Annotated in this window: 733 protein-coding genes, 5 tRNA genes, 1 other RNA gene, 6 pseudogenes and 1 riboswitch (2 of these 746 running past the window's edge); of the genes and pseudogenes, 375 read left to right on the top strand and 370 right to left on the bottom strand. The window is 69.2% G+C overall.

The features are described from left to right. From FB390_RS34220 to FB390_RS13475, 11 genes are all read right to left on the bottom strand, one after another. On the bottom strand, positions 1-16939 hold the 5' portion of the coding sequence (locus FB390_RS34220) for a type I polyketide synthase (protein ID WP_246124001.1). 8495 nt of this gene lie to the left of the window's left edge; the window shows 16939 of its 25434 coding nt (coding positions 1-16939); its start codon is at positions 16937-16939; its stop codon lies beyond the left edge, outside the window. Between the two features lie 122 nt (positions 16940-17061). Further along, a complete protein-coding gene (locus tag FB390_RS13520) occupies positions 17062-32952 on the bottom strand; it encodes a type I polyketide synthase (RefSeq protein WP_141809269.1) in 15891 nt (5296 codons plus the stop codon). After that, a complete protein-coding gene (locus FB390_RS13515; RefSeq protein ID WP_141809268.1) occupies positions 32949-42980 on the bottom strand; it encodes a type I polyketide synthase in 10032 nt (3343 codons plus the stop codon). The genes FB390_RS13520 and FB390_RS13515 overlap by 4 nt, the downstream gene beginning before the upstream one ends. A 50-nt stretch (positions 42981-43030) precedes the next feature. After that, entirely contained in the window at positions 43031-57889 is a 14859-nt protein-coding gene (locus FB390_RS13510; RefSeq protein WP_281292307.1) for a type I polyketide synthase, read from the bottom strand. A 1161-nt stretch (positions 57890-59050) separates the two neighbouring features. Next, a complete protein-coding gene (locus tag FB390_RS13505; protein WP_141809266.1) occupies positions 59051-59974 on the bottom strand; it encodes an NAD-dependent epimerase/dehydratase family protein in 924 nt (307 codons plus the stop codon). Between the two features lie 68 nt (positions 59975-60042). Further along, entirely contained in the window at positions 60043-60480 is a 438-nt protein-coding gene (locus tag FB390_RS13500; RefSeq protein ID WP_141809265.1) for a YybH family protein, read from the bottom strand. Positions 60481-60685: 205 nt separating this feature from the next. Beyond that, positions 60686-61486 carry an esterase/lipase family protein gene (locus tag FB390_RS13495; protein ID WP_221639251.1) on the bottom strand — a complete coding sequence of 267 codons (801 nt, stop codon included), beginning with the start codon at positions 61484-61486 and terminating at the stop codon, positions 60686-60688. Beyond that, on the bottom strand, positions 61434-62561 hold the full coding sequence (locus FB390_RS13490) for an RNA polymerase subunit sigma-70 (protein ID WP_141809264.1): 1128 nt from the start codon (positions 62559-62561) through the stop codon (positions 61434-61436). The genes FB390_RS13495 and FB390_RS13490 overlap by 53 nt, the downstream gene beginning before the upstream one ends. A 35-nt stretch (positions 62562-62596) precedes the next feature. Beyond that, a complete protein-coding gene (locus FB390_RS13485) occupies positions 62597-63193 on the bottom strand; it encodes a dihydrofolate reductase family protein (protein WP_185757027.1) in 597 nt (198 codons plus the stop codon). 94 nt (positions 63194-63287) lie between these two features. Then, the gene (locus FB390_RS13480; RefSeq protein WP_141809262.1) at positions 63288-64367 is read right to left on the bottom strand and encodes a fatty acid desaturase family protein; all 1080 of its coding nucleotides are present in this window, start codon (positions 64365-64367) and stop codon (positions 63288-63290) included. A 217-nt stretch (positions 64368-64584) separates the two neighbouring features. Next, the gene (locus tag FB390_RS13475; protein WP_141809261.1) at positions 64585-65649 is read right to left on the bottom strand and encodes a serine hydrolase domain-containing protein; all 1065 of its coding nucleotides are present in this window, start codon (positions 65647-65649) and stop codon (positions 64585-64587) included. Positions 65650-65921: 272 nt separating this feature from the next. Here FB390_RS13475 and FB390_RS13470 point away from each other — a divergent pair, with 272 nt between their 5' ends. Further along, complete coding sequence (locus FB390_RS13470; protein WP_141811742.1) at positions 65922-66287, top strand: VOC family protein; 366 nt, start codon at positions 65922-65924, stop codon at positions 66285-66287. Positions 66288-66356: 69 nt separating this feature from the next. Here the strand turns inward: FB390_RS13470 and FB390_RS13465 are convergent, their stop codons facing one another. From FB390_RS13465 to FB390_RS13450, 4 genes are all read right to left on the bottom strand, one after another. Then, positions 66357-66677 carry a hypothetical protein gene (locus FB390_RS13465; protein WP_246124000.1) on the bottom strand — a complete coding sequence of 107 codons (321 nt, stop codon included), beginning with the start codon at positions 66675-66677 and terminating at the stop codon, positions 66357-66359. Between the two features lie 596 nt (positions 66678-67273). Then, on the bottom strand, positions 67274-67792 hold the full coding sequence (locus FB390_RS13460; protein WP_246123999.1) for a class I SAM-dependent methyltransferase: 519 nt from the start codon (positions 67790-67792) through the stop codon (positions 67274-67276). Between the two features lie 85 nt (positions 67793-67877). Beyond that, positions 67878-68384 (bottom strand): YybH family protein, encoded by a 507-nt coding sequence (locus FB390_RS13455; protein ID WP_141809260.1) that lies wholly within the window; start codon positions 68382-68384, stop codon positions 67878-67880. Between the two features lie 304 nt (positions 68385-68688). Then, positions 68689-69507, bottom strand: a complete 819-nt coding sequence (locus FB390_RS13450) for an alpha/beta fold hydrolase (RefSeq protein ID WP_141809259.1) — start codon at positions 69505-69507, stop codon at positions 68689-68691. A 78-nt stretch (positions 69508-69585) separates the two neighbouring features. Between FB390_RS13450 and FB390_RS13445 the strand changes: the two genes are divergently transcribed. Beyond that, complete coding sequence (locus FB390_RS13445) at positions 69586-70410, top strand: helix-turn-helix domain-containing protein (RefSeq protein WP_246123998.1); 825 nt, start codon at positions 69586-69588, stop codon at positions 70408-70410. A 137-nt stretch (positions 70411-70547) separates the two neighbouring features. Here the strand turns inward: FB390_RS13445 and FB390_RS13440 are convergent, their stop codons facing one another. Continuing rightward, positions 70548-70751: a hypothetical protein gene (locus FB390_RS13440; RefSeq protein ID WP_141809258.1), complete on the bottom strand. Its 204-nt coding sequence runs from the start codon at positions 70749-70751 to the stop codon at positions 70548-70550. A gap of 232 nt (positions 70752-70983) precedes the next feature. Between FB390_RS13440 and FB390_RS13435 the strand changes: the two genes are divergently transcribed. Beyond that, entirely contained in the window at positions 70984-71571 is a 588-nt protein-coding gene (locus FB390_RS13435; RefSeq protein ID WP_246123997.1) for a hypothetical protein, read from the top strand. Here FB390_RS13435 and FB390_RS13430 read toward each other — a convergent pair. Continuing rightward, positions 71563-71635: transfer RNA gene (locus tag FB390_RS13430), tRNA-Ala, on the bottom strand. The two genes, FB390_RS13435 and FB390_RS13430, sit on opposite strands and share 9 nt — an antisense overlap. Before the next feature lie 53 nt (positions 71636-71688). Here FB390_RS13430 and FB390_RS13425 point away from each other — a divergent pair. Further along, the gene (locus FB390_RS13425) at positions 71689-73275 is read left to right on the top strand and encodes a DUF222 domain-containing protein (protein ID WP_141809257.1); all 1587 of its coding nucleotides are present in this window, start codon (positions 71689-71691) and stop codon (positions 73273-73275) included. Between the two features lie 146 nt (positions 73276-73421). Here FB390_RS13425 and FB390_RS13420 read toward each other — a convergent pair whose 3' ends face one another. The 6 genes from FB390_RS13420 to crcB (FB390_RS13395) form a co-directional block, all read right to left on the bottom strand. Next, on the bottom strand, positions 73422-74159 hold the full coding sequence (locus FB390_RS13420; RefSeq protein WP_141809256.1) for a DsbA family protein: 738 nt from the start codon (positions 74157-74159) through the stop codon (positions 73422-73424). 62 nt (positions 74160-74221) lie between these two features. Further along, positions 74222-75571 (bottom strand): MFS transporter, encoded by a 1350-nt coding sequence (locus FB390_RS13415; RefSeq protein WP_141809255.1) that lies wholly within the window; start codon positions 75569-75571, stop codon positions 74222-74224. Next, complete coding sequence (gene pgm, locus FB390_RS13410; RefSeq protein ID WP_141809254.1) at positions 75561-77204, bottom strand: phosphoglucomutase (alpha-D-glucose-1,6-bisphosphate-dependent); 1644 nt, start codon at positions 77202-77204, stop codon at positions 75561-75563. The genes FB390_RS13415 and pgm overlap by 11 nt, the downstream gene beginning before the upstream one ends. 47 nt (positions 77205-77251) lie before the next feature. Next, positions 77252-77614: a fluoride efflux transporter CrcB gene (crcB, locus tag FB390_RS13405; RefSeq protein WP_141809253.1), complete on the bottom strand. Its 363-nt coding sequence runs from the start codon at positions 77612-77614 to the stop codon at positions 77252-77254. After that, a complete protein-coding gene (locus FB390_RS13400) occupies positions 77611-77973 on the bottom strand; it encodes a DUF190 domain-containing protein (RefSeq protein WP_141809252.1) in 363 nt (120 codons plus the stop codon). The genes crcB (FB390_RS13405) and FB390_RS13400 overlap by 4 nt, the downstream gene beginning before the upstream one ends. A 64-nt stretch (positions 77974-78037) precedes the next feature. After that, positions 78038-78520 (bottom strand): fluoride efflux transporter CrcB, encoded by a 483-nt coding sequence (crcB, locus tag FB390_RS13395; RefSeq protein ID WP_246123996.1) that lies wholly within the window; start codon positions 78518-78520, stop codon positions 78038-78040. A gap of 235 nt (positions 78521-78755) precedes the next feature. Here crcB (FB390_RS13395) and FB390_RS13390 point away from each other — a divergent pair, with 235 nt between their 5' ends. Then, positions 78756-79937, top strand: coding sequence for a lipase family protein (locus FB390_RS13390; protein WP_141809251.1), 1182 nt, complete (start codon positions 78756-78758; stop codon positions 79935-79937). Between the two features lie 66 nt (positions 79938-80003). Here FB390_RS13390 and FB390_RS13385 read toward each other — a convergent pair whose 3' ends face one another. Beyond that, positions 80004-81497 carry an MFS transporter gene (locus FB390_RS13385; protein WP_141809250.1) on the bottom strand — a complete coding sequence of 498 codons (1494 nt, stop codon included), beginning with the start codon at positions 81495-81497 and terminating at the stop codon, positions 80004-80006. Positions 81498-81616: 119 nt separating this feature from the next. On the opposite strand from FB390_RS13385, the gene FB390_RS13380 reads away from it, so the two are divergent. Together FB390_RS13380 and FB390_RS13375 are read left to right on the top strand one after the other, a co-directional pair. After that, on the top strand, positions 81617-82291 hold the full coding sequence (locus FB390_RS13380; RefSeq protein WP_141809249.1) for a TetR/AcrR family transcriptional regulator: 675 nt from the start codon (positions 81617-81619) through the stop codon (positions 82289-82291). Positions 82292-82348: 57 nt separating this feature from the next. Next, a complete protein-coding gene (locus FB390_RS13375) occupies positions 82349-83647 on the top strand; it encodes a D-arabinono-1,4-lactone oxidase (protein ID WP_141809248.1) in 1299 nt (432 codons plus the stop codon). Here FB390_RS13375 and FB390_RS13370 read toward each other — a convergent pair whose 3' ends face one another. Further along, positions 83648-84403 (bottom strand): SIR2 family NAD-dependent protein deacylase, encoded by a 756-nt coding sequence (locus FB390_RS13370; protein WP_141809247.1) that lies wholly within the window; start codon positions 84401-84403, stop codon positions 83648-83650. It lies immediately after the preceding gene. 123 nt (positions 84404-84526) lie between these two features. On the opposite strand from FB390_RS13370, the gene FB390_RS13365 reads away from it, so the two are divergent. The 3 genes from FB390_RS13365 to FB390_RS13355 all read left to right on the top strand — a co-directional run bounded on the left by FB390_RS13365 (position 84527) and on the right by FB390_RS13355 (position 86861). Continuing rightward, positions 84527-85435 carry an oxygenase MpaB family protein gene (locus FB390_RS13365; RefSeq protein ID WP_141809246.1) on the top strand — a complete coding sequence of 303 codons (909 nt, stop codon included), beginning with the start codon at positions 84527-84529 and terminating at the stop codon, positions 85433-85435. A gap of 568 nt (positions 85436-86003) precedes the next feature. Further along, complete coding sequence (locus FB390_RS13360; RefSeq protein WP_141809245.1) at positions 86004-86417, top strand: arsenate reductase ArsC; 414 nt, start codon at positions 86004-86006, stop codon at positions 86415-86417. A 51-nt stretch (positions 86418-86468) separates the two neighbouring features. Then, positions 86469-86861: a VOC family protein gene (locus FB390_RS13355; protein ID WP_141809244.1), complete on the top strand. Its 393-nt coding sequence runs from the start codon at positions 86469-86471 to the stop codon at positions 86859-86861. Positions 86862-86915: 54 nt separating this feature from the next. On the opposite strand, the gene FB390_RS13350 is transcribed toward FB390_RS13355, so the two are convergent. Beyond that, complete coding sequence (locus FB390_RS13350) at positions 86916-87626, bottom strand: helix-turn-helix transcriptional regulator (RefSeq protein WP_141809243.1); 711 nt, start codon at positions 87624-87626, stop codon at positions 86916-86918. 194 nt (positions 87627-87820) lie between these two features. Between FB390_RS13350 and FB390_RS13345 the strand changes: the two genes are divergently transcribed. Then, entirely contained in the window at positions 87821-88294 is a 474-nt protein-coding gene (locus FB390_RS13345; protein WP_141809242.1) for a YiiD C-terminal domain-containing protein, read from the top strand. Between the two features lie 50 nt (positions 88295-88344). On the opposite strand, the gene FB390_RS13340 is transcribed toward FB390_RS13345, so the two are convergent. Next, complete coding sequence (locus FB390_RS13340) at positions 88345-88614, bottom strand: hypothetical protein (RefSeq protein ID WP_141809241.1); 270 nt, start codon at positions 88612-88614, stop codon at positions 88345-88347. Here FB390_RS13340 and FB390_RS13335 point away from each other — a divergent pair. The 3 genes from FB390_RS13335 to FB390_RS13325 all read left to right on the top strand — a co-directional run bounded on the left by FB390_RS13335 (position 88613) and on the right by FB390_RS13325 (position 90625). After that, a complete protein-coding gene (locus FB390_RS13335) occupies positions 88613-88978 on the top strand; it encodes a hypothetical protein (protein WP_141809240.1) in 366 nt (121 codons plus the stop codon). The two genes, FB390_RS13340 and FB390_RS13335, sit on opposite strands and share 2 nt — an antisense overlap. Before the next feature lie 59 nt (positions 88979-89037). Next, complete coding sequence (locus FB390_RS13330; protein ID WP_141809239.1) at positions 89038-89997, top strand: threonine/serine dehydratase; 960 nt, start codon at positions 89038-89040, stop codon at positions 89995-89997. An 82-nt stretch (positions 89998-90079) separates the two neighbouring features. Further along, the gene (locus FB390_RS13325) at positions 90080-90625 is read left to right on the top strand and encodes a thioredoxin family protein (RefSeq protein ID WP_141809238.1); all 546 of its coding nucleotides are present in this window, start codon (positions 90080-90082) and stop codon (positions 90623-90625) included. Positions 90626-90643: 18 nt separating this feature from the next. On the opposite strand, the gene FB390_RS13320 is transcribed toward FB390_RS13325, so the two are convergent. Beyond that, positions 90644-90931 (bottom strand): hypothetical protein, encoded by a 288-nt coding sequence (locus FB390_RS13320; protein ID WP_141809237.1) that lies wholly within the window; start codon positions 90929-90931, stop codon positions 90644-90646. Between the two features lie 189 nt (positions 90932-91120). Here FB390_RS13320 and FB390_RS13315 point away from each other — a divergent pair, with 189 nt between their 5' ends. Together FB390_RS13315 and FB390_RS13310 are read left to right on the top strand one after the other, a co-directional pair. Beyond that, positions 91121-91801, top strand: coding sequence for an SGNH/GDSL hydrolase family protein (locus FB390_RS13315; RefSeq protein ID WP_141809236.1), 681 nt, complete (start codon positions 91121-91123; stop codon positions 91799-91801). Further along, on the top strand, positions 91798-92394 hold the full coding sequence (locus FB390_RS13310; RefSeq protein WP_141809235.1) for a TetR/AcrR family transcriptional regulator: 597 nt from the start codon (positions 91798-91800) through the stop codon (positions 92392-92394). Before FB390_RS13315 ends, FB390_RS13310 begins: the two co-directional genes overlap by 4 nt. 12 nt (positions 92395-92406) lie before the next feature. Here FB390_RS13310 and FB390_RS13305 read toward each other — a convergent pair whose 3' ends face one another. Beyond that, complete coding sequence (locus FB390_RS13305; RefSeq protein ID WP_141809234.1) at positions 92407-93567, bottom strand: hypothetical protein; 1161 nt, start codon at positions 93565-93567, stop codon at positions 92407-92409. Between the two features lie 130 nt (positions 93568-93697). Between FB390_RS13305 and FB390_RS13300 the strand changes: the two genes are divergently transcribed. Together FB390_RS13300 and FB390_RS13295 are read left to right on the top strand one after the other, a co-directional pair. Continuing rightward, the gene (locus tag FB390_RS13300; protein WP_141809233.1) at positions 93698-95122 is read left to right on the top strand and encodes an amidase; all 1425 of its coding nucleotides are present in this window, start codon (positions 93698-93700) and stop codon (positions 95120-95122) included. A 276-nt stretch (positions 95123-95398) separates the two neighbouring features. Beyond that, positions 95399-96292, top strand: coding sequence for a cutinase family protein (locus FB390_RS13295; RefSeq protein ID WP_141809232.1), 894 nt, complete (start codon positions 95399-95401; stop codon positions 96290-96292). A gap of 195 nt (positions 96293-96487) precedes the next feature. Here the strand turns inward: FB390_RS13295 and FB390_RS13290 are convergent, their stop codons facing one another. Next, positions 96488-97768 (bottom strand): glycosyltransferase 87 family protein, encoded by a 1281-nt coding sequence (locus tag FB390_RS13290; protein WP_185757026.1) that lies wholly within the window; start codon positions 97766-97768, stop codon positions 96488-96490. An 83-nt stretch (positions 97769-97851) separates the two neighbouring features. Continuing rightward, on the bottom strand, positions 97852-98745 hold the full coding sequence (locus FB390_RS13285) for an ADP-ribosylglycohydrolase family protein (RefSeq protein WP_141809231.1): 894 nt from the start codon (positions 98743-98745) through the stop codon (positions 97852-97854). 187 nt (positions 98746-98932) lie between these two features. On the opposite strand from FB390_RS13285, the gene FB390_RS13280 reads away from it, so the two are divergent. Beyond that, a complete protein-coding gene (locus FB390_RS13280; protein WP_141809230.1) occupies positions 98933-99748 on the top strand; it encodes a cyclase family protein in 816 nt (271 codons plus the stop codon). A gap of 63 nt (positions 99749-99811) precedes the next feature. On the opposite strand, the gene FB390_RS13275 is transcribed toward FB390_RS13280, so the two are convergent. Next, positions 99812-101380 (bottom strand): FAD-binding oxidoreductase, encoded by a 1569-nt coding sequence (locus FB390_RS13275; protein ID WP_141809229.1) that lies wholly within the window; start codon positions 101378-101380, stop codon positions 99812-99814. A 384-nt stretch (positions 101381-101764) separates the two neighbouring features. Between FB390_RS13275 and FB390_RS13270 the strand changes: the two genes are divergently transcribed. The 3 genes from FB390_RS13270 to FB390_RS13260 are packed head-to-tail and all read left to right on the top strand — an operon-like array spanning position 101765 to position 106274. Next, on the top strand, positions 101765-104206 hold the full coding sequence (locus FB390_RS13270; protein WP_141809228.1) for an ATP-binding protein: 2442 nt from the start codon (positions 101765-101767) through the stop codon (positions 104204-104206). Beyond that, entirely contained in the window at positions 104203-105333 is a 1131-nt protein-coding gene (locus FB390_RS13265) for an aminotransferase class V-fold PLP-dependent enzyme (protein WP_185757025.1), read from the top strand. Before FB390_RS13270 ends, FB390_RS13265 begins: the two co-directional genes overlap by 4 nt. Beyond that, positions 105330-106274 carry an aminoglycoside phosphotransferase family protein gene (locus tag FB390_RS13260; protein ID WP_141809226.1) on the top strand — a complete coding sequence of 315 codons (945 nt, stop codon included), beginning with the start codon at positions 105330-105332 and terminating at the stop codon, positions 106272-106274. The genes FB390_RS13265 and FB390_RS13260 overlap by 4 nt, the downstream gene beginning before the upstream one ends. A 781-nt stretch (positions 106275-107055) precedes the next feature. Here the strand turns inward: FB390_RS13260 and ssrA are convergent. Next, positions 107056-107424: a transfer-messenger RNA gene (gene ssrA / locus FB390_RS13250) on the bottom strand. A 623-nt stretch (positions 107425-108047) separates the two neighbouring features. Here ssrA and FB390_RS13245 point away from each other — a divergent pair. Next, entirely contained in the window at positions 108048-109352 is a 1305-nt protein-coding gene (locus tag FB390_RS13245) for an ABC transporter substrate-binding protein (RefSeq protein ID WP_141809225.1), read from the top strand. Positions 109353-109402: 50 nt separating this feature from the next. Further along, positions 109403-110701, top strand: a complete 1299-nt coding sequence (locus FB390_RS13240) for an ABC transporter substrate-binding protein (RefSeq protein ID WP_141809224.1) — start codon at positions 109403-109405, stop codon at positions 110699-110701. A 63-nt stretch (positions 110702-110764) separates the two neighbouring features. On the opposite strand, the gene smpB is transcribed toward FB390_RS13240, so the two are convergent. From smpB to FB390_RS13195, 10 genes are all read right to left on the bottom strand, one after another. Further along, positions 110765-111238 (bottom strand): SsrA-binding protein SmpB, encoded by a 474-nt coding sequence (gene smpB / locus FB390_RS13235; protein ID WP_043729939.1) that lies wholly within the window; start codon positions 111236-111238, stop codon positions 110765-110767. A 67-nt stretch (positions 111239-111305) separates the two neighbouring features. Further along, complete coding sequence (locus FB390_RS13230) at positions 111306-111542, bottom strand: WLR motif membrane protein (protein ID WP_141809223.1); 237 nt, start codon at positions 111540-111542, stop codon at positions 111306-111308. 128 nt (positions 111543-111670) lie between these two features. Continuing rightward, complete coding sequence (locus FB390_RS13225; RefSeq protein WP_141809222.1) at positions 111671-112744, bottom strand: metallophosphoesterase; 1074 nt, start codon at positions 112742-112744, stop codon at positions 111671-111673. A 132-nt stretch (positions 112745-112876) separates the two neighbouring features. Continuing rightward, a complete protein-coding gene (gene recQ, locus FB390_RS13220) occupies positions 112877-114700 on the bottom strand; it encodes a DNA helicase RecQ (RefSeq protein ID WP_141811737.1) in 1824 nt (607 codons plus the stop codon). 223 nt (positions 114701-114923) lie between these two features. Beyond that, complete coding sequence (ftsX, locus tag FB390_RS13215) at positions 114924-115826, bottom strand: permease-like cell division protein FtsX (protein WP_141809221.1); 903 nt, start codon at positions 115824-115826, stop codon at positions 114924-114926. Then, a complete protein-coding gene (gene ftsE, locus FB390_RS13210; protein WP_141809220.1) occupies positions 115826-116515 on the bottom strand; it encodes a cell division ATP-binding protein FtsE in 690 nt (229 codons plus the stop codon). Before ftsE ends, ftsX begins: the two co-directional genes overlap by 1 nt. Before the next feature lie 74 nt (positions 116516-116589). Then, complete coding sequence (locus FB390_RS34985) at positions 116590-116748, bottom strand: Rv3103c transmembrane domain-containing protein (protein WP_484213831.1); 159 nt, start codon at positions 116746-116748, stop codon at positions 116590-116592. Next, positions 116735-117592, bottom strand: coding sequence for a mechanosensitive ion channel family protein (locus FB390_RS13205; protein ID WP_141809219.1), 858 nt, complete (start codon positions 117590-117592; stop codon positions 116735-116737). Before FB390_RS13205 ends, FB390_RS34985 begins: the two co-directional genes overlap by 14 nt. A 217-nt stretch (positions 117593-117809) precedes the next feature. Further along, positions 117810-118928: a peptide chain release factor 2 gene (prfB, locus tag FB390_RS13200; RefSeq protein ID WP_067792023.1), complete on the bottom strand. Its 1119-nt coding sequence runs from the start codon at positions 118926-118928 to the stop codon at positions 117810-117812. Between the two features lie 65 nt (positions 118929-118993). After that, positions 118994-119851, bottom strand: coding sequence for a helix-turn-helix domain-containing protein (locus FB390_RS13195; protein WP_141809218.1), 858 nt, complete (start codon positions 119849-119851; stop codon positions 118994-118996). Positions 119852-119997: 146 nt separating this feature from the next. Between FB390_RS13195 and FB390_RS13190 the strand changes: the two genes are divergently transcribed. Both FB390_RS13190 and hisN read left to right on the top strand, forming a co-directional pair. Beyond that, positions 119998-120588 (top strand): NADPH-dependent FMN reductase, encoded by a 591-nt coding sequence (locus FB390_RS13190; RefSeq protein WP_141809217.1) that lies wholly within the window; start codon positions 119998-120000, stop codon positions 120586-120588. A gap of 174 nt (positions 120589-120762) precedes the next feature. Beyond that, entirely contained in the window at positions 120763-121548 is a 786-nt protein-coding gene (hisN, locus tag FB390_RS13185) for a histidinol-phosphatase (protein ID WP_141809216.1), read from the top strand. Here hisN and FB390_RS13180 read toward each other — a convergent pair whose 3' ends face one another. From FB390_RS13180 to FB390_RS13170, 3 genes are read right to left on the bottom strand one after another with little or no spacing between them, the layout of a single operon-like run. Beyond that, positions 121549-122076, bottom strand: coding sequence for a GNAT family N-acetyltransferase (locus tag FB390_RS13180; protein WP_246123995.1), 528 nt, complete (start codon positions 122074-122076; stop codon positions 121549-121551). A 46-nt stretch (positions 122077-122122) separates the two neighbouring features. After that, positions 122123-123088: an SMP-30/gluconolactonase/LRE family protein gene (locus tag FB390_RS13175; RefSeq protein WP_141809215.1), complete on the bottom strand. Its 966-nt coding sequence runs from the start codon at positions 123086-123088 to the stop codon at positions 122123-122125. A gap of 24 nt (positions 123089-123112) precedes the next feature. After that, the gene (locus FB390_RS13170) at positions 123113-123478 is read right to left on the bottom strand and encodes a MerR family transcriptional regulator (RefSeq protein ID WP_141809214.1); all 366 of its coding nucleotides are present in this window, start codon (positions 123476-123478) and stop codon (positions 123113-123115) included. A 59-nt stretch (positions 123479-123537) separates the two neighbouring features. Here FB390_RS13170 and FB390_RS13165 point away from each other — a divergent pair, with 59 nt between their 5' ends. Continuing rightward, positions 123538-124299: an alpha/beta fold hydrolase gene (locus FB390_RS13165; protein ID WP_141809213.1), complete on the top strand. Its 762-nt coding sequence runs from the start codon at positions 123538-123540 to the stop codon at positions 124297-124299. Positions 124300-124302: 3 nt separating this feature from the next. Here the strand turns inward: FB390_RS13165 and FB390_RS13160 are convergent, their stop codons facing one another. After that, the gene (locus FB390_RS13160) at positions 124303-125790 is read right to left on the bottom strand and encodes a glycosyltransferase family 39 protein (RefSeq protein ID WP_141809212.1); all 1488 of its coding nucleotides are present in this window, start codon (positions 125788-125790) and stop codon (positions 124303-124305) included. Between the two features lie 219 nt (positions 125791-126009). Beyond that, the gene (locus tag FB390_RS13155) at positions 126010-126312 is read right to left on the bottom strand and encodes a hypothetical protein (RefSeq protein WP_141809211.1); all 303 of its coding nucleotides are present in this window, start codon (positions 126310-126312) and stop codon (positions 126010-126012) included. A gap of 289 nt (positions 126313-126601) precedes the next feature. On the opposite strand from FB390_RS13155, the gene FB390_RS13150 reads away from it, so the two are divergent. The 3 genes from FB390_RS13150 to FB390_RS13140 all read left to right on the top strand — a co-directional run bounded on the left by FB390_RS13150 (position 126602) and on the right by FB390_RS13140 (position 130126). Next, positions 126602-127996, top strand: coding sequence for an acyl-CoA dehydrogenase family protein (locus tag FB390_RS13150; protein ID WP_425465862.1), 1395 nt, complete (start codon positions 126602-126604; stop codon positions 127994-127996). Positions 127997-128030: 34 nt separating this feature from the next. Further along, positions 128031-129254: an acyl-CoA dehydrogenase family protein gene (locus FB390_RS13145; protein WP_141809209.1), complete on the top strand. Its 1224-nt coding sequence runs from the start codon at positions 128031-128033 to the stop codon at positions 129252-129254. Positions 129255-129484: 230 nt separating this feature from the next. After that, the gene (locus FB390_RS13140; protein ID WP_141809208.1) at positions 129485-130126 is read left to right on the top strand and encodes a hypothetical protein; all 642 of its coding nucleotides are present in this window, start codon (positions 129485-129487) and stop codon (positions 130124-130126) included. Between the two features lie 235 nt (positions 130127-130361). Here FB390_RS13140 and FB390_RS13135 read toward each other — a convergent pair whose 3' ends face one another. After that, positions 130362-131342 carry an acyl-ACP desaturase gene (locus FB390_RS13135; protein WP_141809207.1) on the bottom strand — a complete coding sequence of 327 codons (981 nt, stop codon included), beginning with the start codon at positions 131340-131342 and terminating at the stop codon, positions 130362-130364. Between the two features lie 247 nt (positions 131343-131589). Between FB390_RS13135 and FB390_RS13130 the strand changes: the two genes are divergently transcribed. From FB390_RS13130 to FB390_RS13095, 8 genes and pseudogenes are all read left to right on the top strand, one after another. Next, the gene (locus FB390_RS13130; protein WP_221639389.1) at positions 131590-133203 is read left to right on the top strand and encodes an acyl-CoA synthetase; all 1614 of its coding nucleotides are present in this window, start codon (positions 131590-131592) and stop codon (positions 133201-133203) included. A 211-nt stretch (positions 133204-133414) separates the two neighbouring features. Then, positions 133415-135070, top strand: a complete 1656-nt coding sequence (locus FB390_RS13125; RefSeq protein WP_141809205.1) for an acyl-CoA synthetase — start codon at positions 133415-133417, stop codon at positions 135068-135070. A 120-nt stretch (positions 135071-135190) separates the two neighbouring features. Then, complete coding sequence (locus tag FB390_RS13120; protein WP_141809204.1) at positions 135191-136801, top strand: TerD family protein; 1611 nt, start codon at positions 135191-135193, stop codon at positions 136799-136801. A gap of 95 nt (positions 136802-136896) precedes the next feature. Continuing rightward, positions 136897-137460 carry a hypothetical protein gene (locus FB390_RS13115; protein ID WP_141809203.1) on the top strand — a complete coding sequence of 188 codons (564 nt, stop codon included), beginning with the start codon at positions 136897-136899 and terminating at the stop codon, positions 137458-137460. A 203-nt stretch (positions 137461-137663) separates the two neighbouring features. Next, positions 137664-139136 (top strand): PepSY-associated TM helix domain-containing protein, encoded by a 1473-nt coding sequence (locus tag FB390_RS13110; RefSeq protein ID WP_141809202.1) that lies wholly within the window; start codon positions 137664-137666, stop codon positions 139134-139136. Between the two features lie 132 nt (positions 139137-139268). Beyond that, positions 139269-139982, top strand: coding sequence for a DUF8020 domain-containing protein (locus tag FB390_RS13105; protein WP_141809201.1), 714 nt, complete (start codon positions 139269-139271; stop codon positions 139980-139982). A gap of 147 nt (positions 139983-140129) precedes the next feature. Then, positions 140130-140600 carry a DUF4383 domain-containing protein gene (locus FB390_RS13100; RefSeq protein WP_141809200.1) on the top strand — a complete coding sequence of 157 codons (471 nt, stop codon included), beginning with the start codon at positions 140130-140132 and terminating at the stop codon, positions 140598-140600. Positions 140601-140617: 17 nt separating this feature from the next. Next, positions 140618-141073 (top strand): annotated as a pseudogene (locus FB390_RS13095) (SRPBCC family protein); the annotation flags it as partial. Between the two features lie 205 nt (positions 141074-141278). Here FB390_RS13095 and FB390_RS13090 read toward each other — a convergent pair. The 3 genes from FB390_RS13090 to FB390_RS13080 all read right to left on the bottom strand — a co-directional run bounded on the left by FB390_RS13090 (position 141279) and on the right by FB390_RS13080 (position 144030). Continuing rightward, positions 141279-141548 (bottom strand): hypothetical protein, encoded by a 270-nt coding sequence (locus FB390_RS13090; RefSeq protein ID WP_141809198.1) that lies wholly within the window; start codon positions 141546-141548, stop codon positions 141279-141281. A gap of 12 nt (positions 141549-141560) precedes the next feature. Next, entirely contained in the window at positions 141561-143258 is a 1698-nt protein-coding gene (locus FB390_RS13085) for a sodium:solute symporter family protein (protein ID WP_141811735.1), read from the bottom strand. A 346-nt stretch (positions 143259-143604) separates the two neighbouring features. Beyond that, positions 143605-144030 carry a tautomerase family protein gene (locus tag FB390_RS13080; protein ID WP_141809197.1) on the bottom strand — a complete coding sequence of 142 codons (426 nt, stop codon included), beginning with the start codon at positions 144028-144030 and terminating at the stop codon, positions 143605-143607. 116 nt (positions 144031-144146) lie between these two features. On the opposite strand from FB390_RS13080, the gene FB390_RS13075 reads away from it, so the two are divergent. Next, positions 144147-144716 carry a TetR/AcrR family transcriptional regulator gene (locus FB390_RS13075; RefSeq protein ID WP_185757236.1) on the top strand — a complete coding sequence of 190 codons (570 nt, stop codon included), beginning with the start codon at positions 144147-144149 and terminating at the stop codon, positions 144714-144716. 115 nt (positions 144717-144831) lie between these two features. Here the strand turns inward: FB390_RS13075 and galK are convergent, their stop codons facing one another. Continuing rightward, positions 144832-145941: a galactokinase gene (gene galK / locus FB390_RS13070; RefSeq protein ID WP_141809196.1), complete on the bottom strand. Its 1110-nt coding sequence runs from the start codon at positions 145939-145941 to the stop codon at positions 144832-144834. A 172-nt stretch (positions 145942-146113) separates the two neighbouring features. Between galK and FB390_RS13065 the strand changes: the two genes are divergently transcribed. From FB390_RS13065 to FB390_RS13055, 3 genes are read left to right on the top strand one after another with little or no spacing between them, the layout of a single operon-like run. Continuing rightward, positions 146114-146698, top strand: a complete 585-nt coding sequence (locus FB390_RS13065) for a pyruvoyl-dependent arginine decarboxylase (protein WP_185757024.1) — start codon at positions 146114-146116, stop codon at positions 146696-146698. A gap of 5 nt (positions 146699-146703) precedes the next feature. Beyond that, a complete protein-coding gene (locus FB390_RS13060; RefSeq protein ID WP_141809195.1) occupies positions 146704-147273 on the top strand; it encodes a hypothetical protein in 570 nt (189 codons plus the stop codon). Next, positions 147273-148826 carry a GGDEF domain-containing protein gene (locus FB390_RS13055; protein ID WP_141809194.1) on the top strand — a complete coding sequence of 518 codons (1554 nt, stop codon included), beginning with the start codon at positions 147273-147275 and terminating at the stop codon, positions 148824-148826. Before FB390_RS13060 ends, FB390_RS13055 begins: the two co-directional genes overlap by 1 nt. A gap of 92 nt (positions 148827-148918) precedes the next feature. Here the strand turns inward: FB390_RS13055 and FB390_RS13050 are convergent, their stop codons facing one another. Together FB390_RS13050 and FB390_RS13045 are read right to left on the bottom strand one after the other, a co-directional pair. Further along, complete coding sequence (locus tag FB390_RS13050; protein ID WP_141809193.1) at positions 148919-149677, bottom strand: DUF6319 family protein; 759 nt, start codon at positions 149675-149677, stop codon at positions 148919-148921. A gap of 197 nt (positions 149678-149874) precedes the next feature. Further along, a complete protein-coding gene (locus FB390_RS13045) occupies positions 149875-150528 on the bottom strand; it encodes a TetR/AcrR family transcriptional regulator (protein ID WP_141811732.1) in 654 nt (217 codons plus the stop codon). A gap of 179 nt (positions 150529-150707) precedes the next feature. Here FB390_RS13045 and FB390_RS13040 point away from each other — a divergent pair, with 179 nt between their 5' ends. The 6 genes from FB390_RS13040 (at position 150708) to FB390_RS13015 (ending at position 158493) form a co-directional block, all read left to right on the top strand. After that, on the top strand, positions 150708-152075 hold the full coding sequence (locus FB390_RS13040; protein ID WP_141809192.1) for a flavin-containing monooxygenase: 1368 nt from the start codon (positions 150708-150710) through the stop codon (positions 152073-152075). A gap of 4 nt (positions 152076-152079) precedes the next feature. Further along, the gene (locus FB390_RS13035; protein ID WP_141809191.1) at positions 152080-153231 is read left to right on the top strand and encodes a serine hydrolase domain-containing protein; all 1152 of its coding nucleotides are present in this window, start codon (positions 152080-152082) and stop codon (positions 153229-153231) included. 20 nt (positions 153232-153251) lie between these two features. Then, the gene (locus FB390_RS13030) at positions 153252-154292 is read left to right on the top strand and encodes an NAD(P)-dependent alcohol dehydrogenase (protein WP_141811731.1); all 1041 of its coding nucleotides are present in this window, start codon (positions 153252-153254) and stop codon (positions 154290-154292) included. 29 nt (positions 154293-154321) lie between these two features. Continuing rightward, a complete protein-coding gene (casG, locus tag FB390_RS13025) occupies positions 154322-155998 on the top strand; it encodes a steroid-24-oyl-CoA synthetase (protein ID WP_141809190.1) in 1677 nt (558 codons plus the stop codon). Positions 155999-156133: 135 nt separating this feature from the next. After that, positions 156134-157021 (top strand): alpha/beta fold hydrolase, encoded by an 888-nt coding sequence (locus FB390_RS13020; protein ID WP_185757023.1) that lies wholly within the window; start codon positions 156134-156136, stop codon positions 157019-157021. A 158-nt stretch (positions 157022-157179) separates the two neighbouring features. Next, positions 157180-158493 (top strand): DoxX family protein, encoded by a 1314-nt coding sequence (locus FB390_RS13015; protein ID WP_141811730.1) that lies wholly within the window; start codon positions 157180-157182, stop codon positions 158491-158493. A gap of 99 nt (positions 158494-158592) precedes the next feature. On the opposite strand, the gene FB390_RS13010 is transcribed toward FB390_RS13015, so the two are convergent. After that, positions 158593-159672 (bottom strand): cytochrome P450, encoded by a 1080-nt coding sequence (locus FB390_RS13010; protein ID WP_141809188.1) that lies wholly within the window; start codon positions 159670-159672, stop codon positions 158593-158595. A gap of 123 nt (positions 159673-159795) precedes the next feature. Here FB390_RS13010 and ctaD point away from each other — a divergent pair, with 123 nt between their 5' ends. Next, entirely contained in the window at positions 159796-161466 is a 1671-nt protein-coding gene (ctaD, locus tag FB390_RS13005; RefSeq protein ID WP_246123994.1) for an aa3-type cytochrome oxidase subunit I, read from the top strand. A 63-nt stretch (positions 161467-161529) separates the two neighbouring features. Next, complete coding sequence (locus tag FB390_RS13000) at positions 161530-161736, top strand: hypothetical protein (RefSeq protein ID WP_141809187.1); 207 nt, start codon at positions 161530-161532, stop codon at positions 161734-161736. Positions 161737-161773: 37 nt separating this feature from the next. Here FB390_RS13000 and FB390_RS12995 read toward each other — a convergent pair whose 3' ends face one another. From FB390_RS12995 to FB390_RS12980, 4 genes are all read right to left on the bottom strand, one after another. After that, the gene (locus tag FB390_RS12995; protein WP_141809186.1) at positions 161774-162175 is read right to left on the bottom strand and encodes a nuclear transport factor 2 family protein; all 402 of its coding nucleotides are present in this window, start codon (positions 162173-162175) and stop codon (positions 161774-161776) included. 158 nt (positions 162176-162333) lie between these two features. Beyond that, positions 162334-163149: an ACT domain-containing protein gene (locus FB390_RS12990; RefSeq protein WP_141809185.1), complete on the bottom strand. Its 816-nt coding sequence runs from the start codon at positions 163147-163149 to the stop codon at positions 162334-162336. A 480-nt stretch (positions 163150-163629) separates the two neighbouring features. Next, positions 163630-164328, bottom strand: coding sequence for a DUF8020 domain-containing protein (locus FB390_RS12985; RefSeq protein WP_141809184.1), 699 nt, complete (start codon positions 164326-164328; stop codon positions 163630-163632). Between the two features lie 107 nt (positions 164329-164435). Continuing rightward, positions 164436-165227 (bottom strand): phosphatidylethanolamine N-methyltransferase family domain-containing protein, encoded by a 792-nt coding sequence (locus tag FB390_RS12980; RefSeq protein WP_141809183.1) that lies wholly within the window; start codon positions 165225-165227, stop codon positions 164436-164438. A 111-nt stretch (positions 165228-165338) separates the two neighbouring features. Here FB390_RS12980 and FB390_RS12975 point away from each other — a divergent pair, with 111 nt between their 5' ends. Further along, entirely contained in the window at positions 165339-166148 is an 810-nt protein-coding gene (locus tag FB390_RS12975; protein WP_141809182.1) for a nuclear transport factor 2 family protein, read from the top strand. Here FB390_RS12975 and FB390_RS12970 read toward each other — a convergent pair. Beyond that, on the bottom strand, positions 166143-166616 hold the full coding sequence (locus FB390_RS12970; RefSeq protein ID WP_141809181.1) for a DUF2231 domain-containing protein: 474 nt from the start codon (positions 166614-166616) through the stop codon (positions 166143-166145). The genes FB390_RS12975 and FB390_RS12970 overlap by 6 nt on opposite strands. A 231-nt stretch (positions 166617-166847) precedes the next feature. Between FB390_RS12970 and FB390_RS12965 the strand changes: the two genes are divergently transcribed. Further along, complete coding sequence (locus FB390_RS12965) at positions 166848-168203, top strand: lipase family protein (protein ID WP_141809180.1); 1356 nt, start codon at positions 166848-166850, stop codon at positions 168201-168203. A 26-nt stretch (positions 168204-168229) separates the two neighbouring features. Here the strand turns inward: FB390_RS12965 and FB390_RS12960 are convergent, their stop codons facing one another. The 5 genes from FB390_RS12960 to lppU all read right to left on the bottom strand — a co-directional run bounded on the left by FB390_RS12960 (position 168230) and on the right by lppU (position 176710). Then, positions 168230-172594 (bottom strand): type I polyketide synthase, encoded by a 4365-nt coding sequence (locus FB390_RS12960; RefSeq protein ID WP_141811728.1) that lies wholly within the window; start codon positions 172592-172594, stop codon positions 168230-168232. A gap of 70 nt (positions 172595-172664) precedes the next feature. After that, positions 172665-172946: an acyl carrier protein gene (locus tag FB390_RS12955; RefSeq protein WP_141809179.1), complete on the bottom strand. Its 282-nt coding sequence runs from the start codon at positions 172944-172946 to the stop codon at positions 172665-172667. Positions 172947-172981: 35 nt separating this feature from the next. Beyond that, the gene (locus tag FB390_RS12950) at positions 172982-174724 is read right to left on the bottom strand and encodes a fatty acyl-AMP ligase (RefSeq protein WP_141809178.1); all 1743 of its coding nucleotides are present in this window, start codon (positions 174722-174724) and stop codon (positions 172982-172984) included. Between the two features lie 741 nt (positions 174725-175465). Then, positions 175466-176029, bottom strand: coding sequence for a YbhB/YbcL family Raf kinase inhibitor-like protein (locus FB390_RS12945; RefSeq protein WP_141809177.1), 564 nt, complete (start codon positions 176027-176029; stop codon positions 175466-175468). A gap of 24 nt (positions 176030-176053) precedes the next feature. After that, positions 176054-176710, bottom strand: a complete 657-nt coding sequence (lppU, locus tag FB390_RS12940; RefSeq protein ID WP_141809176.1) for an LppU family putative lipoprotein — start codon at positions 176708-176710, stop codon at positions 176054-176056. Between the two features lie 285 nt (positions 176711-176995). Here lppU and FB390_RS12935 point away from each other — a divergent pair, with 285 nt between their 5' ends. Continuing rightward, complete coding sequence (locus FB390_RS12935) at positions 176996-177601, top strand: DUF8020 domain-containing protein (protein WP_141809175.1); 606 nt, start codon at positions 176996-176998, stop codon at positions 177599-177601. 63 nt (positions 177602-177664) lie between these two features. Here FB390_RS12935 and FB390_RS12930 read toward each other — a convergent pair. Continuing rightward, positions 177665-177738: transfer RNA gene (locus FB390_RS12930), tRNA-Met, on the bottom strand. Positions 177739-178361: 623 nt separating this feature from the next. On the opposite strand from FB390_RS12930, the gene FB390_RS12925 reads away from it, so the two are divergent. Continuing rightward, the gene (locus FB390_RS12925; protein ID WP_141809174.1) at positions 178362-178916 is read left to right on the top strand and encodes a transglycosylase family protein; all 555 of its coding nucleotides are present in this window, start codon (positions 178362-178364) and stop codon (positions 178914-178916) included. Between the two features lie 94 nt (positions 178917-179010). On the opposite strand, the gene FB390_RS12920 is transcribed toward FB390_RS12925, so the two are convergent. Further along, entirely contained in the window at positions 179011-181992 is a 2982-nt protein-coding gene (locus tag FB390_RS12920; RefSeq protein WP_141809173.1) for a UPF0182 family protein, read from the bottom strand. A 202-nt stretch (positions 181993-182194) separates the two neighbouring features. On the opposite strand from FB390_RS12920, the gene FB390_RS12915 reads away from it, so the two are divergent. Then, positions 182195-182785: a PPA1309 family protein gene (locus FB390_RS12915; protein ID WP_141809172.1), complete on the top strand. Its 591-nt coding sequence runs from the start codon at positions 182195-182197 to the stop codon at positions 182783-182785. A 12-nt stretch (positions 182786-182797) separates the two neighbouring features. Here the strand turns inward: FB390_RS12915 and FB390_RS12910 are convergent, their stop codons facing one another. After that, positions 182798-183823 carry a YlbL family protein gene (locus tag FB390_RS12910; protein WP_185757022.1) on the bottom strand — a complete coding sequence of 342 codons (1026 nt, stop codon included), beginning with the start codon at positions 183821-183823 and terminating at the stop codon, positions 182798-182800. A gap of 161 nt (positions 183824-183984) precedes the next feature. On the opposite strand from FB390_RS12910, the gene FB390_RS12905 reads away from it, so the two are divergent. From FB390_RS12905 to FB390_RS12895, 3 genes are all read left to right on the top strand, one after another. Then, complete coding sequence (locus FB390_RS12905; protein WP_141809170.1) at positions 183985-185400, top strand: zinc-dependent metalloprotease; 1416 nt, start codon at positions 183985-183987, stop codon at positions 185398-185400. Between the two features lie 89 nt (positions 185401-185489). Then, the gene (locus FB390_RS12900; protein WP_141809169.1) at positions 185490-186356 is read left to right on the top strand and encodes a hypothetical protein; all 867 of its coding nucleotides are present in this window, start codon (positions 185490-185492) and stop codon (positions 186354-186356) included. Between the two features lie 58 nt (positions 186357-186414). Further along, positions 186415-187758, top strand: a complete 1344-nt coding sequence (locus FB390_RS12895) for an ABC1 kinase family protein (protein ID WP_141809168.1) — start codon at positions 186415-186417, stop codon at positions 187756-187758. A gap of 154 nt (positions 187759-187912) precedes the next feature. Here the strand turns inward: FB390_RS12895 and FB390_RS12890 are convergent, their stop codons facing one another. The 3 genes from FB390_RS12890 to FB390_RS12880 form a co-directional block, all read right to left on the bottom strand. Next, positions 187913-188203: a WhiB family transcriptional regulator gene (locus FB390_RS12890; RefSeq protein WP_067789589.1), complete on the bottom strand. Its 291-nt coding sequence runs from the start codon at positions 188201-188203 to the stop codon at positions 187913-187915. Positions 188204-188343: 140 nt separating this feature from the next. Further along, the gene (locus tag FB390_RS12885; RefSeq protein WP_141809167.1) at positions 188344-188697 is read right to left on the bottom strand and encodes a hypothetical protein; all 354 of its coding nucleotides are present in this window, start codon (positions 188695-188697) and stop codon (positions 188344-188346) included. Positions 188698-188854: 157 nt separating this feature from the next. Beyond that, positions 188855-191008 carry an ATP-dependent DNA helicase UvrD2 gene (locus FB390_RS12880; RefSeq protein WP_141811727.1) on the bottom strand — a complete coding sequence of 718 codons (2154 nt, stop codon included), beginning with the start codon at positions 191006-191008 and terminating at the stop codon, positions 188855-188857. Between the two features lie 111 nt (positions 191009-191119). Here FB390_RS12880 and FB390_RS12875 point away from each other — a divergent pair, with 111 nt between their 5' ends. Continuing rightward, on the top strand, positions 191120-191350 hold the full coding sequence (locus tag FB390_RS12875; RefSeq protein WP_141811726.1) for a mycoredoxin: 231 nt from the start codon (positions 191120-191122) through the stop codon (positions 191348-191350). A 3-nt stretch (positions 191351-191353) separates the two neighbouring features. Here FB390_RS12875 and nudC read toward each other — a convergent pair whose 3' ends face one another. Both nudC and FB390_RS12865 read right to left on the bottom strand, forming a co-directional pair. Further along, positions 191354-192253: an NAD(+) diphosphatase gene (gene nudC / locus FB390_RS12870; protein WP_141809166.1), complete on the bottom strand. Its 900-nt coding sequence runs from the start codon at positions 192251-192253 to the stop codon at positions 191354-191356. 25 nt (positions 192254-192278) lie between these two features. Continuing rightward, a complete protein-coding gene (locus FB390_RS12865) occupies positions 192279-193343 on the bottom strand; it encodes a potassium channel family protein (protein ID WP_141809165.1) in 1065 nt (354 codons plus the stop codon). A 140-nt stretch (positions 193344-193483) separates the two neighbouring features. Between FB390_RS12865 and FB390_RS12860 the strand changes: the two genes are divergently transcribed. Continuing rightward, positions 193484-193885, top strand: coding sequence for a DoxX family protein (locus tag FB390_RS12860; RefSeq protein WP_141809164.1), 402 nt, complete (start codon positions 193484-193486; stop codon positions 193883-193885). Positions 193886-193939: 54 nt separating this feature from the next. On the opposite strand, the gene FB390_RS12855 is transcribed toward FB390_RS12860, so the two are convergent. Together FB390_RS12855 and FB390_RS12850 are read right to left on the bottom strand one after the other, a co-directional pair. After that, positions 193940-197539 carry an ATP-dependent helicase gene (locus tag FB390_RS12855; protein ID WP_141809163.1) on the bottom strand — a complete coding sequence of 1200 codons (3600 nt, stop codon included), beginning with the start codon at positions 197537-197539 and terminating at the stop codon, positions 193940-193942. Next, positions 197536-201309: an ATP-dependent DNA helicase gene (locus FB390_RS12850; RefSeq protein ID WP_246123993.1), complete on the bottom strand. Its 3774-nt coding sequence runs from the start codon at positions 201307-201309 to the stop codon at positions 197536-197538. The genes FB390_RS12855 and FB390_RS12850 overlap by 4 nt, the downstream gene beginning before the upstream one ends. Positions 201310-201540: 231 nt before the next feature. Here FB390_RS12850 and FB390_RS12845 point away from each other — a divergent pair, with 231 nt between their 5' ends. The 4 genes from FB390_RS12845 to FB390_RS12830 all read left to right on the top strand — a co-directional run bounded on the left by FB390_RS12845 (position 201541) and on the right by FB390_RS12830 (position 205250). Then, entirely contained in the window at positions 201541-202317 is a 777-nt protein-coding gene (locus tag FB390_RS12845; protein WP_141809161.1) for an alpha/beta fold hydrolase, read from the top strand. 12 nt (positions 202318-202329) lie between these two features. Then, positions 202330-202650 carry an MGMT family protein gene (locus FB390_RS12840; protein ID WP_141809160.1) on the top strand — a complete coding sequence of 107 codons (321 nt, stop codon included), beginning with the start codon at positions 202330-202332 and terminating at the stop codon, positions 202648-202650. Between the two features lie 9 nt (positions 202651-202659). After that, positions 202660-203409 carry a VOC family protein gene (locus tag FB390_RS12835; RefSeq protein ID WP_141809159.1) on the top strand — a complete coding sequence of 250 codons (750 nt, stop codon included), beginning with the start codon at positions 202660-202662 and terminating at the stop codon, positions 203407-203409. Between the two features lie 101 nt (positions 203410-203510). Then, entirely contained in the window at positions 203511-205250 is a 1740-nt protein-coding gene (locus FB390_RS12830; protein ID WP_141809158.1) for an NTP transferase domain-containing protein, read from the top strand. A gap of 92 nt (positions 205251-205342) precedes the next feature. Here the strand turns inward: FB390_RS12830 and FB390_RS12825 are convergent, their stop codons facing one another. Beyond that, on the bottom strand, positions 205343-205525 hold the full coding sequence (locus FB390_RS12825) for a hypothetical protein (RefSeq protein ID WP_141809157.1): 183 nt from the start codon (positions 205523-205525) through the stop codon (positions 205343-205345). Between the two features lie 170 nt (positions 205526-205695). On the opposite strand from FB390_RS12825, the gene FB390_RS12820 reads away from it, so the two are divergent. The 5 genes from FB390_RS12820 (at position 205696) to mtnC (ending at position 211484) form a co-directional block, all read left to right on the top strand. Continuing rightward, positions 205696-208008: an arylsulfatase gene (locus tag FB390_RS12820; RefSeq protein WP_141809156.1), complete on the top strand. Its 2313-nt coding sequence runs from the start codon at positions 205696-205698 to the stop codon at positions 208006-208008. Positions 208009-208137: 129 nt separating this feature from the next. Further along, complete coding sequence (locus FB390_RS12815; RefSeq protein WP_141809155.1) at positions 208138-208485, top strand: DUF1330 domain-containing protein; 348 nt, start codon at positions 208138-208140, stop codon at positions 208483-208485. A gap of 79 nt (positions 208486-208564) precedes the next feature. Beyond that, complete coding sequence (gene mtnA, locus FB390_RS12810; protein WP_141809154.1) at positions 208565-210232, top strand: S-methyl-5-thioribose-1-phosphate isomerase; 1668 nt, start codon at positions 208565-208567, stop codon at positions 210230-210232. Further along, positions 210229-210804: a 1,2-dihydroxy-3-keto-5-methylthiopentene dioxygenase gene (locus FB390_RS12805; RefSeq protein ID WP_141809153.1), complete on the top strand. Its 576-nt coding sequence runs from the start codon at positions 210229-210231 to the stop codon at positions 210802-210804. Before mtnA ends, FB390_RS12805 begins: the two co-directional genes overlap by 4 nt. After that, positions 210801-211484, top strand: a complete 684-nt coding sequence (mtnC, locus tag FB390_RS12800; protein ID WP_141809152.1) for an acireductone synthase — start codon at positions 210801-210803, stop codon at positions 211482-211484. Before FB390_RS12805 ends, mtnC begins: the two co-directional genes overlap by 4 nt. A gap of 67 nt (positions 211485-211551) precedes the next feature. Here the strand turns inward: mtnC and FB390_RS12795 are convergent, their stop codons facing one another. From FB390_RS12795 to FB390_RS34845, 3 genes are all read right to left on the bottom strand, one after another. Then, complete coding sequence (locus FB390_RS12795) at positions 211552-212493, bottom strand: hypothetical protein (protein WP_141809151.1); 942 nt, start codon at positions 212491-212493, stop codon at positions 211552-211554. A gap of 428 nt (positions 212494-212921) precedes the next feature. Next, complete coding sequence (locus FB390_RS12790; protein WP_141809150.1) at positions 212922-213767, bottom strand: helix-turn-helix transcriptional regulator; 846 nt, start codon at positions 213765-213767, stop codon at positions 212922-212924. A 429-nt stretch (positions 213768-214196) separates the two neighbouring features. Beyond that, on the bottom strand, positions 214197-214418 hold the full coding sequence (locus tag FB390_RS34845; protein WP_141809149.1) for a YdeI/OmpD-associated family protein: 222 nt from the start codon (positions 214416-214418) through the stop codon (positions 214197-214199). A gap of 508 nt (positions 214419-214926) precedes the next feature. Here FB390_RS34845 and FB390_RS12780 point away from each other — a divergent pair. From FB390_RS12780 to narI, 4 genes are read left to right on the top strand one after another with little or no spacing between them, the layout of a single operon-like run. Further along, positions 214927-218682 carry a nitrate reductase subunit alpha gene (locus tag FB390_RS12780; RefSeq protein ID WP_141809148.1) on the top strand — a complete coding sequence of 1252 codons (3756 nt, stop codon included), beginning with the start codon at positions 214927-214929 and terminating at the stop codon, positions 218680-218682. Positions 218683-218692: 10 nt separating this feature from the next. Then, positions 218693-220492, top strand: a complete 1800-nt coding sequence (narH, locus tag FB390_RS12775) for a nitrate reductase subunit beta (protein ID WP_246124283.1) — start codon at positions 218693-218695, stop codon at positions 220490-220492. Further along, complete coding sequence (gene narJ / locus FB390_RS12770) at positions 220489-221169, top strand: nitrate reductase molybdenum cofactor assembly chaperone (protein ID WP_141809146.1); 681 nt, start codon at positions 220489-220491, stop codon at positions 221167-221169. Before narH ends, narJ begins: the two co-directional genes overlap by 4 nt. Further along, entirely contained in the window at positions 221166-221924 is a 759-nt protein-coding gene (gene narI, locus FB390_RS12765; protein ID WP_141809145.1) for a respiratory nitrate reductase subunit gamma, read from the top strand. Before narJ ends, narI begins: the two co-directional genes overlap by 4 nt. 64 nt (positions 221925-221988) lie before the next feature. Here narI and FB390_RS12760 read toward each other — a convergent pair whose 3' ends face one another. The 8 genes from FB390_RS12760 to FB390_RS12725 form a co-directional block, all read right to left on the bottom strand. Next, entirely contained in the window at positions 221989-222435 is a 447-nt protein-coding gene (locus FB390_RS12760; RefSeq protein WP_141809144.1) for a cupin domain-containing protein, read from the bottom strand. A gap of 224 nt (positions 222436-222659) precedes the next feature. Beyond that, the gene (locus FB390_RS12755; protein ID WP_141809143.1) at positions 222660-222995 is read right to left on the bottom strand and encodes a TfoX/Sxy family protein; all 336 of its coding nucleotides are present in this window, start codon (positions 222993-222995) and stop codon (positions 222660-222662) included. 53 nt (positions 222996-223048) lie between these two features. Continuing rightward, positions 223049-223819, bottom strand: a complete 771-nt coding sequence (locus tag FB390_RS12750; RefSeq protein ID WP_141809142.1) for a sirohydrochlorin chelatase — start codon at positions 223817-223819, stop codon at positions 223049-223051. After that, positions 223816-225060 carry a uroporphyrinogen-III synthase gene (locus FB390_RS12745; RefSeq protein WP_141809141.1) on the bottom strand — a complete coding sequence of 415 codons (1245 nt, stop codon included), beginning with the start codon at positions 225058-225060 and terminating at the stop codon, positions 223816-223818. The genes FB390_RS12750 and FB390_RS12745 overlap by 4 nt, the downstream gene beginning before the upstream one ends. Before the next feature lie 6 nt (positions 225061-225066). Further along, entirely contained in the window at positions 225067-225462 is a 396-nt protein-coding gene (nirD, locus tag FB390_RS12740; protein ID WP_141809140.1) for a nitrite reductase small subunit NirD, read from the bottom strand. Between the two features lie 64 nt (positions 225463-225526). Continuing rightward, complete coding sequence (gene nirB, locus FB390_RS12735; protein WP_141809139.1) at positions 225527-228067, bottom strand: nitrite reductase large subunit NirB; 2541 nt, start codon at positions 228065-228067, stop codon at positions 225527-225529. Between the two features lie 28 nt (positions 228068-228095). After that, positions 228096-229553: a nitrate/nitrite transporter gene (locus FB390_RS12730; RefSeq protein ID WP_141809138.1), complete on the bottom strand. Its 1458-nt coding sequence runs from the start codon at positions 229551-229553 to the stop codon at positions 228096-228098. A 261-nt stretch (positions 229554-229814) separates the two neighbouring features. Beyond that, positions 229815-231074, bottom strand: a complete 1260-nt coding sequence (locus tag FB390_RS12725; RefSeq protein ID WP_141809137.1) for a CynX/NimT family MFS transporter — start codon at positions 231072-231074, stop codon at positions 229815-229817. Between the two features lie 65 nt (positions 231075-231139). On the opposite strand from FB390_RS12725, the gene FB390_RS12720 reads away from it, so the two are divergent. The 4 genes from FB390_RS12720 (at position 231140) to FB390_RS12705 (ending at position 235279) form a co-directional block, all read left to right on the top strand. After that, positions 231140-231811: a FadR/GntR family transcriptional regulator gene (locus FB390_RS12720; protein ID WP_067789416.1), complete on the top strand. Its 672-nt coding sequence runs from the start codon at positions 231140-231142 to the stop codon at positions 231809-231811. 260 nt (positions 231812-232071) lie between these two features. Continuing rightward, positions 232072-233550: an MFS transporter gene (locus FB390_RS12715; RefSeq protein ID WP_141809136.1), complete on the top strand. Its 1479-nt coding sequence runs from the start codon at positions 232072-232074 to the stop codon at positions 233548-233550. 260 nt (positions 233551-233810) lie between these two features. Continuing rightward, a complete protein-coding gene (locus FB390_RS33500; protein ID WP_185757018.1) occupies positions 233811-234344 on the top strand; it encodes a GNAT family N-acetyltransferase in 534 nt (177 codons plus the stop codon). Positions 234345-234412: 68 nt separating this feature from the next. Beyond that, complete coding sequence (locus tag FB390_RS12705; RefSeq protein WP_141809134.1) at positions 234413-235279, top strand: potassium channel family protein; 867 nt, start codon at positions 234413-234415, stop codon at positions 235277-235279. A 5-nt stretch (positions 235280-235284) separates the two neighbouring features. On the opposite strand, the gene FB390_RS12700 is transcribed toward FB390_RS12705, so the two are convergent. The 7 genes from FB390_RS12700 to FB390_RS12670 all read right to left on the bottom strand — a co-directional run bounded on the left by FB390_RS12700 (position 235285) and on the right by FB390_RS12670 (position 243824). Continuing rightward, positions 235285-236235: an SCO2521 family protein gene (locus FB390_RS12700; RefSeq protein WP_141809133.1), complete on the bottom strand. Its 951-nt coding sequence runs from the start codon at positions 236233-236235 to the stop codon at positions 235285-235287. A 154-nt stretch (positions 236236-236389) separates the two neighbouring features. Further along, positions 236390-237403: an SCO2522 family protein gene (locus FB390_RS12695; RefSeq protein WP_246123992.1), complete on the bottom strand. Its 1014-nt coding sequence runs from the start codon at positions 237401-237403 to the stop codon at positions 236390-236392. 44 nt (positions 237404-237447) lie between these two features. Further along, complete coding sequence (locus FB390_RS12690) at positions 237448-238368, bottom strand: SCO2523 family variant P-loop protein (RefSeq protein ID WP_141809131.1); 921 nt, start codon at positions 238366-238368, stop codon at positions 237448-237450. A 4-nt stretch (positions 238369-238372) separates the two neighbouring features. Continuing rightward, positions 238373-240217: an SCO2524 family protein gene (locus FB390_RS12685; protein WP_246123991.1), complete on the bottom strand. Its 1845-nt coding sequence runs from the start codon at positions 240215-240217 to the stop codon at positions 238373-238375. A 308-nt stretch (positions 240218-240525) separates the two neighbouring features. Next, positions 240526-241377 (bottom strand): TIGR02569 family protein, encoded by an 852-nt coding sequence (locus FB390_RS12680; protein ID WP_141809130.1) that lies wholly within the window; start codon positions 241375-241377, stop codon positions 240526-240528. Between the two features lie 175 nt (positions 241378-241552). Next, positions 241553-242737: an adenylyltransferase/sulfurtransferase MoeZ gene (gene moeZ, locus FB390_RS12675; RefSeq protein WP_141809129.1), complete on the bottom strand. Its 1185-nt coding sequence runs from the start codon at positions 242735-242737 to the stop codon at positions 241553-241555. A gap of 97 nt (positions 242738-242834) precedes the next feature. Further along, positions 242835-243824 (bottom strand): DUF3152 domain-containing protein, encoded by a 990-nt coding sequence (locus FB390_RS12670; protein WP_425465906.1) that lies wholly within the window; start codon positions 243822-243824, stop codon positions 242835-242837. Positions 243825-244209: 385 nt separating this feature from the next. On the opposite strand from FB390_RS12670, the gene fasR reads away from it, so the two are divergent. After that, positions 244210-244899, top strand: a complete 690-nt coding sequence (gene fasR, locus FB390_RS12665) for an HTH-type transcriptional activator FasR (protein ID WP_141809127.1) — start codon at positions 244210-244212, stop codon at positions 244897-244899. Positions 244900-244983: 84 nt separating this feature from the next. On the opposite strand, the gene FB390_RS12660 is transcribed toward fasR, so the two are convergent. After that, entirely contained in the window at positions 244984-245211 is a 228-nt protein-coding gene (locus tag FB390_RS12660) for a DUF3107 domain-containing protein (protein WP_141809126.1), read from the bottom strand. Between the two features lie 154 nt (positions 245212-245365). Beyond that, positions 245366-245914 carry a YceI family protein gene (locus FB390_RS12655; protein WP_141809125.1) on the bottom strand — a complete coding sequence of 183 codons (549 nt, stop codon included), beginning with the start codon at positions 245912-245914 and terminating at the stop codon, positions 245366-245368. A gap of 102 nt (positions 245915-246016) precedes the next feature. Between FB390_RS12655 and FB390_RS12650 the strand changes: the two genes are divergently transcribed. After that, positions 246017-246856, top strand: a complete 840-nt coding sequence (locus FB390_RS12650; protein WP_141809124.1) for a helix-turn-helix transcriptional regulator — start codon at positions 246017-246019, stop codon at positions 246854-246856. Between the two features lie 6 nt (positions 246857-246862). On the opposite strand, the gene FB390_RS12645 is transcribed toward FB390_RS12650, so the two are convergent. After that, a complete protein-coding gene (locus FB390_RS12645; RefSeq protein WP_141809123.1) occupies positions 246863-247555 on the bottom strand; it encodes a ferritin-like fold-containing protein in 693 nt (230 codons plus the stop codon). A 61-nt stretch (positions 247556-247616) separates the two neighbouring features. Next, the gene (locus FB390_RS12640; protein WP_141809122.1) at positions 247617-248663 is read right to left on the bottom strand and encodes an alpha/beta fold hydrolase; all 1047 of its coding nucleotides are present in this window, start codon (positions 248661-248663) and stop codon (positions 247617-247619) included. A 530-nt stretch (positions 248664-249193) separates the two neighbouring features. On the opposite strand from FB390_RS12640, the pseudogene FB390_RS12635 reads away from it, so the two are divergent. The 6 genes and pseudogenes from FB390_RS12635 to FB390_RS12610 form a co-directional block, all read left to right on the top strand. Continuing rightward, positions 249194-250609 (top strand): annotated as a pseudogene (locus FB390_RS12635) (DEAD/DEAH box helicase); the annotation flags it as partial. 869 nt (positions 250610-251478) lie between these two features. Beyond that, positions 251479-252714 (top strand): Rv3212 family protein, encoded by a 1236-nt coding sequence (locus FB390_RS12630; protein WP_141809121.1) that lies wholly within the window; start codon positions 251479-251481, stop codon positions 252712-252714. 57 nt (positions 252715-252771) lie between these two features. Beyond that, positions 252772-253278 carry a nitroreductase/quinone reductase family protein gene (locus FB390_RS12625; protein WP_141809120.1) on the top strand — a complete coding sequence of 169 codons (507 nt, stop codon included), beginning with the start codon at positions 252772-252774 and terminating at the stop codon, positions 253276-253278. Between the two features lie 55 nt (positions 253279-253333). Continuing rightward, positions 253334-253942: an acid phosphatase gene (locus FB390_RS12620; protein ID WP_185757017.1), complete on the top strand. Its 609-nt coding sequence runs from the start codon at positions 253334-253336 to the stop codon at positions 253940-253942. After that, positions 253939-254424: a GNAT family N-acetyltransferase gene (locus tag FB390_RS12615; RefSeq protein ID WP_141809118.1), complete on the top strand. Its 486-nt coding sequence runs from the start codon at positions 253939-253941 to the stop codon at positions 254422-254424. The genes FB390_RS12620 and FB390_RS12615 overlap by 4 nt, the downstream gene beginning before the upstream one ends. Before the next feature lie 17 nt (positions 254425-254441). Beyond that, entirely contained in the window at positions 254442-255131 is a 690-nt protein-coding gene (locus FB390_RS12610; protein WP_141809117.1) for an endonuclease V, read from the top strand. 4 nt (positions 255132-255135) lie between these two features. Here the strand turns inward: FB390_RS12610 and FB390_RS12605 are convergent, their stop codons facing one another. Next, positions 255136-255558 (bottom strand): hypothetical protein, encoded by a 423-nt coding sequence (locus FB390_RS12605; protein WP_141809116.1) that lies wholly within the window; start codon positions 255556-255558, stop codon positions 255136-255138. Between the two features lie 85 nt (positions 255559-255643). On the opposite strand from FB390_RS12605, the gene FB390_RS12600 reads away from it, so the two are divergent. Continuing rightward, a complete protein-coding gene (locus FB390_RS12600) occupies positions 255644-256591 on the top strand; it encodes a diacylglycerol/lipid kinase family protein (RefSeq protein ID WP_141809115.1) in 948 nt (315 codons plus the stop codon). 248 nt (positions 256592-256839) lie between these two features. After that, positions 256840-257094: a WhiB family transcriptional regulator gene (locus FB390_RS12595; RefSeq protein ID WP_011211115.1), complete on the top strand. Its 255-nt coding sequence runs from the start codon at positions 256840-256842 to the stop codon at positions 257092-257094. Between the two features lie 331 nt (positions 257095-257425). Here FB390_RS12595 and FB390_RS12590 read toward each other — a convergent pair whose 3' ends face one another. Together FB390_RS12590 and FB390_RS12585 are read right to left on the bottom strand one after the other, a co-directional pair. Further along, positions 257426-258940, bottom strand: a complete 1515-nt coding sequence (locus tag FB390_RS12590) for a sensor histidine kinase (RefSeq protein WP_141809114.1) — start codon at positions 258938-258940, stop codon at positions 257426-257428. 20 nt (positions 258941-258960) lie between these two features. Next, positions 258961-259176 (bottom strand): biotin/lipoyl-binding carrier protein, encoded by a 216-nt coding sequence (locus FB390_RS12585; protein ID WP_141809113.1) that lies wholly within the window; start codon positions 259174-259176, stop codon positions 258961-258963. Positions 259177-259310: 134 nt separating this feature from the next. Here FB390_RS12585 and FB390_RS34840 point away from each other — a divergent pair, with 134 nt between their 5' ends. Next, a complete protein-coding gene (locus FB390_RS34840) occupies positions 259311-259385 on the top strand; it encodes a 50S ribosomal protein bL37 (RefSeq protein ID WP_022597109.1) in 75 nt (24 codons plus the stop codon). Positions 259386-259459: 74 nt separating this feature from the next. On the opposite strand, the gene rsrA is transcribed toward FB390_RS34840, so the two are convergent. Together rsrA and FB390_RS12570 are read right to left on the bottom strand one after the other, a co-directional pair. Continuing rightward, positions 259460-259723 carry a mycothiol system anti-sigma-R factor gene (gene rsrA, locus FB390_RS12575; RefSeq protein ID WP_141811724.1) on the bottom strand — a complete coding sequence of 88 codons (264 nt, stop codon included), beginning with the start codon at positions 259721-259723 and terminating at the stop codon, positions 259460-259462. 20 nt (positions 259724-259743) lie between these two features. Further along, a complete protein-coding gene (locus FB390_RS12570) occupies positions 259744-260508 on the bottom strand; it encodes a sigma-70 family RNA polymerase sigma factor (RefSeq protein WP_425465905.1) in 765 nt (254 codons plus the stop codon). A gap of 163 nt (positions 260509-260671) precedes the next feature. On the opposite strand from FB390_RS12570, the gene ybaK reads away from it, so the two are divergent. Both ybaK and FB390_RS12560 read left to right on the top strand, forming a co-directional pair. After that, on the top strand, positions 260672-261163 hold the full coding sequence (gene ybaK / locus FB390_RS12565) for a Cys-tRNA(Pro) deacylase (protein WP_141809112.1): 492 nt from the start codon (positions 260672-260674) through the stop codon (positions 261161-261163). Positions 261164-261440: 277 nt separating this feature from the next. Next, positions 261441-261791, top strand: a complete 351-nt coding sequence (locus FB390_RS12560) for a hypothetical protein (RefSeq protein WP_141809111.1) — start codon at positions 261441-261443, stop codon at positions 261789-261791. A gap of 24 nt (positions 261792-261815) precedes the next feature. Here FB390_RS12560 and FB390_RS12555 read toward each other — a convergent pair whose 3' ends face one another. Next, complete coding sequence (locus FB390_RS12555) at positions 261816-262619, bottom strand: SOS response-associated peptidase (RefSeq protein WP_141809110.1); 804 nt, start codon at positions 262617-262619, stop codon at positions 261816-261818. Between the two features lie 171 nt (positions 262620-262790). Here FB390_RS12555 and FB390_RS12550 point away from each other — a divergent pair, with 171 nt between their 5' ends. The 4 genes from FB390_RS12550 (at position 262791) to FB390_RS12535 (ending at position 267525) form a co-directional block, all read left to right on the top strand. Then, the gene (locus tag FB390_RS12550; protein WP_141809109.1) at positions 262791-264299 is read left to right on the top strand and encodes an aldehyde dehydrogenase family protein; all 1509 of its coding nucleotides are present in this window, start codon (positions 262791-262793) and stop codon (positions 264297-264299) included. A 108-nt stretch (positions 264300-264407) separates the two neighbouring features. Beyond that, on the top strand, positions 264408-265703 hold the full coding sequence (aroA, locus tag FB390_RS12545) for a 3-phosphoshikimate 1-carboxyvinyltransferase (protein WP_141809108.1): 1296 nt from the start codon (positions 264408-264410) through the stop codon (positions 265701-265703). Next, positions 265700-266701, top strand: a complete 1002-nt coding sequence (gene rsgA / locus FB390_RS12540; RefSeq protein WP_185757233.1) for a ribosome small subunit-dependent GTPase A — start codon at positions 265700-265702, stop codon at positions 266699-266701. The genes aroA and rsgA overlap by 4 nt, the downstream gene beginning before the upstream one ends. A 68-nt stretch (positions 266702-266769) precedes the next feature. Next, complete coding sequence (locus tag FB390_RS12535; RefSeq protein WP_141809106.1) at positions 266770-267525, top strand: aminoglycoside adenylyltransferase family protein; 756 nt, start codon at positions 266770-266772, stop codon at positions 267523-267525. A gap of 60 nt (positions 267526-267585) precedes the next feature. Here FB390_RS12535 and FB390_RS12530 read toward each other — a convergent pair whose 3' ends face one another. Further along, positions 267586-267963 carry a YybH family protein gene (locus tag FB390_RS12530; protein ID WP_141809105.1) on the bottom strand — a complete coding sequence of 126 codons (378 nt, stop codon included), beginning with the start codon at positions 267961-267963 and terminating at the stop codon, positions 267586-267588. Positions 267964-268339: 376 nt separating this feature from the next. Between FB390_RS12530 and FB390_RS12525 the strand changes: the two genes are divergently transcribed. Then, positions 268340-268930 carry a DUF4352 domain-containing protein gene (locus FB390_RS12525; protein WP_246123989.1) on the top strand — a complete coding sequence of 197 codons (591 nt, stop codon included), beginning with the start codon at positions 268340-268342 and terminating at the stop codon, positions 268928-268930. Between the two features lie 58 nt (positions 268931-268988). Here FB390_RS12525 and secA read toward each other — a convergent pair whose 3' ends face one another. Then, a complete protein-coding gene (gene secA, locus FB390_RS12520; protein ID WP_141809104.1) occupies positions 268989-271835 on the bottom strand; it encodes a preprotein translocase subunit SecA in 2847 nt (948 codons plus the stop codon). 650 nt (positions 271836-272485) lie between these two features. Here secA and FB390_RS12515 point away from each other — a divergent pair. The 6 genes from FB390_RS12515 to bluB all read left to right on the top strand — a co-directional run bounded on the left by FB390_RS12515 (position 272486) and on the right by bluB (position 279403). Then, positions 272486-273907, top strand: a complete 1422-nt coding sequence (locus FB390_RS12515) for a WS/DGAT/MGAT family O-acyltransferase (RefSeq protein ID WP_141809103.1) — start codon at positions 272486-272488, stop codon at positions 273905-273907. Positions 273908-273920: 13 nt separating this feature from the next. Beyond that, a complete protein-coding gene (locus FB390_RS12510) occupies positions 273921-274469 on the top strand; it encodes a DUF6912 family protein (protein ID WP_141811721.1) in 549 nt (182 codons plus the stop codon). 106 nt (positions 274470-274575) lie between these two features. After that, positions 274576-275712, top strand: a complete 1137-nt coding sequence (locus FB390_RS12505; RefSeq protein WP_141809102.1) for a ferredoxin reductase — start codon at positions 274576-274578, stop codon at positions 275710-275712. A 120-nt stretch (positions 275713-275832) separates the two neighbouring features. Then, positions 275833-277272: a fatty acid desaturase gene (locus FB390_RS12500; RefSeq protein ID WP_141809101.1), complete on the top strand. Its 1440-nt coding sequence runs from the start codon at positions 275833-275835 to the stop codon at positions 277270-277272. Between the two features lie 100 nt (positions 277273-277372). Beyond that, on the top strand, positions 277373-278647 hold the full coding sequence (locus FB390_RS12495; protein WP_141809100.1) for a fatty acid desaturase family protein: 1275 nt from the start codon (positions 277373-277375) through the stop codon (positions 278645-278647). Positions 278648-278710: 63 nt separating this feature from the next. Next, positions 278711-279403 (top strand): 5,6-dimethylbenzimidazole synthase, encoded by a 693-nt coding sequence (gene bluB, locus FB390_RS12490; protein WP_185757016.1) that lies wholly within the window; start codon positions 278711-278713, stop codon positions 279401-279403. Between the two features lie 259 nt (positions 279404-279662). Here bluB and FB390_RS12485 read toward each other — a convergent pair whose 3' ends face one another. After that, positions 279663-280955, bottom strand: a complete 1293-nt coding sequence (locus FB390_RS12485; RefSeq protein WP_141809098.1) for an acetyl-CoA C-acyltransferase — start codon at positions 280953-280955, stop codon at positions 279663-279665. A 381-nt stretch (positions 280956-281336) separates the two neighbouring features. On the opposite strand from FB390_RS12485, the gene FB390_RS12480 reads away from it, so the two are divergent. From FB390_RS12480 to FB390_RS12465, 4 genes are all read left to right on the top strand, one after another. Further along, positions 281337-282041, top strand: a complete 705-nt coding sequence (locus FB390_RS12480; RefSeq protein ID WP_185757015.1) for a helix-turn-helix domain-containing protein — start codon at positions 281337-281339, stop codon at positions 282039-282041. Between the two features lie 10 nt (positions 282042-282051). After that, positions 282052-282486, top strand: coding sequence for a hypothetical protein (locus tag FB390_RS12475; RefSeq protein WP_141809096.1), 435 nt, complete (start codon positions 282052-282054; stop codon positions 282484-282486). 103 nt (positions 282487-282589) lie between these two features. Beyond that, positions 282590-283114 carry a hypothetical protein gene (locus FB390_RS12470; RefSeq protein WP_246123988.1) on the top strand — a complete coding sequence of 175 codons (525 nt, stop codon included), beginning with the start codon at positions 282590-282592 and terminating at the stop codon, positions 283112-283114. Then, positions 283111-284280 (top strand): MAB_1171c family putative transporter, encoded by a 1170-nt coding sequence (locus tag FB390_RS12465; protein ID WP_141809095.1) that lies wholly within the window; start codon positions 283111-283113, stop codon positions 284278-284280. The genes FB390_RS12470 and FB390_RS12465 overlap by 4 nt, the downstream gene beginning before the upstream one ends. Here FB390_RS12465 and hpf read toward each other — a convergent pair. The 15 genes from hpf to cofD all read right to left on the bottom strand — a co-directional run bounded on the left by hpf (position 284267) and on the right by cofD (position 299778). Then, positions 284267-285007: a ribosome hibernation-promoting factor, HPF/YfiA family gene (hpf, locus tag FB390_RS12460; RefSeq protein WP_425465861.1), complete on the bottom strand. Its 741-nt coding sequence runs from the start codon at positions 285005-285007 to the stop codon at positions 284267-284269. The two genes, FB390_RS12465 and hpf, sit on opposite strands and share 14 nt — an antisense overlap. Before the next feature lie 262 nt (positions 285008-285269). Next, a complete protein-coding gene (locus FB390_RS12455; RefSeq protein ID WP_141809093.1) occupies positions 285270-285932 on the bottom strand; it encodes a ComF family protein in 663 nt (220 codons plus the stop codon). 41 nt (positions 285933-285973) lie between these two features. Continuing rightward, entirely contained in the window at positions 285974-287779 is a 1806-nt protein-coding gene (gene lpqB / locus FB390_RS12450) for an MtrAB system accessory lipoprotein LpqB (RefSeq protein WP_141809092.1), read from the bottom strand. Beyond that, a complete protein-coding gene (gene mtrB / locus FB390_RS12445; RefSeq protein ID WP_246124282.1) occupies positions 287776-289677 on the bottom strand; it encodes an MtrAB system histidine kinase MtrB in 1902 nt (633 codons plus the stop codon). Before mtrB ends, lpqB begins: the two co-directional genes overlap by 4 nt. A 119-nt stretch (positions 289678-289796) precedes the next feature. Then, positions 289797-290474 carry an MtrAB system response regulator MtrA gene (mtrA, locus tag FB390_RS12440; protein ID WP_040781845.1) on the bottom strand — a complete coding sequence of 226 codons (678 nt, stop codon included), beginning with the start codon at positions 290472-290474 and terminating at the stop codon, positions 289797-289799. A gap of 78 nt (positions 290475-290552) precedes the next feature. Further along, on the bottom strand, positions 290553-291200 hold the full coding sequence (locus FB390_RS12435; RefSeq protein ID WP_141809091.1) for a dTMP kinase: 648 nt from the start codon (positions 291198-291200) through the stop codon (positions 290553-290555). Between the two features lie 229 nt (positions 291201-291429). Continuing rightward, a complete protein-coding gene (gene ahcY, locus FB390_RS12430; RefSeq protein ID WP_141809090.1) occupies positions 291430-292914 on the bottom strand; it encodes an adenosylhomocysteinase in 1485 nt (494 codons plus the stop codon). A 106-nt stretch (positions 292915-293020) separates the two neighbouring features. After that, on the bottom strand, positions 293021-294076 hold the full coding sequence (locus FB390_RS12425; protein ID WP_246123986.1) for an alkane 1-monooxygenase: 1056 nt from the start codon (positions 294074-294076) through the stop codon (positions 293021-293023). Between the two features lie 339 nt (positions 294077-294415). Then, positions 294416-295063, bottom strand: coding sequence for a TetR/AcrR family transcriptional regulator (locus tag FB390_RS12420; protein ID WP_141809089.1), 648 nt, complete (start codon positions 295061-295063; stop codon positions 294416-294418). A gap of 40 nt (positions 295064-295103) precedes the next feature. Continuing rightward, positions 295104-295286 carry a rubredoxin gene (locus FB390_RS12415; RefSeq protein ID WP_068061951.1) on the bottom strand — a complete coding sequence of 61 codons (183 nt, stop codon included), beginning with the start codon at positions 295284-295286 and terminating at the stop codon, positions 295104-295106. Further along, complete coding sequence (locus FB390_RS12410) at positions 295283-295456, bottom strand: rubredoxin (RefSeq protein WP_141809088.1); 174 nt, start codon at positions 295454-295456, stop codon at positions 295283-295285. The genes FB390_RS12415 and FB390_RS12410 overlap by 4 nt, the downstream gene beginning before the upstream one ends. Continuing rightward, positions 295453-296688, bottom strand: coding sequence for an alkane 1-monooxygenase (locus tag FB390_RS12405; RefSeq protein ID WP_141809087.1), 1236 nt, complete (start codon positions 296686-296688; stop codon positions 295453-295455). The genes FB390_RS12410 and FB390_RS12405 overlap by 4 nt, the downstream gene beginning before the upstream one ends. 183 nt (positions 296689-296871) lie before the next feature. After that, entirely contained in the window at positions 296872-297390 is a 519-nt protein-coding gene (locus FB390_RS12400; RefSeq protein ID WP_141809086.1) for an NUDIX hydrolase, read from the bottom strand. Between the two features lie 49 nt (positions 297391-297439). Then, a complete protein-coding gene (locus tag FB390_RS12395; RefSeq protein WP_141809085.1) occupies positions 297440-298783 on the bottom strand; it encodes a coenzyme F420-0:L-glutamate ligase in 1344 nt (447 codons plus the stop codon). Next, positions 298780-299778: a 2-phospho-L-lactate transferase gene (gene cofD / locus FB390_RS12390; RefSeq protein WP_246123985.1), complete on the bottom strand. Its 999-nt coding sequence runs from the start codon at positions 299776-299778 to the stop codon at positions 298780-298782. Before cofD ends, FB390_RS12395 begins: the two co-directional genes overlap by 4 nt. A 489-nt stretch (positions 299779-300267) precedes the next feature. On the opposite strand from cofD, the gene FB390_RS33495 reads away from it, so the two are divergent. From FB390_RS33495 to FB390_RS12350, 8 genes are all read left to right on the top strand, one after another. Beyond that, the gene (locus FB390_RS33495; RefSeq protein ID WP_185757232.1) at positions 300268-300501 is read left to right on the top strand and encodes a WhiB family transcriptional regulator; all 234 of its coding nucleotides are present in this window, start codon (positions 300268-300270) and stop codon (positions 300499-300501) included. Positions 300502-300563: 62 nt separating this feature from the next. Beyond that, a complete protein-coding gene (locus tag FB390_RS12380) occupies positions 300564-301049 on the top strand; it encodes a metallopeptidase family protein (RefSeq protein WP_221639250.1) in 486 nt (161 codons plus the stop codon). Positions 301050-301204: 155 nt separating this feature from the next. Further along, positions 301205-301582 carry a DUF3499 domain-containing protein gene (locus FB390_RS12375; protein ID WP_141811716.1) on the top strand — a complete coding sequence of 126 codons (378 nt, stop codon included), beginning with the start codon at positions 301205-301207 and terminating at the stop codon, positions 301580-301582. 210 nt (positions 301583-301792) lie between these two features. Beyond that, entirely contained in the window at positions 301793-303169 is a 1377-nt protein-coding gene (locus tag FB390_RS12370) for a phosphomannomutase/phosphoglucomutase (RefSeq protein ID WP_141809083.1), read from the top strand. A 199-nt stretch (positions 303170-303368) separates the two neighbouring features. Continuing rightward, a complete protein-coding gene (locus tag FB390_RS12365; RefSeq protein WP_141809082.1) occupies positions 303369-304592 on the top strand; it encodes a tobH protein in 1224 nt (407 codons plus the stop codon). Then, positions 304592-305812 carry a mannose-6-phosphate isomerase, class I gene (manA, locus tag FB390_RS12360; RefSeq protein WP_141809081.1) on the top strand — a complete coding sequence of 407 codons (1221 nt, stop codon included), beginning with the start codon at positions 304592-304594 and terminating at the stop codon, positions 305810-305812. Before FB390_RS12365 ends, manA begins: the two co-directional genes overlap by 1 nt. 84 nt (positions 305813-305896) lie before the next feature. Beyond that, positions 305897-306817, top strand: coding sequence for a cation diffusion facilitator family transporter (locus FB390_RS12355; protein WP_141809080.1), 921 nt, complete (start codon positions 305897-305899; stop codon positions 306815-306817). A gap of 108 nt (positions 306818-306925) precedes the next feature. Further along, complete coding sequence (locus FB390_RS12350; protein ID WP_141809079.1) at positions 306926-307888, top strand: cation diffusion facilitator family transporter; 963 nt, start codon at positions 306926-306928, stop codon at positions 307886-307888. Positions 307889-307996: 108 nt separating this feature from the next. Here the strand turns inward: FB390_RS12350 and FB390_RS12345 are convergent, their stop codons facing one another. Further along, a complete protein-coding gene (locus FB390_RS12345) occupies positions 307997-309466 on the bottom strand; it encodes a phytoene desaturase family protein (RefSeq protein ID WP_141809078.1) in 1470 nt (489 codons plus the stop codon). A gap of 28 nt (positions 309467-309494) precedes the next feature. Then, positions 309495-310091 (bottom strand): TetR/AcrR family transcriptional regulator, encoded by a 597-nt coding sequence (locus tag FB390_RS12340; RefSeq protein ID WP_141809077.1) that lies wholly within the window; start codon positions 310089-310091, stop codon positions 309495-309497. 153 nt (positions 310092-310244) lie between these two features. On the opposite strand from FB390_RS12340, the gene FB390_RS12335 reads away from it, so the two are divergent. Next, positions 310245-310367 carry a DUF4287 domain-containing protein gene (locus FB390_RS12335; protein ID WP_141809076.1) on the top strand — a complete coding sequence of 41 codons (123 nt, stop codon included), beginning with the start codon at positions 310245-310247 and terminating at the stop codon, positions 310365-310367. Positions 310368-310512: 145 nt separating this feature from the next. On the opposite strand, the gene FB390_RS12330 is transcribed toward FB390_RS12335, so the two are convergent. Further along, on the bottom strand, positions 310513-311877 hold the full coding sequence (locus tag FB390_RS12330) for a cation:dicarboxylate symporter family transporter (RefSeq protein ID WP_141809075.1): 1365 nt from the start codon (positions 311875-311877) through the stop codon (positions 310513-310515). 257 nt (positions 311878-312134) lie between these two features. Here FB390_RS12330 and FB390_RS12325 point away from each other — a divergent pair, with 257 nt between their 5' ends. Continuing rightward, complete coding sequence (locus FB390_RS12325; protein ID WP_246124281.1) at positions 312135-313628, top strand: sensor histidine kinase; 1494 nt, start codon at positions 312135-312137, stop codon at positions 313626-313628. Further along, positions 313625-314323: a response regulator gene (locus FB390_RS12320; protein WP_141809074.1), complete on the top strand. Its 699-nt coding sequence runs from the start codon at positions 313625-313627 to the stop codon at positions 314321-314323. The genes FB390_RS12325 and FB390_RS12320 overlap by 4 nt, the downstream gene beginning before the upstream one ends. 62 nt (positions 314324-314385) lie before the next feature. On the opposite strand, the gene manB is transcribed toward FB390_RS12320, so the two are convergent. From manB to rfbD, 3 genes are all read right to left on the bottom strand, one after another. Next, a complete protein-coding gene (manB, locus tag FB390_RS12315; RefSeq protein WP_141809073.1) occupies positions 314386-315465 on the bottom strand; it encodes a mannose-1-phosphate guanylyltransferase in 1080 nt (359 codons plus the stop codon). Between the two features lie 29 nt (positions 315466-315494). Then, the gene (locus FB390_RS12310) at positions 315495-316400 is read right to left on the bottom strand and encodes a glycosyltransferase family 2 protein (RefSeq protein WP_141809072.1); all 906 of its coding nucleotides are present in this window, start codon (positions 316398-316400) and stop codon (positions 315495-315497) included. Between the two features lie 133 nt (positions 316401-316533). Continuing rightward, entirely contained in the window at positions 316534-317400 is an 867-nt protein-coding gene (rfbD, locus tag FB390_RS12305; RefSeq protein ID WP_141809071.1) for a dTDP-4-dehydrorhamnose reductase, read from the bottom strand. Positions 317401-317587: 187 nt separating this feature from the next. Between rfbD and FB390_RS12300 the strand changes: the two genes are divergently transcribed. From FB390_RS12300 to FB390_RS12290, 3 genes are all read left to right on the top strand, one after another. Further along, on the top strand, positions 317588-319060 hold the full coding sequence (locus FB390_RS12300; RefSeq protein WP_141809070.1) for an LCP family protein: 1473 nt from the start codon (positions 317588-317590) through the stop codon (positions 319058-319060). 15 nt (positions 319061-319075) lie between these two features. Further along, on the top strand, positions 319076-319798 hold the full coding sequence (locus FB390_RS12295; protein ID WP_141809069.1) for a TIGR03089 family protein: 723 nt from the start codon (positions 319076-319078) through the stop codon (positions 319796-319798). Between the two features lie 109 nt (positions 319799-319907). Further along, on the top strand, positions 319908-321221 hold the full coding sequence (locus FB390_RS12290) for a cytochrome P450 (protein ID WP_141809068.1): 1314 nt from the start codon (positions 319908-319910) through the stop codon (positions 321219-321221). A 3-nt stretch (positions 321222-321224) separates the two neighbouring features. Here FB390_RS12290 and FB390_RS12285 read toward each other — a convergent pair whose 3' ends face one another. After that, on the bottom strand, positions 321225-322796 hold the full coding sequence (locus FB390_RS12285; RefSeq protein WP_141809067.1) for a carboxylesterase/lipase family protein: 1572 nt from the start codon (positions 322794-322796) through the stop codon (positions 321225-321227). A 152-nt stretch (positions 322797-322948) separates the two neighbouring features. On the opposite strand from FB390_RS12285, the gene FB390_RS12280 reads away from it, so the two are divergent. Continuing rightward, entirely contained in the window at positions 322949-323173 is a 225-nt protein-coding gene (locus FB390_RS12280) for an FmdB family zinc ribbon protein (protein WP_141809066.1), read from the top strand. A 12-nt stretch (positions 323174-323185) separates the two neighbouring features. Here FB390_RS12280 and FB390_RS12275 read toward each other — a convergent pair whose 3' ends face one another. The 4 genes from FB390_RS12275 to FB390_RS12260 all read right to left on the bottom strand — a co-directional run bounded on the left by FB390_RS12275 (position 323186) and on the right by FB390_RS12260 (position 327289). Then, complete coding sequence (locus tag FB390_RS12275) at positions 323186-323476, bottom strand: Rdx family protein (protein WP_141809065.1); 291 nt, start codon at positions 323474-323476, stop codon at positions 323186-323188. A 43-nt stretch (positions 323477-323519) separates the two neighbouring features. Further along, positions 323520-323909, bottom strand: a complete 390-nt coding sequence (locus FB390_RS12270; RefSeq protein ID WP_141809064.1) for a YchJ family protein — start codon at positions 323907-323909, stop codon at positions 323520-323522. Positions 323910-324276: 367 nt separating this feature from the next. Further along, a complete protein-coding gene (locus tag FB390_RS12265; RefSeq protein WP_141809063.1) occupies positions 324277-324672 on the bottom strand; it encodes a hypothetical protein in 396 nt (131 codons plus the stop codon). Positions 324673-324856: 184 nt separating this feature from the next. Further along, complete coding sequence (locus FB390_RS12260; RefSeq protein ID WP_246123984.1) at positions 324857-327289, bottom strand: AAA family ATPase; 2433 nt, start codon at positions 327287-327289, stop codon at positions 324857-324859. A gap of 450 nt (positions 327290-327739) precedes the next feature. On the opposite strand from FB390_RS12260, the gene FB390_RS12255 reads away from it, so the two are divergent. Then, positions 327740-328585 (top strand): helix-turn-helix domain-containing protein, encoded by an 846-nt coding sequence (locus tag FB390_RS12255; protein ID WP_141809062.1) that lies wholly within the window; start codon positions 327740-327742, stop codon positions 328583-328585. A gap of 11 nt (positions 328586-328596) precedes the next feature. Here the strand turns inward: FB390_RS12255 and FB390_RS12250 are convergent, their stop codons facing one another. Beyond that, on the bottom strand, positions 328597-329790 hold the full coding sequence (locus FB390_RS12250; protein WP_141809061.1) for an MFS transporter: 1194 nt from the start codon (positions 329788-329790) through the stop codon (positions 328597-328599). A 190-nt stretch (positions 329791-329980) separates the two neighbouring features. Here FB390_RS12250 and FB390_RS12245 point away from each other — a divergent pair, with 190 nt between their 5' ends. The 5 genes from FB390_RS12245 (at position 329981) to FB390_RS33910 (ending at position 340007) form a co-directional block, all read left to right on the top strand. Then, complete coding sequence (locus tag FB390_RS12245; RefSeq protein WP_141809060.1) at positions 329981-332896, top strand: DUF5691 domain-containing protein; 2916 nt, start codon at positions 329981-329983, stop codon at positions 332894-332896. Then, positions 332893-333990: an ATP-binding protein gene (locus FB390_RS12240; protein ID WP_141809059.1), complete on the top strand. Its 1098-nt coding sequence runs from the start codon at positions 332893-332895 to the stop codon at positions 333988-333990. Before FB390_RS12245 ends, FB390_RS12240 begins: the two co-directional genes overlap by 4 nt. Positions 333991-333999: 9 nt before the next feature. Further along, the gene (locus FB390_RS12235; protein WP_221639249.1) at positions 334000-336435 is read left to right on the top strand and encodes a DUF5682 family protein; all 2436 of its coding nucleotides are present in this window, start codon (positions 334000-334002) and stop codon (positions 336433-336435) included. 232 nt (positions 336436-336667) lie between these two features. Continuing rightward, the gene (locus FB390_RS12230) at positions 336668-337831 is read left to right on the top strand and encodes a VWA domain-containing protein (protein ID WP_141809058.1); all 1164 of its coding nucleotides are present in this window, start codon (positions 336668-336670) and stop codon (positions 337829-337831) included. A gap of 49 nt (positions 337832-337880) precedes the next feature. Beyond that, on the top strand, positions 337881-340007 hold the full coding sequence (locus FB390_RS33910) for an ADP-ribosylglycohydrolase family protein (protein WP_221639248.1): 2127 nt from the start codon (positions 337881-337883) through the stop codon (positions 340005-340007). A gap of 107 nt (positions 340008-340114) precedes the next feature. Here FB390_RS33910 and FB390_RS12215 read toward each other — a convergent pair whose 3' ends face one another. The 10 genes from FB390_RS12215 to FB390_RS12170 form a co-directional block, all read right to left on the bottom strand. Further along, on the bottom strand, positions 340115-344296 hold the full coding sequence (locus tag FB390_RS12215; RefSeq protein WP_141809057.1) for an nSTAND1 domain-containing NTPase: 4182 nt from the start codon (positions 344294-344296) through the stop codon (positions 340115-340117). Positions 344297-344495: 199 nt separating this feature from the next. Next, positions 344496-347045: an ABC transporter permease gene (locus FB390_RS12210; RefSeq protein WP_185757012.1), complete on the bottom strand. Its 2550-nt coding sequence runs from the start codon at positions 347043-347045 to the stop codon at positions 344496-344498. Positions 347046-347091: 46 nt separating this feature from the next. Then, complete coding sequence (locus FB390_RS12205) at positions 347092-347868, bottom strand: ABC transporter ATP-binding protein (RefSeq protein WP_141809056.1); 777 nt, start codon at positions 347866-347868, stop codon at positions 347092-347094. A 164-nt stretch (positions 347869-348032) separates the two neighbouring features. Further along, positions 348033-348419 (bottom strand): MotA/TolQ/ExbB proton channel family protein, encoded by a 387-nt coding sequence (locus tag FB390_RS12200; RefSeq protein ID WP_141809055.1) that lies wholly within the window; start codon positions 348417-348419, stop codon positions 348033-348035. Between the two features lie 180 nt (positions 348420-348599). After that, the gene (locus FB390_RS12195) at positions 348600-349178 is read right to left on the bottom strand and encodes a TetR/AcrR family transcriptional regulator (RefSeq protein WP_067791578.1); all 579 of its coding nucleotides are present in this window, start codon (positions 349176-349178) and stop codon (positions 348600-348602) included. Between the two features lie 24 nt (positions 349179-349202). Continuing rightward, positions 349203-350672, bottom strand: coding sequence for an FAD-dependent oxidoreductase (locus FB390_RS12190; RefSeq protein ID WP_141809054.1), 1470 nt, complete (start codon positions 350670-350672; stop codon positions 349203-349205). A gap of 28 nt (positions 350673-350700) precedes the next feature. After that, complete coding sequence (locus tag FB390_RS12185) at positions 350701-351114, bottom strand: carboxymuconolactone decarboxylase family protein (RefSeq protein ID WP_141809053.1); 414 nt, start codon at positions 351112-351114, stop codon at positions 350701-350703. Continuing rightward, positions 351111-351974: an NAD(P)-dependent oxidoreductase gene (locus tag FB390_RS12180; protein ID WP_141809052.1), complete on the bottom strand. Its 864-nt coding sequence runs from the start codon at positions 351972-351974 to the stop codon at positions 351111-351113. The genes FB390_RS12185 and FB390_RS12180 overlap by 4 nt, the downstream gene beginning before the upstream one ends. Next, complete coding sequence (locus FB390_RS12175; RefSeq protein ID WP_141809051.1) at positions 351971-352723, bottom strand: SDR family oxidoreductase; 753 nt, start codon at positions 352721-352723, stop codon at positions 351971-351973. The genes FB390_RS12180 and FB390_RS12175 overlap by 4 nt, the downstream gene beginning before the upstream one ends. Positions 352724-352771: 48 nt before the next feature. Continuing rightward, positions 352772-354238 carry an aldehyde dehydrogenase gene (locus FB390_RS12170; protein WP_141809050.1) on the bottom strand — a complete coding sequence of 489 codons (1467 nt, stop codon included), beginning with the start codon at positions 354236-354238 and terminating at the stop codon, positions 352772-352774. Between the two features lie 243 nt (positions 354239-354481). Between FB390_RS12170 and FB390_RS12165 the strand changes: the two genes are divergently transcribed. The 4 genes from FB390_RS12165 to FB390_RS12150 all read left to right on the top strand — a co-directional run bounded on the left by FB390_RS12165 (position 354482) and on the right by FB390_RS12150 (position 360380). Then, positions 354482-355684, top strand: a complete 1203-nt coding sequence (locus tag FB390_RS12165; RefSeq protein WP_141809049.1) for a cytochrome P450 — start codon at positions 354482-354484, stop codon at positions 355682-355684. After that, entirely contained in the window at positions 355685-356458 is a 774-nt protein-coding gene (locus tag FB390_RS12160; protein ID WP_141809048.1) for an SDR family oxidoreductase, read from the top strand. A gap of 1734 nt (positions 356459-358192) precedes the next feature. Next, on the top strand, positions 358193-359797 hold the full coding sequence (locus tag FB390_RS12155; RefSeq protein WP_141809047.1) for a succinic semialdehyde dehydrogenase: 1605 nt from the start codon (positions 358193-358195) through the stop codon (positions 359795-359797). A 97-nt stretch (positions 359798-359894) separates the two neighbouring features. Next, positions 359895-360380: a glutathione peroxidase gene (locus tag FB390_RS12150; RefSeq protein WP_141809046.1), complete on the top strand. Its 486-nt coding sequence runs from the start codon at positions 359895-359897 to the stop codon at positions 360378-360380. Positions 360381-360939: 559 nt separating this feature from the next. Here the strand turns inward: FB390_RS12150 and FB390_RS12145 are convergent. The 3 genes from FB390_RS12145 to FB390_RS34740 all read right to left on the bottom strand — a co-directional run bounded on the left by FB390_RS12145 (position 360940) and on the right by FB390_RS34740 (position 368024). Continuing rightward, a complete protein-coding gene (locus FB390_RS12145) occupies positions 360940-363009 on the bottom strand; it encodes a serine/threonine protein kinase (protein WP_141809045.1) in 2070 nt (689 codons plus the stop codon). A gap of 3 nt (positions 363010-363012) precedes the next feature. Further along, positions 363013-364785 (bottom strand): serine/threonine-protein kinase, encoded by a 1773-nt coding sequence (locus FB390_RS12140; RefSeq protein ID WP_141809044.1) that lies wholly within the window; start codon positions 364783-364785, stop codon positions 363013-363015. A 173-nt stretch (positions 364786-364958) separates the two neighbouring features. Then, on the bottom strand, positions 364959-368024 hold the full coding sequence (locus FB390_RS34740; RefSeq protein WP_342780443.1) for a serine/threonine-protein kinase: 3066 nt from the start codon (positions 368022-368024) through the stop codon (positions 364959-364961). A 214-nt stretch (positions 368025-368238) separates the two neighbouring features. Between FB390_RS34740 and FB390_RS12130 the strand changes: the two genes are divergently transcribed. The 4 genes from FB390_RS12130 (at position 368239) to FB390_RS12115 (ending at position 374279) form a co-directional block, all read left to right on the top strand. Next, positions 368239-369009 (top strand): deoxyribonuclease IV, encoded by a 771-nt coding sequence (locus FB390_RS12130; RefSeq protein ID WP_141809043.1) that lies wholly within the window; start codon positions 368239-368241, stop codon positions 369007-369009. 1912 nt (positions 369010-370921) lie between these two features. Beyond that, positions 370922-371845 carry a TauD/TfdA dioxygenase family protein gene (locus FB390_RS12125; protein ID WP_141809042.1) on the top strand — a complete coding sequence of 308 codons (924 nt, stop codon included), beginning with the start codon at positions 370922-370924 and terminating at the stop codon, positions 371843-371845. A gap of 105 nt (positions 371846-371950) precedes the next feature. Further along, positions 371951-373180, top strand: a complete 1230-nt coding sequence (locus tag FB390_RS12120; protein WP_141809041.1) for a CaiB/BaiF CoA transferase family protein — start codon at positions 371951-371953, stop codon at positions 373178-373180. 160 nt (positions 373181-373340) lie between these two features. Then, on the top strand, positions 373341-374279 hold the full coding sequence (locus tag FB390_RS12115) for a beta/alpha barrel domain-containing protein (RefSeq protein ID WP_141809040.1): 939 nt from the start codon (positions 373341-373343) through the stop codon (positions 374277-374279). Here FB390_RS12115 and FB390_RS12110 read toward each other — a convergent pair. Next, positions 374264-375100, bottom strand: a complete 837-nt coding sequence (locus tag FB390_RS12110) for a GNAT family N-acetyltransferase (RefSeq protein ID WP_141809039.1) — start codon at positions 375098-375100, stop codon at positions 374264-374266. The two genes, FB390_RS12115 and FB390_RS12110, sit on opposite strands and share 16 nt — an antisense overlap. Positions 375101-375223: 123 nt before the next feature. Next, entirely contained in the window at positions 375224-375574 is a 351-nt protein-coding gene (locus FB390_RS12105) for a hypothetical protein (protein WP_141809038.1), read from the bottom strand. 228 nt (positions 375575-375802) lie between these two features. Between FB390_RS12105 and FB390_RS12100 the strand changes: the two genes are divergently transcribed. Next, positions 375803-376294: a hypothetical protein gene (locus FB390_RS12100; protein ID WP_141809037.1), complete on the top strand. Its 492-nt coding sequence runs from the start codon at positions 375803-375805 to the stop codon at positions 376292-376294. A gap of 50 nt (positions 376295-376344) precedes the next feature. On the opposite strand, the gene FB390_RS12095 is transcribed toward FB390_RS12100, so the two are convergent. Together FB390_RS12095 and FB390_RS12090 are read right to left on the bottom strand one after the other, a co-directional pair. Continuing rightward, positions 376345-377472 carry an acyl-CoA dehydrogenase family protein gene (locus FB390_RS12095; RefSeq protein WP_141809036.1) on the bottom strand — a complete coding sequence of 376 codons (1128 nt, stop codon included), beginning with the start codon at positions 377470-377472 and terminating at the stop codon, positions 376345-376347. A gap of 9 nt (positions 377473-377481) precedes the next feature. Next, entirely contained in the window at positions 377482-378654 is a 1173-nt protein-coding gene (locus tag FB390_RS12090; protein WP_141809035.1) for an acyl-CoA dehydrogenase family protein, read from the bottom strand. 245 nt (positions 378655-378899) lie between these two features. On the opposite strand from FB390_RS12090, the gene FB390_RS12085 reads away from it, so the two are divergent. Then, positions 378900-379574 (top strand): hypothetical protein, encoded by a 675-nt coding sequence (locus FB390_RS12085; protein ID WP_141809034.1) that lies wholly within the window; start codon positions 378900-378902, stop codon positions 379572-379574. Between the two features lie 146 nt (positions 379575-379720). Here the strand turns inward: FB390_RS12085 and FB390_RS12080 are convergent, their stop codons facing one another. Next, positions 379721-380851: an epoxide hydrolase family protein gene (locus FB390_RS12080; RefSeq protein WP_141809033.1), complete on the bottom strand. Its 1131-nt coding sequence runs from the start codon at positions 380849-380851 to the stop codon at positions 379721-379723. A 63-nt stretch (positions 380852-380914) separates the two neighbouring features. Between FB390_RS12080 and FB390_RS12075 the strand changes: the two genes are divergently transcribed. Further along, positions 380915-381874 carry a helix-turn-helix transcriptional regulator gene (locus tag FB390_RS12075; protein WP_141809032.1) on the top strand — a complete coding sequence of 320 codons (960 nt, stop codon included), beginning with the start codon at positions 380915-380917 and terminating at the stop codon, positions 381872-381874. On the opposite strand, the gene FB390_RS12070 is transcribed toward FB390_RS12075, so the two are convergent. The 4 genes from FB390_RS12070 to FB390_RS12055 form a co-directional block, all read right to left on the bottom strand. Continuing rightward, positions 381871-384396, bottom strand: a complete 2526-nt coding sequence (locus tag FB390_RS12070; RefSeq protein WP_141809031.1) for an ABC transporter ATP-binding protein/permease — start codon at positions 384394-384396, stop codon at positions 381871-381873. The two genes, FB390_RS12075 and FB390_RS12070, sit on opposite strands and share 4 nt — an antisense overlap. Further along, entirely contained in the window at positions 384393-385367 is a 975-nt protein-coding gene (locus tag FB390_RS12065) for an ABC transporter permease (RefSeq protein ID WP_221639247.1), read from the bottom strand. Before FB390_RS12065 ends, FB390_RS12070 begins: the two co-directional genes overlap by 4 nt. 9 nt (positions 385368-385376) lie before the next feature. Beyond that, entirely contained in the window at positions 385377-386969 is a 1593-nt protein-coding gene (locus FB390_RS12060) for an ABC transporter substrate-binding protein (protein ID WP_141809030.1), read from the bottom strand. 19 nt (positions 386970-386988) lie between these two features. Beyond that, positions 386989-387174: riboswitch (cobalamin riboswitch) on the bottom strand. A gap of 248 nt (positions 387175-387422) precedes the next feature. Beyond that, positions 387423-388337: an SMP-30/gluconolactonase/LRE family protein gene (locus FB390_RS12055; protein WP_141809029.1), complete on the bottom strand. Its 915-nt coding sequence runs from the start codon at positions 388335-388337 to the stop codon at positions 387423-387425. Between the two features lie 103 nt (positions 388338-388440). Between FB390_RS12055 and FB390_RS12050 the strand changes: the two genes are divergently transcribed. Genes FB390_RS12050 through FB390_RS12030 form a run of 5 tightly spaced genes read left to right on the top strand, consistent with a single transcriptional unit; the run spans position 388441 to position 392300 of the window. Continuing rightward, entirely contained in the window at positions 388441-389163 is a 723-nt protein-coding gene (locus tag FB390_RS12050; RefSeq protein WP_141809028.1) for an alpha/beta hydrolase, read from the top strand. A gap of 53 nt (positions 389164-389216) precedes the next feature. Then, a complete protein-coding gene (locus tag FB390_RS12045; RefSeq protein WP_141809027.1) occupies positions 389217-389618 on the top strand; it encodes a hypothetical protein in 402 nt (133 codons plus the stop codon). Next, a complete protein-coding gene (locus FB390_RS12040; RefSeq protein WP_141809026.1) occupies positions 389611-390897 on the top strand; it encodes a WXG100 family type VII secretion target in 1287 nt (428 codons plus the stop codon). Before FB390_RS12045 ends, FB390_RS12040 begins: the two co-directional genes overlap by 8 nt. Continuing rightward, on the top strand, positions 390879-391745 hold the full coding sequence (locus FB390_RS12035) for an ESX secretion-associated protein EspG (protein ID WP_246123983.1): 867 nt from the start codon (positions 390879-390881) through the stop codon (positions 391743-391745). Before FB390_RS12040 ends, FB390_RS12035 begins: the two co-directional genes overlap by 19 nt. A 27-nt stretch (positions 391746-391772) precedes the next feature. Continuing rightward, positions 391773-392300, top strand: coding sequence for a gamma carbonic anhydrase family protein (locus tag FB390_RS12030; protein ID WP_097244868.1), 528 nt, complete (start codon positions 391773-391775; stop codon positions 392298-392300). An 18-nt stretch (positions 392301-392318) separates the two neighbouring features. Here FB390_RS12030 and FB390_RS12025 read toward each other — a convergent pair whose 3' ends face one another. Beyond that, the gene (locus FB390_RS12025) at positions 392319-392942 is read right to left on the bottom strand and encodes a phosphoribosyltransferase (RefSeq protein ID WP_141809025.1); all 624 of its coding nucleotides are present in this window, start codon (positions 392940-392942) and stop codon (positions 392319-392321) included. 11 nt (positions 392943-392953) lie between these two features. Next, positions 392954-393808, bottom strand: a complete 855-nt coding sequence (locus tag FB390_RS12020) for a carbon-nitrogen hydrolase family protein (RefSeq protein WP_141809024.1) — start codon at positions 393806-393808, stop codon at positions 392954-392956. A gap of 62 nt (positions 393809-393870) precedes the next feature. Here FB390_RS12020 and FB390_RS12015 point away from each other — a divergent pair, with 62 nt between their 5' ends. Next, on the top strand, positions 393871-395679 hold the full coding sequence (locus FB390_RS12015) for a DEAD/DEAH box helicase (RefSeq protein WP_185757011.1): 1809 nt from the start codon (positions 393871-393873) through the stop codon (positions 395677-395679). A gap of 115 nt (positions 395680-395794) precedes the next feature. After that, a complete protein-coding gene (locus tag FB390_RS12010; RefSeq protein WP_246123982.1) occupies positions 395795-399136 on the top strand; it encodes an AAA domain-containing protein in 3342 nt (1113 codons plus the stop codon). Positions 399137-399154: 18 nt separating this feature from the next. Here FB390_RS12010 and FB390_RS12005 read toward each other — a convergent pair whose 3' ends face one another. Then, complete coding sequence (locus FB390_RS12005; RefSeq protein WP_141809022.1) at positions 399155-400333, bottom strand: amino acid deaminase/aldolase; 1179 nt, start codon at positions 400331-400333, stop codon at positions 399155-399157. Positions 400334-400381: 48 nt separating this feature from the next. Next, a complete protein-coding gene (locus tag FB390_RS12000; protein ID WP_246123981.1) occupies positions 400382-400861 on the bottom strand; it encodes a TetR family transcriptional regulator in 480 nt (159 codons plus the stop codon). Positions 400862-401268: 407 nt separating this feature from the next. Here FB390_RS12000 and FB390_RS11995 point away from each other — a divergent pair, with 407 nt between their 5' ends. Further along, positions 401269-402015 carry a tyrosine-protein phosphatase gene (locus tag FB390_RS11995; protein WP_141809021.1) on the top strand — a complete coding sequence of 249 codons (747 nt, stop codon included), beginning with the start codon at positions 401269-401271 and terminating at the stop codon, positions 402013-402015. Between the two features lie 29 nt (positions 402016-402044). Here FB390_RS11995 and FB390_RS11990 read toward each other — a convergent pair whose 3' ends face one another. Next, positions 402045-403268, bottom strand: a complete 1224-nt coding sequence (locus FB390_RS11990) for a class I adenylate-forming enzyme family protein (RefSeq protein ID WP_141809020.1) — start codon at positions 403266-403268, stop codon at positions 402045-402047. Between the two features lie 97 nt (positions 403269-403365). Beyond that, positions 403366-404160 (bottom strand): enoyl-CoA hydratase/isomerase family protein, encoded by a 795-nt coding sequence (locus tag FB390_RS11985; protein ID WP_141809019.1) that lies wholly within the window; start codon positions 404158-404160, stop codon positions 403366-403368. A 38-nt stretch (positions 404161-404198) separates the two neighbouring features. On the opposite strand from FB390_RS11985, the gene FB390_RS11980 reads away from it, so the two are divergent. The 8 genes from FB390_RS11980 to FB390_RS11945 all read left to right on the top strand — a co-directional run bounded on the left by FB390_RS11980 (position 404199) and on the right by FB390_RS11945 (position 417638). After that, entirely contained in the window at positions 404199-405224 is a 1026-nt protein-coding gene (locus FB390_RS11980; RefSeq protein WP_141809018.1) for a glutathione S-transferase family protein, read from the top strand. Between the two features lie 136 nt (positions 405225-405360). Beyond that, on the top strand, positions 405361-406092 hold the full coding sequence (locus FB390_RS11975; protein WP_141809017.1) for a hypothetical protein: 732 nt from the start codon (positions 405361-405363) through the stop codon (positions 406090-406092). After that, on the top strand, positions 406089-407039 hold the full coding sequence (locus tag FB390_RS11970; RefSeq protein WP_141809016.1) for an ABC transporter ATP-binding protein: 951 nt from the start codon (positions 406089-406091) through the stop codon (positions 407037-407039). Before FB390_RS11975 ends, FB390_RS11970 begins: the two co-directional genes overlap by 4 nt. Continuing rightward, a complete protein-coding gene (locus FB390_RS11965; protein ID WP_141809015.1) occupies positions 407036-407815 on the top strand; it encodes an ABC transporter permease in 780 nt (259 codons plus the stop codon). The genes FB390_RS11970 and FB390_RS11965 overlap by 4 nt, the downstream gene beginning before the upstream one ends. Positions 407816-408065: 250 nt before the next feature. Further along, positions 408066-411833 carry an ABC transporter ATP-binding protein gene (locus FB390_RS11960; protein ID WP_246123980.1) on the top strand — a complete coding sequence of 1256 codons (3768 nt, stop codon included), beginning with the start codon at positions 408066-408068 and terminating at the stop codon, positions 411831-411833. 175 nt (positions 411834-412008) lie between these two features. Next, positions 412009-415752 (top strand): multifunctional oxoglutarate decarboxylase/oxoglutarate dehydrogenase thiamine pyrophosphate-binding subunit/dihydrolipoyllysine-residue succinyltransferase subunit, encoded by a 3744-nt coding sequence (locus FB390_RS11955; protein ID WP_425465904.1) that lies wholly within the window; start codon positions 412009-412011, stop codon positions 415750-415752. A 462-nt stretch (positions 415753-416214) separates the two neighbouring features. Continuing rightward, on the top strand, positions 416215-416721 hold the full coding sequence (locus FB390_RS11950; RefSeq protein ID WP_281292306.1) for a TerD family protein: 507 nt from the start codon (positions 416215-416217) through the stop codon (positions 416719-416721). Positions 416722-416726: 5 nt separating this feature from the next. After that, on the top strand, positions 416727-417638 hold the full coding sequence (locus tag FB390_RS11945; protein WP_185757009.1) for an NAD-dependent epimerase/dehydratase family protein: 912 nt from the start codon (positions 416727-416729) through the stop codon (positions 417636-417638). Between the two features lie 33 nt (positions 417639-417671). Here the strand turns inward: FB390_RS11945 and FB390_RS11940 are convergent, their stop codons facing one another. Continuing rightward, entirely contained in the window at positions 417672-418316 is a 645-nt protein-coding gene (locus FB390_RS11940) for a TetR/AcrR family transcriptional regulator (protein ID WP_141809011.1), read from the bottom strand. Positions 418317-418376: 60 nt separating this feature from the next. Here FB390_RS11940 and FB390_RS11935 point away from each other — a divergent pair, with 60 nt between their 5' ends. From FB390_RS11935 to FB390_RS11920, 4 genes are all read left to right on the top strand, one after another. Beyond that, the gene (locus FB390_RS11935) at positions 418377-419900 is read left to right on the top strand and encodes a flavin-containing monooxygenase (protein WP_141809010.1); all 1524 of its coding nucleotides are present in this window, start codon (positions 418377-418379) and stop codon (positions 419898-419900) included. Positions 419901-419905: 5 nt separating this feature from the next. Then, positions 419906-420736, top strand: coding sequence for an SDR family NAD(P)-dependent oxidoreductase (locus FB390_RS11930; protein WP_141809009.1), 831 nt, complete (start codon positions 419906-419908; stop codon positions 420734-420736). A 5-nt stretch (positions 420737-420741) separates the two neighbouring features. Then, on the top strand, positions 420742-421659 hold the full coding sequence (locus FB390_RS11925) for an alpha/beta hydrolase (protein WP_141809008.1): 918 nt from the start codon (positions 420742-420744) through the stop codon (positions 421657-421659). Positions 421660-421785: 126 nt separating this feature from the next. After that, positions 421786-423579 carry an AMP-dependent synthetase/ligase gene (locus tag FB390_RS11920; protein WP_141809007.1) on the top strand — a complete coding sequence of 598 codons (1794 nt, stop codon included), beginning with the start codon at positions 421786-421788 and terminating at the stop codon, positions 423577-423579. Between the two features lie 78 nt (positions 423580-423657). Here FB390_RS11920 and FB390_RS11915 read toward each other — a convergent pair whose 3' ends face one another. After that, complete coding sequence (locus FB390_RS11915; RefSeq protein WP_141809006.1) at positions 423658-424521, bottom strand: alpha/beta fold hydrolase; 864 nt, start codon at positions 424519-424521, stop codon at positions 423658-423660. An 84-nt stretch (positions 424522-424605) separates the two neighbouring features. On the opposite strand from FB390_RS11915, the gene FB390_RS11910 reads away from it, so the two are divergent. Beyond that, complete coding sequence (locus FB390_RS11910; RefSeq protein WP_221639245.1) at positions 424606-425157, top strand: CGNR zinc finger domain-containing protein; 552 nt, start codon at positions 424606-424608, stop codon at positions 425155-425157. Positions 425158-425326: 169 nt separating this feature from the next. Continuing rightward, entirely contained in the window at positions 425327-427258 is a 1932-nt protein-coding gene (locus FB390_RS11905) for a molybdopterin-dependent oxidoreductase (protein WP_141809004.1), read from the top strand. A gap of 43 nt (positions 427259-427301) precedes the next feature. Here the strand turns inward: FB390_RS11905 and FB390_RS11900 are convergent, their stop codons facing one another. From FB390_RS11900 to FB390_RS11890, 3 genes are all read right to left on the bottom strand, one after another. Then, a complete protein-coding gene (locus FB390_RS11900) occupies positions 427302-428774 on the bottom strand; it encodes a DHA2 family efflux MFS transporter permease subunit (RefSeq protein WP_141809003.1) in 1473 nt (490 codons plus the stop codon). Between the two features lie 50 nt (positions 428775-428824). After that, positions 428825-429598 carry a PadR family transcriptional regulator gene (locus FB390_RS11895; RefSeq protein WP_246123979.1) on the bottom strand — a complete coding sequence of 258 codons (774 nt, stop codon included), beginning with the start codon at positions 429596-429598 and terminating at the stop codon, positions 428825-428827. Between the two features lie 139 nt (positions 429599-429737). Next, a complete protein-coding gene (locus tag FB390_RS11890) occupies positions 429738-430634 on the bottom strand; it encodes a glycine betaine ABC transporter substrate-binding protein (RefSeq protein ID WP_246123978.1) in 897 nt (298 codons plus the stop codon). Positions 430635-430811: 177 nt separating this feature from the next. Here FB390_RS11890 and FB390_RS11885 point away from each other — a divergent pair, with 177 nt between their 5' ends. The 5 genes from FB390_RS11885 (at position 430812) to FB390_RS11865 (ending at position 434948) form a co-directional block, all read left to right on the top strand. Continuing rightward, positions 430812-431744, top strand: a complete 933-nt coding sequence (locus FB390_RS11885) for an ABC transporter substrate-binding protein (RefSeq protein ID WP_141811702.1) — start codon at positions 430812-430814, stop codon at positions 431742-431744. A 26-nt stretch (positions 431745-431770) separates the two neighbouring features. Beyond that, positions 431771-432937: an ABC transporter ATP-binding protein gene (locus tag FB390_RS11880; RefSeq protein WP_141809002.1), complete on the top strand. Its 1167-nt coding sequence runs from the start codon at positions 431771-431773 to the stop codon at positions 432935-432937. Positions 432938-432986: 49 nt separating this feature from the next. After that, on the top strand, positions 432987-433649 hold the full coding sequence (locus tag FB390_RS11875) for an ABC transporter permease (protein WP_141809001.1): 663 nt from the start codon (positions 432987-432989) through the stop codon (positions 433647-433649). Next, positions 433646-434350 carry an ABC transporter permease gene (locus tag FB390_RS11870; protein WP_185757007.1) on the top strand — a complete coding sequence of 235 codons (705 nt, stop codon included), beginning with the start codon at positions 433646-433648 and terminating at the stop codon, positions 434348-434350. The genes FB390_RS11875 and FB390_RS11870 overlap by 4 nt, the downstream gene beginning before the upstream one ends. A gap of 172 nt (positions 434351-434522) precedes the next feature. Beyond that, complete coding sequence (locus FB390_RS11865) at positions 434523-434948, top strand: CBS domain-containing protein (RefSeq protein ID WP_246123977.1); 426 nt, start codon at positions 434523-434525, stop codon at positions 434946-434948. Positions 434949-435086: 138 nt separating this feature from the next. On the opposite strand, the gene FB390_RS11860 is transcribed toward FB390_RS11865, so the two are convergent. From FB390_RS11860 to FB390_RS11845, 4 genes are all read right to left on the bottom strand, one after another. Further along, a complete protein-coding gene (locus FB390_RS11860) occupies positions 435087-436283 on the bottom strand; it encodes an NAD(P)-dependent malic enzyme (RefSeq protein ID WP_141809000.1) in 1197 nt (398 codons plus the stop codon). 437 nt (positions 436284-436720) lie between these two features. Next, entirely contained in the window at positions 436721-438400 is a 1680-nt protein-coding gene (locus FB390_RS11855) for an FAD-binding protein (RefSeq protein ID WP_141808999.1), read from the bottom strand. A gap of 49 nt (positions 438401-438449) precedes the next feature. Continuing rightward, complete coding sequence (locus tag FB390_RS11850) at positions 438450-438707, bottom strand: hypothetical protein (RefSeq protein WP_246123976.1); 258 nt, start codon at positions 438705-438707, stop codon at positions 438450-438452. Between the two features lie 5 nt (positions 438708-438712). Beyond that, entirely contained in the window at positions 438713-439567 is an 855-nt protein-coding gene (locus tag FB390_RS11845) for a PHP domain-containing protein (RefSeq protein WP_141808997.1), read from the bottom strand. A gap of 83 nt (positions 439568-439650) precedes the next feature. On the opposite strand from FB390_RS11845, the gene FB390_RS11840 reads away from it, so the two are divergent. Next, on the top strand, positions 439651-440727 hold the full coding sequence (locus FB390_RS11840; RefSeq protein ID WP_425465860.1) for a magnesium and cobalt transport protein CorA: 1077 nt from the start codon (positions 439651-439653) through the stop codon (positions 440725-440727). Between the two features lie 3 nt (positions 440728-440730). Here the strand turns inward: FB390_RS11840 and FB390_RS11835 are convergent, their stop codons facing one another. The 3 genes from FB390_RS11835 to FB390_RS11825 are packed head-to-tail and all read right to left on the bottom strand — an operon-like array spanning position 440731 to position 442774. Continuing rightward, positions 440731-441309 (bottom strand): suppressor of fused domain protein, encoded by a 579-nt coding sequence (locus FB390_RS11835; RefSeq protein ID WP_141808996.1) that lies wholly within the window; start codon positions 441307-441309, stop codon positions 440731-440733. Between the two features lie 4 nt (positions 441310-441313). After that, positions 441314-441805, bottom strand: coding sequence for a YflT domain-containing protein (locus tag FB390_RS11830; RefSeq protein WP_067788497.1), 492 nt, complete (start codon positions 441803-441805; stop codon positions 441314-441316). A 12-nt stretch (positions 441806-441817) separates the two neighbouring features. Next, a complete protein-coding gene (locus tag FB390_RS11825) occupies positions 441818-442774 on the bottom strand; it encodes an HpcH/HpaI aldolase/citrate lyase family protein (RefSeq protein ID WP_141808995.1) in 957 nt (318 codons plus the stop codon). 26 nt (positions 442775-442800) lie between these two features. Here FB390_RS11825 and FB390_RS11820 point away from each other — a divergent pair, with 26 nt between their 5' ends. The 9 genes from FB390_RS11820 to FB390_RS11780 all read left to right on the top strand — a co-directional run bounded on the left by FB390_RS11820 (position 442801) and on the right by FB390_RS11780 (position 450723). After that, a complete protein-coding gene (locus tag FB390_RS11820; RefSeq protein WP_141808994.1) occupies positions 442801-444084 on the top strand; it encodes a magnesium transporter MgtE N-terminal domain-containing protein in 1284 nt (427 codons plus the stop codon). Continuing rightward, positions 444077-444703, top strand: a complete 627-nt coding sequence (locus tag FB390_RS11815) for a DUF1003 domain-containing protein (protein WP_141808993.1) — start codon at positions 444077-444079, stop codon at positions 444701-444703. Before FB390_RS11820 ends, FB390_RS11815 begins: the two co-directional genes overlap by 8 nt. 358 nt (positions 444704-445061) lie before the next feature. Further along, positions 445062-446291, top strand: coding sequence for a lytic transglycosylase domain-containing protein (locus tag FB390_RS11810; RefSeq protein ID WP_425465859.1), 1230 nt, complete (start codon positions 445062-445064; stop codon positions 446289-446291). 122 nt (positions 446292-446413) lie between these two features. After that, entirely contained in the window at positions 446414-447253 is an 840-nt protein-coding gene (locus FB390_RS11805; protein WP_141808991.1) for a lytic transglycosylase domain-containing protein, read from the top strand. 19 nt (positions 447254-447272) lie between these two features. Further along, positions 447273-448409, top strand: a complete 1137-nt coding sequence (locus FB390_RS11800; protein WP_141808990.1) for an Mrp/NBP35 family ATP-binding protein — start codon at positions 447273-447275, stop codon at positions 448407-448409. A gap of 88 nt (positions 448410-448497) precedes the next feature. Continuing rightward, positions 448498-448977 carry a DivIVA domain-containing protein gene (locus FB390_RS34210; RefSeq protein WP_246123975.1) on the top strand — a complete coding sequence of 160 codons (480 nt, stop codon included), beginning with the start codon at positions 448498-448500 and terminating at the stop codon, positions 448975-448977. Then, entirely contained in the window at positions 448974-449609 is a 636-nt protein-coding gene (locus tag FB390_RS11790) for a DNA-3-methyladenine glycosylase I (RefSeq protein WP_185757006.1), read from the top strand. The genes FB390_RS34210 and FB390_RS11790 overlap by 4 nt, the downstream gene beginning before the upstream one ends. Before the next feature lie 102 nt (positions 449610-449711). Further along, positions 449712-449879 carry a DUF3117 domain-containing protein gene (locus tag FB390_RS11785; RefSeq protein WP_011211259.1) on the top strand — a complete coding sequence of 56 codons (168 nt, stop codon included), beginning with the start codon at positions 449712-449714 and terminating at the stop codon, positions 449877-449879. After that, complete coding sequence (locus FB390_RS11780) at positions 449866-450723, top strand: putative RNA methyltransferase (RefSeq protein WP_246123974.1); 858 nt, start codon at positions 449866-449868, stop codon at positions 450721-450723. Before FB390_RS11785 ends, FB390_RS11780 begins: the two co-directional genes overlap by 14 nt. A 129-nt stretch (positions 450724-450852) precedes the next feature. On the opposite strand, the gene glgA is transcribed toward FB390_RS11780, so the two are convergent. Continuing rightward, positions 450853-452022 carry a glycogen synthase gene (gene glgA / locus FB390_RS11775; RefSeq protein WP_141811697.1) on the bottom strand — a complete coding sequence of 390 codons (1170 nt, stop codon included), beginning with the start codon at positions 452020-452022 and terminating at the stop codon, positions 450853-450855. A gap of 137 nt (positions 452023-452159) precedes the next feature. Here glgA and glgC point away from each other — a divergent pair, with 137 nt between their 5' ends. Then, positions 452160-453374, top strand: coding sequence for a glucose-1-phosphate adenylyltransferase (glgC, locus tag FB390_RS11770; RefSeq protein ID WP_067788483.1), 1215 nt, complete (start codon positions 452160-452162; stop codon positions 453372-453374). Between the two features lie 102 nt (positions 453375-453476). Here glgC and FB390_RS11765 read toward each other — a convergent pair whose 3' ends face one another. From FB390_RS11765 to FB390_RS11755, 3 genes are all read right to left on the bottom strand, one after another. Beyond that, complete coding sequence (locus FB390_RS11765; protein ID WP_141808988.1) at positions 453477-453686, bottom strand: hypothetical protein; 210 nt, start codon at positions 453684-453686, stop codon at positions 453477-453479. Positions 453687-453790: 104 nt separating this feature from the next. Beyond that, entirely contained in the window at positions 453791-454036 is a 246-nt protein-coding gene (locus FB390_RS11760) for a hypothetical protein (RefSeq protein ID WP_141808987.1), read from the bottom strand. 220 nt (positions 454037-454256) lie between these two features. Beyond that, positions 454257-454889, bottom strand: a complete 633-nt coding sequence (locus FB390_RS11755; RefSeq protein ID WP_067788479.1) for an O-methyltransferase — start codon at positions 454887-454889, stop codon at positions 454257-454259. Between the two features lie 342 nt (positions 454890-455231). Here FB390_RS11755 and sigE point away from each other — a divergent pair, with 342 nt between their 5' ends. From sigE to FB390_RS11725, 6 genes are all read left to right on the top strand, one after another. Next, the gene (gene sigE, locus FB390_RS11750) at positions 455232-455849 is read left to right on the top strand and encodes an RNA polymerase sigma factor SigE (protein WP_141811696.1); all 618 of its coding nucleotides are present in this window, start codon (positions 455232-455234) and stop codon (positions 455847-455849) included. Positions 455850-455907: 58 nt separating this feature from the next. After that, positions 455908-456327: a hypothetical protein gene (locus tag FB390_RS11745; protein ID WP_141808986.1), complete on the top strand. Its 420-nt coding sequence runs from the start codon at positions 455908-455910 to the stop codon at positions 456325-456327. A gap of 10 nt (positions 456328-456337) precedes the next feature. Then, positions 456338-457900, top strand: a complete 1563-nt coding sequence (locus FB390_RS11740; RefSeq protein ID WP_141808985.1) for a S1C family serine protease — start codon at positions 456338-456340, stop codon at positions 457898-457900. A gap of 33 nt (positions 457901-457933) precedes the next feature. Next, a complete protein-coding gene (gene tatB, locus FB390_RS11735; RefSeq protein ID WP_141808984.1) occupies positions 457934-458350 on the top strand; it encodes a Sec-independent protein translocase protein TatB in 417 nt (138 codons plus the stop codon). Between the two features lie 123 nt (positions 458351-458473). Then, positions 458474-459331, top strand: a complete 858-nt coding sequence (locus tag FB390_RS11730; protein ID WP_141808983.1) for a hypothetical protein — start codon at positions 458474-458476, stop codon at positions 459329-459331. A gap of 254 nt (positions 459332-459585) precedes the next feature. Beyond that, positions 459586-459816, top strand: coding sequence for a hypothetical protein (locus FB390_RS11725; protein WP_141808982.1), 231 nt, complete (start codon positions 459586-459588; stop codon positions 459814-459816). A gap of 10 nt (positions 459817-459826) precedes the next feature. On the opposite strand, the gene FB390_RS11720 is transcribed toward FB390_RS11725, so the two are convergent. The 5 genes from FB390_RS11720 to dapE all read right to left on the bottom strand — a co-directional run bounded on the left by FB390_RS11720 (position 459827) and on the right by dapE (position 464435). Beyond that, a complete protein-coding gene (locus FB390_RS11720; RefSeq protein WP_141808981.1) occupies positions 459827-460765 on the bottom strand; it encodes a glucosyl-3-phosphoglycerate synthase in 939 nt (312 codons plus the stop codon). Then, positions 460762-461646, bottom strand: coding sequence for a dihydropteroate synthase (gene folP, locus FB390_RS11715; protein ID WP_141808980.1), 885 nt, complete (start codon positions 461644-461646; stop codon positions 460762-460764). Before folP ends, FB390_RS11720 begins: the two co-directional genes overlap by 4 nt. A gap of 154 nt (positions 461647-461800) precedes the next feature. Continuing rightward, positions 461801-462388 carry an LOG family protein gene (locus FB390_RS11710; RefSeq protein ID WP_425465858.1) on the bottom strand — a complete coding sequence of 196 codons (588 nt, stop codon included), beginning with the start codon at positions 462386-462388 and terminating at the stop codon, positions 461801-461803. Continuing rightward, positions 462385-463194, bottom strand: a complete 810-nt coding sequence (locus tag FB390_RS11705) for an LOG family protein (RefSeq protein ID WP_141808978.1) — start codon at positions 463192-463194, stop codon at positions 462385-462387. Before FB390_RS11705 ends, FB390_RS11710 begins: the two co-directional genes overlap by 4 nt. Before the next feature lie 140 nt (positions 463195-463334). Next, on the bottom strand, positions 463335-464435 hold the full coding sequence (gene dapE / locus FB390_RS11700; RefSeq protein ID WP_141808977.1) for a succinyl-diaminopimelate desuccinylase: 1101 nt from the start codon (positions 464433-464435) through the stop codon (positions 463335-463337). 116 nt (positions 464436-464551) lie between these two features. Here dapE and dapD point away from each other — a divergent pair, with 116 nt between their 5' ends. After that, positions 464552-465499: a 2,3,4,5-tetrahydropyridine-2,6-dicarboxylate N-succinyltransferase gene (gene dapD / locus FB390_RS11695; RefSeq protein ID WP_141808976.1), complete on the top strand. Its 948-nt coding sequence runs from the start codon at positions 464552-464554 to the stop codon at positions 465497-465499. A gap of 60 nt (positions 465500-465559) precedes the next feature. Here dapD and FB390_RS11690 read toward each other — a convergent pair whose 3' ends face one another. Together FB390_RS11690 and FB390_RS11685 are read right to left on the bottom strand one after the other, a co-directional pair. Next, positions 465560-465952 carry a PPOX class F420-dependent oxidoreductase gene (locus FB390_RS11690; RefSeq protein ID WP_141808975.1) on the bottom strand — a complete coding sequence of 131 codons (393 nt, stop codon included), beginning with the start codon at positions 465950-465952 and terminating at the stop codon, positions 465560-465562. A 56-nt stretch (positions 465953-466008) separates the two neighbouring features. After that, positions 466009-467436, bottom strand: a complete 1428-nt coding sequence (locus FB390_RS11685; protein WP_185757005.1) for an acyl-CoA synthetase — start codon at positions 467434-467436, stop codon at positions 466009-466011. A gap of 207 nt (positions 467437-467643) precedes the next feature. Here FB390_RS11685 and FB390_RS11680 point away from each other — a divergent pair, with 207 nt between their 5' ends. Beyond that, positions 467644-468495: an oxygenase MpaB family protein gene (locus FB390_RS11680; RefSeq protein ID WP_141808974.1), complete on the top strand. Its 852-nt coding sequence runs from the start codon at positions 467644-467646 to the stop codon at positions 468493-468495. 122 nt (positions 468496-468617) lie between these two features. Next, positions 468618-469361, top strand: a complete 744-nt coding sequence (locus FB390_RS11675; RefSeq protein ID WP_246123973.1) for a hypothetical protein — start codon at positions 468618-468620, stop codon at positions 469359-469361. 33 nt (positions 469362-469394) lie between these two features. On the opposite strand, the gene FB390_RS11670 is transcribed toward FB390_RS11675, so the two are convergent. Next, positions 469395-470027, bottom strand: a complete 633-nt coding sequence (locus tag FB390_RS11670; RefSeq protein WP_141808973.1) for a TetR/AcrR family transcriptional regulator — start codon at positions 470025-470027, stop codon at positions 469395-469397. A gap of 219 nt (positions 470028-470246) precedes the next feature. Between FB390_RS11670 and FB390_RS11665 the strand changes: the two genes are divergently transcribed. Further along, complete coding sequence (locus FB390_RS11665; protein WP_141808972.1) at positions 470247-471116, top strand: oxygenase MpaB family protein; 870 nt, start codon at positions 470247-470249, stop codon at positions 471114-471116. 42 nt (positions 471117-471158) lie between these two features. Here FB390_RS11665 and FB390_RS11660 read toward each other — a convergent pair whose 3' ends face one another. The 5 genes from FB390_RS11660 to FB390_RS11640 all read right to left on the bottom strand — a co-directional run bounded on the left by FB390_RS11660 (position 471159) and on the right by FB390_RS11640 (position 478222). Further along, the gene (locus FB390_RS11660; RefSeq protein ID WP_141808971.1) at positions 471159-472124 is read right to left on the bottom strand and encodes a proline dehydrogenase family protein; all 966 of its coding nucleotides are present in this window, start codon (positions 472122-472124) and stop codon (positions 471159-471161) included. Between the two features lie 64 nt (positions 472125-472188). Next, entirely contained in the window at positions 472189-473823 is a 1635-nt protein-coding gene (pruA, locus tag FB390_RS11655) for an L-glutamate gamma-semialdehyde dehydrogenase (RefSeq protein ID WP_141808970.1), read from the bottom strand. Between the two features lie 133 nt (positions 473824-473956). Further along, positions 473957-475066 carry a succinyldiaminopimelate transaminase gene (gene dapC, locus FB390_RS11650; RefSeq protein ID WP_141808969.1) on the bottom strand — a complete coding sequence of 370 codons (1110 nt, stop codon included), beginning with the start codon at positions 475064-475066 and terminating at the stop codon, positions 473957-473959. An 8-nt stretch (positions 475067-475074) separates the two neighbouring features. Further along, on the bottom strand, positions 475075-475395 hold the full coding sequence (gene fdxA / locus FB390_RS11645; RefSeq protein ID WP_011211287.1) for a ferredoxin: 321 nt from the start codon (positions 475393-475395) through the stop codon (positions 475075-475077). Between the two features lie 232 nt (positions 475396-475627). Next, entirely contained in the window at positions 475628-478222 is a 2595-nt protein-coding gene (locus FB390_RS11640; protein WP_141808968.1) for a bifunctional FO biosynthesis protein CofGH, read from the bottom strand. Positions 478223-478395: 173 nt separating this feature from the next. Here FB390_RS11640 and FB390_RS11635 point away from each other — a divergent pair, with 173 nt between their 5' ends. The 3 genes from FB390_RS11635 (at position 478396) to FB390_RS11625 (ending at position 482326) form a co-directional block, all read left to right on the top strand. Continuing rightward, a complete protein-coding gene (locus FB390_RS11635) occupies positions 478396-478893 on the top strand; it encodes a PH domain-containing protein (protein ID WP_141808967.1) in 498 nt (165 codons plus the stop codon). Positions 478894-478946: 53 nt separating this feature from the next. Beyond that, positions 478947-480416 (top strand): PH domain-containing protein, encoded by a 1470-nt coding sequence (locus FB390_RS11630; RefSeq protein WP_141811693.1) that lies wholly within the window; start codon positions 478947-478949, stop codon positions 480414-480416. Positions 480417-480553: 137 nt separating this feature from the next. Continuing rightward, positions 480554-482326: an amino acid permease gene (locus FB390_RS11625; RefSeq protein WP_141811692.1), complete on the top strand. Its 1773-nt coding sequence runs from the start codon at positions 480554-480556 to the stop codon at positions 482324-482326. Between the two features lie 20 nt (positions 482327-482346). On the opposite strand, the gene FB390_RS11620 is transcribed toward FB390_RS11625, so the two are convergent. Genes FB390_RS11620 through typA form a run of 5 tightly spaced genes read right to left on the bottom strand, consistent with a single transcriptional unit; the run spans position 482347 to position 487608 of the window. After that, a complete protein-coding gene (locus FB390_RS11620; protein ID WP_141808966.1) occupies positions 482347-482829 on the bottom strand; it encodes a hypothetical protein in 483 nt (160 codons plus the stop codon). Beyond that, on the bottom strand, positions 482826-482984 hold the full coding sequence (locus FB390_RS11615; protein ID WP_097245437.1) for a hypothetical protein: 159 nt from the start codon (positions 482982-482984) through the stop codon (positions 482826-482828). The genes FB390_RS11620 and FB390_RS11615 overlap by 4 nt, the downstream gene beginning before the upstream one ends. Positions 482985-483039: 55 nt before the next feature. After that, positions 483040-483930 (bottom strand): N-acetyl-1-D-myo-inositol-2-amino-2-deoxy-alpha-D-glucopyranoside deacetylase, encoded by an 891-nt coding sequence (mshB, locus tag FB390_RS11610; protein WP_141808965.1) that lies wholly within the window; start codon positions 483928-483930, stop codon positions 483040-483042. Then, positions 483927-485672 (bottom strand): ABC transporter family substrate-binding protein, encoded by a 1746-nt coding sequence (locus tag FB390_RS11605; RefSeq protein WP_141811690.1) that lies wholly within the window; start codon positions 485670-485672, stop codon positions 483927-483929. The genes mshB and FB390_RS11605 overlap by 4 nt, the downstream gene beginning before the upstream one ends. Positions 485673-485709: 37 nt before the next feature. Further along, the gene (gene typA, locus FB390_RS11600; protein ID WP_067788431.1) at positions 485710-487608 is read right to left on the bottom strand and encodes a translational GTPase TypA; all 1899 of its coding nucleotides are present in this window, start codon (positions 487606-487608) and stop codon (positions 485710-485712) included. A gap of 154 nt (positions 487609-487762) precedes the next feature. On the opposite strand from typA, the gene FB390_RS33490 reads away from it, so the two are divergent. Further along, positions 487763-487939: a hypothetical protein gene (locus FB390_RS33490; protein WP_097244929.1), complete on the top strand. Its 177-nt coding sequence runs from the start codon at positions 487763-487765 to the stop codon at positions 487937-487939. A 49-nt stretch (positions 487940-487988) separates the two neighbouring features. Continuing rightward, positions 487989-488285 (top strand): 4a-hydroxytetrahydrobiopterin dehydratase, encoded by a 297-nt coding sequence (locus FB390_RS11595; RefSeq protein ID WP_141808964.1) that lies wholly within the window; start codon positions 487989-487991, stop codon positions 488283-488285. Positions 488286-488378: 93 nt separating this feature from the next. Here the strand turns inward: FB390_RS11595 and FB390_RS11590 are convergent, their stop codons facing one another. Continuing rightward, the gene (locus tag FB390_RS11590) at positions 488379-489641 is read right to left on the bottom strand and encodes a mannosyltransferase (protein WP_141808963.1); all 1263 of its coding nucleotides are present in this window, start codon (positions 489639-489641) and stop codon (positions 488379-488381) included. Between the two features lie 325 nt (positions 489642-489966). Between FB390_RS11590 and FB390_RS11585 the strand changes: the two genes are divergently transcribed. Both FB390_RS11585 and FB390_RS11580 read left to right on the top strand, forming a co-directional pair. Then, complete coding sequence (locus FB390_RS11585) at positions 489967-490749, top strand: Rv1157c family protein (protein ID WP_141808962.1); 783 nt, start codon at positions 489967-489969, stop codon at positions 490747-490749. Between the two features lie 117 nt (positions 490750-490866). Continuing rightward, the gene (locus FB390_RS11580; protein ID WP_067788423.1) at positions 490867-491223 is read left to right on the top strand and encodes a hypothetical protein; all 357 of its coding nucleotides are present in this window, start codon (positions 490867-490869) and stop codon (positions 491221-491223) included. Positions 491224-491334: 111 nt separating this feature from the next. Here the strand turns inward: FB390_RS11580 and FB390_RS11575 are convergent, their stop codons facing one another. The 4 genes from FB390_RS11575 to FB390_RS11560 form a co-directional block, all read right to left on the bottom strand. After that, positions 491335-492048, bottom strand: a complete 714-nt coding sequence (locus tag FB390_RS11575) for a DUF1906 domain-containing protein (protein WP_141808961.1) — start codon at positions 492046-492048, stop codon at positions 491335-491337. Positions 492049-492211: 163 nt separating this feature from the next. After that, positions 492212-493348: a hypothetical protein gene (locus FB390_RS11570; RefSeq protein ID WP_141808960.1), complete on the bottom strand. Its 1137-nt coding sequence runs from the start codon at positions 493346-493348 to the stop codon at positions 492212-492214. A gap of 227 nt (positions 493349-493575) precedes the next feature. Further along, the gene (locus FB390_RS11565; RefSeq protein ID WP_141808959.1) at positions 493576-494175 is read right to left on the bottom strand and encodes a CHAP domain-containing protein; all 600 of its coding nucleotides are present in this window, start codon (positions 494173-494175) and stop codon (positions 493576-493578) included. Between the two features lie 55 nt (positions 494176-494230). Further along, positions 494231-495667, bottom strand: coding sequence for an MFS transporter (locus tag FB390_RS11560; protein ID WP_141808958.1), 1437 nt, complete (start codon positions 495665-495667; stop codon positions 494231-494233). A gap of 75 nt (positions 495668-495742) precedes the next feature. Between FB390_RS11560 and FB390_RS11555 the strand changes: the two genes are divergently transcribed. Together FB390_RS11555 and FB390_RS11550 are read left to right on the top strand one after the other, a co-directional pair. Next, positions 495743-496225, top strand: coding sequence for a MarR family winged helix-turn-helix transcriptional regulator (locus FB390_RS11555; protein ID WP_141808957.1), 483 nt, complete (start codon positions 495743-495745; stop codon positions 496223-496225). A 55-nt stretch (positions 496226-496280) separates the two neighbouring features. Next, positions 496281-496622 carry a hypothetical protein gene (locus FB390_RS11550; protein WP_141808956.1) on the top strand — a complete coding sequence of 114 codons (342 nt, stop codon included), beginning with the start codon at positions 496281-496283 and terminating at the stop codon, positions 496620-496622. 4 nt (positions 496623-496626) lie between these two features. On the opposite strand, the gene FB390_RS11545 is transcribed toward FB390_RS11550, so the two are convergent. Beyond that, a complete protein-coding gene (locus FB390_RS11545; protein WP_246123971.1) occupies positions 496627-497442 on the bottom strand; it encodes an AraC family transcriptional regulator in 816 nt (271 codons plus the stop codon). Positions 497443-497504: 62 nt separating this feature from the next. Here FB390_RS11545 and FB390_RS11540 point away from each other — a divergent pair, with 62 nt between their 5' ends. From FB390_RS11540 to FB390_RS11530, 3 genes are all read left to right on the top strand, one after another. Continuing rightward, a complete protein-coding gene (locus tag FB390_RS11540; protein WP_185757004.1) occupies positions 497505-498503 on the top strand; it encodes a DMT family transporter in 999 nt (332 codons plus the stop codon). 483 nt (positions 498504-498986) lie between these two features. After that, on the top strand, positions 498987-499544 hold the full coding sequence (locus FB390_RS11535; RefSeq protein ID WP_246123970.1) for a hypothetical protein: 558 nt from the start codon (positions 498987-498989) through the stop codon (positions 499542-499544). Beyond that, positions 499541-500404, top strand: a complete 864-nt coding sequence (locus FB390_RS11530; protein ID WP_141808953.1) for a hypothetical protein — start codon at positions 499541-499543, stop codon at positions 500402-500404. Before FB390_RS11535 ends, FB390_RS11530 begins: the two co-directional genes overlap by 4 nt. 9 nt (positions 500405-500413) lie before the next feature. Here the strand turns inward: FB390_RS11530 and FB390_RS11525 are convergent, their stop codons facing one another. Continuing rightward, on the bottom strand, positions 500414-501007 hold the full coding sequence (locus tag FB390_RS11525) for a helix-turn-helix domain-containing protein (protein ID WP_141808952.1): 594 nt from the start codon (positions 501005-501007) through the stop codon (positions 500414-500416). Between the two features lie 79 nt (positions 501008-501086). On the opposite strand from FB390_RS11525, the gene FB390_RS11520 reads away from it, so the two are divergent. Next, entirely contained in the window at positions 501087-502091 is a 1005-nt protein-coding gene (locus tag FB390_RS11520; RefSeq protein ID WP_141808951.1) for an NAD(P)/FAD-dependent oxidoreductase, read from the top strand. A 17-nt stretch (positions 502092-502108) separates the two neighbouring features. After that, positions 502109-502723 (top strand): class I SAM-dependent methyltransferase, encoded by a 615-nt coding sequence (locus FB390_RS11515; protein ID WP_141808950.1) that lies wholly within the window; start codon positions 502109-502111, stop codon positions 502721-502723. 167 nt (positions 502724-502890) lie between these two features. On the opposite strand, the gene FB390_RS11510 is transcribed toward FB390_RS11515, so the two are convergent. The 6 genes from FB390_RS11510 to FB390_RS11485 all read right to left on the bottom strand — a co-directional run bounded on the left by FB390_RS11510 (position 502891) and on the right by FB390_RS11485 (position 506581). After that, positions 502891-503262, bottom strand: a complete 372-nt coding sequence (locus FB390_RS11510; protein ID WP_141808949.1) for a hypothetical protein — start codon at positions 503260-503262, stop codon at positions 502891-502893. Between the two features lies 1 nt (position 503263). Next, positions 503264-503749: a roadblock/LC7 domain-containing protein gene (locus FB390_RS11505; RefSeq protein ID WP_246123969.1), complete on the bottom strand. Its 486-nt coding sequence runs from the start codon at positions 503747-503749 to the stop codon at positions 503264-503266. Beyond that, a complete protein-coding gene (locus FB390_RS11500) occupies positions 503746-504729 on the bottom strand; it encodes a hypothetical protein (RefSeq protein WP_141808948.1) in 984 nt (327 codons plus the stop codon). Before FB390_RS11500 ends, FB390_RS11505 begins: the two co-directional genes overlap by 4 nt. Further along, positions 504719-505111 (bottom strand): hypothetical protein, encoded by a 393-nt coding sequence (locus tag FB390_RS11495; protein ID WP_141808947.1) that lies wholly within the window; start codon positions 505109-505111, stop codon positions 504719-504721. Before FB390_RS11495 ends, FB390_RS11500 begins: the two co-directional genes overlap by 11 nt. A gap of 559 nt (positions 505112-505670) precedes the next feature. Beyond that, complete coding sequence (locus FB390_RS11490) at positions 505671-506156, bottom strand: DUF488 domain-containing protein (protein ID WP_141808946.1); 486 nt, start codon at positions 506154-506156, stop codon at positions 505671-505673. A 71-nt stretch (positions 506157-506227) separates the two neighbouring features. After that, positions 506228-506581 carry a YybH family protein gene (locus tag FB390_RS11485; protein ID WP_221639243.1) on the bottom strand — a complete coding sequence of 118 codons (354 nt, stop codon included), beginning with the start codon at positions 506579-506581 and terminating at the stop codon, positions 506228-506230. A gap of 62 nt (positions 506582-506643) precedes the next feature. Between FB390_RS11485 and FB390_RS11480 the strand changes: the two genes are divergently transcribed. From FB390_RS11480 to FB390_RS11460, 5 genes and pseudogenes are all read left to right on the top strand, one after another. After that, entirely contained in the window at positions 506644-507618 is a 975-nt protein-coding gene (locus FB390_RS11480; protein WP_141808945.1) for a helix-turn-helix transcriptional regulator, read from the top strand. Between the two features lie 237 nt (positions 507619-507855). Further along, entirely contained in the window at positions 507856-508170 is a 315-nt protein-coding gene (locus FB390_RS11475) for a hypothetical protein (protein ID WP_141808944.1), read from the top strand. 118 nt (positions 508171-508288) lie between these two features. Further along, positions 508289-508852 carry a GNAT family N-acetyltransferase gene (locus tag FB390_RS11470; protein ID WP_141808943.1) on the top strand — a complete coding sequence of 188 codons (564 nt, stop codon included), beginning with the start codon at positions 508289-508291 and terminating at the stop codon, positions 508850-508852. Positions 508853-509197: 345 nt separating this feature from the next. Continuing rightward, entirely contained in the window at positions 509198-509380 is a 183-nt protein-coding gene (locus tag FB390_RS11465; RefSeq protein ID WP_141808942.1) for a DUF6011 domain-containing protein, read from the top strand. 97 nt (positions 509381-509477) lie between these two features. Continuing rightward, positions 509478-510016: pseudogene (locus FB390_RS11460) on the top strand (flavin monoamine oxidase family protein); the annotation flags it as partial. A gap of 8 nt (positions 510017-510024) precedes the next feature. Here FB390_RS11460 and FB390_RS11455 read toward each other — a convergent pair. Continuing rightward, entirely contained in the window at positions 510025-510294 is a 270-nt protein-coding gene (locus FB390_RS11455; protein WP_141808941.1) for a Txe/YoeB family addiction module toxin, read from the bottom strand. Next, complete coding sequence (locus tag FB390_RS11450) at positions 510287-510544, bottom strand: type II toxin-antitoxin system Phd/YefM family antitoxin (protein WP_141808940.1); 258 nt, start codon at positions 510542-510544, stop codon at positions 510287-510289. The genes FB390_RS11455 and FB390_RS11450 overlap by 8 nt, the downstream gene beginning before the upstream one ends. Positions 510545-510921: 377 nt before the next feature. Between FB390_RS11450 and FB390_RS11445 the strand changes: the two genes are divergently transcribed. Continuing rightward, entirely contained in the window at positions 510922-511443 is a 522-nt protein-coding gene (locus FB390_RS11445; RefSeq protein WP_141808939.1) for a hypothetical protein, read from the top strand. A 224-nt stretch (positions 511444-511667) separates the two neighbouring features. Here FB390_RS11445 and FB390_RS11440 read toward each other — a convergent pair whose 3' ends face one another. Continuing rightward, the gene (locus FB390_RS11440) at positions 511668-512627 is read right to left on the bottom strand and encodes a MerR family transcriptional regulator (protein WP_221639241.1); all 960 of its coding nucleotides are present in this window, start codon (positions 512625-512627) and stop codon (positions 511668-511670) included. Positions 512628-512763: 136 nt separating this feature from the next. Between FB390_RS11440 and acpM the strand changes: the two genes are divergently transcribed. From acpM to FB390_RS11425, 3 genes are all read left to right on the top strand, one after another. Then, on the top strand, positions 512764-513069 hold the full coding sequence (gene acpM, locus FB390_RS11435) for a meromycolate extension acyl carrier protein AcpM (protein WP_141808938.1): 306 nt from the start codon (positions 512764-512766) through the stop codon (positions 513067-513069). Between the two features lie 48 nt (positions 513070-513117). Beyond that, the gene (locus FB390_RS11430) at positions 513118-513561 is read left to right on the top strand and encodes an SRPBCC family protein (protein ID WP_141808937.1); all 444 of its coding nucleotides are present in this window, start codon (positions 513118-513120) and stop codon (positions 513559-513561) included. Between the two features lie 304 nt (positions 513562-513865). Further along, positions 513866-514243 (top strand): DUF4870 domain-containing protein, encoded by a 378-nt coding sequence (locus FB390_RS11425; RefSeq protein WP_246123968.1) that lies wholly within the window; start codon positions 513866-513868, stop codon positions 514241-514243. Positions 514244-514526: 283 nt separating this feature from the next. Here FB390_RS11425 and ychF read toward each other — a convergent pair whose 3' ends face one another. Both ychF and FB390_RS11415 read right to left on the bottom strand, forming a co-directional pair. Continuing rightward, the gene (gene ychF, locus FB390_RS11420) at positions 514527-515606 is read right to left on the bottom strand and encodes a redox-regulated ATPase YchF (RefSeq protein WP_141808936.1); all 1080 of its coding nucleotides are present in this window, start codon (positions 515604-515606) and stop codon (positions 514527-514529) included. A 151-nt stretch (positions 515607-515757) separates the two neighbouring features. Beyond that, positions 515758-516678 carry a quinone oxidoreductase family protein gene (locus FB390_RS11415; RefSeq protein WP_141808935.1) on the bottom strand — a complete coding sequence of 307 codons (921 nt, stop codon included), beginning with the start codon at positions 516676-516678 and terminating at the stop codon, positions 515758-515760. 163 nt (positions 516679-516841) lie between these two features. Here FB390_RS11415 and FB390_RS11410 point away from each other — a divergent pair, with 163 nt between their 5' ends. Further along, entirely contained in the window at positions 516842-517678 is an 837-nt protein-coding gene (locus tag FB390_RS11410) for an AraC family transcriptional regulator (protein WP_141808934.1), read from the top strand. A gap of 10 nt (positions 517679-517688) precedes the next feature. Continuing rightward, positions 517689-518111, top strand: coding sequence for a VOC family protein (locus FB390_RS11405; RefSeq protein WP_141808933.1), 423 nt, complete (start codon positions 517689-517691; stop codon positions 518109-518111). A gap of 9 nt (positions 518112-518120) precedes the next feature. Here the strand turns inward: FB390_RS11405 and FB390_RS11400 are convergent, their stop codons facing one another. The 3 genes from FB390_RS11400 to FB390_RS11390 form a co-directional block, all read right to left on the bottom strand. Then, positions 518121-518969: a carbohydrate ABC transporter permease gene (locus FB390_RS11400; RefSeq protein WP_141811685.1), complete on the bottom strand. Its 849-nt coding sequence runs from the start codon at positions 518967-518969 to the stop codon at positions 518121-518123. A gap of 530 nt (positions 518970-519499) precedes the next feature. Beyond that, positions 519500-520465: a carbohydrate ABC transporter permease gene (locus tag FB390_RS11395; RefSeq protein WP_141808932.1), complete on the bottom strand. Its 966-nt coding sequence runs from the start codon at positions 520463-520465 to the stop codon at positions 519500-519502. A 73-nt stretch (positions 520466-520538) separates the two neighbouring features. Further along, positions 520539-521828: an ABC transporter substrate-binding protein gene (locus FB390_RS11390; RefSeq protein ID WP_246124277.1), complete on the bottom strand. Its 1290-nt coding sequence runs from the start codon at positions 521826-521828 to the stop codon at positions 520539-520541. Between the two features lie 274 nt (positions 521829-522102). Here FB390_RS11390 and FB390_RS11385 point away from each other — a divergent pair, with 274 nt between their 5' ends. The 7 genes from FB390_RS11385 to FB390_RS11355 all read left to right on the top strand — a co-directional run bounded on the left by FB390_RS11385 (position 522103) and on the right by FB390_RS11355 (position 529626). Further along, entirely contained in the window at positions 522103-524382 is a 2280-nt protein-coding gene (locus FB390_RS11385) for a carbon starvation CstA family protein (RefSeq protein ID WP_141808930.1), read from the top strand. A 71-nt stretch (positions 524383-524453) separates the two neighbouring features. Then, entirely contained in the window at positions 524454-524624 is a 171-nt protein-coding gene (locus FB390_RS11380; RefSeq protein WP_246124276.1) for a YbdD/YjiX family protein, read from the top strand. A gap of 138 nt (positions 524625-524762) precedes the next feature. Then, complete coding sequence (locus tag FB390_RS11375; RefSeq protein WP_141811684.1) at positions 524763-526379, top strand: DNA-3-methyladenine glycosylase 2 family protein; 1617 nt, start codon at positions 524763-524765, stop codon at positions 526377-526379. Positions 526380-526412: 33 nt separating this feature from the next. Further along, the gene (locus tag FB390_RS11370) at positions 526413-526925 is read left to right on the top strand and encodes a methylated-DNA--[protein]-cysteine S-methyltransferase (protein WP_141808928.1); all 513 of its coding nucleotides are present in this window, start codon (positions 526413-526415) and stop codon (positions 526923-526925) included. Positions 526926-527121: 196 nt separating this feature from the next. Continuing rightward, positions 527122-528780, top strand: coding sequence for an MFS transporter (locus FB390_RS11365; protein ID WP_246123967.1), 1659 nt, complete (start codon positions 527122-527124; stop codon positions 528778-528780). 70 nt (positions 528781-528850) lie between these two features. Further along, complete coding sequence (locus tag FB390_RS11360) at positions 528851-529192, top strand: type II toxin-antitoxin system Phd/YefM family antitoxin (RefSeq protein WP_141808927.1); 342 nt, start codon at positions 528851-528853, stop codon at positions 529190-529192. Then, complete coding sequence (locus FB390_RS11355) at positions 529189-529626, top strand: type II toxin-antitoxin system VapC family toxin (protein WP_141808926.1); 438 nt, start codon at positions 529189-529191, stop codon at positions 529624-529626. Before FB390_RS11360 ends, FB390_RS11355 begins: the two co-directional genes overlap by 4 nt. A gap of 21 nt (positions 529627-529647) precedes the next feature. Here FB390_RS11355 and FB390_RS11350 read toward each other — a convergent pair whose 3' ends face one another. The 4 genes from FB390_RS11350 to FB390_RS11335 all read right to left on the bottom strand — a co-directional run bounded on the left by FB390_RS11350 (position 529648) and on the right by FB390_RS11335 (position 535061). Then, positions 529648-530070, bottom strand: coding sequence for a PIN domain-containing protein (locus tag FB390_RS11350; RefSeq protein WP_141808925.1), 423 nt, complete (start codon positions 530068-530070; stop codon positions 529648-529650). Next, a complete protein-coding gene (locus tag FB390_RS11345) occupies positions 530061-530267 on the bottom strand; it encodes a DUF2191 domain-containing protein (protein ID WP_141808924.1) in 207 nt (68 codons plus the stop codon). The genes FB390_RS11350 and FB390_RS11345 overlap by 10 nt, the downstream gene beginning before the upstream one ends. A 56-nt stretch (positions 530268-530323) precedes the next feature. Continuing rightward, positions 530324-533554: an AAA family ATPase gene (locus tag FB390_RS11340; protein ID WP_141808923.1), complete on the bottom strand. Its 3231-nt coding sequence runs from the start codon at positions 533552-533554 to the stop codon at positions 530324-530326. Positions 533555-533873: 319 nt separating this feature from the next. After that, complete coding sequence (locus FB390_RS11335) at positions 533874-535061, bottom strand: exonuclease SbcCD subunit D (protein ID WP_141808922.1); 1188 nt, start codon at positions 535059-535061, stop codon at positions 533874-533876. 192 nt (positions 535062-535253) lie between these two features. Between FB390_RS11335 and FB390_RS11330 the strand changes: the two genes are divergently transcribed. Both FB390_RS11330 and FB390_RS11325 read left to right on the top strand, forming a co-directional pair. Further along, positions 535254-536417: a DNA recombination protein RmuC gene (locus FB390_RS11330; RefSeq protein WP_141808921.1), complete on the top strand. Its 1164-nt coding sequence runs from the start codon at positions 535254-535256 to the stop codon at positions 536415-536417. Positions 536418-536569: 152 nt separating this feature from the next. Then, positions 536570-537406 carry a DUF6542 domain-containing protein gene (locus FB390_RS11325; protein ID WP_185757003.1) on the top strand — a complete coding sequence of 279 codons (837 nt, stop codon included), beginning with the start codon at positions 536570-536572 and terminating at the stop codon, positions 537404-537406. 67 nt (positions 537407-537473) lie between these two features. Here the strand turns inward: FB390_RS11325 and FB390_RS11320 are convergent, their stop codons facing one another. Then, on the bottom strand, positions 537474-538484 hold the full coding sequence (locus FB390_RS11320; RefSeq protein WP_141808920.1) for a 4-hydroxy-3-methylbut-2-enyl diphosphate reductase: 1011 nt from the start codon (positions 538482-538484) through the stop codon (positions 537474-537476). Between the two features lie 147 nt (positions 538485-538631). Between FB390_RS11320 and FB390_RS11315 the strand changes: the two genes are divergently transcribed. The 3 genes from FB390_RS11315 (at position 538632) to FB390_RS11305 (ending at position 540926) form a co-directional block, all read left to right on the top strand. After that, positions 538632-539276, top strand: coding sequence for a lipid droplet-associated protein (locus tag FB390_RS11315; RefSeq protein ID WP_141808919.1), 645 nt, complete (start codon positions 538632-538634; stop codon positions 539274-539276). Between the two features lie 73 nt (positions 539277-539349). Next, positions 539350-540687: an exodeoxyribonuclease VII large subunit gene (xseA, locus tag FB390_RS11310; protein ID WP_246123966.1), complete on the top strand. Its 1338-nt coding sequence runs from the start codon at positions 539350-539352 to the stop codon at positions 540685-540687. Positions 540688-540689: 2 nt separating this feature from the next. Then, complete coding sequence (locus FB390_RS11305) at positions 540690-540926, top strand: exodeoxyribonuclease VII small subunit (RefSeq protein WP_141808918.1); 237 nt, start codon at positions 540690-540692, stop codon at positions 540924-540926. A gap of 128 nt (positions 540927-541054) precedes the next feature. Here FB390_RS11305 and FB390_RS11300 read toward each other — a convergent pair whose 3' ends face one another. After that, entirely contained in the window at positions 541055-541558 is a 504-nt protein-coding gene (locus tag FB390_RS11300) for a GNAT family N-acetyltransferase (protein WP_221639239.1), read from the bottom strand. Positions 541559-541732: 174 nt separating this feature from the next. Next, positions 541733-542299 (bottom strand): DUF4245 domain-containing protein, encoded by a 567-nt coding sequence (locus tag FB390_RS11295; protein ID WP_141808916.1) that lies wholly within the window; start codon positions 542297-542299, stop codon positions 541733-541735. A 131-nt stretch (positions 542300-542430) separates the two neighbouring features. On the opposite strand from FB390_RS11295, the gene glpX reads away from it, so the two are divergent. From glpX to FB390_RS11275, 4 genes are all read left to right on the top strand, one after another. Then, on the top strand, positions 542431-543474 hold the full coding sequence (gene glpX / locus FB390_RS11290) for a class II fructose-bisphosphatase (protein ID WP_141808915.1): 1044 nt from the start codon (positions 542431-542433) through the stop codon (positions 543472-543474). Positions 543475-543655: 181 nt separating this feature from the next. Then, a complete protein-coding gene (locus FB390_RS11285) occupies positions 543656-544789 on the top strand; it encodes a phosphotransferase (RefSeq protein WP_141808914.1) in 1134 nt (377 codons plus the stop codon). Positions 544790-544828: 39 nt separating this feature from the next. Next, positions 544829-545086, top strand: a complete 258-nt coding sequence (locus FB390_RS11280) for a TFIIB-type zinc ribbon-containing protein (protein WP_141808913.1) — start codon at positions 544829-544831, stop codon at positions 545084-545086. A 106-nt stretch (positions 545087-545192) separates the two neighbouring features. After that, entirely contained in the window at positions 545193-546596 is a 1404-nt protein-coding gene (locus FB390_RS11275) for a class II fumarate hydratase (RefSeq protein WP_141808912.1), read from the top strand. Positions 546597-546671: 75 nt separating this feature from the next. Here the strand turns inward: FB390_RS11275 and FB390_RS11270 are convergent, their stop codons facing one another. The 3 genes from FB390_RS11270 to phoH2 all read right to left on the bottom strand — a co-directional run bounded on the left by FB390_RS11270 (position 546672) and on the right by phoH2 (position 549722). Further along, positions 546672-547541 carry an acyl-ACP desaturase gene (locus FB390_RS11270; RefSeq protein ID WP_141808911.1) on the bottom strand — a complete coding sequence of 290 codons (870 nt, stop codon included), beginning with the start codon at positions 547539-547541 and terminating at the stop codon, positions 546672-546674. 107 nt (positions 547542-547648) lie between these two features. After that, a complete protein-coding gene (locus FB390_RS11265) occupies positions 547649-548245 on the bottom strand; it encodes an LGFP repeat-containing protein (protein WP_141808910.1) in 597 nt (198 codons plus the stop codon). Positions 548246-548447: 202 nt separating this feature from the next. Beyond that, the gene (gene phoH2 / locus FB390_RS11260) at positions 548448-549722 is read right to left on the bottom strand and encodes an RNA 5'-3' helicase PhoH2 (protein ID WP_246124275.1); all 1275 of its coding nucleotides are present in this window, start codon (positions 549720-549722) and stop codon (positions 548448-548450) included. Positions 549723-550173: 451 nt separating this feature from the next. Between phoH2 and FB390_RS11255 the strand changes: the two genes are divergently transcribed. Then, positions 550174-550446, top strand: a complete 273-nt coding sequence (locus tag FB390_RS11255) for a hypothetical protein (protein WP_141808908.1) — start codon at positions 550174-550176, stop codon at positions 550444-550446. A 94-nt stretch (positions 550447-550540) separates the two neighbouring features. Here the strand turns inward: FB390_RS11255 and FB390_RS11250 are convergent, their stop codons facing one another. Next, entirely contained in the window at positions 550541-550963 is a 423-nt protein-coding gene (locus FB390_RS11250; protein ID WP_141808907.1) for a limonene-1,2-epoxide hydrolase family protein, read from the bottom strand. Positions 550964-551057: 94 nt separating this feature from the next. Next, a complete protein-coding gene (locus FB390_RS11245; protein WP_141808906.1) occupies positions 551058-551801 on the bottom strand; it encodes a TetR/AcrR family transcriptional regulator in 744 nt (247 codons plus the stop codon). A gap of 113 nt (positions 551802-551914) precedes the next feature. On the opposite strand from FB390_RS11245, the gene FB390_RS11240 reads away from it, so the two are divergent. Together FB390_RS11240 and FB390_RS34835 are read left to right on the top strand one after the other, a co-directional pair. Continuing rightward, positions 551915-553093, top strand: a complete 1179-nt coding sequence (locus tag FB390_RS11240; protein ID WP_141808905.1) for an FAD-dependent monooxygenase — start codon at positions 551915-551917, stop codon at positions 553091-553093. A gap of 86 nt (positions 553094-553179) precedes the next feature. After that, positions 553180-553476, top strand: a pseudogene (locus tag FB390_RS34835) (PPE domain-containing protein); the annotation flags it as partial. Here the strand turns inward: FB390_RS34835 and FB390_RS33485 are convergent. Further along, entirely contained in the window at positions 553363-554439 is a 1077-nt protein-coding gene (locus FB390_RS33485) for a hypothetical protein (protein WP_185757002.1), read from the bottom strand. The pseudogene FB390_RS34835 and the gene FB390_RS33485 sit on opposite strands and share 114 nt — an antisense overlap. Before the next feature lie 645 nt (positions 554440-555084). Here FB390_RS33485 and FB390_RS33480 point away from each other — a divergent pair. The 3 genes from FB390_RS33480 to FB390_RS11225 are packed head-to-tail and all read left to right on the top strand — an operon-like array spanning position 555085 to position 556443. Beyond that, complete coding sequence (locus tag FB390_RS33480; RefSeq protein ID WP_185757001.1) at positions 555085-555222, top strand: hypothetical protein; 138 nt, start codon at positions 555085-555087, stop codon at positions 555220-555222. Then, positions 555222-555959: an ESX secretion-associated protein EspG gene (locus FB390_RS11230; RefSeq protein ID WP_141808903.1), complete on the top strand. Its 738-nt coding sequence runs from the start codon at positions 555222-555224 to the stop codon at positions 555957-555959. Before FB390_RS33480 ends, FB390_RS11230 begins: the two co-directional genes overlap by 1 nt. Positions 555960-556005: 46 nt before the next feature. Continuing rightward, positions 556006-556443: a hypothetical protein gene (locus tag FB390_RS11225; protein WP_141808902.1), complete on the top strand. Its 438-nt coding sequence runs from the start codon at positions 556006-556008 to the stop codon at positions 556441-556443. Between the two features lie 194 nt (positions 556444-556637). Here FB390_RS11225 and glyA read toward each other — a convergent pair whose 3' ends face one another. Further along, positions 556638-557933, bottom strand: coding sequence for a serine hydroxymethyltransferase (glyA, locus tag FB390_RS11220; RefSeq protein WP_141808901.1), 1296 nt, complete (start codon positions 557931-557933; stop codon positions 556638-556640). 47 nt (positions 557934-557980) lie between these two features. Continuing rightward, positions 557981-558538, bottom strand: a complete 558-nt coding sequence (locus FB390_RS11215; protein ID WP_141808900.1) for a TetR/AcrR family transcriptional regulator — start codon at positions 558536-558538, stop codon at positions 557981-557983. A gap of 97 nt (positions 558539-558635) precedes the next feature. Here FB390_RS11215 and FB390_RS11210 point away from each other — a divergent pair, with 97 nt between their 5' ends. Continuing rightward, entirely contained in the window at positions 558636-559088 is a 453-nt protein-coding gene (locus FB390_RS11210) for a PaaI family thioesterase (protein WP_141808899.1), read from the top strand. 11 nt (positions 559089-559099) lie between these two features. After that, a complete protein-coding gene (locus tag FB390_RS11205; protein ID WP_185757000.1) occupies positions 559100-559558 on the top strand; it encodes a nitroreductase family deazaflavin-dependent oxidoreductase in 459 nt (152 codons plus the stop codon). A 335-nt stretch (positions 559559-559893) separates the two neighbouring features. On the opposite strand, the gene FB390_RS11200 is transcribed toward FB390_RS11205, so the two are convergent. After that, positions 559894-561090, bottom strand: a complete 1197-nt coding sequence (locus tag FB390_RS11200; protein ID WP_141808898.1) for a DUF885 domain-containing protein — start codon at positions 561088-561090, stop codon at positions 559894-559896. A gap of 181 nt (positions 561091-561271) precedes the next feature. Here FB390_RS11200 and coaA point away from each other — a divergent pair, with 181 nt between their 5' ends. Continuing rightward, positions 561272-562204, top strand: a complete 933-nt coding sequence (gene coaA, locus FB390_RS11195) for a type I pantothenate kinase (RefSeq protein ID WP_141808897.1) — start codon at positions 561272-561274, stop codon at positions 562202-562204. A gap of 44 nt (positions 562205-562248) precedes the next feature. Here coaA and FB390_RS11190 read toward each other — a convergent pair whose 3' ends face one another. Continuing rightward, positions 562249-562518, bottom strand: coding sequence for a hypothetical protein (locus tag FB390_RS11190; protein ID WP_141808896.1), 270 nt, complete (start codon positions 562516-562518; stop codon positions 562249-562251). Positions 562519-562703: 185 nt separating this feature from the next. Between FB390_RS11190 and FB390_RS11185 the strand changes: the two genes are divergently transcribed. The 4 genes from FB390_RS11185 (at position 562704) to FB390_RS11165 (ending at position 565694) form a co-directional block, all read left to right on the top strand. Beyond that, positions 562704-563699 carry a YbaB/EbfC family nucleoid-associated protein gene (locus FB390_RS11185; protein ID WP_141808895.1) on the top strand — a complete coding sequence of 332 codons (996 nt, stop codon included), beginning with the start codon at positions 562704-562706 and terminating at the stop codon, positions 563697-563699. A gap of 75 nt (positions 563700-563774) precedes the next feature. After that, positions 563775-564092 (top strand): type VII secretion target, encoded by a 318-nt coding sequence (locus FB390_RS11180; RefSeq protein ID WP_185756999.1) that lies wholly within the window; start codon positions 563775-563777, stop codon positions 564090-564092. Between the two features lie 2 nt (positions 564093-564094). Continuing rightward, positions 564095-565132 carry a DUF6973 domain-containing protein gene (locus FB390_RS11175; protein ID WP_425465903.1) on the top strand — a complete coding sequence of 346 codons (1038 nt, stop codon included), beginning with the start codon at positions 564095-564097 and terminating at the stop codon, positions 565130-565132. Between the two features lie 328 nt (positions 565133-565460). Beyond that, positions 565461-565694 (top strand): hypothetical protein, encoded by a 234-nt coding sequence (locus FB390_RS11165; protein ID WP_141808891.1) that lies wholly within the window; start codon positions 565461-565463, stop codon positions 565692-565694. 11 nt (positions 565695-565705) lie between these two features. Here the strand turns inward: FB390_RS11165 and FB390_RS11160 are convergent, their stop codons facing one another. Together FB390_RS11160 and FB390_RS11155 are read right to left on the bottom strand one after the other, a co-directional pair. Continuing rightward, positions 565706-566317 carry a hypothetical protein gene (locus FB390_RS11160; protein ID WP_246123964.1) on the bottom strand — a complete coding sequence of 204 codons (612 nt, stop codon included), beginning with the start codon at positions 566315-566317 and terminating at the stop codon, positions 565706-565708. Positions 566318-566346: 29 nt separating this feature from the next. Then, positions 566347-567165, bottom strand: a complete 819-nt coding sequence (locus FB390_RS11155) for an isoprenyl transferase (RefSeq protein WP_141808890.1) — start codon at positions 567163-567165, stop codon at positions 566347-566349. Between the two features lie 118 nt (positions 567166-567283). On the opposite strand from FB390_RS11155, the gene trhA reads away from it, so the two are divergent. Both trhA and FB390_RS11145 read left to right on the top strand, forming a co-directional pair. Continuing rightward, positions 567284-567958 carry a PAQR family membrane homeostasis protein TrhA gene (gene trhA / locus FB390_RS11150; RefSeq protein WP_342780442.1) on the top strand — a complete coding sequence of 225 codons (675 nt, stop codon included), beginning with the start codon at positions 567284-567286 and terminating at the stop codon, positions 567956-567958. 315 nt (positions 567959-568273) lie between these two features. Continuing rightward, on the top strand, positions 568274-570007 hold the full coding sequence (locus FB390_RS11145; protein WP_246123963.1) for an adenylate/guanylate cyclase domain-containing protein: 1734 nt from the start codon (positions 568274-568276) through the stop codon (positions 570005-570007). 277 nt (positions 570008-570284) lie between these two features. Here the strand turns inward: FB390_RS11145 and FB390_RS11140 are convergent, their stop codons facing one another. After that, positions 570285-572339: a thioredoxin domain-containing protein gene (locus tag FB390_RS11140; protein ID WP_141808889.1), complete on the bottom strand. Its 2055-nt coding sequence runs from the start codon at positions 572337-572339 to the stop codon at positions 570285-570287. A gap of 139 nt (positions 572340-572478) precedes the next feature. Here FB390_RS11140 and FB390_RS11135 point away from each other — a divergent pair, with 139 nt between their 5' ends. Both FB390_RS11135 and FB390_RS11130 read left to right on the top strand, forming a co-directional pair. Next, on the top strand, positions 572479-572778 hold the full coding sequence (locus FB390_RS11135) for a type II toxin-antitoxin system Phd/YefM family antitoxin (protein WP_141808888.1): 300 nt from the start codon (positions 572479-572481) through the stop codon (positions 572776-572778). Further along, positions 572778-573170 (top strand): type II toxin-antitoxin system VapC family toxin, encoded by a 393-nt coding sequence (locus FB390_RS11130; RefSeq protein ID WP_141808887.1) that lies wholly within the window; start codon positions 572778-572780, stop codon positions 573168-573170. Before FB390_RS11135 ends, FB390_RS11130 begins: the two co-directional genes overlap by 1 nt. Before the next feature lie 83 nt (positions 573171-573253). Here FB390_RS11130 and FB390_RS11125 read toward each other — a convergent pair whose 3' ends face one another. After that, complete coding sequence (locus FB390_RS11125) at positions 573254-573760, bottom strand: allene oxide cyclase barrel-like domain-containing protein (RefSeq protein WP_141808886.1); 507 nt, start codon at positions 573758-573760, stop codon at positions 573254-573256. Positions 573761-573975: 215 nt separating this feature from the next. Between FB390_RS11125 and FB390_RS11120 the strand changes: the two genes are divergently transcribed. Both FB390_RS11120 and FB390_RS11115 read left to right on the top strand, forming a co-directional pair. Next, complete coding sequence (locus FB390_RS11120) at positions 573976-574917, top strand: ATP-binding cassette domain-containing protein (RefSeq protein WP_141808885.1); 942 nt, start codon at positions 573976-573978, stop codon at positions 574915-574917. After that, positions 574914-575660, top strand: a complete 747-nt coding sequence (locus FB390_RS11115) for an ABC transporter permease (RefSeq protein ID WP_141808884.1) — start codon at positions 574914-574916, stop codon at positions 575658-575660. The genes FB390_RS11120 and FB390_RS11115 overlap by 4 nt, the downstream gene beginning before the upstream one ends. Here FB390_RS11115 and FB390_RS11110 read toward each other — a convergent pair. Continuing rightward, the gene (locus FB390_RS11110; RefSeq protein WP_246123962.1) at positions 575644-578778 is read right to left on the bottom strand and encodes an ATP-binding protein; all 3135 of its coding nucleotides are present in this window, start codon (positions 578776-578778) and stop codon (positions 575644-575646) included. The genes FB390_RS11115 and FB390_RS11110 overlap by 17 nt on opposite strands. Before the next feature lie 206 nt (positions 578779-578984). On the opposite strand from FB390_RS11110, the gene FB390_RS11105 reads away from it, so the two are divergent. From FB390_RS11105 to FB390_RS34205, 3 genes and pseudogenes are all read left to right on the top strand, one after another. Then, the gene (locus FB390_RS11105; RefSeq protein ID WP_141808883.1) at positions 578985-580208 is read left to right on the top strand and encodes a cytochrome P450; all 1224 of its coding nucleotides are present in this window, start codon (positions 578985-578987) and stop codon (positions 580206-580208) included. 11 nt (positions 580209-580219) lie between these two features. Next, complete coding sequence (locus FB390_RS11100; RefSeq protein WP_141808882.1) at positions 580220-580414, top strand: ferredoxin; 195 nt, start codon at positions 580220-580222, stop codon at positions 580412-580414. A 296-nt stretch (positions 580415-580710) separates the two neighbouring features. Further along, positions 580711-581127, top strand: a pseudogene (locus tag FB390_RS34205) (GtrA family protein); the annotation flags it as partial. A 170-nt stretch (positions 581128-581297) separates the two neighbouring features. Here FB390_RS34205 and FB390_RS11090 read toward each other — a convergent pair. The 3 genes from FB390_RS11090 to mca form a co-directional block, all read right to left on the bottom strand. Continuing rightward, positions 581298-581861 (bottom strand): TIGR03086 family metal-binding protein, encoded by a 564-nt coding sequence (locus FB390_RS11090; RefSeq protein ID WP_141808880.1) that lies wholly within the window; start codon positions 581859-581861, stop codon positions 581298-581300. 354 nt (positions 581862-582215) lie between these two features. Then, the gene (locus FB390_RS11085; protein WP_141811678.1) at positions 582216-582491 is read right to left on the bottom strand and encodes a hypothetical protein; all 276 of its coding nucleotides are present in this window, start codon (positions 582489-582491) and stop codon (positions 582216-582218) included. Further along, the gene (mca, locus tag FB390_RS11080) at positions 582491-583357 is read right to left on the bottom strand and encodes a mycothiol conjugate amidase Mca (RefSeq protein WP_141811677.1); all 867 of its coding nucleotides are present in this window, start codon (positions 583355-583357) and stop codon (positions 582491-582493) included. The genes FB390_RS11085 and mca overlap by 1 nt, the downstream gene beginning before the upstream one ends. A gap of 118 nt (positions 583358-583475) precedes the next feature. On the opposite strand from mca, the gene FB390_RS11075 reads away from it, so the two are divergent. Both FB390_RS11075 and greA read left to right on the top strand, forming a co-directional pair. Further along, positions 583476-583940 (top strand): DUF4307 domain-containing protein, encoded by a 465-nt coding sequence (locus FB390_RS11075; RefSeq protein WP_246123961.1) that lies wholly within the window; start codon positions 583476-583478, stop codon positions 583938-583940. Between the two features lie 323 nt (positions 583941-584263). Then, positions 584264-584761, top strand: a complete 498-nt coding sequence (gene greA / locus FB390_RS11070) for a transcription elongation factor GreA (RefSeq protein ID WP_067784632.1) — start codon at positions 584264-584266, stop codon at positions 584759-584761. A 143-nt stretch (positions 584762-584904) separates the two neighbouring features. On the opposite strand, the gene FB390_RS11065 is transcribed toward greA, so the two are convergent. Then, on the bottom strand, positions 584905-586050 hold the full coding sequence (locus FB390_RS11065; RefSeq protein ID WP_141808878.1) for a cystathionine gamma-synthase: 1146 nt from the start codon (positions 586048-586050) through the stop codon (positions 584905-584907). A 94-nt stretch (positions 586051-586144) separates the two neighbouring features. On the opposite strand from FB390_RS11065, the gene FB390_RS11060 reads away from it, so the two are divergent. Beyond that, positions 586145-587323 carry an acyl-CoA dehydrogenase family protein gene (locus FB390_RS11060; protein WP_141808877.1) on the top strand — a complete coding sequence of 393 codons (1179 nt, stop codon included), beginning with the start codon at positions 586145-586147 and terminating at the stop codon, positions 587321-587323. Positions 587324-587424: 101 nt separating this feature from the next. Then, positions 587425-587793 carry a DUF6401 family natural product biosynthesis protein gene (locus FB390_RS11055; protein ID WP_141808876.1) on the top strand — a complete coding sequence of 123 codons (369 nt, stop codon included), beginning with the start codon at positions 587425-587427 and terminating at the stop codon, positions 587791-587793. 348 nt (positions 587794-588141) lie between these two features. Here the strand turns inward: FB390_RS11055 and FB390_RS11050 are convergent, their stop codons facing one another. Continuing rightward, positions 588142-589305 (bottom strand): mechanosensitive ion channel family protein, encoded by a 1164-nt coding sequence (locus tag FB390_RS11050; RefSeq protein WP_246123960.1) that lies wholly within the window; start codon positions 589303-589305, stop codon positions 588142-588144. Positions 589306-589621: 316 nt separating this feature from the next. Here FB390_RS11050 and FB390_RS33475 point away from each other — a divergent pair, with 316 nt between their 5' ends. Together FB390_RS33475 and FB390_RS11040 are read left to right on the top strand one after the other, a co-directional pair. Continuing rightward, positions 589622-590254 carry a TetR/AcrR family transcriptional regulator gene (locus FB390_RS33475; RefSeq protein WP_185756996.1) on the top strand — a complete coding sequence of 211 codons (633 nt, stop codon included), beginning with the start codon at positions 589622-589624 and terminating at the stop codon, positions 590252-590254. Next, entirely contained in the window at positions 590251-591018 is a 768-nt protein-coding gene (locus tag FB390_RS11040) for a maleylpyruvate isomerase family mycothiol-dependent enzyme (RefSeq protein ID WP_246123959.1), read from the top strand. The genes FB390_RS33475 and FB390_RS11040 overlap by 4 nt, the downstream gene beginning before the upstream one ends. Before the next feature lie 37 nt (positions 591019-591055). Here FB390_RS11040 and FB390_RS11035 read toward each other — a convergent pair whose 3' ends face one another. After that, on the bottom strand, positions 591056-592444 hold the full coding sequence (locus FB390_RS11035) for a cystathionine beta-synthase (protein WP_141808873.1): 1389 nt from the start codon (positions 592442-592444) through the stop codon (positions 591056-591058). A gap of 186 nt (positions 592445-592630) precedes the next feature. Between FB390_RS11035 and FB390_RS11030 the strand changes: the two genes are divergently transcribed. The 3 genes from FB390_RS11030 to FB390_RS11020 all read left to right on the top strand — a co-directional run bounded on the left by FB390_RS11030 (position 592631) and on the right by FB390_RS11020 (position 595452). Then, positions 592631-593089: a hypothetical protein gene (locus FB390_RS11030; protein WP_141808872.1), complete on the top strand. Its 459-nt coding sequence runs from the start codon at positions 592631-592633 to the stop codon at positions 593087-593089. Positions 593090-593195: 106 nt separating this feature from the next. Further along, entirely contained in the window at positions 593196-594188 is a 993-nt protein-coding gene (locus tag FB390_RS11025; RefSeq protein ID WP_141808871.1) for an SGNH/GDSL hydrolase family protein, read from the top strand. Positions 594189-594231: 43 nt separating this feature from the next. Continuing rightward, on the top strand, positions 594232-595452 hold the full coding sequence (locus tag FB390_RS11020; RefSeq protein ID WP_141808870.1) for an acetyl-CoA C-acetyltransferase: 1221 nt from the start codon (positions 594232-594234) through the stop codon (positions 595450-595452). 175 nt (positions 595453-595627) lie between these two features. On the opposite strand, the gene FB390_RS11015 is transcribed toward FB390_RS11020, so the two are convergent. Both FB390_RS11015 and FB390_RS11010 read right to left on the bottom strand, forming a co-directional pair. Next, the gene (locus FB390_RS11015; protein WP_141808869.1) at positions 595628-596494 is read right to left on the bottom strand and encodes a Bax inhibitor-1/YccA family protein; all 867 of its coding nucleotides are present in this window, start codon (positions 596492-596494) and stop codon (positions 595628-595630) included. Positions 596495-596621: 127 nt separating this feature from the next. Further along, positions 596622-597773 (bottom strand): class I SAM-dependent methyltransferase, encoded by a 1152-nt coding sequence (locus tag FB390_RS11010; RefSeq protein WP_141808868.1) that lies wholly within the window; start codon positions 597771-597773, stop codon positions 596622-596624. Positions 597774-598228: 455 nt separating this feature from the next. Here FB390_RS11010 and FB390_RS11005 point away from each other — a divergent pair, with 455 nt between their 5' ends. The 4 genes from FB390_RS11005 to FB390_RS10990 all read left to right on the top strand — a co-directional run bounded on the left by FB390_RS11005 (position 598229) and on the right by FB390_RS10990 (position 601086). After that, a complete protein-coding gene (locus tag FB390_RS11005) occupies positions 598229-598804 on the top strand; it encodes an AMIN-like domain-containing (lipo)protein (RefSeq protein ID WP_141808867.1) in 576 nt (191 codons plus the stop codon). Between the two features lie 120 nt (positions 598805-598924). After that, entirely contained in the window at positions 598925-599638 is a 714-nt protein-coding gene (locus tag FB390_RS11000) for a hypothetical protein (protein WP_141808866.1), read from the top strand. A gap of 82 nt (positions 599639-599720) precedes the next feature. Then, the gene (locus FB390_RS10995; RefSeq protein WP_141808865.1) at positions 599721-600338 is read left to right on the top strand and encodes a DUF305 domain-containing protein; all 618 of its coding nucleotides are present in this window, start codon (positions 599721-599723) and stop codon (positions 600336-600338) included. A 214-nt stretch (positions 600339-600552) separates the two neighbouring features. After that, entirely contained in the window at positions 600553-601086 is a 534-nt protein-coding gene (locus FB390_RS10990) for a hypothetical protein (RefSeq protein ID WP_141808864.1), read from the top strand. An 82-nt stretch (positions 601087-601168) separates the two neighbouring features. Here the strand turns inward: FB390_RS10990 and FB390_RS10985 are convergent, their stop codons facing one another. Next, positions 601169-601483: a hypothetical protein gene (locus tag FB390_RS10985; protein ID WP_141808863.1), complete on the bottom strand. Its 315-nt coding sequence runs from the start codon at positions 601481-601483 to the stop codon at positions 601169-601171. A gap of 124 nt (positions 601484-601607) precedes the next feature. Continuing rightward, on the bottom strand, positions 601608-602075 hold the full coding sequence (locus tag FB390_RS10980; RefSeq protein WP_141808862.1) for a hypothetical protein: 468 nt from the start codon (positions 602073-602075) through the stop codon (positions 601608-601610). A gap of 349 nt (positions 602076-602424) precedes the next feature. On the opposite strand from FB390_RS10980, the gene FB390_RS10975 reads away from it, so the two are divergent. From FB390_RS10975 to FB390_RS10960, 4 genes are all read left to right on the top strand, one after another. Next, positions 602425-602655, top strand: coding sequence for a DUF6480 family protein (locus tag FB390_RS10975; protein ID WP_141808861.1), 231 nt, complete (start codon positions 602425-602427; stop codon positions 602653-602655). 48 nt (positions 602656-602703) lie between these two features. After that, positions 602704-603345: a GntR family transcriptional regulator gene (locus FB390_RS10970; protein ID WP_141808860.1), complete on the top strand. Its 642-nt coding sequence runs from the start codon at positions 602704-602706 to the stop codon at positions 603343-603345. Continuing rightward, positions 603345-604568 (top strand): MFS transporter, encoded by a 1224-nt coding sequence (locus tag FB390_RS10965; RefSeq protein WP_141808859.1) that lies wholly within the window; start codon positions 603345-603347, stop codon positions 604566-604568. Before FB390_RS10970 ends, FB390_RS10965 begins: the two co-directional genes overlap by 1 nt. A 323-nt stretch (positions 604569-604891) precedes the next feature. Next, entirely contained in the window at positions 604892-605929 is a 1038-nt protein-coding gene (locus tag FB390_RS10960) for an esterase-like activity of phytase family protein (RefSeq protein WP_185756995.1), read from the top strand. Between the two features lie 15 nt (positions 605930-605944). Here the strand turns inward: FB390_RS10960 and FB390_RS10955 are convergent, their stop codons facing one another. Together FB390_RS10955 and FB390_RS10950 are read right to left on the bottom strand one after the other, a co-directional pair. Beyond that, on the bottom strand, positions 605945-606679 hold the full coding sequence (locus FB390_RS10955) for a DsbA family oxidoreductase (RefSeq protein WP_246123958.1): 735 nt from the start codon (positions 606677-606679) through the stop codon (positions 605945-605947). A gap of 139 nt (positions 606680-606818) precedes the next feature. Next, on the bottom strand, positions 606819-608084 hold the full coding sequence (locus FB390_RS10950; RefSeq protein ID WP_246123957.1) for a serine hydrolase domain-containing protein: 1266 nt from the start codon (positions 608082-608084) through the stop codon (positions 606819-606821). A 366-nt stretch (positions 608085-608450) separates the two neighbouring features. Here FB390_RS10950 and FB390_RS10945 point away from each other — a divergent pair, with 366 nt between their 5' ends. The 6 genes and pseudogenes from FB390_RS10945 (at position 608451) to FB390_RS10925 (ending at position 613158) form a co-directional block, all read left to right on the top strand. Next, a complete protein-coding gene (locus FB390_RS10945; protein ID WP_141808856.1) occupies positions 608451-608792 on the top strand; it encodes a fascin domain-containing protein in 342 nt (113 codons plus the stop codon). 1199 nt (positions 608793-609991) lie between these two features. Next, positions 609992-610132, top strand: coding sequence for a hypothetical protein (locus tag FB390_RS33470; protein ID WP_185756994.1), 141 nt, complete (start codon positions 609992-609994; stop codon positions 610130-610132). A 132-nt stretch (positions 610133-610264) separates the two neighbouring features. Next, positions 610265-610606 (top strand): annotated as a pseudogene (locus tag FB390_RS34735) (DUF397 domain-containing protein); the annotation flags it as partial. A gap of 62 nt (positions 610607-610668) precedes the next feature. Beyond that, positions 610669-611097, top strand: coding sequence for a hypothetical protein (locus FB390_RS10935; protein WP_141808855.1), 429 nt, complete (start codon positions 610669-610671; stop codon positions 611095-611097). A 250-nt stretch (positions 611098-611347) separates the two neighbouring features. Continuing rightward, positions 611348-611908, top strand: coding sequence for a hypothetical protein (locus FB390_RS10930; protein WP_141808854.1), 561 nt, complete (start codon positions 611348-611350; stop codon positions 611906-611908). A 584-nt stretch (positions 611909-612492) separates the two neighbouring features. Next, a complete protein-coding gene (locus FB390_RS10925) occupies positions 612493-613158 on the top strand; it encodes a recombinase zinc ribbon domain-containing protein (protein WP_141808853.1) in 666 nt (221 codons plus the stop codon). 178 nt (positions 613159-613336) lie between these two features. Here the strand turns inward: FB390_RS10925 and FB390_RS10920 are convergent. The 3 genes from FB390_RS10920 to FB390_RS10910 all read right to left on the bottom strand — a co-directional run bounded on the left by FB390_RS10920 (position 613337) and on the right by FB390_RS10910 (position 616540). Next, positions 613337-613410, bottom strand: a tRNA-Leu gene (locus FB390_RS10920). 126 nt (positions 613411-613536) lie between these two features. After that, a complete protein-coding gene (locus FB390_RS10915) occupies positions 613537-615015 on the bottom strand; it encodes an amino acid permease (RefSeq protein ID WP_141808852.1) in 1479 nt (492 codons plus the stop codon). A gap of 58 nt (positions 615016-615073) precedes the next feature. Beyond that, a complete protein-coding gene (locus FB390_RS10910; protein ID WP_141808851.1) occupies positions 615074-616540 on the bottom strand; it encodes a peptide MFS transporter in 1467 nt (488 codons plus the stop codon). Positions 616541-616734: 194 nt separating this feature from the next. On the opposite strand from FB390_RS10910, the gene FB390_RS10905 reads away from it, so the two are divergent. Then, positions 616735-617202, top strand: a complete 468-nt coding sequence (locus FB390_RS10905) for an SRPBCC family protein (RefSeq protein WP_141808850.1) — start codon at positions 616735-616737, stop codon at positions 617200-617202. Between the two features lie 75 nt (positions 617203-617277). Here FB390_RS10905 and FB390_RS10900 read toward each other — a convergent pair whose 3' ends face one another. The 8 genes from FB390_RS10900 to FB390_RS10860 all read right to left on the bottom strand — a co-directional run bounded on the left by FB390_RS10900 (position 617278) and on the right by FB390_RS10860 (position 626771). Then, complete coding sequence (locus tag FB390_RS10900) at positions 617278-618225, bottom strand: Ppx/GppA phosphatase family protein (protein WP_141808849.1); 948 nt, start codon at positions 618223-618225, stop codon at positions 617278-617280. Next, a complete protein-coding gene (locus tag FB390_RS10895) occupies positions 618218-618745 on the bottom strand; it encodes a DUF501 domain-containing protein (RefSeq protein ID WP_141808848.1) in 528 nt (175 codons plus the stop codon). The genes FB390_RS10900 and FB390_RS10895 overlap by 8 nt, the downstream gene beginning before the upstream one ends. Next, a complete protein-coding gene (locus tag FB390_RS10890) occupies positions 618742-619386 on the bottom strand; it encodes an FtsB family cell division protein (protein ID WP_141808847.1) in 645 nt (214 codons plus the stop codon). The genes FB390_RS10895 and FB390_RS10890 overlap by 4 nt, the downstream gene beginning before the upstream one ends. Before the next feature lie 83 nt (positions 619387-619469). Next, positions 619470-620756, bottom strand: coding sequence for a phosphopyruvate hydratase (gene eno / locus FB390_RS10885; protein ID WP_141808846.1), 1287 nt, complete (start codon positions 620754-620756; stop codon positions 619470-619472). A gap of 123 nt (positions 620757-620879) precedes the next feature. Continuing rightward, positions 620880-621605: a lytic transglycosylase domain-containing protein gene (locus FB390_RS10880; protein ID WP_141808845.1), complete on the bottom strand. Its 726-nt coding sequence runs from the start codon at positions 621603-621605 to the stop codon at positions 620880-620882. 101 nt (positions 621606-621706) lie between these two features. Continuing rightward, a complete protein-coding gene (locus FB390_RS34195) occupies positions 621707-624289 on the bottom strand; it encodes an ABC transporter ATP-binding protein/permease (protein ID WP_246123956.1) in 2583 nt (860 codons plus the stop codon). 26 nt (positions 624290-624315) lie between these two features. Next, the gene (locus FB390_RS10865) at positions 624316-625245 is read right to left on the bottom strand and encodes an ABC transporter permease (RefSeq protein WP_141808844.1); all 930 of its coding nucleotides are present in this window, start codon (positions 625243-625245) and stop codon (positions 624316-624318) included. Beyond that, positions 625242-626771, bottom strand: coding sequence for an ABC transporter substrate-binding protein (locus FB390_RS10860; protein WP_141808843.1), 1530 nt, complete (start codon positions 626769-626771; stop codon positions 625242-625244). The genes FB390_RS10865 and FB390_RS10860 overlap by 4 nt, the downstream gene beginning before the upstream one ends. Before the next feature lie 309 nt (positions 626772-627080). Here FB390_RS10860 and FB390_RS10855 point away from each other — a divergent pair, with 309 nt between their 5' ends. From FB390_RS10855 to FB390_RS10835, 5 genes are all read left to right on the top strand, one after another. Beyond that, positions 627081-628235 (top strand): TauD/TfdA family dioxygenase, encoded by a 1155-nt coding sequence (locus tag FB390_RS10855; RefSeq protein WP_141808842.1) that lies wholly within the window; start codon positions 627081-627083, stop codon positions 628233-628235. Further along, complete coding sequence (locus tag FB390_RS10850) at positions 628207-629217, top strand: ornithine cyclodeaminase family protein (protein WP_185756993.1); 1011 nt, start codon at positions 628207-628209, stop codon at positions 629215-629217. Before FB390_RS10855 ends, FB390_RS10850 begins: the two co-directional genes overlap by 29 nt. Then, positions 629208-631091: a Y4yA family PLP-dependent enzyme gene (locus tag FB390_RS10845; protein ID WP_246123955.1), complete on the top strand. Its 1884-nt coding sequence runs from the start codon at positions 629208-629210 to the stop codon at positions 631089-631091. Before FB390_RS10850 ends, FB390_RS10845 begins: the two co-directional genes overlap by 10 nt. A 94-nt stretch (positions 631092-631185) precedes the next feature. Continuing rightward, positions 631186-632217 carry a PLP-dependent cysteine synthase family protein gene (locus FB390_RS10840; RefSeq protein ID WP_141808841.1) on the top strand — a complete coding sequence of 344 codons (1032 nt, stop codon included), beginning with the start codon at positions 631186-631188 and terminating at the stop codon, positions 632215-632217. Beyond that, positions 632214-633617, top strand: a complete 1404-nt coding sequence (locus tag FB390_RS10835; RefSeq protein ID WP_141808840.1) for an MATE family efflux transporter — start codon at positions 632214-632216, stop codon at positions 633615-633617. Before FB390_RS10840 ends, FB390_RS10835 begins: the two co-directional genes overlap by 4 nt. A gap of 19 nt (positions 633618-633636) precedes the next feature. On the opposite strand, the gene FB390_RS10830 is transcribed toward FB390_RS10835, so the two are convergent. From FB390_RS10830 to FB390_RS10820, 3 genes are all read right to left on the bottom strand, one after another. After that, positions 633637-634212: a TerD family protein gene (locus FB390_RS10830; RefSeq protein ID WP_067784521.1), complete on the bottom strand. Its 576-nt coding sequence runs from the start codon at positions 634210-634212 to the stop codon at positions 633637-633639. A 49-nt stretch (positions 634213-634261) separates the two neighbouring features. Further along, the gene (locus FB390_RS10825; protein ID WP_141808839.1) at positions 634262-634744 is read right to left on the bottom strand and encodes a pyridoxamine 5'-phosphate oxidase family protein; all 483 of its coding nucleotides are present in this window, start codon (positions 634742-634744) and stop codon (positions 634262-634264) included. A 175-nt stretch (positions 634745-634919) separates the two neighbouring features. Further along, entirely contained in the window at positions 634920-635375 is a 456-nt protein-coding gene (locus FB390_RS10820) for a flavodoxin domain-containing protein (protein WP_141808838.1), read from the bottom strand. A 519-nt stretch (positions 635376-635894) separates the two neighbouring features. On the opposite strand from FB390_RS10820, the gene FB390_RS10815 reads away from it, so the two are divergent. After that, positions 635895-637379, top strand: a complete 1485-nt coding sequence (locus FB390_RS10815) for a stealth family protein (protein WP_141808837.1) — start codon at positions 635895-635897, stop codon at positions 637377-637379. On the opposite strand, the gene FB390_RS10810 is transcribed toward FB390_RS10815, so the two are convergent. Beyond that, on the bottom strand, positions 637327-638316 hold the full coding sequence (locus FB390_RS10810; protein WP_141808836.1) for a phosphodiesterase: 990 nt from the start codon (positions 638314-638316) through the stop codon (positions 637327-637329). The genes FB390_RS10815 and FB390_RS10810 overlap by 53 nt on opposite strands. Positions 638317-638484: 168 nt before the next feature. On the opposite strand from FB390_RS10810, the gene FB390_RS10805 reads away from it, so the two are divergent. Beyond that, positions 638485-638787, top strand: a complete 303-nt coding sequence (locus FB390_RS10805; protein ID WP_141808835.1) for a hypothetical protein — start codon at positions 638485-638487, stop codon at positions 638785-638787. Positions 638788-639113: 326 nt separating this feature from the next. On the opposite strand, the gene FB390_RS10800 is transcribed toward FB390_RS10805, so the two are convergent. The 3 genes from FB390_RS10800 to mfd form a co-directional block, all read right to left on the bottom strand. Further along, positions 639114-640205 (bottom strand): glycerol dehydrogenase, encoded by a 1092-nt coding sequence (locus FB390_RS10800; RefSeq protein ID WP_141808834.1) that lies wholly within the window; start codon positions 640203-640205, stop codon positions 639114-639116. 250 nt (positions 640206-640455) lie between these two features. Next, the gene (locus FB390_RS10795) at positions 640456-641193 is read right to left on the bottom strand and encodes a nucleoside triphosphate pyrophosphohydrolase (RefSeq protein WP_141808833.1); all 738 of its coding nucleotides are present in this window, start codon (positions 641191-641193) and stop codon (positions 640456-640458) included. Beyond that, positions 641190-644807 (bottom strand): transcription-repair coupling factor, encoded by a 3618-nt coding sequence (gene mfd, locus FB390_RS10790; RefSeq protein ID WP_141808832.1) that lies wholly within the window; start codon positions 644805-644807, stop codon positions 641190-641192. Before mfd ends, FB390_RS10795 begins: the two co-directional genes overlap by 4 nt. 156 nt (positions 644808-644963) lie before the next feature. On the opposite strand from mfd, the gene FB390_RS10785 reads away from it, so the two are divergent. After that, a complete protein-coding gene (locus FB390_RS10785; protein WP_141808831.1) occupies positions 644964-645221 on the top strand; it encodes a hypothetical protein in 258 nt (85 codons plus the stop codon). Positions 645222-645306: 85 nt separating this feature from the next. Here the strand turns inward: FB390_RS10785 and FB390_RS10780 are convergent, their stop codons facing one another. Next, positions 645307-645954 (bottom strand): TetR/AcrR family transcriptional regulator, encoded by a 648-nt coding sequence (locus FB390_RS10780; protein ID WP_141808830.1) that lies wholly within the window; start codon positions 645952-645954, stop codon positions 645307-645309. A 181-nt stretch (positions 645955-646135) separates the two neighbouring features. After that, complete coding sequence (locus FB390_RS10775) at positions 646136-646750, bottom strand: TetR/AcrR family transcriptional regulator (RefSeq protein ID WP_141808829.1); 615 nt, start codon at positions 646748-646750, stop codon at positions 646136-646138. A 364-nt stretch (positions 646751-647114) separates the two neighbouring features. On the opposite strand from FB390_RS10775, the gene FB390_RS10770 reads away from it, so the two are divergent. The 7 genes from FB390_RS10770 to FB390_RS10740 all read left to right on the top strand — a co-directional run bounded on the left by FB390_RS10770 (position 647115) and on the right by FB390_RS10740 (position 652735). Next, a tRNA-Gln gene (locus FB390_RS10770) sits at positions 647115-647185 on the top strand. Between the two features lie 88 nt (positions 647186-647273). After that, the gene (glmU, locus tag FB390_RS10765) at positions 647274-648764 is read left to right on the top strand and encodes a bifunctional UDP-N-acetylglucosamine diphosphorylase/glucosamine-1-phosphate N-acetyltransferase GlmU (RefSeq protein WP_141808828.1); all 1491 of its coding nucleotides are present in this window, start codon (positions 647274-647276) and stop codon (positions 648762-648764) included. After that, entirely contained in the window at positions 648761-649741 is a 981-nt protein-coding gene (locus FB390_RS10760) for a ribose-phosphate diphosphokinase (protein WP_067784493.1), read from the top strand. The genes glmU and FB390_RS10760 overlap by 4 nt, the downstream gene beginning before the upstream one ends. A 205-nt stretch (positions 649742-649946) precedes the next feature. After that, on the top strand, positions 649947-650750 hold the full coding sequence (locus tag FB390_RS10755) for a DUF4190 domain-containing protein (RefSeq protein WP_141808827.1): 804 nt from the start codon (positions 649947-649949) through the stop codon (positions 650748-650750). Between the two features lie 78 nt (positions 650751-650828). Beyond that, entirely contained in the window at positions 650829-651089 is a 261-nt protein-coding gene (locus FB390_RS10750) for a hypothetical protein (protein WP_141808826.1), read from the top strand. 64 nt (positions 651090-651153) lie between these two features. Beyond that, positions 651154-652062: a hypothetical protein gene (locus FB390_RS10745; protein WP_141808825.1), complete on the top strand. Its 909-nt coding sequence runs from the start codon at positions 651154-651156 to the stop codon at positions 652060-652062. 28 nt (positions 652063-652090) lie between these two features. Continuing rightward, positions 652091-652735 carry a DUF2461 domain-containing protein gene (locus FB390_RS10740; RefSeq protein WP_141808824.1) on the top strand — a complete coding sequence of 215 codons (645 nt, stop codon included), beginning with the start codon at positions 652091-652093 and terminating at the stop codon, positions 652733-652735. 85 nt (positions 652736-652820) lie between these two features. On the opposite strand, the gene egtD is transcribed toward FB390_RS10740, so the two are convergent. The 4 genes from egtD to egtA all read right to left on the bottom strand — a co-directional run bounded on the left by egtD (position 652821) and on the right by egtA (position 657379). Then, positions 652821-653792 (bottom strand): L-histidine N(alpha)-methyltransferase, encoded by a 972-nt coding sequence (gene egtD, locus FB390_RS10735; protein ID WP_141808823.1) that lies wholly within the window; start codon positions 653790-653792, stop codon positions 652821-652823. Beyond that, on the bottom strand, positions 653789-654625 hold the full coding sequence (gene egtC, locus FB390_RS10730; RefSeq protein WP_141808822.1) for an ergothioneine biosynthesis protein EgtC: 837 nt from the start codon (positions 654623-654625) through the stop codon (positions 653789-653791). The genes egtD and egtC overlap by 4 nt, the downstream gene beginning before the upstream one ends. Further along, on the bottom strand, positions 654625-655962 hold the full coding sequence (gene egtB / locus FB390_RS10725; protein WP_141808821.1) for an ergothioneine biosynthesis protein EgtB: 1338 nt from the start codon (positions 655960-655962) through the stop codon (positions 654625-654627). The genes egtC and egtB overlap by 1 nt, the downstream gene beginning before the upstream one ends. Before the next feature lie 106 nt (positions 655963-656068). Further along, positions 656069-657379 carry an ergothioneine biosynthesis glutamate--cysteine ligase EgtA gene (egtA, locus tag FB390_RS10720; protein WP_141808820.1) on the bottom strand — a complete coding sequence of 437 codons (1311 nt, stop codon included), beginning with the start codon at positions 657377-657379 and terminating at the stop codon, positions 656069-656071. Between the two features lie 239 nt (positions 657380-657618). Here egtA and FB390_RS10715 point away from each other — a divergent pair, with 239 nt between their 5' ends. Both FB390_RS10715 and FB390_RS10710 read left to right on the top strand, forming a co-directional pair. Next, a complete protein-coding gene (locus FB390_RS10715; protein WP_141808819.1) occupies positions 657619-658797 on the top strand; it encodes an aminotransferase class V-fold PLP-dependent enzyme in 1179 nt (392 codons plus the stop codon). Continuing rightward, positions 658797-659714: a ribonuclease Z gene (locus FB390_RS10710; protein WP_141808818.1), complete on the top strand. Its 918-nt coding sequence runs from the start codon at positions 658797-658799 to the stop codon at positions 659712-659714. The genes FB390_RS10715 and FB390_RS10710 overlap by 1 nt, the downstream gene beginning before the upstream one ends. 73 nt (positions 659715-659787) lie before the next feature. Here the strand turns inward: FB390_RS10710 and FB390_RS10705 are convergent, their stop codons facing one another. Together FB390_RS10705 and FB390_RS10700 are read right to left on the bottom strand one after the other, a co-directional pair. Further along, positions 659788-660693 carry a hypothetical protein gene (locus FB390_RS10705; RefSeq protein ID WP_141811670.1) on the bottom strand — a complete coding sequence of 302 codons (906 nt, stop codon included), beginning with the start codon at positions 660691-660693 and terminating at the stop codon, positions 659788-659790. Between the two features lie 84 nt (positions 660694-660777). Continuing rightward, a complete protein-coding gene (locus tag FB390_RS10700) occupies positions 660778-661329 on the bottom strand; it encodes a TetR/AcrR family transcriptional regulator (protein ID WP_141808817.1) in 552 nt (183 codons plus the stop codon). Between the two features lie 104 nt (positions 661330-661433). On the opposite strand from FB390_RS10700, the gene FB390_RS10695 reads away from it, so the two are divergent. After that, positions 661434-662126 carry a lysophospholipid acyltransferase family protein gene (locus FB390_RS10695; protein ID WP_141808816.1) on the top strand — a complete coding sequence of 231 codons (693 nt, stop codon included), beginning with the start codon at positions 661434-661436 and terminating at the stop codon, positions 662124-662126. 190 nt (positions 662127-662316) lie between these two features. Continuing rightward, positions 662317-663963, top strand: a complete 1647-nt coding sequence (locus FB390_RS10690; RefSeq protein ID WP_141808815.1) for a fatty acyl-AMP ligase — start codon at positions 662317-662319, stop codon at positions 663961-663963. A gap of 30 nt (positions 663964-663993) precedes the next feature. On the opposite strand, the gene pth is transcribed toward FB390_RS10690, so the two are convergent. Then, positions 663994-664575: an aminoacyl-tRNA hydrolase gene (gene pth / locus FB390_RS10685; protein ID WP_141808814.1), complete on the bottom strand. Its 582-nt coding sequence runs from the start codon at positions 664573-664575 to the stop codon at positions 663994-663996. Between the two features lie 23 nt (positions 664576-664598). Then, positions 664599-665195: a 50S ribosomal protein L25/general stress protein Ctc gene (locus tag FB390_RS10680; RefSeq protein WP_141808813.1), complete on the bottom strand. Its 597-nt coding sequence runs from the start codon at positions 665193-665195 to the stop codon at positions 664599-664601. Positions 665196-665505: 310 nt separating this feature from the next. On the opposite strand from FB390_RS10680, the gene FB390_RS10675 reads away from it, so the two are divergent. Further along, on the top strand, positions 665506-667149 hold the full coding sequence (locus FB390_RS10675; RefSeq protein WP_141808812.1) for a peptide chain release factor 3: 1644 nt from the start codon (positions 665506-665508) through the stop codon (positions 667147-667149). 24 nt (positions 667150-667173) lie between these two features. On the opposite strand, the gene FB390_RS10670 is transcribed toward FB390_RS10675, so the two are convergent. The 4 genes from FB390_RS10670 to FB390_RS34190 all read right to left on the bottom strand — a co-directional run bounded on the left by FB390_RS10670 (position 667174) and on the right by FB390_RS34190 (position 670351). Next, entirely contained in the window at positions 667174-667611 is a 438-nt protein-coding gene (locus tag FB390_RS10670) for a YybH family protein (protein WP_141808811.1), read from the bottom strand. Positions 667612-667718: 107 nt separating this feature from the next. Then, positions 667719-668681: a sigma-70 family RNA polymerase sigma factor gene (locus FB390_RS10665; protein ID WP_141808810.1), complete on the bottom strand. Its 963-nt coding sequence runs from the start codon at positions 668679-668681 to the stop codon at positions 667719-667721. Next, the gene (locus FB390_RS10660) at positions 668678-669202 is read right to left on the bottom strand and encodes a nuclear transport factor 2 family protein (RefSeq protein WP_067784824.1); all 525 of its coding nucleotides are present in this window, start codon (positions 669200-669202) and stop codon (positions 668678-668680) included. Before FB390_RS10660 ends, FB390_RS10665 begins: the two co-directional genes overlap by 4 nt. 273 nt (positions 669203-669475) lie before the next feature. Beyond that, positions 669476-670351 (bottom strand): Abi-alpha family protein, encoded by an 876-nt coding sequence (locus tag FB390_RS34190; RefSeq protein WP_141808809.1) that lies wholly within the window; start codon positions 670349-670351, stop codon positions 669476-669478. Positions 670352-670756: 405 nt separating this feature from the next. Between FB390_RS34190 and FB390_RS10650 the strand changes: the two genes are divergently transcribed. Beyond that, positions 670757-672031, top strand: a complete 1275-nt coding sequence (locus FB390_RS10650) for a DUF445 domain-containing protein (RefSeq protein ID WP_246123954.1) — start codon at positions 670757-670759, stop codon at positions 672029-672031. After that, positions 672022-672930: an Abi-alpha family protein gene (locus FB390_RS10645; protein WP_141808807.1), complete on the top strand. Its 909-nt coding sequence runs from the start codon at positions 672022-672024 to the stop codon at positions 672928-672930. Before FB390_RS10650 ends, FB390_RS10645 begins: the two co-directional genes overlap by 10 nt. A 15-nt stretch (positions 672931-672945) precedes the next feature. On the opposite strand, the gene FB390_RS10640 is transcribed toward FB390_RS10645, so the two are convergent. Next, positions 672946-674736 (bottom strand): ABC-F family ATP-binding cassette domain-containing protein, encoded by a 1791-nt coding sequence (locus tag FB390_RS10640; RefSeq protein ID WP_141808806.1) that lies wholly within the window; start codon positions 674734-674736, stop codon positions 672946-672948. Positions 674737-674831: 95 nt separating this feature from the next. Next, positions 674832-675767, bottom strand: a complete 936-nt coding sequence (locus tag FB390_RS10635; RefSeq protein ID WP_141808805.1) for a 4-(cytidine 5'-diphospho)-2-C-methyl-D-erythritol kinase — start codon at positions 675765-675767, stop codon at positions 674832-674834. A 182-nt stretch (positions 675768-675949) separates the two neighbouring features. Between FB390_RS10635 and FB390_RS10630 the strand changes: the two genes are divergently transcribed. Then, positions 675950-676156 (top strand): heavy-metal-associated domain-containing protein, encoded by a 207-nt coding sequence (locus tag FB390_RS10630; protein ID WP_067784434.1) that lies wholly within the window; start codon positions 675950-675952, stop codon positions 676154-676156. A 65-nt stretch (positions 676157-676221) separates the two neighbouring features. Here the strand turns inward: FB390_RS10630 and rsmA are convergent, their stop codons facing one another. The 3 genes from rsmA to FB390_RS10615 form a co-directional block, all read right to left on the bottom strand. Then, entirely contained in the window at positions 676222-677103 is an 882-nt protein-coding gene (gene rsmA / locus FB390_RS10625) for a 16S rRNA (adenine(1518)-N(6)/adenine(1519)-N(6))-dimethyltransferase RsmA (protein ID WP_141808804.1), read from the bottom strand. Positions 677104-677165: 62 nt separating this feature from the next. Next, positions 677166-678293 carry a resuscitation-promoting factor gene (locus FB390_RS10620; protein ID WP_141808803.1) on the bottom strand — a complete coding sequence of 376 codons (1128 nt, stop codon included), beginning with the start codon at positions 678291-678293 and terminating at the stop codon, positions 677166-677168. Positions 678294-678469: 176 nt separating this feature from the next. Continuing rightward, entirely contained in the window at positions 678470-679297 is an 828-nt protein-coding gene (locus FB390_RS10615; RefSeq protein WP_141808802.1) for a TatD family hydrolase, read from the bottom strand. 62 nt (positions 679298-679359) lie between these two features. Here FB390_RS10615 and metG point away from each other — a divergent pair, with 62 nt between their 5' ends. Then, positions 679360-680958, top strand: a complete 1599-nt coding sequence (gene metG / locus FB390_RS10610) for a methionine--tRNA ligase (protein WP_281292304.1) — start codon at positions 679360-679362, stop codon at positions 680956-680958. A gap of 61 nt (positions 680959-681019) precedes the next feature. On the opposite strand, the gene FB390_RS10605 is transcribed toward metG, so the two are convergent. Then, a complete protein-coding gene (locus tag FB390_RS10605; RefSeq protein WP_141808800.1) occupies positions 681020-681772 on the bottom strand; it encodes an isocitrate lyase/PEP mutase family protein in 753 nt (250 codons plus the stop codon). A 124-nt stretch (positions 681773-681896) separates the two neighbouring features. On the opposite strand from FB390_RS10605, the gene FB390_RS10600 reads away from it, so the two are divergent. Continuing rightward, on the top strand, positions 681897-682781 hold the full coding sequence (locus FB390_RS10600) for an SDR family oxidoreductase (RefSeq protein ID WP_141808799.1): 885 nt from the start codon (positions 681897-681899) through the stop codon (positions 682779-682781). Here the strand turns inward: FB390_RS10600 and soxR are convergent. Next, a complete protein-coding gene (gene soxR / locus FB390_RS10595; RefSeq protein ID WP_141808798.1) occupies positions 682750-683235 on the bottom strand; it encodes a redox-sensitive transcriptional activator SoxR in 486 nt (161 codons plus the stop codon). The two genes, FB390_RS10600 and soxR, sit on opposite strands and share 32 nt — an antisense overlap. A 125-nt stretch (positions 683236-683360) precedes the next feature. Here soxR and arcA point away from each other — a divergent pair, with 125 nt between their 5' ends. Continuing rightward, on the top strand, positions 683361-684656 hold the full coding sequence (gene arcA, locus FB390_RS10590) for an arginine deiminase (protein ID WP_246123953.1): 1296 nt from the start codon (positions 683361-683363) through the stop codon (positions 684654-684656). Positions 684657-684663: 7 nt separating this feature from the next. Continuing rightward, positions 684664-685023 carry a GntR family transcriptional regulator gene (locus FB390_RS10585; protein ID WP_141808797.1) on the top strand — a complete coding sequence of 120 codons (360 nt, stop codon included), beginning with the start codon at positions 684664-684666 and terminating at the stop codon, positions 685021-685023. A 190-nt stretch (positions 685024-685213) separates the two neighbouring features. On the opposite strand, the gene FB390_RS10580 is transcribed toward FB390_RS10585, so the two are convergent. The 3 genes from FB390_RS10580 to FB390_RS10570 form a co-directional block, all read right to left on the bottom strand. Next, entirely contained in the window at positions 685214-686812 is a 1599-nt protein-coding gene (locus FB390_RS10580) for a dolichyl-phosphate-mannose--protein mannosyltransferase (RefSeq protein WP_141808796.1), read from the bottom strand. 115 nt (positions 686813-686927) lie between these two features. Beyond that, entirely contained in the window at positions 686928-687545 is a 618-nt protein-coding gene (locus FB390_RS10575; RefSeq protein WP_141808795.1) for a LuxR C-terminal-related transcriptional regulator, read from the bottom strand. A gap of 15 nt (positions 687546-687560) precedes the next feature. Continuing rightward, a complete protein-coding gene (locus tag FB390_RS10570; RefSeq protein WP_141808794.1) occupies positions 687561-688793 on the bottom strand; it encodes a sensor histidine kinase in 1233 nt (410 codons plus the stop codon). A gap of 131 nt (positions 688794-688924) precedes the next feature. Between FB390_RS10570 and FB390_RS10565 the strand changes: the two genes are divergently transcribed. The 3 genes from FB390_RS10565 (at position 688925) to rsmI (ending at position 691755) form a co-directional block, all read left to right on the top strand. After that, complete coding sequence (locus tag FB390_RS10565; RefSeq protein ID WP_141808793.1) at positions 688925-689980, top strand: ABC transporter permease; 1056 nt, start codon at positions 688925-688927, stop codon at positions 689978-689980. 17 nt (positions 689981-689997) lie between these two features. Next, on the top strand, positions 689998-690771 hold the full coding sequence (locus FB390_RS10560; RefSeq protein ID WP_141808792.1) for an ABC transporter ATP-binding protein: 774 nt from the start codon (positions 689998-690000) through the stop codon (positions 690769-690771). Between the two features lie 186 nt (positions 690772-690957). Next, the gene (gene rsmI / locus FB390_RS10555) at positions 690958-691755 is read left to right on the top strand and encodes a 16S rRNA (cytidine(1402)-2'-O)-methyltransferase (RefSeq protein WP_141811668.1); all 798 of its coding nucleotides are present in this window, start codon (positions 690958-690960) and stop codon (positions 691753-691755) included. Here rsmI and FB390_RS10550 read toward each other — a convergent pair. From FB390_RS10550 to FB390_RS10515, 8 genes are all read right to left on the bottom strand, one after another. Beyond that, positions 691752-692879: a glycosyltransferase gene (locus FB390_RS10550; protein ID WP_141808791.1), complete on the bottom strand. Its 1128-nt coding sequence runs from the start codon at positions 692877-692879 to the stop codon at positions 691752-691754. The genes rsmI and FB390_RS10550 overlap by 4 nt on opposite strands. A gap of 89 nt (positions 692880-692968) precedes the next feature. Continuing rightward, positions 692969-694786, bottom strand: a complete 1818-nt coding sequence (locus FB390_RS10545) for a putative bifunctional diguanylate cyclase/phosphodiesterase (protein WP_141811667.1) — start codon at positions 694784-694786, stop codon at positions 692969-692971. 67 nt (positions 694787-694853) lie between these two features. After that, positions 694854-696995: an Rv1355c family protein gene (locus FB390_RS10540; RefSeq protein ID WP_141808790.1), complete on the bottom strand. Its 2142-nt coding sequence runs from the start codon at positions 696993-696995 to the stop codon at positions 694854-694856. After that, positions 696992-697762 (bottom strand): hypothetical protein, encoded by a 771-nt coding sequence (locus FB390_RS10535; RefSeq protein WP_185756991.1) that lies wholly within the window; start codon positions 697760-697762, stop codon positions 696992-696994. The genes FB390_RS10540 and FB390_RS10535 overlap by 4 nt, the downstream gene beginning before the upstream one ends. Before the next feature lie 254 nt (positions 697763-698016). Next, entirely contained in the window at positions 698017-698451 is a 435-nt protein-coding gene (locus tag FB390_RS10530; protein WP_141808789.1) for a GyrI-like domain-containing protein, read from the bottom strand. After that, a complete protein-coding gene (locus FB390_RS10525) occupies positions 698448-698891 on the bottom strand; it encodes a GyrI-like domain-containing protein (RefSeq protein ID WP_067784386.1) in 444 nt (147 codons plus the stop codon). Before FB390_RS10525 ends, FB390_RS10530 begins: the two co-directional genes overlap by 4 nt. A gap of 339 nt (positions 698892-699230) precedes the next feature. After that, positions 699231-700244 (bottom strand): GAF domain-containing protein, encoded by a 1014-nt coding sequence (locus tag FB390_RS10520; protein WP_141808788.1) that lies wholly within the window; start codon positions 700242-700244, stop codon positions 699231-699233. 145 nt (positions 700245-700389) lie between these two features. Continuing rightward, the gene (locus FB390_RS10515; RefSeq protein ID WP_141808787.1) at positions 700390-700764 is read right to left on the bottom strand and encodes a DoxX family protein; all 375 of its coding nucleotides are present in this window, start codon (positions 700762-700764) and stop codon (positions 700390-700392) included. A gap of 374 nt (positions 700765-701138) precedes the next feature. On the opposite strand from FB390_RS10515, the gene FB390_RS10510 reads away from it, so the two are divergent. Both FB390_RS10510 and FB390_RS10505 read left to right on the top strand, forming a co-directional pair. Further along, complete coding sequence (locus FB390_RS10510) at positions 701139-701522, top strand: RNHCP domain-containing protein (RefSeq protein WP_141808786.1); 384 nt, start codon at positions 701139-701141, stop codon at positions 701520-701522. 11 nt (positions 701523-701533) lie between these two features. After that, positions 701534-701944, top strand: coding sequence for an RNHCP domain-containing protein (locus tag FB390_RS10505; RefSeq protein WP_141808785.1), 411 nt, complete (start codon positions 701534-701536; stop codon positions 701942-701944). Between the two features lie 29 nt (positions 701945-701973). Here FB390_RS10505 and FB390_RS10500 read toward each other — a convergent pair whose 3' ends face one another. Next, complete coding sequence (locus tag FB390_RS10500) at positions 701974-704157, bottom strand: acyltransferase family protein (protein ID WP_141808784.1); 2184 nt, start codon at positions 704155-704157, stop codon at positions 701974-701976. A 208-nt stretch (positions 704158-704365) separates the two neighbouring features. Here FB390_RS10500 and FB390_RS10495 point away from each other — a divergent pair, with 208 nt between their 5' ends. Together FB390_RS10495 and FB390_RS10490 are read left to right on the top strand one after the other, a co-directional pair. Beyond that, positions 704366-706594, top strand: coding sequence for a hypothetical protein (locus tag FB390_RS10495; protein WP_141811666.1), 2229 nt, complete (start codon positions 704366-704368; stop codon positions 706592-706594). 122 nt (positions 706595-706716) lie between these two features. Beyond that, the gene (locus tag FB390_RS10490) at positions 706717-707496 is read left to right on the top strand and encodes a hypothetical protein (protein ID WP_141808783.1); all 780 of its coding nucleotides are present in this window, start codon (positions 706717-706719) and stop codon (positions 707494-707496) included. 207 nt (positions 707497-707703) lie between these two features. Here the strand turns inward: FB390_RS10490 and FB390_RS10485 are convergent, their stop codons facing one another. The 3 genes from FB390_RS10485 to FB390_RS10475 all read right to left on the bottom strand — a co-directional run bounded on the left by FB390_RS10485 (position 707704) and on the right by FB390_RS10475 (position 709130). Further along, entirely contained in the window at positions 707704-708006 is a 303-nt protein-coding gene (locus tag FB390_RS10485; protein WP_141808782.1) for a hypothetical protein, read from the bottom strand. Positions 708007-708142: 136 nt separating this feature from the next. Beyond that, a complete protein-coding gene (locus FB390_RS10480; RefSeq protein ID WP_141808781.1) occupies positions 708143-708589 on the bottom strand; it encodes a hypothetical protein in 447 nt (148 codons plus the stop codon). A gap of 76 nt (positions 708590-708665) precedes the next feature. Then, a complete protein-coding gene (locus FB390_RS10475) occupies positions 708666-709130 on the bottom strand; it encodes a MarR family winged helix-turn-helix transcriptional regulator (RefSeq protein ID WP_141808780.1) in 465 nt (154 codons plus the stop codon). Positions 709131-709235: 105 nt separating this feature from the next. Between FB390_RS10475 and FB390_RS10470 the strand changes: the two genes are divergently transcribed. The 7 genes from FB390_RS10470 (at position 709236) to FB390_RS10440 (ending at position 714749) form a co-directional block, all read left to right on the top strand. Further along, positions 709236-710546: a Dyp-type peroxidase gene (locus FB390_RS10470; protein WP_141808779.1), complete on the top strand. Its 1311-nt coding sequence runs from the start codon at positions 709236-709238 to the stop codon at positions 710544-710546. Between the two features lie 183 nt (positions 710547-710729). Beyond that, positions 710730-711155, top strand: coding sequence for an SH3-like domain-containing protein (locus tag FB390_RS34730; protein ID WP_141808778.1), 426 nt, complete (start codon positions 710730-710732; stop codon positions 711153-711155). After that, positions 711152-711454, top strand: coding sequence for an SH3-like domain-containing protein (locus tag FB390_RS34725; protein ID WP_067784346.1), 303 nt, complete (start codon positions 711152-711154; stop codon positions 711452-711454). Before FB390_RS34730 ends, FB390_RS34725 begins: the two co-directional genes overlap by 4 nt. Further along, entirely contained in the window at positions 711451-712161 is a 711-nt protein-coding gene (scnC, locus tag FB390_RS10455; RefSeq protein ID WP_141808777.1) for a thiocyanate hydrolase subunit gamma, read from the top strand. The genes FB390_RS34725 and scnC overlap by 4 nt, the downstream gene beginning before the upstream one ends. Then, the gene (locus FB390_RS10450; RefSeq protein ID WP_141808776.1) at positions 712158-712487 is read left to right on the top strand and encodes an SH3-like domain-containing protein; all 330 of its coding nucleotides are present in this window, start codon (positions 712158-712160) and stop codon (positions 712485-712487) included. The genes scnC and FB390_RS10450 overlap by 4 nt, the downstream gene beginning before the upstream one ends. 436 nt (positions 712488-712923) lie before the next feature. After that, positions 712924-714111, top strand: a complete 1188-nt coding sequence (locus FB390_RS10445; protein ID WP_141808775.1) for an MFS transporter — start codon at positions 712924-712926, stop codon at positions 714109-714111. Then, entirely contained in the window at positions 714105-714749 is a 645-nt protein-coding gene (locus FB390_RS10440) for an HAD-IA family hydrolase (RefSeq protein WP_246123951.1), read from the top strand. The genes FB390_RS10445 and FB390_RS10440 overlap by 7 nt, the downstream gene beginning before the upstream one ends. Positions 714750-715082: 333 nt before the next feature. Here the strand turns inward: FB390_RS10440 and FB390_RS10435 are convergent, their stop codons facing one another. Together FB390_RS10435 and FB390_RS10430 are read right to left on the bottom strand one after the other, a co-directional pair. Then, the gene (locus FB390_RS10435; protein ID WP_141808774.1) at positions 715083-715379 is read right to left on the bottom strand and encodes a hypothetical protein; all 297 of its coding nucleotides are present in this window, start codon (positions 715377-715379) and stop codon (positions 715083-715085) included. A 161-nt stretch (positions 715380-715540) separates the two neighbouring features. Continuing rightward, positions 715541-716290 carry an alpha/beta fold hydrolase gene (locus FB390_RS10430; protein ID WP_141808773.1) on the bottom strand — a complete coding sequence of 250 codons (750 nt, stop codon included), beginning with the start codon at positions 716288-716290 and terminating at the stop codon, positions 715541-715543. A gap of 1244 nt (positions 716291-717534) precedes the next feature. On the opposite strand from FB390_RS10430, the gene FB390_RS10425 reads away from it, so the two are divergent. Further along, positions 717535-718032: a DUF6301 family protein gene (locus FB390_RS10425; protein ID WP_141808772.1), complete on the top strand. Its 498-nt coding sequence runs from the start codon at positions 717535-717537 to the stop codon at positions 718030-718032. A gap of 716 nt (positions 718033-718748) precedes the next feature. Further along, entirely contained in the window at positions 718749-719528 is a 780-nt protein-coding gene (locus FB390_RS10420; protein WP_246123950.1) for a tyrosine-type recombinase/integrase, read from the top strand. Positions 719529-719605: 77 nt separating this feature from the next. On the opposite strand, the gene FB390_RS10415 is transcribed toward FB390_RS10420, so the two are convergent. From FB390_RS10415 to FB390_RS10395, 5 genes are all read right to left on the bottom strand, one after another. Further along, positions 719606-719678 (bottom strand) — tRNA-Ala (locus FB390_RS10415). Positions 719679-719758: 80 nt separating this feature from the next. Continuing rightward, entirely contained in the window at positions 719759-720913 is a 1155-nt protein-coding gene (gene sepX / locus FB390_RS10410) for a divisome protein SepX/GlpR (protein ID WP_141808771.1), read from the bottom strand. Positions 720914-721333: 420 nt separating this feature from the next. Further along, on the bottom strand, positions 721334-721984 hold the full coding sequence (locus tag FB390_RS10405; protein WP_141808770.1) for a GNAT family N-acetyltransferase: 651 nt from the start codon (positions 721982-721984) through the stop codon (positions 721334-721336). A gap of 12 nt (positions 721985-721996) precedes the next feature. After that, positions 721997-723253 (bottom strand): molybdotransferase-like divisome protein Glp, encoded by a 1257-nt coding sequence (glp, locus tag FB390_RS10400; protein ID WP_141808769.1) that lies wholly within the window; start codon positions 723251-723253, stop codon positions 721997-721999. 124 nt (positions 723254-723377) lie between these two features. After that, complete coding sequence (locus tag FB390_RS10395) at positions 723378-724334, bottom strand: UTP--glucose-1-phosphate uridylyltransferase (RefSeq protein ID WP_067784322.1); 957 nt, start codon at positions 724332-724334, stop codon at positions 723378-723380. Between the two features lie 79 nt (positions 724335-724413). Between FB390_RS10395 and FB390_RS10390 the strand changes: the two genes are divergently transcribed. From FB390_RS10390 to FB390_RS10375, 4 genes are all read left to right on the top strand, one after another. Then, on the top strand, positions 724414-725019 hold the full coding sequence (locus FB390_RS10390) for a 5-formyltetrahydrofolate cyclo-ligase (protein WP_246123949.1): 606 nt from the start codon (positions 724414-724416) through the stop codon (positions 725017-725019). 68 nt (positions 725020-725087) lie between these two features. Next, positions 725088-725381, top strand: coding sequence for an FmdB family zinc ribbon protein (locus FB390_RS10385; RefSeq protein WP_141808767.1), 294 nt, complete (start codon positions 725088-725090; stop codon positions 725379-725381). A gap of 87 nt (positions 725382-725468) precedes the next feature. Continuing rightward, the gene (locus tag FB390_RS10380; RefSeq protein WP_141808766.1) at positions 725469-726137 is read left to right on the top strand and encodes an SAF domain-containing protein; all 669 of its coding nucleotides are present in this window, start codon (positions 725469-725471) and stop codon (positions 726135-726137) included. Positions 726138-726276: 139 nt separating this feature from the next. Next, complete coding sequence (locus FB390_RS10375; protein WP_141808765.1) at positions 726277-726915, top strand: MscL family protein; 639 nt, start codon at positions 726277-726279, stop codon at positions 726913-726915. Here the strand turns inward: FB390_RS10375 and FB390_RS10370 are convergent. The 6 genes from FB390_RS10370 to FB390_RS10345 all read right to left on the bottom strand — a co-directional run bounded on the left by FB390_RS10370 (position 726902) and on the right by FB390_RS10345 (position 733247). Then, the gene (locus FB390_RS10370; protein WP_141808764.1) at positions 726902-727573 is read right to left on the bottom strand and encodes an MspA family porin; all 672 of its coding nucleotides are present in this window, start codon (positions 727571-727573) and stop codon (positions 726902-726904) included. The two genes, FB390_RS10375 and FB390_RS10370, sit on opposite strands and share 14 nt — an antisense overlap. A 135-nt stretch (positions 727574-727708) precedes the next feature. Beyond that, entirely contained in the window at positions 727709-728383 is a 675-nt protein-coding gene (locus FB390_RS10365) for an MspA family porin (protein WP_141808763.1), read from the bottom strand. Positions 728384-729079: 696 nt separating this feature from the next. After that, a complete protein-coding gene (locus FB390_RS10360; protein ID WP_067784792.1) occupies positions 729080-729574 on the bottom strand; it encodes a MogA/MoaB family molybdenum cofactor biosynthesis protein in 495 nt (164 codons plus the stop codon). Positions 729575-729645: 71 nt separating this feature from the next. Then, entirely contained in the window at positions 729646-731010 is a 1365-nt protein-coding gene (locus FB390_RS10355) for a S1C family serine protease (protein ID WP_185756990.1), read from the bottom strand. A 72-nt stretch (positions 731011-731082) separates the two neighbouring features. Next, positions 731083-732549: a HAMP domain-containing sensor histidine kinase gene (locus FB390_RS10350; protein WP_141808762.1), complete on the bottom strand. Its 1467-nt coding sequence runs from the start codon at positions 732547-732549 to the stop codon at positions 731083-731085. 11 nt (positions 732550-732560) lie between these two features. Further along, on the bottom strand, positions 732561-733247 hold the full coding sequence (locus FB390_RS10345) for a response regulator transcription factor (RefSeq protein ID WP_141808761.1): 687 nt from the start codon (positions 733245-733247) through the stop codon (positions 732561-732563). A 355-nt stretch (positions 733248-733602) separates the two neighbouring features. On the opposite strand from FB390_RS10345, the gene FB390_RS10340 reads away from it, so the two are divergent. Genes FB390_RS10340 through FB390_RS10315 form a run of 6 tightly spaced genes read left to right on the top strand, consistent with a single transcriptional unit; the run spans position 733603 to position 739479 of the window. After that, positions 733603-736239 (top strand): ATP-binding protein, encoded by a 2637-nt coding sequence (locus FB390_RS10340; protein ID WP_141808760.1) that lies wholly within the window; start codon positions 733603-733605, stop codon positions 736237-736239. Next, complete coding sequence (locus tag FB390_RS10335; RefSeq protein WP_067784303.1) at positions 736236-736646, top strand: roadblock/LC7 domain-containing protein; 411 nt, start codon at positions 736236-736238, stop codon at positions 736644-736646. Before FB390_RS10340 ends, FB390_RS10335 begins: the two co-directional genes overlap by 4 nt. Positions 736647-736654: 8 nt before the next feature. Continuing rightward, positions 736655-737029: a DUF742 domain-containing protein gene (locus FB390_RS10330; RefSeq protein ID WP_067784301.1), complete on the top strand. Its 375-nt coding sequence runs from the start codon at positions 736655-736657 to the stop codon at positions 737027-737029. 25 nt (positions 737030-737054) lie between these two features. After that, positions 737055-737639: a GTP-binding protein gene (locus tag FB390_RS10325; protein ID WP_067784299.1), complete on the top strand. Its 585-nt coding sequence runs from the start codon at positions 737055-737057 to the stop codon at positions 737637-737639. Then, positions 737636-738418 carry an MHYT domain-containing protein gene (locus FB390_RS10320; RefSeq protein ID WP_246123948.1) on the top strand — a complete coding sequence of 261 codons (783 nt, stop codon included), beginning with the start codon at positions 737636-737638 and terminating at the stop codon, positions 738416-738418. Before FB390_RS10325 ends, FB390_RS10320 begins: the two co-directional genes overlap by 4 nt. A gap of 41 nt (positions 738419-738459) precedes the next feature. Then, entirely contained in the window at positions 738460-739479 is a 1020-nt protein-coding gene (locus tag FB390_RS10315; protein WP_141808759.1) for a glycoside hydrolase domain-containing protein, read from the top strand. Positions 739480-739922: 443 nt separating this feature from the next. On the opposite strand, the gene rpmF is transcribed toward FB390_RS10315, so the two are convergent. From rpmF to mrf, 3 genes are read right to left on the bottom strand one after another with little or no spacing between them, the layout of a single operon-like run. Beyond that, positions 739923-740096, bottom strand: coding sequence for a 50S ribosomal protein L32 (rpmF, locus tag FB390_RS10310; protein ID WP_141808758.1), 174 nt, complete (start codon positions 740094-740096; stop codon positions 739923-739925). Between the two features lies 1 nt (position 740097). Then, complete coding sequence (locus tag FB390_RS10305) at positions 740098-740364, bottom strand: type B 50S ribosomal protein L31 (protein ID WP_141808757.1); 267 nt, start codon at positions 740362-740364, stop codon at positions 740098-740100. Then, positions 740361-741686 (bottom strand): ribosome hibernation factor-recruiting GTPase MRF, encoded by a 1326-nt coding sequence (mrf, locus tag FB390_RS10300; protein ID WP_246123947.1) that lies wholly within the window; start codon positions 741684-741686, stop codon positions 740361-740363. Before mrf ends, FB390_RS10305 begins: the two co-directional genes overlap by 4 nt. A 100-nt stretch (positions 741687-741786) precedes the next feature. Here mrf and rpmB point away from each other — a divergent pair, with 100 nt between their 5' ends. The 6 genes from rpmB to FB390_RS10270 all read left to right on the top strand — a co-directional run bounded on the left by rpmB (position 741787) and on the right by FB390_RS10270 (position 745253). Continuing rightward, positions 741787-742023, top strand: a complete 237-nt coding sequence (gene rpmB / locus FB390_RS10295; protein ID WP_141808756.1) for a 50S ribosomal protein L28 — start codon at positions 741787-741789, stop codon at positions 742021-742023. 8 nt (positions 742024-742031) lie between these two features. Beyond that, positions 742032-742202 carry a 50S ribosomal protein L33 gene (gene rpmG / locus FB390_RS10290; RefSeq protein ID WP_067784286.1) on the top strand — a complete coding sequence of 57 codons (171 nt, stop codon included), beginning with the start codon at positions 742032-742034 and terminating at the stop codon, positions 742200-742202. A gap of 1 nt (position 742203) precedes the next feature. Then, entirely contained in the window at positions 742204-742509 is a 306-nt protein-coding gene (gene rpsN, locus FB390_RS10285; RefSeq protein WP_141808755.1) for a 30S ribosomal protein S14, read from the top strand. Between the two features lie 32 nt (positions 742510-742541). Further along, positions 742542-742796: a 30S ribosomal protein S18 gene (gene rpsR, locus FB390_RS10280; RefSeq protein WP_011211513.1), complete on the top strand. Its 255-nt coding sequence runs from the start codon at positions 742542-742544 to the stop codon at positions 742794-742796. A 426-nt stretch (positions 742797-743222) separates the two neighbouring features. Beyond that, positions 743223-744218, top strand: a complete 996-nt coding sequence (locus tag FB390_RS10275; RefSeq protein WP_246123946.1) for a beta-ketoacyl-ACP synthase 3 — start codon at positions 743223-743225, stop codon at positions 744216-744218. 39 nt (positions 744219-744257) lie between these two features. Next, positions 744258-745253 carry an AvrD family protein gene (locus FB390_RS10270; protein WP_141808754.1) on the top strand — a complete coding sequence of 332 codons (996 nt, stop codon included), beginning with the start codon at positions 744258-744260 and terminating at the stop codon, positions 745251-745253. A 32-nt stretch (positions 745254-745285) separates the two neighbouring features. On the opposite strand, the gene FB390_RS10265 is transcribed toward FB390_RS10270, so the two are convergent. After that, positions 745286-745870, bottom strand: coding sequence for a TetR/AcrR family transcriptional regulator (locus tag FB390_RS10265; RefSeq protein ID WP_141808753.1), 585 nt, complete (start codon positions 745868-745870; stop codon positions 745286-745288). Positions 745871-745999: 129 nt separating this feature from the next. Between FB390_RS10265 and FB390_RS10260 the strand changes: the two genes are divergently transcribed. From FB390_RS10260 to FB390_RS10245, 4 genes are read left to right on the top strand one after another with little or no spacing between them, the layout of a single operon-like run. Then, positions 746000-746626 carry an AAA family ATPase gene (locus tag FB390_RS10260; protein ID WP_141808752.1) on the top strand — a complete coding sequence of 209 codons (627 nt, stop codon included), beginning with the start codon at positions 746000-746002 and terminating at the stop codon, positions 746624-746626. 40 nt (positions 746627-746666) lie between these two features. Next, the gene (locus FB390_RS10255; protein WP_141808751.1) at positions 746667-748274 is read left to right on the top strand and encodes an MFS transporter; all 1608 of its coding nucleotides are present in this window, start codon (positions 746667-746669) and stop codon (positions 748272-748274) included. Between the two features lie 2 nt (positions 748275-748276). Next, positions 748277-748945, top strand: a complete 669-nt coding sequence (locus tag FB390_RS10250) for an HAD family hydrolase (protein WP_185756989.1) — start codon at positions 748277-748279, stop codon at positions 748943-748945. An 18-nt stretch (positions 748946-748963) separates the two neighbouring features. Further along, a complete protein-coding gene (locus tag FB390_RS10245; RefSeq protein ID WP_067784269.1) occupies positions 748964-749752 on the top strand; it encodes an AAA family ATPase in 789 nt (262 codons plus the stop codon). A gap of 120 nt (positions 749753-749872) precedes the next feature. Here the strand turns inward: FB390_RS10245 and FB390_RS10240 are convergent, their stop codons facing one another. Continuing rightward, positions 749873-750451: a LysM peptidoglycan-binding domain-containing protein gene (locus tag FB390_RS10240; RefSeq protein ID WP_141808749.1), complete on the bottom strand. Its 579-nt coding sequence runs from the start codon at positions 750449-750451 to the stop codon at positions 749873-749875. A 169-nt stretch (positions 750452-750620) separates the two neighbouring features. Here FB390_RS10240 and FB390_RS10235 point away from each other — a divergent pair, with 169 nt between their 5' ends. Beyond that, positions 750621-751073 (top strand): hypothetical protein, encoded by a 453-nt coding sequence (locus FB390_RS10235; protein ID WP_141808748.1) that lies wholly within the window; start codon positions 750621-750623, stop codon positions 751071-751073. A gap of 41 nt (positions 751074-751114) precedes the next feature. Here FB390_RS10235 and FB390_RS10230 read toward each other — a convergent pair whose 3' ends face one another. From FB390_RS10230 to sucC, 7 genes are all read right to left on the bottom strand, one after another. Beyond that, positions 751115-752002 (bottom strand): TIGR01777 family oxidoreductase, encoded by an 888-nt coding sequence (locus FB390_RS10230; RefSeq protein ID WP_141808747.1) that lies wholly within the window; start codon positions 752000-752002, stop codon positions 751115-751117. Positions 752003-752186: 184 nt separating this feature from the next. After that, entirely contained in the window at positions 752187-753788 is a 1602-nt protein-coding gene (gene purH, locus FB390_RS10225) for a bifunctional phosphoribosylaminoimidazolecarboxamide formyltransferase/IMP cyclohydrolase (RefSeq protein WP_425465857.1), read from the bottom strand. Further along, entirely contained in the window at positions 753785-754459 is a 675-nt protein-coding gene (gene purN / locus FB390_RS10220) for a phosphoribosylglycinamide formyltransferase (protein WP_246124270.1), read from the bottom strand. Before purN ends, purH begins: the two co-directional genes overlap by 4 nt. A 286-nt stretch (positions 754460-754745) precedes the next feature. Further along, positions 754746-756293 carry a cell division protein PerM gene (locus FB390_RS33460; RefSeq protein WP_246123945.1) on the bottom strand — a complete coding sequence of 516 codons (1548 nt, stop codon included), beginning with the start codon at positions 756291-756293 and terminating at the stop codon, positions 754746-754748. Between the two features lie 161 nt (positions 756294-756454). Continuing rightward, on the bottom strand, positions 756455-757510 hold the full coding sequence (locus FB390_RS34615) for a DUF5336 domain-containing protein (RefSeq protein WP_141808746.1): 1056 nt from the start codon (positions 757508-757510) through the stop codon (positions 756455-756457). A gap of 165 nt (positions 757511-757675) precedes the next feature. Next, complete coding sequence (gene sucD / locus FB390_RS10205) at positions 757676-758590, bottom strand: succinate--CoA ligase subunit alpha (protein WP_141808745.1); 915 nt, start codon at positions 758588-758590, stop codon at positions 757676-757678. 11 nt (positions 758591-758601) lie between these two features. After that, the gene (gene sucC, locus FB390_RS10200) at positions 758602-759768 is read right to left on the bottom strand and encodes an ADP-forming succinate--CoA ligase subunit beta (protein ID WP_141808744.1); all 1167 of its coding nucleotides are present in this window, start codon (positions 759766-759768) and stop codon (positions 758602-758604) included. Between the two features lie 565 nt (positions 759769-760333). Here sucC and FB390_RS34830 point away from each other — a divergent pair. Both FB390_RS34830 and FB390_RS10190 read left to right on the top strand, forming a co-directional pair. Beyond that, complete coding sequence (locus tag FB390_RS34830) at positions 760334-761665, top strand: M23 family metallopeptidase (protein WP_141808743.1); 1332 nt, start codon at positions 760334-760336, stop codon at positions 761663-761665. A 54-nt stretch (positions 761666-761719) separates the two neighbouring features. Beyond that, on the top strand, positions 761720-763099 hold the full coding sequence (locus FB390_RS10190; RefSeq protein WP_141808742.1) for a DUF1731 domain-containing protein: 1380 nt from the start codon (positions 761720-761722) through the stop codon (positions 763097-763099). 413 nt (positions 763100-763512) lie between these two features. On the opposite strand, the gene FB390_RS10185 is transcribed toward FB390_RS10190, so the two are convergent. Continuing rightward, positions 763513-763938 (bottom strand): hypothetical protein, encoded by a 426-nt coding sequence (locus tag FB390_RS10185; protein ID WP_141808741.1) that lies wholly within the window; start codon positions 763936-763938, stop codon positions 763513-763515. Between the two features lie 104 nt (positions 763939-764042). Further along, positions 764043-766727, bottom strand: a complete 2685-nt coding sequence (gene pcrA, locus FB390_RS10180) for a DNA helicase PcrA (protein WP_141808740.1) — start codon at positions 766725-766727, stop codon at positions 764043-764045. Positions 766728-767111: 384 nt separating this feature from the next. On the opposite strand from pcrA, the gene FB390_RS10175 reads away from it, so the two are divergent. Beyond that, a complete protein-coding gene (locus FB390_RS10175; RefSeq protein ID WP_141808739.1) occupies positions 767112-767405 on the top strand; it encodes a chorismate mutase in 294 nt (97 codons plus the stop codon). A 116-nt stretch (positions 767406-767521) separates the two neighbouring features. Here the strand turns inward: FB390_RS10175 and FB390_RS10170 are convergent, their stop codons facing one another. Next, a complete protein-coding gene (locus FB390_RS10170; protein ID WP_141808738.1) occupies positions 767522-768976 on the bottom strand; it encodes an NAD-dependent succinate-semialdehyde dehydrogenase in 1455 nt (484 codons plus the stop codon). A gap of 166 nt (positions 768977-769142) precedes the next feature. Between FB390_RS10170 and pgi the strand changes: the two genes are divergently transcribed. Further along, entirely contained in the window at positions 769143-770780 is a 1638-nt protein-coding gene (pgi, locus tag FB390_RS10165) for a glucose-6-phosphate isomerase (RefSeq protein ID WP_141808737.1), read from the top strand. A gap of 6 nt (positions 770781-770786) precedes the next feature. Here the strand turns inward: pgi and FB390_RS10160 are convergent, their stop codons facing one another. From FB390_RS10160 to FB390_RS10145, 4 genes are all read right to left on the bottom strand, one after another. Beyond that, entirely contained in the window at positions 770787-771392 is a 606-nt protein-coding gene (locus FB390_RS10160) for a potassium channel family protein (protein ID WP_141808736.1), read from the bottom strand. 165 nt (positions 771393-771557) lie between these two features. Beyond that, positions 771558-772229, bottom strand: coding sequence for a nucleoside/nucleotide kinase family protein (locus tag FB390_RS10155; RefSeq protein WP_342780399.1), 672 nt, complete (start codon positions 772227-772229; stop codon positions 771558-771560). 24 nt (positions 772230-772253) lie between these two features. Continuing rightward, complete coding sequence (locus tag FB390_RS10150) at positions 772254-773876, bottom strand: acyl-CoA dehydrogenase family protein (RefSeq protein ID WP_141808735.1); 1623 nt, start codon at positions 773874-773876, stop codon at positions 772254-772256. Next, a complete protein-coding gene (locus FB390_RS10145) occupies positions 773863-774495 on the bottom strand; it encodes a TetR/AcrR family transcriptional regulator (RefSeq protein WP_141808734.1) in 633 nt (210 codons plus the stop codon). The genes FB390_RS10150 and FB390_RS10145 overlap by 14 nt, the downstream gene beginning before the upstream one ends. A 124-nt stretch (positions 774496-774619) precedes the next feature. Between FB390_RS10145 and FB390_RS10140 the strand changes: the two genes are divergently transcribed. Further along, positions 774620-775381 (top strand): crotonase/enoyl-CoA hydratase family protein, encoded by a 762-nt coding sequence (locus FB390_RS10140; RefSeq protein WP_141808733.1) that lies wholly within the window; start codon positions 774620-774622, stop codon positions 775379-775381. 800 nt (positions 775382-776181) lie between these two features. Further along, positions 776182-776817 (top strand): hypothetical protein, encoded by a 636-nt coding sequence (locus FB390_RS10130; protein WP_185756987.1) that lies wholly within the window; start codon positions 776182-776184, stop codon positions 776815-776817. A gap of 37 nt (positions 776818-776854) precedes the next feature. On the opposite strand, the gene FB390_RS10125 is transcribed toward FB390_RS10130, so the two are convergent. Continuing rightward, the gene (locus FB390_RS10125) at positions 776855-777544 is read right to left on the bottom strand and encodes a pyridoxamine 5'-phosphate oxidase family protein (protein ID WP_141808732.1); all 690 of its coding nucleotides are present in this window, start codon (positions 777542-777544) and stop codon (positions 776855-776857) included. Between the two features lie 80 nt (positions 777545-777624). On the opposite strand from FB390_RS10125, the gene pdxR reads away from it, so the two are divergent. From pdxR to FB390_RS10105, 4 genes are all read left to right on the top strand, one after another. After that, positions 777625-779055 (top strand): MocR-like pyridoxine biosynthesis transcription factor PdxR, encoded by a 1431-nt coding sequence (gene pdxR / locus FB390_RS10120; RefSeq protein WP_141808731.1) that lies wholly within the window; start codon positions 777625-777627, stop codon positions 779053-779055. A 152-nt stretch (positions 779056-779207) separates the two neighbouring features. Next, positions 779208-779453: a DUF2630 family protein gene (locus FB390_RS10115; protein ID WP_141808730.1), complete on the top strand. Its 246-nt coding sequence runs from the start codon at positions 779208-779210 to the stop codon at positions 779451-779453. Beyond that, the gene (locus tag FB390_RS10110) at positions 779450-780886 is read left to right on the top strand and encodes a dihydrolipoyl dehydrogenase family protein (protein ID WP_141808729.1); all 1437 of its coding nucleotides are present in this window, start codon (positions 779450-779452) and stop codon (positions 780884-780886) included. Before FB390_RS10115 ends, FB390_RS10110 begins: the two co-directional genes overlap by 4 nt. 208 nt (positions 780887-781094) lie before the next feature. Then, on the top strand, positions 781095-782606 hold the full coding sequence (locus tag FB390_RS10105) for a carboxylesterase/lipase family protein (protein WP_141808728.1): 1512 nt from the start codon (positions 781095-781097) through the stop codon (positions 782604-782606). Between the two features lie 4 nt (positions 782607-782610). Here FB390_RS10105 and FB390_RS10100 read toward each other — a convergent pair whose 3' ends face one another. Next, complete coding sequence (locus tag FB390_RS10100; protein WP_141808727.1) at positions 782611-783480, bottom strand: Fpg/Nei family DNA glycosylase; 870 nt, start codon at positions 783478-783480, stop codon at positions 782611-782613. A gap of 43 nt (positions 783481-783523) precedes the next feature. After that, complete coding sequence (cobF, locus tag FB390_RS10095) at positions 783524-784264, bottom strand: precorrin-6A synthase (deacetylating) (RefSeq protein ID WP_141808726.1); 741 nt, start codon at positions 784262-784264, stop codon at positions 783524-783526. Positions 784265-784393: 129 nt separating this feature from the next. Between cobF and FB390_RS10090 the strand changes: the two genes are divergently transcribed. From FB390_RS10090 to FB390_RS10060, 7 genes are all read left to right on the top strand, one after another. Next, the gene (locus tag FB390_RS10090; RefSeq protein ID WP_141808725.1) at positions 784394-785194 is read left to right on the top strand and encodes a thymidylate synthase; all 801 of its coding nucleotides are present in this window, start codon (positions 784394-784396) and stop codon (positions 785192-785194) included. Next, the gene (locus tag FB390_RS10085; protein ID WP_141808724.1) at positions 785191-785706 is read left to right on the top strand and encodes a dihydrofolate reductase; all 516 of its coding nucleotides are present in this window, start codon (positions 785191-785193) and stop codon (positions 785704-785706) included. The genes FB390_RS10090 and FB390_RS10085 overlap by 4 nt, the downstream gene beginning before the upstream one ends. Before the next feature lie 166 nt (positions 785707-785872). Continuing rightward, positions 785873-786199: a cupin domain-containing protein gene (locus FB390_RS10080; RefSeq protein WP_067784180.1), complete on the top strand. Its 327-nt coding sequence runs from the start codon at positions 785873-785875 to the stop codon at positions 786197-786199. A 212-nt stretch (positions 786200-786411) separates the two neighbouring features. Beyond that, complete coding sequence (locus tag FB390_RS10075) at positions 786412-787446, top strand: Dyp-type peroxidase (RefSeq protein WP_141808723.1); 1035 nt, start codon at positions 786412-786414, stop codon at positions 787444-787446. Beyond that, entirely contained in the window at positions 787443-788243 is an 801-nt protein-coding gene (locus FB390_RS10070; RefSeq protein WP_141808722.1) for a family 1 encapsulin nanocompartment shell protein, read from the top strand. The genes FB390_RS10075 and FB390_RS10070 overlap by 4 nt, the downstream gene beginning before the upstream one ends. Before the next feature lie 65 nt (positions 788244-788308). After that, a complete protein-coding gene (locus tag FB390_RS10065) occupies positions 788309-788839 on the top strand; it encodes a hypothetical protein (protein ID WP_141808721.1) in 531 nt (176 codons plus the stop codon). 87 nt (positions 788840-788926) lie between these two features. Continuing rightward, on the top strand, positions 788927-790363 hold the full coding sequence (locus FB390_RS10060) for a TerD family protein (RefSeq protein ID WP_185757227.1): 1437 nt from the start codon (positions 788927-788929) through the stop codon (positions 790361-790363). A gap of 10 nt (positions 790364-790373) precedes the next feature. On the opposite strand, the gene FB390_RS10055 is transcribed toward FB390_RS10060, so the two are convergent. Then, positions 790374-791042 (bottom strand): TetR/AcrR family transcriptional regulator, encoded by a 669-nt coding sequence (locus FB390_RS10055; protein WP_141808720.1) that lies wholly within the window; start codon positions 791040-791042, stop codon positions 790374-790376. A 211-nt stretch (positions 791043-791253) separates the two neighbouring features. Between FB390_RS10055 and FB390_RS10050 the strand changes: the two genes are divergently transcribed. From FB390_RS10050 to FB390_RS10035, 4 genes are all read left to right on the top strand, one after another. Next, complete coding sequence (locus FB390_RS10050) at positions 791254-792795, top strand: amino acid permease (RefSeq protein WP_141808719.1); 1542 nt, start codon at positions 791254-791256, stop codon at positions 792793-792795. Between the two features lie 64 nt (positions 792796-792859). Further along, positions 792860-793627 (top strand): DUF1989 domain-containing protein, encoded by a 768-nt coding sequence (locus FB390_RS10045; protein WP_141808718.1) that lies wholly within the window; start codon positions 792860-792862, stop codon positions 793625-793627. Continuing rightward, positions 793624-794244: an urea amidolyase associated protein UAAP2 gene (locus tag FB390_RS10040; RefSeq protein ID WP_141808717.1), complete on the top strand. Its 621-nt coding sequence runs from the start codon at positions 793624-793626 to the stop codon at positions 794242-794244. The genes FB390_RS10045 and FB390_RS10040 overlap by 4 nt, the downstream gene beginning before the upstream one ends. A gap of 50 nt (positions 794245-794294) precedes the next feature. Continuing rightward, positions 794295-796256: a 5-oxoprolinase/urea amidolyase family protein gene (locus FB390_RS10035; RefSeq protein WP_141811656.1), complete on the top strand. Its 1962-nt coding sequence runs from the start codon at positions 794295-794297 to the stop codon at positions 796254-796256. Between the two features lie 5 nt (positions 796257-796261). Here FB390_RS10035 and FB390_RS33455 read toward each other — a convergent pair whose 3' ends face one another. After that, positions 796262-796414 carry a hypothetical protein gene (locus tag FB390_RS33455; protein ID WP_185756986.1) on the bottom strand — a complete coding sequence of 51 codons (153 nt, stop codon included), beginning with the start codon at positions 796412-796414 and terminating at the stop codon, positions 796262-796264. A 296-nt stretch (positions 796415-796710) separates the two neighbouring features. After that, entirely contained in the window at positions 796711-797766 is a 1056-nt protein-coding gene (locus FB390_RS10030; RefSeq protein ID WP_246123944.1) for an NAD(P)-dependent alcohol dehydrogenase, read from the bottom strand. Positions 797767-797845: 79 nt separating this feature from the next. On the opposite strand from FB390_RS10030, the gene FB390_RS10025 reads away from it, so the two are divergent. Beyond that, positions 797846-798496, top strand: a complete 651-nt coding sequence (locus FB390_RS10025) for a TetR/AcrR family transcriptional regulator C-terminal domain-containing protein (RefSeq protein ID WP_141808716.1) — start codon at positions 797846-797848, stop codon at positions 798494-798496. Between the two features lie 4 nt (positions 798497-798500). On the opposite strand, the gene FB390_RS10020 is transcribed toward FB390_RS10025, so the two are convergent. Further along, positions 798501-798971 (bottom strand): MarR family winged helix-turn-helix transcriptional regulator, encoded by a 471-nt coding sequence (locus tag FB390_RS10020; RefSeq protein WP_141808715.1) that lies wholly within the window; start codon positions 798969-798971, stop codon positions 798501-798503. 109 nt (positions 798972-799080) lie between these two features. On the opposite strand from FB390_RS10020, the gene FB390_RS10015 reads away from it, so the two are divergent. Next, on the top strand, positions 799081-800223 hold the full coding sequence (locus FB390_RS10015; protein ID WP_141808714.1) for a GDSL-type esterase/lipase family protein: 1143 nt from the start codon (positions 799081-799083) through the stop codon (positions 800221-800223). 27 nt (positions 800224-800250) lie between these two features. Here the strand turns inward: FB390_RS10015 and FB390_RS10010 are convergent, their stop codons facing one another. Beyond that, the gene (locus FB390_RS10010) at positions 800251-800865 is read right to left on the bottom strand and encodes a TetR/AcrR family transcriptional regulator (protein WP_141808713.1); all 615 of its coding nucleotides are present in this window, start codon (positions 800863-800865) and stop codon (positions 800251-800253) included. 70 nt (positions 800866-800935) lie between these two features. Here FB390_RS10010 and FB390_RS10005 point away from each other — a divergent pair, with 70 nt between their 5' ends. From FB390_RS10005 to FB390_RS09995, 3 genes are read left to right on the top strand one after another with little or no spacing between them, the layout of a single operon-like run. Continuing rightward, complete coding sequence (locus FB390_RS10005; RefSeq protein WP_141808712.1) at positions 800936-801493, top strand: peroxiredoxin-like family protein; 558 nt, start codon at positions 800936-800938, stop codon at positions 801491-801493. Next, on the top strand, positions 801490-802020 hold the full coding sequence (locus tag FB390_RS10000; protein WP_141808711.1) for an anthrone oxygenase family protein: 531 nt from the start codon (positions 801490-801492) through the stop codon (positions 802018-802020). The genes FB390_RS10005 and FB390_RS10000 overlap by 4 nt, the downstream gene beginning before the upstream one ends. Next, positions 802017-802622 carry a YHS domain-containing protein gene (locus tag FB390_RS09995; RefSeq protein WP_141808710.1) on the top strand — a complete coding sequence of 202 codons (606 nt, stop codon included), beginning with the start codon at positions 802017-802019 and terminating at the stop codon, positions 802620-802622. Before FB390_RS10000 ends, FB390_RS09995 begins: the two co-directional genes overlap by 4 nt. A 60-nt stretch (positions 802623-802682) precedes the next feature. On the opposite strand, the gene FB390_RS09990 is transcribed toward FB390_RS09995, so the two are convergent. The 3 genes from FB390_RS09990 to FB390_RS09980 form a co-directional block, all read right to left on the bottom strand. After that, the gene (locus tag FB390_RS09990; RefSeq protein ID WP_141808709.1) at positions 802683-839810 is read right to left on the bottom strand and encodes a non-ribosomal peptide synthase/polyketide synthase; all 37128 of its coding nucleotides are present in this window, start codon (positions 839808-839810) and stop codon (positions 802683-802685) included. Positions 839811-840953: 1143 nt separating this feature from the next. Next, a complete protein-coding gene (gene cobM / locus FB390_RS09985; RefSeq protein ID WP_141808708.1) occupies positions 840954-841706 on the bottom strand; it encodes a precorrin-4 C(11)-methyltransferase in 753 nt (250 codons plus the stop codon). Positions 841707-841737: 31 nt separating this feature from the next. Then, positions 841738-842163 (bottom strand): PPOX class F420-dependent oxidoreductase, encoded by a 426-nt coding sequence (locus FB390_RS09980; RefSeq protein ID WP_141808707.1) that lies wholly within the window; start codon positions 842161-842163, stop codon positions 841738-841740. Between the two features lie 311 nt (positions 842164-842474). Here FB390_RS09980 and FB390_RS09975 point away from each other — a divergent pair, with 311 nt between their 5' ends. Next, positions 842475-843338, top strand: a complete 864-nt coding sequence (locus FB390_RS09975; RefSeq protein WP_141808706.1) for a hypothetical protein — start codon at positions 842475-842477, stop codon at positions 843336-843338. Between the two features lie 30 nt (positions 843339-843368). Here FB390_RS09975 and FB390_RS09970 read toward each other — a convergent pair whose 3' ends face one another. Further along, complete coding sequence (locus FB390_RS09970; RefSeq protein WP_246123943.1) at positions 843369-844295, bottom strand: LysR family transcriptional regulator; 927 nt, start codon at positions 844293-844295, stop codon at positions 843369-843371. A 102-nt stretch (positions 844296-844397) separates the two neighbouring features. On the opposite strand from FB390_RS09970, the gene FB390_RS09965 reads away from it, so the two are divergent. Then, a complete protein-coding gene (locus FB390_RS09965; protein WP_425465856.1) occupies positions 844398-845795 on the top strand; it encodes an MFS transporter in 1398 nt (465 codons plus the stop codon). After that, entirely contained in the window at positions 845792-846538 is a 747-nt protein-coding gene (locus FB390_RS09960) for a 3-hydroxybutyrate dehydrogenase (RefSeq protein WP_141808703.1), read from the top strand. The genes FB390_RS09965 and FB390_RS09960 overlap by 4 nt, the downstream gene beginning before the upstream one ends. A gap of 20 nt (positions 846539-846558) precedes the next feature. Here FB390_RS09960 and FB390_RS09955 read toward each other — a convergent pair whose 3' ends face one another. Beyond that, positions 846559-847161, bottom strand: coding sequence for an SACE_7040 family transcriptional regulator (locus FB390_RS09955; RefSeq protein ID WP_141808702.1), 603 nt, complete (start codon positions 847159-847161; stop codon positions 846559-846561). A gap of 89 nt (positions 847162-847250) precedes the next feature. Here FB390_RS09955 and FB390_RS09950 point away from each other — a divergent pair, with 89 nt between their 5' ends. The 8 genes from FB390_RS09950 (at position 847251) to FB390_RS09915 (ending at position 858521) form a co-directional block, all read left to right on the top strand. Beyond that, on the top strand, positions 847251-848843 hold the full coding sequence (locus FB390_RS09950; RefSeq protein ID WP_141808701.1) for a carboxyl transferase domain-containing protein: 1593 nt from the start codon (positions 847251-847253) through the stop codon (positions 848841-848843). A gap of 5 nt (positions 848844-848848) precedes the next feature. Beyond that, positions 848849-850888, top strand: a complete 2040-nt coding sequence (locus FB390_RS09945) for an acetyl/propionyl/methylcrotonyl-CoA carboxylase subunit alpha (RefSeq protein ID WP_141808700.1) — start codon at positions 848849-848851, stop codon at positions 850886-850888. Then, positions 850885-852045, top strand: coding sequence for an acyl-CoA dehydrogenase family protein (locus FB390_RS09940; protein WP_141808699.1), 1161 nt, complete (start codon positions 850885-850887; stop codon positions 852043-852045). The genes FB390_RS09945 and FB390_RS09940 overlap by 4 nt, the downstream gene beginning before the upstream one ends. Beyond that, positions 852042-852533, top strand: a complete 492-nt coding sequence (locus FB390_RS09935; protein ID WP_141808698.1) for a MaoC family dehydratase — start codon at positions 852042-852044, stop codon at positions 852531-852533. The genes FB390_RS09940 and FB390_RS09935 overlap by 4 nt, the downstream gene beginning before the upstream one ends. Beyond that, the gene (locus FB390_RS09930) at positions 852530-853345 is read left to right on the top strand and encodes an HpcH/HpaI aldolase/citrate lyase family protein (protein ID WP_141808697.1); all 816 of its coding nucleotides are present in this window, start codon (positions 852530-852532) and stop codon (positions 853343-853345) included. Before FB390_RS09935 ends, FB390_RS09930 begins: the two co-directional genes overlap by 4 nt. Positions 853346-853373: 28 nt before the next feature. Continuing rightward, entirely contained in the window at positions 853374-855314 is a 1941-nt protein-coding gene (locus FB390_RS09925) for an acetoacetate--CoA ligase (RefSeq protein ID WP_246123942.1), read from the top strand. A 495-nt stretch (positions 855315-855809) separates the two neighbouring features. Next, positions 855810-857057 carry a TetR/AcrR family transcriptional regulator gene (locus tag FB390_RS09920; RefSeq protein WP_141808695.1) on the top strand — a complete coding sequence of 416 codons (1248 nt, stop codon included), beginning with the start codon at positions 855810-855812 and terminating at the stop codon, positions 857055-857057. A gap of 189 nt (positions 857058-857246) precedes the next feature. Beyond that, a complete protein-coding gene (locus FB390_RS09915) occupies positions 857247-858521 on the top strand; it encodes a TetR/AcrR family transcriptional regulator (RefSeq protein ID WP_141808694.1) in 1275 nt (424 codons plus the stop codon). 98 nt (positions 858522-858619) lie between these two features. Here FB390_RS09915 and FB390_RS34170 read toward each other — a convergent pair whose 3' ends face one another. The 11 genes from FB390_RS34170 to FB390_RS09860 all read right to left on the bottom strand — a co-directional run bounded on the left by FB390_RS34170 (position 858620) and on the right by FB390_RS09860 (position 868863). Continuing rightward, the gene (locus tag FB390_RS34170; RefSeq protein ID WP_246123941.1) at positions 858620-859423 is read right to left on the bottom strand and encodes a hypothetical protein; all 804 of its coding nucleotides are present in this window, start codon (positions 859421-859423) and stop codon (positions 858620-858622) included. A gap of 12 nt (positions 859424-859435) precedes the next feature. Further along, on the bottom strand, positions 859436-860614 hold the full coding sequence (locus FB390_RS09905; protein WP_141808693.1) for an MCE family protein: 1179 nt from the start codon (positions 860612-860614) through the stop codon (positions 859436-859438). Continuing rightward, complete coding sequence (locus FB390_RS09900; protein ID WP_141808692.1) at positions 860611-861723, bottom strand: MCE family protein; 1113 nt, start codon at positions 861721-861723, stop codon at positions 860611-860613. Before FB390_RS09900 ends, FB390_RS09905 begins: the two co-directional genes overlap by 4 nt. Next, positions 861720-862817, bottom strand: a complete 1098-nt coding sequence (locus FB390_RS09895; protein WP_141808691.1) for an MCE family protein — start codon at positions 862815-862817, stop codon at positions 861720-861722. Before FB390_RS09895 ends, FB390_RS09900 begins: the two co-directional genes overlap by 4 nt. Then, positions 862817-863827, bottom strand: coding sequence for an MCE family protein (locus FB390_RS09890; RefSeq protein WP_141811654.1), 1011 nt, complete (start codon positions 863825-863827; stop codon positions 862817-862819). The genes FB390_RS09895 and FB390_RS09890 overlap by 1 nt, the downstream gene beginning before the upstream one ends. Then, positions 863827-864849: an MCE family protein gene (locus FB390_RS09885; RefSeq protein WP_141808690.1), complete on the bottom strand. Its 1023-nt coding sequence runs from the start codon at positions 864847-864849 to the stop codon at positions 863827-863829. Before FB390_RS09885 ends, FB390_RS09890 begins: the two co-directional genes overlap by 1 nt. Next, a complete protein-coding gene (locus FB390_RS09880) occupies positions 864850-866274 on the bottom strand; it encodes an MlaD family protein (protein WP_141808689.1) in 1425 nt (474 codons plus the stop codon). Between the two features lie 9 nt (positions 866275-866283). After that, positions 866284-867147, bottom strand: a complete 864-nt coding sequence (locus tag FB390_RS09875) for an ABC transporter permease (protein WP_141808688.1) — start codon at positions 867145-867147, stop codon at positions 866284-866286. A gap of 1 nt (position 867148) precedes the next feature. Continuing rightward, a complete protein-coding gene (locus FB390_RS09870) occupies positions 867149-868030 on the bottom strand; it encodes an MlaE family ABC transporter permease (RefSeq protein ID WP_425465855.1) in 882 nt (293 codons plus the stop codon). 420 nt (positions 868031-868450) lie between these two features. Further along, positions 868451-868681, bottom strand: a complete 231-nt coding sequence (locus FB390_RS09865; protein ID WP_425465854.1) for a hypothetical protein — start codon at positions 868679-868681, stop codon at positions 868451-868453. After that, entirely contained in the window at positions 868639-868863 is a 225-nt protein-coding gene (locus tag FB390_RS09860; RefSeq protein WP_141808687.1) for a hypothetical protein, read from the bottom strand. The genes FB390_RS09865 and FB390_RS09860 overlap by 43 nt, the downstream gene beginning before the upstream one ends. Before the next feature lie 315 nt (positions 868864-869178). On the opposite strand from FB390_RS09860, the gene FB390_RS09855 reads away from it, so the two are divergent. Then, positions 869179-870087 (top strand): oxygenase MpaB family protein, encoded by a 909-nt coding sequence (locus FB390_RS09855; RefSeq protein ID WP_141811651.1) that lies wholly within the window; start codon positions 869179-869181, stop codon positions 870085-870087. 24 nt (positions 870088-870111) lie between these two features. On the opposite strand, the gene FB390_RS09850 is transcribed toward FB390_RS09855, so the two are convergent. Both FB390_RS09850 and FB390_RS09845 read right to left on the bottom strand, forming a co-directional pair. Beyond that, positions 870112-871239, bottom strand: a complete 1128-nt coding sequence (locus FB390_RS09850; protein ID WP_141808686.1) for a serine hydrolase domain-containing protein — start codon at positions 871237-871239, stop codon at positions 870112-870114. A gap of 443 nt (positions 871240-871682) precedes the next feature. Further along, the gene (locus FB390_RS09845; protein ID WP_141808685.1) at positions 871683-872861 is read right to left on the bottom strand and encodes a methyltransferase; all 1179 of its coding nucleotides are present in this window, start codon (positions 872859-872861) and stop codon (positions 871683-871685) included. A gap of 1212 nt (positions 872862-874073) precedes the next feature. On the opposite strand from FB390_RS09845, the gene FB390_RS09835 reads away from it, so the two are divergent. Beyond that, the gene (locus FB390_RS09835; RefSeq protein WP_141808683.1) at positions 874074-875456 is read left to right on the top strand and encodes a helix-turn-helix domain-containing protein; all 1383 of its coding nucleotides are present in this window, start codon (positions 874074-874076) and stop codon (positions 875454-875456) included. Between the two features lie 46 nt (positions 875457-875502). On the opposite strand, the gene FB390_RS09830 is transcribed toward FB390_RS09835, so the two are convergent. The 6 genes from FB390_RS09830 to mftF form a co-directional block, all read right to left on the bottom strand. Continuing rightward, positions 875503-875721 carry an MbtH family protein gene (locus FB390_RS09830; protein WP_141808682.1) on the bottom strand — a complete coding sequence of 73 codons (219 nt, stop codon included), beginning with the start codon at positions 875719-875721 and terminating at the stop codon, positions 875503-875505. Then, the gene (locus FB390_RS09825; RefSeq protein WP_141808681.1) at positions 875718-901106 is read right to left on the bottom strand and encodes a non-ribosomal peptide synthetase; all 25389 of its coding nucleotides are present in this window, start codon (positions 901104-901106) and stop codon (positions 875718-875720) included. The genes FB390_RS09830 and FB390_RS09825 overlap by 4 nt, the downstream gene beginning before the upstream one ends. A gap of 3 nt (positions 901107-901109) precedes the next feature. Then, positions 901110-918959 carry a non-ribosomal peptide synthase/polyketide synthase gene (locus FB390_RS09820; protein WP_246123940.1) on the bottom strand — a complete coding sequence of 5950 codons (17850 nt, stop codon included), beginning with the start codon at positions 918957-918959 and terminating at the stop codon, positions 901110-901112. A gap of 427 nt (positions 918960-919386) precedes the next feature. Continuing rightward, positions 919387-920757 carry a GAF domain-containing protein gene (locus tag FB390_RS09815; RefSeq protein WP_141808679.1) on the bottom strand — a complete coding sequence of 457 codons (1371 nt, stop codon included), beginning with the start codon at positions 920755-920757 and terminating at the stop codon, positions 919387-919389. A 125-nt stretch (positions 920758-920882) separates the two neighbouring features. Further along, the gene (mftG, locus tag FB390_RS09810) at positions 920883-922355 is read right to left on the bottom strand and encodes a mycofactocin dehydrogenase MftG (protein ID WP_141808678.1); all 1473 of its coding nucleotides are present in this window, start codon (positions 922353-922355) and stop codon (positions 920883-920885) included. A 71-nt stretch (positions 922356-922426) separates the two neighbouring features. Next, positions 922427-922746, bottom strand: the final stretch of a protein-coding gene (gene mftF, locus FB390_RS09805; RefSeq protein WP_141808677.1) for a mycofactocin biosynthesis glycosyltransferase MftF. The gene runs 1084 nt beyond the window's last position; the window shows 320 of its 1404 coding nt (coding positions 1085-1404); its start codon lies off the right edge, out of view — the gene reads right to left on this strand; the stop codon is at positions 922427-922429.

Here is a 922746-nt window from a genome sequence, read left to right as displayed (position 1 = left end):
ATCGATCGGCCTGAGCCGCAAGAGCATCGCTATTGCGTGCCGAGACCACCCACGGCAACACAGGCGGGACCGTCCGCACAACCGGCACCGGAGCAGACTCAACCACCGGGGGCTGTTCCAGGATGACGTGCGCATTCGTGCCGCTGATACCGAACGAGGACACACCAGCCCGACGCGGCCGATCCACCACCGGCCACTCCACCGGCTCCGTCAGCAACCGCACATGGCCTTCGGACCAATCCACCTTCGTAGAGGGCTGATCCACGTGCAGCGTCTTGGGCAGCACGCCATGGCGCATCGCCATGACCATCTTGATCACACCGCCCACACCCGCGGCGGCCTGCGCGTGACCGATGTTGGACTTCAACGACCCCAACCACAACGGACGATCCGGATCCCGGTCCTGCCCGTAGGTGGCCAGCAGCGCCTGGGCCTCGATCGGATCACCCAAAGTGGTACCGGTGCCATGAGCCTCCACCGCATCGACCTCGGTTGCGGAGACCCCCGCGTTCGCCAAGGCTTGGCGAATCACCCGACGCTGCGACGGACCATTCGGCGCGGTCAAACCATTCGACGCACCATCCTGATTCACCGCCGAACCAGCGATCACGGCGAGAACCTGATGACCATTGCGCTGAGCATCGGACAAGCGTTCCAACACCAGAACACCGGCACCTTCGGACCAGGCGACACCATCGGCCGCGTCGGCGAAGGACTTACACCGCCCGTCCGGCGACAACCCGCGCTGGCGAGAGAACTCCACGAACGTCTCCGGGGTGGCCATCACCGCCACACCACCGGCCAACGCCAGATCGCACTCACCCGACCGCAACGACTGCGCGGCCAGATGCATCGCCACCAGCGACGACGAACACGCCGTATCCACCGACACCGCCGGGCCTTCCAACCCCAGCGTGTAGGCGATCCGACCCGACACCAGGCTGCCGGTGGCGTTGCCACCGTTCCCCTGCCCGTAGTCGTGGTACATCACACCGGTGAACACCCCGGTCGAACTGCCGCGCAGTACCGCCGGATCCACACCGGCCCGCTCCAACGCCTCCCACGTCGTCTCCAGGAGCTGCCGCTGTTGCGGATCCATCCCCGTGGCCTCGTTGGGGCTGATTCCGAAGAACTCGGCGTCGAAATCCGCTGCGGAGTAGAGGAATCCACCCCGGCGCGTATAGGTTTTGCCCGCCTTGCCGGGTTCGGGATCGTAGATATCGTCGATGTCCCAGCCACGATCCGTCGGCAACTCACCGGTGCTGTCGCCGCCCGACATGACCAGAGTCCACAGGTCTTCGGGTGAGGCGACACCACCCGGGTAACGGCAGGCCATTCCGACCACGGCGATCGGCTCGTCGTCGACCGCCCTGCTGGCGGTGACCTCGACCTCCCGGCTGGTGCCCGCGAACTCGTCGGCCAGATACTTCGCCAGAGCCTGCGGTGTCGGGTAGTCGAACACCAGGGTCGCGGGTAGTTGCAGGCCCGTCACGGTTTTGAGCGCGTTGCGGAACTCCACGGCGGCGAGCGAGTCGAAGCCCAGCTCACCGAAGGCCTTGTCGGCCGCGATCGCATTCGCGTCCTGATGTCCGAGAATCGCCGCGACCTGTCCGCGGATGATCTCGACTAGAACACCGAAACGTTCCTCGTCGGGAGTGTTCGCCAAACGCGCGCGAAGCGCCGTGAAAGCACCCGAGGCGGCCTTGCGGCGCTGCGGAATCAGCGCGGAAAACACCGGGGGCACCGGCAATCTCGAATTGCGCATCGCGTCGAGGTCGAAACGTGCGAGGACCGGGGCGGCCGTGTCCAACTGGATCGCGGCATCGAACAGCGCGAGACCCTGCTCCTCCGAGATCGGCAGCATGCCCGACCGAGACATGCGCTGCCGGTCCCGGTCGCTGAGTTCCGCGGCCATACCCCCGTCCCACAATCCCCAGGCCAACGACATACCGCGGCTGCCCGAGGCCCTGCGGTGCGCCGCCAAAGCGTCCAAGCACGCGTTGGCCGCGGCATAGTTGCCCTGACCGGCATTACCGAACGCACCGGCCACCGAACTGAACAACACGAACGCCTTCAACGGCAGATCAGCGGTCAACTCGTGCAAATGCAGGGCCGCATCGACCTTGGGACCCAACACCGCATCCAACCGCTCCGCGGTGAGCGAACCGATCGCACCATCATCGAGCACACCGGCCAGGTGGAAGACGCCGGTCAGCGGGTGCGCGGCAGGCACGTTGGCGAGCACCCGCGCCAGCGCGTCACGATCGGCGACATCGCAGCCGACGAACTCGACCTCCGCACCCGAACCCTCCAGCTCTGCCCGCAATTCAGCGGCACCGGACGCGGATTCACCACGCCTGCTCACCAACAACAGCCGCCGCACACCATGCGCGTCGACCAAGTGCCGAGCGAACACCCCACCGAGCGAACCACTCGCACCGGTGAGCAGAACGGTGTCGTCCGGACCGAAAGACGCGCTCACAGCCGCGGCGGAACCTTCGCCCGCAGCTGCCGTCGGCGCGGCGATCCGGCCGAGGCGCGCACCGTGTACTTGCCCCGCACGCACCGCCACCTGCGGTTCGGCCGCGGCGACGATTCCGCCCAGCAGTCCGTCGAGTTCGGAATCGGTGTCGACCAACACGATCCGGCCAGGGTTCTCCGCCTGCGCGGACCGAACCAGACCACACACGGCCGCACCGGCCAAGTTCGTGATGTCTTCCCCGGCCACCGAGACAGCACCGCTGGTCCGGACGACGAGCACCGACTCACCGAACCGTTGATCCGCGATCCAGGACTGCACTACCTCGAGCACCTCGTGCGTCGCGGCACGGATAGCGGCGGCATCGTTGCCCGTCGGGCAGTCGAACACCACCACCTGCGGAACCTGCGCACCGAGCGCCGCCCACGCGACCGCGGTGACTTCGGCCGCACGCACCGCGATCGGTGTCCAGCCGATCTGGAACAACGCATTACCGACGGCGGATCCGCCGACAGCGAGCTGCGCGGGATCGATCGGCCGAGTCGCCAAATGCCGTACCGTCGCCACGGCGGCACCCGTCGTGTCCGCCAAATCCAGTGCCACACCGTGCTCGCCGACGCGGGTGAGCCGAACTCGCAACGCGTCGGCCCCGGCCGCGTGCACGGTGACACCGGACCACTCGAACGGCAACGCCAGACCGGTTCCATCCGCCGAGGTGTCGTCGGCGAAACGCAGAGCGTGCAAGGCGGCGTCGAGCAGTGCGGGATGCAGTCCGAACCGTTCCGCCTCGGATCGAGCCTGCTCGGGCAAGACGACCTCGGCATACAGCGACCCGTCGGATCCCCGCCACACCGACCGCAACGCCTGGAACACCGGACCGTAGTGATAGCCCTGCGCATCGAGGGACTCGTAAACCCCTTCGACATCGACCGCGACCGCACCGGCGGGCGGCCACTGCACCAGATCCACGGCCGAGCCGTCGACTCCGGACGCGAGCATGCCCGCGGCATGCAGCGTCCACGACGCCACGGCATCGACACCGTCGTCGGGCCGGGAGAAGATCCGCACCGCGCGACGGCCGGCCTCGCCCTCGGCGTCGACCACGACGCGCACCGCGACCCCGGTCGACTCCGACAGTGTCACCGGGGCTTGCAGGACCAGTTCCTCGAGGGTCGAACAGCCGACCTGTTCCCCTGCGTACAAGGCGAGTTCGACCAAGCCGGTGCCGGGAAGCAGCACGGTGTCCACAACCGTGTGATCGGCCAGCCACGGGTGCGTCGGCACCGACAGGCGACCGGTGAGAGTCACCGCGTCGGAGTCCGGTTGCGAGACGATCACTGAGACAAGCGGGTGCCCGGTGGCGACGAGACCCATCGCCCGGGCATTACCCCCGGCGGCGGACCCTTCGGCCCAATAGCGGCGACGCTGGAAAGCGTAGGTGGGCAAGTCGGTTCGTCGAGCACCGGCACCGGCATACAGACCGGCCCAGTCCACCTCGGCACCGGAGACGAACAGCTCGGCCACCGCACCCAGCACCGTGGCAGGGTCGGCATGGTCGCGGCGCGCCAACGCCACCACAGTCGCACCCGATGCGTCCGCGCTCGCTCGGCGCTCGTCGAGAGTCTGGGCGATCATCGGAGCCAACACGGCGTCCGGTCCGACCTCGGCGAACCGGGTCACACCGGTGTCCGCCATCGTCGCGACCGCATCGGCGAAACGCACCGTGTCACGAACCTGACCGACCCAGTACGACGGAGCACACATCTCGTCGGTGACCCGCGCACCGGTCACCGAAGACACCAACGCGATGTTCGGACGTGTGAACGTCAAACCCTCGATAGCCGAAGCGAAGTCATTGAGCATCGGCTCCATCGATGCCGAATGGAAGGCATGTGAAACTCGCAACCTGCTTGTGCGCCAGCCGCGTTCGGCACACGCCTCAGCGACGGTCACGACGTCGTCCTCTACACCGGACAACACCACCGACGACGGACCATTCACAGCCGCGATCGAAACACCGGCCGCCAGCCCACCGTCCAGCAACGCCAGCACATCAGCTTCCGACGCACCAACCGCAACCATCGCCCCACCAGCGGGCAGAGCCTGCATCAACCGACCACGCGCCGCCACCAACACACACGCATCCGCCAACGACAACACACCAGCCACATGCGCAGCAGCGACCTCACCGATCGAATGCCCGGCCACCACATCCGGCCGCACACCCCACGACTCCAGCAGCCGGAACAACGCCACCTCGAACGCGAACAAGCCAGCCTGGGCGAACACCGTCTGGTCGACCAGATCCTCCGACGACAGCGCCTCACCCAGCGAAACGGACTGCCCCAGCAGGGGTTCCAGCTCAGCAACGATCGCGTCGAAAGCTTCGGCGAACACCGGATACGCCGCACGCAACTCGTCGGCCATACCGGCCCACTGCGCACCCTGACCGGAAAACACCACACCCGTCGAACCCGCCACCACACGACCGGACACCACACCCGGTGCCTGCTCACCCGAAGCCAGCGCCCGCACTCCCGCGAGCAGTTCATCACCACCCTCGGCCAGAACAACCGCACGATGCTCGAACACACCGCGCGTCGACGCCAACGAGAAACCGACATCCACCGGATCCACGTCGTGCTCGGCCACATACGACGCCAGACGCCCGGCCTGACCGGCAAGAGCCGCACCGCTGCGCGCCGAAACCACCCACGGCACCACACCCGGAACCGACTCGACCACCGGCGCCGACTCCACCGGCGCCGGTGCCACGATCGGAGCCTGCTCCAGGATGAGGTGAGCGTTCGTCCCGCTGATACCGAACGAGGACACACCGGCCCGACGCGGCCGATCGGTCTCCGGCCACGCCACCTGCTCGGTCAGCAACCGGACATGCCCCTCGCTCCAATCGACCTTGGTGCTGGGCTGGTCGACGTGCAGCGTCCGCGGCAGCACGCCGTGGCGCATCGCCATGACCATCTTGATCACACCACCCACACCCGCGGCGGCCTGAGTGTGACCGATGTTGGACTTCAACGACCCCAACCACAGTGGACGATCCGCGTCGCGATCCTGTCCATAGGTGGCCAGCAGCGCCTGGGCTTCGATCGGATCACCCAACGTCGTACCGGTGCCATGGGCTTCCACCACATCGACCTCGGTCGGAGAGACTCCCGCGTTCGCAAGGGCTCGGCGGATCACCCGCCGTTGCGACGGACCGTTCGGCGCGGTCAAACCATTCGACGCACCATCCTGATTCACCGCCGAACCAGCGATCACCGCCAAAACCTGGTGACCATTGCGGTGCGCGTCGGACAGGCGTTCCAGCACCAACACACCGGCGCCTTCGGACCAGCCGACACCATCGGCCGTATCGGAGAAGGACTTGCATCGCCCGTCCGGCGACAATCCCCGTTGCCTGCTGAACTCCACAAAGATCTCGGGTGTCGCCATCACCGCGACACCACCGGCCAACGCCAGATCGCACTCCCCCGACCGCAACGACTGCGCGGCCAAATGCATCGCCACCAACGACGACGAGCACGCCGTGTCCACGGTGACCGACGGCCCTTCCAGGCCGAACACGTACGACACCCGCCCGGACACCAGACTCCCGGCTGCGCTGTTGCCGCTGCCCTGGGCGTAGTCGTGGTACATCATGCCGGTGAACACCCCGGTCGAACTGCCGCGCAGCGCGGCCGGATCCACACCGGCGCGCTCCAAAGCCTCCCACGACGTCTCCAGCAGCAACCGCTGCTGGGGATCCATCGCCGTGGCCTCGTTGGGGCTGATGCCGAAGAACTCGGCGTCGAAATCGGCTGCGCTGTAGAGGAACCCACCCTGACGCGTGTAGGTCTTACCGACCTTGCCGGGCTCCGGATCGTAGATGCCCTCGATATCCCAGCCGCGATCCACCGGCAACTCACCGGTGGTATCCACGCCCGAAACGACCAGATTCCACAGGTCTTCCGGCGAGGCGACCCCACCGGGATAGCGACAAGCCATCGCCACCACGGCGATCGGGTCGTCGTCGACAGTCTTGCCTGCGCTGATCTCGATGTCCTGGCCGGTGCCGGTGAGCTCGTCGGCCAGGTACTTGGCCAAGGTCTGCGGTGTCGGGTAGTCGAACACCAGCGTCGCGGGCAGCTGCAGACCGGTGGCGGTCCCGAGCGCGTTACGGAACTCGATCGCGGTGATCGAGTCGAAACCCAGCTCGCTGAACGCCTTGTCGGCGTCGACCGCGTTCGCGTTCTGGTGCCCCAGCGTCGCGGCGACCTGGCTGCGCACGATCCCGACCAGCACACCGAAGCGTTCGCTGTCCGGAGTGCTCGCCAACCGAGCACGCAACGCCTTGGCGGCACCGGAGACCGCCTTACGGCGCTGCGGGATCAGACCGGAGAGGAGCGTGGGCGTGTCGAACCCGTTGCCGCGCAAGGCATCCAAATCCAGTCGGGCGAGCAGGAGCGTGGCGGCGTCGATCCGGCTGGCGGCGTCGAACAGCGCGCGGCCCTGCTCCTCCGAGATCGGCAGCATGCCCGACCGCGACATGCGCTGCCGGTCGACCTCGCTGAGCTCGCCCGCCATACCTCCGTCCCACAATCCCCACGCCAGCGACACACCGCGGCGACCGGAAGCCCTGCGGTGCGCCGCCAACGCGTCCAAGCACGCATTGGCCGCGGCATAGTTGCCCTGGCCCGCGCCACCGAACGCACCCGCCACCGAACTGAACAACACGAAGGCCTGCAACGGCAGATCAGCGGTCAGCTCGTGCAGATGCAGCGCAGCATCGACCTTGGGCCCCAGCACCGTGTCCATCCGAGCCGGGGTCAGCGAGGCGATGGCACCGTCATCGAGCACACCGGCCAGGTGGAACACGCCGGTCAGCGGGTGCGCGGCAGGCACGTTGGCGAGAACCCGCGCCAGCGCGTCACGATCGGCGACATCGCAGGCGACGAACTCGACCTCGGCGCCCAAACCATGTAGCTCCGTGCGCAATTCAGCGGCACCGGAAGCGGATTCACCACGCCTGCTCACCAACAACAGCCGCCGCACACCATGCGCGTCGACCAGATGCCGAGCGAACAACCCACCGAGCGAACCACTCGCACCGGTGACCAGAACGGTGTCGTCCGGCCCGAAAGACCAACTCTCGGCCGCTTCGGTTGCCGGAGCCGAAACCCGGCCCAGGCGCGCGGCATGCACTTGCCCGTCGCGCACGGCCACCTGAGGTTCGCCCGCGGCCAGAATCCCACCGAGCAGCCCGCCGAATTCAGCACCGCGGTCAGCTGCACCGATGTCGATCAGCACGATACGGCCGGGGTTTTCGGCTTGCGCGGAACGAACGAGACCACCCACCGCGGCACCGGCCAGGTTCGTGATGTCCTCCCCGGCTACCGATACCGCGCCGGTCGTTTGGACCACGAGAACCGATTCGGCGAACCGATCCGCTGCCGTCCAGGACTGCAACACCTCGAGGACGTCATGCGTCGCGGCATGAATGGCGGCGGGATCGTTACCCGTCGGGCACTCCAGCAGCACCGCCCGCGGCACCCGCTCGCCGAGATCCGCCCACGCCACCGCGCCGACCTCGACTTCGGAGACCGAGATCGGCGTCCAATCGACTTGGAACACCGCGCTTCTGGCGAGGGACGTCCCCGCAGTGAGCTGCGCTGGATCGATCGGCCGAGATGCCAGGTGTCGCACCGTCGCGACCGGGGCGCCCGTCATGTCCGCCAAATCCAGAGCGACACCGCGCTCGCCTACACGGGTCAGCCGAACGCGCAGCGCGTCGGCCCCGGCCGCATGCACGGTCACGCCGGACCACTCGAACGGCAGGCCGACCCCGGCCTCCGGCACGGGCCCGTCGCCCGCGAAAGACAAGGCGTGCAAGGCGGCATCGAGCAACGCCGGGTGCAGGCCGAACCGCCGCGCCTCGGAGCGCGCTTGTTCGGGCAGCTCGATCTCGGCGTAGATCCCGCCGGTTCCCCGCCACACCGACCGCAACGCCTGGAACACCGGGCCGTAGTGATAGCCCTGCTCGTCGAGAAGGTCGTAGACGCCATCGATATCGACGGCGGTGGCATCGGCGGGCGGCCAAGACGCCAGATCCACTGCGGCGCTGTCGATTCCCGGTGCGAGCACACCTTCGGCGTTCAACGTCCACGACCGCGCCGTGTCGACGTCGTCATCGGGGTGGGAGAAGATCCGTACCGCGCGACGACCCGCCGCGTCCGCGGCGTCGACGACAACGCGCACCGCGACCCCGGCCGACTCCGACAGCACCAGCGGGGCACGCAGGACCAGCTCCGCCAGGCTGGAGCAGCCGACCTGTTCGCCGGCGTGCAGGGCGAGCTCGACGAAACCGGTACCGGGGAACAACACGGTGTCCAGCACCCGGTGATCGGCCAGCCAAGGCTGCGCCTGCGCCGACAGGCGGCCGGTGAGGGTTACGGCATCGGAGTCCGGTTGCGAGACGACCACCGCGGCCAAGGGGTGTCCGGTGGCGACGAGACCCAGCGCCTTGGCGTCACCGCCGTCCGACGCTTGCGCCATCCAATAGTGCCGACGCTGGAAAGCGTAGGTGGGCAACTCGATTCGCCGGGCGCCGGTACCGGTGTACCGGGCGGCCCAGTCCACGTCGGCGCCGGAGACGAACAGCCGGGCCACGGCGGCCGATACGGTGAGCGGGTCGGCATGATCCCGACGCGCCAGCGCCACCATCGTCACCGCGCCCGCGAGATCTCTTCCGCCATCAAGGATCTGGTTGATCATCGCGAAGAGCACGGCGTCGGGTCCGACCTCGGCGAACCGGGTGACTCCGCTCCCGACCATCGTGGTGACCGCATCGGCGAAGCGCACCGTGTCGCGCACCTGACCGACCCAGTACGACGGGTCGGACATCTCGTCGCCGACTCGCGCACCGGTCACCGTCGACACCAACGCGATGGACGGACGGGTGAACGTCAAACCTTCGATTGCCGAAGCGAATTCGGCGAGCATCGGCTCCATCGACGCCGAGTGGAAAGCGTGCGAAACCCGCAACCGATGCGTCCGCCAACCACGCTCGACACAACGATCGACCACAGCGGAAACATCGGCTTCCACGCCGGAGAGCACCACCGACGACGGACCATTGACCGCCGCGATCGACACCCCGCCCGCCAGCTCACCGGCGAACAATGCCAGCACATCGGCCTCCGACGCACCGACAGCAACCATCGCCCCACCCGCGGGCAACGCCTGCATCAACCGGCCACGAGCCGCCACCAGCACACAGGCATCCGCCAGCGACAACACACCCGCCACATGCGCCGCAGCGACCTCACCGATCGAATGACCGGCCACCACATCGGGGAGCACTCCCCAAGATTCGAGCAGCCGGAACAACGCCACCTCGAACGCGAACAACCCAGCCTGCGCGAACACCGTCTGGTCGACCAGATCACCGCTCGCCAACGCTTCATTCAGCGAAACCGACTGTCCCAGCGACGAATCCAACTCGGCGATGATCGCATCGAAGTGCTCTGCGAACACCGGATACGCCGCACGCAACTCGTCGGCCATACCGGCCCACTGCGCACCCTGACCGGAAAACACCAGGCCGGTCGAACCCGCCACCACGCGACCTGCCACGACACCCGGAACGGATTCGCCGCGACCCAGCGCTTGGACACCCGCTCGCAGACCGTCGCGGTCCGGCGCCAACACCACGGCCCGATGGTCGAACAACGCTCTCGAAGTGATCAGCGAGAAACCGACGTCGATCGGGTCCGCGTCGTGGTCGTCGACGTGCGACGCGAGACGGGTGGCCTGACCGGCGAGCGCCGCACCGCTGCGCGCCGAGAGCACCCACGGCAGCACCCCCGGGAGGGTGTCGACCACCGGAGCCTGCTCCACGACCGGGGCCGAGTCCGGCACCGGCGCCTGTTGGACGATGAGGTGCGCGTTGGTGCCGCTGAGCCCGAAGGAGGACACACCGGCCCGGCGCGGCCGATCCACCACCGGCCACGGCACCGATTCGGTCAGCAACCGAATGTGCCCTTCGGTCCAATCGACTTTGCTGCTGGGCTGATCCACATGCAGGGTCGGAGGCAGCACGCCATGCTGCATTGCCATGACCATCTTGATCACACCACCCACACCGGCCGCGGCCTGCGCGTGACCGATGTTGGATTTCAGCGACCCCAACCACAACGGACGATCCGCATCCCGGTCCTGGCCATAGGTCGCCAGCAACGCCTGCGCCTCGATCGGATCGCCCAACGTCGTTCCGGTGCCGTGCGCTTCCACCGCGTCGACGTCCACCGGCGACACCCCGGCATTGGCCAGGGCTTGCCGGATCACCCGCCGCTGCGACGGACCGTTCGGCGCGGTCAAACCATTCGACGCACCATCCTGATTCACCGCCGAACCAGCGATCACCGCCAAAACCTGGTGACCATTGCGCTGCGCGTCGGACAACCGCTCCAACACCAGAACACCGGCACCCTCGGACCAGGCGACACCATCGGCGCTGTCGGCGAAGGATTTGCACCGCCCGTCCGGCGCCATCCCGCGCTGCCTGCTGAACTCGAGGAACATGTCGGTGGTGGCCATCACCGCCACACCACCGGCCAACGCCAGATCGCACTCCCCCGACCGCAGCGACTGCGCGGCCAGATGCATCGCCACCAGCGACGACGAACACGCCGTATCGACGGTGACCGACGGCCCCTCCAGACCGAACACGTACGACACCCGACCGGACACCAAGCTGCCGCCCGCGCTGCTACCCGTCCCGGTGCCCTGGGCGTAGTCGTGGTACATCACACCGGTGAACACGCCGGTGGCGCTGCCGCGCAGTACCGCAGGATCCAAGCCGGCGCGTTCCAGCGCCTCCCAGGAGACCTCCAGCAGCAACCGCTGCTGGGGATCCATCATCGTGGCTTCGTTGGGGCTGATGCCGAAGAAGTCCGCGTCGAATTCCGCTGCGTCGTAAAGGAACCCACCACGACGGGTGTAGGTCTTGCCCGCCTTGCCCGGCTCGGGGTCGTAGATGCGCTCGATGTCCCAGCCACGATCGACCGGCATCTCACCGGTGCTGTCGCCACCGGAGACGACCAGCCGCCACAGATCCTCCGGCGAGGCGATGCCACCCGGGTAGCGGCAGCTCATCGCCACCACGGCGATGGGCTCGTCGGCGACCGTCCTGCTCGCGGTGATCTCGATGTCCTGGCTCGTGCCGGTGAGCTGGGAATCGATGAACTCGGCGACGATCTGCGGATTCGGATGATCGAAGACGAGGGTGGCCGGTAGCTGCAGCCCGGTCGCGGTGTTGAGTTTGTTGCGGAACTCGATGGCGCTCAGCGAGTCGAACCCGAGCTGCTGGAACGCCTGCTGCGGTTCCACGGCGTCGATCGTGGCGTGACCGAGGGTTTCAGCGGCCACCGAGCGGACGAGGTCCAGCAAGGCGCTGGCACGGTCGGCGTCGGAGAGACCGGCCAGCTTGCGCGCGAAGGCCCGGCCCGCCGGGGTTCCAGTCCGGCGGCGCATCGAGATCGGGGCGATCCCGCGCAGGAGGGCGGGGATCTCCTCGCCCCGTGTCCGGAGCACGGCCGGATCGACCCGGAGGGGAACCAGCTGGGCGGTGTCGGTGGCGATCGCCGCGTCGAACAGCGCGAGGGCGTCGGCCTCGGTCAGCGGCGGGAAGCCCTGCCTGCGCATCCGGTCGAAGTCGTCCTCGGAGAGCTCGGCGCCGAGCCCGGTCGATCTCGCCCACAGGCCGTAGTCGAGAGCGGTCGCGGGCAGTCCCGCGCTGCGACGGTGGGCCGCGAGGGCATCCAGGAAGACATTCGCCGCGGCGTAGTTGGCTTGACCGGCGGCCAGCACGAGGCCGCCCGCCGAGGCCAACAGCACGAACAGCGACAACGAGTGATCGCGGGTGAGTTCGTGCAGATGCCACGCGGCATCGACCTTGGGCCGGAACACACGGTCGATCCGGTCCGGCGTGATCGACTCGATCACGCCGTTGTCGGCGGCTCCGGCCGCGTGCACCACACCCACCAGCGGATGCTCGTCGGAAATGCCGTCCAACAGCGCGGTCAGCGCGGAGCGATCGGAGACATCACACGCGGCGATGGTCACGTGCGCGCCGAGTTCGGACAGCTCCGCGCGAAGCTCGGCCGCGCCGGGAGCATCCGCTCCACGCCGCGACGTCAAAAGCACATGGCGCACATCGTGTTCGGTGACCAGATGCCGAGCGATCACCGCACCCAGACCGCCGGTGCCACCGGTCACCAGCACGGTGCCGGGCTCGGTCAACCGCGCGACCGTGCCCGGTGCATGCCGGGTCAGACGCGGCACGAGCAGCGTCGTCCCGCGGAGCGCGGCCTCCGGTTCCCCGGTCGCCACCGCCGCCGCGACCGAGATCGGGTCGGGGTCGTGATCCAGATCGAGGAGCTGGAACCGACCCGGGTGTTCGGCCTGCGCGGCGCGCACCAGCCCCCACACCGGCGCCTGCCCCAGATCCACCTGCTCCGCATCGGCGGCCGACACGGCCTGCCTGGTTAGCACGACCAAACGGGAACCAGCCCAACGCGAATCGGCCAGCCACTGTTGCACCGTGTCGAGAACCGCGGCGACGAACCCGCGTGCGGCCTCCGGCGCAGCACCATCGTGGTCGGGGCATTCGAGCAACACGATCTCGGGGACAACCGGGTCCTGGGCCGCATCCAGCTCGCCGATCAACGCCGCGAGATCGCCATAACTCGGCACCTCACCGGAACTCCGGCCGGAACCGAGCACCACCACGCGCCCCGGCTGCGCCGTCGGCAGCGGCACGGGGACCCATGCCACGCCGAACAGCGCCTCCGCCACCGGATCCGCGCCGAGACGTTCGGCCGACACCGGCCGGGAAACCAACGCGCCCACCGACAACACCGGCCGACCCTGCTCATCGGCCATCTGGAGACCGATCTGATTGCCTTGCCGCATGATTCGCACTCGCACCGCGGCAGCGCCCGCCGCATGCAGTACCACCCTGTTCCAGGTGAACGGCAGTGCCGGGGAACCGCCATCACCACCGCGGCGGGCATGGACGATTCCGGCGTGCAGGGCCGAGTCGAACAGCGCGGGATGGATGCCGAAGGCCTCGGCGTCCCGCGGATCCGGTAGCGCGACCTCGGCGAACAGCTCGTCGCCACGGTGCCACGCCGCCCGCAAACCCTGGAAGAAGGGCCCGTACCCGTATCCGGCATCGAGCAGTTCGTCGTAGGCGCCGTCGATGGGCAACGGCTGCGCACCGGTCGGCGGCCATTCGGCGAGATCGAAGTCGGCGACCACTTCGCCTTGGGCGAGAACGCCTTCGGCGTGCAACGACCACGGCCCCTCGGCCGTCTGCCGGGAATGCACGCTCAACCGCCGACGACCCGCCTCGTCAGCGGCGGCCACCACGACCTGCACCGAAACATTGCCCGCGCCGGGCAGTGTCAACGGCGTGTACAGGACGAGCTCGTCCACCACGGGGCAGCCAAGCAGACCGCCGACATAACTGGCCAGCTCCACGAAACCAGTACCCGGCAGCAACACCGTGCCGAGCACGCTGTGGTCGGCCAACCACTCCACCGAATCCACCGACCAACGCCCAGTGAAGCTCACCCCACCCGACTCCGGATGCGGCACAACGGCTCCGAGCAAAGGATGGTCGACGACATCGAGTCCGACGGAGGTGACGCCACCCAGCCCGGCGCCCAGCCACGACTGCGCCAACATCTGCTTGGCGTCGAGCCAGAACCGTTCGTGCTGGAAGGCATAGGTGGGCAGGTCGATTCGCTGAGCCCCGGAGTAGAACCCGGCCCAGTCCACCTCGGCGCCGGAGACGAACAACCCGGCCACCCCGGCCAGCACGGCCGACGCATCGGCATTACCTCGACGCGCCAAGGCCACCACCGCGACCGCCTGCGAGTCGTCCGTGATCTGGGTGATCATCGGGGTGAGCACCGCGTCGGGTCCGACCTCGGCGAACCGGGTCACGCCCATATCCGCCATCGTGGTGACCGCGTCGGCGAACCGGACGGTGTCCCTGACCTGACCGACCCAGTACGACGGATCCGACATCTCGTCGGTGACCCGTACACCGGTCACCGTCGACACCAACGCGATGTTCGGACGTGTGAACGTCAAACCCTCGATAGCCGAGGCGAATTCGGCAAGCATCGGCTCCATCGCCGCGGAGTGGAAAGCGTGCGAGACCCGCAACCGATGCGTCCGCCAACCCTGTTCGACACAACGATCGACCACAACATCGACATCAGCTTCCACACCGGAGAGCACCACCGACGACGGACCGTTGACCGCCGCAATCGAAACCCCACCGGCCAGCAAGGGCAGCACATCGGCTTCCGAAGCACCGACAGCAACCATCGCCCCACCGGCAGGCAGCGCCTGCATCAACCGGCCACGCGCCGCCACCAACACACACGCATCCGCCAAGGACATCACCCCGGCCACATGCGCGGCAGCGATCTCGCCGATCGAATGCCCGGCCACCACGTCGGGCCGCACTCCCGAGGATTCGAGCAGCCGGAACAACGCCACCTCGAACGCGAACAACCCCGCCTGCGCGAACACCGTCCGATCGACCACAGCATCGTCGACCAACGCATCACTCAGCGAAACATGCTGCTCCAGAAGCGGATCCAGCTCAGCGACGATCGCATCGAAAGCCTCGGCGAACACCGGATACGCCGCACGCAACTGGTCCGCCATACCCGCCCACTGCGCACCCTGACCGGAAAACACCACACCCGTCGAACCCGCCACCACACGACCGGACACCACACCCGGTGCCTGCTCACCCGAAGCCAGCGCCCGCACTCCCGCGAGCAGTTCATCACCACCCTCGGCCAGAACAACCGCACGATGCTCGAACACACCGCGAGTCGATGCCAGCGAGAACCCGACATCAACGGGACGCAAGTCGTTCTCGGCCACGTGGGAACCCAGACGGGCCGCCTGACCGGCAAGAGCCGCGCCGTTACGCGCCGAAAGCACCCACGGCAACACCCCACCCACCGCTGCGGCTTCGACCACCGGCACCGACTCCGCCGGAGCCTGCTCCGCGACCTGCGGAGCCTGTTCGATGATGACGTGCGCGTTCGTCCCGCTGATCCCGAACGAGGACACACCCGCCCGACGCGGCCGATCTGTCTCCGGCCACGCCACCGCCTCGGTCAGCAACCGCACATGACCTTCGGACCAATCCACCTTCGTAGACGGCCGATCCACATGCAGGGTCCGCGGCAGCACGCCATGGCGCATCGCCATCACCATCTTGATCACACCACCGACACCCGCGGCGGCCTGCGCGTGACCGATGTTGGACTTCAACGACCCCAACCACAACGGACGATCCGGATCACGGTCTTGGCCATAGGTGGCCAGCAGTGCCTGCGCCTCGATCGGATCACCCAATGTCGTACCGGTGCCATGGGCTTCCACCACATCAACATCGGTTGTGGAGACACCCGCGTTCGTCAACGCCTGCCGGATCACCCGACGCTGCGACGGACCATTCGGCGCGGTCAAACCATTCGACGCACCATCCTGATTCACCGCCGAACCAGCAATCACCGCAAGAATCCGATGGCCATTGCGCTGCGCATCGGACAACCGCTCCAACACCAACACACCAACGCCCTCGGACCAACCCACACCATCGGCGCTATCCGAGAAGGACTTGCATCGCCCGTCCGGCGACAACCCCCGCTGGCGAGAGAACTCCACAAACGTCTCCGGGGTTGCCATCACCGCGACACCACCGGCCAACGCCAGATCACACTCACCCGACCGCAACGACTGCGCGGCCGAATGCATCGCCACCAGCGACGACGAGCACGCCGTATCGACGGTGACCGACGGCCCCTCCAGCCCGAAGACATACGAAACCCGGCCGGAGGCAATAGAACCCGAATTCGCGTTCGCCGGATAGTCGTGATACATCATCCCGACGTACACACCGGTTCGGCTGCCCCGCAACGAACGAGGATCGACACCGGCCCGCTCGAACGCCTCCCACGAGGTTTCCAGCAGTAGGAACTGCTGGGGATCCATCATGGCGGCTTCATTGGGACTGATATTGAAGAACGCCGGATCGAATTCCCCTGCGGAGTGCAGGAATCCACCCGCGCGGGTATAGGTGCTGTTCGGCGCCTCGCCGGTGGGATCGTAGAGACGGTCGGTATCCCAGCCACGATTCACGGGGAACTCCGACGTCGCGTCGGTCCCGTCCGCGACCAGCCGCCAGAGGTCCTCGGGAGAGCCGACACCGCCCGGATAACGACACGCCATACCCACGATCGCGATGGGTTCGCGAAGGGCGGCGTCGAGCTTGCGGTTGCGGGCCCGCAACCGCTCCGTCTCTTTGAGCGAGACACGCAACGCCTGCGCGAGCTTCTGGGTGTTGTCGTCGGGCTTCGTCATTGTCGTTTCAGCTCTTCCTACAGTCACCGTGCCTCGGCGGCGAAACAACGTGGCCGAAGCATGATTTCGATGCATTACGGGCGATCGCGGCACGGCTTTAAGCCGTGCCGCGCACATCGCCGTCAGTCCTCTGATGTGTTGTTGAAAGCCATGTCGATCAAGTCATCGATATCGAGCTCGTCGATCGATTGATCCGTGTCGCTCCGATCGATCTCGCTGTGGCTTTCCTGTCCCTGTGCGAGCTGCATGAGCGCATCCAGTAGACCCGCGTCGCGGAGACGGGCGACGGGGATCGTTTGCAGCGCTCTGCGAATATCGTTCTCCGAGGGGTCCGTCGACCGGCCGGAGTCGCGGTGGTCGGTGAACTCCTCGGCCAGATATTCGGCCAAAGCCTCCGGTGACGGGTAGTCGAACACCAGGGTCGCTGGCAACCGCAGACCTGTCACGGATTTGAGGGCGTTGCGGAATTCGACAGCGGTGATCGAATCGAAGCCCAATTCGCTGAAGGCCCGATCCGCCGCGATCGCCTTCGCATTCCGATGACCCAGCACCGCCGCGACCTGATCGCGAACGATGTCGACGAGCACACCGAGGCGTTCGCCGTCGGGTGTGTTCGCCAAACGGGCGCGAAGGGCCGCGGGTGCGTCCGAGGCTGTCGCGCGGCGCGCGGGCAGCAGGCCGGACAACAGGGTCGCGGTGAATCCCGCACTGCGGAGGCTTCCCAGTTCGAGGCGGGCGAGAATGGGAGCGGCCGTGCCGATCTCGCTAGCGGCATGGAACAGTGCCAAGCCCTGTTCCTCCGACAGCGGCAGCAGGCCCGAACGAGCCATGCGGCGCCGATCGACGTCGCTGAGCTCCGCGCCCATCCCGCCTGCCACGCTCCACAGACCCCACGCCAGCGACTGGCCGGTGCGCCCGGATGCCCTGCGGTGCGCCGCGAGCGCGTCCAGGCAGGCGTTGGCCGCGGCATAGTTGCCCTGACCGGGGCCGCCGAAGGGTCCGGCCACCGAGCTGAACAGCACGAACGCTTTCAACGCCAGATCGGCGGTCAATTCGTGCAGGTGCAGCGCGGCGTCGACCTTCGGCCGCAGAACCACATCCATCCGATCCGCGGTGAGCGACGCGATGGCGCCGTCGTCGAGCACACCGGCCGTGTGGAACACACCGGTGAGCGGACGGCTCGCGGGAATACGCGCCAACACCTCGGCCAGCGCCCCACGGTCGGCGACATCGCAGGCGGCGAACTCGACTTCGGCGCCGAGACGCCGCAACCGCTCCCGCAGCTCCGCGGCGCCGGGAGCGAATTCCCCACGGCGGCTCAGCAACAGCAGGTGACGGACGCCCAGCGCGTCGACCAGGTGCCGGGCGAACAAGCCACCGAGGTAGCCGCTGGCGCCGGTGATCAGCACCGTCTCGTCCGGGCCGAACGTGGCGCTCGGACCCGAAGCGGTCGCCCGAGCGGCGGCCGCCCGGGTGAGTCGCGCTCCGTGTACCTGCCCGCCGCGCACGGCCACCTGCGGTTCCTTCGCGGCGAGGATCCCGCCCAGCAGTCCGTCGATGTCGGAATCGTTGTCCACCAACACGATCCGGTCGGGACTCTCCGCCTGCGCCGAACGAACCAGGCCACCCACGGCGGCACCGGCGAGGTTCGTAATATCTTCCCCTGCAACCGATACCGCGCCGCGGGTCCGGACCACCAACACCGACTCCCCGGACCGCTGATCGGTCAGCCAGGACTGCAGCGCGCGCAGCACTTCGTGAGTTGCGGCGCGAATGGCAGCGGGATCATTACCGGCCGGGCAATCCAGCACCACCGCGGCCGGAACCTCGTCACCGAGATCCGCCCACGACACCGCGCCGATCTCCCTGTCCGGCACCGAGATCGGCGTCCACTCGACCTGGAACAACCCGTTGTCGACGGCGGACGCGCCGACGGTGAGCTGCGCGGGGTCGATCGGCCGGGAAGCCAGCTGCCGCACCGTCGCCACCGGGGCACCGGTCGGATCCGCGAGATCCACCGCCACGGCGTGCTCGCCGACGCGGGTCAGCCGCACACGCACCGCGTCGGCACCGACCGCGTGCACGGTGACACCGGACCACTCGAACGGTAGCCGAGGTCCGCTGTCCTGCGCCGACAGGTGACCGACCAATCGCAGCGCGTGCAGCGCGGCGTCCAGCAGGGCCGGATGCAGCCCGAAGTCCTTGGCCTCCTGGGGATCCGGCAGCGCGACTTCGGCGAACACGTCCTCGCCACGTTGCCATGCCGCCCGCAGACCCTGGAAGCAGGGCCCGTACCCGTACCCGGCGTCGAACAGTTGGTCGTAGACCCCGTCGACGTCCAGCGGCCGCGCACCGGCCGGTGGCCACGCCGCGAGGTCGACCTCGGCCGGAGCCGCCGCCTGGGCGAGCGCGCCTTCGGCGTTCAGTGTCCACGACGACGCCGAATCGACCTCCCCATCGGGGCTGGAGTAGATCCGCACCGCGCGACGGCCCGTCTCGTCCTCGGCACCGACGACAACGCGCACCGCGACCCCGTCGGCTTCCGGCAGCACCAGGGGAGCCCGCAGGACCAAGTCCTCCAGGGTCGAGAAGCCGACCTGCTCCCCGGCATGCAGGGCGAGTTCCACCAAACCGGTCCCGGGGAACAGCACGACGCCCATCACCCGGTGATCGGCCAGCCAAGAATGCGTCGGCACCGACAGGCGACCGGTCAGGATCACCGCGCCGGAATCTGGTTGGGACACCACCGCCGAAATCAGCGGGTGTCCGGTGGTGGCCAGACCCATCGATCGGGCATTGCCGCTACCGGCGGCGCCCTCGAACATCCAATAGCGCCGACGCTGGAAAGCGTAGGTGGGCAAGTCGATTCGCCGGGCGCCGGTACCGGCGAAGAAGCCCGCCCAGTTCACCTCCGCGCCCGTCACGAACAACCCAGCCACCGCGGTCGATACCGTCGTGGCATCCGCGCGGTCGCGCTTGGCCACGGCGACAGTGGTCGCGCCGTCGAGAGTCTGGTCGATCATCGGGGTGAGCACGGCGTCGGGTCCGACCTCGGCGAACCTGGTCACACCCATGGCCGCCATCGCGGTGACCGCGTCGGCGAAGCGCACCGTGTCCCGGACCTGACCGACCCAGTACGACGGATCCGACATCTCGTGCTCGACCTTGGCGCCGGTCACCGTAGAGACCAACGGGATACTCGGCCGGTCGAACGTCAAACCCTTGATCGCCGAAGCGAACTCCTCCAGCATCGGTTCCATCGACGCCGAATGGAAAGCATGTGAAACTCGCAACCTGGTTGTGCGCCAACCACATTCGGCACAGGCCTCGGCAACAGCAAGGACGTCGTCCTCAACACCGGAGAGCACGACCGACGACGGGCCATTGACCGCCGCGATCGACACCCCACCGGCCGACACGTCACCAGCCGCCAGCAGCGCCAGCACATCGGCTTCCGACGCACCAACAGCCACCATCGCCCCACCAGCGGGCAGAGCCTGCATCAACCGACCCCGCGCCGCCACCAACACACACGCATCCGCCAACGACAACACACCAGCCACATGCGCGGCAGCGACCTCACCGATCGAATGCCCGGCCACCACACCCGGCCGCACACCCCACGACTCCAGCAGCCGGAACAACGCCACCTCGAACGCGAACAATCCAGCCTGCGCGAACACCGTCCGATCGACCAAGCCATCGCTGGCCAACGCATCACTCAGCGAAACCGACTGCCCCAGCGACGAATCCAACTCCACGACGATTCCATCGAAGTGCTCGGCGAACACCGGATACGCCGCACGCAACTCGTCGGCCATACCGGCCCACTGCGCACCCTGACCGGAAAACACCACACCAGTCGAACCCGCCACCACACGACCGGACACCACATCAGGAACGGATTCGCCGCGCCCCAGCGCTTGGACGCCATCACGGTTGGCGGCCAGGACGACGGCACGGTGCTCGAAAGCGCTCCGGGTGGACGCCAAGGAGAAGCCGACATCGATCGGATCGTGTTCCGCCACCATCGATGCCAGGCGCCTGGCCTGCTCGGCAAGAGCCTCGCCGGTGCGCGCCGCGAGCACCCACGGCGTCAATCCACCGACCGGCACCGCCTTGACCACGGGCTCCGCCACCGCGGCCGGGGCTTGCTCGATGATGACGTGCGCATTGGTGCCGCTGATACCGAACGAGGACACACCCGCCCGACGCGGCCGATCCACCACCGGCCACTCCACCGGCTCGGTCAGCAACCGCACATGACCTTCGGACCAATCCACCTTCGTCGAGGGCTGATCCACATGCAGCGTCTTGGGCAGCACCCCGTGCCGCATCGCCATCACCATCTTGATCACACCACCCACACCAGCGGCAGCTTGCGCGTGACCGATGTTGGACTTCAACGACCCCAACCACAACGGACGATCCGGATCACGATCCTGGCCATAGGTCGCCAGCAGCGCCTGCGCCTCGATCGGATCACCCAAAGTGGTACCGGTGCCATGGGCCTCCACCGCGTCGACCTCGACCGGCGACACCCCAGCATTGGCCAACGCCTGCCGGATCACCCGACGCTGCGACGGACCGTTCGGCGCGGTCAAACCATTCGACGCACCATCCTGATTCACCGCCGAACCAGCAATCACCGCCAACACCTCATGACCATTGCGGCGAGCATCCGACAACCGCTCCATCACCAACACACCGGCACCCTCGGACCAACCCACACCATCGGCGCTATCGGCGAACGACTTGCACCGACCATCCGGGGACAGACCCCGCTGGCGGCCGAATTCCAGGAACATGTCCGGCGTGGCCATGACCGCCACACCACCGGCCAAGGCCAGGTCGCATTCACCCGAGCGCAGCGACTGCCCGGCCATGTGCAGGGCGACGAGCGAGGACGAGCACGCGGTATCCACGGTGACCGACGGCCCCTCCAGGCCGAACACATACGACACCCGGCCCGACACCAAGCTGCCCGCCGACCCGCTACCGGTCCCGGTGGCCCGGGCGTAGTCGTGGTACATCAGACCGGTGAAGACACCGGTGGAGCTGCCACGCAACACCGCAGGATCCACACCGGCGCGTTCCAGCGCCTCCCACGAGATTTCCAGCAGCAACCGCTGCTGGGGATCCATCATCGTGGCTTCATTCGGGCTGATACCGAAGAAGTCCGCGTCGAATTCCGCTGCGTCGTAAAGGAATCCACCACGACGGGCGTAGGTCTTGCCCGCCTTGCCCGGTTCCGGGTCGTAGATGCCCTCGATGTCCCAGCCACGATCCACCGGCATCTCTCCGTTGGCGTCCACGCCCGAGAGGACCAGGTTCCACAGGTCCTCCGGCGAAGCGACGCCGCCCGGATAGCGGCAGGCCATCGCCACCACGGCGATCGGCTCGTCATCGGCTCGCACCCGGCCGACCGCCCGCTCTTCGCGAGCTTCGGTACCGGTGAGCTGGGTGCCGATGAACTCGGCCACCGCGTGCGGATTGGGGTAGTCGAAGACGAGCGTCGCCGGGAGTCGGAGACCGGTCGCGGTATTGAGCTTGTTGCGGAACTCGACGGCGCTCAACGAGTCGAAACCGAGCTGCTGGAACGCCTGCCGGGGTTCCACGGCGTCGAGGGAGGCGTGGCCGAGAATGCCCGCGGCGACCGAGCGGACGAGGTCGACCAGGGCACTTTCGCGGTCGGCACCCGACAGGCCAGCCAGCTTCTGCAGAAACGCCTGGTCCGCCGGGGTCCGGCTGTGGCGGCGCGCAGGGACCGGTGCGATCGCGCGGAGGAGAGCCGGGATCTGCTCGCCCCGAGTGCGGAGCACCGCCGGATCGACTCGCAGCGCCACCAGTTGAGCGGTGTCGGTGGCGATCGCCGCGTCGAACAGCGCCAGACCCTCTGCCTCGGTCAGCGGCGGGAAGCCCTGCCTGCGCATCCGGTCGAAGTCGTCCTCGGACAGCTCCGTGCCGAGGCCGCTCGCTCGCGCCCACAACCCGTAATCCACCGACGTCGCGGGCAGCCCCAGGTTGTGTCGATGGGCCGCGAGGGCATCCAGGAAAACGTTCGCCGCCGCGTAGTTGGCTTGGCCAGCGGCCAGCACGAGCCCACCCGCCGACGACAAAAGCACGAACAGTGACAACGAGTGATCACGCGTCAGCTCGTGCAGATGCCACGCGGCATCGACCTTCGGGCGGAACACACGGTCGATCCGGTCCGGCGTCATCGCCTCGATCACGCCGTGATCGGCGGTTCCCGCCGCATGGACCACACCCACCAGCGGATGCTCGTCGGAAATGCCGTCCAACAGCGCCGCCAGCGCAGACCGATCGGACGCATCACACGCGGCAATGGTCACCTGCGCGCCGAGTTCGACCAACTCCGCGCGAAGCTCGGCCGCGCCGGGAGCATTCAGTCCACGCCGCGACGTCAAAAGCAGATGGCGCACATCGTGTTCGGTGACCAGATGCCGAGCGATCACCGCACCCAGACCGCCGGTGCCACCGGTCACCAGCACGGTCCCCGGTTCGGACAGCCGAACGCTCGCGCCCGGTGCGTGGCGGGTCAACCGTGGCACGAGCAGGGTCGTGCCACGGAGCGCGGCCTCCGGTTCCTCGGGAGCAGCCACCACCGCTGTCGCGACCGCGATCAGATCACCGTCCTCGTCCAGATCGAGGAGCTGGAACCGACCGGGGTGCTCGGCCTGCGCGGCCCGCAGCAGGCCCCATACCGGCGACTGATCCAGGCGCACCTGCTCGGAATCGCCGACAGCCACCGCTTGTCTGGTCAGCACGACCAAACGTGAAGCGGCGAAACGGGTTTCGTTCAGCCAACCTTGGACGGTGTCAAGCACACCGTCCAAGACGTGCCGTGCCGCCGCTGTCGGCGGACCGTCGTGCAGCGGGCATTCGAGCAGCACGATGTCGGGAACGACGGGCGCCTCGGCCGCATTCAGATCGGTGAGCAACGCCGCGAGATCACGATGACGCCGCACCGCACCGGAACTCTGGTCCTCGGGGTTCGGGCCGGTGCCGAGTACCGCCACGCGGCCCGGCTCGACACGCACCGCCGACGGCGCAACGGTGACCCATTCCACGCCGAAGAGCGAATCCGACAATCGGTCCGCGCCAAGGCGCTCGGCCGTGACGGGCCGAGACACCAGAGCGCCGACCGACAGCACCGGCATGCCTCGGTCATCGGCTATCCGCACGGCGAAGCCGTCCCCTTCGGGGACGAAGCGGACCCGCGCGGCAGCGGTACCTGCGGAGTGCAGGACCACACGGTTCCAGGCGAAAGGCAGCATGGCCGAGCCGTTCCCGCTGCGACGGCCATGCACGATCCCGGCATGCAGGGCCGAGTCGAACAGGGCGGGATGGATTCCGAAACCCTCGGCATCTCGCGGATCGGCCAGCGCGACCTCGGCGAACAATTCGTCGCCACGTTGCCACGCCGCCCGCAAACCCTGGAAGACCGGGCCGTACCCGTACCCGAGTTCGAGCAGTTCGTCATAGGCGCCGTCGATGTCCAACGGCTGCGCGTCGTTCGGAGGCCAGGCCGTCAGGTCGAAATCGGCCGCCACGTCGCCCGGGGCGAGCACGCCCTCGGCGTGCAGCGACCACGGCCCCTCCGCGGCCCGTCGCGAATGGACCGTCAGTCGCCGGCGACCGGCCTCGTCGGCAGCGGCCACCACGACCTGAACCGCGACACTGCCTTCTGCGGGCACCGTCAACGCGGTGTGCAGGACGAGCTCGTCCACCACCGGGCAGCCGAGCAGACCACCGACGTAACCGGCCAGCTCGACAAATCCGGTACCCGGCAGCAGCACCACTCCGTGCACGCTGTGGTCGGCCAGCCATGCGACGGAGTCCACCGACCACCGTCCGGTGAAGCTCACGCCCCCCGACTCCGGGTGCGGCACAGCGGCGCCGAGCAAGGGGTGGTCGACGGTGTCCAGCCCGACGGCGGTGAGTCCGCCGAGTTCGGCGCCGAGCCAGGACTCGGCCAACGCCTGCTTGGCATCGAGCCAGAACCGCTCGTGCTGGAAGGCGTAGGTGGGCAAGTCGACGCGCCGAGCTCCGGTACCGGCGTAGAGAGCGGCCCAGTCCACCTCGGCACCGGCCACGAACAACGTGGACACCGCGTTCAATACGGTCGGGGCATCCGCGTGGTCGCGTCGCGATACAGCGATTGCCGTTGCGTCCCCGAGAGTCTGGGCGACCATCGGGGTGAGCACGGCATCGGGGCCGACCTCGGCGAACCTGACCACACCCAGACCCACCATCGCGGTGACAGCGTCGGCGAACCGGACGGTGTCCCGGACTTGACCCACCCAATACGACGGATCCGACATCTCGTCGTCGACTTGGGCACCGGTCACCGTGGACACCAACGGGATGCTCGGGCGAGCGAACGCCAAACCTTCGATCGCCGAAGCGAACTCCTCCAGCATCGGGTCCATCAACGCCGAATGGAAGGCATGCGAGACCCGCAAACGATGCGTCCGCCAGCCCTGTTCAGCACAAACCTCGGCAGCAGCCACGACGTCGTCCTCTACACCGGACAACACCACCGACGACGGACCATTCACAGCCGCGATCGACACCCCACCCGCCAGTTCACCGTCCAGCAACGCCAGCACGTCGGCTTCCGACGCACCAACCGCAACCATCGCCCCACCAGCAGGCAGCGCCTGCATCAACCGACCACGCGCCGCCACCAACACACACGCATCCGCCAACGACAACACACCAGCCACATGCGCAGCAGCGACCTCACCGATCGAATGCCCGGCCACCACATCCGGCCGCACACCCCAAGATTCGAGCAGCCGGAACAACGCCACCTCGAACGCGAACAAGCCAGCCTGGGCGAACACCGTCTGGTCGACCAGATCCTCCGACGACAGCGCCTCACCCAGCGAAACGGACTGCCCCAGCAGGGGTTCCAGCTCAGCAACGATCGCGTCGAAAGCTTCGGCGAACACCGGATACGCCGCACGCAACTCGTCGGCCATACCGGCCCACTGCGCACCCTGCCCGGAAAACACCACACCCGTCGAACCCGCCACCACACGACCGGACACCACACCAGGTGCCTGCGCTCCCGCCGCCAGCGCCCGCATACCCATGAGCACCCCATCACGCCCCTCGGCCACGACGACCCCGCGATGCTCGAACACACTGCGCGTCGATGCCAGCGAGAAACCGATATCGATCGGATCGTGTTCACGCACAGGCGATATCAAACGATCGGCCTGAGCGGCCAAAGCCTCGCGACCACGTGCCGAAACCACCCACGGCAACACAGCCGGGACCGTCCGCACAACCGGCGCCGGAGCGGACTCAACCACCGGAGCCTGTTCCAAGATGACATGCGCATTGGTGCCACTGATCCCGAACGACGACACACCAGCCCGACGCGGCCGATCCACCACCGGCCACGCCACCGGCTCGGTCAGCAACCGCACATGACCTTCAGACCAATCCACCTTCGTAGACGGCCGATCCACATGCAGCGTCCGCGGCAACACACCATGGCGCATCGCCATCACCATCTTGATCACACCACCCACACCAGCAGCGGCCTGCGCGTGACCGATGTTGGACTTCAACGACCCCAACCACAACGGACGATCCGCATCCCGATCCTGCCCGTACGTGGCAAGAATCGCCTCGGCTTCGATCGGATCACCCAACGTCGTTCCCGTACCGTGCGCTTCCACCGCGTCGACCTCGACCGGCGACACCCCGGCATTGGCCAGGGCTTGCCGGATCACCCGACGCTGCGACGGACCGTTCGGCGCGGTCAAACCATTCGACGCACCATCCTGATTCACCGCCGAACCAGCAATCACCGCCAACACCTGGTGACCATTGCGGCGAGCATCGGACAGTCGCTCCAACACCAACACACCGGCGCCCTCGGACCACCCCACACCATCGGCGCTGTCGGCGAACGACTTACTCCGACCATCCGGTGCGAGGCCGCGCTGACGGCTGAACTCCACGAAAGTCTCCGGTGTCGCCATCACCGCCACACCACCGGCCAACGCCAAATCGCACTCACCCGACCGCAACGACTGCGCGGCCAAATGCATCGCCACCAACGACGACGAGCACGCCGTATCGACGGTGACCGACGGCCCCTCCAGCCCGAACACATACGAAACGCGCCCGGAGGCAATGGAACCCGAGTTCGCGTTGACCGGGTAGTCGTGATACATCATCCCGGTGAAGACCCCGGTCGAACTGCCGCGCAGCTCGGTGGGATCGACACCGGCCCGCTCCAGTGCCTCCCACGAGGTCTCCAGCAGCAGGAACTGCTGCGGATCCATCATGGCGGCCTCGTTGGGGCTGATATTGAAGAACGCCGGATCGAATTCACCGGCGGAATGCAGGAATCCCCCCTTCAGCGTGTAGCTGGTGTGCGGTGTTTCGCCGGTGGGGTCGTAGAGGCGTTCGATATCCCAGCCACGATTCACGGGGAATTCTGACGTCGTGTCGATCCCGGCTGCGACCACGTGCCAAAGATCCTCGGGCGAAGCGACACCGCCCGGGTACCGGCACGCCATGCCGACGATCGCGATGGGGTCGTCGCCAATAGCTTTGGCGGCCGTGACCGCGATGTCCGGCCCTGCGCCGGTGAGCTCGTCGGCGAGGTAACCGGCCAGTGCCCGTGGTGTCGGGTAGTCGAAGACCACCGCGGCCGAAAGCGTCAGTCCCGTGGCGGTTTTCAGGCGGTTGCGCAGCTCGACCGCGCCGAGCGAATCGATGCCAAGGTCCTGGAACGGGCGATCGGGATCGATCGCGGACACACCGTCGTGACCGAGCACGGCCGCGACGTGCGTGCGCACGGTTTCCAGCACCACCTGGCGCTGCCGATCCGCGTCCGCACCGACCAACCGTTGCCGCAGGCTCGACACCACCGCCGCAGTAGCCGCCGGGCGCCGGGCCGCCGGTGCAAGTTCCCGCAACAACGGTGGCAGTAGTCCGGCATCGGCTTGGGCGCGGATCGCGGCGGTGTCCACCACGGCGATCACCGCGAGTGCCGCGTCCCGTTCGAGTACCGAATCCCATCCGGCCAACGCCTGCGCATCCGACATCGCGAGGAATCCGCCTCGGCTCATCCGGGCCACGTCGGTGGCGTCCAGATGGCCGGTCATACCGCTCGAGCGTGCCCACAGGCCCCACGCCAGCGACTGGCCCGCCAGCCCGCGTGCGCGCCGGTGCGCCACCAGCCCGTCGAGGAAGGCGTTCGCGGCCGCGTAGTTGCCCTGCCCTGGCCCACCGACCGTGCCCGATACAGAGGAGAACACCACGAACGCCGCCAGATCCAGATCCGCGGTCGCCTCGTGCAGGTGCCAGGCGGCGTCCACTTTCGGCGCCAGCACCGCCTCTACCCGCTGCGCGGTCAGCGACGCGATGACACCGTCGTCGAGCACACCCGCGGCATGGATCACGCCCGTCAAGGGCCACTCGGCGGGCACCTCGGCCAGCAACCCGGCCACCGCGTCGGCATCGGTGACATCACCGGCCACCACCCGCACCTGTGCCCCCAAACGCGCCAACTCGGCGCGCAGCGACGCCACGCCCGCGGCTCGCGGCCCGCTGCGGCTCACCAGCAGCAGCGACCGCACACCGTGCTCGACCACCACATGCCGAGCCACCACGGCACCCAAACCACCGGTGCCGCCGGTGATCAGCACCGTCCCCGCACCGAAGGCGGCGGCACCGCCCGCCACGGCAGGCGCCGCACTGTCGGCGGTGCCGGTCGCGGGCCGGGTGAGCCGAGCGGTGTGTGCGACCCCGGCGCGCACGACGACCTGTGGTTCGTCGACGGCCAGCACGGTGGCCGCGAGTCGCTCGTCGACGACCGCGTCCGTATCGACCAAGACGATCCGGCCCGGCTCCTCCGTCTGCGCGGAACGCACCAGACCCCACACCGCGGCACCGGCGAGGTCGGTGAGGTCTTCACCGGGCAGCGCGACCGCGCCGCGCGTGGCGATCACCAGGGTGCCCGCGGCGAACCGGTCCTGATCCAGCCACGCCTGCAGCACCTGGAGTATCCGGGCGACCTCGGTATGGGTGGTGGTCACCACGTCGGTGTCGGTGTGCTCGTTCCACCCGGACCCGGCCTCGACCACCACCACCGCGGGCGCCGGTGACTCCGGATCCAGCCGGTCCCACCACCCCACATCTCCAGGTGCTGGAGCCACCGCCGCGGGCTGGGCGGCCATCGGTGACCACACCAGCTCCAGTACCGGCGCGGCCGGGCCGCTCGCACCAGCGGCTATCTGCTCGAGTGGCATCGACCGGCTCGTCACCGATCCCGAGAGCACCGGTTGCCCCTGCTCATCGGCCACCGACACCGACATCGACGATCCGGTGGCGGTCAGCCGCACCCGCAGCACCGACGCTTCGGCCGCGTACAGCGTCACCGATTCCCACGAGAACGGCAACGCCACCTGCCCCGCCGGAACCGTGAACGGTGAATTCGCCTGTCCCCCACTGCTTTCGAGCACACCGGCCAGCGGTCCCGCGTGCAAGGCCGCGTCCAGCAGCGCCGGATGGATTCCGAATCCTGCTGCGCGCACCCCGGTGTCCGCATCGGCGGCGACCTCGGCGAATACCTCCGCGCCGCGTCGCCACAGCGCCCGCACCCCCTGGAACGCCGGACCGTAGTCGTAACCACGCGCCAGCAGGCTCTCGTACGCGGCCGCGACATCGATACCGCTCGCCGCGCCCGGCGGCCACACCACCGGCCCGGGTGCGGTTGTCTCGTCTCGAGTGGTCAGCAGGCCCTGCGCGTGCAGCACCCACTGCTCGTCGTGGTCGTCCGCAGCGCGCGAGTAGATCGATATCGTCCGCTGTGGAGACTCGTGTTCGGGCCCGCCGACGACGACCTGGATCTGCACGCCGCCTTCCGCGGGCAGCACCAGCGGTGTCCGCAACGTCAATTCCTCGATCACCGGGCAGCCCGCTTCGGCACCGGCACGCAGCGCCAACTCCACGAACCCGGTCCCCGGCAACAGCACCGACCCGGCGATCGCGTGGTCGGCCAGCCAGGGCTGTGCCGCCACCGACAACCGGCCGGTCAGCAACACGCCGCCCGACTCGGGTACCGACACCACCGCGCCGAGCAACGGATGCTCCACCACACCCAGACCCACCGAGGCGACATCGGCGGTGGCGAGCGCGGGCGCGACCCAGTAGCGGCGGCGCTGGAAAGCGTAGGTGGGCAATGCGACTCGCGAGACCGAGCGATCGGCGAAGAGCACCGTCCAGTCGACGTCGACGCCGACCGCGTGCGCCTGCGCCAGGCAGTTCACGAACTGGTCGACCTCGGCTCGCCCTCGACGGGCCGCGGCGACCACCGACGACTGCGATTCGATGTCGTCCGGCAGGCACTGACGGACCATCGCCGTCAGCACCGCACCCGGACCGATCTCCAGGAATCGACGCACGCCCGAGGCCACCAGGGTGTCCACGCCCCGATCGAACAGGACGGTCCCCCGCACCTGCTCGACCCAGTAGGCCGGCTCCAGCACTTCATCGCCCGCGATCCCACCGGAGACGTTCGATACCAGCGGGATCTGCGGGCGATGGTAGGTCACCTCCCGCGCCACGGATTCGAACTCGGCCAGCATCGGCGCCATCCGGTGGGAATGGAACGCATGCGACACCCGCAACCGCGAGGTCTTCCTCCCGCGGTCGGCGAACCACCGCTCGAGCGCGGTCACCGCGTCCTCGTCACCGGAAACGACCACGGACACAGGCGAATTCACCGCCGCGACGGACACCCGGTCCGGCTCGTCGCCGAGCGCATCGAGTACCTCGCGCTCGCTCGCCGCGACGGCCAGCATCGCGCCGCCTTCCGGCAGCCGACCCATGAGGCGACCACGCGCCGCGACCAGACGGCACGCGTCCGGTAGCGACCAGACACCGGCGATGTACGCGGCGGCCAGCTCACCGATCGAATGTCCGGCCAGCACATCCGGCGTCACACCGAACGAGTTCAACAGTCGGCACAGCGCGACTTCATACGCGAACAGCGCGGGTTGGGTGAATTCGGTCCGATCGAGAACATTCGCATCGGCATCGGCAGGACCACCCTCGATCAGCCGACCGGTGAACATCAACTGCCGCAGCGAGCCGCCCAGCAGCGCATCGAACTGCGCGCAGATCTCGTCCAACGCGGAAGCGAAGACCGGGAACGCCTCGTAAAGTTCGCGCCCCATGCCGACTCGCTGCGCTCCCTGCCCGGTGCACAAGAAGGCCGCCTTACGCGTCACCGCCTGCCCCGTCGCCAGGCCACCGGCGGAACCCGCCGAGCCGTGCTCCGCAAGCGCTCGCAGTCCGGCGAGCATCGTGTCCCGGTCCTCGCCCACCACCGTGCCGCGCCAGTCCAGCCGAGCGCGGGTCGTCGCCAGGGAATAGCCGATATCGCCGACGGTCAGGTCGGGGCGTTCGGTCACCCAGCGCAGCAGTTCGGCCGCCTGCGCGCGCAGGCCTTCCTCGGTTTTCGCCGATACCGGCCACGCGGAGACCCCAGCGGTCACCGCCGTCGCATCACGATCGTCGGCATCGCCTGCCGGTTCGGCAGGGTCCGCCGCCGGAGCGGGGGCTTCCTCCAGAATCACGTGCGCGTTGGTACCGCTGGCGCCGAAGGAGGACACACCGGCGCGCCGCACCCGCTCGCCCGCCGGCCACGGTTCCGCCGCGGTGAGGAGCCGCACCGATCCCGCCGACCAGTCCACGTGCGGGGTCGGAGCGTCGACATGCAATGTGGCGGGCAGCATCTCGTGCCGCAACGCCTGCACCATCTTGATCACACCGCCGATACCGGCCGCGGCGGAGGTGTGTCCGATATTCGATTTGAGCGAACCGATGCGCAGCGGATCCCCGGCGCGCTCGCGACCGTAGGCGGCGATCAACGCCCGCGCCTCGATCGGGTCGCCGAGGGGCGTGCCGGTGCCGTGCGCTTCGACCGCGTCGACGTCGGCAGGCGTCAGACCGGCATTGGCGAGGGCCTGCGCGATCACCTTCTCCTGTGAAGGACCGTTCGGCGCGGTCAGCCGGTTGCTGGCGCCGTCCTGGTTGACCGCGCTGCCGCGGATGACCGCGAGGACGTGGTGGCCACGCCGACGTGCATCCGACAGTCGCTCCACCACGAGCATGCCGAGACCCTCGGAGATTCCGGTCCCGTCCGCCGCTGCCGCGAAGGCCTTGCACCGCGCGTCCGTGGACAGCGCGCGCTGCCGCGCGAAGGCGAGCAACTGGGTGGGGTCGGACATCACGGTTACCCCACCGACCAGGACGAGCGAGCTCTCGCCCTGGCGCAACGCCTGACACGCGAGGTGCAGGGCGACCAACGACGACGAGCACGCCGTGTCCACCGAGATCGCCGGACCTTTGAGACCGAAGGTGAAGGCGACCCGACCCGACAGGATGCTGGAGGTCACCCCGAGGTAGGCATGGCCTTCCGACTCGGCGGTCAAGCCCGGAGAACCGACACGGTGGCCGTAGTCCTGGTGGATCACCCCGGCGAACACACCGGTGTCGCTGCCGCGCAGCGACGTCGGATCGATACCGGCGTCCTCCAGCGCCTCCCACGCCGCTTCCAAGAACAGGCGCTGCTGCGGATCCATCGCCTCCGCCGCGCGCGGGCCGATGCCGAAGAATCCGGCATCGAAATCCGCGACCGAATCCAGGAATCCACCTCGGCGGGTGTAGACGGTCCCCGGCGTATCGGGGTCGGCGTCGAACAGGCGCTCGAGGTCCCAGCCGCGGTCGGTCGGGAAAGGACCGATGGCGTCCGTGCCGGAAGCGACCAGCTCCCACAGTTGCGCCGGAGTCTCGACACCGCCCGGATACCGGCAGCTCATGCCGACGATCGCGATCGGTTCGCTGGCGCGCTCTTCCAGCTGCTGGATCCGCTTGTTGGCGGCGCGCAGGTCTCCGGTGACTTTCCGCAGGTACCGACTGAGCCGTTCCTCGTTGCTGGTGCCGGGGTTGCTCATGCTGGGCCAAACTCCTCGTCGATCAGATCCAAGAGCTCACTGTCGGTATGGGTTTCGAGATCGTCGTACGCGCCGTCCGACCACGTGCCCGCCAGGTAGGTACGGAGACGCTCGTTGACAGCCCGCAATCCGGCGACGGTCTCGTCGTCGCTGCCGCCGGCGATGATTCGCTCGAGCAGGGCCTCGAGCCGCGCGATGTCGTCGGCCGCCGACGTCGGGGGCGTCGGCGGCGCGGCCACGGTCTGCGCCAGCAGGTAGTCGGCGACGTCTCCCGCGGTGGGGTAGTCGAAGACCAAGGTCGAGGGCAGCGACAGCCCCGTCACCTGCGCGAGCCGGTTACGGAGCTCGATTCCGCCCAGCGAGTCGAAGCCGAGTTCGCTGAAGCCGCGTTCCGGTTCGACGTCGTCGGCCGAACGGAGACCCCGTACCGCGGCGACGTTTTCGCGCACCAGGTCCAGGACGACGCCGCGTCGTTTCGCCTCGGCCACACCGTGCAGACGCTGTTCGAGCGTGGGCTCGGTACTCGATGTCGTGGCGGACGCGCCGTGCACGAACGCACGCAGCACTGCCGGTACCGGGCCGGTCTGCGCTTGCCGGCGCAGTGTGCCGGTATCCAGGTGCACCAGCGCGGACACCGGTTCGGCGGCGGTCAGCGCTTCATCGAACAACCGCAGGCCGTCGGTGCGGTCCAGCGGGGCCAGGCCGAGTCGCTCCAGCCGACCCATGGCGGTGCGATCCAGCGCGCCGGTCATGCCGATGTCCTGCTGCCACGGCCCCCACGCGAGCGCCAGCGCCGGTAGCCCTTCGGCGCGACGCTTCCGCGCGAGGGCGTCCAGGAAGCTGTTCGCCGCAGCGTAATTCGCTTGCCCCGCCGAACCGATCATTCCGGCGATCGACGAGAACATCACGAACGCGGACACCCGCATGTCCCGGGTGAGCTCGTGCAGGTACCACGCCGCATCGGCTTTGGGAGCGAACACCCGATCGATCTGGTCGCCGGTGAGCGTGCGGAACGTCGCGTCGTCGAGCACGCCCGCGGTGTGGACGACACCGGTGAGCGGGTGCTCCGCGGGAATACCCGACAGCAGATCCCGAAGCGCGGCGCGGTCGGTGACATCGCAGGCGGCGACCCGCACCTCGGCGCCGGAACGGGACAGCTCCGCCGCGAGTTCCGCCGCGCCGGGCGCACGCTCGCCACGGCGGGATACCAGCAGCAGTCGCCGCACACCGTGCGCGGTGACCAAGTGCCGGGCCAGCAGCGCGCCCAATCCCCCGGTGCCGCCGGTGATCAGAACCGTCCCGGACCCGAACGACATGCGCTCGGCCGCCGCGGTCGTCACCGCCTCGAGCCGCGGTGTCAGGAGGTGATCGCCCCGCACTGCGATTTGCGGCTCTCCGGTCGCGATCGCCGCTCGGATCTTCTCGGCCGAAAGGGCGTGCGCGCGATCGGCTTCCGCCGCGTCGAGCAGCGCGATCCGCTCCGGATATTCGGTCTGAGCGGTACCGAGCAGCCCCCATACCGCGGCCGACGCGGGATCCGGCGCTTCGTCGGGCAAGGCCGCGGCACGTCCGGTCACCACGACCAGCCGAGACCGTGCGAATCGCTCGTCGGCCAGCCACCCGCGCACCAGGTGCAGGGCGGCGTTCACCCGGTCACGCGCGGACGGCCGCGCGTCGTCCCCCCGCGCGTCGTCTCGCAGCGCGGCGGCTTCGGACCAGACGACAACGTCCGGGACGGTCGGAACAGCGGCGAGCGTCGCCAGATCCGGATACCGTTCGTCGATTCCGGCCACTTGCGCGTCGCCGAGCACGGCCGCGCTCCCGGCCGGGGCGAGACCGTCGGACTTCTCGACCGCCGCCCAGCGCAACCCGTACCGCGCCGCACGTCCACCCGCCGGATCGCCGTGGAACGAATGTTCCGAGGTCGCGTTCCCGGTCTCCGGAAGGCCGGGTTCGAGCCAGTACCGCTGATGCTCGAAGGCGTAGGTGGGCAGGGCGATTCGTGACACGCGGCGGGTGGCGAACAGCGGGCTCCAGTCCACGGCCAGCCCGGCGGTGTGCGCGTGGCAGAGCATGGTCAGGAACTGCTCGACCTCGTCGTGATCCCGTCGGGCCGCGGCGGCGACCACCGCGCGAGCCTCGACATCCGCGGGCAGCGTGTGGCGGGTCATCGCCGCGAGCACCGCATCGGGTCCGACTTCGAGGAACCGGCGCACACCCGAGGTCACCAGCGTCTCGATACCGGGCGCGAAACGCACCGCGGCACGCACCTGCGACACCCAATACCCGGGATCCAGGATCTCGTCCCCCGCTATCCGGCCGGAGACGTTGGACACCAACGGTATTCGCGGAGCGTTGAAGGTGACTCCCGCAGCCAGCGCCGCGAACTCGGTCAGCATCGGCTCCATCCGATGGGAATGGAAAGCGTGCGACACCCGCAACCGGCTCGTCTTGCGCCCCTGCTCGGCGAACCGCCGATCGATCTCGTCGACGGCGTCCTCATCACCCGAAATCACCACGGCCACAGGCGCGTTCACCGCTGCCACCGACACCCGGCCACCGAATCCGGCGATCGCCGCCTCGACCTCGTCCTCGGACGCGGCGACCGCGAGCATCGCGCCGCCCTCCGGCAGCGCCTCCATCAGGCGCCCACGCGCCGCGACCAACGCGCAGGCGTCTTCCAGCGACCACACCCCGGCCACATACGCCGCGGCCAGTTCACCGATCGAGTGCCCGATCACCACATCCGGGACGACGCCGAACGACTCCAGCAGCCGGTACAGCGCCACTTCGAACGCGAACAGCGCTGGCTGGGTGAGTCGGGTCCGATCCAGAATCCCGATCTCCGCGGCGACGCCCTGATCGTCGATCAGGTGTCCGGTGAACATCAGCTCCTTCAGCGATCCGTCGAGCAGCGGATCGAACTGCGCGCACACCTCGTCCAGCGCGGCGGCGAACACGGGGAAGGCGTCGGCCAGACCCGCGCCCATCCCGACCCGCTGCGCGCCCTGACCGGTGAACAGGAAGGCGGTCTTTCCGGAACCCACCGTGCCGGAAAGAACACCGGCGGAAGGCGTTCCGGCGGACAGCTTCGCCAGCCGCGCCAGCAGTTCGTCGCGATCACCTCCCAGAACCGCCGCCCGTGCCTCGTGCTGGGCACGGGTCGCCACGAGCGAGTACGCCACATCCGCCGGATCGGCGTCGGGGTGATCGATCAGCCATTTGCGCAGCTTCGCCGCCTGCGCCCGGAGGGCCGTCTCGCTCTTCGCCGATACCAGCCAGGGCACCGCGGTGCGTGGGCTGTCGTCGGCCGGTGCCGCGGCGACCGGCTGGGTGACGGGCGCTTCCTCGATGATCGCGTGCGCGTTGGTGCCGCTGACACCGAACGACGACACACCCGCCCGACGAACCCGCCCACCAGCTGGCCACGGCTGGGCCTCGGTCAACAGCTGAACATCGCCCGCCGACCAATCCACGTGCGGGCTCGCCTCTTCCGCGTGCAACGTCTTGGGCAACGTCTCGTGCCGCAACGCCTGCACCATCTTGATCACACCACCGACACCCGCCGCGGCCACGGTATGACCGATATTCGACTTGATCGATCCGATGCGCAGCGGCCGTCCGGCACGGTCCTGCCCGTACGCCGCGATCAGCGCTTGGGCTTCGATCGGATCACCCAGGGGCGTGCCCGTGCCGTGCGCCTCCACCGCGTCGATGTCCGACGGCTCGAGCCCGGCATTCGCCAACGCCGCCGCGATCACGCGCTCCTGGGACGGACCGTTCGGCGCGGTCAAGCCGTTGCTCGCGCCGTCCTGGTTGACCGCCGTTCCGCGGACGACGGCGAGGACGTTGTGCCCCAGCCGCCGAGCGTCGGAGAGCCGCTCGAGCACCAGGACACCGACGCCCTCGGAGAAAGCGACGCCATCGGCGGCCGCGGAGAACGCCTTGCACCGCCCGTCGGGCGAAAGTCCGCGCTGCCGCGCGAAATCGACGTAGAGATAGGGACTGGCCGCGACCGTCACACCGCTCGCCAGCGCCAGCGAACTCTCCCCCTGCCGCAGCGCCTGGCACGCCAGGTGCAGCGCGACCAGCGAGGACGAGCATGCCGTGTCCACGGTGACCGCCGGGCCTTCGAGGCCGAGGACGTAGGCGACCCGTCCCGACATCACGCTGCTCGTGGTACCGGTGAGCCGGTAGCCTTCCAGGTCACCGACCACCCGATCGACGTAGCCGGAGTATCCCGCTCCGACGTACACCCCGGTGTCGCTGCCGCGCAACGAGGTCGGGTCGATGCCCGCGTCCTCCAGCGCTTCCCAGGACACCTCCAGCAACCGACGTTGCTGCGGGTCCATCGCCGAGGCCTCCCGCGGACCGATCCCGAAGAAGCCCGGGTCGAAATCGCCCGCGTCGTAGAGGAATCCGCCGCGCCGGGTGTAGACGGTGCCGGGCTTGTCGGGATTCGAATCGAACAGCCGCTCCAGATCCCAGCCACGATCCGAGGGGAAATCGCCGGTCGCGTCGATTCCGGAGGCGACGAGATCCCAGAGCTGCTCGGGTGATTCGACGCCGCCGGGGAACTGACAGGCCATGCCGACGATCGCGATCGGCTCGTCCGCGCGGACCCGGCGGACGACCTTCTTGACGGGTGCGCCCACCGTCGGCTCGACGCGGGACTGGACCAGCCGCGCCACCGCCGCCGGGGTCGGGTGATCGAACACCAGCGTCGACGGCAACGACAGACCGGTGGCCTTGCCGAGCCTGTTCCGGAACTCCACGCCGCCGAGCGAATCGAAACCGATCTCGTCGAAGCGCTGGTCGGGCCGGATGTCGGCGGCCGACCGATGGCCGAGCACCGCCGCCGCCTGGGTCAGCACGACCTCCAGCACCACCTCACCGCGCCGCGCTTCCGGCACACCCGCCAACCGGGCTGCCAGCGAGCCCGCCGCGGCGACGGCCGCCTGCCGGGCCGGGCTCGGACGCCGCACGAACCCGCGCAGCACCGCGGGAACCGCGTCGACCTCGGACGCGCGACGCAGAACGCTCGCGTCGAACCGGACCGGAGCGAGACGCGCCTCCTGGTGCGCGAGCGCCTCGTCGAAAAGGCTTGCGCCGTCGGCGTTTTCGAGCGGACTCAGACCCAAGCCGCCCAAGCGCGCGAGGGCGGCGCGGTCCAGACCGCCGGTCATTCCGCCCGCCTGGTTCCACGGCCCCCACGCCAACGACGTCGCGGGGAACCCCTCCGCCCGCCGCTGTTGCGCCAACGCGTCCAGGAAGCCGTTCGCCGCGGCGTAGTTGCCCTGCCCCGAACCACCCAGCACCGTCGCGATCGAGGAGAACACCACGAACGCGGACAGCTTCCGGCCGCGAGTCAGCTCGTCCAGATGCCAGGCCCCGTCCACCTTCGGCGCCAGCACGCGGTCCACCTGGTCGGCGGTCAGCGACTGGATGGTGCCGTCGTCCAGAACGCCCGCGGTGTGCACGACAGCGGTCGGTCCGGCGCCGTCATCGATCGTCTCCAGGAGGTTCCGCACGGCGTCGCGGTCGGCGACATCGCACGCGACGACGCGGGTCTCGGCTCCGGCCCGCGTCAGTTCGGCGACCAGCTCGGCGGCGCCGGGCGCATCGAGTCCTCGGCGCGAGGTCAAGACCAGACTGCGCACGCCGTGCTCGGCGACGAGATGGCGGGCGAACAACGCACCCAGGCCACCCGTACCGCCCGTGACGAGCACGGTTCCGTTCCCGAACGACGACCGCACCTCCGAGTTGTCGGCAGCGGACGCGCGCACCATCCGGGGAACCAGTGTCTCCGCACCGCGGACCGCGGTCTGCGGTTCCCCCGACCCCACGACCGCCGCGATACGGTCCGCGTCGAGCGGCCGGGCCGGATCCTCGTCGACGAGGACGAAACGTTCCGGATGTTCCGACTGCGCGCTGCGCACCAATCCCCACACCGCGGCCGCGGCGAGGTCCGGGGTTTCCCCGGGCAGTCCCACGGCACCTGTCGTCACCACGATCAGCCGGACATCGGCCAGGCGTTCCTCGGCGAGCACGGACCGCACCGTCGCCAACGCGCCGTGCACACCTGCCCGCACCGATTCCGGACCACCGGCCACAGCACCGGGCACCCGCCAGATCAGCACATCCGGAACATGCTCGGCGGCAACGACTTCGGTGACCGACGCGTATGCCCTGTCCACCCCTGCCACCGTCGTGTCACCGAGTGCCGCCAGCGATGGCAGGTCACTCCCCACGACCGACTCCGCGGTGGGCTCCCAGCGCACCTGGTACAGGCCCGCCTCGTCACCGACGAGACTGCGCCGGAATTCCTTGACGTCGTACGGACGCATCCCCACCGCGTCCACGGACACGATCGGATTGCCGTCCGGATCGACAGCCGCGACCGACACGGTCTCGGGTCCGGTCGCGACCGCGATGACCCGCAGCGACGTCACCTCGGCGGGCCACTGCCCGCCCTCGGTCGCCGACTCGTGGAAACGGGCGCCGCCCCACCGGAACAACAACCTGCCGGTATCGGGATCGGGATCCGCTCCGGGCCAGAGCAATTCGGCGAATCCCGCGTGCATCACCAGGTCCAGCAGCGCGGGGTGCAGATCGTGGCGTCCCGACTCCGGCGCGGCTTCGGTGTCCAGCACGATCTCGGAGAACACCGCGTCGTCGCGTTGCCACACGGCACGCACACCGAGGAACGCCGGACCGTACTCGAGCCCGGTGCGCTGCGCGATCCGCTCCGGGAGTCCCGCGCTGTCCACCACCTCGGCGGCAACCGGCGGCCACTGCTCCTCGCGCAGCCGCGACACCAACGCCGATTCGCCGGCACGTTCGGCGACGAACGTACCCGTGGCGTTGTGGATCCATTCGGTGTCCGAGGACTTGCGGAAATAGAACTCGAACGGACGGCGTCCGGACGCGTCCGCCGCCTGCACCAGCACCTGCAACTCGACCTCGTCGTCCGCGGTCGGCAGGATCGGCGCTTGCAACGTGAGCTCCTCCACCGCACCGCAACCGATCCGACGACCGGCGACGAGCAGGAACTCGATGAACGTCGCGCTCGGCACGACCACGACGCCGTAGGTCATGTGATCGGCGATCCACGGATGCGTCCGCAGGGAGAATCGGCCGGTCAACAACCATTCGTCGGTACCCGCCAATCCGACGACGCCGGTCAGGATCGGATGGTCCGTCGACGACGGCGACGCGTCGACGGCGCCCGAGAGCCAGTAGCGGCGGTGTTGGAAGGCGTAGGTGGGCAACGGAACCCGACGCACGTCACGCCCCGCGAACCACGGGCGCCAGTCCACCCGCGCGCCCGCGACATGAATCCGCGCCAGGGCAGTCGCGAACTGCTCCACCTCGTCGACCGACCGCCGCGACATCGACGCCACCGTCGACACCGACTCGAGCTCCGGGTTTTCGGCCAGAACGCCACGCGTCATCGCCGCGAGCACCGCGTCCGGCCCCACCTCGACGAACCGTCGCGCTCCTGCCGCGACGAGGGTGTCCACCCCCGGCGCGAACCGCACACAGCCCCTGACCTGCCGCACCCAGTACTCGGGGTCGGTCACCGTGTTCCCGGCCAGCTCACCGGACACGTTCGAGACGATCGGCAACCTCGGCGACGCGTACGCGATGCCTTCGGCGACCGCGCGGAACTCCGCCAGCATCGGCTCCATCCGCGCCGAATGGAACGCGTGGCTCACCCGCAATCGATTCGTCTTCACGCCTTCGGCGGAGAGCTGCCACTCGATCTCCTCGATCGCGTCGAGATCCCCCGCAAGCACCGTCGCGGACGGGCCGTTCACCGCCGCGACCGAGATCCGAGCACCGAACTGGGCGACGATCTCGAGCGCCCGCCGCTCACCGATCGCCACCGCGAGCATCCCGCCGCCCACCGGCAGCGCGCCCATCAGCCGGCCCCGAGCCGCGACCAGGGCGCACGCGTCCGCGAGCGACCACACCCCCGCCACATACGCGGCGACCAGCTCGCCGATCGAATGGCCGATCAGCAGATCCGGTGTCGGGCCGAAGGATTCGAGCAGCCGGAACAACGCGACCTCGAACGCGAACAACGCGGGCTGGGTGAACTCCGTGCGATCCAACAACCCCTCGGTGTCGGAGAACATGAGTTCTTTCAACGACAGCGCCGAGCTCGTCGTGGAGTCGCCGGGCGACGGGTGGCCCTGCCCGAGCATCGGATCGAACTGCGCGCACACCTCGTCCAACGCCGCCGCGAACACCGGAAACGCCTCGTACAGACCCGCGCCCATCCCGAACCGCTGCGCACCCTGCCCGGTGAACAGGAACGCCGTCTTGTCGGCGCCCGCGGTCGCCTCGATCGTCCCCGGCGCGCCCGCCGCGAGATCGGCCAGACCGGCCAGCAGCGCGTCCCGGTCGCGTCCCACGACCGCGCCGCGGTGACCCAACTGCGCCCGTGACGTCGCCGCGGAATACGCCACATCCCACACGTCGACGTCGGGATCGTCGAGCAACCGCTGCCTCAGTCGCTGCGCCTGGGCACGCAGGGCTTCGTCCGATTTGGCCGAGACCAACAACGGAACTACCTGGGTCGCAACGGGTTTGGCGGACGGTTCCGGCTCGGCGCCGTCCGCGGGGGCCGGTTGGGCCGGTGCTTCCTCGAGTACGAGGTGGGCGTTGGTTCCGCTGGCTCCGAACGACGACACCCCCGCTCGCCGGACGCGCTCCCCCGCCGGCCACGGCTCGCTGTCCTGGAGCAGCCGCACCGTCCCCGCGGACCAATCCACATGCGGGGTCGGCGCATCCACGTGCAGCGTCTTGGGCAGCACGCCGTGCCGCATGGCCTGCACCATCTTGATCACGCCGCCGACCCCGGCCGCGGCCGAGGTGTGGCCGATATTCGACTTCAACGACCCCACACGCAACGGCGCGCTCTCACGCCGCGCGCCGTACGCGCTGATCAGGGCCCGCGCCTCGATCGGATCCCCGAGCATCGTCCCGGTGCCGTGCGCCTCCACCGCGTCGACATCCGACGGGTCCAGACCGGCGTTCGCCAAGGCGGCCGCGATCACTCGTTCCTGCGACGGGCCGTTCGGCGCGGTCAAGCCATTGCTCGCACCATCCTGATTGACGGCACTGCCGCGGATCACCGCCAGCACGGTGTGACCGAGCCGCTGCGCGTCCGACAACCGCTCCAGCACCAACACTCCGAGGCCCTCGGAGAAACCGGTTCCGTCAGCGGCCGCCGCGAAGGCCTTGCAGCGCCCATCGGGCGACAACGCACGCTGACGCGCGAACGAGATCAGCAGGGCCGGATCCGACATCACGGTCACCCCACCGGCCAACGCCAGCGACGTATCGCCCTGCCGCAGCGCCTGGCACGCCAGATGCAACGCCACCAGCGACGACGAGCAGGCGGTGTCGACCGACAAGGCCGGGCCTTTGAGGCCGAACGTGTACGCGATCCGACCGGACAGCACCGCGTTCGAAACGCCGAGGTAGGCATGGCCTTCGGTCTCTGCGGTGAGGTTCGGCGAGCCGATGCGTGGACCGTAGTTCTGATGGACCACCCCGGCGAAGACCCCGGTGTCGCTACCGCGCAAGGACACCGGGTCGATCCCCGCGTCCTCCAAGGCTTCCCAGGACGCCTCCAGCATCAGGCGCTGCTGCGGATCCATCGCCGCGGCCTCGCGCGGACCGATTCCGAAGAAGGCCGCGTCGAACTCGCCGATGGCGTCGAGGAACCCGCCGTCGCGGGTGTAAACCGCGCCCGGCGCATCGGGATCCGGGTCGAACAGCCGTTCCAGGTCCCACCCACGATCGGTCGGATAGTTCCCGATGGCGTCCACACCGTCCGCCGTGACGCGCCACAGATCCTCGGCGGACCGCACACCGCCGGGATACCGGCAAGCCATACCGACGATCGCGATCGGTTCCCGCGCCCGGGCGGTGAGCGCGCGCAGCTGCTGTTTGGTCTCGTAGAGCTCCTTCGCGGTCTTCTTCAGATACCGGCGCAGCTCGTCGTTGTCGGCCATCGGCGGAACTCCAGATCGTGTGTACTCAGCTGAGGGGCGCTGAACTTGCTTCAGCTGATTTGGTCGATGAAGTCGAAAAGCTCGCGATCGTCGGCGGAATCGAGGCTGTCGGCGCCGCCGTCCAGCTCGATGTCACCGACGTCCTTGCCTTCGAGCTCACGCAACAGTGCGGTCAATCTGCTCGCGATATCCGCCCGGTCCGGGGCCGACAGCTCGGCGTTCGCACAACTGCGCGCCAGCGCATCGATCTCGGCCGCGATGCGCTCCGCGGGGTCCTCCGCCGGAACGAGCTCTTGGCGGAGGAAACCGGCCAGCGCCTCCGGCGTCGGATAGTCGAACATCGCGGTCGCGGACAACTCCACGCCCACAGCGGATTTCAGCCGGTTGCGGAACTCCATCACGCCCAGCGAGTCGAACCCGATATCACTGAACGGTTTGTCCGGCGGGGTCGCGTCCGCACCGGAGTGTCCCAGGACGACCGCGGCCTGAGCCCGGATCACGTCGAGGAGCAGACCTTCTTGTTCGGCTGTCGAACGGCCGAGCAGTTGCGCCGCCAGGGTCGCGGCCCCCGCGGGGCGCCCATTCGGCGCCGTCGCGCCCGCCGGATCGCCCACCCCGCGCCGCGCCGGTCGCGACGAGCCAGGGGCGATCTCCCGCATGACCGCGTGCACGTCATCGGGAGCCGCCGCGCCGAGAGCCGTTCGGTCGATCCGGACCGCCACGAACGACGACCGGCCGCCCGCCAGCGCGGCGTCGAACAGCTCCATGCCGTCCTCGTCGCCCAACGGCAGCAGACCCGCACGCCGCAAGCGGGCCAGGTCGGCCTCGCCGAGCGCGCTGGTCATCCCGCCGCTCTGCTGCCACGGCCCCCAGACCACCGACGTCGCGGGCAGACCGGTGACGTGCCGGTGTTGCGCCAACGCGTCGAGGAAGACATTGGCGGCCGCGTAGTTCGCCTGGCCCGGATTGCCGATCACGCCCGCGATCGAGGAGTACAGCACGAACGCCGACAGATCCAAGTCCTTGGTCGCCTCGTGCAAGTTCCAGGCCGCGTCCACCTTCGGCCGCAACACCCGCGCGATCTGCTCCGGCGTCATGGTGGCGAGCAGACCGTCGGCCAGCACACCCGCCGCGTGCACGACAGCGGTCAACGGATGCCGCGACGGTATTCCCGCCAGCACCGCGTCCAGTGCGGCGCGATCGGCCGCGTCACACGCGACCACGTCCACGTGCGCGCCGAGCGCGGTCAGCTCGGCGGCGAGTTCGGTGGCACCCGGCGCTTCCGGACCCCGCCTACCTGCCAACACCAACCGGCGCACGCCATGCGCGGTGATCAGGTGTCGCGCGACCACCGCGCCCAATCCTCCGGTGCCGCCGGTGACGAGAACAGTGCCCTCCGGCCGCAACGGCGCCGGCACGGTGAGCACGTTCTTGCCGATATGCCGGGCCTGACTCAGGTACCGGTAGGCATCCGGCGCGTGCCGCAGGTCCGACGCGGTGGGCGGGGTCGGCGTCAGCTTCCCGGCCTCGAAGAGCTCGACCAGGGCGGTCAGAATCTCGTGCAGCCGATCCGGATCGACCTCCATCAGCACGAAACTGTGGTAGTCCACCCCCGGATGTTCGGCGGCCACCTCGGCCGGATCCCGCCGGTCGATCATGCCCATTTCCACGAACCGGCCACCGCGCGGCAGCAGACGCAACGACGCATCCACGAATTCGCCCGCCAGCGAATCCAACACGATGTCCACACCGCGACCGTCGGTGGCGTCGAGGAACTTCCGCTCGAAATCCAGCGTGCGCGAGTTGCCGATCTGAGCGTCGTCGAATCCCAAGTCACGCAGGACTTTCCACTTGGGCTCGCTGGCGGTGACCAACAATCGCAGGCCCAGGTGTCGGGCGAGTTGCACGGCCGCCAGGCCGACACCACCCGTGGCCGCATGCAGCAACAGCGTCTCGCCGGGGCGCGCACCGGCCAGATCGACGAGACCGTAGTAGGCGGTCGCGTACACGATCGGAATCGCCGCGGCCTGAGCGAACGACCAGCCACGCGGAATCGGCGCGAGCAGTCGGTGATCGGCCACCGCCACCGATCCGACGCCCGGGATCAACCCGAAAACCCGGTCGCCGGGGGCGAATTCGGTCACATCCGGTGCGACCTCCACCACCACCCCGGCGCCCTCGCCGCCGATTCGCGCGGCTGGGTCGGGGTAGGTACCGAGCGCGATCAGCACATCTCGGAAGTTGAGGCCGACCGACCGCATACTCACCCGGACCTGCCCCGGGGCAAGCGGTTCCGACGCCGTCGGATCGTCGCTGACGGCGAAGTTGTCGCCGGTGAGCGTGCCCTTGCCGAGCACCGTCAGCTCCCACGGTGACGTTCGATACGGTCCGTCCGGGGGCGCGACGCCAGCGCTTCCAGGCACGACCGCGTCGACCGGGGTATTGCGCGACGCGACTTCGAGCGGGTTCGAACCGGCGCGGTTCAGCCGCGGTGCGTATGCCTTTCCGCGCCGCACGGCCAGCTGGGGTTCGTCGCCGGTAGCCGAGGCCAGTGCCACGGCGGTCCGGTAATCCGCCCAGTCCTCGACATCGACGAGGAGCAGCCGGTCCGGGTTCTCGCTCTGCGCCGTACGCAGGAGACCCCACATCGCCGCCGTGGGCAGGTCCACCGGCTCGTGGGCATGGATGGCGACCGCGTGCCGGGTCACCACGATGACGCGGCGGTCCCGAGTCAGCAGTCGCCGCACCCGCGCCGCGAGTTCGGTGACCCGGTCCCGCACCGCCGCGGGGAGATCGCCGTCGACGGTCGTGGCGTCGAGCCGCACCACCGTCGCGTCCCGTCCCGCGATCGTCACGGTTTCGCCATCGCCGTCCTCGGCGCGGCTCCAGGTGTCGGCCGCGGTGAGCGCACCGGCGGGCTCGGGTAGCGGAACCCAATCGAGCTGGTAGCCAATGCCTTCGGTGCGACGGTGCGCCGAGCCGAGCGCGTCGGCCGACAACATCCCCAGCGTCAGCGCGCCCACTTCGGCGACAGCCACGCCTGCCGGGTCGGCCAGACTTACGGTTATCGGCTCGCCCGCCCGTCCGGAGCCGGTCACGGCGGCGCGGACCCGCACCGTGGTCGCGCCCGTCGCGTACAGGGCGATGTTCTCCCAGGAGAACGGGACGGCGATCATCCCGGCCCGGGTGTCGGGAGCCAGCCCACCGAGCAGGATCGCGTGCAGCGCGGCATCCAGCAATGCCGGATGCACGCCGAATCGCGCGCCGTCCGAACGTGCCGACTCCGGCAGGACGACCTCGGCGAACACCTCGCCTTCGCGCCGCCACAGGGCGGTCAGTCCGCGGAACGCGGGTCCGTATTCATAGCCCCGCTCGGCCAGATCGGCGTAGGCGTGATCGATCGCGATCGCCGTCGCGTCCGCGGGCGGCCAGCTGACCGGAACGGAGTCGACCGGGGGCGTGTCCGATCCCGCGGTGACCGTCGCGACCGCGTGGCGAACCCACCGGTCCGGGTCGTCGCCGCGCGAGTCCGAAGCACCGCCGATGGATCGCGAGTACACCGACACCGTCCGTGCGCCGGTTTCATCCGGGCCACCCGCTACCACTCGCAATTCGACGGCCGACCCGGCGGACACCGGTATCGGCAGCGGCGCCTCGATGACCAGCTCCGCGAGTCGGGGGCGTTCCAGCACCGTTCCCACGTGCAGGACCAGCTCCACGAGGGCGGCGCCGGGCAGCAGCGTCACCCCGGCGACGGCATGATCGGCCAGCCAAGGATGACCGGCCCGAGACAGCCTTCCGGTGAACACCACGTCCTCGGATTCCGGCAACCGCACCAGCGCGCCCAACAGCGGATGCCCCGCGGCGTCCAGGCCCGACTGCCGCAGGTCCGGCGCGTCGACCGGCTGTGCCCAGTAGCGTCGATGCTGGAACGCGTAGGTCGGCAGCGCCACCCGCTCGGTGCGGCGGCCCGCGTACAGCGGCGTCCAGTCCACCCCGACACCGACGACAGCGGCTTGCGCCAGCGCGGACACGAACTGGGTCGGCTCGTCGATCGAGCGCCGGGCGGCCGCGACCACCGTGGACTTGGCCTCGACGGCCGGAGTCTCGGCAAGACATTGCCGCGTCATCGCGGCGAGCACCGCATCCGGTCCGATCTCCACGAACCGCCGCGCGCCCGCCTCGACCAGGGCGTCGATCCCCGGCGCGAACCGGACGCACGCTCGCACCTGCTCGACCCAGTACTCGGGATCGGTCAGCTCGGCACCGACCACGACCGCCGAAACGTTCGACACGATCGGCAGCGACGGCTCGTGGTATGTCAAACGTTCTGCGACAGCGCGGAATTCGTCGAGCATCGGCTCCATCGCCACCGAGTGGAACGCGTGACTGACCCGCAGCCGGGAGATCCGCACTCCCTGCCCGGCGAGCCGATCACCGATCCGCGCTATCGCGGCCTCTTCCCCGGACAACACCACCGACGACGGGCTGTTCACCGCCGCCAGCGACACCCGCTCACCGAACTCGGCCAGCACCGCCAACGCCTCGGCCTCCGACACGGCGACCGCGAGCATCGCCCCGCCCTCCGGCAAGGCGCCCATCAACCGCCCCCGCGCCACCACCAGCGCGCACGCGTCCGCGAGCGACCACACCCCCGCCACATACGCCGCCGCCAACTCACCGATCGAATGCCCGATCAGCAGATCCGCTGCCACGCCGAACGATTCGAGCAGCCGGAACAACGCCACCTCGAACGCGAACAACGCGGGCTGGGTGAACTCCGTGCGATCCAACAACCCCTCGGTGTCGGAGAACATGAGCTCTTTCAACGACAGCGCCGAGCTCGTCGAGGGATGGAGCGACGAGTTCGCCCGACCCAACAACGGATCGACCTGCGCGCACACCTCGTCCAACGCCGCCGCGAACACCGGAAACGCCTCGTACAGACCCGCGCCCATCCCGAACCGCTGCGCGCCCTGCCCGGTGAACAGGAACGCCGTCTTTCCCGAACCCGCCGTCCCCGCGATCGTGCCCGGCGCACCCACCGCCAAATCGGCCAGACCGGCGAGCAATTCGTCTCGATCCCGGCCGACGACGACCCCCCGGTGATCCAGCGATGCCCGCGTGTCCACCAAGGACCGCGCCACCGACCAGGTGTCGGCCTCCGGGCGATCGATCAACCACGCACGCAACCGCTCGGCCTGTGCCCGGAGGCCGTCCTCCGATTTGGCCGAGATCGTCCACGGCACAGCGACTTTCGACGAGGCCGAATCGTGCTCGGTCATCGACACTGCCTTGGCCGGCGCTTCCTCGAGGATCGCGTGCGCGTTGGTGCCGCTGACACCGAACGACGACACGCCCGCTCGACGGACCCGTCCACCGGCGGGCCACGGCTGGGCCTCGGTCAACAGCTGGACATCGCCCGCGGACCAGTCCACATGGGGGCTCGGCTCGTCCGCGTGCAGTGTCTTGGGCAGGGTTTCGTGTCGCAGCGCCTGCACCATCTTGATCACGCCGCCGACACCGGCCGCGGCCACGGTGTGACCGATATTCGACTTGATCGATCCGATGCGCAGCGGCTCGCGGTCCCCACGCTCCTGTCCGTACGCGGAGATCAACGCGTTGGCTTCGATGGGATCCCCGAGGGGAGTGCCGGTCCCGTGCGCTTCCACCGCATCGACGTCGGCGGGTGTGAGCCCGGCATTGGCGAGGGCCTGCGCGATCACTCGCTCCTGCGACGGACCGTTCGGAGCGGTCAGACCGTTGCTCGCACCGTCCTGGTTCACCGCGCTGCCCCGGACGACGGCCAGGATGTCGTGGCCGAGCCGCTGCGCGTCCGACAGCCGCTCCAAGACCAGGACACCCACGCCTTCGGCGAAGGCCACACCGTCGGCCGCGGCGGAGAACGCCTTGCAGCGGCCATCCGGCGACAGGCCGCGCTGCCGCGCGAAATCCACGGAGAGATACGGGGTCGCCGCCACGGTGACGCCGCCCGCCAAGGCCAGCGACGTCTCGCCCTGACGCAAGGCCTGACACGCCAAGTGCAAGGCCACCAGTGACGACGAGCATGCGGTGTCGATGGTGACCGCCGGTCCCTCGAGGCCGAACACGTAGGCGACGCGGCCCGAGACGACACTGTGGGTGGTGCCGGTCAGCCGGTACCCTTCGAGGTCGCCGGTGACCCGGTCGACGTACCCCGAAGCGCACGCGCCTGCGAACACGCCGGTATCGCTGCCGCGCAACGTGACCGGGTCGATTCCGGAGTGCTCCAACGCCTCCCAGGAGGCTTCCAGCAGCAACCGCTGCTGCGGATCCATCGCCAGGGCCTCGCGCGGGCTGATCCCGAAGAATCCCGCGTCGAAATCAGCGGCGTCATCGAGGAATCCACCGCCGCGGCTGTAGACAGTCCCCGGCTTGTCCGGATCCTGGTCGATCAGCTGCTGGAGATTCCAGCCGCGATCGTCCGGGAATTCCGTGGTGGCATCGGTGCCGGACCGCACCAGATCCCACAACTGCTCCGGTGTTCGGACGCCGCCGGGGAACCGGCAGCTCATGCCGACGATCGCGATGGGCTCGTCCACGCGTACCCGACGCGACACGCGGGCCGCCTTGGCACCGGATTCGGTTCCCGTGATCTTGGAGTGCAAGAGGGTGGCGACCGCCGCGGCGGTGGGGTGGTCGAAGACCAGGGTGGACGGCAGCTGGACACCGGTGGCCTTGGATAGGCGGTTGCGGAATTCGACACCGCCGAGCGAGTCGAATCCCAGTGCGTCGAATCGCTCGCCGGGATTGATGTCGTCGGCGGAACCGTGGCCGAGCACGGCTGCCGCGTGTTCCCGGACCAGGTCGAGCACCACCTGGGCGCGTTCGGCCTCAGGGACCTGGCTCAGCCGGGTGCCCAGCGAACTCGACGCCGCCGCGGGCCGGTCCGTGGTGCGGGGCAGGAAACCGCGGAGCACCGCGGGCACCGCACCGTCGCGCGCTTCGCGCCGCAGCTCCGCCGGGTCGAACCCGATCGCTGCCACGTGGGCGGTGGCGCGGGCGGTGGCCGCGTCGAACAGGCGGAGACCTTCGTCGTTGCCGAGGGGGTGGAGACCGAGCCTTTCCCAGCGGGCGAGGGCGCCGCGGTCCAAGCCGCCGGTCATACCGGCGGCGGAGTTCCAGGGCCCCCAGGCCAGCGAAGTCGCGGGCAGCCCCGCGGCGCGTCGGCGGTGCGCCAGCGCGTCGAGGAATGCGTTGGCCGCCGCGTAGTTGCCCTGTCCCGCCGTGCCGATCGTCGCCGCGACGGACGAGAACAGCACGAAGGCCGACAGGCCACGATCCCGCGTGAGCTCGTGCAGATGCCAGGCAGCCGCAGCCTTCGGGTCGAACACGCGCCGCAGCTGCCCGGCCGACATGCCCGCGAGCGTGCCGTCGTCGAGGACGCCCGCCGCGTGTACTACACCGGTCAGCGGGTGATCGGCCTCGATCGAATCCAGAAGGGCGCGAAGGGCTTCGCGATCGCCCACATCGCAGGCCGCCACCCGGACAGCGGCGCCCGCTTCCGCCAGCTCGGACGCCAGCTCCGTTGCACCGTCGGCGGTTTCACCACGCCTGGACACCAGCAGCAAACGGCGAACTCCGTGTGCGGAGACCAGATGACGAGCCACGAGTGCGCCGAGGCCGCCGGTACCGCCGGTGATCAGTACGGTGCCTGTGCCAAATGCCGGGTCGGCGTCGTCCTCGGCCCGCGCTCGCACCAGTCTGGGCACGAGCAGCGCCCCGGCGCGCACCGCGGCCTGCTCTTCGCCCGTCGCGATAACCGCACCGACCAGCGTCGGGTCGATCACGGGTGCGGCGGCCGACGGGTCGGCGTCGAGGAGGACGAATCGGCCCGGATATTCGGTTTGCGCGCTGCGCATCAGGCCCCGGACGGCCGCCGCGGCGAGATCCGGCGCCTCACCTGGCAGTCCGGCGCCGTTCGTGGTCAGCACGACCAGGCGAGTGTCGGCCAGACGGTCTTCCGCCAGCCAGGCCTGGACCGTCGCCAGCGCCGTTTCCAGGTGGCCGCGAACGACCACCGGGTCGCCGGCCGCGGCGCCGACCTCCGGATGCCAGCACACGACGTCCGGAATCGTCTGTGCCGCAGCGAGTTCCGAAGGACTGGAATAGCTGGTGTCGATTCCGGCGACCGGCGCCGAACCGAGTACGGCCATGCGGTCCGCGGACACATTCGGCGCCGCTACCGGCGCGGGCGTCCACTGGATCTCGTAGAGGTCGGCGTCATCACCGGCCAGGGTGCCACGCATCTGTTTCACGTCGTACGGCCGCATGACGACCGCGTCGACGGAGACCACGGGCCGCCCCGAATCGTCGACGGTCGCGACGGAGATCGTCTCCGGTCCGGTCGCCACGGCGATGACCCGCAGCGTCGTCGCCTTGACCACCGGCCGATGTAGTCGAGCCCCGCCCCAGCGGAACAGCAAGCGGCCGGTGTTCGGATCGCTGTCCAGATCGCGCCAGACGAGCCCGGCCAGCCCGGCGTGCATCACCAGGTCGAGCAGGGCGGGATGCAGATCGAACCGCTCGGGTTCCGGCGCGGCGGCGGTGTCCAGCGTGATCTCGGAGAAGACGGTCTCGCCCCGCTGCCATGCGGCGTCGACACCGATGAACGCCGGACCGTATTCGAGTCCGGACCCCTCGGCGATCCGCTCGGGAATCCATGCGGTGTCGAGAGTTTCGGCGTCGACCGGCGGCCATGCCTCGTCCCGCAGCCGGTTCAGCAGAGCGTCGTCGCCGTCCCACGAAGGTGCCAGTACACCGCTGGCGTTGCGCACCCATTCGCCCGATCCGCGACCGGACTTTCGGAAGTAGAAACCGAACTGCCGTCGCCCGGTCCCATCGGGTTCCCCCACGGACACCTGGAGTTCGACCTCGTCGTCTTCCGACGGGAGTATCGGAGCCTCCAGGGTCAGCTCTTCGACGACGCCGCAATCGATTCGGCTGCCCGCGACGAGCAGGAACTCGACGAGGGTCGCGCTCGGCAGCACCACGGTGCCGTAGGTCATATGGTCGGCGACCCACGGGTCGGTCGGCAGCGAGAACCTGCCGGTGAAAACGAACTCGTCCTTACCGGCCACCGGCACCACACCGGTGAGCAACGGGTGGCCGGTCTCGCCGGTGGCTTCGGGACGCGGCGGCAACCAGAATCGCTGGTGCTGGAAGGCATAGGTGGGCAGCGGAACTCGTCGCATCGCCCGGCGCGCGAACAGCGGCGTCCAATCCACGCTCACACCGGCTGTGTGCGCGTGCGCCAGCATCGTCGAGAACTGTTGGAGCTCATCGTGTTCCCGCCGCGCTGCCGCGATCACCACCGACTCCGCGCCCTCCGGAAGGGTCTGCCGGGTCAACGCCGCCAGCACCGCGTCGGGCCCGATCTCCAGAAATCGGCGGATACCCGAGGCGAGCAACGTCTCGATGCCCGGCGCGAATCGCACCGCGGCCCGCACCTGCCGAACCCAGTAGGCGGGTTCGGTCATCTCGTCCCCGGCCAGCCGACCGGACACATTCGATACCACCGGCAGGCGCGGCCGGTGGTACGTCAAGTCCTTCGCGACAGCCTCGAATTCGGCCAGCATCGGCTCCATCCGGTGCGAGTGGAAGGCGTGGCTGACCCGCAGTCGTGACGTCTTCCTGCCGCGCTCGGCGTGCAGGGATTCGACCTCGGCGATCGCGTCTTCGTCACCGGAAATCACCAGGGCCGCAGGCGCGTTCACCGCCGCAACCGACACTCGGCCGGGGTACCGGGCGACCACAGCGTTCACTTCGGTTTCCGAGGCCGCGATGGCCAGCATCGCGCCGCCCTCGGGCAACGCCCCCATGAGACGGCCGCGCGCTGCCACCAACCGGCAGGCGTCCTCCAGCGACCACAGGCCAGCGAGGTACGCGGCCGCGACTTCTCCGATCGAGTGGCCGATCAACACGTCCGGGGTCACACCGAAGGACTCCAGCAGGCGATACAGCGCCACTTCGAAGGCGAACAGCGCGGGCTGGGTGAACTCCGTCCGATCCAGCACCGTGGCGCCGGTAGCGCCGATGGCGCCGCTGAACATCAACTGTTTCAGCGAACATCCCAGCACCGGATCGAACTGGGCGCACACCGAATCCAACGCGTCCGCGAAGACCGGGAACGCCTCGTACAACCCGGCGCCCATACCGACCCGCTGCGCGCCCTGACCGGTGCACAAGAATGCCGTCTGCCCCGAACCGACGGCGCCGACAACGACACCGGCGCCGGATCCCGATTCGGCGAGACTCGTCAACCGCTCGAGCAGCTCGTCTCGATCACGACCTAGGATCACACTCCGCGAATCCAGCTGGGCCCGTGCGGTCGCCAGCGCATAGGCCGCGTCCGCGATGTCGATCTCCGGCCGCTCCGAGAGCCACGCACGCAGCCGGGCGGCCTGCGCGCGCAATCCTGCCTCGCCCTTGCCCGACACCAGCAATGGGATGAGCGGCACGGCCGTGTTCGACTGCCGCTCCGCGTCTTCGACGACCTCGGCGGGCGCTACCGGTGCGGCAGGTGCTTCTTCGAGGATCACATGCGCGTTGGTGCCGCTGATTCCGAACGACGACACACCCGCCCGACGCACCCGCTCGGCGGCGGTCCACGGTTCGGCTTCGGTCAGCAGACGCACCGCACCCGAAGTCCAATCCACGTGCGGCGACGGCGAATCGACGTGCAGCGTCCGCGGCAACCGCTCGTGCCGCATCGCCTGCACCATCTTGATCACACCGGCCACACCGGCGGCGGCCACGGCATGGCCGATATTGGATTTCACCGAACCGATCCGCAACGGCTCCCGATCGCCGCGTTCCTGGCCGTAGGCGGCGATCAAAGCCTGTGCCTCGATCGGATCGCCCAGCGTCGTTCCGGTCCCGTGCGCCTCGACAGCGTCCACGTCGACCGCCGAGATCCCGGCATTGGCGAGGGCCTGCGCGATCACTCGCTCCTGCGACGGACCGTTCGGAGCGGTCAGACCGTTGCTCGCGCCGTCCTGGTTCACCGCGCTACCGCGAACGACCGCCAGAATGTTGTGGCCGAGCCGCTGGGCATCCGAAAGGCGTTCGAGCACAAGGACACCCGAACCCTCCGACCACGCCACACCGTCGGCGGCGGCCGAGAACGCCTTGCAACGACCGTCCGGTGCCAGGCCGCGCTGCCTGGCGAAGTCCACGTACAGATACGGACTCGCCGCGACGGTCACACCGCCGGCGAGCACCAGCGAGCTGTCGCCCTGGCGCAGCGCCTGACACGCCAGGTGCAACGCCACCAGCGACGACGAGCACGCCGTATCCACGGTGACCGCCGGACCTTCCAGGCCGAACACGTACGCGACACGACCCGAGATGACGCTGTGCGACGTGCCGGTCAGCCGGAATCCCTCCAGGTCACCGGTCACCCGGCCGGAGTAACCCGACGAGCAGGCACCGGCGAAGACGCCGGTGTCACTGCCCCGCAACGACGTCGGGTCGATGCCCGCGTCCTCCAGGGCTTCCCATGCGGTTTCGAGCAAAAGCCGCTGCTGCGGATCCATCGCCAGCGCTTCACGAGGGCTGATGCCGAAGAAACCCGGATCGAAATCGCCTGCCGTGGCGAGGAATCCGCCATGGCGCGAGTAGACCTTGCCCGGTTTGTCGGGGTCCGGATCGAACAGCCGGTCCAGGTCCCAGCCGCGGTCGGTCGGGAATTCGCCGATCACGTCACGGCCCTCGGCGACCAGGTTCCACAGATCCTCGGCGGACCGCACACCGCCCGGGAATCGGGCACTCATGCCGACGATCGCGATCGGTTCGTTCGACGTCGGGGATGGTCGGCCGGCGGAGCGGCTGAGCTCAGCGCGGCGCGAGACGCGCCGCTGTCCACGGTCGGTCCCGGTGACCCGTGCCCGTAGCAGCGCCGCGACCGCGGTCGCGGTCGGATGGTCGAAGACGAGCGTCCTCGGCAGCGGCACACCGGTGGCCCGCATCAGCCGGTTCTGCAACTCGACTCCGCTGACGGAGTCGAAGCCGAACTCGGTGAACGGCAGGTCGGGGTGAATCGATTCAGCCGACTCGTGACCTAGTACGGCAGCAGCGTGCTCGCGAACGAGATCGAGAGCTATTGTGTCGCGCTGATATTCGGGAGCACCCAGCAGTTTGCGTGCTAGCGGGCCGTTGTCCCGGCCTCCCGTCCGCTCTTCGGAAATTCGGTCCTCGGGAGTCTGTTCCTCGGCTGCCGCGACGACATCGGTGACACCGCCACCGGAAGTGACCGGCGCACCGGCCCAGAAATTGCGACGCTGAAACGCGTACGGCGGCAAATCGACCCGCGCCCCACCCGAGACCAGCGCGTGCAAGTCCACCGGCACACCGGCGCAATAGGCCTCTGCCAGCGATGCCGTGAACCGTTCCTGGCCGCCCGCACCGCGCCGCAACGAGCCGACGACAGCTACGCCCTCGGCCGCACCGGCCGCCTCGGCGGTCAGGCCGATGCCCATCGTGAGCACCGGATGCGGACTCGCCTCGATGAATCCGTTGACACCGTCCCCGATCAGCGCCGTGACAGCATCGGCGAATCGAACCGGTTCCCGCAACGACCGATACCAGTAGTCGGCGTCGAGTTCCGCCGTATCCAACTGGTCGGCGAAAACCGTGGAGAAGAAAGGCACCGAACCGGATCGCGGGCGGACCGGCTCCAGTTCCTCGAGCAACCGATCGCGGAGCCGCTCGACCACCTTCGAATGCGACGCGTAGTCCACCGGAATCCGGCGGGCCCACACACCGTCGTCGGCGCAGGCGGCGAGAAACTCCTCCATCGCCGGAACATCACCGGCTATCACGCTCTGCGCCGGTCCGTTCACCGCCGCCAACGACAACCGATCCCCATACGCCGACAGACGTTCCCGGACCGCGTCCGCGCCGAGTCCGATCGAAGCCATACCGCCCTGTCCGGCCAGCTCGTCGGCGACCGCCCGCGACCGCAGCGTCACCACGCGCGCCGCGTCGGACAGCGACAATCCACCGGCGACGTGCGCGGCGGCGATCTCGCCCTGGGAATGGCCGATCACCACATCCGGCTGCACGCCGGCCGCCTGCCACATCCGGGCCAGCGAGACCATCACCGCGAACAGCACCGGCTGCACGACATCCACGCGATCCAGCGGGGGCGCGGCGCCCTCGCGACGCAGCACCGCTGTCAGCGACCAGTCCACGTACGGCGCGAGCGCCGCTTCGCAGTCCGCGATCGACTCCGCGAACGCCCCACCAGAATCCAACAGCCCGAGCGCCATACCCTCCCACTGGCTGCCTTGCCCGGGGAAGACGAACGCGATCCGCCGCTGTTCGGCCCGCGCGGTGGTCGGCTCGACGTCCGCGGCGGGCGCGGTCGGGTCGGCGAGGGCCGCCAATCCGGCCAGCAACTCCTCTCGATCCCGCCCGACGACGCTGCCGCGCCACTCCATTTGGGCTCTGGTGGTCAGCAGCGAACGCGCCACATCGACCACATCCAGCTCCGGATGGCGGAGCAGCCACTCCCGGAGCCGGGCCGCTTGCGCGCGCACGCCGTCCTCGCTGCGGGCCGACACCACCCACGGCACCGCACCGACCGCGCCGTCGCCCGTGGACGCCGTCGACGAGACGGCGGGCGCCTCCTCCACGATCACGTGGGCATTCGATCCCCCCATGCCGAACGAGGACACCCCTGCCCTGCGCACCGCGGCCGCGGGCCAGTCCTCGGTGCCCGTGACGACCCGTAAACCCAGATCTACGAGAGGAATACGCGGATTCGGCGTCTCGAAGTTCAGGCTGGCCACCAGTTCCCGGTGACTCAGCGAGAGCACGGTCTTGACGAGACCCGCGATACCCGAAGCACCTTCCAGGTGCCCGATATTCGTCTTGACCGATCCGACGGCCAGCGGCGCGTCCTGCGCCCGGCCTGCGCCGTAGGTCTCGCCGAGCGCGGCGGCCTCGACCGGATCACCGGCGGGCGTTCCGGTGCCGTGCAATTCGACGTACTGCACCGACCCTGCCTCGACACCCGCCGCGCTCAGAGCGGAGCGGATCGCCGTGGCCTGCGCATCCCGGCTCGGGGCGCTCAACACTCGGCGTTCGTTGCCGGTGTTGACCGCGCTGCCGCGGATCACGGCCCGAATCCGGTCGCCGTCGGCGATCGCCCGCGCCAGTGGTTTCAGCACCACCACACCGCCGCCCTCGCCGCGCACGAACCCGTCGGCCCGCGCGTCGAAGGTGTGGCACGCGCCCAGCGCAGACTGCGCGCCGAACTGCTCGATCCGTTCACCGCTCGTCGGCGACAGAATCAGGTTCAGGCCACCGGCCAGGGCCACGTCGCTCTCGCCGCTGCGCAGGCTCTCACACGCCAGATGCACCGCGACCAGCGATGATGCCTGGGCGCTGTCGATGACGATGCTCGGGCCGTTGAAACCGAAGTAGTTCGAGACGCGGTTGGCGATGATGCCGCGTCCGACACCCCACAGCGAGTGCCTGCTGACGCCCGGACCACCTTGGGAAGCAACGATTTCGGCGAAATCACCACCGGTGCAGCCGAGGAACACGCCACACCGCCGGTCATCGCGTGCCGTGGCGGCCAGGCCCGCGTCCTCGAGCGCCTCCCAGCTCAACTCCAACGCGAGCAGCTGCTGCGGATCGATCGCCCGCGCCTCGTTGGGCGAGACCCCGAAGAAGTCCGCGTCGAACTCACCCGCGGTGTCGATGAATCCGGCCCGCTCGGTGATGTTCCCGCGTGCGGACGGAGCTGCGCCGATCGCGGCGCGCCCCGCTCTGAGGAGCTGCCAGAAACTGTCGAGATCGGCCGCTCCCGGCATTCTGCAGGACATGCCGACAATAGCGACGGCAAAGGCCGATCCGGTCACCTCTGACCATCCTTCCTCAGTGCACGCTGTGACCCCCCGTCACGATTGATTCACGGTTAAACCAAAGATTGCATTAAGATTTATCGAGACAGTTCCGGCTCGGAACGTTCATGCTTCGACATAACCGATTTCGACGTGGTCGAGGGTCGGCGAAGCGCCCCGAATAAAGCGGAGCATTTTCCACAATAATGCGGAGCATCTCCCACGGACAGGCCGAGCCACGAGGAGACAACGCAGGTCAGACCGGACCTAGCGGTGCCGTCGGGGCTCAGTAGAGCAATCGAGTCAGCGAGCGACGCTGGAAACAGAAGCGCTACAGGGCATGCCAGAGGATTGCGGCGCGCGTTAGAGGGTTAGTGCCCGAACAAGGTGCGTACGTCGCACCTACGCTATGGCGATGTGGATTGGCACAAGGATCCCTCTCGGAATTTCGTACGGCAGCACAGGATTCATGGTTACTGAACAGTATTTGTACGATCTCGAGCTTGTCAACCGTCCGGGAGTATCACGACGGTTACCTTGACCGAAGAGAGCGCCGGAGGTTCGCTCGAGCCGGTGATCACCGGTCGGCTCCGGCGCGGAGTCTGCCGGAACCGGTGGAGCGTCGGGCGTCGTCGCCGCGGTCGCCGCACTCGGCGCCGAGGCGAACCAGGGAACCCGCGGACCCGGCGATCGACACCCAGATGACGGGTCCGCAGCGATACATCGGGCGTCCTGCGAGCAGGCGGCGACCAGGTTCTTCGTCGAGGCGACCTGTTCTGCGGTTACGGATGGCAGCTCGCGGCGCCTCTTATTTGACCGATCGGTCGCGACATCCTAGTATCTCGAAATATGGCGCGTGCCAAGGAATTCGATCCCACGCGGTGCTCGATCGCGGACCGGAACTGTACCGGCAGCGCGGCTACGAAGCGACCTCGGCGGCGGATCCGACCGAGCACCTCGGCACCGGCTGCGCATACGCCGGCGCGTAGCGGCTCAGGCGCGGACCCGCGCCCCGGAGCCGGCTGCGATGCTGCCGAGGGCGCGGACCTCTGAGGGCTGGGCCAGAGCCTCCCGCGTCGCGCGTTGGCGGCCGCCGCAGGCGAGGGGTCGCCGGTGAACGTGATCGCCCCGAGGAAGCGGCGGTATCGCGGGCCTCGGGTCTGGTGATCGGTAACTCTGTCAGCGGGTTGGAAGGGCGGCGAGGGTGGCGCGCACGGCAACCTCGGTAAGCGTGGGTGTGATGCCGAATTTCACTGTGGCAGCCGAGGAATCGAGTACGAAGGGACGCTCGAACTGGTAGCGCAGTTCACAAAGTTCGCGGGCGTCGGAATCCAAGAGACCGGCGGCCCACAACAAGGGGTAGGGCATGCGGCGGACGCGGGCCGATGGGGCCGCGGCGACGGCGGCGGTCAGGTCGGCGAGGGCGCGAAGTGAGAGCGGAGGCGCGCTGGGGACGTGCCAGACCGCGCCCCAAGCGGTTTCGTCGTCCGCGGCGGCCACCAGGGTCTTCGCCACGTCGCCGGTGACGGTCCAGCTGTGCGGGGCGTCCGGATCACCGGGAACCAGGGCGAGCTTTCCGTTCCGCACCGGGTTCAGCACCATCGCGATGGCGACCGAATTCGCGCCTGCGCCGAGGTAATCGGAGCCACGCACTTCGACGGCGCGGATGCGGCCCGCCTCGTGAGCGGTCGACGCCTCCGTCCAGAGTTGGGCGCGGAGGCGGCCCTTCGTGGAGTTCGGGCGCTGGGGGTGGGTTTCCCGGACCGGCCCATCGAATTCGCCGTAACCATAGAGGTTTCCAACACTCGCCAGGAGCGCGCCGGTGCGCTCCGCCACCTCGATGGCGGAGCGGACGAGCGGTGGAAACTGCGTCGACCACCTGCTGTACGGCGGCTGGGCGCACTGGTAGAGCGCGGTCGCACCTGCGGTCTGCTTTTCGAGGGCGGGCACGTCGGTGGCGTCCGTGGTGATCCGTTCGATCAGGGGGTGGTCCGGTCCTGAGCCACTACGGGTGACCAGGCGAACTCGGTCGCCCCGCTCGGCGAGGAGGAGTGCGACCGCCGAGCCCACCGGGCCAGCGCCGAGGACGATGCGAAGGGACATGGGTGTTCGATCCTGTCGTGTGTTCCGTTGCGCGGTCGGTGTTCCGAGCGACTCGCCCGGAACCCCGGTCAGGCGGGCTGGTTCTTGTCCGAGGCGATCCAGACTTGAAAGTTGTTCGGGTCGAACGGAATCGAGACATGCTCGTGGGTGATCGACCACGCGCCGTCCGACCGTCGGAGACAAGTGGTCTCTCGTACCCATATCCCGAGGTCGAGGCCGCCCTTCCGCTTTCCCGAGTCCAGGTGCAGCATGTTGGCGAACGCGACGTCGCCGTCGACGACGATGGTCCGATCGTGCGTTTCCAGGCCGATGGGGCCCTCGTAACCGTCGAACCACCGTAGGAAGTTGCGGCGCACTTCGTCGGTTCCCGTGAATCGAAGCGGGGCTACGGCGTCGTAATACACGATGTCGGACGTATAGAACGACATGAGCCGGTCGAGGTCTTTCGACCGCATGGCATCGGTGCGGCTGTCCAAGAAGGCTGCGATTTCGGACTGCTGAGTCATCGGATACTCCGTTCGATTTCCGGCCGCAACCGGTTCCCCGGCGACGGTCCTCATGGTTTCGGTAATCCGACGACGCAGCACTCAGAGATGTGAGGTGGCGAGTGCGGTGGCCTTGGGAGGTCTGCGTGCCGTCACTCGAGAACCGGATCAAAAGATCCGGCCCCGCCTCGCGGATGCGAGACGGGGCCGGTCCGGGCTCAGCCGACTACTTCACGAAGTCGCGCACGCCCTCGAAAACCGGCGACGACGACAGCAGCGCGAGATGACCCAGGCACAGCGTCCGGGTGTTGGCGGCACCGCTGAGAATCGTGCTCTCATCGGGGTTGATGATCTCGTCGCACGGCGACCACCAGGTGCCGTAGTTCACCCGGCCGGGGGTTTCGTCGGTGCTGTTGAGCTCGGTCAGGAAGGCCGAGCCGACCCGCATCTCCACACAGGAGGCGTCGGCGCATCCATTGGCGGCGTCGGTGCCGTGATTGGGGCCGCCGATGGAGACCCAGTCGTCGACGAAGCCCAGGCCGTCCAGGTTCTTCAGGTACCAGCGACTGTTGAGGCCGCCCATCGAGTGGGTGATGATGTCGACCTTGGCGGCACCGGTTTTCGCGCGCAGCGAATCGACCTGCGCTTTCACCTCCACCGCGATGTCCTTGTTCGACTGGGAGCTGTCGTAACTGAATCGTGCCATCTCGTCCGCGGAGTACCCCGCGTTCAGGAATCGGCCCCACATGTAGTCCCAGTTCGACGCCGATCCCTGCCATCCATGGACGAAAAGTATCGGATCTCGCGCCGGCGCCGCAGCGGCCTCCGGCGTGGCGATGCCGAGGGAAGCGGCAGCCGTAGCGACCAAGGTGATAGCGGCCATCCCGAGGCGGCGCGTGATCGATGTGATGTGCATGATTCGAACTCCGATCTGCTCGCTGCACTGCGAGCAGACAGAAACTAGCGCCGCAAGGTTAACCTCGCTCACTGTGGAACTTTCCATGTTCAACTTGCCGCCGATGCCCACTTGGACCCGAATCGACTTCGGCTTCTCCGCCAGGACTGCGAGTTCGCGATGGAGTTTCCGGGAAGCCGAACACGGCGACAAGCGTCGGGTCTTTGAAGGCGACCACCCTGGACACGCCGGTCGTGGTGGGCGTCAGCACCGCGACTCCGTACGGGACCAGCACACCGTCAGCGTCCCGGTGGTAAGTGACAACGGCCGGTTGACCGTTGGCTTGGGTCGGCAACATACGCCAGTCGCCCGGAGCGCCGAGAACGTACTTCTCGAGCTGACGCATACAGGCCTCCCGGCCCGCGTACCAGTTCTCGAATGGCGTCGCTTCCAAGGTGGCGTCGGCTCGCAGTACTTGTTCCAAGAGGCTCACGTCGGAATGCTCGAATGCGGCGATATAGCCGGCCAGTAGGGTGCGAGCCCGCCGGTCGGTGGGTTCGATCAGATCTTCGGGAGTCGTGTCGAGCTCCGCGAGCCGCGCGCGGGCACGTTGCAGGCCGGTCTTCACCGCGGCCGGTGTGGTGCCGAGAATCTTCGCGGTTTCCCCGGCGGTGAAGGCCAATGCCTCCCGCAGGATCACGATGGCCCGCTGCCGCACGGGGAGGTGTTGCAGGCTGGCGATCAGTGCCAGCCGCAACGATTCGCGGGCGATCACGTGCGACTCCGGATCGCCCACCGAGGTAGCGATCAGTGCGTCCGGCATCGGCTGGAGCCAAGAAAGCCCGGCTTCCCCGTCGAGACGTGGGGGCGCATCCGGTCCTCGGTAGGCGCCGCGCAGACCCGAGGGCAGCACCCGTCGCCGATGATCGCTCAGGGTGTCCACACAGGCGTTGGTGGCGATCGTGTACAGCCAGGTGCGGACCGACGACCGGCCTTCGAACCGCGGATAAGCTCGCCAGGCTCGAATGTAGGTCTCCTGCACCAGATCTTCGGCTTCATGTACCGAACCGACCATTCGGTAGCAATGGGCCAGCAGCTCACGCCGGTACCGCTCGGTGTCCGCGACGAACCGCTCGTTCAGGACTTCGGCGTTCGCGCCGCTCCTCCTCGAGGCTTCGGTCTCGGCATGTTGCCGTGCTCCGGTCATGTGTCCTCACCGATCCGCAGGCTTGCTGTGTGCGTCTATGTGTAGGAAACCGCGTATGTCGTCACGACGACACCGGATTTCCTGGCGTGACTTTCCCGAAGGGTCAGTCGAGCCCGCTCTGGCACAGTGAACCCACTGGCAGACGAGTTCGCGGTCACCGGATGCACCGAGAGCATGATTTCGTCGAGCAAGGAGTGTTCCAGCAGCGTTCGGCTGAGCTGACCGTGGCCGTACAGCGTCAGATCCCCGTCGCCGTCGGCTTTCAGTTTCGCGACTGTCTCGGGCAGGTCGGTCGTGATCAGCTCGGTGTTGGACCACACCGGCCGCTCCAGTGTCGAGGAGAAGACGTACTTGGTTATCCGGTTGATCGCGTCGGCGAACTCGCCGTCGGCGTTCGCCCATTGCGCGGCGAGGGCGAGATAGGTATTTCGGCCCATCAGCATGGCGTCGCTTCGGCGGAGCTGTTCAGTCGCCTCCTGCCTGCTCTCCTCGTTGAAATACCGCATCGCCCACGAGCCAGGGTTGTCGACTGCGCCATCGAGTGAAATCAGGGTGGACTCGAATAATTTCCGCATGTTGTCTCCTTCAGCAGTCCGGTCGAGGGTGTCGTAGCGGCCGTTCAGCGCGGCCACCGATATAGACATCCGCCGTCCCAGAAAAGAGACACTCCGCAGGTCACAGCCTCGTGGCGTGGCGGCGGCCTCCCGGTCGCCGCTCGGCTCGTGTTCAACGTTGTGGCACCTCGGCACCCGGGCGTCGATCAGGAGTACGCAACGGAGCGCCGACGTGGTGCAGGTGCCTCAGCGCCTCGCGGTAAGAGGAGATCAGCCCGGTTTCGTGGTAGGGCACGCCGATTTCGGCGCAGTAGTCGCGGACGAGCACCTGGGCGCGACGCAGGTTCGGCGTCGGCATGCTCGGGAACAAATGGTGCTCGATCTGATAGTTGAGCCCGCCGAGGGCGAGGTCGGTCAACGCGCCACCCCGCACGTTGCGAGAGGTCATCACCTGGCGACGGAGGTAGTCGGGGCGTTCGTCGCCGGTCAAGGTCGGCATGCCCTTGTGGTTCGGGGCGAAGATGCAGCCCATGTACAGGCCGAACAGGCCCTGGTGGACAGCGAGGAACGCGAAGGCTTTGTCGGCGGGCAGAACCGCGAACAGCGCGGCCAGGTAGACGGCGAAGTGGCCGAGCAGCAGTGCGCCCTCCACTCCGCGGTGTTTGACCGATCGATTCCTGAGCGCACGCACTCCGGCCACATGGAGGTTCAGCCCCTCCAGCAACAGGAGGGGGAAGAACAGGAACGCCTGCGCCCTCCCGATGAGACGAGCCAGACCGCGGCTGGACCGTGCCTGCTGTTGTGACCAGACCAGAATGTCGGGCGCGACATCGGGGTCGAGCTCCTCGTGGTTCGGGTTGGCGTGATGCCGGGTGTGCTTGTCCTGCCACCACCCGTAGCCCAGGCCGATGCCTGCGTTGCCGACGAGTCTTCCCATCAGCTCCGTCGGCCGCCGTAGCCGGAAGACTTGGCGGTGGGCGACATCATGCATCACGAGTGCGGTTTGAGCGAACGTCACGGCCATGAACGCCGCGACGAGCAGCGTCCACCACGAGTCGCCGACGAGGACGAACGCCACCCAGCCTGCTGCGAACGCGACCCCGACGAGGCCGAGCCGGACGGCGTAGTAGACGGGACGTCGTTTCATCAGCCCGGCGTCGGAGATCCGGCGCAACAGACGGGCGTAATCACCGTCGGCACCGCGCTGCGGTGACCGTGGAGAGGACTCGGGGACCAAGGCAGGTGTCGTCATGGATCTTCCTGAGAGCTGAGTCGGAGACGCCACCTCCGTCGACGATGCCGGTCGGTCGATGTCGTAGCGGGCGATTTCGATACCCCGAAGCTAACGGCCGGATTCTCGTTACCCGTAACCCTTTGGTATGACATGGAATCGGACTGTGGTGTGATATCGGGTGCCTACCGCGGACCGAGGAGGCCAGCGGTTAGCGGCCACGGCATCGGCGCACGAGTCAGCTCGTGATCGCCTCGTACGCGGCCAGCAGCACGCCGAGCGACCGGTCGTAGCCGCCGGTTCCGAGCATCTGATTCATCACGTACGACACCGTCATTCGATGGTCGAAATCGACGAGCACCAGCGAGCCGCCCCACCCACCCCACGAACACGTGCGGTTCTCCAACCGGTACCCCATACCCCAGCGAACCGGATGGTCCAGGATGCGGTCGGTGCCACGGAACTGTTCGTCGAAGACGCGCTCGCACCCTTGCTGCGACAACAGCCGAACACCGCCGACGGCGCCACCGCACGCCAGCACCGACTGCACAGCGGCGACCGAGCGGGCATTGCCGTGCCCGTTCACGGCGGGGATCTCGGCGCGCCGCCAACGCACCGTGTTCGCGTCGGACACCCCGACCGGGAATCCCGGCGGTTTGTCCCCTTCGGGCGCGGGGAGCAGCGTGGCGACGCGCCGGTCGTGCTCGGCGGCGAGTCCGATGTGGAAGTCAGCGCCCAGCGGCCCGGCCACCTCCTCGGCGAAGAAGGTGCCGACACTGCGTCCGGTCACCCGGGCGATGACCTCACCGATCAGGAACCCGAAGGTGACCGCGTGATATCCGGCCTCGGTGCCCGGCGCCCACCGCGGTGGCTGGGCAGCCAGCCGCGCGGTGACCGTCGACCACTCGTACAGGTCAGCGGCCGTGACCGGATCGTCCCAAACCGGTAGGCCCGCCGTATGACCCAGCAGCTGCCGAACCCGCACATCGTGCTTTCCCGCGGCCGCGAACTCCGGCCAATAGACCGCGACCGGCGCGTCCAGATCGAGGTCGCCGCGATCGGCCAGGATCAGCGCGCACAGCGCCACCATCGTCTTGGTCGTCGACCACACGGTGACGATGGTGTCGCGCTCCCACGCGACGGCGCCTGCGGCGTCGGCGTATCCGCCCCAGATATCGACCACCGGCACACCGTCGACGAACACCGCCGCCGCCGCGCCGCCATCATCGGAGTCCAGCGAGGCCGCCAGCGCCTCGGCGACCGCGCCGAATCGGTCGTCACACCAGCCTTGGATCTGTGCCACCGGCGTAACCTAGCCGGACCACGAACCTCCGAGCCACCCATTTCCGGCCGAACAGGTTGGTTACCGCTCTCGACCCGGAGTGCCTGTCATGCAACGGATTACAGTGCCGAAGACCAGTCCGCGCGGCGGTTCCGGCCGTCCACGACATGTACACCGAACCGGATCTCTACCGCACGAACGATGATTCGGGGCCGATGTGGTTGTTCAGGGTGTTCGATACCGCGAGGGAAAAGATCTGGAGGAGCCTCCCGGCCCGCGTCTATGTTCGACCGATGTCATCGGTCAGGCAGGTCCAAGTCACCTTCGACTGTGCAGAACCTGAGCGCGTTGCTCGTTTCTGGAGCGAGGTATTGGGATACGAGCGAACAGGTTCCGCGTGCGTAGATCCCTCGGGTGTCGGCCCGCGTCTGTATTTTCAGCGGGTTCCCGAGGGCAAGGTTGTCAAGAATCGGGTGCATCTCGATGTGCGGGTCGGCACCGGGCTCGTGGGTGAGGAGCGCGTGGCCGCCCTCGAGGCCGAATGCGCGCGACTGGTCGCGCTCGGCGCGGTACGCGTGCGATTGCTGCGTGCTGACGGCGTCAACGAATCGTGCCTGGTGATGCAAGACGTCGAGGGCAACGAGTTCTGTCTCGACTGAGTGGCGCGAACGTCCGCTGATGTCTGCGGGCTGACCGTAACGGTCAGCGGCGTCGAAAACTGGCCATGCTCATCCTGCTCGGTTGGTGGTCCCATCACCTGCGCGACGCCGAGCCCTATCCGGGTTGATCTGGAGCCGAACACCCCTGTACACCACCGTGTTCGGCACATCGTCGTCGTCATCGGGGTCGCCGGTGCCCCCAGGATCCGGCAGTTCCGCCCTCTCCTCGATGACGATTTGCGCCCGCGCCGCACCAGGATCGAACATCTCCTGAAACGGCCCGACGAAAGACCCCCCGAGCCCGCGGCGCTTCGCCCGGACAGCTGCCCACCCGAACAACCCCATCGGGCCGCCGATAGTGGCGATCAGCAGCAACAAGTCCCCACCCATGCCCACGAGCGTACCGATGCCTTCACCGTGGCTCCGGCTGAAGCACAATGAGGCCAACGCACGTTACGAACTCCACGCCGGCGTCGACCAGACGCCGGTACTCCCCCGCCGAGTCGTAGTCCTCGACAATGACCGCGACCAACTCCAGGTGCATTCAGCGAGCCTAGGACGCTACGGCCCCGAACGTCCGCACATGCGGCATAGTGAGCCCGACGATCGGCGCGCGCACGCTTCACGGTGCGTAACGCCGTGAGTACGTATGCGATCCACTTCGAGTACGGCGTGTGCAGGATGACGATACGAACAAGCCATCACATCGAAGGTTCTACCGAGTTCGGGGAAGCACGCGGTGACGTTGTTGCGGTTGCGGCTGTGGGTCGCGCAGTGCCCGATCACGGACGTCGAAGTGCAGAAAGGCTCGAAAAGACTGATTCCACCCTCCGGCGCACCGCGGAAGCGACGGGGCTCGGAATGCCCACGTTCGGCTCCATCTCCGGAAGAAGCTCTGCCCCAAGAGAATCGAGTGGGGACACTCCCGGACCCCTCAACCGCGAGGACCGATCCGGGTCGATCCGTTCGCGGAACCCAAGGCTCAGCTAAACGGCCTCCAGAACGAAGAACAAGAAGCTCAGGAACGCCCCGGAGGACGACTTCGCCAGGGCGTCAGGGAAGAGTTCGCGGGCGCCCGGCGCCGGAGGAGGTTCGCTGATGACGGCTGTGCGGAAACCGGCCGCAGTGAAGGCGTCGGTCATCGCGTGCAGCGGCCGATGCCAGTAGGTGAGCACGGCCGCCTGACCGTCGAAGGTGTATTCCTCGGAGTACTTGACGGTCGCGAAATAGTCGGCGTCGCGATAGAGCCACTTGAAGACGAACGGGTGATTGACGGACATGATCAGTCGGCCGCCGGGCGTCAGCACGCGCCGCGACTCGGCCAGTGGTGCGGTCCAGTCCTCCAGGTAGTGCAGCACCAGGGAAGCGACGACATCGTCGAACGCGCCATCAGGAAACGGAAGCGGACTTCCGATATCGGCGACGTGAAGCCGATCTCCAAGATCGCAAACATCGAGCCGCAGCCCAAGGCCTCGGGTTCCCGGCCACCAGACTGAACCAGCCAAGTAGGACGCGCGCTACGACGTATGCACCCGCCTGAGCCCGCACCGCTGACCGCGCTGTTCGAACCGGTCGTCGAGGCCGCGCGACTCACCGCAGGCCGAAGCGCGTGAGCAAACTGGTTGCGACCAGACCGAATATCGATCGTCCACCACGCCGGGCGGGTGCGTCCTTCGCTGACGCGAACCAGATTTGAAAGTTCGCCGGGTTGATCGGAATCGAGATGTGCTCGTGGGTGATGGCCCAGGTGCCGTTCGATCGTCGCAAGCAGACCGTTTCTCGCACCCATATCGGCAGATCGATCCCGCCTCGGCGCTTTCCCGAGTCCAGGTGGAGCATATTGGCGAACGCGACGTCGTCAGCTGCGACGATAGACAGGTCGTGCGTTTCCAAGCCGATGGGCCCGACGTAGCCGTCGAACCATCGCACGAAATTGCGGCGCACCTCATCGGCCCCGGTGAACCGGAGCGGTGCGACGGCGTCGTAGTAGACGATGTCAGGTGAATAGAACGACATGAGGCCGTCGATGTCCTTCGACCGTTGCGCCTCTGTACGGTCCTCCACAAACGCCCTGATCTGGGATTCACTCGAGGTCATGTTGTCTCCGTCCGACTTCCAGGGCCGCGATCCGCTACCCGGCGGCCCACCCTGCACTTCCAGTAGTCCGACGACGCGGCAACAGCAAATGTGAGGTGCCACCCGACACACCGGCATTCGACGCGCATGCTCTGCTTCGCTGCGGCACAGACGGACCGAGCGCGACGCTGAACGCGCGGGCGTATTCGATGTCGCGGTGCTAGTTAGAGGGTTCGAAAACGTCGAAAGCCAGGTCCGCGATTTCGCCGGACCTGGCTTTTTGTTCGAGGGGAGCATTGTTGCTAGCCAGGACGTTCGGGACGACCTAGAGTGCGCGGTCGAGAATCAAGCGGGCGAGGGCGTCGCGGTCCTCGAGCATCGCGATATGCCCGACTCCGCGAAGGTATTCCAGCTTGGCACCCGGCACCGCCTCATACTGATGCGCCGATGCCGGGTCCCAACGAGGGTCGGAATCCCCGAAGATCACGAGGAGGGGCTTTCCGGCGTCGATGAGGCGCTGGGGCACGGTCCGCGCGGCGATGTAGTCGCGGTTGGCGGCGAGAATCGCGCGGAACGCTCGATAGGACGTCCTTCGCAAGTCGGCCACAGCCCCGTCGGGCACCGTAATCGGAGCCGCCGCTGTCGCTGCCAGTCCGCGGCGGATCATCGAGTCGGTACGGATCGCCCACACGAGCGGACCGAAGGGCGGCGAGGCGAGCACCCGGATGATCGCCGGCTCGGGGAGAAGCGCTGCCAGACTCGGCCCCGTGCTGACCAGGACCAGCTCGCCAACCAGGTCTGGACGACGCTCCACGAGGGCGGTAGCGACGTACCCTCCACTGGAGTGGCCGACCACCTTCAGATTTCGGACGCCGAGCTCGTCCAACACCGTCGCAGTCCGATCCGCCTGCTGTGGAACGGCATACGTCGACGCCGGCGCGGACTGGCCGCATCCCGGAAGGTCGATCGTGATCACCCGATACTTCGCGGCGAGCGACGGCACCACTGGCGCCCACATCGAACCGGTTGCGCCCGAGCCGTGGATGAGTAACAAGGGCGGTGCCGCCGGGTTCCCGTCGATGACGACGTGCAATCCGCGGACTGTCGTGTCATCGCGTGTCTGGGTAAGGCTCGATTCGCTCATACCGACAGCTTCGTCGCTGGCTCGTCACGCCGTATTGGACGAATGTCACGTAATCCCGCTCCGGCTAGCCTGGGACGCATGATCGCAACGGGCGGATTGGACTGGAGTCGGGTCGACGTCGCCGTCCCGGTCCGACTACCGACTGCGGGAGTCCGGATGGCGGGTTTCCGGTACCACGACGTTGGTCCCGTTGACATCACGATGATCCCGCATCCCTTGGTCACGCTCCTGCTCGATCTCAGCGAGCACGGAATCGTCTACGACGTTCTCGGGCGCCCGGCCACGGGGAACGCGGTCGTCGGCCTCCATGCCGACGCCTTACGCATCACCAGCGCAGGGGCCGGCGACGTCCTGCAGATCCGCATGTCCCCCGTCATCGCCGCAGCGATTCTCCGAGACACCGACATCATCGGCGGCGCCGTGACACCGCTGCCGGAACTGTGGGGCAGCTGCGCTGCCATCTTGACCGAGCGACTCCGCTCGACGCCGTCGTGGGAAGACCGGTTCGCAATCGCAGCCGCGTTCCTTCGAAGCCGGGTACCTCGCGGATTCGGGGTAGCACCCGAGATCGCGTACGCCTGGGACCAGATCGTCCGCACCAGAGGCCTGCTCCGCATCGAGACCCTTGCCGCAGAGACCGGCTGGACCCGCCAGCGACTCTGGTCTCGCTTCCGGACCCATATCGGGGTCTCGCCCAAGCATGCATCCGAACTCGTCCGCTTCGACCATGCCGCCCACCTCCTAGCGACAGGGCGCTCGCCTGCGGATGCCGCCGTCGAGGCCGGCTACGCCGACCAATCCCATCTTCACCGTCGAACCAAGGCGATTACCGATATGACCCCCACCGTCGTCGCGAGGGCACCGTGGCTCGCGATCGACGAAGTCGCCTGGCCGACAACCTGATCCCCGCAGCCGAACGAAAATCGACGGTTTATCCGACGGGCACATGAGGACCGGAGTGAGCACACTCGTCCCGTGAGGTCAGCATGCGGTCCCGTCAGATCTGCTGGGGTCGCGATCCCGTTGCGAGTCTGCTTCGTTCAGACTGCGCTTCGTGCTGACAACCCCCCAAGTGCACGTATGGCCTCCGCGGTCTCCCGCTGGGCTTCCGCCTGCGCGAGGGCAGCATGTGCCTGCGCCTGAGCGATCACGTTCCGCCGCTCCGCTTCGCTGACCGCCTCCCCGGCGGTGAGGCCACTAAGCAGTGCCTCGGCGCGCTGCTTGTGAAGGGTGTAGTCATCCATCGGGCGATTCTCGCACGGGGCGAGCGCACGGCCGGAGTCACCAACATCTGTGAGGTGGTGGCGGGGCTGCCGACAGAAATCCCGGGCTGATGAAAGCGCGTTCGGGCGCGGTTCGGCCGTTTCGAGTCGAGTTCCCAGTTACGCTGGCTTAGTGGGGGCCAGCGAATTACCAAGCGCCACAGGTGCGACGGGCCTCAGGCAACCTCGTGCAGAGGACGAGACCGTAAAGGTCATGATCACCGTCAAGACCTACCCGAACCCGAGCGACACATACGGCGAGACCGTCTGCGTGGCGGGCGTCAGGCTCGATCGGGAGAGTTCCGAGTGGATCCGTCTCTACCCGGTGAAGTTCCGCAACGAGGACTTCGACAAACAGTTCGAAAAGTACGAGATCCTGCGCCTCAACGGCACATACAGACAACCCAACGACAACCGCCCCGAGTCGTTCCGCCCGCGCCAGGACGAGCTGGAACACATAGAGCTGCTGGACACGAGCAGCAATTGGCAGCGGCGCAGGATGAACCTCGACGGTCTCATCGGCGCCGCTACCATGTGCGGGCTCCTCGCCCAAAACCCTATCGGCGGCATGGGCACCCCGTCACCGTCGCTCGGACTCGTCAAACCGACCGACGTCGAGGTAAGCGTCGTCGCCGGAGAACCCTGGTCCGCAGCGGAGCGGGCGAAGATCGACAAGTCGTCGGCTCCGGACCTGTTCGGCACCAATTTCAGGGCCAAACCGGGGGGTACGGGGACCAGGTCCAATAGAAAAGGTCAGGCCCGGTATAAGACCGGCCCTGACCTGTTATTTCTGTGGAGCTAAGGGGACTCGAACCCCTGACCCCCACACTGCCAGTGTGGTGCGCTACCAGCTGCGCCATAGCCCCTTGGTGGGTCGCGCTCGGTTTCCCTCGCGCCTGATGAAAGTTACACCACCGGCGTGTCCGCAACCAAATCGCCTGAAAAAGGGGGTGGCGGTGGGGTGAACTCGAACCGTAGAATCGAACACATGTTCGAACAGAATCAGCTCTCTGCGATGGACTTCGAGGCCATGAGTGACGAAGGGTTGATCGAGGCGCTCAGGGCGGTGCACGGCGCGGCGGCCGCGGCTCAGGCGGCGGAGGTGTTCGCGGTGCGCGAGCTGTATCGGCGGCACCGGGCCGCGAGCGCGGAGCCGGGCCCGGGCGGGGTGCGAGCCGGGGAGTTCGCGGCGGCCGAGGCGGCGGTGGGGCTTTTCGTGGACGAGGGCACCGCGGCGGCGCTGATCGATATCGGGCTGGTGCTCGAGGAGGCGCTGCCGCGGACCAGGGTCGCGTTCGCGGCGGGGCGGATCGACCTGGCGAAGGTACGGGTGATCGTGGACAGCACGCGGGCGCTGGCGAAAGAGGTCGTCGACGCGCTGGAGCCGCGCCTGCTGGAGGCGGCGGCGCGGACGAATCCGGCGCGGCTGCGGCAGGCGGCGCGGCGGTGGGCGAACCGGCTGGATCCGGCGGGCACTCAGCGGCGGCGGGAGCGGCGGCAGGAGGACCGCGACGTGCGGATCCGGGCGGTGCAGGACAGCATGGCGGTGTTCGACGGGCTTCTTCCCGCGCCGGGCGCGCAGACGGTCGCGATGCGGTTGCGGGAGATGAGCTTGCAGGTCTGCGCGAACGATCCGCGGACGATGCCGCAGCGGCGGGCCGATGCGCTGGTGGCGCTGGCGGACGGATCGGGACGGCTGTGTTGCCGCTGCGGCCGGGGTGAACGGTGTCCGAAGGCCGGGGCGCCGGTGGAACCGCCGCGACGGCCGCTGATCCAGATCGGGATCGCCGCGGACACGTTGCTGGACATGCGGGAGGCGCCCGCGTTTCTGGCCGGCTACGGGCCGATCGACGCGGGGCTTGCGCGATCGCTCGCCGAACACGCGTCGTTTCAAGTGGTTCCCGAGCACATCGACGGCGACGCGACGGACGAGGCGCCGCGACGTGTCGCGAGCGAGATTCGGGCGGTGGACGGCATGTGCCGGTTTCCCGGGTGCACGATTCCCGCCGCCGAAGGGCAACTGGAGCGCAGCGGCGGCGGACTCGCGGTGCTCTGTTCCCGGCACGGCCGACTGAAGACATTGGCGGACAAGAGGAAACAGTGGCGGGTCTGGCGTGCCGACCGTGATCGGTTGCAGTGGACCGCGCCGAACGGTGAAGTGCACACCACCGTGCGCGAGGGTGCGCGTTATCTGTTCCCGCACAGCGATATCGAACTACCCACAGTCGGAACTGCTGAGATGCAAGCTGTTTCGAGCAGCACGGGACCGACTTACGTCGGCGACAACACATCGAGCCGCGCTCGACGCGAGTCGACCGAACCGCGACCGTCCAGCGCCGATCGACGGACCGACCGGAACGCCCCGATCACTGCGTTCACCGCTGACCGCCCGACCGGCGAGGAACTGCTCTATCCGCTCGACGGCCACATCCCGCTGCACCGCCAACTCGCCCGGATCGCCCCCGAGAACGACATCCCGGACGACAGTTCCACCCAACACCGCTGAGCGGCAGACCGATCGCCGTCGAGCCGAATCACGTCCGCCGCCAGGAACGAAATACCGATCTCGCCGCTCGCAGTCCGGCGCAAACCGCCGGGTACCCGTCCGACCTCCGTCGATTCGGCGCGTGAGGTCGAGCGCAGCGGGGCTGCTCAGCGCGTCAGCTCGACGACCCACTCCTCGTTGTTCACATCCACCTTGTTCGCCCCGTCGAACACCGACGGCGTCGCGGCGCGCCCGTCCAACCGCGCGTTCAGGTCGTCCATCGCCGCTTTCGCGTGCACCTTGGCATCCGCCACCTTCGCGCCGCTCGCCACGCACTGCACGACCGGCTCCGGCGCACCCGCCTCGCGCGCCAAACCGGAGAGCTGCTCGTTGCTCAGGTCGTCGCCGCCTTCCTTCGGCTGCTTCGAGGCGAACAGCAGTTCGTGGAACTTGGCGTACACCGGGCCGTCGCCCGCCCCGGCGACGCATTCGCCGGCCGCGACCGCGCGGGTCGAGTAGTCCTTGCTGCTGGACTTCGGATCGAGGAAGTTGACGTAGTGGTACCGCACCGCGAGTTCGCCCTCGTCCAGCTGCTGGGCCAGCTCCTGGCCGTAGACGCGCTCCAGCGCCCCGCAGGCGGGGCACAGCGGGTCCTCGTAGACGTCGATCGTCTTGGGCGTCCCCGGCTTGCCGAGAACGACCACGCCGTCGGGTTGCAGCACCGCTTGCACGCCGGGATCGCGCACGGAACCGTAGCCGTCGTTGCGCACGTCCGGCTCGTCGCGCCCCCAGCGGAACGCCAGGAAGACGATCAACACGATCAGGGCGAGCGCGACGCCGCCCAGGGCGTAACTGGTCGCGCTCGACATCGGGCGCGGTGTGTAGTTCGAACGCGATTGGTTCACGTCAACACTCTGCCCCAATCCCTGCTGCCGATGTGCGCCGGGCAGGTCGGAATCACGTCGGGCTAGCGGCGCGAACCCGTGGACGACGTAGGTCGCTCGTCGTGGACCGGTTCGCGTGACTCCTCACACTCGTCGGCCGCACGGTGCGCGAGCTGATACTCCGCGTCGTCGCACGGCACCGCCGCGACGTGATCGGTCTCGACCTCGGCGGTGTGCCCGCGCAGCGTTTCGGGCACGACCAACCACGCCACGCCCGCGACGGCCAGCAGCGCACCGGTCACGGCGAGAGCGGGCCCGTAGGAGGTGTACTGGGCCAGCGCGCCCACGGCGATCGGGCCGAGCACGGTGCCGAGATCGGCAGCCATCTGGAAGCCCGCGAGCACCGGCCCGCCGCGCGCCTTGGGTCCGAGGATGTCGGCAAGCGCGGCCTGCTGGGTCGGCGTCAGCATGCCCGAGCCGAGCCCGGCGACGACGGACGTCACCAGCAGCCAGCCGAAATTCGGCGAGTACCCGAGCCCGGCGGTGCCGAGCGCGCACACCAGCGAGCCGACGACCAGGAACGGCTTACGTCCCCACCGATCCGACAACCTTCCGGACAGGAACAGCACCGCGACGTTGCCCGCGGCGAAAGCCGTCAGCGCGACGCCCGCCATGCCCGCAGGTTGTCGCAGCACCTCCACCACGAGCAGCGGCACCAGCGCCATCCGGACGCCGAAGATGGCCGCGCCGTTGGCGAAGTTGGACCACAGCACCGCGCGGTAGGCCGGGCGGGCCAGCGCCTGCCGGAAGGTCATGACCCGCAATTCGCCGCTGACCTCCGGCGCGGCCAGATGCGAATGGCGCAGGCTCAGGTAGACCGCGGCGCTCACGGCGAGCAGCGCGGCGGCGTAGATGAGGAACGGAGCCCGCAGCCCGAGTCCGGCCAGCGCGCCGCCCACCAGCGGCCCGCTCACCGAGCCGACCAGGAAGCTCGTCGACCACAGCCCCGACACCCGCCCGCGCTGCTCCGGCGGCGACAGCCGGATCACCAGCGCCAGCGACGACACGGTGAACATGGTCGAGCCGATGCCGCCCACCGAGCGCAAAGCCAGGAGCTGCCAATAGGTCTGCGCCAGCGCGCTCGCTCCGGTGGATACCGAAACGATCACCAGGCCGGACAGATAGACCCAACGCTCCCCCAGCCGCTGCACCAGGCGACCGCTGACCGGCGCGAACAGCAGCCGCATCAGCGCGAACGCGCTGACGATCGCGGACGCGGCCGCGACACCGACGCCGAAGCTGCGCGCGAACTGCGGCAGCACCGGCGCCACCAGCCCGAACCCGATCGCGATGACGAACGCGGCGCCAACCAGCACCCAGATCTCGCTGGGCAGCGCCTTCCCGCTCGCCGATGACTCGGCTCTACCGCTCACCCGTCAGCGCCTTGCCCACCATCTCCTCCGCGGCCGCTTGCACCTGGGCCAGGTGCTCGCTGCCGTGGAACGACTCCGCGTAGATCTTGTACTTGTCTTCGGTCCCGGACGGACGCGCCGCGAACCAGGCGTTCTCGGTGGTGACTTTGAGTCCGCCGAGCGGCGCGCCGTTGCCTCGGGCGCGGGTGAGCACGGCGGTGATCGGCTCGCCCGCGATCTCTTCGGTGGTGATCACATCCGGAGTCAACCTCGCCAACCGCGCTTTCTGTTCCGCGGTGGCCGCGGCGTCGATGCGCGCGTAGGCCGGGCTGCCGTAGCGGCGCTCGAGTTCGACGTAGCGCGCGGACGGCGTCTGCCCGGTGCAGGCGGCGATCTCGGCGGCGAGCAGCGCGAGCAGGATGCCGTCCTTGTCGGTGGTCCAGACCGTGCCGTCCATCCGGAGGAACGACGCGCCCGCGCTCTCCTCGCCGCCGAAAGCGAGGCTCCCGCTGAACAATCCGGGCACGAACCACTTGAACCCGACCGGCACCTCGTGCACGTCGCGGCCGAGCACGCCGACCACCCGGTCGATCATGGACGAGGTGACCACGGTCTTGCCGATCTTGGTCAGCGCGTCCCAGCCGATCCGGTTCGCCACCAGATATTCGATCGCGACGGCGAGGAAGTGGTTGGGGTTCATCAGCCCGCCGTCGGGGGTGACGATGCCGTGCCGGTCGGCGTCGGCGTCGTTGCCGGTGGAGATGTCGTAGTCGTCCTTGATAGCGACCAGCGCCGCCATGGCGTAGCGGGAGGACGGGTCCATCCGGATCTTGCCGTCGCTGTCCAGCGTCATGAAACGCCAGGTCGGGTCGACGAACGGGTTGACGACCTCGAGCTCCAGGTCGTAGCGCTGGCCGATCTCCTCCCAGTAGTCGACGCTGGCGCCGCCCATCGGGTCGGCGCCGAGGCGGATGCCCGCGCCGCGAATCGCGTCCAGATTCAACACGTTCGGCAGGTCGGCGATGTAGTGGTCGAGGTAGTCGTAGCGCTGGACGCAGGTGGCCAGCGCGTGTTGCAGCGTCGTCCGCTTCACCTCGGACAGACCGGTGCGCAGCAGCTCGTTCGCTCGCGCGGCGATGGCGTCGGTGGCGACGGTGTCGGCCGGACCGCCGTGCGGCGGGTTGTATTTGAAGCCGCCGTCGCGGGGCGGGTTGTGCGACGGCGTGACCACGATGCCGTCGGCTTGGTGTCTGGTGCCGTTGGTGTTGTGGCGCAGTACCGCGTGACTGAGCGCCGGCGTCGGGGTGTAGCGGTCGCGTGCGTCGATCACCGCGGTGACGTCGTTGGCCGCGAGCACCTCGAGCGCGGTGGTCCAGGCGGGCTCGGACAGCGCGTGCGTGTCTCTCGCCAGATACACCGGACCGGTGATGCCGCGGGTGGCGCGGTACTCGACGATGGCCTGGGTGATCGCCAGGATGTGCGCCTCGTTGAACGCGCTGTCCAGGCTGGACCCGCGGTGCCCCGAGGTGCCGAAGACAACCTGCTGCGCCGGATCCATGGGATCGGGGATCTGGCTGTAGTAGGCGGTCACCAGGTGGGCGATGTCCTCCAGGTCGGTCGGCCGCGCGGGTCGCCCGGCTCGATCATGGGCCATGCTCGGGTCTCCCTTCCAGGTCGGCTGCGCCCGGCTCGTCATCAGGATCATGCCCACAACCACTGGGTCGTGGACGCGGCGGCGTACACCGCGGCCAGGCTGGCCGCCACGCTGATCACGACATTGCCCACCGCGTAGAGGTGGGCGCCGTCGGCGACCAGCCGAACTGTCTCGTAACCGAACGTGCTGAACGTCGTCAACGCGCCGCAGAAACCCGTTCCCGCCATGGCGAGAACCTCGCTGCCCGCGCTCGCGCCGATCAATCCGCCCAGCACCGCCGAACCGACAATGTTAACCGTCAAAGTTCCCAATGGCAGCAGGGATTCGAAACGAGCGGCCATCGCGCGGTCGATCAAGTAGCGCAAAGGCGCGCCGACCATACCGCCGATCACGACGAGTACCACCATCATCGGGCGACTCCGACGGCGGGCTGCCAGGTCTCCACCTGCGACAGCGTGACGGTCACGCCGGCGAGCACCTCGGCGTTCTCCGCCACGAACGAGCGAAGCCGCTGCGTCTCGTCCACGATCATCACCTGCACGGGTAGGTGCTCGGCGAGGTCGAGGACGCGGCTGGTGTGGATGCGCGAGGACGCGCCATAGCCTTCCACGCCGCGCCATACGCTGGCTCCCGCCAGACCGGCGTCGCGGGCGCGGCGCACGATCTCGTGGAACAGGGGGCCGCGCCGCCACTTGTCGTCCTCGTCGAGCAGCACCGTCAATCGCGCGGCCTGCTGCCACCGACCCGCGTCCGCAGGTGAACCACTCATCGCCTGACCCCCTTCCGTCGTCCGTACAAGCCGTCCACCGCGCCGCCGGCGGGCGCCGCGTCGTTCACTGTCGTCCACCGCGCCGTCGCGGCCGTGTCGTGCCCGCCGAGAGCCGCGCCACCCCCATGCCGAGCCAGACCGCGACGAGCGACGCCGCCACCGTCCCCCCGAGATAACCGAGCGCCTCGATCGCGGCGCCGGATTCGAGCAGTCTACGAATCTCGAGGCTGTAGGTCGAAAAGGTCGTGAAACCGCCCAGCAACCCGACCCCGAGGAAGGGGCGCAGCAGTCTGTGGGCTACCCAGACCTCGGTGATCAGAACCATCAGGATCCCGATCGAGAAGCAGCCGACGACATTGATGGCGAACGTCGACCACGGCACCTGGTTCGGCTGCGACGGCCAACGGAGACCGACGAGATAGCGCATCACGGCGCCGATTCCGCCGCCCACGGAGATCACCGCGAGCACCGCGGGCTCGACGGCCGGGGTACGGGCTTGCGAGCCCATCTGCTGACCTCCTGCCGCGCCGAACGTCACCGGCGCCATGCTATCGGTAGGACCACGCGGTCGGTTCGGGCGGGGACACGAGTGACGAACAGCCGCGTTCGTTGACACGCCTTCCGCCACCGACTACGAATGCCCCGAAGGTTCGCCGCGGTTCCACCCTTCCCAACCCTTCGGCACTGGAGCGACGATGGCGGCACGACGGGCAGTACCGAACGCGCGTCCGAGGACGGCGACAGCGCATCGCGCTGGGCGACAGCAAACTTCGAGCACGGCGATGCGCCCGCTGCGGAGACTGGCACTGGCGGCACTCGCCGCCGCGGCCTGTCTCGGGCACGCCGCGCCCGCGAGCGCGTCGCCGGTCTATCCCATCCCCGACGCCGACGGGTTCTACGCCGCGCCAGCCGATTTGGCTCGATTCCAAGCCGGTGACGTGGTGCGCAGCAGGATGGTGCCCGCCGCGAACTTCCCGGGTTCCACGGTGTGGCAGTTGCTGTTCCGCACCACCGACTCCGCGGACGAACCGATCGCGGCGGTGACCACGGTGCTGGTGCCGCCGGGCGGCGGGCTCGACCGACCGCTGGTGTCGTACCAACCGTTCGTCAACTCGCTCGGCATGCAATGCGCGCCCTCGCACAGCCTCTTCGACGGCGGCATGCGGGAGGCCTCCGCGTTGAATCTGCTGCTGGCCAGGGGCTGGGCCGTCGCGGTACCCGACCATCTCGGCCCGATCAGCGCGTACGGCGCGGCCCAGCTCGGCGGCCGCATCACCCTCGACGGCATCCGCGCGGCCAAGCGCTTCGCCCCCGCCGGTCTCGCGCACAGCCCGGTGGGCATGACGGGCTATTCCGGCGGCGGCATGGCCACCGGATTCGCGGCGGCGCTCGCCTCGGAGTACGCGCCGGAGCTGCCGATCGCCGGCATCGCCATGGGCGGCGTTCCGATGAACATGGGCAAGCTGGCCCGCGATCTCGGCACCACCCCGAACCCGATGTTCGGCCTCGGATTCGCGGTCGCCATGGGATTGGAACGCGAATACCCCGACCGGGCGGCGATGTCGCGGCTGCTCAATCCGGCCGGGCGGGCGCTGCGCGATCAGATCGCCAACGCCTGCACCGAGCAGATCATCAGCGCGGGCGCGAACCGCAGTTTCTCCGACGTGTTCGACGGCCCGATGGACTCCGACCCGTCCATCGTGCAGGTCCTGCACGAGAACAGCCTGGAGACCTTCCCCGGCGTCCCGCGCGCTCCGATGTACGAGTGGCACGGCGAGGCCGACGAGATCGATCCGGACCTGGTCCGCGCGGTCGCCGGGCGCTATTGCCAGGCGGGCACGCCGGTGCAGCTCGACATCCTGCCCGGCGTCGACCACGGCGGCGCGACCACCCAGGGCGCGCTGCGGGCCTTCGGTTACCTGTCCGACCGATTCGCGGGACTTCCCGCGCCGAGCAACTGCTGACGGATACAGCACAGCGCCCGCGTCCGGTCGAAACCGGCGCGGGCGCTGTGTTGTTCGAACGGTGACTCAGTGCGCGAGCACCGGCTCACCCTCCGCGGGCGCGGGCGCGGTGTTCGGCATCAGCACCGCCGAGAGCACGGCGCCGAGGACGAATGTCGCGGTCGCCCACCAGAAGCTGGTGGTGTAGCTCTCGATCTGCGCCTGCGCGACGGCCAGCGGGCCCGGCTGCGCGGTGGACAGGTAGTCCGTGGCGGCCGAAGCGGCGATCGTGCTCAGCAGCGCGGTGCCGATGGAGCCGCCGACCTGCTGGCTGGTGTTGATCATGGCCGAGGCCACGCCGGCGTCCTCGTGCTGCACGCCGGAGGTCGCGCCCTGGAAGGCGGTCGCCATGGCGCCACCGAGGCCGAGACCCATCAGGATCAGCGCGGGCAGGATGTGCGTGCCGTAGCCGGTGTCCAGGCCGATCCGCGTCAGCCAGGCCATGCCCGCCGCGGCGATCAGGAATCCGGCCGTGACCACGATCTTCGGACCGAACTTCGGCAGCAGCAAGGAGGGCGCCGTGGTCGAGGAGACGATCATGGCCGCCACCATCGGCAGGAACGCCACGCCGGTCTTGATCGGCGAGTAGCCCAGGCTCAGCTGCATGTAGTAGGTCAGGAACAGGAAGATCGCGAACATGCCGATGCCCATCACGAACACGGTCATGTAGGAGCCGGCGCGGGTGCGGTCGAGCAGGATGCGCAGCGGCAGCAGCGGGTGCGCGACCCGGGCCTCCAGCCAGACGAACACCGCGAGCAGCGCCGCGCCGCCGATCAGGAAGGCCAGGGTGACGCCGTTGGTCCAGCCGTCGGTCTCCGCGTGCGAGAAGCCGTAGACGATGCCGAACAGCGCGGCGGTCACCACGGCGGTGCCGGGGATGTCGAGCTTGGGCCGCTCCGCGCTGACGTGCTTGGCCAGCAGCAGCACCGCGCCGACCAGCGCGACGGCCGCGAAGGCGAGGTTGACGAACATCACCCAGCGCCAGTTCGCCCACTCGGTGAGCGCACCGCCGAGCAGCAGGCCGATCGCGCCGCCGGTACCGGCGACCGCGCCGAAGATGCCGAATGCCTTGGCCCGCTCGGACGGTTCGGTGAAGGTGACGGTCAGCAGCGACAGCGCGGCGGGCGCGAGCAGCGCGCCGAACACGCCCTGGCCGACGCGGGCCGCGACGAGCACCTCGAAGTTGGGCGCGGCGCCGCCGACGGCCGAGGCGACAGCGAAGCCGACCAAGCCGATGATGAAGGTGTTGCGGCGGCCGAACAGGTCGCTCAGCCGTCCGCCGAGCAGCAGCAGGCTGCCGAACGCCAGCGCGTAGCCGGTGATCACCCACTGGCGGTCGGCGTCGCTGAAGCCGAGATCCTGCTGGGCGGCGGGCAGTGCGATGTTCACCACGGTGGCGTCGAGCACCACCATCAGCTGTGCCACGCCGAGCACGGCGAGCACCCACCAGCGCAGCGCGTGTGAGCCGCGGCGCTGGTCTTTCTCCGGGGCCGGCGCCCCACGGTCGATCGCGGTAGTCATAGGTCCCCTCGGAGTCCAAGTCGTCGATGCGGAGGTAACACCTCCGGTTACCGATAGAAGCTATCACGTTAACGGAGACAACGCCTCCACTTAATCCCGGTCGTTGCTAGCATGGGGGTGTGAATCCCGCCACTGCCCCTTCTCCGCCTCGACGCCTGCGCGCCGACGCCGCGCGCAATCAGCAGCGCATCGTCGCCGCGGCGCGCGAGTTGTTCGCCGACCACGGACTCGAGATCACCCTCGACGACGTCGCCGAGAAGGCCGGTGTCGGCGTGGGAACCGTGTACCGGCGGTTCGCGAACAAGAGGGAGCTCATCGCCGAGGTCTTCGAGCAGCACATCGGCGAGTTCGCCGTGGCGGCCGAGGACGCGGCGCAGCATCCCGACCCGTGGCTCGGCCTCGTCCAGTTCTTCGAGTACGCCTGCCAGCACCTGGCGAACAACCGCGGTTTCAGCGAGGTCATGCTCGAACTCGAGGAGGACCCCGAGCGTTTCGCCGCGCTGCGCGATCGCATCAAGCCGACCGTCGCAGCCGTCATCGAGCGGGCCCGGGACGCGGGGGCGCTGCAACCCGAGATCGAGGCGAGCGATTTCTTCGCGTTGATCCACATGGTCGACGCGCTCGCCGAATTCGCCAGGCCGGTCAATTCCGAGGTCTGGCAGCGCTACGCCGCGATCATGCTGAACGGGGTGCGCGCCGAGACCATCCCGCGCATGCCGCTGGTCGTTCCGCCGCTGACCGACGAGGACGTCGAAGCCGCGAAGGCGCACACCTGCCTCGGACGCCGCAGGTAATTCACAAAACCGAGCTTGGGTAGCGCGCGTCACAGTCGATGCCTTAAAGTTGGACACATGACCAATTCGTGGGTGAACTGGGCCGGAGATCAACACTGCGCACCGGCGAACATCGCGACCCCGCGCGATCACGACGAACTCGCCGAGCTGCTCGCGAGCGCGACCGACCGCGGACAGACGGTCCGCGTCGCGGGCGCGGGCCACTCCTTCACCGACACGGTCTGCACCGACGGGCTGCTGCTGAATCTCTCCCGGATGAACCGCATCCTCGAACTCGACACGGCGACCGGGCGGGCGCGAGTCGAGGCGGGCATCACCCTCAACGCGGCCAGCGCCGCACTGCACGCCGCCGGGCTGGCCTTCCCCAACCTCGGCGACATCGATGTGCAGACCATCGCGGGCGCGACCGCGACCGGCACACACGGCACCGGAGCGACGCTACAGAACATCTCCGCCGCGCTGCATTCCGTCGAGCTGATGCTCGCCGACGGCAGCCGGATCGAGGTCGACGCCGAGAACGATCCCGACGGCTGGCGGGCGGCGCGGGTCAGCGTCGGCGCGCTCGGCGTGGTCACCGCCGTGACGTTGCAGCTGGTGCCCTCGTTCGTGCTCGAAGGCATCGAACGGCCGGTGCCGGTGGACGAGGTGCTCGCCGATCTCGATTCCCATGTCGACGAGAACGAGCACTTCGAGTTCTACATGTTCGCCCACAGCCCGCTGGCGATGACCAAGCGCAACAACCGCGTCGAGCTGCCGGAGCAGCCGCGCGGCAAGATGATGGACTGGTTCGCCGACATCCTCATGTCCAACTACGCGTTCGACGCGCTGTGCCGCTTCGGCAAGTGGCAGGCCGGGGCGATCCCATGGATTCACCGTGGCGCCGCCTACGCGGGCAGCTACCGCCGCCAAGTCGACCGCTCCTACCGAGTGTTCGCCTCGCCGAGACTGTTCCGGTTCACCGAGATGGAATACGCCATCCCGCGCGAGCATTCGGTCGCGGCCATCCGGGAGATCAAAGAGGTCTCGGCTCGTTTCCAGACCCCGATGCCGATCGAGGTCCGCTGGGTCGCCCCCGACGACGCCTTCCTCTCCCCCGCCGGCGGCCGCGACACCTGCTACATCGCCGTGCACCAGTACCGCGGCATGGAATGGGAGCCGTACTTCCGCGCCTGCGAAGAGGTATTCGACCGCTACCAGGGCCGCCCGCACTGGGGCAAGCGTCACTTCCAGACCGCCGACACTCTGCGCGAGCGCTACCCGGACTGGGACCGCTTCACCGAGGTCCGCCGCCGCTTCGACCCCAAGGGCCGCTTCGCCAACCTCTACCTCGACCGCGTCCTCGGCCCTATCGCCTGATCAGCTCTTCCCGGCATCGAGGATTTCGGCGACCAGGCGCGGGACGGCGGTGCCGATGGGTTCGCGGACGACCTCGGTGGCGAGGTCGTCGTAGGGGGTCGGCTCGGCGTTGACGATGACGAGGTCGGCGCCCGCGCGGACGGCGACGGCGCACATCGAGGCGGCGGGTTCGACCTGCAGCGAGGTGCCGATGGCCAGGAAGATGTCGCTGGTCTCGGCGGTGATCGCGGCCTTGGTCAGGCTGCGGTGGTCCATCTGCTGGCCGAACATGATCGTCGCGGACTTGAGGATGCCGCCGCACTCGGGGCACGGCGGATCGGGCTCGCCCGCGGCGACGCGCTCGAGGGTGGCGGCCATGCTTGTCTCGAAATCGCACTCGACGCAGACGACCTCGAACATGTTGCCGTGGATCTCGATGACCCGCTCGGGCGCCGAGCCCGCGCGCTGGTGCAGGCGGTCGATGTTCTGGGTGATGATCGTGACCGCGCGACCCGCCTTCGCCAGCTCGGCGAGCGCCTTGTGGGCGGCGTTCGGGGTGGCCTGCCAGGCGGGGTTGTCGCGCCTCGCGAGCCACGCGCGCTGCCGGAGCTCCGGATCGGCCAGGTAGTTGTCGTAGGTCGAGAGCAGTTCGGCGATGGGGTCTTTCGTCCACACCCCGCGCGGCCCGCGGAAATCCGGGATCCCGGAATCGGTGGATATGCCCGCGCCGGTGAGGACGCCGATCCGGCCGGTGCGCTCGCGCCACTGCGTACTCATGGCAGCCAGCGTAGGCGTACCTCCGCATCCGCTCCGGCCGTTTTTTCGCCGCGCCAAGAGAATGAGAGATTGGTATGCTAATCATCTCATCGTTCTGAAGTGGGTCGATCAAAGGAGATCGCAATGACCGCGTCCGCCGCACTCGAAACCACCGCGCGGGAGCTGCCGCCACGCCGCCCCTTCGCGCCGGGCACCAGGATGTGGGACGAGACGGGCCTGATCACGTTCTCGCTGACGGCCGGATCCGCCTTCCTCCTGCAGACCATGGAGCCGACCATCTCCGCCGTCGTCGACGAGCACTCCACCTTCCGCACCGATCCCATGGGCCGCGCGGTGCGCAGCCTTTCCTCGGTGATGATGTGGGTCTACGGCGGCGAGGAGGCGCTCGCCGAGGCCGACCGGCTGCGCGCGATGCACGCCTCGCTGAACACCACCGACGCCGCGGGCGTGCGGCACAAGGCGCTGGCCTCCGGCCCGTGGGCCTGGGTGCTGCACACCGGAACCTTCGCGTTCACCGAGAGCGCGAAGTACTTCGCCCGCCGCCCGCTCACCTACGCCGAGAAGGAGGCGTACTACCAGGAGACGCTGCAGTTGATGCGCAACTTCTCGGTGGCGCCCAAGGAGGTTCCCGCGACCTACGCCGCGTTCGAGAAGTTCTTCGACGACGTGGTCGAGAACCACCTGCAAGAAACGCCCACCGCGCACGACTACCTGCGGGTGATCCGCTCGGTCGCGCCGCCCGAGCAGCTTCCGCGCGCATTGGCGCCGCTCTGGCGCGCGGCTGTCGCGCCGATCGGACGGATGCAGTACTTCGTCACGGTCGGCACCACGCCGGAGCCCGCGCGGCGCAAGCTGGGCCTCACGTGGACCGCCGCCGACGAACGCAAGCTGCGGGTGCTCGGCTGGCTGATCGCGCGGATCGTGCCCCTGCTGCCCGAGCGGGTGCGCTACTTCCCCATCGCCTACGAGGCGCGTCGGCTCGAGCGCGACCGGGCGCGGCTGCGCAAGGTGATCGATCTGCGCCCGATCTGAGCAAGCGCAACCGGCCGCCGCGACGTTATCCGGACGTCGCGGCGGTTCCGCGTTCCAGCCCACTTGCGGAAAATCCGTTCGGGAGCGGCCGAGTGCTGCCGAACAACGCGCGCCCCGCGCGGCTCGGGGCGCGACTCACCCAGGGCCGCCGCGCGGCTCGATCAGGGCGCTGCCCGGGGCGACTCGGTTCGCAAAACGAGAAGGCTGCGAAATTCGTCGCAAACCTCACTAGTCAAGCGCGCCAACGGGTCTCGATGATGCTGCCGGGCGATCGGGCAATTTTCGCGACCGACCGGTCCGTTCTCTCCCGACCTGCGTCCTTCGCTGAGGCAACGACTCCGGGTTCCACCGCCTCTAGCAGCACGAACACCGCGCGGCTGCGGAAAAGACGGTGCCGAACAGCCGCCACAGGTGCCCCATCCTCGCCGGGCGATCGCCCGTATCCCTTACGCTACGACAGCGTTTCGGCCCGAGCCTCCCGGGACGGCACGCACCGAGACCACTCCGCGCCGTCGGACGGGTCCGGCCACCGCATTACCCCCAGCTTCGCCCACCGAAAGGCGTCCCGATGGCCCACAAGCCCAGTGTGCTGTTCGTCTGCGTGCACGACGCAGGCAGATCCCAGATGGCCGCCGGGTTTCTGACCGCTCTCGCCGGTGATCGCATCGAGGTCAGGTCCGCGGGCAGTGCGCCTGCGGCCGAATTGAATTCGGTCGCGGTCGAGGCCATGGGGGAGGTCGGCATCGACATCGCGGACAACACGCCGAAGAAGCTGACCGACGAGGCGGTCGGGGTCTCCGACGTGGTGATCACCATGGGTTGCGGCGACGCCTGCCCGTTCTTCCCAGGCATCAGCTACCGCGACTGGGTGCTGCCCGACCCGGCCGGACAGACCATCGAGGTGGTCCGCACCATCCGCGACCGGATCCGCATCCTGGTCGAGAACCTCATCGCCGAACTGGTGCCCGCACCGACGCACTGAGTGTCCGATTCCTTCAAGACCGAGCCCGCCCGCCGCCCTTACGCTGCCGACATGACACCGCAACTGGACTTCATCGGCATCATCACCTCGAACATGGCCGCCTCGCTGGCCTTCTACCGCCGCCTCGGCCTCGAGTTCCCCGCCGACGCGGAAATCCAGCCGCACGTCGAAGCCCAACTCTCCGGCGGCCTTCGCCTCGCCCTCGACACCGAGGACACGGTTCGTTCCTTCCACGCCGAATGGGAGCCGCCGACCAGCGCGGGCCGCATCGGCCTCGCCTTCCGCTGCGCCGACGCCGCCGAGGTCGACTCGATCTACGCCGATCTGGTCTCCGCGGGCTACCAGGGCGAGCTGAAGCCGTGGGACGCGCCGTGGGGCCAGCGCTACGCCGTCGTCCAGGACCCCGACGGAAACGGAATCGACCTGTACGCACCGCTGGCCTGAGATTTCCGCCGTGCCGGAGGTAGTCGTGGCCGCGGCGTTCGGGTATGCCGGGCATCACGTCCCGCGGCGGGCGGTCCACTCGCTCAACGTCATGCCCGCCAACTCGCGCATATCGCGTGACAGATGCGCCTGGTCGGCGTACCCGGTGGCGATCGCGACATCGGCGGGTGGGGTGCCCGCGCGGACGGCGGACAGCGCGCGCTGGAGGCGCAGGATGCGGGCCAGCGTCTTGGGTCCGTAGCCGAAGGCGGCCAGCGAACGGCGGTGCAGCAGGCGGGCATTCACGCCCGCGGCGTCGGCGGTCGCGGCGACCGATCGGCCCGCGCGCAAAGCCGCGACGACGCGGCGCAGTAGCGGATCGGGTGGCTCGGCCTCGGCCGCGCGGCGCAGCGCGATGGACTCGAGCGCGGCGGCTCGGTCGGGCGCGTCCGAGACCCGCCCCGCCAACTCCCGCACGGTCGCCGCAGGCCACAGATTCGCCAATTCGACCCGCTGGTCCCGCAATTCGTGCGCCGGCACGCCGAGCAGCGCGGGCGCCGTGCCGGGAAAGAACCGCAAGCCCGTGTACCGCGCGGGCTTCGGACTGCCCGCGGGATGCGCGGTCGTGTCGGGCCCCGCGACGAACAGCGTGCCGTCCCGCCACAGCAGGTCCATGCAGCCGTCCGGCAGGACGGGCAGCGGTTCCTCGGCGCGGGACACGGTGCGCGTCCACAGCACCGCGCCGTCCAGTCGGGACGGGCGCTCGCGATAACCGTCGTCGCCCACGATGCCGAGGCTACTCAGCGGCACCGACAACCGCGATTGCGCGGCGCACCGCCCGTTTCCTAATCTGAGGGCACCCGCCCTCGCCGAGGACGGGACCGGTGAATCAGGGACGACGAGGTCCGCGGCGGGCAGGCCCGCGGACGCCGTGTGGCCGATGGCACGCCGGACCGCACGCGCGAAAGGAATCGGTCCGCATGACCGACAACAGCACCGACGACGCCCCTCCGTTCGTCGACATCATCAACGGCGCCTTGGAGTTCACCATCCCCGCGGCCGCCAAGATGGGCGTCCAAGCGGTCGAGGTGCGCCGCGGATTCGCCGCCACGACGGTGCCGCTGGAGGGCAACGGCAATCACTTCGGGGTGATCTACGCGGGCGTCCAGTTCACCGTGGCGGAGGTTCTCGGCGGCGCGATCGCCGTGGCGACGTTCGACAATTCCGCCTACTACCCGCTGGTGAAGGGCTTCGAGATCAAGTTCGTCGGCATGGCGAAATCGCAGCTGCGCGCCGAGGCCACGCTGCCGGAGGAGGAGATCGCGCGGATCGAGGCCGAGGCGGCCGAGCGCGGGAAGTCGGACTTCACCCTGGAATCGGTCGTCACCGATGCCGACGGCAACACCGTCGCGGTGACCAAGGGCCTCTATCAGCTGCGCGCCCACGGGAAGTAGCGCGAGCGGCACCGAATGCGTGAACGCCCACCGCCGCCGCCGCGGTGGGCTCAGCTCGGCGCGAGCCCGCGCGGAACGACGCGGATGTAGCGCAGCTCGGCCGCGGTGACCGCGTTGTCCGCGTCCACGCAGCCGACGGTGACCTCGGTGGCGGGCGGCGAGGAGAAGGTCCACAGCGTGATCCACTGTTCGCCCGCGATGTCCTCTTGTTTCTTCGGCTCCGAAGAACGCAGATCCTCGTTACGTCCGTTGCTGTCGGTTACCGCGCAGCGCACGCTGTCGACGGCGGTCCCCCATGCCGCGGGAACCTTGATTTCCATGATCGCGTCGGCGGGAACGGGCACCGATTTCTTCTCCCCGAGCGGTATGTCGACGCCGCCCGCGGAATCGACGTTTCGCGGTGCGGCGACCGTCGACGTGCCCGCCGCTTTCGCCGGTGCCACTGTCGAGGTAGCAGCGGTATCGGCCGAAGTGTCCCCGGAACAACCCGATACCGCGACGACCAACAGCAAGGGCACCGCCATCCAACTCGATTTCACGGATCGACCTCTCTTCATCCCGTGCACTCGGCAGCGGGTCGGATCAGCGAACGAAACAGAGCATGACAGCTTTTCCGCTGACTCAACGGTAATCCGCGCCGTATTCGCGCAATTGGTCGGCAAATTGCGCGTTCCGCACGCGTAATTCCAGCCCCCGCGCGGCTGACTATGATCGCGTTCGCCTGATGATGCCGGAGGAGCCCGATGGAACCGAACCCGACGAAACTTGGTTACGACGACATCGAGGCGGCCGCCGAGCGCATCGCGGGGCGCGTCCGACCCGTCACGGTCGCGCCCGCCGACTCCCCGGACGACGGGTCGCCCGGCCTCTGGCTGGCCCTCGAATTCCTCCAGCACACCGGGACGTTCAAGGCCAGGGGCGCGCAGAACTTCCTCCAGGCGCACCGCGAGGCGGGCAGCCTGCCCGACTCCGGCGTCACCATCGCCTCCGGCGGCAACGCGGGCATGGCCTGCGCGTGGGCGGCGCGCAGCCAGCACGTGCCCGCCACGGTCTTCCTGCCCGCCACCGCGCCCACGGTGAAGATCGACAAGCTGCGCGGCTACGGCGCGGACGTCCGGCTGGTCGGCGAGCAGTACGCTGACGCGCTCGCGGCCTGCCACGCCTTCGCCGAGTCCAGCGGCGCGCTGCTCTCGCACGCCTACGACAACCCGCTCATCGCCGCGGGCGCGGGCACCCTGCTGACCGAGATCCATCGGCGGCTGCCCCGGCTGGACACCGTCGTCGTCGCGGTCGGCGGTGGTGGCTTGTTCGCCGGGATCGCCACCGCGGCGGCCCATCACGGCCTCCGCGTGGTCGCCGTGGAACCGCGGAACTGCCGTGCGCTGCACGCCGCGCTCGCCGCCGGCGCACCCGTCGACGTCGCGGTCGACTCGGTGGCCGCCGACGCGCTCGGCGCCCGCCGCGTCACCGAACTGGCCCTCGTCGCGGCCCACGCGGCGGACTCGGTGTCGGTACTCGTCTCGGACGAGGAGATCGTCGCCACCCGCAGGGCCCTCTGGGCCGAGCATCGCTTGGCGGTCGAACACGCCGCCGCGACCGCCATGGCCGCGCTGACCTCCGGCGCGTACCGTCCCGCGCCCGGCGAGCGGGTGTGCGTCGTGCTGTGCGGCGCCAACACCGATCCCGCCGATCTGACGAAGTGAGGCGCCCGCGGTAGACCGTTCGACAACGCCCGCGGACTCCGCGACCCGGTTACCCTCGTAAGGGAACCGGACGGAGGCAGCCATGGCACTCGAATCCTTGATGGTCCCGCTGGGCACGCGCGCGCCCGAATTCGCGCTGCGCGACCTGGACGGCCGGACCCATCGCCTGTCCGATTACGCGAACGGTCCCGGACTGCTGGTCGTCTTCGCGTGCAACCACTGCCCGTATGTGAAGCACATCGAGAACGAACTCGGCGCGGTGATCGCCGACTCGGGCGTGCCCGCCGTGGCGATCTGCACCAACGACGCCGACGCTTATCCGGACGACAAGCCGGAAGGTCTTCGCGCACAAGCGGAACGGGCCGGGTGGACGTTCCCGTACCTCATCGACGAAACCCAGTCGGTCGGCCGCGTTTTCGGCGCGGCCTGCACCCCGGACTTCTTCCTCTACGACGCGCGTCTCCTGCTGGCCTATCGCGGCGCGTTCGACGAATCCACCCCGGGCAACGGCAAACCCGTCACCGGCTCGGAGCTGCGCGCCGCACTCGCCGCGGTGCGCGCGGGCAAGCCCGCGCCGGAGCCGCAGCGACCGAGCATGGGCTGCTCCATCAAGTGGCGCGCCGTCTGACCGACGCCCGGCCCGGCCTCAGCCGACGACGGCGTTCATGATGGTGCCCGCACTGGTGGCGATGGCGCCGCCCAGCATGGCTCCGGCCACCATCTTCGGCGACTGGAGGCCGCCGCCGGTCCACTTCTCCCAGGCGAACCGGCCGCCCGCGTAGGTGATGGCGGCGATTCCCGAGAGCAGCACGAACCAGGTGAGGTAGCGAACCATCTGGAGGATCTTGTCCGAGATGGGCGGGGCCTCGGGGGTCGGGTTCCCGACCTGGGCCAGCACTGTGCCGTACATGTCATGTGCCGTAGCGAGAATCATGCTCACAGCTGTACCCCTCTTCAGAATGTCGGCGACGGTTCGAAAACGCCGACGTGATCTTACCGCGATCCGACCGGAAACATTGGGGTGCAGCGTGTTTCGCGAACTAAAACGACCGGTCCGAAATCGAGAATTCCGGCCAGGAATTCGCTCTTGATCGCTGTATACGGTCGGACGTATGTTTAGTTCGTGAGCATCGCAGAGCACTTCAGCACCGAAGAATCGGACCCGTACTGCTTGTCCGCCTTGGAGTCCGCGGCCCTCCTGTTCGACGCACCCTGGCGGCGCTTCGGGGTGATCGGCGACAGCCTCTCGGCAGGCACCGGCGATCCGCGCTCCGGATACGCCAGCCTGTCCTGGGCCGACCGCGTCGCCGACGCGCTGCGGCGGGTCGCGCCCGACCTGGCGTACCTCAACACTGCGGTCGACGGCGCCACGACCGAACAGGCCTTCGACCAGCTGGATCGCATGATCGATTTCGCCCCCGACCTGCTGCACCTGCCGTGCGGCGCCAACGACATCGTCCGCCGAACCCCCGACTACGCGCTGATCGAGGGACGCCTGCGCGAGCTGTACCGCCGCGCCGCGGCGACGGGCGCACAGCTGACGACTTTCACGCTCGGCCGCGCGTATCGGGTGCCCGTGTTCGCGGATTGGACCGACCGGGTCCGCACCGTCAACGCGATCACCCGCCGGGTGGCCGCCGAGTATCGCGCGGTAGTCGTCGACATGTGGGATCACCCGGTCAACGACCGCGCCGATCTGCTCAGCGCCGACCGCATCCACTTCGCCACCAACGGCCAGGCGGTGCTCGCCGCCGAAACGGTCAAGCAGCTCGCCCATCGCCTCGGTCAGCGGGTCGCGTCGTGACCACCGACAAGCGGCTGTTGCGCGGGGCGCGCACCCGCGGCATGGTGTTGCGCCGAGCCGTCGACCTAGCCTCCCTCGACGGCCTCGACGGCCTCAGCTTCGGCCGCCTCGCCACCGACACCGGCATGAGCAAGGCGGGGGTGCAGACGCTGTTCAAATCGAAGGAGACGCTGCAACTCGCGGCCATCGACCACGCGCGCGAGCTCTTCGTCGCCGCCGTCGTGGAACCAGCGCGCAGTGAGCCGCGCGGAGTCCCCCAGCTGCGTGCGCTCGTAGCGCACTGGCTCGATTACGCCGAGGAGCCACTGTTCGCGGGCGGCTGTTTCCGCGCCGCCGTCATGACCGAATTCGACAGCCGCCCAGGGTCGGTCCGCGAGGCGTTGCTGCGCGACCAACGCGACTGGCGCGCCACCCTCGCGGCGCAGTTCCGGCATGCCGTGGCGGTCGGCGAGATCGGCGAGCTCGACCCGGAGCTCGCGGCCTTTCAGCTCGACGCGGTGTTGCTGGCGGCGAATACCGCCCTGCGCCTGGGAGATTCGGATGTCGCGTCGATGGTTCGGCGGGTGCTCGATCATCTGCTCGTTCCGGTCTGACGGACGGCGAACTCAGCAGCCGATCGCCTCGAACTCGGCGGTCGCGCGCAACTCGGTACGCGGGTGGTAATCCCCCATCCCCGAGGCCGGATCGCCCTCCGGCGCGCGCTGGATCGCCTGCGCGAAATCCTTGTCCGGCAGCATGTTCCGCATCAAGAGCGTGGTGGTGATACCGGTCGTCGGCAACCACGCGACGCCGCAATCACGGGTCGCGTTCGCGGGCCGGTCGGCGGGATCGGAGACCACGACGGTGAACCAGCCCCGCTCGTCGACCGGCGTCTCGTCGTCGACGACGCAGGCCGAAACACGGGTCGTGGCAAGTTCGTTCGAGCACATCGACCAGTACCGCAGTTGCGCGGGCGCCATGGTCACCTGGCCGCGGTAGGTCGCGGGGGTCGTCGGGAGCTTGGCGCGGACGACCGCGACCTGCCCCGCCCGCGGCGCGACGTGCGAGGCGAGATAGGTGTTGTCCGGGTTGGCGAACACGCCGTCGCCGCTCGTCTTGGACCACACGCGGTAGTCCGGGCCCGGCACGTTCGCGGGCAGACGCTGACCGCTGGACAGGCGCGCGGCGGACGTGTCGGTCGCCCCCTGATCCGCCGTGCACGCCGGAAGTACGCGCGGGCCGTCGGCCCCGTGCACGGTGATCTCCGGCAACGGCTCCCCGCCGAGCGGATCGCGCCCCTCGTCGGCGCGGTAGACCCGGTAGATGATCAGGGCCAGTCCGGAATCCGCGTAGAGGGTGTTCGGCGCGGGCCGCTCGGGTCGCGGGCCCGGCAGTACCCGCACCGTGAAAGAGCGTTCGGTCGCCGCACGGTCCGCTCCGGGCCGGAACGGGTTGACGCTGCCCGGATCCGGATCGATGCGCAGATCGTCCAGGCCGTCCAAGGTCCGCGATCCCTGGTAGCTGGTGAACGAGATGTACCGGCCGTGCGGATACCGGCCGCGCAGGGTGATGCCCTCGGCGGGCAACCCGGGGACGGCCGCCATCCAGTAGTTGGCGAAGGTGTCGGGCAGCGCGACGTTCAGCGTGTCGGCGCCGATCCGTCTGCTCCACCCGCAGTCCGTCAGCGGCCCGGCCTGCGCCGGCGGCGTCAGCGCCATCGGCGCCACGGCGGAACCTACGACAGCGACGACCGCGAGAACGCGGCGCAGCACGGCGATCATGTTCACGCGCGCCAGTATCACCCGCGAACGGCGCCGATGCCCCGCACCACCCTTGACACGCCACACGGCGCGACATCTAATCGGACAACTGAACGTGCGTCCACGTGAACGCACCGGCCCCACGAGAGGGAACCCGATGAGTGAGCGACCGCGGTACACCGGAGTTCTCGGCCAGGCCGAGGCCATCCGTACCGGTCGCATCTCGGCGGTCGAACTCACCGAGCAGACCCTCGCGCACATCGACCGCGTCCAGCCGCGGCTCAACGCCTTCGTCACCGTGCTCGCCGAGGAAGCGTTGGCGCAGGCCCGAACCCGCGACGAAGACCAAGCAGCCGGGCGAGAACTCGGCGCGCTGCACGGCGTGCCGATCGCGATCAAGGACGAGGTCGACGTCGCGGGCGTCCGCACCACCTACGGCGGCGCCGCGGTGACCACACCCGCCGCGGCCGACTCGGAGATCGTGCGACGGCTGCGCGCGGCGGGCGCGATCATCGTCGGCAAGACCGCGATGCCGGAGTTCGGCACCTGGCCGTTCACCGAATCCGCGGCGCACGGCTACACGCGCAATCCCTGGGACACCACCCGCAGTACGGGCGGCTCCAGCGGCGGTTCCGCGGCGGCGGTAGCGGCGGGCGTGGTGGCGGCGGCCACCGGCGGCGACGGCGGCGGCTCGATCCGGATTCCGGCGGCGTGCTGCGGTCTGTTCGGTTTGAAGCCGCAGCGCGGGCGGGTCAGCACCGCGCCCAACGGTGACCTGTGGCGCGCGCTCGGCACGCTCGGCGTGCTGACCAGGTCGGTCGCCGACAGCGCACTGCTCTACGACGTCATCAGCGGTACCGTCGCCGGGGATCGCTGGCACGCGCCCGCGCCGACGATCTCGTTCTCGGCGGCCGCCCCCGCGACGCCCTTGCGGATCGCCGTGTCGGTGCGCTCCGCCGTGCCCATGACCCGCCTCGATCCCGAGTGCGCCGCGGCGGTCCGCTCGATGGCCGGCACGTTGACCGAACTCGGCCACCACGTCGAGGAATTCGATCCCGACTATCCCGACGCCACCTCCGCGTTCTTCCCGCAATTCCTCGGCGGCATCAGAGAGGAGGCCGAGCGCGTCGACCGCCCCGACCTCCTCGAGCGCCGTACTCGCACACTCGCGGCCACCGCGCGTGCGCTCGCACCCGAACCCGTGCTGCGTTGGGCGGAGCGCCACGGCGAACGAGTCGCCGCCCGGGTCCACCGCGTTTTCGAACGCTACGACCTTGTGCTCACCCCGACCTTGCCGCAGCTGCCGCCGCCGGTCGGCAGGCTGGACGGTGCGGGCGCGCTGCACGCGATCCTGCGCAGCATGCCGATGACCGCCTACACCGCGATGTGGAACGTGTGCGGTAACCCGGCCGCCGCGATCCCCGCGGGCTGGTCGGATTCCGGACTGCCGCTCAGCGTCCAGCTGGTCGGCCGTCCCGACGGTGAACTCGAAATCCTGCGCGTCGCAGCGCAAATCGAAAAGGCGAGGCCGTGGGCGCAGCGCTGGCCGGAAGAAGCGGGAGCCGTAGCGCGAATTCGCTGATGGGAGCGGCGGGGTCGGTCGAAACGTCGAAACTTCCGCCGGTTTGGTGATCTGAATCACTATTGGCGGCGATTGTGTGCCGTCGCACGCCTGGGCTACCCTCGCATGCATCTGAGACCCTATGGTCTCAAAGCCGCCTTCCGGACGTCCCACAAGCTGTACAGCAACCCCCTCTCGGGTTCGGACGGCTCCGTCCGGCAGCGCCGACTGGGGTCTTCCGGGGGGCGGATCGGTCAGTGGAGCCCCAGCGGGGCGTGCAGCAAGGGGAGCGGCACCATGCGATCCACACTTCTTCGTGCGGTCATCGCTATCTCGGCGATGGCGTTGTCCACCATTTCCGTCGGCGGCGGGGCGCAGGCCGATCCGGGCTGTCCGAGCATGTACGTCGTGGCGATTCCGGGTACCTGGGAGAGCGACGAGCACCGGCCAGGTCCCGGCATGCTCGCCGGAGTGACCGATGGCTTGCCGTCCTCGGTGCGTGTCGACTACGTCAGCTACGCCGCGACCGCCTTCCCGTGGGAGGGCGACGTGTACGGCGCGTCCAAGAAGGAAGCCGTCGACAACGCCCGCGGCATGCTCGGCGCGATGGGGCGCCAGTGCGGCGCGACCAAGCTCGCGCTGGTCGGCTACAGCCAGGGCGCCGACGCGGCGGGCGACGTGGCCGCCGAGATCGGCACCGGGCTCGGCGTGGTGCCGCCGCAACGGATCGTGGCGGTCGGCCTCATCTCCGACCCGCGCCGCTCCCCCACCGACGCGTTGGTCGGCCCGCCGGTCGGCGGCGCGGGCGCGGGCGGTCCGCGGGTGGGCGGATTCGGCTGGGTCACGCCGCAGACCCGCACGATCTGCGCGGTCGGCGATCTCTACTGCGCCACCGCCTCCGACGACTTCGTCACCAGGTTCGCCGGTTTCCTGGCCCAGAGCTCCAGCCCCGACCTCGCCAACATGTGGCGTTACCAGCTCGAATTCGGAACCATCGTCAACGATCTGATGGCGCGCGGCGGTGTCGCGCTGCTGCAGAACCAGCTCTCGGACTCCGCCAACGAGGAACGCCGCAGGAAGCTCGAGGAGTTCTACCGCTCCGAGGCGCACACCCTCTACGGCAGCTACCCCGTCGGCGGCGGCGAGACGGCGCTGAGCTGGATGCACGAGTGGCTGGCCTCCCTGGCCTGAGCCCGGGCCGATTCTCAGCGCTTTCTCATCGAACCGAGTACTCGCGGCTCAGGAACGGCCCGTTGAATCAGTCGCGGCTGCCCCGCCCAGCTCCTCTACACCGGGCGGTAGGCAGCGCCAAATTCGGTGTCGTCCGTGCTCCGACACGGACCCGCGCCTCGAAGCCGAGATGACGCGCGCGCTCTGGTGAACCGGCTACGAAACCGGCTGGGGTACGTCCTGCCGGACGTGCGCCGGTGTCAGCGCCGCCGTCTTGCGCCTGGACGTCGCGAGGAACAACACCACAAGCAGCACGCTCAGCCACACGTAGGTATTGCCGATGAAATGCTGCCACGGCGTCCACAGCGACTCGCGCTGTTCGCCGTTGGGTAGCCAGTTCTGCGGACCGTAGACGAACACCGCACCGACGGCGGCGGCGACCGCGTACCAGCCCAGCGCACGCCGCCACGGCAGCCGGATCGCGTAGCCGATCACGGCGAACAGCGCGGGCGCGATCCAGATCCAGTGGTGCGACCACGAAATCGGCGAGACCAGCAAAGTGAAGACCGCGTTGATGGCCAGTGCGAGCGCGGGAGCGTCGGCCGCCCGCCGCATCGCGAGCACGACGAGCGCGAGCAGGGCCGCGCCGGCCACCAGCCAGACGAGGGTGAAAGCGGGCTCCGGCACCCGCAACCGGGCGAGCACCGCCTGGATCGACTGGTTGGTGTGGAACGCCGAGCCGCTCAGGCCGTCCACATTGCCGAGGCCGCCGAACCAGTACTTCGCCGAGGTGCTCGGCAGCACGAGGAAGCTGAGCGCGGTCGCGGCGGCGCCGGTGACGGCGGCGGTGATCGCCGACTTGTAGTCGCGGCGAACCAGGAAGAACAGGACGAATGCGGCAGGAGTCAGCTTGATCGCCGCCGCGATGCCGATCAGCATGCCGCGCCGCCACTTCGGCTTCTCGGTCAGGCAGTCGGCCGCGACCAGCGCCATCAGCAGCAGGTTGACCTGGCCGAAGTCCAGCGTCGAGCGGGTCGGTTCCAGCAGCAGGGCCAGCGGCGCCGCGCAGGCGGTGGCGAACAACGCGACCCGCCGCGCGTTCTCGCCCGGCCAGACCCGCCGGGCGACCAGGTACAGCGTGATCGTCAGCGCGGCCACCGAGGTGACGAAGAAGGCGAACGCCGCGACGTCCCAGGGCAGCAGCGCGAACGGCGCGAGCACCAGGGCGGCGAACGGCGGATAGATGAAGGGCAGACCGATGCCGATGGTCGTCTGCGGGAGTTGTCCGTACATGTCGCCGCCGTCGCGCAGCGTTTCGACGCCGAGACGGTAGACCTGCAGGTCGATGAAGCCGCCGGTGATCTCCTTGAACGGCCAGAGCGGCAGCGTCAGACACAGCGTGGTGAACGCCACGAGCAGCGCAGGCACAAGCCAGACCACACGCCCTAACCGGCGGGTCGACGACATCGGCACATCACAGGCGGCGGAACTACTCATCCGCGGCGACTATACCGACCTGCGCGCCGGTGTTCGACGGGTGGCGCGGGATCGGCGCCGCTCGTTGAATTGCCAGTCGATAACTACCCTTGTCGCAGCGCGGACCCGCCGAGCGTGACGCCCGACCAGTCCGGCAATTCCTCGCATCGCCGCAGCCATTCGTCCGGAATCGTCGCGCCGCGCGCGCCGAGGATGCCGCCGACGATCGCGCATGTCGTGTCCACGTCGCCGCCGGCGCTCGCGGTGGCCCAGCACGCCTCGGCGAAGTCGTCGAAGCGGGCGGCGATCCACAGGCAGAACGGCACCGTGTCGGGAGCCGAGACCTCGCGGCCGTTGCCGAGCGCTCGGGCGGCCTCGGCGGGATCGGCATCGAGCAAGTCGCGTGCCGCGGCGATGCCGTCGCCGACCGCACCCGATGGTGTGCGCGCCGCGACCGCGTCGAGCAGATCCGCGCCGCGCGATCGCGTGATGGCCGCGGCGAGCGCCACGGCGATCGCGCCCGCGACACCTTCCGGATGGGCGTGCGTGATCTCGGCCGAGGCTGCCGCCTCGTCGATCAGCCGGTCCGGATCGTCGGCGAAGTACGCGCCCAGCGGAGCGACCCGCATCGCAGCGCCGTTGCCCCAGGAGCCCTTCCCGCCGAACGCGGCGGTCGCCAGCTCGCGCCAGTCGCCGCCCTCCTGCCGGATGAGGCGCAGCATGCGGTTGGCGCTCGGACCGTAGCCGCGGTCGAAGTCGTGGTGTTCGGCGAAGGAGGCGGCGAGCGCGTCCTGGTCGACGCGACCGTGACGATCGAGGACGGCGAAGACCGAGCACGCCATCTCGGTGTCGTCGGTCCACCACCAGGGGTCCGGCGGCAATTCGCGCGCACGCAGCGCGGGCAGGTTGTCTGGGACGAAGAAGCAGCCGCCGAACGCGTCGCCGACGGTGAGCCCCCGCAGCGACGCGACGGCGCGGGAACGGCGGTCGGCGATCATTGGCGCGATTCTGCCCAGCCGCAGTGACATTCGCCAGCTATCCAGGTCGCCGCGGCGGGAACCGGTTATCTTCGGTCGGGGTCGTCGGATGTCGCCGGTCCAAGGACACCGCCCAGCACGCGCATTCGCGAGCGCCGCCGCTCGCCGAGAGTCAGGACCACCATGCCGCAGATCCGGAACCGCTGACATGTGCGCGCCGCGTATCGTCGAGCTCGCCCACGAGAACGCCGCCCGGCCCAGCCGTCGCGCGCTCTTCGCCGCCGCGGGGCTCACAGCCCTCGCCGCCGCCGCGCCACCCGCCCGCGCCGTTCCGCCGTCCGGCGGCGTCCTCGATCTGACCCACACCCTGAGCTCGCGACTGCCGACTTGGCCAGGCAACCCGCCGTTCACCACGACGCCGGTCGCCTGGCACGCCCTCGGCGGATTCGGCCAGAACGCCCTCGCCTTCTGGGAACACTCCGGCACCCACCTGGACGCGCCCGCGCATCGCGTGCCAGGCGGCGCGACCACCGACGTAGTGGAAGTGACGGATCTCGTCGCGCCACTGGTGGTCATCGACATCAGCGCGCGGGCCGAGCGCGACGCCGACGCGGCACTCACCATCGACGATATCGATCGCTGGCAGTCCGAACACGGCCGCATTCCCGAAAGGGCGTTCGTCGCAATGTATTCCGGCTGGGAACGCCACATCGGCGATGCCGCGGCGTTTCTCAATCTCGACTCCCACGGCGCGCCGCACGCGCCGGGCATCGCACCCGACGCGGCCGCGTACCTGGTGGAGCGGTGCGGGGTCGTCGGAGTCGGGGTGGACACGCTTAGCCTGGACCACGCGCTCAGCCGAGACCATGGCGCGCACAGCGCGATTCTCGGTGCAGGGCGCTACGGGGTGGAGATGCTGGCGAATCTCGGCGCGGCGCCCGCTTCGGGTGCGACGGTGGTTGTCGGAGCGCCGAAGCATTTGGGTGGGACCGGAGGACCGTGTCGGGTGATCGCGCTTACGTGAGGGGTGGTTGGAGGCCGGCGGGCAGAGCGCAGGCGTTTCGCCGAGCGTCCGAGTCCGCCGCACTCACCAGTCCGGTCGACCGATCGACAGGGCGTGCTGGAAGACGCCGCGCGGATCCCAGGACTCCTTGATACGCAACAACTTCGGGTAGTTGTCGCCGTAGTAGAAGCGGTGCCACGGCACACCGGAAGTGTTCCAGCGCGGGTCGGCCAGATCGGGGTCCGGGTAGTTGATGTAACTTCCGCCGTTGTCCGCGTTGGGAACCGGCACGCCCCCGGTGGACGCGTACACCGCACGGAACAGCTCGCGCGCCCACCGCAGATGCTGCTCGTCGGCATCCGGTAGCCGCCAAGCGGTATGAATCAGCATCTGCGCGAAAGCGTTCCGCGCCGGTATCGCCGTGGCATCGGAAGCGACGGCATTGACGGCACCGCCGAAAGGCAGGAACTCCACCTCCGTCTCGCCGAGCACAGCGAGATCCGTCAGGTACCGGTAGAAAACGCGCAGCTGATCCTCGGAGTAAGCCCGCCGCAGATAAGCCGCCTTCACCTTGACCCGCGGCGTCAGTGAACCTTTCGGGTAGTACACCTGCCGCACCGTGTCGGAATACGACAATTGGGCGACCGGCTGCACGACCGGAACAGCGTCCACCCCGTCGAGCACCGCACCGAGGAACTCGTCGAATTGCGCTCGGGCGTCGGAAGAATCGGCGTCCAACAGCACCAGCATCTGCGCGAACCCCGTGCCGACCGTCCGGAAACTCAACGGCGCGTAAAGTCCCGCGAACCGATTGCCCGGCGCGTTGTTGCGCTCGAAGAACGCCAGATAGTTCCCGAGCAGCCGCACGAACGCGGTCTCGCTCATCAACGGCAGAACCACCCGCGAATTCAGCATCGCGCCAGGCGGTTTCGGCAGCGCCGTCGCGGGGTCGGCGCCATCGGACAGCGGCGCACGCAGCAGATACCGCGTCACCACACCGAAATTGCCACCACCGCCGCCGGTGTGCGCCCACCAAAGATCCGAATCCGCGCCATCTTCGGTCGCCAGGACCACCCTGGCTTCCCCGTCCGCGCCGACGGTGACGACCTCGACCCCGTACAGATAATCCGCGACCAGCCCGAGCCGCCGCGACAGCGGCCCGTACCCACCACCGCTCACATGCCCGCCCATGCCGACGCCCAGGCAGATCCCCGCCGGAATCGTCACGCCCCAGCGCCGATGCAGCGCCTCGTACACCGCGCCGAGCTCCGCACCGGCGTCCACCGAGAACGCCCGGTGCGTCTCGTCCCAGCGCACCTCGTTCATCCGGCTCAGATCGATGATCGACCGCGTCTGCGCCGAGTCGACGAAATCCTCGAAACAGTGCCCGCCCGACCGCACCGCCAACCGCGACCCCGCCGCGACCGCCCGCCCCACCGCGACGCGCACCTGCTCGACCGAAGTCGGCACATAGATCTGCTCCGGCCGCGCCAGGAAACGCCGGTTGTACCCACGCAGCACCAACGGCAAATACTCCGGATCCCCGACCCCGACCACCCGCAACTCGGCAGCCCCCGCCACCGGCGCCCCAACCACCGCCGCGGCCCCACCAACCGCCGACGCAACCAACAACCGCCGACGCGACAGTGCCATGACGCCTTCCCCTAGCCATCAAGATCGAACGACCCCCCACGGTATCCCCCGAACGCCCGCGGGAAAAGACGACCGGCCCCTTACTTCACCCGGCTCCCGATCGACGGGAGAGAAATGGTGGTTCTCGGGGCATCCGAAACCACCATTTCTCTCCCGTCAGAACCATTTGACTACGGTCGATAGACAAATGGCGGCCACCGTCCACAGACCCGCCCTCGCAAGAACTCTGCCGCCGTCACCCGCGAACCGGATACGAAGACTGGAACCTCAACCGCCACTCAGCGCCCGACGCTACATGCCGGAATCCAAACCCCACAGTAGGACAACCGGGCTTGACACGAACCCGCTTTCCCAGGCCAAACGCTCTGCCGTCGAGTACGATTCGTGCTCACTGAACCGGATGAGTGGGAGGGGATCGGGTTGTCGCGCCTTCTTGCGCCGCCTCCTCTGGTCGACCGCGTCGATGAACTCTCGCAGCTACTAGGCCGCGTCGACCACGCCGTCCGGACCGGCGAAAGCACCGTGCTGGTGTTGCGCGGCGAAGCAGGCGTCGGCAAGACGAGCCTCTTGGCCACTCTTGCTCATCGAGCGATGACGGAGCACGCCGAAGCGGGGTTGCTGGCCGGATACGGGCAGGCGATGTTGAACTCGCTGGCCTCAGACTCTTTCCAGGCGATCCGCGAGTGTCTGCGGTCGTTGGCCTCGTCCGCGGAGCGCTCGGGCGCGCGAGGTCGATTGAACCGAATGGTGTCGTCCTTCCGCGAGCACGCGCCGGACTGGATCGAGTCGGTCCCGATTGTCGGTCAACTGCTGGCGGCGGGCGTCCGCACCGGACAGACGTACGCCGAGTCGGGTCGCGACGAAACCGAGATCGACAGCAGGCTCGACCAACTACTGCGGTTGATCGAGGATCTGCTCACCGACAGCCCGGTGCTCATGGTCCTGGACGATCTGCATTGGGCCGACACCGCCACCATCGATCTGCTCACCACGATCGCGCTGCGGGTGAAGGGTCCGTTGGTCCTCGTCCTCGCCTACCGTCCCGATCAGCTGCGTTCCCCGGATCAGACGCATCCGCTGCAGCGTGCGGTGTTCCGGTTGTGCCGGTACCTGCCGGAGACGGTCGTCATGGATCTTCCTCGACTGTCGAGTGCCGATACCGAACTGCTAATCCGCCAATCCGCGGGTGGTAGCTCCGTCGCACCGCACGTCGTTTCGAAGATCGTTCGACTGAGTGCGGGCAATCCGCTGTTCGCCGAGTCGATGGTTCGACTGGGAGACCATGCGGGCGGCTCGGCGCCGCAGCAGATCACCGCCGTGTTGGAAGAGCGGCTGTCGTACCTCGTCGACGAGGATCAGCGTCTGCTCGAAGTCGCGGCGTTGATCGGTTACAGCTTCGAAGTCGACTACCTCGCGCGGCTGGCGCGCATGGACATCGACGACGTATACGAACGACTGCATGTCCTGTTCTCCGAGCACGGCCTGGTGCGTCCGGCCGAACCGCGTGGCGACTACGACCGGTACCTGATCCACCACCCGCTGTTCGCCCAGATCCTGCGCGATCGTGGCGCCGCCAATGCCCCTCGTTGGCGGCGCCACCACACGCGTCTACTGGAAATCCTGGAGGCCGAGCAGGATTGGGACGACGAGCTACAGGTACGCGCGGCCGCCGTCGCCGTGGCCGCCCGAAATCGAACCAAAGCCGGGACGCTCGCGCTTGCGGCGGCGCGGCGGCAGTTCATCTTGGGCTCCGTCTCCAAAGCGCGCGACCTCGCCCGGATCGCGGTGGAGCAGACGCCCTCGTTCGAGGCGTCGGCGCTTCTCGCGGAATGCCTGTCAGCCGAAGGCGACCACGTCGGCGGCACCGAAGCGTGCACGGACGCACTCGCCCGCGCTGGGCACGAGACGATCGCTCCGGCGTTGGAGGCGAACGTGCGGCTGCTCTGGGCGCGCAATCTGCGCATGACGTGCGACTGGGAGCAGACGAGCCAGGCGCTCGAAGAGTTGATCGCCGATCATCCCCAGCCGGGCCCAATCCTGTCCGAGGCGCTGATGTTGCAGGCCGAGGTCGCATTGTGCGGGCCCGTGCAGAATGCGCCGCTCTGTATCGAACTATGTGACCGGGTCGCGGCGATGAGCAGCGACCCTGAGGTCCGGTCCCGTGCGTTCGGGCATAGAGGTCTGGCGCATCTGGCGGCCTACGACCCCGCCGCGGCGGATCGGTGGCTGGCCGAGGCCATCGACGCGGCTCGCGAAACAGGCCATCCCTATGCGGAATACGAGGCCTTGCACTGGCTGAGCAAAAAGACCATGGCTTGCCTGGAACTCGACCGTTCCTGGCAGTTGCTGGAGGAACTGGCCGCGATGTCGCGCACCTCCGGCGTCGCCAGCGAGAACCCGCCACATCTGCGAGATTCCAGTCGGGTACTCGGTCTCCAGCATCGGCATTCCGACGCCGCGGAAGCCTTCGCCCGCTACCTCGACGTCAGCCTGGCACCCTCATTGGGGCGGGTGGCGACCATGCTCGCCTGGCAGGTCCACGAACTCGACCAGGTCAATGGTCCGAACGCCGCCGAAATGTTTCTCGAACGGCTCCGGCACGTCTGCCACGAAGACTTCCTCGCTCCCGACCGCTGCGCTCGGCTCGGCGGACACCTCGGTGCGCTGGAGCGTCGGCCGAGAAACTGGAATCCCACCGAGTTCGCGATCACCGAACTCGGCGCGACACCCCCTGACGCACACGCGGCCGAAGCGATCTTCCGGTTCGACGTGCAGAGTCTGCCGCAACTGCGCGCCACGTTGCCCTGGGCCGGGGCGGCATCGTGAAACCAGCCGCGTACGAGGAGTTCGACCTCGCGCCCGGCCTGATCCAACTCAACCACGCCTCCTACGGTCTAGCCTCGCGTACGGTGGCCGACGCCGCCGTGAAGCACCGGCACCGCATCGAATCCGATCCCACCCGGTTTCTCGGCGCTGAACTCACCGAGCAGCTACGCGACCGAACCGCCCTGGTGTGTACGGCCTTCGGGTTGACGCCCGAACACACCACGCTGTGTTCGAACGCGACATCGGGAGCCGCGGCGATCATCGCTTCGCTCCCGCTGACCGCGGCAGACACCGTGGTCGTCCTCGACACCGAATACTCGTCCATCAACCGGGCGTGGCAACTGGCGTGCGGCAGAGCCGGTGCGCGGTACATCGAAATCGCCGTCCCGCTGCCCTTCCGAGGAACCGAAGCCCTCCTCAGCAGCTTGGAAGCTGAAGTGCCCGGGCCGGTTTCCTACCTACAGGCCAGCCTCGTCTCGTCGTCGGCGGCACTGTGGCTACCCGTCGCGGAGATCGCCCAGTGGGTCCGGGGACGCGGTGGACACGCCGTTCTCGACGCGGCACACGGACCGGGCCACATCCGCCTGACGCCCGACACGTGGGGCGCTGCAGCCATGTTCGGCACCCTGCACAAGTGGCTGCCGACCGAACGCTCCGTCGGGTTCCTCTGGCTGACAGAGCAATTCGTTCACCAGGTTCGACCGGCCGAAGTGTCGTTGACATGGGACTCCGCGGACCTCGTCGAGCGGTTCTCGTGGCCGGGCACTTTCGACCCGGTCCCCCGACTGTGCCTCGGCGACGCCATCGCACAGTGGCACCGCTGGGATGATCGAGGCCTACTCACCGAGTGCGAAAAGCTTGCCGACCATGCGACGTCCACCCTCACCGGACTCGCCGCACGACCCACGGCCGAGCGCGAATACCTTCCGCCCCGGCTACGGTCGTTCATCCTTGAAGGTGTGACGGTGGCCGAAGTCAAGACAGCGCTGAGCGAGGCCGACATCAGAACTTGGGTCGGTCCGGGGCCGAGTGGAGAGTGCCTGCTCCGCATAGCAACCCACGTATACAACGACCGCGGCGACATCGCAGCCCTCGCCGCCCGGCTCGAGGAGGTACTCCACCAATGAGCGTGCCTCCTATCCCCGAACGGCTCGAGAAGGCGATTCTCTTCCTGCGCGGCGAAGAAGACGGCCGCGCCTGGCTCGACGTCCTGCCCGGGCGGATCGCCGCCTACGCGCGACAGTGGCAGTTGCTTCCGGAGAGCATCGCGGACAGCGGCGCCATGTCCTGCTGCGTCTACTGCACCACTCCCGACGGGACCCCCGCCGTACTGAAGATTCCGGTGGACCAGGAATCCGGCTACACCGAAGCCCATCTGCTCCAACGGTGGGCTCCGGCGGATGCCGGGCCGACGATTCTCGACCGCGACGACGAAACCGGCGTCTTTCTCATGACCCGCATCTTGCCGGGCTCCATCGCCTGGCCAGAGAACGACGCCACCGACGCCGCGCACTACGGCGAACTGCTGACCCGCCTGAACCAAACACACCTGCCACCGCCGCCGAGCCTCAAAGATCTGGCGAACGTCGCGCACATGCGAATGGATTGGGCCCGTGAACGATTCGCGGACCCGCTCTACACCTCGGCGATGAACGCCTTCGGCGCGTCCACCCACCTCGCCGAAGCCGAAACCATCCTCGGCATCCTGCTGGAAACCACCACAGAACGCCACGTCCTGCACGCCGACCTACAAGCCAAGAACATCCTCGAAGGCCCCGGCCACTGGTACACGATCGACCCCCTCGGCGCGATCGGAGACATCAACGCCGAGGCCGCCCTCTGGATCGCCATCCAAACCGGCACCACCTCGATCCAACAACGCCTCGACCAGCTCGCCCTCCACCCCCTCCTCAACCCAATCCGCCTGCACGCCTGGACCTATGTCCTGGCGGTCGCCGAATACAGGCCGTACATCCCGGCTTCGGCCGACCGCATGGCCGACTTCGTGCACGCGACGGATACGGCTCGGATCGTGGAGGACCTGTCCGCTCAGCGACCGCGACAGTAGACGCCGCTCGTCACTCCGTGATTAGCGTATGTCGCAAGCAGACCCGGCCGATCCCCGGCGGGAATCCCCTGCGCCGCAAGCCCAACAATTCAGGCGGCGCACCGAACTGCAGGTTCGCCGCGCGAGCGGCTCGGTGTGGCGGGCCGGTACTTTCAATGCGCGACATGCCGGAGCACGTCGTCGCCACCCCATTCGTGTTGGGATTCTGGTTCAGGCCGGTGGGCTGCGACATCACCATCTCCCAACCCGAGCTGGCCTGTCCCCAGTAGCTCGGCGACCAGACGTTCGGCGGTGATCGACCGCTCCACGATGGGCCTCGCACTCATGGGCATCAGGAACTTACTCGAGCCGGGCCGATCTGCTCGATGCCTTCGGCGACCCAAACCGACGGCTGGGGAAGTCCTCGACGCACAGATAGCGGCTATCGCCCTAGCCCATGATGCGACTGTGGCGACCCAGAACGTGAAGGACTTCACAGGTAAGGGTGTGAAGGTGTTTGACCCGTCCACGGGCACACACCCCGGATTGATGCACTTCGAACGCGGAAGCGCCACGGCTCTTTGACGTCGAGTTCGCCGACCAAGAAGCGGGGTCCGGGGCGCAGCGGCGCAGGGTTAGGCAACCGGAGAACGAGGTCCGGGGCGCGGCGGCATTGGGTAGGCAAGCCACAGGTGGGGGTCCGGGGGCGAAGCCCGCCGGGTGGGGTGTGGGGGCTTCGCCCCCACAAAACACGCGGAACCCGCAAAAAAGGCGAGTGCTCTTCACGAGCACTCGCCTTCAAGGGTGGAGCTGCCGGGAATCGAACCCGGGTCCTCCGCCGTGTCTTCAGGACTTCTCCGTGTGCAGTTCGCTGTGTCTCTGCTCGGATCTCTCGGTCACGCGAACAAGCCGAGATGACGATCCCAGTCGCTGTTCGATGTCCCGTCCGGCCCCGCGACCGAGTCGGACGGTGAGCCCTCTAGCTGATGCCGGCACCGGGACCGAGGGCATATCCCGGGCCGACAGAGACGCTGTCGCTTAGGCAGCGAGAGCGTACTCGCGCTGATGAGAATCGGCGCTTAATTGGTTGCAACGACGCTTACGGTGGTCTCTTGCCTGCACCGACACGCTTCCCCTGAATCAACGTACGCAGTCGAAACCGTTCAGCCCCGTACGTGCCCGCACCTTGCGGGCTAGTAATGCTAACACTCGCCCATCGTCGGATCATCCCGATTATTTGTGCGTGTTACGGATCATATCGATCAGATCCGATCACGCATCGGGACAACCTCGCGCGGTAGGTGCGCCGTCGAGCGGGTGTCGATGGTTCAACGTCGACACCGCCGCGAGAGTTCCCAGACAGCGGCGAGGTTCGCACGAAGCGGACTCCCGGCGCGCTACCCGCCGAGGCGAACCACTATCCCTTCCGCTAGGCCTCCTCGCCGCGAGTCGATCGATGCCAGCCCGCGACGCCAATTGCCAACCTTGCGACCGCGACCTGTCCACCAGCTTTCGACGACCGCGACATCGACGCCGGGCGACACAGGACCCCGACGACTCTTCGCCTCAGGCCACCGGACAGCACCGCCGACAGGGTCGGCACCGAGCATCGCGCCACGGCGACCCCCGGACCACGACGGCACACCCGTCAGGTCAGTCGTCCGACTCCCCGCCATCCCCCGAACAACTCCACCGCAACCGCGAAACCACCATCTCACCGCCCTACTCCCCGGTACTGTTCCTGTTCGGCCGTACCGGATTTGGAGCGACCGGCGGCCGGAACAGGGAGCAATAATGGGCAACACCAGCAGGCGACGTAGTCGTCTGTTCCACGCCGCGGCGGTACCGATCATCGTCGGACTCGTCTTGGCCGCGGCGTGTTCGACGCCGAGTGAGACCACCGGCCCCGGCGTCACCAGCGCGCCGTGCCCGAACGCGATCGACAGGGACAAGGGCTGTATCTACCTCGGCGTTCTCTCCGATCTCGGCGGCGGACCTTTCGCCATGCTCGGCAGGGCGATGCAGGACGGGCAGACGGCGTTCTGGACCGAGGTCAACAAGGCGGGTGGGATCGGCGGCTACGAGATCGACATCTCCACCTACGCCAGGGACACCGCCTACGATCCGCATCGACATGTCGAGGAGTTCCGCGACATCGAGCCGGACGTGCTGGCACTGGCGATGAGCCTCGGCACCGCCCAGACCCTCGCCGTGCTGCCCGAGATGGACGCGGTGGACATGGTGACCTCGGCGGGCACCCTCTGGTCGGGTTGGGAGTATCGCGAAGCGGATCTGAATCTGGTCCTGCACAGCGGCTATTCGTACTGCACCGAGGCGATCATGGGCCTGGACTGGTTCGCCGAGCACCACTACCGCCCGAAGAACCTGGCCGTCATCGCGTTCCGCGGCAACTACGGCGGCGACTACGCCAACGGTGCGCTGCGCTGGGCGGCGCACAACAACGTGCTGGTCACCTCGCGCGTCGACACCGGCCCGAACACCGAGGTCGGCAACCAGGACCGTCCCGTCGCCGAGATCCTGGCCAACCCACCGGATCTCGTGCTGCTGGCGACCGGCCCCGCCGAAACCGCGGAGATCATCGGCAAACTCGTCGCGGGCGGCTTCCAGGGACGCTTCCTCGGCTCGGCGCCCACATGGAACGGCGCATTGCTCAAAACGCCCGCCGGACCCGCGCTTTCGGCGCTGTACAACTACACCACACCGGTCGAGGGCTGGGACGGACGCAGCACGGGCGCCCGCAGGGCTCGCGCCGCCGCGCCGCAGGAGCCGACGAACTGGGGTTACGGCCTCGGCTGGGCGATCTCCTACAGCATGCGGGCGCTGCTCACCAAGGCGGCGGCAGAGGGCCCGCTGAATCGGGTCGGCGTGCGGGCGGCTCAGGACGCGCTGACGGTCGATTTCGAGGGTATGGCCGCGCCGCACACCTACCACGCCGGCGCACCGGATTACGCGGCCCAGCGTGCCGCGATCGGCGCCCCGGACTCGTCCGCGCCGCTAGGCTCGCGCACGGTGGCCACCGACTACCGCGGACCGACCCTGCCGCAACTGCCCATGCACGGGCCGTGCGTCCGGCTGTGAACCGGCAGGCCACCGAGCACCGCGTTCGTTTGGATCGAAGGAAGAGAATTTTGGGACCAATCCGCCGCCGCCGCAGGCTGTTCCGCGCCGCCGCGGCCGCGATCGCCTTGGGCTTCGCACTGGCGGCCTGTTCGTCGGCATCGACCGAGACGGGACAGGGCGTCACCAGCGCGCCGTGCCCGCAGGCGGTGGACAAGAGCAAGGGCTGTATCTACCTCGGCGTGCTGTCCGACCTGGAGGCCGGGCCGTTCGCCCCGCTCGGCAAGGCACTCAACGACGGCCAGCTGGCCTTCTGGCGAGAGGTCAACAAGGCAGGCGGCATCGGCAACTACGAGGTCGACATCACGACCTACGCCAGAGACACCGCCTACGACCCCGGCCTGCACCGCCAGAAGTTCCACGAGATCGAACCGAACGTCCTCGCGCTGGCGATGAGTTTCGGTACGGCGCAGACGCTTTCGGTGCTGCCGGAGATGGACGCCGTCGATCTGCTGACCGGCGCGGGCACCCTGTGGTCGGGCTGGCAGTATCGCGAGACCGATCGAAACCTGGTGCTGGACACCGGGTATTCGTACTGCACCGAGGCGATCATGGGCCTGGACTGGTTCGCCCAGTTCCAGTCCAGGCCACGCACGATCGCGGTCGTCGCCTTCCGTGGCAATTACGGCGGCGACTACGCCAACGGCGCGCTGCGCTGGGCTTCGGAGAACAACGCGATCGTCAACGCGCGCATCGACACCGGCCCGAACTCCGAGGTCGGCAACCAGGACGGACCGGTCGCCGAGATCCTGGCCAACCCGCCGGACGTGGTGCTGCTCGCCACCGGTCCCGCCGAAACCGCCGAGATCATCGGCAAACTCGTCGCGGGCGGCTACGACGGCCGTTTCCTCGGTTCCACCCCGACCTGGAACGGCGCGCTGCTGAAGACGCCCGCCGCGGCGGCGATCACCTCGCTGTACAACTACACCTCGCCCTACGACGGCTGGGACGGCCGCAGCGTCGGCGCTCAGCATGCCCGCGCCGCGGCCCTACAGCCGCCGACCAACTGGGGCTACAACCTCGGCTGGGCGGTCTCCTACCCGATGAAGGCGGTGCTCAGCAGGGCCGAAGCGGCGGGCGACCTGACCCGCGCGGGTGTGCGCGGCGCGTTGGAGGGACTGTCGGTGGACTCGGAGGGGATGGCGGCCGTGCACAACTACGGATCGGGTGAACCGGACCTGACCAAACAGCAGGCGGTCATCGGTGTGCCCGACGCGAACGCGCCGATGGGGTCGCGCACGCTGGTGCCCGACTTCCGCGGGCCGACGCTGCAACGCGTGACGCTGCACGGACCGTGCGCGCGGTTGTGACGTGAAACCGAAGAACCCCTGGCGCGATCCTTTCGATCACGCCAGGGGTTCTTCGTACAGGCCTCAGCGCATGCCTTTGACCCGGCGCCCGAGCTCGCGGGTGACCTCACGCTCGGCAGTCCGGCGCGCCAGATCCTGGCGCTTGTCGTAGTCCTGCTTACCTCGGGCCAGTGCGAGCTCGACCTTGACCTTGCCGTCGGAGAAGTACATCGACAACGGCACCAGCGTCTGGTTGCCCTCGCGCGACTTGCCGACCAGGCGCTCGATCTCGCGCTTGTGCAGCAGCAGCTTGCGCACGCGGCGCGGCGCGTGGTTGGTCCAGGTGCCGTGGCTGAACTCCGGAATGTGCAGCCCGCGCAGCCACACCTCGCCGTTGTCGACCGTCGCGAAGGCGTCCACCAGCGAGGCCTTGCCCTCCCGCAGGCTCTTGACCTCGGTACCGACCAGCGCGATCCCCGCCTCGTAGACGTCGAGGATCGTGTAGTTGTGCCGCGCCCGGCGGTTGGTCGCGATGACCTTGCGCCCCTTTTCCTTCATAACGGTCAACTCTAAGTGACGCGGCAACCGTTTTATTCCGCGCTCCGCCCAGTGCCGGGCCGGACCGTCAGCCGCCGGGTCGCAGCGCGATGTAGACCACGAGGACCGCGACGAACGCGGCGAGCATGAGCAGGGTGGACAGGCGCGGGCGGCCGAGGTGGACGGGACTGCGCCGACGACCGAGCCACACGGACTCCACCGCGTCGTCCATCGGGCCGTGCGGCGCTAGGGCGGGGGTGTCGGGCGGCGGCGATCCGCCGGACATTTCGGAACCACCTTCGGGCGGGCCATCACCGGGTGCCATGCCTGCACGGTAACCGCCGCGGCGGGAAGTTACCGGCGCAACCCGGTGGGGTGTTGCGATTCGGTGATGTGCGTCCGGCCGCTCCTCGCGTGGTATCGCCCCGCTCGGCTCTCGATCGAGAGCGCCCGTCAGGCCAGCCGACGGCCGAACACCTCGGTGCCCGCACCTGTCGCCGGATCCACGGCGACGACCCGGAGATCGACCGCGCTGGGAGTCAGGTCCATGACCATGAAGCCCAGCTGGTGGTAGCTCTCGTACAGCGCGGGCGTCCCGGCGCCGACCCGGGGCTCGGCGCCGACGGTTTTCGCGGCCGCGCCCGACACCAGCTGGCGGGTGCCCTTGGCCGCCGCGGTGGGTTCGAGCACCTGAAGCGAGTGATCGTGGCCGGAGAGGATGAAATGGCACTTGCCAACCACGTGGTCCTCGAAGAACCGCTTCACGTGCACGCCGTTGAGGGGTTCGATGGACAGGCCCTCGTAGTTGCCCGCGTCGCCGTGCGGGCCGTTGTTCAGGTACGGGTGGTGCGTGCACACGATCTTCCAGCGCGCGGGCGATTCGGCGATCGCCCGGTCCAGCCAGGCGCGCTGCGCGTTCATGAACTCGCCGTCGACCGCCCAGTAGGGCGCGAACAGGGGCGGCAGGTAGGCGGCCAGCGGGTTGAGGTCGAGCACGAACAACTCGACCACCGGCCGCTCTTCGGGCACCCGGACGGAGTAGTAGCGGCTCGGCATCCACCAGCGCGGCGAGTTGGCGTGGTATTCGACCTCGTGGTTGCCGCGCAGCAGCCAGCCACCGTCGCCGCCGATGACCGAGCTCGTGTCGTGGTTGCCGAGCACCATCGCCCACGGGAAATCCAGCCCGGCGTTCGGGTGTTCGAACTTGCTCGCGAACTGCTCGTCGTCGCCGCTCTTCGGACCGCTCTCATAGATGTTGTCGCCGAGGCCGACCGCGAGCGAGAACGGTTCGCGGGCGTGGAAGGCCCGCGCGGCGTCCGCGACCGCCCACTGCGTGCGCGTGCCGGTGCCCGCGTCGCCGGTGACGAGCACGCGCACGGCGCGCTCGGCCGGGAGCGCGAACTTGGTGACGCCCGCCGCCACTGGAACCGCTTGGGCGGGCGTCAACCCCACCAGTGACGCTCCGGCCGCGACCGCGGCAGCACCCGCCAGCAGTTCCCGACGACCGATTCCCTGCCCACCACTCATACCGACCTCCGCGCGACTCCGCTATCCCGATCATCCTGGCGCACCGTGACGGGCCCGTCGATTTGAGGGGTCGACATTTCACAGTGCGTCCACCGGGATGTGCGGTTCATGCTCCGGGATGTGCGGATCCGGTTACTCGGCGGCGAGCACCTCGAGCACCTGCTCGCCGTACTTGGCGAGCTTGTTCTCACCGATGCCGCCGATCGCACCCAGCTGCGCCAGACTCTCGGGCTTGCGGGTGGCGATCTCGCGCAAGGTCGCGTCGTGGAAGACGACGTAGGCGGGCACGCCCTGCTCCTTGGCGGTGGCGCCGCGCCATTCGCGCAGCTTTTCGAACAGCGGCACATCGGAGGCGGCGAGATCGGCCGCCGCGGCCGCCTTTGCCGGCTTCGCGGACCGCGCCGGTTTGACGACCCGCTCCGGCTCGCGCCGCAACCGCACCTGACGACCGTCGAACAGCACCTCTTGGCTGGCCTCGGTCAGTGTCAGCACGCCGTAGTCGCCGTGCACCGCGAGCAACCCCTGTGCGAGCAGCTGCCGGATGACGCCCCGCCATTCGGTATCCCGCAGGTCGGTGCCGATGCCGAAGACCGTGAGCTCGTGGTGGTCGTACTGGAGCACCTTGGGGTTCTTCTTGCCGAGCAGGATGTCGACGAGATGACCCGCGCCGAAGCTCTGCCCGCGCTCACGCTTCAGGCGCAGGACCGTGGACAGCAGCTTCTGCGCGGCCACCGTGCCGTCCCAGGCTTCGGGCGGGGTGAGGCAGGTGTCGCAGTTGCCGCACGGCTGACCGCTCTGCCCGAAGTAGGCGAGCAGTTGCGTGCGACGGCAGGCCACGGTCTCGCACAGGGCCAGCATGGCGTCCAGATGTAATTGCAGCTGGCGGCGGTGCGCGGCGTCGCCCTCGGAGGAGTCGATCAGCCTGCGCTGCTGCACCACGTCGTTGAGTCCGTAGACCATCCACGCGGTCGACGGTTGACCGTCGCGTCCGGCGCGACCGGTCTCCTGGTAGTAGCCCTCGACCGACTTCGGCAGATCGAGATGGGCGACGAAGCGCACATCGGGTTTGTCGATGCCCATGCCGAAGGCGATGGTGGCGACCACGACCAGCCCGTCCTCGCGCAGGAACCGCGCCTGGTTCACCGCGCGGGTGCGGTTGTCCAGTCCCGCGTGATACGGCACCGCGCCGATGCCGTTCTCGTTGAGGAAGGCCGCCGTCTTCTCCACCGAATTGCGCGACAGGCAGTAGACGATGCCCGCGTCCCCGGCGTGCTCGGCGCGGATGAACTCCAGCAGTTGCCGCTCCGGCCGGTTCTTCGGCTCGATCCGATACTGGATGTTGGGCCGGTCGAAACTGGCGACGAACCGCCGCGCCCCGCCCAGATCCAGCCGCTCGATGATCTCGTCGCGGGTCTTCTCGGTCGCTGTCGCGGTCAGCGCGATGCGCGGAACGTCGGGCCAGCGCTCGTGCAGCATCGACAGGCCCAGGTAGTCGGGCCGGAAGTCGTGGCCCCACTGCGACACGCAGTGCGCCTCGTCGATGGCGAACAGCGCGACCTTGCCGCGATCGAGCAACTGCGCGGTCGACTCCAGTCGCAGGCGCTCGGGCGCCAGATACAGCAGGTCGAGTTCGCCCGCGAGGAACTGCGCCTCCACCGTCCGCCGCTCGTCGGGGAACTGCGTCGAGTTGAGGAAGCCCGCGCGCACACCGAGCGCGCTGAGCGCGTCCACCTGGTCCTGCATCAGCGCGATGAGCGGCGAGACCACCACGCCGACGCCGGGCCGCACCAACGCGGGCACCTGGTAGCACAGCGACTTGCCGCCACCGGTCGGCATCAGCACCAACGCGTCCCCGCCCGCGATCACGTGCTCGACGATCTCGGCTTGGTCGCCGCGGAAACTGTCGTACCCGAAGACCCGGCTCAGCACCTCCCGTGACCGTAGAACCTCTTGCACCGCAGCGCTTTCGGCGCTCGCGGGAGCGCCGGGACCGGTCACGTCGACGGGGAGGGCTTCGGGTGGATTCACGCCGCCCATCCTACGAGCGACCCCCGACCATCGCGCCGCCGCTGCACGGTGAATCCCGCCGTGAGCGCCGAGTTCTCCACATGGGGATGAACCGAATTCGCCGGGGCGCGGCGGCCCGCTCGCGCACACCGCCCGCCCGCCGGACCTCGTCTTATTCGCGCACGTAGTACCGCAGCGTGGCATAGGCCGCCACGGCCGCGACCAGGATGCCGACGGGCAGAATCGTCAGCGCAACCGTGGCGATGTCGTCCCCGGTGATCCGCGGGAACACATTGCTGTCGAACAGCGGCCCGAGCGCCCGATCGATGACCAGCGGCCGGGCGATGAGCAGCCCGACGATCGCCAGCACCGAGCCCGCGACGGCCGCGACCACTGCCTCGAGCAGGAACGGCAACTGGGTGTACCAGCGCGTCGCGCCGACCAACCGCATGATCCCGACCTCGGTGCGCCTGGTGAACGCCGCGATCTGCATCATGTTCGCGATCAGCAGCAGCGCGGCGAGCGCCATCACCACTGCGAGGCCGAAGGCCGCGTTGCGCAGGCCGTCGAACAGCCGCAGCAGCCGGTCCACGAACTCGCGGTCGTTGGCGACGGTGCGCACACCTTCGCGGGCGTGATAGCTGTCGTAGATCCGTTCGTACTGGTCGCCGTCGGTCATCTTGACCCGCATCGAGGCGGGCAGCGGCGTCTCCGAGATGTACTGCACCATCTCCGGCTGATCGGCGAAGAGTTTCTTCGCCTCCTCCAGCGCGGCCGCGCGATTGAGGTACTGCACGCTGACCACGCCCGAGGTGTTCTTCATGTCGGTCAGCAGCGAGCGGCACGGATCGGTGGCGCAGTCCGGGTCGTTCGCGGAGATGTTCTCGTCGAGGTAGAAGCGCACCTCGAGGCGGCCGGTGAAGTACTGCTCGGTCTTGTCGGCCATCCGCACCGAGAGCAGACCGCCGCCGAGCATGGCCAGCGACACCGCGGTGGTCAGGATCATCGCGACGGTCATCGTCACATTCCGGCGCAGACCGGTGACGACCTCGCTGAACAGGAAACTCGCGCGCATTATCGATCCACTCCGTACACGCCGATCGCGTCGTCGCGCACCAAGCGGCCGCGGTCGAGCTCGACCACCCGCCTGCGCATCGAGTCGACGATGTGGTTGTCGTGGGTGGCCATGACCACCGTGGTCCCGGTGCGGTTGATGCGCTCGAGCAGCATCATGATGTCGCCGCTGGTGTCGGGGTCCAGATTGCCGGTCGGCTCGTCGGCGAGCAGCACAAGCGGCCGGTTCACGAACGCGCGCGCGATGGCGACCCGCTGCTGCTCACCGCCGGACAGCTCACTGGGCAGCCGGTCGCCCTTGCCGCCGAGACCGACCATGTCGAGCACCTCGGGCACCGTGCGGTCGATGATCTGGCGGCGCTTGCCGATCACCTCCAGGGCGAACGCGACGTTCTCCTGGACCGTCTTCTGCTGCAACAGCCGGAAGTCCTGGAACACGCAGCCGATGCGCTGGCGCAGCTTCGGCACTTTGCGTCCGGGCAGCCGATCGACTCGGAAGTCCGCGACGCGGATCTCCCCCGCGCTCGGCGATTCCTCCTTGAGGAGCAGGCGCATGAAGGTCGACTTGCCTGAACCGGACGGTCCGATGATGAAGACGAACTCGCCCTTGCTCACATCGACCGTGATGTTGTCCAGCGCGGGTCGCGTCGACGTCTTGTACGACTTGGTGACGTTCCGCATGGTGATCACGGGGAGCCAGTGTAACCAGCTAAACCCGCGCATCCACCCCGGATACGCAGCTACCATCCAGCCCCGAGCGGCGGCTACTGCCCGGCCTGCTCCGTATTCGCCACGGCGGGTACGGCGTTCACGACCTGGGTGATCCCGGTCGCAGCCGGTTGATCAGGCTTGACGAACAGGTACAACACGAATGTCGCGACCCAGGCGGCCCCGAGGATCGCGGTCGATTTACGTGGTTTCACTGATACCTTCCCGGCGCAAGGCCGCGGCCACTCGGACCCGCAGCTCGCGTCCGACCTCGAACTGCTTGCCCGGCAACGTCCGGGCAACCATTCGGATGTTCATCTGGTCCATGGTGAGGTCGTCCACGCCCATCACGGTGGGTTCGTCGAGCAGCAGCGGCTCGAGCCTTCGGTCGCGGAACGCTTCGGCTCCTACCTTGTGCAATATCTCGTTCACCCTGGTGATGTCGGCGCTGGCCGCCACCGGAACGTCGATCGCGGCGCGCGCCCAATCCTTCGACAGATTGGTCACTTTGACGATCTGCCCGTTCGGCACGGTGATCACCTCGCCGTCGGCGTTGCGCAACGTGGTGATCCGCAGCGTGACGTCCTCGACCGTACCCTCGGCCACCTCCGCGGCTCCAGTCACGGCGATGCGAACTACGTCACCGAATCCGTACTGCCGCTCGGTGATCAGGAAGAATCCGGCCAGAATGTCCTGCACGATGCGCTGCGCGCCGAAACCCAGCGCGGCGCCGAGCACCGCGGCGGGCGCGACCAGACCGGTCACCTGAAAGCCGAGCCGCTGCAACACCTCCATGCCGACCAGCACGTAGACGATGGTCAGCACCACCCAGGTGAGCACCTGGGCCAGCGCGTGCCGATGCTTGGCCGCCTCCGTCCGCACCAGCGCGTCGCTGCTGCGGAACCCGGCGTCGATCTTGCTCGTGACCCGGTCGCGCACGAAGGTGGCGAACCGGCTGAACAACATCGCGCCGAGGATCAGCAGCACGATCTCCAGGCCGCTGGAACGCAGCCACGCCGTGGAATCCGCGGCGGACGCCGCCGCGATCACCGCGACCATCCCTGTTGCCGTTTCACACCATCCGCGACACGCACGCCAGACAGGCTACAACGGAGCGCCGAGCCGGGCCGCGCGTCGCACCGGAATGCCACGCGCCGCAAACTGATTCGCCTGCTCCCGCCTGCGCCGGCGGCTGCCGCGACTTCGGAAGCGCGGCGAGTTCCGAGAACCAATTCGGCTCAGCCTTCGCGCCTGCGCCGACGAATGCCGAGAGTTCTCACTGGTTCTGGCTTTCCCGCATGCGCCACCGGATACCGGATTCGATGAAACCGTCGATGTCGCCGTCCAGCACCGCGGTCGGGTTGTTCACCTCGTGCGCGGTGCGCAGGTCCTTGACCATCTGGTAGGGGTGCAGCACGTAGGAGCGCATCTGGTTGCCCCAGGACGCGCCCTCGTTGGTCTTCAGCGCGTCCATCTCGGCGCGCTCCTCCTGCCGCTTGCGCTCCAGCAGCTTGGCCTGCAGCACGCGCATGGCCGAGATCTTGTTCTGGAGTTGGGACTTCTCGTTCTGGCAGGTGACGACGATGCCGGTCGGGATGTGCGTGATGCGCACCGCGGAGTCGGTGGTGTTGACGCTCTGACCACCGGGGCCCGAGGAGCGGTATACGTCGACGCGGATCTCGGTCTCGGGCACCTCGATGTGGTCGGTGGTCTCGACCACAGGTAGCACCTCGACCTCGGCGAACGAGGTCTGGCGGCGGCCCTGGTTGTCGAACGGGCTGATCCGCACCAGGCGGTGGGTGCCCATCTCGACCGAGAGGGTGCCGTAGGCGTAGGGCGTCTTCACCGCGAAGGTGGCGCTCTTGATGCCCTGACCCTCGGCGTAGGAGGTGTCGTACACCTCGACCGGGTACTTGTGCCGGTCCGCCCAGCGGATGTACATGCGCATCAGCATCTCGGCCCAGTCGGCGGCGTCGTCGCCACCGGCGCCGGAGCGGATGTTGACCAGCGCCTCGCGCTTGTCGTACTCGCCGGAGAGCAGGGTGCGGACCTCCATCGCCTCCACGTCGCCGTGCAGCGCGGCGCGTTCGGCGTCGGCCTCGGCGAGGGCCTGGGTGCGGGCCTCGCCCTCCTCGCCCTCGGCCAGTTCGTAGAGGACCGGCAGGTCGTCGAGCCGCTGGCGCAGCTCCTCGACCCGGCGCAGCTCGCCCTGCGCGTGGGACAACTCGCTGGTCACCTGCTGAGCGTGGTCCTGGTCGTTCCACAGGTCGGGATCGGCCGCCTGGTGCTCGAGCTCATCGATGCGGCGGCGCAGTTCCTCGATGTCGAGGACCGACTCGACCGTCTTCAGCGTGGCGTCGAGTTCGGCGAGATCAGCGGAAACATCAGGATGCACGGTCTACTAGGCTACCGGTCCCGGTCGATACCACGAAAAGCGCGCCCGCGATTTCCCGGCACACCTCAACCGGAGACCGCGCGCAGCTGCCCCGGGCGGCGACCCGCCAACGCGTCCAGTGCCGCCGCCGTGGCGTCGTCGGCGGGGAGATGGACGATTATCTGCTGGTCGTCGTCGGCGAACAGGTCGAGGGTTTCGTAGGCCAGCCGCAGCGGACCGGCCGTGGGGTGCGCCAGCCGGGCGATACCGGTGGCGGCGGGCAAGCTCGGAACGCTCGCCACCCGCCGGGTGAACTCGTCGCCCGCGACGACGGTGAGTTCGTCGGCCAGCGCCGCGATGGCCGGATCAGCGCGGAATGGTCCCTGCTTCAGCGTCGCGACCTGCTGGTCGGCCACGTGATCCCAGTCCGGATAGACCTCGCGGGCGCGTGGGTCGGCGAAGACGAAACGCGCGAGGTTGGCGAAGGGGTCGGAGTCGAGCAGGCCCGTCGGACCCATCAACCTGCGGTAGCCGTCGGTGCAGGCGAGCACCTCGCCGAGTCGATTGACCACGACCGCGGCCGCCGGATCCAGATGATCGAGCACGGCGCGCACGGTCGCACGCACCTGACGGTTCGGCTGCGCGCCGCCCATGCAGGTGAAGCCCGGGTCGGCGGACTTGGTCAGGCGATGCAGGTGGATGCGTTCGCTCGGCGTGAGCTGGAGCGCGTCGGCCAGCGCGGAGAGCACCGGCGGCGAGGGATGACGGTCGCGTCCCTGCTCCAGCCGGGTGATGTATTCGACACTCACCCCGGCCACGGTGGCCAGCTCGGCGCGGCGCAGGCCAGGGGTGCGCCTGCGCGGGCCCGCAGGCAGGCCGACCCGCGCCGGACTGACCGCTTCGCGCCTGCTCCGCAGAAACAGGCCAAGCTCGTTGTCGCTCACCCTTCGAACGGTACAAGGGCACCCCGCCGCCAGGGTGGCCCTGCCACTACCACTCTCCGCGCGGTCTACCAGCCCGACGCTGCCGCGCAGCAGATTCGAGATACGGCGGTCGCACCGGCCGCCCTCGACTCGCAAGGAGAACAGCAATGTCGTCACTCAGGCTCGCGGTGATCATCGGCAGCGTCCGGGAGGGGCGGTTCGGTCCCACGGTGGCCGGATGGTTCGCCGAGCAGGCCGCTCGGTACGGCGGCTTCGAGGTCGACGTGATCGACCTCGCGGACGCGGACCTGCCGCTCGCGCTGCCCGCTGTCCCGCCCGCCATGGAACCGAACCCGCCGCGCCCCGAGGGCATGGTCGATCTCAGCGCGCGGCTCGCCGCCGCCGACGCGTACGTCATCGTCACCCCCGACTACAACCGCAGCTACCCGGCCGCGCTCAAGGCGGCCATCGACTGGCACTTCACCCAGTGGGACGCCAAGGCGATCGGGTTCGTCGGCTACAGCGGCGGCAGCGGCGGGCTGCTCGCGATCGAGCACCTGCGGCAGATCTTCAACGAGCTGAACGCGCACACGGTCCGCGAGTACGTCTCCTTCCCGCGCTACTACCTGCTCTTCGACGAAGCGGGTCGGCTGCGCGAACCGGAGGAGCCCGCCGCCGCGGCGCAGACGATGCTCGACCGCCTGCACTGGTGGGCCTCCGCGCTGGCCGCCGCACGATCTGCGTCGGTCGCCGCCTGAGGCGCGCTTTGTCGATCCGGCCGCGTCCATTAGGCGTACCGTCGCTGCGGCCATGCGCGGGCTGTCGACGGACTGCGTCCGGCTGCGTCTACTAGGCGTACCTCCGCCTTCGCTCCGGCCGTGCGCGGGCTGTCGACGGACTCCGTCCGGCAGTGTCTACTAGGGTTTGCGGACGTGGCTGCTCACACCTCTGACCTGGAACTCGCGTTGCGGCTGGCCGACGCGGCCGACTCGATCACCAAGGCGCGGTTCGGCGCGCTGGACCTGAAGGTGGACGCGAAGCCGGACCTGACCCCGGTCTCGGACGCCGACCTCGCGGTGGAGCGGGCGATCCGCCACATGCTGACGCACGAACGGCCGGCGGACTCGGTGCTCGGCGAGGAGTTCGGCGGCGACGCGGAATTCGCCGGACGGCAGTGGGTGGTCGACCCGATCGACGGCACCAAGAACTTCGTGCGCGGCGTGCCGATCTGGGCCAGCCTGATCGCGCTGCTGGAGGACGGAGTGCCGGTGGTGGGCGTGGTGAGCGCGCCCGCGCTGGCGCGGCGCTGGTGGGCGGCGGCCGGTTCGGGGGCCTGGACCATGTTCCATCCCGGTGCGCCGCACCCGATCTCGGTGTCCGCCGTCGCCGAGCTCGACTCGGCGAGCCTGGCCTTCTCCAGCCTGTCCGGCTGGCGCGAGCGCGGCATGCGCGAGGACTTCCTCGCGCTCACCGACGACGTGTGGCGGGTGCGCGGCTACGGCGATTTCTTCAGCTACTGCCTGCTCGCCGAGGGCGCGGTCGACATCGCCACGGAACCCGAAGTGTCGCTGTGGGATCTGGCCGCTCTCGACATCCTGGTCCGCGAGGCGGGCGGGGCGTTCACGTCGCTGTCCGGCACGCCGGGACCGCACGGCGGCGACGCCGTCGCGACGAACGGGCTGTTGCACGAGGCGGTGCTGTCCCGCTTCGCGCGCTGATCAGCTCAGCGGCTTCTCCATCAGGACGACGCGGTCGGTGCCGTGGAACTGCGGCGGCAGCGTCGTCTCCCGCAGCTCGGTGAAACCCTGTGCGGCGTAATACTTCCGGAGGGCCCGGTTGTCCGCGGCGGTGTCCAGCCGCTGGCGGTCCAGCCCGCGCGCAATCGTGCGTTCGGCGCAGAACGCGAGAGCGCGCGCGCCGAGACCCCGGCCGCGATGGCTCGGCGCGACCATGAGTCCGTGCACATAACCGGCCTCGATCTCGTCCGGTCCCCAGAAATCGGGGTCGTGCCAGATCAGCCGCACGGCCGCCAGCACCTCGCCGGTCGGCTCGCGCCGCACGTACCATTCGCCGCGCGCCGCCTCCCGCGCGAGGATCGCGACGGGGTACTCGCCGGGCAGCCACTGCGCGATGCCGTTGGCCACCATCCAGCGCGCCAAGCCATCGCGCATCGCGATGATGGGAGCGGCGTCGGCCGTGGTCGCCGGAACCATCTCGAGGGGTTCGAGTGCTCGGGAATCCACCATGACCGCCAACCTACTTGGCGCGCGGACGCCGAGGCGCAGGTTCCGGTTATCGCCGCCGTTCGTCGGCGGGCGTCAGGTCGAGACCGGACGGTGGACGCAGGCGGCGCAGCGCGCCGTCCATGCTCGTGACGTACAGCGCCCAGTTGGCGCCGTCGCGCACGATGCGCACCGAGGTCGCGCCGTCCGGCGGATTGCGGAACGGACCCGGCTTGATCAACCCGGTGATGATGGCGCAGGCGGAGCCGGTGGCGGTGTCGACCTGGTAGACGGCGCCCAGCGTGTGATCGGCGACGAACAGCAGGCCGTCGCGGGTGGCCTCCATGTCGTCGGGCAGTGCGAGCAGTCGCGGGACGCCCGTGACGACGCTCGGGCTGTTCGGCGCGTCCAGCGGGATGCGGAAGATCTTCAGTTCCAGGCTGTCGGTGTAGATCGACCGGCCGTCGGGAGCGAGCGCGAGCCCGTTGGTCAGCGGCAGCGCCGACCAGGTCTTGGTGTATTCGCCGGTGGACGGGCGGTAGCGCGAGATGCCGGTCGGCGGGGCCTTGACGCCGATGGTGGTGAACAGCAGGTCACCGTCGGGAAGCACCAGCAGTCCGTTCGGTCCGTTCAGGCCGGTCAGCAGGACCTCGACGGCACCGGTGTCGATGTCGTAGCGCCGCAACGTGCCCGGCGCGGCGTCGATACCGTCGCCGGTCAGGAAGTACACGGAGCGACCGACCACACGCACGCCCGCCGGGTGATCGAGCCCCGTGACCAGCGGTTCGAAGCGACCGGAGGCGTCGACGTGGGCGAGGAAGCCGTCGAGGATGCCGGTGACGTAGAACCCGCCCGCACCGTCGCTGTCGAGATTCTCCAGATTGCCGACACCCTCGACCACGGTCTCCACGCCCCAGCCCTGCGCACAGGACGCGGGCACGAAATCACCATTGGCCGTGGGTGATCCGATGACCAATCCCGCCGCGATCGTCGCGATCGCGGCACCGAAACGCTTACTCCCCATCCCTGATGGCATGCGGCATACGCTAATGCTCGCGCGTCACTCGCGCGCGAGCCAGCCACGAATGGCATCGCGCTGGACGCCGAGCAGGGCGCGCTTCCGCGCCAGTTCGGCGATCTTGCCGTCGAGTTCGGCGTAACGCTGTTCGACGATGCCGAGCGATTCGTCGCAGGGCACCACCCATCGCGTCGGATCCCGCAGGCAGGGCAGCAGACCGCGGATGTCCTCCGTCGACATTCCGGCCGAGAGCAATTCGCGAATACGCGCGACCCGCACGGGTGCGTCCTCGCCGTAGACGCGGTAGCCCTTGGCATCTCTGCCTGGCAGCAACAGACCCTGTTCCTCGTAGTAGCGCAACAGCCGTGGGCTCACGCCACAAGCCCGCGACAAGTCTCCGATCAGCATGTGACTCCGCTCACTCCGGGTTGGCCTTCACATCCATGTGAATACCTAACTTCGGCGGCATGACTGCGATTCCCCTGACCACCACCGTCACCGGTTCCGGACCCGGCATCGTCCTCGCGCACGGAGCGAGCGGATCGATCGAGAGCAACTTCGGCGGCATCATTCCGGCACTGGCCGCGTCGCACACCGTGGTGGCCTCCGATTACCCGGGCGACGACACCCGACTCGAACTCGACGGATTGGCCGACGCGTTGGTCGCGGCCGCAGTGCGGGCGGGCGTCGAGACGTTCACGATCATCGGGTACTCGCTCGGCACGACAGTCGCGGTGCGCGCCGCGGTGCGGTATCCCGATCGGGTTCGCGGATTGATTCTGGCCGCGGGCTTTTCGAAGGCGGACAACCGCGCCAGGATCCTCGCCAAGGCGTGGCAGGATCTGCTCGATCTCGGTGACACCGAGACATTCGCGCGGCTCTCGGCCCTGGTGGGATTCTCGGCCGACCAGCTCGAGTCGCTGTCCGCGACGGCGGCCGACGCGCTCGTCCGCCAGATGGCCGGATCCGTTCCAGGCGGCACCCGGCAGCAAGCAGTGCTCGTCGCAAACGTCGACACCACGGACGATTTGGCGCATATCGAGGTGCCGACCCTGGTGGTGAACGCCACCGGCGACCTGCTCATCCATCCGGCCAACTCGCGGGCTCTCGCGGCCGCCATCCCCGGCGCGGAGTACACCGAGATCCAGGCCGGGCATGTGCTCATGATCGAGCGGCCCGAGGAGTGGTGGAAGACCGTCGACGATTTCCTGCGTCGGCACGGACTGTAGTTCTCACCCGAGATGCTTTGCGCGCGGCCAGAGTTCATGCCACGGTGCGCGGAGTTCGCGGCAGACGAACAGCGGCTCGTCCTGCTCGTCGTTGTCGATGCCGAGGCCGTTGTCGATGCGGCCCGCCGGTTCGATGGCGGTGCACAGTTCGGCGAGCCGGTCGCGTTCGATGCCGACCGTGAGTATCTCGGTGGCCGTGTCGGGCGGCGGGCCCCACCACCAGTAGGCGTTGTGGCCGGAATGCGGGGCGGGGAGGTCGTAGGGCGCGCCGAAGCGTTCGATCGCGCCCGCCTCGCCGTAGTTGTCCGTGAGGATGGTGACGTCGGGGCCCAAACCCGCTCGTATATCGCCGATTTCGCGGACGAACTCCGGCCATCCGACGGTCTCCCCCGCGTCGTAGTTGATCGCGAGCATCGGCGAGCCGGGCAGCGCCGAGACCGGAAGAACCGGCAGGAACAGCACCGCCGACCCGATCGCGTTCACCGTCACAATCGCCCCGGCCGCCGCCCAGCGCCCGCGCGCCCGACCGAGCCACGCCGCGAGCGGCACCGCCCCGGCGGCGAGGAGGATCGGATACATCCCACCCAGGTAATAGGCCTTGCCACCGGTCAGCAGGAAGACGACGAGCAGCAGACCGTAGGTGAGAGGAAAAACTCGATACCGCGGTTCCCGCCACAACCGCCACAACCCGTAGCCCCACAGCGGCGTGAGCAGCGGACCCATCAGCCCGAATTGCAGAACCACGAACATGATCGGCGAATCCGATGTGCCCGACGAGCCGCCCGCGATAGCGCGCCCGACCTCCCACTGCGGCCACCTGTTGTCCGCCTGCCACCACAGATACGGCACCCAGAGCAGCGTCGCCAGCCCGACTGCCGCGGCGAAGTATTTGGTGGCCAGCACCTTTCGTGAGCCGACCACGAGCAGCGCGAAAACCACCGCCGCCGCGGGAAAGATCAGCAGCGATTTGTTCAGCAGGCCGAGCCCGGCCACCAGTCCGATCGCCGGCCACCAGCGGGGATCGACGCGACGGTCTGTCACCGGACGAGCGGATCGCACGGTTACGTCGGAACCGGGCACGGCATCGCGCAACAACCGCAGCAGCAACAACCCCAGCAGCGACCATGCCGCCAGATGGAACACCGCCGTGCTCAACGTGTGCCCGACACCCTGCACCAGCGCCGCGCTGGCAACCGCCGCGGCGGCCAAGGTCTGCGCACCGCGGCCACCGCCGAATTCGCGAGCCATCAGCCCGGCGCAGACCACCACCAGGGTCGCCGCGAGCACGGCCGGGGCCCGCAGCAGCGGCAGCGATTCGGGGTCGATCGCCGATGCCGCCCGCGCGACCAGCGGCGTGAACGGCGGCTGATCGGCGTAACCCCACGCCGGCCTTTTGCCCGCCGCGAGAAAGTACAGCTCGTCGCGGTGGTAACCGTACCGATTCGAGAACGCGACGAGCACGGCGGCGAAAAGCCCCGCGACCCAGTACATCCCGTCACCATGACACAGCGCCGAGCGTCCGGCCATACCTCGCGCGACGGGTGTCCGCATCCCGAGCCGCACATCGACCCTCGAGCCGTCGCAGCGAACCCGCTGCTGGGCACAGCGCTCAGAGGTTTGCGCGCGCTTCGGCGAGTTCGGCCGCACCCCCGGACGGCGATCGGCTCCGCGGAACCACCGCGCCACGGCAGCCCCGCAGAGCCGCCTCGCTCAGTCCGCGCTACCGGGCCGCGCGGATCCGGTTCCCGACCCCGTCACCGAACCGGACTCCCCTGATCCCGAACCCGCCGACCCGGACGGGAACCCGACCTCGCCCGAACCGAGGTCGATGCCCGTACCGCCCTCACCCGAGCCCAAATCGAAGACCGGTGCGCCGGAACCGAAATCCACCCGTGGCGGCCCGCCCGTATCCACATCGATGGGCGTCAACGGCAGTCCGGGCGCGGCGCCCGCGACCGGTGCGGCCAATCCCACCGCCACCGCGAACCCGACCGATACCACAAGCCGTTTCATGAACAAGACCTCCATTTCGGGGGCAGACAACGTGCCGCCACCGTAGCCGAATCCGCAGACTTGTGAAGCACATTCGTTTCACTATTGGACAATCGTGAGGTATCACTGAAAAAACGGTCGACACCTGGGATCGAGAGGCGAATCGGTCGCCCGTCCAGCATGCGTCCGCAACCTCCGGCACCATCGACTCGGACGGCCGCTCGACGGTCTTCTTACTCTGGAGTAAGATTGCCTTACTCAGGAGTAAGATAGCTGGGACAAGACCTCACCCACCCACCCGAGAAAACAGGTGATGATGAGCACTCGAGACAGCGCAACGACGCGACGTCCAGACACGTCCGCCGTCGGCCTCAACCAGCCCAAGCGGGACTGGATGGGCGCGGCGATGCGGGTCATGACAACCCTCACCGGGTCGGAGCTCGCCGAGAAGTACAACCTGCGCAAGCCGATCGAGCGAGTCACCTACGAAGGCACCAAGACCGGCTTCCGCACCCTGGGTGCGGCCACCCGCGCGTTCAACAAGGTCGCGGGCGGCGGCGCCCCCAAGCGGCTCGCGGACAACGAGTCGAAGAAGAAGGACCTCTTCGACATCACCCCCTCCGACGAGCAGCAGATGATCGTCGAGACGGTGAAGGAATTCGCCGCCGAGATCCTGCGCCCCGCGGCCTACGAGGCCGACAACTCCGCCAAGGCGCCGCGCGACCTGCTCGAGCGCGCCGCCGAACTCGGCATCACCCTGATCAACGTGCCCGAGGAGCTCGAGGGTGCGGCCTCCGAACGCGGCGCGGTCACCAACTCGATGGTCGCCGAGGCGCTCGCGCACGGTGACATGGGCCTCGCGCTGCCGATCCTGGCGCCGAGCGGCGTCGCGGTCGCCCTCTCCCAGTGGGGCACCGATTCCCAGCAGAAGACCTACCTGCCCGCCTTCACCGGCGAGAACGTGCCGCAGGCCTCGGTCGTGATCAACGAGCCGCGCGCCCTGTTCGACCCGTTCGCGCTGCAGACCAAGGCCACCCGCTCGCCGAGCGGCTACCGCCTCAACGGCGTCAAGAGCCTGGTGCCCGCCGCCGCGGACGCCGAGCTGTTCCTGATCGCCGCCGAACTCGACGGCCGTCCCGCCCTGTTCATCGTCGAGTCCGACGCGCCGGGCCTGGTCGTGGAGGCCGACCCGAGCATGGGTCTGCGCGCCGCGGGCATCGGCCGCCTGCTGCTCAACGACGTCGCGGTCCCCGCCGACGCCGTGCTCGGCGACGGCGACGCCAAGACCCGCGCCGAGGAGTACGCCGACGCGGTGCGCCTCGCGCGACTGGGCTGGGCTTCGCTCGCCGCGGGCACCGGCCAGGCCGTGCTGGACTACGTGATCCCCTACGTCAACGAGCGCGAGGCGTTCGGCGAGCCGATCTCGCACCGCCAGGCGGTCGCCTTCATGGTCGCCAACATCGCCATCGAGCTCGACGGCCTGCGGCTCGTGACCCTGCGGGGTGCGTCACGCGCCGAGCAGGGCCTGTCCTTCGGCCGTGAGGCGGCGCTGGCCCGCAAGCTGGCCACCGACAAGGGCATGCAGATCGGTCTGGACGGCGTGCAGCTGCTCGGCGGCCACGGCTTCACCAAGGAACACCCGGTCGAGCGCTGGTACCGCGATCTGCGGGCCATCGGCGTCGCCGAGGGTGTCGTGCTCATCTGATCGGCTCGTTCCTTCCTTCAGGAGACCTTCAACAATGATCAACCTCGAACTCCCCAAGAAGCTGCGGGCCAGCGCCAACCAGGCCCACCAGGTGGCCTCGGAGATCTTCCGACCGATCTCGCGCAAATACGACCTCGCCGAGCACGAGTACCCGGTCGAGCTGGACACCATGGCCGCCATGGTGGAGGGCCTCGCCGACTCCGGCACCCAGAAGATCGGCGGCGCCGCGGGCGGCCGTTCCGACGAGTCCGACGCGCACGCCACCGAGCTGCTCGGAAACACCAACGGCGGCAACATGTCCGCGCTGCTGAACGCCCTGGAGACCTCGTGGGGCGACGTCGGCCTGATGCTGTCGATCCCCTACCAGGGTCTCGGCAACGCGGCCATCGCGGCCGTCGCCACCGACGAGCAGCTGAAGCGCTTCGGCAAGGTGTGGGCCGCGATGGCCATCACCGAGCCGTCCTTCGGCTCCGACTCCGCCGCCGTCACCACCACCGCGGTGCGCGACGGTGACGAGTGGGTGCTCAACGGCGAGAAGATCTTCGTCACCGCCGGTCAGCGCGCCACCCACATCGTGGTGTGGGCGACCGTCGACAAGAGCCTTGGCCGCGCGGCGATCAAGTCGTTCGTCGTGCCGCGCGACGCTCCCGGTCTGTCGGTGGCCCGGCTCGAGCACAAGCTCGGCATCAAGGCGTCCGACACCGCCGTGCTCCTGTTGCAGGACTGCCGGATTCCCGCCGACAACATCCTCGGCAGCCCGGAAGTCAACGTGGAGAAGGGTTTCGCGGGGGTCATGCAGACCTTCGACAACACCCGTCCGCTGGTGGCGGCGATGGCCGTCGGCGTGGCGCGCGCCGCGCTCGAGGAGCTGCGCGCCATCCTGACCGCTGCCGGTATCGACATCTCCTACGACACCCCGGCGATCAACCAGCACGCGGCGGCGGCCGAATTCCTGCGCATGGAAGCCGATTACGAGTCCGCCTACCTGCTCGCGCTGCGCGCGGCGTGGATGGCCGACAACAAGAAGCCCAACTCGCTGGAAGCCTCCATGTCGAAGGCCAAGGCGGGCCGCACCGGCACCGACATCACCCTCAAGGCCGTCGAGCTGGCGGGCACCATCGGCTACTCCCAGCGCACCCTGCTGGAGAAGTGGGGCCGCGACTCCAAGATCCTCGACATCTTCGAAGGCACCCAGCAGATCCAGCAGCTCATCGTGGCGCGCCGGGTGCTCGGCAAGACCAGCGCCGAACTCAAGTGACGCGCTGACCCACAACGAAACCGGTGCGGGGTTGGGTGGCCCCGCACCGGTTTCTTTATGCCCCAGGGCTTTCCGCAGGGCGGCCCGGACGGCCGACCCCGCGATTTTTCCGGTGCGCGGGGTGGGCTGTCGGGGGTTTGGGGGATCGGCTAGGGTCTCGCAGATACCGCGAAGGTAGCGGACGAATTTCAGTAAAGGCTGTACCAAGGACTCTGGCAAGGAGATTGGTTATGCGTCGACTGAGTTTCAAGCGTCATCTCACCGCGGCGGCGGCCGTTTCGGCCGTGTTGGCAACGGTGTTCAGCGGAAGCGCGGCGGCGGAGCCCGAGGTCCCGACCGTGGACTGGGGCATCGCGGTGCAGAAACTGCGGGAGGCCGCCGAAGGTAATCCGATGGCGGAGGAGGCGATCGATCGGCTCCTCGCCGAGCGGGACCGGTTGCCCGCCAAGAGCAAGGTCGCGCTGCCCGCCCAGCCGTTCCAGATTCCGGCGCAGTCCGACATCGGCCGCGGCCAGGGCCCCGGCGTATACGGGTCGGGCATCGCGCTCGGCGTCGACGGTTTCCGCCTCGGCTTCTTCGGCGGACCAGGCACCATCTCGCCGAACCAGGGCGGCGCCAAGATGGAAGCGCTGTGGGTCAACCTGTCCAACGGACGCAGCGGCACCGAGGTGCTCTACGAGCACAACGACGTTCCGGTCGACACCACCATCCGTTCCAGGGCGCTCGACCTCGGCCCCGGCATGATCGTCTCCGCGGTGTACGGAACCCTGTGGCACCGCTGGTCGGTCCCGGTCAGCGACGCCAACCCGGACGGCTACCAGTACCAGCGCGGCACCGTCTCCATCCCCTCGATGGGCGCGGTCTACAACTGACCCGCGATTCGTCGCGGCGGCCACCACGCCGCCGCGGCGAACCGGTCGCCTCGCCCCGTCACACGCATCCCCGCCGCGCGACAGGATGAACGACCCAGCGCCGCAGAGACTTACGATCTCGACGGGCCTGACGACTCGAACCAGCGCCGCACCGGGCGTTACCACTCGAGCCCGCCCGGCACCTCGGGCCGCCGGTCTCCGAGCTGCTTCCGCCACGAGGGGAAGTCGTCACGGCTCAACCTCGTCCGGAATCTCCGGTCTCGGCGGCCAATCGGCGAGCCGTCTCGGCCATCAATATCCGATCGCGCCGTTCCTCGAACCGCGCCGCATCCCGATCCAACTGCTCGACGAACGCGCCGAGCTCGTCCCGGCACTGCTCGCCGGGCGGTCCGAAGCCGGTGCGGTCGAAGATGTTCCACTTCCGCAACACCGGCATCACCACGTCGTCCAGATGCTGGCGCGGATCGTAGATGCCGTGTTTGGCGATGAGCGCCGCCTTTCGACGGAAGTCCGGCATGCCGACACCCGGCATCCGGAACCTCCGCACGATCATCGAGATCGCCTCCAGCGCCTGGTCGGGGGTGAGCTCGAGGGCCGCTTCGCACATGTTGCGGTAGAAGACCATGTGCAGGTTCTCGTCCGCGGCGATGCGTTGCAGCATCTTGTCCGCGATCGGGTCGTCGCAGACCTTGCCGGTGTTGCGGTGACTCACTCGAGTGGCGAGCTCCTGGAAGGTCACGTACGCCAAGCCGTAGAGCGCGTTGGTCTCGTCGTCCCAGGCGGCGGGCGTGTCGGCGCCCTTGGTCATGTGCACCATGCGGGCGCGTTCCAGCGCGACCGGATCCACTCCCCTGGTGACGACGAGATAGTCACGCATCGTGATGCCGTGCCGGTTCTCCTCGGCGGTCCAGCGGCCGACCCAGGTGCCCCATGCCCCGTCCCGGGAGAAGCTCTCGGCGATCTCGCGGTGGTAGGAGGGCAAGTTGTCCTCGGTGAGCAAGTTGACCACCATGGCCGCCCTGGCCACTTCGGACAGCCGCGACTGTTCCGGTTCCCAGTCGGCGCCGCCCATCGCGGCGTAGTTGCGGCCCTCACCCCAGGGCACGTAGTCGTGCGGGTGCCAGTTCTTGGCCGTCGCGAGGTGCCGATTCAGTTCGCGCTCGACGATCGGCTCCAGCTCGATCAGCAATTCCAGTTGGGTCAGATTTCTCGACATGTCGGTGTCCCCTCCGGGCGGCGGGTGTCGTGCGTCGGCTCGGGCGGGTGGCGAGGCCGCGGGAGCGAGCCACTGGCGCCGCCCGGAGAGACCCGCGCCGGCGATGCCACGTCACACAGGACCATTGTCCGCTTTGCCGCCTTTGCATGTGACCCATGACACGTTCGCTGCTACGGTAGGCATCCACATAGCCGATCGCGAGGTCGAGTGCCGACGCGAGTGTTCAGTGGAGGAGTTCGAGGTGAGCATGGCGCGTGCGCTGGAAACGGTGAAGGCCCTTGGGGTGTTGCGGTCTCGTGGAGTCAGCGATCCGAAGGCGCCGCTGGAGACACTGCGCACCATGCGCGAGACCAAGGCGTTCGGCCCGCAGGCGGCCCTGGTGCGGCATTCCGCGCGGATCGCGCCGGACCAGGTCGCCCTCGCGGACGAACGCGGCGAACTGACCTATCGCGAGCTGGACGAGCAGTCCACCGCCGTCGCGCGCGGCCTGCAATCGGCCGGTATCACCGAGGGCACCGTGATCGGCGTGCTGGCCCGCGACCACCGCGGCCTGATCATGTCGATGATCGCCGCGGGCAAACTAGGCGCCCGGATCGCGTTGATGAACACCGGCTTCGCCAAGCCGCAGTTCGCCGAGGTGTGCGCCCGCGAGAAGGTGAAGGCGGTGCTGCACGACAGCGAGTTCCTCGGGCTGCTCGACGCGCTGCCCGCCGACCTGCCGCGCTACCTGACGTGGGTCGACGAGGGCGCCCAGCTGCCGCAGGGCGCGCAGACCTTCGACGACCTGATCGCCGCGAACTCCACCGAGCCGCTGCCCGCGCCTAGCAAGGCCGGCGGCTTCATCATCCTGACCAGCGGCACCACCGGCCTGCCCAAGGGCGCGCCGCGCACCAAGGTGACGCCGATGGCCACCGCGCAGTTCGTCGACCGCATTCCGTTCCAGAAGTTCGGCACGATGGTGATCGTCTCGCCGATCTTCCACAGCACCGGCCTCGGCACCTGGTTGGTCGGCACCGTGCTGTCCAACAAGATCGTGATGCGCCGCCGCTTCGACGCCGAGGCGACGCTGAAGATGGTCTCCGACCACAAGGCCGACATGCTGGTCGCGGTGCCGACCATGCTGCACCGCATGGTAGAGCTGCCCGAGGAGGTGCGCGCCAAGTACGACACCTCCTCGCTGAAGGCCATCGTGCTCGCCGGTTCCGCGCTCTCGCCCGAGCTGTGCGTGCGCGCCGCCGAGGTCTTCGGTCCGGTGCTGCACAACCTGTACGGCTCGACCGAGGTCGCGATCGCCACCATCGCCAAGCCGGAAGAGCTGGCGCAGGCCCCCGGCACGGTCGGTCGCCCGCCGATCACCTGCGACGTGCGGCTCTACGACGACAACGACCAGCTGGTCACCGACCGCAACGTCACCGCGCGCATCTTCGTGCGCAGCGGCGCGCCGTTCGAGGGCTACACCGACGGCCGCAACAAGCAGATCATCGACGGCTACATGTCCAGCGGCGACGTCGGCCACTTCGACGACAACGGCCTGCTGATGGTCGACGGCCGTGACGACGACATGATCGTTTCCGGCGGCGAGAACGTCTTCCCGCAGGAGGTGGAGAACCTGCTGCTCGAGCGCCCCGACGTGTTCGACGCCGCGGTGATCGGCGTGGACGATGTGGAGTTCGGCAAGCGGCTGCGCGCCTTCATCGTCCCGGAGCCCGGCCACACGCCCGACGGCGAGGAGCTCAAGGCCTACGTGAAGGACAACCTGGCCAGGTACAAGGTGCCGCGCGAGGTCGTCTTCCTCGACGATCTGCCGCGCAACCCCACCGGCAAGCTGCTGCGCCGGGTGCTCGTGGAGTACCAGATCTGATCGTGACCGATCCGGGTCGCGAATCGGAGCCCTTGCGGCACAATCCGATTCGCGACCCGCGAGGTTCTCGAAAGACAAGACCTCCGCGCGGTGAGATGGATGACACACTCGGTAACAGTTGCTTGCTATTGTTAGCGCCAGCACTGGATCTCGATGTTGCGGTCCACACCACCCCGAGTCCCGGTGGCTGGACCGCGGAAGGTTGTCCCTTATGTCTTTGTCCTTTCCCGCGCTCGGCGGTTCCGTTCGCAAGGCCGGCGATCTCGCACTCGGCGTGAACGTCATGGTGAAGCGGGGTCTGTTCAACCCGCTGCGTCCGGACCACGCGGCACGCTCGGCGTTCAACGTGCTGAAGTTCGGTCCCTTCGCCGGTGTCGTCATGCACGCCGCGCAGACCAGGCCGCACGCGGCCGCCATCGTGGACGAGCGCGGCGAGCTGACCTTCGGCCAGCTCAACGACCAGTCCAACGCCTTCGCGCGCGGGCTGGAAGCTCAGGGCATCGGGGCTGGCGACGTCGTCGCGGTGCTGGCCCGCGATCACCGCGGCATGGTGCTCAGCCTGCTGGCCGCCGGCAAGCTCGGTGTGCGCGCGGTGCTGATGAACACCGGCTTCGCCAAGCCGCAGTTCGCCGACGTCGCCACGCGCGAGAAGGTCAAGGCCGTGCTGCACGACAGCGAGTTCCTCGACCTGATGAGCGCCATTCCCGCCGAGATCCCGCGCATCCTCACCTGGGTGGACGAGAAGGACAACGCCGACCCGTCGATCCCGACCGTCGAAACGGTGTCCGCGGGCCGGTCCACCGCGCCGCTGCCCGCCCCGGCCAAGCCCGGCGGCATGGTCATCCTGACCAGCGGCACCACCGGCACCCCGAAGGGCGCGCCGCGCGATCGGGTCAGCCCGTTCGCCTCGGCGCAGTTCGTCGATCGGGTGCCGCTGCCCGCCAACGGCACGATGATCATGGCCGCGCCGATCTTCCACGGCACCGGCCTTTCCCAGTTCACCCTCGGTCTGGCGCTCGGCAACCGGGTCGTCTTCCAGCAGCGCCGCTTCAACCCCGAGCAGACGCTGGCCAACATCGAGAAGTACCGCGCGGACTCGCTGGTCGTCGTGCCGACCATGCTGCAGCGCATCCTCGATCTCGGCGACGACGTGCTCGCCAAGTACGACGTGCGCAGCATCAAGGTGATCTTCGCGGCGGGTTCGGCCATCGCGCCCGACGTGGTCACCCGCACGCTGGACCACTTCAACGACAGCCTCTACAACCTGTACGGCTCCACCGAATGCGCCGTGATGACGGTGGCCACCCCGGAAGACCTGCGCAAGTCGCCGACCACCGCGGGCCGCCCGCCGGTCGGCATCCGCATCGTGCTGCTCGACGAGAACCGCAAGCCGATCACCGAGCCGAACGTCACCGGAACCATCTTCGTGGACAACGGATTCGCGTTCACCGGCTACACCGACGGCCGCACCAAGGAGATCGTCGACGGCATGATGTCCAGCGGCGACGTCGGGCACTTCGACGCCGACGGCCTGCTCTACATCGATGGCCGCGACGACGACATGATCGTCTCCGGCGGCGAGAACGTCTTCCCGCTCGAGGTGGAGAACCTGATCGCCGGGCGCGAGGACATCTTCGAGGCCGCCGTGGTCGGCGTCGACGACCGCGAGTACGGCAAGCGGCTGCGCGCGTTCGTCGTTCCCGGCCCGGACTCCAAGCGCGATCCGCAGGAGATCAAGGACTACGTCAAGGCGAACCTGGCCCGCTACAAGGTGCCACGCGAGGTGATCTTCCTCGACGAACTGCCGCGCAACGCCACCGGCAAGCTGCTGCGCAAGCCGTTGATCGAGATGGAGATCGAGAACTGATCCCGTGATCGCTCGCGCGGCGCCCGTGTTCCCGGAGCGCCGACGCCGCGCGAGCTGTCGACCGTCCGGTCTGCTGGTATTAGGCTTGCGCGAGAAGGCAGTTCGAGCGACAGGGGCGCGATGTCCAGCGTGATCGGCAAAGGCGGGAACGTCGCGCTGGGCGGCGGGCGATTGCACGTGACGGTGGCGCCCGCCGGTATCGATCTCTCGGTGCTGTGCGTGCGCGACCACGGCAAGGTCGGTGACGACAGCGAATTCGTCTTCTACAACCAGCCGGTCTCGCCGGACGGCGCGGTGCGCCTGACCGACGGCGCGATCTGTATCGATCTACCCAGTGTCGGCGCGGTGACCGACCGGCTGGTCGTAGCCGCCTCGGTGGACAACGGTGTGTTCGGGGGCATTCCGCTCGCGGTCCGCATCACCGAGGACGGCGGGCTCGCCCACGATCTGCCGATCACCGGGCTGAGTTCGGAGACCACCGTCATCCTCGGCGAGGTGTATCGCCGCGCGAACGGCTGGAAATTGCGCAATGTGGCGCAGGGTTATGCGACCGGACTGGCCGGGTTGGCAACGGATTTCGGCATTTCCGTCGACGATGAACCCCAGAGTACGAATCCATCTGCGGCACAGCAGTTTCCATCCCCAGCCCAGTCCGCTGTTCCGCACACCCCCGCGTTCGGGCAGCCGCCCGTTCCGTCCGCCGGGTCGCCGGGAGCCTCGTTCGGCCAGCCGCCGGTCGGGTCACCGAATGCGGCGTCGTTCGGGCAGCCGCCCACCGGGCCGACGGCGGGCGCGTCCTACGGCCAGCCGCCTGTCGGGCCGACCGGAGGTACGGCGTTCGGTCAGCCGCCCACCGGGCCATCGCCCGGCACGCATTTCGGTACGCCGCCCGACTCGTATCACGCTGGAGCGCAATCATTTGCGCCTCCTCCTCCGTCGTCGGGCTCGAACTTCGGCACGCCGCCCGGCTCGTATCAGGCTGCCCCGCAGTCGTTCCCGCCGCCTTCGGCGACTCCCGGCGCGAGTTTCGGTTCGACGCCGGACTCGCATGCGCAAGCTCCGACCGGACCGCACGGCATGCCCCCGCAGACCCCACCGCCTTCCGGCGTGAACTTCTCCAAGGGCGCGGTCACCCTGACCAAGAACGCCCCGCCGGTCCTGCTGGAAAAGGCTCCCGTGATCCGACTACGGGTGGCATGGGCCAGCGGCACCGACTACGAGGCGTACGCCCTGGTCGTGCTGAACACCGGCGAGGTCGTGCACGTCGCCACCTTCGATGCCAAGGACACCCCGGCCAACCCGCACTACCGTGATCTGGTCCGGCACCTCGGCGACCGCGGCCGGGGTCATGTGCGCAGCGGCGGCGGGCAGGCCGAGGAGATCATCGAGGTCCGCTTCGCCCCCGAGATCGTCGCGATCGTGCCCGTGGCGTACTCGGCGATCAACAACGGCACCGGGTCGTTCTTCAAGTACCGGGTGTCGCTGGCCATCGAGAACGGCGCCGATCAGGTGGTGATCCCCGCCGATCAGGCCAAGAAGTCCAGCTGGATCTTCACCTGCGTGCCCGGCGTCGTCTACAACCGCCCCGAGGGCGTGCTCATCGAACGGCTCGAGCTCTACAGCAAGCGGTTCTCCGAGTTCCGGCCCGCGGTGTTCCTGCAACCCGACGGCCGCGTCGAGGTGAAGATGGACAAGGGCCCGATCAACCAGTTCAAGGCCGACCGGACCTGATCCGGAGTTTCCATGCGGAAACGCCTGGTCGGAGCGGTTTCCAGCGGTCGCTCAGTGTGGTCGGCGACCAGTAACAGGTCCGTTATCATCAGCGGGTGAGTATCGAGTTCGATCGGTCGGCTGCGGGACGTCGCAGCGCCGTCGCGCGGCTGCGCGGCGGGTCGGCCGGTGCGATCTCGGGAACCGTCTCCATCGCGGCCCACGGCTGGGCCTCGGGCGGCATGGCGCCCGACAGCACCACCCTCGCCCTGCTCGCCGCGGCTTCCGCGGTCGTCGGCGCGCTGGTGGCCGGGCTCGCTCCGCTGCGCGATACCGCGGCGGGTCTGATCACGGCGCTGGTCGGCGGTCAGCTGCTCGGCCACGTCGCCATGGGATTCAGCTCCGGGCACCTGCACCACGGCGACGCCCAGCTGACCCCGCAGATGCTCGCCGCGCACATCGTCGCCGCCTGCGTCGCCGCCGTGGTCATCCGCGGCGCCGAGGCGGCCTATCGGATCGGCACCGCCGTCCTGGCGCGGGTGCTGCCGGTGCTCCATCGGGTACCGGTCGTCGCCGATCCCGCTCCGCTGCGCACGACCCACCGCGACCGCGTCATCCTGCGCATTCTCGCCGCCGAGACGCTGCGCACCCGGGGCCCGCCGCGGCTCGTTCACGTCTGATTTCACCCACACCCGGTGCACGAGCGCGCTGTTCGCGTTCCCGCCGTAGTCCCGCGTTCCGACGCGGCTCCGTCGCGCGCCCGGACTCTCGCCGCCAGCGATGTCATCCGACCCGCCGAGCACTCCTCGGTGCGGCCGTTGTGCGTCGCGCGCCGGTGTCTCGCGCACCCACCGGGTTTCCGAACCTCAGAAACGAAACGATCGTGAGCACAACAGAAACCATCACCCCCGACGCCGAATCCCCGGCGCCGCCGCCCGAACCCACCGGGCGGCGCAAGTCCTCGGCTCGCAACGGCCTGCAAGCGCTGGCCATGCGGCTGCACTTCTACGCGGGCGTCTTCGTGGCGCCCTTCATCCTGATCGCGGCCGTCACCGGTGCGCTGTACGCCATCTCACCGACGCTGGAGTCGTTCGTCTCCCGTGACCTGTTGACGGTCGGACCGGGCGAAACGACCCGCCCGCTGGCGGAACAGGTCACCGCCGCGGTGGCGACCAAGCCGGACCTCGCACTGGCCGCGGTCGCGCCCGCGCCGGGACCCGAGGACACCACCCGGGTCATCTTCACCGACCCGGCGCTGGGCGAATCGGAGCGCCGGGCGGTGTTCGTCAACCCGTACACCGCCGAGCCGGTCGGCGAATCCGTCATCTACGGCAGCTCCCAAGCGCTGCCACTGCGCACCTGGATCGACCGGTTGCACCGCGATCTGCACCTCGGTGAAGCCGGCAGGCTCTACAGCGAACTGGCCGCCTCCTGGTTGTGGGTCATCGCGCTGGCCGGTCTGGTGCTGTGGTTCCGCCGTGTCCGCGCGCGCAGGCGGCGCAACTCGGCCGCCTGGCTGTTCGCCCCCGACCGCTCCACGGCTGGCCGCGGCCGGACGATGAACTGGCACGGCGCGATCGGTGTGTGGATCCTGCCGTTGATCCTGCTGCTCTCGGCCACCGGCATGACCTGGTCGACCTACGCGGGCGAGAACATCACCGAGTTGCGCGAGCAGCTCAGCTGGACCACGCCCGCCGTGAGCACCGCGATGCCAGGCTCGACCGCGCCGAATGACTCCTCGGGTGGCGATCACCACGGCGGCGGGCACGCGCACGCACCGCAACCCACCGACCCGCAGGCTCGTATCGCTCAGGTGGATCGGGTGTACGAGTCCGCGCGCGCCGTCGGCGTGACCCAGGCGGTGGAGATCTCGATTCCAGCCACTCCGGAGAAGGCGTTCGCCGTGAAAGAGCGGCGCATGCCGGGCACCTACACCGTCGACGCGGTCGCGGTGGACGGCGCCACCGGCAGCATCACCGACCGGCTCGCCTACGGCGACTGGCCGCTGATGGCCAAGCTCACCAATTGGGGCATCGCGTTCCACATGGGCCTGCTGTTCGGTCTGCCGAATCAGCTGCTGCTGTTCGTCGCGATGATCGGCCTGATCGTGGTGATCGTGTTCGGCTACCTGATGTGGTGGCGCAGGCGTCCGACCCGCGGTTCGCGATTCGCGCTCGGCCGGGCTCCGCGCCGCGGCGCGTTGCGCGGCACGTCGCCGTGGCTCGCGCTGCCGGTGGTGGCGGCCGCGTTGACGGTCGGCTGGTTCGTGCCGCTGGTCGGCCTGAGCCTCCTCGCGTTCCTGGCCGTGGACGTCGCGGTCGGGTTCGTCGGACGGCTGCGCGCCACCACGTCCTGATCCCCCGCTGAAACATCCGCGCCGGGCGGGACCACCCCGGCGCGTTACCTCACGGCCTGCCGATTCGTCATAGGTACGGCCGTCGCCCTGTCGCGCCCGCGACAGCCCAGACAACAAGGAATTCACAGCACCATGAAGATCACGAAGTTCGCCCTGGCCGCCGCGTTCCTGACCGGCGCGGTCGGCATCGCCGCGGGCACCGGCTCGGCCGCACCCCTCGCCGACGCCGCCCCCGCCGCGATCAACTTCACGGCGAACGCCACGGAAACGTCCTCGATCGTCTCGATCGATGCGGGCTCGCTCGTCGTGGAGGACAACGCCTTGAAGATCGAGGCAGCCGACGGCACCGTCGTCGCGGGCACCCCGCTCACGCTGCGCATCGACGACTTCGAATTCCCCATCGCCGCCGACATCGCCGGCCGCACCGCCACGCTCACACCGCAACTGTCGATGGACAAAGCCGTCTACAAACCGGTCGCTCTGCCCTTCGAGGACAAAGCCCCCTGGAAGAGCGAATACGAACGCGAACAGGCGGCCTGGTCGCGCATGACCAGCACCATCAGCATGGGCGCCAGCATCGGCACCCTGGTCGGCGGACTCGGCGGCGGCGCCGTCGGCTGCCTGCTCGGCGGCATCGTCGGCGCCACCGTCGCCTCGGCCACCATCATCGGCCTCTTCGGCCCCTTCATCCCCGCCGCCGCCGTCGGCTGCCTCGGCGGCATCATCGCCGTCGGCGCACTCGGCACCCTCGCCGGACAGATCTTCGTGACCGCACCTGTCGCCATCGGCGCGGCCATCCAGTACTTCACCACCATCAATTCGCCGTTCACCCCGCCCGCGAAGTGAGCCGGTAGAAACACCCTTTCGTCTGCGCGAACCCCGTTCGGCCCAGGGCCGGGCGGGGTTCGCCGCGTCCGGGCCGCTCGTTTGTCGGCCCATAGCCCGGGTATGCGACCGGTGTCCCAGTTGCCTGAACACAGAAAGGCATCTGCCATGGCAACGTTCGATGCCACCACGCGGACCAACCAGTGGTCCCCGGTGCGAATCGCCGCGTTCGCTGTCGGCGCGGTATTCCTGCTCGTCGGCATTCTCGGCTTCATCCCGGGCGTCACGACCGATTACGACAGCCTCGACTGGGCCGGACACCACTCTCAGGCCAAGCTGTTCGGGATCTTCCAGGTGTCCATCCTGCACAACATCGTCCATCTCGCCTTCGGCGTAGCGGGCTTGCTCGCCTCCCGGGCGGCCAACGCCGCGGCGGGCTTCCTGGTCGGCGGCGGGGCGATCTACCTGGTCCTGTGGCTGTACGGGTTGATCGTCGACGAGGCGAGCGACGCGAACTTCGTTCCGCTCAACACCGCCGACAACTGGCTGCACTTCGGGCTCGGGGTCGCCATGATCGCCCTCGGCCTCGCGTTGCCGCGCATGACCACCGGACGCAGGCACACGGGCCTGCTGAACTGAGGAGAGAAAGGAAGAATATGAGCACAATGGCCGCCACCGTGGACGTCGACGTACCCGTCCACACCGCCTACAACCAGTGGACGCAGTTCGAGACCTTCCCCGAGTTCATGGAGGGAGTCGAGGCTGTCGAGCAGATCGACGATCGGCACACCCACTGGCGCATCCATGTCGGGCCCTCGACCCGCGAGTTCGACGCCACCATTACCGAACAGCATCCCGACGAGCGCGTCGCGTGGAAGTCCGACAGCGGCCCACGGCACGCGGGCGTGATCACCTTCCACCGGCTCGACGACACCCACACCCGGGTCACCGCGCAAATGGACGTCGATCCCGAGGGTTTCGTGGAGAACGTCGCCGACAAGCTCGGCGTGCTCGAACACCGCGTCGACCGGGACATGCGGCGGTTCAAGGAGTTCATCGAGGGCCGCGGCCGCGAGACCGGCGCGTGGCGTGGCGACATTCCGCGCCCGGGAGCCGGCGACATGCCTCGCCAGGGCCCCGCTGACATGCCGCGCCAGGGGACCGGCAATATGCCGCGACCGGGCGGCGAAATGCCGCGACCGGGCGGCGAAATGCCGCGACCGGGCGGCGAAATGCCGCGACCGGGCGGCGATATCCCGCGGCCGGGCGGCGACATCCCGCGGCCGGGCGGCGACATCCCGCGGCCGGGGATCTGATTCACTCCGTGGCGTCAGGCTGATCGCCGGCGCGCGGCTGATCGTCGATGTGCGGCGTCTCGGATTCGGCAGGCACGACCGGACGCAACAGCACCCAGACGAGAAAGACCAGCGCGACGGCGATCATGCCGACCCCGGCCCACACGTTGACGTTGATGCCGCCGGTCTTGGCCTCCTCGGCGCCGGTGTCGTGGACCAAGCCGGTGATCACCAGGATCACCCCATAGCTGCCCAGCAGGGCTCCGACGATGGTGCGGATATCGAACAGCATTGGCGTTCTTCCTTATCCGACGAGGATGTTCAGTGCGATGACGAGCACCAGCGCGATGCCCGCCAGCAGGACCGGGCGCTGATACCAGGGCAGCGTGTCGGCTTCGGGGTCGGTGCGCATGGATTCCGGAGTCTCCGAGTAGACCAGTCCGACGAGTTCGGCGGCGGGTTTCGGCTGAGTCACGTGGCTGACCACGACGCTGACCACGATGTCGACCACGAACGCCGTGCCCGCGGCGACGAAACTCGCGCCCTGCCCGGACAATTCGAAGACGCCCGCCTCGTGCATGATGAAAATGGTGATGGCCGAGCCGGTTCCGGCGACCAGACCCATCCAGCCCGCGGTGGGCGTCATCCGCTTCCAGAACATGCCGAGGATGAAAGTGGCGAACAGCGGCGCGTTGAAGAAGCTGAACAGCGTCTGCAAGTAGTCCATCATGTTGCTGAAATTGCCCGCGATGAACGCCGTGAAGATGGCCGCGACGGTGGCGCCGACGGTGGCCAGGCGACCGACGGTCAGGTAGTACCCGTCCGAGCGATCCTTGACCACGTACTGCTGCCACAGGTCGAAGCTGAAGACGGTGTTGAACGCCGAGACGTTGGCGGCCATGCCCGCCATGAACGCCGCGAGCAGGCCCGCGAGCCCGACGCCGAGAAGTCCGTTGGGCAGTACGTCTTTCATCAGGTACAGCAGCGCTTGGTTGTAGGTGACGTCGCTCGAATACTCCGGATCGGCAGTCACCGCCTGTTTGTACTCGGCCATCTGCGGCACCAGCACCGCGCTGATCATGCCGGGGATCACGACGATCAACGGAATGAACATCTTGGGGTACGCGCCGATGATCGGGGTGCGCCGGGCCGCGGAGATGGAGTGCGTCGCCATGGCGCGCTGCACCTCGACGAAGTTGGTGGTCCAGTAGCCGAAGGAAAGCACGAAGCCGAGGCCGAACACGATGCCGAGCACCGACAGGAAGTCGTTGGCGAACCCGCTCAGTGCGTTGCCCGCCCAGGATTCCAGCTGTTCCGCGCCGCCGGGTGAGGCGGTCACCTTGTCCCGCAAGCCATCCCAGCCGCCGACCTTGTGCAGACCGACCAGGGTGAGCGGAAGCAACGCCGCCACGATGACGAAGAACTGCAGCACCTCGTTGTAGATGGCGGCCGAGAGCCCGCCCAAAGTGATGTAGGACAGCACGATCACCGCGGCCACGATCACCGACACCCACAGCGGCCAGCCGAGCAGCACGTTGACGATGGAACCGAGCAGATAGAGATTCACTCCGGCGATGAGGATCTGCGCTATCGCGAAGCTCAGCGCGTTCACCAAGTGCGCGCCGGTGCCGAAGCGCCTGCGCATGAACTCCGGCACGCTGCGCACCTTCGAGCCGTAGTAGAACGGCATCATCACCACGCCGAGGAACAGCATGGCGGGCACCGCGCCGATCCAGAAGTAGTGGAAGGTCGGGAAGCCGTACTCGGCGCCGTTGGCCGACATGCCCATGATCTCGACCGCGCCGAGGTTGGCCGAGATGAACGCCAGGCCGGTGACCCACGCGGGCAACGAGCGACCGGACAGGAAGAAGTCGATGCTGGAGGAGACCCGCTGCCTGGCCAGCAAACCGATGCCGAGCACGAACACGAAGTACAGGGCTACCAGGGCATAGTCGACGGGTTCCGCGTCCAAGCGCAGGGTGGTGGCGGCTTCGAAACGCAGCAGCGTCGCGCCGGGAGTCTCGCCAGGCAGTGCGGAACTGAGGAAGGGTGAATCGGCAAGCGGCACAGCGTCGTCCCTCCTGGCGTGCGACCGGCGACGAGGCGTACCTCCGCCTTCGCTCCGGCCGTGCGCGGGCTATGGACGGGCCTGTTCGGGGCGCGTCCGTCGTGCGGTACTCGTGACATCCACTGTGCGTGATTGTGCCGCACCCTGGTGGCACAATCACGCACAAAATCTGGACGGTTGCTCAGCGAGTCCGTCGCCCCAAGGGAATGCGCGCTGTTGTTCAGCGCTCGCCCGCCCCAGCGATGGGCGGTGCAGGACGAGCTTCACTGCAATTCGCGCATCAGGCGCGCTGGCCTTTCGCGAGCGCGGCCACCTCGGCGAAGCGGACCACTTGGCCGCCTGCGCCCCAAGTTCCTTCGGGCTGTTCGTGGATCAGCACCCAGACGCGTAGGGCGTCGGCTTCCGTCAGGCCGGCCGCGGTGAGCACGTCGGCGGTGACGTCCTTGATCAGGCCCTCCTTGCGGCGGTCGGACAGCGCGCCTTGCGGCACGGTGGCGTCGACGCGGAAGCGCGGCAGCTCGTCTTCCGCGGTGATCAATCCGCCCTCGGGCACCTCGTCGACCCGGCTCCAAGCCAGCGCGCGGAAGAACGCGGTGTCGGGCGCTCCCTCCCACTTCAGCAGGGTCGCGGCCAGCGTCTTTTGCAACTTGCCACGGGTTTCGGCGGCGAGGACCCCGGCGGGCAGGGTCAGTTGAATCATCGGCATGTCGTCCTCCAGTTCTCGGAACAACCGACCTATAACAGTCGTTATAAGTCCCGAACGGTACTCTATGACGGTCGTTATGAGCAAGGAGGTGCGCGGTGGCGAAGACGTCCCCGCAGATGCGGGATCGGATGGTTGCGGGCGCCGCGGACATGATCCGCCGCCGCGGGTTGAACGCCACCAGCGTGCGTGAGCTGGCCAAACACGCCGAGGCTCCGCTCGGGTCGACGTATCACTACTTCCCGGGCGGGAAGTCGCAACTGGCCGTCGAGGCGGTGCGGTTCGCCGACGCGCTCGCCGCGCGCAAGCTCGCCGAGGAGCTGCAGGCCGGGCCGCTCCCCGGGCTCCGCGCGTTCGTGGACATGTGGCGAAAAGTGGTGATCGACAGCGATTTCCGGGCGGGGTGCCCGGTGCTCGCGGTGTCGGTCGAGGATTCCACCGACGCGGACGACGCGCCGCGCGAGGCCGCCGCGGCCGCCTTCCGGAACTGGACCGCGCTGCTGGCGGATTCGTTGCGCGCGCACGGCGCGAGCGAAGACGACGCCGAGCAGACCGCCACGCTGATCGTGGCCGCCATCGAGGGCACCGTGGCCATGTGCCGCGCCGAGCGCAGCACCCGGCCGCTGGATCAGACCGTCGAGAAGCTCGAGTTCCTGGTCCGTGCGGTCACCGATCCAGGCCGCGGCTGATCGTCGGCCGAGGAACACACCGCTGCGTCCTCCGCGCTCGGGCCGATGCGCGTCGCCGCGCGAACCACGGCGCTCAGCTCCGTCGGCGAGACCGCGAGGAATCGCGAACCGACGCTCAGAACTCTCGCCGGGCTCCGTCGGCCGGAACCACGACGAATGTGCGCGGCGCGGCAAAACCGCAGCGCGCGAAGCGATCCCCCACCGCCGCGGCCACCGCCTCGGCGCGTTCGCGGTCGACCAGCGCGATCGCGCTGCCGCCGAAGCCGCCGCCGACCATCCGCGCGCCGTGCGCGCCCGCGTCCAGCGCCGCGGTCACCGCCGCGTCGAGCGCGTCCGTCGAGACCTCGAAATCGTCGCGCAGCGAGGCGTGGCCCGCGCTCAGGACGGATCCGATCTGGCGCGGATCCGCTCCCTGGCGCAATTGCTCGGCAACCGCGACGACGCGGGCGTTCTCCGTGATCACGTGGCGCGCCCGCCGCCGAGCGACCGGGTCCGCGATGCGCTCGAGATCCGCCGCCTCGGCGTCGCGCAGCGCGGGCACTCCGAGTTCGGCCGCGGCCGCCGCGCACTGCGCGCGCCGCCGCGCGTAGCCGCCGTCGACCAGTTCGTGCGGCTGGCCGGTGTCGACCACCAAGAGCTCGAGACCGAAAGCGGCGAGATCGAACGGAATCTGTTCGTAGCCCGCGTCGGCGGTCGTGAACCGGCGCACGTCGAGGAACAGCGCGTGACCCGCGGTGCACAGCACGGCCGCCGACTGGTCGAGCACGCCGGTCGGCGCGCCCGCGTAGTCGTTCTCGGCGGCGCGAGCGATATCGATGAGTTCGCGGTCTGCGACGCTGGGCGCGTACATATCCCGCAGCGCAACCGCCACCGAGCACGACAGCGCCGCCGAACTCGACAGTCCCGCACCGATCGGCACGGCGCCGTCGAGTTCCAGTACGAGACCGGGAACGATGTGCCCGCGCCGCACGAACTCGGCGACCACGCCCAGCGGATACCGCGCCCAGACCGGCAGCCGCTCCCGCGCCTCGGCGAGCTCGTCGATGCCGATCCGCACCGCCTCGCCAGGGCGCTGTCGCGATTCGACGCGGACGAGCCCGTCGGCGGTCGGCTCGGCTGCGCACCGCGTCACCAGCGGCAACGCGATGGGCAGCACGAAACCGTCGTTGTAGTCCGTGTGCTCGCCGATGATGTTCACCCGGCCCGGCGCCACCCATGTCCGCACTGCTGCCTCGCTCGATCGACTCGGAGCTGGTTCGTCGCGCCACACGTTACGAGACACGCCGCCTCAGCACCGCTTTCAGCCGGTGCGCGTGCGCGATTCGCGTTCGTGCCGCACAGTCGAATTCGAAGCAATATCGGCCTGCAAATTCGGCCGAGAGTTCCGGGAGGGCACTATGATTCACACCACCCCACGCGGCGGCCTGCTCGGGCTGCAGTGGATCGATCGACTACTTCCGCCCCTGGGCAGGCCGGAGCGCGACAACCGGCAGATCCCCGGGGCGCCACTGAGAATCGAGATCGGCGCGGCGACCGGGGTGGGCCCGACAGCGATGTCGGCCTTCGACGCGGCCCTGCGCGAATTGGGAGTGGGTGATGCGAACTTGATTCGCCTGTCGTCGGTGATCCCGCCGCGCGCCATGCTGGAGCGCACCGCCCGCGTCCGCAAGCCGATCCCCTGGGGTGATCGGCTCTACTGTGTCTACGCCGCGCAGCACACCGAGGAGGTCGGCCGCTCGGCCGCCGCGGGCGTCGGCTGGGCGCTGCGCGACGACGGTTCCGGAGCTGGGCTTTTCGTCGAGCACGAGGGCGAGAGCGCGGTCGAGGTAGAGGGACTGATCCGCGCCAGCCTCGCGGACATGACCGCCCGGCGGCCCGAGGCCTTCGGCCCGGTGCAGCTCTCGCTCGCCCAGACCCGCTGCGCGGGCGACCCGGCCTGCGCGGTGGTGCTGGCCGCCTACCACACGACCTCTTGGAGCTGACGGCGATGAGCGAGCTGCACGTCACCGTCGAGACCACGATCCCGGACGACCGGATCGAGATGTTCCACCGCCTCTACGAGGAGGCCTTCGGCCCGCTGCGCACGAAGGCCATCGCCAGGCAGGTGCTGCACCGCGACGAATTCCACGAGGAGATGGTCGATCCGCGGGTGCACAAGCACGTCGCGCGCACCGCGTCCGGCGAGCCGATCGGACTGACCACGCTGACCAGGCATTTGGAGACCGTGCCGTGGATCAGCCCGGACTACTTCGCCGCGCGCTATCCCGAGCACGCGGCGCGCAACGCGATCTACTACGCGGGATTCACCCTTGTTGCGCCAAGTGCACGACAAGGGGCCGCCTTCCATGCCATGATCAAATCAGTTGTCCAGACATTGGTGGCCGAGCGCGCTGCGGTCGGCTGGGACATCTGCTCGTACAACAACACTCAGCTCTCGTTCGCCGACAGCATTCGCGCGGTGCTCGATGAGCAGACGAACGTCGAAGTCGCGGTGGAGGATTCACAGACGTACTACGCCGCACAGTTCACCGGGGACGGAGCGACCAAGGGGGGCTGATGACATCCAGCGAAGCGCAGGCGAGCGACCGCGGCTACTGTACCGGCAACCATTGGTGCGTGGCGCTTCTCGGCGGCTGGACGGCACTGATCTCGGTGCCGCTGGTGTTCCATTCCCGTGCGCTCGCGCTGGTGACGATGCTGGCGGTGGTGGCGGGGGCGCTCACCATGATCGGGTCCGGGCTGCTTCGGCATCGCCCGGCGCAGCCGCTGCCGTGGTATCTGCTGTCGCTGTCGGCGGTGCTCTTCGCGCTCGGCACCACGCTGCGGGATTTCACCGACGACTCGATCAGCCCGCTCGACGACATCTGCACGCTGGCCGGATATCTGGGCATCGGGGTGGCGGCGACCCTCTGGCTGCGACCCAGGCAGGTCCGCGGCGACTACGATCTGCTGCTCGACTCGGCGCTGATCGGTCTCGGCGCGCTGCTGGCCTCCTGGACCTTTCTCATCTCCCCCATCCTGCAATCGCGCGCCACCACCCTGACCACGGTGGTCGCGGCGGCGTATCCGATCCTCGACGCCCTGCTGCTGACCTTGGTCGCCCATTCGGTGGCCACCGCGACCCGTTCGGAGACCTCGTTGCGGCTGCTGCACCTGGCCATGGTCGCCGTGCTGGTCGGCGATCTCGGCTACAGCCTGGAAACCGCGGGCACCGCGTCCATCGGCCACGAGGTCCTGCTGACGCCGCTGCTGATCGCCTACGCGACGGTCGGCATCGCCGCGCTGCACCCGACCATGGCGAGCCTCGGGGCCCCGCGCCACATCCATCCGCACCAGTCCAGGCAGCGCGCCAGTTTCATCGCGGTCGCGCTGATCGTGGCGTCGCTGGTGCCCGTGGTCGGCTCCAGTCTCGGCGCCGTCGACCGGGCGGTGGTGTCCTCGCTGTTCGCGCTGCTGCTGATCGGCGTGCTGGTGCGCAGCGAACGCGCCATCCAGCGCAGCGCCCGCAGCGAACGCCGGGCCCAGTACCAGGCCGACCACGACATGCTGACCGGCCTGCTCAACCGGTCGGCCCTGCTGCGGGTGCTCAACCGCAACAGCGCGCACTGGCGCGATCAGCCGCTGTGCCTGTTGTTCATCGACCTGGACGGCTTCAAGATGGTCAACGACAGCTACGGCCACGCCGTCGGCGACGAGCTGATCGCCAACGCCGCCTCCCGGATCCGGCGGGTGGTGCGCCGCGACGACGCGGTCGCCCGCTACGGCGGCGACGAGTTCGTGGTGCTCGCTCCGCTCGGCAAGCAGGACGCGGCGGTGCTCGCCGAGCGACTACTCGGGGCCTTCGTCCGCCCCTTCGAACTGAGCGCGGGCGAAGTGCCGATCACCGCGAGCGTCGGCATCGCGTGCGACAGTCCGCGCGATCCAGAGGCCACCGTCTACGACCTGATCCGGGAAGCGGATTCGGCGATGTACCACGCCAAGGAGTACTCGCTGGGCTACGCCTTCCACGACGACCTGCGCCACCCACACTTGCCCGCGGGCCGCCCGACCGCGGCGCCCGATCCCGCGACCAGGACCTGGCGCTCCAACGCCGAAAGCACCGCGGTCTGACGCAGAGATCATCGGACGACCCCGACGCCGCCGTACGCCCCGGCACTGCCGAATGAAATGGGCCTACCCGACAGCTCCGAACGAGCCGCGACTCAGTCGGTCAGTTCATCCAACAGCCGCTTGGCCTCTTCGAGCTCGGCCTGTAACTGCTCGACCTTCGCCAGCTGCGCGCCCCGAGCCGCCTCCAGAACTCCGGCGACCACCTCGGCCACCTCCGGATGCAAGATCTTGGCGGCCTGTGCGACCGCGGAACTGTTCACCGGAAGGCCGCGCACCGAGCGCTTCTTACCGTTGACCACCTCGACCGTCCACTCGCCGTCGGCCGTGCCGGACAGCGTCACCGTGACCTCCGCGGCCTTCGCCTTGCGCGCCGCCGCGGCCTTGGCCGGCTTCGGCGCGGTCGCCGGCTTCGCCGCTCCAGCGGCGCCGGATCCGCTCGTTTCCGCCACCGGCGCAACGGGTTTCGGCGCGGGGGAAACCGGCGCGGGGCTGACGGTCGGCGCCGGTGCGCTCGTCGTGGTCGACGGCTGGGTCACGGTCGAGTCCTTCCTTGTTGTCGACTTCGGCTGGCTGGGTGGTGCGGCCGCCGCCCGGTCGCGCGACGGCTTGGTCAACGTCACTTCGGTCGGAGAAAAGGACAGTACATCCTTCGATCCGGTCGGCCGCACCTGCAGGAAATCTCCGTCGGACGGATCGCCGAGCGCGATCACCTTGCCCGAACGACCCTCGGGCACACCGACAGCGGCGGCGGTGAACCAGACCATCGGCGGGCGGCCGCCCGCGATCTCCGCGGCGATCTGCTCGATCTCGGTGTCGGACAACGGCTTGGGTTTGGTTCTTGGCGACGGCATGGGGCACTCCGAGCGGTCTTCGTGGATGTCTGCGTGCACAGATGATGCCGCACGCCACCGACAGATTCGCACGGCGTCGGGAATTCGCGCCGCCCCGGCCCAGCCCGCCCGCGACAGCAAACGCACGGCTAAGTCGGCGCTGCCGGACGAAGTCCGTACGAAAAGCGCGCACGGCCGGAGCGAACGCGGAGGTACGCCTACGTCGAGCGACCGCCCTTCACGCCGCGCTGCGCGGCAGGCGGTTGCAGTGCGGGAAACCAGATGTCGGTGAGCACCTCGGCGGCCTGCTCGGCGTCCACATCGATGGTGCCCTGCATCGCCCAGCGGGTGAAGAACCGTTCCAATTGCGCGACAAGCAGTTCCACGCGCAGCCGTGCCTCGTCCACGCGATCGGCTGGCCAACGGGACAGATACGAGGGCATCGCGTTGGGCAGTGCCGCGATGCCCTGCCTGGCGATCTCGCGGAACTCCGGTTCCAGCGTGGTCGCCTCGTCCCAGGCGGGCAGCAGGTCCTTGTACTCGTGGAACCAGTCGATGGCCCTGGACATCCACCCGACGAACGCCTCGCGGGTGCCGATGTCGAGCACCCGGTCCAGGTCCTCGTAGAAGTGCAGCGCCGTGGGTGCGGTGGATTGCGCGGCAACCTCGCGCAGGATGTCCAGCTTGCCGGTGAAGTGCAGGTAGAAGGTGGCGCGGCTGCACCCGACGGCGGCGGCGATCTCGTCGACACGCACTGCGGCGTATCCGTTCGCGCCGAACAGCGTCTTGGCGGCCTCCAGCAGTTTGGCCCTGGTCTGCTGCTTCTGTTCGTCGCGCAGGCTGAGCCCGGCTGGCTTCGGCTTGGTCGGCATGGTGAACGGTAACCCCGTCTCGTCGTCGGTTCCAATAGACAGCTTGTCACTCACTAGACAGCAAGTCTAGCGAGTGTTAATTTGTTGCCTACGTCACTTCGGCGACGGATGGCTCCCGCGGTGTTCACCCACCGCTCGCGGCCCGCCGACGCCGGCAGCTCCAGACGAGGACATCGACTTTGACTTCTCAGCAACTTCCCCGGGTATGCGTCATCGGCGCGGGACCGTCGGGGATCACCGCCGCCAAACGCCTCCAGGACCACGGCATCCCGTTCGACTGTTTCGAAGCGGGTGACGAGGTCGGCGGCAACTGGTATTTCAAGAACCCGAACGGCATGTCGGCCTGCTACCAGAGCCTGCACATCGATACGTCCAAGTGGCGCTTGGCCTTCGAGGACTATCCGGTGCCGGAATCGTGGCCGGACTTCCCACACCACTCGCAGCTGTTCGAGTACTTCAAGAACTACGTCGACCACTTCGGCCTGCGCGACAAGATCCTGTTCGAAACCAAGGTCACCGCGGCCGAGCGGCAGCCCGACGGGCTCTGGCTGGTGACCGCCTCCGACGGTCGGACCCGCGCCTACGACGCGCTCGTCGTGTGCAACGGGCACCACTGGGATCCCAGAATGCCGGACTATCCAGGCGAATTCGACGGCGTGCTCATGCACAGCCACGCCTACAACGACCCGTTCGACCCGGTCGACATGCGCGGCAAGCGGGTTGTCGTGGTGGGTATGGGCAACTCCGGGCTCGACATCGCCTCGGAGCTGTCCCAGCGTTTCCTCGCCGCGCGGCTGACGGTCTCGGCCCGGCGCGGGGTGTGGGTGCTGCCGAAATACGTGCACGGCGAAGTCGGCGACAAACGCCGGGTGCCGCCCTGGATGCCACGCAAGATCGCGCTGAAGCTGAAGCAGCGCTTCGTCCGCAAGTACCGCGGCGACATGGAGTTCTACGGTCTGCCCGCGCCCGATCACGAGCCGTTCGAGGCGCACCCCTCGGCGAGCGAGGAGTTCCTGCACCGCGCCGGCTGCGGCGACATCGCGTTCAAGCCCGCCATCACCGCGTTGGAAGGGCCGCGGGTGCGCTTCGCCGACGGCAGCGTGGAAGAGGTGGACGTGATCGTGTGCGCCACCGGCTATCACATCAGCTTCCCATTCTTCAGTGACCCGGAACTGTTGCCGGACAAGGACAATCGGCTGCCGCTGTTCAAGCAGATGATGAAGCCGGGCATCGACAACCTCTTCTACCTCGGTCTCGCCCAACCGCTGCCCACACTCGTCAATTTCGCCGAGCAGCAGAGCAAGCTGGTCGCCGCGTATCTGACGGGGCGCTACCTCCCGCCCGATCCGGACGGGATGCGCGAGGACATCCGCGCCGCCGAGAACGCGCGCACGGGCCGCTACTACGACTCACCGCGCCACACGATCCAGGTCGAATTCGAGCCGTACGTGCGCGATATGCAGCGGGAGATGGCCAGGGGCGCCAAGCGCGCCGCCGCGGCAGGATACGCGCTGCCGGTGCCCGCCCGAACGCTGGATCGGGTGTGAGGCCATGACCGAGATCTCGGGATACTGCGCCGACCGCTTCCAAGGCGTCCGGTGCGAGCTGGAGCGCCAACTGGACTCCGGCGCCGAACTCGGCGCGTCGATCTGCGTGACCGTCGACGGCGAGCCGGTGGTCGATCTGTGGGGCGGGCACCTGGACGAGGACCGCACGGTGCCGTGGCGAACCGACACCCTGGTGAACGTCTTCTCGATCAGCAAGACCATGACGGCGCTGTGCGCGCTGCTGCTCGTCGATCGCGGCGAGCTCGACGTGCACCAGAAGGTCGCGCACTACTGGCCGGAATTCGCCGCGAACGGCAAGGGCGACATCGAGATTCGGCACATCCTCGCGCACACCTCCGGTGTTTCGGGGTGGCAGCCGCCGATCGACCTGGCGGACATCTACGACGCCGAAGCGGCCGCGGCTCGACTGGCCGCCCAGCCGCCGTGGTGGGAGCCGGGCAGCGCATCGGGCTATCACGCGCTCAACTACGGGCACCTGGTCGGCGAGGTGATCCGCCGCGTCACCGGACGCAGCCTCGGGCGCTTCTTCGCCGAGGAACTCGCCGGGCCGCTGGGCGCCGACTTCCATATCGGTACCGGACCTGAGCACCGCGACCGCATCGCCTCGCTGATCCCGCCGCCCGCAGTGCAATTCGACATGTCGACGCTGGACCAGGACAGCATCTTGGTCAAGACCCTGACGAGTCCGCTGCTCGACATCGCCGAGACCGCAAGCCCTGGGTGGCAGGGAGCCGAAATCGGCGCGGTCAACGGCCACGGCAACGCGCGTTCGGTGGCGCGGGTGCAGTCGGTGGTGTCCTGCGGCGGCTCACTCGACGGGCGGAAGCTGTTGTCGGACAAGACCCTCGACCTGATCTTCGAGCAGCAGTCCGACGGCGTCGACCAAGCGCTGCTGGTTCCGCTGCGCTTCGGCATCGGCTACGGCCTGCCGCACCCGCAGACCGCCCCCGCCGTGCCCGAGGGCCGGGTGTGCTGGTGGGCCGGATACGGCGGGGCGATCGTGGTGAACGACCTGGACCACCGCCTCACTTTCGCCTACACCATGAACAAGATGGAGCCGGGCATCCTGGGCTCGGCCCGCGCCGATGCCTACTTGCGCGCGACCTACGCGGCCGTGCGGGAGGGGGCGGCGTGAAGCAGAGCATGAGCGACACGATGCGCGCCCTTCAGTTGACCGGGCCGGGCACGCTGGAGTTGCGCGAGGTGCCGGTGCCCCCGATCGGACCCGACGATCTGCTGCTGCGGGTCGGCGCGGCGGGCATCTGCCATTCGGACCTGCACGTGCTGGAGATACCGTTCCGGCTGCGCGAGGACCCGCTGACGCTCGGCCACGAGATCGCGGGCACCGTCGAGCGGATCGGCGAACGGGTGACCGGCCGAGCGGTCGGCGATCGCGGCGTCGTCTACCTGTGCTGGTCGTGCGGCGTGTGCCGAGAGTGCGTGCGCGGCAACGAGAACGTGTGCCTCGCCGCGGGCCGGGCGGCCATGCCGCCCTGTCCCGGACTCGGCCCGGACGGCGGCATGGCCGAGTACATCCGTATTCCCGCAACGGCTTTCGTGCCGATCGGCGATCTGGACTTCGCCCAGGCCGCGCCGCTCGCCGACGCGGCGCTGACGAGCTACCACGCGATCGACGGCGCGCGCGACCAGTTGCGGCCCGGCGCGACCGCCGTGGTCATCGGCGTCGGCGGCCTCGGCCATGTCGCGGTGCAGATCCTCGCCGCCACCACCGCCGCAAGGGTGATCGCGGTGGACGTGCACGAGGACAAGCTCGCGCTGGCGAGCGCGCACGGCGCCGCCGAAGGACTGCTCGCCGACGCCGGGACCGCCGCGGCCATCCTCGACCGGACCGGCGGGCGCGGCGCGGAGGCGGTGTTCGATTTCGTCGGCGTCGACCAGACCGCGCGCCTCGCGGTCGAATGCGTGGCGCCCAACGGCGCGTACCGGATGGTCGGGCTCGGCGCGGGCGCGCCGGAGATCACCGCGGCGCCCGCGGGCGGTCCCGGCTGGCCGTGGGGCGCGACGGTACGAAAGTCCTACGGCGGCACCAAATCCGATCTGATCGAGTCCGTCGCCCTGGCTCGATCGGGCAGACTCCGGGTCGAGGTCGAGGTCTTCGCGCTGGACGACGGCCGCGAGGCGCTCGACCGCCTGGCAAACGGGCGGATCCGCGGACGAGCGGTGCTGATCCCGTGAACCCGCGCACGAACGACGAGGAACATCGAATGACGACATCCATGGATCCCCAGGCGCTGGCCGCGACCGTCATCGGGCGGCTCACCGGGCCCGGCGGCCCCTTCGAGACGACGGTCGAGGACGTGCTCGGCGCGCCCCTTCCGGTACAGAAGAACCGGGGCCGCGCGCTGCGCGAGGTACTCGCCGCCTCGGCGGCGCTTGGCGACCGCGAATACCTGGTGACCGAGGACCGGCGGTTGTCCTACGCCGAGCACGCTGCCGAAGTCGGAGCGCTGGCCAGGGCGCTGCGCGACCGCTACGGCGTCGGCAAGGGCGACCGCGTCGGCATCCTCGCCGCGAACACGCCCGAGTGGGTGGTGGCGTTCTGGGCCGCGCAGTGCCTCGGCGCGATCGCGGTCGGCTACAACGCGTGGTGGACGCCGCGCGAGATCGCCTACGGTCTCGCGCACACCGAGCCCGCGGTGCTGATCGTGGACGCCAAGCGCGCCGCGCGGGTCGCCGAGCTGGGTGTCGACGTACCGGTGCTCACCATGGAGCGCGACGTCCCGGAGCTGGTCGCCGAGTTCGCGGCGGGCGAGTTGCCCGACGCCGCCGTCGCCGAAGACGATCCGGCCGTCATCCTGTACACCAGCGGCACCAGCGGACGACCCAAGGGCGCGGTGCACACGCACCGAAACCTGTTGGCGGTCATCGACTATCACCGCTTCAACGACGCGCTGGCCGCGGCGTTCGCGGGCGGTTCGGACGACGGTAGCCCCAAGGGCAGGCGCTTCCTGCTCACCTCCCCGCTGTTCCACATCGCCAGCCTGCACAATCTGGTGCTGCCGCGGATGGTCACCGGCGACACGGCCGTCATCTACCAGGGCGCGTTCGACGCCGACCGGGTGCTTCGGCTGATCGAACGGGAACGGATCAGCAACTGGGGCGCGATGCCGACCATGGCCACCCGGCTGCTCGAGGTGGACCTCGACGCCTACGACGTGTCCTCGCTGGCCGCCTTCTCGCTCAACTCCGCGCCCTCCTCGGCGGCGTTGCAAGAGCGACTGCGGCAGCGGCTGCCGGTCGCGCGGAACGCGCTGGTGACCAGCTACGGCATGACCGAATGCTCGACGGCCGCCACCATCGCGGCACCCGCCGAGCTCGCCGCCTACCCGGACACGGTCGGCCGTCCGGTGCTCGGGGTGAGCCTGGAGATCCGTGACCCGCTCGGCGAGCCGGTCGGCGAAGGCGTGGAGGGCGAGATCTGGGTGCGCAGCCCGTACGTGATGCTCGGCTACTGGAACGATCCCGAGGCCACCGCGGCGGCGATCACCCCGGATCGCTGGTTGCGCACCGGCGACATCGGGATCCTGGAGGAGGGCAGGCTGCGGCTGTCGGGCAGGCGGTCGGATCTCATCCTGCGTGGCGGGGAGAACGTCTATCCGACCGAGGTCGAGCAGTGCCTCGACGAACACCCCGACGTCGAGGAGAGCGCCGTGGTCGGCGTGCCGGACGCCGACCTGGGTCAGCAGGTGGCCGCCCTCGTCGTGGTGCGCGAGGGCGCGACGGTCACCGAAGCGGACCTGCGCGAGTTCGCCGGGGAGCGGCTGGCCTACTACAAGGTGCCCGCGCGATGGCGTCTGACCACCACCCCACTCAGCCGCAACGCGACCGGCAAGGTGGTTCGCGCGGGCATTGCCGAGGCCATTACCGACGTGAGCGGGTGACGCGAGGCGGCCAGTAGCGAACCGACCGGTCTGGACCGTCCGGGATTCGGGGTATCGACCCGCCACCATATAGGGGTCTACCTTGGGATGAGGCGTGCAACGTTCGCACGCACGCACCACTCGCAAGGAGGCGACGTGGCGACTTTCGCGCACCAGGGCCGGACCGTAGTCTTCGACCGCATCGGCAGTGGACCGCCGATCGTGTTGCTGCACAACGCGGGAACGCAGCGACATATCTGGGACGATCAGGTGGCGGTGCTCAGGCGCGACCACGAGGTCTTCGCACTCGACCTGCCGGGCTACGGCGAATCCGATCAACCGGCCGCGGGCTACCGGCTCGAAGAGTACGTGCGCATGCTCGGCGCCTTCCTCGACGAACACGACCTGTCCGACGTCGTCCTCATCGGCAACTGCCTCGGCAGCGCCACCTCGCTCGGTTACGCCATGGCGCACCCCTCGAACGTGCGCGCCCTGGTGCTGATCAGCCCGCTCACCCGCAACACCGTGCGCAAGGGCGAATCCGCGGGCTTGGCCTGGGTGGACGGCAAGCTGCCGCTGGCGCCGCTCGCCAAGCGGCTCGCCCTGCCCGATCGGGTGATCTCGCTGATCATCGCCAACCAGCTCGGCGCGCGCGGCCGCCGCCTCGGCATGCAGCATTCGCGGCGGCTCAAGGCACACTGGGGCGATCGGGGCCGGTTGCAGGCGCTGCACGGGCTGGTGCAGGACTTCCCGAACTTCCGGGTCCTCGACGAGTTCACTCCGGGCCCGGCCTTCCCGCCGATCTGCACGATCTGGGGCAAACAGAACCACATCCTCTCCGCCTCGGCGGGCGCCGTCCTCGACCGCACCCTGCACCCGCACACGAGCGTGGTGCTTCCGGACTGCGGCCACCTCCCGATGGTGGAGGACCCGGCGGCGGTGACGACCGCGATCACCGAGTTCCTCGCCGCTCCCGAGATCCGCCCGCACGGCGGCCGCCGACCGCACGCGCCGCGCAAGGACTCGCTGCCGCGCACTTCTTGACGGAACGCGGAGACCGGCGGAGGAGGTGCGCCCGCGAGCGGCTGACGAGCACTTTTCGCCCGGGCGGGAGCGGGCCCGGGCGTATGCTGATCTTGGTGTTTGGCGATCTATGCCACGGGAACCCGGTCGATAAGCCATCGAGGAAAGGGTTGACGTTCATGTTGCTGCGCCGACTTGCCCGACCACTGCTGGCGACCGCCTTCGTCGCCGATGGGGTCGACACTCTGATCCATCCCGAACCGCGCGCCAAGGCCGCCGCGTCGCTGGTCGAACGGGGTGAGCGTTCGCTGCCGGACAACGTCGCCGCGAAGCTGCCCGCCGACCCGGCCACGGTGGTGCGGGTCAACGCCATCGCACAGGTCTCGGGCGGCGTGCTGCTCGCGCTGGGCAAGGCGCCGCGCCTCGCCTCGCTCGTACTCGCGGCCACCGTCGTGCCCGCCACCATCACCGAACAGGACTTCTGGGCCGAACAGGACCCGGACCGGAAGGCGGCCAAGCGCAACGCCTTCCTCAAGGACATGAGCCTGCTCGGCGGACTGCTGATCGCCAGCGCCGACACCGAGGGCAAGCCGTCCCTCGGCTGGCGCGGCAAGCGCGCGGCCCGCAACGCGGCGGCCACGGTCTCCGCGGCGCTGCCGTTCGGCGCGGCCGCCGATCATGCGAACGGTGAGGCGCTGCGCCAGCAGGCGCAGGGTGTCGCGGAGCGCGCGAAGGCGCTGGGCGGCACCGCCGCCACCAAGAGCTCCGAGCTCGCCGAGATCGTCCAGACCCACGGACCCGACTGGGCCGCCGCGGCCAAGCAGCGCGGCGCGGCGATCGCCGCGGTGGCGAAGGAGCGCGGCGCGGAACTGGCCGCCGCGGCCCGCGAGCACGGCGCCGAATTCGCCGATGCCGCACGGACACACGGTTCGGAGTGGGCTGAGATCGCGAAGGAACGCGGCGACGAACTCGGTGATGTGGCGAAGGCGCGCGGCGGGGTGTGGGCGGATATCGCCAAGGCGCGCGGGGCGGAGCTGGGTGAGGTCGCCCGGGAGCGCGGAGCGGAATTGGGCGAAGTCGCCCGTGTGCGTGGAGCCGAGTTCGGTGGAGTCGCCAAGCAGCGCGGAGCCGAGCTGGGCGAGGTCGCCCGGCTGCGCGGAGCCGAGCTGGGCGAAGTCGCCAAGCAGCGCGGAGCCGAATTGGGCCAGACCGCGCGGCAGCGCCGCGCCGAGCTGAAGAAGGCAGCCAAGCAGCGCCGCGCCGAACTGAAGAAGGCCGCCAAGAAGGGCGGGTCCGGGTTCGGCGAGACCGCCAAGCATCGGCGCGCCGAGCTGAGCGAGACCGCGAGGCATCGTCGCGCGGAGTTGCGCGAGGCCGCACGGCACCGGGGTGCGGAGCTGAGTGAGACCGCACGTCATCGCGGAGCCGAATTCACCGAGGCGGCAAGGCATCAGGGTGCGGACTGGGCTGGGAAGGCCCGAAAGTTCAGGTAATCCTGCGGTTCCCAGAACGGTTCAGCAGCGGCCTGAGAACGCCATCGAGGCACGGGGCGGTCGCCGGTATCCACACCGGCGACCGCCCCGACCGATCGACTAGCCGACCACCACTTTCCGCTCCACTCCGGTCGACACCGGAATGTGCTCGTACCCGCGCAGATTCACCAATCCGCGTCGCGTCGCCGGTCCGGTGTGCCGCAGGTCGGGGAACCGGTCGTAGAGTGCCCGCAGCGCGATCGCCCCTTCCATCCTGGCCAGGCTCGCGCCGAGGCAGGCGTGCACGCCGCTGCCGAAGGCCAGGTGATCCTTAGCGTTGGACCGGGTGATGTCGAAGGTGTCCGGGTCGAGGAACACGGCGGGATCGCGGTTCGCCGAGCCGAGCAGGAGAGCGATCGTCTCGCCCGCCCGTATCGGCTCCCCCGCTATCTCCATGTCGCACAACGCTGTTCGGGCCGTCATCTGCACGGGACTGTCGTAGCGCAGCATCTCCTCGATCGCGCCGGGCCAGCGGGCCGGTTCGGCGCGCAGCAGATCCAGTTGGCCGGGATGGTCGCGCAGCAGCATTGCGCCATTGCCGAGCAGATTGACGGTCGTCTCGAAGCCCGCGCCCGCGATGAGGGTCGCGGTGGCGAGCAGTTCGCGGTCGGTGAGTTCGCCGCCGGTGGCGAGGTCGCTGAGGATGCTGTCGCCCGGTTCGCGGCGCAGGTGCTCGATGTGGCCGATCAGATAGTCCTGGCTTTCGCGCAGCGCGGCGACGGCCGAACTGAACTGGCGCCACGAGACGGTGATGTCCAGCAGCGGTGAGCCCGCATTCCCGAATTCGAGCATGTCGTCGCGTTTGTCGGCCGGGATGCCGAGGATCTCGCTGATGATGGCGATCGGCAGAAGCAGCGCGAAATCACCTATCAGATCGGCGTTTTCGCGTGACGCGAGGCCGTCGAGCAGCTCCTCGGTCACCTCGCCGACCCGGTCGCGCAGTCGAGCCACCGCGCGCGGGGTGAACGCACCGGCCCCCAGTTTGCGGTAGCGGGTGTGCTCGGGCAGATCGACCATCAGCATGGACGGCGGCTCCACCGGGCTGGCCAGCCGCAGATCCGTGGCGCTGATCAGTCGCCGGAACGGCGCGGGCAGGTCCATCGCTTCCGGCGGCGTCACGCCGCGCTGCCGCGCGCACATCCCACCCCGGTCGCAAACACGTCTCCTACCAGGGTAGGTCTGGCGAATTCGGCATGTCGCCCCGCACGGCGGCGCATAATCCGGTCCACAGGCCCGCCGGCGTTCTCGGAAGGTGGCGCGATCGTGAGCACGACGCAATTGCAGGCCGTTCGTCCCTATCCACGTCGGTTGGGGCCCAAGGGTTCCCACCTGTGGAAGATGATCACCACGACCGATCCGAAGGTGCTCGGGGTCATGTACCTGACCACCGCGATGACGTTCTTCTTCATCGGCGGTCTGATCGCGCTGCTGATGCGCGCCGAGCTGGCGCGGCCCGGCATGCAGTTCCTCTCGCCGGAGCAGTTCAATCAGCTGTTCACCATGCACGGCACGATCATGCTGCTGTTCTACGCCACCCCGATCGTGTTCGGCTTCGCGAACGCGGTGCTGCCCTTGCAGATCGGCGCACCCGACGTGGCCTTTCCCCGGCTCAACGCGTTCAGCTACTGGCTCTACCTGTTCGGCGCGACGATCGCGACGGCCGGCTTCCTCACCCCCGGCGGTCCCGCCGACTTCGGCTGGACCGGATACACGCCACTGAGCCTGTTCGAGCACTCGCCCGGCGTCGGCGCGGATCTGTGGATCATGGGTCTGGTCGTCTCGGGTCTCGGCACCATTCTCGGGGCGGTCAACATGATCACCACCGTGGTCTGCCTGCGCTGCCCCGGCATGACGATGTTCCGCATGCCGATCTTCACCTGGAACATCCTCGTCACGAGTGTGCTTGTGCTGCTGGCATTTCCGATTCTGACGGCGGCGCTGATGGGGCTCGCGGTGGACCGGCACCTCGGCGCGCACGTCTTCGATCCGGCCACCGGCGGAACCTTGTTGTGGCAGCACCTGTTCTGGTACTTCGGACATCCCGAGGTGTACATCGTGGCGTTGCCGTTCTTCGGGATCGTCACCGAGATCTTCCCGGTGTTCAGCCGCAAACCGATCTTCGGTTACGCCGCGTTGGTCTACGCCACGCTGGCAATCGGCGTGCTCTCGGTGGCGGTGTGGGCGCACCACATGTACGCGACGGGAGCTGTTCTGCTGCCGTTCTTTTCGATGATGACGTTCTTGATCGCGGTGCCGACGGGCGTCAAGTTCTTCAACTGGATCTGCACGATGTGGCGCGGGCAGCTGACCTTCGAATCACCGATGCTGTTCTCGATCGGCTTCCTGGTGACGTTCCTGTTCGGCGGGCTCTCGGGGGTGGTCCTGGCCAGTCCGCCGCTCGACTTCCATGTCACCGACAGCTATTTCGTGGTGGCGCACTTCCACTATGTGCTGTTCGGCACCATCGTGTTCGCCACCTTCGCGGGCATCTACTTCTGGTTTCCGAAGATGACCGGCAGGCTGCTGGACGAGCGCCTCGCGCGGTTGCATTTCTGGACGACATTGATCGGCTTCCACCTGACCTTTCTCGTCCAGCACTGGCTCGGCGCCGAGGGCATGCCGCGCCGCTACTCCGACTACCTGCCCGGCGACGGTTTCACCACGCTGAACACCGTCTCCACGCTCGGCGCCTTCCTGCTCGGCGCCTCGATGCTGCCGTTCATCTGGAACGTCTTCAAGAGCTACCGCTACGGGGAGCCGGTGACGGTGGACGATCCCTGGGGATACGGGAATTCGCTCGAGTGGGCGACGACGTGCCCGCCGCCGCGGCACAACTTCTTCGAGCTTCCGCGTATTCGGTCCGAGCGACCGGCGTTCGAGCTGCACTATCCGCACATGGTGGCGCGGATGGAGGCGGAGGCGGGTCGGCGCTGACGATTCGTACTGGCGCGGCGGGGGAATTTGTGCGACGGTGTCGCCAATTCCAGTCGTCAGATTGTGAGCGCCCCCGTGGATCTCGACCATCTCGACCAGCACCCCGCCGATCCCGATCTCCCGTTGATCGGCGAACTCAGCGACCCCCGGCTGAGCCGTCTCGTCCGCACGAGCTTCGGTCTTTCGGCCGAATCGATCGACCTTTTGACCAGCCTCGCCGAGCGACTACGCACGGCCGAGCGGGCGCTGCCCGACCCCGCGTATCTCTGAGGGGGTCTCTTACGGGTACATCGCCACGTAAGCCGTTCTACTGGTACAGCGTCTCGCCGCGGTGGGTGTCGAAGTACTCGCGCACCTCGGAGATCTTGCCGTCCGTGACGACGAAGTTCGCGATGTAGGCGTTGTCGTACTCGTGGCCCGATATCGTGGTCGCCCTGGATCGCCACTCGACGACGGCGTTCGAGTCACCGATGGTCAGACTGAGCAATTCAGTGGTGAACGACCCCGGCTGCATCCGAGCCATCGCGATCGGAAAGAACTCGTCGACGATGGCGTTCGGCCCGTGCCAGATTCCGGAGTTGGGCAGACGGCCCGGTGCGAACCATCGCGCGTCATCGGTGAAGCACTCCTTCAAAAGCATCGGGGATCCCGTCTGGAGTGCGTCGAAGTAACGATGGATGGCGCCCTCGGCGGGGTTCTCGTTGGTCACTGACAAAGCGTAGCCGGGCGCGAACGTTTGTTCGATGGAGAGCTCGTTGTGTTGTCCCGGGTCTCGAGAGTGCCGCTCGACCAACACCCGCGGTCGGCCGTCGGTGCGGGACGGCGGTCGACCGCCGGGGGCGTTGCCCGTGAGATCGTGCTGGTCCCTCAGGTGCGGGGAGTGACGATGTGCGCCAGGTCGAGCAGTCGGTGGGCGCGGGCGATCTCGGCCGGGGTGAACGGCTCGTCGGGCCGTAGGAAGGTCAGCGGTCTTTCGGGTTCGTTCGGCAGTACGAGCGCAGTGCCGTCGGAGGCCTCGTCCTCGAGCCCATTCGGCAGGTACCGAGCACCGAGCAATTCCGCTATGGCGAGCGGCAATTCGTCCGAATCCGCCACCACGCGCGCGGCGACGGCGAGCGCCTTGGTCTGCCCATCGATGAGCGTCAGCGCGGACGCGGGCCACACCCGCACCTTCGCGCCGCCCGCCTTGGTGACCGCCGCGGTGAGGTCGTGCGTGGTGATGTCAGCGGGCGTCGCGACCACCAGTTCGTCCAGCACACCGGACTCCAAGTGGTGCACGTGCACGGTCAGGATATTGGCCTCGCGATCCGCGAGATGCGCGGCCAGCGCCTCGAGCTGACCGGGCCGATCGTCGACGTGCACCCGTATCCGCCACAGGGCGGGCGCCCGATCGGCACGATCGCGGTCCCGCAATTCCGGCCCGTGCAGCCAGGATCCGAGAAACCGCATCGCCGAAGGCTCCACCACCCAGATCACCAGAATCGTGGTCGTGATCGTGAGCAGCAGCACCGCCACCAGATACGACGGATGCCAATGAATCACCAGCGCGTGCAACGCCAATTCCACCGGAAAGACGGCCGCCAGCTTGGCCAGCGCCAAACGGGTCCGTCGTGGATGCGGCAACCGGCCGCACACATCGCACGCCAACGCGTGCACACGGGGTCGAGCTGCGATCGGCCTCATCCCCCGACGATCTTGGTAGAAGATTTCCTTTCCCGTGCGGGCCTGTAACGCGGGCGTGAAACATCGCAGCAAATCCCTTGACCTGCAACAACACTCTCCGTGACACCGCCCACACTCCACCGCGAACGGTGTGCAAACTCACCGTTGCGAAGCACCGCGCTCCACGGAAGGACGACTTGGCCGTGCACAGCGGGCAGCGACCAAGTCGTCCGGCTCTCACTTGGGTGGCGGGACGACCGGGGTGAGGAGCATTCGACCTGTGGTGGAGACGGCGGATACCGGAGCGGACGTGACGGCCCAGAAGTCGTTGGCAGCCAGCATGTTTCCCGCTGAGCGGTCCTCCGCCCCCGCACGGTGCAGCCGCCCGCACGGCAGCGACCCCCTAGCGGACAAAGCCGGGCGTAGTAGTCGACAGCCCGCATGGGCGGAGCGAAGGCCACGTCGGCCGCTTCACGCCTCGGCGGGGCGCGAAAGGTATCCCTACTTGGCGGGTGGCGAGAACGGCGAATTGATGGTGGTGAAGTACTGGATGGCCGCGCCGATGGCGACCGGCGCGGTCACGAAGATCTGCCCGGCGAGGGTGCCCAGTGCGCCGACGGCGATGATGCCGCCCAGACAGCCGACCGCGGCGGCGGGAACGAAGGGACCGAAGAGGCCGATGATGGTGGCCGAGGCGACCGTGGCCCCGACGATGCCGCCGAGGACGCAGCCGACCGCCCCACCACCGAGGCCGCCGACCAGCGTGCCGATGCTGGCGCCCATGCCGATGGTGCTGGTCATGCGCGCCCAAGCCGCTTGCTCGCGCTCGTATTCGCTCTTCCATGGCGCCTTGTCCTCGAAGGGCAGAGCGACCGGCTTGTAGACGGCTTTATCCATCGTCAACTGCGGGGTGAGCGTGGCGGTGCGGCCGGCGATGTCGGCGGCTATGGGGAATTCGAAGTCATCGATGCGCAGCGTGAGCGGGGTCCCCGCGACTACGGTGCCGTCGGCTGCCTCGATCTTCAGCACGTCGTCCTCGACCACCAAGGCTCCGGCGTCGATCTCGATGATCGAGGCGGTGTCGGTCGCGCGTGCCGTGAAGCCGATCGTGTCGGCAGGTTGCGCCGTGGCCGTCCCCGCGACGACGGACAGCGCGGCAATGGCCAGGGCGGCCGGTGCGGCCAGTTTCCTCAACAACATTGATCCTCATCCCAGATACCGGCCGCGCGCGGTGCGCGACCGCAACGCATACTAATGAAAACAGTTTTCATTAGCGCGAGCGGGTGCCGACCAGCACCCGACAGCGCTCAGATCACGTAGGGAATCAACGCTTTCCGCTCGGCCGGGTAGTCGGCGAACTTCTCCTTGTACCAGCGGTGCGTCGCGAACGCGCGCGGCACCAGGTTCCCCGCCGTGATCAGGAAGATCACCACACCCGCCAACGACCAGGTCAGCAGTGCGAACCCGGCCCACGCGATCAACTCCCCGAGATAGGCCGGACTACTCACGAAACGGAAGCCGCCGCCGTAGGGAATGCGGTATTCGGTCGCGCCGGGATCGCTCTTGTCGCGCAGGTTGCGCACGATCGCCTCGGACCGCACCAGCAGCCCGAAACCGCACAGGTACACGACGAGGCCGATCAGGAAACGCGGGTCGGTGAGCCAGTCGGCGCCGTATTGGTTCTTGTAGTCGTGGCTGAAGAACGCGCCGTTGAGGTAGCCGTGCAGCGAGGTCACGAAGACGCCCGCGGCGAGCACGGAGATGTTGAAACTGCTGCGCTTGCCCGGCACCTGCCGAATCGAGAGCGGGAAGAACCAGCCGCGATTGCCGTAGTGCAGCAGCCAGATGCACGCGAGCACCAGGGGCGTCGGCTCGAAGCGATCCGGCCCGCTCAGGTAGAACACCGCGAACACCACGGTGGCGGGCAGCTCCATCAACCACCAGCCCAGCTTGGGATTCAGGTTGAAGCCGACCTTCGTCGAGGCGAAACGCCCGTACGGACTCTGCGCGAACAGGCCGCCGACCAGCACGAAAGCCGCGAAGGCGAAGGCGATCGCGAGCACGGTGTCGTAGGTGGCGTTCCCGGTGTACCAGTCCATCGAGATCCTTCGTCGAACGGGGCGCCGCGCGCGGTCTGCGGTTCGGCGGCACCGAAATTAGAACATGTTCTACCATGGATCCGAGCCGTGGCGAGACTATGGAGGACCCTCATGCCGCTGGACCCGACCGCCGAACACCTGCTGGCGGCCGTTCACGCGTCGCCGCGCGCGGTGGCCGCGCACGACAAGACCGCCTGGGTCGGCCTGTTCGCGGACGATGCCGCGGTACACGACCCGGTCGGCTCGCGCGCGCACATCGGCCGCGTGGCGATCGCGCGGTTCTACGACACCTTCATCGGCCCGAACTCCATCGCGTTCCGGGTGGACCGCGACCTGGTCGCCGGGCAGACGGTGGTCCGTGACCTGCACATCGAGACGACCATGTCCACCGGTGCCACCGTCACCGTGCCGATGCACCTGCGCTACGACTTGGTCGACACCAGCGACGGCTGGCGGATCGCCCGCTTGGCGGCGCACTGGGAACTTCCGGCGATGATCGCGCGACTGCTGCGAACCGGGGTGCCGGGGCTCCTCGCGGGCGCGAAACTCGGCCCGCAACTGGTCGCGAACCTCGGCGTCGACGGCGCGATGGGCATGATGCGGGCATTGCGGAGCGTGGGCAGACCGGGCAAACGCGCCGCGCGCCAGCTGTTCGAGGCGGCGGCCGCGACCGACATCGGCCGCGTGCGCGCGCTGCTCGGCGAGCACGCGGTGGTGGAATTCCCTGCGGGCAACCCGATTTCGGTCGAGGAGTTCACCAATCGCGCCCGCGCCGTGCGCTGGGACAAGCTGATCGCCGCGGGCCGCACCGTCAGCGCGAGCGTGCGGCTCGGCGAGTCGCACGGCGTGGCATTCGTCGAATTCGAGGCGAGCGGCCCCCGCATCACCGGCGTGACGGTCTTTCTCGACGCGAATCTATAGCGCGCTCGCGGACTGGACGCCCCAGACGGCGCGGGCCCCGGAATCGCCGACGCGGTAGCACAGCACACCCGCGGCGATGCCCGCGACGAGCGCGAGGATCGCCAGCAGCGCCGCCGGTCCGCGACCGATCGGCCGGCCCCGCAGCTCGAGCAGGTGAGTCGCGACCACCAGCACCGCGATCACCAGCAGCGCCACGGCGAAGTAGACCATGCTGCGTCCGAGCTCGATGTGGGTGCGCAGCGCGTCGCTCGGGGACGGGAACCGCTCGGCCAGCGTCTCGCCCGCGTCGGCGGTGACCGGGGTGAGCACCGTACCGACGAGTGCGAGGGCCGCGACCAGCCAGACCAATCGCCGCCGCACCGCGGGCACGAGCGCGGACAGCACCAGCAGCAGCGCCGTCAGCGGCACCAGGACGACCACCCCGTGGACCAGCAGCACGTGCGCGGGCAAACCGTTGATCGTCTGCATGGGGGCGCCCTCCTCGTGTGTTCACCCGTTCCACGGAATCCGCCGCGCGATGGTTCACGGGTGGCGCCCCATCGGAAGAATTTGGGCCGCACAGGTTCGTCTTCCGCGCCAATTTCCCGGCCGAGCTCCGGCCGATACGTTGAATGGGACTGCCGCGCCGGAATTCCGGTCCGAATCCGCCGCACCGCGGCGCCCGAGCCGTGCGCCGCGCGCGTGAAAGGACGAACACGAATGAGCGTGGGCATCGCAGAAGACGCAGCCGCACCGGTCACCGAGCTGTATCCGGATCCGCTACGACCGCTGATTCCCGAGCAGGATCCGTTCTACGTGGCGCCGCCGCACCTGGACCGGTACTCCCCCGGCGCGATCCTGCGCACCCGTCGCGTCGAGCTCGCCCTGTTCGGCGTTGTACCGCAGCGCATTTCGGCGTGGCAACTGCTCTACCGGACCTGCGATCTGAACGGCGTCCCCGAGGTCGCGGTGACCACGGTGCTGCTGCCGTGGGGCGCCGACCCGACGGCGCCGCGCTCGCTGGTGTCGTTCCAATGCGCGATCGACGGCGTCTCCTCCCGCTGTTTCCCCTCCTACGCCCTGCGCCGAGGGGCGCGGGCGCTGGGCGCGATCCCGCAGCTCGAGCTACCGGTCATCGCCGGGGCGCTGGCGCGGGGGTGGGCGGTGTCGGTCCCCGATCACGGCGGCATGTCGGGACAGTTCGGCGTGGCCCGCGAGCCGGGCTACCGCTCCCTCGACGGCATCCGGGCGGCGCTGAACTTCGCCCCGCTCGGCCTGAGCCCCACCACGCCGGTGGGCCTGTGGGGGTATTCGGGCGGCGGCCTGGCCACCGCGTGGGCGGCGGAGCTCGCCGCCGAGTACGCGCCGGAGCTGACGATCGTCGGCGCGGTGGCCGGTTCCCCGGTCGGCGATCCGGCGTCGGCGTTCACCCGGCTCAACGGCACCTTCCTCTCCGGTTTCGCCACCGTCTGCGTCGCGGCGCTGCGCCGGGCCTATCCCGCGCTGGACCGGCTGCTGCTCGACGAGGTGAACCCGGAGTTCCTCGGCCTGCTCGCCCAGGCCGAGTCGCGCACCACCTTCGAGCTGATTCCGCGGTTCGCGGGCAAGAACATCGACAAGTACAGCCGCACCACGTTCGAGGAGCTGCTCGCGCGGCCGGAGATGCGCTACGTCCTCGACGACATCCGCCCCGGCGCGCAGGCCCCCGCCATGCCGATGCTGGTGGTGCAGGGCGTCAACGACGAACTCATCGCCGTCGCCGACGTCGACGCGCACGTCGAGCGTTATGTCGCGGCCGGGGCCGCCATCCGATATCTGCGCGACCGGCTGAGCCTGCACCTGCCTCTTCTCTACATCGGCACCCCGTTCACCATGAACTGGCTCGCCGACCGCTTCGACCAGCGCGACACCGGCCCGACCGGCACCGACACGGTGTGGTCGGTCGCCTTCGGCCGCCGAGAGGCGTTGGGTCACTTGCGTTTCGCCAAGCTGTTCGGCCGGATGCTCGCCTCCCGCCCGATCATCGCGGCCGGCGGACCGACATCGCCCGCACTGCCGCGCCGAACGGTGGCCTGAGCCGGTGGCGACTCAGAGCTGACCGGTCACGCTCGCAAGATCGCGAGTTCCTCGGCGAGCACCTTCACCGCGTAGCGGATCTGCTCCTCGGTATGGCATGTGGTGATGAAGAACCGCAGCCGGGCTTTGTCCTCCGGCACGGCCGGGTGCAGGATCGGGTTGACGTTGATTCCCCTGCGCAGCAAAGCGTTCGACAGCGCGAGCGTCCGCATCGAGTCGCCGATGATGCACGGAACGATCGGGGTGTCGTGGCTGTCGCCGGTGTCGATGCCCGCCTCCTCGGCGAGTTCGAGGAACATCCGCGACAGACCGCGCAGCCGATCGAAAACTCCAGGTTCCGAACGCATCTGGCGCAGCGCCGCCAGCGAGGCGGCGGCGTTGGCCGGAGTGATGCCGACGCTGTAGACGAATCCGGGGGTGGTGTACTTCAGGAAGCGGATCAGTTCCCGGCTGCCCGCGACGTAACCGCCGCAACCCGCGAACGCCTTCGACATGGTCCCGGACCACAGCTCCACCTCGGCACGGTCGACGCCGAAGTACTCGCCGACGCCGCCGCCGCTGGCACCGAGCACGCCGACGCTGTGCGCCTCGTCGATCATCAGCAACGCCTTGTGCTTCTTCTTGACCTCGATGATCGCGGGCAGATTCGGGATGTCGCCGTCCTGGCTGTAGACGCCCTCGATCACGATCAGGACCCGCCGGTAGCGGCCACGGATGTCGGTGAGTATGCGGTCCAGCGCGGAGTGGTCGTTGTGCGGGAACGGCCGCCGGGTGGCGCCGGAGAGCTTGCAGCCCTGCAAGATGCTGTCGTGGGCCAGGCTGTCGTGGACGATCAGGTCCTCGGGACCGACGACGTGCCCGATGACTGTCACATTGGTGGCGTGGCCGCTGGTCAGCGTGATCGCGTCCTCGGTGCCGAGCAGCGCGGCGAGCTCCTGTTCCAGCTCGGCGTGGATCGTCTTCTCACCCGAGAGGAGGCGGCTCGCCGAGACGGAACTGCCGTACCGCGCCACCGCGTCCTGCACCGCGGCGGTCACGGCCGGATGCCCGGACATGCCGAGGTAGTTGAAGCTGGAAAAGTTCAGCACCTCGTGGCCTTCGACGACCGACGTGTCCCGGGTGACTCCGTCGTTGATCAAGAAGTAGGGGTTGGACACGCCGGACTTCTCGGCCAGGTCGATGCGGTCGGAGATCGCCTGTACTTCGGGGAAGTCCGCGATGCGGTACTGCGGCTCCACGTCGGAGCGATCCGGTATGTCGAGCATCGCTTTCGCCGTGACACTTTCGGGAAGCACTGTTGCCGGGACGCTTTCGGTTCCGCCGACGTGCGACGCGACGAGCCCGATCACGTCACCGAGAGTCGTCGCCTCCGTGAACCAACTCGGCTCGATGACGAGGCCCGGGACTTTGCGCGCGAGACCGCTGAACAGGTCGGCGGTCATAATCGAGTCGAAACCCATTTCGCCGCAGATCGTTTCGCGGTCCTTCAGCTTTTCGACCGGAAATCCGCTGACTCGCGCGGCCTCGGCGCGCACCACGGCCGCCGCATCGATGCCCGCGCCGACTCGCCCTGACTCGCCGAGAAGGCGGGGCTGGGTCGGCTGCGTCGCCACCTCCGCGTTGGCGGCCGCCGCCAGCACCGCGGCCTGCTCGCGGAAGAGGGCGATGAGTTGATCCATGGTGGTTTCCTCGGTGTGTTGCCTTGCGGAAGTGCTGGTTTCGGGTGCTGGGTTCGTTGTTTCAGGAGCGGTCGGCGTCACGTCGACCTGCGTCCAGAACCGGTGGCTCGTGTCGAACTCGTATCCGCCGACGCGCTGCCGGACCCGGGCGGCGGGTTCGTACAGCGCGTCCCAGTGCGGATCGAGTCCGTCGCGGTAGAGCGCGGCGATCGTGTCCGCCAATTCGTCGCCGGTGGCCCGCGGTCCCGGGCAGGGCGTCAGCATCGGCACCGAGAGTCCGGGATGGGCCCGGCCGATCATCGGTGCGAGCGTGCGCTTCGGGCCGATTTCGATCAGATGCGTCGGCTCGGTGGTCAGCGCGGCGGTCGCCGCGTCGGCGAAACGCACTGTGGCGCCGATGTGTTCGACCCAGTACTCGGCGTCCATCGGATCGTCGGCGCCGAGCAGGCGGCCGCGCAACGTCGAGTAGATCGGGATGCTCGGCGGGTTGTACGCGCAGTCGCGCGCGACCTGCGCGAACTCGTCACGCATGGGCGCCATCAGCGGCGAGTGGAAGGCATGCGAGACGGTCAGCGGGCGAACGGTGACACCGCGATCCGTCAGCACCGCGCCGACACGGGCGATCGACTCGGCGGCACCCGACAGCACGGTCTCGCGCGGACCGTTGACGGCGGCGAGCGCCACGTCGGGCTCTCCCGCGATCAGCTCGGCGACCGCGTCGGCCGTCGCGCGGACCGCGAGCATCGCGCCGCCGCCGGGCAGTCGCTGCATGAGTCGCCCGCGGGCGGCGACGAGCCGACACGCGTCGTCGAGGGAGAACACCCCGGCGACGGCGGCCGCGGCGAACTCGCCGATGCTGTGACCGACCAGCCACGCGGGCTCGACGCCGAGTTCGGTGAGCGCCCTGGCCATGGCGTATTCGACCGCGAAGATCGCGGGCTGCGCGAACTCGGTGCGGTGCACGATCTCGTCGTCGCCGAGCAGCAATTCGGCCACCGATCGGTGCAGGTGCGCGGTCATCCGCTCGTCCACCTCGGCGAGTGCGCGCCGGTACGCCGGGGACGCCTCGCGCAGCGCGCGTGACATGCCGGGATACTGCGCGCCTTGGCCGGTGAACAACCAGCCGATCGACGGTCGTCGGGCGACACCGGAGTAGGTTTCGAGTGCGGCGTCGTCGGCGCAGGCACGCAGCGCCTCGACCGCCCGGCCGCGATCCCGCACCACGAGCGACAAGCGGTGGCGGCCCGAGGACTTCACCTCGTTGCTCGACCAGCACAACCGGCTCAACGCGACGGAATCCCGCTCCACGACTTCCGCTAGCCGAAAAACGTTGCGCCGCAGCCCCTCACGATCGTTCGACGACAGCGTGAGCACGCCACCGCCATCCGCCTCGACCGTGCGCGGCGTAGGCGGAGCGCTCGCGAGCACCATGTGCGCGTTGGTGCCGCCCATGCCGAAGCTGGAGACCGCACCGTGAATCCGGCCGTCCGGCAATGTCATCGGCTCGGCGAGCAGCCGCAGACCCTGCTCGGCCATGCGCAGCCGCGCGTTCTCGTCCGCCGCGTACCTCGTGGGCGGCACCACGCGGTGGTGCAGGCTCAACGCCGCCTTGATCAATCCCGCGATCCCGGCGGCGCCCTCGGTGTGGCCGAGATTGCCCTTGATCGAGCCAAGCGCACAAGGGCGCTCGCGCCGCGCCGCGTGCACCGCGCCCAACGCCTTGACCTCGATCATGTCGCCGAGCACCGTTCCGGTGCCGTGCGCCTCCAGGAAGGCGACCTGCGCCGCGTCGACCCCCGCACGTCGGTACGCCTCGGCGACGACCTGCTGCTGCGCCCATCGGTTCGGGGCGGTGATCCCGTTGCTGCGGCCGTCGTTGTTCACCGCACTGCCCTTGATTACAGCGTAGATCGGCAGCCCATCCGCCTGTGCGTCCGCGAGCCTGCGCAGCACGAGCACCGCGACGCCCTCGCCGCGGCCGATGCCGTCGGCCTTCCCGCTGAACGGTTTGCAGCGACCGTCCGGCGCGGAGAGGCCCGCCTGCGTGTAGAAGACGTTGAGCGCCGGGGTCACCGCGATATTGACGCCCGCGGCGAGCGCCTGATCGCACTCTCCGGCGCGCAGCGCGACGCAGGCCTGATGGACGGCGACCAGCGACGACGAGCACGCGGTGTCGACCGCCATGCTCGGTCCCGTCAGGTCGAGCTGATAGGACAGCCGGTTGGCCGTCATGAAATAGCCGTTGCCCGAACCCATTTGCGGGGTGATGCGCGCGTAGTCGCGCATGTGCACGGTGGCCCATTCATTGGCCATGACACCGACGAACACACCGGTGTTCGAGCCCGCCTGCCGCCGCGGGTCAAGCGTGGCGTCCTCGAAAGCCCGCCACGCGGACTGCAGCAGCAGCCGCTGCTGCGGATCCATCGCCTCGGCCTCACGCGGCGCGATGCCGAAGAACTCGTTGTCGAACGCGTCGGCGTCGGCGAGGAAGCCGCCGGTGCGGTGGTCGACCCGGCCGCTCCCACCGGCGGGATCGTGGAAATCGTCCACATTCCAACGCTCGGCCGGAACCTGCGCGATCGCGTCTCCGCCCGCCATGAGCAGCGCCCACAGCGCCCGCGCATCCGGCGCCTGCGGGAAGCGGCAGTCGATGCCGACGATCGCGATCGCGTCACTCGGCTCCGTCGCCCGCGCGGCTTTCCCGCATGTCATCCACTCGGTGCGTCGGCTCATGCCTGCACCTCGCCGACGCTCGCCTCCGGCATGCGCTCACTTCGTTCGCTCATGCGGCGAGCCCGAGTCGGTCGGCGACCTGGTCGGTGATGTACACGGCCAGGTCGATGATCGTCGGGTACTCGAACACGATCGTCGGGTCCAGGTCGAGATCCCACTCGTCCTCGATCTCGCCGCAGATGTTCACCGCGGACACCGAATCGAGGCCCAACTCGGCCAGCGGAAGGGTGGGATCGATATCGCGCGCCGAGCGGCCGAGGTAGTCGGCGACCCGCGCGGTGATCCAGTCGGCGACGAGGGCGCCCTGCTGGGCCAGCACAAGTGTTCTCATCTGCGGTGATCTCCTGAGTCTTGTCGGTGCTTCGGTCAGACGGTGGCGAGAGCGCGGGCGCGCAGACGCTGGACGGACGGTTCGATCTCCTCGTGCAGCACGCCGTCGACCGTGTTGTCCAGGAACGCGGACCGCATCGAATTGCGTTGCACCTTGCCGCTGGTCGTGCGGTGCACCGCGCGATGCTCGACCAGCACCACGTTCGGCGCGGGCAGGTCGAAACCGCGCGACACCATCGCCCGGATCCGGGCGGACAATTCGACCGAAGGCAGCTCACCCAGCGCGGCGGTGCGCACGCCTTGGACGACCAGCAGTCGCTCCTGGTCTCCCGCGTCGATCGACAGCACGACGCCGGGCGCGTCGGCAACGGCCGGATGGGCGTCGCGCACGGCCTCCTCGATGTCGTGCGGATACAGGTTGCGGCCGTTCATGATGATCAGGTCCTTCAGCCGCCCGGTGATGAAGAGTTCACCCTCGTGGCGGGCGCCGAGATCGCCGGTCCGCAGATACGGCCCCGCGCCTTCGGTGTAGGCGGCGAACCTCTCGCGCGTATCCTCCGGCCGATTCCAATATCCCTGCGCCACACTGGGTCCGCCGATCCAGATCTCGCCGACCTCACCGTCCGGCAGTGTCCGCAGGGTCGCGGGGTCGACGATCCGGATGTCGAGACCCGGCGCCGCCGTACCGCAGCTCACCAAGCGAGTTCCATTGTCGGCGGGGACGATTCGATGACGTTCCAGTTCCGCCGTGTCGACGTCGAGGTACACCGGCGGATGCCCGACCCGAGCCGCGGTCGCCATCAGCGTCACCTCGGCCATGCCGTAGACGGGAAGGAAAGCGTCGGGCGCGAATCCGGCGGGGCCGAGCCGCTCGATCACCGCGTCGAGCGTGCGGGCGCGGACCGGTTCCGCGCCGTTCAACACCGCGCGCAGCGTGGACAGGTCGAGTCCCGCGAGCTGTGCGTCGGTCACCCGGCGAGCGATCAGCTCGTAGGCGAAGTTCGGCGCCACCGTGATGTGCGCGCGGTACCGATCGACCGCCTCGAGCAGCCGGACCGGGCGCTTCAGGAAGGTCGTCGGCGACATGAAGACCAACCGGCCGCCCGCGAACAGCGGCTGCAGCAGCATCCCGATCAGTCCCATGTCGTGGAAGTGCGGCAGCCAGCCGGCGACGGTCGTTTCGTCGTCCATGGAGCTCGCCGCGCCGATAGCGGCCTCGTTGTGCACGAGGTTGCCGTGCGAGACGACAACGCCCTTGGGCTCGCTGGTGGAACCCGAGGTGTACTGCAGGAAGGCGGTGGAGTCCGCGGTCAGCGCGGGCACGACCCACGCGTCCGGATCGCCGAGCGGCTCGTCGGTGGCCGCGACCGCGACACCCGATTCGTCGCTGTCGCGCAGCCACGCGGCCAGCAGCTCGCGGAATTCGGCCGTGGTGAGAATCAGCCGGGCGCCCGCGTCGTTCAGCATGCCGAGCACGCGCCGGGTGCTGCGCGCGTCGTGCGGCGCGGGGGCGGGTACGGCGATCACCCCGGCATAGAGGCAGCCGAGGAAGGCGCGCAGGAACTCGAGGCCGGGCGGGTAGAGCAGCAACACCGGCCGGTCGGCCTCGTCGCGTCGTGCCAGCCACTCGGCCAGCGCCCTGGCCTCCCGGTCCAGCTCCCGGTAGGTGGCGACCTCCTCGACCAGCTCCCGGCCGACCTCCCGCAGATAGGTGTACGACCTGGTGTCGCCGTAAGCGGCTACCTGCCCTCGCACGTGTGCGACAAAGTTGGAATGCATCCGGCGAACTCCTGGCGAGGGTGACTCGTGTATCGGGGGTGAAGGTGAGGTCTGGCCTGTCCCGTGTACCGGCCTCGATAGCTATCGTCCGCTCGCAACTTCTCGGCAAATAGGCACCAAAGGTGTGGAGCGCGCCCACCCCGGGGGTCCGCGCCATGCCTCGGGGGTACGGGGTGCACGCGACGTGCGGCCTCGGCACCCGCTCCCGAGCGGGCCGGATGCATGCGGTCGGCCGATCATCGGCCAAGTGGTGCGGGTCACGACCGTTGGATCAGCGTCTGTGAGCCGCAGTCAATTGAAAGGCGCGGGGCGACCGCTGCCGCGCCCGCAAGGTGGGCATCGCCGCGCTCGCCAACGCGAAGCTACGTTCAGCTTCGGTCGAGACCATCGCGATGCGTGCGGCCTCCCCCGCCCTGGTGGACGCGTAGGACCTGTTCACCCCGGCGCCGAACCCGGGAAGGACGAAGTGCCCGCCGCCGCTCGCCCTCGCGGGGCGACATCGGGCGCGGCGGGCTGACCGACGCGGGACGCGTGCCCGCCAATTGCTGTCGGTCGGGATTCCCGCCGTCGACGCCCTCCAGCCGGTCGAAGATCACCGCGCCCGAGCAGCCGACGAGGGCACGGACGCGTGCGCGGATCCGGGACAACGCGAACAATGCGACGGCAGGGCGTGAAGCCGCGCGGGTGAAGACGACCACGCGACCTGTCGCCGGGCAGCGTCAGTGTTTCGTGTGGCGTCCGCTATTCGTTCTCGGCCACAAAGAAATTCGCGGCGATGGGCTCGAGTTCCTGTGAATGCGCGAATCGGAGTGGATCGAATTTCGGGCGGCCGAGTTGCCGGACGCCCATTTCCTCCGCCTGCCGGTAGACCACGAGCACATATCGGTGCGGCCCCGAGCCCTTGGGCGGGGTCGGACCGGCATACGGCACGATCTCGGAACCGCGCGCGATATCGAGTCCCGGAATGTCGCCCACCGCCCAGTGCAGCCAGCACAGTCCGTGCGACGTCGACCTCGACGGCGCGTCCACGTCGAACATCAGAACCGCGTACGCGGCGGATTCACCGTCCGGCACCGACCATTCCAGATCGGGCGCGCTCGCCGTCTGCTCGACCGAGAGTTTCCCGCCCGGCGACACCGGCACACCGCCGTATTTCGCGGATACCTCGTCGCCCGGAAACGCATCGATCTGGTCCGGGACCAATCGCTCGCGCCGCAACGCGGCCAGGAGTGCCTCATTGGCGTTCACGTCCTGGATTATTACGCGATCAATGCTTTCGACCCGACAAGACGCGCCGCCGGACACCGATACGTCGGCACGACCGGCACTTCAGAGTTCGGCGACGCAGACCACGAAACGGCGTTGGTTGTAGACGAATCCGTAATTGCCGGAGGCGCATTGGTTGACGTCGGTGACGCCCTGTTTGACTTCCAGCACCCGCACGCCCTTGGCCGTACCCCCTGCGGCGCAATCGATGTGTTTCGGATTGCCCGCGCCGAGTTCCATGCAGCCACCGACGACCCAGTCGATGTCCATGCACAGCGATCCCTGCTCGACCCCGCGCACACGCTGGCCGTAGGACTGGTCGGCGTCGGCCGGGCATTTCCCGTCGGCGGGCACCTTGTCGAAGACCTTGTAGCTCGAAGTGCCGCCACCGCAGGCGGCTTTCTCGATCCCCTCTTCGCCGGCGCCGAGCACCACGCAGTCACCGACATTCATCAGAATCGCGGTCGGGGCCTTGCTGGCCGGGCTGAGCTCGCCATCGGCGATGGGCTCCGAGCGGACCGGATCGGGCTCGCGGGTCGTCGACGGCGTCGCCGAAACCGTTGCCACCCTGGTGGTCTCGACGAGTTGCGGGCTCGCGCTGCTCGTGGGCTCCGGCTCGTCCATGGCGAACGCGACCATGATCGTCAGGCCGGTGCACAGCGCGCAGACCAGCATGAATGCCGCGAGCGCGAAACCGGCACGAACACGTTGGCGCGACACGTCTCGCCCTCCACAGCTGTCACGCTTCGAACCCCGCCCCTGACGAGATCTGAAGTCTGAAACTTGCACTCTGAAACTCACGAAATGCTTACACGACTCCGGCTGGGATGTCGAATCCGGGCATTTCGGTCAACCGACTAGGTCACGAATGGGCAACGATTCGACCGATTTCCTGCCGAATCCGGGTGTAGTCCAAAGAGTTTCGGACGCTGTGTAGCCCGCGCGCTATACAGTCACCCGCCATCCGGCCACGGGAGCCGGATATCTCGTCAAAAGGAATTCAGCATGAAGTTCGGCATGCTTGCCACAACGACACTCTTGACCGCCGCCGTCGTCGGCCTCGCCGCGGGCACTGTGCACGCTAACCCCACTGAGCAGCAGGAGGTTTCGGCGTCGGGCGTCGACCAGGGAGTCGGCTATCGCACTGTACTGTCGGATGCCTCGCGCATCGTCACCACGACCGTCGACAGCGGCCGGTTCGAGATCGCCGAGGGCGGCGCGAAGGTGGTGCTGAAGTCCGACCGCGGCGAGGTCGTCACCGACGTGCCGCTGACCTACGAACTCTCCGGACACCGCCTGTCGGTGGCGAACGAGATCAGCGAAGACGGACGGAAGCTGAAGCTCACGCCGACGGTCGACGCGAAGGCGATCGGCGAGATGCAGCCGGTCGACTCGCAGGCGCGCCTCGCCACGGAGATCAACAAGAACGTGGTCGGTCTCGTGGCGGGCGGAGTGCTGGGCGGCCTGATCGGCGCGGTGCTCGGCCTCGGCTTCTTCAGCATCATCACCGGACCCATCGGCGCGGTCGTCGGCGCGATCGCCGGCGGCTACATCATGGGCGGCCAGCCGTTCATGGACGCGATGTCGGCCGCCATCAGCGGCCAGCCCTGATCTCGAACCGAGACGAAAATGACTCGAGGCCGGAGAGGAATCTCTCCGGCCTCGAGCCGTTTGTAGCGGGGACAGGATTTGAACCTGCGACCTCTGGGTTATGAGCCCAGCGAGCTACCGAGCTGCTCCACCCCGCGTCGGTGAACACCAGATTACACACGTCTACGCGGGGAAGGCAAATCGCTTACCGAGAAGCTCGTTCGGCCAGGTCAGCGCGCCATCCAGAGTTCAGGCACCGCAAGTGGCAGTCCCAACGACGCCGAAATGCGCACGTCGCCGCAGCGAGCGGCAACTCGTCGACACCGTTCCACAGGCGTGAGAGTCGACGCGGACGGGCTGGGCGACAGAGGGAACATTGCGCATTCGGTCCGCATATCGGCGGCCGTCGACGCCCATTTTTCGCAAGCCGACCGACCAGTTCCGCGCTTCAAACGTGACAGCGGTCACTATTTCGTGGTGATCTCGCACACATAACGGTGCTATAACGTACCGTCCAGAACTCGCGCTCGAGGCATTTCTTACCTGGGAATTCGCGGATTTTCACGTTATTCGCTTCATGCAATTCCCGGAGTTATCAAGATGTGATCTGCCGAGATTTCTTCGTTACGGTCGGTCCACGGCCCGGATCAACCGTGATGGGCTCGAACTCGAACCGCCGAACACCGGCGACCCTGTCCCGCGGTTCGAGGATCCCCGACCTCCTGGGGACAGGGACGCGGCGGCACTCGTCGAGTCGGTGGGCGCAGGGAGGGAAACCACCATGTCTGAGAACCGGAAGTTCAGCACCCGCGCCCTCGGCCTCGCCGCCATCACCGGCGCCTTTGTTGCCGTCCCGTTCGCGATCTCCACCGCCTCGGCCTCCGCCGCCACCCACAACTGGGACGGCGTCGCCCAGTGCGAGAGCGGTGGCAACTGGGGGATCAACACCGGTAACGGCTACTACGGTGGCCTGCAGTTCTCGCACAGCACCTGGACCGCCAACGGCGGCACCGGCTACGCCCACAACGCCAGCAAGGAAGAGCAGATCCGGGTCGCCGAGAACGTGCTCGCCACCCAGGGCGTCGGCGCCTGGCCGTCCTGCGGCCGGTACCTGCAGGCGGGCCAGTCCGCTCCGGAGCCGGAGCCCGAGGCCGTCGCCCCCGCGCTTCCCGTCCCCGCGCCCGAGCTTCCCGCCCCCGCGGTCGAGCAGAGCCAGGACATCGTCGAGCAGGTCAAGAGCACCGGCGCCGAGCTGGCCAAGCAGTACGGCCTGGAGGGCCAGTACCAGCAGCTGCTGTCGCAGCACAGCGCGCTGATCGACTCGCTGGGCAACTGACGCCGAAACCCCGTCACCGCACCAGCACACAGAAGCGGCGCTGCCATCACTGGGGATGGCAGCGCCGCTTCTTGTTTCTCGGTGCCGCTCGGGCTCAGCGACCGCTAGCTTCGTACGCCTTGATCGCCTGCTCCAGCCTGCTGAACGCCGCACCGAGACTGGCGAGGTCACCGCTGCGCTGGGCGTCGCGCACATTGCGCAAGGCGGCGTCCAGTTCCACGACCGCCGCGTCCTTGGCGTTCGGCGGCGGCGGGGTCGTCCCCTGGGCAGGCGGCGGCGCGGTGACGTCCTGGTTCGGCGGCGGGGTCGTCCCCTGTTGGTTCGGCGTCTCGGCCTTCGGCGCCGTCGCGGCGCTGCCGCTGCCGGGGAAGATCTTCTCGAGCGCGGCGGCGAGCGTCGGCTCGTAGCCGACGAGCACCGACCCGGTCGCGGGATCGCGATAGCTCACGAGCACGCGGGCCAGCTGGGGGAAGGTCGAGGTGTTCGGTCCGCTGTTGCGTTCGGTGTACAGCGGCTCGACGTAGAGAATGCCGCCGTCCGCGATCGGCAGGGTGAGCAGATTGCCGTATTTGATCTTGTTGGAGCCCTGCAACAGCGTCTTGTCGCGCGAGACCTCGTCGTTGATGGTCATCGTGTTCTGCGTTTGCTGCGGACCCTGCGTCTGCGAATCCGTCGGCAACTGCAAGACCGTGAACTTGCCGTAGTTCTGCGGATCCGAGCTCACCGAGATATAGGCCGACAGGTACTGCCGGTTGAAGCCGACCATAGCGCTGGTCAGATTGAACTCCGGCCGTCCGGTCTTCGGGTCACCGACGAGCGCGTAGTACGGCGGCTGCTTGAAGGTGCCGCCCTCGATCGTCGGATCGCTGGGCACCGACCAGAACGCGTTGTTGGTGAAGAACTCTCGGGGATCGTTCACGTGGTACTTGCTGAGCATCTCGCGCTGCACCTTGAACAGGTCCTCGGGGTAGCGGAAGTGCGAGCGCAGTTCCGCCGAGATGTCGCCTTCCGGCTTCACCGCGTTCGGGAACACCCCGCGCCAAGCCTTCAGCACCGGATCGGCGCTGTCCACCTCGTACAGGGTGACGGTGCCGTCGTAGGCGTCGACGGTCGCCTTCACCGAGTTGCGGATGTAGCTGACCTCCTTGCGGGGCAGCAGCCGTCCGGTCTTCTTGTCGACGCTGTCCTCGACCGCGCCCTCCAGCGAGGTGCTCTGCGCGTACGGGTAGTTGTCCAGCGTGGTGTAGGCGTCCACGATCCACACGATGCGCTTGTCCACCACCGCGGGGTAGGCGTTGCCGTCGGCGGTCAGCCAGGGCGCGACCTTCTCGACCCGCTCGCGCGGATCGCGGTTGAAGATGATCTTGGAGTCGTCACCGATGGCGCCGGAGAACAGAATGTTGCGCTCGGCGTACTTGGCGGCGAAGGCGAGCCGGTTGAACCAGGACCCGATCGGCACGCCGCCGGAACCGGTGTAGGTGTACTGCACGTTGTCCAGGTCGTATTCGCGCGCGGGCTGCCCTGCCGCGCCGACGATGGCGTAGTCGGCGTCGGACTGGGAGATCAGCTCACCGAAGTAGATTCGCGGCTGGTCGACCTTGATGGCCTGGCGGTCCTGCGGCGTGGAGATGTCGCTGACGAAGCTCATCGGGCCGTCGTCGAACACCGGAGAACCGCTGTCGCTGCTGCCCGCGACGGTCGCGTCCTTGGCCGCCGCCTTGTTGATGCGGTTGGCCGGGGCGGCGACGAAGCCGTTGCCGTGGGTATAGACGGTGTGCCGGTTGATCCAGTCGGTCTGGTTGTCCTTGAGGCTCTGCGGCTCCAGCTCACGCGCCGCGACGATGTAGTCCTGGACCTCGTCGCCGATGGTGTAGCGGTCGATGTCGAGCGGGTTGGGGAAGCCGTAGAAGTTCTTCAGCTGGCGCAGCTGAGTGAAGGTGGGCGACAGGATGTTCGGGTCGAGCAGCCGGATGTTGGAGATGGTGGTGCGGTCGGCGGGAACGTCGCGCGGGTTCTTGGTGCCGTCGCCCTTGTAGTTCTGGTACTCGACCTTGTCGTCGGTGATGCCGAACGCCTGCCTGGTCGCGGCGATGTTGCGCTCGATGTATTCCGACTCCTTGTCCGCGGCGTTCGGGCGCACCGAGAACTGCTCGACCACCAGCGGCCACACCGCGCCGACCAGGATCGAGGAGAGCACGAGCAGCGCGGCGGCCATGGCGGGCACCCGCAGGTCGCGAAGCACGATCCCCGCGAAGAATGCCAGCGCGCAGATCACCGCGATGGACAGCAGGATCAGCTTGGCGGGCAGCACCGCGTTGATGTCGGTGAACGAACCGCCGGTGAAGGTGGGCTCCTTGCGTGCGCTGGAAAGCAGCTCGTAGCGGTCGAACCAGTACGCGATCGCCTTGAGCAGCACGAAGATTCCGGCCAGCACCGCGAGCTGGATGCGCGCGGGCTTGGTGAGCGTCCCCTCGCGCCCGCTCAGCCGCAGGCCGCCGAAGATGTAGTGCGTCACCAGGTTCGCGAAGAACGCGATGACCACCGCGACGAAGAGCCAGTTCAGCACCATCCGGTAGAACGGCAGATCGAAGGCGTAGAAGCCGACGTCGAGGCCGAACTGCGGATCCGTCTCGCCGAACGAGCCGCCGTTGAGGAACAGCTGCACCGTCACCCAGTTCGACTGCGCCACCAGGCCGGAGAGCAGACCGAGCAGCACCGGGATGCCGATGCCGAACAGCCTGAGCTTGCTCATCACGGTGGTGCGGTAGCGCGCGATCGGATCGTTCGGCCCGGCGACGGGGACGAACACCGGCCTGGTCCGATAGGCCAGCAGCAACGCAAGCCAGACCACGAGACCGACGAACACCGCCACCGCGAGGAACAGCAGGATGCGGGTCCGCAGCACGGTGAGATACACGTCGCGGAAACCGACCTCACCGAACCACAGCCAGTTGGTGTAGGTGTCGGTCAGCCGCGGTCCCAACAGCAGCAACGCCGCCAGGATGATGGCCGCCACCAGCAGCACTCGGCTGCGTCGGGACAACGAAGGTAAGCCGGTTGGGGGCCGCATGCCCACGGTGCCACTCTCCAGGGTCCGGCGGCGCGCGACCGGCGTATTCGGTCGGTGCGCCGCATTCCGACGTTGCGGTTCGGTCCTCGCGGACCGTCTGGCGCCCACTCTACGGAAACGGACATCGCGACGTCGTGTGTGGCCTCGGTGAGCTCGGCGGAACCGATTTCGGTGGCTTCGCCGATCGGCTCGCGGCGGTGATGCGAGGATGTCCACCGTGAACGCCGATCTGCACGCCGAGGTTGTCCTGTCCCGCGCCGTCCGGGAAGTCGCGGAGTTCGCCGACGCCGAGGGCTGGGGCCGTCCGCCGCAGATGTTCGCGCTGGTGCCGACCGCCGATCTGGTCGCGGCCGAGCCGGGCCTGCTCGATCAGATCGACCAGGGCGACGAGCTGACGCCGATCGCGCAGGAGCCGTTGCCCGACGACATCACCGGCGGTTCGATGGCCCTCGACGAATTCCTCGCCACCACGAGCTGGCCGCCCGCCGTCAAAGGCTGTGTGCTGGTGCAGGAGATCGTGGTCCTGCCGCCGGACGCCGAGAGCACCCTCGACGACGCGCTTGCCCCGCTGCTCGCCGACCACGAGGCCGCCGACGCCGCGGCCCGCGCCGCCGCCGAGGCGCATCCCGGCCGTCGCGAGGCGCGCCTGTTCGCCGCCGTGCTGCGCGACGGCGCGTCGCTGTCGCTGTTGCAGGTGCGCCCGCAGGACGACGAGGACGATTTCGGCGATCTCGACCTGCGGACCTACCCGAACCTGGCGCCGAACCTCATCGAGGCGCTGCACCACACGCTGGACTGATCGGCCGCGGGATCAGCCGCAGCTCGGCGCCTCGGCGCCCGCGTTGATCGCGTTCAGCGACTGCACCGCGCCGTCGAGCGTCTCCACCTTGACAAGGCGCAAGCCTTCGGGGGTGCGCTGCCTGGCCTCGTTGCAGTTGGCCGCGGGCACCAGGAAGGTCTCGGCGCCCGCCTCGCGCGCGGCCATCATCTTGTATTGGATGCCGCCGATCGGGCCGACCGCGCCTTCCTTGTCGATGGTGCCGGTGCCCGCGACGAACTTGCCGCCGTCCAGATCGCCGGGGCTCAGCTTGTCGATCAGGGCGAGGCTGAACATCAGGCCCGCCGACGGGCCGCCGATGTCGGCGAGGTTGAAGGTGACCCCCATGGGCGGCAGCGCGCCCTCGCCCGGTGTGACGCCGAGGTAGCCCTTGGCCGGGTCGTCCGGACGCGCGCCCAGGGTGACGATCTCGGTCCGCTCGGCGTTGTCGCGGCGGACCACCACGCTCAGGCGGCTGCCCGGGGGCAGCGAGGACACCGCGGACACGAGGTCTTTGGGGGTCGCGATGGGCGCGCCGTCGACGCTGACGATCTGGTCACCGGGGCGAAGCACGTCCTTGGCCGGGGCGTCGTCGCCGACGTTGCGGATCAGTACGACGGTCGGCAGCTTCAGGTAGTGCAGCGCCGCGACCTCGGCGTTGCCCTCGGAGTCCTTGAACTCCTGCTGGTTGGACTTGTCGATCTCCTCGCGCGGCACGCCGGGCGGATACACCTCGGCGCGCGGGACGAGACCGTGCTGGCCGCTCACCCAGAAGCCGAAGGCCTCGAACAGGTTCAGCCCGTCGCGCACCGCCACCGTGGTCATGTTCAGGTGCCCGCTCGTCGGATCGAGTTCGGCGCCGACCACGTCGACGACCTGCTTGCCGTCGACCTCGCCGAGCGTGTTGAAGGTGGGCCCGGGTCCGAGCGCGACGAACGGCACCTTGACCACGGTGCCGATGACACCCAGCACGAGCACCGGAACGAGCGCGGCCAGGAGGGTGAGGATCCGACGATTCACCCCGCCCACCATAGTGATCCTCCCCGGCGGCGGACGGCGCAGGCGCGGAATCCGCGCCGCGCGCCGCACGCTCGTTCGCTGTGCGCGTAAAGGACCCGCCAGCTGGTCGAGCACGGGCCGCCCACGTCGCGCGCCGATTGTCCGCGCGTAACGTTAGAGGCATGACTGACTTCCCGTTCGGATTCTCGAACCGTGACGACGACGACGCGCGCAAGCGCGGCGAGGAGCCGAACGGTCCCGGGGCGAACAATCCGTTCGGCTTCCCGATCGGCGGCGGCGCGGCGGGATTCGACCCCGCGCAGCTCGGCCAGATGCTGACCTCGCTCGGTCAAATGCTCAGCGGCATGGGGCAACCCGGCGGCGCGTCCGCGGGTCCGGTCAACTACGACGTCGCCAAGCGCCTGGCGCGCCAGCAGCTCGGCTCCGGTGTGACGCCCGTCTCGGCGAGCACCCAGAAGGCGGTGGCCGACGCGGCGCGCCTCGCCGAACTATGGCTCGACGGCGCGACGACGCTGCCCGCCGGCGCGACGAAGACCGTGGCGTGGACGGCCAACGACTGGATCGAGGAGACGCTGTCCACCTGGAAGCGGTTGTGCGACCCGGTCGCCGAGCAGATCGCGGGCATGTGGACCGCGCAACTACCCGAGGAGGCCAGGGAATTCGCCGCGCCGATGGTCGGCATGCTCGGCCAGATGGGCGGCCTCGCGTTCGGCTCGCAGCTCGGCCAGGCGCTCGGCCAGCTGGCCAAGGAGGTGCTGACCTCCACCGATATCGGTCTGCCGCTCGGCCCGACCGGCACCGGCGCGCTGCTGCCCACCGCGATCGCGGAGTTCAGCGCGGGCTTGGAACAGCCGGAGAGCGAGATCCTGGTGTTCCTCGCGGCGCGGGAAGCGGCCCACCAGCGGCTGTTCGCGCACGTGCCGTGGTTGCGCCAGCAGGTGCTCGGCGCGGTCGAGGACTACGCGCGCGGCATCAAGATGGACTTCTCCGCGCTCGAGCAGGCCGCCCAGGGCATCGACCCGATGTCGCTGACCGACCCGTCGAAGCTCGAGGAGATCCTGGCGCAGGGCGCGTTCGAACCGCAGACCACGCCGGAGCAGAAGCAGGCGCTGGAACGGCTCGAGACACTGCTCGCCCTGATCGAGGGCTGGGTGCAGGTCGTGGTGATCGACGCGGTCGGCGACCGGCTGCCCGGCGCGGGCGCGCTGGCGGAGACGCTGCGCCGCCGCCGCGCCACCGGCGGGCCCGCCGAGCAGACCTTCGCCACCCTGGTCGGCCTGGAGTTGCGGCCGCGCAAGCTGCGCGAGGCGGCGCAGCTGTGGCGTCGGCTGACCACCGACGCGGGTATCGACGCCCGCGACGGCGTCTGGGCGCACCCGGACCTGCTGCCCGACTCCGATGACCTGGACAACCCCGCAGGCTTCATCGACTCGGTCATCGGCGGCGGCGCGACCGCGTTCGACGACCCGCTGGCGCAGCTGGCGGAGACCGAGGCGCGCGAGCGCGCGGAGGCCGAGCGCGAGGGCGGCGACGGACCGGACGCACCCGACCTGGGCAAGGACGACGACAAGTCCTGAGAATTTCCCCTGTGAACAGCGCGAATTCCTGTGGATAACCTCGGGTTTCGCGCCCGTTCGCGTAGGGCGTGGTGCGCATACTGCTGGGCATGACCACGTTGCGCCCGCAGGGCCCGATGCTGCACCCCCGGGTGACGATCCTCGTTCGCCCGTCCGGTGTGGTCCAGCTCGGCTGGGATCCGGAACGCGCACTGCTCCTGGAACCGCCGGACCTGGACACCCAGACCGTCCTCGGCTTCCTCCGCCTGCTCGATGGGCTACGGACCCGGCCGCAGATCCTGTGGCAGGCGGGCCGTAGTGGGATCGCCGCCGAACGCGCCGTCACGCTGCTGGAGGAGATCGATGCCGCGGGTTTGCTGGTGCAGCCGCGGGACCGTCCCGGGCCGATCCGCACGGTGCGGGTGCACGGTCTCGGGCCGCTCTCGGACGCGATCTCGGCGGGATTGCGCCGCGTCGGCATCCGTCCGGCGCGGTCGCGCGGGGACGCGCCGGAGGCCGTGGTCACGGGACCACGCGCCGACGATCTCGTGGTGCTGGCCGACACCGTGGTCACCGATCCGCGGTTGGCGAGCGCACTTGTGCTGCACCGCATTCCGCATCTCCCGGTGCGCGTGCGCGACGGAACGGGCGTCGTCGGCCCGCTGGTGCTGCCGGGCGAGACCAGCTGCCTGCGCTGCGCCGATCTGACGCGGGTCGACTACGACGCGGAGTGGCCGCACCTCGCCGCCCAGCTGCTCGGCCGGGTCGGGCACGCCTCGCCCGCCGCCATCGCGGCGACGGCGGCGCTCGCGCTCGGCGAACTCGAGGCGATCCTGGACTGCTCGCCGCGCCGGCCGCCCGCGACGCTGGACGCCACGCTCGAGTTGGACCTCGATTCGCACTTGCTCCAGCGAAGGTACTGGGCGCCACACGCCGCCTGTGGTTGTCGCACGATCGGCGCGGGGAGCGCAACGTGAGATCGAAAACTTCCAATTGCCATGGCACAGCTCCGGGTGCTTCGGCCATGATGGGGAGGTGTCTGAGATCGTGCGCCGTGGCTCGTCCCGCAACGCCAAGTTAGCCAAGATTCCGCTGGGTATCGCCGGTCGGGCCGCCGTCGGCTTCGGCAAGAGGCTCGCGGGCGGTGACAAGGGAGAGATCAGCGCGCAGCTGAACCAGCGTGCCGCCGAACAGCTGTTCACCGTGTTGGGCGAGCTCAAGGGCGGCGCGATGAAGTTCGGGCAGGCGCTGAGTGTGATGGAGGCCGCGGTTCCCGAGGAGTTCGGCGAGCACTACCGCGACGCGCTGACCAAGTTGCAGGCCGCCGCGCCGCCGATGCCCGCCGAGACGGTGCACCGGGTGCTGGATCAGCAACTCGGCACCCAGTGGCGGCAGCGCTTCCGTTCCTTCGAGGACGCCCCGTCCGCCTCGGCGAGCATCGGACAGGTGCACAAGGCGGTGTGGTCGGACGGTCGCACCGTGGCGGTGAAGGTGCAGTACCCGGGCGCCGACGAGGCGCTGCGCGCCGATCTCAAGACGCTGTCGCGGATGACCGGCCTGATCTCCTCGGTGATCCCCGGCGCGGACGTCAAGCCGATCCTGGCCGAGATCACCGAGCGCACCGAGGAGGAGCTGGACTATCGCAACGAGGCCGCGAACCAGCGTGCGTTCGCCAAGGCCTTCGACGGGCACCCCGAGATCGTGGTGCCCAAGGTGGTGGCCTCCGCGCCGAAGGTGATCGTGACCGAATGGCTCGAGGGGACCCCTGTGTCCCAGATCATCAAGGCGGGCGCCGAGGATCCGGACGGCACACTGGCCCTGCGCAACCGGGTCGCGCTGCTGATGGGGCGTTTCCACTTCTCCTCGCCCGAGACCGTCGGACTGCTGCACGCCGATCCGCATCCGGGCAACTTCATGGCCATGGCCGACGGCAGGCTGGCCGTGATCGATTTCGGCGCGTGCGCGCCGCTGCCCAACGGTTTCCCCGAGATCCTCGGGCGGATGCTGGCGATGGCCGTCGAGGAGGACTACGACGGGCTGACCCAGTTGATGTACGACAACGGATGGGTGATCCCCGGCCGCACCGTCACCCACAAGGAAATCGCCGACTACCTGCGGCCGTTCGCCGACCCGATCAAGACCGATTCGTTCCACTTCACCCGCAGGTGGATGCAGCGCGTCGCGGGCAAGGCGACCGACTTCAACAGCGCGGAGATGAAAACGGCTCGGGCGCTGCAACTTCCGGCCGAACACGTGATGATCTTCCGGGTGCTCGGCGGCTCGGTGGGCATCCTGGCCCAGCTGGACGCCGAGGTGCCGTTCATGCAGCTGGCCGCGACCTGGCTGCCCGGTCTGCGCGACGAACGCTCGGCCAGCTGACCGGCACGAAATACTCCCCCACAACGCAAACGGGCCGCCCACCTGATCTCGAGGTGAGCGGCTCGTCTGCTTTCTCGTTCCTGGGCCCGGGCGGTATCCGGATCGGACGGTTGGGCCTCAGCGACCGGAGGGAGGGGAGGCCAGGGCCCGGCTCTCACGCCGGGACCGCGACCTTGCGCGGACGACCGCGCGGACGCTTGCGGGCGATCACGACACCCTGGTCGAAGATCTCACCGCCCCATACGCCCCAAGGCTCGCGCCGATCGATGGCCGCGCTCAGGCAGCCCTTGCGGATCGGGCAAGACGCGCACAGCGCCTTGGCCTGTTCCAGCTGGCCCGGGCTCTCCGCGAACCAGAGATCGGGATCTCCGGCTCGGCAAGGCAGGACCTTGGTGACCTCCCGGGTGACAGCGGTGGCCTGCGGCCAGCTCTCTGCGGGGAACACGTCGTTCTCCTTCAGTTCGGTTTGCAGCGGTTCGTTAGTTGTCCACGAAACCGGTGGCAAACGGCTGAAGGGCCGCTTAAAAGTACTGGCCACGGTTTCGCTTCGTGCGAGCCGTGGCCAGGAGGTCTGGGATGGGTCCCCTACCTAGGTCGACACCTGTGTCGATTCCTGATCACGGTCGCTGGGTGTGCGGTGCGGAGGCGTGCTGCCCGCAGATCGATGTCTGCCATGGGCTCGGCCGCCGGCTCATAGCCGGCTTCGCGGGCGAAGACGCCGACTGCCGCGTTGGCGGTCGGGTGCCAGCCTCCGTTGGGCTTGTCCTGGAGAAGGGTGTGAATCGGCCGAAGCGCCGGCGAAATCGTCGCCGGCGTACCAAAACCGCACACACTTACCGAGGACAGACCGATCCCCTGCAATGCGAGGATCCCCCGGGAGGCCGACATGGACGTATCGACCGCAACGCCAATGGCGCCGAAGTTGTTGATGCCGTTCATTGGTCTGCCTCCCTCCTGTTCTCGTCGTGTCGAAACTGTCCGGTGTCGAACCCAGTGGTCTGAAGCAACCCGGTGTCCGAAACTCTGCGCGCCGGAATGCCCTCCCGGTGCGTGATTCCCACCATATGCAATGTCGGCGGAACCGACAACCTATTTTCTACCTGCGGTTTTGTGATGTCGATCGGACTCGCGACGCGACGATCGCGAGCACGTCGGCCCCGTAGTCGACGATCTTCTTCGCACCGATGCCCGGGATCGCTTCCAGCGCACGGTCGTCGGCGGGCAGTTGCTCGGCGATCGCCGTGAGCGTGGTGTCGGTGAACACGACGAACTCCCGAACCCGCAGTGCCTCGGCCTTTTCGGCGCGCCACTCCCTGAGCGCCTCCAACAGCGCAGAATCGAGTTCCGCGGGACAGCGACGGCAACGGCCGAGCATGGTGGCGTAGGTGCCGATCAACGGCTTGGCGCAGACCCGGCAGGACGGGCGTATCCCATTGCCCTCGGGACGGCCGGTCGACGCCGCGATCCGCGAGGCCGGGGAATCGTCGGGCACCAGACCGTTGAGGAAACGGGAACGCCTGCGGGTGCGCCTGCTGCCCTGACCGCGCGACAGCGCCCAGGACAGCCGCAGATGCTCGCGCGCCCTCGTCACGCCCACGTAAAGCAGCCTGCGTTCCTCTTCCAGCGCGGCCTGATCGCCGACCGAACCGTCGTCGGCGAGCGCGTGCGCGATCGGCAGCGTGCCGTCGGCGAGCCCGACCAGGAACACCGCGTCCCACTCCAAGCCCTTGGCCGCGTGCAGCGAAGCGAGCGTCACGCCCTGCACGGTCGGTGGGTGCCTGGCCTCGGCGCGGGCGGCCAGCTCGCGCAGCAGGCCGGGCAGCTCCAGGTCGGCGTCGTGCTCGACCAGTTCCTCGGTCAGCCGGACCAGCGCGCCCAGCGACGACCACCGTTCGCGCGCCTGCGCGCCCGCGGGCTCGGTGGCGGTCAGACCGACCGGCGCGAGCACCGCGCGGACCAACGTGACGAGGGCCGCGCCCCGGCGGGACCCGTCGGGCAGGTCGTCGCGGGCGGCGGCCTGGCGCAGCGCCTGCACGGCCTGCCTGACCTCGGCGCGCTGGAAGAAGCCCTCGCCACCGCGCACCTGATAGGGAATGCCGCGCTCGGTGAGCGCCTGCTCGTAGGCCTCGGACTGGGCGTTGACGCGATAGAGCACGGCGATCTCCGCCGCCGGGGTGCCCGCGGCGATCAGCCGCTCGATCTCGTTCGCGACGCCCGCCGCCTCGGCCGGTGCGTCGTCGTACTCGGTGAACTCCGGCTCCGGACCGTCCGGGCGCTGGCCGATCAGCTGGAGCCGGGTGCCCGCGATGCGGCCGCGCGCGGCACCGATCACCCGGTTGGCCAGCGACACCACCTGCGGCGTCGAACGGTAGTCGCGCTCCAGTCGCACGACCGTCGCGTCCGGGAAACGCCGCGAGAAGTCCAGCAGGTAGCTCGGGGTGGCGCCGGTGAACGAGTAGATCGTCTGGTTCGCGTCGCCGACGACCGTCAGATCGTCGCGTTCGCCGAGCCAAGCGTCGAGCACCCGCTGCTGCAGCGGCGTGACGTCCTGATACTCGTCGACGACGAAACTGCGGTAGCGACCGCGGAATTCGTCGGCGACGGCCGGATAGTCCTCCAGCGCGGCGGCGGTGTGCAGCAGTAGATCGTCGAAATCGAGCAGCAGGCCCTCCGCGGAGGTCTTCAACGACTCGTAGCCCGCGTAGACCTCGGCCACCCGCGCCGCGTCGTACGGCGGTTCCCTGCGCTGCTTGGCCACCGCCGCCGGATAGTCCTCCGGCGCCAGCAGCGAGGACTTCGCCCATTCGATCTCGCTCAACAGATCACGGACGCTCTCGGTCGCGGTGCTCAGCCCGGCCCGGTGCGCCGCCTGCGCGACCACCGCGAACTTGCCCTCCAGCAGCCGCCACGGCACATCGCCGACGACCTGCGGCCAGAAGTACTTCAGCTGGCGCAGCGCCGCGGCGTGAAAAGTGCGGGCCTGCACCTGATTCGCCTCGCCGCCGAGACCGAGCGCGCGCAGCCGGGCGCGCAACTCGCCCGCGGCGCGCGCCGTGAACGTGACCGCGAGCACCTGATCGGGCTTGACGTGCCCCGCCGACACGAGGTGCGCGATCCGATGCGTGATGGTGCGGGTCTTGCCGGTGCCCGCGCCCGCGAGGACGCAGACCGGCCCGCGCGGCGCCCGGACGGCGGCGGCCTGCTCGGGGTCCAGGGCGTCGAGGTCGATAGCGGGCACGGGCACCATCATGGCAGCCCGGTCCGACAACCGGCCGCCGCGCCTTCCTCGCCGAACCCTGGAACAGGACGAGGTGGTACAGCGTTGAATGGTTCCGTGACTGACGTGAACCCCGTTCTGACCATGTACTCGACCACCTGGTGCGGCTACTGCCGCAGGCTGAAGAAGCAGCTGGACGAGTCCGGTATCAGCTATGTCGAGATCGATATCGAGCAGGACCCGGTCTCGGCCGAGTTCGTCGGCAGCGTCAACAACGGCAACCACGTGGTGCCGACGGTGAAGTTCGCGGACGGCTCGACGGCGACCAACCCGTCACTGGCCACCGTCAAGCAGACCCTCGCCGCCCTGGCCTGACGCTCAGTCCAGCGCCGCCCACGATTCGACGATGGTGCGCGCGATCGAGATGGAGCCGGGCAGCAGCAGTCGCACGCCCTCGCGTTGGCCGGACCAATCCCCGGCGTCGAGCGCCTCGCGCACCTCGGCCCTGGTGAACCAGTGCGCCTCGGCGATCTCGCCGTCGGAGAAGGTCAGCGGCTGCTCCGGGTCGGCGACGGCGGCGAAGCCGAGCATCAGCGACCGAGGGAACGGCCACGGCTGACTGCCCAGGTAGTGGATGTCGCGGACGTCGAGGCCGACCTCCTCGCGCATCTCGCGCGCCACGCAGCGCTCCAGGGACTCGCCTGCCTCGACGAAACCGGCGAGCAGCGAGAACAAGGTCTTCGGCCAGGTGTTCTGGCGCGCGAGCAGCACCCGGTCGCCGCCGTCGTGGATCAGGCAGATGACGGCCGGGTCGATGCGCGGGAACTCCTCGTGCCCGCTCGCGGTGACCCGCGACCAGCCGCCCTTGGCCGACGACGTCGCCGACCCGTCGTACGCGCTGAAGCCGGACTTGTCGTGCCAGTTCAGCAGGGCCATCGCGGTGGAGAGCAGTCCGGCGGTGAAGTCGTCCAGCTCGCCCGCGACGACGCGCAGGTCGGTGAGCTCGCCGGTGAGTTCGTTGTCACGCACCGCCCACAGATGCCTGCCCTCGGCGACGCCGAGGAACACCGCCGCGGGGTTCGGCTCGGCGGACAGTTCGACGGCCGGGGTCAGTACCAGCGCGCCGCCCTCGAAGCGCACCTGCCCCCTCCGGTTGATGCGGAGCAGCCCGGCCTTGGCCCACCCCTCCTCGAGCGCTTTCTCGTCCGCGCGGATCTCCTCGGCTCGATCGACCGCGGCGCGGGACAGCAGAGGAATGGCGTTCAACTCAAATGACACGCTTCGAGATTACTTCCGCACGGCGTCACTTCGCCGTGCGCCGGATGTAGAGCAGCTTGTCGCCCGCCTCGATCGCGTCCACCTCCGGCTCGCCGACCCTGATCAGGTCGCCGTCGCGCACCACGCCGAGCACGATATCGCTCAGATGCCGTGGCGAGCCGCCGATCTCGCTCGGCTCCACCTCGCGCTCGGCCACCGCGAATCCCTGTTCGGGGGTCAGCAGGTCTTCCATCATCTCCACCACCGTCGGTGTGGTGGTGGCGATGCCGAGCAGGCGGCCCGCGGTCTCGGAGGAGACGACCACCGAGTCGGCGCCGGACTGCCGCAGCAGGTGGATGTTCTCGGCCTCGCGGATGGCGACCACGATCTTGGCCTTCTTGGTGAGCTCGCGGGCGGTCAGCGTGACCAGCACCGCCGTGTCGTCGCGGTTGGCCGCCACGATCACCGCCGCGGCGTTCTGCACGCTGGCCAGTCGCAGCACATCGGACTGGGTGGCCGAGCCGTGCACGGTCACCAGTCCCGCGTTGGCCGCGCGCTCCAACGCGACCATGTCGGTGTCGACCACCACGATGTCCGCGGGCTGCACGCCGTCGCCGAGCATGGCGTCGATCGCGGTGCGCCCCTTCGTGCCGTATCCGACGACCACGGTGTGATTACGCACGCTGCGCCTCCAACGCTGAATCTTGAATGCCTGACGGGATCGTTCGGTGAGCACGCTGATGGTGGTACCGACGAGCACGATGAGAAAGAGGACGCGCAGCGGGGTGATGATGATGATGTTCGCCAGCCGCGCCTCGGGCGAAGCCGGGGTGATGTCGCCGTAGCCGGTGGTGGACAGCGACACCGTCGCGTAATAGAACGCGTCCAGGAAGGACAGTTCGTCGCCGGTGTTGTCGCGGTAGCCCGCCCGCCCCAAATACACCACGGTCGCCGCGGTGAACAGCAGTCCGATGGCGAACGCGATCCTGCGGCTCAGCGAAACCCACGGACTGATCTGGATCTCCGGAATGCGCAGCACGCCGACCAGGGCGAAGTCCGGACGGGTCGCCAGGCCCACCCTGGCCGCGCGGTCTCCGAAATCACCGAGCATCGCACTCACCCGTTCGCCCGTTCGCCGCGGTCTTCCTCCGGCACTGTTTCTCCCTCCGGCACAGCACGGGAGCCTACCGGGTCCGGCTCGCACCGCTCGGACTCGACGCGAACACTCGGTGAATGTCAGGGTGATTACCCATGGCAGACATTCGACCGACCACCGACGATGGCCGACGGCCCGCGCTGCTGCTGGCAGCCTTGCTGTTCGGCGCCGGGGTGATGCACTTCGTGGCGCCCAAGTTCTTCGACGCGACGATCCCGCGAGCGTTGCCCGGCCGGGCGCGCGACTACACCTACGTCTCCGGCGTCGCCGAATTCGGTGTGGCGGCCGCGCTCGCGGCGCCGCGCACCAGTCGGCTCGGCGGGCGGCTCGCCGCACTGCTGTTCATCGTCGTGTTCCCCGCGAACGTGCAGATGGCCGTGGACGTGGCGCGCAGCGAGAGGGCATCCCGCGCGCTGAAGATCGGAACCGTCGTGCGGCTGCCGTTGCAGATTCCGCTGGTCACCACGGCGTTGAAGGTGGCGCGCCGGAGCCGATAGGTCTTCGCGGGACGGCTCGCCCTGCGGCCGAACGGGTCTCGCGGCGCAGCCGAGTCAGTCGTCCTGTCTGACCGGCGCGGCCGAACGGATGAGCTCGGCGAGTTCCTCGGGTCCGGGCAATTCGGCGGGCGCGATGGTGCGGCCCGAGCGCACGTAATGGAAAGCGGCGCCGATCTTGTCGAGCATCTCGTGCTCGGTGCCGCCGTGTCGCGCGGCCATCAGGCGGGCCCAGGCCAACCGGTAGATGGCCAGCTGCATGGATACCGCGGGTTCGTCGGCGGGTCCGGGTTCGGCGCCGGTCTTCCAGTCGACGACGGTCCAGCCGCCGCCGGGTTCGGCGAACACCGCGTCCATGCGGCCGCGGATCACGGTGCCGGCGATCGAGGTCTCGAAGGGCACCTCGACGTCGAGCGGACTGCGGTGCGCCCACGGTGAATTCAGGAACGCGTCCTGCATCCTCGCCAGTTCGGCGTCGACGCTCGCGTCGTGCGGGTCGGGTTCACCCGCGCCCGGCAGTTCGTCCAGTCCGAGCAGCCGCGTGCCCGAGAACCAGCGCTGCACCCACGCGTGGAACGCGGTGCCGCGCCGGGCCAGCGGATTCGGCGGGTACGGCAGCGGACGGCGCAGGCGCCGAGCCAGTTTCGCGGGATCCGCGCGCATCTCCACCAGGGCCGTGGCGGGAATCTGCCCGGGCAGTTCCACCTCTTGGGCCGCGGCGAGGCTCGCCTCGTGCTCGGCGAGCAGCGCGTCCACGTCGGCGGCCCAGCCCTCCGGGTCGTCCGGGTCGACCGCTCGATCGAGCGAAAGGAACTCGTCCGGCGGCGGCTCGAAATCGTCGGGCGGCGGCGCGAAATCGTCTGCGGAAGCGCCGAGTTCGTCGATCGAGAACAGCGCGTCCGGTTCGGCCTCGAGCACCGGCGCGGTTCCTTCGGAGACACGCTCACCCTGTCCCTGCCGGGCGGCGGGCGCCGCGGGCCGCTCGTCGGCGGGCTTGGCGCGCAGGTCGGCCAGCGCGGTACGGACCATGGCGGCGCCCTGCTCGATCGGATCGCGACGCGGGCCGAGCGGGTCGCGCGGCCACTCGGCGGTCGCCGGATTGTCGGTGAACGGATTGACCGCGTCGACCTCGGGCGGATCGTCCCACCTCGCGACGTCGAGAACACCGAAGGCGGACCCGTCGGCCGACTCGTTCGCGTTCTTCAGCTCCAGCAGGAAGTCCGATGGCCCCTTGGGCGTCGAGCCGGTCTCGGCCCAGTGGTGCGCCGAAACGAGCAGCACCCGTTCGGTTCTGGTGAGCGCGACGTAGAACAGCCGCCGTTCCTCGTCGAGGCGCCTGCGGTCCAGCGCGCCTTTGTGCGCCTTGATGGCGGCTTCCAGGTCGGCCCGGTCGTAGAGATCCGACAGGTCGAGCACCGGGACGCCCTCGGCGGCGTCGTCCTGGATGCGGTCGCCGCGCAGCGAGGTCGGCAGCTCGGCCAGCGCGCCGAGCCACGTCGCCGAGGCGGCGCCCGAGGGGAACACGCCGCGCACCACGTGCGGAACCGCGACGATCTCCCATTCCAGACCTTTGGCCGCGTGCACGGTCAGCACCTGCACGCGGTCCTTGGCGACCTCCACCTCGCCGGGCTCGAGCCCGTTCTCGACCGACTCGGCGGCGGCCAGGAACGCGAGCAACCCGCTCAGCGTGGCGCCGGTGTCGGCGGCGTAGCCCGCGACGACCTCGGCGAACGCGTCGAGGTGTTCGCGTCCCGCTCCGGTACCGGCCATGGCGCGACGAGCCTGGGTCTCGACACCGACGCCGATGGTGCGCTCGACGTCGGCCACGAGCTCGACCAGCGGCTGGCCGCTGCGTTCGCGCAGTGCGGCGAGCTCCCTGCCGAGCGCCTCGATGCGGCTGTAACCCGAGGCCGAATAATTCTCCGGCGGACCGGGATCGGCGATCGCGTCGGCCAAGCCCGCCTGCTCGGCCGGTTCCGGGGCGACCTCGCGCAGCGCGGCGGCGAGCGCGGCGCTGTCGGTGATCTCGTCGGTCTCCCCGCCAGAGAGTCTGCTGATGGACAGTTCCCGCGCGCGCTTGGCGAGCGCGGCGAGGTCGGCGACGCCGATGCGCCAGCGGGCGCCGGTGAGCACACGCACGGCCGCGCTGCCCGCTGCGGGCTCGGCGATCAGGCGCAGGGTGGCGACGATGTCGGCCACCTCAGGCGTGGCGAGCAGGCCGCCGAGACCGACGATCTCGACCGGAAGCCCTTGATTGCGTAACGCTTCCGCGAGCGGCGACGCATCGGCGTTGCGGCGCACCAGGACCGCCGAGGTCGGCGGCGGCTCCCCCGCCGCGTGCCGCGCGGACCATTCGGCCGCGATCCGCTCGGCGACCCAATCCCTCTCCTCGGCAACGGTTTCGGTCAGTGCCACCGCGACGACGCCCGGTTCGGCGTTGGGTTTGGCGCGCAGCGCGTCGACGGTCACCCCGCCCGCGTCGAGCGCGGTGCGGCGCAGCGGCTCGGCGACCAGGTTGGCGAGCGCCAGCGCCTCGGGCGGATTGCGCCAGCTGGTCAGCAGCGGCAGGATCGGTGCGGGCACGCCGGGGGCCAGCGGGAAGTCGGTGGCGAAACGGGGCAGGTTGGCGGCCGACGCGCCGCGCCAGCCGTAGATGGACTGCATCGGGTCGCCGACCGCGGTCACCGCCAAACGCTTTGCCGCACCTCCCGTTTCGGGCCGCATCTCGGAGGCCGCGGGCGCTTCCCCGCCGAACAGCGCGGCCAGCAGGATGCGCTGAGCGTGGCCGGTGTCCTGGTACTCGTCGAGCAGCACCAGCCGGAACCGGCCACGCTCGGCGGCCGCCACCTCCTGGTGCTCGGCGGCCAGCCGCGCCGCCAGCGACATCTGGGCGCCGAAGTCCAGTGCGCCGCGTCGCCGCAGCGCGGCGGCCAACTGCTGGACCAGCGGCAGCAGCGCCACCCGCTCGCGCTGCACCTGCACGATGGACAGCAGCGCCTGGCTCGGCCCGCCGCGCTGACGCGGTCCGGCGGGCAGGGTGTGCACGAGCTTCTCCAGCTCGGTGTGCGCCTCGGCCAGCTGTTCGGCCTCCACCAGGTGTTCGGCGAGCTGACCGGACAGCGCCAGCACCGCCTCGGTCACCGAGACCGGCGTGCGATCGGTGTCCAGGTCACCGTCCCACGCCCGCACCACCTGGTGCGCGAGCTGCCACAGCTGGGTCTGGGTGAGCAAGGTGGCCGACGGCTCCACCGGAAGCAGCAGGCCGTGCTCGGTGAGCAGCCGACCGGCGTAGGAGTGATAAGTGCTGATCTCGGGTTCGGCGCCGGCGAGCTGGGCCCGCAGCTCCCCCGACGCGTCCAGATCGCGCAGCAGCTGCGAACCCGCCAGCCGGGCCAAGCGGGTACGGATGCGAGCGGTCAACTGCTGCGCGGCTTTTCGCGTGAAGGTCAGCCCGAGCACCTGATCGGGCAGCACCAGCCGATTGGCCACCATCCACACCACGCGCGCGGCCATGGTCTCGGTCTTGCCCGCGCCCGCACCCGCCACCACCAAGGTCGGCCCGGGCGGCGCGGCGATCACCGCTGCTTGTTCGTCGGTCGGAGGGGGCAGGCCGAGGGCCTCGGCGATCCGCAGCGGCGACACCGCGGGGTGACTCACTCGTCGGTCACCTGCCTTCCGGTGTCCTGCACCGGGCAGCTGCCCGCGACCGCGCAGTGACGGCAACCGTCGTTGCGCATGGCGAGGTAGCTCGGGCCGCGGGTGGACGCGGCGGCGTCGTGGATGGTGTCGCGCCACTTGTCCAGCGCCGCGCGGTCGAGCGGCTCCTGCATGCGCTGGGTGGCGCCCTCTTTGCTGCTCGGCTTGGCCACGTACACGAGACGAGCGCCGCCCGGTTCGGCCTCGGATTCGGTTGGCGCGCCGTCGTTCTCGGCGCTCGATCCGTCCAGCGCGCCGAGTGCGGCCGCCACCTGGTAGGTCGCCAGCTGCGCGTGGTCGGCGGCGGCCTGCTTGCTGATCGGCGTCTTGCCGGTCTTCACGTCGACGATCACGAAGCGGCCCATGGCATCCCGCTCCAGCCGGTCCACCCTGCCCTTGATCCGCACCGGCGGTTCGCCGTCGCCGCGCGGCGCGAGCACGGTGTCGACGGGCACCTCGACGCCGACCTGAGTGAGCTCGCCGCGGGTGTTGCGGATCCAGGCCATGAACGTCTCCAGCATCGCCTCGGTGCGCCGCAGCTCCTGGCGGGAATGCCAGCCGGTGCCGGGATCGATGGCCTGCCAAGCCCGGTCGAGCGCCGCGCGCACCTGCGGCTCGGGCACGTTGCCAGCCAGCGCCTGCACCAGGGTGTGCACCAGGTTGCCTTTGACGGCGTGCGGATTGTCGCCGTCGGTGCCGCCGTGCCGTTCCAGCGCCCAGCGCAGCGGGCAGGTGCGCAGCAGCTCCACGGTGGACGGCGACAGCGCGACCGCGGTCTCCTCGTCGTCCCACAGCGGACGCATGGAGCTGAGTTCGGCTGTGCCGTACCACTCCTCGGGGTGGGTGCCGCGCACACCGGCGTGCGCCAACCGCGCCAGCTGGTGCGCGGCCCTGCGGCGGCGCTCCGGATCGGCCTCGGCGTCGCAGACCACGCCGCGCAGCTCGGCCACCAGCGAATGCATGACGAGGGCGCGACCAGGATCGGCCACCGGCAGCGCGCCGGGCTCGGTGTCGTCGTCGTGGCCGAGCAGCTCGGCGAGGAAGCGCGAGGGCACCAGATCCCGTTCGCCCGAGACGGATTCGACCGCCGTCACCAGCAGCGAGCGCCGAGCCCTGCTGCACGCGACGAGCAACAGCCTGCGCTCCTCGGCCAGAATCGGCGCGGCGCGGCTGACCTGTTCGCCCGCGAGACCTATGCCCGCGCCGAGATCGACCAGGTCCTCGGTGTGCAGCAGGGTGCCGCGCGGCCGGGGGTTGGGCCAGATGCCCTCCTGGACGCCCGCGACCGCGACCACGTCCCACTCCCGGCCCGCCGCGGCGTGCGCGCTGAGCAGGGCGACCGCGTCACCCGGCGCGGTCAGCGGCGCGGTGTCCTGCGGAATCTCCTGTTGCACAAGGTATTCCACGAAACCCTCGATACCGGCTCGCGGAATGCGGTCGACGTAGGCGGCCGCGGCGTCGAACAGGCCGACGGCGGCGTCGAGATCACGGTCGGCCTGCATGCCGACCGCGCCACCGCGTTCGGACTGTCCGACCCAGCGCCGCTCCAGCCGCGAGGCGGTCCACAGCGCCCACAGCACGTCCTCCAGACCGGCGGCCCGCTTGCGCGCCTTGCGGCCACGATCCAAGGCGTCGAGCACGCGGCGCAGCGGGGCGGCCTCGACGTCGGTTAGACGGTCGAGCAGTGCGCGATCGCCGATGCCGACGAGCAGATCGCGCAGGACCTCGGCCGACGACTGGTCGAGTGGGCTGGGACGTTCGGCGTCGCTCGGGGTTTCGTCGTCATCTGCCGAATTGCCGACTTCGCGATCGGCCGGAAGCTCGTCACCGGGACGGCTCGGGGTAGAGCTGTCGTCCGCGTGCTCGGCGACCTCCAGGCCCCATTCGAGGTCGGCTTCCCGCCACTCGGATTCGCTGACGATCCAGTCGGGGTCGACGGCGGACCACTCCGCGTCTTCGGCGCTCGGATCGAAATCCGCATCGTCCGGCGACGCGTCATCCGGCAGCGGCGCATCGGTCGGAGGAGGCACATCGCCCAGCAGCGCGTCGTCCGGCGACAACGCATCGTCCAGCGACGACGCGTCATCCGGCAGCGGCGCATCGTTCGAAGGAGGCACATCGCCCAGCAGCGCGTCGTCCGGCAACAACGCATCGTCCGGCGGCAGCGCATCGTCGGGTGGCGGGACGTCCTCCGGCGGCGGCACCGCCTCCGCCGTCCACGCCTCCCCTTCCGCACGCTTCGCCGACTTGCGCTCCAGCTCCAGCACAGCGCGCCGAACACCGCGACGCAACCGCCGCAAGGTGATCTGGTCCGCGCCGCCCAGCGGACCGGAGAGCAGATCGAGCGCGTCCTCGGCGGAGAACATCGACTCTCCGTCGCGGCGGGACCGTTCGCCCGCGAGCAACGCGCGCAACGCGAGCAGCATCCAGGCCGCGCCGCGCCGCCGCGCCAACGGCACGTCCAGCGCGGGTTGCTGCACCGGAACGCCCGCCGCGAGCAGCGCGCGCCGCAGCGGAGCCAGCGAGAGCGGTACCGAGCGGACGATCACGGCCATCTCCGACCACGGCACCCCGCCGGTGAGGTGGGCGCGCCGCAAATGGTCGGCGATCAGCGCGGCCTCCTTGGCGGGCGTTGCGAGCACCCGGACACGGACCGCGGCGCCGTCGTCCGCGGGCGCCGACGCGCGGTCGGGCAGCGGAAAGCGTTGCGGCGCACTGCCCGGCAACCTGGCCGCGACCCTGGCGACGGCCAGCTGCACCTGCGGTCCGGACCGGTGATTGTGCCGCAACACGATGCGCCGTTCCTCCGGCCCACCGGGATCGGCCGCGAACCGAGGGTCGGCGCCGCGGAAGGCGAAGACGCCCTGGTCCGGATCTCCCGCGACGACCGCGCAGTGCGCCGCCGCCCCGATGACGCGGATCAGGGTGGCCGCCTGCGGGTCGAGGTGCTGCGCGTCGTCGACCAGCAGGTAGTCGATCCTGGATCGTTCGGCGGCAAGCAGGTTCGGGTCGGCGGCCAGCGCGTCCAGGGCCGCGCCGATCAGCTCGGCGGCGTCCAGCGCGGGCGCGGTGGCCTCGGGCGCCTCGACACCGACCGACCAGCGCAGCAGCATGGTCTGCTCGTAGCGCTGCGCGAAGCGGCCCGCCGCCACCCATTCCGGCTTGCCGTGCTCGCGGCCGAGCGCCACCAGATCCTCCGGGCCGATACCGCGTTCGGTGGCGCGCAGCATCAGGTTGCGCAACTGCTCGGCGAACCCGGCGAGACCGAGCGCGGGCTGCAATCGCTCCGGCCACAGTCCGGTCGCGCCGTCGGCGATGTCGGCGAGGTCGCCGCGCAGCATCTCGCGCAGCACGGCATCCTGCTCGGCACCGGTCAGCAAACGCGGCGGCGGGTTGCCGTGCGCGGCGGCGTGCCTGCGCAACACCGCGAAGGCATAGGAGTGCAGGGTGCGCACCAGCGGCTCTCTCGTCGCACCGGGGACGCCGCCTTCGGCGTCGGGTCCGGTACCGCTCAGCCGCGCGGTGATGGCGTCGCGCACGGTGGCCGCCGCCTGCTTCGAATGGGTCAGGAGCAGCACCGATTCCGGATCGGCTCCGGCCGCGATGCGTGCGGCGGCCAGGTCGGTGAGCAGCGCGGTCTTGCCGGTACCCGGCCCGCCGAGCACCTGCCAGGGCCGCCATCCCGGGCGCGCGGGGGCGGGGCCGGCCATGGCCTCGAGCAGTGGGCGCACGTCGGCGCCCCAGAGCCGCGCCCGGGGTGCCGTTGCGTTCCGGCGAACAAGTCGCACCGCGCTATCCGATCGCACCACGTCGGCTATTGCAACAGACGGGGCCGACACGCCGCGGCCCCGCTCCGGCCGGACGTTGTCCACGTCACGGCCACCTCCGCGACACCGGGCGTCGACCACCGCCGACCGGCCTTCCGGGATGACGCGGCACGCCCGACCCGACAGAATGGCCCGGTGCCGACTCTCCACGTTCATCGCTTCGGTCCCGCCGCGGGACCGACCGTGCTCGCCCTGCACGGGCTCACCGGGCACGGTCACCGCTGGGCCGCGCTGGCCGCCGAGCATCTGCCCGACGTCCGCGTCGTAGCGCCGGACCTGCGCGGACACGGCCGGTCGACATCGCTGCCGCCGTGGGACTTCGAGACCATCGTCGCCGACCTCGTCGAACTGCTCGCCGCCGAGGCCGACGGGCCGGTGCTGGTGGTGGGCCATTCCTTCGGCGGCGCGGTCGGCGTGCACCTGGCCGCACGGCACCCGGAGCTGGTGCGCGGGCTCGTCCTGCTGGATCCCGCGATCGCGGAGGACGCGGGCCTGCTATCCGACATCGCGGCGCGGACCGTCGCGTACCCCGACTACGCCGACATCGAGCACGCGCGCAGGGACAAACTCGCCAGCGCCTGGCACGACGTCGATTCCCGGCTGCTGGAGGCGGAGCTGGCCGAGCACCTGGTGCCCACCGAGAACGGCAGGGTCGGCTGGCGGCTGAGCCTGCCCGCCGTCATCTCCTATTGGGGCCAGCTGGCGCGCGCGTTCGTGCTGCCGCCCGCCGAGCTGCCCACGGTGCTCGTGCAGGCGATGAAGGTGCAGCCGCCGTTCGTGACCGCCGAGTTCCGCGCGGCACTCGCCGCGCACCTCGGGCCGCGGCTGACCGTCCACGAGTTCGACTGCGACCACATGGTCGCTCAAGCGCGTCCGGCCGAGACCGCGGCCCTGATCCGCGCGGCGCTCTAGGGGCGCGGAGCCATGCCGACCTCCGACGCGCAGATCGAACTGGTGCGCGAGCTCGTCGCGAGCATTCCGCCCGGCATGGTCGCCACCTACGGCGACATCGCCGCGGCGGCGGGGCTCTCCACTCCGCGCACGGTCGGCTGGATCATGCGCACCGACGCCGCCGACCTGCCGTGGCACCGCGTGCTCCGCGCGGGCGGCAAGCCCGCGTCGCATCTGGCCGACCGGCAGTTGCGCCTGCTCGCCGCCGAGGACGTGCCGATCGAGGACGGCAGGGTGAATCTGCGTGAGGCGCGTTTCCGGTTTCCCGAAGTTCGGGATGCGCCAAGGAGTTAACGTGGAATCATGTCCACCCGCCTGGCGTGTGTCGTCTTCGATGCGCAGCGGCCGCGCGTCGTCGCGGAGTTCTGGGCTCAGCTGCTCGGCTGGTCGGTGACCGTCGACCGGCCGGACGAGGTCGACGTCGCCGCGCCCGACCCGGACGGCCTCGACATCGCACTGACCTTCCTGCCCGCGGACACCGCGAAGAGCGGCAAGAACCGTCTGCACCTCGATCTGGCGAGCCGCTCGCTGGACCACCAGCGCGTCCAGGTGGACCGGGCGCTGGCACTCGGCGCGCGACACGTCGACATCGGACAGGGCGGCGTGCCGTGGGTGGTGCTCGCCGACCCCGAGGGCAACGAGTTCTGCGTGCTCGAGCCGAGGGAGCAGTACGTCGACACCGGCGCGGTGGCGGCCATCGTGGTGGACACGCGGGATCCGGCGCGGCTCGCCGCGTTCTGGTCCACCGCCTCGGGCTGGCCGATCGCGCACTCCGGCGCCCAGGTGGCGGGTCTGCGTTCGGCGACGGGCCTCGGGTCGTGGCTGGAGTTCGTCCGCAACCAGGACACCAAGCAGGGACGCAACCGGCTGCACCTCGATCTGACGGCGTTCCCGACCGACGATCCCGCCGCCGAGCTGGCACGGCTGCGCGAAGCGGGCGCCACGCCGGTCGACGCGGGCGCGTTCGGCGGCGTCCCGGGCACCGTGCTGGCCGATCCCGAGGCCAACGAGTTCTGTCTGCTGCGCCTGGCGACCGACCTCTCGCGCGTCTGAGCCACGACCGGGATCGCCCCGGCGACGGCCTGCGTGCCCCGGCCGCGGCGCGCCCGAATTAGCATTTCGGACATGGTGTACCTCGGTGCGGAGCCAATCCGGTGACGGCCGCCGACGCGATCGTGCTCGCGGGCGGGCGGGCCAGCCGCATGGGCGGGGTCGACAAACCCGCGATCGTGATCGGCGGGCGATCGATGCTGGACGCGGCGCTCGCCGCGGTCGCGGGCCGCGGGCGCACCGTCGTCGTCGGGCCGCACCGGCCGGAACTGAATCCGGAGATCCGGCAGGTCCGCGAGGTGCCGCCGGGCTCGGGTCCCGTGGCGGCGGTCGACGCGGGATTGCGCGCGCTCGCCGGTTCCAGGGCGCCGCTGGTCGTGGTGCTCGCCGCCGACATGCCCTTCGTGACGCCGGGAACGATCACCGAATTGCTCAGGCACGAAGCAGAATCCGGCGCCGAGGCGGTGTTCGCCGCGGACGAGTCCGGGCGCCCGCAATATCTGATCGGCGTCTGGCGCCGCTCCGCGCTCAATGCCGCGCTGGCCGAACTGGATTCGCTGATCAACCAGCCGATGAAGGCGCTGGTGCCCGCCGACACCGTGATCGTCGGCCTGTCCGGTATCGCCGACTGCGACACCGAGGACGAGGTGCGCCAGGCCCGCGCCCGAGCCGCGGACACCACGCCGCTGACACTCGACGAGGCGCGAAACACGCTGCGCGACGGCCTCACCCGGCTCACCGTCTACCGAACGGACCTGCCGAGCGTGCGCGGCGCCGCGCTGGCCGCGCCGCTCACCGCGGCCGAGGCGCTGCCTCGCTTCGACGTGTCCGCGATGGACGGGTACGCCGTCGCCGGGGAGGGGCCGTGGCGGTTGCGCCGCGACATCGGCTTCGCTGGCGGACAGCGTCCGGTCGGTCTGCTGCCGGGTGAGGCGGTGCGCATCGCCACCGGCGCGCACGTGCCCGACGGCACCACCGCCGTGGTCCGTGACGAGTTCGTCCGGGTCGGCTCGGGCGAAACCCTGCACCGCCTGCCGGAGACGCCGATCCGCGAGGACATCCGCCGCCGCGGCGAGGATCGCTCGCCCGGCGACCTGGTCGCGCCGGAGGGCGCACGGGTGACCGCCGCGCTGATCTCGGCCGCCGCCAGCGTGGAGGTCACCGAGGCCGCGGTGCGGGGGCCCGTCCGCGCGCGCGTCGTGATGACGGGAGACGAGATCCGCAGCGACGGCCCGTTGCGCGCGGGCCAGACCAGGGATTCGATCGGACCGATCCTGCCGGATCTGCTTGCGGGATCGGGCATTCGGACGGTGGACCGGGTGCACCTGCGCGACACACCCAACGGCTTCGACGAGGTCCTCGCCGCGTCCACCGACTGCGACCTGCTCGTCATCGTCGGCGCGACGGGTGGCGGCGCGGCGGATCAACTGCGTGGCGCGATCGCGCGCGCCGAGGCCCGGGTGCTGGTGCCCCGCCTGCGACTACGTCCGGGCGGGTCCACCATCGTCGCCGAAACCCCCAGCGGGACAACGGTTCTAGGACTGCCCGGGAATCCGTTCGCGGCCGTCGCGACGCTGCTCGCGCTCGCGCCCGCGATCGTGGCCGGACGCACCGGCGCGCACCCGGACCGCCCGCTGACCGGTCCGCTGCACAATGCCGCCGACGTGTCGGGACCGGTCACCCGCATCGTGCCCGCCCGCATCGCCCCGACCGGGGGCTGGATCGGCGATCCAACGGTGCGCACAGCCCATTTGGGCGGTCTCGTCGACCGCGACGGGCTCGTCGTCGTCCCCGCCGAGGCGTCCGACGGCATTTCCGTGGAATTCCTACTTCTGCCGTTCTGAAAATCGGCCCCCTACCGGGGCGTCTCGACCTATTTCCACTTTTCCCTTCCTCGAGTGATGTGCGATCGCTATGGTGTTGTCGTTAGGCGAAATCAAATCACTTCGGAAAGGACCGAGTGGAGATGGCTGAAAAGTCGAAGAAAACGCCTAAGAAAATGCCCAAGCAGATGCCCCGGCAGCAGCAACAGCAGCGCCAGGAGCAGGACCAGAGGGGCATGAATCGAGCTGGGCGAGACCGGATGCCCGAAGACCAGCGGGAGCAGGACCGGCGTCACGGCCAGAACTGAACGACTCCGAACTGCGTCTGCCGGTTTCTGCGGAACCGGCAGACGCGGTTTTCTTTTCGTAGGGCTCATTAATTCATTCGGCCGTTACCGCGCACGGGTTCCGCGCAGCTCGCGTCAAACCCTGGTCGGCCCCGGCTTTCCGGCCGTCTACTGAGAAGATGGCTGTTCCATCCGCCGCGCGCGGTTACGAATCCTTCGGCGGCGCCGTCGGTCGCACCACTGCCGACTCGACGCCCGAGTGGACCTACCCGCCCGCGGCGCCGCAGGGCGCGCCCAACATCGTCGTGGTGCTGGTCGACGACATGGGATACAGCGACATCGGACCGTTCGGCTCCGAGATCGAGACGCCGACGCTGGATCGGCTGGCCGCCACCGGCGTTCGCCTCACCAACTACCACACCACGCCGCTCTGCTCGCCCTCCCGCGCCTCGCTGCTGACCGGAATCAACGCTCATCGAGCCGGTTTCGGCTTCGTCGCCAACGCCGACCCCGGTTACCCGGGACTGCGGCTCGAGCTGGCCGACGACGTGCTTACCCTGCCGGAGATCCTGCGCCACAACGGGTATGCCACCTACGCGGTGGGCAAGTGGCATCTGGTGCGCGACGCCACGATGAACCCGGCCGCGCACCGCGATTCGTGGCCGACCCAGCGCGGGTTCGACCGGTACTACGGTTCGCTGGAGGGGCTGAACTCCTTCTACTACCCGAATCAGCTGGTGTCCGACAGCTCGGTGGTCGACGTCGAGGAGTACCCGGCGGGCTACTACCTCACCGACGATCTGACCGACAAGGCGATCTCGTACCTGAAGGATCTGCGCGCGCACGACGCGACCAAACCGTTCTTCCTCTACTTCGCCCACGTCGCCATGCACGGCCCGCTCCAAGCCAAGCCGGAGGACCTGGCCAAATATCGCGGCCGCTACGCCACGGGCTGGGACGAACTGCGCCGCAGCAGGTTCGCCGCTCAGCTCGCCGCGGGTCTCTTCCCGCCGGGCACCGAGCAGAAGCCGCGCAACACCGAGCCGGGTTACGAAGCCGCCGAATGGGATTCGCTCACCGACGACGAGCGCCGCCGCTTCGCCAGGTACATGGAGGTCTACGCCGCGATGGTCGACAGCATCGACCAGAGCGTCGGCCGCATCCTCGACACACTCGAGCAGCTCGGCGAGCTGGACAACACCATCGTGGTGTTCACCTCCGACAACGGCGGCACCGCCGAGGGCGGACCGGAGGGCACCCGCAGCTATTTCGCCGAGTTCGCGCACATCGACGACCCCGAGTGGATCGGCGACGTCCCGCACGACGAGGAGCTGATCGGCACCGAACGGCTCGGGGTGCACTACCCGCGCGGCTGGGGCCAGGCCTCCAACACGCCGTTCCGCTTCTACAAAGGCCAGACCTTCGCGGGCGGCGTGCGGGTGCCGCTGCTCGTCTCGTGGCCCAAGGGACTGCCGCGCGCCGCGGCGGACGACGGGATCCGCCACGAGTACGCCTACGTCACCGACTTGGCGCCGACGCTGCTGGAGCTGGCCGAGCTGACGCGGCCCAGCGTGCGCAACGGCCTGCCCGCCAAGGATTTCGACGGCGTCTCGGCCGCCGAGCTGCTGCGCGACCCGTCTGCGCGGACCCGCCACACCGAGCAGTACTCGGAGATGACCGGGCATCGCGGCTTCTACCGGGACGGCTGGAAGCTGCTGTCGCTATACGAACCCGGCGCCGACATCGACGCGCCGAACTGGCAGCTGTTCGACGTCCGCGCGGATCCCACCGAGCTGCACGATCTTTCGGCGCGGTATCCGGAGAAGGCGGCCGAGCTGGCCGCCGCGTGGGACGAATCGGCCTGGGCCAACACGGTTTTTCCGCTGTTCACCCGTCAGGATCTCGCCGTCCGGCGGCCCGAGGAGGCCCGCTTCGCCGCGCCGGTGCGTTTGCTGCCGGGCACTCCGACACTGGAGCGCTACCGCTCGCAAAGGTTGATCGCCTACCGCGACTTCGCGATCACCGTGGAGCTGGGCGGCTACCGGCTCGGCGACGAGGGCGTGCTGGTCGCGCACGGCGATCCGCTCGGCGGCTACCTGGTCTACCTCGAGGACGGACGGGTCGTGCTCGGCGTCAACAGCTACGGCGACTACGCCGAGGCCGCCACCGAACCGCTCCCGCCCGGCGTGCGGCGAATCACCGTCACCGCCGCAGTGCGGCCCAGGCTGCGCTGGGATTTCCACGTCGAGGTCACGGGTGGCCCGAGCGCCGAACTGCGCGACCGGGTGCAGCTGGTGGGCATGTCGCCGTGGACCGGCATCTCCGTCGGCGTGGACGCGCGCGGGCCGGTGTCGTGGGACCTGCGCGAACGCCGCGGCCCGTTCCGCTACACCGGCGATCTGCGCGCTGTCACCTACACCCCCGGACCGACTCAGGTGCCGCGGCAGACGATCGACGCCGTGGAGCGCGAGGCAGAGTTCGTCGCCGAATGAGAAGCGCCGCACCACAGCATCTTCCGCGCTCGGCCCTTACCTCTCAGGTAATCGACGGGGAGCACGAGCGGCGATACGTTCGGCGCACCGCTCACCACGCAGCGGCCCGCCGCGTCGAAGGGACCGATCATGTCCGCGTATGGCTTCGCCCACCTGCGCAGTCGCCGTCCACATCCGGAGATCTTGGAATACCTGGAACGCATCCAGGCCACCCTCGACCCGTTCGAGGGCCGGTTCGTGATCCACGGACCACCGGCAGAGGTGGTGGAAGGCGAGTGGCCCGGCAGCATGGTGCTGATCGAGTTCCCGGATCTGGCGCGGGCGCGGGCTTGGTACCACTCGCCCGAGTACCAGGCGATCTTGCGCCTGCGCGCCGATCACATCGACGGCGACCTGGTGCTCATCGAGGGCGTCGGGCCGGACTACGACCCTCGCGAACGGGCCGCGAAGCTGCGCGCCGAGTCCGCCGAGCGCTGAGCCGATTGTCGGCGGCCCGGCCCGGTCGGATACCGTTTACCAGGCAGAATGCAGCTCTTCGCGACAAAGGATGCGCCTGATGGACGACAGTTCCCTGGTCTGGGACGACGGTGCGCTGGTCACCATCGACCAGCGCGGGCTGCCGCACGAGGTGCGCGAGCTGCGCCTCGGCACGGTGGACGAGATCATCGAGGCCATCAAGACGCTCGCCATTCGTGGCGCGCCGGCGATCGGGATCGCGGGCGCGTTCGGCGTGGTCATCGCGACCGCCGCGCACACCGTCGACGGTGTGGTGGACGAGGCGCGGGTGCGTGCCGAGGCCGACCGCATCGCGGCCGCGCGACCGACCGCCGTGAATCTTGCCTGGGCCGTCGAACGGGTTCGCACCCGCATCCCGGCGGGCGCCGACGCGGTGCTCGCCGAAACCCTGGACATGCTCGCCGAAGACGGCCGCGTCAACCGGGCCGCCGCCACGCACGCCGCCGACCTGGTCCAGCGACTCTGCGCGGACCGCCCGCTGCGGGTGCTCACCCACTGCAACACCGGTCGCCTGGCGACCAGCGCGTTCGGCACCGCGATCGGCACGCTGCGGGTACTCGCCGAGCGCGGCGCGATCGAGAACGTGCTCGTCGACGAGACCCGGCCGCTGCTGCAGGGCGCGCGGCTGACGGCGTGGGAGCTGGCCGAGGCGGGCATTCCGCACCGGCTGACCATCGATTCGGCCGCCGCGTGGGCGATGGCCACCGGCCAGGTCGACTGCGTGCTGGTCGGCGCGGACCGGGTCACCGCCAACGGCGATGTGGCCAACAAGATCGGCACCTACGCCGTCGCCCTGGCCGCGCACCGGCACGGCATCCCGTTCATCGTGGTGGCGCCGGAATCGACGCGGGACCCCAACACCGCCACCGGCCGCGACATCGTCGTCGAGGAGCGGGCCGCGGCCGAGGTCACCGGATTCGGCGGCGTCGCAACGGCTCCCGCGGACACCGAAGTGTTCAACCCGGCCTTCGACGTGACGCCGGGCGAGCTGGTCACGGCGGTCGTCACCGAGAACGGCGTGGTGCACGGCACGAACAGTGCAGCGACACAGCCTGTTTCGGCCGCGCGCGCCGAACTCGCCGACATCGCGAAGGAACTCTACGGCCGCGGCTGGATGCCAGGCACGGCGGGCAATCTCTCGGTGCGCGACGGCGCGACCGCCGTGGTCACCGGCAGCGGGCTGTCGAAGGGCGAGCTGACCCCCGGGGACATGGTGACCGTGGCCGTCGAGGACTCCGCCCCGCTGCCGGGCCAGCGGCGTAAACCGTCCGCCGAGACCACCATTCACACCGCGGTGTATCGCACCACCGACGCCGGAGCCGTCGTGCACGTGCACTCGCCGTACGCGACCGCGCTGGCGACCGAGGCGGGCGCGGCCGAACGCGAAACCACCCTGCGCATCACCGATTTCGAACTCATCAAGGGCCTCGGTTCCGCCGACCCTTCGGCGATCGATATCCCGGTGTTCCCCAACTGGCGCGACGTCCCGCGCATCGGCGCCGACATCGAACGCTATCTCCGCGACAACCCCGCCGTCCCACCCGTGTTGTGCATCGCCGGGCACGGCATCACCACCTGGGGGGAGAATCTCTCCCGGGCGCGCGATCGCGCCGAATGCCTGGAGGCACTGTGCGAGCTGGTGATTCGCACCGGCCGCAGACACGCCTTCGCCACGCCCGCCGAGTCACTCGAGATTGGACTGACATGACCCTGCTCCAGGTGATGGCCGCCGACAACGCCGCCGACGTGCGGGTGCGGACCACCGACGACACCGTGATCGCCGCCGAACTCGCGGCGCACGGCATCGCGTTCGAGCGCTGGCCCGCGCTCGCGGAGGCCGCCGCGACCTCTTCCGAGGACTTGCTCGCCCACTACGCCGACCGGGTCGCCGAGCTGAACGCCTCCGGCCGCTACAAGCACATCGATATCGCGCGCATCCACCCCGACGACGCGAATCCCGAGTGGCCCGCCATCGCCAAGGGCGCACGGGAGAAGTTCCTGAACGAGCACCGGCACGCCGAGGACGAGGTGCGCTACTTCGCCGCCGGCCGCGGCTGCTTCTACCTGCACCTGGGCGACGAGGTCCTCGCGGTGGTCTGCGAGGGCGGCGATCTGCTCTCGGTCCCGGCGGGCACGCTGCACTGGTTCGACATGGGTACCCGCCCCGATTTCATCGCGATCCGCTTCTTCGAGGAGGAGGACGGCTGGGTCGGCGACTTCACCGGCGACCGGATCAGCGAGGGCTTCCCCACCCTCGACGAACTGCTCACCGCCTCGTGACCAGCGCGATCGTCCTCGACATCGAGGGCACCACGAGCCCGACCAGTTCCGTGCGCGAGGACCTGTACGGCTACACCAGGGACCGGCTGCCGCAGTGGCTCGCCGACAACGGCGCCGACGCGGCTGCGCCGGTCCTCGCGGGCACGAGAGAACTGGCCGGACGTCCGGACGCGGACACCGCCGAGGTGGCCGAGATCTTGCGCGGCTGGCTCGGCTCGGACGTCAAGGCCGAGCCGCTGAAGACCGCGCAGGGCTTGATCTGCCACGAGGGTTTCCGCAGCGGGGCGCTGCACGGCGAGTTCTTCCCCGATGTCGCGCCCGCCCTGGCGAACTGGAAGGCCGCCGGGCTGACGCTGTATGTGTACTCCTCGGGTTCGGTGCGCAACCAGCGCGATTGGTTCGACTTCGCGCGCGGCGGCGAGCTCGGCTCGCTGATCAGCGGGTACTTCGACCTGTCCACCGCGGGCCCGAAACGCGAGGCCGCGTCCTACGCCGAGATCGCCGGCGCGATCGGTGTGCCCGCGGCCGAGATCCTGTTCCTCTCGGACCACCCGGACGAACTCGACGCGGCCGTCGCGGCGGGCTGGTCGGCCGTCGGCGTGCACCGGCCCGGCGAACCCAATCCGCCACGGCCGCCGCACCGGTGGATCGGCTCTTTCGCCGAGATCGATCCCGCCTGAATTCCCGGATCGGGCCCTACCGCCCGAATCCGGATCGGCCTACCTTTGCTCCGCCGTGCGCCGAGTGTCAGGCCCCGGACGCGCGCACCTGCGGACGCACCGCGCCGATGCGGCCGTGCTGCACGGTCGCGAAGATCCGGCGCGCGTGCACCGCGACGGGACTGGTCGACCACGGCGCGAGCGCGGTGGTGAACATCAGCTCGCACCAGGACAGCGCGGGCACGTCACCCGCGGCAAGGGTGGCGATGAGCGACATCTCGGTGTCGTGTCCGGCCCACGCGGCGAGCAGCCAGCCCGCGTCCAGCCTGCCGAGGAACTCCTCGGCGTCCTCCGGCGGGCCGTGCGGGGTGTCCACCGCGAGATGCACGGTCGCGGCGATCGCGTGGCGCATCTTGGCATCGAGGCCGACGGCGTCGTGCAGCAACAGCGCCTCGAGCGCGGCGCGCAACTCCACGCCGAGGTCGACCGCCTGCTTCCCACCGATCGAACCGATGTCTCCTGCGTCGCGGATCATGGGCAACCCTTCCTCGATGTCGTTGTTCCTGTAGGTATCGACGGCGCGTAGATGTCTGCCGGGTGCCTGCTCCTGGGATTCGGCGTCGATCAAACTGACCAGCGCGCCCGGATTCCAGTCCAGGCCGCCGAAGACCTGGCACCAGTCCAGCGCCGGATTGTCTTCCGAGCAGATCAGGTCGAGCACGAGACCGGAGATGGACGCGGTGCAGGCCAGGGTGACGATGTCGATGTCCGGTTCGGTCACCGTGAGGTGCAGGGTGGCCTCGGCGTGGCCCGCGTCCGCGCGAGCCCGTCCGGCCAGCCACACCGCCCGGTTCGCGGCCGCCATCGCGCCCGCGCACCGATCGCCGTGCGGATGATCGGCGTCGCCGTCGAGAAACGGTCCGTACCACAGCGCGCGACCCTCGTCACCGCAAACCGCGAACGTTCCATTCGCGCAGTTCGCCGCGGCCGCCAGCGAGATATGCGGTACCAAACCGATGACATCGACCATGAGCACTCACTCCCGCAATGTTCACGCAATCCGTTGTCTTCCGAGATCGATGCACAGTCTCGCAAGTAATTGCCCAACCGCGCCGATAAACGGATCAAATACGTTTCCCGAACCGTTGTCCAGACGAAGTGGAACTTCTCGCGCACCCTGTGAGGTGCCCACACCGACCAGTGAAAGTACCGCCGAGCCGGTACCCGCAACGGGGTATGGCATATCTCCCGCAACGCATTTCGACAGCGTAGCCCGCACGGTAAGGTCCACCCATGGCTTTCGTCCGAACAGGCTCTCCCCCAGCGGTTTTCGCGCACGAGCGAGCGCGTCGCCACCCCGGCGGGCCGCTTTCTCGACGGGCCGACGGTCGCGCGCCGGGCGATACCGCGCGGTGCGTTTTCCACGAAACCCGCGCTGCCACTCTGTTTTACGCCGGACTACCCGCCTCGGGAGCCGTTGACCGCCGGGCGGCCCGCGAGGCCGGACCGCGCAAGGTGGCTGGGCGTGCGGATACCGAGGAAGAATTGAATCCGGCCGGGATGACTTCCCGAATCCACCCGGTACAGCTGCACGTCCAGGCTGAACGGCTTCCCCGTTTCGATATCCCGGAGCAGCATTTGCGGACTTTCCCGGCCGTATGCGGTTCCCCCGGCCGCCCACATCCGGCGGAATTCCGGATACCGGCCGAGTTCGGCGAGCAATTCGGTGGACCAGTCGGCGCTCGCGGACTGCCCGATGAGTCCGCGCAGCCAGTCCACGGTGAGCGCGGCCTCGCGCTCCCATTCGACCATCACCCGCTTGGACACCTCGTTGCCGAAGAACCACCGGAGGATGTTCACGTCCTCGACAAGGCCGGGGAAGACCGCGGCGTAGGCCTCGTTGCAGGACAGGACGTTCCACCTGGTGTCGAGATAACCCGCCGCGTTCGGCTCGTGCACCGCGAGGCCGTCGCGCATGTCCTGGGTGATCCCGGCGCGCAACTCGGCGACCGTCGGCGCCGAGGCGTGCGACAGCCCGGCCAGGTCGAACAGGTGTCTGCGCTCGGCGTCGGAGAGCGGCGCGATCCGGTGCAGGTAACCGACGAGCGCTTCGACCACCACTTTCGTCGGGTGGGCGCGGTCGCCGCCCTCCAGGTGCGTGATGTAGCTGGAACTCACCCCCGCTGCGAATGCCAGCTTTTCCCGGGAGACCCGCCGGTCGTCGCGGAACCTCCGCAACAACCCGCCGAAGGTCGGCGGTCGCAGGAGATCGCCCGGCCCGGCTTCGGTCGACTTGCGTGACACAGCTATTCGCTCCTATGAAACCGTAGATGTACCAACCAGTTGGCTACTTCCAAGTGACAGCTTTGCCGAACCTCTCGCGTTCGCAGCACCAAGATCGCGATGCTGTTGTGCACGGCTCCAATCGTGGACGATCCGAGCGGTTGCCCACAGCGGACGATATTAACTGATATACCTTCTTTATATTCCGCACCACGCATGTGTCATAGTTACATTTCAGCTATCTCACCTGGCGCGTAAACTCACCTGCGCCAGCGCCATTCACGACGCCGAGCACCTGCTCAGCGGGCCCGCGGTCGCTCGGCCGACTATTGGAATGCGCGCACGTACGGCGCAATATCCGACCGGTCGGTACCCATTTGTCGCGCCTGATGCCGCCCAAAAGAATTGGGCGAATCGATTCGAGAATGCCCGCCGGCTCGACGACGCGCCTCACCCCGCCGCGGCGACCACCGCACCGATTCGCTTCGCGCGTGTCTCCGGACGTTCGGCCGACTCGATCGCGCCGACGAGCTGACGGCGTCGCGAAGTCCTCGGACACCGCGACCGTCTCCGGTGCCGCGGCGCACGGTGACCGCGACGGTGTCGCCGGGGGTTCTGCCGAGCTGCTCGCGGATCGCCTTCGACATCTCGAGGCACGGGCGGCCCGCCCATCGAGACGATGGAGCCGGTGTGGGTGATTCACGCGCCGCCGCCAGGCACGGTCTCGGCCTCGAATCGCTGCGTACGCGCAGCCTGAACGCGCCACACCGGACGGCCGCCGACTTGCGGCAAACAAATGGCGAATCAGACGGGTCTGGACGAATCGGGGTTCGACATGGTAGCCACGTGGGCAGTGGGCGGCGCCACAATTCGGGCCCGGCAACCCCGCCGAGTTGTGTTAACGATTGTAAACCGCCCGAGAACCCCCGGTTTCGAAAGCTTCACCGGCAAGGCCCCGAAACGCCTGCCCGCTGCCGCATTTCGGCCGGTCAGCCCGCATCGGCCCAGGTCACGTGAATGTCACCGAAGGTCGATCGCAACCGTCCAGTGACCGGCACGTTGCCGCGACCTCACAACTCACCGATGGCCTCCGCGCGCTGTGAGAGAATCGTTTGGCCGCGCGTCTCCACCTCCTTACAGTCGGTGCAACAGCCCGATTTCACAGCTCGAAGGGGGCGTCGTGGTTAACTCACGCACTCATGTTTCGGCACCCTCCGATCAGGCGGGCCCGCTTTCCTCCGACGCCGGTGACGCATTACTCCGGCTGGGCAAATACTTTCAGCGCGGCGAGGTCTCCTCGGACCAGCGCAGCCTGCACAAAGTAGGCGGCCGCGGCGCCGACGATTTCTATCGCGACCGCTGGGCGCACGACAAAGTGGTGCGCTCCACGCACGGCGTGAACTGCACTGGCTCGTGCTCATGGAAGATCTACGTCAAGGACGGCGTGATCACCTGGGAGTCGCAGCAGACCGACTACCCCTCGGTCGGCTCGGACAAGCCCGAGTACGAACCGCGCGGCTGCCCGCGCGGCGCGTCGTTCTCCTGGTACACCTACTCGCCCGCACGGGTGCGCTACCCGTACGTGCGCGGCGCGCTGCTGGAGCTCTACCGCGAGGCCAAGACCCGGCTCAAGGATCCCGTGCTGGCCTGGGAATCCATCGTGGAGGACCCGGCGAAGGCCAAGCAGTACAAATCCGCCCGCGGCAAGGGCGGTTTCGTGCGCGCCGAGTGGTGGGAGGCCGCCGAGATCGCCGCCGCCGCGCACGTGCACACCATCAAGCGCTACGGGCCCGACCGGGTCGCGGGCTTCTCGCCCATTCCGGCCATGTCGATGGTCAGCCACGCCGTCGGGGCCCGGTTCATCTCGCTGCTCGGCGGGTCGATGCTGTCGTTCTACGACTGGTACGCCGACCTGCCCGTCGCCTCGCCGCAGGTGTTCGGCGACCAGACCGACGTGCCGGAATCGGCCGACTGGTTCGACGCGGGCTACCTGATCATGTGGGGCTCCAACGTGCCCGTCACCAGGACCCCGGACGCGCACTACATGACCGAGGCCCGCTACCGCGGCCAGAAGGTTGTCGTCGTCTCCCCCGACTACGCCGACAACACCAAGTTCGCCGACGAGTGGGTGCCCGCGCGGCCGGGAACCGATGCGGCGCTTGCCATGTCGATGGGACACGTGATCCTGAAGGAGTTCTTCCTCCAGCGCGACACCCCGCGGTTCCTCGACTACGTCAAGCGCTACACCGATCTGCCGTACCTGGTCTGCCTGGACGACCCGGAGGGCTGGGACGCCGAGGGCGTGTACCACCACGACGGCGCGCTGGCGGGCAAGTTCCTCACCGCCGCCGATCTCGGCGAGACCGCCGAGGGCGCGGAGCACAAGCCCGTACTGCTCGACGACGCGGGAAACCCGGTGGTGCCCAACGGTTCTCTCGGCCACCGCTTCACCGAGGGCGACGCGGGCAAGTGGAACCTCGACCTGGGCGGGGTCGACCCGCTGCTGAGTCTGTATGGCGCGCGGGACAACAAGCCCGTCGCGGTGCGGCTGCCGCGCTTCGACACCGACAAGGCGGGCGTGCTGCTGCGCGGCGTGCCGACAGTGACCGTCGCGGGCAAGCGCGTGACGACCGTGTTCGACCTGCTGCTCGCCCAGTACGGCGTCGGGCGCGACGGACTGCCCGGTGAATGGCCGACCGGCTACGACGACGCCTCCACCCCCTACACGCCCGCCTGGCAGGAGACCATCACCGGCGTCCCGGCCAAGCAGGCCGAGCGCATCGCGCGCGAATTCGCCGACAACGCCGACCGTTCCGGCGGTCGCTCGATGATCCTGATGGGCGCGGGCACCAACCACTGGTTCCACTCCGACCAGATCTACCGCGCCTTCTTCACCCTGACGCTGCTCACCGGCTGCCAGGGCGTGAACGGCGGCGGCTGGGCGCATTACGTCGGCCAGGAGAAGTGCCGTCCGGTGACCGGTTGGGCCACTTTGGCTTTCGGCCTGGACTGGCAGCGTCCGCCGCGCCAGATGCAGGGCACCGTGTTCTGGTACCTGACCAACGATCAGTGGCGCTACGACCCGTTCACCGCCGAGTCGTTCGCCTCGCCGCTCGGCAAGGGCGCGTTCGAGGGCCGCACGGCGGCCGACAACATCGCGCTGGCCAGCAGGCTCGGCTGGATGCCGAGCTACCCGACCTTCAACCGCAACCCGCTCGATCTCGTGGACGAGGCCGAGGCGGCGGGCACCACCCCCGCCGAACACGTGGTGGCCGGGCTGAAGTCGGAAGACCTGCGCTTCGCCTGCGAGGACCCCGACGCGCCGGAGAACTTCCCGCGCTGCCTGACCGTTTGGCGGGCCAACCTGCTGGGCTCCTCCGGCAAGGGCAACGAGTACTTCCACAAGCACCTGCTCGGCGCGGACTCCAACCTGCAGGCGGGCGAGGCGGCCGGGGTGCGACCGCAGGAGCTGGTCTGGCGCGACGAGGCGGCGACCGGAAAGCTGGATCTGCTGCTCTCCCTGGACTTCCGGATGACGAGCACCACGCTGTTCTCCGACATCGTGCTGCCAGCGGCCACCTGGTACGAGAAGCACGATCTCTCCTCCACCGACATGCACCCGTTCGTGCACGCGTTCTCCCCGGCCATCTCTCCGCCGTGGGAGGCCAAGACCGATTTCGAGGCGTTCCACCGGATCGCCCGCGGCTTCTCCTGGATGGCCGAGAAGCACCTCGGCAAGCGCAAGGACATCGTCGCGGTGCCGTTGCAGCACGACTCGGCGGATGCCATGGCGCAAGCGGGCGGCCGGGTGCTGGACTGGAAAGCCGGTGACTGCGAACCGATTCCAGGCAAGACCATGCCGAAGCTGGTGGTCGTCGAGCGCGACTACCCGAAGGTGGCCGAGAAGATGGCCGCGCTCGGACCGCTGGTCGACACCCTCGGCGTCACAACCAAGGGCGTGACCACCCACCCGAACGCCGAGGTGGAGTACCTGGCGGGCATGAACGGTACCGTGGTTTCCGGTGTGGCGCAGGGCCGTCCGTCGCTGGCCAAGGACACCCACGCGGCCGAGGCCATCCTGGCGCTGTCCGGTACCACCAATGGCCGCCTCGCCGTGGAAGGCTTCGAGGAGCTGGAGCGCCGCACCGGCACGAAGCTGGCCGACCTGGCCGCCGAGCACGAGGGCAAGCGAATCACCTTCGCCGACACCCAGGCTCGGCCCGTGCCGGTGATCACCTCGCCGGAGTGGTCCGGCAGCGAGACCGGCGGACGCAGGTACTCGCCGTTCACCATCAACACCGAACGGCTCAAGCCCTGGCACACCCTCACCGGACGCCAGCACTTCTACCTCGACCACGACTGGATGATCGAGCTCGGCGAGCAGCTGCCGATCTTCCGGCCGCCGTTGGACATGACCGCACTGTTCAGCGAGCCCGGCGTGGGTTCGGTGACCGAGAAGGGCGTGACCGTGCGGTATCTGACGCCGCACTCGAAGTGGTCGATCCACTCCGCCTACCAGGACAACCTGCACATGCTGACGCTCTCGCGCGGCGGTCAGTCGATCTGGATGTCGGACAAGGACGCCGCGAAGATCGGTGTGGCCGACAACGATTGGATCGAGGCGATCAACCGCAACGGCATCGTCGTCGCGCGCGCCATCGTCTCGCACCGCATGCCGGAAGGCACCGTGTTCATGTACCACGCGCAGGACCGCGCGGTGGATGTGCCGCGCATCGAGGGCACCCCCGAGGTGAACGACGCGCGCGGCAAGCGCGGCGGCATCCACAACGCGCTCACCCGGATCATGATCAAGCCCTCGCATCTTATCGGCGGGTACGCGCAGCAGTCCTTCGCGCTGAACTACCACGGCCCCACCGGAAATCAGCGCGACGAAGTGACGACTATTCGCAAGCGGTCGCAGAAGGTGGAGTACTGATATGCGTGTCATGGCACAGCTCGCCATGGTGATGAACCTGGACAAGTGCATCGGCTGCCACACCTGCAGCGTCACCTGCAAGCAGGCGTGGACCAACCGCGGCGGCACCGAGTACGTCTGGTTCAACAACGTGGAAACGCGTCCCGGACAGGGTTATCCGCGTCAGTACCAGGACCAGGAGAAGTGGAAGGGCGGCTGGACGCTCACCAAGCGCGGCAAGCTGACCCTGAAGTCCGGTTCGCGAATGAAGCGGCTGCTCAACATCTTCGCCAACCCGGACCTGCCCACCGTGTCGGACTACTACGACCCGTGGAGCTACGACTACGACAACCTGCTGTCCTCCCCCGCCATCGACACCACACCGGTCGCGCGGCCGAAATCGCTGATCACCGGCGAGGACACGAAGGTTACCTGGGGCGCGAACTGGGACGACGACCTCGGCTCCGGCCCCGAGCAGGTGGGCAAGGACCCGCTGCTGAACAAGCTCTCGGACAAGGTGAAACTGGAGTTCGAAGAGACCTTCATGTTCTACCTGCCGCGCATCTGCGAGCACTGCCTGAACCCGTCGTGCGCGGCGTCCTGCCCCTCCGGCGCGATCTACAAGCGCGCCGAGGACGGCATCGTGCTGGTCGACCAGGACAAGTGCCGCGGCTGGCGGCAGTGCATCACCGGCTGCCCCTACAAGAAGATCTACTTCAACCACAAGACGGGCAAGGCGGAGAAGTGCACCTTCTGCTACCCGCGCGTCGAGGTCGGCATGCCGACGGTGTGCTCGGAGACCTGCGTGGGGCGGCTGCGCTACATCGGCGTCATGCTCTACGACGCGGACAAGGTGCTCGAGGCGGCGTCGGTCACCGACACCAAGGACCTGTACCCCTCGCAGCTCGGCGTCTTCCTCAACCCGCACGACCCGCGGGTGGTCGCGGAGGCCGAGCGCGCCGGCATCTCGCCGGAATGGATTCAGGCGGCGCAGGATTCGCCCGTCTACAAGCTGATCGTCGACTACCAGATCGCGCTGCCGCTGCACCCGGAATACCGGACCATGCCGATGGTCTGGTACGTGCCGCCGCTCTCGCCGGTGGTGGACGTGCTCACCGAGACCGGGCACGACGGGGAGAACCACGCGAACCTGTTCGGCGCCATCGACGCGCTGCGCATTCCGGTGGAGTACCTGGCGGAGCTGTTCACCGCGGGTGAGCTCGGTCCGGTGCGCGCGTCGCTGCAAAGGCTGGCCGCCATGCGGTCTTTCATGCGGTCGGTGAACCTCGGTGAGGAGCCGGATCCCTCGATCGCGCCGTCGGTGCGGCTGGAGCCCGAGGAGATCGAGGCGCTCTACCGGCTGCTCGCCATCGCGAAGTACGAGCACCGCTACGTGATCCCGCAGGGCGCGACTTCGCAGGCGCACGAACTGGATTCGCTCGCGACCGGATGCAGTCTGGACACCGACGGCGGGCCCGGTATGACCGCGTTCGATCAGATGGTGGAGAAGTTCCATCTGACCGACACCAACGGCGCCGCGCCGGAGGAGAAGTCGAACCGGATCAATCTGCTCAATTGGGACGGGAAGAGCACCAAGGGTTTGATTCCGTCCAGCAATGGAGCCGGGACCAACGGCGCTGAATCCAACGGCGCTGGGTCCGAGAAAGCTGCGCAGAACGGCTCGGCCAACGGCACCGAGCCCAATGGCGCAGAGGCGAACGGCAGCAACGGCGCTGCCGCGGTAGGGGCCGCTAACGGCAGCAACGGCGCTGCCGGGAGCGGTTCGTCCACCGGGGACGTGACCGCGGCATCGAGCGGGGCCGCCAGATGAGTTTGCTGAAGCTGCGCCGGCGGCCCGAGCCCGCCGTGCGGATGGCGGAGCGCGACCGCCGCCTGGTGTGGCGGCTCGCCGCGCTGCTGCTGGACTACCCCGGCCGTGACCTGCTGGCCATGCTGGACGAATTGTCCGGTGCCGCAGAACAATTGCCGGACGAGGTGCGCCCGCAGCTGGCCGGTCTGCTGACCCACCTGCGCACGACACCGCCGATCGATCTGGCCGCGGACTACGTCGCGACCTTCGACATGCGGCGGCGCGCCAGCCTGCACCTGACGTTCTACGCCTACGGCGACACCCGCAAGCGGGGCATGGCGCTGCTGCGTTTCAAGCACGCCTACCGGCACGCCGGGGTGGAACTGGGCGATCAGGAACTGCCCGACCATCTGCCCGTGCTGCTCGAATTCGCCGCGACGGTGGACCCGATCGGCGGCGAGCGACTGCTCGGCGAGCACCTGCCGGTCATCGAGCTGCTGCGACTCTCGCTGTCCGACAGTGGTTCTCCCTACACGGGTGCGCTGGCCGCGGTGGTGGCCACGCTGCCGCCGCTCACCACGGCCGATCGGCGGCGCATCGCCGAGCTCGCGGCCGAAGGTCCGCCGGAGGAAGAGGTCGGCCTGGAGCCCTTCGCCATGGACCCCACGATGTTCGCTCAATCGGAAGGCCGTCGATGAACGCCGTCCCGCACCTGCCCGTCGAGTTGTGGCTGATCCTGCCGTACGTCGCGTTCACCTCGTTCGTGCTCGGCCACATCTGGCGCTACCGCAACGATCAGTTCGGCTGGACCACCCGCTCCTCGCAGATCTACGAGAGCAGGCTGCTTCGGCTGGGCAGCCCGCTGTTCCACTTCGGCATGCTCGGGGTGTTCTTCGGGCATGTGCTCGGCGTGCTGATTCCGGAATCGTGGACCGCGGCGGTCGGCATCAGTGATCACACCTATCACCTGATCGCCGTCGGCGCCGGTTCGGTGGCCGGGCTCTCCGTGCTGGCCGGTGTCGGCATTTTGCTGTACCGCCGGTTCACGGTGCCCGCGGTGCGCAAAGCGACCACCGCCAACGACAAGCTGATGTACGCCCTGCTCACCGCCGCGCTGGTGACCGGCCTGACCAACACCTGGGGCGCCAACCTGCTGTTCGGCACCTACAACTACCGCGAGACCGTCTCCCCCTGGTTCCGCAGCCTGTTCACCCTGAACCCGCAACCGGAGCTGATGGTCGACACCCCGTGGCCGTTCCAGCTGCACGGGCTGGTCGTCCTCGTCCTGGTCGCCCTGTGGCCCTACACCCGCCTGGTCCACATGTTCAGCGCCCCCATCGGCTACCTCACCCGCCCCTACATCGTCTACCGCCACAAACAACCCAACGCCACCGACTCCCGCCGCTACGCCCGCGCCTGGGACGCCCCGGTCACCCCGGAACGCTGGCGCTGAACCCCCTCGCCCCCACCGACTCTCGGTGGGGGCGAGTTCGTTCGATGCGGTGAGTCCTCCGCTCTCAGGCGCAGGGTGGGGCGGGGGCGTCTTGGAAGAGGGGGGCGCCTGTTGGAGGGGCGTAGACGACGTCGAGGACAAGGGGGTCGGGGCCGAGGTTCTGGCCGATGTGGACGTTCCACTCGCCTGCGGGTTCGTAGATGAAGTCGCCCGTGCGGTAGACCGGCGCAACACAATCCGGGCCGGGGTGGGTGAGGGTTCCGGAGCGGATGAAGCCGAAGACCGGGCCGTCGTGGTAGTGCCAGCCGGTCGAACCGCCGGGGCCGATGGTGATCTCGCGAACCACCAGATCGGTTCCTGCGACGAACGGCAACAATCCGGCCGGAATCTGCGCCTGCCCGAGGGTGACCGCCGTGATCTCCGACCCGGGCGTCGCCTCCGCCCGCACCCCACCGACCAGCGACCCGCCGACCATCGCCGCAACGACCGCTCCGCGCACAATGGGCGTCATCGGCGCAGCGTATCGCTGTGTGCGACGGCCGGGAAGGGTCGACGACGAATCCGTCCGTACTGTCCGATTCGATCGGCAACCGGCGGACTTTTGGTCTCTCGCGTTGTTCAGGGGCCTTTCACCATTTCTCTCCCGTCGATAGAGAAATGAATACGACGGTAGTCATATGGTGGTGAATTGATCTTGGTAAGCCACCATTCGACTCCCGTCGATCTGGCGGGCACTCAGCGCTTGGGTGGGAGGGACCGGGCGTAGGTGACGCCGCGGGCGATCCAGGCGCGCAGGGCGGATTCGTCGTGCAGGGCGGTGGGGGTGACGCGCAGCCAGCCGCGCATTTCGCGGCCCCCCATGGTCATGGTCGAGACGGATTCGCCGTCGATCAGATCCTCCGCCTCGGCCGGGTCGACGCGGACGAGCAGGCCACCGTCGCGAATGGCCGACACCGCCATGTTGCCGTCGACGAGGAAGGCGAGACCGCCGAACATCTTCTTCTCGACCACCTGCGGACCGGGTTCGATGAGATCGCGGATCCGCTCTGCCAGCTTCTCGTCGTATGCCATGGGTCACAGTGTGGACCCCGGCACCGAGCCGCGAAAGCTCGGACCGAGGGCGTTCAACGTACGCGTGTATCGACCATTTCCCGCACGGCCGCGCGATAACGATCCGCGATGAGCCGGACGACCGCGGGATGCACGCCGATGGGCTCCGCCACACCGTCCGCGCCCGCGTCGTGCAGCCGCTGCTGGAACAACCCGTGCGCCAGCAGATAGGACGCGACGAAGACCCGCCGCGCACCGGAGGCACGCAGATCGGCGACGACTTCCGGGACGCGCGGCGCACCCGTGGCGACGTAACCGATGCGCACCGGCGCACCGAGGTGCTCGGCCAGCATCGCGGCCGCACGCCGGACATCCTGCCGGGCACGGGCATCCGAGGAACCCGCCGCCGCGAACACGACCGCGTCACCGCGCCGCCAGCCCGCCGCGCGCAACCGCATCGCCATGATCCTGGCCAGCGCCGGATCCGGCCCCATGGCCGCGGTGACGGCCACCGCGTCGTGCCCGCTCTCGGCGACCTCGCGCGGCACGTCTTGGTAGACGTGGTAGCCGGAGGCGAGGAACGCCGGGACCACCACGGCGGGAACGGATTCCGCCGCAGCGTTCAGATCGCGCAACACCTCCGACGGCGACGGGCCGAGCACGTCGACGAAGGCGGTGCGCACCACGGGCGCGTCGGTACGGTCGCCGCGCCCCGAAATCGCGGCGACCGTTTCCGAGACCGCACCGAGTTCACGGGAGACCGCCTCGGCCAGAGCCGCGATCATCTCCACGCCCCTGGTGCTTCGGGTGCCGTGCGCCACCAGCACCAGGGCGGGGGTGCTCACCAGCTCCCCATCGGTTGCGGAGCGTACTTGGGAGCACGCATGGGCGCGCCGACACCGGGCACCTGCGGCCGCGCTTGCGGCACCTGGCGCGGATTGTTGTCGGTGCACTCGGCGGCGTCCAAGGCGAGCCGGTAACCGCGCTTGACCACGGTCTGGATCGCCTTCGGCGTGCCGAGCCCGGCGCGCAGCCTGGCGATCGCGGTCTCCACGGCGTGCGTGTCGTCACCGCCGCCGGGCAGCGCGGAGAGCAGGTCCTCGCGGGACACCACCCGACCGGGCTGGCGGGCCAGCGAACGCATCAGCGCCATCGGCGCCGGCGCGAGCTGACGCACCTGGCCGTCCACGACGACACACGCGCCGCGCACACTGATGTTGTGTCCGGCGGCCTGAATCCGGTTGGCGCGCCGGGGCAATTCCTCGGCCACGTGCCTGGCCAGCGCGCCGAGTCGCGCACGCCCCGGCATCGAGGTCGGCACGCCGAGCTCTTCCAGCGGCGCCGCGGTGATCGGACCGACGCAGGCCGCGAGCACCCGGCCGCGCAGGGCGTGCAGCACGCCCTCCAGCAGACCGGTTTCCTTGGCGCGCATCAACATCGACGCCACGGCGGGCGCGCTGGTGAAGGTCACGCAGTCCAGGCTCGCGGTGACGATCGCCTCGATCAGCTGGTCCATCGGGCCCTGATCGGCGGGCGGCGTCCAGCGGTACACCGGCACCGGAACGACATCCGCTCCGGCGCAACGCAATACCTCGCAGAAGTCCGGTACCGGCTCCCACTCGGTGGTGGCGCCGTGCAGCTGCACGGCGATGCGCACGCCCTCCACGCCCTCGGCGAGCAGGTGATCGAGCACCTCGGCCGACGACTCGGAGGCGGGCGACCATTCCTCGCGCAGTTCGGCGGCGCGGATGGCGCCCTTGGCCTTCGGGCCGCGCGCCAGCATGCGGGTGGCGGCCAGCGTGCTGCGCAACTCCTCGGCCAGCCCCCAGCCTTCGGCCGCCTCCATCCAGCCGCGGAAACCGATGCCGGTGGTGGCGACGGTGATCTGCGGCGGCTGGGCGACCAAAGTCCTTGTTACGCGCTCCAATTCGGTGTCGTCGGCCAGCGGAATGATCCGGATGGCGGGCGCCGTGACGATGGTGGCGCCCCTCCTGGTGAGCAGGGTGGCGAACTCCTCGGCTCGCCGCGCCGCCGTGATCCCGACCGTGAATCCGGCGAGACAGGCGCCCGCTTCAGTTGTCGTCATAGAGGTTCATCCGTCCGAAGAGTCGAGCGCCACCGGCTCGTTGGAAACCGAAACGATGCCGTCGTCGACCCGCACCGCGTACACCGGCAGCGCCGCCGATTCATCGTCCAGGCAACGCCCATCGAGCAGCGAGAACGCCTGCTTCAGCAGCGGCGAGGCCACGACGGGCACGCCGCCGCGATCACCGACGATCCCGCGCGACATCACGGCCGCGCGACCGAACGGATCGATATTGCCGACGGCGTACAGGCTGCCGTCGGTCAGTCGGAACAGTGCGGCCTGCTGGCCACCCTTCAGCAATACCGCAACGCCGCGGCCTGGAATCAAATAGTCGAGTCGGCACGCTTGCGTCCAACCGGTGGCCGTAGCTGGCGAGATGCTGGGTGTATCGATCACGGTCATCGGGTTCCTCCTCCGAACGCCTTACTCATTGGTACCGGCGTCCTGTTTCCGCACGGTTAAGTCGTTATTTCCCGTGCGTGGCGGCCGGCATTTGTGGCACGCCCAACAGCACCGGCACCTTCCGCTCGCCGCTGTCGTCGAACGAGATGGTCGGGTCGGCCTCCTCCGGCGCGTTGACGAACGAGACGAAGCGCGAGAGCTTCTCCTCGTCCTCGAGCACCGCGGCCCACTCGTCCTTGTAGCCGTCGACGTGCTTGGCCATGGCGGCCTCGAGTTCGTCGGCGATACCGAGGCTGTCCTCGCAGACGACCGCCTTGAGGTAGTCCAGGCCACCCTCGAGCGCCTCCTGCCACGGCGCGGTGCGCTGCAGCCGGTCGGCGGTGCGGATGTAGAACATCAGGTAGCGGTCGATGTACTTGATCAGCGTCTCGTCGTCGAGATCACCGGCGAGCAGCACCGCGTGCTTCGGCGTGAGACCGCCGTTGCCGCCGACGTAGAGGTTCCAGCCGTGCTCGGTGGCGATCACGCCGACGTCCTTGCCGCGCGCCTCGGCGCACTCGCGGGCGCAGCCGGACACGGCCAGCTTCAGCTTGTGCGGGGAACGCAGTCCGCGGTAACGCTTTTCGAGCAGCACGGCCATGCCGACCGAGTCCTGCTGACCGTAGCGGCACCAGGTGGAGCCGACGCAGCTCTTGACGGTGCGCAGCGACTTGCCGTACGCGTGACCGGATTCCATGCCCGCGTCCACCAGACGCTGCCAGATCTGCGGCAGCTGCTCGACGCGCGCGCCGAACAGGTCGATGCGCTGGCCGCCGGTGACCTTGACGTAGAGGCCGAATTCCTTGGCCACCTCGCCGATGGTGATCAGCTGCTCGGCGGTCACCTCACCGCCGGGCATCCGCGGCACCACCGAGTAGGTGCCGTTCTTCTGCAGGTTGGCCAGGAAGTGGTCGTTGGTGTCCTGCAGCGCGGCCTGCTCACCGTCGAGGATGTGGTCGCTCGAGGTGGAGGCCAGGATCGAGGCGACGGTCGGCTTGCAGATGTCGCAGCCGGTTCCCTTGCCGTACTTGGCGATCAGGCCGGAGAAGGTACGGATGCCGGTGACCTGAACGATCTGGAACAGCTCGGCGCGCGACTGGGTGAAGTGCTCGCACAGCGACTTGGAGACCTCGACGCCGGACTGCTCGAGCAGCTTCTTGAGCATCGGCACGCAGCCACCGCAGGAGGTGCCCGCGTTGGTGCAGCTCTTGATGGCGGGCACGTCGCAAGCGCCCTCCGCGATGGCACCGCAGATCGCGCCCTTGCTGACGTTGTTGCAGGAGCAGATCTGGGCGTCGTCGGGCAGGGCGTCCGCGCCGAGTTCGGCACCCGCGGGGGAGATCAGCGAGGCGGGATCGGCGGGCAGCGGACGGCCGACCAGCGGACGCAGCGCGGAGTACGCGGACGCGTCGCCGACCAGGATGCCGCCGAGCAGGATCTGCGCGTCGTCGGAGACGACGAGCTTGGCGTAGGTGCCCTTGGCCGCGTCGTGCAGCACGACCGACAGCGCGCCCTCGGTGGTGCCGTGCGCGTCACCGAAGCTGGCCACGTCGACGCCGAGCAGCTTCAGCTTGGTGGACATGTCGGCGCCGGGGAATTCGCCCGCGCCGCCGAGCAGCCGGTCGGCCACCACCTCGGCGGTGCTGTAACCGGGGGCGACCAGGCCGTAGCAGACGCCCTCGACCGCGGCGCACTCACCGATGGCCCAGATGTTCGGGTCGGAGGTCTGCAAGCCCAGGTCGGTGACGATGCCGCCGCGCGGACCGACCTCGAGGCCCGCGTCACGGGCGATCTGGTCGCGCGGACGGATGCCCGCGGAGAACACCACGAGCGAGGCGTTGTCGATGGTCGACTCGTCGGAGAGGGTCAGCTTCAGCTTGCCGTCACCCGCGGCCTCGATCGACTGGGTGCCGACGCCGGTGTGCACGTTCAGGCCGAGGTCGGTGACCAGGCGCTCCAGGATCGCGCCGCCGCCCGCGTCGACCTGCGCGGGCATCAGCCGGTCGTTGAATTCGATGACGTGCGGCGTCATGCCGAGCAGGCGCAGCGCGTTGGCCGCCTCCAGCCCGAGCAGACCGCCGCCGATCACCACGCCGACCGCGCCGGGACCGGCCGCCTCGGCGGTGGCGCGGATGCCGTCCAAGTCCTCGATGGTGCGGTAGACGAAGCAGCCGTCCAGGTCGTGGCCAGGCACCGGCGGCACGAAGGCGTAGGAGCCGGTGGCCAGCACCAGCGCGTCGTAGGCGATGGTGTCGCCCGCCGAGGTGACGACCTTGCGCGCGTCGCGGTCGATGCTCTCGGCGCGCTGGCCGAGGCGCAGCTCGACGAGGGCGTCACCGGCGTACTCGTTGCCGGGCAGCGCGAGCAGGCTCGCGTCCCAGCTGCCGACGTAGGACGACAGTCCGACGCGGTCGTAGGCGGGCAGCTGCTCCTCGCTGAGGATGACGATCTGCCACTGGCCGGCTTCGTCACGCGAGCGCAGTGCCTCGACGAAACGGTGCCCGACCATGCCGTGGCCGACGACCACCGCGGTCTTGCGCTGGGCGGGATCGACTGTGGGGTTCATGGTGACCTCCCTGGGGACGGTTCGGGCGTCAGGCGCGAGCCGACGAGTTGGACTTGGATGCGGCGGCCTCGGCCTCGAGGACGAGCGCCTCGGCTTCGTGCACGACGTCGCTGTCGGCGGCCATGGTTGGACGGCGGAGGAAGACGAACCAGGTCACCGCGGCGCAGGCGACGTAGAAGGCCATGAACACCCAGAAGGCGGTGGTGGCCGAGTTGGTCGAGGCGTAGGAGGTGCGCAGCACCAGGTTGATGCCGACGCCGCCGAGCGCGCCGATGGCGCCGACGACGCCGATGAGCGCGCCGGAGGTGTTCTGCGACCAAGCCGCCTGCACCGAGGGGCTGGCGTCGAGGCTCTTGGACTTGGCGTCGAAGACCGACGGGATGATCTTGGTGACCGCGCCGTTGCCGAAACCGGAGAGCACGAACAGGGCGATGAAGCCGATGACCATGACGGTCATCACGCCACCGCTGGCAACGCCGCCGTTGCCGTCGGCCACGGTGCTGGCCATTCCGACCACGAGGGTGGCGGCCATCATCGCGGCGAAGACGAAGATGGTGACCTTGCTTCCGCCGATCCGGTCGGCCCACTTGCCGCCGTACGGGCGGGCCAGCGAACCCAACAGCGGGCCGATGAAGGCGATCGACGCGGCGTGCACGGCGGCCTGCGCGGCGGTGTCGCCGCCTGCCTTGAAGCTGATCTGCAAGATCTGGGCGAAGGCGAAGCTGTAACCGATGAACGAACCGAAGGTGCCGATGTAGAGGAAGGCGATGGCCCAGGACTGCGGCACCTTCAGCGCCGTCACCATGTAGGACAGGTCGGCCTTCTGGTTCTTCAGGTTGTCCATGTAGAGCGCGGCGCCGACCGCGGTCAGCGCGACGAGCACCAGGTAGACGGCGCAGATCAGGGAGCCGTAGCCGTCGCCGAGGGTCGCGAGGACGAGCAGGCCGAGCAGCTGGATGACCGGCACGCCGATGTTGCCGCCTGCCGCGTTCAGACCGAGGGCCCAGCCCTTGAGCCGCTGCGGGTAGAAGGCGTTGATGTTGGTCATCGAGGAGGCGAAGTTGCCGCCGCCGAAGCCCGCGAACGCGGCCACGATCATGAAGGTCGTGTACGAGGTGCCCGGCTGGTTGACGAAGTACAGCGTCAGCAGCGTCGGGATGACCAGCAGGAACGCACTGAAGATGGTCCAGTTGCGTCCGCCGAACCGGGCGGTGGCCACGGTGTAGGGAATGCGCAGCAATCCGCCGACCAGCGTCGGCAGCGCGGCGAGGAAGAACTTGCCCGCGGGATCGATGCCGAACTTGTCGGCGGGCATGAACAGCACCATCACCGACCAGATCGACCAGACCGAGAATCCGACGTGCTCGGCGAAGACCGACCAGATCAGGTTGCGCTTGGCGATGTCTTTGCCGCCCGCCTCCCAGGCCGCGACGTCCTCGGCATCCCAGTGCTCGATGTTGTGGTTACGCGTCAGCGTGCTCAACAAGGGCCTCCCAAAATCGGTTGGCCCCAACGGTAGGAAACAGGTATTGCCGAAATGCTGCGGTAAATGACCGCCAAATCAACGGTTGCTCACGATTACCCGGATTCCGGGGTGAGTTCCAACGTTATGTTTCACCCGTGTGACACAAGAGTTTCCACGGGTGACAAACAGCCGATCTCGCGCACAGCGGCCGGTGAGGTGTGACGCGCACAGCATGCGCCGCACCGCACGGGCACGCAACTCGAACCGGGAGATTCCGCCCGATCAGTTCCAGGTGTCCTCGAGCATGCGCGGCTTGCACGCCTGCCACGCGCCGGCGAGCAACACCAGCACCGCGACGCTCAGCATCGCGAACGGCGCGAGCCAGCCGCCCGTCGCGGTGTGCAGCATGCCGAACAGCAACGGGCCCGCGCACGCCACCGCGTAACCGACGCCCTGGGTGAAGCCGGACAGCGCCGCCGAGCCGCGCGGGGTCTTGGTGCGCAGATTGATGAGGGTGAGCGCCATCGGGAAGGTGCTCGGGCCGAGGCCGAGGATCACCACCCACAGCACGGGCGCGCTCATCGGCGCGATCAGCAGGCCCGCGAAGGCGGTGAAGAACAAGGCCGCGCAGCCGACGACAACGGGGAACGGATTGCGGAAGCGGGCGACGATCGTCGGCGCCGAGAGCGCGGCCACCAGACCGACCAGGGCGAACAGTCCCACCATGGTGCCGCCGAACGCCGCGCTCGCGCCCGCTTCGCTGAGGATCTTGGGCAGCCAGGCGAAGATCGCGTAGGTGGTCAGCGAGGTCATGCCGAACATGCCCGCCATGCCCCAGGCGACCGGCGAACGCCAGACCCGGCCCACGGACTCGGCGCCTTCGGCGGGCAAACCCGTGGTGTCGGCGATGTCGCGACCACGCCGATCGCGCAGCACTTTGATCCAGGGCAGCGCGGCGGCGAAGCCGAGCAGCGCCCACAGACCGATCGAGATCCGCCAGCCGTGCGCCTCCGCCACCGGGACGGCGATCAGCGCGGGCACCACGGTGCCGAGCTGCACCATGGTGATGTAGAGGGAACTGATGACCGCCAGCCGGTCCGGGAAATACCGCTTGACCAACGGCGGGATCACCACGTTGCCGATGCCCATGCCGCCGAGCGCTAGCGCGGAGAAGATCAGCAGTTCGGCGGTGCCGTGCGTCATGGCCCGGATCAGCATGCCGAGGCCGGCCATCAGCATGGCGGTCAGCGCGGTGCGTTCCAGGCCGAGGCGACGCACCAGGATCGGGGTCAGCAGGCCCGAGAGGGCGAACATCGCGGTCGGGATCATGCCGAAGACACCGACGACCGCGGTCGAGTAGCCGATATCCGCGCCGATGCGCTCGGCAAGCGGGCTGAACGCGGTGACGGCGACCCGCAGCACCAGTGCGGACATCACGATCGCGGTGAGGACGAGCAGTCGACCCTCTACCAGCGCGCGCTTGCGCTGCTCGAGAGCGGCGGAATCCTGACGGGTCGCGGTGTTCGAGAGGGTCGCTGTCACCGAGAAATCATAGGATGACCCGATGATCGTCGGCAACAATTTGTGACGGGCGGTACTCTGTTCCGGTGCAACCCGTCCGGCGCACCAGCCTCATCGCCCAGGTAACCGAACAGCTGCGTGCCGAAATCCGTTCCGGCCGTTGGGCTATCGGCTCCCGCATCCCGACCGAGCCGGAGCTCACCGAGCTAACCGGCACCGGCCGAAATACGGTGCGCGAGGCCGTCCAGGCGCTCGTGCACGCGGGCATGCTGGAACGGCGCCAAGGGTCGGGCACCTATGTGATCGCCGCCTCGGAAGTCGGCGGCACCCTTGGCAAATACTTCGCCGACGCCGAGGAGCGCGACGTCCTCGAACTACGCCTCGCGCTGGACACCACCGCCGCCGCGCTCGCCGCGCGCCGCCGCGACGACGCCGATATCGCGAACCTGCGCAGGTTGCTAGAGGAACGCAGCCACCACTGGGACGCGGACACCCACAGCGCCATCGCCGCCGACGTCGCGCTGCACCGCGCGATCGTGGTCGCCAGCCACAACGCGGTGTACCTCGAGTTCTACGACTCGCTGCTGCCCACCATCGAACAGGTGATCCGCTCGCGGACTTCGAAATCCGACGATTCCTACGACGCCGAGCACAACGAACTCGTGCAGGCCGTCGTCGACGGCGACGCCGATCGCGCCGCGCAGGCCGCGCGCTGCTTCCTCGGATCGCTCATCGCGGAATACCCGGACGCCCGATAGTTCCGACCGGTCCCGCGGCGCCATCGCCAGGTAACCAACTGGTCACCGAGGGCGTTTCCCCCATGTGAGTCGGATTTGCCGGGAACGTCACCGAAGGCCACGGGCCCGCAACAACTGGCTTCTACCTTTGTCTCGACCGTACAAAAGGCAACTCGACGGCCCCTCCCCGACTTGGATGGGCGTCCCGAGACGAATCAACGTCGCAATGGCGCGACGATTGCCGCGATGAGGGTCGGTCGAGCCTAATCGAGAGGAAGCCGATGACTGCCACAGTTGCTGCCACCGGCCAGCAGTCGGAATCGTTCAGCCACCAGAAGCGTGGCCGCTGGCTGGACCACTGGGAACCGGACAACCTGAAGTTCTGGGAATCGGGCGGAAAACTGACCGCACGCAAGAACCTGATCTTCTCGGTCTTCGCCGAGAACCTCGGCTTCAGCGTGTGGGTCATCTGGGGCACCGTGGTCACCAGCATGGGCGCCGCGGGCTTCGACTTCCTCGCCGGGCTCGGCAAGGGCAACCCCACCGCGGTGAGCAACGCCCTGCTGCTCACCTCCACCCCGACGCTCGTCGGTGCGGCGCTGCGCATTCCGTACACCTTCGCCATCCCGAAATTCGGCGGGCGCGCATTCACTGCGTTCAGCGCGGCCATGCTGCTGATACCGACCCTCGGCCTGGCCTACTTCGTGAACCAGCCGGGCACCCCCATGTGGGTGTTCATGGTCCTCGCGGCGCTGGCCGGCTTCGGCGGCGGCAACTTCTCCTCCTCGATGGCCAACATCTCGTTCTTCTTCCCGGAAGGGAAAAAGGGCGCGGCCCTCGGCATCAACGCCGCCGGCGGCAACCTCGGCGTCGCGCAGACCCAGCTGGTGCTGCCGCTGCTGATCACGTTGGGCACCCATCTCACGGCCAAGGATCCGGCGGGCTACCGCTTCGGCATCACGCTCTCGGTGCTGGTCTGGGTGCCGTTCATCCTGATCGCCACCTTCGGCGCCCTGCGCTACATGGACAGCATCAGCACCGCGAAGTCCGACGGCAAGTCCTACAAGCTGGCGCTCACCAACCGGCACACCTGGGTGATGTCGTTCCTCTACATCGGGACCTTCGGTTCCTTCATCGGCTTCTCCTTCGCCTTCCCCACCCTGATCAAGGCCAACTTCCCCGACCTGGCCAAGATCGGCTGGATCACCACCCTCGGCAACCTGGCCTTCCTCGGCGCCTTCGTCGGCTCGTTCAGCCGCCCGTTCGGCGGGTGGGTCTCCGACAAGGTCGGCGGCGCGAAGATCACCGTGATCGTCTTCAGCGGTATGGCCGTCGCTGTCGCCGCGATCATGGCGGCGCTCGAGCTGAAGAGCTTCCCGCTCTACCTGGTCGCCTTCCTCGCGCTGTTCGTCCTCACCGGCATCGGCAACGGCTCCACCTACCGCATGATCCCGTCCATCTTCAACGCGGAGGCCAAGAAGTACGCCTCCGAGCACGGCATGGACATCGCCGAAGCCTCGGCGTCGGCCAAGCGACAGGCGGGCGCGGCGATCGGCGTCATCGGCGCGATCGGCGCCTCCGGCGGCTACCTGTTGCAGCAGGCACTTCGCCTGTCCAACATCAACTTCGGCAGCATGGCGCCCGCCTTCTGGGCCTACTCGGCGGCGTTCATCGTGATGGCGGGGGTCACCTGGTTCTTCTACCTGCGTTCCTCGTTCGCCATCGGCCGCATCCCCTCGCTGGCCTACGCCAAGGTGTAACCGCATCGCCGTCCGGCGTTCGGACCGAACCCCGAACGCCGGTCGGGGCCGGGCGGTCCCGATTCCCCTCCGGTGACCGCCACGCCCTCGTTCGACCCGAATGCCGCTGGGAAGGGTTTCCTCCCAGCGGTTTTCGGCGTCTCCGGGCGACCGTCGAGCAACGCCGCCCGAAACGACCGGCCGCACTGATTCCGAACCTCGCAGTACCACACCGCTTTACGCTGGAGTCAGACTCACGCAGGGGAGACAGAGGTGAGCCATTGGAAATCGGGGCAAGGCCGGGGGCTGTCTACCGGGCCGCGACAGTGCACGACCTCACGGACATCGCCGCGCTCGAACTGGAACAGTTCGCGGACCACGCCTACCCGTACGCCGCACTGCGGCAGCTGTTCGATCTGCACGGATCGCATTGGGTGGTGGCCGAACTCGACGACCGCGTCTGCGGATACGCACTCGTCGGCCTAGGGTCACGCAGCCGAGGCTGGGTGATGGGCTTGGCCGTCGCCGCACCGTATCGGGGACGCCGGATCGGCCGTGGGCTGCTGGAACGCGCGGTGCACAGCTGCCGGACCGCCGCGGCGGATTCGGTCTACATCACCGTGCGCCCGAGCGATCAGCTCGCCACCAACCTGTACAAGACCGCCGGTTTCGAGGTGACCGGTCACGAGGACCAGTATTTCGGCCCCGGCGAGCCGCGCGATGTGCTGCGATATCGGCTCACCCCGAAACCCGCCGCCGGCCGGGTGCCCGAGCCGACCGACCCGCACTGGCTCAAACAGCGGCCCGGCCGATAGCCGAATCACATTGCTATGGTGGATGTCACGTCGAGACGACGCGGACGATGCCGGGGGGCACCACACACATGACCGAATACGTAGGGCAGTCACAGCTGCCGCACGCGGTGCTGTCGATGACCACCTTGATCGACAGACACGCCGACCGGTACACCACCGACATCCTCAAATTCCTGAACCAGAATCACGACGATCCGGCGCGAACGCCGGAGAAGCTGATGCTCAGGGCATTCCACAACCACGTCGAGAACCTCGTCCTGGATTACGATTCGGCGCCCATCGCGCCGGGCGGGGACACCTTGATATTCCGGCACATCTACGAGGCAGCCGAACTGCCGATCGGGCACCGCGAGCAACCCGGCTGGACGCCACTGACGATCCTGACCGCGCTCCTGGCGGCCGAGGTGGAGTTCCGCGGACCGCGGCGCCTGAGCCGTACCCAGAACATGCGGCTTGCCGAGATCTACGAACAGCTCGGTCATCGCCTCACCGACGCCGACCTGCCGTCGCACGCGGCGCTGGCGTTCAAGCGCGCCACCGCGTTGCACGCGCTGGAAGAGGATTTCGGCAAACAGGACCGCTGCCGTCTCGCGCTGGCCAGAGCCCGGCGGCGCGCGACCTTCCCGGTGTGGAAGCGCATCCCTGGCGCTATCTCGGATCTGCTGTGCGGGTATGGCTTTCGCCCTTTCCAGCTGCTCGGCTGGATCGCGCTACAGCTGCTCGCCTTCACCGCGGCGCTGTGGCTGACCGACCGTGAGCCGATCTCGACGACCTTCCACCTGTGCCTGGTCAACTATCTCAATCCGGTCGGACTCGGCGATCTCACCGACATCGGGCGGGCGGGCCGGGTGCTACTGATCGTCGAGTCCTACACCGGAATCGTGTTCACCTCCGTGTTCTTCGCGCTGCTGGTGCGGCGCTGGTTCCGGCTGTGAATCCGTCAGTCCTGCGGCATTGTCCTGCTGTGCCGCAACGCGTCCAGTGCCGCGACGAGCACCCGGTCACGGACCTGGTCGACCAGTCCCCGCCGCCCCGCCGTCAGGCCGGGCGCCTCCTCCAGCCCGTCCCACAGTGCGCGCAGACCGGGTGGGGTGTGCGCGCGCGGCATCCAGACGTGGGCAAGGTGCCGCAGCACGGGCAGCAACACCGCGACCGACTCCGTACTCCCCGGCGGGAAGAGGTCGGACTGGTCGATCGCCGCCGACGTGGCCGTCAGCAGCCAATCGTGCACCGCGAGATCCTCACAGAAGCGCTGGACGTCATCCAGCTCCGCCGCGCTTCCGACGGTCACCAGGACCGCCCGCACCCGGTCGTCCTGGAGCCGGAACCGCACGGACGGCGGATTCCCCCGGTCGACCCGCGCCGCCCAGCGCAGCCGCGTGGCCTCCGACGGCAGCGGGACCCGCTGGTCGAGCCGGCTGTCCATCCGGATCCGGCCGAGCAGCCGGTTCGCGATCGATGTCAGGTCGAGCGTGCTGTCGGAGGCAGGTCCCGGCACCAGGAAGCCCTCGGCCACACCGGTTCCGGTGTCCTTCGCGATCTTGGAGACCGTTTCGAGCACGCCGGCCCGGCTCAGATAGTGCGACCAGGTCTGGCGCTGCCCGTTCGCGCCCGCCACCACCCTGGTCACCGACGAACTCTGCAACACGCGGCCGCCGAACACCAGCGAGCGCGTCGCGACCGTCCCGATCGCCCGCACGCTCGTCCGCGTCGGCACTTTCAGCTGGCAGTCGACTCCTTCGACCGTCGGCGGCGAGATGGCCAGTGAGATCGGGCGCTCCCGCCAGAAGATGGTGCTGTCGGGCATCAGCTGCCCGAGCAGGTCGATCGTCTCCTCGCGGCGCAACGCGGTACCGGTCGGCAGCAGACAGGTTTCGACTTCACCAAGCACGACGGGCAGTTCGGGCGGCGGCGTCCGCGGTTGGGCCCGCGCGCCGCGCGCGACCAATCGAGCCGGGCGGCCCCGGCCGCGCGCGGGAGCCGAGCGGTTCGCTCGAACCCCGCGCCGCGCGGGCGCACCGTCGGAACTCGTCGGGCCGGTCAACTCAGACCCCGTCCAGCAGAACGTGGCCGATGCGATCGGTGACCTTGCGCGGCAGCGTGATTCCCTCTTCCCGACCGCGGCTCACGATCTGGTCGACCACGTCGTCGTCGAGTTGGATGTGGTCGAGGATCAGTTGCACGGCGGCTTCGATCTTCAGATAGCGCTTGGGCAGCAGCGAGATCGACCGATACGCCGCGAACGGCTTGGCCTTCGGATTCAGCTGGAGCACCGCGGGCATATCCCACCAGTTGTCCGGCCACTCGTCCCCCGGTCCCCACGGCTGCGGTTCCACGATCGGCGCCCCCTGCATGCGCAGCATTCCCAAGCGCAGCAGCTGCCAGATGGAGGCGAGATAGGGGCACGACCATTTGGTGTGGCCGTCGGCGCGCCCGTTCACTTTCGTCCGCCTGCTCCACATCTCCACGTCGAGGAAGATGGAATGCTCGCGCCGCCCGAGCTCTTCCGGCGGCGTGTAGGCCTCCTCGTGCATCGCCTGGCCGGAATCGCCTTCGTTCGCGCGCTTTCCGTTGCACAGCCAGCCGGATTCCATTGTCGGCGGTCGTCGCCCGTTGGTGCCCTCGTACGGCTCGGGAACAATGCGGCTGCGCACCATATCGGCGAGCGGAATGCGTGACACGCTCACCCCTTCGGGACCCGCGACCGGGACCTCGAAGCAGCCGGCTTCCCTCGCCAGATAGTCGATACGCAAACCGCATTCGTCGGCGATGCCGAGCAGCTTGCGCAGGATTTCCCCTGGATTGGTATCCGAGCGGAAATAGTCGTCGATCAGAAAGCAGGTGCTGACCCTGGCGCGCGGACCGTACTCGCTTTTCGCGATCTCGGTGTAGGCGCCGACCAGTGGAACGATACGGCGAAATTGGGTGCGAATGCGATCCTCACCGTTGGTGAGATCGTTCATGTAGAAATGCCCCACCTCGATGGACATATGGGACAGCGGCACCCTGGCGAGCCGAGCGCTCTCGGTCGCCTCGCTGTAGCCTGTGGCGTTCTCCACCGTGTTCAACGGCCCTTTCCGGGTTGGCATTCATGCGGGTCAGGTCAGAACCGAATCCAGGTCGCCTCGTCGATCAAACGCTTGGCGAGCAGGTCGAACGCGACGACGGTAGGCCTGTTCGCGATTTCCTTCTTCACATCGATATCCAGGATCAGCTGCTCGCGGTATTGCAGAACCGGTTCGACCGGGGTCTCGCCGAGCAGCGCACTCGCTCCGACCTCCTTGGTCGACGCCAAATGCTTCAACATCGCGTCCTGCTGGTGCAGCCAGGCAGCCTGCGGCCCGGAACCGCCCGTGGCCATGTTCAATTGTGGCACCGCGGTCCGCACGTATCTCAGGTTGTCCAACAATGTCTCCCGGTCGTGTCCGACCCGGACACCGCACTCCAGCAGACCGTGCTCACCGTGCACCAGACCGTTGGCGGCCAGAATGTGCTGCCGGGTCCACCGGTGGAAGACGAGCCAGCGAACCGTTCGCGTCGCCAATTGCGGCAGCGCTGTCGCCTTCAGCGAGATGTCCATCGCGACCGAACGTCCCGAACTGAGGTCGACCAGACAGACGTCGAACGCCTGGTCCAGTTCGAGCAGCAGACGCGCGCACCGCTCGACGATGTCGTCGTTCGCCTTCTTGTCGAATTCGCCGCCGCCGAGGTCACCGGGGAGCAAGACGAGTTTGCCGGTGGGACCGGGCAGCTTGCGCAGATCGGTCCGGTCGGTGTTTCCCCGCACGTCGACTCGGGTCGCGACATCGATCTTGCCGAGCAGATACGAATGCAGGCCGGAGCCGCTCGAGATGCCGCGCTCCATACCGCCGATCTCGAAAAGCGCTCCGGCGGTGGGCGATCCGAAATCGAAGTCCAGATAGGCGACGTTCTTGCCCATTTTCGAGCACAGCCGGTAGCCGAGATTGCAGCTGGTCACCGACCGGCCGGTACCCCCTTTGTCGGAGGTCGCGAAGACGATCATGCGATCAGGAACTCCTTGTCGCGTCGTCGCGCGCGGCAGCGAGTTTGTAGAGTTCGCGCAGCGCGTCGAGCGTGTGCACCAGCGTCGTCGCGGCGTCCTCCCGTAACTGCTGCCGCGCTTCGTCGATGTTGCGCTCGACCTCCACCAACGTCTCGCGGTTCGGGGAGGCGTCGAGGACGCTGGCGCCGAGCAATTCCTGATCGAAGCGGTGTTCGGCGGTGTTCAGCATGACTCGCGCCACCGCTTGCAGCTCGGGCCAATTGGGCGGCGACTGCCGATAGGTCTGCTCCGCGGCCACCATGCACTCGATGACGCGTTCGGTCATGTACCACGACGGCTCGGACACCGTCCCGGCGCCGTTGCCGCCGAAAACCCTTGTGGGGTCGTCCCACAACCCGACGGCGCCGACGCGCAGCACGCGCCGGTGCAGATGGTCCATCGCCGCCTTGGACAGTTCCATCAGCTTGTCCCGCGCCGCGACGTTGTTGGACAGGCGTGCCGCCTGCAACATGCGCTTGAGCAGCACGGCGGCGAAGTCCGACACCTCCCACTGCAGGACCGATCCGTTGTCCACCTGCTCGCTGCCGCGCAGGCGCAGCCGGACGCCGGGGTTGTGCAGCGCGATGGCGGGGTCATCGACCGTCGGCCTGCGGATGATCCTGCCCCGCCCGGCCAGCTCGTCGAAAATGGCAACGGCCCTTGTCAAGTCGTCGTCGGTGGCGGTGCGGGCGACCAGGTCCTGGATCAGCACCGCGGACACCGTGAGACTGAAGTAGTCGGACTGCTCGTTGTCCGACGTCCGCCACGGAATGTCCTCCAGCGGCCAAGATCCCGTGCCGAAGCGCGCGACGGTGGACCAATAACGCTGGGTGAGTTCCCATCGCGTGCGCAGCGCCTGCGCCAGCCGGTGCTGCTGTTCGTTGAGCAGACCGAGTTCGCCGGTGCGCGGGGCGACGAGGTCGTTGATGCCGTCCAGGGCGACGATGGTGAAGTACAGGTAGGGCCGCGGATCGGCGATGCCGGGCTGATCGCCGATCCGCGCTTCGACGAAGTCGACTTCGGTGGCGTTGCGCACCACGCCCCAGCTCCAGCCGCACTCGAACAGCAGGCTCTCGTCCTCGAGCGCCTTGACCGATTCCTCCTGCCCGAGCACGACGTCACTGCGCAGCCGGGCCCGCACGCGCGCGAGCGCACGGCGCACACCCTCGACGAGTCCGGCGTCCTCACCGGGACCGCTCTGATCGAGCATGCTCAGAATCGCCTGTCCCTCAGGCGATTTCTGCCGCACCGTGTTGACGACGAAGCTGCGCACCAGACCGGTCATGGCCGCCGTCAGCCGGACACTGAGCTGATCGGACAGCAGCTTGATCCGCGCCTTCAGATCCTCCGAACGCGTCCGCTCGGAATAGGAGCGCAGGAAGCGCAGACCGGCCATACACACGGTCAGCGACATGGAATAGGCGTCGACCACTTCGATCCGGTACTGCTCCGGCGTCGGCTCGCCGTCCGCGGCGCGCAGATAACTGCCCGCGGCGAAGTCCGGCTCGCCGGAATCCTTGGTGTTCCGCTCGACGTACTGTTCGAGCAGCCACAGCACGAAACCACGGATCTGCGTGGAGTCACCGATCGGCGCGAGCGCGGCGAGCACGTCGTCGGCCATGCTGTCCGGATTGTCCAACGAGAACGTGTCGATCTCCGTCGCCGGATACAGCAGGCACAGCAGCTGCTCGGAGTCGCTGATGGAATTGGCGGCCACTTGGCCGTCCCACTTCCAATCATCGCCGTCCCAACAGGTGGCTACGAGCGCCTCCCACACGTTCAGGATCTGTTGTCTCGGTTGAATTCTCACCTGCCGAAGTCCTCACCCCTCGTCGCCGATCGCACGGGTTCCCGGAATCCGAAGGACCCCGGCGGCGGCGATCTCGCGCACAACATGATACGGGCGCCGATTGGACATCGCGCCGCGAATCCTTTTTGTTTACAAAGGTTTAGAGCTACCGGACGAACCCGTCGAACGGGCGGGCAGCCGGGTCTGGCCATGAGTCGAACGTCGAGAACCGGATCGAAAGCCGCGGCCCGAGCCGACCCGAGTGATGCGCGGCGCAGAGAGCTTAACGCACCGCGCGGGCGCTACCAGAGCGAACCGCTATCGGAGAATCAGAGCGTCAGCCGGACCATATCGGCGGTCCGCGCCAGCCCGGGAAAGGCCTCGGGGGTGGAACGGGGGTGCAGCGCGTGCACGGCGAGGCGGAACATGACGGCGCGCAACAACATCTGCGGCCACTCCGGCAGATCGGACCAGCGGTCGAGCAGGCCTTCGTCGGCTCCGCCCCAGGAGAGCGCGTCGATGACGATGACGCCCGCTGCCCACGCGGCGGGGCGCCAGTACGGGGTGATGTCGCTGAGGCCCGGGCTGTCCGCGTCCGCGAAGAGGATGGTGCCGAACAGGTCGCCGTGCACCAGCTGGGCCGGGGTCCGCACCGGCTTGCGCAGCGTGGCGAGCTGGCCGATGAGTTCCATGCTGCGCTGCCCGTCGGGCGAGGTGGTCGGGACCGCGCCGCCCGCGCGCAGGCTGCGCAGCGGCACGGCTTCCCATGCCGCGCGATCGGCGGCCACGAAGACGTCCACGTCGACCCACGGTGTGACCGGCGGCTGCACGAGGAAGCGCGGGCGCTCCAGCCGCGTGGTCGCCTGGTGTAGCCGCAGCGAGATCGAGACGACCTCGTCGTGGCGCGGCTCGGGGCGGCCTTCCAGGTAGGTGTCGGCGCGCCAGCCGGAAACCACGTAGCGGCCGTCGGTGGCGCGCACCGGACGAGCCACGCGTAGCCCGTCGACCTTCAGCGTCTCGCGGATCTTGGCCGACCAGGCCGCCCGCGCGTGGTCGGCGACCGGGCTGAGCACCACGTCACCGCAGCGCCAACCGCCGTCCCAGTCGCCGAGCGGGACCGGAGTCACTTCGCGCAGACCGAACGTGGCCCGCACGTGCTCGGGGGGTTCCACAGAAGTCACGGCCGTACGGTACCGCCGGTGCGGGGCCGTTTTCGGGCGCCGCGCCGGTCCGGCCGCGCACCCGGCTACCGCACGGATCAGGGTCCTGTACGGCCCGGATCCGGCGTAGCGCTGCCGTGCGCGTCCGCCGGGCGAACCCGCGCCGCGGCGGGCACGGGCACCGGCCCGCCGGCGCTCAGTAGACCGGCAGGCTGGTGTCGACCTGGTTGGCCCAGGCGACGATGCCGCCCTGCACGTGCGTGGCGTCGGAGAAGCCCGCGTTCTTGAGCACCGCGAGCGCCTCGGCGGAACGGATGCCGGTCTTGCAGTGCAGCACGATCGGGCGGTTCTGCGGCAGTTCGGACAGCGCCTCGCCGGAGAGGATGCGGTCCTTGGGAATGAGCCGCGCGCCCTCGATGTGCACGATGTCCCATTCGACGGGCTCGCGCACGTCGATGAGCTCGATGTCCTTGCCCGCGTCGAGCAGTTCCTTCAGCTCGCGCGCGGTGATGGTCGACCCGGCCGCGGCGGCCTGGCCTTCCTCGGACACCACACCGCAGAACGCCTCGTAGTCGATCAGTTCGGTGATCCGCTGACGTTCCGGATCGCGGCGCAGCTTGATGGTCCGGTAGCTCATGTCCAGTGCGTCGTAGACCATCAGACGGCCGAGCAGGGGGTCGCCGATGCCGGTGATCAGCTTGATCGCCTCGGTCACCATGATCGAGCCGATGGACGCGCAGAGCACGCCGAGCACGCCGCCCTCGGCGCAGGACGGGACCATGCCGGGCGGCGGGGCCTCCGGGTAGAGGTCGCGGTAGTTCAGGCCGCGGCCGTCGGGGGCGTCCTCCCAGAAGACCGAGACCTGGCCTTCGAAGCGGTAGATCGAACCCCACACGTACGGCTTGCCCGCCAGCACCGCGGCGTCGTTCACCAGGTAGCGGGTCGCGAAGTTGTCGGTGCCGTCGAGGATCAGGTCGTAGTCGCGGAACAGCTCGACCGCGTTCTCCGGCTCCAAGCGCAGCTTGTGCAGGCGAACGTCGATGCCGGAGTTGATCTCCAGAATGGAGTCGCGCGCGCTGTCGGCCTTGGGCCGGCCGATGTCGGATTCGCCGTGGATGATCTGGCGCTGCAGGTTCGAGGAGTCGACCTCGTCGAACTCCACGATGCCGAGCGTGCCGACGCCCGCGGCGGCCAGGTAGAGCAGTGCGGGCGAGCCGAGTCCGCCCGCGCCGATCACCAGAACCTTGGCGTTTTTCAGACGCTTCTGCCCGTCCACACCCACGTCGGGAATGATCAGGTGACGGCTGTAACGGGCGATTTCGTCCTTGCTCAGTTCCGCGGCCGGCTCGACCAGCGGCGGCAGGGACTTCGGTGATGACACGTCCAGGACTCCTCGAATCGAATTGGCCGATCGCACGATGTGCAACGCGGACGATCGAACCGTTCTTCCCCAGTATCGTCGCGTACCGCGTCCGCGATCAGCCGCGCGGGTACGGCCAGGGGTTGAATCGGCAGCGTTTGCCGTCCATCGGGACCATGCCGTCGGGATCGAGCGCGGCGATGTCGTTGTTCCTGGTGCCGAAGGTCTGCTGCATCATGATCGGCGCGAGTCCGCCGTCGGTCTCGCACGGCTGGTGCTGGTGGTAGCCGATGGCGTGGCCGACCTCGTGGTTGATCTGGTACTGCCGGTAGGAGCCGATGTCGCCTTCGAAGGCGAGCGCGCCGCGCACCCAGCGCACCTCGGAGAGCACCACCCGGTCCAGCCCGGCGTTGAAGCACGAGGAATCGATGGGAATGTCGAAACCGCAAGCTGTGCGGGTGGTTTGGCGCGAGGTCAGTGAGATGCGGAAGTCCGGGTCGCCCTGATCGACGCGGCGGAAGGCGAACCGCTTGTCCTGGACCCAGCTCTTCGGATTGGCCAGCGTGCTGTCGATCATCTTGGCCACCGACTCGTCGCCGCCGAAGCCGGAGGTGTCGATGCCGTTCTCGATCTCGACGGTGTAGCTGAAGTGGTACTCCGTGCCCGCGCCGACCTCGGCGGTGCCGCCGGGGACCACCCGCCAGGTGCCTGCCCCGTTCTCTGTGAAGGGGCCGCCCTCGGGGACCGCGCCGGCGGGCAGGTCGGCGGGGAACTGTCCGTCGCCGGGCGGTGCGCCGATGACGCCGGTGTTCGTGGCGTGCGGGCTGAGCCTGCCGAAACTCGGCTCGACGGTCGACCCGGCGCCGCCCCCGCCGCCGCGCACGGCGTCGGCGATCACGAGCACGGTGACCACGAACAACACGGGGAGGGCGTACGCGCGCCACCCGTAGGTGGACACGAAACGGCCGAGCGCGCTCTGCTTCTTGGCGTTGCGATCGGGCCGCGGGCCGCGGGCGCGAGTCGGATCCGGCGCCGTGGGGTCCCAGCGCGCCCGAAGCGGCTGATGGGAGCGGTCGGCGGCCTGGTAGAGACCGAGCGGGTCGTAGATCTCGACGCCGTTGGCGTCGCGTGCCGTAGGGGGTGTGGGCGCGGGTGCCGCGTCGTCGCCGTCGGGTTTCCGAGGCCACGGGTCGGTGCGGGTCCCGCGCTCGGGTCTGGATCGGCCGGGCCGATCTGGGATCCCGGACCGCGGTACAGCGCCCGATCGGGCAGCCGCACCCGAACGAGTTTCGGGACCGGACCTTGCCACGGGTTCTGAGCCTACGGAACCGGGCGACCCAGAGCCAATGGGGGCCGAGCTCCACTGTGCGCCACATCTCACCCGGTGGACGAGATCGACAACCCCGATCGGCATGTGAGCTACAACCGGGTATCGTTCATTGGATACCCGGTGCACAACCCCTTTTGCCGGGGACTCGACTGGGAGAGCCGAAATGACTGACCTCGTGGACCGGATGACGTCCCGCAGAATGTCGTCCGAGGCCATGGTGCCGACGAAACGCGGTACACGGTTGCCGCGCGACGAGCGGCGGCAGCAGCTACTCCTGGCGGCGAGCGAGGTGTTCGTGCTGCGCGGCTATCACGCGGCGGGCATGGACGAGATCTCGCAGGTCGCGGGCGTCAGCAAGCCGGTGCTGTACCAGCACTTCACCAGCAAGCTGGAGCTGTACCTCGCGGTGCTGCAGAACTACGTCGACATGCTGGTGTCGAGCGTGCGCCAGGCGCTGCGCTCCACCACCGACAACCGCCAGCGCGTGCGCGCCGCCGTGCAGGCGTACTTCGACTTCGTCGACAACGAGATGCAGGGCTTCCGGCTGGTCTTCGAATCCGACCTGACCAGCGAGCCGCAGGTGCAGCGCCGGGTGGAGCAGGCCACCGAGGCGTGCGTGGACGCGGTCTTCGACCTGGTCGCGCACGACTCCGGCCTCGATCCCTATCGCGCGCGCATTCTCGCGGTCGGTCTGGTCGGCACGAGCCAGTTCACCGCGCGCTACTGGCTGGAGGCGGACCGCCCGATCCCCAAGGACGAGGCCGTCGACACCACCGTCGCGCTGGCGTGGGGCGGTCTGTCGCACGTCCCGCTGCACCCGATCGACAACTCGGGCAACTCCACGCGCTTCTGATTCGCGGCGCGGTCCCGAATCGCGAACGAGCCCTCGGGTTCTCGGTCATGAACCGGAACCCGAGGGCTCGTTGTCGTTGGGTCGTCAGACGGCGGCGAAACCGACCCGGCCGCTGGCGGCGGTGCCGATCTCCACGTAGGCGACCTTCGAAGCCTGGATCAGGAACTTGCGGCCCTTCTCGTCGGTGAGCGCCACGACGCCGCCGGTGCCGCTCAGCGCCTCGGACACCATCGCCTCGACCTCTTCCGGGGTCTGCCCGCTGTTGATCACGAGTTCGCGCGGGCTATCCGAAATACCGATCTTGACCTCCACGGCCAACCTCCGAACCTAGAGTCCTGTGCGGCGGTCGGACGTCGCGTCCGCCCGAGCGCTCTTGCTGTCCGGTCCAAGGCTAGTGCAGGGCAACGGCCGCGCGGCACCGCACTGCCTACGCTGATCGCGAACAGCGGTCAGGCCTCGCGGCTGGTCACTTGGGTTCGATCAGCTCGATATCCAACTCGATCTTCACCGCGTCGCTGAGCATGCCGGGCATCGGGCCGCCGACGCCGAAGTCGGTGCGCTTGATGGTGCCGGTCGCCGAGAATCCGGCGTGCCGCTCGCCGGTCGGGCCGAAGTCCTGGACGCCGCCCCATTCGACCTCGAGGGTGACGGGCTTGGTGATCGCGCCGAGGGTGGCCTCGCCCTCCACGGTGAAGTTCTCGGCGATCACCACCGGCCGCGGGGCACGGAAGGTGAGCGTCGGCCGGTTGGCCACGTCGAGGAAGTCGGCGTTGCGGACGTGGGCGTCGCGGTCGGCGTTGCCGGTGTCGAAGGAGTCGAGGTAGATGGTGGCGCCGAGGGTGGCGGCGCCGTTCTCGTCGACGACGAACTCGGTGTCGAAACGGGTGAACCCGCCGCGCACCTTGGAGATGCCGAGATGGCGGATGGTGAACGCGACCGAGGAGTGGGCGGTGTCCAGTGCCCAGGATCCGGGCTTCAGCTGCTGGGTGGCGGTGGTTGCGGAAGTGTTCGTCATGCCATCGACCTTGTCCGGACCTCGGTCCGGTAACCAGACCGCCGTTATCCTGGACCTCTCAGGGCGAGGCTGAATGTCCGAGGACCGGGCACGATGGAGAGCATGGCACGCAACGGTTTCGCCGAATTCCTCGTCGCCCGCCGCGGCGAACTCCGGCCCGCCGACGTCGGGATGCCCGAGGGCGGCAGGCGCCGCACGCCGGGACTGCGCCGCGAGGAGGTCGCGGTGCGGGCGGGGGTCAGCGCCGACTACTTGGCCCGGCTCGAGCAAGGCCGCGACACCAATCCGTCGGTGGCGGTGGTCGACGCGCTCGCCGACGCGCTGTTGCTGGAAGGCCCGCAGCGCCACCACTTCGGGCTGCTCGCGATGGCCTCGGGCAACGAGTCCCGTTGCCCGGGAAGCGAATCCCCGCGCGAACAGCTCGGCGAGACCATCACGGCGGTGCTCGCCGCGCTCCAGCCGACGCCCGCCTTCGTCATCGGAAGGCGGCTGAACGTGCTCGGCTGGAATCCCGCGTGGGCCGACTTCGCGACACCGCTCGGTCTGCTCGGCGAGGACGGCGAAGCGAACCTGGCCTGGTACGTCTTCACGGACCCGCGCGCCCGGCGGACGCTGCGCGACTGGCCCGCCGCCGCCGACACGTTCGCGGCGGCGGTGCTGCGCGCGAAGGTTCGCTGGCCCGGCGACGACCAACTGCTCGGGATGATCGACGCGCTGCGGCGCGAGCCCGAGTTTCGCGAGCGGTGGAAGCCGCACCAGGTCGGCGGCGGGCCCGTGTCGAGCGTGCTGAAGTTCGATCACCCGGTGCACGGCGCGGTCGACGTGCCGTTCGAGACGATGGAGACCGACCGCGACCAAAGCGTCGTCGTCTGGCTGCTCGACCAGGCCGCTGCCCGTGCGACGGGGCTGCGGCTGGTGCACAACCGAGCCGCGAACGAGTAAGGGGGGCTAGATTCCCAGGACCGCCATGCGCTGGGCGTGGCTGGTCTGCATGCGCTCGAACAGCGCGGCGATGCCGTTGAGATCGCCGGTGGCCGTGAGTACCAGGTCGGTGAGCTCGTCGCGCTGCGCCATGACGTACTGGGCCTGGGTGATCGCCTCGCCGAGCAGCCGCCTGCCCCAGAGCGTGAGCCGGTCGCGCTCGGAGCGGCTGGTCGCTACCGCCCGGCGCACCTCCTCGACCACGAACTCGGAGTGGCTCGTCTCGGCGAGCACGTCGTGGACGACGGTGGCGACCTGCGGCGAGAGCGCGCCCGCGATCTCGCCGTAGAAGTCCGCGGCGATGCCGTCGCCGACGTAGAACTTCACCATCGACTCGAGCCACGTCGAGGGATCGGTGGACGCGTGGTAGGCGTCGAGGGCGCGGACGAAGGGCGCCATCGCGTCGAACACCTCGACGCCGCGGTCGGCGAGCGCCGCCTCGAGCGTCTTGAAGTGGTCCATCTCGGCGGACGCCATCTTCGCGACGGCCACCTTGCCGCGCAGGGTCGGCGACAGCTTGGCCTCCTCGGCCAGCCGGTAGAACGCGGAGATCTCACCGTAGGCGAGCACGGCGAACAGGTCGGTCACGCCGGGATGGTCGGCGGCGATGGGCGAGGTTGCCGGATCGAACGAAACGCCAAGCGTTGACTGTGCTCCCATGGGCCCTAGCTTAACGGGCGCAGCCCGACGAAGTCCGTCGACAGCCGCGTCGGCCCGGCGGTCAGCCCAGTTCCGCGAGGAACTTGTCGAGGTAGGCCCACGTGGTGTCGCGGGCGGTCTCACCGGTGAGGATGCCGAGGTGGCTGCCGGGGGCGGTCTCGTAGCGGACGTCCGCGGCGCCGGTCAGCGTGCGGGTGCCCGCCTCGACGGCGGCGGCCGGGGTGATGACGTCGCTCGGCCCGCCGACGAGCAGTACGGGGGCGGTCACGTCGGCCAGCGCGATGCGCCGTTCGCCGAGCCGCACGACGCCGCGGCCGATGTCGTTGTTCAGGATCAGGCGGCCCCACAGCTGGCCGTAGAAGCGGCCGGGATAGCCCGGCATCGCCGCCATGAACCGGTCGATGGATTCCATCTTGGCCAGCGTCTCGGTGCGCGCGATATTGCTCGCCACGAACCACGGCCTGGTGAGCTCGCGGTCCCACGCGGTGACCCGGTACGCGGCCCGGGTGAGCCCGGCCGGGATGCCACCGGCGGCCCGGACCGCGGTCGAGGTGGCGATGCCGCCGGTGAGCTTCGCGACCGCGCGCAGTTGCGGGATGCCGGTCATCTTGTCGTAGTCCAGCGGCGAGCCGATGGCGGTGATCGAGCGGATCGGCAGGTGCGCGTGCGCGGCGGCGGTGAGCAGCGCCAGCGTTCCGCCGATCGACCAGCCGACCAGGTCGACCGGCTTGCCGCCGACATCCGCGGAGGTGCGCATGATCGCCTCGGGCAGGATGTCGTCGAGCCAGTCCTCGAAGCCCATCCTGCGGTCGGCGAAGGTGATGTCGCCGTAGTCGACGACATAGGTCGCCCGGCCGCTGTCGCGCAGGAAGCGCGCGACGCTCTGGCCGGGGCGCAGGTCGAAGCAGCTGGCCGGGGCGGCGAGCGGTGGCACGAGAAGCACCGCGGACGCGCCGTCGGTCGCGCCGCCCTCGTAGCGGCGCAGCTGCCGGTGCGGCTCGTCGCACAGCACCGTCGACGGCGCGGGATCCGGCGCCTCGACACCCGAGCCGAAGGTCAGCGCCCAGGCGTTGCGGGCAGCGATGGTGACGGTCTCTGCGATGCTCACCACAAGAATGTCTCACATGCCAGTACCGCCGGTAACAGGCAAGGTCCGGTTTGCGAGGCTTCGCGGCGGCATCGAGACCGCTCCCCCGGACCGTCGCGACCCGCCGCGCGCGGCGCACGCGAATAGCTCCGCGCGACCCGCTTTTCGGCGCCGCACGGATTCCGGCTCGGCGATGAATTGTCAAGTCGCGCAGCGTCGGTCGGCGACACTCGGGGCGGAAACCGGAGTTTTGCCGTGGAATAACGGCGACGGCAATTCGAGCCGCGCACAATATCACGCTACAATCACTGCGGACAACGGAAACTTTCGTTACCCATGCGTCCGCCACCAGGTGTGGCGCCATGGCTTCCGTCGTCCAGGAAAATGTGCGCGCACCAGATCCGCATCCGACTGCGCTGCGCCGATGTTCCCAGGTAGTTGCCGTCATCGGACGGCACCCGACGACATCCGGCTGCGGCGCGCATTACCGGCGGATACGTGGTCGTCGTGGACCGGCCGGTCCGCCCCACGCCTCGGGCGCGCGTGACGCGATAACGAGGAAGGCACGAACCTGAGCAAGATCACTGTCGAGCAGGAACCCGGTGTGGCGGACACGCTGTTGACGGCCGAACTGGACGCGACGCATACCGCCCCGACATTCGCCGAATTGGGGGTGCGCGAGGAAATCGTCCGAGCGCTCGCCGAGATCGGCATCGAACGAACATTCGCTATTCAGGAACTGACTCTTCCGCTGGCGTTGGCCGGCGAGGATCTCATCGGTCAGGCACGCACCGGCATGGGCAAGACCTTCGGTTTCGGCGTGCCGCTGCTGCATCGCATCGCCACCGCCGATTCCGGCACGACGCCGCTGGACGGCACGCCGCGGGCGCTGGTCATCGTGCCGACCCGCGAGCTGTGCATCCAGGTCACCGCGGACCTGGAGAACGCGAGCAAGCACCTGAGCAACCACAAGGGCAAGCTGCAGGTCGCCTCGATCTACGGCGGCCGCCCCTACGAGTCCCAGATCGCCGCGCTGCGCGACGGCGTGGACGTGGTGGTCGGGACGCCCGGCCGACTACTGGACTTGGCCAAGCAGAACCATCTCATCCTCGGCAAGATCGGCGTGCTCGTCCTGGACGAGGCCGACGAGATGCTCGACCTGGGCTTCCTCCCGGACATCGAGCGCATCCTGACCATGGTGCCCGAGAAGCGCCAGACGATGCTGTTCTCGGCCACCATGCCCGGCCCGATCATCACCCTGGCCCGCACCTTCCTCACCCGCCCGACTCACATCAGGGCCGAGGAGCCGCACGATTCGGCAGTGCACGACCGCACCGCGCAGTTCGTCTACCGTGCGCACGCGCTGGACAAGAGCGAGCTGATCGCGCGGGTGCTGCAGGCCGAGAGCCGCGGCGCCACCATGATCTTCACGCGCACCAAGCGCACCGCGCAGAAGGTCGCCGACGACCTGGCCGAGCGCGGTTTCGCGGTGGGCGCGGTGCACGGCGACCTCGGGCAGATCGCCCGCGAGAAGGCGCTGACCAAGTTCCGCAAGGGCACCATCGACGTGCTGGTCGCCACCGACGTAGCCGCCCGCGGCATCGATATCGACGACGTCACGCACGTCGTCAACTACCAGTGCCCCGAGGACGAGAAGACCTACGTGCACCGGATCGGCCGTACCGGCCGGGCCGGGCGCACCGGCGTCGCGGTGACGCTGATCGACTGGGACGAACTCAATCGCTGGGCCGCCATCGACACCGCGCTCGGCCTCGGCATCCCGGACCCGGTGGAGACCTACTCGCGTTCACCGCATCTGTTCGCCGATCTCGGCATTCCCGAGGGCGTCACCGGCACGGTCCGTAAGCCGCGGCCTGCCCGCGAAGAGGACGACGTGGTGGTCGAGCGTGAGGCGCGCAGCCCACGCAAGCGCAACCGCAGGCGCACCCGCGGCGGCAAGCCCCTCGACGGGGCCGAGGCCGGCACCGAGTCGACCGTCGATGCCGACGGGACCGACGCCGAGGCGAACGGCGCCGAGCCGAACGCGGACGAGGGTCGGTCGCGCCGCAGGCGCAGGCGGCGTCGCTCCGGCGGCGCCGAGGGCGCGGACAACGGCGTGGCGGAAGTCGCCGCCGAGGGTGAGCCGACCGAGAACGCGGGCGAGAGTGCCGAGGCGGAGACCACCGAGGCTCCGGCGCGGCGCAGGCGTCGTCGTCGGAAGTCCGCGGATGCCAACGGCGCCGAGGCGGCCGAGAACGGCGTGGCCGAGACCGCGGCGGCTGTCACGGATGAGACCGCTGCCCAGGCCGAGACTTCGGCTCCTGCCGCGGCGGAGACCACTGCTGCGGTACAGGCCGAGACCGCTGCTCCTGGCGCGACCGAGACCGCTGTGCAGGCAGAGCCCACGACTGCTGTCGCGGAGGACTCCGCGTTGCAGGCAGAGTCCACGGCATCCGCCGCGGATGACGCCGAAGCTCCGGTGCGGCCCGAGACCGCGGCGGTCGCGGACGAGACCCCGGCGGTCGCCGAGGAAGCGCCCGCGAAGCCCGTCCGGCGACGGACCCGCAAGACCGCCACGGCCGAGTCGACGGACAACGGCACCGCCGAGAACGGCGACGGCGCGGCGGCCGAACCGGTCAAGCGCCGCCGCACCCGTAAGAAGGCCGACGAAGTGGTCGACGGGAACGGCGACACTCCCGCCGACGCGGAGGCCGCCGAGAAGCCGGTGCGCCGCCGCCGTCGCAAGGCCGACGAGGCCGAGGCGAGCGAGGCCGTGGCCGCGACCGCGGGAACGGCTGCTTCGGCATAGTTCGGCGGATCCGCTAGTCTCGCAATCGTGCTCGCACCCGAGCGGCGGACGCGCGCCGACATCATCTCCGCAGTCGCGATCGCCGTGCTCGTGGCGGTCGCGGGGCTGGTGGTGTGGGCGCGCGGCGACGCTACGGGCACCGAATCGGTGACCGCGGCGACGCCCGCGACCACCCCGCCGACGGCCGACAAGATCCCCGCGAACCTGCGGGAGTTGTGGCACGCGCCGGACGACGCCGGCGCGCGGGCGCTGGCCTCCGGCGGCGCGGTGATCACCGGTTCGGGCGGTACCGTCACCGGACGTGATCCCGCCACCGGCGCCGAATTGTGGCGCTACCGGCGGGATATGCCGCTGTGCGGTGTGGAAGCGCAGTTCGGCATGGTGATCGCGGTGTACCGGGACCAGCGCGGGTGCAGCCAAGCCACCCTGCTGGCCGGTGACACCGGGGAACGCCGCACCGCGCGCAGCAGCTACATGGATCCGAGCGTGCGGCTCTCCGTCGACGGCACCTATGTGCTCGCGTACGGCGAACAGCGACTGGAGATGTGGCGCTCGGATCTGGTGCGCACGCTGGAGTACGGCTACGTCGACGCGCCGGTGAACGTGAAAACCCAACCGCGCAAAGGCTGCACGCTGCTCTCGGCCGGTTCCAGTTCCTCCCGGCTCGCCGTGCTGGAACGCTGCCCCGACGATCCGGCGGCCCGGCTGACGGTGCTCAATCCGGCGCCGAAGGACAACACGGTGCCCGAGGAGTACGGCTCGCACGTGCTCTCCGGTCCCGGCGCCGACGCGCCCGGCACCCGGGTGATCGCGGTGTCGGACAGCCGGATCGTGCTCTATCTCCCCGGCGGAACCGCCTCCGGCACAGGCGAATCCACGCCGCCGCGCCTCGGGGTGTACGACAGCACCGGCAATCCCGTTGTGATGCATCAGCTTTCCGCTCCGCTCGGGGAGAACGCGACGACCACACGGATCGGCTCGGCGCATCTCGTGTTCACCGGCAACAGCGTGATCGCTTTGAACGCAAGCACTTTCGACCCCCTCTGGGCCGCGCCCAATTCCCTGGGCTCCCCCGCGATGATGGCCGGACGCCTGCTGCTGCCGGTCGCCGACGGCCTCGCCGTCCTCGACCCCACCTCCGGTGCGGAAGTCGGCCGCATCCCGTTCCCGCGCCCGGGCTACACGGGCGGCCCGATCTCCCTCGCCGTACTCGGAAACACCGTGCTCGAACTCCGCGACGGAGAACTGCACGCGCTCGGCTGACGGCCGCCGGCCTCCTCGGCGCCCGAATCTGTCGGTGCCTCGCGTCACACTGGCCGCATGAGCGAAACCGAGTCCAGCGCAGCGGAATCGAAGCCCACCATCACGTCCTACGACGATCCCGACGCGCCGTGGAATCAGAAGTACTCCGACGCCGAGATCGCGCACTGGAACGACGGGGTGATCGAGGAGTTCCGCGCCAACGGCGGCAAGGTCGGCGGCGCCTACGAGGGCGGTGAGATAGTGCTGCTCACCACCACCGGAGCGAAGAGCGGTAAACCGCACGTGGTTCCGCTCGGACTGCTGCGGCGCGAGGAGACCATGTACGTGAGCTCCTTCATCGAGGACAAGTACCCGGCCTGGTTCTACAACGTGAAGGCGAACCGCGACGTCACGATCGAGTGGGGGCCGACCACCTATCGCGGCACCGCGCGGGCGCTGTCGGGCGCCGAGTACGACGAATTCGCGGGCTGGGTCGTCGCCAACAACCCGTTGCTCGCCGAGTACCAGGCCAAGGTCACGCGCCCGTTGCCGCTGGTGGTGCTCGAACTGGGCGAGCCGATCTGAGACCGGACGAACCCGGCTCGGGCGGCGCGGCGCGTTTCTGACCATGATGGAGGGCATGTCCGCACACGAAGACGCCCGGCTGGTCCTACTCCGGCACGGCGAGACGTCCTGGTCGCGCGAGCGGCGGCACACGAGCCGCACCGATCTGCCGCTCACCGAGCGCGGCGAGCGGCAGGCGGAGGCCGCGGGACGGCTGCTCGCCGAACTGAAGCTGCGCGATCCGCTCGTCCTCACCAGTCCGCGGCAGCGCGCGGTGCGCACGGCGGAGCTGGCGGGCTGCACCGAGACCACCGTCGACCACGACCTCGCCGAATGGGACTACGGCGACTACGAGGGCCTGACCACACCCGAGATCCGCGAGACCACGCCCGGGTGGACCATCTGGACCGGCACGGCGCCCGGCGGCGAGACCGCCGCCCAGGTGCGGGCGAGGGCCGATCGGCTGCTCGCCGCCGTCGAACCCGTCCTGCCGGAACGGGACGTGGTGCTGGTCGGGCACGGACACTTCTCCCGCGTGCTGATCGCCCGGTGGGCCGAGTTCGAGGTCGTCGAAGGCCGCCGCTTCGCCATGTCCACCGCCGCCGTGAGCCTGCTCGGCTACGAGCACGACGCGCGAACCATCCACGCGCACAACATCGTTTCGACCAACGAGGGAGCCAAGTGACCGCCGCGATCCGCCGTGCCACCCCCGCCGACGTCCCCGCGCTCGTCGATCTCGTCTACGACCTCGCCGAGTACGAGAAGGCGCGCCACGAGTGCACGCTGACGCTGGAGCAGCTGCAGGCCGCGCTGTTCGGTCCGTCGCCCGCGCTGTTCGCGCACGTGGCCGAGGACGAGACCGGCGTGGTCGGCTGCGCGATCTGGTTCCTCAACTTCTCCACCTGGGACGGGGTGCACGGCATCTACCTGGAGGACCTGTACGTCAGGCCGGAGACGCGGGGCAAGGGCTACGGCAAGGCGCTCATCGCGGCGCTCGCCAAGGAGGCGCTGGACAAGGGCTACAGCCGCGTCTCCTGGTCCGTGCTCACCTGGAACACCCCCTCCATCGACTTCTACCGCTCGATCGGGGCCGTCGAGCAGGACGAGTGGGCCGGGTATCGGCTGGCGGGCGGCGAGCTGGTGAAGCTGGCCGCCGAAGCGTCCTGAGCCGCGCGGAGGATCGGTTGCTGATCGACAAACCCGATCGCTGGCCGGCCGACGCTGCGGAGGCGAGGGCGATCCAGGACGAGCTGCGCCCGCGCGTCGTCGCGGCGAATCCCCGTCCCCCACGGTTCCGGACGGTCGCCGGGCTCGACTCGGCCTACGACGACGCGAGCGGTGTCGTCACCGCGGCCGTCGTGGTGCTGGACGCGGCGACGCTCGTGACGGTCGACATTGCGGTCGCGCACGGCACGGTGAGTTTCCCGTACGTGCCCGGCCTGCTCGCGTTCCGCGAGCTGCCCACCACCCTCGGCGTGCTGGAACGGCTCGGCGCCGCACCGGATCTGCTGATCTGCGACGGCCAGGGCCTCGCCCATCCGCGCCGCTTCGGGCTGGCTTGCCACGTCGGCGTGCTGGCCGGGGTGCCGACGATCGGGGTCGCCAAGAACGCGTGGGGCGACCACCGCGAACCGGGGCCCGCGCGTGGTGACGCGTCGGATCTGGTCATCGACGGCGAGGTGGTCGGCAGGGCGCTGCGCACCAGGGCGGGCGTGAAGCCGGTGTTCGTGTCGGTGGGGCACCTGATCGATCTCGACACCGCGTGCGCGCAGGTGCTCGCGCTCACGCCGCACTACCGTCAGCCGGAGACGACCCGCCAAGCCGATGCCCTGTGCCGACAAGCCCTCCGCGCGGCGATCGCGTCGGCGCGGTAGCGCCTTACTCCGCCCCGTACTCCCTCGCCATCCAGCGGGTCGAGGACGGGACGAAGAGCAGGATGAGCGCGGCGACCACGACCACTCCGAGCAGCCCGCCGTAGACCGGCTGGTGCGAATCGGTGAGCAGCGACCACACCACGGGCAGCAGCAACACCTGGGCGATGACCGCGATGGCGCGACCCCAGCGGTGGCCGAGCAGCAGTCCGATGCCCGCGGCGAGCACCGCGCCGCCGAGGATGCCGAACCATGCCGCCGTGCCATAGCCGCTGGCCTGCGATTGGTCGTGACCGAGCAGACCGCGCACCACGAGCACGATCGCGACCGTCACCGCGACCGCGCCCTCCAGCGCGACGAGCCCGCCGGCACCGCGCACCGTCGCGGGAACCGCGTCCGCCGAAACCTCTGCCTTGCCGCTTTCCGCCACGCGCCAAGCCTACGACGCGGCGTAGGGTGCGCCCGGTCACGGCCGCCCGGCCTGGGGCCCTTCGCTCCCGCACTAAGCTGCGAACGTGCGGACGTTGCTGATCGTGAACCCGAATGCCACCTCGACCACACCGGCGACCCGAGACCTACTGGCCCACGCCTTGGAGAGCCGCACCCAGCTGACCGTTGCGCACACCCAGCATCGCGGCCACGCGGCCGAACTCGCCCAGTGGGCCTCGACCAACGAGATGGATCTGATCGTCGTGCACGGCGGCGATGGGACGGTCAACGAGACCATCAACGGTTTCCTCCCGCTGCCCGAACTGAACGACGGACAGGCCTGGATTCCCCGGCTCGGCGTGATCCCCGGCGGCTCGGCCAACGTCTTCGCCAGGGCGCTCGGCATCTCCCCCGACCCGGTGACCGCGACCAACCAGCTCATCGACCTCCTGACCCTCGCGCACGACCGCACGATCGGCCTCGGCCTGGCCGACGACCGCTGGTTCACCTTCAGCGCGGGCGTCGGATTGGACGCCGACGTGTGCGAGGCCATAGACGCCAGTCGCGCCAAGGGCCACGCGGCCACGCCCGGTCGCTATGTTCGAACAACCGTGCGACAATTTTTCCGCGCGAAGCGTCGGGAACCGCAGATTCGGATCGAAATTCCCGGCCTCGAAGCGGTCGACGAGGTGCATTACGCGTTCGTGACGAACGCCAGTCCGTGGACCTACCTGAACGCCACGCCGGTGCACACCAACCCCGGCACGAGCTTCGAAACGGGCCTCGGCGTGTTTGCCGTGCGGTCCATGGCGGTGCTACCGACCCTGCTGCTCGCCAGGCAGCTCCTCGCCCCGAACGGAAATCCCAAGTCCCGCAATTTGTTTCGTGACGACGACGTGCCGTCGGTGCATATCGAGACGAAGGAGCCCATCGGCCTGCAAATCGATGGCGACTTCATCGGGAAACGCAACGTGGTGGATTTCACGGCGGTCCCCGACGTGCTGGAAGTCGTGGCGCCGCAACCCCGTCGCTGACGAAACGCCGCGAAAACTCGCGGGTTGTGCTGCGAAAACCTGCTCGAGCGAGTACAAAGGACCGGGCAGGTCCCCCCTGGGGGCACCTCGATTGCGTGAGCTTCCCCACGGTGCACCGGATACCTATTGACATCTACGGTGTTCGTGAAAGCATTCACAAGCAACCGTGCGGAAACATTCGAGTCGCACAAGTGAACGATCCACAAACGACCGGCGCCCTTTGCGGCGCCCAGCAAAGGAGCAGAGGAATGGACTGGCGCCACAAGGCCATCTGTCGCGACGAGGACCCCGAACTGTTCTTCCCGGTGGGTAACAGTGGTCCTGCGCTCGCGCAGATTGCCGATGCCAAGCTGGTCTGCGCTCGCTGCCCCGTTACTGCCGACTGCCTGTCCTGGGCCCTGAAGTCCGGACAAGACGCCGGCGTGTGGGGTGGTATGAGTGAGGACGAGCGCAGGGCGCTCAAGCGTCGCAACGCGCGCACCCGCACCCGCACCGTCGTCTGACAAGACGACCGGCCTTACCGGGCCCTTCCAGCCCGGCCCGGTAAAGCATTCAGCCCGGCACCCGACAAAGGTGCCGGGCTCAGTTATTTTTGCCGCGACTGTGTTTGTTTGCCGCGACTTCGTCGCGGCGGTTCGCGGCCCCTTATGTCTCGCGCCCGAGCGGTCGAGACTTGCGACTGCGTCGCGTGCGCTTCGACCGCTCGGGCGCGAGACGGCCGCGAACTTTGATGCTAGGTCTCGCTTCGCTCGAAACCTGTTGTTGGACAAGCCCACTGCAATGGCTGCGGTTGCGACGGGGCGCCGGCACACGTGGTGCGCGACGAACCGGGCGTCAGCGCCCCGAGCGACGCCCGAGCGGCACCCGTAGGACCGCGTCGGTGCCGACGTCCGCGCCGGGGTGGAGGCCGATGGAACCGCCCAGTTCGGCGGTGACCAGCGTGCGGACGATCTGGAGGCCGAGGCGGTCGGAGGCTTCCAGGCTGAAGCCGGGCGGGAGGCCGCGGCCGTCGTCGCTGATGATCACGTCGAGCCAGCGTGCGGAACGTTCCGAGCGAATCGTCACGGTACCGGTCTGGCCGGAGTCGAAGGCGTGCTCGATGGCGTTCTGCACCAGCTCGGTCAGGACCATGACCAGCGGGGTGGCGCGTTCGGCGGAGAAGACGCCGAGCGAGCCCGCGCGGCGGACCTTGATCCTGGTGGTGTGCACGGTCGCGACGTCGGCCATGATCGGCAGCAGCCGGTCGACGACCTCGTCCAGATCGACCTCTTCGTCCACCGACATCGACAGCATCTCGTGCACCGAGGCGATCGAAGTCACCCTGCGCACCGACTCGGTTAGCGCGACCTGCGCCTCCTCGTTCTCGGTGCGCCGGGCCTGCAAACGCAGCAGCGCGGCCACGGTCTGCAGGTTGTTCTTCACCCGGTGGTGGATCTCGCGGATCGTGGCGTCCTTGGACAGCAGCGCGCGGTCGCGCCGCTTCACCTCGGTGACGTCGCGCACCAGCACCGCGGCACCCGCGAGTTCGCCGTGCGGGCGCAGCACGAGGGTCCGCAGCAGCACGGTGGCGCCGCGCGCCTCGACCTCCATGCGGCGTCCGGTGCGTCCGGCCAGCGCGGCCTGGATGTCGCCGACGACCTCCTGGGCGTCGAACGGGTCGGTGATCAGCGAGCGGGTGGTGACGGCCAGATCCTGTCCGGCCAGATCGCTCTGCAAGCCCATCCGGTGATAGGCCGACAGCGCGTTCGGGCTGGCGTAGACCACGGTGCCGTCGGTGTCGAGCCGGATGAAGCCGTCGCCCGCGCGGGGGCTCGAGTGCGTGGCGGCCCGGTCCTCGGGGGTGGGGAAACTGCCGTCGGCGATCATCTGACAGAGGTCGTCCGCGCACGCGACGTAGGCGATCTCCAGGGTGCTGCGGACCCGGGAGCGCTGCATGTCGGTGTCGCGGGAGAGCACCGCGATCACGTCGTCGCCGCAGCGCACCGGAATGGCTTCGCGGATGGCGTGCACCGGGTGCGGGTGGTAGACGCCCCGCGCCTCCACGTCGCTGTCCGCGCGCACGATCTTGCCGGTCATCAGCGCGTCGAAGACCTGGGGGTGGTCGGCCTGCACGGCGGTGGTGCCGACCAGGTCCTCGACGTGCACGGTGGCGGCCGTCGTCGGGCGGCACTGGGCGACGCACACGATGTCCGCGCCCTCGACCACCGGTCCCGCGCCGACCCACAGCAGCAGGTCGGCGAACGACAGATCGGCGAGCAGCTGCCAATCGCCGACCACCCGTTGCAGGTGGTCGACGGCGACGCCGGGCAGGTCGGTGTGTTCGGCAAGAAGCTCGCTCAGTGTCGCCACGTTCGGTCTACCGCTTCGCCCTAGGAAATGACGGCGATGAGATCGCCCTGCTGTAGCACCTGGCCGGGCGCCACCGCGATCGAGGTCACCTCGCCACCGGTCTCGGTGATGACTGGGATCTCCATCTTCATGGACTCCAGCAGGATCAGCGTCTGGTCGATATCGACATGGTCGCCGACCGCCACCTCCACGGTCAGAACCGTCGACACCATCTCCGCGCGCACTTCCTCAGCCATGACACCCCATTCACTCGCTTGTTCGGGCGGCTCCGCCGGTCGTCCGGCGGCGACGCCGCACCGCGCCTGTATCCGCTGAAGGTACAGCCAACCACACGTGAAAGAATGGCCTTCAATCAGAAGGGAGACTACCGATGGGTAAGCGCGGACGTAAGAAGCGCAGCCGCAAGGGAAACGCGGCCAACCACGGCAAGCGGCCCAACGCCTGAGCCGCAGCGCACCGAAACGACGAGCGGCACGCTCTCCGAATGGAAGAGCGTGCCGCTCGGTCGTTTTCGACTCGTCAGGCGTCGGTGGCGTCGGACTTGGTCACCGTGAACCTCTTGTGGATCTCCAGGGTGAGCCGGTCGCGCAACGAGTCCGGCGCCTTGTCGCCGCCGCACTTGCGGCTGAGCAGACTCTTGATCTTCTCCTCGATGCCGTACGCCTCGATACACGGCGAGCAGTGATCCATGTGATGCTGCAGACGAGCGCGGGTCGCGTCGTCGCATTCGCCGTCCAGCATGAGCCAGACGTCGGCTAGTACCGCCGTGCAGTCGAGCTCCATGTCGGGGTCCCGCTCCACACTCACTGCTTGACCTCCTGGCGCTCGCTGCGGTTGAACCCCCGTTCGCGCGCCACGTCGGCGAGCAAACCCTTCAGTTGCTTGCGGCCGCGGTGCAGCCGGGACATCACCGTACCGATGGGAGTGCCCATGATGTCGGCGATCTCCTTGTACGGGAAACCTTCGACGTCCGCGTAGTACACCGCCATGCGGAACTCCTCGGGCAGCTCCTGCAGCGCGGCCTTGATGTCGTCGTCCGGGAGGGCGTCGAGCGCCTCGACCTCGGCCGAGCGCAGACCGGTGGAGGTGTGCTCCGCCGTCGCGGCGAGCTGCCAGTCGGTGATCTCGTCGGTCGGGTACTGCGCGGGCTGGCGCTGCTTCTTGCGGTAGGAGTTGATGTAGGTGTTCGTCAGAATCCGATACAGCCAGGCCCGCAGGTTGGTGCCCTCCTTGAAGGACTTGAACCCCTGGAACGCCTTGACGTAGGTCTCCTGCACGAGGTCCTCGGCATCGGCCGGGTTCCTGGTCATACGCAGCGCCGCGCCGTAGAGCTGGTCGAGCAGCGGGAGCGCGTCGCGCTCGAATCGCTGCGCCAGTTCGGCTTCATCGACCGCGGTGCCGACCTCGCCGTCGTCGCGCACCACGCCTTCGTCGCTCGTCACACCTGTCCCTTCGATAGCTGTACCTGCCAAATCTACCGGCAAGTCCAGCTCCGAGGGGAAACCGGCTTCCGTCGGCGACGCGACGGTCCACACCGGACGTTCGTCGAGCAGTACGGACACCGACATCTCCTTCACGTCGTCCATCGGGTTGTTCGATCGGCGCGGCGGCGCCTGTATCGCATGCAACATGCCCGCCGCACGCTGTGTTCCCACGCGGTCCGCGTCTCGTTTCGCACGGCCGGGAAAATGGGTTGCGGCCGGGGTGCGGCGCGCAATTAAGGTGTCGCCCATGGCAGGCGCCTCGACTCCCGCGATCCGCACCCTGACCAAGGCCGGTATCGCGCACCGCGTGCACTCCTATGCCCACGATCCGCGTGCCGACTCCTACGGCGCCGAGGCCGTCGACGCGCTGGCCGCCGAACTCGGGGTACACGCGGCGCAGATCTTCAAGACGCTGGTCGTCGAGCTCTCGACGGGTGTGCTCGCCGTCGCGGTGCTTCCGGTGCCGAACACCCTCTCGCTCAAGGCCGCCGCCGCGGCGCTCGGCGCGCCGAAGGCGACGATGGCCGACAAGACCAAGGCCGAACGCACCACCGGCTACGTGCTCGGCGGCATCTCTCCGCTCGGGCAGCGCAAGCGGTTGCCGACCGTGATCGACGACTCGGCGCTCGGATGGGATCGGATGCTGTGCAGCGCGGGCAAGCGGGGGCTGGAGATCGAACTGGCCCCGGCGGATTTGGTCCGGGTCGCCGGAGCGGTGACCGCGCCCATCACCGCATAAGGGCGCTGTCTCGTGCTCAGCCCGCGCATGGCCGGAGCGAATGCGAGGTACGCCCGGAAAGGCGCTGTCGGACGAAGTCCGTCCTGAGGCTGCGCGCATGGCCGAAGCGCGTGCGGCGGCGTACTGAGCGAGCCTTCGGGCGACACCGCCGCGAAAAGCGCCGGGCTCGCGGGTGTTCGTGCGTTACTGGTCTCTGCGCGACCCGGTTCGCGCGTCGCTGATTTCTGCGTTACCCGAACAAGGTCCGATTCGTCCGACCCCGAGGATGTGATGCGAAATGTCCAAGCACCACCGTCTGCGCACCGCGCTCGTCGCCCTCGCCGGAGCCGCCCTGCTGACAGCGGGCTCCGCGGCTCTCCAGGCGCCCGAGGCGACCGCCGCTCCGGGTGGCCCGGCCGCGACCCAGGTCGACCATCCCTTCGACTTCGGCGGCGAGGAGCAGACCGACGAGGACGAGAATGACGAACCTGCGGAGCACGCGGAGAAGGCGGAGAAGAACGGCGGCGATGTCGCCACCAAGGTCATCGACATGCTCACCGGCAACGCCGGCGAGGCCATCGAGTTCCTCGGCGGCGTCGTCAAGTGCACGCTCAACGTCGCCACCGACGCGGTGAAATGCGATATGTGATCGACGGATTCGGCGGCCGGGCGATCACAACAGGCTGATCTGCCCGGCCTTTTCCGTATCCGCGCCGGACACTTCGGCGAGCAGTTCGGGTCCGTTGTTCTTGACGCTGTTCACCAGCGGCGACACCGGACGCGCGACGATGCCCGCCACGGTGTCCTCGCTCGGGGTCGCCAACAACTCCGCGGGGGCCGGGTGATCCGGATCGAGCCAGGCGTCCCAGTGCTCGCGCGGCATCGGCAACGGCATCCGGTCGTGGATGCGGGTCAGGTCGCCGACCGCGTCGGTGGTCAGGATGGTGCAGGACAGCAGCGGCTCGCTGTCACGCACCGAACGGTCCCGCCACACCGACCACAGGCCGGCCATGTACAGCAGGGAACCGTCGGCGTTGGCCATGAAGTAGGGGTGCTTGACGGCCTTGCCCTTGCCGCCGCCGACCGGATCGGGTTCGGTCAGCCACTCGTACCAGCCGTCCATCGGCACCAGGCAGCGCCGGGATTTCACGGCGTCGCGGAACGAGGGGGTGGTCGCCGCCTTGTCCGCGCGCGCGTTGAACAGCGGTTTGCCCTTGGCCGGGACGCCAGGCTCGGCCGCCTTCGTCCAGACCGGGATCAATCCCCAGCGCATCCGCCGGATGCGCAGCTTCGGATCGTCGTCGGGGTGGTCGTGGTCGTGCCGCTCGACCACGGTCAGCACCCGATTCGTCGGCGCCACGTTATAGTTCTCGAAACCGCCCGTGCGCGAATCGTTTTCGCTGCCGGTCTCGTCGATGGCGTCGAGCTCGACCGCGAGCCTGCCCGGGTTCGTCGTCGTCGCGTATCGTCCGCACATATCTCCGATACTCCCACCCCGCACCGACAAGCTCGGGGACAATCGATACGGAGTGGTGACCTGGTGAGAGTTTTGACTTAGCATTCTCTCAACGGATGGGACGGCCATCACACCCATCCGCTCCGGCACGCGCACCGACCGGCCACCGTAGAGGCAAGAGGAGAGCACCACGTGACAACCACCGAGACCACCCCCGCCGCGCCCGACACGCTGCTGAAGTCTGTCGATCCGGCCACGGGCGAGGTCATCGCCACCTACCCCATCGCCGACGAGGACGCGGTGCGCGCGGCCGTCGCCAAGGCCCGCACCGCCGCCGCCACCTGGGGCGCGCTGAGCTTCGACGAGCGCCGCAAGCATCTGCTGCGCTGGTCCAGCCGCCTGGTCGCCGACTCCGAGGAGTTCACCCAGCTCATCCACAAGGAGAACGGCAAGCCGCTCGACGACGCGTTCCTCGAGCTCATGCTCGCGCTCGAGCACATCGCCTGGGCGGCCAAGAACGCCAAGAAGCTGCTCTCGCCGAAGAAGGTCTCGCCGGGCGCGCTGATGTCGAACTTCGCGGCCCGACTGGAGCAGCGTCCGCTCGGCGTCATCGGTGTCATCGGACCGTGGAACTACCCGGTCTACACCCCGAACGGCTCCATCGCCTACGCCCTCGCCGCGGGCAACACCGTGGTGTTCAAGCCGAGCGAATTCTCCACGGGCATCGGCAATTTCCTCGCCGACGCGTTCAAGAAGGCCAACCCCGAACTACCCGAGGGCGTCTTCGAGACCATCAACGGCTACGGCGCCACCGGCGCGGCGCTGGTGAAGTCCGCCGTCGACAAGATCGCCTTCACCGGCTCCACCGCCACCGGCAAGCGCATCATGGCCGCGGCCGCCGAGAACCTCACCCCGGTCCTGCTGGAGTGCGGCGGCAAGGACGCGGTGATCGTGGCGGGCGACGCCGACGTCAAGGCCGCGGCCGACGCGGTGGCGTGGGGCGCCACCGCCAACAGCGGTCAGACCTGCGCGGGTGTCGAGCGGGTCTACGTGGACCGCTCGGTGCGCGAGGAGTTCGTCGCCGAGGTCAAGCGGATCCTGTCCGACATCAAGCCCGGCTCCGACGACAAAGCCGCCTACGGCCCGATGACCATGCCGAGCCAGATCGACATCGTGCGCCGCCACATCGAGGACGCGCTGAAGAAGGGCGGCACCGCGGTGCTCGGCGGGCCCGAGTCGATCAAGGGTCCGTTCATCGAGCCCGTCGTGCTGGTCGACGTGGACGAGGACTCGGAGGCGGTGGCCGAGGAGACCTTCGGGCCGACCGTCACCATCCGTACGGTCGACGGCGTCGACGAGGCCGTGGAACTGGCCAACAAGTCCAAGTACGGCCTGTCCTCGGCGGTGTACTCGAAGAAGAACGGCCTCGACATCGCGCGGCGGTTGCGCGTCGGCGCCACCTCGGTGAACTCGGTGCTCGCCTTCGCCGCCATCCCCGGCCTGCCGTTCGGCGGGGTCGGCGACTCCGGCATCGGCCGCATCCACGGCGAGCCGGGTCTGCGCGAGTTCGTGCGGCCGCATTCGATCGCGGTGCAGCGCTTCACGGTTCCCGGCATGGCGCTGCTCAGCTACACCCGCACCGATTCGACGATGAAGCTGCTGCGCAAGCTGGTCCCGTTCCTGCACGGGCGGCACAAGTAGGCAGTGCTCGGTACGCGCGAGCCCGTGGGTTCGCGCGTACCACGCGGGCAGGCTCCGTACGACCCAATTCGGCCGCAGTTCGCGACCGCCGGTGTGTCCGGCGACCCGATGGGTCAAGATGGACTGGTGACTTTCTGGCCTGCGCCCCACGTCGATGTCCCGGTACACGCGACCGTCACCCTGCCCGGATCCAAATCCATCACCAATCGCGCCTTGATCCTCGCCGCGCTCGCCGACGGGCCGTCCACGATCACGGGGGCGCTGCGCAGCCGCGACACCGATCTGATGATCGCCGCCCTGCGGGCGCTCGGCACGAGCATTTCCGGTGACGCCGACACGCTGCGCGTCACCCCGGCGAAGCTCGGCGGCGGCACGGTCGATTGCGGGCTGGCGGGCACCGTGATGCGGTTCCTGCCTCCGGTGGCGACGCTGACGACCGGCGACGTGGCCTTCGACGGCGACGCGCAGGCCCGGGTGCGTCCGCTGCGCACCATCCTGGACGCGTTGCGCGGGCTCGGCGCCGACATCGACGGCGACGCGCTGCCGTTCACGGTGCACGGCAAGGGCGCGCTGCGCGGCGGCCCGGTCACCATCGACGCCTCCGGGTCCTCGCAGTTCGTCTCCGGGCTGCTGCTCTCGGCCGCGCGCTTCGACGAGGGACTGACCGTGCACCACAGCGGCAAGGCCCTGCCGTCCATGCCGCACATCGAGATGACCGTGGAGATGCTGCGTCGCGCCGACGTTCGCGTGCAGGCGCCCGAGGACAGCCGCAAGGCGCAGACCTGGGTCGTCGAACCCGGTCCGATCCGCGCCGTCGACTGGGACGTCGAGCCGGACCTGTCCAACGCCACGCCGTTCCTGGCCGCCGCCGCGGTCACCGGCGGCGAGGTGAAGATCCCGCACTGGCCGCGGCTGACCACCCAGCCCGGCGACGTGATCCGCGAGATCCTGGTGCGCATGGGCGCGGAGGCGCGCGTCTTCGACGGCGTGCTCACCGTGCGCGGACCGGAACGACTGGCGGGCATCGACATCGACCTGCACGACGTCGGCGAGCTGACCCCGACGGTCGCCGCGCTGGCCGCGCTGGCCGATTCCCCGTCCCGGCTGCGCGGTATCGCGCACCTGCGCGGGCACGAGACCGACCGGCTCGCCGCGCTGTCCACCGAGATCAACCGCCTCGGCGGCAAGGTCACCGAGACCGAGGACGGGCTGGAGATCGTGCCGACACCGCTGCACGGCGGCGCCTGGCACTCCTACGCCGACCACCGGATGGCCACCGCGGGCGCGATCCTCGGACTGCGGGTGCCCGGCGTGGAGATCGAGGACATCGGCACCACCGCCAAGACGCTGCCGAACTTCGTGTCCCTGTGGGAGCACATGCTGAACGACGGAGCCGCACACTGAGCCGGCCACGTCGCTCCGCCGCGGGCTACGACGAATCCGATGTGCGGGTTCGTCCGGGCCGAAGTTCGCGCCCGCGCACCAAGACTCGTCCGCAGCACAACGACGCCGAGTCCGGGATGGTGGTCTCCGTCGACCGCGGCCGCTGGGGCTGCGTGCTGGACGGCGACCCCGAACGGCGGATCGTGGCGATGCGGGCGCGGGAACTCGGCCGCACGCCGATCGTGGTCGGCGATCAGGTGGACGTCGTCGGCGATCTGTCCGGCAAGCCCGACACCCTGGCCCGGATCGTGCGCGTCGGCGATCGCCGAACGGTGTTGCGCCGCACCGCCGACGACACCGACCCCTTCGAGCGGATCGTGGTCGGCAACGCCGAGAAGCTGTTCATCGTGGTGGCGCTGGCCGACCCGCCGCCGCGCACCGGTTTCGTGGAGCGCTGCATGGTCGCCGCGTATGTCGGTGGGCTGCACCCGGTTCTGTGCCTGACCAAGCACGATCTGGCCGCCGACTCCGAATTCGCCGCGGCTTTCGACGATCTCGATCTCACCATCGTCTACGGCGGCATCGACGATCCGCTCGAGCCGATCCTCGACCTGCTGACCGACCACCTCACCGCGTTCATCGGCCACTCCGGCGTCGGCAAGTCCACCCTGGTGAATCGTCTTGTGCCGGATGCCGATCGGGCGGTCGGCGAGGTCTCCGGCGTCGGCAAGGGCAAGCACACCTCCACCCAGTCCATCGCGCTGTCGCTGCCCGGCGGCGGCTGGGTGATCGACACGCCGGGCGTGCGGTCCTTCGGACTCGCGCACATCACGCCGGACGACGTCATCCTGGCGTTCAGCGATCTGGCCGAGGCGATCGAGGACTGCCCGCGCGGGTGCACCCACCTCGGACCGCCCGCGGATCCCGAGTGCGCGCTGGACGCGCTGCCGGACAAGGAGCGGCGGGTGGCCGCCATCCGCCGGTTGCTCGTCGCATTGAACTCCAACGAGTCCTGGTAGGGCGCGAGGGTATCGACGCGCGCGTCGTCGGCACGCCGTACGCCGCAGGTGCGCCTACAGTGGAGCGGGTGACTCAGGAAGCCGCCGTCGCCGATCTGCTCCGCGCCACGCTCGGGCCCCGGTTGCTCGGCGCCTACCGCCACGGTTCGGCGGCGCTGGGCGGATTGCGGCCGCACAGCGATATCGATGTTCTGGTGGTCACCGATGGTCATCTGGAGACCGAGCAGCGACGCGCGTTGGTCGATGGATTGCTTGCCGTTTCGGGCGATCCGCGTGTCTCCGGTGCGCCGCGGCCCGTCGAACTCAGCACTGTCGCGCAGACCGACGTCCGGCCGTGGCAGTATCCGCCGACCCTGGATTTCCAGTACGGCGAATGGCTGCGCGACGACTACGTGCGCGGCGTGCTGCCCGTCGCCGCGCCGGACGCCGACCTCGCCGTCTTGATCACCATGACCCTTCAGGCCGACTCCCCGTTGCTCGGCCCGCCGCCCGCCGAACTCCTCGACCCCGTCCCGGCGGAGCATCTGCGCGGCGCGCTGCTCGACGACATCCCCGACTTGCTCACCGAACTCGACAGCGATACCCGCAACGTCCTGCTCCGCCTGGCCCGCACCTGGATGACGTTGGAAACCGGCGAGATTCGCGCCAAATCCGAGGCCGCGAGCTGGGCCATCGACCGCCTCCCCGACGAACTCCGCCCCGCACTCGCCCACGCCCGCGCCGTCTACCTGGGCGACGCCGCCGACACATGGGCCGACCGCCTGCCGCAGGCGCACGACACCGCCGCCGCCCTCGCCGGCGAGATACTCCAGTACAGCGCGTGAATCGCGCGGCCGCGACAGCCGTTCGGCTCTGAACCGACCCGCTCGTCGGCGCTGATGTGGTCAGTGACCGTCGGGTTGCCCCGGCGCGAACGGCCACTCCTCGAACTGGACGCAACGGCCGGAATCGTCGAAGCGGACGATCCACAGGTCGCGCCAGCGGGCGGGATCGTCGCGCTCGTATTCGACCTCCACCCTGACCACTGCGGTGTCGTCCTCCACCGCGACGAGATCGGAGGTCATGGTGAACGGCTCGTCGGCACCGTCCCGGCCCGCTTCCCAGAACTCGGCGAGAGCGGCCCGCCCGACAATCGGGGCCGCCCACGGGGACACCACGTAGACGGCATCGTCGGCGAACAGCTCGGCGAGTGCGTCGGTGCCCGGTGTGCGCCAAGCCCGTTCGTAGGCCGCCACCCATGCGCGAACAGCATCGCGATCCATAGTCCGGACGGTACTCCTCCGATCGGACAACTCCCGTGAACTGGACCGCTCTGATCTGCGCTCTCGAGAAATTCCCTGGCAGCCACCTGGTTTCCCGAGCTGTCACCGAAACGGCGTCCCGCCGCCGACGGCGTGTCCAGACCATGATCAGGGCAGCCGCCGAACGGGCCCCTAACAGCTGCCCGAAAATGCCCTCGGTCCAGCGCTTTCCGCTAACGTCCAGACTTCCACCGGGGGGCTTCGGTTAAACCACGGGCCGCCCGGCGCGAACCGTCGCTTCCGACGGCACGCCATCGAACCGCCGCGCATTTCCGTGCTGTCGCGTGCGGCAGTCCCAGCACCGCGCTCGCCCCGCAGTCGAGAAAGGAATACCGGCATGACCAATCCGCAGATGCCGCAACAGTCGTGGCCCGGCACGAATCCGCACTACCCGCCGCCGCCGAAGAAGCGGGCGGTATGGCCATGGGTGCTCGGCGGGTTCTGCGCGTTCGTGCTGCTGTTGTTCGGCGGATGCGTCGCGCTGTTGAGCAGCGCGGCCGACGAAGTCGCCGAGAGCGCGGAGAAACAAACCTCCGTCTCCCCCGCGGGTTCCGAGGTCCGCGACGGCAAATTCGGTTTCGTCGTCACGCGCGTCGAACCGCCGGTCGCCTCCGTCGGCGACAACCAATTCCTGAAGAAGGACGCCCAGGGCGAATTCATCCTGGTGCACGTCGACGTCAGCAACACCGGCGACCAACCGCAGACCTACTTCGGCGACAACCAGAAACTCGTCGACGCCCAAGGCCGCCTCTACAGCAACGACACCGCGGCCGAAGTGAACCTCAACAAGAACCTCGTCACCGAAATCAACCCCGGCAACAGGATTTCCGTCGTCCTCGCCTTCGACGTCCCGAAGGGCACCACCCCCACCGCCATCGAATTCCACGACTCGGCCTTCTCCGGCGGCGCCCGCGTCGCCCTCCGCTAGACCCCAGAAACGCCGAAGGCGCCCAGGAAAACCCTGGGCGCCTTCGGTGTTCGACCTGTCAGTGCCGACGACGCGACTTCGGGCCGCGCTTGCCCTTGCTCTCGGCGCGCGCCGCTTCGCGACGCTCCCGGCGGGTGGCGTGGGCGCCGGAGTCGGAGCCGTACTCCTCGGCGTCGCTGTGGACTTCGGCGCCGCCGCGCTCGCCGGGGCCCGAGTAGCTGAAGCCGCGGGTGGTGCGCTCGTCGATGCCCTTGGCGCGCAGGGCGGCCGGGGCGCCGTTGGCGGCGGGGGCGGCCTGCTGGGTGGGCAGCGGGGCCGGAGCGCCGGACATGGCGCCGACCGGGGAACGCAGGCCCGGGTCGACGGCGACGCCCGCGGGCTGCGGCTGCTGAACCTCGACCTGGAGGTTGAACAGGAAGCCGACCGACTCCTCCTTCAGGCCGTCGAGCATCGCGGCGAACATGTCGAAGCCCTCGCGCTGGTATTCGACCAGCGGATCCCGCTGCGCCATGGCGCGCAGGCCGATGCCCTCCTTGAGGTAGTCCATCTCGTAGAGGTGCTCGCGCCACTTGCGGTCCAGCACCGAAAGCAGCACCTGCCGTTCGAGATTCCGCATGGAACCCTCGCCCGCCAAGCCGTCGATCTCCTGCTCGCGCTTCTCGTAGGCGTCGTGCGCGTCGTCGAGCAGGGCGTCGAGCAGCTCGTCGCGGGTCAGGTCGCCCGCCTCGCCGACGCCGGTCTCACCGGTCAGCTCCTTGTAGTCCACGCCGACCGGGTAGAGGGTCTTCAGCGCGGTCCACAGCTTGTCCAGATCCCAGTCCTCGACGTAGCCCTCGGCGGTGGCGCCGTCGACGTACGCGGTGATCACGTCGGTGATCATGTTCTGGACCTGGCCCTCCATGTCCTCACCGCGCAGGATCCGGTTGCGCTCGCCGTAGATGACGGTGCGCTGCTGGTTCATCACCTCGTCGTACTTGAGGACGTTCTTGCGGATCTCGAAGTTCTGCTGCTCGACCTGGGTCTGCGCGCTCTTGATGGCCTTGGAGACCATCTTCGCCTCGATCGGCACGTCGTCGGGCAGGTTGAGCCGGGTCATGATCGCCTCGAGCGCCGCGCCGTTGAAGCGCCGCATCAACTCGTCACCCAGCGACAGGTAGAAGCGGGACTCGCCGGGATCACCCTGGCGGCCGGAGCGACCGCGCAGCTGGTTGTCGATACGCCGGGACTCGTGGCGCTCGGTGCCGAGCACGTACAGACCACCGGCGTCGCGGACCGCCTCGGCGTCCGCCTCGGTCTGCTGCTTGACCTGCTCGAGGGTCGGATGCCAGGCGGCCTCGTACTCCTCCTGCGTCTCGACCGGGTCGAGGCCCTGCTTGCGCAGCAGGATGTCGGCGATGATGTCCGGGTTGCCGCCGAGCACGATGTCGGTACCGCGGCCTGCCATGTTGGTGGCGACCGTGACCGCGCCCGGCCGACCGGCCTCGGCGATGATCTCGGCTTCCTTCTCGTGGAACTTCGCGTTCAGCACGTTGTGCGGGATGCCGCGCCTGGTGAACTGCTTGGACAGGTACTCCGAGCGCTCGACGCTGGTGGTGCCGATCAGCACCGGCTGGCCCTTCTCGTGCCGCTCGGTGACGTCGTCGACCACGGCGGCGAACTTGGCCTCTTCGGTCTTGTAGATCAGGTCCGACTGGTCGGCGCGCACCATCGGCTTGTTCGTCGGGATCGGCACGACGCCGAGGCCGTAGATCTGGTGCAGCTCGGCCGCCTCGGTCTCGGCGGTACCGGTCATGCCGGAGAGCTTGTCGTAGAGGCGGAAGTAGTTCTGCAGCGTGATGGTGGCCAGCGTCTGGTTCTCCGGCTGGATCTCCACGCCTTCCTTGGCCTCGATCGCCTGGTGCATGCCCTCGTTGTAGCGGCGGCCGACCAGGATGCGTCCGGTGAACTCGTCGACGATGATGACCTCGCCGTCGCGGACGATGTAGTCCTTGTCGCGCTGGTAGAGCTCCTTGGCCTTGATGGCGTTGTTCAGGTAGCTGACCAGCGGCGAGTTGGCGGCCTCGTACAGGTTGTCGATGCCGAGCTGGTCCTCGACGAACTCGACGCCCGCCTCGTGCACGCCGATGGTGCGCTTCTTGATGTCGACCTCGTAGTGCAGGTCCTTCTTCAGCAGCGGCGCGATGCGCGCGAACTCGGCGTACCACTTCGAGGAGGCGTCGGCCGGACCCGAGATGATCAGCGGCGTACGGGCCTCGTCGATGAGGATGGAGTCGACCTCGTCGACCACGGCGAAGTTGTGCCCGCGCTGGACCAGGTCGTCCAGCGAGTGCGTCATGTTGTCGCGCAGGTAGTCGAAGCCGAACTCGTTGTTGGTGCCGTAGGTGATGTCGGAGTTGTAGGCGGCGCGGCGCTGGGCCGGGCTCATGCCGCCGAGGATGACGCCGACCTCGAGCCCGAGGAAACGGTGCACGCGGCCCATCCACTCCGCGTCGCGCTTGGCCAGGTAGTCGTTGACCGTGACGACGTGCACGCCCTCGCCGGACAGCGCGTTCAGGTACGCGGGAAGCACACAGGTCAGGGTCTTGCCCTCACCGGTCTTCATCTCGGCGATGTTGCCGAGGTGCAGCGCGGCGCCGCCCATCACCTGGACCTTGTAGTGCTTCTGGTTGAGCACCCGCCAGGACGCCTCCCGCGCCACCGCGAACGCCTCGAGCAGCAGGTCGTCGAGGCTCTCGCCGTCGGCGTAGCGCTGCTTGAACTCGTCGGTCTTCGCGCGCAGCTCGGCGTCGGTGAGCTGCTCGTACTCCGCGTCGAGCGCGAGGACCTCGTCGGCGAGATGAGCGAGCCGCTTGACGGTGCGACCCTCACCAATCCGTAGCAACCTCGTCAGTGTCAGCGCAGGCACGGGTCTCGTCAGTCCTCTGGTCGGTGTGTCAAATGTTTCGGCCCCCACAACCTCCGCCGGACACGGCGGAAGCCGCAGCACCCCTCATGGTAATGCCGCAACCATGCGGAGCGCGGGTGACCAGCGTCGTATCACGTCGCCCGGCATCGCCGCGGCGGCCGCGTGGCATCGCTTCTCACCGTACTCGCCTCGCGTCGCGCGCGACGCCCGCAGCGGCCTCGGACCTGGGCTTCGGCGCGACCGACCGTGTCGTCGCGCCGGTCCCCCTGGCGAACCTCGGGTGAATCACGCTGGAGCCGAACCGCTTCGAACGCCGGTGCCATACGATGGCAGACGTCCGGCGCGCCGTCGGCGGCGTGCGATCGGACCGAACGCTCCCGCAACACCTCGGCACGCGGGACAGGCAAGGGCAGTGCGGCTCGTGATCCCCCGATGCGGAGCGAGCGAAAGCGACGGTCGTCGACTGTGCAGTCCCACCACTCGAGCGAAGCGGACAACCCTGCCACGCGGGCGGCCACGGGTAAAGATATGGACCGATTTCGCTGGATATGCCACAGGATCCACCACCTTTCAGTTGTGACGAACGACAATTCAGTTGTGACGAACGACAATGAGGCGGGGACACGGCATCGGAAGGAGCACCGGGCAGCGTGATCACGCGTTTGACGCCGCAGGACGCGGCGTTCTATCGGCTCGAGTCGAGCAGCAATCCGATCCACATCGGCTCGCTCGCGATCGTCCGCAACACCGACGAAGGCCGGCTCGACGGCGAAGCGGCCCTCGACTACGACCGCCTGGTCGACCTCGTGGAGAGCAGACTCGCGCTGGTCCCGCGCTACCGGCGCAAGGTGCGCGAGATTCCATTCGCCCTGGGCAGGCCGGTGTGGGTGGAGGACAGCCGCTTCGACATCACCTATCACATCCGCCGCTCCGCACTGCCGAGTCCGGGCACCGACGATCAGCTGCACGACCTGGTCGCGCGGCTGGCCTCGCGGCCGCTCGACCAGAGCAAGCCGCTGTGGGAGATGTATCTGATCGAGGGGCTCACCGAGGACCGCTGCGCGATCTTCACCAAGACTCACTCGGCGCTGGTCGACGGCGCGAGCGCGCTGGAGATCGGACACGTCATCCTGGACAACAGCCCCTCGCCGCGCGGTCTCGCCGACGACTCCTGGGTCGCGCCGCGCGAACCCACCGATGTGGAGCTGCTGGTCGGCGCGCTCACCCATCTGGCGGCCCAGCCGCGCGAGGCGCTGGAGGTGGCGCGGGACGCGAGCGCCGACGCCTTCGCGATGATCGGCGCCGCGGGCCGCGCTGTCGACTCGGTCGTCTCGGCGGTGCGCACCGCCGCCATCGGCGCGCCGGACAGCCCGCTCAACGCGCGAACCTCGCGCAGCCGCCGCTTCGACGTGGTACGCACCGACCTCGGTGACTACCGCAAGATCCGTCAGCGCTTCGGCTGCTCGACCAACGACGCGATCCTCGCCGTGGTCACCGGCGCGCTGCGCAACTGGCTGCTCTCGCGCGGCGAGGCGCTGATCGAGTCGACCACGCTGCGCGCGGTGGTGCCCATGTCGGTGTACGTCGAGGGACCGGACCACGATCGGCTGGAGCCCGCGAGCGAGGTGTCCTCGTTCCTGTTGGATCTGCCGGTCGGCGAGCCCAATCCGGTGATCCGGCTCTCGCACATCGCGCACGCCACCGAGGCCAACAGCAGGGGCCGGCGCGGGGTGCGGGCGCGCACGCTGGTGCACATGGCCGGGTTCGCTCCGGCCAGCCTGCATGCGATGAGCGTGCGGGCGGCGAGTACGTTCGCAGAGCACACGTTCAACTTGGTGATCACCAACGCGCCGGGTCCGCAGACGCCGATGTACATCGGCGGCGCGCGGATGCTGGAGATGTATCCGGTGTCGCCGCTGCTGCGCAATCAGGCCTCGAGCATCGGGATCACGTCCTACGACGGACGCGTCTTCTACGGGCTCAACGCCGACCGCGACGCGATGGCCGACATCGAGGTGCTGGCCGCCGCGGTGCACGAGTCCATGGAGGAGATGCTCGGTGCCTGCGTCTGATCAGAAGAACACCATGCGGGTGTACGTGCCCGCGACGGTGCCGATGCTGCGCGAGCTGGTCGCCGAGCGGGAGCTGTTCCCGATCGGCGGCACCGCGTTCGCGGTCACCCCGGCGCTGCGCGAGGCCTACGCCTCCGGCGACGACGAGGAGCTGGCCGAGGTGGCCATGGCCGAGGCCGCCCGGGCCTCGCTGCGCCTGCTCGCCGCCGAGCGCGATGCCGTCGTCGAGGACATCGAGGACGGCGAACCCGCGGCCGCGCGCCCGTCCGGCGGTCCGGTGTACCGGAGGGCGGTGATCGCCGCGGACGTCGCGGGCGCCAAGCTCCGTCCCGACCTCGACGACGCGGTGGTCAAGCTCGCCGGCCCGATCGCCTACGACCGGATCGCCTCGATCCACGTCGACCTGGCCGAGGCCGAGCCCGAGGTGGCCAAGGCGGTGGACGTGGTCGACGCGGCCGATCTCGGCGACCCGGACGCGGAGTTCGTGCTCGGCGACGCCGAGGACCACCAGCTCGCCTGGTACGCGGCGCAGGAGCTGCCGTTCCTGCTCGACCTGCTCTGAGGCGCCGGGTCGTGGTCGGAGCTGCCCGCTAACCTACGATGCCGTAACCTAGCCGGGAGCGACCCTGACGGCGGTCGCCACTCGACAGAAAGACGAAACGGCACCGATGGTCTTCAAGAATGTCCGCGACTGGCTCGAAGCGCCCGCGGCGAGCGTCGCCGAGCGCGGTGGTCGGCTCAACGTGTTGCGCGGGGCCGTCGCCCGGGTGACCACGCCACTGCTGCCCGACGACTACCTGCACCTGGCCAACCCGCTGTGGTCCGCGCGCGAGCTGCGCGGCCGGATCGTCGACGTGCGCAAGGAGACCGCGGATTCGGCGACCCTGGTGATCAAGCCGGGCTGGGGCTTCGACTTCAAGTTCCAGCCGGGCCAGTACATCGGCATCGGCCTGCTGGTGGACGGGCGCTGGCACTGGCGGTCCTACTCGTTGACGTGCCCGCCGGACTGGAATGCCCCCGAGCACGGCGGCAAGCGGCTCATTTCCATCGCCGTGAAGGCGATGCCGGAGGGCTTCCTGTCCAGCCACATCGTCGGCGGCGTCAAGCCGGGCACGATCGTCCGGTTGCAGGCGCCGCAGGGCGGGTTCGTGCTGCCCTATCCGCCGCCCGCCAAGGTGCTGTTCCTCACCGCGGGCAGCGGCATCACGCCGGTGATGTCGATGCTGCGCGCGATGGACCGCCGCGGTCTGGTCTCCGACGTGGTGCACCTGCATTCAGCGCGCACCGCCGAGGACGTGATGTTCGGCGACGAGCTGCGCGCGCTGCACGACCGGCACCCGAGCTTCCAGTCGCACCTGCACCTGACCGGCGAACAGGGCAAGTTCGCGCTCGCCGATCTGGACGCGAAGTTCCCCGACTGGCGGGAGCGCGACACCTGGGCCTGCGGTCCCGCCGCCATGCTGGACGAGATCGAACAGCACTGGCGCGCGGCGGGTCTCGCCGAGCGGCTGCACGTGGAGCGGTTCGAGATCGAGCGCTCGGCGATCGGCGAGGGCGGCACCGTCAGCTTCGGCAAGAGCGGCCGCAGCGTCGAGGTCGACGGCGCGACCAGCCTGCTCGAGGCGGGCGAGTCGGTTGGGGTTCAGATGCCGTTCGGCTGCCGGATGGGCATCTGCCAGACCTGTGTGGTGACCTTGAGTTCCGGACACGCACGGGACCTGCGCAACGGCGATGAGCGCCGCGAGGGCGACAAGGTGCAGACCTGCATCTCGGCGGCCGCGGGCGACTGCACACTGGACGTGTGATCGGCCGGTTCGGCGGAGGCCGCGCGGCGTGACCACGCGGCGCTCCCTCGCGGACCGCACCGATACCGCCTGAGACACGGGTACCCTCGACCCCATCAGTCGAGCAGAGAAGGGACTCCGGTGGCCATCACCGATATCCAGACGTTCTCCCACCTCACGGCCGCCGATATCGAGACCCTGGGGCAGGAGCTCGACACCATCCGGCGTTCCGTCGAACTCTCCCGCGGCGAACGCGACGCGAAGTACATCCGCCGCACCATCGCGGCCCAGCGCGGCCTCGAGGTCGCCGGGCGCGCGGTGCTCTTCGGCAGCCGCAACCGCTGGGCTTGGCTCGCGGGCACGGCGCTGCTCTCGGTCGCCAAGATCATCGAGAACATGGAGCTCGGGCACAACATCAGCCACGGGCAGTGGGACTGGATGAACGATCCGGAGATCCACTCCAGCACCTGGGAGTGGGACCAGACGGGTCCGTCGTCGCAGTGGCGGCGCGCGCACAACTACTCCCACCACACCTACACCAACGTCCTCGGCAAGGACGAGGACCTCGGCTTCGGCATCCTGCGGATGACCCGCGACGAACAGTGGCGCCCGATCCACCTGGTGCAGCCGCTGGCCAACCTGCTGCTGGCCGCCACCTTCGAGTGGGGCATCGCGCTGCACGACTGGGCTATCGAGAAGGAACTGACGGGCACCCCGAAGTCGGAGCTGCTGTCGGCGCCGAACCGGGAGTTCGCCCGCAAGATCGCGCGCCAGGTGAGCAAGGACTTCCTGCTCTACCCCGCGCTGACCGGACCGGCCTGGAAGTCGACGCTGAAGGCCAACGCCACCGCCAACCTGGTGCGCAACCTCTGGGCCTACGCCGTGATCTTCTGCGGCCACTTCCCCGACGGCGCCGAGAAATTCACCATCGAGCAGCTCGAGGACGAGACGCAGGCCGAGTGGTACCTACGCCAGATGCTCGGTAGCGCCAACTTCAAGGCCGGGCCCGCGATGGCCTTCATGAGCGGCAATCTCTGCTACCAGATCGAGCACCACCTGTTCCCCGACCTGCCGAGCAACCGGTACCCGGAGATCGCCGCGCGGGTCCGCGAACTCTGCGACAAGTACGACCTGCCCTACACGACCGGCTCGCTGGGCAAGCAGTACCTGCTCGCCTTCCGCACCATCCACAAGCTGGCGCTGCCGGACCGGTTCCTCAAGCGCACCGCCGACGACGCGCCGGAGACCTCCTCGGAGCGCAAGTTCGCGGGCATCACGCTGCCGAACACCGAGCGCTGGGCCGACAACAACTGGCTGCTGACCGATCCCGAGACCGGGCAGCGGCGCGGTCTGCGCTCGGCGCTGCACGAGGCCAAAGTCGTGCTGGAGGAGAAGGCGCGGCACGAGAAAGAGGTGTTGCGCGAGGCCAAGCGGGCGCTGAAGGAGAAAGCACGGCAGGAGAAGGAACTGCTGCGCGAGGCCAAGATCGCCCTCCAGGAGAAGGCGCGCGTCGAACAGGCCGCGCTGCGCCGGAAGACCGTGCGGGAAAAGGGATTCCGCGTGCGCTTGCGGCGCGCCTGATATAACATCCGGCCGTCAGGTTCGCAATGCGAGATTTGCCACGGTAGAGACTCGAATCCCCGCAACCTACGGTGTCGTAACTTACGGTACTGTAACCCTCATGGCGATCTCGGATGTCAAGGAATACGCGCACCTCACCGCCGCGGATGTGGAGGCGTTGGGCGCGGAATTCGACGCGATCCGGCGGGAAATCGAATCCTCGCGCGGTGAATCGGACGCGCGATACATTCGCAATGTCATCAGGCTGCAGCGCGCGCTGGAGATCAGCGGGCGCGCGGTCCTGTTCGCCGGTTTCCTTCCGCCCGCCTGGCTCGCCGGCGTCGCCCTGCTCGGCACCGCCAAGATCATCGAGAACATGGAGATCGGGCACAACGTCATGCACGGGCAGTGGGACTGGATGAACGATCCGGAGATCCACTCCAGCTCGTGGGAGTGGGACAACACCGGCCCGTCCAAGCACTGGAAGCACACCCACAACTACCTGCACCACAAGTACACCAACGTCCTCGGCATGGACGACGACATCGGCTACGGCCTGCTGCGGGTCACCCGCGACCAGCGCTGGAAGCCGTTCAACCTCGGCAACCCGGTCTACAACCTGCTGCTGCAGCTGTTCTTCGAGTACGGCGTGGCGATTCAGCACCTGGAGCTCGGCAAGCTGGCCGCGGGCCGATACAAGCCCGGCAGTCCCGAGCGCGCCGAGTTCGAGCGCAAGCGCAGCGAGGTGCTGAACAAGGTCGGTAAGCAGGCGCTCAAGGACTACGTGGTCTTCCCCGCGCTGACCGGCCCGCTGTTCTTCTCCACACTCACCGCGAACCTGGCCGCCAACATGATTCGCAACGTGTGGTCCAACGCGGTGATCTTCTGCGGCCACTTCCCCGACGGCGCGGAGAAGTTCACCAAGGCCGACATCGACGGCGAGACCCAGGCCGAGTGGTACCTGCGCCAGATGCTCGGCAGCGCCAACATCTCCGGCGGCCCGGTCATGCACTTCATGACCGGCAACCTCAGCCACCAGATCGAACACCACCTGTTCCCGGATCTGCCGAGCAACCGCTACGCCGACATCGCGGTCCGGGTGCGGGCGCTGTGCGACAAGTACGACCTGCCCTACACCACGGGATCGCTTCCGGTGCAGTACTTCAAGGCGTGGCGCACCATCCTCAAGCTCGCGCTGCCGAACAAGTACCTGCGCCACACCGCCGACGACGCCCCGGAGACCGCCTCCGAGCGCAAGTTCGGCGGCAACGCGGTCAGTACCTTCGACCCGGTCACCGGCAAGCGCCGCGGGTTGCGTACCGCGCTCGCCGAGGGCAAGCGGCGCATCGCCCGTCGCGCGGCCCGGTCGGAGCGCGCGCTCCAGCTCGCGAAGTAGGCGGATCTCGAGCACAGCGGACCGGCGGGTGGACCCGCCGGTCCGTTTTGGTTGACTGGGCCGGTGAGTGCTGATCGCCTGAGTGTCTACGAGGCCATTCGGTTGCGCCGCGACGTGCGCGCCGAATTCACCGGGGAGCCCGTCGACGAGGAGACGCTGTGGCGGATTCTGGATGCCGCGCACCGGGCGCCGAGCGTGGGCAATTCGCAGCCGTGGGATTTCGTGGTGGTGCGTGAGCCCGGCACGCTGGGCCGGTTCGCCGATCATGTGGCGGGCAAGCGTGTGGAGTTCCGGGACGCGCTACCGCCCGAGCGCGCGGCGACTTTCGAGCCGATCAAGATCGAGGGCATCGTGGAGAGCGGCACCGGCGTCGTCGTCAGCTACGACCACGGCCGCGGCGGACCACAGGTGCTCGGCCGCGCGACCATCCCCGAAACCGGCGTCTACTCCGCGGTTCTCGCGATCCAGAACCTGTGGCTCGCCGCCACCGCCGAGGGCATCGGCGTGGGCTGGGTGTCCTTCTACGACCCGGCGTTCCTCGCCGACCTGGTCGGCCTGCCACCCGGCATCCAGCCCGTCGCCTGGCTCTGCGTCGGCCCGGTGCACGAATTCCAAACGATCCCAGACCTCCAGCGCTTCGGCTGGCGCACCGGCCGCCCCCTGTCCGAAGCGGTCCACCGGGAAACCTTCGGCGGGACCGGTTTTGCCTCCGAACCGCCGACGGACAGCGCAGCGGTGGAGACCGCCGCGCCCTGACGAATCGCACGCGACCCGAGTCGCGGAGCACCCCATATCCCGCCCGAGACTCCGGCCAGGCGTTGTGATCGGAACGGCTCATCGCTTGCCGTACCGCGCGTCGCCGTCGCGGCGGTCGCCGGCGAGGGCTCGCGATCCTTGGAGATCGCGCTCGAGCGCCCGATGACCCGGACGGCCAGCACGCCCGGCGACAGGCGGACGGCGATGGCGGAGCATCGCCGGTGCGGCCCAAGGGGATCCGCACCGGCGACGGCCGGGATCAGACTCGCTCGAGTACCGCCGAGGCGCCGATGCCGCCCGCGGCGCAGATGCCGAGGAGGGCGGTGTTCTTGCCGGTGCGGGCGAGTTCGTTCGCCATCGTGGTGACCATGCGGGCTCCGGTGGCGCCGAAGGGGTGGCCGAGGGAGACGGAGCCGCCGTGCACGTTGAGTTTGTCGATGTCCACGGTGCCGACGGCCGTGTCCCGGTCCAGCCGAGTCTTGGCCCATTCGTCACTGGCGAGCGCGCTCAGCACCGAGAGGGTTTGGGCGGCGAAGGCTTCGTGGATGTCGACGAAGTCGATGTCGGACAACGACATTCCGGCCTTGTCGAGCGCGCGCGGCATGGAGATGGCGGGGCCGATGAGCACCTGATCGGTGGGATCGACGCTGATGTAGCTCCAAGAGCGGAACGCGGCGAGCGGACGGTACCCGAGCTCGCGGGCCTTCTGCTCGCTCATCAGCAGCACCGCCGAGGCGCCGTCGGTGAGCGGGCTGGCGTTGCCCGCGGTGACGGTGCCCTCCTTGGCGAACACCGGCTTCAGCTTGGCCAGCTTCTCGACGCTGGTGTCGGCGCGGACCAGCCCGTCGCGCTCGATGTCCACGCCCTCCGGCGTGCGCACCCGCAGCACCTCGTCGTCGAAGCGTCCGGAGGCAATGGCCGCCGCGGCGCGCTGGTGCGAGCGGGCCGCGAACTCGTCCTGTTCGGCCCGGCCGATGCCGTGGATGCGCGCCATCTTCTCGGCCGACTCCCCCATCACCTCGCCGGTGGTGCGTTCGGCGATCTTCGGCCTGCTCGGCAGGATGTCGGTGAACGGCGCCAATTGCGCTGCGGCGGAGAGGTAGTCCTTCACCTTCGGCTTGCCGAGCGCCAGCGGCGCGCCCGCGTGCACCAGCTTCTGCGGCAGTTTCACCTCGGCGTTGCTGGTGGAATCGCTGCCGCCGGCGATCATGATGTCGTACTCGCCGCGTTCGATCGCGGCCGCCGCGGAGGTCACCGCCTGCAGACCGGACGCGCACGCCCTGGTGACTGTGTAGCCCTCGCAGCCGGGATCGAGGCGCAGATCGAGCGCGATCTCCCTGGCGATGTTGGGCGCGGCGCTCGGCAGGATCACCCCGCCCCACACGATGGCCTGCACTTGGGCGCCGGGCAGCCCGGTGCGCTCCAGCAGGCCGCGCACGGCGGCGTCGGCCAGCGCGATGGAGTCCATCCGGGTGAAGTCGGTGAACGCGCGCACGAACGGGGTGCGGGCGCCGGACACGATGACGGCACGGCGAGCGGCGTCGGAAGCCATGCGAATTCCTTTCCAGAGACGTACACCACAAACTTACTCTGAAGTAAGTTTCTGGTCCACGCGCGCACGGGAAAGCGCCTCCCCGCACCCCACCGGGCGGGCAGGCTTTCGCTCCCGACGATGCGGTCCCGCCGGGGCGGGCAGCCGCAGGCGGCTCAGCGATCCCCTCCAGATGCCGCTGAGCCGGCCTGCGGCGCGCCGTTGCGCTGCAGGCCGGGGCGCCCGTCCCGTCGAACGCCCCTGCTCGTCCCGGAACCGCTTCATGTGGTCGGCACCACGCATCCGACGCAGAAAGAACAGTAGCGTTCTTTCGACCAATTTTTCAAATCTTTTCTATGAAGTTGTCATTACCGACGGGTCCGGCCTACTATGAGGCCCACTATGAGAAGCCCTTCGGAGCTGTCGCGGCAGAAGCGCTTCGGCCGGATCATCAAGGAACGCCGAGACGAGCTCGGCCTCACCCAGTTGCAGATCGGCGATCTGGGTGGGCCTTCCGCGCCGACGATCCGAAAGATCGAGGACGGCGACGCCGCGATCAGCACCCACACGCTCAACAAGCTGGACGCGCCGCTGCGCTGGCTGCCGGGCAGCGCGGCGCGCACCTACGCGGGCGGCGCGCCCGCCGTGCGGGAGGCCGGGCCGGGCGAACCCGCCACCGACGAGTCGATCGTCGCGGGCCCCACGTCGATCCGTTTCGACGTCTCCGACCTCACCGGCCTGCTCGCCGCGACCGGCAGGCTGACCGACGCCGTGGAGCGCGGCCAGACCTCCGAACCCGCTGTGGTCGAGGCGATCTCGGACCTGAACCGGGTGGTGTCCCGGCTCTCCGCCCGCTACGCCACCGTCATGCTGGAACGCAACGGCGGACCGGGCCGCCAGCTGCACCCGCTGGTGGAGATGGCGTTCTCGCACCTGCTCGAGGTCCCCGCCGAAGCCGACGACGCGACCGAGCTCGAGGAGCGCCGCTACCGGCGCTGGCTCGCCGGTCGCTCCGAGAACGTGGGCGCCGCGACCGAGGCCCAGTTCCGGGCCAGGTGGTTGGCCGCCAACAGCACGACCGCGCCGAATCGCAACGGCAAGCACTGAGGTGATCGACATGACCGAGGCCGCGCACCTGCCGCTGAGCCACAAGATCAACCGACTCTTCGCGGTGATGCACCCGCGCTCGGCGCCGGAACGCAGCACCGAGTCCGTCGCCGAACAGGTCAGCGACCAGCTGGACCGCGCGGTGGCGGCCAGCTACCTCGAAGAGCTGCGCGACGGCCGCTTCGACGACGAACGCGACGGCGCCGCGGTCGAATTCGAGATCCTCGCGGCGATCGCCAGTTGCTTCGGCGTCGCGCCGCGCTATCTGACCACCACCGGGCAGGCCGCCGCCAGCATCGACAGGGAGCTCGAACTGCTGGCCACCATGCGCGACGCCAACGTCGCCAGTATCGCGCTGCGCGGCTCCGACGTGGACCGGGCGATGCTGGCCCAATTGATCCGCGGCGCCGAGGATTCCGCCGAATCGGGCGCCCCCTCGCACTGACCTCGCGTCGGCGGCCCGCGGGTCGCCCGCGGTGCGCCGCCCTGGGTACCATTCTCAGCTACACGGGGCGGGACCGCGGAACTGCTGTAGGAGATCGCATCGCATGGCCGGTATGGACACCCGGTTCCGGGAGCTTTCCCGGCACGTACCGATACCGCACCCGTGGAATCTGACCACCTATCTCGATACCGTCGCCGAGTTCCGTGACCGCCCGATCACCTTGCAGCCGGTGGACACCGCGGTGCTCGCCGGCGCGGGCTGCGGCACCGGCAGCGGATTGTGGATCGCCAAGCGGGACAGCGATGTGATCGTCTACGGCGCCGACACCACCGAATGGCACGCCGAGCACATCATCGCCCACGAGCTCGGGCACATGCTGCTCGGACACGGCCCGGAAGCGGAGCCGTCACCGAGCGACCAGACCGCGCACACCCTCGCGGCCGTCGCCGAGCTGCTGCCCTCCATCGCACCGGAATCCATCGCGCACGTGCTCGGCCGCACCGACTACGGCACGAGCCGGGAACGCGACGCCGAGACGTTCGCCGACATGGTGATGCTGCAGGCGATGCGCCCGCCGCGCCGCGACTCCCTGCTGCACCGGACGTTCTTCCGCGACCGTCGCAGGTGAACTCCCCCATACCGGGGGTGATCGCGGCGCCGCTGATCGGATTCGTCGTCCTGGTGGCCATCGGCAGGTGGGCGCTGCTGCACCGGACCACCACCGACCGGCTGCTGAACCGGGCGCTGGCGTGGTCGGCGGTGGGGATGGTGCTGCTGGAGCGCGGGATCGCGCCGCGATTCGGCAGCCTCATGCACCAACTCTCCATGGGCTGCATGCTCTTCGCGATCATGAGCGCCTACGGCGCGGCCATGCTGTGGGCGGGCGCGGACCCGTCGGGGGCGCGGCGACGGCAGCGCCGCTACCACCTGATCGCCGCCGCCTGCGCCGTCGTCATCCTGGTCGTCGGCACACCCGCACGGCACGAAGGGACACTGCTCGGCCAGACGCCGGGGATGTGGTCGGCGATCTCGGCGCTGGCGTTCTGCCTGCCCGCGATCGGCTGCGGCCGGGTGATGGCGAGCGCCCTGTGGCACGAACTCGCTCGCCAGGACGCCACGCGGCGGGAGCGGCTGGTCTACGGCTCGCTGCTGGCGGCGTTGGCGGCGGGCGCGTGCAGTCTGCCGTTCTCGGCGCTGCTCTTCGGCGGGATTCTCGGCGACGCCGTGCGCATCGAGGATCCGGACCTGATCCGCTGGGCGTGGCCGAACTTCACCGTCATCGTGGTCAGCGCCGCGGTGCTGGCGGTGCCGCTGCTCGGCGTGCTGGTGACGCGCGCGGGCTGGGATCGTTCCGGGCGCTACTGCCGGCGACTGCGTCCGCTGTGGACGGACGTGACGCGCGCGGTGCCGGAGATCGTCCTCGACCTCCCGGCGACCGGGCGCGACGAGCCCGAGGTCCGGCTGATCCGGATGACGGTGGAGATCCGCGACGCCCTGCTGCACCTGAACAGGTATGCGCCCCATGATCTTCCGATGCCCGCCGCAGTGAGCCCGACGGAGCGCTACGCGCGGCGGATCGCGCACGGGATACGCGCCAAGGCCGAAGGACGAGGCCCCGCCAACGCGGCAGCGAGGGCCGTCACGCCCGCGTCCCGCGACCTCGATTCCGAACTGCGCCAGCTGCTGGAACTGGCACGTGTGTGGCCGCGAGCGCGGGTTGCCGCGGAGACCAGCCGGCCGACGCCCGAGGAGGCGTCGGCCGGCCTTTTTCGACGTTTGGCTATGCGAGCCTGATCAGACCGTAATCGAAGGCGTGACGCCGATAGACAACCGACGGTCGGTCGGTCTCTTTGTCCTGGAAGAGGAAGAAGTCGTGGCCGACGAGCTCCATCTGGTACAGGGCGTCGTCGACCGTCATCGGTGTCGCGTCGTGCACTTTGGTGCGCACGATGTGGCCAGGACCGGCCTCGTACTCGGGCTCCGCCTCCTCGGCGCGCTCACCGGGATGCGCGTGCGCCGTGGCGGATTCGCCCGTAAGGGTGAACAGCGAATCGTCGACCAAGTCGGCCGTGGCCTCGGCGACCGAGACGGGGGTCTTCTCCCCGTGGTGGACCCGGCGCCGGTCCTTGATGCGGCGCATTCGGCTCTCCAGCTTGGCGGTCACCGACTCGAAGGCGGCGTAGAAGCTGTCCGCGCAAGCCTCCGCCCGGACGACCGGGCCCTTGCCGCGCGCGGTGATCTCGACGCGCTGGCAGGCTTTGCGCTGACGACGGTTGCGTTCGTGGAACAGCTCGACGTCGAATAGGAAGATCGTGGGATCGAAACGTTCCAGACGGGAGAGTTTGTCCGCGACATAAATTCGATAATGATCGGGAACCACGACGTTGCGGCCTTTCACCACGATGTCGGCGCGAGTGGCCCGTGGTTGGTCCGCTGCGGGTTGCTCTGTCGCATCCATGGTGCCGGCATCCAGCACCGAAGGATCTGCGTCTTTCACTGAAGGACGTGAAGAAGTCGTCACGCGTACCTCCCGGATCTGGCCGCACGGACCGATTTCCCGTGCGGCGGGATTGAGCCGTGCCGAGCGGAATCCGGAGGTCGAGGGGTGCGCGAGAGCCGTTCGTTGTCAGACAGGCTGACGCCTTCGGGCTTGGCTCACACCGGGGATTCGCACGACACGAAGTTGTCCGAGGCGCCACCTCCAAACTCTCGGTTCGGGTGTGTGATCGCGACGGTAGTACGCCAACGGGCGGTCCGCCAGTGTTCACGCAAATTTCCCGGAGTCAAGCAGAACACGTCACCAGGACGGCATTTGTTTCGACTCCGGCCCCGCGTAGCGCACGCACCGATTCGCGGGCTGTCGCGCCGGTCGTCAGCACGTCGTCGACCACGACTACCTCGGTGTTCTGTACACTGCGCAGGCCCGCCAGAGGCCCACGCCGCACCGAGATCCTGCCGTGCAGATTGTGTTGGCGCTCACCGGGTGTCAATCCCACCGAATCGCGCACACCCCACCACACCCGCAACATCGGCACCACCCGGCAATCCGGTAGCCACCCCGCCGCCGCGCACGCCGTCCGCAGCGCCGGATCCCCGCCGCGGCGCCGCGCGGACGCGCCCCGGCTCGGCGCGGGCACCAACACCAACACGCGATCGGGCGTTCGCAATCGGGCGAGACCGCGGGCCATGGCCAGTCCGAGCGGCGCGGCCAGATCGCGGCGGCCGCGTTCCTTGGCGGCGAGCACCGCGCGGCGCGCCGCACCGGCGTACGGCGCGAGCGCCCAGCACGGGACGCCCGGATCGGCGCGCGGACGCACCCGCGTCGGACCGCCCGTCAGCGCCGCCGCGCAATCCGCGCACCATCCGGCACCCACCGCACCGCAGCCCGCGCACGAGGCGGGCAGCGCCAAGTCCAACAGGGCGACGAGGTGTTCGGCGGCTCCCATGGGCGAAGTCTGCACCCGCCCACCGACATTCGGCGGGTGGATCAGCCGGGCAGCACCGGCGCGGTGTCGGATCCGAGGCCGGGGATCTCGGTCCAATAGCGCAGTTCGCTCGTCTGGTTGTTGGTCAGCTCGAGCACGCCGCGCGAGTCCGCCACGTACTGCGTCGTCGGCGAGGCGGCCACCACCCGGACGGGGGCCGTGAGGTTCTGCGAGGTCAACGGGTACTGCTCGGAACCGTCGATGGTGACGGTCAGCACCGGATTGATGTTGCCCTCGCGCGCGACGATGAGCGCTTCGCCGCCAAGCCAGTCCAGCGCGAGCGCGCGGGTGCTCAGATCGACGGCCAGCGGCAGCGGCGAGGTGAGCGCGTACTTGCCGTCCGGCCGTCGTTCCACCACCGCGACGTACACCTTGCCGTCGGCGATGAGCGCGGCACGCACGCCGGTGCGGGAGATGCGCAATTCGGAGATGGGACCGCGGAAGTTGGGCCCGGACGACGACCCCGTCAACGCCGAGGTGTCCACCTCCTGCACCGAGACGTTGCCGGTGCCGCGGTCGTTGACGGCGCGGATCACCCGTTCCCCGTCGATGACGGCCCAGGCGGCACTACCGTCGGCGGTCCAGGACGGCCTGCTGATCGTGGTGCCCTCGGCGACCGGAAAGGCGTTGCCGCCGTAGGTGCCGATCATCAGCGTGCGCGGCGGCTCGGGCGCCGGTCGCCCATTGGCGGCGACACCGGCGACCAACTGCCCGTCGGGCGAGAGAGCCACCGACTGCAGGTTGTTCACCGTCCCGAAGTAGCCGGGCGCGTTCACCACCCCGCGCTCGTTCACCTGAGCAAGCGCACCGCCGCGCAGGGCGTGCAGCCCGATCCGGTTCTGGGCGAACATCTCGGGGCTCAACTGCTCCACGTCGGCGACCGACCAACCGTTGGCGGCGAACCGGTCGTCGAGCGGTTTGCCGTCGGCGAGCAGCATGTACGGACCGAGAATGTCGGCGCCCGCCAAAGTCAGCACCACCTGTGCGGCCAGCAATTCACGGTCGCGCGGGCTCAACCCGCCCGCGCCCGCGAAGTCGACGCGCACGCCGCCGAGCCCGATACCGACCTCGTCCGGATCGCCGTTGGCCTTGGTGATCGGACCGCGCAGCGCGACCGGCTGGGCGAGCTGGTTGCGCACGACCGGGGCGAGCTCCGGCTGCGGTCCCTCGGTGAGCAGCGTGAGCAGCCGCTGGGTGAGCTGATTCTTGGACACCGAGATCCAGCGCAGATCGGGCACGACCGAGGCGCCGCCGGGCTCCACGAAGTAGAGCACGTTGCGACGGTAGGACTTGTTGAACGCCGTGCGGTCCATCACGACGCCGTCGGGCAGCTCGTCGATGCGCCATTCGCCGTCGACCCGGCTCATCTCGATCTTGTTCTCGACCGTGCCGTCGACCGCGCGATAGGTGCCGTCCGGAGCGAGCTCGCCGACCTTCTGCGCGCGGATCACGTAGGTGGCCTTGTCACCGGTGCGCGATTCGCGCAGGGTGTCCGGCTTCTCGACGATCGTCGTGCTCGCGCCGTCCTCCCACTGCGCCGAGGCCGACGGCGTCATGTACTGGCGGGCGGCCAGATGCCGGTTCGCCGGGTCGGCGGTCGCCTGCAGGAAATCCCGCAACAGCAGATCGGGATCGCGGCCCTGGATGGGCGGCGGCGGCCCGTCGGAGGTGGGTTCGCGATTGAGCGTGCCGAGCGCCTGCGGGGCCGAGGATTCCGGCAGGCTCGCGCAGCCGCCGATCGCCAGCAGCGCCGTGACGAGCACCGCGACCGCGGCCAGTCGGGACGATCTGGCACCCAGCATTCTCATGACTGTACGTCTCCGCGTTCGGTGAGCACCCCCCGGCCGGAGCCGGACCCGTCCGGCCCTTGCGCGCCCGAGCTTCCCGTGTCGGCCGCGTGCGACCCCTCCTCGGCCTCGCTGACGCCATTGTGCGCGCGGGTCGGCTCTTCGACACCGTTCGCCGCCGCCGCGCCGGGAGCGGGGTTCTCCGCCGCTTCCCGCGTGCCGACGCCGTTCGCCGTACCGCTCGACGGCGTCCCGTTCGTGCCGACCGGCTCGCCGAGTTGGTCCACCACGCCGGGAGCCGACTGCGGGAACGGCACCGTCGGCGTATCGGTGTCGGCATCGGACGGCCGCGGCGCCGTCCGGCGACCGGGCTCCAGCGGCAGCGGACTCGGGCCCATCTTGCGGCCGCGCACCAGCGGCAGGGTCAGGCGGAAGCTCGCGCCGACGCCGACCTCGCCCCAGGCGTCCAGCCTGCCCTCGTGCAGGTTGGCGTCCTCGACGCTGATCGACAGCCCGAGGCCGGTGCCGCCGGAGCGGCGCATGCGCGACGGATCGGAGCGCCAGAACCGGTTGAAGACCAGCTTCTCCTCGCCGGGTCGCAGGCCGACGCCCTGGTCGCGCACCACCACGGCGACGGCGTTGGCGTCGCTGTCGCCGCGCATGCGGATCAGCACCGGCTTGCCCTCGCTGTGGTCGATGGCGTTGGCGAGCAGATTGCGCAGCACCCGTTCCACGCGGCGCGGGTCGACCTCGGCGACCAGCGGATCCTCCGGCAGGTCGATGACGACCTCGACGCCGGATTCCTTGGCCAGATGCCGCACGGTCGAGATCGCGGCCCTCGCGCACATCCGCACGTCCAGCGACTCCACCTGGAGTTCGGCGACGCCCGCGTCGTGGCGGCTGATCTCCAACAGGTCGTTGAGCAGACCCTCGAACCGGTCCAGCTCGGTGACCAACAGCTCGGCGCTGCGCGCCAGCGCGGGATCGAGATCCTCGCTGCTGCCGTGGATCAGGTCGGCGGCCATGCGCACCGTGGTGAGCGGCGTGCGCAGCTCGTGGCTGACGTCCGAGGTGAACCGCCGCTGCAGATTGCCGAACTCCTCGAGCTGGGTGATCTGGTTGGACAGACTCTCGGCCATTTCGTTGAACGCCTGCGCCAGCCGCGCCATGTCGTCCTCGCCGCGCACCAGCATGCGCTCCTTGAGGCGACCGTCGGCGAAGCGGCTCGCGATCCGCGCCGCGGACCGGATCGGCAGCACGACCTGCCTGGTGACCAGGGCGGTGATCGCGGCGAGCAGGACGAGCAGCACCAAGCCGCCGATCATCATGGTGCCGCGCATCAGCGCGAGGCTGCGCTCCTCGTTGGCCAGCGGGAAGATCAGATAGATCTCCAGCGTCGGCACCTCGGCGCTCGGGCTGCCGATGATCAGCGCCCGCCCCTGGTAGCCGTCCGGGTCCTCGACCGTGGCGAACTGGTAGCTGACCTGGTTGCGCTGGACGAACCGGCGCAGTTCCTCCGGTATCTCGGTGATCGGGCCGGACGAGATCGGCTGCTGCGGCGTGCCGCCGACCATGCTCAGCGCGGAGTCGAAACTCCCTGCGGCGCCGGTGGATTGACCGGTCCCGCCGCGGTTGGACAGGGCGTTGCGCGCGTCGGTGAGGCGCTGCTGCTGGGTGCCGACGTCCTGGACGCCGACCAGCTGGCTCTCCACCGTGTTGCGGGCACGGTCCATCTCCTCGACGGCGGCGTTGATCTTCGCGTCCAACAGCCGGTCGGTGATCCGACTGGTCAGCACCACGCCGAGGATGGTGATCACGATGAGCGAGAGCGTCAGCGTGGAGACGATGACGCGCAGCTGCAGCGACCGGCGCCAGACATGGCCGATCGCGGTGCCCGCCTCCTTGAACCAGGCGGCCACCGGGGCGAGCGAACGCTCGAGACGTGCCAGCGCCCCGCGCGCCGCGCCCGGCCGATCACCCGCGGCGGACGCGGCCTCTTTCGAGCCCTGGCCGTCCGCCTGCTGGGCATCGCCATCGGTCACGGCGGTCCGGCCTTGTAGCCGACGCCTCGGACGGTGAGCACGATCTCGGGATTCTCCGGATCCTTCTCGACCTTGGCGCGCAGCCGCTGCACGTGCACGTTGACCAGCCGGGTGTCGGCCGCGTGCCGGTAGCCCCAGACCTGCTCGAGCAGCACCTCGCGGGTGAACACCTGGCGCGGCTTGCGGGCGAGGGCCACCAGCAGGTCGAACTCGAGCGGGGTCAGCGAGATCTGCTGACCGCCCCGGCTCACCTTGTGCGCGGGCACGTCGATCACGATGTCCGCGATCGACAGCAGCTCCGCGGGCTCTTCTTCGGTACGGCGCAGGCGGGCGCGCACCCTGGCGACGAGCTCCTTCGGTTTGAACGGCTTGACGATGTAATCGTCGGCACCGGACTCCAGACCGAGCACGACGTCGACCGTGTCGGTCTTCGCCGTGAGCATGACGATCGGGACTCCGGAATCGGCCCGCAGCACACGGCACACGTCGATGCCGTTCATGCCGGGCAGCATCAGGTCCAGCAACACCAGATCGGGGCGGATCTCGCGAACCGCCGCCAGTGCCTGCGTACCGTCGCCGACCACGTGCGGGTCGAACCCTTCCCCGCGCAGGACGATCGTGAGCATCTCAGCGAGTGCCATATCGTCGTCGACGACCAGAATCTTCGGCTTCATAATTACTATGTTGTCATCTCCCAGGCCAGGATCGGGCCGCCACGCCAACACTGGTGCGAACCCGCCGCACATCCAACCCTATCGGGCAACAATTTCGGCGATACGCGCGGCCAGCGATGCCGGATCGTCACCGATTCGGTACGTCCACCACCGGCCGTGCCAGTTCCGTTCGGCCAGCTCACGGTACACCTCCAGGGTGCGCCGCTGGAGCCCGCCGTCGCGTTCGTACGCGTCGAGCGCCCGGGACTCGTCGAGTTCGCCGCGCAGGCGCGCACGTTCGGCGGCCACCTCGGACGAGACGTCCAGCAACACTTGCACGTCGGGCTTCGGCAGGCCGAACCGGCCGTACTCCAAATCGGCTGTCCAGCGGGCCATCTCGCCCTCGGCGGACTGGTGCAGCCGGGCGGCGTTGTAGGCCGCGTTGGAGGCCACGTAGCGGTCCAGGATCAGGATGTCGTTGTCCGCCAAGAGTTTCGCCAGCTCCGCGCGCGCGTCGGCGCGATCCAGCGCGAACAGCAACGCCATCGCGTACACCGAGTCGGCGAGGTCGCCGTGCGCGCCGCGCAGCGCCTCGGCGGCTAGATCGGCGTGCACCGACCGGCCGTAGCGCGGGAAGGCCAGCGTGGCCGCGCGCAGTCCGCGGTCGGCGAGCGCGGCGATCACGGCGTCGGTCAGCGTGCGCTTCCCGGCGCCGTCCAGACCTTCCAGCGCGATCAGGGCACCCATGGCAGGTCACAGTACCGATCGCCGCCGCGGCAGCCGCCACCGACACCGGCGGCCCGAACGGCAGGTCCGCGCGCGTCGAGGCCGACGGGTTCGGCGGACCTCGATCGCCGTGCCCCGCGCCGGTCCGCGGATCGGGCCGTGCGTCTCGGCGCGCTTGCGCGACAAGGGCTTACACGCCGAGCGGCCCGGCAACCGCGTGGGTCGCCGGGCCGCTCGCGCGAGGGAAGGCTCAGTACCGGTAGTGGTCCGGCTTGTAGGGGCCTTCGACGTCGACGCCGATGTACTCGGCCTGGTCCTTGGTGAGCTTGGTCAGCGTGCCGCCGAGCGCCTCGACGTGGATGCGGGCGACCTTCTCGTCCAGGTGCTTGGGCAGGCGGTAGACCTCGTTGTCGTACTCGTCCGGCTTGGTCCACAGCTCGATCTGGGCGATCACCTGGTTGGAGAAGCTGTTCGACATCACGAACGACGGATGGCCGGTCGCGTTGCCCAGATTCAGCAGCCTGCCTTCCGACAGCACGATGATCGACTTGCCCGAATCACCGAAGGTCCACTGATCGACCTGCGGCTTGATGTTCAACTTCGTTGCGCCGGAACGCTCCAGCGCCGCCATGTCGATCTCGTTGTCGAAGTGACCGATGTTGCCGAGGATGGCCTGGTCCTTCATCGCCTTCATGTGCTCGAGGGTGATGATGTCCTTGTTGCCGGTCGAGGTGATCACGATGTCGGCGTTCGCGATCGCCTGCTCGACGGTCACCACGTCGTAGCCGTCCATCAGCGCCTGCAGCGCGTTGATCGGGTCGATCTCGGTGACCTGAACCCGGGCGCCCTGTCCGGCAAGCGATTCCGCGCACCCCTTACCGACATCGCCGTAACCGCAGATCAACACCTTCTTGCCGCCGATGAGCACATCGGTGCCGCGGTTGATGCCGTCGATGAGCGAGTGCCTGGTGCCGTACTTGTTGTCGAACTTCGACTTGGTCACCGAGTCGTTGACGTTGATCGCCGGGAACACCAGCTCGCCCGCGGCGGCGAACTGGTACAGGCGAAGCACGCCGGTGGTGGTCTCCTCGGTGACACCCTTGACGCTCTCGGCGATCGCGGTCCACTTGCCCTTGTCGGTCTCGAAGCGCTCGCGCAGCAGGTTCAGGAAGACCGTGTACTCCGCGGAGTGGTCCTCGTCGGCGGGCGGGACCACACCGGCCTTCTCGAACTGCGCACCGCGCAGCACGAGCATGGTGGCGTCGCCGCCGTCGTCGAGGATCATGTTGGCGGGCTCACCCGGCCAGGTCAGCATCTGCTCGGCCGCCCACCAGTACTCCTCCAGGGTCTCGCCCTTCCAGGCGAAGACCGGGGTGCCCTTGGGCTCGTCGATCGTGCCGTGCGGGCCGACGACGACCGCGGCGGCGGCGTGGTCCTGGGTGGAGAAGATGTTGCACGAGGCCCAGCGCACCTGCGCGCCGAGCGCGGTGAGGGTCTCGATCAGCACGGCGGTCTGCACCGTCATGTGCAGCGAGCCGGAGATGCGCGCGCCCTTCAGCGGCAGCACGTCGGCGTACTCGCGGCGCAAAGCCATCAGACCGGGCATCTCGTGCTCGGCCAGACGGATCTCCTTGCGGCCGAACTCGGCCAGCGACAGGTCCGCCACCTTGTAATCGATGCCATTGCGGACATCGGGGGTCATGGACGTGCGTGCGGGAAGTTCTGAGGTCGTCATCTGCCTCTCCATGGTCGGCTGTACCGATGCAAGGCTAGTCGCTGAACGCCTCGCGACGTACCGCGCGCCCGTCGAGGGCACGCCTCGACGGGCACGGACGCGGCGCTCAGGCCGTCGCGCGGTAGGTCGCGAGGATCCGGGTGCGCTTGCGCGGCTGGATGTTCGCGCGGGTGATGTCGCCGTCGTAGTGGGCGAGCACCCGGTGGTCCATGATCGAGCGCCACAGCGGCGGGATGGCGGCGAACACGATCATGCTCGCGTAGCCCGCGGGCAGCTGCGGGGCCTCCTCCGAGCTCCGCAGGGTCTGGTACCGACGTCCCGGATTGGCGTGGTGGTCGCTGTGCCGCTGGAGGTGGAACAGGAAGATGTTGGTGACGAGCCGGTCGCTGTTCCAGCTGTCGCGCGGCGAGCAGCGGGCCCAGCTCCCGTTGGGCTTGCGCTCGCGCAGCAGGCCGTAGTGCTCGACGTAGTTGACCGTCTCCAGCAGGGCCGCGCCGATCACGGCCTGCAACAGCAGCCAGGGCAGCACCGCGATGCCGAAGGCGGCGATCAGCGCGCCGAACAGCGCCAGCGTCATCGCCCACGCCTGCAGCACGTTGTTGTGCACGGTCCACCAGGGCAGGCCCTTGCGCGCCAGGCGTTCCTTCTCCAGCGCGAGCGCGGACCGGAAACCGCCCGCGACGCTGCGCGGCAGGAACTCCCACAGCGACTCACCGAGCCGCGCGCTCGCCGGGTCGTCCGGCGTCGCGACGCGCACGTGGTGGCCGCGGTTGTGTTCGACGTAGAAGTGCCCGTAACCGGACTGCGCGAGCGCGATCTTTGCCAGCCAGCGCTCCATGTGCTCCACCCGGTGGCCGAGCTCGTGCGCGGCGTTGATGCCGATGCCGCTGACGAAGCCCAGCGTGGCGGCCAGTCCGAGCTTGTCCAGCACGCTCAGCTCGTCACCCGCCCACATGTAGGCGGCGATGATCAGGCCGATCAGCTGGATCGGCAGGAACAGGAAGGTGCACCACCGGTAGTAGCGATCGTTGGACAGCAGTTCGTAGTCCTCGTCGCGCGGATTGCTGCCGTCCTCGCCGACCAGCCAGTCCAGCAACGGAATCACCATCAGCACGATGATCGGTCCGATCCACCAGAACACCGCGGCGCCAGTGTGCAGCACAAGCTGTGAGGGCAGCAACGCGGAAGCCGGTGCGATCAGGCCGAGAACCCACAGATGGCGTTTGGGATCAGCCGATCCCGCCGGTTTGCCAACCGTTTGCACGTTTGCCCCGCTAATTAAGAATCCTAACTCCGATGTATGAGAATACTTACAGCCTCGAAGTCCGTTACACCGGACTTCGCGGTCCAAACGTGTCGACCGTTACAAGCATGGCGGTCGGATTTTCAGGGAGTTCACATGTGATAGCACTCACGGCATACCTCCCGCAAATCGGGGATTCGCCCCTAAGGTTCCCCTAACCAGGGCGGCGGTGGCCCCTATTTCTCGGGGCCCCATCCCCTAATCGAGCGAATCCGAGGCAGCCGGTCGACCCACTTCGCGGGCGGCCAGGATGGCCTCCACGTAGGGCCCGAGCAGTTCGGCCAGATCGGCGGGCGCGTTGCGGCCCGGCCCGGGCGGCGTCGGGATGTAGCTGAGCGCGATCCGGACCAGTGCGCCCGCCAGCACGACCGACTCCGCCTCCGTCGCGTCCACCCAGCTGTGCTGGAACACCGTGGCCAGCCGCTCGGTGGCGTGTTCGACCAGCGGCGCCGCGTCCAGGGTGATCAGGCGTAGCAGGTCCAGCTTCACCTCGCCGACGATCAGCGATTGGATCAGCGGATCGGCGGCGGCGTCGAGGAAGAAGCCGGACAGCGCTTCGCGGAACGCGGAGCGGACGTCGCCCTCGTTGCCCGCGATGGCGCTGCGGACGTGGTCGACCAGGTCGTCGGCCAGGCGCAGGGCGTACCCCTGCGCGAGGCCGGCGCGCGAACCGAACTCGTTGTACAGCGTCTGCCTGCTCACGCCGGCCCGCGCCGCGACGTCGCCGAGGGTGATCTTGGACCAGTCCCGCTCGGTCAGCAGTTCGCGCATGGCGTCGAGGACAGACGTGCGCAGGAGTTCCCGCGCCGCCTCCTGGTACGGAACCCTCGGTCCATTGCGCGGCATACCCGCGAGGTTGTCACGGGCATCCGCCCCAGTCAAAATCTCACGACCGCTCGATCTCGACCATGAAGAAGTCGGCCTTGGCCGCGCCGCAGTCCGGGCAGGTCCAATTGTCCGGGATGTCGTCCCACCTGGTGCCGGGCGCGATGCCGTCTTCCGGCCAGCCCTTGGCCTCGTCGTATTCGAAGCCGCACTGGATGCACTGGTACAGCTTGTATTCGGTCACGAGGTCACTCCTACCGGTTCGAAATCGATCTTTTCCCGCACGCCGCAGTCCGGACAGCACCAGTCGTCGGGCACGTCGGCCCACCGGGTGCCTGCCGGAAACCCTTCGTGCGGAGCGCCTTTGGTCTCGTCGAAGATGTAATCACAGACGGGGCAACGGTATACGGTCATGATTTCACCTCCGCCCCGTATCGCGCGAGGATCCGATCCCGCTTGCCCGGGTGGATGTTGGCCAGGGTGATGTCGCCGCCGTAGTGCGCGAGCACCCGTTTGTCCATCACCTTGCGCCACAACGGCGGAAAGTAGGCGAGCAGGATCATGCTCGCGTACCCGCTCGGCAGATTGGGCGCGCCGTCCCAGCTGCGCAAGGTCTGGTAGCGGCGGGTCGGGTAGGCGTGGTGATCGCTGTGCCGCTGCAGGTGGTACAGGAAGATGTTGGTGACGATGTGGTCGCTGTTCCAGCTGTGCACCGGGGCGGGCCGCTCGTATCGACCGGTGTCGGTGCGCTGGCGGACCAGCCCGTAGTGCTCGAGGTAGTTGACCGCCTCCAGCAGACTGAAACCGATCACGGCCTGCAACACCAGGTAGGGCAGCACGCCGAGACCGAACACCGCGACCAGCGCCGCGTACAGCACGACCGACATCAGCCAGGCCGAGAGCACCTCGTTCCGCGGCGACCACGGCTTCTTGCCCAGCCGCTCGAGCCGCACCTTCTCCAGCCGCCAGGAAGACTTCAGGCCGCCCCACACGGTCCGCGGCCAGAACGCCCAGAAGGTCTCGCCCACACGGGAACTCGCGGGATCCTCCGGTGTGGCGACGCGGACGTGATGGCCGCGATTGTGCTCGATGTAGAAGTGGCCGTAGAACGACTGGGCCAGCGCGATGCGAGACAGCCACCGCTCCAGGTCGACCTTCTTGTGCCCGAGTTCGTGCGCGGTGTTGATGCCGATGCCGCCGATCGTGCCGACCGTGATGGCGAGGCCGATCTCGTCCACGACGTGCAGGCCACCGTCGATGCCGAGCCAGCTCAGATCGTCGGCGCTGATCAGGTAGCAGGCCATGATCAGCGAGGCGTATTGGAACGGCAGGTAGAGGTAGGTGAGATAGCGGTAGTACTTGTCGTTCTCCAGGTACTCCATCACTTCGTCGGGCGGGTTCTCGCCGTCCGGACCGAAGAAGATGTCGGCCAGCGGGATCACCAGGTAGACCAGGATCGGGCCGAGCCAGAACGGCACCTGCGCGAGGCGATGCCAGCCGAGTTCGTTGAGCGCCCAGATGAGCGGAAGCCCGATCGTGAACAAGCCGGTCGGCGCGAACAGCCCCCAGAGCCAGAGATAGCGCTTGCGATCGCGCCAGGCCGGGGCTTCGACCGGGCGCTGCGGCGCGTCGGCATCCGTCGACATCGATGTCTCCCATCAGTGCGGCGCACACCGGGGTGTGACGCACAATACTTCTGAGGTGGACATTAGAACGACAACTGTCTCATGTCTATACAAAAGAAATGATTTGTAAAGTTGTTATGACGTAACGAAAGGCGTTCGGCCGGAACGAACCACCGGCCGAACGCCTTCCACCACGAGCGCCGCTCAGTACAACAAGACCTCGGCGTCCTCCGGCAGCGCGTCCACCGGCCACCACCGCAGATCCGTCGACTCCGCGCTGCGCACCGGGACCGCACCGGCGGGCGCGGTGATACGGAACAGCAGATCGAGGTGGCGGGTCGGCACACCCAGCGAACAGGTGATCGGATGCGCCTGCGCACCGTAGAGGCCGGGCTCGATCCGCAGGCCCGGGATACCGGACTCCTCGGTCGCCTCCCGCAGCGCGGCGTCGGCGACGGTCTCGTCGCCCTCCTCGCAGTGCCCGCCGAGCTGAATCCAGCGCCCCACCTTCGGATGCAGTGTCAGCAGCACCTCACGGGCGTCGTGCGAGAACACCACGGCGGAGGCCGTGATGTGGCCGGGGGCGTGCTCGCGCAGACACCCGCGCGGCGCGGAACCGAGGAACGCCAGCATGGCCTCGCGCAGCGACCGATCCTGGTCCGCCACGGGCCGCCAGGTCTCCAGCAGCGACGTCGCCGACGCGTGCAGCGACTCGGCGCTCACCGCGCCGCCCCGTCGACTCTCGGCCCGATCGTTCCGACGACTCGCGCACTCACAGCACGACCAGCCCGTCCCCCGGCCCCGCCACCGGTCGTGGCGTCAGCTCCTCCAGCGGATGACCGATGGCGATGGCGCCCAACGGATTCCAGTCCGCGGCGAGACCGAGCACGTCCCTGGTGATCTCGGGGGCGAAGATGGTCGAGCCGATCCAGCAGCTGCCGATCCCCTCGGTGGCCAGCGCGACGAGCAGACCCTGCACGGCCGCGCCCACCGCCACGGTGAACATGGTGCGCTCGGCGGCGCGACGGCGTTCGTCGGGATAGTCGTGCGCGCCGTCCGGCACGCAGAACGGGATGATCACCTCGGGGGCGTCGAACAGGATCCGGCCGCGCGCCACGCGCCGCTCCACCCGCTCGGGGTCGCGTCCGTCGGCCGTCAGGTCGGCCCGCCACTTGTCGGCCATCGCCTCCAGCAACCGGTTCCGCAGGTCTCGATCACGCAGCCAGACGAATCGGACCGGCCGGGTGTGATGCGGCGCGGGCGCGGTCAGCGCGACGGCGACCGCCGACCGGATGCGTTCCGGGTCGACCGGGGTGTCGGCGAACTGGCGCACCGAACGCCGCAGCAACACGGCCTCGCCACGCCCGCGCTCGATGGCCTCGGCGGTGCCCAGCCAGAACAGGTCGTCGGTGCCGCGGCGCAGCAGATCCGTCGCGCCCGAACCGTCGTCGACGAACGGCAGCCCGCGCACCACCGCGACCGGGACGCCGCCCAGCTTGCCCTTCACCAGATCCGCGGCGGCGGCCAGCTCGTCGGCCACGGCCACCTGGGTGACGTGCAGTTCGTTGCCCTGCCCGTCCACCGAGCCCGCGTAGTCGTGCAGCACCCGCAGCCCGGCCGCGCCGATCGCGGCGTCGATCTGCCCGTTGCGCCAAGCCCGTCCCATGGTGTCGGTGACGACGACGGCGACGGTCACGCCGAGCCGTTCGGCCAGCGCGGCCCGCAGCGCCTTGGCGCTGGCGTCCGGATCGCTCGGCAACAGCACCAATTCGCCCTGCTCGACATTGGAGCCGTCCACGCCGGAGGCCGCCTGGACGATGCCGAGCTTGTTCTCGGTGATCAGGGTGCGACCCTTGCGCGCGAGCACCCGCACGGCCTCCTGATCCACCAGCGCCCGGCGCGCGGCGTCGCGCTCCTCGGGATCCAGTGGCGCGGCGACGATTCGGCCCTCGGCCTTGGCGACGATCTTGCTGGTGACCACGAGGATGTCGCCGTCGGCCAGCCAGGGGGCGCGCGCGGCGATGTGCTCGGCGATGTCGTCGCCGGGGCGGAACTCCGGCAGGCCGGTGACGGGCAGGATGCTCAGCTCGCCCGCGGCGTGGTCGATCGAGGTCACGGCTTCACCCCCGCGAGATCCAGCGCCTCGCGCACGATTTCGGCGGTCGTCGGCGGGTCGGTCATGAGCAGCGGGACGCTGCGCACCTCGACGCCGGGCACGTCGGCGGAGTCGGTGCTGTGGATGAGCCAGCCGTCGAGAATGCCGGTGGCCGAGCGGGCGCCGTAATAGCGGCCGATCGCCTCGGCCGTCGTCTCGACGCCGATCACCGACAGGCACTCGTCGGCCATGCCGCGCAACGGTTTTCCGTCGATCACGCCGGAGACGCCGATCACCTTCGCCTCGGTGGTGCGCAGCGCGCCGCGGATGCCGGGCACCGCGAGGATGGCGCCGATGCTCACCACCGGGTTGGACGGCGCCAGCAGCACCGCGTCGGCGGACGTTATGATTTCCGTCACATTTGGGGCCGGTTTTGCTTCATCCGCCCCGATTGTGGCGAATCCATGGGTGTCGATGTTCGCGCGGTATCGAACCCACCACTCTTGGAAATGGATCGCGCGGCGTTCGCCAGGGTTCTCGGGGTCGCTGACAACCACATGCGTTTCACACCGATCGTCGGTTGCCGGGATCAGTTTCACGCCGGGTTGCCACCGGTTGCAGAGCGCTTCGGTGACCGCCGAGAGTGGATACCCGGCGCGCAACATTTCGGTGCGAATCAAGTGCGTCGCGATATCGCGATCGCCCAAGCCGAACCAGTCCGGCTGCGCGTGATATTTCGCCAGCTCCTCCTTGGCGTGCCAGGTCTCGCCGACGCGGCCCCAGCCGCGTTCGGTGTCGATCCCTCCACCGAGGGTGTACATGCAGGTATCGAGGTCGGGGCAGATGCGGAGGCCGTGCATCCAGACGTCGTCGCCGACGTTCACGATCGCGGAAACGTCGGCTTCCGGCAGCAGTTCCCGCACGCCCTGCAGGAAGCGCGCGCCGCCGACTCCACCGACCAGGACGGCGATCTTGGGCCCCTTGGCGGGCGCGATGTCCGCTTGTTGTCCAGTCACATCCGCACAGCCTATGCGGTGCCGAAGCGAGCGGTGTTCGGGCTATATTTGCTGGTCATTTGCTATGCCATACACCAAGATCAGCACGGAAATCGATCGCGGATAGTAACGGAATAGCGACGGCGGCTTGACCATCGACACGTCCGGCGTGTCTAATCACAGTCATGTCATTCCGGGTTCGCGCGAGAGTGCAAGGCGCGGACGACTTTTCGAACAGATGTTCGAGCCGGAGTGACGCGCTCGGGGATGTCCGCGGGACAACGTCGCGGGGTAGGGCCGTCGGTGTGCGTGTTGGTCCGACGGAAAGAATCATTCTGCGCTAACACACAGTGAGGAGGCGGAGCGATGGCCAACGATATGGTCTCGCAACCCGATTCCACAGCAGGCGCAGCACGTGGCGTCTGCGCAGACATCGGCCGGAGCGAGCAAGACGGCGGTGACGCGGTGTCGACACCCCGGCTCAGCCTGGTCGTGACGGGCTTCGACGAGATGTTCGAAAGCATCGAAGAGCAGTGGCAGGAGCGTGCCCTGTGCGCGCAGACCGATCCGGAGGCGTTCTTCCCCGAGAAGGGCGGCTCGACCCGCGAGGCGAAACGGATCTGCATGGGCTGCGAGGTACGCGGCGAGTGCCTGGAGTACGCACTCGCACACGATGAGCGCTTCGGCATCTGGGGCGGTCTCTCCGAGCGGGAGCGCCGGCGCCTCAAGCGCGGTATCGGCTGACACGAAGGTGTCGCACCGACCTCGATGCGCGGGGTCGGTGCGAGTTCACCTAGATTTTGGGTATGTCCCGTTCCCGCCATCGACGCCCGCCCACCGCCCGGTCGGTGATCCGACGCGGCCGCGGGGTGCGCGGGCCGATGCTGCCGCCGACGGTGCCCGCCTGGCGCACCCGAGGCCAGCAGTTCGACCGGCTCGTGCTGGAGGCGTTCGCCCCGCTCGACAGCCGCTGGCACGATCGGCTCACCAAACTCGACATCGCCGTCGACGATGTACCGAAAATCCGTCCGCTGCACCCTGATTCGGTCACCTGGCCGGACGAGGTGGTGGCCGACGGACCGGTCCCGCTGTCCCGGCTGATCCCCGCGGGCGTCGACCGGCACGGGCAGGCGACCCGCGCGCGGGTCGTGCTGTTCCGCAAACCGCTCGAGCTGCGCGCGAGCGATCCGGACGATCTGGTCGAACTGCTGCGCGAGGTGCTCGTGCAGCAGATCGCCACCTATCTCGGCGTCGATCCGGACGTCATCGATCCGGAGGCGGAGGAGGAGTAGGTCCCGAATCGGGCGATTCGCGCCGGACGGACACGGCCGTACGAGTCCGCTCGACGACCACGCATGGCCGGAGACACGCGTGTGAGCCGCCACTCTTCGCGCGTGTCTGTCCACATCCGGAGGCCAGGGGGGTTACTCTCATCGGCGTGATCCCCATGCGTCGTTGCTGCCGACCCGGCTGCAAGAATCCGGCCGTCGCGACGCTCACGTATGTCTACTCGGACTCCACCGCGGTGGTCGGTCCGCTCGCGACGGTCGCCGAACCACACTCGTGGGACCTGTGCGAAACGCACGCTTCCCGGATCACCGCGCCGAAGGGCTGGGAGCTGGTCCGCCACGAGGGCGGCTTCTCCACCACCCCGGACGACGACGATCTCACCGCACTGGCCGAAGCCGTTCGCGAGGCCGGTCTGCGACGGCGTCCCCCGGAGCCCGATCAGCGCGGCTATCGCGACTATGCCCCCGCGCCGCAGCGCACCACCCGCACCGGCAGGCGCGGGCATCTGCGCGTGCTGCCCGATCCGCCGAACTGAACTCGCGCTCTCGTCTCGCGACACCCGCACGCCTATTCGCGCCTCCCGGCCGGGTCGTCACGCCGTCTTCCATTTGCCGGCGAAATCGGTTGCCCGCGGTGGCCTTCCGATCGCTACGGGACGCCTGGGCCACGGCCCCGCGGGGTGAAATCGGGGCGCAGGGTAGGGAGCGGTCCCACGGTGTCGGCGGGGCACACTAGGGTAGTGCCCATGACAGTCGCCCGCTCTGCCGAATTCGTGAACGCGGTGATCAAGGCCTACGACGTTCGCGGTGTGGTCGGTGAACAGATCGACGCGCAATTCGTCAGGGACGTGGGCGCTTCCTTCGCACGGCTGATGCGCGGCGAGGGCGCGAGCCGCGTGGTCATCGGCCACGACATGCGCGAGTCCTCCCCCGAGCTGGCCGCCGCCTTCGCCGACGGCGTGCGGGCCCAGGGTCTCGACGTTGTGCACATCGGTCTCGCCTCCACCGACCAGCTGTACTTCGCCTCCGGCCGCCTCGGCTGCCCCGGCGCCATGTTCACCGCGAGCCACAACCCCGCCCAGTACAACGGCATCAAGCTGTGCCGCGCGAACGCGCTGCCGGTCGGCCAGGACACCGGTCTGGCCGCCATCAAGGACGAGCTCGTCGCGGGCGTGCCGGAATTCGACGGGCCGCACGGCAGCGCCACCGAGATGGATCTGCTCGCCGACTACGCGCGATTCCTGCGCGGGCTGGTGGATCTGGAGAGCATCCGCCCGCTCACCATCGCGGTGGACGCGGGCAACGGCATGGGCGGGCACACGGTGCCCGAGGTGCTCGGCACGCTGCCGCAGGTGACCATCGTGCCGCTCTACTTCGAGCTGGACGGCTCGTTCCCCAACCACGAGGCGAATCCGCTCGACCCGAAGAACCTGGTCGATCTGCAGCGGCTGGTCCGCGACTCCGGCGCCGACATCGGTCTCGCCTTCGACGGCGACGCCGACCGCTGCTTCGTGGTGGACGAGAACGGCGAGCCGGTCTCCCCCTCGGCCATCACAGCGCTGGTCGCCGAGCGCGAACTGGCCAAGGAGCCGGGCGCGACCATCATCCACAACCTGATCACCTCGCGGGCGGTGCCGGAGCTGGTGCACGAGCTGGGCGGCACCCCGGTGCGTACCAGGGTGGGCCACTCGTTCATCAAGCAGCAGATGGCCGCCACCGGCGCGGTGTTCGGCGGCGAGCACTCCGCGCACTACTACTTCCGCGATTTCTGGGGCGCCGACTCCGGCATGCTCGCGGCGCTGCACGTGCTGGCCGCGCTGGGCGAGAAGGACCGCCCGATCTCGGAGCTGATGTCGTCCTACGAGACCTACGCCGCCTCCGGCGAGATCAACTCGACGGTGGCCGACGCCAAGGAGCGGACGCTGGCCGTGGTCGAGGCGTTCGAGGATCGCGCCAAGTCGGTGGACCGGCTCGACGGGGTGACCGTCCAGCTGGCCGACGACGCCTGGTTCAACCTGCGCGCCTCGAATACCGAGCCGTTGCTGCGGCTGAACGTCGAGGCCCGATCGCCGGAGGAAGTAGACGCACTCGTGACCGAGATTTTGGGCATCGTCCGGTCCTGACTGGGATAGTGGAGTTACGACGGAGTGGAATCACACGCTCAGGATTCGACCGTGGAAGCAGAAGGCTCTGCCCAACGCGAGATCTCGAGCAACGATCGCTCCCGACTGGAATAGTGGAATCACTGACATTGGATTCGCCCGACCTGGGCTCGGTGTGGACGATCCGGACGCAGCGCGATGAGGGGAGGTGGGACGCCCGATGATCGCTGGAACACCGGTGCTCGACCTCGACGATGCCGCTTCGCTCGAGGCGGCAGACAGTGGCGGCGCCCTGCGCTCGGCCGCTTCTGGGGGCGCCCAAGTGCGCGCAACGGCGGCGGCCATCGGCGAGCAGGCGCTCGCCCGCCTCGCCGACCTTCGCCCGCGCAGCGTGGTCCTGGTCTCCGGCTCCGGCCGCGCCGCGCGCGCCGCCGGTCTGCTCGTCGCCGCGCTCGGCGACCGGGCGGGTCTACCGGTGGTGTCGGTCGCCGCGCTGCCGCCCTGGGTGGGTCCGCTGGACGTGGTGCTCGTCGCGGGTGACGACGCGGGCGATCCGCGCCTGATCGACGCGGTGGACCGCGCGCTGCGCCGTGGCGCCGAGGTGGTCGTCGCCGCGCCGCACGAAGGTCCCCTGCGCGCCGCCGCCGCCGGCCGGGCCGCGCTGCTCGAACCACGGGTCCCGGTGCTCGACCACAACCGGTTGCTGCGCTTCCTCGCGGCCGGGATCGCGGTGCTGCGCATCGTCGATCCGACCCGCACCGGCGCGGCCGTGCCCGACCTGACCGAGCTGGCCGACGTGCTCGACGCCGAGGCGCTGCGCGACGGACCGCACAACGAGGTCTTCCACAACCCCGCCAAGACGCTTGCCGCGCGCATGCAGCAGCGCGGCATCGTACTGGCGGGCGACTCCCCCGCCGCCGCGGAACTCGCCGAGCACGGCGCCGAGGTGCTCCTGCAGGCCGCGGGCAAGGTCGCGACGGCGGCCGATCTCGCCGAGGCGGTCGCCGCGAATCCGCGCATGGTGGAGGCCGCGGGCGAATCCGCGCCCGACTTCGATCCGCTGTTCCACGACGAGGAACTCGACGGCCCCGCGCCGGTGGAGCGGATCCGGGTGTTCGTGCTCAGCGCCGATCCCGATCAGGCCGCCGCGCGGCGCCGGGTCGCGGTATTCGGCGGCGCCGGATCCGGGCTGGTCGACGCCGATCTGGTGAGCGCCGACGTCGACCTGCTGCAGAACAGCCTGACCGATCCGGCCGCGCCGACGCCGGCGCGCGGCGAGGAGTCCGGCGGGTCCGGGCGCAGCACGGAACTGGAGCAACTCGCGGTGCTCGCGCTGCGCTTGGAGATGGCAGCGGCCTACCTGCGGCTGATCGGCTCGCGCGGCGCGGCCGCGGAGACCCCCCGCGGCTTCGGCGGCGAACAGTACGACGGGGGACGCTACTAGTGCACGAACTCGTTGGTGCACTGCGTTCCTACGCATGGGGTTCGCGCACCGCGCTCGCTCAGCTGTGCGGCCGTCCCGTCCCCTCCGCACACCCAGAAGCCGAACTCTGGTTCGGCGCGCATCCCGCCGATCCCGCGCACGTCAAGACGCCGGTCGGCACCACATCGCTGCTGGAGCTCGTCGCCGCGAACCCGCATCGCGAACTGGGCGCGGCCGCACCGGAATTCGGTGGCAAGCTGCCGTTCCTGCTGAAGATCCTGGCGGCCGAGGAGCCGCTGTCGCTACAGGCGCATCCGTCGGCGTCGCAGGCGCGCGCCGGTTTCGAGCGGGAGAACCGCGCGCGGGTGCCGCTGGACTCGCCCATGCGCAACTACCGCGACGAGAACCACAAGCCGGAACTGGTGGTGGCGCTGGACCGCTTCGAGGCGCTGGCCGGGTTCCGCGAACCGCACCGCACCGTCGAGCTGTTCCGCGCGCTGGATGTGCCCGAGCTGGCCTCGTACACGGAGATGCTTGCCTCCCAGCCCGATTCGGCGGGCTTGCGAACGCTGTTCACGACCTGGATCACGCTGCCGCAGCCGGTGCTCGCCACGCTGCTGCCCGCGGTGCTGGACGGCTGCGTGCGGTATCTGTCCGGGAAGGGCAAGCGGGCCTTCACCCTCGAGGCGCGCACCGCGCTCGAACTCGCCGAGGCCTATCCCGGCGACGCGGGCGTGCTGGCCGCGCTGCTGCTGAACCGGGTGACGCTGGAGCCGGGCCAGGGACTGTTCCTCGACGCCGGGAACCTGCACGCCTACCTGCGCGGGCTCGGCGTGGAGATCATGGCCAACTCCGACAACGTGCTGCGCGGCGGGTTGACGCCCAAGCACGTCGACGTGCCGGAACTGTTGCGGGTCCTGGATTTCGAGCCGATCGATCTGCCCGTCGTGCTGCCGGAACCGGCGGGCGACGGCTCGGTGCGGTATCGCACGCCCGCGCCGGAATTCGCGCTGCGCCGCTTCGATCTCACCGCGGGTTCCGGACAGGTGCCGCTCACCTCGGCGGGGCCGGGCATCGTGCTGTGCACGGGGGGCACCGTGCGGCTGCTCCAGGACGGCGCGGAGCTGCTCGTCGGGCGCGGCGGCGCGGCCTGGATCTCGGCCGCGGACAGCGATATTCGCGCCCAAGCGGTGGACGGACCCGCCCAGGTGTTCTGCGCCTGCCTCGGCGCGGGCAGCTGACCGGCCGGCCAGCGCACTCGGCCGAGGATCGGCGAACACGCTAAGTTAGCCGTGATCGGCGAAACGAGAGAGGACCTTCAGGACATGTCTGCTGGCGGTGGCAAGAAGGCGATTCTGGCCGCGTTGACGGCGAACGCGGGGATCGCGGTGGCGAAGTTCATCGGCGCGGCGATCACCGGTTCGGCCTCGATGCTGGCCGAGGCGGTGCACTCGGTGGCCGACACTTCCAACCAGGGCTTGCTGCTGTTCGGCCAGCGTCGCGCCGAACAGGAGGCCGACGAGCTGCACCCGTTCGGTTACGGACGCAACCGCTACTTCTACTCGTTCATCGTGGCTCTCGTGCTGTTCACGCTCGGCTCGATCTACGCCATCTACGAGGGCATCCACAAGATCCAGCATCCCGAGGAACTGACCTCGCCGATCGTCGCGATCGTCATCCTGTTGATCGCCATCGGCTTGGAGACCTTCAGTTTCATCACCGCCATTCGCGAATCCCGCCCGCTCAAGGGCGGCGCCACCTGGTGGCGGTTCATCCGCAACTCGCGCAGCCCGGAGCTGCCCGTGGTGCTGTTGGAGGACATGGGCGCGCTGGTCGGTCTGATTCTCGCCTTCCTCGGCGTCGGCCTGACCATGGTCACCGACAACGCGATCTGGGACGGCATCGGCACCCTCTGCATCGGCGCGCTGCTCGGCGTCATCGCGATCATCCTGATCATCGAGATGCAGAGCCTGCTGATCGGCGAGGGCGCGACCCCCGAGGAGGACAGGGCGATCCGGGAGAGCCTGATCGACGGCGAGCGCATCGACCGCGTCATCCACCTCAAGACCCAGTACCTGGGCCCGGAGGAGATCCTGGTGGCGGCCAAGGTGGCGATCACGCCGGGCCTCGACATCGCGACCATCGCGGCGGCCATCGACGCCGCCGAGGCACGGGTGCGCCGCGCCGTGCCCGCCGCGCGCATCATCTACGTCGAGCCCGACCTGTACCGCACGGCGCCCGTCTAGCCATCACTTCCGCGTGAGCACCGTTGTCCGAGGACAGCGGTGCTCACGCGTTTCCGGCGCGTGTGTCGGCGGGCGTTCGCGCCGCAAAGTCCGGGTAGCGTCGAGCGCATGTCGGCCAGTGGCAGCAGGGCAGCCATCTTCGCCGCGCTCGGCGCGGACATCGGGATCGCCATCGCCAAATTCGTCGGTTGGGCGATCACCGGCTCCTCTTCGATGCTTGCCGAGGCGATGCACTCGATCGCCGACACGGCCAACCAATTCCTGCTGCTCATCGGTCAGCGCCGCGCCGCCAAGCGCCCGGATACGTTGCACCCCTTCGGCTACGGGCGCAACCGCTACTTCTACGCGTTCGTCGTCGCGCTCGTGCTGTTCTCGCTCGGTTCGCTCGCCGCCATCGACGAGGGCATCCACAAGATCCGCGATCCGGAAGAACTCAGCTCGCCGTTCGTCGCCATCGTCATCCTGCTGGTGGCGATGGGCCTCGAAACCTTCAGCCTCACCACGGCCAAGCGCGAATCCCGTCCGCTCAAGGGCACATCCAGCTGGTGGAGGTTCATCCGCAACTCACGCAACCCGGAGCTGCCCGTGGTGCTGCTCGAGGACAGCGGCGCGCTGATCGGCTTGCTCTTCGCGTTCGTGGGTGTCGGACTGACCATGCTCACCGGCGACCCCATCTGGGACGGCATCGGCACCCTTGCCATCGGCGCGCTGCTCGGCGCGATCGCGATCGTGCTGATCGTGGAGATGAAGAGTCTGCTGATCGGCGAGGGCGCGACCGCCGAGGAGTACGCGGTCATCCGGGCCAACCTGGTCGACGGCGCGCGCATCGACCGGGTCATCCACCTGGAGACCGAATACCTCGGACCCGAGGACCTGTTGGTCGCCGCGAAGATCGCCATCGTCCCCGGGCTCGGCATCGCCGCGATCGCCGAGGCCATCGACGCCGCCGAGGCGCGGGTGCGTGCGGCCGTGCCGACGGTGAATCGCATTTATCTGGAACCGGATCTGTATCGACCAGCGGGGGCGGACGCGTCGACGGATGGCCGCGCCCCCGAAGGGGAATCCGTCTGATCGGACGCTCGCTCAAGGCCGGATCACGCCGGCGGTCGACACGCAGCGATTGTGGAGACGCGTCACCGAACCGGTCCTGCGGTCCCGACAAGCGAGCGCGCGACGATATCAGCGGTGCTGCGGCTGACGCTCGCGCAGCAGTTCGAGCGGGTCGGTGCGGATGTCGAATTCGTGCCGCAGCACGTGGCGGGCGGCGTGCATGCCGTTCATGCCGTGCACGCCGGGACCGGGCGGCGTCGCCGCGGAGCACAGGTAGACCCCGGGCAGCGGTGTGGCGTACGGGTTCCAGCGCGGCGCCGGGCGGAAGGCGGTCTGGCGCAACGTCATCGCGCCCGCGGAAATGTCGCCGCCCACGTAGTTGGCGTTGTGCGCGGGTTGCTCGGCGGCGGTGATCACGTTCGTGGCGAGGATCAGGTCGCGGAAGCCGGGCGCGAAACGCTCCACCTGGGCGATGACCGCGTCGCTGATATCGCGATCCGAACCGTTCGGCACGTGGGCGTAGGTGTAGAAGGTGTGCGCGTCGCCGGGCGCGCGGCCGGGATCGACGACGCCCGGCTGGATGGCGAGCACATACGGGCGCTCGGCGTGACGGCCCGCGGCGACCGCGCCCTCGGCGGCCATCGCCTCGGCGCGGCTGCCGATCAGGTGCAGGGTGCCCGCCCGCGCGCAGCCCTCGGCCTGCCACGGCACCGGGCCGGAGAGCGCGAAATCGATCTTGCACGCCGCGCCGCCGTAGCGGAACCGCCGCAGCCGCTTGGCGTATCGGGTGGGCAGCCGGTCGGCGGCCAGGCGGAGCAGGCCTTCGGGCGCTAGATCGAGCAGCACGGCTCGCGCACCGGCGAACTCGTCGAGCGAGTCCACCCGGTGGCCGGTGTGTACCCGGCCGCCGAGATCCTCGAGTTCGGCGATGAGCGCGTCTGGGATGGCCTGACTGCCGCCGCGCGGGATGACCCAGCCGCCCGCGTGGCCCAGCGTGGCGAGCAGCAGGCCCGCGCCGACCGCCGGGAAGGCGCGCGGCGAGGTGATCGCGTGGGTCGCGACGCCGGTCAGCAGTGCGGGCGCGATGTCCTCCTGGAAGCGCGCGTTCCACAGCGGCGAGCCCTGTTCGACGAGTCGCAGGCCGAAACGCACCGCGGTCGGCAGATCGTCGGGTAGCGCGCGCATATCGGACATGGCCACGTCGACCACGCCCTGCCACTTGCGAACGAGCGGCGCGAACAGCCGCCGCCACGCGTCACCGTCGCGGCCGAGATCCGCGACGGTCCGCTCCAGATCCAGCCAGGCCAATCCGGCCCGGCCGCCGTCCATCGGGTGCGCGTAGGACACCTCGGGAGTGAGCAGTTCGACGCCGCGCGCGCCCAGATCGAACGCGCGAAAGAAGGGTGACGCCAAGGCCATCGGGTGCGCGCCCGCGCACACGTCGTGGTGGAAGCCTGGCAGCGTCAGCTCCGCGGTACGCGAACCGCCACCCGGCTTGGTCTCGGCCTCGAACACCTCGACCGACAGTCCCGCCGAGGCGAGCACCACCGCCGCGGCGAGGCCGTTGGGTCCCGAGCCGACCACCACAACATCAGCCATGAAACCAACGCTACCTGCGCCCGACGCGTCAGCGGCGCGCCTCGGGCGCACCGACTCCGGCCAGCCATTCGTCGACCAGTATCCGCAGCCGGGCCTCCCACAGCTCGGGCATCAGCCGGCCGCCGCGCGCGAGGGTGGCCATGCCGTGGATCGAACTCCACGCCACCTCCGTGCGCGCACCGAGATCGGGTTCCTCGACGAACGGGCGGAACATCCGCTCCAGCTCGCCCCAGCCGTCGCGTAGCGCCTGCGGGGCGTCCGGCCCGAAGGTCAGGTCGGTTTTCATCAGGAACATCGCGTCGTACAGCGCGGGATTGGCATCCGCGAAATCGAGGTAGGCCCTCGCCACCGACTCCAGTGCCGCGGTCGGGGTCTCGGCGGTGGCGTGCGCCGCGCGCAGCGCCGCGGCGAGCTCGGCGAAGCCCTGCTCGGCGACGGCCGTGACGATGGCGGATTTGCCCGCGAAGTGGCTGTAGAGCACCGGCTGGCTGTATTCGATGCGGTCGGCGAGCCTGCGCACCGTCACCGATTCCCAGCCCTGGGACTCGGCCAGTTCGCGGGCGGTCTCGATGATTCGCCGATGGCGTTCGGCCAATTCGCGTTCCTTACGAGTCCGGGTGTTCATGGCCGAAATTCTAGCACCGCTAGACAATCTACCGAGGCTCGTTCATCGTTGCCCGGGTTCGGTAGCGGTCGATCGCCAAGGGCGCGAACGCGACAGTTCCCGCGGTGTGATCCGCGGCACAAGCCTCCGCCCGGCGATGAGTTCAGCGACGCGGTGGCGTTTGCCGGGCACAAGCCGCTGGTCGAGTTCTTGAAGACCGAGCACGGCATCGGTCACGGCCACGCCACCGCGCTCGTCCAGTACCACCTGAATCCGGAGAAGTGGGCGGTCGCCTGAACATCGGGAACGGCCGAGCACGAAAACGAACGAAGGGCCCGCGGGGTTTGCGGGCCCTTCGTCGATCGCCAGGGCGGCACCGTGCGGAGGGGGTGGATGGAGCGATGCCGCCCTCGGCCCCGGCGTTGGCCGGGACGTCGGGGTGTCAGGCCTTGACGAGGCTCATCTCGGCGGATTCGGCCGGTTCGGCGGACTCCGGCGCGCCGTGCTCGTCGACCATGGTGCGTTCGTCGAAGGGCAGCTTGCGATCGAGCACCAGCCGGACCTGGTCGACGTCGATGGTCTTGGTCCAAGTGCCGATCAGCACGGTCGCGACCGCGTTGCCGGAGAAGTTCGTCAGCGCGCGGGCCTCCGACATGAAGCGGTCGATGCCGACGATCAGGCCGACGCCGTCGAGCAATTCGGGCCGGTGGCTCTGCAACCCGCCCGCGAGGGTGGCGAGGCCCGCGCCGGTGACGCCGGCGGCGCCCTTCGACGCGACGATCATGAACAGCAGCAGGCCGAGCTGTTCGGGCAGGCTGAGCGGCTTGCCCATCGCGTCGGCGATGAAGATCGAGGCCATGGTCAGGTAGATCGCGGTGCCGTCCAGGTTGAACGAGTATCCGGTGGGCACGACGACACCGACGGTGGTGCGCTCGACGCCGAGGTGCTCCATCTTCGCGATCAGCCGCGGCAGCGCCGATTCCGAGGACGAGGTGCCGACGATGAGCAGGTACTCGCGGGCCAGGTACCGGACCAGCTTCAGGATCGACACACCCGACACCACCCGCACCAGCACGCCGAGCACACCGAACACGAACACCAGGCAGGTCAGGTAGAACGCGATCATCAGGGTGGCCAGCTGCACCACGGCGTCCAGACCGGTCTTGCCGACCACGTTCGCGATCGCGCCGAATGCGCCGATCGGGGCCAGCCACAGGATCATCGACAGGATGCGGAACACCAGCTTCTGCGCCAGCGTCACCGCGCGCAGGATCGGCTCGCCCGCGCTGCCCATGGCCTGCACGGCGAAGCCGACGAGCAGCGCGACGAACAGCGCCTGCAGCACGCTGCCCGCGGTCAGCGAGGAGACCAGCGTGGTCGGGATGATGCCGTTGACGAAGTCCCAGGTGCCGCCCGCGCTGTGCGCCTGATCGGCGTACTTGGCGCCCGCGCCCGCGGTCTTGGCGATGTTCATTCCATTGCCCGGCTCCAGCAGGTTGCCGACCACGAGGCCGATGCCGAGCGCGATCGTCGACATGACGAGGAAGTAACCGAGCGCGAGCCCGCCGACCCTGCCGACGGTGGCCGCGGTGCGCACCGAACCGATGCCGAGCACGATGGTGCAGAAGATGACCGGGGCGATCATCATCTTGATCAGGTCGACGAACATGGTGCCGAGCGGCGCGAGCGAGACGCCCAGGTCGGGCGCGAGCCAGCCGACGATGATGCCCGCGCCGACCGCGGCGATGACCGCCAGATACAGCCAGTGGGTGCGGTCGCGCCGAGCCGCGCGAGGTGTGTCGCTCATGGCGAATCATGTCCTCCGAGTGGTACCGGAATGCGAGCCTTCCCGGCCGCGTGTGCAAAATGATGACGACCCGCGTGACGCGGGTCACTGTTTGGTGCATATCGTTCAGTGGAGGTCAGCTCGTGCGACGTCGTCGCTTCACAGACGCCGCCGGGTCCGGGTCGCTCGCGCGGCCTCGCCGGGACGAGCGACCGCGCCGCCTCCGGCTCTCCCTCGCGGGTCAGGCCTTCGTCCTGCAACTCGTGGTGCTCGCGCTGATGATCGCCGGCGCCGCGGTGCTCGCGGTGCTCGACGCCAGACACACCAGCGACGTGACGACCGAGCACGAAGTCACCGACGTGGCCGTGAGTGTGGCGCAGGCGCCGTCCACCCGCGCGGCGGTGCTGTCCGCCGATCCCAGCGCGCAACTGCAACCGGTGACCGAACGGATCCGGTTGCAGACCAGGATGGACTTCATCGTGGTGATGGCGCCGGACCGGACGCGGTACACCCACACCAATCCCGAACGCATCGGCCAGCCGTTCAGCGGCAACATCGACAGGGCGCTGGCCGGGGAGACGTTCACCGAGACGTTCACCGGCACGCTCGGGCCGTCCATCCGCGCGGTGACTCCGGTGTACGACGGCGACCGGATCGTGGCGCTGGTGTCGGCGGGCGTCACCCGGGCGCGCATCGGCGATCAGGTCGCCGGGCAGCTGCCGAAGATTCTCGGTGTGGCGGGCGCGGGTCTGGTCGTGGCCGCGCTCGGCTCGTTCCTGCTGAGCCGCCGGTTGCGCCGCCAGACGCACGGCCTCGCGCCGCACGAGTTGCGCGTCATGTACGAACACCACGACGCGGTGCTGCATTCGATCCACGAGGGCCTGGTGGTCTTCGGCTCGGGCGAGCGGGCCGAGGTCGTCAACGACGAGGCGCGGCGGCTGCTCGATCTGCCGGAGGGCGACGTGCACCGCGCGGATCTGCCGATCTCGTTGCGGCGCATGAGCTGGGGCGTGGTCCGCGACGAGATGCACGTGACCAACGACCGGATCCTGCTGGTCAACCAGGACGTGGTCGCCTCGCAGGGCCGCACCCTCGGCACCGTGATGACCATCCGCGACCACACCGAATTGCGCGGTGTCCTGGGCGAACTCGACTCGGTGCGCGGTTTCGCCGAATCACTGCGCGCCCAAGCGCACGAGTCGGCCAACCGATTGCATACGGTGGTCACCATGGTGGAGCTCGGCAAGCACCGCGAGGCGGTGGAATTCGCGACCGCCGAACTCCAGCTCTCCCAGTCGCTCATCGACCGGATGATGGGCGCGGTCGGCGATCCGGCGCTGGCCGCGCTGCTGCTCGGCAAGGTGAACCAGGCCGCCGAACGCGGTGTGGAGCTGACGATCTCGGAGGACACCGCCCTCGACGTCATCGCGCCGCTCTCGGCGCGTGAGGCGGTCACGCTGGTCGGCAACCTGATCGACAACGCCATCGACGCCGCCGCGGGCAGCGCGGGCGCGTGGGTGGAAGTCGCACTGCGCCAGGAAGATTCGGATATGTTCCTGCGCGTCACCGACAGCGGGCCCGGTATGTCGGCGCAGATCTTCGCGCGCGCGGCCGAGCGCGGCTACACCACCAAAGACGATCATCACGGGCTCGGCCTCGCGCTGGTGCACCGCGTGATCGCCAGGCACGGCGGGGCGATCGACGCCCGCCGGGAACCGGAAAGCGCGGTGACCGTGACGATTCCGCGCGGCTCGGGAAAGGACGCATCGTGATCCGAGTGTTGATCGTCGAGGACGAGCCGCTGATCGCCGAGGCGCACCGCGCCTACGTCGAGCGCATTCCCGGCTTCACGCCGGTCGGCATCGCGCAGACCGGACGCGAGGCGATGCGGGCGGCCGCCGCGGCCGCCGCCGAGGGCACACCGGTCGACCTGGTGCTGATGGACATCGGCTTGCCCGACACCAGCGGTTTGGACGTCGCCGCCGCGCTCAGCGGGCTGGCGCCCAGTCCGGACGTCATCGCCATCACCTCCGCGCGCGATCTGGCGATGGTGCGCACGGCCGTCGCCAACGGCGTGGTGCTCTACCTGTTGAAGCCGTTCACCTTCGCCGCCTTCCACGACAAGCTGGAGCGCTACCGCGAGTTCCGCACCGCGCTGCCCGCGGGGGAGTCCGCGCTGACCCAGCTCGACATCGACCGCGCGCTCAGCGCGCTGCGCACTCCCGATCAGCGCGCCAACACCCCGAAGGGCGTTGCGCCGCAGACACTCGAGGAGATCTCGCGGATCGTGCGTACCGCCGAGGACGGCATCACCGCGGCCGAGACCGCGACCGACATCGGCGTCTCCCGCATCACCGCGTGGCGCTACCTCGAGAAACTGGCGGACGACGGTCTCGTCGTCCGCCGCTCCGACTACGGCCGCGCCGGCCGCCCCAAAACCCGCTACGTCTGGAAGCGCGCCGACTGATCCCGTCGCGCACGTCCCTGAGCGGGTCGCGTCCGTGGTGTGGACGGTCCGTGAAGGGGCTGTCAGACGTCGGTGGAGAAGCGGATGCCGCCGTCCGGAATCTCGACGCCCGGCCAGACGCGTGCGCCGCGCAGCAGTTCGCAGCGGGCGCCGACGTTCGCGCCGTCGCCGATGACGCCGTCGCGGACCAGTGCGCGCGGGCCGATGCGGGCGCCGAAGCCGATGATGGAGCGTTCCACCGTGGCGCCCGCTTCGACGACGGCGCCGTCGAAGATCACCGCGCCGTCGAGGCGCGCGCCCGCGCCGATCTCCGCGCCGCGGCCGACCACGGTGCCGCCGATGAGGAGCGCGCCCGGGGCGACGCCCGCGCCGGGGTGGACCAGGGATTCGCCGCGCTGGCCCGGCAACGCGGGCGAGGGCGCGATGCCGCGGACCAAGTCGGCCGAGCCGCGCACGAAGTCCTCGGGGGTGCCCATGTCACGCCAGTACGACGTATCGACGTGGCCCTGCACCCGCGCGCCCTCGGCGAGCAGCGCGGGGAAGACCTCGCGCTCCACCGACACCGGACGCCCGGACGGGATCTTCTCGATGTACTCGCGGCGGAAGACGTAGCAGCCCGCGTTGATCTGGTCGGTCGGCGGATCCTGGGTCTTCTCCAGGAACGCGGTGACCCGGCCGTTCTCGTCGGTGGGCACGCAGCCGAACGCGCGCGGGTCGGAGACGCGCACCAGGTGCAGCGTCACATCGGCGTTGGTGGACTCGTGGGTGTCCAGGATCGCGCCGAGGTCGGTGCCGCCGAGCACGTCGCCGTTGAAGACCATCACGTTGTCGGCACGCAGCTTGGGCAGCACGTTGCGGATGCCGCCGCCGGTGCCGAGCGGTTCGGTCTCGGTGACGTACTCCAGCTCGAGACCGAGCTCCGCGCCGTCGCCGAAGTGCTCCTCGAAGACCTCCGCCTTGAAGGAAGTGCCCAGCACGACGTGGGTGATCCCGGCCTCGGCGATGCGGGCGAGCAGGTGGGTGAGGAACGGCAGGCCCGCCGTCGGCAGCATCGGCTTGGGCGCCGAAAGGGTCAGCGGGCGCAACCTCGTGCCCTGGCCGCCGACCAGAATCACGGCGTCGGTGCCTGGATGTCCTGCCATCAATGTTCCCCTGTTCGTCGGCCGCGCTGCTACGCCTGTCGACCCTGTTCCCTGGCCAACTCGCGCAGCGCAGATCGAACCGCAATCCGGGAGCGAATCGCAAGTCCGGCGCGCAACGCGAGCCGCAGCGGCGCCTGCCACCAGTGCGGATGCCGGTCGGCCTGGAACCGGTACGCGCTGGCGTGGTGCGCGGGCAGCATCACCTCGGGGTGGCGTCCGGCCGCGTGGCCCTTGGCGTGGGTGACCTCGGCCGTCGGCACGAACACGTTGTGCCAGCCCGCCTTGCCCATCCGGTCGCCGAAGTCGACGTCCTCCATGTACATGAAGTAGCGCGAGTCGAAGCCCTCGATCGAGTCGAAGGCGGCGCGGCGCACCAGCAGGCAGGAGCCCGACAGCCAGCCGACGGTGCGCTCGGAGATCTCCTCGTTCTCCTGCCGGTAGCGACGGGTCCACGGGTTGCCGGGCCACACGGTGCCCAGGATGGCGTGGCCCGCGCCGTCCAGCAGACCCGGCACCGAACGCGCCGACGGGTACACGCTGCCGTCCGGCTCCAGCACCATCGGACCGAGCGCGCCCGCCCGCGGCCAGCGCTTGGCGGCCTCGAGCAGCTTGTCGATGGAATCGGTGCCCCAGCGGATGTCGGGGTTGGCGATCACGACGAATTCGATGCTCGGGTCGATCTCGGCCACGGCGCGGTTGATCGCGCCGCCGTACCCGATGTTGCCGCCGGTGCGCAATAGCCGCACGTGCGAGTTGGCCTCGGCCACCAGCTCGGGCACACCGTCGACCGACCCGTTGTCGGCCAGGATCACCTGCGGTTTCTCGCTGGTGGCGTGGGCGAGGGTGGTGATGAAGTGCTCGAGGTGCTCGCCGGGCGAATAAGTCACCGTGACGACGGCAAGGCCACCGGGGGCCGCGGAATCGGAAGCGCTCACAACATGCGAGCGTAGTCGGAAGGCCGCGACCGCGCGTGCCCTGGTGCAGGACCGATGTCAGACCGATCGGTCTTCCGGCAGCGTCGGCGGCGGTCCGCCGAGTGCATCGAAAAGGGCACGGGCCGAGCGGTTCTCACCGTCGTTCCCGGGCGCGCAACGCGTCGTGCAGCGCGGCTCGCCAGTCCCGCAGCGGCGTCAACCCGGCCGACCGCCAGGCCCGGTCCGACAGCACCGAATAGGCCGGGCGCCGTGCGGGTCTGGGGAAAGCCGTGGAAGCGCACGGCCGAACCCGCTCCGGATCGGCGCCGACCTCCGCGAAGACCGCCCTCGCCAGGTCGAACCAGCTCGCCACGCCCGCGTTGGTCGCGTGCAGCAGCCGCGGGGCGTCAGGCCGGGCGACGAGCTCGAGCAGGCCCGCGGCGAGATCCGCCGCGTAGGTCGGCGACCCGATCTGGTCGTCCACCACGTCGACGGTCTCGCGCTCGCGTTCCAGCCGCAGCATGGTCGCGACGAAATCCCCGCCGCGCCCGCTGTACACCCAAGCCGTCCGCACCACATGCGAATTCGGCGCCGCCTCCAGGACTGCGCGCTCCCCCGCCAGTTTGGATCGCCCGTACACCGTGGCGGGCCCGGTCGGGTCGTCCGTGTCGTACGGCGCGCGCTGGGTACCCGGGAAGACATAGTCGGTGGAGAGATGGATGAGCCGGGCATCGACGGTCGCGCAGACCGCGGCGAGCACGGCCGGGCCGGTCTCGTTGCCCGCGAACGCGGCATCGGGCTCGGATTCGGCCTTGTCCACCGCGGTGTACGCGGCGCAGTTGAGCACAACGTCACCGGGGGCGATCGCGGCGCGCACCGCGTCGGCGTCGGTGATGTCGAGGTCGGCGCGGCCGTAACAGCGGGCGTGCGGCGCGAGGCGCGACAACTCCCTGCCGACTTGTCCACCGGCCCCGGTGACGACGAGACGAGCGGCGGCGGCGGGCGGTACGGCGGCGGTCACGGGCGCAAGTCTGGCACGCCGTGACACTCGCGGGTGCCGTCCCGCGGGGTAACCGTTGGTTAGCCTTGAGCCACGGCTCCGGGGCCGCGGGATCTACGGATCGGCCGCGGGAGCCGGACGCGGGGGCGGTCGGGGTGAACAAGGGGCTTGTCGAGAGGATGCTCAGTTGCAGCGGAGGAGCATATCGATGCCGTCGAGACCAGCCGGCGCACGGGGCGGCGACGGTTCGTGGGGTCCGGTGCACGCCTTCGTCGCGGCGCTGGCCGCCGTGGTGCTCGTCATCACCGGATTCGCTTGGCACAGCGTCGACTCGCTGATCTCCAACATCCAGCGCATCGGCGATCTGGGCCTGGGCGGCGGCCGCGACGGCGCGGTCGACATCCTGCTGGTCGGCGTGGACAGCCGCACCGACGCGCACGGCAACCCGCTCACCAACGCCGAACGCGCGATGCTGCACGCGGGCGACGAGGTGGGCACCAACACCGACACCATCGTGCTGGTCCGGGTGCCCAACGACGGCAGCTCCGCGACCGCCATCTCGCTGCCGCGCGATTCCTACGTCGACATCCCCGGCATCGGTTCGGGCAAGATCAATTCGGCGTACGGCGCGACCAAGGAGACCGAGCGGCAGAAGCTCATCGAACAGGGTGTCTCGGAGGCCGAGGCCGAGCAGAAGTCGACCAAGGCGGGGCGGCAGGCGCTGATCAAGACCGTCGCCAACCTGACCGGCATCACCGTGGACCACTACGCCGAGGTCAGTCTGCTCGGCTTCGTGCTGCTCACCGACGCGGTCGGCGGCGTCGAGGTGTGCCTGAACAATCCGGTGGACGAGTGGATGTCGGGCGCGGACTTCCCAGCGGGCCGCCAGCGGCTGGACGGCAGGCAGGCGCTGAGTTTCGTGCGCCAGCGCCACGACCTGCAGCGCGGCGACCTGGACCGGATCGTGCGCCAGCAGGTGTTCATGGCCCAGCTGGTCGGTCAGGTGCTCAGCGCCAAGACGCTCAGCAGTCCGGCCCGGCTCGGCCAGCTGAGCGAGGCGGTCGGGCGCACGGTGGTGCTCGACGAGGACTGGGACGTGGTGGCTTTCCTCCAGCAACTCCAGGATCTCTCCGGCGGCCAGGTCCAGTTCGAGACCATTCCGGTGGCCGATCTCAACGGCATGACCAGCGACGGCGAGTCCGTGGTCCGGGTGGAGCCGAAGGCGGTCAAGTCCTACGTGGCCTCGCTCGTCGGGGAGGAGGCCGACGAGCCGGCACCGCCCGCGGTGGATCCCGCGACGGTCACCGTCAACGTCCTCAACGCCGGCGGGATCGCGGGTCTGGCCGGTCAGGTGTCGCAGGCCTTGACGGCGAAGGGTTTCCAGGAGGGCCGGGTGGGCAACTATTCCGGTGGAAGTGTCACCGGTAGCCGGGTGCTCGCGGCGAACAGCGCGGATCCGAAGGCCAAGGCGGTCGCCGAAGCCCTCGGCAAGCTCACGGTGGTCGCGGATCCGTCGATGTCACCGGACTCGGTGAGCGTCGTGCTGGCGAGCGACTATTCTGGGCCGGGCTCGGCCGCGAGCTCCGTGTTCGACTTCTCCGGAACGTCGGCGACCGCGACGCCGGTTCCGCCCGCCCCACCGATCGACGCAGGCCAGAACGGACCGAAATGCGTGAACTGAAGCGTGAAGCCACTGATGCGTGACAAGACCCATGCACTGACCCTCACCGAGGCGGTGCTCGACCCGATCCTCGCCCGCGAGCCCGCGGGCCCGCGCGTCACCTACTACGACGACGCCACCGGCGCCCGGATCGAACTGTCCGGCCTGACGCTGGCGAACTGGGCGGCCAAGACGGCCAACCTGATCCGCGACGAATTCGGCCTGAGCCCCGGCGCGCGGGTCGCGGTGTTGCTGCCCGCGCACTGGCAGACCGCCGCCGTGCTGCTCGGCTGCTGGTGGGCCGGCACCGAGGTGGTGCTGAGTCCCGATCCGGACGCCGATCTGGCGCTGGTGACGGCCGACCGCATCGATGACGCGGACGGCGTCGCCGAGGTCGCCGCGCTCTCGCTGGACCCGCTCGGCGCGCCCGTCCGTGACCTCCCGGTCGGCATCACCGATTTCGCCACCGCGGTGCGCGTGCACGGCGACCAGTTCTTCCCGCGCGGCACCGGCGTCGCGCTGGACGGCATGCAGGTCGCCGAGGTGCTCGCCGCAGCGCGGAAATCGGCCATGCGTCAGGGTTTCTCGGAGGGCGACCGGGTGCTGTCGAGTGCCCCGTGGGACACCGCGGACGAACTGATCAACGGTTTCGTCGCCGTGCTGGCCGCGGGCGCCGCACTGGTGCAGGTCGTCAATCCGGACCCAGGTCAGCGCGAGCGCCGCATCGAGAGCGAGCGCGTCACCGTCCAGGTCGGCTGACGCCGCCGCTCCTACCCCGGTTGGAGAACGCATCCGACCGGAGCACGTTCCACTATCGGCCCGGAATCCGTACGGTGGACATATCGCACAACGATGGAGTTGGTGGGATATGAAGCCGCAGTATTGGTTCCGTTGGCTATCGCAGCAGGGCACGCCGAGGTTGGTCCTGCGAACACAGGCGCGTCGCGGTGATCCGTTCGCGCGGCTGATGGGTGGTCCGGACGGCATCGCCGATCCGTATCCGCTCATCGAGGAGCTGCGCGGCCGCGGCCGGATCGTGCGCACGTCGCTGTCCTGGGCCACCTTCGACCACGAACTGTGCCGGGCGGTTCTACGTGACCCCCGCTTCGGCGTGCGCACCCCGGAAAGCTTCGACATCCCCAAACCGTTGCGGCTGCTCAAGGGCCGCACACCGATGCCGCCCAATCCGGTCGACCCGCCCTCCATGCTGGTGATCGATCCGCCCGAACACACGGCGATGCGCAAGCCGGTGGCCTCGGCGTTCACCCCGCGCGCCATCGCCAAGCTGCGCGACCGCGTCGAGACGGTCACCGAGGAGCTGCTCGACGCGCTGCCCTCCGGCGGCTCGGCGGATCTGATCGCCTCGTTCGCCTCGCAGGTGCCGATCGCGATCATCTCCGAGATGCTCGGCTTCCCCGATTCCGACCGCGCCCGCTTCCTGGCCTGGGGCGACCTGGCCACCCCGCTGCTGGACGTCGGCATCTCCTGGCGCGCGCACCACCGCGCCATGCGGGCGATGGAGGTGATGGACGACTACTTCGACGGTCACATCGCCCGCCTGCGCCGCGAGCCCGGCGACGACATTCTCAGCACCCTCGTCACCGCGGGCGAACTGGACGACTACGCGCTGAAGGCCACCGCGAGCCTGCTGATGGGCGCGGGCTTCGAGACCACGGTGAACCTGATCGGCAACGGCGTCGTGCAGCTGCTCAGCCATCCCGACCAGCTCGCCAGGCTGCGCGAGGAGCCGGAGCTGTGGCCGAACGCGATCGAGGAAGTGCTGCGCATCGACTCGCCCGTGCAGACCACCGCGCGCACCGCGCTGGCCGACATGGAACTCGACGGCAAGCAGCTGCGCGAGGGCAACACCCTGGTGCTCTCGCTGGCCGGCGCGAACCGTGATCCGAAAGTCTTCCCGGATCCGACCCGTTTCGACGTGGCCCGCCCGAACGCCAAGGATCACCTCTCGTTCAGCAATGGCGTCCACGCCTGCCTCGGGGCCAGCTTGGCCCGCATGGAAGGCGTGTACGCGCTGCGCGCGCTGTTCGAGCGGTTCCCCGACCTGCGGCTGGACGGTGAGCCGCGGCGCAGGAGCCTGTTCACGCTGCACGGTTACGAGCGGATGCCGGTGCGCCTCGGCCGCCGCGCGGTGGCCGAGGCGCCGGAGCCGACCTCGGTCTGAGGCTCAGCTGAAGCCGACGGCCTGGTCGCCCCACGCGGTGTGCAGGTCCCGGTCGGGGTCGTCGACCACGCGGTCGACGGTGTCGATGACCAGCGTGGTGCGGGTCGTGGGCCGGTACGGTGGCCAGTGCTTGGAACCGTCCAGCGCGGCGGGCACGCCGTGCCGTGCGAAGGCCAGCCAGCGGCGCATCATCCGCCCCGACACCTCGGTCGCCTGTTTGCGGCCGCCGAGCCAGAACGTCGGGTCGTGGTTCAGCGTGCCGAAATTGCCGAAGACATACGGCAATTCGGTGGCGTGCCCGGCACCGACGCGGGCGGCGCGCAGTATCGGCGTGGCGTGGTCGAAGCGATAGGCCCAGGTCATCGAGTGGGTCGCGTGCGCGTCGGCGACCCAGTGCGCGGGCATGCGGAACGCCGCGTCGGTGGACATGGCCAGCGCGCCGCGGGTCTTGGCCAGATCGGGGTAGGCCGAAGTGATCTCGGCGATCCGCTCGGCCGACAGCCCAGGGTGACCTGCCGCCACGTCGCGCAGCATCATGTTCACCGCGTCCGGCGTCACCGGCATGATCGGCGAGCGGAACAGCCGGAACAGCGAGGCCTCGTCCTTGTTGGTGCCGACGATGAGCGGCACCGGATGCGAGCGGCCCCGCTGGAACCGGTCGATCGGATAGCCGGGCAGCAGATCGCCGTCCACCACCGGCGCCGCGGCGAGGCGGCCGGGTTCCTTGAGCGGAATCTCGTCGAGCAGCACGCCGGCCGCCTGCACCACCCGCTCGATCGGCAGGTCGATCAGGTCGAGGGCTTGCGTCGGCGACATTCCCAGCAGTTCCAGGTAGCGCCGCGCCACGATCGCCGCCCGCTCGCGACCGAAGACGGTGGTGGCGGGCGGGCTCTGCGCGATGGCGCGATGGAACAAACCCGCCGCCCGCGGCGCGGTGAGCAGCGCCGTCACGCAGCCCGCGCCGGAGGACTCGCCGAACAGCGTCACGTTGTCCGGATCGCCGCCGAACCCGGCGATGTTGTCGCGCACCCATTCGAGCGCGGCGAGTTGGTCGTGCAGTCCGAGGTTCGGCGTGAAGCCGTGGAACAGCGAGGACAGGTCGAGGAAGCCCAGCGCGCCGAGCCGGTAGTTGACGCCGACCACGATCACGTCGCCCGCCTCGGCCAGTCGGCGACCGTCGTAGATGGCCTGAGCCGCGGTGCCGAGGCAGTAGGCGCCGCCGTGCAGCCACACCATGACCGGGCGCGGCTCCTCGGAGCGGGCGCGCGGCGCCCACACGTTCAGCCACAGGCAGTCCTCGCCCATCCGCAGCTCCGAATCGACCGGCACCATGGTGCCCATCGTCTGCGGTGCGATCGCGCCGAACCTCAGGCAGTCCCGCACGCCGTCCCATGGCTCCGGCGGGGCCGGCGGACGGAACCGCCGCGTGCCGGTGACGGGCGCCGCGTACGGAATGCTGCGCCAGGCGGCGACCGGTCCGTCGAGGAAGCCGCGCACCCGGCCGGACGTCGTCTGGACTATGGGCTCGGCGCCGTCCACATCCCAGCCCGGTTCGGTCTCGAACTGAGTGCTCATCTTCGCGCACCTCCTGCCCACGACCCGTCGGTGCGCTGCGGGTTTGCTTACACCCCGGGTCCGCACGTCGTGATCTCTAATTCGAGGGTACGTGCGGTCACGGAGTGCCAGGGGGCAGACGCGTCAACCGTGATCCGCGCTACCCTGAGCCGGTGCCGAATTACAGCTTCCGGTGCCGCAGCTGCGGTGACACCTTCGAGGTGAATCGCCCCATGGCCCAGTCGTCGGACCCGGCGTCCTGCCCGAACGGTCACGACGACACGGTGAAATTGCTGACCACGTTCGCCACGGTCGGCCGCGGCGGCGGCAACGCGCCGCAGGTCTCGGCGCCGCAGCCGAGCGGTGGCGGCTGCTGCGGCGGGGGTTGCTGCGGCTGACGCCCGGGCGGCTCAGTCGGAGGGCTCTGACTCGCGCCGGTCGACGTGGCCGAGGTCACGGCCGGGCGCGACGCGATCGCGTACCCGCTGCTTGAGCACGGCGATGTCGGGGAAACCGCCGTCGGCCTTGCGTTCCCAGATCTGTTCGCCGTCGACGGTGATCCGGAACACCCCGCCCGTGCCGGGGATCAGCGCCACCTCGCCCAGGTCGGTGGCGAAGGTGCTCAGCAGCTCCTGCGCCATCCAGCTCGCTCGCAGCAGCCAGCGGCACTGGGTGCAGTACTCGATCGCAACACGTGGCATAGGGGTGGACGCTACCGAAGCGTCGGCGTGCGCGCGCTTCGGCTCACGGCTCGATGACACCGTCGAGGTAGACCCACGCACCGTCCTCCCGCACGAACCGGCTGACCTCGTGCAGCGAGCCGCGCCCGCCCTCCGCGCGGTAGTGCGCGACGAACTCGACGGTGCCCGTGTCGTCGAACGGCCCGCCGCGCTCGGTGCGCACGATCTCCAGAAACAGCCACCGCTGCCCGGGATCCAGCTCGAGCCGCTTCGGCCTGGTCCGCGAATGCCAGGACCGCCGCAAGTAATCGACGTCGCCCACGGCGAACGCGGTATAGCGCGAACGCATCAGCGCCTCCGCCGTCGCCGCCGGACGCGCACCGGAAAGCGCCGGACCGCAACACTCCTCGAACGGTTCCCCGCGACGGCACGGACACTGTTGCGAATCAGCCATACCCGGATTCTCCCGCGCCCGCCGACCGTGCCCTCCACCACCTGCCCACACCGACGGCGCACGAAGCCGCACCCCTGCGGCGGCATTCGCCCGCACCGAGGCGGAAGCCGCCGAGGACGCGAGCCACGACACCCGCAGTGACATTCGCACCTCGGCGCACCTCGGCGCACCTCGGCGGACCCGCCGTGCGCAGGCGCCAGGTCGACCAACCGTCATTCCGGGGCCATCTCGGTGCGGACCTAGGCGGAAATCCCACCGCCGAAGGGAGCCGGCGCCCCCGCTGCGACGTTCTCCTCGCCGCGACATCGCCCGCCGCGCGGCGAACCTCGGCGGATCCGCCGTGCGCAAGCGCCGGATGGATTGCCCGTCAGTCCGGGGCGATCTCGGTGCGCACCCAGGCGGAACCGCCGTCGCCGACCCTGGCCAGCACGCCGGCGATGGCGGCGGTCTGTTCGCGCCAGCGGCGCAGTTCGGTGACGCTCGGGGCGAGTTCGTAGTCGTGATGGTGGGCGGCGCGGGAAAGTGCCGCCCAGACCGCGGCCACCTGGGCGCCGGTCTCCGGGCCCGCGTAGACGCGCAGCGCGAGCAGTTGGGCGCGCATCGGGCAGCGCGCCAGTTCCGGTGCGCGGCGCGCCCACAGCTCGTCGACCGCCTGCTCGAGCGCGAGCCTCAGGATCCAGGCCGTCGCTCGCGACCACACGCCGCCCGCGGCGGTCACCTCGCCGTCCAGGAGGCGGTCGACCGCGTCGAGCCGCTCGGCCACCGTCGGTCGCGGCGCCCTCGGCTTGGCTCGGTTCGATCGGGGAGGCGGACGCCGGCGCGGGTCACGTTGTCGCCGCCGCTCGTTCACGACTCGGCCTCGCTACCGACCGGCCACACCGCGCGCTCCCGCACAACTTCGCCGCGCCCGCTCGGCTGCCTCCCGCGCGACGGCGCGCTGCGCTCGCTCACCGGCCCATCCAGGCGATGAATCGCTCGGTGTTCGAGATCAGTTCGCGCATGCCGCGATCGATCGGCACGTGCGCGCCCGCCGTCACGTCGCGCAGCGCGCCCACCAGCCATTTGCCATCGCGCGCAAGGTGTTTGTTGAGGTTGTCGACGTTGTAGCCCACGCCCATCACCGCGAGCGCGACCATGGCTCGGGTGGTCTGCGCGCCCTCGATGTGCCGCTCCACCTCGCGATGGTTCATCCCGCGCGCCAACAGCTCGCGCCGCGCCCGCGCCAGGCTGGCCGCCTCCAGCGCGGACCGGCAGCACGTCGCGACGAGTTCGTCCGCGATGGCGGGCGGCAGCTGCGGGGTGCGCACCAGCGACCGCGCGTCGTCCAGGTACCGGCGCACCGGATCGCTGGAGGTACGCACCTCGATCACGGACCGTTCGCGCCGCTGCACCTCCAGCACACAGGCGTCCAGTTGCATGCGGCGCACCGCCTCGGCCAACCGCTCGTCGTGGGTGAACACCACCACCTGCCGTGTCCACGCGACGAACGCCAGCACCCTGGCCAGCCCGTCCACCTTCGCCGGGTCCATGGCCTGCACCGGGTCGTCGATCATGACGAAACGAAAAGGGCTCTCCTCCACCGTCGCCCGCGGCAGGAACAGCGAGAGGCCGAGCGCGTGCAGCTCGCCCTGGCTCATCACGCCGAGCGCCGCGCCGTCCACTTCGTCGACGGTGACGTCCAGCAGCACCCGGCGCGCGGTACCCGCGTTGCCCTGCAACCGAATCGCGCCGAGTTCCACGTTGCTCTGCTGACGCAGGGTGCGCCAGACCCAGCGCGCCGTGGTCTCCAGCGGAGCCATCCGCTCGTCGCGCAGACCCGCCGTGGCCGATTTGAGCCAGTCCTCGGCGCGCTTGAGGGTGCGCAGTTCGCCCGCCCGCATCGCCACCTCGCGCGCGCCGTCCAGCCAGGCCGCGATCCGCGGCACCAGCGGCGCCCACACCTCGTCCAGCCGGTCCAGCTCCTTGCGGGTGCCCTGCTGCACCAGTTCGAGCTCGTCGACGAGGCGAGTATGCGCCCACCGCAACCGATCCGGTAGTTCCGGCGAGTACTCCGCGCTGCTCAGCGCGGCCCACTCCGTCCACGCCCTGCGCACCGCCGTGGTGTCGACGGTGGGCGGATTGCGCGGATCGAAGTCGAGTTCGGGCGGCACGTGCTCGGGCAGCGCCCGCGCGGCGCGCACCGCGTTGCGTAGTTCGTCGCGTGCGGTGGTGAGCGCGTCGACCCGGGCCGAGAGCCGCGCGATCGAGACGTCCGCGTGCCGCGACCACTCCTCGTCCAGTCGGCCGCGCCCGCACACCGGGCAGGCGCAGTCCCCGCTCGCCGCCGCGTGCGCGCGGGCGCGGCGCAGCAGCTGCAACACCCGCCAATCGGCCTCGGCGTCGGCGGTGGAATCGCGCGCCAGCGTGGCCGCGCAGGCTTCGAGACGGGTGGCGACCGCGTCCACCTCGGCCTCGGTGGGCAGCGCGAGCCGCACGATGGCGCGCAGCCCTTCCGGGCCGTCGGCGCCGTCGGTGGTGCCGAGCATGTCGCGGCCGACTGCGGTGAGGTCGGGTTGGGCCGGGCGCAACAGGGTCGCCATCCGCACCGCGCGGTCGTCGGCCAGCGTCTCCATGGTCGCGAGCAGGTCGATCCGCTCCTGGCGGGAATCCCGTGCGGCGCGTTCCAATTCGAGCCTGCGCGCGCGAATCCGCTCCTGCGCCAAGGTCAGTTCGTCCAGGCCGAGCAGTTGGTGCAGCGCGTCGAACAGGTCGCTCGGCTTGCCGTCCACGAGGGTGCCGAGTTCGCTGTAGGACAGGAACGGGCGGTACAGCTCGAGCACCGACGCCCACCGCCCGGCGTCGAATTCCGCTGGTGCGCCGCCCTTGCGCCGCTCGCTCCAGCGCGCGTCGGTCAGCTCGGCCGTCGGCGACCACTCCTTGGTGATGATCAGTTCCGGATCTTCGCCGCCGGTGAGCAATTCCAGTTCGATGCGCGCGGTGTCACCGTCGTGCAAGTTGCGCCAGCCCTCGCGCCACGCGGCGGAGCGACCCTCCCAGCGGCGGTTGCCTCCGGTCAGCGCCAGTTCGGCGGCCTCGGCGAAACTGGACTTGCCGCTGCCGTTGCGCCCGACCACCAGGGTGAGGCCGGGACCGGGCGGCACGTCCAACGTCACCTCGGGACCGATACCGCGGAAGCCGCGCACCCGGATCGCGCGCAGGAAGATGCCGGAGTCGTCGAATTCGCCTGCCCGGTCGCGGGAATCGACGGCGCCCAGCGCGCGCAGCACGGCGTGCGCCACGTCCGGAGTGACCGACGGGTCCTCGTTCAGCCGGCGCGCCACCACCTCGGTCAGGCGCGGTACGGCCTCCGCCGTCGTGTCGACCGCGGGCTTCGGGCACACGTGAAAAACCCCCTACACACCGCACCGCGACGCGCCCCTCCCGCATTCGCGCGCGGTGTAACCGTCGAAAGCTGAGCGAAACGCTACCCGATCACGCGAGATTCGCCCACCGGCGGTGGATGAACGAAAGGAGATGCGAACCTGCCCGGCGGGGATGGATATGGCCATCGAACGGGCTCGGCCGCGCCTCGATGTCCACCCCTCGGCCAACCCCGGCGGGCAGCTCGATGGTGTGTCACCCGATCTGGGTGGCTCGGACGGAGCCGAACAGAACAGAATGCCAGACAACGAAATTCAGCGCAAGACTTTGTTGCCCACGAATCCGCCGACGGCGCAGCGACTTCCGAGCATCCGCGCTCCGGCCGTGCGCGCCGGGACAGACTTCCTTCACCCCGGCTATCGCCCGGCACCCTTGGTACCGTTGTTCCGGCAAGGGATTCAGCATGAGGGATGGGCACATTGGCGCTGGTCGATGCGGGTTGCGGCGGGCTAGAGGATGTGCTGGCCGGACTCCGGTGGCGGTTCGCCGGACGGGAGGTGTTCGCGCTGGCGGCCGGGCAATGGGTGTATCCCGGCGGCGAGTCGAGTGCGCTCGTAGTGACCGAAGGGCTTGTCCGCGTCGAAGGTCTCGGTGACACGGACGATCTGACGCACGGGGATTTCCTGTTCGTGCCGCGTCGCCAACGGTATGCGGTCAATGCGCTGTCGGAGGCCACGGTGCTGTGCGTGCGGCTCGCGCCGGTCGGGTCCGGCAGCGCCATGGACGCGCTGCCGCCGCGGGTACTGCTGACCGATTTCGTGCAGCACGCGCCCCTGGCCGCGACCATGATGCAGCACCTCGTGGTGGAATGTCCGGACCCGGAAGGGGTGCAGGGTGATCGGGTCGCCACACTGGTCGCCTCGATGGCGATCGAGTCCTGGCACGCGCGGGGATGCGCGCCGAAGCGGTGGCTGTTGCGGGTGAACGAACCCGGCGTGGCGCGAGCGGTGGCCGCCATGCACGCCGATCCGGGGCAGGAGTGGACCGTCGAGGCGCTGGCCCGGGTCGCGCTGGCCTCACGGTCGGGATTCGCCGCACGATTTCAGGCCGCGACCGGGCTCACCCCGGGGCGTTATCTGACGCGACTGCGGGTCGACAAGGCGCAGCGCTTCTTGATCGAGAGCGACGCCGCGATCGGCACGGTCGCCCGGCGCCTCGGCTACTCGTCGGAGACCGCGTTCGGGCGAGCGTTTCGCAGGCATACGGGCCTCACCCCGTCCGAATGGCGGCGTCAGGCCCGCGTGCCCACGGCGTGATCGGACCGGCGTCAGGCCGCCGTGCCGCGGCTCAGCGAGAGCCGGAGCGCGACCCCACCGATCACCGCCGCCACTGCGGCGAGACCGAAAGTCGCGATCGGGCCGAGACCGTCCACACCACGCCCACCGATCGCCGAGCCGGCGATGATCGCGAGCTGGAAACCACCGACCACCAGGCCACTGCCTGCCTCTATCCGATCGGGCAGCACCCGCGACACCCACACCTGCACCAGGTTGAGGATGCCGCCGAACGCACCACCCCAGATGACCACCGCGACATAGGCGAACGGCGCGACAGCCGCCGAGGCGATGATCGCGAGCAGCGACAGTCCAATGGCTGCCGGAACGGCCGTCAACAGAATGCTCAGGCGCCGATCGGCGAGCGACCCGAGCACGAAATTGCCGATCAGGCCGCCGATTCCGAACAGGGCGAGCAGCACGGCGATCGCGGTGGGGCCCGCGCCGAGCAGCTCATCGAGAGCCGGACGGATGTAGGTGTAGCCGGCGAAATGCCCGCCGATGACCGCGACCAAGCCGACCAGGCCCAGCGTCACGCCCGGCGCCCGCAGTGCACCGGCCATCGCCGACCAGCCGACTCCGTGGGTCGGCGTGATGGGCGGCAACGCCACCTTCACCGCGACCGCCGCCAGCACCGACAGCACCGCCACGACCACGAACACCACGCGCCAACCGGCATAGTTGCCCAACAGCACTCCGAGCGGCACGCCGGCCACCGTCGCTACCGTAGTCCCCGCGTTCACGATCATCATCGCCTTGCCGAGCCTGGCTGCGGGCACCAGCTGCGCCGCGATCACCAGGGCCATCGACCAATAGCCGCCGACCGCCACACCGAGCAGCAGCCGCGCGATCAGCAGCAGGACGATATTCGGGGCGAGAGCTACCACGATGTTCGATACGGCGGCAGCGACGGTGAGCGCCGCCAGCAGCGTGCGGCGATCGAGCCGCGGGAACAGCGAACTCAGTCCGAGTGCGGCCAGCAGCGCGGTCAGCGCCGTCGCGCTGACCGAAAGGCCGACCACGCCCTCTTGGACACGCAGGTCGTTCGCGAGCGCGGTCAGCACTCCCGGGGGTAGGAATTCGGCCGTCACGAGGGTGAAACTGCCGAGGAACATGGTGAGCAAGGCCGGCCACACCCGGCGAATGGACTTCGGTGCCGAGGTCGCGGCGGTGAGCGTCGTTGTCATGCCAGATGCAACAGCCGCGCCGCAGCGCACACCCGACCGAAACGCCACCGCAGTCGGCTCAAACGCCAAGACGGACTTCGTCGGGCTGCGCGCACAGGCACCTGTGGCCATGTCGGCGGGCTCGGGTAGAAATCGAACAACGAGGAAAACGGGAGACGAGGATGACGCACGGACGTTCGGGCGCCGCCCGATGAACGCACCGTGGCCCGAGGAGCGGGTCGGCGCGCTCGCGCCGGATGCGAGCTCGCTCGGGGCGGCGCGTGCCCTCGCGGACCGCTGGCGCGACACCGGCTACCGCGAGGATGCCGTGTGGGGCCGGTGCCGGGGCAGCGGGCCCGAGCCGTACGCGACGATCGTCGACCTGTCCGGTCCCGCGTATTCGTGCAGCTGTCCGAGCCGTAAGACGCCGTGCAAACACGCGCTCTCGCTGCTGCTGCTCTGGTCGCAGGGTGTGGTCGCGCCCGCCGCCGAGGTCGCGGACTTCGCGGCGGAATGGCTGACCTGGCGTGCGGCCCGTTCCCCGAAGCCCACCGCGCAGCGCACGGCGAATCCGGCCACCGCCGAACAGCGGCGGGTCCGCGTGACCGCTGGCTTGGAGGAACTCGACATCTGGCTCGGCGACCAGGTGCGCACCGGTCTCGCCCAGGCCGACCGGTCCTACCAGGCGTTCGAGACGATCGCGGCGCGCATGGTGGACGCGCAGGCCCCCGGCGTCGCCGGTGCGCTGCGCAGGCTCCCGCTGATCATGGCGACCCGCGCCGACTGGCCAGAGCCCGTGCTGCGCGAATACGCAAGGCTGCACCTGCTTGTCGCCGCGCACCGTCGCCTCGACGACCTGCCGCCGGCCCTGCGCGCCAGTGTCCGCACCCACATCGGTTATCCCAACCCGGCCGAGGCGGTGCGCACCGAGCCGGTGGTTCGCGACCAATGGATGACCCTCGGCGTGCGCAGCACCGAGGACGACCGTCTCTACACCCGCCGCACCTGGCTCTACGGCCGTCGCACGCACCGCTGGGCGCTGCTCGTCGACCACGCCTTCGGCGCACCCGCGTTCCCCGTGACCGCACCCGTTCTCGGGCACATGGCCGAGGCCGGTCTGCACTACTACCCCGGCGCCGCACCCCTGCGCGCCCTGTGGGGCGAGCGCCACGGCACCGACGAACCGTTCACCAGCCTGCCCGCCGCGGCCACTCCTGTCGGTGAAGATGCCTCAGCGATCGGCAACGGTCGCGGCGAAACGGCGAACCCGACGGCGGAGGCCACGAAAAGCACCGTCCGCCGGGCGCTGGATACCCACGCCGGGGCGCTCGGCGCGGACCCCTTTCTGCGGACGTGGCCGGTGCTGCTGCGCGACGTGATTCCGGTGGTCGCGGAGGCGGGTTGGCAGGTGGTCGACGCGCAGGGCGCGGCGCTGCCCCTCGCGCCGGGCGAACAACCGTGGTCGCTGCTCGCGGTGTCCGGCGGGCATCCGGTGGGCGTGTTCGGCGAGTGGACGGTGGACGGACTCGTCCCCGTCTCGGTCTTCGCCGTGGGCGAGATGACCGACCTCGAGAGCGAGCCCGCGCTGTGGGACTCCCAGCCGCCGAGCGGCGCGACCGACGACCTGATCTCGGCGGCGCTGCTCGGCACCGCGCGCCGGGCGTTCGATCCCGCGCGGCTGCCCGCGCCGGTCGCGGCCGCCGCCGCTGCTCTGCGCGCCGACCCGGCCTTCCTGCTGCTCGAATCGGCCGCGCTCCGTGACACTTTCACGCGCGGCGGAATCGCCCCGCAGACCGCCACCGTGCCGCAACCAGCCCCCGACGACGATCGCGCGCAGCTCCCCCGCGCCGCCGCGGTTCGCCTCGCCGACATGCTGCGCGACCGGTCCCGCTTCCTGCCCGAATGGTTCGAGGCCGCCGCGCCGCACGACTTCCGCGCGCCCGACGCGCTGGCCGCCCAGCTGCTGGAATCCGCCGACGCGCAGCCCGGCCTGCGCGCACCCTTGCTCCGACTGGCGGGCGAACGCGGGCGCTGGCTCGCGCAATGGCACCCGGGGTGGCGAAACCTGCTGTCGGAGTTCGTCGTCGACGCCGACTCCGAGGAGATCTGGCGCTACGGCTCGGCCACGCAGCGGCGCGACTGGCTCGCCCGCCTGCGCGCCCGCGACGCCGATGCCGCGCGCGCGGCGCTCACCGACACGTGGGCCACGGAAACCGGCCGGGTAAAAGCCGAACTGCTCGCGGTCTTCGCCGACGGCATCGGCACGGCCGACGAGCCGCTGCTGGAGACCGCGTTGGACGACCGCCGCGCCGAAGTCCGCCGCACCGCCGCCGGATTGCTCGCCTCGCTTCCCGATTCGGCCTTCGGGGAGCGCATGCTGCGGCGCGCCGGCGACTGGATCGCCGTGGACGCCGACCGCACGCGGCTGTCGATCGAGTTGCCCGATCCGCTGGACGCCGACGTCCGGCGCGACGGCATCACCGACCGCGCCGTCGAATTCAGCTACCGCTGGAACGGCGTTCCGGACGTCACCGCAGGCCGCCTGCGCCAGCTGGTCGCCGCCACGCCGCTGCGGCACTGGACGGCCGCGCTCGGCGCGCCGGAGCACGCCGTGCGGGTCGCAGTGGACGACCGGTTCCGGCAACCACTGTTCGACGGCTGGGTGGATGCCACACTGGCGCAACAGGATTCGGCATGGGCGGCGGCGCTGTTCGCCAACGGCGTGCCCTCCGACACCGCGCTGCTTCGCCGCCGCGAGCTGTTCGCCCTGCTTCCGGCCGACGAGCGCGTCCGGCACCTGCTGCGCCTGGACGGCGCCTGGCTCTCCGAACTGGAGGCGCTGCTGCCCGCCGTGCCGCGCCCGTGGCCGCAGCCCCTGGCGCAACACGTGATCCTGCTGCTGTTCGAACGCGCCCGCCTCGCCGCTCAGCGCGCGGGCGGTCACGGCACGGGCCCCGCCGCGCACCGATCGCTGCTCACCGCGGCCGCGGTGCACCTGCCGGTCGACGCGGCGGCCACCGTCGCCTCGATCGCCCAGCGCTGCGACGATGTGGCGTGGGCCCGCGCCTTCGACCAGCTCGCCACCGACCTCACCCACCGCTCGGACATGCTCGAGGAGTTGCCGTGACCAGCACCGACGCCAGCACCCTGCTGCGCCCGCACGCCGAACAGGCCTACGCCGAGGAGCTGCGCGCGCTGGCCGCCGCCGACGACCGCCCGCGCCCGCCCTCGTGGCGGCTCTCGCCGTGGGCGGTGGTCACCTACCTGCTCGGCGGCACGCTCGACGACGGCACCGTGATCACCCCGAAGTACGTCGGCCCGCGCCGCCTCATGGAGGTAGCGGTCGCCACCCTGGCCACCGACCGAGCGCTGCTGCTGCTCGGGGTGCCGGGTACCGCCAAAACCTGGGTGTCCGAACATCTCTCGGCCGCGATCTCCGGTTCCTCCACGCTGTTGGTGCAGGGCACCTCCGGCACGGCGGAGGAGGCCATCCGCTACGGCTGGAACTACGCGAGACTGCTCGCCGAGGGCCCGAGCGACGCCGCGCTCGTCCCGTCTCCGGTGCTGACCGCGATGCGCACCGGCTCGTTGGCCAGGATCGAGGAACTCACCCGCATCCCGTCCGACGTGCAGGACGCGCTGATCACCGTGCTCTCCGAGAAGACCCTTCCGATCCCGGAACTCGGCCGAGAGGTGCAGGCGGCCAAGGGTTTCAACGTGATCGCCACCGCCAACGACCGCGACCGCGGCGTGCACGAACTGTCCTCCGCGCTGCGCCGCCGCTTCAACACGGTGGTGCTGCCGCTGCCCGCCGACGAGGAGGACGAGGTCGCGATCGTGACGCGGCGGGTGGCCCAGCTCGGCGCGGCGCTGGAGCTGCCCGAGGTGCCCGCGGCGGCCGAGGAGGTGCGCCGCGTGGTGCGGGTCTTCCGCGAATTGCGTTCCGGTATGACGGCCGACAACCGCACCAAACTCAAGTCGCCCTCCGGGACGCTGTCCACCGCAGAGGCGATCTCGGTGCTGACCAACGGCATCGCCCTGTCGACGCACTTCGGCGACGGAGTGCTGCGGGCCACCGACATCGCGGGCGCGCTGCTCGGCGCGGTGGTCAAGGACCCGGTGGCCGACGCCGCCGTGTGGACCGAGTATCTGGAAGCCGTTGTGCGCGAACGCCCTGACTGGGCCGACTTCTATCGCGCCTGCCGCGAGGTCACCGGCTAGGGGCCGCGGATGTTCTCACCGGACGACGACCGCGCACCCGAAGCCTGGAACGGCACGACGGGCGCGTGGAACGGCACGACCGACGCCGAGCGCGGCGCATCGGATGGGTCCACGCCGAACATCAACGGAGCAGCGGACGACGTGGTTACGCGCGTGTTCGGCATCCGGCACCACGGCCCGGGCTCGGCGCGCTCGCTCCGCTTGGCACTGGAGGACTTTCAGCCCGACACCATCCTCATCGAGGGCCCCGCCGACGCAGATCCCTTGGTCGGGTTCGTCACGGCCGATGGCATGGCCCCGCCCGTGGCGTTGCTCGCTTACGTGCCCGATCAACCCGCCCGCGCGGCGTTCTGGCCGTACGCCGTGTTCTCGCCGGAATGGCAGGCGCTACGGTACGCCGCCGAATACCAAGTCCCCGTGCGCTTCTGCGACCTGCCGGGCAGCGCGGTGCTCGCCGCCGAGGCGGAGCCGGGCGACAGCGTCGACCCGCTGGCGCATCTTGCGGCCGCCGCCGGTTACGACGACGCCGAACGCTGGTGGGACGCGGTCGTCGAATCCACCACGGATATAGACGTTTTCGACGCGCTCACGGAAGCGATGGCCGCACTGCGCGAGACGCCCGACACGCATCCGGACGAGCCGCGGTTGGGTCCCGCGCTTTCGGACGAACAGCCGCCGGATCTCGAAACCTTCGATGCCGTCGAGGAATTCGACCCGTCCGCTGGGCCGATCGCGCGCCGTCGACCGACCCCGGCCGCGATCGACGCGCACACCCTGCGCCGCGAGGCCTACATGCGCCAGACCATGCGCAAGGCGCTCAAGGGCGGCTCGCGTCGCCTCGCCGTGGTCTGCGGCGCCTGGCACGCACCGGCGCTGGCGGGCAAGCTCGGCCCGGCCGCGCCGGACGCCCGGCTGCTCAAGGGCATGCCGAAGGTGAAGGCCACCGTCACCTGGGTGCCCTACACCCATTCCCGGCTCGCCGCGTCCTCCGGCTACGGCGCGGGCGTCGACTCGCCCGGCTGGTACCACCACCTGTTCACCGCCCCGGACCGGCCGATCGCGCGTTGGCTCACCAAGGTCGCGGGCGTACTGCGCGCGCACGATCTTCCGGTGTCCAGCGCGCACGTCATCGAGGCGGTCCGGCTCGCGGAAACCCTTGCCGCCCTGCGGCAACGACCGCTGGCCGGACTCTCCGAGGTCACCGAGGCGGTGCGCGCGGTGATGTGCGGCGGCGACGAGACCATGGTGCACGTGGTGACCACCGAGCTCGTCGTCGGCGAGGCGCTCGGCGCCGTGCCGGAGGACGCGCCCACGGTGCCGCTCGACGCCGACCTGCGCGCCAGAGTGCGCAGACTGCGGATGAAGCTGGAGCCCACCGCGCGCACCGTCGATCTCGACCTGCGCAAGGAGCGCGAGCTGGAACGCTCGCGGCTGTTGCACCGGCTGCGGCTGCTCGGCGTCGAATGGGGTACGCCGACCACCGGGGAGGTGCGCAGCACCGGCACCTTCCGTGAAACGTGGACGCTGAAGTGGCGACCGGAGTTCGCGGTCGCCGTCATCGAGGCCTCGCGCTGGGGCACGACGTTGCGCACGGCCGCGGAAACCAAGATCCTGGACACCGCGCGGCGGCCGAACCGCACGCTCGCCGACCTCGCGGGCGCCCTGGAACTGGCTTTGCTCGCCGATCTGAGCGGCGCGACCTCCGGGCTCATCGAGCGCCTGGAGACCGTCGCGGCGCTGGACCACGACGTCACCCACCTGCTCGCGGCACTGCCCGGCTTGATCAGAACGCTGCGCTACGGCGATGTACGCGGCACCGACACCAAGGCGCTCGCGCACGTGGCCGACGGGCTGCTCGTTCGTATCGCGGCGGGTCTGCCGGGTGCGGTCACGGGCCTGGACGCGGACGCCGCCGCGGAGCTGCGCACCCAGCTGGACGCCGCGCACCTGGCGATCCACACCCGCGACGACGCGTGGGCCACCCAGACCTGGCTGGCGGCACTGCGCAAACTCGCCGACCGCGAGGACGTGCACGGCGCGCTCGTCGGCCGTGCGGTGCGGCTGCTCAGCGATGCGGGCATCATCGGCGACGCCGATTCCGGACGCCGCCTGTCCGCCGCGCTGTCGGTCGGCGCGACCCCGGCGTCCAAGGCGGCGTGGATCGACGGCTTCCTCGGCGGCCGCGGCCTGCTGCTCGTGCACGACCGAGAGTTGTTGCGCCGCATCGACGAATGGCTGCGCGGCCTCGACGACGAGCAATTCCTGGAGACGCTGCCGGTGCTGCGCCGCACCTTCGGCGCCTTCGAATCCGGCGAACGCCGCGCCATCGGCCGCGCGATCCACGACACCGCCGGTTTCGCGGCACCGGAGCGAACGGACGTGGATGTCGAACGCGGACGCCGCGCGATGCGCACGGCCGCCGACATCCTCGGAGTCGCCCGATGATCGCGCACCTCGGCCCACTCGGCAACGGTCGACCGCTACCGGCCGAAGGCATCCCCCACCCGGTCGGTCGGACCGAATGTCACCTTCGCTCGATGCCCACCCGCCGCGGAATCCCGACCGAAGGTGTCATTCGGCCGCTCTGGGCGTCTGGCGGTCACCTTCAGTCGTCAGCCGCGCCGTACGCGGAACACGTCAGAGGCGAGCTCGTCTCCCGTCCGCAAGGAGCCGAATCATGAACAGCCCTGGCGAAAATTCTTCCCGCCGTTGGCGTCTCGTCCTCGGCGCGGCGGCCGAGCCCGAGCTGGGCGGCCTCGGCGGCGCCGACGACGTGGCCGTCGACCGGGCACTCGGCGCCCTCTACAACACCGGCGACGAGCCCACCTCGGGGAAACGCTCCGCCGGCCTCGGCGATTCGGCGCCGCGGGTAGCGCGCTGGCTCGGCGACATCCGCACCTACTTCCCGTCCAGCGTGGTCGAGGTGATGCAGCGCGACGCCATCGACCGCCTGCAACTCACCGAACTGCTGCTGGAGCCGGAGTTGCTCGCCGCCGTGGAGCCCGACGTGCACCTGGTCGGCACGTTGCTCAGCCTGAACCGGGTGATGCCGGAGACGACCAAGGCCACCGCGCGCACCGTGGTCGAACGGGTGGTTCGCGAGATCGAACAGCGCATCGCCACCCACACCCGCACCGCCGTCTCCGGCGCGCTCAACCGGGCGGCGCGGATCAGCAGGCCGCGGGCCCGAGACATCGACTGGGACCGCACCATTCGCAAGAACCTGGCCAACTATCTGCCCGAGCACCGCACGGTCGTCCCGGAGCGGCTGGTCGGCTACGGCCGCAACACCCAGGCCGTGCGCCGCGATGTCGTGCTGGCCATCGACCAGTCGGGGTCGATGGCCGCGAGCGTCGTGTACGCCTCGGTGTTCGGCGCGGTGCTCGCCTCGATGCGGGCGCTGCGCACCTCGCTGGTGGTCTTCGACACCGAGGTCGTCGACCTCACCGATCTGCTCACCGACCCCGTCGACGTGCTGTTCGGTACCCAGCTCGGCGGCGGTACCGACATCAATCGCGCGCTCGCCTACTGTCAGACGCTGATCGCCCGCCCGGCCGACACGCTCTTCGTGCTGATCTCCGACCTCTACGAGGGCGGCATCCGCGCGGAGATGCTGCGCCGGGTGCACGCCATGCGGGAATCGGGTGTGCAGGTGGTGGTGCTGCTCGCGCTCTCCGACGACGGCGCACCGGCTTTCGACCACGACAACGCCGCGGCCCTCGCCGCGCTGGGCGTTCCGGCCTTCGCCTGCACGCCCGACCGCTTCCCCGACCTGCTCGCGGTGGCGCTGGATCGCGGCGATGTCCGATCCTGGGCCGACGTCAACGCCGGAAAGCCATGAAGCCGTTCTAGACTCGTCGAGTTCTCGGCACGCTGGATGGGGGGCACGGATGTTGCGCCGTGGTGAGGTGTTCGCGGGCTACGTGATCGAGCGCGAGCTGGGGCGCGGCGGCATGGGAGCGGTGTACGCGGCGCGCCATCCCCGGCTGCCGAAGACGACCGCGCTCAAGCTGCTGCACCGGGAGATGTTCGACGACGCCGAGATTCGGCGGCGGTTCGAGCGCGAGGCCGACCTGGTCGCGCAGCTGGACCATCCCAACATCATCACCGTCTACGACCGCGGCATCGAGGACGAGCGGCTGTGGATCTCGATGCAGTACGTGGACGGTCACGACAGCGCCGCGGTGCCACCGAGCGCCATGTCGCCGGAGCGGGTCGCGCAGATCGTCGTGCAGACCGCGGGCGCCTTGGATTACGCGCACGCCAGGGGCGTGCTACACCGCGATGTGAAGCCCGCCAACATCCTGCTGTCCCGCTCCGCCGGCGTCGGCACGGGCTTCGACGAGCGGGTGCTGCTGACCGACTTCGGTATCGCCAAACTGCTCGACGACACCGCCGGGCTCACCCGCACCGGAAACCTCACCGCGACCCTCGCCTACGCCGCGCCGGAGCAGCTGACCAACGCGCCGCTGGACCACCGCTGCGATCAATACGCGCTGGCGTGCACGCTGTTTCGCTTGCTCACCGGCGCGGGACCCTACGACGGCCCGAATCTGCCCGCCGTGCTCTTCGGGCATCTGCACGGCCCGATACCGTCGCCGCGCGCGATGCGGCCGGAGCTGCCCGCGCGCCTGGACTCGGTGCTCGCCAGGGGAATGGCGAAGGACCCAGGCGACAGGTACGACTCGTGCGGGGAGTTCGCCGAGGACGTCGTTCGTGCCCTGCGCGACCGGGGTTTCGGCGGCGCGCCCGAGCGGGCAGGTCGTCCGGCATCGGGTTCGGCAGTCGGTACGTCGTCCGAACCGCCCGCGGCGCGATCCGCATCGCCCGACGTGACGATGCACGCGACCGAATTCCGCAGGCGGATGCACACCCAGGACGACGTGGTGCTCGGCTGCCTGCTCGGCGGCGCCATCGGTGACGCGCTCGGCGCACCGGTGGAGAACATGCTGCTGCACCACATCCGGCAGCGGTACGGCCCGCAGGGCGTCACCGGCACGCCGGAGCATTACGCGGGCGAGATCTCCGAGGAGACCCAGCTGACGCTGTTCACCGTGGAGGCCCTCGTCAAGGGTTCGGTGCGGGCGCGGTCGCGCGGTATCGGCGGCGCGACGCTCGGCATGATGCAGCAGGGCTTCCTGGTGTGGTTGCGGGGTCAGGGCGTCACCATTCCCGAGCAGAGGTTCCCGCCGCACAGCGCGCTGGCCTCCCATCCGGAGTTGATGAGACACCGAGGCACCACGCACGCCGCCGTCACCGCACTGCGGAAAGCGGCCGCGCGGGGTGAACCGGCCCGCCCGCTCGGCACCCGGAGCCAGCCGATCAACGATTCCAAAGGCTGCGCCGCCACCGTGCGCTCGGTGCCCTGCGGCTTCGGCTACGCCGTGGACCGGGCGGGCGACGCGATCGAGCACGTCTTCGAATTGGGCTGCGACGCGGCGGCTCTCACCCACGGACACCCGAGCGGCTGGCTGCCCGCTGGCGCGATGGCCGCGCTGATCTATCTGCTCGGCCGTGGTACGGAACTCGACGCCGCGCTCGACCAGGTTCGCACCGAGCTGGCCCGCCACGAGCACCACGAGGAGACCTCCGCGGCGCTCGCCGCGGCCATCGAACTGGCGGCCGCCACCGCGCGCCGCACCTCGGCCATGCCGCAACCGGAGGACTTCGACGCGCTCGGGCGCGGCTGGATCGCGCCCGAAGCGCTGGGTATCGCCGTATACGCGGCGCTGTGCGCGCAGGGCGTGGGCGGGACGCCGGAGCGGATCTTCCGGCACGGAGTTCTCTTGGCGGTCAATCATTCCGGTGACAGCGACGCCACCGGTGCGCTGTGCGGGAGCATTCTCGGCGCCCGGCACGGCCGTGCAGCCATCCCCGAGCCGTGGCGCGCCGGTTTGGACGCCGCGCCCATCATCGAGCGTCTCGCCGCCGACTATTGCATCGAATTCGGGCCGACGCCGCCGCGCGACAGGCATGGCGAGCCCACGTCCGACTGGTCCGCCCGCTACCCGGATTGATGGCCGCTTCGATACTGAAGCCGAAGAGGCTCAACCACCTTCGCGACCATCACCGATTCACCGCGCCGAGTGCCTGGCGCTGGGGTACCCCTCCGGGCAGTCTTGGTTTACCCACCTTCTTCGCCCGCGATAGGGAGATCCGGGCAGACCTTTTCATACTCGATGTCGGGAGAGACCCATTCGTTCCACGTCTCCCGGCTCATGTTGTAGGTCATCTTGGCGCACAGCTTGTCGGTATCGAACGTAGACACCGGCCAAATTCTGATCGTCTTGTCGGCACTCGCGGAAATGATGCGTGCGCCGTCCGGTGTGAAGTCGACGTCCGAGATCACTCCGGTGTGCCCGATCATCGCGGGGCCGATCTGCCGCTGCGATGCGGCATCCCACAGGCGGACGTTTCCGTCCACACTGCCGGTCGCCAGTGTCGTTCCGTCCGGACTGAACTCGACATCCATGACCCAGCCGTCGTGCCACATCGGATTACCGATCTGTTCCCCGGTCTCCACGTTCCACAACCGCACGGACCTGTCGTAGTATCCGACCGCGAGCCGGCGATCATCCGGGCTGAAGGTGATATCGGACACCCAACCCTTCCCCTCCATCGGCTTCCCGATCCGCAGGCCGGTCGTCGCGTCCCACAACCGCAGCACCCAGTCCGTACCCCCTGCCGCAAGGACCTTTCCATCGCGGCTGAACTCAGCGGACATGACCCCATTGGCCTCGTCCAGTGGCGGTCCGATCGGCTGCATCGACGGCAGGCTCCACAGCTGGCCGGACGATTCCGTGAACAGCGCCGCTGTGCGTTCACCATTGGTGAAAGCCAACTTGGTCTCCGGCGGGAACTGGATCGGCGCACCGACCGGCGCACCGGTATTCGTATCCCACATCCGCAGATGGCTCGGGGCGATCGACTCGAGTTGCCTGCCGTCGGCGCTATAACCCGCGCCCTCCAGAACATCGCCGTGGACAACCGGACCCACCTGCTTGCCAGTGTCGATCTCCGACTGGCTGATCGTCCCGTCCCCCGTACTCGAGACGAGGCGCCTGCCATCAGGGCTGATCGCAAGGCTGACCACCGGGCCTTCGCGGTATACGGTGCCCGGGTTCCCGATCCACTCTCGCACAGTGGAATCGAGACCGCCGGTAACGATGCGATGGCCGTCGGGGTGGAACGCGACGCTCATGACCGCGGATTCGTGCCCACGTAGCATTTCACCGACCGGACGACCAGACGCCACGTCCCAAGTCCGGACCGTCTTGTCGTCGCTCACGGAAGCGAGTCGAGCACCGTCGCGGCTGAACGTCACCTGCTCGATCACCGCGGTATGCCCGCGCAACGGTTCGCCGATCGGCAGGCGGGTGCGTGGATCCCAGAGCTGGATCGTCGCATCGGAGCCCGCCGAGGCGAGTTTGGTGCCGTCGGGACTGAACACGACGCTGTTGAGGCTGAACTGGCCGGTCGGGATCGCACCGACCGGTTGCCGCGATGCGCGATTCCACAGGCGGATCGCGCCGTCGAGGCCACTCGAGGCGATCAGATCGTCAGCACCGAACGCGACCGACATGACCTCTCTCTCGGATCCGGTCATCGGCTCGCCGATCGGTCGCCGCGTCTCGGCGTCCCACAACCGGACAGTTTTGTCCACGCCTCCCGAGACGAGCGCGCTCCCATCGGGACTGAAGGCAACGGTCATCACCGGGCCGATGTGCCCACGCAGGGGCTCGCCGATCGGTTGCTGCGTCTCGGTATCCCAAAGTCGCACTGTCCCATCACGGCTCGCCGACGCGATGCGCCTGCCATCCGGGCTGAACGCGAGCTTGTTTACTTCGAACTCGTGGCCGGTCATCAATGCGCCGATTCGCTGCCACGTTCCGGCGTCCACCAGTTCGATCGAGTCGCCCCGAGTGGTGGCGACTCGCGTGCCGTCCGGACTGAACTGCACACTGTACGCGCTGGCGCCGTCCAAGCCGTAGATCTTGTTTACGTTCCGAGTCTGATGGATCGCGTTGAGCACCGCGAAGTGGCCATCCGTCTTCGACGGAAAACTACTGGCGGCCAACGCCATCTGCATTCCGAACACGTCGTCGCTCTTGCCCGGCCACGATTCGCTCAGCATGAGCTGAGATCGCGCTCCCAGCGCCGCTGCCGACGTATCCCGAGCATTCGACCGTGCCCGATTCTCCGCGCGCAATGCCCACGCGAATCCAACCGCCGCCACCATCGCCACGACGGCAACAACGATCAACGCCGCCCGCAGAATCCTCGACCGTTTGCGCAACATGCGGGCATGTCGCTCCGCATCCTCCTTCGCGCGACTTTCCGCCGCCGCCAACGCTTCCGCCGCTTCCTGCCGGTCTCTGGCCGCCCGCAGCTCGGCCTCCCGGTGCTCCTGCTCCTCGGCGAGCAGCCGGTCCTCGCGCTTCCGCGCGGCCGACAAGAATTCCCGCACGTGCTCGAGCCGATCCCGGAATCCCGGTTCGACAACGAGGGATTCGGCGTCCGCGAGCCTGCTCCCCGCCAGCAGCCATTCCTCGTTGCGCCCGTTGCGCTCCCAGGCCAGCGCGGCTCGCTCGAGATTGTCGGCATCCTTGAGATCGGCCGCCTCGACCCGCAACCATTCGGCCAGCGCCTCCCACTGCCGCAGCAGACTTTCCAGGGCGACCTCGACCACGATCTCACCGTCGCGCTCGTCCCGGACGAGCAGTCGCCGGGCGATGAAACTCTCCAGCAATGGACGACTTGGCGCGGGCAGATCGAACCAGCGTGCGACCCGGCGCATCGGCTGGTCGCTGTCCGGGTCGACGGTGGCCAGCCACGGCACGAACGCCGTCCGCAGCACCGCGAGTTGTTCCTCTCGCACTGCGGGATCGACAGCGAGCAGTTCGTCGATCTCGCTCTGCACGACGCGGCGCAAGCCGCCCATCGCCTCGTATTCGGCGAGCGTGATCTCGCCATCCCCGTAGTCCTGGTACAGACGCGCGAGGGTCAGCGAGAGCAGCGGCAGGGTGTCCGCGCCATGCGACCAGTCCTCGAGCAGCCGGTCCACCAGTTCGGGAGCGAAGGCGAGCTTGCTGCCCGCTTCTCGCGCCCGCCGCGCCGGGCCGCAGATGACCTCCTTGAACTGCGCCTGCGGCATCGGCTTCAAATCGTCGAACGGGCGGACCGCGACGTCGGCCAGTTCCGGCGCGGTTTGCAGCGGCTCGTACCGGTCGGCCCGAATGGTCGCGATGACGACCATCGGCATCGCGGTGCGCTGGTCGAGCAGCTCGCCGACGAGGGCGAGCAACGCCCGCGCCTCCTCGTCGGCGTCGACCCCGAAAAGCTCCTCGGCTTGGTCGAGGGAAAACACGAGAGTCGGCGGCTCGTCGTCGGTCGGATCGACGATTCGCTCTCGCGCTGCCCGCTGCGCCTCGGCCAGCCAGGCCCGCACCCGCGCCACGTCGCGGATGCCTTCCTTGATGACACCGAGACTCGGTTGGTGCAGTCCCAGATCGACGCGGAGCCGGTGGATCGTCTGCGCGAGGCCGCCGTCGCCGGTCAGGGCATAACGCTGGGGCCGCACGATTCCAGCGGGTAGGTAATGGCGATCGTCGCGTTGCAAGCGCGGCAGCAAACCCGCCCGCAGGAACGACGACTTCCCCACCCCGGACGGTCCGAGCACGACGAACAGCTGACCTACGCCCGAGTTCCGCAGCGCTCGGATGGCGCTCAGCGCCCTGCCGATCTGCGCGTCGCGGCCGAAGTACACGGCGGCGTCCACCGCTTCCAGCGGCTGCCAGCCGCGATAGGGCGCCCGTTCCGGGTCGCCGGGCGGCGGCCAGGCGAACGTGTCCGCGCCGATGCCCGCCGCACGCAGACCGTCGCGCAGCCGCAGCAGGCCTTCGGTGCGGAATTCGACCGGCGGTCCGTCGTCGACGGAGATCGATGTGTGCGGTCCCGCGCCGAACAGGTCGCACCGTTGCCATTCGCTGGTGATGTCGCGGCCCTTCAGCGGCTGCAATCGAACCGCGAAGATCGGCTTGCCAAGAGTCTCGGCGGACCGATACTCGGTCTTGCACTCGTGCGAGGCGTCCCAGTTGTCGGACAGCAAGCAGATGACAGCCTCGCAGCGCTCGCTCGCGCGCCGCAGCGCGTCCTTCCAGCGGACACCGGCGCGGATCCCGGTCCGCCGATCCAGATCGAGGAAGATCTCGTCGGCGAGGCCCGGGTCCGCTTCGATGAGCCACGCCTTCAGCGCGACCGCTTCCCGCGTGTCCCGGCTCGAATGACTCAGGAAGACCCTGGACATACCGGAATCCTGCGGCGCCGCGGTGCGCGCCGCGCGAGTAGTTCGCTACTCGTCTTGGCGCTGGCAATTGTGTCGCAACCTGCGGCCCGGCCCCGGCTCGAAAGCCGGGGCCAAGCCTAGGCGTACCTCCGCCTCCGCTCCGGCCATGCGCAGGCTATCGGCGGAGTGCGTCCGGCTGTGTCTACTAGATGTCCGTCTACTAGATGTCCGCGATCGCGGCCAGCGGGGGTGTGCGGGCCGCCCGGATGCCCGGCCACAGCGCGGCGAGCACGCCGACGACGGCCGAGGAGATCAGCACCAGGACCAGCTGGGTCACCGGGATGTCGATCTGGTCGATGCCGAAATCCCGCAGCGTGCGCAGGAACCCGACGCCGAGCCCGATGCCGAGGATCACCCCGACGATGGCGCCGAACACCGCGATCAGCATGGACTCCAGGTAGATCGTGCGGCGAATCTGCGAGCGCATGGTCCCGACGGCGCGCAGCATGCCGATCTCCCTGCGCCGCTCCACCACCGAGAGCGCGAGCGTGTTGATGATGCCGAGGATGGCGATCACCACCGCCAGTGCGAGCAGGCCGTACAGGATGGCGAGCAGGGTGTTGATCTGGCGGCCCTGCGCGCCCTTGAACTGCTCGCGGTCCTGCACCTGGACGACCGCGAATTGATCGGTCGCCTTCGCCAGGTCATTGCGCATCGCGGCCACGTCCGCCCCCGGCTTCGCGTTGACCAGCACGTAGAAGTTGTTGCGGAACGCGGTCGGCGTCACCGCCTCGAAGATGGCCGGCGGCACCACCAGGTCGCCGAGCAGCGGCGTCTTCTTGTACACGCCCGCGATGGTGACCGGCACCTTCTGGTTGCGGTCCAGCGTGGTGAGCTCGATCTGCTGACCGGCCCGCCAATCGTGCTGGGCCGCCTCGTCGTCCGAGACCAGGATGCCGCGCTCGCCGAGCGTGCCAGTGCCTTGCAGGATCTCGTAGTTCAGCGCGCTGTCGATCGGACCGTCGGGCGCGACGCCCGCCAACCGATCGTCACCGACCTTCACCGCGACGCCGCGGAAGCCGATCACCTCGGCGGCCTCCGGCACACCGGCGCGCACCGCGTCCGGCACGCCGAGCGGCAGTCCGATCAGCTGCGATTGCTGCGGGCCCGCGAGCACGTACTCGGACTTGACGCCCTTGTCGACCAGCACCGCGACGCTGGCCTTCGCCGACGCGCCGAGCATGCTGATCAACGACACCAGCATCAGGCCGAGGGTGAGCGCGAAAGCCGTCGCGGCCGTGCGGCGTGGATTGCGCGCGGCGTTGTTGCGCGCCATCCGGCCGATCGGCCCGAACGGGCGGATCAGCACCCCGAGGCCGCCGACCACGGGACGCGACAGCGCGGGCGAGGCGAGCAGCACGGCGAGGATCAGCCCGAACGCGCCGACACCGACCGTCGCCGCCGCGCTGCCGCCCGTCGAGCGGGAGCCGAGCACCACGAGCACGATGCCGAGCACGGCGAGCACCGCGCCGACCGCGGTGCGGATACGCAACGACTCACCCGCGGAAGCGAATTCCTCCCGCATGGCCTCCACCGGCGGCGTCTTCGCCGCCCGGCGCGCGGGGGCGTAGGCGCTGATCACGGTGACAACGAGACCGACGACCAGTGCGACGACCACCGTGCGCGGCAGCACCGCCATGGAACCGGTGGGCAGGCCGAGATCGAAGGCGTTGAGCACCGCCGAGAGCCCGAACGCCAGGCCGATTCCCGCCGCGAGCCCGATCACGCTGCCGATAAGGCCGATGACGAGCGCCTCGGCCACCACCGAGCCGCCGACCTGCCTGCTGCTCGCGCCGACCGCCCGCAGCAGCGCGAGCTCGCGCAGCCGCTGCGCGACGATCATCGCGAAGGTGTTGTAGATGATGAACGTGCCGACGATCAGCGCGATCGCGCCGAACGCGAGCAGGAAGTAGTTGATGAAGTTCAGCGCCTGGGAGACCTGGGCTTTCATATCGGCGCGCACCTGCTCGCCGTTCTGCACCTTGAAGTCGGGGAGCGCGGTGGCGACCCGGTCGCGCAACTCGTCGCCCGAGCCAGTCGCGGCGATATCGATCCAGGCGACGTGCGATCCATCGGTGAACAGCTGCCTGGCCTGCGCGTCATCGAAGTAGAGGCCGATGAACCCACCGGTGTCCGAAGGCAATTCGTAGATGCCGCTGATGGTGACGTCGAGAACCGGCCGCTGCTGGGTGCTCTGCGACGGGATGAGGATCTTGGTCCTGTCCCCCACTTTCAGCCCGGCGACCTCGGCGCCTCCGCTGTTGATCGCGACCTCGCCCGCCTTGGCGGGCGGCGTGCCCGCGACGAACGTCGGCGGTTCGGCGACCGCGTGCTCCGGCGGAACGTACGACTCGCCCCAGCTGGGCGCGCCGCCGGTCTGCACCGGCTTCTTGCCCTCGGGGTCGAGCAGCACCAGCGGGCCGTTCACGCTCGGCGCGACCGCGCGCACGCCTTCCATCCCCGAGACCATGTCCACCACGCCGAGCGGGACGCCGAAGGACTGCTGTTCCTTCGGGCTCACCCGCACGTCGACGCCCTTGGCCTGGCTGGCGAACAGGCCGTCGAAGGTGCGCTGCAAGGTGTCGGTGAAGACGAACGAACCCGCGATGAAGGCGGTGCCGAGCACCACCGAGAGCAGGGTCAGCGCCAACCGGACTTTGTGCGCGGCGAGGTTGCGCAGCGCGACCTTGCGCATCGGACTGCCGTTCATCACGCTTCCCCCCGCACGGCGACGTCGCGCGCCACGACCGCGACTCTCATGCCTGCTCCAGCGACTTCATCCGGTCCAGCACCGATTCCGCAGTCGGATCGCGCAATTCGGAGACGATCCGGCCGTCGGCGAGGAAGATCACCCGGTCGGCGAAGGACGCCGCGTGCGGCTCGTGGGTGACGATGACGACCGTCTGGCCGAACTCGTCCACCGCGGCGCGCAGGATGGACAGCACCTCCTCCGAGGCGCGCGAGTCCAGGTTGCCGGTCGGCTCGTCGCCGAAGATGATCTCGGGCTTGCCCGCCAGTGCCCGCGCGCACGCCACCCGCTGCTGCTGGCCGCCGGAGAGCTCGCTCGGCCGGTGGTCGAGCCGGTCACCGAGCCCGAGCCGCTTGATCACGGTGTCGAGCCAGTCCTCGTCGGGCTTGCGGCCCGCGATGTCCAGCGGCAGCGTGATGTTCTCCAGCGCGGTCAGCGTGGGCACCAGGTTGAACGCCTGGAAGACGAAGCCGATGCGATCGCGACGGAGGCGGGTCATCTGCTTGTCGGTGAGGTCGGTCAGGTCGGTCTCGCCGATGCGCACCGTGCCGGAGCTGGCACTGTCCAACCCGGCCAGGCAATGCATGAGGGTCGATTTGCCGGAGCCGGAGGGCCCCATGATCGCGGTGAACTCCCGCTTCGCGAACTCGACCGACACCCCGTCCAGCGCCCTGACCTGGGTATCACCCGACCCGTACACCTTGGACAGGTCGACGGCCCGCGCCGCGATTTCGGTCGGAGCCACCGTCTCGGCGGTATCGGCCCCCACAGCTTGCGAAGTCATGCCCTCCAGTCTGTCTGCGAACCCCGCCCCGCGCCATCAGGGATTCCCCCGAATACCCGGGGCGTACGGCTCAGCCGAGCGGCGCGGAACGCAGCGGAGGTACGGCCTGGTCGGCACCGAGTCGACTTCACACAACCGGGGCAACGGGGCCTCCCCCATCGCCGTCAGGGGGCATCCAACACACTCGCCGGGACGCCGTAGGGCAGGAAGCGGACCCGGCGGCGGGGATCGGTGTTGTCGCGATGCGCGCGTAAGGCCTCGAGCTCGGTCGGGAAGACCTGGTCGACGCTGGCCTCGCCGGTGTCGTCGATGCTGTAGATCGCCCAGACCCCACTGCCGGTCTCACCGGTGGTCTCGGGTTGCGGTGGACGCGGCCGTTCCGGTTGGACGAACTGACCGAGGAACGACGCCAGTGAACCGACGCTCGCGTGATCTACGCGATCCAGGTACACGCCTGCTTTGCCGAGCAGGTCGCGGAGTTCGGTTCCGGCCTCACGCAGTGCGCGTTCGATATCTTCCGGGTCGATGCCGAAAGGCCCGTTGTTTGGCATCGCATGTGCTCCTCGGGACGAGTTGGGCGCTACGTCCTCAGTGTCCTCGCGAAACGCCGAGTGCGCCACGCCGACCTCACCCACCCCCGATTCCAAGAGGGCAGCTGTCTCCACTTTCTCGCCACGGGTCCCGGAACTCGATCAGAACGCGCGCGGCGGGGGCGTAGGCGGAAATGCGCCCTATTTCAGGATGAGAAGCGCGGATTTCTCGATGCGGTCGGCTATTTCGGAGTAGGAGGCGTAGCCCATGCCCGCGCGGACCAGGGCGCCCGCGTAGAGCAGTTCGAGGGATTCGACGATATCGGGGTCGGCGTCGGGGCCGAGGGCGCGCAGGATGCGTTTGCGGATCTCGGCGCCGATGCGGTCACGCAGGTGCGCGACGTCGGGGTCGCGGCCGAGCAGTGCGCTGGTGACGGCGCCGGAGAGTTCCTGCTCGTCGGCGACGAGCATGGCGATGTTGCGCAGTTCGGCGACGACGCGGTCGTGCGGGTCGTCGGATTCGCTGGCGGGCGACGGCGAGGCGACGAGGCGACGCCAGAAGATCTCGGCGACCAGGTGTTCCTTGGAGGAGAAATACGTGTAGGCCGTGGCGGTGCCGACACCGGCGGCCGCGGCGACCAACCGGATGGTCATGCCCGCGAAGCCCTCGCGGGCCAGCACCTCCACGGCCGACTTCGTCAGTTTGTCGACAGTGTCGGCCTGTTTCCCGCTGAGGCGACGCCGGGTCGCCTCCAGCATGATGGAATCACCTTCGGACATGTGTCCAGACACTATCAGTCCCCATCAGTTCTTGGCGGCCGCCACCCCGGCCCTGCGACCGTAGAAGCTGCCGTCGCCGAGCGAGGCCCCGCTGACGTATCCGCCCGCGCACAGCCCCGAGGTACAGCGTCCCGCCGCGTACAGCCCCGCGATCGGTTCACCGGAGACGTGCAGGACCCGCGAGTCCAGATCGGTGCGCAGCCCGCCGAGGGTGAATCCCGCGGTGAAGTTGCGCATGTCGAAGGCCGCCAACGGCGTACCGATCGGGCGCACCCATTCCGGTTTCTTGCCGAGCAGCGGGTCCTTGCCCTCGGCCGCGTGCCGGTTGTAGGTCTCGACGGTCGATTGCAGCGCCCGCTCCGGCAAGCCCATGTCGGCCTCGAGCTCGGCGACCGATTCCGCCACCCAGGTCGGCGGCTGCCGGAAGAACGGCGTCGCGGTCACGGTCTTCAGCGCCGCCTCGTAGGACGCCTCGTCGATCACCAGGTACGCCTGGTTCTCCTGCTGGATCAGCGTGGCCTGCCCGATCCGGCCGGGATAGGTGTCCTCCGCGATGTAGCGCTGGCCGCGCCCGTTGACCAGGATGCCGCGCACCAGCAGCTGCGGGTCGCCGAAGAACGCGACCTCGGTGGCGTCCATGTGCGCCAGGTCCGCGCCGAGCGCCTGCGCCACCCGGATGCCGATGCCGTCGTGCTCCTCGATGGCGGCGGCGGGCCTGCCGATCAGGCGCGGCGCGTACCCCTCGATCATCTGCGCGGCGTAGGCGAAGCTGCCGGTGGCCAGGACGACGCCGCGTTCGGCCCGGATCGCGACCTCCTTGCCGAAGTGCGCGGCGACCACGCCGACCACCCGATCGTCGTCGTCCACGATCAGCCGACGGATGCGAGTGTCGTATTCCACTCGCACGCCCAGCTTTTCGGCCGTCTCGGCGAGCGGCTTCATGAGCATGTAGCCGCCGCTGCGCTGCCCGATCCGCTTGTCGGCGTACTGCGGGACGTGGCCGCGGGGCGCGGGCGTGGCCAAGGTGTTGAACGGTGCGGCGTTCTCGCCGCCGGAGTACATCAGACCCTCGTCGTGCGGCGGTTCCCAGCCGGGCTCGCCCCAGAACGCCTCGCGGAACGGCACGCCGCACGCGACGAGCCAGTTGTAGTGCTCGACGCTGTTGCGGCAGTAGTCCCCGATCTTGGCCGCGTCGACACCGGGTCCGAGCGCGGCGAGCAGGAACTTCTCCATGTTCTCCGGGCTGTCCTCGAACCCGAGCGCCCGCTGCAACGGCGTCCCGCCACCGAGGTAGATGAACCCGCCCGCCATCGCCGCCGCGCCGCCCCATCCGCCGGAGCGTTCCAGGATGAGCACGTCGGCGCCCGCCCGCGCGGCCTCGATGGCGGCGCAGACACCGGCGATGCCGTACCCCGCGACGACGACATCGGCGGATGGCCCCCATTCGGAGACCGCGCTGGCGCGTAGTGGACGGATGGATTTGGCGTCGGTCATGTTCGCTTCCTCGTGGTTCGGTGCGATGTCACGCGGTCTCGGACTTGTCGGCCGCGGCCCGCGCGGCTTTCTTCTGCTGCGCCACGATTGTTCCCACCAACAAGTCGAGTTTGGTGCCGTTCGGCCAACCCACGTAGTGACACAGGAACAGCGCGATCTCGTGCAGCTGCTCCTCGGTGAGTTCGCCGTTGCGCAGCGCGGCGCCGATCTGGATGCCCGCGGTGTCCATCAGGCCCTGCGCGGTCAGCGCCCCGAGCAGCAGCAGGCGGCGGTCGCGCACGCTGAGCCCGGGCCGCGACCACACGTTCGCGAAGAGGTGATCGGCGGTCATGGCGAAGTGGTCGCCTGGGTAGTCCTGGAATTCGGTGCCGTAGACCTCGGCCATCTTGGCGAGGCCGCGCTGCCGGACGGAGTCGCCTGCGCCGTTGGCGTTGTCGGTCATGGGTTCTGCCTTTCGAAGGTGTTGTCGCCGACGCCGAGACCGGAACCGAGGCGCTCGAGCGCGAGGCGGGCCAGCGGCAGGTCGAGCGCGAGCCGGTCGCCGAGTTCCAGCGCCAGGCCGAGGTCCTTCTCGCCGAGGTCGCGTACGTGGCGCAGGATGGGCAGCCAGAAATCGTCCGGTTCGATCGGCGCGGTGCGGTCGCGCAGCATGATGGCGCCGGGTCCGCCGGTGACCGCGTCGGAGTGCCGGACGATCTTGCCCAGGGTGGTGATGTCGAGTCCCGCGGCCTCGGCGAGCCGTTGCGCCTCGGTGGCCGCGGTGAAGGCGACGAAGTGCAAAAGGTTGCGCGCCAGCTTCATTCGCGTCCCCGCGCCGACTTCCCCGGCGTGCACGACGAGATCGGCGAAACAGCCGAAGGGCTCGCGCACCCGCTCGAACGCCGTCGCGCTACCGCCGACCATGACCGCGAGCCGACCCAGTTTGGCGCCGGGCCCGCCGCCGCTGACGGGCGCGTCGACGAGATCGATGCCGCGTTCGGCGCAGGTGGCCGCCAGTTCCTCGGCGGTCCGATCGGCGATCGTGGAGTGCACCGCGATCACGGTCCCCGGCGCGGCGGCGCCCAACAGTTCGGTGACCACGGCGCGCACCTGCGCGTCGTCGAGCACCGCGACACAGACGATGTCGGCGGCGACCTCGGATACCGAATCCGCCACCGCCGCACCGGCTTCGGCGAACGGGCGCATCGCCTCGGGCCTGGTGTCGCACACGGTTAGTCCGCCCGGCCAGGCCAGCAGCCGCTGGGCCATCGGCGCGCCCATATTGCCGAGGCCGACGAATCCGACGCGCAGCGGTGCGTTCATGAGCGGAAGATCTGTCCGCCGTCGACATTGAAGATCTGCCCGGTGACCCACGCGGCGTCGTCGGAGAGCAGATACAGGCAGGCGCCGACCAGATCCTCCGGCGTGCCCATCCGTTTGAGCGGCAGCCGCTTGATCATGTCGTCCACGATGACGCCCGGCGTCACGGTCTTGGTCGCCTCGGTGTCGATGGGTCCGGGCGCGATCGCGTTGATGCGGATCTTGGAGCCGCCCAGTTCGAAGGCCAACTGCTGGGTGAGTCCGTTGACGCCGACCTTGGCGAGACCGTAGAAGCCGGAATACACCCAGGCCGCGGTGGACGACTGGTTGACGATCGAGCCGCCGCCCGCGCGCACCATGTGCTGGTACACCGCCCTGGTCATATTGAGCGCGCCGTCCATGTTCACCGACATGAACTTCTTGTAGTAGTCCCACGGCACGGTCAGCAGCAGGTCGAGTTTCATCTCGCCGTAGATGGCGGCGTTGTTCACCAGGTGGTCGATCGCGCCGAACTCGCCGACGGTGAATTCCGCGAGGGCCGTGGCCGATTCGGGGTCGGCGACGTCCACCTCGCCGAACACCGCGGTACCGCCCGCCGCCGCGATTTCCGCGGCGACGGACTTGCCACGCTCCACATTGCGGTCGGCGACAACGACTTTCGCGCCCTCCTCGGCCAGCGCCTTTGCGTAGACCGCGCCGATGCCCTGCGCGGCACCGGTGACGACGACGGATCTTCCGGCGAAACGCCCCATGGGGTCCTCCACAACTACTCTGCCGATCGGCTTGCCGTCCTGCGGGTTTCAGCCCGCGGTGGCGATCAGCTTGGTTTCCAGGTATTCCTCGAAGCCGGCCACGCCCATCTCGCGGCCGATGCCGGATTGCTTGTAACCGCCGAACGGTGCGTCGGCGGAGTACCAGACGCCGCCGTTGACGCTGAGCGTTCCGGTGCGCACGCCCTCGGTGACGCGCCGGATCCGCTCGGGATCGGCGCCCCACACGGAACCGGACAGCCCGTAGGGGGAATCGTTGGCGATGCGGATGGCGTCCTCGTCGCCGTCGTGCGGGATGATCACCAGCACCGGGCCGAAGATCTCCTCGCGCGCGACCGTCGCGCTGTTGGGCAGGTCGGCGATCAGTGTCGGCTCGACGAACCAGCCGCGTTCCCGGTCGGCCCGACGGCCGCCGACCACGATCCGCCCGCCCTCGGCCCGCGCCATGTCCAGGTAGCCGAGCACCCGATCGCGTTGGCGCCGCGAGATCAGCGGCCCGCAGACAGTGCCCGGGTCGGTGGGATCGCCCGGCGTGATCCGGCCCATGGCGGCCGCGGCCACCTGCACCGCCTCGTCGTAGGACGCGCGCGGCACCAGCAGGCGGGTGGTCAGCGCACAACCTTGCCCGGCGTGCACGCACACCGAAAACGCTGCCACGCCAACAGCTCCGGCGATGTTCGCGTCGTCGAGCACGATGAACGCGGATTTGCCGCCCAGCTCGAGGAAGGTCTTCTTCAGTGTCGGCGCGGCCGCGGCCATCACCAGCCTGCCGGTCTGCGTCGAGCCGGTGAAGCTGACCAGGTCCACCCGCGGATCGACCGAAAGTCGCGCGCCGAGACCGTGATCCGACGAGGTCACGATGTTCACCACACCCGGCGGGATATCGGTCTGTTCGGCGATGATCGCGCCAACCGCCGCCGCGCACCAAGGCGTGTCGGGAGCGGGCTTGAGCACGACGGTGTTTCCGGCCGCGAGCGCGGGACCGAGTTTGGCGAAACCGATCTGGTGCGGGAAGTTCCACGGGGTGATGGCGCCGACCACGCCGATCGGTTCGCGGCGCAGCGTCCTTCGGGTCTTGATGCCCATCGGCTCGGCGATGCCGAGATCGGTTTCCCAGGCGTAGTTTTCGGCGAGGTTGGCCGGGAAGGCCAGGTCCGCGATCGGCCCCTCCAGTTGCGGGCCCTTGGTGAGCATGACGGGCGCGCCCGCCTCGGCGACGGTGATCTCGCGAAGCGCTTCGACCTGACCCTGCAATGCGGTCCGCAACTGTTCCAAGCACCGGGCGCGGAAGGCGTGGTCACGGGACCAGTCGGTGTCGTCGAAGGCGGTGCGCGCGGCGGCGATCGCGTCGTCCATGTCGGCGGCGTCGGCGTTCGCGGCGAGCCCGAGGATTTCCTCGGTCGCGGGATTCACCGTCTCGAACACGCCGTCGCCGCCCTGGCGGAGTTTGCCGTCGATCAACAGGCGCGACCCGTCGGCGGGCAGGAGACTGTTCATGGTTGCTCCGATACTGTCTGGACAGGTGTACGGAATATAGTCCGGTCACAGTCCGCGATGCAAGAACATGTTTCACTATCAACGATCATGGTCGGCCGCAGCCCGGCACGGTATGCAACCGATCCATTGTCTCGATATCGCAGCGCTGGTACTGTCCAGACACATGTCCAGCTATGTGTCTTCGCGGGCGGCGGATTTCGCTGTCCAGCGTAAGAACTCGTTACGGAATCATCGGAGAGCACCATGACGGCAGCCTCCCTGGAACCGCTGACCTTCGACCCGTACGACTACCGCTTCCACGACGATCCGTACCCCACCTACCGGCGGCTGCGGACCGAGGCGCCGCTCTTCCACAACCCCGACCTGGACTTCTGGGCGCTCTCCAGGCACGCCGACGTGACGGCCGGATTCCGCGACGCCACCCGGCTCTCCAGCGCCAACGGCGTCTCGCTCGACCCGGCCGCGTGGGGACCGCACGCGCACCGGGTGATGTCGTTCCTGGCCATGGACGATCCGCGGCACATGCGGATGCGCAAGCTCGTCTACAAGGGCTTCACGCCGCGGCGGGTCGCGGAGATGGAAGAGCGCATCCGCGAGATCACCCTCGCCTACCTCGAGCCCGCTCTGACGCGCGAAAGCTTCGACTGGATCGAGGATTTCGCGGGCAAGCTGCCGATGGACGTGATCTCCGAGCTGATGGGCGTTCCGGAACCGGATCGCGCGGAGATCCGCCGCCTCGCCGATCTCGTGGTGCACCGCGAGGACGGCGTGCTCGACGTGCCGATGGCGGCCGTCGAGGCCTCGATCGAACTATTCGGCTACTACACCGACATGGTCGCCGAGCGCCGCGGGAACCCCGGCGACGATCTGGTCTCCGCGCTGCTGGACGCCGATATCGACGGCGACCAGCTCAGCGATCAGGAGATCATCGGCTTCATGTTCCTGATGGTGGTCGCGGGGAACGAGACCACCACGAAACTGCTCGGCAACGCGCTGTACTGGGCGGCGCGGCACCCCGCCGAATACGCGAAGGTGGTGGCCGATCCCGGCCTGGTGCCGGATTGGGTCGAGGAGACGCTGCGCTACGACACGTCGAGCCAGATCGTGGCGCGCACCGCTACCGCCGATCTCGACTACCACGGCGCGACGATTCCCGCGGGCGCGAAGGTGCTGCTGCTGATCGGTTCGGCCAACCGCGATTCCGCTGTTTTCGACGACGCCGACACCTACCGCATCGATCGGCCCGACAAAGGCAAGCTCGCCAGTTTCGGTGCGGGCGTGCACTTCTGCCTCGGCGCCCACCTGGCGCGCCTGGAAGCCGGTGTCGCCCTGCGTGAATTCGTCGCTCGGGTGCCCGCCTACCGCGTCGCCCACAGCGGCATCGTGCGCGTGCACTCGACCAATGTCCGCGGCTTCGCCGCCCTTCCCATGACCGTGGAGAGGTAGATGCCCCGCTACGAACCCCACCCCGACCGCAGGCCCTCGCTGATCGCGGGCGCCTCCTCCGGTATCGGCGCCGCGACCGCGCTCGCGCTCGCCGAACTGGGCCACCCGGTCGCGCTCGGCGCACGGCGCGTCGAACTCTGCGAGGAACTCGCGGCCAAGATCCGCGCCGACGGCGGCGCCGCCTACGCGCACCGGCTCGACGTCACCGACGCGGACTCGGTGGACGAGTTCGTCACCGCCGCGGAGCGCGAACTCGGACCCGCCGAGATCCTGGTGTCCGGCGCGGGCGACATCGAATTCTCGCTGGTGCAGGAGATGGATCCGGAACGATTCCTGCACCAGGTCCACGTGCACCTGGTCGGCGCGCAGCGGCTGGTGCACCGGGTGCTGCCCGGCATGCTCGAAAGGCGGCGCGGCGACGTCGTGCTCATCGGCTCCGACTGCGCGCCCGAGCCGCGTCCGCGCACCGGCGCGTACAGCGCGGCCAAGGCCGGACTCGAGGCGATGGCGGTTCAGTTGCGAATGGAGTTGGAAGGCAGCGGGATTCGCGCCTCGGTGGTGCGGCCCGGCCCGACGCTGACCAACATGGGCATGGACTCGACCCCGGAGGTCGTCGGGCCGCTGCTCGAGGATTGGAAGGTGTGGGGGTTCGCCCGGCACCCGCACATGTTGCGGGCGAGCGATCTCGCGGCGGCGGTGGTGGCGGTGGTGTCGGCGCCGAGAGGGGCGCATTTGGTGCTGGTCGAGGTGCAGCCGGAGGCGCCGTTGCGCTGAGCGCCGTTGCGTTGCTATGCGTGGGACCGCCAGGTTTGTGCGGTGTGCCCGGCTGCCGTCGCCTGGGTCGCGCGGCCAAGGTTGCTGGTGTCCAAAGTGGTTCACCTGCCAATGCTTGGCGCCAGGTCGCGGGTGCCCAGGAGGCTGCGCCTACCCCCTTCCACTGTTGCAGGTGGTCGGGCGGGTTACCCTACGCAGGTTTCCGCTCGTAGTTGCAGATGCCAGGCGGTTTTGCCTGCCTAGGTTTGACCCAAAGTTGCAGGTGCTCAAGTAGTTTGCCTACCCAGGTACCACCCAAAGTCGCGAGGGCCCAAGCAGTTCGCCTACCCAGGTTTTCCTCGGAGCAGTGCTGGGCGCGTCGCCTGCCGTACCCGACTTACCTCCCGCAGTCAGTCGCGCGGGTTCGGCTTCCGGCGTGGTCGTCTGGCTGTGGTTGCGTCTAGGGAGTGCAAGCGCAAAGAGCTCTCGGCCTGTGGATCTGAGAAGAGCTGTTGGCCTGTCAAGGGCGCAACCACCATTTGACTACCGTCGATAGAGAAATGGATTCGACGGTAGTCAAATGGTGGCTTTGCAAGATCAAATAGCAACCATTTGACTACCGTCGATTTTCGCGCGCCTCCCCATGCCCCGCGCTCGGCGTGACGCGGCGTCCACACTGGCCGTCTGCCACTCGGGCCCGCCCCCACCGACGGGTTGGGCCGCCGTCAGCGGCGCAGCGGTAGCCCGAGACCGCCAGGGCGGCTTTGCCGCGGCCGCGAGCACCGTGCGCTGGGCACGACGCGGCATCCACGCTGGCCGCCGGGCTGACCCACCCTCGGCGGTGCACCGGCAGACCGAGACCGACAGGCCGACCGCCAACCTTCCAGCGGCCGGTGCAGGACCGCCACACCGGATGACACAACGCCACGCCACAGGCCGTGCTGGCAGACCCTCGGCCGGTACAACGGCGGCCCGACACCGCTAGGCCCGCCGCCGAGCTACAGCCGCCGACCCGGCACACACACCGGAGGACACAGCGCCACACCAGGGGCCAGGCCGGCCGCCCTCACCGGGACAGCGGCAGCCCTGACCACCGGGCCGACTGCCGAGCTCCGCAGCAGCCAGCCAGTAGCGCACGCCCATTGACACAGCGCCACCCAAAGAGGCTGGCCGCCTCGAACTCGAGACCGCCAGACCGGCTGCTGAGCTTTGCAGCGGCTGACACCACCCGCCACGTTCAATGACACAGCGCCGCTCCATGGAGGCCCGCCTCCCGAGCACTGCCGGACTGGCCCGCCCTCAGCGGTGCAGCGGCAGTCCTGAACGCCAGACCGTCCGGCGGAGGACACAGCGCGCTACGCAAGAACGCGCGACAGCAGGCGACCCAGCACTGCCGCATCGGCCGAGGCAGTTGCCTATGCAGGCCGCCGACCGCCAACCGGCACGGAAACGCGGCACCGCTACGCCGGGTTCCGCCGCACCGCAACACCACGCGAGGTAGCACTGCCGCTGCGGCTGGGCGCAGCTTCCACGCAGGCCGCCGACCGCCGCCTGGCTGGTTGTCGAGCCCTGCCCGGCCGCCTGACACTCTGCGACTCGGCGGCAAGCTCAGGATCGCCGGGCAAAATCGTGGGTCGTTGTGTCGGATGTGCGGGAACCCGGCGTGAGACAATGAGAACGTGTTCTAATTCCATACCGAGGGACGCGCTGCACCAGCACGGGCGCGCGTCGCGATCGCACGCCTTGGAGAACCCGATGAGCACAACGCACGCCACGGATCGGAAGACGGCGGCCCTGCCGCCCCGGATCACCGCGGAGCTGATCGCGCGACTGACCGGCATGGTCGCCGCGGAGAACGGCGCGGACGCCCGGCCGCCGTTTCCGATGACCGAGGTCTACACCGGCGCGCACGTCGGCGACCTGCCGCAATCCCGCCCCGAGGATGTCACCGCGGCCTTCGCCACCGCGCGGGCGGCGCAGCGGGAGTGGGCGAGTTGGCCGCTGCGCCGCAGACTCGCGGTGTTCGAGCGGGCGCACGAGCTGATCCTGCGCGAGGGCGAGACGATCGCGGACCTCATCCAGATCGGCTGCGGCAAGACCAGGCGCATGGCGCTCGAGGAATCGTGCGACGTGCCGATGGTCATCAGCCACTACCTGAAGACCGCGCGCCGGGTGCTGCGTCCCCGACGCCGCGGCGGCCCGATCCCGCTGGTGACCACCTCGTACGAGGAGCACCGGCCCAAGGGCGCGGTCGCGGTGATCGCGCCGTGGAACTTCCCGTTCGCGATCGCGCTCTCCGATTCGGTGCCCGCCCTCATCGCGGGCAACGCCGTCGTGCTCAAACCGGACAACAAGACCGCGCTGTGCGCGCTGTTCGGCGTCGAGCTGCTGTATCGAGCGGGGTTGCCGCGCGGGCTGTTCCAGGTCGTGTGCGGTACCGGTCCGGACGTCGGTCCGACGCTGATCGGCGGCTCGGATTTCGTCATGTTCACCGGTTCCACTGCCACCGGGCGGGTGGTCGGCGAGCAAGCCGGCCGCCACCTCATCGGATGCAGTCTCGAACTCGGCGGCAAGAACCCGATGATCGTGCTGGACGACGCGAACCTCGACGAGGCGATCGCGGGCGCGACGTTCGCGGTGTTCGCCAATTCCGGCCAGGCCTGCATGCACATCGAGCGGATCTACGTGCACGAGCGCATCCACGACGAGTTCCTGCGCCGCCTGGTCGCGGCGGCCGAGGACCTCGGAGCCAAGATCGGCGCGGCCTACGACTATGCGCCCGAGTTCGGCTCACTCGTCTCGGCCGAGCAACTCGCCAGGGTCGACGAGCACGTGGCGGACGCACGCGCGAAGGGCGCCACCGTGCACACCGGTGGACGGGCTCGCCCGGACATCGGACCGGCCTTCTACGAGCCGACCGTGCTGACCGGCGTCACTCCCGAGATGACGCATGCGACGGCGGAGACCTTCGGGCCCGTGGTGAGCGTCTATCCGTTCCGCGACGAAGCGGAGGCCGTGCGGCTCGCCAATGACACGGACTACGGTCTCAACGCCAGCGTCTGGACAACCGACCTGGCTCGCGGCAGGCGGATCGCGGCGCTGCTCGAGTCGGGGAACATCAATGTCAACGACGGTTTCGTCACCACGTACGCCGCCAAGGCCACGCCGTCGGGCGGGGTGAAACAGTCCGGCGTCGGCACCAGGCACGGCGACCAGGGCCTGCTGAAGTACACCGACACGGTGAACATCGGCGTGGTGAAGCGCCAGGTCCTCGCCGCGCGCTCGGGGCTGCCGTACGAGAAGCAGGTCAAGACGACCCTCGCGACGCTGCGGCTGATGCGGCGCACTCGGCTCCGTTGAATCGCGACCGTTTCGCCGGAGTTCGTCCGTCCGGACGATCCGGTACCGTGGCGCTCGGGGTGGACCGACGAGATCAGAAGTGGCAGGTGCGAGACGAGTGAGCATTCGGGAGATTCCGCTGCGGACCCTGACCGGTGCGTCGACGACGCTGGGCGAGCTGGCCGGTGACAAGGCGGTGCTGCTGGTCAACGTGGCGTCCAAATGCGGTCTGACGCCGCAGTATTCGGCGCTGGTCGAGCTGCAGCAGACCTACGGGCCGCGCGGGTTCACCGTGATCGGCGTGCCGTGCAACCAGTTCATGGGTCAGGAACCCGGCTCGGCCGAGGAGATCCAGGAGTTCTGCTCCACCACCTACGGTGTCGACTTCCCGCTGCTGGAGAAGACGGACGTGAACGGCGAGAACCGGCACCCGCTCTACCGCGAGCTGGTCGAGACCGCCGACGCCGAGGGCGCCGCGGGCGACATCCAGTGGAACTTCGAGAAGTTCCTCATCGATCGCGACGGCAAGGTCGCGGCGCGATTCCGTCCGACCGTGAAACCCGAAGACCCCGCTGTGGTTTCGGCCATCGAGTCGGCGCTCTAGAACCGAAACCCGTTGCGCGCGGCCCGCTTTCCGGGCCGTGCGCTCTGCGGATAGCCCCGCGCTCGCAGCCGCGGGCTAACCTCGCGCTCGCAGCGCGGCGAACCAGTCGAAGATCTCCGCGAGTTCCTGCGGCGCAGGCCAGCCCTTGACGGCGGCGACGAGTCGCCAATACCGCTCCACCCGCGCGTCGTGGCGATCTCGAGTCGCTCGAGCATCCAGCGGCGAAGGTCGGCGTCGTCGGCGCGGCCGAAGGTGTGCGCGTAACGCGCGGTCAGCTCGTCCACCACGGCGACGGCGGCCGGTTCGTCCGGGCGCCCGCGGCCAAGGCGGCGCCGACCAGGCGACCGCACGCAACACCGCCCGTCGCTGCCGCAGAATCCGGATCTGGACATCGAGCGCGTCGGCATGCGCCGCGGCGACCTCCGGCACCGTGCCAGCACCCGACAGGTTGTATCCAAGTCGAGGCCCAGGGCGCGAAGGGTCCAGACCAGTTCCAGGCGGGCGATGGCATCGGAGTCCTCTCCCCTTGATGGAGAGGCAAGTCCAGGATCGGACGCGCTCAACTGAGCGGGGCGGTGCGCCACCAGTTCATGAATTCGTCCTGGGTCGCGATGAAACCGACGCTGTACATCAGGAAGTTCGCCCGCTTCTTCGCGCCGGTGAAGACCGTGATCATGCGCGGGCGTTTGGCGGCGGGGTGACCGTCGAGCAGGTAGTTGGTGTAGGTCTCGCTGCCGTGCTCCGCGGTGGATGTGGTGTGCTCGGGCAGCGTGTCGACGGCGGCCTGCACGTCCTCGGGCGAGCGGTAGACGAACAGCTCGTAGCTGGCCTTGTTGGGTCCGCCGAAGCAGTACCAGTACGCGGTCCAGTTGCCGAAATCCGGTGCGCCCGCGTCCATCGCGTTCGCGGAGCCCGCCTCGTGGGCGAAGCAAGTCGAGCCGTTGTGACCGGGGCCGGTGTGGACGACGTTGTCCTCGTCCACCTCGGGGGTCATGCCGGGGAACGCCTTGCTGATCAGCGCGATGTTGTCGGCGAGAGTGGCGTCGTCGTCGTGCTTCTTCGAAGTCGTAGGCGCCGCGCTGGCCTTGGCGGGGCGTTGGGTCGACGATGCTACTTCGGCGGCGCTGGTCGTCGAAGCCGAGGCGCCCAGTTCTGCCGAACCACGATCGAGGACGAGCACGGTGACGGCGAGGAGGGCGAGCGTCGCGCCGACGGCGGTGCCGAGCACCGCGGTGCGACGAGACCGGGAGGGTGCACGTCCGTGGGTGACCGGGGCGTGTAACCGGTGGGGCGTCGAATGCGCGGGCGCCCCTGCAGAACCCCGAATAAAGCCAGAGCCGTGCGCCGGGTTCACAAGCGGCTGCGAAGAGTTGGGCGTATCGACCCCGACGGCTTCTCCATAATTCCGCTGACCCGCGACGTCATGCGTGGGTGCCGCGTTGCCGAATACGGAATCGTGCCGTGAGCCCGACTGGTCCGGGTACTCCCGCCAGGAAGCCTGGTCGTTCGGCCTGGCTTCCTGCGAAGGAGTGGCGCCGGAACTGTGCGCCCAAGGGTTGGTTCCCTGCCCGGACGCGGTAGCCGAAGTCGCCGCAGGTGAGGACGCGTACCCACTCCACTCGTCGCGCGAAGCCGCGGGCGAGTTCGGGTGGCCGAGTGTCGGCGGGGTCGAATAGGCGGTAGGCGGCGCGGAGAAGCCCTCGGAGGGTATCGAGTATCCGGGCGTCGTCGGCAGGGCCGGGGTTGCCGATGCACGATGGCCGAAACCGTTGTCGGCCAACGGGAATGGACCGGAGCCAGCATCGGCGAGCGCCCGCCGTGCCGCCTCGGCGAACTCGGCGCAGGAGTCGAACCGGTCGTCCGGGCGTTTGGCGAGCGCGCGCGACAGGACCGCGTCCAGAGCGGGCGGCAGGCCGGGGCGGACGGCGCTGAGTCGCGGCGGCGGCTGTTGCATATGGCCCTGGATCACCGCGACCGGGTTGCTCGCCTCGAACGGCACGGTGCCGGTCAGCATGCGAAACAGGCTGCACGCCAGCGAATACTGGTCCGAGCGGTGATCTAGCACCGCGCCGGAGAGCTGCTCGGGCGAGGCGAAAGCGAGAGTTGCGGTGAAGGTTCCGGTCTGGGTCAGCTTGCCGGTGTCGTCACGGAAGCGGGCGATGCCGAAGTCGGTTAGGAACACCCGTTCCAGGCCGCCCTCGGCCCGCTCCAGCAAGATGTTGGCGGGCTTCACGTCCCGGTGCAGTACGCCCTTGCCGTGCGCGAAGTCGAGCGCCTTGGCGGTTTCGGCGACGATCTGCACCGCGCGTTGCGGCGGCAGCGCGCGGGCGTCGAGCGACGCCGCGTCGACACCGTCGACGTACTGCATCGAGATCCAGAGCTGCTCGCCCTCCACCCCGCGGTCGAACACGGTGACGATGTTCGGGTGGTCGAGCTGGGCGACCAGATCGGCCTCCCGCTCGAACCGCGCCCGAATCTCGGTGTCGAAGAACAACTCTCGATTGAGCAGCTTCAACGCCGTCCACCGCGGCAACCGCGGATGCCGCGCCAGGTACACCGACCCCATGCCCCCGCGCCCGAGCAGGCGTTCGACGGTGTACCCGGCGAAAACCGCGCCGTTGTCCAGCATCTGTCAGTTCAGCGGCGCCGACCGCCACCAGCGCAGCACCTCGTCGATGGTGCCGACGATGCCGTCGGTGTACATCAGGAACTGTCCGCGGTCCGGGTCGCCGGTGAAGACGGTGACCATCTTCGGGCCGCTGTTCTCGAATTTGTAGTTGGTGTAGGACTTTCCGCCGTTGCTGTCGGTCGACTTGATGGCGTCCGACGGCAGGTTGTTCAGCGCCGCCTGCGCGTCCGCCGCAGACTTGTAGACGTAGATGGTGAAGAACGGGTCGTCGTTGTTGCCGCCGCCGAAGCAGTCCCACTGGTAGGCCCAGTTGCCGAAATCCGGTGTGCCGTCGGTGGGAACGGAGGGACGGTCCGGCGAGTACGAGCCGCAGGTGGCGCCGTTGTAGCCGGTGTCGCCGTCCTTGTCGGCCGGGACCATGCCGGGGAACTCGTTGCTGATGGCGGCGGCGTCGGCGGTCACCGGACGCTTGGTCGTGGTGACCGGCGCGGTGGTCGTGGTGCCGCCGCCACCAGAGGACGAACCGCCGCTCAGCGCGACGACGATGCCGACGACGACGGCGATCAGCACCACGAGCCCGATGGCCAGCGCGGCGATGAGGCCGGTGTTCGACTTGCGCGGCGGCTGGTAGCCACCGCCCATCGGGTGACCGCCGCCCATCGGCGGGCCGGGCGGCTGCGCGAAACCGAACCCGGACTGCTGTGGGTACTGCCCGCTGGGACCGGTTTGCTGATGCGGGCCGGTCGCGGTCGGCATGGCGCCCTGCGGCGTGGTCATCGGCTGGCCGGTGAGCGGCTGCGAACCGCTGGTCGTCGGGCCGACCGGATACTGGCCGCCCGTCACCGGGATCGGCCCGCCGGTGATCGGGTGCGGACCCGAGATCGGCTGCGGCGGAGCGGTGACCGGTCGCGGGCCGCCGACCAGCGGCATGGACGGCACGCTCTGACCCGACAGCGCCGCCTGCGCGGCCGCGGCGAACTCCGAGCAGCTGGCGAATCGATCGTCCGGCCGCTTGGCCATCGCCTTGGCGAGGACGCCGTCCAGCGCGAACGGCAGTCCGGGACGGACGCTGCTCAGCGCGGGCGGCGCCGACTGGAGGTGACCCTGGATGACCTGGGCCGGGTTGGTCGCCGCGAACGGACCGCTGCCGGTGAACAGCCAGAACAGCGCGCAGGCCAACGAGTATTGATCGGAGCGGTGATCGAGGGACGCGCCGGTCAGCTGCTCGGGCGAGGCGTAGGCCAGCGTGGCGGTGAAGGTGCCGGTCTGGGTGAGGTGGCCGGTGTCGTCACGCAGCCGGGCGATGCCGAAGTCGGTCAGATAGACCCGCTCGCCGCGGCCGCCGGTGGAGCGGGCCAGCAGGATGTTGGCCGGTTTCACGTCGCGGTGCAGCACGCCCATGCCGTGCGCGTAGTCCAGCGCGTCGGCGGTCTCCTTGATGATCTGCACGGCGCGCTCCGGCGGCAGCGTCTTCGGATCCACCGAGGCGGCGTCGATGCCGTCGATGTACTGCATCGAGATCCACAGCTGCTCGTCTTCCAGACCGCGGTCGTAGACCGTGACGATGCCGGGGTGATCGAGCCGGGCGACCAGATCCGCCTCCCGTTCGAACCGCGCCCGCACCTCCTTGTCGAAGAACAACTCCCGGTTCAACAGCTTCAGCGCCGTCATCCGCGGCAGCCGCGGGTGTTTCGCCAGGTACACCGAACCCATGCCACCGCGACCCAATTGCCGTTCGATGACATAGCCGGCGAAGACCTCACCGCTGGCCAGCATGTCTGCTCCAATTCCCGCCTGCACCGGGACCCGCCGGGAACAGACGTTAAGCATAAGAACGCGCGGTCAGCGCTTACCCGACCACGGAAAACATCGAAACCTTAGCAGCAGTCGCGCGGCCTCCGGATGCCCGAGGAGACGGGGGTATGCCAGGCGACATCAATAGCGGAAAGCTATGGCGGAGGGCGTGGTTCGGGTGGCTGCGGGCCGTTCCCAGCCCCCGGCCCGGCGGGTGCGCTCCGCCCCCGCCGCACCCTGTCCGGCAGGGCGATGGTGATCGGTCGGGCGGTACGACGAGTCTGTGCTCGCGGCGGCACCGACGGGGTTGGGCCCTCGGATGTCGCCGAGCCTTCCGCGCCTCCGGCCGTCGAGGACGTGTGCCGCGGAGGCGTTCCGGCACTTGCCCGTCCTGTGTTGGACGGCGCGGACTGGTCATGCGGCAAAGTATTTCGTCCACCAGATCCTGCGTCCGGCGACTGTTCGGCAGCGGGGCCTGGCGAGGAGGCGTCTGGACGTGCGGCGCCAACCGACGGATTCGACCGTCCAGCCCCGTTCGAGGACGACGACGTTTCCGACCGCCCGGCCCCGGTAGGCCGACCATGGATCGGCCGCGCGCCGCCAGCGGAGGGCGAGGACGTGTTCGACTGCCCGGCCCCGGCGCTTGGCGCAGCCGCCTGCTCGGCAGTGGCACCTTGGGACGAGGCGGCCGGGCGCGCGGTGCCAACAGACGGCGATGACGTGTTCGACCCTCCGGCTCCGGTCGAGGGCAACGACGTGTCCCCCCGCCCGGCACCGGTAGGCCGACCATGGATCGGCCGCGCGCCGCCAGCAGAGGGCGAGGACGTGTTCGACTGCCCAGCCCCGGCGCTTGGCGCAGCCGCCTGTCCAGCCCCGGTTCCTGGCGCACCCGCCTGTCCAGCCCCGGTTCCAGGCGTGATCGCCTGCTCGCCCTCACCGGTCGGCATGGCCGCGTCCAGTGGCAGTGGAAGTGTCCGCGGTAGACCCGTCGGGCGTCCGACATGCGGCGGACCAGCTTGGGATCGGTCGCTCACCGAGTGCGAAGGGTTGGTTCGCGGGCGCGGGGCCGCAGGGTGCGGATACGGGGCGGTCCCGTGCGGACCGGCGCCACGAGTCAGATCCACCGCGCGCTGCGGGCCGATGGGTGCTCCCGTGTGCGGCGGGAAACCGTTCCGGCTCGGCCCCGGCAGGTCCGCCGGACGCCGATGTCCGGGGACACCGGCATGGTGCGGCGAACCGGTATGCGGAAGCGAATTTGCCTGCGGCGGAACATTCCTCGACGGTGCACTGTCAGCGTGAGGAGGAAACCCACCAGATTGCGGCGGTCGGCCTGAATGCGACGGGTCGCTCCCGTACGACGGTTGAGCCGCGCCAGTCCCGTTCATGGGCGGTCCGAATCCCGTGGGCGGCAACAACCCACCCGACTGCACAGGCACACCCGGGTGCGAGGGATCGGCCCCGTGCGGCGGGTGGGCAGCGCGCGCCGCACCGTTCGGAGGGGGACCGAAACCCGTGGGTGGCAACAACACTCCACCCGACTGCGCAGCCACACCTGGATGCGACGGATCGCTACCGTGCGGAGGCTGGGCAGCATGCGTCCCACCGTTCGCGGACGGCCCGAATCCGGTAGGTGGCAACACTCCACCCGCCTGCGCAGCCACACCCGGATGCGACGGATCGCCACCGTACGGAGGCTGCGCAGCATTCGTCCCACCGCTCGCGGACGGCCCGAATCCGGTAGGTGGCAACACTCCACCCGCCTGCGCAGCCACACCCGGATGCGACGGATCGCCACCGTACGGAGGCTGCGCAGCATTCGTCCCACCGCTCGCGGACGGCCCGAAACCGGTAGGCGGCAACACTCCACCCGCCTGCACAGGCACACCCGGATGCGACGGATCGCTCCCACGCGGAGGGTGGGCAGCGCGCACCGCACCGCTCGGGGGCGGTCCGAATCCCGTGGGCGGCAACAACCCACCCGACTGCGCAGGTGCACCTGGATGCGAGGGATCGCCTCCGTGCGGCGAATGCGATCGCGCACCATTCGCGGGCGGCACGAATCCGGTGCGCGGCACACCGGGATGCGGATGCGCACTGGTGTGAGCCGGTGTGCCAGTGTGCGTCGGGCCGCCCGTCTGCGGGTGCACACCGCCCGGTGAGCCGTGGTGCGTCGGGCCTCCGATGTGCGGGTGCGAACCGACCGGTGCACCAGTGCGCGTCGGACCGCCCGTTTCCGGGTGCGCACCGCCCGGTGCACCAGTGTGCGTCGGACCGCCCGTTTCCGGGTGCGAACCGACCGGTGCACCGGTATGTGCGGGGCCGCCCGTATGCGGAGGACGTCCGTCGGGGACGAACCCGCTGCGAGGCGGCACGCCCTGGTGCTGAGTGGCGAAGCCCGTGTGGGGCGGGACAGGACCGGTCACGGGGTGCGGGCGGTGTGGGCCCGACGTACCGGAGGCCAAGGCGTGGCGGGCGGCGGTGGCGAACTCGGTGCAGCTGGGGAACCGGTCGGCGGGGCGTTTGGCGAGGGCTCGGGCCATGACCGCGTCCAAGGCGGGCGGCAGGCCGCGGCGGGTGCGGGACAGCGGCGGCACCGGCGTGTACATGTGCCCGTTCATCACCGCCGCCGGGGTGCTGCCGGGAAAAGGCACGTTGCCGGTGAGCATCCAGAACAGCGTGCAGGCCAGCGAGTACTGGTCGGCGCGGTGGTCCAGCGGCTGCCCGCTGAGCTGCTCGGGCGCGGCGTAGGCCAGCGTGGCGGTGATGGTGCCCGCGGAGCTCAGCGTGGTGTCCGCGTTGCGCATGCCCGCGATGCCGAAGTCGGTGAGCAACACCCGCTCGGGCTGCCCGATGGGCGCCTTGGCCAGCAGGATGTTGGCCGGTTTGACGTCGCGGTGCAGCACCCCGTTGGCGTGCGCGAAGTCCAGTGCGGCGGCGGTCTCGGCGATGATCTGCACCGCCCGTCCGGCGGCGAGCACGTCGACGTCGGCGCTGGCGGCGTCGGACCCCGCCACGAACTGCATGGAGATCCACAGCTGCTCGTCCTCGGCGCCGCGGTCGTAGACGGTGACGATATTGGGATGGTCGAGCTGGGCGACCAGATCGGCCTCCCGCTCGAAGCGTCCCCTGATCTCGAGATCACCGTAGAGCTCGCGATCGAGCAGCTTCAACGCGGTCATCCGCGGCAACCGCGGGTGCTGGGCCAGATACACCGTGCCCATGCCGCCCTGTCCGAGCACGCGCTTGATGACGTAACCGGCAAAGATCTCGCCAGTACGCAGCAAGGTGTTCACCCCCCTCATCGGGTCGAGCACGTGGATCCTACCGATGTATCTCGCGGAACCACGTGCGCGCAACAGTCCTTCGATTCTCGGCTATTCGCCGCCGTATCGCCGGTTTCCCGCGATGTCGGTGCCGCCCACTACGCTGAGCCCCATGCGCATTGGAGCACACGTCCGGCTCGACAGCGATCCGATCGGCTTCGGTGAGAAACTCGGCGCCGATGTCATCCAGATGTTCGTCGTCGACCCGCAGAGCTGGGACAAACCGGTCCCGCACCCGAGGACCGAGGAGATCCTCGCCAGCCCGATCGATGTGGTGGTGCACTCCTCCTATCAGATCAATGTGGCGAGCCTGAACAACCGGCTGCGAATGCCCTCGCGCAACGCGGTCGCCCAGCAGGCCAAGGCTGCCGCCGATCTCGGCGCGTTCGGCCTGGTCGTACACGGCGGCCACGTCCGCTCCGACGCCGAGGTGGAGACCGGAATCGACAACTGGCGCAAGCTGTTCGAACGCCAGCAGGACAAGGGCGGCTTCGCGGTGCCGATCCTCATCGAGAACACCGCGGGCGGCAACCACGCCATGGCCAGGCATTTCGACACCATCGCCCGGCTGTGGGACGCCGTCGGCGACTACGGCGCCGGCTTCTGCCTGGACACCTGCCACGCCTGGGCGGGCGGCGAGGAACTGCTCGGCGTCGTCGACCGGATCAAGGCCATCACGGGCCGCATCGACCTGGTCCACCTGAACTCCTCCCGCGACGAGTTCAACTCCGGCGCCGACCGCCACGCCAACTTCGCCGACGGCACCATCGACCCGCAACTGCTGGCCGAGGTGTGCCGCAGCGCGGACGCACCGGTGGTGCTGGAGACTCCGGGCGAGGGTGTCGCGGACGATCTCGCCTATCTTCGCGAGCACGTGGGCTGACCTGGCGGTCGCCTTTTGCTTCGGCCGGTGCAGGTCGGGCCCGGCTGTGCTGGGGGTGCTGGGATCGGTGTCGTCCGGTTCGGGTTCGTCGTTGCGTCGGTTGACGTGGTTCCGTGGGTTGCGTCGGTTGACGTGGTTGCGTCGGTTGACGTGGTTGCGTCGGTTGACGTGGATCCGTGGGTTGCGTTGGTTGACGTGGCTGCGAAGGTTGAGCCGCCATACTCGCGCGCGGTTGGCACCGGTTCTTGTAGGGCACGTTGGTGGGCGTCGTCCGGTCGCGGTGAGCTGCGTTGGTTGACGTGGCTCTGGAGGTTGAGCCATTCGCGCGGTTGGCCCAGGTTCTTCGGGGCGGCGTTCGGTGGGTGTCGTCCGGTCGCGGTGAGCTGCGTTGGTTGACGTGGCTCTGGAGGTTGAGCCATTCGCGCGGTTGGCCCAGGTTCTTCGGGGCGGCGTTCGGTGGGTGTCGTCCGGGTTTGTTGGTGGGTTGCGTCGGTTGACGTGGTTCCGGGGGCTGGGCCTGCGAAGTCACGCACTCCTACCCAGGTTTGCCTCGAACGGTGCTGGGCGCGTCGGGTGCCGTACCCGGCTTACCTCCCGCAGTTGGGGAGCGTGGCTCGGGCTCCGGCGTGGTCATCTGGCTGTGGTTGCGTCTAGAGAGGCGGCGCGGGGATCGGTGGATGAGGCTGCGGTTTGTGGGTGGTCGCGGTGGTCTTGCCCAGCGATCGCATCCTTCACATAGGAGTGGCCCATTGGCTGGTCACCTGTGGGCGGCGCTGTGCGCCTACAAAGTCTGCTGGATGCGGTGATTGATCGCGCAGGTGCAGGTGTGGGAGGCAGTGACTGTTGCGACGAGTGCTGATACGCGGCGTCCGCCGGCGGGACGGCACCCTTCATATAAGGGTGGCGCCTAAGGGGTGGCGCCGTGCGGCATGTGCGCGGGGTAGGTACTGGTCCCGGGGTGGGTACCGGTCCCTCCAGTGACAGGCGCTGAGCCCGCCGTTCGCCCGGCGCTGGTGTGCTAGCTCAGAACGCCAAAAATCGACGGTAGTCAAATGGCGGCTATTTGATCTTCGCCAGCCACCATATGACTACCGTCGAATCCATTTCTCTATCGACGGTAGTCAAATGGTGGTTGGGGCCTTGACAGACCAGGACTCTCTTCAGATTGAACTCCCTAGACGCAACCAGAACCGGTCGACCACGCCGGAAATCAAGACCGCGCACCCAACTGCGGGAGGTAAGCCGGGTACGGCACACGACGTGCCCAGCACTGCTCCGAGGAAAACCTGGGTAGGCACACAACCTAGGTACGCGCAACATCGGGCCGCTACCTGGGAGGGCGGACCTTCTGGGCACCCGCAACCTCGGGCGAATACCTGGGCAGGCAGACCCCCCTCGGCACCCGCAACCTCGGGCAACTACCTCGGTAGGCAGACCCCCTCGGCACCCGCAACCTCGGGCAACTACCTCGGTAGGCAGACCCCCTCGGCACCCGCAACCTCGGGCAACTACCTCGGTAGGCAGACCCCCTCGGCACCCGCAACCTCGGGCAACTACCTCGGTAGGCAGACCTCTGGCTCCCCCAACATCGGGCGCCCACCTGGGAAGGCACACGAGCACCCCCACCTCGAGCAACTACCTCACTAGGCACATCACCTAAGCACCCGCAAATCAGGCCACCACCCCGGAAGCCACACCACCCGAGCACCTGCAACATCGGGCAACTTCCCACGCAAGCGCTCCCCTGGACACCCCACTCCCGAAAACCCCGCCCGACCACAACCTCGAGCACGAACCCGAACCAACACCCACCCCTTGCGATCACCCCGACGAAAACCCTGGTCACACCCCTTTTCCGAGTGATGTGCTCTACCACGCACAACCCGTTCCAGATCAGCGAAGGTGACCACACATGACGATCGCACCCGCCCCCACAGTCTCGGTGACCAAGCTCGGCGCCCGCATCGGCGCACAGGTCGACAACGTCCGGCTCGGCGGCGACCTGGACGCGGCGTCGGTCGACGTGATCCGGCGCGCCCTGCTCGAGCACAAGGTCGTCTTCATCCGTGGCCAGGAGCACCTCACCGAGGACGCGCAGTACGAGTTCGCGCAGCTGCTCGGCACGCCGACCACCCCGCACCCGACGGTCACCTCGCACGGGGTGAAGAGCCTGGCCATCGACTCGGAGTACGGCCGGGCCAACAGCTGGCACACCGACGTCACCTTCGTCGACCGCATCCCGAAGGCCTCGATCCTGCGCGCGGTGACGCTGCCGACCTACGGCGGGTCCACCACCTGGGCCTCCACCGTGGCCGCCTACGAGTCGCTGCCCGAACCGCTGAAGCTACTCGCCGAGAATCTGCGCGCGGTGCACACCAATGTGTACGACTACGCCGCGGCGCACGGCAGCAAGGCCCGGCCGAACACCGCCGAGTACCGCGCCGAGTTCGAGTCGACCTACTTCGAGACCGAGCACCCGGTGGTGCGGGTGCACCCCGAGACCGGGGAGCGGGCGCTGCTGGTCGGGCACTTCGTGAAGAACTTCGTCGGCCTGTCCGGCGCCGAGTCCCAGGCGCTGTTCCGGCTGTTCCAGGACCGGGTGACCCGCCTCGAGAACACCGTCCGCTGGAACTGGCAGCTCGGCGACGTGGCGATCTGGGACAACCGCGCCACCCAGCACTACGCCGTCGACGACTACGACGACCAGCCGCGCAAGCTGACCCGCATCACCCTGGCCGGTGACGTCCCGGTCGGCGTGGACGGCGCCCCGAGCACGGTCGTCGCGGGCAACGCCGAGCACTACTCGATCGTCGAAGAGGTCTCCCGCGCCGCCTGATTGGCGATTTACGCCCGAGCCCGCCCTTGGTCCGCAGTACGCGCGCACGACGCGAGACCGAGGGCGGGCCGAGGTCGGGAGCTCTATTAGTCCACACTATTGGCCATGAGTATTCGGCCGTTGGACGGAGTTCGCGTCCTCGAGCTCGGCAATTACATCGCGGCGCCGACCGCCGGGCGCATACTCGGCGACTTCGGCGCCGAGGTCATCAAGGTGGAACGGCCGAAGGCCGGCGACGAGTTGCGCAACTGGCGGCTCTACGGCGGCGACACCTCGATGCTGTACCGCACCGTCAACCGGAACAAGAAGTCGATCACCCTGGACCTGCGCACCGACGAGGGCCGCGCGGTGGTGCTCGATCTGATCAAGCACTGCGACGTGCTGCTGGAGAACTTCCGGCCGGGCATGCTGGAGAAGTGGGGCCTCGGGCCCGAGGCGCTGAACGACGCCAACCCCGACCTGGTGATCACCAGGATCTCCGCCTACGGACAGACGGGCCCGATGTCGTCGCGGCCCGGTTTCGCCGCGGTCGCCGAGGCCGTCGGCGGGCTGCGCGAGCTGGTCGGCGACCCGGACCGTCCCCCGGTGCGGGTCGGCGTCTCCATCGGTGATTCCATCGCGGGCATCTACGCCGCCTTCGGCACCGTGATGGCGCTGTTCCAGCGCGAGCGCACGAACACCGTGCCGCTGGCCGAACGGGTGATCGACGTCGCGCTGAACGAGGCCATCCTCTCGGTGATGGAATCGCTGGTCCCCGACTACCTGGCCTACGGCATCAACCGGGAGCGCGTCGGCGGACGGATGGAAGGCATCGCGCCGAGCAACGCCTACCCGTGCCGGGACGGTTTCAGCATCATCATCGGCGGCAACGGCGACGCCATATTCCAGCGCTACATGCGGGTGATCGGCAGGCCCGACTTGGCGGCCGATCCGGAACTCCAGGACAACGCGGGCCGCTGGCGCCACCGCGAGCGGCTGGACGCCTCGATCGGCGAATGGACGATCCAGTACACCAGGGACGAGGCGCTGAAGATCCTGGAGGACGCGGCCATCCCGTGCGGCCCGATCTACACCGCCGCCGACATAGTCGCGGACGAACAGTACAAGGCCCGCAACATGATTCAGCCGTTCCCGGTGGACGTCGGTGAACCGGAGCCCAAGACGGTCGGCTTCCCCGGCATCGTGCCGGTCATCGGCGGGCAGTCGCTTCCGATCCGCAACGTCGGCCCCGACCTGGGCGAACACACCCGCGAGGTGCTCTCCGAACTGCTCGGCATGAGCGAAGCCGAGATCGCGGCCGCGGCCGGGTACGGCGAGGGCGAGGTGCAGGCATGAGTCGCAGGCGCGGTCGCCGCAGGCCGACGGGTCGCAACACGTGGGAGCAGCGCGCGCCAGGGCACGCGCGGCCGACAGTGCACCCGAATCCGGCGGGCGCGAACCAGAAACCGTGGGCGGGCGTGATGTGCGTGCCGCCGCAGGCGCGAGAGGACCGGCGATGCTGACCGCACCGCACGACGTGGTGTTGCGCGACGTGACCCTGCGCGACGGCCTACAGCTGACCGGCAAGACGCTGCCGGTGGAACGCAAGGTCGAGATCGTGCGCCGTCTGCTCGCGCTCGGCGTGCCCGCGCTGGAGATCGGTTCCATGGCGCGGCCCGATCTGGTGCCGCCCATGGCCAACACCATGGACCTCGTCGCGGCCCTGAGCCCGGAGGAGCTCGAGCGCTGCTGGGTGTGGGTGGCCACTCCCCGCCACGTCGCCAAGGCCGCGGCGGCGGGCGTGCGCAACTTCCAGTACTGCTTCTCGGTCTCGGATGCGCACAACCAGGCCAACATCGGACGCGCGACCGAGGACAGCATGGCCGTGCTGCCGGAGGCGGTGCGCTTGGCGCACGAGGTGGGCGGCGCCATTCAGCTCTGCTTGGCGACCAGCTTCACCTGCCCGTTCGACGGCCCGGTCGATCCGGAGCGAGTCCTCGCGATCGCGAACGATCCGCGCACCGAGGGAACGGGCGACATCGTCCTCGCCGACACCCTCGGCCAAGCCCATCCGGCTCAGGTTGCCGCCTTGATCTCGGCGGTTCGAGAGCGAACTCCGCAGCGCCGCATCGTGTTCCACGGCCACGACACCTGGGGCATGGGCGTGGCCAACACGCTGGCCGCGATCGGCGCCGGGGCGGGCATGGTCGACGGTTCGCTCGGCGGCCTCGGCGGCTGCCCGTTCGCGCCCGGCGCGAGCGGCAACACCTCCAGCGAGGACATCCTGTTCGCCACCCGGCCGGACTGGTTCGCCCCGGCCACGTTGGCCGCGCTCGTCGAGCTGACCGAGAATCTGCTCACCGAACTCGGCGAACCGAACCGTTCGCGCACCGCCGAGGGAGCGCGTTCCAAGGCCGCGGCCTTCGAATGGGTCGTCGGCTACTCGAACACGTAGTTCGCGAAATCGTGGACGGCTCGGTAGCCGATCGCGCGGTAGATCTTGTTCGAGGTGGGATTCGCCAGATCGGTGAACAGGCAGACGTCGAGCCCGTTGCGGCGCAGGGTGTGCGAGACATGCGCGGTGAGCGCGGACGCGTAGCCGTGGCCGCGCTCGGCGGGCGGCGTGTAGACCGGGCCTATGCGGGCCCAGCCGCCCACCGGAATCTGATGCGCGACGAGGCTCACCGCACGCCCGCCGACCTCCCACAACCACCAGCGGCCCGCCGCGATGCGCGCACGGATGACGCTCGGGCTCGGAAACGGCGGCGGCAGAGCGCTTTCGGTGTGCATCGCCTCGGACCACTCGGCGCACAGCTCGACGTCGCGGCCCATCGCCCGGCGTGGTGCGCCTGCGACAGCCGCGGGAAAACGCAGCTCGCCGAGCCGGAAGAGCCTGGTGCGGAACAGCTCACGGCGCGCGGTCCCGCGCAGCGCGCACCAGTGCTCGGCGAAGGCCTCCGCGTCGGCGACGATCCCTTCGACGCCGGTGTTGTCCGGGGCAACGGCGGCGAACGCCTCGGCGACGGCACGCAGGCTCGCGGTGGGTAATTCGCCGAGGTAGACCTCGCGTCCCCCCGCCCGCATAGCGACACCGACGACGGCACCGTCCGCGGCGCGCACGGAGAGGAAGCGCGACCGCCCGTCGGCTGCCTGCCGACCTTCGACGTGGTTGGCGACGCCCGTGGCGATCACGGTGTGCCGCAGGAGATCACGGCTCAGGAAGGACTCGGTCGCCGCACGGTAGGCGACGGCGTCTTCGGTGATCTCGATCCGCATTCGGCGTCTCCCCCCCAACGTCGCCCGCTCGCTCTCGCACGCGAAGCTTCGGCGAGCGTCCTCCGGTGGCTCGACTTCGCTCCCGCAAGCGAAGTTTCGCTGTCCGTGATCAGTTGGTCCGCGTCAGTCCGTCCCGCTTCGCCCTCCGGTGTCGGCGCGGATCTTCAGCAGCACGAGCCCCGCGGTGCACGCCAGAATCAATCCGGCGACGGTGATCTCGACGTGTAACCCCGCGATGCCGAGCACTGCCCCGACGACACCGCCGAGGAAGAACAGCCAGCCCAATGCCCGCGCCACGATCGTGGATACGGCGCCTGCGGGCGATTTCGACACTTCCTGCTCAGCAGGTTCTGCCGTTTCGGCGGTCGCGTCGGCCGCCGGCAGCGGAGAGGTCGAGTATGCTCCCATCATCAACTCCTCGGTGACGCCGATCAGAGTATTGCCCTCGCGCAGCTCGACCAGCGCGTCTCTCATCCTGGTATAGGCGTCTCACGCGTAACTTCGATCACATACGCTACGGGCCGTAGACGCCGTTGTGCCGCGACACGTGCCCGCGACACGCCGACGAGATCAATTCGATATCTGAATTATCAATGTTTAAAAGTGCCCTCCCGGCACGCCGACAGCGACCCGCTCGCCTGGCTTGGGGTGGCACACCTGGATTATGGTGAGGCCACTCGAAACACACGAGGAGTGTCCCGGATGGAGAGCAGCAGGGCCAAGATCGCGGGTCCGGCGATCGCAGCGGGCGCGGTCTCGATCGGTCTGGTCCTCATCGGCTCCTGCGGGATCGGCGGCGAGGACACCTACGTCCCGCCACCGCCGCTCAAGGACGGCCCGGCCGCCGCGGCCGTTGTCCGCGACGACGGTTCCAGCGCCACGGTGCCGCGCATCGTCATCCCGCCCTCGCCGACCTGGCAGATGGCGCCCGCCGGACCGCCGCGCAGGCCCGCCGGGTACAGCACGATGACCGTTCCGCCGGAAGAACAATCGGAGATCGGCGGCACCCCGTCCGAGCGCACCACGGCGCCGCGCACCGCCGCGCCCGAAACGCCGAGGGAAACCGAGGAACCGACGACCACGAGGCGGACACTCTCGGCCACGACACCGCCGCCCACCGAAGACGAGGAACCGACGGCCCGCCGCCCGACCGCGACACCGCGGTCGAACTCCTCTGGAGACGAAGACGAATAAGGCGGCGGCACGGGCGCTTTCGCCCGCACCGCCGCCCCGTTCCAGCGGTCCTACAGCTCCGGCAGGTCGTACTCGCCGACCCGGGCGCTGAGCACCTTCAGGTGGTCGAGATCGCCGCCGAGCGTCCGGCCGATCGCGGTGAGCCGAGCGACGTAGTGGCCGACCGGGTACTCCGCCGTGACGCCGATGCCGCCGTGCATCTGGATGGCTTCCTGCCCGACGTGGCGTGCCGCGCGTCCGACCTGAAGGCGGGCCCGCGAGGCGACCACCGGGTCGTTGACGCCGTCGGCCAGCGACGCGGTGACGTACAGGCTCATGCTGCGCGCCAGCTCCAGCGAGACGTACATGTTCGCCGCGCGCTGGGTCAGCGTCTGGAACTTCGACAGCGTGACGCCGAACTGCTTGCGCGTCTTCAGGTACTCGGTGGTCAGCCGCAGCGACTCCTCCATCGCGCCGATGGATTCGGCGCACAGACCGGCGTGCGCGTGACCGAGCGCGATCTGTACCGCCTCGGACGCGTCGGCCGTGTCGCCGAGCAGTTCGGCGCGGGCCTTCTCGAAGGTGATCTGGGCGCCGCGCTGACCGTCGACGGTGCGGAAGGTCTTGCGGGACACTCCTTCGCCGTCGGCGGCCACCAGGAACAGGCCGACGCCGCCGCCCGGCAGCACCGCGCTGACCACCAGCTCGTCGGCGCAATCACCGTGCGCCACCGGGTTCTTCACGCCGGTCAGCAGGTAGCCGTCGCCCTCGGCGGCGGCGCTGGTCGCGAGATCGGTGGACGGCCAGCGCACGCCGGGCTCCGCGTGCGCGAAGGCGAGCAGCTTCTCGCCGGAGGCGACGTCGGGCAGGATCCGCTGCCGCTGTTCGGCGCTGCCGACGAGACCGATCAACGCACCGGGCACCAGCACCGCGTCCAGCAGCGGCTCCGGCGCGAGGCGGCGGCCGATCTCCTCCAGCACGACCATGGTCTCCACCGGACCCGCGTCGACGCCGCCGTCCTCCTCGGCGAAACCGAGGCCGAGCACGCCGAGTTCGGCGAGCTGGCGCCACACATCGCGGCTCCAGCCCAGCTCGGTGTCGGTCACCTTCAGCCGGGACTCCGGGTCGTAGTTGCGGGCCAGTACGTCGCGCACGGTGTCGCGCAGCATGACCTGTTCATCGGTGAGTTCGAATTCCATGGTCAAGCCTCACAATCCGAGGATCGTGGAGGCGATGATGGTGCGCTGCACCTCGCTCGAACCTCCGTAGATGGTTGTCTTGCGGTAGTTGAGGTAGCTGGGGCCGCTGCGCTGGGCCCAGCCGGGGGAGGCGATGTCCTCCGCGTCGACCGGAAGCGCGTCCGGTCCCGCGATGTCGAGCAGCAGCTCGGTGGCGGCCTGCTGCAGCTCCGAGCCGCGCATCTTGAGCACTGAGGAGGCCGGGTTCGGCTTGCCCTCCGTGGAGTTCGAGACCACCCGCAGCTGGGTGAGCTCGAGCGCGAGCAGTTCGTTCTCCAGCTCGGCGACCCGCGCGGCGAACACCGGGTCCTCCAGCAGCGAGCCGGAGCCGGACTTGATCTGGCGCGCGTACTCCTTGGCGACACCGAGCTTCACCTTGGTGCGGCCGACGCCGGTGATGCCGGTGCGCTCGTTGCCGAGCAGGAACTTGGCGTAGGTCCAGCCCATGTTCTCCTCGCCGACCAGCTGATCGGCGGGCACCCGCACGTTCTCGAAGAAGACCTCGTTCACCTCATAGCCGCCGTCGATCAGTTTGATCGGGCGGATGGTGACGCCGGGGCTCTTCACGTCGAACAGCAGGAAGGAGATGCCCGCCTGCTTCTTCGGCGCGTTCGGATCGGTGCGGACCAGGCAGAAGATCCAGTCGGCGTACTGGGCGAGCGTGGTCCAGATCTTCTGGCCGTTGACGATGTAGGAGTCGCCGTCGCGCACCGCGGTGGTGCGCAGCGAGGCCAGGTCCGAACCGGCGTCCGGCTCCGAGAAGCCCTGGCACCACCAGATGTCGAGGGCCGCCGTCGCGGGGAGGAAGCGCTCCTTGATCTCCTGCGAGCCGAAGTGCGCGATGACCGGGCCGACCATCTGGGCGTTGAACGTCAGCGGCTCGGGCACCGAGGCCAGCTGCATCTCGTCCTGCCAGATGTGCCGCTGCATCGGCGTCCAGTCTTTGCCGCCCCACTCCACCGGCCAGTTCGGCACGGCCAGGCCGTTGTCGTTGAGGATCTTGTGGGCCGTGACGACGTCTTCGCGGGAGAGCTCATGGCCGTACTTGACGCGCTCACGGATCTCCGCGGGGATCTCGGTGCGGTAGAACTGCCGCAGCTCGTCGCGGAAGGCCACCTCGTCGGGGGAAAGGGATAATTTCATACGCAACTCCCGTTGTGTCTCGTACTTCCGAGTCAAACCTACCCCGCGGTAAACCGCCACTGTCGAGTGGATCACATTCGCGGTCCGGTACGCAGAAGACGTCGCCGACATCGGTCCGCGGGCGGCCGCGCAACCCGTCCGCGACCGGGCGGATCTCGCTCGGGCCACTCGGCGGCGGTCATGTCGAACTGGTACGTTGCTGCCCAGGGTCGGGAAGCCCCGGGTTCGTATTCGAGGAGAATTAGGTGAACGGCAGAACCTTCGCACGCGCGGCCGCGACTGTGACCTCCCTCGGCATCGGCGCGGTTCTGACCTTCGCCGGGCCCGCCGCCGCGGCGCCGGACGCGTCGATCGATCAGGCCGTCACCCACCTCACCGAGCGAGCCGGAACCGACCAGGCCGCACGCGCGGGCGTCGAAGCGCTCGGCAACTACACCAAGCTCGTCGACGTCGCCCAGCTGCGCGACATCGCGGGCAACTGGGCGCCCTTCGCCTACGCCGCACCCACTTTCGGCTGCGGCACGCACGGCCCCATCACCACGATCATCGCGGCGGGCACCACCGAGGGCGTCAACCCGAACCAGGGCGCGAACCCGGAGCCGGGCACCCTGCGCTTCAGCGCCACCCCGTCGCACACTGGCGCCCCGCTCACCTCCGGACTCGTCGTGGCGTGGGTCAACGTCAACAACGGACGCAGCGGGCTCGACCCGCTCGACGACGTCACCGAGTTCAACCTGCCGACGCTGTCCAAGACCGTGCACAGTGGACCCGGCACCGTCATCGCCTCGATGTGGGGCATCATCGGATATCCCGGTGCGCACTGCGTGATGACGCCGACCGTCGGCACCTTCGTGGTCCCCGACGCACCGGCCCCCGCGCCAGCCGCACCTGCTCCGGCGCTTCCCGCACCGAACCCCTAGATCCGACCGAACGTCACCGCCAGTCGGCCCACCGCGCCGAAGGTCACCCTCGGTCGGTTTCACCCGGCACGCAGATCGGGTGAACGAAGGTCACCTCCAGTCGGTCTGGCCGGATGAAGGGGACCTTCGGTCGGTTGGGGCGGCACTCAGCCGAGCTTCGCGAAGAACGCGCGGATGTCGGCGACGTGCGTCTCCGGCACCTCCATCGCGACGAAGTGGTTGCCGGTGTTGCCCTCGGGCCAGTGCGCGATGACGTTGTCCTGCTCGGCGAGTCGCCGCATGAGCGCGGAGCCGCCGCCGTAGACGCCGGTCGGAACCAGCTTCTGACCCGCGGGCCAGACGAAACCGTCCTTTCCGAGTCCGTTGTACATCGGCCAGGACGAGGTGCCCGCGGTGGCGGTGAACCAGTACAAGCTGACGTTGGTCAGCAGGTGGTCGGGGTCGATCGCTTCCTCCAGGTGATCGACCAGTGGCGTGAACTCCTGGAACTTCTGTACCTGCCAGGCCAGCAGCCCGACCGGCGAATCGTTCCACGCGTGGGCGAAGGTCTGCGGCGCGGCGCGCAACAGCGTGTGGTGGTCGACGCCGCCGGACATCCACTGCTGCATGAGATCCCATTCGGTGCGTTCCTCGGCGGTCATGGTCGGCACGTCCGCCGCGGTCGGCATGCCGATGCCGCCGTCGAGGTGCACGCCGACCACCCGATCCGGCGCGGCCAGCGCCATTTCCGGTGCGACATACGCGCCGAGGTCGCCGCCCTGGACTCCGTAGCGCCGGTAGCCGAGGCGATCCATCAGCTCCACCCACATCCGGGCCAACCGGCCGGTGGTCATCTCGTCCGTCGGCGCAGCGGAAAACGCGAAACCCGGCACCGAGGGCACCACGACGTGAAACGCCTGCGCGGGGTCGAGGCCGTGCGCCCTCGGGTCGGCCAGCGGACCGATGGTCTTGGTGAATTCGACGAACGAATTGGGCCAGCCGTGGGTCAGCAGCAGCGGAAGCGCATCCGGCTCGGGCGACTCGACGTGCACGAAATGCACGTCGAGACCGTCGATTTCGGTGATGAACTGCGGAAGTTCGTTGAGCGCCGCCTCCTGCGCGCGCCAGTCGAAGCGGGTGCGCCAGTGCTCGGCGAGCTCGCGCAGGTAGTCGACCGGGACGCCGCGATCCGAGCCGGGCAACTGCGCCGACCAGCGGGTGCGGGCGAGCCGGTCGTTCAGGTCGTCGATCTCGGCCTGCGGGATGTCGATGCGGAAGGGGCGGATGGGGTTCGTCATGAGAACAACGCTAGAAGTCATATAGGACCATCCATGTCCTAGTTTTCTGGAATTCTGGAATTCGTGAACGACACCCGGGCTCGCCTGCTCCGACTGCTCTCGCTGTTGCAGACCCCGCGCGAATTCTCCGGCAGCGAACTGGCCGAACGTCTCGGCGTCACCGACCGCACCGTGCGCCGCGACATCGACCGGCTGCGCGAACTCGGCTATCCGGTGCAGGCAACCATGGGGGCGACGGGCGGCTACCGACTGGTGGCGGGCGCGGCCATGCCGCCGCTGCTCGTCGACGACGACGAAGCTGTCGCCCTCGCGGTCGGGCTGCGGGCGGCGGCGGGATCCGCGGTCGCGGGCATCGAGGAGGCGTCGGTGCGTGCGCTCGCCAAGCTGGAGCAGATCCTGCCCGCCAAGTTGCGCCGCCGCGTGCGCGTCCTCGGGGCGGCCACCGCGACGCCCGCGCACGACGGACCGACCGTCGACCCGGAAGTTCTGAGCACCCTCGCTGCGGCCGTAACCAACAGGGAGCGAATACGTTTCGTGTACTCGGGCGGTAGTGGCCGACGGCATGTGGAGCCCGTCGGCCTGGTTCCGATCCGCCGCCGCTGGTATCTCCTCGGCCACGATCTCGACCGCACGGACTGGCGGGTCTTCCGCGTCGACCGGATCGAACGTCCGCAACCCACCGGCGCACGCTTCACCCCGCGCCCGCTACCCGCCGACTCTCCTGCCGACTACGTGGCGGGCCGCCGAACCGATTGGGGCGCATCGGCTTACCGGGTGCACGTCACCATCTCCGCGTCGGTCTCGCGCGTGGCGGGCCGTCTCGGCGACGACCCGGGCGAGCTGACTTCCCTCGACGACGGCAGTTGCCGTCTGACCGCCACCCGCGACGACTCCCCCGAATGGTTGGCCCACCGCCTGCTCGCTCTTGGCGTGCCCTTCCGCGTTCACGCATCGCCGGAACTGACAGAGCAACTCCGCGCCATCTCGTCTCGGATCGAATCCGCGCTCCCCCGAGAGTCCTAGCCGGCGGGCGCGGGGGTCAGGCTGCCATCGGCGATGGTCAGGGCTCGGTCGGCCAGGCGATCGATCACCTCGGGTTGGTGGCTGATGAGGATCATGGACAAGCCGGTGGTGCGGAGGGAGTCCAGGAGATCCAGGACCGCGGTTCGGGCCTTCGCGTCGAGGGAGGCGGTGATCTCGTCGCAGATGAGCACCGTGGGGGCGGCGGCGAGAGCGCGGGCGATGGCGACGCGCTGCTGTTGACCGCCGGAGAGCTGGGACGGTCGCCGGGAGAGCAAGCTCGGGTCGAGGTGCAGTGACTCGAAGAGACGCAATGCCTCTGTGTACGCGGTCTTTTCGTCGAAACCGCGCAGCAGGCAGAGGGTGCGGCGGACCTGTCTGCCGACAGAGTACGCGGGATTCAACGAGGTCGCCGGATTCTGGAAGACCAGCTGGATGGCCCGACGCTCCTCGATCGACCGCCGATCGACGCCCGCGGGCAGACGTCGGCCCGCCAATTCGATGGTTCCTGAATGCGGTTCGCACAAACCCGCGAGCACCCGCGCCACCGTGGTCTTGCCCGCCCCGGAGCGTCCGGTGAGTGCGAGGCACTCCCCCGCGCCCAACTCGAAGCCGACCCCGCTCAGAACGGGACGGCTGCGCCCGTGCCGGACCGTCAGCCCATCGACCCGCAACACCGCAGGCCGCATCGGACTCATCTCGACCTGGCCAGCCGACTTCTCCAGTGGCAGCGCTGAACTCGCATCGCGGTCGGTCGACAGGTCGCCCTCCGAGCCGGCGACGCGCGACAACAGGGTCGGACTCACGTCGTCCTCGACGGGCAATTTCTTCAGCGGCAGTGCTGGACTCGCATCGCGGTCGGTCGACCGGTCGGCCTCCGCGCCAGCGACCGGCCGCAACAGCGTCGGACCCACATCGACCTCGAGGGACGACTTCTCCAGCGGCAGTATTGGACTCGCATCGCGGTCGTTCAGCCGGTCGACCTCCGCGCTGGCCACAGGCAGGAATAGGCCGGTCCCGAGTTCAGGACGTGCGGGCTCGGCCGACCCCGGCGAGCGCAGTGGCGCGAAGCGGATGAGGCGACCACCGTCGAACTCGGCGACGTCGTCCACGATCGAGGACAAGCCGGGGAGGTCGTGGGTGACGACGAGGAAAGTGGTCGCGGTGTCCCGGCGGATCGTGCGGAGGGTGTCGAGGAGATCCGTGCGGGTTCGCGTGTCGAGTCCGGTGGTTGGTTCATCGAGGACGATCAGGGCTGGATCGCCGAGGAGCGCCATCGCCAGGAGTACGCGTTGTTGCTGGCCGCCGGAGAGTTGATGTGGGTAGCGGCGCTGGAAGGAGCGGTCGGTGGGGAGACCCACTCGGCGCAGGGCCGCGGCGACATCGGTCGGGGTGGATCCAGCTCGAACACGGCCGATTTCACGTATCGAGGTGCCGATGCGCAGGGCGGGGTTGAGTCCCGCGGACGGGTCCTGCGGCACGTAACCGACGGTGCGGCGGCCGGTGGCCGCTGGTGTCGTGATGACGCCCGTCGCCGACATGCCCTCAGGCAGCGCGCCGAGCACGGCCAGCGCGAAGGTCGTCTTGCCCGCGCCGGATGGACCGATGACCGCGAGTCCGCGGCCCCGGTCCACCGCGAGCGTCACATCGTCGAGCACGACACGGCCGCGTGCGTCGCGGACGCTCAGCCCGCGCACCGCGACGCCGTCGCCGGGCGCCCCGATGACCGGTTCGACGCGCCGCTCGTCCCCGCCGAGCAATCGATCCACCAGCAGGTTCACCGAGACGACCAACGCCATCACCATTCCGGCGGGCGCGAGCACCGACCACGGCGCGACCGCGAAACCCGGTCGGTTCTCCGTGATCATCAACGCCCAATCCGCCGAGGGCGGGCGCAGACCCAAGCCGAGGAACCCACTCACCGCCACCATCGCGATGGCTCCCGAGACGCGAATTCCCGCGTCCGCCAGCACAACCGAGCGCAGATTCGGCAGTACCTCGACCACCGCGATTCGCCACCACGGCTCGCCCCTGGCGCGCGCGGCCTCCACGTACCCCCGCGAAGCCAGGTCGAGCACGGCGGTGCGCACGATCCGCGCGATCCACGGGGCCGAGGCCGCCGCGGTGGTCACCACGATCGCCCAGGGACCCGGACCCATCGCGGTCGCGACGACCGCGAGCAGCAGGAACCACGGCACGATCACCACGGCGTCGACCGGACGCATCACCCACGGATCGGCGCCACGTCGCAACCCGGCGAGCAGACCGAGCGCCAGCCCGATGACGTACGCGGTCACCAGCGCGAGCGTCGCGATCGACACCAGCGGAACCCCGCCGTGCAGGAGCCGCGAGAGCACATCGCGACCGACCACATCGGTGCCGAACGGATACCGCGCGGACGGGCCTTGGAACGGACGACCCACCGGCGCGGTCGCCGAATGCGGGGCGAGCAGCGGCCCGAGAACCACCGTCGCGCCGACCAAGGCCAACGCCACCGCGGGCGGGATCGCGCGACGCGGGATCACGACCGCCCGCCCAACACCACGTGCCGGGCCCGCGGGCTGACGGCGAGGGTGAGCAGATCGGCGATCAGATACACCACCAACCCGACGCCCGCCATCAGCATCGCGGCCGACTGGACGAACGGAAAATCGCGCGCCGAGATGGCGCGCAGCAATTCCTGAGACAATCCCGGATAGGCGAAAAGCGTTTCCACGACGGCGATTCCACCGATCAGTCCGACGATCGACCCGGCGAGCGGATGGATCGACGCGGACACCGCGTTCGGCGCGACGTGCCTGGCGAGCAGCCGCCACCGGCCGACCCCGTTGAGCCGCGCCGTCTCGATGTACGGGCTGGCCATCACGTCGGCGGTCTGCGCCCGAATCACCCGCACCGGATGCGGACTCGCACCGATCAGCAGACAGAGCACCGGCAGGACGAGCACTTCCGGTCGCTGCCACGCACTGACGCCGGTCGGCAGCAGCGAGACCGCCGGCAGCAGCCGAAACGTCAAAGCGACTGTCGCGACGAGGATCACGCCGGACACGAACGATGGCAGCGATTCGGCGACCAGGGTCGCGGCGCTGACGGCACGGTCCAGCCGGGAGCCCGGCCGCGCGCCCGCCGCGAGCCCGAGGCACAGCATGGTCGGCACCAGCAGCGCCGTCGTCGCGACGGCGAGGACCGCGCTGTTGCCGAGCCGACCCAGCAAGACCTCGCCGACCGGACGCCCCGAAACCAGCGAGGTACCTAGGTCACCGCGCACGAAATCGCCAGCCCAGTCGAGGAATCGGATCGGAGCCGGACGATCGAGGCCGAGTTCGGCTCGGACGGCGGCGAGTTGTTCCGGCGACGGATCGCCGCCGCCGTCGCGACTGAGCACGACGGCGGCCGCGTCCGAGTCCAGCGCCTCGAACAGTCCGAACACCACCAGCGCGACGACGAACAGCACCCCGATGCCGCCACCGATCCGGCGCAGCAGATAACGGGTCACGAGCGCCGCCTACGACGCCAGCCAGGTGGTGGCGAAGTTCGCCCAGTCGTCGGTGCCCGGCACGCCGTCGCGGACGCCCCGCACCCGATTGCGCGCGGCGTCCGGCCGCTTCGCGAAACTGTGCAGGATGTAGCCGCCTTCCTGCCAGAGTTCCTCTTGGAGTTCGAAATACAGCTCGCGACGCCGCTGTTGATTCATCTCGGCGCGCGCCGCGGCGAACTTGGCGTCCCACGCCGGGCGACGCCAACCGGTGCCGTTGCTCGGCGAGGCGCTGGTCATGGTCTGACCGTAGAAGTAGTCCAGACTGTAGTTCCACCAGCCGATATGGGTCAGCGGCTGCTTGCCCGAAACCCGGGAGAAGTAGGTGTCGGCGGGGACCGTCTCCAGCCGGATCGTGATACCCGCGGCCTTGGCGTGCTCGGCGAAAAGCGTTGCCGATTCGACCATCCCGGGAATCGCGTCGGCGGTCTGCAAGGTGACGGTCAGGTTCTCCTTGCCCGCTTCCTTCAGCAGTTGCCTGGCCCGCTCGGGGTCGTAGGTCCGCTGCGGCAGGCTGTCGTTGTAGAAGGGCGCGCCCTTGCCGTAGATGTCGTTGCCGACCTCGCCGTAGCCGTAGTACACCGAGTCGACCATGGCCTGCCGATCGACCGCCAACCGCATGGCCTGGCGGACCCGCACATCGTCGAAAGGCGGTTCGTCCACGCGCATTTGGAAGGCGCCCATGAGACCCGCCGGTGGCGTGACGACGTAGGCGTCCGGATCGCTGTCCAGCGACCGCGCCTGTAGATACGACATCTCCTGCACCAGATCCACTTCGCCGGAGAGGAAGGCGTTCATCCGCGCCTCGGTCTCGGCGATCTGGATGATCTCGACCTCGTCCAGGTGCACCGGACCGTCCCAGTATTTCTCGTTGCGCCGCAACAGCGTTCGGTCGCCCGGCGACCACGAGCGCAGCGCGAACGGACCGGTGCCGACCGGGAGGGTCCGCTCGTCGAACACCGTGCTGCCGTCCTTGACGACGTAGCAGTACCACCCCGCGAGCACCGAGCCGAAGTCCGCGATCGGCGTCTTCATCGCGACGACGACGCCGAGATCGCCGTCGGCCCTGGTACGGGCCATGTCGACCACCGCGAGGTCGCCGGAGGACTGCTTGGCCGGGTCGAGCATGCGCTCGAAGCTCCACAACACATCCCGCGCGGTCAGCGGCGTGCCGTCGCTGAAGACGACGCCGGGGCGCAGGGTGATCCGCCATTCGCTGCCGTCCGCGTTGGGCTCCAGCGACTGCGCGAGCCGGTACCGCAGGGTGAGGTCGTTGTTGTAGGCGACCAGCTTGTCCCACACGTTCTTGGCGACCGCGCCGCCCGCGGAACTGCCCGCCCGGTGCGGGTCGAGCACGTCGACGCTCGCGGCGCGTCCGGCGATCGCGGCGCGCAGCCGGCCGCCCGCGCGCGGCGGGCCCTCCGGTACTCCGGTCGATCCGTCGGTCCCGCAACCGGTGAGCACACCGATGCCGCCGAGCGCGACGAGACCCGCCGCTCCGGCGCCGCGCAGCAATAACTCCCGGCGGCCAAGCGGCCGTCGGGATCCTGTCGAGTTGTCCATGCCATCCTCGTGGAGAGTCGTCCCGATACATCCGACGCGGGTGTCCTGGCTCCCGGATCGACGCGCACCGCCGGCCTTCCAACCCGGGCAGGTCGTGGCCATGAATCGGCGGATTGCTCCTCGGTGACAGTTGCGGGACAGCCCCGGATTCACACCGGTGTTCCCCGCGTCGCCGTTGGACGATACCGCCGGGCGCCGACGTGCGGCTTCCCAGCTTCCGCGGCCCGAGGTCCAATCACCGCGCCCCAGACCACCGTTGAACAGCCCCCAACCAGTGCCGCACGCTGATCGCCAGACAGTTGCGCATAGGCCACGCGTCGACGAATCGACGGGAGAGAAATGGCGGTTGTGAAGGCGTGTCGCACCGCCATTCGACTCCCATCGAATCAATTTCGCTATCGACGGGAGAGAAATGGTGGTCGAGCGGGCTCACTGCGAGCCGAGGGGGTTGCGTCAGGGGGCCAGCTGGATGCGCAGGACCGCGCCGCGCTCGGTACCGGCGAGGAGTTCGCCGGGACGACCGGGGACGGCGACGACCGACGTCATCGGTTCGGCCGAGAGGACGCGGCAGGACTGGCCGCTCGGATCGATCCGGACGAGCTGGCCGGACAGCGTGGTCACGTAGACCGCGCCCGCCTCGTCCACCAGCAGGTCGTCGGCGAAGTCGGGGACGCCGGGGAGCGCGGACGTCAGATCCGTGAGGACGGTGCGGCGGTCCGGTTCGGTGACCGGGAAACGCAGGACCCGCCCGAGCGGTCCGCCGTTGGAGGTCAGGTACACCGTGCCGTCGTGCACGGCGATGCCGTTGGCGTTCAACTTTGCTCGCTCGGTCCAGCCCGCGTCGACGACGCCGTCGCGGCCGACGCGGATCACCCCGGTCGCGGAGGCGACGTAGAGCGAACCGTCGGTGTCGAAGGCCGCGCCGTTGGGCATGGTGAAGCCGGACGCGAAGATCTCCGGGCGCGGTTCGGCGGCGGCCGGATCGAAACGGACGACGCCGCCGGGGCGCACGACGCTGGTCGGCGCGTCGCCGTACACGACGTACATCAGCCCGTCGGGTCCGAGCCGGACGGCGCCGGGAAACTCCACCGGGACCGTGGCGGTCAGCCGCCCGGCGTCGTCGTAGCGCTGCACCTCGTTGCGGTATAGCCGGGAAACCCATAGGTTGCCCTGCCGGTCGTAGCCGAGGTTCTCCGCCCAGTCCAGCACCGGGACGGCGGCGGGCAGCGCGGTCGCCGAGGTGGCGGGCGCGCAAGCGGGGCCGGGTTCCGCGGTCGCGCCCGGCGCGGCGACTCCGGCGCAGGCCAAGGCGACGGCGAGCGCGGGAACGGCGCGGCGCAAGAGCGCGGGCAATTCGACGACGGACACCTGGGACCTCCTGATCGGGCACCGCGAACGCGCGCAGTGTAACCGCCCTTTCACCGGAATGGTGAAGTCCCATGAAGTGCAGAAGGTTTGGCACTATCAGTGCATGCTCTACTTCGACGGCACGCGCGGCAGGCTGCACTATCGGCGCTGGACGGTCGACCACCCCGAGGCGGTGGCGATGCTACTGCCCGGTATCGGCCAGCACAGCGGCCACTATCACCGGTTCGCCCGGCTTCTACGGTCGATCGGTATCGAAGTGTGGGGATTGGATACCGCGGGACACGGCCTCAGTGAAGGCGACCCCGCGCATCCCGGCACCCTCGCCGAGCTGGTCGCGGACGCGACCAGACTGGTGGACCTGCTGCGCGTCGAACTGCCGGACACGCCGCTGGTGCTGATGGGGCATTCGCTCGGCGCGGTCACCGCGCTCGGCATGCTCGGCGCCGCGGTCCCGGACGCGAGCACGGCCACCGACCTGAACGCCGTCGAGGCGAACTTCCCGACCGTTCCGAGCATCAGCCCCGGCACGCTGACCGGTCTGGTGCTCTCGGCCGTGCCGCGCCGCGCACTCGGCAGCGGTCTGCCCGGCGCTCCCGGCACCCCGCTGCCGTCCGGCCTTCCGATCCTCGCGGTGCACGGAACGGAGGACCGTCGCGCCCCGATCGATGCGATGCGGGTCTGGACTGCACGCCACGAATGGGTAGATTTACGCGAGTACGCCGACGCCGGGCACGATCTGCTGCACGAGCCGGTGCACGCGCGAGTCGGCGCCGACATCGCGGACTGGACGCAGCGCGTCGTCGTGGGGTTGGCACGGCACGCGTGAACCGAGTACGGCCGCACGACGCGGCACGATGAGGAGACAAGGGGGACGGGGCGGTGCAACCACAAGACAGCGCGGCGCGACCGCGACTCGCGGCACTGAACCAAGCGGTCGACGAGGGCAGGCTCTGGATCGACGGCGTGCTGGTCGCCGACGGCGCGCACGAACGGTGCGCGCGGCGCTACGAGCAGCTCGCCGACGAGGTCGAAGCGCAGATCGGTGTGCTCAGCGCGGCCGTATCCCTCCCAGGCTTCGGCGGTTTCGCCTCCGGCGCCGCGCTACGGCGCGGTTTCGAGGACAAGGCCGAGGGCGCGATCGCGCGGCTGCGCGACTACGCCGACTCGGCGCGGGCGCTGGCCCAGACCTTCCGCGCCGCGGCGATGGCCTACACCGAGGCCGACACCGAACTCGCGGCCGCGGTCGCCAGGGTGGACGCGACGGGAGCCGCGCATGCGTGAGATTCCGTACCAGACCGAACGCGCGCCGCACACCCGCGTCGACCCGGCCTACGCGCCGAGCGTCGAGGTCTTCGACAACCTCACCCACCAGGAAATCCACGGCAAGGTACAGCTGCTCGACCCGGCGGTGCTCAATGCCGGTCAGCAGGCCTGGCAGACCTCGGCGACCGGCCTGATCGAGTCGGTCGCGGAGGCGCACAACGAGATTCGCTCCACCATCGCCGACGGCTGGCGTGGCGGCGCGGCGCAGACCGCCGCCGACGCGGTGCGCGATTTCGAACAGCGCGGCCAGCAGCTCGCCGATGTGATGGCGGCGGTGGCGCAGCGGCTCGGCCAGGCGGGCGACGCCGCCGAGACGCTGCGGTCCGCGGTCGGTTCGCCGTCCGGCGCCGAGCCGGATCTGTCGGCCGCACTGCTGGATCCGAATCAGGCGACCGGCAACATCACCACCCAGAAGACCACCGAGCACGACCGTCAAGACGTCGTGCAGGCCATGGACACCATCTACGCCAACGCGTTCCTGCAAAGCGGTTCGGGGGTTCCGGCGTTCCCGGACGACGCGCCGATCGTGCCGACAGGCAATATCCCGGGCGCTAGCACGCCGGGCACTGCGTTGGGCCTCCCGGTGAATACCGTGGAAAACCCTGAAGCCCAACCGGTTTCGACGCTCACGTCGACGCCCGCGCCGATCGGCGAACCGGAACGTGAGACCGAAAACGAACCGGAGCAACGACCGGCCACCGACACAACGCCCGCGACGGTGACCCCGGCCTCCGCCGTACCGATCACCGCCCCGCCCGCCACCGACACGACGCCCGCCGCGGCCAAGCCCGTCACCGTCGCGGCCGACGCGCCGTCCGCCGCCACAGCGGCGCCGACGGATCGCGCACCGCGCCAAGCTCTTTCGGCTCCCGTTGGCACGGCCTCCACCGCCCTGACCGGCGCGACACTGCCCGGCAGCGGAACGACATCCGCCGAGGACGAGCGCAAGCGCGAGGAACGGCGCAGGGACGCCAACAGCGAGGCCGTCACCGGCATGGGCGCGGGCGCCGTCGGCGGGCTCATGGGCGGCGCGCTCGCCGCGGCCGACAACACCCGGCACGGTTCCAGCGTCGCGTCCAAGGCCGCGGCCGCCCGTGCCGAGGACGAGGACGACGAACTGCACTGGGTCGACGACGATCTGACCTTCCTCGAACCCGCGGACGAAACCGGCGAGTTGATCGGCGAACTCGATCCGACCACGCCACCGGTCGTCGGCGAATGGACCGAGCTGGAGTGAACTGGACGCTGACCCCGGACCAGTTCGCCATGGCCTGGGAGCGCACCGACGGTGACCGTATTCCGTACCCGCTGGCCGTTCGGCTCTCGGCACGCGACTCGGTGGAGCGGGCGGCGCAACTGCCCGCGCTGCACGCGTGGTGCGAGCGGACGCTGGACGCCGATCTGGAGGCCGCGCTGCGGCTGCTGGCGCGGCCGACGGTGCGGGTCGAGGTGTTCGGCGAGCACCGACCGACCAACCGCGCCGCCGCGCCGGACGACGAATACCTCACGGACGCGGCGGAATTCGCCATCGGCGCGGCCACGGGGCCGGGGACGGCCGCGCCCGACACCGACGCCGCGAAGCCCGTGCGCGTTCTCGGCGTCGCCTCCGGCAACGTCGCGGTGGTCGCCGCGCAACGCCCTGGCCCCACACCCGACCGCGGCGGCGACATCCGCCTGTTCGTCGGCAGCCCGAAAAGCCTTCCGGCCCGGGTGATCTCGATGCTTCCGGAGAACCCGCCCGGCACCGTGGCCCGGCTCAGCTCGCCGCTGTCACGGGTCAAGGAGGACAGCCGCGATCTGGTGACCGTTCCGGTCTCGGGTCCGTCGGCGCCTGCGCGGATCCGCCGCCTGCTCGCCCGTCCGCGCGACGGCATCGGCCAGATCGTGGTGTCCATCCGCCGCGCCGAGGAGCTGAAACCGTTCGGGGTGCTGTGCTGGATCGACGTCGCCGAGGACGGACGCTACGCCGTCCGCACCGGCGCCGACGTGCACATCGCGCCGGTGAACGCGGAGACCTTCGCCGCCCACCTGCGTCCGATGCTGACCGCGGCCGAGAAGACGACCGCGCGATCCGAGCGGTGGTAGCGGCCCGGCGCTGGTAGACCTGTAGCCGTGCCACTCTACGAATTCGAAGGCAAGCGACCGCAGGTCGATCCGACGGCGTTCGTCGCGCCGACCGCGACGCTGATCGGTGACGTGCGGGTCGAGGCGGGCGCCTCGATCTGGTACGGCGCGGTGCTGCGCGCCGACCTCGCCCCGATCACCATCCGGGAACGCGCCAACATCCAGGACAACGCCGTGCTGCACGTGCCGCCGGACGTGCCGATGGAGATCGGTCCCGGTGCGACCATCGCGCACAGCGTGGTCTTCCACGGCGCGTCCGTCGGCGCGGAGGCGATCGTCGGCAACGGCACCACGGTGCTGGACCTGGCCAAGATCGGCGCGGGCAGCATGATCGCCGCGCATTCGCTGGTGGCGCCGGGCACCGAGATTCCCGACGGCGTGCTCGCGGCCGGTTCCCCCGCGGAGGTGAAGCGTCCGATCGAGGGCACCCAGGCGCAGATGTGGGTGCAGCTGAACCCGGGGTTCTACGCCGAACTCGCGCAGCGGCACCGCAAGGGCATCAGCGAAGTCGGCTGATCGGTTCAGCCGCACCGCTCAGTTCAGCAGATCGGTGACCTCGTGGTCGGCGAGCTGGTGGAAGTCCCGATAGGCGACGCCGACGCCGCCGAGGCTGCGCGGCACGAACGGACACACCACCTCGTCGGCCTCGGCCTCCACCCGGCGTATCGCCTCGATGGAGGACACCGGAACGCCGACGACGACGCGCGTCGGCTGGTGCAGGCGCGCGACCCGGCAGGCGACCACCACGGTCGCGCCGGTCGCCATCCCGTCGTCGACGATCACCACGGTGCGCCCGGCGATCGGCACCGGCTTCGCGTCGCCGCGCAGCACCTCCCTGCGCCGCTCGAGCTCGGCGCGCTCGGCCTCCTCGATCGCCGCCAGCCTGCGCTGGGTGACGCCGGTGTGCGCGAGCACGTCCGAATTGAGCACCCGGACCCCGTCCTCGCCGATCGCGCCCATGGCCAGCTCCGGCTGCCACGGCACGCCGAGCTTGCGCACCAGCAGGATGTCCAGATCGCCCCCGATGATCTCGCGCACCGCCGCGGCGACCGGGACACCGCCGCGGGGCAAGCCGAGCACCAGCGGCTTCGACGCGCGCAGGTGTTCCAACTGGGCACCAAGCGCGCGACCGGCGGCGGTCCGATCGGCGTAGATCATCGATTCGAACGCTACTCCGGTGCGCGCTCGGTGATCGCGAATCGGCGCAACGCCAGGCTCGGGTTGGCGGTCCGCACCGTCGCCAGGTGCGCGAGGTCGACGTCCGCGGTGAGCACGCCGGGTTCGTCGCCGAGCTCGGCCAGCACGCTGCCGGTCGGATCGACGATCATCGACGCGCCCGCGCCGCGCGGCGCGCTCTGGTCGGCGGCGAGCACGTACACCGTGTTCTCGATGGCCCTGGCCCGCAGCAGCGTCGTCCACTGGTCCACCTTGGCCGGGCCGGGGATCCACTGCGCGGGCAACACCAGCGCCTCCGCCCCCGCGGCGGCGATGCGACGGAAACCCTCGGGGAAGCGCAGATCGAAACAGGTCTGCACGCCGAAGCGCACGCCGTCGACCGCGAAGATCGGCGGCGCCTCGATCGCGCCGGGCTCGACCACGTTGGATTCCACATAGCCGAAGGCGTCGTAGAGGTGCACCTTCCGATACCGCGTGATGAGTTCGCCGTCGGGCCCGAACACCAGCAGCGTGTTGCGAATGCGGTCCGCGCCAGGAGCCACCTGCTCGACCATGCCCGCCACCAGATGCACCGCGAACTCCTTGGCGATCGCGCCGAGTCCGGTGGCGAACGGGCCGGTCAGGGGCTCGGCGACGGCCACGACACGTTCGTCGAGCCGGGTCACGGCAAACATCGAGTATTCGGGCGCGACCACCAACCGCGCGCCGCGGCTCGCGGCGGTCCCGACGTGCTCGCGCAGCGCGGCGAGATTGCCCGCCGGATCCTTCCCGGGGGCGAACTGGACGACCGCGACGGCCACCGGAGAAACGGACTGATCCTGATGTTCGGGCGCGTCGTTCAGTTGCATAGGTCTCACCGTATTGGCCCGGTGGCCAGGACGGCCACCGCCAGGCAGTAAACTGCTGGTCAATGAATACCAATGAGGTCGACAGCGTTCCTGGCGACAACGACAGGGACTCGGCTGGGAACGAAATCGATTCCCCCACTGCCGGCCCTTCGTTCGCCGACTTGGGTATCGATGACCGCATTTTGCGGGCCATCGCCGACGTGGGATACGAATCGCCGTCGCCGATCCAGTCGGCGACCATTCCGCCGCTGCTGGAGGGCGCCGACGTGGTCGGCCTCGCGCAGACCGGCACCGGCAAAACCGCCGCATTCGCGATCCCGATCCTGATGGGTCTGCGGGCCGAGGGCAAGCAGCCGCGCGCGCTGGTGCTCGCGCCGACCCGCGAGCTGGCCATCCAGGTCGCCGAGGCGTTCGGCCGCTACGCCGCGCACATGCCAGGCCTGCACGTGCTGCCGATCTACGGCGGTCAGAGCTACGGCGTGCAGCTGTCCGGCCTGCGCCGCGGCGCGCACGTCGTCGTCGGCACGCCGGGTCGTGTCATCGACCACCTGGAGAAGGGCACGCTCGACCTCTCCCAGCTCCAGTACCTGGTGCTCGACGAGGCCGACGAGATGCTCAAGATGGGCTTCCAGGAGGACGTCGAGCGGATTCTCGCCGAGACGCCCACCGACAAGCAGGTCGCGCTGTTCTCGGCCACCATGCCCTCGGCGATCCGCAAGATCTCCAAGCAGTACCTGCACGACCCGGTCGAGATCACGGTCAAGGCCAAGACCCAGACCAACACCAACATCACCCAGCGCTGGGTGCAGGTCTCGCACCAGCGCAAGCTGGACGCGCTGACCAGGGTCCTCGAGGTCGAGTCCTTCGAGGCGATGATCATCTTCGTGCGCACCAAGCAGGGCACCGAGGAGCTCGCCGAGAAGCTACGCGCACGGGGTTTCTCCGCCGCGGCGATCAACGGCGACATCGCCCAGAACCAGCGCGAGCGGACGATCGGCCAGCTCAAGTCCGGCGCGCTGGACATCCTGGTCGCCACCGACGTCGCCGCGCGCGGCCTGGACGTGGACCGCATCTCGCATGTGGTCAACTACGACATCCCGCACGACACCGAGTCCTACGTGCACCGCATCGGCCGCACCGGCCGCGCCGGGCGCAGCGGCCAGGCGCTGCTGTTCGTCGCGCCGCGGGAACGCCATCTGCTCAAGGCGATCGAGCGCGCCACGCGCCACCCGCTCGAGGAGATGCAGCTGCCCAGCGTCGAGGACGTGAACGCCCAGCGCGTGGCGAAGTTCGGCGACGCGATCACCGAGAACCTGTCCTCGGCGAATCTGCCGCTGTTCCGCAAGCTGATCGAGGACTACGAGCGCGAGCACAACATCCCGCTCGTCGACATCGCCGCCGCGCTGGCGGTCGGCTCCTACGACGGCGACAACTTCTTCATGGAGCCCGAACCCGAGCCGGAGCGGCGCGAGCGCGTGCCGAGGGAACGGCCCGCCCGCCGGTTCGACGAGGACCGTCCCGCGGCCTCGCATCACCGCGGCACCGGCACGGAGCTGGCCACCTACCGGATCAGCGTCGGCAAGCGGCACCGCGTGGTGCCCGGCGCGATCGTCGGCGCCATCGCCAACGAGGGTGGTTTGCGGCGCAGCGACTTCGGGCATATCAGCATTCGGCCGGACCACAGTCTGGTCGAGCTGCCCGCGCAGCTGCCCGCCGAGACACTGGAAGCCTTGCGGCGCACCAGGATCAGCGGCGTGCTCATCCAGTTGCAGCTGGACCAGGGCCCGCCCTCGCACCGCTCGTTCAGCCGGGGTCCGCGCCGCGACCGCGACGCGGGCAAGCGCCCGGAGCGCCGTAAGCCACGCTCCTGAGCCGGGCGGGGTACGCCGAGGTCACGCGGGCTAGCTAAGGTGTTGCCGACCGGCGCGCACGCCAGCGCGCCCGGTGCGGGTGTCCCGGCGAAGACACAGGAGGGCGCGTTTGTTCGTGTTCGGTGATCGTGTCGTATGCGCCGCCGCTGATCTCGTGCGCGCGGCGCGCTGTGAATTCGCGTTGCTGCGTGCCCTCGACACCGAACTGGGCTCGCTTCCGGACGACATCGAAGCCGCCGCCGCGCGAACTTTCGCGGCCGAGCCGCACCGCGTCGACGATTCCCGCGAACGCAGGCTCGCCGATTTTCGCGACCGCTACGGCAGCGGAATGGTCGAGATCCGCCAGCCACCACAGGATCCGGACGATCCGGGGGGGCGGGTAGCGGCGCTGCGGGACGCGCACGAGCAGACCCGGGCGGCGCTGCGCGCGGGCGTGGCGGTGGTGCACAACGCCACCTTCTTCGACGGCGGGTTCGCGTGCTCGTGCGAGTACCTGGTCCGCGCGAGTCATCGGGTGCGCTACACGGTGCACGGCGCCGCCGCGACACCGTGGGACCGGGTGGGCACAGCGCTCGAATCGGCCGCCTGCGCTGTTGCTTTGGACGCGGGCGGCGGCCTCGCCGCACCCGTGGCCCGGCTGCATCTCGGCGCGGACAGCGCCGAACATCCGCTCGCCGATCTGGTTCCGGTCTACCTGGCGAGGCGGCGGCGCGTCGAACGGATCTTGGAGGACAAGCTCGGCGAGTTGCTCCCCGTCCAGTGGGGCGATCCGCGGTATCTCGCCTGCGGCCACTGCCCCACCTGCACGGCCGAGCTGACCGCCGCGCGCGATCTACTCCTCGTCGCGGGCATGTCCCCCGCTGCTCGCGCCAGGCTGCGCGAGGCCGGGGTGAGCACCATCGACCGGCTCGGCGGGCTGGACGGCGCGGTGCATGGCCTGCCGCCGCGCACCGTGACAACGCTGCGCAGGCAGGCGGAAATCCAACGGCGCAGCGAGGATTCGGGCCGTCCCGCGCACACGCTCGTCGACGCGCTCGCGCTCGCCGGGCTGCCGCCCGCGACTCCGGGCGATCTCTCGCTGACCGTCGGCACCGACGACCGTGGACGCCTCGCGGCGATCGAGATCGGCGAGCCGGGCGCCGTGCACCTGTCCTTGCGCGCGCCGTTCGCCGCGGCGGCGGTCGACGAGGACGCGGCGTGGCGGGACGCGCTGAGCCGGGTGCTCGACCTGCTCGCGCACCGGCGACGGACGTTCCCGTACATGCGCGTCTACCACTACACCTCCGAGGTGCGCTCGGCGCTGCTGCGCTGGACCGGGGAGTCGGGCGTCGGCGAGGAGATCGCCGACGAACTGCTGCGCGAGGGTGTGCTCGTCGACCTGTATCCGATCGTGCGCAACGCGCTGCTGGTCGGCGAGGACTCGTACGGGCTGGATCGGCTGCGGCGCTTGCTGCCCGAGGCCGCGGGCACACCGGAACCCGCCTGCGTCACGGTGCTTCGCCTGCGCGACTGGCTGCTGGAACTGGCCGGCCAGCACACCGATCCCCGGGCGGGCGTCCCGTCGAACGCCGACCTGTACTCGGAGGTAGAGCCGCCGCAGCTCGCGCCCATGTCCGGCCCGTCCTCGGTGGAGGCCGCGCTCGCGGAATACGCCGCGGTCCAGGGGAATCCGGATCACCCAGCGGCGCTGATGGCCGCGGCGCTCGGCTACCGCAGGCGCGAACGCCAGCCGCTGTGGTACTCGCACGCCGATCGGCTCAGCCACCCCGTGCACGAATGGCCCGACGCGTCCGGCGTACTGATCGCCGATTGGGGCACCGTGGACACCAAGTGGCATCACAGCCCCAACCGCCCGTCCATGCGCAGGTATCTGACGCTGACCGGCCGGATCGGCACCGGTCGCGACGGCGGTGGCGCGGCCGCGCTCGCGCCGGGCACGACCGTCTACACCTACTACGACCGTCCGGTGGCCGCGGGCATGCGCACCGCCGCGGGCAAGCGCGGCACCGCGACGGCGACGGTGCTCGGCTGCGCGGTCGACGCCGACTTCGACGACACCGTCCGGCTGGAGGAACTCCTACCGGACGGCTGCGAACCCTACGACGAGCTACCCATCGCCATAGCGCCCGGCTTGCCCGCCTGGGACGAGAACGCCGAGGCGGCCATGGAATCGGCCGCGCAGCGGCTACTGGTGACGCTGCCGGAGATCCCGGACTGCGCGCTGTTCGACATCCTGGCCCGGCGCGCGCCGCGACTGCGCGGGGACGCCCCGCTGCCGGAGGTGCACGGCGACCACGCCGCCGCCATCACCGCCGCCACCCGCGCATTGGACGAGTCCTACCTGGTGGTGCAGAGCCCGTCGGGCACCGGGAAGAACTCCACCGTCGCGCGTGTGCTGGAACGGCTCGTCGTCCGGAACAAGTGGCGGATCGGCGTTGTGGCGCAAGCGCATTCGACGGTGGAGAGCCTGCTGGACGCGATCGTCGCGGTCGGCGTGCTTCCGGAGTTGGTGGCGAAGAAGGACGCCGAGGCCGTGGCGCCGGAGTGGGCGGTGATCGACGGGGCGCGCTATCCACGGTTCCTGGACAACGCCGTGAACGGTTGCGTCATCGGCGGGCTGGCCGCCGATTTCGCCGACGACGCGGTGGTTCCCGCCGACAGCCTGGACCTGCTGGTGATCGCGGACGCGGGCCGGTTCCCGTTGGCGGAGACCGCGACGGTGGCGGGCAGCGCGCGCAACCTCCTGCTGCTCGGCGATCCGCAGCCCACCGCGGCGCGCAGCGCGCATCCGGGGCCGGTGGGCGAATCGGTCCTCGGCTGGTTGCTCGCGGGTCGCGGCACCGTCCCGCCCGAGCGCGGTTACCTCCTCGATCGCACCTGGCGGATGCATCCACGGGTGTGCGAGCCGATCTCCCGGCTGTTCTACGACGGCAGGCTGCGCTCCAACGAAACAGTCACGCTGGCGCGACAACTCGACGGCGTCGAGCCGGGGATCGGCACCGTCCTCGTCGATCACTACGGCAACGCCACCGAATCGGCGGCCGAGGCACGCGAGGTGGTGCGCCAGGTGCGCGCCCTGCTCGGCCTGCCGTGGACGATGGGCGCGACCACGCGGCGGCTGCACCCGCACGACATCTTCGTCGTCGCGCCGTACGGCGCTCAGGTCGGCCGGATCCGGACCATGCTGGCGCGCGCCAAGATCGAGGACGTGCTCGTCGGCACCGTCGACCGCTTCCGCGGCAGGGAGGCCGCGGTCGTACTGCTGTCGATGACCACGTCGAGCCCGGCCGACGCGCCGCACGGCATGTCGTTCCTGTTGTCGCCCAATCTGGTTCGCGCCGCGGTGTCGCGGGCCATGTGGCGCGCGGTGATCATTCGGTCGCCGCTGCTCACCGAGTACCTGCCCGCCGCACCCGACGACCTGCCCGACCTGGCCCGCTTCCTCCAATTGAGCTGAGCCGGGCCGGATCTCGGATCAGCCGAAGTTCTTGCCCTCACCTCGGTAGGTGGGCACGGTGCTGCGGCTGCCGTCCGCCTCGACGAGGTGCACTCGATCGAACCGCTCGCACAGTTCACCGGCCTTGGCGTGGCGGAACCACACCCGGTCGCCGACGCGCAGTTCGGACGCGGCCGTCAGCGGAGTCTGCACCTCACCGGCGCCCTCGGTACCGATGAGGCGTAAGCCACTGGGCCATACCGGTTTAGGCACCCGCGACGCGCCGGTCGGACCGGAGGCGATGTAGCCGCCCGCGAACACCGTCGCGATGGACGGCGTCGGTTTGCGCAGCACGGGGGTGGCGAAGAACAGCGCGGGTCGCGGGGTGAAAGCGCGGTAGTGATCGAACAGCGTCGGCACGTAGAGACCCGAACCGGCGGTCACCTCGGTGACATCCGGATCGGCGATGCTGACCTCGATCGAGCCGGTGCCGCCGCTGTTGACGATCTCCAGCTTCCCGACCACCGAACGCACCGCATCCAGCACCCGCGCCCGGCGCTTGGCGATCTCGGCGGCCGAGGCCCGCTTGACCAGCCGCACCGCGACATTGCTGTCGGGCAGTCCGGCGATCTGCGCCTCGTAGGTCATCACGCCGACCACGTCGAAGCCGCGGTCGAGCGCGGCGCGCGCCAGCGCGGCGGCCTGTTCGGGGGTGCGGATCGGCGAGCGGCGCACGCCGAGGTGCAGCGGTCCGATCCGCAACGAGGCGTCCACGTCCAAGCAGACGCGGGGCCGCACCCGGTCGGTGCCGACGGCCGCGCGGATCAGCTCGAGCTGCTCGACGTCGTCGATCATGAGGGTGATCGCGCCGAGCAGGGTGTCGTCGGCGGCGAGTTCGGCGAGAGCCGCGCGGTCCACGGTCGGGTAGCCGAGCAGGATGTCGCGGGCGCCGAGACCGGCCAGCCAGAGCGCCTCGCGCAGGGAGTAGGACATGATGCCCGCGAAGCCGTCGGCCGCGGTCAGATCACCGCCGAGCACGGCTTCCAGGACGGCGCGGCAGCGCACGGACTTGCTGGCGACACGGATCGGGACGCCGTTCGCGCGGCGGACCAGGTCGGCGGCGTTGGCGCGCAGCGCGGTCAGATCGAGCGCGGCCAGCGGGGGGTCGAGGTCGGCGGTGGCGGCGTGCAGTCCGGCGATCGGCGATGTCTCGCTCACCAGAACAACTCAACCACCAAACTGGTCAAACGTCCAGTATTGGGCGGCTCAGACTTCGGCTGCCCGGGTGGTCAAGCCGCTCACCAGATCGTCCGAAACCACGAGCGTGGTCTCGTCGTTGCAGTCGGCCAGCCAGCGCAACACCGCCCCCTGCAGGACCGACACCACGTAGGTGGCGATGTCGTCCACCGGCTCCAGCCACTGGGTGCCGGAGCGATCGGCGCAGAGCTGCAGGAAGTTGCCGACCTCGGCGTCCATCTCGCGGAACATAGCCGCCGCGACGGGGTCGGGCATGGATTCGGACCGCACCTCCCAGCGCTCGCGCAGCGTCTGCACGGTCGCCTCGTAGGCGCGGATCTGCTTGGTCGGCGCGGCCTTGACCAGCGGCCAGTACGCGGTGACACCGGCATGCAACAGCACCCGCAGTGCCCGCACTCCGGTGATATCGAGCGAGGCGGCCGCCTTCTCCACGGCCTCGCAGATCGTCGGCCGCAACCGACTCTCCACTATTTCTCCACGTGCGCTCAACGACGACTCCCTCGGCGAAAGAACTCGCGCACCTCCATTGGCGCGACTCGCTGAACGTGGGCGAGCTGCCAGAAATCCCCAGGCTGCCCGGTCCAACGTTCATCAATGGTAGAGGGTTTTCGGGGTTTGAGAACGGGTTCAGCGGGTATTCCAGACCGGAAGAATGTTTTGTTACCCAAACGGAATGTCTCTGCAACGCTGCAGTGCCCCACGAATCGGCGTTCCTGGGCGACTCCCGGACCCTCGCGGCCGGAAGACACACAATGTTCCACCTTACGGTCAGCGGTACCACGCCGCCCACACTGTGGTGAAGCGCACAATAGCGCCGTGTAACCGGTTCACCGGCTGTTCGGCGTTCGATCCGGGAACGACACCGCCGCGATGCGCACGGCCGATAGCCTGGATCGGTGACTCTCCCGCCTCCCGCCGATCAGTTCTTCCTCTCCGGCACGTTCAACTTCCGCGACACCGGCGGCCTGCGCACGGTCGGCGGCGCCAAGCTGCGCCGCGGCGTGCTGCTGCGTTCGGCGCAGCTGAGCGGCCTCGACGCGGACGGCCACCGCACGCTGCGCGAACTCGGCGTCAGCGAGGTCTTCGACCTGCGCGGTGTGCGGGAGATCGACCACATGGGCCACGACAACCTGCCCGACGGCGTGCGGCGCAGCGTGACGCCCTTCGACTCGCGAATGGGCGAGGCGCCGCCGCACGAGTCGCGCACCGGCTCCGCGTTCGACCACATGCTCGAGGTCTACCGCGAGTTCCCCGCGCTGCCGGAGGCGAACTCCGCGATCATCTCGATCGCGGAGTCGATCGTGCGCGGCGACGGCGCGGTGCTGGTGCACTGCGCGGCGGGCAAGGACCGCACCGGCTGGGCGGTGGCGACGCTGCTGCGCGCGGTGGACGTCGTCGAGGAGGACGTGTTCGCCGACTACCTGCTCAGCAATCAGGCGGTCGAACCGCTGCGCGCGTTGATCGAGCCCACCCTGCCGCCGGGCGCGAGCTTCTCCGAAGATCTGCTCGGTGTGCGCGAGGAGTACCTCGGCATGGCGCTGGAATCGGTACGGCAACTGCACGGGGACTTCGACCGCTACCTCGACGTCGTCGGGCTGACGCCCGAGCTGCGCGGGCGGTTGCGCGACCGGATGCTGGAATAGCTCCGTTCGGAGTCGAAACAGGCCACAGGTCAGGCGATTTCGCGCCGGACCAGGCCCTGCGCGTCGATCGACACTTGATCGCCGGTGTGGAACCAGCTGCCGGTGAACCGGTGCGCGGTGGTCTCCGGGTCGTTCCAGTACCGCCGGGTGACGTTCGGTCCGCGACAGAGCAGTTCGCCCTGCCCGGCCCCGGCCCGCGGACCCCACAGCGCCAATTCCGTGCCGCCGAACGGGAATCCGAGGACGCGGCCCGCGTCGGCGGGCGTCTCGGTGTCGTCCACGGCGAGGCCGATGCCGCTCGTCTCGGTGGCGCCCCACACCGACCAATGCCGGGCCGAGGGAAACGCGTCGCGCAGCGCGGCAGCCAAGCCGCCCGCGGTCCGTTCGGCGCGATGCCCGGCGCTGCTGACCCGGCTGATGCCCTCGGTGGGCACGCCGTCGGCGCGCAGCGCGGCCAGCTCGGGCAGCAGGCCCGCGAAGATGCGCGGCGTGCCCGAGACCATGTCGATCCGTTCGGCCACAATGGCTTCCGCGAGACCGCGGCCCTCCGCGGCGAGCACCACGGTGCCGCCGACCGCGAAGGTGGGCAGCAGCTGGTCGACGCATCCGCTGGCGTGCGCCAGCGGCGGCAGCACCAGATTGCGCACACCGTCGGTGGGCAGGTCCAGCGCGGCGACCACCGAGCGGACCGCCGAGAGCAGGTTCTCGTTGGTCAGCTCGACGCCCTTGCGGGTGCCGCTGGTGTAGCAGAGCAGCGCCAGATCGTTGAGCGCCGCGCCGTCGTCGATGAACGCGGCGCCGTCGGGTAGCTCCACCTCACCGCCGCGGGCGCCGTGACCGAGCACGAAATCCGCCTTGCTGTCGGCGATCACCTGCTCGGCCACCTTCGCCGGAAGCCCGTCGTGCACCAGCACCGGCACCGCGCCGCTGAGCAGCGCGCCGAGGAACGCCTGCACCCAGCGCGCGCCTGCGGGCATGTGGATGGCGACCCGGTCGCCGTAGCCGACGCCGTGTTCCTGCAGGCCGCCCGCGATGCGCGAGGCCGAGTGCCACAGCTCCCGGTAGGTGAGCCGTGTCCCACCGAGCTCGACGACCGCCTCGCGCGCCGCGAAGGCGTGCACCTGCAGGTCGAGCAGCTCGGTGAGCGCCGGGGTGAGATTGCCGTAGCGCAGCACACCGTCCGCGCCGCGGGCCAGCGGGTTTCCACACGCGGGCGAGTGAGTCAGGGGGTATTCGACCAAGAGCTGCGACATTTGTCCTCCGCGCGATGCCTCTAGCTGCCAGGCACCTGCGACTATATGACGCGGATCACAATTTCGCGGGAATAGTCGAATTACCGTGTCCCCGCCGTCACCGGCCCGTGTACGTCGCCTTGCCCGGTCCGACCTCGAGGAAGCTGCGCACCGCGCCGCGCAGATCGTCGGTCGCGAAGAGTTCGCCGGACACCTCGGGGGTCACCGAATCGGCGTGCGCGACACCGCCGGAGCGCCAGGCCTCGACGATCCGCTTGGTCGCCGCGTGTGCCTTGGTGGGGCCCTGCGCCAGCCGGTGCGCGAGTTCCCGCGCCGCGCCGTCCACGTCCTCGTGCACGCCGTTGACCACGCCCCACTCGGCCATGGTCGCCGCGTCGTAGAGATCGCCGGTCATCACGAATTCCCGCGCGCGGCCCGATCCGGCGCGCTCGGCGAGCCGCTGCGGACCGCCCATCGACGGGGTCAGGCCGACCACCGTCTCCACCAGACCGAACTTCGCCTTCGGCGCGGCCAGGATGATGTCGCAGGCCAGCGCGATCTCGAAGGCGGCGGTCAGGGTCAGGCCGTGCGCGGCGAAGAGCACCGGACAGGGCAGCGCCTCCAGCGGATGGATGATCTGCGCGAACAGCGAACGCCACAGCTCCGCGCCCTGCTCGGTGGTCAGGCCGTCGAAGACGTGCACGTCGACGCCGCCGGAGACCACCTTGCCCTCCGCGCGCAGCAACAACGCGCGCGGCGGGTTGGCGCTCAGCTCGGCGATGTCCTGCACCAGCGCGTCCAGCATCGCCCGATCGAAGAGGTTCAGCGGCGGATTGGCCAGCGTCAGGACGGCGACCTCCGCGCCGCCGTCGGTGATTTCCCGTTCCAGCCGAGTGGCCTTGGTTTCGCTCATTGCGCCAGCCTAGAACCTCCATCTGCCAGACTGATCGTGTGACCAAGGCGGCATCCGAAAGCGGTTCGTACGTCGAACCGGGTGAGTTCAAGCGGGACACCAACTACATCACCACCCGCATCACGGCCGACGGACGCGACGGTTATCCGGTGGAGCCGGGGCGGTATCGGCTGGTCGCGGCGCGCGCGTGCCCGTGGGCCAATCGCACGCTCATCGTGCGCAGGCTGCTGGGCCTGGAGGACGTGCTCTCGCTGGGCCTGTGCGGCCCCACCCACGACAAGCTGAGCTGGACCTTCGACCTCGATCCCGGCGGCGTCGACCTGGTGCTCGGCATCCCGCGACTGCGCGACGCCTACCTGGCCCGGTTCCCCGGCTACCCGCGCGGCATCACCGTCCCCGCGGTGGTCGACATCCCGACCGGTCAGGTGGTCACCAACGACTACGCCCGGATGACGCTGGACTTCTCCACCGAATGGACGAAGTTCCACCGGGAAGGCGCGCCCCAGCTGTACCCCGAGTCGCTGCGCGCCGAGATCGACGAGGTCAACGACGTCGTCTTCCGGGATGTGAACAACGGCGTCTACCGCTGCGGCTTCGCCGGCGCCCAGGACGCCTACGACGCGGCCTACGACCGGCTCTTCGCCCGGCTGGACTGGCTCTCGGATCGCCTTGCCGGACAACGCTTCCTGGTCGGCGACACCATCACCGAGGCCGACGTGCGGCTGTTCACCACGCTGGTCAGGTTCGACGCCGTCTACCACGGCCACTTCAAGTGCAACCGGCAGAAACTGAGCGAGATGCCGGTGCTGTGGGCCTACGCCCGCGACCTGTACCAAACCCCCGGCTTCGGCGACACCGTCGACTTCGCCCAGATCAAGACCCACTACTACGTGGTGCACACCGACATCAACCCGACCAAGGTGGTACCGAAGGGACCCGACCTGAGCAACTGGCTGACCCCGCACGGCCGCGACGAGCTGGGCGGCAGGCCGTTCGGCGAGGGCACCCCGCCGCCACCGCCGCCGCTGTCGGAGCGGGTGCCCGCCCTGCACGGCCCGGCCTGACCGGCGGAGGCCGTCGTTTCGGGTGGCGCGGCGCGGGAACCCGGACCATGAGCCGGTTCGTTGTCGTGTTGGGCCGACGATGGTTCGGTGCCATAGAGTTCTGGCAGCGAAGGCTGAGACTTAAGGGGTGTTGCCGATGCGGCACAGCGGATTCGAGAAGACCGTGGTCGCCTTGCTCGAGAACGGGTCGAAGCTGCAGGCGCCCGCGGTCGAGAAGTACATCGATCGGATCAGGCGCGCCCATCCCGACGAGACCCCTGCGCAGATCCTCGCCCGGATCGAGCGCCAGTACCTGCTCGCGGTGACCGGCAGCGGCACCGCGGCGGGCGCGACCGCCGCGATGCCCGGCGTCGGCACGGTGGCCTCGCTGGCCACCATCACCGCGGAGACGGCGTTCTTCCTGGAGGCCTCCGCGCTGTACACGCTGGCGAACGCCGCGGTGCACGGGGTCGCGCCGGAGGCCAAGGAGCAGCGCAGGGCGCTGGTGCTCGCGGTGGTGCTCGGCGATTCCGGCATGGAGATCGTGGAGCGTTCGGTCGGACGGTCGGCCAAGAACTGGGGCACCCTGCTCGCCAACCGGGTACCGGGTCTGTCCGGCATGAACGACACGCTGATGAAGCGGTTCATCGTCCGGTTCCTCACCAAGCGGATGGCGCTGATGGCGGGCAAGGTGATCCCGATGGGCATCGGCGCGGTGATCGGCGGCGTCGGCAACCGCGCGCTCGGCAAGACCACGGTGCTCAACGCGCGGAAGGCCTTCGGGCCCGCGCCTGCCTTCTGGCCGGCCGACCGGCAGCTCGTCGTCGAGGCCGATCCGCTGCCCGCGCTCGACGCCACCCCGCCGCACTTCCCCGCCGACCCGAAATGACCCGAGCCAAAACGGCTTTGGTCGTTCGCGGCCTGAGCAAGCGGTACGAACTCGGTTCGGCCGTCGAGGACGTCGGCTTCAGCGTTCCCGCGGGGAGCACCGCGGCGCTGGTCGGTCCCGCGGGCTCGGGCAAGACCACCATTCTGCGGATCCTGCTCGGTCTGCTGGAACCGTCCTCGGGTAGCGCGGAGATCACCGCGTCGCCGGTGGGCGGGATGCTCGCGCCGCGCGGACTGCATCCGGGGCGCGCCGCCCGGGACCACCTGCTGGTGTACGCGGCCGCGGCCGGAGTTCCGGACGCGCGGGTCGACGCGGTGCTCGAGGCGGTCGGCATGACGGATGCCGCGCGCGTCAAGGCGGGCGCGCTGTCGATCGGTCAGCAGACCAGGCTGGCACTGGCCACCGCGTTGCTCACCGATCCGCCGGTGCTGATCCTGGACGAGCCCACCGAGGGACTCGATCCCGCCGAACGCGGCTGGCTGCACGATTTCCTGCGCAGGCACACCCGCCGCGGCGGCACGGTGCTGCTGTCCAGCGCGAGCCTCGCCTCGGTGGTGGCGATGGCCGATCAGCTGATCGTGGTGAGCGAGGGCGCGGTGGTCTACCAGGGCACTCCCGCGAAACTGCGCCGCAATCACCCCGACCGACTTGTGGTCGCCGCGTCCACCCCGGTGGCGCTGGCCACGATGCTCGCCGCGCGCGGCTACACCGACGCGGTCATCCGCCCGGACGGGCGGCTCGCGGTGGCCGAGGCGAGCGAGGCCGAGATCACCGACGCGGCCAAGGCCGCCGGGGTGCGGCTGGACAGCGTCACCCCGGATCCGATCCACCCCGACCGGGTCCTCGCCTCGCTGACGAAACCGAGCAAGACCGCGGCGCCGATGTTCCCGCCGCCCGCGGCGCACGCACCCCATCCGCAGCCGACGCCCTACGGGATTCCGCGATGATCACTCTGCCACCGGACCTCGTGCCGCCGGTCAACTCCGAGGTCCGCAAGGTCTACACGCTGCGCTGGTGCCTGGCGCTCGGGGTGACGCTGCCCGCCGTCGCGCTGGTGGCCGCCACGGTGACATCGGTGATGGCCGGGCCCGCGGACCCGAAGTCCGCGCTGGCCACCGGCGCCGCGACCATCGGGCTGTATCTGGCGCTGGCCGCGACGATCCTGGCCGCCGCCGTGTTCGGCGCCGCGGGAGCCGGCGGTGAGTTCCGCTATCGGACCATGCCGGTGACCTCGCTGTTCACCGCGGACCGCGATCGGCTCGCGGCGGCCAAACTGCTGGTCACCGGCGCGTACACGCTGGCGGTCGCGGTGCTTGTCGAGGTGTGCGCGTTCGCCTGCCTGCTGGCGTTCGGCCGGGGCAAGTTCGAGTTCGGCACCCGATTGCTGACGGTGTTGGGCACCGGTCTGCTCGCCGCGGTCTGCTGGTCGCTGCTCGGCGCCGGACTCGGGTTGCTGCTGCGCCAGTCGACCGGCGCGGTGGCGCTGATCCTCGGCTGGCTGCTCGTCATCGAGCCGCTGATCTGGTTGGTGGCCAATGGCATCGGGCTCGGCGGCGTGGTCACCCTGCTGCCGGGGTCGGCGACCGTCGCCACCGTGGCGGTCGGCTCCTTCCCCGACAGCGACATCCTCGCCCCGACCCCGGCCGCCTTCGTCGTCCTACTGTTGTGGACGATCGGAATCGCCGGCGCGGGCTGGTGGCAGCTGCGCGGCCGCGATATGTGACCCGCGACCGTCACCCGAGGGCGCTCGCCCGCGCCAATCCCCCTGCGTTGTCATGGCGGCGAGATCAGATCCGCCCGGACACGCCAAGATCGGGGGGCAGACTCCGGGAACAAGCGGTGTGTCGCCGCGCGTCGTTACCTTCGATGGCGTACCTCCGCCTTCGCCGCGGCCATGCGCGGGCTTTCGACGGACTCCGTTCGGCGGCGAAGACTGGGAGGGGAGTTCGATGAAGGGGCGGTGGACAGCGCAATTGAGTGAGCCGACGACGACTGAGCAGAGCACGACGGGGCGCGGCTGGATACGGCGGGTGTGGGCGGAGAGCCGGTCACATCCCGGCACCATCGCGGGCGTCGCGGCCGCGGTCCTGGCGGGCGCGCTGGTGGAGGTGGCCGCGCCGCTGCTCACCAAGCGCGCGGTCGACGCGGCCGGTGTCGGCGACACCGAGGTGATCGGCGTGATCGCGGCACTGCTCGCGCTGCTGGCCGCCGGGCGGTTCGCCGCGGCGTTCGGCAGGCGGCTGCTCGCGGGCCGTCTCTCGCTCGACGTCCAGCACGGCCTGCGGGTGCGGTTGCTCGGTTCGCTGCAGCGACTCGACGGCGCGGGTCAGGACGCGCTGCGCACCGGTCAGGTGGTCTCCCGTTCGATCACGGATCTGCAGCTGGTGCAGGGTCTGCTGGCGATGGTGCCGCTCTCCGGTATGGCGCTGTTGCAGTTCCTGCTCGCGGCCGGGGTGATGCTGTGGCTCTCGCCGCCGTTGGCGGTAGTCGCGCTGCTGGTGGTGCCCGGCATCGCCGCGGTGGTCTATCGGATGCGGCCGCGCCTGTTCGCGGCGACTTGGTCGGCCCAGCAGCGGGCCGCCGATCTGGCCCAGCACGTCGAGGAGACGGTCACCGGCGTGCGGGTGGTGAAGGGCTTCGGGCAGGAGGCCCGGATGGTCGACGTGCTGGAAGGGCACGGCCGCAGGCTCTACGCCGAGCGCATGCGCGCGGCCAGGGTGGACGCCCGCTTCGCGCCGGTGGTCGCGGCGATACCGCAGGCCGGGTTGGTCGGGGTGATCGCGTTCGGCGGCTGGCTGGCGCTGCGCGGCTCCATCGGGCTCGGCACCTTCCTCGCCTTCGCCGCCTACGTGGCGACCATGACCTCGGCGACCCGCGCCATGTCCTCGGTCGTCATCCTGGCGCAGTTGACCCGCGCCGCCGCCGAGCGCGTCTTCCAGGTCATCGACTCCGCGCCGGTGATCGCCGATCCGCCCGTGCCCGCCGCGCTGCCGGACGGCCCGCTCGGGATCGAGATGGATTCGCTCACTTTCGGTTTCGATCCGGACCTGCCGATCCTGCGCGATCTGGACCTCACCGTGCGCCCCGGCGAGACGGTCGCGATCATCGGACCCGCCGGGTCGGGTAAGACGACGCTCTCGCTGCTGCTGCCGCGCTTCTACGCGCCCGACGCGGGCCACATCCGGCTCTTCGGCGACGGACCCGACGCCGGCAAGCCGGTGGACATCGCCGACGTGGCCGCCGCCGACCTGCGCGCCGCCGTCGGTGTGGTGTTCGACGATCCGTTCCTGTTCTCCGACACCATCGCCGCGAACATCGCCCTCGGCAACCCGCGCGCCACCGACGCGGAGATCAGGCAGGCCGCCAAGCTGGCCGCCGCCGACGACTTCATCGGCGAACTGCCCGACGGATACGACACCGTCGTCGGCGAGCGCGGGCTGACCCTCTCCGGCGGCCAGCGGCAGCGCATCGCGCTCGCCAGGGTGCTGCTGGCCCGCCCGCGCATCCTGGTGCTGGACGACGCCACCTCCGCGGTAGACGCGGTCACCGAGGCCGCCATCTTCGACACCCTGCCCGACCGCGGCGGCCGCACCACGATCATCCTGGCGCACCGCGAGTCGACGCTCGCCCACGCCGACCGGGTCATCCGATTGCCCGCGCCCGCCCACCGGCCGGTGCCCGCGACGATCGAACCCGAGGAGCCGACGAGAACACCGCGCGCCGCCGGGCGGGCGGGTGGTTTCGGGGCCGCTGCCGCGGACCTGGCCGAGACACCCGAGCTGCGCCGGACCATCGAGGAACTCCCGCCCGCCACCGAGGAACCCGGCCTCGACGACCGCGCGCTGCGCGAACCCGACCCGGGCTTCCGGTTGACGCGGCTGATGCGCCCGGTGCGGTGGCTGGTGCTGACGGTGGTGAGCCTGCTCGCGCTGGACGCGCTCGTCGGCGTGGCCTTCCCCGCGCTGGTGCGCTACGCCATCGATACGGGCGTCAGCGCCGGACAGTCCGACGCGCTCGTGCGGGCGGCGGGGCTCGGGATCGCGCTGGTCGCGGCGGGCTTCGCGGTCGGCGCGGCGACCATCGTGCTCACCGCGCGCACCGGCGAACGCGTCCTCTACGGCCTGCGCGTGCGCAGTTACGCGCACCTGCAACGCCTCGGCCTGGACTACTACGAGCGGGAACTGTCCGGCCGGATCATGACCAGGATGACCACCGACGTGGACGCGCTGTCGAGCTTCCTGCAGACCGGCGTGGCGACCACCCTCATCGGCGTGCTCACCTTGCTCGGCATCGCGGTGGCGCTGTTGGTCATCGACCTCTCGCTGGCCGTGGTCGCCCTGCTCGCCCTGCCACCGCTGATCGTGGCGACGGTGATCTTCCGGCGCTTCTCCTCGACCGCCTACACGGTGTCGCGGGAACGCGTGTCGACGGTGAACGCCGACTTCCAGGAGAACGTCACCGGCCTGCGCGCGGTGCAGGCCAACCGGCACGAACCGCGCGCGGCGCGGCGGTTCGCCGAGTACTCCGAGCGCTACCGCAACTCCCGGATGCGGGCGCAGCGGGCGATCGCGCTGTATTTCGCCTTTGTCATCGCCTGGGCCGACCTGGCGCTGGCCGCGGTGGTTTTCGTCGGCGCGCGGGAGGTCGCCGTCGGCGCGACCAGCGCGGGCACGCTTGTCGCTTTCGTGCTGTATCTACAGCTGCTGTTCGGCCCGATCATGCAGTTGTCCCAGGTCTTCGACGGCTACCAGCAGGCCAGGGTCGGGCTGCGGCGCATCGGCGAACTGCTGCGCACGCCGTCCTCGATCGCTGCGGATCCGCCGGACGCCGTGGCGATCACCGACGGTCTGCGCGGCGAGGTCGCGCTCGATCACGTGCGTTTCCGCTATCCCGGAACCGAGACTCCGGCACTGGACGATGTCGAGCTGCGTATTCCGGCCGGGTCCACGCTGGCGCTGGTCGGGCCGACGGGCGCGGGCAAGTCGACGATCGTGAAGCTGCTCGCCCGCCTCTACGACCTGCCGCGGGCACCCGGCGGCGCCGACGAAGCGGGCACCGAGCGAAGCGATGCCCGGGCCGTCCGCACGAAGTCCGACGCGGACTCCGGCACAGCGATGTCCACCGGCGCGATCGTCGTCGACGACGTCGACATCCGCGATTACCGCCTCGCCGACTACCGTTCCCGGCTCGGCATCGTCCCCCAAGAAGCTCACCTCTTCACCGGCGACGTCGCCAGCAACATTGCATTCGGACAACCATCCGCAACCGAGGCAGAGATTCGCGCGGCCGCCGCGGCGGTGGGTGCGACCGACATGATCGCCGCGCTACCCCTCGGACTGCGGCAACCGGTCGGCGAACGCGGGCGCGGACTGTCCGCCGGGCAGCGTCAGTTGATCGCCCTCGCCAGGGCCGAACTGGTCCGTCCCGACCTCCTACTGCTCGACGAGGCCACCGCGACCCTCGACCCGGAAACCGAGTCGTCGGTGCTGGTAGCGAGCAGATCGCTGACCCGGGGGCGCACCACGGTCGTCGTCGCGCACCGGCTCGGCACGGCCGCGCGCGCCGACCGGATCGCGGTCGTCGAGCGGGGCCGGATCACGGAATTCGGGACGCACGCCGACCTGGTCGCGGCGGGCGGAACGTATACCCGCCTCTGGGCGGCGGCCCGCGAAACGGGAGGAATATTCTCGGACCCGGACGAGTCTGCACAGAAGAGTTTGGGTCTGTCCGGTGGTGGGTAGCTTCGCCGATTTGCCGCTGGGCATATCCTCGACAGAGGGTCCATCGGCGCGCATCCGCTGATCCCCATGCCGGGCACGTCACAAACGTCGCAGCGCGAAGAACGAAATGAGGCGAACACCTGCTGTGAGCAGCTCAACTTCCCAGTTCGGACAGAACCAGTGGCTAGTCGACGAGATGTATCAGAAGTACAAACAGGATCCATCATCCGTCGATGAGAGTTGGCACGAGTTCCTCGCCGACTACACCCCCGAAGCGAGCGGCGACGCCACGAACTCGCAGCCCACTGCGCCGACTCAGAACACTGCGCCGACCCAGACCGCTGTGCCGACTCGGACCGCCGCGCCGACCAAGAACTCCGCCCCGGCTCCCGCCCCGGCCGCGAAGCCCGCCCCGGCCGCCGCCAAGCCCGCTCCGGCTCCCGCGCCCGCCGCCAAGCCCGCGGCCGCGGTGAAGGCCACCGCCGCGCGCGCCCCCCAGACCACCCCGGCGCCGACCTCCAACGCCGCGCCGACCTCCGGCGGGCCGAAGCCCACCGAGGCCGCCGACGAGGCGAAGGTGCTACGCGGCGCCGCGGCCGCCGTCGCGAAGAACATGTCCGCGTCGCTGGCCATCCCGACCGCGACCTCGGTCCGCGCCATTCCGGCCAAGCTGATGATCGACAACCGTCTGGTCATCAACAACCACCTGGCCCGCACGCGCGGCGGCAAGATCTCCTTCACCCACCTGCTCGGCTACGCCATCGTGCAGGCGGTGAAGTCGTTCCCGAACATGAACCGGCACTTCGCCGAGATCGACGGCAAGCCGAACGCGGTCACCCCCGCGCACACCAACCTCGGCCTCGCCATCGACCTGCCCGGCAAGGACGGCAGCCGCTCGCTGGTCGTCGCGGCCATCAAGGGCACCGAGGAGATGACCTTCGGGCAGTTCCACACCGCCTACGAGGACATCGTCCGGCGCGCCCGCGACGGCAAGCTGACCGCCGAGGACTTCTCCGGCGTCACCATCTCGCTGACCAACCCGGGCACCATCGGCACCGTGCACTCGGTGCCCCGCCTGATGAACGGTCAGGGCGCGATCATCGGCGCGGGCGCCATGGAGTACCCGGCCGAGTTCCAGGGCATGAGCGACGAGCGCGTCGCGGATCTGGGCGTCGGCAAGCTGATGACGCTCACCTCCACCTACGACCACCGCATCATCCAGGGCGCGGAGTCCGGTGACTTCCTGCGCACCATCCACCAGCTGCTGATCTCCGACGAGTTCTACGACGAGATCTTCCACGGCCTCGGCGTGCCGTACGAGCCGGTGCGCTGGCGCAAGGACGTCAAGGAGCGCGGCGTCGACAAGAGCTCGCGCGTGCTCGAGCTGATCGCCGCCTACCGCAACCGCGGCCACCTGATGGCCGACACCGACCCGCTGCGCCTGATCAAGGACAAGTTCCGCAGCCACCCCGACCTGGACGTCACCCAGCACGGCCTCACCCTGTGGGACCTGGACCGCGAGTTCAACGTCGCGGGCTTCCACGGCCAGGAGCGGATGAAGCTGCGCGACGTGCTCTCGGTGCTGCGCGACGCGTACTGCCGCCACATCGGCGTGGAGTACATGCACATCCTGGAAACCGACCAGTTGCAGTGGATCCAGGAGCGCGTCGAGCAGAAGCACGTCAAGCCGACCGTCGCGCAGCAGAAGTACATCCTGAACCGGCTGAACGCGGCCGAGGCCTTCGAGACCTTCCTGCAGACCAAGTACGTCGGCCAGAAGCGCTTCTCGCTGGAGGGCGCCGAAGCGGTCATCCCGATGATGGACGCGGTCATCGACCAGTGCGCCGAGCACTCGCTCGACGAGGTCGTCATCGGCATGCCGCACCGCGGCCGCCTCAACGTGCTCGCCAACATCGTCGGCAAGCCGTACTCGAAGATCTTCACCGAGTTCGAGGGCAACATGAACCCGGCGGCCACGCACGGCTCCGGCGACGTGAAGTACCACCTCGGCGCGCGCGGCACCTACCTGCAGATGTTCGGCGACAACGAGATCGAGGTCTCGCTGACCGCGAACCCCTCGCACCTGGAGGCGGTCGACCCCGTGCTCGAGGGTCTGGTCCGCGCCAAGCAGGACCTGCTCGACAAGGGCGACGGCCCCGAGGGCTTCTCCGTCATGCCGCTGATGCTGCACGGTGACGCCGCGTTCGCGGGCCAGGGCGTGGTCGCCGAGACGCTGAACCTCTCGGGTCTGCGCGGCTACCGGGTCGGCGGCACCATCCACATCGTGGTGAACAACCAGATCGGCTTCACCACCGCACCGGAGAACAGCCGCTCCACCGAGTACTCCACCGACATCGCCAAGTTCATCGGCGCGCCGATCTTCCACGTGAACGGCGACGACCCGGAGGCTTGCGACTGGGTGGCGCGGCTCGCGGTCGACTTCCGCCAGAAGTTCCGCAAGGACGTGGTCATCGACCTGATCTGCTACCGCCGTCGCGGCCACAACGAGGGCGACGACCCGTCGATGACCCAGCCGTACATGTACGACGTCATCGACACCAAGCGCTCGGTGCGCAAGAGCTACACCGAGAGCCTGATCGGCCGTGGCGACATCTCCATGAAAGAGGCCGAGGACGCGCTGCGCGACTACCAGGGCCAGCTGGAGCGCGTGTTCAACGAGGTCCGCGAACTGGAGAAGTTCCCGCCGGGGCCGAGCGAGTCGGTCGAGGACGACCAGAAGGTGCCCGCGACCGTGCAGACCGCGGTCGACAAGGCCGTGCTGCAGCGCATCGGCGACGCCTTCCTCAACGTGCCCGACGGCTTCAACGTGCACCCGCGCGTCAAGCCGGTGCTGGAGAAGCGCCGCGAGATGGCCTACGAGGGCAAGGTCGACTGGGCCTTCGCCGAGCTGATGGCCTTCGGCACGCTGATCGACGAGGGCCGCGCGGTGCGCCTGACCGGTCAGGACTCGCGCCGCGGCACCTTCACCCAGCGGCACGCGGTGATCATCGACCGCAAGACCGCCGAGGAGTACACCCCGCTGCACAACATCGGCAGCCAGAACCCGGGTTGGTTCGCGGTGCACGACTCGGCGCTGAGCGAGTTCGCCGCCGTCGGTTTCGAATACGGCTACTCGCTGGGCAACCCGAACGCGCTGGTGCTCTGGGAGGCGCAGTTCGGTGACTTCGTCAACGGCGCGCAGTCCATCATCGACGAGTTCATCTCCTCCGGTGAGGCCAAGTGGGGCCAGCTCTCCGACGTGGTGCTGCTGCTGCCGCACGGCCACGAGGGTCAGGGCCCGGACCACACCTCCGGCCGCATCGAGCGCTTCCTGCAGCTGTGCGCCGAGGGCTCGATGACCGTCGCGGTGCCGTCCACCCCGGCGAACTACTTCCACCTGCTGCGCCGCCACGCGCACGACGGCATCCGTCGTCCGCTGATCGTCTTCACCCCGAAGTCGATGCTGCGCAACAAGGCCGTGGTGTCGGACCTGAAGGACTTCACCGAGTCCAAGTTCCACTCCGTGTTCGACGAGCCCACCTACGAGCAGGGCATCGGCGACCGCGGCAAGGTGAAGCGCGTGCTGATGACCAGCGGCAAGCTCTACTACGAGCTGGTCGCCGAGAAGGCCAAGCAGAAGCGCGAGGACATCGCCATCGTGCGGATCGAGCAGCTCTACCCGCTGCCCAAGTTCCGCCTGAACGAAGCCCTCGAGGGGTACCCGAACGCGACCGACATCGCGTGGGTGCAGGAGGAACCGGCCAACCAGGGCGCCTGGCCCTTCTTCGGCCTCAACCTTCCCGAGCTGCTCCCCGAGCGCCTCGGCAAACTCCGCCGCATCTCCCGCCGCGCCATGTCGGCCCCGTCCTCGGGTTCGTCGAAGGTGCACGCCGTCGAGCAGGCGGAGATCGTCGCGGAGGCGTTCGCCCCCACCAGCTGATCTCTAGCTGTCCCGAGCGCCGGGGCGAAACCGCTGTCCCATCAGTCGGTTTCGCCCCGGCGTTCGCCGTTTCCTGGTCCGTATCTGGTCTGATGGCTGCCGCGTCGCTGTGCCCCGGGGCTGCCAGGTGCGTTCCCCGCCGACGCGTGGCGGCCGGGCGGAGTTCAGTAGTCGAATGGTGGTTGGGAGCGGCGTGGCGGCAACCATTTCTCTCCCGTCGGAACCATTTCTCTGCGCTCGGTAGGGAAATAGTGGTCGGTGCATGGGTGGCGGGTTGCGGTGGTGTCCGGTTTGCGGTGGTGTGCACCGTCCGCGAGCGGAAACGGGTGTGGCGCGGGCGGATCTACCGGCGGGACGGCGCGGCGGACCATAGGGTGGGGACGTGGCGTGGTGGGCGCGCCGCGTGGCGGAAGGGATTGGTGGAACGTGGTTCCCAATGCGGGTGGGGGTTCCCTGGCCCTCGTGACGATGGGTGTCGGATGGGATCCGGCGGCCCAGCGGCGGTGGTTGCCGGGGAGAACGAAGGACATCGACTTGAACGCGGCGGCGTTGCTGTTCGCCAACGACGCGATCGTCGACGTGGTGTATCACGAACAGCTGATGTCGCAGGACGGATCGGTCCGGCACCTCGGCGACAGCACCACCGGTGAGGGTGACGGCGACGACGAGCTGATCACGATGGACCTGACCAGGATCGCCCCGCAGATCAGTACCGTGATCCTTCTGGTGACCTGCTACACCGGCCAGACCTTCGAGCAGATCGACAACGCCTTCTGCCGGGTGATCGACGGTATGACCGAGACCGAGATCGCCCGCTACAACCTGAGCAAGATCCACGCGCACACCGGCTTCCTCGCGGGCAAACTCGTTCGCACGCAACAGGGTTGGGAGTTCCGCTCGATCGACGAGGAGATCCAGGCCGAGCATCCGGTCGAGGCGGTGCCGCAGCTGGCGCCGTTCCTCGTCTGAAGTCGTTGCGGGTCCTGGTCACAGGCGCCGACGGCTATCTGGGCAGCGCCGTCGCCGAGCGCCTCGATCGCGACGGGTACGAGGTCGTCGGCCTGGTGCGTCGTGAGCGCGACCGTGTTCCAAGGGAATTACCGGTCCGGTTCGCCGATCTCCGTCAGCCGGAATCGCTTTCGGCGGCTGTCCGCGATGTCGACGCCGTATGCCATCTGGCCGGACTCACCCGCGCCAGGGAATCGGTCGCCGACCCGCTGCCGTACTTCCAGGTCAACGTCGGTGGCACCGTGGCGCTGCTGGAGGCGATGGCACGGGCGGGCATCGAGAAGATGGTCTTCGCGTCGACCGTCGCGATCTACGCCACCGACATCCAGCCGATGACCGAAGACCTCCCCGACGCACCGCCCCACCCGTACGCCGCGAGCAAACAGGCGGCCGAATCCGCCATCGCCGCCCAGGCCGCGACCGGCCGCCTCGCCGCGATCGTCCTGCGCATGTCCAATCTCGTCGGCGGCGCCGACACCGACCCCACCCGTCTCCTCCCCCGCCTACGAGCCGTCGCGGCCGGCACCGGCGCCCGCCTCCCGATCAACGGCGACGGCACCGCGACACGCGACTACCTGCACATCGAGGACGCCGCCCGCGCCTTCACCGCCGCCCTCACCCATCTCCCCGCCCCGGGCGCCTGCCACCGCTACAACATCGGCAGCGGAACCGGCACCAGCATCAACGACCTGATCGACCGCACCACCCGCCGCACCGGCCGCCCCATCCCGGTCGAACACCACCCTGCCGCCCAGGAACCCCCGACCCTGGTCTGCGACAACTCCCGCGCCGCAAGGGAACTCGACTGGCGGCCCACCTGGGATATCGAAGCGATCGTGCGCGAGATGTGGACGCGCCATTACCCGCCAACACCCTGAACCTGCTCACGAGGAAGCTCAGCGTCGGCCCGCTCACCCCTGTAGCGCGGAGGCCAGCTCCGGGCTCAACGCGATCGCCAAGGTGAGCAGCGATTCCACCAAGAGCTCGACGAGTTCCTCGCGGCTGATCGGCTCGGTGCGCAACCAGGTGAGGGTGGTTTCCTCGACGAACGCGATCCATCCGCGCATGCCGAGCATCAGCCGGGGGTGGTCGGCGGGGTCGATGGGGGTCGGGGCCTCGGCGAGGACGAGGCCGATGATGGCGTCGCGGGTCTGGTCGACCAGCGGGACCAGGTCGGGGCTGACGCTGGTCGGGCCGCGCAACAGCGCGAGGTAGGACGAGCGGTTCTCGCTGACGTAGTCGACGTAACGCTCGATCGAATCGCGCAGCATGTCGAAGATGCTCAGCGACCGGTCCGGCGCCACCCGCTCGAGCAGTTCGGCGTTGGCGTGCCGGACGACCTCGCGCTGGAAGTCCTGCTTGGTCGGGAAGTAGTGGAACAGCAGACCGCGCGAGACCCCCGCCTGGGCCGCGATCTCGCTGACCGACAGTTCCTCGATGGTCCGCTCGCCGAGCATCTTGGCCCCCAGCGCGAGCAGCTGCTGACGGCGTTCGTCCGGGCTCAGCCGGATCCGCTTGCCGTTCGCACCGGCGCCTTTGCTGTCCACGGCACTCATGCTACTGAACGGAATTCAATTACTGTTGACTGTCGCTCAATAAGATCGTAGTCTCGCTATATGAGTCGCAAGGTTACAGACAAAGCTGTCGGCGACCGGTCAGTCCGCCACGCCAAGACGATCATCATCGGCAGCGGTTTCGCCGGTTTGGGTCTCGCCATCCGGCTGAGCCAGCAGGGCCGCAACGATTACCTGGTCCTGGAGCGCGGCAGCGATGTGGGCGGCACTTGGCGGGACAACACCTACCCCGGCGCCGCGTGCGACGTCCCCTCGCACCTGTACTCGTATTCCTTCGCACTCAACCCGAATTGGTCGCGCTCGTTCTCCCGGCAGGGCGAGATCCAGTCCTACATCCAGGGCGTCGCGAAGAAGTACAACGTGCTCGACAAGCACATCTTCGACTGCGACGTGACCGGCGCCCGCTGGAACAACGACACCGCGCAGTGGGAAATCACCTCCAGCAAGGGCGCTTTCACCGCCGACACCGTCGTCTCCGCGGTCGGCGCGCTCTGCGAGCCCAACCTGCCGGACATCAAGGGCATCAACACCTTCGAGGGCGAGATCTTCCACTCGGCCCGCTGGAACCACGACGCCGACCTGACCGGCAAGCGGGTCGCGATCATCGGCACCGGCGCCTCGGCGATCCAGATCGTGCCCTCGATCGCGCCGCAGGTAGCGAAGCTGGACGTCTACCAGCGGACCGCGCCGTGGCTGCTGCCCCGCATGGACCGGCCGTACCTGAAGGCCGAGCGGCTGGCGTTCAAGTACGTGCCCGGCGTGCAGCGGCTCTCCCGCGCGGCCATTTACGCCGCACGCGAGACCCAGGTCGTCGGCCTCGCCAAGTTCCCCGCGCTGATGCAGGGCTTCCAGTTGCTGGCCAAGGCCAAGCTGCAGTACGAGGTGCGCGATCCCGAACTGCGCAAGAAGGTCACCCCGGACTTCCGGATCGGGTGCAAGCGCATGCTCATCTCCAACGAGTACTACCCGGCGCTGAGCCGCGACAACGTGGACGTGGTCACCGACGGCATCCGGGAGATCCGCGCCGGCTCGATCGTCACCAAGGACGGCACCGAGCGCGAGATCGACGCGCTGATCGTGGCGACCGGCTTCCACGTCACCGACTCGCCGACCTACGAGACCATCACGGGCAAGGACGGCCGCACGCTGAGCGAGGTCTTCGACGAGATCGGCCAGCAGGGCTACAAGGGCGCGGCGATCGCCAACTTCCCCAACATGTTCTTCCTGCTCGGCCCGAACGTCGGCCTGGGCCACACGTCGATGGTGTACATGATCGAATCCCAGATCAACTACATCTCCGACGCGCTCGCCACCGTCGACCGCCTGGGTCTGCGCACCGTCGAGGTGCGCCGCGACGCGCAGGACAGCTACAACAAGGAACTGCAGGCCAAGCTGAGCAAGACGGTGTGGAACACCGGCGGCTGCGCGAGCTGGTACCTGGACAAGCACGGCAACAATACGACGCTGTGGCCCGACTTCACCTTCCAATTCCGTAGGCTGACAAAGCATTTCGATGTATCCGCCTACGCGACGACAACCGCGCCCGCCGAACTGAAAGCAGTGTGAAACCAGTGAGCAACGACGCTTACTTCAAGAACAAGGTCTGTGTCATCACCGGAGCAGGCTCCGGCATCGGCCGCGCGCTGGCCGAGAACCTGGCCAAGCGCGGCGCCAAGCTCGCGCTCTCCGACATCGACACCGACGGCCTCGCCGAGACGGTGCGCCGCTGCGAACAACTGGGCGCCGAGGTCGAGTCCGATCGGCTGAACGTGGCCGAGCGCGAGGCGGTGCTGCTCTACGCCGACGCCGTGAAGGCGCACTTCGGTGTGGTGCACCAGGTCTACAACAACGCGGGCATCGCCTTCCACGGCGAGGTCCTCCGCTCGGAGTTCAAGGACATCGAGCGGATCATGGACGTCGACTTCTGGGGCGTCGTCAACGGAACCAAGGCGTTCCTGCCGATGCTCATCGAGTCCGGTGACGGGCACGTGGTCAACGTGTCCAGCCTGTTCGGCCTGATCGCCGTGCCGGGCCAGAGCGCTTACAACTCGGCCAAGTTCGCGGTGCGCGGCTTCACCGAGTCGCTGCGCCAGGAGATGCTGGTGGGTAGGCACCCGGTGCAGGTGACCTGCGTGCACCCGGGCGGTATCAAGACCGCGGTGGCCCGCAACGCCACCTACGCCGAGGGCATCGACGGCAAGTCCGCCGCGTCGATGTTCGACAAGAAGCTGGCGATGCACACCCCCGAGATGGCCGCGCAGACCATCACCGAGGGCGTGCGCAAGGGCCACGGCCGGGTCCTGATCGGCTGGGAGGCGAAGCTGCTCGACATGTTCGTGCGCGTCACGGCCTCCGGCTACCAGCGCATCGCCGCCGCGGTGAACCGGCCCTTCCTGCCCTGACGACGATGCGTGAGTTCGATATTCCGCTGCCCGTCGGCCGCGTGCTGCTGAAGCCGGTGTTCCGGTTGATGCTGAACGCTCGACTGCCGTTCACGGTGCAGCGCAAGCTGATGGATCTCGGTGCGCCGCTGCAACTGATGCCCGCGGGCGTCACGGTGCGCAAGACGCGGCTCGGCGCTCGTCCGGCCGAACTGCACATCGCCGACTCGACCAACCCGGCCACCGCCGTGCTCTACCTGCACGGCGGTGGTTACGCGGTCGGCTCGATGGCCACCCATCGCTCGCTGGCGGCGCAGCTGGCCCGCGACACCGGCAGCGCGGTGTATGTCCTCGACTACCGGATGGCGCCGGAACACCCGTGCCCGACCGGACTGGACGACGCGGTCGCCGCGTTCCTGGAATTGGTGTCGGAGAAAGGCTTCCGGCCCGACCAGATCGCCATAGCGGGCGATTCGGCGGGCGGCGGCCTGAGCATGGCCACCGCCCAGCGGCTGATCGCCGAGCACGGGATGACACCGGCCGCGCTCGGCCTGATCGCGCCGTGGACCGATCCCAACGAGATCCCCGATCGCGATGGCGACACGGTGATCAACAAGGCCTGGTCGCGCGCCTGCGCCGCCGCCTACCTCGGCGCGGGCGACGGGAACGATCCCCGCTACGCGCCGCTGCGCGGAGTGCTGCACGGACTGCCGCCGACCTACGTGCAGGTCGACGTCAGCGAGCTGCTGCACGCGCAGTGCGTCGCGCTGGTCGCGGCCCTGCGCGGCGCGGGCGTGCACGTGCGGTTCACCGAGAGCCGCGGGCTATGGCACGTCGCGCAACTGCAGGCCGGACTGTTCCGGCCCGCCGCCGTCGCGCTGCGCGAACTATCCGATTTCCTGCGCGATGCCGTCCAGCCGGTGTCGGCCAGCGACCTAGGATAAGACGACAAGAGGAGTCCTGGAAGTGTCGACCGATTACCGAGCAGCGAGATTTTCGGTAGTCGATGACACGGCCCGGCACAAGGTGTCGTAGATTACTGGCGAGTAAACCCACGTGGAAGGGCACTGATGCGAGAGTTCGAAGTCCCGGCTTCCTACACCATTCCGGATGACGCGAACAATTCCGACAACGTCTTCCGCCACGCCGAGCAGACGCCGAACGCGGTGCTGTTCAATGTGCCGAACGGCAGCGGCGGGTGGCGCGACGTCACGGCGGCGGAGTTCGCCGAAACCGTCACCGGCGTGGCCAAGGGCATCATCGCCTCCGGCATCGAACTCGGCGACCGCGTCGCCATCATGGCCCCCACGCGTTACGAGTGGGCCGTGCTCGACTTCGCCATCTGGGCGGCGGGCGGCTGCACCGTCGCCATCTACGACAGCTCCGCCGCCGAGCAGGCCAAGTGGATCCTGCAGGACTCGGCGACCAAGCTGCTCGTCGTCGACAACGACAAGCACCGCGCCACCATCGACGAGATCGAGGCGGGCTCGCTGCCGGATCTGAAGGAGACCCTCCAGATCGAGAAGGGCGCCATCGACGAGCTGATCGCCCGCGGCGCCGAGCTGGACGACCAGGTCGTGCACGACCGCCGCGCGCAGGTCGGCGCCGCCTCGCCCGCCACCCTGATCTACACCTCGGGCACCACGGGCCGCCCCAAGGGCGTCATGCTCACCCACGCGAACCTCTACGCGGAGTCCAAGTCCGACCGGATCGCGCTGAAGAAGTACATCACCGAGGGCAAGAAGACCCTGATGTTCCTGCCGCTCGCGCACGTGTTCGCGCGCGCGGTGGCGCTGACGGCCTTCGACGCCAAGGTGATCGTCGCGCACACTGCCGACTGGTCCACCCTGGTCGACCAGTTCGGCAGCTACCGGCCGCACTTCATCCTCTCGGTGCCGCGCGTGTTCGAGAAGGTGTTCAACGCCTCCAAGCAGAAGGCGCACGACGGCGGCAAGGGCAAGATCTTCGACGCCGCCGCGGACACCGCCATCGCCTACAGCGAGGCGCTGGACAACGGCGGCCCGGGCCTGGTGCTCAAGCTCAAGCACACGGTGTTCGACAAGCTGGTCTACAGCAAGCTGCGTGCGGCTCTCGGCGGCCAGTGCGAGGCGGCCGTCTCCGGCGGCGGCCCGCTGGGCGCGCGCCTCGGCCACTTCTTCCGCGGCGTCGGCGTGACCATCTACGAGGGCTACGGCCTCACCGAGACCACGGCCGCCATCACCGTGAACACCCCCGAGCACATCCGGGTCGGCTCCGTGGGCCGTCCGATCGAGGGCCACGCGGCGAAGATCGCCGAGGACGGTGAATTGCTGCTGCGCGGCTCCGTGGTGTTCGGCGGCTACTGGGGCAACGCCGAGGCCTCCGAGGAAGCCTTCGCGGACGGCTGGTTCAAGACCGGTGACCTCGGCGCCATCGACGCCGACGGCTTCGTCACCATCACCGGCCGTAAGAAGGAAATCATCGTCACCGCGGGCGGCAAGAACGTCTCCCCCGCGCTGCTCGAGGACTCGCTGCGGGCGCACCCGCTGATCAGCCAGGTGATGGTGGTCGGCGACGGCCAGCCGTTCATCGGCGCGCTGATCACGCTCGACCCGGAGGCGCTGCCCGGCTGGAAGGAGCGCCACGGGCTGCCTGCCGACACCGCGATCGAGAAGCTCATCGAGAACGCCGAGCTGGTCGCCGAGATCGACGCGGCGATCGCCGAGACCAACAAGAAGGTCTCGCACGCCGAGCAGATCAAGAAGACCCGCATCCTCGCGGTCGACTGGACCCAGGAGGGCGGCGAGCTCACCCCGAAGATGTCGCTCAAGCGCGCCGTCGTGATGAAGCAGTACGCCTCCGAGGTGGAGAAGATCTACAGCTGATCGGCTGATCGCCGAAGGGCGCTGTTCGCGAGTTCACCTCGCGGGCAGCGCCTTTCGCGTTTTCGCGGTTTCAGCCGATCAGCGGCGGTCGAGGAACTTCGCGATGAGCGGCGCGATCTCCGGCAGGTGGGTTTCCAAGGCGAAATGGCCGGTGTCGAAGAGGTGCAGTTCGGCGTCGGGGAGGTCCGCCAGATAGGCGTGCGCGCCCGGGGCGGGGAAGAACGGGTCCTCGGCGCCCCACACGATGAGCGTGGGCGGGGTGTGTTCGCGCAGCCACCGCTGCCAGCTGGGGTAGGCGTCGACGTTCGACCGGTAGTCGAAGGCCAGCGCGATCTGCGCCTCCTTGCGGCCGGGCAGGTCGAGGAAGTGCTGGTCGAGCAGCCAGCTCTCGGGCGCGAGCAGGGACCGATCCGGCACGCCGTGTTCGTACTGGCCGCGGGTGCCTTCGAGGGTGAGCAGCCCGCGGATGGTGTCCTCGGCGCCCTCCTGCTCGGGACGTAGTGCGACGAATTCCCTTGCACCCTCGGACAGTCCGGCCTCGTAGGCGTTGCCGTTCTGGACCACCAGGCCGGTGATCCACTCGGGGTGGCGCTGGGCCAGCCGGAAGCCGACCGGCGCGCCGAAATCGAAGACGTACATCGCGAACCGGCGCAGATCGAGAGCCTGGACGAACCGCTCGATCACGTCGGCCAGATTGTCGAAGGTGTATTCGAAATCGCCGGGCGCGCGGGTTTGTCCGAAGCCGGGGTAGTCGGGGGCGATCAGGCGGTAGTTCGCGCCGAGAGCTTGGAGCAGCGCGCGGAATTGGTGCGAACCCGAAGGAAAACCGTGTAGCAGCAAGAGGATTGGGGCATCGGCTCGATCCGGAACCGATTCACGGTAGAAGACCTCGACGCCGTCGATCTGGACGGTGCGGTGCTGAATGCGGGGGAGCTCGAACATTTCACATGCCTTACCTAGGTGATGATGCATTAGTTCTAGCCGGTTCAGTTCTAATGTGTCAACACGGAGATGTACCATTAGATCGTGGATACGACCCCGCTGATCGGCGAGCCCCTGGCACTGGACCTGGTCAACACCCGGCCGCTCGGCGCCGACCTCCTCGCGAGCACGGAACAGCTGGCCGACTGGCTCGCCCGGCAGTCCGAGCGCCACCCCGAACTTGCGCTCGACCGTCCCACCTCGGCCGACTTGGCCGCCGTGCACGAGGTACGCGACCACATCTCGGCCGTACTCGACGCGCTCCTGCACGGCATCCGCCCGCCCGCCGACGCACTGCGCGCCCTCACCGCCGCCCAGTCCGCCGCGCCCGCCGTCCGCCGTCTGGACTGGGATGGCGCCGCCGTGGTCGCCACGCTCCAGCGGGACGGCGCACCGGCCGCCCGCCTGTCGGCGGTCCTCGCCGAAGCCGCGGTCGACCTTTTCACCGACCCCGCCCTCACCAAACTCAAGCGGTGCGAAGCCGACGACTGCGTACTCCTCTTCCTCCCGGCCCACCCCAAACGCCGCTGGTGCTCCCCGGACCGCTGCGGAAACCGCGTCCGCGTGGCGCGCTACTACCGCAAGCACAAGGAGTAGGTCCGCCGCCTCATCGCGTGAGCGGGAATCGACGGGAGAGAAATGGTGGCTGCAGTGGGCGATTCGTCCGCCATTTCTCCCCCGTCGGATCCATTTCTCTATCGACGGGAGAGAAATGGTGGTCTGCGCTCGGGGGGCGCGGGTGAGGTGGGCGCAGTAGGCTCGCGGCATGGCCGTACTGCGGTGGCGGGTGGCTGCCGGGATACTGTCCGCCGGGCTGGCGCTCGGTGTGGCGGAGTTGGTCGCGGCTTTCATACGGTCGGAGAGCGCGCCGATGTACGTGCTCGGTTCGACCGTTGTCGACCACACTCCCGACGGCTTGCGCGAATGGGCGATCAGCACATTCGGCACGGCCGACAAGACGGTGCTTTTCGCCTGCATGGGAATTGTCGCGGTTGTCGTCGCGGGTCTCGCGGGCGCACTCGAACGCGTCGATCGCGCGACGGGTTCCACGCTGCTCGTCTTCTTCGGCTTGGTCGCCGCCTTCCTCGCCGCCGAGCGCTACGGTTTCCTCGCCGCGATACCGACCGTAATCGGCGTGGCAGCGGGCGTTTACGCGCTCCGCGTGCTGACCGAAAAGATCGCGGATGTGTTTACCGGCGCGGTATCCGAACAGCCGCCGAACGCGACACCTTCCGGTCGCGTGCCCGCCGACGCCACTACCCCAGGGTCTCGCGCGGAGACCGGTAACAATTCCCGCAGCGATCGAGTGCGGGCTGGTTCGACGCCCGTCGGCGCTGACGCCACTCCGCGCGCCGACACCTCCGGCCCCGCGCCGACGGCTGATACTTCCACCGGGCAGCCCAAGCAGACCGCGGCCGATTTCCGCCGAACCGTGGGAACATCCGCTTCATCTGCCGTGCACGCGGACAGCGCCTCCCGTTCGACGAACCCGCGCGCCGATGCTTCCGCGCCTGGTGCTACTCCGGGCGCCGGCGAGTTGGGCACCGAGGCGACCCCGGGACATTCCGGCGGTGCCGCCGAGTCGGGGACCGAGGCGGGTCGCGAGGGTGGCGGACGCCTCGCGACAGGTCCGCAGCGGCGAGAGCTCCTGCGCGGCTTGGCCATTACCGGTGGTTTGGCGGTGCTGGCCGGTGCGGGCGGGCGACTCTTCGGGGCGCGCCGCGGGGACGTTTCCGGGGAGCGGGCGGCCGTCGTCCTGCCGCGGCCGACCGAGCCGGAGATCGCGTTGCTGCCCGACGCCGATCTGCGGGTGCCCGGCCTGACGCCGTACCTCACCGCCAACGACGACTTCTATCGGATCGACACCGCGCTGTTCCTGCCGCAGGTGTCGATCGAGGACTGGTCGCTGCGCATCCACGGCATGGTGGACCGCGAAATCCGCATCGGCTGGGCGGATCTCGCGCGGCGACCGGTCGTGGAGCGGCTGATCACGCTGGCGTGCGTATCGAATCCGGTGAACGGCGACCTGATCGGCAACGCGCTGTGGCGCGGCTACCGCCTGGACGAGTTGCTCGCCGAAGCCGGTCCGCATCCCGACGCCGACATGGTGCTCTCCCGCAGCAAGGACGGTTGGACGGCGGGCACCCCGCTGGCCGTGCTCACCGACGGCCGCGACGCCCTGCTTGCGGTCGGCATGAACGGCGAACCGCTGCCGGTCTCGCACGGCTACCCGGCCCGGCTGGTGGTGCCCGGCCTGTACGGCTACGTCTCGGCCACCAAATGGGTGACCGAACTGGAGGTCACTCGATTCGACCGCGCCACCGCCTACTGGACCCGCCGCGGCTGGTCGGCGCACGGCCCGATCAAGACCGGAACCCGCATCGACACACCGCGCGGCCGCGTCCGCAGACCACCCGGCCACATCCCCATCGCGGGCGTGGCTTGGGCCCAGCACCGCGGCATCACCGCCGTCGAAGTCCAGATCGATGACGGCGACTGGCGCCCCGCCCGTCTCTCCACCGAACAGTCCATCGACACCTGGCGCCAATGGGTCTACGACTGGGTCGCCACCCCCGGTACCCACACCCTCCGCGCCCGCGCCACCGACGGCACCGGCGAAACCCAAACCGCCGACCGCCGCGACGTCATCCCCGACGGCGCCACCGGCCACCCCACCATCACCCTCACCATCGGCTGACTCGACCGCCCCGCCGAGGCGGAGCCGAGATCGTGGCCGAGGGTCAGGCTTTGACGATGTCGACCTTGGCGGGTTCGTCGGCGGGGGTGGCCGCGCCGTGGCGGATGAAGAGGGCCGAGGCTATGACGCCGATCAGCAGGATGGCGGCGGGGAGGAGGATGGATTCGCTGAGTGCGGAGCTGAATTCGCCGAGAATCTGCGGGGGGACAGGGCCGTGGCCGACGCCTTCCGCGGTGGGCGCGCCGCCCGCGAGTCCGTTGGCGGACATGCGGGCCGCGATCAAGGCGCTGATGGCGGCGCTGCCGAGGACCGAACCGACCTGGCGGGTGGTGTTGTAGATGCCCGCACCCGCACCGGCCTGCTGAACGGGCAGGTTGTGGGTGGCGGTGGCGGCCAGCGGCGCCCAGATGCAGGCGTTGGCGAAACCGGCCAGCGCCGCCGACACCAGGAACCACGCGAGGTTCGAGTCCGGCGTCATGATCGCGGACCACCAGAAGATCGAGACCGCGAACAGCGCGAAGCCGAGGGTCGGCACGAGGCGCGGGTGCAGCCGGTCGGCGAACTTGCCGATGAACGGCGCGGCGACGCCGGTCACGATGGCCATGGGCGCGAAAACCAGCGCCGACTCGGTCGGCGACAACTCACGCACCGCTTGCAGATAGAAGTACGCGGGCACCATCACCGAGACGACCGTCGCGCCCATCGCGGCGATGGCGACATTCGACAGCGCGAAGTTGCGGTCGCGGAACAGTCCGAGCGGCACCAGCGGCTCGCCGGTGTTGCGCGCCTGATTCACCACGAACACCGCGAGCACCACCAGGCCCGCGCCGATCGTCAGCCAGATGCGCGCCGACCAGTCGTAGCTGTTGCCCTCCTGGATGCCGAACACCAGCAGGAACATGCCGACGCCGCTGAGCAGCACACCGGGGATGTCGAACTTGTGCGGGTTCGTCGGCAGTGCGGGCACCAGCCACACCGCCAGCACGAAGGCGACGATGCCGACCGGCACGTTGACGATGAAGATCCACTCCCAGCTCAACCCGTCGACCAGCACGCCGCCCAGGATCGGGCCGACCAGGGTGGCCAGGCCAGCCACGCCGCCCCACAGCCCCATCGCCGCGCCGCGCTTGTCCGGCGCGAAGGTGCGGGTGATCACCGCCATGGTCTGCGGCGTCATCAGCGCGGCGCCGAGCCCCTGCGCGGCACGCGCGGCGATCAGCATGCCGACCGTGTGCGACAGCCCGCACCACAGCGAGGCGGCGGTGAACACCGCGAGCCCGATCAGGTAGATGTTCTTGGGGCCGTAGCGATCACCGAGCCTGCCGGTCACCAGCAGCGGCACCGCGTAGGTCAGCAGGTAGGCGCTGGTCACCCAGATGACCTGGGAGATGTCGGCCTGGAGATCCTGCATGATCGCCGGATTGGCGACCGCGACGATCGTCATGTCCAGCAGGATCATGAAGAAGCCGACGACCAGCGCGAGCAGCGCCGGCCACGGATTGCGTTCTGTGGACAAGGGTTTCGTTCCTCTCCAGGAGGGTCGATGAGGGTGGTCGTTCTGCGAGCTCACGGCGTGGCTCCCGCCGAGCGCCGCGGCGCGGGTGGCAGCTCCGTGGGGTCGTCGGCCCAAGGGTGCTCGGGCCCCGCCAGCCGCACACCGGTCTGCGAGTCGAACTCCTCCCACTCCAATGCGCCGCAAGCCAATTCGTCGAGGAAACCGGTCAACCACGTGAGCTCGGCGGAGAGAGTGGCGCGCAGGTAGGGCAGCACGATCCAGTAGCGCCGTTTCACCTCGTGAGCGCGGGCCCAGTCGGCCATGGCGTCGAGATCGGCGAGATCGTTCCGTAGGTGTGCGACCCGTTCCCGCACGAGCCCGAGCACGTCGTCCTTGGGCAGGTTGTGTGCTTCGGCCAGCGCCACCGGGAACAGCGGATACTCCGGCGCGGGATACCGCAGGATTTCGCTGAGCCTGGCGCGCAACGCTTCCCGGCCCGACGCGGTGATCCGGTACGTGGTGCGCTCGGGCCGGTTGCCCGCGCGGTCGACGCACTCGGCGCGCACCAATTCCTGGTCGGCCAGCCGGGCGACGGTGTGGTAGAGCGAGCCGGGCCGCAGCTTGACCAGCAGGTCCTCGTTCCGCCGGAGCAACAGCTGGTACATCTCGTACGGATGCATGGGCCGCTCCTCGAGCAGCGCCAGCACCGAGACCGCCAACGCGGTCAATGCCGGACGCGCCTGGCCCATGTGATCACCTCCAGCCGGAATCCACCCCGCCGCGCCGCGGGAGACGAGCCGCCGAACCCGACCCGCACGGTAGTCGCGGGCTCCGACATACTCCACACCAAATACTCCATGTGGAATATACGGCCCGGAGCATCGGTGCGACAAGGGTGTGAAACACCGGTGATCCTGTGATCAGCGACACCGCCGCGGACCGGCTCGCCATCGGCTACCCGGTGCCGACGACAGTGCGCCAGGACTACAACCCGTGCGCGTCCAACCAGGTCCGCGCGACATCCCCCGCCACGGCCCCATCCCGAACACGCCGAATCATCTCGACCAACTCGTCCGTCGTGAGCTCCCCAGCCACATAGTTCAGCTTCCGAACGCGCTGATCGTCGAGCAGCCCCTTGCGGAACACCGGCACCACGTTCTCGGCGCGCAGCGCGTAGTCGGCATCGGTCAACACCGTCAGACCGTCGGTGACCGCGGCTGTCAGCGCGGACGGTCCACCGACCACGCCCGCTTGAACCGAACTGTCCAGCAACGCGTTTCGCAGTGCCACCGCATCGGCGAACGGCGTCTCGCCCGCGAAGGCGCACCCCGCCAGCGGCGCTGCGGCGGGCACCCGCAACACGTCCGGCGCGGGAGCCACCCCGGCCCGCAGCTCCGCGCACCGCGGCGCGAGCTCGGCGACCGAATCCACGTCGTCCCGACGCGCGGCCTCCGCCGTGACGAGCACCCGCGGCCGCAGATCGGTCCCGTCGGCCGGATCCGAGACGACCAATCCCTCCGGCAGCGAACGATTCAGGTCCTTGATCACATCGGACGGTGTGCGCGCCGCGGACCCGCTGTCGTAGTGGGCCAGCAGTTCGCCGGTGTGCTCTCCGACCAGCGCGACCCGCCCCGCGTCCAAGGCGGCCAGGTATTCGGCCCGCTCGCCGAGTTCCGGCAGCACGGTGACCGGCAGCCCGGTCCTGGCCAGCGCACCGGCGTAGATCTCCGCGAGCACCCGCGATTCGACCGCGTCTCCCGCGCCGACCACGAAGGGCGGCCCGGCATCGTCGTTTCCGCAGGATACGACCGCCGCCGTGGCCGCGACCACCAGTACCCGGGCAAGCACCCGCCTCGACGCGGCCAGAACCACCGGCGACACCAACTCTCCGAAGACGACTACAGCCGACAGAAGCACCCAGTTGCGGGCAGTATGGACAACCAGAATGTACCGGTGCCCGTCCGGCTTCGGCCGCACGCACCGTCCGCATCTGCCGGAAGGACTCCCGTGAAGACCACGATCACCCCCCTTGCCGGGCGATCGGCGCCGCGGCTCGCGCTGCGCGCCTCCAAGCTCCTCGCCGCCGCCACGCTCCTCGCCGTCGGCATGATCCTGTCGGCCTGCGGCGATTCCGATCCGCTCGCCGCCGACGGCGACTGTGCGGGCGAGAGCCTGATCGTCGGCTCGGCGAACTTCCCGGAGTCCGAGACCGTGGCCCAGGTGTACGCGGAGGTCCTGCGGGTCAACGGCTTCCAGGTGGACACCCGGCTCAACATCGGCAGCCGCGAGGCCTACATCCCGGCGCTGCGCCAGTGCGCGATCTCGGTGATCCCCGAGTACACCGGCAACCTGTTGCAGTACTTGGACAACGACTCGACCGCGACCAGCGCCGCCGACGTCGAGGCCGCGCTGGCGGGCGCCCTCGGCGACCAGCTGGCCACCGCCGCACCGGCGCCCGGCCAGGACTCCGACGCCGTCGTGGTCACCAAGGCCACCGCCGAACGGTGGAACCTGCGCACCATCGCCGACCTCGCGGCGCATTCGGCCGAGGTGAAGTTCGGCGCGCCCGCGGAATTCCAGGAACGGCAGGGCGGTCTGCCAGGCCTGAAGGAGAACTACGGACTCGACATCGCCGCGAACAACTTCGTCCCCATCGCCGACGGCGGCGGTCCGGCCACCGTGCGCGCGCTGGTGGAGGGTCAGGTGACCGCGGCCAACATCTTCACCACCTCCCCCGCGATCGCCGAGAACGATCTCGTGGTGCTGGAGGACCCGAAGCACAACTTCCCGGCACAGAACGTGATTCCGCTGTTCAACTCCGCCAAGAAGTCGGACAAGGCGGTGGCCGCGCTCAACGCGGTCTCGGCCAAGCTCACCACCGAGGAGCTGATCGAGCTGAACGAGGCCGTCTCCGGCAGCAGCAAGACCGAACCGGCGGCGGCCGCCAAGGCGTGGGTAGCGGCGCAGGGGTTGAACACTCCGGTCGGGTGAGCGCCGCGGGCGAAGGGAAGGCAGCAGTGTCGGACATCGAATTCCGCGGCGTCAGCAAGACCTATCCGGACGGCACGCACGCCGTGACCGACCTCGATCTGCACATCGAATCGGGCTCGTTCACCGTGTTCGTCGGACCGTCCGGCTGCGGGAAGACCACCTCGATGCGGATGATCAACCGGATGATCCAGCCCACCACGGGCACGATCACCGTTGCCGGGCAAGACATCTCGACGATGGACCCGGTCCGGCTCCGCCTCGGCATCGGTTACGTGATCCAGAGCGGCGGCCTGCTGCCGCACCGCACGGTGCTGGACAATGTCGCGACAGTGCCGGTGCTGCGCGGCGATTCGCGGCGGGCGGCGCGCAAGGCGGCGCTCGAAGTCCTGGACCGGGTGGGCCTGGACCGCGGCCTGGCCCAGCGCTACCCCGCGCAGCTCTCCGGCGGTCAGCAGCAGCGGGTCGGGGTGGCCCGGGCGCTGGCCGCCGACCCGCCGATCCTGCTGATGGACGAGCCGTTCAGCGCGGTCGACCCGGTGGTGCGTGCGGAGTTGCAAAGCGAAATGCGTCGGCTGCAAGCGGAATTGCACAAGACCATCGTGTTCGTCACCCACGACATCGACGAGGCCATCACGCTCGGCGACCGGCTCGCGGTCTTCGGGCGCGCGGGCGTGCTCCAGCAGTACGACCCGCCGCAGCGCGTACTCGCCGGACCCGCAACGGATTTCGTCGCCGAGTTCGTCGGGCGCGATCGCGGCTATCGCGGTCTCTCCTTCCGCTCCGCCGACGACGTTCCGCTGCACGACATTCCGACCGCCACCGCGGGGGCGGTCGGCGCGCTGCGTCTGGAGCGGGGCGACTGGGTGCTCGTGGTGGACGAGGCGGTCAAGCCGCTCGGCTGGGTCGATCTGACCGCCGTCGAAGCCCGGCGCGCGGGCACGCCGCTCGCGGACTGCATGTCGGCGGGCGGTTCGCTGTTCACCCCCACCGGCGACCTGCGCCAGGCGCTGGACGCCGCGATCTCCTCGCCGTCCGGAATCGGTGTGGCCGTGGACGATTCCGGCCGGCTGCGCGGCGGCGTTCTGGCCACCGAGGTGATCGCCCAGCTCGCCGCACAGCGCGACGCGGAGGACCGCGAACGCGACCGGCTCGCCACCGAGCAGGGAGCCTCCAACGGCGACGGGAAAGGATAGTGAACCGCGCGGACTACGTCACCGGTCCGGCCGACGGAGGGGAGACCGCGTGCGATACCTGATCGACAACTTCTCCGAAATCGTCGAGATCACCAAGACACACTTGTATCTCGCCTTGCTGCCCTTGCTGTTCGGTCTGGTGATCGCCATCCCCGCCGGCGCGGTGATCCGGCGGATCCCATGGCTGCGGCGGGTCACCGTGACCGTGGCGAGCCTGGCCTACACCGTGCCCTCGCTCGCGCTGTTCGTCATCATCCCGCCGCTGGTCGGCATTTCGGCGATCGACCCGTGGAACGTGATCATCGCGTTGACCATCTACTCGACCGCGCTGCTGGTCATCGCGGTGCCGGTGGCGCTGGACTCGGTGCCCGCCGCCGTGGTCGACGCCGCCGACGCCGTCGGATTCGGACCGCTGCGGCGCACGCTGACCGTCGACATGCCTTTGGCCGTCCCGGTTTTCGTGTCGAACTTGCGCGTCGTGGTCGTCACCAATATCGCGATGGTCTCGGTCGGCGCGCTGATCGGCGTCGGGGGCCTCGGCAAGCTGTTCACCCAGGGCTATCAGCGCGACTATCCGGACGAGATCGTGGCGGGCATCATCGTGACGCTGGCGCTCGCGCTCGTCTTCGACCGGCTGGTGTACCTGCTCGGGCGCTGGGCGACGCCGTGGACCAGAGCCGACGGGCGAACGCAGCGAAAGGCCGACGCGTGAACCTGTTCGTCGACGCCTGGCACTACCTCACCGACAGCGCCAATTGGGGCGGACCCACCGGCATCGAATTCCGCCTGGCGCAACATCTTTGGTACACACTGCTCGCGGTGGCCGGGTCCGCGCTGATCGCGGTGCCGCTCGGACTCGTCATCGGCCATCGACGGCGGGGCGCGGCGGTGCTCGTCGGCTTCGCCAACGCGATGCGCGCGCTGCCGACCCTCGGCCTGCTCACCTTCTTGGTGCTGCTGCTCGGCCTCGGCCTGATCCCGCCGCTGCTCGCACTACTCACCGTCGGCATCCCGCCGCTGCTCGCCGGGGCGTACGCGGGCGTGGCCAACGTGCCCGCCGACGTGGTCGACGCCTCCAGGGCGATGGGCATGACCGAGCGGCAGATCCTGTTCCGGGTGGAAGTGCCCAACGCCATGCCGATCCTGGTGAACGGCCTGCGCGGCGCCACCCTGCAGGTGGTCGCCACCGCGACGATCGCGGCGTATGTGAACCTCGGCGGGCTCGGCCGCTACATCTTCGACGGGCTCGGTCTGCACCGATACGACCGGGTGCTGGTGGGTGCGCTGCTGGTGGCCGCGCTGGCGATGCTGCTGGACGGACTGCTCGCGCTCGTCGTCTGGGCGACGACGCCCGGCACCGGACGGCTGCGCAAGACGGCGAGTCCGGTGAACGTCTTGCGCGCCACCCCGTAAGTCCGCAAACCCCTATTGACCGTTCGGTGTGATCTAGGTCACGATGACTGTGGCCGTAGGAGTCGTCGTCAGCCGTGCGCGCGCTCGACGCAACTGTGGCAAGCCGTGTCGAGTCCTGCGCAACCTCGAGTCCTGCGGGAAACCAACCCGAGACAGGAGGATTGCCGTGAGCATGAACGCACCGATGAAGGCACGCGACATCATGCACGCCGACGCCAGATGTGTCCCCGCGGACGAAACGCTCGACCGCGCCGCCGAGATGATGCGCAACCTGGACGTGGGCGCGCTGCCCATCTGCGAGAACGACCGCTTGGTCGGCATGGTGACCGATCGTGACATCGTCGTCCGGTGCATCGCCGAGGGACACGATCCCAGCCGCGTCCGCGCGGGCGATCTCGCCAAGGGCACGCCGCGCTGGGTCGACGCCGACGCCGAACTGCGGGACGTACTGCACATGATGGAGGAGCATCAGATCAAGCGGCTGCCGGTCATCGAGAACAAGCGCCTGGTCGGGATGATCAGCGAATCCGACCTGGCCAAGAACGTCACCGACACCCAGCTGGCCGAATTCATCTCGGCCGTCTTCGTGCCGCACTGACCGTCACCCGCCGCGGACGTGAACCACCTCGGGTGATCGACCGCGAAGCCCGTCGCGCGGCGGCGATCCGTCGCGCGAACAAGTCAGGGCGCCTCGTTCGCCGTTGAACGGGGCGCCCTGTGATTGCGTAATCAGTTGTTACGCAACGCCCTCCGCACGCGCGGCGGCGGCGACGGCCTCGGCGACGGCCGGGGCGACCCGCGGGTCGAGCGGGCTGGGGACGATCTTTTCGGGGCCGAGCTCGTCGGCGACCACGCTGAGGATGGCGTCGGCGGCGGCGATCTTCATGCCCTCGGTGATGCGGCGGGCGCCGGCGTCCAGCGCGCCCTTGAACACGCCGGGGAAGGCGAGCACGTTGTTGATCTGGTTCGGGAAGTCGCTACGGCCGGTCGCGACGATGGAGGCGTACTTGCGCGCCACGTCGGGGTGGATCTCCGGGTCCGGGTTGGACATGGCGAAGACGATCGCCTCCGGCGCCATCGAGGCGATGAGCTCCTCGGCGATCAGGCCCGCCGACAGTCCCAGGAACACGTCCGCGCCCGCGAGCGCCTCGGCGGCGCCACCGTTGAGTCCGCGCGGGTTGGTGCGCTGGGCCAGGTCGGCCTTCACTTCGTTCAGGTCGGCGCGATCGCGGCTCACGATGCCCTTCGAGTCGAGCACGGTGACATCGCGCACGCCCGCGGCGAGCAGGATGTTGGTGCACGCGATACCCGCCGCGCCCGCGCCCGACACCACGACCTTCAGACCGCTGATGTCACGTCCCTGCACGCGAGCCGCGCCGTTCAGGGCGGCGAGCACCACGATCGCGGTGCCGTGCTGGTCGTCGTGCATGACGGGGCAGTCGAGCGCCTCGATGACGCGCTTCTCGATCTCGAAGCAGCGCGGCGCGGAGATGTCCTCCAGGTTGACCGCGCCGAAGCTCGGGCGCAGCCGGATCAGGGTCTCGACGATCTCGTCGACGTCCTTGGTGTCCAGCACGATCGGGATGGAGTCGAGTCCGGCGAACTTCTTGAACAGTGCGGCCTTGCCCTCCATCACCGGCAGCGACGCACGCGGGCCGATGTCGCCGAGGCCGAGGACGGCGGTGCCGTCACTGACCACGACCACCAGCCGGTCGGTCCAGGTGTATCGCTTGGCGAGCGACTCGTCCTGAGCGATGGCGCGGCTGACCTGAGCGACGCCGGGGGTGTACGCGATGGAGAGGTCGCGCTGCGTCTCCAGCGGAGCAGAGAGCTCGACCGAGAGCTTGCCGCCGAGGTGTCCAGCGAAGATTTCGTCGTTGGTGATTTCGGACAAACTCGCGGTCGCATTCGGTGCGTCAGTCACAGGTGACACGATTTCACTCCTGCTCGGGTCGGGCTGAACCGGGGGACGGTTACCGCCGGGTATTTCGTAATAGGTGATTCGTACCGCTCATCGAGTGCGCTGACCGGGACGTTTCGAGTCGGGATTGCGGTGTAGAAAACCCGATCATCAGCTCGAGACGTGACGCTGCACTGATCCGCAGAGCGGGGGCCGGACGGGTGGGTCCGGACAGAACATGCGGGGCGATCCTCGGGGCGCGACGGTACGTTGCGCGGCTCGGAGCACCGTGATTCCCGAACCCGGCGGTGGCGTAGGAGGGGAATCCGCAACATTCTGCCAGCCGGTCCGATGACTTGCCAAACCGGTGTGTCGGATCCCGGTTGCGCGTCATATTCCGAGGGTAAGCGGCTGGAATTACCCCTGAGTTAGGGGAAACTCGCATCCGCACACCGCGCGGCGGTGAGTTGTCACATCGCCAAGCGGTCGGGGGGTGTGAGGTCCGGCTCCGGTTGATCCGGCCCGATCCGCGGGATCTCGGGCAGCACCGGCGCGGGTTCCAGCCCGACCGGCACCTGGCCGCGCACGACGGACGGTCCCGGCACGCCGGCCGCAGCTTCCGACCGTACCCGCCGCGAGCGCTCGGCGCTCACCCAGACGCTGTCCAGCCCGCCCGACATCAGGCGGACCCGCCACTCGGCTCCGGCCTCGGGATGATCGGTGCGCCGGTGCATGCCGCGGGTCTCGGTGCGAGCCAGCGCGCTGTGCTTGGTCCATCTGGCCACCGCGAGCAGGGCCGCGACCTCCCTGGCGCGCACTCGCTCCGCGCCGGTGCCGCCGAGGGCGAACGCCGCGCCCGGCCACATGCCGTCGAGTTCGGCGATGCTGTCGCGCAGACTGCCCGCGCTGCGCCAGTAACTACGGCGCAGCGGCAAGGTGTGCTCCTGGACCAGTCCGACGATCGCGCGCGGATCGATGCGTGCCCGCGCGGCGAGGCCCGCGCCGGGCACCGGACGCACCGCACCCACCCCGCCCCGTTTCCGCGCGAAACGGGCGGCGCCCGCGCCCGCCCACACGCCGGACGCGATGGCCCACGCCCCGCTGTGACCGCCGATTCCGCTCACCGCGCCGGTGATCACCTCGCGGCTCACCACGCCGCCCGCGCCGTACAGCCCGGCCACCGTGGTTGCGCAGTCCGGGCCGGTGAGCGCCAGGCCGCCCGTGCCGCGCACCGTGCCCTCGAGCACCGCGCGCAGTGGCACCCGCCGGAACCGATCGACCGCGCCCTGCCTGGCGAGCCAGTGGCGCACCGTCTCCGGCACGTCGTCCAGCGCGGCGAAAACCCGCCGACCGTCCGCGATGGCCGCGAACGCCGCGTGCCTGCCGCCCGCGACGACGTCGCCGTTCTCGTCGTAGAGCGTCGCGAGACGCAGCGCGAGACCCGACGCGAAACTCGGATGCACGGCCGGTGTCGGCGAATTCAGCGCGGGGCCGAGGGAATACGCGCTGGAGAACTCCATGCCGGACAGTCGCGCGCCCGCCTCGGCGGCGAGCAGCAGCCCGTCGCCGGTGGCCACATCGGCGCCCGCGCCGCCGGAGCGAAACGCGCAACCGCCGGTGGCCACCACCACCGCGCCCGCGCGGATCGTCCAGGTACGGAAGCCGTCGTCCTGCCGCACGCCCGCCGCACCCGCGATCACGCCGTCGCCGTCGCGCAGCAGTTGCAACGCGGCATGGTGATCGAGGACGCGCACCCCCGCCTCGAGCACGGTGCGGCGCATGCGGCGCAAGTATCCCGCGCCGTCCATGCGGACCCGTGGCGAGCCGCCGCGCGGGTCGTCGGGAAACCGGTAGCCCCAGCCCACCAGCTGTTCGATCCGCCGGTGCGTCTCGTCGAACACCCGGTGGATCCACTCGGGATCGCCGAGGTGGCCGCCGTCCGCGTGCGATCGGCGCACCGCCTCGTCCCTCGCCGCGCCGGGCGGGATGTTCCACACCGTGGTGCTTCCGAACGCGGAAGGCCCGCTGCTTCCGCAACGGGCCTTGTCGACGAGCACCACCCTCGCCCCTCCGGCGGCAGCCGAGACGGCCGCCCACGTTCCGGCGGGGCCGCCGCCGAGAACCAGCACATCCGTCTCGATCTCACTCACAACAAAATGTTCGGCCACAATTCACCCGGCCGCAACCAGTACCGGACTATCAGCCCCACCACTGTGTCCAAAGCAATACGCCGGTGACAAAGAAAACGACCGCGGATCCGAAAAAGGCGGGAAAACCCCGATGCCTATCCGAAAACATCTGCGCCGCAAGCACCGTCGCCGAAGCGATCAGATGCCAGGTTACCGATTCCGTGCCCGGTCCGGGGAAACCGCGCCGCCCGCCGATGAACGCGGCGCCGACCACGACCAGCGTCAGCAGCACCGTGCCCGCGGCGACCACGCCGCTGATCGCACGCACATATCTCACGACGTGATCACGGGCACGCCCGTCGCCTTACCCGCGAGCTCCTCGAATTGCGCTGGGTCGGTGGTGAACTCGCCGAGCCGGATGGTCTTGTTCGCGCCGTGGTAGTCCGAGGAACCGGTGGTGAGCAGGCCGAGTTCCTCGGCAAGGCCGGTGAGCACCGCGCGATCGGACGGGGAATGGTCCGGATGGTCGACTTCCAGGCCGCCCAGCCCGAGGTTGGCCAGTTCGCGGATGTCGTCCACGGCGAGCAGCCGCCCGCGCTTGCGCGCCCTGGTGTGCGCGAGCACGCTGACCCCGCCCGCGCCCGCGATCATCTCGACCGCGCGGTGCAGCGGTGTGTCGGCCTTCTCCGCGTAGTACGGACCGCGCGGCGCGAGCAGTTCGGTGAAGGCCGCGTCCACGCTCGGCACCACACCCGCTTCGACCAAGGCGCGCGCCAGGTGCGGCCGCCCGGCCGAAGGGCCCGCGGAGGCGAGCACCGCGTCCGGGTCGATGGGCAGTCCGTCGGCGGCCATCCGCTCGGCCATCGCGCGCAGCCGATCCACCCGCTCGGCGCGCAGCCGCTCGCGCTCCTCGGCGAAACCGCGGTCGGTCGGATCGAAGAGGTAGGCGAGCAGATGTACCGGCACCGGCCAGCCGTCCTCGCCGAGCCCGACGCACGACATCTCCATTCCGCGCACCAGGCTCAGGCCCTTCGGTAGCGCGTCGACCGCCTCCGTCCAGCCGGCCGTGGTGTCGTGATCGGTGATCGCGACCACGTCCAGACCGGCGGCTGCCGCGTTCCGCACCAGTTCGGCGGGGGTGTCCGTGCCGTCGGACGCGGTCGAATGGGTATGCAGGTCGATGCGCACGTCCTCCAGTCTTACAGTGCGCCATCTCCGACCGGCACGGCAGCCGACGGCTTCGACCGGCCGCGGCCTCTACCATCGTCGTCGTGCCGTCCATACCGCCCATGCCGTCTTTCCGCGGGCAGGGCCGCGCGGCGATGCCGCGCCCACGCATTCCGGTTCCCACCGCCCGCGCCGTCGTCGACTGCGCCGTCTACGTCGACGGGCTCCGGTTGCCGGGTCGTTTCACCCACGCCGAGGCGCTGGCCGAGGTCCGCTCGCGCGGGACGGGTTTCGTCTGGATCGGGCTGCACGACCCGGACGAGACGCAGATGGCCGACATCGCCTCGACCTTCGACCTGCACCCACTCGCCGTCGAGGACGCGGTCAAGTCCCACCAGCGACCCAAGCTGGAACGCTACGACGACACACTGTTCCTGGTGCTGCGCACGGTCTCCTACGTGCCGCACGAAATGGACAGCGTCAGCGAGATCGTCGAAACCGGCGACATCATGGTGTTCACCGGACCGGACTTCGCGGTGACCGTCCGGCACGGCGAGCACACCGGCTTGGCCGGGGTACGCCGCGAACTCGAGGGTCGCGCCGACCAGTTGAGCCACGGCCCGTACGCGGTGCTGCACACGGTGGCCGACCACGTCGTCGACTCCTACATCGAGGTGGCGGCGCTGGTGGAAAACGACATCGACGAGATGGAAGAGGCGGTCTTCACCCCGCGCGACCACGTCAGCATCGAGTCGATCTACCAGCTCAAGCGCGAAGTGGTGGAGCTGCGTCGCGCGGTGAACCCGCTCGCCGCGCCGCTGCAACTGCTGGCACACAAACCGGATCTACCGGTGCCCAAGGAGATTCGGCGCTATATGCGTGATGTGTCCGACCACCACACGACCGTCGCCGAGCGCATCTCCGATTTCGACGAATCGCTGAGCGAACTGGTCAGCGCCGCCTTGGCCAAGATCACCGTGCAGCAGAGCACCGACATGCGGAAGATCTCGGCGTGGGTCGCCATCGCGGCGGTCCCGACCATGGTCGCGGGTGTCTACGGCATGAACTTCGACCACATGCCGGAACTGAGGTGGACCTACAGCTACGGCGTGTGGTGGCTGGTTGTCCTGATGGTGTGCACCGGGCTGTTCATCACGTTCCGTCGCAACAACTGGCTCTGACCGCTACAGCGTCGCCGCCCCACGACCCGGATCGCGCACGTCGATGCCGGCTTCGGCCCACGCGTCACGCAGCGCCTGCGCGCCGCGCACCCGCACCCAAGCCGCCTCGGTGGCGGTCACCGGCGTGACCGTCAGGTACCTGACCGGCTCGGCGGGCTCGGGCAGCGGAATCTGCGGGATCTCGCTGTCGCCGAGCAGCGCCGCGGTGAACGCCGAGCCCTGCCACATCGGCTCGCCGAGGTCGAGCAGCGCATCGGCTTGCAGCACAACGCCTTCCACGGAGGGCGTGGCGACCAGGATGCCGAGCGCCTTGGGCAGCCCCGGCATGGCGGTGCCGGAGCGCAGCGTCAGCACCAGCTCCGCGCGCGGGCCGCGCACCGGATCGGCGTGCAGGTCACCGGGATCGCCCATCGGGTGGCGCGAGCCGCCGAGCGTCGCGTAGTGCACGACGTCGCCGTCGACGATCCGCAGGATCTCGATCGGCTCCAGCCCCAGGAACGTCACCGAGGCCGAATCGACGCCGCTTTCGGGCACCCCGTAGTGGTCGAGCACCCCGGTGCGGACCTTGTCCATCACGTCCATGCGTTCAGATCGCCAACCGCGCGAGCATGTCCCGCGCCTGCTCGGCCGACTTCGGGTCGCACAGCACGTCGTAGCGACCGGCCACCAGCTGCATGGTGGAGGCGAAATCGCGCTGCCCCTTGGTGGCCGCGTACGGAATCGAGGTCGAGATGACGCCGAAGATGATGCCGCCGACCAGGCCGACGAGCAGCGGACCGAACGCGCCGCTGGTGGTGAACAGACTCAGCAGCAGGCCGAGGAAAAGACCGAGCCACGCGCCGGAGACCACGCCGCCGCCGATCACCTTGCCCCAGTTCAGGCGGTAGAGCACCCGTTCGACCTGCATCAGGTCGACGCCGACGATCGTCACGTCCTGCACCGGGAACTGGTTGTCGGCCAGATAGTCGACCGCGCGCTGCGCCTCGGCGTAGGTCGGATAGGAGCCCACCGGCCAGCCCGACGGCGGGGTAGGCAACCCCTGGCGGGCGCGGTTCGTGTTCCCCAAGGGATTCGTCATGGCTCCATTCTGCTATTCCGAGCGGCCGTTCGGTGGTGTGAAACGCGTGGTGCGCGTCATCCCGGCGGCGCGCCCCTTCTCGGCGATCACCTGAGCCATCTTGGCGCTGGCCTCGTCGATCATCTCGTCGCCGAGCATGACCGCGCCGCGCGCGCCGCCCTCGGCGGAGGTGTGGAAGGCGTAGGCGTCCAGGATTTCCTCGGCCCGGTCGTAGTCGGCCTGGCGCGGGCTGAAGATCTCGTTGGCCGCGTCGATCTGGCCAGGATGCAGCACCCATTTGCCGTCGAAGCCGAGCGCGGCGGTGCGCGCGGCGGCCCTGCGGAAACCGTCGACGTCGCGAATCTGCAAGTACGGGCCGTCGATCGCCTGGAGGCCGTGGGCGCGCGCGGCGAGCAGGATGGTCATCAGGATGTGGTGGTACGCGTCGCCGGTGTCGTATCCCTCGGGCTGTTCGCCGACCACCAAGGTGCGCATGTTGATGCTCGCCATGAAGTCGGCCGGGCCGAAGACCAGCGCCTGGACGCGCGGGCTCGCGGTCGCGATCTCATCGATATTGCGCAGGCCCATCGCGTTTTCCAGCTGCGGTTCGATGCCGATCCGCCCGACCTCCAGCCCGTTGGCCTTCTCCACCTGGGTGAGCAGCAGATCCAGCGCACGCACCTGGCCCGCGTCGGTGACCTTCGGCAGCAGGATCGCGTCGATGGCCCGGCCCGCGCCCTCGAGCACCGTGATCACGTCGGCGTAGGTCCACTCCGTCGTCCAGTCGTTGACCCGCACCACGCGCAGCTGCTCGCCCCAGCCCGGCTGATTCAGCGCGGCCACGATGTTGGCGCGCGCGGCGGCCTTGGCGACCGGCGCCACCGCGTCCTCGAGATCGAGGAAGACTTCGTCGACCGGCAGCCCCTTGGCCTTCTCGATCATCTTGGGATTGCTGCCCGGCACGGCGAGCACCGATCGGCGCGGCTTCATGGAGCCTCCTGTCTAGTCTGGCAAGCATGGCAGCTACCAGGGTGTACATCGCCAGGCTTGCCGGCCTGGCGGTGCTGGGACCGGACGGGGAGTCTATCGGCCGGGTCCGCGACGCGGTCGTGGCGATCCGCTACGACCGTCAGGTACCGCGGGTGCACGGGCTGGTCGTCGAATTGCCGAGCAGGCGCCGGATTTTCGTGCCGATGTTGCGGGTGACCTCGATCGAACCCGGCAATGTCACGCTCAATACCGGCACCGTCAGCCTGCGCCGTTTCCAGCAACGACCCGGCGAGATGCTCGCGCTGGCGCAGATCGTGGATTCCAAGGTGCGGGTGGACGATCCGGCCCTGCCCGATCTCGCGGGCGTCGACGTCTTCGTTGTCGATCTCGGCATCGAACTGACCAGGACCAGGGATTGGCGGGTCTCCCGCGTCGCGGTGCGCGGGCACCGGCGAATCGGGCGGCGGCGCACCGTGCACGTCGTCGACTGGACGACGGTCACAGGCCTGACCCCGTACGAGATCGGCAGGCCGGGCCAGGACGTCACCCAGTTGCTCGAACAGTTCGAGGGCTTGCGGCCCGCCGACGTCGCGCACATGCTGCGCGAGCTGCCGGAGAAGCGGCGCATCGAGGTGGCCGAGGCGCTGGACGACGAGCGGCTGGCCGACGTGGTGCAGGAGCTGCCCGACGACGATCAGGTCGACCTGCTCGGCCACCTCGAGGTGCGCCGGGCCGCCGACGTGCTCGAGGCGATGGACCCCGACGACGCGGCCGACCTGCTGGGCGAACTGCCGACGGGAGAACGCGAATCGCTGCTGGCGATGATGGATCCCGAGGAATCCGAGCCGGTGCGCAGGCTGCTCGCGCACTCCCCCGACACCGCGGGCGGTCTGATGACGACCAAACCGGTGGTGCTGACGCCCTCGACCACGGTCGCCGAGGCCCTCGCCAGGGTGCGCAACCCGGATCTGACGCCCGCGCTCGCCTCGATGGTGTTCGTGGTCCGCCCGCCGACCGCCACGCCCACCGGGCCCTACCTCGGCTGCGTGCACATCCAGCAACTATTGCGCGAACCGCCGGCGCACCTGGTCGGCGGCATCATCGATTCCGATCTGGCGCCGCTGCGCGCCGAGGTGCCGCTGTCGGCGGTGACCCGATATTTCGCCACCTACAACCTGGTCTGCGGTCCGGTGGTGGACGACGAGAACCATCTGCTCGGCGCGGTCAGCGTCGACGACGTGCTGGATCATCTGCTGCCGGAGGACTGGCGCGAGGAAGAGCAGCACGAAGGGGTCGCGGCGCATGAGTGAGAAGAACCCGTCGGCGGGCGTCGGCAGGGTCGGCCCGAGTTCGGCGCGGCAACGCTTGGAGACGCCGGTCGAGTCCCGTTTCCGATTCGACTGGGACGCAGAGGCATTGGCGCGCAGCTCCGAGCGGGTGGCCCGATTCCTCGGCACCGGACGCTATCTCGCGCTGCAGACGATCGTGGTGATCATCTGGATCCTGCTCAACGTCTTCGTCGTCGCGCTGCGCTGGGATCCGTACCCGTTCATCCTGTTGAACCTCGCGTTCTCCACCCAGGCCGCGTACGCCGCGCCGCTGATCCTGTTGGCGCAGAACCGTCAGGACAACCGCGACCGGGTGGCGCTGGAAGAGGACCGGATGCGCGCCGCACAGACCAAGGCGGACACCGAATTCCTCGCCCGCGAACTCGCAGCGCTCCGTATCGCGGTGGGCGATGTGGCGACTCGTGACTATCTGCGCCGCGAATTGGAGGAGATGCGCGAGGTTCTCGACCGCATCGAGGCCGCGTCGGGGCAAGAGGGCAACACGCCGCGTGAGATGAAGTCGGGCAAGGCGGATCGCAAGAAAACATCCGGTGGAAAGCAGTCCCGCGTTCAGGTTTCGCCGCCTGTTGCTGACGATTGACCGGAAATGCTCAACAACCACCTGACCGCTGGGTAACCTGGACAACGTTGTCCTGAGCGGGCCGGGTGCGGAACGTCCCGGACACCGCACCCATGACGAAGAGGATTGGTGTGGCCGAATGCGAGTTTCCGCTCCGATAACCATGTCGGCCCTCGTTGTCGCTGGTCTGGTCGCTTCCGGCTCGGCGGCCCACAGCACGACCGCGAGCGCGCCGCCGCAGGCTCCGGAGGCGCTGCTCGCCGCGTCCAGCGGTCAGGGCGGCGCCGGCAACGGCACGGACACCGAATCGGAAGGCGCTCTGTCTCGGACAGTAGGCCTGTTGCCGGTAGCGCCGGACACCCCCCGCAAACTTCGAGCTATGACCCCGCCCACGGATGGCCTGCCGCTGTTCGGCGGCACGGTTCCCCTGCACGACGTCGTGCTGCCCGCGGTCGGTGGAGCCCTCGGCATTCCGGAGATCGTGCTCGCCGCGTACCGGAACGCGGAGCTGGCCATGCAGTCCTCGATGCCTGGATGCGGGTTGCCGTGGAACCTGCTCGCCGGGATCGGGCGGATCGAGTCCGCGCACGCCGGGAGCGGTCGCACCGACGCGGCGGGCACGACGGTGACCCCGATCTTCGGACCCGCGCTGGACGGCACGTTGCCCGGCAACGAGGTCATCAAGGCCGCGGACGGCGGATACGTGCGGGCGATCGGCCCCATGCAGTTCCTGCCCGGCACGTGGAGCCTGTACGCCGCCGACGGCAACGGTGACGGAGTCTCCGACCCGCACAACGTCTTCGACGCCTCGCTGGCCGCGGGCAAGTACCTGTGCTCGGGCGGGTTGAACCTACGCGATCCCGCGCAGGAGCTACGGGCGGTGCTGCGCTACAACAACTCGATGTCCTACGCGGCCAACGTGTTGAGCTGGTCGACGGCCTACCGCACCGGCGGCAGCCCCAGCCAGGTCACCATCTCGCCGGAGCTCGTTCCGCCCGGCTCGGTGCCGATCATCGCCTCGAACCCGGAGATGAGCGCGGTCCAGACGACGCTGCCGAGCACCACCTCGCCCGCGGACCAGCCGCCGTCGCCGGTGCCCGCGGCGCCCGCGCCTGCGCCGACCCAGGTGATGATCACGATTCCGGGCCTGCCGCCGATCCCGTGCGGAATCTTCTGCCCGCCACCGCCGCCGCCCGCCAACCCGTGCGCGCCTGCCGCGGTGCCCGCGCCGATGCCACGCCCCGGCGAGCCAGGACGGCCGCTCGGCCCGCGACAGGAATTCGGCGCCGAGCCGCTCGATCCGAACGACTCCGCGCGCGCCGAGGACCCCGCTCGGGCCGAGGCTCGCGAGCCGCAGCCGATTCCGGCGTGTGTACCGCAGGTGCAGGCCCTGCCCGCGCCCCAGCAGGGCGCACCGGCTCCCGCGCCCGAACCGGCCCAGCCGAATCCGCCCGCCCAGCCGAACGCACCCGAGCAGCCGAGTCCCGAACCGGAGGTCGCCACGACCCCCGAGCCGGTGCCCGCCGCGCCCGCCCCGACCCAACAGCCCGGCATCACACTGCCGTTCGGCATCGTGATCCCGTTGCCGCCCGCTCCGCCACAGGGCTGAGACCAAACCTCGATTCAGATCACGAAGCAGTAACAAAAAGATCTCGAATGCGGTAGCCTCTCCTTCGTCCACGAAGGGCTCGTCAGCGAGCCTTTGTGTAACCGGAGGAGGGTCACCACACCGTGGGGCGTCACCGCAAGCAATCGCCTGCCACCGTCAGGCGCGGCTCCGTAATCGCACTGACCGGATTGGTTCCCGCCGGATTCGTGGCCTGCGCCGCCGCATCCGATCTGGACTCCGATCAGGCCGCCGTTCAGCAGATCCCCGACGACCAGGACGTGCTGGCCGCCAAGCCCGCCGACTCGGTCGAGTTCGTCTCGCACGCCATGGCCGAGCAGCGTTCCGTCGCCCCGCCGATCGTGAAAACCGTTGCGCTGTCGGCCGATCGGCCCAAGGCCGACCTGCCCGCCGGAACGCTCGGCGTGCCCGGCGTCGCGATCGCCGCCTACCAGAACGCCGAGCGCACGCTGGACGCGGAGAACCCGACGTGCAACATGCCGTGGAACCTGCTCGCCGGCATCGGACGCGTCGAGTCGACCCACGCGTTCGGCGGCAAGGCCGACGCCGACGGCAACCCGCTCAGCCCGGTCTACGGCCCGGTGCTGGACGGCTCGCTCGCGGGCAACAACGTCATCCACGACAGCGACGACGGCGCGCTCGACGGGCTCGGCGGCTACGACCGCGCGGTCGGCCCGATGCAGTTCCTGCCCGAGACCTGGAAGCGCTACGCCGCCGACGGCAACGGTGACGGCATCGCCGACCCGCAGAACCTGTACGACGCCGCGCTGACGGCGGGCAAGTACCTGTGCGCCGGCGGCTTGAACATGAGCGACCCGGCCCAGCAGTCCCGCGCCATCCTGCGCTACAACAACTCGATGGCCTACGTCGCCAACGTCATGGCGTGGGCGAATTCGTACGGCTCGGGGGTCGCACCCAAGCCCGCGCAGTTGCCGCGGATCTGACCCGCCTAAAATTTCCGTTATGCCAGTGGTAACGGAAACGGATGTGCGGGGTGCGCTCGCGAAGGTCGACGACCCGGAGATCCGCAAACCGATCACCGAACTGGGCATGGTGAAAAGCGTCGCCATCGACGCCGAAAGCAATGTCCATGTCGAGGTCTACCTGACGACGGCGGGCTGCCCGCTGCGCACGGAGATCACCCAGCGGGTCACCAAGGCGGTGGCCGACGTCCCCGGCGTCGGGGCCATCTCCGTCGACCTCGACGTGATGAACGACGAGCAGCGCACCACCCTGCGCAAGCAGCTGCGCGGCGACTCCGCCGATCCGGTGATCCCCTTCGCCCAGCCGGGCTCGCTGACCCGCGTGTACGCGGTCGCCTCCGGCAAGGGTGGCGTCGGCAAGTCCTCGGTGACGGTCAACCTTGCGGCCGCCATGGCCGCGCGCGGCCTGTCCGTCGGCGTGCTCGACGCCGACATCTACGGACACTCGGTGCCGCGCATGCTCGGCACCGATGCCCGGCCGACCCAGGTCGAGCGGATGATCATGCCGCCGGTCGCGCACGACGTGAAGGTCATCTCGATCGCCATGTTCACCCAGGGCAACACGCCCGTGGTGTGGCGCGGCCCGATGCTGCACCGTGCGCTGCAGCAGTTCCTCGCCGACGTGTTCTGGGGCGATCTGGACATCCTGCTGCTCGACCTGCCGCCCGGCACCGGTGACGTGGCGATCTCCATCGCCCAGCTGATCCCGAACGCGGAGATCCTGGTCGTCACCACCCCGCAGCTCGCGGCCGCCGAAGTGGCCGAGCGCGCGGGCTCGATCGCCTTGCAGACCCGGCAGCGGATCGCCGGCGTCGTGGAGAACATGTCCTGGCTGGACCTGCCCGACGGCAGCCGGATGGAGCTCTACGGCTCCGGCGGCGGTCAGACCGTCGCCGACAGCCTGACCCGCGCGGTCGGCGCGACCGTCCCGCTGCTCGGTCAGATCCCGATCGAACAGGGGCTGCGCGAGGCGAGCGACGAGGGCACGCCCATCGTGCTGCGCGACCCGGACAGCGCGTCGGCCAAGGCGCTGATCGAGGTCGCCGACAAGCTCGCGGTGCGCCGCCGGGGGCTGGCGGGCATGTCGCTCGGCATCGACACCACCCGGCACCTGTAACCGCGCCTCCCGCGCGGCGCCGGTTCCGCCCCTCGGCGAGTGCTCGGTCGTGAACGAGCATGTCGGAGCGGCGGAATAAGCTCGTGTCATGCTCACGCTGCTGTTGTACGTGCTGATCGTCGGCCTGGTGGCCGCGGTGCTGTTCCTGCTCGCGAGTGCGGTCTTCGGACGCGGGGAGGAACTGGGCCCGCTGCCCGAGGGCACGACGGCCACCGTGCTGCCCGCCGAGGGCATCACCGGCGCGGACGTGCGCGCGCTGCGGTTCCAGCAGGTGGTTCGCGGCTACAAGGCCGGCGAGGTGGACTGGGCGTTGGCGCGGCTCGCCGCTCGCATCGATGAACTCCAGCTACAACTGGCCCACGCGCGCGGCGAGACGCCGCAGATGGGCAAGGCGAGCGTGGAAACGGCGGCCCGCCAGGAGAACCCGGCGCCGCAGCACGACACCGCGAATTCGGCGCGTCCCGATGCGGTGAACTCGGCGCGTCCCGACGCGGTGGTCGCCTCCCGCGACGACACCGAGCACGCGGCCTCGCCGTGGCCCGCGCCGAGCACCCCCGAACAGCCGTGACCGCCCCGCTCGCCGCCGACGGCAGGATCCGCTGCCCGTGGGCGGAGTCCTCTCAGCTCTACCGCGACTACCACGACTTCGAATGGGGCGAGCCGCTGCGCGGCCCCGACGCCATGTTCGAGCGGGTCTGCCTCGAGGCGTTCCAGTCGGGTCTGTCCTGGATCACGATCCTGCGTAAGCGCCCGGCCTTCCGTGCCGCGTTCGCCGGCTTCGCCATCGACCGGGTCGCCGCGTTCGGCGACGCCGACGTGGCCCGCCTGCTCGCCGATCCCGGCATCGTCCGCAACCGCGCCAAGATCGAGGCGGCCATCGCCAACGCGCGGGCCGCGCTCGCGCTCGACCGCGGCCTCGACGAGTTGATCTGGTCGTTCGCGCCGCCGCCGCGACCGCGTCCGAAGGCCATCGCCGACGTTCCCGCGACCAGTCCCGAATCCATCGCTCTGGCAAAAGAATTGAAGCGGCGCGGGTTCCGTTTCGTCGGACCGACCACCGCCTACGCGCTGATGCAAGCAACGGGAATGGTGGACGATCACCTGGCCGATTGCTGGGTCGGAAGTGACCCGCACAACACCGCCCGAGCGATCACATTTCGAACTCAGGTATCCGTCCACATCGGCGATAGGGAAGAATAGGACCGGTGTAGCTCGCCAAATGCCGGTGAGCTACCTGGTTGGTGACAACTGTAGTTCCAAGAAAGTGCGCAGAAAACCGCGCAGATCTGGAGGGAGCAGAGGATGGCGGCCATGAAGCCCCGCACCGGGGACGGTCCCCTCGAGGCAACCAAGGAAGGGCGTGGAATCGTTATGCGGGTTCCACTCGAGGGTGGCGGGCGTCTGGTCGTCGAACTCACACCGGATGAGGCAGCGGCGCTTGGTGACGAATTGAAGAGTGTCACCAGCTAGTCCCTCGGCACTCGCTGACGTGGCGGGTCTGCTGGCCTGCCCGGAATGCCGCCTCGGGCTCGAGGCGGTGGATCGGGCGCTGCGCTGCGACCGCGGCCACAATTTCGACATCGCCAAACAGGGCTACGTCAGCTTGCTGACCGGTGCGTCGACCAAGATGACCGGCGACACCGCGGCCATGCTGGACGCCCGCGCCGCTTTCCAGGGCGAGGGGCATTTCGCCCCCATCGCCGACGCGGTCGCCGCCGCCGTCGGACCGGTCGACGACCGGTCCGCGAGCCTGCTGGAAATCGGCGCGGGCACCGGCTACTACCTGGCCGCGGCCCTCGACGCCGCACCGGAGGCTCGCGGCGTCGCCGTCGACGTGGCCAAACCCGCCGCCCGCCGCTGCGCGCGCGCCCATCCTCGCGCCGCCGCGGTGCTCGCCGACGCTTGGCGCGGCCTACCGGTCCGCGACGGCGTGCTCGCGGGAGTGCTCTCGGTGTTCGCGCCGCGCAATCCCGCCGAGGTGGCCAGAGTGCTCGACGCGGACGGCCGTTTCGTCGTCGCCGCGCCGACCGCGCGCCATCTCGGCGAGCTGATAGATCCGCTCGGCATGGTGACCGTCGACCCGGACAAGGACCGCCGCATCACCGAGGCGATGTCCGGGCTGTTCGAGCCGGTCGAGCGAGTCGCCGTGGAGTATCCGATGAAGCTCGACCGCGCTGCGGTGGCGCAAGTGGTCGGCATGGGTCCGTCCGCGCACCACGCGGAGAACGCCCGCGATCCGCGCCTCACCGCGCTGCCGGAGCAGGTCGAGGTCACCGCTTCGGTAACCGTGTCGACGTATCGTCCCCGTCGCTGACGGTCCAGGCAGAATCAGGTTCGCTGCCTGCTCGAGCCTGCCGTCTCCAGCGTTGACGACTCCGAAGCGTCGAAGGTCGCGCACGTGCTCGCCTGTCCGGAGCCCGTGGCTGAATCACCTACCCCGCCTTCAGGGTTTGCGGACGTGCTCGTAGACCTCGACGGTCCGCTCCGCGATCCGCGCCCAGTCGAATTCCGCGATCGCCCGCGCCCGGCCCGCCGCGCCGAACTCGGCCGCCAGGATCGGATCACCCGCGACCTCGTTGACCGCCGCCGCGAGGCCGCGCTCGTACTCCTCGGCCGCGCCCGCGTCGTAGTGCACGAGCCTGCCGTTGCCGCCGTCGGCGACCACCTCGGGGATGCCGCCGACATCGGAGGCGACCACGGCGGTCGCGCAGGCCATGGCCTCCAGATTCACAATGCCGAGCGGCTCGTACACCGACGGGCAGACGAACACGGTCGCCGCCGCCAGGATCTGCCGGATTTGCTCGGTGGGCAGCATTTCCCGCACCCAGTGGACGTTCCCGCGCCGCCGCTGCAACTCGGCGACCGCCGCGGCCGTCTCGGTCTCCAGTTCCTTGGTGTCGGGCGCGCCCGCGCACAGCACCAGCTGGATCTCCGGCTCGAACTCGCGCGCCGCGGCGAGCAGATGACCGACGCCCTTCTGCCGGGTGATGCGGCCGACGAAGGCGACGATCGGACGGTCGGTCCGCACGCCGAGCTCGTCCAGGATCTGACGGTCGCCCTCGGCGGGCGGGCCGGGCCGCCACAGCGTCGCGTCGATGCCGTTGTGCACCACGTGGACCCGGCTCGGGTCGATCGCCGGGTAGGCGTCGAGCACGTCGTGGCGCATGCCCTCGCTCACCGCGATGACGGCGTCGGCGTGCTCCATGGCGTTGCGCTCCGACCACGAGGAGATGCGGTAGCCGCCGCCGAGCTGCTCGGCCTTCCACGGCCGCCGCGGCTCGAGCGAGTGCGCGGTGAGGATGTGCGGGATGCCGTAGAGGGTGGCGGCCAAGTGCCCGGCCAGGCCGGTGTACCAGGTGTGCGAGTGGACGACGTCCACCTCGCCCGCCGCGTCGGCCATGCGCAGCTGCGCCGACATCATCTGCAGCGCGGCGTTGGCGGCGTAGAGCATCGGATCCGATTGGTGCACCACGGCGTCGGCGCGCTCGGCGCCCATGCAGTGCACGGTCACCTCGCAGAGCCGCCGCAATTCGGCGGTCAACTGGGTCACGTGTACGCCCGCGCCGCCGTACACCTCGGGTGGGTATTCGCGGGTCAACATCGCCACGCGCAACCGGTCCTGGAAGCCCCCCGGCTCGCCGGATCCCGTCGCCGAGCGCCCGCCGTCCGTGCCGAAACTCACCGATCCAAACTAGACGCTCGGCTCGGCAGGGGCCACCCGCGGCCTGACTACACGGTAGTTTGGGCACTGTGAGGAGCCAGCCGCACGTACTCGGGATCGTGCTCGCCGGTGGCGAGGGCAAGCGCCTGTTTCCACTCACCGCCGACCGCGCCAAGCCGGCGGTACCCTTCGGCGGCGCGTACCGCCTCATCGACTTCGTGCTCAGCAACCTGGTGAACGCGGGCTTCCTTCGCCTGTGCGTGCTCACCCAGTACAAGTCGCATTCGCTGGACCGGCACATCTCGCAAACCTGGCGACTATCGGGCTTCGCGGGCGAGTACATCACCCCGGTGCCCGCCCAGCAGCGTCTCGGCCCGCGCTGGTACACCGGCAGCGCCGACGCGATCATGCAGTCGCTGAACCTGATCTACGACGAGGACCCGGACTACATCGTGGTCTTCGGCGCCGACCACGTGTACCGGATGGACCCGGAGCAGATGGTCTCCCACCACATCGATTCCGGCGCGGGCGTCACCGTGGCGGGCATCCGGGTGCCGCGCAGCGAGGCGAGCGCGTTCGGCTGCATCGATTCCGACGAGTCGGGCCGCATCACCCAGTTCCTGGAGAAGCCCGCCCATCCGCCTGGCACGCCGGACGACCCGAACGTGACCTTCGCGTCGATGGGCAACTACGTCTTCACCACCAAGGTGCTCGTCGACTCCATCCGCGCCGACGCGGACAACTCCGATTCCGATCACGACATGGGCGGCGACATCATCCCCGCGCTGGTCGCGTCGGGCCAAGCCGCGGTGTACGACTTCGCCGACAACGAGGTGCCGGGCGCGACCGAGCGCGACCGCGGCTACTGGCGCGACGTCGGGACCATCGACGCCTTCTACGACGCGCACATGGATCTGGTCTCGGTGCACCCGGTGTTCAACCTGTACAACAAGCACTGGCCGATCCGCGGCGCCGCCGAGAACCTGCCGCCCGCCAAGTTCGCCCAGGGCGGGCTGGCCCAGGAGTGCATCGTGGGCGCGGGCAGCATCCTGTCCGCCGCGACGGTGCGCAATTCGGTGCTGAGCTCCAACGTGATGGTCGACGACGGCGCCACCGTCGAGGGCAGCGTGCTGATGCCCGGCGTGCGCATCGGCAGGGGCGCGGTGGTGCGCCACGCCATTCTGGACAAGAACGTGGTGGTCGGCGAGGGCGAGATCATCGGCGTCGACCTGGAGCGCGACCGCGACCGGTTCGCGGTGAGCAACGGCGGCGTGGTGACCGTCGGCAAGGGCGTTTGGGTCTGATTCGCGCCTTCGTCGCGGCCATGTGTGGGTTCTCGGCAGCGGCCGTCCGCTGACGAGGCCGCCGGAGCGTGTGCGCGGGCCGCGGCAGAGCGCGTCCGCTGGCTAAGGTTCGCTCGGCGGGGCGGTGCAGAACGGCTGGCAGGAACCCGGCGTGCGCGGAACCGTCGACCGTGAGCCCTCGCCGAAATCGGCGGTGCTGACCAGAATCGCGAGCATTACCGCGAGCACGAGCAGGACACCGAACACGACCGTCGCGCCCGCCCACTCTTGTGGGCGGTTCCTCGGTCGGTCATCGTCGTCGTTCCAGAACATCGGCTCGTCCTCCGCACGGCCCCGGCCCACCAAAGCACACCACGGGATGCCCGGTCACCGGAACCACCAATAGTGTGCTGCCGAAACAGAATTCCGGCCCGGTGTCAGGGCGCGGGCGGTGGCGGAGTTCCGGTGCAGAACGGCTCACACGGTCCGGTGGTCGGCACCACCTTCGCGGGCCCGGTGTCGAAATCGGCATTGCTCACCACGAGCAGGACGAGTACGACGAGCAGAATCGCCGCCGCGAAAAAGCCCAACCCGGCGACCACCCAATTCAGTGAACCCTTTTCCTTGACCACATGTCCGACATGGCCGTAATGGACGATATCCTCCGTCTGTTCCCAGATCACCGCACACCTCCAATTCGCTTGCGGCGCCGGGGTTTTTACGGCACGATTCGCACGACTGTCGCACGGGGTCGCCCGCACCCCGGCTGGTCGTCGGTTACCCGGAGTGGGCGCGGCGAATCAGCGAATGTCAACCGCCCTACCGCCAAGGCGCTTTCCCGATCCGGTCAGCGGCCGTATCGGATGGGTCACGGACGCAATCCGATTCGACTATCGCGACGACCTAACCGCGTGAGGCGCAGAGCAATCCGTCGCCGACGGGAATCAGCACGCAGGTGAGTTCGGGATCCTCGGCGATGGCGCGGGTCGCGGCGCGCACCGCCTGGGTGGCGGGATCGCGCTGGCTCGGGTCGGGGACGCGGCCGCCGAGCAGCGCGTTGTGCAGGATGATGGCGCCGCCGTCGCGCAGCAGCCGCACCGCCTGGGCGACGTACTGCGGGTGTTCCAGCGGAGCGGCATCGATGAAGACCAGATCGTAGGCGCCGTCGGCGAGGCGGGGCAGCACGTCGAGCGCGCGCCCGTTGATCAGCCTGGTGCGGGCGGGCGGGATGTCGGCGGTGCGGAACGCCTCCTTGGCCGCGCGCTGATGCTCCGGCTCGGAATCGATGGTGGTCAGCGTGCCGTCCTCGCGCATGCCGTCGAGCAGCCACAGCCCGCTGATGCCCGCGCCGGTCCCGACCTCGACGACCGCGCGGGCGCCGAGCAGCTGGGCGTACATGCTCAGCAGGGCCCCGACCGACGGCGGCACCGGCGCCGCGCCCAGCTCGGTGGCCCGCTCGCGCGCGCTGACGAGGATCTCGTCCTCCACGACGGATTCTTCCACGTAGGAGAGATTTCGCTCCAGGTTCGATGCCACGCCTAAGAGGCTAATGCGGCGCGCGTTGTCTCGGCGTTCCGACAACGCGCTTTCTCGGCGGATCGGTTTTCTCAGGTGTCCCTCAGGATCTCCATAACCCCGCCATATCGGGACAGGAAAGAGTAAGGGCACGCAAGACCAGCCGACCGCGATACGCGGGACGCGGGAACAACGACATACGGGTAGTCGGTTGTATTCCGTACGCGACGGTCCGAGATCCGGACCGAAACGGGAGTCCCGAGTTTACGGTCCCGAGCAGGAGGTAGCCCCATCCACATGGTCAAAGGTTCGTTTGCGGCTCCGCATGGGCACTCCGAGTACGCCACCCTCCCCGACCACATCATGCCGTTCGAGGCCGAGCAGGCCGAGGACTTCGATGTCGAACTGACCGGCACGGCCGCGTTCGACGCGACGGGCGATCGCTCCGTGATGCCGTCCTGGGACGAGCTGGTCCGCGAACACGCCGACCGGGTCTACCGGCTGGCCTACCGACTTTCCGGCGACGCGCAGGACGCCGAGGATCTCACCCAGGAGACCTTCATCCGCGTGTTCCGCTCGCTGTCGAACTATCAGCCGGGCACCTTCGAGGGCTGGCTGCACCGCATCACGACCAACCTGTTCCTGGACATGGTGCGCCGTCGTAACCGCATCCGTATGGAGGCGCTGCCCGAGGACTACGACCGGGTGCCCGCCGAGGGCCCCGGTCCCGAGCAGGCCTATCACGACGCGCGCCTCGATCCCGACCTGCAATCCGCTTTGGACGCGCTGGCGCCGGAGTTCCGCGCCGCCGTCGTGCTGTGTGACATCGAGGGTCTGTCGTACGAGGAGATCGGCGCTACGCTCGGCGTGAAGCTGGGCACCGTGCGCAGCCGGATCCACCGCGGCCGCCAGGCACTGCGCGAGCACCTTGCGCATAATGGATCTCAGCAGCGGTTCGCCGCTGACGCGAACATCGGGTGATTCGCCGGGCCCCGGCGATGCCCGGGCCAGAGGATGTCGTTGGAAGGGTGAGCACCGCATGAGTGGCGAGTCCAGCACGTCCGGTCGTCCCGCGCGGGGGGACCGACGGACGCCAGGCAGGTCACCGCGCTTCGCGCCCACCGAACATCTGGCCAGCGAGGCGATCGTCGCCTTCGTCGACGGCGAGCTGCGCATGAACGCCTATCTGCGCGCCGCCCAGCATCTTTCGGTCTGCCCGGAGTGCGCCGCCGAGGTGGACGCGCAGCAGCAGGCACGGTTCGCGCTGCGCCAGTCTGGACCCATCGCGGTCCCCACCGGGTTGCACGACAGCCTGACCCGGATTCCGCTCGCCGAGTTGCCCGGCGGCGCGTCGAACAATCAGGGCCGTCCGGCCGGGAACGCCCGCAACGAGGCAGTTTTCGGTTTTCTGCCGGATTCCTTCACCGCGACCCGGTGGACCACGTGGTGGCGCAAGTAGAGTTTGGCGCGTGACCACCGAATCGACGAACACCGGATCTGTGTCGGACTCGCGGCCCACCGCCAGTGACACCTCCGATTCGGCGGCCAACAGGGGGAACCTGAGGCCGTCGGACGCGCCCGTGCTCGGTCCGCGGCCGGTCGTCCGGCCCCATGTCGACACGCACACCGCCCGCGCCTTCCGGCGCCCGGCGGGCACGTCCGGTTCTTTCGCCGAGTACACCCCGCCGCGCGCGGATGGCGGCGCGCCCGCGCTCGGCCCCGAGTTGCAGAACCGTCCGCCCGACGCGGTGCTCGCCGAGGCGTTCGGCAGGCCCGAGGGCTCCGACGAGCTGCTCCAGCGCGATCCCGACGCGGTCGAGAACGCTCCGGCTCCCGCGGGCCCCGCCGACCCCTGGCGCGATCCGACCGCAGGCGCTCGCCTCGGCGCGCCCGCGGTGCCGACGCCGCAGCCGGAGCCGCTGCCTCGGTCCCCCAAGCTGAGCGTGCGCGAGGTGCTCTTCGGTTCCAGGGTCGCGCCCAAGGCGCTTGCCCTGCTCGCCGCGATCGCGCTCGGCATCGGCGTGCTCGGCGGCCTGGTCGGCAGGCTCACCGCCGAGCAGACCACCAATCTCACCTCGCGCAAGGTCACCCTGGAGCAGACCGACGACATCGAGCGTCCGCACGGTCAGATCGCCCAGGTCGCCAACGCGGTGCTGCCCTCGGTGGTCTCCATCCGGGTCACCGTCGGCGACAACGGCGCGACGGGTTCGGGCGTCGTCATCGACGGCGCGGGCTATGTGGTGACCAACAACCACGTCATCTCGATGGCCGCCCAGGACAAGAGCGACCGCGCCGCGATCCAGGTCACCTTCTCCGACGGCAGCCGGGTGCCCGCGAACATCGTCGGCCGCGATCCCAAGACCGACCTCGCCGTGCTCAAGGTCGACGTGAAGAACCTCACGGTGGCCGAACTGGGCAAGTCCGAAGACGTGCAGGTGGGCGACGACGTGCTGGCCATCGGTTCACCGCTCGGCCTGAGCAAGACCGTCACCTCCGGCATCGTCAGCGCGCTGCACCGCCCGGTGAAGCTCTCCGGCGAGGGCAGCGACACCAACGCGGTGATCGACGCCGTGCAGACCGACGCCTCGATCAACCCGGGCAACTCCGGCGGCGCGCTGGTCGACATGCAGGGCCGGGTCGTCGGTATCAACACCGCCATCCGCAGCGAGACGGGCGGCTCGGTCGGCCTCGGCTTCGCCATCCCGGTCGACACGATGACCGAGGTCGCGCAGAGCCTGATCCAGACCGGCAAGATGAACCACCCCGTGATCGGCATCTCGGCGCGCACCAAGACCGTCGCCAACGAGGTGATGAGCGGTGCCGCGGTGGCCGACGTCGCGCCGAACGGTCCCGCGGCGAAGGCGGGGATCGTCGAGGGCGACGTGATCGTGCGGGTCGGCGATCGGGAGGTCACCGGGCCGGAGGAGCTGACCGTCGCGGTGCAGTCCCGCGAGATCGGTGAGACGGTGAACGTGCAGTTGATCCGCGATGGCAGGCAGGTGGACGTGCCTGTGACGTTGGAATCCGACTGAACCGCTGGTCCGATGCACAGGTAGCCTGGATTCGTGTTCAGCAACATCGGCTGGCCCGAGATGATGATCCTCCTCGTCGCCGCCCTCGTGATCCTCGGCCCGGAGCGTCTGCCCGGCGCCGTGCGCTGGACCATCGACAGCCTGCGTAAGGTCCGCGACTACGCCAGTGGAGCGACCGCGCAGCTGAAGGACGAACTCGGTCCTGATTTCGAGGATCTGCGCAAGCCGCTGGCCGAGCTGAACGAGCTGCGCGGGATGACGCCGCGCTCGATGGTCACCAAGCACCTGCTGAACGGCGACGATTCGGTGCTGCGCAACCTGGAGAAGGCCGTGCCGACCAAGGACGATCTCTACGGCACGAGCAGCGGCATGCCGGACTATCCGATGCCGAAGCTGGAAAAACCGTTGGAGCGCAACGAACGTCCGCCGATCGACTCCGACGCCACCTGATCGGCGTTTCGCCCGGCGAGTCCGCGTGAAACGCCGCGAGTCGAAACAGACTGGGCCGTCTGGAACTACGCGATGTCAACGAGACTAGACCCGCGAGGCTGTCGAGCTGTCTAGACTTCGCACATGTCGGCCGATGACGTGGCGCGAGTCTTCGCAATCGAGGACAAGGTCGAGAGACTCAAGGCGGCCACCGACGGGGTGGCGGCGGCGCAGCAGACGATCAACGAACTCACCAGGATCCGCAGGGCGGTCATCCGGGAACTTCACGCCGAGGGTTGGACCTTCGCCAGAATCGGTGCGGCGGCGGGTCTTTCCCGCGCCCGCATCCATCAGGTGAGCACCCAGGGCCCGGCGCCGGAAGGGCTGTTCTTCGGCCACGGGACACTCACCGTGCTCGTACCGGAGGTGCGCGCGGGCCGGGTGCTCGGCGCGCCGGATCCCGGTGCGGCACACCGGCTTGTCGAGCTGCTGCACGAGCTCGGTTTCGCCGCGTCGATCGAACGGTTCCTGCCGGGCAGGCCGGTGGACCTGAACCGGGACGGACTGATCGTCGTCGGCGGACCCGAATTGTCGCCCAGCGTGCGCCAACTCATCGCCGCCGACCCCCGGCTGCGCCGCGCGGTGGCCAGGGCGGGCGACGCGCGCCGCGGCATCGAGGACAGGGCCGCTCGGCGCGTGTACCGCCCTGGCGGCCCCGATCCGCACGACATCGCGTACCTGGCCCGCCTGCCCCGGCCCGACGGTCGCGGAACATGTTTGATCATCGACGGACTGCATCCGCCCGGATCGCTCGGCGCGGTACGGCTGCTCGCCACCCGGCTGGCCACGCTGCACGAGCGCGCGGCCAATCACCTGTTCTCGGTGCTCATCGCGGTGCGCTACGACCGAACGACCGGCGAGCCCGTGGACGTCGATCTGCTCACGCCCGTCTACCGGCACGACGCCGATCCCCGGCCCATCGGCGCCCGGCCGCGCCGGTGATGCGGATCGATAACTGAGTACCGCCGTTTCCCTTGTCGGGTGCCAGGTTTGCACGGAATGCCCGGCTATTTCCGCAGTGTGTCGCATGTCACGTGCCCCTGCGGGTAACAGATACCCGCTCGATGTTTAGATAGCTAGTAGATAACTATTTGCCGAGTAGGTGAGTGCCCCATGTCTTCCAAGGTCGAAAGCCGCGCATTACGGGGATCGATTGCGCGCGAGGCGAATCCGGGCGCTCGTTCGGGGAGGACGCGATGAACACCATCGTGATCGTCGGTCTGATCGTCTTCGTCGCCATCACCGTCGGCGTGCTCGTCGCCGTGGTGCGCCGGCCGGATTCTTCGGAGCAGCTGACCGTCGCGGCGATTCAGGCTCGTCTGGCCGACGAGCAGGGTCGGGACTGCGGAGACGCGGCCGACTCACAGGCGGAAGGCGAGCTGGCGACGGCCGAGGTGACCGGCGGGGAGTCTCGCAGCGAGTCCTGATCGCGGAGACTTACGCCGCCGCGCGAGACGGGCGCAGGGTGTTCATCGGCGGCCGGTCGGTCAGGCAGACCTCGGTGCTGTGCGCCGTGAACGCGTCCCCGACGAGGGGGAATTGGGTGAGCGCGGCGCCGGAGTCGGTGATTCCACTGCGGCCGAGGACGGTGCCGAGGATTTGGCGGCTCATCACGCCGAGGTCGCCGAGCGGGCGATTGCGGTGGGTCCGCACGCCCAGGTTGACCTGGCCGATGGCCGACAGGCCGACGCGGTCGTAGGTGTCGAGCAGCAGACCGATCTCGACGCCGTAGCCGGGGGCGAACGGCACCGAGGTGAGCAGTTCGCGGGTGCCCGCGTATTCGCCGCTGAGCGGTTGCAGCACCGCGCAGAGTTCCGGGCGCAGTGCGGCGAGCAGCGGGCGGGCGACCAGTTCCGTGACGCGTCCGCCGCCGTGCGCGTCCACCGCGCCGCCCTGCCGCAGCGGGCGGCGGTAGTAGGCCTTGACCAGATGCATGTCGTCGTTCAACAGCAGCGGGCCGAGCAATTTCGGCACGAAAGCCGGATCGGGGTCGATGAGGTCCGAGTCGACGAACGCGATCAGGTCGCCGCCGGTGACCGCGAGCGAGCGCCACAGCACCTCGCCCTTGCCTGGCAGCGGCTCCAGTTCGGGCACCGCCTGCTCTCGGGTGATGACCTCGGCGCCCGCGGCGCGGGCTCGTTCGGCGGTGGCGTCGGTGGAGCCGGAGTCGAGCACGACCAGTTCGTCGACGAGCGTGCCGAGCAGCGGCCGGATGCTGGCCACCACCTCGGCGACCGTGCGCTCCTCGTTCAACGCGGGCAGCACCACCGACACGGTGCGCCCGTCCTTGGCGTCGACCAGCTCGTCGACCGTCCAGTCGGGGGTGTCCCAGGTATTCGTGTTCGCCCAGGCGGACTCGCGGTGTTGGATTTTCATACCAGACCTCGCAGGGTTCGTGCGGGGGGCCGGATGCCCTGGATCGCGGCGATCATGTCCACGACGCGCCGGGTTTCGGCGACCTCGTGAACGCGGAAGACTCGGGCGCCGACGGCGGCGGACCACGCTGTCGCCGCCAAGGTCCCCTCCAGCCGTTCGGAGAGACCGACACCAAGAGTCTCCCCGATGAAATCCTTGTTGCTCAGCGCCATCAAGACCGGCCATCCGGTATTTACGAGAACGTCTACTCCTCGCAACAGTTCGAGCCCGTGGTAGGTGTTCTTGCCGAAATCGTGGGTGGGATCGATCAGGATCGAATCCTTGCGCACCCCCGCGGCGAGCGCGTCCTCGGCGGCCCGAACCACCGTGTCGGTGACTTCGCTCACCACATCGGTGTAGCGGACCCGATGCGGCCGGGTACGCGGCACCGCCCCGCCGGTGTGACTGCACACGATGCCGACGCCGAGATCGGCCGCCACCGCGACCAGATCCGGGTCCGCGCCCGCCCACGTGTCGTTGATCAGGTCGGCGCCCTCGGCCACCGCGGCCCGCGCCACCTCCGAGCGCCAGGTGTCGACGCTGATCAGCAGCTCGGGATAGGCGGCGCGGATCGCCGCGACGAACGGCACAACCCGGCGCGTCTCCTCGGCGGCGTCGACCACGGTGCCGGGCCCCGCCTTCACTCCCCCGATGTCGACGAGATCGGCGCCTTCGTCGACGGCGCGGGCCACCGCGTCCATCGCCGCCGCGTCGGTGAAGGTCGCTCCGCGGTCGTAGAACGAATCGGGGGTGCGGTTCACGATCGCCATGACCAGCGCCCGATCCGTCGCCACCGATTTGCCGCACAGCGTCGGAGGCGGTACGGCGGTCGGGCTGAACATGCCCTCGACTGTAGCGGCTCGGCTCTTCGGCGCGCGGCCTGCCCGCTCGACGACCACGTGCCCGGCGAGCGCTCCCGCCCACAATGGTGGCCAGGTCTGCGCAGCGATTCTCTGCGCTCCGGCCATGCGCGGCCTGGCGACGGACTCCGTCCCGCTAGGCCATCGAGATCTGGCCCGGCTCCGGCTTCAGCGCCGCGAACGCGGCGGACAGGTCGGTGGCGACGGTGATCCGCTCCATGGCGAAGCGGGAGACGAACTTCCGCTCGTAGAGTTCGTCGATCCATCGGAAGAGGCCGTCGTAGAAGCCGTTCGGATCGAGCACGACCACCGGCTTGGTGTGCTGGCCGAGATAGCCGCCGGTCCAGGTCTCGAAGAACTCCTCGAGCGTGCCGATCCCGCCGGGCAGTGTGAGGAAGGCGTCGGCGCGGTCCTCCATGACCTGCTTGCGCTGGCGCATGGTGTCGGTGACCACCAGTTCGTCGGCGTCGACGTCCGCGACTTCCTTGTGCACCAGGTGTTTCGGGATCACCCCGATGGTGTTCGCGCCGCCCGCCCGCGCCGCGGTGGCGACCGCGCCCATCATCGAGACGTGACCGCCGCCGGACACCAATTGCCAACCCCGCCGGGCGATCTCGGTGCCGACGCGGGCGGCGAGCGCCAGCGCGCCGGAGTCGGCGGTGCTCGCCGAGCAGTAGACGCAGACCGCGTACGGGACGGTGGCCTCGAGCGGAACCTCGGTCACCACTTGTCCTCCGTGCCGAGGGTGTCGATGTCGCCGCGTTCGGCGGCCGCCCGCGTGATGATCTCGACGACCTCGTCCACGTGATCGGTGACGTGGATCAGGTCGAGATCGCCCGCCGAGACCTTGCCCTGGCCCTGGAGCGACCCGCGCAGCCAATCCACCAGCCCCGCCCAGTATTTGGTGCCGAACAGGATGATCGGGAAACGGGTGATCTTGCGGGTCTGCACCAGTGTGAGCGCTTCGAACAACTCGTCGAGCGTGCCGAAACCGCCGGGCAGGCAGACGAACGCCTCGGAGTACTTCACGAACATCGTCTTGCGGACGAAGAAGTAGCGGAAGTTGATGCCGAGATCGACCCACTCGTTGAGGCTCTGCTCGAACGGCAGCTCGATGCCGAGTCCGATCGAGTAGCCGCCCGCCTCGCACGCGCCGCGGTTGGCGGCCTCCATCGCGCCGGGGCCGCCGCCGGTGATCACCGCGAAACCGGCCCTGGCGAGCGCGCCGCCGATGGCCATGCCCGCCTCGTATTCGGGGTGGTCGACGGGCGTGCGCGCGGAACCGAAAACCGTGACCGCGCGGGGCACCTCGGCCAGCGCGCCGAAACCCTCGACGAACTCGGCCTGGATGCGCAGCACCCGCCAGGGGTCGGTGTGCACCCAGTCGCTGTCCCCGCGCTGATCCAACAGGTTTCGGTCGGCGGTCCCCGCGCCGGGTTTGCGATCGCGGCGGAACATTATCGGTCCGCGGAATTTCGCTGTCGACTTCGGCTTACTGGCGACCTCGTGATCGGCGGCGTCGGTGGACATGCGCTCCACGCTACCGGGCCGTACAAGTCGCGGGCGGTGCGAGTCGGTGAACGTGCGGCACACCCGCGGTGTCGGATCCCGGCGTCACGCTCCGTGGTCTCACGTCGTCGTCCGGATGAGCCGGAACGACACCCGCCGGATCAGGCTTTGCCCGAGAGGTAGTTGCGCAACATGGTGGCGACCGCGGTGATCTGGGCGGTCGGCAGGTGCTCGTCGCGCTTGTGCGCGAGGTTGGGGTCGCCGGGGCCGAAGTTGACGGCGGGGATGCCGCGTGCGGCGAAGCGGGACACGTCGGTCCAGCCGTACTTCGCGCGCACCCCGCCGCCGCCGTGGCCGTTCACCGAGGCGATCAGGTCGGCGGCGGCGGGCGCGGTGAGGCCGGGGAGCGCGCCGGGCGCCGCGTCGACGAGGTCGATCGTGGCGTCGATGCCGTCGAAGACCTCGCGCACGTGGCCGATGGCCTGATCGATATCGCGGTCGGGCGCGAAGCGGAAGTTCAATTCCATCTCGGCGGCGTCCGGGATGACGTTGCCCGCCACGCCCGCGAACATGCTTGTCGCCGAGAGGCCCTCGCGGTAGAGGCAGCCATCGATGTCGACCCGCCGGGGCTGATAGGCGGCCAGCCGTTGCAACACGGGCGCCAAGCGGTGAATCGCGTTGTCGCCCATCCAGGAACGCGCCGAATGCGCGCGCACGCCCGTGGTCGCCAGCCGGGCGCGCAAGGTGCCCTGGCAGCCGGCCTCGACCCAGCCGCCCGAGGGTTCGCCGAGGATCGCCAGGTCGCCCTCGAGCCATTCGGGCAGGTCGCGCTCGATGTGACCGAGGCCGTTGTGTTGCGCGGCGATCTCCTCGCCGTCGTAGAAGATCAGCGTCAGGTCGTGCACCGGCTCGGCGATCGTCGCGGCGAGATGCAGGAACACCGCGTCGCCGGACTTCATGTCGACGGTGCCGCAACCGTAGAGCAGCTCCTGGCCGTCCGCGTCCTTGTCGAACCGGCTCGGCACGTTGTCCGCGATGGGCACGGTGTCCAGGTGCCCGGCCAGGATCACCCGCGTAGGCAGACCTCGATCGGTCCTGGCCAGGACCACATTCCCGTGCCGCACGACCTCGAAGCCCGTGGTCTGCTCGCGCAACGCCCGCTCGACGACGTCGGTGATCGCCTTCTCGTCCAGTGACACGCTCGGGATGTCCACGAGCGCGGCGGTCAGGGCGATGGGATCGGCAGACAAGTCGATGGTCACGCCCCTCAGCCTACGAGCGGGGTACCGCGGGAGGGACACCGCGCCAGAGGAGTGTCGGAGTCCCGGCCCGGAGGTGGCGCACCGCTGGGAGCGATCGGTCGGTAACCTTTCATGACGTGAGCATTCAGGGAGCAGCAGCAATCGGTATCGCCAACGTGACCGCGGACGGGACCGTCCTGGACACCTGGTACCCGAACCCGGAGCTCGGTGAGTTCGGCGAGACCGGCACCAAGCGCCTGGACGAGGCGCCCGCCGAATACGCCGCGCTGCTCGGCTTCGACGAGGCGCGCGGTGTCGACGTGGTCGCGGTGCGCACCGTCATCGCCGACCTGTCCGCCGCCCCGGTCGACGCGCACGACGTCTACCTGCGCCTGCACCTGCTCTCGCACCGGCTGGTCAAGCCGCACGAGGTGAGCCTGGACGGCCAGTTCGGCCTGCTCAGCAATGTGGTGTGGACCAACCACGGCCCGGCCGCCGTCGAAGGCTTCGAGGCGACCCGCGCGAAGCTGCGCGCTCGCGGCCCGGTGACCGTCTACAGCATCGACAAGTTCCCGCGCATGGTCGACTACGTGGTGCCCTCCGGCGTGCGCATCGGCGACGCCGACCGGGTCCGCCTCGGCGCGCACCTGGCCTCCGGCACCACCGTCATGCACGAGGGCTTCGTCAACTTCAACGCGGGCACCCTGGGCGCCTCCATGGTCGAGGGCCGGATCTCCGCGGGCGTCGTGGTCGGCGACGGTTCCGACATCGGCGGCGGCGCGTCCACCATGGGCACCCTCTCGGGCGGCGGCACCACCGTCATCTCCATCGGCCAGCGCTCCCTGCTCGGCGCGAACGCGGGCCTCGGCATCCCGCTGGGCGACGACTGCGTGCTCGAGGCCGGTCTCTACCTGACCGCGGGCACCAAGGTCGCCACCCCCGATGGCACCGTCGTGAAGGCTGCTCAGCTCAGCGGCCAGAACAACCTGCTCTTCCGCCGCAACTCCCAGACCGGCGCCGTCGAGGTCGTCCACCGCAAGGGCACCGGCATCGAACTCAACGCCGACCTGCACGCGAACGACTAGCGCGGTCCCGACTCGAAGCGCGCACGGCCGGAGCGAAGGCGGAGGTACGCCTTCCCCGGCTCAGGCCGTGCGGGCAGCCTCGGGCACGATGCCGAAGGCGATGATCCGCTCCGGGTGAATGCGGATCAGCTCTCGGGAGACGCCCGACATGTAGGTGTCGACGTCGGTCAGCGCTTCGGCGGTGCCGCGGATTTCCAAGCAGCGCACGCGCCACGGCTGCACCGAGGCGATGTCGTCGACGACGAAGGCCACGCGGTCGTTGGTCGCGAGGTTGCGGAACTTGCGGGAGGAGCCCATGTTCCAGCCCGCGATGTCGATGGTGCCGAGTTCGGCGTTGTAGCGGAAGCCGACCGGATTGTTCTGCGGCGACCCGTCCGGCCGCACCGTGGCGAGGCGGCCGAGACGCTGGGTGCGCAGGTAGGCGATCTGGTCCGAGGTCAGCGTTGCGGTCATGTAGGCGACGGTAGAACCTCGAGTCAACTCGAGGTCAACCCCGGACGGCTCGAACCTCAGCCGAGCTGCTTCTTCTGTACCTTCCCCATGGCGTTCCGGGGCAACGCCGTGACAACGCGCACCTCCCGCGGCCGCTTGTGCACCGAAAGCCGCTCGGCCACGTGATCGATCAACTCCTTCTCGATCGACGCGTCGGCCTCGCCCCGCAACACGACGAACGCGACCACCCGCTGGCCGAGATCGTCGTCGGGCAGGCCGACCACCGCCGCCTCGGCGACCGCCGGGTGCCCGAGCAGCGCCGTTTCGACCTCGCCCGCCCCGATCCGGTAGCCGCCGGACTTGATCAGGTCGACCGATTCCCGGCCGACGATGCGATGGAATCCGTCGCTGTCGATGGCGGCCACGTCGCCGGTCTTGAACCACCCGTCCTCGGTCCAGCTCTCGCTCGTCGCATCGGGCCGGTTCAGGTACCCGTCGAACAGCATCGGCCCGCGCACCTGCAACCCGCCGATGCTCTCGCCGTCGTGCGGCACCGGCGCTCCGGTCTCGTCGCGCAGCCTCGTCTCCACTCCGCGCACCGGGGTGCCGACCCACCCCGGCCGACGTTCGCCGTCGGCGCGGGTGGACAGCGTGATCATGGTTTCGCTCATGCCGTAGCGCTCGATCGGCGCGTGCCCGGTGAGTTCGCGCAGCCGCTCGAACACCGGCACCGGCAGCGGCGCGCTTCCCGACACGAGCAGCCGAGCGCTGGCGAGTTTGCTTGCGGCATCGGGGTTTTCGACGACGCGCGACCAGACGGTCGGCACGCCGAAGTACAGCGTGCCGTTCGCCTCGGCGTAGGCCTGCGGTGTCGGCTTCCCGGTGTGGATCAGCGGGCTGCCGACCCGCAGCGCGCCGAGCACGCCGAGGATGAGCCCGTGCACATGGAACAGCGGAAGGCCGTGGACCAGAACGTCTTTCGCGGTCCAGTTCCAGGCGTCGGCGAGCGCGTCCAGTCCGGCGGCGATCGCGCCGCGCGTCAGCACGACGCCTTTCGGCGCACCGGTCGTCCCGGAGGTGTAGAGCACGAAAGCCGTTGTCGCCGGGTCGGGTTCGGGATAGGTGTGCCACGACCTGGCATGCATACGGACCGGGACCACCGGCAGATCGGTGCCCTCCGGCGCGTCACCCAACCATGCCTGCGCGCCGGAATCGGCCAGGATGTGCGCGAGTTCGGCGGCCCCGGAATCCGGCGGTACCGGGACCACCGTGACGCCCGCGATGAGGCAGCCGACGACCGCCAGGACGGTGCGCGCGGTCGGCCGAGCCAGCACCGCGACCCGGTCGGCGCGCGCGACGCGTTCGGCCACCGAGGTCGCCGCGCCGAGCAGGTCGCTGCGCGAAAGCGTCACGCCGTCGATGGTGACCGCGTTCGGAATGTCCGCGCCCGCAGCGACCGCGGCCGGATTCAAGGAGCGAAGCAGCAGGGAGGGACCGAACGACATTCGCCCAACCTACTGCGTGCGCGCCACCGCACTCGCACGGACCGACCCGACCGAATGCCACCTTCACCCGGCCGGGCGCGGTCGCGGTCACCACGAGTCGGAGTGCGCGTCACGACTCGGCGTCGGCGCGCTGTGACCGTTGACACACCGAAGAGGCGGTGAGAAGGTCATAGAACATCCTTCTCAACGAGGAGAACGGGGTCGACGATGACCAGTCCCCTTCGCGCATCCGCGCCCACGAAATCCGACGGCGATTTCGACATCCGCGGCCACCTCGACGGCTCCGCCGCCTTCTTCGGCGCCGCCGCCAACGTCATTATGCAGCTCAGCGCCCGGCCCGTCGGCTACGGCGTGCTGGAGAGCACGGTCGACAGCGGCAAGATCACGCTGCACCCGGTGAAGCGCACCCGCACCACGCTGACCTACCTGGCCGTGGCGATGCTCGGCACCGACGACGAACGCGCCGCCTACCGGGCGGCGGTCGATCGCTCGCACGCCACCGTTCGGTCCGGCCCGAACAGTCCGGTGAAGTACAACGCCTTCGATTCCCGGTTACAGCTCTGGGTGGCGGCCTGCCTGTATTGGGGCGCGCGCGATCTACACGAGCGCATGCACGGACCGATGGACGACGCGACGGCGGACGCGTTCTACCGCAACGCCGCACGTCTCGGCACCACCCTTCAGATGCGCCCCGGCCAGTGGCCCGCCGACCGCGCCGCGTTCGATCGGTACTGGACCGAGCATCTGGCGGCGACCATCATCGATCCGCCGGTCCGCGACTACTTCTGGGACCTGGTGAACCTGCGGATGTTCCCGCGTCCGGTCCAGCTCGCGTTCGGCGGCCCGCACCGCTGGGTGACCGCGGGGCTGCTTCCAGAGCATCTGCGCCGCCAGATGGGCATGACCTGGACCGAACGCGACGACCGGCTCCTCGCCAGGCTGCTCACCGCCGTCGGCGCGGTGGAGGGCCGGATGCCCAAAGCCGTCAAGGCTTTCCCGGTGAACGCCTTCCTCTGGGACATGCGCCTGCGCCGCCGCCTCGGACTTCCGCTCGTCTGACGCGCGCTTATATCAGTTAATGCACAGCATCCTCATTACGCCACGCCGAAACTGAGCACCCGCGTACGCTTTGCCTCCTGAGTGAAGGCACATCATCGGAGGTCGAACGCCGGGAGGCAATCGTGATCCGTCGGATGATCGTCGCGTCCCTCGCCGCAGGCGCGCTGTACGCCCTGGGCGCCGGAGCATTGTGCACACCGCCCGCAAACGCTCAGCCAAACGGAGAGGAGACACCGTCGCGCACCTCGATCGCCGTGCGATCGAGCGTCGGCGCGTCGTGGGGAACAGCGAATCAGCACGAGATTCGCGGCGCCCTTTCCCTCTCCAAGCTCTTCCTCGTCGACTACGCACTGCGCCACGGCGACGGTTCCGCGACCGATCGCGAATGGGGTGAGCGCATGATCCGCTTCTCCGACGACGGAGCGGCAGGCGCCATGGAAGGCAAGTACCCGCAGGCCATCGATGCCATCGCCGCCGAGTACGGCCTCACCAACACCCGTTCCGGCGCGGGCGACTGGAGCACCGCGACCACGACCAGCGCCGATGTGGCGGACTTCCTGCACGCCAAGCAACTCCAGGATCCCGGCTCGCCGATCTTCGGATGGATGGCCACGGCGGGCGACAGGGCCGCCGACGGCACCGTGCAGGACTGGGGCACCGCGCGCCTGCCCGGCGTGCTCGGCACCAAGTGGGGATGGTCGGATCTCGGTGCGCCGGAGGTGGCTTCGGCCTCCTACGGAACCGGGTTCACCGTGGCGGCGCTCACCTGGGGCACCTCCGCCGACCAGACCGCCGACGTACTCGGCGCGCTGCCGAGCGTGGTGGCCGATGTGCTCGGCGTGCCCGTCTGGCTGATTCCGCGCTGAGTCGGCGCAGCCGAAATCGCTTGGGTCCGGCGGTCAGCGCACCCGGAAAGAGACCACCACGTGGTCGCGGGCGAACTCGCGCAGGGCGGCGTCGTCACCGAACGGGATGACAGTCTGCGGGGTCAACGCCAGCGACACCGCGGTGCGCGCGATCATCTCGGCCAGCGGCGCCGGATCGTACGCGGGAAGTTTGCCCTCCTCCTGGAGGCGCGTGACGAACTCGGCGACGTAGTCGCGCCCGAGTTCGATGATCGGCGCGCCCTTCACGGTGAGGAACGGCAGCACCAGCTCGGGTTCAGTGGCGAGCAGCCGGTGCACCAACTGGTTGTCACGCAGGCCGTTCACGAAGGCGACGAACAGCGCGACGATCTGATCTTCGGCGCTGGCGTCCCGGTCGACCTGCCGCTGGAGCACGCCGTCCACCTCGTCGATGAACTCGCGCGTCTGGCGCAGCGCGACGGCCTCGATCAGATCGGACTTGCTGGCGAAGCGCCGATACAGCGTGGCCAGTGAAAGGCCGCACCGCCGTGCCACTTCCACCATGCTCGTGCGCTTGATGCCGAAATCCAGAAAGGCCACCAGGGCGGCGTCGAGCACCCGCGCCTGGTTGCGGTCTTCCGGGCCGGAGTTGCGCACCAGCGGCAGCAATTTGGTGAAGCTCGCCATATCTCCCACCCTATCGTCCGGCGAAACGATGACAACGTAAGCATCGCATACCTTCACTCGGGCCGCCCGTACGCCACAGCAGCCTCAGCCGCCCTCGGACCGCATGGCAGCGGCGAATGCGGAGATACACCCTTTGACAGCACCCGCCCTCAGATGAGAGGGTGACCACGTTACCTTCTCATCGCTTCACCTCCGGTGAACGGAAAGACGAGGACGACGATGACCGCGCCCCTTCGTGCGACGACGCCCGAGCCGGTGCCCGGCAGCCGTTACGGCACCGCCGAGGACTTCGACATCGAGAAGTACTGGAGCGGCGTCGCCGCCTTCCTCGGCGGCACGGCGAACGTGATCATGCAGCTCAGCCTGACGCCGGTCGCCTACGGCGTGCTGGAGAGCAACGTGGACTCCGGCAAGGTAACCCTGCACCCGTGGAAGCGGCTGCGCACGACGCTCACCTATCTCGCCGTCGCCCTGATGGGCACCGAGGAGGAGCGCGCCGCGTATCGCGAGGCGGTCGACACCTCGCACCGCAGCATCCGGTCCAGTGCCGAGAGCCCGGTGAAGTACAACGCCTTCGATCCCAAGCTGCAGCTGTGGGTGGCCGCCTGCCTGTACTGGGGCATCGTGGACCTGGAGGAACGGCTGCACGGCCCGCTCGACGCGGCGAGCGCGGACGCGTTCTACCAGTACGCCGCCCGGCTCGGCACCACCCTGCAGATGCGCAGGGAGCTGTGGCCCGCCGACCGCGCCGCGTTCGACGAGTACTGGACCACGAACCTGGCCACCAAGACCATCGACGCCCGCACCCGCGACTACTTCAACGGTCTCATCGACCTGAAGATGGTCGCTCCGCCGCTGCGCTTGTTCGCGCCGGTGCAGCGGTTCGTCGTCGCGGGGCTGCTGCCGCCGCACCTGCGCGCCGAGATGGGGATGCGGTGGACACCGCGCCAGGATCGCGCGCTGAATCTGCTGCTGCGCGCGATCGGCACGGTGCACGGCCGGCTTCCCCAGCGGCTCAGGCTCTTTCCGATGAACTTCTACCTGTGGGACCTGCGCAGGCGGCGCAGGCTGGGCAAGCCGCTGGTCTGAGGCGCACCTCCGCCGTCGCTCCGGCCGTGCGCTAATCCGACCTCAAACTCTGTCCGCACGGCCCACCAGCGCACGCAGGAAGAACCTCAGGTTGGCCGGTCGCTCCGCCAGCCTGCGGGTCAGGTAGCCGTACCAATCGTCGCCGTACGGGACGTACACGCGCATCGCGTGCCCAGCCGCCGCCAGCCGCAGCTGCTCGGCATCGCGCACCCCGTACAGCATCTGATGCTCGAACGTGCCTGTGCCCCGGCCTGTTTCGGCGACCATGCGTTCGGCGGCCAGCACGAGCGCGGGGTCGTGGGTGGCCACCATCGGATAACCCGTACCGCGCATGAGGGTCTCCAGACAGCGCAGGTAGGAATCGGTCACCTCGACGTTCCGCTGATAGGCCACCGTCGCGGGTTCGCGATACGCGCCCTTGCACAACCGGATTCGCGAACCCGGGCCCGCGAATTCGGCGCAGTCGTCCAGGGTGCGGTGCAGGTACGACTGGAGAACCGCACCGAGCCAAGGGAATTCCGGCCGCAACTCGCGCACGGTGGCCAGCGTGGCGTCGGTCGTCGTGTGGTCCTCCGCGTCGACCGTGACCCACACGCCCGCCTCGGCGGCCTTGGTGCAAACGACGCGCAGGTTGTCGGTGGCGATGGCGGGACCGTCGCCCGGCAAGGCCTGCCCGAGCGCGGACAGCTTGACCGACACCTCCACGGGCACCGCGGCACCGTCCGATCCGACGGCCATGTCGGCCGCGGCGAGCTCGTTGATCAGCGAAAGGTATTCCGCGACCGTCGCTTCGGCGCGCGCTCGATCGGTGGTGTTCTCGCCGAGATAGTCGACGCTGATCAGCCTGCCGCTGTCCAGCAGCGCACGCACCACCGGCGCCAGCTCCGCCCGCGATTCACCCGGTACGAACCGGCGCACGATATCGGCGGTGACCTTGGTCCCGGTGAGCACGCGCTTCATCCGCGGCGAGGCGGCCGCCGCGAGAATGGCCGGGCGCAGCGGGTTCATCGGTCCTCGAGAATGTCACGCATCACGCCTCCCTCTTCCGGCCGACGTGTCGGCGCCGCCGGTCTCACGAGTCCATGTGCGGGTACCGGTGTCGCACCGGTGGCACGAATGTCTCCTTGATGGTGCGCGGCGCCGTCCAGCGCAGCAGATTCAGCGGCGAGCCCGCCTTGTCGTCGGTGCCGGAGGCGCGCGCGCCGCCGAACGGCTGCTGACCGACGACGGCGCCGGTGGGTTTGTCGTTGATGTAGAAATTGCCCGCCGCGAAACGCAACGCGGCGCTGGCTTGTTCGGCGGCCTTGCGGTCGTCGGCGAAGATCGCGCCGGTCAGCGCGTAGGGCGCGGCCGCCTCCACTTCGGCGAGAATCGCGGCGTACGAACCGGGTTCGGCGTCGTCGTAGACGTGCACCGACAGGATCGGGCCGAAGTACTCGGTGGTGAAAGACTCGTCGCGCGGGTCGTCGGAGAGCAGGACCGTCGGGCGGACGAACCAGCCCTCGCTGTCGTCGTAGGTGCCGCCGACGGGGATGGTGACGCCCGCGTCCCTGGCCCGTTCGATGGCCGCGACGTTCTTGTCGTAGGCGCGCCGATCGATCAGCGCCCCACCGAAGTTCGACAGGTCGGCGACGTCGCCGTAGGTCAGTTCGGCGGTCGCGGTGAGGAAGTCGTCGCCGATGGTCCGCCACACCGAACGCGCGATGTAGGCGCGCGAGGCGGCCGAGCACTTCTGGCCCTGATACTCGTAGGCGCCGCGGATCAGCGCGGTGCGCAGGGCGTCCGGATCGGCCGACGGGTGCGCGACGATGAAGTCCTTGCCGCCGGTCTCTCCGACCAGCCTCGGATAGCCATGGTAGCGGCCGATATTCGCGCCGACCTGCTGCCACAGCGACTGGAAGGTGCGGGTGGAACCGGTGAAGTGGATGCCGGCCAGCCGCGGGTCGGCCAGCGCCACCTCCGAGAGCTGGATCCCGTCGCCGGTGACCATGTTGATCACGCCGGGCGGCAGGCCCGCCGCCTCCAGCAGCCGCATGGTGTAGAACGCCGCGAGCGTCTGCGTCGGCGAGGGCTTCCACACCACCGTGTTGCCCATCAGCGCGGGCGCGGTCGGCAGGTTGCCCGCGATGGCGGTGAAGTTGAACGGCGTGATCGCGTAGACGAACCCCTCCAGCGGCCGATAGTCCATCCGGTTCCACACGCCGGGACTCGACTCCGGCTGCTGGGCCAGGATGTCGCGCGCGAAGGCCACATTGAACCGCCAGAAATCGACCAGTTCGCAGGGCGCGTCGATCTCGGCCTGCGCGACCGACTTGGACTGGCCGAGCATCGTCGCGGCGGCCAGCTTCTCCCGCCACGGCCCGGCCAGCAGATCGGCCGCGCGCAGGAAGATCGCGGCGCGATCGTCGAAGGGCATGGTGCGCCATCCCGGGGCCGCTGCGATCGCGGCCTCGATGGCGCCGTGTGCTTCGGAATGAGTGGTATCGGTGTAGGTCCCCAGTACGTGCCGATGCCGATGCGGTGCGACGATCTCGTGCCGCTCACCGATGCCCGGCCGGTGCTTGCCGCCGATGACCAGCGGCACGTCGACGGATTCGGCGGAGATCTCGGCCAGCTCGGCCGTCAGCAGCTCGCGCTCGCGGCTCCCCGGTGCATACGTGTGCACCGGCTCATTGCTCGGAGTAGGGACAACCGTGACAGCGTCCATAACTCAGGCTAGCCCCAAATCGACGTCCGGACGCCAGCCCTTCCGCGTGTCGGAGCCGATCAGAACGGAGCCCGCCCCCACCACAGGTCGCGGACCTCGTCGAAGGTGCGCCCCGGCCAGGCGACCTCCACCATCAGTGGGTGCGCAAGCGCTCCGCGGCGGCGGCGATGCGTTCGTCGGACGCGGTCAGCGCGATCCGCACGTGCTCACGGGCCGTCGGTCCGTAGAAGTCGCCGGGCGCGGCGAGGATGCCGCGCTCGGCAAGCCAGTCCAGGGTGGTCCGGCAGTTCTCGCCGCGCGTGGACCACAGGTACAGACCAGCCTCGGAATGATCGATGCGGAAACCCGCGCCCGCCAGAGCGTTTCGCAGCTGCTCGCGCCGGGCGCGGTAGCGTTCGCGCTGCTGGCCCTCGTGCGCGTCGTCGCCGAGCGCGGCCGTCATCGCGGCCTGGATCGGGTAGGGCACCATCATGCCCGAGTGCTTGCGCACCTCCAGCAGCTCGGCGACCAGTTCGGGATCGCCCGCCACGAAACCGGCGCGGTAGCTGGCCAGGTTCGAGGTCTTCGAGAGCGAATGCACCGCGAGCAGACCGGTGTGGTCGCCGTCGCAGACCTCGGGATCGAGGATCGAGTAGGGGCGGCTGTCCCAGGAGAGGCCCAGGTAGCACTCGTCGGACGCGACGATCGCGCCGCGCTCCCGCGCGAAGGACACGACCTTGCGCAAGTGCTCGATCCCGAGCACCCGGCCGGTCGGGTTGGACGGCGAATTGAGGTAGATCAGCGCGGGCGTCTGCGGACCGAGCCGGGTGAGGCCGTCGGCTCGCAGCACCTGAGCGCCCGCGAGCAGCGCGCCGACCTCGTAGGTCGGGTAGGCGATCTCCGGAATGACCACCAGATCGCCGGAGCCGAGACCGAGCAGCCGTGGCAGACCCGCGATCAGCTCCTTGGTGCCGATCACCGGCAGCACCGCCGCCGGATCGAGGCCGGTGATCCCGTACCGGCGCTTGAGCGCGTCGACAGCGGCGGCGCGCAGCTCGGGCGTGCCGTGCGTGGTCGGGTAGCCGGGCACCTCCGCGACCGAGTTCAACGCCGCCCTGATCAGCGGGGCGACGGGGTCTACCGGGGTGCCGACCGAAAGATCGACGATCCCGTCGGGATGCGCCGCGGCTCTCGCCTTCACCGACGCGATGGTGTCCCAGGGAAAATCGGGCAGCAGAGCGCTGACCCGGCCACGCGAACTCACTTACGGTCTCACTCGCCCATCGGAGGAAGTTCTTTGATGAACGGCGGGTCGTAGTCCACCTTGCCGACCTTGGTCGCGCCGCCCGGCGAACCCAGCTCGTCGAAGAAGTCGACGTTGGCGTTCACGTACCCGCTCCACTGGTCCGGCGTGTCGTCTTCGTAGAAGATCGCCTCCACCGGGCACACCGGCTCACATGCACCACAGTCCACGCACTCGTCCGGATGGATGTACAGCATGCGACCACCCTCGTAGATGCAGTCCACGGGGCATTCCTCGATGCATGCCTTGTCCTTCACGTCAACGCACGGTTCAGCGATGATGTACGGCACTGCCGCTCTCCTAGTCTGTCCTCACCTGCGGGGATGGTCCGCCACGCGAAACCCTATCCCGACCACCCCACGTTACTACTGGTCAGCCTGCCCTAACTTCACCGGCTCCGCCCCCGCTCGCGACCGGTATGCCGTCGCCTCGTCCGCACCGACGCTCAGAGGACGATGGTAATCGCCATCTCCCCTCCGAGGCGCGCGAGTGCGCCTTTCGCACCCGCGCGCCCCGCGGGGCCTACTGCACCGACACCGACAACGCGTGCGGTTTGCGGTCGACCCGCCCGTAGGTGGTCGTGCGTTCCCGGGCCGGGCGGCCGATGCCGGTGGCGATCTCGGTGAGTTCGGCGACCGTCTTCGCGGAGCCGTGCTGGGAGCCGGCCATGCGGGAGATGGTCTCCTCCATCAGCGTGCCGCCGAGGTCGTTCGCGCCGCCGTTGAGCATCATCCTGGTGCCCGCCGTGCCGAGCTTGACCCAGCTGGTCTGGATGTTGTCGATCCGGCCGTGCAACATGATCCGCGCGAGCGCGTGCGCGGCGCGGTTGTCGCGGATCGTCGGGCCGGGACGCGCCGCGCCCGCCAGGTACAGCGGCGCGCTCTGGTGCACGAAGGGCAGCAGCACGAATTCGGTGAAACCGCCTGTCTCGTCTTGGATTCCGCGGAGCACCCGCAGGTGGCCGACCCAGTGCTTCGGGTTGTCGACGTGCCCGTACATCATCGTCGAACTGGAGCGCAGCCCGACCTGATGGGCCGTGGTGATCACCTCGATCCACGCGGAGGTCGGCAGCTTGCCCTTGGTGAGCACCCAGCGCACCTCGTCGTCCAGGATTTCGGCGGCGGTGCCCGGAATGGTGTCGAGCCCGGCTTCCTTCAGTGCCACCAGCCAGTCGCGGATGCTCTGCCCGCCGCGCGATGCCCCGTTGACGATCTCCATCGGGCTGAAGGCGTGCACGTGCATGGACGGCACCCGCTGCTTCACGGCGCGCACCAGGTCGGCGTAACCGGTGACCGGCAGATCCGGATCGATGCCGCCCTGCATGCAGACCTCGGTGGCACCGTCGACGTGCGCCTCCCACGCCCGGTCGGCGACCTCGTCGGTGCTCAGCGTGAACGCGTCGGCGTCGCCCTTGCGCTGGGCGAACGCACAGAAGCGGCAGCCGGTGTAGCAGATGTTGGTGAAGTTGATGTTCCGGTTCACCACGTAGGTGACATCGTCGCCGACGGCGTCGCGGCGCAGTTGGTCGGCCAGCGCGGTGACCGCCTCCAGGTCGACGCCCTCGGCGGTCGCCAGTGCCAGGTACTCGTCGTCGGAGAGCGCCGCGGGATCGCGTTCCGCGGCGCGCAGCGCGGCGAGCACGTCGCCGTCGAGCCGCTCGGGTGCGGCCAGGTCGCGCGCCTGTTCCCGGATGGTGTCCCAATCGCCGAACGCGCCGACCACGTCCTGCCCCAGCGCGGAGTCGCTGCGGCTCTCGGTGTTGCGGCCCTCGGTATCGATGGCGGTGTTCAGGTCGGTCCGGCCCGCCGAGTCCCACGATTCGTCCGGCTCCTGCCACGGCAGGCCGACCGGCATCGCGTCCGGATTCGCCAGTCCGGTCGCGGGATCGGTCAGCGCGGCCACGTGCGCGCCGATCCGCGGATCCACCCACGGGTTCCCCGCGCGCACGTATTTCGGGTGCGCCGAAGTCCTTTCGACGAGCTGGTAGCCCGCCGCCTCGGTGATCTCGCGCAACGTGTCCAGATTCGGCCACGGCCGTTCGGGATTCACGTGATCCGGGGTCACCGGCGAGACGCCGCCCCAGTCGTCGATGCCCGCGTCGATCAGCGCGAGGCATTCCTCCAGCGACACCAGGTTCGGCGGAGCCTGCACCGGCACGTCCGGGCCGAGCAGCAGGCGAGTCACCGCGATGGTCGCGCGGAACTCCTCCAGACCGGCGTCGGGCGCGTCGCGCATGGCGGTGTCGTCCTTGGCGCGGAAGTTCTGGATGATCACTTCCTGGATGTGCCCGAAAGCCTTGTGCTGCTTGCGGATCGCCATGATGGACTCGGCGCGCTCGGTCAGCGTCTCGCCGATGCCGACCAGGATGCCGGTGGTGTACGGCACCGAGAGCCGACCGGCGTCGGTGATGGCGCGCAGCCGCACCGCGGGGTCCTTGTCGGGACTGCCGTAGTGACACTGCCCCTTCTCGGTGAACAGCCGCGTCGAGGTGGTCTCCAGCATCATGCCCATGGACTGCGCCACCGGCTTGAGCCGCGCGATCTCCTCCCAGCTCATGACGCCGGGGTTCAGGTGCGGCAGCAGACCGGTCTCCTCCAGCACCATGATCGAGACGGCGCGCAGGTAGTCCAGCGTGGAGTCGTAGCCGCGCTCGTCCAGCCACTGGGCCGCTTCCGGCCAGCGCGCCTCGGGCCGGTCGCCGAGGGTGAACAGCGCCTCCTTGCAGCCGAGCGCGGCGCCGCGGCGAGCGATCTCGAGCACCTCGTCGGGCTCCAGGAACATGCCCTTGCCCTCGGCCCGCAACTTGCCCGGCACGGTGACGAACGTGCAGTAGTGACACTTGTCCCGACACAAGCGGGTCAGCGGAATGAACACATTGCGCGAATAGGTGATGGTCTTCGACCTGCCCGCCGATTCCAGACCGGCGTCGCGGACCCGCGCCGCGCTGCGACACAACTCGACCAGGTCCTCGCCGCGCGCGTGCAGCAGCACGGCGGCCTCGTCCACGTTCAGTGTCACGCCGTCTCGGGCCCGGCGCAGCGCGCGGCGCATGGCCGACGGGCTGGGCGGGGCTGGCGGGACGCTCGGTGTCGCTAGCTCGGTCACGCCCTCGATCATGCGCTACCCATCCTGGACTGTCTCCCTCCAGTGCTCGTGTGTGAGCGTAGCCAGCTCACCGGCGACGGCGAGTTCCGCGAGGCCCGTCGTGAGCGTTCACAACCTCAGCACGCCGCACCGTTATTCCATCGGCGTGGCGCGGGGCGTCGAATGTTCGTGCGACCATGACAACCATGTCGCAGCCGCGCACGATCATGGCCGACCCGGCCTGGCGTCCCAGCCCCAAGGCGAAACTGCTGTGGACGGTGCAGGCGGGGCTGGCTTGGGTGCTGCCGTTCCTCGCGCTGCTCGTGTGGGCGGCGCTGGACTCGGGCCGTCGCGGCTTGCAGCTGACCGCGCTGGTGATCGGGCTGGTGTGCGCGGTGTTCAGCATCGCCGTCGTGCCGTGGTGGCGCTATGCCGTGCACCGGTGGGAGATCACCGACGAGGCCGTGTACACCAGGGTCGGCTGGCTGACCCAGGAGAGCCGGGTCGCGCCGATCTCGCGGGTGCAGACGGTCGACACCGAACGCGGTCCGCTGGAGCGGCTGCTCGGCCTGGCGACGGTGACGGTCACCACCGCCTCGTCGGCGGGCGCGGTACAGATCACGGCGCTGGATCTGCCGGTCGCCGAACAGACCGTCACGCGGCTGACCGAGATCGCCGCGCGTCACCGCGGGGACGCGACGTGACCCAGTACCCGGCCGCCGACACCGGACCGCCGTGGGCACGCCTGGATCGGCGAATGCTGTTGGTGCATCCGGTCACCGAGGTGGTCAAGTTCATCCCGGTGCTGATCGGTTCGGTCATCCTCGGCACGAGCAGCGGCAACCCCGCCTGGAGCATCATCCCGCTGGCGCTGATCGTCGGATTCGCGCTGACCCGATGGTTCACGACGACCTATCGAGTCGGCCCGACCCACGTCGAACTGCGCACCGGATTGGTGCAGCGCAGGGAGCTTTCGGTGCCGCGCAGCCGGATCAGATCCGTCGACATCGAATCCGACCTGCTGCACCGGGCGCTCGGACTTTCTGTGGTGGTCATCGGCACCGGGCAGCAGGCCGACAGCGGTGAGAAGTTCAAGCTGGACTCGCTCGACGCGCGGGTGGTGCCCGCGTTGCGCACGGAATTGCTCGCGCACACAGCGCGACCGGCACCGGCCACTCCCGCTGCGGGCGAATCGGAAGACGAAGCGGCACAAGCACATCCGGCCGCGCGCGAGATCGGGCACTGGCGGCCGGAGTGGGTGCGGTACGCGCCGCTGTCGCTCACCGGGTTCGCCGTCATCGCGCCGATCGTGGGCGCGGCGTTCCAATACGGCTTGGGCGAGCGGCTTTTCGAATCCGATGCCGCGCAGGACATCGGGGAAGGCACCGCCGCCGCCATCGCGCTCGTCGCGCTCGGCCTGTTCGCCGCGATCGTGCTCCTCGTCAGCCTGGCGGCCTGCACGCGATACCTGACAACGTATTTCGGCCTCCGCGTCCTGCACAACGGCCGCACCCTGCACGTGCGCCACGGCCTGTTCACCACCAGACAGATCACCCTCGACCTCGCCCGGTTCCGTGGGGCCACGGTGAACGAGCCACTGCTGCTTCGCCTTTCGGGCGCCGCCGAGCTCGAGGCCATCATGGTCGGGGAGAATCCGCGCCAGAAGATCCTGCCCCAGGCCCCGCGCGCCGCGGTCGAACGGACGTTGGGCGAGTTGCTCGATTCGGGTGCGCGAACCGATCGCACGCCACTGGCGCAGATGTCCGCGCGGCTCACCCGCCACGGTCCCGCCGCCCGCCGCCGCCGCTACTTCCGTGCGCTGTCACCCGTCGTTCTGCTGGCCCTCGCGGTGCTCGCCTTCGCCCTCGAAGGCCCCATCCCGCCGTGGTGGTGGCTGTTGCCCGGCCTCACCGCGATCGTCGCCATCGCCTTGGCCGAGGATCGCTATCGAGGTCTCGGCCACACCGTGCTGCCCCGCACCGGCACCTCTCCCGCGTGGCTCATCACCCGCTCCGGATGCCTCGACCGCGATCGCGACTGTCTCGAAGCCCCCGGCGTCATCGGCTGGACCGTCCGCCAATCCTTCTGGCAGCGCCGCGCCGGCTTGGCGACCGTCATCGCGGCCACCGCGGCGGGCAAGAAGCGCTACCTCGTCATCGACATCCCGCTCGCCCAGGCCTGGTCCCTCATCGAATCCGTCACGCCCGGCGCTCTCGGCTCCCGCTGACTTCCGTCCGGGAGAGCGCATCCCGGTGCGGAGACGTGTCGTTCGGCGGCGGGCGCGAGGGCGCGGCGTTGAATGTGGGGGTGGTCGAGACCGTAGCGCGGGACGAGTCACGGATCGCCGATCGGCGGGTGCGCCGGATGCAGCGCGGGGATGCGTACCGGCTCACCGCGTTCGGGGGGCTCGCCGCGCTGTCGCTCGACGCGCTGTCCAGTGTCGCGTACGGGCCGGAGGCCATCGTCCTGGTGCTCGTGGTGGCGGGCGCGGCGGCGGTGCAGTGGACGTTTCCGGTGGCGCTGGCGATCGCGGCGCTGTTGCTGGTGCTCGTCCTCTCGTACCGGCAGGTGATCGCGGCGCATCCGGACGGCGGCGGGTCGTACGCGGTCGCGAAGAAGGACCTCGGGCGCGGTGCGAGCCTGCTCGCCGCGGCCAGTCTGGTGGTGGACTACGTGCTGACGGTCGCGGTCAGCCTCTCGGCGGGCGCCGCGAGCTTGGCCAGCGCGTTTCCCGTGTTGCGTGACCATCAGCTCGCCGTCGCGCTCGGTGCGCTCGCGATGATCACCGTGGTGAATCTGATCGGTGTCGCGGAGTCTGCCCGGGTGTTGCTGGCACCGACCTTGTTGTTCATTGTCTGCGTACTCGGCGTGGTCGGGGTCGGCCTGCTGCGGCCGGAGCCGGTGGCCGTGGTCGGTGACGATCCCGGGCCGCTCATTCCGATCGAAGCGCTCGGAGTCTGGTTGCTGCTCAAAGCTTTCGCGGCGGGATGTTCGGCGCTGACGGGTGTCGAGGCGATCGCCAACGCGGTGCCCTCGTTCCGCACTCCTGCCGTCCGGCGCGCGCAGCACACCGAGGTCGCGCTGGGTGTGCTGCTGTGCGTCATGCTGGTGGGTCTCGCACTGCTGATCCGCCTGCACCATGTGGTGCCGCGCGGTGGCGTGACGGTGCTTGCTCAGCTCGCCGCGGCCGCGTTCGGTACGGGGTGGCCGTTCTATGTCGTGAACTTGGCCGTCGCGCTGGCATTGGGTTTGGCGGCGAACACCAGTTTCGGTGGGCTGCCGGTGTTGCTCGCGCTGCTGGCGAAGGATCGCCGGATGCCGTCGCTGTTCGCGCTGCGCTCCGAACGCCCGGTGTTCCGTTACGGCGTGACGGCACTCGCCGTGGCGGCGGGCGCGATTCTGATGCTGGTCGACGCCGAGACGCATCGGCTGCTTCCGCTGTACGCGATCGGCGTCTTCATCGGGTTCACCCTGAGCCAATGGGGACTCGTCCGGCACTGGAAGCGGCAGCGCGGTCCGGGATGGGCGCCACGCGCCGCGCTCAACGGGTTCGGCGCGTGCCTCACCGCCGTCGCGGCCGTCGTGCTGCTCGGCGAGAAGTTCACCGAAGGCGCGTGGCTGCTGCTGGTGATCATCCCGCTGCTGATCACCTTGTTCGCGCGTACCGAGAGCTACTACCGCACGGTGGCCGCCGAACTGCGCCTCGGCGAGATTCCGCCGCGTCCCGAGAAGGGTTCCGAGACAACGGCTCTCGTCATCGTCCCGGTGGTGGCCGTCAGCGAGGCGACCGCCCGCGCCCTCGCCGCCGCCCTGCGCATGCGCGGCGAAATCGTCGCCGTCGCGGCGGAGATCGATCCGGCCGCCACCAAACGCCTCAGCGCGCGCTGGAAGGAATGGGATCCGGGTGTCCCGCTCACCGTCCTGCCGTCCCCGCACCGCAGCCTGATCGCCACCCTCGTCGGCTATGTACGCAAGCAATCCGCCGCGGGCCGCGACGTCACCGTCCTCCTCGCCCACGTGGAAGCCCGCCACTGGTGGCACCGCCCACTGCACAACCCGCGCGGCCCCGTCCTCGGCGCCGCTCTCCGCGCCCGCACCGACGCCGTCATCGCCACCCTCCCGATCCGCGTCGACTGACCGGTCGCGGGGACGCGGAATCAGTGGTGGGCGGGGCGGAGGTAGATGTACGCCAGCGGTGGAATCAGTCCGCAGAGGAGCAGGAGGAGGGTCGGCCAGTCGCTGAGGAGCATCAGGTCGCCGCCGGGGCCCGCGAAGGTGCACGCCAGGAAGCCGAAGGTCCAGACGACGACCGGGAGCAACGCGACGCGGGTGCTGTCGGTCAGCGTGCGCATTGCCGCGATCAAGAGGACGTTCAACCCGGCCGCGAGCAGCGCCGTCACCGGCAAGGCGAACGTGCCCGAGCCCGCGACCGCGGCCAACGGCGCGGCCACCAGGGTGGTCTCCTCGTCGGGCGGCAGGTGCGAGGTACCCAGGTAGACCGGGAGATAGAGGACCTCGAAGGCGAGGGTGAACAACCCGCTCAGCACGAGCACGGCCATCAGCGCCAGCCGCAGGGGCTCGGCGATCCACCCTCGATCATCGGTACGGGGCGCGTCCACGCGCTTGTCGAGCGCCGTCACGGCACCGGCGGATAGCCGAGGAGGGTCAGCAGGTGGCTCTGCATGTCGACGAAGGCGTACAGCACCGACATGTACAGCTCGTGCTGATGCTCCGCGCCGGGGCGCAAGCTGTCCACGAATGCCGAGATGGCGTTCTGGAGGTCCCAGTTGTACACGTCCAGGAGTCTATGCCCGGCGGCTCGGCTGGGATCACGCACCGTCGGGATGACTTCAGACGATCCCGGCGAACAGGTCGTGCTCGCGCCCGTCCGGCCCGACCGGGCCCCGCGTGCCACGGACCAGCACGTAGTGCTCCTCGGGCAGCACCGGCTGGGCGATGTTGTTGGACAGCGCGAACTCGCGCCCGGAAGGCGCGACCGTCACCTGAGTCGCGTGCGCGCGCAACGCCGCCCGCTTGGCGGCCAACGCGTCCGACACCTCGACGGTGGTGGTGACGGTGTGACTCGGCACGCTCGCCAACTCCCCCGCTCCCGGCAGCCGCCACCCGGGCGGCAGCGCGCCGGGGAGACCCTCGACGGTGCGGCGCGCCAGTGCCTCGGTGTGCAGCCGCAGCATGTCGGCGTCGGTGACCGTCCAATAGAACTTGGGCACGTCCCAGCCGCGCTCGGCCGCCGCGTGCACCGCGTCGGTCGCGACCTCGTGAGCCCTGATGTGATCGGGATGGCCGTAGCCGCCGCGCGGGTCGTAGCCGATCACCACCCGCGGCCGCAGCTCGAGCAGGATCTCGACGAGCGCGTCCACCGCCTCGGGACCCGAACGCACGAACGCCCTGGGATGTTCGGCCGACGGCGTGCCCGCCATGCCGGAGTCCCGCCAGCGGCCCGCGCCGCCGAGGAAGCGCGGCGGCGCGGCGTCCAAAGCGGCCAGCGCCCTAGTCAATTCGAGGATGCGATAGCCGCCGAGCTGATCGGCGTGATCCGCGGTCAGCTGCGCCCACTGCTCGCCGATCACCTCGCCCTCCTCGCCGAGGGTGCAGGTCACCACGGTGACCGGAACGCCGCGGCGGCGGTAGTGCGCGATGGTGCCGCCGGTGGTGATGGATTCGTCGTCCGGATGCGCGTGCACCAGCACGATGCCACCGGGCCCGTCCGGCTTGGTCACGGGATCCTGCGCCACATCGAGGCGTCACCGAAGATGCCCACCTGGATGGCCCCGCTCAGCGACGCGCCGTCCACCCGGGGGCCCGCAGCGGCGACCACGTTGTCCTGCACGATCGGCAGCACGGTGGCCAGTCCCCACAGCGCGGGTTCGGCGTCGGCGAGCACCTTGGGTACGTCGATACCGCGCAGCGCGGCGTCGATCGCGGGTTGCAGCACGGGATCGCACACCCCGGACAGATTGCTCGGCGCGCGCCGCGCCGCCTCGACCGCGGCCTGCGCCTCACCGTCGTCGAGGACCGGGTTCGGCGGCAGGCAGCTGTAGCGGGACGCCAGCACGGTCGCCGGATCGGCGCCGGCGACTTCCCAGCCGACGATCGCGTCCACGCCGCCCTCGACCAGTTCCTTGCCGTACAGCTCGTCGGCCGCGAGGCTGCGGACGCTGGCATCGATTCCGGCGCTGCGCAATTGGTCGGCGGCGGTGTTGGCCACCGCGAGCGCGGTCGCGTCACCGGTCACCGCGCCGATCCGCAGCGCGAGGGTCTTGCCGTTCTTCGCGATCGGGCGCGGCTGCGGCGCGGGCGACGTCGGCGAGATCACCGGCGGCGGCTCGGGCGCGCGCGCGAAACCGGCCTCGGCGAGCAGCGCGAACGCCTCGTCCGCGGTGGGCCGCGGCGGCGCGGTCGGCGCGTAACCGGGAACCGATGGCGTCAGTATCTGCGCGCGCACCGGTTCGACCCACCCGCCCGTCTGCGCACCGACGGTGGCGAGCAGCGCGGGGTCGAGCAGCGCGAGCACTCCGCGCCGGACCCGCGGATCGGCGAGGTCGGTCGTGCGCCCGTTCAGGACGAATTGCAGTTCGCGCGACTGCGGCATGATCACCGTGCGCACCGAGGGGATCGCGGCCAGCTGCGCCTGGGTCGCGACGCCGCCGTGCACGAGCGCCATCTGCGCGTCACCCGTGCGCAGCGACTCGGCCAGCTGCGCGGGAGTTCCGCCGCGGCGCAACAGGATCTGATCCGGCGCGGCCGGGGTGCCCCAGTAGCGATCGTTGCGTTCCAGCAGGATCTCGTCGCGGCCGGGATCCACCGACTTGATCGCGAAGTTACCGCCGGACACCGGGATTCCCTCCGCGAGACCATTGGCGAAACCACCCGGCTGATCCTTGATCAGATGGGAGGGAAGCAGATTCGCGAACAACTCGCGCCAGGCCGGGTACGGCTGGGTCAGCACCACGGTGACCGTTTTGCCGCCGCCGGAGGAGTTCACATCTGAGATCAAGCGGTAGGCGGCGGAATCCGCGACACCGGGCTGCGTCAGCATCTGCTGCCAGAGGAAACGGAAGTCCTCGGCGGCGATGGGCGCTCCGTCGGACCAGTTGGCCTGGTTGCGCAGCGTGTAGGTGATGGTGAACGGCTCCTGGCTGGTGACCTCCGCGGAGGTCACCAGCGCGGTGTCCGGCACCCAGTCCGTGGCGCCCGGCACCGACGGACTCGGCACCGGACGGAACGGGCTCGGCAACACCATCGAGCTCACCGCCGAGGTGGCGGGCGACTGATCGGAGCGCAGGTGCGGGTTGAACCCGATACCGATGTCGTCGATCGCCACCACGACGGTGTTCTTGCCCGGCTTGGCGGGCGTCGTCTTCGGGCTGTCCGTGCTCTCGATGGGCGGGGGCGGGTTCGCGGTGCATCCGGCGAGCACCGTCGCGGAGGCCGCCAGCAGAACCATCAGTGCGCGCAGCATCGCGCGTCGTTTTGCCCCCGAGCTCACGTTCGGCACTCTACAGCGCGGCCCGGTCCCGCGCCTTCCGCCTGGACAGCTCGCGGGCCCGCTCGTTCTGGCCGAGGATGACCTTGCGCACCCGGACCACCTCGGGGGTGACCTCGACGCACTCGTCGGCGGCGCAGAACTCCATCGCGCCTTCCAGGTCCAGCTGCAACGGCTTGGCCAGGGTCTCGATCACGTCGGCGGTGGAGCTGCGCATGTTGGTCAGCTTCTTCTCGCGGGTGACGTTGATGTCGAGATCCTCCGCGCGCGGGTTGATGCCGACGACGTGGCCCTCGTAGGTGTCCGCGCCCGGCTCGACGAAGAACTGGCCGCGGTCGGCGAGCTGGATCATCGCGAACGGGGTCACCGTGCCCGCGCGGTCGGAGACCAGCGAACCGGTGTGGCGCGCCCGGATCTCGCCCGCCCACGGCGCGTAGCCGTGCGAGACGGCGTTGGCGATGCCGGTGCCGCGCGTCTCGGTCAGGAAGTCGGTGCGGAAGCCGATCAGGCCGCGCGAGGGAACGATGAACTCCATCCGCACCCAACCCGCGGCGTGGTTGTTCATCTGGACCATCTTGCCCTTGCGGGCGGCGAGCAGCTGGGTGATCGCGCCGAGGTACTCCTCGGGGCAGTCGATGGTCAGCTCCTCGTAGGGCTCGTGCACCTTGCCGTCGACCTGCTTGGTGACCACCTGCGGCTTGCCGACGGTCAGCTCGAAGCCCTCGCGGCGCATGGTCTCGACCAGGATGGCCAGCGCCAGCTCACCGCGGCCCTGCACCTCCCAGGCGTCCGGGCGGCCGATGTCGAGCACCCGCAGCGAGACGTTGCCGACCAGCTCCTGGTCCAGGCGCGACTTCACCATGCGGGCGGTCAGCTTGTGGCCCTGTACCCGGCCGACCAGCGGCGAGGTGTTGGTGCCGATGGTGACCGAGATCGCGGGCTCGTCGACGGTGATGCGGGGCAGCGCGACCGGATTGTCGATGTCGGCGAGGGTGTCGCCGATCATGATCTCCGGGATGCCCGCGATGGCGACGATGTCGCCGGCGACGGCCACCTCGCCGGGCTGACGCTCGACGCCGATGGTCTGGAGCAGCTCGGTGATCTTGACCTGCTTGACGCCGTCGGCGTGCATCCAGGCCACGTTCTGACCCTTGCGCAGCTCGCCGTTGTGCACGCGCACCAGCGCGAGGCGGCCGAGGAAGGCCGAGGCGTCGAGGTTGGTGACGTGCGCCTGCAGCGGCGCGGCGGCATCGCCCTTGGGCGCCGGGATGCACTCCATCAGCACGTCGAACAACGCGTCGAGGTTCTCCGCGTCGGGGGCGCTGCCGTTCTCGGGGCGCTCCTTGGAGGCCTTGCCCTCGCGGCCGGAGGCGTAGAGCACCGGCAGGTCGAGTGCCAGCTCGGCGGCCTCGGCTGCGGCGTCGTCCAGGTCGGAGGCCAGATCGAGCAGCAGGTCGTGGCTCTCCTCGACGACCTCTTCGATGCGCGCGTCGGGGCGGTCGGTCTTGTTGACGACCAGGATCACCGGCAGCGACGCGGCCAGCGCCTTGCGCAGCACGAACCGGGTCTGCGGCAGCGGGCCCTCGGAGGCGTCCACCAGCAGCACGACGCCGTCCACCATGGACAGACCGCGCTCGACCTCACCGCCGAAGTCGGCGTGGCCGGGGGTGTCGATGACGTTGATGACGGTGACCGAACCGTCCGGGTGGTGCCGGTGCACCGCGGTGTTCTTGGCGAGAATGGTGATGCCCTTCTCGCGTTCCAGGTCGCCGGAGTCCATCACCCGGTCGACCGGTTCGGCCCGCTCGGCGAAGGCGCCCGACTGGCGCAGCATGGCGTCGACCAGCGTCGTCTTGCCGTGGTCGACGTGGGCCACGATGGCGACGTTGCGAAAATCGCGTGCAGACGACACGCCTGAATCCTCCTGCTGTTGGTGTTGGTGCCGGCCGACCCCCTGCAAACAGGTGGAGAATGGAAACTCACTGGGCATCGCGGCCAGCTACACAGTACCGGCATCCGGGCGACCCCTCCGATCCAGGCGCTCGAGTAAGGGTATGCTAACCGTCGTGGGCAAGGTCAAAGCGAAGAAGGTTTCGAGTCTGAAACCGAAGAAGAAGTGCTGTCGTAAGAAGACGCGCTGCTTCAAATGCCCCGTTGTCATCATGCGGATGAAGAAGGCCGAGGCCGCGGGGCTGACCGGCAAGGATTTGAAGAAGGCGCTGAAACAGGCTCGCGCAGCCTGAGTTTCACCGATCCCGGTGCACCTCCGGCAAACGGGGGTACAACCGGCATATGAGCACTCCACTGCTATCCGAAGCCGAGATCGCCGACGCGCTCGCCGGACTGCCGAATTGGAGCCGGTCCGGCGACAACATCACCCGCACCATCAAGGCCTCGTCGTTTCCGGCGGGCATCGATCTGGTGCGCAGGGTCGCCGACGCGGCCGAAGCCGCGAACCATCACCCCGACATCGATATCCGGTGGCGAAACGTCACCTTCACGCTGTCCACCCATTCGGCGGGCGGACTCACCGCCCTGGATCTGGGCATGGCCCGCGAGATCGATCTGCTCGCGTCGCAGTCCGAGTAGCCGCCGAGCACCGAACGCTCGCCGGCGATCGTCACGCGCCGAATCACGTCCCTGATCGGCTGACGCCCGGATCAGCCGCGGGTGGCATCCGGACTACGCCCGCGCGGAATCCTCCGCCACCCGCTCGCTCGCCGCGGGCTCATCCGTCCGCTCGCGCCGCGTGCCGGACCAGATGATCCACGCGAAGAGGACGAGCACGCCGAGCACGTCCACCGCACCCAGCCAGGACAGCACACCGGGCCGGGAGATCTCCCAGATCGTCGGCTGGGCGAACGAGAGCACCCACGGCACCCCGATCAACATCGTCACCAGCCAATAACCCGCCAGGATTCGCGCGCCCGGCGACCGCCGCAGCGGGCCGTAGACCAACCACAGCACCGTCGGCAGCAGCCAGACCCAGTGGTGCGACCAGGAGATCGGCGAGATCAGCAACCCGAACAGCTGCACCATCAGCAGCGTGCCCATCCGATCGTCCGGTTCCAGCGCCCGCCAGGCGAAGAAGGCCAGCGCCGCGACCGCGAGCACCGCCGCGATCCACACCGGCCCGGACTCCACGTCGTGGCCGAGGATGCGGCTCAGCGTCCCACGCAGCGACTGGTTCCACACCGAGCCGACCGGGCCGATCCGGTCCGCGTCACCGAGCAGCGTGCCGAAGTAGCGCGTCGCCTCGTGGTTGTTGATGAGGTAGCTGATGCCGACCGTCGCGCCGAACACCACCGCGGACCACAGCGCGGTCCCCCAGCGCCGCCGCGCGACGAAGTAGAGGCCGGTGATCGCGGGCGTCAGCTTGATGCCCGCGATGATGCCGACCAACCCTCCCGAGACCCACCATCGCGAACTGCGAACCGCGAGCATCGCGCCGAGCACCAGGAAGACGTTGACCTGTCCGTAATCGATCGTGGTGCGGACGGGCTCGAGCCACACGCCGACCGTCGTCCAGCCGATCGCCGCCACGCGCCAACCGGGTTCGCGCAGCCGCTGCGCGCCGACGATCAATTCCAGCGCGATCCAGACGACGCCGTACAGCGCCGCCACCGTGGCAAGCAGCCAGCCCACCGCGATCACCTTGAACGGCAGGAAATGCAACGGAAAGAAGACCAGCGCGGCGAACGGCGGATAGGTGAACGGCAGCGGGAAATCCGGTGTCTTCTCCGCGTAGGTGAAGTCGTAGAGCCGGTCGGTGAGCAGCGCCGCCGAACCGTCCACGTAGACGTGCAGGTCGACCAGGTTCATCCCGTTGGGCGACACCAGCATCCACAGCAGCCTGGCCAGAACGGATAGACCGAGCAGCAACACCGCCAGTCGCAGGTGGGCAGCGGCCGGACGCTTGTCCGACCGAGCGCTGTCTCGGTTCAAATCGCGGGCTTTCGGGTCGGGGGGCGGTCGCGAAACGCGACCCGCCGGTGTCCGGTGTGTCGGCGACAAATGCCGAAGGCTGCGACTAGATTAACCGGAGCGCTGATCTTCCCCGTGCGGGCTATGCACAGGGATAACATTTGCATCAACTTCCACATCGGTAACACGCCGCCGGGCTACCTTCTGATAACACTGATCGTCCACGGCACAACGTGATAACGACCACCGCTGTACAACTCGGCGGTCGTGTCCTTAGAGTGACCCCCGAAACAATGGGTTTTCACCCATTGGCCCAGATGTACCCGAGGTAAGGACGGCTAGACCAGTGCTTCGCACCCGACGATCGCGGATCGCATTGACCGCACTCGCCCTGGCGGCGAGCGCTTCGCTCGCCGCGCCGGTCGCAGTAGCGGCACCGGCGCCCGCCCACGCCGCGGTTCCGAACAGCGTTCCGATGGTGCCCGAGGGCGTCCCGGTGGACGCGATCGCCGCGCTCACCCCCGCCATCGTCGGCGCCATCGCAGGCCCGGCCGATATCGCCAACGGGCCGCAGTCCGCGATCCTCGATCAGGCGCGCATCCTGCTCAACACCCTGAATCTGCCGCCGCAGATCAAGTCGACCCTGGAACGGATCATCACGTTCCTGGACGGCAGCGGCGGCGGCGGCCCCGCGCTGCCGCAGGACGGCCCCGTCATCGCGCAGTTCCTCTACCCGACCATCGGCAAGGGCTGCATCAGCCCGACCGCCGACTCGGTCGGCACGGCCCTCGCGGTGCCCGGCCCGGCCACGCTGCCCCCGCCCGGACCGGAGTCCGGCCAGACCGGCTTCGTGTTCACCGCGCTCGGCACCAAGGCGCCGACCGCGCAGCAGAACCCGCCGATGACCGTGCAGTGGCTGAACCTCGACACCCGGCAGTCCGGCGTGCAGGCGCTGACCGACGAGGCGAAGATCAACCCGGAAGGTCCGGCGACCCTGTCCGCCATCGTGAACACCGGCCGCGGCCGGATCGTCGCGGTGGTCGGCGGCTCGCTCACCACCCAGGCCCCCGACGCCGCGCCGCGTACCTGCTCGTTCCTGCCGACGCTCGGTTTCTTCACCGTCGCTTGATATTTCGAAGCCCGGCCGGTCGTTCGCGACCGCCGGGCTTCGCTATGTCCGGCCGACACACCACGGCAATCGGGGCGATAGTCCCCGGCCGGGTCCGCGGTGTGGTAGACCGAAAGCATGTCGACTGTCGAAGGAACGGTACGACCCCGCTCGATTCGGAGCAGGCGCTCGCGCCGGTCGATCCTGTCCATCCGGTCCGAAGGCTCGATCCTGTCCATCGGGTCGGCCTATTCGATCCTCTCCATCGGCAGCGTCGGTTCGGTGCTCTCGATCGGATCCGTCGGATCGTTCGCGTCGGTGATCTCCTCCGGCTCCTTCGCCAGCCTCGGCTCGGCGCTGTCCGGACTGTCGCGCTGGTCGCTGCTGTCCTGGATGGGTGATCACGAGGCGCCGGAGACGCGGCCGAATCTGCGCGTGGTGCCCGACGACGAACCGGATCTGCGTGTGGCTCCGGTCTGCCACTGCCAAACGTAGGCGTAGCTCCGCATTCGCTCCGGCCGTGCGCGGGCCGAGGACGGACTGCGCCCGACAGCGCCCATTCGGCGTACCTCCGCATTCGCTCCGGCCGTGCCGCTCAGGCCGTGCTCACCACTGCCCGTATTCGGGCTGCAGGATGTTGTTGAGATCGATGCCGACGCCGTCGATGGCGCGCTTGTCGATCTCGAACTGGTGCAGGTGCGCGGCCGGGTGCACGTACCCCTTCGGGGTGCCCCAATTGTGCTGCCAGTACCAGGCACCCAGGCCCGCCGCGCGCGCGAGATCGATGGTCGGCGAGTTGGCGTAGACGCCGACGTTCTCCTTGCCGAGCACCGCTTCCCAGCCGAGCAGGTAGGGCGCGATCATGGTCGCGAAGTCGACGGGCGTCGGATTGTCGTCGATCGAGGCGTAGATGGGTCTGCCCTCGGGGCCGCCCGCGGCCAGATGCAGCTCCAGCCCGCGCTCGGCGTGCCGCTTGCCCGCCTCGAGTCCGCCGCGCCAGTCGGCGGTCGGTCCCTTGCCGAACTGATAGCAGGACACGATCTTCAGCCCGGCCGCGGCGAGTGCCTCGGCCTCGCGCGCGAGCAGCGGCTTGCCCATCATCCATTCCGCGCCGGGCCGCCGATCCGACACATATCGGATGACGCCGACATGACCGGCTTCGAGAATGGCGTCGGCCGAGGGCACGCCGCCGGAATAGTCGATCAGCGTGCCGAGCGTTCCCGTCGCGGAGGCGGACGGGGCGGTGCCGGCCACACCCAGCGCGGCGGCCGCGGCGGTGTAGGCGAAAAGCTTGCGCCGGGACAGATCGAGAGAACGCATCGCAGGACTCCTTCGCGCAACCCCCATCGGCTGGCAGCGTGCCCGGCGCACCTTCCCCAAGGTCACACGAGCGCCGGGAGCCTCGAACGTGAACTCATTTCACCACACTTCACATTCGAACCGCTAGACCCATTCGACCCAATCACCCCAGTTGTCACAGGGGTTACGCGACACCGTCGATCCGAGCCGCGACATCGATGGTGCGGCCGGAGCTGTCGCCGAGTTGCTCGCGCACCACACCGGCCACCTGCGCGATGACCTGCTTCTTGATTCCGGCCAGCGCGCCGAGGGTCGCCGCGCGCACGCCCTTCGCCTTGAAGTCCATCCTGATGTCCTCGGTCGCGGGCGGCGGCACGTCGATGACGATCAGCAGCGGATCGGCCGCCCTGGCGATCAGTACCAGCGGAATCTCGACATCGGCGCGGTACTCGTTGGCCTTGAAGACTTGCACGGTGATATCCAGCCTCACGGGAAGCGTCAGGTCGAACGAGACGAGATCGTCCGGTCCCTCGGGCCGATCGCCCAGGCGCGGGTGTCGGATCGCGCCACGCACGGTGACGGTCGCCCGGTCCTTCGGCCCGGTCTTCAGCGGTCCCACTTCGATCGGACGCCCTGCCATCTTCTCCACAACCTCGAAGACCCGATCCCTCGTCACGATGCGGGCGAAGAACCGGTGACCGAACTCGCCGTAATCGATCCAGTCGAACTTCTCCTGCGCGCGGTGCCGCGACGGCGTGCCCGCGACCATGGCCTCGACGTCGAAGACGCGCCCGCTCCTGGCTTGCGGTTCGGCAAGCATGCTGTTGACCCGGTTGGCGACCTCGCGCTGCACCAGCCCGGCGATCGGGTCGAGCAGCCACTCCCAGGCCGACTCGACGGTCTGCGCGCGCAGCACGAAGCTCACGTCGCGGGTGGTGATGGGCGGGATGTCGATGACGATCAGCAGCGGATCGGCGGTGCGGGCGTGCAGCGTGAGGTCGATTTCGACGACCGCCTCCAGCCGCAGCTTCCGGCCGCCGAGCCGGACCTTGACCGCGAGGGTGAGCGGCACCGTCACCTGGAAGACGACGTGCGGATCATGGCGCAGGACGGTGGGTTCGCCGACCTTGCCCTCGGCGATGAATCCGGCGAGTCCGGGCGGACCGATGTTGAAGGGTCCGATGGCCATGCCGCGCCCCGCCATGGAGGACACCGCGGCCACGATGCGTTCCTCGGTCACCGCGTGGGTGACGAAGCGTTCGCCGAAGTCGGCGTAGTCGATCCAGGACGGGTCGTTCGTCGTTTCTTCGGTCGGCTGCATCAGAGATTCCGAAACCCTCACCTTTCAACGGACTACCGACACGGTACGCGACGAAAGTTTCCGGAGATCAGAACGTTAGGGGAACCCTGTCCTGCTGATGAGGGGGTAGCAGGACAGGGTCCGCGGCGACAGCGCTGCCGGGCGCTGCCGCCTCCATACTAAGGCTCCGGGAGGGACGCGCCGAGCATCGCGCTCGCCGAACGGGACGTCCTGAGCGGCAATGATTTTCAGAATCGCCCATATCCGACGACGTCGTTCACGTCGGCCACCCGGAATCGGTGGATGCGCACCTCGCCGAACTCGTTGCCGCCGATGGTGGTCACCTCGCCGTTCGCCGCCGTGAGCACGATGTTCGTGTGCTGGGTGAACTGACTCGCCGGGCCGTAGAGCAGCACGTCGCCGGTGCGCGGGCGGTAGCCGCTGCCGATGGGCGCGAACCGGTCCACGCCCTCGTAGTACTCCTGGAGGGTGTAGACACCGGGTATCCGCCACGATCCGGAGTTCGGATTCGACAGCGGCCGCCCGGCCTCACGCATCGCCCAGCTCACGAAGTCGGCACACCAGGGCTCGATCACGCCTTCGGCGTACTTCGGGCCCCCGCCCGGCTCGTCGAACTCGCGCTCCAGAACCTCGACCAGCCGGATCTGCGCCGGGTCGAGCGCGGAGCGATCGATGGCGGGGAAAGCGGTGGGACTCTCCCCGACCACCGCGGGGCGATCCGAGCTGGTCCACCACCAGACCGTGCCCGCGGCGACCGCCGCGACGACGGCCAGCCCGAGTACCAGCAACGGACCGAGCCGCCCCCGGGTTCTCTGCGATACGGACATTCGCCCCCCATTCGCTCTGCTACGACCTTTCATCCTTAGGACGAACGAAGGCGGCTTACGGTTCCCGGCTCGCGCCTTTGCCCATCGGGATGCAGGCCGTCAGCGCGATGGCCACCACGGCGGCCGCCATGGCGATGAAGAAGGTGGTGTGGAAGCCCTCGCGGGAGGGCAGCAGGTGCGCGCCGAGCGACATCGTCATGTGCGCGAGCACCACGCTCATCACGGCGGAGGACGTGGAGGTGCCGATCGAGCGCATCAGCGAGTTGAGTCCGTTGGCGGCGGCGGTCTCGGTGATCGGCACCGCGCCCATGATCAGCGCGGGCATCGCGGCGTAGGCCAAACCCACACCGCCCGCGACGATCACGGCGGCGAGCATGATCTCCCAGACGTTGTTCGTCAACAGCACCGCGCACAGGTAGCCGGCGCCGATCACGGCCGAGCCGAGCATCAGTGTCACCTTGGGTCCGCGCGCCGCCGACAAACGCGCCGACACCGGCGAGAGCGCCATCATCACCAAACCCGTTGGGGCCAGGGCTAATCCGGCGCTCACCATGGAAAGCCCGAAGCCGTAGCCGGTCTCCTCCGGCGCCATCAGCAGCTGCGGGAAGGTCAGCGACATGCCGTACAGCGAGAAGCCGACGGCGATCGAGGCCAGGTTGGTGAACAGCACCCGCGGCCGCGCCGAGACCCGCAGGTCGACCAGCGGCGCGCCCTGCCGGAGTTCGTAGAACCCCCAGCCGAGGAAGACCACCGCCGACACCGCGAACAGCGTCAGGATCGAGGCGCTGGACCAACCCCAGTCCGCGCCCTTGGTGATCGCGACGAGCAGCGCCAACAGTGCCACCGAAAGACCAACGGCCCCACCGAAATCGAAGCGAGCCGGGGTACGCACGGGCGATTCCGGCACGAAGAGGAAGACCAGCACCAGGCACAGCACGCCGAGCGCCGCCGAGCTCCAGAACAGTACGTGCCAGTCCGCGTTCTGCGCGATCGCCGCGGCCACCGGCAGGCCGATCGCACCGCCGACGCCGAGCGTCGCGCTCATGATCGCCATGGCCGAACCGACCCGCTCGATCGGCAGTTCGTCGCGCATGATGCTGATGCCCAACGGAATAGCGCCGACGGCGGCGCCCTGCAACGAACGCCCGATGATCTCCGGAAGCAGCGACGAGAAACTCGCGCAGACCACCGAACCGGCGATGAGCGCGAGCAGATTCGCGAACAGCACGCGGCGTTTGCCGAACATGTCGCCGAGGCGGCCCGCGATCGGCGTGAACACCGCGCCGGCCAGCAGCGTCGAGGTGATCACCCAGGACGCGTTCGAGGCGGAGGTGTCGAGCAGCGTCGGCAGCGCGGGAATGATCGGGATGACCAGCGTCTGCATCAGCGAGACGACCACGCCGACCGCTCCGAGCGTGGCGATGAGCAGACCGGGGGCCGGTCGGCGCCGGGTATCGGCCTCCGTGGCCGGCGAGGACGCGGCAATGGACATGAATGTGTACGGTACACATCGTGTGTATGCTGCACAATTTGTCATCGAAGTGACCCAGGCGACATAGTGAGTGCCATGCCAGACCGGGAACCCGCCGACCCCGCGGCGCTGACGCGCCTCGCCTTCGAGCTCGCCCTGCTCTCCCGGCATTTCCCCGCGTCGGTCCTGCGCCGCCCGGGCTTTCGGTTGGACCGCTCGGCCTTTCTGATCCTGACCAGGTTGGAGATCGACAACCCGCTCACCCTCCGCGAACTCGCCGACGCCTTCCGCCTCGACATCTCCACCATCAATCGGCAGGTCGGCGCCATGCTCAAACACGGTCTGGTGGAGCGCGTTCCGGATCCCGAAGGCGGTATCGCGCGCAAGATCCGGGCCAGCGCCAAGGGCATGGAACTGCTCGCCGCCGACCGCGCCCAGAGCCGGGACGGCATCGGGGCCGTGGTCGCCGAGTGGTCCGAGTCCGATATCGATCAGCTCAGCGCGCTGGTCGCGCGTTTCAACGAGTCCATCGAAAACCTCGAGCACAACCCGTGGCCGCGACCGCCCGCGGCGCGCTGAGCTCGACTTCGCCGAATCCGCTGCGGCGCGGCAATGCCGCACTATGCTCCCGACGATGGGAGAACTTCGGCATTCCCGGCGCCACGGCACGGTCCGCCCGAGCTGGTTCGCCTGGGACAACTACCTGATCGGCGTCGTCGGTCTCGCCTTCGCCGTCGCCTTCGGCACGGCCGCCGCGATCCTCGCCCAAGCGGGGCACTATCCGCCCGCCGTCGCGGTCGCGGCGTTCGCGGCGCTGTTCGCCGCGCCCGCCGCGGTGCAGGCGATCGGGGAGCTGCTCGCGGGGCTGATGCTGGTCGGCATGCTGCTCGGCTCGGTGGTGCTACTACCCGCGCTGCTGGTCAGCCCGACCGTGCGCCGCTGGGCGAAACGGCGCTGGGCGCGGGCCACGGCCTGAGTGTTCAGCCCGCACGCGAATACACGCCGGGCGTGATGCCGTAGCAGCGACGGAACCAGCGGGTCAGGTGCGCTTGATCGGCGAAGCCCGCGGCCACCGCCGCCTCGGCGACCGGGTGGCCCGCCGCGATCAACCGCCGCGCCGCCCGCAGTCGCAGGATGCGCTGGTAATCACTCGGCGCCAGACCGTAATTCGCGCGGAAGGCCCGGTAGAGCGCGAAGCGGCTGGCGCCCGTGGCGGTGACGAGATCGTCCATCGACAGCGTCTCCAGATAGCGCTCGTCCAGCACATCGCGCACGCGGCGCGCGACCGCACCGTGGCCGCCGCCGACCACCGTCCGGGTGCGCGGAGTGCGTGCGCCGCGCTGCACCAGCGCCGCCACCGTGGCGGAAAGCGCCTCGTCCCTTGCCAATTCGGTGGCGGGTGAGGTCAAGCTCGCGTACAGCCTGCCGATCGTGCCCGCGAGCAGCGGATCGTGCAGGACCGGGTCGGCGAAGAGTGGCAGGCCCGCGGCGCGACCGGCCTGGTCGGACAGCAGGTCGGTGATCAGTTCCGTGCCGATGTGCACGATTCGATAGGTGAAACCCGCCTCGGTGGCGCTGTGCCCGTTGTGCGGTTCGTCCGGGTTGAACGCCATCACCATGCCCGCCGCGCTGACCCGGGCGGCGCCACGACAGTGGAAACTCTGCGCGCCGAAGTCGGTGAGGCCGAACGAGTATGTCTCGTGCGCGTGCGGGTGGTAGACGTGCCGCTCGAAGTGGGCGCGCATCACCTCCACCGGCCGGTCCGGCATCCGCCGATATTCGACCCATTCGCTCACCGCCCCATTCTCCCCGCACCAGCGTTCAATACGCCGGGGCGGTCCGCGCCGAGGATCGAGACGTGCGTATCCGTCTGCTGTTGATCCTGGTCATGGCCCTGTGGGGCAGCGCTTTCGCCTCGTCCAAGGCCGCCGTCGCCGAAGTCCCGCACGAAGTGGCGGGGTTCCTGCGGTTCCTCGGCGGCACCCTCGTGCTGCTCGTCGTCCTGCGCGCGCCCCGGCTGCCCGCCGCCGAAGTGCCGCGCGTCGCGGGCCTCGGCATGGTCGGCGTGTTCGGCTACAACGCGCTGTTCTTCCTCGGACTTTCCTTGGCGCCCGCGGCCGACGGGAGTGTGATCGTGCCGATGGCCGCGCCGATCTGCACGGTCGCGGTGAGTGTGCTGCTCGGGCGCGTGCGCTTGTCCGGGATGCGATCGCTCGCGCTGTTCATCGCGGTGACCGGCGGCATCGTGTTCTTCGTCGGCATCCCGGATACCGGCGACAGCCGACTGCTCGGCGACCTGATGTTCCTTGGCGCCGCGGCCTGTTGGTCGGCCTACACGCTGCTCGGCGCGCCGCTGCTGAGCCGGTTGCCCGCGGCCACCGTCACCGTCTACGCGACCGCCGCGGGCACCGCCGCCCTGGGAATGGTCGCGGTGCCCGCCTTCGGCGACGTGCGCTGGTCGGAGCTGAGCCTCGAATTCTGGCTCAACCAGGCGTATCTCGCCGCGCTGCCGACCGCCCTCGCGTACGTGCTGTACTACCGTGCGGTCGGACAGGTGGGGCCGACCACCGCCACCTCCACGATGTTCCTCGTCCCGGCCTTCGGGTTGACGTGCGCGTGGGTGGTGCTCGGGGAGTCCATCGCTCCGTTGCAAGGAATCGGGGCGGGGTTGATGTTCGCCGGGGCGTGGATCAATACGCGTCCCACAGTGGATGATTCGGTGGTGCCGACCGCGGAATCCGGCGGAGTCGTCGTCGAAGACGACAGTGCGGCAGTAGATTCCACGACGCGGTCGGACGAGCTCAACCCCTCGGCCGACTCGATTTCGTCGGCGGCGGATTCCCTGCGGGCGAGCTAGATTCGTCGCATGGATCGAACCGGGACGGTGCAGGATGGTGACCGCGTGGATCATCCTGTGCTCGTCCTCGTGCACAGCCCGCTCGTCGGGCCGATCACCTGGCGTCTCGTCGCCGCGGCGCTGGCGAGGGCGGGCCGGCCCGCGACCATGCCGAAAATGCGTGGGCCGCAGGCCACCCGTCATCGAGTGCTCCGGTCATCACCTCGCGGAACTGACCGCGCCGGACACCGTGGCCGAGAAGCTGATCGCGGCCGCCGACGCGCTGCGTGGCGCGGTGTAGAGGAATGCCACCGCCCCATCGCGCGATTCCTCGCCTAGCGATCGCGGGCGTAGGGGCACCGGCTGCGCCGAAGCGGTAGCGGCGGATTTCTGAGAATTGCCGCAGCCGACCAGCGTTCGAGACCGGTCGGTTCGAAGGTCGGAGGTTTGGATGCGGCGGAACGAGGCACTACCGCTTCGACAGACTCGTCGAAGGAGAAACCCGTGTCATCCGCAATGGTGGCCGTGGCGATCGTGGCGGTGCTCGTCGCGCTCACGGCCGTGCTGCTCTTGTCCTGGCCCATGCTGCGAACCCGGAGGTTGCGCAAACGATTCGGGCCCGAATACGACCGGGCCGTCGAGCAACGGGACGACCGCCGCGCCGCCGAACGCGAACTGCGCGAACGCGAACTCCGCCACGCCGGGCTCGAGCTGCGCGATCTCTCCGAGGACCAGCGCAAGCAGTACACCGCCCGGTGGGCCGACGTGCAGGAACGCTTCGTAGACGATCCCGCCGCCGCGCTCTCCGACGCCGACCGCCTCGTCACCAGCGTCATGTCCGATCGCGGCTACCCCGCGGAAAGCTACGACCAGCAGCTGGCCGACCTCTCCGTCGAGCACGCCCCCGCCCTCGGCCACTACCGCAGCGCCCACGCCATCGCGACCCGCACCAACGGCGAGACCACCACCGAGGACATGCGCACCGCCATCGTGCACTACCGCGAACTCTTCCACGACCTCATCGACGGCCGCACCCGCCAGACCAAGGACGCTCTCTCATGAACACCGATCGCCGCGAAAATCACCGCGCCACAAACGAATCGCCCACCGCCCCGCACAACCGCACACCCGGCGACGATCTCGAAGCACGCGGCGCCGACTCCGAGCCGAACGCCAACGTCGAAGCACGCGGTGCCAGCTCTTCGCTGGGAGACAACATCGACAGCTCCGCGCCGAGCACCAACATCGACACACACAGCGCCAACTCCGCGCCGGGCAACAAGGTCGACGCACACAGCGCCAACTCCGCACCGGGCAACGACATCGGCGTGTCCGGCAAGGCCGACTCGACGCCCAGCACGGACCGCGAGGAGCGCGGGGCCGCCAACGCGCACGTGAACACGTCGGGCGACAGCGCGAACAGTGATCACGCAGGCCCGGCCGCCGGCACACGTGATGCCGGCGCTGCGATACCGATCGACGGCCAGGTAGCCGCCCCGACCAGCGCGCAGAACCGAAACACCGACACCGGTTCCCGCACCGAGGCAGGCCCCTCGACAGCTCCCGCCGAGGCAACCTCCGCGCCCGACCAGAGCGCCACCCACTCGACCAGCCCCGACGCCGCGACCCCGAACGGGAAACCCGCCGCACCCCACGACGAACCCATCCCCCTCTTCACCGAAGCCGAGATCGAGCGCCTCCGCACCGAATGGCGCACGGTCCAAGGCTCTTTCATCGACAATCCCCGCGAAGCGGTCTCCCGCGCCGACAACCTCGTCGCCAACACCATCGACCACCTCACCGCGGCCTACTCCGAACACCGCCGCGGCCTCACCACCCGCTGGTCTCGAGACCCCGACACCGAGGACCTCCGCAACACCCTGCGCGCCTACCGCACCTTCTTCAACCAGCTCCTCCCCTGAGTCGGCCTGTCACTCTCCGCGTTTCGGCTTCGGGCGGGCGCGGAGGTGAGCGCGTTCGCCCTGTTTGCCGAAGAGGCTGAGGAATTCGACTGGTTCGGCGTCGGCGGCGCCGAACCAGTGGGGTATATGGGTGTCGAATTCGGCCGCTTCGCCAGGGGCGAGTACGAGATCGTGCTCGCCGAGGATGACGCGGAGGCGCCCGTTCAGGACGTAGACCCATTCGTACCCCTCGTGGGTCTTGGGCCGAGGTTCCACGCGCGGATCGGCGGGCGGCAGGACGATCTTGTACGCCTGGATGCCGCCCGCGCGACGGGTCAGCGGAACCATGGTCATGCCGTGGTTGGTGACCGGCCGCAGGTGGATGCGCGGATCGCCGGTGGGCGGCGCGTCGACCAGTTCGTCCAGCGTGACGCCGTGCGCCTTGGCTAGCGGCAGCAGCAGTTCGAGGGTGGGCCGCCGCGCGCCGGACTCCAGCCGGGAGAGGGTGCTCACGGAGATCCCGGTGCTCGCCGAAAGATCGGCCAGCGTGGTTTCGCGCTGCCGGCGCAGGGCACGCAGTCGGGGACCGACCGCGTCGAGTGCTCGGTCGAGGTCGTCGTCCATGGGACCAGTTTGCCAGAGTGGCAAACAATGTTGCCGGTTCGGCGGTAAGGCTCGCATAGTCGTCGCAGGAGGTGGTCACGTGACCGATCAACTGAGAGACAGCTATGACGTGGTGGTGATCGGCGGCGGCGCCGCGGGATTGAGCGGTGCGCTCATGCTCGGCCGCTCGCGGCGCTCGGTGCTGGTGATCGACGCGGGCGCGCCGCGCAACGCACCGGCGGATGGCGTACACGGTCTGCTCGCGCGAGAGGGCATGCCGCCCGCCGAGCTGCTGGAACGCGGCCGTTCGGAGGTCCGGCAGTTCGGCGTTCAGCTCGTTTCGGGTGAGGTGCGCGGCGCGAGCCGAGATGGCGACGGATTCGCGGTGACGACGGCCGACGACCGGACTGTCAGCGCCCGCAGGCTGCTGGTCGCCACCGGCTTGGCCGACGAGCTGCCCGACATCCCCGGCCTGCGCGAACGTTGGGGACGCGACGTGGTGCACTGCCCGTACTGCCACGGCTGGGAGGTACGCGATCGAGCGATCGGCGTGCTCGCCACGGGTCCGATGTCGGTCCACCAGGCGCTGCTGTTCCGGCAGATGAGCGCGGACGTGACGTTCTTCACCGGCACCACCGCACCGACGCCCGAGGAGGCGGTGCAGCTGGCCGCCCGCGGCATCCGGCTGGTCGAGGGCGGAGTCGCGGACCTGGTGATCGCCGACGACCGCATCGCCGGTGTGCGGCTGACCGACGGCACGGTGATCGAGCGCGAGGTCGTCGCGGTCGGGTCGCGCATGGTGGCGCGGGCCGGGTTCCTCGCGACGCTCGGACTGCGCACCAGCGAGCACCCGATGGGCGAGTTCATCGCGGCCGACCCGACCGGCCGCACCGAGGTGCCCGGCGTGTGGGCCGCGGGCAACGTCACCGACCTGGCCGCCCAAGTCGGCGCGGCGGCCGCCGCGGGCGCCGCAGCGGGCGCGCAGATCAACGCCGACCTGGTCGCCGAGGACACCCGGAACGCGGTCGACGCTCACCCGTTCTCGGCCGACACCGAAGCGCGCCTGTGCGAGGCGGGCTCCGGCGACAGCCGCCACGGCCTGTGAACGACGAAAGGATCACCGTGTCCGAACAACTTGACCACGCCTTCTGGGAAAACCGCTACCGCACGACCACCACCGCGCACGTCCAACCCAATCCGCACCTGACGGTCGAGGCGGCGAAACTGCCGCCGGGCCGCGCCCTGGATGCGGGCTGCGGCGAAGGCGCGGAAGCGGTGTGGCTCGCCGCGCACGGCTGGCGGGTGACGGCCGTCGACTTCGCCACCACGGCACTCGATCGCGCTCGCGAGCGCGCCGATATCCGCGGCCCCGAGGTGGCAGATCGAATCGATTGGCGCACAGAAGATCTGACCGAATGGATACCGCCGGAGAACAGTTTCGACTTGGTCTGCTCCCACTACGCCCACCCCGCCACCGGAGCCGAAACCCTGCTGCGCCGACTGGCTCCCGCGGTCGCGACCGGCGGTACGCTTCTCATCGTCGGACACCATCCGTCGGACGCGCATTCGGCCGCACACGCCTCCGGAGTGCACGCCACGGCGGAAGGCCTGGCGGCGGAGCTGGATCCCGTCCGGTGGGAAATCCTGGTGGCGGAGAACAGATCTCGAACGGTGACGCACGGCAGTCACCAGATCGAGCTTCGCGACGCCGTGCTTGTGGCCCGGAAGAATCGCTGACTCGGTCGCTTCGGGCTACCTGGTGCGCCCTGGCAGTGACCGGTGGTGGCGGAATCGACCTGGACGACGTGCTTCGTCCACTTCCTCACGGTCGCCGCCTTACCCAACCCTGAAGACCCCCAACGCTTCTCTGCCGCGGCGGTGTCGCGCCGACCGCCGCGGGCTGGTCAGACCTCCAGCTCCTCTTCGATGCCACGCAGGTGGTGCCTGGCGAGCGCGAGGTTGGCCCGTCCGCGGTCGAGGGCGATGTAGAGGAAGAGGCCTTTGGATTTGCGGCCGGTCATCGGGCGGATGATGTGGTACTGGCCGGAGAGGGTGATGAGGATGTCCTCGATATCCTCCTTGAGGCCGAGCTGCTCCATGGTCCGCAGCTTGGCGCGCACCACTTCGGTATTGCCCGCGGCAGCGATCTGCAGATCCAAAGCCTTCGAGCTGCCGAGCATTCCGAGCGCCATGCCACTGTTGTAGTCGACGACGGCGGCACCGATCGCACCGTCGATCACCATCATGTCCTTGAGCGCCAGATCGAGATTCGTCATTTCATTCCTTTCGATGGGTGTGCACTGCCCGGTCCTTTCCGGGCTTGGTCGCCAGCGCCGCCAGATGATCGACGATCGCTCGCGCCACCGGACGCGACTCCAAATGGAGCCGGCCGACGTTCACTTCGGGTCCGGCCAGTACGGTCAGCGAGGCCCAGCCCGCCGCGTAGATCACCACGTGTCCCTCGGTGCCGCGCACCACGACCTCGTGGAAGCCGCCGCCGTTCGCGGTGGCGGACAGCCGGTACGACAGCGCCAGATGCGAAGCCGACAGCGCTGCCATTCCGTCGGGTTCGATGTGCGCGGGCAGGTCGTGGGCGATCAGCAATCCATCGCCGGACGCGACCAGCGCGCCGGTCGACTGCGGCACCCGATCCCGCAGCATCTTCAGTTCCGCCAGCACCGCCGCGTTCGGTTCGGGTCCGGACATCGCCACCTTGCTAAACCTTCCCATCCATTCGCCGAGCAGTTTCTTTCGCGCGGTCACGCAAGCTCCTCCAACGCCGCCCGCAGGCGAACCAGCACGTCGCGGTCCACGGGCTCCCACTGTTCCGCGGTCGGCGGCAGGGCCGACCGCACCCGGCGGCGTAGGGGTGGGGCGGTGGGATCGCCGATCGGAGATGGCGGCGCGCCCTCTCGCGCACAGCCGGGTTCCCCGGCCGCAGACTCGAGGTCGATGATGTGTCCGGCCGACGCCACGGTGCGCGTGGTCGATTCGGCCACGCCCGGCCCGGTCATCCTGGCGTGCTTACCGTTTCGCGTCTCGGTGTGAACGCCCTGCGATCCGCTGTAGGGCGCGAATCCCGCACCCCAATGGGCGGTGTGCCGACCCGGCTCGACTACAGGGCTGGGCGGCCTGATCAAGCCCGCCGCCGTCAATTCCCGTACCGCCTTCAGACAGCCGTACGTGGTGCGGCCGAGGTCGCGGGCGATCCCGGTGATACTGCGCTGGGTATCCGCCGCCGCGAGCACCTCGGCCTGGCCCGCCGTGAGCACCACGTGCCGCCGCCGGACGCGGCGCACCGGCACGACCGGCGCCCGGTCGACCAGCTCCGCGGGCCATGGTCCGGACTCCGGATCACCGCGCCGCGCGCATTCCTGCACCAGTGCGCGCGGCGTGATGTGACAGACCGGGGCGAGCCAGTGCGGCGGCGCCGGCCGGAACTCCGGGACGGCGGGCGACGCGAGCAGAAAGTAAGCCGCGTCGAAAACCGAAAGCAGCGCGAGGGTTTCCAGGCGCGGACGAGTCAGTACCTGTCCCGGATCGCCCGAACCCGCCCGCTGCCAATCCTCCGCGGTCGCCACGCCCGCCTCCACAACGAGCCGGTCCAACCCGGTCGTCCTGCGGCAATCGGCCGAGGCGATCACGCCGCCGGTGAGATGAAACGCGCCATCGCCCGCGCGCAACACACCCGTACTCCCTTCCTTTTCCAGCCGCCGCAGCTCGACCGCGAGTTCAACGCCCATGACCGTCCTCGGCGAATTCCGCCAGAATCGCTCGCAGCTGGAATCGCGCCATGGCCAGATTTCCGGTGTCGTCGTCGCACAGCACGTGCACGAAAAGCCGCCCGTCGAAATCGCCGTCCACCAGATTCAGCAGGTGAAATCCACGGGTGCCGCACACGATGATCTCGGTGAGATCGTCACCGTCGCGACCGGTGGCCAGTGCCGAACAGCCGAGCACGGCGCGCACCACATCCGTTGTGGCCGCGGCATCTTCGTGCTCGTCGACCAGATCGTGCTCGCCGGCCGCTGCGATCGCGAGACCGCTCGCGCCGTCCACCATCGTCACGCTGCGCGCACCTGGAATGTCCATGATGCGTTTCAGGCAGCCCTCGATACCGATCACCGTGCCACCGCTTGTCTCTGAGGGATTTAGCGAGTCCAGACGCTACACACGGCCGACGACCGATGTACAGCTATCGCCGGGAAATTTCTCAGCGCCCAACGCATTTCCCCCGGAAACGCGAAAAGAATACCCTCCGGTATTTGAAACCTACCGGTAGTTAAGGGACTTTTGTCATCTCGCTTTGCGAAATCAGATTGCCCACAATGCGGAAGACTCGCACTGCAGGATTCATTTCGTGCAGGTAGGCTCCACACGGCTATCCGTGCGCGCTCGTGCTCGCAACGTCGTTGCCGCCCATCATTTTTGGTACTTGCACTGCGCGGCGGACGGGAACTCGCCGTGCCGGTAGCACAATTGCGCCGCATGGACGAAGGCGGTGTCGGCCGCACGTGCTGCGACGCCGAACAGGAGTGCGAATGCGCTCCCCACAACTACATCCGACGAGTTTCCGCACGGTCGAATTCGGCTGGTGGCGCGGAACGTGCTCGACCGTCGGCAAACCGATCGAGCACGCGCGGCGACCACTTCATGCCAGGGATATGGATTCGGCAGGCATGTCTCAGCTCGGGCGGAGATCCGTAACCGGCAGGCCCTGCTCGGCGCGCAGGCGCTCGGCGACGAGCGAGCGGTGACAGGCCTCCGGATCGCGCTCGACGCAGAGAAGAGCGGTCACGGAGTCGCTCGGAAGCTCGGCCACGAGCGCGCCGAGGTCGAACGGGTCGAGGATCTCACGGGTGTAGCGCTCGGCATACTCCGGCGCGAGCGCGACACGGTTGCGTTTGCCCACGCCCTGGCGGTCGTCCTCGCGGTATTGGAGCCGGCGCAGTTCGGTCGTCGGCGCCAGCTCCTTCACGTGCCGGTAGCCGATGTCCGCCGCGGCGAGCATGCTCTGGAGCCGCGCCGAGTTCGCCCAGGAGTAGTCGGGGCCCCGAACGCCGCGGCGCTGGCGGAGGTCGAGTAGCAATCCCACGCCCGCGCCGGTCAGCCGCTCGAGGAAGGCTTCGGCCGCGAAGCCGTAGACGCCGATGGTCGCGATTCGACGCATAGCGATATCCGGCATGTGCACACGCCGCAGCGCGGCGGTGGGCGCGGTCGCACCGGCCCACCGCCGCCCCGCTACGGCACGAGCGCCGGCTGGTCCACGGCCCACAGCCACGATCCGTCCGGCTGGCGGCGGGCGATCTCGACGGTCATCTCGCCGGTGGTCAGCGTGGACGCCGTCAGTGCCAGGTCGCCGCTCACCAGCACCGGATGCTGCCTACCCGGCGAGAGCACCGGCGCGGCGGCGACGAACTGCTCGTACACCTTGCGGATCTCCGCATGTCCGGTCGCGGTGTTGCCCGGCGGGAACGCCAGCACGGCGTCCGGCTCGTACAACGCCACCAGGCCGTCGACGTCGCCCGCGTTGGCGCGCTCGATGAAGTACTTGCCCAGGTCGTTGGGGTCGGTGGCCACTTTCTTGTTTGTCATGTCGACAACCCTGCCAATTAATCACGACATCTTGTGTCGTGTATTCCGGTAGAGTTTTTCGCATGCGCGCCGATCGGTTGGTGTCGCTGGTGCTGCTGCTGCGCCAGCGCGGTCGGCTCACCGCGACCGAGCTGGCCGACGAGCTCGAGGTGTCCACCCGCACCGTGCTGCGGGACATCGAGGCGCTGTCGGCGGCAGGCGTTCCGGTCTACGCAGAACGCGGCAGGCACGGCGGTTTCGCGTTGCTGCCCGGTTTCCAGACCGAGCTCACCGGGCTGAACCACGACGAGGCACTCGCCCTGCTGGTCGCCGGATCACGGCGCGGCGCACAGGCATTCGGCCTCGGCGCGGCGCTCGCTTCGGCCATGCGCAAGGTGGTCGACGCGCTACCCGAAAGCTATCGAGCCACCGCGGCCGGTGCGGCCGAGCGATTGCTCATCGACCCCGAGACCGACCTCCTCTCGCGCCGACTGGTCGCCGAGGATGCGCCCGACGCCGTAGTGACGGAGGTTCGGCGCGCGGTTTTCGCCGGACGCAAACTGCGCATCCACTACGCGGCGGTGGACCAGACTCCGCAATGGCGCACGGTGGACCCGATCGGCTTGGTCACCGCACGGGGCCAGGGCTACCTGCTGGCCACGAGGTCCGGCGCGGACCGCACCTACCGGCTGTCCCGAATCTTGGCCGCGGAGGAACTGCCCGAACCCGCACAGCGGCCGGAGCGGGTCGATCTGGACCGGGCCTGGCAGGAACGCAGCAAGCGGTTTCGGACCGGCGGCGATCAAGTCACCGTGCTGGTACAGATGGATCCGGCACGGCGGGAGGATCTGGTGGGCACCGCGCTGGCTGTCCGCGCCGAAGAAGCCGAGGCGGACGGCCGGCTGCGGCTGGAGGTGACCTTCCAAGATCCGAGACACGCCGAATGGGCGCTGTGGCAGCTCGCTACCGACGCGGAAGCCCTTGCGCCGCAATGGTTGCGCACCTCCCTGCACAACCGCGCCGCCGCCGTCGCCACCCGCTACGGAGCGTCGTCCTGAGGTGCTCGAGGCGCCGTTCGGCCACGCCGATTCACCGATCGGCCGTTTATGTACGTCCATAACATTTTCATGGTCGTTCGCATGATCGACCTGGGCCGACGCGCTGCGAATTGCCCTGTCCGGCAGTGGGAGTCGCGGCCGCATGTAACGTGTCGCGACGCAGCGGCGGATACATCCTATGAAAGCTACGACTACACGATCGGAGACCTTATGAGGATTTCGCCTCGAGCAGTAGCGATGTGCCTGACCGCACCCCTGCTGGCACTCACCGCGACAGCGGCGATCGCCGGAACCGCCGCCGCCGACTCGTCCGGCTGCGAGGGGTCGATGAACGGCCCTTGGGGATACAACGGCGTGTGCCGAGGCGGAGAGGGCACCTACCGACTCGAAATCGATTGCGTGGGATACAACTTCGCGACCTTCCCACCGATCGTCGGCCCGTACACCACGCGCGTCGACTTGCCCGTCGGACAGCCGGGCACGGTCGCTTGCTTCGGCCCCAACTGGTCCAGCGCCGGATGGGCCACGGGTTCGCGAATCTTCCGACTCTGACCGCACCGACCCGTGGGCGTCCACCATGCCGCGACGCGCGGTCCTGCACGGCTGTGCAACCGCTGACAGGTGGACGCCCGCTTCGGTGATGGATCAACGTCCAGCAAGGGAGGGGCACATGAACCGGTTGCCGATGCTGTCGGCCGTCCAGATCGCAGCAGAGCGAGTCCTGCTGCGCAAGGCACGCGACACTGATCGGGAAAGACTCATCGAGCTACAGACCGACCCGGATGTCTGGACCTACATCGGAGGCCCGCGTCTGCGGGAGGACGTCGAGCAACGCCTCGATGCGATCGGCGGCACGGCCAAGGCGACGGCCAATCCCGGCCACTTCGTCATCGCCGACAAAACCACGGACGACCTCCTCGGAACATTCGAACTCAAAAGGCGCGCAGCCGACGAGCCCGGTCACGTCACCGACCACGGCGAGGAACTGGAACTGGGCTACCTGTTGCGGCGCGACGCCTGGGGCGCGGGCCTGGCATTCGAGGCCGCCACCACCGTATTGCGCGCAGCCGCGGACGAGCTCCCCGACCAGCCGGTCCTCATCGCCACCCAGACGGCCAACAAACGCTCGCTCGGCCTCGCGGCCCGCCTAGGATTCCAGCCCGTGAGCACCTTCGAATGGTTCGACGCCGAGCAGACCTTGTGCCTGGCCAGCCTGCACTCGTTCAAAGGCTGAGGTCTTCGACACCGCGAGCAAGCGACGTCACTTCCACCGACACCGCGCCATTCGAAGCCGCTCAACGCCTTCAGGATTCACGATCAACGGCCGACATTCATCGCCCTGGCCAGGCATGTTGTTCGCCGATGTCGACCGGACGCGTGCTGTGGCAGTGGACAACCTTGCGGCACACGTGATTCCGCGAGCGAAGTAGACAACTCGCGCGACCGCGGTAGCGAGCCCGAACGAGAACTCCTCCGACAAGCGCACTTTCCTCCTATCGAGCGGGCATGATCGCCCAAAGGTGTCGGTCCCCTGTGTCACTCTCGAGACGGGAGCCAGCAGCGGCCGAAGGAGAGCGACATGGCCGAGACCGACGATCGTCCCGAGATCAGGCTGGTGGCGCATTGCCGCCGCTGCCACGGCTGGCTGGTGTCGGCGGAATCGGTCGCACAGGGGATCGGCCCGACGTGCGCGATCCGTGAGCGGGCCGAACAGCGCGCCGCCGCGGCGCGAGAGCTGACCCTTTTCGACATCGTCGCCTGAGGACGGTGTCACCCCCGGGGACCTGATCGCGAAGCTCGATGCGCTCTTGCGCTGGCGCAGTGCCCGTGGCCTACTGGAATCGGTCAGCTGCTCGTTCCGCTATCTGCCGCCGTTGCCCGCGGCGCGCGACGGACTGACCCAGCAGTTCCCGCGTGTTCGGTCATCAAGTTCCAGGTCGGCTATCCCACACCGTTCTGGCGCGCCGCCGGCCTGAACGGGTTCGTGCTCAGCCTCGACGACGCGTTCAACATCGTTCTGGACAACTCCCCCGTCGATGCCTCCTGCGGCGTCTTGGTCGGTTTCCTCGAGGACGCCCACGCCAGAACCGCGGCGGCACTGACCGCCGACCAGCGCCGCACGCTCGTCATCGACGCCTTGGTGAAGTACTCCGGGCCGCAAGCCGCCGAGCCGTTCGACCTCATCGAAAAGGACTGGTGCGCAGAGGAATTCACGCGCGGCTGCTACGGCGGAAGGCTGGGAGCCGGAGTGTGGACCCAGTACGGCAGCTCCCTCGCCACCGCCTGCGGCCGAATCCATTGGGCGGGCGCGGAAACGGCGTCGGTGTGGAACGGCTACATGGACGGCGCGATCCGTTCCGGCCACCGCGCCGCCGACGAAATCCTCACCGCGGGTTAGCCTTCCGGTCAGTCGTCGTAGTGCCCGCCAACTCCGATCACGATCAACTCACTGTCCGTGACGTAGTAGATCAGCCGATGTTCGCGGGTGATTCGCCGCGACCAGTGCCCCGCCAAGTGATGCTTCAGCGGCTCAGGCTTGCCGATGCCGACGAAGGGGTCCGCGAGCGCGGCGTTTATGACCTTGTTCGCCGCCTTCAGGATCGTGCGGTCGCGGGCCAACCATGAGGTGTAGGTCTCCCACCCGTAGGCGGTGAAGACCAGTTTGCGATCAGACATCTGGATCGATCAGCTCATGGGCCTCGGCCGCGCCGCGCCGCGCCTCCTGCGCCGATTCGAGCAGCCGGACACCGCCGTGCGTAGCCAGCACGTACAGCGTCTCCTGGATCGAATTCCAATCCGATTCGGCGACCAGCACCGCGTTCTGCCCACTCTTGGTGACCACTGTCACGGTGTCGTGATCGTCGTTGACCTGCTGCACCAGCTTGAACAGGTTCTGCCGTGCCGTGGAGATGGGTAGTGCGGTCATCAGGAAGCCCCTCGCTCGATACGTACGACATATCGTACAGGAATTGACCGACAGTACCCGTCGGGTGTTGCCCACTCCGTGACAAACCAGCGCATGGCGTTGCGATGTCCTGCGGTCAGGCTCAGGAGAGCCAGCGGAGTCTCGACGAAGCGGCCGATGAACGGAGCGATAGAGCCAGTTATCGTTGATTCATCACGTGAGCGACGGCGCGCAGGCCTGGCTCCGGCGCTCAGTGTGACCGACCAGGAAACGAGTGTCGCGGTTGAGGGAGAATTCGGACGTGATCGACGCAATCAGGAAGAAGTTGAGAGATCAACCCGGGGTGCCGGCGATCGTGACTCCGACGGGTGCGACGGCACTCGTCGGCTGCTAGCTCCATGTCCGACCGGGAAGAGCCGGGACGCGGATCCCATCCGGAGCCCGGCGGGACGCGGTTCGATGCGGTGGAACGGTTGCGCAGAAGGCTGGAAAACCTGAGAGCTGCCGAGACCGGTTCCGCCGACGCGGGCGACGGCACGTCGAAGGTCACCCGGCTGCCCCGTCGACCGCGGCGAATTTCCGAAGCCGGCGAGCACCCCCAGCAACCTTGGCGTTCGGAAGGCGGCTCCGTCTACGATCCGGCGCCGACCAGGCCCGTGCTGCGCTCGGAACTCCAGGCCGAGACAGGACGGTGGCCGGTCGACCCCGGCACCGCGCGGCACGCCGCTCCGGAAGATCATTCCGGCAGCGACGGGCAGGATGCGAGTGTCATCGATCTCGGCGCGATGCGGCGGAAACGAGCCGGTGAGGACGCCCCGGCCGCAGGCATCCGGCGCATCGCCAGACCGCGCCGAATCGGACCCAAGGCCGACACCGACGATGCCCCGGACAGCGGCCGCAACGACGACCCCGATCGTTGACAGGCGGACGCACCTGCACCGCGGCACCGACTCTCCCCGATGCCGCCACCGCAGTCATCACCCGCACATACCTCGATCCGTGCGCATCGCATGAGCCGGTGCAAGAGGATTTGCACCCGACGTGCCGTTCGGATGCAAGCGGAGTCGATTCGCCCACCGACCCGAAGACCTTCAACTGCGTGACATCTGCGAAGACAGCCGCCGAAGATCCTGAATTGCTGATTTCAGTGTGATTGCTCGTTGCCCCGCTGTTGGTCATCGGCAAGGTCGGTGGAGTGGGCCAATGCGGCGTACAGCCAGTTGTGCGCTCGGCCCACAGTGACACGAGGTCCGAGGAACTGCCCTGTCAGAGCCCAGTAACGATGAATCCGATCGTCGGTGTCGGTTGCGTCGAACAGCAATTGCTCGCGGAAACGCGGGGAATCGCGTTCCCCTCGTGCGATGGCATGGGCGTTGACGAATCGATCGAGTTCGCCGCCACGGTGCGGCCGTACGCCGTCCGCGACAAGTTGCACTACGTCCCTCAGTGCGTAGTCCACGTCGACGTACAGTCCTCGACAGTCGCGGATCAGCTCCGGTCGGTTCCGCCAAAGCTGCTGTCGCACAGCCTGGCTCAATCCGGGCTCGGCGACGAGCTCAGCCAACTCGGCATAGGCGACAACCTCGTCGGCAGACGGGTCAGCGGGCGGCTCCGGGACATTCCAGCCCACGAAGATGTCGATGTCGCGCCGCGGGATCGGCGCGAGAACGCGCCGCCAGAACCGTACGAGGCAATCGTGCACCGCACCACCGTCCTGCGCGGCGGCCAGCAACGCGAGTCGCCCGGCCCGCTGCGCCGGGGCAACCGTCTCGATGGCTCGCAATGACGCACGCCGCCATGCCAGCGACCTGAATTCGATGTCGAGCCGCGCACTTTCGGCAGCGATGGCCTCTGTGATCGACCGCTCTTCGTGCAGCACGTCGGTAATCGAGTCCAGCCCGAGCCCGAGCGCGCGCAACCGCCGCACCAACAGCAGTCGTTCGGTGGCGCTGTCGGCGTCGAACATCCGATGCCCACCTGCGCTGCGCTGGGATTCCAGAATGCCCTCGTCGCAGTAGAACCGGATTGTTCGCACTGCGAGCCCGGTGCTGCGCGCCAACTCCCCGATGCTCATCAGCACGCCGGTTTGTGTGTCATCCGTCACAACCTGTTGAACCTCCACCCCGGTGGAGCTTTTAGCGTACTGGCACCGCCGTTCGCCCCCACACGGAGGAACCAGTGCCGTGTTAGAAGGCGAATGGCGTTCTACGGAGATGTGATTCCACCGAGGAGGGTGATTCGTGGCTACCACGCGGGAAGAAATCGTCGCAGGCATCGCGGAGATCGTCGAGGAGGTGACCGGCATCGACGCTTCGGAGGTGGTGATCGAGAAGTCCTTCGTCGACGATCTGGACATCGACTCGCTGTCGCTGGTGGAGATCGCCGTGCAACTGGAGGACAAGTACGCCGTGAAGGTCCCCGACGAGGACTTGGCGAGCCTGAGAACCGTTGGCGACGCGGTCGCCTACGTCCAGAAGATGGAGGCCGAGGAGCCGCAGCTCGCCGCGGAGATGGAGGCGAAATTCAAGGAAGGCCAAGAGAATTGAAACTAGAATCGTCGAGCAGCCCTCCGCCCCGTCCAGGTTGGTGCTTCGGTGATTGCTGATCCGCAATTGAATCCCGCTGCCGTCGAGCTCGGCAGCTTCTATCCGCAGCCGCCGGACGCCGTGTGGCGCGCGTTGACGGAGCCGGACCTACTGGAGCGGTGGCTACTTCGACCGACCGGGTTCGCGGCCTCGGTCGGAACCCGCTTCCGTTTCACCATCCCGGACTCATCGATCGATGAGATCGTCTGCGAGGTGCTGAAAGCCCGTCCGTGTGAACAGTTGACCTACAGCTGGATGTATCCGCAGGCCGAGCATCCCGCTCGGTGGATTGTCGACTGGACGATGCGGCCGCAGGGTCGTGGCACACGACTTCTATTGACACAGACCGGTTTCGACATCGAAGACCGTCGGCAGAAGATGATACGCAACGCCACGGAGCGAAGCTGGAAGCGTCGCGTTCTACCGCGGCTCGGTGAGGTGATCCACCACTGACCTGCGCAGCGCGCAACAAGTGAGCCCCCACCGACTATTCGGATGGGGGCTCACGAGAGTCTCTACCAGCAGTCAGCTGCTCCTACTTCTCCGTAGAGGCTCAGACGTCGCCCCGGAACTCGATCCACTCGAGAGTCCACCGCGCATCCGTGTATCGAGTCTCCGGAACAGTCATGCCGTGAAGCTACTAGATGGCGCAACACGTTGGCGCACAAACCCGCGACCTGTGGTTCGTGCTGAAACCTGGGATCGGTAGGTGGTGCGCGCGGCGTCTACTTATCCCATGACATCTTCTCAACCTCCCATGAACCAACCGCAGTCCGCCGGCTTGGACAAGAAGACCAGCGCGATCCTGTCCTACGCACTGGGGTGGCTCACCGGAATCATCTTCCTGTTCGTCGGCAAGAACGATCCCGACGTGAAATTCCATGCCTCGCAATCGATCGTCTTCTTCGGGGCGGTCTCGGCGGTCAATATTGTGCTGAGCATCGTCGGCTCGCTCCTCGGCGGCCTGGGGATCATCTTCAGCCTCGCCGGACTCGCAGTCGCGGTCTTCGCAGTCGTCGTCTGGATCATGGCCATGGTCCAGGCGAACAACACCGGCGGTGTCCGCGCAGAGCTTCCCCTTGTCGGAAAATTTACCGCCCCGTACGCCGATCAGTTGGCCAACTCGGTCAAGTAGCGGCATATCCGAAGTCCCCAGCCGGATTTCGTAATCGAGGATGTTGTCGGCACCCCTGCCGACGGCCAGATACGACAGTCCGAAGATCAACGGCCCGAGGCTATCTCGGGCCGTTGGCGTCCGCCCGAAACATCCGACAATGCCGACGAGCGTGCGCGGCCAGCGCCGGTTCCGCATACCGCGCTGGCTGAACCGGTCAGCATGCGGTGCCAGAAACGACCGAGCCCCACCCGGACAGCACCGAATGGGGGCTCAGCAGAGTCTTCTACTAATCCGCAGACGCTCAGACGTTGAAGCGGAACTCGACGACGTCGCCGTCGGTCATGATGTAGTCCTTGCCCTCCATGCGCACCTTGCCCGCCGCCTTGGCGGCCGCCATGGACCCCGCCTCGACCAGGTCGTCGAAGGCGACGATCTCGGCCTTGATGAAGCCGCGTTCGAAGTCGGTGTGGATGACGCCGGCGGCCTTGGGGGCGGTGTCGCCCTGGTGGATGGTCCAGGCGCGGGATTCCTTGGGGCCTGCGGTGAGGTAGGTCTGCAGGCCCAGGGTGTGGAAGCCGGCGCGGGCGAGGGCGTGCAGGCCGGGTTCGGTCTGGCCGATGGACTCGAGGAGTTCCATGGCGGACTCGGTGTCGAGCTCGAGGAGTTCGGCTTCGACCTTGGCGTCGAGGAAGACGGCGTCGGCGGGGGCGACGGAGGCCTTCAGCTCGGCGACCTTGGCCTCGTCGGTGAGGACGGACTCGTCGGCGTTGAAGACGTAGAGGAAGGGCTTGATGGTGAGCAGCGAAAGCTCTTTGAGCAGTTCGGTGTCCACCTGATCCTGCGCTGCGAAGAGGGTCTTGCCGCTGTTGAGGATCTCCTGGGCCGCCTTGGCCGCGTCGGCGACCGGCTTGCGGTCCTTCTTGACCTTGGCTTCCTTCTCCAGCCGCACGACCGCCTTCTCCAGGGTCTGCAGGTCGGCGAGGATGAGCTCGGTCTCGATGACCTCGATGTCGGCGGAGGGGTCGACCCGGCCGTCGACGTGCACCACGTCGTCGTCGGCGAAGACTCGCACGACCTGGCAGATGGCGTCGGCCTCGCGGATGTTGGCGAGGAACTTGTTGCCGAGGCCCGCGCCCTCGGACGCGCCCTTCACGATGCCGGCGATGTCGACGAAGGACACGGTGGCGGGCACGATCCGCTCGGAACCGAAGATCTCGGCCAGCTTCTCCAGCCGCGGATCGGGCAGCGGGACCACGCCGACGTTCGGCTCGATGGTCGCGAACGGGTAGTTCGCGGCCAGCACGTCGTTCTTGGTCAGCGCGTTGAACAGCGTCGACTTTCCGACGTTGGGCAGGCCGACGATTCCGAGGGTGAGACTCACGAGGTAGAGAGTCTACGCGCCGCGGACCTCCGCCCTCCTCGCGCCTGCCGCATCGTTCCGGCAGCGACTGCTGCTGGAACCCGACCGAAGGTGACATTCAGTCTGTCCGACGGGCTGGCGGTCACCTTCGATCGGGAGCTCGGTCCGTCGATCAGGGAATCAGCACAACCTTGCCGAGGTTGCTGCGGCTTTCGATGACGGCGTGGGCCGTGGCCGCGTCCTCCAGCGCGAACTCCGCGTGCACGACGGGCCGCACCTGGCCGGACGCGAAGTACTGCCACAGCTCCTGCCGCCAGTGCTCGTACACCTCCGGCGTCTCGCGCGCGACCCGCGCCACCTGGAAGCCGATCACCGCTTTGGCGCCGGCCAGCAGGTCGTAGGCCTGGATGGTGCCGCCGCCGGAGCTGTAGGCGACGAGGCGCCCGCCGGGCGCGAGGGCCGCGAGCGCGGGGCCGAGCAGTTCGCCGCCGACGGCGTCGAGCACATAGTCGACGGGCTCGCCCCACGGCTCCCCGTAGACGACGACCTCGTCGGCGCCGAGTTCGCGCAGGAAATCGCCCTTCGCGGGGTCGGAGACGGCGGCGACCACCCGCTTGGCCCCGCGCACCCGCGCCAGCTGAACGGCCAGGTGCCCCACACCACTCGCCGCAGCGGTGACCAGCGCCGATTCACCGGACACGGGCTTCGCGGCGTCCAGCGCACCGAGCGCGACCACCCCACTGCGCACCAGCGCGACCGCATCGATGGCGGAAGCCCCGTCGGGAATCGACGACACCGTCTCCTGCCTCAGCAGGGCGTACTCGGCGTAGCCGTGGCCGAAACACAGACCGGTGACGCGGTAGCCGGGCGCGAAGTCCGTGACGCCGTCGCCCACTGCGATCACCTCACCCGCGATCTCGCCGCCGAGCGGGATCGGCTCGCGCTGTTCGCGAACCTTCCGCACCACCGGCAGGGTCACGCCGATCGCGTGGACCTTCACCAGAAGTTCGCCGGGCCCGGGTGTCGGTGTCTCGGCCGATTCCAGCTCGAGCACCTCGGGACCACCACTGCGCTCGTATCGGATTCGACGCATGACACCTCCACTCCTCATCTGAAGGCGTAACGGTAACCGGGCAGCAATCCGAACTCACATACTCGAGGCACCCCGTGTGCGCGATCTCACCGCACCCCGCGCCGCGTCGTGCGCCACGTCCGATCGGTACGCGAGGAGCCCGCGCGGGCGTACCGTGACCCGTATGGAGCCGACCACGGAGGTGGTGACGGCCCGCCCCGCGCCCGCGCTGGCGGCCTTCATCGATCACTACCTCGGCTACCGGATGACTGGTTACCAGCCCGGCACGCACCGGGGCCTTCCGTCGCGCCATCTGACGTTCATCGTCGCCATCGGACCGACCATCGACGTTGTGGCGCAAACGGATCCGGCCCAGGATCCGCGCGACTATCGCTGCGTGCTCAGCGGGTTGCAGGCGAGTTCGGCCGCCATCGCGCACAACGGGACTCAGGAGGGCGTCGCCATCGCGCTCACTCCGCTCGGCTGCCGGACGCTGTTCGGCCTGCCCGCCGCGGAGATCTGGAACACCTCGCTCGAATGCGCCGAGGTCGCGGGCCCGACCGGTGACGAGCTGTGGGAACGCCTCCAGGGCGACGCCCCGTGGTCGCGACGGTTCGCCATCTGCGACGAGATCCTGACGCGCCTGGCCTGCCCGGATCGCCTCGTCATCCCCGAGCTCACCTGGGCTTGGCGCGCCGTGGTGGCCAGCGGCGGCACCGCGAGCATCGGCCCGCTCGCCGAACGCATCGGCTGGACCCGCCAGCATCTGACCCGCAAGTTCGGCGCGGAGTTCGGACTGAGCCCGAAGCTCGCCGCCCGCGTCACCCGTTTCGAGCGGGCCAGGCGGATGCTCGAGCACACGCCGTCGTTCGTCTCCATCGCCCAGGTCGCCGCGACCTGCGGGTACTACGACCAAGCGCACTTGAACCGCGATTTCCTCGACCTCGCCGGATGCAGCCCCACCACCTGGCTCGCCGAGGAGATTCCATCCGTCCAAGACGAGCCGGGCCTCGGCGGATGAGGCTGGACGCATGACGAATCCCACCACAACAGACACCACCACTCGCACCGCGATCTGGCCCTGCCTCGCCTTCCGCGACGCACGGGCAATGACCGATTTCCTGGTGAACGCCTTCGGTTTCCAGGTCTCGGGCGTCTACGCCCGCGAGGACGACCCGTCGATCGTCGAGCACGGCGAACTGCGCTGGCCGCTCGGCGGCGGCATCATGTTCGGTTCGGCGGGCAAGGACGACACCCCGTTCGGGCAACGCAAGCCCGGCAACGACTCGATTTACGTGGTCTGCGACAAGCCCGACGAACTCTTCGAGCGCGCCACCGCCGCCGGTGCCGAAGTGGTGCGCGGGCTGCGCGACGAGGACTACGGGTCGCGCGGGTTCACGGTCCGCGATCCCGAGGGCAATCTTTGGAGCTTCGGCACCTACTGGGGTGAATGACCGCCCGCTTCACCGACCGCCGAGGCCGGACAACGTGATGCCGTGGATGAACGCCCGCTGGCCGATCGCGTACACCGCGAGCAGGGGCAGCAGGATGACGACCGCGGCCGCCATCAGCAGCGGCCACTGGGAGTAGTACTGCCCCTGCAAGCGGACCAGTCCGAGGGTGACCGTCGCCAGCTCGTTGCGCTGGATCATCACCAGCGGCCAGAGGAAGTCGTTCCACACGGTGATCCAGGTGAGCACCGCGAGCACCATGAGGGCCGGGCGGGTGTGCGGGAGCAGCACGCGCCAGTACACCTGCCAGGTCGAGCAGCCGTCGAGGATGGCCGCTTCTTCCAATTCCGTTGGCAGCGTGCGGAAGAACTGTCGCATCAGATAGGTGCCGAAGGCGCTGCCGAACAGGCCGGGCACGATCATCGACCACGCGGTGTCCACCCAGCCGAAGGCGCGCATGAGCAGGAACTGCGGGATGACCGTGACGGTGAGCGGCACCATCAGCGTCGCGAGGTAGGCGAGGAACAACGCCTCGCTGCCGCGAAAGCGCAAGCGCGCGAACGCGTATCCGGCCAGCGAGCAGAAAAACACCTGCCCGGCGGTCACGCACACGGCGTAGACGGTGGTGTTGAGCAGCATGCGCCCCAGCGGCAGCAGCTCGAACACCCGGCCGAAGTTCGACCACTGCGGACTCTCCGGCAGCAAGGTCGGTTCGGTGATCTCGCCGTCGCGTTTCAGGGAACCCGACAGCGCCCAGAGGATCGGCGCCAGCGCGCACCACGCGACGCCGGCCAGCGCGGCGTAGATTCCGATGCCGCGCACCAGCCTGCGTACGGCCGCCCGTTGCGCGCGACCGTCCACCGCATCATCGATGGGCGCGCCCGTTGCATGCCGACCCGCACGAACATCGCCCACACTCGCCTTCGCTCGGCCTGCGCGTGCACCGATAGCGGCGACGCCCGCACCCCCCTCACCTCCGCGCACCCCCGCCGCGTTCACCCCCGCACCGACACCACCCTCGCCCGAGTACCCCGCACCACCTGCACCAGCATCGGCCCCACCGCCCGACCCGCCACCGATGAGGGCGGCCGCCGCATTCACGCCCGCACCGTACCTACCTTCGCCTGCAGCCGCCGCACCACCGACGCGCGAACTCTCCGCATTCACGCCCGCACCGACACCACCCTCGCCCGGGTGCGCCGCACCACCTGCGCCAGCGCCGCCACCGACGCCCGCACCATGGACGCGCGCACCTGTCACGTTCACGCCCGCGCCGGCACCACCCCCCGCCTTCTCCGCACGGTTCTCCCCCGTACCGTCCGCGTACGCGATCTCCGCCGCACCACTACCACGCCGGCCACGCAGGATCCATCGAATCCCTTTGAACAACTTCACAACTCCGTCTCCTCCCGCCGAGACAGACGCAACTGAAGAACCGTCAGCACCAACAGGATCGCGAAGATCACCCAGGCCAGCGCCGAGGCGTAACCCACCTCGTAGAACCCGAACGCGTGCTGGAACAACATGATCCCGAGCAGATAGGTTCCCGTCTCCGGCCCGCCGTTTCCGCCGGTGAGCGCGTACGCCTGATCGAAGGCCTGCACCGAGTTGATGACGGTGATCACGAAGACGAACGACAGCGGCCCGCGGATCAGCGGCAACGTCACCGAACGGAACCTGCGGACCGCCCCCGCGCCGTCGATCTTCGCCGCCTCGTACAGCGTCTCCGGCACGCCCTGCATGGCGGCGAGCAGGATGACGGTGGCGAACGGCACGCTCTTCCACACGGTCACGATGCTGAGCGAGACCAGCGCCCAATCCGGGTCGGTCAACCAGGGCACCGGGTCGACGCCGAACCAGCCGAGCACGATGTTGAGCAACCCGTCGTCGGTGGTGAAGATGAACCGCCACACCACTGCCATCGCCACCGTCGAAGCCACCAGCGGCAGGAACGCCATGGTGCGAAACAGGCCGATTCCGAATACTTTCCGGTTCAGCACGGCCGCGACGACCAACCCGATCACCACCGTCGGCAGCAACGTGAGCACGGTGAACACCGCGGTGTTGCGCAGCGCGATGAGGAACAGCGGGTCGGAGGCGAAGAGCCGCCGATAGTTCGCCGTTCCGACGAACCGCGGCGGGCTGAACAGATCCCAGGAGTGGAAGCTCAGATACAGCGAGAACCCCAGCGGGAACAGCAGGAATACCAGCACCGCCAACAGATTCGGCGCGATGAACAACCAGCCGGCGCGTTCGCGTCGGCGCGCGAGCCGACCCGGACGCGCCGTACCGCGCGAGCGCGGCGGCGGCACATCATTGGCGTCGCTCACCACCGTGTCGTCGACGGAAGTACTCATGCCCGCACCTCGCTGACGCTCGGCTCCGGCATGCGAGAGGCGTGCTGACACACGATTCGCTCACAACGTTCGCTCATGGCGCCCCCAACAACGCGTCGACATCCGCGGCGAGCCGTCCGCCGAGCGACTGCGCCGTCGCCGCGCCGCGCAGCACCCGGTTTCCACCGCGTTCGAGCAGCGCCGACACCTTGCCCCACATCGGCGTCACCGGCAGCGGCCGGGAATTGGCGGGCCCGTCGGTCATCACCTCGAGATTGCGGATCTCGCGGTGCGCCGCCGCGAAGCCCGGTGTGGCCATGGCGGATTGGAGCACCGGAACGAACAAGCCGGACGCGGCCACGATCGCCTGGCCGACCGGTCCCGTCGCGAATTTCACGAATTCCCAAGCCTGTTCGATACGCGGGCTGTCGGCCGCGATGGACAGACCGGTGCAGCCGACATCCGTGATCGACCCCGGTCCACCGTGCGGACCGACCGGCAGCACGGTCAGATCGATCGGAACCCCTTCATTGCCCGCGAATTCGGAGTACAGCCAGTGCCCGCCGAGCGCCATGGCCGCCCGGCCGCGCCGGAACAGATCCGGGGCCGAAACCGATTGCTGATCGGCGACTCTCGGCGCGACCCGATGCCGCACCGCGAGATCGGCGTAGAACTGGAAACCCTCCGCGAAGCGGGGATCGCCGACATTGGTGCGGGTCGGATTCACCGAGGGCGTGAACCATTCGGCGCCGTTGTTCATCCCGAAACAGGCGGCCGAGAAGTACGGCACCCACGCGTCGGCGAAACCCCACCGCGTGGTGCGCCCGTCGCCGTCGCGGCGAGTGAGCGCGCGTGCGGCGTCCAGGAACTCCTCGAAGCTCCACGCGTCACCCCAGCGGGTTGGCGGCGTCAACCCGGCATCGGCGAACATCGCGCGGTTGTAATAGAGGAAGACACCGGACCACTGCTCGGGCAGCGCGTACTGGCCGCCGCCGTAGGTGAAGGTGTCGTACAGCGCGGGAAAGCTGTCGCGGCGCAGTTCGGCGGCGTAGTGCGGATCCCGGTCGAGCAGCGTGTCGAGATCGAGCAGCACACCGCGCTCGGCCAGCCCCGCGTAGAGCAGTTCCCAGGCCATCAGCACGTCGGGGCATTTTCCGCCCGCGCAGTAGGTGAGCATCTGCTGCAAAGGATCGGGGCCCGACATGATGGTGCGCACCGGGATGTCGGGGTGGCGCTTGCGGAACTCGTCGATGATGCGCAGCCGGACGCGCGCCTCCTCGGGACGGGCCTGGAAGAAGAAGGTCAGCGCGTCGTCGTCGGAGCCGCACGCGTTCGCCAGCAACGGGGCGGCGAGCGCGGAGCCGAGCAGGGTGCGCCTACGGATCCCGCGCGAGGAGACAACCTGTGAGCGCGCGGCGGGCGGACGCGGAGTCGAATCCAGCACAGCCCTCCTCGGGCGGACATGGAGTGTGACGAACAGCATCGCAGCATACGTCCGGCTATGACCGAGGTGACGGCCGACACACGAACAATATTTGACGGTCGTCCATCGATGGCCGGAATCCGCGCAGCGGCGATCGGCGATCGGTTACTTTGTCTCGTGTTTCAGCAAGATCCCGCACGTCGAGATCCTGCGCGTTTCACAGGAGAGTAGGCAGATGGCGACAATCGAATATCTGCGGACCGATCCCGACCTGCCACCGGTCGGCGTGGTCGATCGGTCCCCGATAACCCCGGCCAAGAAGGCTGTTTTCGCCGGGATCGCGATACTCGGCGCGGTCGCCTGGGCCATCCTCGCCATAGCGCGCGGTGAGAACGTCAACGCGGTCTGGATCGTGATCGCGGCGGTCAGTACTTACATCATCGCCTACCGCTTCTACGCGCGATTCATCGAATGGAAGATCACCAAGCCGCGCGACGACCTCGCGACTCCCGCCGAAATCCTGGAGAACGGCAAGGATTTCATGCCGATGGACCGGCGGGTGCTCTACGGGCACCACTTCGCCGCCATCGCGGGCGCCGGTCCGCTGGTCGGTCCGGTGCTGGCCGCGCAGATGGGTTATCTGCCGGGCACCATCTGGATCGTGGTCGGCGTCTGTCTGGCGGGCGCGGTGCAGGACTACCTGGTGCTGTGGGCCTCCACCAAGCGGCGCGGGCGCAGTCTCGGCCAGATGGCGCGTGACGAACTCGGCGCGGTCGGCGGCGTCGCGGCGATCGTGGCGATTCTCGTGATCATGATGATCCTGCTCGCGGTGCTAGCACTGGTCGTGGTGAACGCGCTCGGCGAGAGCCCGTGGGGCGTGTTCTCCATCGCGATGACCATCCCGATCGCCCTGTTCATGGGCGTCTACCTGCGATTCCTGCGGCCGGGCAAGGTCGGCGAGGTGTCGGCCATCGGCATCGCGCTGCTGCTGCTCGCCATCGTCTCCGGCGGCTGGGTGTCCGAAACCGAATGGGGCGCCGACTGGTTCACGCTCTCCAGGACCACCATCGCCTGGCTGCTGATCGCGTACGGCTTCCTCGCGTCGGTGCTGCCGGTGTGGCTGCTGCTCGCGCCGCGCGACTACCTGTCGACGTTCATGAAGATCGGCACCATCGGCCTGCTGGCGGTCGGCATCCTGATCACCATGCCGGTGCTTAAGGCGCCCGCGATCTCCGAATTCGCCTCCACCGGCACCGGTCCCGCCTTCGCGGGCAGCCTGTTCCCGTTCCTGTTCATCACCATCGCCTGCGGCGCGCTCTCCGGTTTCCACGCGCTGGTCTCCTCCGGCACCACGCCGAAGCTGCTGGAGAAGGAATCGCACGCGCGGATGATCGGCTACGGCGGCATGCTGATGGAGTCGTTCGTCGCCGTGATGGCCATCATCACCGCCTCGATCATCGATCAGCACCTGTACTTCGGCATGAACGCGCCGCTCGGCCTGACCGGCGGCACCCCGGAAAAGGCCGCCGCGTACACCAATTCGCTCGGCCTGGCCGGACCGCCCGCCACGCCGGAGACCTTCTCCGGCGCCGCCGCGGACGTCGGCGAGAACACCATCATCTCGCGCACCGGCGGCGCGCCGACCCTGGCGGTCGGCATCTCCGAGGTGTTCCACCGGTTCCTCGGCGGCGAGAGCATGAAGTCGTTCTGGTACCACTTCGCGATCATGTTCGAGGCGCTGTTCATCCTGACCACGATCGACGCGGGCACCCGTGTCGCGCGGTTCATGACCTCGGACGCGCTGGGCAACTTCGGCGGACCGCTGCGCAAGTTCAAGGATCCGTCCTGGCGGGTCGGCGCGTGGCTGTGCTCGTTCATCGTGGTCGCGGCGTGGGGTTCCATCCTGCTGATGGGCGTCACCGATCCGCTCGGCGGCATCAACGCGCTCTACCCGCTGTTCGGCATCGCCAACCAGTTGCTCGCCGCCGTCGCGCTGACCGTCGTGATGACCATCATCGTGAAGAAGGGCCTGGTGAAGTGGGCGTGGATTCCGGGCATTCCGCTGGCCTGGGATTTGATCGTCACGATGACCGCGTCCTGGCAGAAGATCTTCTCCGCCGACCCGAAGGTGGGTTACTGGAAGCAGCACAGCCTCTGCCAGCAGGCGCAGGAGGCGGGCAAGCTCTGCCTGACGGCGAAGACGCCGGAGGACGTTGACACCGTCATCCGCAACACCTTCATCCAGGGCACGCTCTCGATCGTGTTCGCGGCCCTGGTGCTGGTGGTCGCGGTGGTCGGCGCGCTGGTGTGCTTGCGCGCCTGGCGCTCCGGCGGCGGTGCGACCACCGAGTCGCCGGAGGAACCGTCGAAGATCTTCGCGCCGAGCGGGTTCCTCGCCACGCCGACGGAGAAGGCCGTGCAGAAGGAATGGGACGAGCTGATCGCGGCGGGCAAGGTGCGCGCACCCGGCGCGGCCCACGCGCACGGCGAGGCCAAGGCGGAAGCGCCCGCGTAATGAGCGAATCGCTCGCGCCGCGGGAGAGCAGGTCAGGGCGACCGGCCCTCCCGCGGCGTGCGTTCGACGCGGTGCGCGCGGTCGTCTGGTGGTTCGACTCGATTCTCGGCGGCCAGGACTACCAGCGCTATGTCGCGCACCTCCAGCGCAACCACCCGGACTGCCCCATCCCTAGCGAGCGCCAATACTGGCGCGACCGGCACGCCGAAGCCGACCGCAGCCCCACCAACCGCTGCTGCTGACCTCGGGACATTCCCTCCGTACGCCCGCACAGCGGCACCGATCTTGCGCGCGGTGCGCAAGACGGGTGGGAACCCGGGCCGACCACGTCCGAGGTGGTGGCCGATTTCCGCTAGCACGGTGCGGTGGGAGCTGCCATTGTGGATTGCGTGACGATCACGGCGTTGGACTTCGAGCAGTGCTATCGGGCGGTGTCGACGCGCGACTCGCGCTTCGACGGTCAGTTCTTCACGGCGGTGCGCACCACCGGAATCTATTGTCGCCCTTCGTGTCCGGCGATCACGCCGAAGCGGGCCAATGTCAGCTTCCTGCCGACGGCCGCGGCCGCGCAGCACGCGGGATACCGGGCGTGCCGCCGTTGCCTGCCGGATGCGGCGCCCGGCTCGCCGCTGTGGAACACCAGGGCCGATCTGGCCGCCCGCGCCATGCGGCTGATCGGCGACGGCGTCATCGAACGGGGCGGCGTGCCCGCGCTGGCCGCCACGCTCGGCTACTCCCAGCGCCAGCTCACCCGGGTGCTGACCACCGAGCTCGGGGCCGGACCGCTGGCGCTGGCCAGGGCGCACCGCGCGCACACCGCGCGGCTGCTCATCCAGACCACCGCCATGCCGATGTCGGATATCGCGTTCGCGGCGGGTTTCGCCAGCATCCGGCAGTTCAACGACACCGTGCGCGAGGTGTTCGCGGTCAGCCCGACCACCATGCGCAGCGAGGCGCAGCGCGCGCGCAAAGATCCGGCGCAGCCGACGCCGACGGCGAACGGCACACTGTCGCTTCGTCTTCCGTTCCGTGAGCCGCTGGATCGCGCGTGGCTGGAGTGGTTCCTCTCCGCGCACGTCGCGCCCGGCATGGAGTCCTGGGAAGACCGCGTCTACACCAGGAATCTGCGCACCCCGCACGGCCACGCGACGGCACGGATCGGCTTCCGCGGCGACCACGTACGCGCCGAACTCGCGCTGCACGACATGCGCGATCTGGCGCCGACCGTGGCGCGGCTGCGGCACCTGCTCGACCTGGACGCCGACCCGGTCGGCATCGACGAGGTGCTCGGCGCGACACCGCTCGGCGCACCGGCCGACGCGTTCGACACCGAGGACGCGCGGCGCCTCGCCACCGACACCCTGCCCGATATCGGCAGCGCACCGGCCTCCGACGGACCCGCCGCGCGCAACGGTCGCGGACGGCTGCTGTTCACCCCCGGCATCCGGGTGCCGGGTTGCTTGGACGGCCCGGAACTGTTGTTGCGCACCATGATCGGGCAGCAGATCTCGGTGTCGGCGGCGGCCACCCACACCGCGCGGCTGGTGGCGGCGCTGGGCGAACCGGTCGACGGGCCCGTGCCGCGACTGTTCCCCACGCCGGCCGTCATCGCCGAGCGGGGCGCCGAGGTGCTGACCGGTCCGGCGCGGCGAGTCCGCTCGATCATCGGCGCCGCCGCCGCGCTCGCCGCGGGAGATCTGCAACTACACGCCGGTCGCACCGCGGCGGACCTCCGCCGCGATCTGCTGGCACTGGACGGCGTCGGGCCGTGGACCGCCGACTACGTGACGATGCGGCTGCTGGCCGATCCCGATATCTTGCTCGACACCGACTTGGTCGTCCGGCAGGGCGCGGACCTGCTCGGCATCGACCTGAGCGATACCGGACGCTGGGCGCCGTGGCGCTCGTATCTGTCCATGCACCTGTGGAAGGCCGCGCTGAGCGAGCGCGCGGCCGCACCCAAGCGGCCTGCCCGCTCCGCACGCAAGACCGACTGAACATCCCTGCCGCACCACCGAAAGCGAGCAATCATGAGCATCGAATCGACCCGCGCCGCCGACTTCGCCGTCGTCGACACCCCCATCGGTCCGTTCACGGCGATCACCGACGACGAGGGCGCGGTGCTGGCCTCCGGCTGGACCGCCGACGCGGAGAACCTGCGTCTGCTGATCCACCCGATGTTGCGTCCGCCTGTTCTGCGCCAACAGGATTCGCTCGGCGCTGTCACCGAGGCCATCGTCGCCTACCACCGCGGGGAGGTACACGCCATCGACGACGTTCCGGTACACCAGCGGTCCGGGGAGTTCCTCATGCACGCCTGGGACGTGCTGCGGAAGGTGCCCGCGGGAGATCCGGTGACCTATACCGAGTTCGCCGCCATCGCCGGGCGGCCGGAGGCGACCCGCGCCGCGGCCAACGCGTGCGCGCGGAACGCGGCGGCGTTGTTCGTGCCGTGCCATCGGGTGCTGCGGATCGGGGGAGCGCTGGGCGGGTTCCGGTGGGGGTTGGACGCGAAGAGGTGGTTGCTCGATCACGAGGGGTGAGATCCGCGAGCTCGCGTGCGCCGGTCGTCCAGGTGGGTGACCGGCGCGTTCGCGTTTTCGGCACCGGGGACCGCGCTCCTCGCGCGAGTCGCCGGTTTTCGCCGAGTGTGCGAGCGCGGCTTCGGCGGAACACTTGACTAGAGTTCAACTCTAGTGACACTCTCATTAGAGTTAAGCTCTAGTGAGAGGACGGCTCATGGCCGCGAGAGTCTTCGACCGCCGGGAACGGTTGGTCCTGTTGCTGATCACCGTCGTGGAGCTGGTGGTCTTTCTCGACACCACCGTGCTGAACGTGGCGCTGCCCGCCATCGGCGCGGACCTCGGCCTCGACGAGGCCGGGTTGGGGTGGGTCACCAACGCGTACCTGCTGGCGTTCGGCGGGTTCATGCTGCTCGGCGGGCGGGCCGCCGACCTGCTCGGACCGCGCAGGGTGTTCACGGGCGGGTTGATCGTGTTCACCGCGGCTTCCGCGTTGGCGGGCTTCGCCGAGTCCGCCGCGCTGCTGATCGCCGCGCGCGCCCTGCAAGGCGTCGGCGCCGCGGTGCTGATACCGGCCCAATTGGCCCTGCTCACCGCGAGTTTCACCGCGCAGGCGGCCAGGAACCGGGCGTTCGGGGTGTGGAGCGCGATGGGCGCGGCGGGCGCGGCGATCGGCACCGCGGTGGGCGGGCCGCTGACCGACGCCTTCGGCTGGCCGTCGATCTTCCTCGTCAACATCCCGGTCGGGCTCGTCGCACTCGCCGGGGTTCGGCTGTTGCCGCCCGACACCGCGCGCGCCGGCGAAGGGGTGCGCAGGCTCGACGTTCCCGGCGCGCTCACCGGCACGACGGCGCTGTTGCTCATCGGCTACGCGATCGGCGCGCTCGGCGACGCGGACACCCGCGGGCTCGCGGCGGGACTGCTCGTGCTCGGACTCGCGCTGCTCACCGTCTTCGTGGTGGTCGAAGCGCACAGCCCGCATCCCTTGATGCCTTTGCGGCTCTTCGCGATTCGCCAAGTGAGCGGGTCTGCGGTGGTGAACGCACTGGTCGGCGCGGCGCACGTGCCCACCTTCGCGCTGCTCGCGCTCTATCTACAGAACACCCAGGACTACAGTCCGACCCGCTCCGGTCTGGCGGTGCTCCCGGTCGCGGCGGTCAACATCCTCGCCTCCCGCACGCTCATCCCCTACCTCATGGACCGCCTCGGCCCGGCCCGGGTGCTGGCGATCGGCCTCGCCCTCCAAGCCGTCGCCATGGGCTGGTTCGCCCGGCTTCCCACGCACGCCGACTACCCGATCGACGTCCTCCCCGGCGCGATCCTCCTCGGCATCGGCCTCCCCGCCGCCTTCGTCGGCGTCACCGCGCCCGCCGTCACCTCGGTGGACAGCGCCGACGCGGGTATCGCCGCGGGCATCGTCAACACCGCCCAACGCGTCGGCTCCGGCCTCGGCGTCACCGCCCTCCTCCTGCTCGCCGACCTGATCGCCGCCCGCACCACCACCTCCCCCGACACCGCCTACCGCACCGGCCTCACCACAGCCTTCGCCACCGCCGCCGCCTTGGCCGCGCTGGGCGTGCTGCTCACGGTGGTTCTGCTGCGGACGAGGGGTGCGGTGCCGGGGGGGGCGGTGCTCGGCCGCTCGAAGAGGTCGGCCGGCTCAGCGGACGCCACTACTGCCGCCACTCCGAGCACCGGCACAGCAGGTGCGACCCCGGCCAGTGGCACGGCGAGCCCCGCAGCCGACGGCACGACGACAAAGGCTCCCAGCAGCGGCGCGGCCATGTCCGACGCGAACACTCGAAGCAGCGGCCTAGCGGCTACCACTGCGGCAACCACCGCAGCCGACGATCCGGTATCGACCGCAGCAGACTGACCCGTGGCGGACGTAGCAAGAGTGTAGAAAATTCGTAGCAGTCCGGCGGTGGGGCGGCTAACCTGGTGCTATGTCCGCGCCCGCCGAACTGCCCGAGCCGCAGTCCGAGCTGCCCGTAATACCGCAGCGCGAGCTCCGGAACAACGTCAGCGGGGTGCTGCGGGAAGTTCGCTCCGGGCACTCCTACACCATCACGGTCGACGGCACCCCGGTCGCCGACCTCATCCCGCACCGCCCCACCCGTAGGCGGACCGCGGTGCCGCGGAACGAAGTACTCGCGGCCTTCGTCGGACTTTCTCCCGCTGCGCACGACTGGGCGGCCGAAGCGGCCCAGGTGGTGGACGACTCGCTCTTCGACCCGTACGACCGCGCCCACCGGCTCGGACAGTTCGCGCCCGGCGAGACCGAATGACATCCACTCCGGAGCGCGGACTGGTCGACACCAATGTGCTCATACTCGTCGACGCCTTGGCCCCCGCTGAACTCCCCGCCGAGCTGGTAGTGAGCGCCCCGACGATGGCCGAACTCGCCTCCGGGCCGCACTATGCGCGCGATCCCGCCGAGCGGGCCCGGCGGATCGAACGACTCCAGAACGCCGAAGCCATCTTCGAGCCGCTGCCCTTCGACACCCGTGCGGCGCGGCGCTACGGCCACGTCATCGCAGCCGTCCTCGCCGCGGGACGAAACCCGAAGCCGCGCAGGGTAGACCTGATGATCGCCGCGATCGCATCGGTCCACCACCTCCCGCTCTTCACCGTCAACCCGGCCGATTTCGAGGGCCTCGGCGGCCTGATCGACGTCCACCCCGTCACGCACCCGGACGACCTTCGTGGAAGCAAAGGTTGAAGACAGTGCCGCGGATGGGCCCTAGATGCTGCCTCGCGATACGACCCAGCGGTGGTTCAAGTCGATTACCGTGGCGACGGTTTCGAAGTCGGCGTCGTAGTGGACGAGGACGAGGCGGTGCTCCATGGCGAGGACCGCGGTGATCAGGTCCGCGATGCCGACCTCGCGGTGTCTGCCCCGGCGGGCCAGCTCGCGCTGGATGGCGAAGGCGCGCTGCCAGTGTTCGTCGTCGGTTGGCAAGTACTCGTAGGCGGCGCGGCGGTCGGCGCGCAGCTTCTCGTACTCGAGCGGGTCGCGAGCGCTGTAGAGGGCCTCGGCGTCGAGTGTCGCGCAAGTGGCCACCACACCGCCTTCGATGAGCGGTGCGAGACGTTCGGCCACCGGTCGTTGGTGCATGCGCGCGCTCGCGCTGGTATCGATGAGAAAGCGCGCGGTCAGCGCCATACGCGAGCTCTTTGCTCACTATCCGCCATGTCGGCCATCCCCCCTTCGGTCAACCACTCCACTTGGCGGGCTCGCGCCGCCGCAGCCGCGGCTGCCCGCAACGCGGCCCGCACCGTATCCGACACCCCACTCGTACCCAGTTCGCGCTGGGCCGCGTCGAGTAGTTCATCGTCGATGTCGATCAGCCGCTTGGTCATCGGCCCGCCTCCCTATATATACGAACCGCAACCCAAGCATATACCTCGGGCCCGGATCAGGCGACGGTGGTTTGGAGGTGGGAGCCGGTGCGGCCGCGGATTACGTGGAGGCGGCTGGGGATGCGTTGGCGCATTTCGTCGACGTGGCTGACCAGGCCGACGACGCGGCCGCCCGCGCGGAGTTCGTCGAGGACGCCCATGACGGCGTCGAGGGTGTCGGCGTCCAGGCCGCCGAAACCTTCGTCGATGAAGAGGGTGTCCAGGACGAGGCCGCCGGATTCGGCGGCGACGGTGTCGGCCAGGCCGAGGGCCAGCGAGAGGGACGCCATGAATGTCTCGCCGCCGGAGAGGGTTTTGGCGGGGCGCACGGCGCCGGTGTAGTCGTCGCGGATGTCGAGGCCCAGACCACCGCGCCTGCCGCGCGGACCCGCCTTGTCGGAGTGCACGAATTCGTAACGGCCACCGGACATTCGGCGCAGCCGCACCGAACCCGCGAGCGCCACTTCCTCGAGGCGGGCGGCGAGCACGTAGGAGCGCAGCGACATGCGCCGGTTGTTCTCGCCGCGGCCCGCCACCACTTCCGCGAGCCCGGCCAGCTCTTCGTGGGTGCGCTGGAGGGGCGCGATCCGGTCCACCTCGGTCCACAACTGGCCGCCGAGTTCTTCCAGCAGCTGCACCCGCCGTCCCGCCTCTGCCTGCGCGGCGACGGCCGCGTTCAGCCTGGTCTGCGCGTCGGCGAGCCCGCGCTCCAGCTCGGCGAAGTCGCCGAGTTCGGCGGTGGCCGCCGCGTGGATCTCGGGTTCGGCGAGCACCTTCTCGGCGTGCGCGCGAGCGTGCTCGGCGGCCACGAGTTCCGCGTCGATCTCCTGCTGCCGCTGGGGAGTTCGCGAGGCGGCGGTGACGACGCGCGCGTACGCGGTGAGCAGCGCGACGTCGTCGCGAGGGGCGTCGTCACGGGCCGCACCGTCGCGGGCGGCATCGGCGGGCGCCGCACCATCCCGGGAGGCACCATCGCGGACGGCATCGTCCGAGGCCGCAGCGTCGCCGGCAGCGTCGTCCCGGTTGGTACCGGCGGGCCCCGCATGGCGATCCCATCCATCCAGGACGAAACCCGCTGCGTGCGCGAGGCTTACGACGCGATCTGCGACTGTAGTGACCTGCTCGCGGGCGGATGCCGCGGCGGTGCGCGCGGCGCGCAGCGCGGTAGCGTCGGTGACAAGCCCGTTCAGGCGGGCGCGGCGGCGGTCGATGGTCTCGTCGGCGCCCGCGGCGGCGCGCAGGCGTTCGGTGAGTTCGTCGAGGCGGGTGACCGATGCCGCGATGCGAGCGGTGACGGTGCTCGCCCCGGCCTCGGCCGCGCGCAGGTCGTCGTGCAGGCGCGTTTCCTCGGTGCGCAGCCGGGCGAGTTCGGCGGTCGATCCGTCGACCAGCGCCGCGAGTTCGGCGGCGTCCTCGTAGCGGTGGGTCGCCGAGCGCAGTGCGGCGGCGAGTTCCACGCGGTCGGTATCGCCGCCGCGGGCCGCCAGCGCTTCGATCTCACGTTCCAGCCTGGTGATTCGGGCGTGGACGCGGTCGCGGTTCTCCTCGGCGGTGCGCTCTGCGGCCACCGCCGCGTCCTCCGCTTCCTTGGAGACCGCGCTCGGCGCGGGCCGGGCCGGGGCCGGATGGTCCGGCGCACCGCACACCGCGCACGGTTCCCCGTCGACCAGCTGACCCGCCAATTCGGCGGCCATGCCCGCCAAGCGGCGCTCGCGCAGGTCGAGCACACGCTCCTTCGCGTCGTTGTGCGCGGTGCGCGCGGTCTCGAACTCGATCCGCGCGCGATCCAGATCCGTTCTACGACCCGCTAATTCGACGGCGGCCGTGGCGGCGGCCTGGAGGCGTTCGCATTCGGCGGTCAGTGATGGAAGGGTGGCTGCAGCCTCGGCCGCCTCGCGGACCCGGGCCTCGGCCGCGGCGATCGTCGCGGGCAGGCGCTCGCGACGACTGGTCAGCTCGGATATCCGCTTGGTCAGGGCGGCGGATTCGGTGCGCAGATCCTCGATGTCCCGCCGCAGCCGGTCGGCGGCCGACGCGTCGGCACGCACCTCGTCGAGCGCGCCGACCTGGGCGCTCCAGCGACGAACAACGGCGTCCAGATCCGCGTCCGGTCGAATCGTCGATCCGACCTCGGAACCCTCCGAATCCGCGTCGGTATTCTCCGAGTCGACCAGCTCGACACCACCGAGATCTGCCGCGGCGGGATCGAGCAGCGCCGCAGCCAATCGCGCTGCGGCGGCGCGCGATTCGTTGTCACGACGACGCGAGGTCATGACGGCTGCGCGCGCCTCGTCGATCGCCTCCGCGACCGGTTGGGCGCGACGGGCGGCTTCGAGTTCCGCACGCAGCGCGGCACGGTGCTCGGCGCTCGCCGCGTACTCGTCGAGCTGAGTGCGCGCGGCCTCCATCCGGCGCCGCAACTCCGCGAGCCGTCGCTGCTCGTCGGCGAACTCGCGCAACTGGGCGAAATCCTGCTGGCAGCGTTCGGCTTCCGCGGTCGCCTCTGCCAGGTCGGTGCGTGCCGTCGCGAGCAGATCCTGCGACCACCCCACGGCTTCCAACGCGCCGACCGACTCCGTCACGCTCAGGCCCGCCGCACCTCGGATCTGCGCGATCAGCCGTTCTATGCCCTGCCGACGGGACTCCAGTTCGGCCGCGGAGGCGCGCCGCTTGTCGGCGAGCCACTGTTCGGCGGTGCCGAAACGCTCGGTGTCGAAGAGCTTTTCGAGCAGCTTCTCGCGATCCTCGTTGTCGGCGCGCAGGAAACGCGCGAAGTCGCCCTGGGGCAGCAATACCACCTGGAAGAACTGGTCGGCGCTCATGCCGAGCAGGCGGATGATCTCGTCGCCGATGTCGGGGATGCGCGAGAGATTCTCGCCGCGCCCGTCCAACCACGTCAGCGTGGCCTTGGGCGGATCGGTGCGCATACCGGTGCCGCGCAGCTTGGGTCGCTCGAACTCGGGAATCCTGGTGAGCCGCAGACGTCGTCCGCCCAGAGTCGCCTCGAGCACGACCTGCGGCGGTGTCTGTTCCGGCGCGTGATCGGAATGCAGGCGCTTGCTCTCACCGCGCGCGCCGGGCACCCGGCCGTAGAGGGCGAAGGCGATCGCGTCCAGCACGGTCGTCTTGCCCGCACCGGTCTGCCCGTGCAGGAGGAAGAGCCCGTCCGCGCCGAGCGCGTCGAAGTCGACGACCGTGGTGTCGGCGAACGGGCCGAACGCGGTCATCTCCAACCGATGCAGTCTCATGCGGCGGCCTCGCGCCACACCCTCCGCGCGCCCCCGCGCAATCCGCTCGACGCCGGCCCGCGCCCTTCACTCGACGCAGCCGCACCCCGTTCACTCAGCGCAGCCCCGCGCCATTCACGCAGCGCGGTCCGGCATGATCCACTCGACGCAGCCGCGCGTCGTTCACTCAGGGCAACCCTGCGCCATTCACTCCGCGCGATCCGGCACGATCCACTCGACGCAGCTCCGCGCCGTTCACTCAGCGCAGTCCCGCGCCGTTCACTCAGCGCAGCCCCGCGCCGACCACTCAGCTCGGACAAACGCGTTCGGTTCACCGCGATCATGCGCTCAGCTCACCTGCGAGCGGAAGCTGCGCGGGCGCCGCGGACACCCGCTCGGGCTCGGCAACCGCGGCGGCCAGCGCCCGCTCGATCCACTTCATCTCCCCCGCGCTCGGCGCACCGCGCACGTCGGTGAGGAAGCTCTGCGCTACTTCGGTGTCGCGGCGGCCGTGCACCCGCTCACGGTAACGCAGCTCCGGGCTGCCGTCGGGGCGCATCCATTCCACGTGCACGGCGTGCGGGAAGCGCTCGCGCAGTTTGCGCAACGCGTCGATCGGACGGGTCTGGTCGACGAGGGTCGCGGACACGTAGTGGTCGACGGCCGCCTCGTGCGCCTGGTCCGCGAGCAGTTCGTCCAGCGTCCCGGTGAGACGGCTGAGGCCGCGCACGACCGGTAGGTCGCGGCGCTGCACGGACGACAGGCCGTCGGCATCCAGGTCGACGATCCACACGGCCTTGCGATGCGAGCTCTCGGCGAACGAGTACGGCAGCGGAGAGCCGGAGTAGCGCACCGACTCGGACAGCGTCTGCGGCGAATGCAAATGCCCGAGCGCCACGTAATCGATACCGTCGAACTCCGCGAGCGGCACCGTCTCCACCCCGCCGACCGAGATGGAGCGTTCCGAACCGGTCGCCGCGCCGCCGACCACGAACGCGTGCGCGAGCACCACGGTGCGCGCTCCCGGTCGCGTCGCGATATCGGCGCGAATCCGGCTCATCGCCGCCGCCAGGATCTCGGCGTGCGAACGCGCCTGCGGGACACCGAGTTCCGCGCGGGTGATCTCCGGCTCGAGATAAGGGATGCCGTAGCAGGCCACTTCGCCGTGCTCGTCTGCCAGCAGGACCGGCCGATCGGAATCGGCGACGGTGGTGCGCAGGTGCAGCCCGCCCGCCGCGGCGAAACTTGCGCCGGCGCCCAGCCGGGCGGGCGAATCGTGATTCCCCGAGGTCGCGACGATCACCGCGCCCGCGGCGCGGATGGCCTCGAAACCCCGGTTGCACACCGCGATCGCGTCGGCGCTCGGAATCGACCTGTCGTACACGTCGCCCGGCACGACCACCACGTCCACCGACTCGGCCGCCACGAGCTCCGCGATGGCGGCCAGCGAACGTGCCTGGTCGGCAAGCAGATCGACGCCGTGAAAGGTACGTCCGATGTGCCAATCCGAGGTGTGCAACATCCGCATGGCCCGAAACCGTAGAGCCACCCACCGACAGAGTTCAATTTGCCGCGCCTGCGGCGCGGCGTGTTCGCGGCCTCGTCGGGCTCGCCTCGAGGTGGTCGAGAGTGGACGTTCGTTGCGGCTGAGGTGCCCGACTGTGGCACGCGGTGCTGCCTGGTTGCTCGGATGTCGGTGGCGTGCGGCACTATCTGCGCTATGACCGCACCGATGCTGTTCGCGCTGCTGCTGGTGTTCGCCGCTGGGGTCGGAGTGGGTTGGCTGGGCCACAGTGCGCGGGCGGGGCAGCGGGCGGCGGTCGCGGAGGCGAGACTGGCGGCCGCCGCCGACAACGAGCGTTTGCTACGGCAATCGCTGCACGCCGCGAACGAGGATGCGGCGCGCAGGCATTCGAGCGCCGTCGGTGCCTTGGTGGAACCGCTGCGGGAGGCGGTCGGTGCCCTGAACCAGCACATTCAGCAGGTCGAGCACCATCGCATCAACGCGTATTCGGGGCTGCGCGAACAGGTTGCCAACATGCAACGCACCTCGCATCAGCTCTCCAGCCAGACCGGTCAGCTGGTCGCCGCGCTGCGCGCGCCGCAGGTGCGCGGGCGCTGGGGCGAGATCCAGTTGGAGCGCGTGGTGGAACTCGCCGGGATGACCAAACACTGCGACTTCTCCACCCAGGTGAGCAGGGCGGTGCGCGGCGACGGCGGACCGGACCGTATCGGTTCGGTGCGGCCCGATCTGGTGGTGCACCTGGCCGGGGACCGGCACATCGTGGTCGACGCCAAGGTGCCGTTCACCGCCTACCTCGACGCGAGCACCGCCGAGGACCCCGACGTGCGCGCCGACCTGCTGGTGCGGCACGCCAAGCAGTTGCGCGCGCACGTCGACCAGTTGGCCGACAAGGCGTACTGGGCGGCCTTCGATCCCGCTCCGGAGTTCGTCGTGCTGTTCGTGCCCGGCGACCCGTTCCTGGACGCCGCGCTGACCACGGATTCCGGGCTCTTGGAATACGCGTTCGGCCGCAACGTGATCCTGGCCACTCCGACGACCCTGATCGCGCTGCTGCGCACGGTGGCGTTCGGGTGGCGGCAGGAGGCCGTGTCCCGGGATATGGCAATGGTCCAGCAATTGGGCAGGGAGCTCTCGGCGCGCCTCGGCATGACCGGGCGGCATTTGGACCGTCTGGGCAACCAACTCGGGAAGGCCGTGGACGCCTTCAATTACGCGGTCGCCTCGGTCGAGTCGCGGGTCATGGTCACCGCGCGGAAACTGCACGAGCTCGAGATCGCCGAGCAGGAGGCCCCGGTGATCCAGCGGGTGGACAGCCGCCCGCGTGCCGTCGGCTTCGCCGACGCCGACGAGCCGGCTTAGTGGCGGCGATGCGCGGTGTTGCCGACGGACTTGCTCGAGCAGCGCCCGACTGAGGCGAGTACCGCTCTTCGACCCCTCCGAGTCGATCCGGTCGAGTCGGCAACGGCCCCGCCGTAACCCCACCGAACGGTACGGCGGTTAGTGTTCATAACGTGGCTGCTACCCAACGTGTGCGTTCCCGGGTGCCCGCGCCGCAACGTTCGGTCCTGCCCTCGGTGCCGGGAGTCCCGGCCTGGGCGGCTGTCCTGATCGCGGTCGCGTGCACGTTGCTGGGGTTCCTGATCGATGCCAGCGGCGACAACGCCGAACTCACCGCCAGCTTCGCCACGCTGTATATCGTCGGCTGTGTCGCCGCGGTGCTCGCCGTGCGCTTCCGCGGGCTCTTCACCGCGATGGTGTTGCCGCCGCTGCTGCTCTTCCTCGCGGTCCCGCTGGCCTACCAGCAACTGACCGGCCGCATCTCGACCGGCCTCAAGGACATCCTGCTGAACCTGGCCATCCCACTGGTGAACCGGTTCCCGACGATGATGCTCGCCACCGCGCTGGTGCTCGCCATCGGCGGCGCGCGCATCATGATGGACAGGCGTGAGTCGGCCGCCGAGCGCTCGAAGGAAGCGCGCCGCGGCTCGAGCTGGGGACGCAGCAGCGTCAAGCGCGGCGAGGGAGACGCGCCCGCGGAGTCGACGCGCCGGCGCCCGCGCCGACCGCAGCCGGAAGTGGACGAGGATCCGGTGACCGACAAGTACGAACCGCCGCGTCCCGGCCGCCGTCCGTCGAAGACCGTGGCCGACGCCCCGCCTCGGGTCGCGTCCGGCCGCGGCCGACCGGCGGCGCGTGGCGGGCGTCCCGCGCCGGTGCCGCGTACCGAGGGCGAACCGCCCCGCGGCGCGCGCGGACGCGCCGAGATGCCGCCGCATCCGCAGCCGAATGTGCGCTATCGCGAACGCGATTCGAGCCGCACCCAGCGGCGCAAGCCCGAGAGTCTCTGACACCGCATCGACCTCCGACGCCGAGCCACCAGCGGCGCCGAGCCGAAAAGTACGCGGCGACCGCGGGTCAGGCCCGCGCGGTCCGCAACTCCCGAGGCAGCGCGAAGACCAGCGTCTCGTTCGCCGTGGTCACCGGCTGCACGTCGGCGTAGCCATGCTCGGCGAGCATGTCGAGCACGCCGCGCACCAGGATTTCGGGCACCGAGGCGCCGGAGGTGATGCCGATCGTGCGCACGCCTTCGAGCCAGGCCGGGTCCACCTCGCGGGCGAAGTCGACCAGGTGTGCGGCACGCGCGCCCGCGCCGAGCGCGACCTCGACCAGCCGCACCGAGTTCGAGGAATTGCGCGAGCCGACCACGATGACCAGGTCGCATTCCGGCGCCATCGCCTTCACCGCGACCTGACGGTTCTGGGTCGCGTAGCAGATGTCGTCGCTCGGCGGATCCTGCAGCGCGGGGAAACGCTCGCGCAGCCGCTGCACCGTCTCCATCGTCTCGTCGACGCTGAGCGTGGTCTGCGACAGCCAGATCACCTTGTTCTCGTCGCGCACGGTGACCCGGTCGACCGCGTCCGGACCGTCGACGAGTTGCACGTGGTCGGGCGCCTCGCCCGCCGTGCCCTCGACTTCCTCGTGGCCTTCGTGGCCGATCAGCAGGATGTCGAAATCGTCGCGCGCGAAGCGCTTGGCCTCCTGGTGCACCTTGGTGACCAGCGGGCAGGTGGCGTCGATCGTGTGCAGGTCGCGCGCCGCGGCCGCCTCGTGCACCGCGGGCGAGACGCCGTGCGCGGAGAAGACCACGACCGCGCCGTTCGGCACCTCGTCGGTCTCGTCCACGAAGACGACGCCGCGATCCCGCAGCGTCTCCACCACGTGCCTGTTGTGCACGATCTCCTTGCGCACGTAGATCGGCGCGCCGTGCTTCTCCAGCGCCTTCTCCACCGTTTCCACCGCGCGGTCGACGCCCGCGCAGTATCCGCGCGGCTCGGCTAGCAGCACGCGCTTACCACCGTCGGCATCGGCTGTTCCGGCGCCCGCCGAGCGGGCGATTCCGACATTCAAAGGGATGGCCGAAGACATGTCCCCCAGAATACGTGCACCGGAGGACCGCCGAATGGTCGCATCGACCGCCTTCGACCGGGTCGGCGGATGTGATCCAGGCCCTGGACAATGGTGTCTGTGACACTAGTTCTTTGCAGATCATGGCGTATCGGGCAGGCTATGAGCATGTTTCGACCACCGTTTCTGGCCCGGGTCGCCGCCGGGGCCGCCGTCTACGCCCTCGAAGAAACCCGTCGGTTACCAACGGCCGCGATGAACTTCCCGATCACCGCGATCAGCCAGATGTTGCAGACCACCATGCACGTCCAGCAGTTCGTGACCAGCCTCGCGCTCAAGGGCGACGCGGTGTTCGAGCGGCTGTCCAACAGCCCGGTGGAACAGCCGGAGTGGGCGACCTTCGACGAGGACCTCGGCGACGAGCAATCCTCGGGCGACGATTTCCCGACCGCGGGCCGCACCAGCCGCTTCGACCTCTACACCGCCGAAGAGTCGGGCGCGGGCTCCACCAACGGGCACGTCGCTCCGGTGCAGACCATCACTGTGCCGGAAATCACCGACCCCGAGCCCGTCGCGGAACCGGCTTCCGACGAGTCGGCGTCCGTCGAAGACGAGCCCGCCGAGATCGCCGAGCCCGAGGTCGCGACCCGCTACGACTACGCCAACATGACCCTCGCCCAGCTCCGCGCCCGCCTGCGCATGCTGACCGTCGAGGACCTCACCGCGCTGCTGGACTACGAGCAGCGGACCCTCGCGCGCGCGCCGTTCGTGACCATGCTGACGAACCGGATCGCCACCGTCCGGGCCCAGTGATCGCACCCGCGACGACCTCGCCGACGGTTGGCCGGGCTCGGTCCGGCCAACCCCGCCGCGTATACCTGTCCGTATGACACAGAGCGGTCCCCAGCCGTCCGCCGAGGCAGGCGCGGCCCCCGCCAACTCCGCCGAACACCCGTGGCCGGTGCGCTCCGTCGCCGTGAAGGTCATGCAGTGGATCGACCGCCTCGGCTCCATCTGGGTGGAGGGGCAGATCACCCAGATCAACGCGCGCACGGGAGCGCGCACCGCGTTTCTGGTGCTGCGTGACCCGTCGGCCGACATGTCTTTGCAGGTCACCTGCGATCCCGATCTGCTACGCCGCTCCCCGATCCCGCTGCAAGAAGGCAGCCGAGTGGTGGTCTACGGCAAACTCGCCTACTTCACCGGCCGCGGCACGCTGTCGTTGCGGGTCATCGAGATTCGGCCCGTCGGTGTCGGCGAGCTGCTCGCCCGCATCGAGCGGCTCAAAGCGCTGCTCGCCGCGGAAGGCCTTTTCGATCCCCGGCTCAAGCGGCCGCTCCCGTTCCTGCCCGGCACCGTCGGCCTGATCACCGGCCGCGCGAGCGCCGCCGAGCGCGATGTGCTCACCGTCGCCAGGAATCGTTGGCCCGCAGTGCGTTTCGAAGTGCGCAACACCGCGGTGCAGGGGCCGACGGCGGTGCCGCAGATCCTGGACGCGCTGGCCGAACTCGACCGTGACCCGGCCGTCGAGGTCATCGTGCTCGCCCGCGGCGGCGGCAGCGTCGAGGACCTGCTGCCCTTCTCCGACGAGGCACTGTGCCGCGCGATCGTGGCGGCGACGACGCCGATCGTCAGCGCCATCGGCCACGAGCCCGACAACCCGCTCGCCGACTACGTCGCCGACCTGCGCGCCGCGACGCCGACCGACGCCGCCAAGCGCGTCGTGCCCGATGCCGCCGCGGAGCTGGCCTGCGTGCGCGAGCTGCGCGCCCGTTCGGCCGCCGCGCTGCGCGGCTGGGTGGACCGCGAGACCAGGGCGCTGGCCCAGCTCCGTTCGCGCCCGGTGCTCGCCGATCCGCTGCGCGAGGTCGACCGGCGCGCCGAGGAGATCGAACGGCTGCGCGCGTCAGCGCGGCGCTGCGCCGAGCACGCGGTCCGCACCGAAGCCACCGCGACGCGACACCTGCGCGAAAAGCTGACGGCGGTGGGCCCGGCCGCGACGTTGTCCCGCGGTTACGCTGTCGTGCAGCGCGTGACCGGTTCCGAACGGCACGTCGTACGCAGCATCGAGGACGCGCCCGCGGGCAGCCAGTTGCGCATCCGGGTCGCCGACGGCGCCGTGACTGCGGCGGCCCTCGGCACCCAGGCGCTCGGCGCCCGAAAGCCGAACGCCCGCGATTCCGGCGCCCGCCGGGACGACGAGCAACGCACAGGAGGGAACTGACCTTGGCCGACGCCGGCAAGGACGAGCTGGCCGAGATCGCGGACTTCGGCTACGAGCGCGCCCGCGACGAACTGGTGAACGTCGTCAAGATGCTCGAGCAGGGCGGCATGGATCTCGACGATTCGCTCGCCCTGTGGGAGCGCGGCGAAGCGCTGGCCAACCGATGCGAGGAACACCTGGCCGGTGCGCGCAAGCGGGTCGAGGACGCGCTCGCCCGCGGCGCGGCCGACGAGGACTGACCCGAGTTCGGCGGAACATCCACAGCCCGACACGAACGTGAGGTCGAGGATGTCGACGCCGGGCACGCGGCGATGACCGCGGCCGGCGCCGACATGTGCCGCCACCCTACGACGCGGCAGCGCGCCCGCTAGCCGCCCGCGAAGGTCGTCGCCTCGAACCGGATGACGCCATCGGCCGAACCGATGCGGCGGAATCCGGCCTTCTCCAGCACCCGCACCGATCCGGGATTCGAGGGCTCCACGTTCGCGTACACCTTGTGTACACCGGGCGCGCCCAGCGCGTACTCGGCCAGCGCTCTGGTCGCCTCACTGGCGTACCCGCGCCCACGCCGGGACACCACCGTGCCGTAGCCGATCTCGAGGCCATCGGCGCCGGGCGGCCAGAACAGCCCGATCGAGCCGACCACGTGACCGGCCTCGCGCTCGACGATCAATCGGTGGCCGTACTCGTCGTACCACTGCGGATGGTCGGCGAACAGCCCGGCGATCACCCGATCGCCGTCGGCGGGGAAGTCCTCGGCCCAGTGCGCGAGGCGGTGTCCGGCCAGTACGGCGGACACGTCGTCGAGGGTCCAGCGGCGCAGAATCAAGCGCTCGGTGCTCAGCTCGCCGGTGGAAATATGGGAAGACACGTGACACTCCTGGTCATCGAAAGGACCGGTCCGCGTGTCGAACTCAGCGGACCGGATGGAAGGCATGCGAAATACGGCTGTTGACAGCCATATTCATCGACCTCCGCACCCTCGAATCCGCGTATCTCGCGTCGCGCCAACCCTAATCGGGAACCGAACGGGTGGCAATCGCGCTCAGCGGGTGATCGGCTGAGCGTCGGTCACCGCCTGGGCCAGCGTCGTGAACGCGGCCTCGTTCCCGGCTCCCTTGATCAGCACCCGGACGCCGCCGAGGTCGGCGATCCACGCCGTCTCCTCGGTCGGCTCGGCGTAGACGATCCACTTCTCGTCGCCGATCTGCTGCGTGCCGCTGGCGTAGCGCGAGCCGAGCACGAAGCGGGCGAGCGACTCCTCGGTGGCGCTGCTCTGGGTCAGCTGCATGTAGGTGCCCTGCGTGGTGATGTAACCGACGGTGCTGACCGGACCGCCGCCCTGGCCGGTGACGGTGTCGCGGCTGCCGGAGTTGGGGGTCCAGTCGGCGGGCACGCTCGGGTTGCGGATCGGGAACCCCAGCGTGCGCGCGTCGGTCTCGAGCGCCGCCTTCACGTCGAAGGCGGGGATCTGGCCGGGCGTCGGCCCCTTGGCGGCGAAGCTGCACTGGCTGGCCAGTCCGGCGAAGACCACGGCGATCAGCACCAAGGGGATCAGCGAGAAGAACAGATCCTTGTAGTCGTGCAGGATGCGTGGCTTTTGGTAGGACACGCTCCCAGTATCCACTCGGCGGGCGGGTGCGCGGCCAGGCACCCCCGTCGCCTGAAACGGGGGTGCACGGATGCCCTACCTCGGAATGAGACAATCGTCCCGTACGTACGACCCGAGGGAGGCACCCCGCCATGACGGCATCTTCGCCCGCACCCAGCCGCCGCGAGGCGCCGGACCGCAACCTTGCACTCGAACTTGTCCGGGTGACCGAGGCGGGCGCCATGGCCGCGGGGCGGTGGGTCGGCCGCGGTGACAAGGAAGGCGGCGACGGCGCCGCCGTCGACGCGATGCGGCAGCTGGTCAGCTCGGTTTCGATGCGCGGCATCGTGGTGATCGGCGAGGGCGAGAAGGACGAGGCGCCCATGCTGTACAACGGCGAGGCGGTCGGTGACGGCACCGGTCCGGACGTCGACTTCGCCGTCGACCCGATCGACGGCACCACCCTGATGTCGAAGGGCTCCCCCGGTGCGATCTCGGTGCTCGCGGTCGCCGAGCGCGGCGCGATGTTCGACCCGTCGGCGGTGTTCTACATGCAGAAGATCGCGGTCGGCCCCGACGCCGCCGACGTGATCGATATCTCGGCCCCGATCGGCGAGAACATCCGCCGGGTCGCCAAGGCGAAGAAGTCCGCGGTGTCCGACCTGACCGTCTGCATCCTGGACCGGCCCCGGCACGCCGAGCTCATCCAGCATGTCCGCGACGCGGGCGCCCGCATCCGCCTGATCTCCGACGGCGACGTCGCGGGCGCGATCGCGGCGGCCCGCCCCGATTCCGGCACCGACATCCTGGTCGGCATCGGCGGCACCCCCGAGGGCATCATCGCCGCGGCGGCCATGCGCTGTATGGGCGGTGCGCTGCAGGGCATGCTGTCGCCGAAGGACGACGAGGAGCGCCAGAAGGCCATCGACGCGGGACACGACCTGGACCGGGTGCTCACCACCGAGGACTTGGTGTCCGGCGACAACGTCTTCTTCTGCGCGACGGGCGTCACCGACGGCGACCTACTACGCGGCGTCCGCTACTACGGTGGCGGCGCCTCCACCCAGTCGATCGTCATGCGCTCCAAGTCGGGCACCGTCCGCATGATCGACGCCTACCACCGCCTGACCAAGCTGCGCGAGTACTCCTCGGTCGACTTCCACGGCGACGAGCACGCCGTGCCGCCGATGCCCTGATCGGTTCCACCTCGCGGCCGCATCCGGAAACATCCGGGTGCGGCCGCCGGCGTATCGGAACCGCCCTGCGACCAACGGTGACCTCGATCGCGTCTCAGCCGGTGAATGTCACCTTCGGTCGGACTGAATCTTCACGCACGCCGCTGCCGGTGACAGCCCTGCCTGCCATGGATAGGGAACGATGACTCGGGTGCGGATCGATCGGGAAACAACCTCGAGCACAGCCGAACTCATCGAGGTGATGACGGCGGCGGCCGCGCGAGCGGGTGCGGCCGCCGTGCCGCCGACTGTGCTGACCGAGCGCGCCGATGTACTGGTGCTCCGGGTCGGCGCGGTCGTCGTGAAGGCCCATCCGGCGGAAACCGATGCGGCGGCATTGCTTTCCCGCCTTCGGCTGGCGAGCACGCCGCTGACGCATGGGATTCTGCTGCCGCCGTTGCCGATCGGGGACGCGCTCCACACGCACGCCGCCGGACGCACGATCACCGCATGGCGGTACGGCGAACCGGTCGACCCCGACGACCCCGACGCCGCGCCGTGGGAGGCCGCCGCGACGCTGCTGGCCCGGCTGCACGCACTGCCGAGAGCAGGCGATCCGCTGTTGGCCCGGCTGCACCCGCCGCCGGGACACGACCTGCCGGAAGCGGGCGATCCGCTGCTACCCCGGCTGCACCCGCCGCCGGGACACGACCTGCCGGAAGCGGGCGATCCGCTGCTACCCCGGCTGCACCCGCCGCCGGGACACGACCTGCCGGAAGCGGGCGGTCCGGCCCGCGTCCACCGGGCGATGCGTCGGCTGCGAGAGGCCGAGGTAACGGACCGAGCGGCCGAGACGGTCGTGTGCCAAGCATTCGCTGTGCTGCCCGAATCGTTCGCCGCAGCTCCCGAATCAGCCGGGCTCCCCGAATCGGCCGCGCCGCGTCGCACGCTCGTGCACGGCGACTTCCACCTCGGTCAACTGGTCCGCGCCGATCGAGCGGACGCCGGCCGGTGGCGGCTCATCGACATCGACGACCTCGGCTCCGGCGATCCGGCGTGGGATCTGGCCCGCCCCGCCGCCCTCTTCGCCGCAGGGATCCTCGAGCCCGTGACCTGGCTCCGCTTCCTAGACGCCTATCGCGCCGCGGGCGGCGTCGCGGTGCCGCGGGAGGGGGACGAGTGGATCGCGCTCGATACACCGGCGCGCGCCGTCGCCGTCCAAGCGGCCGCGCTGGCACTGGTCGCCGCCGCACGCGAGAAACGCGAACTCGACGATCTGGACACGGCTTTGGTGGACGCGTGCCGACGGATAGCCACCGCATCCGTCATATCGTGATGCCCGCATACGTGCCGGAAATCGATTAGCGTGGCGGAAATGCAGTGTCCGAAATGTCGTGGATTGATGCAGACGTACAACCGCAGCGGCGTGCACATCGAGCAGTGCGGTAACTGCCGGGGGATCTTCCTGGACTACGGCGAGCTGGAGAACCTCACCCGGCTCGAGTCCGGCTACGCGGCCCCGCCGCAGCCACCGGCCGCCCCCGCGCCCACGTGGGGAGCGCCCGCTCCGCACTACGGGCACGGCCACCACCACAAGCACCGTTCGTTCGGCAAAGTTCTGTTCTCCTCCTGAGTGACCGCGTCATCGGTTCGGCGGACGGTATTCCGCCGGACCGGTGTGGGATTCCGCTCAGGCGTGGCTGCCCCACGCGGACCCCGTGCGGCATAGGGTCGAAATCATGACCGAGGAGACGCAGTACCGCATCGAGCACGACACCATGGGCGAGGTACGGGTCCCGGCGCACGCGTTGTGGCGCGCGCAGACCCAGCGGGCCGTGGAGAACTTCCCGATCAGCGGACGCGGCTTGGAGCGCGCGCAGATCCGCGCGCTCGGACTGCTCAAGGCCGCGTGCGCCAAGGTGAACAAGGATCTCGGCCTGCTCGACGCCGTCAAGGCGGACGCCATCATCGCCGCCGCGAACGAGATCGCCGCGGGCGAACACGACGACCAGTTCCCGATCGATGTCTTCCAGACCGGCTCGGGCACCAGCTCCAACATGAACGCCAACGAGGTGATCGCCTCGATCGCCAAGGCCAACGGCGTCGACGTGCACCCCAACGACGACGTGAACATGTCGCAGTCGTCCAACGACACCTTCCCCACCGCCACGCACGTCGCGGCGACCGAGGGCGTCATCAAGGACCTCGTCCCCGCGCTCGAGCATCTGCGGCTCGCGCTGCTGGACAAGACCGAGGAATGGCGCACCGTGGTCAAGTCGGGCCGCACCCACCTGATGGACGCCGTCCCGGTGACCCTCGGCCAGGAGTTCGGCGGCTACACCCGCCAGGTCGCGGCGGGCATCGATCGGTTGATGGTGACGCTGCCGCGCCTCGGCGAGCTGCCGATCGGCGGCACCGCGGTGGGCACCGGACTCAACGCGCCCGCCGGTTTCGGCGCGAAAGTCGTTGCGGAACTGGTGAAGTCGACCGACATCGACGCGTTCACCGAGGCCATCGACCACTTCGAGGCGCAGGCGGCGCGCGACGGTCTCGTCGAGCTGTCCGGCGCGCTGCGCACCGTCGCGGTGAGTCTCACCAAGATCGCCAACGACATCCGCTGGATGGGTTCCGGTCCGCTCACGGGTCTGGCCGAACTCCAGCTGCCGGACCTGCAGCCGGGCAGCTCGATCATGCCGGGCAAGGTGAATCCCGTGCTGCCCGAGGCGGTCACGCAGGTGGCGGCACAGGTCATCGGCAACGACGCGGCGGTCGCGTTCTCCGGCGCGAACGGCGCCTTCGAGCTGAACGTCTACATCCCGGTGATGGCGCGCAACGTGCTCGAGTCGATCCGCCTGCTGGCCAACGTGTCCCGGCTCTTCGCCGACAAGTGCGTGCGCGGGCTGACCGCCGACGTGGAGCGCCTGCGCAGGCTGGCCGAATCCTCACCGTCCATCGTCACCCCGCTGAACTCGGCGATCGGCTACGAGGAGGCGGCCGCGGTGGCCAAGGAGGCGCTGAAGGAGAAGAAGACCATCCGGCAGACGGTGATCGATCGCGGCCTGCTCGGCGACCGCCTCACCGAGGCCGAGCTGGACCGCCGCCTCGACGTGCTGTCGATGGCGCAGGTGAAGGACACGAAGTAACGCACGAGGGCGCCGGACGAAGCGAATTCGTCCGGCGCCCTCCGCGATTCGGGATCAGCGCATCTCGATGAGCGATCAGGCGGGCGAGTACGCGCGCAGGTGCTCCAGCTCCGCGCGTGCCTGCTCGCCCTCGGGACCGAGGTCGGCCCGGTCGAAGACGTTCCAGCGGCGCAGCAGCGGCGCGAAGACCAGCTCGCCTTCCTTTGCGCGGTCGTAGATGCCCGCCTCGGCCAGCACCTCGTCGCTGCTGCGGCCGTCCGGCAGCGTCACGCTCGGCACCTCGAAACCGGCGACCCGGTCGGCGATGGCGCGCATGGTCTGGTCGGGCGCGATCGCGAACGCCGCGGCGACCAGGTCGGCGAAGAACACCGACTGCAACTCGTCGTCGGCCGCGATGCGCTCGGCGATGGCGGTGACCATCGGGTTCTCGTTCAGCGCGGCGGTGTTGCGGTGCCGGATCGCCGACGCCGCCTCCTCGAACGCGGCGTTGGCGAGAACGTCGAGCAGGTGCAGGGCGGGACGGCGGAACCCGGTCGTCATGTGCGCCATCCGCTGGCGTTCCAGGTCGACCGGATCCACCGACCTGGTGACCATCAGGTAGTTGCGGATCAGGATCTCGTGCCGGTTCTCCTCGGCGGTCCAGCGGCCGACCCAGCGCCACCACGGACCGATGCGCAGGTACTTGCCGATCTCGCGGTGGTAGGACGGCAGATTGTCCGCGATGAGCACGCTGACGGTCAGCGCCAGCTTGGCGATCTCGCCGAGCTCGGACTGTTCCGGGGTCCAGTCGTCACCGCCGAGGAAGGCGAAGTTGCGGCCGTCGTCCCACGGCACGTAATCGTGCGGCTGCCATCCGTCGGCGACGGCGATGTGGCGTCGCAGATTCGATTCCACCTCATCCGCGAGCGCCTCGAGCAGTTCGCGGTCGGTCAAGTGATTTTGCACGCTCACAACCTAGCTGTTCGGCCCGCGGCGCGGGACTCTACCGATGGGAATCAGGACGACGCCCGAGACGCGGCGGTGCGCTGTCTCGGGCGTCGCAGGGGGTCCGACTACTTCATGGTGACGGTGGTCTGCCCGTTCACCCAGGTGATGGTGCCACCGCTGAACTCGCTCTTCTTGCCGCCGGGGATGTCGGTCTCGTCGCTGACCGGGTAGCCGAGCTCGCCGGCCGCGCCGCCGTTCTCCTCCCACGCCTTGCGGATCTCGCCCCAGACGATGTGCGGCTCGCCGTCCTCGGGCTCGTAGATCGTGCCGCCGACGAAGTCCTGGTACTTGCCGTTGTTCGGGGCGCTCTCCTGGGCCTCGATCGGCGCGCCCAGCGGGCCGTCCGGGCCGCCCGCCTCCATGTACTTGTCGTAGATGTCGCCGGAGACGGTCACCTCTTCGCCGCCGCCCTGGGCTGGGATCCTGGTCTCGTCCGCGGCCTCCGGGGTCATATCCCCGGTGTCGCGGTCATCGGTGTCGGGATTGTCGGTGCCGTGCGCCTCGGTGTGGGTTGTCGCCCCCGCTCCGGTCGTCATGCCGAGCGTGGGGGTGGTGAAGACGGTGTTCGAGTCGTTGGTGTCGTCGTCACCGCATCCCGCGATGAGCAGCGCGGCGGCCGCGAGCGCCACCGTGAATCCAGCCGTGCGTCGAGCGTGGTGCATATGTCGTCCCCTCTCGAGTGTGGCTCCGACGGCGCCCTGACACCGGCACCGCGCGTAGCCTAGGCCGATGTTCGGCAACGGCCCGGCGAATCGACTTCGACGCGCCGGGCCGTTGCCCAACTGGTAACTCGGCGGATATTACCCACTCGATGTGAGGCGAAACACACCCTGAGCGTTAGCTCGGATGCACCTCGAGCTCAGCTCAGGAGTTCGGTCCGTACTCCTCGAGCATCTCGGTGACCAGCGCCGCGATCGGCGAGCGCTCGCTGCGCGTCAGCGTGATGTGCGCGAAAAGCGGGTGTCCCTTGAGCTTTTCGATCACCGCCGCCACGCCGTCGTGCCTGCCGACGCGCAGGTTGTCGCGCTGGGCGACGTCGTGGGTGAGCACGACGCGCGAGCCGGTGCCCAGCCTGCTGAGCACCGTGAGCAGCACGTTGCGTTCCAGCGACTGCGCCTCGTCCACGATCACGAAGGAGTCGTGCAGCGAGCGACCGCGAATGTGGGTGAGCGGCAGCACCTCCAGCATGTCGCGGCTGAGCACCTCCTCCATCACCTCCGGCGAGGCGAGACCGTCGAGGGTGTCGAAGACGGCCTGCGCCCACGGACCCATCTTCTCGCTCTCGCTGCCCGGCAGGTAGCCGAGATCCTGGCCGCCGACCGCGTAGAGCGGACGGAACACCACGACCTTGCGCTGCGTGCGCCGTTCCAGAACGGCCTCCAGACCTGCGGTCAACGCCAGCGCCGACTTGCCGGTGCCCGCCTTGCCGCCGAGCGAGACGATGCCGACGCTCTCGTCAAGCAGCAGGTCCAGCGCGATGCGCTGTTCGGCCGAACGCCCGTGCAGACCGAACGCCTCGCGCTCGCGCACCAGTTGCACGCGCTTGTCCGGCGTCACCCGGCCCAGCGCGCTCGAGCTGGTGCCGAGCAGCCGGATTCCGGTGTGGCACGGCAGTTCCCGCGCCTGGTCGAGGTCGATCACGGACTCGGCGTAGAGCTGGTCGATCTGGGAGGACGCGACATCGATCTCGACCATCCCGGACCAGCCGGAGGTCACCACGTCCTGCGCGTGGTACTCGTCGGCGTGCAGACCCACCGCGCTCGCCTTGACGCGCAGCGGAATGTCCTTGGACACCATGACGACCTCGCGACCTTCGGCCGCGAGATTCAAGGCGCAGGCAAGAATCCGGGAATCGTTGCTTTCCGTGCGGAAGCCCACCGGCAGAACCGTGGGGTCGGTGTGATTGAGTTCCACCTGCAGCGTTCCGCCCTCGGTGCCGATCGGCACCTGCTCGTCCAGCCTGCCGTACTGCAGGCGGAGGTCGTCCAGGTTGCGCAGGGCTTCCCTGGCGAACCAGCCCAGTTCGTGGTGGTGCCGCTTGGCCTCGAGTTCGCTGATGACGACCAGCGGGAGGACGACATCGTGCTCGCCGAACCTGGTGAACGCCCAGGGATCGGAGAGCAGGACCGAGGTGTCGATGACGAAGGTCTTGGCACCGGGAGTGTGGGAGAGCGAGGGGCGGGCCCCCTTGGTGTCCGAAGAGACAGCGGCGCGCTTTCCTGTGCCAGCGGAACGGGAGTGCGCCGAGGGGGCGGAAACGGAGCGTGCAGCAGTCACGGTGGGCTCCTTTTGTGTCCACACGGCACCCGCGTGGACGATCTCGCTGGACCGGTCCGTCCTTCTGGATCCGACTTGCGTCAGATGCCACGAGGGCCGGGTGCCGGCCCCCTCGTACTGAGTAGCTCAGTCACGGTCAGGACCTCCCGTACGAACCACACCGACGCGGTCCGCATCTCCGAAGTTACCGCCGACTGGCCGGTCCGCGCTCGGGGAAGGTCCGTCGTGTCGGTGAAGATCCCGTTAACGCGCGGCTCGACGGGTCGCCGAATTGGTTGTCGCCGCAGCTCACCGGGTTGGATAAAGTCGCATCATGGCCGGTAACGAGGAATTCGAGAACCTGTCGTCCAAGGAGCTGCACGACCGGGCGGTGAAGCTGGCCGTGCGCCGCGGGGACATCAAATACCTGTGGCGGCTGCTCACCCGCATTCCCGCCGCCGAGGCCGCCGCCGGGAACGTCGGCGAGAGCGAGGCGGACATCAAGTTCGTGCTGCCGTTGATCGACGACTACATCCACGCGGGCGACGGCGCGGTGGCCGAGCAGCTACGGCCCTTCTACCTGGACTACCTGGTCGCGCATTCGTGACCCTCGGCGGCCGCGGCAACACGGCCGCGACCGCCCGGCGACCGCACCGAAAGCGGTTCCGCACCGGGCGAACTCGGCGATGTGAAGGGCGGAGTCAGCGGCGGGCGAAGGCCGAGCGGAGGAGTCCGACGGCGGTGCCGCGCAGGAAGTTCTCCCAGCTGAAGTGGTCGTGCCACAGCACGATTCGGCCGTCGCGCAGTTCGAAGGTGCCGGTCACCCAGAACCCGATCTCCACCGGACCGAACCGCAGGTAGTCGGTGCGGTCGGTGAGCACGATGTCGCCGTTGCCCGCGATGTGGTGCATATCGACGCGGAAGCCGAACATCGGGCGATCGAGCCCGCGCAACACGCCGCCGACGCGCCGGATGCCGCGCACGTCCGGTAGCGAGGTGTTCTTCCAGACGATGTCGGGATCGAGCAGTTCCAGCGCCTCGCCGACCGCACCCAGCTCCAGGGCGGCGAAGAACTCCCGCACCGTGGTGATCGCGTCCTGCTGCAGTTGGAGTTCGTCGGACATGGTTCGACTCTAGTCATCACCGCCGGACGAAGTCCGTCGAAAGCCGCGCATGGCCGGAGCGAAGGCGGAGGTACGCTCAGGCCGCCGGGCCGCTCTATGTGGTGTCGTTTTCGGCCGCCCGGCGCGCGACAAGTACGGCGAGGCCGTCGAGGACGCGCTCGATGCCGAAGGACAGGGCGTCGCCGGGTTCGCCGGCGTAGGGCGGGTTCGCCGAGCGGGCCGCTTCCTCCGCGAAGGCCGCCTTGACCGCGGGATAGCGATCGGCCGCGGCGGCCACCGTCTCGGTGAACTGCCGCAGCACCTGCTCGGCCAGGTCGGTCTTGGCCGCCGCACCGACCTGCTGGGCAAGGCTGCGCACGTGGCCGTTGAGCAGGACCACAGTGTCCAGCCGCTCGGGTCCGGTCAGCCCCGTGCCGTCCATCGCGACCACCGCGGCCTCCAGCCAGCCCATCTCGTTGGGACCGATCGGGCGCGCTCCGACGGCGAGCTCGAGCGTCCACGGGTGCGCGCGATAGCGCTCGAAGATGGCCAGCGCCCAGCCGCGCAGAGCTTCCCGCCAGCCGGCCGGTTCGCCCGGCGATTCGGGCGGCTCACCCAGCGCGGTGTCCAGCATCAGCGCGATGAGCTGTTCCTTGCCGGGCACGTAGCGGTACAGCGACATCTTCGTGAAGCCGAGTCGTTCGGCGAGGCGCTGCATGGACAGGTTGACCAGGCCCTCGGCGTCGGCGAGCGCGATCGCTTCCGCCACGATCCCGGCCAGCGTGAGCGAGGGCTTCGGTCCGCGCCGCGGCGGCTGCCTGGTGCCCCACAGCAGTTCCACGGTGGTGGGTGACGACATCGGCGAATCCTCCAGGACGAACGGCTTGACCCGGAATTGTGTCTACCATACGCTAATTTGCGTCCACCGGAAACAGAATACGGCGGACGCAATTCAACTCTTCAGGAGAAACCATGCGCCACCAGTCCGTTCTCGTCTCCGGCGCCGGTATCGCGGGCCCCGCCCTCGCGTATTGGCTGCACCGGTACGGGTTCGACGTCACCGTCGTCGAGCGCGCCGCGGCGCCGCGACCCGGCGGGCAGGCCGTCGATTTCAAGGGCCGCACCCACCGCACCGTGCTCGAGCGGATGGGCGTGTGGGAGGAGATCTGGGAGCACCGCACCGGCGCGTCGGACGTGGTGTTCGTCGACGGACGCGGTGGGCGGCTCGCGCTCATGTCCGGTGACTTCACCGGCGGCGACGTGGAGATCCTGCGGGGCGATCTCGCCGAGATCCTGTATCGGCGCACGGGCGACTGCCAGTATGTCTTCGGGGATTCGATCGCCGGGCTCACCGAGACCGCCGACGGCGTGGACGTCACCTTCGAGCGCGGAACGGAGCGCACCTTCGATCTCGTCGTCGGGGCCGACGGAATCCATTCCCGGGTGCGGCGTTTGGCGTTCGGACCGGAGCGCGAGTTCGTGCGGCACCTCGGGCACTACTACTGCGTCGCCGGGGCGAGCCCGTGGAGCGACTCGGCGACGCCGCGCGAGCGGGCCGTCTCCTACGGGTACAACGCGCCGGGACGGCTCGCGATCAGCGGCGGCTCGAAGGCCCAGCAGCTGTACCTGTTCGCGGCGCCGGAACTCGAGTACGCGCGGGACGACATGGACGCACAGCGGCGCATAGTCGCCGAGCACTACGCGGGGCTCGGCTGGGAGGTGCCGCGGATGCTCGCCGAGCTCGCCGAGTTCGACGACGTCTACCTCGATTCGATGGGACAGGTGCGGATGGACCGCTACACCGCGGGCCGAGTCGCGCTCGTCGGTGACTCGGCGTACGGAAGCACACTGGGCGGCTTCGGAACCGGGCTCGCGGTGGTCGGCGCCTACGTGCTCGCGGGGGAACTCGCGCTCGCGGACGGCGACCACACCGTAGCCTTCGCCCGCTACAACGAGATCATGCGCCGGTACGCCAAGATCGCGGGCAACTCCAACGCGGGCCGGTTCCTCGCGCCGACCACCGCCCTCGGCATCCGCCTGCGCAACTGGTTCCTCGGCTCCCGGCTGTTCACGCTGATGGCGAAGTACGGCGACAACGCCGCCAACGACATCGACCTGCGCGACTACTCCGCCCTGCTGGCGGCGCGCTGAACGGATTTCTCGAGTTTCGGTGGAACCGCTCCGCGCGCGGGCGCGTCTATTAGGTTCAAACGGCACTGACGGAAGGGGCCACCGCGATGGCAGTGCACGGAACCGACGGCCGCGCGATCACCAATCCCGAGAACGCGCAAAGCTTTTCCCACGCGGAGATCAAAGCCGCCGCCGACGGGATGAACCCCGGCGGGTCGATAGCCGCCCAAGACGCATGGGCCGCGCTGTCCGCGGTGGTGATCGCCGCGGGCGAGCAGTTCGGCTCGGCACTACAGCGGGCGGTCGACCAACGGTGGGAAGGCGCCGCGGCGGACGCGGCGGTGCGCGGTGTCCGCGACTTCCTCGGTCGGCTGGGGGAACTCGGCGCTGCGCTGGGACGGCAATCGGAGCCGATCGCGGCGGCGGCGAGCGCGGCGGCGCAGTTCAAGGCTGCCATCCCGGATGTAGTTGGAGCGAGCGGGAATTCGGTCGCGCCGGAGGAGCGCAACGCGCGAGAGGACCAGGCGCGCGACGATATGAACCGGCTGTACATCCAGCCGTACGGTGCGACGGCGTCGCGGATTCCGACCTTGCCGTCGCCGGTGGGGGCGGGTGATGCCGGAATGGACGGTCTGCTCGGGGGCGCGCTGATGGGTACGGACCGAGTGACCGATTCCACTGCGGGAGAGGGGGTTTCGGCCCCTGACCGCCAGGGATTGCTCGGGTCGCCGACCTCCACGGCGGATACCGGAACTGGAGCGCAGTCCGGACATGGGGCGGAGACGCAGCTGGGAGCCGGGGCCCAAGGGGCGAACGGCGCGCAGCCGGGGACTGGGGCGCAGCCCGAGAACGTGGCGCACTCCGGGGACGGCACGCCAAGCGGAGCCGGAGACTTGGGCGCCGGAGCCCAGCACGGGAACGAGGCGCAGCTCGGGACGGGAGCGCATTTGCTCGGTGCCGGAGCACAACCCGAGCCCGGAGCGCATCCGGTGAACGGCGCGCCCATGGGGACCGGAGCGCACACTGAAAACGCCGCGCAGCCCGGTACCGACGGTCAGTCCGAGTCCGGAGCCCAGTCGGCGAGCGCGGCACAGCCGGGAACCGGAACGCAGACCGGGGACGGCGCACAGCCCGAGAACGGCGCACGGCCGGGGTCCGGTGCGCAGCCGGAAGGTGTTGCGCAGCATGGTGTCGAAGGACAGTCCGGATCCGGCGGCCAGCCCGGAAACGGGGAACGGCCAGGAACCGAGACACAACCTGGTGTCGAGGGGCAAGGCGGGCACGGCGCGGAGCCGGGGACCGGTGCTCACGCCGAGAACGGCGCGCAGCCAGGAACCGACGGACAGCCAGGATCTGGTCCCGACCACCTCGTCGGCAACCAGACCGGAGCACAAAATGCGGTGGTGACGGAAGCATCTACCGGTCAGGGTGCGGCATCGAATCACGACCCGTCGTCCGGGGACAACGGCATGCGCCCCTCGAGGACGACCGATCCCGACTCGGTCGCGGCACAGTCTGTTTCCGCACAACAAGCAGCATCTCCGTCGCCGAGCTCCTCCGCACCGTCCCCGACGTCCGCAGCTCCCGCGCCCGCCGCACCACCCACGACGTCTGCGACTCCCGCGCCCGCCGCACCGCTCCCGACGCCCCCGGCTCCCGCCCCCTCCGCACCGCCTCTCGCGTCGGTAGGTCCCGCGCCCGCCGCGCCTTCCACGGCTTTCCCATCCCTCGGCACGTCGCAACCCACATTCTCGACGCCGACCCCACCACTCACACCGAACGCGCCCATCGGCCCATCCCCCGTCGCAGGACCGCCACCTCCGCTCGCCCCCGCCGCGCTCCACGACCCCGCCCGCCCCTCCGCGCCTATCCCACCACCCACCGCCCCGGCGCCGCCACCGAGTCCCGGCTCCTCCGTACCCGCCCAACCCGCGGCAACACCGAATCCCGCACCCCCATCGGGTGTTCCGGCCCGCACAGGCATCCCCGGCTCCACCGGCTACGCGGGGCTCATGCCGTCCGCGCCGCGAACCCGCGCCGAGGAGGACGGCGAGCACCGGTCGGCGAAGTACCTGCGCTCCGAGGAGCACGGCCAGGAGTTGATCGGTGAGACACCCAAGACGGTCCCGCCCGCGCTGGGAGCCGACTGATGGCGCAGTGGATACTCTCGGCCGAACAGTTCGCGGCGGTGTGGTTCGGCACCGGGCTCGATCGGATGCCGTTCCCGTTCCGCTTCACCAGCCGCTTCCCCGGCCTCCGCGAATACCAGGCGTATCAGCGCGATTTCCGCACCGAGCTGGAACACGACGAGCACGTTCCGCTGCAACGCGCCATCCAGGTGCTGGCCCGGCCCGATTGGCGCATCGAGCTCTTCGGCATCGACAACCGGCGCGGCGGCGCGGAGCTGCGCGCCATCGGCTGCGCCCAGCGGGGTGGTTCCGGCGTCGTCGCGTTGCAGAACCCGGCGCCGGACGGCGGCCGAATTCGCCTGCGCCGCTGCCGAACCGACCAGCTCGCCACCGAGCTCGTCCGGCTGCTCCCCGACCACAAGCCGGGCACCGTCGCCGAAAGGACCTACCTCCTCGACGATCTCGCCGACGATCGCCCCGACCCCTTCGGCACCACACCGGCCGACGCGACCAGAGATCGCTATCGCCGCTTCTGGCGTCAGCCGTGCACGACCCGCGGCGCCGTCACCGTCTTGCTCGGCCCACGCAACGCCGATCCCCTGCGCACCGGCAAACTCCGCTGGATCGACACCGACGACGGCCGCTACTGCGAAGTCCCCGCCAACCGCGCCCTCATGATCCGCCCCGCCACCACCGCCGACATCGCCCGCTACCTGGACGAATCGATCATCCGAGCCCGCGCCCGCATGGACGGATGAGGCCGAGTGCCGGAGCGGAGGCGAGGGTTCGACGTAGGTTGGGGTAATGACAACACGAGATGAGATCGAGTCGTTTCTCGACGAGTATCAAGCCGCGTTGAGCGCGTTCGACGCCGAACGGTCCGCAGCCCTCTGGGGGACGCCGGGCACCATTCTCAGTGACGGCTTCGTGGGCTCGCTGTCCAGCAGGGCCGAGATGGCGCAGGGACTCGCCCAGTCGTATCCCTTCTATCAGCGGCTCGGGCTCAGCCGGGTCGGCCACACGCTGCTCGAGCACGTCGATCTGACGCCGCTCATCACGCGAATCCATGTCCGCTGGCACTTCTACGACGAAAACGAGGATCTGCTCACCGACGGCGACTACGAGTACCTGCTGCGGCGCGACGACGAGACATTGCACGCCTACGTCGCGGTGGCCATCGACGAGATGGAGAAACTCACGAAACTCGCCGCGGACAAGGGGATCGATCTCTCGGCGGGCTAGCCGGTACACCGGTCTTCACCCGCCCACGACGATCGTCAGCGGACGGCGGGACACAGTCGCAGCACCACCTCGTCGCTTTGCTCCGACCGCGTAGGAGCCATCGACCTGTACCCGCAACACCAGCGCCGGCTGTACGACCCACCGAAAAGCGAAACGCCCCCCGGCATCCCAGGGGCGTTCGCGACATCTATGGCTCAGCCGAGCAGACGCCAGTCCTCCAAGCCCTGGTAGAGCGGCACGCTCTGGGCCAGCTTGGTGACGCGCCCGCGCAGGGTGTCCACATCCGAGCTGCCGACCAGCGCGGTGGCGATGATGTCGGCGACCTCGGTGAACTCCGCGTCGCCGAAGCCGCGGGTGGCCAGGGCGGCGGTGCCGATGCGCAGACCCGAGGTGACCATCGGTGGGCGCGGGTCGAACGGAACGGCGTTGCGGTTCACCGTGATACCGATCTCGTGCAGCAGGTCCTCGCCCTGCTGGCCGTCGATCGCGGAGTTGCGCAGGTCGACGAGCACCAGGTGCACGTCGGTGCCGCCGGTGAGCACGCTGATGCCCTTGTCCTTGACGTCGGCGCCATTGAGGCGCTCGGCGAGGATCTTGGCGCCGGAGAGGGTGCGCTGCTGGCGGTCACGGAACTCGTCGGTCGCGGCGATCTTGAACGCGGCGGCCTTGGCGGCGATGGCGTGCATGAGCGGACCGCCCTGCTGGCCGGGGAACACCGAGCTGTTCAGCTTCTTGGCGAACTCCTGCTTGGCCAGGATCAGACCGGAACGCGGACCGCCGAGGGTCTTGTGCACGGTCGAGGAGACGACATCGGCGTAGGGCACCGGGGAGGGGTGCAGACCGGCGGCGACCAGACCGGCGAAGTGCGCCATGTCCACCCACAGGTAGGCGCCGACCTCGTCGGCGATCTCGCGGAACGCGGCGAAGTCCTGGTGCCGCGGGTAGGCCGACCAGCCTGCCACGATGACCTTCGGCTGCGCCTCCTTCGCGATCTTGCGCACCTCGTCCATGTCGATGCGGTGGTCTTCCTTGCTCACCCCGTACGAGTGCACCTCGTAGAGCTTGCCGGAGAAGTTCAGCCGCATGCCGTGGGTCAGGTGACCGCCGTGCGCGAGGTCGAGGCCGAGCAGCTTCTCGCCCGGGTTCATCAGCGCCATCAGCACCGCCGCGTTCGCCTGCGCGCCGGAATGCGGCTGCACGTTGGCGAATTCGGCGCCGAACAGTTCCTTGGCGCGGTCGCGGGCGAGGGTCTCGACGACGTCGACGTGCTCGCAGCCACCGTAGTAGCGACGGCCCGGGTAGCCCTCGGCGTACTTGTTGGTCAGCACGCTGCCCTGCGCCTGCAGCACCGCGCGCGGCACGAAGTTCTCCGAGGCGATCATTTCCAGGGTGTCGCGCTCGCGGGCGAGTTCGCCTGCCATCGCGGCAGCGAGCTCGGGATCGAGCTCACCGAGAGACTGAGTATTGACAGAGGCGGTCGTCTGCGTCACGGGCCTCAGTCTATTGGGGCAGGGTCGAGCTTCCGGCAGGGGGCCGGTCAGCGGATACGCAGCAAGGTCGCGAGGTTGTCCTGGACGTCGTCGAGCGGGCGGGTCGATTTCGTCGCGCGCGCCTGGACGATGGCGCCCTCGACCGCGCTGATCACGAAGCTCGCAACCGACCTCGCCCGCGCGGCGTCGATACCGCGACCGGTCAGCCCGGCGGCCAGCAGTTCGGTCCAGTCGGCGAACGCGCTTCCCGCGGCGGCCTGCACGGTCGGCTCCGACTCGGCGAGCGCGGCGCCGACGATCGGGCATCCGGCGGTATAGGCGCTGGTCTCCAGGGCTCGTTTCCACCAACCGACGAGCGCGGCGACCCAGTCCGCGGGCTCCCCCGAGCGGGTCACCGTTTCGATGACGGACGACATCCTCCGGCCCGCCACCTCGGTCGCCGCGACGACCAGCTCGCTCTTGCCCGCCGGAAAGTGCTGGTAGAGCGAGTTTCGCGAGGCATTGCTCCGGTCGAGCAACGCGGCAAGCCCGGCGCCGTGCACGCCGTGCTCGCGCACCAGCTCGATGGCGCCCTCGATCAACCGGGCGCGTGGGCCCTGCGTCATGGTCGTCCCTCTCTCCGACACCTTGCGTGAACCGATCGGTCCATGCTCCAATCATGACAGATGTGGACCGATCGGTTCATCGAAAGGACGGAAATCCATGAGTTCGCCCGCGCAGATCGATCCGACCCAGCTTTCGGGCCTCGAGTTGCTGAAGACCGCTATGTCGCTCGAGGACCGCCCGCCGTTCATCGGCGACCTGCTCGGCATCGAGGCCGAGACGCTCGAGCACGGCAAGGTGGTGTTCAGCCTGCGAACCCGCCCTGAGTTCGCCAATCCGCTCGGCACCACACACGGCGGCATCTGCGCGACGCTGCTCGACTCGGTGCTCGGTTGCGCTGTGCACACCACCCTGGAAGCCGGCGTCGGCTACACCACTTTGGAGCTGAAGATCAACTACATCCGCTCGGTGCCCACCGACGGACGCAAGCTCACCGCCACCGGCACCACCATCCACGTCGGGCGCACCACCGCGACGGCCGAGGGCCGCGTCGTCGACGACCAGGGTCGTCTGGTCGCCCACGCCACCACCACCTGCGTCATCTTCCGCTGAGGAGTACGACAGTGACCGAACGCGACACACTGCGAAAGTTCAAGCGGGAGCGGATGATCGGCCGCTACATCGCCAATCCGGCCGTGGCGGCGCTGGACCGGCTCGGCATCCGCACCGCACTGGTCTCCGAACTGGAGACCACCGGCGCGAAAACCGGTCTGCCCCGGCGGGTTCCGGTGACCGCCTCGTTCGACGACGAGGGCGCCTGGATCATCTGCCAGCACGGTCCGCGCGCGGGCTGGGCGCGCAACATCACCGCCGACCCGCGGGTCCGGCTGCGGCGCGGCGACCGCTGGTACACCGGCACCGCGACGTTCGTCCCCGACGACGACGTGGTGGCAAGGGCGCGCAGCTTCGCCACCGGCAGGATCGCGCGGCCGGTGCTCGCGTGGACGATCAAGGCGTTGGAGACCGAGCCGATCTCGGTGCGCGTCACATTCTCGGCCGCCGACCAACCTCACTCGAGGTGACCTCGACCGCCTCAGGCGCGGTGAAGGTCACCCGGAGTCGGTGATCAAAGCCTGCGGCCACCTGCCATTGGTTTTGGGGGCTGCACGGGCCGTAACGAGACGCACCGCGTGGACCGGTTTCACAAGTGACGTCGTCCCCGTCGAACCACGAGGAAATCACCATGCCGCATTTCGTCTCCGTCCCGAACAACCCGATCGAAGCGCTGCTGCGGACGTTGTCCTTGCTGATGTGCTCCCTGTCCTCCGGAGAAGGGTGCGCTGTCATCCAGTAGGGGTGCGCCGCCCTCCGATGACGAAGCGTGCGCCCGCGCCGAACCATCGGCGCGGGCGCGCGTTCACATGGCGCGCAGCGCGCCGGGGGTGAGCGGCTCGTCGAGCAGCCGCCGGAAGCGGTCGGCGCGATCGTCGGCGTCGACGGCCCGGTCCAGCCAGCCGCCGAGCAGGCGATACCCCTCGACGTAGGTGCTGATGTAGGCGCGCCACAGCGGCGAGGAGAGGAACCGCAGCGACTGGCGCGCCCGCTCCGGCGTCGTCAGATTCCACTGCTGCAAGAACTCCGCGACCTCGGTCTCGTCGCGACGGCGATCGTGCAGCAGCAGCGCCGCGTCCTGGCGCACGGCGAGCAGTTTCGCCGAGGCCGTGGACAGGCGCTCGGCGCGGTCGCCGTCGAACCGCAGACCCAGATCGGCGTAGATCTCCTGCGCCCACTTCCCCCAGCCCGGGCCCACGATCGAGCGCAACGCCAGATCGGCGAGCCCCTCGGCCATCAGGCACTGCGGCGTGTTGACCAGGAACAACGTCTGCTCCGCCTGACCGGCCGCCACCAGACCGGCCTCCTTGCGGCAGTGCTCGGTGTGGTGGCCGGGGTAGGACTCGTGCGCGATCAGGTGCGGCAGGTTCGACATGTGCTGCCGCAGATCGGAGTTGATCGCGACCTTGGAGTGGTAGTTGCCCAGGTAGTAGTTGAATCCGGACCACGGCTTGTCGCCGACCACCTCGTAGGTGACGTGCTCGTGGTCGGGCAGCGGGTATCGCTCGCGCACCAGTTCGCGCAGCGCGCCGGAGAACGCCTCGACGCAAGCGCTCAGCCGTTCCGGCGGGATCTCGTCCGCCTTGCGGTGCGCGGCGACTCGCTCGGGCAGCGGTCCGTCGCCCGCCAGCACCTCGTCCATCTGGCGGTGCGCGTCGCGATAGTCCTCGACCTCCCCGGGGGCGATGTCGACGTCGAAATAGGCGCGCACCTCGTCGACGAAACCGATGTCGTCGCCCGCGAACTTGCGGCCCGAGCACTCCAGCGCTCGCAGGTGCACGTCGAGGAACTCCACGCGTTCCGAGGACAGGCCCGCGTCGGGCAGCGCCGCGCGCAGATCGGCGGCGCGCCGCGCGAGATCACGGGGCTGCGGCGCGGGGGCGTTCTGCACCTCCCTGCGCAGCTGCGGGTCGCCGGTGTAGGCGTCGACGAAACCTTCCTCGAGCCGGTCGAAAGCCAGGCCGAGTCGCAGGTACTCGGTGACGAGGGGATGCGCTTCCATGCCAGCCGACAGTAGCCGGAACCGGCCTGCGGATCGAGGTGGTTACCAGCGGGTAGCGGTACCCCCCGTTTCACACAGTGCCGGTGCAGAGGAGAATTCGACCATGCGGCGAGAGCTAGATCCAATCTCACAGGGCCGAGTCGGCTTGTGTGCGTGTTTGCCGAAACGGAGCGTCGGGTAAGTGGCACGAATGAGCGAGCCGAGCCCCTATGTGGAATTCGACCGTAAGCAGTGGCGAACACTGCGCAAATCGACTCCACTGGTGCTCACCGAGGAAGAACTGATCGGGCTGCGTGGTCTCGGCGAACAGATCGACCTCGAGGAAGTCGCGGAGGTCTATCTGCCGCTCGCTCGTCTCATCCACCTGCAGGTCGCCGCGCGCCAGCGCCTGTTCGCGGCCACCGCGACCTTCCTCGGGGAGACGCATCCGGACCAGCAGGTGCCGTTCGTGATCGGTGTCGCGGGCAGCGTCGCGGTCGGAAAATCGACCACCGCGCGTGTGCTGCAGGCGTTGCTGGCCCGCTGGGATCACCATCCGCGTGTGGATTTGGTCACAACCGACGGGTTCCTTTATCCCACGGCCGAGCTCACCCGCCGCGGCATCATGCACCGCAAGGGTTTTCCGGAGAGCTACGACCGGCGCAAACTGCTGCGCTTCGTCACCGAGGTGAAATCCGGCGCGCCCGAGGTGTGCGCGCCGGTGTATTCGCACAATTCCTACGACATCGTGCCCGGCAAACTCCACTGCGTGCGCCAGCCCGATATTCTCATCGTCGAGGGACTGAATGTGCTGCAAACCGGTCCGCGCCTTATGGTTTCGGATCTGTTCGATTTCTCCATCTACGTCGACGCCCGCATCGAGGACATCGAAAACTGGTACGTGCAAAGGTTTCTCACCTTGCGCGAGACCGCCTTCGCCGACCCCGCCGCCCACTTCCACCACTACGCGGGCTTCACCGACGAGCAGGCGACCGCCACGGCCAAAGAGATCTGGAACTCCACCAACCGCCCCAATCTCGTCGAGAACATCCTCCCCACCCGCCCCCGCGCCACCCTCGTCCTCCGCAAGGACGCCGACCACAGCATCAACCGCCTTCGCCTGCGGAAGTTGTAACCCTTTCGATCACAAGCGGATTCAGCGCGTCGGCTCGAGGATGCTCAGAAGCAAAACGGAGAGCGGGATGAGTCGTCTCCCGCCTCGGCCCCGCGCAAGCTCGCGACACCTGAGCGTTGCAGCCGGGCCGCCGTCTCCCGCAGCGCGCGATCCACGAGTCCCACTGCGACGCCGCAGGATTCCAGCACCGCGGTGTCCGGTAGCGCGGTCGGCATGTCCTCGACGGGCGGCCGACCCGCGGCGGCCACCCGGAACCCCGCCGCTGCGAAAGCGCCCGCCAGCGTGTGCGCATCATCGTGATTGCTCGGACCCATCGGCCACCCCCCTTTCCAACCCTGTCGCGCCCTACAGTAACCCAGCCGCCAATTCGGTCCACGCGCATTCCAATCCTGGCGGCTCCCACCTAGGCTCGGCTGAGGCGTACCTCCGCATTCACTCCGGCCGTGCGGGCCGTAGGCGGACTTCGTCCAGCAGCGCCCATTAGGTATCCGGGGGTGACGTGGGGGATCAAGGACCGGCGACCGCGCGGATCGAGCGGTTGCAAGACGCCATGGCGCGCGCTCGCGGGACGGCCTCGTCCGCCGACGGGTCGGTCACCGTCGTGGTCGGCGCGAACGGCGTACTGCACGCCATCACGGTGAGCGATTCATCGACGCTGACCGCGGGGCGATTGGCCGATGTCGTGGTGGAGTTGCACAAGCTCGCCTTCACGCGGGCGGCGGACGCGGTACGCGAAGCTGTCGAGCAACTCGACGCAACCGGGTCGGCCGACGATGCGGCGGGCTCCGGTGGCGGCGCCGGCCTGGGCGAGGGTGCGGATTCGGAGACGGCGGACGGTTCGTCCAAGAATCCCGCTCGGCACAGGGACGCCGAGAACTCCCGGTCGGGGTCCGGCGTCGACAAAGACAACGACGCAGAGCGAGGTTCCACCTCCAGCAGTGGCCGGTTGTCCAGCTCGGGCGCCAAGGTTGGTTCCCGACCGGACACGCTCGCGACGCACGGCTCCAACACCAATCCCGAATCCAATCCGCGGACCAGTGTCGGTTACAGCGCCGGCCCTGACTCCAATTCCGGCTTCGGCCCTGGCTCCGACCCCGGCTCGGACTCAGGGTTCGACTCCGCCGGTGTCACCGCCGAACTCGAAACCGATGCTGCACAAGACGATCCGATGCACCACGTCATTCAGCCATTCGCCGGCCCAGATGACGACGACCACTACTTCACCGCCAGACCCCAGCACCCGCGACCACGACGCGCACCGCTACCCGCCACCACGTCGGCGCCGGAACCGGACTGGCTTCCCGCACCACCGCCGCGCGCTCACCTCACGAACGATCCGCCGGCGCTCTGTCCGCCAACCGATTCGGCCTCCGCGACCAACAACCCGCTCGCCATGCCAGACTGGCTCGAACCGCTGTTCCCCGAACTCGCCGGCGATGACGACCTCTATCCGCTCTATGACTCCTGGGACGACTGGGACCGAGGGCCGCGCTAGCGACGACGATCGCGCCGGACGACATCGGTGGATATAGTGGTCGCGACGAAACACCGTGTGCGACAGGGGGGTACGGTGAGCGCGTTCGAGCGATTGCACTTCGACCCGGACGACGTCCGACGACTGGCGGATACATTCGCCACCACGACGTCCACGATCAGCAGGTTGGGCCTGGCCAATCGGCCAGCCGACGGCGTCACCGACGGCCTCGCGGCGACCAGCGTGCTCCGTGCCTGTGGTAGCGCCATCGCCGCGGTCGACCGCGCGGTTCTCGGAGCTGCCGCAGGCATGCAGACCCTCGGCGACACCACCGGCACCGCGATAACGCAGTTTCTGAGTGGCGACGCGAATCGCGCCGACGACATCGCCGACATTGGTCTGGATCTGCCGTGAACATGCTGACAAAGTCGCAGATTCTCGCGCTGCGCCCCGACGCCCTGGCCGCCCAGGCCGACCAGTGGGCACAGCAGGCTCACGAACTCACCGGCGCGCTGGACACCCAGTATCGAGCAGTCGACAGGTCGCTCGACACCTGGCAGGGCGAGTCGGGCAATGCGATGCGGTCGCAATACGAAACGTTGCACTCCGATACCGAAAAGATCCGTAACGCCTTGGAGTCGGGCGTCGAGGCCGCGCGCATCGGCGCCACCGAACTCGCGGCTGCGCAGTCCGCACTCGCCGCAGCCGTGCGGATCGCCGAGGAAAAGGGCTACACCGTGGCGGAAGACGGCACGTGCACACCGTCGTCCGCCGCCCAGCAGACGCTGCTGGCCACCGTAAGCGATTCCGGTCAACTCCAGAAGGCGATAGGAGCGTTGCAGACCGACGCCGACATACAAACCGCCGCGATCAGACAGGCCATCGCCCAAGCGAATACCGCGGACACAACTACCACGCAGGCGATCAACAAGGCATTCACCGGCCTGCCGGTCGCAGGGCAAACACCAGCTGGACAACCACAAGACATCAATGTCGGCGAGAAGATCGAGGATTGGCGAGATTTGGGCGACAACGAGTGGAGCGTCTGTTGGCATAACCCGCTGGACTGCAACAACTCCCGGAACAACCGAGACAAAGACATTGCCGAGCTCGAGTCCGTCGCCGCGTTTCCCGGGGACCCTGAATCGACTCGCCAAGACGCCGCGCGTCACTGCATCTGGCAAGCACTGACCACTGAATCCACCGATGCCGACTTCGCCAAGAGACTCGCCGATGCTCACGAGAAGGACAAACCGAGCCAGCTACCCGGCTCGAAGGAAATGGACGAGTGGAACAACCACACCGGCCGTGAAGTCGGCATCCGCTTGGAAGGAAACCGGCAGGCGATAATCGACACCTGCATTCGCTATGCGCGGGAAGCAAAACTGGTCGACCCGAACAACATGGACTACAACAACGTCGACGGGACAACGCTTGTCATCATCAAGGAGTAGCGCCGAACGAACGTGGCGGCGCGGGAGCCGGGCTCTCTTGCGGACCTTGACGTTCTTGGCCACGTTCTGCGCCGCGTATCCATTCATGCATGTGTACACCGGAATCCAACTCGAGTACCGCTTCATACCCTTCCCTTGGGAGTACCGGACAGCGCCGCTGCTGGCGTTGCTCATCTCCGCGACGGTATGGCGTTTTGTTCCCGGGGCGCGGAGCGAGGCTGTTGCCTTCACATTGGGGATGTGGGCGCTGAGCGCGATGATCGTCTGGGCGACGGGGACCTTCTGAATGCCACGACGTGGCGCGGGGGGCTGGCGGCCATGGCGGATGGTGACGATCTTCGCCGCATTCGGTGCGGCGTATCCGTTCATGCTGCTGTACACCGATCCGGATATCGCTTTCATCCCCTACCCGTGGAACTGGCGCACCGTACCGCTTGCGGCGCCGCTGATTTCGGCCGCGGTGTGGTACAGGTTTCCGTGTGTTCGCGACGAAGCAGTCGCGTTCACGGGCGGGGTGTGGGCGCTGACCGTTTTCTTGGCCTATCTCTTCGGAGGCCTCTGACAGAGACCCCCCTACAACCGCCAGGCCTGGTCCAAGCGCGTGGCTACGTCGATGTCGAGTACCGAGGCGATATGGGGTTTGCGGATTTCGGTGGCTATGTAGCGGGCGACGAAGCGGCGGATCTCGTGGTCGACGCCGACGAGGACGCGCAGGAGTTGGGCGCGCTTGGTGCCCGCCGCCACGTTGACGCGGACGTCGCGCTGACGGGGTTCGGCGATCTCGATGAGGACCCGGAGCGGTTCGGCGGTGCGCGCGGTGAGATGCAGGTGGACCGTGCCGTCCACCTCGAAGCGGTGCCGGTCGATGCCGAGATCGACCAGCATGCCGACACGCAACGGCAGGACCAGTTCGAAATCGATGACTTCGTCGACGCGACGGTGCACGCGCGGAATACCAAGGCGCACATGGGCGACGACCTTGGCCAGCCGGGCGGGCCCGACCCGGATCGGGCCGACGTCGAAGGCCGCTCCGGTCAGTTCGCCGAACGCGGCGGCGACGCGCTCTTCGGACACGGCGTACTCGAGGAAGCGGCGGCCGAACTCCTCGTAGCTCAGGCTCCTGCCCCGTCCGTCACCGGGTGCGGCGGGAGCGGGCGCCTGCGGGGTCTGCGTCAGAACTTGCACAGACCGGACGGTACTGGAATGTGGCCGTTTCAGACCCCGAAACGGCGATGTCGGGCCGCGTAGTCGCGTAAGGCGCGGAGGAAATCCACCCTGCGGAACTCCGGCCAGTAAACCTCGGTGAACCATATTTCCGAGTATGCGCTCTGCCACAGCAGGAAGCCCGAAAGTCGTTGCTCGCCCGAAGTACGGATGACCAGGTCCGGATCGGGCTGACCCGAGGTGTAGAGGTGCTGACCGATGGCGTTGACGGTGATCGACTGCACCAGATCCTCGCCGGTCTCCCCCGCGGCCATCTCCTGGCGCACCAGCGAGCGCACCGCGTCGGTGATCTCCTGGCGCCCGCCGTACCCGACCGCCACGTTGACGTGCACACCCTGACGCCCCTCGGTGCGCTCCGCGGCGGTGCGCAACCGCTTGGCGATCAGCTCGGGAAACCCGTCCAGCGAACCGACGATGCGCACACTCCAATCCCGTTCGGGCGCGGAGAGCTCTTCGACGACGTCGGTGATCACTTCGAACAGCGTCTCCAGCTCGTCGGGATCGCGCTGCAGATTCTCGGTCGAGAGCAGGTAGACGGTGACCATCTCGATGCCCTCGTCCGAACACCAGCCGACCAGCTCGGCGATCTTCAGCGCGCCGACGCGATGGCCGTGGCTCACGTCGGTGAACCCGTTCTCCCTGGCCCAGCGGCGATTGCCGTCGCACATGACGGCGACGTGGCGTGGGTGTTGTTTACCGGCCAGCTGCTTGGACAGCCGGGCCTCGTAGATGCGGTATGGCAGACCACGCACCCGACTCCGAAGCTCCACGGCGTCCAACAGTACGCCTTGGCGGCGCGATTCCGGCATCGGCCGCGATTCCCCGGTACAGTGGCATCCGGCGTGAACCTACGGCAGCGTAGGTTACTGATCAGTTAACTAGGAGGTCATCCTCGTGTCCGAATCTGTCGGTGCGGCTGACGCGGAGCTGGTCGGCGCCTCCCCGGCCGAGGCGCTCGCCGCGCTGGTCAAGCCCAAGATGCGCGGCTGGATTCACACCTGGGCGGTCGGCATCGCCGCGCTCGCGGTGATCGCGTTGGTCGCCGAGGCGGCCACCGTCTCGGCGACTGCCGGATGGTCGACCTTGGTCTACGGCCTCACCGTGTGCGGGTTGTTCGGCATCAGCGCGGTCTACCACCGCGTCACCTGGCAGACCCCGCGCACCCGAATCCGGATGAAGCGCGCGGACCACTCGATGATCTTCCTGTTCATCGCGGGCAGCTACACCCCGTTCGCACTGCTCGGCCTGCCGGGAAGCACCGGGCAGACCCTGCTGGCGGTGGTCTGGGCGGGCGCGCTCGCCGGCGTCGCGCTCAAACTGCTGTGGCCGACCGCGCCGCGGTGGGTCGGCGTGCCGCTGTATTTGTTGCTCGGCTGGGCGATCGTGCCGGTGGCCGGGCAGCTGAACGATCAGATCGGCATCGCGCCGCTGATCCTGCTGCTGATCGGTGGACTGATCTACAGTGGCGGCGCCATCCTCTACGCCACCAAGTGGCCCAATCCGTGGCCGACGGTGTTCGGGCACCACGAGTTCTTTCACGCCGCGACGGTGCTCGCGGCGCTCAGTCACTACATAGCGATCTGGTTGGTGGTGCTGCGCTGATTGTTCGGCCGTTCCGCGAGCCGTCGGCAGCCGCGCTGGTCCTCGCTGACCGCGCTGGGTCCTCGGCGACCGCCCTGAGTTCCCGGCCACTGCGCTGAGTTCTCGGCCACCTCGCCAGATCCTCGGCAGCCGCGCTGAGTCCCCGGCCACTGCGCTGAGTTCTCGGTGACCGCGGTGTCGAGCGGCTGACCGACGAGATATCCGTTGCCGCCTCTCAGCGCGATCGAGCCGGATAAGCTGCTCTTTCGTGTCACTTGTCGCTGCCCGTCCCCGGCCGCACCGGCGGTCACCGTCTCCGGCGGGTGGTCGCGCGTCGTGATCGCCAAGCTCGTCGTGTGGGCGCTCAAGGCCCACTGGGGTCTGTCGGCCGTGGTCATCACCGCGAATCTCAGCGGTCTCGCGGTCATCGTCACCGGGCTGTGGCTGAGCGGGTTCTTCGGCAGGCTCGGCGAGGACTGGATGCGCACCATGGCCCTGGTCGCGATCTACCCGGCGGTCGGGCTCCTCGCGGGCGTCGGCTTGGCCATGCGCGACCGCGGCAGATACTTCGGGTGGCTGGACCAGACGCGCAAGCCGACGGTGGAGGAGGCGCGCAGACTGCTGCGGCTGCCGATCGGTATCACCGTCCGGGCGCTGGCGCTGTGGATACCGGGCGTGATCATCGTGTCCGCCACGTTCACTCACCTGACCGAAATCGACACTCCCGGCGTGACGGCGTCGCTGTTCACGCTCGGCGCGTTGCAGTCGGCGGCGGTGACCTTCCTGATCGTGGACCGGCTGATCCGGCCGACCATTCCCGTGGTGTCGGCGGTGCTGGGCGGCACCATGCACTGGAGTTCGTCGGTGCTGGTGCGGGTCGTCGTCACCTGGGGGGTCGCGGGCGCCATGCCGCTCGCCATGCTGATCGTGGTGCTCGCCGACCCGGCCGCGGCCGCGTCGGACCGCATCCGCACCGCGATCTATCTGTCCGCGGTCGGCATCGGCGTCGGCGCGCTGGCGACTGCCATCCTGGCCCGCGCGGTGGCCAGCCCGATGCGGACGCTGCGGCTGGCGCTGGATCTGATCAGCAGGGGCGAGACGAACGTCCGGGTGCCGGTCGGCAGCAGCAGCGAGATCGGGCGGCTCGAACACTCGGTCAACGAGCTGGCCGCGAATCTGCGCGAACGCGAACGGATGCGCGACGTGTTCGGCAGGCACGTCGGCGCGCAGGTGGCCGAGCGGGCGCTCACCGGCGGCATGGACCTGACCGGTGACGTGCGCGTCGTCTCCGCGTTGTTCGTCGACGTGACCGGCTCGGTGGCGCTGTCCACCGGCCTGCCGCCGCAGGAGTTCGTCGCCAAGCTGAACCGCCTGCTCTCGATCGTCGTCGCGGCGACCGAGGAGAACGACGGGCTGGTCAACAAGTTCGAGGGCGACGCGGCGCTCTGCATCTTCGGCGCGCCGATCGCCCTGCGGGACAACGCGACTCCGGCGCTCCGAGCGGCCCGCCGGATCCGCGACGAGGTGACCGCGAGCGGCGAACTGGACATCGGCATCGGTGTAGCGCGCGGCCAAGTATTCGCCGGGGACGTCGGCACCGACACCCGCCTCGAGTTCACCGTCATCGGCGACGCCGTCAACGAGGCCGCCCGCCTGACCGCCGAAGCCAAGGACGTGCCCCGCCGAATCCTGGTGAGCGGCGCGGTGATCGAGGCCGCGGCCCCGCAAGAGCGCGAGCAGTGGGCGCACTACGACAACATTCTGCTGCGCGGCATGCAGGAACCGACGGCCTGCTGGACCGACATCGAACAGGCCGCGACCCAGGGGGACCCGGCGCCCGCGCTGGACGGCGCCAACCACCGCCCGCTACCAGCCGACAGCCCTGGCCCGGCCGCCGAAACCAGCGCCGACCGCCCCCTGCCGGCCGGCGCCCCGAACTCGATCACGGAAACCTCCGACGACCGCCCGTTGTCAGCCGACGCCACGGGTCCAGTCGCCGACACCGCCGACGACCAGTCACCGGTCAGCGCCATCGCCGAAATACGCAGCACGGCATCGGAATCGGATTAGCGGCACTGCGGACCCGGGTGAACTCGACACCGCCAGCCGGGCTTGCGCGCCCCGGGCACCCTCGGGCGTCCGCCAATGCACAGACTCGTAGCCCAACCGCCACCTTGGGCACGACGATCCAGGACGGCACGCCGAGAGGCGGACCTAGGCCCCGGTCCGCGCAGCGTCCCTCGACCGCGCGCAGACGCCCGGCGCGGCGCACGAATCTCTTACCGAGCGGGGTAGAACGACGACCCCGACCCGGCCGGCGGGAAACCCCGCAATGCTCCGCGCGGCTTCAGCTGCCGCTCAACGACTCCCGCAGATCCTTCTCGGTCGTCACCGGCAGATCGCACACCGACCCGCGGCACACATACGCCGCCGCGGCACCCGACACCAGCGGGCGGTCGACGAGCAGCGGCGCGGAATCCGGCGCTCCCGCGAGGATCACCGATCCACCCGGCGCGAGCTCCCGGGCGACGGCGAGCAATTCCGTTGCGGTGTCCGCGTTCTCGGCCGACGAGGCGATCGCGATCTGCAGTGGGCCGCGCACGGCCGCCTCCGCGACCGTAAGCCACTGGCCCGCCGAGCGCGGCGCACGGGCAAGCACGATCGCGCCGCGCAGCAGCGTCGCTTCGGCGAGTTCCCGGTAGCGCACCGCGCGCTCGACGTCGCTGACCGCCGCGGCGGTGAGCAGCGCCTCGGCCAGCGAAGACGCGCCCGCCGGAGTCGCGCCGTCGATCGGGTCGCGCGGACGGGCGACGAGGGTTTCGGCGTCGTCGGCGGTGTCGAACCAGCTGCCGGACGCCTCGGGATCGGCGAAGCGTTCGACGGCGGTGTCCAGCAGCCGCTGCGCCTGCTCAAGCCGTTCCGGGTCGCCGGTCGCCTGATACAGCGCGAGCAGGCCGGTGACCAGCCACGCGTAGTCCTCCAGCACGCCCGCCGAGGCGCCGACCGCGCCGCCCAGCGATGCGCGGCGCACCCGCCCGTCGACCACGTGCTCGGCGAGCAGGAACCGCGCGCAGCGATCCGCGGCCGCCACCCAATCGGGCCGTCCCAGCGCCGAACCCGCCTCGGTGAGCGCCGTGATCGCCATGCCGTTCCACGCGGTGACCACCTTGTCGTCGCGCGCGGGCTGCGGGCGCTTGTCGCGCTCGTCGCGCAGCACCTCCCTCGCCCGATCGAGCCGCTCCTGTTCGGCCTCGTCCCGCGGATCGCGGTAGCGGGTGAGGACCGAGGTGCCCTGCTCGAAGTTCCCCGCCGTCGTCACGCCGAAAAAGTCCGCGGCCCAAGCGCCTTCGATGGGTCCGAGCGCGCCGATCAGTTCGGCGGGCGTCCACACGTAAGTCGCGCCCTCGACGCCGGGGCCGCTCGGTTCGAGATGGGTGTCGGCGTCCAGCGCGGAGGCGAAACCGCCGCGCTCGGTACCGAGATCGTCGAGGATGAAGTGCGCGGTCTCGCAGGTGACGCGCAGAGCGAGCGAGTCCTGCGCGTGCGGCGTGCGGCGCGCCAGATGCGCGTAGGCGCGCAGCAATTGCGCGTTGTCGTACAGCATCTTCTCGAAATGCGGTATCAGCCAACGGTTGTCGACCGAGTAGCGGGCGAAGCCGCCGCGCAGCTGATCGTAGATGCCGCCGCGCGCCATCGCGTCGGCCGCGCGCTGCACGACGTCGCGCACGGCCGCGTCGCCCGTGCGCTCCCAACTGCGCAGCAGTCCCTCCATCAGTGCGGACGGCGGGAACTTCGGCGCCCTGCCGAACCCGCCGTGCTCGGCGTCCTCGTCGCGCAGCACCGCGGCCACCGCGTGATCGAGCAGTTCGGGCGAGACGTTCAGGTCGGCGTCGGGCAGACCGGCGGCCTGCGCGCGCAGGGCCTCCACGACCTGGGCCGATGCCTTGTCGACCTCCTCGCGCCGGTTGCGCCAGGTGTCGCTGACGGCGGTGAGCAGCTGACCGAACGAGGGCATCCCGCCGCGCGGATGCTTCGGGAAGTAGGTGCCGCAATAGAACGGCTCGCCGTCCGGGGTCAGGAAGCTGGTCATCGGCCAGCCGCCCTGTCCCGTCATGGCGACGGTGGCGTTCATGTAGATCGCGTCGAGATCCGGGCGCTCCTCGCGGTCCACCTTGACGCAGACGAAATGGTCGTTCATCAGCGCCGCGGTCGCCTCGTCCTCGAACGACTCGTGCGCCATCACGTGGCACCAGTGACAGGAGGCGTAACCGATGGAGAGCAGGATCGGCACATCGCGCCTGCGGGCCTCCGCGAGCGCCTCGGCGTCCCACTCCCACCAGTGCACCGGGTTGTCCGCGTGTTGGCGCAGATACGGTGAGGTCGCTTTCCCGAGCCGGTTCATATCTTCCACGGTCTCACAAATCCGTCCCCCCGCGCCGCTCCCCTGGCACGGACGCACCCGCTCTCCGACCGAAGATCCGATGAGCCACCGTACGATCAATGCAGGCACTTGTGACACATTTTTGTGGCACGCTCGTGGCATGACCGCCATTCCGATCCGTGAACTGTCACATCACACCGCACGGACATTGGCTCTGGTCAAGGCAGGCGAGACAGTCGATATCACCGAGCGTGGCACTGTCATCGGCCGAATCGTTCCGGTAGACCCGACCCGCGATGTGCGGGCTCGCCTGACGGCCGAAGGCCGGATGCGGCCGGCATCGAGGGGCCGCGCCGACTTGCTCGCCGACCTTCGCCGTCGGATCGATCGAGCACCCGTCGACAACGCGGGCCGCACCGGTGCGGCGTTGCAGGATCTGCGCGACGACGAGCGGTATTGATGCTGTATCTCGACACCAGCGCACTGGTCAAGCTGGTCCACCCGGGAGCCGAGACCGCTGCACTCGTGCGCTGGCTCCAAGAGCACTCAGACCTTCCCTGGGTCGCGTCGGCGCTCGTAGAAGTCGAACTGGTCCGTGCCGTGCGCCTCGCCGAACCCGCAGACCTCGTGCACGTTCCCGCAGTGCTGGCACGAGTGGACATGGTGGAAATCGATGGCATCGTCCGGGCGAACGCTGCCGCGGTATCACCGGCAACAGCGCGCAGTCTGGATTCGATCCACCTGGCCACAGCCCTCGAGTTGGCCGCAGACCTGACCGCGCTCGTCGCCTACGACAAATGTCTCGGTGAGGCGGCGGAAGCCGCTGGATTGGTCTGGGCCGCACCACACTGAAGATCCTGAAACGCCCGGTAGGGCCCTGAATCATCCTGTGGCGCACTCGACTCGCGAAGGCGAGGGTCACCCTCGTCGGGCGGTCACTCCTCCGCGGGAAGCGTGATCTCGGCACGCATCCGCTCGTTCGGTGTCCCGATTTCCCAGAACCGAGCGATGCCGGTCGCGTTACGGTATGCGCCGGTACCACCGGTGATCGCCAGATCTAGCGGGCTCGTGCCCTGGACCCACACCGCTTGCATGGTCAGCGATCCCCGTTCGAGCTGAGCGGTGAGCACACATTGCATGGTGATCGCGTCGCCCTCGATATGGACGTTCTGGCATGCTCCACCACCGTGCCCGATCTGGCGACCGTCTTGGTGGATACCGCCCGAATAGACGGTCAGATCACCGAGACTCGCACCGGGCTTGTCCAGGTCCGCGCCTGCGAGCTGGTCGGTCAGAGCGGCTGCCTCGATGATCTCGACCCGCTGCTTCGGCCCGTCCGTCTCGGTGGTGTCCGCGCCGCAGGCGACCAGTCCACCACCGACCAGCAGGGCGCCGGCGACTGCGCCGACCGTCTTTCTGATGGAGGATCTCGCGTACGACATGACCTTCTCCTCACTCGCAGGGACTCCCGACCTGCCTCATTGGTGGGGCGTCGTGACGTCCCGGTTATGTGCGATTCGGTAGTCACCGGAACACCGGGTTTCGACCGCCTCACCAGAACGACGACACGAAGCGGCGAAATGTCAGGCCCGTCGTGTCAGTGGTCGTGACAGCGGCGTGACAGGTGGGTGTCAGGGCGGGCGCCGATGGTACTCGCATGACGAATTCAGCGATTGCGGTCTCCGGACTGCGAAAGGCCTACGGGGACAAGGTCGTGCTCGACGGCATCGATCTGGATGTCCGTGCGGGCACGATCTTCTCCCTGCTCGGACCGAACGGGGCCGGTAAGACGACGACGGTGAACGTGCTGAGCACGTTGACAGCGGCGGACGGCGGGTCGGTACGCGTCGCGGGCCACGACGTCGCGACCGAGGCGAAGGCGGTGCGCGCGGCGATCGGCGTCACCGGTCAGTTCGCGGCGGTGGACGAGCTGCTGACGGGGCACGAGAACCTGCAACTGATGGTGGACCTCACCGGAACCCCTGCCGAAGAGGGCAAGCGGATCGTCACCGAGCTGCTGAAACGCTTCGAGCTGACCGAGGCGGCGCAGCAGCCCGCGTCGACCTACTCCGGCGGTATGCGCCGCAAGCTCGATTTGGCGATGACACTCGTCGGCAACCCGCGGATCATCTTCCTGGACGAGCCGACGACGGGACTCGACCCGCGCAGCCGCCGCACCATGTGGTCGATCATCCGTGACCTGGTGGCCGACGGCGTGACCATCTTCCTCACCACCCAGTACCTCGAGGAGGCGGACCAGCTCGCCGACCGGATCGCGGTGCTCGATCAGGGCCGCCTGGTGGCCCAGGGCACGCCCGACGAACTCAAGCGCCAGATCCCGGGAACGCACGTCCGGCTCCGGTTCACCGATATCACCCAACTCGAGGCGGCCGCCCGTCTCTTCCCCGACTCCACGCGGGACGACGAGGCGCTGACCCTGCGGGTTCCCAGCGACGGCGGGACGAGATCGCTTCGCGCCCTGCTGGACAGGCTCGACGAGTACTCGCTCGGCGCCGAGGAGTTCTCCGTGCACACGCCCGACCTCGACGACGTTTTCCTCACCCTGACCGGCCGCACCACGGAGGTAGCAGCGAAATGAGCAAGTCCCACTCGATGGTCATGTTGCGCCGCAACTTCAAACACATCGCCCGAAACCCGACGTCGGTGTTCAACGCGGTCCTTATGCCGATCATCATCATGCTGATGTTCGTGTACATGTTCGGCGACGCCTTCGACGTCGGCGTCGACTACATCGACTACGCGACACCGGGACTGATCCTGCTGGCCGTCTGCTACGGGCTGGGAGCCACCGCGACGGCGGTGAACTCCGACATGACGACGGGCATCATCAATCGGTTCAAGGTCATGGACGTCTCCCGTGGAGCCGTGCTGACCGGACACGTCGTCGCCACCGTGCTGACCAATCTGGTCGCCATCGCCGCCCTGCTCGGGGTGGCCTTCCTGCTGGGGTTCAGCCCTTCGGCGAACATCCTCGACTGGCTCGGCGTGATCGGCATGGTCGTGCTGCTCGGCTTCGCGGCGGGCTGGCTCACGATCGCTCTCGGACTGGCTGCGAAGTCTCCGGAAACGGCGGGCATGGCGTCCGTGCCGCTGGTCATGCTGCCGTTCTTCAGCAGCGCGATCGTGCCCGCCGAGAAGATGGGTCCGGGGCTGCGGCAGTTCGCGGAGTACCAGCCCTTCACGCCGATCATCGAAACCATCCGCGGGCTGCTCGTCGGCGCACCGGACACCGGCGACGCGCTCACCGCCGTCGCCTGGTGCGTCGGTATCGCGGTGGTCGGTTACCTCTGGGCGTCCGCGACGTTCAAGAAGCGAGCGTGACCTCGACGAGCTCGGTCCGATTCCGCTCCGAACCCTCCCGAACCGCCTCGGCGAAACCCTTCTCGCCGAGGCGGTTTCGCGCTGCCTGCTCGATTCTCGCCACATCCGGGTTGGAACGATCCGGCAGACCGCGCAGCTCGGCGCTCGCCGCGAGCAGCCGCGCGGCTTGCTCGTACTGTTCGTCACGCAGCGCCAGATCCGCTATCCCGGTGAGCACTTGGGCGATCAAGAGGGGGTACGCCGCCTCGGACGCCGCTTCGAAAGCCGCGACGCGATGCGCACGGGTCTCGTCGAGATCCTCGGCAAGGTAGCCGAGCAGATCGTGTTTCATCGCACGGATATTCGGCCGCTCGGCGTCATCGCCCATCAGCTGCGTCGCGACGTCGAGTTCCCGGTGTACCTGCTCGGCGTCGCCGCTCCAGCGGGCGAGCTCCGCCTTCGACAGCGCCAGCTCGGCCAGCACGATCGGCCAGGAGACGCGTTCCGCGAGCCGCTGCGCCTCGGCCATCGCCGCCGCACTCGACTCGACATCGCCTGCCAGCCAGTACAACTGGGCCTGCCGCGACCGCATCGGCACGACATCCTCGACGGATCCGATCTCGGCGACAACCGCGATCGCCTGTTCGTAGTGCTCGCACGCGGCGGCGAACTCGCCGCGCACGGCGATTCGATTCGCCAGCTCGGTCTGCGCGAACGAGATACCCCACCGTTCGCCGATCGCGCGAAACTCGGTGAGCGCCGTCTCGAGGCAGGTGTCCGCATCCCGGCCGCCCTGCCCGAGCTGGATACGCATCTTGCCGAGTTGCAGGCGGCCGAGGGCCCGTACCCAGGGGTCCTCGTCGTCCAGCAGCGCTTCCCACGCGGGCAGGAAGGCGTCCGGCCCGTGCAACAGGCGTTCCAGAGGGGTGAGCAATCGCAGCACCGGGTGACGGCTCTCGACCCGCGTGCTCAGTTCGTACCCTTTGCGGATCCACTCCTCGGCCTGGTACTGGTCGCTCTGCGGCCCGGAGGTCACGAACTGGACGACGAACGCGTACACCATCGCCCTCGTCTCGTCCGCCACCTCGCCGGGCAGCGCCGTTGCCGCCATGATCAGCTCGTTGGCCTCGGCCTTGTGCCCGCCGAGCCACCAGTACCACCCCGCGGCGGCGGCGAGCCGCATGGCCCCGTCCGCCGCACCCGCGGCGAGCGCACCGCGCATCGCGGCAGCGATGTTGTCGTGCTCGGCGTCGAGCGTGGCCAGCCAGGCCAGTTGCTCGGCGCGGCGCAGATGCGGATCCGCGATCTCGGCGAGTTCGGTGAAATACGCGAGATGCGCGCGGCGCGTCCGATCCGATTCCCCCGCCTCCGCGAGCCGCTGCTCGGCGTACTCCTTGATCGTGCCGAGCATCCGGTAGCGCGGCGCGCGGTCGTCGACGGTGAGCACCAGCGATTTCTCGGTCAGCGCGGTCAGCAACTCGAGCACGTCACCCGTGTCGACCACATCGCAAGCGCAAACCCGCTCGGCCGCTTCCAAACTCGCGCCGCCCGAGAACACCGCGAGCCTGCGCAGGACCGCCCGTTCGGCGTCGCTGAGCAACTCCCAGCTCCAGTCGACCACCGCGCGCAGTGTCTTGTGCCGCGGCAGCGCGGTGCGGCTGCCGCCGGTCAGCAGTCGGAACCGGTCGTCGAGCCGATGGGCTAGCTGATCGAGCGACATGGTGCGCAACCTCGCCGCGGCGAGTTCTATGGCCAGCGGCATACCGTCCAGCGCCCGGCAGACACGCGCCGCCGTCGACAAGGTGCGGGCGTCGGTCGCGAGGTCCTTGTTCACCGCGCTCGCTCGATCCAGCAGCAGCCGGATGGCCGGACTGGACTCGATCTGGTCGGGGCCGGCGTCCGCCGCGGGCAGGGCCAACGGCACGACCGGCCAGAGCGCCTCACCGGTGATGCCGAGCGGTTCCCTGCTCGTCGCCAGAATCCGCAGCTGCCTGCATTCCCCGAGCACTCGATGGGCGAACGCCGCCGCCGACTCGATCACGTGCTCGCAGTTGTCCAGGATCAGCAACATCGCCCGCTCGCGGATCGCGGCGACCACCCGATCCGTCGGCTCCGCGTCCGAAGCCTCGCCGTGCAGCGCATCCCGCAGTTTGAGCGCCGCGAGGGTCGCTTGCGCGACGCTGTTGCCGCCCGTGTCACCATCGGCGCCGATGGCCGCGAGCTCGACGAGCCAGACGCCGTCCGGCAGGTCGCCGAGCAAGGTCCGCGCGGTCTCGGTGGCCAGCCTGGTCTTTCCCGAGCCGCCCGGCCCGATCAGGGTGATGAGCCGATGGTCGGCGTTGAGCTCGCGGACGGCGGTGACATCGCCGTCCTTGCCGACGAAACTGGTCAGCTCGGCGCGCAGGTTGGTCTTCCGGTTGTCCTCCCGCCTGCTCAACTCGCCACGCAGCAGCGCGACGTGCAATGCGGACAGCTCCGGTGCGGGATCGACACCCAGCTCGTCGGCCAGGGTCTCTCTCGTGCGCTCGTAGACGAGCAGCGCGTCGGTATCGCGGCCGGTCGCGACGAGGGCGCGCATCAACGCGGCGACGAGCCGTTCTCGCACCGGATGCGCGGCCACCAAGTCGGTCAGCTCGGTGACCAGCTCCGCGCCGTGGCCGAGGCCGATCTCCGCGTCGAACCGATCCTCCATGGCGGTGAGGCGCAGTCCCTCGAGACGAGTGACCGCCGCGTCGAACGCCGCGCTCTCCCGCAAACCGATGTCCTGCATTGCCGCGCCGCGCCACAGTGCGAGGGCCTCGCGCAGCCGGCGCGGATCCTCGTCGTTGCGGGCCTGGGCGACGAGGCGTTCGAACCGCACGGCGTCGACGGCGTCGGGTTCCACCCGTAGTCGGTAGCCGTCCGGTTGACCCTCGATCGACCCGTCCGGCAGCGCCTTCCGCAGCCGGGACACCAACCGCTGCAAGGCATTCGCCGCGTCGGAGGGCGGATTCTCACCCCAGATCCAGTCGACGAGCGTTGCTTTCGGGACCGCGCGACCCGGTTCGAGCGCGAGCGCGATCAACAGCCCGCGCAGGCGCGCGCCCGGCACGTCGGCGAGATCACCGCCGTCCGTGCGCACCTCGAATGGTCCAAGCATCCCGATCTGCACCCGGCTGATCTTGCCATGGGCCCTCGGCGGACGTCCGGCCGCCGAATTTCGCCTTGTCATCGCACGATTCGGGGTGTTCGGTCCGGAGTCGCATGGGGCCTGGTGACCCGTGTCTCCGGTGTCAGAGCCGTGTCAGTCGCATGACAGGTCCCTCGGCGACCGTGGTCTGGACAACCGAAACGAAAGGCAATCCGATGAGTGGCACGGTTCCCATCCCGCACGGCCTCCCCATGGAACGCGATGCGGGCCCGTTCGCCCCGCCCAGCGAGATCACCCGGCTGCGCGACGCTCGCCCGGTCAGTCCGCTGGTCTTCCCCGACGGTCACCAGGGCTGGTTCGTCACCGGATACGACGCGGTCCGCCAAGTCATGGCCGACACCAGGTTCAGCTCGCGCCAGGACATCGGCGTCCTGCACGTGCCGTACGAGACGCCCGGCATGCCCGTCGCCACCGAACCGTCCCCGCAGATTCCCGGCTTGTTCATCGCCATGGACCCGCCGGACCACACCCGGCTGCGGCGCATGCTCACCGGCGCCTTCACCGTCAAACGCATGAAGCAGCTCGAAGAGCACATCATCGACGTCGCCGAGCGGCGATTGGACGAGATGGCGCGGATGACCCCGCCGGTCGACCTGGTCGAGGAGTTCGCGCTGCCGGTGCCGTCCCTGGTGATCTGCGAAATGCTCGGCGTCCCCTACGCGGATCGGGCCACCTTCCAGGTCAACTCCGCCAAGTTCTTGGTCAAGGACCAGCCGCTCGAGGAGAAGATGGCCGCGTACGGCGCGATGACCACCTACCTCGCCGAACTCGTCGTCCGCAAGCGCGCCGAACCCGGCGACGACATACTGTCCGACCTGGCACGCCACGACGAACTCAGCGTCGAGGAGCTGACCGGCATCGCCTTCCTGCTGCTGCTCGCGGGCCACGAGACCACCGCCAACATGCTCGGACTCGGCACCTTCGCGCTCCTGGAACACCCCGAGCAGCTGGCCGAGCTGCGCGCGAACCCGGATCTTGTGCCCGACGCCGTCGAGGAACTCCTGCGTTTCCTGTCCGTCGCCGACATCTTCTATCGCTACGCGACCGACGACATCGAAATCGGCGGCGAGACGATCGCCAAGGGATCGACCGTCGTCGTCTCGCTGCTGGCCGCCAACCGCGACCCCGAGCGCTTCGACAACCCCGACGCCCTGGACATCCGCCGCGAGGCCCGTGGTCGTCTGGCCTTCGGCCACGGCATCCACACGTGCCTCGGCCAGCAACTGGCCCGCATCGAGATGCGCGCCGGTTTCGCGGGACTGCTGCGTCGCTTCCCGACGCTCGAGCTCGCCATCCCCGCCGAGGAGGTGAGGCTCCGGACCGACATGAACATCTACGGCGTCCACGAACTGCCGGTCACCTGGACGACGGCCTCGTAAGGGAGATGGGAATGCGAATCTCGGTGGATCGGGAGCGCTGCATCGGCGCGGGTATGTGCGCTCTCCTCGCGCCCGCGATCTTCGATCAGGACTATGACGACGGCAGGGTGCGGTTGCTCGATCCGCGCCCGCAACAGGATCACTCGGCGCTGCGGGAGGCCTTGGATGCCTGCCCGTCCGGAGCACTTCACCTCGACGAGTCCTGAGCCGCCGATCGACACCGCCGAAGCGGTAGCGGACCGCTTTCCTGGCCGGTCGCCGAGAGCCGCAACCTCCGGGTCTTCGTCCGCGCTCGCCGAACGTCCGGCGCGGGACCAGGCCGAACACTGTGTCAGTCGGCATGTCAGTTCGGCGTCAGGGCGGTATCAGCGGGGACCGCGACAGTGTTCCTGTGAACAGCACAGCGGTTGCGGCTTCGGGGCTGCGAAAGATCTACGGGGACAATATGATTCACGTTGGCATCGATCTGGATATCGGCGCGGGCCGCCGTCCGGTGCCGTTCATGGAATGGCTCGCCCTCGCGACCCGGTTCCTGCGCGGTGATCACGTCTGGGCCCAGCTGATCCGCTTCGCCCTGGTCGGCGGTTCCAGCAATATCGCCTACGCCCTGCTGTTCATGGCCATGAACGGGTTCGGACCGCTGGTCGCCAATATCGCGGGCTCGATCGTCAGCACGGTCATCGCGAACGAACTGCACCGGCAGCTCACCTTCCACGCGGCCGGACGGGTCGGCTGGTTCACCGCGCAGTGGGAAGGCGGCGGGCTCGCGCTGATCGGCCTGCTGATCTCCACGGCGGCGCTGGCCGGTCTCGAGTTCATGGCACCCGGTCTCGGCGAGATCGCGCAGGCGGGCGCCGTGATCGCCATCATGGCGGCGGTCGGCGGCATGCGCTTTCTCGCGCTGCGCGGCTTCGTCTTTCCGGACAGGGTCGATTCCGACGAGCCATCGCTGTCGGTGCCGCGCGAGCAGTGGCCTGGACTCCGGCCGCTTCGGCAACCCCGAGGTGACGTCAGCGCCGAGCCGGGGTGCCCACGTCGGCTCGCCACGCACCGGACGGAGCGGGGCGCCGTGTCATTCGCGACCGCGTTTCACCACTTGCGGCCGGTGTAGGCCAGCAGTTTGCGGTGCGGCGGGGCGTCGTCCGGAATCGACACCTCGGCGTCGTAGATCCCCGGCGTGCGGTAGACGTCGATGCCACCCATGCCGCGCATCGTCTCGAGCATCTGGGCGCACAGCGCGTCGTCGGCCAGATCGGGGCGGTCGATCGCCAAGGCGATGTCCACGCCGTGCACCACCACCTCGGTGAGGTGGATCATCGCGGCGGCCGGTCCCGGCGTCGGGCCGAGCCCGAGGTTCACCGTCGCGGTAGGCACGTCGGGCCTGCGCCACGCGGCGCGATCCACCTCGGCCGCGGCCGCGTACGCGCCCTGCGGGTCACCGCCCAGCCAGTCGTCGCCGCGCGCACCCCGCGGATCGTTCCCACTCAGCGCGGCCGCGAAAGTGTGCATCCCGCCCACCGTGTGGTTCAGCACCGCCCGCACATCCCAGTCGCTGCACGGTGTCGGCGCGGCGAGCAGGTCGTCGTCGACTGCGGCGACGATGGCGCCGGTCATGTCGAGAGCGCGGTCGATGTGGCCGATCAGAGTGTCCATGGGCATCCTTCGGTCGAGCGGAGTTGGAGCATTGATAGCACGACCGGCTGACACGTGTCGGCCGACGCAGCGGGGCACGCACCCGCCCCGCAGCACGGCGAAAACGCTTGCGCCCGGCGGACAATCGCGAATCCGCGGCTTCGACAGCATCTCCCCATGCAGGTAAAAGCCTTGCGCGCCAAGAGAATTGGCGATCGCAACGCCGACAGCCGGGTAGGCGGATCTGGAACCGGTTCCGGCCCGAGCTGTGACCAACTCGGCACTCGCGCCGAGTGTCAGCCCACTCGACAACGCGCCGTGTGGAAGTCGAAATCACCGGCCGGTAAGCGCATCACGCTACCGCGGCAACGGTGCTCAACCGGTCTGCGGTCGACCCTCGGCCCCCGCGTCGTCGGGCCCGTCGGCGCGCTGCACGGCGCCGTGGTCGGTCCCTTCGTCGGCCTGCTGATCCGGTTCCGGATGCTCGGGCTCGAAGGTCGGCGGCAGGTTCTTCAGGTGCCGGTTCATCGAGCGCACCAGCAGGAAGGTGCCCGCGAGCAGCAGCAGAACGATGGCAAGACCCAGCGGCGATGCCTTGCCGAATTCGGGGCCCGTCGGAGTGTTCGGGGTTTGCGCGAGTAGTACCAACATCACCGGGTCGCGTCCTCGATACCCGCGAACAAGTCGTTCTCCGGGATGGCGGTGCGCACGCGGGTCTTGGCCAGCTCGAACTCCTCGGTCGGCCACAGCCGCTGCTGCATCTCCAGCGGAATCGCGAAGAACGCGCCGTTCGGATCGATCTGGGTGGCGTGCGCGCGCAGCGCGTCGTCCCGCTGCGGGAAGTACTTGCCGCACTCGATCTGGGTGGTGACCCGCGACATCACGTCGCCGCGCTCCACCGCGTACGCGCGGATGCGGTCCAGCCACTCCTGCAACGGGAAGGGCTCGCCCATCCGCTCGTACTCGGCGGCGAACAGCTCCAGCCGCTTCATGCTGAACCCGTGGTCGTAGTAGAGCTTGAGCGGCGTCCACGGCTCGCCCGCGTCGGGGAAGCGCTCCGGATCGCCCGCCGCCTCGAACGCGGCCACCGACACCTGGTGGCAGCGGATGTGGTCGGGATGCGGGTAGCCGCCGGTCTCGTCGTACGTGGTCATCACGTGCGGGCGGAACTCGCGCACCACACGGACCAACGCCTCGGTCGCCTCCTCCAGCGGAACCAGCGCGAAGCAGCCCTCGGGCAGCGGCGGCAGCGGGTCGCCCTCGGGCAGGCCGGAGTCGACGAAACCGAGCCAGGTCTGGCGCACGCCGAGCGCGCGGGCCGCGGCCGCCATCTCCTCGCGACGGATCTCATCGATGCGCTCCAGCACCCCGGGTGTGTCCATCGCGGGGTTGAGGATGCTGCCGCGTTCGCCGCCGGTCAACGTCACGACCAGGACCTCGTGGCCCTCGTCGGCGTATCGGGCGGTCGTCGCGGCACCCTTGCTGGATTCGTCGTCTGGGTGGGCGTGCACCGCCATGAGGCGAAGGCCACTCACGTCTCGTTCACCATCGCTCTCGGTCGCGGGTGTCGGGTCTTCGTTCCCTATAGTTCCATTCGACCGTCTTTTGTTCCGACGTACCCCCCGGGAGCGACCAGTGACGAGCGATCCGACGCCCGCGAGCAGCGGCGACTCGGCCGCCGACCAGGCAGCGCGACACGCCGACCGCTACGGGACGAAACCGCGGACGCCGCGCCGCAGACTGGCGCTGATCTCCGGCGTCGTCGTGGTCGCCGCGGGCTTGGGCGTCGCGTTCCTCGGATTCCAGAAGTTCGGGCCGAAGGAGATCGAGGCCGAGCAGCTCGGTTACACGATCGTCGACGACTCGACCATCACCGTCCGGCTCAAGGTCACCCGCGCCGAGCCCGGCGAACCGGTGGTCTGCTTCGTGCGCGCGATGGACCGGGACACCGCCGAGGTGGGCCGCCGCGAGGTGCTGATCCCGCCGTCGCCGAGCGGCACCGTCGAAGTCACCACCACGGTTCGCTCGTCCGCACGACCCGCCGCGGGCGACGTCTACGGGTGCAGCGAGCACGTTCCCGGGTACCTGCGCGCGGGCTGATCGCCCGCCCAGATAGGCCCATTCGGAAGCGAAACGGCGGTGCGACGCCGACAAAACAAACTCCGACCTGCATGTTTGTGATTCATGCTAAAATGGCGTGATACACGGTTCCGCACCCCGGAGCCGTGTTTGCTGCATTGGCGGCCAGCGCTGCACGTTCCGGGTTTTCGGGTTTGCCCGGAACGTCCTGTTGGGGTCCGTGGAACCAACCCCCGGGGATCGCTCTAGCCGTCGGCTGGTGCATGCCCGCCCCAAGGTGGGTAATGCAGCAGTGCATCAGGGAATCCCGGCCCGCCGGGAACAACTACTAGGGAGTGATCGAGATGACCGAGACGAACGTGACCTGGCTGACCCAGGAGTCGCACGACAGGCTCAAGGGCGAACTCGACGCGCTCATCGCCAACCGTCCGGTCATCGCCGCGGAGATCAACGAACGTCGGGAAGAGGGCGACCTCAAGGAGAACGGCGGATACCACGCCGCGCGCGAGGAGCAGGGCCAGCAGGAGGCCCGCATTCGCCAGCTCCAGGAGTTGCTGAACACCGCCAAGGTCGGCGTCGCGCCGACCAAGTCCGGCGTCGCATTGCCGGGCTCGGTCGTGAAGGTCTACTACGACGGCGACGAGTCCGACACCGAGACCTTCCTCATCGCCACCCGCGAAGAGGGCCTGCGCGGCAACTCCAACCTGGAGACCTACTCGCCGAACTCCCCGCTCGGCGGCGCGCTCATCGACGCGAAGGTCGGCGAGACCCGCGAGTACACGCTGCCGAACGGCAACACCATGAAGGTGACGCTGGTCAGCGCCGAGCCGTACCACGGCTGATCGCGCCGCGCGCCCGCCGTCGGCGCGCAGGCACCGGCCCGGTCGCCGACCGGATCCGCCACGAGAAAACCCGGCAGATACGCGAGCGGCCGCACTCGATCCCGAGTGCGGCCGCTTCGTCGTCTCCATCCCTGTCTCTGTCCTTACTTCCCGAGCGCCTGCTCGACGTCGGCGAGCAGGTCGCTGATGTCCTCGATGCCGACCGAGAGCCGCACCAGATCGGCGGGCACCTCCAGCAGCGAGCCCTCGGTGGACGCGTGCGTCATGGCGCCGGGATGCTCGATCAGCGATTCGATGCCGCCGAGCGACTCGGCGAGGGTGAAGACCTTGGTGCGCGAGCAGAAGTCGAGCGCGGCTTCCTTGCCGCCGTGCAGGCGCACCGAGATCATGCCGCCGAACCGGCGCATCTGCTTGTCGGCCACCACGTGTCCGGGATGCTCGGGCAGGCCGGGGTAGATGACCTGGGCGATGGCCGGGTGCTTGGCGAGGAATTCGGCGAGGGTCTCGGCGTTGTCGCAGTGCCGCTCCATCCGCACCGCCAGCGTCTTGGTGCCGCGCATGGTGAGGAACGCGTCGAACGGGCCGGGCACCGCGCCCGCGCCGTTCTGCAGGAAGGCGAAGGCCGCGTCGAGTTCCTTGTCGTCGGTGATCAGCGCGCCGCCGACCACGTCGGAGTGGCCGCCGAGGTACTTGGTGGTGGAGTGCACCACGATGTCGGCGCCGAGCAGCAGCGGCTGCTGCAGGTACGGGGTGGCGAAGGTGTTGTCCACCACCAGCTTCGCGCCCGCGGCGTGCGCGATGTCGGCGAGCGCGGGGATGTCGCCGATGCTCAGCAGCGGGTTGGTCGGGGTCTCGACCCAGATGAGCTTGGTGTTCGGGCGGATCGCCGCGCGCATCTCGTCGGTGTTGAACACGTGCGCGGGCGAGTGCTCGATGCCCCACTGGCTGAACACCTTGTCGATCAGCCGGAAGGTGCCGCCGTAGGCGTCGTCCGGGATGACGATGTGATCGCCAGGGCGCAGCGTCGCGCGCAGCGCGCAGTCGGTCGCGGCCATGCCGGACGCGAAAGCCCTTCCGTAGCGGCCGGATTCGAGCGCGGCGAGGTTCGCTTCCAGCGCCGTCCGCGTCGGGTTGCCGGTGCGGGCGTACTCGTAGCCGCCGCGCAGCCCGCCCACACCGTCCTGGGCGAAGGTCGAGCTCGCGTAGATGGGCACGTTGACCGCGCCGGTCTGGGGATCGGGATCGTATCCGGCGTGCACGGCGCGTGTGGAGAATCCCAGCTCACTCATGGGGGACAGCGTAGAGAAGCCACTCCAGGGCCATCCGCCCGGGGCGCGCCGTGACGCGGGTCTCACCGCGACGGCGGCCAATTAGGCTGAGACCATGGTGACTGTCGAAGAACTGTTCGCGATCGATGCCCTGCTCTCCGAGGAAGAGCGGGAGATCCGGGATACCGTCGCGGCTTTCGCGGCGCAGCGGCTGCGCCCGCACATCGCCGACTGGTTCGAGGCGGGCACCTTCCCGGCTCGCGAAATCGCCCCGGAGCTGGGCAAACTCGGCCTGCTCGGCATGCACCTGGACGGCTACGGCTGCGCCGGGATGTCGGCGACGGCCTACGGCCTGGCCTGCCAGGAGCTGGAGGCGGTCGATTCCGGCGTGCGCAGCATGGTTTCGGTGCAGGGTTCGCTGGCGATGACCGCGATCCACAAGTTCGGCTCCGAGGAGCAGAAGCAGCGGTGGCTGCCGGACATGGCCGCGGGCGCCGCGCTCGGTTGTTTCGGATTGACCGAACCCGACTTCGGCTCCAATCCAGGCGGTATGCGCACCAGGGCCAAGCGCGACGGCGACGACTGGGTGCTCAACGGATCGAAGATGTGGATCACCAACGGCTCGGTGGCCGATGTCGCGGTGGTCTGGGCCTACGCCGAGGACGGCGACGCCAAGCCCGTGGTGCGCGGTTTCCTGGTGCCCGCGGGGACGCCCGGCTTCACCGCGCGCGAGATGCACCGCAAGCTGTCGCTGCGCGCGTCCATCACCGCCGAACTCGACTTCGACGACGTGCGACTGCCCGCCGACGCGGTGCTTCCGGAATCGCGCGGATTGAGCTCGCCGCTGGCCTGCCTGAGCGAGGCGCGCTTCGGCATCATCTTCGGCGCCCTCGGCGCGGCCCGCGACTGCCTCGGCGCCGCCATCGAATACGCCAGGTCGCGCGAGGTCTTCGACAAGCCGCTGGCCGGCTACCAGCTCACCCAGGGCAAGCTCGCCGACATGGCGCTGGAGCTCGGCAAGGGCCAGCTGCTCGCGGTGCACCTCGGCAGGCTCAAGGATCGCGGCGAGATCAGCGCCGAGCAGATCAGCGCGGGCAAGCTGAACAGCACCCGGGAGGCCATCGCGATCGCTCGCGAGTGCCGCACCATCCTGGGCGCCAACGGCATCACCCTCGACTACCCGGTGCTGCGGCACGCGAACAACCTCGAGTCGGTGCTCACCTACGAAGGGACCGCGGAGGTGCACCAGCTCGTGCTCGGCAAGGCGCTCACCGACGCCAACGCCTTCCGCTGAATCACACGCGCGTAATTTGCTGTGGCAATTCTCAGCTGAAAACCGGCAATTGGTCGAACATCACATTTTGATATACGTCCGCCGATTGCTAGCATTGCCGGGTGTTTTTGCTGGGTCCCGCGTTGCTCGAAGTGTCGGCGCGCCGAATGCTGAACCGCCTGCACACGACGCACGGGGTGCCGGCGCGGACCGCCGCCGCGGAATTTCCCGCGGTCTCGGCGGCGCTCGATCAGCACGCCGCCGCCGTCCGCGACATCCTCGACTTCGGTATCGAAGGCGCTTCCTCGGTGCCCGCCGAGGTGCTGCTCGCCGGATACGTCCGCGGATTGCTCGACCACGTCGGCGAGCCGGATGCCGCGCCCATGGTGAGCGAGCCGCCCGCGGACGCCCTCGGTTGGGTTCAAGCCGACTGGTTGCAGATGCGACTCGCGGGCGTCTGCCTGTACGCGGGCGACCAGCCTTCCCGATAGGCGTTCTCGCCTCGGATACACGTCCGCCGCGAGCTCGGCGGGCTTCGATCCCATGACCGGCTCGGAGCGATCGGCCCATTCCAGGCGCATTCGTCGAAATCACCGGCCGGGACGCCGACGCCCCCTCTTACTGCTGTGCGACCACCGCGGCCTGCGGCGCACTCCACCGCCCACCGGAAACAACACAGTCCGGCACGACCCCGACGCCAGCGCTGCCGATCAGCGTGCGGGTGCCGTAGGGCCGACCCTGAGCTCGACGCGGCGCGGGAGATCCGGCCAAGAAATCGGCCCCCGCACAACGAACGTCCGCCCCGGGCGAACCCGGGGCGGACGTCTCGATTTCCAGCACTACCGCGTATCGGGCGACTCACCGCCGTACTCGGTGTACTCACTGCCGCCCTGCGGATAACCGCCCTGACCACCCTGCGGATACGTGCCACCCTGACCGCCCTGCGGATAACCTGCGCCGCGGCCGCCTTGCTGCGGGTAGGCGCCACCTTGACCGCCTTGCTGCGGATAGCCGCCACCTTGGCCGCCCTCCGGGTAGCCGTGCCTGCCGCCACCCTCGGTGTAGCCACCGCCCTCCGGGTAACCGCCGCGCTGGCCACCCTGCGGATAGGTGCCACCCTGACCACCCTGCGGGTAGCCGCCGCCGGGCCCCTGGCCATACCCCGCGCCCTGGCCCTCGACGTAACCGCCCTGCTGCTGCGGGTAACCACCCTGCTGGCGGCCGCCCGCCATGGCCTCTTCCGGCGTCAGCTGCTGAGTGCGCGCGGGCTGAGCCGCCCACTGCTGCTCACGGGACGCGTCCTCGCGGCCACGCTGGTACGCCTCCGCATGGCCGCGCATTGCGGGCACCTCCTGCTCGAGATTGCGCAGCCAGTTGTCCCAGCGCCGCTGCATCGGCCGGACGAGACCGCCGCCGACGCCGACCACCAGGATGCCGCCGACGGTGGCGAGCACGGCGATCAGGATGGGCGTGGTGACCGTGGTGGCGATGCCGATCTGGTTCAGCGCCGCGATGATGCCGACACCCCAGACGAACACCGCGGCCAACGTGCCGAGCATGCGGCCGTAGGACAGGCCGCCGAGCGCGTTGGTGACCAGTTCGCGGACCGCGTGCGCGATGGCGCCCGCGACGACGATGATGACGATCGCGACCGCGGCCCTCGGCAACCAGGACACGATGCCGGCGAGCAGGTCGCTGACCGGGTTCGGCCCGAAGACGCCGAAGCCGAGTTGCAGCGCGATCAGCAGGATCGCGTAGTAGGCGAGCTTGGCGAGCAGGTCCGACGCGTCGTATTTACTGCGCTCGAGCATTCTTCTGATCCCGCCGCGCTCGACGAGTCGATCGAAGCCGACCCGCTCCAGCACTTTGTCGACGATCTTCGCCACCGCCTTCGCGACGATCCAGCCGATCAGCAGGATGACAAGGAAGCCCGCGAGCTTGGGCACGAACGTCGCGATGGAACTCCACGCGTCCGAAAGCCCTTGCTGGAAATCGATAGCCAAACTGGAGGTGTACACCGCGCCCTTCCCTTCGCTATCCGATTACGCCAGGGCGATTGCCGAGGCGACTTTCCAGGCCGGTTATACCCCCGGAAATACACCGAAATCCCCAATTTGCGAAGAATTTGCCTGTTTCGACATGCCGACCAAATTCACCGCGCGGCGAGCCTCGGCTCCCCCGCCGCGAGCGAAGGCGCGCCCAGGCAGCGGGTCTGAGATGTGTACGGGCCGAACGAGTTCCGAGGCGACCGCCAATCCAGTAGCTGTCGGCATTCATAGCCTATTGACATCAGAGGTGATCGGGAGAAGGCTCCTAACTGTGTTAGGCGAATCTATTCGCGATAGGAAGGCCGAACGCCGTGAGGCAACCCGCAGGGAGATCCTCGACGCGGCGTGGACCCTCGCCCGCGAACACGGCCTCGCCCAACTGACGTTGCGCGCGGTCGCGACCGAGGTCGGCATGCGGGCACCTTCGCTCTACACCCATTTCCCCTCGAAGAACGCGATCTACGACGCCATGTACGGCCAGGCGTGGTCGGAGTGCGAAGCGATCTCCCAGCGGGTGTACGACGGACTCCCGGCGTCCCCACGCCCGCTCATGCGGGCCCTGGCCAGGAACTTCTTCGACTTCTCGGTCGCGGACCTGCCGCGCTACCAGCTGATGAACCAGCGCACACTGCCCGGCTTCGAGCCGTCCGAACAGACCTACGCCGTCGCCGAACGGGTGCTGCGGATGCTGCTCGACCGCCTCGCGGACATCGGCGTCACCGACCGCGGCGACATCGAGATCTGGATGGCGCTCGTCGCCGGACTCGTCGACCAGCAGCTGGCCAACGATCCGGGCGGCGACAGCAGAAGACGGCTGCTGGACCGCGCCGTCGACATGTGGTCCGACGGCGTCGGCCTGCCCGAAGACAACGAGAAACCCCGAACATCCAGGAGGTCACGATGACCACCACGACATTCCCGGCCCCGGCCGGTATGCGCCGATCCGCGCTGGATCGCGCCACGGCCATGCGTCTGGCCGCCACCGAGTACACGCGGGTCCACGACGCCGCCGCCGAGCTCGGCGCCGAAGACTGGTCCAAGCCCACCGACTGCACGGAGTGGACTGTGCACCAGATGATCTCGCATGTCGTCGGGATGGCGGCGATGGCCGCGTCACCGCGGGAGAACCTGCGCCAGAACCGGATCGCCAACAAGCGGCCCAACGGAGAGGCACGGATGATCGACGCGCTGACCGGGTTGCAGGTCCGCGAGTTCGGCACGCGTTCGCCCGAGGAGCTGGTCGCGATGCTCGCCGAGCTGGGTCCGCGCGCCGCGAAGACCCGCCGCCGCACTCCCGCGCTGCTGCGCGCGTTGCCGATGCCTGGAACGCAGGTGGTGAACGGGTACGCCGAGAAGTGGAGCTTCGGCTACCTGCTCGACGTCATCCTGACCCGCGACCCGTGGATGCACCGCGTCGACCTGGCCCGCGCGACCGGCCGGGAGTTCACCACCACCGCGGAACACGACGGCGTCCTCGTCGACGACGTGGTCCACGAATGGGCGCAACGCCACGGCCGCCCATACCGCCTCACCCTCACCGGACCCGCGGGCGGCGCCTGGACCAACGGGGAAGCCGAGCCGCTCGAACTCGACGCGATCGAGTTCTGCCGCACCCTCTCGGGTCGCGCCGACGGCACGGGCCTGCTCGCCACCGAAGTCCCGTTCTGAACGAGATTCGCCGCGCCCGCTTGTGCGGCGTGGCGGGTCAGTGGCCGATGCGGCCGGTGCTCAGGAAGCCGAGCAGGTCGTGGCGCGTGATGACGCCGACCGGCTTGCCGTCCTCGACGACCATCAGCGCGTCGGTGTCCGACAGCGCCTTGGTCGCGGCGGAGATGAGTTCGCCGGAACCGATGAGCGGGAAGGACGGGCTCATGTGCTCGGCCACCGAATCGGTGAGCTGCGCGCGTCCTTCGAAGACCGCGGAGAGCAGGTCGCGCTCGGTGACGCTGCCCGCGACCTCACCGGCCATCACCGGCGGCTCGGCGCCGACGACCGGCATCTGGGAGACGCCGTACTCGCGCAGGATCTCGATGGCATCGCGCACCGTCTCCGACGGGTGGGTGTGCACCAGATCGGGCAGCTCGCCGGACTTGCCGCGCAGCACGTCGCCGACCAGCGGCTCGGGGCTGCCGTCGAGGCTGGTGCGCAGGAAGCCGTAGGAGCTCATCCAGCGATCGTTGAAGATCTTGGAGAGGTAGCCGCGACCGCCGTCCGGCAGCAGCACGACTACGACCGCGTCCGGGTCGCGCCGCGCGACCTCGATGGCGGCGACCACGGCCATACCGCAGGAACCACCGACCAGCAGGCCCTCCTCGCGAGCCAGCCTGCGGGTCATGTCGAAGGAATCGGCGTCGGAGACCGCGATGATCTCGTCCGGCACGGCCGGGTCGTACGCCGACGGCCAGAAGTCCTCGCCGACGCCCTCCACCAGATACGGACGGCCGGTGCCGCCGGAGTAGACCGAACCCTCGGGGTCGGCGCCGATGACCTTGACCTTGCCGCCCGACACCTCCTTGAGGTAGCGGCCCGCGCCGGTGATGGTGCCGCCGGTGCCGACGCCCGCGACGAAGTGGGTGATCTTGCCTTCGGTGTCGCGCCAGATCTCCGGACCGGTGGTCTCGTAGTGGCTGTCGGGGCCGCCGGGGTTGGAGTACTGATCCGGCTTCCAGGCGCCGTCGATCTCGCGGACCAGGCGGTCGGAGACGCTGTAGTAGCTGTCCGGGTGGTCCGGCGGCACGGCGGTCGGGCAGACCACCACCTCGGCGCCATAGGCGCGCAGCACGTTCCGCTTGTCCTCGGAGACCTTGTCCGGGCAGACGAACACGCACTTGTAACCGCGCTGCTGCGCGACGAGCGCGAGCCCGACGCCGGTGTTGCCGGAGGTTGGCTCGACAATGGTTCCGCCCGGCTTCAGCAGCCCGGCCTGCTCGGCGGCGTCGATCATCTTCACCGCGATGCGGTCCTTGGAGCTGCCGCCCGGGTTCAGGTATTCGATCTTGGCCGCAACGAGCCCGTCGGTCGGTCCAACGACATTGTTCAGCCGGACCAGGGGCGTGTTGCCGATGAGGTCCACGACGTGATCCGCGATGCGCATAGCCCTATCGTTGCAGAAGGCCCGTCACGGCATGAGCGACGGTCCCGGAGGGCGGTGCGCGGCGCGACCCCGCAGGGGCCAGGGAGTGCGGCGGAGACGAACACTGTGAGTTCGCGCACGCCGGCTCGGAGCGTCCCCTCGGCGACACGCCACACGGTCGGCCGAGCGACCCTAAGATCGGGAAACATGAGGCAGCCCACTATCGCTCGCGCCGCAACCGTCCTCGCCGCGACGGCGACGGCCGCGCTGATCGGGACCGGTGCGCAGGCCGGCGCGGCCACGGTGTCGTTCCCGCAGGTGCCGACCGTCGCGCACGGCGGACTCTGCTGGACCACCATTCAGACCTGGGCCGACACCAGCCCCGAGTGGCCGGGCCGCGCGATTCTGAACGTCCGCGCGCTGCCGGTGGCGGGCATCGGTCCCGGCATGTACCCACTCGCGCCGCTGTGCGAGGTGCGCACGACCGTGGCGTGGCGCAACCTGAACACCGGTGCGACCGGCGCCTACGAGAACACGGTTGTCACCGGTATCTACGGCAGCATCCAGTACGCGCTGTTCCAGGACACCGGCCCGGGCCGCATCGAGGTCACCGTCACCACCGACGCGCTGAGCATCCCGGCCCGCGGCACGTTCGACGTCATCTAGCCGGACCCGCGCTTCGCTGCTGGGCGACCGACATTGGTCCCCGGCAGCGCTCGCCGGACGCTTCGGCTTCCGACTTCGTCGCGCCGAGCCCGTAAAATCTCGGAGCGTGGGAGCACCTCGGATCAGCCGGCGAACGGCCGCCGTCACCGGTGCTGCGACGTTGCTCGCGGGTTCCGGGGCGGGCACCGCATCGTGGGCCGCGTATCGGCTGCTCATGGCGCAGGCCGGTGTCGCGCGCGGCGTGATCGGCCGCGACACCTCCAAGCCGCCGGAGGCGGACGGCATCTACACCGCGGGCTGCCTTGCGCCAGAGCCATGGCGCACCGGCAAGCACGCCGACCTGCACCTGATGATCTTCGGCGACTCCACCGCGGCAGGCGTCGGTTGCCTGACCGCCGACGGCGTGCCCGGCGTACGCATCGCCCGCGCACTCGCCGAGGCCAGCGGGAAACGAATCCGGCTGAGCACCAAGGCGATCTCCGGCGCCACCTCCAAAGGTCTCGCCGGACAGGTGGACGCCATGTTCGTCGCGGGACCGCCGCCGGACGCCGCGGTGATCTTCATCGGCGCCAACGACATCACCAAGAAGCACTCCATCGGCGCCTCGGCGCGCAGGCTGGGCGCCGCGGTGGCCCGGCTGCACCTGTCGGGCAGCGTCGTCGTGGTCGGCACGTGTCCCGATCTGGGGACCGTGTCCGCGATTCCGCAGCCGCTGCGCACCATCGTGCGGAACTGGAGCGTGCGGCTGGCCAGGGCGCAGTTCGCGGTCACCACCGCCGCGGGCGGACACCCGGTAGCGCTCGGCGAGCTGGGCCGGGAATTCCGCACCGCGCCCGAGCAGATGTTCTCCGCCGACGGCTTCCACCCCTCGGCCGCGGGCTACGAACTCGCCGCGGCGCGGGTGCTTCCCGCGCTGCTCGCCGCCCTGGAACAGCGGGGGCTGAACACCGACCGCGGCGCGCACGGCCTGCGTCGCGGACTCGCGGCCCGGCTGCGCGGGCTGGTTGCTCAGAAATCCGGCGCGGTCGCAGCGGACGACGCCGAAGCGCGCAATGGCCGGGGCGACGTTCCCGGCGCTCGACAGGTTCGGTACACATAGATGTGCCAGTACAAAACTGAGCAGCAAGTACGAAGGAGCCCTCATGCCAGAGGCAGTTATCGTTTCGACCGCCCGCTCCCCCATCGGCCGGGCCCGCAAGGGTTCGCTGGTCGACATGCGGCCCGACGACCTGACCACCCAGATCGTGCGCGCGGCGCTCGACAAGGTTCCTGCGCTCGACCCGACCCAGGTCGACGACCTGATCCTCGGCTGCGGCTCCCCGGGCGGTGAGCAGGGCTTCAACATCGCTCGCATCGTCGCGGTGCAGCTGGGCTACGACACGATTCCCGGCACCACCGTGCACCGCTACTGCGCCTCCTCGCTGCAGTCCACCCGGATGGCCTTCCACGCCATCAAGGCGGGCGAGGGCGACGTGTTCATCTCCGCGGGCGTCGAGACCGTCTCGCGCTACGTCAACGGCTCGGCCGACAGCTGGCCGAACACCCAGAACCCGCTGTTCGACGAGGCGCAGGCCCGGACCGCGCAGACCGCTCAGGGCGGCGCGGGCATCTGGCACGACCCGCGCGAGGACGGCCTGATCCCGGACGCCTACATCGCGATGGGCCAGACCGCCGAGAACGTCGCCACCTTCACCGGCATCAGCCGTGAGGACCAGGACCGCTGGGGCGTGCGCTCGCAGAACCGTGCGGAGGAGGCCATCAAGAACGGCTTCTTCGAGCGCGAGATCACCCCGATCACCCTGCCGGACGGCACCGTGGTCTCGACCGACGACGGCCCGCGCGCCGGCGTCACCTACGAGGCCGTCTCGCAGCTGAAGCCGGTCTTCCGTCCCGACGGCACCATCACCGCCGGTAACTGTTGTCCGCTCAACGACGGCGCCGCGGCGCTGGTCATCATGAGCGACACCAAGGCCAAGGAACTCGGCCTGACCCCGCTGGCGCGCATCGTGTCCACCGGCGTCTCGGGCCTGTCGCCGGAGATCATGGGCCTCGGCCCGATCGAGGCCGTCAAGCGCGCGCTGGCGCTGGCGGGCAAGACGGTCGACGACATCGACCTGTTCGAGATCAACGAGGCCTTCGCCGTGCAGGTGCTCGGTTCGGCTCGCGAGCTGAAGATCGACGAGGACAAGCTGAACGTCTCCGGTGGCGCCATCGCCCTCGGCCACCCGTTCGGCATGACCGGCGCCCGCATCACCACCACGCTCATCAACAACCTCCAGACCTACGACAAGCAGTTCGGTGTGGAGACCATGTGCGTCGGTGGCGGCCAGGGCATGGCGATGGTCATCGAGCGCCTGAGCTGATAGTCCATTCCGCCGAGCGGCCCCCGGTCCTGACGGATCGGGGGCCGCTCTGTTGTTCGGACAGGAACGACCCACGCGCGCCGACAACGAGGGCGGCCACCGGTTTACCGGTGGCCGCCCCTGTTCGGTATTTCGGACCGCGGTTGTCAGGCGAACGACATTCCCGCGGCCGTCACTAGTCGTTCTGGAAGTAGCTCAGCAGTCGCAGGATCTCGACGTAGAGCCAGACCAGGGTGACGGTCAGGCCGAGCGCCACGCCCCAGGCCGCCTTCTCCGGCGCCTGCGCGCGGATCAGCTGATCGGCGGCGTCGAAGTCGAGCAGGAAGCTGAACGCGGCGATCGCGATGCAGACCAGGCTGAACACGATGGCGAGCGCGCCGCCGTCGCGCAGGCCGAAGCCGCCGTCGGTGAAGAAGCTGGCGATCAGGTTGCCGAGCATCAGCACGACCACGCCGATGGTGGCGCCGATGATCATGCGGGTGAAGCGCGGCGTCACGCGGATGGCGCCCGTCTTGTAGACCACGAGCATGCCCGCGAACACGCCGAAGGTGCCGAGCACCGCCTGTCCGATCAGGGCGCTGCCGCCGACGCCACCGAACGAGATGTCGGTGAACATGAAGGACAGGGCGCCGAGGAACAGGCCTTCCGCGACCGCGTAGCCCAGCACGAGCGCCGGGTTGTCCATCTTGTTGGCGAAGCTGGCGATCAGGACGAGCACCAGGCCGACCAGGCCGCCGACGATGACGAACAGCGGCGCCAGTCCGTTGTTCGCCGCGGTGAGGCCGTAGGCGATGATCGCCGAAAGGGCGAGCACGCCCAGCGTGATGCCGGTCTTGGTCACCACGTCGTCGATGGTCATGGCCCGGTGGGTGGGCGGGGCCTGCTGATACGGCTGCGGGTACTGGCCGTACTGGTTCGGGTACTGGTTACCGAACTGCTGTCCGAACTGCCCGGCACCCGCTACGCCCGAACCGAAGTTGGCGTAGCCGCCGCCCTCTTGCTTGGGCAAATTCTTGAAGACCGGATTGCTTGTGGTGCGCACCGTGAGTGCCTTTCTGGAGTCGTTGCCGCTGTCTGCCGAGCTGGCGCTCGATATCCAACTGCCTGGTCCAACGTTCGGCCCTCGCGTCGAGTTCCCGAGACGTTCGCCGAGGCGGACAATTCGGACTCTACCGTTGCCGGACGTCGTGCAAGCCACGCACCGACCGTGTCACCGTGAACTTCCGGTTGCGGCCGATCACCTCGGTGCGCCCGACCATCCGCTCGACCACACCGCGATAGTTGAGATGGGTGTTGTACACCGTCCACAGTTCGCCACCCGGGCGAAGCACGCGACCGGTTTCGGCGAACATCTTGATGGCCGAGCCGGTGTGCACCGCCGCGCCGACGTGGAACGGCGGATTGCACAGCACGAGATCGGCGCTGTTGTCGGCGGCCGTGGACATCGCGTCGTCGCGCACCACCGTCACCCGGTCGGCGACGTCGTTGGCCGACGCCGTCGCCCGCGCCGAGGCCACCGCGGCGGCCGATTGGTCCGTGCCGACCACCCGCAGCGCCGGGCGCGCCTTGGCCAGCGCCACCGCCAGAATGCCGGTGCCGCAGCCGAGGTCGATGGCGTCGCGGGCGTCCGGCTTCATCCACTTCAGGTGCTGCAACAGGAATCTGGTCCCGATGTCCAGGCGCGGACCCGAGAACGCCGCGCCGTGGGCGACGACTTCGATGCCCACCTCGTCGAGACATTCGCGCACCGGAAACCGCGGGTCGCCAACGGGTTTCGGACCTTCGACCAAGAGCGTGCGCGACTTCTGCCTGCCCCGGCTGGCGAGGACCGTCGAAAAGGACTCGGCGAGTATGTCGTTCATCGACTTGGTCAGATACTTGTCACGCCCGCCCGCGATCACGCTCACCCCCGGGTCGGCGTACCGCGCGATCGCGTCGGCCACTTCCGCCAGACCCGCCAAGACCCGGGGCAGCCGGAGCAACACCACTTCGACGCCGCTCAGCAGTTCCTCGGTGAGCGCGTGCGCGGTGTAGCGGTCGGCAAGGCCGAGCGCGCGGGCGTTGTTGGCCAGCGCCAGCTCGCCGGTGAGCAGGTCCTGGTGCACGCGGACCTCGCGCAGGTCGTGCCGGGCGATCGCGCCGAGCGTCAGCGCGCCGTAGTTGTCACCGATAACGGCTACCTTTCCGCTACCGGCTGTCTCGATCGCGTCCGCGGCCGCGTCGAGGATCAACCGGTCGGCGGCATCGACGGCATAGAGGTTCAGCGCCTCCACATCCGGATACCGCCGCAGTCGGCCAAACACGTCCTCGACATCGTCCACACGTCAAGTGTGCTAGATCGTTGCCGAATAGTCGCGCCCGGCCCGGCAAATGCGGGTTTCGGTGGCTCACCGCAGCCGGTGGTTCGATCTGAGGCCCTGTGCCGCAAGCGAACTCGCGCAGGTTCGGGGAGTGACTCGGGCTGCGATGTCGCGGCGGCGCCTTGCCTGTCCATGGGCCTGGGCGCGGGATCGGCTGCCGATTTGGTTTCGGGCGTAGGCATCTCGAATTCCGACGACGGTCGGGCGGCGAGCCGGACGTCCCAGCCTTCGGAGAAAGGACTCGAATGGGAAAGCCGTTACTTCAGAGTGCAACCCCCGAACCTTCCCGGCGAGCGGACCGACCGACCACCGAGCGCCCGCCGTCCGAACACGCCATCCGCGCGACACGCAGCGGGCACACGCCGGGTCCGCGATTGTCCTCCGCTCATGGGAAGCCGCTGAGTAACATCAGCCTCATGCGCAACAGGATGGTGTGGGCGGTCGCGGTCGCGGCGGCCCTGATCGCGGGCTGCGACGACGGCGAATCGGTCTCGGCCACCTCGGCTCCGCCGACGACGACGGGCTCACTCGTCGAGGCGCCCGTCCAGCCGCCGGGCGACGCGGGGCCCAAGCGCGGCACCCCGTCCGGCGACGCCGCGCTCACCGTCACCGACCTGCGCATCGGCCACCATTCCGGCTTCGACCGCGTCGTCTACGACCTCGGTGGCACCGGAACCCCGGGCTGGATCGTGCAGTACACCGATCGGGCGGTCCAGGACGGCAGCGGCAATGCCATCGAGGTGGCCGGACAGTCCGTGCTCGAAGTCCAGATCACCGGCTCCGCCTATCCCTTCGACAGCGGCGTCACCCCCTACTCCGGACCCGATCCCGCCACCGACCCGAGCGCGCCGGGCATCGCGGGCGTCTACCGCACCACCGTCTTCGAGGGCACCACCCAGTCCTTCATCGGCGTCAACGCCGACCGCCCCGCCTTCTCGGTCACCACGCTGTCCAACCCGACCCGCCTGGTGATCGACATCGCCACACTCTGAATCGCCGCACCGTCGAAAGCTGTCGACACCCTGCATAGCGGCCACGTCGAACAGCGGAGACTCACCTATACACACAGGGGGTATAGGTAACCGCGCCCGCCACCAGCTACCCTGTTCCACGTGACCGCGCCGCACGCTTCCCAGCACGCATCCGGGTTCACCCGGCTGCTGGGCATGGTCGCGCTGATAGCGGGAATCGCGGCCATGCACGTCGGCATCTTCACCACCCCCGCCGTCGCCACACACCACTCGACCGCCGCGGCGGATAGAGCACCTGCGGTCGCATCTGCCGCAGCCCAACCCGGTGTCTCCAGCCCGGCCCACCAGGTTGCCGCCATCGTGGCCCATCAAGCCGCAGCCGTCGCAGGAGACCCGGCCTCCCCCATCGCAACCCAGGTCGCGGACATCCCGCCAACTCCGGACCACGCGACGGACGGCGGCCTGGCACCGCACAACGCGTCGGCCGCGACCAATGCCATCAATCAGGCGATGAGCTCAGGCAGCGCGACGACGACCGAACAGGCCGCGCGGATCTCCGATCACCGTCCCGGCTCGGCCGATCGGGCCGATCACACGGTTGCCCACCGCGAATCGTCGGCGGGCACCTCCGCTCGACCCGGGTGCGCCGAGTGCGGCGACGGCCACGCCGGCCCGCATGCCTGCGTCTTCATCCTGACCGCGCTCGCCATGGCGGTCTTGCTCGTTGTGCTGTACCGGATCGCGGGCGATCACCTCGAGGCTGGTCCGAAGCCGCGGCACCGGCGGCCCAGACGTGAACGTCCACCGCCTTGGACCGTGTTGTCCCTGGCCGAATTGTCGATTCTGCGGATCTGACAGGTCCACCACGTCCGTGATCAACCCACGGCCGTGGTTCCGTCCTGCCCTCTTAACCGTGCAATTCCCAAGGAGTTCAACCATGTTCATCACCCGTACCCGCATCACGATCGCCGCCGTCGCCTCGGGCGTCCTGCTGTTCGCCGCCGGATGTGGCGACGATTCCGACTCGATGTCCGGCATGGACCACGGCACGTCGTCGACCACCACCGCGGCGGCCACCTCCGCCGCGCGGACCGATTTCAACAACGCCGACGTGACCTTCCTGCAGATGATGTACCCGCACCACGCCCAGGCGGTCGAGATGGCGAAGCTGGTGCCGAGCCACACCGAGAACCCGCAGTTGCGCGCCTTGGCCGCGGAGGTCGAGAAGGCGCAGGCGCCCGAGATGGAGCAGATCAGCGCCCTGCTGCAGAGCTTCGGCAAGCCCGCGCCGACCGCGGGCGGCGGCCACGAGGGCCACGGCATGCCGGGGATGATGTCGGCCGAGCAGATGACCGCGCTGCAGGCCGCTTCCGGCCCCGCGTTCGACGAGATGTGGCTGGAGATGATGATCGAACACCACACCGGCGCGATCGACATGGCGAAGACCGAACTGGCCGACGGCGTCAATCCCGACGCACAGGCGCTGGCCCGCACGGTGATCGCCGCTCAGGAAGCGGAGATCACCACCATGCGCGCCATGCTCGACCAGAACTGACCGGGCGACCGGTCCGCATCGCGCCTGATCCGGGCGCGATGCGGACCGGTGAACCGCGTTCGATCCGAACCGATCGGACCGGTCTCGCCCCTGCGATATCGGTTGACCATCGATATCGGCACGCGGAGCTGACTGGACCGGTCGCGCACAGTAACGTCGTAAGGTCCGGTCTCCTCCGCGGCTGGACGCTCCGAGGGGAAAGGCGAACGGACACATGCGACGACTGGAACGCGCGGGCCTGGCCGCCGCTGCGGCGGCGACCGCGACCGGCATCATGCTCATCGGCGCCTGCTCGACACAGGTCACCGGCAACCCCCAGGTCAACCAGACCGAATTGGCCGCGTACGCCTCCGAAGTCGCCGCTTCCTCGGCCGCCGCGTCCTCGTCGCGGGCCGCCGCCGTCGAACGCGCGGCAGGGGCGGCCTGCGACGCCTTCGCCGCCGCGAACGAGAGCTCGGTGGACTCGTTCAACGCCTACATCGACGCCAGCAACAACAACGCACCCGACGCCGACGCCAAGGCCAACGACGCCGTCAACACGTTGCGCACCAACGCGCGCAACGTGGATCAGAAGCTGACCAGGGACGTCCCCCCGGACGTCGCGAGCAGCCTGCGCTCCTACCGCGACGACACGAACAACCTCGCCGATCTGCTCGAACGCCGCGTCGATGTCGACACGCTCAACGACGCCATCGACCAGTTCAACGAGACCAAGAACGCCGCGCGCGAAGTCTGCCGAGCCCACTGATCCGTCGAGCCGACTGATCCGTTCCGGCGACCGTGCATCGATCGGCGCCTGGCGAAAGCGACTGGAGCGGACGAAACGACCCTCACCACGCCGCGGGCTGCTCGTCCCTCGAACGTTGTTGTCGCGCAAGCCGATTCCACCGCTCGAACAAGAGCAAGCCCGTACCCGCCAGCAATGCGGCGCCCGCGACGACGGCCGCGAACAGCGCCCATCCCTCCGCGCCGAAGGCGGCGATGGCGACGGTGAGGATCATGGCGAACAACCCGATCCCGACCAGCACGAGACCGGCCCCGTTCCTGGCGTCGGCCGGCGTCTCCCCGGGTTGCGTTCCGGCCTTGCGGGCGATATCCGGTGCGTCGTCGAGCGGGGGAATCTCCCACGCTCCGTCGGATGCCATGATGCGACCACCTCGTTCAGCGGATCGATAGTGTCGGGGGCTGGGTGCCCCGCTTCGTCCCGCCGAAACAGTGCGCGGGACAACCACTTCAGCCGAGGTGATCGCCGTCACGAATGCCGGTCGCTCAACCGGCCAACGCGCGACCGCGCAGATCACCGTGGTGGCCGAATCTCGGTAGCGCACCGATCAATTCGTTGCGGAACGGACCGGGCTGCGGCAGCTCGTAGCCCGGCGGCCACAGCCAGCGGCGCTCGTCCGATGTCGTCCGGCTGGATTCGCTGAGCAGCGGCAGCGCGACCTGTTCACCCCATTCCGCGATCCGCACGTCGGCCTCGGAGAGCAAGGGCCGATGCGCAGGCTCGCCGGTGGGGATGCCCGCGACGAGGAAGACCCACCGGCCGGTGTCCGGGTCGACGAACACGGGCCCGGCGTGCTGCGCGGGCTGTAGCAATGTCTGTAGGCGCGCGCCCAACGGCTCGGGCATCGTCACGACGCCCACAACGCCCACCCGCAGGACCACCTGGGTGCCCATGATCGCGACGGGGAATCGGTACATCTCCCGATAGGTCACGAAGGTCTGCCGCAATGTCATCGTCGCCATCCACCTTCCAGGGGTCGGCAGGCTTGTGGAATCGATCGCGAGGCGGCGACATCGACCCGCCACGCCGCGATCCCTTTCGATGTTCGCCGCGCGGGTCGGGCCCCGGCAACGCGTTCGGCGATCGCTGGGGAAATCACCAGCGCGGTGCGCGCCGCCTTGGAGATCCCACAACGTCCGGCGACGTGATTGGCGGAAGCGATCGCGGGTAACCGGCGGACATGGAGCTACTGGTGATCATCGGGATCGCCGTGCTCGTCGGCGCGGTGGTCCTTTATCGCAAGATGTCCGGACGGCGACCCGAGTCGCCGGAAACCCCCGGCAACGACGGGAAGTGATTCCCATGTCGGCAATGGACCCCGATCCCGCGCGCACCCCCGATCTGGAATCCGGCGGCGGCGTCGCACCCGGCTCGACCCCGCCCGAAACGGCACAGACCTCCGGCCTCTCCGCACCGGAACCGCGCACCAGGCACCGGTTCCCCGGAACGGGTGTGGCCGCGATGGCGATCACGATCGCCTTGGTCGTCCTCTTCGCCGTGGTCGCTATCGGGATAATCGTGTCGCTGATCTGACCTGGGGCGGCCGGTTAGCCAGGTGTGTGCTTCCCTAAGATACAACTTGTGTCTAAGACGTACTCATCGGCTGAGCACGCCTATCGCGAGGTGAAAGAGCGCATCCTCTCGGGTGCGCTGCCCGGTGGCGAGCTGATCAGCGAGGGCGAGATCGCCGCCGCGCTCGGCACCTCGCGCACGCCCGTGCGGGAGGCGTTTCTCCGGCTGGAGACCGAAGGGTGGATGCGGCTCTACCCCAAACGCGGTGCGCTGGTTGTGCCGATACCGCCCGACGAAGCCGCGCACGTCGCGCACGCCAGGTACGTCGTCGAGACCGCGGCCGTTCGCACGCTGGCGGCAACCGGCCCCGGTGCCGTTGCGGCGTCTTTGCGTGCTTCGCTGGACCGGCAGCGCACGCTTGCCGCGGGCCGGGATCTGGACGCCTTCGCCGTCGAGGACACCGACTTCCACCGCACCTACGTCGCGGCGGCGGGCAACCCGCTGCTGACCGACTTCTACGACTCGCTGCGGGAGCGGCAGCGCCGGATGAACAGCGTCGCCTTGCGCCGCGGCCCGCTCGACATCGACCGGATCATCGACCAGCACGCCCGCCTCGCGGAACTGCTCACCGGCGGTGACGTCGACGGTTTCGCCACGGCGCTGGTCGAACACCTCGCCGGTGTGCACCAGCTGGAACTACGGGGCCTGTGATGACGACCCTCACCGCCCTACGTCCCGCCGAAGCCCGCACCGGAACCAGACGGTGGTGGGGCGTCGCCGCCGCCGTGTTCGCCATCGCCTGGGGCGGCAACGAGTTCACGCCGCTGCTGGTCATGTACAAGAGCCACGGCCTTCCGCTGACGACGGTGGACCTGCTGCTCTTCTACTACGTCCTCGGCATCGTCCCGGCGCTGCTGATCGGCGGCCCGCTTTCCGACCGCTACGGCCGCCGCCGCCTCATGCTGCCCGCGCCGCTGATCGCGGCCGCCGGATCCCTGCTGCTGGCATTCGGCTCCGACTCGGTGCCCGCGCTCGCTGCGGGCCGGGTGCTGTGCGGCATCGCGCTGGGACTGGCGATGGCGGTGGGCAGCAGCTGGCTCAAGGAACTTTCGCAGCCGCCGCACGGGCCGGTGCTGCCCGCGGGAACCGGTGCGCGACGGTCGGCGATGAGCTTGACCGGTGGGTTCGCCGTCGGCGCGGGTGTGGCAGGGGCGCTCGCGCAGTGGGGGCCGCTGCCCGACTCGCTCACCTACCTGATCAATGCCGCGTTGTGCGTTTTCGCCGCCGCCTGGATGTCGCGTTCGCCGGAAACTGTTCTGACTCAGCTCGATTCGAAGCGGCTCATCGACGATCTGAAGATCCCCGCCGCGGGTCACCGTCGCTTCCTCCGCATCGCCCTGCCCGCCGCGCTGTGGTTGTTCACCTCGGCGGCAACGGCTTACGCGGTGATGCCGACCTTGATGCTGCCGCATGTGAGTGGCGCGCCCATCGCGTTCTCGGCGTTGATCACCGTCATCACGCTGGGGTGCGGGTTCGCCATCCAGTCGGTGGCTCGGCGCATCGATCGCCCCGGCACCACGCGCGCCGCAGCGGTCGGACTTTCGTTGGTCACTTGCGGAATGCTCTCCGCGACATGGGCTTCCGGTTCGCTCACCCTCGGCGCGACCATCACGACCGCCGCCGTTCTCGGTGCGGGGTACGGGATCGGACTCGTCGCCGGGTTGCAGGAGATCGAGCGCATTGCCTGGCCCGATGATCTCGCGGGGCTTACCGCGGTGTTCTACTCGGTGAGTTACCTGGGATTCGGTGTGCCCGCGGGGTTGTCGTTCCTGCATCAGACGGTGGGCTGGAGTTATCCCTCGATGTACGCCGGGCTCGCGGTGGCGGCGGCGGGGTGCTTGGTGCTGGTATTGCGTAACTACCGCGACAGCTGATCACGGTGATGCGGTTCGGGGCCCGTACGGCTAGTTGGGCGCCGTGCATCGAACGCGCTCGGTAGCCACCCGAACTCACACGCTGTGGCCGGGGCCATAGCGGGAGTAATGCGGCTCGGCGCCGGACTCGGGGCGCTTCGACGTCCGCTGGGTGGGACGGTCGATGGCGTGTCGCAGGCGAGCGCTGGTGAATGGACTCCGGTCCCGGCGGGTGCCGGGCGCGGCGGATGAAGGAGTCCTCGGCGATGAACGTCACGCGGATAACCACGGTACTGGCTGCGATAACGCTCGGCGGTGCGGCGACGTGCGGAGTACCCGGCGTTATGGGACACGCGCAGGACTCGCCGATCACCGTCCGGCACCTCGGCATGTCGACCCTCCCCGATGATTTCGAATTCGCGGGACAGCGGGTCGGCGGCCTGTCCGGCATCGACTATTCGCAGGGCCGCAAGGCATATCTGGCGATCAGCGACAATCGCGGCGAAGCCGGTCCCGTCCGGGCTTACACGCTGCGGCTGCCGATCGACGACGACGGACAGCTCGGCACACCGGAATTCGAGAAGCTCATCACGCTCTCCGATACCAACGGCTCGCCCTACGCGGCACGGACGGTGGATCCCGAATCCGTGCGCTGGACGCCGAACCACAAGGGCATGATCTACACCAGCGAAGGCGAAGCCAAGGTCGGCAGAGCGGGTTTCGTCCGCGAAGCGGATCTCGACGGCCGATACGTCCGCGATCTTCCGGTTCCCGAGGCGTTCACACCGAGACTCGAAAGCGACCGGCAGACCGCGGGTATCCGGGACAACCTCGGTTTCGAGAGCATGGACCTGGCGCAGGGAAGTTCCTCGGTCGTCGCGCTCAGCGAGAACGCGCTGGTGCAGGACGGCGCCGCCGCGTCGACCGAGGCGGAAAGCAGGTCGCGCCTGGTCCGTGTGCATCGGACGACAGGCGAGAATCTCGGCGAGTTCGTCTATCCGGTCGACAAGGTCGCGCCGGGCGGGATGCCGGTCGCGACCGGTGTCGCCGAGATCCTTTCGATTTCCGCGGACCGCTACCTGACGCTGGAACGCAGCAATGTGCCCGGCTTGGGCTTCACCGCTCGGATCTACGAAACCTCCACGGCAGGAGCGGATTCGGTGACCGGCGCGCATGCGGCCCCGCCCACGGCACGGCCGATGACCAAGACCCTGCTCTTCGATTTCCGTGCCAACGGTATCGATCCGCAATGCGCCGAGGGGATGACCTGGGGACCGACGCTGCGCGGGGGTCAGCGGTCGCTCATCGTGGTGTCGGACAACAACTTCGGGCTCGCCGGAAGCACGGCGTTCCACCTGCTGGCGGTCGGCGGGATGGACTGAGTCCGGCCGACGCTGTCAGTGGCGATCCGGCACCGCGCATCCCTCGGGACCGCACGCGTCGGCGTCGCCCACGATCTGCAACGCCGGTTCGCGATCGGCCCACGCGCGCTCCAGCGCCTGCGTGAAGACCGCCGACGGTTGCGCGCCCGACACTCCGTACCTGTTGTCGAACACGAAGAACGGCACGCCGGTGGCGCCGAGCCGAGCCGCCTCACGTTCGTCGGCGCGGACGGCGTCGGCGTAGGCGGTCGGGTCGTCGAGCACGCCGCGCACCTCGGCTTCGTCGAAGCCCGTCGCGACGGCGATCCGGACCAGCCGCTCGGCATCGCCGAACAGGGACGCCGCTTCGGCGAAGTTGGCATGATAGAGGGCGTCGAGCAGCTCGTCCTGGCGGCCCTTGGCCAGCGCGAAGTGCAGGAGACGGTGCATGTCGAAGGAGTTGCCGTAGTCGCGGCCCTCGGTCAGATACGGCAGGCCCAGCTCCGCGGCTTGCGCGCCGATGCCGCGTTCGTTAGCGGCGGCCTGCGCCTCGCTGATGCCGTACTTCCGCGCGATCTTCGCGACGACGGGACCGGTCTCGCCCGCAGGCAGAGTCGGGTCCAGCTCGAACGAGCGGTGCACCACCTCGACCTCGTCACGCTGCGGAAACTCCGCCAGCGCCCGCTCGAACCGCGCCTTGCCCAGGTAGCAGAACGGGCAGTTGATATCGGTCCAGATCTCGACCCGCACGGTCGTCCTCGCTTTCGTCATCGCCCCGGTTGGGAGCAACGCCGCGGCAATCGGGGGTGTTCCCCAGTCGCCTGGTGCCGGTGGTCACGCGAGACCGGCTCACCTGGGTCGGAGTGCCTCGACTCACCTTCTGCGACCGCGTCCGTGCTCGCTCGACGTCCTAACGCCGACCGGGCGTGTTGGTGAAGCAGCCGACGATGAAGCAGCCGACGGGCCAATCGGCGAACGGCGGCGGCAGCGGCTTGCCCAGGCAGGTGATCGGGTCGCAGCCCGGATAGGCGTAGGGACCCAGTCCGAGTGCGGCGAGAGTGGCGTCCGGGTTGGTCATCATCGGGTCGGTGATACTGACGTCGGGCAGCGGGACGAACGGCCCGGGGTCCGGCAGCGGCGGTTCCCGGAACGCGCCCGCGACAGCGCGCAGCACGTCGTACGCGAAGCCGACCTCGCCGGGCATGGTCAAGCCGGTCCAGCTGACCAGCAAGTTCAGGCTCGGGACGATGTAGTTGTCCTGGCGCATCATGCCGCTCATCTTCACCGCGTCGGTCGGCAGAGCGGGGAATTCCGGGGCGCAGCCGGGGCCGTTGACCACGAACAAGAAGCCGTAGCACTCGTGCGACGGTGAAGGCACCGAAGCCTTCGCCAGGTAATCCTCCGAGACGATCCGAGTACTTCCCCAGTTTCCGCGACCGGCGACCAGCAGACCGAGTTTCGCGAAATCGTCGGGCGCCATCACCAAATGCGCGTAGCCGTAGGTGTTTCCGCTTCGATCCCGCGCCCAGTAATAGTCACTGGACCGAATACCCAACGGGTCGAAGAGTTTACGCTGCGCGTAGGCTTGGAAATCCTCGCCGACCGCCCGCTGCACCACGTAGGCGATGAGATCGACGGCCCGCTGGCTGTACTGCCACGTCGTACCCTGCGGATACTCGATCGGCATCGCCAAGGCCTGGGCGACCACGTTGGGATCGAGTTCCACCAGCCCGGTCACCCCCTCCGACACCACCGCGACATCGATGCCCGAGGACTCGGTCAGCAGATTCCGGACGAGAATCGCCCGATGGTCCGCATCGCCGAGGCCGGGCGGCAGGTAGTTGTCGATGGGGTCGTCGAGCCGCAGCAGCCCTTCATCCACGGCGATGCCCGTGACCAGCGAGACCACGCTCTTGGTCGCACTCCACAGATTCCACGGCACCGCACCCGTCCGCCCGTTCTGCGGCCCCGAGGCGATCAGGCAATTGTTCCGAAACACCTTGAAGTTCAGGCGATTCGGCGAGGCGGCCGCCGCGATCGCGCTGCCGAGCGCCACCGAGTCGAGCCCGACCTCCTCGGGAGTCGCCGTCTGAAACTGCCGCCCCTGACTCACCGCGCAGTATTTCAACCCGCCCGGCTCCGCACTGGCCGTGCCACCGAAACCACCGGCTACCATCCATATTCCAAATGTGATACCCAGCGCCACAACACTTTTCAGGGAAATCCGCATGACCCGCCTTTCGCTCCCCGAGATCCGGTTGTGACATCGGCGGCCACCGAACCCCGTTACGCGAAAACACCCCTGCTCAACGCCCCGAATTCCCTGGGCCAAACTTCCTTGGGCACCCCTCGGCCCCATTCCGAAGCCGCATAGTTGTAGAAACCCATGTGGCCGAGCTACGAACGACGGCAGCCCCACGACTTCTGCCATACTTCGACACCCTCACCACCGCATGGCAACAGCATCTGGATTCAGCTGCGCCGATCGAACAGGCGGTTCGAATCACCCAGCGCTGCAACCGGATTGCTTGAAAATGTTCGTATGACAGCGAAACCACGACCCAGCGGCTATCGGAACTACACGGCAGACGGCACGTACTGGACCGTGAGAAAGCACGGAAAGGTCTACTGGGTGGTACGGGTAGACCCATCGGGTGGCGGCTACAAGATGGTCGAGTGGTGGGGCGGATACCACCGGGCTGGGGCGGCCGGTGGTGCGGCGGCTCAGCTCGCCTACAACCAGGCGGTCGCCGACGCGAAGGAGCGGCTTCGTGGTCACCTGCACGATGCGCTGGACTCCATCGGGCTGGGTGCACCGGTCTCCGCCCCGCCGGTTTCACCGAAGGAAGCTCCTTCGCAGCTGCAAGCAGACGGCGAGGATTGAGCGGCCACCGGGAGGGCAAAGTGAGCAAAACGCGGACGCGAGAAAACGTATTAGCGCAGGAGTCCTACCTGCGGATCTGCGGCGCCCCCAGGACGGCTCCAGCCAGAAGCACATCGTCCGTGACGTGCCGATGGCGCCCGACCACTCGTGATCCAGACACGAGTCGCACAAGCGACGGGCCGGGTTCAGTGGCCGCAACCTCGACCCGAGTAGCACCCATGGCATCGCAGGTCTGTCATTGCCAATCTCCGTAAGCACTCTGACATGCAGATGACGAGACGACCGGTGAAGTGCACGTATTCGAAGTCTGCGATCTTCGTGGGAATCGGTGAATCGGCCTCCAGCGGTGGCTCGTTCAAACAGGAGGCGCGATAGGCGAGGAGCTTGCGGTGGGTCAACCCAGATGCTTGCTGCGCGGCTGACTTAAGCCGGACTCGGATAGGAAGCGACTTTGCGGGCACGCCCCGCGACGCGAAGCAACATCCCTTCCAGCGGTAGGTGCTTGAGACAGGATTATCGCCATGAGCACGTGGTCGTTCGGAACTGTGGCAGCGTTAACGGGTACCGTCACTACGGCTCCGCTCCTGATGCTGCGTGAATCTGCGATGAGGGCGACCTTGGTGCTGGCAAGTGACTCCAGCGGTTTCCAGCTAACCGGTCGGATAGCCATCGCCGGGAGAGGGCCGTGTGATTCACGCAGCATGTCATGGTCGTCGTCATTGCCGCGGGCGTTGTCCTCGCACTTGGCGGCGTCATGCTTCGGGCCTATGAATTAAGTGCAGTCACCGGCGTTTGCTCCGTGCTGATGTCTGCGTTGGCCGTTTTTCTGTCCCGACGTCCAGCTTCGGCGGCGGTGCGTCGGGTGCAGCACCGCGAGTATGCAGTCGAGAGTCTGGCCGAGTTGGTGCGGGTGCAGTGGGAGGAGGAAGCGAAGATTCGGGGGCTAGCCGATCCGGATCCGATGCCGGTGGCGTGGACACTTACCGCCCACGACGTGGCCGACCACCCCCACCACATCTTCACCGGCCCACCCGGCTTTGATGAGCGCAAGCACCAGATCGCCGGGCTGACCGAGCGTTTCCTCGCGCTATCGCGTCGACGGCTCGTGACTCTGGTGACCCGGCTCGGGCAAGACCACCCTGGCGGTGCAACTGCTTCCGCGGCTGCTCGATGTCCGGTTACCAGAGGATCCTATTCCGGTGCTGTTGACCGCGAACAATTGGGACACCGCCGCCTTTCCGCGGATGCAGGACTGGCTGGCCTTCCGGCTCGGCAAGTACTATTCCGCGCTGCGCGCGATCGACCCGGCGATCCCCCGGCACTCGTCGACAGTAACCTAGTGCTGCCTGTGATCGACGGTCTCGACGAGCTTGACCCAGCAGAGGTGTGGCGCGACCCCGCTCGGGTTGTGGTTGCTGCCTATGAATTCGTGTGGCGCGACTTGAGGAAGGCGCTCAGGGCGCAAGGCATCCGCCAGCAACAACGGCGGAAACTGTGTCGAGATCGCGTTTCTCTCCGGAGGCATGGTCGGTGTTCGTGACAGCAAGGACCAATCCGGACCCACGCTCACCTTCACACGCGACGAGTGGGACGCGTTCCTCAGCGGCGTGCACAACGGCGAGTTCAATCGGCCCCGAATCGCTCGCCGCGATCGTGTAGGTTCTCAGAACTCATGGCGGAATCTCAAACGCATGACGGCGGCGTGGCGGTTCCGCCATGATTCTGAGATTCCGCTGCCTCCTCTGGCCGGTTGGCGAATGATCTTTGCCGTTGCCGCCTACAAAGGAAGGGTGGGGTTGAGTTACGCCTGGTAAATCAGTTGTGACGCCCGGCCGAAGATCTCACTGGCGTATATGACGCATAGTATCCTCGGCCTATGAACTCCGAAGACCGTGAGTTTCTAATTCAATTCCTGAATTCAATAACTGAGGACTTGTCCTTCATCTTCGACTCGAGCGGTCGGTATATGCCGGGCACTCTCGTTGAAAGTCTCTGGCCGGCTTGGCGTGCAGTGCAGCAGCGCGAGGAGATCGGTCGTTTGATCGCTGCAGTGCAAAGCAGGGACTACGACCAAAGACTCGACGAAGCGGGCCTCTCCGGTCCGGAACTGGCGTTCAAGCGTGCAGGTTGGAGTGACGCTCGTGAAACAGCGCGCAGCACTCCTTCCCTGCGACCACTCAAGCGCTGGATCAAATGGATCGACGTGCTCCTCGGCAGTCTGCTAGCCGCGATCGGCGTGGGCGAGGGCGTGAAGGAGCTCAAGGAGGGCGTCGAGGCTGAGCTCGATGCTAGCGACGAAAATTGAGGCCAGCAGAGTGGCATTCATTGGTAAACCACCCATCTGGGAAAGGTGCAGCGACCCAGAACCGGCTTGCTTCTCCCGCAGTCTCGGCGCTCGAATCTACCGTCACGTCCGGCGCCGCGCCGCAGCACCGGACGTGGCGCAGCCCGGCGCGGCGCCACGCAGACGAACGCCGCTACCCTTCTGAGCAGTGAGCGAGGCCGGCAAGGGCGGGGCTGGCGCTTGATCGGTTACCGAGGGAAGGGGTCGCCATATGGATGGATCTGCCGAGTCTCCTGATCTCGCTCGCCTGCACGACGATCTCAGAGCCGAGTACGCGCAGATCATCGACATTGTGAGCGGGTTTGATCAGAGACTGCTCACCATCAAAGGCTGGGGCGTCACGCTAAGCCTGGCCAGCCTGGGTCTTGGGTTCCAGCAGAACCACTACGGCCTATTTCTCGTTGCGGCGGCGAGCGGCGTCGCCTTCTGGCTGCTTGAAGCTGTCAACAAGGTGCACCAACTCCACTACTACCCACGCATGCGGGACATCGAGGTCATTTCTTACACCCTGTTCGCAGTCGAGATGCCAAGCGGCGGTCGCGCCTCCTCGCCGCTCATCGACTGGGCTTGGTGGACAGCGGAACCCCGGATCCGCCGAGGCGAGAACAAGGCTGACCCAGCGGTGCCCGAACCATGGAACGATCCGTCGTCCGGTCGCTCGATGTTGCAGCCATGGTTTTCCACACATGTCATGCTTCCGCATTTGATCGCGATCGTCTTGGGAACCGTGCTGTTCGTGCTCGGCCTTGCAGGGGTTTTCGGCCCGATTTGACGTAAGCTTCCACGACGAACGTCTCGCCCTACTCACTGACGGGCGGGACGTTGCGTGCCTTCACGCTGTGACAACCGGTAGTCAGCGTTGGCAGCAGTAGCGCGGATCCGGCTACCGATGGCCGATACAGTCGTCGAACGGCCACGGCGGCCAATGCTCGGAGCCCGTCAGCACATGGGCTGCCGGTGCGTGTCAGGAACGGCGACAGCCAGAATTGTTGCGGTAGCAATAGAGCCGAGCGCGATTGCCAGGACGGCGGTTACTTCGGTCAGCATCTTCAGCCCTCTCGTTCGGCTGACTCCGACGTCACGCGACCGAGGCGGTCGGGGTGTGCGGGTGCAGAGGGAGCACCGGAGCGGGCGCGCCGCTCTTGTCAGCCACGCTCTGAGGCGCGACGCTGTCCCCGTGTGGGCCGCGGATCGAATCCAGCGTCGCCGAACTGCTGAAGAACCCGGAAGTACACCGGATACCAGGTCTACAACCGACGCTCACGACGTAGCCGGGGCGCACGGAACAACGCCAAGCCGCCCCAGATGTGGGTCTGGTCTGCCGAACCCTCGCACGAGCCACTCATCCCTAAGTGGATGTTCGACGAGATCAACGCCGCCTTCCACGAACACGAACGATCCCGAGACAGCAGCGGCCCCCAGATCGGTCCGCGAGCCAAGCGCAGTTATCGGCATCGCCGTCGGGTCATCTGTGATTGCGGCCGCAAGATGATCGGCACCGAATGCTCCAGCGGGGTCTACTACCGCTGTCACCCGACGACCAACAACCGCGGCCGGTCCGACAAACACACCGGACACCCAGCCACCGTGTACATCCGAGAGGATCTCATCACGGACGAAGTCGACCGGTTCTTCAGCGAGCGGGTCTTCGGGCCCCGCCGACGGGAACTACTCCTCGCGGACATCGATACCGCCGACGACACAGCGTCGCGCGAACGACACGACAGGCGCAACGACTCCGCCGCCAACCGGCCGAGCTCGAACGCAAAGCAAGACAACCTGATAAACCAGGCCGAAGGAGCCGACGCCGCCGATCCGTTCACCCAACGCCTGCGCGATCGCTACAACGAGCTCAAATCTCAGCGCAAGACCCTGCAACTCGCGATCGCCGAGCTGAACACCGCCGACGCCAACCAATCCCCGCGCACCACACCCGCATACGCCGACCTGCTGGATGCTTTCCCTCTCCTGGCGCTTGATCTGCACAACGCACCCACCGAGCTGGTAACCCGGCTGTTCTGACCTGACCCACCTCCGCATCCGCGTCCACTACGAGACCAACGAAGCCGCGCCACAAGCGTTCTACCGGCCGACTACGCCGACGAAATCGCCGAAGTCACAGCGTTGCTGTCGACTGCGCTGCCGATGGCACGGCAGGTATCGAAGAAACCCCGGTCAGGCCATGTGTGCTTCTGGACTGTGCCCCCAGTCGGACTCGAACCGACACTGAATGGATTTTAAGTCCACTGCCTCTGCCAATTGGGCTATAGGGGCGTGTGGTCAGCCTACCGACTCGTACGGCTGTACCGGAATTGGTGGCGCGGCGGGTCTCGGGTTGTGGGATCGGCGGGGGTTCAGGATACGCCGTGCTCCGCCGGAAAGCGGAGCACGGCGATCGGGTTACTCGGCGAGGCTCTTGCCGAGCAGGGAGTTCCTGCGGCTGTAGGCGAAGTAGACCACGAAGCCGAGGAGCATCCAGATGATGAAGCGCAACCAGGTCTCGACCGAGAGGTTGAGCATCAGCCACAGACAGGAGAGCACGCCGAGGATCGGGATGAGCGGGACCAGCGGGACGCGGAAGCCGCGCGGCAGGTCCGGACGGGTGCGACGCAGGACGAGCACGCCGAGCGAGACCAGCACGAAGGCGAACAGCGTGCCGATGTTGACCATTTCCTCCAGGGTGCCGAAGTCCACGAAACCGGCGAGCACGGCGCAGGCGACGCCGACGATGACGGTCAGCCGGACGGGCGTGCCCTTGGACCCGGTGTGCGCGAGCTGCCTGGGCAGCAGCCCGTCGCGCGCCATGGCGAACAGCACGCGGGTCTGCCCCAGGTACATCACCATGACGACGGTGGTCAGGCCGGCCAGCGCGCCGATGGAGATGATGTTCTTCGCCCAGTCCGCGCCGTGCAGTGCGAAAGCCGTTGCCAGCGTCGCGTCCTCGCCGGACAGCTCGGTGTAGGGAACCATGCCGGTGAGCACCAGCGACACGGCGACGTAGAGCACCGTGACGATCAGCAGCGAGCCGAGAATGCCGCGCGGCACGTTGCGCTGGGGGTTCTTGGTCTCCTCCGCGGTGGTGGCGACGACGTCGAACCCGATGAACGCGAAGAACACGAGGCTGGCCGCCGCGAGCAGGCCGTACCAGCCGAAGTTGCTGTTCCCGGCGCCGGTCAGATAGGAGAACAGCGACTGGCGGATGCCCTCGTCACCGGCGCCCGCCTCGGACGGCGGGATATAGGGCGAGAGGTTCGACTTGTCGAAGTAGGTCACGCCGACGACGAGCACCACGGCGATGACGCCCAGCTTGATCGCGACCGCGATCGCCGACACCCGCGACGAGAGCTTGGTGCCGACGGCGAGCAGCACGCCGAGCACCGCGATCAAGCTGACCGCGCCCCAGTCGAAGGTGACCGGCCCGAGTTCCACGACCGCGGCCCCGGTGTTCATCACCTGCCCGAGGTACTGCGACCAGCCCTTGGCCACCACCGCGGCCGCGAGCGCGAACTCGAGGATCAGGTCCCAGCCGATGATCCACGCGGCGAGCTCACCGAAGGTGGCGTAGGAGTAGGTGTAGGCGCTGCCCGCCACCGGCACGGTGGAGGCGAACTCGGCGTAGCACAGCGCGGTCAGCCCGCACGCGATGGCGGCGAACACGAAGGCCAGCGAAACCGACGGTCCGGCAACGTTTCCCGCGGTGCGAGCGGTGAGGGTGAAGATGCCCGCGCCGACGACGACGGCGACACCGAAGATGGTGAGATCCCAGGCGGTCAGATCCTTGCGTAGTTTCGAGTCTGGCTCGTCGGTATCGCGAATCGATTGCTCGACGGATTTGGTTCGGAATAGGCCATCTCGCCGAGAGGAGCTCGAAATCGCCACGTGTTCTCCTTAAACATGATGAGGCAGGACGCCGGGATTGCCGGGTGCCGCCGGTTTGCTAGTGGACGCCGGCCATGTAGCGACTGATCCACGGTCCCAGTGCCGCGACGATCAGTCCCACGGATATCGCCACGGCCCCGGTGATGCCAAAGTAGGCGACTTCGTGCTCAGGGGCGTAAAAACGAGCAAGAACGCCCGACATCGACGTACCAATACCGACGGAAAAGAAGTACAACGCCATCATTTGCGCCCGGAACGCCTCGGGGGCGAGCTGGGTGGTGACCGCGAGCCCGATCGGTGAGAGCAGCAGCTCGGAAATAGCGAACCCGGCCATGATCACCAGAACCGCCAGCGCGGGCACGGACTTGTCGTCGAACCCGGCGAGCGGCACGAACAGCAGGAACGACAGCCCCATGCCGATGACGCCCAGCGCGAACTTGCGCGGCGTGCTCGGCGCGCGGTTGCCGAGCTTGGTCCACAGCAGCGCGAACAACGGCGAGAGCGTGATGATCCATACCGGCTCCACCGAGCCGATCCAGCTGGCGGGGGCGGTCCAGCCGAAGACGCTCCAGTTCATCCGCTCGTCGGAGTAGACGGCGAGCACCGTGAAGATCTGCTGGAACAAGGACCAGAACACCGCGTTGGCGAGGAACAGCGGGATGAACGCCCGCACCCTGCTGCGTTCGATGGGTGCGACCTTGGCGCTGGTGAGCATGACCGCGAAATACCCGAGCGAGGCCACGGCAATCACCACCGTCGTCGCCTCGGGCAGGGTCTCCAGCGTGACCAGCCCGGTCACGAAGACCACGACGACGACCACCGCGACACCCAGCGCAACACCCACGGCGGGCCAGATCGTACTGCGCGGCAGGGGATTCGGCACCTCGCGGCCCGCGTTGCCCAGGTTGCGCCGGAAGACCACGTACTGGGTGAGGCCGAGCGCCATGCCGATGGCTGCGGCGGCGAAGCCGTAGTGGAAGCCGAGGTGGGTCTGGAGCAGGCCGGTCAGCAGCGGTCCGGTGAACGCGCCGATGTTGATGCCGAGGTAGAAGAGCGTGAAGCCGCCGTCGATGCGGGCGTCGTCCTTCGGGTAGAGCGTGCCGAGCAGCGAGGAGGCGTTCGCCTTCAGCGCGCCGCTGCCGAGGGCGACCAGGACCAGCCCAACGCCGACACCGATCAGCCCGGGCAACACGGCGAGGGCGATGTGACCGGCCATGACGACCACGCCGCCGTAGAAGACGGTCCGCTCCATCCCGAGCAGCCGGTCGGCGATCCAGCCGCCGAGCACGGTGGACAGGTACACCAGGCCGCCGTACGCGCCGACGATGCCGACGCCGGTGCTCTGCTCCAGCCCGAGGCCGCCGTCGGTCGCCGAGTAATACAGGTAGTACCCGAGGATCGTGAGCATGCCGTAGAAGGAGAAACGCTCCCACAGCTCCACGCCGAACAGGTTCGCCAATCCGATCGGATGGCCGAACAGAGTCCGAGCCGGGATCGGCCGCTCGGATTCCACTACTTGGGACATGCCCAGCACCTTGACACAAATCGCAACTGTGCAGCAACTCACCCGTCCCGCCGCGTTCGGGCGGCGTTTACCCACGGCATGGATAGCGGAGGCGCATTGCCGCGCGGCGGGAGGGGTTCCCGCCTACCCTGGGTAGGCGGACGAGCGAGATCCCAGCAACGTGACAATCGGAGCCGGAAGGAAGCGATGCGCACATGTTGGACGCCGAACTGACCGTGCCGGTCGACCCCGAGCAGGCCTTCGCTGTCCTCGCCGACGGCTGGTTGTATTCCAGCTGGGTGGTCGGGGCCTCACACATCCGGGAGGTCGACCCGGGCTGGCCCGATGTGGGCACCAGGATCCACCACAGCGTCGGCCTCTGGCCGCTGAACGTGCGGGACCACACCACCGTCCGCGACGTCGATCCACCGCGGATGATCGAGCTGGAGGCCCGCCTGTGGCCGATCGGATCCGCTCGAATCCTGTTGGAGCTGACCGAGGTTCAGCCCAACACCACGCACATCAAGATGACCGAGCACGCCATGAGCGGGCCGGGCAAGCTGATGCCGAGCCGGTTGCAGCGGGCGGCGCTGAGGCCGCGCAACCAGGAGTCGCTGCAACGGTTGGCCGCGCTCATCGTCGGGCGCGCCGACGAGCGCTACCGGCCGACGGGGCCGAAGTAGGGCGACACCACGCCGAGGTCGCCGGTCTCGTCGTTCCGCACGCCGCCGCTCACTCGGGCGGTTGTCCGACGTCGATCAGGCGATGGACAGGGCGATGCCGTCCAGAATGTCGTGCTCGCTGACGATCAATTCGGTGATGTTCGCGCGCCGAGACAGTTCGTAGGCGAGCACCTCGGTGATGACGGCGCCGCCGCCGATCACGTCCACGCGGCCGGGATGCATCGGGCCGAGGGCCGCGCGCTGATCATGGTTCATCCCGATCAACCGGTCGCAGACCTCGCGGACCTGATCCAGCGTGAGTGCGGTCAAATGCACCCGCTCCGAATCGTATTCGGGCAGGTCGAGGGCGACGGCGGCGATCGTGGTCATGGTGCCCGCGACGCCGACCCAGGTGTGCGCGTTCTCGACGGGCACCTTGGCGAAGGCCTCGGCGAGCCGCTCGGTGGCGAATTCGCGGGCGGCGGCGACCTGGTCGGCGGTGGGCGGGTCGCCGGGCAGGCAGCGCTCGGTGATCCGCACGCAGCCGATGTCGGCGGAGAACGCGGCGTGCACGCCGTCGGCGTCGCCGAAGACCAGCTCGGTGGAGCCGCCGCCCAGATCGACGACGACGAACGGCCCCGCCGCACTGGACAATTCGCCGATCGCGCCGGTGAACGACAGACGCGCCTCTTCGTCGCCGGTGATCACCTCGGCCTCCGCGCCAGGCACCACGGTGCCGAGTTCGGCGCGGGCCATGGCGAAGAAGTCCTCGCGGTTGGACGCGTCGCGGGTCGCGGACGTGGCGACCATCCGGACCCGAGCGACACCGGCCGCCCGCATCATCCCGGTGTATTCCGCGAGCGCGACCCTGGTGCGTTCGATCGCCTCGGGCGCCAGCGAACCCGTGGCGTCCACGCCCTGGCCGAGCCGCACGATCCGCATCTCGCGGTGCACGTCGGCGAGGCGGCCGTTCTCGAGCACGTCGGCGATCAATAGTCGGATGGAATTCGTTCCGCAGTCGATGGCGGCGACCCGGTCACTCATCGTGTGCTCCGTCCTGAGGCTGGTAGGTCGGCCAATCGGCCGGGACGGCGGTGCCGCGCAGTCCGTGCTCGGCGGCCAGCGCCACCGCCTCGTCGCCGAACGGGTTGACGCCGGGCCCCTTGGCCAAGCTGTGCGCGATGAGCACGTGCAGGCACTTGACCCGTTCGGGCATGCCGCCGCCGGTGAAGTCGGTGCCGAGGGATTCGATCGCGTTCCGCTCGGCAAGGTAGCTCTCGTGTGCGGCGCGGTAGGCCGCGGCCAGCTCCGGATCGCGGCCGAGGCGCTCGGTCATCTCGCGCATCACACCCGCCGATTCCTGCCTGCTGGCCTCGGCGGTCAGCCGGGGATCGGTCAGGTAGTACAGCGTCGGGAAGGGGGTGCCATCCGGCAGCCGCGGCGCGGTCTTGACCACCGCGGGCAGCCCGTCCGGTGTGCGGTAGGCGACGGCGAGCACGCCGCGCGGCGCACGGCCGAGCTGTTCGGCGATGATCTCGAGATCGCGGTCTGTCGGTGCGGTCACCTGGGTCCTTCCGGTCCTGGCGGGGCGGGCGTCGTCGATTCGGCGGCGGGCGCGGGCTGCGGTTCGGAGAGGGTGCGCCACAGATCCGTGTACCACGGGTCGGGCGCCTTGGACCGCGGCGGCGCCGCCGGCCGCGGCGGTGCCTCGATACCGGGCACCTGCACGATGTACGGCGTCTCCCCCGGCATCACCAGACGCAACCGGTCCCTGGCCTCCGAACGGATGTAGGCCGGATCCTCTTGCTGCGCACGGCGATCCCGCAGCCGGGCGAGATCGGCCTCCAGCTGCCTGCGCTCCTGGGCCAGTTGCGCGGCCTCGGCGCGCTGGCTGAAGTAGGTGCGCATCGGCACGGACAGCGTCAGCGCCAGCGCGCACACCACGACCGCGAGAATCACCGCCTTGCCGGTGGACAAGCCGAGGATGGTGCGCTCGTGCTTGTCGGCCCCCGCGCGTGGGGCTATCTTGCGCGGGCGCGCCTTCTTCTCCGCGGTCTCGCTTCGCCTGCGTGTGCGTTTGACCGCGGCGGGGCGGGCCGCGGTCTCGGTGTCCGCGCCCGCCCTCGGGCGTGATCGAGCGGCACGCGACGTGCGGCGGTCCCCGCGTCCGGCCGGACTGGTCCCACGCGCACGTCGCTCGGTCATACCGCTCCTCTATCCAATTCGCGGTGCCCTCGGACCCTTCGTGCGCGCTGTCGCCTCCGGGCCCGTCGCTCCCACCGCGGCTGTCAGCCCTCGAACGCGAAGCGCGGGAACGCCACGTCACCCGCGTAACGGGCGGAGTCGCCCAGTGCGTCCTCGATGCGCAGCAGCTGGTTGTACTTGGCGACCCGCTCGCTACGAGCGGGGGCGCCGGTCTTGATCTGGCCGCTGCCGACCGCGACGGCGAGGTCGGCGATGGTGGTGTCCTCGGTCTCGCCCGACCGGTGCGACATCATCGTCTTGTAGCCGTTCCGGTGCGCCAGCTCGACCGCGTCCAGCGTCTCGGTCAGGGTGCCGATCTGGTTGACCTTCACCAGCAGCGCGTTGGCCGCGCCCTTGGTGATGCCCTCTTCCAGGCGCTCCGGGTTGGTGACGAACAGGTCGTCGCCGACCAGCTGGATCTTGTCGCCGATCTGGTCGGTCAGCGCGACCCAGCCGTCCCAGTCGTCCTCCGACAGCGGGTCTTCGATGGAGACCAGCGGGTAGGCGGTGAGCAGGTCGGCGTAGAACTGGGCCATGTCGGCGGCCGTGCGCACCGAGCCCTCGAACTTGTAACCGTTGCCCGCGGTGTAGAACTCGGTGGCCGCGACGTCCAGCGCCAGCGCGACATCGCTGCCCAGCTTCAGGCCGGTCTTGGCGATCGCGGTGCTGATCAGGTCGAGCGCCTCGCGGGTGCCCGCGACGTCGGGAGCGAAGCCGCCCTCGTCACCGAGGCCGGTCGCCAGGCCCTTGGCCTTCAGCACCGACTTCAGCGCGTGGTAGACCTCGGCGCCCCAGCGCAGCGACTCCTTGAAGGTAGGCGCGCCGATCGGGGCGACCATGAACTCCTGCACGTCGACGCCGGTGTCGGCGTGCGCGCCACCGTTGAGGATGTTCATCATCGGGACCGGCAGCACGTGCGCGTTCGGACCGCCCAGGTAGCGGAACAGCTCCAGGCCCGAGGACTCGGCGGCGGCCCGCGCCACCGCGAGCGAGACGCCGAGCAGGGCGTTCGCGCCGAGGCGGGACTTGTCCGGGGTGCCGTCCAGGTCCAGCAGCGCCTGGTCGACGGTGCGCTGCTCGACCGCGTCCAGACCGATGACGGCGGGCGCGATCTCGTCGAGGACGCCCTCGACGGCCTTCTGCACGCCCTTGCCCAGGTAGCGGTCGCCGCCGTCGCGCAGCTCGACGGCCTCGTGCTCACCGGTGGAGGCGCCGGACGGCACAGCGGCGCGGGTCAGCGTGCCGTCGTCGAGGGCGATCTCGACCTCGACAGTGGGGTTACCGCGCGAATCCAGGATTTCGCGAGCTCCGACCTGTTCGATGATGGCCACGAAAACGACACTCCTTCGGCTGCTGGCACGGTAGGTCTCACGGATGGGCCGTGCGGTGCCGAGCCTAGCGCCCCCGCCGCGTGCGAGGTAACCGGCACTCCGGGGCGCCGCGCGGTGTGGCGCTCAGACCCGGCGGCCGACGCTGTAGGCGGCGGCGCGGTCGCGAACGGTGAGCAGGTAGCGGGTGGACTGGTTGTAGGTCATCAGCGCCTGCTGCCAACCGCGTTCGGAGGTGAGATCGCCGCCGCTGGCGCAGAGGTAGCGCGCTGCGGTGAGCGCGGCGTCGTCGATGTTCTGCGGGTCGATCACACCGTCGCCGTTGGCGTCGACGCCCCAGCGCTTCCAGGTCTCGGGGATGAACTGCAACGGACCGACCGCGCGATCGTAGGTCTCGTCGCCGTCCAGTCTCCCGCCGTCGGTGTCGCGGATCAGCGCGACGCCCGGCGCCCCGTCCAGCGGGATGCCGATGATCGGCGGGACGACGGTGCCGTGATCGTCGACGTCGGAACCGCGATGGGTGCCGTGCTTGCTCTCCACGCTGGCGATGCCCGCCAGCGTGGTCCACGCGATGCCGCAGTCGGGCCGCGACCTGGCCATCACCGCGGCGGCGTAGCCGTACGCCTCCAGCGCGACCTGCGGGATGCCGAGCGTGTCGGCCTGATCTCCGGCCCAGCCGCGCAATTGCAGTGCGGTGCGGCCGGGTCCGTCCACGTCGATCAGCGGCAGCGGGGTGCCGGGACCGGGCGGGATGCCTTCCGGAATGGGCGGCAGATCTGGGCCGATGCCGCAACCGGCCAGCACGAGGGCCAGCAGCGCGGCGGCCACGGCGCCGGTCTTCTTCGGGAGCACTCTTCCATCATCCAGATCCGCGGCGGTGCTCCCGTTTCGCCGGTCGTGTAGATCACCCGCGGTCGTTCGCCTGCGGCGGCGTGGCGCTCGTCACCGCCCGCTCAGACCAGCAGATCGTGGGTGGCCTGTTCGACGGGATTCGCGAGTACCTCGGCGGTTCGGCCGGATTCGACGATGCGCCCCTGATCGAGCACGACCAGTTCGGTGCAGTGTCCGGCCACCAGGTTCATGTCGTGGGTGATCACGAGCAGGGCGGTGCCGCGGTCGCCGCGAATCCGGTCCAGCAGAGCCATGATCGAGGCCGCGGTCGCGTGATCGAGGGCCGAGGTGATCTCGTCGCAGATCAGCACCGAGGGCTCGGCGGCGAGGGCACGGGCGAGCGCCACCCGCTGGCGTTGACCGCCGGACAGTTCGTGCGGGTACCGCGCCGCCAACGCCGCGGGCAGCTCCACCGCGTCGAGCAGTTCGGTGATCCGTTGCGGTGCCGCGCTTTTCCGGACGCGCGCGATACGGCGCAGCGGCCTGCCGAGGGTCTGGGCGACGGTGCGGCGCGGGTTCAGCGCGGACATCGGATTCTGCGGAACGAGTTGAATGCCGTCGCCGCCGCGCCCGATCCGCCGCTTACCGCCGATCTCGATCGGGTTGTCCGCCAGGAGCAGCGAACCGCCCTCCGCCGCGCGAAGACCGGCGATCACCCTGGCGAGGGTGGTCTTACCCGCGCCGGAAGCGCCGACGACGGCGAGCGCGGAGCCCGCGGTGAGCGCGAGGTCGATGTCGGCGAGGACTCGGTGTTCGCCGCTGGTTGCGCTGATGCCGCTGGCGCGCAGGGCGATTCGGGCCTCTGGGTTGGTTGCGGGGTGCGCCGGGAGCCCGAGAGCCGTCGGTTCGGCCGCGCCCTTCGCATCCGTGTCCGGCGCGGTTGCGGGGTGCGGCGGCGATTGCGTACCGACCTCGATCACCTGGTCTGCGATGGTGCGGATGGTGGCAGTGTCGTGGCCCGAGAGGAGAATCGTGGTGCCGCGTTTCGCGAGTTCGCTCAGGAGTTCGGCGATTTCGGTGCGCAGGGAGCCGTGCAGTCCGGCCAGTGGTTCGTCGAGCACCAGTACGTCGGTGCGGCGGACCAGAGCCCTGGCCAAGGCGACCCGGCGTTGCTGACCGCCCGAGAGTTCGCCGGGGCGGCGGCGCAGGTGCTCGGCGGCGAGACCGACCGCCGCCAAGGCTTCGAGGAGGGCGGACTCGGAGCGGTCCCGCGCAACTTCGGCGAGCAGAGTCCGGACGCGCATGAGCGGATTCAACGCGGAGCCGGGATCCTGTCCGACGTAGGTGATGCGCGTACGCCGAAAACGCCTGAGTTCAGCGGGATCCAGTGCGAACACCGCCTGTTCGGCCACCCTGACCGTGCCCGCCGCCAGCACCGCTCCGGTTGGCAAGTGGCCGAGCAGCGCACGCATCAGGGTCGTCTTGCCCGATCCCGACGGACCGGTGAGTGCGGTCACCGTGCCCGGCCGCATACGGAACGAAACCGGCCCGACCAGCTCCTGTCCCGCCTGCCCCCGCACTAAGAGGCCGTCGACGATCACGAGCGAATCCGGTTCGCTGCCGCCGTCGATCGAGTCGCCACCGTCGTCCGGTACAGAGGCGTCTATCCCACCGGATGCCATTCCAGACAACGACATCTCTGTCGCGGAACTTGCTGCGGGACCGGCACCCTGGCGAGGCGGAGTCGCTGCCGTGGCGAGACGAGAGCGGCCGCCGGAACCGTTGTCTCCGCCCGAGACCACCGACCGCTTCGCGGTCGACGAACCAACGGCGACATCGGCGCCCTCGTCGAACACCGGGCTCTCCGCCGGTCCGAGGTCGTCACCCTGACGAACGCCCGCCATGTCGGCCATTGCCGCAACTTGCCTGCCGCGGCCGAATTCGGAGACCGCGAGGTTCACGCTGACCGCGACGACGGCGATGGCAAGGCTGGGCGCGAGGACCGCCCACGGGTTGAGCAGGATGCCGGAGGCGTTGTCCCGCACCATGACCGCCCAGTTGCCCGAGCCGAGTGTGGTGGGGAGATGCAGGAAGGACGCGGTGCTGACCAGGTAGACGGCCTCCACGAACCGCAAGCCGAGCTGGGCGGCGAACACCTCGCGCAGGTTCGGCAGGACCTCGCGGAACACCAAGTGCGGCAACGACTCCCCGCTCGCCCGTGCCGCTTCCACGTATCCGCTGGCCGCGACGCCCGCCGCCGTCGCCGCGAAGACCCGCGCGCAGTAGGGCACGCCGAACAACATGGCCACGACGATCAAGCCGTATATCCCCGCGTCCGGCCACGAGGTCAGGACGAGCAGGATGCCGAGCACCACGGGGACCAGCATGGCGAAATCGGTCGCGGTCTCGATCAGCGCGCCCACCCGAGGACGCAACGCGGCGACCGCGCCGAGCACGCTCGCCACCACCGTCACCAGTACCGCGATGACGGCCGCCAACAGCAGAAGCCCCCACCCGCCGTACAGCAACCGGCTCAGCACATCTCGGCCCAGCCGATCGGTGCCGAGCCAAGCCGCACCGTTCGGGTCCGCGAACGGTATGCCGACCGCACGCTCCGCGGGCTGCGGCGCGAGGGTCGGCCCGAGGGCCGCGGCGACCACCACCAACAGCGCGGGGACCATCGCGAGCGCGCGCAGGCGGTTCATCGAATCTCCACGCGGAGACAACCTCTTCATCGCCGACCCCGCAACGACCAAGCCCGAATACCGTCCGCCACCGCCAGCATCAGCATGATGACCACCCCCGACAGCGCGACCACCGCCGCGACCACCGACGTGTCGCGGTCGGCCACCGACCCGGCGAGCACCGCGCCGAGCCCCGGATAGTTGAAGATGGTCTCGACCACCAGCGCACCGCCGAGCAGCATGCCGACGGTGGTGGCGAAGCTGGCGACGATGGTCGGCGCGGCGAACGGCAGTAGGTAGCGGGACAGCACGTGCGGCGTCGAAAGCCCGTCCAACACCGCGCTTTCCACGTGCGGTGCGCGAGCGGCATCGGCCAGCGCGGCGCGCACCACCCGGGTGTTCCAGCCGATCTGTGGGATGGCCAGCGCGAGCACCGGCAGCACCAGCATGTCCGCGCTCACCGGGAAGCCGGAGCGGCCGGTGATGGTGACCGCGGGCAGCCAGCCCGTCGCCAACGAGAACACCATGATCAGCAAGGTCGCCAGCACGAACTCGGGAACGGCCGCCGCGACCGTGCTGCCCGGCTGCAACACCCGCGCGGCGACGCCACGCGAGCGCGTCGCCCACCAGGCGCCGAGCAGCACCGAGGCCAGCACCGTCACCGTCAGCGCGACGCCGCCGAGCAGCAGAGTCGGCGGAAACTTCGCCGCGAGCAGTTCGTTGATCGACCTGCCGCGCGCGGTGCGGCCGAAATCGCCGGTCGCGACGCCGGAGATCCAGTCCAGGAACCGCACGACGAGCGGCCGGTCGAGTCCGAGCTCGCGCTCCTTCGCCGCGACCTGCTCCGGCGTCGCCTCCCTGCCGAGGACCGCGCGGGCGGTGTTGCCGGGCAGGAGATCCACGGCCACGAACACCGCGGCGAGCAGCGCGAGCAGCAGGGCGACGCGCCGGAGCAGAAGTCGGGCGAAGGTCGTCACGCCAGCCAGACCCGTTCGAGTTGTACCCGTCCGAAGCCGCCGAGCGTCGGCAGGTCGCGCACGGCGCTGGTGGCGATGTCGATGCCGTCGGCCATACCCCACACCAGGTAGCCGCCGCGCTCGTGCTGGATGGCTTGCACACGGCGGCTCGACCTCTCGAGCTCGGCCGGATCGGCGGCGGCCAGCGCTGCGGTCGTCGCGGCGTCGAAATCGCGATCCTTGAAGGCGGTTTCGTTGCGGTTGGAGGCGCTCGACATGAGCTTGCTCGCGTAGAAGATCGTCGAGTCGTTGGTGCCCCAGGAGACGGTGTACAGCGGAGCCTGCAACCAAGTGCGGTCATAGAAGGCGTTGGACTCCTGCTCGACCACGTCCAACCGGAGACCGATGTCGGCGAGCTGGGTGGCGATCACCTTCGCCGACTCCACTTCGCCGGGCGCTTCCGGCTTCGTCACCAGCGGGTAGCTGCGTCCGGTGTCGAAATTCGCTTCGCGCAGCAGGGTTTTCGCTCGCTCGATGTCGCGCGTCCGCTGCGGAATGCTCGAGTCGTACGTCGGGTCGGCGGTGCCGAGGATGTCGTTGGCGATCGTGCCGTAGCCCGAATGCACCTGATCCACCAACGCTTTCCGGTCGACGCCGAGACGTACCGCGGCGCGCACCCGCGGATCGGCGAACGGACCGTCGGCGGCGCGCATGGCCACACCGAGCATCGTGTCGTTCGCACGCCGCACCACCCGGAGATCGCCGCGGCCTTCGGCGGTGCGGCCCGCGATCGCGCCGACGTTGGACGCCAGATCGATCTGTCCGCCGAGCACCGCATTGCCCAGTGCCGTCACGCTTTCGAACATCGTGATCTCGATGGCGTCGAGCAACGGCAGTCGCGGTTCCACGCCCGCGCCGTGCCAGTTCTCGTTGCGCACCAGCCGGGCGTTGCCGCCTTGGAAGGACTCGAGCCGGAACGGACCGGTGCCGATGGCCTTGGTGAAGTCCGTGGTGTCCTTTCTCACAGTGAAAGTCATCAACCGAACCAGCAGCGGCAGTTGGGTATTCGGCTCCGGCACGCTGAGCACGACCCGGTTCGGGCCGTCGGCGGTGATGTCCTCGGCCGCCACGGGCATCTTCGACGCACCGCCCACCGAGCGCAGTCGGCGCAGCGACCACACCACGTCGTCGGCGGTAACCGGCGCGCCGTCGTGGAAGGTCGCGCCCTCGGCGATCGTGAATGCCCAGCGCCGCTGCGCCGCGTCCGGCTCCCACGAAGTTGCAAGGCGCGCAACGGTATTCGGCTTGTCACCCGGCACCGTCAGCGCGTCGTAGACCAGCGACGTGATGAGGAAATCGCTGTCGTTGCTGAGGTTGGCGTGCGGATCGCGCTCGATGCGCGCCGCGGTGCCGAGCGCACCCACGCGCAGGGTGCCGCCGCGCCGCGCGGGGCCGCTCGGATCGGCGTTGTCGGTACACGCCGCGACAAAAAGCAGCGCGCCGACCCCGGCACTGGAGCGCAGAAGTTGCCGTCGGTTGAAACCCATCGGTTCCGCCTTCCCTCATCGTTCACTGCGGGCCCGAGACCCGACACTACAAGGCTAGGACAGGCTAGCCTAAATATGCTGCCTACCAGTGCGTATCCGCCGATCAGCGCACGGATGCGACCGAGGAACAGCAGTTGCCGACGAATGTCCGGCACACACTCCGGGCGAGACCTAGGCTTTTCGATGCGTTTTCGCTATTTTTCCCGACTCGCTTAGGTTAGCCTTGCTTAAGCGCGCAAGAAGCACTAGCTTCGCAGATCGAATCGTCCCCACCCGCTTTTCGACCCGATGCGAAGAAGGGAATCCCCGGTGAAAAGCGTTCTCTCCGAACGTAAGACGCTTCACCCGCAGGATATCGAACGACGCGAGCTGCCCCCGGACGCCGGGCGCGCGGTGCGCGAGCTCGCTCGTGAGATATGTACCACAATCCACCGCAGTTCCCGTGGCGCGGCCCCCGTGACACGGACGCTCGACGATGCGGCGCTCATCGCGTCGATCGAAGCCGGAGCTCGCGAGCTTCCCGAATCGGTCCGGCTCGCCATGCGCCCGCCCGCGGGCAGCGCGGGGGCGACCATCGTGAGCAGGCTGCCGTTGACCGACGAGGAGTTCGGTCCGACGCCGCCGAGCTGGCGGGAAGCCGCTCGGTGGAGCGCAGATCCGCAGCGCGGCAATTCCTTTCAGCTCGACATCGCCATGCTGCTGCTGGCGCGCTGCGCGGGGGAGCCGTTCGGCTGGTCCGGGCAGCAAGACGGGCGCTTGGTCAACAACATCGTGCCCACGCCGGGCCACGAAGACGAGCAGTCGGGCGCGAGCAGCAAGACGCTGCTCAGCCCGCACACCGAAGACGCCTTCCACCCCGACCGCGCGAACCTGCTGGTGCTCGCCTGCCTACGCAATCCGGACCTGGTCGGCACCACGGTGTCCTCGGTGCGGCAGGTCGAGCTGACCGAGGACGAGTACCGCCTGCTCAGCACCCCGACGCTGCCGATCCTCCCCGACGTCTCCTACGGCAAGGGCCACGAGCGGTTCACTCCGCCGCCCATCCCCACGGTGTGGGACGCGGCCGAAACCGGTTCGGGCGCAACGTGTCAAACCCTGCGCTACGACCCCGCCTACACCCCGCTGGACGACGCCGACCCCGAGTTCCGTAGCGCCTACGCCCGGCTCACCGCGGAACTCGAGCGGGTGTCCCACACCGCCGCCTTGGCGCCCGGCGAGTTGTTACTGGTGGACAATGACGTGGCCGTGCACGGTCGGGTACCGTTCACCGCGCGTTACGACGGCACCGACCGCTGGCTCAAGCGGGTCAACATCCGCCTGCCCGAACGTCGGCGCCGAGCCGAAGAGGCCCATGAGAATGGTTACGGGCAGCGAACAGTCGCCCCGTTCCGAATGGGGAACGGCCGAGCGGATGCAGAGCGGGACACAACACCAGATGAACGAGGAACCGTTGAACACTCGTGATCGGAGCACGCCGCTGCGCGTGCTGAGCCGTAGCGACCTCGCCGACGTCCCCATCACGCCGGGCGACGTGGTGCGTGCGGTCGAAGACGCGTATCTGGCGTTCGCGGCGGGAGATTCGGACAACCCGCGCAAATTGAGCGTCGCCAATCCGGACGGCTGGTCGGTGGCCTATGCCATGCTCGGCCGCGACGGCAGGCGTCGCGTGGTCGCCATGAAGACCTCCTACAAGTTCGATCCCGGGCACGACCGCAGCACCAAGCGCTACTACACGACCATCACGCTCTACGACGACACCACCGGCGCGCCCATCGCCATGATGGATTGCGCACGGGTCGGCGCGCTGCGCACACCGGCCGTCTCGGCGCTGCTGGTACGCGAGACCATGCGCCGCGGTGCGGAGAGCGTGCTGCTGATCGGCACCGGAACCCAAGGGCGCAACGCGCTTCCGCATCTGCTCGCCGCGAATCCGCAGCTGCGCAAGCTGATGGTGTACGGAACGCACCCGGACGGTCTCGCCGCGGTGCACCGGCAGCTCGCCGAACACGATCCGCAGGCGCTGCTGGAGACCGTCACCGATCCGCGGGCCGCGGCCGCGCACGCCGACGTGGTGCTGGCGACCGCGGGTCCCGGGACCGAAGTGGCCTTGGAGGCAGCGGATCTCGCGCCCGGCTCGACCGCCGTGCTGGTCGGTTACGGTCTCGCGCCGTCGGCGTTGGTCGAGGCGGACCGGGTGGTGGCGACCAGCGCCGAGCAGATGCAGCTCACCGGCACCGACATGGTCGGCCCGGACGGCACGCTGCGCGCGGTCGACGCCGAACTGCCGCAGATCCTCAACCGCAGGGCCGTGGCGCGTCGCTCGGACGAGGAGAAGATCTTCGTCTACAACAGCGGCCTCGTCCTCACCGACGTCGCCGTCGCGCACGCGCTCGCCGAACGCGCCATCGCCGAAGGTCGAGGCACGGAGGTGCCCCTGTGGGATTAGAGACCGCCGTCGAGCCGGAACCGCAGGTCGTCGATCCGGACGCCATGGTGCTGTTCGACATCGCCACGCCGCGCAAGGCGAAAGGCGGTGCGCGCGCGAACCGCTCGCGCGATCTCCCCGCGTCCGCGACATCGAGCGACACCGCGACACCGCCGTACCGCACCGGTCCGCGAACACTCGACCAGACGACGTCACCCGAGACCGACACATCGCCGCACACGGCTTCGACACGCGTGCCCGGGGCATCGCCGCTGGACATCGACCCGACGCCGCTCGACGCGAATCCGTTGCCACACGGTGCGGAATCGCCACCGATGGACGCGGACGCGACGGCACTCGACACCACCGACACGTCGCCATTCGGTGCCGAGGCGGTGGCGCACACCGACTCGCCGCCGGTCGAGGACGAGGCGTCGCTGGACCCCGACGATTTCGACGACTACCCCGAACAGGCTTGGGACGACGCCGATTCCGACGACGTCTTCCTCGAGCTGCTCGTCGAGGAGATCGCCGAAGACCCGGCCGAGCGCACACCGGGCATCGTGGCGCCCGCGATGCCCGCGCACGTCGACGACTGGGAGCGCCGGGTGCTCGCCGACCCGCACCTGCTCGCCGATATCGCGTTCGCGGTCGGCGGACCGTTCCACCTCATGTACCCCGCGCGAGTGGCGGAGAACATCCGCGGCTTCCGCGACGCGTTCGCGCGGGCGGGCGTCGACGGGCTCGTCTACTACGGCAAGAAGGCGAACAAGGCGGCGTGCGTGGCGCGTGCCTGCGCGGAGAACGGCGCGGGCGTCGACGTCTCCAGCGTCGGCGAACTGACGGCGGCGCTCGCGGCGGGCGTGCGCGGCGGCGAACTGATGGTCACCGGGCCTGCGAAGTCCGACGACCTGCTGTGGCTCGCCGTGCGCCACGGTGCGCTGATCGCGGTGGACAGCCTCGGCGAACTCGACCGCCTCGGCGCGATCGCCGCCGCCGCGACTCCGGCCAGGGTGCTGCTCCGGGTGCTGCCCGCGGGCTCGGCCAGCCGATTCGGGATGACCGAGGAGGAGCTGGACCGGGCGCAGTCGATGATCGCCGCCGCCGGACCGCGCGGACTGGAGCCGGTTCAGTTGGAGGGCTTCAGTTTCCACCTCTCCGGCTACGACGCGATCGCCCGCGCCGAACAGGCCGCCGAGCTGATCGACCGCTGCGCGGCGGCGCGCGAACTCGGGCATCCCGTCGGCACTATCTCCATCGGCGGCGGATTCGGCGTCGACTACGTGCCGGAGCGCGCGTGGCGCGAGTTCACCGACGGCGTCGACCGCTCGTGGTTCCACGCCGGAAAGTCGTTCGGCTCGTACTACCCGTACCACTTCCCCACGCCGGGACCGGCGATGCTCTCGGAGATCCTCGCCCACGGCGGTCTGGCTCGCCGCCTGCGGGACAACGACATTCGCCTGGCCGTCGAGCCAGGCCGGGCCCTGCTCGATCGCGCGGGCAGCACCGTCTTCCGCGTGCAGGGCAGCAAGATCCGGCACGCCGACGGGCAGCCGTACCAGTTGCTCACCGTCGACGGCACCAGCCTGAGCCTGTCCGAACAGTGGTTCGACAGCGAGTATCTGCCCGATCCGGTGCTCTGGCCACCGGGCTCCGGCGAACCGACGCCGACCAGTGTCGGCGCGGCGAGCTGTCTGGAATCCGACATGCTCAGCTGGCGGCGCATCCCGCTGTCGAGGAGGGCCGAGGAGGGCGATCTGCTCGTCTATCCGAACACCGCCGGTTATCAGATGGATTCGAACGAGTCGGCCTTCCACGAACTGCCGATCCCGCCGAAGGTCGTGCTCTACGGCGGCCGGGAAGATCGGCTGCGCTGGACGCTCGACGCCGGGTAATCAACCAGAGAACCACAACTCACCATCGCCCCGCGAACCCGCAGCGCGGGCAGGCGACCACCGCAACCGGATCGCCCCTGGATAGGAGACTTTCATGCCTGTCGTCACGCGCGTGACGGACCTGATCGGTCGCACTCCGCTCTTCGAGCTGGCCACCACCGCGACCGGCACCCGGCTGCTGCTCAAGCTCGAACAGTTCAACCCGACGGGCGCGGCCAAGATCAGGATGGCCCGCGAGATGGTGCTCGACGCCGAGCGGCGCGGTTTGCTGCCGAGTGGCGGGCATATCATCGAATCCACGTCCGGCAACACCGGGCTCGGCTTGGCGGTGGTTGCTGCCGAACGCGGGTACCGCTTCACCGCCGTGGTCGACCACCACGCATGTAAGGACAAGTTGCGCGCGATGCGAGCGATGGGTGCGGAGCTGGTGTACGTCGCCGACGAGGGCGACGACAACCTGGCCACTTCGGCGCGGGAGGACCTCGCCGAGGCGATGGCCGCCGCCCAGGACGACGCCTACTTCACCGAACAGCACAACAACGACGCCAACGCGGTCGGCTACTACGCCGTCGCCGAGGAGTTGCTCGAGGACGTGGAGCGGGTCGACATCCTGCTCTCGGCGGTCGGCACCGGCGGTTCGCTGTTCGGCACCGCGACACGGCTGCGCCAGCTCGGCTGCCCGCCGTACGTGATCGGGGTGGAACCGGTCGGCTCCATAGCCTTCGGCGGGCCCGGCGGTCCGTACTGGCAATCCGGTACGGGCACGCCGCCCGGCGCCACCATCGGCACCGCGGTCGACTACTCGTTGCTCGACGAGGGGGTGAAGGTGTCCGATGTGGCGGCCTTCGCCACCGCCCGCGCCGTCGCCAAGAAGCTCGGGCTGATGCTGGGCGGCTCGGCGGGCGGGTCGGTGTACGCGGGGCTGACCAGGCTCGAGGAATTCCCCGCCGGCTCGACGGTGGTCACCATCGTCTGCGACGGCGGCGAGAAGTACCTGGACACCGTCTTCGACGACGACTGGATGAACGACCGCGATCTGCTCGACGCCGACTCCGAGCGCGAGGTGCTCGGTCTGCTCGATCGCTACTCCCCCGCCCGCCGAAAGCAGCTGGTGGAGGCGCGGTGAACCTGGGTGAGTTCCGCGCCGACGGCCGTCGGCTCGCCGCGCTGGCGACGCCGATCGCACTGACCCAGCTCGCCCAGATCGCGGTCTCCACGACCAACATCGCGCTGATGGGCACCCTCGGGGTGCGCCAGGTGGCGGCGGGCGGCCTGGCGATCGTGCTGTTCAACCAGATCCGGACGATGTGCGTCGGATTGATCACCGGCACCGGCAACCAGATCGCGTCGGCGGTCAGCGCGGCGGACAAGCGCGGCGATTCCGCCGACCGCGAGGTGCGCGAGGTGGTCCGGTCGAGTTTCCTCATCGCGACGGTGGCCGGTCTCCTCGGCGGCGCCGTGCTCATCGGACTCGGCTGGTCCTTGCAGTGGCTCGGCCAGGACGCCGGGGTGCTCGCCGACGCGCGCCCGCTCATGGTCGCGCTGGCTCCCGGACTGCTGCCCTGCCTCTGGTTCCAAGTGCTTCGGCAGTACACGGTCGGCATGCAGCGTCCGCAGGCCCTGCTGCTGGTGACGCTGGGTTCGGTCGCGCTGAATCTGGGTCTCGCCCTCACCTTCATCCACGGCTGGGCCGGGCTGCCCGCGCTCGGCCTGACCGGCATCGGCGTGGCCACCTCGCTGGTCTTCCTGATCACCTTCGGCGTGTTCTGGGCGATGGTGCACCACGATCCCCGACTCGGTCCCACCCTGTCGATCCGGCCGTGGCCCGTGCACCGTTCGACCGTCGTCTCGGAGCTGAAGCTCGGCACCCCCATCGCGCTCACCTACGGGTCGGAAGCGGGCATGTTCTCGGTCCTCGCCCTCGTGATGGGCAGCATCGGACCGGCCGCGCTCGCCGCGCACAACGTCGTCTACCAGATCATCTACATCGTGTTCCAGGTGGCGATCGGGCTATCGCACGGCGCGTCCATCCTGGTCAGTCACGCGGCGGCGCGCGACGAATACCAGCACGCCAAGGCGCTGGCCTGGCTCGCGCTGCGCTACGCGGGCATCGTCGCCGCGATCACCGGCGCGGTGTACGTGCTCGCGCCGAACGCGGTGCTGCGGCCGTTCCTGGAGCCCGGCGACACCGCGACGATCGAGATCGCGCGCACCCTGCTGCTGATCGGCATCGTGTTGCAGTTCTTCGACGCCGCGCAGAACATCGGCACCGGCTTGCTGCGCGGGTTGAAGGAGACCAACGCGGGCTTCCGGCTGTCGCTGATCGGCTACTGGATGGTCGGCCTGCCCACGGCGCTGCTGCTGGCCTACCCATTGCACCTCGGCGCCGCGGGCGTCTGGTGGGGGCTCACCGCGGGGTTGGCCACCACCGCCGTCCTCATGGTGCGGCGCTATTTCGGTTTGCTCGACGACATGGCGCACGCGTACCCGCGGCGCCTGCCGGAAACGCTGTCGAGCCCCGGCTGAACTCGCCGGGGCCGACCGCTCAGATGTTGACGCCGTAATCGCGGGCGATGCCCGCGAGACCGGACGCGTAGCCCTGGCCGATGGCCCGGAACTTCCACTCGCCGCTGTGCCGGTACAGCTCGCCGAACACCATGGCGGTCTCGGTCGACGCGTCCTCGGTGAGGTCGTAGCGGGCCAGTTCGGCGCCGGTGGTGGCGTCGACGACGCGGATGAAGGCGTTGCGGATCTGACCGAACGACTGCCCGCGCGCGTCGGCGTCGTGGATGGACACCGGGAAGAAGATGTTGGTGATCGTCGGCGGCGTCGCCGCGAGGTCGACGTTGATCACCTCGTCGTCACCCTCGCCCTCACCGGTGAGATTGTCGCCGGTGTGCTCGATGGTGCCCTCGGGCGAACGCAGGTTGTTGTAGAACACGAAGTGCTGATCGGAGAGCACCTTCAGGTTCGGGCCGGTGGCCAGTGCGCTCGCGTCGAGGTCGTAATCCGCACCGGTCGTGGTGCGCACGTCCCAGCCGAGTCCCACCGCGACCTTGGTCAGGTTCGGCGCCTGCTTGGACAGCGAAACGTTTCCGCCCTTGGCGAGTGTGACGCTCATGATCCCTTCCCGTACGGCGCGCGGGCGCCGCCTTTCTCGTTGTACCGGTTCAGTTCTGGTCGTCGGACCAGCCGCGCAGCGTGGCGACGCGGCCCTGCAACGCGTGCAATTCGCTCGCGTCGAGCACGGTGCGCTGGATGCCCTTGTCCACCGCGAAGGCGGACTGGCGGTGATCGTCGATCACGGCGACATCGATCTGCACCGCGACGTAATCCTCGGCGTCGGGCATCTGTTCGGCGATCACCTTGGCCGTACCGCGCGCGCACAGCGCGACATTGCCGCCGCCGAGGATCAGCAACGCGACCTCGGGCCGTTCCCGTAGCCGGGCCAGCGAACCGCGGTCGAACTTCAGGCTGATCAGAATGCGCCGATCACCGGCGCGCACCGGCCAGGACACCGGAATCGCATGCGGCGCCGGGTCGGTGGTGACCAGCACGGCGATCGTTTCCTGCGGCCATTCCGGCAGCACGTCCAGTTCGGGATGATCGGTCGAGTGGTCTTGTCGTTGCGCAGGGCTCGCTCCGGCTGCCATCTTCGTCACCTCATGGATCGTCGCGCGCGACGGGCTGTGCCGCGCTGCTAGCAGTCTAAGGTGCTGAGACACTTGCGCGCTGGCGCTGGGCCTTTTGTCCGGTGGCGCAGGGCTTTTGCCGCGCCGCACACCGCCCGCGGCCTTCCCCGGTCGGGGCGGCGAGTCGCAGGAACGTTCAGGCCGAAGCGAATTCGGGAACGGGCAGCGCCCGCGCCCACTCGCGGGCCATGTCGCGCACGCGCACCTCGGTGGACGCGTCGTGGCGGGCGTGCTCGCCGACCTGGATCGCGCCGCGGGCGGTCAGCTTCTCGGCCGCGATCTCACCGCCGCGGTTGAACGTGTCGCCGTAGACGGAGTCGCCGAGGCCGAACACCGCGAAGCGCAACCCGGTCAGGTCGGGCGTGCGCGCGTCGAGGGCGTCGAAGAACGGCTCCGCGCCGGTGGGCAGATCGCCGTCGCCGTAGGTCGAGCACACCACGATGTGGAAGTCGGCGACGTCCAGATCGTCGACGTCGAAGTCGGTCATGTCGTAGACCGAGACATCGTGCGCGCCCGCCAGCTCGTCCGCGACACACTCGGCCGCGGTTTCGGAAGTGCCCATCTCCGACCCGAACAGAATGACTACGCGCACCGCGCCCGCTCCTTCCCGTCGCCGTCCCGGCTTCCCGCCGGAGGTCCTATACTTTGGCGAGGCTACCCTAATTCGCGGGAGTGTGGACGCCGTCGACGCCCAGTCCGGTATCCATGCTGGTTTTCGATTGACGGACCGCCGTTACGGATGCATCATTCAGTAGCAACCTCCAGTTCAGCGGGGGTTCTCCTACAGCCGGCCGATGACTGTCCGGCCTTGCGTGTTGCTCCGGCCGCGCTCGGTCCCCGTCGCCCCGCGAGCCCGGTCAACACCTCCCCAACCATACGAACGCTTCCCGCGTCCGGCCGTGAGTGAGGTGAGAACGATGGTGTACCGATCGTCAGGACTTCCGCGGATCACCGCGTTCCTGCACTACGGCAGCGCTCCGCATTTCTGACTGCGCACCGCACCGGGCACGTCCTGCGACGTATCGGCGTCGCGGGGACCTCGCTCGGCTCCCGGTGCGGTGCGGATGGAGGTACGGGCGCATAGTCGGAAACGGCCCATAGGGAGGCGAACATGGACAGGGCAGTGAATCCACCAGGGGGCTGGGACTCGGGCACGGCTCGGGTGGGATACGACACCGTCGCGATCGCGGCGGGCAATCTGGCGGTCTCGGAGACGGCGATCGCGGATCTCGGCTACCTGCGCGGCCAGCTCGCCGCGGCGGAGGTGCCGTTTCTACTGATCCGGAACAGCGGGCACCGGCTGATCCTGGCCGCCGACGCCGCGCACCGCGGGATGGTGCGCCGCGTGACGGATGCCGCGCGCGCGGCGGGCTTCGCCGTCGCGGAGATCGGTCACCAGGTCTTCCGGCTCGGCCGCGACGCCGATCCGGCGCATCACGTCGAGCTGGAGCTGTGGGAGTACCACGGCGACACCGTCGAATGCCCGCGACCCAACGCGTTGACCCGCAACATCTTCGATCTGGCCGACGTGGAATTCACCCAGGTCCGGCTGTTCGACCGGACGTGGCCGACCCTGGCCGACATGTTCGCGCCGCAGGCCACCGATGTCGCCTTCGACATCGACATCGTCTTCTCCTGGGTGGACGGCTCGGACCCGGAATTCCGCGCCCGGCGCGCGGGCCTGATGACGCAGGTCGTCGTCGGTGAGGGCGACGACGCGGACGCCAGGATCCGCCAGATCGACGAGCTGAAGTACGCCATGCGCTCGGTGCACAAGAACGCGCCGTGGATCCGCCGCATCTTCGTCGCCACCGATTCGGCGATCCCCGACTGGCTGAGCGAGCACCCGAAGGTCACCATCGTGCCCGCGATCGACCACTTCAGCGACCCCGCGGCGCTGCCGACCTTCAACTCGCACGCGGTGGAATGCCAGTTGCAGCACATCGAGGGGCTCAGCGAGCACTTCCTGTACTCCAACGACGACATGTTCTTCGCCAGGCCGGTGCGTCCCGAGATGTTCTTCACGCCGGGCGGCGTCAGCCGGTTCATCGAAGCGGACACTCGCATCGGGCCGGGTCGGAACAACGAGCGGCGCAGCGGATTCGAGAACGCGGCGCGGGTGAACCGCGCACTGCTCGCCGATCGCTTCGGGCACGTCATCACCCGGCACCTCGAGCACACCCCCGCCCCGTTGCGGCGCAGCGTGTTGCTGGAGATGGAGGCGGAGTTCGGCGCCGACTTCGCCCGCACCATGGCGAGCCGATTCCGTTCGGCCACCGATATTTCCGTCACCAACTCGCTGTACCACTACTACGCGCTGCTGACCGGTCGGGCGGTGCCGCAGGAGGCGGCGCGCGTGCGCTACGTCGACACCACGAGCCGCGACGGCCTCGCGCTGCTCGACCACTTGGCCGTCGTGCGGGACGTCGATTTCTTCTGCCTCAACGACGGCAGCTTCCCCGAGGTGCCGGAATCCGAAAGGGTCCAGCGCGTTTCGGAATTCCTCGCGGACTGGTTCCCGGAACCGGCGCCGTGGGAACGGCTCAGTGCACCGCCTCGCCGTCCGCTTCCTGAGTCGGCTCCCGGCGCCGCATGACGTGCGGGATGCGGCCCGCGGGGGGAATCGCGATCCCAGCCTCGGCGAGTTTCGCCGCCGCCTCCTCGGGGGTGGCGGGCTCGCCGACGGTCGCGCCCACGTCGATCGGGACCACCGAATGCACGACCGTGTCCGGGTAGACGTGCACGAAGTTGAAGGCCTGGGCGCCGTCGCGGCCGCGCAGTCCGCCCGTCGCCGCGGCCAGATCCTGGGTATAGCAGGTGGACGAGGCTACCGAGACCGGGATGCCCGCGAACGTCGCGTAGGTGGAGAAATGCACGTGACCGGCGAGGATGGCGCGCACGTCGGTGCCGTCCAGCACGTCGGCGAGCCTGCGTTGGTCGCGCAGCTCCACCGTGACGGCCAGGTCGACCACGCATGGCACCGGCGGGTGGTGCATGGCCAGGATGGTGCCGAACGGCGCGGGCTCGGCGAGCACGTCGCGCAGCCAGTCCAGCTGTTCGTCGGAGATCTCGCCGTGGTGGTGGCCGGGCACCGAGGTGTCCAGCGCGATGATGCGCAGACCGTCGATCATGTGCACGCGGTCGAACGGCTTGGTCGACGGCGCCTCGTCGAGCAGCGTGTGACGCAGCACACCGCGATCGTCGTGATTTCCCATCACCCAGACCACCGGCGCGCCGATGTGGCGTGCGAAAGGCTCGACCAGCGCGCGCAGCTTCGCGTACGCGCCCGGTTCGCCGCGGTCGGCGAGATCGCCGGTGAACACCAGTGCCGTCGGGCGGATGCGGCTGGCCGCTGCCTGACCGAGCAGCCTGCGTAAACGCTGCTCGGCATCGACATCCCCGTACAGCTCGCCGTCACCGGCGATGAGATGGGTGTCACTGAAGTGAAACAACACGTGATCCGGTCGCGGGTGCTCCGCGACTCTGCTTATGCGCACCGGACCGAACGTCCCTCCCGGCGGATGGCCCGCCATCGGCTTCGGGTTCCAGCCAGGATAGCGAACCCCTACCAACGGCTTTCCCGCCAAGGTGTGACGACAAGCTTGCGGGAAGGTGAGGTTTCGGTGTACGAGCCAAGCGTCGGGATACGCTGCGGGCGACCCGAGAATGCCGGTGCGCGCCGGTGTTCGGAGGGGGTTCCGATGGGCAGGCGGGCGTTCGTGATCGGCGCTGCGATCGTGGGGGTGGTGAGCGGTTGCGCGGGGTGCGCGAGTCCGCGCGAATATGGCACTGACGACGCGATCTGGGCGTCGACGACGACCGCGAAGGCGGCGGGTGCGCAGTCCACATCGAGGGTGTCGGACGACCCGCGGCGGTGCCGAAGCGCCGAGCTCTCACTGCGCTCGGTGGCGGTGCCACAGGACGGCGGCGGGACCGTCCGCGCGTACGTGGTGCTGATCAACGCATCCCGGCGCATCTGCGCGGTGTTCGGCCATCCCGGGTGAATTTTGTGAACAATCACACACTCTTTGGGCGCGGGTCGAACCGGTGCCGCAGAGCGTGTCGACGCCCCGCGCGGTGCAGACGCTCGACCCGGCGAATCGACGGCGGCGGAGTTCGTTTTTCGCGGGAAACCGGGTAGGACCTGCGCCGATACGAGCGCCATCCGGGTCGTGCCGCCGGACGAGACCGTGGCGTCGACCACTCCGCTCAACGATCCGCACACCGGGCCCGTCGAGAGGTTTCGCGTGGCTCGGGACGCCCCACCAAGCCCGTTCGGACCAGCGGCCGCCAAGCGCTTTCGAATCGTCAGCCGGCGAGTGCCGCCGAATCAACGCCCGCCGAGGGCGTCGGCGGCGCGTATAGCGTCGAGCACCATCGCGGCGTCCACCGTGAACGGTTCGTTGTGGATCGTCTCGCCCGGGGCGGTGGCGCGAGTCGCTATGGCGGACAAGGTTTCCCGGCCCGCGTCGGCGAGGCCGAGGTCGGCGAGGGAGGTGGGCAGGCCGACGTGGTCGCAGAAATCCAGGACGGTGTCGATCTCGTCGGCGGGCGCGCCCTCGAGCACCAGTTGGGTGAGCACGCCGAAGGCGACCTTCTCGCCGTGCAGGAACGGGTGGGTCTGCGGTGCGGCGGTGAGACCGTTGTGCACCGCGTGCGCGGCCGCGAGACCGGAGGATTCGAAGCCGAGGCCGGAGAGCAAGGTGTTGGCCTCGACGATGCGTTCCAGTGCCGGGGTGACGGTCCCGGTGTGCACGGCGGCCAGCGCCTGCGGTCCGTCGGAGAGCAAAGTGCGGTAACACAATTCGGCGAGCGCACCGGCGCTACGGGTGGACGCGCCGCCGCGCATGTTGCGCACGTGTCCGGCGAGACAGGTGCGCGCCTCGAACCAGGTGGCGAGCGCGTCGCCCATACCCGCGACGAGCAGCCGCGCGGGAGCCTGCGCGATCGCCGAGGTATCCACCAGCACCAGTGCGGGATTGCGGCGCACCAGCTGATACGCCTCGAATTCGCCCGCGTCCGTGTAGATCACCGACAGCGCGCTGCACGGCGCGTCGCTCGACGCGGTGGTCGGGCAGCTGATCATCGGCAGACCGAGATCGTCGGCCACCGCCCGCGCCGAATCGATCACCTTCCCGCCGCCGGCGCCGAGCACCGCCGCACTGCCGCCTGCCCGCACCGCGTCGGTGATCCGCCCGATCTCCGCCCTGCTGCACTCCCCTCCGGAGGCACGCACCGAATACTCGATCTTCGCCTCCCCCAACGACCGCTCCCACGTCGCGGAAAGCAACCGCCGCGCACTGCTCCCCGCCACGATCAACACCGGCCCCTCGATCCCCAACCGGCGCAACTCCTCCCCCAGCGCCGCCGTGGCGTCACGCCCCTGCACATAGTGCCCGGGCGACGAGAACACACTCAGCATCCGACACCTCCCGCTCGAGGGGCACCGGCGCACCCCAACCAGCCGCCAACGACCCGCCCAACGCTACGCGCCGACTCCTCACCCCACCGCGAATTCAGCCGCGCGGCGCTCCCTCGGGCGGACAGCCCCATCCCCGACGACAGCGATTCATCCCGCGCGGCGCCTTCTCGGCGGCCTGGCGCTCGATCGATGGTCCAGGCGACAACATCCGGGGGCGTCTCGAGGGAGCCCGGCTTCGGCGAACGAGTGCTCAGCGCGGCCAGAAGTGGCGCCAGTCGGCGGGGGTGAGAGGGTCGCGGGTACCCCGGGCGGATTTGGCGGCGTCTTCCGCGGCGCGGATGGTGGCGGCGAAGGCGAGGGTGGCTTTGCGGAGGCGTTCCTCGGCGCTGTCGGGACCGCCGAGGTGGACGACGCGCAGGTCGGCGGGGATCAGGTCGTCGGGGAGGCCCGCGCGGGTGCTGCGGGAGATGATCTTCTCGGCGAGGGCGAGGGCGGGCTGGGCCATGGCGATGCCGTCGAGGCAGGAGCGGCGGGATTTCTCGGCGGACTTGCGTTCCTCCCAGGCGCGTTCCTGGGCGGCGATCTTCTCCTCGACGGTGGCGTCGGGCGCGATGCCGGAATCGATCAGATGCGGGCTGCGGTTGACGAGCTTGGCGACCAGGGCCGCCGCGACGTCGTCGACGGTGAATTCGCCTGCGGCCTCGGCGATCCGGGAGTGGAAGAGCACCTGGAGCAGCAGATCGCCGAGTTCCTCTTTGATCGTGTCGGCGTCGTCGTGCTGGATGGCGTCGAGCAGTTCGTAGGTCTCCTCCAGCAGGTAGGGACGCAGCGAGTCGTGGGTCTGGGTGACCTCCCAGCCGCCGAAGTTCCACAGCCGGTCCATGACCTCGACGGCGCCCGTCAAACCGGCGGCCACCAGCGCGACGTCGGCGCCGGACCGCGCACTCCGCGACGACGCGCGGTCCTCGCCACCCTCCGGAGTACTCATCGAGTCGCCGTCGCCTCGGTGTCCACCGTGAGATCCACTGCGCCCTGGGCCTTTCCGTCCAGCGCGAGCAACAGATCGGCGACGAACTGCAACAACCGCACGTCGCGGACTCGCTCCGCGCCGACACTGTCCTCGACCCTCGGCAGCGGCAGCTGCACGACACCGCTCGCCGCCTTGTAGCCCGCGCTCGGATAGAGCCGCTTCAACCGCAACTGCTTCGAGTCGGGCAGGTTCAGCAACGGCGAGACCTTCAAAGTCGTTCCGGTGACGGCGATCTCGGTCACGCCGTATTCCCGCGCGACCAGACGCAGCTTCGCCACCGACACCAGACGGCCCACCTCGACAGGCAGCGGGCCGTAGCGGTCGACGAGCTCCTCCACCACCGCGGCGAGACCCGGATCGTCTTGGGCGGCGGCCAGTTTGCGGTACGCCTCCAGGCGCAGCCGATCGCTGGCGATGTAATCGGGCGGGATGTGCGCGTCGACGGGAAGGTCGATGCGCACCTCCTTGACCTCTTCGGTGGTGATCGGCTTGCCGTCCGCGGCGGCGCGATACGCCTCCACCGCCTCGCCGACCAGGCGCACGTACAGGTCGAAACCGACGCCCGCGACGTGACCCGACTGTTCGGCGCCGAGCACGTTGCCCGCGCCACGGATCTCCAGGTCCTTCATGGCCACCGCCATGCCCGCGCCGAGATCGGAGTTCTGCGCGATGGTGGCCAGCCGGTCGTAGGCGGTCTCGGTGAGCGGCTTCTCCGGCGGATACAGGAAGTAGGCGTAGCCGCGCTCCCGGCTGCGCCCGACGCGACCGCGCAGCTGGTGCAGCTGCGAAAGACCAAGGGCGTCGGCGCGTTCCACGATCAGGGTGTTGGCGTTGGAGATGTCCAGGCCGGTCTCGATGATGGTGGTGCAGACCAGCACGTCGAACTCGCGCTGCCAGAAGCCCTGGACGGTCTGCTCGAGCATGTCCTCGTTCATCTGACCGTGCGCGACCACCACCCGTGCCTCCGGCACCAGATCGCGAATCCGCTTGGCCGCCTTGTCGATCGAGGACACCCGGTTGTGCACGTAGAAGACCTGGCCGTCGCGCAGCAGCTCGCGGCGGATGGCGGCGGTGACCTGCTTGTCGTTGTAGCCGCCCACGTAGGTGAGCACCGGGTGCCGCTCCTCGGGCGGGGTGAGGATGGTCGACATCTCGCGGATGCCCGCCAGGCTCATCTCCAGGGTGCGCGGGATCGGGGTCGCCGACATGGTCAGCACGTCGACGTGCGTGCGCAGCGCCTTGATGTGCTCCTTGTGTTCGACGCCGAAGCGCTGCTCCTCGTCGACGATCACCAGCCCGAGGTCCTTCCACCGCACACCCGTCTGGAGCAGGCGGTGAGTGCCGACCACGATGTCGACGGCGCCGTCGGCCATGCCCTCGAGCACCGCCCGCGACTCGGCGGGATCGGTGAACCGGGACAGGCCCTTCACGGTGACCGGGAATCCGGCGACGCGCTCGGTGAACGTCTGGAGGTGCTGCTGGGCGAGCAGCGTCGTCGGCACCAGCACGACCACCTGCTTGCCGTCCTGCACCGCCTTGAACGCCGCGCGCACCGCGATCTCGGTCTTGCCGTAGCCGACGTCGCCGCACACCACGCGGTCCATCGGGACCGGCTTCTCCATGTCCGACTTGACCTCGGCGATGGCGGTCATCTGGTCGACGGTCTCGGTGAACGCGAACGCGTCCTCCATCTCCTGCTGCCACGGCGTATCCGCGCCGAACGCGTGCCCCGGCGCCGCCTGCCGCGCGGCGTATAGCTGCACCAGCTCGCCCGCGATCTCGCGAACGGCCTTGCGCGCCTTGCGTTTCGTGTTCGCCCAGTCGGAGCCACCCAGCTTGGACAGGCTCGGCATCTCGCCGCCGACGTAGCGGGACAGCTGATCCAGCGACTCCATCGGCACGAACAACCGGTCGCCGGGCTGGCCGCGCTTGCTCGGCGCGTACTCGATGACCAGGTACTCCCGGCGCGCGCCGCCGACGGTGCGCTCGATCATCTCCACGAACCGGCCGATGCCGTGCTGGTCGTGCACCACCATGTCGCCCGCGTTGAGGGCGAGCGGGTCCACCTGGTTGCGCCGCTTGGCGGGCAACCGCTTGCCCTCGGCGGGCGCGGTGACGCGGTTGCCGGTCAGATCGGACTCGGCGACCACGACCAGCCCGGCGTCGTCGAACACCAGACCGTCGTGCAGGGAGCCGCACAGCACGCCGACCACGCCCGGGTTGGGTTCCGCGCCCGCGTCCAGCGCCGCAGCGGGCACCTCCGCGTCGGCCAGTCGTTCCAATACGCGCTGCGCGGTGCCGTGACCGGCCACGACCACAACCGCGCGACCACCGGTCGCCACGTGCGCGCGCAGCGAGGCGAAGATCGTCGCCACCAGCTCGTCGGAGCCGCGCGCCGCGGGACCGGCCAGCACCGGAAGCACGACCTCGGCCGGATCGCCCGACTCCAGTGGGCTCAGGCTCCACCACGGCAGCCCGTGCCGGTCGGCGCTCTCGTGGATCACCGGCAGCGCGCGGTACGAGGAGGCCGCCAGATCGAGGCCGTTCCCGCCCAGCGGCGCGGCGCCGCCGAACGAGGCCGCCGTCCAGGACGCCTCCAGGAACTCCTCGCCGGTGCGCACCAGGTCGGCGGCGCGGGTGCGGATCTTCTCCGGATCGCACAGCAGCACGTGCGTGCCCTCGGCCAGCTGCTCGGTCAGCAGCCGCAGCTCACCGGGCTGCAACACCGGAAGCAGCGCCTCCATGCCGTCCACCGGAATGCCCTCGGCCAGCTTCTCCAGCATTTCCACCAGCGCCGCGTCGGCCGCGTTCGCCTCGGCGACCTGCGCCGCCCGCGCCCGCACCTCGGGGGTGAGCAGCAGCTCGCGACAGGGCGGCGCGACGACGACGTCCACCTCGAGATCACCGATCGACCGCTGATCGGCGACCGCGAACGGCCGCAGCTCGGTCACCTCGTCGCCCCAGAACTCGACGCGCACCGGATGGTCGGCGGTCGGCGGGAACAGATCGAGGATGCCGCCGCGCACCGCGAACTCGCCGCGCTTGCCCACCATGTCCACCCGGGTATAGGCGAATTCCACCAGGCGAACGAGCAATTCGTCGAAATCGAACTCCGCGCCGACCCGCAACACGATCGGCTCGATGTCGCCGAGACCGGCCGCCATCGGCTGCATCAGCGAGCGCACGGTCGTCACCACCACGCGCAGCGGCTCGGGGAACACCGGATCTTCGGGATGCGCGAGCCTGCGCAATACCTCCAGCCTGCGCCCGACCGTGTCGGCGCCCGGCGACAGCCGCTCGTGCGGCAGCGTCTCCCAGGAGGGGAACTGCGCGACCGTCTCGCCCAGCATCTCCTGCAGCTCGACGGTCAGATCGTCGGCTTCGCGGCCCGTCGCGGTCACCACGACCAGCGGGCGCTTGGCCGCCACCGTCGCCGCGACGAACGGCCGCACCGCCGACGGCGCCACCATCTCGACCGACGACTTCCCGATCAGCTCGGCGACCGTGCGCAGCGCGGCATCCGCCCCGGCCGCCGCGACCAGTCCTGCCAGTGGTGGACGGTGGGTGGACATCGACAACTCCTGAGCTCAGGCGGGCGTTTCGAGCGGCGAATCGAGTCTATTGGCGCGCCGACACGCACAAGTTCGCGGGGTTACGTTCACCCCGACGCGCGCTGGGAACCACGAGGACTGCCGGAGTCGGGCTGCGGCTGCAACACGCCGGCCGCGTTGATCGCCGTTGCCATCACCGGACAGACCATTACCTACAAGGGATTGTCCGAGGCGATCGGTCGGCTCTATCCCTACCGGAAGCTCGGCGGTCTACTCGACGTGCTGTCGCTGGACTGCGAGAACCGTGGCGAACGATCACTCGCCGCGCTCGTCGTGCGGGCCGGCACCACATCGCCCGGTGCGGGATTCGTGCACAACGCCGACGAGCCGATCGAGGTGTACCAGATCCGGTTACAGCACGATTGGCAGCGCTGATCCCGCTACGTCTACCGATACACGTTGGCACACATGATCATTGGGCACCGACGCGTCTAAAGCGTTGCGCGCCGGTACTTCCGGATCACGGCACGTAGCGACGCAGGCGGCGGGCGGCGAATTCGCGGAAGTACGAGAGCTTTTCCGTCGGCACGATGGACGGAAGCAGGAAGTACCAGGCACGTTCCATGCGGGTGGCCATCTGGTCCATCGACTCGGTCCCGACCGCGACGATGTGCACGCCGGCGGTGACCTCTTGCAGCAGCAGGCCGACGATCTCGGGATCCAGGTCGGCTTCCAGATCGCCTTGGGCGATGGCACGTTCGGCCAGGAGGCGATAGGTATCGCCCCAGGTCTTGGCGATGTTGTCGCCCTGGGCGCCGCGGTAGTCGCCGATCTGGTGGGTGAGCTTGAGCATGGCGCCGACCATCGGGTCGTTCATCGATAGGTCCGCCACCACGTAGGTGATGCCGATGCACGCCTCCAGCGCGGGCACGCGCGGATCGAAGAAGCCCTGGCACGAGCTGATCAGTCGCTCGTTGCCCTGATCGACGACGGCGCGCGCCAGTTCTTCCTTCGAGCCGAAGTGAAAGTACAAGGCGCCCTTGGTCACGTTGGACTGCGCGATGATCTCGCTCAGGCTCGCGTTCGCATATCCCAAGCGCAGAAAGACATCGGCAGCGCCCGCAAGGACGGAATCGCGGGTGATCTCCGCGCGCGCTTGCCTAGCCATCAGATCCGCCTGTCATCCCTAAAACCAGCCATCCTGAAGTAGACCGACATCCCGAAGTAAGACCGACATACCGCCCGAACAGCACCCAGAGGATGGGTGAACCGTACCACCAGGTGGGCGCACGACAGTCAATTCGAGCATTCGGCCGAGCCTCCATCGCAATTCGCTGGTTAACAACCGGTCAATCCGACGTGCTCGCGCGCCATTCCGAAACCAGCCGCGGATCGGCCTCCAGGTGGCTCAGACCGTTCCAGCAGAGATTCACCAGATGCGCTGCCACAACCTCTTTGGGTGGTTCCCGCACGTCCAGCCACCACGTCGCGGCCGTGGAGACCATACCCACCAAACCCTGCGCGTAGAGCGTCGCCAGGCTGGTGTCGAAATCACGCCGCTCGAAATCACCGGCCAGGATGTGCGCGACCTGGTTGACCGCCTCGTTGAGCAGGCTGGAGTAGCGGCCGTCGTCGGTGGTCGCGACCTGGTCGCGAACCAGGATCCGGAACCCGTCGGTGCGCTCCTCGATATAGGTGAGCAGCGCCAGCGCGACCTGCTCGAGCCGCACCCGCGAACGGTTCTGCGTGAGCGAGGACGTGATCATGTCCAGCAGCATCGACATCTCGCGGTCGACGACCACCGCGTAGAGGCCCTCTTTGCCGCCGAAGTGTTCGTACACCACGGGTTTGGAGACCTGGGCGCGCTGCGCGATCTCCTCGATCGAGGTCGCGTCGTACCCGCGTTCCGCGAACAGCGCCCGGCCGATCTCGATCAACTGCTGGCGCCGTTGGGTTCCCGTCATCCGCGGACGAGACACGCTGTTCCGCCTCTCCGTGTCATGTCGCCGGTCGTGAGCGCCTCGCCGGTTCCGCGCCGGACCACCGAGCGGGCCGTGCTCGGTTCCGGGCGTTCCGGGCGAGTTGTCCATGTTCTTGCGAAATCAGTCGTTGCGTCGGGCGTCCGGCAGGTACCTGGCCCTCGGGCAGAACCTTACCGTCAAACGACAACTGTTCCAGACAGCGGAGTCCCCCGGAGCCGCCGACCTGCCGACTAGCGTGCTAACGCGCGCGTGGATGGGATCGGTTCGACGCGAGACGGGTCTTCGTGCGAGGATTCAACCCGTGCCGAGGCACAGCGGCGGTTCCCTTGATCCGCCGGTGTGGCGATCCGCCGTAGTGTAATGGCAGCACCTCTGATTTTGGTTCAGATAGTTCAGGTTCGAGTCCTGGCGGCGGAGCACACCGGCACGGTGACTATCGTTGGCCCCGCACATCGCTGACCAAGCACTCATAGCCAGCACGATGACAGGCAGCCGAGGGAGATCCATGCCACAGCAGACCGCCGTCGTCGTTCTCGCCGCCGGAGCCGGGACGCGAATGCGGTCGAAGACCCCCAAAGTTCTGCATTCGCTGGCCGGTCGAAGCATGCTCGCGCACGCGCTGCATGCGGCGAACGAGATCGACCCCGCGCACCTCATCACGGTGGTGGGCCACGACAGAGAGCAAGTCGGCGCCGCGGTCGCCGAAGTGGCCGCCGAGCTCGGCCGCGACATCACCCCTGCCCTGCAGGAGGAGCAACTCGGCACCGGCCACGCGGTCCAGTGCGCGCTGCGCTCGCTGCCCGAGGACTTCACCGGCGATCTGCTGGTCACCTCCGCCGACGTGCCACTGCTCGACGGACACACGCTTGCCGCGCTGCTCGACGAGCACCGCAGCTACACCGAACGCTCGGCGGTCACCGTGCTGACCTTCGTCCCGGACGACCCGAACGGCTACGGCCGGATCATCCGCGATCGGGACGGTCAGGTCGTCGAGATCGTCGAGCACGCCGACGCCACCCCGGAGCAGGCCGCGATCAACGAGGTCAACTCCGGCGTGTACGCGTTCGACGCCGCGGTGCTGCGCACCATGATCGGCAGGCTGTCCACCGCCAACGCCCAGCACGAGCTGTACCTCACCGACGTGCTGCGCCTGGCCCGCGAGGCCGGGCATCCGGTGCACGGCGCCCGCCTGGTCGACGCGGCCAAGGTCACCGGCGTCAACGATCGGGTCCAGCTCTCGCAGGCCGCCAAGACTTTGAACCGCTACATCCTGGAACGCCACATGCGGGCCGGTGTCACCATCATGGATCCGGCCACCACCTGGGTGGACGCGAGCGTGCGGATCGGCAGGGACGCGGTGCTGCGGCCCGGCGTGCAGCTGCTCGGCGCGACGGTCATCGGCGAGGACGCCGAGATCGGGCCCGACAGCACGCTGACCGACGTGCTGGTCGGCGACGGCGCGAAGGTGGTGCGCACGCACGGCGAGCGGTCCACCGTCGGACCTGGCGCGGCCATCGGTCCGTTCAGCTACCTGCGACCGGGCACCGTGGTCGGTGATTCCGGCAAGCTCGGCGCCTTCGTCGAGACCAAGAACGCCACCATCGGCGCGCATTCGAAGGTGCCGCACCTCACCTACGTGGGTGACGCGACGATCGGCGAACACAGCAACATCGGCGCTTCGAGCGTCTTCGTCAACTACGACGGCGTGCGCAAGCATCACACCGTGGTCGGCTCGCATGTCCGCACCGGCAGCGACACCATGTTCGTCGCGCCGGTGACGGTGGGTGACGGCGCTTATACGGCGGCGGGTACTGTACTGCGCAGAAACGTTCCACCGGGGGCGCTCGCGGTGTCGGGTGGAGCGCAGCGCAATATTGAGAACTGGGTGCAGCGGTACCGGCCGGGGACCGCGGCGGCGATCGCGGCGGCGGCAGCCATCGCGGCCGACGAGATGTCGGGTCAGGCAATCGAGCAAAAGGATGGCAAACAGCAGTGACCGCGTCATGGATCGATAACCAGAAGAACCTGATGCTCTTCGCGGGACGCTCCCATCCTGAGCTGGCCGAGCAGGTCGCCAAGGAACTCGACGTTCATGTGACGCCCCAGATCGCGCGCGACTTCGCCAACGGCGAGACCTTCGTCCGCTTCGAGGAATCCGTCCGCGGTTCGGACGCCTTCGTGCTACAGAGCTTCCCGGCGCCGGTGAACCAGTGGCTGATGGAACAGCTCATCATGATCGACGCGCTCAAGCGCGGTTCGGCCAAGCGGATCACCGCGGTGCTGCCGTTCTACCCGTACGCGCGGCAGGACAAGAAGCACCGCGGCCGTGAGCCGATCTCGGCCCGCCTGGTCGCCGACATGCTGAAGACCGCGGGCGCCGACCGCATCATCACCGTCGACCTGCACACCGACCAGATCCAGGGCTTCTTCGACGGCCCCGTCGATCACATGCACGCGCTGTTCCAGCTCTCCGAGCACGTGCGCGCCAACTACAGCCTGGAGAACATCACCGTCGTCTCGCCCGACGCCGGCCGCGTGAAGGTCGCCGAGAAGTGGGCCGACGCGCTGGACGGCGCGCCGGTGGCGTTCATCCACAAGACCCGTGACCCCCTGGTCCCGAACCAGGTGAAGTCGCACCGTCCGGTCGGTGACGTCGACGGCCGCACCTGCATCCTGATCGACGACATGATCGACACCGGTGGCACCATCGCCGAGGCCGTGCGCGTACTGCGCGAGGCGGGCGCGGGCGACGTCGTCATCGCGGCGACGCACGGCGTGCTCTCCAACCCGGCCGCCGAGCGCCTCGCCGCCTGCGGCGCGCGCGAGGTCGTGGTCACCAACACCCTGCCGATCACCGAGGACAAGAAGTTCCCGCAGCTGACGGTGCTATCCATCGCGCCGCTGCTGGCCCGCACCATCCGCGAGGTCTTCGAGAACGGTTCGGTCACCGGGCTGTTCAACGGCAACGCGTGACGCTTCCCTAGCAACACAGCGGCCCGGGCATCGCGCCCGGGCCGCTGTCGTTTCGCCGGCCGGTGAGCTGCCCTCCGCGTTCCCCTTGCGCCGCCGGGCTGTCGGCGGACCGCGTCCGGTAGCGCCTGCTGAGCCCGCGCTGGAGTTGACCGGGCGAACGTGATACCCATGTGGGGCAATCGAACACGCAGAGGGGGGCGCCGCCATGACCACGCCGCAGGAACCGCGACCCGGCATCGACTTCGGCAAGTCCGGGCCGCAGGACGATCGCCGGTCGGCGGAGACCCAGGTGTACCAGCCGCCGAGCACGGCGCCGGAGACGCAGGTCTACCAGCCCGGGCAGGCGCACGGTCCCGGCACCGCGCCGGAAACGCAGGTGTTCCAACCTGGTTCGCCGAGCCTCCCGGAGATGCCGGTCCATCGGCCGCCGCAACCGCCCGCCTATCAGCCGCCCGCGGCGCCGCAATATCCGGCGGGCGGCGTCTACGGATATCCGCCGCTCGACGGTGCTCCGGCGGGCACGCCGCCCACGGGCTACCCGCAGCAGCCGGGTCCGTACGACGCACCGGCGGGTACACCGGCGTCGGGTTACCCGCAGCAGCCGAACCCGTACGACGTGCCGCCCGCCTACCCCGCCGCGCCCGCCTACCCGCCCGCTTACCCGGCGGCGGCCGCTTACCCTGCCGCACCGGGTTATCCGGCGGCGCCGGGCTACCCTGCCGCGCAGCCCGGTGGCTACTCGCCGTACCCGGCGGGGCCTTACCAGCCGACTCAGACGCAAACGCTGTCGATCATCAGCTTCGTCTGCCTCGGCCTCAGCGTCCTGGGTGTCGGTTTCTGCTTCTTCCCCATCCTGCTCACCGGACCAGCGGGCATCATTCTCGGTTTCGTCGGGCACAGCAAGAACGAATCACTCGGCAAATGGGCGGCCATCGCCAATGCCGTGGTGTTGGTGCTGGCGATCCTGCTGGTCGTCTTCGTCATCGGAGTAACGCGCTACTCGTCGTAGGCACGGACTCGGCCGGTCCGCGAATTCGCGGCGTCGAGTTACCTCCGTCCCGGCGCCGACGGGACGATACTGGGACCCATGAACCGTGACCCGCTGGACATGGACATGGGAGACGACGAGCAAGAAGACGAGATTCGCGAGTACGAGCGCTACATCGAGAATCCGCCGGAGAACCTCACGATCCGCAATCGGGAGAGCGAGGACCACGGCAGGCTCGGCATCGGCGAGGACCTCGACGAGCGCTGGACCCGGCGTGGTCAGCGCGCCGAGGACGTGGACGACTCGACCCTGCCCGCCGAAGAGGCGGCGATGGAGATCATCGACGATTCCGACTTGTGAACGTTAAAGCTCGAACCACGTGGTACCCGGGGGTTGCCAGGCGTATACGACCAGGAGGCCGCTGATGACCACACCGAAGAATCCTGACGAGTCGTCCGAGGAGAAGCCGCTGACCGGCAGCGCACCGCAGTCGGGGCAGGAATCGGGGGCATCGCTGTCGAAGAAGCCGGAGGAATCGGAGCCGACGGGCACCGAATGGGCGACTCCCGCGTCCGCCCAGCCGGTCCCGGGCGAGTCGACGCAACTGTCGTCGGCCACCGGCGGGACCGAGGCGCCGAGCGAATCGTCGGCGACTTCCGGCGGTGGGCCGTCCTCGTCGTCCGGTAGCGCGACGGAACCGCCGGTGACCGGCTCGGCCCCGCAGTCGACCGGGCCGGAGGGATGGAATCAGCCGGGGGCGGGTCAGCCCGAGTATCCGTTCGGCGGGCAACCCGGCTATCCCGGTGCGGGGCCCGCCAGCTATCCGGGCGAGCAGCCTGGCGGCCAGTACGGACAGCCCGGCTATTCGAGCGGGCAACCCGGATATCCGGGAGGCGAGAAGCCCGGCGAACAGTCGTATCCCGGCGGACAGGGTTACCCGCCCGGTGGCCCTTCCTCGTACTCCACTTCCGATCAGGCCGACTACCCCTCGGCCCAGCCGCAGTACGGACAGTCGCAGTACGGCGGCGCGTACCCGCAAGGGCAGGGCGGCTATCCCTCCTACCCGCAGCAGGGCCAGCCCTTCGGCGGCGAGCAGCCGCGGAAGCCGGGCACTCAGACGATGTCGATCATCGGGTTCGTGTGCGCGGTGCTCGCGCTGTTCCTGTGCCCGATCCTGTTCGGCCCGGCGGGCATCGTGTTCGGCATCCTGGGCCACAACAAGGGCGAGCCGCTCGGCCGGTGGGCCGCCATCGCGGCGGGCGCGGCGCTGGTCATCGGGCTCATCCTGAGCTTCGCGGTGCTCAACACCGATTTCGTCCCCGAGCAGAATTGAGTCGGTGGCCCGCCGTAAGTTCTCGGTCATGAGTGGTTTCGGTGGATTTCCGTTGGCCGGGCTCGATTTCTACGAGGACTTGGAGGCCGACAACTCCAAGGCGTTCTGGAACGCGCACAAGGCGGTGTACGAGGACGCGGTGAAAGCGCCGATGGTCGCGCTGACCGCGGAACTGGAAGCCGACTTCGGCACCGCGAAGATCTTCCGTCCCTATCGCGACGTGCGCTTCGCCAAGGACAAGTCCCCGTACAAGACGGCGCAGGGCGCCGTGGTCGGCACCGCGCCGGGCGTCGGCTGGTACGTGCAGATCAGCGCCGCAGGGCTGTTCGTCGGCGGCGGGTTCTATTCCGGAACCCCGGCCCAGGTCGCGCAGCTGCGCGCCGCGGTCGATGACGACGTGCGCGGTCCGGAGCTGGAGAAGATCCTCGCGAAGCTGACCAAGGCGGGGTTCACCATCGGCGGTGACAAGCTGAAGACCAAGCCCAAGGGCTACGAGGCGGACCACCCGCGCATCGACCTGCTGCGGCACAAATCCCTGACCGCGAGCCGCCAATTCGGCGCACCCGAATGGCTGGAGACGCCGCGCGTGGCCAAGGAGGTGCGCAAGGCCTGGGAGACGATGCGCCCGTTCATCGATCGGCTGACCTCGATCGTCGGACCGGCGAACGCGTAGGCGGAGTCCCGCACCGCCCGGCGGGCGCGGAGTCGGCGCTGCCGGGCGAGGCATGGCGACCGCAGGCCTCGACGACCTGCCGCCGCTAGATCCGCGCGGCGAGTACCAAGGCGAAGCGATCGTCGTCGTCGGTCCACACCCGCTCCGTGCGGAATCCCGCGGCGGTCAGCTCCGCATCGAGCCCGTCGACGCGGAACTTCGCGGAGATCTCCGTGCGCAACTGCTCGCCGCGCGCGAAGTGCACCGTGAGGTCGAGATCGGCGACGGTGACCGTCATGTCCTCGGTCGCCGCGAGGCGCATCTCGATCCACTCGCGCTCGGCGTCCCACAGCGCGACGTGCGCGAACTTGTCGGGATCGAAGTCCGCCCGCAAGCGGTGGTTGAGCACGTGCAGGACGTTTCGGTTGAACTCGGCGGTGACCCCGGCCGCGTCGTCGTAGGCGGGAACGAGCACGTCCGGATCGATGACCAGCCCGGCCCCGAGCAACAGCTGCTCGCCCGGCTCGAGCACCTCCCGGATGCCGGCGAGGAACTCGGCGCGCTCGCCGGGCACCAGATTGCCGATGGTGCCGCCGAGGAACGCGATCATCCGGCGGCCGCCGCGCGGCAGGTTGCGCAGGGTGTCGGTGAAATCGCTGACCACGCCGTGCACGCCGAGCGCGGGAAACTCCGCGGCGACCTGCTCGGCCGCCGCCCGCAGCGCCGCCGACGAGACGTCCTGCGGCACATAGGTCTTCAGCGGCCCCTCGGCGGTCAACGCGGAAAGCAGCAGGCGGGTCTTGTGCGCCGAGCCCGCGCCGAGTTCGACGAGGACTTCGGCCTGCGCGATCCGCGCGATGTCGCCGACCACCCGTTCCAGCAGGGCGCGTTCGGTGCGCGTGGGGTAGTACTCGGGCAGTTCGGTGATGCGCTCGAACAGTTCGCTGCCGCGGGCGTCGTAGAACCACTTGGGCGGCAGCCACTTCGGATCGGCGGTGAGCCCGCGCCTGGCGTCGGCCCGCAGTGCCGTCGTGAGATCCTCGTCGGAGAGATGGACTTCCAGCGTCGGTGCGGTCATGGCGTGGACCTTTCGGTATCGGGCGGGGTCAGCTCCTCGATCGAGAGCACCCCGGGCCTGGCGAACACCAGTTTCCGGTCGGGAATCGGCTGCCAGCGCGGATCGTCGTCGTACGGTTCGGAGGAGAGGATGGCGACGTCGTCGGTGACGAACGCGGACAGCGCGTGGTGCACCGTGGTGGCCCACACCTGTTCGCCGTCGCCGATCAGCAGGTTGAGCCGGGCCGTCGGCATGTGCCGGAGCACGGCGTCGACCAGCAGACGCAACGCGGTCGCCGGACTCTTCGCGTAATCGCCGGATTCCGTGGAGCGCAGAAGATCTCGCAGCAGCACCCACAGGGCGGCGGAATCGGTCGCCGCCTCGGCCTCGAGCAGCCGGGCGGTCTCGAAGAGGCGGGTCGCGCCGGCGCGGGTCGCGGCCACGTCGAGGTCCGAGGTGACCGCGGTGAGCACCCGTCGCCACTCCGGAATCGCGCCGTTGTGGCTGAAGGCCCACCGTCCGTCGACGAAGGGCGCGCAGGCGGCCCGTTCGACGGGCATCCCCACGGTGGCCGAGCGGATCGAGCCGAGCACCGCACCCGAAACCAGCTGGGGCAGCACCTCTTCCACCGCTGGATCGGTCCAGATGGGATCGGGATTGCGGTAGCGGCTGGCCTCCGGGGCACCGCCCGAACCGTTCCGCCACCACGCGACACCGAAACCATCGGCGTTGATGGTGCCGCCGCCGCGCATCTCCTTGGGCGCCCACGCCTGTGTGCGCAGGGAATGCGTACCGCGGGTGAGCAATTCGCCGACAGACGTCGGCGGGCCGACATAGCCCAGGTGCCGGCACATCAGATCTCGTCCCGCCCCAGGTCGCGGGCGAGGCGGAAACCGGAGAAGATCTGGCGGCGAATCGGATGGTCCCAGTTGCGGAAGGTGCCGCGGCAGGCCACCGGATCGGTGCCGAACGAACCGCCGCGCAGCACGCGATAGTCGCCGCCGAAGAACACCTCGGAGTACTCCTTGTAGGGGAACGCGCGGAAGCCGGGGTAGGCCTCGAAGCCCGAGGACGTCCACTCCCAGACGTCGCCGATCAGCTGGTGCACGCCCGCGGGCGACGCGCCGGCCGGGTACGCGCCGACCTCGGCCGGTTCGAGATGGCGCTGTCCGAGATTGGCTGTGGCGGAGTCCGGTTCGGCGTCGCCCCACGGGTAGCGGCGTTCGGCGCCGGTGTCGGGGTCGTACCGCGCGGCCTTCTCCCATTCGGCTTCGGTGGGCAGTCGCTTGCCCGCCCAGTTGGCGTAGGCCTCGGCCTCGAACCAGCAGACGTGCAGCACCGGCTGGCGCGGACGCAGCGGGGTCATCACGCCGAAGACCCGCCGCCACCAGTGTCCGGCCGGATCGCGGTCCCAGAACTGGGGCGCCACCAGTCCGGCCTCGGTGCGGTGCGCCCAGCCGCGCTCGGACCACAACTCGGGGCGTTCGTAGCCACCGTCGTCGATGAAGGCCAGGTACTGCTCGTTGGTGACCGGCGCGGCATCGATCGCGAAGGCGGGCACATGCACCCGGTGCGCGGGACGTTCGTTGTCCAGCGCCCACGGATCGGTGGAGGTGCCCATGGTGAACTCGCCCGCCGGGATGATCACCTCGCCGGAGACCGCGACCGCCGCGGCGGGTGCGCTCGGCGCGGCGAGCACCGCGGCGCCCGTTCGCAACTGGTGCGTGGCCAGCATGGTCTCGTCGTGCTGCTGTTCGTGCTGGGCGATCATGCCGAACGCGAAACCGCCGTCCACCAAACGGTTTCCCCGTAGGGCGCTGCTGTCGAGCACGTCGAGCACCTTGTCGCGGACGGTGCCGACGTAGCCGCGCGCCTCGCTGGGATTCAGCAGCGGCAACCCGGGGCGCTTCGCCCGCGCGTGTTTGAAGGCGTCGTAGAGCTCGTCGATGTCGGCGCGGACGGGATCACGTCCGCCCACGTCGCGCACCAGCCACAGCTCCTCCTGGTTGCCGATGTGCGCGAGGTCCCAGACCAGCGGGCTCATCAGCCGGGAATGCTGGGCGACGAGTTCGGCCTCGTCGACGACGTCGGTCAGGCCGAGTGTCCTGGCGCGTGCGGTGGTGAGCACCTCGGCGATCCGCTCGCGGAGTCGCTCGGTGCCGGAATGGTCGGTGGGGGCGAAAGTGGTCACGGGAACGCTCTCCGGGCGGTAGTTGTCGTCAGCGCTGCGCGGCGGGACGTGCCGCGGCCTCGTCGAATGATGCTGTGCGCGTGCCTGTTCCGCGCTGCCGCTGGTTTCACGACGCGGCCTCCACCCGGGTGTGGGCCGGGGTGCGGCCGTCGCGACATCGTTGCGAGGCGTCGTCGAGTTCGCGGGCCGCCGAGGGCGTGCGGGCGTGCGCGGCGGCGAGGGCCAGCAGCTCGACGGCGACCTTCCTGATCTCCGTGTCGACGAGACCGTGGCGGGCCGCCTGCAGCCACCGGCCCGCCACGGGCGCGGCGAGCGCGGTCGCCTCGGCGACGACGGCGGGCGCGGACAGCAGCGCGTCGAACGCGTGGACCGGGACAGTCCAGGTGTCGCCCGGCTGCGCGTCCAGGTAGCGGACCTCCAGATGACCCGAAGCGCGTACCTGCGGAAACAGGGTCGTCAGGTGATAGTCGAGGTCGGCGGTGTCGGGACGGCGTCCGATCTCGTCGTCCAGCGCGCCGGACAGCCAGTCGGCGAAGGTCGCGCCCGGCGGGGCCGTCCACTCGACGCCGTTGCCGTCCGACGGCGCGTCGGGTCTGCGGACGCACAGCAGCGGCACGTCCAGCGCCCAGCGGGCATAGGCGGTCACCGGGTCGGACCATTCCTGCACCGGCGGGCGGGTTCTGGCGTTGTCCAGGCGCAGCCAGGCGCGCATCCGCTGGGAGGCCCACGCGCCGTCGGGCGCGCCGCGCAGCGCGGGCGAACAGGCGAAGGCGGCGACCAGGGCAGGGCCCATGGCGTAGAGCGCGGTCCATCTGGCGGTGACCTCGGCGCGGTCGGTGCCCGCGTCCACGCTGACCTGGGTGGCCGCGGTATTGCACATCATCAGCTTGCCGAAGGGGCCGATTCCGCCGAAGGACTGCTCCATGGCGCGGTAGCGGGGCAACTGCAACACCCGCTTCGGGCGGCGGTCGGCGTCGGCGGAGAGGGAAAGTGTTCGGATGCACCGGGTTTCGAGCAGCTCGCGCAGGAGGCGGGCGTCGCCGATCAAACGCTCGCACAGCTCGGCGGCGGTGGCATACGGTGCGCTGGAGAGTTCGATCTGACCGCCGGGTTCGAGGGTGACCCGGCTGCCCCCTGGCAGCGGAAGCGCCGGAGAATCGGGGGCGATGGACCGCGGTGCGTGCGGTCCGAGCGCGGCTGCGAAGGCAGACAGCTGCGGGCGGGGGGCCGTGGCGGGCCCGGACGCCGAACACTCACCCTGCACGGTGAGCCACTCGAGCTCGGCGCCGATCAGCATCGGCGGGCCCAGCTTGAAGCAGACACCACCGACGTAGGCCTCGGCAGCCGCCCGCGAGGACAGATCGCCGGGCTCGATGGTTTGCCTGGCCGATTCCGGATGTTCGAGCGTGATCGCCATGCCAACCTCCACCTGAGTTCTTGCGCGGGGCCGGACATCCGTCCGAACGCCATGATCGTTGTTCGTGTCGCTGTCGTCCGCGCTCGAACACCCATCCGAACGCGCTCTCACCGTGGTTCCGTTCAACCAGGGTAGCCAGGGATACCGACAAAAAACCGTCCAGCAGCCGAACAGACGGTCCTACCTGGGGTGCTGTCGAGCGCCTGCGCGGGGACTTCGCTACCGATAATGTCGTCGGCATGTTGGACGAGAAGCGGGTACGCGAAGAGACGCCGGGCTGCCGGTCCGATACCGGGCTGGTCTTCCTCGACAGCGCGGGTTCCTCGCTCCCGCCCCAAATCGTCCTGGATACCGTCGTCGACCACCTGCGCCGGGAGGCCGAGATCGGCGGCTACCGCGCCGCCAACGAACGCCTCGACGACCTCGCCGCGGTCAAGACCGCGATCGGCGCGCTGATCAACGCCGACCCGAGCGCCATCGCCCTCAGCGACAGCGCGACACGCTCCTGGGCCGACTTCTTCTATTCCGTCCCCCTCGGACCTGGCGACCGCGTGCTCATCTCCGGTTCGGACTACGCGAGCAACGCCATCGCGGCGATCCAGCGGGCCCGCGCGGTCGGCGCCACGGTCGAGCAGATCCCCAGCGACGGCAGCGGGCAGCTGGATCTGGACGCGATGGCCGAGCTGGTCGACGAGCGGGTGAAGCTGGTGTCGGTGCTGCACGCGCCGACCAACGGCGGGCTGGTGAATCCGGCCGCCGAGGCGACCAGGATCGCGCACTCGGTGGGTGCGCTGGTGTTGCTCGACGCCTGCCAGTCGGCGGGGCAGATCCCGATCGACGTGGCCGAGCTCGGCGTCGACGCGCTCTCGGTCACCGGGCGCAAGTGGCTCCGCGGGCCGCGCGGCACCGGATTCCTCTATGTACGTCCGGAATTGGCCGCCACGATGGAACCGCAGCGGCTGGATCTGCACAGCGCCGAGTGGACCGGTCCCGAGGAGTACCGGCTCGCGCCGGACGCCGGCCGCTTCGAGTTCTGGGAGTGCGACGTGGCCGCCCGGCTCGGGCTCGGCGCCGCCGTTCGGTACCTGCTCGACCTCGGGCCGGAGAACGTCTACGCCGCGATCGGCGCGCGGGCGGAGTACCTGCGCAAAGCGTTGCCCGAGATCGACGGAGTCACCGTGCGCGACAACGGCGTCCGGCACAGCGGCATCGTCTCGTTCACCGTCGACGGGGTGTCCGCCGCCGAGGTGCGCGATCGGCTCGCGGCCCAGAACATCACCGTGACGGTCAGTTTCGCCAGTTCCACCCTGCTGGACATGACCGCGCGCGGGCTGGACGCGGTGGTGCGCGCGTCGCCGCACTGTTTCGTCTCCTTCGAGGAACTGGACCGGTTCGTGGCCGCCGTCGCCGCCCTCTGATGTCGCAGCGCGAGCTGGTCGTCCTCGGCACCGCCAGCCAGGTGCCGACCAAGCACCGCAACCACAACGGCTATCTGCTGCGCTGGGGTGCGGAAGGCGTGCTGTTCGATCCCGGCGAGGGGACCCAACGGCAGATGGCGTTCGCCGGGCTGGCGGCGGGCGACATCACGCGGATCGCGGTAACGCATTTCCACGGCGATCACTGCCTCGGGCTGCCCGGCATCGTGCAGCGGATCAATCTGGATCGGGTCGCGCACCCGGTGGACGTCTACTACCCCGCGTCCGGCGAGGTGTATTTCGAGCGGTTGTGCAATGCGACGGCGTTCTACCGGACCGTCGAGCTGCGGGCGCGTCCGATCGCGGGGGCGGGTGCGTTGCCCGCGCCCGACGCGCCCTTCGGGATCGAAGCGGTGCCGCTGTCGCATCCGGTCGAGGCGTTCGGCTACCGGCTGACCGAGCCTTCCGGGCATCGGATGCTGCCGGAACGGCTGCGCGCCCGCGGTGTGCGCGGGCCCGATGTCGGCCGGTTGCAACGCGAGGGTTCACTCGTCGTCGACGGCACGACCGTCACGTTGGCCGAAGTCAGCGAACCCCGGCCGGGGCAGAGCTTCGCCTTCGTCATGGACACCCGCCTGTGCGACGGCGTGCACCAATTGGCTTCCGGCGTGGACGTTCTGGTGATCGAGGCGACCTTCCTCGACGCCGACGCCCACCTCGCCGACGAATACGGCCACCTCACCGCGGGCCAAGCCGCCCGCGTCGCCGCCGAAGCTGGCGCCCACACCCTCGTCCTCACCCACTTCTCCCAGCGCTACCGCACCCTCGACGCCCACCGCGCCGAAGCGGAGAAGTACTTCACCGGCGACCTTTTCATCGCCGAAGACCTGGCGCGAATCCCCTTCCCCCCGCGGCGCTAGTCCACGAACAGGTCGTCGGTGTCCTGGACCACCGCCGCCCGCGGTAGCCAGCACCGCTGGGATGAATCTGGTGCTACTCCGCGAAGAGTTCCTCAGCCGAAGCGACGGTCACCGCACGCCGCACCCACTCGGCCAAGACGTCGGTATCAATGCACGCCGTGATGCGATCACGGACCTCGTCGGAAACGGGGATACCACGCGCCTCCAGCACCGTCAGCAGGGCACGAACTTCACCCTCCGCTTTGCCCTTCTCGTGGCCTTCCGCTTCGCCCCTCTTCTTGCCCTGGGCGAAATACCGGCGGGCGAAGTCACTCTGGTACTCGTAATTGCGGAGCGTGGAGGTCATCAGCGTCTCCCAAACGGATCGGGCGGCTCGAGGCAGCCTCGTCAGGATGAAGTCATAGTACAGGTCGGCCCGGTCCTCCTCGAAGGTCTCGAGCGCCGCCAACGCGGCCGCGAACACCTTTGCGTTATCCGGGTGCGCGTAGTGCGACGCAGCCGACAGCACCGCGAGTTCCGGCAGCGTGTTGGCGGTTTCAAGATCGGTGACCACCGGAACGGCGGACGGATCGAGCACCAGCGGCACCAGTCGGGCGTACGGGTGGCCGTACCCGAAATCGATCGGCTTCGCCGCCCAACGCGCGGTCCGCTTGTCGGGGCACAGCACCAGCAGCACGGTCGGGCACTTCCACCGCGCCCGCAGCGCGGCGACGTACACCGGCCAGGACCACCGCTTGTCCGGATCGGGACGTAGCTGGACCTCGACGACCACCGCCAGAACCGGTCCGTCAGCGGCGTGCAGCACCGCCACCGAATCCGCGTGGTACTCGGTCGGTGCCAGAATCGGCAGGTCACCGGATAGGTTCTCGATTTTGTCGAACTCGGGCAGCTGCCAGCCGAGCGCTGCCAACAACGGCGGGATCATGTCCGGTCGACTCCGGAACATATCGATGATCAGCTCATGCTGCTGCGATGGCATGCGCGGCACAGTACCGACGTCGACCGACAGAACCAGATCTCGGCGGCGTGCCGCGCGACGACTCGCCGGGCCGACGGAAGTCGTTCAGGGAAGGTGCAATTGGAGGATTTGGTCGACGAGGGTGGGGTCGGCGGCGGTGGGGGCGATGAGGGTGAGGCTTTCGTTCGCGCGGAGGGTGGCGAGGCCGTGTAAGGCGGTCCAGAGGAGGAGGGGGCGGTCGGCGGAGGGGCTGGCCTGGCGGACGAGGTCGGCGAAGTGGTCGAAGAGCGGGAGGGTGGTGGCGCGGAGGTTGGCGCCGGAGCCCTCGAGCAGGTCGTGGCGGAACATGAGGGTGAACATCTGCGGGCGGGTGGCCGCGAAGTCGATGTAGTCGATGGCCATGCGGCGCAATCGGTCTCGGGCCGGAGCGCTCGCGTCGTCGGCCGCGGCGAAGCGCGCGGCGAGGTCGGCGAAACCGCGTGCCGCGATGGCCGCGAGCAGCGCCTTGTGGGTCGGGAAATGCCGACGCGGGGCGCCGTGCGAGACACCCGCGGCGCGCGTGATCGCGCGCAGCCCGAGTCGATCCGGGCCTTCCTGCTCCAGCAGTTCGACGCCGACGGCGATCAGCCGCTCGCTGAGGGGTTCGTTCCCGGCCACGCGGACATTGTGCACTCTCGCGCACACGACCGGCGTCGGGGGGTAGACAATGTCTACGCACTTCCTGTAGACAGTGTCTACGCCTTGTCGACGGAAGGTTCCCTGTGTGGTATCGCTTGTTCAAGCACGTCCTGCTCGGTCCGCTGCTGCGGATCATCGGCCGCCCCGAGGTGGTCGGCCTGGAGCACGTGCCGCGCAGCGGGCCGGTGATTGTCGCCGCCAACCACTTGGCCGTGATCGACTCGATGTACCTGGCGCTCGTGCTGCCGCGCCGCGTCACCTTCCTCGCCAAGCAGGAGTACTTCACCGGCACGGGGTGGAAGGGGCGCTTCAACCGGTGGTTCTTCTCCGCCGCGGGTCAAGTGCCGGTCGATCGGACCGGCGGCACCGCGGCCGCTGACGCCCTGGCGGCTGCCACCCGCATCCTGGAAGCGGGCGGCGTCTGGGCCATCCACCCGGAGGGCACCCGGTCGCCGGACGGCCGGGTCTATCGCGGACGGACGGGAGCGCTGCGGGTGGCCATCGCGACCGGCGCCCCGGTGGTGCCCGTGGTGCTGTCCGGCACAGACCGGGTCAATCCGCGCGGCAGCCGGATGTGGCGATTCGCCAAAGTGCGCGTCCACTTCGGCGCGCCGCGCTACTACCCGCCCGCCGAGACGCGGGCGGACGCGCGCTGCGAGACCGACGCGCTGATGCGAGAACTGGCGCGGCGATCCGGTCGGCAGTACGTCGATTCCTACGCGGCCACGTTCCACGGCGCGAGCGTGCGCGACGGTCTTCCGCATCGACGGGCCTGAGATCTCCCGAGCACCGAGGCGGTGCTCCGGTCGCAGCTGTCGAGGCTCGGTCGTGGGCACGAGCACCGGCCTCCGCCGCGCCGCTCCGTCAGCGCACGCGACCCCGCCGAGGGGTTAACGTCGCGGCGATTCGGCGGGATAGTGGGAGGAGGCCGGATGCTCGGTCGAGCTGTGACGAGGAGACCGACAAATGAGCAGGTTCACCGATGAGATGTACGCGACGGGGCGGTCGTCCGGCCGCGGCCTGGTGACCGGGGAGCCGGGCGCCCCGCTGCGGCAGACCTGGACCGAGATCCACGGAATCGCGCGCCGGATGGCGGGCGGACTCGCGGCGGCGGGCATCGACCACGGCGACGCGGTCGGCGTGCTCGCGGGCATGCCGGTCGACATCGCACCGGCGTGCCAGGCCATCTGGATGCGCGGCGCGTCCATCACCATGCTGCACCAGCCGACCCCGCGCACCGATCTCGCGGTGTGGGCCCGCGACACCGAGACGGTGCTCGGCATGATCGAGGCGCGCGCGGTGGTGCTCGGCGCGCCGTTCGACGCGGCGGAACCGCTGCTGCGCGAGCGCGGCATCACCGTCGTGCGGATCGACCAGTTGGCGGAGGGTCCCGAGATCGACCCGGTGCCGACCACCGAATCCGATGTGGCCCTTCAGCAATTGACCTCCGGCTCCACCGGATCGCCTAAGGCGGTGCGGATCACGCACGGCAACTTCTACGTCAACGCCTACGCGATGTTCGACAGGGTGAAGTTCCAGCTCGACATCGATGTGATGATCAGCTGGCTGCCGCTGTTCCACGACATGGGCATGGTCGGATTCCTCAGCGTTCCCATGCAATTCGGTGCCGAGGTGGTGTGCGTGACGCCGCTCGACTTCCTGACGCGGCCGCTGCTGTGGGCCGAGCTGATCGACAAGTACCGCGGAACCGTCACGGCCGCACCGAATTTCGCGTACTCCCTGCTGGCCCGCAGGCTGCGGCAGGCCGAGGACGGCGCGCTCGACCTGAGCAGCGTCCGGTACATGTGGAACGGCGCCGAGCCGGTGGACCCCGACACCATGGACGCGCTGGCCGACGCCGGAAAACGCTTCAGGCTCAATCCGATGGCGCTCACCCCGGTGTACGGCATGGCCGAGACGACGCTGGCGGTTTCCGTCCCCGACCCGGGCCTCGGCCAGGTGCTCGACGTCATCGACGCCGATCTGCTCGAAGCGCTCGGCAAGGCGGTGCCGGTGCCGGAGCAGCACGTCGGCCACGCCAACGTTCGCCGCCTGCCGACCCTCGGCTACCTGGTCGATCACCTGGAGGGCCGGGTGGTGGACGCCGAACGCGAACCGCTGCCGACCCGCTCGGTCGGCGTCATCGAATTGCGCGGTCCCGCGGTGACTTCCGGGTACGTGACGGTCGACGGCTTCCGTCCGGCTCAGGACGAAGACGGCTGGCTCGACACCGGCGACATCGGCTACTTCACCGAAGACGGCCTGGTGGTGGTCTGCGGCCGCAAGAAGGACGTCATCATCATGGGCGGGCGCAACATCTTCCCGACCGACATCGAGCGCGCCGCGATGCGGGTGTCCGGCGTGCGCCCCGGCAACGCGGTCGCGGTTCGGCTCGACGCGGGACAGAAGCGGGAAAGCTTCGCCGTGGTGGTGGAATCGAACGACCATCAGAACCCGGTCGAGGTCAAGCGCATCGAGCACGACATCGTGCACTCGGTCTTCTCCGAGGTCGGCGTCCGCCCGCGCACGGTCGCCGTGCTCGGCCCCGGCGCCCTGCCGAAGACCTCGTCGGGCAAACTCCGCCGCTCCGCCACCGCGGTCCACCTGCGCTGAACGGCCCGGGACACCGGAAACCGCTGCGCCTCAGTGCAATTGGTTCTGCGCCGTTTCCAGCCCGACGCGCAGCAACAGCTCCACCGCGTCGGCGGCCTGCTCGACGATCACCGGCACTTCCTTGCGCTCGGGCGTCGAGAACGGCTTGAGCACGAAATCGGCCGGATCCTGCCTGCCTGGCGGACGCCCGATGCCGATCCGGGTTCGCACGTAATCCTTGGTGGTCAGCGCGCTGGAGATGGACCGGAGGCCGTTGTGGCCGCCCTCCCCGCCGCCGCGCTTGAGCTTGACCGCGCCGAACGGCAGATCCAGTTCGTCGTGCACGACGATCACCTCGGTGGGCGGCACCGAGAAGAACCTGGCGAGCGCGGCCACCGGCCTGCCGGAGAGATTCATGTAGGACCGCGGCTTGGCGATCAGGACCTGGCGCCCGTCGAGGCGGGCCTGCAGCAGGTCGGCTCCGGACTTCTTGTGCACGGCGAAACGGCCGCCGACGCGCTCGGCGAGCACGTCGGCGACCAGGAAACCGACATTGTGCCGGGTGCGCTCGTACTCCGGACCTGGGTTGCCAAGTCCGACGACGAGCGCGGCCCCGGTCGTGGATTCGGTCATCGACGAACCGGTTCCGGGCGTCCTTACTCGGCGCTCTCGGCCTCGGCTTCGGCCTCGCCGGCCTCCGGCTCGGCGGCCGGCGCGGCGATCACGTTGACGACCAGGGTCTCGGCGTCGGCGGCAAGGGTGACACCGGAGGGCAGCTGGAGCTCGCCCGCGGTGATCTGGGTGCCCGGCTCGGCGCCCTCGACGGAGACCTCGATGGCCTCGGGCAGGTTCAGCGCCTCGGCCTCGATGGAGATGGTGGTGGCTTCCTGGGTGACCAGGGTGCCCGCGGCGGCGTCACCGGTGATGGTCACGGGGACGTCGGCGGTGACCTTCTCGCCACGCTTGACGATGAGCAGGTCGGCGTGCTCGATGTAGCGGCGAATCGGGTGGACCACAACGGATTTGGTGAGCGCCAGCTGCTGCTTGCCGTCGATGACGAGGTTCAGCACCGCGTTGGTGCCGTGCTCGCGCAGGATGGCGGCGAAGGCCTGGGCGTTGAGGGCGAGGTGCTGCGGGTCGGCCTGGTGGCCGTACAGCACGGCGGGGACGTTGCCCGCACGACGGGTGCGACGCGCGGCTCCCTTGCCGAACTCGGTGCGTACGGCGGCTTCGAGAAGGTTGACGTCGGACATGACTGGATCTACTCCTACGGCTCTTCCGGGCTGTCAAAGGTGCCCGCCAGGGAGGGTGGCGCCCTGGGCTGGGGTTCTGGTCTACTCGTCGGGGCGAAGACCGAACGAGGACGGCCGGAAGCCGCGCCGCGTCGATCACGGTGTCGCAAAAACGTCTGCGGACACCCTCGCCGAGACAACCCGAACACCATACCCCAGCTCACGCGCGGCAGATGAATCGGGTGGTCAGACGTGGTTCGGCGGGTCGCAACCCCGGTCGCGTAATCTGGACCGGTTGTCTATTCGCCGAACCTGCGAAAGGTTGCTCACGTTGACCGCCCCTGAGGACGTCGTCGCGCCCACCCCGCGCGGACTGCCCGCCGAGGTCGCCCGGCGCCGCACTTTCGCAGTGATCTCCCACCCGGACGCCGGCAAGTCGACGCTCACCGAGGCACTGGCGCTGCACGCCAGGATGATTTCCGAGGCGGGCGCGATCCACGGCAAGGCGGGCCGCAAGTCGACGGTCTCCGACTGGATGGAGATGGAGAAGGCGCGCGGCATCTCGGTCAGCTCGACCGCGTTGCAGTTCAACTACCGCGCCGCGGGCTCCGAGGTCGACAGCGTCATCAACCTGGTCGACACCCCCGGCCACTCCGACTTCTCCGAGGACACCTACCGGGTGCTCACGGCGGTGGACGCGGCCGTGATGCTCATCGACGCCGCCAAGGGCCTCGAGCCGCAGACACTGAAGCTGTTTCAGGTCTGCCGCCACCGCGGCATCCCGGTGATCACCGTCATCAACAAGTGGGACCGGCCCGGCCGCGCGCCGCTCGAGCTGCTCGACGAGATCGAGGAGCGCATCGGCCTCACCCCGACGCCGCTGTTCCTTCCGGTCGGCATCGCCGGAGATTTCCGCGGTCTGCTGCGCCGCGGCACCGACGGCGAGGCGCTCGAATACATCCACTTCACCCGCACCGCGGGCGGCGCGACGATCGCGCCGGAGGAGTCGATCACCCCGGAGTCGGCCGAGGTCCGCGAGGGCGAGGCGTGGACGACGGCGGTCGAGGAGAGCGAACTGCTCTCGGCGACCGGGCAGGACCACGACCAGGAGTTGTTCCTCGCCGGGCAGACCTCGCCGGTCATCTACGCCTCCGCGATGCTGAACTTCGGCGTGCGCCAGCTGCTGGAGACGCTGGTGGCGCTGGCCCCCGCGCCCGGCGCGCGCAAGGCCGTCGACGGCACGCCGCGCGCCACCACCGATCCGTTCAGCGCCGTGGTGTTCAAGGTGCAGGCGGGCATGGACACCGCGCACCGGGACCGGCTCGCGTTCATGCGGATCGTGTCGGGCGAGTTCGAGCGCGGCATGGTCGTGACGCACGCACAGACCGGACGACCGTTCGCCACCAAATACGCGCTCACCGTGTTCGGCCGTGAGCGCGCCACCGTCGACACCGCCTACCCCGGCGACGTGGTCGGCCTGGTGAACGCGACCGCGCTGGCGCCCGGCCACACGCTGTACGTGGACAAGAAGGTGGAGTTCCCGCCGATCCCGTCCTTCGCGCCGGAGCACTTCGCGGTGCTGCGCGCGCGGACCGCGGGCAAGTACAAGCAGTTCCGCAAGGCCATCGACCAGCTCGATTCCGAGGGCGTGGTGCAGGTGCTGCGCAACGACATCCGCGGTGACGCCGCCCCCGTGCTCGCGGCCGTCGGCCCGATGCAGTTCGAGGTGGTCACCGCGCGCATGCTCGCGGAGTTCAACGTCGAGACGAACATGGAGCACCTCGGCTACTCGCTGGCCAGGCGCACCGACGCCGCCTCGGCGGAGGAACTCGGCCGCCAGCGCGGCGTCGAGGTGTTCACCCGCAGCGACGGCGCGCTGCTCGCCCTGTTCAGCGACAAGTGGCGGTTGCAGTACATCGAGAAGGAACACCCGAAGCTGACGCTGGAACCGCTGGTCGCCGCCGCCGACAACTGACGGCGGCGCGGCTCCGGCTCGATATCAGTCCCGTTGCAGCGCAGGGGTTTCCGATTCGGCCGGCGCGGAGATCGGCAGCGGGAACGAATGGTGTTCGTGGGTGACCTGCCAGCGGCCGCCCGACTTGCGCAGTCCGATGGTCAGCCGTAACCGGTTGGCCGGGTCGACGCGGAACTCCTCGGGCTTACCGCAGCGCAACAGCGCGTACGCGAACGCCACGTCGCTGCCCGCGGTGACGTCCAGCGACACGATCTCGAACACCGCGCCCTCGGCGAGCCACCGGAAGAACGGCGGCCAGGTCTCCCGGTAAGCGTCGATGCCGCGCACCCCCTCGTTCGGCGGCGGCACGTCGTACATGACGATGTCGTCGGCGTGGCCGGCGAGCACTCCGGCGAGGTCGCCCGCGCGCACGGCGTCTGCCCATCGTTCGATCAGCTCGCGGATCAGCGCTTCGTCGTTCATGGTCGGCATTCCCTTCGGTACGGCCGCCGGGCGCGGCGGCGTGCGGGTCGATCCCGTCGTCGGTACAACCCGGGCCGTGCGCCGAACTCATCGGAGCGCGGGAAAATTCAGGCGGACAGGTCGAGGGGCAGGCCGAAAGACGGAAAGAGCGCGGGTTCGAGAAACGAGACCACCTCGGAAATCCGGCCCTCGCGCACCGCGACCACGTCCAGCGCCATGGCAGCGAACACCGCGCGCTCTTCCTCCCAGAGATAGGTACCGAACGCCAGCTGGCCGTTGGCCGAGGTGAGCAGAAAACGCCAGCGGTACCGCAGCGGACCGCCGAGCAGGAACTCGCGAATGGCGGCCTGCCCTTCGTACCACTCGGGCAGCGGCGGCATCGAGTACTTCGCGTCCGCGCTGAGCAACGCGACGATCGCCGTCACGTCGCCCGACTCCCATGCCGCGGCGTACTGCCCCGCCAACTCGCGGATCTCGTGGTCGGCCATCGTGTGCAGCGCGCGCTGCTGAGATTGCGCGGGCAACCGCGCCTCGACCCCGGCCCGCGCGCGCTGCAACGCGCTGTTGGCCGAGGCCACGCTGATCTCCAGCAGTTCGGCGGTTTCGCGGGCCGAGAAACCGAGCACGTCGCGCAGCACCAGCGCGGCGCGCTGGAGTCCGGGCAGATATTGCAGCGCGGCGACGAACGCCAGCTCCACCGCCTCGCGCGCCGCGTACCGTGCCTCGGGCGCCCTGCCTCGCACATCGGCGTCGGGATAGGGCTCCAGCCAGGCGATATCGGTCAGCGGCGCGCCGGGGCTCAGGTCCACCGGCAGCTCGCGGCGGCGGCGAGTCTCGAGCAGGGTCAGGCAGCGGTTGGTCGCGATCCGGTAGAGCCAGGGCCGCAGTCCGGCGGGGTCGGTCAGCTTGTCGAGGTTGCGCCAGGCCCGCACCAGCGACTCCTGCACCGCGTCGTCGGCGTCGTGCGTCGAACCGAGCATGCGGTAGCAGTGCACGTGCAGTTCCGCGCGCAGCGGAGCGACCATGCGTTCGAACTCGGCTTCGGCCGTCCGCACGGATCCCGCCGTCATTCGGCTTCGGGCTCCCGCGGCGGCGCGCTGCCCGGGTCGCGCTCCACCGGCGCTATGCCGTCCTCCCTGGCGATCAGACCCCAGCGACTGGAGGTCAGGCGCAGGCTCGGCAGGTCGCTCAGCGACACAACCACCTCGTAGGTGCGCTCGTAACCCGTGTGCGCGATCCGCCAGTGGCCGTCGTCGCAGCGCACGTAGCGGTCGGTGTAGAAGGCCGCGCCGCGCAGCAGCATGTTGTGCGCGGGGATCAGCACCGTATCGGCGAGATACCAAGTGCCCGTTGCCGTGTCGCCGTCCACGTCGACCTCGGGATGGTCGCAGCGGTGCTCGGTGATGACGTGCGGGCCGAGCGTGTTGCGCATGAAGGCGAGGAAGGCGTCGCGCGATTCGAACTGGAGATACTCGCTGTAGGTCGCGGTGGCCTCGGGAATCATGGTGTCGGCGAATTCTTCCCAGGACTTCGTGTCCAGCGCGCGCAGGTAGCGGAACTTCAGACGGCTGATAGCCGCGACGTCGTCCATGCCCGGCCGATCGGCGGGCGGCCGGATGACGCGCCGCGGATCCAGGAGGTCACCCTCCTCCGTCTGGGCGCCGTTGCGCGGCTCGGCGCGCTCGGCGGTGTCCTCCGTGCGCTCCGCGGTCTCCTCGGCCGCGTCGACGGTCGAGTCGCCGCGCCCCTGCTCGCCGCTTCCCTGATCCATACCTCAACAATCCCATCCGAAGCCGCCGAGCTTCACGGTTTGGGAGATCTGTATCAGATTGCTATCAACGGACGGGCTCGCCGCCCGAGAAGATCAACTACCGATGGTAAAGCAGGTACGGCAGAAATCCTCGCCGAATTCGGTCAGCCGCAAACTCTTGCGCACGATTTTCGGCGCGCGACCGGCCTTCTTCAGCGCGGCCTCGACCACCGGCTGCACCTCGAGCACCATGTAGCGGCTGAGCACCACCGGATCGTCGGAGGTCAGCGTCAGACCGAGCCGGTTGAGGTTGATCAGATACGACCGCGCCCGGTCCGGATAGCGCACGCCGGCCTGCTCCGGCACCGAGGTCAGGTCGCCCTGGACGAGCTCGGACCCGATGCCGAGCGGACGGTTGGTGCGCACGTCCACCGCGGGCTGCGGCCCGTTGAGCGACATGAAGCGCAGGATGCGCGCCTCGTCGGGAGCCAGTTCGTCGAGAATCCGGTCGTAGGCCGGGTGCACGTCCTCGGTGAAGTAGACGTCGGCCGAACGCGCGAGCAGCGCGTCACCGCGGCGCCGCAATTCCTCGGTGGTCGCCGAACGCAGATACGAACCCACCGCGATGGCCTGCTGCGGGCCGTTCGCGGGAGTTGGTACGTAGCTGACGATTTCGCGCACCGAGCCCTCGGTCACGCCGAGCGCGCTGCGCGCGATCGAACGCAGCGCGTTGCCGGTCCGCTCGGCGATCTCGGCCGAGGACTCGCCGTCCAGCGCGGCCTGGGCGATCTCCTTGGTGACCTCGTACGAGGTGTTCACCGCCCACTGGCCGCCGCGCACCGCGGTGCCCGCCGCCAGCCCGGCGGCTCGGAACACACCGCGGATCAGCCTCGCCTCGTTGCTGATCTGCCGCTGTTCGACATCCGAGCTGCGCTCTACCGCGCGGGAACCGGCCCGGGCCACGTCCTGTCCGGTCCTTTCGTCTGCCACGTCCTACTCCGAAGTGTCGCCAAGTGAACGAATCCGCCCACAGATTATTGCCCGATGGGCTTCCAGGTGTAGCGAACCCCAACCGTTCGCGCGTCCCGGCCGACCAAACCGTCGGACCCGATCGCCAGCACCCCAGCATGTTTCATTCCGCGAAACGGATGTGGCGGACGCCATTCTCTCGCCCCGACCGAGACAATGCCGCATTCGAGGCAGATACTGTGACTGATGTCTCAGACACTACCGCGTCGCCCGGTGGACGCGGCGTCGCGACTCACATTAGGGTCCAGCTGCCGACGGGGTGCTACTTTGAGGTGCCGGTGAGGCGGCGATCACCGGTTTTTCGGCAGGAGGGTGTCGTTGTTAGAGAGTGTTTTCGGAGTTCACCCCACGATCCTCCTCGAGCTTTTGACCATTCCGCTTTTCACAGGAGTGATCGGCTACATCACGAACTGGACCGGCGTGCTCATGCTGTTCCAGCCCATCGCCTTTCACGGCGTCCGAGTACCCGGCCTCCGGGCGCTCTATCCTTTCCTGCCCAAGCGAATCCAGGTCCTCCCGCTGCTGAGTTACGACGGAAGGATGGGCTGGCAGGGCATCGTGCCCTCACGCGCCGACAAAATGGCCAGCATCGCCGTCGACAAAGGGCTCGCCAAGCTCGGTAGCGTCTCCGATTTCTATCGCGAACTCGAACCCGACAAGCTCGCCGAACATTTGGCCAGCATCGCCGACGCGCAGATCACCGATATCGTCGAGGAGATCCTGCGCCGCGAGCACCCGCAGCTCTGGTACAACCTTCCCAGTCAGGTGCGCGACATGGTGCACGCGCGGGTGCGCCAGCAGCTGCCCGAGATCCTGCGCGAGCTGACCGAGGAACTCGGCGCGAACATCGATCAGCTGATCGATGTCAAACAGATGGTGATCCGTTACTTCCAGGCCCGGCCGCATCTGCTCAACACGCTGTTCCAGGTGCTCGGCGCCAAAGAGCTTCGGTTCATGCAGAACTTCGGTTTCTACTTCGGCGCGCCGATGGGTGCGCTGCTCGTGCTCGTCCTGCACGTCACCGGGTGGTCGACCTGGGTGGTGCTGCCGCTCGGCGGTGTGATCATCGGGTGGGTGGTCAACTGGATCGGCATCAACATGATCTTCGCCCCGGCCTACCCGAAGTGGTGGTGCCCGTGGCGGCAGGGCCTGTTGATCAAGCGCCAGTCCGAGATCACCGACGGCTACGCCGAACTCGTGTCGAGCCAGGTGATGACGGTGGCCAACATCGGCGACGAACTGCTCAACGGTCCGCGCTCGGATCGCACCATGCAGATGCTGGAGGACACCCTGCGGCCCGCCGCCGACCGGGCGCTCGGCCCGGCGCGGCCCGCGGTGAAATTCATGCTCGGCAGCCGCGAGTACGACTCGTTGCAGGCGACGCTGACCACCGAGGCGATGTCCATCGCGCCGATCGCGTTCGCCGATCCGGACTTCAACCTCCAGCAGGGCAAGCAGATCAACGATTACATCGCCAAACAGATGTCCGCCCTGAAGCCTCCGGACTTCGTGGAAATGCTGCGCTCGGCCATCAAACAGGATGAATGGTTGCTTTTCGTCCATGGCGGCGCGCTGGGCCTCTTGGCCGGATACGCTCACATTCTGATCTTCGGAACGGGAGTGGCGACGACATGGGTATGACGGGCTCGGGCGAGAACAACGCGGGATCGGACGCCGACGATATCCAGGCCACCGAGCATTCCGAGTCCGTCGCGCCGTCGACGGAACTCGCCCGGTGGCCGCTATCGGAGATCGAACCCGCGACCGACAAGCCCGCCCGGCGGCGCGTGCCGACGCCGCGCCAGACCGTGCGCGCGGCGGGCGGAGTCGCCAAGGTCGCGTTCACGGCCGCGTCCGAGGTCACCGCGTGGACCGTGGACACCGCGCTCGGCGTCACCGGAACCGTGGTCAAGGGCAGCATCGCCGGTGTACCGCCGCGCGAGGTGCTCGCCGAGGCGGAAGCCGAGGTCCGCGACGCGGTCCGCCGCGCGCTCGGCTTGCCTCCCGCCACACCCGAACGCACCGACCCGGCCGTGCCCACGCTGCGCGAACAGGGCGCCGCGCTGCTGCGCCTCTCGGCGAGTACCCACGCCGAGGCGTCCGAGATCCACCCGGCCTTCGCCGGAATGCTCGCCGAACTGACGCCCGACGAGGCGCGAATCCTGCGCTTCCTGCACGTAGACGGACCGCAGCCCTCGATCGACATTCGCGTCGGACGACCGAGGGCGCTCGGCGCCGAGCGCTACCTGTCCGGGCTCACGCTGATCGGCGACCATGCGGGGCTGCGTTTCCCGAACCGGGTGCCGCAGTACCTGACCAATCTGCGCAGGCTCGGGCTGATCGAGTTCGCCAAGGAACCGGTCGACAACCCGAACCGCTACCAGTTGCTCGAAGCGCAGTCGCCGGTGCGAGAGTTGTTGAAGCGCTCCGGGTTCGGCACCAAGGTGCACTACCGCAGCATCGTGCTCACCACCTTCGGCGCGGACTTCGTGCAGACCTGCCTTCCGGTGGTGACCGAGGGCCGGGCCGAGTCGAGCTGAGCCGAACCCGCTCGGTCAGACGCCTTCGGCGAGTTCGAGCCAGCGCTCCTCGGCGGTTTCCTTCTCGGCGAGGACCTGCTTGAGCTCGGCGCCGAGGGTGACGAGCTTGTCGGGTTCGGTGGCGGCGTCGGCGAGGGCGGCGTGCAGGCGCTCCTCGCGTTCGGTGAGCTTGTCGATGGCGCGCTCGAGCTTGGTGAGTTCCTTGCGCGCCGCCCGGTAGGCCGCGGAATCGGTGGCCGCGGCGGCGGGCTTGTCGGCGGAGGCGCGGGCGGGCGCGGGTGCGCTCAGCGCGGCTCGCTTCTTCAGATACTCCTCGATGCCGCCCGGCAGGTTGGTGAGTTTTCCGTCGCCGAACAGCGCCCAGGTGGAGTCGCAGATGCGCTCGATCAGGTAGCGGTCGTGGCTGATGACCACCAGGGTGCCCGCCCAATTGTCGAGCAGGTCCTCGAGCTGTTGCAGGGTGTCGATGTCCAGGTCGTTGGTCGGCTCGTCGAGCAGCAGGACGTTGGGCTCGGACATCAGGATGCGGGTGAGTTGCAGCCTGCGCCGCTCGCCACCGGAGAGATCGCCGACCGGGGTGCGCTGGCGGGCCGGGGTGAAGCCGAGCCGCTCGGCCAGCTGTCCGGCGGAGATCTCCTTGTCGCCCAGCATGATTCGCTGCGCGACCTGCTGCACCGCTTCGAGCACCCGCAGATCGGTCGGCAGGTCGTCGAGTTCCTGACGCAGCCAGCCGATCTGCACCGTCTGGCCCTGGACGCGCTTGCCCGCGGCGGGCTCGACGTCACCGGCCAGCGCGCGCAGCAGGGTGGTCTTGCCCGACCCGTTGACGCCGACCAAGCCGACCCGCTCCCCCGGCGCGAGGCGCCAGGTCAGATCGCGCACGAGTTCGCGGCCGTCCGGCGTGGTGAGGGTGGTGTCCTCCAACTCGATGACGACCCGTCCCAGCCGCTTCCTGGCGAACGCGGCCAGCGACACGCTGTCGCGCGGCGGCGGCACGTCGGCGATCAGCGCCTCGGCGGCCTCCACGCGGTAGCGCGGCTTGGAGGTGCGCGCTTGCGGGCCGCGCCGCAGCCAGGCCAGTTCCTTGCGGGCCAGATTGCGCCGCCGCGCCTCGGTGGCGTCGGCCTGCCGCGCCCGTTCCGCGCGCGCGAAGATCCAGTCGCCGTAACCGCCCTCGTAGCTCTCGACCTTGCCGCCGACGACCTCCCAGGTGTTGGTGGCGACGGTGTCGAGGAACCAGCGGTCGTGGGTGACGACGACCAGGGCGGAGCGGCGGCTCAGCAGGTGCTCGGCCAGCCACTGCACGCCCTCCACGTCGAGGTGGTTGGTCGGCTCGTCGAGCACGAGCAGGTCGAGCTCGCGCACCAGCGCCGCGGCCAGCGCGACGCGGCGGCGCTCACCGCCGGACAGGTTCGTCACCGGGGTGTCCATGCCGAGGCCCTGGATGCCGATGCCGTCCAGGACGGAGCGGATCCGCGGGTTCGCGGCCCATTCGTGTTCGGCGACGCCGTCGGTCATCTGGTCGTCGGCCAGACCGGCGAGCACCACTTCCCCGATGGTCGCGCCCTCGGGCAGCGTGCCGCGCTGGGTCACCACGGCGAGACGCAAGCCGCCGAGCCTGCTGACCCGGCCGCTGTCGGGCTCCTCGATGCCGGTGAGCACCTCGAGCAACGTCGTCTTGCCGCCGCCGTTCAGGCCGACGACACCGATGCGTTCACCCGCGTGCACGCCGAGCGAGACGTTGTCCAGGAGGGGCTTGATCCCGAAGCTCTTGGAGACCTGCTCGAGGTTGATCAGGTTGGACATGGACGCTGCTAGCCCGCCTCTCCGGGTGATTTACCGACCGTACGAGCCTACTCACCCGGCGTCGCAGGCCCGCGCGCGCGTCGGCGGCGACGGGATCAGCGCTTGCCCGAGGTGTCCGCGTCGAGGATGCGCGCGCCGGGCACCGGTCCGCTCGCGGTGCGAACGCTGCGGGCGACGCCCGCCCCCGCCAGCTCCGCGGCCACCGCGACGGCCGCGTCCTCGCTCTCGCACAGGAACGCGCAAGTGGGCCCCGAGCCGGACACCAACCCGGCGAGCGCACCCGCCCCGACTCCCGCGCGCAGGGTTCGCCGCAGCTCCGGTTTCAGCGAGACCGCGGCCGCCTGCAAGTCGTTGCCGAGCAGCGGGGCGAGCTGACGCGGGTCACCGGAGGCCAGTGCCTGCATCAGGTGTTGGGGTTCGCCGAGCCGCGGCGGGTCTCCGTGCTCGCGGAGCCGGTCCAGCTCGGCGAAGACCGAGGGCGTCGAAAGCCCGCCCTTGGCGAGCGCGAGCACCCAGTGGAAAGTATTGCGGGACAGCACGGGAAGCAGCCGTTCGCCGCGGCCGGTGCCGAGCGCGGTGCCGCCGTGCAGCGCGAAAGGGACGTCGCTGCCCAGTTCCGCGGCGACCGCGGCCAATTCGTCGCGCGACAGGCCGATGTCCCAGAGCTCGTTGAGGCCGACCAGCGCGGCGGCCGCGTCCGCGCTGCCGCCCGCCATGCCGCCCGCGACCGGAATGCCTTTGCTGATGGTGATTTCCACCAGCGGCGCTCGGCCCGCGAGATGCGCGAGGCGCACGGCGGCCTTCCACACCAGATTGTTGCGATCGGTGGGCACCTCGGCCGCGCCCTCGCCGGTCACCCGGACGGTCAGCGCGGCCGAGGGCGCGAGCTCGATGTCATCGCTCAGCGAGAGCGCCTGGAACACCGTGGTCAGGTCGTGATACCCGTCCGCGCGCAGGTCGCCGACGCCGAGGTGCAGATTCACCTTCGACGGCGCGCGCACGGTGACGGGGCTTGGCACAACTGACAACACGGTGTTCAAGCCTAGTGGGTGGGTCCGACAACCGCCGGGCTCGATATCGGCCATTCACCCGCCGTGATCCGTTCGGTCACATCGGGGCCGCGCCCTTGCGCCCACATACCCATAGGGGGTATGTTGTGATTCGTCGGAGATACCCCGGCACCGTATGATCGCAGCGAGCGAAGGAGTTGGACATGGCTACCACCACTTACACCGTCAAGGGCATGACCTGCGGGCACTGCGTGAGCTCGGTCAAGACGGAGATCGGCAAGATCGACGGCGTCACCAGCGTCGACGTCGACCTGGCGACCGGTGCGGTTCGAGTGGACAGCGCCGCGCCGCTCGCCGAAGCCGACGTGGTCGCCGCCGTCGACGAGGCGGGGTACGAGGTAGCCGTGTGAGGCGGTCCGGACGGCGCGCCGGTCACCCGGTTCGCCGTCCGCGACTGCTGCCGGGCAGGCGGTCGCTAGCCCTGCGCGGCGAGCCGGACGAAGGCCGCGGTGTCCAGGGTCTCCCCGCGCGCGGTCGGCTCGATCCCCGCCGCGACCAGCCGACGCTCGGCCTCGGCGGGGGATCCCGCCCAGCCGGAGAGCGCGGCGCGCAACGTCTTTCGGCGCTGGGCGAAGGCGGCGTCGACGACCTCGAAGACGCGGCGGCGGTGTTCGTCGTCCATGGGCCACGGGGGCTCGGCGAAGCGCTGCACGCGCACCAGGCCCGATTCCACGCGCGGCACCGGCCAGAACACCTGCGTGCCCACCGCGCCCGCGCGGCTCACCTTGCCGAAGAATCCGGCCTTCACGCTGGGCACGCCGTAGACGCGATTGCCGGGCTCGGCGGCGAGACGGTCGGCGACCTCGGCCTGCACCATCACCAAAGACGTTGTGATGCTGGGCAATTCGGCGAGCAGGTGGAGGAGCACCGGCACCGCGACGTTGTACGGCAGGTTGGCGACCAGCGCGGTCGGGGCGACGGGCAGGTCGGCGGCGGCGACCCGCAGCGCGTCGGCACGCAGCACGCGCAGCCGGTCGGCCAGGTCCGGCGCCCGGTCGGCGACCGTCACCGGAAGGTGCTCGGCGAGCACCGGGTCGATCTCGACCGCGATCACCGAGTCCACCACGTCCAGCAGGGCGAGCGTCAGCGAGCCGAGACCCGGCCCCACCTCGAGCACGGTGTCGGCACGGCCGACCCGCGCCGCCGCGACGATCCGGCGCACGGTGTTGGCGTCGTGTACGAAGTTCTGCCCGAGCTGCTTGGTCGGCCGCACGCCGAACCGCTCGGCGAGGACCCGCACCTCGGCGGGTCCGAGCAGCGCGGCACTCCCCCTGGCGGAAACATCGGCATCGGACACCCGAAGAACCTACCAATCCGCCGCGCCCGCCGGACCCACCCGGCCGCGCGACGATCCGAAAGTCAGCCGAGCCCGAGCCTGCTCGTGCACGCGGGCCAAGCGCCCCAGCCCTGCCGGGCCCTGGTCACCTCGGCGATGGCGATCTGCTCCTCGCGGGTGGCCAGGTCGGCGCGCGGCGCGTAGCGCAGGCCGCCCTGCCGCTCCCAGGTGCTCTGGTCGAACTGGATGCCGCCGTAGTAGCCGTTGCCGGTGTTGATCGCCCAGTTGCCGTTGGATTCGCAGCGCGCGAGCGCGTCCCAGATCTGGCCGTCGCGCACCGGCGGCACCTCGGTGCCCGGCTTGGTCCCCTTGCGCACGGTCTTGGGCTGAGCGGGCACGGAGACCACCGACTCGACCGCCTTGCGCTCGACTTCCTCGCCGTTGACCCTCGTCACCGCGAAAGTCACGTCGTGCACGCCCGGCACGCCGGGGCTCTCCACGACGGTGCGGCTCATGTTCAGTTCCGGGTCTTCGATGACGTTCTCCGGCGGGTCCAGCGGCAGCGTCTCGGTGTGATGCTCGACCCGCTTGCGGGTCACCACGATTCGCAGGCCGTCGGTCAGCGGAGTGCTCGGCGCGGGCTCGACGCTGTCCTGCTCGATCAGCGGAATGCCCGCCACGGCGAGGAATTCGCCGACGGTCGGCGCGGCGAGCCGCACGTCGACCGGATTGCCGATGCCGTCGAGCAGCGACACCGAACGCGGGCTGGAGACCCGCAGCGCAGCGCCGTCCAGCGGCAGCCGCTCGTCGCGCGCGGGCCAGACATAGGTGTCGGTGGGGAGGTTCAGCTGGGCGAGCGCCTCGCCGGCGGTGAGGCCGGTGGTCCACACTGTCTCGGCCTTGCCGTCCACGGTCAGCGCCACCTGGCGCGCCCGGTTCAGCACGATCGTCGCGCCGTCGGTCACGGCCGAGCCGCGGCCGGGGCGGACCAGATCACGATCGGTCAGGTCGAACCCGGCGGCCCGCAGTACGCCGTCGACGTTGCGGGACATGGTGCTCAGAATGGACCGCTCGCCGTCCACTACGACCGTCACCGTCTTGCGGTTCACGATCGCGAGCGAGGCGCCGACGATCAGCGTCAGCAGCAGCGCCGCGACGGCCGCGTACAGCAGCGGCGATCGGGACTGATTGATCCTCGTGATGGGGGACATGGTCACAGTACGATAACGAAGCGACCGAGCCCCGACAACCGCATCTGGGCGAGCTGGGGAACCTCAGATCACGGGACGGTATCGACGCCGCAGGTAGATAACAGCCCTCGAGACCGAAGTGACCTGAGTCACACAACGGGTTTCCAGTCCCCTTACGCGGGTACGCGAATGTGCTTTCAGATTCCGTAGACGCGCCGGGCGTTCGCGGTGGTGATCTCGGCCAGTTCGCGCGGATCCTGCTCGCGCAGTTCGGCGAGCGCGCGCACCGTGTAGGGCAGGCAGTACGACTCGTTCGGCGCGCCACGGAACGGGTGCGGCGTCAGGTACGGCGCGTCGGTCTCCACCAGAATCTGCTCGTCCGGCACCACCTTGGCCGCCTCGCGCAGCTCATGGGCGTTCTTGAAGCTGACCGTTCCGGAGAAACTCAGCACATAGCCCTCGGCGACGCAGGACAGCGCCATGTTGGCGTCCGAGGAGAAGCAGTGGAAGATCACCGTCGGCGGCGCGCCCTCGTCCAGCAGGACGGTCAGCAGGTCGTGATCGGCCTCGCGATTGTGAATCATCAGCGGCTTGCGCACCCGCTTGGCCAGCTCGATGTGCCAGCGGAAACCCTCGACCTGGGTCTCGATGTCGGCGCAGCCGTCGAGCTTGCCCGGCCAGTAGTAGTCCAGACCCGTCTCGCCGACGGCGACGACCCTGGGGTCGACCGCCAGCCGCTCCAACTCGGCCTTGGCGGCGTCGTCCAGCGCGTTGGCCCTGGTGGGGTGCAGCGCGACCGCGGCGTAGACGCGCGGATCCCAGTGCGCGGCCCGCACCGCCCACTGCGCGGCGGCGAGGTCGTCGGCGACCGTGACGACCTTGCCGACGCCGACCGACTCGGCACGATCCACGATGGCGGCGGTGGTCTCGGCGTCGGTGGCGCCGCAGGCGTCCAGATGGGTGTGCGCGTCCACCAACGGCGCGAGCGGTTCGGGCAGATCGGCAGCGGGACGCTTGCCGTTCATCGGCATTCGCTTCCGCCCCGGGTCGCCACCGGGCGAGGGCCGGATCCTGCGGGGATATTCACGTGAGCGACGGAAAGCACGCGCATTACAGTAGACACACCATGAGCGCAGCTGAACGCCCCGCCTTCTACATCACGACGGCCATCGCCTACCCGAACGGTGCGCCGCACATCGGGCATGCCTACGAGTACATCTCGGCGGACGCCATCGCCCGATTCAAGCGACTCGACGGCTACGACGTGTTCTTCATGACCGGCACCGACGAGCACGGCCAGAAGATGCAGCAGGCCGCGGCCGCCGAGGGCATTCCGGTGGAAGAGCTCGCGGCGCGCAACTCCGACGTCTTCGAGCAGCTCGACAAGACGCTCGACGTCTCCTACGACCGGTTCATCCGCACCACCGACGCCGACCACCAGGCCGCGAGCATCGCGATCTGGGAGCGGATGCTCGCCAACGGCGACATCTACCTGGACAACTACTCGGGCTGGTACTCGGTGCGCGACGAAGCGTTCTACACCGAGGAGGAGACGACGCTGCTCGACGACGGCAGCCGCGTCTCCACCGAGACCAAGACGCCGGTGGAGTGGACCGAGGAGTCCAACTACTTCTTCCGGCTGTCGAAGTACCAGGACCGGCTGCTCGCGCTCTACGAGGAGCATCCCGAATTCATCGCGCCCGCAACGCGGCGCAACGAGATCGTGAGCTACGTGAAGGCGGGTCTGAAGGATCTGTCCATCTCGCGCACCACGTTCGACTGGGGCGTGCCGGTGCCCGGCCACCCCGACCACGTGATGTACGTCTGGGTGGACGCGCTCACCAACTACATCACCGGCGTCGGCTTCCCGGACACCGAATCGGCTGCCTTCCAGAAGTTCTGGCCCGCCGACGTGCACATCATCGGCAAGGACATCACCCGCTTCCACACGGTGTACTGGCCGGCGTTCCTGATGTCGGCGGGGGTGGAGCTGCCGAAACGCGTTTTCGTGCACGGCTTCCTGTACAACAAGGGCGAGAAGATGTCGAAGTCGGTCGGCAACGTCGTCGACCCGCTCGAGCTCGTCGACGAATACGGCGTCGACGCGGTGCGCTTCTTCCTGCTGCGCGAGATCTCCTACGGTCAGGACGGCAGCTACAGCCACGACGCCATCGTCGGCCGGATCAACAGCGACCTGGCCAACGAGTTCGGCAACCTCGTGCAGCGCAGCCTGACGATGGTGAACAAGAACTGCGACGCGGCCGTGCCGACGCCGGGCGAGTTCACCGCGGAGGACCGCGAACTGCTCGACCGCGCGAACGGACTGCTGGAACGCTGCCGCGCCGAATTCGACGCCCAGCAAATGCATCTGGCGCTCGAGGCGATCTGGCTCACGCTCGGCGAGACCAACAAGTACTTCTCGGCCCAGGCGCCGTGGGCGCTGCGCAAGTCGGGCACCGAGGAGGACCTCGCCCGCATGGCGACGGTGCTGTACGTGACGCTCGAGGTCGTCCGCATCGTCGCGATCCTGGTGCAGCCGGTGCTGCCCGGTTCGTCGGCCAAGATCCTCGACCTGCTCGCGCAGCAGGGCCGCACCTTCGCCGACATCGCGACCCCGCTCACGCCCGGTGTCGCGCTGCCCGCGCCGGAACCGGTGTACCCGCGCTACCTGGATAAGAAGGACTGACGAAACCGGGGCGGCACGGCGATTCGGGAAGGAATCGCCGTGCCGCTCACTGGTTTCCGGATCACTTCCAGCGCTCGAGCAGCCGGTTGGCCTCGGCCGCCAGCGCGAACTGGAGGTAAGGGCCGAAACTGATCCTGGCCACGCCCTGCGCGGCGAGTTCCGCGCGATCCGACTTGTCCGGCAGGCCGATCGCGTTGACGGGCCGCGGCAGTTCCGAAGTCAGACGGCGCATATCGGCGTCGGAGTGCCGACCGACCGGGTACAGCACGTCGGCGCCCGCGGCGGCGGCCAGCGTCAGCCGGGCGATGGCGCGGTCCAGGCGATCGGACTCGTCGCCGACCTGCTTGATGAACAGGTCGGTGCGGGCGTTGACCACGACGTGCACCCCGGCGGCATCGGCGAATTCGCGCAGCCCGTGCACGAAGTCGGCATGCTCCTGGTCGCCGCGCAGGCGTCCGCCCTCGCTGTGCACGGTGTCCTCGATGTTCAGGCCGACCGCGCCCGCGTCGAGCAGTCCCTCGATCAGCTGGGCGGGCTCGAGGCCGTATCCGGCCTCGATGTCGACGGAGATCGGCACGTCGACCGCGCCGGTGATCTGGCGGACCCTGGTGAGCAGTTCGGTGAAGGTCATGCCCTCGTTGTCGCTGCGCCCGACCGAGTCCGCGACCGGGTGACTGCCCAGCGTGAGAGCCGAAAAGCCCGCGGCGACAGCGAGATTCGCCGACCACGCGTCCCACACGGTGGGCAGGACGACCGGGTCGCCAGGACGGTGCAGCGCGAGCAGTTCTTTGGCCTTGCTTTCCAGAGTGGTCATACTCCGATCATGGACCCCGCCCGAGCCCGCCGCAGTGTGACACACCCCATCCCCGGAATCGGCGAGCCGCCGATGCCGCCGCGGCGGGCGCAGTAGCCTGCATGGGCCGAGTCGGGCTAGCGAGATGGGATCGGAAGTGCGCAGAGTGGGGCGAGGACGCCGCAAGACGGTACGCGGCGCGAAGGTCTTGGTGACGGGCGCGGCGAGCGGTATCGGCAAGGCGACCGCGATCGCGGCCGCCGAGCAGGGCGCCGAGCTGGTACTCACCGACATCAATGCCGAGGGACTGACCGCCACGGTCGAGGAGATCCGGCGGGCGGGCGGGACCGTGCTCGACTCGCGGCCCTTCGACATCACCGACTACGACGCCGTGGCCGCCTTCGCCGCGGACGTGCACGACAACCACGGCAGCATGGACGTGGTGATGAACGTGGCGGGCACCTCGGCGTGGGGCACCGTGGAGAATCTCGAGCATCGGCACTGGCGGCGCATGGTGGACATCAACCTGATGGGGCCGATCCACGTCATCGAGAGCTTCGTGCCCGCCATGGTGCGCGCGGGCCGCGGCGGCGCGCTGGTGAACGTGTCCTCGGCGGCCGGGCTGCTCGCGCTGCCCTGGCACGCCGCCTACAGCGCGGGCAAGTTCGGTATCCGCGGCGTCTCCGAGGTGCTGCGCTTCGACCTCGAACCGCACGGCATCTCGGTGCACCTGGTGGCGCCGGGCGCGGTGAACACTCCGCTCGTGCACACCGTCGAACTGGTCGGGGTGGACAAAGAGGATCCCCGGGTGCGCAGGCTGACCAAGGCGTTCACCAAGCACGCCGTGGCGCCCGAGCGGGTGGCCGCGGCGATCCTGCGCGGTGTCGAACGCGATCGGTTCCTGATCTACAGCTCGTTCGACATCCGCTTCGGCTATTGGTGGGCGCGCAAGTTCGCGTTCCCGTACGAGTTCGTGATCCGCCGGGCCAGCGCTCAGTTCAACAGGCTGCTGGCTTCGTCGGGCAGTTGAGGTGCGTGTCGAGCACCCTGGCGCCGGGACCTTCCTCGCCGAGCCGGTCGCGCTCGTTGACGAGTTTGCAGCTGCCGAGCGAGAGGCAGCCGCAGCCGATGCAGCCGGTGAGGTTGTCGCGCAGCCGGATCAGCTGACTGATGCGGTCGTCGAGATCCTCCCGCCACGCGGTGGACAGGGTCTCCCAGTCGCGCCGGGTCGGGGTGCGGCTCTCGGGCAGTTTGTCCAGCGCCTCACGGATCTCGCTGAGCGGTATGCCGACCCGTTGCGAGATACGGATGAACGCGACCCTGCGCAGCGTCTCGCGGTTGTATCTGCGCTGATTCCCGCTGGTGCGGCGGCTCGAGATGAGCCCTTCGCGTTCGTAGAAATGCAGCGCGGACACGGCCACTCCGCTACGCTCGGACAGCTGCCCGGGGGTCAGTTCCTTTGCTCGCCAATCGGCTGTCGACATCACGCTCCTCCATTCACCTGAACAATACTTCAGGTTAGGATGTGCTGGGGACGAATTCGGACACCCCACGGCATTCGATGGCCGATTTCCGTCCTGTTGTGCCGATCCCGAACTACGGTCGGAGGATGGGAGCAGACGCTGTGCCCGTCGACGATGAAAAGGACCGGCGCGGGGGCAGGCCCGACCGCGCCGACGAACCACGCTACGGAGTTACTTCCGAGGTGGGCGCCCTGCGCACGGTGTTGCTACACCGGCCGGGCGCCGAACTGCGCAGGCTCACCCCGCGCAACAACGATCAGTTGCTCTTCGACGGCATCCCCTGGGTGGAGCGGGCGCAACAGGAACACGACACCTTCGCCGACGTGTTGCGCGACCGCGGCGTCGAGGTGCTGCTGCTGGCGGATCTGCTCGCCGAGACGATCTCGGCCAGCGGCGCGGCGCGAATCCAGGGCATCTCGGCCGCCGTCGACGCGCGCAGGCTCGGCCACGTGCTCGCCGACGAGCTGGCCGCCTACCTGCGCGGTGTGCCCGCCGAGGAGCTGGCCGAGATCCTGATGGCGGGCATGACCTTCGACGAACTGCCGTTCGGGCCCGACGCGGCCTCGCTGGTACGGCGGATGCACCACGGGCACGATTTCGTCATCGACCCGCTGCCCAACCTGTTGTTCACCAGGGACTCCTCGTTCTGGGTCGGTCCGCGCGTGGCGATCACCTCGCTCGCCCTGCCCGCCCGGATCCGCGAGACCTCGCTGACCGATCTCATCTACGCCTTCCACCCGCGCTTCCTCGGGGTGCGGCGGGCCTACGAATCGCACACCGCGCCGATCGAAGGCGGCGACGTGCTGCTGCTCGCTTCCGGCGTGGTCGCCGTCGGCGTCGGCGAACGGACCACGCCCGCCGGGGCGGAAGCGTTGGCGCGCAGCCTGTTCGACGACGGACTCGCGCACACCGTGCTCGTCATCCCGATCGCCCAGACGCGGGCGACCATGCACCTGGACACGGTGTGCACCATGGTCGACACCGATGCCGTGGTGATGTACCCGGCGGTGCGAGACGAGCTGCGCGCGTTCACGATTCACCGCGAGGACGACTACGTGAGCCACGAGGGCGGCGGCGGGGTGACGATGCGCGGCCCCGATCCGTTCCTGCCCGCGGCGGCCGAGGCGATGGGCATCGGCAAGCTGCGGGTGATCGACACCGGACTCGACGGCGTCACCGCCGAGCGCGAACAGTGGGACGACGGCAACAACACCCTCGCCGTAGCCCCCGGCGTCGTGATCGCCTACGAGCGCAACGAGATGACCAACGCGCGGCTGCTGGACGCGGGTATCGAGGTGCTGCCGATTCCCGGCTCGGAGCTCGGTTCCGGGCGCGGCGGCCCACGGTGTCTGTCCTGTCCGCTGGCCAGGGACGACGTGTGAGCCGCCGATGTTGACCGTGACGATCAGCCACGATTCGCCCGTCCCGCCGTACGAGCAGCTGCGGCTGGCGGTCATCGCGCAGGTGCGCTCCGGCGAACTGACCGCAGGCACGAAGATTCCCACCGTGCGGGCGTTGGCCGCCCAGCTGAACCTGGCGCCCAACACCGTCGCGCGCGCCTACCGCGAACTGGAGGCCGACGGCGTGCTGGAGACCAGGGGCAGGCAGGGTTCGTTCATCGCGTCCTCCGGCGACCCGACCCGCGACGCCGCCGGACGCGCCGCGACAGCGTACGTGTCGGCCATCCGACGACTCGGCCTGGACGACGAAACCGCGCTCCGCTACGTCAAATCCGCGCTCGAGTACTGATCGGCACCGCCCGCCGCCAGACCGCGCATGGCCGGAGCGAATGCGGAGGTACGCCGAGAAGGCGCTGCCGGACGCAGTCCGTCGTCAGACCGCGCATGGCCGGAGCGGAGGCGGAGGTACGCCGAGAAGGCGCTGCCGGACGCAGTCCGTCGTCAGACCGCGCATGGCCGGAGCGAATGCGGAGGTACGCCTAACGCCAGCTGGGCAGCCAGAGATGGTCGTGCCAGCTGGCCGGCGTGATCGGCAGCGCGGTCAGGATCGGCCACAGCCAGATGAAGTTCGCGACCACCAAGCCCAGATACAGGCAGACCGCGAGCAGCCCGAGACTGTGCCGCTCGTTGGGCACCTCGGGAAGGAAGGTGCCCAGCGGGCTGCGCGGTAGCGGCGTCGAGCGTGCCGGTCCCATGACGTCGCCGAGCGCGAGCGCGACGCCCATCATCAAGAAGGGCGCGAGCGGCACCGCGTAGAAGTAGTACATCTGCCGGTCCAGGGTCAGGAACCAGGGCAGTAGCGCCGCGCCGTAGCCGGTCAGCACCGCCGCGTAGCGCCAGTCACGCCGGACGACACTGCGCCACAACAGCCAGCCGACCACCGGAAGGGCGATCCACCAGATCGCCGGGGTGCCGATCAGCATCACGGCCTTCACGCACTGCGCCTGTCCGCAGCCGGTGACGTTGGTGTCGGCGTAGTAGTACAGCATCGGCCGCAGACCCATCGGCCACGTCCACGGCTTGGATTCCCACGGGTGGTGGTTGCCCGCGGAGTTCGTCAGTCCTTCGTGGAAGTGCAGCGATTCGCCGCTGTAGAACCACAGCGAGCGCAACGCGTCGGGCAGGAACGACCACGGACCGTCCGACCCCACCTGATTGCCGACCGCGTACCGGTACACGCCGGTCTCGCTCACGAACCAGGCCCAGTAGGTGGCCAGATAGACGCCGAGCGGGATCAGCACCAGCGCGTAGAGCGCGGGACCCACGTCGCGCAGCGCCGTCCCAAGCCAGGGCTTGCGCACCCCGTACGCGCGGCGCGCCGCCACGTCGAAGCAGACGCTCAGGATGCCGAACGCGGCGATGAAATAGATGCCGGACCACTTGGTGCCGCACGCGAGGCCGAGCAGCACGCCCGCGCCGAAACGCCACCAGCGCACCCCTAGTCGCGGACCCCACGGCGTCGCGCCGACGCGTCCTTCGAGGTCGACCCGCGCCATTCTGGCCCGCACGTCGTCCCGGTCCAGCACCAGGCAGCCGAAGGCAGCGGTGATGAACAGCGCCATGAAGATGTCGAGCATGCCGATGCGGGAGGAGACGAAGAGCAGCCCGTCGGCGATCATCAGGATGCCGGCGATCGCGCCGATCAGCGTCGATCGAGCGAGCCTGCGCGTGATTCGAATGACGAGCAAAACCAGCACGGTTCCGGCGAGCGCGGCGGTGAACCGCCAGCCCCAGCCGTTGTAGCCGAACAGGAACTCGCCGATGGCGATCATCTGCTTGCCGACCGGCGGATGCACCACGAGCCCGTAGCCGGGATTGTCCTCCACGCCGCCGCCGGTCAGCATCTGCCAGGCCTGCGGCGCGTAGTGCTTCTCGTCGAAGACGGGGGTGCCCGCGTCGGTCGGATAGTTCAGCATGGTGAACCGAGTCACCGCCGCGATCGCGGTCAGAAAGGCCGTGACCAGCCAGCCGCGCAGGGTGTCGGTGGGCCCGAAATCGGGCGACGGCCGAAGCGGCGCGGGGCTCGACCAGGTGGGCACGGCCCCGGGTACGGTCGCGCGGGAGGTCACCTGGGTCACGCCCCGATCGTATTAGGTGCGGGGCCCGAGGTCCCGCATCGGTGACCCGGACACCGCCCGAATCACACCTCGTCGTCGCCGGAGCAAAGGCCGGACCCACGCCCGGTCCCGCGTACTAGATCGCGCCCTGCTCTCGCGCCCTGGCCACCGCGGACGTGCGGGAGCGCACGCCGAGTTTGCCGTAGACATGGACCAGGTGAGACTTGACTGTGGTTTCGCTCAGAAACAGCTCACGAGCTATGTCGCGATTCGATCGGCCGTCGGCGACCAAGCGCAAGACTTCGATTTCGCGAGGGCTGAGCGTCGTGTCGGGGCGTCGGACGCGGGACATCAGGCGCGAGGCGACGGTCGGTGAGAGCACGCTCTCGCCCGCCGCCGCCGCACGAACGGCGGAGAGCAGCTCGGCAGGCGGGGTGTCTTTGAGGATGTAGCCGCAGGCGCCTGCCTCGATGGCGCCGAGGATGTCGGCGTCGGTTTCGTAATTGGTCACCACGAGGACGTTCGGCGGGTTCGGGAGAGCGCGCAGCTCCGAAGTCGCCTCGGCGCCGGAGCGGCCTTGGCCGAAGCTGAGATCCATCAGGACCACGTCGACGGGTTCGGTGGCGCAAAAGGCGACCGCGGTCTCGGCGGTGGCGACATCGCCGACAACGCGGACATCGCGCGCCGCGTCGAGCAGCGCGCGCAGCCCAGCCCGGACGATGGCGTGATCGTCCGCGAGAAGGAGGCGGATCATCGCGGGCACCTCGATTCAGAACGTGTGGTGTCGCGGCGCGATGGCGTGGCCTGACGCCGGTGATTCCGGCGAGTCGGCCGGCGCATCGCCGCCGGAACGGGCCGGCACCGGAAACGAGACCGTTACCGCGGTATGGCCAGGTTCGGACTCGACAGTCATCGCGCCACCCTGCTGCTCGACACGGCTGCGCATGGCGGCGAGGCCGAAGCTTCCTGGCGGGGGCTGCCGGAGGACGCGCGACGAAATACCGACCCCGTCGTCGACGATATCGAGCAGTACCTCGGCCTCGGCGTAAGTGAGGGTGAGGCGCATCCTGGCGGCCCCCGCGTGCCGGACGACATTGGATACCGCGCTCTGTGCGATACGAACCAGCGCGGCCTCGATCGGCATCGGCAGCCGTTCCGGCCGTCCCTCGATGATCAACTGGGTGGCCAAGCCCGGCGTGGCGGCTCGGCGACAGACTCGGTCCAGCGCTTGCGCCAGCGACTGTCCTTCCAGCGCTACCGGCGCCAATTCCGTAATGAGCCTTCGCGTTTCGGCCAGATCCTCTGCGGCTGTCGCGCGCGCCAATCGAATCTGCGGCAGTGCGGGATGATCGGGCGCCGCCTGTTCGGCGGCGTGCAGCAGCAATTGGATGCTGCTCAGCCCCTGCGCGACGGTGTCGTGGATTTCCTGTGCGAGACGTTCACGTTCGGCCAGTTTGCCCGCGGTGCGTTCCTGTTCGGCGAGTGAGGCCCTCGTTCTGAGCAATTCGGCGATCAGCCGTTCTCGTTCCACGGATTCGCGGAACAGCATCCGGTAGCCGACTGCGATACCCACCGCGACCGACGCACCGAGCACCGGTCCGATCACCCCCGCCACCGACCAACCGCGGTGCATCCCGAAGCCGGCCACGGCGACAGCGGTCGCCGCGGCCACGGCCAGGAAGTTGACCGGCCGGGGCAGCAGATGCAGGTAAAGGAAGAACAAGCCGAAGGCCAGATAGATGGCGTCGGCGGAGAGTGCGACCAGGACGAGCCAAAGCACGGTCAGGGCAGTCGACCACAGCAGCGTCCCGTACCTGCCGCTGTTCGCCGCGCCCGCGAAATAGACGACGACGAAGCCGATACCCACCCCCGCCACCACGGCCGGGTGCGGGGCGCCGGGCAGCAGAGCCCGGACGACGACCACGGCGGCAAGCGCCGTCACCAGGACATGCAGCCCCAGCCGCAAGGCGGTGACGACAGGGGTGAGCGGCGACGAGTGCACGCTGCCAGCGTATGCCCGGCTACCCGGAGCGCATCCATCGAAAGGTGTAAAGCCGGGACCACCCTTCGATCGTGCGAGGTTGGTTCCCGCGTGCGATGAGCGAGCCGAGGTCACGGGGCACAGTGGCCGACATGTTCGTCGCACTTCGTGATCTTCGCGTCGCCCGCGGCCGGTTCGTGCTCATCACGCTGGTCGTCGCTTTGGTCGCGCTGCTGGTGAGTTTTCTCAGCGGCCTCACCGCGGGCCTCGCGCATCAGAACATTTCCGCGGTCCAGCGCATCGACGCCGATGCCTTGGTCTTCGCCGACACCGGCGCGGCCCCGTCCTTCGACGCCTCGGCCCTCACCGACCAACAGATCGACACCTGGCGCTCGGCGGCCGGTTCGGTCGCGCCGATCGGTATCAGCCGGACCCGCGCCGAGTTGGTGTCCGGTGCCGCGGCGCCCACCCAGGTCGCGCTGTTCGGCACCGACGGGAGCGCATTCGGCAACCACACCGGTACCACGCAGGGCGCCGTCGTTCTGAGCTCCGGCGCCGCCGCATCGCTGGGCGCGGCGCCGGACGACGAGATCGCGCTCGGCGGACGCATTTTCACGGTCGCGGCGGTGCATGACGACGACTGGTACAGCCATACACCCGTCGTCTGGATGACCTGGCAGGACTGGCGCTCAGTGAGCCCGCGTTCCGGAGCGGCGACCGTGCTGGCCGTATCCGGCATCCGGGACCAGGACGGGGTGAACGCCGCGGCGCACACGACTACGACCAGCGCGTCAGGCGCCCTGTCGGCGATCGGGTCGTACCAAGCCGAGAACGGTTCGCTGACATTGATGACGCTGCTGCTCTTCGCCATATCCGCCTTGGTCATCGGAGCCTTCTTCACCGTGTGGACGATCCAGCGACTGCCCGATGTCGCCACATTGAAAGCGCTCGGCGCCACCTCGGCATCGCTGGTGCGCGACGCGCTGGGTCAAGCGGCGATCGTGCTGGTCGCCGGCGTGGCCGCGGGCCTCGGGTGCACGGTGGCGGCGGCGAGTCTCATGGGTGCCGCGCTGCCATTCGTCCTCAGCCCGGCGACCACGCTGCTGCCCGCGGGGGCGCTGATTGCGCTCGGTCTGTGCGGCGCCGCGTTCGCCCTGCGCTTCCTGTTCACCACCGACCCGCTCACCGCGCTCGGCGCGGCACGCTGATGCTTGGAGGAACCGCTATGACCGCCACCTTGTCCGTCGACGATGTCACCCTGACGTATCCAGACGGAGCGGGCCGGATCACCGCGCTCGACCACGTGAGCTTGACCGTCTCCGGCGGCGCCGTCGCCGCGATCACCGGCCCATCCGGATCGGGGAAATCGAGCTTGCTCTCAGTCGTCGCCACGCTCGTGCGGCCGGACTCGGGAGGCGTGTACCTCGACACCGGCCATGGCCGTGCGGATCTGGCCATGCTGTCGCGTCGAGAGGCGGCGGCGGTGCGCAGGCGTTCGATCGGCATCGTCTTCCAGCAGGCGAATCTGATCCCCGCGCTCACCGCGGTCGAACAACTGGAGGTAATGGATCGGCTCGGGCAACGTCTGCTCACCATGTCGGCCCGTCGCCGCGAAATCCGCGAGAAGGCAATGTCTTTGCTCGACGCCGTCGGGCTCGCCGAACACAGCGGCAAACGCCCGGCCCAGCTTTCCGGCGGTCAACGCCAACGCGTGAACATCGCCCGCGCACTGATGAACGACCCCGCGCTCCTGGTGATCGACGAACCGACCAGCGCCCTCGATTCCGAACGCGGCGCGGCCGTCATCGACCTCATCCTGGAGATGACCCGTACCCACGACACCGCCACCCTCCTGGTCACCCACGACAGGTCTCATCTGCCCCGGATGAACGCCGTGTACGAGATGGTCGACGGCAGGCTCACCGCCGCGGCCGGCCGGGACGAGAAGGACGCACGCCCCCCAGCCACCGGCGCCACCGACGCGCGGCTCGCATCGTAGTAACGAAATCTGTCTCGGCGCTGCGGTGGCCTCCCAGACCGCCGGAGGCGTCAGGCCGGACTTCGAGGCAGGGCTTAGGCTGCTCGTGTCCGGCGGTTGCCGGGTTTCGAACGAGACGGGAGTGCGGTGGGAGACCAGGCGACGGTGGGCGGCCCGGGCGGGCGGCTGGTGCTCGGGGCGACGCCGATGGGCGATATCGGGGACGCGTCCCAGCGCCTGCGCGACGCGCTGGGATCCGCCGACGTGGTCGCCGCCGAGGACACCCGCCGCACCCGCGCCCTCGCCAAGGCGCTCGGCGTCGAGATCACCGGGCGGGTGGTGAGCTTCTACGACCACGTCGAGACCGCCCGCATCCCGGCGCTGCTGAGCGAGATCGAGGCCGGGCGCACCGTTCTGCTGGTCACCGACGCGGGCATGCCCTCGGTCAGCGACCCCGGCTATCGGATGGTCGCGGCCTGCGTGGAACGGGATCTTCCGGTCACCTGCCTACCGGGTCCGTCGGCCGTCACCACCGCGCTCGCCCTCTCCGCGCTGCCGGTGGAGCGCTTCTGCTTCGACGGCTTCCCGCCGCGAAAGTCGGGGCAGCGCAAGGAATGGCTGCGCACTCTGCGCGAGGAGCCGCGCGCCTGCGTCTTCTTCGAGGCGCCGCACCGGCTGGCCGACTGCCTGGCCGACGCCGTCGAGGTGCTCGGCCCCGACCGCCGCGCCGCCGTCTGCCGCGAACTCACCAAGACCTACGAACAGGTCGTCCGCGGCACGCTTGCCGAACTCGCGGAATGGGCCGTCGACAGCGCCCGCGGCGAGATCACCGTCGTCCTGGAAGGCGCCCAACCGAAGGCCACCGACCCGGCCGACCTGGTCGCCGAGGTCGAAGCGCTGACGGCCCAGGGCCTGCGCTTGAAGGACGCCTGCGCCCACATCGCCGGCGCCAACAACGTCTCCCGCCGCGAGTTGTACGACGCCGTCCTCGCCGCCCGGGATTAGCGTCCGAGGACGTCCAACATGCCCGCGACGGCGCGGGGCCAGGTGAACTGTTCGGCGCGGGTGCGGGCGGCGCGGCGGCGGCCGACCGCGGGCATCGCGAGCACGTCGGTGACGGCCTCGGCGAATGCGGTGGGGTGGTCGTCGGCGACAGCGCCGCAGTCGGCGGTGACGATGTCGGCGAGCGCCGACGAGCGGCTCGCGACCACCGGCGTGCCGGCAGCGAGCGCTTCCAGCGCGGCGAGCCCGAAGGTCTCGTGCGGACCAGGGGCGAGCGAGACGTCCGCCGTGGCAAGCAATTTCGCGACCATCGCCCGATCGGTGATGAAGCCGGTGAAGTGCACCGCGGGCTGCCCGCTCGGCAGCGGCGGCAACGCACGCGCGCGCCGTTCGAGCGCGTCGCGGCGGGGTCCGTCGCCCGCGACGACGAGGCGCGCCTCGGTGCCCGCCTTGCGCAGCTCCGCCACCGCCTCGATGCTGCGGTCGACGCGCTTCTCGACCGAGAGCCGCCCGCAGTGCACGAGCAGCGGATGCCCGGCCGCCGCGAGGTCGGCGCGCAGGCGGCGGTCGCGGCGGCGCGGGCTGAACAGGTCCAGATCGACCCCGAGCGGGACCAGCTCGACGTTCGGCGCGCCGATGCGCAGGAACTCCGCGCGCGCGAATTCCGTTGTGCAGACGACGATGTCGTACTCGGCCGCGGTGTGCCGGTTGGCGATGTCGGCGCACCGGCGGGCCAGCGAGCCCGGCAGGATCTGACCGAGCAGCCGGTCGAGCCGCTCGTGCGAGATCATCACGCTCGCCACATCGCGGCGACTCGCCCAGCGGCCGAAACCGCGCAACGTGAGCCGGTCGGACACCTCGAGCACGTCGGGCCGCAGCCCGGTGAGCACGTCGGCGACCCGGCGCGGGTCGGCCGCGCGGTAGCCGCCGGTCCACGGAATGGCCAAGGCGGGCAGGGTGATCCGCAGCGCGCCGCCGGGCAGCACCTCCTCGCTGCGGCGCGGTCCCGGCACGATCAGCACCACCTCGTGCCCGGCCGCCACGTAGCCCGCGCCCAGATGATGCAATGCGGTGCGCAGCCCGCCGGACCGCGGACCGTAGAAGTTCGCCAGCTGCACGATGCGCACCCGCCGATCGTCGCAGCGCAACCGGATACCCGCGGCACCGTAGCGCTCAACAGGCGGTGAACAGCAGTGAAAGAACCGGGGAATCGGTGTCAGTGCTTGGCGACGCCGCGCGCGGCGCGCGGCAGATCCAGATCCAGCGGAATCCGGCCGAGCGCGAGGTGCGACTCGACCTGGTCGGAGGGCATCGGCCTGGCGATCAGGAAGCCCTGCGCCCGATAGCAACCGAGGCCGACCAGCGTGCGCGCGGCCACCGCGGTCTCCACGCCCTCGCCGACCACGCCGAGCCCGAACGAACCGGCGAGGCCGATGATGGACTTCACGATGGCCAGGTCGTCGGTGCTCGCGCCGAGTCGCTGCACGAAACCGCGGTCGATCTTGACCGCGTCCACCGGCAGCGCCTTCAAATGCGACAGCGAGCTGTAGCCGGTGCCGAAATCGTCGATGGCGATCTGCACGCCCATCCGCTTGAGCCCGCGCAACGTCACCTGGGTGCGGGCGAGATCCTGGACGACGACGTGCTCGGTGATCTCCAGGCAGACCGAGCTGCCGTCGATGCCGAACAGCCGCAGGATGTCCTCGATCCGCTCCACGAAATCCAGACTGACCAACTGCACCGGCGAGACGTTGATGCGCATCACGACGTTGGCGGCCAGACCGCGGCGGCGCCATTCGGCGAACTGGGCGCAGGCCGAGCGGATGACCCACCGACCCAGCTCACCCGCCAGATTCGTCGCCTCGGCGACGGTGACGAACGCGCCGGGCGGCAGCAGTCCCCTGGTCGGATGCATCCAGCGCACCAGCGCCTCCAGCGCGACGATCCGTCCGGTGCGCAGGTCCACCTCGGGCTGGTAGTGCAGCAGCAGCGAGCCGTCGGAGACCGCGCCGCGCAGGTTCAGCTCCACGTCGTCCTGGAGTTCGAACTGGGCGCGCATGGCGTCGGTGAACACCGCGACGCCGTTGCCGCCGCCCGATTTGGCCGACAGCAGGGCGTGGTCGGCGCGGCGCAGCACGTCGGCCACCGTGGTCTCGCCCGGGATGCCCACGGCCACACCGACGCTCGCGCCCCGGCTCACCGATTCGCCGCCGACGGTCACCCGGCGGCCGATGAGCTGCTGGATCCTGGTGGCCTCGAGCTCGGCGGTGACCGCGTCCATCGGCTTGGCGGGCACGATGACGAACTCGTCGCCGCCTAGGCGGGCGATCATGTCGTTCGAGTCCAGGTTCTCTCTGAGCCGCGAGGAGAGGGTGCGGATGAAGTTGTCGCCCGCGGTGTGTCCGAGGAAGTCGTTGAGCGCCTTCAATCGGTCGAGATCGAGGAAGAACGCCGCCACCGGTCCCGGATTGCCTGCGCGTAGTCGGTCCTCCATGTGCTCGAGCAACGCGCGCCGGTTCGCCAGGCCCGTCAGATCGTCGTGCAGCGCGATGTAGCGCAGCCGCTCCTCGGCCACCACCCGCGCCTGCACCTGGGCGAACAGGGCGGCGATCGCCTTGAGCACGTTGAGTTCCCTGGTGCTCCAATCCCGGTCGCCCTGTTTGATGAAACCGAGCACGCCGGTGGACTCGCCGCGCGAGATGAGCGGCACGCACGCCATCGCCACCTGGGGAATCCCCGAGGAGCGCCGGATCGTCTCCTGGTAGTCGGCGGAGCGCTGGTCGGGGCGCACCACGATCGGCTCGGTGGCGAACTCGAGTTCACGGAAGACCGAGTCGGCGTTCTCGAACTGCACCACCTTCAGCGGATCGGGATCGGGGATCTCGCCGCGGTGCGGCCATTCGGCGACGAGCACGGTGGCGCGCCGTTCCCGGTCGGTGTGGCGCAGGTAGCTGAAGTCGACGTCGAAATGCTCGACCAGTTTGGCGAGCACGCGTTCGCTCGCCGCCACCATGGTCGTGGCGTCGACGCCCATCAACTCGGCGGCGACTTGCGTCACCAGTGAGTCGAGCGTTCGCCGAGGCACCTTGTCTCCGATCGTGCTAGCTGCGGTCGCCCGCACCCGGCACTGGAAGCCGCCTGCTGCGGACCGTGGCTGCTGCCGCGTAGCTCAGGCGAAGCACCAATGCCATGATCTCATGTCCAGGCACTCCCAGCAGGTCCAGGAAACGGCCCTGAAGTGACGTTAGTGTATCCGCGAAATCCGGGGAAATCGCGATCAGCTCGTCGGGGTGCCGCGCGTAGAGGAACACCGGGGACACCGGTTGCACGGCCAAACCGCGACGTCCGGCCTCCAACCAGACGCGCTGCAACGCCGCTCCCGCGGTGGCGTAATCGGCCAGACTCGCGCCGTCCGGCCCCGGTCGGCACGGCAGAGTCACCGCGACGAGAGCCGAGCTGGACAGCACCCGATCCCGGCTGTACTCGCCGAGCGCGACACCGCCGGACCACTCGTGCAATCTCGCCATCACATCGGCGCGTCCGCCGATCCGCACCTTGGCCTGTTCGTCCGGCGCCAGCTCCATGCCGCGCACGTCGATGCCGGTGCGCAAGTCCTCGCCCGGCCAGCGCAGTTCGCCGTACATCTCCTGGTGCAGCCGCGGGGTGAGGTGACGAATCCGGTCCGACTCGCCGATCAGCGCGGCCGCGTGGGCCAGCTCGGCACGGCCGGTGATCGCGCGCACCGCACCGCCCTCCGCGGCGGCGGCCGCGGCGAGACCGGCCAGCACGCCGTCGTCGAGCGGCGCGCCGGTGCCGAGCTTGCGATTGGTGTCACGGGCGAGCGCCGCCGGATAGTCGCGGGCCAACAGCGGATCCGAGCCCGAACCGAACTCCAGCAGCGCGGTGAAGCCGTCGTCCTCCAGGAAACGGCGACCACCGAGGATGCCGTGCGCCGCGGCGGCCGCGCGGGCGTTGTGCAGCGCGGCGCCGATCGCGACCGCGCTGCCGCGGTAGCCGATGTCGAGCGACGAGGACCGATTCGGGGCGAGCTCGATGCGCAGCGCGTCGTCCTCGATCCGCAGCAGCCAGGGCTGGGTGTTGCCGCCCGAGGGCGCGCGCTGCGCGCAGTGCAGCACGTTCACCCGCGCGGGTCCGGACGGTACGGCGGTGGGGTCGGGTTCGTTCTCCCAGACCAGGTCCTCGGGTTCCGGCTCGGCGAGTCCGTCGAGTCCGCGCTCCAGGTCGATCCTGGTCCGGCCGGAGGAAAGCTTGTAGCCGAGGCCGATCCGGCGCACGGCCGTGGCGACGATGGCCGCGCCGAGCTGGACGTCGCCGCCGAGCTGCGGCCACGTGGTGACGGTCTCGTCGATCTCCACCAGGCTCGCGGCCATTCGCGCCGACAGTTCCTTCGGATCCAGGATCCGCATCACGTGCGGCGCCTTCTCCTTGGTCGACAGCCCGCGCAGATCGGCCGCGGTGGTCGTGCCGAGCAGGCCGTGAAACGGCGGTCGCTCCGGTTCCAGGTCGTAGCGCTCGACGTCGAACAGGCCGCGGTCGCTGGTGTCCATCAGCAGTGGCAGCCGGTGGCGGCGCGCGCCCTCGCGGACCGCGAACTTGACGTCCAGCGAGTCGCATTCCTCGACGACGATCGACAGCCCCCGCAGGAACTCGTCCACCGAGCGCTCGTCGATGCCCGCGGTGTACACCTCCACCGGCAGGTACGGATCGAGCTCGGCGATCCGCCGCGCCGTCACGATCGACTTGTTCACGCCGATGTCGAAGATGTTGCCGGGCACCCGATTCAGATTCGACAGCTCGATGTCGTCGAAATCCGCCAGGCGTAGCAGCCCGCAGGAGCCCTCCATGGCGAGGGTGTGCGCGATGGCGTGTCCGACGCTCTGCCCGACCACCCCGATGGCCAGGCCCGCGAGCCGCCGCTGTTCGTCGCGGGTCACCTTGTTCCGGTTGCGGTCCAGCCGGATCGCGCGGAAGGTTTGTTCGCCGGGCAATCCGACCAGCGTGCGCCGCCACGGGTAGTAGACCCAGCGGTCCGTTTCCGGGCCGCCGTGGTCGTCGGGCGGATTGTGCACCTTGCGGAGTTCCGCGTGCAGCACGTCACGCAGGTCGAGAATGCGGATCATCGGTGACTTACGCAGTTGCGTGAGGACGGACGCTTCGTCCGGCACCGTCTCGTCGAGGATCAGCGGCCGATAGTCCGCACCGGGACCAGGGTCACCGTTCATGCCTGCGCCAGTCCCCCCGTCCGAGCGTCGACCGCGGTGGACAGGCGGCGTGTCTGGGCGAACCAGGCGCCGAGCGCCGCGCGTTCGAGAGCGAGCAGCGAGCCTTGTAGCTTGCTGGCGTTGGCACGGTACGCGCGGGTGTCCCACCAGAGCGGGACGGTGCGATAGCGATCGTCCGGATAAGGCACCGGCGGCACGCCCTCGGCGATCCGTCCGCCGCTGGATTCGTAGAGGCGGGCGGTGTGCGCCGCGGCGGTGACGAAACCGAACCGCGCGCCGAGCAACCAGGCCGCGTGCACCACGCAGCGCGAGATCGCGGCGCCGAGCTGGGCCCGGTGCGCAATGCCGTTGCGCGCCACCCAAACCGCCTTGACCTCCACGATGCCCTCGCGAATCCGCTCGGCGATCATCGCGCGAAGATCGGCCTCACCGGGGCGTCCGGCCCACGCGCCGAGCCCGTGCACCTCGTCCTCGACGAGGTAGGGCCCCTGCGCCCGCAGCCCCGCTACCACCTGGCCCGCCGGGTCGACGGCCGCGAAGAACAACGACGTCGAGCGCCCGTCGGAGACTTTCTCGTATTCCAATGCCGGATCGACTTCGTAGTGCCGGTAAACGCGCAGCGCACCGCGCAGATAGCGTCGCCACAGATCCGGATGCGCGTCCGGAGGAGCCACATGGAAGACATAACCGGAATGCATGTCGCGAAACCGCAACACCTCGGCATCGCGCGCGCCGAAGGCGCCGACTGCGACTGTTTCGACAGTCATTGTGTTCCTACTCCGTTGCTACCGCGCCCGCGCGCGGTTTTCGAGCCGGGCCGACCTCCTCACCCGCCGCCCGAGCGCTCCGGGAGAGTTTGCCTAGGGCAGTATCCGTCATCCCGCATGAATTCACCAGGCGTCTGGTTAATCTCCCGAAAACTAATCGTGTACCCCGAAATACATGCAGGTCAAAGGCTGCAAGGTATTCCTAAGTTAAAAAGGAGAGACCAGTCGGTTCACATCTAGTTAACCGGCAGCTATCACACCAGGATGGAGATGAACAACTCGACCGCGTCGGGCCCGCGCCAGACCTCGATCTCCTCCCGATAGGCCCGCGTGATTTCCGCCGACGCCGTCGCGTCGTCGACTTGCGCCCACACGTCCTCTACCGGGTCGTGATAGTCCCCATTCGGTTCGAACCGAGCGTAGACGCCCTTCGGTACCCGTACCAGCAGATCGCCGACAGGAACATCGCCCGGTTCCGCGTATTCGTAACAGACCATCGCGTTGTAGTTTCCGGCCGGATCCGGCACGTACACGGTGTACATGGGCTGCGCGGCGGCGCCGCGATCGCGCAAACGGTCCTTCAGGAACTCGATCAGGTCGCTGTTGCTGACCTTGAAGCTGGGACGCACCCGTGGCACCACCAGTCCGCCGTAGAGCGCCTCGTTGCGGACGACGATCGCATAGGTCATCGGGGATCGACCGCCAGGTACAGATCGATCTTGTACGCGTGCGGGTAGCACTCGAAATCGCCGGTATAGGTTCGTTTGATCTGATTGTGTTCCTCGGCGTAGGCGATCTGCGTCCAGAGGTCGGTCATCACCTGCGGAAAATTACCCACCGAAGAGAACTTCGCGTAGCTGCCGCGCGGCAGGCGGGCGACCAGATGGCCACGAGTCACCTCGGCGAAGGAGCCGCACTGGTATCCGACGATCTGCGAGTTGTACGTGCCGAGTTCGCCGGTGTAGTCGGTGTAGGCGCTGGCGAGCGGTCCCCCGAGTTCCTGGTGCAGCACGGCCGCCCATGCCGCCTCCAGATCGTGGTCACGCAGTTTCCCGAGCGCACGCTTCGGGCTGCGCACCGGCAATCCGGCGACCCACGTCTCATCCCGCTCGACGATTTCAAACTGCATGGAAAGACTCTTTCGAGGTGCATCCAGGGGTCCGCCCGCATCCGGTCGGCTAGAAACGCCATGCTATCAACATGATCCGGGTGGTACCGATCACATGTCCTACCGCCCGTCCGGCCGGTTGGCCGCGCTGAACTGGACAGATGTCCTGAAAGGTGACGCTGTACAGCGCCGGATGCGACGTCGTTGTCGGCGCCGATGCCGCCCCCGATCGCCCGGCTGAACGGGGCTCGCGCCGTCGAACAGCGAACCGATAGCAACGCCCGTGCCACCCCACCGGCGCCCGCGTCGGGTCGACCACCGGCCTGTCACCGCCGGTCGACCCGCCCGCGTCCCGTTTCCCTACTGGGGCACCGGATCCGACCCGACCGGCCGGATCAGGCAGATCAGAAACCGGGGCAGTCCGCTGGGCAGCCGGGCGCCGTACAACTCGACGGACTGCCAGTCCTGGCGCAGTGTCAGCAGCCGCACCGCCACTCTGGTTCGGTCGCTGCGCTGCTCGGCGAGTTCGCGAAGCGCCCCCAAGTAGCCGTCCACGTCGTCGGGGTGCACGAGATGGGTAGTGGCCAAGTTGAATTCGCGGCCGTCGTCCGGATCGAGGCCGCGCGAGGCCGGGTGGTGCCGCCAGGCGATGTCGCCGAGCGGCGGGGTCAGCCATTCGATGATCTGCATGGTCTCGGCGTCGATCAGCGCGGTGGTGCCACCGAGCAGCGCGACGGCCGCGTCGTCCCGGTATGTCGCGGGCACCAGACCGGGCGCGCGGTTCGAGGCGACCTCCAGCAACAGCCCGCGCAGCGCGCCCTCGTCGTGATAGCGCAGAAAGCCGAAGACCCGCGCGGTGCGGTCGTCGGGTGTACGCACCTGCATCGGGCCGCGCCAGGCGACGCCGGGGTGCGGGTCGAGCGCCGCGGTCATCAGCCGATCGCGGTCCTCGCACTCGATGATGCGCGACAGGAACCAGGCGCCGTGCAGCATCGGATGCCCTTCGGGCAGTACCGATCCCCCGCCGCCGTGGTTGCGCAACGTCCACTGGCGGCTGTCCCATACGAACGCGTCGACAGTGGGTGGCGCGGGCGGATCGGTCCGCGCCGGACCCGCCCACAGCAGTACGGCCAGCACCGCGCCGTCCGGTCCCGGCACCGGAATCGCCAGCAGCCGATGCGTTTCGCCGCGCACGAGCACCGTTCGTCCGCACTGCCGCGCGCCCTCGACCGCCTGCCCGACGACCGTGCCCGCCGCCCACCCGAGCGCGGCCGGTCGTATCGCCCGGTGCAGCGAACGCGCCCGCACCGTCCCCTCCTTCGGCAGGTATCGAATCACCTTGTCCGGCTCCGCCGCATCGACAAGAAACCACATACGTACTCCCCCTCACGTACTTCGGTCGCGTATGTTCTTGGCTGTCCCGCACCCCACAATCGGCCAGATCCCCACGGCCGGCACCGCCCCGGATACCGACTCTAACCGTCGCGGGAGCGGCCGGATACCTCGCGAGGCTCGAGGTTCAGCCCCAGCCCGCGAAGCGACCGATCGCGACGAACAGCGCGAGAAGCAGCAACACCAGATTCATCGGCAGGTTCTTCGTCTCGCCCCGGCGATAGTGCACCAGCATCGCGCCGGCCTGAAGTACGGCGAGGCCGAGCGCGGCCAGCGGCGTGAGGACCTCGGCGATTCCGGTGGCGCGCGGCAGGATCAGGCCCGCGGCGCCCAGCAGTTCGGCGGCGCCGATCAGACGGACCGCGCCGGGCGAGAAATCCCGCGCCCAGCCCATGCTCGGATTAGCGGTTAGCTTCTCGTACGGCTGCGCGAGCTTCGCGAGACCCGCGGCCAGGTACACCACCGCGAGCAACCCGGCGACAATCCACAGTGCGATGTTCATGGCCCGTCCCTCGTCTGGAATGAAGATCCTTCACGTGGAGCCAAGTGCTCCCCAGAGCGTACCCGGGTGCTCCCGCGCGCCCGCTCGAGCGATTGTGCGGCAGGCTGTTGTCGCAGGAAGGTCGGTGGGAAAAATCAGTGGCCCCGCTCCGAACCCGGTATTACAGTTCCCCCCGCGCACAACCGCGCGGTGGACGCGACCCATCCGGTCGCCTAGAAGGAGGACGATGTATGGCCCGGCTCGCGCCGAGAGCGCCTCGACGCGTGGCTCGGAACTTCGACCACGCCGGTAACACCGACCGCCACTGACCTTTCGAGGCGCACTCGGCCTGCTCCCGCTGCTCTTCACACAGCCAAGGAGTAAGGAGAATCCGGGTGTCCCACCCCAACACCTCGACCCACCGGGGTCCGAGCCCCGCGCTACGGACCGGAACCTTCACCTGCGTGCGCTGCGGCCTCGTCGTCGCCACGCTCGCGCCGGACGACAGCAGGCGCAACCACTGCCCGAGCTGTCTCACCTCGCAGCACACCGTCGATCACGTCGAGGGCGGCGCCTCCGACTGCCACGGCAGGATGGCTCCGCTGTCGATCGCGGTGCAACGCAACGGTTCCTGGTCGGTGGTGCATCGCTGCACCCGCTGCCAGGAGCTGTCGCTGTACCCGGTGTGCGCCGACGACAACCAACTCGTCCTGATGCGATTGGCCGTGCGTCCGCTCGCGGAACCGCCCTTCCCGCTCGAAGTCTTCGGCGATCTGTAGGCGGGTGCGAGATGCCGCGAAGAAAGACGAAAACGACTCGCGCGCAACGCCGCAAGGACGTGCTGCACGGGCCGGGCGGTGAATCCGGCGACGCCTTCCGCTGCGTCGGCTGCCGGATGGCGGTGTCGGTCGTGGCACCGGGCACCGCGCACCGCAACCACTGCCCGCACTGCCTGTCCAGCCGCCACGTCGACGGCCGGATCCCGGGCGATCGCGCGGCGACGTGCGGCGGGCGGATGTCCGCGGTCAGCCTCACGGCCCGTGACGACGGCGAGTGGCTGCTCGTGCACCAGTGCGCCGCCTGCGGCGCGCTCAAGGCGAACCGCATCGCGGGCGACGACAATCCGTTGGCGCTGATGCGAATCGCGGTGCGGCCGTTGGCCGATCCGCGACTCGGCAGGCGCGCGCTGCTGGCGCTGTGACGGTCGGGGCCGGGTCGTCCGGCCCCGACTCACCACCAGCCCAGGATCGGCGCCAGCCGACGTCCGAGTTCGGGCGCGAGCGACCGCGAGTAACTGGCGGTCAGATGGTGCTCGTCGTGATAGACGAGGATGTTGCCCTCGATCACCGGGCAGACCTCCGGCGTGCAGAGTGCGTCGGTCAGGTCGAGCGGGAACACGTTGGGAAAGGACGCGGCGGGCTCGGCGGCGGGATTCACCTCGTCGAGCGCGTCGGTCCTGCGCATGCCACAGCTGACGCCGTCACCGCTCTGGGCCAGGCAGTCGATGGCGCGGTAGCGGATGCCGTCGCGGCGCAGCCAAGGCGTGTCGCGGACGGCGAGCACGTTGAGTCCGTGCTCGGCCAGCCGGGACCAGACCTCGAGGTAATCCGTCGGTGTCTCGTCGCCGGTGCGGTCGCGCGGGCGGGTGCCGGTGGTGAACACCCATTGCGGCCGGTCGACGCCGAGCCGGTCGATCACCTCCGCCGACCAGTCGCGGCAGTCGGGAATCGGCTCGCCTTTGTACATCGGCTCGGCCGCCACCGTCAGCGGGCAACCCATCTTCAGGTACACCGTGATGCGGAAGCCGTGCTCGCGGGCGAGCACGTCCAGCGCGGGCACCCAGTGTTCGGCGTGCGAGCTGCCGACCACGGCGATGGTGCGTTCCGCGTCCGCGTCGCCGTAGGTGCAGGTGATCACCTCGCGGGTGTCCCAATCCGCGATGCACTTGTCCCGCGACGGGTAGGCGGCGTCGGCGGGCGCCTCGAAGACCGTCGGGCGCATCTTGGCCCGCGGGACCGCCGCGCCCGCCGCCAACGCCTCCGCTCCGGGATAGCGCGTCGGATCCAGGTGCGCGACGGGCTGCGGCGGCAGCATCCTGGTCACCACTTGCGCCCCGACCGCCACCGCGAGCAGCGTCGCGCCGACGAGCGCGACCGCCCGGCCCGCGCGGCGGCGATAGTCGGCGAAGCGCGTGACCGCGCCGGTCCGCAGCGGCTCCTCGACGAAGCGGTGGGTCAGGTACGCCAGCGTGAAAGAGGCCGCGAGCACCGCGAGTCCGCCTTCGATGCCCGCCGTCGGCGTGCCGCGCTCGGCGAGCACGAAGATGAGGATCGGCCAGTGCCAGAGGTACAGCGCGTAGGCGAGCTCACCGAGCCGGACCATCGGCGCGGCGGCGAGCAACCGGTTCGGCAGCGGCTGAGCGACCGTCGGCAGACCAGCGCCCGACAAGATCAGCGCGACGGCCGCGCCCACCGGAATCAGGGCGGCGGGTCCGGGAAACTCGTTGGCGCCGTTGGTCAACCAGCCGCAGCCGAGCACGACGAGTGCACCTGCCACCGCCAGCAGCACCCGAAGCGCGCGCGGCACCGCCGGTTTCGGCGCGAGCACGGCGATAAGCGCACCGGCGAGCAGTTCCCAGCCGCGCGCCAGGCTGTCGTAGTAGTTCCAGCCCTGATGCAGTTCCGCCCCGCGGGCGGCGTAGAGGAACGAGGCCACCGCGAGTCCGCCGAACACGACAGCCGCCGTCGGCCGCAGCGCGGACGCCCGGCCGAACCTGCGAACGACGGCCACCAGCAACGCGATTCCGGCCAGCGCGACGAGATAGAACTGCCCCTGCACCGACATCGACCACAGGTGCTGGAGCGGACTCACCGACGGGTCGGCGGCCAGGTAGTCCGACCAGGACAGCGCCAGATACCAGTTCTGGTAGTACAGCAGCGAAGCCAGCGTCTGCGCGGCCGACTCGGTCCACTGTGTGTACGGGCGGATCAGTACCGTCCCGATCGCGACGACAGCCAGCACGAGCACCAAACCCGGCAGCAGCCGCCTGCCCAACCGCCGGGCCGTGGCGGCGAGTTCGACCGTGCCGGTCGACTCGGCGCGGCGCAGCAGCGATCCGGTGAAGAAGAAGCCGGAGAGGACGAGGAACACGTCCACGCCGCCGGAGACCCGGCCGAGCCAGATGTGGAACACCACCACCAAGGCGATCGCGACGCCGCGCAGGCCGTCCAGGTCGTGCCGGTAGGCGTGCTTCCGCTCCGCGCGGATCCGCCGACCGGCTTCGTCCGGCTCGATGGTCCGTCCCGGAGCCGAACGTCGTCCGACCGCGCCCGATGTTGTGTTCGCCGAACTCCCACGCCGGTCCTCGACCTCGCCGGAGCCGACCGCCGCGGACGCCCCCTCCGGCGGCCTCATCGATGCATCGACCGGCGCCGGACCCGCGCGCCGCGGCCTCTGGTGTCCGTCAGGCAGACAGACGGTGAACATGACATGACAACCCTCTTATCACGTGCGGAGAAGCAAAATCCAACCGGACATCAGCACGGACTAATCGGACAAATGTCACCGACCGGTTCTTGCTTCGTTCATGCGGTGCTAATACGCTGCGCCCCTTGTGAGCACAATCGCGGCGATCGAACCGCGCCGAGCAGGGCTGAAGTGGGGGGCGGTTACCTCACTAGGAGTGATCGCGGGCTATCTGGCGGTGTTGCTTGCCGATCCGCGCCACTACTACACCGACGATACCGAGGCCCAGTACGCACCCATGTGGGTGGCACTCGGAAACCAGTTGCGGGAAGGTCGATTGCCGATCCTCGTCCCGCACGAGTGGATGGCGGGCAACTACACGCTCGAGGAGGCCGGGCTGCTCAATCCGGCCCACCTGCTGGTCTTCCTGATCGCCCCCTCGATGGACGACCTCGCCCTCTACGCGACCCTGGTGAAGCTGGCCTTCTCGATCATCGCGGGCCTCGGCGTCTTCCGTATCTGCCTCGCGTACGGCGCACGCGCGCCGTGGGCGGCGGTCGCGGGCGTGGCGTTCCCGCTCAGCGGCTGGTTCCTGTTCTTCGACGAGGCGAGCTGGTTCACCCCGCACGTCGCGACAGCGTGGATGGTGCACGCCTGGGCATCCGGCGTGAACTACGCGCGCGGGCGCAGCGGCCCCATTCCGCTGTTCGTCTTCCTGTATCTCACGCTCACCGTCCAATACGCCTTTCCCGCGGTCGAATCGGCGCTGGTGATCGTCGCCGTCGCGGCGGGCGAGATCGTTCATCAGCAGCGCTGGGCGCCCGCCGTGCGGCTGATGCTCGCGTCCGGCTGCGCGGCGCTGACGGCGGCGATCGCGAACCTGTCCGGCATTCTCTCCTCGCAGGTCACATGGCGTGGTAGCGCGCAGATCCACAACGATCCTTTCCTGACGGTGCCGTGGTCGGAGTCGCTCAACGCCAGCCTGCCGAGCACCACCCCCGCGTTCACCGCGTGGTGGGGTCACGTGCAGCCGCTGCCGATGGTCTACATCGCGTGGTTCCTCATCCCCGCGCTCGCCTTCGTCGACTGGCGCGCGGCGCGCCGCTCCGCGCGGGAGTTCAGCGGCATCGCGTTCTTCGCGACGGCGGTGCTGATGTGGACCGCGGGCCCCGGCGCGATCGGTCCGCTGCGCTGGCCCGCGCGGGTGCTGCCGATGGTGGCGATCGCGCTGCTCGTGCTGGTCTGCGTATTGCTCAGCCGGTACGGCACTTTCGCGGCCTCACGACGGCGGATGGTCGCGGGAGGGGTGCTGATCGGGCTGCTGTTCGTCCGATCGTTCTCGGCCGCACCGCTGTTGGCGCTGCGGCATCTGATCGCGGCAGTCGTGGTAGCCGCACTCGGCTTCGCGGTCGTATGGCTGGCGCGCCACCGCGGCATCGTCGCGGCGTGCGCGCTGACCATGGTCGCCATGTTCCCGATCGCTTTCACACAGGTGGCGATCGCGCCGCTGACCCCGCTGTCGTACAACTTCCCCGAGAAGCGCTCCGAGATGCGGGCCGCCTTCCCGGATTTCGACGGGCTCACTCTGCAGCTCGCCGACCGGGCGATCATCGCCCCCGAAGACCGCAGTCTCGCGGGCGCGTACGGATCGCTGGCCATCGGCAACTACGCCAAGGCGCTCGAACTCGACTACGTCAACGCCTACACGCCCATCGGCCACACCGGAATCGCCGGACTGCTCTGCATGGCGTGGGACGGCAGCACCTGCCCGGACGCGTTCCGCCGCGCCTTCGCCGACGAACCGTCGACCGGAATTCCCGTCGTCGACTTGATGAAGGTCGACCGCGTCGTCCTGCATCGCGCGCAGTATCCCGACGCGCGTAATCACCCGGCCCCGCCCGGCTGGCAGTGGGCGGACTACCGCGGGCACGAGCGCTTCATCTGGGTGCTGGAACGCCAGGGCGGTCCGGCCTCCACCCGCGACGGCGCAATCGCGCACACCTCCGGCGTCACCGCGACATCGACCGGCTCCTACGACGACATCACCACCCGGGCGAAGGTCAGTTCCGCGACCGGAGGACGGGTCGTGTTCTCCCGCCTCACCTGGCCGGGCCACCGCGTCACGCTGAACGGCCGCGAGCTGCCCACGTTCGCGGTCGCCCGCAGCTTCCTGGCCGTCGACATCCCGCCCGGCACGCAGAACGCCGAACTCGTCGTCGACTGGCGGCCGCCGGGCTGGCAGATCGGAATCGGTACGGCGATCGCCGGATTGGCCGGGCTCGGCGTGTTGCAGTGGGCCTACCTGCGCACACGTCGGCCGACGGACGATGCACCGGAAGTCGCCGAGCCGGTCGTCGCCGAGGAGATGGCCGAGGCGACGAGCTGACACCCTCGTCGGCGCGAAACAGACCGCGCGGGATGCGGCGTGTGAAATTCCTTTCATCCGAATGCGATGCGGCTCCGAATCAGATTCGTAGGAAACTCCGCTTCTTCGAATGAGGACGCCGCATGGCCATTGACAAGGCAGTTATCCCGTTCCGCTCCTTCTCGCTGCGCACGACGACGCTGATCGTCGGCGCGATCTCGGCCGCGGTCGTCACGGCCGCACCCGCGATCGCCGACGCGCCTCCGCCCGGCGAGGCCGCTCCGGTCGGCGCCATCGCCGAACGGTTCCCGTTCGGCGCGAACATCTTCGGCGCGGCGATCCCGCTGCCCCTCGTCCCGGCGATCGCACCCGTGCCCGCCGCCGACCCGGTCGAGCCCGCACCCGAGGCGGCCGTCGACGGCGAGTCCGAGGCGGCCGCACCGGTCGTCGAGGCCGTGCCCGCCCCGGCCCCCACGAACGTGATCCGTATCGGCAACGTCGAACTCGGACGGCCCGACTGGATCAGCCCGGAGCAGGCCAACCAGATCAACGGCGCCACGATGGGCGCGCAGAACGGGCTGTCCGGCGCACTTCAGGCCTCGGGGATGGAACGCTCACGGTCCGACCAGATCTCGGCCGATGTCATCGGCACCGCGGCTCAGGGCGCGGTCGTCGGCGCGGCCGTCGCCAGCCCGATCGCGGTCGTCTCCGCGGTGATGGGCGCAGCCATCGGCCTCGTCGTCGGCATCCCCTTCGCCCCGGCCGGGCTGTTCTTCATGCCCGTCCTCGCCGCGACTCTGGCCGTCGGCATGATGTCGCTGCCGTTCGTCGCCGCTGGAGCGGGCATCGGCGCGATCGTCGGCGCCGTGGAAGGTTCGATGGCTCCGCCCGTCGCACCGCCTGCCGCGCCCCCCGCCGCCTAGTTTCGATTTTCGTTCGTACACAACCGTTACACGCGGGGCGGGCTCGACTCGAATCGGGCCCGCCCCGCGAAAGCCGCGCCGACTCGGATCAGGCGGCGCGATGCGGTGCCGCAACCGAAGTGGCTCCGCAGGTTTCGGTCCGCGCCGAGCCCATCGGTCCGTCGTGTCGAGAACCCCGGGTCCCCGGCGGCACAGCCATGATCCGGATCAGGCCCGACGATCCACCGTCGCCCAAGCGGCCACGGCGACCACACCCGACACCGCCGCCACCGAAGGCCACGCGCCGATCTTCTTCGCCAACGGATGCGAGGCGCCGAGGGCACCCACCGACAGACCCGTCAGCGCCGCCGCCCCACCGCTGCCGACCGTCTTCCGCCACCGGGGCAGCGCGGCCGCCGTCGCCGCAGCGAAAACCACACCGCCGAGCTCGCGCTTCTTCGTCGCCTGCGCGAGCGCGAAACCACCGCCGAGTCCACCGGCCGCCAACAACGCCGTGGGAATCCGAGCCATGTCCAACTACCTCCTCGTGACGATCACTTCCCCAGCCATAGTGCCAACGCGCTGCTGGGAAGCTTCCGGGCGTTGCGAGCGCCGCAGGTCGGAGGGCGAGGCCGCGCGGTGACGCGGATATCGAATCCGCGCGGGCTCAGGAGCCGGGCCGGACGATCATCAGTACGGTGACGACCACCCACAGCAGGTTGTAGATGCCGGCGAGCATCCCGAGCACGCGCAACCGCCGACCGTCGTCCGGGTCCGCGAGCGCGTCGCGCTGCATCGGATGGATCTGGACCGCGAGCAGCCCGCCCGCGACGGCCGTGAGCACCATGGCCAGCGTGATCCAGATTTCGCCCATCCGGCCCTGCACCGCGGCCAGCACGATGCCGACCACCGGCACGATGATCCCGAGCGCCGCGTAGACACCGGTCACCCGGTGCATCGCCTGTGCGACGGCGACGCTGCGTACGGCCCGATCCCGGGTCACCGCGCCCGCCGCGACCGGGGCGTACCGGGGGAACAGGCTCGACGCCACGGCCGAGCCGCCGACGAACACGATGGCCGCCACCACGTGGACCGACAGCAAGACATGCTTCACCGATCGACTCCTTCATCCTTCAGTTTGGCTGAAGCCTAACCGAAAGCTTCAGCCGAACTGAAGGAGGTGCGCGGAGTCACTTCCGCGCGGGGCGCGGTGCGGGAATCCCGTCGGCGAAGGCCGCGAGGATGGCCGCGCCGATCTGCCGCCGGATCGGGTCGGCTTCCGCGCCGAACAATCGATCGTCCACCTCGGCGACGACGCGCTCGGCCTTGCGGAGCAGCCGAGAACCCTTGGGCGTCAACTCGATCGCCGACGCCGACCCGGCGCGCGCCATTCGGTCGCGCACCAGACCCGCGGCGACCAGCGCCTTCACCGCGGTGTGCACGCTCTGGACGCTGATGCCCGACATCCGCGCCAGATCGCTGAACGACGCGCCGGGCACGCCGGAGATATGACCGAGCAGCCCGAGCCTGGCGATGGTGAGATCGAGCGGGGCGAGGGCGGCGCCGAGCTCGCTCTCCACCTTGCGCGCGAGCGTCAGCACGATGATGGATGCGCTGATCGGGGGCGGTCCGGGTCGGGCGTTCTCGATGGTCACGACTTCAGTTTCGCGTATCGCGACCCCCGAGCGCGGTGCGGGTGAACGAGTCGCTAACCTTCAGCCTTATTGAAGGATGGCGCGTGCGCCGCTACGCTGTGGCGCATGAGCGAAAGTACTACAGGCAGTAGTAATTCCGATTCGCCAACCGGACGAGTCTCCCGCCGCGCTTTGTTCGGCGCGGGTCTCGCCACGGCGGGAGCGGCCGCCGTCGGCGCGGTCGCCGGTCGCGCGACGGCGCCCGATCCCACGCCGCCCTCCCGCACCGAGCCCTTTTACGGCCCCAGGCAAGCCGGTATCGATACTCCCGCCCAGTCGCACGCGCTGTTCCTGTCCGTCGACGTCGCGCGACCGGATCGAACCGTGCTCCGGGAACTCCTGACCGGCTGGACCGCGACAGCCGCCGCATTGACCAACGGCGATCCCGTCCCGGAAACCCCGGGCGTCGCACCGGGTTTCAGCGCGCACACCAATTTCGCCACCGACCTCGATCCGGCTCGGCTCACGATCACCTTCGGACTCGGCCCCTCGCTCTTCGACGAGCGCTTCGGCCTCGCGTCCCGACGCCCGCGCCACCTGCATTCGCTCCCCGAATTCCCGGGCGACACACTGAATCCCGCGTGGAGCGGCGGCGACGTGCTGGTTCAGATCTGCGCCGACGACGCCCAGATCGTGAGCCACGCGTTCCGCGCCCTCCGGGCGCGCATGCCCGGCCTCGGCCGCATGCGCTGGACCCAGCACGGCTTCCTCACCAGACCGGCGGACGGCGGCACACCGCGAAACATGTTCGGCCACAAGGACGGAACGGCGAACCCGCGAACCGGCTCCGCCGATTTCGACCGCACGGTGTGGATCGACTCCCCCGACGAACCGGACTGGGTGCGCGGCGGCACCTACCTGGTCTTCCGCAAGATCCGCATGAAAACGGCCGACTGGGACCAGCTTCCCCTCGCCGAGCAGGACCGCATCATCGGCCGCCGCCGCGGCGACGGCGCACCCCTGCACGGCGCGCACGAGTTCGATCCGATAGACCTCGAATCTCGCACAGCCAGTGGTGAACTCACCATTCCAGCCGGGGCGCATGTTCGCCTCGTGCACAACATCCCCATGCTGCGCCGTAGCTACAACTACGACTACGGCACCCTCATCGCGAACGCGGGCGGCGTAGCCGAGGAACCGCACACTCACGCCCCTGGCACGCCGGAGCACACCCACGGCGGGCACAACCAACTCGACGCGGGTCTGCTCTTCGCCGCGTTCATGAACAACCCGCCCGAGCAGTTCATCAAGGCCCAGCGCGCACTCGCTGACGGCGACCGCCTGAATCCGCTCATCCAGCACACTGGCAGCGCGTTCTTCGCAATACCGCCCGGCATCGAGCCGGGCAGGGCTTTGGCGGACGTTTTGCTGCGCTGAGCGGCTTGCGCCGCACTCCGGCCAGGTACAGCGGCAGCGCGGCAGCTTCATTACGGCAAATCTGCCGTGTATCGTTGGCAACCTGAACCGCGCTTGTGATGGGGGTCACTCCCCAGTGCCTGCCCCGAGGCGGCGCGCGCCGCATCTCGCCGGGGAAATCGGAGCCGCGACAACGGAGCCATCATGAGTTCACCGAATCGCTTCGACCAGCTTCAGCACCGGGTCGCCGACATCGCGCCGGTGTTCCGCAAGCCACTGGATTCGCCGTACGACATCTCGAACGAGCTGTTCGAGGCTCTGCGCCACGTCCTGCACGACGTCGGCGGTCAACCGGACATTCCGGTGGAGTACAAGGAAAAAGTCGAAGAGCCGTGGGAGATGAACACCTACGTCACCTGCGAATGCCTCGGCTGGCGCGGGGTGTGGAACTCCGAGGAACGCCGACGCGCCGAGAACGATCTCGGCGCGACCCTCTACTTCGGGCTGCCCTACTACGCGCGTTGGGCGACGGTCGCGGCGAAGGTGCTGATCAACAAGGGTCTGATCACCCCCGACGAGCTGTCGGCGAAATTGGACGAGGTGCGCGCGCGGCTGAAGGAGCGAGCATGACCCGCAAGTACCGCATCGGTGAGCGCGTGACGGTGCGCGACGCGACGTCGATGTTCCACACCCGCACCCAGAGCTACACCCGCGGTCGCACCGGCGTCGTCGTCGAGTACCGGCCGGAGTGGATCATCCCGGAAGACGAGGCGTGGGGACGCGACGACGGCCGCGTCGAGCCGTTCTACGTCGTGCGGTTCCGCCAGAAGGATCTGTGGCCGAATTACACCGGCTTCGATGCCGACACCCTGGAGACGGAGGTCTCCGAGCGCTGGCTCGAGCCCGCAGAGGAGGACGATTCGCAGTGAGTCACACCCACGACCACGGGGCGCACACGCCGATCCAGGCGAGCGAGGAGATCAGCGAGTTCGAGGTGCTGGAAACGGCGATCCGCGAACTCGCCATCGAGAAGGGCCTGTTCTCCCAGGAGGACCACCGGCGGTTCTCCGAATGGGCCGAGGCGGTCGGCCCGCACGGCGGATCGAAACTGGTCGCGAAGGCGTGGCTGGACCCGGACTTCAAGGCGCGCCTGCTCGCCGACGGCACCGAGACGTGCAAGGAGATCGGCATCGACTGGCGCGACCCCACCGGTTCCGGCACGCCGAGCGACTACACCTACTTCTACGTCCTGGAGAACACTCCCGAGGTGCACAACGTCATCGTGTGCACCCTGTGCTCGTGCTACCCGCGGCCCGTCCTCGGCATGTCCCCCGACTGGTACCGGACCCCGAATTACCGTCGCCGCCTTGTCCGTTGGCCACGCGAGGTGCTCGCCGAATTCGGCCTGCACTTCCCGCCCGAGGTCGAGATCCGCGTCCACGATTCGAACCAGAAATCCCGCTTCATGGTCATGCCGATGCGCCCCGAGGGCACCGAGGGCTGGACCGAGGAACAACTCGCGGCGATCGTCACCCGCGACACCATGATCGGTGTCGCGCTGCCACAGGTCGACTGGACCGCCCAGAAACCACCGAACCAAGTCGAGGACGCCATGCGAGGGGAGGGAAGCCGGTGACCAGCGTCCCGTACGACGTCCTGCTGAACACCCTCGCGCCCGGATCCACCCGCGAATCCACCCTCCCCGAACTCGACCGCAAACCCGACCCGTGGGAGTCGAGCATGCAGGCGACGTGCGAATGCCTCTCGTGGCGAGGGGCTTTCGACAACCTCGAACGTCGCCACGCGGAAGATGCACTCGGCGAGACCATCTACCACGACTTCCCCGTGCGAGCCCGGTCGGCGGTGATCACCGCGCACACGTTGATGGATCGCGGCGTCATCAGCCCCGAGGAACTCCGTGCGCGAATGGAATTGGTGCGGGAGAGGTTTCACCGCGAGTAGAGCTCGTCGGCCGGCCCGGGCAGCGATCCACCTCGCTGCCCGGTACTTCGATGTTCGCCCTTCGTAGCTTCGATCGCCGCGGCCCTTCAGATTTCATCACTCGTTAATCAGCCCGCTTCCGGTTCGCAATCGATTCGATTTCAGCGCTCTCACGCGCGGATCGCCTGGTAACTGATGCTTCCGGACGGGATTTTGTGGAGCGAATCACCGAGGCCCGCTCCGGCTGGTAGCTTCCCGTACCCCTTGGTAGGTTTCGGCTTGTTCGCGCAGCGTCGCGCAGCACATCGAGTCTTCGACCCGCGGAACGTTCCTCCGATCAAGAGTTCGCGCGCCTCTCTTGTCGACAAGAGGCGGAAATCGTCATACCCACCCACCCGCAGCCCATTTCGCGGTCGTTCTCGACGGCGAAGTGGGCGGCGGCATCGATGGAGCTTTCATGACACGCACCATCGCGCCGGCTTCGGAACGTGCGCGAGATCTACCCGACGCCGTAGTGCGGAGTCGTGGTTTGTTGACGGGGTACTTCGCCGGACTCGGCGTCGTTATGGCCGTCTGGGGAACCAGGATTCCCGCCATTCAGGAGTCCGCCGGGCTGGACACCGGGGGGCTTGCCGCGGTACTGCTCGCCGCCGCGGTCGGCATGGTCGCCGGCCTCCAGGTAGGTGGTCGGCTCGCCGAACCCACGCGGCTTCCTCAGCTGTTGACCAGCGGCGCAATCGGTCTCGCCGTAAGCCTGGCGTTGCTCGGCGCCTGCCGGACTCCGATCGCACTCGCCGCCGCGGCGCTGCTCTTCGGTGTCGCGCACGGCGTGCTGGACGTCGCGGCGAACGGCGCGGCGGTGCGGTGCCAGCAGGCATACGGTCGCCCGATCATGTCGGGCCTTCATGCGGCCTACAGTCTCGGCGCGCTGGGCGGGGCCGTGCTCGCCGCCGTCACCGCACACGATTCGCACACGTACGTCTTCGGCGTCACCGCGGGCGTGACGATCGTGGCGACAGTCGCGGCGGCGCCCGCGACCCGCTGCATCGGATCGCAGGCCGCGGACCCCCGCCCGATGGAAACCGTTGCGCCGGAGCGTTTGTCGGAACTGTCCCGGTCCCGGCTCTGGCTGTTGGGCTTGCTGGCCGCCGCGTGCCTGCTCGGCGAGGGCGCCGCGGCCGACTGGTCGGCGGTGCATCTCAGCGGGCTGCACGCGTCCCCCGCGATCAGTGCCGCGGCGTACGCCGGATACAGCGCGGCCATGGCGGCCGGACGTCTAGTCGGCGATCGGCTCATCGCGCGCTTCGGCGCGCCGAAAGTGGTTCGCGCGGGCGCGTTTCTGGCCTCGATCGGACTCGCCGCGGGCCTGGCGGTGACCGACGTCCCGTTCGCGTTGGTGGGCTGGGCCGCTTTCGGTCTCGGCCTGTCCGTCACGATTCCTTCCCTGTTCAGCGCGGCCGGAGCGGGTGGTCCGCGCGCGGTCGCCACCGTGGCCGTGGCCGGCTACCTCGGTCTGCTCGCGGGCCCTGCGCTCATCGGCGCCCTGGCCACCGCGACGACCCTACCCATCGCCCTAATGCTGCCCGCCCTGCTCGCCGCGGGCGTGGCTGTCCTGTCTCATCGAGCCCTGGAGAACCGGTGGTAACCGCACTATCTCACCAGCCCGCGGAACTCGACGCGGTCATCTTCGACTACAACGGCGTCATCGGCCTGCAGCCCACCGTTCCCATGTGGAGCGGACTCGCCGAACTCGCCGGGTGGCCCACAGACCAGCTCGGGCACTTCCAGAATGCCTTCTGGAGCGCCCGCGAACCCTACGACTCCGGCGAGTCCCACGACGCGGACTTCTGGACCGCCGTCCTCGGCCACCGCCCGGACCCCGAACTACTCACCCGCTTGCGCGCCATCGACACCGCGATGTGGACCTCGACCGACGACCGCGTCGTCGCACTCCTGCACCAGGCCCGACTGGTGGATCTCCCAATGGTGTTGCTCTCCAACGCACCCCATCCGGTGAGCGATGCCCTCGACGCCTCCCACTGGCGCCCCCTGATGACCGACGCCCTCTACTCGGCCCGGCTCGGCAAGAACAAACCCCACCCCGACACCTACCGAAACGCCCTCGCCGCCACCGGCGTTCCCAACCCGAGCCGCGTCCTTTTCATCGACGACCGCACCGACAACTGCCAAGCCGCCGCCCACCTGGGCCTGCGCACCCTCCACTACACCGGCTCCCCCACCGACATCGAAGCCCACCTCGGCCTCACTACCGTCGCCGCGTAGGTCCCGGCCAGTCGTCACAGGGGCCTTCGAACACCGCTGCCGACCGGTGATGAACACGAGCCCGACCAGCGGCTCGCGGAGCCATGGTCGCCGCTCGCGCCTATTCCGGTCGGCATGCGGTCGAGCCGCGCAAAACCTCCAATGTCATATCCGCGGCGCCCCGGTCTCGATGCGATATTCGGCCGGGGTGTTCGGGCTCGTCGAGCCGCAGTGGTGGGTGCGGGCCTATCTCACCTGGCGCCGGTGGAACGGAAGAACTCGTGGCAGTTGACTGACGCTGCGGATGTCGTGGAGCCCTTTGGATTACAGCGCTTCCGCAACCGACAACACCCGTCAGTCGCCGATGAACAAGAGATATCCGTTTGCGCGAAGCGCGATCGACGCCGCCCGTCGCAGCAGGTCGACAGCCTGCCGCTCGGCATCTGTCCGCGCCTCGATCCCCTCGATTTGATCCAGGATCAAGCCCAGCTGGTACCGGTTGAACATGGTTTCGCCGTACCGGTAGATCCCCCGTACCAAACTGGTTTCGGGCTGTGTCGCGCACAGCTTGAGCAACGTTTCGTCCGCATCGTCACCGAAGCGGTGTTGCTCGGCGTGGTTGATGTCCTGCACAACGATGTCCAAAGCCACCTGATCCCTACCCATCTCCCGCGGGGGGGTATTACCGCACCGACCTGTCGTGAGCATCTCGTCGCCGACAGACTCTCGTTGCATCCGATGCGCTGTTGATCGACGTCGATGCCGACTGGCCGGAACTGATGCGGTGCCCGCTGTTGCCAGGCCGGAACAGGTCAGCTCGATCCTGTGCCACTGACCGACGAGAGAAACTCTTCGAGCCGGTCGACGAAACCCGCTGCGGCCGGGACGAAATGGCCCGCACCCGGTGCTATGAGCCGTTGTGCCCCGACTGCGTCGGCGAGCAGGTCGCAGATCCGTTCCAGACCGGAAGAGTGTCCACCTGATGCGACTAGAACAGGGACATCGGCCGCGCGCAAGGCGGTCAGGTCCGGTCGTGCTTGCCCCGGTAAACGAGCGCCCCAGGCGCGGCGCACGGCCCCATCGGACAATCGACTCCCTCCCCCATCCGGTGCCCCTGCGAGAGTGAGGAATTCGCGCAGTGTCGCGGGGTCGGCGTCGAGACCGTGGGTGAGCACCGCATTGCCCAGACTCTCCAGCCGAGCCACTTCCGGATCATCAGGGGCGAGGAAGTATAGGGGTGGTTCGATGAGCGTGAGCGAGCGCACGGTCCCGGGTGCCTGGACGGCGGCGAGGAGCGCCCCGAGTACCCCGTAGGAATGGGCGACCACATGTGGGCGCCGGTCCGGGAATATGCGTCCGAGATCGTCCGCGTCGATCTCGAAGTCCTGTTGCCCACCCGGCGGCGGCGGACTCGCACCGAAGCCGCGCCGATACACACACAGCAGCGTCCACCGTGCGGACAGCGAGTCCAGCCCGGTCCAGGTTGTCTTCGGCCCCGCGCCACCGTGCACGAGTGCCACCGCAGGTCCGGTCCCGTGCTCGAGGATCGTTAGAGCTTGCATGACTCCGAGTGTCCACCATGCGGTCGAAACCGGGTTCTCCCTGGACTTCTCGTTGCGAGGTTGCCGCAGCGGGCTCGGAGCGGTCGTTATACGGGACGCTTGAAGTTGCCCGATGGATCGAGCAGCATAATACCGTTTGTGCGTCGACGGTTCTCTAAGCCGATCGACGCATGGGCTCCGGGTTACATCTCAAGAAGTGAGTTTTTCATTCTTGGCGAGGAGTGCGACGAGGAAGGCCGTCGCATGAATGTCGACGGCATCCCCCGGGAGACCGTGATCGCGTTTGCCTATAAAGACGATGACGCGAACTCGTACACCGATCAAATGTCCCTCGATCCCATCCTGATTGAGGGCGAGACCTGGTCAGTGACCACACGCAGAAGGGGTGGCGAGCAGACGACCCTGTATGACGGGTCACCCTGGCGGGGTTAGGCGTACCGGCTTATCCATCGCGGGCAACGCCGGTGGCCATCGGTCCACGACTACGTCTTCAGCCGCCGCGGCCCGACACCCGGCGACCGCTGCCGGTCAGCGGCCATTCCGCCACCATCACCAGCACCGACTCCGTCGAGGACTGCTCCGCGCAGATCAAGAAGTTCCTCGACCAAAGCCCATCATGCCGAGCATTCGATCAACTTCGGGCAGCATCGAAACGCTGACTTGCGTCAACAATCTGGCAGAGAACCAGCCTGACCTTCTGCCACCTGCATGACACAGCGCTGATCATGGCCCGAAAGCTGCGCCACCTCAACTGGCAACGGACACCTGTCCTGGGCCAGGTTACACCGACCGGAGCGGAGCGGAGGGCGGGGCGACCGTGGGCGGCGCGCGCATGCGCGCCGCTCTTAACTCTGTAGAGAGAAATTCGGCGAGTTCTGATCTGTTGGGCTACCGGTTATCTCTTCCTTCTTTTCCCTATTGATTCCCGGGGGTTCCCCACTTCTTCCGCTCTCTCGCGAACAAAGCCTTCAAGATTGCGGCACAAAATATTTCGCGAATCAGACCATTGGTCACATGCCCTTCGCGACGCGACTGGACGACCCAACCCGGGGTCCCTAGGAACCGGCGCGGCGGTGGCCGAATCCCAGCTTTGGGAATAGTGCCTCGTCAAGCAACCTTGGGTAGGTAATCCGGATGGCGGATCTTGGAGCCGAGGGCGAAGTCGCGGACGGGGCCGGCCCCGCTGCGGAATACCCCGCAACCCGAGGAGCACGTCCATGTCGGACTCACAGTACGATGCGAACATGAGGGCTGATGTTGATCGCGCCGGCGAAATCGTGCGCCTGGCAGCAGAATTCGACTGGACATGGTCACTTGAGGATCAGGACCTATTCTACGCATCCGCTGGTTGGACGGTTACCGAACGATGGCCAAGTGGCACGGATATCGTCACAGATCTCGAGGTAAACCAAGCCGCAGGACGTTCATTCTGTCTGGAGGGTCGACTCAGATACATCGAATACCGTGCTACCGACACGTTGGATGCCGATGATCTGGAATCCAGCGAACTCACCAAACGCTGGTTCGTACAGCTCAGCCAAAGGATTACCTCAGTCCTAGGACTCAAGCCCGAGCCACTGCTTGGTATGGCGGTTGAATTTCGATGGGATCATCCAAGGGTCGTCGTCTTTACTTGCCATCGTGAAAACTATGTATATATCACATTGGTAAATCCCCAACACCAAGAGGAAGAAGAATATTACGACGCCAATATAGTTACTTGGAACAGTGGGAACAGCTGACCGCTCCTTACTGGATGACCATGGCGTGCAGGTCATGATGCGCAATCACAAAATAGCTGCCCTAATGAATGCCGATATCGAAGAAGTGGTCCGTGTCGCGGTCTCCCCGCGGAATTCGATTGGGCCAGGTAGGACGAGCTCCGTCCATTTTGTGCCTGCCGGCTCCGAGAAAGCGAGCGGTCTCAGTAGGCGCCCTGGCCCAGACGTATCCCGACAGTCGGATGCCGAACCGCCGACTACGAGTCCACTGGAATGACCTCGACGTGCGCAAATTCGAAGTCACGCCTTCTCGGGGTCAAGTGGTAGCCCATCAAGCTCGACGCACGCGGCCGAAAGATCGCGGACCGCAATGGATCACGCGCGCTGGATGCGGTCATGGCGGCGGCCAAGAGCATCCGTGTGGACTTGGGCGGGGAGTTGTCGGAGTCCACGAGCGTTCGGCAACTGTGGGCGCTGTATCGGGCACATCTGGTCGAACAGGGCCGTGCGGGTAACACGCTGGATCGCTACGACGTGGTCGCGGAGCTGTTCAACACCGCGTTCGGTGAGCGGCGGCTTCTCGAGGTCACCACCTCAGCAGTGGAGGCGTTCCTCAAACAGGTAGGTGAAGCCAAGGGGCCGTCCTCGATGCGCACGGCCCGCAACGTGCTGTCGGGGATGTTCCGTTATGCCGTGCGCAAAGATGCCCTGACCGTGACCCGGTCCGGGAATCGCAGATGGCCAAGAACATCGAGGCCAAGGGCCGCACCGGTGGCGCCCGCGATCTCACCATCGATGAGTTGCGGTTCATCCTCACCGCTGTACGAACCTCGCAGGTGCCGTGCCCGCGCAAGCTGTCCAGGGCCGAGCGCAACCGGGGCACACCGGTCAAGGCATACACCCCGCCAACGGTCGCCGACTACTTCGACAGCGCCGACCTGGCCGACCTGGTGACCCTGCTCGCGGCAACCGGGCTGCGGCGCAGTCAGATACTCGGCCTGTTGTGGTCGGACATCGACCTCGAGGCGCGCACCCTGCGTGCCACTGGCAAGGTCGTCCGCGTGAAAGGCGACGGCTTGGTCCGGCTCGGGGTGGAGGACGACCCGAAGAACCGGCGCAACACCATCGCCCTACCCGACTTTGCGGTTCAGATGTTGAAGCGGCGTCGAGCGGCACTCGCGGCCCGGAAACTGGCGTCACCTCCCGACTCGGACGCACCAATGCTCGATCTGGTGTTCCCCTCGACGGTGTGGACGCTGCGCGATCCGAAGAACGTCGGCCACGAATGGCAGCGCGTTCGGGACGCCCTCGGCATGGCCGACGACATCACCGCGCACAGCTTCCGTCATGCGGTGGCGACGATCCTCGATGACGCCGGGCTTTCGGCGCGAGTCACCGCCGATGTCCTCGGCCACGCCGACCCGGCCATGACACAGCGGCACTACATGGCACGCGGGCGAACCCACCACGCCGCCGCCGAAGCACTCGAACGCGCGGTCACCGGGGCAGGGACATAGTTGGGACTTAGTTGGAAGATGCGAAAGGGCGGGTTCCCGAGTCTGACTCGAAAACCCGCCCTTACCTGCGGAAACTGTGGAGCTAAGGGGAATCGAACCCCTGACCTTCTCGATGCGAACGAGACGCGCTACCAACTGCGCTATAGCCCCGTGCGGTTCCCGGGGGAACCGCGCTGTGCCACTGTAGCAGGCGATGCGGCGAGTTACCGAATCGCCTGCCTGAGCTGCGGTTATTCGCCTACTGCCCGGCGCATGTCGCCGCTGATGCGGCCGCGGAGGGCGCGGGCGGTGGCGGGGTCGAAGGTCTCGAGGTGTTCGAACATGGGGTCTTCGTCGACGGCGTCGAGGAGGACGGAGCGGCGGCGCAGGGCGCGAGCGGTTTCGCGGTCCATGCCGCGGCGGGTCTCGGTGTCGTCGGCGCGGTGCTGATCCTCCTGGCCGTCGCGGCCGCGGGTGAGGCGGGAGGCGCGGCGGCGGCGGATCTCCTCTTCCATGCGCACCTGCTTGCGCAGGTACGCCAGGTAGGTGCCGAGGACGACGACGGACAGTCCGCAGGCCCACCACAGCAGCGGGCTGACGACGATCCCCAGCGCACCGCAGAGGATGCCGGTCAGCAGCAGGCCGAGAACGGCGCGCTGCCGGAAGGTGTAGCGCGCGGCGCGGGCCATCGCGTCGGCTTCCGGATCGAAGCCGCCGCGGCCGCGCCGGGTCGGGACGAATTCCGGTTCGTCGGAGTCGGTTTGGTATTCGGTGTCCGGGACGCGCGCGGGTGCGGCGGAACGGGCGGGCGGGATACGTGCCGTGGTGGGTTCGTAGTACGCCGCGGCCTCTTCGTCGTCATCGGCCACGTCGTCATCATCGGCCGCGGCGTCCGCGTCCGCAGGCGTTCGGGCTGTCTCGGTGTCGTTCTCGTCCGAATCGAGATCCGAGTCGAGATCCGACTCGGAATCCGTCGCACGATCGGCCTCGCTCGTCACGGCGTCGTCCGTGTCGCCCGAATCCGCCTCGGCAGGTTCGTGATCGGCGTCGTCGGAGTGGACGGCGGACGCGGGGCCCGCCTCGAGCGCCGGGATGTCCTCCCGCGCTTCCTTGTCCTCGTCGACCTCGGTGACTTGCTCGTCGGCCGGTGCGCTCATCCGGTCCTCCGCATCATCGCTGTGAAAACGCTTTCTCTGCACTCGGGTCGGCCGATAGTCCGGGTCGCTGTCGTGCCCGGCCGCCGGCCCCTTCTTCATGCGCCGCTTGGAGCCGCCGCGGTGCAATACACGGGTCGCCAGTGCCGCGTCGGTGGTCTGCCGGATCCTGGGGTGCCGGTCGGCCAAGATCGGGAACAGGACGAAGACCCAGAGCACGACGAGCCCGATCCACAGAATCGAGTTCGGCATCAGGTCATCACCTCCGTCCCCACCTGTTCGTCCGTTCGGCCCGCGCTCGGATGACGCGCCGCGTCGTGCGTTCGCTACCGCTCACGCGCTCGGACGCGGCCCTAGGTCCGAAGACGCCTTTCAGGCTCCCTGCCGGTACCGCAAGACGCAGCACCGACGTCCGTAGGTTAATTCGGCGCGCCACGCGAGTACGGCAGGCGCGCCGTGCACATCCGCCACATCTGTCACAACACTGCCCATCCGTCCGCGTGCCTCGCGGGAGTTGACGTGTCACGCCGGTATCGTCCTGCTCGTCTCGTATCGATTGCCGGGGGAAGCCCACCCGAGGACTCTGCGCACGGCCGGAGCGAACGCGGAGCCTCCCGGGATTCCTTCCCACGACTGCCAGATAGCAAACTTCTCGCAAAAGAGCTGCGATCCTCAGGGCAGGATGACCCGTCCCTCTCGCACCAACCGATCAATCACGGTTCCGCTGATCTCCTCCACCGTCAGACCGACGAGCAGATGATCGCGCCAAGCGCCGTCGACATCGAGATAGCGACGAAGCAGGCCCTCCTCGCGGAAGCCTACATTGCGCAACACCGCCTGGCTGGCAAGGTTTTCCGGGCGCACGGTCGCCTCGACGCGATGCAACCCGACGGGACCGAAACAGTGGTCGAGTCCGAGCGCCAGCGCGGCGGTGGCCACGCCCTGCCCGCTGAGGTCCTTGGCCACCCAATAGCCGATCCACGCCGAACGCAGCGCTCCCCGGACGATGTTGCCGACGGTCAACTGGCCGCTGAAAGAGCCGTCGACCTCGATGACGAGCGGGATCATCGCGCCGCGTCTGGCCTCGGCCTTCAGGCTCGACCACAGCGAGGGCCAATTCGACGCGTGGTTGCGCGCCTCCCACGCGCCCCGGCCGGTCGGCTCCCACGGCTCCAGATGCTCGCGGTCGCGCAACCTGATGCGGCTCCATGCCGCCGCGTCGCGCAACCGCACCGGCCGCAACGTGACCTGCCCAGCGGCGACGCGCACCGGACCGAGACGCGCGGGCCACCCCGGATGCTGGGTGACCCGGAAGACGTTCATGGACTCCACGCTTCAGCCGCGCTGGGAGAGGAAGGCGACCTGCACCTCGTCACCGGTCCTGACCTCGGTGTCCTCCGGGTCGATGATGATCAGGCTGTTCGCCTCGGCCATCGTGGCAAGCAGATGCGAGGAACCGGCGCCGCCGCCGAGGGGCTGCACCAAGTAGTCGCCGGTGGATTCGTCGCGCATGAGCTGGGCGCGCAGAAAGCCTTTGCGCCCGATCATCGAACTGATGGGCGTGATGGTTCTGGCCCGGATGATGCGGCGCATCGGATGTCTGCGGCCCAGCGCGATCCGGATCAACGGACGCACCATCACCTCGAACACCACAAGCGCGCCAACGGGATTCGACGGCAGCAGGAAGGTCGGCACCTCGTCGCGCCCGAGCATGCCGAAACCCTGCACCGAACCGGGATGCATGGCGACACGGGCGATTTCGAGTTCGCCGAGCCCCTCCAGCGCCTCGCGCACCTGCTCGGAGGCCCAGCCGCCGACCGCGCCCGCGATGACGACGACCTCCGAACGCACCAGCTGACCCTCGACGACGTCGCGCAGCCGCCGCGGGTCCGCGCTGACGATGCCGACGCGATTCACGTCCGCGCCCGCGTCCCTGGCGGCCGCCGCCAGCGCGTAGGAGTTGACGTCGTAGACCTGGCCGGGGCCGGGCGTGCGATCGATGTCGATCAACTCGCCGCCGACCGAGATCACCGACAGCCGCGGCCGCGGATGCACGAGCACCTTGTCCTGGCCCACCGCGGCCAGCAGACCCACCTGAGCGGGACCGATGATGGTGCCAGCGCGCACCGCGACATCGCCCGGCTGCACGTCGTCGCCGATGCGCCGCACGTAATCGCCGGAGCGGACGGGCTCGTAGACCTTGATCCTGGCTCGGCCGCCGTCGGTGAAGTCCAGCGGCAGGACGGCGTCGGCGAGCGTGGGCAGCGGAGCGCCGGTGTCGACGCGCACCGTCTGGCGCGGCTGCAACCGGATCGGCTGCCGAGAACCCGCGACCACCTCGCCGACCACCGGCAACGTCAGATCGACCAGCTCGCCGTCCTCGTTGCGGATATCGGACCCGGCGGCGGCCACGTCGACGCTGCGCACCGCGTAACCGTCGATGGCCGCCTGGTCGAAACCGGGCAGCGGCCGCTCGGTGACCACGTCCTCGGCGCACAGCAGGCCCTGGGCCTCGGAGATCGCGACCCGGACCGGCCGGGGAGCGACCGCCGCCGCGGTCACCTTGATCTGCTGATCCTCAACCGAGCGCATCCAGCCCTTCCTGATCTACTCCGCACATCGAACCGATTCCGCCGCACGCGCTTCGACGCAACCGCGTTCGGTGAACCATCATTCGTACCCGACGGTCCACTGCCGACGAAAGCCGAGCTTTCGCTCAGTCGTCCGTCGTCAGCTGCGGATCCCAGTCCGGACCGAGCCGGTGCTGCAGCCACTCCCGCAGGGCCGGGCCGTATTCCTCTCGTTCCAAAGCGAAATCGACCGCAGCACGAAGATAACCGCCCGGGTTGCCCAAATCGTGGCGCGACCCACGGTGCACGACGACGTGAACCGGGTGTCCCTCGTCGATCAGCAGCGCGATGGCGTCGGTGAGTTGCAACTCACCACCGGCGCCCGGCTCGATCCGCCGCAGCGCGTCGAAGATGGCCCGGTCCAACAGGTATCGGCCCGCGGCCGCGAAGGTCGACGGCGCGTCGGCGAGCGCGGGCTTCTCCACCATTCCGTTGACCCGCAACACGTTCGGGTTGGTCGCGTCGGGCACCGGCGCGACGTCGAAGACGCCGTAGGCGCTGACCTGGTCCTTCGGCACATCGATGGCGCACAGCACGCTGCCGCCGCGCTTGCGCCGGACGCGGCTCATGACGTCGAGCACGCCGCACGGCAGCACCAGGTCGTCCGGGAGCAGGACCGCGATCGCGTCCTCGTCGTCGTCGAGCGCCTGCTCGGCCTGCGCCACCGCGTGGCCGAGGCCGAGCGGCTCCTCCTGGACCACCGAGGTGACGTCCAGCAGGGCGGGCGCCTTGCGCACCTTCTCGAGCAACTGGAATTTGCCGCGCTCGGCGAGGGTGCTCTCCAGCACCAAGTCCTCGACGAAGTGGGCGACGACGCCGTCCTTGCCTGGCGAGGTCACGATCACGAGCCGGTTCGCGCCGGAGTCGGCGGCCTCGCTCGCGACCAGTTCGATACCAGGAGTGTCCACCACCGGCAGCAACTCTTTGGGCACCGTCTTGGTCGCGGGCAGGAAGCGGGTCCCGAGCCCGGCCGCGGGCACGACTGCCGTGCGGAAACACGACGTCGGCGCACCATCCGCGGACTGTCCTGCCTGTGCTGTCATACGCATACCCTATCCATCCATCACACCGCCCGACCGCCGTCGCGGCGACCTGGCACCCGGTGAGCTTATGGTGATCCACATGGAGATGCCCGGCGAGCGGGACAAACATGCATGGCGTGGCGAAATTCTCGCCCGGCGGGCGGCGGTGCCCGCGGACGAGCGCGAGCGCGAGGCGCTGGCCCTGGCCGAAGCGATCGGCAAGTTCGAGACACCGCTGGTCTCCGAATGGGTGTGCGCCTACGTGCCGGTACGCGATGAGCCGGGGTCGATGGCCCAACTGGAAGCCCTGCGGGAGACCGGGGCGCGCGTGCTTCTGCCGCTCACCGGCGCTGCCGAACCGTTGAACTGGGCCGAGTACACGGGCCCCGCCGACCTGCGCCGGGCCAGGTACGGGCTGCGGGAGCCGAGCGGACCCCCGCTCGGCGTCGAGGCCGTCGCGCTGGCCGAGTTGATCCTGATTCCCGCGCTCGCGGTGGACCGCCGCGGCGTCCGGCTGGGGCGCGGAGCCGGGCACTACGACCGCACACTGGGGGCCGCGCGGCCGGGCGCCCGGCTGGTCGCGGTGGTGCGCGACGACGAATTCGTGGACCGGCTGCCGGAGGAACCGCACGACCTGCGGATGGGCTGGGTCCTCACGCCGCGCGGCGGATTGCGGCGACTCGGCGGCGATCGGGTCGCGGAATGAACGACCGATTGGCGGCGTTGGCACTGTCGACTGTAGAGTGCTAGTCGACGAACCCTGCGGAGGATCCTGTGCCAACTTATTCATACGCGTGCACCCAGTGTGACAACCGCTTCGACATCGTGCAGTCCTTCACCGACGACGCACTGACGGTCTGCGAGAACTGCTCCGGGAAGCTGCGCAAGCTGTTCAACTCGGTCGGCATCGTCTTCAAGGGCAGTGGTTTCTACCGCACCGACAGCCGCGGCGGCGCGTCCACCGCGAGCGAGCCCGCGAAGTCCGACAGCGGCTCCGGTACGTCGAGTTCCGAGTCGAGCTCGTCGAGCAGCTCCAGCGCGACCACCAGCACGGCCGTCGCCAGCTGATTCGCCGGTTGTCCACAGCCTCTCGCCGATCCACAGATCGCCCTTTCGGTGACCGGCGCGGTGTGATCCTGGCCATAGGATCCGGCCATGACTCGCGCACTCGCCGATCTGGGTCGCGGAAGCCCGCTGCGCTTCGCGCTGTGGAACCGGCCGCCCTGGCTCGATGGACTGCTCGCCCGCCGCGTCTTCGCGGCGGCTCTAACGCTCCTGGCCGTCGTTCTCTTCGCGCGCGGGAATCCGAGCGCGGAGCGAGCGGAAGTAGTCGTCGCCGGGCGTGATCTACCGCCCGGCAAGGTGCTCGAATCGGGTGACCTGACCGCGGTGCCGCGCGAATCCGGCACGCTCCCCGCCGGCGCGGTGCGCGACCCCGCGACGCTGCTCGGCGCCACGTCGACCGGCGCGATGCGAGCCGGTGAGGTGTTCACCGATCTGCGGGTCATCGGTCCGCGCTTGGCCGAGGTGGCGGCGGGCGCGCGTGACGCGCGAATAGTCCCGATCCGGCTGGCGGACACCGCGGTGGCGGAGATCCTGCGACCGGGCGACCGCGTCGACGTGATCGGCGGCGACGAGCAGCAAGGGCCCGGCGCGCGACCGGCCCGCACGCTGGCCAGCGACGCCGCCGTGGTCTTGGTCTCCCAGCCCGGCGAGCGGCGGGGCGCGGCGGACCGGGTGGTGCTGGTCGCGATGGATTCGGAGCACGCCACGGTGGTCGCCGCCGCTTCGCTGCACACCGCGCTGACGGTGGTCTTCCATTGACCGCCTGGGTCGTCGCATTTCGCGACACAAATATGTTCGCCGAACATTAACCAATCGGATTCCAGGGGCATCTCCCGATACCCCGCATGCAGATTCCGCCGAGGCAACCGACAGCTCCGCCGAAGAGGAGAGACCGGCAATGCTCGAAGGCCCGAAGGACGCCATTTTCTGCGGAAACGCCGCCTACCTGGCCGTTGCGGTAGTAATCGGGACCGCGTTCGTCGCGAGCGCGACCGGGTTTACCAACGGAATCATCGATCCGCCGCTCGCGGTTTTCGTCGGAAGCGATGAACTAGGCCCCGGTTTCCACATGATTGCCGATAAGCCGCATGCGTTCAGGCCAGTTTCGGCACCGCCGCTATTATGGAATTTCGCTATTACCGCGGTGGCGTCGAACTTCATGCTGGTACTGCCCGCCGCGCAGGTGAAAAAGCATTTCCGGCGGCGACGCGGAAGAATCATTTGCGATACAGCGATTCTGGTGCGGATACGCGATTTGCTCGCCCAGGAACGGCGAGGGTGGGGGACGCGCATACCGAACCGAACTGGAAGCGGGTCCTGGAGCGAGGCCCCGGGAAGCCCGCTTCCGCCGGCCGTCCGGTTTGTCCCCTCCGAACGACAGATCCAGCCTAGCGCGGGCGATCACCCGGCGTTAACCACGATGTCACTCGGCGTTCCGCCCATGATCATGTTGGAACTCCGGGATCGGTCGACGAACGACAACGGGCCCGTCGCCGAAGCGACGGGCCCGTTGGTTCGAGATATCAGCCGAGGCTGAACGGCTGACCCCACAGCGTCACCCAGGTGACGACGTTGTCGGTCTCGACCTCCACGCTGACGAAGGCGCGGGCCTGCGCGTAGCCACCGCAGCCCGACAGGCCGATGGTGGAGTCGGACCAGGTGACCGAGCCGTTGCTGCCCTTGAACTTGTTGCGCTTCTTGTGTGCCTCGTTGCCGAAGTCGTCGGCCTCCTCGATGTCGAGGATGTAGAACGACGTCGCCTGGCCCGGGCCGAGCGACAGGTTGCCGCCGCTGCTCGCGCCGATGCTCGGGCTCTCACCCTGCCAGTCGCTACCCGCCTCGACGCCGCCCTCGGCGCCGCCGCCCGCGATGTTCACCTGGCAGCCGACGGTGTAGCCCGGGAAGATCTTGCCGCCGGCTTCCGCACCGGTGCCGGACAGCTCGACCTGAGCCGAACCGGAGACCCACGCGTTGCGGTGCACCGGGGTGGAACCCAAGGACGGGCTGATGAGCGCGGACTCGCCGACCAGGCGGACGGTCACCACGGTGCCGTCGGACAGGTGCTTGACGATCTCGCCGCCCGGCAGCGGAACGAAGGTATCGGCGTTCGCGGCGCCGGTGGAGAACAGGCCCATGGCGATGGTGGCGGCGGCACCGACACCGGCCACCCGCGCCACGTTCTTACGGTTGATCATTTGTTGTACCCCTCGAGGGTTGAATTCGCTTGAGCGAGAAGATTTTTCGTGTTCGATCGACGGCGGTCACCGGCGCGCCGCGGTCACTGGCGCGACCGCTTCCGGCCCGCGCACGCCGCTGGGACTCGACAGACGTCAGCCGATGCTGAACGGCGCTCCGTAGAGGGTGGTCTTCGAGTAGTGGTCACCGATGATCTCGACCACGGTGTAGGCGCGCGCCTGGGCGTAGCCCGCGCAGCCCTGGATCTCGATCTCGGCGTCCTGGTACTCGACCGAGTACACACCCGGCTTCAGGATGTCCTTGTAGTCGATCTGCACGAACTTCACTTCGCCAGGGCCGAGGTTGAGGCCGATGGAGCCGCCCATGCTGAAGCCTTCGAGGTCGACGCCACCGGAGACGCCCGCGGAGATGGCGTCGTCGGCGATGCTGACCTGGCAACCGACGATGTAGCCGGTGCTCAGCTGGGAAGCGCCGTGCGTCGAGGAGTTGTTGCTGCCCGGGCCTCCCGCGGGGCCGTTGTTCGGGCCGACTTCACCCTCGGGGGTGACGGTCACATCGGCGGTGGCGTTACCCGAGACCCAGACGACGCGACCGGCGCCGTTGGCGGCAAGGGACGGCGAAATCAGGGCGCGCTCACCCGTCCGAGTCAGGGTCACGCCCGGCCCGACCTTCTGACCGTCCGGCAACGGCACGAAGGTGTCGGCATTGGCAGCACCGGTCGACAGCAGGCCCATGGCAACGGCCGCGGCGGCGCCGACGCCCGCGACGCGGGCACCGCGACGCAGACCGTTGGTGCGGTTCTCGCTCATACTTCCCCTCATCAGGTTCAAACAGTCAACCTCGACCATCGAGGCTGGACAGTGGTCCTCTCAGGCCCAGCTCAGTTTGTCGCCCCTTTGTTGCCGATATGTAACCGGCTGTTATTTCGGCGCAACGCCCTCACTGGCAACGGAACCGAGCCTGGCTCCGCCGGATCGACGACGTACGTGCCGTATCCGGGCCCGCGGGGACCTTCGTTTGGGTGGCTCGTGGCGAAGATTAAACGGTCGGTAACTGCCTGGCAACGTAAAGAATTGTAAAGATGATTGTGATGTAGATCACAGGTACTGACATGCCAATATCGCTTGACGTGCATAAATGCAGGCGGGAATGTCGCGCATTCATCGAACCGGCCGGTTCGAGTCGCAATGAGGCCATCGACCGTTTACGAGACAGGGCCGTAATCGATGGCGTAGATCACAGTCCTTTATAGAAAACTGTGAGGGGATAACAGAGCCATATCGCCCTGAAGTACGTACTTAAACAGTAGGAATTTGCTCAACCGTGGTGCGGAGGCACCTGGGAGCGCAACCAGTCGTCGCCGGAGCGGCGGTCGTCCGGGTCGTCACCGCGTTCATCGCGGGTGGTGTCCGGCAGGGTGTCGCCGAAGATCCGCGCCAGACGCGCGGCGTCCCTCGCCCGGCGCGCGGCGGGGCGAGGGACGTCGGAAGAGTCGGCGGCCGGAATTATTCGGCCAATCCGGACAGTTCGCCGATCACTTTGCTGGCGAGCGGCGAGAGGGTTGCCATACCGTCGCGGATGGCGGAGCGGGTGCCCGGCAGGTTCACGACCAGGGTGCTGCCCGAGATGCCCGCGAGACCGCGCGAGAGGCCGGCGTCCAGGGAACCCGCGACCCGGCCGGACGAACGGAGCGCCTCGCTGATACCGGGCAGTTCCCGGTCCAGCACCTGCGAGGTCGCCTCGGGTGTCACGTCGCGCGGCGACATTCCGGTGCCGCCGACCGAGATGACCAGGTCGACGCCGCCGATCACCGCCGTGTTCAGCGCGTTGCGGATCTCCACCTCGTCGGCCTGCACCGACACCGACGCGTCCACGAGGAAACCCGCCTCGGTGAGCAGCTCGGTGACCAGCGGGCCGAGCGAGTCCACACCTCCATGCGCCGTTCGATCGTCGACGACCACCACCAGTGCACGCCCCGCCACAGGAGCATCGATTTCCATGGTGCTCACCGTAGCGCCTGTGCCGAGCAACCCGGCGGCGGCGCTGGACAATTCCGCGTCACCGAGCCGCCTCACCGGCCACCGTCCGCGGGTGCGCCGGTGAGGGTGACCTCGACGGTCTTGGGGTTGTTGCCTTGTTCGTCGGTATAGGTGATCTTCACCTTGTCTCCCGGTTGGTGTGAGCGGACGGCGGCGATGAGCGCTTCGCCGGAATCGATGGGCCGATCGTCCAGCTTGGTGATGATGGAGCCCGCCGGGATGCCCGCCTTGGCGGCCGGGCCGTCGGGGGTCGCCTCCAGCACCAGCGCGACGCTGTCCTGCGGGCGCAGCTTGATGCCGATCTGGGCGTAGGTGGCGTGACCGTTCTTGATCAGCTCGTCGGCGACCCTGCGGGCCTGGTCCACGGGGATGGCGAAGCCGAGACCGATCGAACCGCTCTGCTGGCCGCCGAGCTCACCGACGCCGAGGCTGGCGATGGCGGTGTTGATGCCGATCAGCTTGCCGCTCGCGTCCACCAGCGCGCCGCCCGAGTTGCCCGGGTTGATGGCGGCGTCGGTCTGGATCGCATCGATCACCGGCTGCGGGGCGTTCGGGTTCTGGCCGCCCTCGCCGCTGGTCGACACCGGCCGGTTCAGCGCGGAAACGATGCCGGTGGTGACGGTCCCGGCCAGGCCGAGCGGCGAGCCGATGGCGATCACCGGCTGACCCACCTGCAGATTCGCCGAGGTGCCCAGTTCGATCGGGGTCAGACCGCTCTTGCCCTGCACCTTGATGACCGCCAGGTCGGAGACCGGATCGGCGCCGACCAGCGTGGCGGGCGCGCTGCTCCCGTCGGAGAACATGACCTCCATCTTCGCGCCGGCGCCACCGCCGGCGGCCACGTGATTGTTGGTCAGGATCAGGCCGTCGGAGGAGAGCACGACGCCAGAACCCTCGCCCTGCGCGCGGTTGCTCGCCACCTTGATCATCACGACGCTCGGCAGCACCTTCTGCGCCACCGCCTGGGTCGAACCCGCGGGCGCGTTGGACGCGTTGCTGACATTGGGCTTCGGCGCGTCCAGCGCGTTGGTCACCTGGGCCCTGCCGTCGTCGGACCGCGTGGCCAGCGCACCGACCGCGCCGCCGATACCGCCGCTGACCAGCGCCAATGCCACGGCGCCCGCGACGAGTCCGGCGCGGAACGGGCGCTTGGGCGGCTGCGGAGGCTGCGCGCCGAAGGCCGCGCCGGGCATGGTGTGCGGGGGCGGCGGGCCGCCGAATCCGTGACCCGGTTCGGGGAACGGTTGTGATTGATAGTGCTGCTGGTGTGCCGCACCGGGAGCGGCCCATGCCGCGTGCTCGGCATGGCCTGCGACCGGGAACTGCTCGGTCGGCCGGGGACCGGAGGCGTCCGCCTTCCCCGGCTCCACGTTGCGGTTCTGGAAATCCTCCGTCATGGCTTCTCGCTTCTCCTCACGTCTGCCGACCAGCGTGCCGACGACGGCTTAGAGCCGACTGAGACCGTGCTTTCAGTTCTCCGAGATCTGCTGGGCTGACGCGGGACCGTCACCCTCACCAGGTAACACGATACGGATCAGCGCGCCGCCGCGGTCCGACGTATCGATCGTGATAGTGCCGCCGTGCTTGGTCACGACCTGCTTGACGATGGCCAGTCCGAGACCCGAGCCGGGCATCGACCGCGAGGCGGTGGTCCGGTAGAACCGCTCGAACACCAGCTCCCGTTCGTCCGAGGGGATGCCGGGGCCCGCGTCGTCCACCGCGAGTTCCAGCAGACCCCGTCCGGCCTCGCGCATGGTGACCAGCACCTGGGCGCCCGCCGGACTCCACTTGGCCGCGTTGTCGAGCACGTTCAGCACGGCCCGCTCGAGTCCGGCCTCGTGGCCGTAGACGAACCACGGCCGCAGCTCGGCGACGAACTCGATGGCGCCGCGACGGCGCCTGGCGCGCTCCAGCGCCCGCTCGGTCACCTCGCCGAGATCGATCCGGTCGTAGACCGTCTCCGGCGCGTCCTCGCGCGCCAGGTCGACGAGGTCGCCGACGAGGGTGGACAGCTCCTCGATCTGGGCCATCACGTCCTGGCGCAGCTCGGCCATGTCCTCCTCGGGAATCGCGGGCGCGCCCGGCCTGCTCGAGGCGATGAGCAGCTCCATGTTGGTGCGCAACGAGGTCAGCGGCGTGCGCAGCTCGTGCCCGGCGTCGGCGACCAGACGCCGCTGGCGGTCGCGTGATTCGGCGAGCGCCCGCAGCATCGTGTTGAAACTGTCCGTGAGCCGCGCCAATTCGTCGTCGCCGGTGACCGGGATGGGCGTGAGGTCGTCGGTGCGCGCGACGCGCTCGGTCGCGGCCGTCAGCCGGGCGATGGGTCTCAGGCCCGTGCGGCCCACCGCGGTACCCGCCGCGGCGGCGAGCACGACACCGCAGCCGCCGACCACGAACAGCAGCCAGGCCAGCCGGTCGAGCACCTCACGGGTCGGCTCCAGCCGCTGGGAGATGACCAGCGTCGCACCGGAGTTCGTGCGCACCGCGAGCACCCGCTGATTGCTCACCGTGCGCAGCGAGGAGTTCAGCTTGCCGTCGGCGACGGCGAACTCCTGCTCACCCACCGGCGGAATCGTCTGCTGCGGCGGCATATAGGGCTTGTGGTCGGCGAAGATCAGTGCGACGCCGACGTCGTTGGAGAACAGTCCGGCCAGGATGATCGACTGAAAACCCATGCTCTCGAAGTTGTTGTCGATCATCGTCGAGGCACGCGCCCGCAATTGCGAGTCGACGTCGGCGTAGAGGGCCCGCGCCACCATCGCGTAGGCGGCGATGGAGGTGAAGGCGACCGCGATGGCCACCACCGACGCGGCGAGCAGGGTGACCCGCCAGCGCAGCGAGACCGAGCGGGTCAGCGGCATCGGCGGCCGCATCTCGGTCGGGTCGGGCTGGCCGAGGGTGGCGATGACGGGTCGCCGTGGAACGCTTCGTGCCATTGCCGCGCGGCCTAGGGTGGTGTCTCGCGCAGGACGTAACCGACGCCGCGCACGGTGTGGATGAGCCGCGGCTCGCCCTCGGCCTCGGTCTTGCGGCGCAGGTAGCCGATGTAGACCTCGAGCGCGTTGCCGGAGGTCGGGAAGTCGTAACCCCACACCTCTTCGAGGATCCGGCTGCGGGTGAGCACCCGGCGCGGGTTGGCCATCAGCATTTCCAGCAGCGAGAACTCGGTGCGGGTCAGGCTGATCGAGCGGGAGCCGCGGGAGACCTCGCGGGTCACCGGGTCCAGCGACAGATCGGCGAACAGCATCGCCTCGGAGGTATCGCCCTGTTCGGGCGCGCGGCGGCGCAGCAGAGCGCGCAGCCGCGCCAGCAATTCCTCGAGCGCGAATGGTTTCGGCAGATAATCGTCGGCTCCGGCATCCAGCCCGGCAACCCTTTCGGAAACCGAATCGCGGGCCGTCAAAACCAGAATCGGAAGATCATCACCGGTGCTGCGCAGCCGTCGGCAAACTTCGAGCCCGTCCAATCTCGGCATCATCACGTCCAGCACGAGTGCGTCCGGACGTTGGACGGCGGCTTTCTCCAAGGCGTCCACACCATCCACCGCGAGATCGACCGAGTAGCCGTTGAAGGTCAGCGACCGGCGCAGCGATTCACGGACGGCGCGATCGTCGTCGACTACCAGAATGCGCATGCCACCAGTTTGACCGCACCGACTGAGAGTCGACTGAGAGGGCACGCCCGACACGCCGCGAAGTGGGCCGGTCCGGTGACGCGGCAGGGCACCACCGATGACCAGGGGCTTTCACCGGCGTGCGCGGATTTCGGTCGTTGCGACTCTCGCTCTGCGACCGAAACTTGTTCTGCGTAGCCATATTAGAGAATTATCGCGCCGAGTGCCCCAGATTGCCGTTACCCACTCAGCACGGTATGTTCCCAGCGGTAAAAACAAGACCTCGAGTTGGTTCTCAGCGGGTTGGTCCCATACTTATGTGAAACAGCCACTAGCCATCCGGGGAACCCGCGCGGAGTGGAGGCGACGGAAGCGGATGGATGCAGCACCGCGTTCCCGGCAATTCAGGCTGTCGAACTGGTCCGTCACCCGCAAGGTCGGGATCGTGCTACTGCTGCCGGTGGTGCTCGCCTCGACGTTCGCGGTATTGCGAATCAACGACGAGTTGAACACGATCGGCGACCTCGACGCGGCGACCGACCAGGCCAGGATCATCCGGCCGATGCTCGGTTTCGCCTCGGCCACCGAACAACTCGCCGTCAGCACGGCGACGACCTGGGAGAACCAGACGACCGACGCCGACCTGGACCGCATCGCGGGCCGGTTCGATCAGGCGGCCGCCGATCTCCAGACGGCCCTGCGCTCGACGGGCGCGCCGACGGACGTCACCAACGAGCTCGACGCGGCGCTGACCGCGGGCCGCGCGATGCGCAACGGCCTGCGCAACAGCTCGCCGGTGGCGATCGGCCAGCAGGCCGACGAGGTCGCCGCCCGCATCGGTAACGCGATCGCGCGCTCGACCTCGCTGGAGGAGATCACCATCCAGCGTTACTTCCTGCAGCTCGGTGTGACCACCAACGCGCGCAGGCTGCACACCCAGCAGTACCTGCTGATCGGTTCGCCGGGCGCGGACCGCAACCCGGCCGTGCGCCCGACGGTCTTGATCACCGCCGGTGGTGAGCTGGTGTTGCTGAGCCAGTTCGCCCAGCTGCAGCCGTCTTCGGCGCTCAACGCCAGCGTGCTGATCGACGCGGTCAACGTCCGCCTCGGCGCCTTCAGCCAGAACCTCGGCGATCCCGCGGGCAGCCAGCCGGTCATCGACTCGCTGCGCACCAGTGCCACCGCCTACGACCAGACCACGCTGAACCTGGTCGACACCATCGACGCGCGACTGGCCGACCGGACCGCCGAAGTCCGCGGCATCGTGTTGCGCGATATCGCGATCGTGGTCGCGACGCTGCTCGCCGGTCTCGCCCTCGCGCTCGCGGTCGCCCGCTCGCTCGTCGTCCCGATTCGTCGCCTGCGCCACGGCGCGCTCCAGGTCGCGCACGTCGACCTGCCCAACGAACTCGAGGTCGTGCGTTCCGGCAACGCGACACCGGAACCGACCCGAGTCGACGTGCACACCACCGAGGAGATCGGCCAGCTGGCCCGAGCCGTCGACGACATCCACAACGCCGCGCTCCACCTCGCCGCCGAGCAGGCGCGTCTGCGCTTGCAGATCGGCAGCATGTTCGAGACCCTTTCGCGCCGTAGCCAGTCGCTCGTCGAGCAGCAGCTGACGCTGATCGAGGAACTCGAGCACGACGAGGACGACTCCGAGCGCCTGCAGAGCCTCTTCCGCCTCGACCACCTCGCCACCCGCATGCGCCGTAACGGTGACAACCTGCTGGTGCTCGCGGGCACCGCCCTGCGCCGCGGTCACCTGCCGCCCGTTCCGCTCTCGGACATGCTGTGGAGCGCAGTCTCCCAGGTCGAGGACTACCAGCGCGTCGAGATCGGCAGCGCGCCCGACGGCATCGTGCCCGGTGAGCCCGCCGTCGACGTCGAGCACCTGCTCGCCGAGCTCATCGACAACGCGCTGCGCTACTCGCCGCCCACCACGCCGGTGGCGGTGTCGGTGGCCCGCGCGGTGGACGGCGGCTACCTGATCGAGATCATCGACCGCGGTCTCGGCATGTCCGCCGAGGACCTGCAGACGGTCAACGAACACCTCGCCTCCGGTGGTGAGGTCACCGTCGAAACGGCCCGCCGCATGGGTCTTTTCGTGGTCGGCCGACTCGCCAAGCGGCACAACATCACGGTCAACCTGCGCCGCACCTCGGCGATGGCGCAGCAACCGGGCATCACCGCGAGCGTGCACCTGCCAGGCACCCTGGTCTCGCCGGTGCCGATCAGCGACAAGGCGCCGCAGCTCACCGCGCCGCAGCCGCAGGAGAGCGCGCCTGAACCCACGGTCGCGCCGCCGCGCATGCTGGTCCCGGTGCCGAGTCTGGCGCTGCCCGAGCACACTTCCTCGTTCGAGATGAGCAGCACCGGTCTGCCGCAGCGGCGCCCGGCGATCCGGGTGGCCACCCCGGCCGACCGCCAGACGTCGGTCATCGATGCCGAGACCACCGATCCCGGCCGCGGCGGCCCGCTGCCGATCCGGACGCGCAACGAGAACGGCGCGCCGCGCACGGTGGAGCCGCTCGCGCTGCCTTCGCCGGTGCCCGAGCCCGCCGAACCCGCGCAGGTCGACGTGTGGGCCGAGACCGCCGTCTACGAGGTGCCCGAGCCCGCGGCCGTCGCCAACGCGACCCAAGCGACGGTCACCGGATTGCGTCCGGTGAACCCGGAATCCCCGACACCGATCTACCAGCGCATGGTGTCGGAGTGGCTGGTCGAACCCGCCTCCGCCGGATCCGACAACGACACCGGCGCTTGGTCGTCCCCCGCCGACGTCGGCTGGGCGGCCGCCGCGGAGGCGAGCAACCCGACCACCTCCGGCCGCACCTCTGGCGGCCTCCCCATTCGGCAGCCGGGCGCGCAGCTGGTCCCCGGCGGTTTGGCACCGACCAACGAATCCAACACGCGGAATCCTGATGAGATCCGCAACAGCTTGACCAGGCATCTCAGCGGGGTCCGCAGCGGGCGGGCCGACGCCCAGTACAACGACGGAGGGCTTGCATGACCGACAAACCAGGCAACACCACGGACGAGAATCTGAACTGGCTGGTCACCCGTTTCACTCGGGACGTGCCGGGTGTCACCCACGCGGTGCTGGTGTCGGCCGACGGCCTGCTGCAGGCGACCAGCCCGCACCTGCCCGCCGATCGCGCCGAGCAGCTCGCGGCGGTCACCGCGGGCCTGGCGAGTCTGTCCAGCGGCGCCGCCCAGCTGTTCAACGGCGGCAAGGTGATGCAGTCGATCGTCGACATGCAGCGCGGCTACCTGCTGGTGATGACGGTCGGCAACGGCTCGCACCTCGCGGTGCTCGCCAACAAGACGCACGACATCGGCCGGATCGGTTATGAGATGGCGCTGCTCGTCGATCGGGTCGGTTCGGTGGTCCAGGCCACCGCCCGGACGGCCGTGTAGAGCGTGCGATGTCTACCCCATCCGGCGGGGGGCCGGGCATACCACCCACCCGCGTTCGTCCCTACGCCCTGACCTCGGGGCGTACCGAACCCGCGGTCGACCTTCCCCTGGAGGCGGTCATCGAGACCATCTCCTACACTGCACATTTCGAATGGCCGGTCGGCGATATCCGGACCGATATCGTGCGGCTGGGCACCGCACGTCTGTCGGTCGCTGAGATATCGGCTCAGCTACAACGGCCGCTCGGCCTGGTCCGAGTCGTGATCGGCGATCTCGTCGTCGCCGGGACGCTGCGCGTGCATTCGACCCTGAGCGACCAGGCGAGCTACGACGAGCGCCGGACCCTGATGGAGAGGACTTTGCGTGGACTCCGCGCCCTATAACTCCCAGCCGTACGGCTCGGCATCCATGGACAATCGAACCGCTTCGACGAAAATCGTTGTGGCAGGCGGTTTCGGCGCGGGCAAGACCACCTTCGTCGGCGCGGTATCGGAGATCGTCCCGCTGCGCACCGAAGCCATGGTGACCGGCTTCTCCGACGGCATCGACGACCTGGCCGCGACGCCGGGCAAGGAAACGACCACGGTCGCCATGGATTTCGGCCGCATCGTGCTGCCGGGGAACCTGACGCTGTACCTGTTCGGCACGCCGGGCCAGCGCCGGTTCTGGTTCATGTGGGACGACCTGATCCGCGGCGCGATCGGCGCGGTGGTGCTGGTGGACACCCGCCGCATCGAGGACAGCTTCGCCGCCGTCGACTTCTTCGAGGCGCGCGGACTGCCGTTCCTGGTGGCGGTCAATCGTTTTCCGGACGCACCGCGGTTCCCGGTCGCCGAGCTACGTGAGGCGCTCTCGGTACGGTCCGGGGTGCCGATCGTCGACATCGACGCGCGCAACGCGATGGAAGTGCGCCAATCACTCGCCGCTGTCACCGAATACGCGATCCAGCGGCTCGCGGCACAGCAGCACGAGCAGCCCGTCGGACAGGTGTGAGGGTCGCTGTCTTGTCCTACTTCTCCATGGGTTATTGGGTCCTCGGCCTGTCGATCCTGGTGGCGATGGCGGGCGCGCTGATCGGTCTGATCTGCATCCGTCAGTCGACCAAGTCGGTGACGTCCAAGTTCCGGCTGGTCTGGTTGGCCTCGGCGGCGGTCTCCATCGGCGGAATCGGTACCTGGCTGGCGGTTTTCGTCTCGATGCTCGGCGTCACGCCCTCGGGCGACGCGCTGATCCGCTACGACGTCGCCCGGCTGACGGGTGCGGCGGTGCTCGCGGTGCTTTCGGTCTTCGGTGGGCTGATGGTGCTCGGGCGGACGCTGCAACTGCCCCGCCTGCTCGCCGCGGGCGTGCTTATGGGCGCCGGACTGAGCCTGATGCTCGCCCTGGGGATGAGCGCCGTGCAGGTGCGCGGCGACATCGAGTTCGGACTGTGGCAGGTGATCGCCTCCGGCGTGCTCGGCGTCGTGATCTCGCTGGGCACACTGTGGTTCGTGCTGTTCTCGTGGCCGACGGCCGCCGTCGTCGGCGCCTCGGCGCTGTTCGGGTGCGCTGTCGTCGGCATGCACTACCTGCGGATGGCCGGGCTGGAGCTGCGGATCGATCCGCGCGCGGCGCTCCCGACCGGTGAAGACCTGTTCTCCTTCCTGGTGCCGATGTTCGTCATCGGCATGCTGTCGCTGGCCGTGCCGATCACCGCGGTACTCGTCGCCCCCGACCGGCGCACACCGTCGACGCCGCCCGCACCGGCGCGGCGGCCCGAGTTCACGCGCTGAACCCCGGCGAACCGCACCGTCTACGTCTTACAGTGGGAGACATGCGGTTCGGCCTGGACTACGCCGGTGGACGTCCGGGCGGCGCCGCCATCCGGGCCGCGGGTTTCGATTTCGTGGTGCGATATCTGACGCCCGGCGGCCCGAGTCTGCCCGGCAAGCTGCTCACGCCGGCGGAGGCCGACGACCTTCGGGCGCACCGCATTTCCATCGTCTCCAACTGGGAGACGACCGCCGCGCGCATGCTGGACGGCTACAACGCGGGCATCGTCGACGCGCGAGCCGGTCTCGCGCAGGTGCTGCGCTGCGGCGGCCGTCCCGACCGGCCCATCTACTTCTCGGCGGATTTCGACGCGACCCCGCAGGACCAGGTGCCGATCAACGCGTACCTGGACGGCGCGGCCACCGTGCTCGGCGCCGCGAATGTCGGTATCTACGGCGGGTATTGGTCGGTGAGCCGGGCACTGGACGCGGGCAGCGCGGCGTGGGCGTGGCAGACCGACGCGTGGTCGGGCGGCAACGTGGAGACCCGCCGCAACATTCATCAGACGCTGCGCCAGATCCGGGTCGACGGCGTGCTCTGCGACGTGAACGTGGCCGAGACCGCAGATTTCGGCCAGTGGGATTTCGGACAGGAGGAACCGGACATGACGCCGGAGCAGGACGCGGTGCTGCGCGACATCCAGACCCAGTTGCGCGGCCCCGGTCTCGCGGGATGGCCGCAGCTGGGCACGGACGCCGACGGACGGCACCTGACGCTGGTGGACGGGCTGGCCGCGGCGCTGCGGCGCATCGATGCGCTGGAGGGCGACACCGAGGCACTGCGCGCCCAGATCGGCGAACTGCGCACGGAGATCAGTGAACTGGAGGCCACCACCGCCGACCTGATCGAGCAGGTGCGACAGCTGGAAGGACACCGCTGGCCGTGGCCGCTCTCCTTGATCGAGGGGCCCGCGGAGTTGATCGGCGCTCAGCTCGCGCGACTCGAGTCCCTGCTGCCGGATTTGCCCGGATTGCCGGGACATTCGGACGCGGATTCCGAATCTCGAAACGGGAAGCCGTAGGCGCGCGCGAAACATCTTTCGCGAGAGCGGTTTACGGGAGAATGCCAAAGCTTGGCGATGAGCGGGTTCTTCCGAGAACCGGAAGAACCCGCCCTCCCGGATGAGGGTACCGGTGCAGGGACACGAAATCATCACTGCGCGGAGACTTTTAAGACCGCTAAAAACAAACTTTGGGTATGCATTTCATCGCCCAGTTACCTTGTCGCACGCCTTAATTCAGGAATAGCTGCATGTGACGCAAGCCACATCGGTAGCCGATCGGTTGCCGCCACATCACGATCGCAACGAACCGTCCGGTCCGCCGCCACGCCCAACGGGCACGAATCGCCAGGCGCCCGCGGCACAGGGCGGCTCGTGATCGCGAGTCGGCGGCGCGACAACGCGTCGGGCCCGGCGGTGTGATCCGCCGGGCCCGACGCGTTTCTCGGGTACGCCGAGTTCGATCAGAGGCGATCGAGGTCGATCAGTCCACGGCGCACGGCCTGCACCAGGCGGCGCGGCACCTGGTGCACCACTCCCCCGACGGTCACCGGCACCAGCGCGGGCGGGGCCGCCTTCCACTGGGCGCGACGGCTGCGCGTGTTGGACCGCGACATCCTCCGCTTGGGCACCGCCATCTCAGGCCTCCTGTCCGGCGCGCACGCGCCTGCCGTACTTGCGCTCGAACTTCTCGACCCGGCCCTGAGTGTCCAGCACGCGGTTCGCGCCGGTCCAGAACGGGTGCGAGTCGGCGGTCACGTCGACCACCAGCAGCGGATAAGTGTTGCCGTCCGCCCACTCGATGGTCCGCGCGCTGGTGGCGGTGGACCTGGTGAGAAACCGCTTGCCGGTGCTCGAGTCCTCGAATACCACCGGGTGATAGTCCGGGTGGATACCTGTCTTCACTTTCCTTCTCCTCTCCGACTTTTGGGCTCCGCGACCTCGTCGACCAGTTCGCCCGCGTCGTCGCACGGGTCGGCGTGCCAGTCACCGAACGGGTCGTCCCACAGCGCGACCCGTTCGGGCGCGCGCTCGACCAGTCGCAGTTCGTCGTCCTCGACCAGCGCCCAGTGCAGGGCCCGGCGGATCTCCGCGGGATCGGCGTCGTGCGCGAGGATCACCAGCGAGACGTCCCGATCGCCGAAGCGGTCGTCCCAGCGCAGCGCGGCGAGCGCGCGCCGAGTCGGATCCGCCTGCGCTAGTTCGTCTTCGCTCATCGCGGCGAGCCAGCGCCCCGCACCGCCGACGCGTAGCCCGCCGCCCGCCGACTCCAGCCACACCACCTCGTCGGGCTGGGTCGCCAGCCAGAGCCTGCCGCGGGCGGTGACAACGCCTTCGAAAAGCACGTCGAGCGCGTCGTGCAGCCTGCCGGGATGGAAGGGCCTGCTCGCGGCGAATTCGACCAGGCTGACACCGTATTCGGCGGTCAGCGGCGGCTGCCCGCGCAGCAGCGGCGCGTGCGCGTCGAAGATCCGGCCGCGCCGCGATCCCGCCGGAATCCGCGCGAGCAGGGCTTCGATGTCGGTGGCGGCGACGGCGGCGAGGTCGTCGATCCAGGCGACGGGCGCGTCCGGCACCAGGCGGGTCAGCACCGCGCCGAGCCTGGCCTGCTCCATGGCGTCGAGCGCGGGGCCGATGGCCAGCACCGCGTCGGCGAAATCGACCTGGCCGACGGCGACCTGCGCGACGGTGCGGTCGTCGTCCGCTGCCGCGAGCCCGCGCTCGGCGAGGGTCTCGTCGCCGGTGGCGTCGCTCAGCCACTCCTGGCTGTCCAGGCAGGTGAGCACGGCCTCGACGCGTACGTCGCGCCCGGCGGGTCCGTCCACCCGGCCCACGACTCCGGTCACCACGACATCACCGATGGCCTGGCACACGGCCTCTGCCTCGAACGCCGGATCGAGTGCGAGGACGATGCGCCGCACCGATTCCCGCGCGGCCAACGTGCACAGCAGCGGAAGCAGGTCGGCGCGCAACGTGCAGGAGACGCAGCCGTGCGCCAGCTCGAGCACGGTGGTCCTGGTATCCGTCGCGGTGCGCACCGTGCGGCGCACGACGCCCTCGCGCAGCTCGCTCAGCTCGTGGCGCACGACGACGACGCCGTCGCCGAGCAGCGCGTCGGCGGCACGGTCGACGCCCGCGGCCGCGCGGCCGGGCAGACCGGCGACCAGCACCACCGGCGTCCGGCGATCGGGCTCGGGCGGGAGCAGGGCGGGATCAGGCACAACCACCGGAACCCCTTTCGATAACGATTTTCATTTGCCGTCCAGCAACGGTACAGTGTCGAGCAGCCATTGTCGAAAATGATTGTCATCTACTCCAGGAGCCCACATGTCGGCCCACTGCCAGGTCACCGGCCGCAAGCCGGGGTTCGGCAAGTCCGTGTCGCACTCGCACAAGCGGACCAGCCGCCGCTGGAACCCCAACATCCAGCGCAAGACCTACTACCTGCCCAGCGAGGACCGCCGCGTCACGCTGAACGTCTCCGCCAAGGGCATCAAGACCATCGATCGGGACGGAATCGAGGCCGTGGTCGCTCGGATCCGGGCTCGCGGCGAGAAGATCTAGGAGCTCTCATGGCATCGAAGTCCACCGACATCCGCCCGATCGTCAAGCTGAAGTCGACCGCGGGCACCGGCTACACCTACGTCACCCGCAAGAACCGGCGCAACGACCCGGACCGCATGGTCCTCAAGAAGTACGACCCGGTGGTGCGCAAGCACGTCGACTTCCGCGAGGAGCGCTGACATGGCGAAGAAGTCGAAGATCGAGCGCAACGAGCAGCGCAAGGCCGTCGTCGCCCGCTACGCGGCCCGCCGCGCGGAGCTGAAGGAACTGATCCGCAAGCCGGCCACGCCGGACGCCGACCGGGCCGCCGCGCAGGCCGCCCTGCAGCGCCTGCCGCGCGATGCCAGTCCGGTACGATTGCGCAACCGGGACGCCGCGGACGGACGTCCGCGGGGTCACCTCCGGAAGTTCGGTCTCTCCCGTGTGCGTGTGCGCGAGATGGCCCACCGGGGAGAGTTGCCCGGTGTGCACAAATCGAGCTGGTAAGAACCACCGATCCCGTAGAAGGAATCCCTGATATGGCAGTCAAGCGAGCACCGTCGAAGAAGGTCCGCGCGGAACAGGCCCGCCGCCCCAAGAAGAACCCGCTGATCGCCGCGGGGATCGAGACGGTGGACTACAAGGACGTGAACTTGCTGCGCACGTTCATCTCCGATCGCGGCAAGATTCGCAGCAGGCGCGTCACCGGGCTCACCCCGCAGCAGCAGCGTCAGGTCGCCGTCGCGGTGAAGAACGCCCGCGAGATGGCCCTGCTGCCGTTCACCAGCCGGTAGCGCGAACCTTCCGATCCACGACGGCGGGGGTTCGGGTGCGCGACGCACCCGAACCCCCGCCGTCGTCGTATCCGCCGGTCGCCGGGCCCTAGTCCCGCCCGAGCCCGCACGGCGGACAATCCACAGCTATCGATCGAGCGGTCCGGCGCGACCCTCCCGAACTCGGACGCCGTCGCATCCCCACCGGTTTCCCCAGGTGAGAATCGCTCGATTACCAATCGGTAGTTAATAACTGGCGACCGCGCCCGAGTCCTCTTGTGACAGACCGGTAATCGAGCGATGTCAACAGTCTATGAAAAAACGTGACCTTCGTCACAACATGCCGTTATACAGGTGTTATAGCAATGTGATCTCACTCCGAGATTCAGGCCGGGTGATACATTGATTCATACAGAATTGTTGATTCACCTCTCGGGGGTGGGAAGTATGACGGCTTTACAAGCCGGAGTTTTGATGATCGGATCATACCGGCCCGATCGCATCGTTTCCAATTCCGATCTCGCCCCCGAATTGGGTGTCGATGAAGAGTGGATATCCACGCGGACCGGAATTACCGAACGTAGATTCGCTGGAAATCACGAAACAGTAATTTCGATGGCCGCATCGGCCGCGCAGAAAGCGCTCGATGCCGCCGCGATGTCCGCCGACCAGATCGACGTCGTGATGATCGCGACCTCGACCCATCTCAACCAGACTCCGGCCGCCGCGGCGATCGTCGCCGCCGAACTCGGCTGCTCCGGCCCCGCCGCCTTCGACATTTCGGCGGGCTGCTCCGGCTACGCGCACGGCATCGGCCAAGCCGCCGCGCTGATCAATGCGGGCCAAGCCGACAACATTCTCGTCATCGGCTCCGAAAAGCTCAGTCACGTCATCGATCTCAACAATCGGTCGGTGGCTCCCATCTTCGGCGACGGCGCGGGCGCCGCGATCGTCGGCCGTACCGAATCCGGGCACATCAGGCGCACGATATGGGGCAGCGACGGCACCCAGTCCCGCCTGATCCGCCAGGAACCCACCTGGGAAGAACTGCGTGCCGCGCCGACCACCACGGCCACGCCCTTCCTGCACATGGAGGGCACCGAAGTATTCCGCTGGGCGACCGGCGCGGTGCCCAGGATAGTTTCCGAAATCGCGCACGCCGGCGGTATCACACTCGCCGACGTAGAGGTATTCATCCCGCATCAGGCGAATTTGCGAATCATCGACGGGGTTGCTCGCAAACTCGGCTGGCAGGACGAATCGGTAGTGATCGCAGACGACGTCCGACGGACCGGAAACACTTCCGCCGCCGCCCTTCCGCTGGCGATCGATGACCTGGTGTCTTCGGGCCGGGCGAAGCCGGGACAACTTGCTTTGCAAGTTTCTTTCGGCGCCGGTCTGTCGTATGCGGGACAGGTTTTCGACCTGCCCCAGGTTGCCTGAAACCGAACTGCTCGATCGCTCTTCGAAAGTTGCTCTGCCATGACCGTTTCTTTTTCCAGCTACGACGAGCCCCTCGGACCCCGGTCCGATCGATACTTCGGTGAGGGTTATAAAAAGGTCAGCCCCGAGCTGGCCGACCTTCGAATCCGTCGCTCCACCCAGCTCGGCGCCAAGCACTCCGGTGTGGCGCGGCTGAGCTACCCGGCCGCCTGGTCGACCAAGAAGCACCGCGAGCTGGTGCCGCACGTCAGCAGCGTCGACACGATCATGCTCGCCGCCTCCCTGTGCGACGCCGCCATCACCCACGCCCGAGACCTCAGCCCGGCCGAGTCCTCCCGCATGTGGGTGCGCCAGGCGGCCGTGCGGGCCGGCGCCGCACCGCACGAGGACCTCGACCGCATTCCGGTCGAGGCCGAGATCACCACCACCACCGCCGCCGCGGAGGACGCCGACGAGATCGAGACCGCGTTCAAGTTCCGCGTCGGCAACCTGACCGGCACGCTCACCATGGTGCACCCCGTCGGTTCGGGCGCGCTGGACGTGCCGGGAACCGACCACATCGAGCAGCTCAGCGACATCTACGGTCCGGCGCCGCACTACTACCTCAACGGCGTCAAGGACCACACGCTGACCGCCGCCGACCTGACCGTCGACGAGACCGCCACCCGCATCAACAGCAGGCAGCGCGTCAGCACCGGGGTCGAGGGCGGCTACGTCGGCGCGGAATCGGCCTACTGGGACTCGGTTTCGCCGATCGACGCCATCGTCGGCGCGGCGCAGCTCTCCCAGATCCTGCTCTACCAGATGGACGGACTGGACCGGCGCAACAGCAACACGCTGTGGATGCGCAAGCTCGAGTTCGTCACCGAGGGTCCGCGCCGCCCCTCGACCGAGCCGTTCGACGGCACGGTGGAGATCCGGCGCACCTCGACCATCGACCGCGGCGGCCAGCGCTGGCGCAGCGCCGATCTACTGATCAAGGAGTTCCAGGGCGTCACCGGGTTCTGCCTGCTCGCGCACCAGTTGCCCGACTGAGAATGCCGGACAAGGGGATTCAGCCCAGCACCTCACTCCGATTCCGGAGCGTCGAACCCGCAGTCCTGGCCGAGCGCGCATTCCGCGAGCGCGGCCAGCGCGGGGTCGTCGGCGTGTTCGGTGGCGTTCATCGCCAGCAGCGCGTTGAGCAGCATGCCGTTGGCGATGAATTCCCGCGCGCGCTCGGGGTCGCAGCCGGTGCGCTCGACGAGCAGGGTGTACAGCGCGGAGACGAAACGCCGTGCGGCGGCGGCGATCTGCGGATGACCGGCGGCCGCGCTGAAGCCCTGCAACAAGACCACCAGCACGTCCCGGTCCTCGACCAGGCTGTTGTAGACCCCGCCGAGGCGTTTCCACACCTCGGGCGACGCGGCGACCTCCGGATCCTCCAGTTCGGCGGCGAACGCGGTGAGCAGGGACCGCACCGCCCGGTCGAAGACCTCCTGGAAGAGGTCGGCCTTGGTGCCGAACATGCGCACCACGTACGGCTGCGAGACTCCGGCCTCCAGCGCGACGACGTCGGTGCTGGTGCCCGCGTAGCCGCCGCGAGAGAACGCTCGCCCAGCGGCCTCGAGAATCATCTCGCGACGCTCGGCCGCACTCAGTCTGGCCCTCATGTTGACAAGTTATCACTTGATTACTAGATTTTCGATGAACCCGGTGAGACCGCATTTCGCGTTCGCGTATTCCGCTTGCCCACAAGGGGATACGCGAAAATGCGGGCACCCGCTATACAAGGACGCCCGATGAAGGATGCACCCGCGCTACGACTGGCCGTGACCGGCGCACCGCGAACGGGTAAGACCACCGTCTGCACCGCTCTCGCGCTGGCCACCGGCCTGGACTACGCGGCCATCTCCACCCACCTCGCCTCCCCGGGCGCCGATCGACGGCTCGCGCCGACGGTCGACGCCGCGGTACGCGGCTTCGAACAGCGCGTGGATTCCGAAGCCCGGCTGACCTCGGGTTTCGTCTCCGACGGTTCGGTGCTCCAGGAATGGGTGGCGGCCGAGGCGCTGCGGCGAACCCGCAGGCTCCGGCACTGGCTGTGGAACCCGCGCGACCTGCCATTTCGCGTCTTCGAGAAGCGGTACCTGCTGGCGCACGGCGGAATCGTGACCCGGCGGGCCAACGTCACCTACGACGGGTTCGTCCATCTGCGGATGGACCGGGAATCGGGCACCGAAGGCGATGACCGATACCGCACCACGATCGACCGAATACTGCTCGACACCCTGCACGACGGGACCGTCCCCTATCTGGTGATCGGGGGGTCCATCGAAGAAATCGTCACCCGGGTGGCCGGCATGTATCAGCTACCGCAGCTGATGCCGGTGCCCGACGCGGTCTCCGCAGCGTTGCACGCCGCATAACCAACAGCCGTCGCCGCATACCACCTGGAGGGGAATTCCCATGGCATCCGCAGGCGCCCTGACCAAGACACCACAGCGATCGGAAAGTGCGATCTGGACGCTGGTCGTCGTCGCGCTGGCGACGTTCATGCTGATGCTCGACCTCACCGTCGTCAACGTCGCACTACCCGATATCCGCGAAGCTTTCGATTCCACGTTCTCCGCGCTGCAGTGGATTCTCGACGCCTACGCGCTCGGCCTGGCCGCGGTGCTGCTCGCCGCGGGCTCGCTCGCCGACCGCATCGGGCGCAAGCGGGTCTTCGACGCGGGCCTGGTGATCTTCGTGCTGTCGTCGCTGGCCTGTGGCCTCGCGCCGAACGATTTCGTGTTGATCGTCGCCCGCCTGGTGCAGGGCCTCGGCGGCGCGATCCTGTTCGCGGTCGGCCCCGCGCTGCTCGGACACGAGTTCCGCGGCAAGGACCGCGGCATGGCGTTCGGCGTGTTCGGCGGCGTCGCGGGTCTGGCGATCGCGTTCGGCCCGCTGATCGGCGGCGCGCTCACCGAGACCGCGGGCTGGCGCTGGATCTTCTTGATCAACGTGCCGGTCACCATCGCCGCGCTCGCCGTCGGCTACCTGAAGATGCGCGAATCCCGCAGCGACACACCGCCGCCGGTGGACTGGCTGGGCATGGTGACGTTCTCCGCCGGTCTGTTCTTCCTGGTGCTCGGCTTCATGCGGGGCGAGCAGGACGGCTGGACCAGCGGCCGGATCATCGGCTGCTTCGCGCTGGCCCTGGTACTGCTCGCCGTCTTCACCTGGCTGCAGATCTCCCGGCCGAGCCACGCGATGTTCGACCTGACGCTGTTCCGCAACCGCACCTTCAACGGTCTGTCCGTGGTGACCGCGCTGTGCGCGCTCTCGGTGATGCCCGCGCTGTTCCTGCTCATCTCCTACGTGCAGAACCTGCTCGGCTACTCCGCCTTCGCCAGCGGCGTGCGCTTCCTCCCGCTGACGCTGCTGTTGTTCGTCGCCGCCGCCATCGCGGGCAGCATGGTCGCCAAGCTGCCGCCGTCCATCCTGGTCGGCGCCTCGCAGCTGCTCATCGCCGCGGGTCTGATCGCGGTGCTGCTCGTCGAGCCCGGTTCCTCGTGGACCGCGTTGATCCCCGGCATGGTGCTGATCGGTCTCGGCATGGGTGTGTTCAACCCGCCGCGCGCCGCCTTCTCCATCGCGGTCACCAGCCCGGACAAGGCGGGCATGGCCTCGGGCGTGAACGAGACCTTCCAGCAGGCCGGTCTGGCGATCGGCATCGCCGCGGTCGGCGCGTTCTTCCAGAACCGGGTCGGTAGCGCCTTCACCGAATCCGAGGCGGCGCGCACGGTCTTCGGCGACAAAGCCGCCGAGGCGGGCGACGCGGTCGCGGCGGGCGGTCCGGCCGTCGTCGCGGCCGAGGTGCCCGAGTCGGTCGCCGAATCCGTCCGCGCGGCAGCGGAATCGGCGTTCGTCAGCGGCTTGGAGAACGCCATGGTGCTGGCGGCGGTGCTGGCGGCCGTCTCCGGTGCGATCGCGTTCCTGACACTGCGCAGCCGCGATCTGGACGAGGCCGCGCTCGCCACCCCCGGCGTGCCGACCGAGGACGCCGACACCCAGCCCGCGCCGGTGGCCTGACCGTGCTGGCGACCAGGCCGCGCTTCGCGTTCACCGACGTGGACCACACCCTGCTGCGGATCAGCACACTGCAGCATTTCGCCGCGTACTTCTTCGAAGGCACCGGGCGGGGAGAGGTGCTGGCCATGCACCAGAAGCGGATGCAACGCCTGGCCGAGACCGGAGCGGACCGGGAGATGCTGAACCGGAGCTACTACCTGCTCTGGGCCGACATCCCGGTCCGCGAGGTCGAGGACAACGCGCGCGCCTGGCACGACCGCGTCCGCGCCGACGGGCTCTACCGCGAGCCCCTGGTCCGGCGGCTGGGCGAGTTGCGCGCGCAGGGGGTGGAGACGGTGCTGGTCTCCGGCTCCTTCCGCGCCTGCCTGCGACCGATCGAGATCGAACTGGGCTGCGTGGGCGTGCTGTGCACCGAGCTGGAGGAGCGCGACGGCGTGTACACCGGCGCGGTGCGCAAGTCCCTCATCGGCGCGGCCAAGCGCGCCGAGGTGGAGGCGTTCGCGGCCCGGTATCCCGAGCACGACCTCGCGGGCGACTTCGGCTTCGGCGACCACCTGAGCGACGTACCCGTGCTGGAGACGGTCGGCCACCCGGCCGTCGTCCCGGTCGACCCCGCGCTGGAGCGGGTCGCGACAGCGCGCGGCTGGGAAGTCCTGCGTGACGACCACTGAGCGATCGGAGAAGGACCCGTGTATCTAGTCGGCGGACAGCGCCGCGACAGCCTGAAGTTGGCCATTTCCGGCACCTACGGCGTCGGCAAGAGCACGACGACCGAGACGCTCTCGATCGCCACCGGTATTCCGCGCACGCACGCGCTCACCTCCCGTGAGCTGCTGATCGATCTCGCCCCCGGCAAGACGGTGATGGAGCTCAACTCCATCGAACTGCTGCAACTCGGACTGCGCCGCTTCGAGGAGCGGGTGCACAACGAATCCGGCGGCGGCTCTTTCATTTCCGACGGTTCCGTGGTGCACGAATGGGTGTACGGCACCGCACGCATGGCGGTCGGCATCAATCCCGGCGCGGGGCTGCTGCTGCGCACCGTGAAGGCCGCCGCGGGCATCGGGCGCAAGGCGCCGCTGCGGGAGTACACCGACATCATCGGCGATGTCGTCAAGGAGCGGGCCGCCCGGCTGTACGACGCCTATGTGCACCTGCCGGTGGAGTTCCCGATGAAGACCGACGGCCACCGCCCGGTGTCCGAACCGTTCCGTAAGCTCTCCGACGACACGCTGCTGCAAGTGGTGAAGGACATCGGGCTGCCTTACGAAGTGGTGGGCGGCACTGTGCACGAACGGGTTTCGCGGATCATCGAGCTGTTCGACCTGGAGACCGTCATGCCGGTCGACGAGGCGATCGCCGAGGCCAAGCGCCGGGTGTCCGCCGCGACCGAGGTGCTGGAAGAGGACGACCGGTTCAAGGAAGCCCAGCGCAAGAAGTCGCTGTGGCGCAAGGTCTCCTACGCCATGCGATACTGACCACCGGCGAAAGCCGCTAGCGCGCAAGCGCCCTCAGACCACTCAGGCGAAAGACGTGGGACCCCGAGCGCAAGTCCCGGGGTCCCACGTTGCTTTTCGCAGGCGTAGACGGTGTGCCGACTACGGAATCGTCAGCACCTGACCGGGTTCGATCGCGTCGGGGTTCGGAATGCCACTGGCTTCGGCGATCTCCTGGTAGCGGTTGCCGTCGCCGTAGAAGCGCTCGGCGATCACCCACAGGGTGTCGCCCGGTTCCACGGTGTAGGTGCGCAACTCGGGCTCGGGCGCGGGCGGCGGGGGCGCCTGCTCCGCGACCTGCTCCTCGGCCGGGGCCGCGGCGGGCTCCTCCGGAGCGGGCAGCGGGTTGTCGGTGTTGGTGTCCGACGCCCACAGCGCGCTGCCGTCGGCGCCGTACAGCACCACGTTGCGGTCGGCCTGGACGACGAGCCGGTCCGCGTCCTTGCCGTTGGTCTCGGTCGACCAAGCGGCGCCCTCACCCTTGTAGAGCACGAAGTTGCCGTCGTGCTGTAGCGTCGCCCGCTCCACACCCTGATCGTGAGTCTGAGTGGCCCAGACGACGTTTCCATCCGGCTCCGACAGGACGAGGTTGCCGTCCGATTGCAGAGTCAGGGTGTAAGCACCGCCGCTCAGGGAATGGCCGAGTGCAAGTTCTTCGCCTACGCGCAGCGTGTCGCCCACGTTTTTCCTTTCGAAGATCAACTGTGCAGAGCATTCGACATCGATGCGGGCCGTATGCTGCTGGCCCGCACCGGGAGCGAATCTACAGTCGAGCGCACGTCGGCGAGCGGAGTACGCGCAGGGTTCCCGGAGTGTTCACTATGACGTTCCTCCCACTAGGGTGGTCGCCATGAATCGCCGCCGCACCAGTCTCGCCGTCGCCACCCTGCTGCTCGGCCTCGCCGTCACGGGGTGCGGTAGCTCGAACGACGATGGCGCGCAACAGAACACCACGCCTGGTGTCACCACTACCGCGCCGCCCACGCCGAGCGAGGTCGCGCAGCCGCAAGGCCAGCCGTTCACGGCCGATCCGACGATCGTCGGCGCGCACCCCATCCCGTTCACCTCGTGGGCTCGCGTCGCCGACGACAGGATCGCCGTCAATTTCCAGACCGGCGCGCCGGAGTGCTACGGCGTGGACGCGGTGACCACCGAGACCGACACGACGGTCACGGTGGAATTGCGCGGCGGCACCCGCGCCGACGCCGTCGGCCGGATGTGCGTGATGATCGCCGTGTTCGGCACCATGGAGATCCCGCTGAAGGCGCCGCTGGGCAAACGGACGGTGCTCAGCGCCGCCTGAGCGACGTTCGCCGGACCGGCCTTCGCCGTTCGACGAACCGCTCAGCGCACGGCGAAGGTGTACTTCATCGCCTGATCCAGGGTGCCGTGCGCGAACTCGAAACCGTTGCCCACCAGCACCTTCGGCACCATCTTGTGCCCGTGCAGCAGCTCGGCGCCGCCTTCGCCGCCGATCAGCTTCAGCACGGCGCCGGGCAGCGTCAGCACGGCGCGCCGGTTCATCGCCGCGGCGAAGGCGGAGGTGAACTCGGCGTTGGTGACGGTCTCGGGGGCGGACAGGTTCACCGGGCCGGAGACGGAGAACGTCAAAAGCCAGTTCACCGCGGCGAGCCAGTCGTGCAGGGTGATCCACGGCAGGTACTGGCGGCCGGTGCCGAACTTGCCGCCGAGTCCGAGCCGGAACAGCGGGCGCAGCTTCTCGATCAGCATGGAGTCGGCGGAGAGCACGTTCGCGGTGCGCAGCAGCACCACCCGGACACCGGCGGCGGAGGCGGCCTCGGTCGCCGCTTCCCAATCCCGGCACATGGTGCCGAGGAAATCCGTTCCATGCGGCGCGAATTCGTCGACGTCCTGGTCGCCGCTGTCGCCGTACCAACCGGCGGCCGAGGCGTTGAGCAGGACGGGGACACCGGTCTCGGCGACCGCCCTGGACAGCACCCTGGACGGCACGATGCGGCTGTCGCGCATCTCCTCCTTGTACGCGGGCGACCAGCGCTTGCCCGCGACGGTCGCGCCGCACAGGTTGATCACCGCGCCCGCACCCGCCACGATGCCGCTGTCGAAGCTCGAACCGTAAGGGTCCCAGCTGATTTCGTCCGGGCGCACGGCTTCGCGGCGCACCAGGCGGACCACGTCGTGGCCCTCGTCGTTCAGCTTGGAGACCAGATACTTGCCGAGGAACCCCGATGTCCCGGCGACCACGATACGCATGCGTACATTCTGCACCATGGAAATACTGTTCCGGGGATTCCATACCGGATAATGAGATCCAGACGTCCAGTTGGTTACCGAAAAGCGTTGCGGCCCCGAGGCATCGATTGCTTCGCAGCTGTCCGAACACGAAAAACGCAGAGAGCGGACTCCTTTCGGAATCCGCTCTCCGCGTTCGCTCGGGTCAGTGCGCGAAGTGGCGCGACCCGGTGAGGTAGAGCGTCACTCCGGCCTCGCGGGCCAGGTCGATGGTCTCCTGGTCGCGGACCGAACCACCGGGCTGCACGATGGCGCGGATACCGGCCTGGATCAGCTGCTGCGGTCCGTCCGGGAACGGGAAGAACGCGTCGGAGGCGGCGACCGACCCCTTGGCCCGGTCCCCCGCGCGCTGCACCGCGAGCTGCACCGCGTCCACCCGGTTGACCTGCCCCATGCCGACGCCGACCGACGCGCCGTCGTGGGCGAGCAGGATGGCGTTGGACTTCACCGCGCGGCAGGCGCGCCAAGCGAATTCGAGATCGGCGAGGGTCTGCTCGTCCGCGGGCTCGCCGGTGGCGAGGGTCCAGTTGGCCGAGTCGTCGCCCTCGGCGTCGAGGATGTCGCGCTGCTGCAACAGCGCGCCGCCGCTGATCGGACGCAGCTCGGCGCCCGCCCGCTGCGGCGGCTCGGCGACCAGGATGCGCACGTTCTTCTTGCGCTGCAACACCTCGACGGCGCCGTCCGCGTAGGACGGCGCCACGATGACCTCGGTGAAGATGTCGGCGACCTGCTCGGCCATCTCCACGGTGACCTCGCGGTTGGCCGCGATCACGCCGCCGAAGGCGCTCACCGGGTCGCAGGCGTGCGCCTTGCGGTGCGCCTCGGCGATGTCGGCGCCGATCGCGATGCCGCACGGGTTGGCGTGCTTGATGATCGCCACAGCGGGCGCCTCGTGGTCGTAGGCGGCGCGCCACGCGGCGTCGGCATCGGTGTAGTTGTTGTACGACATCTCCTTGCCGTGCAACTGCTCCGCCTGCGCCAGCCCGACCGAACCGTCGTTGTCGGTGTACAGCGCCGCCGCCTGGTGCGGGTTCTCGCCGTAGCGCAGCACCGCGGCGCGCTCCCAGCTGCCGCCGATCCATCCCGGGAACGGCGTGCTCGCGGGCTCCTCGGCCACGCCGGGGGCCAGCACGCTGGTCATCCAGCTCGCCACCGCGACGTCGTAGCTCGCGGTGTGCTGGAAGGCCTTGGCGGCCAACGCCGTCCGCTGCGCCAGCGTGAAGCCGCCGGACTTCACCGCGGCGAGCACGTCGTCGTAGTCGCCGCTGTCCACGACCACGGCGACCGACGGGTGGTTCTTCGCGGCCGCGCGCACCATGGACGGGCCGCCGATGTCGATCTGCTCGACGCATTCGTCCGGGCTCGCACCGCTGGCCACCGTCTGGGTGAACGGGTACAGGTTCACCACCACGAGCTGGAACGCCTCGACGCCCAGTTCGACCAGCTGGTCGACGTGCTCCTGCTTGCGCGTGTCGGCGAGGATGCCCGCGTGCACCCTCGGATGCAGGGTCTTGACCCGGCCGTCCAGCGTCTCCGGGAATCCGGTCAGTTCCTCGACCTTGGTCACCGGGATGCCTGCGTCGGCGATCTTGGCGGCCGTCGAACCGGTGGAGACCAGCTCGATGCCCGCCGCGTGCAGACCGGTCGCGAGCTCGATGAGCCCCGTCTTGTCGTAGACGCTCACCAGCGCCCTGTTGATCGCCTTGCGATCGGCCGGAACCACGGTCGTTTCGCTACGCTCACTCACTGGCGCACCCGCTCATCTGGAATTACTGCCTTTCGTCCGTCGGAGACAATGCCTCGCGTCGCGACGGCGGCGACAACCTCCGCCAGCAACCGTCGCTCGACAACCTTGATCCGCTCGTGCAGGGTTTCCTCGTCGTCGTCGGGCAGCACCGGCACCGCCTCCTGCGCGAGGATCGGTCCGGTGTCGACGCCCGAGTCGACCAGGTGCACCGTCGAGCCGGTGACCCGCACCCCGTACGCGAGCGCGTCACGGACGCCGTGCGCACCGGGAAACGACGGCAGCAGCGCGGGGTGGGTATTGATGATCCGTCCGCCGAAGCGGTTCATGAACGCGGGACCGAGGATCTTCATGAATCCGGCCGAGACCACCAGGTCCGGCTCGTAGGCGGCCACCGCCTCGGTCAGCGCGGCATCCCATGCCATGCGGTCGGGGAAATCCTTCAGCGCCACCCGGAAATGCGGAACGCCGGCGGCGTCGGCGTGCTCGGTGGCGGCGCAGACACGGTCCACGCCGACCGCGACGATCTTCGCGGGATAGCCGGCGGCGCTCGCCGCGTCGAGGAGCGCGCGCAGCAGCGACCCGGTGCCCGAGGCGAGCACGACTACGGTGGCCGGCGCCGCGGCGGGCGCCCACTGGGCATGCGGAGACGTCAGCGCTCTACTCCTGCGTATCGGTCGGAACGGCGGCCGGATCGGGGCGCCGCCGGAGTAAAGCCTAGTCGGTGGGCTGTTCGCGACTTTCGACCGGTGGCGAGCACGGCGAAACGCGCGGATGCTAGCGCGTGCCTTCACCTCCGTCCGAGCCAGCCCGCCGCGACCATCTCGACCGAAGGTGACCTCGGGCCGCCCGCACCCAGTGAAGGTGACATTCAGTCCACCCCGGCCGTTTCGACCGAAGGTGACCTCGAGCCGGTGCTGGCCGGTGAGGGTGACATTCAGTCGGAATGGTTGGCGGGCCCTAGCGTGTGCCGTCTGGGCGGGGGTCGAGGTCCGCGTCGGTTTCGACGACCTCGGCGTCGACGATGTCCGGCGCGGCTTGGCGCGGGGCGGTCGTCAGGGTGGGCGGGTCGTCTACGAGCTCGCCGTCGAGGGCTTCGTCGGGATCGTCGTCATGGTGCGGGTCGTCGTGGTGTGGGTCGTCCTCGTCCGAGTCGTCGTAGTACCGGTCGTCGTAGTACTCGTCCTCGTGGTAGTCGTCGTCCCGGAAGTCGTCGGCGTACTCGTCGTCCGCGTAGCGATAGCCGTCGGATTCGTAGTCGTCCGAGTCGTCGTAGTAGTAGTCCGCGTCGGTGTCGTAGTAGTCCGCGTCGTACTCGTCGTAGTCGTAGCCGGGCAGCACCGCGCCGACCGGAGCGATGAAGTACCTGGCGGAGACCAGGCCGACGTAGCCCGCCGCGGCCAGCCACACGAAGCTCACCAGAGCGAAGATCGGCAGCTCCAGCCCGACCCGCCCGAAGGAGCCGAGTTCTCCGCCCGCCAGCGCGCCGAGCAGCACGAGCAGCAAGGTCGCAGTGCCTGCGGAGGTCAGGGTCGCCCACGGCGCGGTGCGGCGGTCGCCGGAAGTGCGTGCGGCGTCCACGCCGCCGAGCGCGCCGACCGCCGCGGGGATCACCAGCAGCACCGCCCACCAGGCCGCCGCCGGTCCGGTCGGCACCGCCGCCATCACCGGCACCGCCGGAACCGGTCCGCCGACCACGGCGAACAGGCCGATCGAGGCCTCGCCGAAATTCGCGCTCGCGCCCATCAGGACGCCGAGCGTGCCGAGCACGACATTCGGCAGGTAGGCCAGCGACAGCAGCGTCAGACCGATGAAGCCCCAGGCATTTCCGGCGGAGCGGTAGGTATCGCCGATGTCGCCCCAACGCGCGAGAAACGACACCAGGGTGACCGCCGCGGCGCAGCCGAGCAGGCGAAGCACCGTACGGCCCGCGCCGTGGACGCCCGCGATCGCCCATTCGGGCGCGCGCGCCAGGTCGACGATCCGGCGTCGCATCCGCAGCGCGATACCGGCGCCCGCCGCGAGGAGGTGCAGGAAGAGGACCCAGCCGAAGGCGGCGAGGCTGTTCGGCGGTTGCAGCGCGACCACCGCGGAGGCGTCCTCCGCGACGGCCAGGCAGACCGCCGTGAGCAGCAGCGGTCCGCCGAGCGCGGCCCCCACCACCCAGCCGAGATCGGTGCGCGAACTGTTCGGCGCCACCGCGTGGTAGCACTCCCGCCCCGCCGCGCCGAGCAGCAGCGCGGTCGGCAGCAGCGGAAGCAGGCCGAGCGTGGTCTTTCCGATCACCAGCGGAACCTGGTGCACCGCAAGCCAGCTCGCCGCGATGGCGCCCGAGGCGCCGTCCAATCCGCTGCCCGCGGCGAGCAACGTGACCAGCACGAGCACCACGATCGCGCTGAGCGCGAAGGTGGCGGGGCGGGCGGCGACGAGCAGCAGAACCCTGGCGCGTTCCGGAGTGAGGGACAGGAACCCGGATTCGTCGGCTTCGGACGGATGACCGCTACGCATCGGCGATTCCGATGTGTCGGATTCCCCACCGGTCCAGCGGACGAGAGAGTTCCGTGACGAGTTCATGGCACTTCAGCGTGACACCTTTCCCGAGGTGAGCGGGTCAGGCGCGCCGCGAGCACCCACCCGGTCGGGGTAGGTGCTCGCGGTACCTGCGTCTCTTACTTGTTGTCGTCCGACGGACGGAAAGCCTGGGTGGCGTCGCTGGCCGGGTCGGACGGCTTCTCGCCGCCGAACGGCTGGCTCTGCTGGGGCTGCTGGCCGTAGCCGGGCGCACCGTACTGCTGCTGGCCGGGCTGCGCGCCGCCGAAGTGCTGCGTGGCGCTCTCGTCCGGACGCGGTTGCTGCTGCGCGGGCGCGGCGCCGTACGGCGAACCCTGCTGCGGCGCACCGTAACCCGGCTGCTGACCGTAGGACTGCTGGCCGTAGGACTGGCCCGGCTGCTGCTGACCGTAGGCCGGCTGACTCGGCTGGCTCTGGCCGTACGGCTGCTGCTGCGACTGGTACTGCGGGCCGGTGCCGTAGGACTGCTGGCCGTAGGTCTGACCCGGCTGCTGACCGAAGACGGGCTGACTCGGCTGGCTCTGCTGGCCGTACTGACCGGCCTGGCCGAACTGCTGCTGGCCGTAGCCGCCCTGGGCCTGGCCGCCGAAACCACCCTGCGCGCCCTGCGCGGACGCGGGCTTGGGTGCGGGCGCCTTGACGATGCCCGCCTCGAAGAGCACCGCGGCGACCGCGACGCCGGTCTGCACCAGCGCGAGGAAGATCAGCACCCACGCGCCGAACTCCGCGGTGAGCTGGTCCGGTAGCGCGATGGTCTGGAACAGCAGGAGGAGGAAGCCCGCGGCCGACGCGGCGGCGGCCGCGCCCTTCCAATTCTGCTTGGGCAGCAACGAGAATCCGGCGAACAGACCACCGAGCAGCAGCAGCCCGAGCGCGGCGGGCGCGCCGAACAGCGTGAAACCGCTGTAGCTGTCACCGGTGATGGTGGCGCCGGAGCGCTCGATCTCCTCGACCGCGAACGGCAGGAATCCGAGCAGGAAGTTGATCACGCCGAGCGCGGCGACACCGACCACCAGGAAGAACGGCAGCCCCTTGGCATCGGAACCGGAAGCGCTCGTACCTGTGCTGGCACCACCAGTGGACTGGCCGAGGCTGGATGGTGCGGAGGGCGTCGCGGGTGTGTTGTACCCGGAGCCCCCGGTCGGGTATGACATGTCGTCGTCTCCTACGTCGAGTCGTTGTTCGGCTGGATCTCTCTTGACGCTACTGCACTCGTCCGTTCGGGTCATCCTTAAGCAACTGGCCGGACGACCGGACGGACCGACGACGAGGGCCGCCTTCCCGGAGAAAGGCGGCCCTCGTAACGATTTCGATCCGAATCAGGCGCTGATGCTGGCCTTCTCGAGGATCTCGCGGGCGAGCGCGGCGGTCTCGGACGGCGTCTTGCCGACCTTCACGCCCGCGGCCTCCAGCGCGTCCTTCTTCGCCTGGGCGGTGCCCGCCGAGCCGGAGACGATCGCGCCCGCGTGACCCATGGTCTTGCCCTCGGGGGCGGTGAAGCCCGCGACGTAGCCGACCACCGGCTTGGTGACGTTGGCCTTGATGTAGGCCGCGGCCCGCTCCTCGGCGTCGCCGCCGATCTCGCCGATCATGACGATGAGCTTGGTCTCCGGGTCCTTCTCGAACGCCTCGATGGCGTCGATGTGGGTGGTGCCGATGACCGGGTCGCCGCCGATGCCGATGGCGGTCGAGAAGCCGAAATCGCGCAGCTCGTACATCATCTGGTAGGTCAGCGTGCCGGACTTCGAGACCAGGCCGACCGGGCCCTTGCCGGTGATGTTGGCCGGGGTGATGCCGACCAGCGCCTCGCCGGGGGTGATGATGCCGGGGCAGTTCGGGCCGATGATCCGGGTCTTGTTGCCCTTCTCCACGTTGTAGGCCCACGCGTAGGCGGTGTCCTGCACCGGGATGCCCTCGGTGATGACCACGAGCAGCGGGATCTCCGCGTCGATGGCCTCGATGATGGCGTCCTTGGCGAACTTCGGCGGGACGAACGCGATGGAGACGTCCGCGCCGGTCTCCTTCATGGCCTCCGCGACGGTGCCGAACACCGGCAGCTCGACCGCGTTGCCGTCCTTGTCGGTGTGCGCGACGGTGGTGCCCGCCTTGCGCGCGTTGACACCGCCGACGACCTGGGTGCCCGCCTTGAGCATCAGTGCGGTGTGCTTGGTGCCCTCGCCGCCGGTGATGCCCTGGACGATGACCTTCGAGTCCTTGTTCAGGAAGATAGACATTTCCGGTTTCCTTACTTGGCCGCTGCCAGTTCGGCGGCCTTGTCGGCGCCTTCGTCCATTGTCTGCGCAAGCGTGATCAGCGGGTGCGCGGCGTCGACGAGGATCTTGCGGCCCTCTTCGACCTTGTTGCCGTCCAGACGCACGACCAGCGGCTTGTTCGCCTCGGAACCGAGGATCTCCAGCGCTTTCACGATGCCGTTCGCGACCGCGTCACAGGCGGTGATGCCGCCGAAGACGTTCACGAACACGCTCTTGACCTGCGCGTCGCCCAGGATGACGTCGAGCCCGGCCGCCATCACCTCGGCCGAGGCGCCGCCACCGATGTCGAGGAAGTTGGCGGGCTTGACGCCGCCGTGGCTCTCACCGGCGTAGGCGACGACGTCGAGGGTCGACATGACCAGACCCGCGCCGTTGCCGATGATGCCGACCTCGCCGTCGAGCTTGACGTAGTTGAGGTCGTTCTCCTTGGCCTTCAGCTCGAGCGGGTCGGTCGCGTCCTTGTCCGCGAACGCCTCGTGGCCGGGCTGACGGAACTCGGCGTTCTCGTCCAGGGTGACCTTGCCGTCCAGGGCGAGGATCTCGTCCTGGGGGGTACGCACCAGCGGGTTGACCTCGACCAGGGTGGCGTCCTCCTTGATGAACACCTCCCACAGCTTCTGAATGGTCACCGCGGCGGCGTCCAGCACGTCGGCGGGCAGGTGGCCCTGCTCGGCGATCGAACGCGCGAACGCGAGGTCGACACCCTTGACGGCGTCGACGGGGACCTTGGCGAGGCGCTCGGGCTTGGTCGCGGCGACCTCTTCGATCTCCATGCCGCCCTCGACCGAGCACATGGCCAGGTAGGTCCGGTTGGAGCGGTCGAGCAGGAAGGAGATGTAGTACTCCTCCGCGATGTCCTTGGCCTCGGCGACCAGGATCTTCTTGGTGATGTGGCCCTTGATGTCCAGGCCGATGATGTTCTGCGCGTGCGTGAACGCGTCCTCCGGGGTAGCGGCGTACTTGACGCCACCCGCCTTACCGCGGCCACCGGCCTTGACCTGGGCCTTGATCATCACCGGCTTGCCGATTTCCTCCGCGATGGCGCGGGCGTCCTCGGCCGTGTCCGTGACGCGGCCCTCGGACGAAGGCACTCCGTGCTTAACGAAGAGCTCCTTCGCCTGATATTCGAAGAGATCCATGTACTCACCGTCTCGTCTGCGTTGTGATGACAACGTCTTTGTTGGCGGCCCGACGTCGGAAGCGGGTCGGGTCGGACTCTAACCAGTCACATGGAGGGCCAATCGGCCACGTTCATCCTAAGTGGCGCAGGTCACGGGCGTGGCCGTCGGCCGGAAAAACCGCTGGCCAAGGCTACTGGCGAGTAGTTTGTTGGGGGTTTGCCAGGTAGAGCCGCTCGAGCCGGGAACCGACGGCTGTCTACTACAAATCGTCGTCGAACAGCCTCACTCGAGTGCCCCGGAAACAGTGAGATATTCCGTGCTGTTACGGTGATCAATCTCACATGTTTGGATAGATCGCCCACACCGCTTGCGGACCCCGCAATCGTTTCGTTACCGTAAATGCGGTCGAAGTCACAACTAGGTTACGACTCCGTTGTTCCAAAGATCCAGGAGGACGGCAAGCCTTGATGCAGCACAGCGCTCCGTGGGCGGTGAGTCGCTCCGCGGACCAGCCTTCGACGTCGACCTCCTGCCGGTTTCTCGGCACCGTGACCATCTCCCGCTCCACGATGTGGCACCGCCGATGAACCATCGCTCCACCCTCTCGCCCGGCAATCGCTCCCGGTCGGGACATCGTTATCGCGACGACGACGAACCCTTCGCCCACGACGAGCACGGCCGACGCGCGTTCCCGTCGTCCAACAACCGCTACGCCGGCGCCGCAGGCGCGACCGGATACGCCGCTGCCGGCACCACCGGTTACGCAACCGAAGGCGCGCACCACGACGAGAACACCTCCGCCTGGTCCGCCAATACCGATTGGGCCGAGCAGGATTCATGGTCCGACGGCGGCGCCTGGGCCGCCAACGACTCCTGGTCGCCGGACGCGGACGAGGCGTGGACGCCGCAAGCCGACAACGGATGGACCGCCGACAGCGCGTGGACCGCGCAGCCCGGCGCCGCCTGGTCCGAGCAGAGCGACAACTCCTGGGGCGCCGAGACGAACAACGGGTGGTCCGAGGGCGGTGACGCCTGGACCGAAGCTTCCGAGGCCGAGTGGTCCGCCGAGCACTCCTGGTCCGAGAACAACTGGTCTTCCGAGAACGCTTGGGGCGAAGACGAGGAGCCGACCGAAGGCTCCGCCACGCCGACCGTCATCCCGGCCAGAGACACGAGCAGACGCGGTGGCGCGCACCGGATGCCCGCGCCGCCCACCGCGCTCAAGGGCCGCGCCGCGGTCGTCGCCGTCGCCGCGGGCGCGGTCGTCGCCGCAGGCCAGGCCGCGATGGCCTCGCCCGAGCAGCCGTCGCACACCATCGACTACGAGGCCGCCGGACAGATCCACGAGATCGCCGCGCAGTCGGTCAGCATGGCCGACCCGAACTCCTCGCCCGACTCGCCGCAGGTGCTGAACGTCTCCACCCCGGCGAACCTCGGTCAGTTCAACGACATCCTGGAGAAGGGCCGCAAGTACGCGGAGGACCTCGCCGCCGCCGAGGCCGCGAAGCTGCGTCCCCTGTTCGCGCGTTTCGCCGCGGGCAACTTCACTTCCGGTTTCGGCGCCCGCTGGGGCGTTCAGCACCTCGGCATCGACGTCGCGGGCCCGATCGGCACCCCCATCTACGCGGTCGCCGACGGCACCGTCATCGAGGCGGGTCCGGCCGCGGGCTTCGGTATGTGGGTGCGGTTGCTGCACGACGACGGCACCGTCACCATCTACGGCCATATCGACACCGCCACGGTCTCCCAGGGCGAGCGCGTGATGGCGGGCGACCAGATCGCCACCATGGGCAACCGCGGCTTCTCCACCGGTCCGCACGTCCACTTCGAGGTCTGGCTCAACGGCGTCGACAAGGTCGACCCGCTGCCCTGGCTGGCCACCCGCGGCATCGGTCTCGGCCCCCGGCGCGACTGACGAGTGAGCAACGGCACGCTTCCCGTGCCGTTGTGCGCGTTCTAGCGTCGGGTCATGGCTCGTACAACGACGTACACCCAATTCCTGGCGCTGCCACCGGAACTCGTGTGGCAGGTGGTCGGTGATCCCGCCCGTTGGCCCGAATGGAACCCGGCCGTCGCCTCGGTACGGCTGCACGGTCCCGTCGATGTCGGAGTAACCGGCGACTACCTGCCGCGCGGACGCTTCGTCGGTACGCTGCACGGCCGGACAGCGCCGCCGTTCTCGATCACCGCGCTGCGTCCCGAACGCGAACTGACCATCGAGCAGCCCGAACCCGCGGGGCGGATGCGTTTGACGTGGCGGCTGACGCCTGTCGACGGCGGTACCGGCCTCACCCAGGAATTGTCCTTCTCCGGACCGTCGGCGGCCGTGGCGCGGACCGTCGTCGCCCGTTTCATGGAGGCCGATCTCCGCGTCCGCTTCGCCCGGCTGGCCCGGCTGGCCGGTCTCACGCCGGAACCGGACGCACTGACGGTCGTGATCGCGGGCGGCACCGGCGCGCTCGGCAGGCACCTCGCCGCCGACCTCACCTGCCGCGGCCAGCGGGTCACCATTCTGACCCGCCGCCGCGACCCGGGGCTGCCGTTCGATCAGGTCGAATGGGACGGAAAGTCGGTCGGGAAATGGGTCGCGGCACTGCGCGACACGGGGCCGACCGCAATCGTCAACTTGGCCGGCAAGCTGGTGGACTGCCGCCCCACCGAACGCAATATCGCCGAATTGCGCAGCAGCCGAGTCGATCCCACCAGCGCTTTGGTCGCGGCCGCCGCCACATTGCCCGCGCCCATCGACTACTGGGTGCAGGCCAGCACCACCGCGATCTGGTCGGACGCGGGCGAAACCCGTTGCACCGAAACGACTCCGCTTCCGGATGGTCTGCCACAGATGACCGGCGTAGCGGAACCATGGGAGCGCGCATTCGCCGGTGCGAACACCGCGCACCACACCATCCTCCGCACGTCGATCGTGCTCGACCAGGACGCGCCCGCGCTACGTAGACTCTGCCAGTTGACCAAGGCGGGCCTCGGAGGCCGAGTCGGATCGGGCGAGCAGTGGTTCAGCTGGATTCACATCGAAGACTGGTTGGCCATCGTCCGCGCGGCCCTCGGACTGGACCCCTCGGTCACCCTCCCGGACGGAATCCTGGTGGCCGCCACTGATTTCCCGGTGCGAAACCGAGAGCTGATGCGCTCACTCCGGCAGCACCTCCACCGCCCGCCCGCCCCGCCGACCCCCGGAGTCGTGCTGAAACTCGGGGCGGTGCTGTTGCGGTCGGATGCGGCGTTGGGACTGACAGGCAGGCACGCTACATCAGCTGTATTGAAACCGGCTGGCTTCCAATTCCGCTACCCGCGCTTGGACGACGCACTGAATTCTCTGCTCCCGCACTGACCACCGAAGTACCCAAAATCGACGGTAGTCGAATGGCGGCTCAACAAGATCAACTAACCACCATTTGACTACCGTCGAATCCATTTCTCTATCGACGGTAGTCAAATGGTGGAAGCCCCCTAGACAAACGCAACAGAGCAACCCCACACAACCACTCCGAAACGCAACCACAGCCGGTCGACCACGCCGGAACCCGAACCCACGCCCGCCAACAGCGGGAGGTAAGCCGGGTACGGCACACGACGCGCCCAGCACCGCTCAGAGGGAAACCTGGGTAGGCCAAGCTATTCGGACCCGTCAACCTCGGGTGTTACGTCCCTCAACGCGACCCGCCACCGATCCTGCCGTACCTGCCCCACCCCGGCGTCCGGCACCCGATCGGCCCGCAAAATAGGCTCCGGCCGTAACAAGCCTTACGGCGCCGCGACCACCGCCAACCCCACCAACGCAATCACCTTCACAACCTCCAGCCCGATATACCAATAGTGCGCATGCGACCGCGGCAACTCCTCCCCCGCGAGCACCCGATCGGACCTCCGAGTCAACGGCGGCCGAACCACGAGAATCTGCACAGCCAAAACCCCGACCGCGATCCCCAACCACACCCACGTCCCCACACCGGGCCCGAGCACCACAGCACTCACCACCAGCACCCCCGCAAGCACCGCTTCCGCGATGTTCAACGCGCGGAACACGATCCGCCCGATCCCCAGCCCCAACGCCAGTGTCACCCCCGGCGCACGGAACTTCAGCGGCGCTTCGAGGAACGAGATGGCCAGCACCATGCCGAGCCACAGCATGGGCAAGAACCACACCAGATGTTGCGCGAGGGTCTCCATGCGCCGGACGCTACCGCGTTCTCGCTACCTCCGGCAGGGTCGAACGGACGTCCCCGCTCACTTCCTGCCACCGATAAGCCCACCGCGGCCCCAGCCGCGCACCTTCAGAGCTTCACCAACGTCCGGCTGTACTGCGGAATCAACCGGATCTTGCCCGCCGTACCGAAGTCGATCGTCACCGTCGCCAGCGGACCGAAGCCTTCCGCCGCGATCACGCGGCCCAAGCCGTACTTGTCGTCGCTGACCCGGTCCCCGACCGCCAGCACCAGATTGGTGTTGTTGCGGGTCGCTCCGCCGGGCGCCGGGCGGCGCGGACCGCGGTCGGGACGCACGCCCGGTCGCTCGGACCATCCGTCGCCCCGGGTCCAGTCGCGTTCCAGCCCGTCGTCATCGCCGCGCCGTCGGATGCCGCGGGTGGCGGCGGAACCGGCCGGTTCCAGTCGACGCCAGTCCATGAGATGGCCCGGGATCTCCTGGAGGAAGCGCGACTCCGGGTTGGACACCGGCTGTCCCCAGCCGGAGCGAACCACCGCGCGGGTCAGGTAGAGCCGTTGCCGGGCTCGCGTGATGCCCACGTACGCCAGGCGGCGCTCCTCGGCGAGTTCGGTGGGATCGCCCAACGCGCGCATGTGCGGGAACTGCCCGTCCTCCCAGCCGGTCACGAAGACCACCGGGAACTCCAGGCCCTTGGCCGTGTGCAGCGTCATCATCGTGACCACGCCGGACCCTTCGTCCGGGATCTGGTCGGTATCGGCGACCAGCGAGACCCGCTCCAGGAACGCCGCGAGCGAGCCCGGGTCCGGTTCACCCTCGCCGAGTTCGGGCACGAGGCCCTCCTCGCGGGCCGCGACCGCGTTGTTGTACGCCTCGGAGCTGAACTCGCGCGCCACGCTGACGAGTTCGTTCAGGTTGTCCAGCCTCGCGCCGTCCTGCGGGTCGTCGGACGCCTCCAGCTCGGCGCGGTAACCAGTGCGGTCGAGCACCGCCTCCACCACATTGCCCACGCCCGGGAAGTCCGCGTCGGCCTGAACACCGGCCGCCCTGATCTCCTCGAGCAGATCGAGGAAGCCGGCGATCGCCCGCTGCGCGCGGGTGTTCAGCAGCGCGACCTTGCCGTCGGCGGCATCGCGCAGTGCCGCGGCGAACCCGATGTCGCGCTGTTCGGCGTGTACCGCGACGCACGCCTCGGCGCGGTCGCCGATGCCGCGGCGCGGGGTGTTCAGGATGCGGCGCAAGCTCACCGCGTCGTCGGGATTCTCCAGCACGCGCAGGTAGGCGACGATGTCGCGGACTTCCTTGCGCTCGTAGAACCGGACACCGCCGACGACCTTGTACGGTAGTCCCATCCGGATGAAGATCTCTTCCAGCGCACGCGAATTGTTGTTGGTGCGGTAGAACACCGCGACATCGCTGTAGTTGGCGTCGCCCTGGTCGACCAGCCGGTCGATTTCCCGTGCGACGAACGAGGCCTCGTCGTGCTCGTTGTCGGCCACGTAGCCGACGATCAGGTCGCCCTCGCCGGAATCGGTCCACAGTCGCTTGTCGCGCCGGTTCTCGTTGCGCGAGATGACCGCGTTCGCCGCCGACAGAATGTGCTGGGTGGAGCGGTAGTTCTGCTCGAGCAGAATGGTCTCCGCGTCCGGGAAATCGCGCTCGAATTCCTCGATGTTGCGAATGGTCGCGCCGCGGAAGGCGTAGATGGATTGGTCGGCGTCGCCGACGACGCACAGTTCGCTCGGCGGCGCGGCGTCCTCGTCGGCCCGCTCCGCGCCGGTGTGATGGCCGACCAGTTCCCGCACCAGCACGTACTGCGCGTGGTTGGTGTCCTGGTACTCGTCGACGAGCACGTGCCGGAAGCGGCGGCGGTAGTACTCCGCGACCTGCGGGTGGTTCTGCAACAGCGCGACCGTCTCGCCGATCAGGTCGTCGAAGTCGAGCGCGTTGGCCGCGCGCAGCCGCCGCTGGTATTCGGTGTAGACACGGGCCACCAGACCGGGCAGTTCGGTGTCGTCCGATTCGGCGTCCGCGGTGGCCTGCGCCGGGCCGATCAGCTCGTTCTTCAGATTCGAGATGGCGGTCGCCAGGAGGCGCGCGGAGTATTTCTTCGTATCGATGTCGAAGTCGCGGCTGATCATTGTCAGCAACCGCCGGGAATCATCGGCGTCGTAGATCGAGAAATTGGAATTCAAGCCGGGCAGCAGCGCCGACTGCATGCGCAGGATCCGCACACAACTGGAGTGGAACGTGGAAACCCACATGTTGTTCGCGCGCGGCCCGACCAGGCCGATCACCCGCTCCCGCATCTCCGCGGCAGCCTTGTTGGTGAAGGTGATCGCCAGGATCTGGCCCGGCGTCACGCCGCGGGCGGCGAGCAGATAGGCGATGCGGCGGGTCAGCACGGCCGTCTTGCCCGAACCCGCGCCCGCGACGATGAGCAGCGGCGAACCGGTGTGCACCACCGCGGCCCGCTGCTGCGGATTGAGCCCGTCGAGCAGCCGTTCGGCTTCCTCGGCGCGTTGCCGATCCCGCTCGGCGCGTCGCTCGGCCTGCTCGTCGGCGCGCCGCTGTGCTTGTTCGGCCAACGAAGCCGGCGCTTGCTCGGCCAGAGAGACCGGCGCCTGCTCCGCAGGCGAGCGTAGTTCCGCCGAGGACCGCGGCGACTCCCCCGTACCGGGCGCGCCGGAGAGCCCCGCCGCCCGGCCAACGTGGGCCTCCGGCTGCGGAGCTGGGTTCACGTCCTGATGCCGGTTCCGACCGGCCTGCGTCTGAGGAGCCACCGTGATATCCATTGCCCATCCACGCTACCGGCGGCCACCGACACAGGCGAAGCCCCCGGGTGCGCTCCCGGCCGCGCGGCGATCACCGGCTAACATTCAGTGAACACATCGCGGCGCGCGACCCTGCAAATCTGTGCGACTCGTTCTCAGCAGATTCACAAAATCAGACGTTTTGCATCGGTTCGGCCGCGTGGCAGACTGACCCCATGGTCAGCGTTGCCGCGATACGCCCGATTCGGTTACCCGCCGGATATCGGTCTCGCGGAGCCTTGTAGCCGACCACACGCTTCTGGGGGGACTGATGAGGCCCCTCAGGCCTGTTTCACGGTGAAAGAACCGGACGGTAACGCGCCGCGCGCAGTAGCCGATCCACGTTCTGACACGAGGAGATGAATGATGAGCATTCCTGCCACGACCACCGGGTCCGATGCGGCGCTGCCGCAGTCCGAGGCGGAGATCGACAAGCTCCGCAAGGAGATCGACCAGCTCGATGCCGAGATCCTCGCCGCCATCAAGCGACGCAGTGAGATCTCCCGGCTGATCGGACGGACTCGGATGGCCTCCGGTGGCCCGCGACTGGTGCACAGCCGCGAGATGAAGGTGCTCGAGCGATTCAGTGAACTCGGCCAGGAGGGGCACACCCTCGCCATGCTGCTGCTGCGTCTGGGGCGCGGCCGCCTCGGCCACTGACCCGTCGTTCTCCTGCCGCGTCGAGCGGCTCGCGAACCTTGCGGTGATCACCGCATTCACAGGCCGCCCCGGGTGTCGAAACCTCGGGGCGGTCCTTGCGTTTCACGCCGTGGTTCTCAGGTCAGCGCGATGTATTTCGTCGACAGGTACTCCTCGATGCCCTCGGTGCCGCCCTCGCGGCCGAAGCCGGAGGCCTTCACGCCGCCGAACGGCGCGGCCGGATCCGAGATGACACCCCGGTTGACGCCGACCATGCCCGACTCCAAGCCCTCGGCCACCCGCAGCGCGCGATCCAGCGTCCTGGTGTAGACGTAGGCGACCAAGCCGAATTCGGTGTCGTTGGCGGCGGCGATGCCCTCGTCCTCGGTCTCGAAGCCGACGATCGGCGCGACCGGACCGAACACCTCCTCGCGCAGAATCCTGGCCTGCGGCGGGACATCGCTGAGAATGGTGGCCGGATAGAACCAGCCGGGTCCGCCGGGAGCCTTGCCGCCGAGGCGAACCCGCGCGCCCGCCGCGACCGCGTCGTCGACGAGCTCGCTGACGGTGGTCAGCTGGTCCTCGTTGATCAGTGGTCCGAGAGTCGTCTCGGGATCGGTGCCCGGCCCCATGGTGACCGAGTTCGTCATCGCCTCGGCGAATTTGGCGGTGAACTCCTCGAGCACGCCGTTCTGCACGTGGAACCGGTTGGCCGCGGTGCACGCCTCGCCGCCGTTGCGCAGTTTCGCCAGCATCGCGCCCTGTACCGCCGCGTCGACGTCGGCGTCGTCGAACACCACGAACGGCGCGTTGCCGCCGAGTTCCATCGAGGTGCGCAGCAGGCCGTGCGCGGACTGTTCGACCAGCTTCTTGCCGACCTCGGTGGACCCGGTGAAGGTGAGCTTGCGCAGTCGCGGGTCCTCCAGCAGCGGGCCGGTCACGGCGCTGGAACGGCTGGTGGTGATGACCGAGAGCACCCCGTCGGGCAGTCCGGCCTCGTGGCACAGCTTGGCGAGCAGCAGCATCGTCAGCGGCGTTTCCGAGGCGGGCTTGACGATCATCGTGCAGCCCGCCGCCAGCGCGGGACCGATCTTGCGGGTGCCCATGGCCAGCGGGAAGTTCCACGGCGTGATGGCGAGACAGGGACCGACCGGCTGCTTGTGCACCATGATCCGGCCGGTGCCCGACGGCGCGTGCAGGTAGCGCCCGTGCACCCGCACCGCCTCCTCGCTGAACCACCGGAAGAACTCGGCGCCGTAGCGCACCTCGTTGCGGCTCTCCGGCAGCGCCTTGCCCATCTCCAGGGTCATCAGCAGCGCGAATTCCTCGGCTCGCGCGGTGATCTGCTCGAACACCGCGCGCAGGATCTCGCCGCGCTCCCTGGCCGGGGTCGCCGCCCATTCGGCCTGCACGGCGACCGCGGCGTCGAGCGCGCGCATCGCGTCGCCCGGGCTCGCGTCGGCGACTTGGATCAGCACCTCCCCGTTCGCGGGATTGTGCACCGGAAAGGTAGCGCCACCTTCGGCGTCGACCGGTCCGCCGATCCACAGCTGCGTCGGTACGGATTGGAGTAGTTCGCGTTCGGACACCATGTCGCCAGCCTAGGCCGCACTGCCGGACGAAGTCCGTCTTCAGACCGCGCACGGCCGGAGCGAATGCGGAGGTACGCCTAGGCGGCGGGCCTTCGGTCAGGGTGGACTCCGACATTGCCCGCCTCAGCCGTGCGTCGGCGCGGCGCGGTGAGTACGCTCGGCGGACGTGAGCAGCGACATCACCGCATCGGCGGCATGGCGGAAACTGCACGATCACTACGGCGCCGTGTCCGAGCGACACCTACGAGAGATCTTCGCGGACGACCCCGAGCGCGGTCGTGAGCTGACCGTCCAGGTGGGCGACCTGCACATCGACTACAGCAAGCACCGGGTCACCCGGGAAACCTTGCAGCTACTCGTCGAATTGGCGCACGAGGCGGGGGTGGCCGAGCGGCGCGACGCCATGTTCGCGGGCGCGCACATCAACACCTCCGAGGACCGCGCCGTCGGCCACGTCGCCCTGCGGCTGCCCGCCGGCGAGTCGATGACCATCGACGGCGCCGACGCGGGCGCGGAGGTGCACGAAGTATTACGGCGGATGGGCGAATTCACCGACGCCTTGCGCTCCGGCGAGTGGCGCGGCGCCACCGGCGAGCGGATCGGAACCGTGGTGAACATCGGCATCGGCGGCTCGGACCTCGGCCCGGTGATGGTGCACCAGGCGCTGCGCCACTACGCCGACGCGGGCATCGGCGCGCGCTTCGTCTCCAACGTCGATCCCGCCGATCTGGTCGCCGAGCTCGTCGGCCTGAATCCGGCAACCACGCTTTTCATCGTTGCTTCCAAGACCTTTTCGACGCTCGAGACCCTGACCAACGCCACCGCCGCGCGCCGCTGGCTGGTGGCCGCGCTCGGCGAGGACGCGGTCGCCAAGCATTTCGTCGCGGTCTCCACCAATGCCGAGCGGGTCGCCGAATTCGGCATCGACACCGCCAACATGTTCGGTTTCTGGGACTGGGTCGGGGGCCGCTATTCGGTGGATTCGGCGATCGGCCTTTCGGTGATGGCCACCATCGGCAAGGAGCGTTTCGCGGAATTCCTGGCCGGAATGCACGCCGTCGACGTGCATTTCGCGAACACGCCGCTGGAGGCGAACGCGCCGGTGCTGCTCGGCATGCTCGGCGTCTGGTACTCGAATTTCTTCGGCGCGGAATCCCGTGCGGTGCTGCCCTATTCGAACGATCTGGCCCGTTTCCCGGCCTATTTGCAGCAGCTCACCATGGAGTCGAACGGCAAATCGGTGCGCGCCGACGGCACCCCGGTCACCACCTCCACCGGCGAGATCTTCTGGGGCGAGCCGGGCACCAACGGCCAGCACGCCTTCTATCAGCTGCTGCACCAGGGCACCCGCCTCATCCCCGCCGACTTCATCGGATTCGCCCGTCCCACCGACGATCTGGCGACCCGCGACGGCACCGGCAGCATGCACGACATCCTGATGAGCAACCTGTTCGCCCAGACCAAGGTGCTCGCGTTCGGCAAGACCGCCGAGGAGATCGCCGCCGAGGGCACGGACCCGAAGGTGGTGCCGCACAAGGTGATGCCGGGCAACCGCCCGAGCACCAGCATCCTGGCGCCGCAGCTGACGCCCTCGGTGGTCGGCCAGCTCATCGCGCTCTACGAACACCAGGTCTTCGTCGAAGGCAGCATCTGGGGCATCGACAGCTTCGACCAGTGGGGCGTCGAACTCGGCAAGCAGCAGGCCTTGGCACTCGCCCCGCTGCTCACCGCCGCCGAAGAGCCCGCGCCGCAGGACGATTCGTCCACCGACGCGCTCATCCGCTGGTATCGCGCCAACCGCTGAGGGCGCTCAACGATCCCCGGTCGGATCTTCCGGCCGGGGATTTCGTGTGTCATCGGTGCCGTGTTCCGGTTCGGCGACCTGGGCTCGGCGCGCGGCCACCTCCAGCCGGTGGGTGATTCCGGTGCTGACGATGGCCAGCAGGCTGCCGATCACGACGAGGTCGAAGACGATCTGCACCATCGTCGCGATCCGCGCCGCCTGGCCGATCGCGTGGATGTCGCCGTATCCGACCGTGCCCAGCGTGACGATGGTGTAGTAGAGCGCGTCGGTGCGGGTTTCGAGGCCCTCGAACTGGCCGGGGTAATGCACCGCGAGACGGTAGTAGTACAGCGCGAAGAACATGGCGACCACGCACAGCATCAACAGCATGCCGTCGACGCGCCCGCCGGTCGCCTGTGGTTCGCGCAGGTAGCGGTTGATCCGGCGGGCCGTCAGCCAGATGAGGCCGCCGACTCCGGCGAGGAAGGCCGTCAGTCCGGCCACCCTGCCCGGCCAACTGTCCGCGAAGTTCCACTCCATCGGGACGCCGTAGAAGAACAGGAGCGCGCACACCAGCGCGGCGACGTTGCGCAGCACGTGCCTGCTCCCCGAAACCCGCCGCGTGTTCGTCATGGGTCAATGATCGGCGCGCTCGGGTGGTCGGGGACTGACCCACGCCGGGCGATTCGCCAACATTGCCGCACGGACGCGCCGGATTCGAGTCGCCCGGCAGCGATCAACGCACCACTAGTTGCGCCGAGGTAGGTGGCGGGGTGGGTCCGGCCGTAACGAGCGCGATCACCCGACGACGAAGTAGCGCCCGTCCTTCTCACGCAGCACGAGGTCGGCTCGGTCGCGGGTCGCGTGCACGAGGTCGGCATTGCGCAGGTCGCTGTCCGATACCTTGCTCCGGGCCGCTTCCGCCGACTTCCCGCCGCGCAGGTGCCGTTCCAGCAGGCGCTGTTCCAGCACGTCGCGGTCGGCGTCGAGGTACCAGCACTCGTCGAGTTGCTTGCGCACTGCGGACCAGCCGTCGGCGTCGTCGAGCAGCAAGTAGTTGCCCTCGGTGATGGCGACCCACTGGTTCACGAAGACCACGCCCGCGGGCGTCGGCTCGTCCGAGGCTCGATCGAACGTCGGCCACGGCACCGGCGTCCCGCGCGGGGTGTCGCGCAGGCGGCGCAGGTTCTCGACGAAGCCCGCGACGTCGAACGTATCGGGTTCGCCCTTGCGTGCCAGGTGTCCCGCCGCGCGCAGCCGCGCGTTGGACAGGTGGTAGCCGTCCATCGGCGCGATCTCGGCCGCCGGGCCGCCCACTTCGGTGACGAAGGTGTCGCGGAGCAGTACCGACAGGGTGGATTTGCCCGCACCGGGCGGTCCGGCGATGCCGAGCAAGTACCGCCGCTCGGGGTGCTCGGCCACTCGGTCCAGCACCCGCCGCACCAGCCGGTACAACGGAATCTCGGTCACCGCGCCGACACTACCGAGCGCCCGTCACGCGACGAAGGCGCGTTCGATGATCGCGCCGGTGTCCACGCCGGTCGGCAGGGTGCCGAAGGCGATGCCCCAATCGTCGCCGAGCCGGGTGGCGCAGAAGGCGTCGGCGACCGCGGGGTGGCCGTGGCGGACCAGCTGCGCGCCCTGGAGGACCAGCGCCATCAGTTCCACGACGCGGCGGGCCCGGTATTCGATGTCGCTGAGGTCGGCCAGTTCCTTGCCGACCTTGGCGATCGCGTCGTCCAGCCGCGGGTTCGCGCCCTTGGCCAGCGTGACCTCGTTGAAGTAGGCCTCGACGGTCTCCGGCTGACGGCCCATGGCGCGCAACGCGTCCAGCGCGGCCACATTGCCCGAGCCCTCCCAGATCGACATCAGCGGCGCCTCCCGATAGAGCCGCGGCATTCCCGACTCCTCGGCATATCCGTTGCCGCCCAAGCACTCCAGCGCCTCGGCGGAATGCGACGGCGCGCGCTTGCACACCCAGTACTTGGTGACCGCGAGCGCGATGCGGCGCAGCGCGGACTCGGCGGGATCGGAGCTCGACCGGTCCGTGGCCCCGGCGAGGCGCATCATGACGGTGGTCGCGGCGTCGGACTCGATCACCAGGTCGGCGAGCACGTTACGCATGGCGGGCTGGTCGATCAGCTTGGCGCCGAACGCTTCTCGGTGCCTGGCGTGGTGCACCGCGTAGACGGCTCCGGCACGCATGTTGGTCGCGGAGCCGATCACGCAGTCGAGGCGGGTCATGTTCACCATCTCGATGATGGTCTTCACGCCCGCGCCTTCCGCGCCGACCAGCCAGCCGGTGGCGTTCTCGTATTCGATCTCCGAGGAGGCGTTGGACTTGTTGCCCAGCTTGTCCTTGAGCCGTTGGATGCGAATGGGATTGCGCGTGCCGTCCGGCAGCACCCGGGGCAGCAGGAAGCAGGACAGACCGGCGGGCGCCTGGGCCAGCGTCAGGAACATGTCCGACATCGGCGCGGAGGTGAACCACTTGTGCCCGACGATGCGGTAGCTGCCGTCCGGCTGCGGGGTCGCGGTGGTGGTGTTGGCCCGCACGTCGGAGCCGCCCTGCTTCTCCGTCATCGACATGCCCGCGATCAGACCGGCCTTGGTGGACGGTTCGCGGAGACCGAAATCGTATGTGCGCGAGGCCAGTAGCGGTTCGTACTTCGCGGCGAGCTCGGGGTTGTGCCGGAGCGCGGGCACGATCGCGTAGGTCATCGAGATGGGGCACATGTGTCCCGCGTCGGCGACGCCCCAGGTATAGAACTTGGCGGCGCGGGCGGTGTGCGCGCCGGGCCGTTCGTCGGTCCACGGCGAGCCGTGCAGGCCGTGCTGGACCGCCACCGTCATGAGATCGTGCCAGTGCGGGTGGAATTCGACCTCGTCGACGCGGTGGCCATAGCGGTCGTGGGTGTGCAGCACCGGCGGGTACTCGTTGGCCAGCCTGCCCCACTCCTGCGCCGCGAAATCGCCCGCGCGCCTGCCCAGTTCGCGCACCTCGTCCTCGGCCCAGCCGGCGCCCTCGCGGTGCAGGCCCTCCAGCAGCGCCGGGTTGCGCGCGGCGTCGAAGGGCACGATGTTCGGGACCTGGTTGAAGACCTCATGAGTCTGCATCGGACACTCCTGATCTCTCAGCGCTCACCTGCATGCCGAGGGCGCGGATGGCGAAGGTGACGAGTTGGGGGACAACGGATTCGGCGTGCGGCGCGGCGGCGAGCGGGCCGACGAGCACCTCGCCGATGGCGCCGACCAGGGCGGCGGCGCTGGTGCGCGGGTCCTGCGCGGGCAGTTCACCGGCCGCGACACCGTCGGCCACCGCGGATTCGAAGGCCTCGGCGAAGGCGCGGCGGAAACGCAGGCGCTCTGCGTCGACCACGGTGTCGACCGGCTCGACGAGCAGCACGTAGGCGAGTTTGGGGTTCTTCATGGCGCGTCCGGCGAAGGTCTCCACGGCCGCGGTCACCCGCTCCACCGCGCTGCCGGTCCGAGCGGCCGCGGTGACGGCGGCGACCTCCCTGGCGACGACGGTGCGGAAGACCGCGGTCACCAGGTTCGCCTTGCCGTCGAAGTGCTTGTACACGGTTCCGGTGGCGACACCCGCCCGGTTCGCGACCGCGGCCATCGACAGGCCCGCGAATCCGGCCTCGGAGAGAACCTTGGTCGCGGCCTGCACGATCAGCTGCTCTTGGGCGTCCAGGCGGGCCTGGACGGCAGGGGTCCTGCGGTACGCCACGAAAGAAGTGAATCACGGATTCACTTCTTCACACAAGGGGCGGGCCGTCGTATGGTCGAGACGTGAGTCATCCACACAGCACCGTCTCCGCGGCGTGGCGGGCGGCAATTCGGAGGGGGCGGCGATGAGCGTTCGAGTCGAGAAGAACGGGCCCGTGACGACGGTGATCCTGCACCGGCCGCAGGCGCGCAACGCGGTGGACGGTCCGACCGCCCATGCGCTGGCCGACGCCTTCCGCGAGTTCGATGCCGACCCCACCGCGTCGGTCGCGGTGCTCTGGGGCGAGGGCGGCACCTTCTGCGCGGGCGCCGACCTCAAGGCGCTCGGCACGGAACGGTCGAACCGCGCGGGCGAGGACGGCGACGGCCCGATGGGGCCGACCAGGATGAAGCTGTCCAAGCCCGTGATCGCCGCGATCTCCGGCTACGCCGTGGCGGGCGGGCTCGAGCTGGCGCTGTGGTGCGATCTGCGAGTCGCCGAGCAGGACAGCACTTTCGGCGTGTTCTGCCGCCGCTGGGGCGTTCCGCTCATCGACGGCGGCACGGTCCGGCTGCCGCGGATCATCGGCACCGGCCGCGCCATGGACCTGGTGCTCACCGGCCGCGCCGTCAGTGCGCCGGAAGCACTTCAGATGGGCCTGGTCAATCGCGTCGTGCCGACCGGCGAGGCGCGCAACGCCGCCGAGGAACTCGCGGCCGAGCTCGCCGTACTGCCGCAGACCTGCCTGCGCTCGGACCGGATGTCGCTGCTCGAGCAGGACGGTATGGACGAGGACGCGGCCATCCGCAACGAATTCCGGCACGGACTCGCCGCCTTGGCCGACGGCGCGCTCGCCGGCGCCCAGCGGTTCGCCGCGGGCGCGGGGCGACACGGAGCCGCCGGCTGAGAATGGATCGCCTCGGCGTCGTCGACGAGATCTTCCTGCGCACCCACCGCGGGCTCGGCACCCCCATCGCCCTCCAGGGGCTGTGGCGGACATCCGATCGCGTCGAACCCATACTGCTGCAACGGATTCACGACGCACTGCGCTCGGGGCCGCTGGGGCGCAGAGTGGTTCGTCCTCGGGTTCCCGGTGCACGCCGTGGGTGGCGGGTGAACACCCGGGCCCATCCCCTGCTGTTCGTCGATGATCCGCTTCCGGTTTCCGAGTTGTTGCCGTGGGCGGATGGGCTGGGGTCGGAACTCGACCCGGAGTTCGGTCCTGGCTGGCGTCTCGCCGCGGCCCCGCTCGCGGATGGGGGTTCGGTTGTGGCGCTGACGTGTTCGCATGCGCTGGCCGATGCGCGGGGGCTGGCGTACGCGGTGGATGTCGCGCTGCGGGAGGTTGGTGTCGAGTCGGGAGGTCCGGGGCTGGCAGAGAGGCCCGGTGCGGTTCTGGATGCCGCATTCGAAGCCGAAGCCGAGAGACGCCGAGCAGCCTTGACGGGCGCGGCGAGTGGCGCGAGCATCGGTTCCGCTCGGCTTCCCGGTCCGGCCGCGGCTGGTTCACGGCAGTCGGGCAACGCGGCTGCTCGGGCTGCCGAACCGAGCGCGGCGCCGTCGACATCTGCTCGCGAGTCCGATTGGGCGGACGCGTTGCGCCAATGGTCGATCGTCGTGGGTGGCACGATTCGGGCCCTGCGCCAAGGTATTCCGGGAAGACCGGAATCCGGTGCGCCGGTGCGCGCGCGTGGAAAAGAGGCGCGGGTGCGCAGTGCGGTAGTGCAGTTCCGCGCCGCCGATTGGGACGGAGTCGCGAAGGAACACGGCGGCACCGCGAACAGCCTGTTCATCCAGCTGGTCGCGAACATGCTGTGGGCCATCGGATTTCCGCACCCGGCTATCGCGGCGAGCCTTCCCGTGGACACCCGCGACGAACCGCGCGTGGACAACGACCTCTCGATGACCGAGATCCTCATCGACCGCTCCGACACCCCCGCGACGCTGCGCGCGAAGACCCGCGCAGCGTACGAGCGCCGGATGACCAGCCCCGGCGGCATGCCCGAGGAACTGCTCCAGGTGATCCCCGACCGCTGGGCCTACGCCCTGTCCAAGGGCGCGGGGGAACGAGACATCCTGTGCTCCAATATCGGAGCGCTCCCCGACTCGCTGCGTACGATCGGCGCGCACGCCTGCACCGGCGTCGCCGCCCGCGCCATCCACCCGGGCCTCACCGCGGCCAACCTCCCCCGAACCCGCCTGTCCGGCTACCTGTGCCGCACCGGAGACGACTACGTCCTCTCCCTGGTCTGCCTCGACCCCGCCATCGAATCCGCCACGGTACTAACCGAACTCACCGTCGAAGCCGCCACCCGCCTCGGCCTCGCCGCCGCCCCCTGGTAACACCCGCCCGACACGGTCGAGGATCGACGCAGTGCCCTCACCGCGCGAGAGAAGCCCCCGACACGCTCCGCTCCAGCACATCGGACGGCACGCCGATGCCCACGGCCAGATCGGGGGAATCGATCGGCGCGTCCCACACCTGGCGCAGGGGCAGTACACCCGCCCACGTGGGGCTGTCCACGTCCTCGGGGTCGTCCACCGGTCCGCCCGCGCGGACTTTGACCGACGCCTCGGTCAGGTCGAGGGCCAGCACCATGGTCGCGGCGAGTTCCTTCTTGTTCGGCGGGCGCACCCGGTTCCACGCACCCGGCGCGGCGTGTTCGACGATGACGCGCAGGGCGTGCGTGCGCGCGTCGGTATCGGTCAGTTCGACCGCCCGTCCGTGCACCACCGCCGAGCGGTAGTTCATCGAGAAGTGCATGGCGGAGCGGGCGTAGACGATGCCGTCGACGTGCGTGACCGCGACGGAGATGTCGGAGGTCAGCGCGGCGCGCATGCTGCCCGAGCCGGTCGATCCGTGCAGGTAGAGGGTGTCGCCGTCGCGGCCGTACGCGGTAGGCAGCACCACGGGGCTGCCGCCGAGGACGACGCCGAGGTGGCAGATCAGACCGGCGTCGAGCACGGCGTCGAGTTCGGCGCGGTCGCTGCGGCCGCGTTCCTTCGACCGGGTCAGCGTGCTGCGCGGAGTCGGGGACAGGGGCGGGCGGGCGCTGATCGAGTTCGTCATGAGGACAGCGTCGCGCGCGAAGTGGCATTCTGAAATAGCCAATTCGACTCGATTCTCACAGTCCAATCCGAGGTGCCCGGATGCTCGACGAACTCCCGCTCGCGCTCGATCGCGACGCGTCCGAACCGCTGTCGGTGCAGGTCGCCGACGGTCTGCGCGCCGCGGCGACCTCCGGCCTGCTGCGGACCTCGGACCGGCTGCCGTCCTCGCGGGCCTTGGCGCAGCGGCTCGGCGTGAGCCGGACGGTGATCGCCGCGGCGTACGACCAACTGCACGCCGAAGGCTGGATCGCGGGCAAGCGTGGATCGGGCACCTACCTGACCACCGCGCCGGCCGCCGCGCCCGCCCACCACCGCGTCACCATCGACGCCGCGGCCGAGGGCCCGGGCTACGACCTCGGCCCTGGCGCGCCCTGCGTCGAGGCCATCGACCCAACGGCATGGCGCCGCGCCTGGCGGGCCGCCTCCGACCAGCCGCCGGTGGTGCGCAAAGACCGCGCGGGCGAACCCGGATACCGCGCGGCCGTGGCCGAACATCTGCTCCGCCACCGCGGACTGAGCGCGGGCAGCGACACCGTCGTGCTGGCCACCGCCGGGACCAGTTCCGCGGTGGGCGAACTCGCCGCCGCACTGCTGCGCCCCGGTGACGCCGTCGCCATGGAGGACCCCGGTTATCAGCGCGCGGCGGGCGCTTTCCTCGCCGCGGGCATCCGCGTGCTTCCGGTGCCGGTCGACGCCGAAGGCCTGCGCGTCGACGATCTGCCGCCCGACATCAAAGCGGTGTACTGCACACCGGCGCACCAGTTTCCGCTCGGTGCGCGAATGCCGGCCGCTCGACGTGTGCGGCTCGTCGAATATGCCAGGCACACGGGATCGTTCGTCATCGAGGACGACTACGACGGCGAATTGCGTTACGACACAGCACCTCTGCCGCTGCTCGCCGCGATGGCGCCCGACGTCGTCGTGCACCTCGGCACCACCAGCAAGATCCTCTCCCCGGTCCTCGGCGTCGGCTGGCTGGTCGCGGCGCCGTGGGTCGCCGCGGCCGTGCTCGCGCATCGCGATCGCACCGGCACCTCGCCGAGCCCGGCGGGCCAACGCGTTCTCGTCGAACTCGCCGCGCACGGTGATCTCGCCAGGCACCTGCGCAGGCTCCGGCGCGCACTCCCGCCGCGCCGGGAACTCGTCGTCACCGAACTGCGCCGCAGGGGTTCGACCGTGCTCGGCGACGACGCGGGTTCGCACGTCGTCGTGCCGCTGCCGACTGCGGAGGCCGAGCGACGCGCGGTCGCCGCGGCCGAAGCACGCGGCGTCGTCGTCGACGGCCTGGCCCGGCATCACCTCTTCTCGCAGCACGACACGCGATCGGCGCCGCCGACCACCTTCGGCATCGCCATCGGCTACGCGGCGCCGAGTTCGCGCGACCTGCACGCGGCCGTGCCGATCGTCGCCGACTGTCTCGCCGAAACGCTGGCCTGCGGCATGCCGATCGAGCCCGCCGCCGGCGTCTAGCTCCGACGCGACCCGAACGACCGGCTTACCCGGAGATCCCGCCCGCACCCGACCGCACCCGCGCACGAGCGACCCGGTCGTAGCATGGTCCATGACCGCAACCGGTCGCTGCACGTCCTGCCGTATACCTCCGAGTATCGAAGTGGTGACTCATGACCGAACAGGACATCCTGGAACGCATCAAGCAACTGGTCGACGACGAGCACGAACTGCGCTCCAAGGCGACCTCCGGCGAGGTGGACCCGGTGACCGAACGGCAGCGGCTTGCCGAGCTGGAAGTGATGCTCGACCAGTGCTGGGACCTGCTGCGGCAGCGCAGGGCCAGGATCGACGCAGGCGCCTCGCCCGACGAGGCGCAGGTCAGCCCGCCGCGCCAGGTCGAGGGTTATCTGCAGTGAGTTCCGAGCCATCCGCCGAGTACGACGTCATCGTGATCGGCGGTGGGCCCGCGGGAGAGAACGCCGCCGCCTACGCCATCGCGGGCAGCGATCGCACCGCCGCCATCGTGGAGCGCGAACTGCTCGGCGGCGAATGTTCCTACTGGGCCTGTATGCCGAGCAAGGCGCTGCTGCGCCCCGGGCATCTGCTCGCCGCCGCCCGCGCCGTGCCGGGCATCGATGCGAACGGCTTGGACGCGAAGGCGGTGCTCGCCCGCCGCGACCGGATCGTGCACGACCACGACGACTCCGGCCAGGTCGAGTGGGCCGAGAGCAGCCGCATCGAGGTGATCCGCGGCGCGGGGCGTCTCGCCGGGGAGCGGTTGGTCGAGGTCGAGGGCCGCACGCTGCGAGCCAGGCACGCGGTGGTGCTCGCGACCGGAACCCGAGCCCGCGTCCCCGACGTGCCCGGCCTGCGCGACGCCCTCCCCTGGACCTCGCGCGACGCGACCAACCTGCACGAGGTCCCGCAGCGCGTGGTGGTGGTCGGCGGCGGCGTGGTGGCTTGCGAAGCGGCGACCTGGCTCGCCGCGCTCGGCAGCGACGTCACCGTGCTGGTGCGTGGCAAGGCGCTGCTCACCAATACCGAGCCGTTCGCCGGGGAGCGGGTCGCCGACGCCTTCGCCGCTTCCGGCGTCCGGGTGCTGTTCGAGACCGAACCGGAGAATGTCACGCGCTCGGAGCCGAAGGACACCGGCGAGGGCTGGATCCACGGCGGCACTGTCACGGTGCGAACGCGCGGCGCGCACTCCGAGACGATCGAGGCCGACGAGATCGTGGTCGCGGCCGGGCGCGGACCCGCGACCGCGGAACTCGGGCTCGCGTCCGTCGGATTGGCGGACGGCTACGTCGAGGTGGACGACCACCTTTCCGCGCGCGACGTGTCCGGCCACTGGCTGTACGCGGTGGGCGACGTGAGTCACCGTGCGGCACTGACACATATGGGCAAGTACCAGGCCAGGGTCTGCGGCGACGTGATCGCCGCGCGCGCCGAGGACCGCCCGCTCGCCGGTGCTCGTTACGCCGCGACCGCCGACCACGAGCAGGTTCCGCAGGTGGTGTTCACCGATCCCGAGGTCGCCTCGGTCGGCCTCACCGAAGCGGCGGCCCGGCACGCGGGCTACGACGTGGACACCGTGGAGATCGACATCGCGGTCGCCGGATCGACGCTGGCCCGCGAAAACTACTCCGGGCGAGCCAAGATCGTCATCGATACCGCCACCGACACCCTGCTCGGCGCGACCTTCGTCGGACCCGAGGTCGGCGAGCTGCTGCACGCCGCCACCATCGCCGTCGTCGGCAAGGTTCCCCTGGAAACCCTCTGGCACGCCGTACCCGCGTATCCGACGGTCAGCGAAATCTGGCTCCGCCTGCTGGAGGCCCGCCGCCCATAGCCCTCACACACCCGCCCTGCCCGCGGCCACCATGCCTGGCCACCTGCCCGGCGGTCGGGCGGCCGCACGGGTAGGCCGCGGTGCACACGCGCCCGATCGGGCTGCTGCTTGTTCTGGAAAGCCGTGGCAATGAAACCGGAATCAGCTGGTAGGAACCGGTCGAGCCAGGTCAGCCCGAACGAGAACCTGATCCAGTTACCATCGATCAATGGTGGCAACGATCGACGTGAAGACCGCCGACGGTGTCGTCCGCGGTCGCCGGGGCCGCCGCGTGCTGCGCTGGCGCTCGGTGCCGTACGCGGCACCGCCGGTGGGCGACCTGCGATTTCGCGCTCCGCAACCGGTGCGGCCCTGGTCCGGGGTGCGCATGGCCGTCGAGTTCGCCAACGCCTCCATGCAGCATCGCGCGGGCGCCCGCATCGGGCCGAGGGCGTACCAGCCGACCAGCGAGGACTCCCTGACGCTGAATGTCACCGCGCCCGCCGCGCCGTCCGCGGGGCCGCGCCCGGTGCTGGTGTTCATCCACGGCGGCGGCTACCTCATCGGCACGTCGGCGCTGACGCTGTATTCGGGCGCCCGGCTCGCGCTGCACGGCGACGCGGTCGTCGTTTCGCTGAACTACCGGCTCGGCGCGTTCGGTTACGTCGATTTCAGCGCCTTCGGCACGCCGCAACGGCCCTTCGACGCCAACCTCGGCCTGCGCGACCAGGTCGCCGCGCTCGAATGGGTGCAGCGGAACATCGCCGAGTTCGGCGGCGACCCCGACAACGTCACCATCTTCGGCGAATCCGCGGGCGCGCACGCTGTGCTCGCGCTGCTCGCCACCCCTGCGGCGCGTGGCCTGTTCCACCGCGGCATCGCCCAAAGTCCGCCCGCCGACTGGGCTTTGAGCGCCGAAGACGCCCAGACGTTCGCCCGCCGCTGCCTCGACGCGCTCGGCGCGGACCCCGCCGACGCGACCCGCGTTCTCACCGAGGCTCCGGCCAACGACATCCGCAGGGCCGTCGACCGTACGAGCAACGCGGTGCTCGACGAGCGGCCGGGCCTGTTCCCCATCTGCCCGGTGGTGGACGGCGACTATCTGCCGGAGTCCCCGATCGACGCGATCACCAGCGGCGCCGCGCACCGGGTGCCGCTCGTCATCGGCACCAACCGCGAGGAGGGTTCGCTGTTCGCGCGTTTCGCCGACAAGCTGCCCACCAATCCGCAGCGCCTGCGCGCCCTGTTCGACCGGGCCGGAGCGGACGTCGAGGCCCGCGTCGCCGCGGCCTACCCGGGTTACCCGCAGCCGCGCGTCGCCGTGCGGATGGGCGGCGACTACGTGTTCTGGCGGCCGTCGGTCACGGTGATGGAGGGGCACAGCCGCTACGCGCCGACCTACGCCTACCGCTACGACTTCACCCCGCGCGCACTGCAACTCGCCGGTATCGGCGCCACCCACGCGACCGAACTGATCCCGGTCTTCGGCGTGGCCGACAGCCCGATCGGACGCACCTTCACCGCGGCGGGCGGACGCCGCGGCCTGCTCGCGGTGACCAAGCAGTTCCAGGACAACTGGATTTCCTTCGCGCGCACGGGCGCGCCGCTACCGTCCTGGCCCTGCTACACCGAGGACACCAGAACCACGCTGATCATCGACAACCCCACCCGGCTCGAACACGACCCAGAGCGCGCCAAACGCCTGGCCTGGCAGGGCATTCGCGTCCCGACCCTGACCTGACGGCTCACTTCAGCAACCGCGACATCCTGCGGTCGGCGAGCACCTTGCCGCCGGCCTGACAGGTCGGACAGTACTGAAAGGACCGTTCGGCGTAGGAGACCTCGCGAACGGTGTCGCCGCAGACCGGGCACGGCTGCCCGGTGCGCGCGTGCACCCGCATGCCGGAGCGCTTCTCGCCCTTGAGCCGCGCCGCGGCTTGGCCGACCGAGCGTTGGACCGCGTCGGTGAGCACGGTGCGCATCGCCTCGTACAGTTGCGCGGTCTTCTCGGCGGTGAGGGTCTTGGTGTTCGCGAACGGCGAGACCTTGGCGGTGTGCAGGATCTCGTCGGAGTAGGCGTTGCCGATACCGGCCAGCAGCGACTGATCGACGATGGCCGTCTTGATTCGCTGCGAGGTGCCGTGCAGTATCTCGTCGAACTGCGGCTCGGTGACCTCGAGCGCGTCGGGCCCGAGCCGTGCGATGCCGGGCACCATCTTCGGATCCTCGACGACGTAGACCGCGAGGCGCTTCTTCGTTCCCGCCTCGGTCAGATCGAACGCGGGCGTCGCGCCCTCGGGCGTGAAGAAGTGCACCCGCAGCGCCAAGGGGCTCTTGCCGCCGGGTTTCGGCGGGGTCGGACTCGGCTCATCGATCCAGCGCAGCCAGCCGCCGCGGGACAGATGGGTGATCAACCAGAGTCCCGAGCAGTCCATGCCGAGGAACTTGCCCCAGCGACCCGCACCGGTCACGTCCCGTCCGGACAGCGCCGTCACGGGCGGGTCGAACGTCTTGACCGCGCTCAGCGCGGCCACGTCGACACGCCCCACCACCGCGCCGACCGCGTGTTCCCGCAGGAACTGCGCCAACGCCTCCACTTCCGGTAGCTCGGGCACGCGTCCAGGGTACTGAAGACCACCGACAGCCCGGGCCGAACGATCAGCCGCGGCGCAACAGGTAGATGTCCATGATCCAGCCCTTCTCGGCGCGCAGCGCGGCCCGCCGCTCCAGGATCTCGTCCTGTACCGCGCGCAGCGGACCCGCGACGAGCGTCTCGTCCGGCATGCCGAGGTAGGCGCCCCACCAGATGTGCACGTCGTCGCCGGGCAGCTCGGTGAACGAGCACTCACCGTCCAGCATGACCAGCGTCGAACCGTGGCCGAGACCGTCCTCGCGCAGGCGTCGGCCGGTGGTGACGTGCACCGGTTCGCCGATGCGGTGCAGCACCATGCGGTGGCGCGCGGCAAGCGCCTGCGCGCTGGTCACGCCCGGGATCACCTCGTAGTCGAAGGTGGTCCGGCCGCTTTCCAGCACCAGCTCCACCATGCGCAGGGTGCTGTCGTAGAGCGACGGATCGCCCCACACCAGAATCCCGCCCACGCCTTCTTCCGCCGCGAAAGCCTCCGCGAGCAGCGTGGCCCTGCGCTCGTGCCAGTCCACGACGACGCCGCGATAGTCGGCCGGGTCGCGATCGCGCGGCGGATCGGTGATCTCCACGACCCGGTACGGCCGCTCGACGTGCTCGGCCAGGATCGCGGTCCGCACGTCGAGCAGCTCCTGTTTCTCGACGCCCTTGGCGATCACGAAGAACGTGTCGACCTGCCGCATGGCCTTGATCGCCTGCACCGTCACCTGGTCCGGGTCACCCGCACCGATGCCGATCACGAAGAGCTTGCGCATGCGCGAAAGCTTGCCAGCAGCCCACGCCCATGCCGCAAGCCGCACCGCGCTCGCGCCATTCGACCCCCGCCTCCGCGCACCACTACAGCCGGTCGTTCCCACCGACCCGGACAAGTAAGCTTGCCAACCGTGGCGACGGATACGCAGTACGAGGATTTGCTCCGCCTGGTGTTGGAGACCGGGACCGCGAAGGCGGATCGCACCGGCACCGGCACCCGCAGCGTGTTCGGCCATCAGCTGCGCTACGACCTCGGGGCGGGCTTCCCGCTGATCACCACGAAGAAGGTGCACCTCAAGTCGATCGTGTACGAATTGCTGTGGTTCCTGCGCGGCGATTCGAACGTCGGCTGGCTGCGCGAGCACGGCGTGACGATCTGGGACGAGTGGGCCGACCCGCAGGGCGAGCTCGGTCCCGTCTACGGCGTGCAGTGGCGCTCCTGGCCGACACCGGATGGCGCGCACATCGACCAGATCGGCCAGGTGCTCGACACCCTGCGCACCGACCCGGATTCGCGCCGCATCATCGTCTCCGCGTGGAACGTCGCCGAGCTGGACAAGATGGCGCTGGCCCCGTGCCACGCGTTCTTCCAGTTCTACGTCGCCGACGGGAAGCTCTCCTGCCAGCTGTATCAGCGCAGCGCGGACCTGTTCCTCGGCGTGCCGTTCAACATCGCCAGCTACGCGCTGCTCACCCACATGGTGGCCCAGCAGACCGGGCTCGAACCCGGCGACTTCATCTGGACCGGCGGCGACTGCCACATCTACGACAACCACGTCGAGCAGGTCACCGAGCAGCTGCGCCGTGAGCCGTATCCGTTCCCCCGGCTTCGCCTGCGCCGCGCGGCGAGCCTGTTCGATTACACCTACGAGGACATCGAAGTGGTTGGCTACCAACATCATCCGGCAATCAAGGCGCCGGTGGCGGTGTGAGTACGGCCGTGCGCACCCGCACCATCGGCCTGATCTGGGCCCAGACTCCCGACGGCGTGATCGGCTTCGAGAACACCATCCCCTGGCGCGTCCCCGAGGACATGGCCAACTTCCGGACCGTGACCTGGGGCCACCCGGTGATCATGGGCAGGCGCACCTGGGATTCGCTGCCGCCCAAGTTCCGCCCGCTGGCCGGGCGACGCAACATCGTGGTGACCAGGCAGCCGCACTGGTCCGCGCCTGGCGTGGAACGCGCGGGCTCGCTGGCCGAGGCGCTCGAACTCTCCGCGCCGGATCCGGTGTGGATCGCGGGCGGCGGCGAAATCTACCGCGCCGCCATGGATTTCGCGACCGAACTGTTGGTGACCGAGGTGGAGATCAGCGTTCAGGGCGACGCGCACGCTCCCGCCATCGGTCCCGAGTGGCATGCGGACGAGCCGGAGGAATGGCGCACGTCCACGACCGGGCTGCGTTTCCGCATCCGCAGATATCTGCGCCGCACCGCCGACTGAGCGCACCCCTCCGCCGCAACACGCCCAGGCCGGGCAAACCCGGCACGCGGGCGGCCCCCGTCGGGCATACTCCAGATAAGCGGCGGTGCGGACCATCGTCCGCCCCGAGCGCCCCGAGCCGGTGACACCAGCCCTGCACCGGCGGATGTGACGCGAAAGGCAGTCCATGGACAAGAAATCCCTGACCGCGGTCGCTCGCCAGCAATTGAAATTGGCCGCAACTGCCACCAGCGGGCGCAGCTCGCAAACCATCTACGGCGGTCACGCCCATACGCTGCGCCAGACCGTCGTCGGCCTCACCGCGGGCCAGAGCCTGGCCGAACACGACAACGCGGGCGACGCCACCCTGCTGGTACTCACCGGCACTCTGACCTTGATCAGCGGCGCGAACGAATGGAAGGGCTCGGCGGGCGACCTGCTCGTCGTCCCGAAGGCGCGGCACAGCGTGAAAGCGGTCGACGACGTCGCGTTCTTGCTGACAGTTGCCAAGTAGCGCGCATCGCCTGAGTGACGTCCGCTCGAGGGAACGGCACGCTCCGCGCTCTCCCGACCACCCCGAGGGCGAGTCTTACGAGCCCGTTCGCGGCCGTCTCGCTTCCCAGCGGTCGAAGCGCATGCGACGAAGTCGCGAGTCTCGACCGCTGGGAAGCGAGACACAAGGGGCCGCGAACACGCGCGCGACAGCGCGCCAATATGCTCGAGCTCATGGGTGAGCCGCAGCCGATCCTCGAACCGCTCACACCGGCGGCGATCTTCCTCGTCGCCACCATCGACGAGGGTGGCGAAGCGACGGTGCGCGATCTGCTCGCCGATATGCCCGGTTTGCGCCGTTCGGTCGGTTTCCGGCTGCCCGGCGCGGGGTTGAGCTGCGTGACCTCGATCGGCTCGGACGCGTGGGACCGCCTGTTCGCCGGGCCGCGTCCGGCCGAACTGCATCCGCTGCGCGAGTTCGTCGGCGAACACCATCGGGCGCCGTCGACGCCGGGCGATCTGCTGTTCCACATCAGGTCCGAGGTGCACGACGCCTGCTTCGAGCTGGCCATGGTGATCGGCGACCGGCTCGCAGGCGCGGCGACCATCGTCGACGAGACCGTCGGCTTCCGTTACTTCGAGCAGCGCGATCTGCTCGGTTTCGTGGACGGCACCGAGAATCCCGAGGGCACGGCCGCGATCGGCGCCGCGCTGGTCGGCGACGAGGATCCCGAATTCGCCGGTGGCAGTTACGTTGTCGTGCAGAAATACCTGCATCCGCTGGACGAATGGCGCGCGCTGACGGTCGAGCAGCAGGAGAAGATCATCGGCCGCACCAAGCTGGACGATTTCGAGCTCTCCGACGAGGACAAGCCCGCCGATTCGCACGTCGCGGTGAACACCGTGGTCGACGCGGACGGCACCGAACGCCAGATCGTCCGCGCCAACATGCCTTTCGGCAGCGTGCGTGAGGGGCAGTTCGGCACCTACTACATCGCCTACGCGGCCACCCCGAGCGTCACCGAGACCATGCTCTCGCGGATGTTCGAGGGCACCGAAGAGGCGGCCTACGACCGGATCCTGGATTTCTCGGTCGCGGTCACCGGCACGCTGTTCTTCGCGCCCCCGCTGGACTTCTTCGACGAACTGCCGCCGCCACCCGACGCGGAGACCAGCGCGGAATCTCTGCCGCGCAACGACGTTGAAATGTCCGCCGTGGCGGGCGACGGCTCACTCGGTATCGGCACGTTGAAAAGGAGCATCCCGTGAACAACCTCCATCGCGAACTCGCGCCGATCACCTCCGAGGCATGGACGGCGATCGAGGAAGAGGCCACCCGCACCTTCAAGCGGCACATCGCGGGCCGCCGGGTGGTCGACGTGTCCGGCCCGCACGGCACCGACTACTCCGCCGTCGGCCTCGGCCGCACCACCCCGATCGCCGCGCCGGACGAGGGCGTGCAGGCGCGCCAGCGCGTCGTCGCGCCGCTGGTCGAGCTGCGGGTGCCGTTCACGCTCTCCCGCGAGGAACTCGACAACGTGGAGCGTGGCGCGAAGGACACCGATCTGGATCCGGTGAAGGAGGCCGCCCGGCGGATCGCCTTCGCCGAGGACCGCGCCATCTTCGAGGGTTACACCGGTGCGAGCATCACCGGTATCCGCGCGAGCTCGTCGAACGAGCCGATCCAGGTGCCCGAGGACCCGCGCCTGGTCCCGGAGGCCGTCGCCCAGGCGCTGAGCGCGTTGCGCTTGGCCGGTGTGGACGGACCGTACTCGGTACTGCTGAGCGCCGACCTGTACACCGCGGTGAGCGAGACCTCCGACCACGGGCACATGATCCGCACCCACATCGAGCGCCTGATCCCCGAGGGGGAGATCATCTGGGCTCCGGCCATCGACGGCGCGTTCGTGCTGACCACCCGCGGCGGCGACTTCGACCTCAGCCTCGGCCAGGACCTCTCCATCGGCTACCTCTCGCACGACGCCGAGTCGGTGCGGCTGTATTTCCAGCAGAGCTTGCAGTTCCTGGTCTACACCGCGGAGGCGGCGGTCGCGCTGCGCGCCTGACGGCAGACGCGGACCCTCCGGATCCTCGGGTACGGTGACCCGGTAGTTCCAGGAGGTGCGACGGTATGACGATGGTGCGCGCGGGCGTGGTCCCGACTCGGCGAGTCATGCTCTACGGCACGCTCGGCATCGCGGTGACCGTCCTCGTGTGCGCCGCGATCGTGACCGGGTTCGGACTGAATCGGGTGTTCACCGGCCTGCTCGCGGGCGCGGTCGCGGGCATCGCGCTCCTGGTCGCGCTCTTCGGGCGCGACGCCATCGTGCTCACCGAGGGCGCCATCTACCGCCGTACGCCGTGGGCGGAGTCGAGCATCGAGTGGGACCGGGTGGTGGCGGGCCGCTTCACGCTGGACGAGCGGGCGCGCTGGTCGCTGGCGCTCGATCTGTCGGGCGGCGACGAGCGGCACGGGGAACTGGTGCTGCTGTCCATCCCACCGGTGGTCCGGCCGGTATCCGGCGCGTACGACCTGCGCAAACGCGATCAGGTCGAGCAGATCCGGGAGATGTTGCGTCACAAGCGCGTTCCGGTGACGGTGCTGCCGGAGATCGCCGGTGCGCTCAGCGCGCACTGGAAGATCGCGCCGCCCACGCGCTGAATCGGACGCGGACGAACTGTTCCGCACCGTGGCGCCGAACACGGATGACGAGCACCGCCCGCGTCGTATACGTTGACTGCTGTGTCGATGATGAAGGGCGCCAACGTTCCGGTGCCGATGTCCGCGGTCCGCATCGAGCTGGGGTGGCAGTCGGGTCCCGGAATCCCGGACGCGGATGCCTCGGCCCTGTTGCTGGTCGGCGGTAAGGTCCGCTCCGACAACGACTTCGTTTTCTACAACCAGCCGCTGCACCCGTCGGGCGCGGTCCGGCACGAGGGCAAACAGCAGGGCCCGACGGTGCTCGACGTGCTGTCGGTACAGCTGGCGCAGGTCGAACCGCAGGTCGAGACCGTCGTCATCGCGGCATCCGCCGACGGCGGCACCTTCGGCCAGTTCCGGGGCCTCTACGTGCGGGTGCTGGACGCCACGAACGGCGCCGAGGTGGCGCGCTTCGACAGCACCGGCGCCACCACCGAGACCGCGTTCGTGCTCGGCGAGCTGTACCGCCGCCAGGGCGCGTGGAAGTTCCGCGCGGTTGGTCAGGGCTACGACTCCGGATTGGCCGGGCTGGCGACCGATTTCGGCATCTCCGTCGACGACGATCCGGCGCCCGCGGCACAGCAGCCCGCCCAGCAGACCCCGCCGCCCGCGCCGACCCAGCAGTTCGCGCCGCCGCCGCAGCAGTACGCGCCGCCGCAGCAGCCGTACGCTCCGCCGCAGCAGCAATACGCACCACCGCCGCCGCAGCAGCAATACGCGCCGCCGCCACCGCAATTCGCGCAGCAACAGTACGCTCCGCCCCCGCCCCAGCCGCAGTACGCGCCGCCGCCTCCGCAGCAGCAATACGCGCCCCCGCCGCCCCCGCAGGGCGGTGGCGCGCCGGTGAACATGAGCAAGATCTCGCTCACCAAGGAAGCGCCCTCGGTCTCGCTCACCAAGCAGGGCGCCACCGGCGGCACCATGCGGGTGAACTTGAACTGGACCAGCCAATCCCAGCGCGGCGGCGGCCTGTTCGGCAGGCGGCGCGGCGGCGGCGGACTGGATCTGGACCTCAGCTGCTTCTTCGAGCTGGCCGACGGCCGCATCGGTTCGGTGCGCGCACTGGACCGCTCGTTCGGCGCGCTGGACCGCCCGCCGTTCATCCGGCTGGACCAGGACGACCGCACCGGCAGCAGCGCCACCGGCGAGAACCTGGACATCAACCTGGATTTCACCGCGCAGTTCCGCCGGATCCTGGTGTTCACCTCGATCTACGAGGGCGCCAACGATTTCCGCGGCGTCCAGGCCACCGCGACGCTGTACCCGCTGAACTGCCCGCCGATCGAGATGACGCTCGACGGCTGCGTGGACGACTCGCGTGACGCGGTGCTCGCGCACATCGAGAACATCAACGGCGAGCTGGTGGTCCGCCGGGAGGGCACCTTCATCCGGCCGCCTGCGGGCAGGCCCGGCGCCGGCGTCATGGAGATCGCGCGAATGTACAACTGGGACTTCGGTTTCAAGGCGGGTCGCGGCAAGGGCTGACCCGCCCGTCTCAGTACCCGGCGAGCCGTTCCAGCAGGACGGCCGCGTCGGCGCGCGCCTCCTCGAGGTCCCCGGTCCAGCCCAACATGCGCAGCGCGGCGTCCGGAATGGTCTGCTCGGCGTAGGCGGGCGCGCTGCCCTCGTCGGACCGGATGTTGATCACCGTCTCCACGAGCCGGAACGGCAGGACTTCCGCGCCAGGGATTCCCGCCGCGCCCGCGCCTTCGATCACGGCCTCGGCCAATGTCTCGTAGTGCCCGCGCAATTCGTCGCGGCGCAGGCGGAACGCCGCGAAGCGCTTGGTGCGCAGCTCGGGAAGCAGGTACAGCGCACCGAGATTCCAGCGCGCGGCGCAGAGCTGGCGCACGTCGTACCAGGCCAGCGCGTAGAGCCGGGTGGGCGCGGGATCCGCTTCGGCGCGCAACCGCTCGGCGAGTTCCAGTGGGGTGGCGATGGTTTCGGTGAGCAGCGCGTCGAGGATGTCGTCCTTGGCGGCGAAATGGTGGTACAGCGAGGCCTGACGGATGCCGACGGCGTCGGCCACCGCCCTCGTGGACGTGTTGGCGTAGCCCTTGGTGGTGAACAGTTCGCCTGCCGCGTCGAGGATCTCGGCGCGCGGCGTATGGCCGCGTCGGGGTCGCTGTTCCAGACGGGGACGGCCGGGACCGGGGTTTGCCACGTGCCCATTCTGGCACTGTCGATCGAGGCGGCGGTCGGGCCATCCGCTGCCGTCACCCGCCGGAGAGATTTCTGTCACTTGACAGAAACTCAGGCAACGCAGAAGTTACCGGCGTTGCCGCAAGCGATACACGGCGGACACCGAAATCGCGATCGCGAGCGCAAAACTGTCATGCGATAGATATTGGCCGCACGCCGAAGGACCCCCGCCCATGGCCACAACAGTCGCTCCGCCCCCATCCTCCGACGCCAACGTCGACAGCGCAGACCTCGCCAGTTTCGGCTATCGACCGGTGCTACACCGCAAACTGGGCCGCTACGCCTCGTTCGCGGCGGGCTTCTCGTTCGTCTCGATCCTCACCACGATCTTCCAGTTCTTCGGCTTCGGCTATTCGTTCGGCGGCGCCGCCTTCTTCTGGACCTGGCCGATCGTGTTCGCCGGGCAGTTCCTCGTCGCGCTGAACTTCGCCGAACTGGCCGCCCGCTATCCGCTCTCCGGCTGCATCTACCAGTGGTCGCGGCGGCTCGGCGGCGAGCTCGTCGGCTGGTTCGCGGGCTGGATGATGGTCATCGCGCAGGTCGTCACCGCCGCGGCGGCCGCCATCGCGCTGCAAGTGGTGCTGCCGACGATCTGGAGCGGATTCCAGATCGTCGGCGAGGACACCGCGCTGACCTCCGCGTCGGGCGCGACCAACGCGGTGCTGCTCGGCAGCATCCTGCTCGTCGTCACCACGACGATCAACGTCATCGGCATCGACCTGATGGCGAAGATCAACTCCATCGGCGTCACCATCGAGATCGTCGGCATCGCCGCGATCATCGGCCTGTTCTTCGTGAACAGCGAACGCGGCCCCGGCGTCGTGTTGCAGACCGATCAGGCCGCGCCGGGACCGTATTGGGCCGCGTTCCTCGTCTCCGGTCTGATGGCCGCCTACGTGATGGTCGGATTCGATTCCGCCGGTGAGCTTTCCGAGGAGACGAAGAACCCGCGCCGGGTGGCGCCGCGCACCATCCTGACCGCGCTGTCGGTGTCCGCGCTCGGCGGCGGGCTCATGCTGCTCGGCGCGCTGATGGCGGCGCCGAGCCTGACCGACGGCGCGCTGGCCACCGAGGGCCTCGCCTACGTGCTCACCTCGAAGCTGGACAGTCCGGCGGGCAAGGTCCTGCTCGGTTGCGTCGCGGTCGCGATCATGGTGTGCACCTTGGCGATTCAGACCGCGGGCTCGCGCTTGATGTTCTCCATGGCCCGCGACGGCAAACTGCCCTTCGCCGGGCGGCTCGCCGCGGTCCATCCCCGGTATGGCACGCCGATGCTGCCCGCCGTGGTGATCGGCCTGCTCGGCATCGGCCTGCTGGCGGTCAATCTCGGCAACGCGGCGATCTTCGCTACCCTCGCCAGCGTCTGCATCGTCTCGCTGTACGTGGCATATCTGCTGGTCACCGTTCCGCTGCTGGTCCGCCGGCTGAAGGGCTGGGGGCGCTCCGCGGAAGCCGCCGACGAATCGCTGTTCAGTCTGGGCCGCTTCGGCATTCCGGTCAACGCGCTCGCGGTGGTGTGGGGCATCGCCATGGCGATCAATCTGGCCTGGCCGCGCGCCGAGGTGTACACGCCGCACGGTGGCGGCTGGTGGATGCTCTGGGCCGCACCGCTGTTCGTGCTCTCGGTCGCGGCCGTCGGCGCGGTCGTGCACCGGTTCGTCGTCGCCGGTCCGCGTGCCGAGGCGAGCGGCGAACCCGCCGTCCAACCGGCCTGACCGCGTCCATGCCGTGCGCGGCGGCTCCGGCCGCCGCGCACGGACAACTCGACAAAGGAGCACCATGACCGAGCCATCCAGCCACACGGGCACCGCTTCCACCGAGGCCGCGCGCTCGCACGCGCGCGCCCAAGCCGCGGCCGCGACCCTCGTGACCCCCGACCTCCCCTCCGACGTACCGTCCGCCAAGGTCACTTGGGCGCAACGCATTCCGTCGAGCGGCTACGCCAACGTCGTTCTCGGCCGCGGCACACGCGTCCGGTTGAGCGATCCGGCCGGATCCGCCTGCGCGCACGTGCTTCTACTGCGCGCCGATGCGCCGTGGGAGCGGCTGAACGTGGCCGACACGGTGAAAGTGCCGTGGCAGGCTTATCTTTCCACGGGACACCCGCTCCTCACCGATCAGGGCCGGGTGCTGGCCACTGTGCTGGCCGACAACTCGGGCCACCACGACACGCTCTGCGGCCCCACCCCCGAGGCTCGCGGGCTGCTGCGCCTCGCGGGGGCCAAACAGGGCTTGGCGGCGCGCGATATCGCGCCGAGCGTCTCGTTCTTCCGCGGCGTCCGGGTTGCCGCCGACGGCGCGCTCGTCGCCACCGGCAGCGCGGCCGCCGGATCGTCGGTGGATCTGCTCGTCCACCTGCCTGCGGTGCTGCTGGTGGCCAATGCCGCGCACCCGCTCGACGAGCGCGCCACCACCGATCTCGACGTCGTCGCCTGGTCCGCTCCCGAGGACCTGGTCGCGACCCACAACAGCGACCCGGAATACCTGCGGGCCGTGCAGAACACCGAAGCGGCCTGGACGGCCATGACCCTGGAGGCGACGGCATGACCTCGACCCTGTCCCGCGCCATCGTGCTCGACGAGACCGTGCCCGCCTGCGCGCCGTGGTCGACGATCGTCCGTGCGGGCGAGCAGTGGGAGATCATCGATCTGCACGGCAATCAGGCGGTCGACTGCCTGCTCTACTCCGCCGCCGACCACGCCGACCGCTACAGCGCCCAGGCCACCATCGTCGCCCAGCGCAACATCTTCCTCACCACCGGAAGCGTGCTGCTGACCGACGCGGGCACCGCGCTGATGACGGTGCTCGCCGACGAGGTCGGCAATCACGACACCATCGCGGGCGCGTGCTCGCAGGAATCGAACACCCTGCGCTACGGGCACCACACCCGCCACCAGCACGCCTGCGTGGAGAACTTCCTCGCCGAGGCGATGAAATGGTGCCTCGGCAAACGGGATCTCGTCTCGAACATCAACTGGTTCATGAACGTCCCGGTGGAGCCGGACGGAACTCTCGGCATCGTGGACGGGTTGTCCGCTCCCGGCAAGAAGGTCACCCTGCGGGCCGAGGTCGACACGCTCGTGCTGGTGTCCAACTGCCCGCAGATCAACAACCCCTGCAACGGTTTCGACCCGACGCCCGTGCGCATGGTGGTCACCCGATGACGGTCGTCGAGGCGCCCGCCCGCGCGCCGGAAGCCGAGATCACCGAAGCCGTGGGCGCGCGCGTCGAAGTGCTGCGGCCGGGAACGCTTGTCACCGTGCAGGATTGGCCGGGACGCGTCGGCTACTGGCACGTCGGCGTTCCGCCGTCCGGCCCGATGGACGACCTCTCCTTCCGGCTGGGCAACCGGGTGCTCGGCAATCCCGAGGGTGCGGCGGGGTTGGAATGCACGCTCGCCGGTCCCGCGCTGCGATTCGCCACCGCCACATGGGTGTGCGTGACGGGCGCGCCCGCGGGCGTGACGGTCGACGGCGCGCCGGTCGAGCAGTGGCGGACGGTGCTGGTGCCCGCGGGCGGCGTGCTGGAGGTGGGCGCGATTCGCGGGCCGGGCATGCGGACCTATGTGCTGATCTCCGGCGGCATCGAGTTGCCCGAATACCTCGGCAGCGTCGCGACTTTCACGCTCGGAAGATTCGGCGGCAGCGCGGGCGCGGCCCTGCGCGAAGGAGAAGTACTGCCGCTGGGCGGATCTCACGCGCCCATCGCCACCGCTGTCCCGGCCGACGACCGACCGGTGCTGGCCAGGCGCTGGGAACTGGCCGTCACGGAGGGACCGCACGGCGCACCGGAGTTCTTCACCCGCGCCGACTTCGACACCATCATCGGCACCGACTACGAAGTGCACTTCAACTCCGACCGCACCGGTGTGCGGCTGATCGGCCCTAAGCCGGAGTGGGCGCGCACCGACGGCGGCGAAGCGGGTCTGCACCCGTCCAACATTCACGACACGCCGTATTCGGTTGGCGCACTGGATTTCACCGGCGATACACCGATCCTGCTCGGTCCCGACGGGCCGAGCCTCGGCGGTTTCGTCTGCCCGGTCACGGTGGTCGCGGCCGATCGGTGGAAGCTGGGCCAGCTCTGTCCCGGCGACGCGGTGCGGTTCGTGCCGGTGCGCCGCGAACACGCCGCGTCGCTGCGCGATCTCGGTCCCGGTAGACGGGCCTCGTGGCCTTCGGTGCTCTCCCCCGGCGGTGACGGGGACGACGGCGTGCTGCGCCGCGCCGAGGCGGACGACGAGACCGGTGTGACGTATCGCCGCGCGGGCGACGACGGCGTCCTCGTCGAATACGGCGCGATGACACTGGATCTCGGCCTGCGCGCCCGCGTGCACGCGCTGCACCAGCACCTGCTCGCGGCTGATACCCGCGGGGTGGTCGAGCTGACCCCCGGCGTGCGGTCCTTGCAGATTCGCGTCGATCCGCACGTCCTCCCCGTGCCGAAACTGTTGGACCTGCTCGCCGAGGCCGAGCGGGAGCTACCCGCCGTCGCGGAGCTCGTGGTGCCGAGCCGCACTGTGCACTTGCCGCTCTCCTGGGACGACCCCTCGACCAGGGAGGCGATCACCCGCTACATGCACGGTGTGCGCGCCGACGCACCGTGGTGCCCGTGGAATATCGAATTCATCCGGCGCATGAACGGACTGGCCACGGTCGAGGACGTCTACGACACCGTCTTCGGCGCGCAGTACCTCGTGCTCGGCCTCGGCGATGTGTACCTCGGCGCGCCGGTGGCGACTCCGATCGATCCGCGCCACCGTCTGGTGACCACCAAGTACAACCCGGCCCGCACCTGGACGCCGGAGAACGCGGTCGGCATCGGTGGCGCCTACCTGTGCATCTACGGCATGGAAGGGCCGGGCGGCTACCAGTTCGTCGGCCGCACCACCCAGGTCTGGAACCACGCCGCCACCGAGACGCCCTGGTTGCTGCGCTATTTCGACCGGATCAGCTGGTACCCGGTGAGCGCGGAGGAATTGCTCGAGATGCGCGACGATTTCGCCGCGGGCAAGGTGGAGGTGCGCGCCGAGGACGGCGAGTTCCGGCTCGCGGAGTACCGCGCGTTCCTTGCCGACAACGCCGCCGCCATCGACCGATTCCGCGCGACGCAAGCGGAAGCCTTTGCCGCCGAGCGGGAATCGTGGCGGCTGGCCGGTGAGCTCGGCGCCGAGTGAAGCGGTTACCAGCCGAGCAACTCGGCCATGTCGATCCATTCGTCGCCCCAGCGCTGTTCGATCTCACGGCGCTGGGCCTCGGCTTGCTCGGGTGACCAGCCGCAGCGCCGCCAGAAGGCCTCTCGATGTTCCTGCGTCATCCGCAACGGTTCGGTCATGGCGATCGCTCCTGCTCACCGCGGTCCTGCGCTTCCGAGTGTGCGCCTGAATCCCCGCCTCGGGACGCGGTTTCGGCGATCTCGCGCGGCGGCCGAAGCGAAGGTGGTGGAACGCCTCGTCCGGCGGCGACCCGCCGCACACGGCTGGGCTTTCAGCGCAGGTCACGGAAGAACGCGCGGACGTCGCCGGTGCGCAGCTCCGGTTCCTCCAGCGCGGCGAAGTGCCCGCCGGACCAGCGAGGCGCGGATGCCCTGGCGGGCCCGCCTGTCGTCGACGCGGGAGTACTGCGCGAATCTCAGGAAGGTGCGGAAGCGCCTGTCCGGCTGACGATCAGCACCGTCTTGCCCTGTGCGTGCCCCTCGGCGACGTGCGCGATCGCGGCTGGGGCTTCGCGCAGTGGGTACTCGCGCTCGATCGCCGGACGCAGTTTGCCGTTCTCTGCGAGTTCGGTCAGGAAGTCGAGGTCGGCACGTCGCGGCTTCATCAGCAGCGGGCGCAAGGTCTGGCGGACGAAAAGGTTCGTCACCACGACTTTTCCGATCCAGAGCACGGGACCGAGCCAGTCGCCACCGGGGGCTCCAGCCGAGGATACGAAGACGCCCTCGGGTGTGAGCACCTTGCGGTAGTCGGACAGGTGGCGGTTGCCTGCGAGATCGAGTAGGACGTCGTAGCGTTCGCCGTCTTCGACAAAGTCCGATGTGGTGTAGTCGATCACGCGATCGGCGCCCAGACCTCGCACGAACTCGACGTGCCGCGTACTGCACACCGCCGTCACTCGCGCGCCCATTGCCTTGGCTATCTGCACGGCGAAACTGCCCACACCGCCGGACGCCCCGTTGATCAATACCGATTGCCCGGCGCGCAACCTGCCGACATCGCGTAGGCCCTGCAACGCGGTCATGCCCGAATCCGGCACGGCGGCAGCCTGTTCGAAGCCGAGGCCAGCGGGCATCGGCGCGAGCGTCCCCTCGTCGACGCACACGTACTCGGCGAAGGCTCCGAAACCCGTTGCGCCATAGACGAGATCACCAACCCGGAACGACGTGACCGCCGACCCGACGGCGACGACTTCACCCGCCAGATCGTGCCCGATCACGGGATCCTTCGGTTTGCGCACACCGAAACCCATCAGCCGGATCAGGTAGGGCCTGCCGGTGAGCAGGTGCACGTCGCCGGAGGCGACCGCGGCCGCCCGCACCCGGACCAGTACCTCGTGCGGGGCGGGCGTCGGCCTGGGCACTTCCTCGACACGCAGGACGTCGCTGGAACCGTAGCGCGGCGCGACGACCGCGGTCATCCCGTGCTGTTCGGGCTTCGACATCGTTGCGCGGGGACTGGACGACTCCGACATTGCGGACCACCTCTACTTACACCGTAAGTGTGTTGACCCGAACGCTACGCTTACGGTGTAAGTCCGTCAAGGAGTGCTGATGCCCAAGCCCGCCGACCGCACCCGGCTCACCCGCGAGCTCGTGCTGCGCACCGCCGTCCGTCTCGCCGACGAACAGGGGCTCGACGCGCTGTCGATGCGGAAGCTGGCCCAAGCCCTCGGCGTGGAGGCGATGTCGCTGTACAACCACGTCGTGAACAAAGACGACATGCTCGACGGGATCGCGGATCTGGTGGTCGCCGAGATGGCGGTGCCCGAGATCGGCGGGGACTGGAAGGCGGCACTGCGCGTCCGCGCCGTCTCCGCGCACGAGGCGCTGCGCCGCCACCCCTGGGCGACCGGACTGATCGGCTCGCGCGTGAACGTCGGACCGGCGATGCTGCGCTACATCGACGCCACCCTCGGCTGCCTGCGCGCCGCGGGCTTCACCTACCAGCAGGCGGACCGGGCCTGGAACGCCATGGACGGGCACATCTACGGATTCACCCTCCGCGAGACGACCTTTCCACTCGATCCGTCCGAATACGTCGCGGCGGCAACGCATTTCCTCCCGCTCATCCCGGAATCGACGCACCCGCACATGAACGCGCTCACCCACCTCGTGATCGACGGCGCACACGACGGCATCGCCGACTTCGAGTTCGGCCTCGACCTGATCCTCGACGGACTCGAGCGCCTACTGGACGAGTAACCGGTCAGTCGGTGCGGGCGGTGGCGGCAGGGTTGGTGGCGTCGCGGATGATGCGCAGCGCGGTGGTCAGGCCGTCGAGTTGTTCCGGCGTGAGGAGTCCGGTGAACCAGCGCTGCACCGCGTCGAGGTAGTCGGGCAGGACCTGTTCGAGGCGGCGGGCTCCGGCGTCGGTCAGCACCGCGTGGGCGCTGCGGCGGTCGGCGGGATCGAGGACGCGCTCGACCAATCCCGCGGCGGACAGCCGATCGACCAGGCGGGTGACGCCGCTGGTCGACAGCGAGGTCTGCGTCGCGAGATCCGTCATGCGCAGCCGCCGCTGCGGGGAACGGCTCAACCGCAGCAAGGCGTTCAGGTCGAGACCCGAGAGGCCGTTCGACTTCCAGGTCGGCTCCAGCTTGGCGACAAGACCCTCGTGCGCCTCGTAGATCAAGCCCATCGCGGTGAGGCGCGGATCGTCGAAGAGGTCTGAGTCCATGATGCGAACCTACCCCACCTTGTTGACTCGCGGATAGTTGACACGAGGAATAGTTCGGAGTAGATCTATGCATACGCAATATTCCTCAAGTCAAGCACCTGGAGTTCTCATGTCGTCGCAAACCACCCGCTGGATCGCCGGCTTCCGCTCGGCCGTGATCAGCCCCTACGAGCGAATCAAGCTCACCGAACCGCACGAGTTCGCCGATCAGACCCTGCGCCAAGTGCTACACCTCGCGGGCGGCGGTGAGCGGATCCGCGTTCACCTGACCAACCGCTACGGACGGACGCCGCTCGTCGTCGGCGCGGCCAGGGTCGCGCTGCGCAAGACCGACGACCAGATCGCCCCGGAAACCGATCGCGTACTGCGCTTCGACGGTGTGGAGCGGGTGACCGTGCCCGCGGGCGGCGAGCTGATCAGCGATCCGATCGACCTCGCGGTCGAGGCGGGTGACGATCTCCTGCTGAGCCTCTACCTGCCCGAACCGACCGGGCTGGCGACGTTTTCGCACATGCCCGCCGAGATCGCCTATGCCGCAGCGGGCGATCACACCGAATCGATCGCGATGCCTGGCGCACAGGTGATCCCCGCGCGCTTCTTCGTCAGCGGCGTCGATGTCCTCGCGCCCGCGGAGACCGAAATCGCCGTCGCCTTCGGCGATTCCTGGTTCGAGGGCTTCGGCAGCACGATCGGCGCCAACCGCCGCTCGGTGGACGCGCTCAACGACCGCATGTCACGCGGCTGGGTGGTGAACCAGGGCATCGGCGGAAACCGCCTGCTCACCGGCGAGATCGGGGAACGCGGCATGGACCGGTTCGAGCGCGACGCCCGCGACGTCCCAGGCGTGCGCCACATCCTGGTCCACTTCGGTATCAACGATCTGATCCTCGGCGGCCTCGGCGATCAGCCACCCGCCACCGCGACCGAACTCATCGAGGGCTTCACCGAACTGGCCCACCGCGCGCACGCCGCGGGTCTGGCCATCCACGTCGGCACCATCGGCCCCTACGCGGGCTGCGTCTACGAAGGCCCGACCGTCTTCGAGACCCTGGACACCCGGCGCGAGGTGAACGAATGGCTGCGCGGGACGGACATTTTCGACTCGGTGTTCGACGTCGACCGCGCCGTCGCCGATCCCGAGCGACCGGACTACATTCGGCCCGAGTTCGACAGCGGTGACGGCATGCATCTCAACGACGCGGGCGCGCGGGCCATGGCCGAAGCCGTCGACCTCGCCGCGATCTTCGGGTGACCGACTCGAGCACGGCGGCAGCGAGATTCAGCGCGGCGCCAAACCGCGCAGCACGATCTCGACGCCGCCGTGGAACTCGTCGTCGACGGACATCGTCCGCGCCTGGGCCGCGGTCTGCACCAGCAGCGGGAAGTCCTCGGCGGACAGCGCGGCGATGGTCGCGGTCCCCGGTCCCGCGATCGAGGCGTAGTGCTCGTTCTGGAGGAAGCCGAGCAGGAAGCCGACCACGGTTCGCTGCGCGATCACCCGTTCGGCGCCGGTGAAGCCCGCGTCGGTGAGCACGGTGAGCATGGCCTCCATCCAGTGCAGCGAGGCGGCCGAGGACTGCCGGTGCCGCAGGATCAGCGGAACCGTGGCCGGGTGGTCCGCGACAGCGGCGCGCATCCGCGTCAGCAGGACGGTCGCCTTGGCTCGCCAGTCCGGCCCCTCGGGTGGCGCGGTCTCCATGGCGCCCAGCACCCGATCCACCACCAGCACCTCCAACTGATCCCGGTGGGCGACATAGCGGTACAGGCCCATGGTGGCCATGCGCAGTTCCTTCGCGATCGCCCGCATGGTCAGGCCGTCGAGGCCGTCGCGGTCGATGACCGCGAGGGCGGCGGCCCCGAGATCGTCGGTGGTCAGCGAACGAGGACGTGGCATGGGTTGACAGCGTACAAGGTACGCGCATACTTGTCGTAGGCGTACGTCGTACACCTACGAAGGAGAGACCATGTCGTTGCCGACTTCCATCGCCACCCGCACCTTGCGGACAGTCACCGGTGTCGAGGTTCCGGTCCCGGATCCCGATTGCCTCGTCCACCTGCAATTCCGCCGCTTCGCGGGCTGTCCCGTGTGCAACATGCACCTGCGTTCGATCGTCGTGCGCCACCACGAGATCACCGCCGCCGACATCCGCGAGGTGATCGTCTTCCACTCGCACGCGGACGAACTGCGCAAGTACACCGACGATCTGCCGCTCGACGTGATCGCCGACCCGGATCGGCTGTTGTACCGCGAGTTCGGCGTCGAGTCGTCGCCGCGCGCCCTGCTCGATCCGCGCGGTTGGCCCGCCATCGTCCGCGCCGTCGCGCACGACCTGCGCGCCGCGCTGCGCCGCGACCGCCCCGCTCCCCCGTCCCGGCCCGACGGCGGCCCGCTCGGTCTGCCCGCGGACTTCCTCATCGCCCCCGACGGGCGCGTGCTTGCGTCGAAGCACGGTACGCACGTCTACGACCAGTGGTCGGTGGACGAACTGCTGGCGCTGGCGCCCTCGAGGCAGCTCCGGTGAGCGCGCTCACCCGCGCCGACGGACGAACGCAGCGCACGGACGAAGCGAGAAGACAGCCGCGCGTCGCCAGGGCGTGCGCGCTGCTGTCCAGCGGGCTGCTCGCGGGCGCGTTCGGGTACGGAGCGGTCAACGTGCTCTATGCCTTTCGCGAGGTGCCGCTCGATGTCCGCTTTACCTTTCACACCGCGCTGATGCAGGTCAACGGGTTCGTCATGCAGTCGCTGATGGGGCTGACGATCCTGAGCTGCGCCGTACTGGCCGTGCGCACGTCCGGCAGGTCGCGATGGGCCGCCGGAGTCGCCGCGGCGCTGGCGTTTTCGTCCTTCTTGCTCACGCGCTTCGGCAATGTGCCGATCAATCAGCACATCAAGCGCTGGGCGATCGAGGGGCCGCCCGCCGACTACGCCGAGATGCTCGGTCGTTGGGAGGCATTCCATTTCGCCCGCACCGGCTGCGCGCTGCTGGCTTTCGTGCTGATCGTCCTGCTCACCGTCCCGAACTTCGCCGAGAAGGGAACACGCCCATGATGACCATCGAATTGTTCGTCTCCGCGGGAGTTCTCGACGCCGAGCGCAAACAGGCTCTCGCCGAACGCATCCTGCACGGGTTGACCACGGAAGGCAGCGCGCCGGACGCCGTAATGGAGAAGGCACGCGAGCTCACCCACGTGCTCGTCCGGGAGCCGGAAGTGTGGGCCACCGGCGGCTCCGCCGCACCGCGCTACCTCGTCCGCCTCACGGTCCCCGGCGCGTGGAGCAACAACCCGCATTTCGCCGGCCACGTCGTACCGATGATCACCGACGCGATCGCGGCGACCGAACCCGACCCGGACCGCCTCACCCGCGAACCGCACTGCGTGGTCCAAATCGTCGGCCTCCGCGAACACGGCCTCGCCACCCTCGGCCGCACCCTCACCAGCACCGAAATCACCAAACTGCTGACCGACGACTACCGCAACTCCGGCGAAACCCGCGAAGCCCCGGAGGGTCACGTCATCGACCCGATCTGCGGCATGCCCGTCGAACTGGCCACCACCGACCTGACCCTCACCCACAACGGCACCGACTACGCCTTCTGCGCCCCCGCCTGCCGCAAACTCTTCGCCGAAGAACACGCCATCCCCGCCTGACCCCAACCACCCCGAAGGCCGCCACCGATCCCTCGGCAGCGGCCTTCGTGGTCGGACAACCTACTCCGCGACGATGATTCGGGTTTCCTCGTCGGCGGCGTCGGTGGGTTCGCCGGGGGTGACGAACCAGTGGGTGACTTCGCCGTCGGCGAGGTCGTCGGCTACGTCGTCGGCCGTGGGGAGCACGGAGAGTGCACCCGCGGTAGCCGTGGCGACGAACTCCCAGAGGGCGGCTCGGCCCGCGGCGGCGGTGGTGAACGTGGTCGACTCGTAGTCGATGTCGTTCTCGTCGCGGATCCGTTCGCCCAGGTCGAGCGCCGCGGTCTGGCTCAGCGCGACCGGCGCGCCGTCGACCAGCTCCACGAAGGCCGGGTGCTCCTCGCCGAGCGGGCGGACCCGATCGGCGTAGGACACCGGGTGCCCCGCGGCCGCAGCCAGTTCGGTCTGGACCTGCGGATCGCTCGGCACCAGCCAGTTCACCGCACCCGCACCGGAAGCCGCGCCGATGCCGAAAGCGGCTCCGGCAGCGGCGATCTCGTCCGCGCCGAGGCCCGAGGCGAACAGGCAGGCGGCGCCCGCCTTCTGCACGGCCCAGCCCGCGACCACCGCGTCGACACCGCGCGGCAGCGCCACCGCGACGACGTCGCCCGGACCCGCGCCCCGTGCGATCAGCACCCTGGCCAGCTGCGAGGAACGCCGATCCAGCACGTGGTAGGCGATCTCGTCGCCGTCGGCGAGCAGCGCGGGCGCCTGCGGATCCGCCTCGACGACCTCGGCGAGCACCTTGGCCACGGTCCGCGCGCCGACCCGGTTCGCCGACTCCGGCGCCGCGGCCGCCGTAGCGACGTGGGACTCGGCGAGCAGCCGGGCCCGTTCCGCACTGTCCAGGATGTCGATGTCGCCGACCAGCCCCGCCGGGTCGCCGAGCAGCGACTCCAGCACCCGGACCAACCGGGTGGAGAGCGTCTGTACTTCCTCGGCGGTGAACCGGCTGAGCAGGTACTCGAAGCTGATCTCCAGGATCGACTCGGCCGCCACCTTCAGCGACAGCGGGTAGTGCGTCGTGTTGCTGACGTCCACCCCGGTCACCGACATGCCGTCGATCGAACTCGCCGCCGCGATCGCCTCGCGGTCGATCGGGTAGGACTCGAACACGTACAGCGTGTCGAACTGCGACCCGGCACCGGCGGCCCGCTGGATGTCGGCCAGGCCGACGTAGTGGTGATCCAGCAGATCCGCCTGCTCGCGCTGCAACTGCCGCAGCTGGTCCTCGATGGTGGCGCGATCATCGATGCGCACCCGGACGGGCAGCGTGTTGATGAACAGACCGACCATCGATTCGACGCCGGGCAGCTCCGCGGGCCTGCCCGACACCGTGGCGCCGAAGGCCACGTCCGAGCGACCGGTGAGCCTGCCGAGCAGGATGCCCCAAGCCGCCGACACCAGGGTGTTCACCGTGATGCCGAGTTCCGCGCAGTGCTTGGTGAGCCTGCGGGTGCGGTCGGCATCGAGGTGGGTGACCAGCTTGCCGGTCCGGTAGTCCTCGGCCGAACGCGCCTGCGGAGCGAGCTCGGTCGGATCGTCGAGACCCTCGAACGCGCGCGACCAGGTCCGCAGCGAGGCGTCCAGATCGCGGCCCGCGAGCCACTCCAGGAACGTCCGGTAGGACGCGACCTCCGGCAGCGCCGAGGCGTCGCCGCGCAGCGCGTACAGCACCAGCAGATCCTGCATCAGCAGCGGCATCGACCAGCCGTCCAGCAGCACGTGGTGGGTGCTGATGACGAGGTGCCAGTGGTCGGCGGCGGTGCGGTACAGGCCGTAGCGCACCAGCGGCGGCGCGGCCATGTCGAACCGCTGCGCCAGGTCCTCGGCCAGCCGCTTCCGCAGTTCCGCGTCCCGCTCGTCCTCGGGCAGCCCGGTGAGATCCACTGTGCGCCAAGGCACCTCGACCCGGTCCATCGCGATCTGCACGGACTGGCCCGCCGCGTCGGTGACGAACGCGGTGCGCAGGTTCGGGTAGCGGTCGAGCAGCGCCTGCGCCGAGGCGTGCAGCCGCTCGGCGTCCACCTCGCCGGTGAGCTCGATGACGGCCTGCATGTTGTAGACGTCCACGGTGGTCGTGGTCATCTGCGCGTGGAAGAGCAGACCGGACTGCAGCGGTGTGAGCGGCCAGACCTCGGTGAGGCCGGGGTAGGTCCGCTCCCACAGCTCGATGTCGGCCTGGCCGACCCGCACCAGCGGCATGTCGGACGGCGTGTGGCCGCCCGCACCGGGCCGGCGCACGTGCGCGGCCAGCGCGGTCAGCGCGGACACCCAGAGCTCGCCGAGTTCGCCGACGCGCTCGGCCGTGAGCAGGCCGGTCGGGAAGGCGAACGACGCCACCAGCTCCGGACCGTCCGCACCGTCGAGCACCATCGCCTCGATGTCGAGCGCCGCGTCCGCGGGCCGGTCGTCGTCGGCGACGGTGGTGATCTCGGCGGCCTGCGCGCCCAGGTACCGGAAGCCGACCTGCGCGGCGTCGGCCAGTCCGAGCAGACCGTGGCCGCGTCCGTGATCGGGCACGGCGAGCAGCTGCTCCTTGACCGACTTCACGATGCGGCCCAAGGCGTTTCCGCCCGCGAAGGCCTCGTCGAGGTCGGCGCCGTCGAGGTCGATCCGCACCGGGTGGGCGAGGTCGAACCAGCCGAGCGTGCGCGCCAGCTCCGCCCCACGTGCGGCCCGCGCGGCGCGACCGTCGCCCGCGCTGCGGATCAGCGCGGCGGCGCCGTGCTGTTCGCCGCGCCAGCGCACCAGCGCCATGGCCAGCGCCGCGAGCAGGCCGTCGGCCGCCGCGCCGTGGAAGCGGGCGGGCGCCGTGCTAAGTACCGCCTCGGTGACCTCGGCGGGCACGGTGACCCGCACCCGGTCCACGGTGGCCGCGATGTCGGTCGCCGGGTCGAGTGCCCGCGCGCCGAGCAGCGGCTCGGTGGTGTCCGAGATCGCCTGCCAGAAAGGCAGTTCCGACTCGTGCGCGGCGGCCTCGTCGGCGGCCACGCTGTGCGCCCAGCGCCGCAGCGTGGTGCCGGTGGCGGGCAGCTCGAGCGGCGCGTCGACGCCGAGCTGCTCGGCCGCGGTGGTCAGCTCGCCGAGCAAGACCCGCCACGACTGCGCGTCCACCGCGAAACGGTGCGCCACGACCAGCAATTCGTCGGGACGGTTGTCGGCGAAGGTGAACAGCACGAACTGCGCCATCACACCGTCGGCCGGATCGAGTCGATCGACCGCCGCGGCGCGCTCGGCCGCGACCAGGTCGGCCAGCTCGGCGCTGTTCTCGACCCTGACCTCGCTGAGCAGCGGCTCCACCTCGACGCGGTCGACGGCCTCGAACACCCAGCCGTCGCCGTCGGCGCGCAGCTTGGTGCGCAGCGCGTCGTGCCGGTCGAACAGGGCCTCGAGCACGTCGAGCAGCGTGTACCAGTCGAGCGCGGAGGGCAGCGGCAGCAGCGCGGTCTGCGCGTACCGCTGGAACGGCGCACCACCGGACAGCGCCGCGGCGACGGCGGGCGGCAGCGGCATCTCGCCGACACCGCCGCCGGGCAGTTCGGCGGGCTGTTCCCGCTCGGCCTGCGTGGCGGTCGCGATGGCGGCCAGCGCGGCGACGCTGCGCTGATCGAACACGTCGCGCACGCTGAACTCGACGCCGAGCGCCTTGGCTCGCGAGACCAGCTGGATCGACAGAATGCTGTTGCCGCCGAGCGCGAAGAAGTCGTCGTCGGCGCCGATGTGCTCGACGTCGAGGACGTCGCTGAACACGCCCGCCACGATCTGCTCGGCCGGGGTCACCGGCGCGCGGAACGCCGCCTTCTCGAACGTCGGCTGCGGCAGCGCGTTGCGGTCCAGCTTGCCGTTCGCGTTGAGCGGCAAGGCGTCCAGCGCCATGAAGGCGCTCGGCACCATGTAGGACGGCAGCTCCGCCGCGAGCGCGGACTGCAGCTTGCGCTTGTCCAGTTCGCCGGTCTCCGGATCGATTCCGGCCGCCGACGGCACGACGTAGGCGACGAGCCGATCGCCGAGACCGGGATCGTTGTGCGCCAGCACCGCAGCGGAAGCGATCGCGTCCTGCCGCAGCAGCGCGGCCTCGATCTCGCCGAGCTCGATGCGGAAGCCGCGGATCTTCACCTGGAAGTCGGTGCGGCCCCGGTATTCCAGCTCGCCGTCGGCGTTCCAGGCGACCAGGTCACCGGTGCGGTACATCCGCGCGCCCGGCTCGCCGAACGGGTTCGCGACGAACCGTTCCGCGGAGAGATCCGGGCGGGCGAAGTAGCCGCGCGCCAATTGCGCACCGGCCAAGTACAACTCGCCGGAGACGCCGACCGGAACCGGCCGCAGGCGCGAATCCAGCACGTAGACCTGGCTGTTCCACTCCGGCGCACCGATGGAGACCGAGTGCTCGTCGGCGTCGGTGACGGCGTGGTTGGTGATGGACACCGCCGCCTCGGTCGGGCCGTACAGGTTGAACAGCCCGGCCGCGTTGCCGCGCCGGAACTTCTGCGCGGTCACCGCGGGCAGCGCCTCACCGATGGCGAGGATGCGCCGCAGCGAATGCGGCATGCGGCCTTCGGATTCGGTGAGCAGCGCGTCGAGCATCGACGGAACCACATGCAACGTGGTCACACCCGTCGAACGCATCAACTCGTTCAAGTAAGCCGGATCCCGATGACCATCGGCGGTCGCGATCACCAAACGACCACCACTGACCGCCGCGGACCAGAACTCCCACACCGAGAGATCGAACGTCGCCGCCGTCTTCAACAACACCACGTTCTCGCTGTCGAGACCGAACTCCGCCGACTTCCACAGCAACTGGTTCACGATCGCCGCGTGCGGCACCGCAACACCCTTGGGCTGACCCGTCGAACCCGACGTGAAGATCACATACGCCGTATTCGCCGCAACCAGAACACCATTGCGCTCGTTCGCCGCGATCGGCGCATCCGAGTAGCCGGACAGATCCAGCTCGTCGATCGCGACGGTCTGCGCCGCCTCGGTCTCGAACGCGTCCCGAGCCGTGGTCAGCACGCACACCGGAGCGGCCGTGCCGAGGATGTAGTCGACACGATCCACCGGCTGATCCGGATCGATCGGCACGTACGCCGCACCGGCCTTGGCCACCGCGTACATCGCGATCACCAGATCCGCCGACCGGCGAATGGCCAACGCCACCCGATCCTCCGGACCGACACCACGACCGATCAAGTACCGCGCCAACCGGTTCACCCGGGCATCCAGCTCGGCGTAGGTCAGCTGGGTCCGCTCGCCGGACGCCGTGTCGGCGACCAGCGCGACGGTGCCCGGCGCGGCCTCGGCCACCGCGGCGTCGAGCAGCGACACCAGCGTGGCGTCGGTGTCGACGGGTCGTGCGGTGTCGTTCCACTTGCGCAGGATCCGCTCGGTCTCCGCGTCGGCGAGCAGGTCGATCTCGCCGACCGGAACCGTCACGTCGGTGATGACCGCGTCCAGCACCCGCACGAACCGGTCCGCGAAGCCCTGCACCGTGGCCTCGTCGAACAGGTCGGTCGCGTAACCGAATTCGGTGATGATCTCGGCCGGGGTGCCGTCGTCGGCGTACCGGTCGTAGAGCGTCACGTGCAGGTCGGTCTTGGCCAGCTGCGAGTTGAAGTTGACCGCGCTCACCTGGAGCCCGGGCAGCGTCAACGTGGTCTCGGCCAGGTTCTGGAAGGAAAGGCCGATCTGGAACAGCGGGTTGCGCGCGGTGGAGCGCTCCGGGTTCAGCACCTCGACGAGGCGCTCGAACGGAACGTCGGCGTTGGCGAACGCCTCGAGGTCGCGTTCGCGCACGTCGGCGAGCAGGTCGGCGAACCGGTCGCCCGGCCGCACGCCGGTGCGGAACACCAGCGTGTTGACGAACATGCCGATCAGGTCGTCGAGTTCGCGCTCACCGCGACCCGCGATCGGCGTGCCGACCGCGATGTCCTCGGTGCCGGAGAGCCGCGCGAGCAGCACCGCGAGCGCCGCGTGCACCACCATGAACAGCGAGGCGTTGTTGGCGCGCGCCAATTCCGCAAGCTCGGCGTGCCGCTGCGGCGAGAGCTCGAAGCGCAGCGCCTTGCCGTGGAACGACTGCGCGGGCGGGCGCGGCCGGTCCGCGGGCAGCTCCAGCTGATCGGGCAGCCCGGCGAGCGCCTGCTTCCAGTAAGCGACCTGGCGGGCGGCCACCGACTCCGGATCGTCCTCGGAGCCGAGCACCGCGCGCTGCCACAGCGCGTAGTCGGCGTACTGCACCGGCAGCGGCGTCCACTGCGGCGCGTCGCCCGCGACCCTGGCCACGTAGGCCGCCATCAGGTCGCGCGCCAGCGGACCCATCGACGCGCCGTCCGCCGACACGTGGTGCACGACGAACGCGATCACGTGCTCCTGCTCGGAGATTCGGAACAGCGCGACGGCGAGCGGCACCTCGGTGGTGACGTCGAAGGTGGTCATGGCGAACGCGATGACCCGCCCGATCAGCTCCGACTCGTCGATCTGGACCGGATTCAGCTGCGGCAGGTTCGCCGGCAGGATCACCTGGTGCGGACCGTCCGCCGAGCTCGGGTAGATGGTGCGCAGCACCTCGTGGCGGGCGAACACGTCGCCGATCGCCTGCTCCAGCGCGCGCACGTCGAGCGCGCCGGAGAGCCGGACGGCCAGCGGGATGTTGTCCACCGCCGAGGTGGCCGTGTCGAACTGGTTGAGGAACCAGTACCGCGCCTGCGCGGGCGAGAGCGGAATCCGCTCCGGCCGCTCGGCGGCGGTCAGTTCCGGACGCGACCGGCCGGAGCCCGCGATGCGCTCGACCCTGGTCGCCAGGGCGGCCACGGTGGACGCCTCGAACAGATCGCGCACCGCGAGCTGGGTGTCCAGCGCCGCGCCGAGGCGCGCGGTCACCTGGGTGGCGACCAGCGAGTTGCCGCCCAGCTCGAAGAAGTCGTCGTCCAAGCCGACACGCGCCACGCCGAGCACGTCGCCGAAGGTGTTCGCCACGATCTCCTCGATCGGCGTCGAGGGGGCGCGGAAGGCCTTGACCTCGAACACCGGCGCGGGCAGCGCCTTGCGATCCAGCTTGCCGGAGGCGTTCAGCGGGAACTCGTCGAGCACCACGAACGCCGAGGGCACCATGTACGCGGGCAACTCGCCGCCCAGCTGGGTACGCACGGAATCGACGTCGATCACCTGACCGGCGGTCGCGACGACGTAGCCGACCAGCTGGTCGCCGAGGCGCTCGTCCGAGCGCACGACCACGACCGCCTGGGCGATCGAATCCAGCGCGGTGAGCGCGGCCTCGATCTCGCCGAGCTCGATGCGCAGACCGCGCAGCTTCACCTGGAAATCGGTGCGGCCCAGGTACTCCAGCTCGCCCTTCTTCGTCCAAGTGACGAGGTCGCCGGTGCGGTACATCCGCTCGCCCGCGGCGAACGGGTTGGCCACGAACCGATCCGAGGTCAGGTCCGGCCGCGCCACGTAACCGCGCGCCAGCTGGACACCGGCCAGGTACAGCTCACCCGCGACACCGACCGGAACCGGGTGCAGGCGCGAATCGAGCACGTACACCTGGGTGTTGAACACCGGCGCGCCGATCGGCACCGACACCACGTCGTCCTCGGTGACCTCGTGATAGGTCACGTCGACCGCGGCCTCGGTCGGGCCGTACAGGTTGTGCAGGCGGGCGCCGGTCAGCTCCTGGAGACGCTGCGCCGTCACCGCGGGCAGCGCCTCGCCGGAGGCGAAGACGTTGCGCAGGCTGGTGCACTCGTCCGCGCGCTCCTCGGCGACGAACACCGACATCATCGACGGCACGAAGTGCGCCGTGGTGACCCGCTCGCGCTTGATCACCTCGACCAGGTAGCCCGGATCGCGGTGGCCGTCCGGCTTGGCGACCACCAGGCGCGCGCCGATCTGCAAGGGCCAGAAGAACTCCCACACCGACACGTCGAAGGTCGCGGGGGTCTTCTGCAACACCACGTCGGTGCCGTCCAGCCCGTACTCGGACTGCATCCACACCAGGCGGTTCACGATCGCGTCGTGCGCGACGCCGACACCCTTCGGACGACCCGTCGAGCCGGACGTGAAGATCACGTACGCGGTGTTCGACGGACGCAGCGGCGCGCGCCGCTCCGCGTCCGACACGGGGGCGTCGTCGTAGGCCGACACGTCGAGCGTGTCGATCTCCAGCGCGGTGACCGAGCCGGAGTCGAAGCCGTCCCGCGAGGTGGTCAGCACACAGACCGGCTCGGCCAGGTCGAGCACGTAGTGGGTGCGCTCGGCCGGATGATCCGGATCCAGCGGCACGTACGCACCGCCCGCGACGCTCACCGCGTACATGCCGACGACCAGGTCGAGCGAGCGGCGCATGCCGAGCGCGACCAACGTGTCCGGCCCGACACCCGAGGCGATCAGGTGCCGCGCCAAACGGTGCACGCGCGAGGCGAATTCGGCGTAGGACAGACTCGTCCCCTCGAACGTCAGCGCGGTCGCGTCCGGCGTCCGCGCCGCCTGTGCCTCGAACATCGACACCAGGGTGGCGTCCCTGTCGACCGGGTGCGCCGTGTCGTTCCACGTCCGCACCACGGTGGCGCGCTCGCTCGCGTCGAGCAGCTCGACGTCGCCGAGCACCACGGCCGGGTCGGCGACCACCGCGTCCAGCATTCGCACCAGGCGCTCGGCGAACGAGGCCACCGTCGCGCCGTCGAACATGTCGGTGGCGTAGGCGATCTCGGCCTTCATGCCTTCGGCGGCGGTGCCGGTGAAGTTCAGGTGCAGATCGAACTTCGCGGTCACCACGTCCAGCGGCACACCCGAGACTTCCAGGCCGGGCAGCTCGAAGGTGGTGTCACCGGTGTTCTGGAACGAGAGCATCACCTGGAACAGCGGGTGCCTCGCCTGCGAACGCGCCGGGTTCAGCAGCTCGACGAGCCGCTCGAACGGCAGGTCCGCGTGCCCGAACGCGGCGAGGTCGGTTTCCCTTGTCCGCGTGAGCAGTTCGGCGAACGGCTGGGCCGGGTCGACGGCGCTGCGCAGCACGAGCGTGTTGACGAACATGCCGATGGCGTCGTCGAGCACGGCCTCGCCGCGGCCGGCGACCACGGTGCCGATGGCGATGTCGTCGCTGCCGGACAGGCGTCCGAGCAGCGCCGCGAACGCCGCGTGCACCACCATGAACAAGCTCGCGCCATGCTCGCGGGCCAGTGCCTCGGCGGCCTGCGCCAGTTCGGCGGAGAGCTCGAACTCGTAGACCCCGCCGCGGTTGGACGCGACGGCCGGACGCTTGCGGTCCGACGGCAGATCGAGCTGGTCGGGCAGACCGGCGAGGTTCTGCGACCAGTACGCGACCTGCGCCGCGATCAGCGAGTCCGGATCGTCCTCGGAGCCGAGCGTCTCGCGCTGCCACAGCGCGTAGTCGGCGTACTGCACCGGCAGCGGCGCCCAGCCCGGCGCCTCGCCGCGCGAGCGCGCCGCGTAGGCGACCATGACGTCGCGGGCCAGCGGTCCGACCGACCAGCCGTCGCCCGAGACGTGGTGCACCACGAAGACCAGCACGTGGGTGTCCGGCTGGGAGCCGTCCATCGAACCGGCGATACGGAACAGCGCGGCGCGCACCGGCACGGCGGCGGTGACGTCGAATCCGGTGAGCACCAGCTCGCTGATGCGCTCCTGAATCTCCGTCTCCGACACCAGGATCGGGGTCAGGTCCAGGTTCTCCTGGCCCGCGGGCAGCACGACCTGCACGCCCTGACCGTCGGCGGTCTCCGGGTACACGGTGCGCAGCACCTCGTGCCGGTCGACCACGTCGGCGACCGCCCTGCGCAGGGCGTCGACGTCCAGCGCGCCGGTGAGCCGCACCGCGAGCGGGATGTTGTTGACGGCGGTCTGGTTGTCGAAGCGGTTGAGGAACCACATCCGCTGCTGCGCGAGCGACAGCGGGATCTGTTCCGGTCGCGGCCCGGCGACCAGCTCGCGCCTGCGTCCGCTGCCCGCCTTCGCCGCGGTGCGCGCGGCGAGCGCGGCCACCGTGGGCGCCTCGAACAGCTCGCGCACGGCGAGGTCGGCGTCGACCGCCTCGTTGATCCGCGCGACGACGCGGGTGGCGAGCAGCGAGTTGCCGCCGAGGGCGAAGAAGTCGTCGTCCAGACCGACTTCCTCGACGCCGAGCAGCTCGGCGAACACCGTCGCGACGGCCTGCTCGATCGGCGTGCTCGGCGCGCGGAAGGCCGCGGTGCTGACGAACTCCGGCTCCGGCAGCGCGCGCCGGTCCAGCTTGCCGTTCGGGGTGAGCGGCAGGGTGTCGAGCACCACGATGGCGTCCGGGACCATGTACGCGGTCAGGAACTCCGCGACTGCCTCGCGCAGCGCGACCGGGTCGACCGCGGCGCCGGTCTCGGGCACCACGTAACCGACGAGGCGGTCGCCCGCGTGCTCGTCGGCGCGGACCATGACCACGGCCTGGCGCACGCCGTCGCAACGGACCAGCGCCGACTCGATCTCGCCGAGCTCGATGCGGAAGCCGCGCAGCTGCACCTGCTGGTCGCTGCGGCCCGCGTACTCCAGGTTGGCCGAGTCGCCGGTGCCGAACCAGCGGCCGACGTCACCCGAGCGGTACATGCGGGAACCGGGCTCCCCGAAGGGGTTCGCGACGAAGCGGGTCGCGGCGAGGCCGGGCCTGCCGAGGTAGCCGCGCGCCAGCTGCGCACCGGTCACGTAGATCTCGCCCGCGACGCCGACCGGCGCGGGGGCCAGCCGGTTGTCGAGCACGAAGGCGCTCAGGCCGGGCAGGGCACGGCCGATGACGCTGGCCGGGTTGTCGACGTCCTGGGCGTCCAGTGCGAGGAACGACACGTGCACCGTGGTCTCGGTGATGCCGTACATGTTCACCAGGCGCGGCGCGTCCGCCGGGTGGCGCTCGTACCAGCGGCGCAGCTGCCGCAGATCCAGCGCCTCACCGCCGAAGATCACGTGGCGCAGCGCGAATTCGCCGTTGTCGTCGGCGGCGCTCGCCGCCCGGTCGGCCTCCACCAGCTGGTAGAACGCCGACGGCGTCTGGTTGAGCACGGTGACCCGGTCGCGAACCAGCAACTCGCGGAACAGTTCCGGCGAACGCGAGGTCAGGTAGTCGACGACGACCACCGAACCGCCGTAGGCCAGCGCGCACCACAGTTCCCAGACCGAGAAGTCGAAGGCGAACGAGTGGAACAGCGTCCACACGTCGGACTCGTCGAAGCCGAACAGCGGCTGGGTGTTCGCGAACAGCTCCACCGCGTTGCGGTGCGAGACGCCGACGCCCTTGGGCACACCGGTCGAACCGGAGGTGTAGATGACGTAGGCGAGGTTGTCCTGGCGCAGCGGCCGGATGCGATCGGCATCGGTGACCGGCGCGTCGGACTCGTCCGCGGTCCGCTCGACGAGCAGCAGCGGAATCTCGCCCGCCGGAACGGCTTCCGCGTCCGCCGCGGTGGTCAGCACGCACACCGGCGCCGCGTCGGCGAGGGTGAACTCGAGCCGCTGCACCGGGTAGGTGGTGTCGATCGGCACGTAGGCGGCGCCGGTCAGCAGCACCGCGTACAGCGCGATCGGCAGTTCCTCGGTGCGCGAGATCGCCACCGCGACCTTGGATTCCGGCCCGACGCCCTGCGCGATGAGGGCGCGCGCGATCCGGTTGGCCCGGCGCTCGAACTCGCCGAAGGACACCGCGGTCTCGCCGAAACGAATCGCCGGTGCGTCCGGACGACGCCTGGCCTGCGCGCCGATCAGGTCGACCAGCGTGGCCGCGGGCGCCTCGACGCCCTCGGTGTTCCATTCGCGCAGCACCAGTTCGCGCTCGCCGGGCGCGAGCAGGTCGATGTCGCCGACCACCACGCTCGCGTCGGCCGAGACCGCGCCCAGGACGCGCAGCAGGCGATCCGCGAACCCGCGAACCGTGCTCGCGTCGAAAAGGTCGGTCGCGAAACTGAATTCGGCCGACATGCCCTGCGGTCCGCCGTCCGCGCCGAGCTTCTCCTCCAGCGTCAACTGGAGGTCGAACTTGGCAAGCGGCACCGCCATGTCCACGCCCGACACCGTCAGGCCGGGCAGTTCCAGCGCGGTCGGCGCGGTGTTCTGGAAGGTCAGCGCGACCTGGAACAGCGGGTGCCTGCCCGGGGAACGCACCGGGTCGAGCACCTCGACGAGGCGCTCGAACGGCACGTCGGCGTGACCGAAGGCGTCGACGTCGACCCGCCGCACGGCGCGCAGCAGTTCCTCGAACGCGACGCCGGGCTCGATTTCCGTGCGCAGCACGAGGGTGTTGACGAACATGCCGATCAGATCGTCGAGCGCGCGTTCGCCGCGGCCCGCGATCGGGGTGCCGATGGCGATGTCCGACGTGCTGGACAGGCGTGCGAGCAGCACCGCGAGCGCGGCGTGCACGACCATGAACAGCGTCGAATTGTGCTGCTGCGCCAGCGCGCGCAGGGCCGCGTGCACCTCGGGATCCACGGTGAAGGCCACCGTGTCGCCGCGGTTGGACGCCGTCGCGGGCCGCGGGCGATCGGCGGGCAGGTCCAATTGCTCGACCAGCCCGGCCAATTCGTTCTTCCAGAACTCGATCTGACCGGAGATCAGCGAGTCCGGGTCGTCCTCGGCGCCGAGCACCGCGCGCTGCCAGAGCGCGTAGTCGGCGTACTGCACCTCGAGCGGGCGCCACGCGGGTTCGTCGCCGTCCACGCGGGCGCTGTAGGCGATCATCACGTCCCTGGTCAGCGGCCCCATGGAGAAGCCGTCGGCCGAGATGTGGTGCACCACCAGCGCGAGCACGTGCTCGGTGGGGCTGATCTCGAACAGGCTCGCACGGAACGGCACCTCGGCGGTGACGTCGAAGGCGGTCAGCACGACCTCGGAAAGGCGCTGCGGCAGTTCGGCTTCGGTGATGTCGATCGGCGAGAGATCCGGGATCACCTGCGCGGTCGGCACGATCTGCTGGTAGCCGACGCCACCGACCTCGGGGTAGTAGGTGCGCAGCGACTCGTGCCTGGCCAGCACATCCGCGACCGCGACCTGCAAGGCCTGCCGGTCGAGCAGACCGGACAGCCGCACGGCGGCCGGGATGTTGTCGGCCGCGGCGGCCGCGCTGTGCTCGCCGTCTCCGCCCATGTTGAACCGGTTGAGGAACCACATGCGCTGCTGGGCCAGCGAGAGCGGCACCCGCTCGGGCCGCCGCTGCGCGACCAGCGCCGCACGCGCGCCCGCGCCCGCCTTCGACTCGGTGCGGGCAGCCAGCGCCGCCACGGTGGAGGCCTCGAACAGCTCGCGCACGCCGAGCTCGGTCTCCAGCGCCGCGGACAGCCGCGCCGCCACCTGGGTCGCGCTGAGCGAGTTGCCGCCGAGCGCGAAGAAGTCGTCGTCCAAGCCGACTCGGTCGAGACCGAGCACGTCGGCGAAGGTCCGCGCGACGATCTCCTCCACCGGCGTGGTCGGCGCGCGGAACACCGCGGCCTCGAACACCGGCGCGGGCAGCGCCTTGCGGTCCAGCTTGCCGGAGGCGTTGAGCGGGAACTCGTCGAGCACCACGACCAGCGCGGGCACCATGTAGGCGGGCAGCTGCCTGCCGAGGTCCTCGCGCACCACGTCGCCGTCGACGCGCGCGTTCGGCGCGGCCACGACGTAGGCCACCAGCTGATCGCCGGTGCGCTGATCGCCGCGCACCACGACCACCGACTGCGCGATCTCGTCCAGCGCGGTGAGCGCCTGCTCGATCTCGCCCAGCTCGATACGCAGACCGCGCAGCTTCACCTGGAAGTCGGTGCGGCCCAAGTAGTCCAGCTCGCCGTCGGCGGTCCAGGCCACGAGGTCGCCGGTGCGGTACATGCGCTGTCCGTCGGCGAACGGGTTGGCCACGAAGCGATCCGCGGTCAGGTCCGGCCGCGATACGTAACCGCGCGCCAGCTGGGTGCCCGCGAGGTACAGCTCACCCGCGACACCCACCGGAGCGGGCCGCAGCCGCGAATCCAGCACGTACACCTGGGTGTTGAACACCGGGGCGCCGATCGGCACGGTGTCGGTGTCGGCCTCGATCACCCGGTGGTACGTGACGTCGACCGCGGCTTCGGTCGGGCCGTACAGGTTGTGCAGCTCCGCGCCGGTCAGCTCGCGCAGGCGGTGCGCGGGCTTGGGCGGCAGCGCCTCACCGGACGCGAACACCATGCGCAACGTATCGCAGCGGGCCGCGGCCGCGTCGGCCACGAACACCGCGAGCATGGACGGCACGAAGTGGGTGACGGTGACCCGCTCGGTCGCGATGACCTCGGCCAGGTAGGCCGGGTCGCGGTGGCCGTCAGGGCGCGCGACGACCAAGCGCGCGCCGATCTGCAAGGGCCAGAAGAACTCCCACACCGACACGTCGAAGGTCGCCGGCGTCTTCTGCAAGACCGCGTCGGACTCGATCAGCCCGTACTCGGACTGCATCCACACCAGGCGGTTGACGATCGCCGCGTGCGAGACCGCGACGCCCTTCGGGCGGCCGGTCGAACCGGAGGTGAAGATCACGTACGCGGTGTTCGACGGACGCAGCGGCGCGCGGCGCTCGGCGTCGGTCACCGGCGCCTCGGACACGCCGGACAGGTCGAGCAGATCGATGCGCACCTGCGCGGTGTCGATCTCCAGGTCGCTGCCCGAGGTGAGCACGCACACCGGATCGGCCGTGGCCAGAATGTATTCCGTGCGCTCGGCCGGGTGATCCGGGTCGAGCGGCACGTAAGCGCCGCCCGCGACGGTGACGGCGTACATGCCGACGACCAGGTCGATCGAGCGCCGCATGCCGAGCGCCACCGAGGACTCCGGGCCGACGCCGCGTTCGATGAGCCAGCGCGCCAGGCGGTAGACCCGTCCCGCGAACTCGTCGTAAGTGAGACTTGTCCCCTCGAACGTGAGCGCGGTCGCGTTCGGCGTCTTCGCCAGTTGCGCTTCGAACTTCGACACCAGCGTCGCCGCCGAGTCGACCTCGTGCGCGGTCTCGTTCCAGCCGGACACCACGAGTTCGCGCTCGGCGGCGTCGATCAGCTCGATGTCACCGACGGCCACCGCGGGATCGGCGGTGATCGCGGAGAGCACGCGGACCAGGCGGTCGGCGATGCGGCGCACGGTCGGCTCGTCGAACAGGTCGCGCAGGTAACCCGCGCGGATGCGCAGGCGCGAATCCAGCTGGGCGATCAGCGTCAGCGGGTAGTGCGTCGCGTCGGCGGCCTCCAGGTCGGCCACGGCCATGCCGTCGATGTCGGCGGCCTGGGCGCGCAGACCCTCGGCGTCCACCGGGTAGGACTCGAACACGACGAGGGTGTCGAACAGTCCGCCGACGCCCGCGGCGGACTGGATGTCGGCCAGTCCGATGTAGTGGTGGTCGAGCAGGTCGGCCTGCTCGCCCTGGGTGCGGGTCAGCAGGTCGCGCGCGGACTCGGCGGGATCGAAGCGCACCCGCACCGGGACGGTGTTGATGAACAGACCCACCATGGATTCCACGCCGGACAGCTGGGCCGGGCGGCCGGAGACGGTGGTGCCGAACAGCACGTCCTCCGCGCCGGTCATGCGGCCGACCAGGATGCCCCATGCGACCTGGAGCACCGTGTTCGGGGTGACGCCCAGCGAGCCGGCCAACGCGATCAGGCGCGCGGTCGCGGCCTCGTCGAGGTCGAACAGGTACTCACCGGAGAGCGCGGTGATCTCGCGGCCCGCGTCGGGACGCGCGAGCAGCGTCGGCTCGCTCACCCCGCGCAGCGCCGCCGACCACGCGGCCAGCGAGGCCGAATGGTCTTGGCGCGCGGTCCATTCCAGGAAGTGCCGGTAGGAGCGCACCGCGGGCAGCGCGCTGGCGTCGGCGTGCACCGCGTAGAGCACGATCAGGTCGCGCATCAGCAGCGGCATCGACCAGCCGTCGAGCAGGATGTGGTGGTTGGCCACCACGAACTGCCAGCGGTCGGGCGCCACCTGGATCAGCGTGAAGCGGATCAGCGGCGGCGCGGTGAGATCGAACCGCTGCATGCGGTCGGCCTCGATGAGGTCGGCGGCCGAACCGGTCTCGGTCCGGTCGTGCTCGGCCCACGCGACGCGCGCGCTGTCGAGCACCACCTGCACGGGGTTGCCGTCGGTGTCGCTGACGAACGCGGTGCGCAGGTTCTCGTAGCGGTCGACCAGCGCCTGCGCGGCCGCCCGCAGCCGGGCCGCGTCGACCCGGCCGGTGAGGGTGAGCACCGCCTGCGCGGTGTAGACGTCCACCGAGCTGGCGGCGAGGCGGGCGTGGAAGAGCAGACCCGCCTGCAGCGCCGAGAGCGGCCAGACGTCGGCCAGCGCCGGGAAGCGCCGTTCCCAGCCCTCGATGTCGCGCTGGCTCGCGCGCACCAGGGCGAAGTCGGACGGGGTGTGCCCGCCCGCTCCGGTCGAATTGGCATGGCGGGCAACCGCGTCCAGCGCGGTGGTCCACAGGTCGGCGAACTCGCGCACCTCGGCGGCGTCGAGCAGCGTCGACGGGTAGCCGATGTTCGCGGTCAGCTTGTCGCCGACCACGATCGCGTTGACGTCCAGCGGCGCCATCGCGGGCATGTCGGCGTCGTAGGCGCCGCCGAGCGAGCCGAGTTCCGGCGCGGGGGTCCAGCCGAAGCCGCGCAGTTGCTCGGGCACGTCGCTGTCCGAGACGCGGCCCAGGTAGTTGAAGCTGACCTGGCCGGGCAGCTGCGCGGGCAGCTCCGCGGCGGTGCGCCGGTTGAGGTAGCGCAGCAGGCCGTAGCCGATGCCCTTGTCCGGCACCGCGAGCAGCTGCTCCTTGACCGCCTTGACGGCCGCGGACAGCGCGGGACCGCCCGCGAGCGCGGCGTCCACGTCGACGCCGGTCAGGTCCAGCCGCACCGGGAAGATGGCGGTGAACCAGCCGACGGTGCGGGACAGGTCGGCGCCGGGGACGACGTCTTCCTCGCGGCCGTGGCCTTCCAGGCGGATCAGCAGCGCGTCGTCGGTGCGCGCACCCGCCCGAGCCGCCCGCCACTTCGCGGTCGCCAGCGCGAGCGCGGTGAGCAGGCCGTCGTTCACACCGCCGTGGAACAGCGCGGGCACCTTGGTGAGCAGCGCCTTGGTGGTCTCGGCCGAGACCTCGACCTGAACCTTCTCGATCGCGCCGGAGACGTCCACCGCGGGATCCATCGGACGCGCGGTCAGCAGCGGATCGGGGGTGTCGGTCACCGCCCGCCAGTAGCCGAGTTCGTCGACCCGCGAAGCACTTTCGGCCTCACGCTGCAGTGCGTGCGCCCAGGCTCGCATCGATGTTGCCGGTGCCACCAGCTCGGGCCGCTGCCCGGCGGTGAGCTGGCCCCATGCCGCGACGAAGTCGGGCACCAGGATGCGCCAGGAGACGCCATCGACCACCAGGTGGTGGGCGACCACGATCAGGCGGCCCATCCGGCCGCCTTCCGCGGGATCGAGCCAGACGAACCGCACCACGACACCGGCCGCCGGATCCAGTCGGTCCAGCGCGGAATCCAATGCGGCCGAGGCGATGCCGAGCAGCTCGGCGTCGGTGGCGGCGGCCGGGAACTCGACGCGCTCGATCAGCGCGTCCACGTCGACGGCGCTGGGCTCGGCGGTCCGCACCACCCAGTCGTCGCCCTCGCGCAAGAGCTGTGCGCGCAGCATGTCGTGCCGGTCGATCACCGCGCCGACGGTCGTCGCGATGCCCGCGCGGTCGATGCCGAGCGGCAGCTCCAGCGCGAGGGTCTGGTTGAACCGGCCGAAGGAGCCGGGGCGCTCGGCCATGAACCGCACCACCGGGGTGAGCGGCATGTCACCCACGCCACCGCCGGGCAGTTCGGCGAGGGCGGCGACGGCGGGCGCCGAAGCGTCGGCGGTCTCGGCGACCGCGGCCAGGCCCGCGACGGTCTTCTGCTCGAAGACGTGCCGCGGCGTGAACACCACGCCGCGCGCCTTGGCCCGCGAGACCAGCTGGATGGAGACGATGCTGTCGCCGCCGAGCGCGAAGAACGAGTCGTCGACGCCGACCCGCTGCACGCCGAGCACCTCGGCGAACACCTCGGCGATGATCTGCTCGACCGGCGTGCGGGCGGCGCGGAACACCACCTCGGTGGCGAACACCGGCTCCGGCAGCGCCTTGCGGTCCAGCTTGCCGACCGGGGTCAGCGGCACCCGGTCGATCACCATGATCGAGGAGGGCACCATGTAGGCGGGCAGCCGGTCCTCGACGTGCGCGGTGAGCGCCGCGACGTCGATGGAATGTCCTTGCGCGGCAACCACGTACGACACCAGCGACACCGCGCCCGCGGCGTTCTTGTGGCCGACGGTGACCGCGAAGTCGACGGTCTCGTGCGCCGCGAGCGCGGCGTCGATCTCACCGAGTTCGATGCGGAAACCGCGGACCTTCACCTGGAAGTCGGAGCGGCCGACGTACTCCACCTCGCCGGTGCGGGTCCAGCGGACCACGTCACCCGTGCGGTACATCCGCTCCCCGTCGACGTACGGGTTGGCCACGAAACGCTCGGCCGTCAGGCCGGGCCGTGCGTGGTAGCCGCGCGCCAGCTGGACGCCCGACAGATACAGCTCACCCGCGACGCCCACCGGAACGGGCCTGAGCTGGGCGTCCAGGATCAGCGAACGCATGCCGCGGATCGGTCCGCCGATGGTCACCGTCTCGCCGACCACCAGCGGATCGCTGATGTTGGTCATGATGGTGGTCTCGGTCGGGCCGTAGCCGTTGTGGAACGCGCGCAGCGCGCCGCCCTCGCCGAGCGGCACGGCCCACTTCGCGACCAGTTCCGGCGGGCACGCCTCGCCGCCCGCGACCAGCACGCGCAGCGTGTCCAGGCCGCTCGGATCGAAGGTGGCCAGCGCGGCCGGGGTGATGAACGCGTGCGTGACCCGCTCGCCGCGGATCAGCTCGGACAGCTCCTCGCCGCCGTACACGCCCGGCGGCACCACGACGAGCGCGCCGCCCGCGCCCACCGCGAGCAACAGCTCGAGGATCGAGGCGTCGAAGCTCGGCGAGGCGAAATGCAGTGCGCGCGAGTCGGAGTCGAGGCCGTAACGCTCGATCTGCTCGGCGCTGAAGTTGGCGAGACCCGCGTGCGTCACCACGACGCCCTTGGGCACACCGGTGGAACCGGAGGTGTAGATGACGTAGGCCGGGTGCTCCGGACGCACCGGGCGGACCCGGTCGGCGTCGGTGATCGGACCGCCGTCGAAACCGTCCAGCGCGAGGTCCTCGAGCACCAACCAGCGCGCCGACTCGGGCAGGCCGTCGCGCACCGCGGCGACCGTGATGCCGAGGGGCGAACCGGAATCGGTGACCATGTGCGCGATGCGCTCGGCCGGGTAGTTCGGGTCCACCGGCACGAACGCGGCGCCGGTCTTGGACACCGCCCACGCGGCGAACACCGAGTCCGCCGAACGCGGCACGCCGACCGCGACCAGGTCCTCCGCGCCGATGCCTTCGGCGATCAGCAAGCGGGCCAAGCGGTTCGAGCGTTCGTCGAGTTCGGCGTAGGACAGAGTTGTCCCCTGGAACACCACTGCGGGCGCGTCCGGGTTGTGCTCGGCGGCCTCGGCGAGCAGCTCGGGCAGCGTGCGCGGCGGCACCGCGGGGGCGCCGGTGCGCGCGACCAGATCGGCCAGCTCGGCCGCGTCGAGCACGTCGACGGCGCCGACCGCGACGGCCGGATCGGCCGCGACGGCGGTGAGCACACGCACCCAGCGGTCCACGATCTCCCGCGCGGTCGACTCGTCGAACAGCTCGGTGGCGTAGGTCAGCGCGAGCGTCATGCCCGCGACGCCGTTACCCGCGACCGCGTCGTTCTCCGACAGCGTGAACTGCAGGTCGAAGCGCGCGACGTTCTCCTCGAGATCGAGCGCGGAGACCGAGAGACCGGGCAGTTCCAGCGCGGTCCGCTCCAGGTTCTGGAAGGCCAGCATCACCTGGAACAGCGGGTTGCGCGACTGCGAACGCTCCGGCGCGAGCAGCTCGACGAGACGTTCGAACGGCACGTCGGCGTTGCCGTAGGCGTCCAGGTCGGTCTTGCGGACACGGTCGAGCAGTTCGGTGAACGATTCGCCGTTGTCGATGCCGGTGCGCAGCACCAGCGTGTTGACGAACATGCCGACGAGGTCGTCGAGCGCCTGCTCGCCACGGCCCGCGATCGGCGTGCCGACCGCGATGTCGTCGCCGCCGGACAGGCGCGCGAGCAGCACGGCGAGCGCGCTGTGCATGACCATGAACAGCGAGGCGCCACTGGCGCGGGCGATCTCGTCGAGCGCCGCGATCAGCTCGCCGGGGAGCTCGTGGTGCAGCGTCGCGCCGCGGTGCGAGGCGATCGCCGGACGCGGGCGGTCGGTCGGCAGCGCCAGCTCGTCCGGCACGCCGTCGAGGGCGCGCTGCCAGTACGCAACCTGGCGGGCCAGCAGCGAATCCGCGTCGTCCTCGGAACCGAGGACCTCGCGCTGCCATACCGCGAAATCGGCGTACTGCACCGCGAGCGGCGACCAGCCGGGCGCGCTGTCCTGGGTGCGCGCCGTGTAGGCCAGCATGACGTCGCGGGTCAGCGGACCCATCGAGAAGCCGTCGGCGGCGATGTGGTGCACGACGACGACGAGGACGTGCTCGTCCGGCCCCGCGGCGTACAGCCTGGTGCGCAGCGGAACCTGTTCGGCCACATCGAATCCCGCGGTGACGAACTCGGTCACCGCGGCGAGCAGCTCGGCCCGCGGCACCGCGACCGGGTGCAGATCGAGCGCGATCTCCTCGGCCGGGACGATCACCTGCACCGGCGTGCCGCCGTGCTCGGGGTAGCGGGTGCGCAGCGATTCGTGCCTGCGCACCACATCGGCCACCGCGAGCCGCAGCGCCTCGATGTCGAGCGCGCCGGACATCCGGATCGCGATCGGCAGGTTGTAGGCGGCCGAGGAGGTGTCGTACTTGTTCAGGAACCACATGCGCTGCTGCGCGTAGGACAGCGGCACCAGTTCGTCGGCGGCGCGCTTGCGTGCCACCAGCGGTGCGCGTCCGTCGCCACCGGTGTGCGATTCCACCCGCGCGGCAAGGGCTTCCACCGTGGACGCCTCGAACAGCGTGCGCACCGGCACCGAGGTGCCGAGCGCCGCGCCGATCCGGGACACCACTCTCGTCGCGATGAGCGAGTTGCCGCCGAGGTCGAAGAAGTCGTCGTCGACGCCGACCCGGGGCAGGTCGAGCACCTCGGCGAACACCGCCGCCACCGTCTCCTGCACCGGCGTCACCGGGGCGCGGAATGCCCTGGCCTTGGCGGCCGGCGCGGGCAGCGCGCGCCGATCCAGCTTGCCGTTGACGGTCAGCGGGATCCATTCCAGTCGCACCATGGCCGCGGGCACCATGTAGGCGGGCAGCCGCTCGGCCGCGCCGGAACGCACCACGTCCAGGTCGGGAACCACATCCGGTTCGGCGACGACGTAAGCCACGATGCGCTGATCGCCCGGCTGGTCCTCGCGCACGATGACCGCCGCCTGCGCGATGCCCGGCTGCGCGAGCACCGCGGCCTCGATCTCGCCGAGCTCGATGCGGAAACCGCGCACCTTGACCTGGTCGTCGGCGCGACCCAGGTACTCGAGCTCGCCGAAGCGGTTCCAGCGCGCCAAGTCACCGGAGCGGTACAGGCGCGAGCCCGCATCGCCCGGTGTCGCCAACGGGTTGGCCACGAAACGCGCGGCGGTCAGGTCGGGGCGACCGAGGTAGCCACGCGCCAACTGCGGTCCGGCGACATACATTTCGCCCGCGACACCGACCGGCACGGGGCGCAGCCGGTTGTCGAGCACGTACACCTTCAGGCCCGCGATCGCGCGACCCACGATGCTGCCCGAAGCGGCTTCGATGGTCGCGGCGTCCAGGGCACGGAAGGACACGTGCACCGTGGTCTCGGTGATGCCGTACATGTTGACCAGCACCGGCGACGAATCACCGTGGCGAGCAACCCAATCCGAGAGGCGACGCAGCTCGAGCGCCTCACCGCCGAACACCACGTAGCGCAGCGACAGCGGCGCGGCATCCGCGGCGGCATTGCGGTCGGCTTCGGCCAATTGGTAGAAGGCCGACGGGGTTTGGTTGAGAACCGTCACCCGCTCGTCGCGCAGCAGCTCCAGGAACTGCTCGGGCGAACGGGAGGTGAAGTAGTCCACCACGACGAGGGTGCCGCCGAACAGCAGCGGACCCCACAGCTCCCACACCGAGAAGTCGAACGCATACGAGTGGAACAACGTCCACACATCGTCCGGACCGAAACCGAAATCACGATCGGTATTCGCGAACAGCCGCACCACATTCCGATGCGCGACCGCCACACCCTTCGGACGACCCGTCGAACCCGACGTGTAGATCACGTAGGCGACATGGTCCGGGGTCAGCGCGGCGCGGCGATCGGCGTCGGTGATCGGCGCGTCATCGGCGTCGACCACATTGCCGGTCTCCACCGCGAAGCCGTCCAGCACGACCGAGGGCAGCCCCGCCGGGATCTCGACCTCGACCGTGGAATCCAGGACGACGCTGGTCGGACGCGAATCCGACAGCACGTACGCGATACGGTCGGCCGGGTAGGTCGGATCCACCGGCACGTAACCCGCACCGGTCTTCACCACCGCGAGCAGCGCGACGACCAGATCCAGCGACCGCGGCAGGATCACCGCGACCAGCGACTCCGGGCCCGCGCCATCGGCGATCAGCCTGCGCGCCAACACATTCGCGCGCTTGTCCAGCTCCGCGTAGCTCAACGAGTCCGTGCCGAACCGCGCGGCGACCCGATGCGGGTGCGCGGCGACCATCTGATCGAACAACTCGACCAGCGTCACGCCGGGCTCGGCGAACCGGCCGACGCCGGCATCCGCGCCAGCGGACACCCAACGCTGCGACACATCCAGCCGCTCGGCCTCACCGAGCAGATCGATGTCACCGACGACCACCGACGGGTCCTCGGCCACACCGCGCAGGACACGCACCAGACGATCGGCGAACGAGGCGACCGTCTCCGGATCGAACAACTCGCTCGCGTAGTTCCACGACATCGCCAGCCCACCGTCGCGGGCCTCGCCCACGGTCAGCTGCACGTCGAATTTCGCGGTGCCCGCGTCGAACTCGACGACATCCAGGTCCAAGCCGGGCAGCGCGACGGTGCCCATGTCGGCGGCCGAGGCCGCCTCGAAGGTCAACGCCACCTGGAACAGCGGGTGATGCGCCTGCGAACGCGCCGGGCTCAGCACGTCGACCAGCCGCTCGAACGGCACGTCGGCGTTGGCGAACGCCGCCAGATCCGTGCGCCGCACCTGCTCGAGCAGATCGCTGAATTTCCCGCCGAGGTCGATCTCGTTGCGCAACACCAGCGTATTGACGAACATGCCGACCAGATCGTCCAGCGCACGCTCGCCACGACCGGCGATCGGGGTGCCGATCGCGATATCGGTGCTGTTGGACAGCCGTGCCGCCCACGTCGCCAGCGCCGCGTGCACGACCATGAACAACGTCACGCCGTGCGCGCGCGCCACATCCTCGAGCGCGCGGTGCAGCTCGGCGTCCACCGAGAAGGCGTGCAGCCCACCGGCGTTCGACGCGATCTCCGGCCGTGGCCGATCCGCGGGCAACTCGATCTGATCGGGCAGATCGCGCAGCTGCTCGGTCCAGTAGGCGATCTGCTTGGCCGCCACCGAGTCCGCGTCGTCCTCGGAGCCGAGGACCTCGCGCTGCCACAGCGCGTAGTCGGCGTACTGCACCTCGAGCGGCGCCCAGCCGGGCGCTTCCCCGCCGGCGCGCTCGGTGTAGGCAACCACCACGTCGCGCAGCAGCGGACGCAGCGAGAAGCCGTCGGCACTGATGTGGTGCATGACCAGCACCACGACGTGGCTGTACTTACCCACCCCGTCGGCTCCGCCGACTGCCATCCCCGAGGGCTCGCCGACGATGAGCAGGTCGGCCCGGAACGGGATCTCGCTGGTCACGTCGAAGTGCACGCTCGCGAGTTCCACGATGCGCGAAGGCAGTTCGGTGCTCGGCACCCACTCCGTCGACAGGTCGAAGCGCACTTCGTCGGCGGGCAGGACGCGCTGGTAGCCCTCGCCCTCCACCTCCGGGTAGACGGTGCGCAGCGCCTCGTGGCGGGCGATCACGTCGCGGATCGCCGCCTGCAGCGCGACGGCGTCGAGCCTGCCGGTCAGCCGGATCGCGACCGGGATGTTGTTCACCGCGGTGCGGTTGTCGAAGCGGTTGAGGAACCACATCCGCTGCTGCGCGAGCGAGAGCGGCACCAGCTCCGGCCTGGCCTGCGCGACCAGCGGCGCCTTCGCGCCGCTACCGGTGGCCGACTCCACCTTGGCGGCCAGCGCGGCGACCGTCGAGGCCTCGAACAGCGTACGCAGCGGGATCTGGGTGTCCAGCGCCTCGCCGAGCCGGGCCGCCACCTGGGTGGCGACCAGCGAGTTGCCGCCGAGTGCGAAGAAGTCGTCGTCCAGGCCGACGCGTTCGATGCCGAGCACGTCGGCGAACGCGCTGGCCACGATCTGCTGCACCGGGGTGACCGGCGCCTGGAAGGCCTTGGCCTCGAACGTCGGCTCCGGCAGCGCCTTGCGGTCGAGCTTGCCGGAGGTGTTCAGCGGGAACGCGTCGAGCACCACGAACGCCGCGGGCACCATGTAGGCGGGCAGCTGCTCGGCGAGCGCGGACTTGACGCGCTCGATGTCGATGGCCGTGCCCGGCTTGGCGATGAGGTAGGCCACCAGCTGATCGCCGGTGCGCTCGTCGGTGCGCACCACCACGACCGACTGCGAGACCTCGTCCAGCGCGGTCAGCGCGCCCTCGATCTCGCCGAGCTCGATGCGCAGACCGCGCAGCTTCACCTGGAAGTCGGTGCGGCCCAAGTACTCCAGTTCACCTGCGGGCGTCCACGCCACCAGGTCGCCGGTGCGGTACATCCGTACGCCGTCGCCGAACGGGTCGGCGACGAAGCGCTCGGTGGTCAGATCCGGACGGGTGACGTAGCCGTAGGCCAGCTGCGCGCCCGCCAGGTACAGCTCGCCGGGCACGCCGACCGGAACCGGCCGCAGACGCGAATCCAGCACGTAGACCTGGGTGTTGAACACCGGGGCGCCGATCGGCACGGTGACGGTGTCGGCGTCGGTGACCTCGTGGAAGGTCACCTCGACGCCGGCCTCGGTCGGGCCGTACAGGTTGTGCAGGCGGGCGCCGGTCAGCTCGCGCAAGCGCTGCGCGGTGACGGCGGGCAGGCCCTCGCCGGAGGCGAAGACGTTGCGCAGGCCGGTGCATTCGGCCGCGCGGGGTTCGACGACGAACAGCGACATCATCGACGGCACGAAGTGCGCCGTGGTGATCTGCTCATCGATGATCAGCTGGGCTAGGTAGGCCGGGTCGCGATGGCCGTCCGGCTTGGCGATCACCAAGCGGGCGCCGACCTGCAAGGGCCAGAAGAACTCCCACACCGACACGTCGAAGGTGGCCGGGGTCTTCTGCAGGACCACGTCGTCGGCGGCGAGGCCGTACTGCGCGTGGCCCCACACCAAACGGTTGATGATCGCGGCGTGCGAGACCGCGACACCCTTCGGGCGACCGGTCGAACCGGACGTGAAGATCACGTACGCGGTGTTGCCGGTGCGCAGCGGCCGGTGCCGGTCCGCGTCGGTGAGCGGCTCGTCGGAGTAGGCCGACAGATCCAGCTCGTCGATGCGAACCTGGCGCGCGAGCGCGACGCCGAGATCGGAACCGGAGGTCAGCACGCAGACGGGTCGCGCGGTGTCGAGAATGTGCTCGATGCGCTCGGTCGGGTTGTCCGGGTCCAGCGGCACGTACGCGCCACCGGCCGCGGACACCGCGTACATGCCGACCAGCAGGTCGAGCGAGCGGCGCATGCCAAGGGCCACATACGATTCCGGGCCGACGCCGTTCTGCTTGAGCCAGCGCGCCAAGCGGTGCACCCGGCTCGCGAACTCGGCGTAGGACAGACTCGTCCCCTCGAAGGTCAGCGCGACCGCGTCCGGCGTGCGCGCGACCTGCGCCTCGAACAGCGCGACCAGGGTCGCGGCGTCGTCGCCCACCGGCGAGACCAGTGCCGCGTCCACCGCGAATTCGGTGTCGTTCCACTGCTTCAGCACCAGCGTGCGCTCGGCGTCGTCGAGCAGCTCGATGTCGCCGATCACGGTGGACGGCGCGGCGGCGATCCCGCGCAGCACGCGCAGGAAGCGGGCGCCGAAGGTGTCGGCGAAGGCGGCGTCGAAAAGGTCGGTGGCGTAGACGAGTTCGGCGTCCATCTCGGACTCGCCGTCCGGCACCTCGCTCAGCGTGAGCTGCATGTCGAACTTGGCCGTCGGCTGATCGATGCCCAGTTCGGACACGGTCAGGCCGGGCAGCTCCAGCGAGGTGCGGCCGATGTTCTGGAACGTGAGCATCACCTGGAACAGCGGATGCCGCGCCTGCGAACGGGCCGGGTTGAGCACCTCGACCAGCCGCTCGAACGGCACGTCCGCGTGCGCGAACGCCTGCAGGTCACGCTCGCGGACCTGGGCGAGCAGGTCGGTGAACGAGGCGGCGGTGTCGATCTGGGTGCGCAGCACCAGGGTGTTGACGAACATGCCGACGAGGTCGTCGAGCGCCTGCTCACCGCGGCCCGCCACCGGGATGCCGATGGCGATGTCGTCGGCTCCGGACAGACGCGAGAGCAGCGTCGCGAAGGCGCTGTGCACCACCATGAACAGCGTGGTGCCGTGCGCGTGCGCGACCCGGTTCAGCTCGTCGATCAGCTCGCCGGGCACCCGGAAGCGATGCGTGCCGGCCTGATAGGACGCGACGGTCGGGCGCGGCTTGCCGGGCAGGCGCAGTTCGTCGGGCAGATCGGCGAGCGCCGCGCGCCAGTAGTTGAGCTGCTCGGAGATGAGCGAGGTGGGATCGTCCTCGTCGCCGAGGGTTTCGCGCTGCCAGAGCGCGAAATCGACGTACTGGACGGCCAGCGGCGGCCAGCCCGGTTCGGAGTTCGAGGTGCGCGCCACGTACGCGGTCATCAGGTCGCGCACCAGCGGCCGCATGGAGAAGCCGTCGGCGGCGATGTGGTGCACCACGACCGCGAGCACGTAATCGCGCTCGCCCAGTTCATAGATGCGCAGCCGCACCGGCGGTTCGCCGGTGACGTCGAAACCGCGGTTCACGAATTCGTAGAGCGCACCGTACATCTCGGTCTCGTCGACCTCGACGACGTCCAGCTCCGGAATGGCGCGGATCGACGGAAGCACCCGCTGGTACGGGACGCCCTCGTGGGACGGGTACACGGTGCGCAGCGACTCGTGCCGCGCGATCACGTCGCCGAGCGCGCCGCGCAGCGCGCTCAGATCCAGCAGGCCGCGCAGCCGGACGGCGGCCGGGATGTTGTAGGTGCCCGCCGCCGCGCCCGGCTCGGTGCCGAGGTCGAAGCGGTTGAGGAACCACATCCGCTGCTGCGCGAGCGACAGCGGCGGGTGCTCGGGACGGGTGCGTGCGCTGAGCGCCTGGCGCACACCGGTGCCCGCGTGCGATTCGACGCGGGCCGCCAGCGCGGCGACCGTGGGCGCCTCGAACAGCGTGCGCACGCCGACCTCGGCGTCCAGCGCCTTGCTCAGGCGGGCCGCGACCTGGGTCGCGACCAGCGAGTTGCCGCCGAGCTCGAAGAAGTCGTCGTCCACGCCGACCCGGTCGACGCCGAGCAAGTCGGCGAAGATGTCCGCGACGATCTCTTCGATCGGGGTGGACGGCGCGCGGAAGCTCTTGGCCTCGAAGACTGGCGCGGGCAGCGCCTTGCGGTCCAGCTTGCCGCTGGCGTTGAGCGGGAACGCGTCCAGCACGACCAGCGCCGCGGGCACCATGTACCCGGGCAGCGTCGCGGCGAGGCCCGCCTTGACCGCCGTGCTGTCGAGAACGGAATCCGGTTCGGCGACAACGTAACCCACCAGCTGATCACCGGCGTGCGGGTCCGTGCGCACGACGACCACCGACTGCGCGACGCCCGGCTGCGCCAGCAGCGCCGCCTCGATCTCACCCAGCTCGATGCGCAGACCGCGCAGCTTCACCTGGAAGTCGGTGCGGCCCAAGTACTCCAGCTCGCCCTGCTTGGTCCAGGCGACCAGGTCACCGGTGCGGTACATGCGCGAACCGGCGGCGCCGTAAGGGTTGGCGACGAAGCGATCCGAGGTCAGGTCGCTGCGGCTCAGGTAGCCGAGCGCCAGCTGATCGCCCGCGAGATACAGCTCACCCGCGACACCCGGAGCGACCGGGTGCAAACGCGAATCCAGCACGAACACCTTGGTGTTCCACACCGGACGACCGATCGGCACCGACACCACATCGGCGTCGACGACCTCGTGGTAGGTCACGTCGACCGCGGCCTCGGTCGGGCCGTACAGGTTGTGCAGGCGCGCGCCGGTCAGCTCACGCAGACGCTGCGCGGTCGGCGCGGGCAGCGCCTCACCGGAGGCGAACACCTGACGCAGGCGCGGGGCGGGCATGTTCGCGGCGTCGCCGTTCTCGTTGCCCAGCGTGGAGACGAACACCGACAGCATCGACGGCACGAAATGCGCCGTGGTGATGCCCTGTTCGGCGATGATCTGCGCGAGGTACACCGGATCGCGGTGGCCGTCCGGCTTCGCGACGACCAGGCGCGCGCCGGTCTGCAAGGGCCAGAAGAACTCCCATACCGACACGTCGAAGGTGGCGGGGGTCTTCTGCAAGACGGCGTCGTCGGCGCCGATCGGGTACTCGTGCTGCATCCACAGCAGACGGTTCACGATCGCGGCATGGCTGACCGCGACGCCCTTCGGCCGGCCGGTCGAACCGGAGGTGAAGATGACGTAGGCGGTGTTCCCCGGCCGCAGCGGGCGCACCCGCTCGGCGTCGGTGATCGGCGCGCCGGAGGTCTGCGCGGAGCTGGGCAGGTCCTCGACGTACCGCGCGGTGACCGCGCCGTCGGCGACGAACCCGTCGCGGCGGGTGGTCAGCACGAGGCTGGGACGCGCGGTGTCGAGGATGTGGCCGATGCGGTCGGCGGGCTGATCGGGGTCGAGCGGCACATAGGCCGCGCCCGTCTGGAGCACCGCGTACATGGCGACGACCAGCTCGGTCGAACGCCGCATGGCAAGCGCCACCAGCGATTCCGGTCCGACGCCGGAGGCGATCAGCTCCCTGGCGATGCGGTTGGCGCGCTCCTGGAGCTCGCGATAGGTGAGCTGTTCGTCCTCGTAGACCAGCGCCGTGGCGTCCGGGCTCGCCGCCGCCTGCGCGTCGAACAGCGAGACGAGCGTCTCCGCGGGCACCGCGTGGTCGGTGTCGTTCCAGTCGACGAGAACCTGCGCGTGTTCCTCGGGCGCGAGCAGATCGATGTCGCCGATCGGCACGTCCGGGTTCGCGATGACGGCCGCGAGGATGCGGTCCAGGCGGCGCGCGAAGGCGGCCACCGTCGACTCGTCGAAAAGGTCGAGCGCGTAGGAGAACTCGGCCGACATGCCCGCGGCCTCGCCCAGCTCGTCCTGGGTCTCCTGGAGGGTGAGCTGCAGGTCGAACTTGGCCAGGCGGGCGTCGTAGTCGATGCCGTTGACCGAGAGCCCGGGCAGCTGCAGGGTGGCCTGCTTGGTGTTCTGGAAGGCCAGCATCACCTGGAACAGCGGGTGCCGCGCCTGCGAGCGGGCGGGGTTGAGCACCTCGACCAGCCGCTCGAACGGGACGTCGGAGTGCGCGAACGCCTGCAGGTCGGTTTCCCTGGCCCGGTCGAGCAGCTCGGCGAACGTACCGGCGCCGTCCACCTCGGTGCGCAGCACCAGGGTGTTGACGAACATGCCGATCAGGTCGTCCAGCGCCGCCTCACCGCGGCCCGCGACGGGCGTGCCGATGGCGATGTCGGAGGTGCCGCTGGCACGCGCGAGCAGCACCGCGAGGGCGCTGTGCATGACCATGAACAGCGAGGCGTTGTAGCGGCGGCCCAATTCGACCAGGGCGCGCTGCGTTTCGCCGGAAATCACGAACGCGTACGTGCCGCCCTGGTAGGAGGCGACCGCGGGACGCGGATGATCGGACGGCAGCACCAGCTCGTCGGGCAGGTCGGCGAGCTCGCGCGTCCAGTAGCTGATCTGGCTGGAGATCAGCGAACGCGGGTCGTCCTCGGAGCCGAGGATCTCGCGCTGCCAGAGCGCGTAATCGGCGTACTGGACCGGCAATTCGGCCCAGGTCGGCGCCTCCCACGTGGTGCGCGCCGCGTACGCGACGATGACGTCGCGCGACAGCGGACCCATCGACCAGCCGTCGGCGGAGATGTGGTGCACCACCATGCCGAGCACGTACTCGGTCTCGCTGATCTCGAAAAGCCTTGCGTGCAGCGGAACTTCGCTTGTCACGTCGAAGGCCATGGTGGCCAGGTCGATCAGGTGCTCGAGCAGGGTCTCCTCGGTCACCCGGTATGGGGTGAGGTCCGGCACGATCTGGGCCGCGTCGAGGACCACCTGCACCGGGCCGTTCCCGGTCTCCGGGAAGACGGTGCGCAGCGACTCGTGCCGGTCGATCACGTCGATGACCGCGACCTGCAGCGCGGCCACGTCCAGCTCACCGGAGAGCCGGATGGCGACCGGGATGTTGTTGACCGCCGAGGAGGTGTCGAAGCGGTTCAGGAACCACATGCGCTGCTGGGCGAGCGACAGTGGCACCTCTTCCGGCCGCTCGCGCGCGACGAGCGCCTTGCGCGCGCCGTCGCCCGCCTGCGATTCCACGCGGGCGGCGAGTGCGGCGACGGTGGGCGCTTCGAAGAGCATGCGCACCGGGACGCGGGTGTCCAGTGCGATACCCACGCGGGAGGCGACCTGGGTGGCGATCAGCGAGTTGCCGCCGAGATCGAAGAAGTCGTCGTCGACGCCGACGCGGGGCAGGTCGAGCACGTCGGCGAAGACCTGGGCGACGATCTCCTCGATCGGCGTCGCGGGAGCGCGGAATTCGCGCACCTCGAACACCGGCGCGGGCAGCGCGCGGCGGTCCAGCTTGCCGTTGACGGTCAGCGGGATCGCGTCGAGCGCCATGAACGCCGAGGGCACCATGTAGGCGGGCAGCCGGTCGGAGGCGGCGCGACGGACGTCTTCGAGGTCGAGTTCGACGCCGGGTTCGGCGACGACGTAGGCGACGATGCGCTGGCCGCCGGGCTGGTCCTCGCGCACGATGACCGCCGCCTGCGCGATGCCCGGCTGTTCGAGGACGGCGGCCTCGATCTCGCCGAGCTCGATGCGGAAACCGCGGACCTTCACCTGATCGTCGGCGCGACCCAGGTACTCGAGTTCGCCGAAGCGGTTCCAGCGCGCGAGGTCGCCGGAGCGGTACAAGCGCGAGCCCGCGCTACCGGCGTCGGCGAGGGGGTTGGCCACGAAGCGGGTCGTGGTGAGGTCGGGGCGGCCGAGGTAGCCGCGCGCCAACTGCGGTCCGGCGACATACATTTCGCCGACCACGCCGACCGGGACCGGCTGGAGCCGGTTGTCCAGGACGTAGACGCTCAGACCGGAGATGGCGCGACCGACGATGCTGCCGGAGGCGGCCTCGATGGTCGCCGCGTCCAGGGCACGGTAGGACACGTGCACCGTGGTCTCGGTGATGCCGTACATGTTGACCAGCACCGGCGACGAATCACCGTGGCGAGCAACCCAATCCGATAGGCGACGCAGCTCGAGCGCCTCACCGCCGAACACCACGTAGCGCAGCGACAGCGGCGGTGCGGCGGGCCCCGCGGCGCGGTCGGCCTCGGCGAGCTGATAGAACGCCGAGGGCGTCTGGTTCAGGACGGTCACGCGCTCGTCGCGCAGCAGCTCGAGGAACTGCTCCGGGGAGCGCGAGGTGAAGTAGTCGACAACGACCACGGTGCCGCCGAACAGCAGCGGACCCCACAACTCCCACACCGAGAAGTCGAACGCGTACGAGTGGAACAACGTCCACACATCGTCCGGACCGAAACCGAAATCACGATCGGTATTCGCGAACAGCCGCACCACATTCCGATGCGCGACCGCCACACCCTTCGGACGACCCGTCGAACCCGACGTGTAGATCACGTAGGCGACGTTGTCGGGATTCAGCGGCGCGGAGCGGTCCGCGTCGGTGATCGGCGTATCGGCGAAACCGTGTGCGGCGCTGGCGAATTCGTCCAGCACCACGGTGGGCAGCTCGTCCGGGACGGCCACCTCCACCGAGGAATCGATGACGACGCTGGTCGGACGCGAATCCGACAGCACGTAGGCGATCCGGTCGGCCGGGTAGGTCGGGTCGACCGGCACGTAACCGGCGCCGGTCTTCACCACGGCGAGCAGCGCGACGACGAGATCGATCGAGCGCGGCAGGATCACCGCGACCAGCGACTCCGGGCCCGCGCCGTCGGCGATCAGCCTGCGCGCCAACACATTCGCGCGCTTGTCCAGCTCGGCGTAGGTCAGCGACTCCGCGTTGAATCGCGCGGCGACGTGCTCGGGATAGGCGGCGACCGCCTGATCGAACAGGGCGACCAAAGTGGTTTCGGGGTCGGCGAAACGGCCCGTGCCGCCGTCCGTGCCGGAGGACACCCAGTCGCGCGAGACGGCGAGCCGCTCGTCGGCGGCCAGCACGTCGATCTCACCGACCACGACCGCGGGATCGGCGACGACGCTGCGCAGGATGCGCACGAAGCGCTCGGCGAACGAGGTCACCGTCTCGGCGTCGAACATGTCGGTGGCGAACTGCACCGCCGCCGTCATGCCCTCGGGCTCGCCGTTGCCGCCGCGCTCCTCGGTGATGGTCCATTGCAGGTCGAACTTGGCGATGTCGACCTCGAGTTCGGTGGCGGTCACCGAGAGCCCGGGTAGCTCGAGCGCGCCGTGTGCCATCTCCTGGAAGGAGAGCATCACCTGGAACAGCGGGTGCCGCGCCTGCGAGCGGGTCGGGTTGAGCACCTCGACCAGCCGCTCGAACGGCACGTCGGCGTAGGCGAACGCCGCGAGGTCGGTTTCCCTCGTGCGCGCGAGGAAGTCGGCGAACGACGCGCCGCTGTCCACGTCGGAGCGCAGCACCAAGGTGTTGACGAACATGCCGATCAGGTCGTCGAGCGCCTGCTCGCCGCGGCCCGCGATCGGGGTGCCGATCGCGATGTCGCTGGTGCCCGACAGGCGACCGAGCAGCACCGCGAGCGAGGCGTGCACGACCATGAAGAGGCTGACGCCCTGCGCGCGCGCCAATCCGGCCAGCGCGGTGTGCAATTCGGCGTCGATATCGAAGCGGACCGTGCTGCCGCGGAAGCTCTGCACCGGCGGACGCGGCCGGTCGGTGGGCAGGTCCAGCTGGTCGGGCAGGCCGCCGAGCTGGCGTCGCCAGTAGGCGATCTCGCGGGCGGCCATCGAACCGGGATCGGATTCCGAGCCGAGCAGTTCGCGTTGCCAGACGCTGTAGTCCTGGTACTGCACCGGCAGCGGCGACCACGCGGGCGCCTCACCGGCGGCCCGCGCCAGATACGCGGTGGCCACGTCCCGCGAGAGCGGGCCGAAGGAGAAACCGTCGGCCGCGATGTGGTGCACCACGAACGCGACCGCGTGATCGGGCGTTCCGTTGGTCGACCCACCGGTCACCTGGTAGATCCGCACCCGGATCGGCAGCTCACGCGCCACATCGAAGCCCTGGCTGGCGAATTCGGTGAGGACACCGGACAACTCGGACTCGTCGATGGCCTGCACCGAGATCGCCAAGTTGATCTCGTCGTCCGGCACGACCTGCTGATAGCCGCCGTCACCGGACTCCGGGAACACCGTGCGCAGCGATTCCTGCCGCGCCATCACGTCATTCAGCGCGGCCTGGAGCGCCGGGATGTCGACATTCCCCTTCAACCGCACCACGAACGGCAAGTTGTAGGTCGGCGCCGCCGGATCGAACTGGTTGATGAACCACATCCGCTGCTGCGCCAAAGACAACGGCACGCGGGCGGGCAGCTGCTGAGCGACCAGCGGCGGACGCGCACCCTCACCCGGACCGGCGGTCTCCGCGCGCGCGGCGATACCGGCCACCGTCGGCGTCTCGAACAGCGCACGCACCCCGAGCTGGATGCCGAACGCCGCACCGATCCGCGACACCACCTGGGTCGCGACCAGCGAGTTACCACCCAGATCGAAGAAGTTGTCGTCGATACCGATCTGCTGCTGGCTCAGCACATCGGCGAAGATCCCGGCCACGATCTGCTCGGCCTGGGTGCGCGGCGCGCGATAACCGGCGTCCGCGGCGAACACCGGCTCCGGCAACGCCTTTCGATCCAGCTTGCCGGAAGTGTTGAGCGGGAACGCATCCAACACCATCACCGACGCGGGGACCATGTAGCTGGGCAACTGCTCGGAGGCGAAACGCGTCAGCTCCGCCGGATCGATCGAATGACCCGGCGCGGGAACCACATACGCCACCAGCTGCTGGCCGGTCGCGGTGTCGACCACCAGCACCGCCGACTGACTCACCGCCGGGTGCGCCAGCGTCACGGTCTCGATCTCGCCCAGCTCGATCCGCTGACCGCGGAACTTCACCTGGAAATCGGTACGGCCGATGTACTCCAACGTCCCCGCGGGACTCCACCGCACCAGGTCGCCGGTGCGGTACATGCGCTCACCGTTCGTGCCGAACGGGTTGGCGACGAAGCGATCCGAGGTCAGGTCGGGTCGGCCGCGGTAACCGCGAGCCAGCTGGCGTCCACCCAGGTACAGCTCACCGGGGGCGCCGATCGCGGCCGGACGCAGCCGCGAATCCAGCACGTAGACCTCGACGTTCCACTCCGGGATGCCGATCGGCACCGTCACCGTGTCGGCGGCGGTGGCCTCCCAGTAGGTCACCGAGACCGCGGCCTCGGTGGGGCCGTACAGGTTGTGCAGGCCCGCGGAGGTGATCGCGCGGAAGCCCGCGGCGGTCTCCGGCGGCAGCGCCTCGCCGATCACGAACACCGCGCGCAGCGTCGCGCACTGCTCGGCGGTGGCGTGCGCGACGAACACCGTCAGCATCGAGGGCACGAAGTCGGTGACCGTCACGCCGTGGCGCTGGATCATCTGCGCCACGTACAGCGGATCACGATGTCCATCCGGGGCGGCGACGACGAGTTTCGCGCCGACCATCAACGGCAGGAAGTAGCCCCACAGCGACACGTCGAAGGTGGTCGCGGTCTTCTGCAGGTAGACGTCGTCGGCGGTGAGCCGGTACTCGTCGAGCATCCACAGCTGCTGGTTGACGATCGCGTGGTGGGTGACCGCCACGCCCTTCGGGCGACCGGTGGAGCCGGAGGTGTAGATGACGTAGGCGGTGTTGGCCGGGCGCAGCGGCGCCAACCGGTCGGCGTCGGTGACCGGGGCGTCGGAGAACTCCGACACATCCAGGGTGTCGATCTCGACCCGCCGCACCGTTTCCGGCAGCTCGAGTTCGTCGTGCGAGAGCGTCAGCACGCACACCGGATCGGCGGACTCGAGGATGTAGGCGGTGCGATCGGCGGGATGGTCCGGATCGATCGGCACGTAGGCGCCACCGGCCTTGAGCACCGCGTGCATGCCGATGACCAGCTCGAGCGAACGCCGCATGCCCAAAGCGACCAGCGACTCCGGGCCAACGCCGTCGGCGACGAGGAACCGCGCCAACCGGTTGACCCGCGCGCCGAACTCGGCGTAGGTCAGCGTTTCGCCCTCGAAATCGAGGGCGATGTTGTCGGGAGTCAGCGGGATCTGGGCGTCCAGCAACGCCGCCAAGGTGGTCTCGGGGACGTCTTGTTCGGCGTCGTTCCACTCCACCAGGGTGGTTTCGCGCTCGGCTTCGGTGGTGACCGGCAGCTCCCACACCCGCGCGTCGGCGTCGGCGGCCAGGAACCGGTCGAAGAACTCCAGGAACCGGCCGTGATGGGCGCGTGCCTCGTCGGCGGTGTAGAGGTTCGGGTTGGTCTCGAAGTCGATGTGCGAGCGGGTGCCCGCGACCGACTGGTAGAAGTTGACGCCCAGGTCCTCGATGCTGCCGGTGGACAGCACGTTCAGCTGGCCGACCATCGGGCCGAGCACCATCTCGCTGTGGAACAGCATGATGTTCACCCACGGGCCGAAGAACTCCGTGGTGACCACGCCGTCGCCCGCCGAGTCGCGGCGGATGTCCTCGTGCCGGTAGCGCTGGTGCCGCAGCGCGCCGGACACCTCGACCTGCACCGACTTCAGCAGCTCGGCGACCGTCGTGTCGTGCCCGACCCGCAGGCGCAGCGGCACGATGTTGGAGACCACACCGCCGGAACGGCGCATGGTCGCGGTGGTGCGTGCGGTCACCGGCAGGCTGAGGATCACGTCCTCGGCGCCGGTCAGCTGGGCGAGGTAGGTCGCGAAACCGGCGATGAGCAGGCCGGCGGGCGAGTTGTCGTGCTTGGCGACGGCCTCGGCGAGCAGCGCGTCCTGCTCCGGCGACAGCGCGGCGCTGGAGACACCGTTGACCGGGGCGGGCGGCGCGGAGCGACCGGCCAGGCTGGAACCCTCTTCCAGACCGGCGACCCGCTCGGCCCAGTGCTCGCGGTCCGCCTGGAAGCGGGAGCTGTCGCGGTAGGCGATCTCCGACTCGTAGAGCGACTTCAGGTCGGCGTTCTTGGCCGGGGCCGGCTCGACGCCGTTCACCAGGGCCGTGTACCGCTCGGCGATCCTGGTGACGAAGGTCATCGCGCCGAAGCCGTCCAGCGCGATGTGGTGCGCGCGCGAGTACCAGAACCAGCGGGAATCCTCGAGCCGCAGGGCGGCGGCACGGATCAGGCGATCGCCGACGATGTCCAGCGGGCGGCTGTACTCGGCGTGCATCCACTCGACGGCGGCGGCTTCCGGATCGGCGGCGTCGCGCAGGTCGACGTACTCGAGCGTGGCGTCCTGCGTGGGGTCGACGGTCTGGAACGGCTGACCGTCGAGTTCGACGACCTTCAGGAAGCCGGAGCCCAGCTCCAGCGCGGCCTCGCGGCTGGCCTGCTCCAGCGCGGCGACATCGAGGTCACCGCGCAGGTCGACATATTGTGCGATGTTGATCGGCACCTGCGGATCGACGTGCTGGGCATACCAGATGCCCAGCTGTGCGGGCGACAGCGGGAAGTATTCGCCACCAGCTTCGCCGTTCCCGCCGAAATCCAGCCGGTCCAACCGTAACCTCGCTTCCGGAACACCACGCAAGCGCTCCCCGACGACACCCGGACAGGGCGCACACCTTTCACAGCGTGGCGCCTGCGTCCCCGGGTTCAGTTCTCATATCAATCAAGCAAAAAAGTTCACTGGCACTATCTGTCCAGTGGGCCGATCTTGTTACATGGGGCCGACCGCGCCCACTACCCACCGACCGGCCGAGCCGGGATGTTTCTCGCAGATCACCGGAACAATCTACCCGCGCCTACCCTCACCGACCAACCAAGATCCATAGCGTCGGAACATCACCGCTGGCAGGGCGTTCGGGTCGAGTTTGCTGAGTTCGGTGTAGCGGTTCTCACAGCGAGATGGCTCACGGCGCGAGAACCGGTCCGGCGGAGGACCGTTCCCCCACCCCATCCGGACCCACCTGTCGCGCAGTCCGCTTCGGCTCCGCTAACCGCGCCTACGGTGCCGTAGGTACTTTTCCGTCGGCTCGGCCGCGCCTAGTTGGTTGTCGGTACGTTCTGGGCCCAGCACGGTCGGGGCGGAGTAGCGGAGGGGTCGGGCGTGGGCATCCGGAGCCGTTGCAATGGGCTGCGAAATATGTTGTGGGGGCGGGTGATTGGCTCGAAAGTGATGAGACCGCGATGCGTCGGGTGGAGTCGGCGTGGACGGGTTCGGCGGATACGTTGCGGGGGTTGGATTCCGAGGCGACGCATGTGGTGAAGGCCGCGGTCTCGGCGTTGGATGGCGAGACCGGGGCGGCGTTGACGTCGCATTGGGAGAAGTTGGGTTGGGGTGCGGGGCAGCCGACCCAGCCGACCAGTCAAGAGAACCAGTCGCCGGACCAGTCCACGCCACACGAACCGTCCCGTCCCTCAGACGACCGCCTCCCGTCTACACCGTCGACTCCCGGAGGGACACTTCGTCTACACCGTCGACTCCGGGAACCACGACGCCGTCGAACCCCGCTACGACACCGTCCACCCCGACCGCGTCGAGCGAACGCGGTTCACGCACGTCCGATATCGGCCGCGCCGCCTCCCGCTTGGCCGCCCCGCGCCTACTTGGTGGCCGTCTTGGCTACCGACATCGTCAACCGCGCCGTGGACTGAACCGCCCGGACGTTGTGGACACCGAACGGTGACCGCGCGATCTTCGTTATACCGAGTGCCGGTCGCGTCCCGGGTCGTAGAGATGGGAACCGGTGCAGCTCAGAGCGGGTGTCAGGGCGCGGCCGACGAGGATGACGGCAGCCTGCCGTAGGTCTGCGGCTTCGACTTGGTCGGCGATGTCGGCGAGGGTGCCGCGCAGGACGAGCTGTTCGGGCTGGCTGGCCCGGTAGACGACGGCGGCGGGGCAGTCGGCTCCGTAATCGGCGACGAGTTCCTCGGCCAAGGTGCGGATGCGGGTGATGGCCAGGTGCAGGACGAGGGTCGCGCGGGTGTGGGCGAAGTTGGCCAGCGCCTCGGATTCCGGCATCGCGGTGGAACGGGCCTGGGTGCGGGTGAGCACGACCGATTGGACGAGCTCGGGGACGGTTAGTTCCGTGCCGAGCAGGGCGGCCGCGGCGGCGTAGGCGGGAACGCCAGGGGTGACGTCCCAGGGGATGCCGTGGGCGTCGAGGCGGCGGGTCTGTTCGGTGAGCGCCGAGTAGAGGGACGGGTCGCCGGAGCAGAGCCGGGCCACGTCGCGGCCGGATTCGTGGGCGCGTACCAGGTGGGCGGTGATCTGGTCGATGTCGAGGCGCTGGGTATCGATCAGTTCGGTGTCGGGCGCGCAGTGCGACAGCACCTCGGGGTCCAGGTAGGTGCCCGCGTAGAGACAGACCGGGGAGGTGCGCAGGAGGGTGACCGCTCGCACGGTCAGCAGGTCCGCGGCGCCCGGCCCGGCCCCGATGAAGTGCACGGTCATGCGGGTCAGTGTAGGTGGCGCGAAATCCGTATCAGGCCGTCGCGTCGAAGTGCGCGATCACCTTGGTCGGGCGCAGCCGGACCACGAGTTCCCCGGGCACTCCGTTGCGCTTCCCGAACTCCTCGGCCCGATCCGCACCCATGTACCGGCCACCGAGCGCCGTGGCGGTGCGCAGCAACTCGTCCGGGTCTTCGGACATCGTGACCACACCCTGAATCTGGATCGACGCGTACGGCGGCTCCTCCAGATCGACGCACAGCGCGACCCGGCCGTCGCGCGTGAACGCCTTGCCCTTGGCCGTGTTCTTCCCGGTGTTGAACACGATCTCCTCGCCCTCGACGAGAAACCACACCGGCGTGACGATCGGACGCCCGTCCGCCGCCACGAAGGCGACCTTGCCCGTCCGCGTGCCGTGGTTGAGAAATTCGCGCACCTTGGGATCCGACAGAGAGGTCATGCGCCCACCCTAACGGCCGCCGCCGGGCGAAGTCCTTCGTTAGCACGCGCATGCCGCAGGGAAGGGGGAGGTACGCCTGGGCGCAGGCACCGACAGGTTCCAGACAAGTGGGCACGCGTCCTCCGACCGCGCCTTCCGAGTGCCCGCGCGATCTCCGACCGGATTCAGCATCCGAGTCGAGCAGCGAACTTTCCACCACGGCCGTGCCCTTCCACGCGAACGAGGCCAGGGACGTAATCCACTCCAGCCCAGGGACTCCCAGCGATCACACGCCTCGAGAACCTGTCGGTGTGCGGTTATAGCCTGTGCGCATGCCGACCGCCCTGCACGAAGTAGTGATCGACCTGATCCGGCAACGCCCACGCCTTGCCGCCGAACTGCTCGGTTACGTGTCGGACGATCCGCTACCCGAATTCGACAACGCTCGTTTGGATTCCGGTGACTTCCCTGATATCGACCCGACCGAATACCGGGCGGACGCAGTGGTGGTGCTGGCATCCGGCACGGCACCGGTACTGGCCGTCATCGTCGAGGTCCAGCTACAACCGGATGCCGACAAGCAGTGGAGCTGGCCCGTCTACTTGACGACGCTGCGTGCCCGGCTGCGCTGCCGCACGGCGCTGCTGGTGATCTGCCCCACCGAACGCACGGCAGTCCGATGCCGCAGACCCATCGCGATCGCGCCCGGGTGCACGCTCAGCCCCCTCGTCGTCGGACCGAACGATATTCCCGCGGTCACCGACTCCGAGGCCGCCGCCGCCAATCCCGAGCTCGCCGTGCTGTCGGCGATCTCGTATCAGCGGCGGCCCGAACGCGATGCGATCCTCAAGACCCTGGTCGAGCACGTGCTCGACTCCCCGAACGGTGAAATGTATCTTGACCTGGTAGCCGCTGTCATGTCCCCGGCGGCCCGGCACTTCCTGGAGAGCCTCATGACGACCGACACGTACGAGTACAAGAGCGAGTTCGCCCGTCGGTACTACGCGCGCGGCGAAGCCCGCGGCGAGGCCCGCGGCGAAGCCCGGGCACTGCTGACAATGCTGCGGGCCCGACGCATCCGGATCCCGGAAGAAGCCGAAGCTCGCATCCGTGCGTGCACCGATGCGGATCTGCTGAACAGCTGGGTCGAACGTGCCGCCACCGCGAAGACGATGGACGAGGTGCTCGGACACTAGCGGCTTCCGGCGCGACCTTGGGATCAGTTCCTACCCGTCCTCTCCCAGCAGCATCCCCCGCTGCTCACGCACCCTTTCCCGAATCGCATCCACCACCGCCGCCACTTCCGGCCGTCGCAAGGTCTCGGTGCGCGTCACCAACCAGTACGCCAACTGCACCGAAACCTCGTCCCGCAGAACCCGCACCAGATCGTCGTGGCGGTCGGCCATGAAGCAGGGCAGTAGCCCGAGCCCCGCCGCCGCGCGCGTCGCCTCGACGTGCACGAAAACATTTGTGGAGGAGATGGATTCGCGCATGGAAGGGGCGAAGCTGGAGGCCAGGTCGAGGTCGTCGACTTGGAGCATGGAGTCGATGAAGTAGACCAGCGGATACCGGGCGAGATCATCGATATCGGAGGGAATTCCGTTCTCGCGCAAGTATTGTCGCGAGCCGTACAACCCCAGCCGATAGTCGGCGAGCCGAATCGCCTTGGCGCGGTGGACCTGTGGCTCGCCCACGACGACCTCGATGTCCAGTCCCGACCGCTGCTGGGAAGCGCGGCGGGTGGCGGTCACGATCTCGACCGCGATCTTCGGATGCCTGCGTTGCACCTGCGCCACCGCTGGCGCCGCGAGGTAGGCGCTGAATCCGTCGGTGGCCGAGATGCGCACGACGCCCTCGAGCGTCCGGTTGCCGGCCGGGTCCGCGGTGAGCGACTTGACCGCCGATTCGACGGCCTCGGCGGCGGCCAGCGCGTCGCGGCCGAGGTCGGTGAGTTCCCAGCCGCCGGTCACCCGGGTCAGTACGCGCCCGCCGAGGGTTTCCTCGAGCGCGGCGATGCGGCGGGAGATGGTGGTGTGGTTGATGCCGAGCTCGTCGGCGGCGGACACGAAGCGACCGGATCGGCCCACCGCGAGCAGCACCAGCAGGTCATCGGCGCTGGGACGGCGGCCGAATCCGGGAGAAGCCGGACTCATGTCTGCATCTTTGCAGATTGGTCGTGCACATCTGGTCATTGCCACCGACAGAGATCTGCACGAATACTCGTTCCCAGCCAAAGCGTGTGGGCCGCATCACAGATGAGGGGTGATGTGGTCACCGTCATGAAGGAGAGTTCGATGAGCGTGCGCGAAATCGCGACAGACAGCGATCCAAGTCCCACACCCGCAGGCCTACGGCGGGTGGTCTCCGCGTCGATGGCGGGCACGGTCGTCGAATGGTACGAGTTCTTCCTCTACGGCACGGCCGCCACGCTGGTGTTCAGCAAGGTGTTCTTCGCCAAGGGGACCAGCGACCTGGACGCGATTCTCGCCGCGTTCGTCACCTACGCGGTCGGCTTCGCCGCGCGACCGCTCGGCGGCATCGTCTTCGGACACTTCGGCGATCGCTACGGCCGCAAGAAGCTGCTGCAGTTCAGTCTGCTGCTGGTCGGCAGCGCGACGTTCCTCATGGGCTGTCTGCCAACCTTCGCGCAGATCGGCTACTGGGCGCCCGCGCTGCTGGTGACGCTGCGCTTCATCCAGGGCTTCGCGGTGGGCGGCGAATGGGGCGGCGCGGTGCTGCTCGTCGCCGAGCACAGCCCCAACCGCAGTCGCGGCTTCTGGGCGAGCTGGCCGCAAGCGGGCGTGCCCGCGGGCAATCTGCTGGCCACGGTCGTGCTGCTCGCGTTGACCTCGACGCTGTCGGACGCCGCGTTCCTGTCCTGGGGCTGGCGGGTCGCGTTCTGGCTGTCGGCGGTGGTGGTCCTGGTCGGCTACTACATCCGCACCAAGGTCACCGACGCGCCGATCTTCCTGGAGGCGCAGCGCGAGGCCGAACAGATCAAGGCGACCTCGTTCAGCGTGGTCGAGGTGCTGAAGCGTTATCCGCGAGGGGTTTTCACCGCGATGGGCCTGCGCTTCGGCGAGAACATCATGTACTACCTGGTGGTCACGTTCTCCATCACGTACCTGAAGGTGCACGTCGGCGCGGACACGAAGACCATCCTGTGGTGGCTGCTTGCGGCGCACGCGGTGCACTTCGCGGCGATCCCGTTGGCCGGGCACCTGTCCGACCGATTCGGCAGGCGGCCGGTGTACCTCGTCGGCGCGCTCACCGCGGGCACCTGGGGCTTCTTCGCCTTCCCGATGATGGACAGCGGAAACCACCTGGTCATCATGTCGGCGATCATCGTCGGGCTGGTCTTCCACGCGCTGATGTACGCGGCCCAGCCCGCGATCATGGCGGAGATGTTCCCCACCCGGATGCGCTATTCCGGTGTGTCCCTCGGCTATCAGGTCACCTCCATCGTGGCGGGCTCGCTCGCGCCGATCATCGCGGTCCGGCTGCTCGACAGCTTCGACTCCTCGGTGCCGATCGCGTGGTACCTGGCGGGCGCCGCGGCCGTCACGGCGGTGGCCGTGCTCTTCGCCAGGGAGACCCGCGGTCTCGACCTGCAGGCGGTCGACCGGGCCGACGCCGAGGTGACCGCTCGATGACCGACCTACTCGGACGGCGCGCCCTGGTCACCGGCGGCGCGAGCGGCATCGGCGCGGCCTGCGCGCGGGAACTCGCGGCGCGCGGCGCGGAGGTCACCGTGGCCGACATCGACGGCGACGGCGCACGGAAGCTGGCCGACGAGATCGGCGGAAAGCCGTGGCAGGTCGACCTTCTCGACGTCGCGGCGCTCGAAGACCTGCGCCTCGAGGTGGATGTGCTGGTGAACAACGCCGGAATCCAGCGCATCCATCCGATCGAGGACTTCCCGCCCGCGCAGTTCCGCGACATCCTCACCCTGATGGTCGAAGCGCCGTTCCTGCTCGTCCGCGCGGCGCTGCCGCACATGTACCGCAACGGTTTCGGGCGCATCGTCAACATCTCGTCGGTGCACGGGCTGCGCGCCTCGGCGTTCAAGGCCGCCTATGTGACGGCCAAGCACGGGCTGGAAGGGCTGTCCAAGGTCACCGCGCTCGAGGGCGGGCCGCACGGTGTGACCAGCAACTGCGTCGACCCGGGATACGTCCGGACACCGTTGGTGGACAAGCAGATCGCCGATCAGGCCAGAACACACGGCATCCCGGAACAGCAGGTGATCGAGAAGATCATGCTCACCGAGAGCGCCATCAAGCGTCTCGTCGAACCCGACGAGGTCGCGGCCCTGGTCGGCTGGCTCACCGGCCCGCACGCGGGCATGGTCACCGGCGCCTCCTACACCATGGACGGTGGGTGGAGCGCTCGATGAGGGCGTCGGTCCGCGCGGGATCAGCCGGTTCGGTTCAGCGCCGACAGCGCCATCTCGCGCAGGATCGGCCGCGCCTTGCTCGCGGTCGCGGGCGGCGCGCTGTGCGGGGTCGAGTTGAGCAGGCCGAACGCGGCGTGCGCCTGCACCCGCGCGCCCTCCTCGGGCAGCCGGGGATGCAGCTTGCGCAGCACCTCCACCCAGACCTCGACGTACTGGCGCTGGGTGCGCCGCAGCTCGCGCCGCGGTCCGGCGGGCACGTTGTCCAGGTCCCGGTCCTGGATGCGGATGAGCTCGGGCTCGCCGAACGCGAAGTCCAGGTGGAAGTCGACCAGACCTTCCAGCGCGGCCTCGGCGGAGTTCGCGCCGACCACGACGGCCCGGCCGCCCGCCAGCAGCCGCTGACTGACCCCGACCAGCAGCTCGACCAGCAGCGCCTCCTTGTTCGGGAAGTGCCGGTAGACCGCGGGGCCGCTGATGCCGACGGCCGCGCCGAGGTCGTCGAGCCGCACGCCGAGGAAGCCCCGCTCCGCGATGAGCCGCGCCCCCGCCTCCAGCAATTGCTTGCGCCGCTCCGCCTTCAGCTGCTCGCGGCGGGTGAGTGTCACAGCTTCCGTGCCGGTCACACCCGCTCCTTTCACCCGATCTGGACAACTCGGTTAATCGATATTAACCTGAATTCCAGTTATCGGCGACTAACTGGACGGCGGACGTGATGACGGTTACCCAAGAGGTCGGCAACCGCGCGGCGCATGAGGCGCTCACCAGCGACCTGCGCGCACGGCTGGCGGCGGCCGCGCTCGGCGGGCCCGCCAAGGCGCGCGAGCGGCATATCGCGCGCGGCAAGCTACTCCCCCGGCAGCGGGTGGATCAGCTGCTCGATCCCGGCAGCCCGTTCCTCGAGCTCTCCCCGCTCGCGGCGAACGGGATGTACGGCGACGAATGCCCCGGCGCGGGCGTCATCGCCGGGATCGGGCGGGTGTCGGGACGCGAGTGCGTGATCGTGGCCAACGACGCCACGGTCAAGGGCGGCACCTACTACCCGCTCTCGGTGAAGAAGCACCTGCGGGCGCAGGAGGTGGCGCTACAGAACCGGCTGCCTTGCCTGTACCTGGTCGACTCGGGCGGAGCGTTCCTGCCGCACCAGGACGAGGTGTTCCCCGATCGTGAGCACTTCGGCCGCATCTTCTACAACCAGGCGACCATGAGCGCCAAAGGCATCGCGCAGATCGCGGCCGTGCTCGGGTCCTGCACCGCGGGCGGCGCGTACGTGCCCGCGATGAGCGACGAGGCGGTGATCGTGCGCGACCAGGGCACGATCTTCCTCGGCGGCCCGCCGCTGGTGAAGGCGGCCACCGGCGAGGTGGTCACGGCCGAGGAACTGGGCGGCGGCGCGCTGCACTCGCGCACCTCCGGCGTCACCGATCACCTGGCCGAGGACGACCAGGACGCGCTGCGCATCGTGCGCCGCATCGTGGCCACTCTGGGCCCGCGACCGCAAAGCCCCTGGGAGATCACGGCTTCCAGGCCGCCCGCTCTTCCGGAGTCCGAGCTGTACGACGTGGTGCCTGTCGACCTGCGCACCCCCTACGACGTGCGCGAGGTCATCCACCGCATCGTGGACGGCGGCGACGGCGAGAGCGGATTCCACGAATTCAAGGCCGAATACGGCAAGACTCTCGTCACCGGCTTCGCGCGGATCCACGGCCACCCGGTGGGCATCGTCGCCAACAACGGCGTGCTGTTCAGCGAATCCGCCATGAAGGGCGCGCATTTCATCGAGCTGTGCGACAAGCGCGAGATCCCGCTGCTGTTCCTGCAGAACATCACCGGCTTCATGGTCGGGCGCGACTACGAGGCGGGCGGCATCGCCAAGCACGGCGCGAAGATGGTCACCGCGGTGGCCTGCGCGCGGGTGCCGAAGCTGACCGTCGTCATCGGCGGCTCCTACGGCGCGGGCAACTACTCGATGTGCGGGCGCGCGTATTCGCCGCGCTTCCTGTGGATGTGGCCGAACGCGCGGATCTCGGTGATGGGCGGCGAGCAGGCCGCCTCGGTGCTGGCCACCGTGCGCGGCGATCAGCTGGACAGCAGCGGGCAGCCCTGGTCGGCGGAGGATCAGGAGGCGTTCAAGGCGCCGATCCGTGAGCAGTACGAGCACCAGGGCAATCCGTACTATTCGACGGCCCGCCTCTGGGACGACGGGGTCATCGACCCCGCCGACACCAGAACCGTTCTCGGCCTCGCCCTCTCGGTTTGCGCCCAGGCGCCGCTCGAACCGGTTTCCTACGGCGTCTTCCGGATGTGATGACCATGCTGAACAAATCCCACCCCGTCGGTTTCGACACCGTGCTCGTCGCCAATCGCGGCGAGATCGCGGTGCGCGTCATCCGCACCCTGCGCGCCATGGGTATTCGCTCGGTCGCCGTCTACAGCGACGCCGACGCCGGGGCCAGGCACGTCGTCGAGGCGGACACCGCCGTACGGCTCGGCCCGGCGCCCGCCCGCGAGAGTTACCTGGACATCGACAAAGTCGTGGCGGCCGCGGTGCGCACCGGCGCGCAAGCCGTGCATCCCGGCTACGGATTCCTTTCGGAGAACGCCGCTTTCGCGGCCGCGCTGGCCGAGGCGGGCATCGTGTTCCTCGGTCCACCCGCCCGCGCCATCGAGATCATGGGCGACAAGATCGCCGCCAAGAACACGGTCGCGGCCTTCGACGTCCCGGTGGTCCCGGGCATCGCCAAGCCCGGCCTCACCGACGACGAGCTGATCGCCGCGGCCGCCGAGATCGGCTACCCGGTGCTGGTCAAGCCGTCGGCGGGCGGCGGAGGCAAGGGCATGCGCCTGGTCGAGGATCCGGCGCTGCTGCCCGCCGCGCTGGTCAGCGCGCGGCGCGAGGCGGGCGCGGCGTTCGGCGACGACACACTGTTCCTGGAGCGGTTCGTCACCCGGCCGCGCCACATCGAGGTGCAGATCCTGGCCGACCAATACGGCAACGTGCTGCACCTCGGCGAGCGCGAATGCAGCTTGCAGCGCAGGCACCAGAAGGTGATCGAGGAAGCGCCCTCCCCGCTGCTGGACGCGGACACCAGGGCGCGCATCGGCGCCGCCGCCTGCAACACCGCGCGCAGCGTGAACTACGTCGGCGCCGGCACGGTCGAGTTCATCGTCTCCGCCGACCGGCCGGACGAGTTCTTCTTCATGGAGATGAACACCAGGCTGCAGGTCGAGCATCCGGTCACCGAGCTGGTGACCGGCGTCGATCTGGTGGAGTGCCAGGTCAGGATCGCCGCGGGCCAGAAGATCGGCGCGCGCCAGGACGAGATCCGCCTCACCGGCCATGCCATCGAGGCGCGCGTCTACGCCGAGGACCCCGGCCGCGGATTCCTGCCCACCGGCGGCACCGTGCTGGAACTTGTGGAGCCGGAAGCCCCTGGCGTGCGGGTGGATTCGGGTCTGCGCGTCGGCACGGTGGTCGGCAGCGATTACGACCCGATGCTCTCCAAGGTCATCGCGCACGGCCCGGATCGCGCCGCCGCGCTCGGCGCGCTGGACCGCGCGCTGGCCGACACCGTGCTGCTCGGTGTCACGAGCAATGTCGAGTTCCTGCGCTTCCTGCTCGCCGACCCGGACGTGGCGGCGGGACGACTCGACACCGGCCTGCTCGACCGCAGGGTCGGCGATTTCCGGCCCGAGCCGGTGCGCGACGAGGAATTCGTCGTCGCGTCCGCCTACCACTGGCTGCGCCGCTGGCCCGCCGACGCGAACGATCCGTGGGACATCCCGTCCGGCTGGCGGGTCGGCGTCCACGCGCCGACGCCGATCCGGCTCGCGGGCGGCGACCGGACCGAGCACGTCTACCTCACCGGCCGCCCAGAAGCGGCTCGTGTCCAGGTCGGCGACGGCGAATCCCGCACGCTGTCGGCCTCTTTCGTGGCGGACACCGCGGAAAGCGGTGTGCTGACCCTGACCCTGGACGACGTGCGCCGCGACTACCGGGTGGCCGAGCACGACGGACAACTCTGGGTGGCGGGTCCCGCGGGCGTCTCGGTGCTGCGCGAGGTCGCCGAGGTCAACGTCCGAGGCGGCGGCGAACACGTCGGTGACGCCGAAATACGCAGTCCCATGCCGGGTTCGGTGATCGCCGTCCCGGTGACCTCCGGCGCGACGGTGGCGGCGGGCGCGCCCGTCGTCGTGGTCGAGGCGATGAAGATGGAGCACACGCTCACCGCGCCGGTCGCGGGCGTGGTCGAAGTGCTGGTCGAGCCGGGCGCCCAGGTGCGCCTCGACCAGCCGCTGGCTCGCATCGTCGCCGAATCGAATACCTCCGATCGAGAAGGAACTTCCGAATGACCGACTTCCTGTCCACCGGCACGCTGCCCGAGGACTACCGCGATCTGGCCCTGACGGTCCGCGATTTCGCCAAGCAGGTGGTCGCTCCCGTCGCCGCCGAGCACGACGCCAACCACACCTTCCCGTACGAGGTCGTCTCGGGCATGGCCGATATGGGCCTGTTCGGCCTGCCCTTCCCGGAGGAGTACGGCGGCATGGGCGGCGACTACTTCGCGCTGTGCCTCGCGCTCGAGGAACTCGGCAAGGTCGACCAGAGCGTCGCCATCACGCTGGAAGCGGGCGTCTCGCTCGGCGCCATGCCGATCTACCGCTTCGGCGACGACAAGCAGAAGCAGGAGTGGCTGCCGCAGCTGACCAGCGGACGCTCCCTCGCGGCGTTCGGGCTCACCGAGCCGGACGCGGGCAGCGACGCGGGCGGCACCACCACGAAGGCCGTGCTGGACGACGGCACGTGGATCATCAACGGCCGCAAGCAGTTCATCACCAACTCCGGCACGAACATCACCAAGCTCGTCACGGTGACCGCGGTGACCGGCACGACCGGCGGCAAGAAGGAGATCTCCACCATCCTGGTGCCGACCGACACCCCCGGCTTCGTCGCCGAGCCCGCCTACAACAAGGTCGGCTGGAACGCCTCGGACACCCACCCGCTGAGCCTCACCGACGTGCGCGTCCCCGCGGAGAACCTGCTCGGCGAGCGCGGCCGCGGCTACGCCAACTTCCTGCGCATCCTGGACGAGGGCCGGATCGCGATCGCCGCGCTGTCGGTGGGCGCGGCCCAGGGCTGCGTCGACGAGAGCGTGCGCTACGCCAAGGAACGGCTCGCGTTCGGCCAACCCATCGGCCGCAACCAGGCCATCGCGTTCAAGATCGCCCGCATGGAGACCCGCGCGCACGCCGCGCGCACCGCCTACTACGACGCCGCGGCGCTGATGCTCGCGGGCAAGCCGTTCAAGAAGCAGGCCTCCATCGCCAAGCTGGTGGCCAGCGAGGCCGCGATGGACAACGCCCGCGACGCCACCCAGATCTTCGGTGGCAACGGCTTCATGAACGAATACGCTGTGGCCAGGCATTACCGCGACAGCAAGATCCTGGAAATCGGCGAGGGCACGACGGAGGTGCAGCTGATGCTGATCGGACGGGAGTTGGGTCTGTGACGGAACCCGGCGGGCGTCGAATCGTCCAGCGCGGCTTGTGGTTCGAGGAGTTCGAGACCGGCGTCGTCTACGAACACCGGCCCGGTCGCACCATTACCGAGGCCGACAACGTCCTGTTCACCACGCTGACCATGAACACCCAGGCGCTGCACCTGGACGCGGCGTTCAGCGACGCGCTGCCGCCGTTCAACAAGCGACTGGTGAACTCCATGTTCACCCTGTCCACCCTGGTCGGGCTCTCGGTCGCGCAGCTGACCCAGGGCACCATCGTGGCGAACCTCGGCTTCTCCGAGATCAACTTCCCGCACCCGGTGTTCCACGGCGACACGATGTACGCCGAGACGGTGGTCACCGACAAGCGCGAGTCCAAGTCCCGGCCGGGCGAGGGCATCGTGACCTTCGCCCACACCGGGCGCAACCAGCACGGCGACGTGATCGCGACGGCCACCCGCAAGACGCTGGTGCGTATGGCGCCGGAGCAGGCATGACGTGGCAGATGGCGGGACCGGGCTGGTTGTTCTGCCCCGCCGACCGACCCGAACGCTTCGCGAAGGCGGCCGCGGCCGCCGACGTGGTGATCCTCGATCTGGAGGACGGCGTCGCCGCAGGTGACAAGGCCGGGGCACGCGCGGCCCTGATCGCGTCCCCGCTCGACCCGGAGACCACCGTGGTGCGGGTCAACGCGGCGGGCACCGACGAGCACGAGCTGGATCTCGCCGCCTTGGCCGAGACCGAATACCGCCGCGTCATGCTGCCGAAAACCGAATCGGCCGAACAGATCATCGCGCTGTCCGGCTACGAGGTGATCGCGCTCGTCGAATCGCCGCTCGGCGCGCTGACCATCGGGCAAGCGGTCACGGCGCGCAACGCGATCGGCGTCATGTGGGGCGCGGAGGACCTGATCGCGGGGCTTGGCGGCACCGCGAGCAGGCACGCCGACGGCGGCTACCGCGACGTGGCGCGGCACGTGCGCTCCAGCGCGCTGCTCGCCGCCAAGGCCTACGGCAAGTTCGCCCTCGACTCGGTGTATCTGAACATCCGCGATCTCGACGGCCTGCGGGCCGAGACCGACGACGCGGTGGCCATCGGCTTCGACGCGAAGGTCGCGATCCATCCCAGTCAGGTGCCGGTGATCCGCGCGTCCTACGCGCCCGCGGACGACGAAATCGCCTGGGCGAGGCGAGTACTCGACGAGGTGCCCAAGCACCGCGGCGTCTTCGCCTTCGAGGGCCGGATGGTCGACGCCCCGGTGCTGCGGCATGCCGAACAGATCGTGCGGCGCGCGCACGGCAACAACTGATCCACCCCACGAGCCAGGAGGTATTGCGGTGCAACCACAGTGGGTGCCGACCGAACGGGACATCGCCGACGCCAAGGTGACCGATTTCGCACGATTCGTCGCCGCGCGCACCGGCGTCGCCACGTCGGACTACCACTCGCTGTGGCAGTGGTCGGTGGACGACCTGGCCGGTTTCTGGCGGGCGGTGTGGGAGTACTTCGAGCTCGGCGAGATCGACGGCGAGGTACTGGCGAGCACGGAAATGCCGGGAGCTCAATGGTTTCCGGGCACCAAGCTGAACTACGTCGACCAGGTCGTGCGCCAGGCCCGCACCGACCGCCCCGCCATCCTGGCCGTCGGCGAGGACGAGCCGACCCGCGAGGTGTCCTGGGTCGAGCTGATCGACGCCACCGCCGCCTTCGCGAGCACCCTGCGCGGGCTGGGCGTCCAGCCGGGCGACCGGGTCGTCGGCTACCTGCCGAACATCCCCGAGGCGGTGATCGCCTTCCTGGCGACCGCGAGCCTCGGCGCGATCTGGAGCGCGTGCGGGCAGGACTACTCGCCGAAGGCCGCACTCGACCGCCTCGGGCAGCTGGAGCCGACGGTCCTCGTCACGGCCGACGGCTACCGTTTCGGCGGTAAGGCGCACGACAAGCGCGCCGACATCGCCGCGCTCCAAGCGGGTTTCGGGTCGCTGCGCGCGACGGTCGCGGTCTCGCGGCTCGGCCTCGAGGTCCCGGACGCCATGCCGTGGGCGGAGGCGGTCGGCACCGACAACGCCGGGGCCGTCATCGAGACCGAGACCGTGGATTTCGACCACCCGCTGTGGATCGTCTTCTCCTCCGGCACCACCGGCCTGCCGAAGGGCATCGTGCACGGCCACGGCGGCGTGCTACTCGAGCACCTGAAAGCCATCGCGCTGCAATCCGATATCGGCGCCGACGACACCTTCTTCTGGTACACCAGCCCGAGCTGGATGATGTGGAACTTCCAGATCGCGGGCCTGCTGGTTGGCGCGACGATCGTCTGCTACGACGGCAGTCCGACCTATCCCGCGCCGGATGCCCTGTGGCGCATCGCCGCCGAGACCCGCGCGACCGTGGTGGGGACCAGTCCCGGCTACGTGCTGGCCTGCATCAAGGCGGGCGTCGTGCCGCGCGACGAGCACGACCTCTCGGCGCTGCGCACGGTCGGCATCACCGGTTCGGCGCTGCCGCCCTCCTCGGCATTGTGGTTGCGCGACAACGTCGGCGAGCACGTTCCGGTGTCCTCCATCAGCGGCGGCACCGACGTGGTCTCGGCATTCATCGGCGGTGTGCGCACCGTGCCGGTCTGGCCGGGTGAGCTCTCGGCGCCGTATCTCGGCGTCGCGCTCGACGCGTTCGACACGGCGGGCAAGCCCGTGCGCGGCGAGGTCGGGGAACTGGTGATCACCGCGCCGATGCCGTCCATGCCGGTGAGCTTCTGGCGCGATCCGGACGGAAAGCGTTACCACGACGCCTATTTCGACATGTTCCCCCGTGTCTGGCGGCACGGCGACTGGATCACCATCACCGAGCACGGCAGCATCGTCGTGCACGGCCGCTCGGATTCGACTTTGAACCGGCACGGCATCCGGATGGGCAGCGCGGACATCTACCAGTCCGTCGAGCGGCTGCCGGAGATCACCGAGGCGCTGGTGATCGGCGCGGAACAGCCCGACGGCGGATACTGGATGCCGCTGTTCGTCGTCCTCGCGCCCGGCGCCGAGCTGACCGACGAACTGCGCGAGCGCATCAGCTCCACCATCCGCACCGAGGTCTCGCCACGGCACGTGCCCGACGAGATCCTTGTCGCGCCCGGCATCCCGCACACCCGCACCGGCAAGAAGCTCGAGGTGCCGATCAAGAAGCTGTTCCAGGGCGCCGAGGCCGCGCGCGTGGTGGAGCGCAGCGCGGTCGACGACCCGGACTTGCTGGACTGGTACGCGAAGATCCGTCCCGCGCGCTGAACGTTTCAGCGTCGGTTCTCTCGGTACCAGCCCTGCCAGTTGCCCGTCTTGTCGCCGGCCACCAGCAGAATGGCCCGCCGTACGAGCGCTGTGCCGCCCATTCGCCCGAATCCCCGACACGGGCCTGGCCCAGGCACACATTCCCGTACTCGGACCATACGACTCGTAGTGAATCGAAAATCAGCTGTGCCGATCGTTGTGAACAGGCAACTTAGCCGTGTATGTTTATCGCCATTCGGCCATCGATACAGACCGGCTGCTGGTCCCCCCAGTGCGGACGGTTCGATCGCCGATCTCCGAACGGTTCGGCGCGGCGCATCCCGCCTCGCCGGCGCGGCGAACCGAACGGCGAACCGCGTGGTCCCGAGGCGACTGAACCTCGGGACCACGCGGAACGGGCCGACGCACTGGGTCGCGCACAGACCTCTCGCCCCGTTCGACGCAGCCGCGACCTGGGCAAATCACGGCGGGCGTGAAGTCGTTACGATGTCCGGCATGAGTGTCGACAATCGCCGTACGGCGCGAAAGGCAGTCAGCGGCGACTCGGCACCACGGGAGATCAAGCGGCGGCCGAAGAATCGGCGCGCGCAGATCGCCGCGGCGTCCGCAGCCGCCTTCGGCGCCCTCGGCTATCACGGCGTGAGCATGGAGGACATCGCCTCCGGGCTCGGGATCAGCTCGGCCGCGCTGTATCGGCACTATCCGAGCAAGTACGCGCTGTTCCGGGAGGAGCTGCTGCGGGTCGGCCGGGCGATGACCGAGTCGGTCCGGCTGCCCGACGACGCCGCCGAGCTCTCCCCCGAGCAGCGACTGCACCGGGTGCTCGACGCGCTGATCGGCGCCACCATCGAGAACCGCCCGAGCGTCACGCTGGTGCGCTGGGAGGGCCGCTACCTGGAGCCGGAGGACCAGCGAACGCTGGCCGAGCAGCAGGCCACCGTGCTCGACGCGCTCGGCACCGAATTGCGTGGGCTGCGCCCCGAACTCGGCGAGGACGACGTCCGGGTACTGCGCACCGCACTGCTGAGCGCCATCACGAGCATCGCCGATCACCACGCCTCGCTGCCCGCGAAATCCCTTGCCCGGCTGCTCGACTCGGCCTGCTGGTCGCTGGCGAACACCGAGCTGCCGCCCGCCGCGGCGGAACCGGAGCCCATGGCGGCGGTGGAGATCCCCGAGTCGTTCAAGCACGAGCTGTTGCTGCACAAGGCGGTCGAGCTCTTCCACGATCGCGGCTATCCCAATGTGAGCGTCGAGGAGATCGCCAGCGCCGCAGGGCTTTCCGCAGCGTCGGCGGTCTACCGCTTCTACCGCGGCAAGAGCGATCTGCTGGCCGCCGCGTTCCGCAGAGCCGCCGAACGCGTGTCGGCCGCGATCGGCCCCGCCGTCGCCGCGTCCGACGGACCGGAAGCCGCGCTCACCACACTGATCGAGTACTACGTCTCGGGATCTTTCGCCGAGCGCGCCCTCACCTTCGTGTATTTCACGGAGTTCCAACACGTTCCGGCCGAGGAACGCACCGTGCTGCGCAACATCCAACGGCTCAGCGTCGAGGAGTGGGCCAAGCTGCTGCGCGAGGTGCGACCGGAGCTCTCGCCCGCCGAGGCGCGCTTCCTGATCCACGCGGCCTTCGCGCTCGTCATCGATCTCGGCCGCGCGTTCGACAACGACCCGATCGCCGCGCAGGACCGGGTGCGACTGCTGATGCAAGTCGTGTTGTTCGGCCGTCCGGCGCAGGGCTGAAGACCACCGCACGCAAGGGTCCGAGCGTCGAGCCTTGGCCCAGCAATGTTACCGAGCATTCTGGTCCGCGTCGGTATAATCGCCCCCGTTACACCCTTTGTTACTGCTTGTTTGTGATCAATCATTCAGTTTGATTCCGGCCTGGGAAAGCCAGCTTTACCGAGCATCCGTTTGGGTTAGCATCGCCGCATGGACGCGCAGAAAGGCGGCGCCCGCCGGGAGGCGGCGAGCGGTGAGAACGCACGGGCGATCCGCCGTCGGCCGCGAAACCGGCGGGCGCAGATCGCGGCGACCTCCGCGGAGGCCTTCGGCGCACTCGGCTACCACGGCGTCAGCATGGAAGAGATCGCCTCCCGGCTCGACATCAGCTCCACCGCGCTGTATCGCCACTACCCCAGCAAGTACGCACTGTTCCGCGAGGAGGCGCTGCGGCTGAGCGCGCTCTGCGCGGAGGCGGTCCACCTGCCCGACCACCTGGCCGAGGCCGACGCGCAGCGCAGGCTCGAGCACATCGTCGACACGCTCATCGAGAAGTCGATCGCCAACCGCCGCGGCGCCGCGCTGCTGCGCTGGCAGAGCCGCTACCTCGAGCAGGACGACTATCGGATCCTGATCGACCAGCTGATCGAGGCGTACCGGGTGGTCGGCGCGTTGCTCGCCGAGACGCGGCCCGAACTCGCGCGCGCGGACAGCGTCGTGCTGGCCACCGCGGTGCTCAGCGTCATCGGCAGCATCTCCGATCACCACGTGTCCATCCCGGTGCGGTCGCTGACCAAGCTGCTGCGCACGGCGTGCCTGGATGTCGTCGGCTGCGACCTGCCGCCGATCGGCGACGAACCGGCCACCGAGGGGGCCACCGAGGTTCCGCTCCGGTTCAAGCACGAGCTGCTGCTGCGGCGCGCCATCGAACTGTTCCACGAGCGCGGCTATCCGAACGTCAGCGTCGAGGACATCGCCAATGCCGCCGAGCTGCCCGCGTCCTCGGCCGTCTATCGCTTCTACCGGAGCAAGGGTGATCTGCTCGCCGCCGCGTTTCGCCGTGCGGCGGACCGGGTATCGGCCGCCATCGGACCGGCCATCGCCGCCTCCGACGGTGACCCGGAGCGCGCGCTCATCAGGCTCGTCGAGCTGTACGTGGCCGGTTCGTTCGCCGAGCGGGAGCTGACCTTCGTCTACTACGCCGAGATCAGCAACGTGCCGCAGGAGGACCGCACCGTACTGCGAAACATCCAGCGGCTCAACGTCGAAGAGTGGGCGAAGCTCGTCGTCGGGGTGCGCCCGGAACTGTCCGCCGCCGAGTCGCGGGTGCTGGTGCACGCCGCCTTCGCGTTGGTCGTCGACCTCGGCCAGTGGTTGGGCCCGGACAATCCGTCCAGCTCGCAGGCGCGGGTCATCCACCTCATGCAGGTCATCCTGTTCGGCAGGGCAGCGGCGCCACCGCACCGAACGAACTGCCACCGCTGAACGAACCGCGCCGCGCCGAACGAACCGCGCTCTGGTCGGCCGCGTTCACCAACTGCGCCGGCGAACTCGCGGCGCAGAAATCGCGGCGCTGACGGAACCTACTGCTGCGGCGCGGGGACCAGCGGCGAGTTCACCTTGTTCACCAACCACTTACCGTCCACCTTGGCCATGCGCATCACCATGGACAGCTGGCCGGGCGCGGGCTTGCCCTGGGTGCCGACGCTGGTGATGGTCTGGCCGATCACCACGATCGCCTCGGCCGAGGTCTCGTCGCCGGTCTTCACCGCGCACTGCACGTCGTTGGTCTTGGAGACCACCTCGCCTTGGGACAGCACCTCTTTCAGCTCGCGGCTGGTGTCGTCGAACTGCTTCTTCCAGTCGCCGGTCGCGCCGTCGAGCACCGCGGTGAAGTAGGCGTCGAGGTTCTTGGCGTCGTAGTTGGCGAGCACGGGCGCGTACGCGCAGGCCGCCGCCCTGGCCTCCTCGTGGGCGGCCAGCAGGGCCTCGTTGTTCTTGTTCTGCACGTAGAAGTAGCCGGTCGAGGCGATCGCGCCGCCCAGCAGGACGGCCACGGCCGCGCGTGCCGCGACGAGGCCCTTCGTGCCACCGGGGATCTTCAGACGGTCCCGCCAGCTCGGCCCCACCGCAGCAGGTTTCCCGTCTCCGGAGGCTTCGTCGGCCGACTCCCGCATCCGCTGATCATGCTGCGGCGCAGCGTCTTTCGCATCCCCGCCGACCTTGTCGATGGAGACCCCGGACTCCACCCCAGCGGCCTTTCCGCCCTGGGCGAACTTCTCGGTGGACGGCGCGGCCTGCGCCTCGGCAACCGCGGCGGTCGAATCCGCGGACCCGCTATCCTCCGCTTCGGGCGCGGCGCCGTTGTCGACATCGTTGTCACTCATGGCTTTTCCTTCCTATCGCCCGGGAACGGGTCGGGACAGTTCGTTTCCGGTCACGCCCGGCGGCGGGCCGGAACCGTTGTCGGGCACGTTGGGCCGCGGCGCGTTGGCCGAACCGCGCACCTGGAGCGCAGGGTTGTTGGTGACGCAGTAGTTGTAGAGCCGCACCCTGGTGTCGGTGGTGGCCAGCGTCGGCACGACCGGGATGGTCTCGTAGTCGCAGGTCGGCCGAGGCCAGGGGTCGACGAGGGTGTGGAAGGCGCCGTCGTGCGCCGGGATACCGATCGCCTCGGTGCCGGTGCGCAGGGCGGGGAACAGCGCCGCGATGGCGGGCTGGCGCAGCTTCGCCGACTTGGTGATGGCCACGAAGTTCGTCACCAGATTGGTCACCGGATCCTCGGTCTCGGCCACGAAGCCGCCCAGCGTTGCCAGCTGGCCGGGCGCTAGGTCGAGGAAGCGGCGGACCTCCTGGTCGGCGGCGGTCAGCTGCTCGAACAGCGCGCCCGCGCCGGTGGTGAGGGTCGTCAGGTCGGGCTGGGCGTGCGAGGTGGTCTCCGCGATGATCTCGAGGTTCTCGATCAACTGCCTGGTCTGCGGGAGCAGGTCGTTGAGACCCGCCATTGCCCTGCTGATGCCGGAGATCATGTTGCGCAGGCGATCCGGGCCGCCCGCCAGCGCCTTGTCCAGCTCGTCGACGATCACGGTGAGCCGCTGCGGGTTCAGCCCGCCGATCATGCCGCTCACGTTCGTCAGCACGGACTGCACCGAGACCGGGGCCTTCGTGCGCGACACCGGCACCACATCGCCGTCGCCGAGGTAGGGACCAGTGTCGGAGTCCGGCCGGAAGTCCAGGTACTGCTCACCTGCGGCGGACAGGCGCCCGACCGCGACCGTGCCACCGACCGGGATGCGCGCCGAGGACTGGATCTCGGCGATGGCCTCGATACCGACGTCCGCCACCCTGACCTCGCGCACCAACCCGACCCTGGTGCCTCGGAACGTGACGTCGTTGTTCGCCAGCAACCCGCCGGAGGTCTGCAATTGCACGGTGACCAGGTACGTGTTCGGCACCGGATCGAAGCGCAGCACCTGCGAACTCAGGTAGACCGAGCCCGCGACCAGCACGAGCACCAGGCCGATGTTGGCGACCGTGATGCGCTTGTGTACCAAGTAATTCCAGAGCGGGATGTTCATCGTCCGCCCTCCGTGCGCGGCGGGCTGTTGAGCCTGCCGATCACCTTCTCGATGACCTGCGCGAGGCTGCCGATGAAGGCGGGCACGTCACCGAGCTCCGGCGGACGGCTGCCGCTCGGGTCGGTCAGCGCGCCCAGGCTGAGGTACGAAACCGTCGCCCCCACCGACAGATTCGGCCCGTCGAACGACGCCATGACGGACGGATACATCTGATCGAAGCGTTCCAGCGCCAGCCCCAATTCCTCGCCCATCTGGGTGAATCCGGACATCAGCCGCTGGATGCTGTCGAAGAGGCCGACGAACTCCGGCCCGGTGGTCTCGGTGAAATCGCCGAGCGCGGACATGGTCACCGACACCTTGCCGATCAATGCCGAGATGTCCCTGTTGTTCTCGGCGAACAGGCCGAGCAGCGCGGGGAAGGTGTCGGCCGCCGCGCCGAGTTCCGCTTTGCGCGCCGCCAATTCGCCGGTCAGCAAGTTGATGCCGGAGAGCACGCTGTCGATGTCGGCGGTGCGCCGGTTCAGCGCATCGATGGCGCTGCTCAATTCGATGAGCAGGTGCGACAGCTGCGGCGCCCGCCCGGCGAACATCGAGTTCATCTCGGTGGTGATCTTGGCGGCCTGATTGAGCCCACCGCCGTTGAGCAGCATGGAGATCGAGACCATCAGCTGCTCCACCGACGCGCCCGCCGAGGTGTGCTCGGTGCCGATCGTGTCGCCAGGGCGCAGCATCTCCGTGCTGTCCTGCGCGGCGGGCAGGGTCATGGCGACGAAGATGTCGCCGAGCGGGGTGGCCTGGCGCAATTCCGCGGTGGTGCCGCGCGGCAGCCGGATGTCCTCGCGGATCTCCATTTCCACGTCGGCGAGGAAGTTGGTGGTGCTGATGGCGGTCACCACGCCGATATCGGTGCCGCCGATCTTCACGTGCGCGCGATCCGGCAGATTGAGCGCGTCGCGGAACGCGGCGTGGATCTTGTATCCGGGTGCGCCGATGCCCGGCTTGGGCAGCGGCACGTTGTCCACGGTCACGGCGCAGCCGGTCGCCGCGCCGATGCTCGCGGCGGCCAACCCGGCCGCGATGGTGCGGCGCAACGCCGCCTTCGTCCTCATTTCGCGATCCCCAGCAGTGCGGCGGTGAGACCGAAATCCGGTCCCATGTCTTGGATCTTTCCGGTGCGACAGCCGTCCAGCCGCAGCTGAATCCGCTCGCAGAACAACGCGAGCGCCTCGCCATCCAGCACGGCCTTGTCGAGCAAGCCGTGCAGCCGGACGGCCTGATGCTCGCGGCTCATCGCATTGGTGATGTTCTCGAAGAACAGCGGTGTGACGTCGACGATCTCGATGAGCTGACGCGAGTTCGCGCGCATCTGCTCGGTGATCGCGACGAAACGGGTGAGCGCGCCTGCCAACTGGTCTCGGTTCTGTCCCACCACCGTCGCGGTGTTGTTCACGAAATCGTTGAGCTGGGTCAGCACCGCGTGCAGGCCGGGCGACTGCTCGCCCATCAAACGCACCAATTCGGTGAGCCTGCCGCTGAAGTCGCGCACCGTCTGATCGTTGGACGCGATCACGTGGGTGATCTCGTTCAGCTCGACGATGGTGTTGGCGATCTGGTCCTTGTTGGCGAGAGTCACCTCGAACGCGGCGGAGAGGGAGTCGAGCGTCTCCCGCAATCGGTCGCCGTTGCCGTCGAGCAGCGGGAACAGCACCCGGCTCGCCATCGGGCCGCTCTCGTTGTCACCTTTCAGCGCCGCGCCCAGCTGGTCGAAATTCTCCAGGATCCGGTCCAGTTCGACCGGCGTCCTGGTGCGCGCGAGCGGGATGTGCGCGCCGTCGGCGAGGGCCGGGCCGCCGGTGTAGGCGGGGGCCAGCTCGACGTGCCGGTTGGTGATCAGCTGCGGTGAGACCAGCGCCGCGATGGCGTCGGCCGGCACCTTCACGTCCTTGTCGATGGACATGGTGACCTCGACGTAGCTGCCGCGCGCGGTGACGGTGTCGACCCGGCCCACCGGCACGCCGAGTACGGCGACCTCGTTGCCGGCGTACAGGCCCGCCACGTTCTCGAAATCCGCGCTGATCCGCAGTTGTTCGCCTAGATATCGGTCGGGTAGCGAACTCACGCTCTCGGGCAGCAGCGAACAGCCGCTGCTCACGGCCGCGGCCACGCACAGGGCGGCCAGCTTCGAGACTCCACGAATCGTCATCAGTTGCACCCCGGTACCGCTTGCGCGAAACACAGCCAGTTGTCCGGGAAGACCCATGGCGCCCAGACTTCGCCGTACGGCCCGTTGCCGAGCGCGTTGTTGAACTGCCGCATGGCCACCGGCATGATCTCGTACAGCCGGTCCAGGTTCTCCCGGTTCTTCTCCAGCCCCTCGGTCATCGTGTTCAGGTTCTGGATGAGCGGCCCGAGCTGGTCGTTGTTCTCGATGCCCATCTCCTGGAGCAGGGCCGACAGCGCCGCGACGTTGTCGAGCAGCTGGCGCAGCAGGTCCTGGCGCAGCGCGACCGCGTTGCCGATCGCCTCGCCGCGGGTGAGCAGCAGCAGCACGCTGTTCTGGTTGTCCGCGACCAGCTGCGAGACCTCGTCCATGCTCTTCAGCAGCAGGTCGACCTCGTCGCGACGGTCGTTGATCACCTTGGCCAGCGCGCCGATGCTGTCCAGCGCGGCGACGGTCAGCTGCGGTGAGTCGCCCATCTGCTGGTCGAACACATCCAGCGCCTGGCGCAGCTTGCCGGGATCGATCCGCTCGATCCGCTCGAAGGACGACTTGTACTGCGGGTCCTGGATGACCTTGCCGAGGTTGTACGGAACGGAAGTGTTGGACAGCCGGATGGTGTTGTCCGGCAGTCCCTTTCCGTCGCCCGGCGTGAGTTCGATGTGCAGCCTGCCGAGGATGGTCGACATCTCGAGCGCGGCCCGCGCGTTCGGCCCGAGCCGCAGATCGCGGCGCACGCGCAGGTCGACGACAACCTTGTCACCGTCCAGCCGCACGGCTCGGACCTGACCGACCTCGATGCCCGACACGTCGACCGTCGCGCCCGGCCGCAGGCCCGCCGCCTGGGCGAACTCGGCCTTGATCGTCTTGTCCGACAGCCGCGCCTCGGACACCACGCTGGATCCGACCAGCAGCAGCGCCACGAACGCCGCGGCGAGCACGCCGAGCCAGAGATAGCGGTTCGTCGAATATCTCGGCAACCGAATCCGAGCCATCATCGGCAGACCTCCGATTGGGATTCGCCGCCGACCTGCGAGAACAAGCCCGGCGGGAGCAGCACGCCCCAGAGCGAGACGTCGAGGCGGCAGATGTAGGCGTTGCCGTACGCGCCGTAGCTGGTGAAGCGGGCCAGCGCGTTGAGCAGGGTCGGGAACTGCACCGCGGCCTTGTCCAGCGCGGCGCCGTTGAGCAGCAGCATCGCGATGCCGGTGGTGGCGTCGTTCTGTGCCCCGGCGAGGTCGGGCTGCACCTGGGCGATGAGCGAGACCAGGGAGTCGGTGGACTTCGCCACCAGATCGACGGACTGCTTGAGCGACTCGCCTTCGGCGTAGAGCGCCTCCACCAGTGCCCTGGACTGAGCGATGAGCGTCTCCAATTCCGCTGAGCGGTTGGCCAATCCGGCGATGACGCTGCTCAGGTTGGTGATCACCTCGCCGAGGATGCGGTCGCGCTGGCCGAAGGTGCCCGCCAGATCGGCGGCCTGGGTGATCAGGGCGCTCAGCGAGACGCCGTCGCCCTGCAACGCCTGAATCAGCGTCTCCGACAGCGAGTTCACCTGGTCGGGTTGCAGCACGCTGAACAGCGGCTCGAAACCGGAGAGCAGCGCCGAGACGTCGAAGGACGGTTCGGTGTTCGCCAGCGAGATGTGGCCGCCGGGCGGCAGCGGATCGCCCTCCTCCTTGCCGGGGACGAGCGCGATATAACGCTGGCCGATCAGGTTCTGGTATCGCACAAGCGCTCTGGTCGATGTGGTCAGTCGCTGCCGGTCCTGGATGCGGAAGTCGATGACCGCCTTGTAGTCGTCGTCGAAATCGATCCGGTCGACCCGGCCGACCCGCACGCCCGCCATGCGGACGTCGTCACCGACCCGCACGCCCATCACATCGGAGAAGGTCGCCGAATAGGTGTGCGTGTCACCCGGCACCGAGCGCTGCAGGGTCGACCAGATGGTGTAGGTCAGCGTGATGGCCAGCACGGCGAAGAAGCCGAAGCCCGCGAGGGCTCTTCCGGATTTCATCTAGTTGCCCCCTTCGGTGTGCGAGGTGTCGTACACGGTCACCGACCCGCCGGCCAGCAGCGGCGTCAGCAGCAGGAGTTGCGCGGCGGTCGGTTGGCCGCCGACGATCGCCGCGACTCCGGCGTGCCCCCGGCCGCCCGCGATCGGCCGCGCGGCGGGAGTGCCCGTGGCGGGCACGGTGATTCCGGGAATCGCGGGGAGACCGGGAATCTCGAGGCCGGGAATCACGGGCAGACTGGGGAGGCCCGGAAGTGCAGGGGTCACTTCGATTCCCGGGATGGCGAGTGTCGGCCGCGGTCCGGCGGCGTCGAGCCAGCGCGGCTGCAACTGCGCGGGATACTCCTGCTCCGGCGCGACTTCCGGTACCGTCGGACCGCCGCATCGGGGGCCCGTCAGGTAACCGTAGGACGGGCAGTCCGCTGCGGTGTACTGCTGGAAGGGCGTGAAGCTGACGTCCATCTTCCACACCATCTGGCGGCTCGGGCCGAAGTGGAACACGGTGGCCAGCTTCGCCAGCGACGCGTTGAGGTTGCGCGCGGTGTCCGGAATGGCCTGCGGGTCCTGGGCCAGACTGCCGAACAGCTCGTCCAAGCCGGGGACGAGATCCTTTGCCGCGTCCGGGTTTCTGGCGAACAGCGAGTTGACCGAGTCGATGGTGCTGCCAGCGTTGGCGAGCAGCGCGACGAGGTTGTCACGGCGCTCGGTGAGCGTCCGTGCCGCCGTGACCGACTCGGCGAGCACGCCCACCAGGTCGGGAGCCGACTTGCTGAGTTCCGTCGTGGCCCGGCCGAGATCGCCGAGCAGTTCGCCGACGCCGGGGATCGCGCGCACTTCCGTGACCCAGCGGTCCAGCCGCTCGATCGTCGAACCCGGTACGCGCGCGGCGGGGTCGAGCGCGGCGGCGAGGGTCGCGAGCACCCGGCCGAGCTTCTCGGGCTGGATGTTGTCGAGCACGTCGCGCAGGACGGTGAGCGTGGTCTGCAATTGCATCGTCGAGGTGCTGGTGTCCTCCGGGATCACCGCTCCGGCGGCCAGTTTCGCGCCCGCCGACCCGTTGTCGACGAGTTCGATCGCGGTGACGCCGAACAGGTTGTTTGGCACCACTCTGGCCGTGACACCGGCCGGAATCGTCGGCGCGACGGCGGGTTTCAGGTGGATCTCGGCGCGCTGCCGTTCCCCCTTGGCGACCACCTCGACGCCCGCGACCGTGCCGACCACCATGCCGCGGAACTTCACGTCTGCCCGCGTGGGCAGGCCGTCGCCGGTGCTGGTCAGTTCGGCGGTCACCCGGACCTTGTCCTCGAAGAAGCCGTTGTAGCGCAGCATCAGCAGGCCGAGCAGAATCGCGGTGGCCGTCAGCATGGCGAGACCGGCCAGGGAGAGCTGGCGGGCGCTCGGCCCGCGGCCACTGGGATCGAGAAGCATGCGCGGCCCCTATCCCGAGATCCGGAAGCCGGGGTCGATGCCCCAGATGGCCAGTGTCATGAACAGATTCGCGAAGACCATCACGACGATCACCATCTTGATGGCCTGACCGGCCGCGACGCCCACGCCCTCCGGCCCGCCCGAGGCGACATAGCCGTAGTAGCACTGGATGAACGACGCGAGCAGCACGAAGACGACGACTTTGAGCAGCGAGAAGAAGACATCGGTCCCGATGAGGAATTGGAAGAAGTAGTGGTCGTAGGTGCCCGCCGAGGTGCCGCCGAGGAAGAGCACGGAGAGCTTGGTCGCCAGGTACGCCATGGCCAGGCCGACCGTGTAGAGCGGGACGATGGTGAGCGTGGACGCGATCATCCTGGTGCTCACCAGATACGGAAGCGGCCGGATGGCAATGGATTCCAGCGCGTCGATCTCCTCGGAGATCCGCATCGCGCCGAGTTGCGCGGTGAACCGGCAGCCGGCCTGGATGGCGAAGGCCAGCGTCGCCAGGATCGGAGCCAGCTCGCGCGTGGTGGCGAATCCGGAGATCGCGCCGGTCAGCGGGCCCATCGTGAGCAGGTTGAGCGCGGTGAACGACTCCATGCCGACGGTGATGCCGCCGAACGCGCACAGGATGATCACCACGCCCACCGTGCCGCCGCCGACGACGAGCGAGCCGTTGCCCCAACCGATATCGGCGGTCAGTCGAAGCACTTCCTTGCGATAGTGCTTCAGCACGTACGGAATCGCGCCCAGCGCCTGGAAGAACGTGATGGCTTGGTGGCCGAGTCGCTGATTCGCCCGGTACGGCACGGCGACCGCGGTACCGACTGCCCGGAATGGTTTCAGGGCGGGCGGGGTGTACTTCGTACCCACCTCAGATCACCTTCGTCGGAAACAGCGTGTTGTACAGCTGGGTGAGGATGATGTTGGTGGCGAAGAGCATCAGCGCCGAGGTGACGACCGCGGAGTTCACCGCGTTCGCGACACCGCCGGGACCGCCCTTGGCGTGCAATCCGATATCGCAGGCGATGATCGCGGTGAGCGCGCCGAAGATGGCGGCTTTCACCAGCGCGACGATGAGATCGTTGGCCACCGCGAACGACGCGAACGAGCCGATGAACGAACCCGGCGTGCCGGATTGGGCGTACACGTTGAACATGTAGGCCGTCGCGAAGCCGACGAACACGATGAACCCGCACAGCAGCATGCTGACCAGCACCGCCGCCACCAGACGCGGCGCGACGAGCCTGCGCACCGGATCGACGCCCATCACCATCATGGCGTCGATCTCCTCGCGGATGGTGCGCGACCCGAGGTCCGCGCAGATCGCCGAGCCGACCGCGCCCGCGATCATCAGCGAGGTGACCAGCGGCGCACCCTGCCGGATGATGCCGAGTCCGGCGACCGCGCCGATGAACGTCGTCGCGCCGACCTGATTCACCAACGCCCCGACCTGAATCGAGACGACGACGGCGATCGGGATCGCGACGAACACCGTCGGCGCGGCGGAGACGCTCGACATGAAGGCGCACTGCCGGATGAACTCGTGGTACGGGAAGCGCCGGGCGACGATCGCGCGGAACAGTTCGATCATCGCGTCGCGCCCGAGCATCACCTGCCTGCCGAGGGTTTCCAGCGACCGCTGCGGATGGCGCCGCCACAGACCTTTCAGATCCTCGACGGCCTGCTCCAGATCGGTGCGCTCCGGAGAATCACCCGGTTCGATCCGACCCGGAGGTCGTTCGATGGTTGTCACGCTGCCCGAGTCCTTTCTCGGCCTTCATTTCGCTCACTTCGCCGACCGTCAACGGTGACCCCCTCGAGGGCGCGGAGCGTGTGAAGTGTCGCACGGGGATAGCGAGCGACACAAGTCACATGTGAATAGAAATTCTCAACAAATTACGAAGCAATGCTGTCATGGGATGAGCTGGCTTCGATTACCGAGCAGGCCGTTCACCTGCGAAGAAGTCGAAGTGATCGCCGTACTTCCGTGCCCATATCAGACACGCGACGCCAGGCAAGTGACCAGACAGTCACATATTCCGGACACCCATCTACGTCACGTCCGGTCAGCGCCGAGCAGGTGCCCATATGCGTAGACGGCGCACGAGCAACCCGGTCTTATCCGTTGGCAGGTACTCACGCAGAGAACCACACCCCGAGCAGGTAAACCCGCTCACGCCGGTTCGCCGAGGAAGTGCCGCAACTCAACCAGCCCGTAGCCGACGACGGCGACGCCCGCGGCGACGACACTCAGCACTGCGAGCCAAAGCCCATAGCGCAGAAACGGATTCACTTTCATCCGCCCACCGAGGACCTTGACGCCGATCACCAGGATGTCGATGAGCCACACCAGGATCATCATCAGGTCATGCACACATTCGAGAAGGTGAGCACCGGCCAGCACACGATCGATCCGAGGAACGAGATCACCACGTCGATGCCGTGCATCTCACGCAGATGACTCGTGTGAGTCAGCGTCCAGACGACTCCGACGAGCACGTACGGGATTCCGAGGATGATGAACGTCCCGAGGAACTCGGAGACCTTCATCTCGTAGCTGAATATTCGATCCAGCCTCTTGAGCATGTACGTCGCATCCTTTCCTGCACCGGCCGCACCCGATCGAGGTCACCCGCGCGCACCGATGGAGATCGCGACGTCGCGGGCGTACCCGACCGCTGAGATCCGGTCCGGCATGGTCCCGTATGTTACGCACGATTCACGCCGGGACGGAAGCTTTTCGCCGATATTCCTGTTCAGAACACGACCACACTTCTACGGTCTCGCAGCGCCGCGAAACTGGGCAAATCCCGAGCATGGCGCAGCCTTGTCATGCAGAATGATCGGTAACATAATCGACCGATGGGTGATCACACCCGGGAACCCGACGGAAGGACTCCGATGACCGCGGTCGCCCACTCCTCGCACCAGAACGAACCGGCGCCACTGACCAAGGAGCAGACGCGCATCCCGATAAGCTCCGCGCACCGTCCGTTCACCAAGCGGCCGATCAGACTGTCCGACGCGCTGGACTTCTGGTCCTTCGCCGGCGCGGCTGCCAACGTGGCGATGCAAATGGCAAGGCCCGGAGTGGGTTACGGCGTCGCGGAGAGCAAGGTGGAATCCGGTGCGCTGATGAAGCGTCCGTGGAAGCGCGCCCGCACCACCACCCAGTACCTGGCGGTGGCGATCCTGGGCACCGAGGAAGAGCGCATGGCCTATCGCAAGGCGGTCGACTCGGTGCACCGCCACGTGCGGTCCGAGCCCGGGGCGCCGGTGAAGTACAACGCCTTCGACCGCAACCTCCAATTGTGGGTCGCGGCATGCCTGTACATCGGCTTCGAGGACACCTACCAGCTGCTCCAAGGCAAGATGAACGACGAGCAGGCCGAAGCCTTCTACGCCTCGTCCTCGACTCTTGGCACCACGCTTCAGGTCACCGAGGACATGTGGCCCAAGACGCGCGCCGAGTTCGACGTCTACTGGAACGAGGCCTGCCGCCAGGCCGTCCTCGACGACTACGTGCGCGCCTACGTCGACGACCTGCTGAACCTGCGCATGATCCACTGGTACTTACGTCTGCCGTTCCGGAACCTGTTGAAGTTCTTGACGATCGGCTTCCTCGCGCCGTACTTCCGCGAGCAGATGCGGCTGGAGTGGACGGCCGCCGATCAGCGCCGCTTCGAGCACCTGTTCGTGTTCGTCGGCTTCGTCAACCGGTTCATCCCGCGGTTCCTTCGGCACAGTGGCAGCCACGCGCTGATGGCCGATCTGCGTCGCAGGATCCGCAAGGAGAAGAACCTCGTCTGAGGACTGCCGGGGTTCGGCCGAGCCTTACGGGCACAGTGCGTGTTCGAGCATGCCGATGAGGTCGGGTTCGGTCTCGGGCGCCTTGGTGAGGGCTACGGTGATCGCGCGACCGTCGACGGTCGCGCCGGATACGGTATTGTAGCCGTGGATTCCGCCGCTGTGGCCGAAATATTCTGCACCACAAGGTAATCGGATAGAGCCGAGGCCGAGTCCGTAGGCCGTTCCCGACTCCGGGTCGATTGGCACACCGTCGCGCATCTGCTGGAGTTCCGCGGCCTCCAACACCCGGCCCGCAAGCAGGGCGCCGTAGAAGCGGTTCAGGTCCGTGCCCGAGGAGACCAGGCCGCCCGCCGCCCACGGGATCGACGGCTCGATGCGGGAGACGTCCGTGACGACGCCGTCCAGGGTGGCGTAACCCGCGGGGTGCGGGCCACGGATGTCGCGCTCGCCAGGGCCGGGCAGGTAGGTGTCGGCCAGCCCGAGGGGTTTCAGGATGCGCCGTTCCAGCTCCTCGGCGTACGGAGCTCCGGTCACTCGCTCGATCAGCATCCCGGCGACCAGATAGTTCGCATTGCTGTACCCATAGCGCTCGCCCGGCGCGAACTCCCCCCGCCCACCGTTGACGATCGCGATGGCTTCCGCCGGCGTCATCGTGCGGTTCTCGACTCCCGCGCGGTATTCGTCGGCGCGCGGGTCGTCCGCGAAGTCCGGCAGACCGCTCTGGTGGCGCAGGATCTGCCGGACGGTGATCGCGCCTCCATCGATGCCGTCGCCGCGCAGCAGGCCGGGCAGGTATGTGTCGATCGGTTCGTCGAGGCGCACCTTCTCCTCCGCGACCAGTTGCAGCACCAGCGCGCTGGTGAACGTCTTGGTGACGCTGCCGACGCGGGTCTGTTGCGCGGGTTGTGTCGGGATCGGCGCGTCCGTGCCGATGTCCGCCACCCCGGCCGTACGGACCACGGTCTCGCCGTTCTCGGTCACCGTCGCGATCGCCCCGGTAACCCCCGCCCCGACCACTCGATCGATGTCCTCCTGCACCGCGACGACGCGAGCATCCGAGACTCCCGCCGACTCCGTCGCGCTCTCCGCCGCGCACCCGCCGGCCAGCAAGGCCACTGCGGAAACGGTCACGACGATCGGTACGAGACGCATACCTCGACGGTAGGCACCGCGGACCTCCCCCGCATCGGGGACCACCCCGATTTTCCCCTCAGCCCGGGAGACCAAATCCACGCCGGACCAGCCCCAGCTCCGGCACCCATGGTCCGCTGATGACGGCGGAGCGGCGAGAGCCACCGATGACCACGCGCCATTGCTGACGGCCCGAGGCAACGAGGCCACCGGAGCCCACCGCTCCACTCGTAACGGCCAGCGCCACGAGACCGCCGGCGCCCACCACTCCACTCGTAACGGCCAACGCCACGAGACCGCCGGCGCCCACCACTCCACTCGTAACGGCCAGCGCCACGAGACCGCCGGAGTTCACCACTCCGCTGCCCAGCATGCGCGACAGCGATCGGTGCGATCGACGGGAGTCATATGGTGGCGCTGGAAGATCAACTAGCGACCATATGACTACCGTCGAATCCGTTTCTCTATCGACGGGAGAGAAATGGTGGTTGCGGGGTTGGAGCGAGTCGCCAGAGAGCGGTTCGCTCGCGTGTTCGGGCTGCGTGAAGCGGGTCGGTCGGGTCGGCGACGCGTGAGTGGTGAGGAGCTGTCTCGTATCTGGCGATGATCTCGAGGCCGGCGTCGAAGATGCGGGCGAGGAGCTGGTCCCGGGTTCGTAGGCCGAGGTGTTCGGCGAGGTCCGACAGAATCAACCACCCTTCGCCGTGCGGTGTCAGGTGAGCTGTGAGATCACCGAGGAAGCGGTTCAGCACGTCGGACGCGGGGTCATAGATCCCGAGTTCCAAAGCAGAGCTGGGGCATCCGGGCAACCATGGCGGGTTGCAGACGATCAGGTCGGCACGCTGTCGGCCACCAGGCCACATATCGGCCTCGGCGACTCGAACCCGGCCGAGGAGACCGAGTCGCCGCATGTTCTCGCGCGCGCATCGCACCGCACGCGGGTTGATGTCGGTCGCTAGCACTTCTCCGGCGCCACGCCGGGCGAGAACGGCGGCGAGCACCCCGGTGCCGGTGCCGATGTCGAACACGACGGGGTGGGCGACGCCTGCGGGAAAGGGCGCATGGGCAACGAGATCGATGTATTCGTTCCGGGTGGGAGCGAAGACACCGTACGCGGGGTGGAGCCGAGCGCCGAGAGCAGGTATGTCGATGCCCTTCCGGTGCCACTCGTAGGCACTGATGACGCCGAGGAGTTCGGGAAGCGAGACGAGCGTAACTCCGCTGGAGTCTTCCCCTGCGTCATCCGCCGGCTTCCCATACGCGTGCTCGCATGCTGCACGCCCGTCAGGCGCTCGGCGCAGCCGGATCGAGTGATCCCGCTCCAGCGCGATCAGTACTTTCCCGAGCAGCGCCGCTCGTTGCGCGCGAGCCTCCCTGTGTGCGCGAAAAAGGGCGTCGATGCCGCCGTGCCCTGGATCCGGCCGCCTCTGGAGGCGTCGGTCCATGGCACGCAAGAGTTGCCGGGCGTTGTGGAAGTCACCTCGCCACAGCAGACCAGAGCCCGACTGGGCGAGTCGAAAGGCAACATTGGCGGAAGTGCGATCGTCGATGACAACGATGCGGGCCGGCGCTGGAGTCCCGTTCTCCGAACGCCAACAGGCGGTATGTCTCGTTCCATTCTCGGTCCAGCTGACCGTGGACATGTGGTGCTCCCGTGAAGGTCGAAGGTGACACTGACCGACGACGCTTCGAAGGGGAGCAGGCGTGGCTACCCGCCGATCACGAAGGAGGCAGCACGGCTTGCTCCCATGCCGAAGCGCGGGAGCGGCGGTCGCCCAGAACCATGCCCATGTTCACGACAGATCGATTCCTTCCGATCAGGTAGACAGCTGATACTCGCACGATGACCCGAGCGGGCGGCGGCTGGGCCAACAAGGGCAGGTCCGCAACTACTGTGGTGTACCACCGGACTGTGCCGCCAAGCGACACTTTTACGGTGCCCGTCGACCATCCGGACGGATCCTCGCTCGGATCGACATCTATCCCGAAATGAATGCACACTGCGGAGATTTGAACGCCTTATGATTCATTCGCGCAACGGATCTCCAGACAGCGAACTTTCTCCGAACAGCGCGGTCTATCGGGAGCCTCGCCGACACCAGAACCGGCGACTTCCGTTGCCGCGCAGACCTTTCTAGAGCTACATCGAATAACCGTCGGCGCGGGTGTCGGGGACAATGCGGCCCGCCGCGACCAAGGTGCGGAAGGCGGCGCCTTTGCGGGCGCAAGCATCGGCTCGGCAACCCCGGTGCAGCTGCATTGCGCGGTGTGCTTCCGAGACCGTGAAAGGTGTTGCGGGAGCGCGGTGTCCGGCGGCAGAGCGGGGGTCGCCGACGCAGGTTCCGATGATGCCGATGAGGGAGACGACCAGACCGCATCCGGTCAGGATGGACAGCGTCGAGTACATCGGATCACTTGTCTACGGCGCGCCGGAAGCAGTAGGCGGAGGCGGCTAGATACTGGCGGCAGCCACTGCCGTGACCGGCGTGGACGGAGAGGATGAACCTCGCCTTGTCGTAGTCCAAGACCTGCGGTTCTGTTGCGCAGTCTCGACTTTGGACAAGCCACAGTTCGCGCAAGTCCGAATGCGGTACGTTCATCGTCCACCTCCGCGGAGTTCAGTGCACCCGGCGCCGGGAGCGCCGGCGGAACCGCGCTCGAAGCGGCTGGATCATGACCGCCTCGGGACCGTGCGCCGGGTTCCGGAGAGTGGGCGCCCCCATAGGGTCTGGGCACAACCCCGGCGCCGGGTGCGAATACAGAGTGCGGGTTGCGATTGGGTACATAACAGCCCGGAATGCGATAAATGCGAGTAATTTTCGAGTGAATCGGCCTGATGCGAGGAAGCGGGTCCTATGGTTGAGGTCGACTGGACGGGCGAGGACGTGCTTGCCCTTCGCACGGCGATGAAGCGAAGTCGTTACGAGTTCGCACGTTTGGTGGGCGTTACCCCGCGCACCGTGGTCTTGTGGGAGAACGGCCGGACAACCCGGATGCACGCCGCAAGCCGTCGATTACTCGATCGAGTGCTGTCCGAGGCCGATTCAGTCGTCGTCACGCGATTCGAGCGGGCGATCAAGGCGGGTCGCGAAGCGGCAGGCCACACCGACGATGCGAGCGCGGCGCTCGATCGGACAATCAAGCTCGGTAGGGACAAAGCGCAGGCCGGACCGGAGGTTCGGCAGGCGCCGATCGGGCTCGACGAGGAAGTCGAGGATGACGACGTGAGAAGGCGGGAAATGCTGGCCTGCATCAGCGCAGGTCTGGCGGGACACGCTGCCGAACTCTTGGCAAGCGAACCGGAGCGGATGCTCGCGACCCTGGACGCCGGGTCGATGAGCGAGCGCAGGCTCGGTTTCCTGGAAGAATCCACCGCGGCGCTGGGCAAGCAGGTCGTCCAGGTGCCGCCGCACGAGCTGTTGCAGGGCACGCTCGACCAATTCCGCACAGTGCGCGCCTGTCTCGGTGAGCGCCAGGCCACGCCCCACCAGATCCGGCTGGTGCGCACGGCCGGTCGGCTGGCCAACGTGGTCGGCGAGATCTTGTTCAACGAAGGTCATTTCGGCCAGGCACGGCTCTGGTACACCACCGCGATCCACGCGGCCCAGGACATCGGCGACCGCTACTCGGAAGACATCGCGCTCGCCGGTCTCGCCTACCTGCCCACCTACAGCGACAAGCCGAGGGAAGTGCTGCGCCTGCTCGATCCGCGTCTCGCGGAGGACCCGGCGACCGGCGCGGCCGCCGCCTGGCTCTGGGGCATGGCGGCGCGCGCGCACGCCGATCTCGGCGACGAACGCCAATTCGCCTACTGCATCGACAAATCCGCGCGGGCGCTGGACAGCGTCTCGTCCGAGGAGCTGCCGATCGGCATCTTCTCGTTCCGACCGGAGAAGCTCGCCTTCTACCGCGCCATCGGGTACGCCAGGCTCGGTAAGCCCGACGAGACGGCGATCGCGGCGGCGCAGGCCATCTCGCTGTACGACCCGAGCGAGACGATGGAACCCGCGTTGGTGAGCTTCGAGCACGCGACCGCGCTGCTGGCCTCCGGCGAGGTGGACGAGGCCTGCGCGGTCGCCACCGCCGCCATCACCAACGCGAACACCTACATCGGGCTGACGGTCACCAAGCGCGCCAAGCGATTCGACTCGGCGCTGCTGAACAACAGCGGTCGCGCCGTTGGCGAGTGGCGGCAGCGAGCCAGGGAGGTCATCGACGCCCAACGGGTGGACGTGTAGCTGCCCCGGGGGTGGGGGGCGCGCCGGTCGGCGCGCCCCCCACATTTCAGTTGGCCTTCGGGGTCATGGCGGCGATCAGGGACTTGGGTCGCATGTCGGTCCAGTGGGTTTCGACGTACTCCAGGCAGGCGCTGCGCGGGGCGGCGCCGTAGGCGATGGTCCAGCCGCTGGGGACGGCGGCGAAGACGGGCCACAGGGAGTGCTCGCCCTCGGCGTTGGTGAGGACGTAGAACTGGGCGTCATCGTCGTCGAACGGGTTTGTCATAGTTCACCTTTCGTGAGGCTGGGACGGGTTCGTGCGCGGTCGGTGTCGGCCAAGGCCGCGGTCAGCACGTGGCCGATGCGGGCGAGCGCGGATTCGGCGGTCATCCGCCAGTGGGTGGCCGTGACGGCGTGGTTGTGCACGGTCCCGTCCACGGCGTCGGCCCAGCCGGCGGCTCCGGTGGCGCCGGTCGGGTCGTCCAGGGCGGCGGTGAAATACACCAGGTTGCCCTTGTAGCTGCGGGGCCGGTAGCCGGTGAGGAGTTCGAGGGAGCGGGTTCCCGCGTCCAGCACCCGGCCGAGCCGTTCGGCGCCGAAGGAGGCGAACGGTTCCGGCAGTTCGGCGATGCGCTCGGCGAGCGCGGTGAGGTCGAGTTCGGTGTCCGCGTTGGCCGCCTGTTCACCGAGCAGTCCGCCGAGCAGGTCGGCGAGCGGCACGGTGGTCTCGGCCACCGATTCGGTGCGCGGGCTGTCCATCATGGCCAGCGTCGCGACATGCTGCCCCTCGTCCTGCAACTGGATCGCGACGGCGTGCGCGAGAACGCCGCCGAGCGACCAGCCGAGCAGGTGGTACGGCCCCTCCGGCCGCACGGCGCGGATCTCCGCGACGTAGCGCCGCGCCCAGTCCTCGATCGAATCCGGCAGGGGCTCGGCGGAATTCAGCACCGGCGATTGCAACCCGTAGATAGGCCGCTCCGGATCGACGTGCGCGGCCAAACCGGCGAACGACCACGCCACGCCGCCGACCGGGTGCAGGCAGAACAGCGGCTCTTTGCTGCCGCCCGGCCGCAGCGGAAGCAGCACGTCGAAGGCCGCCGCCGCGTCCACCCGGCCCCGGCCGGACCTGGTCAGCTCGAGCTGGGTGACGAGCCCGGCGGGCGTCGGCGCGGAGAACAACCAGACGACCGGCACCGGTTCGCCGAGCTCCGCGCTCAGCCGGGTGGTCAGACGGGTGGCGAGCAGCGAATTGCCGCCGCGCTCGAAGAAGTTGTCGTCCACGCCGATTCGCTCCGTTTCCAGCACCTCGGCGAAGACGGCGCACACGGTGTGTTCCAGTTCCGTTGCCGGAGCGCGGAACTCGCGCGCGGCCAGTTCGGGCCGAGGCAATGCGGCGCGGTCCACCTTGCCGTTGGCGTTGAGCGGCAGCGCGTCCAGTCGAACGAGCACGGCGGGCACCATGTAGCTGGGCAGCGCCTCGGCCAGCGCGGCGCGCAGTGCGTCGAGGTCCGACGCGGTGTGCGAGCGCTCGGTGTCGACCGGCGTCGAGGCCGTGAAATAGCCGACAAGCATGGCGTTCTCACCATCCGCCCGGTGCGCGGCGACGACTGCCTCCGCGACCTCCGGCCTGGCGCGCAGCGCGTGCTCGATCTCGGCGAGCTCGATGCGGTAGCCGCGCACCTTCACCTGGAAATCGCGTCGTTCCACGTAGCCGAGGTTGCCGTCGGAGCCCCAGCGCACCATGTCGCCGGTGCGGTACAGCCTGCTGCCCGGTGCGCCGAACGGGTTGGCCACGAAGCGTTCCGCGCTCAGGTCCGGCCTGCCGTGATACCCGCGGGCCAGCTGCGCGCCGCCCAAGTACAGCTCGCCGGTGACGCCCGCGGGGACCGGGTGCAGCCGGTCGTCGAGGACGTAGACCTGGGTACCCGCCTCGGGCGTACCGATCGGCACGGTGCCGGTCGACACCGCCGTCTCCGCGCCGGTCGACCTCCGCGCCGCCGAACCGACCGCTGTGCGGTACCGAGTCACCGAAACCGCCGCTTCCGTCGGCCCGTACAGATTGTCGACCCGCGCATCGGTGAGCGCGCCGACCTTGGCGAGGGTCGCCGCGGGCAACGCCTCGCCGATCACCAACAGCCTGCGCAGCGAGCGGGGCAGTCTGCGTCCGCCGGACACCTCGGCCAGCATGGCGAGCAGCGACGGCACCAGCGTCATCGTGGTGACCGAGGCCCGGCGGACCAGGTCGAGCACCCCTTCCGGGTCACGCTGCGCGCCGGTCGGCGCGAGCACCACGCGCGCTCCGGTGCGCAGCGCCCACCAGAATTCCCACACCGAGAGATCGAACGCGGCCGAGGTCATCAGCAGCGCGGCGTCGTCGGCGCCGAGGCGGTACTCCGACTGTATCCAGTCGAGCTGGTGCGCGACGGCGCGGTGCGGGACCGCGACGCCCTTCGGAACACCGGTCGAGCCGGACGTGAAGACGACGTACGCGGTGTGCCACGGCGACAACGCCCGCACCCGCTCCGTGTCCCGGACCGGTGCGGCGTCGACGTCCTCGGGGACCGTCGTCATGTCGAGAAGCACCTCGTGATCGGACACCGCCACGGGCAGCATCGGCCTGCGCGCGGACGTGAGCACCAACTCCGGATTCGCTGCGGCAAGCACGCCGGTGGTCCGATCGAGCGGATGGTCCGGGTCGAGCGGCACGTAGGCGCCGCCCGCCGTCACCACCGCGTACATCGCGACGAGCAGGTCGACGCTGCGCGGTACGGCCAGTGCCACCAGTGTTTCCGGGCCGATGCCGCGGCCGATCAGCACCCTGGCCAGCCGGTTCACCCGCGCGGCGAACTCGGCGTAGGTCAGGGTGTGCGCGTCGTCGACGACGGCGACCGCGTCGGGCGTACGCGCCACCTGCTTCTCGAACGCGGTGACCAGCGTGTCCGGCGCGAACTCACGGTCGGCGGCGTTCCACGCGACGAGCATGCGTTCGGTCTCGGCGTCGTCCAGCAGGGGCAGGTCGCCGACCGGCCTGCGCGGCGTGGCGCACACGGCTTTCAGCAGCCGCTGCAACCGGCCCGCGAAGCCGGCGACGGTCGCCTCGTCGAACAGCGCCGTGGCGTAGGTGATCGTCGCGGCGAGTCCCGAGGGCACGCCTTGCGCGTCGTAGCGATCGGTGACCACCAAGTGCAGGTCGAACTGGGAGACCTCGGAATCGAAGTCGACCGCGGTCGCGGTCAGCCCGTCCAGCGTGAAGTCGGCCTCGGCCTGGTTGTGGAACGAGAAGCCGACCTGGAACAGCGGGTGCCGCGCCGTGGAGCGCTCTGGATTCAGCACTTCGACCAGCCGCTCGAACGGGACGTCGGCGTGCGCGAACGCCGCGAGATCGGCGGCGCGCACCCGTTCGAGCAGCGCGCTGAATCCGTCGCTCGCGTCCACCCGGGTGCGTAGGACCAGGGTGTTGACGAACATACCGACCACATCGTCGAGTTCGGCCGCGCCGCGACCCGCAACGGGCGTGCCGACGGCGATGTCGCCGGTGCCGGACAGCCGCGCGAGCAGGGCGGCGAAGGCGGCGTGCACCACCATGAACAGCGTGGCGCCCGACGTGCGACCCAATTCCACCAGGGCCGCGTGTGTTTCGCCGTCGACCGCGAAATCGACGTGCCTGCCGCGAGTGGACACGACCGCGGGCCGCGGTCTATCCGTCGGCAGCGGCAGCTGCGCGGGCAGTTCGTCGAGTGCCTCCATCCAGAACCGGAGTTGGCGCGCCACGAGAGATTCCGGGTCGTCCTCCGCGCCGAGCAATTCCCGCTGCCACAGGCTGTAATCGGCGTACTGCACCGGCAACGGCGCCCATTCCGGCGCGCGCCCCTGCTTGCGCGCCGCGTACGCCAGCATCACGTCCCTGGCCAGCGGAACGAGCGACGAACCGTCCGCCGCGATGTGGTGCACCACCACGACGAGCACGTGTTCCGTTGCCGCCAAAGCGTTCTCGGACACCGGCCGGAAGAGCCGTGCCCGTAGCGGCACCGCGTCGGTCACGTCGAAACCCGCGCCGACGAAATCCGCGACGGCGATGGGCAGATCATCGATCGGCACCTCGATCGGCGCGAGCACCGGGGTGCCCGCGTCCTCGACCGGCAGCACCACCTGCACGGGTCCGGCCGTCCGCTGCGGGTAGACCGTCCGCAGCACCTCGTGCCTGGCCACCACGTCGGCGATGGCGGCGTTCAACGCGGCGACATCGAGTGCGCCGCTCAGCCGCACCGCGAGCGGGATGTTGTAGGCGGTGGACTGGCGGTCCAGCCGGTTGAGGAACCACATGCGCTGCTGCGCCAGCGACAGCGGAACCGGCTCGTCGCCGCTGCGCGCGAGCAGCGCGGGGCGGGCGGGCGAGGTGTCTCCACCGGCGAGCTCGGCGGCCAGGTCCGCGACGGTCGAGTGCTCGAACACGGTGCGTACGCCTACGGTGACGCCCAGCGCCGCACCGAGTCGCGCGGCGAGTTGCGTCGCGGTGAGCGAGTTTCCGCCGAGCGCGAAGAAGTCGTCGTCCAAACCGACCTCGTCGATCCCGAGTAGGGCGGCGACGGTCGAGGCGACCGTCCGCTGCACCGCGGTCACCGGCGCGCGGAACGCGGCAGCGCGGAATTCCGGTTCCGGCAACGCCTTTCGATCGAGCTTCCCGACCGGCGTCAATGGCAGCGCATCGAGGACCATGATGGCGGCGGGCACCATGTAGGCGGCCAGCGAACGACCCGCGAAGGCGGTCAGGTCCGCGGTGTCCACCGTGTGCCCCGGCGCGGCGACCACGTAGGAAACCAGCGAGACGACACCATTGGCATCGGTGTGCCCGACGGTCACCGCGTATTCGACGGACTCGTGCGCGCCGAGCACCGCGTCGATCTCACCCAGCTCGATCCGCAGACCGCGCACCTTCACCTGGTGGTCGGTGCGGCCGAGGTGCTGGAGCGCGCCGGAGGCGGGCCCACCGCCCCTCGTCGAATCGCTTCGCAATGCGGGCACCCATCTGACCAGATCACCGGTCCGGTAGATCCTGCCGCCTTCGGGCCCGTAAGGGTCCGCGACGAACCGGCTCGCCGAAAGACCCGCCCGCGCATGGTATCCGCGCGCCAAGCCGGGTCCGCGCAGGTACAACTCCCCCGCGACACCCACGGGCACCGGCCGCAACCGGTCGTCGAGCACGAGCGCGGACATGCCGTGGATCGGCGAGCCCATGTCGAGCGGATCACCCGGCCGCATCCGCGCGCTGATCGTGGTGATGACGGTGGTCTCGGTGGGGCCGTAGGTGTTGTACATCGCGCGTCCGACGCCCCAGCGCCGCACCACATCCGGGCCGTAGGCCTCACCGCCGACGGTCAACTGCCGCAGCTCCGGAAGTCGCGCCGGATCGAGGGTTTGCAGGACCGCCGGGGTGATGAAGGCGTGGGTCACCCGCCGATCGCGGATCAGCGCCGTCAGCTCGGACCCGCCGTAGACGCTCGCCGGTGCGACGACCATGGTCGCGCCCGCCGAGAGCGCCATCAGCAGCTCCAGCATCGAGGCGTCGAAACTGGGCGAGGACACGGCGAGCACTCGCGCGTCGGCGGTCACCGAGTACCGATCCCGTTGCGCGCGAGCGATGCCCGCGATGCCCGCGTGCGTCGCCAGCACGCCCTTCGGCACACCCGTCGAGCCCGATGTGTAGATCATCCACGCCGCGTGATCGGTGCGCATGGGCCGCACCAGCTCGTCCGCGCCGAGCGGAGCTCCGCTGGTGTGCCGAGTCCGCGCGATGGTGGCGGGTGTGTCCAGCGCCAGCCATTCGACGGCGGCGGGCAGTGCGGCGTGGACCGCGTCGATCGTGAGGCCGAAGACCGCGCCGGAGTCGGTGAGCATGTGCGCTGTCCGGTCGGCCGGATAGGTCGGATCGACCGGGACGAACGCGGCGCCCGTCTTGGCCACCGACCACACCGCGAGCAGCGCCTCGGCCGAACGCGGGATGGCGATCGCGACGACGTCCTCCGCGCCGATGCCGTGCCCGACGAGCACCCTGGCCAAGCGTGTGGACTGCTCGTCCAGCTCGCGGTAGGTCAGCTCGCGGGCACCGCAGACCACGGCGATGCCGTCCGGGTTCATGGCGACGGCCGCCGCCATCAGCTCGGCGAGAGTCCGCTGCGGCACCGCCTCGGCGCCGCGCCTGGCGAGCAGTTCGGCGCGCTCGGCGGGCGCGAGCAGCTCGACCGCGCCGATCGGGCGTTCCGGCTCGGTGGTCAGCGCGCCGAGGACCCGGCCGAACCGGCGCAGCAGCCCTTCGGCGGTGTCCGCGTCGAACAGATCGGTCGCGTAATTCAGTTCGACCGTGAAGTGTCCGTCGGCGTCGAGGTCCGCGGTCACGGTGAACTGGAGGTCGAAACGCGCCACCGGCTCGTCGAATTCGACCGTAGCGAGCTCGAGCCCCGGCACGGCGAAGGTGTCGTCCCCGGTGTTCAGGTAGCTCAGGGCGACCGTGAACAGCGGATGCCTAGCCTGCGTCGTCGCCACGCCGAGTTCGTCGACCACCCGCTCGAACGGCACGGTGGCGTGCGCGAACGCCGCCAGATCGGCGGCCCGCGTCTCGGCGAGCAGTTCGGTGAAGGACTGTTCGGGACGTGGCCGGGTGCGCAGCACCAGCGTGTTCACGAACATGCCGACCAAGTCGTCGAGCGCCGCCGCGCCACGGCCCGCGACAGGGGTGCCGATCGCGATGTCGCCGGAACCGGAGAGCCTGGCCAGCAGTACCGACAGTGCCGCGTGCACCACCATGAACGGCGTCGCTCGGTGGGCACGTGCGAGTTCGCGCACCCGCGCGCCGACGCCGATCCGGGCGCGCGCGTTGCCGCCGCGCTTGCTCGCGACGGGCGGACGTGGACGGTCGGTGGGCAGGGCCAGATCCTCGGGCAGTTCGCGCAGCGCCTCGCGCCAGAACGAAAGTTCCTCGGCCGCCGCGCTTTCTACCAACGCTGTCTGCCAGACCGCGTAGTCCGCGTACTGCGCGGCCAGCTCCGGCCACGCCGGTGCGGCGCCGATCACGCGAGACACGTAGGCGGAGACCAGGTCTCGTAGCAGCGGCCGCATCGAGTATCCGTCGGCGGCGATGTGGTGCAGCACCGCGACGAGCACCCGGCTGGTCGGATTCTCGCGCAGCAATACCGCGCGCACCGGAACCTCGTTGGTGACATCGAAACCGGCGGCGAGGAATTCGGCGATCCGACCTTCGATGCTGCCCGCATCGACCGGTTCGACGGCCAACCGCACGGGCGCCGGCTCCACGGGCAGGATCACCTGGTGCGCCGTGCCGTCGGCCCCGGCGGGATAGTAGGTGCGCAGCACCTCGTGCCGCGCGACCACGTCGGCGAATGCCGCGCCGAGCGCCACCTCGTCCAGTTCGCCGCGAATCCGCATCGCGACCGGGATGTTGTGCGCGGCCGACGACGGATCGAGCCGGTTGAGGAACCACATGCCGCGCTGCACGGGCGCCAACGGCACCGGCTCCGGACGCGGACCCGCGATCAGCGGAACGACCGAATCCGTCGCCGCCGCGGCGATTCCCGCCGCCAGCGCACCGACCGTCGGCGCCTCGAACAGCAGCCGCACGGGCACTCGCCTGCCCAGCCTTTCGCCGAGCCTGGCCAGCACCCTCGTCGCGCTGAGCGAGTTTCCGCCGAGATCGAAGAAGCTGTCCTCGACACCGACCGGCCCGCGACCCAGCACGTCCTCGAAGGCGGCGGCCACCAGACGCTCGGCCGGGGTGACAGGAGCCGTGTAGGCACGGCGGTCGAACACCGGCTCCGGCAACGCCTTTCGGTCCAGCTTGCCGGAGGCGTTGAGCGGGAAAGCGTCCAGCACCACGAAAGCCGAGGGCAGCATGTAGGACGGCAGCGTCGCCCGCGCCGCGGCGCGCAGCGCGTCCTGGAGATCTGCGGTGTTCTCCGGCGTCGGCACGACGTAGCCGACCAGGTGATCGCCGACCACCAGCGCCGCGGCTCGGGCCACGCCACGCACCCCGGCCAGCACCGCCTCGATCTCCCCGAGTTCGATGCGCTGGCCGCGGAACTTCACTTGGAAGTCCGTGCGTCCGAGGTACACCAGCTCAGCGGAGCCCCCGCCGGTGTCCCAGCGCACGAGGTCGCCGGTGCGGTACATGCGCTCGCCGGGAGCGCCGAAGGGGTTGGCCACGAACCGATCCGCGGTCAAGTCGGGTCGGCCGTGGTAACCGCGGGCCAGTTGGGTCCCGGCCAGATACAGCTCACCCGCCACACCGGGCAGGGTCGGCCGCAGGCGCGAATCCAGCACGTAGACACGGCTGTTCCACTCGGGGTTGCCGATCGGCATCACGGTGCGCTCGGTCTCGCCCGTCACGTCCCGGTAGGTGATGCTGACCGCGGCCTCGGTAGGTCCGTACAGGTTGTGCAGCCGCGCATCGCTCACCGCGCCGAACCCGCGGACGGTCTCGGCGGGCAGCGCCTCCCCGATCACGAAGACGGTGCGCAGCGCGACCAGACGCTGTCCGGTGCTGTGCACGTGTCCCGCGAAGACGCTGAGCATCGACGGCACGAAATCGGTGACGGTGACGCCGTAGCGGCCCATCACCTCGGCGAGGTAGCCCGGATCGCGGTGCCCGTCCGGCGTAGCGAGCACCACGGTCGCGCCGACGCGCAGCGGCAGGAAGTAGCCCCACAGCGAAACGTCGAAGGTGGTCGCGGTCTTCTGCAGATACACGTCGTCGGCGCGCAGCCGGTATTCCGACTGCATCCAGGTCATCTGGTTGACGATCGCCGCGTGCGAAACACTGACGCCCTTCGGCTTTCCGGTCGATCCGGACGTGAAGATCACGTACGCCGGGTTCCCCGGGTGGATCGGCGCGCCGCGCTCCTCGGTCGCGATGGGATCGTCGGCGTAGCCGTCCAGCGCGACGGTGTCCACGCACACCGTGCGTCCGGTGTAGCCGAGTCCGGCACGGTCGCGTTCGGTGGTGAGCAACGCGGCGGGCCGCGCGGTGTCCAGGATGTGGGCGATGCGCTGGGCGGGATGGTCGGGATCGATCGGCACGTACGCGCCGCCCGCCTTGAGTACGGCGTACATGGCGAGCACCAGGTCCGTGGATCGCCGAATGGCCAGAGCCACCAGCGATTCCGGGCCGACTCCCGCCTCGATGAGATGGCGGGCCAGCCGGTTGGCGCGCTGATCCAGTTCGCCGTAGGTGAGCACCGTGGCGGGCGCGCCGCCGTCGGGGACGTACACCAGCGCGGGATCGTTGGGCGTGGCGGCGGCCTGCGCCTCGAACTCGTCGAGCAGCATCTCCGCCACGAACGCGGTGTGCGCGGAGTCGTTCCATTCGGTGACCACCCTGTGCGACTCGCCCGCGCCGAACAGGTCGATGTCACCGACCGGCAGGTCCGGGTCCGCGATCACCGCGGTCAGCAGCCGCAGGAACCGCTCCCCCATGGTGTGGATGGTGGCGGCGTCGAACAGGTCGGTGGCGTAGGTGAAACGCACCGCGTCGTCGGAGACCGTGAGCTGTAGGTCGAAACGCGTTGTCTCGTAGTCGAACTCGTACTCCGCCACGGTCAGGCCCGGTAGCCGGACCGCGATCGGCGAGAGATTCTGGAAGAACAGCGCGACCTGGAACAGCGGGTGCCGCGCCTGCGAGCGCGGCGGGTCGAGCACCTCCACCAGCCGCTCGAACGGCACCTCGGCATTCGCGAACGCGTCCAGGTCGCCCTCGCGCACCCGCCGCAACACGGCCGCGAAGGAGTCCGCGCCGGGCACCTCGGTGCGCAGCACCAGCGTGTTGACGAACATGCCGATCAGGTCGTCCAGCCGACGTTCGCCGCGCCCGGCGATCGGCGCGCCGACGGCGATGTCGGCGGTGCCGGAGAGCCGCGCGAGCAGCACCGCGAGCGCTGCGTGCACCACCATGAACGGCGTCGCGTCGTGCCGCGCCGCCAGCGTGGTGATGCCCGTCCGCACCACCGGGTCCAGTAGCAGGGTGGCGCTCGCGGCGGCGTGCGAGGCGACGGCCGGGCGCGGGCGGTCGGCGGGCAGATCCAGCTGGGCGGGCAGCCCGCGCAGCGTACGCCGCCAATAGTCCAGCTGACGGGCAGCGATCGACTCGGGATCGTCCTCAGCGCCGAGCAGTTCGCGCTGCCAGAGCGCGTAATCGGCGTACTGCGCGGGCAGCGGCGTCCAGTCCGGCTCCCCGCCGGCGACGCGCGCGGCGTAGGCGGCGGCGAGATCGCGGGCCAGCGGTCCCATCGAGAAACCGTCGGCGGCGATGTGGTGCACGACGAGGGCGAGCAGGTGCTCGTGCTCCGACAGCTCCGCAAGCCCGATCCGCAGCGGCACCTCGGCGGTCACGTCGAACGGCGTGGCGACGAATTCGACGAGGGCCGCGGCCGGGTCGGCGGAATCCAGCTCGGTGATCGACGGGACGGCGGCGTCGAGTATCCGCTGGTGGCCGACGCCGTCGCGGTCCGGGTAGACGGTGCGCAGCGTCTCGTGCCTGGCGATCACGTCGGCGATCGCGGCGGTCAGCGCCGCCGTGTCCAGCTCGCCGACGAAGCGGATGGCGACCGGGATGTTGTTGACGGTCTCCCCGGGATCGAAGCGGTTCAGGAACCACATGCGCTGCTGAGCGGGCGAGAGCGGGATCGTCTCCGGGCGCGGTCCCACGGTGAGTGCGGGGCGGCGAGCCACTCCCGTGCCCTCGACCGCTCGCTCGGCGAGCGCCGCGACGGTCGGCGCGTCGAACAGCGCCCGCACCGGGATGTCCGTGTTCAGCTCGGCGCCGAGCCGCGCGGCAAGCTGGGTGGCGATCAGCGAGTTGCCGCCGAGCGCGAAGAAGTCGTCGTCCGCGCCGACCCGTTCGACGCCGAGCAGCTCGCCGAACAGCGCCGCGACGGTCCGTTCGGCGTCGGTCTCCGGTGCGCGGAAGACCGCCGCCTCGACGACGGGCGCGGGCAGCGCCTTGCGGTCCAGCTTTCCGGAGGAGTTGACCGGGAACTCGTCGAGCACGACGAAGGCCGAAGGCACCATGTAGCCGGGCAGTTCGGCGACCAGCCGCGCGCGCACGGCATCGATGTCGATCGACGCGCCGGTCAGGTACGCGACCAGCTGGTCGGCGCCGGACACCTGCCCGCCCCGTACGACCACCACCGCCTGGTCGACCGCGGCCACGGAGGTGAGGGCGGCCTCGATCTCGCCGAGTTCGATGCGTAGACCGCGCAGCTTCACCTGGAAGTCGGTGCGGCCCAGGTATTCCAGTTCGCCGCTCGCTGTCCAGACCACGAGATCGCCGGTGCGGTACATACGTTCGCCGGGCTCGCCGAAAGGAGTGGCCACGAACCGATCCGCAGTCAACTCAAGCCGCGCCACATAACCGATCGCCAGCTGCCCGCCCGCCAGATACAGCTCACCCGGCACGCCGACGGGCACCGGCCGCAGCCGGGCGTCCAGCACCAGCAGCCGGGTGTTGAACACCGGCCTGCCGATCGGCACCGAGTCCGCGTCCGCGTCGGTGACCTCGTGATACGTCACGTCCACGGCGGCCTCGGTCGGGCCGTAGAGGTTGTGCACCCGCACCCCGAGAACCCGCCGCGCCCGCTGTGCGACGGCGGCGGGCAGCGCCTCGCCGGACGCGAAGACCCGGCGCAACGCGGCGCGCTCGCGCGCCAGCGGTTCGCTGAGGAACACCGCGAGCAGCGAGGGCACGAAATGCACCGTGGTGACGCGCTCGGCCGCGATTAGCCGGGCCAGGTACGCGGGATCGCGGTGACCGTCATGGCGGGCGACGACCAAGCGGGCGCCGACTTGCAAGGGCCAGAAGAACTCCCACACCGACACGTCGAAGGTGGCGGGCGTCTTCTGCAACACCGCGTCGTCGGGACGCAGCCCGTACCGATCCTGCATCCAGACCAGCCGGTTGACGATGGCGGCGTGCGACACCGCGACGCCCTTGGGGCGGCCGGTGGAGCCGGAAGTGAAGATCACGTACGCGGGGTGCCCCGGCGTGAGTTCGCCGATCCGGTCGGCGTCGGTCAACGGGTCGTCGGCGAGGGCGGACAGATCCAGGCGATCGATCCGGACCTGCCGCACCGTGGCGACTTCCAGATCCATTCCGGAGGTCAGCACGCACACCGGACGCGCCGTGGCCAGCACGTACTCGATGCGGTCGGCCGGGTGATCGGGATCGATCGGCACGTACGCCCCGCCCGCGGCCGTCACCGCGTACATCCCGACGACCAGGTCGAGCGAGCGCCGCATGCCGAGTGCCACAAACGAATCCGGGCCGACGCCCTGGGTGACCAACCAGCGCGCCAAGCGGTGCACGCGAGCGGCGAACTCGCCGTACTCGAGGCTGGTTCCCTCGAAGGTCAGCGCCACCGCCTCCGGCGTACGCGCGACCTGCTCCTCGAACAGCGAGATCAGCGTGTGCGAGCTGGTCGCGACCGGGTGCGCGGTGTCGTTCCACCGCTCGAGCACCAGCGAACGCTCGGCCGGATCGAGCAGTTCGATGTCGCCCACTCGGAGAGCCGGGTCGCCCACCACGGTCTCCAGGATTCTGATGAACCGCGCCGCGAAGGCCTGGACCGTGGCTCGGTCGAACAGGTCGGTCGCGTAGCGCAGCAGCGCGCGCAGCGCCGTGCCCGAGCCCTGGCGATGTTCGACAAGCTCCAGCGCCAAGTCGAACTGCGCGACCCGATTGTCGAGCGGGTAGGCCGACACCTCGAGCCCCGGCAACTCGAGCACCGTGTCGTCGCGGTGCTCGAAGGTCAGCAGGGTCTGCACGATCGGCGAATGCGATTGCGAGCGAACGGGATCGATCTCCTCGACAAGACGCTCGAACGGCAGGTCGGCATGGGCGAAGGCGCGCACGTCGACCTCGCGTACCTGCCGCAGCAGGTCGGCGAAGGACGCGTCGGCGCGCACCTCGGTGCGCAACACGAGGGTGTTGACGAACATGCCGACCAGCTCGTCCAGCGCCTGTTCGGCGCGTCCGGCGACCGGGGTGCCGATCGCGACGTCCTCGGTCCTCGCCAGCCTGCCGAGCAGGGTGGCGAAGGCGGCGTGCACCACCATGAACGAGGAAACGCCGTGTCGCCGTGCGAGTTCCGCGATCGCCGAGGTCAGTTCGGCGGTGACCGCGAATTCCACCGCGGCGCCTCGCCCGGTGGCGACCGGCGGACGCGCGCGGTCGGTGGGCAGTTCCAGCACGGGCGCCAAGTCGGCCAGCTCGGCGCGCCAGTGCGCGATTTGCTTGACCAGCACCGAGTCCGGATCGGCGGGCGCGCCGAGTACTTCGTGCTGCCACAGCGTGAAGTCGGCGTATTGCACCGGGAGCGGTCGCCACTGCGGGGCGGTGCCCGCGCTGCGAGCCGTGTAGGCGACCATGAGGTCGCGGGCCAGTGGCGCGGTGGACACGCCGTCGGCCGCGATGTGGTGCACGACGACCACCAGCACATGGTCATCCGCCGCGGCACGGAACAGCTTGGCGCGAACAGGTATCTGGCCGCGGAGGTCGAACGGCAATGCCGCGAAGACCGCGACGGACTCGGGCAGTTCCGCCTCGGAGACCGCCACCGGGTCCACTTCGAGCGCGGGCACTTCCGCGCGCACCGACTGGAACGGCCCGGCGCCATCGGACGGGAAGACCGTACGCAGCGACTCGTGCCGTGCGATCACGTCTCCGAGCGCGGCGGCCAGCGCCGCGGTGTCCAACGCGCCGGTCAGCCGGATGGTGATCGGGATGTTGTAGACCGCCGATTCCGGATCGAGCCGGTTGAGCAGCCACATCCGAGTTTGCGCCAGCGACAGGGGAATCCGCTCCGGCCGCGGACCCGCTACCAGAGCGGGACGGGACTCGACCGGCCCGGCCGAATGGCGCACGCGCTGCGCGAGTTCGGCCACCGTAGGCGCCTCGAACACCTCGCGCACCGTGAGCGCGCAGCCCAGCGCCGCGTTGGCGCGGGCGACCAGCCGCATGGCGAGCAGCGAATTCCCGCCGCGCGCGAAGAAGTCGTCGTCCGCGCCGATGCGCGCCGATCCACCGAGCAGATCGGCGACCAGGGCGGCGAGCACCGATTCCGCGCCCTCCCGAGGCGCGCGGTAGGCCACCCCGCTGCCGCTGACCTCGACCTTCGGCAGCGCCGCGCGATCCAGCTTCCCGACCGTGGTGAGCGGCATCTCGTCCAGCGCCACCAGGTGCGCGGGCACCATGTAGCCGGGCAGCCGCTCGCGCACCGCGTCCAGGACGGCGTCGGCCGCGACCTCCCCGCTGACATAGCCGACCAGACATTCGTAGCCGGAGCTGTCCTTCGCCACCAGCACGGCCGCGTTGGTCACGCCGGGCACACCGGCCAGCGCCGATTCGATCTCACCGAGCTCGATCCGCTGACCGCGCAGCTTGATCTGGAAATCGTTACGGCCCAGATAGATCAGATCGCCCGAACGGTTCCAGCGGACCAGATCGCCGGTGCGGTACATCACCGCGCCTGGCACACCGAACGGGTCGGCCACGAACCGCTCGGCGGTCAGCCCGGAGCGACCGTGGTAGCCGCGCGCCAGCTGGTCGCCCGCGAGGTAGAGCTCGCCGGGCACGCCGACCGGCACCGGCCGCAGCCGCGCGTCGAGCACGTAGACGCGGGTGTTCCAGCACGGACGCCCGATCGCCACGTCGCGGCCGGAAGCCACGTCGGCGTCGGTGAATTCGTGATAGACCGCCGAGATGGCCGCCTCGGTCGGGCCGTAGGCGTTGTGCACCGCGCCGTCGAAGCTGCCGCGGATCGCGGCGAGCAGATCGGGTGTCAGCGCCTCACCGCCGCAGTGCAGGTGCCGGAACGAGCGCAGCGCGTCGCCCATGCCCTCGCCGATCAGCGCGGCGAGCACCGAGGGCACGTATTCGGCGATGGTGATGCCGTGTTCGCGCAGCAGTCCGGCGAAGTAGGCCAGGTCCAAGTGTCCGCCGGGTCTGGCGATCACCAGCGGCGCGCCGACCGCGACGGGCAGGAAGCATTCCCACACCGAGACGTCGAAGGTCAGCGGCGCGCGCTGCAGGATGCGGTCGGCCGCGGTCACCTCGTAGCGGTGCTCGAGCCAGCGCAGCTGGTTCATGATGGCGCGGTGCGTGACAGCGACGCCCTTGGGCCGTCCGGTGGAGCCCGAGGTGAACAGCACGTAGGCGGTGTTGTCCTGGCGCAGCGCGGCGCGGCGCTCGGCGTCGGTGACCGGCTCGGCCGACCAGCCGGACAGGTCCAGCTCGGCCGGACGCAGCACGCGCGCGTTCAGCGGCGGCAGTTCCGCGCCGCCGACGACGAGAACCAGTGCGGGCTCGGCACTTTCGATCCCCTGCGCCAACCGGTCCGCCGGATGCGTCGGGTCGAGCGGCAGGTACGCGCCGCCCGCGCGCACGATCGCGAACATCGCCACCAGCATGTCCAGCGAGCGCAGCGCGGCCAGCCCGACGATCGTTTCCGGGCCGACGCCCTCGGCGATCAGGCGCCGAGCCAGCCGGTTCACCCGCGCGGCCAGCTCGCCATACGTGAGCGTCGCGTCCTCGAAGGTCACCGCGCGGGCGTCCGCGTCGGCGGCGGCGCGCACCGTGAGCAGGTCGTCGAGAGTCTCGGCGGGCAGTGCGCGCGCGGTCGCGTTCCGGTCGGAGAGCAGCATTCCGCGCTCGGCGACGGACATCAGCTCGACATCGCCGACCGCGGTCCTGGTGTCGCGCGCCATCGCGCGCAGCATCCGCTCGAACCCGGCGAGGAGATCGGTGACCGTGCGCTCGTCGAACAGGTCCAGCGCGTAGTGCAGGTGCACGTCGATGCCGTCGGGTTCGCCGTCCGCGTCGTAGCGGTCGGTCAGTGTCCAGTCCAGGTCCAGCTGGATCGGGGCCGGGCCGATGTCGAGCGCGGCGATGGCGAGGCGCTGCAAACGGAAGTCGGGCTTCGTCTGGTTCTGGAGCGTCAGCGCCACTTGGTAGATCGGCGAATGCGCCTGTGAACGAACGGGATTCAACGTGTCGACCAACTGCTCGAACGGCACCGCCGCGTGCTCGAAGGCGGCCAGGTCGGCGGACCGCACCTCGGCGAGCAGTTCGGCGAGGGTGGCCTCGGCGCGCACCTCGGTGCGCAGCACGAGGGTGTTGACGAACATGCCGACGAGCTCGTCCAGCGCCTCGTCGCCGCGCCCGGCCACCGGCGCGCCGACGACGATGTCGCCGCTGGCGGCCAGCCTGCTCAGCAGCGCGGCCAACGCGGCGTGCAGCACCATGAACGGCGTGACGCGGTGTTCGGCGGCCAGCTCCTGGATGTCGCGGTGCAGTGCGGCGTCGAGCCGTCCGACGACCGCGCCGCCACGGTTCGAGGCCACCGCGGGACGCGGGCGGTCCGAAGGCAGCGCGAGAACCTCGGGCAGACCCGCGAGGCGGTGCGTCCAGTAGCGCAGCTGGCCGGCCAGCACCGAGGTCGGGTCCGATGCGTCGCCCAGCGCGTCCCGCTGCCAGAGCGCGAAATCGGCGTACTGGACCGGCAACGGACGCCATGCGGGAGGGGACCCCGCGCAGCGCGCGACGTAGGCGGCGGCCAGATCGCGGGTCAGCGGCGCGAAGGACCAGCCGTCGGCCGCGATGTGATGCACGACGAACAGCAGCACGTGTTCCTGCTGCGCGCCACCGTCCGCGACGTGGAGCAGCCTGATCCGCAGCGGCACTTCGGAAGTCACGTCGAATCCGGTGTCGGCCGCCGCGGCGATCAGCGCGGGCAGGTCGGCCGCGCGCACTGTCTGCGGCGCGAGGTCGACGAGCCGGGTACCGGCCGGCAGCACCAGCTGAGTGGCCGCGCCGTCGTGTTCGGGGTAGAGGGTGCGCAGCGTTTCGTGTCTGCCGATCACGTCGGCGACGGCCGCGTCCAGCGCGGCCACGTTGAGCGCGCCGGTCAGCCGCAGCGCGAACGGGATGTTGTAACCGCCTCCGGCGCTGTCGAATCGGTTGAGGAACCACATGCGCTGCTGGGCGATCGAGAGCGGGACGGACTCGCCGCGCTTCCGTGCGAGCAGCGGCGGCAGCGTCACCGGCGCGGCGGGTCCGTCGAACCTCAGGTACGGCGCGAGTTCACGCACGGTGGGCGCGTCGAACACGGCGCGCACCGGCACCTGCGCTCCGGTCGCTTTGGACAGCCGCGCGGCGAGCTGGGTAGCGATGAGCGAGTTTCCGCCGAGCGCGAAGAAGTTGTCGTCCGCGCCGACCCGTTCGGCGCCGAGCAGGGTGCGAAAGATCTCGGCGACAAGGGTTTCCGCAGGACCGCTGGCCGCGCGGAACTCGACGGTCCGCGGCGCGGGCGCGGGCAGCGCCCGGCGATCCAGCTTGCCGGAGGCGTTCACCGGAAAGGCGTCCAGCACGACGAATTCCGCGGGGGCCATGTAGCCCGGTAGTCGGCGGGCGATCTCCGCGCGAACCAGATCGAGATCGAGCGCGGCCTCCGGCACCAGGTACGCCACCAACTGGTCGCCGGTGCCGTGGTCGTCGCGCACCAGCACGGCGGCCTGGGCCACCCCCGGAGCCGCGAGCAGCGCCGTCTCGATCTCGCCGAGTTCGATGCGCAGGCCGCGCACCTTCACCTGGAAATCGGTGCGGCCGAGGAACTGCACCTCCCCCGCAGCCGTCCAGCGCACCAGGTCGCCGGTGCGGTACATCCGAGCGCCCGGGGCGCCGAAGGGATTGGCGACGAAGCGATCTCCGGTCAGATCGGCGCGGCCGAGGTAACCACGGGCCAGCTGCGCACCGGCCAGATACAGCTCGCCGGGCACGCCGACCGGGACCGGCCGCAGGCGCGCGTCGAGGACGTACATCCGGGTGTTCCAGACCGGCCCGCCCATCGGCAGCGCGCCGGTGTCCGCGTCGGTCACCTCGTGCGCCGACACCTCGACCGCCGTCTCGGTGGGCCCGTACATGTTGTGCACCCGCGCCGAGGTGAGCGCGCGCATCCGCTGCGCGGTGGCGGCGGGCAGCGCCTCACCCGAGCAGAAGACGTGCCGCAGGCTGGGTGTCTCGGGTTCCTCGGCGACGAACGCGGCGAGCATCGACGGCACGAAGTGCGCCGCGGTGACGCCCTCGCGCCGGATCAGCTCGGCCAGGTAGGCCGGGTCGCGGTGACCGTCCGGGCGGGCCAGCACCAGCCGCGCGCCGACCTGCAACGGCCAGAAGAACTCCGGCACCGACACGTCGAAGGCGACCGGCGTCTTCTGCAACAGCACGTCGTCGCCGTCCAGCGCCACGTACGCCGACTGCATCCAGCGCAATCGGTTGACGATCGCGCCGTGGCTCACCGCGACGCCCTTCGGCTTGCCCGTCGAACCGGAGGTGAAGATGACATACGCGGTGTTGCCGGCGCGTAGCGTGGCGCGGCGTTCAGCGTCTGTGATCGGGGCGTCGGAGTAGCCGGACAGGTCGAGCCGGTCGATGCGGACCTGCGCCGCGGCGAGGTCCGGATCCGCGCCGGAGGTCAGCACCGCGACCGGAATCGCCGTGGCGAGAATGTGTTCCGTGCGCTCGGCCGGATGGTCCGGGTCCAGCGGCACGTAGCCGCCGCCCGCCGCCGTGATCGCGTACATGCCGACCACCAGGTCGATGCCGCGCCGCATGCCGAGCGCCACCAGCGAATCCGGGCCGACGCCCTGCGCGATCAGCCAGCGCCCCAGCCGGTTTACCCGCGCGGCAAGCTCGGCGTAGGTAAGGGTCTCGCCCTCGAAGGTGAGGGCGGGGCGATCGGGGGTGCGTGCGACCTGCGCGGCGAACAGCGAGGCGAGCGTTGCCGTTTCGTCGACGGGATGTTCCGTGTCGTTGAACCGGTCGAGCACGAGTGCGCGCTCCTCGGCGTCGAGCAGCTCGATCTCGCCGACGCGCGCCGTGGCGTCGGCGGCCACCGCGACGAGCATCCGGCGCAGCCTTGCGACGACCGCCGCGACCGTCGCGGCGTCGAACAGATCCGTGGCGTAGCGCAGGCTGCCGCTCAGTCCGTCGGCGCCCTCGGCGAGCACCAGGTGCAGGTCGAATTTCGCGCTGTCGTCCGGGATGTCGATCGGCTCCACGGTCAGCCACGGGACCTCGACCGCCGACAGCGCCCGCGGGGCCGCGCCGAAGCTGAGCAGCACCTGGAACAGCGGATGCGCGCCGGTGCTTCGGTCGACATCCATCGCGTCGACCAGCTGCTCGAACGGCAACTCGGAATTGGCGAACGCGGCGAGATCCGCGTCGCGCACCTCGCCGAGGAAATCATCGAACGCGGTGTCCCAGGCGACCCTGCTGCGCAGCACGAGCGTGTTGACGAACATGCCGATCATGTCGTCGAGTTCGCGTTCACCGCGCCCGCCGACGGGCGAACCGACCACGATGTCATCGGTGCCGCTCGAACGCGCAAGCGTGGCGGCGAAGGCGGCGTGCAGCACCATGAACAGCGTCGCGCCGTGCCGGGCGGCCAGCGCGCGCAGCCCGGCGGCCACCTCGGGATCGATCGCGAAATCGACGGCCGCGCCGCGCCGGCTGGGGAGTGCCGGACGCGGACGGTCGGTGGGCAGCGGCAGGTCGGCGGGCAGGCCGTCGAGGGTGTCGCGCCAGAACCGTAGCTGCCGGTACGCCAGATCGCCGGGCCGCTCCGGCGCGCCGAGCAGCTCGCGCTGCCAGAGGCTGTAATCGGCGAATTGGATGGGCAATTCGGCCCAGTCCGGCCGCCGGCCGATCAGCCGGGCGCGGTAGGCGCGGATCAGATCGGTGACGAGCGGCGTCATCGAGAGCGCGTCGGCCGCGATGTGGTGGACGACGAACACCAGCGCGTATTCGTCATCGGGGACGCCGCGCGCGTCGTCGATCCGGTCGAGGGTCAGCAGCGCGACGCGCGCGGGCAGCTCGGTGGTGACGTCGAAGCCGCCGCCCGCGATGGCCGCGATGGTGGCGGCCAGTTCGGCGCGCTCGACCGGCACCGGATTCAGGCTCAGTCCGATGTCGTCCGCGTCGATGATCGACTGGTAGGGACCGTCCTCGCTGTCCGGATAGCTGGTCCGCAGCGATTCGTGCCTGGCCAGTACGTCGAGCACGGCGCGCTCCAGCGCGCGTACGTCGAGCCTGCCGGTCAGCCGCAGCACGACGGGCAGGTTGTAGACGCCTGGCGAAGAGTCCTCGCTCTCGATGCGATTGAGGAACCACAGCCGCTGCTGGGCGGGCGACAGCGGAATGCGGTCCGGCCGCTCGCGCCGCGCCAGGGGCGGCCGGGTCACGCCCGCCTCGGCCAGCTCGGCAACGGCCGCGGCGAAGCCCTCGACCGTCGAGGCTTCGAAGAGGGTGCGGACCGGGACGTGCGCGCCGATCGCCGCGCCGGTGCGAGCGGCGACCTGCGTGGCGTCCAGCGAGCTGCCGCCGAGCGCGAAGAAGTCGTCGTCCAGTCCGGCGCGCTCCACCCGCAGCACCTCGGCGAACACGGACGCGACGAGCCGCTGCGCCGCGTCGACGGGCGCGCGAAAACGGTTGCCGCGCAATACCGGAAGCGGCAGCGCCGCACGATCGAGCTTGCCGCTGGTGTTCAGCGGGAATTCGGTCAGCTCGACCAGTGCGGTCGGCACCATGTACGCGGGAAGCACCCGGCCGAGACCGGACTTCAGCGCGTCCAGGTCCAGTTCCGCGCCGGGTACCGCGACGACATAACCGGCCAGATAATCGCCGGTCTCGGCGGTCACCAGCCGCACGGCGGCCTGACCGATCTCGGGCGCGGCGAGCAGCGCGGTCTCGATCTCGGCGAGCTCGATGCGCTGGCCGCGGAACTTCACCTGGAAATCGACGCGGCCGAGGTAGACGAGTTCGCCGTCCTGGCTCCACCGCACCAGGTCGCCGGTGCGGTACATGCGCTCACCGTGGACGCCGAAAGGGTTGGCCACGAAGCGGTCAGCGGTCAGGTCGGCCCGGCCGTGATAACCGCGTGCCAGCTGGTCCCCCGCCAGGTACAGCTCGCCCGGCACCCCGATCGGCGCGGGGCGCAGCCGCGAATCCAGCACGTAGACCTGCGAATTCCACTCCGGCTCACCGATCGGCACCAGCGGTGTGTCGTCGGCGGTGACCTCGCGATAGGTGATGGACACGGCGGCTTCGGTGGGGCCGTACAGGTTGTGCAGCCCGGCGTCGCAGACAGCGTGGAAGGCCGCGACGGTCTCGGGCGGCAGTGCCTCGCCGATGACGAAGACGTCGCGCAGCGAGCGCAATTCGTCGGCCTCCGCGTGCGCGGCGAACACCGCGAGCATCGACGGTACGAAGTCGGTGAGCGTGACGCCCTGTCTGGCAATGGTTTCCGCGATGTAGCGAGGGTCGCGGTGGCCGTCCGGGGCGGCGAGCACCAGGCTCGCGCCCGCGCGCAGCGGCAGGAAGTAACCCCACAGCGAGACGTCGAAGGTGATCGCGGTCTTCTGCAAATACACATCGCCCGGACGCAGCCGGTATTCGTCGTGCATCCAGGCCAGCTGGTTGGCGATGGCGCGATGACTGACCGCCACGCCCTTGGGTCGCCCGGTGGAGCCCGAGGTGAAGATGACATAGGCCGGGTGCTCGGGGTGCAGCGGCGAGGTCCGTTGTTCGTCGCCGATCTTGGCGGCCGAGTATTCGGCGAGGTCCAGTTCGTCGACACGGTGCACGAGAACGGTCGGCGGCACCGTGCCGGGCGGTGTGAAACCGGCGGCGCGGGTGGTCAGGATGGTGTGCGGTGCGGCAGTGTCGATGATGTGGCCGATGCGTTCGGCGGGGTGCGAAGGGTCCACCGGCACGTAGGCGCCGCCCGCCCGCAGCACCGCGTACATCGCGATCACGAGGTCGATCGAACGCGGCATCGCCAGCACCACAAGCGATTCCGGCCCGACGCCCGAGGCGATCAGCAGCCGCGCCAACCGGTTGGCGCGGTCGGAGAGCTCGGTGTAGGTGAGCTGGGCGCCGCCGTCAGCCACGAGGGCGATCGCGCCCGGGGTGCGCCGGACCTGGTTGTCGAAGCCCTCGTGCAGGAAGCGGTCGGCGACCCGGTGGCCGCTGGCGTTCCAGCTCGCGGTCACGTAGTCGAACTCGCCCGCGTCGAGCAGTTCGATATCGCCGACCGGAGCGTCCGGCGCGGCGAGGGCAGCGCGCAGCAGGCGGACGAACTTCGCGGCGAACTCCCCCACGGTCGCCGCGTCGAACAGATCCGTGGCGTAGGTGAATTCGGCGCGATAGCCGTCGGCGGCGGTGGGTTCGGACAGCGTCAGCTGGAGATCGAACTTGACGAAGCCGGATTCGAAATCGACCAGCTCCGTGTCGAGTTCGGGCATGGCCAGCGCGACCGGCGCCATGTTCTGCATGAACAGCGCGACCTGGAACAGCGGATGCCTGCCCCGCGAGCGCGCCGGGTTCACCGCCTCGACCAACTGCTCGAACGGAATGTCGCGGTGGGCGAAGGCGCGCAGATCGCGTTCGCGCGCGTGCCCGACGAGCTCGGCGAAGCTCGCGGCGGCCGGCACCTCGGTGCGCAGCACGAGGGTGTTGACGAACATGCCGACCAGGTCGTCCAGCGCGGGCTCGCCCCGGCCCGCGACGGGAGTGCCGATGGCGATGTCGGAGGTGCCGGAGAGCCGGGCGAGCAGCGCGGCCAGCGCGGCGTGCAGCACCATGAACGGGGTCGCGCCGCAGCGCGCGGCGAGCCGTTCCACGGCGGCGCGCAGGTCGGCGTCGAGCGCGAATTCGTGGGTGGCGCCGCGGTAGGACGCGACGGCGGGGCGCGGGCGATCCGACGGCAGGTCCAATTGCGCTGGCAGCTCGGCCAATTCGGACTTCCAGAAACGCAACTGACGCGCCGCCGCCGAGTCCGGGTCGTCCTCGGCGCCGAGCACCGCGCGCTGCCACAGCGCGTAGTCCGCGTACTGCACCGCGAGCGGCGACCAATCCGGGGCCGTGCCCGCCCGGCGCGCGGTGTAGGCGGTGACCAGGTTGCGCATCAGCGGACCGAGCGAGACACCGTCGGCGGCGATGTGGTGCACGACGAGCACCAGGGTGTGGTCCCGCGGCCCGCTGCGCAGCAGGCGCACCCGCACCGGGATCTCCTCGGCGACGTCGAAGCCCTGGCTCGCCACGGCGCGCACCGCCTCGGCGAGCCGCTCGACGGGAATCTCCGAGGGCGTCAGATCGAAGACGGCGTGTACCGACCGCACCACCTGCGCCGGGCCCGCCTCGGTCTGCGGGTAGACGGTGCGCAGGATCTCGTGGCGCGCGACGAGATCGGTGATCGCGGCCGAGAGCGCGGAGACGTCCAGCGCGCCGCGCATGCGCAGCGCCACTGGAATGTTGTCCACCGCGGCGTTGTGCGCGGTCCGGTCCGAACTCGAATCCGCGCCGAGCCGGTTGAGGAACCACATGCGCCGCTGCGCGGGCGAGAGCGGGATGTGCGCCGGGCGCGGGCCCGCCGCCAGCGCCGGACGCGGCGTCGCGGAGCCGGACAGCGCGGCCACCGCCGCCACCGTCGGCCGATCGAAGAAGTCCCTGACGTCGATCGCGACGCCGAGCGCGGCCGAGGCCCTGGCGATCGCCCGCGTCGCGAGCAGGGAGTTGCCGCCCAGCGCGAAGAAGTCGTCGTCAGCGCCGACTCGCGGCGCGGCGACCAGGTCGGCGAAGATCTCCGCGACCAGGCGCTCGGCCTCGGTGGCCGGTTCCCGGTATTCGACGGCCGCCGCGCCGAAGTCGGGATCGGGCAGCGCGCGCCGATCCAGCTTGCCGTTCGCGTTGACCGGCATCTCGTCGAGCACCTGCACCAGCGTTGGCACCATGTATTCCGGCAGGTGCGCACGCGCGGTGTCCAGCACGGCCGCGGTGTCGACGACGCCGCCCGCCGCCACCACGTAGCCGACCAGGTGATCGCCGCCCGCGTGCCGGTGCAGCACCACCGCGGCCTGGGCCACCTGCTCGTCGCGCAGCAGGCTCGCCTCCACCTCGCCGAGTTCGACGCGCAGTCCGCGCAGCTTGACCTGGAAGTCGGTGCGGCCCAGGTATTCCAGCTCGGACGGTCCGCCGTCCACCCCCGGCGTCCAGCGGACCAGGTCGCCGGTCCGGTACATCCGCTCACCCGGCGCGCCCTCGGGATTCGCCACGAACCGGTCCGCGGTGAGGCCGGGACGGGCGACGTAGCCGCGGGCCAGCTGGACGCCGGAAAGGTACAGCTCGCCGACCACGCCCGCCGGAACCGGGCGCAGGTTGTCGTCGAGGACGAGCAGTTCGGTGTCGTCGGCGGGGACGCCGATCGGCACGCTGGTGGTGTCGGCGGCGGTCACCTCGTGCGCGGTCACGTCCACCGCGGCCTCGGTCGGCCCGTACAGGTTGTGCAGGGTCGCGCCGCTGACGTCGCGGAAGGCGGCCGCGGTGGCCGCGGGCAGCGCCTCGCCGGAGGCGAACACCAGGCGCAGGGTGTCGACGGCGGTCTCGATCTCGGGTTCGGCGACGAAAACCGCGAGCATGGACGGCACGAAATGCGCGACGGTGACGCCGCATTCGGCGATGGCCCGGGCCAAGTAGGCCGGATCGCGGTGGCCGTCGGGCTCGGCGATCACCAGACGCGCGCCGATCTGCAAGGGCCAGAAGAACTCCCACACCGACACGTCGAAGGTGAACGGCGTCTTCTGCAACACCACATCGTCTTCGGTCAACCGGTAGAGGCGCTGGCGCCATCGCAGGTTCGCCAGGATCGAACGGTGCGAGACCGCGACGCCTTTCGGGCGGCCGGTCGAGCCGGAGGTGAAGATGACGTAGGCGGTGTTGTCCGCGGCGGGCAGCGGCAAGAGCTCTCCATCGGATTGCCGACCGGCAGCGCCGAGCTGTCGGCCCGCGGCGCGCAGAGCTGCCTCGAATTCATCGATGCGCAGCACCCGGCTGTCGGCAAGCGACTCCGGCTGGTCGGCGGTCGTGGTGAGCACCAGAGTCGGCGCCGCGGTCTGGAGCACGTAGGCGATGCGCTCGGCCGGATGCTCCGGGTCGATCGGCACGTACCCGCCGCCCGCCTTCAAGATCGCGTACATGCCGACGAGCAGTTCGAACGAGCGCCGTACGGCCAGCCCGACCAGGGCGTCCGGTCCGACACCGAGCTCACGCAGCCGCCGTGCCAGCGCGGTGGCGCGCGCGTCGAACTCGGCGTAGGTGAGGGTGGCGTCACCGCATTGCAGCGCGACGGCGTCGGGGGTGCGCCGCACCTGCTCCTCGAATTCGCTGACCAGCGTCTCGACCGGGGTGAACGCGGTCGGCAGCACGTCGGCGGCGATCAGCAGCGCGTCGTCGAGCAGCCGGTCGAGCACCGCGCCGAGCGCGCCGTCACCGGATTCGAGCAGCTCGGGAAGCCTGCCGGAGATCACCACGGAGACAAGGGCATCCGGGCTCAGGCCACCGCCCATGGCCGCGCCGAGCGCCGCGACCTCGGCGGCCAGCGCCGCGTAGCCGATGGCGGTGTCGCCGTGCCGCAGCGCGATCCGGTCGGGCGCAAGGTCGGCCACGGTCTCGATGAGGCCGGGTAGATCTTCGACGCCGTAGGCCCGGCGCAGCATGGTGTGTCGGGGGTTGTTGCGGTTGCCGAGCCCGCTGGATGCGACCGATTCCGCGTGAGACATCAGCTAATTCCTTTCGGAGACCACGGCCTGAGCCTCGGCGAGGAGGCGGTGCAGCGCGGCGGCGAGGCCATCGCCGCCGAGCGCCGCGAGCACGCCGGGCACCAGCCCGGCGAGCGAGACGTTGATGAGGACTTCCGGTGTCGCCGCCGCGCCCATGGCCTTGGCGACGGTGGCCAGCTTCGCGGCGAGGTCGGCGTAGGACACCCGGTGCGCGCCGTGGCTGAAGGCGAGCGCGCCGGGGGCGACGGCGGCGGCCGACGCGATCAGATCGGGCAGGTCGGCGACCGTGGCCGTCGGCGCTGCCGAGGGACGCTGCTCGCCGTCGGTGCGGATGTCGATGGCGCGGATCGCGACGGTCGGGTCCGCCGCCACTGCGGCGAGCACGAGCAGCAGCCGTTCGGCGTAGCGCTCGACGGTCGACCTGTCGAAAATATCTGTCGCGTAACCGAATCGGAGCGCGAGACCGGTCCGCGCGCCGACGGCGTCGAAGCGCTCGATGCCGGTGAGCTGTAGGTCGAACTTCGCCTCGTCCGGCGCGGGATCGAGGACTTCGACCGCGAGTCCCGGCAGTTCGACGCGGCCGGTGGGCATGTTCTGGAAGGTGAACATCACCTGGAACAGCGGCGTGTAGGCGCTGGATCTGGTGCGGCCCATCGCTTCGACCACCTGATCGAAGGGCACGTCGGCGTGCGAGAGCGCGGCCAGGTCGCGATCCCTGGCCTGGCGGAGCAGATCGGCGAAGCCGGAGCGCGGGTCGATCTCGGTGCGCAGCGCGACGGTGTTGACGAACATGCCGATCAGGTCGTCGAGTTCGGCCGCGCCGCGCCCGGCCACCGGTGCGCCGATGGTGATGTCGGTCGCGCCGGACAGCTTGGCGAGGAGCACCGCGAGCGCACTGTGCAACAGGGTGAACAGCGTGGTGCCGTGCTCGCGCGCGATCAGCTCGAGCGCGATGGTCAGCTCGGCGTCGATCTCGAAATCGACAGCCGCGCCGCGCATATCGCGGTGCGCCGGGCGTGGACGATCGGTCGGCAGCGCCAGGACTTCGGGTGCGCCCGCCAATTCCGTTGTCCAGTAGCGGAGTTGCTGTGTGAGCAATGAGTCAGGGTCGCCGGCGGCGCCGAGCAGGGCGTGTTGCCATTCGCTGTAGTCGCTGTACTGGATGGCGAGCGGGGTCCAGCCCGGCGCGCGGCCCGCCGCGCGGTCGGCGTAGGCGCGGACCAGATCCCTGGTCAGCGGTGCGATGGAGTAGCCGTCCGCGCAGATGTGGTGCAGCACGACGACCAGGACGTGCTCGTCGGCGGCCGGTGCGAACAGCACTGCCCGGACCGGAGGCGCGATGGTCACGTCGAAACCGGCGCTGACGAACTCGGCGATACGGGCGTCGATCTCGTTTGGCCGCACCGGAATCGGCGTCGGATCGAAGGCCACCCCATCGGTGTCCAGCACATCTTGCACCGGACCTTCCGGCAGGTCCGGGTAGCGACTGCGCAGCGCCTCGTGCCGCGCGAGGACGTCCCGCGCGGCCGCCGTCAGCGCGTCGTGGTCCAGTGCGCCGGTGAGCCGGATGGCGACGGGGATGTTGTACGCGGCCGAGTCCGGCGCGAGCCGGTTCATCACCCACATGCGCTGCTGCGCGGGCGCGAGGCGGGCCGGACGGGTGGGGTCGCGCCGCACCAGAGCGGGTCGAGCGCCGGCGTCGTCCAGATCCGCGAGCCGAAGCGCGAGCCCCGCCACCGTCGGCTCCTCGAACACCGCGGCGACCGGCACCCGCACCCCGAGTTCGGCGCCGAGCCTGGCCGAGAGCCGCGTCGCGAGCAGGGAATTGCCGCCCAGGGCGAAGAAGTCCGTGTCGGCGCCGACTCGGTCCGCTCCTGGGTCGTGCGCACCATCGATGACCTCGGCGAAGGTGGCGGCGACCAGTCGCTCCAGGTCGGTGGCCGGTGCGATGAAGGCCCCCTCGGCGAAGACCGGCTCGGGCAGCCGCGCGCGATCGACCTTGCCATTGGCGTTGAGCGGCAAGGTATCCAGCACGACGATGGCGGCGGGCACCATATAGGTCGGCAGTCGCGTCGCGAGTGTGGCTCGCAACTCCGCTGCGGATTCGGCGTGCCCGTCACCCAGCACGACGTACGCCACCAGCCGCGCGCCCGCCCGCTCGTCCGTCTTGGCGACGGCCACGGCGGCCCGCACCTCGGGCAGGCGCCGCAGCGCCGTCTCGACCTCGCCGAGCTCGATGCGGAAGCCGCCGATCTTGACCTGGAAATCGGCCCGTTCGAGGTATTCGAGCTCGCCGTCGGCGCGCCACCGGACGATATCGCCGCTGCGGTACATCCGCGACGCCCCGGCCGCGAACGGGTCCGCCACGAAGCGGTCCGCCGTCAATCCGGGCCTGCTCTGGTAGCCGCGCGCCAATTGCGCGCCCGCCAAATACAATTCGCCCGCGACGCCGATCGGGACCGGCTGGAGCCTGCTGTCCAGCACGTACACCCGGCTGTTCCAGGCGGGCGCGCCGATCGGCACCGTCCGGCTCGGCCGCGCGACCACCTCGTGCGCGGTGATCGAGACCGCCGCCTCGGTCGGTCCGTAGAGGTTGTGCAGCCGCGCGCCCGTCGCCCGATCGAGGAACTCGGCGGCGGTCGCGGGCGGCAGCGCCTCGCCGATGGCGAGGACCTGCCGCAACCCGGCGGGCAACGGGTCATCCGGCGCGGCGGCGAGCAGCATGCCGACCAGGGACGGCACCGCGTACAGCACCGTCACGCCGTGCCGCGCCATCAGCGCGTGCAGCCGATCCGGATCGCGCTCGTCGCCGGGCCGGGTCACCACCAGCGCGCCGCCGGTGACCAGCGGGGACCAGAACTCCCACACCGAGAGGTCGAAGGTCGCCGGCGTCTTCAGCAGGGTCCGGTCGGCCGCGCCGAGCGCGAAACGCTCGCGCAGCCAAGCCAACTGGTTGACGATCGCCGCGTGCGGGACGGTGACGCCCTTCGGCCGCCCGGTCGAGCCGGAGGTGAAGACGACGTAGGCAGGGTGCTCCGGGCGCAGCGGCCGAATCCGCTCGCCGTCCGTGATGGGCGCCGCCGATCGGTGCGCCGCCTCGAGCCAGTCGACCTCGAGCACGCGCACCGAGGTCTCGATCGGCATGCCGTCCGCCACGGTGGTGAGAGCGCAGACCGGTGCGGCGGTGTCGACGATGTAGGCGATGCGGTCGGCCGGATGATCCGGGTCGACCGGCACGTACGCGCCACCGGCTCGCACCACCGCGTACATTGCGATCACCAGCTCGACGGACCGGCGCATGGCCAGCACCACGGTGCGCTCGGGGCCGACGCCGTGCCCGATCAACGCCCGCGCCAGCCGGTTGACGCGGCCATCGAACTCCGCGTAGCTCAACGTCTTTCCGGACTCCGCGTCGATCAGCGCCGGAGCGTTCGGCGTCCGTGCCGCCTGCCGGTCCACCAGATCGGCGAGCGTCACCGGCTCGACCGGATGGGCCGTGGCGTTCCACTCCCCCAGTACGCGCGCACGCTCGTCGCCGAGCACGTCCAGGTCGCCGATCAGCGTGTTGGGCAGTGCGACAACGGATTCGAGCACGTCCACCAGTCGGTCGATCACCCGCTCGCCGGTGCCGGATTCGAAAAGGTCGGTGGCGTAGCCGAGGGTCAGCTCGATGCCCTCCGGCGTGCCGTCGGCGGCGTAGCGGTCGACGGCGAACAGGTGCAGATCGAACTGCGCGACGCCGTTGTCGAATTCGAGCTCGCGCACCGTGAGCCCGGGCAGTCGCAACTCGCCGCGCTCGTGGTTCTGGAACGAGTAGCCGACCTGGAACAGCGGGTGCCGCGCGGTGGAGCGCTCGGGGGCCAGCACCTCGACCAGTCGCTCGAACGGCACGTCGGCGTGCGAGAAGGCGGCGATGTCGGCGGCGCGCGCGTGCCCGAGCAGCTCGGCGAAGGTCTGTCCGCCCTCGACGCGGGTGCGCAGCACCAGGGTGTTGACGAACATGCCGATCACGTCGTCCAGCTCCGCCTCGCCGCGCCCGGCGATGGGTGTGCCGACGGCGATGTCGCCGGTGCCGGACAACCGGGCGAGCAGCGCGGCGAACGCGGCGTGCACGACCATGAACAGCGTCGCACCGTGCGCGCGACCGAGGCCGATCAACTGCTCGTGCAGCCGCGGCGGCACCGGCCGGGTCGTCTTCGCGCCGCGCAGACTCTGCCGCGCCGGGCGCGGACGGTCGGTGGGCAGCGCGAGCTGATCGGGAAGTCCGGCCAGCGCCTCGGTCCAGTAGCCGATCTGCTCGGCGGCGCGGGAGTCCGGATCGTCCTCCGCGCCGAGCAGTTCCCGCTGCCAGAGTGCGTAGTCGGCGTATTGCACCGCCAGCGGCGACCAGCACGGCACTCGATCGTCCAATCGGGCGGTGTAGGCCGTCATCAGATCGCGCACGAACGGCGCGACGGAAGATCCGTCCGCGGCGATGTGGTGCAGCACGCCCGCCAGCACGAAGTCGGCGGGGCCGATGCGGAACAACCGCATTCGCAAGGGGACCTCGGCGGTGACGTCGAAGGCGGTGCTCGCCAGCTCCCGAACGCGCTGCGGCAGGTCGGCTTCGGTGATATCCACCGGATACAGCGCCGGAACGGCCTGCGCCGCAGGAAGAATGCGCTGCGTCGGCGCGCCTTCCCGCTCGGGATAGGTGGTGCGCAGCGATTCGTGCCTGCCGATGACGTCGGCCAGCGCGGACTGGAGCGCGGGTACGTCCACGTCGCCCGTCAACCGCAGCGCCAGCGGGATGTTGTATGCGGCGGACGCGCCGTCGAAGCGGTTCAGGAACCACATCCGCCGCTGCGCGGGCGAGAGCGGCAGCGTCGCCGGTCGCGCGCCGGCCACCAGCGGCGGCCGCGCGGCTCCGGCCTCGCCCGCGGTGACGTTCGCGGCCAGTTCGGCGACCCGCGGCGCCTCGAACAGCGCGCGGACGCCGACCGGCCTGCCCAGCGCCGCGCCGATGCGGGCGGCGGCCTTGGCGGCGAGCAGGGAGCTGCCGCCGAGGGCGAAGAAGTCGTCGTCGGCGCCGACCCGGCGCGCCTCGGCGGTCAGACCGAGCACGTCGGCGTACACCCCGGCGACGATCTCCTCGACGACCGTGCCCGGCTTGCGGTAGGTCGTCGATGCGAAGACCGGTGCGGGCAGCGCGGCGCGATCGAGTTTCCCGTTGACCGTCAACGGGATTCGCTCCAGCGTGACGATGGCGGCGGGCACCATGTGCTCGGGCAGCGTCCGCGCGAGCTCGCCGCGCAGCGCGGCCGCGTCCACCGAGTCGTCGGCGACGACGTAGGCGACGATGCGCGCCTCGTCCACCAGATCGGCGCGCACCACCACCGCGGCTTCGCGGACCGCGCCGGTGTCCAGCACGGCCGCCTCGATCTCGCCGAGCTCGATGCGGAACCCGCGCAGGTTCACCTGTTGGTCGGCGCGGCCGAGGTATTCCAGGTCGCCGTCGGCGGTCCAGCGCGCCAGGTCGCCCGAGCGGTAGGCAAGCGAGCCGTCCACGGCGTAGGGATCGGCGACGAAGCGGCTCGCGGTGAGCGCGGGCCTGCCGAGGTAGCCGCGCGCGAGCTGGCCGCCGGAGACGTAGATCTCGCCCGGCACGCCCACCGAAACCGGCCGCAACCGCGCGTCGAGCACCCGCACCGCGAGGCCAGGAATCGCGCCGCCGATGACGCTCGCCGAGCCCGCGCCCGGCTCGATCGGGCGGTACGACACGTGCACCGTGGTCTCGGTGATGCCGTACATGTTCACCAGGCGCGGTCCGTCGGGATACCGCGCGAACCACCCGGCAAGCCGCTGCGGCTCCAGCGCCTCGCCGCCGAAAACGATATCGCGCAAGGCGAATTCGGCCGGTTCGGCCGCGGCGTCGGCGGCGATGAGCTGGTAGAACGCCGACGGCGTCTGGTTCAGCACCGTCACCCCGCGCTCGACGAGCAGGCGACGGAACTGCTCCGGTGAGCGCGAGGTGAAGTAGTCCACCACCACGAGTTCGCCGCCGCACAGCAGCGCGCCCCACAGCTCCCACACCGAGAAGTCGAAAGCGTAGGAGTGGAACATCGTCCACACGTCCGAAGGACCGAACTCGAAGTGGCGCCGGGTGTTGTCCAGCAGCCGCAACACATTGCGGTGCGGGACGACGACACCCTTGGGGCGGCCGGTGGACCCGGAGGTGTAGATGACGTAGGCGGTCTGCGCCGGGTGCAGCGGGGCGCGGCGGTCGGCGTCGGTCAGCGGTTCGGCGCTCACCGACTCGAGGTCGGCGTCCACGTCCAGCACCGGGCCGCCGAACCAGTCGCGCGGCAAACCCGTCGTGGCGGAGCCGACGGCGCAGATCGGCCGCGCGTCGTCGATCATGTACTCGATCCGGTCGGCCGGATAGTCGGGATCGATCGGCAGGTAGCCGCCGCCCGCCTCCAGGACCGCCAGCAACGCGACGACCAGCTCGACCGAACGCGGAAGCGCCACCGCCACCAAGGTTTCCGGTCCGACGCCCGCGGCGATCAGCCGCCGGGCCAGCCGGTTCGCCTTGGCGGACAGCTCGCCGTAGCTCAGCACGTCCTCGCCCGCGCGCACCGCGACGGCCGCCGGGTCGAGCGCCGCGGCGCGGCGGAAGCGGTCCACCAGCGTCTCGTCGGCGGCCGCCAGATCGGGACCGGTGCTCGCCCATTCGACCAGCGCCCGCCGCTGCTCCTCCGCGGAGAGCAGTTGGATGTCGCCGACGACCACCGTCGCGTCCGCGGCGACCGCGGCGAGCACCTGGGTGAACCGGCGGGCCAGCACCGCTACCGTCTCGGGCTCGAAAAGATCGGTGGCGTAGGTGATCTCGATGTCGATGCCATCGGCGCGGCCGTCCGAGTCGTCGGCGGCGAGCACCGTGAACTGGAGGTCGAACTCGGCCGCGACCGCGTCCAGCTCGACCGGACTCACCCGGAGTCCGGCGAGCTCGAGCGCGGGCACGGTGAAGTTCTGCATGGTGAGCGCCACCTGGAACAACGGGTGACGGTTGCGCGCGCGGTTCGGGGCGACGAGCTCGACCAGCCGCTCGAAGGGCAGGTCGGCGTGCGCGAGCGCCTCCAGGTCGCGCGACCTGATTTCGTCGAGGACCGTCTCGAACCGGGCGCGCGGATCGATGCGGCTGCGCAGCACCAGGGTGTTGACGAACATGCCGACCAAGCCGTCGAGTTCGGCCTCGCCGCGCCCGGCGACCGGGGTGCCGATCGCGATATCCGCGCTGCCCGACAGCCGGGCGAGCAGCACGGCGAGCGCCGCGTGCACGGTGCTGAACAGCGTCGTCTCCCGCTTGCGTGCCAGCTCGCGCAATTCGCTGTGCAGGTCGGAGTCGATGCGCAGCCGGTGCGTCGCACCGCGGTGCGTGGACACGGCCGGACGTTTGCGGTCGGCGGGCAGCTCGAGCTGATCGGGCAGGTCGCCGAGGGCGCGCCGCCAGAATTCCAGCTGGCGCCGCGCGCGCGACTCGGAATCGTCGGGGTCGCCGAGAATTTCGGACTGCCACAGGGTGTAGTCGGCGTACTGCACGGGCAGCGGACCCCACCCCGGCGCGCCGCCGTCGCGGCGGGCGGCGTAGGCGGTCATCAGGTCGGCGGCCAGCGGGCCGAGCGAGAATCCGTCGGCCGAGATGTGGTGCAGCACGAGCAGCAGCACGTGCTCGACAGTGTCGGTTCCGGTCAGCGCGAACAGGTGGGCGCGCAGGGGTGTTTCTTCGGTGAGGTCGAAAGTGACCGCGGCGCAGGCGGCGAGGCGCTCGGTCAGCGCCGGCTCCGGCACCGCTTCGCGGCGCAGCACGGGCCTCCAGCGCGGCAGGATCACCTGCTCGGCGCCGTCCGGCCCGGCCGGATACACCGTGCGCAGCGCCTCGTGCCGTTCGATGACATCGCCGAGCGCCGCGGTGAGCGCCTCGGCATCGAGGTCACCGCCGAGCCGGAGCGCGACCGGGATGTTGCTCACCGCGTCGCCCGGCCCGTCGGAGTCGGCGAGGAAGCGGTTCAGGAACCAGATCCGCTGCTGCGCGGGCGAGAGCGGCAACCGCTCCGGGCGCCGGCGCGCGGTGAGCGCGGGCCGCCCGCCGCGACCGCGCGACGCTTCGGCCTGTGTCGCGAGGGCATCCACGGTGGGCGCGTCGAAGAGCACCCGGACCGGCAGCTGGGTGTCCAGCGCCGCGCCGAGCCGGGCCACCACCCGGGTCGCGGTGAGCGAATTGCCGCCTAGCGCGAAGAAGTCGTCGTCGAGACCGACCCGCGGTGCGCCGAGCACGTCGGCGAAGACGCGCGCGACGATGTGCTGCGTGGGTGTCACCGGCGCGCGGAAGACCGCTGCCTCGAACACCGGCGCGGGCAGCGCCTTGCGGTCCAGCTTGCCCGAGGCGTTGAGCGGGAACTCGTCCATCGGCACGAAGGCCGACGGCACCATATACGCCGGAATCCGCTGCGCCAGCGCCGCTTTCACCGAGTCGATGTCGATGACGGACGCGCCGATCAGGTACGCGACGAGCCGGGTGTCGTCGCGCACCACGACCACGGCCTGGTCGATCTCCGGCAGCGCGGTCAGCGCGGCCTCGATCTCGCCGAGCTCGATACGCAGTCCGCGCAGCTTGACCTGGAAATCGGTGCGGCCCAGATACTCCAGCTCGGCGAGCTTCGGACCACCCGTCGAATCGCTTCGCGATGCGGGCACCCATCGGACGAGATCGCCGGTGCGGTACATACGCTCGGCGCAGGCGAACGGGTTGGCCACGAATCGATCCGCGGTCAGGTCCGGCCGCCGCACGTACCCGCGCGCGAGCTGCGCGCCCGCGAGGTACAGCTCGCCCGGTACGCCGACCGGGACCGGGCGCAGGCGCGAATCGAGCACGTACACCCGGGTATTGGCCACCGGAACGCCGATCGGCACGCTGTCGGTGTCCGCGTCGACCACCTCGTGGTAGGTGACGTCCACGGCCGCCTCGGTCGGCCCGTACAGGTTGTGCAGCCGGGCGCCGGTCAACGCGCGCAGCCGCTGCGCGGGCCCCGGCGTCAGCGCCTCGCCGGAGGCGAACACCATGCGCAGCGAATCACACCGCGCCACGGCGGGTTCCGCGACGAACACCGCCAGCATCGACGGCACGAAGTGCGCCACCGACACCCGTTCCCGGTCGATGAGCTCGGCCAGGTAGCGCGGGTCGCGATGACCGTCCGGGCGCGCCACCGCAAGCCGTGCGCCGATCTGCAACGGCCAGAAGAACTCCCACACCGAGACGTCGAATGTCGCGGGCGTCTTCTGGAGGACGACGTCCTCGGCCGTGAGTTCGTACTCGGCCTGCATCCACAGCAACCGGTTGACGATCGCCGCGTGCGACACCACGACGCCCTTGGGCTCGCCGGTCGACCCCGAGGTGAACAGGACGTAGGCCGCGTTGCCAGGGACGAGCGCGGCGAGCCGGTCCGCGTCGGTCAGCGGGGCGTCGGAGTAGTCGGTGGTGTCGAACTGGTCGACGTCCAGCACCGCCCACACGTGTGAATCGCGCTCGGACGGCGGGAGATCCAGGCCGTCTTCCGTGCGGCTCAGCACGCACACCGGCCGCGCCCCGCGCAAAACGCGCTCGATGCGCTCGGCCGGATGGTCCGGGTCCACCGGGACGTAGGCCCCGCCCGCTGTCAGCACCGCGTACATAGCGACGACCAGATCCACGGAGCGCCGCATACCGATCGCCACGGTGCTCTCGGGCCCCACGCCGATGGACACCAGCAGCCGGGCCAGGCGGTTGACCCGGGACGCGAACTCGCGATAGGTGAGGGACTGGCCTTCGAAGCTCACCGCGACCGCGTCCGGCGTGCGCCGGGCCTGCGCCTCGAACAGCGACACCAGCGTCGCGGCGGGGTCGAGGGCGCGCGCGGTGGCGTTCCACGAGCACAGCAGCTGGGTGCGCTCGCCCGCCGACAGTGTGTCGATGTCTCCGACGAGCACCGCGGAATCGGCGCAGACCGCGTCGAGCACGCGCCGCAAGCGGGCCGCGAACGCCACGACGGTGTCGGCGTCGAACAGGTCGGTCGCGTAGTCGAAGGCGGCGTCGAGGCCGTCGGCCGTCTCGGTGAGGGTGAGCTGGAGATCGAATTTCGCTGTGCGCGTGTCGATGTCGAGTCTTTCGACGCGCAGGCCCGCCAGCTCGACGGCGGCGCTCGCGGTGTTCTGGAAGTCCAGCATCACCTGGAACAGCGGGTGTCTGGCCGCCGACCGCTCGGGGTCGAGCGCCTCGACCAGCCGCTCGAACGGCACGTCGGCGTTGGCGAACGCGCGCAGGTCGCCGTCGCGCACGGCCGCGACGAGCTCGGCGAAGGTGCGTTCGGGGCGCACGTCTGCGCGCAGTACCAGGGTGTTGACGAACATGCCGACCAACTCGTCGAGCGCCTGCTCGCCGCGGCCCGCGACCGGGGTGCCGATCGCGATGTCGCGCTGGCCGGAGAGCTTCGCCAGCGTCACGGCGAAGGCCGCGTGCAACACCATGAACAGCGAGGCGTTCGCGGACTCGGCGATCTCGCGCAGGCGGCGGTGAGTCGCGACGGGGATGTGGAAGGGATGCCGTGCGCCGCGCCCCGAAGCGGCGGCTGGGCGGGGCCGGTCGGCGGGCAGGGTGAGGAGATCGGGCAGGTCGGCCAGTTCGGCGGACCAGAAGCGCAGCTGCTCGGCCAGCAGCGAGCCGGGATCGTCCGCCGAGCCGAGGTTTCGGCGCTGCCACAGCGTGTAGTCGGCGTACTGCACCGGGAGGGGCGACCAGTCCGGCGCGGCGCCATCGCGGCGAGCGGCGTAGGCGCGCAGAAGGTCTCGCGTGAAGGGCGCGATGGACCAGCCGTCCGCTGTGATGTGGTGCAGCGCGACGACCAGCACGTGCTCGTCGTGCACCACGGCGCGGGCACTACTACGACGGCCGCCGGGGCCGGTGCGCGACAGATCGTGGTGCCCGTCGGCGCCTCGCAGCAGCGTCAGTCGCACGGGCGGCGCCTGGGTCACGACGAAAGGTGTTGCGGCGAGGGCATGTACCCGTTCGAGTAGGTCACCGGCTTCCTCATCGACCGCAAGGACGGGGCCTCGGTCGGCGGGCAGCACCTCTTGCCGCGCGACGCCGTCGACGGCCGGGTACCTGGTGCGCAACGTCTCGTGTCTGGCGACGACGTCGGTGACGGCGGCGGCCAGGGCCGCCCGGTCCAGCGGACCGGTGAGGCGCACCGCCGCGGTCAGATTGTTCGCGGTGGACGCCGCGTCGAACTGGTTCAGGAACCACATCCGCTGCTGGGCGTAGGACAGCGGCACCAGGTCGGGACGCTCGGCGGCGACCAGCGGATGACGGGTGCGTGTGGTGCGCGCGGCGGCGAGCGCGGCGGCCAGTGCGGCCACGGTGGGATGTTCGAAGAGCAGCCGGACCGGCACGTCGACCTCGGTGCGTGCGGCGAGCCGCGCGGCGATCCTGGTGGCCACCAAGGAATTTCCGCCCACGGCGAAGAAGTCGTCGTCCAAGCCGACGCGGTCGAGTTCGAGCACTTCGGCGAACACCTCGGCCACCGCGCGTTCGGCCGGGGTGACGGGGGCGCGGAAGTCCTTGGCCGCCAAGACCGGATCGGGCAGCGCCTTGCGATCCAGCTTGCCCGAGCCCGTCAGCGGCATGGCCGCCAGCGCGACGTACGCGGTCGGCACCATGTAGGACGGCAGCGCCGCGCGCAGCCTGCCCGTCAACACCGCGGCCACCTCGTCCTCCGGCAGGTCGGTCACCACGTACGCCGCCAGCAGTTCACCGGCCGGATGGGCGAAGACCCGCACCGCGGCGGCGCGCACATCGGCGGCGGCCGACAGCGCCGCCTCGATCTCGCCGAGCTCGATGCGCTGGCCGCGCAGCTTCACCTGGAAGTCGCTGCGCCCCAGGTATTCCAGCTGTCCGTCGCGGTTGCGCCGCACCAGATCGCCGGTGCGGTACATGCGCGCGCCCGCGGGGCCGTACGGATTGGCGACGAATCGTTCGGCGCTCAGCTCGGCACGGCCGTGGTAGCCGCGCGCGACCTGCACGCCCGACAGATACAGTTCGCCTACAACGGTTTCCGGTACCGGGCGCAGCCGACCGTCCAGCACGAGCACCTGACTGGCGCGCACCGGCCGCCCGATCGGGGTCGGGCCCGCCGTCGCGACGACCGGCGCGTGCGTGGCGTGCACGGTGAATTCGGTCGGGCCGTACAGGTTGTGCAGTTCGGCACGGCTGACGGCGGCGAACGCCGCGGCGGCCTCGCCGGTCATCGCCTCGCCCGCGACGAGGACGGCGCGCAGGGTGGCGAGCGACGCGGCGGGCGCGGCGGCGGCGAACACCGTGAGCATCGAGGGGACGAAGGAGGTCATCGTGACGCCGTGCGCGGCGATGGTCGACGCGAGGTAGGCGCTGTCGCGGTGCCCGTCGTGCGCCGCGACCACCAAGCGCGCGCCGCTCGTCAACGGCGCGAACAGTTCCCAGACCGAGACGTCGAAGGTGGCCGGTGTCTTGAACAGCACCACATCGGCGGGGCCGACACCGTACTCGCCGACGATCCAGCGGATCTGATTCGCCACCGAGGCGTGCTGCACGGCAACGCCTTTCGGGCGACCAGTGGAGCCCGAAGTGAAGATGACATACGCGGTGGTGGCGGCGCGCAGCGGGCGCAGGCGCTCGCCGTCGAGCACCGGAACGTCCGGGTATTCCGTGAGGTCGAGTGCGTCCACCTCGATGACCGGCACTTCTTCCGACACCCAGCCGTCGGCGGATCGGGTCAGCACGCACGCCGGGCGGGCGGATGCCAGCACGTGGGTGATCCGCGCCGCCGGTTGATCCGGATCGACCGGGACGTACCCGCCGCCCGCGGTCAGCACCGCGTAGGCCGCGATCACGAAATCCGCGCTGCGCCGCATGCCGAGCACGACCAGCGTCTCGGGGCCGATCCCGCAGGCGATGAGATGCCGGGCCAGGCGATGCACCCGCGCCGCGAATTCCGCGTAGGTCAGAGTGCGCTCGCCGTCGATGATCGCGACGGCGTCCGGAGTACGGCTGACCTGCGCTTCGAACGCGACAGGCACGGTCTCCTCGGCGGCGAGCGAGAAGTCTGGCTCCACAGACGAACCCGGCTCCCCGGCCCAGCCTCGTTCGATCGCCCAGCGCAATTCGGCGGTGTCCAGCAGCGGTAGATCACCGACCGCCGTCTCCGGATCACCGGTCAGCCCTTCCAGCACGCGCAGGTACCACCGCGCGAAGTCGGCGACGCTCGCCTCGTCGAACAGATCTGTGGCGTAGGTGAATTCGGCCGGAACCCCCGCCGGTGCCGAACCTTCCCCGAGTCCGGCACCGGCGAAGCCTGCGGTGACCGTGAGCTGGAGATCGAACTTGGTCACCCCGGTGTCCAGGGTACCGGTGCGCACCGATATTCCGGGGAGCCCGAACTCGATGTCGGCGGCATTGTCGACCGAGAGCAGCACTTGGAAGAGCGGATGCCTGGCTTGGGAGCGCGGCGGGTTCAGCGCCTCGACCAATTGCTCGAACGGAACCTGCGCGTGACCGAAGGCGGCGAGGTCGGCCGCGCGCACCGCGGCGAGCAACTCCGCGCCGGTCCCGGCGGCGTCGACCCGGGTCCGCAGGACGAGCGTGTTGACGAACATGCCGATCAGGTCGTCGAGTTCGCGTTCGCCGCGCCCGGCCACCGGAGTGCCGATCACGATGTCCGCGCTTCCCGACACCCGAGCGAGCAATACCGCGAGCGCGGCGTGCAGAACCATGAACTCGGAGAGTCCGTTGGCGCGCGCGGTCGCGGTGACGCGCTCGGCGATCGCGGCGGGCAGCTGGAAGCGGTACACCGCGCCGCGACCGGTGGCGATCGCGGGACGCGGCCGATCGGTGGGCAGCTCCAGCAGATCGGGGGCGTCGGCCAGCGCCTCGGTCCAGTAGGCCAGCTGACGGGCCAGCGGCGCGTCCCGGTCCGACGCCGCGCCGAGCGATTCCCGCTGCCACAGGCCGTAATCGGCGTACTGCACCGCGAGCGGCGCCCAGTCCGGCGCGGCGCCGGTGCGGCGGGCCCGGTACGCCGTGGCCACGTCGCGGGCCAGCACGCGCAACGAGAGTCCGTCCGCGGCGATGTGGTGCAACACGAGCGCCAGCGCGTAGCCGTCGGCGTCCACGGCGAACAGCCGGGCGCGCAGCGGGATCTCCCGCTCCAGGTCGAACCCGGTGGCGGCGAAACCGGCGAGCGCCGCGTCCAGTTCGTCCACGCCGATCGGCTCGGCCGCCTCGAGCACGGTGACATCGCCGGCGGGCAGCACGATCTGCTGCGCCGGGACACCGGGCTCGTCGAGCACGGCGGGGAACACCGTGCGCAGCACCTCGTGCCGCGCCACCACGTCGGCGACCGCCAGGCGCAGGGCGGTCACGTCCACATCGCCGCGCAGCCGCACCACGAACGGCATGTTGTAGTCGGCGGCGGAACGTTCGAATCGGTTCAGGAACCAGATCCGCTGCTGTGCGAGAGAAAGCGGAACCAGCGGCGGCCGCGGCACCACCCGCAGCAGGCGGGGCGCGGACGCGCCGCCGGTTCCGCCCGCCCGCTCGATCAGTTCGGCGAGATCGGTCACCGTGGTGGCGGTGAACAATTCGCGAACCCCGAGCGGGCAGCCCAAGTCGGCGGCCAGCCGGGCGGCCACCTGCGTGGCCACCAGGCTGTTGCCGCCGAGTGCGAAGAAGTCGTCGTCGCGGCCGACGGATTCGCGGCCGAGCACCTCGCCGAACACGCGGGCGACCGCCTGCTCGACCGGCGTGACCGGCGCGCGGTACTCGCCGGTGCGGTGCGGCGGCGCGGGCAGCGCGCCGCGATCCAATTTGCCCGAGGCGTTGACCGGCAAGGCATCGAGCACCACGTAGGCCGCGGGCACCATGTAGCCGGGCAGCGCCGCGGCCGCCGCGGCCCGCAGCTGCTCGGGACGCACCGTGCCGGGCTCGGACTCGACCGCGTAGGCCACCAGCTGCTCGCCCGCGCCCGCGTCGTCGCGCACCACGACGACGGCGCGCACCACCGAGTCGACCGTGCCGAGCACCGCCTCGATCTCGCCGAGTTCGATCCGCAGGCCGCGCAGCTTCACCTGGAAATCGGTGCGTCCCAGGTATTCCAGTTCGCCGTTGGTCGTCCAGCGCACCAGGTCGCCGGTGCGGTACATACGGTCGCCCGGCGCGGCGGGGCCGTCCGGACCGGCGAACGGGTCGGCGAGGAAACGTTCGGCCGTCAGGCCGGGCCTGGCCACGTAACCCCGGGCGAGCTGTACCCCCGACAGATACAGCTCACCCGGAGCCCCGACCGGTACCGGCCGCAGCCGCGAGTCGAGCACATAGAGCCGGGTGTTGAACACCGGCGCGCCGATCGGCACCGAGAGGGTATCGGTATCGGTCACCTCGTGAAAGGTGACGTCCACCGCAGCTTCGGTGGGACCGTACAGGTTGTGCAGCCGGGCGCCGGTCAGCACCCGCAGTCGCTGGGCCGGCGGGGCGGGCAGCGCCTCGCCCGAGGCGAACACCGCGCGCAGGGTGGTGTCGCGAGCGACGTCCTGATGCGCCAGAAAGGCTTCCAGCATGGACGGCACGAAATGGACAACCGTTACGCGATATTCGGCGATGACTTCGCGCAGGTACGCCGGGTCGCGATGTCCGTCGGGCTGGGCGAGCACCAGCTCGGCGCCGATCTGCAAGGGCCAGAAGAACTCCCACACCGAGACGTCGAAGGTGGCGGGGGTCTTCTGCAACACCACGTCGGCGGTTGTCAGCCGGTAGTTCTCCTGCATCCACACCAGCCGGTTCACGATGGCGCCGTGGGTCACCAGCACGCCCTTGGGCTTGCCGGTGGAGCCCGAGGTGAAGATCACATAAGCGGGGTGGTCCGGTCGCAGCGCCGCGAGCCGTTCGCGCTCCCACACCGGTCCTTCCTGGTACCCGGCGAGGTCCAGGCGATCCAGCCGCACCGTCGGCGCGTCGAGCTCCACATCCTCGGCGCCGAGGACGCAGACCGGACGGGCGGTGGCCAGGATGTGCGCGGTGCGCTCGGCCGGATGATCCGGATCCAGCGGCACGTAGGCCGCGCCCGCGGTGAGGACCGCGTACATCGCGACGACCAACTCCGGTGACCGGCGCAGGTGCAGCGCGACCAGGCTCTCCGGCCCGACGCCGCGCTCGATGAGATACCTGGCCAGCCGGTTCACCCGGGCGGTCAGCTCGCGGTAGGTCAGAGTGGCTTCCGGCGCGCCCGCGAAACGCAGCGCGACCGCGTCCGGGGTGCGGGCGGCCTGCGCCTCGAACATCGACACCAGCGTCGCGGCGGAGTGCGCGCCGGGAGCGCGGGCGGCGAGCAGCGCGTCGACGTCGCAGCCGGTGGCGTTCCAAATCCGGGTGCTCACCTCTATTTCCAGCTCGGTCGTCACGTCGACCGCGGAAATCGGCGTGTCCAGGTCCGCGGCCACCAGTCGCTCCAGGTACTGGAGGAAGCGCGCGTGGTGGCGGGCCAGATCGTCGGCCGCGTAGAGATTCGGGTTCGCCTCGAAGTCGACGTGCACGCGGTCGCGCTCGCCGTAGTAGACGTTCAGGCTCAGATCCTCCACCGGCCCGGTGGAGAGCACGTGGTACCGGCCGGTCGTGGCGCCGAGCGTGAGGTCGCTGCGGAACAGCATGATGTTGGCCAGCGGCCCGAACAGCGCACGCCGGGCCGGGCGGCCGTCGTGTTCGGCGTCGCGGCGGATGTCCTCGTGCCGGTACCGCTGGTGCCGCAGCGCCCCGGCGACCTCCACTCGGGTGGCGCGCAGCAGGTCGCCCCAGGTGGCCGCGCCCAACGCCATTCGCAGCGGCACGATGTTGGAGAGCATGCCCGCGGAGCGCCGCATCGCGGCGGTGGTGCGCGCGGTGACCGGCAGACTCAGCACCACGTCGTCGCGATCGGTCAGGCGGCCGAGATAACCGGCGAAGGCCGCGAGCAGCACCACCGCGATCGTCGAATCCTGGCTTGCGGCAACGGCGTTCATCCGCTCGACCAGCTGGTCGGGCAAGCCGCGTCCGACGATGAGGTTGCTCGCGGCACGCGGCGCGGTGCGCGGGTCCAGGCTGGTCACGCCGTCCAGCCCGGCCACCCGTTCGGCCCAGTGCGCGCGATCGGTCTGGTAGCGCCCGCTCTGCCGGTAGGCGATCTCGCCCTCGACCAGCGCTTCCAGGCTGCCCGGCCGGATCGCTTCCGGCTCGGCGCCGAGCACCCGCGCGGTGTAGCGCTCGGCGACCCGCATGGTGTTGGTGAGCGCGCCGTAGCCGTCGAGCACGATGTGGTGGGCCCGCAGGTACCAGAAGTAGCGCTGGTCGGCGACCCGCAGCACCGCGCCCGCGAACAGCCGGTCGCGCAGCAGATCCACCGGCGCGCAGGCGTCGGCGCGCATCCACTCCATCGCGGCGGCGACCGGATCGGCGTGCGAACGGAAGTCGATCAGCGGGATCTCGATGGGCAATTCGGGATCGACGCACTGATACGGCGTTCCGCCGTCCTCGCCGAGCCGCACCAGCGTCGACCCGTAGTCGAGCGCCGCCTCGCGCGAAACCTCTTGCAGCAGAGCGGCGTCCAGCTCGCCGCGTACGTCTACGTATTGCGCGACGTTGATCGGGATCTCGGGCTCGAGCAGCTGCGCGTACCAGAGGCCGAGCTGCGCGGGAGCTAGCGAAAACGGTGTGGGGGACGGTGTACGGCTCGCCGCGCTCCCGTTCGGCCGCGCGCTGAACCCACCCAACTCCGTACCGTGCACCAGAGCCTCCTCGTTAGCGAAACAACAGCTGGCCGAGCGCTTTTGGGCAGCACGAATAGACGGCATGGGCGCTACCGGAAGGCGATTCGGCGAGAGCGCGAACGGTGACGACGTCACCGGCGCGAGATCCAACAATTTGGTGAGACGAGATCGGCGGCCGGAGCCACCGGGCCTAACTCTTGATCGTTCCTCCAACTCCGCTGCCGGGGGGTCGGTCCACGCCCCCGGTGGTGTTTCCTACATCACACGGATGTCACCGCGCATTGCGAACATTAGGCGGTCCGGAAATAAAAAGGAACAAGTTCAGCTAAAAAAATCTGGACGCTTGTCCATCTAGATCTCGGCAGGCAGTTAACTCCGAGCAGATTTATGCGCGCGACCACAAACGGGGCCGCTTTGTGAGCTACCGCACTTTCGGATGTGCAGACTATGAGCCGGAACGTTGCATCCGCGTTGCATCGGCGCCGAGGCGGCGATCGAGCACCCGAATCTTGGCTTCGATCTGCGCATACAGCGGAGAATCGCGATCTACTACCGACCGGTACGCAGCCCATGCGGCGGCGTCGTCGCGACCCTCCGCGCCGGCGGTCCACCGCCGCAACACCGAGGCCTCGCGCGAACCGAGAACCGCGGTGCGCAATCGGACGCGCAGTTCGTCACGAATATCGATAATTCCCGGAGCGGTGGAACGCGGCAGCACCGGACCGGCGTAGAGACGTAATGCGGAATCGACATCACCGGAATCCAGCGCGGCCCGCAGCGCCTCCACATCGGTTGCGACATGGACGCGCAACTTGTATGGGCGCGAGCCGAACACGGTCGGCCCGACCACCGAGCGCAGCCGCGACATGGCGGCGCGAATCGTTCCGTTGTCCAGATCGGTGTCGTCCAGCAGCAGCGCGAGATGGTCCGCGCCGAGCCCTTCCGGATGTTCGGCCAACAGCAGCAGGATCTCGGCGTGCCGCTGTGACAACGGAACTCGGTCACCCGCGATGGTCAGCTGCGGCTGCCCGAGGCCGAGCACGTCGAGTCCGAGCCCGCGCGACTCGGCGGGCGCCGCCGGCTCGGGCCGGTCCCGCCCTGGCCGACCGTGCCGGCCCGAGCGCATCGCGCTGAGCACGAGGTCCATCTCCGCCGCGGTGGCGGTCGCCTTCACCAGCGCGAGGATCTCCGGCTTCGCCACCCGCACACCGCCGGCTATCACCAGGACGCCGACCAGCCTGCCGTCCGGATCGTGCACGGGCGCTGCGGCGCCGGTGATCTGGTGCATGCGGTGCAGGAAATGCTCGGGCCCGTGGATCCAGGCGGCGCGGCCGGTGCGGACCACCAAGCCGACGGCATTGGTGCCGACCCGGCGCTCACTCAGATCGTCACCCGCGCGCAAACCGATTTCGGCGGCGGCGGTGACTTGTTCGGGTTTGCCGTGTACCCAAAGGACGCGGCCGAATTGGTCGGCGATCAAAACGATCAAGCCGGTGCTGGCCGCGTCCTCGACGAGCAATTTGTCGATCAACGGCATCAGGCCCGCCATCGGGTGGGCGTCGCGGTAGCGGCGAAGATCGGCGCCGCGCAGGCCGCGCTCGCTGAGCACGTCCATCGGATCGACGCCGCTACGCAGGCTGCGCAGCCAGGATTCCAGCACGAGCGGACGCAGCAGACCGGCTAGCTGCGACAGCTGTTCGCCACCCGCGCTAAGATATCCGTGTGCTTGTGCGGCATAGGCTTCCAAAGCGCCGAGTTGCGTGCCGGGTTCGACGCCGTGCCGTGGGGACCGCCCACCTGCAAGATTGCTGACCATTTGCCTTTCTTTCCGCCACAAACTGTACCGGCGCGTATTCAGGGGTAAGGGCGGTTATTTCGGTTTGTCCGCCAGCTCACACCCGGGGCGGACCTCCTCATTTTGTGACCCATCCGTCTTTCACTTCACGATGTGAGCCAGCCCGCAGCGTGTTCGGCGAGCATCACGGCCGTGGCCTGCGGTCCTCGGCTCAGCGGCACCGGAACCACGGACAGATCCACCACGGACAGTCCGCTCACCCCGCGCACCGCGCACCGCGCGTCGACCACCGCTCGCTCGTCCCGCTCGGCTCCCATCCGGCAGGTGCCCGAGAGATGTTGCGAGGTGGAAAGATTCGCGCGCAGCCAGCCGTCGTCACCGCCCTCCGGCGGCGGGTGGCACGGGTACGCACCCGGTATTCGTCGCAGCACATCGACGGCCAGTGCGACGGCATCCCGCAATCGCGCGCGATCGGCCGCGCCCGCGAGGTAGCGGTGCTCGATCCTGGGCGCGGCGAGCGGATCCGGGCCGCGCAACCGCAACACACCCGCGGACTCGGGACGCATCAGCGCGACACCCATGCGGTGCCGGTCCCCGGCGAACGGGACTGTGTAAGGGCGGATTTCGATGTCGTCGAGACTCAGCACGTACTCCAGCGGCACCGCGGCGGGCGTCGGCGCGTCGAGCCGATATTCGAGACCGATCTCGGGATGGTCGTCGAACCGCGCGCCGACGGGCGACGGCGCCACGACCGGTATGCCGAGCGCCTGAAGCTGGTCCGGCGGCCCCAGCCCCGACCGCAGCAGCAATGCCGCCGACTCCACAGCGCCCGCGCACAGCACGATCCGATCGGCCGTCATCGTGCCGGTGGTCTCGCCGTGCTTGTAGTCGACACCGACCGCCCTGGTACCGCGGAAAAGGATGCGGGAGACCACGACTCCGCCCCGCACGGTCAGATTGGGACGTCCGAGCGCGGGCAGCAGATACGCCGTCGCGGTGCCGACCCGCGCGCCGCCGTCGATATTGCACGGCACCGGGGCGACGCCTTCGGCGGGACCCGTACCCGGCAGCGCGTTCGAATCGGGCATCTCCGCGAAGCCCGCATCGTGCGCGGCCGCGGCGAACGCGCGGCTGACCGGAGTCGGAACGGCCGTGCGGCGCACCGGGATCGGGCCGCCGCGACCGTGGCCGGGACGGTCGCCGTAGTCGCGGTCGTCCTCGAGCTTGCGGTAGGCGGGCAGCACGGACTCGAACGACCACTCCGCCGCCCCGCCGAGCGCCGCGCTCCACGCCACGAAATCCGCCGCGGGCGCGCGCACGAAGTAGCTGCCGTTGATCGTGCTCGACCCACCGAGCACCCGCCCGCGCACCAGGCTGCCCTCGACGGCGCGATCGTCGTCCGAGCTCGCCGCCAGCGTCGCGGAATACCGCCACAGCCACCGCGACTCCGGCCCGATCGGCAGGCGCGTGGCATCGCGCAGCGCCGCGGGCATCTCGGCCGCGGCCGACCACACCGGGCCCGCCTCCAGCAGGCGCACGGTGTGATCCGGCTGTTCGCTCAGCCTCGCCGCGAGCACGCAGCCCGCGGTGCCGCCACCGACGATCAGGGTGTCGACCATAGGAACCAGCTCATCCGACGGGCGGGCCGTCGGCCCGGCAAAAAACGATCAGCGCGGCGGCGCGGTGGATCTCACCGCGACGGCGCCGTGGGTTTGAGCGCCTCGACGCTGCGCGCCCGGTAGGCGCCGAGCCAGAGCCCGGTGCCGTAGGCGATGTCGTCGAGACGCTTGTAGGCCAGGTAGCGGAACGGGTCGAGCCCGCCCGCGTCGCGGTGGGTGAACCAGTCGGCGAGGCCGTCGGCCACCGCCATGGTCACCGCGATCCGCCGGATGCGCCGGGAGACCAGCATCGCGAGCACGGTCACCGGCCAGTAGTGCCTGCACATCGCCGACGCCAACCGCCACAGCCCGGCGAAGAACCCGCGGGCGAGGTAGATGGCCGCGATGCGCG

Origin of the sequence: Nocardia bhagyanarayanae (assembly GCF_006716565.1) — a bacterium.
Taxonomy (GTDB): domain Bacteria; phylum Actinomycetota; class Actinomycetes; order Mycobacteriales; family Mycobacteriaceae; genus Nocardia; species Nocardia bhagyanarayanae.
Note: the sequence above shows the minus strand (reverse complement) of the source record. Positions and strands in the feature narration are given on the sequence as shown.

Coding starts and splice junctions, on each gene's coding strand:
- FB390_RS13520 (WP_141809269.1), bottom strand. CDS start 32,952: ATGAGCAACCCCGGCACCAGCAACGAGGAACGGCTCAGTCGGTACCTG.
- FB390_RS13515 (WP_141809268.1), bottom strand. CDS start 42,980: ATGGCCGACAACGACGAGCTGCGCCGGTATCTGAAGAAGACCGCGAAG.
- FB390_RS13505 (WP_141809266.1), bottom strand. CDS start 59,974: ATGTCCCTTCGCATCGTCCTCGGCGCTGGCCCGGTGGGCTCGGCGGTC.
- FB390_RS13500 (WP_141809265.1), bottom strand. CDS start 60,480: ATGACTCAGCAGTCCGAAATCGCAGCCTTCTTGGACAGCCGCACCGAT.
- FB390_RS13490 (WP_141809264.1), bottom strand. CDS start 62,561: ATGACCGGAGCACGGCAACATGCCGAGACCGAAGCCTCGAGGAGGAGC.
- FB390_RS13480 (WP_141809262.1), bottom strand. CDS start 64,367: ATGACGACACCTGCCTTGGTCCCCGAGTCCTCTCCACGGTCACCGCAG.
- FB390_RS13470 (WP_141811742.1), top strand. CDS start 65,922: ATGTCATCGGTCAGGCAGGTCCAAGTCACCTTCGACTGTGCAGAACCT.
- FB390_RS13465 (WP_246124000.1), bottom strand. CDS start 66,677: ATGGGTGGGGACTTGTTGCTGCTGATCGCCACTATCGGCGGCCCGATG.
- FB390_RS13455 (WP_141809260.1), bottom strand. CDS start 68,384: ATGACCTCGAGTGAATCCCAGATCAGGGCGTTTGTGGAGGACCGTACA.
- FB390_RS13450 (WP_141809259.1), bottom strand. CDS start 69,507: ATGAGCGAATCGAGCCTTACCCAGACACGCGATGACACGACAGTCCGC.
- FB390_RS13445 (WP_246123998.1), top strand. CDS start 69,586: ATGATCGCAACGGGCGGATTGGACTGGAGTCGGGTCGACGTCGCCGTC.
- FB390_RS13440 (WP_141809258.1), bottom strand. CDS start 70,751: ATGGATGACTACACCCTTCACAAGCAGCGCGCCGAGGCACTGCTTAGT.
- FB390_RS13435 (WP_246123997.1), top strand. CDS start 70,984: ATGATCACCGTCAAGACCTACCCGAACCCGAGCGACACATACGGCGAG.
- pgm (WP_141809254.1), bottom strand. CDS start 77,204: ATGGCCCATGATCGAGCCGGGCGACCCGCGCGGCCGACCGACCTGGAG.
- crcB (WP_141809253.1), bottom strand. CDS start 77,614: ATGATGGTGGTACTCGTCGTGATCGGCGGTATGGTCGGCGCGCCTTTG.
- FB390_RS13400 (WP_141809252.1), bottom strand. CDS start 77,973: ATGAGTGGTTCACCTGCGGACGCGGGTCGGTGGCAGCAGGCCGCGCGA.
- crcB (WP_246123996.1), bottom strand. CDS start 78,520: ATGGCGCCGGTGACGTTCGGCGCGGCAGGAGGTCAGCAGATGGGCTCG.
- FB390_RS13390 (WP_141809251.1), top strand. CDS start 78,756: ATGCGCCCGCTGCGGAGACTGGCACTGGCGGCACTCGCCGCCGCGGCC.
- FB390_RS13385 (WP_141809250.1), bottom strand. CDS start 81,497: ATGACTACCGCGATCGACCGTGGGGCGCCGGCCCCGGAGAAAGACCAG.
- FB390_RS13375 (WP_141809248.1), top strand. CDS start 82,349: ATGACCAATTCGTGGGTGAACTGGGCCGGAGATCAACACTGCGCACCG.
- FB390_RS13370 (WP_141809247.1), bottom strand. CDS start 84,403: ATGAGTACGCAGTGGCGCGAGCGCACCGGCCGGATCGGCGTCCTCACC.
- FB390_RS13365 (WP_141809246.1), top strand. CDS start 84,527: ATGACCGCGTCCGCCGCACTCGAAACCACCGCGCGGGAGCTGCCGCCA.
- FB390_RS13360 (WP_141809245.1), top strand. CDS start 86,004: ATGGCCCACAAGCCCAGTGTGCTGTTCGTCTGCGTGCACGACGCAGGC.
- FB390_RS13355 (WP_141809244.1), top strand. CDS start 86,469: ATGACACCGCAACTGGACTTCATCGGCATCATCACCTCGAACATGGCC.
- FB390_RS13345 (WP_141809242.1), top strand. CDS start 87,821: ATGACCGACAACAGCACCGACGACGCCCCTCCGTTCGTCGACATCATC.
- FB390_RS13335 (WP_141809240.1), top strand. CDS start 88,613: ATGATCGCGTCGGCGGGAACGGGCACCGATTTCTTCTCCCCGAGCGGT.
- FB390_RS13340 (WP_141809241.1), bottom strand. CDS start 88,614: ATGGAAATCAAGGTTCCCGCGGCATGGGGGACCGCCGTCGACAGCGTG.
- FB390_RS13330 (WP_141809239.1), top strand. CDS start 89,038: ATGGAACCGAACCCGACGAAACTTGGTTACGACGACATCGAGGCGGCC.
- FB390_RS13325 (WP_141809238.1), top strand. CDS start 90,080: ATGGCACTCGAATCCTTGATGGTCCCGCTGGGCACGCGCGCGCCCGAA.
- FB390_RS13320 (WP_141809237.1), bottom strand. CDS start 90,931: ATGATTCTCGCTACGGCACATGACATGTACGGCACAGTGCTGGCCCAG.
- FB390_RS13300 (WP_141809233.1), top strand. CDS start 93,698: ATGAGTGAGCGACCGCGGTACACCGGAGTTCTCGGCCAGGCCGAGGCC.
- FB390_RS13295 (WP_141809232.1), top strand. CDS start 95,399: ATGCGATCCACACTTCTTCGTGCGGTCATCGCTATCTCGGCGATGGCG.
- FB390_RS13290 (WP_185757026.1), bottom strand. CDS start 97,768: ATGAGTAGTTCCGCCGCCTGTGATGTGCCGATGTCGTCGACCCGCCGG.
- FB390_RS13285 (WP_141809231.1), bottom strand. CDS start 98,745: ATGATCGCCGACCGCCGTTCCCGCGCCGTCGCGTCGCTGCGGGGGCTC.
- FB390_RS13280 (WP_141809230.1), top strand. CDS start 98,933: ATGTGCGCGCCGCGTATCGTCGAGCTCGCCCACGAGAACGCCGCCCGG.
- FB390_RS13275 (WP_141809229.1), bottom strand. CDS start 101,380: ATGGCACTGTCGCGTCGGCGGTTGTTGGTTGCGTCGGCGGTTGGTGGG.
- FB390_RS13260 (WP_141809226.1), top strand. CDS start 105,330: ATGAGCGTGCCTCCTATCCCCGAACGGCTCGAGAAGGCGATTCTCTTC.
- FB390_RS13245 (WP_141809225.1), top strand. CDS start 108,048: ATGGGCAACACCAGCAGGCGACGTAGTCGTCTGTTCCACGCCGCGGCG.
- smpB (WP_043729939.1), bottom strand. CDS start 111,238: ATGAAGGAAAAGGGGCGCAAGGTCATCGCGACCAACCGCCGGGCGCGG.
- FB390_RS13230 (WP_141809223.1), bottom strand. CDS start 111,542: ATGGCACCCGGTGATGGCCCGCCCGAAGGTGGTTCCGAAATGTCCGGC.
- FB390_RS13225 (WP_141809222.1), bottom strand. CDS start 112,744: ATGAGTGGTGGGCAGGGAATCGGTCGTCGGGAACTGCTGGCGGGTGCT.
- ftsX (WP_141809221.1), bottom strand. CDS start 115,826: ATGCGCGCGAGTTTCCTGTTCAGCGAGGTCGTCACCGGTCTGCGCCGG.
- FB390_RS13205 (WP_141809219.1), bottom strand. CDS start 117,592: ATGGTCGCGGTGATCGCGGCGGCGTCCGCCGCGGATTCCACGGCGTGG.
- FB390_RS13190 (WP_141809217.1), top strand. CDS start 119,998: ATGTCGTCACTCAGGCTCGCGGTGATCATCGGCAGCGTCCGGGAGGGG.
- FB390_RS13180 (WP_246123995.1), bottom strand. CDS start 122,076: ATGGTGGATTCCCGAGCACTCGAACCCCTCGAGATGGTTCCGGCGACC.
- FB390_RS13175 (WP_141809215.1), bottom strand. CDS start 123,088: ATGCCATCAGGGATGGGGAGTAAGCGTTTCGGTGCCGCGATCGCGACG.
- FB390_RS13170 (WP_141809214.1), bottom strand. CDS start 123,478: ATGCTGATCGGAGACTTGTCGCGGGCTTGTGGCGTGAGCCCACGGCTG.
- FB390_RS13165 (WP_141809213.1), top strand. CDS start 123,538: ATGACTGCGATTCCCCTGACCACCACCGTCACCGGTTCCGGACCCGGC.
- FB390_RS13160 (WP_141809212.1), bottom strand. CDS start 125,790: ATGTACTGGGTCGCGGGGCTTTTCGCCGCCGTGCTCGTCGCGTTCTCG.
- FB390_RS13155 (WP_141809211.1), bottom strand. CDS start 126,312: ATGAAACGGCTTGTGGTATCGGTCGGGTTCGCGGTGGCGGTGGGATTG.
- FB390_RS13145 (WP_141809209.1), top strand. CDS start 128,031: ATGATCAACCTCGAACTCCCCAAGAAGCTGCGGGCCAGCGCCAACCAG.
- FB390_RS13140 (WP_141809208.1), top strand. CDS start 129,485: ATGCGTCGACTGAGTTTCAAGCGTCATCTCACCGCGGCGGCGGCCGTT.
- FB390_RS13135 (WP_141809207.1), bottom strand. CDS start 131,342: ATGTCGAGAAATCTGACCCAACTGGAATTGCTGATCGAGCTGGAGCCG.
- FB390_RS13130 (WP_221639389.1), top strand. CDS start 131,590: ATGGCGCGTGCGCTGGAAACGGTGAAGGCCCTTGGGGTGTTGCGGTCT.
- FB390_RS13125 (WP_141809205.1), top strand. CDS start 133,415: ATGTCTTTGTCCTTTCCCGCGCTCGGCGGTTCCGTTCGCAAGGCCGGC.
- FB390_RS13120 (WP_141809204.1), top strand. CDS start 135,191: ATGTCCAGCGTGATCGGCAAAGGCGGGAACGTCGCGCTGGGCGGCGGG.
- FB390_RS13105 (WP_141809201.1), top strand. CDS start 139,269: ATGAAGATCACGAAGTTCGCCCTGGCCGCCGCGTTCCTGACCGGCGCG.
- FB390_RS13100 (WP_141809200.1), top strand. CDS start 140,130: ATGGCAACGTTCGATGCCACCACGCGGACCAACCAGTGGTCCCCGGTG.
- FB390_RS13090 (WP_141809198.1), bottom strand. CDS start 141,548: ATGCTGTTCGATATCCGCACCATCGTCGGAGCCCTGCTGGGCAGCTAT.
- FB390_RS13080 (WP_141809197.1), bottom strand. CDS start 144,030: ATGCCGATGATTCAACTGACCCTGCCCGCCGGGGTCCTCGCCGCCGAA.
- FB390_RS13075 (WP_185757236.1), top strand. CDS start 144,147: ATGCGGGATCGGATGGTTGCGGGCGCCGCGGACATGATCCGCCGCCGC.
- FB390_RS13065 (WP_185757024.1), top strand. CDS start 146,114: ATGATTCACACCACCCCACGCGGCGGCCTGCTCGGGCTGCAGTGGATC.
- FB390_RS13060 (WP_141809195.1), top strand. CDS start 146,704: ATGAGCGAGCTGCACGTCACCGTCGAGACCACGATCCCGGACGACCGG.
- FB390_RS13055 (WP_141809194.1), top strand. CDS start 147,273: ATGACATCCAGCGAAGCGCAGGCGAGCGACCGCGGCTACTGTACCGGC.
- FB390_RS13050 (WP_141809193.1), bottom strand. CDS start 149,677: ATGCCGTCGCCAAGAACCAAACCCAAGCCGTTGTCCGACACCGAGATC.
- FB390_RS13045 (WP_141811732.1), bottom strand. CDS start 150,528: ATGCCGACCAAGCCGAAGCCAGCCGGGCTCAGCCTGCGCGACGAACAG.
- FB390_RS13035 (WP_141809191.1), top strand. CDS start 152,080: ATGACCGAGATCTCGGGATACTGCGCCGACCGCTTCCAAGGCGTCCGG.
- FB390_RS13030 (WP_141811731.1), top strand. CDS start 153,252: ATGCGCGCCCTTCAGTTGACCGGGCCGGGCACGCTGGAGTTGCGCGAG.
- casG (WP_141809190.1), top strand. CDS start 154,322: ATGACGACATCCATGGATCCCCAGGCGCTGGCCGCGACCGTCATCGGG.
- FB390_RS13015 (WP_141811730.1), top strand. CDS start 157,180: ATGTTGCTGCGCCGACTTGCCCGACCACTGCTGGCGACCGCCTTCGTC.
- FB390_RS13010 (WP_141809188.1), bottom strand. CDS start 159,672: ATGTGCGCGCGGCAGCGCGGCGTGACGCCGCCGGAAGCGATGGACCTG.
- FB390_RS12990 (WP_141809185.1), bottom strand. CDS start 163,149: ATGAGGCCGATCGCAGCTCGACCCCGTGTGCACGCGTTGGCGTGCGAT.
- FB390_RS12985 (WP_141809184.1), bottom strand. CDS start 164,328: ATGTTGTTGAGGAAACTGGCCGCACCGGCCGCCCTGGCCATTGCCGCG.
- FB390_RS12980 (WP_141809183.1), bottom strand. CDS start 165,227: ATGGACTGGTACACCGGGAACGCCACCTACGACACCGTGCTCGCGATC.
- FB390_RS12975 (WP_141809182.1), top strand. CDS start 165,339: ATGCCGCTGGACCCGACCGCCGAACACCTGCTGGCGGCCGTTCACGCG.
- FB390_RS12970 (WP_141809181.1), bottom strand. CDS start 166,616: ATGCAGACGATCAACGGTTTGCCCGCGCACGTGCTGCTGGTCCACGGG.
- FB390_RS12965 (WP_141809180.1), top strand. CDS start 166,848: ATGAGCGTGGGCATCGCAGAAGACGCAGCCGCACCGGTCACCGAGCTG.
- FB390_RS12960 (WP_141811728.1), bottom strand. CDS start 172,594: ATGACATGCGGGAAAGCCGCGCGGGCGACGGAGCCGAGTGACGCGATC.
- FB390_RS12955 (WP_141809179.1), bottom strand. CDS start 172,946: ATGAGAACACTTGTGCTGGCCCAGCAGGGCGCCCTCGTCGCCGACTGG.
- FB390_RS12950 (WP_141809178.1), bottom strand. CDS start 174,724: ATGCATTCCAACTTTGTCGCACACGTGCGAGGGCAGGTAGCCGCTTAC.
- FB390_RS12935 (WP_141809175.1), top strand. CDS start 176,996: ATGAAGTTCGGCATGCTTGCCACAACGACACTCTTGACCGCCGCCGTC.
- FB390_RS12925 (WP_141809174.1), top strand. CDS start 178,362: ATGTCTGAGAACCGGAAGTTCAGCACCCGCGCCCTCGGCCTCGCCGCC.
- FB390_RS12915 (WP_141809172.1), top strand. CDS start 182,195: ATGTCCACCGTGAACGCCGATCTGCACGCCGAGGTTGTCCTGTCCCGC.
- FB390_RS12905 (WP_141809170.1), top strand. CDS start 183,985: ATGACTGACTTCCCGTTCGGATTCTCGAACCGTGACGACGACGACGCG.
- FB390_RS12900 (WP_141809169.1), top strand. CDS start 185,490: ATGACCACGTTGCGCCCGCAGGGCCCGATGCTGCACCCCCGGGTGACG.
- FB390_RS12885 (WP_141809167.1), bottom strand. CDS start 188,697: ATGAACGGCATCAACAACTTCGGCGCCATTGGCGTTGCGGTCGATACG.
- FB390_RS12880 (WP_141811727.1), bottom strand. CDS start 191,008: ATGATGGTGCCCGTGCCCGCTATCGACCTCGACGCCCTGGACCCCGAG.
- FB390_RS12875 (WP_141811726.1), top strand. CDS start 191,120: ATGTACTCGACCACCTGGTGCGGCTACTGCCGCAGGCTGAAGAAGCAG.
- FB390_RS12865 (WP_141809165.1), bottom strand. CDS start 193,343: ATGCTCGGTGATTTCGGAGACCGCGCGGCCAGGGTGGGCCTGGCGACC.
- FB390_RS12860 (WP_141809164.1), top strand. CDS start 193,484: ATGGCAGACATTCGACCGACCACCGACGATGGCCGACGGCCCGCGCTG.
- FB390_RS12840 (WP_141809160.1), top strand. CDS start 202,330: ATGCCGACCTCCGACGCGCAGATCGAACTGGTGCGCGAGCTCGTCGCG.
- FB390_RS12835 (WP_141809159.1), top strand. CDS start 202,660: ATGTCCACCCGCCTGGCGTGTGTCGTCTTCGATGCGCAGCGGCCGCGC.
- FB390_RS12820 (WP_141809156.1), top strand. CDS start 205,696: ATGGCTGTTCCATCCGCCGCGCGCGGTTACGAATCCTTCGGCGGCGCC.
- FB390_RS12815 (WP_141809155.1), top strand. CDS start 208,138: ATGTCCGCGTATGGCTTCGCCCACCTGCGCAGTCGCCGTCCACATCCG.
- mtnA (WP_141809154.1), top strand. CDS start 208,565: ATGGACGACAGTTCCCTGGTCTGGGACGACGGTGCGCTGGTCACCATC.
- FB390_RS12805 (WP_141809153.1), top strand. CDS start 210,229: ATGACCCTGCTCCAGGTGATGGCCGCCGACAACGCCGCCGACGTGCGG.
- FB390_RS12795 (WP_141809151.1), bottom strand. CDS start 212,493: ATGGTCGATGTCATCGGTTTGGTACCGCATATCTCGCTGGCGGCCGCG.
- FB390_RS34845 (WP_141809149.1), bottom strand. CDS start 214,418: ATGGGCGGGCCGCCCGTGCCTCGAGATGTCGAAGGCGATCCGCGAGCA.
- narH (WP_246124283.1), top strand. CDS start 218,693: ATGGCACAGCTCGCCATGGTGATGAACCTGGACAAGTGCATCGGCTGC.
- narJ (WP_141809146.1), top strand. CDS start 220,489: ATGAGTTTGCTGAAGCTGCGCCGGCGGCCCGAGCCCGCCGTGCGGATG.
- narI (WP_141809145.1), top strand. CDS start 221,166: ATGAACGCCGTCCCGCACCTGCCCGTCGAGTTGTGGCTGATCCTGCCG.
- FB390_RS12760 (WP_141809144.1), bottom strand. CDS start 222,435: ATGACGCCCATTGTGCGCGGAGCGGTCGTTGCGGCGATGGTCGGCGGG.
- FB390_RS12755 (WP_141809143.1), bottom strand. CDS start 222,995: ATGGCATACGACGAGAAGCTGGCAGAGCGGATCCGCGATCTCATCGAA.
- FB390_RS12745 (WP_141809141.1), bottom strand. CDS start 225,060: ATGACGACAACTGAAGCGGGCGCCTGTCTCGCCGGATTCACGGTCGGG.
- nirD (WP_141809140.1), bottom strand. CDS start 225,462: ATGACCGTGATCGATACACCCAGCATCTCGCCAGCTACGGCCACCGGT.
- nirB (WP_141809139.1), bottom strand. CDS start 228,067: ATGAACCCCACAGTCGATCCCGCCCAGCGCAAGACCGCGGTGGTCGTC.
- FB390_RS12715 (WP_141809136.1), top strand. CDS start 232,072: ATGACTGCCACAGTTGCTGCCACCGGCCAGCAGTCGGAATCGTTCAGC.
- FB390_RS12705 (WP_141809134.1), top strand. CDS start 234,413: ATGACCGAATACGTAGGGCAGTCACAGCTGCCGCACGCGGTGCTGTCG.
- FB390_RS12690 (WP_141809131.1), bottom strand. CDS start 238,368: ATGATCGTCTTCGCGACCTCCGACAAAGGGGGTACCGGCCGGTCGGTG.
- fasR (WP_141809127.1), top strand. CDS start 244,210: ATGACTGACCTCGTGGACCGGATGACGTCCCGCAGAATGTCGTCCGAG.
- FB390_RS12655 (WP_141809125.1), bottom strand. CDS start 245,914: ATGACGAACACTTCCGCAACCACCGCCACCCAGCAGCTGAAGCCCGGA.
- FB390_RS12650 (WP_141809124.1), top strand. CDS start 246,017: ATGGCACGCAACGGTTTCGCCGAATTCCTCGTCGCCCGCCGCGGCGAA.
- FB390_RS12645 (WP_141809123.1), bottom strand. CDS start 247,555: ATGGGAGCACAGTCAACGCTTGGCGTTTCGTTCGATCCGGCAACCTCG.
- FB390_RS12625 (WP_141809120.1), top strand. CDS start 252,772: ATGAGCGAAACCGAGTCCAGCGCAGCGGAATCGAAGCCCACCATCACG.
- FB390_RS12620 (WP_185757017.1), top strand. CDS start 253,334: ATGTCCGCACACGAAGACGCCCGGCTGGTCCTACTCCGGCACGGCGAG.
- FB390_RS12595 (WP_011211115.1), top strand. CDS start 256,840: ATGGACTGGCGCCACAAGGCCATCTGTCGCGACGAGGACCCCGAACTG.
- FB390_RS12585 (WP_141809113.1), bottom strand. CDS start 259,176: ATGGCTGAGGAAGTGCGCGCGGAGATGGTGTCGACGGTTCTGACCGTG.
- rsrA (WP_141811724.1), bottom strand. CDS start 259,723: ATGGAGCTCGACTGCACGGCGGTACTAGCCGACGTCTGGCTCATGCTG.
- FB390_RS12570 (WP_425465905.1), bottom strand. CDS start 260,508: ATGTCGGTGTCCGTACTGCTCGACGAACGTCCGGTGTGGACCGTCGCG.
- ybaK (WP_141809112.1), top strand. CDS start 260,672: ATGGCAGGCGCCTCGACTCCCGCGATCCGCACCCTGACCAAGGCCGGT.
- FB390_RS12560 (WP_141809111.1), top strand. CDS start 261,441: ATGTCCAAGCACCACCGTCTGCGCACCGCGCTCGTCGCCCTCGCCGGA.
- FB390_RS12555 (WP_141809110.1), bottom strand. CDS start 262,619: ATGTGCGGACGATACGCGACGACGACGAACCCGGGCAGGCTCGCGGTC.
- aroA (WP_141809108.1), top strand. CDS start 264,408: ATGGGTCAAGATGGACTGGTGACTTTCTGGCCTGCGCCCCACGTCGAT.
- FB390_RS12530 (WP_141809105.1), bottom strand. CDS start 267,963: ATGGATCGCGATGCTGTTCGCGCATGGGTGGCGGCCTACGAACGGGCT.
- FB390_RS12525 (WP_246123989.1), top strand. CDS start 268,340: ATGACCAATCCGCAGATGCCGCAACAGTCGTGGCCCGGCACGAATCCG.
- FB390_RS12510 (WP_141811721.1), top strand. CDS start 273,921: ATGCGGGTGTACGTGCCCGCGACGGTGCCGATGCTGCGCGAGCTGGTC.
- FB390_RS12505 (WP_141809102.1), top strand. CDS start 274,576: ATGGTCTTCAAGAATGTCCGCGACTGGCTCGAAGCGCCCGCGGCGAGC.
- FB390_RS12495 (WP_141809100.1), top strand. CDS start 277,373: ATGGCGATCTCGGATGTCAAGGAATACGCGCACCTCACCGCCGCGGAT.
- FB390_RS12485 (WP_141809098.1), bottom strand. CDS start 280,955: ATGGCTTCCGACGCCGCTCGCCGTGCCGTCATCGTGTCCGGCGCCCGC.
- FB390_RS12480 (WP_185757015.1), top strand. CDS start 281,337: ATGAGAAGCCCTTCGGAGCTGTCGCGGCAGAAGCGCTTCGGCCGGATC.
- FB390_RS12475 (WP_141809096.1), top strand. CDS start 282,052: ATGACCGAGGCCGCGCACCTGCCGCTGAGCCACAAGATCAACCGACTC.
- FB390_RS12470 (WP_246123988.1), top strand. CDS start 282,590: ATGGCCGGTATGGACACCCGGTTCCGGGAGCTTTCCCGGCACGTACCG.
- FB390_RS12455 (WP_141809093.1), bottom strand. CDS start 285,932: ATGGGAGCCGCCGAACACCTCGTCGCCCTGTTGGACTTGGCGCTGCCC.
- lpqB (WP_141809092.1), bottom strand. CDS start 287,779: ATGAGAATGCTGGGTGCCAGATCGTCCCGACTGGCCGCGGTCGCGGTG.
- mtrA (WP_040781845.1), bottom strand. CDS start 290,474: ATGAAGCCGAAGATTCTGGTCGTCGACGACGATATGGCACTCGCTGAG.
- FB390_RS12435 (WP_141809091.1), bottom strand. CDS start 291,200: ATGGGTGCCCTGATCGCGCTGGAAGGTCTGGACGGCGCCGGGAAGCGC.
- ahcY (WP_141809090.1), bottom strand. CDS start 292,914: ATGACGACCTCAGAACTTCCCGCACGCACGTCCATGACCCCCGATGTC.
- FB390_RS12420 (WP_141809089.1), bottom strand. CDS start 295,063: ATGCCGCGCAATGGACCGAGGGTTCCGTACCAGGAGGCGGCGCGGGAA.
- FB390_RS12410 (WP_141809088.1), bottom strand. CDS start 295,456: ATGACCGTATACCGTTGCCCCGTCTGTGATTACATCTTCGACGAGACC.
- FB390_RS12405 (WP_141809087.1), bottom strand. CDS start 296,688: ATGTCGACGGATGCCGACGCGCCGCAGCGCCCGGTCGAAGCCCCGGCC.
- FB390_RS33495 (WP_185757232.1), top strand. CDS start 300,268: ATGTTCGAAAGCATCGAAGAGCAGTGGCAGGAGCGTGCCCTGTGCGCG.
- FB390_RS12380 (WP_221639250.1), top strand. CDS start 300,564: ATGTCCCGTTCCCGCCATCGACGCCCGCCCACCGCCCGGTCGGTGATC.
- FB390_RS12375 (WP_141811716.1), top strand. CDS start 301,205: ATGCGTCGTTGCTGCCGACCCGGCTGCAAGAATCCGGCCGTCGCGACG.
- FB390_RS12370 (WP_141809083.1), top strand. CDS start 301,793: ATGACAGTCGCCCGCTCTGCCGAATTCGTGAACGCGGTGATCAAGGCC.
- FB390_RS12365 (WP_141809082.1), top strand. CDS start 303,369: ATGATCGCTGGAACACCGGTGCTCGACCTCGACGATGCCGCTTCGCTC.
- FB390_RS12355 (WP_141809080.1), top strand. CDS start 305,897: ATGTCTGCTGGCGGTGGCAAGAAGGCGATTCTGGCCGCGTTGACGGCG.
- FB390_RS12350 (WP_141809079.1), top strand. CDS start 306,926: ATGTCGGCCAGTGGCAGCAGGGCAGCCATCTTCGCCGCGCTCGGCGCG.
- FB390_RS12345 (WP_141809078.1), bottom strand. CDS start 309,466: ATGGCTGATGTTGTGGTGGTCGGCTCGGGACCCAACGGCCTCGCCGCG.
- FB390_RS12340 (WP_141809077.1), bottom strand. CDS start 310,091: ATGAACACCCGGACTCGTAAGGAACGCGAATTGGCCGAACGCCATCGG.
- FB390_RS12330 (WP_141809075.1), bottom strand. CDS start 311,877: ATGAGCGACACACCTCGCGCGGCTCGGCGCGACCGCACCCACTGGCTG.
- FB390_RS12325 (WP_246124281.1), top strand. CDS start 312,135: ATGATCGCCGGCGCCGCGGTGCTCGCGGTGCTCGACGCCAGACACACC.
- manB (WP_141809073.1), bottom strand. CDS start 315,465: ATGGCAGGACATCCAGGCACCGACGCCGTGATTCTGGTCGGCGGCCAG.
- FB390_RS12300 (WP_141809070.1), top strand. CDS start 317,588: ATGCCGTCGAGACCAGCCGGCGCACGGGGCGGCGACGGTTCGTGGGGT.
- FB390_RS12295 (WP_141809069.1), top strand. CDS start 319,076: ATGCGTGACAAGACCCATGCACTGACCCTCACCGAGGCGGTGCTCGAC.
- FB390_RS12290 (WP_141809068.1), top strand. CDS start 319,908: ATGAAGCCGCAGTATTGGTTCCGTTGGCTATCGCAGCAGGGCACGCCG.
- FB390_RS12285 (WP_141809067.1), bottom strand. CDS start 322,796: ATGAGCACTCAGTTCGAGACCGAACCGGGCTGGGATGTGGACGGCGCC.
- FB390_RS12275 (WP_141809065.1), bottom strand. CDS start 323,476: ATGCCACGTGTTGCGATCGAGTACTGCACCCAGTGCCGCTGGCTGCTG.
- FB390_RS12270 (WP_141809064.1), bottom strand. CDS start 323,909: ATGGCTGATTCGCAACAGTGTCCGTGCCGTCGCGGGGAACCGTTCGAG.
- FB390_RS12255 (WP_141809062.1), top strand. CDS start 327,740: ATGGGCACATTGGCGCTGGTCGATGCGGGTTGCGGCGGGCTAGAGGAT.
- FB390_RS12250 (WP_141809061.1), bottom strand. CDS start 329,790: ATGACAACGACGCTCACCGCCGCGACCTCGGCACCGAAGTCCATTCGC.
- FB390_RS12245 (WP_141809060.1), top strand. CDS start 329,981: ATGAACGCACCGTGGCCCGAGGAGCGGGTCGGCGCGCTCGCGCCGGAT.
- FB390_RS12235 (WP_221639249.1), top strand. CDS start 334,000: ATGTTCTCACCGGACGACGACCGCGCACCCGAAGCCTGGAACGGCACG.
- FB390_RS12230 (WP_141809058.1), top strand. CDS start 336,668: ATGAACAGCCCTGGCGAAAATTCTTCCCGCCGTTGGCGTCTCGTCCTC.
- FB390_RS33910 (WP_221639248.1), top strand. CDS start 337,881: ATGTTGCGCCGTGGTGAGGTGTTCGCGGGCTACGTGATCGAGCGCGAG.
- FB390_RS12215 (WP_141809057.1), bottom strand. CDS start 344,296: ATGTCCAGGGTCTTCCTGAGTCATTCGAGCCGGGACACGCGGGAAGCG.
- FB390_RS12210 (WP_185757012.1), bottom strand. CDS start 347,045: ATGAACGGCAGTCCGATGCGCAAGGTCGCGCTGCGCAACCTCGCCGCG.
- FB390_RS12205 (WP_141809056.1), bottom strand. CDS start 347,868: ATGACTTCGCAAGCTGTGGGGGCCGATACCGCCGAGACGGTGGCTCCG.
- FB390_RS12200 (WP_141809055.1), bottom strand. CDS start 348,419: ATGCCAAACAACGGGCCTTTCGGCATCGACCCGGAAGATATCGAACGC.
- FB390_RS12195 (WP_067791578.1), bottom strand. CDS start 349,178: ATGTCCGAAGGTGATTCCATCATGCTGGAGGCGACCCGGCGTCGCCTC.
- FB390_RS12190 (WP_141809054.1), bottom strand. CDS start 350,672: ATGACCGACGCCAAATCCATCCGTCCACTACGCGCCAGCGCGGTCTCC.
- FB390_RS12185 (WP_141809053.1), bottom strand. CDS start 351,114: ATGACCGACAACGCCAACGGCGCAGGCGACTCCGTCCGGCAGCGCGGC.
- FB390_RS12180 (WP_141809052.1), bottom strand. CDS start 351,974: ATGAACGCACCGCTGCGCGTCGGATTCGTCGGCCTCGGCAATATGGGC.
- FB390_RS12175 (WP_141809051.1), bottom strand. CDS start 352,723: ATGGGGCGTTTCGCCGGAAGATCCGTCGTCGTCACCGGTGCCGCGCAG.
- FB390_RS12170 (WP_141809050.1), bottom strand. CDS start 354,238: ATGAACAGTCTCCTGCCCGCCGACGGGTCGCGCCTGTTGATCGACGGC.
- FB390_RS12165 (WP_141809049.1), top strand. CDS start 354,482: ATGACGGCAGCCTCCCTGGAACCGCTGACCTTCGACCCGTACGACTAC.
- FB390_RS12160 (WP_141809048.1), top strand. CDS start 355,685: ATGCCCCGCTACGAACCCCACCCCGACCGCAGGCCCTCGCTGATCGCG.
- FB390_RS12155 (WP_141809047.1), top strand. CDS start 358,193: ATGAGCACAACGCACGCCACGGATCGGAAGACGGCGGCCCTGCCGCCC.
- FB390_RS12145 (WP_141809045.1), bottom strand. CDS start 363,009: ATGCTGGACAACGGCGCGGTTTTCGCCGGGTACACCGTCGAACGCCTG.
- FB390_RS12140 (WP_141809044.1), bottom strand. CDS start 364,785: ATGCTGGCCAGCGGTGAGGTCTTCGCCGGCTATGTCATCGAACGGCAA.
- FB390_RS34740 (WP_342780443.1), bottom strand. CDS start 368,024: ATGGGCACGGTGTATCTGGCCCAGCACCCGCGGTTGCCGCGGATGACC.
- FB390_RS12130 (WP_141809043.1), top strand. CDS start 368,239: ATGCGCATTGGAGCACACGTCCGGCTCGACAGCGATCCGATCGGCTTC.
- FB390_RS12125 (WP_141809042.1), top strand. CDS start 370,922: ATGACGATCGCACCCGCCCCCACAGTCTCGGTGACCAAGCTCGGCGCC.
- FB390_RS12120 (WP_141809041.1), top strand. CDS start 371,951: ATGAGTATTCGGCCGTTGGACGGAGTTCGCGTCCTCGAGCTCGGCAAT.
- FB390_RS12115 (WP_141809040.1), top strand. CDS start 373,341: ATGCTGACCGCACCGCACGACGTGGTGTTGCGCGACGTGACCCTGCGC.
- FB390_RS12110 (WP_141809039.1), bottom strand. CDS start 375,100: ATGCGGATCGAGATCACCGAAGACGCCGTCGCCTACCGTGCGGCGACC.
- FB390_RS12105 (WP_141809038.1), bottom strand. CDS start 375,574: ATGAGAGACGCGCTGGTCGAGCTGCGCGAGGGCAATACTCTGATCGGC.
- FB390_RS12100 (WP_141809037.1), top strand. CDS start 375,803: ATGGAGAGCAGCAGGGCCAAGATCGCGGGTCCGGCGATCGCAGCGGGC.
- FB390_RS12095 (WP_141809036.1), bottom strand. CDS start 377,472: ATGGAATTCGAACTCACCGATGAACAGGTCATGCTGCGCGACACCGTG.
- FB390_RS12090 (WP_141809035.1), bottom strand. CDS start 378,654: ATGAAATTATCCCTTTCCCCCGACGAGGTGGCCTTCCGCGACGAGCTG.
- FB390_RS12080 (WP_141809033.1), bottom strand. CDS start 380,851: ATGACGAACCCCATCCGCCCCTTCCGCATCGACATCCCGCAGGCCGAG.
- FB390_RS12060 (WP_141809030.1), bottom strand. CDS start 386,969: ATGGACAACTCGACAGGATCCCGACGGCCGCTTGGCCGCCGGGAGTTA.
- FB390_RS12050 (WP_141809028.1), top strand. CDS start 388,441: ATGCTCTACTTCGACGGCACGCGCGGCAGGCTGCACTATCGGCGCTGG.
- FB390_RS12040 (WP_141809026.1), top strand. CDS start 389,611: ATGCGTGAGATTCCGTACCAGACCGAACGCGCGCCGCACACCCGCGTC.
- FB390_RS12035 (WP_246123983.1), top strand. CDS start 390,879: ATGGACCGAGCTGGAGTGAACTGGACGCTGACCCCGGACCAGTTCGCC.
- FB390_RS12025 (WP_141809025.1), bottom strand. CDS start 392,942: ATGATCTACGCCGATCGGACCGCCGCCGGTCGCGCGCTTGGTGCCCAG.
- FB390_RS12020 (WP_141809024.1), bottom strand. CDS start 393,808: ATGCAACTGAACGACGCGCCCGAACATCAGGATCAGTCCGTTTCTCCG.
- FB390_RS12015 (WP_185757011.1), top strand. CDS start 393,871: ATGAATACCAATGAGGTCGACAGCGTTCCTGGCGACAACGACAGGGAC.
- FB390_RS11990 (WP_141809020.1), bottom strand. CDS start 403,268: ATGTCGCAGCTCTTGGTCGAATACCCCCTGACTCACTCGCCCGCGTGT.
- FB390_RS11985 (WP_141809019.1), bottom strand. CDS start 404,160: ATGAGCGAAACCAAGGCCACTCGGCTGGAACGGGAAATCACCGACGGC.
- FB390_RS11975 (WP_141809017.1), top strand. CDS start 405,361: ATGCGGCACAGCGGATTCGAGAAGACCGTGGTCGCCTTGCTCGAGAAC.
- FB390_RS11970 (WP_141809016.1), top strand. CDS start 406,089: ATGACCCGAGCCAAAACGGCTTTGGTCGTTCGCGGCCTGAGCAAGCGG.
- FB390_RS11965 (WP_141809015.1), top strand. CDS start 407,036: ATGATCACTCTGCCACCGGACCTCGTGCCGCCGGTCAACTCCGAGGTC.
- FB390_RS11955 (WP_425465904.1), top strand. CDS start 412,009: ATGTATCAGAAGTACAAACAGGATCCATCATCCGTCGATGAGAGTTGG.
- FB390_RS11940 (WP_141809011.1), bottom strand. CDS start 418,316: ATGAGTGCCGTGGACAGCAAAGGCGCCGGTGCGAACGGCAAGCGGATC.
- FB390_RS11935 (WP_141809010.1), top strand. CDS start 418,377: ATGAGTCGCAAGGTTACAGACAAAGCTGTCGGCGACCGGTCAGTCCGC.
- FB390_RS11925 (WP_141809008.1), top strand. CDS start 420,742: ATGCGTGAGTTCGATATTCCGCTGCCCGTCGGCCGCGTGCTGCTGAAG.
- FB390_RS11920 (WP_141809007.1), top strand. CDS start 421,786: ATGCGAGAGTTCGAAGTCCCGGCTTCCTACACCATTCCGGATGACGCG.
- FB390_RS11915 (WP_141809006.1), bottom strand. CDS start 424,521: ATGTTCGAGCTCCCCCGCATTCAGCACCGCACCGTCCAGATCGACGGC.
- FB390_RS11905 (WP_141809004.1), top strand. CDS start 425,327: ATGGCCGTACTGCGGTGGCGGGTGGCTGCCGGGATACTGTCCGCCGGG.
- FB390_RS11865 (WP_246123977.1), top strand. CDS start 434,523: ATGAACGCACCGATGAAGGCACGCGACATCATGCACGCCGACGCCAGA.
- FB390_RS11835 (WP_141808996.1), bottom strand. CDS start 441,309: ATGGACGTGATGGACAAGGTCCGCACCGGGGTGCTCGACCACTACGGG.
- FB390_RS11830 (WP_067788497.1), bottom strand. CDS start 441,805: ATGACGAATCCCTTGGGGAACACGAACCGCGCCCGCCAGGGGTTGCCT.
- FB390_RS11825 (WP_141808995.1), bottom strand. CDS start 442,774: ATGAAGCCGCGCCGATCGGTGCTCGCCGTGCCGGGCAGCAATCCCAAG.
- FB390_RS11820 (WP_141808994.1), top strand. CDS start 442,801: ATGGCAGCTACCAGGGTGTACATCGCCAGGCTTGCCGGCCTGGCGGTG.
- FB390_RS11815 (WP_141808993.1), top strand. CDS start 444,077: ATGAGTGAGAAGAACCCGTCGGCGGGCGTCGGCAGGGTCGGCCCGAGT.
- FB390_RS11810 (WP_425465859.1), top strand. CDS start 445,062: ATGACCCCGCCCACGGATGGCCTGCCGCTGTTCGGCGGCACGGTTCCC.
- FB390_RS11800 (WP_141808990.1), top strand. CDS start 447,273: ATGCCAGTGGTAACGGAAACGGATGTGCGGGGTGCGCTCGCGAAGGTC.
- FB390_RS34210 (WP_246123975.1), top strand. CDS start 448,498: ATGCTCACGCTGCTGTTGTACGTGCTGATCGTCGGCCTGGTGGCCGCG.
- FB390_RS11785 (WP_011211259.1), top strand. CDS start 449,712: ATGGCGGCCATGAAGCCCCGCACCGGGGACGGTCCCCTCGAGGCAACC.
- FB390_RS11765 (WP_141808988.1), bottom strand. CDS start 453,686: ATGTTCTGGAACGACGACGATGACCGACCGAGGAACCGCCCACAAGAG.
- sigE (WP_141811696.1), top strand. CDS start 455,232: ATGCCGTTCGAGGCCGAGCAGGCCGAGGACTTCGATGTCGAACTGACC.
- FB390_RS11745 (WP_141808986.1), top strand. CDS start 455,908: ATGAGTGGCGAGTCCAGCACGTCCGGTCGTCCCGCGCGGGGGGACCGA.
- FB390_RS11730 (WP_141808983.1), top strand. CDS start 458,474: ATGTCGGCCGATGACGTGGCGCGAGTCTTCGCAATCGAGGACAAGGTC.
- FB390_RS11725 (WP_141808982.1), top strand. CDS start 459,586: ATGAACACCATCGTGATCGTCGGTCTGATCGTCTTCGTCGCCATCACC.
- FB390_RS11720 (WP_141808981.1), bottom strand. CDS start 460,765: ATGAAAATCCAACACCGCGAGTCCGCCTGGGCGAACACGAATACCTGG.
- folP (WP_141808980.1), bottom strand. CDS start 461,646: ATGTTCAGCCCGACCGCCGTACCGCCTCCGACGCTGTGCGGCAAATCG.
- FB390_RS11705 (WP_141808978.1), bottom strand. CDS start 463,194: ATGTCCACCGACGCCGCCGATCACGAGGTCGCCAGTAAGCCGAAGTCG.
- FB390_RS11690 (WP_141808975.1), bottom strand. CDS start 465,952: ATGACCGCAACGCTGACCTCGGACCAGATCGCCTACCTGCGCACCCAG.
- FB390_RS11685 (WP_185757005.1), bottom strand. CDS start 467,436: ATGTCGTTCGGTCCCTCCCTGCTGCTTCGCTCCTTGAATCCGGCCGCG.
- FB390_RS11680 (WP_141808974.1), top strand. CDS start 467,644: ATGACCAGTCCCCTTCGCGCATCCGCGCCCACGAAATCCGACGGCGAT.
- FB390_RS11670 (WP_141808973.1), bottom strand. CDS start 470,027: ATGGCGAGCTTCACCAAATTGCTGCCGCTGGTGCGCAACTCCGGCCCG.
- FB390_RS11665 (WP_141808972.1), top strand. CDS start 470,247: ATGACCGCGCCCCTTCGTGCGACGACGCCCGAGCCGGTGCCCGGCAGC.
- FB390_RS11660 (WP_141808971.1), bottom strand. CDS start 472,124: ATGAACCCGCTGCGCCCGGCCATTCTCGCGGCGGCCGCCTCGCCGCGG.
- pruA (WP_141808970.1), bottom strand. CDS start 473,823: ATGGACGCTGTCACGGTTGTCCCTACTCCGAGCAATGAGCCGGTGCAC.
- FB390_RS11640 (WP_141808968.1), bottom strand. CDS start 478,222: ATGATCGAGGGCGTGACCGAGCTAGCGACACCGAGCGTCCCGCCAGCC.
- FB390_RS11635 (WP_141808967.1), top strand. CDS start 478,396: ATGTCGCAGCCGCGCACGATCATGGCCGACCCGGCCTGGCGTCCCAGC.
- FB390_RS11630 (WP_141811693.1), top strand. CDS start 478,947: ATGCTGTTGGTGCATCCGGTCACCGAGGTGGTCAAGTTCATCCCGGTG.
- FB390_RS11625 (WP_141811692.1), top strand. CDS start 480,554: ATGCAGCGCGGGGATGCGTACCGGCTCACCGCGTTCGGGGGGCTCGCC.
- FB390_RS11605 (WP_141811690.1), bottom strand. CDS start 485,672: ATGCTGCGCGCACTGATGGTTCTGCTGGCGGCCTCCGCGACGGTGCTC.
- FB390_RS11595 (WP_141808964.1), top strand. CDS start 487,989: ATGAGCACTCCACTGCTATCCGAAGCCGAGATCGCCGACGCGCTCGCC.
- FB390_RS11580 (WP_067788423.1), top strand. CDS start 490,867: ATGTCGACTGTCGAAGGAACGGTACGACCCCGCTCGATTCGGAGCAGG.
- FB390_RS11575 (WP_141808961.1), bottom strand. CDS start 492,048: ATGCGTTCTCTCGATCTGTCCCGGCGCAAGCTTTTCGCCTACACCGCC.
- FB390_RS11570 (WP_141808960.1), bottom strand. CDS start 493,348: ATGCAGCCGACCGAAGAAACGACGAACGACCCGTCCTGGATCGACTAC.
- FB390_RS11565 (WP_141808959.1), bottom strand. CDS start 494,175: ATGTCCGTATCGCAGAGAACCCGGGGGCGGCTCGGTCCGTTGCTGGTA.
- FB390_RS11560 (WP_141808958.1), bottom strand. CDS start 495,667: ATGTCCATTGCCGCGTCCTCGCCGGCCACGGAGGCCGATACCCGGCGC.
- FB390_RS11555 (WP_141808957.1), top strand. CDS start 495,743: ATGCCAGACCGGGAACCCGCCGACCCCGCGGCGCTGACGCGCCTCGCC.
- FB390_RS11550 (WP_141808956.1), top strand. CDS start 496,281: ATGGGAGAACTTCGGCATTCCCGGCGCCACGGCACGGTCCGCCCGAGC.
- FB390_RS11530 (WP_141808953.1), top strand. CDS start 499,541: ATGAACACCGATCGCCGCGAAAATCACCGCGCCACAAACGAATCGCCC.
- FB390_RS11525 (WP_141808952.1), bottom strand. CDS start 501,007: ATGGACGACGACCTCGACCGAGCACTCGACGCGGTCGGTCCCCGACTG.
- FB390_RS11510 (WP_141808949.1), bottom strand. CDS start 503,262: ATGACGAATCTCGATCTGGCGCTCAAGGACATGATGGTGATCGACGGT.
- FB390_RS11500 (WP_141808948.1), bottom strand. CDS start 504,729: ATGGGCGTTGAACTCGCGGTCGAGCTGCGGCGGCTGGAAAAGGAAGGG.
- FB390_RS11490 (WP_141808946.1), bottom strand. CDS start 506,156: ATGCGTCGAATCGCGACCATCGGCGTCTACGGCTTCGCGGCCGAAGCC.
- FB390_RS11485 (WP_221639243.1), bottom strand. CDS start 506,581: ATGACAAACAAGAAAGTGGCCACCGACCCCAACGACCTGGGCAAGTAC.
- FB390_RS11480 (WP_141808945.1), top strand. CDS start 506,644: ATGCGCGCCGATCGGTTGGTGTCGCTGGTGCTGCTGCTGCGCCAGCGC.
- FB390_RS11475 (WP_141808944.1), top strand. CDS start 507,856: ATGTGCCTGACCGCACCCCTGCTGGCACTCACCGCGACAGCGGCGATC.
- FB390_RS11470 (WP_141808943.1), top strand. CDS start 508,289: ATGAACCGGTTGCCGATGCTGTCGGCCGTCCAGATCGCAGCAGAGCGA.
- FB390_RS11465 (WP_141808942.1), top strand. CDS start 509,198: ATGGCCGAGACCGACGATCGTCCCGAGATCAGGCTGGTGGCGCATTGC.
- FB390_RS11455 (WP_141808941.1), bottom strand. CDS start 510,294: ATGTCTGATCGCAAACTGGTCTTCACCGCCTACGGGTGGGAGACCTAC.
- FB390_RS11450 (WP_141808940.1), bottom strand. CDS start 510,544: ATGACCGCACTACCCATCTCCACGGCACGGCAGAACCTGTTCAAGCTG.
- FB390_RS11445 (WP_141808939.1), top strand. CDS start 510,922: ATGTCCGACCGGGAAGAGCCGGGACGCGGATCCCATCCGGAGCCCGGC.
- FB390_RS11425 (WP_246123968.1), top strand. CDS start 513,866: ATGAACCAACCGCAGTCCGCCGGCTTGGACAAGAAGACCAGCGCGATC.
- FB390_RS11415 (WP_141808935.1), bottom strand. CDS start 516,678: ATGCGTCGAATCCGATACGAGCGCAGTGGTGGTCCCGAGGTGCTCGAG.
- FB390_RS11410 (WP_141808934.1), top strand. CDS start 516,842: ATGGAGCCGACCACGGAGGTGGTGACGGCCCGCCCCGCGCCCGCGCTG.
- FB390_RS11405 (WP_141808933.1), top strand. CDS start 517,689: ATGACGAATCCCACCACAACAGACACCACCACTCGCACCGCGATCTGG.
- FB390_RS11395 (WP_141808932.1), bottom strand. CDS start 520,465: ATGAGTACTTCCGTCGACGACACGGTGGTGAGCGACGCCAATGATGTG.
- FB390_RS11385 (WP_141808930.1), top strand. CDS start 522,103: ATGGCGACAATCGAATATCTGCGGACCGATCCCGACCTGCCACCGGTC.
- FB390_RS11370 (WP_141808928.1), top strand. CDS start 526,413: ATGAGCATCGAATCGACCCGCGCCGCCGACTTCGCCGTCGTCGACACC.
- FB390_RS11365 (WP_246123967.1), top strand. CDS start 527,122: ATGGCCGCGAGAGTCTTCGACCGCCGGGAACGGTTGGTCCTGTTGCTG.
- FB390_RS11360 (WP_141808927.1), top strand. CDS start 528,851: ATGTCCGCGCCCGCCGAACTGCCCGAGCCGCAGTCCGAGCTGCCCGTA.
- FB390_RS11355 (WP_141808926.1), top strand. CDS start 529,189: ATGACATCCACTCCGGAGCGCGGACTGGTCGACACCAATGTGCTCATA.
- FB390_RS11350 (WP_141808925.1), bottom strand. CDS start 530,070: ATGGCGCTGACCGCGCGCTTTCTCATCGATACCAGCGCGAGCGCGCGC.
- FB390_RS11345 (WP_141808924.1), bottom strand. CDS start 530,267: ATGACCAAGCGGCTGATCGACATCGACGATGAACTACTCGACGCGGCC.
- FB390_RS11340 (WP_141808923.1), bottom strand. CDS start 533,554: ATGAGACTGCATCGGTTGGAGATGACCGCGTTCGGCCCGTTCGCCGAC.
- FB390_RS11335 (WP_141808922.1), bottom strand. CDS start 535,061: ATGCGGATGTTGCACACCTCGGATTGGCACATCGGACGTACCTTTCAC.
- FB390_RS11330 (WP_141808921.1), top strand. CDS start 535,254: ATGACCGCACCGATGCTGTTCGCGCTGCTGCTGGTGTTCGCCGCTGGG.
- FB390_RS11320 (WP_141808920.1), bottom strand. CDS start 538,484: ATGTCTTCGGCCATCCCTTTGAATGTCGGAATCGCCCGCTCGGCGGGC.
- FB390_RS11315 (WP_141808919.1), top strand. CDS start 538,632: ATGTTTCGACCACCGTTTCTGGCCCGGGTCGCCGCCGGGGCCGCCGTC.
- xseA (WP_246123966.1), top strand. CDS start 539,350: ATGACACAGAGCGGTCCCCAGCCGTCCGCCGAGGCAGGCGCGGCCCCC.
- glpX (WP_141808915.1), top strand. CDS start 542,431: ATGACGGCATCTTCGCCCGCACCCAGCCGCCGCGAGGCGCCGGACCGC.
- FB390_RS11285 (WP_141808914.1), top strand. CDS start 543,656: ATGACTCGGGTGCGGATCGATCGGGAAACAACCTCGAGCACAGCCGAA.
- FB390_RS11280 (WP_141808913.1), top strand. CDS start 544,829: ATGCAGTGTCCGAAATGTCGTGGATTGATGCAGACGTACAACCGCAGC.
- FB390_RS11275 (WP_141808912.1), top strand. CDS start 545,193: ATGACCGAGGAGACGCAGTACCGCATCGAGCACGACACCATGGGCGAG.
- FB390_RS11265 (WP_141808910.1), bottom strand. CDS start 548,245: ATGCACCACGCTCGACGCACGGCTGGATTCACGGTGGCGCTCGCGGCC.
- FB390_RS11255 (WP_141808908.1), top strand. CDS start 550,174: ATGGCCGGTAACGAGGAATTCGAGAACCTGTCGTCCAAGGAGCTGCAC.
- FB390_RS11250 (WP_141808907.1), bottom strand. CDS start 550,963: ATGTCCGACGAACTCCAACTGCAGCAGGACGCGATCACCACGGTGCGG.
- FB390_RS11245 (WP_141808906.1), bottom strand. CDS start 551,801: ATGTCGTCACCCACCACCGTGGAACTGCTGTGGGGCACCAGGCAGCCG.
- FB390_RS11240 (WP_141808905.1), top strand. CDS start 551,915: ATGCGCCACCAGTCCGTTCTCGTCTCCGGCGCCGGTATCGCGGGCCCC.
- FB390_RS33480 (WP_185757001.1), top strand. CDS start 555,085: ATGCCGTCCGCGCCGCGAACCCGCGCCGAGGAGGACGGCGAGCACCGG.
- FB390_RS11230 (WP_141808903.1), top strand. CDS start 555,222: ATGGCGCAGTGGATACTCTCGGCCGAACAGTTCGCGGCGGTGTGGTTC.
- FB390_RS11225 (WP_141808902.1), top strand. CDS start 556,006: ATGACAACACGAGATGAGATCGAGTCGTTTCTCGACGAGTATCAAGCC.
- FB390_RS11215 (WP_141808900.1), bottom strand. CDS start 558,538: ATGACGCAGGGCCCACGCGCCCGGTTGATCGAGGGCGCCATCGAGCTG.
- FB390_RS11210 (WP_141808899.1), top strand. CDS start 558,636: ATGAGTTCGCCCGCGCAGATCGATCCGACCCAGCTTTCGGGCCTCGAG.
- FB390_RS11200 (WP_141808898.1), bottom strand. CDS start 561,090: ATGGAAGCGCATCCCCTCGTCACCGAGTACCTGCGACTCGGCCTGGCT.
- FB390_RS11190 (WP_141808896.1), bottom strand. CDS start 562,518: ATGGGTCCGAGCAATCACGATGATGCGCACACGCTGGCGGGCGCTTTC.
- FB390_RS11175 (WP_425465903.1), top strand. CDS start 564,095: ATGCTGACAAAGTCGCAGATTCTCGCGCTGCGCCCCGACGCCCTGGCC.
- FB390_RS11155 (WP_141808890.1), bottom strand. CDS start 567,165: ATGCCGGAATCGCGCCGCCAAGGCGTACTGTTGGACGCCGTGGAGCTT.
- FB390_RS11140 (WP_141808889.1), bottom strand. CDS start 572,339: ATGAACCGGCTCGGGAAAGCGACCTCACCGTATCTGCGCCAACACGCG.
- FB390_RS11135 (WP_141808888.1), top strand. CDS start 572,479: ATGACCGCCATTCCGATCCGTGAACTGTCACATCACACCGCACGGACA.
- FB390_RS11130 (WP_141808887.1), top strand. CDS start 572,778: ATGCTGTATCTCGACACCAGCGCACTGGTCAAGCTGGTCCACCCGGGA.
- FB390_RS11125 (WP_141808886.1), bottom strand. CDS start 573,760: ATGTCGTACGCGAGATCCTCCATCAGAAAGACGGTCGGCGCAGTCGCC.
- FB390_RS11120 (WP_141808885.1), top strand. CDS start 573,976: ATGACGAATTCAGCGATTGCGGTCTCCGGACTGCGAAAGGCCTACGGG.
- FB390_RS11115 (WP_141808884.1), top strand. CDS start 574,914: ATGAGCAAGTCCCACTCGATGGTCATGTTGCGCCGCAACTTCAAACAC.
- FB390_RS11110 (WP_246123962.1), bottom strand. CDS start 578,778: ATGCTTGGACCATTCGAGGTGCGCACGGACGGCGGTGATCTCGCCGAC.
- FB390_RS11105 (WP_141808883.1), top strand. CDS start 578,985: ATGAGTGGCACGGTTCCCATCCCGCACGGCCTCCCCATGGAACGCGAT.
- FB390_RS11100 (WP_141808882.1), top strand. CDS start 580,220: ATGCGAATCTCGGTGGATCGGGAGCGCTGCATCGGCGCGGGTATGTGC.
- FB390_RS11090 (WP_141808880.1), bottom strand. CDS start 581,861: ATGGACACTCTGATCGGCCACATCGACCGCGCTCTCGACATGACCGGC.
- FB390_RS11085 (WP_141811678.1), bottom strand. CDS start 582,491: ATGTTGGTACTACTCGCGCAAACCCCGAACACTCCGACGGGCCCCGAA.
- mca (WP_141811677.1), bottom strand. CDS start 583,357: ATGGCGGTGCACGCCCACCCAGACGACGAATCCAGCAAGGGTGCCGCG.
- greA (WP_067784632.1), top strand. CDS start 584,264: ATGACCGAGACGAACGTGACCTGGCTGACCCAGGAGTCGCACGACAGG.
- FB390_RS11065 (WP_141808878.1), bottom strand. CDS start 586,050: ATGAGTGAGCTGGGATTCTCCACACGCGCCGTGCACGCCGGATACGAT.
- FB390_RS11060 (WP_141808877.1), top strand. CDS start 586,145: ATGGTGACTGTCGAAGAACTGTTCGCGATCGATGCCCTGCTCTCCGAG.
- FB390_RS11040 (WP_246123959.1), top strand. CDS start 590,251: ATGACCACCACGACATTCCCGGCCCCGGCCGGTATGCGCCGATCCGCG.
- FB390_RS11035 (WP_141808873.1), bottom strand. CDS start 592,444: ATGCGCATCGCGGATCACGTCGTGGACCTCATCGGCAACACGCCCCTG.
- FB390_RS11030 (WP_141808872.1), top strand. CDS start 592,631: ATGAGGCAGCCCACTATCGCTCGCGCCGCAACCGTCCTCGCCGCGACG.
- FB390_RS11020 (WP_141808870.1), top strand. CDS start 594,232: ATGCCAGAGGCAGTTATCGTTTCGACCGCCCGCTCCCCCATCGGCCGG.
- FB390_RS11005 (WP_141808867.1), top strand. CDS start 598,229: ATGCGCAACAGGATGGTGTGGGCGGTCGCGGTCGCGGCGGCCCTGATC.
- FB390_RS10995 (WP_141808865.1), top strand. CDS start 599,721: ATGTTCATCACCCGTACCCGCATCACGATCGCCGCCGTCGCCTCGGGC.
- FB390_RS10990 (WP_141808864.1), top strand. CDS start 600,553: ATGCGACGACTGGAACGCGCGGGCCTGGCCGCCGCTGCGGCGGCGACC.
- FB390_RS10985 (WP_141808863.1), bottom strand. CDS start 601,483: ATGGCATCCGACGGAGCGTGGGAGATTCCCCCGCTCGACGACGCACCG.
- FB390_RS10980 (WP_141808862.1), bottom strand. CDS start 602,075: ATGACATTGCGGCAGACCTTCGTGACCTATCGGGAGATGTACCGATTC.
- FB390_RS10975 (WP_141808861.1), top strand. CDS start 602,425: ATGTCGGCAATGGACCCCGATCCCGCGCGCACCCCCGATCTGGAATCC.
- FB390_RS10965 (WP_141808859.1), top strand. CDS start 603,345: ATGACGACCCTCACCGCCCTACGTCCCGCCGAAGCCCGCACCGGAACC.
- FB390_RS10960 (WP_185756995.1), top strand. CDS start 604,892: ATGGGACACGCGCAGGACTCGCCGATCACCGTCCGGCACCTCGGCATG.
- FB390_RS10955 (WP_246123958.1), bottom strand. CDS start 606,679: ATGACGAAAGCGAGGACGACCGTGCGGGTCGAGATCTGGACCGATATC.
- FB390_RS10950 (WP_246123957.1), bottom strand. CDS start 608,084: ATGGTAGCCGGTGGTTTCGGTGGCACGGCCAGTGCGGAGCCGGGCGGG.
- FB390_RS10945 (WP_141808856.1), top strand. CDS start 608,451: ATGACAGCGAAACCACGACCCAGCGGCTATCGGAACTACACGGCAGAC.
- FB390_RS10935 (WP_141808855.1), top strand. CDS start 610,669: ATGAACTCCGAAGACCGTGAGTTTCTAATTCAATTCCTGAATTCAATA.
- FB390_RS10930 (WP_141808854.1), top strand. CDS start 611,348: ATGGATGGATCTGCCGAGTCTCCTGATCTCGCTCGCCTGCACGACGAT.
- FB390_RS10925 (WP_141808853.1), top strand. CDS start 612,493: ATGTTCGACGAGATCAACGCCGCCTTCCACGAACACGAACGATCCCGA.
- FB390_RS10910 (WP_141808851.1), bottom strand. CDS start 616,540: ATGTCCCAAGTAGTGGAATCCGAGCGGCCGATCCCGGCTCGGACTCTG.
- FB390_RS10905 (WP_141808850.1), top strand. CDS start 616,735: ATGTTGGACGCCGAACTGACCGTGCCGGTCGACCCCGAGCAGGCCTTC.
- FB390_RS10900 (WP_141808849.1), bottom strand. CDS start 618,225: ATGAGTGACCGGGTCGCCGCCATCGACTGCGGAACGAATTCCATCCGA.
- FB390_RS10890 (WP_141808847.1), bottom strand. CDS start 619,386: ATGACCGAGCGACGTGCGCGTGGGACCAGTCCGGCCGGACGCGGGGAC.
- FB390_RS34195 (WP_246123956.1), bottom strand. CDS start 624,289: ATGAACCGCCTGCGCGCGCTCGCGATGGTCCCCGCGCTGTTGGTGGTG.
- FB390_RS10860 (WP_141808843.1), bottom strand. CDS start 626,771: ATGGGTTTCAACCGACGGCAACTTCTGCGCTCCAGTGCCGGGGTCGGC.
- FB390_RS10850 (WP_185756993.1), top strand. CDS start 628,207: ATGAACGAGGAACCGTTGAACACTCGTGATCGGAGCACGCCGCTGCGC.
- FB390_RS10840 (WP_141808841.1), top strand. CDS start 631,186: ATGCCTGTCGTCACGCGCGTGACGGACCTGATCGGTCGCACTCCGCTC.
- FB390_RS10830 (WP_067784521.1), bottom strand. CDS start 634,212: ATGAGCGTCACACTCGCCAAGGGCGGAAACGTTTCGCTGTCCAAGCAG.
- FB390_RS10825 (WP_141808839.1), bottom strand. CDS start 634,744: ATGGCAGCCGGAGCGAGCCCTGCGCAACGACAAGACCACTCGACCGAT.
- FB390_RS10815 (WP_141808837.1), top strand. CDS start 635,895: ATGGACAGGGCAGTGAATCCACCAGGGGGCTGGGACTCGGGCACGGCT.
- FB390_RS10810 (WP_141808836.1), bottom strand. CDS start 638,316: ATGGCGGGCCATCCGCCGGGAGGGACGTTCGGTCCGGTGCGCATAAGC.
- FB390_RS10805 (WP_141808835.1), top strand. CDS start 638,485: ATGGGCAGGCGGGCGTTCGTGATCGGCGCTGCGATCGTGGGGGTGGTG.
- FB390_RS10800 (WP_141808834.1), bottom strand. CDS start 640,205: ATGCTGAGTGTGTTCTCGTCGCCCGGGCACTATGTGCAGGGGCGTGAC.
- FB390_RS10795 (WP_141808833.1), bottom strand. CDS start 641,193: ATGAGTACTCCGGAGGGTGGCGAGGACCGCGCGTCGTCGCGGAGTGCG.
- mfd (WP_141808832.1), bottom strand. CDS start 644,807: ATGTCCACCCACCGTCCACCACTGGCAGGACTGGTCGCGGCGGCCGGG.
- FB390_RS10780 (WP_141808830.1), bottom strand. CDS start 645,954: ATGGCTAGGCAAGCGCGCGCGGAGATCACCCGCGATTCCGTCCTTGCG.
- FB390_RS10775 (WP_141808829.1), bottom strand. CDS start 646,750: ATGACGGGAACCCAACGGCGCCAGCAGTTGATCGAGATCGGCCGGGCG.
- glmU (WP_141808828.1), top strand. CDS start 647,274: ATGCCACAGCAGACCGCCGTCGTCGTTCTCGCCGCCGGAGCCGGGACG.
- FB390_RS10755 (WP_141808827.1), top strand. CDS start 649,947: ATGACCACGCCGCAGGAACCGCGACCCGGCATCGACTTCGGCAAGTCC.
- FB390_RS10750 (WP_141808826.1), top strand. CDS start 650,829: ATGAACCGTGACCCGCTGGACATGGACATGGGAGACGACGAGCAAGAA.
- FB390_RS10745 (WP_141808825.1), top strand. CDS start 651,154: ATGACCACACCGAAGAATCCTGACGAGTCGTCCGAGGAGAAGCCGCTG.
- FB390_RS10740 (WP_141808824.1), top strand. CDS start 652,091: ATGAGTGGTTTCGGTGGATTTCCGTTGGCCGGGCTCGATTTCTACGAG.
- egtD (WP_141808823.1), bottom strand. CDS start 653,792: ATGACCGCACCGACGCTGGAAGTCCATCTCTCCGACGAGGATCTCACG.
- egtC (WP_141808822.1), bottom strand. CDS start 654,625: ATGTGCCGGCACCTGGGCTATGTCGGCCCGCCGACGTCTGTCGGCGAA.
- egtA (WP_141808820.1), bottom strand. CDS start 657,379: ATGGCGATCACGCTCGAACATCCGGAATCGGCCAGGCAAACCATCGAG.
- FB390_RS10715 (WP_141808819.1), top strand. CDS start 657,619: ATGTTGGACGAGAAGCGGGTACGCGAAGAGACGCCGGGCTGCCGGTCC.
- FB390_RS10710 (WP_141808818.1), top strand. CDS start 658,797: ATGTCGCAGCGCGAGCTGGTCGTCCTCGGCACCGCCAGCCAGGTGCCG.
- FB390_RS10705 (WP_141811670.1), bottom strand. CDS start 660,693: ATGCCATCGCAGCAGCATGAGCTGATCATCGATATGTTCCGGAGTCGA.
- FB390_RS10690 (WP_141808815.1), top strand. CDS start 662,317: ATGAGCAGGTTCACCGATGAGATGTACGCGACGGGGCGGTCGTCCGGC.
- pth (WP_141808814.1), bottom strand. CDS start 664,575: ATGACCGAATCCACGACCGGGGCCGCGCTCGTCGTCGGACTTGGCAAC.
- FB390_RS10680 (WP_141808813.1), bottom strand. CDS start 665,195: ATGTCCGACGTCAACCTTCTCGAAGCCGCCGTACGCACCGAGTTCGGC.
- FB390_RS10670 (WP_141808811.1), bottom strand. CDS start 667,611: ATGAACGACGAAGCGCTGATCCGCGAGCTGATCGAACGATGGGCAGAC.
- FB390_RS10665 (WP_141808810.1), bottom strand. CDS start 668,681: ATGACGGCGGGATCCGTGCGGACGGCCGAAGCCGAGTTCGAACGCATG.
- FB390_RS10660 (WP_067784824.1), bottom strand. CDS start 669,202: ATGGACGACGTCGCGGCTATCAGCCGTCTGAAGTTCCGCTACCTGCGC.
- FB390_RS10645 (WP_141808807.1), top strand. CDS start 672,022: ATGGGTATGACGGGCTCGGGCGAGAACAACGCGGGATCGGACGCCGAC.
- FB390_RS10640 (WP_141808806.1), bottom strand. CDS start 674,736: ATGTCCAACCTGATCAACCTCGAGCAGGTCTCCAAGAGCTTCGGGATC.
- FB390_RS10630 (WP_067784434.1), top strand. CDS start 675,950: ATGGCTACCACCACTTACACCGTCAAGGGCATGACCTGCGGGCACTGC.
- FB390_RS10620 (WP_141808803.1), bottom strand. CDS start 678,293: ATGTCCCCCATCACGAGGATCAATCAGTCCCGATCGCCGCTGCTGTAC.
- FB390_RS10615 (WP_141808802.1), bottom strand. CDS start 679,297: ATGAACGGCAAGCGTCCCGCTGCCGATCTGCCCGAACCGCTCGCGCCG.
- FB390_RS10605 (WP_141808800.1), bottom strand. CDS start 681,772: ATGACCACTCTGGAAAGCAAGGCCAAAGAACTGCTCGCGCTGCACCGT.
- FB390_RS10600 (WP_141808799.1), top strand. CDS start 681,897: ATGGGATCGGAAGTGCGCAGAGTGGGGCGAGGACGCCGCAAGACGGTA.
- soxR (WP_141808798.1), bottom strand. CDS start 683,235: ATGTCGACAGCCGATTGGCGAGCAAAGGAACTGACCCCCGGGCAGCTG.
- arcA (WP_246123953.1), top strand. CDS start 683,361: ATGGGAGCAGACGCTGTGCCCGTCGACGATGAAAAGGACCGGCGCGGG.
- FB390_RS10585 (WP_141808797.1), top strand. CDS start 684,664: ATGTTGACCGTGACGATCAGCCACGATTCGCCCGTCCCGCCGTACGAG.
- FB390_RS10575 (WP_141808795.1), bottom strand. CDS start 687,545: ATGATCCGCCTCCTTCTCGCGGACGATCACGCCATCGTCCGGGCTGGG.
- FB390_RS10565 (WP_141808793.1), top strand. CDS start 688,925: ATGTTCGTCGCACTTCGTGATCTTCGCGTCGCCCGCGGCCGGTTCGTG.
- FB390_RS10560 (WP_141808792.1), top strand. CDS start 689,998: ATGACCGCCACCTTGTCCGTCGACGATGTCACCCTGACGTATCCAGAC.
- rsmI (WP_141811668.1), top strand. CDS start 690,958: ATGGGCGATATCGGGGACGCGTCCCAGCGCCTGCGCGACGCGCTGGGA.
- FB390_RS10545 (WP_141811667.1), bottom strand. CDS start 694,786: ATGGGCGTCGACGCCACGACCATGGTGGCGGCGAGCGAACGCGTGCTC.
- FB390_RS10540 (WP_141808790.1), bottom strand. CDS start 696,995: ATGAACGGTGACCCTGGTCCCGGTGCGGACTATCGGCCGCTGATCCTC.
- FB390_RS10535 (WP_185756991.1), bottom strand. CDS start 697,762: ATGACTGTCGAAACAGTCGCAGTCGGCGCCTTCGGCGCGCGCGATGCC.
- FB390_RS10530 (WP_141808789.1), bottom strand. CDS start 698,451: ATGACCTATGCGATCGTCGTCCGCAACGAGGCGCTCTACGGCGGACTG.
- FB390_RS10525 (WP_067784386.1), bottom strand. CDS start 698,891: ATGCAGTTTGAAATCGTCGAGCGGGATGAGACGTGGGTCGCCGGATTG.
- FB390_RS10520 (WP_141808788.1), bottom strand. CDS start 700,244: ATGTGGTTTCTTGTCGATGCGGCGGAGCCGGACAAGGTGATTCGATAC.
- FB390_RS10515 (WP_141808787.1), bottom strand. CDS start 700,764: ATGAACATCGCACTGTGGATTGTCGCCGGGTTGCTCGCGGTGGTGTAC.
- FB390_RS10505 (WP_141808785.1), top strand. CDS start 701,534: ATGCCGCGAAGAAAGACGAAAACGACTCGCGCGCAACGCCGCAAGGAC.
- FB390_RS10500 (WP_141808784.1), bottom strand. CDS start 704,157: ATGAGGCCGCCGGAGGGGGCGTCCGCGGCGGTCGGCTCCGGCGAGGTC.
- FB390_RS10490 (WP_141808783.1), top strand. CDS start 706,717: ATGGCCATTGACAAGGCAGTTATCCCGTTCCGCTCCTTCTCGCTGCGC.
- FB390_RS10485 (WP_141808782.1), bottom strand. CDS start 708,006: ATGGCTCGGATTCCCACGGCGTTGTTGGCGGCCGGTGGACTCGGCGGT.
- FB390_RS10470 (WP_141808779.1), top strand. CDS start 709,236: ATGAGCGAAAGTACTACAGGCAGTAGTAATTCCGATTCGCCAACCGGA.
- FB390_RS34730 (WP_141808778.1), top strand. CDS start 710,730: ATGAGTTCACCGAATCGCTTCGACCAGCTTCAGCACCGGGTCGCCGAC.
- FB390_RS34725 (WP_067784346.1), top strand. CDS start 711,152: ATGACCCGCAAGTACCGCATCGGTGAGCGCGTGACGGTGCGCGACGCG.
- FB390_RS10445 (WP_141808775.1), top strand. CDS start 712,924: ATGACACGCACCATCGCGCCGGCTTCGGAACGTGCGCGAGATCTACCC.
- FB390_RS10430 (WP_141808773.1), bottom strand. CDS start 716,290: ATGCAAGCTCTAACGATCCTCGAGCACGGGACCGGACCTGCGGTGGCA.
- FB390_RS10425 (WP_141808772.1), top strand. CDS start 717,535: ATGAGGGCTGATGTTGATCGCGCCGGCGAAATCGTGCGCCTGGCAGCA.
- FB390_RS10420 (WP_246123950.1), top strand. CDS start 718,749: ATGGCCAAGAACATCGAGGCCAAGGGCCGCACCGGTGGCGCCCGCGAT.
- sepX (WP_141808771.1), bottom strand. CDS start 720,913: ATGCCGAACTCGATTCTGTGGATCGGGCTCGTCGTGCTCTGGGTCTTC.
- FB390_RS10405 (WP_141808770.1), bottom strand. CDS start 721,984: ATGAACGTCTTCCGGGTCACCCAGCATCCGGGGTGGCCCGCGCGTCTC.
- glp (WP_141808769.1), bottom strand. CDS start 723,253: ATGCGCTCGGTTGAGGATCAGCAGATCAAGGTGACCGCGGCGGCGGTC.
- FB390_RS10395 (WP_067784322.1), bottom strand. CDS start 724,334: ATGACAGCACAGGCAGGACAGTCCGCGGATGGTGCGCCGACGTCGTGT.
- FB390_RS10390 (WP_246123949.1), top strand. CDS start 724,414: ATGGAGATGCCCGGCGAGCGGGACAAACATGCATGGCGTGGCGAAATT.
- FB390_RS10380 (WP_141808766.1), top strand. CDS start 725,469: ATGACTCGCGCACTCGCCGATCTGGGTCGCGGAAGCCCGCTGCGCTTC.
- FB390_RS10375 (WP_141808765.1), top strand. CDS start 726,277: ATGCTCGAAGGCCCGAAGGACGCCATTTTCTGCGGAAACGCCGCCTAC.
- FB390_RS10370 (WP_141808764.1), bottom strand. CDS start 727,573: ATGATCAACCGTAAGAACGTGGCGCGGGTGGCCGGTGTCGGTGCCGCC.
- FB390_RS10365 (WP_141808763.1), bottom strand. CDS start 728,383: ATGAGCGAGAACCGCACCAACGGTCTGCGTCGCGGTGCCCGCGTCGCG.
- FB390_RS10360 (WP_067784792.1), bottom strand. CDS start 729,574: ATGGAAATCGATGCTCCTGTGGCGGGGCGTGCACTGGTGGTGGTCGTC.
- FB390_RS10355 (WP_185756990.1), bottom strand. CDS start 731,010: ATGACGGAGGATTTCCAGAACCGCAACGTGGAGCCGGGGAAGGCGGAC.
- FB390_RS10350 (WP_141808762.1), bottom strand. CDS start 732,549: ATGGCACGAAGCGTTCCACGGCGACCCGTCATCGCCACCCTCGGCCAG.
- FB390_RS10345 (WP_141808761.1), bottom strand. CDS start 733,247: ATGCGCATTCTGGTAGTCGACGACGATCGCGCCGTCCGTGAATCGCTG.
- FB390_RS10340 (WP_141808760.1), top strand. CDS start 733,603: ATGGATGCAGCACCGCGTTCCCGGCAATTCAGGCTGTCGAACTGGTCC.
- FB390_RS10335 (WP_067784303.1), top strand. CDS start 736,236: ATGACCGACAAACCAGGCAACACCACGGACGAGAATCTGAACTGGCTG.
- FB390_RS10330 (WP_067784301.1), top strand. CDS start 736,655: ATGTCTACCCCATCCGGCGGGGGGCCGGGCATACCACCCACCCGCGTT.
- FB390_RS10325 (WP_067784299.1), top strand. CDS start 737,055: ATGGACAATCGAACCGCTTCGACGAAAATCGTTGTGGCAGGCGGTTTC.
- FB390_RS10315 (WP_141808759.1), top strand. CDS start 738,460: ATGCGGTTCGGCCTGGACTACGCCGGTGGACGTCCGGGCGGCGCCGCC.
- rpmF (WP_141808758.1), bottom strand. CDS start 740,096: ATGGCGGTGCCCAAGCGGAGGATGTCGCGGTCCAACACGCGCAGCCGT.
- rpmB (WP_141808756.1), top strand. CDS start 741,787: ATGTCGGCCCACTGCCAGGTCACCGGCCGCAAGCCGGGGTTCGGCAAG.
- rpmG (WP_067784286.1), top strand. CDS start 742,032: ATGGCATCGAAGTCCACCGACATCCGCCCGATCGTCAAGCTGAAGTCG.
- rpsN (WP_141808755.1), top strand. CDS start 742,204: ATGGCGAAGAAGTCGAAGATCGAGCGCAACGAGCAGCGCAAGGCCGTC.
- rpsR (WP_011211513.1), top strand. CDS start 742,542: ATGGCAGTCAAGCGAGCACCGTCGAAGAAGGTCCGCGCGGAACAGGCC.
- FB390_RS10275 (WP_246123946.1), top strand. CDS start 743,223: ATGACGGCTTTACAAGCCGGAGTTTTGATGATCGGATCATACCGGCCC.
- FB390_RS10270 (WP_141808754.1), top strand. CDS start 744,258: ATGACCGTTTCTTTTTCCAGCTACGACGAGCCCCTCGGACCCCGGTCC.
- FB390_RS10265 (WP_141808753.1), bottom strand. CDS start 745,870: ATGAGGGCCAGACTGAGTGCGGCCGAGCGTCGCGAGATGATTCTCGAG.
- FB390_RS10260 (WP_141808752.1), top strand. CDS start 746,000: ATGAAGGATGCACCCGCGCTACGACTGGCCGTGACCGGCGCACCGCGA.
- FB390_RS10255 (WP_141808751.1), top strand. CDS start 746,667: ATGGCATCCGCAGGCGCCCTGACCAAGACACCACAGCGATCGGAAAGT.
- FB390_RS10235 (WP_141808748.1), top strand. CDS start 750,621: ATGAATCGCCGCCGCACCAGTCTCGCCGTCGCCACCCTGCTGCTCGGC.
- FB390_RS10230 (WP_141808747.1), bottom strand. CDS start 752,002: ATGCGTATCGTGGTCGCCGGGACATCGGGGTTCCTCGGCAAGTATCTG.
- FB390_RS33460 (WP_246123945.1), bottom strand. CDS start 756,293: ATGCGTAGCGGTCATCCGTCCGAAGCCGACGAATCCGGGTTCCTGTCC.
- FB390_RS34615 (WP_141808746.1), bottom strand. CDS start 757,510: ATGTCATACCCGACCGGGGGCTCCGGGTACAACACACCCGCGACGCCC.
- sucD (WP_141808745.1), bottom strand. CDS start 758,590: ATGTCTATCTTCCTGAACAAGGACTCGAAGGTCATCGTCCAGGGCATC.
- sucC (WP_141808744.1), bottom strand. CDS start 759,768: ATGGATCTCTTCGAATATCAGGCGAAGGAGCTCTTCGTTAAGCACGGA.
- FB390_RS34830 (WP_141808743.1), top strand. CDS start 760,334: ATGAACCATCGCTCCACCCTCTCGCCCGGCAATCGCTCCCGGTCGGGA.
- FB390_RS10190 (WP_141808742.1), top strand. CDS start 761,720: ATGGCTCGTACAACGACGTACACCCAATTCCTGGCGCTGCCACCGGAA.
- FB390_RS10185 (WP_141808741.1), bottom strand. CDS start 763,938: ATGGAGACCCTCGCGCAACATCTGGTGTGGTTCTTGCCCATGCTGTGG.
- pcrA (WP_141808740.1), bottom strand. CDS start 766,727: ATGGATATCACGGTGGCTCCTCAGACGCAGGCCGGTCGGAACCGGCAT.
- FB390_RS10175 (WP_141808739.1), top strand. CDS start 767,112: ATGAGCATTCCTGCCACGACCACCGGGTCCGATGCGGCGCTGCCGCAG.
- FB390_RS10170 (WP_141808738.1), bottom strand. CDS start 768,976: ATGGTGTCCGAACGCGAACTACTCCAATCCGTACCGACGCAGCTGTGG.
- FB390_RS10160 (WP_141808736.1), bottom strand. CDS start 771,392: ATGACGAACACGCGGCGGGTTTCGGGGAGCAGGCACGTGCTGCGCAAC.
- FB390_RS10150 (WP_141808735.1), bottom strand. CDS start 773,876: ATGCAGACTCATGAGGTCTTCAACCAGGTCCCGAACATCGTGCCCTTC.
- FB390_RS10140 (WP_141808733.1), top strand. CDS start 774,620: ATGAGCGTTCGAGTCGAGAAGAACGGGCCCGTGACGACGGTGATCCTG.
- FB390_RS10125 (WP_141808732.1), bottom strand. CDS start 777,544: ATGACGAACTCGATCAGCGCCCGCCCGCCCCTGTCCCCGACTCCGCGC.
- pdxR (WP_141808731.1), top strand. CDS start 777,625: ATGCTCGACGAACTCCCGCTCGCGCTCGATCGCGACGCGTCCGAACCG.
- FB390_RS10115 (WP_141808730.1), top strand. CDS start 779,208: ATGACCGAACAGGACATCCTGGAACGCATCAAGCAACTGGTCGACGAC.
- FB390_RS10105 (WP_141808728.1), top strand. CDS start 781,095: ATGGTGGCAACGATCGACGTGAAGACCGCCGACGGTGTCGTCCGCGGT.
- cobF (WP_141808726.1), bottom strand. CDS start 784,264: ATGCGCAAGCTCTTCGTGATCGGCATCGGTGCGGGTGACCCGGACCAG.
- FB390_RS10080 (WP_067784180.1), top strand. CDS start 785,873: ATGGACAAGAAATCCCTGACCGCGGTCGCTCGCCAGCAATTGAAATTG.
- FB390_RS10075 (WP_141808723.1), top strand. CDS start 786,412: ATGGGTGAGCCGCAGCCGATCCTCGAACCGCTCACACCGGCGGCGATC.
- FB390_RS10065 (WP_141808721.1), top strand. CDS start 788,309: ATGACGATGGTGCGCGCGGGCGTGGTCCCGACTCGGCGAGTCATGCTC.
- FB390_RS10060 (WP_185757227.1), top strand. CDS start 788,927: ATGATGAAGGGCGCCAACGTTCCGGTGCCGATGTCCGCGGTCCGCATC.
- FB390_RS10050 (WP_141808719.1), top strand. CDS start 791,254: ATGGCCACAACAGTCGCTCCGCCCCCATCCTCCGACGCCAACGTCGAC.
- FB390_RS10045 (WP_141808718.1), top strand. CDS start 792,860: ATGACCGAGCCATCCAGCCACACGGGCACCGCTTCCACCGAGGCCGCG.
- FB390_RS10040 (WP_141808717.1), top strand. CDS start 793,624: ATGACCTCGACCCTGTCCCGCGCCATCGTGCTCGACGAGACCGTGCCC.
- FB390_RS33455 (WP_185756986.1), bottom strand. CDS start 796,414: ATGACCGAACCGTTGCGGATGACGCAGGAACATCGAGAGGCCTTCTGG.
- FB390_RS10030 (WP_246123944.1), bottom strand. CDS start 797,766: ATGTCGGAGTCGTCCAGTCCCCGCGCAACGATGTCGAAGCCCGAACAG.
- FB390_RS10025 (WP_141808716.1), top strand. CDS start 797,846: ATGCCCAAGCCCGCCGACCGCACCCGGCTCACCCGCGAGCTCGTGCTG.
- FB390_RS10020 (WP_141808715.1), bottom strand. CDS start 798,971: ATGGACTCAGACCTCTTCGACGATCCGCGCCTCACCGCGATGGGCTTG.
- FB390_RS10015 (WP_141808714.1), top strand. CDS start 799,081: ATGTCGTCGCAAACCACCCGCTGGATCGCCGGCTTCCGCTCGGCCGTG.
- FB390_RS10010 (WP_141808713.1), bottom strand. CDS start 800,865: ATGCCACGTCCTCGTTCGCTGACCACCGACGATCTCGGGGCCGCCGCC.
- FB390_RS10005 (WP_141808712.1), top strand. CDS start 800,936: ATGTCGTTGCCGACTTCCATCGCCACCCGCACCTTGCGGACAGTCACC.
- FB390_RS09995 (WP_141808710.1), top strand. CDS start 802,017: ATGATGACCATCGAATTGTTCGTCTCCGCGGGAGTTCTCGACGCCGAG.
- cobM (WP_141808708.1), bottom strand. CDS start 841,706: ATGACCGTGCACTTCATCGGGGCCGGGCCGGGCGCCGCGGACCTGCTG.
- FB390_RS09980 (WP_141808707.1), bottom strand. CDS start 842,163: ATGACCTCTCTGTCGGATCCCAAGGTGCGCGAATTTCTCAACCACGGC.
- FB390_RS09975 (WP_141808706.1), top strand. CDS start 842,475: ATGCCGACCGCCCTGCACGAAGTAGTGATCGACCTGATCCGGCAACGC.
- FB390_RS09970 (WP_246123943.1), bottom strand. CDS start 844,295: ATGAGTCCGGCTTCTCCCGGATTCGGCCGCCGTCCCAGCGCCGATGAC.
- FB390_RS09965 (WP_425465856.1), top strand. CDS start 844,398: ATGAGGGGTGATGTGGTCACCGTCATGAAGGAGAGTTCGATGAGCGTG.
- FB390_RS09960 (WP_141808703.1), top strand. CDS start 845,792: ATGACCGACCTACTCGGACGGCGCGCCCTGGTCACCGGCGGCGCGAGC.
- FB390_RS09950 (WP_141808701.1), top strand. CDS start 847,251: ATGACGGTTACCCAAGAGGTCGGCAACCGCGCGGCGCATGAGGCGCTC.
- FB390_RS09945 (WP_141808700.1), top strand. CDS start 848,849: ATGCTGAACAAATCCCACCCCGTCGGTTTCGACACCGTGCTCGTCGCC.
- FB390_RS09940 (WP_141808699.1), top strand. CDS start 850,885: ATGACCGACTTCCTGTCCACCGGCACGCTGCCCGAGGACTACCGCGAT.
- FB390_RS09930 (WP_141808697.1), top strand. CDS start 852,530: ATGACGTGGCAGATGGCGGGACCGGGCTGGTTGTTCTGCCCCGCCGAC.
- FB390_RS09920 (WP_141808695.1), top strand. CDS start 855,810: ATGAGTGTCGACAATCGCCGTACGGCGCGAAAGGCAGTCAGCGGCGAC.
- FB390_RS09915 (WP_141808694.1), top strand. CDS start 857,247: ATGGACGCGCAGAAAGGCGGCGCCCGCCGGGAGGCGGCGAGCGGTGAG.
- FB390_RS34170 (WP_246123941.1), bottom strand. CDS start 859,423: ATGAGTGACAACGATGTCGACAACGGCGCCGCGCCCGAAGCGGAGGAT.
- FB390_RS09905 (WP_141808693.1), bottom strand. CDS start 860,614: ATGAACATCCCGCTCTGGAATTACTTGGTACACAAGCGCATCACGGTC.
- FB390_RS09900 (WP_141808692.1), bottom strand. CDS start 861,723: ATGAGGACGAAGGCGGCGTTGCGCCGCACCATCGCGGCCGGGTTGGCC.
- FB390_RS09895 (WP_141808691.1), bottom strand. CDS start 862,817: ATGACGATTCGTGGAGTCTCGAAGCTGGCCGCCCTGTGCGTGGCCGCG.
- FB390_RS09890 (WP_141811654.1), bottom strand. CDS start 863,827: ATGGCTCGGATTCGGTTGCCGAGATATTCGACGAACCGCTATCTCTGG.
- FB390_RS09885 (WP_141808690.1), bottom strand. CDS start 864,849: ATGAAATCCGGAAGAGCCCTCGCGGGCTTCGGCTTCTTCGCCGTGCTG.
- FB390_RS09880 (WP_141808689.1), bottom strand. CDS start 866,274: ATGCTTCTCGATCCCAGTGGCCGCGGGCCGAGCGCCCGCCAGCTCTCC.
- FB390_RS09860 (WP_141808687.1), bottom strand. CDS start 868,863: ATGCTCAAGAGGCTGGATCGAATATTCAGCTACGAGATGAAGGTCTCC.
- FB390_RS09855 (WP_141811651.1), top strand. CDS start 869,179: ATGACCGCGGTCGCCCACTCCTCGCACCAGAACGAACCGGCGCCACTG.
- FB390_RS09850 (WP_141808686.1), bottom strand. CDS start 871,239: ATGCGTCTCGTACCGATCGTCGTGACCGTTTCCGCAGTGGCCTTGCTG.
- FB390_RS09845 (WP_141808685.1), bottom strand. CDS start 872,861: ATGTCCACGGTCAGCTGGACCGAGAATGGAACGAGACATACCGCCTGT.
- FB390_RS09835 (WP_141808683.1), top strand. CDS start 874,074: ATGGTTGAGGTCGACTGGACGGGCGAGGACGTGCTTGCCCTTCGCACG.
- FB390_RS09830 (WP_141808682.1), bottom strand. CDS start 875,721: ATGACAAACCCGTTCGACGACGATGACGCCCAGTTCTACGTCCTCACC.
- FB390_RS09825 (WP_141808681.1), bottom strand. CDS start 901,106: ATGTCTCACGCGGAATCGGTCGCATCCAGCGGGCTCGGCAACCGCAAC.
- FB390_RS09815 (WP_141808679.1), bottom strand. CDS start 920,757: ATGGTCAGCAATCTTGCAGGTGGGCGGTCCCCACGGCACGGCGTCGAA.
- mftG (WP_141808678.1), bottom strand. CDS start 922,355: ATGGTCGACACCCTGATCGTCGGTGGCGGCACCGCGGGCTGCGTGCTC.